General features: G+C 35.9%; 817 protein-coding genes, 22 tRNA genes, 6 rRNA genes, 2 other RNA genes, 19 pseudogenes and 1 CRISPR repeat array (1 of these 867 running past the window's edge). Of the genes and pseudogenes, 670 read left to right on the top strand and 196 right to left on the bottom strand.

From position 1 onward, the window contains the following. The 18 genes from J4O15_RS04775 to J4O15_RS04690 all read right to left on the bottom strand — a co-directional run. Positions 1-73, bottom strand: partial view of an IS110 family transposase gene (locus J4O15_RS04775; RefSeq protein ID WP_208099890.1) — the beginning only. 1,220 nt of this gene lie to the left of the window's left edge; 73 of the gene's 1,293 nt are visible here — the first part of the coding sequence; the start codon lies at positions 71-73; the stop codon falls past the left edge of the window. Positions 74-171: 98 nt separating this feature from the next. Continuing rightward, the gene (locus tag J4O15_RS04770) at positions 172-546 is read right to left on the bottom strand and encodes a class II fructose-bisphosphate aldolase (RefSeq protein WP_243761960.1); all 375 of its coding nucleotides are present in this window, start codon (positions 544-546) and stop codon (positions 172-174) included. 19 nt (positions 547-565) lie between these two features. After that, a complete protein-coding gene (locus J4O15_RS04765) occupies positions 566-1,765 on the bottom strand; it encodes an ADP-dependent glucokinase/phosphofructokinase (protein WP_208099889.1) in 1,200 nt (399 codons plus the stop codon). Between the two features lie 24 nt (positions 1,766-1,789). Next, entirely contained in the window at positions 1,790-2,650 is an 861-nt protein-coding gene (locus J4O15_RS04760) for a ketose-bisphosphate aldolase (RefSeq protein ID WP_208099888.1), read from the bottom strand. Positions 2,651-2,669: 19 nt separating this feature from the next. After that, the gene (locus tag J4O15_RS04755) at positions 2,670-3,506 is read right to left on the bottom strand and encodes a carbohydrate ABC transporter permease (RefSeq protein WP_009221050.1); all 837 of its coding nucleotides are present in this window, start codon (positions 3,504-3,506) and stop codon (positions 2,670-2,672) included. Positions 3,507-3,509: 3 nt separating this feature from the next. Further along, positions 3,510-4,394, bottom strand: coding sequence for a carbohydrate ABC transporter permease (locus J4O15_RS04750; protein ID WP_208099887.1), 885 nt, complete (start codon positions 4,392-4,394; stop codon positions 3,510-3,512). A 57-nt stretch (positions 4,395-4,451) separates the two neighbouring features. Then, on the bottom strand, positions 4,452-5,777 hold the full coding sequence (locus tag J4O15_RS04745) for an ABC transporter substrate-binding protein (protein ID WP_208099886.1): 1,326 nt from the start codon (positions 5,775-5,777) through the stop codon (positions 4,452-4,454). Between the two features lie 377 nt (positions 5,778-6,154). Beyond that, entirely contained in the window at positions 6,155-6,397 is a 243-nt protein-coding gene (locus tag J4O15_RS04740; RefSeq protein ID WP_208099885.1) for a hypothetical protein, read from the bottom strand. Between the two features lie 158 nt (positions 6,398-6,555). Next, positions 6,556-10,272 (bottom strand): glycosyltransferase, encoded by a 3,717-nt coding sequence (locus J4O15_RS04735; RefSeq protein WP_208099884.1) that lies wholly within the window; start codon positions 10,270-10,272, stop codon positions 6,556-6,558. Between the two features lie 34 nt (positions 10,273-10,306). After that, positions 10,307-11,629 carry an ABC transporter ATP-binding protein gene (locus J4O15_RS04730; protein WP_208099883.1) on the bottom strand — a complete coding sequence of 441 codons (1,323 nt, stop codon included), beginning with the start codon at positions 11,627-11,629 and terminating at the stop codon, positions 10,307-10,309. An 8-nt stretch (positions 11,630-11,637) separates the two neighbouring features. After that, complete coding sequence (locus J4O15_RS04725) at positions 11,638-12,459, bottom strand: ABC transporter permease (protein WP_083810569.1); 822 nt, start codon at positions 12,457-12,459, stop codon at positions 11,638-11,640. Positions 12,460-12,580: 121 nt separating this feature from the next. Beyond that, a complete protein-coding gene (gene rfbC, locus J4O15_RS04720) occupies positions 12,581-13,141 on the bottom strand; it encodes a dTDP-4-dehydrorhamnose 3,5-epimerase (protein WP_208099882.1) in 561 nt (186 codons plus the stop codon). Between the two features lie 242 nt (positions 13,142-13,383). After that, positions 13,384-14,490, bottom strand: coding sequence for a molecular chaperone DnaJ (gene dnaJ / locus J4O15_RS04715; protein WP_208099881.1), 1,107 nt, complete (start codon positions 14,488-14,490; stop codon positions 13,384-13,386). Positions 14,491-14,506: 16 nt separating this feature from the next. Beyond that, on the bottom strand, positions 14,507-16,375 hold the full coding sequence (gene dnaK / locus J4O15_RS04710) for a molecular chaperone DnaK (RefSeq protein ID WP_208099880.1): 1,869 nt from the start codon (positions 16,373-16,375) through the stop codon (positions 14,507-14,509). 91 nt (positions 16,376-16,466) lie between these two features. Continuing rightward, positions 16,467-17,084 (bottom strand): nucleotide exchange factor GrpE, encoded by a 618-nt coding sequence (gene grpE, locus J4O15_RS04705; protein ID WP_208099879.1) that lies wholly within the window; start codon positions 17,082-17,084, stop codon positions 16,467-16,469. An 11-nt stretch (positions 17,085-17,095) separates the two neighbouring features. Then, positions 17,096-18,127, bottom strand: a complete 1,032-nt coding sequence (hrcA, locus tag J4O15_RS04700) for a heat-inducible transcriptional repressor HrcA (RefSeq protein ID WP_009221038.1) — start codon at positions 18,125-18,127, stop codon at positions 17,096-17,098. Positions 18,128-18,335: 208 nt separating this feature from the next. Next, positions 18,336-19,682, bottom strand: coding sequence for a sodium-dependent transporter (locus J4O15_RS04695; protein ID WP_208099878.1), 1,347 nt, complete (start codon positions 19,680-19,682; stop codon positions 18,336-18,338). 81 nt (positions 19,683-19,763) lie between these two features. Further along, complete coding sequence (locus tag J4O15_RS04690) at positions 19,764-21,449, bottom strand: tryptophanase (RefSeq protein WP_208099877.1); 1,686 nt, start codon at positions 21,447-21,449, stop codon at positions 19,764-19,766. Positions 21,450-22,048: 599 nt separating this feature from the next. On the opposite strand from J4O15_RS04690, the gene J4O15_RS04685 reads away from it, so the two are divergent. Both J4O15_RS04685 and J4O15_RS04680 read left to right on the top strand, forming a co-directional pair. Then, positions 22,049-22,705: a helix-turn-helix transcriptional regulator gene (locus J4O15_RS04685; protein ID WP_208099876.1), complete on the top strand. Its 657-nt coding sequence runs from the start codon at positions 22,049-22,051 to the stop codon at positions 22,703-22,705. 146 nt (positions 22,706-22,851) lie between these two features. Then, a complete protein-coding gene (locus tag J4O15_RS04680) occupies positions 22,852-23,640 on the top strand; it encodes a cell wall-binding protein (RefSeq protein ID WP_009221033.1) in 789 nt (262 codons plus the stop codon). A gap of 420 nt (positions 23,641-24,060) precedes the next feature. Here the strand turns inward: J4O15_RS04680 and J4O15_RS04675 are convergent, their stop codons facing one another. Continuing rightward, positions 24,061-25,020 carry an Mbeg1-like protein gene (locus tag J4O15_RS04675; RefSeq protein ID WP_208099875.1) on the bottom strand — a complete coding sequence of 320 codons (960 nt, stop codon included), beginning with the start codon at positions 25,018-25,020 and terminating at the stop codon, positions 24,061-24,063. Between the two features lie 181 nt (positions 25,021-25,201). Further along, the gene (locus tag J4O15_RS04670; protein WP_208099874.1) at positions 25,202-25,783 is read right to left on the bottom strand and encodes an Ada metal-binding domain-containing protein; all 582 of its coding nucleotides are present in this window, start codon (positions 25,781-25,783) and stop codon (positions 25,202-25,204) included. 353 nt (positions 25,784-26,136) lie between these two features. On the opposite strand from J4O15_RS04670, the gene J4O15_RS04665 reads away from it, so the two are divergent. The 4 genes from J4O15_RS04665 (at position 26,137) to J4O15_RS04650 (ending at position 28,786) form a co-directional block, all read left to right on the top strand. Further along, positions 26,137-27,462 (top strand): IS1380 family transposase, encoded by a 1,326-nt coding sequence (locus J4O15_RS04665; RefSeq protein WP_208099873.1) that lies wholly within the window; start codon positions 26,137-26,139, stop codon positions 27,460-27,462. Between the two features lie 302 nt (positions 27,463-27,764). Next, a tRNA-Pro gene (locus J4O15_RS04660) sits at positions 27,765-27,838 on the top strand. A gap of 70 nt (positions 27,839-27,908) precedes the next feature. Continuing rightward, a complete protein-coding gene (locus tag J4O15_RS04655; RefSeq protein ID WP_208099872.1) occupies positions 27,909-28,307 on the top strand; it encodes a pyridoxamine 5'-phosphate oxidase family protein in 399 nt (132 codons plus the stop codon). Between the two features lie 107 nt (positions 28,308-28,414). Beyond that, entirely contained in the window at positions 28,415-28,786 is a 372-nt protein-coding gene (locus J4O15_RS04650; protein WP_009221029.1) for a hypothetical protein, read from the top strand. Positions 28,787-28,901: 115 nt separating this feature from the next. Here the strand turns inward: J4O15_RS04650 and J4O15_RS04645 are convergent, their stop codons facing one another. From J4O15_RS04645 to J4O15_RS04575, 16 genes are all read right to left on the bottom strand, one after another. Next, positions 28,902-29,051 carry a hypothetical protein gene (locus J4O15_RS04645; RefSeq protein WP_208099871.1) on the bottom strand — a complete coding sequence of 50 codons (150 nt, stop codon included), beginning with the start codon at positions 29,049-29,051 and terminating at the stop codon, positions 28,902-28,904. A gap of 66 nt (positions 29,052-29,117) precedes the next feature. Then, positions 29,118-29,348, bottom strand: a complete 231-nt coding sequence (locus tag J4O15_RS04640; RefSeq protein WP_208099870.1) for a transposase — start codon at positions 29,346-29,348, stop codon at positions 29,118-29,120. 279 nt (positions 29,349-29,627) lie between these two features. Continuing rightward, positions 29,628-29,822 (bottom strand): hypothetical protein, encoded by a 195-nt coding sequence (locus J4O15_RS04635; RefSeq protein WP_208099869.1) that lies wholly within the window; start codon positions 29,820-29,822, stop codon positions 29,628-29,630. 68 nt (positions 29,823-29,890) lie between these two features. Continuing rightward, positions 29,891-29,963: transfer RNA gene (locus J4O15_RS04630), tRNA-Lys, on the bottom strand. Between the two features lie 13 nt (positions 29,964-29,976). Further along, a tRNA-Phe gene (locus J4O15_RS04625) sits at positions 29,977-30,049 on the bottom strand. 3 nt (positions 30,050-30,052) lie between these two features. Further along, positions 30,053-30,126 (bottom strand) — tRNA-Met (locus tag J4O15_RS04620). 49 nt (positions 30,127-30,175) lie between these two features. Beyond that, a tRNA-Tyr gene (locus J4O15_RS04615) sits at positions 30,176-30,257 on the bottom strand. Positions 30,258-30,297: 40 nt separating this feature from the next. Continuing rightward, positions 30,298-30,370 (bottom strand) — tRNA-Thr (locus J4O15_RS04610). 58 nt (positions 30,371-30,428) lie between these two features. Next, positions 30,429-30,501: transfer RNA gene (locus J4O15_RS04605), tRNA-Val, on the bottom strand. A gap of 35 nt (positions 30,502-30,536) precedes the next feature. Further along, positions 30,537-30,610 (bottom strand) — tRNA-Asp (locus J4O15_RS04600). 235 nt (positions 30,611-30,845) lie between these two features. Next, positions 30,846-33,734, bottom strand: a 23S ribosomal RNA gene (locus tag J4O15_RS04595). Between the two features lie 209 nt (positions 33,735-33,943). Further along, a tRNA-Ala gene (locus J4O15_RS04590) sits at positions 33,944-34,016 on the bottom strand. Between the two features lie 3 nt (positions 34,017-34,019). Further along, positions 34,020-34,137, bottom strand: a 5S ribosomal RNA gene (gene rrf / locus J4O15_RS04585). Between the two features lie 72 nt (positions 34,138-34,209). Continuing rightward, a 16S ribosomal RNA gene (locus tag J4O15_RS04580) occupies positions 34,210-35,851 on the bottom strand. A 56-nt stretch (positions 35,852-35,907) separates the two neighbouring features. Beyond that, positions 35,908-36,039, bottom strand: a complete 132-nt coding sequence (locus tag J4O15_RS16130) for a hypothetical protein (protein ID WP_279545634.1) — start codon at positions 36,037-36,039, stop codon at positions 35,908-35,910. A 320-nt stretch (positions 36,040-36,359) separates the two neighbouring features. Then, positions 36,360-36,447, bottom strand: a tRNA-Ser gene (locus tag J4O15_RS04575). Positions 36,448-36,940: 493 nt separating this feature from the next. On the opposite strand from J4O15_RS04575, the gene tnpA (J4O15_RS04570) reads away from it, so the two are divergent. Beyond that, positions 36,941-37,369: an IS200/IS605 family transposase gene (gene tnpA / locus J4O15_RS04570; protein WP_156791601.1), complete on the top strand. Its 429-nt coding sequence runs from the start codon at positions 36,941-36,943 to the stop codon at positions 37,367-37,369. A gap of 53 nt (positions 37,370-37,422) precedes the next feature. Continuing rightward, positions 37,423-37,662: a hypothetical protein gene (locus J4O15_RS04565; protein WP_208099868.1), complete on the top strand. Its 240-nt coding sequence runs from the start codon at positions 37,423-37,425 to the stop codon at positions 37,660-37,662. A 14-nt stretch (positions 37,663-37,676) separates the two neighbouring features. Here the strand turns inward: J4O15_RS04565 and J4O15_RS04560 are convergent, their stop codons facing one another. The 16 genes from J4O15_RS04560 to J4O15_RS04485 form a co-directional block, all read right to left on the bottom strand. Continuing rightward, positions 37,677-39,398: a [FeFe] hydrogenase, group A gene (locus J4O15_RS04560; RefSeq protein ID WP_208099867.1), complete on the bottom strand. Its 1,722-nt coding sequence runs from the start codon at positions 39,396-39,398 to the stop codon at positions 37,677-37,679. Then, positions 39,392-41,224, bottom strand: coding sequence for an NAD(P)-binding protein (locus J4O15_RS04555; protein ID WP_208099866.1), 1,833 nt, complete (start codon positions 41,222-41,224; stop codon positions 39,392-39,394). The genes J4O15_RS04560 and J4O15_RS04555 overlap by 7 nt, the downstream gene beginning before the upstream one ends. Positions 41,225-41,496: 272 nt before the next feature. Next, positions 41,497-42,102 carry a regulatory protein RecX gene (locus J4O15_RS04550; protein WP_208099865.1) on the bottom strand — a complete coding sequence of 202 codons (606 nt, stop codon included), beginning with the start codon at positions 42,100-42,102 and terminating at the stop codon, positions 41,497-41,499. Beyond that, positions 42,099-43,268: a recombinase RecA gene (gene recA, locus J4O15_RS04545; protein ID WP_009220224.1), complete on the bottom strand. Its 1,170-nt coding sequence runs from the start codon at positions 43,266-43,268 to the stop codon at positions 42,099-42,101. Before recA ends, J4O15_RS04550 begins: the two co-directional genes overlap by 4 nt. A 184-nt stretch (positions 43,269-43,452) precedes the next feature. Continuing rightward, positions 43,453-44,823 carry an exopolysaccharide biosynthesis polyprenyl glycosylphosphotransferase gene (locus tag J4O15_RS04540; RefSeq protein ID WP_208099864.1) on the bottom strand — a complete coding sequence of 457 codons (1,371 nt, stop codon included), beginning with the start codon at positions 44,821-44,823 and terminating at the stop codon, positions 43,453-43,455. Between the two features lie 159 nt (positions 44,824-44,982). Then, positions 44,983-45,945, bottom strand: coding sequence for a tRNA dihydrouridine synthase DusB (gene dusB, locus J4O15_RS04535; protein ID WP_208099863.1), 963 nt, complete (start codon positions 45,943-45,945; stop codon positions 44,983-44,985). Further along, positions 45,942-46,364, bottom strand: a complete 423-nt coding sequence (locus J4O15_RS04530) for a GtrA family protein (RefSeq protein WP_208100269.1) — start codon at positions 46,362-46,364, stop codon at positions 45,942-45,944. The genes dusB and J4O15_RS04530 overlap by 4 nt, the downstream gene beginning before the upstream one ends. Positions 46,365-46,366: 2 nt before the next feature. Further along, on the bottom strand, positions 46,367-46,735 hold the full coding sequence (locus J4O15_RS04525) for a DUF6145 family protein (protein WP_208099862.1): 369 nt from the start codon (positions 46,733-46,735) through the stop codon (positions 46,367-46,369). Position 46,736: 1 nt separating this feature from the next. Next, the gene (pfkA, locus tag J4O15_RS04520) at positions 46,737-47,705 is read right to left on the bottom strand and encodes a 6-phosphofructokinase (protein ID WP_009220229.1); all 969 of its coding nucleotides are present in this window, start codon (positions 47,703-47,705) and stop codon (positions 46,737-46,739) included. Between the two features lie 211 nt (positions 47,706-47,916). Further along, an RNA gene (gene ffs / locus J4O15_RS04515) (signal recognition particle sRNA large type) lies at positions 47,917-48,179 on the bottom strand. A 47-nt stretch (positions 48,180-48,226) separates the two neighbouring features. Next, the gene (gene mfd / locus J4O15_RS04510; protein ID WP_208099861.1) at positions 48,227-51,565 is read right to left on the bottom strand and encodes a transcription-repair coupling factor; all 3,339 of its coding nucleotides are present in this window, start codon (positions 51,563-51,565) and stop codon (positions 48,227-48,229) included. Between the two features lie 8 nt (positions 51,566-51,573). Beyond that, positions 51,574-52,209, bottom strand: coding sequence for an aminoacyl-tRNA hydrolase (pth, locus tag J4O15_RS04505; protein ID WP_208100268.1), 636 nt, complete (start codon positions 52,207-52,209; stop codon positions 51,574-51,576). A gap of 74 nt (positions 52,210-52,283) precedes the next feature. After that, positions 52,284-52,613, bottom strand: coding sequence for an immunogenic protein (locus tag J4O15_RS04500; protein WP_208099860.1), 330 nt, complete (start codon positions 52,611-52,613; stop codon positions 52,284-52,286). 55 nt (positions 52,614-52,668) lie between these two features. After that, complete coding sequence (locus tag J4O15_RS04495) at positions 52,669-54,006, bottom strand: glycoside hydrolase family 32 protein (RefSeq protein ID WP_208099859.1); 1,338 nt, start codon at positions 54,004-54,006, stop codon at positions 52,669-52,671. Positions 54,007-54,018: 12 nt separating this feature from the next. After that, positions 54,019-55,212 carry a toxic anion resistance protein gene (locus J4O15_RS04490; protein ID WP_208099858.1) on the bottom strand — a complete coding sequence of 398 codons (1,194 nt, stop codon included), beginning with the start codon at positions 55,210-55,212 and terminating at the stop codon, positions 54,019-54,021. Between the two features lie 5 nt (positions 55,213-55,217). Continuing rightward, on the bottom strand, positions 55,218-56,366 hold the full coding sequence (locus tag J4O15_RS04485) for a 5-bromo-4-chloroindolyl phosphate hydrolysis family protein (protein ID WP_243761959.1): 1,149 nt from the start codon (positions 56,364-56,366) through the stop codon (positions 55,218-55,220). 228 nt (positions 56,367-56,594) lie between these two features. Between J4O15_RS04485 and J4O15_RS04480 the strand changes: the two genes are divergently transcribed. The 3 genes from J4O15_RS04480 to J4O15_RS04470 are packed head-to-tail and all read left to right on the top strand — an operon-like array spanning position 56,595 to position 58,487. Next, positions 56,595-56,969 carry a GntR family transcriptional regulator gene (locus J4O15_RS04480; protein WP_208099857.1) on the top strand — a complete coding sequence of 125 codons (375 nt, stop codon included), beginning with the start codon at positions 56,595-56,597 and terminating at the stop codon, positions 56,967-56,969. A gap of 1 nt (position 56,970) precedes the next feature. Then, positions 56,971-57,837: an ABC transporter ATP-binding protein gene (locus J4O15_RS04475; RefSeq protein ID WP_208099856.1), complete on the top strand. Its 867-nt coding sequence runs from the start codon at positions 56,971-56,973 to the stop codon at positions 57,835-57,837. Continuing rightward, positions 57,834-58,487 (top strand): ABC-2 transporter permease, encoded by a 654-nt coding sequence (locus J4O15_RS04470; RefSeq protein ID WP_009220239.1) that lies wholly within the window; start codon positions 57,834-57,836, stop codon positions 58,485-58,487. Before J4O15_RS04475 ends, J4O15_RS04470 begins: the two co-directional genes overlap by 4 nt. A 358-nt stretch (positions 58,488-58,845) precedes the next feature. Here the strand turns inward: J4O15_RS04470 and J4O15_RS04465 are convergent. From J4O15_RS04465 to J4O15_RS04450, 4 genes and pseudogenes are all read right to left on the bottom strand, one after another. After that, positions 58,846-60,039, bottom strand: a pseudogene (locus J4O15_RS04465) (IS1380 family transposase); the annotation flags it as partial. Positions 60,040-60,233: 194 nt separating this feature from the next. Further along, positions 60,234-60,863: a L(+)-tartrate dehydratase subunit beta gene (gene ttdB, locus J4O15_RS04460; RefSeq protein ID WP_009220244.1), complete on the bottom strand. Its 630-nt coding sequence runs from the start codon at positions 60,861-60,863 to the stop codon at positions 60,234-60,236. Positions 60,864-60,867: 4 nt separating this feature from the next. Beyond that, a complete protein-coding gene (gene ttdA / locus J4O15_RS04455; protein ID WP_208099855.1) occupies positions 60,868-61,791 on the bottom strand; it encodes a L(+)-tartrate dehydratase subunit alpha in 924 nt (307 codons plus the stop codon). 22 nt (positions 61,792-61,813) lie between these two features. Further along, a complete protein-coding gene (locus tag J4O15_RS04450) occupies positions 61,814-63,082 on the bottom strand; it encodes an SLC13 family permease (RefSeq protein WP_208099854.1) in 1,269 nt (422 codons plus the stop codon). Positions 63,083-63,282: 200 nt separating this feature from the next. Between J4O15_RS04450 and J4O15_RS04445 the strand changes: the two genes are divergently transcribed. The 15 genes from J4O15_RS04445 to J4O15_RS04375 all read left to right on the top strand — a co-directional run bounded on the left by J4O15_RS04445 (position 63,283) and on the right by J4O15_RS04375 (position 83,133). Next, a complete protein-coding gene (locus J4O15_RS04445) occupies positions 63,283-64,176 on the top strand; it encodes a LysR family transcriptional regulator (RefSeq protein WP_009220247.1) in 894 nt (297 codons plus the stop codon). 129 nt (positions 64,177-64,305) lie between these two features. Further along, positions 64,306-65,514, top strand: a complete 1,209-nt coding sequence (locus J4O15_RS04440; RefSeq protein WP_208099853.1) for a response regulator — start codon at positions 64,306-64,308, stop codon at positions 65,512-65,514. 150 nt (positions 65,515-65,664) lie between these two features. Further along, positions 65,665-66,288 (top strand): response regulator transcription factor, encoded by a 624-nt coding sequence (locus J4O15_RS04435; RefSeq protein WP_208099852.1) that lies wholly within the window; start codon positions 65,665-65,667, stop codon positions 66,286-66,288. Positions 66,289-66,409: 121 nt separating this feature from the next. Next, positions 66,410-66,709, top strand: coding sequence for a WXG100 family type VII secretion target (locus tag J4O15_RS04430; RefSeq protein WP_009220250.1), 300 nt, complete (start codon positions 66,410-66,412; stop codon positions 66,707-66,709). Between the two features lie 32 nt (positions 66,710-66,741). Next, the gene (locus tag J4O15_RS04425; RefSeq protein WP_009220251.1) at positions 66,742-67,053 is read left to right on the top strand and encodes a WXG100 family type VII secretion target; all 312 of its coding nucleotides are present in this window, start codon (positions 66,742-66,744) and stop codon (positions 67,051-67,053) included. Beyond that, a complete protein-coding gene (locus tag J4O15_RS04420) occupies positions 67,028-67,855 on the top strand; it encodes a PP2C family protein-serine/threonine phosphatase (RefSeq protein WP_243761958.1) in 828 nt (275 codons plus the stop codon). The genes J4O15_RS04425 and J4O15_RS04420 overlap by 26 nt, the downstream gene beginning before the upstream one ends. Positions 67,856-67,914: 59 nt before the next feature. Next, a complete protein-coding gene (locus J4O15_RS04415; protein ID WP_208099851.1) occupies positions 67,915-69,924 on the top strand; it encodes a serine/threonine-protein kinase in 2,010 nt (669 codons plus the stop codon). A gap of 30 nt (positions 69,925-69,954) precedes the next feature. Continuing rightward, positions 69,955-74,814: a DUF6531 domain-containing protein gene (locus tag J4O15_RS04410; RefSeq protein ID WP_208099850.1), complete on the top strand. Its 4,860-nt coding sequence runs from the start codon at positions 69,955-69,957 to the stop codon at positions 74,812-74,814. A gap of 17 nt (positions 74,815-74,831) precedes the next feature. After that, complete coding sequence (locus tag J4O15_RS04405) at positions 74,832-79,733, top strand: FtsK/SpoIIIE domain-containing protein (protein ID WP_208099849.1); 4,902 nt, start codon at positions 74,832-74,834, stop codon at positions 79,731-79,733. Further along, entirely contained in the window at positions 79,730-79,978 is a 249-nt protein-coding gene (locus J4O15_RS04400; RefSeq protein ID WP_008755022.1) for an EsaB/YukD family protein, read from the top strand. Before J4O15_RS04405 ends, J4O15_RS04400 begins: the two co-directional genes overlap by 4 nt. A gap of 8 nt (positions 79,979-79,986) precedes the next feature. Further along, entirely contained in the window at positions 79,987-80,289 is a 303-nt protein-coding gene (locus J4O15_RS04395; protein WP_208099848.1) for a hypothetical protein, read from the top strand. 9 nt (positions 80,290-80,298) lie between these two features. Next, positions 80,299-80,610 (top strand): WXG100 family type VII secretion target, encoded by a 312-nt coding sequence (locus J4O15_RS04390; RefSeq protein ID WP_208099847.1) that lies wholly within the window; start codon positions 80,299-80,301, stop codon positions 80,608-80,610. Between the two features lie 133 nt (positions 80,611-80,743). Further along, positions 80,744-81,037 carry a hypothetical protein gene (locus tag J4O15_RS04385; RefSeq protein WP_208099846.1) on the top strand — a complete coding sequence of 98 codons (294 nt, stop codon included), beginning with the start codon at positions 80,744-80,746 and terminating at the stop codon, positions 81,035-81,037. A 99-nt stretch (positions 81,038-81,136) separates the two neighbouring features. Continuing rightward, positions 81,137-81,814, top strand: a complete 678-nt coding sequence (locus J4O15_RS04380; RefSeq protein ID WP_208099845.1) for a response regulator transcription factor — start codon at positions 81,137-81,139, stop codon at positions 81,812-81,814. Continuing rightward, complete coding sequence (locus J4O15_RS04375) at positions 81,811-83,133, top strand: sensor histidine kinase (protein WP_208099844.1); 1,323 nt, start codon at positions 81,811-81,813, stop codon at positions 83,131-83,133. Before J4O15_RS04380 ends, J4O15_RS04375 begins: the two co-directional genes overlap by 4 nt. A gap of 40 nt (positions 83,134-83,173) precedes the next feature. Here J4O15_RS04375 and J4O15_RS04370 read toward each other — a convergent pair whose 3' ends face one another. From J4O15_RS04370 to J4O15_RS04355, 4 genes are read right to left on the bottom strand one after another with little or no spacing between them, the layout of a single operon-like run. Next, a complete protein-coding gene (locus tag J4O15_RS04370; RefSeq protein WP_208099843.1) occupies positions 83,174-83,557 on the bottom strand; it encodes a hypothetical protein in 384 nt (127 codons plus the stop codon). After that, positions 83,557-84,588 carry a phosphodiester glycosidase family protein gene (locus J4O15_RS04365; RefSeq protein WP_208099842.1) on the bottom strand — a complete coding sequence of 344 codons (1,032 nt, stop codon included), beginning with the start codon at positions 84,586-84,588 and terminating at the stop codon, positions 83,557-83,559. The genes J4O15_RS04370 and J4O15_RS04365 overlap by 1 nt, the downstream gene beginning before the upstream one ends. A gap of 27 nt (positions 84,589-84,615) precedes the next feature. Further along, on the bottom strand, positions 84,616-85,680 hold the full coding sequence (locus tag J4O15_RS04360; RefSeq protein ID WP_208099841.1) for a bifunctional glycosyltransferase family 2/GtrA family protein: 1,065 nt from the start codon (positions 85,678-85,680) through the stop codon (positions 84,616-84,618). Then, positions 85,677-87,662 (bottom strand): carbohydrate-binding domain-containing protein, encoded by a 1,986-nt coding sequence (locus J4O15_RS04355; RefSeq protein ID WP_208099840.1) that lies wholly within the window; start codon positions 87,660-87,662, stop codon positions 85,677-85,679. Before J4O15_RS04355 ends, J4O15_RS04360 begins: the two co-directional genes overlap by 4 nt. Positions 87,663-87,947: 285 nt before the next feature. On the opposite strand from J4O15_RS04355, the gene J4O15_RS04350 reads away from it, so the two are divergent. After that, entirely contained in the window at positions 87,948-88,313 is a 366-nt protein-coding gene (locus J4O15_RS04350; RefSeq protein WP_208099839.1) for a hypothetical protein, read from the top strand. On the opposite strand, the gene J4O15_RS04345 is transcribed toward J4O15_RS04350, so the two are convergent. The 5 genes from J4O15_RS04345 to J4O15_RS04325 all read right to left on the bottom strand — a co-directional run bounded on the left by J4O15_RS04345 (position 88,306) and on the right by J4O15_RS04325 (position 93,938). After that, positions 88,306-88,950 (bottom strand): cyclase family protein, encoded by a 645-nt coding sequence (locus J4O15_RS04345; protein ID WP_208099838.1) that lies wholly within the window; start codon positions 88,948-88,950, stop codon positions 88,306-88,308. The two genes, J4O15_RS04350 and J4O15_RS04345, sit on opposite strands and share 8 nt — an antisense overlap. Before the next feature lie 9 nt (positions 88,951-88,959). Next, positions 88,960-89,481 (bottom strand): cysteine hydrolase family protein, encoded by a 522-nt coding sequence (locus J4O15_RS04340; RefSeq protein ID WP_208099837.1) that lies wholly within the window; start codon positions 89,479-89,481, stop codon positions 88,960-88,962. Positions 89,482-89,606: 125 nt separating this feature from the next. Then, positions 89,607-91,331 carry a DUF3298 domain-containing protein gene (locus tag J4O15_RS04335; RefSeq protein WP_208099836.1) on the bottom strand — a complete coding sequence of 575 codons (1,725 nt, stop codon included), beginning with the start codon at positions 91,329-91,331 and terminating at the stop codon, positions 89,607-89,609. 23 nt (positions 91,332-91,354) lie between these two features. Beyond that, on the bottom strand, positions 91,355-93,073 hold the full coding sequence (locus tag J4O15_RS04330; RefSeq protein ID WP_208099835.1) for an RsiV family protein: 1,719 nt from the start codon (positions 93,071-93,073) through the stop codon (positions 91,355-91,357). Positions 93,074-93,296: 223 nt separating this feature from the next. After that, positions 93,297-93,938, bottom strand: coding sequence for a helix-turn-helix transcriptional regulator (locus tag J4O15_RS04325; RefSeq protein WP_208099834.1), 642 nt, complete (start codon positions 93,936-93,938; stop codon positions 93,297-93,299). 254 nt (positions 93,939-94,192) lie between these two features. On the opposite strand from J4O15_RS04325, the gene J4O15_RS04320 reads away from it, so the two are divergent. After that, the gene (locus J4O15_RS04320; protein WP_009220272.1) at positions 94,193-94,642 is read left to right on the top strand and encodes a hypothetical protein; all 450 of its coding nucleotides are present in this window, start codon (positions 94,193-94,195) and stop codon (positions 94,640-94,642) included. 53 nt (positions 94,643-94,695) lie between these two features. On the opposite strand, the gene J4O15_RS04315 is transcribed toward J4O15_RS04320, so the two are convergent. From J4O15_RS04315 to J4O15_RS04295, 5 genes are all read right to left on the bottom strand, one after another. Then, positions 94,696-97,758 (bottom strand): toll/interleukin-1 receptor domain-containing protein, encoded by a 3,063-nt coding sequence (locus J4O15_RS04315; protein ID WP_208099833.1) that lies wholly within the window; start codon positions 97,756-97,758, stop codon positions 94,696-94,698. Between the two features lie 2 nt (positions 97,759-97,760). After that, positions 97,761-99,620, bottom strand: a complete 1,860-nt coding sequence (locus tag J4O15_RS04310; protein ID WP_208099832.1) for a hypothetical protein — start codon at positions 99,618-99,620, stop codon at positions 97,761-97,763. Between the two features lie 237 nt (positions 99,621-99,857). After that, positions 99,858-101,345: a UDP-glucose--hexose-1-phosphate uridylyltransferase gene (locus J4O15_RS04305; protein WP_208099831.1), complete on the bottom strand. Its 1,488-nt coding sequence runs from the start codon at positions 101,343-101,345 to the stop codon at positions 99,858-99,860. Positions 101,346-101,475: 130 nt separating this feature from the next. Continuing rightward, positions 101,476-102,837, bottom strand: a complete 1,362-nt coding sequence (locus J4O15_RS04300; protein ID WP_208099830.1) for an MFS transporter — start codon at positions 102,835-102,837, stop codon at positions 101,476-101,478. 23 nt (positions 102,838-102,860) lie between these two features. Beyond that, entirely contained in the window at positions 102,861-105,884 is a 3,024-nt protein-coding gene (locus J4O15_RS04295; protein ID WP_208099829.1) for a glycoside hydrolase family 2 TIM barrel-domain containing protein, read from the bottom strand. Between the two features lie 169 nt (positions 105,885-106,053). On the opposite strand from J4O15_RS04295, the gene J4O15_RS04290 reads away from it, so the two are divergent. Then, a complete protein-coding gene (locus J4O15_RS04290; RefSeq protein WP_208099828.1) occupies positions 106,054-106,911 on the top strand; it encodes a helix-turn-helix domain-containing protein in 858 nt (285 codons plus the stop codon). A gap of 48 nt (positions 106,912-106,959) precedes the next feature. On the opposite strand, the gene J4O15_RS04285 is transcribed toward J4O15_RS04290, so the two are convergent. From J4O15_RS04285 to J4O15_RS04220, 14 genes are all read right to left on the bottom strand, one after another. Beyond that, positions 106,960-107,517 (bottom strand): chromate transporter, encoded by a 558-nt coding sequence (locus J4O15_RS04285; protein ID WP_208099827.1) that lies wholly within the window; start codon positions 107,515-107,517, stop codon positions 106,960-106,962. Further along, on the bottom strand, positions 107,514-108,074 hold the full coding sequence (locus J4O15_RS04280) for a chromate transporter (RefSeq protein WP_009220281.1): 561 nt from the start codon (positions 108,072-108,074) through the stop codon (positions 107,514-107,516). Before J4O15_RS04280 ends, J4O15_RS04285 begins: the two co-directional genes overlap by 4 nt. Then, positions 108,067-109,065 (bottom strand): aldo/keto reductase, encoded by a 999-nt coding sequence (locus J4O15_RS04275; RefSeq protein ID WP_009220282.1) that lies wholly within the window; start codon positions 109,063-109,065, stop codon positions 108,067-108,069. The genes J4O15_RS04280 and J4O15_RS04275 overlap by 8 nt, the downstream gene beginning before the upstream one ends. An 18-nt stretch (positions 109,066-109,083) precedes the next feature. Beyond that, entirely contained in the window at positions 109,084-109,755 is a 672-nt protein-coding gene (locus tag J4O15_RS04270; protein WP_243761956.1) for a YoaK family protein, read from the bottom strand. A gap of 146 nt (positions 109,756-109,901) precedes the next feature. After that, on the bottom strand, positions 109,902-110,636 hold the full coding sequence (locus J4O15_RS04265) for a hypothetical protein (RefSeq protein WP_208099826.1): 735 nt from the start codon (positions 110,634-110,636) through the stop codon (positions 109,902-109,904). Positions 110,637-110,759: 123 nt separating this feature from the next. Beyond that, a complete protein-coding gene (locus tag J4O15_RS04260) occupies positions 110,760-111,944 on the bottom strand; it encodes an SseB family protein (protein WP_208099825.1) in 1,185 nt (394 codons plus the stop codon). Position 111,945: 1 nt separating this feature from the next. Further along, positions 111,946-112,617 (bottom strand): hypothetical protein, encoded by a 672-nt coding sequence (locus J4O15_RS04255; protein ID WP_208099824.1) that lies wholly within the window; start codon positions 112,615-112,617, stop codon positions 111,946-111,948. A 156-nt stretch (positions 112,618-112,773) separates the two neighbouring features. Next, positions 112,774-113,481: a hypothetical protein gene (locus tag J4O15_RS04250; RefSeq protein ID WP_009220287.1), complete on the bottom strand. Its 708-nt coding sequence runs from the start codon at positions 113,479-113,481 to the stop codon at positions 112,774-112,776. Between the two features lie 140 nt (positions 113,482-113,621). Next, the gene (locus tag J4O15_RS04245; RefSeq protein ID WP_208099823.1) at positions 113,622-115,418 is read right to left on the bottom strand and encodes a hypothetical protein; all 1,797 of its coding nucleotides are present in this window, start codon (positions 115,416-115,418) and stop codon (positions 113,622-113,624) included. 18 nt (positions 115,419-115,436) lie between these two features. Continuing rightward, complete coding sequence (locus J4O15_RS04240) at positions 115,437-117,278, bottom strand: hypothetical protein (RefSeq protein WP_208099822.1); 1,842 nt, start codon at positions 117,276-117,278, stop codon at positions 115,437-115,439. 261 nt (positions 117,279-117,539) lie between these two features. Continuing rightward, positions 117,540-119,159, bottom strand: a complete 1,620-nt coding sequence (groL, locus tag J4O15_RS04235; RefSeq protein ID WP_009220290.1) for a chaperonin GroEL — start codon at positions 119,157-119,159, stop codon at positions 117,540-117,542. A gap of 33 nt (positions 119,160-119,192) precedes the next feature. Continuing rightward, positions 119,193-119,477, bottom strand: coding sequence for a co-chaperone GroES (locus J4O15_RS04230; RefSeq protein WP_009220291.1), 285 nt, complete (start codon positions 119,475-119,477; stop codon positions 119,193-119,195). Positions 119,478-119,624: 147 nt separating this feature from the next. Beyond that, the gene (locus tag J4O15_RS04225) at positions 119,625-120,995 is read right to left on the bottom strand and encodes a sodium-dependent transporter (RefSeq protein WP_208099821.1); all 1,371 of its coding nucleotides are present in this window, start codon (positions 120,993-120,995) and stop codon (positions 119,625-119,627) included. 136 nt (positions 120,996-121,131) lie between these two features. Continuing rightward, positions 121,132-121,473, bottom strand: a complete 342-nt coding sequence (locus J4O15_RS04220) for a hypothetical protein (RefSeq protein WP_208099820.1) — start codon at positions 121,471-121,473, stop codon at positions 121,132-121,134. A 173-nt stretch (positions 121,474-121,646) separates the two neighbouring features. Here J4O15_RS04220 and J4O15_RS04215 point away from each other — a divergent pair, with 173 nt between their 5' ends. From J4O15_RS04215 to J4O15_RS04200, 4 genes are all read left to right on the top strand, one after another. Beyond that, complete coding sequence (locus tag J4O15_RS04215) at positions 121,647-122,381, top strand: MerR family transcriptional regulator (protein ID WP_208099819.1); 735 nt, start codon at positions 121,647-121,649, stop codon at positions 122,379-122,381. Between the two features lie 341 nt (positions 122,382-122,722). Continuing rightward, positions 122,723-123,844 (top strand): VanZ family protein, encoded by a 1,122-nt coding sequence (locus J4O15_RS04210; protein ID WP_208099818.1) that lies wholly within the window; start codon positions 122,723-122,725, stop codon positions 123,842-123,844. 157 nt (positions 123,845-124,001) lie between these two features. After that, the gene (trhA, locus tag J4O15_RS04205; RefSeq protein ID WP_208099817.1) at positions 124,002-124,709 is read left to right on the top strand and encodes a PAQR family membrane homeostasis protein TrhA; all 708 of its coding nucleotides are present in this window, start codon (positions 124,002-124,004) and stop codon (positions 124,707-124,709) included. A 197-nt stretch (positions 124,710-124,906) separates the two neighbouring features. Beyond that, positions 124,907-125,746 carry a cell wall-binding protein gene (locus J4O15_RS04200; RefSeq protein WP_009220298.1) on the top strand — a complete coding sequence of 280 codons (840 nt, stop codon included), beginning with the start codon at positions 124,907-124,909 and terminating at the stop codon, positions 125,744-125,746. A 52-nt stretch (positions 125,747-125,798) separates the two neighbouring features. Here the strand turns inward: J4O15_RS04200 and J4O15_RS04195 are convergent, their stop codons facing one another. The 5 genes from J4O15_RS04195 to J4O15_RS04175 all read right to left on the bottom strand — a co-directional run bounded on the left by J4O15_RS04195 (position 125,799) and on the right by J4O15_RS04175 (position 131,260). After that, positions 125,799-127,031 carry an ABC transporter substrate-binding protein gene (locus J4O15_RS04195; RefSeq protein ID WP_009220299.1) on the bottom strand — a complete coding sequence of 411 codons (1,233 nt, stop codon included), beginning with the start codon at positions 127,029-127,031 and terminating at the stop codon, positions 125,799-125,801. An 8-nt stretch (positions 127,032-127,039) separates the two neighbouring features. Next, entirely contained in the window at positions 127,040-128,146 is a 1,107-nt protein-coding gene (locus tag J4O15_RS04190) for a glycoside hydrolase family 172 protein (protein WP_009220300.1), read from the bottom strand. Positions 128,147-128,167: 21 nt separating this feature from the next. Beyond that, positions 128,168-129,022, bottom strand: a complete 855-nt coding sequence (locus J4O15_RS04185; RefSeq protein WP_009220301.1) for a carbohydrate ABC transporter permease — start codon at positions 129,020-129,022, stop codon at positions 128,168-128,170. A gap of 12 nt (positions 129,023-129,034) precedes the next feature. After that, positions 129,035-129,907, bottom strand: a complete 873-nt coding sequence (locus tag J4O15_RS04180; RefSeq protein ID WP_009220302.1) for a carbohydrate ABC transporter permease — start codon at positions 129,905-129,907, stop codon at positions 129,035-129,037. Positions 129,908-129,994: 87 nt separating this feature from the next. Then, positions 129,995-131,260 (bottom strand): ABC transporter substrate-binding protein, encoded by a 1,266-nt coding sequence (locus J4O15_RS04175; RefSeq protein WP_009220303.1) that lies wholly within the window; start codon positions 131,258-131,260, stop codon positions 129,995-129,997. A gap of 192 nt (positions 131,261-131,452) precedes the next feature. On the opposite strand from J4O15_RS04175, the gene J4O15_RS04170 reads away from it, so the two are divergent. The 3 genes from J4O15_RS04170 (at position 131,453) to J4O15_RS04160 (ending at position 136,480) form a co-directional block, all read left to right on the top strand. After that, positions 131,453-133,069 carry a sensor histidine kinase gene (locus J4O15_RS04170; protein WP_243761955.1) on the top strand — a complete coding sequence of 539 codons (1,617 nt, stop codon included), beginning with the start codon at positions 131,453-131,455 and terminating at the stop codon, positions 133,067-133,069. A gap of 158 nt (positions 133,070-133,227) precedes the next feature. Continuing rightward, entirely contained in the window at positions 133,228-134,553 is a 1,326-nt protein-coding gene (locus J4O15_RS04165) for an IS1380 family transposase (RefSeq protein ID WP_208099554.1), read from the top strand. A 325-nt stretch (positions 134,554-134,878) separates the two neighbouring features. Next, positions 134,879-136,480: a helix-turn-helix domain-containing protein gene (locus J4O15_RS04160; protein WP_208099816.1), complete on the top strand. Its 1,602-nt coding sequence runs from the start codon at positions 134,879-134,881 to the stop codon at positions 136,478-136,480. Positions 136,481-136,539: 59 nt separating this feature from the next. Here the strand turns inward: J4O15_RS04160 and tpiA are convergent, their stop codons facing one another. The 13 genes from tpiA to dnaA form a co-directional block, all read right to left on the bottom strand. Further along, a complete protein-coding gene (tpiA, locus tag J4O15_RS04155) occupies positions 136,540-137,289 on the bottom strand; it encodes a triose-phosphate isomerase (RefSeq protein WP_009220306.1) in 750 nt (249 codons plus the stop codon). A gap of 55 nt (positions 137,290-137,344) precedes the next feature. After that, complete coding sequence (locus J4O15_RS04150) at positions 137,345-138,559, bottom strand: phosphoglycerate kinase (RefSeq protein WP_009220307.1); 1,215 nt, start codon at positions 138,557-138,559, stop codon at positions 137,345-137,347. 78 nt (positions 138,560-138,637) lie between these two features. After that, entirely contained in the window at positions 138,638-139,669 is a 1,032-nt protein-coding gene (gene gap / locus J4O15_RS04145; RefSeq protein ID WP_208099815.1) for a type I glyceraldehyde-3-phosphate dehydrogenase, read from the bottom strand. A 122-nt stretch (positions 139,670-139,791) separates the two neighbouring features. Beyond that, positions 139,792-141,450 carry a Na/Pi cotransporter family protein gene (locus tag J4O15_RS04140; RefSeq protein WP_009221213.1) on the bottom strand — a complete coding sequence of 553 codons (1,659 nt, stop codon included), beginning with the start codon at positions 141,448-141,450 and terminating at the stop codon, positions 139,792-139,794. Between the two features lie 297 nt (positions 141,451-141,747). After that, a complete protein-coding gene (locus J4O15_RS04135; RefSeq protein WP_208099814.1) occupies positions 141,748-143,073 on the bottom strand; it encodes an IS1380 family transposase in 1,326 nt (441 codons plus the stop codon). Positions 143,074-143,424: 351 nt separating this feature from the next. Then, positions 143,425-144,696 (bottom strand): diaminopimelate decarboxylase, encoded by a 1,272-nt coding sequence (locus tag J4O15_RS04130; protein WP_208099813.1) that lies wholly within the window; start codon positions 144,694-144,696, stop codon positions 143,425-143,427. Positions 144,697-144,708: 12 nt separating this feature from the next. Next, a complete protein-coding gene (gene gyrA, locus J4O15_RS04125; RefSeq protein ID WP_208099812.1) occupies positions 144,709-147,183 on the bottom strand; it encodes a DNA gyrase subunit A in 2,475 nt (824 codons plus the stop codon). Between the two features lie 16 nt (positions 147,184-147,199). Continuing rightward, positions 147,200-149,113, bottom strand: a complete 1,914-nt coding sequence (gene gyrB / locus J4O15_RS04120; RefSeq protein ID WP_208099811.1) for a DNA topoisomerase (ATP-hydrolyzing) subunit B — start codon at positions 149,111-149,113, stop codon at positions 147,200-147,202. Positions 149,114-149,269: 156 nt separating this feature from the next. After that, the gene (locus J4O15_RS04115; RefSeq protein ID WP_007594929.1) at positions 149,270-149,533 is read right to left on the bottom strand and encodes a SemiSWEET family transporter; all 264 of its coding nucleotides are present in this window, start codon (positions 149,531-149,533) and stop codon (positions 149,270-149,272) included. A 277-nt stretch (positions 149,534-149,810) separates the two neighbouring features. Continuing rightward, a complete protein-coding gene (gene recF / locus J4O15_RS04110) occupies positions 149,811-150,902 on the bottom strand; it encodes a DNA replication/repair protein RecF (RefSeq protein WP_009221217.1) in 1,092 nt (363 codons plus the stop codon). Next, entirely contained in the window at positions 150,877-151,089 is a 213-nt protein-coding gene (locus tag J4O15_RS04105; protein ID WP_009221218.1) for an RNA-binding S4 domain-containing protein, read from the bottom strand. Before J4O15_RS04105 ends, recF begins: the two co-directional genes overlap by 26 nt. A gap of 28 nt (positions 151,090-151,117) precedes the next feature. Continuing rightward, a complete protein-coding gene (gene dnaN / locus J4O15_RS04100; RefSeq protein ID WP_208099810.1) occupies positions 151,118-152,227 on the bottom strand; it encodes a DNA polymerase III subunit beta in 1,110 nt (369 codons plus the stop codon). Between the two features lie 191 nt (positions 152,228-152,418). Continuing rightward, entirely contained in the window at positions 152,419-153,807 is a 1,389-nt protein-coding gene (gene dnaA, locus J4O15_RS04095) for a chromosomal replication initiator protein DnaA (RefSeq protein WP_009221220.1), read from the bottom strand. Positions 153,808-153,911: 104 nt separating this feature from the next. Here dnaA and J4O15_RS04090 point away from each other — a divergent pair, with 104 nt between their 5' ends. The 14 genes from J4O15_RS04090 (at position 153,912) to J4O15_RS04025 (ending at position 169,696) form a co-directional block, all read left to right on the top strand. After that, the gene (locus tag J4O15_RS04090; RefSeq protein WP_156791599.1) at positions 153,912-154,055 is read left to right on the top strand and encodes a hypothetical protein; all 144 of its coding nucleotides are present in this window, start codon (positions 153,912-153,914) and stop codon (positions 154,053-154,055) included. Between the two features lie 383 nt (positions 154,056-154,438). Beyond that, on the top strand, positions 154,439-155,068 hold the full coding sequence (locus J4O15_RS04085; RefSeq protein WP_208099809.1) for an ECF transporter S component: 630 nt from the start codon (positions 154,439-154,441) through the stop codon (positions 155,066-155,068). A 117-nt stretch (positions 155,069-155,185) separates the two neighbouring features. Continuing rightward, positions 155,186-155,320, top strand: a complete 135-nt coding sequence (gene rpmH, locus J4O15_RS04080) for a 50S ribosomal protein L34 (protein ID WP_007594921.1) — start codon at positions 155,186-155,188, stop codon at positions 155,318-155,320. Between the two features lie 149 nt (positions 155,321-155,469). Then, entirely contained in the window at positions 155,470-155,847 is a 378-nt protein-coding gene (gene rnpA, locus J4O15_RS04075; RefSeq protein WP_208099808.1) for a ribonuclease P protein component, read from the top strand. Beyond that, positions 155,804-156,040, top strand: coding sequence for a membrane protein insertion efficiency factor YidD (gene yidD, locus J4O15_RS04070; protein WP_208099807.1), 237 nt, complete (start codon positions 155,804-155,806; stop codon positions 156,038-156,040). Before rnpA ends, yidD begins: the two co-directional genes overlap by 44 nt. A gap of 59 nt (positions 156,041-156,099) precedes the next feature. Beyond that, the gene (locus J4O15_RS04065; RefSeq protein WP_208099806.1) at positions 156,100-157,356 is read left to right on the top strand and encodes a YidC/Oxa1 family membrane protein insertase; all 1,257 of its coding nucleotides are present in this window, start codon (positions 156,100-156,102) and stop codon (positions 157,354-157,356) included. 10 nt (positions 157,357-157,366) lie between these two features. Next, complete coding sequence (gene jag, locus J4O15_RS04060; protein ID WP_208099805.1) at positions 157,367-158,320, top strand: RNA-binding cell elongation regulator Jag/EloR; 954 nt, start codon at positions 157,367-157,369, stop codon at positions 158,318-158,320. A gap of 145 nt (positions 158,321-158,465) precedes the next feature. Next, positions 158,466-159,836 (top strand): tRNA uridine-5-carboxymethylaminomethyl(34) synthesis GTPase MnmE, encoded by a 1,371-nt coding sequence (gene mnmE / locus J4O15_RS04055; protein WP_208099804.1) that lies wholly within the window; start codon positions 158,466-158,468, stop codon positions 159,834-159,836. Between the two features lie 40 nt (positions 159,837-159,876). Beyond that, positions 159,877-161,763, top strand: a complete 1,887-nt coding sequence (gene mnmG / locus J4O15_RS04050; protein ID WP_208099803.1) for a tRNA uridine-5-carboxymethylaminomethyl(34) synthesis enzyme MnmG — start codon at positions 159,877-159,879, stop codon at positions 161,761-161,763. After that, a complete protein-coding gene (gene rsmG, locus J4O15_RS04045; protein ID WP_208099802.1) occupies positions 161,756-162,481 on the top strand; it encodes a 16S rRNA (guanine(527)-N(7))-methyltransferase RsmG in 726 nt (241 codons plus the stop codon). Before mnmG ends, rsmG begins: the two co-directional genes overlap by 8 nt. A gap of 4,033 nt (positions 162,482-166,514) precedes the next feature. Beyond that, positions 166,515-167,459, top strand: coding sequence for an alpha/beta fold hydrolase (locus J4O15_RS04040; protein WP_330638612.1), 945 nt, complete (start codon positions 166,515-166,517; stop codon positions 167,457-167,459). Between the two features lie 34 nt (positions 167,460-167,493). Then, on the top strand, positions 167,494-168,264 hold the full coding sequence (locus J4O15_RS04035) for a ParA family protein (protein WP_009219610.1): 771 nt from the start codon (positions 167,494-167,496) through the stop codon (positions 168,262-168,264). A gap of 2 nt (positions 168,265-168,266) precedes the next feature. Next, positions 168,267-169,196 (top strand): ParB/RepB/Spo0J family partition protein, encoded by a 930-nt coding sequence (locus tag J4O15_RS04030; protein ID WP_009219611.1) that lies wholly within the window; start codon positions 168,267-168,269, stop codon positions 169,194-169,196. Next, entirely contained in the window at positions 169,193-169,696 is a 504-nt protein-coding gene (locus tag J4O15_RS04025; protein ID WP_208099801.1) for a DUF4446 family protein, read from the top strand. Before J4O15_RS04030 ends, J4O15_RS04025 begins: the two co-directional genes overlap by 4 nt. Positions 169,697-169,726: 30 nt before the next feature. On the opposite strand, the gene J4O15_RS04020 is transcribed toward J4O15_RS04025, so the two are convergent. Next, the gene (locus J4O15_RS04020; RefSeq protein ID WP_208099800.1) at positions 169,727-170,269 is read right to left on the bottom strand and encodes a biotin transporter BioY; all 543 of its coding nucleotides are present in this window, start codon (positions 170,267-170,269) and stop codon (positions 169,727-169,729) included. 518 nt (positions 170,270-170,787) lie between these two features. Between J4O15_RS04020 and rpsL the strand changes: the two genes are divergently transcribed. The 4 genes from rpsL to tuf all read left to right on the top strand — a co-directional run bounded on the left by rpsL (position 170,788) and on the right by tuf (position 175,256). Continuing rightward, positions 170,788-171,207, top strand: a complete 420-nt coding sequence (gene rpsL / locus J4O15_RS04015) for a 30S ribosomal protein S12 (protein WP_009219614.1) — start codon at positions 170,788-170,790, stop codon at positions 171,205-171,207. Positions 171,208-171,348: 141 nt separating this feature from the next. Then, positions 171,349-171,819: a 30S ribosomal protein S7 gene (gene rpsG / locus J4O15_RS04010; protein ID WP_007594900.1), complete on the top strand. Its 471-nt coding sequence runs from the start codon at positions 171,349-171,351 to the stop codon at positions 171,817-171,819. Between the two features lie 14 nt (positions 171,820-171,833). Beyond that, complete coding sequence (gene fusA, locus J4O15_RS04005) at positions 171,834-173,951, top strand: elongation factor G (protein WP_208099799.1); 2,118 nt, start codon at positions 171,834-171,836, stop codon at positions 173,949-173,951. Positions 173,952-174,056: 105 nt separating this feature from the next. Then, positions 174,057-175,256, top strand: a complete 1,200-nt coding sequence (tuf, locus tag J4O15_RS04000) for an elongation factor Tu (protein WP_007594898.1) — start codon at positions 174,057-174,059, stop codon at positions 175,254-175,256. Positions 175,257-175,378: 122 nt separating this feature from the next. Here the strand turns inward: tuf and J4O15_RS03995 are convergent, their stop codons facing one another. The 8 genes from J4O15_RS03995 to J4O15_RS03960 form a co-directional block, all read right to left on the bottom strand. Continuing rightward, positions 175,379-176,236: a DUF3881 family protein gene (locus J4O15_RS03995; RefSeq protein WP_208099798.1), complete on the bottom strand. Its 858-nt coding sequence runs from the start codon at positions 176,234-176,236 to the stop codon at positions 175,379-175,381. Next, positions 176,237-176,773, bottom strand: a complete 537-nt coding sequence (locus tag J4O15_RS03990; RefSeq protein ID WP_208099797.1) for an acyl-CoA thioesterase — start codon at positions 176,771-176,773, stop codon at positions 176,237-176,239. Positions 176,774-176,787: 14 nt separating this feature from the next. After that, positions 176,788-178,086: a DUF1576 domain-containing protein gene (locus tag J4O15_RS03985; protein ID WP_208099796.1), complete on the bottom strand. Its 1,299-nt coding sequence runs from the start codon at positions 178,084-178,086 to the stop codon at positions 176,788-176,790. Positions 178,087-178,408: 322 nt separating this feature from the next. Further along, positions 178,409-179,434, bottom strand: coding sequence for a site-specific integrase (locus J4O15_RS03980; protein ID WP_208099795.1), 1,026 nt, complete (start codon positions 179,432-179,434; stop codon positions 178,409-178,411). Positions 179,435-179,782: 348 nt separating this feature from the next. Continuing rightward, the gene (locus tag J4O15_RS03975) at positions 179,783-180,775 is read right to left on the bottom strand and encodes an Abi family protein (protein WP_208099794.1); all 993 of its coding nucleotides are present in this window, start codon (positions 180,773-180,775) and stop codon (positions 179,783-179,785) included. Between the two features lie 101 nt (positions 180,776-180,876). After that, on the bottom strand, positions 180,877-181,299 hold the full coding sequence (locus J4O15_RS03970) for a hypothetical protein (RefSeq protein WP_208099793.1): 423 nt from the start codon (positions 181,297-181,299) through the stop codon (positions 180,877-180,879). 59 nt (positions 181,300-181,358) lie between these two features. Continuing rightward, positions 181,359-181,712, bottom strand: coding sequence for a hypothetical protein (locus tag J4O15_RS03965; protein ID WP_208099792.1), 354 nt, complete (start codon positions 181,710-181,712; stop codon positions 181,359-181,361). A gap of 317 nt (positions 181,713-182,029) precedes the next feature. Beyond that, positions 182,030-182,395 (bottom strand): helix-turn-helix domain-containing protein, encoded by a 366-nt coding sequence (locus tag J4O15_RS03960; RefSeq protein WP_208099791.1) that lies wholly within the window; start codon positions 182,393-182,395, stop codon positions 182,030-182,032. 245 nt (positions 182,396-182,640) lie between these two features. Here J4O15_RS03960 and J4O15_RS16125 point away from each other — a divergent pair, with 245 nt between their 5' ends. From J4O15_RS16125 to J4O15_RS03705, 53 genes are all read left to right on the top strand, one after another. Next, on the top strand, positions 182,641-182,763 hold the full coding sequence (locus tag J4O15_RS16125; protein WP_008750124.1) for a hypothetical protein: 123 nt from the start codon (positions 182,641-182,643) through the stop codon (positions 182,761-182,763). Positions 182,764-182,933: 170 nt separating this feature from the next. Continuing rightward, on the top strand, positions 182,934-183,101 hold the full coding sequence (locus J4O15_RS03955; RefSeq protein ID WP_208099790.1) for a hypothetical protein: 168 nt from the start codon (positions 182,934-182,936) through the stop codon (positions 183,099-183,101). Positions 183,102-183,108: 7 nt separating this feature from the next. Continuing rightward, complete coding sequence (locus tag J4O15_RS03950) at positions 183,109-183,900, top strand: phage antirepressor KilAC domain-containing protein (RefSeq protein WP_334299460.1); 792 nt, start codon at positions 183,109-183,111, stop codon at positions 183,898-183,900. Between the two features lie 8 nt (positions 183,901-183,908). After that, complete coding sequence (locus J4O15_RS03945; protein WP_208099788.1) at positions 183,909-184,052, top strand: hypothetical protein; 144 nt, start codon at positions 183,909-183,911, stop codon at positions 184,050-184,052. Positions 184,053-184,357: 305 nt separating this feature from the next. Next, the gene (locus tag J4O15_RS16120; RefSeq protein WP_279545301.1) at positions 184,358-184,483 is read left to right on the top strand and encodes a hypothetical protein; all 126 of its coding nucleotides are present in this window, start codon (positions 184,358-184,360) and stop codon (positions 184,481-184,483) included. Then, positions 184,483-184,695: a hypothetical protein gene (locus J4O15_RS03940; protein ID WP_208099787.1), complete on the top strand. Its 213-nt coding sequence runs from the start codon at positions 184,483-184,485 to the stop codon at positions 184,693-184,695. Before J4O15_RS16120 ends, J4O15_RS03940 begins: the two co-directional genes overlap by 1 nt. Before the next feature lie 19 nt (positions 184,696-184,714). Then, the gene (locus tag J4O15_RS03935; RefSeq protein WP_008750131.1) at positions 184,715-184,957 is read left to right on the top strand and encodes a hypothetical protein; all 243 of its coding nucleotides are present in this window, start codon (positions 184,715-184,717) and stop codon (positions 184,955-184,957) included. Between the two features lie 130 nt (positions 184,958-185,087). Beyond that, a complete protein-coding gene (locus J4O15_RS03930; protein WP_208099786.1) occupies positions 185,088-185,462 on the top strand; it encodes a hypothetical protein in 375 nt (124 codons plus the stop codon). Beyond that, positions 185,459-185,812 (top strand): zinc ribbon domain-containing protein, encoded by a 354-nt coding sequence (locus J4O15_RS03925; protein WP_208099785.1) that lies wholly within the window; start codon positions 185,459-185,461, stop codon positions 185,810-185,812. The genes J4O15_RS03930 and J4O15_RS03925 overlap by 4 nt, the downstream gene beginning before the upstream one ends. Beyond that, entirely contained in the window at positions 185,802-187,349 is a 1,548-nt protein-coding gene (locus J4O15_RS03920; protein ID WP_208099784.1) for a DNA cytosine methyltransferase, read from the top strand. Before J4O15_RS03925 ends, J4O15_RS03920 begins: the two co-directional genes overlap by 11 nt. A gap of 20 nt (positions 187,350-187,369) precedes the next feature. Further along, positions 187,370-187,804, top strand: coding sequence for a YopX family protein (locus J4O15_RS03915; RefSeq protein WP_208099783.1), 435 nt, complete (start codon positions 187,370-187,372; stop codon positions 187,802-187,804). A gap of 137 nt (positions 187,805-187,941) precedes the next feature. Further along, positions 187,942-188,649 (top strand): 3'-5' exonuclease, encoded by a 708-nt coding sequence (locus J4O15_RS03910; RefSeq protein ID WP_208099782.1) that lies wholly within the window; start codon positions 187,942-187,944, stop codon positions 188,647-188,649. Then, positions 188,650-189,999: a DEAD/DEAH box helicase gene (locus tag J4O15_RS03905; RefSeq protein WP_208099781.1), complete on the top strand. Its 1,350-nt coding sequence runs from the start codon at positions 188,650-188,652 to the stop codon at positions 189,997-189,999. It begins immediately after the preceding gene. Continuing rightward, on the top strand, positions 189,999-190,565 hold the full coding sequence (locus J4O15_RS03900; RefSeq protein WP_208099780.1) for an MT-A70 family methyltransferase: 567 nt from the start codon (positions 189,999-190,001) through the stop codon (positions 190,563-190,565). Before J4O15_RS03905 ends, J4O15_RS03900 begins: the two co-directional genes overlap by 1 nt. Positions 190,566-190,586: 21 nt before the next feature. Continuing rightward, entirely contained in the window at positions 190,587-191,057 is a 471-nt protein-coding gene (locus tag J4O15_RS03895) for a gp33 family protein (RefSeq protein ID WP_208099779.1), read from the top strand. Further along, positions 191,057-191,728 carry a hypothetical protein gene (locus J4O15_RS03890; protein ID WP_208099778.1) on the top strand — a complete coding sequence of 224 codons (672 nt, stop codon included), beginning with the start codon at positions 191,057-191,059 and terminating at the stop codon, positions 191,726-191,728. Before J4O15_RS03895 ends, J4O15_RS03890 begins: the two co-directional genes overlap by 1 nt. Beyond that, the gene (locus tag J4O15_RS03885; protein WP_208099777.1) at positions 191,721-192,134 is read left to right on the top strand and encodes a hypothetical protein; all 414 of its coding nucleotides are present in this window, start codon (positions 191,721-191,723) and stop codon (positions 192,132-192,134) included. Before J4O15_RS03890 ends, J4O15_RS03885 begins: the two co-directional genes overlap by 8 nt. Before the next feature lies 1 nt (position 192,135). After that, entirely contained in the window at positions 192,136-193,071 is a 936-nt protein-coding gene (locus tag J4O15_RS03880) for an AAA family ATPase (RefSeq protein WP_208099776.1), read from the top strand. Continuing rightward, complete coding sequence (locus J4O15_RS03875; RefSeq protein ID WP_208099775.1) at positions 193,064-193,501, top strand: single-stranded DNA-binding protein; 438 nt, start codon at positions 193,064-193,066, stop codon at positions 193,499-193,501. Before J4O15_RS03880 ends, J4O15_RS03875 begins: the two co-directional genes overlap by 8 nt. Positions 193,502-193,512: 11 nt before the next feature. After that, a complete protein-coding gene (locus J4O15_RS03870) occupies positions 193,513-194,148 on the top strand; it encodes a DUF7768 domain-containing protein (protein ID WP_208099774.1) in 636 nt (211 codons plus the stop codon). Between the two features lies 1 nt (position 194,149). Continuing rightward, complete coding sequence (locus tag J4O15_RS03865) at positions 194,150-196,855, top strand: DUF927 domain-containing protein (protein ID WP_208099773.1); 2,706 nt, start codon at positions 194,150-194,152, stop codon at positions 196,853-196,855. Between the two features lie 451 nt (positions 196,856-197,306). Next, complete coding sequence (locus J4O15_RS03860) at positions 197,307-197,693, top strand: hypothetical protein (protein WP_208099772.1); 387 nt, start codon at positions 197,307-197,309, stop codon at positions 197,691-197,693. After that, on the top strand, positions 197,690-197,869 hold the full coding sequence (locus tag J4O15_RS03855) for a hypothetical protein (RefSeq protein WP_208099771.1): 180 nt from the start codon (positions 197,690-197,692) through the stop codon (positions 197,867-197,869). The genes J4O15_RS03860 and J4O15_RS03855 overlap by 4 nt, the downstream gene beginning before the upstream one ends. Beyond that, on the top strand, positions 197,859-198,341 hold the full coding sequence (locus tag J4O15_RS03850; protein ID WP_208099770.1) for a VRR-NUC domain-containing protein: 483 nt from the start codon (positions 197,859-197,861) through the stop codon (positions 198,339-198,341). Before J4O15_RS03855 ends, J4O15_RS03850 begins: the two co-directional genes overlap by 11 nt. Before the next feature lie 228 nt (positions 198,342-198,569). Continuing rightward, positions 198,570-199,055: a hypothetical protein gene (locus J4O15_RS03845; RefSeq protein WP_208099769.1), complete on the top strand. Its 486-nt coding sequence runs from the start codon at positions 198,570-198,572 to the stop codon at positions 199,053-199,055. A gap of 68 nt (positions 199,056-199,123) precedes the next feature. Continuing rightward, complete coding sequence (locus J4O15_RS03840; protein WP_208099768.1) at positions 199,124-199,648, top strand: hypothetical protein; 525 nt, start codon at positions 199,124-199,126, stop codon at positions 199,646-199,648. Positions 199,649-199,921: 273 nt separating this feature from the next. Further along, a complete protein-coding gene (locus tag J4O15_RS03835) occupies positions 199,922-200,476 on the top strand; it encodes a hypothetical protein (protein ID WP_208099767.1) in 555 nt (184 codons plus the stop codon). Next, positions 200,430-202,295, top strand: coding sequence for a phage terminase large subunit family protein (locus J4O15_RS03830; protein WP_208099766.1), 1,866 nt, complete (start codon positions 200,430-200,432; stop codon positions 202,293-202,295). Before J4O15_RS03835 ends, J4O15_RS03830 begins: the two co-directional genes overlap by 47 nt. Before the next feature lie 17 nt (positions 202,296-202,312). Beyond that, positions 202,313-202,537, top strand: coding sequence for a peptidylprolyl isomerase (locus J4O15_RS03825; RefSeq protein ID WP_208099765.1), 225 nt, complete (start codon positions 202,313-202,315; stop codon positions 202,535-202,537). Between the two features lie 5 nt (positions 202,538-202,542). Continuing rightward, positions 202,543-204,039 (top strand): phage portal protein, encoded by a 1,497-nt coding sequence (locus tag J4O15_RS03820; protein ID WP_208099764.1) that lies wholly within the window; start codon positions 202,543-202,545, stop codon positions 204,037-204,039. After that, the gene (locus J4O15_RS03815; RefSeq protein WP_330638611.1) at positions 204,002-204,649 is read left to right on the top strand and encodes an HK97 family phage prohead protease; all 648 of its coding nucleotides are present in this window, start codon (positions 204,002-204,004) and stop codon (positions 204,647-204,649) included. The genes J4O15_RS03820 and J4O15_RS03815 overlap by 38 nt, the downstream gene beginning before the upstream one ends. A 2-nt stretch (positions 204,650-204,651) precedes the next feature. Beyond that, complete coding sequence (locus tag J4O15_RS03810) at positions 204,652-206,178, top strand: phage major capsid protein (RefSeq protein ID WP_208099763.1); 1,527 nt, start codon at positions 204,652-204,654, stop codon at positions 206,176-206,178. 20 nt (positions 206,179-206,198) lie between these two features. Continuing rightward, entirely contained in the window at positions 206,199-206,525 is a 327-nt protein-coding gene (locus J4O15_RS03805) for a DUF2190 family protein (protein ID WP_208099762.1), read from the top strand. Positions 206,526-206,534: 9 nt separating this feature from the next. After that, positions 206,535-206,828 (top strand): hypothetical protein, encoded by a 294-nt coding sequence (locus J4O15_RS03800; RefSeq protein WP_208099761.1) that lies wholly within the window; start codon positions 206,535-206,537, stop codon positions 206,826-206,828. Positions 206,829-206,833: 5 nt separating this feature from the next. Then, positions 206,834-207,169 carry a hypothetical protein gene (locus J4O15_RS03795; protein WP_208099760.1) on the top strand — a complete coding sequence of 112 codons (336 nt, stop codon included), beginning with the start codon at positions 206,834-206,836 and terminating at the stop codon, positions 207,167-207,169. Continuing rightward, positions 207,166-207,780, top strand: a complete 615-nt coding sequence (locus tag J4O15_RS03790) for a hypothetical protein (RefSeq protein WP_208099759.1) — start codon at positions 207,166-207,168, stop codon at positions 207,778-207,780. The genes J4O15_RS03795 and J4O15_RS03790 overlap by 4 nt, the downstream gene beginning before the upstream one ends. Further along, a complete protein-coding gene (locus J4O15_RS03785) occupies positions 207,780-208,256 on the top strand; it encodes a hypothetical protein (protein ID WP_208099758.1) in 477 nt (158 codons plus the stop codon). The genes J4O15_RS03790 and J4O15_RS03785 overlap by 1 nt, the downstream gene beginning before the upstream one ends. Further along, positions 208,253-208,540, top strand: a complete 288-nt coding sequence (locus J4O15_RS03780; RefSeq protein ID WP_208099757.1) for a hypothetical protein — start codon at positions 208,253-208,255, stop codon at positions 208,538-208,540. The genes J4O15_RS03785 and J4O15_RS03780 overlap by 4 nt, the downstream gene beginning before the upstream one ends. Before the next feature lie 11 nt (positions 208,541-208,551). After that, positions 208,552-210,012, top strand: coding sequence for a phage tail sheath family protein (locus J4O15_RS03775; protein WP_208099756.1), 1,461 nt, complete (start codon positions 208,552-208,554; stop codon positions 210,010-210,012). 2 nt (positions 210,013-210,014) lie between these two features. Continuing rightward, positions 210,015-210,542 (top strand): phage major tail tube protein, encoded by a 528-nt coding sequence (locus tag J4O15_RS03770; RefSeq protein WP_208099755.1) that lies wholly within the window; start codon positions 210,015-210,017, stop codon positions 210,540-210,542. A gap of 11 nt (positions 210,543-210,553) precedes the next feature. After that, complete coding sequence (locus J4O15_RS03765; protein WP_208099754.1) at positions 210,554-210,907, top strand: phage tail assembly protein; 354 nt, start codon at positions 210,554-210,556, stop codon at positions 210,905-210,907. A gap of 129 nt (positions 210,908-211,036) precedes the next feature. Then, on the top strand, positions 211,037-214,093 hold the full coding sequence (locus J4O15_RS03760; protein ID WP_208099753.1) for a phage tail tape measure protein: 3,057 nt from the start codon (positions 211,037-211,039) through the stop codon (positions 214,091-214,093). Between the two features lie 9 nt (positions 214,094-214,102). Continuing rightward, positions 214,103-214,333: a tail protein X gene (locus tag J4O15_RS03755; protein WP_208099752.1), complete on the top strand. Its 231-nt coding sequence runs from the start codon at positions 214,103-214,105 to the stop codon at positions 214,331-214,333. After that, on the top strand, positions 214,320-215,354 hold the full coding sequence (locus J4O15_RS03750) for a phage late control D family protein (protein WP_208099751.1): 1,035 nt from the start codon (positions 214,320-214,322) through the stop codon (positions 215,352-215,354). The genes J4O15_RS03755 and J4O15_RS03750 overlap by 14 nt, the downstream gene beginning before the upstream one ends. A gap of 8 nt (positions 215,355-215,362) precedes the next feature. Then, a complete protein-coding gene (locus tag J4O15_RS03745) occupies positions 215,363-215,662 on the top strand; it encodes a hypothetical protein (protein ID WP_208099750.1) in 300 nt (99 codons plus the stop codon). Positions 215,663-215,670: 8 nt separating this feature from the next. Continuing rightward, positions 215,671-216,066 carry a phage tail protein gene (locus tag J4O15_RS03740; protein ID WP_208099749.1) on the top strand — a complete coding sequence of 132 codons (396 nt, stop codon included), beginning with the start codon at positions 215,671-215,673 and terminating at the stop codon, positions 216,064-216,066. A 9-nt stretch (positions 216,067-216,075) separates the two neighbouring features. Then, positions 216,076-216,387: a GPW/gp25 family protein gene (locus J4O15_RS03735; RefSeq protein WP_208099748.1), complete on the top strand. Its 312-nt coding sequence runs from the start codon at positions 216,076-216,078 to the stop codon at positions 216,385-216,387. Continuing rightward, positions 216,371-217,534 carry a baseplate assembly protein gene (locus tag J4O15_RS03730; RefSeq protein WP_208099747.1) on the top strand — a complete coding sequence of 388 codons (1,164 nt, stop codon included), beginning with the start codon at positions 216,371-216,373 and terminating at the stop codon, positions 217,532-217,534. Before J4O15_RS03735 ends, J4O15_RS03730 begins: the two co-directional genes overlap by 17 nt. Then, complete coding sequence (locus tag J4O15_RS03725) at positions 217,527-218,177, top strand: phage tail protein I (protein WP_208099746.1); 651 nt, start codon at positions 217,527-217,529, stop codon at positions 218,175-218,177. The genes J4O15_RS03730 and J4O15_RS03725 overlap by 8 nt, the downstream gene beginning before the upstream one ends. A 15-nt stretch (positions 218,178-218,192) precedes the next feature. Continuing rightward, entirely contained in the window at positions 218,193-218,759 is a 567-nt protein-coding gene (locus tag J4O15_RS03720; RefSeq protein ID WP_208099745.1) for a phage tail-collar fiber domain-containing protein, read from the top strand. Then, positions 218,759-220,078, top strand: coding sequence for a hypothetical protein (locus J4O15_RS03715; RefSeq protein WP_208099744.1), 1,320 nt, complete (start codon positions 218,759-218,761; stop codon positions 220,076-220,078). The genes J4O15_RS03720 and J4O15_RS03715 overlap by 1 nt, the downstream gene beginning before the upstream one ends. 78 nt (positions 220,079-220,156) lie before the next feature. Beyond that, on the top strand, positions 220,157-221,119 hold the full coding sequence (locus tag J4O15_RS03710; protein ID WP_208099743.1) for a cell wall-binding protein: 963 nt from the start codon (positions 220,157-220,159) through the stop codon (positions 221,117-221,119). A 10-nt stretch (positions 221,120-221,129) separates the two neighbouring features. Next, a complete protein-coding gene (locus J4O15_RS03705; protein ID WP_208099742.1) occupies positions 221,130-221,561 on the top strand; it encodes a phage holin family protein in 432 nt (143 codons plus the stop codon). Between the two features lie 85 nt (positions 221,562-221,646). Here the strand turns inward: J4O15_RS03705 and J4O15_RS03700 are convergent, their stop codons facing one another. Both J4O15_RS03700 and J4O15_RS03695 read right to left on the bottom strand, forming a co-directional pair. Continuing rightward, on the bottom strand, positions 221,647-222,468 hold the full coding sequence (locus J4O15_RS03700) for a recombinase family protein (RefSeq protein WP_208099741.1): 822 nt from the start codon (positions 222,466-222,468) through the stop codon (positions 221,647-221,649). A 95-nt stretch (positions 222,469-222,563) separates the two neighbouring features. Continuing rightward, entirely contained in the window at positions 222,564-222,824 is a 261-nt protein-coding gene (locus J4O15_RS03695) for a hypothetical protein (protein WP_208099740.1), read from the bottom strand. Positions 222,825-223,034: 210 nt separating this feature from the next. On the opposite strand from J4O15_RS03695, the gene J4O15_RS03690 reads away from it, so the two are divergent. After that, the gene (locus J4O15_RS03690; RefSeq protein WP_208099739.1) at positions 223,035-223,262 is read left to right on the top strand and encodes a helix-turn-helix domain-containing protein; all 228 of its coding nucleotides are present in this window, start codon (positions 223,035-223,037) and stop codon (positions 223,260-223,262) included. Positions 223,263-223,481: 219 nt separating this feature from the next. On the opposite strand, the gene J4O15_RS03685 is transcribed toward J4O15_RS03690, so the two are convergent. Further along, a tRNA-Leu gene (locus J4O15_RS03685) sits at positions 223,482-223,561 on the bottom strand. Between the two features lie 258 nt (positions 223,562-223,819). Between J4O15_RS03685 and J4O15_RS03680 the strand changes: the two genes are divergently transcribed. Next, positions 223,820-224,410 carry a uracil-DNA glycosylase family protein gene (locus J4O15_RS03680; protein WP_208099738.1) on the top strand — a complete coding sequence of 197 codons (591 nt, stop codon included), beginning with the start codon at positions 223,820-223,822 and terminating at the stop codon, positions 224,408-224,410. 224 nt (positions 224,411-224,634) lie between these two features. Here J4O15_RS03680 and J4O15_RS03675 read toward each other — a convergent pair whose 3' ends face one another. Continuing rightward, entirely contained in the window at positions 224,635-224,982 is a 348-nt protein-coding gene (locus J4O15_RS03675) for a choline-binding protein A (RefSeq protein WP_009219621.1), read from the bottom strand. 259 nt (positions 224,983-225,241) lie between these two features. Beyond that, a complete protein-coding gene (locus J4O15_RS03670; protein ID WP_208099737.1) occupies positions 225,242-226,999 on the bottom strand; it encodes an IS1634 family transposase in 1,758 nt (585 codons plus the stop codon). A 435-nt stretch (positions 227,000-227,434) separates the two neighbouring features. On the opposite strand from J4O15_RS03670, the gene J4O15_RS03665 reads away from it, so the two are divergent. From J4O15_RS03665 to J4O15_RS03620, 10 genes and pseudogenes are all read left to right on the top strand, one after another. Next, positions 227,435-230,257, top strand: a complete 2,823-nt coding sequence (locus tag J4O15_RS03665) for a glycosyl hydrolase family 28-related protein (RefSeq protein WP_208099736.1) — start codon at positions 227,435-227,437, stop codon at positions 230,255-230,257. A 281-nt stretch (positions 230,258-230,538) separates the two neighbouring features. After that, on the top strand, positions 230,539-232,473 hold the full coding sequence (locus tag J4O15_RS03660; RefSeq protein ID WP_208099735.1) for a thiamine pyrophosphate-binding protein: 1,935 nt from the start codon (positions 230,539-230,541) through the stop codon (positions 232,471-232,473). 3 nt (positions 232,474-232,476) lie between these two features. Further along, positions 232,477-233,424, top strand: a complete 948-nt coding sequence (locus J4O15_RS03655; protein WP_208099734.1) for an NAD-dependent epimerase/dehydratase family protein — start codon at positions 232,477-232,479, stop codon at positions 233,422-233,424. A gap of 21 nt (positions 233,425-233,445) precedes the next feature. Beyond that, positions 233,446-234,570 carry a class I SAM-dependent methyltransferase gene (locus J4O15_RS03650; RefSeq protein ID WP_208099733.1) on the top strand — a complete coding sequence of 375 codons (1,125 nt, stop codon included), beginning with the start codon at positions 233,446-233,448 and terminating at the stop codon, positions 234,568-234,570. 45 nt (positions 234,571-234,615) lie between these two features. Then, entirely contained in the window at positions 234,616-235,554 is a 939-nt protein-coding gene (locus tag J4O15_RS03645) for a transporter (RefSeq protein ID WP_208099732.1), read from the top strand. 45 nt (positions 235,555-235,599) lie between these two features. Beyond that, entirely contained in the window at positions 235,600-235,995 is a 396-nt protein-coding gene (locus J4O15_RS03640; RefSeq protein ID WP_208099731.1) for a DUF1304 domain-containing protein, read from the top strand. Between the two features lie 122 nt (positions 235,996-236,117). Next, the gene (locus J4O15_RS03635; protein ID WP_208099730.1) at positions 236,118-236,870 is read left to right on the top strand and encodes an HAD family hydrolase; all 753 of its coding nucleotides are present in this window, start codon (positions 236,118-236,120) and stop codon (positions 236,868-236,870) included. 3 nt (positions 236,871-236,873) lie between these two features. After that, positions 236,874-237,847: pseudogene (locus J4O15_RS03630) on the top strand (zinc dependent phospholipase C family protein). 66 nt (positions 237,848-237,913) lie between these two features. After that, positions 237,914-238,708 (top strand): TerD family protein, encoded by a 795-nt coding sequence (locus J4O15_RS03625; protein WP_208099729.1) that lies wholly within the window; start codon positions 237,914-237,916, stop codon positions 238,706-238,708. An 11-nt stretch (positions 238,709-238,719) separates the two neighbouring features. Then, positions 238,720-239,427 carry an AIM24 family protein gene (locus tag J4O15_RS03620; protein WP_208099728.1) on the top strand — a complete coding sequence of 236 codons (708 nt, stop codon included), beginning with the start codon at positions 238,720-238,722 and terminating at the stop codon, positions 239,425-239,427. A gap of 125 nt (positions 239,428-239,552) precedes the next feature. Here J4O15_RS03620 and J4O15_RS03615 read toward each other — a convergent pair whose 3' ends face one another. After that, positions 239,553-241,334 (bottom strand): sugar phosphate nucleotidyltransferase, encoded by a 1,782-nt coding sequence (locus J4O15_RS03615; protein WP_208099727.1) that lies wholly within the window; start codon positions 241,332-241,334, stop codon positions 239,553-239,555. 267 nt (positions 241,335-241,601) lie between these two features. Between J4O15_RS03615 and J4O15_RS03610 the strand changes: the two genes are divergently transcribed. The 18 genes from J4O15_RS03610 (at position 241,602) to J4O15_RS03525 (ending at position 260,091) form a co-directional block, all read left to right on the top strand. Next, on the top strand, positions 241,602-243,260 hold the full coding sequence (locus tag J4O15_RS03610; RefSeq protein WP_009219633.1) for a cell wall-binding protein: 1,659 nt from the start codon (positions 241,602-241,604) through the stop codon (positions 243,258-243,260). Positions 243,261-243,558: 298 nt separating this feature from the next. Further along, on the top strand, positions 243,559-243,957 hold the full coding sequence (gene mscL / locus J4O15_RS03605; RefSeq protein WP_208099726.1) for a large-conductance mechanosensitive channel protein MscL: 399 nt from the start codon (positions 243,559-243,561) through the stop codon (positions 243,955-243,957). Positions 243,958-243,966: 9 nt separating this feature from the next. Continuing rightward, the gene (locus tag J4O15_RS03600) at positions 243,967-244,341 is read left to right on the top strand and encodes a desulfoferrodoxin family protein (protein ID WP_009219635.1); all 375 of its coding nucleotides are present in this window, start codon (positions 243,967-243,969) and stop codon (positions 244,339-244,341) included. Positions 244,342-244,344: 3 nt separating this feature from the next. Continuing rightward, a complete protein-coding gene (locus tag J4O15_RS03595) occupies positions 244,345-244,503 on the top strand; it encodes a rubredoxin (RefSeq protein ID WP_009219636.1) in 159 nt (52 codons plus the stop codon). Positions 244,504-244,619: 116 nt separating this feature from the next. Beyond that, the gene (locus tag J4O15_RS03590; protein ID WP_208099725.1) at positions 244,620-244,886 is read left to right on the top strand and encodes a hypothetical protein; all 267 of its coding nucleotides are present in this window, start codon (positions 244,620-244,622) and stop codon (positions 244,884-244,886) included. Beyond that, on the top strand, positions 244,886-245,056 hold the full coding sequence (locus J4O15_RS03585) for a DUF6472 family protein (RefSeq protein ID WP_208099724.1): 171 nt from the start codon (positions 244,886-244,888) through the stop codon (positions 245,054-245,056). Before J4O15_RS03590 ends, J4O15_RS03585 begins: the two co-directional genes overlap by 1 nt. Continuing rightward, positions 245,056-246,204 (top strand): rhodanese-like domain-containing protein, encoded by a 1,149-nt coding sequence (locus tag J4O15_RS03580; protein ID WP_208099723.1) that lies wholly within the window; start codon positions 245,056-245,058, stop codon positions 246,202-246,204. Before J4O15_RS03585 ends, J4O15_RS03580 begins: the two co-directional genes overlap by 1 nt. 13 nt (positions 246,205-246,217) lie before the next feature. Further along, positions 246,218-247,369: a metallophosphoesterase family protein gene (locus J4O15_RS03575; RefSeq protein WP_208099722.1), complete on the top strand. Its 1,152-nt coding sequence runs from the start codon at positions 246,218-246,220 to the stop codon at positions 247,367-247,369. Positions 247,370-247,381: 12 nt separating this feature from the next. After that, positions 247,382-248,608 (top strand): peptidase T, encoded by a 1,227-nt coding sequence (pepT, locus tag J4O15_RS03570; RefSeq protein ID WP_208099721.1) that lies wholly within the window; start codon positions 247,382-247,384, stop codon positions 248,606-248,608. A 68-nt stretch (positions 248,609-248,676) separates the two neighbouring features. Next, positions 248,677-250,110 (top strand): sulfatase-like hydrolase/transferase, encoded by a 1,434-nt coding sequence (locus J4O15_RS03565; RefSeq protein WP_208099720.1) that lies wholly within the window; start codon positions 248,677-248,679, stop codon positions 250,108-250,110. Further along, a complete protein-coding gene (locus tag J4O15_RS03560) occupies positions 250,100-251,908 on the top strand; it encodes a sensor histidine kinase (RefSeq protein WP_208099719.1) in 1,809 nt (602 codons plus the stop codon). The genes J4O15_RS03565 and J4O15_RS03560 overlap by 11 nt, the downstream gene beginning before the upstream one ends. Further along, complete coding sequence (locus J4O15_RS03555; protein WP_208099718.1) at positions 251,886-253,388, top strand: response regulator transcription factor; 1,503 nt, start codon at positions 251,886-251,888, stop codon at positions 253,386-253,388. The genes J4O15_RS03560 and J4O15_RS03555 overlap by 23 nt, the downstream gene beginning before the upstream one ends. Positions 253,389-253,533: 145 nt before the next feature. Continuing rightward, complete coding sequence (locus J4O15_RS03550; RefSeq protein ID WP_208099717.1) at positions 253,534-254,619, top strand: ABC transporter substrate-binding protein; 1,086 nt, start codon at positions 253,534-253,536, stop codon at positions 254,617-254,619. Positions 254,620-254,634: 15 nt separating this feature from the next. Then, positions 254,635-255,420 carry an ABC transporter permease gene (locus J4O15_RS03545; RefSeq protein ID WP_009219646.1) on the top strand — a complete coding sequence of 262 codons (786 nt, stop codon included), beginning with the start codon at positions 254,635-254,637 and terminating at the stop codon, positions 255,418-255,420. A gap of 1 nt (position 255,421) precedes the next feature. Further along, the gene (locus J4O15_RS03540; protein WP_009219647.1) at positions 255,422-256,210 is read left to right on the top strand and encodes an ABC transporter permease; all 789 of its coding nucleotides are present in this window, start codon (positions 255,422-255,424) and stop codon (positions 256,208-256,210) included. Beyond that, entirely contained in the window at positions 256,189-256,965 is a 777-nt protein-coding gene (locus J4O15_RS03535; RefSeq protein WP_208099716.1) for an ABC transporter ATP-binding protein, read from the top strand. Before J4O15_RS03540 ends, J4O15_RS03535 begins: the two co-directional genes overlap by 22 nt. Before the next feature lie 11 nt (positions 256,966-256,976). Beyond that, positions 256,977-257,726, top strand: a complete 750-nt coding sequence (locus J4O15_RS03530; RefSeq protein ID WP_208099715.1) for an ABC transporter ATP-binding protein — start codon at positions 256,977-256,979, stop codon at positions 257,724-257,726. Between the two features lie 499 nt (positions 257,727-258,225). Next, positions 258,226-260,091 carry a retron Ec67 family RNA-directed DNA polymerase/endonuclease gene (locus J4O15_RS03525; RefSeq protein WP_208099714.1) on the top strand — a complete coding sequence of 622 codons (1,866 nt, stop codon included), beginning with the start codon at positions 258,226-258,228 and terminating at the stop codon, positions 260,089-260,091. 270 nt (positions 260,092-260,361) lie between these two features. On the opposite strand, the gene J4O15_RS03520 is transcribed toward J4O15_RS03525, so the two are convergent. The 7 genes from J4O15_RS03520 to J4O15_RS03490 all read right to left on the bottom strand — a co-directional run bounded on the left by J4O15_RS03520 (position 260,362) and on the right by J4O15_RS03490 (position 267,904). After that, positions 260,362-261,186 (bottom strand): response regulator transcription factor, encoded by an 825-nt coding sequence (locus J4O15_RS03520; protein ID WP_208099713.1) that lies wholly within the window; start codon positions 261,184-261,186, stop codon positions 260,362-260,364. Beyond that, positions 261,179-262,876, bottom strand: coding sequence for a sensor histidine kinase (locus J4O15_RS03515; RefSeq protein WP_208099712.1), 1,698 nt, complete (start codon positions 262,874-262,876; stop codon positions 261,179-261,181). The genes J4O15_RS03520 and J4O15_RS03515 overlap by 8 nt, the downstream gene beginning before the upstream one ends. A gap of 19 nt (positions 262,877-262,895) precedes the next feature. After that, the gene (locus tag J4O15_RS03510) at positions 262,896-264,560 is read right to left on the bottom strand and encodes an ABC transporter permease (RefSeq protein ID WP_208099711.1); all 1,665 of its coding nucleotides are present in this window, start codon (positions 264,558-264,560) and stop codon (positions 262,896-262,898) included. Position 264,561: 1 nt separating this feature from the next. Further along, complete coding sequence (locus J4O15_RS03505) at positions 264,562-265,653, bottom strand: ABC transporter ATP-binding protein (RefSeq protein WP_208099710.1); 1,092 nt, start codon at positions 265,651-265,653, stop codon at positions 264,562-264,564. A 120-nt stretch (positions 265,654-265,773) separates the two neighbouring features. Beyond that, positions 265,774-266,856 (bottom strand): extracellular solute-binding protein, encoded by a 1,083-nt coding sequence (locus tag J4O15_RS03500; RefSeq protein WP_208099709.1) that lies wholly within the window; start codon positions 266,854-266,856, stop codon positions 265,774-265,776. Between the two features lie 247 nt (positions 266,857-267,103). Next, positions 267,104-267,523 carry an RrF2 family transcriptional regulator gene (locus J4O15_RS03495; RefSeq protein ID WP_009219656.1) on the bottom strand — a complete coding sequence of 140 codons (420 nt, stop codon included), beginning with the start codon at positions 267,521-267,523 and terminating at the stop codon, positions 267,104-267,106. A 105-nt stretch (positions 267,524-267,628) separates the two neighbouring features. Further along, a complete protein-coding gene (locus J4O15_RS03490; RefSeq protein ID WP_009219657.1) occupies positions 267,629-267,904 on the bottom strand; it encodes a GNAT family N-acetyltransferase in 276 nt (91 codons plus the stop codon). 188 nt (positions 267,905-268,092) lie between these two features. Between J4O15_RS03490 and J4O15_RS03485 the strand changes: the two genes are divergently transcribed. Continuing rightward, positions 268,093-268,165 (top strand) — tRNA-Thr (locus J4O15_RS03485). Positions 268,166-268,272: 107 nt separating this feature from the next. Here the strand turns inward: J4O15_RS03485 and J4O15_RS03480 are convergent. Both J4O15_RS03480 and J4O15_RS03475 read right to left on the bottom strand, forming a co-directional pair. Further along, the gene (locus tag J4O15_RS03480; RefSeq protein WP_208099708.1) at positions 268,273-269,256 is read right to left on the bottom strand and encodes a biotin--[acetyl-CoA-carboxylase] ligase; all 984 of its coding nucleotides are present in this window, start codon (positions 269,254-269,256) and stop codon (positions 268,273-268,275) included. Positions 269,257-269,282: 26 nt separating this feature from the next. After that, a tRNA-Arg gene (locus tag J4O15_RS03475) sits at positions 269,283-269,355 on the bottom strand. 164 nt (positions 269,356-269,519) lie between these two features. Here J4O15_RS03475 and J4O15_RS03470 point away from each other — a divergent pair. The 6 genes from J4O15_RS03470 to J4O15_RS03445 all read left to right on the top strand — a co-directional run bounded on the left by J4O15_RS03470 (position 269,520) and on the right by J4O15_RS03445 (position 274,828). Beyond that, the gene (locus tag J4O15_RS03470) at positions 269,520-270,326 is read left to right on the top strand and encodes a hypothetical protein (protein ID WP_208099707.1); all 807 of its coding nucleotides are present in this window, start codon (positions 269,520-269,522) and stop codon (positions 270,324-270,326) included. 1 nt (position 270,327) lies between these two features. Continuing rightward, the gene (gene queA, locus J4O15_RS03465) at positions 270,328-271,353 is read left to right on the top strand and encodes a tRNA preQ1(34) S-adenosylmethionine ribosyltransferase-isomerase QueA (protein WP_208099706.1); all 1,026 of its coding nucleotides are present in this window, start codon (positions 270,328-270,330) and stop codon (positions 271,351-271,353) included. A 46-nt stretch (positions 271,354-271,399) separates the two neighbouring features. After that, positions 271,400-272,020 (top strand): L,D-transpeptidase family protein, encoded by a 621-nt coding sequence (locus J4O15_RS03460; RefSeq protein WP_208099705.1) that lies wholly within the window; start codon positions 271,400-271,402, stop codon positions 272,018-272,020. 88 nt (positions 272,021-272,108) lie between these two features. Beyond that, a complete protein-coding gene (locus J4O15_RS03455) occupies positions 272,109-273,686 on the top strand; it encodes an IS1182 family transposase (RefSeq protein WP_208099704.1) in 1,578 nt (525 codons plus the stop codon). 186 nt (positions 273,687-273,872) lie between these two features. Continuing rightward, positions 273,873-274,352, top strand: coding sequence for a GNAT family acetyltransferase (locus J4O15_RS03450; RefSeq protein ID WP_208099703.1), 480 nt, complete (start codon positions 273,873-273,875; stop codon positions 274,350-274,352). Next, a complete protein-coding gene (locus J4O15_RS03445) occupies positions 274,349-274,828 on the top strand; it encodes a GNAT family N-acetyltransferase (protein ID WP_208099702.1) in 480 nt (159 codons plus the stop codon). Before J4O15_RS03450 ends, J4O15_RS03445 begins: the two co-directional genes overlap by 4 nt. A 44-nt stretch (positions 274,829-274,872) precedes the next feature. Here J4O15_RS03445 and J4O15_RS03440 read toward each other — a convergent pair whose 3' ends face one another. Beyond that, on the bottom strand, positions 274,873-275,784 hold the full coding sequence (locus J4O15_RS03440) for a selenium metabolism-associated LysR family transcriptional regulator (RefSeq protein ID WP_208099701.1): 912 nt from the start codon (positions 275,782-275,784) through the stop codon (positions 274,873-274,875). A 433-nt stretch (positions 275,785-276,217) separates the two neighbouring features. Between J4O15_RS03440 and J4O15_RS03435 the strand changes: the two genes are divergently transcribed. The 46 genes from J4O15_RS03435 (at position 276,218) to J4O15_RS03220 (ending at position 318,629) form a co-directional block, all read left to right on the top strand. Continuing rightward, a tRNA-Lys gene (locus J4O15_RS03435) sits at positions 276,218-276,290 on the top strand. A 143-nt stretch (positions 276,291-276,433) separates the two neighbouring features. Continuing rightward, a complete protein-coding gene (locus J4O15_RS03430) occupies positions 276,434-277,516 on the top strand; it encodes a 6-phosphofructokinase (RefSeq protein ID WP_009219665.1) in 1,083 nt (360 codons plus the stop codon). Positions 277,517-277,527: 11 nt separating this feature from the next. After that, positions 277,528-279,078: a DNA polymerase III subunit gamma/tau gene (dnaX, locus tag J4O15_RS03425; RefSeq protein ID WP_208099700.1), complete on the top strand. Its 1,551-nt coding sequence runs from the start codon at positions 277,528-277,530 to the stop codon at positions 279,076-279,078. A gap of 13 nt (positions 279,079-279,091) precedes the next feature. Beyond that, on the top strand, positions 279,092-279,436 hold the full coding sequence (locus tag J4O15_RS03420) for a YbaB/EbfC family nucleoid-associated protein (protein WP_009219667.1): 345 nt from the start codon (positions 279,092-279,094) through the stop codon (positions 279,434-279,436). After that, positions 279,436-280,032 (top strand): recombination mediator RecR, encoded by a 597-nt coding sequence (gene recR, locus J4O15_RS03415; protein WP_009219668.1) that lies wholly within the window; start codon positions 279,436-279,438, stop codon positions 280,030-280,032. The genes J4O15_RS03420 and recR overlap by 1 nt, the downstream gene beginning before the upstream one ends. A 41-nt stretch (positions 280,033-280,073) precedes the next feature. After that, a complete protein-coding gene (locus J4O15_RS03410; protein WP_208099699.1) occupies positions 280,074-283,214 on the top strand; it encodes a tetratricopeptide repeat protein in 3,141 nt (1,046 codons plus the stop codon). After that, entirely contained in the window at positions 283,214-283,906 is a 693-nt protein-coding gene (locus J4O15_RS03405; protein WP_208099698.1) for a CvpA family protein, read from the top strand. Before J4O15_RS03410 ends, J4O15_RS03405 begins: the two co-directional genes overlap by 1 nt. 13 nt (positions 283,907-283,919) lie before the next feature. Next, positions 283,920-285,569, top strand: coding sequence for an O-antigen ligase family protein (locus tag J4O15_RS03400; RefSeq protein ID WP_208099697.1), 1,650 nt, complete (start codon positions 283,920-283,922; stop codon positions 285,567-285,569). Then, positions 285,562-286,650: a tryptophan--tRNA ligase gene (gene trpS / locus J4O15_RS03395; protein WP_208099696.1), complete on the top strand. Its 1,089-nt coding sequence runs from the start codon at positions 285,562-285,564 to the stop codon at positions 286,648-286,650. The genes J4O15_RS03400 and trpS overlap by 8 nt, the downstream gene beginning before the upstream one ends. Positions 286,651-286,879: 229 nt before the next feature. Next, positions 286,880-287,188 (top strand): ArsR/SmtB family transcription factor, encoded by a 309-nt coding sequence (locus tag J4O15_RS03390; RefSeq protein WP_009219673.1) that lies wholly within the window; start codon positions 286,880-286,882, stop codon positions 287,186-287,188. Next, positions 287,185-287,406 carry a cation transporter gene (locus tag J4O15_RS15865; RefSeq protein ID WP_243761953.1) on the top strand — a complete coding sequence of 74 codons (222 nt, stop codon included), beginning with the start codon at positions 287,185-287,187 and terminating at the stop codon, positions 287,404-287,406. The genes J4O15_RS03390 and J4O15_RS15865 overlap by 4 nt, the downstream gene beginning before the upstream one ends. 45 nt (positions 287,407-287,451) lie before the next feature. Further along, positions 287,452-289,338, top strand: a complete 1,887-nt coding sequence (locus tag J4O15_RS03385; RefSeq protein WP_243761952.1) for a heavy metal translocating P-type ATPase — start codon at positions 287,452-287,454, stop codon at positions 289,336-289,338. Between the two features lie 92 nt (positions 289,339-289,430). After that, the gene (locus tag J4O15_RS03380) at positions 289,431-289,910 is read left to right on the top strand and encodes an S-ribosylhomocysteine lyase (RefSeq protein WP_208099695.1); all 480 of its coding nucleotides are present in this window, start codon (positions 289,431-289,433) and stop codon (positions 289,908-289,910) included. 198 nt (positions 289,911-290,108) lie between these two features. Continuing rightward, a non-coding RNA gene (gene ssrS / locus J4O15_RS03375) (6S RNA) lies at positions 290,109-290,285 on the top strand. A 57-nt stretch (positions 290,286-290,342) separates the two neighbouring features. Further along, positions 290,343-290,837: a transcription elongation factor GreA gene (greA, locus tag J4O15_RS03370; protein ID WP_208099694.1), complete on the top strand. Its 495-nt coding sequence runs from the start codon at positions 290,343-290,345 to the stop codon at positions 290,835-290,837. Positions 290,838-290,845: 8 nt separating this feature from the next. Beyond that, complete coding sequence (gene dtd / locus J4O15_RS03365; protein ID WP_208099693.1) at positions 290,846-291,283, top strand: D-aminoacyl-tRNA deacylase; 438 nt, start codon at positions 290,846-290,848, stop codon at positions 291,281-291,283. A 1-nt stretch (position 291,284) separates the two neighbouring features. After that, positions 291,285-292,889 carry a response regulator gene (locus tag J4O15_RS03360; RefSeq protein ID WP_009219679.1) on the top strand — a complete coding sequence of 535 codons (1,605 nt, stop codon included), beginning with the start codon at positions 291,285-291,287 and terminating at the stop codon, positions 292,887-292,889. A gap of 3 nt (positions 292,890-292,892) precedes the next feature. Then, complete coding sequence (locus J4O15_RS03355) at positions 292,893-294,686, top strand: sensor histidine kinase (RefSeq protein ID WP_208099692.1); 1,794 nt, start codon at positions 292,893-292,895, stop codon at positions 294,684-294,686. Further along, entirely contained in the window at positions 294,673-295,614 is a 942-nt protein-coding gene (locus J4O15_RS03350) for a hypothetical protein (RefSeq protein WP_208099691.1), read from the top strand. The genes J4O15_RS03355 and J4O15_RS03350 overlap by 14 nt, the downstream gene beginning before the upstream one ends. A gap of 18 nt (positions 295,615-295,632) precedes the next feature. Then, positions 295,633-296,652 (top strand): galactose ABC transporter substrate-binding protein, encoded by a 1,020-nt coding sequence (locus J4O15_RS03345; protein WP_208099690.1) that lies wholly within the window; start codon positions 295,633-295,635, stop codon positions 296,650-296,652. Positions 296,653-296,853: 201 nt separating this feature from the next. Then, positions 296,854-297,861 carry an ATPase AAA gene (locus J4O15_RS03340; protein ID WP_009219683.1) on the top strand — a complete coding sequence of 336 codons (1,008 nt, stop codon included), beginning with the start codon at positions 296,854-296,856 and terminating at the stop codon, positions 297,859-297,861. Further along, positions 297,858-298,337: a prepilin peptidase gene (locus J4O15_RS03335; RefSeq protein WP_208099689.1), complete on the top strand. Its 480-nt coding sequence runs from the start codon at positions 297,858-297,860 to the stop codon at positions 298,335-298,337. The genes J4O15_RS03340 and J4O15_RS03335 overlap by 4 nt, the downstream gene beginning before the upstream one ends. After that, positions 298,331-299,596: a CpaF family protein gene (locus J4O15_RS03330; RefSeq protein ID WP_208099688.1), complete on the top strand. Its 1,266-nt coding sequence runs from the start codon at positions 298,331-298,333 to the stop codon at positions 299,594-299,596. Before J4O15_RS03335 ends, J4O15_RS03330 begins: the two co-directional genes overlap by 7 nt. Beyond that, positions 299,508-300,323, top strand: coding sequence for a type II secretion system F family protein (locus tag J4O15_RS03325; RefSeq protein ID WP_243761951.1), 816 nt, complete (start codon positions 299,508-299,510; stop codon positions 300,321-300,323). The genes J4O15_RS03330 and J4O15_RS03325 overlap by 89 nt, the downstream gene beginning before the upstream one ends. Positions 300,324-300,326: 3 nt before the next feature. Continuing rightward, a complete protein-coding gene (locus tag J4O15_RS03320; protein ID WP_208099687.1) occupies positions 300,327-301,556 on the top strand; it encodes a hypothetical protein in 1,230 nt (409 codons plus the stop codon). A gap of 60 nt (positions 301,557-301,616) precedes the next feature. Next, positions 301,617-301,793, top strand: a complete 177-nt coding sequence (locus tag J4O15_RS03315; RefSeq protein ID WP_009219688.1) for a Flp1 family type IVb pilin — start codon at positions 301,617-301,619, stop codon at positions 301,791-301,793. Further along, positions 301,790-303,688: a DUF5702 domain-containing protein gene (locus J4O15_RS03310; RefSeq protein ID WP_208099686.1), complete on the top strand. Its 1,899-nt coding sequence runs from the start codon at positions 301,790-301,792 to the stop codon at positions 303,686-303,688. Before J4O15_RS03315 ends, J4O15_RS03310 begins: the two co-directional genes overlap by 4 nt. A gap of 142 nt (positions 303,689-303,830) precedes the next feature. Further along, on the top strand, positions 303,831-304,577 hold the full coding sequence (locus tag J4O15_RS03305) for a hypothetical protein (RefSeq protein ID WP_243761950.1): 747 nt from the start codon (positions 303,831-303,833) through the stop codon (positions 304,575-304,577). Continuing rightward, positions 304,574-305,023: a prepilin peptidase gene (locus J4O15_RS03300; RefSeq protein ID WP_208099684.1), complete on the top strand. Its 450-nt coding sequence runs from the start codon at positions 304,574-304,576 to the stop codon at positions 305,021-305,023. Before J4O15_RS03305 ends, J4O15_RS03300 begins: the two co-directional genes overlap by 4 nt. Further along, positions 305,020-305,409 carry a hypothetical protein gene (locus tag J4O15_RS03295; protein WP_208099683.1) on the top strand — a complete coding sequence of 130 codons (390 nt, stop codon included), beginning with the start codon at positions 305,020-305,022 and terminating at the stop codon, positions 305,407-305,409. The genes J4O15_RS03300 and J4O15_RS03295 overlap by 4 nt, the downstream gene beginning before the upstream one ends. Next, complete coding sequence (locus tag J4O15_RS03290; RefSeq protein WP_208099682.1) at positions 305,366-306,502, top strand: DUF6382 domain-containing protein; 1,137 nt, start codon at positions 305,366-305,368, stop codon at positions 306,500-306,502. Before J4O15_RS03295 ends, J4O15_RS03290 begins: the two co-directional genes overlap by 44 nt. 436 nt (positions 306,503-306,938) lie before the next feature. Then, positions 306,939-307,700, top strand: coding sequence for a class B sortase (srtB, locus tag J4O15_RS03285; protein ID WP_208099681.1), 762 nt, complete (start codon positions 306,939-306,941; stop codon positions 307,698-307,700). Between the two features lie 154 nt (positions 307,701-307,854). Next, on the top strand, positions 307,855-309,108 hold the full coding sequence (locus J4O15_RS03280) for a M20 metallopeptidase family protein (protein ID WP_208099680.1): 1,254 nt from the start codon (positions 307,855-307,857) through the stop codon (positions 309,106-309,108). Between the two features lie 166 nt (positions 309,109-309,274). Next, positions 309,275-310,030 (top strand): cell wall hydrolase, encoded by a 756-nt coding sequence (locus J4O15_RS03275; protein ID WP_009219696.1) that lies wholly within the window; start codon positions 309,275-309,277, stop codon positions 310,028-310,030. Between the two features lie 257 nt (positions 310,031-310,287). After that, positions 310,288-310,362: transfer RNA gene (locus J4O15_RS03270), tRNA-Pro, on the top strand. A 26-nt stretch (positions 310,363-310,388) separates the two neighbouring features. Further along, positions 310,389-310,462 (top strand) — tRNA-Arg (locus J4O15_RS03265). Positions 310,463-310,469: 7 nt separating this feature from the next. Beyond that, a tRNA-Gly gene (locus J4O15_RS03260) sits at positions 310,470-310,540 on the top strand. A 24-nt stretch (positions 310,541-310,564) separates the two neighbouring features. Beyond that, a tRNA-His gene (locus J4O15_RS03255) sits at positions 310,565-310,638 on the top strand. Positions 310,639-310,645: 7 nt separating this feature from the next. Continuing rightward, positions 310,646-310,717, top strand: a tRNA-Gln gene (locus J4O15_RS03250). A 74-nt stretch (positions 310,718-310,791) separates the two neighbouring features. After that, positions 310,792-310,920, top strand: a complete 129-nt coding sequence (locus tag J4O15_RS16115; RefSeq protein ID WP_009219697.1) for a hypothetical protein — start codon at positions 310,792-310,794, stop codon at positions 310,918-310,920. 330 nt (positions 310,921-311,250) lie between these two features. Then, on the top strand, positions 311,251-312,336 hold the full coding sequence (leuB, locus tag J4O15_RS03245; protein WP_208099679.1) for a 3-isopropylmalate dehydrogenase: 1,086 nt from the start codon (positions 311,251-311,253) through the stop codon (positions 312,334-312,336). A gap of 34 nt (positions 312,337-312,370) precedes the next feature. Then, positions 312,371-314,047 (top strand): dihydroxy-acid dehydratase, encoded by a 1,677-nt coding sequence (gene ilvD / locus J4O15_RS03240; protein ID WP_330638607.1) that lies wholly within the window; start codon positions 312,371-312,373, stop codon positions 314,045-314,047. Between the two features lie 8 nt (positions 314,048-314,055). After that, positions 314,056-315,744 (top strand): biosynthetic-type acetolactate synthase large subunit, encoded by a 1,689-nt coding sequence (gene ilvB / locus J4O15_RS03235; RefSeq protein WP_009219700.1) that lies wholly within the window; start codon positions 314,056-314,058, stop codon positions 315,742-315,744. 70 nt (positions 315,745-315,814) lie between these two features. Continuing rightward, the gene (gene serC, locus J4O15_RS03230) at positions 315,815-316,897 is read left to right on the top strand and encodes a 3-phosphoserine/phosphohydroxythreonine transaminase (RefSeq protein WP_208099678.1); all 1,083 of its coding nucleotides are present in this window, start codon (positions 315,815-315,817) and stop codon (positions 316,895-316,897) included. A 9-nt stretch (positions 316,898-316,906) separates the two neighbouring features. Next, positions 316,907-318,070, top strand: a complete 1,164-nt coding sequence (locus J4O15_RS03225) for a phosphoglycerate dehydrogenase (RefSeq protein WP_208099677.1) — start codon at positions 316,907-316,909, stop codon at positions 318,068-318,070. Positions 318,071-318,101: 31 nt separating this feature from the next. After that, on the top strand, positions 318,102-318,629 hold the full coding sequence (locus tag J4O15_RS03220) for a flavin reductase (protein WP_208099676.1): 528 nt from the start codon (positions 318,102-318,104) through the stop codon (positions 318,627-318,629). A gap of 103 nt (positions 318,630-318,732) precedes the next feature. Here J4O15_RS03220 and J4O15_RS03215 read toward each other — a convergent pair whose 3' ends face one another. Continuing rightward, a complete protein-coding gene (locus J4O15_RS03215) occupies positions 318,733-319,101 on the bottom strand; it encodes an EXLDI protein (protein ID WP_208099675.1) in 369 nt (122 codons plus the stop codon). 406 nt (positions 319,102-319,507) lie between these two features. Between J4O15_RS03215 and J4O15_RS03210 the strand changes: the two genes are divergently transcribed. After that, a complete protein-coding gene (locus J4O15_RS03210) occupies positions 319,508-320,623 on the top strand; it encodes an MFS transporter (protein ID WP_208099674.1) in 1,116 nt (371 codons plus the stop codon). A 242-nt stretch (positions 320,624-320,865) separates the two neighbouring features. On the opposite strand, the gene J4O15_RS03205 is transcribed toward J4O15_RS03210, so the two are convergent. The 6 genes and pseudogenes from J4O15_RS03205 to J4O15_RS03180 all read right to left on the bottom strand — a co-directional run bounded on the left by J4O15_RS03205 (position 320,866) and on the right by J4O15_RS03180 (position 324,400). Then, the gene (locus J4O15_RS03205; protein ID WP_008750789.1) at positions 320,866-321,030 is read right to left on the bottom strand and encodes a transposon-encoded TnpW family protein; all 165 of its coding nucleotides are present in this window, start codon (positions 321,028-321,030) and stop codon (positions 320,866-320,868) included. 102 nt (positions 321,031-321,132) lie between these two features. Beyond that, complete coding sequence (locus tag J4O15_RS03200) at positions 321,133-321,336, bottom strand: helix-turn-helix transcriptional regulator (protein WP_008750788.1); 204 nt, start codon at positions 321,334-321,336, stop codon at positions 321,133-321,135. Positions 321,337-321,338: 2 nt separating this feature from the next. Then, positions 321,339-321,755, bottom strand: coding sequence for a hypothetical protein (locus J4O15_RS03195; protein WP_008750787.1), 417 nt, complete (start codon positions 321,753-321,755; stop codon positions 321,339-321,341). Between the two features lie 115 nt (positions 321,756-321,870). Continuing rightward, a pseudogene (gene mobQ / locus J4O15_RS03190) lies at positions 321,871-323,354 on the bottom strand (MobQ family relaxase). Positions 323,355-323,594: 240 nt separating this feature from the next. Next, positions 323,595-324,065 (bottom strand): DUF3847 domain-containing protein, encoded by a 471-nt coding sequence (locus J4O15_RS03185; protein ID WP_442911592.1) that lies wholly within the window; start codon positions 324,063-324,065, stop codon positions 323,595-323,597. After that, a complete protein-coding gene (locus tag J4O15_RS03180) occupies positions 324,059-324,400 on the bottom strand; it encodes a winged helix-turn-helix transcriptional regulator (protein ID WP_208099673.1) in 342 nt (113 codons plus the stop codon). The genes J4O15_RS03185 and J4O15_RS03180 overlap by 7 nt, the downstream gene beginning before the upstream one ends. A 142-nt stretch (positions 324,401-324,542) precedes the next feature. Here J4O15_RS03180 and J4O15_RS03175 point away from each other — a divergent pair, with 142 nt between their 5' ends. After that, on the top strand, positions 324,543-324,896 hold the full coding sequence (locus tag J4O15_RS03175) for a cupin domain-containing protein (protein WP_208099672.1): 354 nt from the start codon (positions 324,543-324,545) through the stop codon (positions 324,894-324,896). A gap of 497 nt (positions 324,897-325,393) precedes the next feature. Here J4O15_RS03175 and J4O15_RS03170 read toward each other — a convergent pair whose 3' ends face one another. Genes J4O15_RS03170 through J4O15_RS03160 form a run of 3 tightly spaced genes read right to left on the bottom strand, consistent with a single transcriptional unit; the run spans position 325,394 to position 327,413 of the window. Continuing rightward, entirely contained in the window at positions 325,394-326,302 is a 909-nt protein-coding gene (locus J4O15_RS03170) for a radical SAM mobile pair protein B (RefSeq protein WP_208099671.1), read from the bottom strand. Beyond that, the gene (locus J4O15_RS03165) at positions 326,290-326,979 is read right to left on the bottom strand and encodes a radical SAM mobile pair protein A (protein WP_208100260.1); all 690 of its coding nucleotides are present in this window, start codon (positions 326,977-326,979) and stop codon (positions 326,290-326,292) included. Before J4O15_RS03165 ends, J4O15_RS03170 begins: the two co-directional genes overlap by 13 nt. After that, positions 326,976-327,413, bottom strand: a complete 438-nt coding sequence (locus J4O15_RS03160) for a radical SAM mobile pair system MarR family transcriptional regulator (protein WP_009219716.1) — start codon at positions 327,411-327,413, stop codon at positions 326,976-326,978. Before J4O15_RS03160 ends, J4O15_RS03165 begins: the two co-directional genes overlap by 4 nt. A 424-nt stretch (positions 327,414-327,837) precedes the next feature. Here J4O15_RS03160 and J4O15_RS03155 point away from each other — a divergent pair, with 424 nt between their 5' ends. Together J4O15_RS03155 and J4O15_RS03150 are read left to right on the top strand one after the other, a co-directional pair. Continuing rightward, positions 327,838-328,020, top strand: a complete 183-nt coding sequence (locus J4O15_RS03155) for a hypothetical protein (RefSeq protein WP_208099433.1) — start codon at positions 327,838-327,840, stop codon at positions 328,018-328,020. Then, positions 328,020-329,696, top strand: a complete 1,677-nt coding sequence (locus J4O15_RS03150; RefSeq protein WP_208099434.1) for an IS66 family transposase — start codon at positions 328,020-328,022, stop codon at positions 329,694-329,696. The genes J4O15_RS03155 and J4O15_RS03150 overlap by 1 nt, the downstream gene beginning before the upstream one ends. A 120-nt stretch (positions 329,697-329,816) precedes the next feature. Here J4O15_RS03150 and J4O15_RS03145 read toward each other — a convergent pair. Further along, positions 329,817-331,488 (bottom strand): annotated as a pseudogene (locus tag J4O15_RS03145) (recombinase family protein). 69 nt (positions 331,489-331,557) lie between these two features. Here J4O15_RS03145 and J4O15_RS03140 point away from each other — a divergent pair. From J4O15_RS03140 to J4O15_RS03100, 9 genes and pseudogenes are all read left to right on the top strand, one after another. Further along, positions 331,558-331,935, top strand: a pseudogene (locus J4O15_RS03140) (3-hydroxyacyl-ACP dehydratase FabZ family protein); the annotation flags it as partial. 2 nt (positions 331,936-331,937) lie between these two features. Continuing rightward, a complete protein-coding gene (locus tag J4O15_RS03135; protein ID WP_243761949.1) occupies positions 331,938-332,459 on the top strand; it encodes a PadR family transcriptional regulator in 522 nt (173 codons plus the stop codon). Positions 332,460-332,793: 334 nt separating this feature from the next. After that, positions 332,794-334,029: a DUF1015 domain-containing protein gene (locus J4O15_RS03130; RefSeq protein ID WP_208099668.1), complete on the top strand. Its 1,236-nt coding sequence runs from the start codon at positions 332,794-332,796 to the stop codon at positions 334,027-334,029. Further along, entirely contained in the window at positions 334,019-334,393 is a 375-nt protein-coding gene (locus J4O15_RS03125; RefSeq protein WP_208099667.1) for a M48 metallopeptidase family protein, read from the top strand. The genes J4O15_RS03130 and J4O15_RS03125 overlap by 11 nt, the downstream gene beginning before the upstream one ends. Before the next feature lie 14 nt (positions 334,394-334,407). Then, positions 334,408-334,902: a DUF1700 domain-containing protein gene (locus J4O15_RS03120; protein ID WP_208099666.1), complete on the top strand. Its 495-nt coding sequence runs from the start codon at positions 334,408-334,410 to the stop codon at positions 334,900-334,902. Between the two features lie 457 nt (positions 334,903-335,359). Then, on the top strand, positions 335,360-336,136 hold the full coding sequence (locus J4O15_RS03115; protein WP_208099665.1) for a C40 family peptidase: 777 nt from the start codon (positions 335,360-335,362) through the stop codon (positions 336,134-336,136). A 169-nt stretch (positions 336,137-336,305) separates the two neighbouring features. Beyond that, positions 336,306-337,082: a GNAT family N-acetyltransferase gene (locus J4O15_RS03110; protein ID WP_009219723.1), complete on the top strand. Its 777-nt coding sequence runs from the start codon at positions 336,306-336,308 to the stop codon at positions 337,080-337,082. Positions 337,083-337,151: 69 nt separating this feature from the next. Further along, on the top strand, positions 337,152-338,255 hold the full coding sequence (locus J4O15_RS03105) for a phosphoribosyltransferase domain-containing protein (RefSeq protein ID WP_208099664.1): 1,104 nt from the start codon (positions 337,152-337,154) through the stop codon (positions 338,253-338,255). After that, positions 338,248-339,294 carry a cysteine protease StiP family protein gene (locus tag J4O15_RS03100; RefSeq protein ID WP_208099663.1) on the top strand — a complete coding sequence of 349 codons (1,047 nt, stop codon included), beginning with the start codon at positions 338,248-338,250 and terminating at the stop codon, positions 339,292-339,294. The genes J4O15_RS03105 and J4O15_RS03100 overlap by 8 nt, the downstream gene beginning before the upstream one ends. Before the next feature lie 32 nt (positions 339,295-339,326). Here the strand turns inward: J4O15_RS03100 and J4O15_RS03095 are convergent, their stop codons facing one another. Beyond that, positions 339,327-340,286, bottom strand: coding sequence for an HpcH/HpaI aldolase/citrate lyase family protein (locus tag J4O15_RS03095; protein ID WP_208099662.1), 960 nt, complete (start codon positions 340,284-340,286; stop codon positions 339,327-339,329). A 110-nt stretch (positions 340,287-340,396) separates the two neighbouring features. Here J4O15_RS03095 and J4O15_RS03090 point away from each other — a divergent pair, with 110 nt between their 5' ends. From J4O15_RS03090 to tnpA (J4O15_RS03030), 13 genes are all read left to right on the top strand, one after another. After that, a complete protein-coding gene (locus J4O15_RS03090) occupies positions 340,397-341,851 on the top strand; it encodes a S1C family serine protease (protein ID WP_208099661.1) in 1,455 nt (484 codons plus the stop codon). Between the two features lie 30 nt (positions 341,852-341,881). Continuing rightward, positions 341,882-344,134: a YceG family protein gene (locus tag J4O15_RS03085; protein WP_208099660.1), complete on the top strand. Its 2,253-nt coding sequence runs from the start codon at positions 341,882-341,884 to the stop codon at positions 344,132-344,134. Between the two features lie 60 nt (positions 344,135-344,194). Next, positions 344,195-345,331: a toxic anion resistance protein gene (locus J4O15_RS03080; protein ID WP_208099659.1), complete on the top strand. Its 1,137-nt coding sequence runs from the start codon at positions 344,195-344,197 to the stop codon at positions 345,329-345,331. Between the two features lie 14 nt (positions 345,332-345,345). Further along, positions 345,346-345,927, top strand: coding sequence for a TerD family protein (locus J4O15_RS03075; RefSeq protein ID WP_009219730.1), 582 nt, complete (start codon positions 345,346-345,348; stop codon positions 345,925-345,927). Between the two features lie 30 nt (positions 345,928-345,957). Then, complete coding sequence (locus J4O15_RS03070; protein ID WP_009219731.1) at positions 345,958-346,572, top strand: TerD family protein; 615 nt, start codon at positions 345,958-345,960, stop codon at positions 346,570-346,572. Positions 346,573-346,680: 108 nt separating this feature from the next. Further along, on the top strand, positions 346,681-349,350 hold the full coding sequence (locus J4O15_RS03065; protein ID WP_208099658.1) for a calcium-translocating P-type ATPase, PMCA-type: 2,670 nt from the start codon (positions 346,681-346,683) through the stop codon (positions 349,348-349,350). 236 nt (positions 349,351-349,586) lie between these two features. Beyond that, positions 349,587-350,123 (top strand): SRPBCC family protein, encoded by a 537-nt coding sequence (locus tag J4O15_RS03060; RefSeq protein WP_208099657.1) that lies wholly within the window; start codon positions 349,587-349,589, stop codon positions 350,121-350,123. A gap of 257 nt (positions 350,124-350,380) precedes the next feature. Then, entirely contained in the window at positions 350,381-351,280 is a 900-nt protein-coding gene (locus J4O15_RS03055) for an Rpn family recombination-promoting nuclease/putative transposase (RefSeq protein WP_208099656.1), read from the top strand. 186 nt (positions 351,281-351,466) lie between these two features. After that, a complete protein-coding gene (gene rny / locus J4O15_RS03050; RefSeq protein WP_208099655.1) occupies positions 351,467-353,023 on the top strand; it encodes a ribonuclease Y in 1,557 nt (518 codons plus the stop codon). 147 nt (positions 353,024-353,170) lie between these two features. Then, positions 353,171-354,136 (top strand): cell wall-binding protein, encoded by a 966-nt coding sequence (locus J4O15_RS03045; RefSeq protein ID WP_208099654.1) that lies wholly within the window; start codon positions 353,171-353,173, stop codon positions 354,134-354,136. Positions 354,137-354,755: 619 nt separating this feature from the next. Further along, positions 354,756-355,826, top strand: coding sequence for a DNA cytosine methyltransferase (locus J4O15_RS03040; protein ID WP_009219739.1), 1,071 nt, complete (start codon positions 354,756-354,758; stop codon positions 355,824-355,826). 1 nt (position 355,827) lies between these two features. Continuing rightward, positions 355,828-357,678, top strand: coding sequence for an AAA family ATPase (locus tag J4O15_RS03035; protein WP_009219740.1), 1,851 nt, complete (start codon positions 355,828-355,830; stop codon positions 357,676-357,678). Positions 357,679-357,902: 224 nt separating this feature from the next. Further along, entirely contained in the window at positions 357,903-358,364 is a 462-nt protein-coding gene (gene tnpA, locus J4O15_RS03030) for an IS200/IS605 family transposase (protein WP_243761948.1), read from the top strand. 136 nt (positions 358,365-358,500) lie between these two features. Here the strand turns inward: tnpA (J4O15_RS03030) and J4O15_RS03025 are convergent, their stop codons facing one another. From J4O15_RS03025 to J4O15_RS03000, 6 genes are all read right to left on the bottom strand, one after another. Then, the gene (locus J4O15_RS03025; RefSeq protein ID WP_208099653.1) at positions 358,501-359,523 is read right to left on the bottom strand and encodes an STAS-like domain-containing protein; all 1,023 of its coding nucleotides are present in this window, start codon (positions 359,521-359,523) and stop codon (positions 358,501-358,503) included. Positions 359,524-359,743: 220 nt separating this feature from the next. Next, the gene (locus J4O15_RS03020) at positions 359,744-362,899 is read right to left on the bottom strand and encodes a glycoside hydrolase family 2 TIM barrel-domain containing protein (protein WP_208099652.1); all 3,156 of its coding nucleotides are present in this window, start codon (positions 362,897-362,899) and stop codon (positions 359,744-359,746) included. A gap of 99 nt (positions 362,900-362,998) precedes the next feature. Beyond that, complete coding sequence (locus J4O15_RS03015) at positions 362,999-363,805, bottom strand: carbohydrate ABC transporter permease (RefSeq protein ID WP_208099651.1); 807 nt, start codon at positions 363,803-363,805, stop codon at positions 362,999-363,001. Beyond that, a complete protein-coding gene (locus tag J4O15_RS03010; protein ID WP_208099650.1) occupies positions 363,798-364,688 on the bottom strand; it encodes a carbohydrate ABC transporter permease in 891 nt (296 codons plus the stop codon). Before J4O15_RS03010 ends, J4O15_RS03015 begins: the two co-directional genes overlap by 8 nt. 75 nt (positions 364,689-364,763) lie before the next feature. Then, positions 364,764-366,092: an ABC transporter substrate-binding protein gene (locus J4O15_RS03005; protein ID WP_208099649.1), complete on the bottom strand. Its 1,329-nt coding sequence runs from the start codon at positions 366,090-366,092 to the stop codon at positions 364,764-364,766. Between the two features lie 348 nt (positions 366,093-366,440). Further along, positions 366,441-367,499 (bottom strand): undecaprenyldiphospho-muramoylpentapeptide beta-N-acetylglucosaminyltransferase, encoded by a 1,059-nt coding sequence (locus J4O15_RS03000; RefSeq protein WP_208099648.1) that lies wholly within the window; start codon positions 367,497-367,499, stop codon positions 366,441-366,443. 138 nt (positions 367,500-367,637) lie between these two features. Here J4O15_RS03000 and J4O15_RS02995 point away from each other — a divergent pair, with 138 nt between their 5' ends. The 16 genes from J4O15_RS02995 to J4O15_RS02920 all read left to right on the top strand — a co-directional run bounded on the left by J4O15_RS02995 (position 367,638) and on the right by J4O15_RS02920 (position 395,919). After that, positions 367,638-368,330 (top strand): 5'-methylthioadenosine/adenosylhomocysteine nucleosidase, encoded by a 693-nt coding sequence (locus J4O15_RS02995; protein ID WP_208099647.1) that lies wholly within the window; start codon positions 367,638-367,640, stop codon positions 368,328-368,330. A gap of 149 nt (positions 368,331-368,479) precedes the next feature. Next, a complete protein-coding gene (locus J4O15_RS02990) occupies positions 368,480-369,832 on the top strand; it encodes a glucose-6-phosphate isomerase (protein WP_009219749.1) in 1,353 nt (450 codons plus the stop codon). A 1-nt stretch (position 369,833) separates the two neighbouring features. After that, positions 369,834-370,100: a hypothetical protein gene (locus J4O15_RS02985; RefSeq protein WP_009219750.1), complete on the top strand. Its 267-nt coding sequence runs from the start codon at positions 369,834-369,836 to the stop codon at positions 370,098-370,100. A 25-nt stretch (positions 370,101-370,125) separates the two neighbouring features. Beyond that, the gene (locus J4O15_RS02980; RefSeq protein ID WP_208099646.1) at positions 370,126-371,226 is read left to right on the top strand and encodes a hypothetical protein; all 1,101 of its coding nucleotides are present in this window, start codon (positions 370,126-370,128) and stop codon (positions 371,224-371,226) included. Next, positions 371,223-372,464: a DUF5711 family protein gene (locus J4O15_RS02975; protein WP_208099645.1), complete on the top strand. Its 1,242-nt coding sequence runs from the start codon at positions 371,223-371,225 to the stop codon at positions 372,462-372,464. The genes J4O15_RS02980 and J4O15_RS02975 overlap by 4 nt, the downstream gene beginning before the upstream one ends. Positions 372,465-372,474: 10 nt before the next feature. Continuing rightward, positions 372,475-373,416, top strand: coding sequence for an ROK family glucokinase (locus J4O15_RS02970; protein ID WP_009219753.1), 942 nt, complete (start codon positions 372,475-372,477; stop codon positions 373,414-373,416). Between the two features lie 181 nt (positions 373,417-373,597). Further along, positions 373,598-374,284: a hypothetical protein gene (locus J4O15_RS02965; RefSeq protein ID WP_009219754.1), complete on the top strand. Its 687-nt coding sequence runs from the start codon at positions 373,598-373,600 to the stop codon at positions 374,282-374,284. A 719-nt stretch (positions 374,285-375,003) separates the two neighbouring features. Continuing rightward, positions 375,004-376,617 carry an N-acetylmuramoyl-L-alanine amidase family protein gene (locus J4O15_RS02960; RefSeq protein ID WP_208099644.1) on the top strand — a complete coding sequence of 538 codons (1,614 nt, stop codon included), beginning with the start codon at positions 375,004-375,006 and terminating at the stop codon, positions 376,615-376,617. Positions 376,618-376,630: 13 nt separating this feature from the next. Then, positions 376,631-383,494: an InlB B-repeat-containing protein gene (locus J4O15_RS02955; protein WP_208099643.1), complete on the top strand. Its 6,864-nt coding sequence runs from the start codon at positions 376,631-376,633 to the stop codon at positions 383,492-383,494. 17 nt (positions 383,495-383,511) lie between these two features. Beyond that, on the top strand, positions 383,512-388,380 hold the full coding sequence (locus J4O15_RS15860; RefSeq protein WP_243761947.1) for a hypothetical protein: 4,869 nt from the start codon (positions 383,512-383,514) through the stop codon (positions 388,378-388,380). Between the two features lie 247 nt (positions 388,381-388,627). After that, positions 388,628-389,962, top strand: coding sequence for an ABC transporter substrate-binding protein (locus J4O15_RS02945; RefSeq protein WP_208099642.1), 1,335 nt, complete (start codon positions 388,628-388,630; stop codon positions 389,960-389,962). Between the two features lie 6 nt (positions 389,963-389,968). Then, the gene (locus tag J4O15_RS02940; protein ID WP_008750303.1) at positions 389,969-390,862 is read left to right on the top strand and encodes a carbohydrate ABC transporter permease; all 894 of its coding nucleotides are present in this window, start codon (positions 389,969-389,971) and stop codon (positions 390,860-390,862) included. A 6-nt stretch (positions 390,863-390,868) separates the two neighbouring features. Beyond that, positions 390,869-391,708, top strand: coding sequence for a carbohydrate ABC transporter permease (locus tag J4O15_RS02935; RefSeq protein WP_009220483.1), 840 nt, complete (start codon positions 390,869-390,871; stop codon positions 391,706-391,708). A gap of 1 nt (position 391,709) precedes the next feature. After that, positions 391,710-394,019, top strand: a complete 2,310-nt coding sequence (locus tag J4O15_RS02930) for a discoidin domain-containing protein (protein WP_208099641.1) — start codon at positions 391,710-391,712, stop codon at positions 394,017-394,019. Position 394,020: 1 nt separating this feature from the next. Beyond that, a complete protein-coding gene (locus tag J4O15_RS02925; RefSeq protein WP_208099640.1) occupies positions 394,021-395,364 on the top strand; it encodes a glycosyltransferase family 4 protein in 1,344 nt (447 codons plus the stop codon). A 48-nt stretch (positions 395,365-395,412) separates the two neighbouring features. Next, the gene (locus tag J4O15_RS02920) at positions 395,413-395,919 is read left to right on the top strand and encodes a hypothetical protein (protein WP_208099639.1); all 507 of its coding nucleotides are present in this window, start codon (positions 395,413-395,415) and stop codon (positions 395,917-395,919) included. 29 nt (positions 395,920-395,948) lie between these two features. Here the strand turns inward: J4O15_RS02920 and J4O15_RS02915 are convergent, their stop codons facing one another. Continuing rightward, positions 395,949-396,953: a substrate-binding domain-containing protein gene (locus J4O15_RS02915; protein ID WP_208099638.1), complete on the bottom strand. Its 1,005-nt coding sequence runs from the start codon at positions 396,951-396,953 to the stop codon at positions 395,949-395,951. Positions 396,954-397,343: 390 nt separating this feature from the next. Here J4O15_RS02915 and J4O15_RS02910 point away from each other — a divergent pair, with 390 nt between their 5' ends. The 8 genes from J4O15_RS02910 to J4O15_RS02875 all read left to right on the top strand — a co-directional run bounded on the left by J4O15_RS02910 (position 397,344) and on the right by J4O15_RS02875 (position 406,194). Next, positions 397,344-398,552, top strand: a complete 1,209-nt coding sequence (locus J4O15_RS02910; protein WP_009220489.1) for a substrate-binding domain-containing protein — start codon at positions 397,344-397,346, stop codon at positions 398,550-398,552. A gap of 160 nt (positions 398,553-398,712) precedes the next feature. Further along, on the top strand, positions 398,713-400,248 hold the full coding sequence (locus J4O15_RS02905) for a sugar ABC transporter ATP-binding protein (RefSeq protein ID WP_208099637.1): 1,536 nt from the start codon (positions 398,713-398,715) through the stop codon (positions 400,246-400,248). Then, positions 400,248-401,219: an ABC transporter permease gene (locus tag J4O15_RS02900; protein WP_208099636.1), complete on the top strand. Its 972-nt coding sequence runs from the start codon at positions 400,248-400,250 to the stop codon at positions 401,217-401,219. Before J4O15_RS02905 ends, J4O15_RS02900 begins: the two co-directional genes overlap by 1 nt. A 17-nt stretch (positions 401,220-401,236) precedes the next feature. Then, the gene (mtnK, locus tag J4O15_RS02895; protein WP_208099635.1) at positions 401,237-402,457 is read left to right on the top strand and encodes an S-methyl-5-thioribose kinase; all 1,221 of its coding nucleotides are present in this window, start codon (positions 401,237-401,239) and stop codon (positions 402,455-402,457) included. Beyond that, positions 402,458-403,549, top strand: coding sequence for an S-methyl-5-thioribose-1-phosphate isomerase (mtnA, locus tag J4O15_RS02890; RefSeq protein WP_208099634.1), 1,092 nt, complete (start codon positions 402,458-402,460; stop codon positions 403,547-403,549). Positions 403,550-403,660: 111 nt separating this feature from the next. Then, positions 403,661-404,650 carry a dihydroxyacetone kinase subunit DhaK gene (locus J4O15_RS02885; protein ID WP_208099633.1) on the top strand — a complete coding sequence of 330 codons (990 nt, stop codon included), beginning with the start codon at positions 403,661-403,663 and terminating at the stop codon, positions 404,648-404,650. Between the two features lie 9 nt (positions 404,651-404,659). Next, positions 404,660-405,307 (top strand): dihydroxyacetone kinase subunit L, encoded by a 648-nt coding sequence (locus J4O15_RS02880; protein WP_208099632.1) that lies wholly within the window; start codon positions 404,660-404,662, stop codon positions 405,305-405,307. Further along, the gene (locus tag J4O15_RS02875) at positions 405,307-406,194 is read left to right on the top strand and encodes a ribokinase (protein WP_208099631.1); all 888 of its coding nucleotides are present in this window, start codon (positions 405,307-405,309) and stop codon (positions 406,192-406,194) included. Before J4O15_RS02880 ends, J4O15_RS02875 begins: the two co-directional genes overlap by 1 nt. 258 nt (positions 406,195-406,452) lie before the next feature. Here J4O15_RS02875 and J4O15_RS02870 read toward each other — a convergent pair. From J4O15_RS02870 to J4O15_RS02860, 3 genes and pseudogenes are all read right to left on the bottom strand, one after another. Next, positions 406,453-407,333 (bottom strand): annotated as a pseudogene (locus tag J4O15_RS02870) (Rpn family recombination-promoting nuclease/putative transposase). Between the two features lie 489 nt (positions 407,334-407,822). Next, complete coding sequence (locus J4O15_RS02865; RefSeq protein WP_208099630.1) at positions 407,823-408,728, bottom strand: Rpn family recombination-promoting nuclease/putative transposase; 906 nt, start codon at positions 408,726-408,728, stop codon at positions 407,823-407,825. Between the two features lie 492 nt (positions 408,729-409,220). Next, positions 409,221-410,126 (bottom strand): Rpn family recombination-promoting nuclease/putative transposase, encoded by a 906-nt coding sequence (locus J4O15_RS02860; protein ID WP_208099629.1) that lies wholly within the window; start codon positions 410,124-410,126, stop codon positions 409,221-409,223. 462 nt (positions 410,127-410,588) lie between these two features. Between J4O15_RS02860 and cas3 the strand changes: the two genes are divergently transcribed. Genes cas3 through cas2e form a run of 8 tightly spaced genes read left to right on the top strand, consistent with a single transcriptional unit; the run spans position 410,589 to position 419,890 of the window. Next, the gene (gene cas3, locus J4O15_RS02855; protein ID WP_208099628.1) at positions 410,589-413,366 is read left to right on the top strand and encodes a CRISPR-associated helicase Cas3'; all 2,778 of its coding nucleotides are present in this window, start codon (positions 410,589-410,591) and stop codon (positions 413,364-413,366) included. Further along, positions 413,353-415,011: a type I-E CRISPR-associated protein Cse1/CasA gene (locus tag J4O15_RS02850; protein WP_208099627.1), complete on the top strand. Its 1,659-nt coding sequence runs from the start codon at positions 413,353-413,355 to the stop codon at positions 415,009-415,011. The genes cas3 and J4O15_RS02850 overlap by 14 nt, the downstream gene beginning before the upstream one ends. 9 nt (positions 415,012-415,020) lie before the next feature. Next, positions 415,021-415,599, top strand: coding sequence for a type I-E CRISPR-associated protein Cse2/CasB (gene casB, locus J4O15_RS02845; RefSeq protein ID WP_208099626.1), 579 nt, complete (start codon positions 415,021-415,023; stop codon positions 415,597-415,599). Next, entirely contained in the window at positions 415,589-416,695 is a 1,107-nt protein-coding gene (gene cas7e, locus J4O15_RS02840; protein ID WP_208099625.1) for a type I-E CRISPR-associated protein Cas7/Cse4/CasC, read from the top strand. The genes casB and cas7e overlap by 11 nt, the downstream gene beginning before the upstream one ends. Positions 416,696-416,706: 11 nt before the next feature. After that, a complete protein-coding gene (gene cas5e / locus J4O15_RS02835) occupies positions 416,707-417,429 on the top strand; it encodes a type I-E CRISPR-associated protein Cas5/CasD (protein WP_208099624.1) in 723 nt (240 codons plus the stop codon). Position 417,430: 1 nt separating this feature from the next. Beyond that, positions 417,431-418,054 carry a type I-E CRISPR-associated protein Cas6/Cse3/CasE gene (cas6e, locus tag J4O15_RS02830; RefSeq protein ID WP_208099623.1) on the top strand — a complete coding sequence of 208 codons (624 nt, stop codon included), beginning with the start codon at positions 417,431-417,433 and terminating at the stop codon, positions 418,052-418,054. A gap of 14 nt (positions 418,055-418,068) precedes the next feature. Further along, on the top strand, positions 418,069-418,992 hold the full coding sequence (cas1e, locus tag J4O15_RS02825) for a type I-E CRISPR-associated endonuclease Cas1e (protein ID WP_208099622.1): 924 nt from the start codon (positions 418,069-418,071) through the stop codon (positions 418,990-418,992). Between the two features lies 1 nt (position 418,993). Then, positions 418,994-419,890: a type I-E CRISPR-associated endoribonuclease Cas2e gene (gene cas2e / locus J4O15_RS02820; protein WP_208099621.1), complete on the top strand. Its 897-nt coding sequence runs from the start codon at positions 418,994-418,996 to the stop codon at positions 419,888-419,890. Between the two features lie 23 nt (positions 419,891-419,913). Further along, positions 419,914-423,297: direct repeats of the CRISPR family, unit length 28 nt; unit sequence GTGTTCCCCGCGTAGGCGGGGGTGATCC. A gap of 113 nt (positions 423,298-423,410) precedes the next feature. On the opposite strand, the gene J4O15_RS02815 is transcribed toward cas2e, so the two are convergent. Further along, positions 423,411-424,085: a Crp/Fnr family transcriptional regulator gene (locus J4O15_RS02815; RefSeq protein WP_009220506.1), complete on the bottom strand. Its 675-nt coding sequence runs from the start codon at positions 424,083-424,085 to the stop codon at positions 423,411-423,413. A 113-nt stretch (positions 424,086-424,198) separates the two neighbouring features. Between J4O15_RS02815 and J4O15_RS02810 the strand changes: the two genes are divergently transcribed. The 20 genes from J4O15_RS02810 to trmB all read left to right on the top strand — a co-directional run bounded on the left by J4O15_RS02810 (position 424,199) and on the right by trmB (position 447,693). After that, positions 424,199-424,882 (top strand): DUF2249 domain-containing protein, encoded by a 684-nt coding sequence (locus J4O15_RS02810; RefSeq protein WP_009220507.1) that lies wholly within the window; start codon positions 424,199-424,201, stop codon positions 424,880-424,882. Between the two features lie 3 nt (positions 424,883-424,885). After that, positions 424,886-425,539, top strand: coding sequence for a cupin domain-containing protein (locus tag J4O15_RS02805; RefSeq protein WP_009220508.1), 654 nt, complete (start codon positions 424,886-424,888; stop codon positions 425,537-425,539). 18 nt (positions 425,540-425,557) lie between these two features. Continuing rightward, on the top strand, positions 425,558-426,742 hold the full coding sequence (locus J4O15_RS02800; RefSeq protein ID WP_208099620.1) for a flavodoxin domain-containing protein: 1,185 nt from the start codon (positions 425,558-425,560) through the stop codon (positions 426,740-426,742). Positions 426,743-427,003: 261 nt separating this feature from the next. After that, positions 427,004-427,564 carry a zeta toxin family protein gene (locus J4O15_RS02795; RefSeq protein ID WP_208099619.1) on the top strand — a complete coding sequence of 187 codons (561 nt, stop codon included), beginning with the start codon at positions 427,004-427,006 and terminating at the stop codon, positions 427,562-427,564. Between the two features lie 200 nt (positions 427,565-427,764). After that, on the top strand, positions 427,765-428,271 hold the full coding sequence (locus J4O15_RS02790) for a precorrin-2 dehydrogenase/sirohydrochlorin ferrochelatase family protein (protein WP_208099618.1): 507 nt from the start codon (positions 427,765-427,767) through the stop codon (positions 428,269-428,271). An 11-nt stretch (positions 428,272-428,282) separates the two neighbouring features. Continuing rightward, on the top strand, positions 428,283-429,257 hold the full coding sequence (hemB, locus tag J4O15_RS02785) for a porphobilinogen synthase (RefSeq protein ID WP_208099617.1): 975 nt from the start codon (positions 428,283-428,285) through the stop codon (positions 429,255-429,257). Beyond that, positions 429,254-430,021: a sirohydrochlorin cobaltochelatase gene (locus J4O15_RS02780; RefSeq protein WP_208099616.1), complete on the top strand. Its 768-nt coding sequence runs from the start codon at positions 429,254-429,256 to the stop codon at positions 430,019-430,021. Before hemB ends, J4O15_RS02780 begins: the two co-directional genes overlap by 4 nt. Continuing rightward, positions 430,014-430,949 carry a hydroxymethylbilane synthase gene (hemC, locus tag J4O15_RS02775; protein WP_208099615.1) on the top strand — a complete coding sequence of 312 codons (936 nt, stop codon included), beginning with the start codon at positions 430,014-430,016 and terminating at the stop codon, positions 430,947-430,949. The genes J4O15_RS02780 and hemC overlap by 8 nt, the downstream gene beginning before the upstream one ends. Next, positions 430,942-432,435, top strand: coding sequence for a uroporphyrinogen-III C-methyltransferase (cobA, locus tag J4O15_RS02770; RefSeq protein ID WP_208099614.1), 1,494 nt, complete (start codon positions 430,942-430,944; stop codon positions 432,433-432,435). The genes hemC and cobA overlap by 8 nt, the downstream gene beginning before the upstream one ends. After that, entirely contained in the window at positions 432,416-433,708 is a 1,293-nt protein-coding gene (gene hemL / locus J4O15_RS02765; protein WP_208099613.1) for a glutamate-1-semialdehyde 2,1-aminomutase, read from the top strand. The genes cobA and hemL overlap by 20 nt, the downstream gene beginning before the upstream one ends. Continuing rightward, positions 433,708-434,883 (top strand): glutamyl-tRNA reductase, encoded by a 1,176-nt coding sequence (hemA, locus tag J4O15_RS02760; protein ID WP_208099612.1) that lies wholly within the window; start codon positions 433,708-433,710, stop codon positions 434,881-434,883. The genes hemL and hemA overlap by 1 nt, the downstream gene beginning before the upstream one ends. A 353-nt stretch (positions 434,884-435,236) precedes the next feature. Beyond that, entirely contained in the window at positions 435,237-436,118 is an 882-nt protein-coding gene (locus tag J4O15_RS02755; RefSeq protein WP_208099611.1) for a DegV family protein, read from the top strand. A gap of 162 nt (positions 436,119-436,280) precedes the next feature. Continuing rightward, positions 436,281-437,342, top strand: coding sequence for a zinc-binding dehydrogenase (locus J4O15_RS02750; protein WP_208099610.1), 1,062 nt, complete (start codon positions 436,281-436,283; stop codon positions 437,340-437,342). 1 nt (position 437,343) lies between these two features. Continuing rightward, positions 437,344-438,282 (top strand): glycosyltransferase family 2 protein, encoded by a 939-nt coding sequence (locus J4O15_RS02745; protein ID WP_208099609.1) that lies wholly within the window; start codon positions 437,344-437,346, stop codon positions 438,280-438,282. A 50-nt stretch (positions 438,283-438,332) separates the two neighbouring features. Continuing rightward, positions 438,333-440,546, top strand: coding sequence for a glycosyltransferase family 2 protein (locus tag J4O15_RS02740; RefSeq protein WP_208099608.1), 2,214 nt, complete (start codon positions 438,333-438,335; stop codon positions 440,544-440,546). A 15-nt stretch (positions 440,547-440,561) separates the two neighbouring features. Next, complete coding sequence (locus J4O15_RS02735; RefSeq protein WP_208099607.1) at positions 440,562-441,554, top strand: glycosyltransferase family 2 protein; 993 nt, start codon at positions 440,562-440,564, stop codon at positions 441,552-441,554. Between the two features lie 124 nt (positions 441,555-441,678). Further along, positions 441,679-443,085, top strand: a complete 1,407-nt coding sequence (locus J4O15_RS02730) for an undecaprenyl-phosphate glucose phosphotransferase (protein WP_009220523.1) — start codon at positions 441,679-441,681, stop codon at positions 443,083-443,085. Between the two features lie 13 nt (positions 443,086-443,098). Then, a complete protein-coding gene (locus J4O15_RS02725; RefSeq protein WP_208099606.1) occupies positions 443,099-444,877 on the top strand; it encodes an LCP family glycopolymer transferase in 1,779 nt (592 codons plus the stop codon). A 186-nt stretch (positions 444,878-445,063) separates the two neighbouring features. Next, positions 445,064-446,896 (top strand): S1C family serine protease, encoded by a 1,833-nt coding sequence (locus tag J4O15_RS02720; RefSeq protein ID WP_208099605.1) that lies wholly within the window; start codon positions 445,064-445,066, stop codon positions 446,894-446,896. Positions 446,897-447,039: 143 nt separating this feature from the next. Next, a complete protein-coding gene (gene trmB, locus J4O15_RS02715; RefSeq protein ID WP_208099604.1) occupies positions 447,040-447,693 on the top strand; it encodes a tRNA (guanosine(46)-N7)-methyltransferase TrmB in 654 nt (217 codons plus the stop codon). A 65-nt stretch (positions 447,694-447,758) separates the two neighbouring features. Here trmB and rpsT read toward each other — a convergent pair whose 3' ends face one another. Then, complete coding sequence (gene rpsT / locus J4O15_RS02710) at positions 447,759-448,025, bottom strand: 30S ribosomal protein S20 (RefSeq protein ID WP_208099603.1); 267 nt, start codon at positions 448,023-448,025, stop codon at positions 447,759-447,761. A gap of 319 nt (positions 448,026-448,344) precedes the next feature. On the opposite strand from rpsT, the gene J4O15_RS02705 reads away from it, so the two are divergent. From J4O15_RS02705 to J4O15_RS02380, 73 genes and pseudogenes are all read left to right on the top strand, one after another. Beyond that, the gene (locus J4O15_RS02705) at positions 448,345-448,767 is read left to right on the top strand and encodes an Hsp20/alpha crystallin family protein (protein WP_009220529.1); all 423 of its coding nucleotides are present in this window, start codon (positions 448,345-448,347) and stop codon (positions 448,765-448,767) included. A 313-nt stretch (positions 448,768-449,080) separates the two neighbouring features. Next, positions 449,081-450,088, top strand: a complete 1,008-nt coding sequence (gene asnA, locus J4O15_RS02700) for an aspartate--ammonia ligase (RefSeq protein WP_208099602.1) — start codon at positions 449,081-449,083, stop codon at positions 450,086-450,088. Positions 450,089-450,164: 76 nt separating this feature from the next. Next, positions 450,165-450,473, top strand: coding sequence for a septum formation initiator family protein (locus J4O15_RS02695; protein WP_009220531.1), 309 nt, complete (start codon positions 450,165-450,167; stop codon positions 450,471-450,473). Between the two features lies 1 nt (position 450,474). Then, entirely contained in the window at positions 450,475-451,968 is a 1,494-nt protein-coding gene (gene tilS, locus J4O15_RS02690) for a tRNA lysidine(34) synthetase TilS (protein WP_208099601.1), read from the top strand. Then, positions 451,965-452,492, top strand: coding sequence for a hypoxanthine phosphoribosyltransferase (gene hpt / locus J4O15_RS02685; RefSeq protein WP_009220533.1), 528 nt, complete (start codon positions 451,965-451,967; stop codon positions 452,490-452,492). Before tilS ends, hpt begins: the two co-directional genes overlap by 4 nt. Before the next feature lie 11 nt (positions 452,493-452,503). Beyond that, a complete protein-coding gene (ftsH, locus tag J4O15_RS02680) occupies positions 452,504-454,330 on the top strand; it encodes an ATP-dependent zinc metalloprotease FtsH (protein WP_208099600.1) in 1,827 nt (608 codons plus the stop codon). After that, a complete protein-coding gene (locus J4O15_RS02675) occupies positions 454,331-456,352 on the top strand; it encodes a glycoside hydrolase family 13 protein (protein ID WP_208099599.1) in 2,022 nt (673 codons plus the stop codon). Between the two features lie 24 nt (positions 456,353-456,376). Further along, positions 456,377-457,750, top strand: a complete 1,374-nt coding sequence (locus tag J4O15_RS02670; RefSeq protein WP_208099598.1) for an MATE family efflux transporter — start codon at positions 456,377-456,379, stop codon at positions 457,748-457,750. Next, positions 457,747-458,727 (top strand): dipeptidase, encoded by a 981-nt coding sequence (locus J4O15_RS02665; RefSeq protein ID WP_208099597.1) that lies wholly within the window; start codon positions 457,747-457,749, stop codon positions 458,725-458,727. The genes J4O15_RS02670 and J4O15_RS02665 overlap by 4 nt, the downstream gene beginning before the upstream one ends. Beyond that, positions 458,724-458,891, top strand: coding sequence for an ErpG protein (locus tag J4O15_RS02660; protein WP_208099596.1), 168 nt, complete (start codon positions 458,724-458,726; stop codon positions 458,889-458,891). Before J4O15_RS02665 ends, J4O15_RS02660 begins: the two co-directional genes overlap by 4 nt. Then, a complete protein-coding gene (locus J4O15_RS02655) occupies positions 458,891-459,757 on the top strand; it encodes a DegV family protein (RefSeq protein ID WP_208099595.1) in 867 nt (288 codons plus the stop codon). The genes J4O15_RS02660 and J4O15_RS02655 overlap by 1 nt, the downstream gene beginning before the upstream one ends. A gap of 3 nt (positions 459,758-459,760) precedes the next feature. After that, positions 459,761-461,221, top strand: a complete 1,461-nt coding sequence (locus J4O15_RS02650) for a sensor histidine kinase (RefSeq protein ID WP_208099594.1) — start codon at positions 459,761-459,763, stop codon at positions 461,219-461,221. Beyond that, entirely contained in the window at positions 461,218-462,141 is a 924-nt protein-coding gene (locus J4O15_RS02645) for a GerMN domain-containing protein (RefSeq protein ID WP_208099593.1), read from the top strand. Before J4O15_RS02650 ends, J4O15_RS02645 begins: the two co-directional genes overlap by 4 nt. A gap of 1 nt (position 462,142) precedes the next feature. Then, positions 462,143-464,401: a DNA internalization-related competence protein ComEC/Rec2 gene (locus J4O15_RS02640; RefSeq protein ID WP_208099592.1), complete on the top strand. Its 2,259-nt coding sequence runs from the start codon at positions 462,143-462,145 to the stop codon at positions 464,399-464,401. A gap of 121 nt (positions 464,402-464,522) precedes the next feature. Beyond that, complete coding sequence (locus tag J4O15_RS02635; RefSeq protein ID WP_208099591.1) at positions 464,523-465,821, top strand: glycoside hydrolase family 10 protein; 1,299 nt, start codon at positions 464,523-464,525, stop codon at positions 465,819-465,821. Positions 465,822-466,196: 375 nt separating this feature from the next. After that, positions 466,197-466,364: a hypothetical protein gene (locus J4O15_RS02630; RefSeq protein WP_208099590.1), complete on the top strand. Its 168-nt coding sequence runs from the start codon at positions 466,197-466,199 to the stop codon at positions 466,362-466,364. A gap of 229 nt (positions 466,365-466,593) precedes the next feature. Then, positions 466,594-467,994 carry a hypothetical protein gene (locus J4O15_RS02625; RefSeq protein WP_208099589.1) on the top strand — a complete coding sequence of 467 codons (1,401 nt, stop codon included), beginning with the start codon at positions 466,594-466,596 and terminating at the stop codon, positions 467,992-467,994. 4 nt (positions 467,995-467,998) lie between these two features. Further along, positions 467,999-469,399: a hypothetical protein gene (locus tag J4O15_RS02620; RefSeq protein WP_208099588.1), complete on the top strand. Its 1,401-nt coding sequence runs from the start codon at positions 467,999-468,001 to the stop codon at positions 469,397-469,399. A gap of 334 nt (positions 469,400-469,733) precedes the next feature. After that, a complete protein-coding gene (locus J4O15_RS15855; RefSeq protein ID WP_243761945.1) occupies positions 469,734-470,072 on the top strand; it encodes a hypothetical protein in 339 nt (112 codons plus the stop codon). 78 nt (positions 470,073-470,150) lie between these two features. Then, the gene (locus J4O15_RS15850; protein ID WP_330638604.1) at positions 470,151-470,339 is read left to right on the top strand and encodes a hypothetical protein; all 189 of its coding nucleotides are present in this window, start codon (positions 470,151-470,153) and stop codon (positions 470,337-470,339) included. A 3-nt stretch (positions 470,340-470,342) separates the two neighbouring features. Further along, positions 470,343-470,390 (top strand): annotated as a pseudogene (locus J4O15_RS16415) (hypothetical protein); the annotation flags it as partial. A gap of 12 nt (positions 470,391-470,402) precedes the next feature. After that, complete coding sequence (locus tag J4O15_RS02610) at positions 470,403-470,543, top strand: hypothetical protein (protein ID WP_243761943.1); 141 nt, start codon at positions 470,403-470,405, stop codon at positions 470,541-470,543. A 105-nt stretch (positions 470,544-470,648) separates the two neighbouring features. Continuing rightward, positions 470,649-472,121: a hypothetical protein gene (locus J4O15_RS02605; protein WP_208099587.1), complete on the top strand. Its 1,473-nt coding sequence runs from the start codon at positions 470,649-470,651 to the stop codon at positions 472,119-472,121. 456 nt (positions 472,122-472,577) lie between these two features. Further along, positions 472,578-472,835 (top strand): hypothetical protein, encoded by a 258-nt coding sequence (locus J4O15_RS02600; RefSeq protein ID WP_243761942.1) that lies wholly within the window; start codon positions 472,578-472,580, stop codon positions 472,833-472,835. A gap of 383 nt (positions 472,836-473,218) precedes the next feature. Continuing rightward, positions 473,219-473,347: a hypothetical protein gene (locus tag J4O15_RS16105; RefSeq protein ID WP_279545186.1), complete on the top strand. Its 129-nt coding sequence runs from the start codon at positions 473,219-473,221 to the stop codon at positions 473,345-473,347. A gap of 22 nt (positions 473,348-473,369) precedes the next feature. Further along, positions 473,370-474,650, top strand: a complete 1,281-nt coding sequence (locus tag J4O15_RS02590) for a hypothetical protein (RefSeq protein ID WP_208099586.1) — start codon at positions 473,370-473,372, stop codon at positions 474,648-474,650. A 25-nt stretch (positions 474,651-474,675) separates the two neighbouring features. Then, positions 474,676-476,166 (top strand): DUF4280 domain-containing protein, encoded by a 1,491-nt coding sequence (locus tag J4O15_RS02585; RefSeq protein ID WP_208099585.1) that lies wholly within the window; start codon positions 474,676-474,678, stop codon positions 476,164-476,166. Between the two features lie 18 nt (positions 476,167-476,184). Then, the gene (locus J4O15_RS02580; protein WP_208099584.1) at positions 476,185-477,804 is read left to right on the top strand and encodes a leucine-rich repeat domain-containing protein; all 1,620 of its coding nucleotides are present in this window, start codon (positions 476,185-476,187) and stop codon (positions 477,802-477,804) included. 96 nt (positions 477,805-477,900) lie between these two features. Next, positions 477,901-478,023 (top strand): hypothetical protein, encoded by a 123-nt coding sequence (locus tag J4O15_RS16100; protein ID WP_279545183.1) that lies wholly within the window; start codon positions 477,901-477,903, stop codon positions 478,021-478,023. Between the two features lie 22 nt (positions 478,024-478,045). Further along, positions 478,046-478,738 carry a hypothetical protein gene (locus J4O15_RS02575; RefSeq protein ID WP_208099583.1) on the top strand — a complete coding sequence of 231 codons (693 nt, stop codon included), beginning with the start codon at positions 478,046-478,048 and terminating at the stop codon, positions 478,736-478,738. 39 nt (positions 478,739-478,777) lie between these two features. Then, positions 478,778-481,378, top strand: coding sequence for a molecular chaperone (locus J4O15_RS02570; protein WP_208099582.1), 2,601 nt, complete (start codon positions 478,778-478,780; stop codon positions 481,376-481,378). Between the two features lie 18 nt (positions 481,379-481,396). After that, positions 481,397-482,173, top strand: coding sequence for a hypothetical protein (locus J4O15_RS02565; protein ID WP_208099581.1), 777 nt, complete (start codon positions 481,397-481,399; stop codon positions 482,171-482,173). A gap of 19 nt (positions 482,174-482,192) precedes the next feature. Then, a complete protein-coding gene (locus tag J4O15_RS02560; RefSeq protein ID WP_208099580.1) occupies positions 482,193-483,200 on the top strand; it encodes a hypothetical protein in 1,008 nt (335 codons plus the stop codon). Between the two features lie 81 nt (positions 483,201-483,281). After that, positions 483,282-484,730 carry a CHAP domain-containing protein gene (locus tag J4O15_RS02555; protein ID WP_208099579.1) on the top strand — a complete coding sequence of 483 codons (1,449 nt, stop codon included), beginning with the start codon at positions 483,282-483,284 and terminating at the stop codon, positions 484,728-484,730. Beyond that, positions 484,730-485,725, top strand: a complete 996-nt coding sequence (locus tag J4O15_RS02550; RefSeq protein WP_208099578.1) for a YARHG domain-containing protein — start codon at positions 484,730-484,732, stop codon at positions 485,723-485,725. Before J4O15_RS02555 ends, J4O15_RS02550 begins: the two co-directional genes overlap by 1 nt. Positions 485,726-485,911: 186 nt before the next feature. Next, a complete protein-coding gene (locus J4O15_RS02545; RefSeq protein ID WP_208099577.1) occupies positions 485,912-487,270 on the top strand; it encodes a contractile injection system protein, VgrG/Pvc8 family in 1,359 nt (452 codons plus the stop codon). Positions 487,271-487,309: 39 nt separating this feature from the next. Then, entirely contained in the window at positions 487,310-489,379 is a 2,070-nt protein-coding gene (locus tag J4O15_RS02540) for a PAAR-like protein (RefSeq protein ID WP_208099576.1), read from the top strand. Between the two features lie 24 nt (positions 489,380-489,403). Beyond that, positions 489,404-490,060: a hypothetical protein gene (locus J4O15_RS02535; RefSeq protein WP_009220621.1), complete on the top strand. Its 657-nt coding sequence runs from the start codon at positions 489,404-489,406 to the stop codon at positions 490,058-490,060. A 49-nt stretch (positions 490,061-490,109) separates the two neighbouring features. After that, a complete protein-coding gene (locus tag J4O15_RS02530) occupies positions 490,110-490,811 on the top strand; it encodes a hypothetical protein (protein WP_208099575.1) in 702 nt (233 codons plus the stop codon). Positions 490,812-491,194: 383 nt separating this feature from the next. Further along, positions 491,195-491,512: pseudogene (locus J4O15_RS02525) on the top strand (hypothetical protein); the annotation flags it as partial. 12 nt (positions 491,513-491,524) lie between these two features. Beyond that, positions 491,525-491,866: a hypothetical protein gene (locus J4O15_RS16530; RefSeq protein ID WP_330638603.1), complete on the top strand. Its 342-nt coding sequence runs from the start codon at positions 491,525-491,527 to the stop codon at positions 491,864-491,866. A 144-nt stretch (positions 491,867-492,010) separates the two neighbouring features. After that, entirely contained in the window at positions 492,011-492,133 is a 123-nt protein-coding gene (locus J4O15_RS16525) for a hypothetical protein (protein WP_330638602.1), read from the top strand. Positions 492,134-492,230: 97 nt separating this feature from the next. After that, a complete protein-coding gene (locus J4O15_RS02515) occupies positions 492,231-492,890 on the top strand; it encodes a hypothetical protein (protein ID WP_208099573.1) in 660 nt (219 codons plus the stop codon). A 31-nt stretch (positions 492,891-492,921) separates the two neighbouring features. Further along, positions 492,922-493,464 carry a hypothetical protein gene (locus tag J4O15_RS02510; protein ID WP_208099572.1) on the top strand — a complete coding sequence of 181 codons (543 nt, stop codon included), beginning with the start codon at positions 492,922-492,924 and terminating at the stop codon, positions 493,462-493,464. Then, positions 493,461-493,994 (top strand): hypothetical protein, encoded by a 534-nt coding sequence (locus J4O15_RS02505; protein WP_208099571.1) that lies wholly within the window; start codon positions 493,461-493,463, stop codon positions 493,992-493,994. Before J4O15_RS02510 ends, J4O15_RS02505 begins: the two co-directional genes overlap by 4 nt. 32 nt (positions 493,995-494,026) lie before the next feature. Then, a complete protein-coding gene (locus tag J4O15_RS02500) occupies positions 494,027-495,322 on the top strand; it encodes a hypothetical protein (protein ID WP_208099570.1) in 1,296 nt (431 codons plus the stop codon). A gap of 15 nt (positions 495,323-495,337) precedes the next feature. Continuing rightward, on the top strand, positions 495,338-495,907 hold the full coding sequence (locus J4O15_RS02495) for a hypothetical protein (RefSeq protein ID WP_208099569.1): 570 nt from the start codon (positions 495,338-495,340) through the stop codon (positions 495,905-495,907). 232 nt (positions 495,908-496,139) lie between these two features. After that, entirely contained in the window at positions 496,140-496,616 is a 477-nt protein-coding gene (locus tag J4O15_RS02490) for a hypothetical protein (protein ID WP_208099568.1), read from the top strand. Further along, positions 496,613-497,965 carry a hypothetical protein gene (locus J4O15_RS02485; protein WP_208099567.1) on the top strand — a complete coding sequence of 451 codons (1,353 nt, stop codon included), beginning with the start codon at positions 496,613-496,615 and terminating at the stop codon, positions 497,963-497,965. Before J4O15_RS02490 ends, J4O15_RS02485 begins: the two co-directional genes overlap by 4 nt. Positions 497,966-498,004: 39 nt before the next feature. After that, entirely contained in the window at positions 498,005-499,246 is a 1,242-nt protein-coding gene (locus J4O15_RS02480) for a hypothetical protein (protein WP_208099566.1), read from the top strand. A gap of 86 nt (positions 499,247-499,332) precedes the next feature. Continuing rightward, a complete protein-coding gene (locus tag J4O15_RS02475) occupies positions 499,333-500,739 on the top strand; it encodes a DUF4280 domain-containing protein (RefSeq protein ID WP_243761941.1) in 1,407 nt (468 codons plus the stop codon). Positions 500,740-500,769: 30 nt separating this feature from the next. Further along, positions 500,770-502,806, top strand: a complete 2,037-nt coding sequence (locus J4O15_RS02470; RefSeq protein WP_208099564.1) for a leucine-rich repeat domain-containing protein — start codon at positions 500,770-500,772, stop codon at positions 502,804-502,806. A 258-nt stretch (positions 502,807-503,064) separates the two neighbouring features. Next, positions 503,065-504,633 carry a leucine-rich repeat domain-containing protein gene (locus tag J4O15_RS02465; RefSeq protein ID WP_208099563.1) on the top strand — a complete coding sequence of 523 codons (1,569 nt, stop codon included), beginning with the start codon at positions 503,065-503,067 and terminating at the stop codon, positions 504,631-504,633. Between the two features lie 72 nt (positions 504,634-504,705). Then, the gene (locus J4O15_RS02460) at positions 504,706-506,100 is read left to right on the top strand and encodes a leucine-rich repeat domain-containing protein (RefSeq protein ID WP_243761940.1); all 1,395 of its coding nucleotides are present in this window, start codon (positions 504,706-504,708) and stop codon (positions 506,098-506,100) included. A 115-nt stretch (positions 506,101-506,215) separates the two neighbouring features. Beyond that, positions 506,216-506,575, top strand: a complete 360-nt coding sequence (gene tnpA / locus J4O15_RS02455) for an IS66 family insertion sequence element accessory protein TnpA (protein ID WP_009219910.1) — start codon at positions 506,216-506,218, stop codon at positions 506,573-506,575. Continuing rightward, positions 506,524-506,925 carry an IS66 family insertion sequence element accessory protein TnpB gene (gene tnpB / locus J4O15_RS02450; protein ID WP_009219909.1) on the top strand — a complete coding sequence of 134 codons (402 nt, stop codon included), beginning with the start codon at positions 506,524-506,526 and terminating at the stop codon, positions 506,923-506,925. The genes tnpA (J4O15_RS02455) and tnpB overlap by 52 nt, the downstream gene beginning before the upstream one ends. A 90-nt stretch (positions 506,926-507,015) precedes the next feature. Beyond that, on the top strand, positions 507,016-508,557 hold the full coding sequence (gene tnpC / locus J4O15_RS02445; protein ID WP_208099562.1) for an IS66 family transposase: 1,542 nt from the start codon (positions 507,016-507,018) through the stop codon (positions 508,555-508,557). Between the two features lie 85 nt (positions 508,558-508,642). Beyond that, entirely contained in the window at positions 508,643-509,104 is a 462-nt protein-coding gene (locus J4O15_RS15840; RefSeq protein ID WP_330638601.1) for a leucine-rich repeat domain-containing protein, read from the top strand. Then, positions 509,105-509,695 carry a hypothetical protein gene (locus J4O15_RS02435; RefSeq protein ID WP_208099561.1) on the top strand — a complete coding sequence of 197 codons (591 nt, stop codon included), beginning with the start codon at positions 509,105-509,107 and terminating at the stop codon, positions 509,693-509,695. Next, positions 509,688-510,233, top strand: a complete 546-nt coding sequence (locus J4O15_RS02430) for a hypothetical protein (protein ID WP_208099560.1) — start codon at positions 509,688-509,690, stop codon at positions 510,231-510,233. The genes J4O15_RS02435 and J4O15_RS02430 overlap by 8 nt, the downstream gene beginning before the upstream one ends. Before the next feature lie 46 nt (positions 510,234-510,279). Beyond that, positions 510,280-515,316: a DUF6531 domain-containing protein gene (locus J4O15_RS02425; RefSeq protein ID WP_243761939.1), complete on the top strand. Its 5,037-nt coding sequence runs from the start codon at positions 510,280-510,282 to the stop codon at positions 515,314-515,316. A 125-nt stretch (positions 515,317-515,441) separates the two neighbouring features. Beyond that, positions 515,442-515,810, top strand: coding sequence for a hypothetical protein (locus J4O15_RS16520; protein WP_442911589.1), 369 nt, complete (start codon positions 515,442-515,444; stop codon positions 515,808-515,810). Between the two features lie 23 nt (positions 515,811-515,833). Next, positions 515,834-516,418 (top strand): RHS repeat domain-containing protein, encoded by a 585-nt coding sequence (locus J4O15_RS16265; protein WP_330638600.1) that lies wholly within the window; start codon positions 515,834-515,836, stop codon positions 516,416-516,418. A 17-nt stretch (positions 516,419-516,435) separates the two neighbouring features. Beyond that, positions 516,436-517,098: a hypothetical protein gene (locus J4O15_RS15830; RefSeq protein WP_243761938.1), complete on the top strand. Its 663-nt coding sequence runs from the start codon at positions 516,436-516,438 to the stop codon at positions 517,096-517,098. Between the two features lie 10 nt (positions 517,099-517,108). Beyond that, on the top strand, positions 517,109-517,606 hold the full coding sequence (locus J4O15_RS02415) for a hypothetical protein (RefSeq protein ID WP_208099559.1): 498 nt from the start codon (positions 517,109-517,111) through the stop codon (positions 517,604-517,606). Positions 517,607-517,970: 364 nt separating this feature from the next. After that, the gene (locus tag J4O15_RS15820) at positions 517,971-519,140 is read left to right on the top strand and encodes an RHS repeat domain-containing protein (RefSeq protein ID WP_243761937.1); all 1,170 of its coding nucleotides are present in this window, start codon (positions 517,971-517,973) and stop codon (positions 519,138-519,140) included. Between the two features lie 43 nt (positions 519,141-519,183). After that, the gene (locus J4O15_RS02405; RefSeq protein ID WP_208099558.1) at positions 519,184-519,966 is read left to right on the top strand and encodes a hypothetical protein; all 783 of its coding nucleotides are present in this window, start codon (positions 519,184-519,186) and stop codon (positions 519,964-519,966) included. Positions 519,967-520,039: 73 nt separating this feature from the next. Further along, complete coding sequence (locus J4O15_RS15815; protein ID WP_243761936.1) at positions 520,040-521,332, top strand: hypothetical protein; 1,293 nt, start codon at positions 520,040-520,042, stop codon at positions 521,330-521,332. After that, positions 521,317-521,769 (top strand): hypothetical protein, encoded by a 453-nt coding sequence (locus J4O15_RS02395; protein ID WP_208099557.1) that lies wholly within the window; start codon positions 521,317-521,319, stop codon positions 521,767-521,769. The genes J4O15_RS15815 and J4O15_RS02395 overlap by 16 nt, the downstream gene beginning before the upstream one ends. 108 nt (positions 521,770-521,877) lie before the next feature. Then, positions 521,878-522,243 (top strand): hypothetical protein, encoded by a 366-nt coding sequence (locus J4O15_RS15810; RefSeq protein WP_243761935.1) that lies wholly within the window; start codon positions 521,878-521,880, stop codon positions 522,241-522,243. A 12-nt stretch (positions 522,244-522,255) separates the two neighbouring features. Then, positions 522,256-522,741 carry a hypothetical protein gene (locus tag J4O15_RS15805; protein WP_243761934.1) on the top strand — a complete coding sequence of 162 codons (486 nt, stop codon included), beginning with the start codon at positions 522,256-522,258 and terminating at the stop codon, positions 522,739-522,741. A gap of 64 nt (positions 522,742-522,805) precedes the next feature. Then, entirely contained in the window at positions 522,806-522,997 is a 192-nt protein-coding gene (locus J4O15_RS02385; RefSeq protein WP_208099556.1) for a hypothetical protein, read from the top strand. 78 nt (positions 522,998-523,075) lie between these two features. Further along, complete coding sequence (locus tag J4O15_RS02380) at positions 523,076-523,381, top strand: hypothetical protein (RefSeq protein WP_208099555.1); 306 nt, start codon at positions 523,076-523,078, stop codon at positions 523,379-523,381. A 130-nt stretch (positions 523,382-523,511) separates the two neighbouring features. On the opposite strand, the gene J4O15_RS02375 is transcribed toward J4O15_RS02380, so the two are convergent. Beyond that, positions 523,512-524,837, bottom strand: a complete 1,326-nt coding sequence (locus J4O15_RS02375) for an IS1380 family transposase (RefSeq protein WP_208099554.1) — start codon at positions 524,835-524,837, stop codon at positions 523,512-523,514. A gap of 490 nt (positions 524,838-525,327) precedes the next feature. On the opposite strand from J4O15_RS02375, the gene J4O15_RS02370 reads away from it, so the two are divergent. Continuing rightward, positions 525,328-525,792: a hypothetical protein gene (locus J4O15_RS02370; protein WP_208099553.1), complete on the top strand. Its 465-nt coding sequence runs from the start codon at positions 525,328-525,330 to the stop codon at positions 525,790-525,792. A 214-nt stretch (positions 525,793-526,006) separates the two neighbouring features. Further along, positions 526,007-526,132 (top strand): hypothetical protein, encoded by a 126-nt coding sequence (locus tag J4O15_RS16090; protein WP_279545165.1) that lies wholly within the window; start codon positions 526,007-526,009, stop codon positions 526,130-526,132. Between the two features lie 266 nt (positions 526,133-526,398). On the opposite strand, the gene J4O15_RS02365 is transcribed toward J4O15_RS16090, so the two are convergent. After that, on the bottom strand, positions 526,399-526,716 hold the full coding sequence (locus J4O15_RS02365) for a hypothetical protein (RefSeq protein ID WP_208099552.1): 318 nt from the start codon (positions 526,714-526,716) through the stop codon (positions 526,399-526,401). Between the two features lie 459 nt (positions 526,717-527,175). Here J4O15_RS02365 and J4O15_RS02360 point away from each other — a divergent pair, with 459 nt between their 5' ends. From J4O15_RS02360 to J4O15_RS02290, 17 genes and pseudogenes are all read left to right on the top strand, one after another. Then, on the top strand, positions 527,176-527,337 hold the full coding sequence (locus tag J4O15_RS02360; RefSeq protein WP_243761933.1) for a hypothetical protein: 162 nt from the start codon (positions 527,176-527,178) through the stop codon (positions 527,335-527,337). A 237-nt stretch (positions 527,338-527,574) separates the two neighbouring features. Continuing rightward, positions 527,575-528,384 carry a hypothetical protein gene (locus J4O15_RS02355; protein ID WP_208099551.1) on the top strand — a complete coding sequence of 270 codons (810 nt, stop codon included), beginning with the start codon at positions 527,575-527,577 and terminating at the stop codon, positions 528,382-528,384. A 150-nt stretch (positions 528,385-528,534) separates the two neighbouring features. Next, positions 528,535-528,663 (top strand): hypothetical protein, encoded by a 129-nt coding sequence (locus J4O15_RS16085; protein ID WP_279545161.1) that lies wholly within the window; start codon positions 528,535-528,537, stop codon positions 528,661-528,663. A gap of 134 nt (positions 528,664-528,797) precedes the next feature. Further along, positions 528,798-529,454: a hypothetical protein gene (locus tag J4O15_RS02350; protein ID WP_208099550.1), complete on the top strand. Its 657-nt coding sequence runs from the start codon at positions 528,798-528,800 to the stop codon at positions 529,452-529,454. Continuing rightward, on the top strand, positions 529,441-529,572 hold the full coding sequence (locus J4O15_RS16080; protein WP_279545159.1) for a hypothetical protein: 132 nt from the start codon (positions 529,441-529,443) through the stop codon (positions 529,570-529,572). The genes J4O15_RS02350 and J4O15_RS16080 overlap by 14 nt, the downstream gene beginning before the upstream one ends. A gap of 167 nt (positions 529,573-529,739) precedes the next feature. Then, positions 529,740-530,402 (top strand): annotated as a pseudogene (locus J4O15_RS16400) (hypothetical protein). A 585-nt stretch (positions 530,403-530,987) separates the two neighbouring features. Beyond that, positions 530,988-531,983 carry a YARHG domain-containing protein gene (locus tag J4O15_RS02340; protein ID WP_208099549.1) on the top strand — a complete coding sequence of 332 codons (996 nt, stop codon included), beginning with the start codon at positions 530,988-530,990 and terminating at the stop codon, positions 531,981-531,983. 191 nt (positions 531,984-532,174) lie between these two features. Continuing rightward, the gene (locus tag J4O15_RS02335; RefSeq protein ID WP_208099548.1) at positions 532,175-532,633 is read left to right on the top strand and encodes a hypothetical protein; all 459 of its coding nucleotides are present in this window, start codon (positions 532,175-532,177) and stop codon (positions 532,631-532,633) included. A gap of 424 nt (positions 532,634-533,057) precedes the next feature. Next, positions 533,058-534,059 (top strand): YARHG domain-containing protein, encoded by a 1,002-nt coding sequence (locus tag J4O15_RS02330; protein ID WP_243761932.1) that lies wholly within the window; start codon positions 533,058-533,060, stop codon positions 534,057-534,059. Positions 534,060-534,070: 11 nt separating this feature from the next. Then, positions 534,071-535,060 (top strand): YARHG domain-containing protein, encoded by a 990-nt coding sequence (locus J4O15_RS02325; RefSeq protein WP_208099546.1) that lies wholly within the window; start codon positions 534,071-534,073, stop codon positions 535,058-535,060. A 204-nt stretch (positions 535,061-535,264) separates the two neighbouring features. After that, positions 535,265-537,088, top strand: coding sequence for a leucine-rich repeat domain-containing protein (locus J4O15_RS02320; RefSeq protein ID WP_243761931.1), 1,824 nt, complete (start codon positions 535,265-535,267; stop codon positions 537,086-537,088). Positions 537,089-537,322: 234 nt separating this feature from the next. Next, positions 537,323-538,480 (top strand): WG repeat-containing protein, encoded by a 1,158-nt coding sequence (locus J4O15_RS02315; RefSeq protein ID WP_208099545.1) that lies wholly within the window; start codon positions 537,323-537,325, stop codon positions 538,478-538,480. 35 nt (positions 538,481-538,515) lie between these two features. Next, positions 538,516-538,647 carry a leucine-rich repeat protein gene (locus tag J4O15_RS02310; protein ID WP_208099544.1) on the top strand — a complete coding sequence of 44 codons (132 nt, stop codon included), beginning with the start codon at positions 538,516-538,518 and terminating at the stop codon, positions 538,645-538,647. 21 nt (positions 538,648-538,668) lie between these two features. Continuing rightward, a complete protein-coding gene (locus tag J4O15_RS02305) occupies positions 538,669-539,145 on the top strand; it encodes a hypothetical protein (RefSeq protein ID WP_208099543.1) in 477 nt (158 codons plus the stop codon). Between the two features lie 69 nt (positions 539,146-539,214). Beyond that, positions 539,215-540,762: a hypothetical protein gene (locus J4O15_RS02300; protein WP_208099542.1), complete on the top strand. Its 1,548-nt coding sequence runs from the start codon at positions 539,215-539,217 to the stop codon at positions 540,760-540,762. Next, positions 540,759-540,971, top strand: a complete 213-nt coding sequence (locus J4O15_RS02295) for a hypothetical protein (protein ID WP_208099541.1) — start codon at positions 540,759-540,761, stop codon at positions 540,969-540,971. The genes J4O15_RS02300 and J4O15_RS02295 overlap by 4 nt, the downstream gene beginning before the upstream one ends. Positions 540,972-541,208: 237 nt before the next feature. Then, positions 541,209-542,516, top strand: a complete 1,308-nt coding sequence (locus J4O15_RS02290) for an ATP-binding protein (RefSeq protein WP_009221130.1) — start codon at positions 541,209-541,211, stop codon at positions 542,514-542,516. A gap of 571 nt (positions 542,517-543,087) precedes the next feature. On the opposite strand, the gene J4O15_RS02285 is transcribed toward J4O15_RS02290, so the two are convergent. Next, positions 543,088-543,822: a hypothetical protein gene (locus J4O15_RS02285; protein ID WP_208099540.1), complete on the bottom strand. Its 735-nt coding sequence runs from the start codon at positions 543,820-543,822 to the stop codon at positions 543,088-543,090. Positions 543,823-544,104: 282 nt separating this feature from the next. Between J4O15_RS02285 and J4O15_RS02280 the strand changes: the two genes are divergently transcribed. The 20 genes from J4O15_RS02280 to J4O15_RS02185 all read left to right on the top strand — a co-directional run bounded on the left by J4O15_RS02280 (position 544,105) and on the right by J4O15_RS02185 (position 564,095). After that, positions 544,105-545,868: an ABC transporter ATP-binding protein gene (locus J4O15_RS02280; RefSeq protein WP_208099539.1), complete on the top strand. Its 1,764-nt coding sequence runs from the start codon at positions 544,105-544,107 to the stop codon at positions 545,866-545,868. Between the two features lie 36 nt (positions 545,869-545,904). Further along, entirely contained in the window at positions 545,905-547,053 is a 1,149-nt protein-coding gene (locus J4O15_RS02275; RefSeq protein WP_208099538.1) for a M20 family metallopeptidase, read from the top strand. Positions 547,054-547,143: 90 nt separating this feature from the next. After that, positions 547,144-548,955 carry a translation elongation factor 4 gene (gene lepA, locus J4O15_RS02270; RefSeq protein WP_208099537.1) on the top strand — a complete coding sequence of 604 codons (1,812 nt, stop codon included), beginning with the start codon at positions 547,144-547,146 and terminating at the stop codon, positions 548,953-548,955. A 6-nt stretch (positions 548,956-548,961) separates the two neighbouring features. Beyond that, positions 548,962-550,119 carry a radical SAM family heme chaperone HemW gene (hemW, locus tag J4O15_RS02265; protein ID WP_208099536.1) on the top strand — a complete coding sequence of 386 codons (1,158 nt, stop codon included), beginning with the start codon at positions 548,962-548,964 and terminating at the stop codon, positions 550,117-550,119. Positions 550,120-550,137: 18 nt separating this feature from the next. Beyond that, positions 550,138-551,160 (top strand): threonine aldolase family protein, encoded by a 1,023-nt coding sequence (locus tag J4O15_RS02260; protein WP_208099535.1) that lies wholly within the window; start codon positions 550,138-550,140, stop codon positions 551,158-551,160. A gap of 28 nt (positions 551,161-551,188) precedes the next feature. Further along, positions 551,189-552,286 carry a DegT/DnrJ/EryC1/StrS family aminotransferase gene (locus J4O15_RS02255; RefSeq protein WP_208099534.1) on the top strand — a complete coding sequence of 366 codons (1,098 nt, stop codon included), beginning with the start codon at positions 551,189-551,191 and terminating at the stop codon, positions 552,284-552,286. After that, positions 552,283-554,421: a PEP/pyruvate-binding domain-containing protein gene (locus J4O15_RS02250; RefSeq protein WP_208099533.1), complete on the top strand. Its 2,139-nt coding sequence runs from the start codon at positions 552,283-552,285 to the stop codon at positions 554,419-554,421. The genes J4O15_RS02255 and J4O15_RS02250 overlap by 4 nt, the downstream gene beginning before the upstream one ends. Then, positions 554,408-555,481, top strand: a complete 1,074-nt coding sequence (locus J4O15_RS02245; RefSeq protein ID WP_243761930.1) for a hypothetical protein — start codon at positions 554,408-554,410, stop codon at positions 555,479-555,481. The genes J4O15_RS02250 and J4O15_RS02245 overlap by 14 nt, the downstream gene beginning before the upstream one ends. A gap of 15 nt (positions 555,482-555,496) precedes the next feature. After that, positions 555,497-555,862 carry a diacylglycerol kinase gene (locus tag J4O15_RS02240; protein WP_208099531.1) on the top strand — a complete coding sequence of 122 codons (366 nt, stop codon included), beginning with the start codon at positions 555,497-555,499 and terminating at the stop codon, positions 555,860-555,862. Beyond that, entirely contained in the window at positions 555,832-556,434 is a 603-nt protein-coding gene (locus tag J4O15_RS02235) for a CDP-archaeol synthase (RefSeq protein ID WP_243761929.1), read from the top strand. Before J4O15_RS02240 ends, J4O15_RS02235 begins: the two co-directional genes overlap by 31 nt. 3 nt (positions 556,435-556,437) lie before the next feature. Further along, positions 556,438-557,034 (top strand): CDP-alcohol phosphatidyltransferase family protein, encoded by a 597-nt coding sequence (locus tag J4O15_RS02230; protein WP_208099530.1) that lies wholly within the window; start codon positions 556,438-556,440, stop codon positions 557,032-557,034. Between the two features lie 9 nt (positions 557,035-557,043). Next, positions 557,044-557,919 (top strand): phosphatidylserine decarboxylase, encoded by an 876-nt coding sequence (locus tag J4O15_RS02225; RefSeq protein ID WP_208099529.1) that lies wholly within the window; start codon positions 557,044-557,046, stop codon positions 557,917-557,919. Then, entirely contained in the window at positions 557,897-558,862 is a 966-nt protein-coding gene (locus J4O15_RS02220; RefSeq protein WP_008750113.1) for a prenyltransferase, read from the top strand. Before J4O15_RS02225 ends, J4O15_RS02220 begins: the two co-directional genes overlap by 23 nt. Before the next feature lie 13 nt (positions 558,863-558,875). Continuing rightward, entirely contained in the window at positions 558,876-559,973 is a 1,098-nt protein-coding gene (gene glf / locus J4O15_RS02215; protein ID WP_208099528.1) for a UDP-galactopyranose mutase, read from the top strand. A gap of 3 nt (positions 559,974-559,976) precedes the next feature. Further along, complete coding sequence (locus J4O15_RS02210) at positions 559,977-560,660, top strand: hypothetical protein (RefSeq protein WP_208099527.1); 684 nt, start codon at positions 559,977-559,979, stop codon at positions 560,658-560,660. Between the two features lie 149 nt (positions 560,661-560,809). Continuing rightward, the gene (locus J4O15_RS02205) at positions 560,810-561,406 is read left to right on the top strand and encodes a helix-turn-helix transcriptional regulator (protein WP_208099526.1); all 597 of its coding nucleotides are present in this window, start codon (positions 560,810-560,812) and stop codon (positions 561,404-561,406) included. Next, positions 561,397-562,479 carry a tetratricopeptide repeat protein gene (locus J4O15_RS02200; RefSeq protein WP_208099525.1) on the top strand — a complete coding sequence of 361 codons (1,083 nt, stop codon included), beginning with the start codon at positions 561,397-561,399 and terminating at the stop codon, positions 562,477-562,479. Before J4O15_RS02205 ends, J4O15_RS02200 begins: the two co-directional genes overlap by 10 nt. Before the next feature lie 117 nt (positions 562,480-562,596). Continuing rightward, positions 562,597-563,526 (top strand): FtsX-like permease family protein, encoded by a 930-nt coding sequence (locus J4O15_RS02195; protein ID WP_208099524.1) that lies wholly within the window; start codon positions 562,597-562,599, stop codon positions 563,524-563,526. Position 563,527: 1 nt separating this feature from the next. Beyond that, entirely contained in the window at positions 563,528-563,914 is a 387-nt protein-coding gene (locus tag J4O15_RS02190) for an ATP-binding cassette domain-containing protein (RefSeq protein ID WP_208099523.1), read from the top strand. Then, positions 563,907-564,095, top strand: a complete 189-nt coding sequence (locus tag J4O15_RS02185; protein WP_208099522.1) for a DNA-3-methyladenine glycosylase I — start codon at positions 563,907-563,909, stop codon at positions 564,093-564,095. The genes J4O15_RS02190 and J4O15_RS02185 overlap by 8 nt, the downstream gene beginning before the upstream one ends. Positions 564,096-564,270: 175 nt before the next feature. On the opposite strand, the gene J4O15_RS02180 is transcribed toward J4O15_RS02185, so the two are convergent. Both J4O15_RS02180 and J4O15_RS02175 read right to left on the bottom strand, forming a co-directional pair. Further along, positions 564,271-566,211, bottom strand: a complete 1,941-nt coding sequence (locus J4O15_RS02180) for a GH25 family lysozyme (protein WP_208099521.1) — start codon at positions 566,209-566,211, stop codon at positions 564,271-564,273. Positions 566,212-566,220: 9 nt separating this feature from the next. Further along, positions 566,221-567,486, bottom strand: a complete 1,266-nt coding sequence (locus J4O15_RS02175; RefSeq protein WP_208099520.1) for an N-acetylmuramoyl-L-alanine amidase family protein — start codon at positions 567,484-567,486, stop codon at positions 566,221-566,223. A gap of 381 nt (positions 567,487-567,867) precedes the next feature. Here J4O15_RS02175 and J4O15_RS02170 point away from each other — a divergent pair, with 381 nt between their 5' ends. The 31 genes from J4O15_RS02170 (at position 567,868) to J4O15_RS02020 (ending at position 597,243) form a co-directional block, all read left to right on the top strand. Then, positions 567,868-568,161, top strand: coding sequence for an AtpZ/AtpI family protein (locus J4O15_RS02170; RefSeq protein ID WP_009221071.1), 294 nt, complete (start codon positions 567,868-567,870; stop codon positions 568,159-568,161). Continuing rightward, complete coding sequence (locus J4O15_RS02165) at positions 568,154-568,567, top strand: hypothetical protein (RefSeq protein WP_208099519.1); 414 nt, start codon at positions 568,154-568,156, stop codon at positions 568,565-568,567. Before J4O15_RS02170 ends, J4O15_RS02165 begins: the two co-directional genes overlap by 8 nt. Continuing rightward, complete coding sequence (atpB, locus tag J4O15_RS02160; protein ID WP_208099518.1) at positions 568,564-569,292, top strand: F0F1 ATP synthase subunit A; 729 nt, start codon at positions 568,564-568,566, stop codon at positions 569,290-569,292. The genes J4O15_RS02165 and atpB overlap by 4 nt, the downstream gene beginning before the upstream one ends. 79 nt (positions 569,293-569,371) lie before the next feature. Then, entirely contained in the window at positions 569,372-569,629 is a 258-nt protein-coding gene (gene atpE / locus J4O15_RS02155; protein WP_007594440.1) for an ATP synthase F0 subunit C, read from the top strand. A gap of 12 nt (positions 569,630-569,641) precedes the next feature. Beyond that, positions 569,642-570,157, top strand: a complete 516-nt coding sequence (gene atpF, locus J4O15_RS02150; protein ID WP_009221074.1) for a F0F1 ATP synthase subunit B — start codon at positions 569,642-569,644, stop codon at positions 570,155-570,157. Then, positions 570,145-570,678, top strand: a complete 534-nt coding sequence (gene atpH, locus J4O15_RS02145; RefSeq protein ID WP_208099517.1) for an ATP synthase F1 subunit delta — start codon at positions 570,145-570,147, stop codon at positions 570,676-570,678. Before atpF ends, atpH begins: the two co-directional genes overlap by 13 nt. A gap of 45 nt (positions 570,679-570,723) precedes the next feature. Beyond that, complete coding sequence (gene atpA, locus J4O15_RS02140; protein ID WP_208099516.1) at positions 570,724-572,223, top strand: F0F1 ATP synthase subunit alpha; 1,500 nt, start codon at positions 570,724-570,726, stop codon at positions 572,221-572,223. A gap of 12 nt (positions 572,224-572,235) precedes the next feature. Further along, complete coding sequence (atpG, locus tag J4O15_RS02135) at positions 572,236-573,102, top strand: ATP synthase F1 subunit gamma (RefSeq protein WP_009221077.1); 867 nt, start codon at positions 572,236-572,238, stop codon at positions 573,100-573,102. Positions 573,103-573,140: 38 nt separating this feature from the next. Beyond that, on the top strand, positions 573,141-574,532 hold the full coding sequence (gene atpD / locus J4O15_RS02130) for a F0F1 ATP synthase subunit beta (RefSeq protein ID WP_009221078.1): 1,392 nt from the start codon (positions 573,141-573,143) through the stop codon (positions 574,530-574,532). 8 nt (positions 574,533-574,540) lie between these two features. Beyond that, a complete protein-coding gene (atpC, locus tag J4O15_RS02125) occupies positions 574,541-574,942 on the top strand; it encodes an ATP synthase F1 subunit epsilon (protein WP_208099515.1) in 402 nt (133 codons plus the stop codon). A 135-nt stretch (positions 574,943-575,077) separates the two neighbouring features. Then, positions 575,078-575,977, top strand: a complete 900-nt coding sequence (locus J4O15_RS02120) for a glycosyltransferase family 2 protein (protein WP_208099514.1) — start codon at positions 575,078-575,080, stop codon at positions 575,975-575,977. A gap of 219 nt (positions 575,978-576,196) precedes the next feature. Beyond that, positions 576,197-577,090, top strand: a complete 894-nt coding sequence (gene rfbA / locus J4O15_RS02115) for a glucose-1-phosphate thymidylyltransferase RfbA (protein WP_009221081.1) — start codon at positions 576,197-576,199, stop codon at positions 577,088-577,090. A gap of 88 nt (positions 577,091-577,178) precedes the next feature. Next, entirely contained in the window at positions 577,179-578,201 is a 1,023-nt protein-coding gene (rfbB, locus tag J4O15_RS02110) for a dTDP-glucose 4,6-dehydratase (protein ID WP_009221082.1), read from the top strand. After that, the gene (rfbD, locus tag J4O15_RS02105; protein WP_208099513.1) at positions 578,201-579,061 is read left to right on the top strand and encodes a dTDP-4-dehydrorhamnose reductase; all 861 of its coding nucleotides are present in this window, start codon (positions 578,201-578,203) and stop codon (positions 579,059-579,061) included. The genes rfbB and rfbD overlap by 1 nt, the downstream gene beginning before the upstream one ends. Next, complete coding sequence (glmM, locus tag J4O15_RS02100) at positions 579,061-580,407, top strand: phosphoglucosamine mutase (RefSeq protein WP_009221084.1); 1,347 nt, start codon at positions 579,061-579,063, stop codon at positions 580,405-580,407. The genes rfbD and glmM overlap by 1 nt, the downstream gene beginning before the upstream one ends. 66 nt (positions 580,408-580,473) lie before the next feature. Continuing rightward, positions 580,474-582,138: a 2-isopropylmalate synthase gene (gene leuA / locus J4O15_RS02095; protein WP_208099512.1), complete on the top strand. Its 1,665-nt coding sequence runs from the start codon at positions 580,474-580,476 to the stop codon at positions 582,136-582,138. A gap of 237 nt (positions 582,139-582,375) precedes the next feature. Next, on the top strand, positions 582,376-583,356 hold the full coding sequence (locus tag J4O15_RS02090) for a glycosyltransferase family 8 protein (RefSeq protein WP_208099511.1): 981 nt from the start codon (positions 582,376-582,378) through the stop codon (positions 583,354-583,356). Between the two features lie 9 nt (positions 583,357-583,365). Beyond that, the gene (locus J4O15_RS02085) at positions 583,366-584,244 is read left to right on the top strand and encodes a glycosyltransferase (RefSeq protein ID WP_208099510.1); all 879 of its coding nucleotides are present in this window, start codon (positions 583,366-583,368) and stop codon (positions 584,242-584,244) included. A 9-nt stretch (positions 584,245-584,253) separates the two neighbouring features. Beyond that, positions 584,254-585,234 (top strand): glycosyltransferase family 2 protein, encoded by a 981-nt coding sequence (locus tag J4O15_RS02080; protein ID WP_208099509.1) that lies wholly within the window; start codon positions 584,254-584,256, stop codon positions 585,232-585,234. Beyond that, complete coding sequence (locus J4O15_RS02075) at positions 585,234-586,664, top strand: lipopolysaccharide biosynthesis protein (protein ID WP_208099508.1); 1,431 nt, start codon at positions 585,234-585,236, stop codon at positions 586,662-586,664. Before J4O15_RS02080 ends, J4O15_RS02075 begins: the two co-directional genes overlap by 1 nt. Then, positions 586,664-587,671 (top strand): ATP-grasp domain-containing protein, encoded by a 1,008-nt coding sequence (locus tag J4O15_RS02070; protein ID WP_208099507.1) that lies wholly within the window; start codon positions 586,664-586,666, stop codon positions 587,669-587,671. Before J4O15_RS02075 ends, J4O15_RS02070 begins: the two co-directional genes overlap by 1 nt. A 13-nt stretch (positions 587,672-587,684) precedes the next feature. Continuing rightward, a complete protein-coding gene (locus J4O15_RS02065; protein WP_208099506.1) occupies positions 587,685-588,917 on the top strand; it encodes a lipopolysaccharide biosynthesis protein in 1,233 nt (410 codons plus the stop codon). Next, on the top strand, positions 588,914-589,849 hold the full coding sequence (locus J4O15_RS02060; RefSeq protein WP_208099505.1) for a glycosyltransferase family 2 protein: 936 nt from the start codon (positions 588,914-588,916) through the stop codon (positions 589,847-589,849). Before J4O15_RS02065 ends, J4O15_RS02060 begins: the two co-directional genes overlap by 4 nt. Before the next feature lie 2 nt (positions 589,850-589,851). Continuing rightward, complete coding sequence (locus J4O15_RS02055; protein WP_208099504.1) at positions 589,852-590,541, top strand: glycosyltransferase family 2 protein; 690 nt, start codon at positions 589,852-589,854, stop codon at positions 590,539-590,541. Position 590,542: 1 nt separating this feature from the next. Then, positions 590,543-590,905 carry a DUF2304 domain-containing protein gene (locus J4O15_RS02050; protein ID WP_009221094.1) on the top strand — a complete coding sequence of 121 codons (363 nt, stop codon included), beginning with the start codon at positions 590,543-590,545 and terminating at the stop codon, positions 590,903-590,905. Position 590,906: 1 nt separating this feature from the next. Continuing rightward, complete coding sequence (locus J4O15_RS02045; protein ID WP_208099503.1) at positions 590,907-592,331, top strand: RNA-binding domain-containing protein; 1,425 nt, start codon at positions 590,907-590,909, stop codon at positions 592,329-592,331. Positions 592,332-592,689: 358 nt separating this feature from the next. Then, entirely contained in the window at positions 592,690-593,646 is a 957-nt protein-coding gene (locus J4O15_RS02040) for a helix-turn-helix transcriptional regulator (RefSeq protein ID WP_208099502.1), read from the top strand. Beyond that, positions 593,643-593,891 carry a hypothetical protein gene (locus tag J4O15_RS02035; RefSeq protein WP_208099501.1) on the top strand — a complete coding sequence of 83 codons (249 nt, stop codon included), beginning with the start codon at positions 593,643-593,645 and terminating at the stop codon, positions 593,889-593,891. Before J4O15_RS02040 ends, J4O15_RS02035 begins: the two co-directional genes overlap by 4 nt. 141 nt (positions 593,892-594,032) lie before the next feature. Further along, positions 594,033-596,081, top strand: coding sequence for a dynamin family protein (locus tag J4O15_RS02030; RefSeq protein ID WP_208099500.1), 2,049 nt, complete (start codon positions 594,033-594,035; stop codon positions 596,079-596,081). Next, positions 596,068-596,682 (top strand): hypothetical protein, encoded by a 615-nt coding sequence (locus J4O15_RS02025; RefSeq protein ID WP_208099499.1) that lies wholly within the window; start codon positions 596,068-596,070, stop codon positions 596,680-596,682. The genes J4O15_RS02030 and J4O15_RS02025 overlap by 14 nt, the downstream gene beginning before the upstream one ends. Continuing rightward, on the top strand, positions 596,683-597,243 hold the full coding sequence (locus J4O15_RS02020) for a hypothetical protein (RefSeq protein WP_208099498.1): 561 nt from the start codon (positions 596,683-596,685) through the stop codon (positions 597,241-597,243). It abuts the gene before it with no gap. 103 nt (positions 597,244-597,346) lie between these two features. Here J4O15_RS02020 and J4O15_RS02015 read toward each other — a convergent pair whose 3' ends face one another. Then, a complete protein-coding gene (locus J4O15_RS02015; protein ID WP_208099497.1) occupies positions 597,347-598,924 on the bottom strand; it encodes an IS1182 family transposase in 1,578 nt (525 codons plus the stop codon). A gap of 103 nt (positions 598,925-599,027) precedes the next feature. On the opposite strand from J4O15_RS02015, the gene J4O15_RS02010 reads away from it, so the two are divergent. The 17 genes from J4O15_RS02010 to J4O15_RS01930 all read left to right on the top strand — a co-directional run bounded on the left by J4O15_RS02010 (position 599,028) and on the right by J4O15_RS01930 (position 615,418). Continuing rightward, complete coding sequence (locus tag J4O15_RS02010; protein WP_208099496.1) at positions 599,028-601,688, top strand: ATP-binding protein; 2,661 nt, start codon at positions 599,028-599,030, stop codon at positions 601,686-601,688. Beyond that, a complete protein-coding gene (locus J4O15_RS02005) occupies positions 601,688-602,425 on the top strand; it encodes an HNH/ENDO VII family nuclease (RefSeq protein ID WP_208099495.1) in 738 nt (245 codons plus the stop codon). Before J4O15_RS02010 ends, J4O15_RS02005 begins: the two co-directional genes overlap by 1 nt. Continuing rightward, positions 602,425-602,829: an SMI1/KNR4 family protein gene (locus J4O15_RS02000; RefSeq protein ID WP_208099494.1), complete on the top strand. Its 405-nt coding sequence runs from the start codon at positions 602,425-602,427 to the stop codon at positions 602,827-602,829. Before J4O15_RS02005 ends, J4O15_RS02000 begins: the two co-directional genes overlap by 1 nt. A gap of 175 nt (positions 602,830-603,004) precedes the next feature. Continuing rightward, a complete protein-coding gene (locus J4O15_RS01995) occupies positions 603,005-603,205 on the top strand; it encodes a hypothetical protein (RefSeq protein WP_243761927.1) in 201 nt (66 codons plus the stop codon). A 238-nt stretch (positions 603,206-603,443) separates the two neighbouring features. Then, the gene (locus J4O15_RS16515) at positions 603,444-603,572 is read left to right on the top strand and encodes an IS3 family transposase (RefSeq protein WP_442911587.1); all 129 of its coding nucleotides are present in this window, start codon (positions 603,444-603,446) and stop codon (positions 603,570-603,572) included. 128 nt (positions 603,573-603,700) lie between these two features. After that, positions 603,701-603,904 (top strand): hypothetical protein, encoded by a 204-nt coding sequence (locus J4O15_RS01990; RefSeq protein ID WP_208099493.1) that lies wholly within the window; start codon positions 603,701-603,703, stop codon positions 603,902-603,904. A 292-nt stretch (positions 603,905-604,196) separates the two neighbouring features. Beyond that, positions 604,197-606,266: a KAP family P-loop NTPase fold protein gene (locus tag J4O15_RS01985; RefSeq protein ID WP_208099492.1), complete on the top strand. Its 2,070-nt coding sequence runs from the start codon at positions 604,197-604,199 to the stop codon at positions 606,264-606,266. Between the two features lie 1,613 nt (positions 606,267-607,879). Continuing rightward, on the top strand, positions 607,880-609,193 hold the full coding sequence (locus J4O15_RS01975) for a hypothetical protein (RefSeq protein WP_208099491.1): 1,314 nt from the start codon (positions 607,880-607,882) through the stop codon (positions 609,191-609,193). A gap of 15 nt (positions 609,194-609,208) precedes the next feature. Continuing rightward, entirely contained in the window at positions 609,209-609,715 is a 507-nt protein-coding gene (locus J4O15_RS01970) for a hypothetical protein (RefSeq protein WP_208099490.1), read from the top strand. 199 nt (positions 609,716-609,914) lie between these two features. Continuing rightward, positions 609,915-610,097: a hypothetical protein gene (locus J4O15_RS01965; RefSeq protein WP_208099433.1), complete on the top strand. Its 183-nt coding sequence runs from the start codon at positions 609,915-609,917 to the stop codon at positions 610,095-610,097. After that, positions 610,097-611,773 carry an IS66 family transposase gene (locus J4O15_RS01960; protein ID WP_208099434.1) on the top strand — a complete coding sequence of 559 codons (1,677 nt, stop codon included), beginning with the start codon at positions 610,097-610,099 and terminating at the stop codon, positions 611,771-611,773. Before J4O15_RS01965 ends, J4O15_RS01960 begins: the two co-directional genes overlap by 1 nt. A gap of 115 nt (positions 611,774-611,888) precedes the next feature. Beyond that, positions 611,889-612,320, top strand: a complete 432-nt coding sequence (locus J4O15_RS01955; protein WP_208099489.1) for a hypothetical protein — start codon at positions 611,889-611,891, stop codon at positions 612,318-612,320. Between the two features lie 42 nt (positions 612,321-612,362). After that, the gene (locus J4O15_RS01950) at positions 612,363-612,521 is read left to right on the top strand and encodes a hypothetical protein (protein WP_208099488.1); all 159 of its coding nucleotides are present in this window, start codon (positions 612,363-612,365) and stop codon (positions 612,519-612,521) included. A 27-nt stretch (positions 612,522-612,548) separates the two neighbouring features. Beyond that, on the top strand, positions 612,549-612,710 hold the full coding sequence (locus tag J4O15_RS01945; protein WP_208099487.1) for a hypothetical protein: 162 nt from the start codon (positions 612,549-612,551) through the stop codon (positions 612,708-612,710). Between the two features lie 120 nt (positions 612,711-612,830). Beyond that, on the top strand, positions 612,831-613,988 hold the full coding sequence (locus J4O15_RS01940; RefSeq protein WP_208099486.1) for a hypothetical protein: 1,158 nt from the start codon (positions 612,831-612,833) through the stop codon (positions 613,986-613,988). Positions 613,989-613,990: 2 nt separating this feature from the next. After that, positions 613,991-614,395, top strand: a complete 405-nt coding sequence (locus tag J4O15_RS01935) for a hypothetical protein (protein WP_208099485.1) — start codon at positions 613,991-613,993, stop codon at positions 614,393-614,395. 12 nt (positions 614,396-614,407) lie between these two features. After that, positions 614,408-615,418: a hypothetical protein gene (locus tag J4O15_RS01930; RefSeq protein ID WP_208099484.1), complete on the top strand. Its 1,011-nt coding sequence runs from the start codon at positions 614,408-614,410 to the stop codon at positions 615,416-615,418. Positions 615,419-615,988: 570 nt separating this feature from the next. Here J4O15_RS01930 and J4O15_RS01925 read toward each other — a convergent pair. Both J4O15_RS01925 and J4O15_RS01920 read right to left on the bottom strand, forming a co-directional pair. Beyond that, complete coding sequence (locus tag J4O15_RS01925; protein WP_208099483.1) at positions 615,989-616,156, bottom strand: hypothetical protein; 168 nt, start codon at positions 616,154-616,156, stop codon at positions 615,989-615,991. Between the two features lie 3 nt (positions 616,157-616,159). Continuing rightward, the gene (locus tag J4O15_RS01920; RefSeq protein WP_208099482.1) at positions 616,160-616,891 is read right to left on the bottom strand and encodes an Rpn family recombination-promoting nuclease/putative transposase; all 732 of its coding nucleotides are present in this window, start codon (positions 616,889-616,891) and stop codon (positions 616,160-616,162) included. 1,308 nt (positions 616,892-618,199) lie between these two features. Here J4O15_RS01920 and J4O15_RS01915 point away from each other — a divergent pair. The 36 genes from J4O15_RS01915 (at position 618,200) to J4O15_RS01735 (ending at position 663,553) form a co-directional block, all read left to right on the top strand. Then, positions 618,200-619,051 carry an Rpn family recombination-promoting nuclease/putative transposase gene (locus J4O15_RS01915; RefSeq protein ID WP_208099481.1) on the top strand — a complete coding sequence of 284 codons (852 nt, stop codon included), beginning with the start codon at positions 618,200-618,202 and terminating at the stop codon, positions 619,049-619,051. Continuing rightward, a complete protein-coding gene (locus J4O15_RS01910; RefSeq protein ID WP_243761926.1) occupies positions 619,038-619,325 on the top strand; it encodes a hypothetical protein in 288 nt (95 codons plus the stop codon). The genes J4O15_RS01915 and J4O15_RS01910 overlap by 14 nt, the downstream gene beginning before the upstream one ends. A 224-nt stretch (positions 619,326-619,549) precedes the next feature. Further along, positions 619,550-620,590 carry an N-acetyl-gamma-glutamyl-phosphate reductase gene (argC, locus tag J4O15_RS01905; RefSeq protein ID WP_208099480.1) on the top strand — a complete coding sequence of 347 codons (1,041 nt, stop codon included), beginning with the start codon at positions 619,550-619,552 and terminating at the stop codon, positions 620,588-620,590. Then, positions 620,557-621,033 (top strand): GNAT family N-acetyltransferase, encoded by a 477-nt coding sequence (locus J4O15_RS01900; protein ID WP_208099479.1) that lies wholly within the window; start codon positions 620,557-620,559, stop codon positions 621,031-621,033. Before argC ends, J4O15_RS01900 begins: the two co-directional genes overlap by 34 nt. 92 nt (positions 621,034-621,125) lie before the next feature. Then, on the top strand, positions 621,126-622,352 hold the full coding sequence (argJ, locus tag J4O15_RS01895) for a bifunctional ornithine acetyltransferase/N-acetylglutamate synthase (protein WP_208099478.1): 1,227 nt from the start codon (positions 621,126-621,128) through the stop codon (positions 622,350-622,352). A 125-nt stretch (positions 622,353-622,477) separates the two neighbouring features. Then, on the top strand, positions 622,478-623,338 hold the full coding sequence (gene argB, locus J4O15_RS01890; protein WP_208099477.1) for an acetylglutamate kinase: 861 nt from the start codon (positions 622,478-622,480) through the stop codon (positions 623,336-623,338). A 1-nt stretch (position 623,339) separates the two neighbouring features. Further along, positions 623,340-624,545, top strand: coding sequence for an aspartate aminotransferase family protein (locus J4O15_RS01885; protein WP_208099476.1), 1,206 nt, complete (start codon positions 623,340-623,342; stop codon positions 624,543-624,545). After that, on the top strand, positions 624,542-625,846 hold the full coding sequence (gene glnA / locus J4O15_RS01880; protein WP_208099475.1) for a type I glutamate--ammonia ligase: 1,305 nt from the start codon (positions 624,542-624,544) through the stop codon (positions 625,844-625,846). The genes J4O15_RS01885 and glnA overlap by 4 nt, the downstream gene beginning before the upstream one ends. A gap of 74 nt (positions 625,847-625,920) precedes the next feature. Further along, positions 625,921-626,472: an ANTAR domain-containing response regulator gene (locus tag J4O15_RS01875; protein WP_208099474.1), complete on the top strand. Its 552-nt coding sequence runs from the start codon at positions 625,921-625,923 to the stop codon at positions 626,470-626,472. A gap of 18 nt (positions 626,473-626,490) precedes the next feature. Continuing rightward, a complete protein-coding gene (gene dapF / locus J4O15_RS01870) occupies positions 626,491-627,303 on the top strand; it encodes a diaminopimelate epimerase (protein ID WP_208099473.1) in 813 nt (270 codons plus the stop codon). A 319-nt stretch (positions 627,304-627,622) separates the two neighbouring features. After that, the gene (locus J4O15_RS01865; protein WP_208099472.1) at positions 627,623-628,711 is read left to right on the top strand and encodes a PucR family transcriptional regulator; all 1,089 of its coding nucleotides are present in this window, start codon (positions 627,623-627,625) and stop codon (positions 628,709-628,711) included. Between the two features lie 113 nt (positions 628,712-628,824). Beyond that, complete coding sequence (locus J4O15_RS01860; RefSeq protein WP_208099471.1) at positions 628,825-630,141, top strand: S41 family peptidase; 1,317 nt, start codon at positions 628,825-628,827, stop codon at positions 630,139-630,141. 2 nt (positions 630,142-630,143) lie between these two features. Continuing rightward, complete coding sequence (locus J4O15_RS01855) at positions 630,144-633,557, top strand: DEAD/DEAH box helicase (protein WP_208099470.1); 3,414 nt, start codon at positions 630,144-630,146, stop codon at positions 633,555-633,557. A 31-nt stretch (positions 633,558-633,588) separates the two neighbouring features. Continuing rightward, positions 633,589-634,518, top strand: a complete 930-nt coding sequence (gene hprK, locus J4O15_RS01850) for an HPr(Ser) kinase/phosphatase (protein ID WP_208100254.1) — start codon at positions 633,589-633,591, stop codon at positions 634,516-634,518. Between the two features lie 31 nt (positions 634,519-634,549). Continuing rightward, positions 634,550-635,431 (top strand): UDP-N-acetylmuramate dehydrogenase, encoded by an 882-nt coding sequence (gene murB / locus J4O15_RS01845; RefSeq protein WP_208099469.1) that lies wholly within the window; start codon positions 634,550-634,552, stop codon positions 635,429-635,431. 1 nt (position 635,432) lies between these two features. Beyond that, a complete protein-coding gene (rapZ, locus tag J4O15_RS01840; protein WP_009219884.1) occupies positions 635,433-636,308 on the top strand; it encodes an RNase adapter RapZ in 876 nt (291 codons plus the stop codon). Positions 636,309-636,316: 8 nt separating this feature from the next. Further along, the gene (gene whiA, locus J4O15_RS01835) at positions 636,317-637,279 is read left to right on the top strand and encodes a DNA-binding protein WhiA (RefSeq protein ID WP_208099468.1); all 963 of its coding nucleotides are present in this window, start codon (positions 636,317-636,319) and stop codon (positions 637,277-637,279) included. Then, positions 637,272-637,532: an HPr family phosphocarrier protein gene (locus J4O15_RS01830; RefSeq protein ID WP_009219882.1), complete on the top strand. Its 261-nt coding sequence runs from the start codon at positions 637,272-637,274 to the stop codon at positions 637,530-637,532. Before whiA ends, J4O15_RS01830 begins: the two co-directional genes overlap by 8 nt. A gap of 211 nt (positions 637,533-637,743) precedes the next feature. Further along, positions 637,744-638,535, top strand: coding sequence for a basic amino acid ABC transporter substrate-binding protein (locus J4O15_RS01825; RefSeq protein ID WP_208099467.1), 792 nt, complete (start codon positions 637,744-637,746; stop codon positions 638,533-638,535). Position 638,536: 1 nt separating this feature from the next. Continuing rightward, positions 638,537-639,229: an amino acid ABC transporter permease gene (locus J4O15_RS01820; protein ID WP_208099466.1), complete on the top strand. Its 693-nt coding sequence runs from the start codon at positions 638,537-638,539 to the stop codon at positions 639,227-639,229. Continuing rightward, a complete protein-coding gene (locus J4O15_RS01815) occupies positions 639,219-639,956 on the top strand; it encodes an amino acid ABC transporter ATP-binding protein (RefSeq protein WP_208099465.1) in 738 nt (245 codons plus the stop codon). Before J4O15_RS01820 ends, J4O15_RS01815 begins: the two co-directional genes overlap by 11 nt. Before the next feature lie 92 nt (positions 639,957-640,048). Beyond that, positions 640,049-641,446: an ATP-dependent Clp protease ATP-binding subunit ClpX gene (gene clpX / locus J4O15_RS01810; RefSeq protein WP_009219878.1), complete on the top strand. Its 1,398-nt coding sequence runs from the start codon at positions 640,049-640,051 to the stop codon at positions 641,444-641,446. A gap of 8 nt (positions 641,447-641,454) precedes the next feature. After that, entirely contained in the window at positions 641,455-641,934 is a 480-nt protein-coding gene (gene lspA / locus J4O15_RS01805; protein WP_208099464.1) for a signal peptidase II, read from the top strand. A 19-nt stretch (positions 641,935-641,953) separates the two neighbouring features. Continuing rightward, positions 641,954-643,219 (top strand): HlyC/CorC family transporter, encoded by a 1,266-nt coding sequence (locus tag J4O15_RS01800; protein ID WP_208099463.1) that lies wholly within the window; start codon positions 641,954-641,956, stop codon positions 643,217-643,219. After that, positions 643,219-643,863 (top strand): HAD-IA family hydrolase, encoded by a 645-nt coding sequence (locus tag J4O15_RS01795; protein WP_208099462.1) that lies wholly within the window; start codon positions 643,219-643,221, stop codon positions 643,861-643,863. The genes J4O15_RS01800 and J4O15_RS01795 overlap by 1 nt, the downstream gene beginning before the upstream one ends. After that, positions 643,857-644,177, top strand: a complete 321-nt coding sequence (locus J4O15_RS01790) for a hypothetical protein (protein ID WP_208099461.1) — start codon at positions 643,857-643,859, stop codon at positions 644,175-644,177. The genes J4O15_RS01795 and J4O15_RS01790 overlap by 7 nt, the downstream gene beginning before the upstream one ends. Beyond that, complete coding sequence (locus tag J4O15_RS01785; protein WP_208099460.1) at positions 644,165-644,707, top strand: NUDIX domain-containing protein; 543 nt, start codon at positions 644,165-644,167, stop codon at positions 644,705-644,707. Before J4O15_RS01790 ends, J4O15_RS01785 begins: the two co-directional genes overlap by 13 nt. Before the next feature lie 236 nt (positions 644,708-644,943). Continuing rightward, a complete protein-coding gene (locus J4O15_RS01780; protein ID WP_208099459.1) occupies positions 644,944-646,083 on the top strand; it encodes a trans-sulfuration enzyme family protein in 1,140 nt (379 codons plus the stop codon). 11 nt (positions 646,084-646,094) lie between these two features. Then, on the top strand, positions 646,095-647,267 hold the full coding sequence (locus J4O15_RS01775) for a MalY/PatB family protein (protein WP_208099458.1): 1,173 nt from the start codon (positions 646,095-646,097) through the stop codon (positions 647,265-647,267). A gap of 165 nt (positions 647,268-647,432) precedes the next feature. Next, a complete protein-coding gene (lon, locus tag J4O15_RS01770) occupies positions 647,433-649,691 on the top strand; it encodes an endopeptidase La (RefSeq protein ID WP_208099457.1) in 2,259 nt (752 codons plus the stop codon). Between the two features lie 114 nt (positions 649,692-649,805). Then, positions 649,806-650,975, top strand: coding sequence for an iron-containing alcohol dehydrogenase (locus J4O15_RS01765; protein ID WP_208099456.1), 1,170 nt, complete (start codon positions 649,806-649,808; stop codon positions 650,973-650,975). Between the two features lie 106 nt (positions 650,976-651,081). Further along, a complete protein-coding gene (locus J4O15_RS01760; RefSeq protein WP_208099455.1) occupies positions 651,082-651,591 on the top strand; it encodes a QueT transporter family protein in 510 nt (169 codons plus the stop codon). A gap of 575 nt (positions 651,592-652,166) precedes the next feature. Continuing rightward, positions 652,167-653,882: an S-layer homology domain-containing protein gene (locus J4O15_RS15800; RefSeq protein ID WP_243761924.1), complete on the top strand. Its 1,716-nt coding sequence runs from the start codon at positions 652,167-652,169 to the stop codon at positions 653,880-653,882. A 7-nt stretch (positions 653,883-653,889) separates the two neighbouring features. Then, the gene (locus J4O15_RS01745; RefSeq protein ID WP_208099454.1) at positions 653,890-658,494 is read left to right on the top strand and encodes a S8 family serine peptidase; all 4,605 of its coding nucleotides are present in this window, start codon (positions 653,890-653,892) and stop codon (positions 658,492-658,494) included. 830 nt (positions 658,495-659,324) lie between these two features. Next, the gene (locus J4O15_RS16255; protein ID WP_208099453.1) at positions 659,325-660,977 is read left to right on the top strand and encodes a glycosyl hydrolase family 18 protein; all 1,653 of its coding nucleotides are present in this window, start codon (positions 659,325-659,327) and stop codon (positions 660,975-660,977) included. Positions 660,978-661,126: 149 nt separating this feature from the next. Then, complete coding sequence (locus J4O15_RS01735) at positions 661,127-663,553, top strand: IdeS/Mac family cysteine endopeptidase (protein WP_243761923.1); 2,427 nt, start codon at positions 661,127-661,129, stop codon at positions 663,551-663,553. A 66-nt stretch (positions 663,554-663,619) separates the two neighbouring features. Here the strand turns inward: J4O15_RS01735 and J4O15_RS01730 are convergent, their stop codons facing one another. Continuing rightward, a complete protein-coding gene (locus tag J4O15_RS01730) occupies positions 663,620-664,375 on the bottom strand; it encodes a DeoR/GlpR family DNA-binding transcription regulator (RefSeq protein WP_208099451.1) in 756 nt (251 codons plus the stop codon). Positions 664,376-664,778: 403 nt separating this feature from the next. Between J4O15_RS01730 and J4O15_RS01725 the strand changes: the two genes are divergently transcribed. The 13 genes from J4O15_RS01725 (at position 664,779) to J4O15_RS01665 (ending at position 680,714) form a co-directional block, all read left to right on the top strand. Then, complete coding sequence (locus J4O15_RS01725; protein ID WP_208099450.1) at positions 664,779-666,191, top strand: rhamnulokinase; 1,413 nt, start codon at positions 664,779-664,781, stop codon at positions 666,189-666,191. Positions 666,192-666,201: 10 nt separating this feature from the next. Next, positions 666,202-667,983, top strand: a complete 1,782-nt coding sequence (locus J4O15_RS01720; protein ID WP_208099449.1) for an L-fucose isomerase — start codon at positions 666,202-666,204, stop codon at positions 667,981-667,983. A gap of 54 nt (positions 667,984-668,037) precedes the next feature. Further along, positions 668,038-668,697 carry an L-fuculose-phosphate aldolase gene (locus J4O15_RS01715; protein WP_208099448.1) on the top strand — a complete coding sequence of 220 codons (660 nt, stop codon included), beginning with the start codon at positions 668,038-668,040 and terminating at the stop codon, positions 668,695-668,697. 12 nt (positions 668,698-668,709) lie between these two features. Further along, the gene (locus tag J4O15_RS01710; protein ID WP_009219856.1) at positions 668,710-670,209 is read left to right on the top strand and encodes a sugar ABC transporter ATP-binding protein; all 1,500 of its coding nucleotides are present in this window, start codon (positions 668,710-668,712) and stop codon (positions 670,207-670,209) included. Continuing rightward, a complete protein-coding gene (locus tag J4O15_RS01705; protein WP_009219855.1) occupies positions 670,206-671,180 on the top strand; it encodes an ABC transporter permease in 975 nt (324 codons plus the stop codon). The genes J4O15_RS01710 and J4O15_RS01705 overlap by 4 nt, the downstream gene beginning before the upstream one ends. Positions 671,181-671,190: 10 nt before the next feature. Continuing rightward, positions 671,191-672,312, top strand: coding sequence for an ABC transporter substrate-binding protein (locus J4O15_RS01700; protein WP_208099447.1), 1,122 nt, complete (start codon positions 671,191-671,193; stop codon positions 672,310-672,312). 9 nt (positions 672,313-672,321) lie between these two features. Next, on the top strand, positions 672,322-672,753 hold the full coding sequence (locus J4O15_RS01695) for an RbsD/FucU family protein (RefSeq protein ID WP_208099446.1): 432 nt from the start codon (positions 672,322-672,324) through the stop codon (positions 672,751-672,753). Positions 672,754-672,792: 39 nt separating this feature from the next. Continuing rightward, positions 672,793-673,941 carry a lactaldehyde reductase gene (gene fucO, locus J4O15_RS01690; protein WP_208099445.1) on the top strand — a complete coding sequence of 383 codons (1,149 nt, stop codon included), beginning with the start codon at positions 672,793-672,795 and terminating at the stop codon, positions 673,939-673,941. A 171-nt stretch (positions 673,942-674,112) separates the two neighbouring features. Next, positions 674,113-674,385, top strand: a complete 273-nt coding sequence (locus J4O15_RS01685; protein WP_009219851.1) for a PF20097 family protein — start codon at positions 674,113-674,115, stop codon at positions 674,383-674,385. 115 nt (positions 674,386-674,500) lie between these two features. Beyond that, positions 674,501-674,785 (top strand): PF20097 family protein, encoded by a 285-nt coding sequence (locus J4O15_RS01680; RefSeq protein ID WP_208099444.1) that lies wholly within the window; start codon positions 674,501-674,503, stop codon positions 674,783-674,785. 407 nt (positions 674,786-675,192) lie between these two features. Beyond that, entirely contained in the window at positions 675,193-676,308 is a 1,116-nt protein-coding gene (locus J4O15_RS01675; RefSeq protein ID WP_208099443.1) for an efflux RND transporter periplasmic adaptor subunit, read from the top strand. A gap of 8 nt (positions 676,309-676,316) precedes the next feature. Then, positions 676,317-679,358, top strand: a complete 3,042-nt coding sequence (locus J4O15_RS01670) for an efflux RND transporter permease subunit (protein ID WP_208099442.1) — start codon at positions 676,317-676,319, stop codon at positions 679,356-679,358. A gap of 198 nt (positions 679,359-679,556) precedes the next feature. Then, entirely contained in the window at positions 679,557-680,714 is a 1,158-nt protein-coding gene (locus J4O15_RS01665) for a TolC family protein (RefSeq protein WP_208099441.1), read from the top strand. Positions 680,715-680,845: 131 nt separating this feature from the next. Here the strand turns inward: J4O15_RS01665 and J4O15_RS01660 are convergent, their stop codons facing one another. Further along, positions 680,846-682,162 carry an IS110 family transposase gene (locus J4O15_RS01660; protein WP_208099440.1) on the bottom strand — a complete coding sequence of 439 codons (1,317 nt, stop codon included), beginning with the start codon at positions 682,160-682,162 and terminating at the stop codon, positions 680,846-680,848. Between the two features lie 370 nt (positions 682,163-682,532). Here J4O15_RS01660 and J4O15_RS01655 point away from each other — a divergent pair, with 370 nt between their 5' ends. The 6 genes from J4O15_RS01655 to J4O15_RS01630 all read left to right on the top strand — a co-directional run bounded on the left by J4O15_RS01655 (position 682,533) and on the right by J4O15_RS01630 (position 688,204). Then, positions 682,533-683,726: a TolC family protein gene (locus J4O15_RS01655; RefSeq protein WP_208099439.1), complete on the top strand. Its 1,194-nt coding sequence runs from the start codon at positions 682,533-682,535 to the stop codon at positions 683,724-683,726. Between the two features lie 181 nt (positions 683,727-683,907). After that, positions 683,908-684,504: a hypothetical protein gene (locus J4O15_RS01650; RefSeq protein ID WP_208099438.1), complete on the top strand. Its 597-nt coding sequence runs from the start codon at positions 683,908-683,910 to the stop codon at positions 684,502-684,504. Positions 684,505-684,625: 121 nt separating this feature from the next. Continuing rightward, positions 684,626-685,678, top strand: coding sequence for an ABC transporter substrate-binding protein (locus J4O15_RS01645; RefSeq protein WP_330638595.1), 1,053 nt, complete (start codon positions 684,626-684,628; stop codon positions 685,676-685,678). A gap of 3 nt (positions 685,679-685,681) precedes the next feature. After that, positions 685,682-686,434 (top strand): ABC transporter permease, encoded by a 753-nt coding sequence (locus J4O15_RS01640; protein WP_208099437.1) that lies wholly within the window; start codon positions 685,682-685,684, stop codon positions 686,432-686,434. Then, the gene (locus J4O15_RS01635) at positions 686,434-686,979 is read left to right on the top strand and encodes an ATP-binding cassette domain-containing protein (RefSeq protein WP_208099436.1); all 546 of its coding nucleotides are present in this window, start codon (positions 686,434-686,436) and stop codon (positions 686,977-686,979) included. The genes J4O15_RS01640 and J4O15_RS01635 overlap by 1 nt, the downstream gene beginning before the upstream one ends. Before the next feature lie 175 nt (positions 686,980-687,154). Next, positions 687,155-688,204: an AI-2E family transporter gene (locus J4O15_RS01630; RefSeq protein WP_330638594.1), complete on the top strand. Its 1,050-nt coding sequence runs from the start codon at positions 687,155-687,157 to the stop codon at positions 688,202-688,204. Positions 688,205-688,315: 111 nt separating this feature from the next. Here the strand turns inward: J4O15_RS01630 and J4O15_RS01625 are convergent, their stop codons facing one another. Beyond that, positions 688,316-689,992 (bottom strand): IS66 family transposase, encoded by a 1,677-nt coding sequence (locus J4O15_RS01625; protein WP_208099434.1) that lies wholly within the window; start codon positions 689,990-689,992, stop codon positions 688,316-688,318. Beyond that, positions 689,992-690,174, bottom strand: coding sequence for a hypothetical protein (locus tag J4O15_RS01620; RefSeq protein ID WP_208099433.1), 183 nt, complete (start codon positions 690,172-690,174; stop codon positions 689,992-689,994). The genes J4O15_RS01625 and J4O15_RS01620 overlap by 1 nt, the downstream gene beginning before the upstream one ends. A 451-nt stretch (positions 690,175-690,625) precedes the next feature. Between J4O15_RS01620 and J4O15_RS01615 the strand changes: the two genes are divergently transcribed. The 22 genes and pseudogenes from J4O15_RS01615 to J4O15_RS01510 all read left to right on the top strand — a co-directional run. Continuing rightward, positions 690,626-691,885, top strand: coding sequence for a S1C family serine protease (locus J4O15_RS01615; protein WP_208099432.1), 1,260 nt, complete (start codon positions 690,626-690,628; stop codon positions 691,883-691,885). An 11-nt stretch (positions 691,886-691,896) separates the two neighbouring features. Further along, a complete protein-coding gene (locus J4O15_RS01610) occupies positions 691,897-692,844 on the top strand; it encodes a 3'-5' exoribonuclease YhaM family protein (protein WP_009219839.1) in 948 nt (315 codons plus the stop codon). An 88-nt stretch (positions 692,845-692,932) separates the two neighbouring features. After that, positions 692,933-694,600, top strand: coding sequence for a 23S rRNA (uracil(1939)-C(5))-methyltransferase RlmD (gene rlmD, locus J4O15_RS01605; protein ID WP_208099431.1), 1,668 nt, complete (start codon positions 692,933-692,935; stop codon positions 694,598-694,600). Between the two features lie 18 nt (positions 694,601-694,618). Continuing rightward, positions 694,619-694,900, top strand: coding sequence for a CD1845 family protein (locus J4O15_RS01600; RefSeq protein ID WP_040883069.1), 282 nt, complete (start codon positions 694,619-694,621; stop codon positions 694,898-694,900). 87 nt (positions 694,901-694,987) lie between these two features. Next, positions 694,988-695,767, top strand: a complete 780-nt coding sequence (locus J4O15_RS01595) for a replication initiator protein A (RefSeq protein WP_007516467.1) — start codon at positions 694,988-694,990, stop codon at positions 695,765-695,767. Next, on the top strand, positions 695,764-696,615 hold the full coding sequence (locus tag J4O15_RS01590) for an ATP-binding protein (RefSeq protein WP_208099430.1): 852 nt from the start codon (positions 695,764-695,766) through the stop codon (positions 696,613-696,615). Before J4O15_RS01595 ends, J4O15_RS01590 begins: the two co-directional genes overlap by 4 nt. Next, positions 696,612-697,097: a PcfB family protein gene (locus tag J4O15_RS01585; RefSeq protein WP_117281196.1), complete on the top strand. Its 486-nt coding sequence runs from the start codon at positions 696,612-696,614 to the stop codon at positions 697,095-697,097. The genes J4O15_RS01590 and J4O15_RS01585 overlap by 4 nt, the downstream gene beginning before the upstream one ends. After that, positions 697,094-698,875, top strand: a complete 1,782-nt coding sequence (locus J4O15_RS01580) for a VirD4-like conjugal transfer protein, CD1115 family (protein WP_061748908.1) — start codon at positions 697,094-697,096, stop codon at positions 698,873-698,875. The genes J4O15_RS01585 and J4O15_RS01580 overlap by 4 nt, the downstream gene beginning before the upstream one ends. A gap of 151 nt (positions 698,876-699,026) precedes the next feature. Further along, entirely contained in the window at positions 699,027-699,374 is a 348-nt protein-coding gene (locus J4O15_RS01575) for a hypothetical protein (RefSeq protein WP_243761922.1), read from the top strand. Positions 699,375-699,562: 188 nt separating this feature from the next. Beyond that, a complete protein-coding gene (locus tag J4O15_RS01570; protein ID WP_061748909.1) occupies positions 699,563-699,874 on the top strand; it encodes a hypothetical protein in 312 nt (103 codons plus the stop codon). A 1-nt stretch (position 699,875) separates the two neighbouring features. Further along, positions 699,876-700,091, top strand: a complete 216-nt coding sequence (locus J4O15_RS01565) for a Maff2 family mobile element protein (RefSeq protein WP_000394207.1) — start codon at positions 699,876-699,878, stop codon at positions 700,089-700,091. 19 nt (positions 700,092-700,110) lie between these two features. Next, positions 700,111-700,974, top strand: coding sequence for a VirB6/TrbL-like conjugal transfer protein, CD1112 family (locus J4O15_RS01560; RefSeq protein WP_061748910.1), 864 nt, complete (start codon positions 700,111-700,113; stop codon positions 700,972-700,974). 19 nt (positions 700,975-700,993) lie between these two features. Next, positions 700,994-701,257: a hypothetical protein gene (locus tag J4O15_RS01555; protein WP_036741967.1), complete on the top strand. Its 264-nt coding sequence runs from the start codon at positions 700,994-700,996 to the stop codon at positions 701,255-701,257. Between the two features lie 3 nt (positions 701,258-701,260). After that, positions 701,261-701,650, top strand: coding sequence for a PrgI family protein (locus tag J4O15_RS01550; RefSeq protein ID WP_208099429.1), 390 nt, complete (start codon positions 701,261-701,263; stop codon positions 701,648-701,650). After that, positions 701,562-703,991 carry a VirB4-like conjugal transfer ATPase, CD1110 family gene (locus J4O15_RS01545; protein WP_208099428.1) on the top strand — a complete coding sequence of 810 codons (2,430 nt, stop codon included), beginning with the start codon at positions 701,562-701,564 and terminating at the stop codon, positions 703,989-703,991. The genes J4O15_RS01550 and J4O15_RS01545 overlap by 89 nt, the downstream gene beginning before the upstream one ends. Positions 703,992-704,075: 84 nt before the next feature. Then, positions 704,076-706,328, top strand: a complete 2,253-nt coding sequence (locus J4O15_RS01540; RefSeq protein WP_243761985.1) for a C40 family peptidase — start codon at positions 704,076-704,078, stop codon at positions 706,326-706,328. A 17-nt stretch (positions 706,329-706,345) separates the two neighbouring features. Next, positions 706,346-706,582 carry a hypothetical protein gene (locus tag J4O15_RS01535; protein WP_061748915.1) on the top strand — a complete coding sequence of 79 codons (237 nt, stop codon included), beginning with the start codon at positions 706,346-706,348 and terminating at the stop codon, positions 706,580-706,582. Further along, complete coding sequence (locus J4O15_RS01530) at positions 706,560-707,426, top strand: CD1107 family mobile element protein (RefSeq protein ID WP_061748916.1); 867 nt, start codon at positions 706,560-706,562, stop codon at positions 707,424-707,426. The genes J4O15_RS01535 and J4O15_RS01530 overlap by 23 nt, the downstream gene beginning before the upstream one ends. A gap of 96 nt (positions 707,427-707,522) precedes the next feature. Continuing rightward, positions 707,523-709,229 (top strand): DNA topoisomerase 3, encoded by a 1,707-nt coding sequence (locus J4O15_RS01525; protein ID WP_208099426.1) that lies wholly within the window; start codon positions 707,523-707,525, stop codon positions 709,227-709,229. Positions 709,230-709,313: 84 nt separating this feature from the next. Further along, a complete protein-coding gene (locus J4O15_RS01520) occupies positions 709,314-710,780 on the top strand; it encodes an RNA-binding domain-containing protein (protein ID WP_004832506.1) in 1,467 nt (488 codons plus the stop codon). Positions 710,781-710,971: 191 nt separating this feature from the next. After that, entirely contained in the window at positions 710,972-719,695 is an 8,724-nt protein-coding gene (locus J4O15_RS01515; RefSeq protein ID WP_208099425.1) for a helicase-related protein, read from the top strand. 44 nt (positions 719,696-719,739) lie between these two features. Continuing rightward, positions 719,740-720,294 (top strand): annotated as a pseudogene (locus J4O15_RS01510) (single-stranded DNA-binding protein); the annotation flags it as partial. Between the two features lie 331 nt (positions 720,295-720,625). Here J4O15_RS01510 and J4O15_RS01505 read toward each other — a convergent pair. From J4O15_RS01505 to J4O15_RS01495, 3 genes are all read right to left on the bottom strand, one after another. Then, positions 720,626-721,957 (bottom strand): relaxase/mobilization nuclease domain-containing protein, encoded by a 1,332-nt coding sequence (locus tag J4O15_RS01505; RefSeq protein ID WP_208099423.1) that lies wholly within the window; start codon positions 721,955-721,957, stop codon positions 720,626-720,628. A gap of 5 nt (positions 721,958-721,962) precedes the next feature. Next, entirely contained in the window at positions 721,963-722,313 is a 351-nt protein-coding gene (locus J4O15_RS01500) for a plasmid mobilization protein (RefSeq protein ID WP_208099422.1), read from the bottom strand. 473 nt (positions 722,314-722,786) lie between these two features. Continuing rightward, positions 722,787-724,100 (bottom strand): IS30 family transposase, encoded by a 1,314-nt coding sequence (locus J4O15_RS01495; protein ID WP_208099421.1) that lies wholly within the window; start codon positions 724,098-724,100, stop codon positions 722,787-722,789. A gap of 386 nt (positions 724,101-724,486) precedes the next feature. On the opposite strand from J4O15_RS01495, the gene J4O15_RS01490 reads away from it, so the two are divergent. From J4O15_RS01490 to J4O15_RS01480, 3 genes are read left to right on the top strand one after another with little or no spacing between them, the layout of a single operon-like run. Then, positions 724,487-724,738: a TetR/AcrR family transcriptional regulator gene (locus J4O15_RS01490; protein ID WP_208099420.1), complete on the top strand. Its 252-nt coding sequence runs from the start codon at positions 724,487-724,489 to the stop codon at positions 724,736-724,738. 8 nt (positions 724,739-724,746) lie between these two features. Beyond that, entirely contained in the window at positions 724,747-725,118 is a 372-nt protein-coding gene (locus J4O15_RS01485; RefSeq protein ID WP_208099419.1) for a hypothetical protein, read from the top strand. After that, complete coding sequence (locus J4O15_RS01480; RefSeq protein ID WP_007594012.1) at positions 725,118-725,630, top strand: HdeD family acid-resistance protein; 513 nt, start codon at positions 725,118-725,120, stop codon at positions 725,628-725,630. Before J4O15_RS01485 ends, J4O15_RS01480 begins: the two co-directional genes overlap by 1 nt. Positions 725,631-725,671: 41 nt before the next feature. Here the strand turns inward: J4O15_RS01480 and J4O15_RS01475 are convergent. Further along, positions 725,672-725,902: pseudogene (locus tag J4O15_RS01475) on the bottom strand (transposase); the annotation flags it as partial. Between the two features lie 72 nt (positions 725,903-725,974). Here J4O15_RS01475 and J4O15_RS01470 point away from each other — a divergent pair. From J4O15_RS01470 to J4O15_RS16075, 3 genes are all read left to right on the top strand, one after another. After that, positions 725,975-726,367 (top strand): TetR/AcrR family transcriptional regulator, encoded by a 393-nt coding sequence (locus J4O15_RS01470; protein WP_007594011.1) that lies wholly within the window; start codon positions 725,975-725,977, stop codon positions 726,365-726,367. Beyond that, positions 726,368-727,600 (top strand): cation:proton antiporter, encoded by a 1,233-nt coding sequence (locus tag J4O15_RS01465; RefSeq protein WP_208099418.1) that lies wholly within the window; start codon positions 726,368-726,370, stop codon positions 727,598-727,600. It abuts the gene before it with no gap. 183 nt (positions 727,601-727,783) lie between these two features. Continuing rightward, positions 727,784-728,326 carry a potassium channel family protein gene (locus tag J4O15_RS16075; RefSeq protein ID WP_007594008.1) on the top strand — a complete coding sequence of 181 codons (543 nt, stop codon included), beginning with the start codon at positions 727,784-727,786 and terminating at the stop codon, positions 728,324-728,326. A gap of 242 nt (positions 728,327-728,568) precedes the next feature. Here J4O15_RS16075 and J4O15_RS01455 read toward each other — a convergent pair whose 3' ends face one another. The 4 genes from J4O15_RS01455 to J4O15_RS01440 form a co-directional block, all read right to left on the bottom strand. Continuing rightward, entirely contained in the window at positions 728,569-728,763 is a 195-nt protein-coding gene (locus tag J4O15_RS01455) for a helix-turn-helix domain-containing protein (protein WP_007594005.1), read from the bottom strand. Positions 728,764-728,768: 5 nt separating this feature from the next. After that, on the bottom strand, positions 728,769-729,188 hold the full coding sequence (locus tag J4O15_RS01450; protein WP_007593998.1) for a sigma-70 family RNA polymerase sigma factor: 420 nt from the start codon (positions 729,186-729,188) through the stop codon (positions 728,769-728,771). A 187-nt stretch (positions 729,189-729,375) separates the two neighbouring features. Continuing rightward, positions 729,376-730,011, bottom strand: coding sequence for an NAD(P)-dependent alcohol dehydrogenase (locus J4O15_RS01445; protein ID WP_208099417.1), 636 nt, complete (start codon positions 730,009-730,011; stop codon positions 729,376-729,378). A 372-nt stretch (positions 730,012-730,383) separates the two neighbouring features. Beyond that, on the bottom strand, positions 730,384-731,697 hold the full coding sequence (locus J4O15_RS01440) for an IS30 family transposase (protein WP_208099416.1): 1,314 nt from the start codon (positions 731,695-731,697) through the stop codon (positions 730,384-730,386). Positions 731,698-731,923: 226 nt separating this feature from the next. On the opposite strand from J4O15_RS01440, the gene J4O15_RS01435 reads away from it, so the two are divergent. The 16 genes and pseudogenes from J4O15_RS01435 (at position 731,924) to J4O15_RS01360 (ending at position 746,793) form a co-directional block, all read left to right on the top strand. Next, positions 731,924-732,544: a TetR/AcrR family transcriptional regulator gene (locus J4O15_RS01435; protein WP_208099415.1), complete on the top strand. Its 621-nt coding sequence runs from the start codon at positions 731,924-731,926 to the stop codon at positions 732,542-732,544. 121 nt (positions 732,545-732,665) lie between these two features. Continuing rightward, the gene (locus J4O15_RS01430) at positions 732,666-733,277 is read left to right on the top strand and encodes an MptD family putative ECF transporter S component (RefSeq protein WP_208099414.1); all 612 of its coding nucleotides are present in this window, start codon (positions 732,666-732,668) and stop codon (positions 733,275-733,277) included. Then, positions 733,278-733,946, top strand: a complete 669-nt coding sequence (locus J4O15_RS01425; RefSeq protein ID WP_005542209.1) for an energy-coupling factor transporter transmembrane component T family protein — start codon at positions 733,278-733,280, stop codon at positions 733,944-733,946. Between the two features lie 2 nt (positions 733,947-733,948). Further along, the gene (locus J4O15_RS01420) at positions 733,949-735,376 is read left to right on the top strand and encodes an ABC transporter ATP-binding protein (RefSeq protein WP_208100252.1); all 1,428 of its coding nucleotides are present in this window, start codon (positions 733,949-733,951) and stop codon (positions 735,374-735,376) included. Continuing rightward, positions 735,363-737,081, top strand: a complete 1,719-nt coding sequence (locus J4O15_RS01415; protein WP_208099413.1) for an ABC transporter ATP-binding protein — start codon at positions 735,363-735,365, stop codon at positions 737,079-737,081. The genes J4O15_RS01420 and J4O15_RS01415 overlap by 14 nt, the downstream gene beginning before the upstream one ends. Further along, a complete protein-coding gene (locus J4O15_RS01410; protein WP_208099412.1) occupies positions 737,078-738,814 on the top strand; it encodes an ABC transporter ATP-binding protein in 1,737 nt (578 codons plus the stop codon). The genes J4O15_RS01415 and J4O15_RS01410 overlap by 4 nt, the downstream gene beginning before the upstream one ends. Positions 738,815-739,058: 244 nt before the next feature. Beyond that, a complete protein-coding gene (locus J4O15_RS01405) occupies positions 739,059-739,469 on the top strand; it encodes a sigma-70 family RNA polymerase sigma factor (RefSeq protein WP_208099411.1) in 411 nt (136 codons plus the stop codon). Positions 739,470-739,961: 492 nt separating this feature from the next. Continuing rightward, the gene (locus J4O15_RS01400; RefSeq protein WP_009643544.1) at positions 739,962-740,129 is read left to right on the top strand and encodes a hypothetical protein; all 168 of its coding nucleotides are present in this window, start codon (positions 739,962-739,964) and stop codon (positions 740,127-740,129) included. 83 nt (positions 740,130-740,212) lie between these two features. Next, complete coding sequence (locus J4O15_RS01395; protein ID WP_208099410.1) at positions 740,213-741,895, top strand: recombinase family protein; 1,683 nt, start codon at positions 740,213-740,215, stop codon at positions 741,893-741,895. A 626-nt stretch (positions 741,896-742,521) separates the two neighbouring features. Further along, positions 742,522-742,764, top strand: a complete 243-nt coding sequence (locus J4O15_RS01390; RefSeq protein ID WP_208099409.1) for a hypothetical protein — start codon at positions 742,522-742,524, stop codon at positions 742,762-742,764. A gap of 42 nt (positions 742,765-742,806) precedes the next feature. Next, the gene (locus tag J4O15_RS01385; RefSeq protein ID WP_208099408.1) at positions 742,807-743,016 is read left to right on the top strand and encodes a hypothetical protein; all 210 of its coding nucleotides are present in this window, start codon (positions 742,807-742,809) and stop codon (positions 743,014-743,016) included. Beyond that, positions 743,016-744,152 (top strand): YcjF family protein, encoded by a 1,137-nt coding sequence (locus J4O15_RS01380; RefSeq protein WP_208099407.1) that lies wholly within the window; start codon positions 743,016-743,018, stop codon positions 744,150-744,152. The genes J4O15_RS01385 and J4O15_RS01380 overlap by 1 nt, the downstream gene beginning before the upstream one ends. Positions 744,153-744,393: 241 nt before the next feature. After that, a pseudogene (locus J4O15_RS01375) lies at positions 744,394-745,491 on the top strand (Fic family protein). Between the two features lie 21 nt (positions 745,492-745,512). Beyond that, positions 745,513-745,653 (top strand): DUF6361 family protein, encoded by a 141-nt coding sequence (locus J4O15_RS01370; RefSeq protein WP_208100285.1) that lies wholly within the window; start codon positions 745,513-745,515, stop codon positions 745,651-745,653. A gap of 299 nt (positions 745,654-745,952) precedes the next feature. After that, complete coding sequence (locus J4O15_RS01365; protein WP_208099406.1) at positions 745,953-746,381, top strand: hypothetical protein; 429 nt, start codon at positions 745,953-745,955, stop codon at positions 746,379-746,381. 4 nt (positions 746,382-746,385) lie between these two features. Next, the gene (locus tag J4O15_RS01360; RefSeq protein WP_208099405.1) at positions 746,386-746,793 is read left to right on the top strand and encodes a hypothetical protein; all 408 of its coding nucleotides are present in this window, start codon (positions 746,386-746,388) and stop codon (positions 746,791-746,793) included. Positions 746,794-747,104: 311 nt separating this feature from the next. Here J4O15_RS01360 and J4O15_RS01355 read toward each other — a convergent pair. Beyond that, positions 747,105-748,472: pseudogene (locus J4O15_RS01355) on the bottom strand (transposase). A gap of 176 nt (positions 748,473-748,648) precedes the next feature. Here J4O15_RS01355 and J4O15_RS01350 point away from each other — a divergent pair. The 25 genes and pseudogenes from J4O15_RS01350 (at position 748,649) to J4O15_RS01230 (ending at position 776,334) form a co-directional block, all read left to right on the top strand. After that, entirely contained in the window at positions 748,649-748,849 is a 201-nt protein-coding gene (locus tag J4O15_RS01350; RefSeq protein ID WP_243761921.1) for a hypothetical protein, read from the top strand. A 78-nt stretch (positions 748,850-748,927) separates the two neighbouring features. Further along, a complete protein-coding gene (locus J4O15_RS01345) occupies positions 748,928-750,115 on the top strand; it encodes a DUF6361 family protein (RefSeq protein ID WP_208099404.1) in 1,188 nt (395 codons plus the stop codon). Positions 750,116-750,119: 4 nt separating this feature from the next. After that, a complete protein-coding gene (locus tag J4O15_RS01340) occupies positions 750,120-751,970 on the top strand; it encodes a phospholipase D family protein (protein ID WP_208099403.1) in 1,851 nt (616 codons plus the stop codon). A gap of 10 nt (positions 751,971-751,980) precedes the next feature. Further along, positions 751,981-755,229: a helicase C-terminal domain-containing protein gene (locus tag J4O15_RS01335; RefSeq protein ID WP_208099402.1), complete on the top strand. Its 3,249-nt coding sequence runs from the start codon at positions 751,981-751,983 to the stop codon at positions 755,227-755,229. Positions 755,230-755,535: 306 nt separating this feature from the next. After that, positions 755,536-755,946, top strand: a complete 411-nt coding sequence (locus J4O15_RS01330) for a hypothetical protein (RefSeq protein WP_208099401.1) — start codon at positions 755,536-755,538, stop codon at positions 755,944-755,946. 378 nt (positions 755,947-756,324) lie between these two features. After that, positions 756,325-756,957, top strand: a complete 633-nt coding sequence (locus J4O15_RS01325; RefSeq protein ID WP_208099400.1) for a PepSY domain-containing protein — start codon at positions 756,325-756,327, stop codon at positions 756,955-756,957. A 510-nt stretch (positions 756,958-757,467) separates the two neighbouring features. Beyond that, a complete protein-coding gene (locus tag J4O15_RS01320; RefSeq protein WP_208099399.1) occupies positions 757,468-758,910 on the top strand; it encodes an ATP-binding protein in 1,443 nt (480 codons plus the stop codon). A 456-nt stretch (positions 758,911-759,366) separates the two neighbouring features. Further along, positions 759,367-760,248, top strand: coding sequence for a PepSY domain-containing protein (locus J4O15_RS01315; protein ID WP_208099398.1), 882 nt, complete (start codon positions 759,367-759,369; stop codon positions 760,246-760,248). 593 nt (positions 760,249-760,841) lie between these two features. Then, positions 760,842-761,441 (top strand): TetR/AcrR family transcriptional regulator, encoded by a 600-nt coding sequence (locus tag J4O15_RS01310; RefSeq protein WP_009219823.1) that lies wholly within the window; start codon positions 760,842-760,844, stop codon positions 761,439-761,441. After that, positions 761,438-763,192, top strand: a complete 1,755-nt coding sequence (locus J4O15_RS01305; RefSeq protein WP_208099397.1) for an ABC transporter ATP-binding protein — start codon at positions 761,438-761,440, stop codon at positions 763,190-763,192. Before J4O15_RS01310 ends, J4O15_RS01305 begins: the two co-directional genes overlap by 4 nt. Further along, a complete protein-coding gene (locus J4O15_RS01300) occupies positions 763,176-764,897 on the top strand; it encodes an ABC transporter ATP-binding protein (RefSeq protein ID WP_208099396.1) in 1,722 nt (573 codons plus the stop codon). Before J4O15_RS01305 ends, J4O15_RS01300 begins: the two co-directional genes overlap by 17 nt. A gap of 9 nt (positions 764,898-764,906) precedes the next feature. After that, the gene (locus tag J4O15_RS01295; protein ID WP_009219820.1) at positions 764,907-765,488 is read left to right on the top strand and encodes an MptD family putative ECF transporter S component; all 582 of its coding nucleotides are present in this window, start codon (positions 764,907-764,909) and stop codon (positions 765,486-765,488) included. Then, a complete protein-coding gene (locus J4O15_RS01290) occupies positions 765,488-766,180 on the top strand; it encodes an energy-coupling factor transporter transmembrane component T (protein WP_009219819.1) in 693 nt (230 codons plus the stop codon). Before J4O15_RS01295 ends, J4O15_RS01290 begins: the two co-directional genes overlap by 1 nt. Further along, a pseudogene (locus J4O15_RS16510) lies at positions 766,168-767,556 on the top strand (ABC transporter ATP-binding protein). The gene J4O15_RS01290 and the pseudogene J4O15_RS16510 overlap by 13 nt, the downstream one beginning before the upstream one ends. A gap of 146 nt (positions 767,557-767,702) precedes the next feature. Then, on the top strand, positions 767,703-767,867 hold the full coding sequence (locus J4O15_RS01280; protein WP_009219817.1) for a DUF6440 family protein: 165 nt from the start codon (positions 767,703-767,705) through the stop codon (positions 767,865-767,867). A 311-nt stretch (positions 767,868-768,178) separates the two neighbouring features. Then, the gene (locus J4O15_RS01275) at positions 768,179-768,949 is read left to right on the top strand and encodes a class I SAM-dependent methyltransferase (RefSeq protein WP_208099395.1); all 771 of its coding nucleotides are present in this window, start codon (positions 768,179-768,181) and stop codon (positions 768,947-768,949) included. Between the two features lie 84 nt (positions 768,950-769,033). Then, positions 769,034-769,429 carry a DUF3592 domain-containing protein gene (locus tag J4O15_RS01270; protein WP_330638583.1) on the top strand — a complete coding sequence of 132 codons (396 nt, stop codon included), beginning with the start codon at positions 769,034-769,036 and terminating at the stop codon, positions 769,427-769,429. 244 nt (positions 769,430-769,673) lie between these two features. After that, on the top strand, positions 769,674-769,922 hold the full coding sequence (locus J4O15_RS01265; RefSeq protein WP_243761920.1) for a hypothetical protein: 249 nt from the start codon (positions 769,674-769,676) through the stop codon (positions 769,920-769,922). A gap of 123 nt (positions 769,923-770,045) precedes the next feature. Then, positions 770,046-770,516 carry a GNAT family N-acetyltransferase gene (locus J4O15_RS01260; RefSeq protein WP_208099394.1) on the top strand — a complete coding sequence of 157 codons (471 nt, stop codon included), beginning with the start codon at positions 770,046-770,048 and terminating at the stop codon, positions 770,514-770,516. A 486-nt stretch (positions 770,517-771,002) separates the two neighbouring features. Next, positions 771,003-772,010, top strand: a complete 1,008-nt coding sequence (locus J4O15_RS16235; RefSeq protein ID WP_208099393.1) for a Panacea domain-containing protein — start codon at positions 771,003-771,005, stop codon at positions 772,008-772,010. A gap of 378 nt (positions 772,011-772,388) precedes the next feature. Beyond that, entirely contained in the window at positions 772,389-773,138 is a 750-nt protein-coding gene (locus tag J4O15_RS01250; RefSeq protein ID WP_208099392.1) for a formylglycine-generating enzyme family protein, read from the top strand. A 105-nt stretch (positions 773,139-773,243) separates the two neighbouring features. Beyond that, positions 773,244-774,629: an aldehyde dehydrogenase gene (locus J4O15_RS01245; protein ID WP_208099391.1), complete on the top strand. Its 1,386-nt coding sequence runs from the start codon at positions 773,244-773,246 to the stop codon at positions 774,627-774,629. A gap of 10 nt (positions 774,630-774,639) precedes the next feature. Continuing rightward, positions 774,640-774,950 (top strand): annotated as a pseudogene (locus J4O15_RS01240) (hypothetical protein); the annotation flags it as partial. Between the two features lie 23 nt (positions 774,951-774,973). Next, positions 774,974-775,801: a DUF364 domain-containing protein gene (locus tag J4O15_RS01235; protein ID WP_208099390.1), complete on the top strand. Its 828-nt coding sequence runs from the start codon at positions 774,974-774,976 to the stop codon at positions 775,799-775,801. A 47-nt stretch (positions 775,802-775,848) separates the two neighbouring features. Beyond that, positions 775,849-776,334, top strand: coding sequence for a GNAT family N-acetyltransferase (locus J4O15_RS01230; RefSeq protein WP_208099389.1), 486 nt, complete (start codon positions 775,849-775,851; stop codon positions 776,332-776,334). A gap of 137 nt (positions 776,335-776,471) precedes the next feature. Here the strand turns inward: J4O15_RS01230 and J4O15_RS01225 are convergent, their stop codons facing one another. Further along, on the bottom strand, positions 776,472-778,112 hold the full coding sequence (locus tag J4O15_RS01225; protein WP_208099388.1) for a hypothetical protein: 1,641 nt from the start codon (positions 778,110-778,112) through the stop codon (positions 776,472-776,474). 133 nt (positions 778,113-778,245) lie between these two features. Between J4O15_RS01225 and J4O15_RS01220 the strand changes: the two genes are divergently transcribed. From J4O15_RS01220 to J4O15_RS01200, 5 genes and pseudogenes are all read left to right on the top strand, one after another. Further along, on the top strand, positions 778,246-778,401 hold the full coding sequence (locus J4O15_RS01220) for a hypothetical protein (RefSeq protein ID WP_208099387.1): 156 nt from the start codon (positions 778,246-778,248) through the stop codon (positions 778,399-778,401). A gap of 28 nt (positions 778,402-778,429) precedes the next feature. Further along, positions 778,430-779,053, top strand: coding sequence for a GyrI-like domain-containing protein (locus tag J4O15_RS01215; RefSeq protein ID WP_208099386.1), 624 nt, complete (start codon positions 778,430-778,432; stop codon positions 779,051-779,053). A gap of 159 nt (positions 779,054-779,212) precedes the next feature. Then, on the top strand, positions 779,213-779,662 hold the full coding sequence (locus J4O15_RS01210; RefSeq protein ID WP_208099385.1) for a hypothetical protein: 450 nt from the start codon (positions 779,213-779,215) through the stop codon (positions 779,660-779,662). A 174-nt stretch (positions 779,663-779,836) separates the two neighbouring features. Then, a complete protein-coding gene (locus tag J4O15_RS01205) occupies positions 779,837-780,586 on the top strand; it encodes a TraX family protein (RefSeq protein WP_009219782.1) in 750 nt (249 codons plus the stop codon). 174 nt (positions 780,587-780,760) lie between these two features. Continuing rightward, a pseudogene (locus J4O15_RS01200) lies at positions 780,761-782,146 on the top strand (SulP family inorganic anion transporter); the annotation flags it as partial. Positions 782,147-782,204: 58 nt separating this feature from the next. On the opposite strand, the gene J4O15_RS01195 reads toward J4O15_RS01200, so the two are convergent. From J4O15_RS01195 to tet(32), 12 genes and pseudogenes are all read right to left on the bottom strand, one after another. Continuing rightward, a complete protein-coding gene (locus J4O15_RS01195) occupies positions 782,205-783,815 on the bottom strand; it encodes a recombinase family protein (RefSeq protein WP_002605633.1) in 1,611 nt (536 codons plus the stop codon). Positions 783,816-783,915: 100 nt separating this feature from the next. Further along, complete coding sequence (locus tag J4O15_RS01190; RefSeq protein ID WP_002605634.1) at positions 783,916-784,098, bottom strand: transposon-encoded TnpW family protein; 183 nt, start codon at positions 784,096-784,098, stop codon at positions 783,916-783,918. Next, positions 784,095-784,952 carry an ATP-binding protein gene (locus tag J4O15_RS01185; RefSeq protein WP_002605635.1) on the bottom strand — a complete coding sequence of 286 codons (858 nt, stop codon included), beginning with the start codon at positions 784,950-784,952 and terminating at the stop codon, positions 784,095-784,097. The genes J4O15_RS01190 and J4O15_RS01185 overlap by 4 nt, the downstream gene beginning before the upstream one ends. After that, entirely contained in the window at positions 784,949-785,707 is a 759-nt protein-coding gene (locus J4O15_RS01180; RefSeq protein WP_002605636.1) for a phage replisome organizer N-terminal domain-containing protein, read from the bottom strand. Before J4O15_RS01180 ends, J4O15_RS01185 begins: the two co-directional genes overlap by 4 nt. Continuing rightward, complete coding sequence (locus J4O15_RS01175; protein ID WP_006058351.1) at positions 785,697-785,888, bottom strand: hypothetical protein; 192 nt, start codon at positions 785,886-785,888, stop codon at positions 785,697-785,699. Before J4O15_RS01175 ends, J4O15_RS01180 begins: the two co-directional genes overlap by 11 nt. 186 nt (positions 785,889-786,074) lie before the next feature. Further along, positions 786,075-787,697, bottom strand: coding sequence for a relaxase/mobilization nuclease domain-containing protein (locus J4O15_RS01170; RefSeq protein ID WP_002602093.1), 1,623 nt, complete (start codon positions 787,695-787,697; stop codon positions 786,075-786,077). Further along, the gene (locus J4O15_RS01165) at positions 787,669-788,067 is read right to left on the bottom strand and encodes a plasmid mobilization protein (RefSeq protein ID WP_002602094.1); all 399 of its coding nucleotides are present in this window, start codon (positions 788,065-788,067) and stop codon (positions 787,669-787,671) included. Before J4O15_RS01165 ends, J4O15_RS01170 begins: the two co-directional genes overlap by 29 nt. Positions 788,068-788,600: 533 nt before the next feature. After that, positions 788,601-788,804, bottom strand: coding sequence for a helix-turn-helix domain-containing protein (locus J4O15_RS01160; protein WP_002602095.1), 204 nt, complete (start codon positions 788,802-788,804; stop codon positions 788,601-788,603). Continuing rightward, positions 788,794-789,240 (bottom strand): RNA polymerase sigma factor, encoded by a 447-nt coding sequence (locus J4O15_RS01155; RefSeq protein ID WP_002602096.1) that lies wholly within the window; start codon positions 789,238-789,240, stop codon positions 788,794-788,796. Before J4O15_RS01155 ends, J4O15_RS01160 begins: the two co-directional genes overlap by 11 nt. 204 nt (positions 789,241-789,444) lie before the next feature. Next, positions 789,445-790,212 (bottom strand): class I SAM-dependent methyltransferase, encoded by a 768-nt coding sequence (locus J4O15_RS01150; protein WP_002602097.1) that lies wholly within the window; start codon positions 790,210-790,212, stop codon positions 789,445-789,447. Between the two features lie 213 nt (positions 790,213-790,425). After that, a pseudogene (locus J4O15_RS16395) lies at positions 790,426-790,880 on the bottom strand (helix-turn-helix domain-containing protein). An 81-nt stretch (positions 790,881-790,961) separates the two neighbouring features. Then, entirely contained in the window at positions 790,962-792,881 is a 1,920-nt protein-coding gene (tet(32), locus tag J4O15_RS01140; RefSeq protein WP_002602099.1) for a tetracycline resistance ribosomal protection protein Tet(32), read from the bottom strand. 630 nt (positions 792,882-793,511) lie between these two features. Here tet(32) and J4O15_RS15770 point away from each other — a divergent pair. The 54 genes from J4O15_RS15770 (at position 793,512) to J4O15_RS00880 (ending at position 849,216) form a co-directional block, all read left to right on the top strand. Further along, positions 793,512-794,033: an STAS domain-containing protein gene (locus tag J4O15_RS15770; protein WP_243761919.1), complete on the top strand. Its 522-nt coding sequence runs from the start codon at positions 793,512-793,514 to the stop codon at positions 794,031-794,033. Between the two features lie 165 nt (positions 794,034-794,198). Continuing rightward, positions 794,199-794,825, top strand: a complete 627-nt coding sequence (locus tag J4O15_RS01130) for a lactate utilization protein (RefSeq protein ID WP_208099384.1) — start codon at positions 794,199-794,201, stop codon at positions 794,823-794,825. 419 nt (positions 794,826-795,244) lie between these two features. After that, the gene (locus J4O15_RS01125; RefSeq protein WP_009219779.1) at positions 795,245-796,576 is read left to right on the top strand and encodes an ABC transporter substrate-binding protein; all 1,332 of its coding nucleotides are present in this window, start codon (positions 795,245-795,247) and stop codon (positions 796,574-796,576) included. Between the two features lie 70 nt (positions 796,577-796,646). Further along, entirely contained in the window at positions 796,647-797,552 is a 906-nt protein-coding gene (locus tag J4O15_RS01120; protein WP_009219778.1) for a carbohydrate ABC transporter permease, read from the top strand. Between the two features lie 8 nt (positions 797,553-797,560). After that, entirely contained in the window at positions 797,561-798,406 is an 846-nt protein-coding gene (locus J4O15_RS01115; RefSeq protein ID WP_208099383.1) for a carbohydrate ABC transporter permease, read from the top strand. Between the two features lie 32 nt (positions 798,407-798,438). Then, positions 798,439-799,431 (top strand): LacI family DNA-binding transcriptional regulator, encoded by a 993-nt coding sequence (locus J4O15_RS01110; protein WP_208099382.1) that lies wholly within the window; start codon positions 798,439-798,441, stop codon positions 799,429-799,431. Positions 799,432-799,435: 4 nt separating this feature from the next. Beyond that, positions 799,436-800,869 (top strand): glycoside hydrolase family 32 protein, encoded by a 1,434-nt coding sequence (locus J4O15_RS01105; RefSeq protein ID WP_208099381.1) that lies wholly within the window; start codon positions 799,436-799,438, stop codon positions 800,867-800,869. Positions 800,870-801,113: 244 nt separating this feature from the next. Further along, positions 801,114-802,268, top strand: a complete 1,155-nt coding sequence (locus tag J4O15_RS01100) for a CAP domain-containing protein (protein WP_208099380.1) — start codon at positions 801,114-801,116, stop codon at positions 802,266-802,268. A gap of 481 nt (positions 802,269-802,749) precedes the next feature. Beyond that, the gene (gene hpf, locus J4O15_RS01095; protein ID WP_009219773.1) at positions 802,750-803,286 is read left to right on the top strand and encodes a ribosome hibernation-promoting factor, HPF/YfiA family; all 537 of its coding nucleotides are present in this window, start codon (positions 802,750-802,752) and stop codon (positions 803,284-803,286) included. Between the two features lie 217 nt (positions 803,287-803,503). Beyond that, a complete protein-coding gene (locus J4O15_RS01090; RefSeq protein ID WP_208099379.1) occupies positions 803,504-805,936 on the top strand; it encodes a beta-glucosidase in 2,433 nt (810 codons plus the stop codon). Positions 805,937-805,938: 2 nt separating this feature from the next. Beyond that, positions 805,939-806,457, top strand: coding sequence for a GtrA family protein (locus J4O15_RS01085; RefSeq protein WP_208099378.1), 519 nt, complete (start codon positions 805,939-805,941; stop codon positions 806,455-806,457). Between the two features lie 10 nt (positions 806,458-806,467). Continuing rightward, positions 806,468-809,458, top strand: a complete 2,991-nt coding sequence (locus tag J4O15_RS01080) for a glycoside hydrolase family 3 N-terminal domain-containing protein (RefSeq protein ID WP_208099377.1) — start codon at positions 806,468-806,470, stop codon at positions 809,456-809,458. After that, positions 809,451-810,815 (top strand): aminotransferase class I/II-fold pyridoxal phosphate-dependent enzyme, encoded by a 1,365-nt coding sequence (locus tag J4O15_RS01075; protein ID WP_208099376.1) that lies wholly within the window; start codon positions 809,451-809,453, stop codon positions 810,813-810,815. Before J4O15_RS01080 ends, J4O15_RS01075 begins: the two co-directional genes overlap by 8 nt. Positions 810,816-810,821: 6 nt before the next feature. Next, a complete protein-coding gene (locus J4O15_RS01070; protein ID WP_009219768.1) occupies positions 810,822-811,406 on the top strand; it encodes a guanylate kinase in 585 nt (194 codons plus the stop codon). Position 811,407: 1 nt separating this feature from the next. Continuing rightward, on the top strand, positions 811,408-812,379 hold the full coding sequence (gene holB, locus J4O15_RS01065) for a DNA polymerase III subunit delta' (RefSeq protein ID WP_208099375.1): 972 nt from the start codon (positions 811,408-811,410) through the stop codon (positions 812,377-812,379). Positions 812,380-812,388: 9 nt separating this feature from the next. Then, entirely contained in the window at positions 812,389-813,198 is an 810-nt protein-coding gene (locus tag J4O15_RS01060) for a PSP1 domain-containing protein (RefSeq protein ID WP_208099374.1), read from the top strand. 4 nt (positions 813,199-813,202) lie between these two features. Continuing rightward, complete coding sequence (locus J4O15_RS01055) at positions 813,203-813,949, top strand: tRNA1(Val) (adenine(37)-N6)-methyltransferase (RefSeq protein ID WP_208099373.1); 747 nt, start codon at positions 813,203-813,205, stop codon at positions 813,947-813,949. Further along, positions 813,939-814,781, top strand: a complete 843-nt coding sequence (gene rsmI / locus J4O15_RS01050) for a 16S rRNA (cytidine(1402)-2'-O)-methyltransferase (RefSeq protein WP_009219764.1) — start codon at positions 813,939-813,941, stop codon at positions 814,779-814,781. The genes J4O15_RS01055 and rsmI overlap by 11 nt, the downstream gene beginning before the upstream one ends. A 14-nt stretch (positions 814,782-814,795) precedes the next feature. Continuing rightward, the gene (gene rpiB, locus J4O15_RS01045; protein ID WP_009219763.1) at positions 814,796-815,245 is read left to right on the top strand and encodes a ribose 5-phosphate isomerase B; all 450 of its coding nucleotides are present in this window, start codon (positions 814,796-814,798) and stop codon (positions 815,243-815,245) included. Between the two features lie 5 nt (positions 815,246-815,250). Continuing rightward, positions 815,251-815,613, top strand: coding sequence for a hypothetical protein (locus tag J4O15_RS01040; RefSeq protein WP_208099372.1), 363 nt, complete (start codon positions 815,251-815,253; stop codon positions 815,611-815,613). Between the two features lie 55 nt (positions 815,614-815,668). Continuing rightward, on the top strand, positions 815,669-815,947 hold the full coding sequence (locus J4O15_RS01035) for a hypothetical protein (protein WP_009219761.1): 279 nt from the start codon (positions 815,669-815,671) through the stop codon (positions 815,945-815,947). Positions 815,948-816,059: 112 nt separating this feature from the next. After that, positions 816,060-816,899: a pyridoxamine kinase gene (locus J4O15_RS01030; RefSeq protein WP_208099371.1), complete on the top strand. Its 840-nt coding sequence runs from the start codon at positions 816,060-816,062 to the stop codon at positions 816,897-816,899. Continuing rightward, positions 816,896-817,090 carry a DUF951 domain-containing protein gene (locus J4O15_RS01025; RefSeq protein ID WP_208099370.1) on the top strand — a complete coding sequence of 65 codons (195 nt, stop codon included), beginning with the start codon at positions 816,896-816,898 and terminating at the stop codon, positions 817,088-817,090. Before J4O15_RS01030 ends, J4O15_RS01025 begins: the two co-directional genes overlap by 4 nt. Beyond that, positions 817,087-818,640 (top strand): ABC-F family ATP-binding cassette domain-containing protein, encoded by a 1,554-nt coding sequence (locus J4O15_RS01020; protein ID WP_208099369.1) that lies wholly within the window; start codon positions 817,087-817,089, stop codon positions 818,638-818,640. The genes J4O15_RS01025 and J4O15_RS01020 overlap by 4 nt, the downstream gene beginning before the upstream one ends. 215 nt (positions 818,641-818,855) lie before the next feature. Beyond that, on the top strand, positions 818,856-819,398 hold the full coding sequence (locus tag J4O15_RS01015; protein ID WP_208099368.1) for a glutathione peroxidase: 543 nt from the start codon (positions 818,856-818,858) through the stop codon (positions 819,396-819,398). Positions 819,399-819,823: 425 nt separating this feature from the next. Continuing rightward, positions 819,824-819,973 (top strand): hypothetical protein, encoded by a 150-nt coding sequence (locus J4O15_RS01010; protein WP_208100284.1) that lies wholly within the window; start codon positions 819,824-819,826, stop codon positions 819,971-819,973. Positions 819,974-820,019: 46 nt separating this feature from the next. Beyond that, positions 820,020-821,708, top strand: a 16S ribosomal RNA gene (locus J4O15_RS01005). Between the two features lie 176 nt (positions 821,709-821,884). Further along, positions 821,885-822,002: ribosomal RNA gene (rrf, locus tag J4O15_RS01000) — 5S ribosomal RNA — on the top strand. 23 nt (positions 822,003-822,025) lie between these two features. Next, complete coding sequence (locus J4O15_RS16070; protein ID WP_279544977.1) at positions 822,026-822,160, top strand: hypothetical protein; 135 nt, start codon at positions 822,026-822,028, stop codon at positions 822,158-822,160. Between the two features lie 303 nt (positions 822,161-822,463). Next, positions 822,464-825,353: ribosomal RNA gene (locus tag J4O15_RS00995) — 23S ribosomal RNA — on the top strand. Positions 825,354-825,408: 55 nt separating this feature from the next. Beyond that, a tRNA-Gly gene (locus J4O15_RS00990) sits at positions 825,409-825,481 on the top strand. Positions 825,482-825,752: 271 nt separating this feature from the next. Beyond that, complete coding sequence (locus J4O15_RS00985; RefSeq protein ID WP_208099367.1) at positions 825,753-826,169, top strand: Fur family transcriptional regulator; 417 nt, start codon at positions 825,753-825,755, stop codon at positions 826,167-826,169. Positions 826,170-826,241: 72 nt separating this feature from the next. Further along, positions 826,242-826,778 carry a rubrerythrin gene (gene rbr, locus J4O15_RS00980; RefSeq protein WP_009219421.1) on the top strand — a complete coding sequence of 179 codons (537 nt, stop codon included), beginning with the start codon at positions 826,242-826,244 and terminating at the stop codon, positions 826,776-826,778. A 205-nt stretch (positions 826,779-826,983) separates the two neighbouring features. Next, entirely contained in the window at positions 826,984-827,682 is a 699-nt protein-coding gene (locus J4O15_RS00975; protein ID WP_009219422.1) for a S1 RNA-binding domain-containing protein, read from the top strand. 12 nt (positions 827,683-827,694) lie between these two features. Continuing rightward, positions 827,695-829,089: an aminopeptidase gene (locus J4O15_RS00970; RefSeq protein ID WP_208099366.1), complete on the top strand. Its 1,395-nt coding sequence runs from the start codon at positions 827,695-827,697 to the stop codon at positions 829,087-829,089. Positions 829,090-829,130: 41 nt separating this feature from the next. Beyond that, a complete protein-coding gene (gene tig, locus J4O15_RS00965) occupies positions 829,131-830,300 on the top strand; it encodes a trigger factor (RefSeq protein ID WP_208099365.1) in 1,170 nt (389 codons plus the stop codon). Further along, positions 830,300-831,097: an HAD family hydrolase gene (locus J4O15_RS00960; RefSeq protein WP_208099364.1), complete on the top strand. Its 798-nt coding sequence runs from the start codon at positions 830,300-830,302 to the stop codon at positions 831,095-831,097. Before tig ends, J4O15_RS00960 begins: the two co-directional genes overlap by 1 nt. A gap of 31 nt (positions 831,098-831,128) precedes the next feature. Continuing rightward, entirely contained in the window at positions 831,129-831,833 is a 705-nt protein-coding gene (gene cysE / locus J4O15_RS00955) for a serine O-acetyltransferase (RefSeq protein WP_208099363.1), read from the top strand. Further along, positions 831,833-832,168 (top strand): GIY-YIG nuclease family protein, encoded by a 336-nt coding sequence (locus J4O15_RS00950; protein WP_009219427.1) that lies wholly within the window; start codon positions 831,833-831,835, stop codon positions 832,166-832,168. The genes cysE and J4O15_RS00950 overlap by 1 nt, the downstream gene beginning before the upstream one ends. Continuing rightward, positions 832,146-832,796: an RluA family pseudouridine synthase gene (locus tag J4O15_RS00945; RefSeq protein ID WP_208099362.1), complete on the top strand. Its 651-nt coding sequence runs from the start codon at positions 832,146-832,148 to the stop codon at positions 832,794-832,796. The genes J4O15_RS00950 and J4O15_RS00945 overlap by 23 nt, the downstream gene beginning before the upstream one ends. A 95-nt stretch (positions 832,797-832,891) precedes the next feature. Next, positions 832,892-833,473 (top strand): DUF3793 family protein, encoded by a 582-nt coding sequence (locus J4O15_RS00940; protein WP_208099361.1) that lies wholly within the window; start codon positions 832,892-832,894, stop codon positions 833,471-833,473. A 48-nt stretch (positions 833,474-833,521) separates the two neighbouring features. Further along, positions 833,522-833,950, top strand: a complete 429-nt coding sequence (locus tag J4O15_RS00935; RefSeq protein WP_009219430.1) for a flavodoxin — start codon at positions 833,522-833,524, stop codon at positions 833,948-833,950. A gap of 480 nt (positions 833,951-834,430) precedes the next feature. Further along, positions 834,431-834,913 (top strand): transcription elongation factor GreA, encoded by a 483-nt coding sequence (gene greA, locus J4O15_RS00930; protein WP_009219431.1) that lies wholly within the window; start codon positions 834,431-834,433, stop codon positions 834,911-834,913. 9 nt (positions 834,914-834,922) lie between these two features. Further along, a complete protein-coding gene (gene lysS, locus J4O15_RS00925) occupies positions 834,923-836,866 on the top strand; it encodes a lysine--tRNA ligase (protein ID WP_208099360.1) in 1,944 nt (647 codons plus the stop codon). Between the two features lie 260 nt (positions 836,867-837,126). Beyond that, complete coding sequence (locus tag J4O15_RS00920; RefSeq protein WP_243761917.1) at positions 837,127-838,917, top strand: sensor histidine kinase; 1,791 nt, start codon at positions 837,127-837,129, stop codon at positions 838,915-838,917. Continuing rightward, positions 838,892-839,638: a response regulator transcription factor gene (locus tag J4O15_RS00915; protein WP_208099358.1), complete on the top strand. Its 747-nt coding sequence runs from the start codon at positions 838,892-838,894 to the stop codon at positions 839,636-839,638. The genes J4O15_RS00920 and J4O15_RS00915 overlap by 26 nt, the downstream gene beginning before the upstream one ends. Beyond that, complete coding sequence (locus J4O15_RS00910; RefSeq protein ID WP_243761916.1) at positions 839,628-840,719, top strand: ABC transporter substrate-binding protein; 1,092 nt, start codon at positions 839,628-839,630, stop codon at positions 840,717-840,719. Before J4O15_RS00915 ends, J4O15_RS00910 begins: the two co-directional genes overlap by 11 nt. 12 nt (positions 840,720-840,731) lie before the next feature. Continuing rightward, the gene (locus J4O15_RS15765; RefSeq protein ID WP_243761915.1) at positions 840,732-840,881 is read left to right on the top strand and encodes a hypothetical protein; all 150 of its coding nucleotides are present in this window, start codon (positions 840,732-840,734) and stop codon (positions 840,879-840,881) included. A gap of 206 nt (positions 840,882-841,087) precedes the next feature. After that, positions 841,088-842,398, top strand: a complete 1,311-nt coding sequence (locus tag J4O15_RS00905; protein WP_208099357.1) for an ABC transporter substrate-binding protein — start codon at positions 841,088-841,090, stop codon at positions 842,396-842,398. 112 nt (positions 842,399-842,510) lie between these two features. Next, positions 842,511-843,440: a carbohydrate ABC transporter permease gene (locus tag J4O15_RS00900; protein ID WP_208100250.1), complete on the top strand. Its 930-nt coding sequence runs from the start codon at positions 842,511-842,513 to the stop codon at positions 843,438-843,440. Between the two features lie 15 nt (positions 843,441-843,455). After that, a complete protein-coding gene (locus J4O15_RS00895; protein WP_208099356.1) occupies positions 843,456-844,310 on the top strand; it encodes a carbohydrate ABC transporter permease in 855 nt (284 codons plus the stop codon). A gap of 13 nt (positions 844,311-844,323) precedes the next feature. Then, the gene (locus J4O15_RS00890) at positions 844,324-845,631 is read left to right on the top strand and encodes an alpha-L-fucosidase (protein ID WP_208099355.1); all 1,308 of its coding nucleotides are present in this window, start codon (positions 844,324-844,326) and stop codon (positions 845,629-845,631) included. 94 nt (positions 845,632-845,725) lie between these two features. Then, positions 845,726-846,988, top strand: a complete 1,263-nt coding sequence (locus J4O15_RS00885) for a Gfo/Idh/MocA family protein (protein ID WP_208099354.1) — start codon at positions 845,726-845,728, stop codon at positions 846,986-846,988. Between the two features lie 47 nt (positions 846,989-847,035). Continuing rightward, entirely contained in the window at positions 847,036-849,216 is a 2,181-nt protein-coding gene (locus J4O15_RS00880) for an alpha-galactosidase (protein ID WP_208099353.1), read from the top strand. 60 nt (positions 849,217-849,276) lie between these two features. Here J4O15_RS00880 and J4O15_RS00875 read toward each other — a convergent pair whose 3' ends face one another. Then, a complete protein-coding gene (locus tag J4O15_RS00875) occupies positions 849,277-850,854 on the bottom strand; it encodes a hypothetical protein (RefSeq protein ID WP_208099352.1) in 1,578 nt (525 codons plus the stop codon). Positions 850,855-851,352: 498 nt separating this feature from the next. Between J4O15_RS00875 and J4O15_RS00870 the strand changes: the two genes are divergently transcribed. From J4O15_RS00870 to J4O15_RS00805, 16 genes are all read left to right on the top strand, one after another. Continuing rightward, positions 851,353-851,865, top strand: coding sequence for an adenylate kinase (locus tag J4O15_RS00870; protein WP_208099351.1), 513 nt, complete (start codon positions 851,353-851,355; stop codon positions 851,863-851,865). A gap of 50 nt (positions 851,866-851,915) precedes the next feature. Beyond that, a complete protein-coding gene (locus J4O15_RS15760) occupies positions 851,916-852,200 on the top strand; it encodes a hypothetical protein (protein ID WP_243761914.1) in 285 nt (94 codons plus the stop codon). Beyond that, complete coding sequence (locus J4O15_RS00865; RefSeq protein WP_442911585.1) at positions 852,160-854,484, top strand: TOTE conflict system archaeo-eukaryotic primase domain-containing protein; 2,325 nt, start codon at positions 852,160-852,162, stop codon at positions 854,482-854,484. Before J4O15_RS15760 ends, J4O15_RS00865 begins: the two co-directional genes overlap by 41 nt. A gap of 228 nt (positions 854,485-854,712) precedes the next feature. Continuing rightward, on the top strand, positions 854,713-855,549 hold the full coding sequence (locus J4O15_RS00860; protein WP_208099350.1) for a DNA adenine methylase: 837 nt from the start codon (positions 854,713-854,715) through the stop codon (positions 855,547-855,549). Then, positions 855,542-856,843 (top strand): type II restriction enzyme, encoded by a 1,302-nt coding sequence (locus J4O15_RS00855; RefSeq protein WP_208099349.1) that lies wholly within the window; start codon positions 855,542-855,544, stop codon positions 856,841-856,843. Before J4O15_RS00860 ends, J4O15_RS00855 begins: the two co-directional genes overlap by 8 nt. Before the next feature lie 10 nt (positions 856,844-856,853). Then, a complete protein-coding gene (locus J4O15_RS00850; protein WP_208099348.1) occupies positions 856,854-857,579 on the top strand; it encodes a TRM11 family SAM-dependent methyltransferase in 726 nt (241 codons plus the stop codon). 19 nt (positions 857,580-857,598) lie between these two features. After that, positions 857,599-859,338, top strand: a complete 1,740-nt coding sequence (locus tag J4O15_RS00845) for an AIPR family protein (RefSeq protein WP_208099347.1) — start codon at positions 857,599-857,601, stop codon at positions 859,336-859,338. A gap of 5 nt (positions 859,339-859,343) precedes the next feature. After that, positions 859,344-859,520 (top strand): hypothetical protein, encoded by a 177-nt coding sequence (locus J4O15_RS00840; RefSeq protein WP_208099346.1) that lies wholly within the window; start codon positions 859,344-859,346, stop codon positions 859,518-859,520. Positions 859,521-859,655: 135 nt separating this feature from the next. Continuing rightward, positions 859,656-860,999, top strand: coding sequence for an SWIM zinc finger family protein (locus tag J4O15_RS00835; protein ID WP_208099345.1), 1,344 nt, complete (start codon positions 859,656-859,658; stop codon positions 860,997-860,999). A gap of 54 nt (positions 861,000-861,053) precedes the next feature. Continuing rightward, complete coding sequence (locus tag J4O15_RS00830) at positions 861,054-864,434, top strand: PRTRC system protein E (protein ID WP_208099344.1); 3,381 nt, start codon at positions 861,054-861,056, stop codon at positions 864,432-864,434. 7 nt (positions 864,435-864,441) lie between these two features. After that, entirely contained in the window at positions 864,442-866,292 is a 1,851-nt protein-coding gene (gene recQ, locus J4O15_RS00825; RefSeq protein WP_208099343.1) for a DNA helicase RecQ, read from the top strand. A 162-nt stretch (positions 866,293-866,454) separates the two neighbouring features. After that, positions 866,455-866,526 (top strand): hypothetical protein, encoded by a 72-nt coding sequence (locus J4O15_RS16505; protein ID WP_442911594.1) that lies wholly within the window; start codon positions 866,455-866,457, stop codon positions 866,524-866,526. Positions 866,527-866,673: 147 nt separating this feature from the next. Further along, the gene (locus J4O15_RS00820) at positions 866,674-867,558 is read left to right on the top strand and encodes a hypothetical protein (protein ID WP_208099342.1); all 885 of its coding nucleotides are present in this window, start codon (positions 866,674-866,676) and stop codon (positions 867,556-867,558) included. Next, positions 867,542-867,754: a YdbC family protein gene (locus J4O15_RS00815; protein WP_208099341.1), complete on the top strand. Its 213-nt coding sequence runs from the start codon at positions 867,542-867,544 to the stop codon at positions 867,752-867,754. The genes J4O15_RS00820 and J4O15_RS00815 overlap by 17 nt, the downstream gene beginning before the upstream one ends. Positions 867,755-867,878: 124 nt before the next feature. Further along, a complete protein-coding gene (locus tag J4O15_RS00810; protein ID WP_208099340.1) occupies positions 867,879-869,300 on the top strand; it encodes an AAA family ATPase in 1,422 nt (473 codons plus the stop codon). Further along, the gene (locus J4O15_RS00805; RefSeq protein ID WP_208099339.1) at positions 869,263-869,940 is read left to right on the top strand and encodes a hypothetical protein; all 678 of its coding nucleotides are present in this window, start codon (positions 869,263-869,265) and stop codon (positions 869,938-869,940) included. The genes J4O15_RS00810 and J4O15_RS00805 overlap by 38 nt, the downstream gene beginning before the upstream one ends. Before the next feature lie 216 nt (positions 869,941-870,156). Here J4O15_RS00805 and J4O15_RS00800 read toward each other — a convergent pair whose 3' ends face one another. Together J4O15_RS00800 and J4O15_RS00795 are read right to left on the bottom strand one after the other, a co-directional pair. Then, positions 870,157-871,662 (bottom strand): ABC transporter permease, encoded by a 1,506-nt coding sequence (locus J4O15_RS00800; protein ID WP_208099338.1) that lies wholly within the window; start codon positions 871,660-871,662, stop codon positions 870,157-870,159. Further along, positions 871,659-872,387, bottom strand: coding sequence for an ABC transporter ATP-binding protein (locus J4O15_RS00795; RefSeq protein WP_009219442.1), 729 nt, complete (start codon positions 872,385-872,387; stop codon positions 871,659-871,661). Before J4O15_RS00795 ends, J4O15_RS00800 begins: the two co-directional genes overlap by 4 nt. A gap of 247 nt (positions 872,388-872,634) precedes the next feature. On the opposite strand from J4O15_RS00795, the gene J4O15_RS00790 reads away from it, so the two are divergent. Both J4O15_RS00790 and J4O15_RS00785 read left to right on the top strand, forming a co-directional pair. Then, positions 872,635-873,339 carry a response regulator transcription factor gene (locus tag J4O15_RS00790; protein WP_034213769.1) on the top strand — a complete coding sequence of 235 codons (705 nt, stop codon included), beginning with the start codon at positions 872,635-872,637 and terminating at the stop codon, positions 873,337-873,339. Then, on the top strand, positions 873,336-874,556 hold the full coding sequence (locus J4O15_RS00785) for a sensor histidine kinase (protein ID WP_208099337.1): 1,221 nt from the start codon (positions 873,336-873,338) through the stop codon (positions 874,554-874,556). Before J4O15_RS00790 ends, J4O15_RS00785 begins: the two co-directional genes overlap by 4 nt. A gap of 36 nt (positions 874,557-874,592) precedes the next feature. Here J4O15_RS00785 and J4O15_RS00780 read toward each other — a convergent pair whose 3' ends face one another. Beyond that, the gene (locus J4O15_RS00780) at positions 874,593-875,495 is read right to left on the bottom strand and encodes a helix-turn-helix domain-containing protein (RefSeq protein ID WP_208099336.1); all 903 of its coding nucleotides are present in this window, start codon (positions 875,493-875,495) and stop codon (positions 874,593-874,595) included. 129 nt (positions 875,496-875,624) lie between these two features. Between J4O15_RS00780 and J4O15_RS00775 the strand changes: the two genes are divergently transcribed. From J4O15_RS00775 to J4O15_RS00730, 10 genes are all read left to right on the top strand, one after another. Beyond that, the gene (locus J4O15_RS00775) at positions 875,625-876,794 is read left to right on the top strand and encodes an MFS transporter (protein WP_208099335.1); all 1,170 of its coding nucleotides are present in this window, start codon (positions 875,625-875,627) and stop codon (positions 876,792-876,794) included. 106 nt (positions 876,795-876,900) lie between these two features. After that, positions 876,901-877,197, top strand: coding sequence for an HIRAN domain-containing protein (locus J4O15_RS00770; protein ID WP_208099334.1), 297 nt, complete (start codon positions 876,901-876,903; stop codon positions 877,195-877,197). Between the two features lie 131 nt (positions 877,198-877,328). Next, positions 877,329-877,724 carry a hypothetical protein gene (locus J4O15_RS00765; RefSeq protein ID WP_208099333.1) on the top strand — a complete coding sequence of 132 codons (396 nt, stop codon included), beginning with the start codon at positions 877,329-877,331 and terminating at the stop codon, positions 877,722-877,724. A 114-nt stretch (positions 877,725-877,838) separates the two neighbouring features. Beyond that, positions 877,839-878,111, top strand: coding sequence for a TIGR04076 family protein (locus J4O15_RS00760; protein WP_007593883.1), 273 nt, complete (start codon positions 877,839-877,841; stop codon positions 878,109-878,111). 77 nt (positions 878,112-878,188) lie between these two features. Continuing rightward, a tRNA-Arg gene (locus J4O15_RS00755) sits at positions 878,189-878,260 on the top strand. A 60-nt stretch (positions 878,261-878,320) separates the two neighbouring features. Beyond that, positions 878,321-878,404, top strand: a tRNA-Tyr gene (locus tag J4O15_RS00750). Positions 878,405-878,597: 193 nt separating this feature from the next. Then, a complete protein-coding gene (locus J4O15_RS00745) occupies positions 878,598-879,452 on the top strand; it encodes a TIGR02452 family protein (protein WP_208099332.1) in 855 nt (284 codons plus the stop codon). A gap of 210 nt (positions 879,453-879,662) precedes the next feature. Continuing rightward, entirely contained in the window at positions 879,663-880,520 is an 858-nt protein-coding gene (locus J4O15_RS00740; RefSeq protein WP_208099331.1) for a YitT family protein, read from the top strand. 9 nt (positions 880,521-880,529) lie between these two features. Next, a complete protein-coding gene (locus J4O15_RS00735) occupies positions 880,530-881,375 on the top strand; it encodes a Cof-type HAD-IIB family hydrolase (protein ID WP_208099330.1) in 846 nt (281 codons plus the stop codon). A 280-nt stretch (positions 881,376-881,655) separates the two neighbouring features. Next, on the top strand, positions 881,656-881,937 hold the full coding sequence (locus J4O15_RS00730; RefSeq protein ID WP_208099329.1) for a DUF1637 domain-containing protein: 282 nt from the start codon (positions 881,656-881,658) through the stop codon (positions 881,935-881,937). A gap of 60 nt (positions 881,938-881,997) precedes the next feature. Here the strand turns inward: J4O15_RS00730 and J4O15_RS00725 are convergent, their stop codons facing one another. From J4O15_RS00725 to J4O15_RS00705, 5 genes and pseudogenes are all read right to left on the bottom strand, one after another. Next, on the bottom strand, positions 881,998-883,797 hold the full coding sequence (locus J4O15_RS00725) for a DUF4153 domain-containing protein (protein WP_208099328.1): 1,800 nt from the start codon (positions 883,795-883,797) through the stop codon (positions 881,998-882,000). Positions 883,798-883,811: 14 nt separating this feature from the next. Then, positions 883,812-884,021, bottom strand: a complete 210-nt coding sequence (locus J4O15_RS00720; protein WP_009219454.1) for a helix-turn-helix domain-containing protein — start codon at positions 884,019-884,021, stop codon at positions 883,812-883,814. Between the two features lie 11 nt (positions 884,022-884,032). Continuing rightward, complete coding sequence (locus tag J4O15_RS00715) at positions 884,033-884,506, bottom strand: DUF2975 domain-containing protein (protein WP_009219455.1); 474 nt, start codon at positions 884,504-884,506, stop codon at positions 884,033-884,035. A gap of 158 nt (positions 884,507-884,664) precedes the next feature. Beyond that, positions 884,665-884,847 (bottom strand): annotated as a pseudogene (locus J4O15_RS00710) (transposase); the annotation flags it as partial. Positions 884,848-885,202: 355 nt separating this feature from the next. Next, positions 885,203-886,528, bottom strand: a complete 1,326-nt coding sequence (locus J4O15_RS00705; RefSeq protein ID WP_208099327.1) for an IS1380 family transposase — start codon at positions 886,526-886,528, stop codon at positions 885,203-885,205. A gap of 223 nt (positions 886,529-886,751) precedes the next feature. Between J4O15_RS00705 and J4O15_RS00700 the strand changes: the two genes are divergently transcribed. The 3 genes from J4O15_RS00700 (at position 886,752) to J4O15_RS00690 (ending at position 889,395) form a co-directional block, all read left to right on the top strand. After that, a complete protein-coding gene (locus J4O15_RS00700; RefSeq protein WP_009219456.1) occupies positions 886,752-887,390 on the top strand; it encodes a metal-dependent hydrolase in 639 nt (212 codons plus the stop codon). A 232-nt stretch (positions 887,391-887,622) separates the two neighbouring features. Next, entirely contained in the window at positions 887,623-888,408 is a 786-nt protein-coding gene (locus J4O15_RS00695; protein WP_009219457.1) for an ATP-grasp domain-containing protein, read from the top strand. 48 nt (positions 888,409-888,456) lie between these two features. Continuing rightward, positions 888,457-889,395 (top strand): ADP-ribosylglycohydrolase family protein, encoded by a 939-nt coding sequence (locus tag J4O15_RS00690; RefSeq protein WP_009219458.1) that lies wholly within the window; start codon positions 888,457-888,459, stop codon positions 889,393-889,395. 237 nt (positions 889,396-889,632) lie between these two features. On the opposite strand, the gene J4O15_RS00685 is transcribed toward J4O15_RS00690, so the two are convergent. Together J4O15_RS00685 and J4O15_RS00680 are read right to left on the bottom strand one after the other, a co-directional pair. After that, positions 889,633-891,774, bottom strand: coding sequence for a heavy metal translocating P-type ATPase (locus J4O15_RS00685; protein WP_208099326.1), 2,142 nt, complete (start codon positions 891,772-891,774; stop codon positions 889,633-889,635). Between the two features lie 19 nt (positions 891,775-891,793). Continuing rightward, complete coding sequence (locus J4O15_RS00680; protein WP_009219461.1) at positions 891,794-892,243, bottom strand: CopY/TcrY family copper transport repressor; 450 nt, start codon at positions 892,241-892,243, stop codon at positions 891,794-891,796. A 329-nt stretch (positions 892,244-892,572) separates the two neighbouring features. Here J4O15_RS00680 and J4O15_RS16500 point away from each other — a divergent pair. The 28 genes and pseudogenes from J4O15_RS16500 to J4O15_RS00540 all read left to right on the top strand — a co-directional run. Continuing rightward, positions 892,573-893,645: pseudogene (locus tag J4O15_RS16500) on the top strand (transposase). 220 nt (positions 893,646-893,865) lie between these two features. Continuing rightward, positions 893,866-895,404: an ATP-grasp domain-containing protein gene (locus J4O15_RS00670; protein ID WP_208099325.1), complete on the top strand. Its 1,539-nt coding sequence runs from the start codon at positions 893,866-893,868 to the stop codon at positions 895,402-895,404. 392 nt (positions 895,405-895,796) lie between these two features. Then, positions 895,797-897,011, top strand: coding sequence for an RtcB family protein (locus J4O15_RS00665; protein ID WP_208099324.1), 1,215 nt, complete (start codon positions 895,797-895,799; stop codon positions 897,009-897,011). Between the two features lie 41 nt (positions 897,012-897,052). Continuing rightward, on the top strand, positions 897,053-897,295 hold the full coding sequence (locus J4O15_RS00660; protein WP_009219467.1) for a helix-turn-helix domain-containing protein: 243 nt from the start codon (positions 897,053-897,055) through the stop codon (positions 897,293-897,295). Positions 897,296-897,540: 245 nt separating this feature from the next. Next, a complete protein-coding gene (locus J4O15_RS00655; RefSeq protein ID WP_243761912.1) occupies positions 897,541-897,990 on the top strand; it encodes an 8-oxo-dGTP diphosphatase in 450 nt (149 codons plus the stop codon). 140 nt (positions 897,991-898,130) lie between these two features. Next, positions 898,131-899,633 carry a hemoblobin-interacting domain-containing protein gene (locus J4O15_RS00650; RefSeq protein ID WP_208099323.1) on the top strand — a complete coding sequence of 501 codons (1,503 nt, stop codon included), beginning with the start codon at positions 898,131-898,133 and terminating at the stop codon, positions 899,631-899,633. Beyond that, positions 899,633-900,685 carry an FMN-binding protein gene (locus J4O15_RS00645; protein ID WP_208099322.1) on the top strand — a complete coding sequence of 351 codons (1,053 nt, stop codon included), beginning with the start codon at positions 899,633-899,635 and terminating at the stop codon, positions 900,683-900,685. The genes J4O15_RS00650 and J4O15_RS00645 overlap by 1 nt, the downstream gene beginning before the upstream one ends. A gap of 222 nt (positions 900,686-900,907) precedes the next feature. Further along, on the top strand, positions 900,908-901,222 hold the full coding sequence (locus J4O15_RS00640; RefSeq protein ID WP_208099321.1) for a helix-turn-helix domain-containing protein: 315 nt from the start codon (positions 900,908-900,910) through the stop codon (positions 901,220-901,222). 145 nt (positions 901,223-901,367) lie between these two features. Beyond that, entirely contained in the window at positions 901,368-901,700 is a 333-nt protein-coding gene (locus tag J4O15_RS00635) for a DUF1016 N-terminal domain-containing protein (RefSeq protein WP_208099320.1), read from the top strand. 159 nt (positions 901,701-901,859) lie between these two features. Then, positions 901,860-903,089, top strand: a complete 1,230-nt coding sequence (locus J4O15_RS00630; protein WP_208099319.1) for an OmpA family protein — start codon at positions 901,860-901,862, stop codon at positions 903,087-903,089. 29 nt (positions 903,090-903,118) lie between these two features. After that, positions 903,119-903,277, top strand: coding sequence for a hypothetical protein (locus J4O15_RS00625; RefSeq protein WP_208099318.1), 159 nt, complete (start codon positions 903,119-903,121; stop codon positions 903,275-903,277). Further along, positions 903,225-903,887 carry a 3'-5' exonuclease gene (locus J4O15_RS00620; protein WP_208099317.1) on the top strand — a complete coding sequence of 221 codons (663 nt, stop codon included), beginning with the start codon at positions 903,225-903,227 and terminating at the stop codon, positions 903,885-903,887. The genes J4O15_RS00625 and J4O15_RS00620 overlap by 53 nt, the downstream gene beginning before the upstream one ends. A 90-nt stretch (positions 903,888-903,977) precedes the next feature. Further along, entirely contained in the window at positions 903,978-906,002 is a 2,025-nt protein-coding gene (locus J4O15_RS00615) for a TerB N-terminal domain-containing protein (protein ID WP_208099316.1), read from the top strand. Further along, positions 905,995-907,323 (top strand): ATP-binding protein, encoded by a 1,329-nt coding sequence (locus J4O15_RS00610; protein ID WP_208099315.1) that lies wholly within the window; start codon positions 905,995-905,997, stop codon positions 907,321-907,323. The genes J4O15_RS00615 and J4O15_RS00610 overlap by 8 nt, the downstream gene beginning before the upstream one ends. Beyond that, positions 907,320-909,602: a DEAD/DEAH box helicase gene (locus J4O15_RS00605; RefSeq protein ID WP_208099314.1), complete on the top strand. Its 2,283-nt coding sequence runs from the start codon at positions 907,320-907,322 to the stop codon at positions 909,600-909,602. The genes J4O15_RS00610 and J4O15_RS00605 overlap by 4 nt, the downstream gene beginning before the upstream one ends. 72 nt (positions 909,603-909,674) lie before the next feature. Further along, complete coding sequence (locus tag J4O15_RS00600) at positions 909,675-910,160, top strand: hypothetical protein (RefSeq protein ID WP_208099313.1); 486 nt, start codon at positions 909,675-909,677, stop codon at positions 910,158-910,160. A gap of 47 nt (positions 910,161-910,207) precedes the next feature. Beyond that, positions 910,208-910,876, top strand: a complete 669-nt coding sequence (locus J4O15_RS00595; protein ID WP_208099312.1) for an HAD family hydrolase — start codon at positions 910,208-910,210, stop codon at positions 910,874-910,876. Position 910,877: 1 nt separating this feature from the next. Then, positions 910,878-911,948 carry an MFS transporter gene (locus J4O15_RS00590; RefSeq protein WP_243761911.1) on the top strand — a complete coding sequence of 357 codons (1,071 nt, stop codon included), beginning with the start codon at positions 910,878-910,880 and terminating at the stop codon, positions 911,946-911,948. 220 nt (positions 911,949-912,168) lie between these two features. Beyond that, positions 912,169-912,993 carry a glycosyltransferase gene (locus J4O15_RS00585; protein WP_208099311.1) on the top strand — a complete coding sequence of 275 codons (825 nt, stop codon included), beginning with the start codon at positions 912,169-912,171 and terminating at the stop codon, positions 912,991-912,993. Positions 912,994-913,122: 129 nt separating this feature from the next. Then, positions 913,123-914,109 carry a GHMP family kinase ATP-binding protein gene (locus J4O15_RS00580; protein WP_009219483.1) on the top strand — a complete coding sequence of 329 codons (987 nt, stop codon included), beginning with the start codon at positions 913,123-913,125 and terminating at the stop codon, positions 914,107-914,109. Positions 914,110-914,119: 10 nt separating this feature from the next. Then, on the top strand, positions 914,120-915,064 hold the full coding sequence (locus J4O15_RS00575; RefSeq protein ID WP_009219484.1) for an NAD-dependent epimerase/dehydratase family protein: 945 nt from the start codon (positions 914,120-914,122) through the stop codon (positions 915,062-915,064). 9 nt (positions 915,065-915,073) lie between these two features. Next, entirely contained in the window at positions 915,074-915,673 is a 600-nt protein-coding gene (locus tag J4O15_RS00570; RefSeq protein WP_009219485.1) for a D-sedoheptulose-7-phosphate isomerase, read from the top strand. A gap of 9 nt (positions 915,674-915,682) precedes the next feature. Further along, complete coding sequence (locus J4O15_RS00565) at positions 915,683-917,356, top strand: acyltransferase (protein WP_208099310.1); 1,674 nt, start codon at positions 915,683-915,685, stop codon at positions 917,354-917,356. Positions 917,357-917,366: 10 nt separating this feature from the next. Further along, positions 917,367-918,146 (top strand): ABC transporter permease, encoded by a 780-nt coding sequence (locus J4O15_RS00560; protein ID WP_009219487.1) that lies wholly within the window; start codon positions 917,367-917,369, stop codon positions 918,144-918,146. Positions 918,147-918,158: 12 nt separating this feature from the next. Next, the gene (locus tag J4O15_RS00555; protein ID WP_009219488.1) at positions 918,159-918,902 is read left to right on the top strand and encodes an ABC transporter ATP-binding protein; all 744 of its coding nucleotides are present in this window, start codon (positions 918,159-918,161) and stop codon (positions 918,900-918,902) included. Continuing rightward, a complete protein-coding gene (locus J4O15_RS00550; RefSeq protein WP_208099309.1) occupies positions 918,895-919,968 on the top strand; it encodes a glycosyltransferase family 2 protein in 1,074 nt (357 codons plus the stop codon). The genes J4O15_RS00555 and J4O15_RS00550 overlap by 8 nt, the downstream gene beginning before the upstream one ends. Before the next feature lie 13 nt (positions 919,969-919,981). Next, on the top strand, positions 919,982-920,962 hold the full coding sequence (locus J4O15_RS00545; protein ID WP_009219490.1) for a glycosyltransferase: 981 nt from the start codon (positions 919,982-919,984) through the stop codon (positions 920,960-920,962). 9 nt (positions 920,963-920,971) lie between these two features. Continuing rightward, positions 920,972-922,746, top strand: a 1,775-nt coding sequence (locus J4O15_RS00540; protein WP_208099308.1) for a glycosyltransferase family 2 protein, incomplete at its 3' end; no start/stop codon positions are given.

Raw genomic sequence — 922,746 nt, 5'->3', positions numbered from 1 at the left:
CGACATCGATTCCGAGCACCAAAGTAGTTTCTGTAATTGCTTTAATTTTTGCATTTTGTGTGTTAGACTTCATTGTAGATACCTCTCTGTTTGATAAGATTTACCAACCTGCCAGTCAGTAGTCTTATTTTACTCTGAGGTATTTTCAATTTTCAACGTCCACCATTTAAACTATACAGGAAGCTCCTTTGTAATAGAAATATTTTTTTCTAAAGAGTGCATGGAGCCGTCAATCATTATTGAATCAAATCCTGCATTCATAGACCTTACCACGGCTCCATAACTATAGTCATGATCCGCATGTAATCCTATAGGTACATTAACTTCACCGGCAAGTTCTTTAACCATAGTTGCATAATTACAAATTCCTGTTGTATGCTGAACACTTACATGCTCCGGATATAGCATAACAATAGCCGGTGTATTTGTTTTTTCTGCTGCATATACTACTGAACGAGCCATTATATAATCCATGCAAATAAAAGCTATAACAGAAGTATTGCTCTCCTTTGCCATTCTTAATATATTCTGTGTTTTTTCATACATATGGATATACTCTCTTTGTTTAATCTCTCTCTAATAAACCAATTACTAAACCACCCGCAAAGGCATCTCCCAATCCGACAACTGTAGGATGCTCAACAAAACTTAAATCTTTACAAGGTCTGCAACAAATATTCTCCCCATATTCCTGTTCCAATTTTTGGCAAAACATTTTACTTTCAGATTTATCATTTAAATTTTTAGTATATAAATAATCATCCTTATTAAAATCATCTCCTTTTCTGAATCTTGTAGCAGACATGGCAATACCGCTTTCTAAAGCTTTATTTAATTTCCGTGCATTATTTCCATATACAATAACCCATGCAGCACTGTGGACAAGTATATTTTTAATTCCCGTCTTGTTATAAATGTATTTAACTCCATCCATAACCTCGTCCTTATCCATTATATTTATCCGGCGTCCGATATATTTTTGAAGTTCATCTTCATTCATACTTAAAATATCTGCTCTACTTGCAAGCTTACTATGTATGTAATGTCTGAACTCTTCTTTAATATAACAACCATCTTCCATTACTACAATAGCATTATCCGGTAAATACGACATCATATTATATGTTTTTTCTATTCTGTCTTTCAATATTTCAAAATCCAATATCTCAGTAAAAGATCCCAATAAAAATACTTCACATTTTTTTATTTCATTACCGAACTCTTTTTCCAGAACCGGCAGATTTAAACTGTCCTCATCATAAGATATTAAAATTCTATTTTCTCTGGGAGTGATAAAATCTATATCATTGGCCTTTATTCTTACACCTGCCGCACATTGTAGAACTATATGAGGATATATTACTTCTCTTCCCACAGTCCCCGGTATTGCCCTGATATTTGTCGGCAACAATTTCCTTACATATTCATTGTAGCAGCTGGTTTGTATTAAGCTGGGATAACCTAGATTTGAAATTGCAATTGCCGCTCTTGTAGCTGTACCGCCTAATGTTATCTTATATTTGAAATGTTCTGCAAAATCCTTACTTTGTCGCTCTGTTTCAGGTATTATTTCGCAGCCCACTCCTTCTTTAAGATGTGCAAGAGCGGTAATCAATATATCCCTTTCAGATAAAACTCCTATATTCATTTCTAAGTCTTTGTTATGGATATTATGTCTTTTAATTTGCTCTTCAATTACATTTTTATCCCAGATTAATTCGTAATCTACACAAGTGTGAAAGCCCATAGCAATTTTTTCATCCATCTCAGTTATCCCTCTTTAATACAATCAATAAAATATTGCCATATTATCTGCTTTGAAAAGTTTGATTTTTTCTGCCGCGATTTTTTTCATCTCTGCTACACATGGTGGCTGAATAACATTTGGCTCTCTAAGTGATTCATCTCTAAGTACTTCCCTCATTTTTTTATAATATGCAACTTTAATATCACTTGATATGTTTATCTTATTTACCCCATGTTCCACAGCTTTTTCAATTTCACTGTCTTTATTTGATGATCCGCCATGTAATACCAATGGAATAGAAACCTCTTTTCTGATTTCATCCAATATATCTATTCTTAATTTTGGTATCTTATCCTTAGGATATATTCCATGACTCGTTCCTATTGCAACCGCCAAACAATCTATTCCCGTCCTTTTTGCAAAATCTTTTGCTTGTTTCGGATTTGTGTACAGTATATCTTCAGGTGCAGTGGTTTCTTTAGAATCTGTATTTCCTATAGTTCCAAGTTCGCCCTCCACAGACACATCCACCACATGAGCTAAATCACATACTTTCTTGCAAATATCTACATTATCTTCATATTGTAATAGAGAACCGTCAATCATAACAGATGTAAACCCTATTTGTATTGCTTTTATAATTTGATCAATAGAAGCACCATGGTCTAAATGTATTACAGCCGGAATTTTTGAATTATTTGTTCTTGCTATGATTCCCTTAACCATTTCAGATGTAATATGTTTAAGTTCATCAGGATGAATTGCAATAATAACCGGCGCATTTTTCTCTTCGCATATCTCCATAATTCCATTAAACATATTATAATCACTAATATTGAATGCCGGAACTGCAAATCCTTTTTCTCTTGCTACTCCAAGCAAATTTTTCATATTTAATATCATTCTTCTCTCCTTTAATTAATCAGCCTTTAACACCTCCCGATGACATTCCTGCAATAAAGTATTTTTGAAAAAATACAAATAATATTAAAACAGGAATTGAGCCCAAAACGCTCATAGCCATCATCTGACTCCAGTCATATGCATGCTGTCCCATAAGTAAGTTAATACCTATGGGCACCGTTCTCATCTCCGTTGTCTGTGTTAAAGCCAATGCAAACAAATACTCATTCCACGCCTGCATGAAAGTATACATTCCTACAGACACCATACTTGGCACTGCTATTGGAACAAGTATATACCATAATGCTTTCCATCTTGATCCACCATCTATCATTACAGCTTCATCCAACTCCCTTGATAAGGTATTAAAATACCCGGTCATCATTAAAATACAGTATGGCAATGTCATTATCAAATAAGTCAATATCAATGCCAAATATGTATTAAATAATTTCATTGTTACTATCAATCCCATATACGGAATAAGAAGTACAATTGGAGGAATAGCCTGTACACTTATTATTATTGAATTTAAAACTCCTTTTCCCGGAAAATCAAATCTACTAAATGCATAAGCAGCTAATATCCCTATTAGTAATGTTGCAACTACAACACAAATGGACACAATGTAACTATTCACAAAAAATCTTACTTTTGTACTGTCTGTAATAACCGCAATATATGACTTAAAGCTGAATGTAGCGTCAATAAACTTTGGCGGCCATGAAAATATTTCAGAATTGTCTTTCAATGATGAACATATCATCCAAAGAATAGGAAATGATGCAAAAACGGCACCTATCACCAGCAATACTGTAGCTATTATCTTCTTTATACCGGTATGACTTCCCACCATAATCTAGCTCCTCACTTTTTTCTGCTGCCTTACATAAAAAATTGCAACGATAATACATACAATTAACAATATTGTGGCTGATGTAGACGCCATACTGTAATCGACCTTCTGGAATGCCAGTTTGTATATGTATATGCTTAAAGTCTGTGTGGCGTTTACAGGTCCACCCCCTGTCAACATCCAAATAACATTAAAGGATTGAAGTGTCCATATGAAGTCCAGCATAGCAATACTGATTAATATCGGCTTTAATTGTGGTATTGTAATACTAAAAAATCTTTTAATATCATTAGCACCATCTATTGCCGCACTTTCATATAAATCTTCCGAGATTCCCTGTAATCCTGCCAATATACTGATCATATAAAACGGATAACCACACCATATATTTATAAAGCATATAACAGGCAGTGCAATTGCTCTGTCACTAAGCCACTCTGTATCTCTATTTACATGAGGAAACAAGGATAGAATATAATTTATAATTCCGGATGGTTGTAACATCAATTTCCAAAGTATGGCAACTACAGATGCTGTGAATACCCATGGCAATATATAAATAACTCTTGCAATTGTCTTTGTTCTTACACTGAAATATTTTGAATTTAACAATATTGCAAATAGCATGCCTATAACCATATGTGCAATAACACTTACAGCTACAAATATAATTGTGTTATATACAGATTTCCAATAGTTACTGTCTTTAAATAGTTTATAATAGTTTTCCAATCCCACAAAAGAGGGATTTTTTGATATAACCGCCTTGTCTGCAAATGAATATGTAACTACCATGAAAATCGGTACTACCATAAATACAATCATCAATGTAATTGTAGGTAATAAATATCTATATGGTGCAGACTTTTTTCCAGCTAATATATTCATCTAACCCCTCCCATTAAGTAGTTTCACGAATGAATAGTAATCACTTCAGTAATATGATCATTTACCTGCATTATCTAAATAGTTTTGCCAATTTTCCAACATCTTGTTGACATCCATCTCACCCTCTAAATACATTACCAGGTCATTTGTCATAGATGTCATAACATCTGAAGCATTTGCCAATCCGATAAACTCATTTATAACATAATTCTTTTTGTATTCCTCATAGTACTCTTGGAACTGTGTTGGTGCTGAACTGTAGTCCGGTGTAGCCACTTTACTGTTTGGAAATGCTGACATCGTCGATGCCAATCCCGCAGATGCAGAACCGTCTTTTCCATCTTTTCCACCCAATAAGAAATTTATAAACTCTGCCGCAGCTTCTTTATTTTCACATGACTCTGAAATTCCAACAGCCCAACTCGCATAACAAATGCCGCTTTGTTCTTTATAATCATCTTTAACAGGTATTGTAGCAGCTTTAAAGTTCAACTTCTCGAATTGGCTCATTGTTGCTGCAGATGCAATGGTAAATGCACAATTTCCTGCCGCAAAATTACTTGTCATTTCAGCCTCTTCCAATGTACTCATTCCCGGGTATAATACTCCCAAATCATAAAGTTTTTTATACATCTCTGCTAAGGAAGCAAGTTCACTATTGTCTTTAGTCAAATATTTGCCATCCTTATCTTTTAATGCAATTCCTGATGCCCAACCTGTTCCCATAAATACATTTTGTATACCATTGGCATTTGTAGTTCCCAAATTTAAAGCCAACGCTGAATATCCGGCAGCTTTTATTTTTTCACAAGCCTGCTCCAACTCAGTCCATGTAGTCGGAATTTTTTCAACACCTGATTTTTCCAAAATATCCATATTTACATACATCGGATAGGCGAAATTTAATATCGGAACTACATACTCTTTATTATCTACCTTCCAAACATCACTTGCCAGATCTAATTTCACATCTACAGTTGAAAGATCTGTTAAAATGCCCATATCAACAAACTCTGATAACCACGCTCCATCAATACTAAGTACATCTGCAATTGTGCCATTTGTTGCCCCGGCTGTTATAGCTGTCTTAGTGTCTGCCCAGGGTGCTGTCAAAAGCTCTACCTTATTACCTGTGGCAGCTTCATATTCATCACATATTTTTTGCAGATAGCCTTCCGGCAACTCTCCACCCCACCACTGTTGGAATTTAATAGTTACTCCACCAGCCTTCTTAGTCTCCGCTTCGGAAGATACTTCTTTTGTATCCCCACCTGAACTTTCTGCTTTAGGTGTACTGTTATTACCGCATCCAACAAGACCTGTCAGCAAAGCACATGATAACATTGTTGTAATACCCAACTTTACAAATCTACTTATTTTCATATTACCCCTCACTTTCCGAGAAATTTTATTTCATTTCTGTAATTTTATTTTATAAAATTCCTCATTCACGTTTTACTTGTAATTTAATTTTACAACTTGGGTGTTTTTTGTCAATATACAAAGATTTTTTCTCTATTATATCTATTTTTTATTTGATTTATTATGCATTTTGTCCTTTGAGAATTTTTAAATGTAGAATAGGCGTGAAATATTATTTTTTGTATTCAAAAAAAGCTTAGAATTTGATTCTAAACTTTCAAGGCATATATATTATTCTGTAATACACATATCAATTTCATACAAAAAGCGAATTGAAAAATTCAACTCGCTTCTTTACCCTATACAGAAATCAACCTATAATATTTATTTAACAAGTTTTATCTTATAATAATAAAACTTAAGATCAAAACAAGTATTACACCACATACCATTGCAAAAATAAATTCAGAATTACCTATTTCACTACATACTGCTCTTACGATTGTATTAATCGCATTTATCATGGATATTCCCATAACTATCTTATATATTATTTCCGGTGTGGTTGCCACAATTATTGCAAGCAGAATCAAATTTATAGTCCATATAGCAATTAGCAATATATTACCCACTTTTTTCATGACAATACCTATTACCTCCCTTTATAAACTTTTACATACACTATTTCATCTTAAATATACATCTATTATCTTTTATATATTAATTAACACTTTTTAAAATTTATGTCAAGATAACAAAAAGCCCCATGAAGTAACTTCTCCACAGGACTTTCCTTATACTAAAAATCTTCTCTTATTATTTCCCAAACAGCCTCTATACTATGCTTGTTTTCTACATACTCTCCGGCTGCTCTGCTCATATCTTTTAGAGCTTCCTTGTCATTATATAGCCTTACACATCCCGTTATAAAATCATCCGGTTCATCTGCTACTAACATTTGATTATGAGAATTATCTATTCCCTCCGCGCCTACAGCAGTGGTTATTACCGGATCACGATAATATAGTGCCTCTATTACCTTGCCCTTTACTCCTGCTCCGTATCTTAGAGGTACTACTACAAGCCTTACCTTCTCGTATAGTTCTTTTAATTCCTCTTCACTGACAAAGCCTTTAAAGATGATACCCCTTTCCTCATTGTGAAGTGCCTTTATCTCATCTGTGGCATTAGAACCCACTATATAAAAAGGTGCTTTTATCTGTGCATAGATTTTTTCCCACATATTATCAAGGAAATACTTCAGTGCATCTGCATTCGGCGGATGTGAAAATCCTCCTACAAACAGTACGCCCTCTCTGATATCCGGATTGTAGTCAAATTTTATAAACTTATCAAAGACATAGGCTGTTATTGCCTTTGCTTTTATCTTCTTATCAAAGGTATGAATATAATCCACCTCTACATTTGAAGGGTAATAGCTTATACTTGCCTTTCTCATAAGGTCAAGCTCCATACTCTTCCAATATGCACTGGCATTTTTTCTCTCCACATCCCCGGTAAGCTCATACTCTCTTCTTTCACGCAGGAAATGTAAATCATGACCATAGTAGATTACCTTGATATCAGTTTTTTCTTTGATAAAATCAATGTATTTTGTTGCAATATGAGGTCTGTTAAGATAAACAATATCAATATTTGACTGATTATTTTCAATCCACTCAAATATATTTGTTCTCATCTCATTGCCATATAATACCTCTACGCCCATTTGCTCCAGAGTTTCGGTATATGGCTCGGACTTTGCAAAATTATCCGGCAAAAACTTCACCACATAACCTCTTTCTATAAACATTTTTATATACTGGAAAGTGGTTTTTGAGCCGGCATCCTTATCAAAGGTCGGCACATAATGGTCTACAAAGAGTATAACCTTTTTGCCTCTGCTTCTTTCTCTGGCTCTAAAGGCATTCGGCACACCGACATTGTCGTACTGGTTTTTAAACTCCTCACTCCATTTTTCCTGAAGCTTTTTATTGTTCTCCACCTGATATCTCTTAAGCCCTGTGCCGTTTACATCCGTACCGTTTGATACACCTTCAAAATGAATTACCACACTGAGCGGCTGATATACCACCCTCAGTCCACGCTTTCTCACTTCAAAGGCAAGGTCTGAGTCCTCACAATATGCAGGTGCATATCTTTCATCAAATCCTCCGATTTCCTCCCAGAGTTTTCTGCTAAGCATTATCGCCGCACCTGATATATAGTCAACATCTCTTACATAATTATACTCGGGCTTATTCGGATCATCACATCTGCCATAGTTCCAGCCGCTGCCGTCACTCCATATAATGCCTCCTGCCTCCTGCAATCTGCCGTCAGGATATATAAGTTTTGAGCCTACCATACCGATACTTCTGTCAGACTCAAGCAGCTTTATAAGCGGCGGCAGCCAATTTTCTTTCACGGTTGTATCATTATTTAAAAAGAATATATACTCGCCTCTCGCCTTTTTTGCGGCATTATTACAATTCTTTAAAAATCCCTGATTGGTTTCATTCCTTGCAATTACAAGACCTCTTACAAATTTATCTATTTCCTTTGTGGCATCTGTGGATACATCATCAGCAATGATTATCTCATAATCAAACCCTACAGTATTTTCAAGAATGGATACCAGACAGGCATAGGTATAATGTATTTGATTATACACAGGTATAATAATACTTACCTTAGGATTTTCCACATAGGGGAACTCTATTCTGCCCTTTTCTCTGTATAAATCACCTATTTTAAATTCGCCCTCTATAAGGTTTTTTCCCTGTTCGGAATGTGTTAATTTAAAATATTTTATAGGATGAAAAATGCTCATAAGCCTGTAGTTAAGCCTTTTTCTTTCCATACTTCCCTTAGGATATTTTTTATTGTAAATAGTGCTTAACTTTCTTCTGATTCTGAATGGAATGGAGAGATTACCGTTATAAACATTCAAGGTCTTTGCAAGCTCTTCATTTTCATGTCTTAGATTATCTATTATTATCCCCAGATTGTTTACATGATTATCTGTAAGCGTTCTAAGCCTTGTCATCTCTTTGATAGCCAGCTCTCTATCCTTATTTATCTCTGAAAGCTCGATTATCTTATTTTTTGCATGCGGTAATTCCTCAAGCGCTTTTAATCCCTCATTTAGGGTATCACGGCTTACTGTCTCCACAAAATAATTATCCAGATAAACTTCCTGATAATCGCCATGTATATATTCCTGGAATCTTCTCTCCATAAAGTCAAAGGCATCTATATCATCTATACCGAACTTTTCCAGGAATTCTTCCTCAACAAGACCGAAATTTTCCTGTATTTTGCTTGCATTATTTTGATAAAAGCTGTGCAATGCACGGTATTTTATAAAGAGTTCTCTATCCTTTATAAAATCCATCGACTCATCAAATATCCATTCGCAGTCTATAACGATAAACTTCTCTCCGTCAAATATAAAATTATCAAATATGGCATCAAGATTTATTGCGTCATTATCCACTATCTTTTCAAGATATCCCTTAATACCTTCTATAAAGCTGTCTATATCTTTTTTGATACCATCTGCACAAAGCCTGCTTAAAGACTTTCCGTTTACAAAGGGGAAGTTTATCTCTCCGGCATTTTTAAAAGTCCCTTCAAGCACTGTCACATTGTCATTTTTTATAAGCTTTGCCCTGTCATACATACCCAGTATATGTGGAATACCGTCTTTTTTCAGAGCGGACTTTAAGGCATACTTCTCACCTTCTCTTCTCCTGATTTCCGTCTTTATCTGATACTTTGGAAGTCTGGTTCTGTTGTATTTAATATAGATGTTCTCCTCACTGCCTCCGCAAACCAGTATATATGAGTTTGCAAAGGCATCAAAATCTCCTGTTTTTGCAGCCTGTGAAAATCTCTCACCGATATCTTTTAGTGCAAATCTTGGATAATCATAAGCTTTTATCTGTGCAAGCTCTCCCTCTCCGGGCATTTCCTTGTCTGAAAAAAGCTTATAAACATATCTATAGTTTGGATATGGATAATATGTGGAATACCCCTCTTTAAGCCATTGTCTTACAGTATTTACACTTAAGGGATTTTTATCTCCGAAATCCTCTTCAAAATAGTTCATACCGTATTTATTGTCAAATATTAAAACCAGCTTTGTTTCGGGCTTTTCATTTTCCATAAGTCTTGATACCATCTCGGCACCATAGGCGATAACAGTATCAAATCCGTTAAAATCTATACTTTTTAAATCTGAAATATATTCTATGCTATTGCCGAAAACAGCCTGCACACTTTCCGATTTTTCTTTTGACTCTTCATAGATATAGACTTTTGATTTCTTACACAGATCATCCAATATTGCAATCTGACTTCCGAGGAATAATGTCTTTCCCTGTATATCTATCCACTCTGTATTTCCAAGCGACAGAGATGAAAAAAAGGACAGATTCTCTAATCCGGGATTTTCTTTTAAAAGTCTATATTCATCTTTTCCATACTTTTTTGAAAGTTCTAAAAGACTCATTTTCTCTCCCATTTATTTTTATTCAAGCAAAATCCTATGATTGAATAAGTTTTACTTTTGATTCCATATCATAAACTCCCACAGTGTTTTTATTTGAAATAACTGTAATGAATGTAACATCATAGAGTCTGTGATATACCACATGTGTACCGTCTTCAAATCCGGTACAGCTCATACTTAAAAGATACTCCCCACCCTGTAAGGTCATTTTTTGTTTGAATTCCACCACTACTTCATCACCGGGTTTTACAGGTTTTACAGGTGCACCCTCAAACATTGTATTGGTACCGCTAAGTTCCGTTCCCTTTTTATCCTTAATGGTGAATGTAAATATAGGGGATTCTATATCGGCATTAAACCTTATCTTTTCTCTGATTGTAAACTCCTCGCCCTTAAGCAAAAGATTTGTAAGCTCTCCCTTAGAGTCTAAAAGCCCCAGATCATATATCTCGGCTCTGCCGTCACCATATTCTGTTTTATTGGGATTTATGGAGATTTTTTCCTTCATAAGACCGTGATATTCTTTGGCATGTGATTTATTTATATCATTGTTTAACTCCATCATATCGGAGAAATTGCTGTCCAGTCTTTTTGCAAGATCTGCCTCCAAATCATCCATTCTTCCCGCAAGGATTTTTTTATACAGATCCACCATCTCTCCGGCAGGACCTTCGGCAAGAAACTTTCCCTTATTTAGAAGTATTACCTTATCGCAATACTTTATAACGCTTCCCATATCATGAGTTACCATCAATATGGTTGTACCTGTCTTTCTTATCTCTTCCATTCTTCTGTAGCATTTTGCCTGGAAGAAAACATCACCTACCGAAAGCGCCTCATCCACTATCAGTATTTCCGGTTCCACATTTATAGCAAGTGCAAAGGCAAGTCTTACAAACATACCTGATGAGTATGTCTTTACAGGCTGATAGACAAAATCCCCTATATCCGCAAAATCAAGTATTTCAGGAAGCTTTGCATCCATCTGCTCTCTGCTAAAGCCCATCATGGTACCGTTCATATATATATTTTCAATGCCTGTATAGTCCATATTAAATCCGGCTCCAAGTTCCAGTAATGCGGATATATTGCCGTCCACCTCTACACTACCGGTACTTGGATTTAATACTCCTGTTATGATTTTTAATATAGTGGACTTTCCGGAACCGTTTGTTCCTATAATTCCCACTGTTGAGCCTTTCTCTACACAAAAGGATATTTTATCCAAGGCAAAAAATTCCTTATGATATTTTTTATGTGTAAGAGAAATACTCTCCTTTAACCTGTCTATAGGCTTATCATACAGTCTGTAAATCTTGGTCACATCACAGACATTTATTGCTAAATTGCTCTGCATACTTCTCCTTATAATACATCTGAAAAATGCGGTCTAAGCTTATTGAACATTCTAAGTCCGATAAATAATAATATTATGGTAACTACCCAAAAATAAACTGTAAGTCCCGGCCTTTGGAAAAAAAAGTTCCCTCTCAGTATGCTGTCTCTGTATCCTACCACAATATAATATACCGGATTGAGCTTCATTAATTTTTCTACCTTTGGAGGGAAGAACTCAAACATTGTAGGATCCCACATAATCGGTGTCATCCACATCCCAAACTGTAAGGCAATACCCACTATCTGTGCCATATCCTTAAAGAATACATTTATAGCACAGGTTATATATATTATTGCCAATGCAAATATTGACAGGCAAAAACTGTAATATACTACTCCAATCCAGCTAATCATCGGCAGTCTTCCAAATGCCAATGTCATTGTTATCATTATTACAACAAAGATTCCATGCACTATAAGGCATGAAATCACCTTGATTACAGGCAGTATTGATACATTAAACACTACCTTTTTTACAAGATAATTATATTCCGAAAGTACTGCCGTACCTAAGTTTAGAGTCTCAGCAAAGAAAAACCACGGTACTATACCGGGCACCAACCATACCACATAGGGAACTCCGGGTACCGGTGGCTCACTCTTAAAGCCCATCTGAAAAATCAAAAAGTATATAAGCACTGTAACTACCGGTTGAACAAACATCCAGGCAATGCCAAAATAGGACCCGACAAAGCGCTTCTTAAAATCAGCCTTTGCCAAATCCCATATGATTCCTCTGGATTTTAATATTTCTCGTATAAGCGATATTATATTCATCTCTTTTTCCATTCATTATTTTACAAATTATATCTACAATCCTGCCTTTTTAAAGCATTACTCTTTTATAAGTCTTTACTCTTGCAATCCTTATATAAATAATTCTTTTACAAAACAGGATTGTAAATCAATATCAGAATTTATCAAAACTAAATGTTTCTTTAATGCCCTTCCACTTTGTATCTTTTTCAGACATTATAAGTTCCATTCCCTCTATCGGCCAGTTAATACCTATATCGGGATCATTGTATATAATACCGCCCTCATCATTCGGATGATAAAAGTCTGTGCATTTATAAGCAAATACAGCCTCATCCGAAAGCACTAAAAAACCGTGCGCAAAACCTTTCGGTATATAAAATTGCTTTTTATTCTCGCTTGATAATAATACTCCGAAATGCTTTCCGAATGTCTTTGAGTTTTTTCTTAAATCAACCGCCACATCATAGACCTCACCGCTTAGTACTCTTACAAGCTTACCCTGTGGATGCTCCTTTTGAAAATGTAAGCCGCGAAGAACTCCTTTGGATGATTTTGACTCATTATCCTGTACAAAGACCATATCAAGTCCTGCCTCTTTAAAATCATTTTGATTATATGTTTCTATAAAATATCCTCTATCATCTTTAAACACTGTTGGAGTGATTACGCAAAGTCCTTCTATCTCGCATCTGTCCACTATGATTTTTCCCATTATAATACACCTCATTATTTTTTGCTTTATTTCTGTTCTAAATTATACTTCACAGTAGTATTTCCGTCAAATATGAACGCAAAAAAAGCCATGACACTATTATTATTCTATGTTTAAAATTAAAAAGACATCTTCAGCCAAATACCTAAAAAAAGCCACGAGTCAAAAACTCGTGACCTTTCAGTACAGCCATACTCATATATGACCGCTATTATATTATTTACTATGTGACTTATATATTACTATTTGTTCATTGCCGCATCAAAGGCTTCCAAAGCTTCCCTTTGTTCCCTTGTAAGCTTTGTAGGTACGGATACCACCAAAGTTATATAGTGATCTCCCCTCGTATTTTTGTTTCTTAGGAACGGTACACCCTTGCCCTTTAGTCTCACCCTTGTATCTGTCTGAGTACCCGGCTTTACCTCATATTCCACTTCACCGTCCACAGTTTTTACTCTTATAGCACCTCCCAGAGTCGCCTTTGTAAAGCTTATAGGTACTGTAGAATAAATATTTGTTTCCTGGCGTTTAAAAATAGGATGAGGGCTTACTATCGCTTCTACAAGCAAATCTCCTCTCGGGCCTCCGTTTATCCCCGGTTCTCCGCCTCCTGCCATTCTTATAGACATACCATTGTCTATACCGGCAGGTATATCCACAACAAAGCTCTTCTTTTTTTGAATATATGCCTTCCCATGACATTCAGGGCATTTTTCCTTGACAACCTTTCCCGTACCGTTACAGTCCGGACAGGTTTTAACATTCTGCATAGTTCCAAAGATTGTCTGCTGAGAATACCTTATCTGTCCCTTACCGTTACACTTTGTACAAGTGGTTGGTGAAGTACCCGGCTTAGCTCCTGTACCATGGCAAGTTGCACATTCTTCCTTGAAGTTTACCTTGATTTCTTTCTTACATCCAAAGACGCCTTCTTCAAATGTAAGTCTCACTGATGCTCTGACATTTGCCCCTTTCATAGGACCGTTTCCGGCAGCTCTGCTTCCACCGCCTCCAAACATTCCTCCAAAGAGATCTCCAAATATATCATCACCGCCAAAATCAAAACCTGAGAAGCCACCAAAGCCGCCAAATCCACCGCCTCCGGCACCGGCTCCACCATCAAAGGCAGCATGACCGAATTGGTCATACTGTCTTCTTTTATCAGGATCGCTTAGTACCGAATAGGCTTCACTAGCTTCCTTAAACTTCTTTTCAGCCTCAGGATTATTAGGATTTGAATCCGGATGATATTTTTTTGCCAGTGCTCTGTATGCCTTTTTTATTGCAGAGTCATCAGCGTTTTTATCCACGCCAAGTACTTCATAGTAATCTCTTTTGCTCTCTGCCATCAGTTGCTCTCCTTAATTATACCTCTTTAAAATCACCGTCTATAACATCATCATCTGAAGATGTTTTGGCATCCTGTGCTCCGGCTGTGTCGGCATCTGCCGCACCTGCATTCTGAGCCGCACCTGCCTGCTCATATACCTTTGCAAAGAGCTTTTGAGCACTCTCCATAAGCTTCTCCTTGCCTGCCTTAATATCATTTATCTGATCATCTGTCATAGCATCGATAGGTGCTCTGTTTATAGCCTCTTTCAATGTTGTAAGATCAGCCTCAACTGCCGCCTTATCATTTGCATCCAGATTGTCACCAACTTCTTTTAGTGCATTCTCTGTCTGGAATACTATTGAGTCGGCTTCATTTCTCGCATCAATACCTTCTTTTCTCTTCTTATCCTGTGCTTCAAACTCTGCGGCTTCCTTTACAGCCTTATCAATATCACTTTCAGACATATTTGAACCTGCGGTAATTGTAATATGCTGCTCCTTACCTGTTCCAAGATCCTTTGCAGATACGTTCACAATACCGTTTGCATCTATATCAAATGTAACCTCAATCTGTGGCACACCTCTTTTTGCAGGTAAAATACCGTCAAGTCTGAACTGACCTAAAGTCTTATTATCTCTTGCAAACTGTCTCTCACCCTGTACTACATGGATATCAACAGCTTCCTGATTGTCTGCAGCTGTAGAGAATATCTGACTCTTCTTTGTAGGTATTGTAGTATTTCTTTCAATAAGTCTTGTAGCTACACCTCCCATCGTCTCGATTGAAAGTGAAAGCGGAGTAACATCCAGAAGCAAAACATCTCCTGAACCTGCTTCACCTGAAAGCTTTCCTCCCTGAATACCTGCACCTATTGCAACACCCTCATCAGGGTTGATGCTCTTTGAAGGCTCCTTACCTGTAAGAGATTTTACCTTATCCTGTGCATTGATCATTCTTGTAGATCCGCCTACAAGCAATACTTTTCCAAGCTCACTTGATGTAATGCCAGCATCCTTAAGAGCATTCTGTACCGGAACGGCAGTCCTCTCAATAAGATCAAGTGTAAGTTCATCAAACTTAGCTCTTGTAAGAGTCATATCCAGATGCTTCGGTCCCTCTGCTGTAGCTGTTATGAAAGGAAGATTGATATTTGTGGTTGTTGCTGTTGAAAGCTCTTTTTTAGCCTTCTCAGCCGCTTCCTTTAATCTTTGAAGTGCCATCTTATCTGCAGAAAGGTCAACACCCTCGGCATTCTTAAATTCACTTACAAGCCAATTTGTAATCTTATTATCAAAGTCATCACCGCCCAGATGTGTATCACCGTTTGTAGCCAAAACCTCTATAACACCGTCACCGATCTCAATAATTGAAACATCAAATGTACCGCCACCAAGGTCATATACCATAATCTTTTGCTCGGCATCATTGTCAAGACCGTATGCAAGAGCTGCAGCTGTAGGCTCATTTATAATTCTCTTTACATCAAGACCTGCAATCTTACCTGCATCCTTTGTAGCCTGACGCTGTGCATCATTAAAATATGCAGGAACTGTGATAACCGCCTCTGTAACTTTCTCACCCAAATAACTCTCAGCATCAGCCTTAAGCTTTTGAAGAATCATTGCTGAAATCTCCTGTGGTGTATAAGATTTACCATCTATGGTCACCTTATAATCTGTACCCATATGTCTCTTTATTGAAGAGATTGTTCTGTCTGAGTTTGTAACCGCCTGACGCTTTGCAGGCTCACCTATAAGTCTCTCACCTGTTTTTGTAAATGCCACTACTGAAGGTGTTGTTCTTGAACCCTCAGAGTTTGGAATAACTACAGGCTTTCCACCTTCCATAACTGCTACACAGCTGTTTGTTGTACCTAAATCTATACCAATAATCTTACCCATTATTTTATCCTCCAAATTATATACTTTATTATTTTAATATCTATATTAAATATTTTGCTTTGCTCTCACAAAACAAAATATAGTCCCGAATTTAATTGGCAACCTTTACCATGCTGTGTCTAAGAACAGTGTCCTTATACATATAGCCCTTTAAAAGTTCCTCGGCTACTACATTCTCACCTAAATTTTCATCTTCTATATGCATTACAGCATTGTGGAAATTCGGATCAAATTCTTTGCCCACACAATCAATCGCCTTTACTCCCAAATCTTCAAGAGTCTTTGTCATTTGATTGTAAATCATTGTTATTCCCTCTGCAAAAGCCTTGCCTTCTCCATCCGCCGGTGCTGCAAGCATTGCTCTTTCAAAATTGTCAACCACCGGTAAAAGCTTTTCTGCCATACTTCTTGCTCCCATATCAAACATGGTAGCTTTTTCTTTTTCATTTCTTTTTCTGAAATTTTCAAACTCTGCCATACTTCTTTTAAGTCTGTCTGTCAAATCCGCAATGGCAAGGTCTTTTTTATCAGGCTTTTCTTCAGGATTTTCATCACTGAAATCCTCACCGGCTTCAGCTTCCATAGCCGCCGCCTTTGCCGCTTCCTCCTCCAAAGAAGTTTCAGTCTCTACTACCGGATCTTTATCCTTTTCGTTTTCTAAAACTTCCTTATTTTCTTTTTGTTTTCTTTTTAAATCCTTTTCCTTCACAGCCCTCTCCTCTATTCATCATTTTTAAATTGCTCATCCAGCGATGCCATAACCGTCTTTATGGTCTTTAATACCTTTTCATAGTCCATTCTCTTTGGTCCCACTATACCGATAGTACCTCTAAGTCCCTCGCCTATCTCATAATTGGCTGTGACTACCGAAAGATCCCTCATATCTGAAACCGGTACTTCATTTCCTATATATACTCTGATACCGTCCTTATCATCCTCATTGACTTCCGCCAGTATCGCCTTTAGCTTATCCTTCTCCTCAAAGGCATTTACAAGCTGACTTGCTTTTTCCCTGTCGGAAATCTCAGGATATTTAAAAATATTTGTTGTGCCGCTTGTATATATCTCCAGATTGTCAGTAGCACTTTCAAATACTGCTGCCACCTCTCTTAAAACCTTATCCACTATATCACCATAAACTCCTGCATCAGTTCTCAGCTTATTCATAATGCTTAAGTTTATTTCTTCCACAGTCAATCCGTTTAAAGAAGTATTTATAAGCAGGTTCAGATTAAGAAGCTCGGCTTCGGATATTTCGCTCTCAATATCTATTATCTTATTATTGATAATATTTCCCTCAGCCACGGTTACCAAAAGCAACTTGACTTTATCTATCTTTGAGAGCTGCAAAAACTTTACCTTATTTGAGTGAATGGTCGGACCTGATATCATTGCGGCATAATTGGTATCTCTTGCAATCACCTTTGCAAGCTGCTTTAATACAGTTTCCAATCTGTCCACTTTTTTGAACATCAGATCCTTAAACTCTTCAGTTTCTATCTCCTTTTCTCTAAGCATCTCATCTACATAGAATCTGTAGCCCTTATCTGAAGGAATACGCCCCGCTGAAGTATGCGGCTGTAAAATATAGCCCATCTCCTCCAAATCACTCATCTCATTTCTGATTGTTGCGGAACTTAAATTAAGTTCAGGGAGCTTTGAAATAGTTCTTGAACCTACCGGCTCCCCGGTTTCCATATAATTTTTTATGATAGCTTTTAAAATAATCGCTTTCCTGTCCTCTGAATCCATTTGCCCTCCCTTCTTATTTGTTAGCACTCATTTATATAGAGTGCTAACTCTATTAATTACTATATTCCATACAGGCATATTTGTCAATAACTTTTTTTATTTTTTTGATTACTTTTATAAATTGGTAAAATACCAAAAAACTCCCAACCGCTTTATACGGTGTGGGAGTTTTTTAAGCTCATACTTTTTCCCTCATATTATAGCCCTATCAACCGATTCCTCCATAGAATGCACCTGCTATAAGTGCAAGCAATGCAAGTCCCGTATATACATATTTACCGAGGAAGAACCAAATATCTCCTTTCGGTTTTTTAGCTCCTGTATTAACAGCATCCATTGTATAATCCTTGCCGAATACAAAGAACAACATCACAGATGCAAGTACGGCACCTATCGGGCAAATATAGATAGATACGGCATCCATCCAATTTCCTACTATTCCCTGTATCAATATGGCAACGATCACACCTACTACTCCGATAACTCCTACAGACTGTATTCTGTTTAGTTTAAATTGCTGCTGCAATGTGGCAACAGGTGCCTCATATAGATTTACAAGAGAACTGAGTCCTGCAAATGTAACGCATACAAAGAATATAATTCCTACAAGCATACCTCCGGGCATCTGATTCATAATATTTACAAGATAGATGAACATAAGTCCCGGACCGCCTTCGCTAAGTTCCGCCCCTGATGTAGCCATAGCCGGTATAATAACAAGAGCTGCCAAAAGCGCCGCACAGGTATCAAATATTGCGATATTCATTGCCGAGAAAGGTATATCCTCTTTCTTACTCAAATAAGAACCGTAGATTACAGTACCGTTTCCTGCAATAGAAAGTGAGAAAAATGCCTGTCCGAAAGCAAATATCCAAAGTCTTATATCCTTTAATCCCTGAGGATTTACAGTGAAAATATACTTATATCCGTTGACTGCTCCCGGCTGTATTCCGATATATATTGCCAAGCCGATCATCATCACAAATAGCAAAGGCATCATAAACTTATTGGCTTTTTCAATACCGTCGGCTACACCGAATGCCATGATTGCAAAGCTTACTATCAAAGCAATAACAATCCACATATTATTACCGAAAGCTGAAGCTGTAGCTCCAAAAGTCCCCCCGATAGCTTCCATATCGGTTCCCATGCCATATACTTTACCTGTAAATGCCATTATAAGATATTTAAATATCCAGCCGACAACGCATGAATATCCTATAGCAAGAGCCAATGATCCGAGAGTCGGTATAATTCCTATACCCTCACCAAGCTTTCTGCTTTTTCCGGCATGTGCCATAGCGGCTCCAAAAGCTCCTATAGGTCCTTTGCCTGTGCTTCTTCCCAGAGCAATCTCTTCGACCACTCCCGTACTTCCTATCAATACTACAAATATAAAATATGGAATAAGGAAAGTCATCCCGCCAAATGCAGATACCAAAACCGGGAATCTCCACAGATTTCCCATACCTACAGCAGAACCTACACATGCTATAATAAAACCTACTTGTGAGTTAAAACCATCCTGTTTTACAGATGTATTATCTGAACCCATAAAATTCCTCCGTCTTGCCAAAATGCAAGTACTTATTTTGGACGGCAGTCCGATCTGATAAGACCGGTCTGCCGGTATATTTTATTTATTTTCCCAATATCCGTAATTCGCTTCATCACACATTTCTTCTTTTGACGGAGCATAAGGCTCTGCCCATGCATGGAAATGTCTCATAGGCAATGTGTGACCGAAGGTAATCTTCAGATTAGGAACAGTATCTCTGTCTTTATAAAGTTGTGTCAATGCCGCAATGATATAGTCCATATGCTGCTTGCTGAACTGACTTCTGTTAATAGCCAGACGAACAACATTACATACTTCCTTTTGCTGCTCAGGAGTCTTTAAATCATATTCCATAGAGAAATCTCCAAGCTCTGAACAACGAATACCGTAACGATGGATCATCTCAAGCGAAAGTGCCTGACCTGCAAAACTCTCATGTCCTCTCTTATAGTTAAAGAACTTATCAACATCAACATAAACTCCATGACCGCCGGCAGGCTGTACTACAGGAACACCGTTTGCAGTAAGTCCGTCAGCCAGATACTGACACTGTTTTACTCTCTCATCCTGATAATCAAATCTTGCCTCTTCATACATACCCTGGCAAAGCGCCATAATATCATGTCCCGACATACCGCCATAGGAGTCATTACCATAAGCTGAAATCTGACGAACCTTTAAAAGATGTCCGATATCTGTCTTTACAGTTCCATCCTCATTAAACTCTGAGAACTTCTGCCAGAATAATCCCTTATCACGGAAAGCTAAAATACCGCCCATATTTGAATGTCCGTTTTTCTTAAGTGATGCGGAAACAACATCAAAATATGAGAACATTTCTTTTGCTATCTCGCAGATTGACTTGTCGGCATAACCCTCTTCATTCATCTTTATAAAGTAGCAGTTCTCCGCCCATCTTGCACCGTCCATAACAAATGGAATATTATGTTTATGTGCAATCTCGGAAACCTCTCTGATGTTTTTCATAGAAACTGCCTGTCCGCATACAGAGTTATTGGTTACTGTAGAATAAATAAGAGGAACATTCTCCACACCTACAGCTTCAATAAGCTGATTCAGCTTATCTATATCCATATCTCCCTTGAAAGGATTCTTCTCATACTTTCCGCTCTCAGGTACCTCGAATAAAATCTCCTTATGGAAAAGGTTCCTCGGAACATTACCCATCTGCTTGATATTGCCCTCTGTCGTGTCAAAATGTGCATTTGATGGGATGGTAAATACCTTACCCGGCCATCTTCTTGCAAATAAAGGCTTTAATACATCAAATAAAAGAGCCTCCGCACAACGTCCCTGAGGAACGATAAATGTGTTAGGTCTGGAAAGCTGATACTTACCTCCATTGATAAATCCACCCTCATGATCAACCAGATACACTTCATTCATCATCTTTTCCACATCATCCTTATCAACACCCTCTTTGATGTAGTTGATGAGTCTCTTTTGATCATCTCCTCTTTCCCATACATCCCTGAATGCATCCAAAAGAACATAGTATCCCTTATTTCTTCCATATGATTCGTCTGCAAGGAACATGGTTGACCACTGTGTATCTGTCATTGATGTAGTACCTGAATCAGAAAGACAGTCTATATACAAAAGACCTGCGGGGAAAGCGAACTCATTATAATGAGTCATCTCCAAGGCTCTCTTTCTCTGCTCCTGTGTAACTGTAGGAACTTCCCTTACCACATGTGTCCATGACTTCGGTGCCTCTACACCTAACATCTTCTCATACTCCATTTTAATACCTCCAAATATAAAAATATATTTTGATACCCCGGTCATCGTAGTAAACGACTGGCGGACGGTATTACAATCACATTCAGCGAGTAGTAGATATTTCAGCTATTAACTCTTTGCATAGTGTATACACATAATCTCTAATTTTTTACAAATATCAGCTTTATTATCTAACTATTCCCTATGGTTTTAATTTATCATTATTTTAAATTCTTGTCAATATTGTTTAATCAAAAGCCTATATTCGTGTATTTTTAGTATATTTCTGTGCAATGTGCATTAAAATTTGCTTTTTGAAATTGTCTCAATTTTTGATGCAATTTTTATATGATAAAATTTTTAAGATTTTATTTTTGAGTATACAAAGTACATATGTATATGTATGTTTAAAAATCCTTATCTTTTTTATAATTATCTTTATTCAAACTATTATATGAGAATTTTTATAATAAAATTTTGTCTCCGGTATATATTCGGCATTTATTACATCTGATTTGCTGTTTTCGTGATTTTGTTTAAAAATTATTTTCTGTCATAAAGTCATAAGTCTTGCTATAATAAAATTAATTTTAATTTTTACAAATATGTTTGGAGTATTTATGAATGAATTTGACTTAAAGCAATATATTGATATTTCAAATTTTCTGGGCACACTCCTGGGGCCTGACTATGAGATTATACTTTATGATATGAAGCATATAATACATATAGTAAACGGAGATATCAGCGGCAGGCATAGCGGAGAAGCTCTAAGCCCCACAATTAAAACTATTCTGCATCAAAAAAAGGCAGCCGATGAAAAATGGCTGTCCAATTATCGTGCATTGTCTGCTAACGGCAAGATTCTCAGATGTTCCACATTCTATATAAAGGATAAATCAAACAAGCTTGTAGGGGCACTGAATATAAACTTTGATGATAATAGATACAGGGAGCTTTCAAACCTTGTATTTTCCCTCTGTCACCCTGATAACTATGTTTCCAAAAATATCTCCATCGAAATAAAGGGTAATAATGATCAGGAGGTTTTCTCGGAAAATATTTCAAATGCAATAGATGAGATTTTAAAAAGAATAGATAAATCCCTACCTTTTATTAAGCTAAGCCAACTTGAAAAACTTGATATAATAAGAAAACTTTATAAAAAGGGTATCTTTTCTATGAAAGGATCCGTCAAAGCTGTTGGACATAAACTTTCCTGCTCTCCTGCAAGTATGTACCGGTATTTGGACATAATAAAAAAAGAAAATTCCTAACTTTGAAACATAAAGTTTAAAAAAGAATAAATTATATTTAATGAAATGTAATATAAACTCACTACTTTATATGTTACAATAGTATAAAAAGTATGTCCTTAATTTTTTAGAGGGTATAGAAGAACATAATCAAAGAAAGGAATTTTATGAAAAAACTGATTTTAACTTTAGCCATGCTTTTTTCACTTCTCATGAGTATAACTGTATTTGCAGCGGACTACACCATAGGTGGTGCTTCATGGGATACCGGAGATAAGGCGTATGCAACTTGGGATGAACCTGAGGATAAGACAAGGTACAAGGTTCAATTGTACAAAGGAAACAAAAAAATAGGCTCTAATAACAGTACCCCAAATGATAAATATGATTTTACAAAGCTTATAACCGAAAACGGTGCGGGCAACTATCATTTCGTGGTATATCCGCTAAAGGGCGGACCTGATATGTCTGTATCTTCTCCTGCAGAATATTTTGATATAGACACAATAAATGAATATAAGAGAAGCAGAAGTGGCAGTACTTCAAATAACAATTCTTCCAATAATTCATCTACCACTACAAACTCATCAGGAAATAACGGCTGGTATCAGACAAATGGTACATGGCATTACAGAAAACCTGACGGTACTCATGCTACAAACTGGTACCTAGTGAATAATCTTTGGTATTTCTTTGATGCCAACGGAAATATGATGACCGGATGGATTGAGAACAATGGATACAGATATTATTTAAATCCACAAAGCGGTGCAATGCCGGTAGGTTGGGAATTGATTAATAATAAATGGTACTATTTTGAGGAATCAGGTCTTTTCAAAAAAGGATGGATTGAATACAAGGGACTTTGGTACTACCTTGATGCAAATGGTGAAATGGTTACAAATACCACTATCGACGGATTTAACATAAATCAGGACGGTGTTTGGGTTCAGTAATAATATGCGTAGCAGTTTTTAAAGCTGCTACGCTCTTTTAAAATCAGCAATACTGTTTACAAAACTATATTTTATAACTATTATAAGAATGAGGATTTAATAGTAGAGGAGGTTTTATATGTTAAAGAAACACCAATTTTGGGCAGTTGTAGCAATGGTTGCAATGGTAATGTGTATGATTACAGGTCATTCCATCACATCAAAGCATAAGTCGAAAGTTGCAGCTGAGTAATGCAGCTAATATATCGTTTATGAAAAAATTAGGGGCACCACCGAACAAACAGAATATCTGTCCGGCAACGCCCCTTTTTATGTAAAAAGAGAAGGTAGCCATCAGGCAGATTAGCTTCTCTTTTTTTATTTATAGATCACAGAAATAACTCTGAACAAATTTATTTTAATACATCCTATAAAGACTTCTTATGAGTTGTTTTTCTTACCCCAGGGAAGCCTGGTAGTGCCTGCATCTATTATTTTATCAAAGAAATTATTTACATACTCCCGGCGCTTGTCCAAGTCGGTGTGTTCCAAAACCTTGTCCAGTAGATTATTAAATTTATTTGCCTCTTTAGTTACATCAGAGATAGGCTCAAAGCTTGTACCAAGACAATTCCAATTAAGTATATCATGCTGTAGAAATGCTATATTATCAGACTTTACAACCTTCAGATTTTTTGTACTGTTAAAGATCATTCCGACAATGCAAAACTCCGGTACTATTTTAATCAACTTACGCTCTATAGCATTCATAACATCATTATTAATGACTTCCTCACAAAGATCGGGACCGTCATTGTTATATATTGTGATAATTCTGTCTTGCAGGGATTTATCACACATAGCAGATGAATAAAGCGCCAAATTCCCACCCTTGCTATGTCCGCCGACTATAAACTTTGCATCCGGATGATTGGAAAATACCTTTTTTAAAAAGCTGAGAGCAAACTTCTGTGCCGGTATAACGGAAAAGCTCATCATAAAATCTTCCTTCCAAGCTATAATACTGTCATCCGTTCCTCTGAACGCAAGATATATATTATTCTCCTTATATAAATATCCTGTTGAGGAAAACTGATATTTTTTCTCATGATAAAGGTCCACATAGTCAACTATCATTACATTTCCAAATCGTTTTGAAGATAGAAGTTCATTCAAAAAATCCAAGGTTATCTCACTCATATATCCATATTGATATCCACCGGCAATTAAATACTTGCAGACATCTTTGATGGAAATACCGGTAGAGTTTATTTCTGTTTGTAAGTCTTTCAAATCAATATAGGATAACAACGAAAAAACCGCATTGTCAATCTCATTAAAAGGAGAAATCTCAAAGGATAAATCTCCACGCCATTTTACATAGTCTACAAGATTTGCCATAATAACCTCCATACTTTATATTATTATATTGCTAAATACCATTATACTATCCATAAAATATTTTGAATAATATATGCTGAATTATCTACATAATCCTACAATAATATAAAAATATAGCTTTGTAAACAAAAATAAACAAATGAATATATTAAGTGAGGTAAAATTATTAAATTTAGAAGAACTAAGGATTACATATCTGACAAGGTCTAAATCCTCTGGAAATAGCCTCATCCCTTGCACCACTGAATGGAATCTTATTACGTTCTTTCATTTTTTGCACAGATATACAACTTGAATAATGGAATACATGGCTGCTTTTATTCAATATATAGTCAGTTGCTCTGTTATTTATAGTTGTTGTAGGAGCAGAACTTACAGTAGATGCAGCTGCTGATGTAGTATTATTTGTTGTTGAAGTATTATTATTGCTGGTTTGAGTACTGCCGCCTGATTGCTGTGAAGAGGGTATATATGCACCATCCGCACCTACTTGATACCCATCAATAATGGTATTTGTGAGCATGGCACCTGTAGAACTAAGATAGTAATTTCCAAACCATTGACTATAAAGAATATATCCATGTTCATTAAAATAATACCACGAACCGTCTATTTGTTCCCAAGTTGAAACCGGAAAGCTTTTGTCATCCCTCTCATACCACCAACCTGCATTATCCTGTTTCCAAGATCCTGCAAACACAGGCATTGACATCATAGTACCGATCGCAATAGTTGATAATGCTAAATAAAATCTTTTTTTCATACTAACCCCTTAAAATAAATTATTTTAAATATATCTTTATATAGCAAATAAAAATTTATCATTTCTAAAGATAAATTTAAACATTGGTTAATATTATACAACATCTGTATATGATGTCAACTTTTATCGATATATGAAATGTTATTCTCGAAAGTAATTTTATTTTAAAATATATAGTGAAGTTTAAACCTAAATTATTCATAGCATAGCTATGTCTGCGGCTGAAAGCCACATAATTACTGCATTTACAAAACTTTCTTACTTTCACCTAAAAAGTGAATAGAAAAAGGACCTCTTTCTTGGTAAAATTAAGGTGTCAAATCAAAACAATGCCAAGGAAAGGAAGTCCTCTTATGTCAATTTTAAACACTATTTCACTTGAAAGCAACAAGAAAATTAAAATAAATTTTAACGGTGTAAATCTCTCTTCTGATGGAGGGCTGCTCCTCATCAAAGAATTCGCTGCAAAAGTAGGTCTTATAAAGCTTGTGAAAAAGCTCTTCAAAACCAATGACCATACAAACAGCCGTATTCATACAGATTCTGATAACCTTATGCAGATGCTCTACCAAATTATAGCAGCCTATTTTGAGGATGATTGTGCAGATGAACTGACTAATGATCCGGTATTAACATCTATTTTGGAAAAAGAAGCCTTGGCTTCTCAACCTACACTATCTCGTTTTTGGAATAGAATGGACAACGACACTCTTACACAGCTTGATTCTATAAATGCAAAAATGCGTGATATTGTCTATTCTATTAAGGCTCCGGAGCACATGTTGTTTGACCTTGATTCTACACTGCTTAACACCTACGGCAATCAGGAAGGCGAAGGTTTTAACTTTCATTATCAGGCTCACGGTTATCATCCACTACTTTGCTATGACGGAATTACAGGTGATCTTTTAAAGGCTGAACTTCGTAACGGCACACAGTATTGTAGTAATGATGCTGACAAATTCATGATTCCACTGTTACAGGAATACCGTGCAAAATATCCATCGCTCCCTCTTTATCTTCGTGGTGATAGCGGTTTTGCTTCTCCTGATTTATACAAGGCTTGCGAAGATAACGACTGTAAGTATGCAATCCGCTTGAAGCAAAACCGAACATTGATAAAATACGCTGCAGATGCTGATACAGCATTATTTAGAGCAGCCCGTGAAAATCAAACGGATTATATGGTGGAATACGGTGAGTTCTATTATCAGGCAGGAAGTTGGTCGCATCCAAGGAGAGTTGTTTTTAAAGTAGAAAAACCCTATAATCAGTTTATTCACCTATATACTTTTATTGTCACTACAATGAAATCAGAACCACACAAAGTAATTCAATTTTATTGTGGGCGTGGCAAGATGGAGAACTTCATAAAAGAAGGAAAATCAGGGTTTGATTTTTCTTCAGTAAGCAGTCGAACCAAGGTAGTCAACGCAAATCGTTTACAGGTACATGCTCTTGCATACAACCTGTTTAATTGGTTTAGGCGATTGGTGCTCTCTACAAATATGAGAAAGCAGCAAATCAATACCATTCGCTTAAAGTTGCTAAAAGTAGCTGCAAAAGTAGTAAATAAGGCAAGATATATAGTACTCAAATTGTGTAGCAGTTGTCCTTATAAGAAAGAATTCTATGAAACGATTTCAAACATTATGAAACTGCCACTACAGTTGGAATAGTAGTAACTTATGAGCCTTGATAATCCAATATCAAATGACTATTTTTGATACATAGGGATAGTGCACCCTTTTTTCAGGTGATTTTCCAACTTACAAACGAGATAGCTTTATAAAACAATTATCTTGTAGGCTTTTTAAGCCAAATCTACTGTGGTGAATAATTCAGGTTAAATAATGTATTTTTAAATCGGTATAAAATTTTGCTTTCAAATTTTAAATTTTAAATTTATCTACAAATAAAGAATTTTCCGGTTGGCAATCTACAAAAAATCTTATATAATAGGCGATGTAGAAAATAATCACGGGATGTGGTGCAGTTTGGTAGCACACTTGACTGGGGGTCAAGAGGTCGCAAGTTCAAGTCTTGTCATTCCGATTCGTAAAAGATGGCTTAGATAGGTGGTGAGATGCCTATTTAAGTCATTTATTGTATATAGGAGGTACATATGGAAAGAGTATTTGAATTTTTAAAAAGAGCAGGAATATGGTATCTGGCAACAGTTGATGAGTATAGCAACCCGCAGGTTCGCCCCTTTGGAGCCCAAAATATCTTTGAAGGTAAATTATATATAGAGACCGGGCTAAAAAAGCAGGTTGCAAAACAGATGCTGGCTCATCCAAGGATTTCAATAAGCGGTATGGTGGAAGACAAGTGGATAAGACTGGATGCGGATGCCGTGTATGATGAAAGATTGGAGGCTCAGGCGGCGATGCTTGAGGCAAACCCAAACCTAAAGACTATGTATGCGGTAGGAGATGGCAATACAGCTGTTTTTTATCTAAAAAATGCAAAAGCAAATATCTGCAGTTTGAATAAAGAACCCGAAATAATAGAGTTTGGATAATTTTTCTAAATCTTAAACTAAAATCAATTTACATAATATCTATAATATGATAGAATCAAGCCAAAATAATTGCTGAAAGCAAGCATAATAGAGAGGAGATAGAACGAATGAGTAGAAAGAATGATTTTTATTTATTTTTCTGGAGTGGACTTATCATGATGGTAGTAGGTTTGTTCTTCTTATCGCAAAAGGTGACTGTGACCAATTCCTTCTGGGGCGGAGGTATGCGTCTGATGGGTATGTATATTAACTCGGGGATTGTAATGGTACCATTTATCTTTTCTTTGATTTGGTTGTTTATAAAAACCAATATGGCTTCAAAGGTAGCCTTGGTACTGAGTGTTATCTTGATTTTAGCAAGCCTGATACAATCAACCAGATTCTATATTCAGTACCTGTCACTTTTTGACTGGGTAGTGATGCTGGTGCTTATTTTCGGAGGTATGGCATTTATAGCCAAGAGTATGCTTATCAAATAATAATACTTTATAAACACAAAAGGGATTTGAGTACTGCATTCAAATCCCTTTTACAATATCTAATTATCTTCATAATCTCATCTTTTAAATTCATATTATACCTTGAATATTTTATTTATACTTCATAAAGTGGTTTAATACGACCTTCTTTTATTAATTCTTCAACTTCTTCATTCGTTAATTTAATAGGGTATAACAGCATAGATAACCTGTCTAAATAATCCTGATAAGACTCTTTTGCCTCTCTTATCTTCTCTTTTTTCATTACACTTCCCCCATATTATATTACTACTAATTTTAAGTTTTTTCTCAAGTATTTTACCAACTAATATTATAACAGTTCCTTTTCCAAGTCAAAGTCTAAACCTATCTTATCTAAACTTATTTCTCTTGCATCAAGTTCTGTTCTTAAAATATCTAAAACCTCATAGTACGCCAACGCTCTTCCACCTTTAAAGCAATCTTCCCTATCTTCTTTTGAGTCTCTTGATGCTTCTCTTGCTCTTTCTGCTATTCTTTCTACAATATAAGCTATCCCCTCAATACTGATATTCTCTACCATATTCCCCTCTTTTACTCAAATATTTTTAACAGTTCTTCAATAGTATCTGTACTTTCCTCAGCTCTTCATCCGAAGAAATTCTCCTATAATTATAAAAATAAATCCTATTTTTATCACTTTCCATCATAAAGCATTTCATACTAATATACAAATCTCTTAAATCGCTCCGAAACCATTCTTGATTTAATGTCGTAATATTACTTAGGTAAAACAACTACTTGATTATCCCAAATAATAACATTGGTTATATATTCAGTCTCTTCCCTCTTTAGAGTAAGCTCATGTGATTGAACCATATGATTTTTTAATTTTATTATCTTCTTCAACAATTTCAAACACCTCAGGAGGATACAAATAATCTTCACCACTGTCATCTATAACCCTATACCAACCTCGCTCTATAGATATAACATCATAGATTTTATCATTAGTTAATATCAAAGCCTCTGCTTTACCAAGCCACCTAACCTTCATTCCTCATTCAACTCTCTTAAATACAAAAAAAGACTCAAATAGATATATCTACTTAAGCCATAAAATCGTGAGACACCCGGGACTCGAACCCGGGACAACTTGATTAAAAGTCAAGTGCTCTACCACCTGAGCTAGTATCCCATAAAAGAATAAATGCCTTGAACCGGAATCGAACCAGTGACACGAGGATTTTCAGTCCTCTGCTCTACCAACTGAGCTATCAAGGCATATTGCGGGGACAGGATTTGAACCTGCGACCTCCGGGTTATGAGCCCGACGAGCTTCCAGACTGCTCTACCCCGCGACAACTATATTCAGAATAAAACTCACTCTTGAAAAGAGTGACTGAACAATGGGGGAAGGTGGATTCGAACCACCGAAAGCAGTGCTAGCAGATTTACAGTCTGTCCCCTTTGGCCTCTCGGGAATTCCCCCATAACTTATTAAGTTCTTTACTTTTACTCCGAAGAGTAAAAGCCGATAATCGGACTCGAACCGATAACCTGCTGATTACAAATCAGCTGCTCTGCCAATTGAGCCATATCGGCATGTACACTATACTAACATAAGGTTAATACAATGTCAATACCATCTTTTCCAAGATGATGGGACCTACAGGGCTCGAACCTGTGACCCTCTGCTTGTAAGGCAGATGCTCTCCCAGCTGAGCTAAGATCCCATATATAAACTTAAAGGCTGGAATACTTTAAGTAACGACCCGAATCGGACTCGAACCGACGACCTCCGCCGTGACAGGGCGGCGCTCTAACCAACTGAGCCATCGGGCCATATCTTTTTGAATAAAGGCAATACCATGAACTTACTTCATAAATTCAAGTACGCTATTTTCTAAGCTCGTACTTCGCTTGTACTTACCAAGAAAAATGCACCTTCAAAACTGCCTACCAAACTGCATTTCTTACTTAGCTAAAACTTTGTTTAAAACTTAGTAAGAAAGCACATCTCAAATTCACTTGTAGATTTGATGATGTTTCCGATTATATACATAAATCTTCCTATCTTTTGGTTAAACCCTCGACCTATTAGTAACCATCAACTTAATACATTACTGTACTTACATCTTGGCCCTATCTACCTCGTAGTCTTCAAGGGGTCTTACTGTTTTCACATGAGATATCCCATCTTGAGGGGGGCTTCACGCTTAGATGCCTTCAGCGTTTATCCCGTCCCGACATAGCTACCCTGCCATGGAGTTACTCTCCAACAGGTACACCAGCGGTCAGTCCGTCCCGGTCCTCTCGTACTAAGGACGGCTCCTCTCAAATATCTTACGCCCACGCCGGATAGGGACCGAACTGTCTCACGACGTTCTGAACCCAGCTCGCGTACCGCTTTAATGGGCGAACAGCCCAACCCTTGGGACCTGCTACAGCCCCAGGATGCGATGAGCCGACATCGAGGTGCCAAACCACTCCGTCGATGTGAACTCTTGGGAGTGATAAGCCTGTTATCCCCAGGGTAGCTTTTATCCGTTGAGCGATGGCAATCCCACTTTATACCACCGGATCACTAAGTCCTACTTTCGTACCTGCTCCACCCGTCGGTGTCACAGTCAAGCTCCCTTCTGCCTTTGCACTCTTTGAATGGTTTCCGACCATTCTGAGGGAACCTTCGAGCGCCTCCGATACTCTTTCGGAGGCGACCGCCCCAGTCAAACTCCCCGTCTGGCATTGTCCCCCAACCGGTTCACGGCTGCAGGTTAGAAATCCAGCAATACAGGGGTGGTATCCCAACGGCGACTCTGCATAAACTGGCGTTCATGCTTCAACGTCTCCCACCTATCCTGTACGAGTATTACCGAATCCCAGTACCAAACTGGAGTAAAGCTCCATGGGGTCTTTCCGTCCTGGCGCAGGTAACCAGCATCTTCACTGGTACTTCAATTTCACCGGGTGCATTGTTGAGACAGCGCTCAAATCATTACGCCTTTCGTGCGGGTCGGAACTTACCCGACAAGGAATTTCGCTACCTTAGGACCGTTATAGTTACGGCCGCCGTTTACCGGGGCTTCAATTCAAAGCTTCGTTTCCTGACTTCTCCTCTTAACCTTCCGGCACCGGGCAGGCGTCAGCCCATATACTTCACCTTACGGTTTCGCATAGACCTGTGTTTTTGCTAAACAGTTGCTTGAGCCTTTTTTCTGCGACCACTCTTTTAAAGTGGCACCCCTTCTCCCGAAGTTACGGGGTCATTTTGCCGAGTTCCTTAACAATGCTTCTCCCGCCGGCCTTAGGATTCTCTCCTCATCTACCTGTGTCGGTTTGCGGTACGGGTACATATAATGCAATAGCGGCTTTTCTTGACGGCTCCCTATCCGACTTCCCTACTAACTTTCGGTACGCATCACGTTTTCCCTTTGCATGGTGGTTTTGCCTCCCATACAGGTACTTCGCTTACCCCGGTTTTTGTCCTCCCGGGTTCGGTTTTTAGTCTCCGTGTCCCCACAGTTCTGATTATATGTAGTACAGGAATCTGTACCTGTTATCCATCGACTACGTCTTTCGACCTTGCCTTAGGCCCCGACTTACCCTGAGTAGATCAGCTTTACTCAGGAAACCTTAGATATTCGGCCAAGAGGATTCTCACCTCTTTCTCGCTACTCATTCCGGCATTCTCTCTTCTTATTACTCCACCACTCCTTCCGGTATGGCTTCTACGCTTATAAGAATGCTCCTCTACCAATGTATTACTACATTCCCAGGCTTCGGTGTTGTGTTTAGCCCCGGACATTTTCGGCGCAGGACCTCTCGACTAGTGAGCTGTTACGCACTCTTTTAATGTATGGCTGCTTCTAAGCCAACATCCTAGCTGTCTTTGAAATCCCACATCCTTTTCCACTTAACACACACTTTGGGACCTTAGCCGTAGGTCTGGGCTCTTTCCCTTTTGACTACCCAACTTATCTCGTGTAGTCTGACTCCCGTTTATCATCTAGCCGGCATTCGGAGTTTGATATCTCTTGGTAGGCTTTGACGCCCCCGCAAGAATTCAGTGCTCTACCTCCGGTAGACTGTTAACGAGGCTAGTCCTAAAACTATTTCGAGGAGAACCAGCTATCTCCGGGTTCGATTGGAATTTCTCCCCTATCCACACCTCATCGCCACCCTTTTCAACGGATGTGCGTTCGGTCCTCCATTCACTTTTACGCAAACTTCAACCTGGACATGGATAGATCACCCGGTTTCGGGTCTACACATACTGACTTAACTCGCCCTATTAAGACTTGGTTTCCCTTCGGCTCCGTATCTTTAATACTTAACCTTGCCTGTACATGTAACTCGCCGGACCGTTCTACAAAAAGTACGCGGTTCACCTTGCGGTGTTCCACAGTTTGTAAACATAGGGTTTCAGGTTCTTTTTCACTCCCCTCCCGGGGTTCTTTTCACCTTTCCTTCACAGTACTATACGCTATCGGTCACTGACTAGTATTTAGCCTTGGGGGGTGGTCCCCCCTGCTTCCCACAAGGTTTCTCGTGTCTCGTGGTACTCCGGATACTGCAGGATTTTATACATTTTCCCTTACACGGCTCTCACGCTCTTTGGCCCGCTTTTCCAAAACGGTTCAGGTAATATATCTTTCTCCTTTTGCAGTCCTCTACCCCGCAGTGCACGCACCACGGTTTGGGCTCTTACGGTTTCGCTCGCCACTACTCCCGCAATCACTGTTGTTTTCTTTTCCTCCGGCTACTTAGATGTTTCAGTTCACCGGGTTCCCTTCTGTATGTTATGTATTGGCATACAGATGCTTGGAGTCCTTCCAAGCGGGTTTCCCCATTCAGACATCTGCGGATCACTGAATATGTGCTTCTCCCCGCAGCTTTTCGCAGCTTGTCACGTCTTTCTTCGGCTGTCAGTGCCTAGGCATCCACCCTACGCTCTTTATGTTTAACCTCTTAAATCATATAGATTTAGTGTTTGTATGACACTAGCGTGTATCATACACTATGTTTAAAATTTATTATTGTTATTAAAATATTAATTACTTTCGCAATTAATACCTCGGATGTCTAATTATAAAATATTTATATAATTTCTCGTTTGGTATGCAGTTTTCAAGGTACATTTGTGCCAAAGAAGTTTTTTGTTAAGTTCTCTGGCGATGGAGATGGAGAGATTCGAACTCTTGACCCCCTGCTTGCAAGGCAGGTGCTCTCCCAACTGAGCTACACCCCCATAAATTGGCATCCACCTACTCTCCCATATCGTCTCCAATATAGTACCATCGGCCGACTAGGTCTTAACCATCGTGTTCGGAATGGGAACGGGTGTGTCCCCTAGACGCATCGACACCAATAATGTTTTATTTAGTTTTAAACCTTAGTAATCTAAAACTAAACAGTACTCACAACCCCTACTAAATCCTTAGAAAGGAGGTGATCCAGCCGCACCTTCCGATACGGCTACCTTGTTACGACTTCACCCCAGTTATCCTCCCTGCCTTCGGCAGCTCCTTCCCACACTGCTAAACACAATTTACTGCTATTCTTTATATCATATAAGTATACTCGTTCATAAGCCTTGCGGCTTACTCTCTCGTATCCTTATCACAGCTTTATGTTTACCAGTGTGGGTTAGGTCACTGACTTCGGGCATTGATGACTCCCATGGTGTGACGGGCGGTGTGTACAAGACCCGGGAACGTATTCACCGCAGCATTCTGATCTGCGATTACTAGCGATTCCAGCTTCATATAGTCGAGTTGCAGACTACAATCCGAACTGAGACGTTATTTTTGTGATTTGCTTGGCTTCGCAGCTTTGCTTCACTTTGTTTACGCCATTGTAGCACGTGTGTAGCCCAAATCATAAGGGGCATGATGATTTGACGTCATCCCCACCTTCCTCCGGATTATCTCCGGCTGTCTCGTCAGAGTGCCCATCTTAATGCTGGCTACTGACGACAAGGGTTGCGCTCGTTGCGGGACTTAACCCAACATCTCACGACACGAGCTGACGACAACCATGCACCACCTGTATCCCTTGTCCCGAAGGACTAGTCTCATTACAAGGCTATTCAAGAGTATGTCAAGATTTGGTAAGGTTCTTCGCGTTGCTTCGAATTAAACCACATGCTCCACCGCTTGTGCGGGTCCCCGTCAATTCCTTTGAGTTTCATTCTTGCGAACGTACTCCCCAGGTGGAATACTTAATGCGTTAGCTTGCGGCACCGAAGAGTTTATCTCTCCGACACCAAGTATTCATCGTTTACTGCGTGGACTACCAGGGTATCTAATCCTGTTTGCTCCCCACGCCTTCGAGCCTCAACGTCAGTTGTCGTCCAGTAAGCCGCCTTCGCCTCCGGTGTTCCTCCTAATATCTACGCATTTCACCGCTACACTAGGAATTCCGCTTACCCCTCCGACACTCAAGCTATACAGTTTCCAAAGCAGTTCATGGGTTGAGCCCACGCCTTTCACTTCAGACTTGCATTGCCGTCTGCGCTCCCTTTACACCCAGTAAATCCGGATAACGCTTGCCCCCTACGTATTACCGCGGCTGCTGGCACGTAGTTAGCCGGGGCTTCTTAGTCAGGTACCGTCATTTTCTTCCCTGCTGATAGAGCTTTACATACCGAAATACTTCTTCACTCACGCGGCGTCGCTGGATCAGGGTTTCCCCCATTGTCCAATATTCCCCACTGCTGCCTCCCGTAGGAGTTTGGGCCGTGTCTCAGTCCCAATGTGGCCGTTCACCCTCTCAGGCCGGCTACCGATCGTCGCCTTGGTGAGCCTCTACCTCACCAACTAGCTAATCGGACGCGGATCCATCTTATACCTATAAATATTTTACCCCTGCACCATGTGGTGCTGTGGTCTTATGCGGTGTTAGCGGAAATTTCTCTCCGTTATCCCCCTGTATAAGGCAGGTTATCCACGCGTTACTCACCCGTCCGCCACTAAGTCTACCTAAATTCCATCCGAAAACTTTCTTTAAGCAGCTTCGTTCGACTTGCATGTGTTAAGCACGCCGCCAGCGTTCATCCTGAGCCAGGATCAAACTCTCATATAAAAGTTTAATCTAGCCTTCTCGCTAGCTTGCATCTGTTTTCACAGATCTACTGTTTTTTAAGGTTGTTCTATCGCACTCGTTTCACTAATACGAAGAACTAGTTTTTCACTAAGATATGAAACAAGCTTTCGCTCGTTTTCATCAAGTGAAAAATGCATCTGAAATCTCATCATATTTATATGTAACACCATCGTCTCGCTACGCTCGACGAGGTGCGCTATTTTTCTAAATTCAAGTTTCGCTTACGCTCACTTTCACTAAGAAAAATATGCGAAATATGCAAATTTTCAGGGTTGTGTGTACTGTTTAATCTTAAATTATCAAGGTTCATTGCTTTGCTGTTTGAAACAGCTTAGCTATTATATCAAGTTCATTTTATCTTGTCAACAACTTTTTTAAATTATTTTTAAGTTTTTCTGAACTTTTTATTGCTCTTCCTGAGCAACTTAGACAGTTTATCATGTCATTTTTATCTTGTCAAGAACTTTTTACTTTTCTAAACAAGAAGCGGAGAAGGAGGGATTTGAACCCTCGCGCCGGTTGCCCGACCTACACCCTTAGCAGGGGCGCCTCTTCGGCCTCTTGAGTACTTCTCCTCATTTGCTTTCTTTCGCAATGCCTAGACATTATACAAGAATATTCCTCTTCTTGTCAACTACTTTTTTAATATTTTCAAAACTTTCCCATTTTTTCGTTATAGTCGAGCTACTATATATCTTGTGTCTTTTAATTTTATAATCCTTGCAGCTCTTAACTCTTTCATAAAATCAAGTTTCAAATCAAGCAGCCTGTGACCTACAACTCTCTTTGCCTGATATTTTCGAAGATTGTAAAGATATTTTTGAATCTGACAAACATCTGTTTCTTACTCTACTCGAAAATCACATTGACCTTGATGAAATTATTCCGATTTCTTTTTACAATCATTACTTTACAAATATTAATAAAACCTGAAATATAAATGAAAAAAGCTATTAATCCCCCATCTGAGATGGGGGAACCGGCAAAGCCGAAGCGTTACTTAGAGTATTAAAAACTCCTATGCTATAATGATATTGGTTTCGCAGGCCATATCAAAGCATAGGAGGTATCCAAGTGGATAATCAAAGTATAACACATACACGTTGGAATTGCACTTACCATATTGTTTTTATACCAAAATACAGAAGAAAAATCATGTATGGAGAAACAAAAAAAGATTTGGTGGAAATAATAAAAAAGTTGTGTGAGATGAAACAGGTAAAGTTGATAGATGGAAGAGTATGTATAGATCATATTCATATGTATATAGCAATTCCACCAAAAATAAGTGTATCGGAATTCATGTCATATTTAAAAGGTAAAAGTGCATTAATGCTATTTGATAGACATCCTGAGTATAGAAATAAATGGGGCGATCGTCATTTTTGGGCAAGAGGATATTATGTATCAACAGTAGGAAATGTAAATGAAGAAACAATCTTGAAATATATTAAGGAACAAGAAGAAAATGATAAGGTAGCGGACGGAAGAAAGTAGAAGAGCCTTCTTTAGGAGGCTACCGATAAAAATGGTACTGCGAAATCCCGCCCTTGGCGGAACCGGAGAAATACCCCGGAGGGGTTAAAATTAAACCCCCATTTGAAATGGGGGTTGTTAACTTGAATTTACCATATAATCCCGTTCCAAAAAGGACAAAACAAGAGAATTCTTTATCAAATATAACAATACAAGGAGATGCCTCAGAAAGGCACCTCCTCAGAAAACACAATAAATATTATATACCGATTTTACAAAACACTTATTCAGCCAAATTAAATATTCACATATAAAACCTTATGTATGATTACTCATGTACATGCAACAATGCATGTGATTTATGTGAGAGCGGCTTTTCAAAATATTCATTATATAGAGCAATAATATCTCTATTCTCATGTGAATACCTTATTTCAGACTTCTCATCCAGGAAGTAGAGTTTCTTTCCTCTGTTAAATGCAAGTTCATAGCCATCCTTAACAGGCTGACCGCCACCGCCTACGCAACCGCCGGGGCATGCCATTACTTCCACGAAGTCATACTTCGCCTCGCCTCTTTCAATCTTGTTCAAAAGCTTTCTGGTATTTCCAAGTCCACTCACTACAGCAATATTAAGTTCTATATCGTCTATCTTAAACGTTGCCTCTATAGTTCCGTCATTTTCCTGGAACGCCTTACTTCTGACAGGTTTGAACGCATCTGCAGGAGGATTTTCCTTCTTAATAACGCTGTATGCGGTTCTAAGAGCAGCCTCCATAACACCTCCGGTAGTACCGAATATTACTCCTGCTCCCGAATAATCTCCCATAGGTCTGTCAGCTACCACATCTTCAAGACTCTTCGGATCTATATGCGCCGCTCTTATCAAACGTGTAAGCTCTCTTGTGGTCAATGCAATATCTACATCATGACCGGCATATTCTCCATGGAAGAATTCCATCTCTCTTTCGCCTTTTTTAGCCACACATGGCATAATGGAAACCGATACCATATTTTCAGGCTTTACTCCGATTTTTTCAGCAAAATAAGACTTCATTACAGCACCGAACATCTGCTGTGGAGATTTGGCTGTTGAAAGAGACTTTGTCATTCTCGGATATTGTGATTTTATAAATCTTACCCATCCCGGACAACAGGATGTGAACATAGGTCTGTCACCAATCAATCCGTTAGTATACCTATGAACAAATTCATTTGCCTCTTCCATAATTGTAAGATCTGCTGAGAAGGAAGTATCAAATACATAGTCTGCACCCATCTTCTTTAATGCATCCACTATCTTTCCAACTGTAGCATCCTTATCCTTCAGTCCAAAAACCTCACCCCAAGCTGTTCTAACAGCAGGTGCTATCTGCACAACCACTGTCTTTTCCGGATCGGCAATAGCCTCCCAGAATTTTGAAGTATCGTCTCTTTCACTTAATGCACCCACCGGGCAATGTGTTATGCACTGTCCGCAAAGAGAACAGTCTGCTTCTTCAATCTTTTTATATCCGGTTACATTGACCGTCGTTCTTGCTCCGGTTCCATGTAAATCCCAAACACTCAAGGTCTGCATCTTGTCACAAACCTGTATACATCTCATACATTTAATGCATTTGGAAGAATCTCTTATAAGCGGAAAATTTTTATTCCACGGCTGTTTTTCCAACTCAACGGCAAAAGGTATCTCAAGTATGTTTAAATCATTTGCAACTTTTTGAAGTGAACAGTTTCCGCTCTTTGCACATATTACACATCTGTTATCATGCTGTGAGAGTATCAATTCCACTGTTTTTATTCTATCTCTGATTACCTTCTTACTGTTTGTAAAGATCTCCATACCCTCTTCACAAACATTATTGCATGAGGTAATAAGCTTATCTTTACCCTTTAATTCAACAACACATACTCTACATGCCGCTATTTCATTCAAACCTTTTAAGAAACATAATTTTGGAATATCTATATTTATACTTGCAGCCGCTTCCATAATAGTAGTATTTTCTTTTACGGAAACAGGTACATTATCAATAGTTAAGTTTACCATATACTCTCCCTACCTCCTTTGAAAATACCGAAGCCGAAGTGATCGCATCTTAAGCATCTGCCTGCTTCTTGCTTTGCTTCTTTTTCCGTCATGCAATTTTCAACGCCTTCAAAATCAAGAACTCTTTCACAAGCCTCTCTCTCTGTCAGCTCCACTCTGCCACAAGGACTCTTATCTTCAAGACCTGCTTCCGGTATCACTACATCTACACTTATCTCGTGATGGTATCCCAAATATTCATCAATATTTGCCGCTACCACCTTAGCCGCACCGATTGCCTTTATAACTGTGGAAGGTCCGCTGGCACAGTCGCCTCCGGCAAAAACTCCCGGCATTTCCTTAAATGCACCTGTAGAATCTGTAATTATCTTTCCATTGGATACAGGGATTCCTGCTTCTTCAAAATGCTTTGTTTCTATATTCTGACCTATTGCTACCACAAGTATATCGCACGGAATATAAACATCTTCCTCACCTGTTGCCTTTACACTTGCTCTTCCGTCTTTAATAGCACTGATCATTTGAGGCTTTACATACAGCCCCTTTATATTATTATTCTCATCCACATCTATAGCAGAAGGTGCCATAAGAGTTCTAAGCTCTACTCCCTCTGCAACTGCCGCCTCAATCTCAGCCGGCAATGCGGTCATATCCGCAACTCTTCTTCTATATGCAATACTTACCTTCTTTGCACCCATTCTCTTTGCGGTTCTTACCGCATCCATGGATACATTTCCTCCACCTACGATACAAACATTTTTGCCTGTAAGATCTTTTATAATATTTTTACCTACATCACGCAAAAACTCTACAGCGGAAACAACACCTGTAGCATCTTCATGCTCAAGACCAAGCTTCTTATCCGTACTTGCACCGATGGTTATAAGTACCGCATCATAGGCATTTCTTAAATCATTAATAGAGATATCCTCTCCGATCTTAAGACCATGTTTAACCTTAACTCCGGTCTTTAAAATCGCTTTAATATCATCATCAAGTCTGTTCTTTGGCAATCTGTAATTTGGTATACCATATCTTAACATACCGCCAAGTTCCGGTAACATCTCATATACTGTTGTCTGATGTCCCATAAGTTGCAAAAAGTATGCCGCACTAAGTCCACCTGGTCCGCCACCGAGTATTGCAACCTTCTTACCTGTAGACGGTGCACATTTGGGAGGATCCACTTCTCCCGCAAAATCTGCAGCAACTCTTTTTAAACCACGAATATTGACCGAATCATCCACCATATTTCTTCTACATCTGGCTTCACATGGATGTTCACAGATAAAACCGCAAGTAGTAGGGAACGGATTGTCTTTTCTTATCAATCTGACAGAATCCGCATATCTTCCTTCTTTTATCAAGGCAATGTATCCGGGTATATCTACCTGAGCAGGGCACAGGTTTACACAAGGCACAGGCTGATTATATGAGCATGTACATCTTCCATGTGCTATATGTTCGATATAGTCATCTCTATATCCTATAATACCCTTATACACCATATTTGCCGCTTCATAGCCTATGGCGCAATCTGCTGATTCCATTATGCTAAGGGCAGTCTTTTCCATCAGCTTCAAAGACGCCATGCTACCCTTACCATCCAATACATTTTCAATCAGCTTTTCAAGTTGTCCAAGCCCAATCCTGCATGGTACACATTTACCACAAGTTTGAGCATGAGCCAGTTCCAAGAAGGCTCTTGACATATCAACCGGACAAAGTCCCGGAGGAGATGCCTCGATTCTTCTTTCCAAGTTTTTGTACAGCTCCTCCATAACAATTCTGGCTCTACTTGGGGAGACGATTTCTAATCTACTCATACCTCTTACTCCTAGAATTATTTAACCGTTTTATCGGCAGCTTTAATATATGCAAATATCTCACATATATAGATTTTAAATTGTATATTTCATGAAATAATAAGAGAACATATCTTTATATTTATTTGATACGAACTTTATGCTTACATTATATACTTTTTTTATTATTTTGATAATACTTTTCTGAAAAGTAGTTTATTTAACAATTATGTTTGTTATTTAACTACCGTATCACCCTAATAATCTTACAAAAAATGACACTTCCACAGGCATTATTCGCCTATAGAAGTGTCATTTATTACATCTTTTATCTTTTGATATTTAAATCCCTGTCTCATTATTGAGGCTATTATCTTTTGTTTTTTTTCCGTTTCATCAGTTTCAAAATAATGTTTTTTATTCAGGAGCTTTTTAATCATAGGTATTTCGTCTACAGAACAGGATTCCAAAGCATTGTCTATGATTTCTTTATTTATACCCTTTTCCATCAGTTTATACTTTAATTTCAGCTTACTGTATCTGTTCTTATAGGTATTAATATACCTCTCGGCATATCTTTCATCATCTATATAACCGAATTTCTTAGCCTTTTCTATAGCCTCTTTTATGGCTTCTTCAGGATAAAAAGAGAGTCTTAGCTTTTTTATTATATCATTTTCCGATTTAAATGACTTTTCCAATATATGCAAAAGTCTTGCAAAGGCTCTCTTTTTTAGTATAGGGTAGACTGTTATATAATATTCCTCTTCGGATATTTCTCTGCCGACAGTGATATCCATTCTCCTTATTTCACCATTATAAAGAGCAATACTCTCACCGTCGAGAAAAATAATTTTACTTTTTTTAGTATTTAAAGGAATGATATCACTTATAATCAATCTTCTTCCTCAAGTTCTATTCCATTTGTTTCTTCAATATCATTCTCTATCAATGAACCGTCAAACTCTTCATCTTCCACATCATCTACCGAATCATATTCTATCTGCTTATCGTCATTTTCGGACGTTGTCTTAAAGGTTTCTCTAACCTGCTCTTCTATTTTTTTACAAATCTCCGGATTGTCCATAAGGAATTTCTTTGCATTCTCCCTGCCTTGTCCTATCTTATTGCCTTCATAGGAATACCATGCACCACCCTTGTCTATAACATCACTTGCAACAGCCAAATCAAGTATTTCTCCTGACTTTGATATACCGAGTCCGTACATAATATCAAACTCCGCCTCTTTAAACGGCGGTGCCACTTTGTTTTTAACAACCTTTATTCTGGTCTTGGTGCCTATCAGTTCTCCACCCTGCTTTATCTGCTCAACCTTTCTTACATCAAGTCTTACAGAAGCATAAAACTTCAAGGCTCTACCTCCGGTAGTGGTCTCAGGGCTTCCAAACATTACTCCTATCTTATCTCTGAGCTGGTTTATAAATATGACGATACAATTGCTCTTGCTTACTATACCTGTAAGTTTTCTAAGCCCCTGACTCATAAGTCTTGCCTGCAAGCCCATATGAGAATCTCCCATATCGCCCTCTATCTCACCCTTTGGTACAAGTGCCGCTACAGAGTCTACTATTATAATATCAACAGCACCTGATCTTACCATGGTCTCTGTTATTTCCAAAGCCTGCTCTCCGTTATCCGGCTGTGATACATATAATTCATTTATATTTACACCTATTTTTTCCGCATATGCCGGATCAAGTGCATGCTCCGCATCAATAAATGCGGCGATTCCTCCAAGCTTTTGTGCTTCGGCTACCATATGAAGTGCCACTGTGGTTTTACCTGATGATTCAGGACCGTAAACCTCTATAATTCTTCCCTTTGGAATACCGCCTACGCCGAGTGCTATATCAAGTCCAAGTGAACCTGTAGGTATGGTTTCTACATGCATATGTGTATTTTCATCTCCAAGCTTCATTACCGAGCCCTTACCATATGCTTTCTCTATCTGTGTCAGCGCAGATTCAAGTGCTGCCTGCTTCTCGCTTTTTTCCATTACTTTTTTTATTTGTTGTGTTGTTTTGGAACCTTTTTCCTTCTTCATTACAACCTCCATCGAATGTATGTTCTTGTTTTATTGTATATGTTTAATTCGGGTTTGTCAACATATGAATAGAATAAACAGATTTTTATATTATTACGAATCTTTATAAAAATAGAATTTGTCATGTGCATTCATTGTATCATAAAAAAAACAGGATTGCATTAAATACATCCTGTTTTTCAAACTATTTAGTCTTACCGTTTGCATTGATTTCGCCTTCACCTACGCCCTCTGTGGACTCTTTCATAAACAAAACCTTCGGAGTCAAAACTATCAGAATAAGATCCATCCATATACTGTAGTTTCTTATATAGTGCAGGTCAAGTTTTAATTTATCATATGGAGTTGTATTATACTTTCCATGTACCTGTGCATATCCTGTAAGCCCCGCCTTCATCTTAAGTCTCATGGAAAACTCCGGAAGCTCCTTCATATATTCCTTTGCAATTTCAGGTCTTTCCGGCCTTGGTCCCACCAAGCTCATTTCACCCTTTATTATATTAAAAAGCTGTGGAAGTTCATCAAATCTTGTTGCTCTTAAAATTTTTCCAACTCCGGTGATTCTGTCATCCTCTTCTCCCGCCAGCCTTGCTATACCGTCCTTCTCAGCATCCACACGCATGGTCCTGAATTTATATATTTCAAACAGCTTGCCGTTCAAGGTCAATCTGACCTGTTTATAAAATACCGGTCCTCTGTCTGTAAGGTATATTGCCGTAGCAAATATCAAAAACAACGGTAAGGTAATTATTATCCCTATTATACTGACTACAATATCTATAATCCTCTTTACCACCATTTGGTCTATTTGCAGTCCTTCATTTCTGGAAAGCAATATAGGAGTATCAAACAAATTTAAATTGATCGAAGTTCTCACCAATATATCACTTATCTTAGGTATCATATATACCCTTATACTTGAGTCATAGCATTTTTTTAAAATCAGATTTCTCTCATGTGACGGTATATCACCTACAACTATTCCCTCATACTCCTCAGCCTTCTTCATTATATCATCAATACCGGCATTTATACTCATTACACCGCCGATAATGTATTTATCATCTCTTGCACCTATCTTTTCCATTATGGAAAACACAGGTCTGACACCATATACTACAAGAAGTCTTCTTGGCGGAAAGAAGTTGCTGTATATCCACTGAAACAAAAAAACCCAAATACATACCAATACAGCATCTACTGTGGTCAAAAGAATAAATGATACCGGTGAATGAAACTTTTTATCCACCAATGCCAGTATCAAATACCCTATTGTATTTGCTATAAAAAGCGACAGCATATGGGAATATATTATATTGCCTCTTTTCAGATAACCGATTTTTAATCCGCCATATGTTTGTAAAAAGAAAAACAACAGCGCTCCATACATTGCCGCCAACAGCCAGATTCCTCTCCTCCAGAATCTGACTTCTATTTCTATTATATTATTCAGATAAAACTGCCATAATGCCCAGTAAAGTCCAACTTCAATAAGCAATATAATAGCTGCCGAGCCGAATTTTACAACTCTCTTATACTCTTCTTTTCTATTCATATCTCCTCCACTTGAGATGTAAAATAGATATGTAAATTTAATTGCCGGTAAACTCTAATACCCCAAATTTATATAAAATATTACATTCACATACTCTGCCACTATTGTACCATATTTTTCTGTATTTAATTAATAATTTTGTATTAAAAATTAAATGCATTATACAGTTCTTAACAAATGTTCCAATTCATTATAACTCTCAATATGATTTACCCTGTCTCTAAGTGTGGATGAACCTTTCATACCATGAGTGTACCATGCAACATGCTTTCTCATCTTTCTGACAGCCATAATCTCGTCATCATACTCCATTTGAAGCCTGCAATGTTTTAAAATCATATCTATCACTTCATCTTTGGCAGGTTTTTCTACCGTTTTAGAACAAAAATAATCCCTTATCTCTCTAAAAATCCAGGGATTTCCTCTTGCCGCTCTGGCAATCATTATTCCGTCACAACCGGTATATTCATACATTTCCTCTGCACTCTTACCGTCTGTAACATCACCGTTGCCGATTACAGGAATATTTACAGCGGACTTTACAGCTTTTATAATGCTCCAATCCGCCTTTCCGGAGTAATACTGCTCTCTGGTTCTGGCATGCACCGCTATGGCACTTACACCTGATGCCTCAGCTATCTTTGCTATCTCTACAGCATTTATATTATCTTCATTAAATCCTTTTCTTATCTTTAGGGTAACAGGCTTTTTTACACTTTTTACAAGTTTTGAAAGTATCTCCTCCACAAGCTTAGGATTTTTCATAAGTGCGGAACCCTCACCGTTATTTACTATCTTCGGCACAGGGCAACCCATATTAAAATCAAATATATCAAAATCTCTGTTTTCTATTTGAGCCGCAATCAAAGCTATTATATCCGGGTCCGAACCGAAAAGCTGCAATGCAACAGGATGTTCATCTTTATCAATTTTCATAAGAGGTTCGGTGTTTTTATTTTTGAAATAAATCGCCTTTGCACTCACCATCTCGGTTACAAGCAGTGATGCTCCCATTTCCTTACATAAACGACGAAATGGCAAGTCGCTTACACCTGCCATTGGTCCTAGGCACAATCCGCCCTCTATATTTATATTTCCAATTTTAAAACCCTTTAATTTCATTCCTTATTCTTTCTAAAAATAAACAGCTTTGAAAAAATATAATTAAGAATAACTACAACCACACCGGAAATAATTTTTGAATATATGGAATTTACCTTTAATAAATCCACTCCGACATACATTATTGCCATATCCAAAAGACCTGTAGACAATCTTGCCGAGAAAAATGCAATCAGCTCCTTTATTACCTGCTCTATCTCAAGTGTTTTACTTTTAAACACCCATATTTTATTTGTTATGAAAGCAAATATAACCGCTGCCACCCATGCTATACCGTTGCTGAGTATATTTGATAAAAGAACATGGTTAAATAAAATATAGTATACCACTATATTTACAAATGTTGTAAGCACCCCGAAAATGAGATACAGCAAAACACTTTCATATTTTTTTATATAATATATTGTTTTATCAAGCATATTCACTCTACATGCTCTCCCAAAATAATCATTCTATAAAATAATTCTAATTGTGACAATAGTTCTTCCTTCTTTCTCTGATATGAACTTATCTTCAGACCGCTCTCTATCTCATCAAAGTAAAAATCTCCGTCATCAACTCTTACGCAGAATTTTAAATCTCCCGAATTGTCAAATTCCAAAGTGAGTATGCCTCCTGCCTCCTCGGCAAAAGACACACACATTATTTTTAATTCATTCTTTATTTCTTCCGGAAAAAGATTAAATTTTTCATTGAAATAATACTTCTGAACATAAGAGCTTGCCCCGCAAAGGACCATATTTTCACTGTTTGCCCAGTCATAGTCATATCCGTTTATTTTTTCAGACATATTATCTTACCAACAGCTTGCTTATTCTGAATTGATCTTCCGATATGTCCTTAGTCATTGCCAATGCTTCTTGAATATCAAAGTCTACATACTCACCGTTTTTATATGCAACAAGTCTGTTTGACTTTCCTGCTATAAGAAGCTCCACTGCCTTTGCACCCATAATTGATGCATAAACCCTGTCCTTACATGTAGGCGCACCGCCTCTTTGCATATAGCCCAGTATTGTGGCTCTTGTTTCAATTCCTGTAGCCGCCTCTATTCTCTTTGCCATAGAGGTTGAATGTCCTATACCCTCGGCATTGATTATGATATGATGCTTTTTTCCACGCTTTCTGTTCTCTATAATCTTATCTATAAGCGCCTGCTCATTGCCGTCATATCTCTCAGGCAAAAGAACATCTTCGGCACCGTTTGCAAAACCGCACCAAAGTGCAATATATCCTGCATTCCTTCCCATTACCTCAATTATTGAACATCTCTCATGTGAGGTGGATGTATCTCTTACCTTATCAATAGCATCCATTGCAGTATTTACCGCTGTATCAAATCCTATTGTATATTCTGTACAAGCTATATCAAGGTCAATGGTTCCGGGTATTCCTATTGTATTGATTCCAAGTGCCGAAAGCTTTCCAGCACCCTGGAATGAACCGTCACCACCGATAACAACCACACCGTCTATACCATGTTTTTTACAGATCTCGGCACCCTTTTTTTGTCCTTCCGCTGTTGTAAACTCCTGACATCTTGCAGTATAGAGTATTGTACCTCCTCTGTGGATAATCTCGGATACACTGGTACTTTCCATATCCACTATCTCTTCCTGCAAAAGTCCCGCATAACCTCTCATTATTCCCTTTACATTCAATCCATTGTGAATCGCTGTTCTGACTACCGCTCTTATAGCCGCATTCATTCCCGGTGCATCTCCACCGCTTGTCAGCACACCTATAGTTTTTATTGCCATATATTTCCTCCTATTAAAACGGATTTCCTCTTCTATGTATAAAATTTATATAAGATATCTTCATAATTAAATCTATATAAATGTCTACATTATTTTATATTAACAAAAAAAATTTTTCAATAGCACTGTCATTAAATTAACAAATACTATTTTATAAAATCAAAGAGCATTATCAAAAAATCTGAACAGATTTCTTAATAATGCCCTTTATACGCACGCCTTGCTTCGAATGCCATTCACAAACGCTACTAAAGCAGTTAGCTCTGTGGCGGCTATCTCACGGCACATGAAAGGTCCTCCTTAGTGCTGCTACATTCCTGTCCTGACACGGTTCGAAAGTTTCCATTGCGTGGGGACCCCCACTTCAACACCACTTGCTTTAGGCTGCTAAGCAAATGAACACCCTAGGCAAGACATCACCCCTACTAAAGCGGATTGTAGGTACAGGACACCGCTATCTCCCCGGCTGTGCATTAACAAGTATACTTGTTATCATCTGTATTTGTCAAATGATTTTTATACTAAAATATTTCCTCTTTCATCTTCTCAAGCAGATTCAGGGCAAATTCCATTCTGTCCTCTGTAGAGATTTTTTCTCTGTCTCTGTATTCCCAGTTAAGCACCTTGTCATACTTCACCGTCATATTTTTCCCGAAAGATTTTAAAAAGCCGTCAAGCTTATCCATTTTTATCTGTTTGTTTTCTCGCATTGTCCACTTTATCTGCAATTTATTCACAATAATATCACTGATAAACATACTGCTTGCCAAAGCCTTTATCCTTGCCACATATAAAAGATTGCTGACAGGTCTTGGCATCTCACCGAATCTGTCTATAAGTTCATCCTGCATATCAATAAAATCTTCCTCGGTTTTTACCAATGCTATCTTTTTATATATTTCAAGCTTTGTTTCCTCATTTGAAATATAGCTTCCCGGAATATATGCACTGCTGTCTATCTCAACACTCGCCTCTATTTCCTCTTCCACCGGCTCTCCGGTTTTTAATGCTCTGACCGCCGTATTTAAAAGCTTAACATATAAATCATATCCTACCTCTTCCATATGTCCATGCTGTGTCACTCCAAGTACATTTCCGGCACCCCTTATCTCCAAATCTCTCATTGCAATCTTTATTCCGGAACCCAGTTCCGTAAATTCTCTTATTGCCTTAAGTCTTTTTGACGCCTCCTCGGATAAAAGCTTGTTTCTTGTATACATAAGGAAGGCATAGGCACTTCTTTTACTTCTTCCTACCCTGCCTCTTAGCTGATAAAGCTGTGAAAGTCCCAGTCTGTCAGCATCATGAACTATTATGGTATTGGCATTGGGCACATCCAGTCCGGTTTCCACTATGGTGGTCGTGACTAATACATCCACATCTCCATTTATAAAATCCACCATCCTTGCTTCAAGATGTCTTTCATCCATTCTGCCATGTACATATTCCACATTTATATCAGGCAAAAGTGCTCTTACATGCGCCGCCACTTCCTCAATATTATTGACTCTGTTATAAAGATAATATACCTGACCTCCTCTTGCCACCTCTCTTCTTATAGCCTCTTTTACAGTCTCATCATGGTATTCCATCACATAGGTCTGTATGGGCTTTCTGTCCACAGGCGGCTCTTCCAAAACAGATAAATCTCGGATACCCGAAAGTGACATATGTAAAGTCCTTGGTATAGGTGTTGCGGTAAGTGTAAGAACATTTACATTTTCACAAAGCTGCTTTAACTTTTCCTTATGCCTTACACCGAATCTTTGCTCCTCATCCACTATTACAAGTCCAAGCTTCTTTGGCAATACATCCTTTGATAAGAGTCTGTGAGTACCTATAACTATATCCACAAGACCTTTTTCTAAATCCTCAATAGTTTTGGTCTGTTCTTTTTTGGTGTTAAATCTTGATAAAAGGGCTATTTTAACAGGAAAATCCTTCATTCTTTGAATAAATGTATTGTAATGCTGTCTTGCAAGTATGGTTGTAGGTACCAGATACAATACCTGATATCCTTCCTGTATGACCTTAAATGCAGTTCTTAGCGCAATCTCGGTCTTTCCATATCCCACATCACCGCATATAAGTCTGTCCATGATTTTACCGGTTTCCAAATCTCTTTTGGCATCCTCTATGGCTTTTAGCTGATCATAGGTTTCCTCATATTCAAACATCTCTTCAAACTCTCTTTGCCAAAGAGTGTCCTCACTGTAAATTACACCCTTACCCTTCAGTCTGCTTGCATACAAAGCCACAAGCTCCTTTGCCATTTCCTCAACTTCTGTCTTTACCCTTGTCTTTGTCTTATTCCACTCGACTCCTCCAAGTTTATTGAGCTTAGGCTTTTTTATTTCTCCGGTGCCGTATTTTTGTATTCGATTCAGCTTTGAAACCGGTACAAAGCAATTATCACCACCCTGGTATTCGATTTTTACATAGTCCTTTATGATACCGTCTCTTTCTATTTTTTCGATACCCCTGTATATTCCAAGACCATGATCCTCATGTACTATATAATCTCCTACATAGAGCTCACTTAAAGAGGTTACTCTATCCCCCTCATATTCCTTTTCTCTTCTCTTTTTTTTCTTTTGGATTTTGAAGATATCACTTTCTGAAATCAGAGCAAAATTTATAGCAGGATATTCAAAGCCCGAATGTATATTTCCTACAAATATAGCTATCTGTCCGGGAGCAATACTTACATCTCTTTCTTCTTCCGAAAAGAAGGCATCCAAAGAATAATCATTTCTAAAGCTGTCTGCAAGTCTTTTTGCTCTGGTCTTTGAAGCACATACCAGAGCCACTTTCGTTTTATTGCTCCTGTATTTTTTTAAATCGTCCACAAGATTTGTAAAATCTTCATGATATACACCGCTCATTCTTGAAAAAATGGAATAAACGGCTTTTACTTCGATTTCCTTTATTCTATTGTCAAGTCCTGTAAGCGCAATACAGGGTGATTTGCTTAAGCTGTGAAATACCTCTTCAGCTCCGAAAATATCCGGAATATCCTCCTTATTGTACTGACCTGACTCTATTCGCCCCGAGGCACTTTGATTGTATTCCTCCTCGGTCTTTCTTGCTTTTTCCAGAGTTCTTGCAGGCTCATCAATATATATCAAAGTTTTTTTATAATCAAAATATCTCAAAAAAGACTGCTCGCCGCCAAGCTCCCTCTCTCTTGCAGGATAAATATTTACATATTCAAGTTCATCTATGGATCTTTGACTTGCAGGATCAAAGCTCTTCATTGCATCTATCTCATCATCCCACAGCTCTATTCTTACAGGGTATTCCTCGGTAAGAGGGAATATATCTATTATACCTCCCCTTATTGAAAACTGCCCCGGATTGCCTGTTTCAAAACTTCTCTCATAACCTATATCCGTAAGTTTCTTTGCTAATTTTTCTATATCAACAGTGTCTTCTTTTTTTATCTCCATTGTGGTCTCGCAGAATTTTTGATAATCTTCCAGCTTATCCATAAGGGCATCGGCAGTTGTAACTATAACACCGCCGGCGTCCTCCCTCAGATGTTTCCACACTTCCACTCTTTTTACCGTTATCTGCAAAGACCTTATATCCGCGTTAAAAAAAAGTAAATCTCTTGCAGGATACAAATAAACATCGTCCAAAAAGCAGCCTATATCTTCATATAGCCTGCTTGCATTGTCCTCATCATAGGATATAACAAGTTTCCATGGTCTTTCTTCCTTCATCAGCTCCGATATAAGATGTGCCTTTCCGGGCTCTGCCATATCACTGACTTGTAGAGGAAACTTCTCTTTTTTTATATTTTCTTCTAAAGATTCAAAATCCGCTAATCTTTTTAAGGGATTTTCAAATAAACTCATATTCTTCCTTACTTTATCTTTTTGGTATTATATCTGTTCATTGCTGTATCATACTGATCTTCTACCATAAGCTTTATAGCTTCTATGGCATCTGATGCCGCTTCATCTAAAAGTTTCTTATCGGTATCATTAAATCTGCCAAGCACATGGTCTGCCAGATCCATCTTCGCCGGCTTTTCTCCTACTCCCACCTTAATTCTTGGAAAATCGGATGTACCCATATGTGCAATCAAAGACTTTATCCCATTATGTCCTCCTGCACTTCCCTTTAGCCTTATACGCAAATTCCCGGGTTCAAGATTTATATCATCATATATAACTATCACATCTGATGCATCAATCTTAAAATAATCCATAAAAGCACGCACAGATTCACCGCTGTTATTCATATATGTCAGCGGTTCTAAAATTATCGCTTTTTCATTCCCGATTCTTACCCTTGTAAAAACCCCCTTGTACTTTCTTTCCGATATATCTTCTCCAAGCTCATACGCCAGCTTTTCCACAACATAAAAACCGGCATTATGTCTGGTATTTACATACTCTCTTCCCGGATTCCCCAAACCAACTATTAACTTCATTTTACTTTCTTTTCTATCTTTATTAAAATCAAATATATTTTTTAATCTGTCAAATAATATCATTAACAAATCACTTTTCCTATAAATGCGGTGGAAATGCCTGTTAAAGCATTTCCACATTAAGTCCTTTTTTAATTTTACCTTCGCTCCACAAGTATTGCATCTTCCTCAGAAAAATAATCATCTAATGAACTGCTTAAACCTGAGGCTTTCCATGCCTGCTCAAATGATATCTCAGGAAGATTGCTAAGATATACAAAAGTACTGTTTTTTGCGGCATTAGGCATTCTTCCGCTTATTTCAAATCTGTATTTATAAATATGCTCATCACAACTATATGTTCCGTTACTTAATTCAGAATAGGTTTTCAATCTGCCTTCATCCGCCTTGTTTTCTTCTTTCTTTGCACAGCATGCCATATTTAATAATAAAATCAAACCAAGTAAACATATAATAAATCTTTTCATTATATTTCTCCTTCATTTTGAAATTCATCAATATACAATCTGTGTAATACAAGTATTATATATCCAAACTATAAAGTTTTCCCCTGATATTACCTGATACTTTTATATCACTATAATTTGACGGATACATTCTGGTAGACATTACATACTTTCCGTCATTTACAAAGATCTCCAAAGAAGATGCATCAATCATAATCCTTAGACTCTCCAAGCTTTTAATCTTTAAATATCTCTTATCTCTGCCATATCCGTTTGCAATAAAGGAAAGCTCCAAATCTCCTCTGTTTGCATCAAAATCAAGCTTAACAGTATCAAAGACTTCTATTTTTAGACTTTCTCCAAAGTTTGATATTTCCAGCTCAAAAGCCCTTTTATCATCCGCATTTTTATAAATTACTTTTTCTTCAGCATATTCAAATACAGGCTTTCTGATTGATTCAAGTTCTTTTACAGGCTTCATATATAATGTATTGTCTTTAAAGTCAAGCTCTCTGAATACACTCATACAATGCTGATATCCATATTCTACCGTCGGATTTGTATAATTTGCATCAGGCATACCCATCCATCCAAGCAACAGTCTTCTTTTATCATGCATAAAGGTCTGAGGTGCATAGAAATCAAAACCGAAATCTACTTCTTTGTACTCGCTTATATAGCCGTTGGTTCTAAAATCTCCCTCAATTATAAAGTATACACAGGAATGAATATTTTGGAACTCGTACTTGCCGCCCTGTACTCCCTGTGGACATGCCATAAGAATCCACTGACCGTTTATTTCAAAAAGATCGGGACATTCCCACATATAGCCAAATCTTGCCATAGTTTCAAAAGTTCTTATATACTTCCATTTCTTTAAATCCTCAGATTCAAAAATCAGAACCTCTCCCTTATCCTCCATGGTTCTTGCACCGAGTACCATATAGTATTTGCCCTCATATTCAAATACCTTCGGATCTCTTACATGACAGGAAAGCCCTTCCGGATAGTCACTATTATACATAAGTACTTCTTTTTTTTCCGCTTTCAAGCCGTCCTTACTTATTACATGTACGGTATTATGCTCCCTGCCGGCATATATATAGTCAAAATCTCCGTCCTTTTTTACATTTCCCATGTAAAAGATATGCATTATATCTTCTTTTATAAATGCACAGCCTGAGTACACCCCGTTTTTATCAAAATCTTTATCGGGTGATAAAAATATATCTGCATCCTCCCGGAAAAGCAAATCCTTTGACTTAAGATGCGCCCAATATTTATTGCCGCCCTCAGGCTCATAGGCATATTGATAAAACACATGGTAATATCCTTTAAAAAAACAAAGTCCGTTAGGATCGTTTAACCAGCCTTTTTTAGGCTCAATATGGTATTTTTGTCTCCAATTATTCATTTTCTTTCCCATCTATTGATTACTGTTAACCTGTCTGTTGCTGATTTCAAGAAGCTTTGCTCTCATTTCATTTTCGATATTCTTTAGCTCCGCCTCAGCCTCCTTTCTTTTCTTCCTTCCCTCATCCTGTATCTTTATTACTTCATCAAATGTGGATATAAGAGTTTTATTGGTGTTTTTAAGAGTCTCAATATCTATTATTCCACGCTCCGACTCTTTTGCGGTTTCTATAGTGGCTGTCTTTAAAATCTCGGCATTCTTCTTCAAAAGCTCATTTGTCATATCCGATACAGCCTTTTGTGCCTTTGCGGCATCACTTGAATGTTTTAAGCCTATAGCAATCACCATCTGATTTTTCCAAAGCGGAATAGTATTTACAATGGTAGACTGTATCTTGTCGGACATCATTGAATCATTGTTTTGTATAAGCCTTATCTGAGGAGCCATCTGTAATGAAACTGTTTTTGTAAGCTCCAAATCATATATTTTTTTCTCAAAACGATTTATCATCTGTGAAAAATCTTTTGCTTTTTGAGTATCCTCAGGAAGTCCGCTTTCATCCGCCTTTTTAATAAGAGCGGGCAGTTCTATATTATTTGCTCTTTCCAGCCTTTTCTTTCCGGCAAGAATATACATGGACAATTCCTTGTAATAGTTCATATTCAGCTCATACATTTTATCAAGCATCAGCACATCCTTCATTAAGGTTACCTGATGATCCTCCAAAACCTTAGCTATATTATTGACATTGGTTTCCACCTTGTCATATTTTGCCTTCATATTTGCCAGCTTATTGCCTGTTTTCTTAAACAGACCAAAAAGCCCCTTCTCCTCATCCTCACTTTCAAGGGAGCGTATCTCTCCCACCACTCCGGCAAGCATATCACCTATCTCACCCAAGTCCTTGGTTCTGACTCTTTCAAGTGCATTCTCGGAAAAGTCGGCAATCTTTTTTTGGCTGCCCACTCCATAAGAAAGTATCGCCTGTGAATTGCCTATATCTATTTTTGATGCAAACTCCTCCACCATTCTTTCCTCTTCAGGAGAGAGTTTTACCTGCGGTGAATTTTCTTCTTTCTTGGTTTCCACAACAACGGCTACAGGCTTTTCTTCCTGCATATCAAATGTCAGACTCGGACCTTCATTTAACATCTTATCCAGTGAATCCATATTTATCTCATTGCTTTTTACTTCATTGTCATTCATATTTTCTACCTCGCATTATTTTCATTTATTCCACCGCTTATTAAGCCCTCCTTTGCAAGCATTACCTTTAATAATGCCGCATCGGTATCCGCATCCATTACAGAATCCTTATAAAGTCTGTTCTGGAATTCCGTACAGGCCTCATTTATAGAGTCAATGGTCAATTCGATTTCTTTTTTTGTATTTAATATATCACCATCCGGAGAGATAACATTGTCAAAATCCACATAGGTCTTTATAAGCTTTAATGTAGTAGGCAAATAGTATTTCATTAACTTATAAAGCTTTCCTGTTTCCTTAGGTTCTTTTTCCACCCTGTCAAATATTGATGTGAGAACATTCTCCAACCTTGTAAGCTTGGATGACATAGGCTCATTTGTAATACCCAAATGCAATTCCTTAATTGACAATATATATAATCTGCCTTCAGATATGATATTATCTTCTTTTATATCCTCGCCTGTCTTACTTTTATCCTCCAGCATTTGCTGTGACCTTCTTTGATCCTCAAGCGCCATATATTCTCTGTAAATATCATTGCTTAACATAAAGCATCTGCTGTTAATATCCAGATGCCCTTCAGGGAAAATCCTTTTATCTATCATCTTCCTCAGATTATTTACCACCGTATATGGAGTCTCATTTGAAAGCATTGCCAAATCCTCTATATTCATATAGGTTTTGCCATTCATTATGCGATAATAATTCTCTGCCTTATCTGTAATTTTAAGCTTCAACATTGCCGGTATTGCAAGGAAAAATCCCACTCCGAAAAACGGTAAAAGTGCAATAATGGGAATAAGCCATCCTATTAAAGAAAAAGGTAAAATAGTCAGTGTAAGCACCAGTATCGGAATAGCAAATACTATCATTATAGGGAATCCTACAAATGCCCTTATCAGTGACTCCGATCTTTTTGAATTTATATAGATTTTTGTATCGGCATTTATCTCTCTTGAAAATTTTGCGCTCTTTATCTTTTTATCATAGGTTGTTTTAAGGGAATTTTTTGCTACCGTAAGTGTGTTTGCAATTTTATCGGAAAATTCCTTGGCTCTATTACTTATATCCTTTTCATCAAAAACATTTTTAATATCATTTCTAATAATGTTCCATTCTTTGTTATCCTGCATACTCGCCTTTACCTCGTTCATATTATATTGGTAAACTAATGAATATCTATAATATCAATATATTCTTTTATGTTTCACTCCCCTAACATCTTTATTATCCCACATCTTTATTGAGTTATCAATTAAGAAAATTAAGTTTAATAATTTAATAATAAAAGTTGATGGCAAGGGGAAAACCCTCTTGACAGTTATATATTTATAATGCTAATATTGTACTTATACAATAAGTACAATATGTAAGGAGTTTTTTTGAATATTATAATTAGCAATAATAGAGACAAACCTATATATGAACAGATTGTTTCTCAGGTTAAAAACATGATTATGAATGAAGAATTACTTGCCGGAGAATCGCTTCCTTCAATGAGAGCTTTAGCCAAATCAATTCATGTAAGTGTCATCACTGTTCAAAGAGCTTATGAAGAATTACAAAGAGATGGCTTTATAGAAACTGAAATAGGTAGAGGAACCTATATATTAGCAAGAAACAAAGATTTTTATAAAGAGCAAAAGCAAAAAGAGATTGAAGAACATCTACAGTCTGCCATTGCAATAGCAAAAGAAAATGCTATTCCATTAGAAAAAATAGTTGAAGTATTAAAAATTTTGTATTTGGAGGAGTAAAATGAAAAATATTTTGACATTAAAAGATGTAAATAAAAAATATGATAGATCAAATTTCTCTATCACTGACATATCCTTTTCACTACCTGAGGGCAGTATAATGGGCTTTATCGGTGAAAATGGCGCCGGAAAATCTACTAAAATGAACTGTATTTTAAATGTTTTAAAAAAAGATAGTGGGAAGATTGAAATATTCGGCAAAGAAATGTCTGATGAAGATACAATCATAAGAGAAAGTATTGGTGTGGTATATGATAGTAATAATTTTCCTGACTACCTTACAGCCAAACAAATATCAAATATCTTTGAAAAAATCTATAAACAATGGGATAATATCTGCTTTGAAGAGTATCTTAAACGCTTTGGCTTATCCAAATCGCAGAAAATTAAAACTTATTCAAGAGGAATGGGAATGAAACTTGCAATCGCAGTAGCACTTTCTCACAAATCTAAACTCCTAATTTTAGATGAAGCTACAAGTGGGCTTGATCCTGTTATGAGAGATGAAATTTTAGATGTCCTTCTTGAGTTTGTAAAACAGAAAAATCACTCAGTACTGTTATCTTCACATATTACCGGAGATTTAGAAAAAATAACTGATTATATTGTATTTATTAATAAGGGTGAAATTATTTTAAATAAAACCAAGGATGAACTTATATATGAATACGGAATTATCCGTTGCTCAGAAAATAATTTTTTAAGTATATCATCCGAGGATATATTATCGTATATGAAAAGAGATTATCAGATAGATGTTTTGGTGTCTGATAGAAAGTTGGCAGAAAGAAAATATAAAAATTTGATAATAGATAATGCTTCATTAGATGAAATTATGTTGCTTATGGTGAAAGGGGAAACAAAATGAAAGGCTTGATTAAACATCATTATTATAAGATAATATCAAACTTAAGCGTATTGTTAGTCTTTATATTATTGGCGGGTATCCTTATCCTTATTTTTGGTGACAAAAACGAAACTTTGTTAATGGCTTTTTTAGGTTTAACCGTTATCGGACTTCCATTTATCAGCTCTATAAGCTTAATAAAAAATAATGGTGGAAAATGGAAACAGTATATTTTATCACTGCCTGTAAAAAGATCAGAAATTATAAAAAGTATATTTATAGCTCAATTAATTACAGTCGTTATTGGAACTGTAATTTCCATGGCATTGTTTTTAGCGTCATTTACTTTTCATGGATTTGCATTCTATAGATATATTGATATCCTGCTGTTATTTTCTTCTTTTATAGGAACTATACTATTTATGAATTCATTCTTTTTTCCTTTATCTTACTTGGATTCAAATGACAGAACAGAAGCTATAAGTATTATAAGCTTAATAATATCAGTAGCAATTATGGCTGGACTTATAGCAATAAATAATATCTTATTTGGAAAGCCCTCAACTACGCAATTAGTTATTTTTAGCATAGTAAATATTATTTTATCTATTACAACATTTACACTATCCTATTTTTTAACTGTTAGAATTTATTCCAATCAAGGCAGCTAATATGATTACATAAAATAAAAGAAGACTTTTTTAATCGTGTGTTATAAAAGTCTTCTTTTTAGTTTATCCAAAGAATTTTGATATATTCTCCATATTCACAAGGCAGTATAATTTAACCTGAATTATTCACGGTACAATATTTTAGTTAATTACCGTGCTATAAATCTTTAAACTTGACCAATGACGCTATAACTGACTTAATACATCTAAAAATGGGCAGACTTCCCCCTAGGTAGAGTTTTTGAGTAGTTATTAAGCTCTCAAGGTTCGTTATTAGTTGCTATTCGAGTTGTACATATAGCTTGCTAATATTTGATATAGTCTCATAGAACTCATCCTTATATGGGCAACTGCTACACAGCTTAAATGTCATATATCTTGCTGAACGAATTACTTTTGCAGCAACCTTTAGCAGTTTTAGACGGACAGTATCAATGCGTTGTTTTCGCATGCATGTATTTGAAGCCTGTTGGCATTTACAATTCTTGTATGACTGCTGACAGAAGCGAAGTCAAAACCTGTTTTACTTTCCTTTATGAAGTTTTCCATCAAGCCTCTTTTGCAATAGAACTTGATAAGATATTCAGGAGATGACTCCATATTTGTAACAATGAATGTATACATGTAAGTCATTTGGTTTTCAGGTTTTTCAACTTTACAGACAACACGTCTTTCATAAGGCCAAGGACCTGCCTGATACATGAATTCACCATAAACTACAGCATAATCTACTTTGTTGTTTTTTGTGATTTCATCAAGTTCATCTACAAGATATGATACCTTATCACGAAGTATAGCATTTTCTTTCAAACGAATTACATAGCCGGTACCGTTTTCTTCACACTGTTTATACAAACCCGGTGTTGCAAAGCCACTATCTCCACGAAGGAGAAGTTTAATTTCCGGAAAATCTTTAAGATATTCATCAAGTATAGGCTGAAGAAATTCCACAACACCTGTGCTTGAATACTGAGTCCCATCACGAAGCTGAATTTTAATCAAATCTCCTGTGAGTCCATCATAGCAAACAAGTGGATGGTAACCGTTACTTTGATAGTGGAAGTTAAATGCTCTGCCTTCCTGTTTGCCATAGGCATTAAGAAGTGTTGAGTCCAGATCTAAAATGATAGCTTCAGGCATCTGAATACTATAAACTTTCTTTCGAAGGATCCGGTTCATAGAAAGGAACTGATTAAGTGAGTCCTCATCCATTCGATTATGAAATCGTGAAATAGTTGGCTGCGATTAAAGTGTCTTTATTCAGCACTGCTTTAAACACAGGATCATTTGTAAGTTCATCTGAAGAATCATCTTCAAAATAGCCTGCAATGATCATATATATCATCTGAAGAAGGTTTTCTTTATCAGTGTGATAACGGAATAATGCAGAATCATTGGTCTTAAATGATTTACAGAAAAGTTTGTCAATGCCAAGTTTACTTACGAATTCTTTTATAAAAAGTAAGCCTGCATCGGAGGATAAATCTCCTCCATCGAAATTAATTTTAATTTTTCTATTGCTTTCAAGTGATAAGGTGTTTACAATACTCATAAAGGGCTCCTTTGTGTGATTATATTGAGTTTTAGCACCTTAATTTTACCACAAATGGACGCTCTTTTTTTATTCACTTACTAGGTGAAAGCAATATTTTGTTAAAATATAGTAATTATATGGCTTTCAGCCACGTTCATGATGTTGCCATGAATAATCTAGGTTTAAGTTGCTTTATTTTTGAGCGGTACAGACTATTTAATAAATCCTACCTGCCTGCTTATTATTTCTATCTGCTCATCCTTTTTCTTATTATATTCCACCTTCTTTTCTTCAAAATAGTTCCTTCCATAAGAATCTATAGAAACTATAAGAGGACCGAATTCCTTAACTTTGCAATGCCACAATGTTTCAGGCATACCGAGATCCTTCCACTGAGCTTCCACAATTTCTTCCACTTCAACAGCTGCCACCACTGCATTGCCTGCCGGGAAAACACAATGAATTGCTCCAAAATCTTTGCAGGCTCTTTGAGTATTTTCCTTCATACCTCCTTTGCCGAGGATCACCCTAACACCGGTAGTCTCAACAAATTCATATTCAAATTTTTCCATACGCATAGATGTTGTAGGTCCTACAGAAACCATTTCATATTTATCATCCCCCAATGGACGGATAATAGGACCGGCATGAAGTATCGCCGCATCTTTTACATCCACCGGGATTTTTCTTCCTTCTTCAACAACACGCCTATGTGCCACATCTCGACAGGTTGTTAAATCACCTGTAAGATAAATGATATCTCCTATATGGATATCTTTTAAATCTTCTTCTGACACCGGAGTAACTAATATTTTTTTCTCATCTCTAATCTCAACAGCCATTTTATTACCTCCATGCTCCTTCTTTATAATCAAAGCCTGTATGTGTGTCTATTGTAAAATTCAGATCCTTATCAAAAACTATATGTCCTCGTCTATGACTCCAACATCCCACATTTACTGCAACTCCTATTGCTGACGGATGTCTTGCAGTATTTTCAATATTTACTCCCATTACAGAATAATTACCGCCCATGCCCTGTGGTCCAAGTCCTATATTATTAATCCCCTCCTCCAGAAGCTTTTCCATCTTTGCCGCATTTTCATTTGGATTATGTGTACCTATATTTCTCATAAGTGCTTTTTTTGAATTAAGAGCGGCAGTCTCTACAGATGTGGCAACCCCTACACCTACCAAAAGCGGAGGACAGGCGTTTAATCCATATGTTGTCATACGGTCAAGCACAAATTTGGTAACTCCCTCGTAGCCTTCACCCGGCATAAGTACTGTGGCATTTCCCGGAAGTGTGCATCCGCCTCCCGCCATATATGTATATATTTCACATTTATCTGAATGTGGAATGATATCCCACCATACAGTAGGAGTACCCTTACCGACATTTTTACCTGTATTATATTCATCAAATGTTTCTACAGAATTATGGCGAAGAGGTGCATGTACTGTAGCTTGTATTACTGCTTCTCTAAGCAATCCTTCCAGTTCGTCTATTAATGGAAATTTTGTTCCGCATTTTACCCAAAACTGTAAAACTCCTGTATCTTGACATGATGGACGATTCAACTCCACCGCCAGATTCTGATTTCTAAACATTGTATCATAAATAACCTTTGCCATAGGGCTGTCTTCTTTATCCCTAAGTTCTGCAAGTTTATTTATTACATCATCGGGAAGCTTTTTAGCTGTAAAACCTACAAATTGTGCCATTATTTCAGTTAACCTTTGTACCTGTCCATTATTTTTATTAATCATAGCAATCTCCTTTATACTGTTTTTATGCCGGAAAAAACGGGAATGCAATCGGCAAAATTATCATACTTACTATTGTTGCAATAAATATAAGAGGCAAACCTGCCTTTACATAATCTATAAATTTATAATTACCTGCTCCCACCACCATTGTATTGGCAGGCATTCCTATAGGAGTTGCATAGGCACATGAACCTCCGATAACACATGCCATAAGCACTGCTCTGGGATCCGCTCCCATTCCCGTTGCAATCGAAAGGCAAATAGGTGCCATAAGTGCTGTTGTTGCTGTGTTTGACATAAAATTTGTAAGAGCACAGCATATTATAAATACTATAAATGTAAGTATATATGGTGAAGGATTTGCACCTAATCCACCTATAACTTTATCTGCAATCATTTCCCCTGCACCGGTTTCTTGAAGTGCAGTTGCAAGTGAAAGAGTGCCGCCAAAGAGAAATATTGTTTTCATATCAATGGATTTGATAGCGTCCTTTTCAGAAATCACCTTGGTAATTACAAGGAGAATTGCTCCTATACAGCCTGTTACACATAATTTAATACCTATTTCTTTTTCAAATATCATTCCAAGCAGAGTTCCTACAAGAATAACTAAGGATAGAATTTTTTTCCATCTTGGAACCTTACTGAAATCGTTTTCACCGTCAAAAACCGATTCATTGCCGGGGTCATTGTCAGGCAGAAGTTTGTAACCTATAGTTGCATAAAATATTATACCTGCTATAAGTATCGGCAGCCCGACAATTGCATATTCAAAGAATCCGAATTTAAGCCCTATAGGTTCAAGTGTGGACTGAGCTATAAGATTACCCGGTGCTCCTATAAGTGAGAGATTACCTCCCATGGCTGCGGCAAATACCAAGGGCATAAGAAACTTTGATCTTTTAAATCCTGATTTTGCAGCAATCCCTATAACTACAGGAATGAGCACTGCTGCGGTACCGGTATTTGAAAGCACACCGCTCATAAGACCTACTATTACCATAATAGCAATAATAAGACCACGTTCGGTTTTGGCAAACTTTGTTACCCAGCCGCCGATCTCATTTGCCATACCGGTTTCAAAAAGAGCACCTCCAACTATAAACATAGCTACAAAAAGTATCACATTGGTATCAATAAAACCGCCAAAAGCCTGCTTTACATCTAATACTCTCGTCACTACGAGACCCACACAAACAATCATAGATGTAAGGGCTAAAGGAATTTTTTCTGATACAAACATTATAATTGCGAATAACAAAAATAATAATGTTATTATTGCCGGACTCATATTTTTTCCTCCTACATATAAATTTTTCTTACACGCATATTGTAATTTACTTATACTAAAAAGAATATTTAATTCTAACTTAGGTTTGTATAAAAATAAACTATACTAAAATACAGATAATGATATAATAATGAGTAGATAAACTTTATTATTCATGTTTATAACATGCTGATTTTTTAGAATAAATATAAGGTGATGATATGACTTTAAATCAATTGGAGTATTTTTGTGCGGTATGTCGCTATCACAGCATAACCAGGGCGGCAGCTGAATTGTTTGTTACACAACCGACTATCTCAGTTGCCATAAGAGACTTGGAAAAAGAGTTTAATATTAAACTTTTTAATCATGGAAAGAATAAAATTACATTAACCTCTGAAGGAGAGGAATTTTACAAAAAAGCAAGCGGGCTACTGGTACACAGCCATGAACTCTATGATGAGTTTGGGTCAATGGGAAGAAATATACCGGCAATAAGAATAGGCATACCTCCGCTTATGAGCACGGTATTTTTTCCAAGACTTATTAACTTATTTCAGAAAAACTATAATATCCCTATTAAACTATATGAGTATGGCTCGATTCGTGCTTCTAATTTAATAAATGAAGATATTTTGGATGTAGCACTTGTAAATATGGACTTTTACAATATTTCCAAATTTGAGTCTTATTTTTTAATGAATGATTCCTATGTTTTTTGTGTTTCCAAAAATCACAGATTTTCAAATGAAAAAGAGATTACATTAGATATGCTCAAGGATGAACCTATAATTTTATTTAATACGGATTCTGTACAAAATTCCACTATTTTTGCAAGATATCATGCAATGAATATTATACCCGAGGTACTTCTGCACTCGAGTCAGCTTGGTACAATTTTAAATTTTGTAAGGGGAGGAAATTGCGGAGCATTCCTGTATTCATCTCTTGCAGTAAATCCAAGAGATTTTGTTGAAATACCTGTTAAGCCTGAAATAACAAGTGATTTCGGATTACTGTGGAAAAAGGGAAAAATTCCTAACAGCAAGACGACTAAATTTATTGATTTTATAAGGAGCAATGAATATAAGGACATATTTACCTGTGATAAATGATATTGTAAAATAATATTAACAAATTTAATAAGATTAAAATGTCTCTTTAGCATTATAATTATACATAGTTAAGAAAAATTACAGTTTATCTTTGGTGTAGAATCATCCATTGTTTTGATGGGGGTGAAGATGACACAAAAATATTTTGAACGGAAACAAAAGTACCTTTTATTTAAACTTAATAAAGACTTAAACTTTCAGATTAAAGCCCTTAAATCAGCATTCAATGAATTTAAAGATGAAGGGAATGCATCAAGTCTTTGCTTTAGAAAGATGATATGGCTGACAGTGTTTTTAAAACGCTATGTAAATCTTTTTTTAATCTGTCAGTCCGATAAATCTGTCACTATGGATGAAATAAATCTTTGCCTTTGGGAGTTTTCGGAAAAACTTAAATGGTTTCCCGATATCAAAACTTTTAAATTATGCGAAGGATGTGGAGAGGTCCTGCCTGAAACGGCATTTTTTATATGTAAGCTTTGGATTTTTTTACTTGAATGGGCAGGGTATATGCCTGATTTTGTACAGATAAATATTAATGACGGTCAAAAGGCTGTTATTATTATTGAAAGCTCTATGATTTTAAATAAATCAAGCTTTCTCACATGGCTTTTCCAAAGAGAGAGTTTGAATAGTGAATATATGGAAATCAGTGAAGAAAAGGAAGGAAAAAAGCTGTCAGTAAGCCTAATCTGCCATAAAAAAAGCATCAAAGAGAATACAGAGCTTTATAACGAAAAAAATTATAACATGAAATTTTTGAAAAACTCTGAAGACAGCAAATACAGTAAAACATTAAAAGAACCTGATGTATACTCAAAGCCACAGTATCTTAATTTAAAAATGAGATTACACAGAGAATTTGGAGACTGTATGCAGGCAGGATATTTGTATATGATTGGGGATGAGACGGTAGATAAGGAAAATATAGTCTACATGTGGAGAAGTCTTATTAAAAATCTCACAGGTAATACTCTCACAAAGAAGAAAGTTGATGAGAAAAAAGAATTGTCACAACTGGCGGCATTATTTCACTGTACTTTGCATCTGCCAAAGAAAAATCTCTTTAAGGAAATGTATGAATCTGTTTTTTATTTTTGTATACGTGAGGCTATGATGAATGCTGTTCGTCATGGGGCTGCCACCGAAATTTTTATAACACAGGAAAGGTTTAAAGATAAAATAAAGATCTCTATTTTTGATAACGGCACAGGACTAAAGATAGATTTTAATGAAGGGGGAGGTATCTCAGGGATTCGTGCTTATCTAAATGAAAGAGGGATACCTCTATATATAAATGATGAACAGGGAACGTTAGTAATTTCGTTTTTACTTTAAAAATTCTTTTCCATATGAGCCGGTAAAATCAACAGATTTATACTTGACAAAATAGGAGGCGTTAAGTTTAGGAATGCCAAATGTGCCATAATTTTTATCCTATATGTTTTGGCCGGACGGTTACATGAAGGTTTATTTGGGAGGTGACAAATGTTTGGCATTATGATTGTGGAAGATTCACCTTTTACAATAGAGTATTTGGAGCTTAAATTATCCAAAATGAAAAATAAATATCAGGTGATATGTAAATTTCGGGAAGCTCAAAATGCAGTGCCGGCTTGTGAGTCCGGGCAGATAGATATTGTGCTTATAGATGTATGTCTGAATGATACCTCCGGACTGGATCTTGCAAAGAGAATAAAGGAGAGTTTCCCTAAAATCAAAGTAATCATTATGACTTCCATGCTGGATCAAAGCTTTATTAAAAGGGCAAAAAGTTCAGGATGTGAAGGTTTTTGGTTTAAAGAAAGCATACAAACCGGAATTTTATCAATACTTGATGATGTAGCTATCGGCGAAAAAGCATTCTCAGAGGACTTTCCGGAAATTACACTTGGCAATGCAAGGCTTGAGGAACTTACGGATGCGGAGCTGGCTGTGTTAAGAAGCTTTGCCAAGGGATTTACTTACGCCGAGGTGGCAAATGACTGCCATATTTCAGAAAATACAGTGCGTTACCATGTAAAAAACCTTACAAGTAAAACCGGAATGCATAATATGGCAAAGATTGCCCTGGAGGCTGTGGATAAAAGAGTCATTTTACCGGGCTTTTAAAAAGTACTAAAACTACACATATATGTGGGGACAGATAAATATTCTTTTGTTATACTACAAACAACAAAGCAACAATAATTTATATTCGCCGTACGGCAAAGTATAAGGATAGGAGTTGAATATGGCAGAAATTAAAGTAACACCTTCAGTTCTTCGCAGCAAAGCTGATGAACTGCAAAACGGAGTAAGGAATTTGTCACAAAAGATGGAAGAACTTCATGAAAAAGAGGCTCAACTTTCCACCATGTGGCAGGGAAGTGCCAAGGAGAGCTTCCACAATGCTTTTATGACAAGTTATGACGAATGTCAGGCATTTTTTCAGGAACTGCAAAGATTCATTGTAAAGCTGGAAGAGACGGCACAACAGTATGAAGAAACAGAGGCAAGAGCGGCAGAAGCTGCACAACAGAGATTTTCTTAAAAAAATTTTCTTAATGAGGAAAGGAAAATAATATGGATGGAAATATTTTAGTAACCCCTGAGGAGTTAACAAGGAATGCTTCAGAGTTTTCCGCATCAGGAAACAGCATGTACCAAATAGCAAATGAGATGCTTCAGACAGTACAAGGCTTAAGCGGTGTATGGGGCGGAGATGCCGCCAATACCTATATAAATAATTTTAAGCGTTTTCAGGGAAGTTTTGACAGGCTTAAAGGAAATATTGATGCTCACGCATCCGCTCTGACTGAACTTGCAAGCATGTATCAGCAGGCTGAGCAAAAAAATGTAGAAACCGCCAATGATTTCAGAGATGTTTTGGAATAGGCTGTTTAAGCCCTTTGATTATACCTTACATGCAGCACTTATAAGTGACATCGGAAAAAAAAGAGTCGAGAATCAGGATAATTTTTGTTTTGATGAATTTATTAATGTGAACAAGGCAAAGTCCGTCCGATTAAAATCACAAAATTTCGCCTTACCCGGAGCTTACGCTATTATGGACGGCATGGGTGGAGAAAAGCTGGGAGCACAGGCATCGCTTGAAGCTGCCGGCTTTTTTTCTAATATTAAAAAAAATATTTTAGAACTTCTTCAAAGGCTGAATGCTGATGAAAGAGAGAGGGTGTTTTTCAGCCTTATCCACAGTATGAATGAAAAGGTATGTCAAATGGCAATTAAAAATCATGTACAGCAATCCGGAACCACCTTCTGTGCTGTCTTTTTGATAGAAAATAGAGCATATATTGTAAGTGTGGGAGACAGTAAAATTTTTTTGATTAGAAACGGGAAGGCTGTTTGGCAAAATGAATCGGATGCTATAAATACTGCCATTGTAGAGAATGGAAGGAAAAAATGGATAAAAGGCGGTCTAAGTCAATTTTTGGGAATGGATACAAAAGAATATGAGCTTATCCCCCATATAAATGAGCTAAACCTAAAGACTGAGGATAAATTTTTATTATGCAGTGACGGACTGACCGATTATGTGAGTCCTGATGAGATAGGGATGACAGTAAAGGAGAATACCATTGAAAATTCTATGGATATTCTTTTAAAGCTGGCATTAAAACGTGGAGGACGTGATAATATTACTATTCTGCGACTGGATATAAAACGCAAGGAATAGGAGTAAATTCTGTATTAATGTAATTATTTTTGAATACATAGAGCGGAGAAAGAGAAAATATGACACACAGGGAAATCATAACCAGGGTGTGGCCCGGTTGGGAAATAGAGAAAAAAATAGGAGAAGGCTCCTATGGTAAGGTTTTTAAAGTATCAAAGGAAAGCGGGGGAATGGTACAGGAATCTGCCGTGAAGGTAATCCGCATTCCGGAAGATGAAGAAGAATTTAAACTGGTACAGGAAAAATTTTCTTTGACACGTCAGGAGACAGAGGAATACTTTCAACCTGAGGTGGAGAGATTTAAAAAAGAAATCCTGATTATGAAGGATCTGGGCGAAGAAAACAATATTGTCCGTATTCTGGATTTTGAAATAGTAAAAGATACCGGTGGGAACTATGGATGGTATATTCTTATCCGTATGGAACTTCTCGAAAGTCTGGACTCTCTGATTAAAAGGAGGGATTTTTCTATAGGGGATGTGCTTTCCTTAGCAGAGGATATTCTCAGTGCTCTAAGAGCCTGTGAAGAACATAATATTTTACACCGTGATGTAAAGCCGGATAATCTTTTTTGCAACAAATATGGACGGTACAAGCTTGGAGATTTCGGAATTGCCAGAAAACTTAAGGAAAGCAGTTTAAGCCTTTCACATAGAGGGACTGACAATTACATGGCTCCTGAGATATATCAGGGAAAATCCTACAGCCACAATGCAGATATCTATTCTCTTGGAATTGTGTTGTACAAGCTTTTGAATAATAATCGTCTGCCTTTTTTGGAACAGGGGAAACTCACTGCATCAAGTTTGGAAAATGCCTTTAAAAAAAGGCAGACAGGTGAGAAATTCCCTAATCCCACACATGGTTCTGTAAAACTTTTCGGTATCATAGAAAAAATGTGTATGTTTGATCCTAAGGATCGTTTCCAAAATGCCGAAGAGGTTTTGGAGCAACTTCGTGAATATCGTAAAAATAATATTGATGAACTTCACAGATCTTTAGATATCAAAAGAGACGAGCTACCTGATTATGTTATCAATAAAAAACAGGCAAGTTCTACAAGAGAGGAAACAGTTTTAGATTCTCAAAAGGAAAAAGACGTTCAAGAAGATATTCCTTTAAATGAAGAGACGAATTTTGATTATACAGAGGGTACAAGAAAGCTTCATCCCGAAAGGAAAAAAGCTGAAACGAACTCTTCATGGGATGATATCGAAGAAGCTATAAATAAAATGCAGGAGGACACACAGAACAATAAAAAATCAGATTTTAAGACATGGCTGCCGATTATTGCAATATTCGGTCTTATATTGGTTATAGGAGCTACATTTTTATTAAAGCCAAAAAAATCTAATGAACAGGCAAAGACAAACACAGAGGAAACTGCGGTAATAACATCTGAAAGTACAGCTTTAGAAAGCAGTGAAACAGTAGAAATACCGAGTACCAACCCGGTTTTAGAGGATGATGTTTTTTCTGTAGACAAGTCACAATTACCTGAAGGCAGCTATTTGGAATATACAATAAATCTTTGGATCCCAAGTGCTAAAGAAGTCAAGGAAAGAAGCGGTGTCTATATCGGAGAACAAACAGACGGTGTTCCAAACGGTATAGGAGGATTTTTCTATCAAACGGAGGGACAGGGTGAGGAAAACAGCCATTATCTGGTACAAAATGTTTATATCGGAGAATGGGAAAACGGAGTGCTAAAGCCGGGAACAATTGTAAAACAGAGAAAAAAGAATACTCTGACCTATGAAAACGGTGATATTTTTACCTTTATATTCCGCTTTGAAGATACCTGGGATGTGAATAATTTCCGTGACAATATGCGTGGAAGCATGGACTACATTGCCATAAAGGCAGAAAACGGACAGGAGGAAAAGCAGAACTTTGTAGGAGTATTTGACAAGGAAAGCGCACAAAAACTTAACGGAACTGAATATAATGATACGCAAAAGTATGTAGGCGATTACCGGGATAATCGTTATTTTAACGGAACCATTTACAATTTGGAAGGAGTTCAAATCGGAACTGTAACAGAAGGCAATGTAGAGTATACTCAATGATACCGAGGATGTAATAAAACGGAGCAATCAATGAATGATATTTTTATGAATTTTGCATCTATTTTAAGTCTTTCCGGAAAAACAGGGGGGATTCAAAGCAGTATTGCAGGATGCAGTCAGGAGTTAAGAAATATTGCCCTTGGTCTGGAATTGGGCAATGGTGGAGAAAGCATTAAAGAAGCTTTAGGCGTTTTATCAAATCAATGTGATGAAGAGTCTCAAAAGGTTTCACGCATGGGAAGCACCTTACATCAGGCGGCACAAATCATGCGAAGCGCCGAGGACAGAGTGATTCAAAATAATTTTATTACCGTTTCTCAAAATGCCATAAAAAGCAGGTATAAAAATGCCCTCAAAGAAACGGCTGTACTTGGGATCGCCGGTGTGGGTATAAAATCCGGAACAGGCTATGGAGGTGATCCCGTCAGTATGTTTTCCGGCAACTTTTTATGGCAGATCACCCCTTTTAAAACTTATGCCGGAGAAACTTTTGAACTGACGATCTACTATGATACGGCATATAAAGGTGATACCGGGCTTGGCAGAGGATTCAGACATAATTTTATGAGCTGTATTAAACCTATGGGTGATTGTATATTCGGTACTTTTGATGCAGACGGTGGCAGTAATATTTTTTTAGAAGGTGAGGATCATATATTCTACCCTCAAAATCCTACCGTAAAAAGATTGTATAGAGAGGATAACGGATTTAGATACTATGATCCCGAACTTTTACATTCTTTAAAATATGATAAAGACGGACGTTTAAGAGCTGAATATATTAAAGAAAAAGAGATCAAGCGACTTATTTATGACGGGGAACATTTGATTAAAGTAGAGTCATTAAACGGATATTTCTTTGATTTTACCTATGAAGATAATCATCTTGTGAAAATCACGGATAATATCGGTCGTTATATTAACTTTAAATACATGAACGATCTTTTGATCGAAATAGAAATTTATTTGGAACCGGATTCCTTATTCCGTCATTTATATGATAATAGAAAATATTGTTTTTATTATGATGACAGGCATTATCTGATAAAGATTACAGATCCCGATGGGAAGATGCTTTTTGAAAACATCTATGATGAAATAGGACGTGTAGTACATCAATATATGGGAGAAGGACGTTTTTTTACCTTTACCTATAATGGGAATAAGACTCTAAATTGTGATGAAACCGGTTTTACTACAGAGTATATCCATGATGAGAACGGTAATCTCCTTTTAATGAAGAATCCTTTATTAAAATATGAAGCGGAGTATGATAAATATAATCGAATTAAAAAAAAGACTGTAAATGAAACAGATACCATGCAGTATCATTATAACGCATTCGGGCAGCTTAGTGCCGTTATTAAGGGTGGATTTTTCCATGAATTTTTCTATGATGAGAACCATAAACCAAGTGAATATACATTTAACGGTAAAAGCTATTTAAAAATTCACTATGATTTGGCAGGCAATGTAATCAGTATGGATTATCCGAGTGAAAAACCGCATCAGTTTTTCTATGATGAAGAAAACCGCTTGACAGGATATGAGTCCCATGGAGAGAGCTGCCGCCTTTGCTATAATGAGAAGGGATTTATTGTAAGGCTGGATGCTCCCGAGGAGCTTTCAGAGGAATACAGCTATGACGGTCTTGGCAGAATCACCAATATAAAAATAGAAAACGAAAGAGAAATTAATATAAGATATGCCTTTGACGATCTTATAGGAGGGATGTGGGATAATCTAAATACAAATATTAATTGCAAATATTCTCTTACAGGTAAAATGCTCTCCTATAAAGCCGGAGAGAAAAAAACCACTTATGTGTATGACAATTTTGGAAATATAACAGAGCTTCATCTTCCCGGTGAAGATGTATATATTATGGAATATAATGCATGTGGGAATCTTTTAAACCGCTACAGAGGAGATTTCTTAGTGGAAAGCCTAAGCTATGATGAAAATCAAAGGGTGGTAAATATAACAGACGGCTTGGGATATGAGGAGTACTATGATTGGAATATATGGAATCAGCCCATAAGTATAAAAAACAGTAACGGCTTAAATATCCGAATAGACTATGATGAAAATCATTTAATTAAAGCAATTTCAATGAATGATTTTCATCTTGGCTATCAATATGACAGCAATTGCAGATTGGCATCTGTTTTTGATGATGAAGGAAGGTATATTATATATGATTATGATATGGCCGACAGGGTGGTTCAGGTAAATACATTCCAATCCCGTATGGAAATCAGTTATGATGATTTTTCAAATATTACCCTGATTTCTCCGGCGGATTTCGGATACGTTTTGCAAAATAAATATGATGAATACAATCGTCTTATAGAAAGTAAAACTCTCGGTAAACCACTTTATCAGCTTTCATACAATGCATCGGATGTAAGCGGACTTAAGATTGGAGGAAGAACTACCTCTCTTAAATATGACCTCACCGGACATATGATGACTCTTTCCAATCAATCAGAAAAAGAAACTGTGCAAAAATTTGATCAATATAATCGCTTACTGTCTGTAGGTACTAAAGATTTACCGGATATTATAAGCTATGGATATGATATTTCAGGACATATTAAATGGTTGCGTGATGAAAAAATAACTGTTTTATTTTCCTATGACAGCTTAAAAAACTTATCGGGAATATACTATCTTATATCCGGTGAATACAGTGATGAAGAATTAAATCTTAGTGACGGTGAATGGGCAGCGACAAAAAGTGACTCCTACTGTCTTATAGATATTGATTATGACAAGAGGCTTATCTCATTAAACGACAGTTCGGGAAATAGTGAGATTTTTGAAATAGGCTCATCCGGAAACTTAAAAAAGATTCATTACGCAGGTGGTGACAGTAAGGAAATTATATATGATTCCCTTTTACGGATTACCAAAATTTCTGAAAAAGGTAGCCATAATGAAGAAAGCAGCTTTGTATATAATCAGGAAAGAATAGTGGAGGCGACTAATTCCAATAGAAATGTAAGATTTGACTATGACCTTGGAGGAAGGGTCATAGGTATACATTATCCTGACGGAAGTATAGCCGGTTATGAGTGGAATCAGGCAAATCTTTGCACCGCTATTCTTTATCCTGACGGAAATCGTGTGGAATACAGCTATGACAGTTTTGGCAATCTGACAAAAGTAAATCTTTTAGATGATATATTGTATTATAGCTATGATGAAAAGTATAGGCTTGTTAAAAAGCAATCAAACAGCTTCATTCAAAACCTTATCTACCATGAAAACGGAAAGTTAAAAACTTTATCCGTTCAAGATAATGCAGGGGTTTTACTGGAAATTCAATATAACTACGATAAATGCTATAACAGGCTTATTGAAAAAACGATTTTTGAAAGAGACAGGGAAATACTCTCCTATGATTATGCCTATGACAAAAGGGGACTTTTAGCTAAAACTTGGAAAAACGGCGAGCTTTTTGGTGAATATACCTATGATTCTTTCGGAAATATAGTCTATTCCAAAGAATCTAAAGAAGAAGCCCGGTATACCTATAATGCACAAAATCAGCTTTTACAAAAAGATTTTATGGGACAGATATATTCCTATGAATACAATGCAAGAGGGGATTTGATTTGTGAGCGACTTGACGGCAAAATTTTATCTACTTATCAGTACAATGGGCTTGGTCAGCTATTATATGCTGTAAATGAAAAAGGCAGTGTAAAATACGGTTATGATGCTTTGGGAAATCGCATTGAGGTGGAATTTACCTACAAGAACCTAAAAAAAGAAAAAGAAATCTACTATCCCGGCTATCTGACAGAAAACGGTCTGCCGCTTTGTAAAAGAAGTATAGAAAAAAATATAAGTCAAAACTTTTATTTTGACCAAAGCCCTATGGCGGAGAACTTGGATGGTAAACTGATTTGGACTATATGTGATGATGACCAAAATCCGATTCTTCGTCTAAAAGATGAAAATAACTATGAGATATCGGACTATTCTCCTTTCGGAGTTTGCAAAAAATATCAAAGAGGAGAAAGTTTTCAATTATTTTCTACAGAATATGGCTTTAACTCCCATATTTATGATGATTTTTTGAATCGTCATATCACTTACAACAGAGTATATGATCCTAAAAACGGCAGATTTCATTCAAAAGATATCTGCATAGGTGACTTTAAAGATCCTCTAAGCTTTAATCGATATATTTATAAAAGCAAGAATTTTAAAAATATTTTTACAAACATTAATTTGGCAAACGATTTGGCAAAGGATTTTGCAGTTGCAAAAAGTTTTATAATTTCAAATATAGCTATAGAGGCGGTATCAAAAAATCCTTTAAATATTTTAAGTACATTAATTTATAATAAGCCATCAAAAGAAGCTGTTACAGCCTGTCTGAATCCTCTGTGTGGCGGATTGGAAGATATTTTACAAAAAAACATTAAATTCAGTGCAGGATTAGGTAATAGCAACTTTAATTGTAACGAAGATATAAGACCTTTCTTTTCTAAGGAAAGTGCTTTGTTTTTAGGCGGATGTATACCGGCATATGCTTTCGGTAAGTCGGGAGAAAATATTTATAAAGGCTTTTATAGTTTGACTAAATCAAGTTCATTGCCTGATATACAAAAGAAAATCAGAAAAAGCTTTTACTCTCCTGCCGGCAAGCTGCTTCCTGCCCTTATAGCAATGAGCAATAAACAAATGCTTTTATGTACACTGAATCAAAATGTAAGTAAAGAAATGTTTTTCGGTTTGGCAAATAAAAACAATGACAATGGTATACAAACAATTATTAAAGGGTTTAAAAAACCTGCTGTCCCTACAAACAACTTTACAATCGGTGCTGTAAGGCTTAGAGCAGGTATTGGAGCCTGTACAAATAATCCCGTTTAAGTTTGAGGAGGTATGACGTGATTAGAACATTAACTTTTTTTACAAATAACGGATTTCAGGAGGTGACACTTCCCGCCATCAATAATGAGGATTATCTTTTAGTGATGGAAAGCAAAAAGCGACCTGAATTAAGGGGAATAAAACTTCGTTTTGAGGTGATTCGTGATATATGGTATTTGCTTGAAGTAGCAGGTGCAGAAATGGAAAATCCCGCTTCTAAGACTCTTTTTTCTGGAGATATAATAAATATCATTAAAGATGGCGAAGAGATAGCAATACTGTTTCAAGAATCCGCAGAGGCATTCAGAGATATGTCAAAACTTGTACTTTCCGACAGAAAAATAGTCAGCATAGGCAGGGATAAAAGTTGTGATATTGTATTGGATTATAAAAATATGGTGTCATCCCGTCACGCTGTTTTACAGTTTTATGACGGCAGTTGGCATATTAAAGATGCCGGTACCAACGGAACATTTGTAAATGATAAAAAAATCACTGAGGAACAAAGGCTGCACCGAGGTGATGTAATAGCTATCATCGGAATCCGTATGATGTTTCTTGGCAAATACCTTGCTATTGATACAGGGAATAAAAACTACACTGTACAGCTAAACGGAATGAAGGTTCTTCATGAGAGACATTTTCAGAGTAAAGCCAAAGAGCTTTTCCCATATGAAAAAAAGCTGTTTCATCGCTCTCCAAGACAGCTGTTTCCTATGAAGAAAAAAATCTTTGATATTGAAAATCCGCCTGAAAAAGAGGCTGAAAACAGTGCTTCACTGCTTTTAAGAATAGGTCCGTCAATGACTATGATGTTACCTATGATGGCAGGTACCATGGTTGCCTCCAATCAAAATGCCGGAATCGGACATGCAGGTCTGGCAATGGCTGTCGCTTCTGCCGGATTAGGTGTAATATGGGGTGTTGCCAATTATAAAAAGGCAGGTAAAGACAGAGAGGAAAAAGAAAAGAAAAGAATTTCCTCTTATACCGACTACCTCACAAAACAGGGAAAAGAAATTGATGAGGATTATAAGCAACGTTGTGCCGCCTTGGAAAGAATCTATACTCCTGCCGATTTATATGCAAAAAATTTTGTTGAGGACAATCTTTGGACCAGAAATCCGGCACATGATGATTTTATGTATTATCGCATAGGTACAGGCTCTCTTCCTTCTCCGGCAGAGATAAATGTAACCAAACCGGGATTTCGTGTAGAAAAAGATCCCTGGCAGGACTGGGGAGAATCCATAAAAAAGTCCTTTGAAGAATTGAAAGAAGTCCCTATAGGAATTAATTTAAAAGACTACAATCTTATAGGTGTGGTAAGTGAAAAGAAATCTTTGTCTCATGACATTATAAGACTTTTATCTGCACAGATTGCATATAATAACTGTTATACCGACGTTAAAATTGCGGCGGTTTTTAATAAAGACAGTGAAGAGGAAGCTTCTTCTTTGGAGACTTTAAAATGGCTTCCGCACTGTCTGTCTTTTGACAAAAGAATAAGATATATGGCAGGTGACAGAGAAGAAGCCAGAGAGGTGTTCTTTGAACTTACTCAAGCCTTGCGTGACAGATTTAATGCAGAGGATAAAAATGAGCAAAATCATTCACCGCATTATATATTATTCTTGACAAAACAGGAATATCTGGAGGGAGAAGTAATAAAAAGCTATATTGAAAGTGAAAAAAATATAGGATTACATACTGTAATTATAGCGGAATCTGTAACCGATCTGCCTAATTGCGTAGATTTTGTAATTCAAAATGATGATGAATTTTGCGGCTTTTATTCACTTTTGGCAGATTATGAGGACAGAATTAAGATATCACCTGACTATATTTCCACCACACAGCTTGATAGCATCACCAGAAAAATTGCCCCTTATAAGGTAAAGGAAAACAATGTAAGTGCAGGGCTGCCTTCAGGTATTGATTTTGTAAAAATGTATGGGGTTCACTCATTAAACGATTTGGGAGTTAAAAATCGATGGATTAAAAACCGTCCGTATGAATCTATGGCGGCATTGATAGGTATAAAAGACGGAGGAAAACCCTGTTTTTTAGATATACATGAAAAATACCACGGACCGCACGGACTTGTAGCAGGCACTACAGGATCCGGAAAAAGTGAGACTCTTCAGACATATCTGCTGTCATTGGCTATTAATTTCAGCCCTGATGATGTAGTATATTTCATCATAGATTATAAGGGCGGCGGTATGGCAAATTTATTTGAAGGACTGCCTCATATGGTAGGTGCCATTTCCAATCTCTCCGGTAATCAGGTGCAGAGAGCTCTGATGTCTATAAAAAGTGAAAACAGAAGACGCCAGCGATTACTCAATGAGGCGGGAGTCAACAATATCAACAGCTATACAAAACTGTATAAAGAAGGCAGCATATCAGAGCCTATGCCACATCTTTTGATTATAGTGGACGAGTTTGCAGAGTTGAAAAGAGAAGAACCTGATTTTATGAAGCAGCTTATCAGTGTTGCACAGGTGGGGCGTTCTCTTGGGGTACATTTGATCTTATCCACACAAAAGCCTACAGGTACCGTGGATGAAAATATCTGGAGCAATTCCAAGTTCAGATTATGTTTACGTGTACAGGATGTACAGGATTCAAAGGATATGTTAAAAAAGCCTGATGCCGCCTATTTGACAAATCCCGGCAGATGCTATTTGCAGGTGGGACAGGATGAGGTCTATGAACTTTTTCAGTCCGGCTACAGCGGAGCAATCTATAAGGAAGAAGAACAGATTAGGCAAATTGCCGGAATGCTGAATTTAAACGGTCGTATATCACTGGTGGGAAATGCCAATCAAAGAAAAATTGCCGCGCAAAAAAAGCGTCTATGGTCTTTAAAAATTTTAGAGCTGATGAAAGAATATCAAAATACACATCAGGATTTTTACCTGCATTCCCAAAAAGAGATTTTAGATGAACTTATAAAAGTCTTTAAAATAGAGGGAATATCCTTTGAAAAAAATGAGAGAAATGAAAATAAAATTTATGATCTTTTTATGTTTTTGTCAGAGCATGCTAAAAATTCCAATGATGAAGTTCTTTCACTGTATATGGAAAAGCTTAAAACAGCAGGTGAGGAGTTCCCGCAAGAACAGCAAAAGTTACAGCTTGATGCAGTAATCTCACATCTTCATGAGATTTTTTTACAAAACAACTATAAATCTCCAAAACCGTTGTGGATGACTCCTTTAAAGGAAAGAATAGAATGGCATGGATTAAAGCCCGATCAAAAAGATGTTATTATAGAACATAGAGTATCGCCTGTATCGGTGGGACTTGTGGATCATCCAAGAAATCAGGAACAGTTTGTTTTTGAATATGATTTTGAATCCATGGGAAATACCTTAATTTTAGGCCTTCCCGGCAGCGGTAAAAGTACCTTTTTACAGACTTTATTATATGCTCTTTTCATAAAGCATACTCCGGCTCAGATTCAGGTATATGGAGTGGATTACAGTAGCCGCATTACAGCCTGCTTTGAAATCTTCCCACATTGTGGTGGAATTGTATTTGAAAATGAGGAAGAGAAGCTTGAAAGGCTCTTCCACCTGTTGGAGAAGATTTTAGATGACAGAAAAAAGCTGATACGTGGTCAAAGCTTTTTTGAATATAATAAAATGTCGGAAAACAAACTGCCTTTAGTTTTATTTTATATCGACCAATACAGTAATTTCAGAAATCAGGTAAAGGATGAGATGGAAGAATTTTTGGTGAAACTTAGCAGGGAAGGTATTGCATACGGTATATACCTGATTTTTACCACAGCCTCTTTACATTCCGCAGATATTTCCTTTAAACTTGCCAAAAACTTCTCAAAAGTTTATCCGCTTGAAATGAAGGAAAAATTTGATTATACGGAAGCGCTTAATCTGATGAGAATTGATAGCTTACCTGAGCAGGGAATAAAGGGACGAGGGCTGATGAGAATGGACGATTTTGCTTTGGAATTTCAAGTTGCCATAGTTGAAGAGAACCTTTCAGATTATGACAGAGCGGTAAAAATAAAAACGCTTGGCAGGGATATAAACGCCTTGTGGAAAGGAATCCGTCCAACCATCATTCCATCTATTCCCAAAAACGCTACCTTTGAAATTTTTATGGAAGACGGTAATGTGCAAAACTGCTTAAAAGATCCCTCTCTCCTGCCCTTTGCCTATAATCTGAAGGATGCCCTGCCGCATAGTATATCCCTGATACGAAGCCTCGGATATCTGATTTCCGGTAAGTCCATGACCGGAAAAACCAATGCATTACAAATGATATACCGTATGGCGGCAAATAAGGGGAATGTATACTATATTGATTTGACAGGAAATATGCTTCATTTGCCCGAATATGAAAATGCCTGTATCATAAGAGATTTAGACGGCATGTATCAGATGTGTGAAAGTCTGATTCCAATACTAAAGGATAGAAACAAAAAAAAGAAAGCTTTGGAGGAAGAAGATTATACCGCAGAAGAAATTTTTGCAAATATGGCAGATGAGACTCCTATTTTTATCCTTATTGACGGATTGACAGAGTTTTTGGAAAAACTTCAGTCCGCCACAGACCGATATGCAAATATACGACCTTTGCTTGAAAACTTTGCTGATAAGGGAAGACTGCATAAACTCTACTTTATTATGACCTTAAACAGCGATCAGAGTTCACAGGTTTTGGGGTATCGTTTTATAAATCTGTTGACTAAACAGATAGAGGGTATTCATTTGGGTGGAAACTGCATATCTCAGAGGATTTTAAATTTTGATAAACTAAGCTACAGACAGCAAAACAAGGCTCTAAAGCCCGGATATGCCTTTGTAAGCACTTTGGATGAAGACGGTGCAACAGAGATATATGTACCGATGTCAAAAGCCGGTAAAAAAGGAGGAAATCAGTGATTATCGTGGATATAAATGTTTTTATATTGGATAAACTCTATGACTTTGAATTAAATGAGGACGCTAAAGTGCGTGAGGTTATAGAGGAAATTGTACATATGGTGGAACAGAAGGAAAGAACCTCATTTACGGGAAATATTGCAGATATGGTACTTGTAGATAATTTTAGAAGAGATATTTTAGATCCTGATTACACATTGGCCGAGCAGGGAATAGACTCCGGCTGGAATCTCAGTCTGGTATAGGAGGTGCTATGGGGCAATATGTAAGAGTGGACGTACAAATTTTAAAAAGCGATTTAAATGAGTTTCAAGAATCAATTTATGAATTAAAAAAAGCATTTGAAGAAACAGGTTTAAATGTAGAAAGCCTAAAGAGTCAATGGACGGGTGAGGCGGCAGATCGGTTTATAGGCTGTTTTTTAAAAGAAACCATGGTTTATGAGGAATTGATAAAAGAATTGGAACTTATGCAGGAAAGATTTGTAATGTCTCATAAAGAGTACTGCAAAGCTAAAGATGATTTACTTAACTTAGTGGATAACTTTAGGGTATAGGAGGTCAAAATGAACGAATTACAGGTTAACACCGAAAGTCTGTATCAGGAGGCCGAAAAAACGGTTGAAAGTATCAGAAAATTAAAACAGATATTGGAGCGACAGAGAAATATTATCAATAAAATGGGCGGATACTGGAACGGTGAAGGTTATGAAGCCGCTACAAAAAACTATATGGAACTTTCAGATAAATTCTCACAGCTTTTAAATCAGCTGGAGGATACTCCGTCCACACTCTTTGATATTGCAAAGGCTTATGAAAATATGGAAAGAGCAAATCAGGATACTCTTTCAAAGCTTCCCGACTCTATTTTAGATTGATTTTCCTAATTATATTTACCCGGGACTGTAGCTTTAAGATATTTTTATACAGTCCCTTTATATCTTAACTGAACTATAAATTTTATACAGCTCAGGGCAAAAATACCGTCAGTAAACTTTTAAGGAGGATACCATGTTTGATAATCAGGAAGCATACCGCAAACAACAGATAAATATTCAGTACAGGGATGCAATGAGAAGGGCCGACAGGTTGGATGAACTGGCTAACAGACTTTCAAGAAGAGCGGCTGTTGAAATAGAAAACCTGTCAAATGATATCAGCAAACAATGGGAGGGAGATGAGGCGGTATTATTTTTAAAAAAAGCAGCCATTATAGAATCCGATATCTCAAAAACAGTAAAAAACATCAGAGAATGTGCTTCCACTATCAGAAGGATTGCAAAACAAAGCCTTCTAATTGAATAAAAGCTGATTATATGAGAAAATATGGTAATAATTTTATGTTTAATATAAATGCCTTAAACATAAAATTATCTCTATCTCAAAGATAATCATGGAGAGGTTATGAATATTTTAGTAGTTGAGGATGAGGTATTGCTCGCCTCCTCCCTTAAAGAAATTTTTGAAGAATGTGGATATAGTACAATATGTGCATATGACGGTATGGAAGGACTGGAACTTGCCAGGTCTTCTCATTTTGACATTCTGGTACTTGATTTAATGTTGCCAAAATTAAACGGCTTTCAGGTAGCAAGGACTCTAAGAAAAGAAAAAAACGGTCTTCCGATACTGATGCTTACCGCAAAGTCGGATATACTTGATAGGGTAGAGGGGCTGGATTCCGGTGCCGACTATTATCTTACAAAACCTTTTGACAGAAGAGAACTCTTAGCCTGTGTCAATGCATTGCTTCGCAGGCAGGGAAAGGAAGTCAATCAGATAAGCTATGGAAATACAACACTTGATATAGATTCCGGAGAACTCATATCAGGAGAAAACTCTATCAGGCTTTCTTCCAAGGAATTTCAGATGATGAGACTGCTTTTAAAAGAGGGTAAGAATAATATTTCCAAAAATCTTTTTTTAGAAAAAATATGGGGATATGACAGTGATGCCACAGAAAATAATGTAGAGGTTTATATCGGATTTTTAAGAAAAAAATTAAAAATACTGTCCTCGGATATCTCCATAATTGCCAGCAGAGGTTTGGGATATCATTTAGAAATAAGGGGTGAGAAATGATTGAAAAATTACAAAGAAAGCTTACATTGCTTTTATCCTCTGTCAGTATTTTTTTGCTTTTATTTTTGCTTATATTTCCATTCCTCTTCAACAGATACAACTTATACAGCAGTCTTAGAACATCACTTTCCGCTGCTATCAGTTCACCCATGCATGTTGATAATACATCCGGTTCCTATCCCGTTTTTATGATGCTTATAAACTCTGATGGTGAAATATTAGACATTAAAGGTCCTGATTTTTTCTTAGATGATGATTTGAAATCAGAACTTATATCTGATGCATTATCTAAAATAACTGACAATGACAAGCTTTATTCTTCAATAAATAAAGGTAAGCTTGCCTATCTTTGTAAAAAGGATACACCACCTGACAGCTTTGAGGATGAAGCGAAACATTCAAATGATACAGATAATCGTTTCAATAAAGCCGACATCAGTAATGACTTTGCTAATTCCGGTTTTAAGAATAAGCCTCTGTATCGTATTGCCGTTACCGACTTTAGCAATGAGATAAAGAGCTTACAAAGACTCTCTGTTTTACTTACAGCCCTTTTCTTTATACTTTCATCCGTCATTATACTTTTTTCAAGGTATTTTGTGAAAAAGAGTATTCGTCCGGTCAGTGATGCTATTATCTCACAACGCCGGTTTATATCAGATGCCTCACATGAGCTGAAGACTCCACTAACTGTTATTATCAGTAATATTGACAATCTTAAGAAGCTGATGTCAAAAGAGTCTTTCAATACTTCAAGTATTACTCTGTTTAAGAAAAATATAAACGGTATTGATGAAATGAGTATCAGAATGAAGCATTTAACCGAGGACTTACTTAATCTTAGCAGGTTGGAAAACTGGCAGGACAGAAAAGAACAAATGAATCAAATTGCTTTATCGGATATAGCTACCAAGGAATGTCTGTATTTTGAACCTTTATTTTTTGAAAACTCCAAAAGCCTTGAATATACCATAGAGGATGATATTTTCATCCTTGGAGATGCAGGTAAAATAAAAGACCTTATTTCCATTCTATTGGAAAATGCTTTAAAATATTCCATCTCTCACACTTTTCTTACCGTTAATAAGAAAAAAAACAATATCCTTTTAGCAGTGGAAAATGATGTGGAAAACGAGTTTTCAAAGGAAGATACCGTGAATATATTTGAAAGATTTTTCAGACTGGACTCATCACATTCAGGCACAGGCTATGGTCTGGGACTACCTATAGCAAAGGAGATTGTGCTTATGCATAAGGGGGAAATAAAGGTATCAAGTAAGGATAAAAAGGTATGTTTTTTAATTAGTTTTCATATATAAAAAGTGCCTACACCCATTCCCCGATGTCGGCACTTCTTTACTAAGAATTTAGTTCACAATCTTTATTTACTTTTCCCTTTCCTGTTGCCATGATAAAGGCTGCCAATATACAAAAGGCAATACCGGTTATCAAATAAAAAATCTCAAATGTTGTGCTTGTTCCATAGATTTCCAATATTCCCTTATATAAAGATCCTGCTGTAAGTGTTGCTGTTCCACACTTCCATGGTAATGAGGCATTGTCTGAAATTTCCTTTTTAAAAATTAGTTTGTTTAAAAGGTTTGGAATAAAAAGCCCTGCAAAAGGTATTAAAAATGCAAATATCATATAGTTTGAGTAAACACCATGTGAAAAGTACTCATATATCTGTCCGAAGATAAATACAAATACTGAAATACCAAGATAAATGCCCGTTTTTTTCATCAGTTTGTACCTCCTATATATACTATATCACTAACCGACCTTTCCTGATTTGAATGTCCATTTGTGGTAGGATTGTTTATAATCTCCCCCTTAAACACCATGGTGGAAGAACCTCCACCGTCCAGATTGTAGGCATCCGCTACACCAAGCTCTTTCATAAAACTTGCAAGCTCATAAAGGCTTAGTCCGGCACTCTCACTTGTTCTTCCGTCAGATACCACGAATACATAATGATTGTTTCCAAGATAACCGATAGCAGTTCTTGGGTTGCTTGCCATCGCCATTCCCACCTCATCATTTTCGCCTACCGAAATCTCTCCGTCTTCAAGTAAAACCGGTCCGAATGAAAGTACCTGATATGCTCCGTTTTGCAAAAGCTCTTCTGCACTTGTTTCACCTTCCGAAACAAACTCAAATTCTCCGTTTTGCTTTATAACCAAGGCATCTCTGTCTCCCGAAGTATTGCGATATAAATTTCCGTTTCTTATAACATATCCGCTCTGTCTGGCTCCATAGTAATCTCCATTAATAGCTAAAACCGCATTATTATCCTCAGCCATATTGGAGGTTGTATCTGTGATATTTCTGCCATAGGTATTATTTGCCAATGCTGTTTTCAAAGCCGAAGCATCACTGACTGTTACATCCGCTACATATATATTGCTGTCATAAGCTCTATACTGCTTTAATGTAATACTTGTATTGCTGTCGGAATACTCTCCTATAACTGTTCCTCCATCAACTGTTTGTACATCAGTCAATATATTTGAGGCATTTGTATTTGCAGTACTTCCTGATGTGGCATCAGTATTATTTGCAACCTTTTCTGTACTGCTATTTGTTGTATTCAACTTTTCCTCTATTGCCGCCTCCACACTTTCCTTTATACCGGTTCCGGCTACTACATTTGAAGCCATTACACTTTGCATAGGATGCGGTATAATAAATGTATCTAAAAGTGCATAGGTACTGAATGAAAATAGAAGTACACCATATAACACTCCCAAACCTTTCTTATTTAACTTTTTCATATATTTACTCCATTCTACTATTTATTTTTAAGAAGCTATATAACCATTTTCCGCTACAGTCTTTTTTGAAAAAACCAGATTTTTTTGTACTAAATATGACAGGGTAAATAAAATCACTTCTGTAAGTATCTTTGCAATATAGGCATTTATCTGTAATGTTTCCACGATTCCTCTAAGAATCAATGTGTTCATTATGAATATAAATAATGCAAGTCCAAGGTATGAAATATATTCCTTGGTAATACCTTTCTCATCATTCTTTTTATTCTTAAAGACAAATTTTTTATTTATATAAAAGTTAAAATGTAAAGATATAATCCGTGCTATAGCATTTGAAAGTACTATACTTCCTGAAAATAAAAAGCATATCGTGTAAACTAAAAAATCTATACAAAAGGATAGAATAGAACTTGTACAAAACTTGATTATCTGACTGTATATCCTTACTGAATCCTTTATAGTATCAAAATGACTTTCCTCATTGTCATTGATATATATTGTTTCAATAGTATATTCCCTCATCTTTATATCTTTCTTTGCAAATTCGAGCAGCATATTCATTTCATACTCATATCTCTCCCCCTTTATCTTAAGCAGTTTGGGTATTAGACTTTTATGAAATGCTCTCATTCCTGTTTGTGTATCTTCTATATTCACTCCTGTGGAAAAATAGAATACTTTTTTTGTAATATAATTGCCTATTCTTGATCTGATGGGAGAATCTTTTGATTGTTCCCTTGATCCAAGTATTAAGCTGTCTTCATTTTCCATAGATTTATCAAGTAAATACAGTGCATCCTTTAATGAATGCTGTCCGTCGGCATCCAATGTGATTACCACAAAATCGTCCTCTATTTCATTCAGATAGGAAAGCCCTTCCTTTAATGCCGCTCCCTTTCCCTGATTTATATAAAAATGAATGACCTTGGCTCTGCTGTTCTTTTCTAATTGGGAAAAGAGGGGAAGATATTCTTCCCCTGAACCATCATTCACCACTACTAACTCTATCCCTCTTTTTTCTATGGATTGCACAAAATATATCAAATTTTCATTTGGCTTATATGCCGGTATTAGGGCAAATCTTCTCTTCATTGTGACTCCTTTCCGGATTTATCTCCTGTCTTTTGATTACTTTTTTGCTTATTCTTTTTCTTCTTAGAATCGGATTGATTGTCACTGTTACTACTGTTTTCATCCTGTGGCTGTTGACCTATTTGCTGTTTATTTCCATCCTGTGGTGGAGTCGGTGGACGATTTTGATCTATATTTCCCCGACCATTCATCTGTGGAGGTTGCCCCATATCTCCACCTTGACCTCTTCCACCTCCATTTCCATTTATCTCCGGTGGCTGTCCCTGCGGTGGTTGCCCCATTCCTCCTTGACCTCTTCCGCCTCCATTTCTATTCATCTCCGGCGGTTGCCCCTGCGGTGGTTGCCCCATTCCTCCTTGACCTCTTCCACTGCCATTTCCATTCATCTCCGGCGGTTGCCCAAAGTTTCCACCCTGTGGAGGTTGACCGAAGCTATCTCCCTGCGAGTTGCCTCCTCTTCCTCCCTGTGGCGGCTGACCAAAGTTTCCTCCCTGTGAGTTGCCTCCTCTTCCTCCCTGTGGCGGCTGACCGTAGTTTCCTCCCTGCGAGTTGCCTCCTCTTCCTCCCTGTGGGGATTGTCCGAATCCTCCTCCCTGCGAGTTGCCTGCAGTAACGGAACTCTCACTATTTCCTACACTTACCTTATAAGTTTTTCCGCTCTCAAGATCCGCACTGCTGTATAAAACCGCATTATAGCTCTGAGTCTGATCGGATGAAGTGAAAACTTCCTTTCCCGATTCATCGCTTATCTTTATAGTTTCTCCACCATTAACATTATTATTCAGATAATAAATAATACTTGGCTGGCTTGAATTATTATTAAATCCTTGGAACATACCTGAATTTCCCGTTGCAAGTATACTTCCGCCTGTGATGGTGGCAGTTCCGTCATAGTCAATGGATGCATTTCCTCCGTTTGACGGACCGTCTACCAAAATATTTCCTCCTGAAACATTCAAATCTCCATTGGAGTCTATGCCGTCACCACCCGGAATAATCTTTATATTTCCTCCTGAAATATTTACAGAATAGTTTTGCTGTGAACCGTCCTGTGAATCTCCTGCCGCATTTACACCGTCATCAGTGGAATTTACCAAAATATCTCCACCTTCGATATTTACGGTTATGCCTTCAAGACCTTCATTGGAAGCTGTTATATTTATTTTTCCGTCTTTAACGGTCAATGTATTGTCTGCATGCAGAGCGTCATCACCTGCATTTATATTTATTTCTCCATTTTCAAATATTACATCACCCTTTGAATGAAGGGCATCCTCAACAGTTGTAATCTCAAATTTACCGCCCTTTACAACAAGAGTTTTCTTTCCGTTAAGTCCATGATGTGAGGCTGTAATACTGTAATTGCCACCTTCTACATTAAGATTTGATTTACTATGTATAGCATCCTCATATCCGCCCTCCACCACAAGCGTTCCGCTTCCTGAAATATTTATATCGGCTTCACTGTATAAAGCTGCATCATATGCTTTGGAATCATTGGAGCTGTTCTCTGTCTGAGTATTCGCAGCTCTGGTATCACTTATTTTATTATCACTGCCATCAGCCATATTAATATTCAAATTTCCGGTCTTTCCCACAATAGGAGCATCCTTAGAATTTGATATGGCAAAATTATCAAGATTTAAGTTTACCTCTCCATCTGCATTTACGACTATTTGCCCTTCATCCAACTTACCGCTGAGACGATAATTACCTGCCTTATTTATAGTAATAATATTGCCTTCACTGCTTGCACCTTCACCTGTTATAGTAATATTATTATTCTCAACATTTATAGCTGTCTGTGTGCTATGCACTTTTTGAGTTTTATTATTGTCCACATTTGCACTTACAGTTGCCGCACTTGCATTCTGTGATGCATTGCATGCACCGAGCCCAAGCATAAGCCCTATTCCCATTAAAGAGAATGCTATATTTTTATTTATTGTCTTTCTGTTTTTATCCTTTATCTTCCTTTTCATAAGTACCTCTTTTTTTACTTCATTTTTGAAAGGATGTTTTGTTTTCCCTTCCATGCACTAAGGATACCCGAGTAAGCTGAAATGAAGCTGAAAAAAACTCTCTTATTTGTGAAGATAATGTGAAAAAATTTCTACTGCATTTATTTATGGATTATCTAACCGGATTAATAATAAGAAAACAGACTGTCTTTATGATAATAGTTGATATATTTAAGAATAAATAATGGAATCACAGATAAATATTTATTATACTATAGATACAAAGTATAAAGTAAGGAGGTCTAAATGAGAAAAGTATTAAGATTTTTAATGATAGGTACAATATATTGTTTGATATTTATTTTAAGTTCCTGTAGAAAATCAGATACGAATGAGACAGGTTTTAAAAACGGTGAGATTGAACAGCCTCAAATAATGTACAATCAGCAGATTTACTGTTACTATGCAACCGGATTTGATGATACCCTGCCACAAAACTACTCAAAAGTTGGCGAAGTAAAAGCCGTAGACAACCGTCAAAAGCCTGATGAAGATTTTAAAGCTTGCAGACTTGAAATCGGTCAGGCTGTTTATGCGGATACAGGGCAGGATATCATAGATACCGTTTATGTGCAGTATAGTGAAGGATATGCAAAGTTTGACCTTAATTAAGCCATGCCACCGCTCTTATCGGTGAACCGTCACAGTTTTCTATTTTTAAAGGAAAACAGCCAAACCAAAACAACTCATCTCCACACTGCTCCAGATTGGTAAGATTTTCTATATTTATAATATCGCAGTTTTCAAAAAGCTTTTTATGGCGGGTGAGATTCTCATCCGCTATAGGATCAAGCCCTATAACATCAAAACCTATCCCCTTATAATTTCCCTTTAAAATATAATCCATCACTTCATCATCAATGCAGGGATAATCTCCAAAATACTCATCACTCTCCCATATCTTATCCCAGCCCAGGTTAAACAGTAAGAAGTCGGCAATATCGGTTTTTTCTCCATAGGCCTTCAAATTCTCCATAGTGATTGACTCACCTTCCTTTAACATTCTACAGTCTATTACAAGAGCCTTACCGATAAATTGATCTATAGGAAATTCATCCAAAGTCTTTTTTCCCTCATAAATATGTGCCGGCGGATCCACATGTGTACCCGTATGAGTATAAATTTGAAGAAATGTCTCTTTAAATCCGTCTTTTTCATAGGTATTTGCGGGCGTAAGCTTAGGTTTATCAGTGCCCGGATATACAGGCATTTTTTCATTTATTATATGAGTTAAATCTATTACTTTCATATTTTATCCCTATTTTATATTTATCTGACAGCTTCTTAAGGTTTCCAGCGCAGCTTCATGTTTTTTAGGTGTAACACCTGCACAACAGCTTGAATCAACAAAAATCCTTGTTTCAGGTAAAAATGCCTTTAATAAAAGTGCGTTTGAAACCACACATATATCCGTACAAAGTCCCACCATCTCTATCTCAATATCCTCAGCCTTTGACAATTCAAGCATCTTATTTGCCAGATTAAGGCTTCCAAATCCGGGCTTTTTAAAGATATTTCCGGAATATATAAGCTCGGCTATACAAGGATAAAGCTCCCACCCGGATGTATTTTCTATACAATGTTTTACAGGAAGATTCTTTCCTTCCTGACTTTCTAAATAGTTTTCCTTATGCGTATCCATAGTTGCAAACACATCTTCCTTAGGATATTCCAAAATCTTTTTCCTTACAGCCTCTACAATAGATACCGCTTCACCGGTTCCCAAACTTCCGTCAATAAAATCCTTTTGCATATCTATTACAATCAATATCTTTCTCATATAGCCTCCATACTGTACAGATTATCTGTAAATTTTAAGCTTGCAGCAGTTATACACCGCAATGAGGGGCAAAATCCCCTTTGCCCCTCATTATATATGAAAATAAAATAATTTTAAATAAAATTTTATCCTACAAAAAGTATACCTTCAAAAAGTTCTTCAATATCCACACCATCCACAGTGCCCATCCATTCATTATCCCCAAAATCAACACTGATCCTGTAACAGTCACCATCATAGTCTAAAAGAGTATAGTCCTTAAGTGAGAAGTATTTATTGTCCATCCCATCCCATTCTTTATCTTCCACATATTTCTTATCGATAATTCTTACATCCATATATTCTTTTGCATCACTTTTTATAAAAAGAATATATGATTCTGCCGGTATTATAGCATCTCCCTTTATATTTCCGTCGGTATCCACTTCCTTACAGGAAATATCCGACTTTGTGCGTAAAACAACTCTATCTGTAATCTTATATGCATCATCCTTTTCTCTCGGATATCCGTTCTTACCTATTGACCATTCTCTTTCACCGGTTACAGTACTTAACAAATCAAAAGTCGTTTCCATAATAAATGAATCCGGATCTGTAAGAGTTTCCTCCAATATCTTATAGCTTCCACCTTCCTCTTCATTTTCCTTATATAGTGAATTCCTTGATAAGCTTAACAACCGGTATTCTTTTTCATTTTTATTAAGTGTATCAAGATCTATTTTATAAAGTACGTTTATATCACCTTCTTCAGCCATAAAATGATACATATAATATTTTCCGTCTTTTTTTACAATATATGATTCTGAACCGAATCCTTCAAATTCCAGCGTATCAACCCCTCTTACCACTACAGAGCCCACTGTGTATTTTTCACCTGTTTCATCCGGCTCCTCATAAATATTATTTACATAGACCATATCTCTTTCACCGTCATTATCAACATCCAGACGCAATGTCATATCACTGTTTAAAATCGGGAATACATAATCTTTTTCCTTACTGATGTATTTGGGTTCAAATATATCTTTGGCATCATCAAAATATACCGTAATCATCTGTGTCCCCTCTTCATAGTTTCCAAGGGTATATGTATCAAAATATAATGTAACTCCCTCGGCATTGGCAGTCCATGTCAAACCTGTAAAATCACCCTGATTAAAATCGTTTAAATATGTGGAAGGCTTCGTGATTTCAAGCTCCTTATAATCTTTTTCCGACATTTCATCCAGCAGATTTAAAAATGCTTCTCTATCTTTTACTATATCTTTAAGCTCTATTTGTTCACCTGTTTTTGTGTCAAAATTATAGGATGTTCTTGTTTCAATCGGATGTCTGATTCCCTGCTCCTCTATTTCATAATTAAGTATACTGACAATATCCTCATCCGCCCTCATTACATAACTCTTTGTTTCAATATATCTTGTCGTAGCGGGGTACTCGCTGTCTTTATCATTTTGACTGTACTCTTCCAGTTCCTCCTTTATCTCCTTAAACCTGATATCCACCATATCATTATATTCATTAAGGGCATTTCTTAGAGCTTCAAATTCTTTATCCTCTTCCCTCAGATTAAAATGTACACTGCTCATTGTATATAAATATCTGTAGTTTTCCATATCAAAATTCCCGTCATGAACTTCTTCCAAAATTATATGGGGCTTTTTTGATACGGTATTTTCCTTTTTCTTAGAGCCGACTTCCTTTTTATTTTCTTTTTTATCCCCGGTACTTTCTGTCTGCTCTTTGCTTTCCTTTATTACTTCCTCCTCTTTCTTACAGGACACTGATACAAATATCATTAAAATCATCAATACTGTAAGCCAAAAATATTTTTTGTTTTTAAATACCATAAAATCTCCTTAAAATTAAATCCTTATCCTGCAAATAAAATACCTTCAAAAATTTCATTTATATCCACACCGTCTATTGTATATGAAATCTCATCTCCCTCGCTGTCCAATGTGATTCTGTAACAATTTCCATCATAGTCAGGCAAAGTCTCTTCCTTCAGTGTAAAATGTCGCTCAACATCAGACCACTCTGAAACTTCCACATCATCCTTGTCTACAACCCACACATCCACATAGCTTTCATTATCACTGTACACAAACAGCAAATATGAATCCTCAGGTATAGAGGCAGACTTTTTTTCTTTTCCGTCTTTATCAATTTCCTCACAGTCAACTTCCCTTAATGTAAGAATTAAATAGGGCATATTGACCTTTGCTCTTTCAGTTTTTGCCATCGGTATGCCCTCATCTCCTACATACCATTCTCTTTCAGTCATAATTGTACCTAATATATAGCCCACTTCATCAGCCATAAATGTATCGGTATCTGTAAATGTCTCTTCTATATATGTATAAATTTCCACATTATCTTCAGCCTCAAAACTGTGATCCCTGCTTAAAAGAGATAAATAACTGAATTTATCATCATCCTTTTTCAAATCGGAAAGATTAAGACTTGTGAGAATAGAAACTTCCGCTTCGCCCCCAAATACATATATATAGTAATTACCTGATTTTTTGACTATATAAGCACTTCCTTCAGAGCCTTCAAAGCTCTTACTCTCATCGCCGACAAATACCTCCAGACCGGTAGTATATATATCTAGACTTTCTTTATCCTGTTCATATTTATTTTCCACATATACGGATTCTCTCTCCCCGTCACCGTCTATATCAATATGCAAGGTCATATTGTCTGCAAGAATCGGAAAAACATAGTCTTTTTCTTTATTGATATATTTTGATTCAAACAAATCATCATCCTCATCAAAACATATAGTAATAACCTGAGGTCCGTCAGTAAAGCTTCCCAGTGTTCCTGTATCAAAATACACTGTAACTCCCTCCGGACTTACTGTCCAAACCAGGTCTTTATAATCATTTTCCTTAAGCCCCTTTACATACTCTGAGGGCTTTGTAATATTGGACTCCTGATAATCCTTTTTTGCCAAGGCATCCACCAATTCAAAAAAGCTCTCATCATCCTTTACCACATCCAAAAAAGATAAGATTTTTCCTGTACGGGTATCAAAATTGCAAGATTCACGAGAATACATAGTTTTTGCACCGGTATAATTGTACTCTTCATAGTTTAATATACTTACAATGCTCTCATCAGATCTCATTATATAGGTATTTACAATATCTTTGAGTATAGACGAATTAAATCCGTCCTTCCTGTTTTCAATTTCCTGCTTACCGAAAAAATCCATATCTTCTTTCATTCCGGCATACTTTTCTTCCATTTTTTCATTATACTCTTCTATTGCCTTTCTGAGAGAATCAAAGCCCTCCTCCTCTTTTAAGCTGATTTTTATGCTTCTTAAGTTGTATAAATATTCACCCTCATACGAATCATAGGCATGCTCATTCATCTCGTTTAGAAGAATATGCGGCTTTTTTGAGTTTTTTTCTTGTTTCTCTTTTTTTACCTTACTCTCCTTAACAGCTTTAGATTCTTTTGTTTCCTGAATTTCCTCTGTCTCTGCTTCCTTCTTTGTTTCCTCATTTTTTTTACAGCCCACAGCCATCAAAACAGCAATTATCAATATCAACCATATAAGATTTCTTTTATACTTCATATACCCTCCTTAAAATCTTTTTATAAAATAGATTTTATACTCTATACAAATAAAAAGCCCCCTATAAATCTTCTTATTTATAGGGGAATCTGCATCCAAAACATAAACTATTCAGTGGATAGTGAATAAATGTTTGTTATTCAATTGATACCATCGGGCAATTCTACATCAAAATACCGCTCTTAGCCTAAAATTTTTCCGAAATCTTTTTATACTGCCTACTTTATAAATTTTTTTCATTCTCCATTAAAGCACAGTATCTGAGCATCATCTTCATGGAACTTACAGATAATTTAGCATAAATATTTTGATTATGATATCTTAATGTACTCTCTTTTATCTTAGCAATATCAAGGATTTCCTGCACACTGTATCCTTCTCTATGCAAATCAAATATTTTTCTCTCTGTCTTTGTAAGTTCATCTATACCTTTAATAAATTGTTTAAAGCTTTCAGGATCTATTTCCTTTTTTCTGTCATATTCAAGCCTTTTAATCCGCCGATTTAAATCATTGATTTTATTATTGTAAATTTCTTTTTCTTTATTCCTCTCTTCTTCAAAAATCATATAAAGCCATTTATAATCTTTTTTGACTTTTTGACTGTTTTCTCTTCCCTCTGATATACAGCTGCTTAAATCCTTAATAAGAATCTTAATAAGAAAATTCCCTGTAATAACAGCAATCAAGATTATAAAAATAAATATAAAAAATAATGATATTATAAAAGCAGCCATGTTTTGCCTGATTATCCCATAAATATATCCAAATCCTGTTATGCAAGACAGAGATAAAAAAGCAAGCAGTATTGACAATAACTCCACTATAAAAATATATATAAAAAGCTTTTTTCGCAAAAAATCCATATCACATCCTCACTGTCTGCCGATTTTATTAAATTATAAACCTTAAATACGGTTTTTGCCATACAAGGATTTAAAGGGCTTACAAATGAATAAGCCTTTAAATGTATTTTTTTACTGTAAAATGTACATTTAATAATTCTTGTTCTTAACAAGATACCTTTCATATCTTGATAAATTGTTGATAAATTGTTAAGATTTTGATATAATTGACGACAGTGATACTTCACAATTTTTATTTTTTGGAGGAACTAAAAGTGAATATATTTTTGACAATTCTTATTGTCATACTGGTTATATTGATTGTCGCTTTGGTTGCCCTTTACTTCTTTGGAAGAAAGATGGAGAGCAGACAGGTGGAATCTCAAGCCGCTATGGAAGCTGCAAAGCAAACGGTTTCAATGCTTATTATAGATAAAAAGAAACTGAAAATAAAAGAGTCGGGTTTACCCAAGATTGTATATGAGCAAACTCCTTGGTATCTTAAATGGACCAAGGTTCCTATTGTAAAAGCAAAAGTCGGACCTAAAATTATGACATTAATGGCAGATGAAAAAGTATTTGCCTCTATACCGCTAAAGACAGAGGTAAAGGCTGTAGTAAGCGGCATATATATATCCGATATAAAAAGTGTCAAAGGTGGAAAGCTTGTAAAAACAGAACCTAAGAAAAAAGGGTTCTTTGCAAAGCTGTTTAAAAAAGAATAAAATATAAATAAAAATACTGCCCGCTAAAAGCTGTGGCAGTATTTTTTATTATATTACTTTGCAATTATACCTATTTGTACCTTCTCTTCCTGTGAGAGTTTTCTTCCTGCAATAATACCCTCTATCTCAGCATTTACCTCATCCTCATTTAAAAGCTTATATACTGCAGATGCCATATAGTATTGGGATTTTGTACTGTCTTTATCAAAATTTACATAATAATTTTGATCTATTGCTATCAGCCTACCTTCAGGTGAAATATGACCGTTTACATTATAATCTTTTACCGATGGACTAAGTGTCATATTCAGTCTTCCGGTTGAAAAGTCAACCACATAACATTTTCTATCCGTTTCATTATTTCTTATCATCATCAGTATATCTGCATCTTCATTATATAGGTTGACATCATTAAAACTTAATGCGGTTTCTGCACATGTCTCATCCATTTCCCATTTACTTAAACCGTCCTTGTCGCTCCAATAAAATGCAGTATTATTCTGTATTCCCCTTAATTTTATTTCACCATCAGCTTTTTGTATATTTACTACCTCTCCCGGAATATCCACTATATGTTCATTAGTATCAAGATTGTACACGGAGGCTATACCTGCAAATCTGTTTATCACAAGGATTTCGGAGTTTATAAGTAATTTTATGACTCCTGATTCATCCTTTATATTATTATAGCTTTTTATCAGTTCTAAACTTTCCGTATCATATATCCTCAGTCCTTCTACACTGTCAAGCAGTAATATTTGCTTTGAATCATTGCTGAAAACAAATGCTGTCGAAGTAGTATTTATAACCAACTGCTTATTTATATCATTTTGAACATCATACAATTTTAATATCGGCTTTGCAGTTGATAAAGCATCCTTTGTCATACCTATATAGGCATAATATCTACCGTCATTTGATATTCTGTTATATTTTGGATTTGACATAATTCCATAAGTTGTCGGTTCATCAGGATTGATTTTTTTACTCGTCTTTCCGTCATCATCGGAAATAACAAAACCGCTTCCGTCAAACAGCAGCATATGTGAAAAATTATCGGAGTTTGCTATTATTCTTGCATATATAGGCTCTGATAAAACTCTTGATTTTAAATCAATTATCTTTATTGTCTGACTTTCGTGTGAGTTTGCAAGTATCTTACTTCCGTCTTTTAAATATATAAATTCTATAGGAACTCCGCCTCCATAGCTTAAATTATTCTCAACTATTATTTTATCCTTCCATATAGAATAATTTCCGTTTTCTCCAAAACCTACCACAGTATTTGTATCATAATTATAAGCAAAATATCTCATATTCACTTTCGGAAAATATATTTCATCCACTACTTCACCGCTGTTTCCATCCAGAATATATACCTGTGTACCTGCTTTTACCGCAATTTTTTCTCCATTGTAACTTTCAGTTAATACCCTTGTATCATTTGGGCTGATATACATTTCCTGTTTAAATATTTCCGTTTTATCTTCAAGTGAGATCTTTATAATATCACCCTCTGTAAGCAGTATTATATTCTTGCCGTCGGCTGAATAACTTGCCGCTATATATGGTTTATCAAATTCATCCTGCTCTAAAGCTATACCTTTTATCCTTGGTATAATATCTATTATGCTGCCATCTTTTAAACTTCTTCTTGTAAGCTGCTCCTCTGTATTATCTTCCAAAGCTATCAAAATCTCACTGCCGTCACGCTTAATATCGGCATATTTTACCTGTCCGTTGATCACAAAACCTCCCTGCTTTTGCCAGGTATCGGTATTATATACATAAAAGCAGGTATCATTATTTACAAGCGTAACATAGTACAATTTTGTATTATCCTCTGAAAACTTGGCAAGCATAGGTATACCTTCTATCTCAAGCTTTGCCACCTCTTCACCGCTTTCTATATCATAAATAATACAAGTACTGTCAAAAGAGGATGATACCAGATATTTTTCGTCCTTTGAAAACGCAACAAATTTGACCTGTTGGGTATGCCCTGTAAATCTTTTTAATACCTCTCCGTTTTCTACACTTGCTATGGCAGTATCATTATTATCAAGACCGTAAGCCACATATTTTTCATCCTCACTTATAGCCATATATGTAAATTTATTTTTTGTGGATATATTAGTAAGTGTGGAAGCACCACTATGATATATGGTACTGTTAAATATTGAAAACTCTTCAGCTTTTAAAGTATCATAATACTTCATATCCTTTTTTATAGGAAGCATAGCCTCTTTTGCCACCAATACCGCCTTGATATAATCTCCCTCCCTCACAAAGTCTTTGGCGGTTTTCATCAATATTCCGGTATTTGACTGCACGGCATCCTGTCTTGCAAGCTCCGCCTTTTGATAAGCATTTGCCATAAACAGTCCGAATATCAAAAATACCGCTCCCGCCATAGAGGATACGGTCAGAATCAGCTTGTTTTTTCTCTCCTTATCCCTTTGCTTAAGGTCTCCGAAACTGCAACCGAGTATTGTTGCCATTATCCTGTATTTTTCAATTTTTAATAATTTTAAGGATTCCTTTGTAAGCTCCTTTAATTTTGAAATATTATTATTTTGCAGATTTTCGTATCCGCTAAAATCAGCCTTAAGTATTTCATCAGGTCTTATATCGGCTGCAAGTACATCCTGTAGACTCTCATTATCCCCACGCTTAAGCTCCTTAAGTGCCTGCGGGAAAGACTCATCCGGCTCACCCTCTATAAGTACCGGTATTATTCTCTCATCCCCATGTAAGCTTTTAAAGGTCTCTATCTCCTTTTGACACCAGTCTGATAAAGGTGTTCTTTTGGAACATATAACTATAAGATATCTGCTTGTTTCAAGTGCCTCTTCTATGGAGGCACTCAGATCCCTCGCCGCCAGCTCCTCTCTGTCACGAAATACTCTAAAGGTGGGTTTTTTACCGTCTTCATAGAACTCCTTCGGAGGCTTGAATGTCTCTATCATCTGATGCACCTGCTTGGCAATGCTTTGATCCGGCTCTACATGTCTGTAACTTATAAAAGCATCATATTTATACTTTTTTTCATTATATTCATAGGCAGCTCTTTGCATTTCATCAGACGGTTTTCTATGCCTTTGCTCTTTTTCCATTTCTATTCCTCCTTTTGAAAGAGAGTAAATACCGACAATAAATCATATTCGGGATGGCAGATTTCAAACTTCTCCCCTTTTATAATATCCCAATCGTCTATAAGGCATGGATGTGTCTTTAAGTTCTCATCCTTTTTCTCTCCATACTTAAAATTCATTGCATAATAGCTGTTGCACCACCTCTTATGTTCAAGCCTTGATAAAAAATCAAGTAATGGAGCTTCTTCTAAATATTTACAAAATTCCTGCTTGAATTTTTCAGGATTTTCTTTTCGGTTTTTCTGCAAATCACTGAACTCTTCAAACTTTTTATTTAGATAATCGACAATCTCTTCCTCCGTTTTAGAAAAAAATACTTTTCTTACTATTTCTTCCTTTATTCTGTCATGTGATGCGGATAATCTTGAAGAATTCTTCTTTACATAGGAGAGTTCATTCCATTTTTGACCTTCTCCCATACCTGCCGCCACGGAAGATTTATTATAGCTTTCATTAAACTGTTTTGCACGATTATCAAGTGACTCTCTTATCATTACATCACCTGTCATAATCTGTGAAACATCACCGAAGATTCGGATTTTATCATGATTTTTAGGAAGTATATAGCTTAAATCCACATTGGATACATTTCTTATTATCTTTGGTACAGACTCAAAATACCCGTTAATTATCTTAAGATTTTTAAGACTCCTAACCACATCTTCATTCATTAAAAATATAATTGATAAATCATCATCATTTTTTATATTTCTTAAATGTTCATTTATGGCATTTTTTCCAAAACCAAGATCCATTACCTCTATATCCAAAGATTTTTTTAAACCTTCATTATTGTATAAAAGTTCTCTCATACGGTTGGCGGCATCCGTATCTATAATGCTGACCTTGGTATTTTCATTTAATGACATAGTCATATCATTTGAAATATGCTTTAGTAATGTGATTGTAAGCTCATTTATACCTATTATCAGTATATGCATTTTCTTTATATTTTTTTCTATAAGCTCTACCGAACAATTCTCTCCTATATCACAAAGCCCCTCAATATTGGCTGAAATACTTTGCCTTACACATTTATCGGATGTGAGCATTCTGACAGTTAAATCTGTCTGATCAAAATGTATGGTATCTATTCTTTTCAGTTTCTCTTCATTTTTTCTTTCAAGGCTTATCATATCCTCAATATATGAAGATACAGTCTTAGACTCACATTTTATATAGCAGTTTATATGTCTTTTAGGCTTGATCCTTTTTATAACATTGGTGTAGACAGCATAATTTTCCAAATCATTCTCCGAACAAAAAAAGATATACTTTGCATTATTGATATTTAAAGCGGAAAAAACTTCTTTTATCTCATTTCTGTCACTGTTTTCAAAATCCAGCTGATATGTAGCTATGCCCTTTTTCTCATATTTACTCTTTAAATTATCATCAATAAACTTTTTTGAAATAAGAGAAATCTTATATGAGTTTTTCTCATTTAGCAAATTATTGATCAATGTCTCACCTATAAAGCTGTTCTCAAATACCAAAATATGATTGCCGCTTATTTTATTAAAAACTATATTCTTTAGATGTAGCAGAGTAGTTGAAATCTTCGTAAATACAAAGGTGGATGTAAGTATTGGTGCAAGCCACTTTGCAAGCTCATAAAAAATAGTTGTATTATCCCCGGGAGATATAGGCGGTGCAAATAAAAACAGCTTTATAATACCGTATAATACAGCTGAAATCAGTTGAATAGGATCATCTATCTTGACTTTATAGTATTCATAAAGACTTTGAAATCCCAGAATAATTGTTACAATCAATATGACAAGATATATTTTTTTCTTATAATAATTTTTATTTTCTCTCATATCATCACCTTCTACTATGCTAAATACTTTTTAATATTATCCAACCAAGTTTTTATATAAGTTTTAAGAATATTGCCTTCATTATATATTATTTGCGACTACAGTTTATAACAACAATTTTAATGATTTATAAAATTATTAAGAATTTAATTCCAACAAATATATAAGGCTGCCAATATTGACAGCCCTGTATTTACACAAAAGAAATATTCGGTATAAAACCTTTTCTTTTAAACATTATAAAGTTTTTATAAATCGGTCAAATGCTTCCTGACCGTCTTTATTTCTCTTATATACTCCTGCACATTCAAGAACCTTTACAAACACCTTACTGATTTCATCCTGAATAATACCATGTATATTCTCAGCATTTATATCATAGTTTTTGATCCATTCATCCACCCAGTCTGCATGCTTTTTAAGCTCCTCATTACTTCTTATATCTTTCTTTAAAAGGATATATTCCTCTAAAAGAGACATTTCTTTTTTCAGTCTGGCAGGAAGAACCGCAAGTCCCATTACTTCGATAAGACCGATATTCTCCTTTTTTATATGATGAAGATCTGCCGAAGGATGATATACACCCCATGGGCTCTCATCAGTTGTGATATTATTTCTAAGCACCAAATCTATCTCATACAGATCCCCATGCATTCTTGCAATAGGAGTAATAGTATTATGCGGTATACCCTCGGACTCGCTAAAGATAAATGTAGCCTCATCACTATAGCCTCTCCATACTGATAAAATATGTTCTGAAGCCTCCACTATTTTGTCAATATCCTTGCCTTGAAGTCTTATAACGGACATTGGCCATTTTACAATACCCGCAGTTATATCCTCATATCCCGGAAGTACAAAATTTCTGTCATAAGGAGCCGTTGCCATTGCAAATACATATCCTCCACCCTGAAAATGATCATGGCTTAATATAGAGCCTCCGACAATAGGCAAATCCGCATTGGAGCCGGCTGTATAATGTGGAAAGAGCTTAACAAATTCCAGAAGCTTTTTAAATACCGCCCTGTCAATTTTCATCGGCTTATGTTCTTTATTAAAAATAATACAATGCTCATTATAATAAACATAGGGTGAATACTGCAGGAAATAGTCTTCCCCATCCAAAGAAACAGGAATAAGTATAAGATTTTGTCTTGCAGGATGTGAAAAATGCCCCGCATATCCCTCATTCTCCATACAAAGAAGACAACTTGGATAACCTGACCTTTTTGCCTGTCCCGCTTTGGCTATATCCCTCGGATCTTTTTCAGGTTTTGAAAGATTTATAGTAATATCTATCGGTCCGTATTCCGTTTCAGTAACCCACTTTTCATCCTTTGCGATACGGTCTGTACGGATATAATTTATTCTCTTGCTGAATTTATAATAAAAGTCGGTAGCCAACTTGCTGCTTATATGATATATCTCTTTAAATATTCTTCTTACGGTTGACGGCATCGGTGTAAGCTGTCCCATAATTTTTGTATCAAAGAGATCGGTAGTCGTTACCGTATCATCTTCAATAATACCGTTTTCATAGGCAAACCTGCACATATCGGAGAGTATATCTACAAGTGCTCTTTCCTCTTTTATCTCTTCTTCTTCAAACTCTATTTGTCCGAACAATTCAAGCAGTCTGTTTGTTACATAAACTCTGTCATCTTCATCCACCAAATACTCACGCATACCGTAATCCATAAGTTCATTGATAAGCCTGTTAATCATATTTTTGCTCCCTAAACTGTCTTTATTTTCCCATATAAACACTCTGCACATTCATTATCAATCAATAAATCCCCAATTGCAATAGATAAAAATTGCATTAATAAAGAAATTTTATTCTGTTTTACAATTATCACAATATTTGCTTTTGAATATCCTTATTTGCCTTTTCCACATTCAGATTTATAAGTATAAAAGTTATCAACACATTAAAAAACATCGGGAGCCATAAATACATAATATAAAGCATATTTACGCAGGACTGTGGCTGATCCACGGCATTTTGCACATATCCGCTTGCTGCAAGCATCCAACCGGCGATAGCTGTCCCCAGCCCGCCGCCTACCTTAGTTCCGAATGATGTACAAGAATACATCGTGCCGTCCACCTTCTTGCCTGTTGTAAGTCTTGTATATTCAGAGGTCGTTGCAATAAGAGCATTCATATCTCCTTGAAGAGGACTCATACCAAATGCTGCAATCGCTGTAAAAAAAAGCATAAGAGGAATATTCCCCATATATCCCGCAATAACCACACACAGACGACCGGCAGTACCTATTATATATCCGGCTATATTGAGTTTATACATACCGTGAAGTCTTGACACAAGAACAGGTGTTACTAAAAGTCCCGCAATCATAGGAATATTAATAGCCCAGGAGAATGTTCCAAACAGTCCGTCATCTCCAAGTACATACTTCATAAAGTAAATACCCATTCCAAGTGTTGCGGAATAAAGCTGCATCAAAAGATAAGCACCGCAGATCATAAGGAAATACTTATTGTGAACAAGTATCTTAAATGCATCAATAAGATTATATTTTTCCTGTGGTTCATCTTCAATTTTTCCTTCAGAGAGTTCATCATCTGAAAGTTCTCTAACTGATAATACCGATACGGTATTTGAGATAACTCCGATAATGGAATATATAATGGCAACTGTTCTCCAAGCCGCTGCATTGCCGCCAAGCTTTGCCACAACTCCGACTGTTACCGCCTGAATAAGCATGCTTGTTCCAAAGGCAAACATAAATCTGATAGAGCCCATCTGAACTCTCTCGGAATTATTCTTTGTAATAAGTGCGGTAAGTGCTGAATATGCAATATTATTGGCTGTATAAAATCCTGCATTTAATAATGTATATGCTATAAAAAACCAGGCATACTGAGCTTTTCTTCCCATATCCACAGGAATGCAAAATATTGCTATCAAGCATATGGCACATCCGAAATATCCATATAACATCCAAGGTCTTGCCTTACCCATTTTGGTATTGGTCTTATCTATCATTGCACCGAAGAACACATCACTGATACCGTCAAAAATCTTTGAAACAGCAATCAATGTTCCTACTATACCTGCATTCAAGCCTATGATATCTGTTAAGTATATCATTACAAATGCAGCTAAAAGTGCATAGACTACATTCCCGGCTATATCTCCAGAACCGTAACCCACCTTGTTATACCACTTTAAATATTTCTTTTCTTCCATAGAAACTCTCCTCGTATATATTTTTACTTCACAAAAGGTATTATCCTTATTTCAAAATCAAATTCCGTATCATTAAATCTATACTTATCTATTACAACCGGTCCACAGCTGTTTGAACCTATACCGTTTAGAGCATAATCGAGGCAGAGAACTGTGCTGTCAGACTCTTCAAGTTCAAAATTATGTGCCGCTCTTTCAAGCTCTTCCTGTGTATAAACCGAAGCATTAAATGAGAAAGTTTTTTTGGCTGCAGCCACCATACCGAACTGCCCGTTTGCAAGCTCCACATAGTCACAGTCATAATGGCTACCGTTTTCCTGCGGATTTATATAATCTTCATGCATCTCACTCAACTTTGCTCTGTAAATACCATGGCTTGTAGAATGATGTTTATCTCTATAACTCTCATAAGGTCCCATACCAAAATAGGAAACATTTTCAAGTTTCTTATCAAGGAATAATCTTATTCCAAATCTTGGTAAATCGGGGAACTCTTCATCCTTTATAACATGGATGGATGATGTTATTGCTCCCATACAGTCAATCCTCCAAATGATATTTGCATCCAAAATCTTTTGAATACTTGCCGCCGACATGGAAGTTTTTACCGATATCTCTACATATTTTTCCGACTGTATTATATCTGTTTCATAAGCTCTTACATATGCTTCATTATACTTTGCCTTCTTCCATTCAAGCTTTGCATACATATCATTATCTGTAGGTGCTCTCCAAATATTAAGCTCCATAGGACTGTTAATATATTCTCTTCCTGCAAATACCAAAGATTCAAACATTCCGTTTTTCTTGCTGTAAGTATAGGTAAATGACTGTCCCCTAATAATTACCGATGTATCATCTTCTGCAACTTCCATATCTGATAAAGTAATTTCTCTATCCAGCCATCTAAGCGCATTTTGATTTCTTCCGTCTGTATTTTTAATCTTTACTTCATCAAATCCAAGTTCATATCCCTTTTGTATTAATGGCATTTCTTTTTTAAGTTTATAAATAAGCTTAAGGAATACCTTGCCCTTATTTGGAATCTTTATATTAAGCTCCAGCTCCTTCTCACTATGTGACTTGATGGATGGAAGTTCCAAAACACCTGACTCAACAACTATTCCGTCGCAATTTACTTCATAAAAAACATCTACAAAGTCCTTTAAATCATCAAAATCCATATAGTTGTGAAGTATCAGCTTTCCGCTTTCCTCATTATATGAAACCACTCTTGCAGGCCTGTAAACATTCTTATATTCTAAGAGTCCTGTATGAGGTCTTCTATCCGGATATACCAGTCCGTCCATACAGAAGTTTAAGTCATGTACAATTTCTCCATGGTCACCGCCATAGTAGTACATAGCTTTGCCGTTTTCGTCTTTCCCCTTATATATTGCATGATCACACCACTCCCATACAAAACCTCCGCACATAAGGTCATTTCCTTGAATAAGCTCAAAATAATCCTCAAAATCTCCCGGTCCGTTTCCCATACTGTGGCAATACTCCACCAACAAGAACGGCTTGCTTGCGTCATTTTTTAGATATTCTCTGATTTCATCAAGTTTCGGATACATTCTGCTGTATATATCCAGATGATCGTAATTATATACCACATCATAATTTCTGTATCTTGCACTCTCATACTGTGTAATTCTTGAATGATCAAACTCCTTTGTCCACTTAAGTGCCTTTTCAAAATTGCATCCGTAGGCACTCTCATTTCCCATTGACCACATTACGATGGAAGGTCTGTTCTTATCTCTTTGTACCATAAGCTTTACTCTGTCAAGAATAGATTCTTCCCATGCAGGATCATCTGCTATTTTCTCATTCCATCTTTTGAATCTGTTATAATCATTATCCTCTTTTCTATAGAGCATAACCGGTCCATGTGCCTCAATATCCGCCTCATCAATAACCATAAATCCAAACTTATCACATAGCTGATAAAAATACGGGGCATTTGGATAATGACTACTTCTGATAGCATTAAAATTATGCTGCTTCATCAAAGTAAGGTCTGTCATCAGTTGTTCCATACCTATAGTAAATCCTGTTACAGGATCCGAGTCATGTCTGTTAACTCCTCTAAACTTTATATTTTGATTATTAAAATAAAGTACCTTATCAAGGATCTCAACACTTCTAAATCCTACATACTCAATAATAACTTCATTTTCTGTTTCAAGTATCAAGGTATAAAGATATGGATTTTCAGTATTCCAAAGAACAGGATCCAAAACTTCAAACTCAATGCTTCCGCTTTTATCTATTTCGCCTCTTGCTGTTTCATTTCCTGCTTTATCCTCAAGAGCTATTTTCACCCTTACCCGATCTGTAAGTTCAATATCCAGTTTTAGCTTTCCTTCTTCTGTACTTACTTTATAATCTCTTATAGCAGCCTCCGGTCTTTTTAAGATATATACATCTCTGAAAATTCCGGTCATACGGAACTTATCCTGATCCTCAAGGTAAGAACCGTCACACCATTTCATTACCAAAACAGCAATAGTATTCTTTCCGTCTTTTATTACATCCGTAATATCAAATTCACTTGTAGCATGAGGTACCTGACTGTAGCCCACATATGAACCGTTTATCCACAAATAAAATGAACTGTCCACACCTTCAAAATTCAAAAATGCTTTTTTAGCTTTCTCATCCTCACTATAATTAAATTCATAGACATAAGCTCCACATGGAATATCCTGTGGCAAATATGGCGGATCAAAGGGAAAAGGATATTTGATATTTGTATACTGATGACAGTCATAACCCTCATTCTGCCATACTCCGGGCACTTTCATATCTACATATTCGGATACATCAAATCCCGGTTTATAAAACTCTTCCTTTACATCATAGATACTCTCAAAATACTTAAACTTCCATATACCGTTTAAAAACTGAATCCTGTCTGAGCTTTCTCGATGCTCCACAAGATTATCCATTCTCTTTGAAGCCGGAATATAATATGCTCTTGCAGGCATAGTGTTCTCATGTAAAACACTCAGATCCTCATAATAACGCGGTACAATCATTTTAACCTCCTTTTATATGAACAATATCATACTATAATATTTAATTTTACTTTCGCACAACTTCTGGTTATTTTTATTCTAATGTTTTTATACACTTTTTTCTATAAACTATAATGGATATAATATGCACAAAATGATACAATTATAAAAACACTGATTAGGAGGTCTTATGTATTTAAATTGCGGTTATATGCACAATTCCGCCATAGACTTTAAAGACAAATCAAAGCCGCTTATTGTCGGAAGCTGTGGTACTTATCGTCTGCTCACTACACCAAAACTTCCTACTTACCGACCTCGTGGACGCCTTGACTATCAACTCATTTATATAAGTGCAGGGCAGGTATATTTTCATTTTGATAATAAGGAAAATGAAACAGTTATTAAAGCCGGAAATATGGTTTTGTTTCGCCCGAAGGAATTTCAAAAATATGAATACTATAGTATTGATAAAACGGAAGTGTATTGGGTTCATTTCACAGGAAGTGATGTCAAAAATATATTGAGGAGATACGGCATTAAAGATGATTTACACTATTTCTTTGTAGGTACATCTTTGGAATATGAAAGAATTTATAAAAAAATGATCTCAGAGTTACAGCGTTATCAGAATAATTATGAAGAAATGCTCTCAATACTTATGCGTCAGCTACTTATCTGCATATATAGAGAACTTCAAAAAGAAAGAAAGATTTCGGATATTTATCTGGACAATGAAATGGATATGGCGACTCAGTATTTCACTGATAACTACAGTAGTGATATCAGTATTGAAGAGTATGCATCTTCAAGAGGTATGAGTATCAGTTGGTTTATAAGAAATTTCAAAAAATTTACCGGTATCACTCCTATGCATTTTATTGTTGCAACCCGAATTTCCAATGCACAGTTGCTTCTTGAAACCACTAAATACTCCATATCCGAAATATCAAGAATTGTAGGATATGATAATCCGCTCTACTTTAGCAGACTTTTTCACAAGGTAAAGGGATTTGCTCCATCAGAGTACAGGAAAAGTATAAAATAATAAAAAGCTGTAGAAAATATCAATGAATATTTTTCTACAGCTTTTGTTTTATAGAAATATTATATTGTATAACAGATTTAATAAACCTGCCAAAACCATTACAAGTATAGGATTCTTTTCATACTTTATCAAAAGTACCAAACATATTACAAATATAAACAACATATGCAATCTAAGGTTTTCTAATATAAATTCATTCAATCCAAAGGCTGATTGCAATATCTTTATTCCGGATATTGCAATCAAAACCACTACCGCCGGTCTTAAAACAGAAAGTATTGTTTGCAGTATAGTGAGCTTTTTATATTTCATATACATCCATGACAGAAAAATCAAAAGCAGACTGGCAGGAAGTATACAACCAAAAGTAGCAACCAATGCACCCGGTATTCCACCTATTCTGATACCTACAAAGGTAGCTGAATTTACTGCGATAGGTCCGGGTGTCATCTGTGATATGGTAATAAGATCCGTAAACTCTTCCAAAGTAAGCCAATGGTATGTATCCACCACTTCACTCTGGATGATGGGCATTGCCGCATAACCTCCGCCAAAACTGAAGGCTCCTATTTTTAAAAAACTTATAAACAATTTTAGATAAATCATTTACTTTTCTCCACATTTCTTGATAATAAGGCCTTTATAATTCCTACTAAAATACAGACTAATATAATATATACCACATTTACTTTCAAATAAAAATTGAGAACAAAGGCTGTCAACATTATAATGATATTAAAAAAGCCCTTCTTTACTATATCCGCTCCCATCTGACAGCTTACAGAAGCAATCACGGCACCTACTCCAGCCTGCATGCCTTCAAGCATATATGCAATAAATCTGTTATCCCTAAACATAACATAAAACATTGATATAACAGAAATTATCAAAAACGGAGGAATAACGGTGGCAAATATTGCCACTATAACTCCCGCTATCCCTGCAATCTTATAACCGACCACAATAGCTCCGTTTACAGCAATGGCTCCCGGTGCAGACTGTGCAATAGCCACCAAATCAAGCATCTCATCATTTTCAATCCAATTATATTCATCTACAAACTTTTTCTTCATCAGAGTAACTATTACATACCCCCCACCAAAGGTAAATGCACTCAAGTACAGAGTCGAAATAAAAAGTTTTATAAGAACTTTTCTATTCATATTCTTTTACTATCTCATCTATTTTCTTTAATTCTTCCTCACTGAAACAAACCTTATTTATAGCCGCTATATTATCAAGTACCTGTGATGACTTTGAGGCACCTATAAGTACTGAAGTCACTATACCGTCTCTAAGTACCCAGGCAAGTGCCATTTGTGCAAGGCTCTGATCTCTTTCTTTTGCAATATCATTTAATTTGCTTATTGCTTCCATTTTCTTTGTCGTCAGATTATCTTCCTTTAAAAATCTTCCGTCAGTTACTATTCTGCTGTCTGAAGGTATTCCATTAAGATATCTGTCGGTTAAAAGTCCCTGTGCAAGAGGGCTGAATGAGATAATTCCCTTTTTTAACTTTGCTGCCATATCTTTTAGACCGTTATTTTCAATGGTTCTGTCAAATATTGAATATCTGTTTTGATTTATTATAAAAGGAACCTTAAGCTCGTCTAATATTTTTGTAGCCTGCTTTAATGTTTCACCGTCATAGTTTGAAAGTCCCACATATAATGCCTTACCGCTGCTTACTATCTGTGCCAGTGCGCCACAGGTCTCTTCAAGCGGAGTGTTCTTATCCATTCTGTGATGATAAAAGATATCCACATATTCAAGTCCCATTCTCTTTAGGCTTTGGTCAATACTTGCTATCAGATATTTTCTGCTTCCCCAGTCGCCATAAGGACCTTCCCACATAGTATATCCGGCCTTACTACTGATAATCATTTCATCTCTGTACTTAGAAAGTTCTTCTTTCAGTATTATTCCGAAATTTTTCTCCGCACTTCCAGGTGCAGGTCCGTAGTTATTTGCCAAATCAAAATGAGTGATACCATTGTCAAAGGCTGTAAATAAAATATCCTTCATAGTTTCAAGATTGGAAAAATCCCCGAAATTATGCCAAAGCCCCAGTGATACCAATGGCAACTTTAAACCGCTGCTTCCACAATGAGCATATCTCATTTGCTCATATCTGTCCTCCATTGCAAAATACATAAAAACTCCTTTCAAATATCAATTTTCAAATTCCTTGAACATTATTAAAAAAATCACTGTCATCATTCCTGCCGCAAATAAAATAGCCTTTTCAGCAAAAAAATTAACAGCAAAATATCCCATCATAGTACCCATAATAAATACAAATATACAGATATAATAGTAAAGCCCTTTTTCAAGTGCAGACTTATCATTAGTTTTTATTCCACGATACAGATTCTGTGTTCCACTTTTTAGATTTCCGGTACACATAGTAGTTGCCATAGCTGTACCTCTAACCTTTGGAAATGTGGCAAACTGTATTCCTGATATCATAGATATTATTGAATTGGCTACTTGGTTCATATCTTGAGGCAAAAAAGCTACAAACACAAATGCAGCTATCTCAAATACCACTATTATCTGTCTCCAATGTATAATATTTATTTTTTCTTTTCTGTGCTTTATTATCTCACATACAGCCACACCTATGGCAAAGGACAATATCGGTATAAGATAATTTATTGAATCTAAAAACTTGCCTTCACATATCTTTAATGTCATCAATATTATATTACCCGTTTCGGCATTTGCAAAAACCTTTCCACGGTTTATATATGAATAAGCATCCATAAAACCCCCGGAAAGTGCCAAAAGTACCCCAACTATTATGGACTCTGATATCTGCCATCTTTTCATTTTAATCTCCATTCTACCGCATGAGAGCGACACAAATAGTGATGCAAAGCATTTTTCACACTATCCCCCTTCCTATAAAATAATACCTCTTTATTTTAAACCATAATATAACTAAATAAAAGCAATAAAAAATAGCGAGATAAACTCGCTATAATTTTTTATCTTAATGCTGTAAATGTATCCAGTGCCTTTTGTGCTCTTTCTTCAGAAATACTGCTGGCTGTAATAATCGCCATAAAGTTTCCGGACTTTATATAAATCTGTTTTCTATATACCGTATAATCTCCGGTAGTATCTGTTGCACTCATTGCAATGGTTTCCTTACCTGTAAACATAGCCTTGCCGCTCTCTACACTGACATTTACCATACCGGCTGCCTTATACTGCTCCTGCAGTCTTGCCACCACTTTTTCAAGCTCTGTCTCATTCTCAAAAGGAGTGCCCATTTTTTCAATAACCACATTTACATTGCTGACACCTGTTCCGTTCTCACTTGTAGCATATACATCCATATATATACTTTCATCAGCCACTTCCTCCGAGATACCCGACTGCTTTATAAAAATATCTCTCATTTGGGCAATATTTTCTCTGGTTTCCATCTTATAATTATTTGCAGGTGCATCAAATTTGATATTAAAAACCTCATTTGTATATACGGAATTTTCTTTTCTTCCTCTATAATACTGTATATCTTCTTCTGTATGAGTATCTTGTTTTAAAACCTCCGCCTGTGTAGTTGTCTCCTCTGTAGTAGGTTCTTCTGTAGTTGTTTCTTCTACAGTTGATTCAGCCTGTGTGCTTTCAGCTAAAGTCTCCGCCTTGGTTCCCCCGCTGCATGCTGTTACTGCCATTGTTAAAAATAACAAGGCTGCAAAAATATTTTTCTTCATATCACTTCTCCGTGTAATAATCAATTTTGAACATTGTAAAATTGAAATGTTTTTAATTACAATGAGATATTACAACAATGTGATTAAAATGTAAATATTTTTTTAAACAAGCTTATATAATAATTAAGATATTTGCCGTATTTTTTTATAAAGAGGAGGATTTCTCATCATATCCTTTGCAAAATATGCCTGCTCCAATGTAGCAAAATCCATATATACTATATGATGTAACAAATCCCTGCAATTTTCATAAATAGCTGTATAATATTTTCTGACATCTGTATCATCTATATCTATTATAATCAAATAAGATTCTATACCCTCTTCATCTACTCTAAGCATAATATCAATCATATTTATTTCGCTGTGAGAGTTTCCAAAAGCTTTCAGTCTTCTTTTTATTGCCAATACTTCTTCATTATCTGCGGGATATCCCAAAAGATTCTTTTCTCCACCCTTTGCGACCTTTCTTTCTATCTTAGCCTCACCGAATTCACTTTTATAGCCTGATGAATTAACTATACTTTCTATACTTTTTGAGTTCATATAGAATGAATGTGGTCCATAAGGATTGATAATAAAGCCTTCACTGCTATTTAAAAAGCCTAAAATATCAGGAAATCTTACAATTACAGTCTGCTGTTTCCAATCAGTCAAAGTATTATCCGCCCAATTTTTCACCGCAATCCAATCTGTAAATACAGGCAGTGCATTTATCCCTCCTTCAAGTCCGATACCGTATACATCTATTTTGGTATCTTCTTTTAGAGTAATTTCTCCTCTGCCCTCCATATTTCCGGATATACTTACAGGCAGCAAATAATGTGCCCTGACCATTTCACGGAAAAACAAATTTATAAAATCTTCATCTGTATATGTATCTTCATATTCATATAAAAGTCCCAGTATATAGGGATTTTCAGCAGCCCTATTTACATCCGCTTCTATCTGATATTCAATATTTGTAATCAAAGCATATTTAAAGTCTGAGGTATTCCCCTTCATACCTTCAAAGAAAAGTTTTGCGTATGAATCTTTTATAAACTCACGTTCATTATCTGTCTTATCTTTAATTTTTGCAATTTTAAGATGTGATATTCTGCCGTCCTTAAATAAGAGAGTAACTTCTTCCTTTCCTACCGTACCGCAGACAAAGCCCTCCAAAAAAATACCCTCTGTATTTTCTTTATTTACTGATTTTACCACCATGGTAAATCTGTTTTTCTCTGTTTTTTGTGTATTTATAATTGCTTTATTATCATTATTTTCCTTTTTTGAAAAAGCCTCTTTTATTTTATCCCAAAACATACTACTCTGCCTTTGTGAACATATCCATTCCCGTCTTAGCTAAATTTGCATCCGTTGTGACATAGACAATATTTACTATACGATCTCCCGACTTTATAAAAGCCTGTATATTATACTGTGTTACATCACCTGAAGTTACTTCATTGTAAATACATGGTACATCCTCACCAAGTAATTTTGTGGTTGTTATTTCTAACTTTGCATTCTCAACTTTATACTCTTCATTTATTTTCTTTTGTTCCTCGACTGTTTTTTCCATATATGCTTTAATATCTGTGATTTCAGGATTTAATATGCCAAGCATTGCTATTTTTGTATAAGCACTGTCATAGGCATACATATCCATATACCCTTCAGGACTTTCCTGCCCTATAGCTGAAAGTTCCTCTTCTCCTGCCAGATTCATATTATTGGCTGCGGCGTCAAACTTTATATTCAAAGCTTTGTTTGTATAAACATTACCATCCGCCACTCCTTTTAATTCACCTATATCTTTTGTGCTTTCATTCTTTTTATCGAACTCTGTAAGAGACTCTACCATTGTTTCGCTGCTCTTTGTTACGGCAACACTTTCACTTGCAGCTGTTGTTTGTGCTTTTTCCTTACCTGCACATGCTGTTAACACCAATATTGATGCTATAGCAAATACTGTTAACTTAAATTTCTTTCTCATATTTCCTCCAATTTAAAATGATTTTTTTATAATGATTATACAAGACAAAATATACTAAAGCTTTATACATTGCATTAAGTTTTTATTTAAAATAAGCGAATATAATATATAAAAAATCTTCCAAACCTAATCTATTTTGGAAGATTTTATGTAATATTATTCAGCTTTTGTAAACATATCTAAAAGACTCTGTGCATCAGCTTCATCTTTTCCTGTAACTGTGATTATTCCTACATAATCACCCCTTGTTATAATCACCTGCTTTTGGTATTGTGTGGTACCGTTTGCAGTGATTGAAATAATAATACTTGCAATATCCTCACCCAAAAACTTTTCTTCTTTGCTTTCTATATTGATTTCAGTAAATCCCATACTTTCAAACTCATTCTTAAGTAAGGGAACACTCTTATCCGCATATTCTTTTGCATTCTTTACGCCTTTTCCTGATATATTCTCAATTATTACATTGGCACTCCTAAAATGCTCTTCACCATTTGCATACATATCCATAAATACATTTCCGCTATCAAGAATTGACTTGACAGCATCCAAATCATTCCTATCCGTGGAATTTCCCATCTGCCCCAGCTCCGAGTCGGTAAGTAATGTCATTTGGTTTGCACCTGCGTCAAACTTAATATTAAACATCTTATTAGTGTACACTTCACCATCTATCTGTCCTAAAGTAAGTGAAGTTCCTCCGGTATTATCTTTCTTTGCCTCTGTAGTTTCATCAATACTGCTTTTTGTTTCAGCAGCCTCTGTAGTAACGGCATCTTCCTTCTTTTCAACCGACTTACACGCCGTAAAAGATAATGCAGATAGCACTATCATTCCCATAATAATTTTAAAATTTTTTCTCATTTTTCCTCCACGATTTATTATCGGAATGATTATACAAAATATACCATAAGAAAGATTTAGGCTTTGTATTAATTTTTATTTAATAATATGTTTTATAAATACAAGGGCATAACTTGTTTTAAATTATGCTGTATAAAAAACTATTCAATAGTTTTAAATAAATCAAGTGCTGCCTGTGCCGATGCCTCATCCTGCCCGCTTGATACTACTATCATCATATAATCATCTTTTGGAATAAAAAGATATTTTTGACTCTGTTTTGCCACTGTGGTATCCACATCAATATCTAAACATTGTATTTCTTCTCCAAGAAAGCCTGCTTGTCCTTTTTTTATTTCAAAGCTGTTTAATTGTTCTTTTGGAGCTTTACTAAATTGTTTTTCCATTATTTCTTTTTGTGCATCCAAATATTCATCCATAGGTATTTTTATATTGTTTTCTGCCAATGAAACACTTATTCTCTTTGTAGTATCTGTACTGTCTGTTAAGAACATATCTATAAATGCCCTACCATCTTTAATATACTTATTTACAGCAGCTATATCCGATCTTTCTATACCGCCATTTCCCATGTTTTTAAGTCCTTCATCGCTTACAAACTCCAGACCTGTCGCATTGGCATCAAATTTTATATTCATCATTTCATTGCTATAAACATTATCAATTATTTTTCCGGGTATTATTCCTTCACCTGATATATCTGTCTGCACCTCACCGGAAGTTAAACTGCTTTCAGATATTTTTGTAAACAAATCAAAAGCCGCTTTTGCACTGTCTTTATCAGGTCCGTTAGAACTTATTACTCCTATATAATCTCCTGCCTCTATATAGGCTGTATATTGATATTTACTGTCTTTATCCCTTCCTTCAGTAAATAAACAAGGTACATCCTTTCCGGAAATTGTAACAGTTAATCTTTCCGCCTTGGAATCTTTTTTTAACTGTTTCTCTAAGAATTTATCTAATTGTCCACTATTTTCTGATATTGAAACTACCAACTTTTGTGCATTATCAGTCTCTTTGGCAACCACCATATCAACAGCAGCGCCGCCTTTTTTGATATACGATATCATATCTTCTTCCGATATCGGATCCATAATACTTGTTGCCACTTCATCAAAAACATAGCCGTTTGCCTTTGCATCAAATTGTATATCAAGCATCTTGTTTGTATATACATCATTAATTATCTCACCCTTTGAAAACTCTATATCCGATTTAGTATCTGTTTTACCGGATTCTTCGGATTTAGAGCTCTTTTCATTATCATCAGAGCCTGTATACTTTTCAAACATTCCTAAATACTTATCAATATCCTCACTCTTTTCGCCTCTTACATAAATTTCTATAAAGTATTCACCTAACTGCTTATATAATGTAGCATCGGCAGATTCTATACCGTCCTCATCTATGATGATATCCACACTAAACAGCTTTTCTCCCAGAAAATCTCTTATTGTCTTTTTTACTTTAGGATTTTTAAATCTCTCTTTTTGCTCACCTTCTTGCTTTTTCACCTCATTATCAATATACTTTTCCAAACCGTTTTTCATTTCATGGTTTTTATCCTTATATATCATTACCTCTACATAATTACCGGGATTTTTATTATCAATGCCTTCCATATCTCTTATATAATAGCCCTTATCAAGTCTGTCATGTACGGCATCCATATCAGACCTTTTTACAACTTTGCCGTCCAGCCTGTTGGTAAATTCCTCTTCTGCAGTTACATCCATATCATTGGCATTTCCGTCAAACTTTAAATTAAGCATTTTGCTTGTATATACTCCGTCAACCACTTCTCCCAAAGAAATATCCTCAGCTTTGAACTCACTGACAGTTTCACTTAATTTTCTACCTTCTTTTGTACCGCATCCTGAAAAACAAAGTGACAGGGCAAAAGCTATCATTCCTAATTTAAAAATTCTCTTCATAGTCTCCTCCAAATATATTTATTCCTCAATTTTACTGATAGTATCTATCATTTGTTTTGCTGATAACTCATCACCGGCAAATGCATATATCTCAGCAATATAATTCCCAACTTTTAAATATACAACTCTTTTATATAAGCTCTGCCCATATTTTTTTATGTGTATAATTATGTATGGTCCGGTTTCTCCCAAAAATTCAGCTTCATCTTTTTTTACTTCTGCGTATGTACCATTCATATCATATCTATCTTTGAATACAACCACTTGCCTGTTTATATAGCTGTCAAGATCCTTTAGCATATCCTCCTTTTTTATCATAACAACTAATATACCTCCATTTTCAATATCTGCACGCATATCTACAAATCTATCACCACTTTCGAGAAGTTCCAATACCTCATCAATATCCCACTTTTTTTCATCGGTACTATAAAATCTATTATTTTCTTCTTCCCTACTTTTTATCTTCATGCCAAGTGATTTTTCATCAAATCTGATTCCGAACATCTTGTTTGTGTAAATACCGTTGTTTATCTCACCAATAGAAAACTTAAAATCATTATCACCAATTTTCATACTCTCATCATTCTCATTTATACTCTCTGAAGAATCTGTTATTTCATCACTATCAAACTCAACTTGATTATCCAATACTTCAAATAATTTAAAGCCATCTTTTGGTGCCGATGAATATTCTCCACCTGAAGAAATAACTGTTATATATTCTCCTCTTTTTATAAATGCCAACTCTATGGTTGATGTTTCGTAATAATAAATTTTTTCAAATTCTATACCCGGAACCTCTTCTCCAAATAACTCTATTGTTTTCTTTCTTCCATCAAAGTCTTTTTTCAGTTTATTAAGTTCTTTTTCAAGGAATGTATTCAAATCATAATCGGATCTATAGACAAATACCGCAATAGCTACTTTATTATCAGGTGTAGTCGCATGCATATCTACAAAATAATCACCTTTATTTAAAACCTCTTTTACAGACTCTATATCTGCTCTGTCAGAATCATTATATCCGAACTTATCTTTAATTTCCTCATCATTGCTAAACCTTAAATCATTAGCTTTACCGTCAACTTTTAAGTTAAGCATCTTATTTGTATATATGCCGTTTTCAATTTCACCGACGGAAAACTTTACATTTTCATCTAAATCAAAAATATATTTGGGTTCTACATACTCTTCATAATCCGGAGCTACAAACATACTCAAAACTTCTTGAATATCTTTGCTGTCTTTGCCCTCAACTTTTATCTCAATAAAATAATCATCAACTTTCGTATATAAAATACTTTCAGCATATTCTATTCCTCCTCCGTTTAAGCGAATATCTATGCTCTGTACTTCTTTATCTACTAATATCGCTGTCGATAATTTAACTTCGTTATTATCATATCCTTCATATTCTTTTTTCTGTTTTTGGAGCTCAGCTTCAATATGTTTTTCCATGCCTTTTTCTTCAGTTTCTCTATATATCTTTATGCTGACATATCTGTGTGCATCTGACTTATCCATGGCTTCCATATCATTTATATAATTTCTTTTGTCTTTACCGGTCTGTGTAGAATCCGTATCCGAGTATTCTTCCATACCTTCTATTTCTTCTCTGCCAATCACATACATATTATGTACTTTTCCGTTAAGTTTTATCTGAAACATTTTATTTACATATACATTTTTACTTACCTCTCCAATATATTTATCTGAGTATTCTGTATCAGAGTATTTTAAATCCTGATGTTCTAAATCCGAATTTTCTACATTTTTTAATTTATTTCTACAACCTGAAATAAGCAATAATATTACCGTAATAAACCCTATAATTACTAATTTTAGAATTCTTTTCATAAGCTCCTCCTCAATGTGCAAAACACAAACTCTAACAAAAGTTTTCTGTTGCTCAGATACACTTTAACAAAATTATAATCTTCATTAAACAAAAAATATATTATGCACAATAACGAAAATAATCTGTTATTTTTATGATATATTACAGTAATATCATTTTAAATACAGCTTATTGTATATTTTTTAGGATTTTGAATATAAAAAAGGCATACCTTGTTTCCAAAGTATGCCTATAGAAGCTTTTAATTATAAAGCCTTATATTACATCATTCCCATTCCGCCGCCTGCAGGCATTGCCGGAACATCCTCTTTAATATTTGCTACTGCCGACTCTGTTGTAAGCAGTGTAGATGCTACTGAATTAGCATTTTGAAGTGCAGATCTTGTAACCTTTGCAGGATCTAAGATGCCTGCCTTTACCATATCCACATACTCTTCTCTATAAGCGTCAAATCCGACACCCTCACTTGATTCTCTTACCTTATTTACAACAACGCTTCCTTCAAGTCCCGCATTCTCAACTATTCTGAAAAGCGGAGCCTCAAGTGCCTTAAGAATAATCTTTGCACCTGTTCTCTCATCACCTTCAAGAGTAGCTACAAGCTTTTCAACTTCCTTGCTTGCATGGATATAGGCAGAACCTCCACCTGAAATAACACCTTCCTCAACAGCCGCTCTGGTAGCATTGAGGGCATCTTCCATACGAAGTTTTGCTTCCTTCATCTCAGTTTCTGTAGCGGCACCTACTCTTATAACTGCAACACCGCCTGAAAGCTTTGCCAGTCTCTCCTGTAATTTCTCTTTATCAAACTCTGATGTAGTCTCTGAAAGCTGAGCTTTGATCTGAGCAACTCTCTTTTCAATATCAGCCTTTGAACCCTGTCCGTCTACAATAACGGTATTTTCTTTTTGAACCTTAACACTCTTTGCGCGTCCAAGACTTGCAAGTGTAGCATCCTTAAGATCAAGTCCAAGCTCATCACTTATAACTGTACCGCCTGTAAGAACAGCGATATCCTTTAACATATCTTTTCTTCTGTCACCATATCCCGGTGCCTTTACAGCTACAACATTGAATGTTCCTCTAAGCTTATTTACAATAAGTGTTGTAAGTGCTTCACCCTCAACATCCTCTGCTATAATAAAGAGCTTCTGTCCTGATTTAACAAGCTCCTCAAGTAATGGCAATATGTCCTGAATATTTGAGATTTTCTTATCTGTAATAAGGATATACGGATCATCCAGATTTGCTTCCATCTTCTCCATATCTGTACACATATATGCTGAGATATATCCTCTGTCAAACTGCATACCCTCTACAAGGTCAAGCTCCGTTTTCATTGTCTTTGACTCTTCGATAGTAATAACACCCTCATTGGTTACCTTCTCCATAGCATCGGCTACAAGGCTTCCAACCTCATCATCACTTGCAGAAATAGCTGCAACTCTTGCAATCTGCTCTTTTCCCTTTATAGGCTCGCTCATCTTTGCAATAGCTTCCACTGCAACATCTGTAGCCTTCTTCATTCCCTTACGAAGAACTATTGGATTGGCACCTGCCGCAAGGTTTTTCATTCCCTCATTTATCATTGCCTGTGCAAGAACTGTAGCTGTAGTTGTACCGTCACCTGCCACATCATTTGTCTTTGTAGCAACTTCCTTTACAAGCTGTGCACCCATATTTTCAAATGCATCCTCAAGCTCCACTTCCTTTGCGATGGTCACACCGTCATTTGTAATAAGCGGTGTACCGAATGATTTATCAAGTACAACATTTCTTCCCTTAGGTCCTAATGTAACTCTTACTGTATCAGCCAGCTTATTTACACCGGCTTCCAATGCTTTTCTGGCTTCAACGCCATATTTAATATCCTTAGCCATTTTTTTCTCCTTTAAAATTTATAAAAAATCGGATTATTCGATTACTGCCAAAATATCATTTTGCTTAACAACGATATACTCTACCTTATCAAGCTCAACCTCTGTACCGGCATACTTGGAATAAATAACCTTGTCCCCTACCTTAACCTGCATCTTTATTTCTTTTCCGTCTACAACGCCGCCCGGTCCTACTGCCACAACCTCAGCCTGTGAAGGCTTCTCCTTTGCCTGTCCCGGAAGCACAATACCTGATGCTGTTGTCTCTTCAGCAACCAATTGCTTTAAAACCACTCTGTCAAATAAAGGTACTAACTTCATTTTGTATTCCTCCTAAATATTTAAAAGTTTAACTATGTAATTTTATACCACCTTTTATTAGCAGTGTCAAGGTTTGAGTGCTAATATTCTTAATAAATTAAAAATCAGCCACAACTTTGACAGTTCCCGGCTGATTTTTTTTATTTCTTATTTAAAAAATTTATCGTATATTCCAAAAACAAATATAAATACAACTATAACCGGCAATATATAGGTAAGATAAAATCTCATCCGGTTTTTCATCTTAAGACCGTCACCCTTATTGCATTCTTTGAGATAGTTATCCCATCCCCAGCCATATCTGCTTACACAAAATAAGAGATATACCAAAGAACCGAGCGGCAATATTATATTACTTACAAGGAAATCCTCAAGATCAAGTATTGTTCCGCCAAAAGGCTTTAACCAATCAAATGCCCATACACTAAAACCAAATACACATGGTAATGAAAGTACTATTATTACTATCAAATTAAAAAGACTTACCTGTTTTCTTGACTTCTTTGTAAGATCCATACCGCATGAAACTATATTCTCAAATACCGCAAGCACTGTAGAGAATGCAGCAAATGACATAAATATAAAGAAAAAACTTCCCCAGAGCCTTCCAAGAGGCATCTTATTAAAGATATTCGGCAAAGTAATAAATATAAGTGCCGGACCTGAAGTCTGGTCTACACCATAGGTAAAGGTTGCAGGGAATATAATAAGTCCGGATACTATAGCTACAAAGGTATCCAGTATGACTATTGTTACAGACTCTCCAAGCATACTTCTGTCATTACTTATATAACTTCCGAATATAAGCATTGCACCTATTCCAAGGCTTAATGTAAAGAATGCCTGATTCATTGCACCTGTGATTACATTACCGATACCTGTTTCCTTTATTCTTCCTATATTGGGTATAAGATAGTATTTAAGTCCCTCTCCTGCTCCCTTTAAAAAGAATGAGTTTACAGCCAGTATAATCATTACTACAAGCAAGGTTACCATTACTATCTTTGTAATATTCTCTAATCCCGCCTCAAGCCCTCTTGATACTATAAACATACCTGTAACTACCACGACCACCATCCAAAAAATCATAATAGCAGGCTGTGAAAGCATTGTATTAAAGACATTCAATACTCCGTCCGAATCCAAACCTTCAAATTGTCCTGTTATTGTAAGGTAGAAGTAATGAAGCATCCATCCTGATACAGTGGTATAAAACATCATTAAAAGATAATTTCCTATAAGTGCCACTATTCCATGTATATGCCATTTACTTCCGGCGGGTTCCAGTCTTTGATATGCAAGTACCGGACTTTTTCTTGCAGCTCTACCTATTGAAAACTCCATTGTCATTATCGGCAATCCAAGCATAAATAAAAATACTAAATACAGCAGTACAAAAGCACCGCCGCCGCCTTTTCCTGTCATATACGGAAATTTCCATACATTACCTATACCTATTGCACATCCAGCTGAAATAAGAATAAACCCGAGCCTTGATTTTAACCTTTCTCTCTCCAAAATATCCTCCTACTATTTACATTCTTTATAAATCACTTGAAAACAGTCTTAAATTAAATGAAATCCGTAGGATTATATCATAATTTATAAAATAATTCTATCTTATACATTAACATACCTGTTGATTTAACGTATTTCATATTTTTAATATATTCCATATTGATGATAATAATATCAATATAAATAAATATATCGGAGTAAAGGATAATATAAACCAAAATATTCCATAACTTAATTTTCCTCTATTCATTGCTTTAAATCTTACTATATTGAATAAATAAAACGGCACTATAGCCATCATGTAACTAAAAATTATGTAAATCATATGACGACCATTATCTATAGGCGGTCTCTCAAATGGAAACCATGTCAATATTGCAATAAAAAACATATACGCAAAAATTATGTTGGCAATTATACTTACCGGAACAGACATAATTATTTTATATACAATAAAATCAAATATACTACTCTTCATCCAAACTGCCTCCTGTACAAAAAAATTTCTTCTTATATTTATTTTACCACAAAAAGGGTTCCGGGCTTAAAATTTTAATACAAATTTCATCTCTACTAAATAATCTTTAATTCAAAGTATTGACTCTGACATTGCGTCATAGTTTATACTTATCCTTGTTAGGAGGTTTTCAAATGTTTTTAATTAAAAAGGTTAGTGAAATAAGCGGTGTATCGGTGCGCACTTTACACCATTATGATGAAATAGGTTTGCTTTCACCTAAAAAAAATGAAAACGGGTACAGATATTATTCCGAGGATGATATGTCTTTTTTGCAAATGATATTGTTTTATAAATATCTGGGATTTCCTTTAAAACAGATAAAAGAATTATTAAAACAGGAAGATCCGGAAATACTCCATCATCTAAAGAAACAACTTGTTTTGATGCAGAAAGAAAAGCAAAAACTCTTAACACTTATTGATACATTGGAAAAGACGATCAAATCAAGAGAAAGGAAAATTACTATGTCAACAAAAGAAAAATTCAAAGGTTTTGCATATCAGGACAATGAAAAATATAAACAAAAAGCAATAGACCTTTATGGAAAGGAAGTTATTGAGAAAGCCGTTAAAAAGCAAAAAGGAAGAGAACAAGAAATTGCCGACGGTTTTAATAATATCTTTTTTGCAATATCGGATAATATGTCAAAGGGACTTAAGGCTACATCAAAAGAAAATACCGAACTGGCAAAAAAGCTTCATAAACATATTTGTGAATATTCTTTTGAATGTAGTGCGGATATATTTTCAAGCATAGGCTATGGATATGTTAAAAATCCGGAATTTAAAGATAATATGGACAAATTCGGAGAAGGTATGGCACAGTATCTGTGTGATGCAATTCAACAGTATGTAAAAGAGATTTAATTGATAAATCTTTTTAATATATTTTCACCTCTAAGTATCGTTTTATTGTACTTAGAGGTGAAAATCAAGTATTTTTATATGTTTAATTTATCTTTATATCCATTCTCATTTTAAGTTATTTCTATAATAGTCGAAAATATTCTGCAACAGCATATCCATATACAATAATACTTATCCTCAATCTTTAGAAATAATATCAACTATATTTATTGATTAAATATATTATTAAAGGGTATAATAAAGCATATAATTTTATGACAGATATTTTGATATGAAATTTATACATTGCTATATCGGCGGGTATTATATCATTTTAATCTGTTTTATTTTTGGGAGGAAATATGAATCAATATTTAGAGATTTCTTTTCAGGCAGTTGTATTATTTCCCTTTGTGGTAGCTATATTTACATTGCCCTATATCGCCTATAACTACCATAAATACGGCTCTGTACTGAGCTTAAAAGTCATACTTGTCTATTCTTTTATCTTTTATATCCTATGTATGTACTGCCTGGTAATACTTCCTCTTCCCTCACCGGAAAAGGCGGCTACACTTCACAGTCATAAAATGCAGCTGGAACCTTTTTTATTTGTAAAGGATATATTAAAAAGATCGCATATTATTAAAGACCAACCGAAGACATGGCTGACATTGGTTCTTAATAAAGCCTTTTTGGTAAATATTCTAAACCTGTTTTTGGCTGTACCTTTCGGTATGTATATGCGTTACTATTTTAAAAGACCTTTTTTTCAAACTGTGCTTTTTTCATTTCTGCTGTCCTTATTTTTTGAAATAACACAGCTTACAGGACTTTACTTTTTATACCCCGGAAGCTACAGATTATTTGATGTGGATGACCTTATCGTAAACACCTTTGGAGGTCTGCTCGGCTATATTCTTATGGGACCGCTTATGCTGCTGCTTCCATCAAGAGATGAACTGGATGAAATAAGCTATAGAAGAGGCAGGGAAGTTTCTTTGATGAGACGCTTTATAGCATTCCTTTTTGATATGTTTTTTGTAGGCATAATGACAATACTTTGTGAGTTTTTACTTAGGAATTTCTCTTTGCTTTCTTCATTTGAAATCGCTGTTTTGGCATATTTTTCAGTTTTCCCCATACTGTTTAAGGGTAAAACTTTTGGGAAATTTATTACCAGTACCGCTATTTTTTCTGTTGAGGGAGTACGACCTCCATTTTATGCCTATTTTTTAAGATATTTGCTTTTCTTCGGAGTTTATTTTTTTATTCCGATGCATCTTCGAAGAATGCTTGAAAACTTTATTTTAATGAATGAGGATCCCTCAAAAGATATGGCATATGCTACCATAGAACTTTTAACCTCACTTTTATACTTCCTGTTTTTGTTGATGGCTATTATAAAATCAGCAAGACATAGAAGTCTGTTCTATGAAAGATGGTCAAAAACCGTAATTCAAAGTACTGTAAAAGAAAAATAACCGGTGCCTTTGCACCGGCTTTATTATTTATTTTGTGGGTTTTCTTTCCTTATTTTATTATTTTTTAATTTTTAACTACTTGTAATCTCTTTAAAAATAATGTAGTATTTAAATACATTACACATAGTTTTAAAAACTACATTAAGGAGGTTTTAAAATGAATTCAAAATACAGAGAAAAGACGAGATTCGGTGTACTTCCGGGAACCATATCCATAGCTATAAGAGAACCGGGTTCCGCCATTACTCACTTTATCGGGCTTATTCTTTTATGGATAGGAGCAGGTCCGCTTATACAAAGATCTATAGAACATGGAGGTCGTATTACTGCTTTTTCTATGTTTGTTTTTGTTTTATCCACCACATTATTATATGCAGCCAGTACACTTTATCACTCTGTGGTATTGGATCTTAAAAAAACATTGATTTTTCGCAAAATAGACCATATCATGATTTCGGTACTTATTGCCGGTACATATACTCCGGTATGTCTTACAGCTCTTAAGGGTAAGACAGGATACTTTTTACTGGCTGCTATATGGTTATTGGCTGTGGGAGGGATCATTTTAAAAATTCTTTTTGTCAGCTGCCCGAAATGGCTCTCATCCGCTATTTATCTTATAATGGGCTGGCTTTGTATATTTGCCCTAAAGCCCCTTTTTAAAGCTCTGCCTCTTTCAGGGTTTTTATGGCTTTTATTCGGAGGTATTGCCTACACACTCGGGGCGATAATTTATGCCTTCAAGCTTAAAGCATTTAATGAAAAGCATATCTACTTCGGTTCACATGAGATTTTTCATATTTTTATTATGATTGGTACATTTTGCCATTATATGCTGCTTTTTAATATTTTATCTTTTTATTAGTAAACCAGATATTTATGATTATTTATATAGATCTTAGTACAATAAAAGACATTTATCTGTAAAGCACTATATTTATTTTTCAATAGAAATACATAAAATACAAATATACCATTGAATATAGATACTTTATTATATCTAATTAGTATAGAGTTGATTTTTTATTTTTAATAGTTATATATTTTATAGGAGGTCTTTATATGAAAAAGCAAGCTTTATGCACTATGATAATATTTGCTACATTATCTTTAACTTCTACAGTTTTTGCAAGCCAAGAATATAAAAAAATACCAAGGTGCGCATTAAATAATACCTGGTTGGTTAATAACGATTCCTGGTGCTATGTAGATTCCAATGGCTCTTTTACCAAGGGATGGAAGAATACTCAAGATCGTTGGTTCTACTTTGATAATGAAGGCAAACTGGTTACAAATAGCTGGGTCGGTAACTACTATGTTGATTCTAGCGGAATTATGTTAAAAAATACTACTACACCTGACGGTTATAGAGTAGGAAGTGATGGAAAAGTTATTTCTGCCAAAGTTTCACTTGATGAAGCAAGAGTCGCCTCTACACTTGAAAAACATGCTTATTATAAGTTTTGTTCACAGGAGCAGGCAAATCAGGCTGATGCTATTGCAAGAAGCATTGCTACAAGAGTTTTATCAGATTCATCTCTTGTAACCGATCTTGCAAAAATAAAGAAGGCTGCGTCCATCATTTATAGAGAGTACATAATGGAAATTTCATGTGAAAATGATGAAAATAAGTACTACAGAAGCCCTTATGGAGTTTTTGTAGCAGGAATTAGTACCGGTGCCGGCACTACCAGAGCACTTGGAAGAGTTCTTGATTTTATGGGTTATGATTGGGAACATGCCAATCATAATACATGGACCCACCAATGGTGTATTGTAAATATGGACGGTCAAACAGGATATGCCGATGCAATGGATTATGGTTGTGGATTTGGTACTCATCCATATATTTCAGGAGATATGAGTTCGGTAAATAAAGATATTGCTAATGGTTTATATTAAAGGATGGCAGGTACTTTCGTGCCGGCCATCTTTTAAATTCTATATTTCAAGTTTATTTTCTATCAACAATACTTTGAGCTAAATTACATAAATCATCCAATGTAATCTCATCCAATAAATACTTTTGAAATATTCTGCCCATTTCCGAAATATCATTCATTGGATTAGATGACAGCGGCCTGACTTTAAAGTTTGTATTCTCAACATATTTCCTTATAATATCTATATCAGGGACATCTATATCTTCCTCTAAGATAACATCAATTCTTGCAGGTATCTGCTTCATTGCATTACTATAATCAATACATCCTTCTCTACTTGAAATATAACTTAAAAATTTCTTCGCCGCATTCTTATTTTTTGAAGCTTTATTAAGTACATACTGCCATGTTGCTATATTTGTTGCATTTTTTTTGAACACAGGAAGTTCCGATACATGTATTCCATCTTCTCCATACTTTCCTGAATTCAAAAAAACATTTATAGCACCGCTATACATAAATACACATCCATACATACCGTCAATAAATTTTTGTTCCATCTGTTCATATCTGTCTATCATTTGATTTTGAGCTGTATAATTATGTTTTATCATATCATGTAAAAACTTAACTGCTTCCCTTGTATTATCATTATTCCAATCATAATAATCTCCATCAAACATATTTATAAATTGTGATAAATCATTATATATATATGTTTCATCCCAGGCACTTCCATATCCATACATGCCTTTACCATAATCATTACTTACAAATAATGAAAAATTATCTAAATTTTTAATCCCTTCAAGTTCTGAACTTTTTATATACTTTTCGTTTACCCAAAACATCATAATATCCATAAGGTATGGAACAGAATAAAAATGATTTTTATACATAGCCACTGATTCTACATAATCTTTAGGATATGATTCCAAAAGATCTTTGCTCATTATATCATCTAAATTTTCAATATATCCTTTTACTTTAAAATCACTTACCATCTCATCATTAACTGAAATCAAATCAATATCTGAATTTCCTGATAAAAGTAATGTTGAAATTTCTGCCTGTCTATTATTTGCATCAGCCGGACAAGAAATTATATTTATTTTCATATTTAATTTTCTTGATACATCATTAATATAATTTTTAAAATCAGGATTGTCGGCTTCTATATGTATGATATTTAATTCATCTTCATAATAGCTGCTTTTTTCTATTTCTTTGCTCTTCTCATAATTATTACAAGAAGATAGAATTAAACAAATACATAATAAAATGCTAAAAACTTTCTTATACAAATCATCTCCTATCTTGGACGCCTGCCTTCTCTATTTGCAAGAGGTAGGAATGATGAATGAGGTTCTGTTTGATACCAATATGCTACACTTGCAACATCATCCTGTCTTTCAAAAAGACCTCCATGTCCGACACCGATTTGCTGTATAGTAACCTTTAAATCTTCATCAAAGCATATAGGGTCCTGTATATGCCACCTGTAGAATCCCCTCATCGGCAGGCAATCATCATTGTGGTAATCATTGTGAACCAACTCATCATGTGATGAGTAGTAAGGATATCCCAAATATGAGGTACTGTAATTTTGTTCAACTGTTTTTCCATTTATCTGTTTTGCAAAACTCCATGAACCTCCAAAATAATCTTCGGTTCCTGTACCACAAATTGTAGGGTATTCTATATCTCCATCTATGTAAAATTTTACTTCTCCCTCTCCCCACCAATATCTTTCCAGTGTAGTTAATGAAATATATGTTCCAATATAATGTCCCTTTCCTTTTACATTGTCCAATATTACATAATCTTTACCTAAAGTTGTAACTCTTTCTCTTCTCCACTGAGCATGAAAATATGCAACATCATTAGGGAAATTATCTACAACACAATAATCAATCTGATAGAAAAATGCAGGTATCGGGTTTGGATGCTGGTTTTCCAAAGTTATTTTTGCTCTTTTCTTAAAAGGCATTTGAAAATAACTATTCATTCCTCTATTTGGAACTACTACAATCGGAATTGAATTCACTATGCACTCTCTTGCAAATCCACAGCAAAAGAAGTCTCCAAGCGGACTCTCTACGGAAGGAGTTTCCTCATCATCCCAATATATCCTTATAACAAGATCACTTAAAACAAAACAATCCGCTTCTGTTGTTTTATTTGTAACCGTAATCCATATATGATTTATTATACCCGGACCCTCTATATCTGCAAGTGTTACAGTTTCACCACTTGGTATATCCTTCAAACACGGACTTCCTTTTCTTGAAGGTCCCAAATTGCTTGATGCCATCCCGCCTTTACCTTTTTCTCCTGTAGGATTTTCTGCATTTATTGCTCTACTTTTTCTGTTCTTTAAAATTGCTAAATTTCCTAAACTTCCATATAAATCGTACATAAACTTAACTCCCTATCTAAATTAAGATTTAACACCGCCTGCCATAATTCCATCCATAATCTGCTTTTCAAAAACAGCAACAAATATTATTATCGGTAAAAGTATTATCCATCCCATAGCACTAACTAAATCCCACGGTACTCCATACATATTATCCCTTAAAGGAAGTTGAACTATAGCTACAGATAAAACCTGAATTCCGTTGGAATAATATAAAGGTGTAAAAAAATTATTTAAACAATTTATAAAATTAATAATACATACTGTGGCAATAGCAGGTTTCATCAAGGGCAATATTATATAGAATAAAATCTGTATAAAATTTGCTCCGTCTATAGCTGCCGCCTCTTCCAGAGAAACAGGTATTTTACCGACAAAATTATTTAATATCAAAACTGTAAAAGGAATAACAGAACTTACATATAACAGTATCAACCCTTGGTATGTATCGAATAATCCTACCTTCTTCATAAATTCATATAAAGGTCTTGCAGTAACCACCTCAGGTATAAGTAAAGTGGCAAGTATAAATGCAAACGCTACACTTATCCATTTTGAATTAAATCTTGAAAATCCATAGGCTGCCATTGTACATAATATAGTACTCACTATTAATGTGCTACCCACTATTATTACTGTATTTCCTATTTTACTTAACAACCCTACATTTTCAATAAGAAATTTATAACTGTCAAGTGTAGGATTATTTGGCAAATAATCTATAGGCTTCTTAAATAATTCTCCTGCAGGAGTAATTGATGATATAAAAATCCAATATACAGGAAATAAGATAAAAAATGCAACCACTATAAATAATAACCATCTGCTTATAGATAAACATTTTTTATATATTTTATTTTTAGTATTACTAGTCATATTCTTCTCCTATTATTCACTGTATTTATTCATAACCCTGATATTAAACCAACTGAATAAAGCCATTAAAATAAAAAGCATGATAGCTAAAGTAGAAGCATACCCTATATTCAGGTTTGTAAAAGATTCCATTGCTATACGATAAGCTATCAATGATGTATCTTCTCCGGGTCCTCCGGATGTCATTGCATATACCAAATCAAATGATGTTAATCTCCATAATGTAAATGGTATACATAATGTAATAATATTCCTTATAATTAACGGTAATGTGATTTTAAAGAATATTTGAAAAGCATTTGCCCCATCTACTTTAGCTGCCTCATAAATATCTCCTGAAATGAACTGAAGCCCTGATAATACTAATATTGCAAAAAATGGCAAATCTTTCCACAAATCCATTGCTATAACAGCAATACGGGCAGATCCGGTATTTATTAACCAATTGAATTGAAAACTCGGTATAAATCTTCTAATTAAATCATTTACCAATCCATAATCATTATTAAATCCCCATTTGGCCGCCATTCCTATAACTACTGCCGGCATAGCCCAAGGTATCAGTACTATTGTTCTTAAAAACCTCCTGCCTCTAAATTTTAAATTAAGTATTAATGCAAGTATAGTACCTAATATAACATGAAAGAACATTGAGACAATTACAAAAATAGAAGTAAATTCAATAGAAGAAATCACCTTATCATCTTTAAATACATCTATATAATTTTTAAATCCTACGAACTCGTTTATACCTGACAGAACTTTAATATTATACATACTATTTTTAAAAGTGATTATTATGGGATAAATTGTAGTAAATCCCCTTATAAAAATTACAGGTAAAATCAAAATTACAGGTATATAGCTCTTTTTGCCTATATTCAAAATATCTCCTCCTATAAATAAAATGAGTACTACAGTAATATTGTATTTTTATAAATTCCTATACTGTAGCACTCATTGGATTATATATTATTTATATTTATCTACCAAATCCTGTGCTTTTTTGCAAAAATCATCTACTGATATCTCACCCTTCATACAAGACTGATAAATTGTTCCCATATCTGTGATAAACTCCATAGTTTGCGGAAGCATTGGGCGTCCTTGTACATTACATTCTGAAGCGTATCTGCTGTACATCTCCTTTGCAGGATCACTGTCAGGAACCACCTTTTTGGCAACATCTTTTCTTGCAGGATAACGATCAAAAGCCTTATAAGAAGCTTCCATTCCGCCCTCAGATGCCATATACTTTAAAAATTTTATTGCTGCTTCCTTATTTTTTGATGCAGAATTCAATACATAACTCCATGAATCTGTAAATATAGCTCTATTACCATCATCTGTCATTGAGGGCACCATAGCCATATGAATCTTGTCATCACCGAGCATACCTGCTTTCTGATAATCGGATCCAAGTCCCCACATAAACCAACAACCATATTTTCCATCATTTGCCTTAGGATTCATCTGCTCATATTTATCAGCAATTTGATCAATAGGAGTTTCATTATTTTTTACCATATCATATAAAAATTGTATTGCTTCCTTATTTTCAGGTCTTGTCCAATCAAAATAATCACCACCAAACATATTTACAAATTGTGCTATTTCATTAAATACATATGTCTTTTCCCAAGATCCACCATATCCATATGTACCGTTTCCTGAAGCAGCTGACATATATTTTTTAAAATCTTCCTTTGTATCTATAGCAGTTATTCCTGCATTATCCATTATTTTTTGATTTACCCAAAAAGCTAAATATCCTGAATATCCCGGAACTCCTATAATATTTCCCTCTTTGTCAGTAATCATCTGTTCCAAATATCCCTTTGCAAATTCACCACGAATATCATCTGTCATAACTGTATCATTAAGTCCATCAAGCCAACCTGAATTTTTAAATGATGCACTCATTTCATCATTAATTTCCAATATATCTACGCTTGAATCACCTGTAGATAGTATAGTTGTGATTTTTTGCTGTCTCGTATCTGAGTCTGTAGGTGCCGCAATTACATTAATCTTTAATCCGGTAGCATCTTGAACATTGTTTAACCATTCATCAAAATCAGCATCTGTAGTATTGATACTATATAATGTCAAATCATATTTGGAATTTCCACCGTTTTCCGAGTTTCCGGTTGACTGTGTTGTTCCGGATCCACAGCCCACCAACAATCCTGTTAAAAGTACTGTACTTAACATTACACTTTTTAATCTTTTATTCATTTTTCCTCCTTATTGTCCCTAAAATACTTCACTTATACATATATGACATATGCTTTTGATAATTACATCATAGTAGAATTTATTATTTTCAAAAATACAATTTATTATGATTCATTTATATTATTTTTATTTATATTGTTTTGTCTTTTTTCACAGTCTATAATTTGTTTATACGTTTACAAGGAGGTTCTTATGACTGTTATAAGATATGTTAAAAATTTTATATTTTCAAAATATCATCATAGATTGATTTTTTCTTTTTTAATTTGTACTATGCTTCCTCTTATTTTAATGGGCTCTGTATTGTACAGTATTACACATAAAATTGCAGGTGACAGCATACTAAATTCCGTTATACTTGCAGACGATCAACTAAATATAAGAATCAATAACAGATTAAATCAAGCTCAAAAAGTATCTGGTACAATTCAATATGATATGTACTCATTAATACAAAAAATGTCTGACAGTCGAGAAGATTTTGCAATAATTTCAAATGTTAGGGACAATATTTCTCTATTGAAATCAACTTTTGATTTTTATCATATTGACATTTTTTTAGATGAAAAAAATATTGCAGCTTCAGAAGGACTTTTTTTTCATCCTTTATCTGATTTAAGAAAAAAAGACCTTGAAGATATTATAAATTCCAATCAAAAATGGATTTATAAAAAACAGTACCCTCTTCCTTATGTTATTGATAATACTAAAAATCCTCAAGATGTAATAGCTTGTTTAAATGTATTAAATAATCAAGTTTCCGGTAATACTGAATATGTTTATTTGGTACTCTTACGTACAGATGAACTTTCCCAAATGCTGCAAGACAGTGTTGATTTAACCGGCTATATAATAGATAAGAATGGCACTGTTATTTCACATACAAGCAAGGAACTTATAGGTAATAAGATAAATAATATTGATTTAAATATAAATTCTGATAATACTATAATTGAGAATAGCAGCTTGTATTATCATATAGTTATTCTTGATAATGGATGGTATCATATAACTGAAATTCCAAAAAATTATATTTTTAAGCATATATACACATTACTCAGAACATTTCTTATAATAATATTTTTATCTGTTCCAATAATACTATCGGTTATTTTTTTTACTTCAATAAATTTAACTGATAGAATTAGTAAACTGTCATCTGCTATGGATAATTTTAAACTTGGTAATAAAAGTATTGACTTGAATTATATGTCTTCATTAGATAATAGCGAATCTTTTGATGAGGTAGATAAACTTGGACTGACATTTTTAAATATGCAATCATCAATTAATAAAAATATGCAATCCATTTTGGAACTTACTTTATCGGAAGAAAAGCTTAAATACCAGCTTCTTCAATCCCAGATAAATCCTCATTTTTTATATAATATTTTGGGAACAATACAAACTTGTCAAACAATAGGAAAAATAGATATAGCCAATCATATGATTAGCAACCTTACTCGTTTTTATAGAATGTCACTTAGAAAATCTGATGAAAAGATAAAAATAAAAGACGAATTGGAAATTTCTAAATTATACCTGGAAATGGAACAACTTTGTCGTCAAGATACACTTAGCTGGACTATAAATGCTGAAGACGGTATAGAGAATTTTTTAATATGTAAGTTTACATTACAGCCGTTTTTAGAGAACTCAATTTTACACAGTTATTCATCTGAACATCCAAATATACATATCAATATAGATGTGTGTTATGGAGATGATGAAGTGATTATTACTATAGAAGATAATGGCTGCGGTATTCCGAACGATAAGTTAAAACAAATCAGATATAAATTAACCTAGATTATTCATGGCAACATCATGAACGTGGCTGAAAGCCATATAATTACTATATTTTAACAAAATATTGCTTTCACCTAGTAAGTGAATAAAAAAAGAGCGTCCATTTGTGGTAAAATTAAGGTGCTAAAACTCAATATAATCACACAAAGGAGCCCTTTATGAGTATTGTAAACACCTTATCACTTGAAAGCAATAGAAAAATTAAAATTAATTTCGATGGAGGAGATTTATCCTCCGATGCAGGCTTACTTCTTATAAAAGAATTCGTAAGTAAACTTGGCATTGACAAACTTTTCTGTAAATCATTTAAGACCAATGATTCTGCATTATTCCGTTATCACACTGATAAAGAAAACCTTCTTCAGATGATATATATGATCATTGCAGGCTATTTTGAAGATGATTCTTCAGATGAACTTACAAATGATCCTGTGTTTAAAGCAGTGCTAAATAAAGACACTTTAGCATCACAACCAACCATTTCAAGATTTCATAATCGAATGGATGAGGATTCGCTGAAACGGTTCCTTTCAATAAATCAAATTCTTCGAAAGAAAGTTTATAGCATTCAGATGCCGGAAGCTATCATTTTGGATTTGGACTCAACACTTCTTAATGCCTATGGCAAACAGGAAGGCAGAGCATTTAACTTCCACTATCAAAATAACGGTTACCATCCACTTGTTTGCTATGATGGAATCACAGGAGATTTGATTAAAATTCAGCTTCGTGACGGGACTCAGTATTCAAGCACAGGAGTTGTGGACTTTCTGCAGCCTATACTTGATGAATATCTTGAAGGTTTTCCGGAAATTAAACTTCTCCTTCGTGGAGATAGTGGCTTTGCAACACCCGGTTTATATAAACAGTGTGAAGAAAACGGTACCGGCTATGTAATTCGTTTGAAAGAAAATGCTATACTTCGTGATAAGGCATCATATCTTGTAGATGAACTTGATGAAATCACAAAAAACAACAAAGTAGATTATGCTGTGGTTTATGGTGACTTCATGTATCAGGCAGGTCCTTGGCCTTATGAAAGACGTGTTGTCTGTAAAGTTGAAAAGCCTGAAAACCAAATGACTTACATGTATACATTCATTGTTACAAACATGGAGTCATCCCCTGAATATCTTATCAAGTTCTATTGCAAAAGAGGCTTGATGGAAAACTTCATAAAGGAAAGTAAAACAGGTTTTGACTTTGCCTCTGTCAGCAGTCATACAAGGATTGTAAATGCCAACAGGCTTCAAATACATGCACTTGCTTATAATATATTTAATTGGTTTAGACGATTGGCATTATCTGCAAATATGCGAAAACAACGCATTGATACTGTCCGTCTAAAACTGCTAAAGATTGCTGCAAAAGTAATTCGTTCAGCAAGATATATGACATTCAAGCTGTGTAGCAGTTGCCCATATAAGGATGAGTTCTATGAGACTATATCCAATATCAGCAAGCTATGTATACAGCTTGAATAACAACTAATAATGAACCTTGAGAGCTTAATAACTACTCAAAAACACTACCTAGGGGAAGTCTGCCCATTTTTAGATGTATTAAGTCAGTTATAGCGTCATTGGTCAAGTTTAAAGATTTATAGCACGGTAATTAACTAAAATATTGTACCGTGAATAATTCAGGATTAAGTAATCATATAGTAGACTACAATCAACATTTCGGTATTTGTAATGTTAACAAAAGAATTTCAAATACTGATTTTGGAAATGGAATTGTCCTAATTGAAAGTGAAGAAAAAAAAGGTACAAAAATTATAATTAAATATGCACAAATGGAGGATTTAGCTTGAAAAAGGTAGTTTTAGCTGATGATAATTATCTTGCTTCAGAAGGTATAATATTAAATATTGACTGGAATGAATTGAATGCTGAAATAGTTTTAATTGCAAAAAACGGACAGGAAGTACTTAATTATATAATTGATAATCATGTGGATTTAATAATAACAGATATTGAAATGCCGAATTTAAATGGAATATCTCTAAGCCGTGAGGCTATAAAAATTAATCCCTATATTAAAATAATCTTGATTAGTGCATATGATAAATTTGAATATGCAAGACAGGCTGTCAGTATTGGAGTTTGTGATTATATTGAAAAACCTATAGATTATGATTTCTTATATAAAAAGATAAAAAGTTCCTTTGATATAATAGATAGGGAGCAGCGTAATATGTCTATTGTAAAGGAAAGCAGAAAACTTATGATAACAAAATTTTTCCAGGAATTATTATATTTTTCAACTGATAAAACCTTAGGATATTTTGATAAATATATAAGTTATCTGGAATTGGATATAAATTATTCTCATTTTAATATAATAAAAATGGAGATAGAGAGTTCTTCCATATTTGAAGAAAATAACGGAGTTTTAACATTTCAAACGGAAATACTAAATATATCAGATGTGTTCCTAAGTAAATGTAAAATTTTTGATAATGTATATTATATACAGGACTTAAATAATTTAATATTTATCTTAGCACAAAACAGTAAAACGCCTGCACATTTTCAGTATGTAATCCATAATACAATTTCATCTTTTATAGATAATTATAAATCTCCAATCTTAAATATAAATGTTGGAATTGGGACTATTGTTGATAGTATATTGAAGCTTCATATATCATATGAAAATGCGTGTCATGCTCTTAAATATAGGTTTTTTTATCCTAACCAAAGTATATTTGATGCAGTTGAAGCTACCGGTAAGGAATTCAGCTTATTGTCCACTTCAGATTCATATGATGATGAACTTATTGGACTTCTGTGCAAAAAAGATAATTCTTCAATTGAAGAATGGCTTAAAAATTTCTTTGATAATTTATCAACAAAATATAAAAATAAAAATATTATGTTTATACGTATATATTCTCTGCTTGGCAAAATATTGAGATTTCTATATGAAATAAATATTGATACTAAGGACTTAGAAGAAAGAATAATATCTGTATATAGCCGTTTTGATACATTTCATACATATGAGCAATTTTTCTTATGGATGAGAGAACTTTGTAATTTGGTATGTGATAAACTAAACTTTTCTCTTAAGTCTTACCATGAACATACATATGAATTGGTAGAGAATTATATTAAAAATAATTTTGAGGATAACACACTTAGCCTGAATGATATAGCAAAATATGCAAATATGAGTCCATCTTACTTAAGTGCATTATATAAAAAAAATAACAACAAAAGTATAAGCGATACTATTACCTCATACCGTATTGATGCTGCTAAGGAGTATTTAATTAAAACAAACTTATCTTTAAAAGAAATAAGTATTAAATGTGGTTATGCAAACCAATATTATTTCAGCACCAGTTTTAAAAAACAATTAGGTATATCTCCTTCTAACTATAGAGAAAAATATTCATCTTTATAATTTATCATAAATACCTATGTGACCACTGAAGTTTCACATAGGTATTTATTTTATAACACTTATTTATAATTTACAATCTTTCCAAAATCAGGCTTAAGGCTTGCTCCACCTACAAGACCTCCGTCAATATCAGCCTCTGCAAAGAGTTCTGCGGCATTGGCTGCATTTACGGAACCGCCATACTGGATTCTTATCTTCTCAGCTACCTCACTGCCATATACTTCACATATACACTCTCTGATAGCCTTACAAACTTCCTCAGCCTGAGCTGTGGTAGCAGTCTTTCCTGTACCGATCGCCCAGATTGGCTCATAAGCGATAACAGCGTTTGCAGCATTATCCGCACTTACATTTTGGAATGCAATCTTTATCTGTGTTCTGATAAAGTCGATTGCTATACCCTGCTCTCTCTGTGTAAGAGTCTCGCCGCAGCAAATAATCGGTGTGATACCATGCTCAAATGCCTTAAGTACCTTCTTGTTTACGGTTTCATCTGTCTCTGCAAAGTATTCTCTTCTCTCTGAATGTCCGATAATAACATACTTTACACCTACATCCGTAAGCATATTGGGTGCTATTTCTCCTGTATAAGCGCCATTCTCTTCGTAGTACATATTTTCTGCACCGATCTGAATATTGCTTCCCTTTGCAGCCTCTATTGCCGGTATAATATCAATTGCCGGTACACAGAAAACAACATCTACTTCATCATTTGCAACTAAAGGCTTTAATTCATTGATAAGTGCAGTTGTTTCTGAAGGAGTCTTATTCATCTTCCAGTTACCTGCAATAATTTTTCTTCTTGCCATAATATTCTCCGTTCTTTTTGGGAAAGCCTTGGCAATCCCCTATATTTTAAAGATTTTATCTATTGTCGGCTGCCGCTACACCCGGTAATTCCTTACCCTCTAAGAACTCAAGTGAAGCACCGCCACCTGTTGAAATATGAGTCATTTTATCTGCAAAACCGAGTCTCTTTACAGCATTTACAGAATCTCCACCACCGATAACAGTTGTAGCATCCTTAAGCTCGGCTACGGCTCTGCATACCTCAAGTGTTCCCTCTGCAAACTTCTCAAACTCGAATACTCCCATAGGTCCGTTCCATACTACAGTCTTTGCACCTTCAAGAGCCTTCTTATAATTCTCTATTGTCTTAGGTCCGATATCAAATCCTGACCATCCTGCATCTATAGTATCAACTACCTTTGATTCTGTATCATTTGAGAATTCCTTACCCTCTACATGGTCTACAGGAAGTAAAAGGTTTACTCCTCTTTCCTTAGCCTTATTTACCATCTCAAGAGCGTAGTCAAGCTTATCCTCTTCACAAAGTGAGTTTCCTATCTCCTCACCCTTTGCCTTTAAGAATGTATATGCCATACCTCCGCCGATGATAAGTGTATCCACCTTCTCAAGGAGATTGTTTATAACATTGATCTTATCTGAAACCTTAGCTCCACCAAGGATTGCCACGAATGGACGAACAGGATTCTCTACAGCCTCTCCGAGGAATTTGATCTCCTTCTCCATAAGATAGCCTACTACATTCTCTTTACAGAACTTAGTTACACCTACATTTGAGCAATGTGCTCTATGTGCCGTACCGAATGCGTCATTTACAAAGATATTGTCATCACAAAGTGCTGCAAGCTCTTTTGCGTACTCTGTCGCATCATCTTCCTTGCCATACTTTGTTTCTTCAACTCTGTAGCGTGTATTCTCCAACAAGAGAACTTCTCCTTCAGCAAGTCCTGCTGCCAAAGCTTTTGTTTCCTCACCTGTTACCTTAGGATCTGAAACAAACTTTACATTTACTCCAAGTCTTTCTGAAAGTGCAGGCGCTACAGGTGCAAGGCTAAGCTCAGGTAAAGGCTCACCCTTCGGTTTTCCAAGATGTGAACAAAGAATCACTTTTGCACCGCCGTCAAGAAGCTTCTTTATTGTAGGTATTGCACCGTCTATACGGTTAAAGTTCTGAATAACTCCGTCCTTTAACGGAACATTAAAGTCGCAACGAACCAATACTTTCTGTCCCTTTAAATTCTTTAAATCATCTACTGTTTTTTTATTAAGCATAGTCTCTCCTTAATTAAATAAAAAAGGCGGTCCGGTCCAATATGACCGGACCGCCTTGGTCTCTTATAGTATTTATATTTATGCTAATTCAGCAAAGTACTTGATTGTTCTAACCATCTGTGATGTGTAAGAATTTTCATTGTCATACCATGAAACAACCTGAACCTGATATAAATCATCAGCTATAGGTGTTATCATTGTCTGTGTTGCATCAAATAATGAACCGAACTTCATACCGATAACATCTGATGAAACGATCTCATCCTCTGTATATCCGAATGACTCGGATGCAGCAGCCTTCATTGCAGCATTGATATCTTCTTTTGTAAGTCCTGCCTTCTTTACAACAGCTGTAAGGATTGTTGTAGAACCTGTCGGAACAGGAACTCTCTGTGCAGATCCGATAAGCTTTCCGTTAAGCTCAGGGATAACAAGTCCGATAGCCTTTGCAGCACCTGTTGAGTTAGGTACGATATTTGCAGCACCTGCTCTTGCTCTTCTAAGGTCACCCTTTCTATGTGGTCCGTCAAGAATCATCTGATCACCTGTATAAGCATGGATTGTGCTCATGATACCGCTCTGGATAGGAGCAAGCTTGTTGAGTGTATCAGCCATTGGAGCAAGACAGTTTGTTGTACATGATGCAGCTGAAATAACTGTATCAGTTGACTTTAAAATCTTCTCATTTACGCTGAATACAACTGTAGGAAGATCATTTCCTGCCGGAGCTGAAATAACAACCTTCTTAGCACCTGCATTGATATGTGCCTGTGACTTCTCCTTTGATGTGTAGAATCCTGTACACTCAAGTACAACATCTACTCCGATCTGTCCCCATGGAAGCTTGGAAGCATCCGCCTCTTTGTAGATTGTGATCTTCTTTCCGTCAACAGTGATTGAATCCTCACCTGCCTCTACTGTGTGCTTTCCTTCTCCGATATGACCGGCAAAACCGCCCTGTGCTGTATCATACTTTAAAAGATGTGCCAACATCTTAGGATCTGTAAGATCATTGATTGCTACTACTTCATATCCGTCAGCCTCAAACATCTGTCTGAAAGCAAGACGACCAATACGACCAAAACCGTTAATTGCTACTTTTACTGACATTTTAGTTCCTCCTAAAATTAGTACTTAATATGATGTTTACCCCATTTGATAATTATTCATCAATTATTTCCAATTGTACAAAATTATAAACATAATTGCAAGTAAATCTTTAAAACTTATTATTATATTTCATTCTTTATATAGCCGACAATATTTGTAGCATGGTCTGAAATACGCTCCAGATTACTTATAATATCAAGGAAAGCAATACCTGCCTGCGGATTGCAATCTCCCTTTGACAATCTTTCAATATGCTTTTCTCTAAACTCATCCTCAAGCATATCCACTTCATCCTCAAGCTTATTTACCTTTCTTATAGCTTTCAGTGCATCACCGCTTCTTGCATTGAGTGCAATTTCAAATGCCTCTATGCTGTCTTTTGAAATCTCCGCCAGATCCTCCTTGCCCAGATCACTGAATTCAAGATCGTTGTCTATCATATACTTGGCATTTTCAGACAGATTATCCGCATGATCACCGACTCTTTCTATATCGGTAACCATATTAAAGAGATTGTTTACATGCTTTTTTTGACTTTCACTTAATGAGAGATTGTCCACTTTTATAAGAAATTCAGTCAGAGCTTCCTGCATATCATCAAGCTTTTTCTCACATTTTGCTACTGTTTCTATATCTTCAAGACTCTTATTATTTATAGCACTGATAGCCGCATTCAAACTCTTTAGTGCAATTTCTCCCATACGGGATACTTCATTATTTGCAGTCTGTACCGCAAAGGCAGGGCTTAAAAGCACTCTTTCATCAAGCTGTAGTACAGGTTCTTTTTCCTCTTCCACAACTTCTTCATCCTTGCCTCTTACAAGCATTCCCGAGAGTTTAACCAAAGTATTTGCAAAAGGGAATAATAATGTCGTCATTGTAAAATTAAACAATGTATGAAACAGTGATATTTCTACGGCATTGATTGTGTGATTTGCAAGACTTTTATTTATTGAAAATACTGCAAATCCGAGGATACCGAATACTACCGCTCCCAGAGTATTAAATAACAGATGGATTGCTGCCGCTCTCTTTGCCGTTCTTGAGCTGCCCACACTTGATATAATGGCAGTCACACAGGAACCTATATTCTGACCTAATGTGATATATATTGCGGCTGAAGTGGTTACAACTCCGTTAAAAGCCAATGTCTGCAAAATACCTACAGATGCCGATGAGCTTTGCATCAGGGCGGTTACCACTATACCCACTATAATTCCAAGTATAGGATTACCTCCAAGTACCCTGAATGCCTCCGAGAAGATAGGTAGTGTAGTAAACGGCTTTATATTTCCCGCCATCAAATCCAGCCCCATAAAGAGCATTCCAAGTCCTATAAGTATTTCACCGATTGTCTTTTTTCTATCCTTTTTTGAGAAGATAATAAGTCCTGCACCTATTCCTATGAGCACCGGTGCATAAAATCCCGGTTTTAACATTTCCATAGACTCTCCTATAGTACCTATGGAAACTATCCACGCTGTAATGGTTGTACCTATATTGGCACCCATGATTACTCCTACAGCCTGTACCAGTGTCAACACTCCCGCACTTACAAAACCTACAACCATTACGGTAGTAGCACCTGAGCTTTGTATTATTGCCGTTATCAATGCACCGAGCATAATAGCTGTAAATCTGTTATCAGTTATCTTGCTCAAAAAATGCTGCATTTTTCCGCCCGCAGTCTTTTGCATACCGTCTGCCATGATATGCATTCCGTACAGAAACATACCCAGACCGCCTACAAAGCCGAAGAGATATGATATTTTATCAATCATTTTCATTCCTCTTTCTTACTTAGTATAATTATATACCTAAGTATATAATGCCTTAGTCTTGTACATTCTATCAAGTTCTTACATTTTAAGCAATATAAGATTACAACTCTTTGAATTTATAAATACTAAACCTGAATTATTCACCACAGTAGATTTGGCTTAAAAAGCCTACAAGATAATTGTTTTATAAAGCTATCTCGTTCGTAAGTTGGAAAATCACCTGAAAAAAGGGTGCACTATCCCTATGTATCAAAAATAGTCATTTGATATTGGATTATCAAGGCTCATAAGTTACTACTATTCCAACTGTAGTGGCAGTTTCATAATGTTTGAAATCGTTTCATAGAATTCTTTCTTATAAGGGCAACTGCTACACAATTTGAGTACTATATATCTTGCCTTATTTACTACTTTTGCAGCTACTTTTAGCAACTTTAAGCGAATGGTATTGATTTGTTGCTTTCTCATATTTGTAGAGAGCACCAATCGCCTAAACCAATTAAACAGGTTGTATGCAAGAGCATGTACCTGTAAACGATTTGCGTTGACTACCTTGGTTCGACTGCTTACTGAAGAAAAACCAAACCCTGATTTACCTTCTTTTATGAAGTTCTCCATCTTGCCACGCCCACAATAAAATTGAATTACTTTGTGTGGTTCTGATTTCATTGTAGTGACAATAAAAGTATATAGGTGAATAAACTGATTATAGGGTTTTTCTACTTTAAAAACAACTCTCCTTGGATGCGACCAACTTCCTGCCTGATAATAGAACTCACCGTATTCCACCATATAATCCGTTTGATTTTCACGGGCTGCTCTAAATAATGCTGTATCAGCATCTGCAGCGTATTTTATCAATGTTCGGTTTTGCTTCAAGCGGATTGCATACTTACAGTCGTTATCTTCGCAAGCCTTGTATAAATCAGGAGAAGCAAAACCGCTATCACCACGAAGATAAAGAGGGAGCGATGGATATTTTGCACGGTATTCCTGTAACAGTGGAATCATGAATTTGTCAGCATCATTACTACAATACTGTGTGCCGTTACGAAGTTCAGCCTTTAAAAGATCACCTGTAATTCCGTCATAGCAAAGTAGTGGATGATAACCGTGAGCCTGATAATGAAAGTTAAAACCTTCGCCTTCCTGCTTGCCGTAGGTGTTAAGCAGTGTAGAATCAAGGTCAAACATCATGTGCTCCGGAGCCTTAATAGAATAGACAATATCACGCATTTTTGCATTTATAGAATCAAGCTGTGTAAGAGTGTCGTTGTCCATTCTATTCCAAAAACGAGATAGTGTAGGTTGAGAAGCCAAGGCTTCTTTTTCCAAAATAGATGTTAATACCGGATCATTAATCAGTTCATCTGCACAATCATCCTCAAAATAGGCTGCTATAATTTGGTAGAGCATCTGCATAAGGTTATCAGAATCTGTATGAATACGGCTGTTTGTATGGTCATTGGTTTTGAAGAGCTTTTTCACAAGCTTTATAAGACCTACCTTTGCAGCGAATTCTTTGATGAGGAGCAGCCCTCCATCAGAAGAGAGATTTCCACCGTTAAAATTTATTTTAATTTTCTTGTTGCTTTCAAGTGAAATAGTGTTTAAAATTGACATAAGAGGACTTCCTTTCCTTGGCATTGTTTTGATTTGACACCTTAATTTTACCAAGAAAGAGGTCCTTTTTCTATTCACTTTTTAGGTGAAAGTAAGAAAGTTTTGTAAATGCAGTAATTATGTGGCTTTCAGCCGCAGACATAGCTATGCTATGAATAATTTAGGCTAAAAAAGCACCTTTTTTAGAGGTGCCTTCTTAAGGATTTCTATATATAGGATTCATTGTAAGTGCTTCTTTATGATGATGTAATGTTATCATACTTCATCGTAAAATAATTGAAATACTCCTAAACTTATTCTGAATTATTTCTTAATCCTAAAATTTATAAAATCTATATCTTCACTTTTGATTTACTTTAAATACTTATCCATTATATCGCAAAAATCAAAGGTCGCAAAATAGTCTTTGGAAGTCTCGGCTCTTCTTATAAGCTTTACATTTCCGTCTTCCTGTAATAAAAGTTCTGCCGATTTTAACTTTCCGTTATAATTATATCCCATTGCAAATCCATGCGCTCCGGTATCATGTATATAGATATAATCTCCCTTATCTATCTTTGGCAGCTTTCTGTCTATTGCAAATTTATCATTGTTCTCACATAATGCACCGACCACATCATAGACATAATCATCTTTTTCATCTTCCTTACCCAAAACGCTAAGATGGTGATATGCCCCGTACATAGCCGGACGCATCAGATTGGTCGCACAGGCATCAACACCTATATATTCCTTATATGTATGCTTTTCATGTACGGCTTTTGTTACCAAAGCGCCATACGGTCCGAGCATATATCTTCCAAGCTCACTGAATATGGATACATCATTTATATCATTTGCTGTAAGTACCTCATCATAAGCTTTTTTTACACCCTTACCTATCTCAAAGATATCATTTGGCTCTTCATCCGGAGTATATGGTATACCTACTCCTCCCGAAAGGTTTATAAAGCTTACACAGATACCGCATTCATTCTTTATCCTTACCGCAAACTCAAATAACTCTCTTGCAAGCTTTGGATAGTATTCATTTGTAACCGTATTGCTGGCAAGAAAGGCATGAATACCGAAATTTTTTACACCTTTTGACTTCATTATATTAAAGGCTTCTATGATCTGATCAGGAGTCATACCGTATTTTGCATCTCCCGGATTGTCCATTATACCGTTTGACATAGTAAAGACTCCACCCGGATTATATCTTGCACTCATAGTTTCAGGTAAACCGCCGCATACCTTCTCTACATATTCTATATGTGTGATATCATCCAGATTTATTATTGCGCCCAGATCATTTGCAAACTTAAATTCCTCTATAGGGGTTTCATTGGATGAAAACATTATATCTTTTCCCGTAAAACCGCAGGCATCCGCAAGTTCAAGCTCAGTCATAGATGAACAATCCACACCGCAGCCACATTCCTTTAATATATTCATTATAAAGGGATTGGGGGTAGCTTTTACTGCAAAATATTCTTTAAAGCCTTTATTCCATGAAAAAGCCTCCCTTAATTTTTTTGCATTCTCCCTGATTCCCTTTTCATCATATATATGCCATGGAGTAGGGTATGTCTTTACAATTTCCTCTACCATATCCAAAGTCAAAAACGGTGTTTTTTTCATTTTATGTCCTTTCTATGTATTGCTTTCTTCCACGGATTCAGTGTTTTTCTCTTCTCTGACCTTTGCAATACTTGCAATCTTTGTATCACTTTCTCTGTCTATATTCATAAGCTTCACACCTGTAGCAGCTCTTCCCAGTACCGATATTCCGCTTACTTCTATTCTGATAATAATACCCTCTGTGGTTATCAGCAAAATCTCTCTGTCTTCATTAACAAGCTTTGCTCCTACAAGTTTTCCGGTCTTATCATTATCCTTATAGCATATGATACCCTTACCACCTCTGTTTTGAACTTTGAACTCGGATATTTTTGTTCTCTTCCCATATCCGTACTCTGAAACAAGAAGCAAATATTCACCCTGTGATGCAAGCTGCATTCCTATAACTTCATCTGCTTCATTAAGTCTCATACCTCTAACACCGGTAGCACCCCTGCCCATAGCTCTTATATCCTTATCATTTATTCTGATACACATACCGTATTTTGAAACTATAATAAGATCATCATCACCATGAGTCACTTTTACTTCTATGAGTTCATCATCCTCTGTCAGGTTAATAGCCGCCAAGCCGTTCTTTCTGATATTATCAAAAAGATTTATCCGACATTTCTTTATAGTTCCCTTTTTGGTTACCATAAACAGATAGCCCTCACCTGAGCTTGCCTCACTCGGAATAATAGCTGAAATCTTTTCATCAGGCTGCAATTGTAAAAGATTTACTATTGCAATACCTCTTGCAGTCCTTGAAGCCTCAGGTATCTTATATCCCTTGATGGTATATACTCTACCCTTATTTGTAAAGAAATATATATCCTTATGAGTGGTTGACATTACTATATCTTCTATAAAGTCATCATCAATGGTCTGCATACCCTTGATGCCCTTACCGCCTCTGTTTTGAACATTAAAATTGTCGGGGCTCATTCTCTTTATATATCCAAGCTTTGTCATTGCAATGATAATATCTTCTTTCTGGATAAGGTCCTCATCCTCCATCTCATCATCCTGAATAAAGCCTGTTCTTCTGTCATCCTTATATTTTCCTTCAACTATAAGTATTTCTTCTTTTATTACACCAAGAAGCTTTTTATTATCAGCCAAAATACCCTCAAAATATTCTATCTTAGATAAAAGCTCATTGTACTCTGCTTCAAGTCTTTCTCTTTCCAGACCTGTAAGAGCTCTAAGACGCATATCTACTATAGCCTGCGCCTGTACATCGCTAAGCCCGAATCTCTTTATAAGTTCTTCTTTTGCAATATTTACATTTGCACTTCCTCTGATAATCTTTATGATCTCATCAATATTATCAAGAGCAATAAGAAGACCTTCCAATATATGAGCTCTTTCCTTTGCTTTATTAAGGTCATACTTAGTTCTTCTTGTTACCACATCTTCCTGATGTGCAAGATAGTATTCAAGCATTTGCAAAATATTAAGAACCTTTGGCTGGTTATTTACAAGTGCAAGCATATTTACGCCGAAAGTTTCCTGAAGCTGAGTATGCTTATACAATCTGTTTAATATAACATTTGCATTCACATCTCTTCTAAGTTCTATAACAACCCTCATTCCCTCACGGTTTGACTCATCTCTAAGATCTGTGATGCCGTCTACTTTCTTATCCTTTACAAGTTCGGCTATTTTTTCTATAAGCTTTGCTTTATTTACAAGATATGGAAGTTCTGTAACAACGATTCTGTTTTTTCCGTTTTGCATGGACTCTATTTCAGATACCGCTCTTACCTTTATCTTTCCCCTACCGGTGGTATAGGCATCCCTGATACCCTTTATACCTAAAATATGTGCTCCTGTCGGGAAATCAGGTCCCTTTACAATATCAAGCATTTCATCGATAGAGGTTTCTTTTTCTTCTATCTTATTATCTATTATTCTTACTACCGCATTTATTACTTCACTAAGATTATGCGGAGGTATATTGGTAGCCATTCCTACCGCAATACCTGTAGTACCGTTTACCAATATATTCGGATATCTTGCCGGCATTACTGTAGGCTCTTTTTCCGTCTCATCAAAGTTCGGAGCAAAATCCACAGTATCCTTATTTATATCGGCGAGCATCTCCATGGCAATCTTTGACAATCTTGCCTCTGTATATCTCATGGCAGCCGCACCGTCTCCGTCCACTGAGCCGAAGTTTCCATGCCCGTCTACCAGAGGATATCTCATGGACCATTCCTGAGCCATATTTACCAATGAGCCGTATATTGAGCTGTCTCCATGTGGGTGATATTTACCCATTGTATCTCCGACGATACGGGCACATTTTCTATGCGGCTTATCCGGTCCGTTATTCAATTCTATCATAGAAAAAAGCACTCTTCTTTGTACAGGCTTTAATCCGTCCCTGATATCCGGAAGTGCTCTTGCTGCAATAACACTCATTGCATAGTCAATATATGACTTTTCCATGGTTTTCTTTAAGTCGATTTCATTAAACTTGTCGAAAACATTTGGTTCCATATTTTAACCTACCTTTTTAAATATCCAAATTCGATACATACTTTGCATTTGCTTCTATAAATTCTCTTCTTGGAGCTACCTGGTCTCCCATCAAAGTATTGAATGTAATATCCGTTTCTGAGAGCATCGAATCATCAAGTACCACCTTTTTTAATACTCTTCGCTCGGGATCCATTGTGGTTTCCCAAAGCTGCTCAGCATCCATCTCTCCAAGACCTTTATATCTTTGTATCTTATTATTTTGATCTCTTCCAACTTCTTTTAATATATTGTCAAGCTCTTCATCAGAGTATGCATACCATACCTTTTTATTCTTCTCAAGCTTATATAGAGGAGGTTGTGCCAGATATACATGACCTTCCTTTATAAGCTCGGGCATAAATCTGTATATAAATGTGAGCATCAAAGTATCGATATGTGCTCCATCCACATCAGCATCTGTCATTATAATGATCTTATTGTAGCGAAGCTTGCTGATATCGAAATCTTTTTGTATACCTGTACCGAATGCCGTAATCATTGCTTTTATCTCTGCATTTGAATATATCTTATCAAGCCTTGCCTTCTCTACATTCAGTATCTTTCCTCTAAGCGGCAATATAGCCTGAGTATCTCTTTTTCTTGCAGATTTTGCAGAACCGCCCGCAGAATCTCCCTCGACTATAAAGATCTCACATTCCTCAGGATTTTTACTTGAACAATCAGCAAGTTTGCCGGGCAAGCTCATACCGTCAAGTGCAGACTTTCTTCTTGTCAGATCTCTTGCCTTTCTTGCAGCGGCTCTTGCTCTTTGTGCGGTAATAGCCTTTTCACTTATAAGCTTTGCAACTCCCGGATTTTGCTCAAGGAAATAAGTAAGCTGCTCACTTACTACAGCATTTACCGCAGTCTGTGCTTCAGAGTTTCCAAGCTTTTGCTTGGTCTGACCTTCAAATTGCGGATCCTGTATCTTTACTGAAATTATAGCTACAAGCCCCTCTCTGATATCTTCTCCGGAAAGATTCTCCTCATTTTCTTTCAGCAATTTATTGTTTCTGGCATACTCATTAAAAGTTTTTGTAAGTGCATTTTTAAAGCCTGAAAGATGTGTTCCGCCCTCCGGAGTATTTATATTGTTTACAAAGGTATATATACTTTCGGTATAGGTATCATTATGTTGCATTGCAACTTCAACTACCACCTTTTCTTTTATACCCTCACAATATATTACATCTTCATATATCGGTGATTTACTTTTATTGAGATAAGTAACAAATTCCTTGATACCGCCCTCGTAGTGGAAGGACATTTCTCTTTTTTCTGCTCTTTTATCTATGAGAGTAATCTTTAATGCCTTTGTAAGGAATGCTGTTTCTCGAAGTCTTACTTTTAATATATCAAAGTCATATACGGTTTCTTCAAATATAGTTGCATCCGGTAAAAAGCTGACTTCAGTTCCGCTTTCCTCCGGTGAACATTCACCTATAACCTTTATATCCTCAACAACTTTTCCTTTTTCAAATCTCATATGATAGATTTTACAATCTTTATAAACCTTTACATCCAGCCATGTAGATAATGCGTTTACTACAGATGCACCTACTCCATGCAGTCCGCCTGAGGTCTTATATCCTCCGCCACCGAATTTTCCCCCGGCATGCAGTATTGTAAATACTACCTCAAGCGCCGGCTTTCCTGCCTTTTGCTGAATGTCTACCGGTATACCTCTACCATTATCTCTTACAGTGATTGAATTATCTTCATTTATTTTTACCTTTATCTCGGTACAAAATCCTGCAAGAGCCTCATCTACAGAGTTATCTACTATCTCATAAACAAGATGATGAAGACCCCTTGATGATATTGAACCAATATACATTCCGGGTCTTACTCTAACGGCCTCTAAACCTTCCAGTATTTGAATTTGGGATGCATCATACTCTGTACTCATACTATCTCCTTTAAATCATCTGAGAATACATTCTCAGGAAAATTTACTCTTAATGTCATATCGATATATTATAACATTTTTTTTGAAAATGTGGAATAAAATTACTACATATAAATAAGAAAAAAGGGGTGCCACGCACCCCTAAAATATACATTATTACAAAGCTGTTATAAAAGTCAAAAATCCGAAAACTACACCTGCCGCATTCGGTATAATAAGGATATAATCTATTTTATGTTCATTTGTTAAGCCATATATAACCCATAACAAACAAGATATTGCCGCTACAAGCGGCTGCAGCGGTTGAGATTTCTCACCACCTATATTTGCTATAATTTGCGGTATATAAGATAAGAATACTAAAACTCCGATAAATGCTCCTATAGATCCTATGAATGTATTAATTCTCTTTTTTGTCATTGAATATTACCTCCGAAATCAGTTTATAAATATACATGTGTGAATTTATGTGTGATAATATAACACACAATTTTGAAGGTTGCAAATTTTAACAGAGTTTTACGAAGATTTTAACATTATTTTTTTATATATTATCATTTTTGCATTCTGTATTTTTATTAGTTTTTAACAAGGTGTGAGTTTTTTATTTTTATTTACATCCACATAACACCACAAAAAAGGATTTTTTTATTACTCAAAATTTAAACAATTTTATAAAATCCTTGTATACAATTATTTAATTATATTCACTTTCTTTTATTGTACCATTTGTTACTTTAAATACCTTTCCAATATCCAAAGATTTATTCAAAAAATCTTCAACACCTGTACAGGTAATCAAAGTTTGAATATGTTTTATGGACTCCAAAAGATGAGACTGTCTTTTTCCGTCAAGCTCGGATAATACATCATCCAGTAAAAGTACCGGAAATTCTCCGTATCTTGATTTTATAAGCTCTATCTCGGATAATTTTAATGATAATGCAAGACTTCTTTGTTGACCTTGTGAGCCGAATTTTTTCAAATCCATTTCTCCGTTTAGAAAAAATGAAAAATCATCTCTATGTGGTCCTACATTTGTAGTCTTATACCTTATATCACTTGTTCTTGATTTTTTCAGTTCTTCTTCAAAATCATCTTTTTCAACATTCTTTTCATATACTACATTTATCTTCTCACCACCTGAGAGTAAAGAGTGTATACCGTAAATGACCTCATTTAATTCCTTTATAAAGGCTTCTCTATAAGCAATCAAATCCTTACCGTACTTCACAAGTTGCATATCCCAGATATCCAAAGTATCCTCAACACCGCTCTTAAAACCGATTTCTTTTAAAAGCTTGTTTCTCTGATCAAGCACCTTATTGTAGGTAACCAAAGTGGAAACATAGAGCTTATTTAACTGACAAAGTTCCATGTCCACAAAATTTCTTCTTTCCTTAGGACTTCTCTTGATAATATTCAAATCTTCAGGAGAAAAAAATACAACATTGCAGGTACCGAAAAGCTCACTGAGCTTTCTTATCGGAATACCGTTTATTGCAACTCCCTTAGACTTACTTTTTTTCAAATGCATATCAAGCCTTACAGACGAGCTGTTTTTTTCTATCATCAGCTTAATATGCGATTCATTGCTTCCGAATTTTATAATATCTTTATCTTTACTTCCTCTATGAGACTTCGAAGTGGTGGCAAGATATATTGACTCCAAAATATTTGTCTTTCCCTGCGCATTATCACCGTAAAATATATTTACACCGCTTGAAAGCTTTATATCCAAATTCTCATAGTTTCTATAATCCTTAAGCTCCAACGATTCGATAATCATTATTCTCGTATGTAAATATATCGCCGTCTCTAAGCTTTTTACCTCTCCTAAGCTCTACCTCGGAGTTTACCAAAACCTCACCTGCCTGTATAACCATCTTGGCTTCTGAGCCCATGGATACGGCACCTGCAAGTTTCATAGCCTGCTCAAGCTTTATATATTCATCTCTAATTCTAACTTCTTGCATATTTTATCCTTACTTGTTCTAAAACTTTTTATCCGACAAAATTCACCGGCAATATAAGGTATGTATAGGTATTTTTATCATCCCTTATAAAACATGGGGATTTTGCATTTGTAAAATAAATATTTACAAAATCATCATCAATAACCTTTAATGCATCCACCAAAAATTTCGGATTAAAAGCGATCTTTAAATCATTTCCGCTTTTTTCAATATTAACTTTAGCATCCATAAATCCAAGCGAAGAATTTACAGACAGTGTAAGCAAGCTGCTTTCAATCTCCATTATCAAAGGCTTATGCTCATTTTCCCTGATAAGGATCATTGCCTGCTCTATAGCACTTTGCAATCTGTTTCTGCTCACAGTTACCTTCGTATCATAATCATTTGATAACATTGTTTCGATTCTAAAATATTCACCGTCCAAAATTCTTGAAAGTACCAAAGTTTTATCAAATTCAAACAGTATATGATCCTTTGAAAAATAAATACTCACATACTTTTGAGTATCACTGTCAATTATCCTCATAACTTCCTGTAAGGATTTGATCGGAACAACGCATCTTTGATTTTTAAAATCGCCGTTTAACTCTATATTTCTGATAGACATTCTATGCCCGTCGAGAGTAACAAATTTTGCTATAGTATCCTTCACATCAATAAGTTCTCCACCCATCATACGGTTTATATCACTTATAGCTGTGGAAAACTCTGTCTGTCTGATAACTTCTTTTAGACTGAATTGTGAAAGCTTAATAAAATCATCCTTATCAATTTGCGGCATAGGTATAAATTCCACCGGATCTATGCCCATAATATTAAAAACAGCCTGCTCACATCTGATGGTGGTCTTAAATTCCTTATCTACATCCAGTTCAATCAGTGAATCCGTATTTTCAAACTTTCTTACAATATCGGAAAACAGTTTTGCATTAAGCACCACCCCTCCCGGATTTACTATAATGCCATCCACCTCTGTTTGAATTGACAGTTCGGTATCTGTAGCATCCAAAAATACTCTGTTATCCTTTGCAGTTATAAGTATTGATTCTAAAATAACACTTGAAGTCTTTGTAGATACAGCTTTCATTGCTATACCCAGGGCATTGACTAATTGTGCTTTTTGAAATTTTAAATTCATTTTGCCTCCGGTTGCGATTTTTGACTTAAAAGGCAAGTCATTCGCCATGATAAATAATTAAATAAATTTTAGTATTAGTATTATTATAGTATGTGGATAAGTGCAAAAGTCTTAAAAGCCTTGTAAACACTGTGTTTTTGGTCGATTTTTATGAACATCGCCATGTTTGGTAAATACCCGTATAATCTTGATTACTGTGGAGAAATCTTTTTTTTGATAGTTTCAATAGTCTGATTGAGTTCATTATCAGATACAATTCTTCTTGTGATAACATCCTCGGAATTGACTATTGTGGAGTGATCTCTGTCACCTAAGAACTGACCGATTTTAGTCTGGGTATCATTTGTCATTTTCCTGCACAGATAAACCGTAATATGCCTTGCGGTTGCAACAGGTTCCTTCCTGCCCTTTGCCTTTAATTCAGCCACGGTAATATTAAAATGGTCGGCAACTACGGTTGCAATATACTCAGAGGTTATTTTGGTAGGCGCATCAGGTGTAATCATATCTTTTAATACAGACTTTGCAAGATCTATATCAATTTCCTGATTTTTATTAAGCCTGCTCATTGCATATAATTTATTTAAAGCGCCTTCAAGCATTCTGATATTGCTCTTTATATTTGTAGCAATAAATTGAATAACCTCATTATCTATATTTTTTCCGTCTCTTTCTTCCTTACTTCTAAGAATTGCCATTCTTGTTTCAAAGTCCGGAGAAAAAATTTCCACAGCCACGCCCCAGGCAAATCTGGAACGAAGCCTCTCTTCAAGGTTTTTTAACTCCATAGGAGGTCGGTCTGAAGAAAGAATTATTTGTTTTTTCTGTTCATACAATGCATTAAATGTATGGAAGAGTTCTTCCTGTATAGCATCCTTACCTCCGATAAATTGGATATCATCAATAAGAAGTACATCTACATTGCGGTATTTGGAGCGATACTCCTGCAGATTGCTGTTTTTTAATGCATCAATATATTCATTCAGGAATTTTTCACTACTTACATATAGGATGATGGAATCGGGATTATGCTCCAATATATAATGAGCAATGGAATGCATCAAGTGGGTTTTTCCAAGTCCTACACCTCCATATATAAAGAAGGGGTTATAATGCTCCCCGGGATTTTGGCTGCCGGGAGATTCAGCTACAGCGATAGCGGTGGCATGTGCCAAGTCATTACTTTTTCCGACTACAAATGTATCGAAAGTATATAACGGATCCAGATTTGCACTTAATAACTTGATATTATTGACCGGATGCCTTTTATTATCTATCAATATATTCTGACTTTTTTTAGTTTCCTGCTCTGATTTTTCTATAAAAACAACATTACATTTTATTAAAGTTACTTCCTCAATCGATACCGAAAGGTATAAGGAATATTTTTTTGTAACATAAGTTTTAAAAGGCAGTGAAGGAACAGTGATAATTAAAGTATAAATTCCCTTTGCATCCTTTTCAATGGATGTGGGAATCATCGGTTTTATCCAAGTATTATATGATACAGGTGAAAGCTCATAATCATCCCTTAAAAAAGTGATTATCTCTTCCCAACTGGATTTAATCTTATCTATCATCCTTTTTACTCCTTCTAGGATAATTGTAAACTATGTAAAGTATATCAAAAAATAATATTCATAGCAATGTAAAGAAAATGTAGAAAATGAAATTATCCACATAGATGTTCACAAAAATATGGATAAAGTGGTGGATTAAAATATATTTAAAACTTATCAGCAGTTTTAAATACAGAAAAAGTGAAGATAAAACAGGTTGTACACAGAGTGTTGATAATGATGTTGACAAAGAAAAAGCTTTAAAATAAAGGCTTATAAGAGATATCAACATAAAAGAGAATAATATTATCCACAAGCTATCAACAAAATGTTGATAAGTATTTTGAGATTATTTAAACTTTTAAAAATCAATATAAAATAAAAAATGTGGATAATTATGTTGAAAAGATTTTTTATACTGCGAATTTTTTAAAAATTTATCTTCTATATAATGAATATTCTTGAGTAAAAAGCTTTCTATGTCGATATAATATATTTGTTTATAAGTAAGTTTACACATCTAAAATCTATAAATAAAAATATATGTTTTTAGCAGAATTTCTAAATAAAAATATTGATAAAAAAGGGCTTTATATAATATAATATTACTTGCATTATATCCGTTTAGGAATAGTAGCGAGAGGAGAAAAAGATGAAGAGAGATTCTTATCAAAAGACAAAAAGAATGGTAATCATGGCTATCTTTATAGCAATAATTATTATTCAGACATTGGTACCTATTTTGGGATTTATACCGCTTGGTATAATGAATGCTACAATCATTCATGTAACTGTAGCTATAGGAGCAATTTTACTCGGTGCTAAGGAAGGTGCCGGGCTGGGATTTGTATTCGGACTTGGAAGTATGTGGAAAAATACATTTATGCCAAATCCTACATCCTTTTGTTTTTCACCGTTTGCACCGGCTATAGCAGGGTATACAGGAGGAATAAGATCGGTAATAGTATGCTTTGTTCCAAGAATCCTTGTAGGTGTAGTGGCGGCAATTATTTTTAAGGCAATCAGAAAAACAGGAAAAGTAAAAATAGCATTATTGGTAGCAGGTGCTATGGCAGCGATAACCAATACTATTTTGGTAATGAGCGGAATTTATTTTCTGTTTGGAGAGCATTATGCAAGTGCAACAGGCAGAGAATTAACACAATTACCTCTTGTTATAGTAGGTATAATAGGAACACAGGGTGTAGCGGAAGCAATAGTATCTTCGATACTGACTTTGGCAGTAGCGGGAACCCTATTAAAAATAAGCGAAGAGAGATAAAGCTATTGACTTGTAATGCTTCTTTTTATATAATATTAGGGTGCGTTCTTTGGAAAGTAAAGAACATAGACTTAAAAAAGACCAGGCAAAAGAGAAGAAGTAAGGAGGTGCAGGATCATGAAGATGACATTCCAACCTAAGAAAAGACAAAGATCTAAGGTTCACGGTTTTAGAGCAAGAATGAGTTCAGCAGGCGGAAGAAAAGTATTAGCTGCCAGAAGAGCAAAGGGAAGAGCTAGATTATCAGCTTAAAAAAATATGGCAATAGCCGAAAAACAGATGATTGCTACATTATGTAGCAAAGGATTTATCTGTCGAAGATTACTTAGGGATAGTCTTATGACTATCCCTTTAATTTAAGCGATAGAATGCAAAATGAGGTTTGCATTTGAGGAGTTTGTGTGAAAAATTTTCCTTCTTTAAAAAGTAATTCTGATTTTCAAAGGGTGTATAAGAACGGAAAGTCATATGCCAATAAAACTCTTGTAATGTATGTATATAGAAATGAATTGTCTTATAATAGAATAGGGATATCGGTTTCAAAAAAAAATGGTAATAGCGTAGTAAGGCATACATTTATAAGAAAAATCAGAGAGATTTTCAGGCTGAATAAGATAGAGAAAAAAGGATTGGATATAATAGTAGTAGTACGAGTAGGTGCAGATGTAAGTGATTATCATAAATTGGAAAAAGCTTATTTACATTTGCTTAAATCAGATAGACTGGATAAGGAAGATGTTGAAGAAAATAAACAGCTTAGTAATAAAGGGTATGATTAAGCTTATTAGATTCTATCAAAAATACCTGTCACCGCTAAAGGTAAGGACACATTGTATTTATTCCCCCACCTGTTCACAGTATGCTATAGAGGCTTTAAAAAAGCATGGCATATTAAAAGGGACAATTTTAAGTATATGGAGAATACTTAGATGTAATCCTTTGGCAAAGGGCGGTTATGATCCCGTGCCATAAGATAAAGGAATTTAGTAAGTTAATATTAGAAATCTAATAAAAATTTTGGAGGTATCAGCTTGGACATTGTGCTATTAACAAAGTCAACTACACCTATTATAGGTTGGTTTGCCGAAATACTTGGATTTATAATGAATCTGATATTTGATATTGGAATAACAAATATTGGTGTTGCTATTATAGTTTTTACAATAGTAATAAATATAATAATGATACCATTGACTATAAATCAGCAAAAGTCTCAAAAACTTATGGCTGTAATACAGCCTGAGGTAAAGGCAATACAGGATAAGTATAAGGGAAAAACGGATAATGAATCTGCAGTGAAGATGAATGCCGAGACCAGAGCGGTATATAGTAAGTACGGTACAAGTATGACAGGCGGTTGTCTTCCGCTTCTTATACAGATGCCTATATTGTTCGGACTCTATCAGGTTATTTACAGAATACCGGCGTATGTAACAAGTGTTCGTGGTATATTTGAAACCGTAGCTACATCACTTATGAAGGAACCTGATTATATAAATAAAATAAGTGAGTTGGCAAAAGCTGTAAGGCTTCCTATAGAGAATAATGATTATACAATTACCAATAAGGTGATAGATTTATTATATAAATTTACTCCTGAAAAGTGGACAACCTTGTCAGAGACCTTCCCAAATATGAGCAGTGTTCTTGAAACAAGTATTCCTCTTATAAAGCAGATGAACTCATTCCTTGGAATAGATTTATCGGTAGCGCCATGGCAGGGGATGAATAATATAAATGTGGCATGGATAATTCCCGTACTTGCCGGTGTTACACAGTTTATTTCAACCAAGGTAATGACAGTAAACCAGCCAAAAAATGCCGATAATGAGAATGAAATGGCAAGACAGATGCAAAGTATGAACACTGTAATGCCTATAATGTCAGTAGTATTTTGTTTTACTTTTCCTGCAGGTATCGGTATATATTGGATTGCTTCAGCGCTTGCAAGAACAGTTGTACAGTTGCTTGTAAACTACAGGTTAAAGGATTTGGATATCGATAAACTGGTAGAGAATAATCTTGCAAAGCAGAATGCAAAAAGAGCAAAGCAAGGTCTTCCTGCTCTCAGTGCCAATAAAAAGGTGATTGAGAATGCAAAGCATATGGATGAGATTGAAAAAGAGGAAAAAGAAAACAAAGCAAAAAAATATGAAGTGAATGCCAAGAATATAAAGGATTCTACAGAATATTATAATAAGGATGCAAAACCGGGCTCTCTTGCTTCAAAGGCGAATATGGTAGCCAAATATAATGAGAAGCAGGCAAATGCCAAGAAAAATAAATAGGAGGATTGAGATGGACAGTGCTAGAGTTTCAGCAAGGAATTATGATGAAGCTTTAACCAAGGCTTTGATAGAGCTTGGAACCACAAGTGATAATGTGGATGTAGAGATTATTGAAAGAGGCACAAACGGATTTTTAGGGATTATCGGTGTAAAGCCATGGACGCTAAAGGTTACTGTAAAAAAGTCTGTTGAAACCCCGGTAAAGAAAAAATCAACAGTTGAAAAGACACAGGAAAAACCAAGAGAACAAAAATCTCCTATTGAAAAAAAGGAAGCAGAGAAAAAAGAGACTGCAGTAGAAAAGTCGGAATCTCATAAGACTGAACCTTCTACAGTAGAGGAAGTACATGTTAAAAAGGATGCCTCAGAGGAAGTAGAGTCGATAGATGAATACACAAGATTCTATGGAGAAGATGAAGAGAACAACACAACAAGCAGACGAGTACTTACCAATGATGAATTAGAGGAAATAAGAGACAGAGTTGATGAATTTCTAAAGGATTTCTTTGCAGCTATGGACTTACCTGCACATGCTGTATATAATTTTTCATTTAAAACAAATGAGCTTTCTATAGTGATAGAAAGTGAAGAAGACTTAGGTGTTCTAATCGGTAAAAGAGGACAGACACTTGATTCATTACAGTATATATTAAGTCTTGTTGTAAATAAGAGCAGTCAGAGCTATATAAGAATAAAGCTTGATACTGAAAACTATAGAAATAAAAGAAAAGATAAGCTGGAATTGCTTGCAAAAAATATTGCGGCAAAGGTTAAGAAAACAGGCAGATTTACAGAGCTTGAGCCTATGAATGCTTATGAAAGAAGAATCATACATGCTGCACTTCAGGGAGATAATATGGTATCTACAAAGAGTGTGGGCGAAGAACCTTTCAGACATATAACAGTTTATCCTAAGAGAAATTTTAAATCAAATAAAAGAAGCCCTAGAAGGGAAATACAATAAAAACTAGTCTTGTGAAAGAGGGCTGTTGATAACATAGTTATTGATGGTCCTCTTTTATTTTATACAGAAGTCTGTAGTAATATTATAGAATTATGATTATAATGTAAAAAAGTAGGGATTTTCCACTATTTATAAAGGGAGAAATATGAAGAGAACAGATACTATTGCTGCCATAGCAACAGCACTTGGAGAAAGTGGAATAGGAATAATAAGAATAAGTGGTGAAGATGCTGTAAGTATAGCTGATAAGATATACAGCGGTAAAAAAAGTTTAAGGGAAGCGGATTCACATACAATAAACTATGGACATATATTTTTTGAAGAAGAAATAATAGATGAAGTTTTGGTAATGCTTATGAAAGCACCAAGGACTTTCACAGGTGAAGATACCGTAGAGATAAATTGCCATGGCGGAATACTGATTTTAGAAAAGATATTGCATGCTGTGATTGCATCAGGAGCAAGAATGGCATTTCCGGGAGAATTTACAAAGAGAGCATTTCTTAACGGAAAAATGGATTTAAGTCAGGCAGAGGCGGTTATAGATATAATAGAGGCTAAGAATGATCTGGCATTAAAGGCAGGTATCAGACAATTAAGCGGAGCACTGACAGAGAATATAAAGGATATCAGGGCAAAGATACTTGAACAGATAGCCTTTATAGAGGCTGCACTGGATGATCCTGAACATTACTCACTCAACGGATACAGTAAAAAGCTGAGAAAAATTGTAAATAAGCTCATTACAAGAATTGAATATTTAAAGAAATCTTTTAAAGACGGAAGTATTATAAAAGAAGGTATAAATACCGTTATTATAGGAAAGCCGAATGCAGGAAAATCTTCTATTCTAAATCTTCTTTCAAGAACAGACAGAGCCATAGTTACGGATATTGCAGGAACAACAAGAGATACATTGACGGAAAATATAAAATTATCAGGTATCAGCCTGAATATTACAGATACCGCAGGCATCAGACAGACAGATGATGTGGTGGAAAGTATAGGTGTACAAAAGGCTATAGAGGCAAGTAATAATGCGGATTTAAATCTTGTTGTAATAGACGGACTTATGCCTCTTGATAAAGAAGATATCGAATTACTTGAAAGCGTAAAAAATAAGAATACCATCATACTTATAAACAAGTCTGATAAAGAACTTAAGATAGGCGTTGAAGATATAAAAAAATACTGTTCAAAGGATGTTATTATATTTTCCGCAAAGGAAAATATAGGAGTGGATGAACTTGAAAATATAATAAAATCCAAATTTATTTCAAATGAGATAAATTTTAATGACCAGGTTATAATAACAAATATAAGACATCAGGAAATAATAAATGAGACCTTGGAATCTCTTGAAATGTGTATATCAAGTATTGATGAGGGATATGAAGAGGATTTCTTTACAATAGATTTGCTTAATGGCTATGAAGCACTTGGAGAGATCATTGGAGAGACTGTAGATGATGATGTGGTAAATGAAATATTTTCAAAGTTCTGCATGGGTAAGTAATATAATTGCGTAAAATTATATTTAAAACAAGAGGTATTAAATGAATACAAAAAAAATATATGATATTGTAGTAGTCGGTGCAGGTCATGCCGGATGCGAGGCGGCACTTGTAGGTGCAAGACTTGGATTAAAAACGGTAATTTTTACTGTAAGTGTTGATTCTATAGCACTTATGCCCTGTAATCCGAATATAGGAGGGAGTTCTAAAGGACATCTTGTAAAAGAGCTTGATGCTCTTGGCGGTGAAATGGGAAAATGTATAGATAAGACATTTATTCAGTCCAAGATGTTGAATGCTTCAAAAGGTCCGGCGGTACATTCACTCAGAGCACAGGCTGATAAGCAGGAATATTCCAAGGAAATGAGGAAGACTCTTGAAAATACACCAAACTTAAGTATATGTCAGAAAGAAATTACAAAGTTGATTATTGAAGATAATATATGTAAGGGTGTTGAAACTATATCCGGAAGTAAGTATTATGCAAAGGCTGTTATATTGGCAACAGGAACATATTTGAATGCAAGATGTATATATGGTGAGGTGGCGGAATATACAGGACCGAATGGTCTAAAGTCGGCAAATCATCTCACATCCTCTCTTATAGAATACGGTATAGATTTAAACAGATTTAAAACAGGTACTCCTGCAAGAGTAGATGGCAGAACCATAAACTATGAAGTTATGGAGGAACAATATGGAGATAATCCTGTAGTTCCCTTCTCCTTTGAAACCGATCCTGAAAGTATACAAAAGGAACAGGTAAAATGCTATCTTGCATATACAAGTGAGAAAACACATGAAATAATCAGAAAAAATATAGACAGATCGCCTCTCTTTTCAGGTGCAATAAAGGGCACAGGTCCGAGATATTGCCCTTCTATAGAAGATAAGGTTGTTAAATTTCCGGATAAAGACAGGCATCAGATATTTGTAGAGCCTGAAGGACTTTATACAAATGAAATGTATTTATCAGGTCTTTCCAGTTCACTTCCGGAGGATGTTCAGGATGAAATGATCAGAAGCATAGAGGGATTTGAAAATGTAGAAATAGTGAGAAACGGATACGCTATTGAATATGATTGCATTGATGCAAGACAGTTAAAGGACAGTTTGGAGTTTAGAGCGATTGAAGGTCTGTTTGCAGCCGGACAGTTTAACGGAAGTTCAGGTTATGAAGAGGCAGCGGTACAGGGACTTATGGCAGGTATAAATGCTTCTATGAAGATTTTGGGAAGAGATCCTGTAGTGATAGGTAGAGATCAGGGATATATTGGAGTTCTGATAGATGATCTTGTAACTAAGGAAAGTCATGAGCCTTACAGAATGATGACATCCAGATCAGAATACAGACTTCTTCTAAGACAGGATAATGCGGATATCAGACTCACAAAACTGGGTTATGATATAGGACTTATATCAGAGGAAAGATATCAGAGATTACTTGAAAAAGAAAAACAGATAGAAGAAGAAATAAACAGATTGAAAAACATCCATGTCGGAGCAAATTTAAAAGTACAGGAATTCTTAGTAAAAAACGGCTCCACACCTCTTCAAACTTCAGCAAATCTTGCAGAAGTAATAAGAAGACCGGAGTTAAATTATGATCTCACTAAGGAGATTGATGATAACAGGAAAGAGCTGAGAAAAGAAGTCAGAGATCAGGTAAATATAAATATAAAATACGAGGGATATATAAAAAGACAGGAATCACAGGTAAAGCAATTTAAAAAGCTTGAAAATAAAAAAATTCCCGCAGATATAGACTATAGCAAGGTGAACAGCCTTAGAATAGAGGCGGTACAAAAGCTTAGTAAGGTAAAACCAAGTTCCATCGGACAGGCATCAAGAATATCCGGAGTATCTCCGGCGGATATAACAGTACTATTGGTATATTTAGAGACCTATAAGGAGAAAAAGAATGTATAATGATATGGTAAGATACTTGTTGGAAAGTGAAATTCCGGGTATTTATATATCAGATGATAAGAAAGAAAAGCTGTATAGATTCTATGAACGTCTGATTGAAAAAAACAAGGTAATGAATCTGACCTCTATTACAGAATTAAAGGAATGTACCTATAAACATTTTATAGACAGTATTTCATTAATAAAAATTGTAAAGGATTTGGACAGCAAGGATTATAATATCGCAGACCTCGGTACAGGAGCAGGTTTTCCCGGAATACCTTTAGCAATAGTATTTCCAAATCTAAATCTCACATTGATAGACAGTTTAAATAAGAGAATAAAGTTTATACAGGAAGTATGTGAAAATCTGGGATTGGAAAATGTAAATGCCATACATTCAAGAGCTGAAGATATAGCACGGAATAAGGATTATAGAGAAAGTTTTGATATATGTGTATCCAGAGCAGTTGCAAATCTGGCATCACTTTCCGAGTATTGTCTTCCACTGGTAAAACTAGGAGGAAGCTTTATATCATATAAATCAAAGGGCTATGATATAGAGGTAAATGAGGCTAAAAATGCAATAAAGTTATTGGGTGGAGAAATAAAAGATTCTATAAAATTTGAACTGGGTGAATATGGAGAAAGAATTTTACTTGATATAAAGAAAATAAAATTCACTTCAAATAAATACCCACGAAAAGCCGGATTGCCTACAAAGGAACCATTAAACTAAGTAAAATAAAATGTTTCACATGAAACTATAAATGTTTTATGTGAAACATTTAAGATGATATTATAACGGGGGAGATTTTGTGGGAAAAGTAATTGGTATTAGAATACCTAAGAATTATTTATAGTTAGTGAAAAGCAAAGAACTGTTAGCATATATAATAAAAGAGTTAACCCCGGAATATTGAACTTATTCCGGGGTGTTTTATAAAGTTTTATGTTAAATGTTTGGGGGATGATTTTTAACTCACTTTTATAATATAATTATCAGGATACTATTTATTTACAATAGGGATATTATTTATTTTTTTAATATAATTATAGAGATTTTATTTATATACAATCAGGATACTATTTATTTTTATAATATAATTATAGGAATTTTATTTATTTACAATCGGAAATTTATGATTTTTATAATGTCAATAGTAAGGAATTTTGCAGAAAATTATATTTGAATAATTTATATTACAGTTCAGGTAAGACATAAATCAATGCTTTTAATTTTACAATACTTGTAGCGTTTAACCCTTTAAAAAAATATAGGATTAAGCGACCTGTGACTTGTTTGAGCGCAGTTCTCCCGCCGGGCGAGCAAACAAGTATTTGCGGACTGTGTAAAATCCTGCGATGTTTAAAGAAAAGTTGAAATCAAGTGTGATTAAGATTATAAAATAAAAGTAATAAAAATGGTAGCCAAACTGTAACTAATATATTCAGCTAAATGGATGATATATGTTTTACAGTACTGCTGTACCATAAATATTTTAATAAATAATAAATTGAGAAAAATAAAATATCGAGCATATTGATAAAAGCAAATTTAATGTTTCACATGAAACATATAGATAAATATCTATATAATATAAAATAAATATTTTCAAGAAAATCTCAATGCTTAAATATATGTATATATTTTTTATTTATAAAGCTGCTGATTATAGAATCTGCTTTGAAAACAATATTGATATGGAAGCATACTTTATATTAAAGATATTAATGATAATATTTATACAGTACCTATATAAATACATCTAATTCAGTAGTAAATCTAAATAATTAATAAATATAATATATGATATCTTCATCAGTATATTTTAATTATTAAAATATAGGAATATAACATTATTTATAAGATCTGTTTACAAATATCAACTTCCGGAAGGGTAAATATTTCACATAAAATATGTAGGTAAAGAAATTTATATAAAACCATATAAATACTTAAATAAGAAAAATTTGATTCTTAGAGTAGACGATAATAAATACTGTTCCGAAAAATCACCTATAATAAAGTATATTATTTTAATGCTGTACAGGTATATATAAAGTTTCACATGAAACATGTAGGTAGAGAAATTCAAATAAAACTATATAAATACTTAAATAAGAAAAATTCGATTCTTATAGTAGATGATAATAAATATAGTTCCAAAAGCTGCTGTTAATAAAAGTATATTACTAATGCAGTGCCGGAACAGTTATTGTTTCACATGAAACATGTAGGTAAAGAAATGTATATAGAGCTATATAAAGCTTTTATCAGCAAATTTATATTCTTATAAATCAAGTGATAATATATAATTTATTAAATCAGATATTAGGGAAGTATAGTATTCTAATACTATGTTAATACACCTAATGTTTCACATGAAACATTGCATATAATAAATTTTATACAAAAAGCTATATAAATTATTTCCATTAGAAAATCTCTGTTTTAGAGTAGATTAATAATAAATAAAATTCCATAAATTGCCTATCAATAAAGCATATATTTTAAGACTGCTTAAGTACACTTTTATACTTCATATAAAATATGCAGGCAAAGAAATTTATAAAGAACTATATAAAATACTTTACATTAGTAAAATCCTATTCTTAGATTAAACAAATAATATATATTTCAGGAAATCATCTATTACTAAAGCCTATTATTTTAATGTTAAACCGGTATATATATAGTTTCAGATAAAATATGCAGGCAAAAAAAATATATAAAACTATATAAATACTTCAATCAGAAAAATTCTATTCTTAGCATTATAATATAAAATTCCATAAACCGGATATTAGTAAAGCATTTTATTTTAATTTTTTCTACACATATTTATGTTTCACATGAAACATAGCAATAATAATATTCATATAACCATGTAGAAATAAATATAGTAAATCTAAGTTATAAAGATACGCGTATAATATATATTTATAATATTGTATCAGATCTTTTTTATAGTTTTATTTAAAATTGGATTAATTATAGTTGTTGTTTTACATAAAATATATAGGAATAATAAAAGAATAAATACTCTCAAATATATAACTATGTGAAATTCTAATACTTATAATATATGGATAAGGCATATACATATATTCATATAAGAGATATTTTATAGAAAATATTATGTGAATGTTATTCGTACAGTTAGGTATTTCATATAAAATATTAACTGTACAAGGCTTTTAAATAATGATAGTTTTTAATATAATTATATTCCTTTATTAATATAAATATTAAAAACATACTGATAAAAACTCTTATAGTTTGACATAATATCTTGATTTTTAAAAATATGTTTTTAATAATTAATCATTAACTGTTAATCTTTCGCATAATAAGATATGCTGATAAATTATTAAGAATTAAATATATCCATTCATAAACACAATTTAATAAATATAAATACTTTATAGATAAGTGTATCTAATGGTTATATATAAATTCTATCTATAATAAAGTATATTATTTGAATGTCACTTATGCCTAGGTGTATGTTTCACATGAAACATATGTATAATCTATATAATATTATATAAATACATTTAATCAGTATATACCGGTTATTTAAATATATATCTGTAGAACTAAAAGAATACATTTAAATAAATAATACTTCTTAAATTAGCTTGAATTATATTCAATATTTAAGAGTGAATACTTTAAAATTGTTTCACTTGAATATTACTAATATTATAAACATAGATTTTATACAGAATATACTTTTTTATAAAATATATGTTTTATATTAACTTATAGTAGATGAAGTTATCGGGTTGGAAGTTGTGGAGATCCTAAATAAACTTAAGTGTCAAATAAACAGTCCTATTAAATCCTGATGTTTCACATGAAACCTATAGTAGATTAAGTTACTGGGTTGGCAGTTGGGAATACTAAAAAATAAGTTTAAGTCTAAAATAAAACAGCCAAATTAAAATTCTAATGTTTCACATGAAACCATAGGAAAGAAATCTACTTTAGTTATTAGGTAAGATATAAACAATCTCAAGTCCGAAATAAAATCATCATATTAAAGACTAATATTTCACATGAAACCATAGAAAAGAAAGCCGATTTAGTTGGTATGTAAGATCTAAATAATCTCAAGTCCAAAATAAAATCATCCTATCAAAGCTTGATGTTTCATATTAAACTTATAGTAGACGAAGTTACTGATGTATAATAAATAAGTTCAAGTATTAAATAAAACAGCTATATAAAATCCTAATGTTTCACAGAAACTATAGTAGATGAGATTACCGGGTTGGCAGGTGGAAATCTTGAAAACAAGCTTAAGTATTAAATAAAATAGCCAAATTAAAAGCCTAATATCTCACATGAAACTATAGCAGGGAAAGCTACTTTAGTTATTATGTAAGATATAAACAATCTCGAGTCCGAAATAAAATCATCATATCAAATCCTAATGTTTCACAGAAACTATAGTAGATGAGATTACCGGGTTGGAAGTTGGGGAGATCCTAAATAAGCTTAAGTATCAAATAAACAGTCCTATTAAATCCTAATGTTTCACATGAAACATATCACTAATAAAAGTTCAATGTTTCACATGAAACATTAAATTCATATTATAACTTTGGATTAAATTAATAAAAGAAAAATCTTATTTTACCACTATCGCATTGATTAGAAAATACTAGTATGATAGAATATATAAGTAAATAGATGTTGAATAATAGCAGAAAAAAAGGCGGATTTTGCCTTGTATTATTCTATAAAATAAGGGGTTTGAACAGTGAAAAAATACCTGAAAATTTTAACTGCAATGGTGATTTCGTCTTCTACTTTGATAGGTGTATCACTATTAAATAAAATCACAAATATACATGCTGTATCTAAAAATCTCCTTGAAAAAGAGAAAACAAAGGAATTTGAATGGAGATTTGGAAATATAAAATACAGAAAGAAGGGACATGGAGATCCTATTCTACTGATCCATTCATTAGAGGTGACATCATCATCAGAGGAATGGTTTAAGATAACAGATAGATTGGCAAAATCTCATACTGTGTACAGTATTGATTTACTTGGCTGCGGACTTTCTGAAAAGCCGTTCATGACATATACTAATCATATATTTTCCCAGTTGATAAATGAATTTATAAAATCGGTAATAGGTAAAAGGACTATGGTTATAGCAAGCGGAAACAGTTCATCATTTGTAATCTCCGCCTGTGATAATGACAGTACATTATTTGAAAAGATAATTTTGGTGTCTCCTGAAAAATTATCAGATGGATATCTTAGACCGGGAAAAAGAGCAAGAAGCTATAAGGCAATACTCAGTACATCGATTTTAGGGAATTTACTATATAATATAGCTGTACTCAGACTTAATATAAAATATAATATAAGGTCCGGATTTTACAAAAAAGAAAAGTTTACAAATGATATGCTGGATAAATATTATGAGGCAGCGCACAGAGGATTATCTCCGAAATCTTTATATTCCAGTCTGGTATGCTTTTATACGAAGAAAAATATTAAGTTTGAATTATCTCAAATTGATAACAGCATTATTATATTTGAAGGCAAATATAATAATGACGGCTCAAAAATAATGAGGGAATATACAAAGATAAACCCTGCTATTGAAACAGTAATTATAGATGATTCAAACCAATATCCTCATATTGAAAATGAAAAAGAATTTTTGGAAGTTTTGAGTATATATCTATAAAAAGAAAGGACAAGCTAAATGCTTGAGTGATATTATGACTAAAATTATTTCATTTGCAAATCAAAAAGGTGGTGTGGGTAAAACTACCACTGCTGTAAATCTTTCAGCTGCTTTGGCAGAGGCGGGGCAAAGTGTTTTGGCAATAGATTTTGATCCCCAGGGGAATTTATCAAGTGGTCTTGGAATAGATAAATTAAATACAACAAAGACTATATATGAGGTCATTATCGGTGAAGAAAATATAAATGATGTTATATTAAATTCAGAGGTAGAGAATCTGGATATTATTCCAAGTAATGTGGATTTATCAGGTGCGGAAATTGAGCTTTTGGAGCTTGAGGATAGAGAGAGAACTCTAAGAAGAAAAATCAGTGAAATCTATAAGAACTATGATTATATATTGATTGACTGCCCTCCAAGTCTCAGCCTTTTAACTATAAACGCTTTTATGGCATCCGACAGTGTGGTGATTCCTATACAGTGTGAATACTATGCTTTGGAAGGTCTGAATCAGATGCTTAGAACTGTAAACTTAATTAGAGAAAGACTCAATCCTACTTTGGAAATTGAGGGAATAGTGTTTACCATGTATGATGCCAGAAATAATCTGAGCGGTCAGGTTATAGAAGGTGTCAAGGGTGTTATTTCCAATGAGAATATATTTGAAACTATAATACCAAGAAATGTTAAATTGGCAGAGGCTCCAAGTTTTGGAATGCCGATAACAGAATATGATACTACTTCGACGGGAGCACAGGCATATAGGATGTTGGCATCAGAAGTACTTAGCAGGAGCGGGAGGTAAAAATGGCAAAGAGGATGGCACTTGGAAAGGGCGCGGATGCTCTCCTTAGAAATATTAATGGAACCAAATCAGCTATTGATGAGACAGTGGATAAAAGTATTGATAATAATATAAGTGATAAAACTGGCGAATTGATGGTAAAGATTTCATTAGTAGAGCCAAATAGAAATCAGCCAAGAAAAATGTTTGATAAAGACAGCCTGGAGGAACTCACAAATTCTGTAAAACAGTATGGGGTTTTACAGCCTATACTTGTTAAAAAAATCGGGGACAGATATGAAATAGTCGCCGGTGAAAGAAGGTGGAGGGCTGCACAGGCGGCAGGTCTGTCGGAAGTGCCTATTGTTGTAAGAGATTATGATGAGCAAAAGGCAAAGGAAATTGCAATCATAGAAAATATCCAAAGAACCGACCTCAATCCTATTGAGGAGGCTTTGGCTTATAAGAGTCTGATAGAGGAATATAGTTTGACTCAGGAGGAACTTTCAGATAAAGTTTCAAAAAATCGTTCAACTATTACCAATTCTCTCAGGCTTTTAAAGCTCAGCAAAAATATCCAGCAGTATATGATAGACGGTCAGATTTCATCAGGTCATGCCAGAGCATTGCTAAGTCTTGAAGATGAGGGCAAGAGGGAATTATTGGCGCTTGATATAATGAAAAGAAATCTAAGTGTAAGAGATACTGAAAAGGCTGCAAAGGAATTATCAAAAAAGAAGAAAATAGATATTTCCGATATAAATAAGACGGATAATGATACAGCAAGGGATTTATCATTGTTTTATAAGGAATATGAAGACAGTATTCAAGGTGTTCTCGGCACAAAGGTACATATAAATCAAAAAGATAAAAATAAAGGAAGAATTGAAATAGAATATTATTCTCAGGTAGAGCTTGACAGAATAATGGATATTTTTAGGACATTAGGATGATAAATTTTACAATAGATAATAGGATTTTGTTCGGCTTTATCCTGGTGGTGGCTATCTTTAATTTTATATTATTTATATCTATGATCAAACATAGAATAAAGTATAGAAGACTTTTTAAAAGTTATGATAATTTCATGGCGGGTAAAACTGCAAGAAATATGGAAGATATTATAATTCTTCAAAGAAAGGATATTCGCAGTCTGAAAACAGAGAGCAGACAGAATAGAGAGGCTATAAGGGAACTAAACAGATTAACAAGAAACTGTTTACAAAAAATCGGTGTATTAAAATATGATGCCTTTGAAGGAATGGGGGGAAAGCTCAGTTTTGCATTATGTATATTGGATTATAGAGATTCCGGATATATATTAAACAGTATTCATTCCAGAGAAACTACTTTCAGTTATATAAAAATAGTGGAGAACGGCCAAACAGATCAGATACTTACCGAAGAAGAAAGAATTGTTTTGGAACAGGCATTGGGTTACAGGGAAAGGTAAAAGGTCCGCAAATTTATACGGACCTCTTTTTTATAGATTTATTTTATCCAATCTCTTGCTTATCTCAGGACCTATAATAGATGCTACGGCAATTTTAATGGCATCTCCCAATAAGAAAGGAACCACGCATAATAATAATGATGCTAAAAATCCCTTGCCTTGCTGGTATGAAAACCATATAGTTCCGAGAATATAACAAATTGCAAGACCAAGTATCATTCCTAAGATATCAAAGATAATGCCCTTCTTTAAATGAATAAACAGTGAGCTTATATATACTGTAAATAAAAATCCTACAAGGTATCCTCCTGTCGGACCAAGTATCTTGGCAACTCCACCTGAATAACCTGAAAAAACAGGTAATCCAAATATACCAAGCAATAAAAATAAAACTACAGATATAAGTGATTCTACCGGTTTAAGCACATAGGCTGTAAGATATATCGCCAATACACCAAGAGAAACAGGTACGGGACTGATAAAAATCGGTATCGATACAGGTGATAATATGCATAGTATTGCAGTCATAAGTGATACTATAGCCATCTTTTTTATTGTAATTGTTCTTGCCATAAAAATCTCCTAAAAATAAAATACATAAAAATAATAGTATAAATTAGTTTAAATGTCAACTTAATTTAGATAAAGGTTGACATTTATGGCGATACCTGAAACTATGTACGGTACATTCACTACCGGAAATATACTTTGCAGAATATAAATTATAAAGGAACTCTATGACCTCACAAATTCGGTCAAGTGTAATTGTTTTCTAAGCCGGAATTACGCTTAAGCATATTCTCACTAAGAAAATAATGCATCGACTGCTTAATCTGAATATAGTTTTACGAAAGATTTAAACGCTACAAGGATTGTAAAATTAAAAATTCAAGATGTATAGCACCTGAGCTGTAATATTGTAAGAAAATAGTCAGATTTATCACAATGAAATTGAATTGACAAGAGTGAATTCTTTTAGTAAAATCAAATACTGTGTAAGTAGGCGATGATATTTACACATAGTGAATATGCGATGGTATTCACAAAGAAAAAGAAATGTAAAGCAACCAATAAAAAAGGAGGAAAAAGGAATGCCAACATTTAACCAATTAGTTAGAAAAGGCAGACAGACTTCAGAAAGAAAGTCAACAGCTCCTGCTCTTCAGAAGGGATTCAACTCACTTCATAAGAAGTCAACTGATATCTCTTCACCACAAAAAAGAGGAGTTTGTACAGCTGTTAAGACTGCTACTCCAAAGAAGCCTAACTCAGCTCTTCGTAAGATTGCCAGAGTTCGTCTTTCTAATGGAATCGAAGTAACAAGCTACATCCCGGGAGAGGGACATAACCTTCAGGAGCATAGCGTTGTGCTTATCCGTGGAGGTAGAGTAAAGGACTTGCCTGGTACAAGATACCACATTATCCGTGGTACATTAGATACTGCAGGTGTCGCTAACAGAAAACAAGCTCGTTCAAAATACGGAGCTAAGAGACCAAAAGATAAGAAATAAGAATAAAGTTGGTTTTTAAAAAAGAAAGCAAAGCTTTCAAATTAGATGGTGCCGATTTTTTGTTGGTTGCAAAAAATATAGGCACGAGGACGCAGGAAGCGAGTACCTAAGATCTAATTGAATATTAAGGAGGGAAGAAACGTGCCACGTAAAGGACATACACTAAAAAGAGATGTATTAGCAGATCCTTTATACAATAACAAGGTAGTTACAAAGCTTGTAAATACTATTATGTTAGACGGTAAGAAGGGTGTTGCACAAAAGATTGTGTACGGAGCATTTGATAAGGTTTCCGATAAAACAGGAAAGGATCCTGTAGAGGTTTTTGAGGAAGCTATGAACAATATCATGCCTGTACTTGAAGTAAAGGCGAGAAGAATCGGTGGAGCTACATATCAGGTTCCTATCGAAGTAAGACCTGAGAGAAGACAAGCTCTTGCTCTTAGATGGCTTACATTCTTTTCAAGAAAAAGAGGCGAGAAGACACAGATCGATCGTCTTGCAAATGAGATAATGGATGCGGCAAACAACACAGGTGCTGCAGTGAAGAGAAAAGAAGATATGCATAAGATGGCAGAGGCTAATAAGGCATTTGCTCATTATAGATTCTAATAGGAGGAAACCAATTGGCTGGAAGAGAATATCCTTTAGAGAGAACCAGAAATATTGGTATCATGGCTCATATAGATGCGGGTAAGACCACTCTTACAGAGCGTATCCTATATTATACTGGTGTAAATTATAAGATTGGTGATACTCATGAGGGTACTGCCACAATGGACTGGATGGAGCAGGAAGCAGAGAGAGGTATTACAATTACTTCAGCTGCTACAACTTGCCACTGGACATTACAGGAATTTAACAAAGTAAAGCCGGGTGAAAAGGAAAATCGTATAAACATTATCGATACTCCGGGACACGTTGACTTTACAGTAGAGGTAGAGAGATCACTTCGTGTACTTGACGGTGCGGTAGGTGTATTCTCTGCAAAAGAAGGTGTAGAGCCACAGTCTGAAAATGTATGGAGACAGGCTGATACATACCATGTACCGAGAATGGCATTTATTAATAAGATGGACGTTATGGGTGCTGATTATTATGCAGCTGTAGAGCAGATTCATACAAGACTTGGTAAAAATACAATAATGCTTCAGATTCCTATCGGAAAAGAAGATGACTTTAAGGGAATTGTAGACCTTTTTGAAATGAAGGCTTACATTTATAATGATGATAAGGGTGATGATATCTCAATCATTGATGTTCCTGATGAAGTAAAAGATGAGGCTGAATTATATCGTGGTGAGCTTATCGAAAAGATTTGTGAACTTGATGATGAACTTACGATGATGTATCTTGAGGGTGAGGAGCCTTCGGTGGAGCAGCTTAAGGCGGCTCTTAGAAAGGGTACTTGTGAGAATAGGGCAATCCCTGTATGTTGCGGTACAGCTTATCGTAACAAAGGTATTCAAAAGCTTATCGATGCTATAGTGGAGTTCATGCCGGCACCGACAGACATTCCTTCAATCAAGGGTGTTGATCTTGACGGTAATGAGGTAGAGAGACATTCATCAGATGAAGAGCCTTTCTCAGCTTTGGCATTTAAGATAATGACAGATCCTTTCGTAGGAAAGCTTGCATATTTCAGAGTTTATTCAGGAACACTTAACGGCGGTTCTTATGTGCTTAATGCTACAAAGGGTAAGAAGGAGAGAGTTGGTCGTATCCTTCAGATGCATGCTAATAAGAGAACGGAGATTGACAAGGTTTATTCAGGAGATATCGCAGCGGCTGTAGGCTTTAAGCTTACAACTACAGGTGATACAATCTGTGACGAGCAGCATCCTGTTATCTTAGAGTCAATGGAATTCCCTGAGCCGGTTATCGATATCGCTATCGAGCCGAAGACAAAGGCAGGTCAGGCAAAGATGATTGATGCTCTTGCTAAGTTGGCTGAGGAGGATCCTACATTCAGAGTTAAGACAAATGCTGAAACAGGACAGACCATCATATCAGGAATGGGTGAGCTTCATCTTGAGATTATCGTAGACAGACTTCTTAGAGAGTTTAATGTAGAAGCAAATGTAGGTGCACCACAGGTTGCTTATAAAGAAACATTTACTAAGGCTGTTGATGTTGATTCCAAGTATGCAAGACAGTCAGGTGGACGTGGTCAGTACGGTCACTGTAAGGTTAAGTTTGAGCCGATGGATCCGAACGGAGAAGAGACATTCAAGTTCGAGTCAACCGTTGTCGGTGGTGCTATTCCTAAGGAATATATACCAGCAGTCGGAGAAGGTATCGAGGAGGCTACAAAGTCAGGTATCCTTGGAGGATTCCCGGTACTCGGTGTACATGCAAATGTATATGACGGTTCATACCATGAAGTCGATTCATCAGAAATGGCATTCCATATAGCAGGTTCTATGGCATTCAAGGATGCTATGAGCAAGGCGGGTGCTGTACTTCTTGAGCCTATAATGAAGGTTGAAGTAACAATGCCTGAGGAGTATATGGGTGATGTTATCGGTGATATCAACTCAAGAAGAGGTCGTATAGAGGGTATGGAGGATATCCCAAGCGGTAAGCAGGTAAATGCATTCGTTCCGCTTTCAGAGATGTTCGGATACTCAACAGACCTTCGTTCAAGAACTCAGGGTCGTGGAAACTACTCTATGTTCTTTGATAAATATGAGCAGGTTCCAAAGTCTGTTCAAGAAAAAGTTCTTAATGATAAGAAATCTTAAAAAGCTAGGTTGAGAAAGTTTATTAACTTGCTAAATCTCAGCTAATACTATATAATATAACAAAATTTACTATTAATTTAGGTTTAATTCAAGGAGGAATTAACAATGGCAAAGTCAAAATTTGATAGAACAAAGCCTCATGCTAACATTGGTACAATCGGACACGTAGACCACGGTAAAACAACTCTTACAGCTGCTATCTCAAAGGTTCTTGCTACAAGATTACCTTCAGAGACAAATAAGATCGTTGATTTCGATAAGATTGATAAGGCTCCTGAGGAGAAAGAGAGAGGTATCACTATCTCAACATCTCATATCGAGTACGAGACAGAGAAGAGACATTATGCACACGTTGACTGTCCCGGACATGCTGACTATGTAAAGAACATGATCACAGGTGCTGCACAGATGGACGGTGCTATCCTTGTAGTTGCCGCTACAGACGGTGTTATGGCTCAGACAAGAGAGCATATCCTTCTTTCAAGACAGGTAGGTGTTCCATATATCGTTGTATTCATGAACAAGTGTGATATGGTTGACGATGAGGAGCTTCTTGAGCTCGTAGAGATGGAGATCAGAGATCTTCTTAACGAGTATGAGTTCCCTGGTGATGATACACCAATCGTTCAGGGTTCAGCTCTTAAGGCTCTTGAGGATCCAAACGGTGAGTGGGGTGATAAGATCATGACACTTATGGATTCTGTTGACAGCTATATTCCTGATCCTGAGAGAGAGACAGATAAACCATTCCTTATGCCTGTTGAGGACGTATTTACAATCACAGGTCGTGGTACAGTTGCTACAGGTAGAGTAGAGAGAGGTACACTTAACCTTAACGACACTGTAGAGATTCTTGGTATCCATGAGGATAAGAAGTCAACAGTTGTTACAGGTATCGAGATGTTCAGAAAGCTTCTTGATCAGGCTCAGGCCGGAGATAACATCGGTGCACTTCTTAGAGGTGTTCAGAGAACAGAAATCGAAAGAGGTCAGGTTCTTGCAAAGCCGGGTTCAGTAACTTGCCATAAGAAGTTTACAGCTCAGGTTTACGTTCTTACAAAGGACGAGGGTGGTCGTCATACACCATTCTTCAACAACTATCGTCCACAGTTCTACTTCAGAACAACAGATATTACAGGTGTTTGCAACCTTCCTGCAGGAACAGAGATGTGCATGCCCGGTGATAACGTAGAGATGACTATCGAGCTTATTCACCCGGTTGCTTGTGAGCAGGGTCTTAGATTCGCTATTCGTGAGGGTGGTAGAACAGTAGGTTCAGGTAGAGTTGCATCTATCATCGAGTAATAAATTATAAAAAAGGGTATTATATCGGTTATACAGTGATGTATCCGGACGGATACTAGGTAATCTATAATACCTTCGAATAAAAAAGGGACTCCCAATATGAAGGGGAGTCCTTTTTAGTATTAAAGTTTTATTCTACCATTGAGCCAGACATTACCTTTAAAGCGCCTTCCGATAAGAGGTTCACCCTGTAAATCATCTTTTCTTATTGCAATGGTAAAAATTATATCGCTGGATTCAATTTTTAGTATCACTATTGTTTCTCCTGTTTCGGAGTTTTCCTCTTGGCTGAAATCCAAAATCTTTCCTATAATACTGTACATATCGGTTGCCATACCAAAAGGCATAAATAATGTGTCTACAATGCTGTAGAGGTCTTCATTCTGTATTCTTGAATTTAATGTAGAATTTATAATCACATCTTCTTCAGTCAAGTTTATGGAGTCGGTACTGAATTTTGGAACTTCAAAAAACAAATCTCTGTTAAAAATTCTTTGTTTTGCAATTTCAAGTTCTGCCACACTTTGTTTAATAGGCAATAATACTTTGGCATCATTACAGAATCCGAAAAGGCTTGTAGACTTTATGGAAGTATTTGCATTGTCAATATAATCAAGACTGTTTGAAAGTCTGAATATAAGAGACATTCCAAGTCTGCCGTCATCAAGCATACCGAAATAATTTATACCATCCACATATCTTTCCGCACTACAGCTTGATGTGGAACTTGTTACCGTATTTTTTATATAGGGGTAGAATCCCTCTCTTATAAAGACTCCAAGATTTTCCATATATCCATGTATACATAAGCCCAGTGAAGGTGAGATATCTTTTCGTATTTCCCAAAGTCTTTCCTTCTCTTTTGTTACAACTATTCTGGCAGAAGCAATATTTTCTCTTTGTATTTTATCAAGTAATTCTCTTACCTCGGTCTTCTTCTTGTACATTGAGAAGCCGATACTTCTAATATAGTTTTGCAATTATATACCCTCTTTTCTACGGGATTTTCTTATTTGACTTCTCTTTTCTCCCGCAAACCAATCTCGTTTTTGTATATCAGTTTCAGGTATTAACCTGGGCACTCTGGCAGGCTTATCATTTTTTAAAGCCACATAGACCAGATATGCCGTATTTACAAGTGATCTTTTGCCTGTAGCAAGGTCTTCTACATAGCTGTTTACTTTAACTTCCATTGTACTGTTACCCACATGTGTTACAGTGGACATAAGTACTGCAATATCGCCAAGATGTAAAGGCTTTGCAAAATGTATATTGTCTATCGCAACGGTTGCAACCGGCATATTACAATGTCTTTTTGCGGCTATTCCTCCTGCCAGATCTATCCATGAAAGCAAATCTCCGCCAAAAAGTCTGCCTGAAGCATTTAAATATCTGGCACTAACCTGATAAGCCTGCCCACATTTGGAATCATTTACGGTTTTTATAATATCATCTTCTCTGATATCATTTTTCCAAGGCGTGAGATTTTTTATCATCTCATCTGTTATGTTCTCCATATATACCTCATATATTAGGATTTATTTTTCTTTTCTTTATCATTTTTTCTTTTCTCAATAATAGATTCTATCACAGGTACCATGAAAATAGCTACAATACCGCCGGCAAAACCGTTATTATACAGATTCAGCCCCTTATAAACTATACCTACATTTAAAGCAACGGATGAATGTATAAATCCTGATATAAGACCTGCTATGATACCGAACTCTCCGGCGATAGGGGCAAGAGTGGTGGAAAGTAAAAGTGTAAGCATGGGCGCAGGCTCATTGATACGCCATTGTTTTAAAAATGCGGATATGCATACGCCTACCATTACAGGGAGAATATTTCTCATATGTTTTCCGGCAGGTGAAAATCCTACTATTGTAAATATGGAGCCTATGGTCGGACCGTTTAAATCGCCGCCTACAAACAGTACAAATAATGTGGCAATAATACCGTTTGCAGCCATATTAAAAATATAAACCGCATCTGAATATTCATGATTATAGGTACCATGTACCCCGCTTTCCTTTAAAAGTGAAAAGTAGGAAGGAAGCAGTTTCTTTCCGTCAAGTAATACTGAAAGTATTACCATATATGAAAATAATACAAAAAGCGCTACAGCAAACAAAGCAGTATGCTCCGTATCCCAAATAAGTCTGGTCTGTATATCTATTCCGAATGAACGGAATATGGAGACAAGTACAGTTGCTATAATACCTGAAGAAAACCCTACATTATACAGAGAATATCCTTTATGTGAAGATTTTACATGTATTGATATCGGAAGCAACACATAGCCTATAACCAGTCCTGTAATACTCGCAAGAATAAACTGCCATACAACGCTTGTATGTACTGCCTGCATAACCAGAGTAATAGCAGGTGATAAGCTGGTACCATAAAGACCGTAATAGATATATTTTTTTAATGAATATCCATGAAGCCTTGCATATATAAAGAAGCCCAAAAGTATCAACCATATATTTACAACATTTTTTCCGAAGAGAGAGAAACCGAAAATTAGGTAGGAACTCACCACAATATGTCCGTCAAACTCTACTTTAAAATGATGTAATAAGAAGAGTAAAATAAGTGTGAGTGAGCCGGCATTAAAGAATGCTGCACCTATACCGCCAACCACTATATAGTCGGTAATCAAAAGGTCGGGTTGAATAATTATTTGCCACAGTCCGGGTATTATCTTATCTATAGGAGAAAAGATTAATGCAAAAATCATAAAATAAATAGGCACTGTAGAGATAAGCAAAAATCTCTGAGTGTAAGCTAATTTTCCGGTGGCTCTATAATTCTTAAAAAATGCCATAAGAAACTCCCTTTTAAGGATTGATAAACTAAGCAAAACAATCCTATAATGTTTTTTATTTAATTATAATGAATATGGGCAAGTTTCGTCAAATGATTTAGTAGGTATAAAGAAAAATATAAGAAATATAGAATACTTAAGTAAAGTAAATATACATATAAAATGAATAGAGGATGAATTTATAGAATAAACTATAAAATAGAGTCAAATATTTCAAATAAAAACAAAAAAGCTGTTAGATATGCAACAGCTTTTAATGCGGGTGACAGGACTTGAACCCATCATATACCCTTTTAAAGCCTTGATTTTAAAGGGGTTGCATTTATTCGTGTTGCATTTCGTGTTGCATACTCTCAAAATAATCATTTATTCTTTTATTAATTTCCTTATTTTTTCCTCTCATAGTATGTTGGTATACAGTCTTAAGTGTTGAGCTTGTAGACCATCCGCCACGCTCCATAATGTATTTATCTGGGATTCCCATAGCATGAAGAATCGAGGCGGAGTAATGCCTTAAATCGTGAAATCTAAAGTGTTTAAGACCGGCTTTTTTTAAAAGATTTGCAAAGCGATCCGTTATCATGTTCGGGTGCAGATTTGTAATCTTCCCCTCTTCAGGCAATAAATCTATAACAAAATCAGGGAATTCTATATATCTGTCACTGCTATAAGTCTTTGGGGCTTTTATAACCCATGATCTATCAGGAGCTTTTACCATAGCATTTTTAACATGAACAATATTGCCATTTATATCTGAGGCTTCCAAAGCGCATATTTCACCACGGCGCATGGGACCGAAAGCGGCAAGAAGTATAGGAATTTCCAATTCCGTACCCTTTGCGTATGTCAAAAGCTGCTTTACCTCATCATCTGAGGGTATATGAATATCGGGCTGTACTTTTTTAGGCAAATCTGTTTTTAGTGCAAAATTAGGCCTGTAAGTGCGAATAACAGCATTAAGCAGCCCGTGAATATTTCTGATTGTTTTAGGCGATACAGTGCCGGCAATGGAGTTTATAAATACCTGAATTTGCTCTTGGGTGATACTGTCTATTCTAAGTTTTGCAATTTTGCTGATTTGATTATTCGCTATACCTGTATAAGTTCTTACGGTGGTAGGCGATAGGATTGATAATCTATTATTGATATACTGTTCAGTGGCCTTTCCGACAGTAAGATTGCCTTTTGCGGTGGCGGTTTCCTCCAACTTAAAGGAAGTAGCCAAGTATTCCGCTTCTTTTTTAGTAGCGGCAGTAAAGGACTTATAGTGCCTTTTCCCATTATTATCCGTATAGTCATATATTTGGCATCTGTAACTTCCTGATGGGAGTTTTTTCGCTGTAGCCATATGTACCTCCTTTTTTGTATGGTCAAAAGGCTGTCACCGTGGTACAATATAGCTTGTTAAAGGTTATATTGTTGTAGGCGACAGCTTACAATGGTATGCAGGCCATCCGGTATTGGCGTATCGGGTGGCTTTTTTATTTTGAACTACCGAGAAAACCTCGGTAGTTCAACGTTTTCTAAAATGGAACAAGATGCAAAATCCCGTTGTTTCTAAAATGAAAACTGGTAGAATTCGACCAGTTTGAGCTTGTCTAAAATTCTACATCAAAATTACTTAAAACAAGTTTCAAACAAGAGTTAGTCAAGTACAAAGGTCAAATGCCTATATACAAATATTTTTTGATATCCATTAAATGATTAATGGGAGCATATTCACCATTCTGTCAATGATATCATCAGGAAGAGAGAAAAGAGTAAGTATATTCTTGCCATTAAAATCAACATCTTTGTAAAGCGAAAATACGCTATCTAAGTCACTGATAAAGTTTGATATTGCATATCTATTTCGCAACAGAATAAGTATTGCAAATATTATTGCAACATTCCCTTTTCTACCGGAACTGTGTACTATATTTATTCCATCCATGAAGTTATGCGATAGTATTTGCAATTGCCTTTTAGGAAGTTCAATTTTAAATGTTTCACTGAATACTTTATTGCCATGCGCGATAGTATTTCTATATTCTTTGCACAAGTCCATTGATTTTATAAAAAATTCTCTTTTGTCTAAAGGATTAAGGCACCTAAGAGAATTAAAATAATCTAACAATTCATCCTTTAAGTGAGGTTTAAGAATTTTGTACCAATGAATTGTCTCTCCAAGAGATATGGAAGTTGTGACAATCCAAGGCGGTATATGGTTTTTGCTTTTGTAATGATTAACACTTAAACCAGCTTGTTGACCACGTATATCTTTTTTAATGCGTTCCAATGTATTATTACGGAATTTATTGTTTATGTAGTTGTTCCTACATAAATAGTCTGACGGATCGATATTTTTAAGGTCAGTATAGTTAGTGTAAACACCATAATTTTTAGCAACGAGATACGCCAATTTGCACTTTACGGAGTTCTCTACATAAGAGATATATTTTAAAAGCACACTCGAAAAGTTGATATTTAGTATATGTAGAGTATACAGCATTTCAAAAGATGTACCAGGTATGAAAGTATCAGAGCTACGATCCGGTATTAGATAATTCTTGTATCCATTTACAACTGTATAATAAGAAATATCCTGAAGTACAATCTTTGCAAATTCCATATCATTTATGCTCAGCCCTCTATTCTTTAATATTTCCAGTTGTTCATCAAATGTTTTAAAAGGTTTATCGTATGGCAAGAAAAAAAGCCTCCTTATCAAGTTGATAAGAAAGCTTTCTTTCTAATCTCTCTCGCAGAGATCATTCACATTATCTATCCTATCAACAATAATTATAATTGTCAAGCAAATTTGACGGGATCTCCAACCTCAATGGCCCTGTTTTTGATTTTTAATGCGTCAACACTTGAGTCATCAATATTTAAAGGTGCAATAACTTCAATAGTATTATTTACTAGAGGTGAAATAGCAAATAATGGAGATTGCTTTTTTGTTTTCGTTTCACTGTTTTCACACACAGCATAATTATCAGTGACGTCAATAACTGTTATTTTCCCTTTTATATATTCATATATACCGAGAGAAGTACCGTCCAAGTCATTTAATTCAGCCTCAGGAAAGTACACATACAATCTATCTCCTGGATTTACCACACTTTTTCCGACGTTTATTATTAATCGAGTTTTACTGAGGATTCGTATTACATTGCCGATATAAGCATCCCCGTATAGTTTTTGTTGTTCTTTAAATTTTTCTATGTTCATAGTTGTACCCTTTACTTATTTAGCACATTTTTAAACCTTCCCTCTAAGCTCTACAACAATTAGAAGCAGCTTTTAACTATAGCTTTATATATCTTGTCATCAACCTCAATAAGACTACGCTTACCATCTTTAAAGTTAAGGGCAATCTGGTAAATGCCTTTACTCTTTGCAGATAATCCACCGGCTAACATACCTACGGGTCCAAGTAAAACACCTCCGACAATGCCACGAGCCACACCGCTTGCAGCACTTTTTCTGTGTTCATCAGTAATTACCTCATAAGACTCTACGGTTTGTTTGTCTAGATTAAAACTTTTCACAAATCCTGTTATGATGTAGGGTGTGAATGCTGCTGCTCCTACTACCATTCCAGTATAATCACCTGCAATAACTCTGTTCTTTGCTTTTGCCATAAAATTAGTTCCCCTTTAAAATTTATTTTTTATATCCAACAATTCCTTGGGATATACAATAGTATCTTGTTCGCAGTCAGGTATAAGCAATTCCACTGCGAAAAAATATAGTTCTCATCTTGACAATAGAACATACGTTCTATATACTTATTTCATCGCTACTTTAGATCGTGTGACTTAGGAGGATTATAGGTGGAAGATGAGTATAAAAATTTAATACTGGAACTTTTAGATAGACTTAATAAAAACCAATTAAGGTACATCTACAAGCTCATAAAGGCTTTCTTAGATTAGGAAAAATCCCGCTTCGGCGGGTCCTAGTCTTTTTTTATTAGTCCCTCAGCTATTTCGCTAAGCACCTTCCACTGTTCCGGTGTAAGTTTTGCCAGTACCGCTATAACTCTATTTTTAAAAGAATCTTCTTCTTCCAATAATAAATCCCTTGTTAATCTGGCGATTTCCATTTCTCTGTCAAGCTTTAGAAACATCTCACCTTCTCCAGATCGAAGCCACTCTTCACTGACATTGAATTCCCGGCAGATGGCTAGGATATTTTGTTCACTTAATCCAACTAAGCCTTTTTCTATTTTAGAAACAGCAGATTTTTTTACACCGATTTTTTCGCCAAATCTTTCTCCGGAAAGTCCTAAGGATCTTCTAAGTTCTCTTACTCTTTCGCCCATTCTACCTCCTTTCTACATAGCCTTGCTAAATAGCAGGAACAGACCGACTACTACAATGACTAATCTAAGTAAGGCAAATAAAAGTAATGATATTTTTTTTACCATATTAATTACCTCCATGATTGAAGTATAAAATGAAAGTGGAAAAAAGTCAAGAAAAAAGTTGAAAAAAGAAACTAAAAGTATTGACAAAGAGTCTTAAAGATACTATAATGTGTATATAAGATACAGAAAGGAGAAAAGTAATGAAGAAATGGTACAAAATCATTGATGAGCTCACCGTCTTAACCGGAAAGCTCATCAGGCTGGCATTAGAGATTGGAACTCTAATATCAGTAATACACATGATACTTCAAAGTATCAAATAAAAAAATAAAAGTTAGGAATGGGGCGAAAGCCTCAGACCTGACTGAATTATATCATTTCTTCATTGCAAGGGCAATAAGATGAAAATAGCAAAGTTGATTCTAAATGTGCTTAGATTAGCGGTTATTGTAACAGGATTGTATTTAATATTTTTCAGATAGGAGGTAAGAACATGGCACTTAGTAAAGAAGATAAGTCAGCACTCATTAACTTAATCGACATTATTGAAAAGTTGGATGACGGTGCAAAAAAGTATCTTATGGGTGTGGCTGACGGAATGAGTTTTTGCAATATGTCAGAGGACCTAAAGCGAAAGCAGGAAGAAAAAGAGGCAGTTTAAAAAGGAGGTGATTTTATTGAACGAATTAAAGATTTTTAAAAACAGTGAGTTTGGAGAAATACGAACTGTAGAAATTGGCGGTGAGCCTTGGTTTGTGGGGAAAGATGTGGCAGAGGTGTTAGGGTATGTAGATTTAGCACATGCTGTATTAGACCATGTTGATGAGGAAGACCGAATGAATTCAAAAACTCAGGGACAAATTGACCTTGAGTTAGGGCAGAGAGGTGGGTGGCTTATTAACGAAAGTGGCTTATACAGCTTAATCTTATCAAGTAAGCTTTCAACCGCAAAAGCCTTTAAGAGATGGGTTACATCCGAAGTTCTTCCATCTATCCGAAAACAAGGGCTATATGCTAAAGAAGAGCTACTGGATAACCATGACATAGCTATAGCCGCTTTCAAGGCACTAAAAGAAGAGAGGGAAGCAAGGAAAGCTTTAGAAGCTGAAAATAAGCAAATGCAGCCTTTAGTCCTCTTTGCTAGGTCGGTATCAGCAAGTGATACATCAATACTTATCGGAGACCTTGCAAAGCTTTTAAAGCAGAATGGATATGACACAGGGCAGAAGAAACTATTTGAGGAATTAAGGCTAAGAGGCTTCTTAATGAAATCCGGAAGCAGTAAGAACTTACCTACACAAAAGGCTATGGAATTAGGTCTATTTGAGGTAAAGGAAAGCACGATAAATAATCCTGACGGAAGTGTAAGAGTTACAAAGACCACAAAGGTAACAGGAAAAGGACAAGTGTACTTTGTAAATCTTTTCTTAGGGAAGCAGTTAGAAGAAAAGGTAGGTTAGGAGGAAGTATGACAGCGAAACCGATAAAGATAGAAATAGTAACAAGCTATATCTCAGACATAGAGAGAATAGTGGAAGCAGTTAAGAAGTTAAGAAAGTCCAACCCTGACGAAGTGTTAGAGGTTACGGTCAGGGTTGGACTAAGCAGTTAGTCTTCTTTATGTATTTCTACATATACAAGATTTCTATACCCAACGGTAAATGATGAATCTTTTGAATATAGATGGTATTCAGTGCTCAAGCGATACCTATAGTCAAGTATCTGCTGACCAGTGAGTTCTGGACCGTCTATAAAAGAGACTCGCTCGATATGTTCAAATAAATTAGTTATACCATTCTCATAATAGAAAACAAAAGTGTACATACTCATATCCCTCCTTTCTAATTACTCAGCTACGGCAATAGCTTGTAAGGATAGTTTAGGAAAGATTACAGGGAAAGTAAATAGGAGAACCTTATGAATATAAAAAGAGTAGAAAAATATGCAGAAATGTTAAAAGGCATCCAATACATTGAATGGTTAGAACTTCAGGAGGAACTTAGGCTTAATTTTGGGGAGAAAGAAGAAGGAGGTGAGAAGTGATGGCAGGAGTAGTTATACCATATTTGGGACCGTATGGAGAGCATAAAGGAAAAATTGAACTTATAGATATAAACAGGAAAAAGACAGAACCACTAAAAGGTGAAGTCGGTAGATTAAGAGAAAGAGTTACGCAGCTTAAAAGTATAGTATGGGGACTGGTTGCGCTAAACATAGCCACGATAGCAATAGTAATACATTTAGTGACTAAGTAGAAAAGATAAGGAGGATTGTATGCCAAGACTTACACCATCCGCCACTGAGATGATGGATAGAGAATACAGGGCGGCATATAAGGCGGGGTTAGAGCTTAAAGGTCTTACGCCTGCAAACATCGCAAAATTACTCGGAACATGTGAAAAAACAGTAAAAAGGCGAAAAGATAAGCCGGGGGATTTGAAGTTGTTTGAGTTAAGAGCAATAGCGGAGAAGCTTAACTTCACACCTGAGCAAGTAGTAAGGATGATTTTAAAGTAGAGAAGGAAATAAGAAGTGGAACAGACAAAGGAAAGATTAATTATACTTTATCCGTTCCGGATCCAACCACAAAGAAACAGATTAGATGTGTATGCATCATACCAAAAACTGGAGGTGATAAGACTTGAAGATGGCATTAAAAGATGGCCAGATATTAATAAAAGAGGCTGACAATGTCCAATTCCAAATTATAAAAAGCTGGGGAAAAATGAAATGGAGTAGGGTGAGTCAGACACTAAGTGGAGTTGTAGACATTGAGCTACTTAATAAACTGGCAGGTCTTGTGAATTTACCGGTAAGTATAGAGGCTGAGCGTAAGAGACTCAATAGAATAATGGCAGCAGTCGACAAGGAAAGAGTAAATGAGAATCCTGTACCGATAATAAAACCACCAATCAAAGTATCACCATTTAAGCATCAAATTAGAGGCTACAACATGGCACTAATGGTGCTGGGGTTTGTAGAGCCACCAATCCAATACAACTTAAAGGAGAATAATACATGAAAAAGAGTAAGAACTACCAAAAAATTATAAGTCAGTTAGATAACTTATATATTCATGTATCAGAGATGGCTAAGGCAGGTGGTGATGAGATTTGGAGTAAGGATAAAAAAGCACTACAGGAAGCAATAGGAATCATTGATGATTACGAAAAAGCCACGGAGCAGGCGGCACTGCTTGTACAGAGGTATGAAGTAGGAGCTAAGGTGATACATCGTGGTATGAGTATATGTGTTTGTCCGCAATGTGGTAGAAGAGCAAGGATTAATCATGCATACTGCCACTGGTGTGGAAAGAAACTTATATGGGATAGTGTTCCGGTTCCACAAAAGAGGAGAAAAAATGGAAAGTAAAATAACAATGGGATCTCTCTTCAGTGGAAGCGGTGGCTTTGAATTGGCTGGGCAAATGTCAGGTATCATTCCTGTATGGGCAAGCGAAATAGAACCGTTTCCAATACTTGTTACAACTACACACTTCCCAGATATGAAACACTTAGGAGATATCAAGAAAATAAACGGCAGGTCAATCCCTAAAGTGGACATTATAACAGGTGGATCACCTTGCCAAGATATGAGTATAGCCGGAAAGCGTGAAGGACTGGATGGATCACAAAGTAATTTGTTCAGAGAGCAGATAAGAATAGTAAAGGAGATGAGAGAAAGTGATAGGGCATCAGGAAGAAGAGGAATTGAAGTCAGACCAAGATATATGGTCTGGGAGAATGTCCCGGGGGCATTCTCAAGCAACAAAGGAGAAGACTTCAGATGCGTCCTTGAAGAAATCTGTAGAGTCGCAGATGCAGAAGTTTCTATTCCTAGACCTTCGAAAAAAAAGTGGAGTGGACAAGGAGCCATCATGGGAGATGGGTACTCGGTGGCTTGGAGAACACTTGATGCTCAATATTGGGGAGTCCCCCAACGAAGAAAAAGAATCTACCTTGTCGCAGATTTTGGAGGCGAATCCGCACCACAAATATTATTTGAGCAAAATAGCTTGCGAGGGAATATTGAAGAGAGCAGCAAGGAAAGGAAAGATACTGCCACAGGTGCTGAAGACAGCTCTTATAAATCAGATGGAGCAAATGATGAACGCTTAAACAATAGTATAAGAGCGTTTCATATTACTCAAGACCCAATTAGTATGAAGATTTCACCTTGTTTGACACAAGGAAATTCAAATACAGGGCAAGCAACCATAGGAGTTGTCATCCCTATAATGGATAAAGTTTCAAGGTATAAGAGCCAAAAAACAGCAAACGGCTTTGGAGTAGGAGACGAAGATGATCCTGCCTATACCTCAACCACAGCTGATAGACATTCAATTGCTTATTCAATCGACAGAGCGGCATTTAATCAGGGTATAAATGCGAAGTACAACATAGGCATTGCAGAAGATATTGCACAAACAATAGTTGCAAAGGGTCCAGGTGCAGTCGCACATGAGACATATGCTACAGATTTAGTTGTGGTATTTGAACCCGGAACAGTTTCCAGAGTGGGTGGACATTATTATGAAGATGGGAAGACAGGTACGATCAGAGCAAAGCCGGGAGAAAACCAGCAGACGATTATAAATGATTACATAGTACGCAGGCTGACACCGACAGAATGCGGAAGACTTCAAGGATTTCCGGATGGTTGGACTGACAATCTTGCCATAGCAGAGCCTACGGAGGACGATATCCTCTACTGGCGAATGGTATTCAAGGAACATGCAGAAGCACTTGGAGAAAATAAAAAGGAAAAGACTGACAATCAAATTAGAAAGTGGCTGCAAGATCCTGAAAGTGATTCAGCCAAATATAAGATGTGGGGAAACGGAATAGCGCTTCCGTGCGCAGAGTTTGTGATGCGCGGAATCGCTAAAGTGCTTTGGATGAATTTTTAAAAGAAAGAGGGTAAAGCGAAGTGAAAAAGAAATTTAGAGCATATATACCATACGGTTATACAACTGAGGATTTAAGAAATCCTGATTTGTTGGAAGAAGTGAAAGAAACAGGATTAGGTTTTATAGACACACCGGATTTAATCGACTTTGAAAATGAAAGAATTAAATATGATTGCGATTGGTATGAAAATGATAGGTTTAGACTAATGCAATTTACAGGATTAAAAGATAAAAATGGAAAAGCAATTTATGAAGGTGATATCGTGAAAGCAGTCGGGTTTAAAGATTGCATTGGTGTTGTAAAGTATTGCTTTGAAAAAGCGGCTTTTGTTCTTGACGAAATAGAACCACAAGAAGACAGCTCTTACTATCCTTTTTTATCACAATTTGAAGATGGTTTCGAAATTTTAGGAAATATTTACGAAAATGAGAATATGCTTAGAATTGGAGATTAAAGTATGTTAAAACCAACAAAACCAATGGGAATTCAGAAGAAAAAGAATGAATATGAGGATTTAAAAAATAAACTTGAATATTTCAAAACACATTTTCTTAAGGTATACAAAGAAATATAAGGCATAGGAGAATAGTAATGTTTGAGAAATTATTTGAAAAATACAATCAAATTATATTTTTTGACACAGAAACAACAGGATTTAATCCTGAAAGTTTGGATCAGGTAATAGAACTAGCAGCCATAAGTATTGATAAGCATGGAAGGCAACAAGAGATGGATGAATTCATCAAACTTTTCAAAAAGCCTGAGCTTCCTGCAAATATTACGGAATTGACGGGAATAACTAATGAAACTTTGTCAAAGGGCAGAGATGAGAAAGATGTAATTCATGAATTTGTAAACATGATTCAATATAACGGAAAAACTCTTTTAATAGCACATAATGCCCAGTTTGATCTTAAATTTATTGTTTATGCAATTCATAGAAACAAAAATAGAGACTGGATGCAGATATTTAATGATTGTGACTATCTTGATACTTTTACAGTTTATAAGGATCGCAGGCAATATCCGCACAGATTAGAGTCAGCAATAGTACAGTATCACCTGATTAATAAAGTTAAAAATAGCCATAGAGCGATAGATGATTGCAGGGCACTTATTGAAGTGACAAGGTGTATGTATGAAGAAAAAGAAGACTTGGATAGATATGTAAATCTGTTCGGATTTAATCCGAAGTACGGTCCTGATGAAAAGCGACTGAAAAAAGTAGTATATATGAGCCAAAGCATGGATGCTTACTTGGGCAAACCATTATATGAAACTATAAAAAAGGGAGTATAGATGGGCATACAAAATAAAGGATTCGGATTCCTGTTTGAAATGGGATGTGGAAAAACACTCACGGCTATAGCTACGCTGGGGACAGCTTATAAACTTGAAAAAATAGAAAAAGTATTGATTATAGCACCTACATCTGTCTGCAGTGTGTGGCCTAAGGAGTTTGACGAATACGCAGACTTTAAGTCAATAGTAAAAGTTCTTTTAGGAGATAAGGATAAAAGAATTAAGGCACTCTCTGACCTGAACAGCTTTCCTTTTAAAGCATTAAAGGTTGCCGTGATTAATTATGAAAGTACATGGAGAGAAGATATATTTGAGGCGTTATACAACTGGGATGCCGACATGATTATATGTGACGAGAGTCAAAGAATAAAGACTCATGATGCGGAGCAGTCAAAAGCAATCCATAAGTTGGGAGATCAGGCACGATATAAGCTTATTCTTTCAGGAACTCCGGTGCAAAATAATGCTATTGATTTGTACAGCCAGTACAGGTTCCTAGATCCGACAATATTTGGTACGAACTTCTATCAATTTAGAAATAGGTATGCAATTATGGGTGGCTTTAACAGACATCAAATAGTGGGATATAGAGACCTCGACCAACTTATACAGAAGGAGCACTCAATCGCATACAGAGTTACAAAAGAAGAAGCTCTGGATTTACCGGAGCAAACATTCCTTGAGAGAAGAATAACTTTGACTCCGAAAGAGAAAAACATCTATAGCAAGATAAAGCGTGAGAGTTTCGCAGAGCTGGATGGTGGTGGAAAGGTTACAGTTACAACTGTACTCACTAAGCTCCTAAGATTACAGCAGTTCACAGGTGGTTTTTTGGTAGCTGACGGATCGGAAAAGGCAGAACTTGTAAGCAAAGGAAAGCTTAATGCTTTAGAAGAAATCATAGATGACTATGTGGTTGATGCAGGCAAGAAGCTTGTAATCTTTGCAAGGTTTAGACCGGAGATTGATCTAATCGGTCAAATGCTGAAAAAGAAGAAAATCCGCTACGGAGAAATCTATGGAGATGTGAAGTTGGAAGACAGGGGCGACATCGTCAAGGATTTTCAGACAAATGAGGATACAAAAGTATTCCTTGCACAGATTGACACCGCAGGACTTGGCATTACGCTAACTGCAGCAGACACCTGTGTGTACTACTCTGTGAATTTCAACTATGCAGCATACTCCCAGAGCTTGGCAAGAATTCACCGTATCGGGCAGAAGAATGTTTGCACTTACATACACCTCATCACAGAGGGAACAGTTGATGAAACTATCTTAAAAGCGCTGGCGAAAAAAGAGGACTTGGCAAAGACCATAGTCGATGAGTGGAGGAATTACTTTTAATGGCAAAGATTGATATTTTTAATTCGGGAAATAAATACGATATCCTATACACAGATCCACCATGGCAACAAGGCAGGGGCGGAAAGAAGAGAGCAAGACCAAACAGTACTGGAATGGTAGTTCCATATAGAACAATGGACATACCAGGGATTATGGAAATTCATAACTATGTTGCAAATGAACTGATGAATGAAAAGCACAATGTATTCATGTGGACGATAGACAAATACCTCCCGCAGACAGAGGAAATCATGGATCTTCTTGGCTATAAACTTCATGCAAGACTTATATGGGATAAAGGGAACGGACCAGCGCCTGCCTACACAGTACGTTTCGCACATGAGTATCTACTCTGGTTTTATAAGAATGGGAATATTATACTTCCAGACAGGGACAAGCGTGGGGCATTTTCCACGGTACTCAGAGAGAACAGTAAGCGGAATCACAGCCAAAAGCCAGATTGTGCCTATCAGATATTGGAAACATTCTTTCCACAGGCAAAGAAGCTGGAGCTTTTCGCAAGGACTGAGCGTAACGGTTGGGATCAATGGGGAAATGAATTATAAATCAGAAAAAAGGAGCAAATAATGGAAACAGTAATGACACTTGATGACAAGGTAAGAGAGTACAAAGAGCTGCTTGATAAGAAAGACGAACTGGCGGAGCAGACGAAAGAAAACAATAAAACTTTAGATGCTCTGGAGCAGGAAATTGCACAGCAAATGGTAGATGAGGAAAAGCCTGATACCACAGTAGACGGATTCAAATATAGCTTGCAGGAAAAGACCATCTACTCAAAAATCGGAGAGGATAAGCTCATGGAAAAGGGACTGGACTTCTTCGAGGTGCTTCGTGAGGAGGGATTCGGGGATCTCATTGTGGAAAGGGTGGATTCAAGAACATTGAATTCCGCAATGAACAATCTTGTAGAAGAAATAGGAGTGCTTCCTGAAGGACTTGCGGAGTGTTTAAGTGTTTACTCTCAATTAAAAGTTTCAAAGCGAAAGGCAAATACAAAGGCACTAAGCAGAGCAAAGAAAGCACAGGAGGAAATATAATGAAAAGACTTAGCGAATATACAAATGATGAGCTTATAAACCTTACAAAGGAAGAATATAATAAGTTGATTGATTTTGAATGTATGAATGAAGGTGTACCACTTTCGATTGAGACACCGAAATATAAGGAACTTCCATCTATTCCTGAAGCTGAAATACTTTTGTACCAGGTAGCAGGATTTTTATTTGAAGATGAAACTGAAGCAAAGGAATTTTTAAAGGTTGTAAATAATTTAAAATCTTGTGTTAGAACAGATTATGAATGCTACGTAGGAAATCCAAATTACAAATATGTGACAGAAAGAAATGTAAGACAGAATAATAGAATTACAGAGGAAAAGGCATACACAGAGGAAGCATACTATAGTATTAGGTTAACTTTGAAAAATATTAATGATTTGAGAAAATACAACCGTAATGTAAAGGCTGAATATAAATCAAAATGGGATCAAAGAAATGCAATTATTAATGATATTAATGAAGCTATAGATAAAGCTAAAGATGAAGCTATAAGGTTAGAGAATGCTGTGCAAGTGTATAAGAAATATTTAGAACTCAGTGAAGGGAATGAAATAATAGCACAAAGTTTCTTTTCTACTACAGAGTATGCTAACTTTTTCCCAAAGGTTTTAGAAAAGATTACAGGTCAGGAGGGAACAATTAATGGATAACTACTTTGAGTGGAAAGATAATCTGAAAGAGAACATGCAGGAAGTGGCCAATAGAACTCTTGAGCAAATACAGGAAAATATAGTTCTTTCAGAGGTTAAAAACAGGCATGAGGGATACGGTATATCTGCAGAACACTATATCATAATGCAGAAAGCTTTTAAAAGCGTAAAAACTGATATGGATGACTTCCTTAAGCTTTTGCCGGTAGAAGATAAAAATGCTCTAAATACTGTTAGCTCACTGTATAATTCAGCCATTGACATGGGAGTGGCTGCAATGGAGTTTGCTGCACAGTGTAAGAGGATACTTGCTGATTTGTATGATAAAGAAAAATCGCCATTAGAGCAGTACATAGATGAAATGGAGTCGGACAAAGAAGATTTTGAAGATGTAGAGGAGAAATAAAATGGCAAAAATTAATTTTACAATTACAAAAGCAAAAAAAGAACAAATTTGTGTCAAGGTATTAGTCAGCGGACCTTCAGGAAGTGGTAAATCTTACTCAGCACTTAGGCTGGCAACAGGAATTGCAGGCAGGGTAGGTGAAGGAACAAAGATAGGGTACATAGGTACAGAGGGAATGAGAGATAAGCTCTATGCAAATGAGTTTGACTATGATCTTATCAGTCTTGAAGAGTACAGTCCTGATTATTACATTGCTGCTATAGATGCATTCTTAGATGCAGGATACAAGGTTATTATTATAGATTCTATGACGCACCTGTGGAACTGGGTGCAGGACCAGGTACAGGTTACCACTAAGGGTGATAATACATTCCAGGCATGGGGAAAATATAAAAAAGAAAATAAGAAGATTATTGAGAAAATCCTACTTGCACCGGCACATATCATAGTGACGGCAAGGGGCAAGGATGAATATGTGCTTGAAGCAAACAGCCGTGGAAAGATGGCACCAAGAAAGGTTGGCGTGGGAGCACAACAAGACAAGGATATTGAGTACGAATATATGGTCACATGGATGATTGATCAGGACACTCACCTTGCAGAGGCAGTAAAAGATAACACTCACATATTTGAAGGTAAGATCCAAGTGCTTGATGAGAAGTCCGGAGAGGCACTCTATGACTGGGCAAATGACGGCGATCCGGTTAAGTCTCCGGCACAGAGGGCAGAAGAAGTAAAGAAGATACATGATGAGATTACAGAAAAGGCAACGGAACTTGGCGGTTCAAAGAATAAAGAGATGATGAAGTGGTATAAGGATAAATTTGGTGGAAATCATAAGAACAATAAAGACCTTGAGTTCTTAAAACAGGCTTTAAGTGAGATGGATCAATTCAAAGCAGTAGCAGAGGAACAAAAGGAGGATAAGAGTGAATAAAGTAATACTTATCGGAAGATTTGTACGTGATCCTGAAATAAGGTACACAACAAATGATAAATGCTGTGCGAGCTTTAGTATAGCGGTAGATAGAAAGTATAAGCAGGAAGGACAGCAGGATGCAGACTTTCCCCGAGTAATCGCCTGGGGGAAAACTGCAGAATTTATTGAAAAATATTTCAGGCAGGGAATGAAGATAGTAATTGAAGGACGAATCCAGACAGGCAAATATACAAACAAAGAAGGTCAAACAGTTTATACAACTGATGTGGTCGCAGAGTCTGTTGAATTTGCCGAAAGTAAATCTGCCACAGCAGGCAATAATAGTAAGTCTAAACCTGCAAAAAGTGACAACTACCAAGGCATGGATGAAGAAGGATGGATGAGTATACCTGATGATGTGAATGATGAGGGACTGCCGTTTAATTAAAAGGAGGAACTATGAAGCCATTATATGGAAGTTTTGATTACTTAAAACAAAGAGAATGTATTCAAGTAGGAGAAATTATAGATCCTGAAACATTTTGCCATTTTTCGAATAATTCAACTTTTCAGAAAGATGATATATTTCAAATAGATTATGTCGCAGCAATAATCGGAGATGTTGGACTTTATGATACCATAGCAAAAATGAATAAATATGCACCTTGGAGATATGTAGGCCAGTGTGAAAAGGGACATATAGAGAATAAGAATCCTGCACTGATGCCGTTTGTTTATGTTTGCTCAAGATATAGAGCAAAGACATCAGAGGAGAGACTGCAAAATATTGAACTTGCTAAATACGCTTGTGAGAGAGTTATACAGATGGGGGCAATACCGATAGCACCACATTTATACTTTACCAGATTTTTAAATGATAATGATGAATTTGAGAGAGATTTTGGACTGGAAGCCGGCAAAAAGATGATGGAGATGTGTAGTTCTTTCTTTGTGCTTACAGTAGATGAAGAAATCAGTGAAGGCATGGATGAAGAAATTAAATATATGACAGGCATACTTGGATTTGAAGGTAGTCATAAGAACTATACAAAAGAAGAGGCAAGAAGGATTGTAGAGCAAAGATTGGAGATTTGATATGCGTGCAGATGAAGTGGATATTGATCACTTGGTCGATTATAAAACTGAATATTCTCGCATTATCCCAAAATACAAAATCTCCGGAGATAATCTGACAGGTCTGTGTCCATTTCATGATGACAAAAATAATTCTTTTTCAGTAGACCTAAAAACAGGTTGTTGGAAATGTCATGCTGAAGATAGAGGCGGAAATTTTACATCATTTTATGCAGAGCTGAACGGTATCGATACTAAAGAAGCTTATAAAGCCATATTAAAGCAATATGGAGCTTACAAGCCTGAAGAATATAAGAAGCCTGAGGGGAGCCTGTTATCATATAGCGTAGCACAGTATGTACTTGAAAAGAGGCTCCCTGAAGAGTTCCTGAAAGAACAGTGTTGTCTACAGACAAAGAGGGACAAGCAGGGAGTCCAATATTTATATATTCCATACTTCAATGAAAACTCTGATGAAGTGACCTATAGGAAAAGGTATGGAAACAAACAATTCAGATGGAAGTATGGAGCTGGTAAAGACATCTGTCTGTATGGCGAATGGAAGCTGGAGCAAATCCGCAATGCCGGATATGTTGTCTTAGTTGAAGGTGAATCAGACAGTCAGAGTATGTGGTACATGGGAATAAGTACACTTGGAGTCCCGGGAGCCTCTATGATGAGAAAAGAGTGGGCAACCACTCTGCAGGATTTAAAAGTGTATATACATGTTGAACCGGATAAAGGTGGTGAAACATTTCTTCATAAAGTTACTACCGCACTAAGAGATGGCAAGTTTATCGGACAAGTATACAAGTGGAGTTGTAAAAACTTCGGGTGCAAAGATCCTTCAGATGTGTATATCAAGTATGGCAAGGAAGAAGCTGCCGAAAAGATAAAATCAGCCATCAGCAATGCCCAAGCTATAGATATAGATGAAGAGTCAATTCCTGAAGCTTTACCGGGAGCACCTGTAAATTTAAGGCAACCTGAAGGGTGGATTTATTCAGATAAGGGTATAAGTAAGATTGATGAGAAGAAATTTACACCTGTTACAGTTTGTAGGACACCGATTATTTTAACTCAGAGGTTGCGAAGTATGGAGACCGGAGAGGAAAAAATGGAGGTAGCTTTTAAGAGGGATGGTACATGGCGCAAAGCAATATATTCAAGAAGTACTATCTTCACGGCAAGAGGTATTACAGTACTTGCAGATCTTGGGTGTACGGTCACTTCGGAGAATGCAAAGCAGGTGGTTAAGTTTTTGGCCGCACTTGAGGCGGAGAACATAGACATCATAAGAAAGGCTGACTCTACATCTACATTCGGATGGCAGGAAGGGAAGAGATTTATACCGGGACATGATAAAGATATAGTACTTGATATAGATCCATCACAAAGGGTACTTGCTGCTGCATATTGTCAAAACGGTACATTCAAAGACTGGCTTGAGATGATGAGACCACACAGGAAGAGAGATAAGTTCAGATTTATTTTAGCTGCAGGCTTTACTGCTCCGCTTCTTAGAATAATTAAACAGAGAATATTCTTTGTATATAACTGGGGAGGCTCTAAAGGTGGAAAGACTGCAGGTTTAAAGGCTGCATTATCAGCATGGGGAGACCCTGAAAGGTTGATGGTGAATTTTAATGCCACACAAGTGGGACTGGAGAGAACGGCAAGCTTTTATTGCGATTTGCCACTTGGCATTGATGAGCGACAGCTTGCAGGAAATAATCAAAACAGTCTTGAAAAGATAGTCTACATGATAGCATCCGGCACCGGGAAAATTAGAGGAGCAAAGTCGGGTGGAATTCAGGCAATGCATACATGGCGAACAGTGGCACTTGCTACAGGTGAGGAACCTCTCTCAACTGAGACTTCGCAAACAGGTGTTAGCACCCGTGTGCTTGAAATATACGGCGGACCGTTTGATGATGAAAGAGAAGCGTCTATGATGCACCAGCAATCAGCTATAAATTGTGGCTGGGCAGGTCCGGCGTTTATAGGGATGTTAATGCATACGGATGAGCGAAGTATAACATCAAAATATGATGAGATGATGCAATTCGTATATCAATTAAGCAAAGGCAAGAGCGGTTCACATATCGCAGGGATAGCTGCAGTAGCACTAACTGATGCAATTATAGATACATGGCTGTTTGAGGGTTCAGAATGGCTTCACAGATATGAAGTCGGAGAATTTGACACTAAAGAGGCTAAGTACAATCCTGAAGCATTACAGATAGCTCCTGAGTCATGGGAAAGGGCAAAGGAGATGGCAAGGAACATCCTAAAAGAGCAAATGGATGCAGATGTTGGTGATGTCAATGAAAATGCCACACAATATATTATTGATTGGATTCTCTCAAATAAAGACAGTTTCGGAGAAAGAGTATACGGAACATGCCTAGGGCTTATACAAGGACCGGAAGTGTACATATTTCCATCAATGCTCACTCAAGCACTTACAAAGGCAGGATACTCATCCAGAAAGACTATGAAATATCTGGCAGATAAAAACCTGATCGGAACAACGACCAGCAAAAGCGGAGGAACAAAAAATTCGGTATTCAAGTGGTTCAATAACAGGCAGTGTCGATTTGTAGAATTTCATCTTGGAAAACTTGTAAAGGAAAGTGAGCCGGCAGTAGATGAAAACGGAAATCCAATGGGAGACGGATGGAATCAAGTTCCTGAAAATGAGCAAATGGAACTTCCATTTGATTAGATTGTGCAAAATTAAAGTTTCACCAAATTTCAAAAAATGTCACCATTCTAAGAAATTGGAGCAAATTTGGTGACTGTATGAATACATAAAAATATTAAAATATTAGCATTAAAATATGTTGAATATAACGGAAGTTACTACACACCTATTTTAAAATCAAATTAGGTGTGTAGTCAGGTGAGTAGTCAGGTGTGTAGTAAGAATGGCTTAAAATAAGGCTTTATAACACTTATACACACCTATAACACCTATACACACATTTATATACCAATATATTTTTCAGTGGAAAGTGGTGAAACCTTGTCACCAAATTTGCAAAAAAAACAAGGTGTATGTCAAAAATTAGGTGTGTAGGTGTGTAGTAAGCCCACAAACGGCGTAGTTGAGCCATTTTTACTACACACCTAAGATTTTTCGCAGGTGTGTAGTAGGAAATAGGTGAGTAGTAAAAATGGATTTAAAAAATCAGATTGATGAACTCAAAAGGCTTGTAGAGAAACTCAAGAGGAATGATTTAAATGTCCCTAAAGAGGATCTAATGACTAAGTATAAAGAATCTTACATGGAGTTAAAAAATGAAATAAAGAAGATAACAGATAGTCTGATAGATGAGATACTGATAGAGGGTTTGCTTATCGTTAAAGACGAAAGGGGATATAAATGTCTTGAAGATATAAGCAGGTTTGTCGAAAAGAAAAAGGATGAAGGGATTATTAAGCAGTGTAGTGATTTAATCTTTAAGGAATATGATGTGGATAAAGTGGTTGAACTGACTAAAGATGTTAAAACAGGCATTAATAAAATTTACAGCAAGTATTTAGAGGAGGTAGAGCAATGAGTGTGATGGAAGCATTGGCAACGCTTAGAGAAGAAGTCAAGGAAGATGATAGCCGGTATTTGCCTTGGACATGTGTGCTATTAAAAAGAGAATGTATTGAAAAGTCTAAAAGTTGTTATGACTGCAAAATATTTCAAGACTATGATACTAATATGAGGAGAGAACATGGGAAATAAAGAAGGATACAAGGATCCAACTGCTGACATTGCAATACACAGAGCGTACCATACTCGTGGTAAATTAGATTACACAAAGTTTAACTCTTATGATGAGCTTAAGGACTATATAATGCAAAGGTACAAAATAAAGACCATATATGAAGCCGAAGTTTACATTAGGGAGCACATGCCAAAAGAATCATATTTCCAAAAGCAGATAATGGATTGGATTAATAAAAACCTCCCAAGTGCCGCTGTTTGGAAAGAAGCAGCCGGTCCATACTCAATAAGTGGTATTCCTGATATAACTTGTATAATAAGGGGGCAGTATTATGGATTTGAGGTAAAGCGGCCATTTATTGGGAGACTTAGCAAGATTCAGAGAGAAACAATTGACTGGATAAATAGATCAGGTGGTAGGGTGTATGTTGTGACTTCGGTAAAAGAAGTTGAAGAAATTCTAAAAGATGAACTTAGAAAGAGAGTGTGATGATGAATAAAACCTCAGAAAGCAAGAATAAAATATATGCAATGCCACTGCTTAAGAACATTGGATCGAAGGCAGTAGGTAGAAAAGGGTGGAATCTGGTTCGGTGTCCGGTATGCAACTGTAAGTGTTTTGAAATGCCACAGGCAAGGGTACTAAAGAGTTTAGGATATATGGGTATGTGCACAGAGTGCATGCTGAGGAAAAGATTTTGCAATAAAGGAGTGTCTAATGCAAACTGATAGCAAAGAGTTGATTGTTGCCATGAAGAAGTATCTAGGGCAATATTATAAGGCTAAGCTTAAAAGAAAACAGCTGGAAGTTAGATTGAAAAATTTCAGGGAAGAGATGGTGGAAGCAAAGGGGATAAATTATTCACCTGTGCCGGGAGGTAAATCAGGATGCACAACATCAAAGACTGAGGACTATGTAGTCCGAGCATTAGAGATTGAAGATAGGATTATGAAGCAACAGGTGGAAGTCCAGAGGGCAATGTTTGCTGTGATGGAAGTAATGGACTTCCTACCGATTGACTCTGTGGAGAGAAGTGTGCTTGAGTATAGACATATAGATTGCTTACCCTGGAAATTTATAATTGCGAGAATGAGCTATTCAAAGGCTTCTTGCCATAACTATTATAATGCAGGGATTGATATGCTGCTTGGGTGTAATGAGGTTCAGGCAACCCTCCAAAAGTATATGGAGTCTAACAAGTAAAGTGTATTGACTTTATAGAGCATAGGGTAGTATTGTTGAAGTTACAATAACAATACAAGGAGGATGGTATGAATCAAAAAAGGAGAAGCATGATAGCTGTAATTTTAATTGCTATTATTGTTATATGTATTATAGGGATAATGGCAAAGAAACCTGCAGGAGATGATAAGTCTGCAACTGATAAAAAGGAGACGGTGGAGTCGTTAACTCTTTCAAGCAACTCAGAAAAAGAAACTGAAACAACAGGGAAGTCAGCGACAATCGATGAGGTGGATGTAATATTTTCTGACAACGTGAAAAACGATGCAACAGGCAATGCGAGACTTGCGAAGGTTACTGGAGAGAAATCAGTGGAAGAGTATATACTTGATTATTATAAAATGTATTTTAAGAGTGATCAGGAAGTACATGCAATAGTAAACTACACGCTTAACACAACAGCTTGTGTGACAAGTGTGGGAGATAAAATCAATGTAATGATATATGAACACATAGATGGCGAGGAGCAGGATGCAAAGAAACTGTTCACCGGAGAGAAGTACGCAGAGTACAATGTAGACAAAGCGGCAGGAACGATAGGCAAGGTAGAGTGACTAAAGAGTAGACACAAATAGACTTTTATATGTGCTATTATAGTAGCATGGAGTATAACGAAAGGGGATATAGCATAAGGTCGATGTGGACTTGTGCTATGTCCTTTTTTAATACAAAATATTGAATGCATCAAAAAAATGGTAGGTACTACCTGAGGGAGTGGGGCATGCGGGGCGGAAAACAGTGCAGTACTTATCCCCCTAAAAATCAAAACAAATGTTTGGTTTCGTTACGGCTGATACCATATAAAAAATCATAGGAGGTGATGATTGATGCTTGAAGAACAAAGTACATATTGTCGTGTAGAAGTTATTTCATCGCTTTTCGGTGTGACAGTGAGAAGGGTTCAGCAACTCACGCAGGAAGGAATAATCTGTACTACAAAGACATTAGAGGGTAATCGGTACGAATTAGTTCCAACGATACAAAAATACATAAAGTATCTTTCAGATAGAGCATATGGTAAAAGTAAATCTGAAAAGGAAATGGAACTTAGAGCGCAAAAGCTACAAGCGGAAATTGCTTTAAAAGAATCACAGGGAGAAATGCATAGGTTAAAGACAGAGATAGCATCGGGTAAGTACATCGATATTGAAGAAGTAAAGATGGACTATAGCCGATTTTTTGTTGCATTTAAGAAGTTTGCATTGTCTCTTCCGAGCAGACTTGTAGGAAGGATAATTGGACATTGCGATCCTGTGGAACTTAGGTCAGTAGAAAAAGATTTGAGCTCAGAGGTCATGAGATTGATGGATAGCTTTGTGGTGGCGGGCTGTACACATGAGGAATTGGAAAAGAAAAAGCGTGGCAAGAAATCCGTTCCGTAGATTTGAGGTTACAGACTACCAAAAAGAATCACTTAAATTTCTAAAGCCACCTGAAGATATTACAGTTAGTGAATGGGCTGATAAGTATAGAGTATTAGATGTAAAATCTTCCGCTATGCCGGGACCATGGAGAACGGAACACACACCATATCTGAAAGGTATAATGGATGAATTTAATAACTATGAGACGGAAGAGATAATCTATGTAAAGCCTACTCAGGTAGGAGGTACGGAGTGTTTGCAGAATATGGTGGGGTATATCATCCAACAAGATCCGGCTCCTACTATGATTGTTTACCCTACAGATAAGCTTGCTGAATCTATATCAGAAAACAGACTCCAGCCTATGATAAAGGCGGCTCCGGGATTAAAAAAAAGGTATTTTGAGAATGACTCAACAAGGCTGGAACTGCAGTTTGATGGAATGTATCTGACACTTGCAGGCTCAAACTCACCGTCAAGCCTTGCAAGTAAAGCTATCAAGTATCTTTTTTTAGATGAGGTAGATAAGTATCCCGGAGCAAGTAAGAAGGAAGCAGATCCTATATCACTTGCAAGGGAGAGAACAAAAACCTTTCATAACAAAAAGATATTTATAACCAGTACTCCGACACTAAGAGAAGGACATATATGGAAAGCATTGGAAGATGCAGACATTGAAAAGCATTATTTTGTGCCTTGTCCTCACTGTGGAGAATACATAGAGTTGAAAATGAAACAGATTCAATTCCCTAAAGGAGAGGGCATGAGCTATGCGGATCGTGCAGAGTTTGCCACCTATGTATGCCAGGAATGCGGTTGCATAATTACAGATAAAGATAAGTCTGATGTGTTAAGGTTGGGAGAATGGAGAGTGGTCAAGGAGAATACTAAGTTTGCAAGAAAAGTGGCATTCTGGATGAATACCTTGTATTCACCCTTTGTAAGGTTCTCCGCAATCGCTAAAGAGTTTCTTGAAAGCCATGAGGATCCTGAAAGACTGCAAAATTTTGCAAACAGTTGGCTTGCTGAGCCTTGGGAAGATACAAAGCTTAAGACAAATGCTGAATTAGTTCTTGAAAGACAAACGGAATGTGAAGAGTTCATTGTTCCTGAATGGACGAAGGTGCTCACAGCAGGAGTTGACGTTCAGGAAAATTGTTTATATTGGAGCATAAGAGCATGGGGTGATTATTTCACAAGTCAAAACATAGCACACGGACAAGCATATTCTTTCCAAGAAGTGGAAAGAATAATGAACTTATCATATCAGATGGCGGACAGCACATCAATGGTTGTGGCATTGGCGTTGATAGACTCAGGAAACGATACGGATAGAGTGTATGATTTTTGTGCTAACAACTCAGAATGGGCGTTGCCAAGTAAAGGTTCATCAAACGATATGTTGACGCATTACAAGCTTTCAAAAGTAAATAAAGCTGATAGCAAGGCATACGGAATGAATCTTGTACTTGTTGACACAGGTAAATATAAAGATATGATTGCAGGCCGTATGCATAAAGATAATGGATCAGGATCATGGATGGTATATAAGAATTGTGACATGGAATATGCAGAGCAGGTAACGGCGGAGCATAAGGTAAATGTAAGAAATGGAAAGGGGGTTGCAAAATTGGTGTGGAAACAAAAAACAGCACATGCTGATAACCACTATCTTGATTGCGAGGTTTACGCATTTTGCGCTGCCGACATTCTTGGAGTAAGAACAATGCATCTTAATAATATAAACGATGACGTAGCTAATATTGTAAAATCGGAAGATAATCAACATTTTCCTGAGGAGCAATGGATAAAAAATCATGAAAACTGGAACATTTAAGAAGAAGGAGGCATGAGATGAATGGGAATAATACAGCAAGTGAAATGCTGGAAGAAGTTAATAATGCGATATATTCAGTTCTTGTCGGAGGGCAGTCGTATAAGATAGGTACGAGGCAGATGACAAGAGCAGATTTAAACTTATTGTACAAAATGAAGAATGATTTAATGGCACAGGTTCAAGCCAATAAGGGGAATCACCTATTGGATGATACATATGTGGCCATATTTAGTGGGAGGTAATAAATGTGAGCTGGTTAGACAGTCTAATTTCATTTATATCACCTGAGTGGGGTGCTAAAAGAGAGGCATGGCGAAAGAGTCTTTATGAAATGAGGAGCTATGATGCAGGTGACTACTCAAGAGGGAATGCTAATTGGAGAGTGATAAATCAATCTGCAGAATATACAGATAAATATAGCCGTGACAATGTCAGAGCGAGGGCAAGAGATCTGGAACGGAATTCAGATATGATGAATTCCGTCATTGGAGCTTATAAGAGAAATGTAATCGGTGGAGGTTATATTCTTCAGGCAAAAACCGGAAGTGATGAATTAAATGACTCAATAGAAACTGCATGGAAAAAGTGGTGCAAGAAACAGAATTGTGATGTTACAGGAACTCAGTCATTTACTCAGATGATGAGAATGTGTATGAAAAGAAAAAAGATAGATGGTGGAATCTTAATAGTAAAAAGATACACTGGTGATGGATTTCTGCCATTTAAGCTTCAAACATTTGAGGTGGATGAGCTTGATAGCTCTCAAACTGTGCCTAAAAATGCAGGAAATAAAGTGGTCGGTGGAATAGAGCTAAATGAATTCAACAAGCCGGTTGGTTACTGGATCAGGCAATATCCTGTTGATAACTTAGCGATTATGACTCCGGTTTATATTGAAGCAAAAGATGTAATATTCCTTTACACAAAACATAGGCCATCACAGGTGAGAGAAATGAGTGATATGAGTCCTACGATTACAAGAATTCGTGATGCAAACGAATTCATGGTAGCGGTATCTGTAAAGGAAAGGATTGCTGCATGTCTTTCAGTGTTTATAAAGAAAACCATTCCTACGACAGGAATTGGAAGAGGTATAGGTGTTGGACAAGGAGCTCTTCATGATTATCAGGGGAAGTCTATAACTCCCGGTATGATTAAAGAGCTTAATGCAGGAGACGAGATACAAGTTGTTAATCCAGCAGGACAAGCTACAGATGCAGCAAGCTATATAAAACTTCAACAAAGACTTGTTGGTGCAGGGCAGGGTATTAGTTATGAGGCAACAAGCCGTGATATGAGTGAAAGCAATTATTCCTCAACAAGGCAGGGAATTATAGAGGATGAGATGACTTATGCGGAAGAAAAGGAAATGCTCACTGAAGTAATGGATGAAATATTTGAGACATTTGTTATATCCTTGTGGTTATCAGGGAATATTCAGATAAAAGATTTTTGGAAAAATAAAGATAAATATCTGGACCATGCGTGGATTATAGCTCCTAAAAAGTGGATTGATCCACAAAAGGAAGCAAATGCAAACAGGATTGCACTTAATACTGGACAAAAGACATTCAAACAGATTGCGGCAGAGCAAGGAAAAGATTGGAAGGAGCAAATCGAGGAAATCGCAGATGTTCTTGATTATGCCAGAGAGTTTGGAATTGACATGGGAAGTGTAATTTTTGATAAAACAAAGGAGGAACTCTATGAAAACGAGGAAGATGATTCAACAGCAAAGAGATAAGCCTGTTGAGAATGGTAGGACTGCGGCAAGAAGAGAGATGGTTGAAAATAGCATAAGGGCATTAAGTGGAGAGGGAAATGAGCGAAAGTTTATCCTCTCTTTTTCGTCTGAAGAACCCTATCAAAGATACTGGGGTGCTGAAGTTTTAGATCACTCGGAAGGTGCTGTGGATTTAACAAGAATTAATGAGATTGGCTGCTTGCTTTTTAACCACAATCGTGATGCAGTAATCGGAAAGATTGCTAAAGCATGGATTGAAGGCGGAAGAGGAATGGCAGAAGTCGAGTTTGATTCTGATGAGGAATCTGAGCGCATATTCCAAAAGGTTGCCAATGGCACACTTAAAGGAGTGTCAGTAGGATATCAAATCGAATCTTGGGAAGAAGTGGCACAAGGTAAACAGTCAGCTGATGGCAAGGCCATAGGGCCTGCTGCAATTGCAAGAAAGTGGACACCTTATGAAATTTCAATAGTAAGTGTCCCGGCAGATCCAACAGTTGGAGTTGGAAGGGAGTTGTCCGAGCAACCGGTATTCAAAGAAAAACGCTCTATGGACTGGTTTGAAAGACAGATTCAGATAAATAAAACAAATGTTCAAGGAGGTAACTAATTATGAACAAGAAAGCACAAAGACACGCAAAGCTATCAAGGCAGCAGGAAATAGTTAATGCTGCAAAGAATGCAGGAAGAGACTTGACTGCAGAAGAGCAGGCTGAGTTTGATTCTCTTCAAAGGGAAATTGAAACTTTAAATGCAGAGATTTCAGCAGAGGAGCAGAATGAAGAGACTGGAAGTGTGGATTCAAATACTGATGTTCAGAGAGCACTTCAGGATGAGAGAAACAGAATAAGAACTATCACAGATATTTGTGTTGAGTTTGGAATGGATGCGAAGCCATACATTGATGAAGAGGCAACTGTTGATGCTGTGAGAGCGGCTGCTCTTGATCATGTAAGAAAGAATGGCTCTCCGATTGCGGCAAGAGGTGTTGATGTAGTCGCAACAGCGGAAGATAAATTCAGAGAGGCGGCGGCTGATGCATTGCTTCTTAGAAGTGGAATGAGCCTCAACAATCCTGCCGATGGATCAAGGCAGATGATGGGAATGTCTCTTCGTGACTTAGCTATTGAGTGTCTTTCAGGAGATGGAGATGGTAATTTAAATCGAAGAACATCTGATGAGCTCTTTGGGATGCTTCAAAGACAGTATTATAATCCGACTGCTGCATTCCCAGCAATTTTAGACAATGCTATTAATAAGGCATATGTAGAGGGACATAAGACTGTTGCTGTAACTTTTGACAGATGGACAAAAAAGGGAAGCTTAAAGGATTTTAAGACAAATGATAATAACTACTTGGCAGGACCTGCAGGAGAGTTCATTGAGGTGCCTGAGGGAGGTGAGCTTAAGCATGATACATTTAATGATGTAAAGCGTCCTACAAGAAAGCTCAAGACATATGGTCGACAGTTTACCCTTACAAGGCAGGCATTTATCAATGATGATATCGATCTTGTAACTAAAATTCCTGCAAAGTATGCGGCAAGTGCAAGAAAAACAATAAATAAGCAGGTTTACAACATTTTGCTTAAAAACCCGGCAATATATGATGGAACTCCGCTCTTCTCAAACAGTCACAAGAATGTTCTTGCAACAGGGACAGGAATAACAAGAGAGTCAATGCAAAAGATGATCTTGGCTCTTCAGGGTCAGTTAGATGAGTTCGGCGATGCAATAATTGTGAGACCGGCAACACTCGTTGTTCCGTCAGGAATGGGATTTGATGTGTTTACAATCTTTAACAGTCCAACAATCAACACATCAGGTAACACTCAGGCAGTCAATCCGCTCTTTAGATATGCAAGTTCAATTGAAATTGTGGAAGAGCCTACAATTAATGCACTTTGTGGTGGATATGGAAAGACAATGCCTTGGTTCTTAATAGGACATCAGGACGATACAGACTTTATTGAAGTTGATTACCTCAACGGGCAGGAAATCCCAACTATACGCAGAATGGAAACACCGGGGCAACTTGGATTCGTTTGGGATATATATCTTGACTGGGGTGTTGAAGTTATGGACTGGAGAGGTGCAGTTAAGAACAACGGTATCGTTGTTGCAGATCCATTAGTGTAAATAAAAGGAGGTAATTAAATATGGCAAGTGCTACATATTTCCAGAGAGGTGAGGCTCTCGACTATACAAATACAGGAAGTAATAAAATTGCAGTAGGCACTGTAGTAAAGATAGGAACAAGGATTGGTATCACAGGAGATGATATCAATCCTAAGGCAACAGGAGTTCTTCATGTTTCAGGAGTATACGACTTTAAAAAGACTGGAACAAATGAAATAAAGATGGGTACAACAGTGTACTTTGATGGAAACGGAATTACTGAGGCAGCAGGGAGTAATGCGGTAGCAGGATATGCTGCTGAAGATGCCACTGCAAGTGCTACAACTATCAAAGTGAAGATTGGATAGGAGGTAGATATGCTAAAGCTTATAGCTAAATATCCGATATTGTATTTATCAAAGCAGTATAATATTGGTGATGAGATAATTGCAAACAATTCTGATATGGTTGCTGCGTGGATTGATGCTGATACAGCAGAGTGGATTGATGATGAAGAATCTGTTGATCAGGCAGAGGTAACTGAGAATACAGTTCCCTCTGCAGTTCCTGTATCTGCAGAAGCAGGACTCACCGGAGAAGTGACTGGCGAGGAAGATGGGGATGACCTTGTTGGGAAAATTCCTAAAACACCTGCTAGGGCAAGAAAGTAGGGTAAATGATACGAAAGTCGTTCAAGGATATTATAAATCAGGATATAGATATTACATTTATGAATATTGCAGAGTTTTCTGATATTCACAATATTGACGGAAAGGATATGCCGGTTCAGATTGATGACAATGAAGTCATAGAGCGAGAGAAGAAGGCAAAATCCAATATGGATGGAGTGTATGTTAAGCAAAAGCTGATTTATGTGAAAGCGAAGGACTTCGGACCGTTGCCTGCAATCGGAAGGCAGATAATGCTTGACGGAAAGCGTTATTTAATTATTGACTCTACAGATGAATACGGACTTTATACGATAACTCTAGAAGGGAACAGGAGCAAATGATTGAGTTTAGTATTGACGAGGTCGATTTATCAAGAATTAGAGCAAAGCTTTTGCTCTTAGAAAACCAAGTGCCTAATGTTATAAAAAGAGCCTTAAATGCTACAGCCAGAGATGCAAAGACAGCTCTGGCTGATAAAGCGAGGGAGACATACGCTGTAAAATCTTCAAGATTTAAGAAAGCTATTAAACAAAAAAATGCAACAGCTTCAAACCTTGTTGCCACATTAAAAATAACAGGAAAAGCCACGGCACTATCAGACTTCAAATATAGAAGGCATAGTGGCGGAGCAAGTGCAAGGGGTAAGTTGTACAAAGATGGATCATTAAAGGACTTGTCGCTAAATGATAAATTAAAAGCATTTGTTGTAAAGTACCATTCCGGACATACAGCTGTAGTCAGAAGAGATCCACCAGGAAGATATACAAAAGGCATATCAGATAGAAGAAGAACAGGTGGCGATACTACAAAATTGAAAGAGTTTTACAGTCCTTCAATTCCTAGAATGATTGGGAACGAGGCGAAAGTTTATGGGATTGTAAAGCCTAAGATACAGGAAAGCCTAAAAAAACATATAAGCAGGGAAACGAATAGGATACTTGGAGGTAGGTAATGACTGCAGGAAATCTTCAAAAAGAATTAATGAAAGATATCAGTGGTATTTTTGAAAAAGATTTATTTAAGGATTCTATTGGTAAGTATGGGCCGTTAAATATACATGCCCAAAATCTTCCAATTCGAGAAGATGAGGATGCCCCGGATCCAGTCCCATATATTATTGTTAGAGTTTTAGAAGGAAAAGTTAAGGGATGGGTAGAAGCACAAGAAGTTCAGGTAATGTTAATTCTCGGATGTTTTGATGATGATTTGAATAATAATGGTCATACGACATTGCTAGAAATAATACAGAAAATTGAAGAGAGATTTTTAAAAAATCCTATCTTGTCAAAACAGTTTATGTTTTTAAATGACGACCAGCACCCTTTTGAATGGGCTCTTCAGGAAGAGGAGTCGTTTCCTTACTTTTTTGGAGCTATCAGTATGAGTTTTAGAACAGCCACCATAAGGAAAGAGGATAAATACACATGAGTGAATTAAAAAAGAATGTGGGAGTAGTTGAAAAAGAGACTGAGAAGGTTTTGCAAACAGAAAGTGTTTTAATATATATTGGTCCTACAATTGTTGGGATTGCAAGTCATGGAACAGTATTAAACAACGGATTGACAGAATCACTAAAGGCTGCAATTGATAAAGAGCCTGCATTCAATGGATTACTTGTTCCAATAGAAAGTGCTGCTGTTGCACTGAAAGAAATTGACACAAAAACAGGTGCAACATTTTCATTATACGAAAAAGTTGCAAATTACAAATAGGAGGATAAGCAATGACTTATTATCATGGAATTAGGGTTGAGGAGCAGGCCACAAGTATTATTGCTCCAATTACAAGTACTGCTGGATTGCAGGTAGTTGTCGGAACTGCACCGGTCAACTTGGCAAAGGATCCGTATAGTGTTACTAATACTCCACTCATTGCGTATAATTTCGCAGAGGCAGTGTCTCAGCTTGGATATAGTGATGACTTTAAAAAGTACACACTCTGTCAAAGCATGGATGCAAGTTTTAGAGTTTTTAATGTTGCACCAATTATATTTATAAATGTTTTGGATCCTAAGAAGCACAAGAAAGACAATGCTGAAGGACCAGTAAATGTTGTCGCAAAGCAGGCGAAAATAGAAACAACAGGAATTCTGCTTGATACACTTGTTGTGAAGAATGGCGGAACTGCACTCAAAAAGGATGTGGATTATATTGCAAGTTTTTCTGAGGATGGAACGGTTTTAATATCGCTAATTGAGGGGAGTGCTCATGCGAGTGCAAGTACATTGACAGTAAAGTCTACAAGTATAGATCCGACAGCTGTAAGAGAAAAAGACATAGTTGGCGGATATGATGCTGCTACAGATAAGGAGACAGGTATTGAATTAATCAGGCAGGTTTATCCTAAATTTGGATTAGTTCCCGGATTGCTTCTTGCCCCGGGATGGTCACACATACCGGAAGTTGGGGTTGTACTTGGAGCAAAATGCACAGAGATAAATGGAGTCTTTAGTTGCGAGGCTGTTATTGATATAGACTGTACAGCGACTGGGGCAAAGAAGTATACAGATGTAGGTGTATGGAAAAAGAACCATGGATATACAAACAAGCATACTGTAGCTCTTTGGCCGCAGGTAAAGGTTGGAAAAAAGCAGTATGCATATTCTGCGATATTTGCTGCACTGGTGGCATATACAGATGCAAATAATGATGATGTTCCAAATTTGTCACCTTCAAATAAGCTTATTGGAATATCCGGAATGGTACTTGATGACGGTACAGAGGTGGTACTTGATCAGGATCAGGCAGGAGCTCTTAATGGAGAGGGAATTGTTACTGCAATTAATGTTGGCGGATGGAGAAGTTGGGGAAATAATACTGCAGCATATCCAGGTATAACAGATCCTAAGGATAGATGGTTCTGTTGCAGAAGGTTTTTCTCATGGTGGAGCAATAGTTTTATTCTTACTTATTTCCACAAGGTTGACGATCCTGCGAATTACCGCTTGATTGAATCAATTGTTGATAGTGAGAATATTAGAGGTAATTCTTATGTGTCTCAGAGCAAATGTGCAGGTGCAAAAATTGTATTTGATGAAAAGGACAATCAAATCACAGATATTTTAAATGGGAAAATTAAATTCCACCAATATCTTGCACCTTATGTTCCTGCGGAAAATATTGTAAATGTCCTTGAATTTGATCCAACGATGTTGGCTACGGCACTAAATGGAGGAGGTAACTAATTATGGCAGGAGTACTTGGAATACCTGGTGTAATAAATAATTTTAACCTTTACTACAAAGGTACAGCCCTTGTAGGACTAACAGGAGAGATAACCTTACCTGACTTTGAAGGAACTACGGAGACATTAAGTGGTCCCGGTATTCTTGGGGAGCTTGAAGAGGTTGTAATCGGTTCATTTGGAAGTATGGAAATTGAAATTCCTTTCAGAATACTTGACGAGGATGCATTCAAGCTTATGTCTCCAACAGAAACTCTTGACTTGACTCTAAGAGCAAGTGAGCAATACACGGTAAAGGGAACCGGGGGTATAGATACAAAGGGAATGAGAGTAGTAATAAGAGGTAGACAGAAGAAGCTTACAGGTGGAACTGTTAAGCAGGGCGGAACAATGGATGCCTCTGTTACTGTAGAAGTAGTATATATAATGATAGAGCATGATGGAAAGAAGAGAATTGAGCTTGATAAGCTGAACAATGTATACAAGGTCAATGATAAGGATCTACTGGCTAAGATAAGAAGTCAGTGCTAAAGGAGATAAATATGGCTGATAAAAATAAAGTAGTTAATGTAGAAGGTTCTCATGGTGAGGTGTCAGGAAATGACACCTCTATGATTATTAAATTCTCACGTAAATATACCTTTGAAGATAGAGAGTATGAAGAGCTTGACTTGAGTGGCTTAGAAAACATGAGTGCAACAGATATGATTGCAGCAAATAAGATACTTGAAAAGAGTGGTAGTTTTTCCTTTCTGCCTGAGATGTCTCTTGAATATGCTTGTATCATATCGGCAAGGGCAACAAAGATACCGGTTGAATTCTTCAAGGCCTTGCATCCAAAGGATGCAATTAAGGTCAAAAACAGGGTGACCTCTTTTTTTTACGGAGAGGGATAAGGCCTGATGATGGCAAAAAATTAAGAAAGCTTGCTATACAGCTTGCTATGGCGTTGCAGACAGGGGTAGATTTTTTCCTATCCCTGTCTGTTTTTGAATTAATAGAAATGGCAGAGGAGGTGGGAGATATTGGCAGGGAACAACAAGCAAGAGTTGGCCATTCGCATAGCAGGAAAGGTTGAAAATTCGTTAAAACAGAGCCTTGGAATGACTGAAGATGGAATTAACCATCTCGTAGGTATTGCAAAGGGGGCAGCGCTTGCAATTGCTGGCGGATTTGCTGCTATAAAAGTCGGAGAATTTATCGGAGATGCAATAAGTGAATACTCTGAGTTTGAACAGTCTATGGCAAATACTTCAGGTATAGCCGGTGCGACTGCGAGTGAGTATGAACAATTATCTGCAGCAGCAAGAGAAGCAGGTAAAGCTACTACTTTCACTGCTTCGGAGGCAGCAGATGCCCTTGGGTATATGGCACTGGCAGGCTGGGATGTTGAGACCAGCACAAAAGCACTTACTCCAGTTTTAAAGCTTGCAGAAGCTACGCAGGCAGATTTGGCAACCACAAGCGATCAGGTCACTGACTCTATGAGTGCCATGGGAGTTGGAATAAATGAATTGCAGGAATATTTAGATGTTGTTGTTATGACAAACAATAAGGCAAATACAACTTCTGCTGCCTTGATGGAAGCGATGATTGGTTGTGGAGGTGCCGCCAGGGCATCTGGTATGGATTTCAAGGAGACTGCGACAGCACTTGGAATATTGGCGAACAATGGTGTAAAGGGTGCAGAAGCCGGAACAGCGTTGAATTCAATGCTTGTGCGTATTTCCACCAAAGATGCAGCAAAGGCGGCATTTGAGGATCTTGGCGTTGCAGTCTATGATAATGCAGGCAAAATGAGAGATATGCGTCAAATCCTTATAGATTTGAATGGTGCGATGTCAGGTTTGACAGAAGAAGAAAAAAATAACTACATGGCCGCAATTGCAGGAACAAATTATTATTCGAAATTCGGCTATCTGCTGGATGGTGTAAAAGAAGGTGTAGACGGTACGGCTTCAGCATGGGATGCACTATCAGATAACCTTAATAATTCCGAAGGTGCACTGGATGAAATGGATAAAAAGGTCACCAATACACTTAAAGGGTCGATTGCAAGGTTTAATAGTGCAATAAGTGATTTAAAGATATCGCTTATTGAAGGTTTCGGACCACATGCAATCAAGATAATAGATGGGTTTTCCACAAACATTCCTAAAATAACAGAGAATTTCGTTGGTATGGTTAACAAACTGCCAATTGATGAGTTTATGGATGGAGTTGGAAAGATGGCCTCAGGGACAATGGACTTTCTGGTTGCAGTCAGTAGTGGAGAAGGAACAATAGATACTTTTGTCACTATGTTAGATGAGAGCTTTGGGATAAAACTTCCTAACTCAATAAGAAGTGCAATTGATGCAGGGCAGGACTTTATAGGTAAAGGGCAGGAAGTGGCAGGCTTCCTTTTGGGTACGCTTAAAAATGCAGTTGGTAATATAAGAGATAAAATCGCAGAGAATGAACCTACATTCCAAAGTGTTATAAATCTTGCGAACGATTTAAAAGACAGAATGTTTGAGGCATTTGATCATGCCAAGCCTACTATAAAATTTATAGCGGAGACGGCCGTTCCCAATGTGGTAGATGCATTGCTGAAGGTGACTAAAGGTATAACTGATGTAGCAGATGCTTTTGTAGAATGGGATGGATTCCTCCCTACAATCACAGCAATTGGAACTGCAGTAGCAGCCATAAAGTTTTATAAGTTTGTTACTGGAGTTTATTCTGCAGCAAAAGCTCTTACAATATTAAATATTGCAAAGGCCAAGGATATGGCACTGACTCTTGCTATAAAAGCTATGTATATCCAGGATGCAATAGTTAAAGCGGCAAGCGTGGTCCAAACATATGCTCTTGCGGCAGCACACGCAGTGTGGAATGTCACGGCAACAATCGGAGCAGGGGTTACATGGGCTCTTGGTGCGGCATTTGCCTTCCTCACCAGTCCAATAGGCCTAGTGATTTTGGCAATAGGTGCAATCATTGCGATTGGAGTTTTGCTCTGGAAGAACTGGGATACTGTGAAGGAAAAAGCTGGGCAACTTGGAGTATGGCTTGGGGAAAAATTTAATTCAATTAAAGAGTCGATTGGAAATGCCATAGATGGATTTAAAAATAAATTCCCAGTTGCTTTCGCATTTATTGAAGGCGTTTTTAATGGTTGGAAGGCTACAGTAGATGGAGTCATTAATGGAGTTAAGCAAGTGTTCCAAGGTGTCATAGACTTTGTGCAAGGAGTGTTTACAGGTAATTGGTTGCAAGCTCTTGAAGGACTTAAGAGCATCTTTTCAGGAGCCTTTGGAGTGTTAAGCTCTCTTGCACTCGCTCCTCTTAATGCGATGAAGGGCGTTGTAGTTGGAGCTCTCAGTGCAGTAAATGTAGCCACAAATGGTAAGTTGTCTGAAATAAAAAGCTTTTTCACTACTCATCTAGAGGGGGCAAAGAGCACTGTTGTTGGAATACTTGATGGAATAAAAAATGCTTTTAATGAAAAATTAGAAGCAGCAAAAAGCATTGTATCCGGTGCTGTAAATGCAATAAAAGGATTTTTTAATTTCAAATGGGAACTTCCTAAGTTGAAAATGCCACACTTTTCTATAAAAGGAGACTTTAGTCTTATGCCTCCAAAAGTTCCTACAATGGGAGTTGAGTGGTACAAAGATGGTGGAATCATGACAAATCCTACGCTGTTTGGTATTAACGGAAATAATGCCATGGTTGGCGGAGAGGCAGGAGCAGAAGCAATTCTTCCTCTGTCAGAATTATGGAGCAAAATGGGAGGATTTATCGACAGTGCAATAAGTGCATCTGTAAAACTACTTGCAGAACGCATTGAGGATTCCCAAATGGGAACAGGCAGAGTCTCTTTGTCAACTCTTAGTGATAGAATAGCTTCTTCCGGATATGCAGTGGCAGGGGAGAGTGGAGATGGCGGAGCAGTGTCAATAAACTACTCTCCAGTGTACAAATTCGAGGGTTCAGTGTCAAAAGAAGATATTATTCAAGCCGAGGAGATGTCGCAAGATAAGTTCGATAAGCTGATGAAGCAGTGGATGAAGGATAAAGGGAGAACAAGGTTCTAGGAGGCTAATATGAAAACATATACTACAGTTCAAGGGCAGACATGGGATCAGATCGCATACGAGCTTTATGGCAACGAGTACATGTGCGATAAGATTATGGAATTAAACAGAGATAAGCTTGATTGCTTTGTATTCCCAGCAGGCATTGAATTGACTGTCCCTGACAAAGCAGATGCTGTAAGTGAAACTGTTACGAGTGATTACCCAGCATGGAGGGCAATGTTGAATGCAAAAATCTAGGAGGGTAACATATCAGATTTTATATGATGGAGCTGAAGTTGGTCTTTCAAGTCGTTGTGAGTCATTATCTTATACAGATAATGACTCTGGCAATGCTGATGAAATAACTATAAATCTTAGTGATAGAAATATGGAGTGGGCATTGGGAAAGGGCTTTGTCCCGGAAAAAGAACATGATTTGGATGTGACAATATTCTTTCATAACATGACAAACAACAGCATCTATCAATTGTATCATTGTGGAAACTTTACAATAGATGATATCACATATTCAGGTGGAAGTGGTGGACACAAATGCAGCATAAAAGGAGTGTCACTACCTGCAGGACTGGGATTCCAAACAGGGAAGGTTAGCAAGACTTGGGAAAAGGTAACTGTTAAACAGATCGCTGAAGAGATAAAAAGCAAGTATGGAATGGAGAACCTTTACTTTTGGGCAGGTGAACCGATAATCGAGAAAGTGGATCAGGAAGAACAATCTGATAGCGAATTTATAGCAAAGCTATGTAGCGATCAAGGTCTATTTATAAAGATATATAAAAAGGGGTTGGTCATATTTGACAAGAGTATGTATGAGGCAAGAGGGATAACGGCTACATTTTCAGAGACAGACTTTGAGGACTGGAGTTGGAATTCAACATTGATCGGCACATATACCGGTGCAAAAATATCATACATTCAGGTCGATAAAAAGGCTAAGAACAAAAAAGAAAAAACAAAGATAATATCTGTTAATGTGGGCGAAGAACCAAGAATCCTTGTTCTGAATGAAAAAGCAGGTAGCAAGGAAGAAGCTGAGAGAACTGCAAAGGCAAAAGTAAATTCTGAAAACGAAAAGGCAGTGGCATTGGAGTTCACGGCCTTGGGCAATGCAAACATAGTTGCTTCATGCAATATAGAGATTAAAGGAATGGGCCGCATTGACGGCAAGTATTATGTGACAAAGGTAAGTCATGACCTTTCAGGAGGCTCTGGGCATAAAATGAAAGTCAGTGCCTACAGAATATTTACAAGGTTATAGGAGGATCTATGATAAGAATAGGATTTGTGAGCAGTATAGGTGATGGAGGGGTTTCAGTAACTTATCCGGATACCGGGAAAACGACGACTGAGCTTCCTGTTCTTGCTTTTGCAGGAATAAAGCAAACATTCGAAAAAGATGATGCGGTAGTGGTTGCCCACATGAGCAATGACAATTCTATGGCAGTAATTCTTGGAAAGTTTTACGCCGGAGATGATCCAAAGGCAGAGATAAATGTAAGTAATGGAGCATTAAATTTCAAAGACAAGTCGGGAAATATCAGTTTAGCAGAGATTATTGCTAAGTAGGAGGACAAATGGCAAAGATTGGAAACTGGGGGCCTTATCTTAAATTTGAAACCAGTGACAAAAGAATCCTTACATTTAATGGATTTAAAAGGGATTTCGGAGTCAGAACTACACTACATCAGGTAATTGGTGGCAAGCCTTTGGTGGAGCTACTGGGAAGTAATCTTCAAGCTATAACATTTACGATAAAAGTTATTGCTACAAGGGGAATGTCACCTAAGAAGCTTGAAAAGAAACTCATAAACTATATGACATCAGGAGTGATAGCTCCACTTGTGATCGGAAGACGGAATATATGTTCTAAAGCTATGATTACAGCATTGTCGGAGAGTTTTGGTGTTGTGTTGCAAAAAGGAGAGCTCTTAAGCGCACAGTTTGATATTACAATGACGGAATATAGATAGGGAGACTATATGAATGAATTTCAGTTTGAATTTTTGGATGAGGTAGACAAATCTGAAATCAAAGATATTCTTAGAAATTTGAATAATATCTTCAGACTGTCTGAAGGTACTGTGCCACTGATTAGAAGCCTAGGACTGTCAATTGATAATGTTTCTAAAATCCCTGTGGATCTTGAGAATGATATTGCAACAGATATTGTGGCTAAGGTTGAAATGTTCGAGCCAAGGGTGTCTGTAAGCAGTGTGGATTTTAAACATACTAATGATGGAGAAACAAAGATAAAAGTATATCTTGAGAGGGGTGATGGAAGTGGAGAATAGTAACCTAAAGAGTATAAAAGACTATCCTGAAATATCTTTTATGAAGAACTATACAATGGAGCGGCTCGCAGATGATATGATTGCCTGGTTTAAAGAAAAATACAAGGAAATCACAGGTGAAGATATTGTGCTTGGTAAGGCAGATGATAGGCGAATAATATTGCTTACAGGCGCATACTTTATCTATCAGGGATATATGTATTTGGATGATGCTGGCAAGATGGGGCTTTTAAAGTACAGCAGAGGTGGCTATCTGGAAAACCTTGGTGCACTGAAACATATTTACAGGAAGCCTGCAACGGGTGCTACAACTACAATAAGATTTTCAATGACCACTCAAAGAGTATCTGCGATAGGAATTCCTAAAGGGACAAGGGTAACCGCCGGAGATAATATTTATTTTGCTACAGATGTGTATGCAGAAATAGGAATAGGGAAGAAGTATGTAGATGTTCAAGCGACTTGTACGACCACAGGAGCAGCAACTAATAATTATGATATTGGAGATCTTAATACGATAGTTGATATAGTGGCTTTTGTAGACAGTGCAAAGAATATAACTAAACCTGAGAACGGAGCCGACATAGAGTCTGACGAGTCACTAAGACAAAGGATATATATTGCTCCTGCGTCATACTCAACTGCAGGTTCTGTGGACTCATATGAATACTTTACAAGGCAATATAGTTCGGATATAAGCAATGTAAGAATTACAAGTCCCGAGCCTGGAGTCGTTCAGATACGATATCTTTTAAAGGACGGTGCAATACCTGAAGCTGAATCAATACATAAACTAAAGGAATATCTGTCAGGAGAAAATATAAGGCCGTTGACAGATAAAGTTGAAGTGCTTGCACCTACAAGAAAAAAATATAATATTAACCTAACTTATTATATCAATAAAAGTGATCAATCAATGGCAAATACAATACAGGCGAAAGTTGCTCAGGCAATAACAGACTATATTGCATGGCAAAGAGCTGAAATTGGAAGAGATATCAATCCTGATATTTTAAAGCAAAAAATCATTGATGCAGGAGCAAAGAGAGCAGACATAACATCTCCTGTTTTTACAGTGGTTGATGAAAATTCAGTGGCAGGTGTTGATACACAGACAGTAACTTATGGAGGTCTTGAAAATGATTAAGTATGAAGATGCTGAACCTATTTCCGTTTTACCTTCGGTGCTTTCGTCTGAGCCAAGTAATGTAGCTATCAGCTATGCATATAAGATGGCAATGGAGAAAATTATAAGGTTCTCGATTCAGACATCGCTTTACGCCGATATTGATCATATGGATGAGGATGTTTTGGACTTGATGGCTTTGGAATTTCGGACACAGTACTACGATGAGGTATTGCCGATTGACATCAAAAGGCAGCTGGTAAAAAATGCCCTTGGCTGGTATCAAAGAGCCGGCACGCCAAATGCAGTCAAGGAGCTCATCAATACAGTGTTTGGAGAGGGTGACATTGTCGAGTGGTTCGATTTTGCAGATCCGCCATATACACCCGGAACATTTGAAATACAGACTGAGTCAAGAGTGACGGAAGAATTGATTTTGTATTTTACAAATTTGATTCACAGAGTAAAAAATGCCAGGTCGCACATTCGAAGGATTACGATTTTAAGAAATATCGGAAGCAAGGAGTACGGCGGTGTAGGGGCTGTGAGCAAGCCGGAAAGAAATATATATAATTATAATAGTCGTGACGAGCCTGTCAAAGGTAAGCCTTATATAGGTGTAGCAGCGATAAGCTTTCCGGAAATAGTAATTTATAACAGGTAGGAGAGGTAAGAAAATATGGCTGGAGTATTTAAAGAGGCTGTTCTGACAAAAAAAGGCATTGCCTTGCTTGCCAAAGCACAGGTGAATAAAGCAAAGATAGAGTTAACTAAAGCGGTATCGGGAGATGGAAGCTATAGTATATCTGATGATTTAACCCAAAGAACTGCTCTAAAGGCACAAAGACAGGAGTTTAAGTTTGTAGCATTAAAGAGACAAAATGATACTAATGTATTTATAAAATTCCTTATTACAAACAAACAGGAAAGTGGAAATTTGCAAAATGGATACTATATCAAAGAAGTGGGTATATATGCAAAAGACCCGGATGAAGGTGAAATTCTGTATGCAATTGCTATTGCAAATGATAATCAGTGGGACTATTTACCGGCTTATAACGACCTTTTACCATCTACAATTGCAATAAATTTCTTAATTGAAGTTTCAAATGCTGATAAGGTTGTAATTAAGATGGATGCACCTTTGCAGGTCAGTACAGTTGTTCTGACAGATGATATAACAGGTGCAAAGTATAAACTTGGAATCAGTAATGGCGCTTTCTACTATGAGGAGGTGGAAGAATAATGGCAAAGGTATTTTTGGCGGATAAAGAAACACAGGATAAAATTTATAACATTGTCAGAGATGACCAGGTATATGGATTTGTGGAGCATATGAGGGAACCTAATCCTGCAAAAAAAATTGAGTATATTGGCGCAAACAAGGATTTTACTCCAATTACACAGGATTTGGATCAAAGCAAAGTAAATTATGGTTCATGGAAAAAATTTCCTGTAATTGCCGGCAATAAACCTTGGATGGTACTTGAAACCGGTATTGGTGATTACAGGTTGAATGAGGATGACTATACAAAGAAATTGGATGGCACCGCTTCAGATGTAAGTAATGCAAGGTATCCGGGTGGTGCATACTCATGGCTTCCAAGAGTGTATACAAGACAGGAAGTCTATGGAGATGATAGATATGTGTGGTTCAGCTTTGAAAAAAGAGAAGGTTTTGAGGCTATCGGATTTAGAGAGTGGAATGGCAGTAGATTTGAAGAGGTAGAAGGAGTTTGGCTGCCTATGTTCTATGGCTCAAAGCTATCTGATACGGTTGCAAGCATTTTTAAGTCGAAAACCGGTGCAGAGGATGCTAACAGTATATTTTTAACAAGTATCGCAGGAGCTGGTGTATTTGTTGGGAATAAGACACAAATGCAACATTTATTTGGAGCCGTGTCATTATGGAAAGGTGATGAGTTGCTTTGTGGATATAGACTTTTACAGGGTGCAATATTAAATGTAATTACTGATTTACTTATCTTATTTGCGAAGACTACAGATTTAAAAAGTGTATTTGGGAAAGGCAGACAAAATATTAGAGTTGGAAGTGAGCAATTAAAAAATGATATTGTGTCGGGTGGGCAGTTTATGGGAACTTCAGATGGAAATTCCTTGAATAAAATATTTCACTCAATTGTACTGGGATCATATCAGTTGGCACAGGTGGATGCAACAATGCATATTAATAATACGAATGATGAATTTTTTCTTTGCATTCAAAAAGAAGAGACAATAAACACTTCCAATTTTTCTAATCTTGCAAATTATGTTCGAGTAGCAAATTATAAAAGGAATTTGCTTGATGGAACTTGGAAAAATGTTAACACACGTGTGAAGGCAGACTATGGAGCTGTACCTGCTACACTGTATAGTGAGGCAGGCACAGGTGATGTTAAGCTTAGAGCAAGAAGCAACTATACATGTGTCAGACTCTCACCGGGAGAGAATGCAAGCTTTAGAGCATATGATTTTGCATCTGTGCAAATCGGAAGTACTGATATAGGCAATGGAGTTGGAGCATCTACTATGCTTATGCCACCCGTAGACTTAACTCCATAGGGTAAAACGAATAGGATATTAAGTAATTTTTAGAGAGCCATAATGTGCTCTCTTTTTTATACAGAAAGAAGGTAAATAATGTTGAATGCTTTTTTATCAGGTAAAAAGCTTATGGGTGGAGATTACTCGCAGTTCACTCTGGCAGGTAAAGCTTTACTAAGTAGACAAGGAAGAATTAGTAGAGAACCGCATATCGGGGATAAAGTATACTTTTATAGTCAGAGCCTTGGCAGAGTGGCACATGTAGGAATTGTTGTATCTGTGGAAAAGATTGGAGACAGATACAATATTGAAACAGTGGAAGGCAATACAAGTTCCGTAAGCTTTGATAGAAATGGTGGATGTGTAGCAAGAAAAAAATATTCTTTCACATTAGCAGAGGTGGGAGGAACTAATAGAATCAATTGTTTTTGTAGTCCACTGTTTGGGGACAACACCTGTACAGCTGAAGAACTTGTAAAAGTAGCTTGTGAAGAAATAGGCTATGAGGAAAAGGCAAGCAATGCAGGTCTTGACGGTAAGCACACCAATGTAGGTAGAAATAATTATACTAAGTACGGAGAATGGTATAGGGAAAATTGTGATGGCAACCATCCGGCATACTGGTGTGAGCAATATACCAGCTGGTGTGCCTATAAGGCTTGTGAGATGCATAAAAAGAATTCCTTTACAGGATGGGTGCAGTTTGATGGCAAGTGGATGTATGAGCTTAACGGTGTGGTATTAAAAGGTCAATGGATAAAATCCGGTGATAGATGGTATGTGACAGATGAAGCAGGTTATATGATCACAGGCTGGTTTAAACAGGAAAATGATGAATGGTATTATCTTAATCCACGAGACGGAGCCCTGCTTAGTGGACAATGGATAAATGTTGATGGTGCTGATTACTATCTCACGAGTAGTGGTGTAATGGCGAAAAGTGGATATATAAAAGATTCTGATAAGGAGCTTTACTACTGGGTAGATGATAAAGGTAAGTATCAGAAGGAATATGATACAGTGGCACCGGAATTTGATAAGTATGAGCTTATAGAATAGGAGGATTCATATGAGAGCAAATGTTTTATATTCAATTGTTGGAGTGATAGGGGGATTTATAGCAACTATGTTTGGTGGATGGAGCGAGGCGCTTATTACACTTATAATTTTTATGTCAGTAGACTATGTGACAGGGATTATAGTTGCAGGTATATTTAAGAAAAGCAAAAAGTCTGAATCAGGAGCTCTTGAATCTAGGGCAGGTTTTAAAGGACTTTGCCGTAAAGGTGCGGCATTAATGATTGTACTTGTAGCAGTAAGACTTGATATAGTGATGCAGACATCTTATATCAAGGATGCAGTTATCATTGCTTTTATAGCAAATGAATCTATAAGCATCATTGAAAATGCCGGACTTATGGGTATACCTATTCCGTCGGTAATTTCAAAAGCTATAGATACTTTGAAAAGTAGTGCTGACAGCACAAAGACTGAAGCATAAACTTTGAAAGTTAGCTTTGAAAAATAATAAAAAGAGAGGTTAGGACTTGTACTTTCCTCTCTTTCTTGTTTCTATTTTTATTGCCTTATTTGTTATTGTTTAATTTTTTTCTTTTTCTTGAATTGTGCTTTTGATTTAAAATTTTTTGTACTTTTTTGAAAGTATCGGTTGATATAATACTTTCATGTGATCCTGATTTTTCCTCTTCTTTGAATCTTATATATCCTGTATAGGTTTTATTTTTCAGTATTACTTTTACAGAGTTGGCTGAGAATGCTTTCCCTCTCTTGCCTCTGTAGCCAGCAGAATTTAGTTTCCTTGCTGTTTCAGATAGGTTATGTGTTTCTAAGTATGATTCAAAACATAGTTTAACACAATCTGCTTCTTTTTTTATGACTTGTAATTTATTGTTTTTCGCAACATAGCCTTTAAGATGTGAGGGTATGTATCTATCTTGTTTAAATTTTTCATCAAGTGCAAAGCTTACTCTTTCACTTGTAAGCTCGCGCTCTAACTGAGCAAAAACCCCTAAAATGCCGATAATTGCACGCCCAAAAGGCGTAGATGTGTCAAATGCCTCAGTGTATGAAACCAAGCCAATGTTTAGTTGATTCAATTTGTATACCGTCTGATACAAGTCAGACACACTTCTTGTAAATCTGCTTAAAGCCCAGAAAAGAATAACATCAAACTTCTTTTCTTCTGCGTTCTGCATAAGTTTCTGTACCGCAGGCCTGTGCGCCATATCCTTACCACTTATACCTTCATCTGCGTAAAGTTCATAAACAGAATAGCCTTTGTCAGAGCAGTATTTTCTCAGAGTTCTTTCTTGCGCTGCTAAAGAGTAGCCTTCCCTTGCTTGATCTAGAGAAGATACTCGGATATATATTGCAACCTTTTTACTCATGTGATAGACTAACCTTGCCTTTCTTTTGAGGTAGGCCCTGCAGGTTTGCTTTGGTCGGCTGCTGCAGGGCCGTTTTTATTTATTCTTACGCGCTTCTATTCAGCTGGATTGTAGAATATGCCGTCTTCGTTGATATACTCAACTACCTCATCTTCAGTCACTGACAATGTGCCCACAACTGATAGGCCGTTTTCAAGGTCAATTGTGATTTGATACTCGCCGATTTCTGAAGGTCTGTCATTGTCTATTCCATCAACTGTGCCATAGTATGCACCTGAAATCATTCTGTTAATTTCTCTTTGTTCATCTGTTGTAAAGCTTCCATAAGTTCTTCCAATCATTGTTTCCTTAGTCATGTTATTCACCTTTCTTTTTACTTACAGTTTTATATTTGCTGGTCGGCTCTGTAAGTTTTTGTAAGTTCCTTATTTATCTTACAATGTTATTTTACTCCATTATTAGAGTAATGTCAAGTACTTCTTACTCTATTTTTAGAACTTTTTTTATTGCTTTTAAGTAGGGTGCAGTATATACTTGAGATTAAGAAAGTGAGACAAGAGGTGGTTATGATTAGATATAAAATAGATATTATGAAAGAGTTGACCAGCAAAGGATATTCTTATACTCGTATAAAAAAAGAAAAATTGCTATCTGCTCAGACCTTAGAAAATATAAAGCAAGGGAAGTCTATCACATTGGACACGCTTAATAAACTATGCTTAATGACAAAATTATGTGTTGAAGACATCATAGAAGTAGTAGCAACAGATGAAGAGAAGGAAAAGTATTTCTAGCGACCATAGAAGCAAGATGTCTAATAAATATCTACTGCAAGAAGAATTCAGATGAAAAAATGGCAGGTTAGCGTGTTGCATTTTGTGTTGCATAGTGGAGAAAAACAAGGCATTTTAGAAGAAAAGTAAATCTTTTAAAAGACAAAAAAAGAACGCTGAAAATGGCTTGATTCCTAGCGTTCTTTGAAAAAATACGATTTTATCGGGTTTTGTAAGAACTGCGGGTGACAGGACTTGAACCTGCACGGTCGCCCACAAGAACCTAAATCTTGCGTGTCTGCCAATTCCACCACACCCGCATGCAGAAAAAATTATACTTTAAAAAATAATGGCTGTCAAGGGAAAACATGTCAGGAAGCGTTGCGATCAGGATTGTAAAACAAAAGTTCTAAAGGGGATGCCTGAACTGTAATTTAAATATTTGCTTTTTAAAAGCCTGTATTAAAGAAAGAGATTTTTATAAGTCATAGTATTGAAAAAAAATTTTTATAGGAATATCATATAATCGTAGCTTTTTAAACAGAACAAAATATATTGTAAATAATATAAGGAGTTATATGTTTTCAAATAATGTTAAAAAGATATTTGATGAGATAAAGGCAGATAAGGAAAATGAGGAGTTTACAAAGGCAGGTATAGATCCTTTATTTAGTGCACCGGAGAGTGCCAAAGTAATTATTGTAGGGCAGGCACCGGGGATAAAAGCTCAGGAGGCAAAAAAATACTGGTTTGACCGAAGCGGTGACAGACTTAGAGAATGGATGGGAGTGGATAAAAAGACATTTTATGATTCGGATATTTTTGCGATTATACCGATGGATTTTTATTACCCCGGTAAAGGCAAAAGCGGTGATTTGCCGCCAAGAAAAGATTTTGCTTCTAAATGGCATCCCTTACTTTTGAAGGAACTTCCAAATGTGGAACTTATTGTACTGATAGGGCAGTATGCACAGAAATACTATTTGGGAAACAGGGAAAAGTCAAATCTTACAGAGACTGTAAAAGCATATAAAGAATATTTGCCAAGATATTTACCTATTGTACATCCTTCCCCAAGAAATATGATGTGGATGAAGAAAAATCCGTGGTTTGAGGAGGAGGTAGTGCCTGTTTTAAAGGAAAGAATCAGAGGATATTTAAAAATTTAGATACAAAAACACAGATCAGACGCATTTTGAACATAAAAAGAACTTACTAAAAATATATATTTGCCATAATTTATCTTTAATATATAGCAAACGATATCAATATAGAGGGAGGCATTATGGCAAGATTAGTTTTTGAAAGAATTGAAGAAGCGGCAAACGGATTATAATTTAAAAATAAAACCACTAAGAGGCATTGATTAATCAATGCCTCCTTTATTTATATCCTACTGTATTTTGGTCATTTTACCACTGCTATCAACGTAGTAGTTGTCGATCCACTGATCCACAGCCAATGTTCCATTGTCATTTAGGTAATACCAAGAACCTGATGATTTAATCCAACCGGTTTTCATAATACCATTCTTGTCCAAATAGTAAGTCTGATCATTATAGCTCACAAAGCCTGTAGCAGGATTGCCTGAACCATCAACAACTTTCCATTCACTGCCTGTCTGACTCCATTTAAAAGAGTTTGCATCTGTAATCTTCATGGCAGCATAGCCGGGTACAGCAACAGTCATGGAAATAGTGGCAGTAAGCATTAACATAGATATAGTTTTCTTAACAAACATAACTGACCTCATTTTCCATCAAAATATTCAAACTAAAATGTAGCTTGTTCTAATATTATAACAGCATTTTTCCGATTGAAAAGGGAATAAATATAATGGTAAGAAACCGTAAGAAAAAAGAAAGAGATTCCGATATTATAAAATATATAGATATAGGGGAAATATGAAAATATATGGTAAATGTAAAAGTACTCCCGTCTTGACTCATTTATATAAAGGTAGTACCTGACTTCCGTCGTTTCTCTCAAAACCTAGTACTCTAGGTATCCAAGAGCATGCAGTTTTGAAAGAAATTGTCGACTTCAGCTTTGGTTAAATAGAGGGCATCAAGGTTACTAAAGCCAACCAATTTTTTAACCTTTTCGTTAACGGCCTGGTCTCTTGATATATTGATATATGTATTATCACCTTTATTTACCACCCTAAAATCACGCATAAAGTTAATCAAGTCATAAGAGTTTATTTTATTTTTGAAGCACTTGATTTCTAATACTCTTAAAAGAAACAAGCTAAGGTAGCATATCAAAAAATGCCCATAGATTGTTTCTTTTTTCTGTAAATAAACAGGCCTGGCATCCAGGTATGATTTTGTAAGTCTAAAAGATTCCTCGATTTTCCATAGGCTATGGTATGTTTTATATACCTGTAATGGCTCCATATCTATCTCGGATGTCACTAAAAGATTATATCCTGCATATTTAAGATCTTCATCAATCTTAGATTTATTTAAATCTATTATAGGCTTTATTTTCTTGCCTGCACTATCTTTCGTTATGATGTCTACATATTTAGCACAATCTCCAAGTTCATCTTTAGCGATATTTTTGTATGTAGAAAACTTTGAAGCTTTATCGACCATTTTCATTATTTCAAGCTTTTGTTTCTTTGCAAGGTTAGGATTATAAGAGACGATACGCTTTTCTTTTATAGAGAACCTTGTAACACTCTCTTTTCCTGTTTCCGGATCAATCTCTTTAAAACTGTAATCAAAGCTGTCAATACAGGATTTAAGACGAAAAGATATATTATCTCTTTCATCAGTGTAATTAGAAAAGACATTTGTATCATTCTCAAGTAGAACCCATTTCTTTTCCTTTTCACTTAGATTCTTACCATGTATTGATTTTGAAAATATATAGCCATCATTAGCTTCTTTAACTGCAGCATAAATATTTCGTGCACAATTAAGTCCTTTATCAGCCACCTGAATCGTCTTGCCTGATACGTTGTGTCGTTGCTTCATTTCTTCAATAACTTTTCTAATATATGGCTTTTCCGATTCATTTCCTGGATACATTTGCATGGAGACAGGTACGAGATTAGCATCTAAAAGTAAAGCTTGCCCTATTATCGGGGAGTGCCTATTCTCTTTTGAAGGTCCCTTTTGCTTGTCATCACTAGGGATATCAATTTCAAAGTAATAATTAGTGCAATCAAAAAATACATTGCTTAGATCCCTTTTAGAATAGCTTTCATAAGAGTGATTAAATAAATCAATGTACTTTTTATAAGACTCTCCTATGAAAGAACAACCGTCATATACTTGGTCTTCAGAGATTGTTGAGCTGCCATAAAGGAATGGAAAGACATGAGAGGCTGTCTTTGACTTAGAGCATGGTGATATAACCCTTGCATAAATAAGTTGAGTAATTAAGTCAAATACAGAGAACTGAAAACGCATTTGAGAAGCAATTATATCAATAGTTTCTTTAACATCAAGCTCATCAATTAATGAGTAGAGCAAGAAGTGTCCTATATTAAGTTCAACAGGGGTGGAAAATGCACGAGGACGGGATTCTTCAGAAAGAACTTTTGTTCTATTCTCGTTTTGCTCTTTTACATAGTCACTGTAAAATTTAACAGGATCCGGAATCTCACCTGAAATCAAATCCTCAACATAACCAAAAGATTTTACATTTTTTGTTCCTGGTTGCTTTTTATTCTTATCCCAAAATGATTCATACATCTGAAGATAAGTACCTTTTTTCTTCTTTTCTTTTCTCAAAAAATAAGCCATAAACACCTCTAAAAGCAAAGTACTATGAAGTACTATGATTATAACATACTCTAAAAATTTTTTCAAATTTTTTCAAATATTTTTTATGTCAGAAAAGCCTTTAAAATAAAGGCTTTAAAAGAATTGCACAAAATCAAATAGTTTATTAGAAATTTAAAACGTCGGAACTTTCATAGTACTTCGACGGAAGACGGGTAAGAAAAAAGAAAGAGATTCCGATATTATAAAAAAAATATATATAGGGGAAATATGAAAATATATGGTAAATGTAAAAGTACTCCCGTCTTGACTCATTTATATAAAGGTAGTATTCTTTTAGCATAAAGTCTTTACATTCTTTTTTTGTCTGCTTATTTTCAGACAAAGGAGGAGGGCTCCTGACATCGTGAAAAAAGAGCCTTCCTCAAATGTCTATTATCAATACCAAAAGGAGGTATGGAATTGAAGAAAAAATGGTTCGTACGCTTTATACCGATGCTGGTTTGCTTTATGGGTGTTTTTTCACAGAGAGCGGAGGCATCCACAGGTGTTTATGTTCCGGATCCCGTGACAGGATTTGTGGCAAATGTCCGGGATGCGGCCTATGGTGCAGTGGCTGATGGTGTGAGTGATGATACTGCGGCGATACAAAGAGCCATTGATGCGGTTTCTGCGGCAGGCGGAGGAATAGTGGATATTCCTGCCGGTAACTATATGATCAATACTCTGCATCAGACAGGGCATAGCTATGAGAGAGCAGGACTTGTATTAAAAAGCAATATTATAGTGCGAATGGCGAATGGTGCGGTACTTAGGGCGATTCCAAACGGGGAGAGATCCTATCAGATATTCAGTATCACTCATGTGGATAATGTACATATCATGGGTGGTAAACTTATAGGAGATCGTGATACTCATATCGGAAACCTGGGACAGACCGGATATGGCGTTCGTATTACAGATGCGACCAATGTAGTTATTGAGGATCTCTATGCAGGTGAATTTTGGGGAGATGGTGTATTTTTAGGAGAGGACAGTAGAAATATTACTCTTTACAGAGTTATCTGTGATCATAACCGCCGTCAGGGAATGTCTATTGTAGGCGGACATAATGTAAAAATACTGGAATCCGAGTTTAAAAGATCTGACGGAACTCCCCCAAAATCCGGAATTGATATAGAGCCTGAGGGAGATCATCCGATTGTAAGCGGTGTTGAAATACGAAATTGTTTATTTGAAGGAAGCAGTACCGGTTTTGTAGTAAGCAATCAATATTCCAACAGTGTTGCGGAAAATATTATCTTTGCAGACAATATAGTACGCGGTAATAAAACCGCTATAAATCTGGTAGGTATACAAAGCGGCGAAGTTACCGGAAATACTATCTATCATGATCAAAGTATCACAGAAAATGATACGCATTGGGGCATCAGGCTTCGTAATGACGGACGCCATCCGACAAGAAATGTAATAGTCAGAGGCAATACCATCTACGGAGGTAATGTAGTTGATACTACAGGAGAGAGCAGCAATGTGGTTCAAAATAATACCTTTAAGGCAGCTGTATATATTAGAGGTATTGCGCATGCAGGACAGACACTTAAAGCCAAGGTATATGACGGTGATTACGGAGATCTTCATGTCCACAATGTGGTATGGGTTCCGGCTACAGCAATTTCTTCTTATCAGTGGTATGCTGACGGAACGGCAATTGCCGGTGCTACACAGTCAAGCTATATACCGACAGCCGCCGATACGGGAAAAGAGATCACAGTGCGTGTTCAGTATACTGATAAAGCAGGAAATGCGGAAGATGCTATAAGTCCTCCAACACTGCCGGTAAACTATGCAAATCATGCGCCGACCGATATCACACTTAATCCTCTTTTTATCTACAGTGATGAATATCTGGCAGAAGTAGGTCTTTTAAATACAACAGATCCCGATGCCGGAGATGTACATACTTATACCGTGGATGATGAGCGATTTGAGATAGTATATGATAATCTGTTGCGCTTAAAAGGTGATAATTATATACCATTCGGCTCTGCAACTAATATAACTCTTAATGTAACGGCGACAGATGTACTGGGCGCTTCTTACACAAAAGCTTTTACAGTGGAAGTTACAAGACCGAAGAATCAGCCTCCTAAAAAAATCACAATTGATAATAATATTCTGATAGCAGGAAGACCGGGAGAAATTGTAGGTAAACTTACAACTCTTGATCTTAATGTAGGTGATACACATACCTATAATGTAAGTGATTCACGATTTGAGGTAAATTCTGAAGGAAAGTTGAAGCTCAAAGACGGAGTGAGTGTGGATGCCTCTTTGGAGTCAAGCATCAGCTTAAATGTGCAGGCAATTGACTCCGGAGCAAGGGCTTATACGGAGAAATTTACATTACAGGTACAGGCGGGAAGTTCCACAGGCGGAGCCGGAAGCGCCGGAGCGGGAAATACCGGAGGCGGAAATGCCGGAGGTGGAAATACCGGAGGAGGAAATATCGGAGCGAGAAATGCCGGAGGCGGAAATATCGGAGGTGGAAATGCCGGAGCGGGAAATATCGGAGCGGGAAATGCCGGAGGCGGAAATACCGGAGCAGGAAATGCCGGAGCAGGAAACGCCGGAAGCGGAAATACCGGGATTGCAACACCGTCAGGGGCAAGACAGAGTGATATTGTAACACCTTCCACATCAGATCAGGACAGCAGAAATTCAAGGAGATCAGGAAGAAGTTCCGGCAGATCGGGCGGCAGTGGTTCGGGAGAGTCGAGTAATCGCAATAAAAGTAAAAAACTTAGAAGCAGTAATGCATCTTCAGGCAGTTATTCCTATGTACAGACCAATGGAAAAAGATATGATAGAGGCAGCTGGAAGCAGGTAGGAAATATATGGCAGCTTGATGTAGACGGAACACAGGCAAAATCCGCATGGGCATTTCTATCAGATAAATGGTATCTCTTTAATGAAAAAGGAGATATGGTGACAGGATGGGCAAATGTTGACGATAAGTGGTATTTTATGGACTCATCAGGTGCTATGCGTGAAGGATGGCTGGAAGACGGAAGCGGAGAATGGTATTATATGAATCCTATATCTGACGGAACCAGAGGAGCTATGAGAACAGGATGGCATCAGATTGACAGAAAATGGTATTATTTTAATACAGCTTCAGACGGTGCTCAGGGAAAGATGCTAAAGAATCAGAGAACACCTGACGGATATCTTCTAAAAGCCGACGGAATCTGGGATGAGAGTGCCGCAAAGCAATAAACTTCTAAAAAAATCCGTATTCAGTTTAAAATAGAATTATTATAAGTGAAGAAGAATATACCTTCTTACTTAGAAAGATGGGACAGACTTAAAAATCTGTCTCATTTTTTATAATAGGGAATTTAATATTATAAAAGCTGTAAGTAAAACAGAAATGTAAAACAGTATAATACTTATAAATCTTATGGTATAATTAATATGTTGATGTTTTGTAAATATTTCGGTCGTGAATGCGGATTTTACTTAAAAAAACATATATTTACTTAAATAGGGAGAATACTATGAAAATCAAATTAAGCAAGTATATAGCAAAAAGACTTGTGGAGCTTGGTGTCAGCCATGGATTCAGTGTGACCGGAGGCGGCGCTATGCATCTTAATAATGGTCTTGGACATCAAGAAGGACTTACAATCACATATAATCACCATGAACAAGCCTGTGCAATGGCGGCTGAGGCTTATGCCAGAATAAATAATAAAATGGCGGTGCTCTGTGTGACCACAGGTCCCGGAGGAACAAATGCAATTACCGGTGTACTCGGTGCATGGCTTGATTCCATACCTATGTTTGTACTCTCAGGGCAGGTAAGATATGATTGGACCGCCAGATATTCAGGTGTGGGTATCAGGGCTATGGGAGATCAGGAGTTTGATATATGTAAGTCCATAGAATGTATGAGTAAATACAGCGAAATGGTTATAGAGCCTATGCGAATAAGATATTTGCTTGAAAAATGCGCATATCTTGCAAATAACGGCAGACCGGGACCTGTATGGCTTGATATACCTTTGGATGTACAGGGAAGCTTTATAGAAGAGGATGAGCTGATAGGTTTTGATATTAAAAACTATGAAGAAGGCGGTGACGGTTGGGAAAAATCATCACCATATAAAACAGAACTTGATGACAGGACAAGACTTGATTTAGGAAATAAGCCAAAGCTTGTTTCGGATGAAGTTTTAAAAGAGATAATAGAAAAAATAAGAAATGCCAAAAGACCTGTATTTAATGCCGGAAACGGTATAAGGATAGGAAATGCACATGAGGAGTTTTTGGAGCTTTTGGAGCTTTTAAATATACCGGTGGTGGTAGGATGGAACTCTGAGGACTGTCTGGAGGTTGAGCATCCTTTATATTCCGGAAGACCCGGAAATTTCGGTGACAGACCCGGAAACTTTACAGTGCAAAATTCCGATTTGGTATTTTCCATAGGTTCAAGACTCAGCCTAAGACAGGTAGGATTTAACTATCAGGGATGGGCAAGAGAAGCATTTACGATAATAAATGATATTGATATTGAAGAACTTAAAAAGCCGACTGTACATATAGATATACCTGTGCATGCAGATTGTAAAATTTTTATGAGGCAGCTTATAGATTTATTAAAGACTCAAAAAACACCGGTATTTGATGGAGGAGAAGGTCTGAACGGTATGAGCTGGTTACAGACCGTTAAGTATTGGCTGAAAAAATATCCTGTATGTAAGGAAGAATTCCTTGAAAATGATGACAGTAAAAAAGCCAATGTATATGCTTTTATAAAGGAAATAGGCGACAGGGCAAAGGAAAATCAGATAACAGTTGTGGGAAACGGCTCCGCCTGTGTGGTTGGAGGACATTCCTATATTATAAAGAAGGGACAAAGATTTATATCAAACTCAGCCGTGGCTTCCATGGGCTATGATTTGCCTGCCGCAATAGGTGCATATATGGCAAACCTTGACGGAAAAAGATTTGAGAATGAGCTGATACTTATTACAGGTGACGGAAGTATTCAGATGAATTTGCAGGAGTTGCAAACCATTGTCCATCATAAGATGAATATAAAAATTTTCCTTATAAATAATGAAGGATATCACAGTATCAGACAGACTCAGACAAAGTTTTTCAGTGATGAAGTACCGGTTGGAATAGGTCCTGACAGCGGTGATCTTTCTTTCCCGGATATGGGCAAACTTGCGGCAGCATATGGAATAAATTATATTTGTGCAAAGACCAATTCCGAGCTTAAAGAGGCGGTGGCAAGGGCTTTTGAGATGGATTCCCCGGTAATTTGTGAGGCTTTTGTAACCAAGGAGCAAAACTTTGAGCCTAAATCATCAGGTAAACAATTGCCTGACGGAAGGATGGTAAGTCCGCCGCTTGAAGATTTGACCCCTTTCCTGTCAGATGAGGAAATGGATGAAAATATGATAGTACCGAGGATGCCGGAATAAACTATGAAAATACTAATTACAGGAGCAGCTTCATTTTTGGGAAGGCATCTGGTAGAATATTTTCTTTCCAAAAATGAAGAAGTGCTGGCTTTGGTCAGAGAAAATGCCAGAGGAATGGAAGAACTTTTAAAGTATAAAAAAAACACAGGATTTAAGCTGACAGTTTTGGATATGAAAGATATAGAAAAGCTGGAGGATGAGTTTGATATATGTATACATTTGGCATGGGGAGGTATAGGAAAGACCGGCAGAATGGATAAGGATATTCAAACTAAAAATATAGTTGCTGCCAAAAATCTTATGAAGCTATGTAAGAAAAAAAATGCAAAGAGATTGCTTTTTGCAGGCTCTCAGGCTGAATACGGTCAGACTTTGGAAGATATGGAAAATATTTACGGAAAAGATTTTGATATAAATACTATAGAAAATCAGGATGAAAACTCTCCCACAAATCCAAAGTCGGAATATGGCAGGGCAAAGCTTGAATTAAAGAGTGAATTAAAAAAGCTTGGAGACGGCTTAAATATAGAATATGTGCATATGCGTATTTTTTCAGTATTTGGCAGATGGGATCATGAAACCTCTCTTGTATCGTCCTGTGTAAATAATTTTATGGAGAATAAAGATGTATATATAGGTGAATGTCTGCAATCATGGAACTATATATATGTAAAGGATTTATGTAAAGCCATATATTTATTGACAGTAAAAGAGCTGAAAAATAATTATGTATTTAATATAGCAGGTGAAAAAAATCAAATACTGATGGACTATGTAAGAGATATGCATAGGATATTAAAAAGTAAGAGCAATATCATAGTGGAAAAAAGAGAAGCTCCCACTGAGGGAACGCCGTTTTTAAAGCCGTCTATAGAGTTGCTTAAGGAGTTGGGCTTTAAAGAGGACTATGGTTTTGAGGGCGGCATTAAGGATATGTGCGCTATAAAATAAAGAATTATATAGGAGAATATTTTGAAAAAATGTATCAGCTGTAAAGGCTCATTACATGAGCTTATGAAAATAGAAAATATGCCTGCAAGTGCACAGGATATACCCACAAAGGAAGAACTTACAAAGGATAAGGGTATAGAGGTGGTGTTATGTGTCTGTGAGGACTGCAATCTGGTACAATTAAAAAATGATGCAGTCTATTATTACAGAGATGTGATAAGAGCGGGAGGTTATTCCACCACTATGGAAGACCTTAGAAAAAGCCAGTATAAGCATTTTATAGAATTTGCTTCACTAAAGGGTAAAAAGATAATAGAGGTAGGCTGTGGCAGAGGCGAGTTTTTAGGTATGCTTGACGGATTTTTTGTAGAAGGTTATGGCACAGAGCATAAAAAGGAGCTTGTAGAGATTGCAAGGAATGCCGGACTAAATGTGGAGGAGGACTTCCCCGAATCTGAGAATCATATATTTAAACATGGTCCTTTTGATGCATTTATGTCATTTAACTTTTTGGAGCATCAACCTCATCCAAGGACCTATCTTAAGGCTATTTACAATAATTTGTCACAGGAGGGCTATGGGCTTATCACTGTTCCAAGCTTTGAATATATTTTGGAGCAGAATAGTTTCTATGAGATAATTCCGGATCATATAGCATACTACAGCTTTGAAAGCCTGACTCATCTTTTAAATATATGCGGTTTTGATGTACTTGAGAGTAGAATAGTAAACAGGGATACTATAGAGGTTATAGTAAAAAAAAGAAAGCTTCCTGATATCAGCGGTATCATTGCAAAGAAAAATGATATTGCAAATGAAGTTTTGGAAACTGTAAAGGGCTATGCAAAAAAAGGTAAGATAGCCATCTGGGGAGCGTCACATCAGGGATTTACCCTATGTGCTACTACAGGTATTGCAGACTATGTGGATTGTATAATAGATTCTGCACCGTTTAAACAGGGGAAATATGCTCCTGCTTCTCATATACCTATTATTTCACCTGATGAGGCAAGGAAAAGAAAATTCGGGGCGATAATAATAGTTGCTCCGGGATATACTCAGGAGATATCAAATATTATAAAAACAACATTTGATAAAGATATAGATATCTATACGCTTATGACTGACAGATTAAGCAGATTGTAGTTTTAATAAGTTTTAAAATTCAATAGTGAGATAGAAGGAGTAGTAATGAAGGCTATTGAAGTATTATTTCCGGTATTTTTTATGATGTTTCTGGGGTTTTTATCAAGGAAATATTCATGGATAAAACCGGAGCAAAATGAAGGTGCCAAAAAGATAATATTTAATATACTGTTTCCGATACTGGTATATCATGTTTTGGCAATATCAAAGATTTCGGAGAGCTTTATACCGCAGATAATATATGTGGATGCAATGTGGATAATAATATATATAGCGGGAAGGCTGCTTTCAAAAAGGATTGGAGGAAAATATAAAAATATAGCCCCTTTTCTTTTGCTCACCTGTGAGGGAGGCAGTGTAGCACTGCCGCTGTATATGAGCATGGTGGCACAGTCAAATGCGGTAAATATAATAACTTTTGATGTGGCGGGAATTTTGATAAATTTCGGACTTCTTCCGATACTGGTGACAAGGGAACTTTCCGGCAAGACTGATATAAAAGTATTGTTAAAGAAAATAATAATGAGCCCGTTTATGCTGGCGGTGATATTTGGAATAATGGCAAATATAACAGGTATTCAGGGTTATATTACAAATAGCGGACTTGGCAATGTATATACATCCACAATGAATACAATTACAACGCCTATTACAGGTATAATACTTTTTACATTGGGCTATGAGTTAAAGATGGAAAAATCTTTATTGATTCCGCTTTTAAAATTGGGGATTGTCAGAATATGCGGTTGTGTAATAATTATACTGGGATTTTTCATTTTCTTCCCGGAATATATGAAGGATACCATATTTAAGGCGGGAGTATTATTATACTATATGTGTCCGACAGGATTTCCGGTACCGTTACAGATAAAGTCTCTTATAAAAAGTGAGGATGAGGAGAACTTTATGTCCGCCTTTATATCATTATTTATGATAATAGCATTGGCGGCATATGGTATCATTACATTTATATATATAAAATAAAAAGAATAAAAAAGTTAGAAGTAAGGATTTAATATAGGAGGAATTATGGCAAGGGTAAAAAAGATTTTTGCTATATTGGCAGCGATTGAATGTTTTGTAATAATGCTTTTGGAAATGTTTTTTTGGGAGCAGGCAGGTATGAAAATAAATCCTGCCATGACTGTAGAATTTCTGACTCAAACAGTTACTATGGCGGCAAATCAGGGACTGTATAACGGCTTTTTAGGTTTGGGCATTGTTTTAGGGCTTATAAGAAAGAACAAAGAGATGATACTCTTTTCACTGGCTTGTATGATAATGGCTTCGATATACGGTGCATACAGTGTGGATTATATGATAATTTTTAAACAGGGTATTATACCACTAATAGCTCTTATACTTATGCTGTTGGTTAAGGATAGAAAGACCACTTTGCATTTTAGAACATTTCATTTTAGATAAAATAAGATGTATTTAAGAAAAAATAATTTTTTAATCCCGACAATGACTAAAATTGTCGGGAGTTTTTTTAATTTAAAGTTTTTTTAAATGACTATTTTATAAAAAAGTGCTAGACTGGTGTTATGGATATTTTATTTACAGATTTGGACAATACCTTGATTTATTCAAGAAAAACCTTTATAGAGGATAAGATAAATGTAGAGATTTATAATGGAGAAGAAATAAGCTTTATGTCAAAATATTCTAATGAGCTTTTATGTAAACTTAGTGCACATCTCCTTATAGTTCCTATAACCACAAGGACTTATCCCCAGTATAAAAGAATAAATCTTGGGATTTTGCCCGAATATGTTTTATGTGCAAATGGAGGAATACTTTTAAAAAACGGTATTATATCTGAGGAATGGTATAAAAAAAGCCTGGATATAGTAAAAGATTCGGTATCCGAGAGAAAAAAAGCATTTGATATTTTAAAAAAAGATAAAAGAATAATATTTGAATGCAGAAATATAGACGATTTATTTATCTTTACAAAATGTGACAATATAGAGGATGTTGTAGAAGAGCTTTTTCAAAGGCTTGATATAAGCTTAGTAGATATTTTATATAATAAAGAAAAGCTTTATATATTGCCTAAGGCTTTAAATAAGGCGGATATGATAAGACGCTTTATAAAAGAGTATAAATTATCTAAAGATAAAGATTTGATATTTGCAGCCGGAGATACGGAATTTGATATAAAGATGATAGAATTTGCAAATATCGGCTTTGCACATAGAGATTTAAATATAAATAGTAAAAATGTTTTTAATGATTATGAGGGACTTTTTTCCGATTTTTATTTGGAAGAGGTTTTTAAATATATTAAGGAGTAGGAAATGCCGGGATTTACAACTCATTATATTTTAGGTGTAAAGGCATATGGCAAGCTGGAGAGTTCGGTACTGAAATATATAATTTCCAAGTATAGATGGTTATATCAGCTGGGACTTCAAGGTCCGGATATGTTTTTTATAATATACCCATACTTAGGCATAGGGATTACAGGAATGTGGGTTCATATATGCATGAAAGCCATGTAAATGATTTTTTTACAAATGCTCTGTATGAAATACAGTCTATGGAATCAAAGCAAAAACAACAGCAGGCGATAAGCTATATTGCCGGTTTTTTATGCCATTATGTGGGGGATTATATCTGTCATCCATATATATATGCAAGAATCGGTCATGAAAGAGGAAAAAACAGTGCCTATATATATGGTCTGCATGCGGCGCTTGAAAATGATATAGACACCTTATTGTTAAAAAAGTATAAGAAAAAGAAAACCTCGGAGTTTAATCAGGCTGCCACATTGGCACTTAACGGTTTTGAAATACAATTTGTTTCAGATTTTCTTGCAAGGGTAATCAATAAGACCTATTATCCTATCACATATAAGAATAATTTTAGAGTAACTGCGGCAATGGTACACAGATCCGTGCTTGCAATGAGATTTGGAGTAAGAACTCTGGCAGATCCCACAGGCAAAAAAAAGGACAGGATAAATGCAATAGAGTCTTTGTTTTTGAAAGCACCAATAGTATCACAAAAGATATTATCCGATCAGATACCGGACAGTAAAACAACCTTTAATTTAGAACATAATATATGGATAAATCCATGGGATAAGAGTAAGTATTCAAGAGAAAGCTTTCCTGAGCTTTTTGATAAATGTATTGAAAGATGTGAGGAGATATTTAAGCTTCTAAACACAGAGGTATCACCTGAGAGATTGGAAGATACGGATTTTCACAGACTCTTAAAGAATATAGGTAATTACTCATACCACTCAGGACTTGATGTAGGTTAGGTATGTAAAAGATTTTAAGTTAAAAATATAATTTAAATAAATTATTTAAAAGAAAGTGAGGTGAATATGAGTATTTATCCGATGAATATAACAAAGCCCCTTGGTGCAAATGATTTAGAAGTTTTGAACCAAAATAAGGGCATTGTTTTAAACAGTGATAATGTGGATATTTTGAATACTTCCTATTATAAGAAAAAGGGAAGTGTTGCACAAAATACCGCACAGGCTCATGTAACTGCAGCAAGTCCGAATACAGGACAGGCTCAAAGCAGTGCGCAAGGTGTAAATGTGAAGCATATCACATTGCCTGCTTTAACAAAGAGAGTTTCAAAGGGACAGAAAGTGCCGCTAAACTTCTCTTCAAAGGATATGAAGATAAACTTTGGCTGGAATGTGAACAATCCCGCCTGTGATGTGGATGTATCGGCTTTTTTGCTTTCAGGCAGTGGGAAAGTTGTAGGTGATGACTATTTTGTATTCTACGGACAGGAAAGCAGTCCGGAAAAAAGTGTGTTGTTTAAAAATGTAGAGAATGCAAATGTATTGGAAGTATTTGATATAGACACTTCAAAATTAAATCCGGCTGTTCAAAAAATAGTTTTTGTAATGACTATAAATGATGCACTGGAAAATGCATTAAACTTCAGTATGCTAAAGGATGCATATATTCAGATAGTGGACCCTGTGACAAATGCAGAGGTCGCATCCTTTTTGGTAGAGGAGTATTATAATAATATAAATTCCATGATGATGGGTGAGGTATATCTGCACAATGGTGCATGGAAATTTAATGCAATAGGAAACGGAGTAAATAAAGACTTGGCAGGTCTGTGCGAATTTTACGGTGTACAGGTCGAATAAAGGAGGAAAATATGCTGACATTTGAAGTTATTAATGAGTTGACACTTAAGGTTACCTGTGAGGGAAGTGATACCTTGATTGCAAAGGCGGGTGCATTTATAGCGGGAGAGAACTCAGGAGCAAAAAATTATACTTTTGAGAAAATGCTGCTTGGACCGGGAGGCAGTATCGGGCAGGCACTTTTCGGTCAATTGGTAAGACGAGTTACAGGTGAGAATATACCTCTTATGAAGGTTAATATGACAGGTAACTCCACCACATATTATGCCAACTATGGACAGCATGTAGTGGTATACAAGCTTGAACAGGGTGAAACCGTTTCTGTTGAGTCTGAGAATATACTGGCATTTACAAATGATTGTAATTATTCGGTAAGATTCCTGGGAATAGGTGTATTGTCACAGAAGGGACTTGCAACCACCACTTTGGTGGGCAGAGGAAATAATGCCTATGTAGCATTGCTTTCAGACGGAAACCCGCTGGTTGTTTCAAATGTGAAAACAAGAGATACTATTGCAGTGGATCCGGATGCTGTAATATGCTGGTTTAGCAGAAGCGGTGTAGGAGATCCTCAGATAAGAGCCGATATATCATGGAAGACTTTTATAGGACAGGCATCAGGAGAGTCATATACATTTGAATGGTCAGGCAATGAGCCTGTTACCGTACTTGTTCAGCCAAGTGAGAGAAGAGGCGGAATCAGCGTAAGCATGGATTGATAATAAATTTTATTGATTAAAATAAAAGCGATATAGAGCAAAATAAAAGAGACTGTAGTTTTAAAGATAATACATACAAAAAACGGCTGTATTATTCTTTAGGAAAACAGTCTCTTTTTTATAAATTAAAGTTTCATTGCCTCTTTAAAAAAGTCCTTGGCATATCTGTACATTTTTAATGAGTACTCACCGAATTCTTCTCCCACATTAGCCTTATAAACAGTCCAAAGAGCCCAGAGGTATCCGCTGAGTGCCATATATGCATACAACTTTTTATACTCATCGGAGGTAGGTTTTCTATTCAGATAGCTCTCCAAAAGTTTATCGGCTTTCTCCCTATTATAATAGGAATAAATTGCACACATTGAAATATCAATAACGGGTTCCGCCATACCCGCATATTCCCAGTCAATAAGTTTGATTTTATTATCGGAAGTTATAATAAAATTATCCGCCACACTGTCTATATGGCATAGACAGGTCTTCGATTTCATAGTATCAAGCATGTCCAGTAAAACCAGCATATTTTTATGTACATCCTCTACATCTTCAAATGATATGCCGCCGGTTTCATTACAAAGTTTTGTATAATAATCTATTCTTTCGGCTATATTAAACTCATGATTTACCTTAATATTATTTTGATGTAAAGATTTTAAAAGTTCCATACATTTTGACATTTCAGAAAAGTTTTCAGAATCTGCATTTCTTGAGCCTTCATAAAACTTTGAAATCTTATATCCGCTTTCCTTATCAAAATAAATTATTTTTTCGGTAATATGCAAATCTTTAACCGCCATATAGCAATCATATTCATTTGACCTGTTTATAAGTACATCTGTTCCCTTACCGGGGATTCTGCATATATAGCTTTGTTTATCTACTTCGAATAAGAAGGATTTATTGGTCATACCGGATTTTAATGTGCGAAGACCGACAATATGGCTTTCAGGTATATCAAAAACCTTTGATATAAGTTCCAATGCAACATTTCCGCTTTTTTCTTTATATTTGGAATCAAAGGCACGAAGTTCCTCAAGATTTTCAAACTCATATACTTGATTTGGGGGCTGTGGGTTTATATGCATAGAAGGCAGTAGAGCATTTTTTTTCTTTATTTCATTCATAAGCACATTTTCCCAATACCAGTCATCACTGCCCGGTGTAAAGAAAGCCTTTTCAAGTATGGGCATAAAGACAGATGAAAAATCTTTGCTAAAATACACAGGTCCATACATTACATAGGCATCTGTACCTCCTATTGCTATATCTGTTATTTCACGCTTTTTATTAAATTCAATTGCCCATTCATTTGTATTTCCTTCCATATATATGGAGGAATACCAGGAGTAGGGTTCATAGCTGTGATACATATTTTCTCTCATCCAGTTGTCGGAGGAGAGTATGTAAACATTTGAATTATTAATATAACGATAAACATAGTGCAAAGTGGATATATTATTTTTAGTGGAATAGTCGGGATTATAGACCAGCTTTACATTATACTTATCTATAAGATATTCAAAATGCTCTTTTAAATACCCTACCACAATAATAATATCGAAGATACCCACTTCATGAAGTTGCTTTATCTGCCTTTCAATCATTCTCTCGCCGAAAACTTCAAGCAGACCTTTCGGCGTTTCAAAGGTAAGGGGCACAAACCTGGAACCGAATCCTGCAGCCATGATTATTGCACGCTCCACCTTAAATGGAGAAAGATAATCAAGTCCGGTCTTTGTTAATATAATTTTATTTCCGTCTTTATATAGGTAATTTAAAGAGATGGCATCCTTTATAAGATTATTGATGCTGCCAAGGGATATTGACATCGTATCAGCCAGTTCTCTCTGTGTGACAGTACTGTCTTCATATATTTCCCTGAGTAAATAGGCATATTTATTCATAAAAGCTCCTTGTAGAATATTAAGTTCAAAAACAATAAAAAAACTTATATATTGAACATATTAGCATATTAAGCCTTTTAAGTACACATTTTTAATGCAAAAAAGTTGTGGATGTAATATTTTTGTAAGAAATCAGAAAAGGAAAATATATTGCAAGTAATAAAATAAAGTTATATACTACGAGTGTCTTGAAATTAAGGAACTAAGAATAACCTTTACGGGACGCATTAGATTTTAAAAGGATTTCAAAAAGGAGATGCATTCATTATGAGAAAGCAAACAAAGATTGCTGCATTAATTTCAGCAGCAGCTGTTCTTTCAGTTGGTGGAGCTATGACAGCATTTGCTGCTACAGGCTGGCAACAGGAGAACGGAACATGGGTATATTATAACAGAAACGAAGAGAAAGTAACAGAGACATGGCAGAAGTCAGGTGACTACTGGTACTATCTTGATGACAAGGGCGAGATGGCTGTTGACTCAATCATCGACGACAATGGTGATACATACTATGTTGATGTAAACGGTGTTATGGTTACAAACCGTTGGGTAGCAGTTGACAATGAGAATGCCGGTGATGAGAATGAGCCAAACGTTTGGTGGTATTATTTCGGAGCTAACGGTAAGGCTTACAAGAGATCAGAATCTTCTACAAGTGATGTTTCATTAAAGACAATCAATGGTAAGAAGTACACATTCAATGCTGACGGTAAGATGCAGTATGGTTGGGTAAAAGACGGCGAGACACAGCATTATGAGAATGCTTGGCAGGATGCTGACTACTACTTCGGTGATCAGAACGACGGTGCTATGGCTGAGGGCTGGAAAGAGATCGCTATCGTAGATGATCAGGCGGCAGAACTTCAGCCTGGTGACAACTACTGGGAGGAGGATCAGACAAGATGGTTCTACTTCAAGGCTTCAGGTAAGAAGGAGAAGGATCAGCAGGGTAAGACAATCAACGGTAAGAAGTATGGCTTTGATGAGTATGGCCGTATGAACGCAGGTTGGTATACAAAGGCTACAGCATCTAACACTCCTGTTAAGGATGGCGGTAAACAGGGTGTTGCTACATATTCTAACTCATTCTTATACTACTCATCACCTGAAGACGGTGCTAGAGTTACAAAGGGATGGTTCAAGGTTACTCCGGGATACTATCTCCAGAGGGATAAGTATGAGGATGGATCAGATTACTGGTACTACTCAGATGGTAACGGAAAGCTTACAGTAAATGAGATCAAGACAATCAATGGTAAGAAGTATGCATTCGATAACTATGGTCGTATGATTTCAGGCTTCGCTGTACTTCAGATGGAAGCTAACTCATTTGGAACAGGTTTCAGCTCAAAGAAGATCGTTCAGAAGGTTAGCTCTGACGGTAAGTATGACAACGAGAACAACTATAATGCATTTGTAAAGGCTAATGACCGCTTGTTCACATCAGGTGAGCTTAAGGCATACTTCTTCGGTTCAGGTGATGACGGTTCTATGAAGGTAGGTAAGCAGACTGTTGAGTTTGACGGCGAGAAGTTTACATTCGAGTTTGCTAAGAACGGTTCTGACAAGGGTGCCGGAGTAAACGGTCTGACAGATCACAAGTTCTACATTGGTGGAAAGCTTGCTACAGCTGATAACGACAGCAAGATCGAAGTTGTTGTACTTGACAGCAACAGCAAGTTAGTTGGTAAGTACACTGTTGAAGATGCGCTTGCAGCTTATGGTGATGGCGGTAAGGCACACAATAAGTCAAACGGTGACTTGGATTACACAGAGTACAAGTTAACACGTCTTCCATCAGGAGCTAAGGCTTATGTTGTTAACACAACAGGTGCTATGGTTAAGAGCGGAACAAAGAAGGACGGAGACAATTTCAAGGTTAAGACATCTAACTACACAATCGACTGGATCCGTGTTGAGGAATAGTCTTAATACTGACTAAATAATAGGTTTTATAGGCTTGAGGTGGAGCGAAGTGAAACCTCATGGCATCTGATAAATCTAATGCGAGAGGAATACTTCCCTGTGGGGGTATTCCTCTTTTTGTTACTTGTAAATTGTATTAAATAAAAAACAGGAATTATTCTCATTATTGTGCTTGACTTTTTAGAAGTTTTAGTTCATAATAAAAGCACATTGAGGTTGTGCAAAATTAAATCTAACAAGCGTTAGATTTGACGCTAGCAATAGCAGGCTCATGCATAACCGGATATTGGAGGACAAGATGTTAAAAGATTTTAAAGAATTTGCTTTTAAGGGTAATGTTTTGGATATGGCAATAGGTGTTATCATCGGTACTGCTTTCGGTAAGATTGTCACATCTTTGGTAAATGATTTAATTATGCCGATTATTTCATTACTTACAGGAGGTTTGAACTTCACTGATTTGAAGTATGTTATCACTCCTAAACATGGTGATATAGCGGAGAATGCTATTGCTTATGGCAGTTTCATCCAAAATGTAGTTAATTTCCTTATCATTGCATTCTGTATCTTCATGTTTGTAAGACTTATAGAAAAGTTTAAGAAGAAAGAGGAAGCAAAAATAGAGGAAGCACCTGCAAAGGCTGATGATGTTGTTCTTCTGGAGGAAATTAGAGATTTATTAAAAACAAAGAACTAAGGAGGAAATATGAGTTTTTATCGTTGTGCACACTGTGGAAAGATTGTCTCAGTAGTAGTTGATGGTGGTGGTACACTTGGATGTTGTGGAGAGCCTATGAAGGCTTTAAAGGCTAACACAACAGATGCAGCTCAAGAAAAGCATGTACCTGTAGTAACAGTTGAAGGAAATAAGGCTGTTGTAAATGTAGGTAGCGTAGATCATCCTATGACACCTGAGCATCTTATCGACTTTGTTATGATTGAGACAAGTCTTGGAAAACAATATAAGGGTCTTACACCTGAGGATAAGCCACATGCTGAGTTTGTTTTACAGGATGGAGAGAAGTTTGTTGCAGCTTATGAGTACTGCAATTTACACGGTTTATGGAAGGCAGAGGTGTAATTTATGAAATATGTATGTGATGTTTGCGGATGGGAATATGATGAGGCTCTTGGAGATCCTGATAATGGAATAGCTCCGGGAACAAAGTGGGAGGATCTCCCGGAAGATTTTGTTTGCCCTCTTTGCGGAGTAGGCAAGGATGAGTTTTCCCAGGAAGGCTAATAAATAAAAAATGAGTTAAGAGCCCTTAGGGGCTCTTTTTTGTAGTATAAACGGATAGACTTCATTTATACGGCTTTAAAGCGCTTATCCTGTTTTATTGTTTGACTTAATCTTATATGCTATACTATAGTGGAGCATTGTTTAAAGATGGTAAGATTATGGAAAATATAAAAAAAGATTACAGTGAGATATTGGATAAAGAGCCCCCGAGCTTAAAAGTGCCGCTATCAAGCAGAGAAAGAGCTTCGCAGTATTTGGCTTTTGAGGCTGTACTCAGCGGGAAAAAGCTTTTAAAGATGGGTGAAGGGATCTGGCTTAGAGAGTATGCACCTGAGGATTACAGACGGGAAGTATACAATTCCGGGAAGAAACAGGAAGAATAATGATTTGTGATTATTGTATAAATTATATATATGATGAAGATGTAGAAGGCTATATATGTGATGTAGATATGGATGAAGATGACTATGTAAGAATGAGAAGCAGTGATTATTCCACCTGCCCATATTATAGGAATAATGATGACTATTTGATAGTAAGGAAACAAATATAATGGAAATTGAGATAGATAAATTACCCGATTTACATGTGGAGAGAATAATCGACATAAGGCCTGAGCATGAGTTTAAGAGAGGTAATATTCCCGACTCCGTGAATATAGCAGAGGAGGAGATATTTGGAAGAGTAAAGGATTTTAATAAAAATGACATTATATGCTTAGTATGTGCAACGGGGAATAAAACAGAATATTTGGCTGAAGAACTTGAAGCTCTCGGATATAGGAATATATACAATCTTGTGGGCGGATATGAAGCCTATATGAAGCTTAAACTGAATGAGTTTTTAAAACAGGAAAGTGAAATAGAGGAATCAAATAAAAAAAGCAAAGATATCGAAAGAAGTATAATAAAAAAATTCAGAAAAAATATTTGGAGAAAGTTTACCGCCGCTATAAATGAGTATGAACTTATAAAAGACGGAGATAAGATAGCCGTATGTATATCGGGAGGTAAAGACTCCATGCTGATGGCAAAGCTGTTTCAGGAGCTTTTAAAGCATGGCAAAAGAAATTTTGAACTTGTATTTTTGGTGATGAATCCCGGATATGATGATATAAATTATCGTACAATAGTGGATAATGCAAAGCTTTTAGATGTGCCGATAGTAGTATTTGAGTCCTCTATATATGATATAGTTGCGGAAGATGAGAAATCACCCTGTTATCTTTGTGCAAGGATGAGGAGGGGACATCTGTATGCAAAGGCAAAGGAGCTTGGATGTAATAAGATAGCTCTGGGACATCATTTTGATGATGTTATAGAAACTATAGTCATGGGAATGTTGTATGGCGCACAGATACAGACTATGATGCCGAAACTTCATTCTACAAATTTTGAGGGAATGGAGCTTATAAGACCGCTTTATCTTGTCAGAGAAGAGGATATTATACATTGGGCAAAGTACAATCAATTAAACTTTATAAGATGTGCCTGCAGACTGACGGATAATTGCTCAATATCGGAGACCGGAGATAAGGGCTCTATGAGAGCGGAGGTAAAGAAACTTATCAGAGAGTTGGCTGCTAAAAATCCATATATTGAGAAAAATATTTTTAGAAGTGTGGAAAACGTCAGCCTGGATACGGTGATAGCCTACAAGAAAAATGGAGTAAAGCATTCTTTCTTGGAGAACTATGATTAAGAGGTTATTTTGTATGAGTGAAAAAACTTTGAATATTATGGTAGCTACCGATATTCACTACCTGTCAAAGAGCATTAATGACGGTGGTGAAGCCTTTGCAAATATGATAGCAAAGGGAGACGGAAAGGTAATGAAATATATTGAAGAAATAGTGGATACATTTTGTGCAGAGGTAAAAAAAAGAAAACCGGATGTGCTGCTTTTGCTGGGCGATTTAACTTTTAACGGGGAAAGGATAAGTCATTTGGAGCTTGCAAAAAAGCTGGAAAAAATAGTGGAAGCGGGAATACCTGTATATCTGATACCGGGCAATCATGATATAAATTATGAAAATTGCTTCGGATTTAAGGGGGATGAAAGATATAGAGTGGAGAGTGTGGATGCAAATGACTTCAGGGAGATATACTCTTTTTGCGGCTACAAAAATTATGATTATTATGATGAGATTTCCGGAAGTTATATATCAAAGATAGCTGATGATTTATATTTATTGATGTTGGATACAAACTCCTACAGCTCAAATTATTTTAAAGAGGAAAGCTTTATATGGCTTGAAAATGTACTTAAAGAGATATCAAAAAATAATGCAAATATACTTGCCGTGAGTCATCAAAATCTTTTGGAACAGAATTTTATGTTTACAGAAGGATTTAAGATAAAGAATGCGGAAAGAATAGAGGAAATATACGAAAAGTATAATGTAAAGCTAAACTTGAGCGGTCATATGCATATACAGCATATTAAAAACAATATAATACCGGAAATAGTAACATCTTCACTGGCTGTTTCTCCGAATCATTTTGCAAGTATTGTCTATGACGGGGAATCATTTGTATATAGTACAGAATGTCTGAATGTGGAAAGTATAGAGAACTTTGCAGCTATCAGCAGAGATGAATTTAAAATTATGGGAAGCAGGCAGCTTTCAAAATTATTTAAGACCGCCCCCTACGAAAATGAAGACGAGGCGGATATAGAAAAGATGAGCAAGGTGTTTTTAAAAATGAATGAATGCTATTTTTCCGGAGAGATTTTTGATCCTTACGGATTTGAAGAGGGAATGAAAATCTGGGAAGAACAGCATGAAAGCTTCACATCTTTATATATAAAGAGTATACTGGATTCGGTGTTTACAGACCAGAACAGATTTATATTAAAATTATAGAAGGGAAGGACAATGGAAGGATTTGTAAATAGATTTATACGATATATCAAGAAGAATACAAGGTCGGATGCAAGTAAGGCAGGTGTTGTAATTCCGTCCACAGCTTCACAGATGGAATTTTTGGAGGAGCTTTATAAGGAGTTAAAGGAGATAGGGCTTGAGGATGTAAAGATAAATAAAAACAATGCATTTCTTACAGCCACAGTTCCCGCAAATACAGATAATGCTCCGGTGATAGGCTTTATTTCACATGTGGATACTGCGGATTTTAATGCGGAGAATATCTCTCCTCAGATACATGAAAATTATGATGGAGGGGATATAGCATTAGGTAATAGCGGATTTGTATTATCACCGAAGGAGTTCCCTAATTTAAAAAATTATATAGGTCAGACTCTTATCACCACTGACGGTACGACATTACTCGGTGCGGATGACAAGGCGGGAGTATGTGAGATTGTTTCCGCTATGGAATATCTTATTAATAATCCGCAGATAAAACATGGTAAATTGCGCATTGCCTTTGGTTGTGATGAGGAAGTAGGTGTTGGCTCCGACAATTTCGATGTAGAGGATTTTGGCTGTGATTTTGCCTATACAATGGACGGAAGTTCTGTAGGTGAGCTTCAATTTGAATGTTTTAATGCGGCTGAGGCTAAGATTGATATACTTGGTAAGAGCGTACATCCCGGTGATGCAAAGAATAAGATGATAAATGCACTTACTATAGCAAGAGATATACAGATGGCTATGCCTCTTGTATGTGTACCTGAAAAGACCGAGTGTAGAGAGGGCTTTATACATTTGGTGGAAGCACATGGAAATGTAGAAAATGCCGAACTCACATATATTATAAGAGACCATAACAAAGAACTTTTTGAGGATAAAAAGAATATAGTAAAAAAGATTTGCGAAGAAATCAATGCAGGATATGATATAGAAAGAGTAAAACTCTCCATACATGATGAATATCGCAATATGGCAGATATTATAAATAATGATCCAAGAAGTGTGGATATTGCAACAAAGGCTATGGAAAACTTGGGAATAACAGTAAATAAGGATCCTATAAGGGGAGGAACAGACGGTTCAAAGATATCCTTTAAGGGACTTCCTACACCGAATATTTTTGCAGGCGGTGAAAACTTCCACGGAAGGTTTGAGTTTGTAAGTGTTCAGTCCATACAAAAGGCAATAGATGTTATTGTGGAGATAGCAAAGATAGCGGCTGAGGGATAAATTAGTCTTGCCGACCTCTGTTATTTAGTATTATAAAAACATAATTTTTACAAAAGGGGGAAAATAAAGTGGAAGTAAAAAAGCCTAATATAATACTGCTTTTGTCGGACGACCAAGGAGAATGGGCTATGGGGTGTTCGGGAAATCATGAAATAATAACACCTAACATAGACAGAATTGCAAGAGAGGGAATAAGATTTAAAAACTTTTTTTGTGCCTCTCCCGTATGTTCACCTGCAAGAGCTACATTGTTGACAGGAAGAGTACCATCACAGCATGGAGTACATGACTGGCTGAGGGACGACAATAAAAAGCAGGAAGAAATTGAGTATTTAAAAGGACAGACAGGATATACCGATATACTTTCAAGGAACGGTTATGTGTGTGGCTTATCGGGGAAATGGCATCTGGGGAAGAGTTCTACGGCACAAAAAGGTTTTGATTACTGGTTTGCACACAAGTCGGGCGGAGGTCCCTACTACAATGCGCCGTTTTATGAGGACGGGAAACTTGTAAATAAAGAGGGATATGCGACAGACATAATAACTGATAAGGCTATAGACTTTATAAAAAAACATGCTAAAAAACAGCCTTTTTATCTGCATGTCGGGTATACGGCGCCTCATTCGCCCTGGCTTAACAATCATCCTAAGGAATATACGGATTTATATAATGACTGTCCTTTTGAAACCTGTCAAATGGATGGAGAACATAAGGACAGCATATATTTAACCAAGGAAGTGCTTAAAAATTTAAAAGAAAACCAGAAAGGCTACTACGGAGCCACAACAGCCATGGATTACAATATAGGACGAATTTTGGATTTGTTGGATGAACTGAATATAAGAGAGGATACCTTGCTTATATTTATGAGTGATAACGGCTTCAGCTGCGGACATCACGGATTTTGGGGCAAGGGAAATGCGACATTCCCGATAAATATGTATGAGTCATCCGTAAAGGTTCCTTGCATAATAAGCCATAAAGGAAGGATACCAAAAGGACGGGTGAGTTCGGATCTTGTTTCCGCCTATGACTTTATGCCTACCCTGCTAGAATACTTGGGAATGGAGTTTGAGTCAGAGGTTGATTTGCCGGGAAGAAGCTTTGAACCCGTTTTGAGGGGAGAGGAGCTGCCAAAGGATAGGGCTGTGGTGGTTATGGATGAGTACGGTCCAAACAGAATGATAAGAGGCGAGAGATATAAATTTATAAAACGTTATCCTTACGGACCTCATGAAATGTATGATCTGCTCAAAGATCCCGGAGAGAAAAACAATCTTATGGAAAAGGCTACCGATGAGAGCACGGAGCTTGCAAATAAGCTTGATTATGAGCTTGAAAAATGGTTTTTAAAATATGTAAATCCTGAGATAGACGGAGCGAAGGAAGCTGTATACGGTTCAGGACAGATAAATTTGGCAGGCTTATGGAGTAGGGGAGAAGTGTCTCACAGCTGTGACGATTACATAAAAGAAAAACTTAAAGAGAATGGCAAGTAGGCTTATAAAAAAAATCAAAGAATATACAGGGGAACTTAAGTTTAAACTGTATTCCGCTTTCGGAATTATGCTTGTACTTATTGCCCTGTCTACGGCAACAGCGGTGCTTTTGGCGATTAAGCAGGTTATAATAGTACAAGTGGGGGAAAGCCGTATAGATGTTCTCAAACAGATATCGGAAAGATCCAATGTAATTAAAAATAATCTTATAACCGTAATAAATTTATATAAGTATAATACCGATTTGGATTTGTATTTATCACAGACGGAGGCTGGAAATGTTCAAAAAAATGTTTCCGAGCTTGATGAAAAGAGAAAGAATTTTGATGTTGTTTTTAAAGATATAGGCTTTGAGTACGATATAGTTATTCAGGGAGAAAACGGTTTTGTCTACTCATCCTACAAAGACGGAAACTATGATTTTGAGAGCTTAAAAACTCAGCTGTGGTATAAAAAAAGCTATGACGAACAGGGAGATATGAGCTTTGTAAGCTATAAGAACGGCTTTATGCGTGAAAAGGAGAAAGCAACCTATGTTTTTGGAGGTTTCTCCAAGATAAAGGATGCCTCGGGTAATGTCCTTGGAACTATATTGGTAAGCGTTGACGAAAATGTTCTTGAGAGCCTGTATGCAGGCTTTGAAACACAAGGCAATGTTTATATTTTTGATAAAAAAGGAAATATCGTATCATCGAGGGATAAAAGTATACTTGGGAAAAATATGATAGGAGCGGAAAATTTTCGAAAGCTTTATGGAAACGGAAGCTCGCATATAATAAAAAAGCTGGGGAAATACTACTTTCTGTCAAATTGCTACGACTCTCAGACGGGCTGGACGATAGTCGAGGAGATACCATGTGAAATAATGTTTTCGGTTCTCATAGATATGACCGGATATCTGGTTGTGTCAATGGTAGTTTTTTTATTTACAGCCGCCTTTATTTCGTATAGACAGGCAAAGAGTATAAGCGAACCTATAGCAAGCCTTTGTCAATCAATGAAAAGAGTAAGCAGCGGTGAGTTTATCTGTGTTCAGGAAGAGAATGCCTGTAATGAGGTGCTTGCTCTGGGAAAAAGTTTTAACTCTATGTCCGGGAAAATCAAAGAGTTGATGGAAGATATAAGAAATAACGAAAAAGAAAAACGAAAATCGGAGATGGACTTTTTAAGAGCCCAGATAAATCCTCATTTTTTGTATAATACCTTATTCTCGATTCAGTGTATGGTGGAGCTTAATAAAAGCGGGCAGGCGGTGAAGATGATAAAAGCCTTCATAGCTTTACTTAGAAAAACCTTATCTACAGACAGGGATTTGATTCCTTTAAGAGAAGAACTTGAAAATACAAAAAGTTATTTAGAGCTTGAAAGATTAAGGTATTCCAATATTATGGATTACGAAATTGAAGTAAGCAATGAGCTTGAAACCTGTCAGGTTCCAGCGCTGATTTTGCAGCCTATAGTTGAAAATGCGATTTTTCACGGCTTGGAAGCCAAGGATTCGGGAGGACTCATAGTATTGGAGGTTCTTAAGGACGGAGAAGATTTGCTTATAAATATAAGTGATGACGGCAAGGGCATGAACAGCCGGCGTCTAAAAGAGGTTAGAGCACGTATTAACCTTGATGAGGATGAAGCGAAGAAATCCATAGGCCTTGTAAATGTATCCGGTCGTATAAAAATAAATTTTGGAAAAGAATACGGATTGACGATAGACAGCGAAGAAAACATAGGAACCTGTGTCAGCGTGAGGTTACCTATAATCAAAGGGACAGAATATGAAGATACTTATAGCGGATGATGAAAGGATGATATGTGAGTGGCTGGAATATTGCATAGCCGACAGACAGGATTTTCGCTCTGTCGGAACCGCTTATAACGGCGAGCAGGCATTGGCACTTTTTTATGAAACAAAACCCGATATTGTATTTACGGACATAAAGATGCCGATAAAAAACGGGATAGAGCTTCTAAAAGAAATCAAAAAGGTTTCCCCTTCAAGTCTTGTAATTATCCTGACGGCTTTTGCGGAATTTGACCTTGCAAGAGAGGCGATGCGTTACGGTGCAGATGATTACTTACTAAAAACCGAGATGAGTAAGAAGAGCCTGGAGCAGATACTTGACAGAGCGAAGGAAAAGCTTGGAAATGGTACAAAAGAGGAAGTAGGAGACAGCGGCGGAAGAAGATACGCTCTTATCAGAGATATGCTTAAAAACAATGTGCTTAGTGAAAGCAATGTACAAAGAATGAAAGATGAGGGAATACGCTGGAGAGACGAGGGGCTTTTTGCTTTGGCTTTATGGAAGAAGGATGTAAAGGAAGGCTTTAGTCTGCCTGATGCGGATTTTGTACATCATTTGGTAGAATTTGAATATAACAATCTTATCTATATGCTTTTGGGAAATCTTTCAAGGGGAATGAGTGAAGGAAAAAAAGAAAAACTTATATATGAGTATGCGCGAAGGCTCAGTGAAGAAAACTTCTGTATGGTGGGCGTAAGCACTGCAATAGACAGGCTCGTCAATGTTACTGATACTGTTACAGAGGCGGTATATTCCTTGGGTCTTGGGTATTATAAAGAAAAAATAAAGGTATATACACCGGGAAAGTCCGCAAAAGAGATAAGAGAGCATATAGAAAAAAATAAGAGCGGATTCAGACAGAAAATAAGACAACTCTATACGCTTTCAAGAAGAGAATTTAAAGAAAGTCTGGAAGCGGAAATGGAAGAGGCGTCAAAAGGAAATATGTATACATTGTATGAATTTTCGTCCTTTTGTTGCCAAGCCCTTGAGATGGCATATATGAGGTTTGCGGGCAATGAACTTAAGCTTGTACATTGTATGCTTCAGGATGAGCAGAGTAAGATTAAGAATACAAACAGCTTTTCCGAGGTGAAAAAAATTGTAGATAATTTTGTAAACTATATTTATGATGAGCTTGATTATGACAAAAGGAAATTTTCCAAAGGTGTGGAGCAGGCTGTGGAATATATAAAAAAGTATTATTCAAATGCAATAAGCTTAGATGAGGTGGCAAAGAGCGCAAATTTGAATCCGGAATATCTGTCAAGAGTGTTCAGAGAGGAAACAGGCAGCAATTACAGTGCTTATTTAACTGATGTGCGCTTGAAGCAGGCGGCGTATCTGCTTTCAAACACTTCACTGAGAGTACAAAAAATTGCCGAAGAAGTAGGCTATCCAAATGTTAGCTATTTTTCTACAATTTTTAAAAAGAAGTACGGAGTTAATCCTTACGAGTTTAGAAGAAGAGAATAATATCAAAAAAAACAAAAGGAAAGTAAAAAAAACAATACTTTCCTTTTTTATTTGAGAAAATGAGAAAAAAAAGTAAAAAAACAAAAAGTATAACCGGGATACATAACATATAATAAAATAAAAAGGACTTGGGAGGATCTTGAAAATGAAGAAAAATAAGTTTTTAGCAATGATGTTGGCGGTGGGAATGGCAGCTTCTTTAATCGCTTGCGGCAACAGCGGAGGTTCCGAAAGTAAGGCGGAAGGTGAGACAAAAAAGGTAGAGCAAAGTGCGGCTGAAAATACGGGTGATTTACCGGTGCTAAGAGTTGCGACAATGCCTTTCATAACAAGTTTACCTACAGAATACATCATTAAGAACGGTTTGGATGTTAAGGCAGGCTTTAAGATAGAGCCTACGATGTTTGCGACCGGAGCACCTATGAATGAAGCTTTGGCAGCTAATCTGTGGGATGTTGGAGCAATGGGAGCGGCATCCATAACAGGAGTGGCAAACTACGATATGATGATTATAGGAGAGGTTTTGGAGTCAACAGACGGTCTTGGAGTATTTGTAAAGCCCGACTCACCTATTGCAAAGGAAAAGGGAGCTAATCCGTCCTTCCCTAATGTACTCGGAAGTGCGGAAACGGTAAAAGGAAAGACAATTTTACTTCCGATAGGTACAGCACAGCATTTTACAACTCTTAAGTGGCTTGAAAAGTTGGGACTGAGTATGACGGATGTAAATATAGTAAATATGGATACTGTTCAGGCTTATCAGGCACTATTGGCGAATCAGTGCGATATAGTTGCACTTAATGTACCTACATTTTTTGATGCACAAAAAGACGGCATGGTTCAGGTAGGAAACCTGGCGGATCTGGGAACAAGATATGTGGATATGGTTGTTGCAAACCGCAAAGCCGTTGAAGGAAAGAAAGAGATTGTTGCAAAGTATATGGATTGCATCATGGAGGCTTGTGAAGCTTTGAATGCCGATAAGGAAATGGCTGCTGATTTACTGGTTGAGTACTTAAAGGAAGCGGGAACGGAAACAAGCAGAGAAAGCTGTGTAAGCGACCTGGGACGTGTGAATTTTATTACAAGAGAGGATTGGAAGAACAGAGATCTTGGAAAATTTGCAAGAGAGCTGGGCGAATTCTATGTGGGATTGGGACAGCAGGAGCCAAGCTTAATGGAAAAATTTGACAAAAATATAGACGATGAATTTATAAAGCAGAATAAATAAAAAAGGAAGTTACCGATGAAAGGATTTTTTGAAAAAAATAAATACAGGCTTATTTCCCTTTGTTCTGTGGCAGGTGTTTTGCTTATATGGGAGCTTGTAACAGATGTGTTTCATCTTATTTCGCCTATGATGTTGCCGGCACCGGGGAAGGTGCTCGAAACCTTTATATACAAGCTTACAGGCGGAGTAAATCCTGACGGAGGGAGCCTTTTACAGCATATTGTATCAAGCATGAAAATTTCCTTGGGTGGTTATTTTGTGGGAGTTTTAATAGGGGTGCCTTTAGGTATATCCATGGCATGGAGTAGAAAGTTCGAGCTTTTTGCAAAGCCTCTGTTCGATGTTATAAGACCTATACCGGCGCTTGCATGGATACCGTTAATGATTTTATGGCTTGGTATAGGCTATGAATCCAAGGTGGGGATAATATTTTTTGCAGCTTTTATAAGTGCCACGATAAACTCATATGCAGGAATTAAGCAAACAAATAAGGTTCATCTATGGGTTGCCAAAACTTTCGGTGCAAGCAACAGACAGCTTTTGTTTAAGGTTGCTATACCGACCGCAATGCCAATGATTTTTACCGGACTTAGGTTGGCGCTGGGTTCCTCATGGGTTGCGCTTGTAGCAGCTGAGCTTCTTGCAGCTACAAAAGGACTTGGATATATGATACAGGTATCAAGAATGCTTGGTCGTCCGGATGTGATAATTGTAGGAATGGTGACTATAGGCATAATAGGTTACTTATTGTCGAGTATACTTGAGAAATTACAGAAAAAATTTGTGAGGAGGACGAAATAATATGAGCTTAAAAAAGTTTGTAGACAAGAATATTTCTATAATAATGACTGTTCTTGCCTTTGCTTCCTTACTGATTGTATGGGAACTGGTTTCAAGGTTTACAAAAGCGGGTTTGTTTTTGCCGCCCGCTTCCCTGATATTGGAAAAGTTTATACTGAGCTTTAAAGAACCTATAGGAAAGTATACCATGCTTACCCATATAGGGGTAAGTCTGTACAGAGTGGGTGTAGCTTTCGGGCTTTCAACCGTATTCGGTATAGCTTTAGGTGTATCAATGGGATATTCTAAGCTTGCCGAAGCTATACTTAAGCCTATATTTGAATTTATAAGACCAATACCTCCGCTTGCATGGATACCTATGTCCATATTGTGGTTCGGACTCGGAGATAAAAGTAAATTTTTCATTATATTTTTAGGATGTTTTTGTTTTATAACGGTAAATACCTATGAGGGAACAAAGAATGTGGATAAGACTCTTATAGGAGCAGCAAGAATGCTTGGAGCTTCGGAAAGACAGGTGTTTTTTGATATAGTTTTACCGTCATCCGTACCCTATATATTTGCAGGTCTGCAAATAGCGGTAACTGCAGGCTGGTCCGCTGTTGTAGGTGCGGAAATGGTACATTCAAATGAGGGAGTAGGCTGGCTCATAGTAATGGGAATGACTTACGGAAAAACGGTGCAGATAATGGTCGGAATGCTTGCGATAGGCTTGGTGGGCTTTGTTTTGGCAACCGGAATGGCAAAGCTTGAAAGGAGATTATGCGCATGGAACAATCAGGGAATGTAAAAACCATACTTGAATGCAGGAATGTATCAAAGGAGTTTGATGCCTATGACAAGAGCGGAAAGACCGAGGTTTTGCGGGATATAAGTTTTTCGGTTAAGGAAAATGAATTTTTGGTACTTTTCGGACCGGGACAATGCGGAAAGACTACTCTTATAAATGTACTTGCAGGGCTTGAAACTGCAACGAGCGGAGAGGTTATAGAAAATGGCAAAAAGGTAACAAAACCGGCACCCGAAAGAGGGGTGGTTTATCAAAAAACAGCCCTGTTTCCTTGGCTTAGCGTAATGGGAAATGTAGAGTTCGGTCCAAGAGTGAGAGGGCAGGACAAAAAAACGAGGCGTGAAACGGCAAAGCATTACATAGACCTTGTAGGCTTGAGCGGTTTTGAAAAAAGCTACCCTTCGCAGCTTTCCGGAGGTATGAGACAACGTGTCGGTATTGCAAGAGCTTATTGTAATCAGCCGGAGATTATGTTGATGGATGAGCCTTTCGGACATTTGGATGCTCAGACAAGGTATATGATGGAAGAAGAGCTGCAGAGGATATGGCAGAGTGAAAAGAGAACCGTTATCTTTGTAACCAATAATATAGAAGAGGCTCTATTTCTTGCAGACAGAATAATACTTTTAACAAACTGTCCGTCCTGTATTAAAAAAGAGTATATTATTGATATGCCTCATCCAAGAAGCTATGTAGATCCGAAGTTTTTGAGTTACAGGCAGGAAATAACAGAGAATATGGATAAATCATTGTAAAGGAGACAATTTTGGAAGACAACAGAAAAGACAAGGTAAAGGTGACTCATCTTACCAAGAAGTTTGATGATTTGTTGGTGCTTGACGATATTTCCTTTACTGTAAAAGAGGGAGAATTTTTATGCATAGTCGGTCCCACGGGTTGTGGAAAAACAACATTTTTAAACAGTTTGACAAAGCTTTATAAACCTACAAGTGGAGAAATACTGATTAATGACGAGCCGGTGGACTTGCTAAAGCATAATATCGCCTATATATTTCAGGAATATTCAACCATGCCTTGGCTTACGGTTGAGGAGAATGTAGGCTTCGGCCTTGATATTAAAAATATTCCTAAAAGTGAGGCAAAAGAAAAGGTAAATGAGTATTTACAGGTGGTAGGACTGGAAAAATACAGAAATTATTATCCGGATCAGCTTTCGGCAAGTATGCTCCAAAGAGTTGTTATAGCGAGAGCTTTTGCCACCGAACCGGAGGTTTTGCTGATGGATGAGCCTTACGGCCAGCTTGATATAGAGCTTAGATTCAGGCTTGAAGATGAGCTTTTGAAGCTGTGGGAAAGAAACAAGACAACGGTAATTTTCATAACACACAATATAGAAGAGGCGGTTTACCTCGGTGAGCGCATACTGGTTTTGACAAATAAGCCTACCTGTATAAAAAAAGAGATATACAATAATATCCAAAGACCGAGAAATATTGCAGCTAAGGATTTTGTGGATTTGAGAAATGAAGTTACGGACTTGATAAAGTGGTGGTAGAAGTGTAGATGTTAATAGTGATAATTACTAAGTGCTCTTGTAATTTTGATTGAAAACAAGGATGAGGATAATGTTAAATAGTTAACTTTAAATTGGGAGTGTGTGGCTCATTTTGAGTCATGCACTCCCTAGATTTTGGATTAGTATAAAAGTTTTACAGGTGGTATCCATTTTTGCTTATATAAATTCTTTTTATTATTGTAATACTTTACATGTTTCTTAACTGAATTTGAAAAAATGATATAACAACATACTTCTCATAGAGTTATAAGAAGGCTAAGAAAATAGTCAGATATATTGTATTTTAATAATTATTACATTATAATGAAAAGGCGTATGAAAAGATTTTGTGGCTTAGCGTTTCGTAAGCCTTTATAATAATGTTAGGAATAATTATCGTAGTCCATATTATGTTTTGTTTTTTTGGAATTCTAACTGATATACATGGTTGTAACATAATGAGTTTTCATACGCCTTTTTATTCTCAAAGGGGGATGGTATGTGTAAATATAGTTCTATAGATTCAAAAGAAGCTCTTGCTTCAACAATTGGTGTATCAGTAAGGCAGATTACGGGTCTTGTATATGGAATACGTATTGATAACTGTTACCATTCTTTTTATATAAGTAAAAAGAGTGGTAAAAAAAGACAAATAAGTGCCCCCAATAAAAGCTTAAAATATGTTCAAAGAAGACTATGTAGATTGCTTATAGAGAAACTAAATGACTTCTATTTAGAATATAATATAAAAAATCAAATCACTCATGGCTTTTTTAAAGGTAAAAGTATAAAAACAAATGCATTGCCACATAGGAATAAAAGATATGTGCTTAATATAGATTTAAAAGATTTTTTTGGTTCTATTCATTTTGGTAGAGTACAGGGCTTTTTTTTAAAAAATAATTATTTTAAATTACCAAAAGTAGCAACACTCATTGCTCAATTAACTTGCTACAATGGTAAATTGCCCCAAGGCGCTCCTACTTCACCTATAATCTCAAATTTGATTTGTCAAATACTAGATTATAAGATAATAATATTGTGTAAAAAATATAGACTAACCTATACCAGATATGCTGATGATTTAACTTTTTCAACAAATAACAAAGTGTTTTCTGAAAATTATACTTTGTTTTTGGAAGAACTAAAAGATATTGTTACGAGCTCCGGGTTTGATATAAATGCTGAGAAAACACATTTTCAAAAATTCAACAGTAGACAAACTGTAACTGGTTTATCTGTAAATAAGAAGCTAAATGTACAAAATGACTTCTATAAGAAAACACGTAGTATGGCCAATACTCTCTATAAAACAGGCGAATTTACAATTGATGGTAAAGAGGGTACGATTAAGAAACTAGAAGGTAGGTTTTCTTTTATAAATGAATTAGTTAAATATAATAACAGACTTGTAGAGGATAGGAGCTTAACATCTAATATAATAGAATATAAAAAAAATTTACTACGAACTCAAGAGAAACTATTTAGACTGAGTGATAGAAAGATAAAAACACTTGCCTGGGATGAGAATCTAAGAAGTTTATCAATGCGTGAAAAAGATTATCAAAAATTTCTTTTCTACAAGTATTTTATAGCTAATAAAAAAACTACTTTAATAACAGAAGGTAAGACGGACCCTAGGTATATTAAGGCTGCTTTAAAACATTATTATTCGGACTTTGCAGGGCTAGTTTCTTCTGATGGGAACAATTTTAAGTATAATGTTAGCTTTCTTTCTCGCTCTAATAGAATGAGGTATTTTTTTGGCTTTAAGGAAGGCGGAGGCGGGGAGCTTCAGAATTTATTGAGGTTTTTTACTGAAGGCAATACAGTGGAAAATCTGTTAGAGTATTTTAGAAAAATAATTCCTTTAAAGCCAAGTAAGCCTGTCATCTTCTTGGTTGATAATGAGTTTAGTAAGGACGATCCTCTGTATTGTGTAGCTAAATTCCTTAAAAATAAAATTCACACCACAGAATATATAGAAAAAAAACTTCATACAGATTATTTCTATCATGTTGGGTTAAATACTTTTATCATTACATTACCAATATCTAATATAGATATGGATAATAAAGACAAGTCTAAGCTTAAAGGTACGGATATAGAAATTGAAGATTTATATAATCTAAATGAAATAAATGAGAAGCTAATCAAGCCTAATCATGGTGGTAAAATATTTAATAAAAAAAAGGAAGACAATAGTAAATATATTGGGAAAGAGATATTTTCAAAGTTTATGATTAGTAATTATAGTAATAGTTGTATAGATTATTCTAAGTTTAGACCTTTGTTAGATCTAATTAATGATTTATCTGAAAATTACCATTTAAAAACAGATGGTGAAAGATATAATACTAAGTAGTAAGCTTTAGATACAAAGAAGCATATAGTATGTGAAAAGTGTAAATGTCGATGCAATTATAAATTGAAAAATATACATAACCAGAACTTAACCATTCTAATATTGACTATGGTAGCATGTCAAAACTTATGTAAGAGACGATTATATTTATAGGTTAGCTATTTTATCTAATAATCGTCTCTCCTTTATTTTGGTGATTGCCCAAATCTTATGTTCTTTCCCCATTATTTTTTGAAGATTAACTGCCAAGCCATATATTGGTCGCCCTTGTCATTCTTTATCGGATTCATTTTGTAAAGTTTCATAATTGCCTTCTTTAAAATGCTCACTTTCAATAAACTTTACAGGTGAAATACCTATGTATTTTTTAAAGACTTTAATAAAATATTTGTAATCGGCAAACCCGACTTCATCTGCTATCTCATAGACTTTTAATTCATTTTCGTTTAAAAGCTTGATAGCTTGTTGAATACGGTATCTGTTCAAATAGTCATTGAAAGTATACCCGGTATATTGTTTTAGCTTGGTATTTAAGTAAGTGCATGACATCCCGCATTCGATACTGATATCAGTCAATGATAATCTGTTTCTGTAGCCGGTACGAATACTATCAAGCATCAAAGTTACATATTTATTTGAGTGAGACGGCTCTTCACCGGAAATGAGGCTTAAACGTGCTTTTTCTATATCGATTTGTTTTTTATCTTGATGTAATTGCTGTAAATGATTTCTTTTTGAAGTAATCTTTTCTAAAATCGGGTACAGTTCATTAAAATTAATCGGCTTTAGCAAGTACTCAGACACTCCAAGGCTGATTGCTTTTTTGGCATAGGAGAATTCTGAATGGCCGGAAATTATAATTGCATCATAACCGTAAAGTTCGATACTTTCTTCTATCATGCTTAGTCCGTCTTTTTCCGGCATATTGATGTCTACAATCACGATATCAGGTCTTTTTTCTTTAATCTGCCTTAATCCTTCCTCACCATTTATTGCTTCTCCTACCACAACACAGTCATATTGATTCCACTTTGCCATAAACATTAAGCCTTTGCGGATAATGTCCTCATCTTCAACTATCAGTACTTTATTCATCTTCACTCTCCAATACAAATGGCAATCGGACAGTTATCAGTGTTCCGTGACAACTGTTTATTTCAAGACCGTAGCGGTTCCCATAAAGTAATTTGACAACCCTGTGAGAATTATATAGACCGATATGCTCTTTATAAATAGAATCCTTCTCTAAACTTTCCCTAAGCAGTTGTAAATTTTGCGAATCTATGCCCTTGCCATTGTCTTCTACAGAAATAATCAGCATATCCGCGCTACATTCAGCTCTGATGGTGATATGAATTACATCTACCAGACCGTGAGCCAAGGAGTTTTCAACAATCGGTTGTAGCAATAGCTTAGGTATTAAACATTCCTGCAATTCGTCAGGTATATCGATACTATATGTGAGCCTCCTATTGTAACGCAGCTTTTGTAACATCAGATAATCATTAATATATTCAATATCTGTGCCAAGCGGAACAACTGTGCTGCCATAATAAATACTATAACGCATCAGACCTGCAAATGCCAGCACCATCTCCACCGCTTTATCTTTATCAATCATAATCTGATATTTTAAAGTCTCAAGTATATTAAATAAAAAATGCGGGTTAAACTGTTCTTCAAGCTGTTTGATTTCCATAATACGCTTTCTTTCAGAAAGTTCAGAGTTATTTTTTATTAAAGCTTCTTTTTCTGCCAACACCATCTCAAAAGAGGATAAGAGCTTATTAAATTCTTCAAAAACAACAGGATGTTCCACCTTTTTTCCATGGCTCATTTGAGTAATAGATCCTATCATTTCTTCAATAGCAGACACATTTTTTTCGGAAATACGCCTTGTAATGTAGGGAATCATAAAAAGCATTATAAATGCCGATAATATAATGAACCATAGACCATAATAGAAAGAACGCCTTTGTATTTCTTTGGATACCATCGTATATAATGTGAATTGTCCGTCAATAAAGGTATTGATTTGTCCTTGATACTTTGTTCCGTTAATATCAATTTCTCCATTTTTTGAAAAGGTATTCATATATTTATCTCCGGGATATTTTAGAGTTAAATCAACGCTTTTTTTTCCGGTATAAAAAATAATATGATCATATCTGTCTGTTAACACGATACTGTCTATCGGAGAGCGCATAAACAAATTTTCAATGTCCTTACTTAGAACATCAAAAAACAGGTATCCGACCTTTTCTTTCCCATTCATAACGGCATGGGCAAATATCAGGCTCGATTCCTGTTCATAGTCATAATTCAACCGACTGGGAGTTATATAAGTATTATTTAGAGGAGCGGCGGATACTTTTTCCAATACACGGCTCTCCAAAAACAGCTCCTTATTGCTTTCAAATAAATTGGAAGAAATTATGTTAAAGTCCTTATCCAGTAAAACAAAATTAGCCTTTAAGTCTTGAGCATTTACAAAGTTATATAAAGTCCTGTTCACTTCACTTGGATGACTGTTACTACTGCCTGATACCAAATTAATAATCTCTGTATCTTTTGACAAATTTTCTAAGGCTAAATTATAACTTAAAAACTGTTTTTCCAGTACTTGTAAAAGTTTTAGAGTATTTTTCTTATTCTCATAATGCTCAAGCACCTTAAAATTAAAGGAGAGAAAGGCTATCATCATAATAAATAATATGACTATAATTGATAAAGCGTACCTTAAAAAGGAATATTCTATATATTTTTTATATGTAACACTTCTCATTCTTTCCCTCCGTTTGTAGTTAAATACTAATATCGTTTTTACCGCTGATTTTAAAGAAAACCAACAGTGATAAAATACTGGTTACAGTTAGTATAGTTGAATAAGCTGCCGCATTACCGAAACTGCTTCTGATGACTTCCGCATAAATGGCAACAGTTAAAGTCTGTGTCTTACTGGTATATAAAATAATTGAAGAACTCAGCTCGCTTATTAAAGTAACCCAGCTCATAATCGCTCCGGATAAGACACCTGTTAGCATCATAGGTACAGTTATCTTTAAAAAAGATTGTAATTCATTGCAACCAAGGCTGACTGCAGCCTCCTCCACGCTCGGGCTGATTTGACCGATAATGGCGGTACTTGAACGAATCGTATAGGGCATACGTCTTACGGAGAGTGAAATAATCATTAAGATAGCTGTTCCGCTAAGTAAGAGTGGTCTGGAATTAAACCCGTATAAAAAGGCGATACCAAGTACGGAACCCGGTATAATATAAGGAAGCATGGTCAAGGTATCCAGTGTAGATGTAAAAAATGAACGCTTTCTTGCACTTAAATATGAGATGATAATACCCAAAACAACAACAATAACAATTGCCGCAAAACCGAAAAGATATGTGTTTAAAATTGCTGAATTATTATTTTTGGATAAAAGTGTGTTGTAATAATTTTCAAGTGTAAAACCGCCCGTATAAAGTCCTCCGCTTCCTGTTTTTAAAAATGAGGTAGTGATAACAGTTAGCTGAGGAAGAATAGCTACGAATACTATACCATATACCAAAAGATGTACAAGTACATTCTTAAAACCACTGATTTTAACAGCTTCCATAGGTTTTAGAGCTGTCATCGCATAAGTAAACTTGGCACTTAAAAAGCGCTGTAAGAAAAATAAAAGTAAGGTGATTCCGATAATAATAACGCATAATGCCGCTGCAAAATGATCATCCGTATTCACTTCACCCATAAATTGTCCATATATCATAACCGGGAAAGTCTTATAACCCTCTCCGATAAGCATCGGTGTTCCAAAGTCTGAGAAAACTCTCATAAATACAAGCAAAGAACTCGCCAGTAAAGTAGGAGTTACCAAGGGCACTATAATCAATCTGACTCTGTCTAATAAATTACATCCCAGGCTTTCAGCCGCCTCAACCAAAGAGTTATCCAAGCTTTTAAGAGCACCTGAGGTATACATATAGACCAGAGGAAATGATTGTAATGAGAAAACCAATACAATACCTGCAAAGCCGTAAATACCCGCAAATTTTACAGGTAAAATATTATTTAACAATCGAGTGATAAATCCGTTTCTTCCAAGCAGCTGTATCCACGCATAGGCTCCGATAAAAGGCGGTGACAAATAAGACATAACAATCATTATGTTTAGGTATTTATTTCCTTTTATTACAATAGAACGAAGTAAATAAGCCATTATCAGTCCAAGAATTGTCGATATGGCAGTTGCCACGATAGTAACCTTAAAACTGTTAATCAATGTGCTCCAATAATATTTTTTTTGAAAAAACTTTGAAAAATAATCAAAGCTTAATTGTCCGGAACCTGAAATTACGCTTTTATACAAAATCAAGACCATAGGATAGATAATAAATAAAACCGCAAAAGCCAAAATGACAAAGGTGGATATATTCCATATATTCAGCTTTTTTTCATTTGTACCATTCATACTACACCCCCCTGATTAAATTTTTTGTACCATCATCAGTAAATACATTAATCTTATCAGTTTGTAAATTCAAATAAACAGTACTGCCGTCAGGTATCGCTTCCAAAGAATCAGAAGCCTGAATCACTTCCACTTCCTTACCGTTTTCAAGTTCTATAAAATAGTTGGTATTAATTCCCAAAAAGACACTGCTCTTAATAATTCCCTTAATTCCCTCTTTATTGTCTCTGCTTAAGATAAATTCTTCCGGACGGATAGAAACACTTACCTTTTGCATATCTGCACAATTCTCTGATAGATTTTCCATAGCAAAAAATGCATCAAAAATCTTGATTCCGCTACCTGCCTGAGTTTTAACGATACTACCATCCAAAATATTGGACTGGCCGATAAAGGTTGCCACAAAGGTATTTGCAGGTCTTTGATAAATGCGTTTAGGTGTATCTATCTGTTGAATAACTCCTCCGTTCATAACGGCTATTCTGTCAGATACCGCAAGTGCCTCTTCCTGATCATGTGTAACATATACTGTTGTAATGCCGATTTGTTGTTGAATGCGCTTAATGGCATTTCTCATTTCAACTCTTAGCTTGGCATCCAAATTACTTAAGGGTTCATCCATTAACAAAACTTCCGGATGTATGACTATCGCTCTGGCAAGTGCAACTCTTTGTTGCTGTCCACCGGAGAGCTTTGCCGGCATTCGATCTCTTAGGTGATCGATTTTAACGATTTTTAAGATTTCATCCACTTTTTCATCGATTTCCTGCTTACTCATCTTCTGGCGTTTTAAACCGAAGGCAACATTATCTTTTACAGACATATGAGGGAAAATGGCATAATTTTGGAAAACCATACCCATATTTCTTTTATTGGTCGGAATATGATTGATTAATTTTTCATCAAGTTTTATTTCTCCGCCCTCAATGGAGTTAAAACCGATAATCATTCGTAAAAGAGTTGTTTTTCCACAACCTGAAGGTCCTAAAAGTGTAAAAAATTCACCTTCTTTTATATTTAATGACAAACCGTCTATAATAGTATCTTTTCCGAATCTTTTAATTACATTCTCAATATTGATTGCTACACTCATATTTTTCTCCTAAATAAATACAAAAGGGCTTGCCGCATTTAGAGATAAACTTTTCCCTACTGCAGCAACCCCTTAACATTTTTTATTTTTGTTAATGTTGATATTTGATAAACTTTACCCTTAGTTCATAGAACTTTCGATATGCTCTGTGAACATTGAGGTGATTTCAGTTTTATGTTCGGCAACCCAGCCTTCATCATATTTATCAAACAACTTTATATCCGCCTGCGGCTTCATATAATCTGCTAATTTAACATCTGCTCTAAGAGGTCTTACAGTTAAATTCTGACCTACATAGGACTGTACTTGCTCAGATAACATAAAATCAACAAATTTTTTCGCATTTTCCGGGTGCTTGCAGTTTTTCAAAATCTGTACGGACTCTCCCGGGAAAATAGCTCCCTCTTTAGGGAATACAACTTCTACAGCAGCACCGTCTTTTACATAGCTTGCCGCAGGATCCTCCCAGGTTAAACCTACAATATACTCACCCTCTGCAACACCTTTATAAACCTGGCTGGAACTGTTACACATCTTACCGTCCAGATTTTTTAAAAATTGGTCAACATATGCCCATGCTTCATCAGAGAGCGGATCCTCATCTTTTCCCATGCCGTAAAGCATTGCCATCAATGATTGGAATGCTGAACTTGAATTAACCGGATCACCGAAAGCAATCTTTCCTTTCAACTCAGGATTTAATAAATCCGCAAAGCCCTCGATTTTGATATCTCCCGCCAAATCCTTATTTACAATCATAACTGTCGGATCTGCAAAGGCAGGTGTAAAATAGCCTGTAGTATTTTTAGCAGACTCTATCATATTGTCATTTTCTGCAGAAACATACTCTTCAAATAAATCCTTTGAGGATGAGAGCATTGTTTGATCCGCAGCCCAGAAAATATCTCCCAGCGGATTTTCTTTTTCTGATTGAGCTCTCTTTAATAATTCACCGGTTCCTGCAACAACCACTTCTACTTTTATGCCTGTTGAGTTTTCAAACTCCGGAATAACGGCATTGTTAAGTGCTTCACTTCTTGCGGTATAGACAACAAGGACTTTTTCTTCCTGTGCTGCATCAGATTTTTCTCCTGCCTGTGTCTCCACAGCGGAAGTGTCTTTTGTCTCAGTCTTACCGGAGCAAGCTGCCAGACCTAAAGACAGAACCGAACACAGTAAAGCTGCTTTTACTATCTTTTTCATCATTTTCCTCCTAAATTTTTGAATAAAATTCGTTTTATATTTACTTAGAGTTTAACAGTTTTGCAGGAGAAATATAACCTATTTTAGAGCAAAAAGGTGGAAAATAAAAAATACTCTCTTAAATAAGAGAGAAAACAGCAAAGAAACTGTCAAAACCTCTTAAGATTTTGACAGTTAACATTATAAAATCAATATATAAAAAGTATTAACCTGTACATGAATAAGGTTAAAAACAAGAATCTCCGGCTTAAATTACAAAGTCATTTCCGGGATCTTCCACTATCAAATCGGCTATGGAAATGCTGTCAAAATACTCAATGATCATTTTTGAGAGTTTACCCCACATATCAATGGTGCGGTATTCGCTCGTGCGATGCATACCCTCGGTATCCTCGTCATCCATCATTATATTTTCCTCTGCAATTCTAAGTACCTCTCCGACAGTGATATCGCTTGGGCTTTTGGTAAGCTTATATCCGCCACCTTTGCCACGCAAACCTACAAGGAGTTTGTTCTTTACAAGCAGTTTTATGATGCTTTCCAAGTATTTTTCAGATAATTCCTGTCTTTTGGCAATGTCATGTAATGGAATAAATTCATCCGATTGATTTTCTGTTAAATCAATCATTACAAGAAGAGAGTATCTTCCCTTTGTTGAAATTTTCATAAGATTCACCTATCCTTAATTTATAATCCTATTATAAAGGTAGGTAATAGGTAAATCAAGCAAATAATAAGACAGAAATAAAATAATGCATTAACAGTGTGTATTTTATCCTATATAAAGATCTTTGTATTCATCTTTGTTTTTCTCAAACCACTTTAATGCATAGGAGCAGGTAGCCTTTATCTTTTTATTATTTTCTTTGGCATATTTTATAACCTCAAGCATAAGCTTAGCGGCAATACCCTGTCCACGCAGACTGTCATCCACAAAGGTATGGTCAATAATAACAGTATTATCATCAAGATTCGGGAAAGTAACCTCGGCAATAATTTTGCCGTTTTCATCATTCATAAATATTCTATTATCAGCTATATTAAACATAGTACCTCCAAATTTTTTATTTAAGTAAAGATTAGCATTTAGCGGAGAAATGTCAAGGGATATTAAAAAGTGGAAATGTAATAAGTATAATATAGGCTATATAATGGTGAAAAAGCGGTAGGTAAACCACCTTAGTAGGCTCAATTTATATTGACAGTAAAGTATGTTTATGCTAGTATAACATAGATGCTGCTGTGGCACAGGTGGTAGCGCACCTCATTGGTAGTGAGGAGGTCACGGGTCCGAGTCCCGTCAGCAGCTTGAGTTTAAACCTTGATTTTTCAGGGTTTATTTTTTATATGCTGTATTTCGTGTTGTACTTAAAAAGTGTTCTTAACATAAAAATAAGCAGGTTTTACCTGCTTATTTTATACATAACCGTAGAGTCCCCTGACACTTACTTCTCCGCTTATAATTCTTTTTATCTTTCCGGCGGAATTTACAATTAATGCACCGTTTTCATCAATGCCAAGTGCGACGGCTTGGTATTCTCCCTTAGGATCAAGTATTTTTACTTCCTTACCGATATTTGCAAGATGCTTTTCATATTTTTCCTTTAAGCCGGTCATATCCTCCGTTTTTAGAAAAATATTAAAATTATTATAGAAATGAGAAATAACACTTGCTATCAGTTTTGCTCTGTGCATAATTATATCCGTTTCAAGGAAAAGAGAGGATGCCATATCTTTTATATCAGCAGGGAATTCTTTATTATTTACATTTATTCCCACACCCGAAATAATATATTTTATACCGTCCATATCGGAACTCATTTCCGTGAGTATGCCCGATATTTTTTTTGAATTTATAACTATATCATTTGGCCATTTGATGGTCGGATGAAGAGAGTAAAGCTCCTCTATGGCATCACAGAGAGAAAGAGCCATTACAAGAGTTATCATGGATGACTTTTCTATTGCAATATCAGGTTTTATACAAAGACTCATAAATATGCCTGTGGAAGAGGGAGAACTCCAGATTCGCCCAAGTCTTCCTTTTCCGAATGTTTGCATATCGGATACTACAAGAAAGTCCTTATTTAAATTATCGGCAATTGACTTTGCATAGGTATTGGTGGAATCCACCTCATCCATATATATAATTACGGGTGGTTCCAAAAGTTTATAAGAATGTATATTTTGCTCAATCTCCACCTGATTTAAAATATCGGTTTTTTCAAGGAGCAGATAGCCTCTGTTATTAACCGATTCTATATTGTAGCCGTCTTTTTTTAATGAGGAGATAGCCTTCCATACAGCGGTTCTTGATACGCCAAGATTATCGGAAATGGCTTGCCCCGATACATGCTCTTTATTTGAAAGCAGAATTTTTAAAACTTTATTCTTTAACATATTGCTCCTTACAGTTTTAAAGAAAATGTATCAAGTGGGATTCGAACCCACAATCTTCAGAGTCGGAGTCTGATGCGTTATCCACTACGCTATTGATACAAATAATATTACAAAATTATATCATTTTTCATAATAAATTGATAGGTGATTTTTGGAATAATATTTGATAAAATGATACAGGAGTCAAAATGAGATGAAAACAGTAGAACAGAGTCTGACTCGAAGAGAAGAAGATTGTTTGATATTAGTATAAAGAGGAAGTTATGAAGAATAAAAAGTTAATTATGGGAATAGGTGTGATGGCAATAATGATGGCGGTTTCTACCGGTTGCAGTAACACAAATACAAAAGCAAGTACTGAGGAGACTACTACAGTACCTGAGTCTACAATGTCTGAAGAGGAGAAGAGACTGTCTGATTATAAAACCTATGGTATGCAAAAGGATGCGATTCCGGGCATCATTGAGCTGGTTAAGGCTTATCAGTATGCAAAGGTAAATGCGGATGCCAGAAGAATGTACAATGTTTTTGGAAGAAGCGATGAGGACGGACTTGCGGATTTACAGACCAAGTTAAATGATGAAGCAAAGGTATATGAGTCCTTTGATGATGTTGTCACCTATGTAACAAAGGGATATGAAGATAATTCCTATGTGGTATTTATAAGTTCAAATGTAAAGTTTTATGATATTGATACCAAGGCACCTATGCTTACCTGGGCATATGTTAAGGAACAGCCAAAGGATGCCTTCTATATGGTAGAGAATGAGGAAATGACAGCCGATGAAAGGAAATTTGTAGAGGAAGTTTCAAAGTCTGAGGATATCATAGCACTTGATGCACAGATGAGAAAGGAGCTGGCAACAGCCGTAACAAGCGATATACAGCTTGGAACACTTTATTCCATATGGGTTCAGAATGCTGCCACAAACGAAAGCAGTGCCGCAGAGGAGACCACTGTGGAAGAGACTGTAGAGGCTATTACCGAGGACAGCACAGTGGAGAGTATAACCGAGAGCAGTAAAGAAGAAGCGGATGTGTCCATATCGGAGACAAAGAGCGGAAACTAGTATGGATGTAAAGGAATTTTGGTATGACCTACCGCAGGAGCTTATAGCACAGGATCCTTTAGAAGACAGGGCTTCATCAAGACTGCTGGTTCTGGATAAAAAAAACGGAGAAATCAGTCATAAGCATTTTTATGATATTGTAGATTATCTAAATGAGGGTGACTGTTTGGTGCTTAATGAGACCAAGGTAATACCTGCAAGACTTATGGGTGTGAAAAATGATACCGGAGCTGCCATAGAGATACTTTTGCTTAAGAGAAAGACAAAAACCTCCTGGGAATGTCTGGTAAAGCCCGGTAAGAAATGTAAGGTCGGAGCAAAGATTGACTTTGGAGAGGGTTTGCTCACCGGAACTATAATGGATATAGTGGAGGAAGGAAACAGAATTATTGAGTTTGAGTTTGAGGGTATTTTCGAGGAGATACTTGATAAGCTTGGAACAATGCCTCTTCCGCCATATATTACTCATGCACTCAAAGACAGGAACAGATATCAGACCGTATATGCAAAGAATGAGGGTTCGGCGGCGGCTCCTACAGCAGGATTGCATTTTACAAAGGAGCTTTTGGAAAAAATAGAAAAAAAGGGTATAAGACTTGCAAAGGTTACACTTCATGTAGGTCTTGGTACATTCAGACCGGTGAAGGTAAATGATATAAATGAGCATCATATGCATTCAGAGTTTTTTAATATATCCTCCGAGGCTGCGGATATTATAAACAGTACCAAAAAAAACGGTAAAAGGGTTGTATGTGTGGGAACCACCAGTACAAGAACCATAGAAAGTGCTGCGGATGAAAACGGTTATCTGGAAGAAAAATCAGGATGGACTGATATTTTCATATATCCGGGGTATAAGTTTAAGGTTTTGGATGCTCTTATTACCAATTTCCACCTGCCGGAATCCACATTGGTGATGCTTGTAAGTGCATTGGCGGGAAGAGAGAATATATTGCATGCATATGAGGAGGCTGTAAAAGAAAAATACAGATTCTTCAGTTTCGGGGATGCAATGCTTATAAAATAAAATCTCCACTTTATAAAGGTGAGAATATAAAAAAGAAAGGATTTTTATGAAAGCAAGAAAAAGCATTGTGGCATTTCTGGTTTTTTCCATGCTTATCGGGTTGATGAGCTTTAGTGTATATGCCGCAACAGTAACAAAGGTAAGTACAGGCAGTGTCAACTTCGGATCGGGATTCGGACCGGGACAGCCAAAGGTCGTTGAGCCGTCAACAAGAATCTATGTAAGCAAGATGGCTAAGGAACTCACACTTATAGCAGATAATAAGGTGGTGGGAAAATGGCCATGCAGTCTGGGTGAGTTTTCAGCAAACGGAACCAAGCAAAGACAGGGTGATAGAACCACTCCAAACGGTGACTATTACATATGTGTAAGAAATGACAAGAGTGCATATCATTTATCACTCGGACTTTCTTATCCGGACAAGGCTGCGGCAGACAGAGGCTTTGAGCAGGGAATCATTACACAGGAAGAAAAAGATTCCATCTATACTGCAATCGACAGCAAATTATGCCCACCTTGGAATACAGCTCTTGGCGGAGCGATAATGATTCATGGAAATTATCAAAAGGGTGTACCTACAGCAGGTTGCGTAGCGGTAAATAATGATGTAATGGATATACTTTGGCCATATGGACAGCTTGGTATAAAAGTTTCGGTAGGACCATAAAAATATAGGGGGCTGTGAAATAAGTCCCTAAAAGAAATAGGACCATTCGTTCATGCGAAAGGTCCTATTTTTGTGGTAAAATTAACTTATGACAAAAACTTTACACAACAATTATTGTAATACAAAACAAGGATATTTACCACTGTTTCTTTCAGATTGTTTGAATCTGCTGGATCCTGTTTTAACATTTGACAGATTGATGGGAGGAATCGATTTAAACAAGTATCTGACGGATATTCCGGAGTACACAACCGGACGATTCAGATATAATCCGGTCAACATGTTAAAAACAGTACTTTTCGGATTTATGACTAGCGGTTACTGCTCTCTGAGAGAACTGGAAGACAACTGTAAAGTTAATATCAGGTTCATGTATCTCATGGATCACCAGACTCCGTCATACAGAACCTTTGGATATTTCATCAATGAAATACTTCAAGATAAGATTGAAAACATTTTTAATGACATCAATCATGCTATCTTTAACGAAGAGCATGTGGATCTGCAACATATCTACATCGACGGCTCCAAGTTTGAAGCAAACGCAAACAAGTATACCTGGGTATGGAAGAAGGCTACCGAAAAGTTCCGTTACAAGCTTTACGAAAAAATCACCGCGGAGATTGAGGAAATTAATGCAGAAATCGCATGGAGCGGGGTGCAGATCACAACAAACACAGAGTATGTACCGGATTATCTGAATGAAATCGTTGAGCGGTTGGTACTTTTGTGGGAACTGGATACAAGTACATTTGTTTACGGAAGTGGAAAGCGTAAATCCAAAGAACAGCGTCATTATGAACACTTGACTACTTTCTGTCAGAAACTTCAAGAATACATACAAAGAATAGAAATCTGTGGTCCTAACCGAAACAGTTACTCTAAAACAGATAACTCAGCCACCTTTATGCGTATCAAAACGGATTACATGGGCAATGATCAACTTCTGCCGGCATATAATGTACAGATTGGTGTAGCAGATGAATATATTGCAGTTGTTGACGTGAATCAGTATCGTTCGGATATGGATTGTTTTGTTCCTTTGATGGAGCACTTCAAACAAACTTATGGATTCTATCCCAAGTATCCTGTTGCAGATGCCGGATATGGCTCATACAACAATTATATTTTCTGTGAACAGAACGGAATTGAAAAGTATATGAAATTTCCAATGTTTAAAAAGGAAACTAAGGATAAGAAATATCATGAAGATCCTTTTCGTGCAGTTAACTTCAGAATTGATGAGCAAGGATTCATGAGATGCCCTAATGATAAATCATTCCATTTTTTATACAGAAAAAATGTGAGAGGAAATCAGTACGGACGCAAAGAAGAATTGTATGAATGCGAAGACTGTAGTGGATGTCCATATGCAAAGAAATGTAAGAAGACAGATAAGAATCGAACCGTTCGGATCAATCAGGAACTAACTTCTATGCATCAGGAAGTAATCGAAAACCTAGAAAGTATCCATGGTGCGTTATTACGAATGAACCGTTCGATACAAGCAGAAGGCACTTTCGGAATTATGAAAAATGACCGTTGGTACAAGAGAATTGTCCGAAGAGGTATTCATTCAGTCAAACTGGAAGTTTTACTCGTGGCGATAGGCCATAATTTATATAAATATCAGAAAAAAAAGATGAGAAACAGAACTGCCGCATAGATTCAAAAAAAGAATTTCTATGGGGTAGGGGAAGTGCGTCTTTTTTGCGTATGATTTCAGTCATTTATAAACAATAAGTGCAAAAAGGGAGCTGTGAAAAAACTCAATCGAGTTTTTTCACAGCCCCTTTTTAAATGGAAGGCAGTATATGTTTATATCAAAATCTTTGGATAAAGGAAGTAAGAGATGAATATTAGAAAAGCGGTAGTTTCCGATTTTAACAGAATAATGGAGATATATGCTATTGCAAGGAAATATATGAAAAATAGCGGCAATCCGAATCAATGGAAGGACAGTTATCCCGAAAAAAATATCGTAAATAAGGATATAGAAGATAAAATAAGCTATGTATTGGAAGATAATGGTCATATTTTTGCCGTCTTTGTATTTATAAAGGGCTATGAAAAAAGCTATGAACTTAATTTTCCTTCCGATAAAGAATATGGGATAATACATAGAGTGGCAAGCGACGGAAGTGAAAGAAAAATTGTAAGCCGTATAATAAACTTTGTTAAAAAGGAAATATCACTTTTAAGAATAGATACACATGAGGATAATAAAACTATGCAAAAAGCTGTGGAAAAACTTGGGTTTAAAAGGCTTGGAATAATACAGCTTGATGATAGAAGTTTTAGGATTTTATATGAGTTAAAGGAGGAAATATGATTAGATATGCAAAATATGAAGATTTGGACAGACTCTCACAGATAGAGGCTGCATCCTATCCAAGGGCTGAGGCGGCAAGCAGGGAGAGCATCAAAAAAAGAATGGAAAGCTTTCCCGAATGTTTTTGGATTTTGGAAGAGGACGGTGTAATAAAGAGCTTTATAAACGGAATGACGACAGACAGAAAAGAACTTGAGGATATTATGTATGATGATGCCTCTATGCATGATAAAGACGGATGCTGGCAGATGATATTTTCTGTAGTAACGGATAAGGCATACAGAGGTCAGGGACTTGCAAAAAAAGTAATGGAAAAGGTGATAGAAGACTCAAGGGAAAGGGGAAAAAAGGGAATCGTACTTACCTGCAAGGACGGACTCAGACTTTTTTATAAGGAATTCGGATATGAGGATGAGGGTATATCACAATCAAATCACGGAGATACTATCTGGTATAAGATGAGATTGACATTCTAGTATATTATATAAAATAAACCACCGGCTTAGCCGGTGGCGCTGATTTAGGCGAGAATATCAAGTTTATTTTCATTTATTGCGCTCTGAACATAGTCTACGAAGAGCTTAATCTGAGGCTGAGTCTTTTTTACATTTATATAATGCAGTGAGAAATATCTCATATTTGAATTGTCAAGCTGATAGGCTATTATCTTATCGCTGTACAATAAATTTCTTATGGAAAATTTGGAGCATATACTTATTCCAAGACCATGCACTATCATTTGCTGTATGGATTCAAGATCATTTGTCTGTGCAATAATATCCAGATCACTTTTTTTAATGCCGAGTCCTTCCAGCAGCTTACTTGCTACAAACTGTGTTCCGGAGCCGTTTGATCTTAAAATCATAGGATATTTTAAAATATCCGATATTTTTGCATTGCTTTCTTTGAGTTTTTTATACTCATCGGTAGCAGGTGTGACAAGCATAAGATGATCCGGACAGACCTTTAGAGTTTCACAAAGAGGAGAATTTATATCCTTACCTGTAAATGCAATATCAAGGCTGTTGCTTAATAAAAGTTCTGCGATTTCGTCACTGCTTCCCTGCCATATACTAAAGTGCATATCGGGATGTTTGGTTTTAAATCCCGCAATAATCTCAGGCAGCAGATAACCTGAAGGTATGGAGGATGCTCCGATATGCAGCATACTTGTTGATGACTGCTGTAATGAAAGTACGGCTTGATCCTTTGTTTCCACGATTTTTCTGGCGTATGCAAGGAAAGTTTCGCCCTCAGGTGTGAGAGTGATGGATTTTGTTGTACGCAAGAGCAACTTTTTCCCTAAATCATCTTCCAGATTTTGAACATGTGAACTTATAGTCGACTGTGATAAATATAAATATTTTGCAGCCTGTGAAAAACTTTTTAACTCGGCTGTAGCAACAAATGCTTCCAATTGTCTAAATTCCATAAATTATCTCCTTTAATGCATGTAAACAGTACTCTATCTCTTCTAAATCATTATTATGACCGAATGAAAATCTTATAGTTCCACGGGGATAAGTTCCCAAAGTCTGATGTGCTATAGGCGCACAGTGGAGTCCAACCCTTGTATATTTTATATTTCAATTATAGAATTATTTATCGATAAAGTCAATAAATATAGAGCTGAAACAGTAGCAGGTGGCTGTTATTACAGAGGATGGATATAGGGAAATTTACATTGCAAAATAGTGTATAATAAGGGCTTTATTTTTATAATCCCATAGCCCTAAAACCGGATATATGGGATTGTAAAATAAAGCTTATAAATTTTTTAAAAAAAGCAAAAAAAAATGTTGACAATAACTTTTATATATTGTATTATATCCAAGTGTTCAGCAAAATAAAGAACAAAATAAAAAGCGCCTTTAGCTCAGTTGGTAGAGCAGTAGACTCTTAATCTATTTGTCCAGGGTTCGAGTCCCTGAAGGCGCATGAAGGTCCTACTTGATAGACAGTGAGCTATTGGGAAGGGCTTTTTTTGTTGTATAATGAATAAAATTAGGTTATAATTAAATACAATGCTTAAAACGCAGAAGTGGTAAATTTGTTTCGACTTTGTTCAAAAGGAGCTATATATGCTGAGAGTTGGTATGTTAACCAGTGGAGGAGATTGCCAGGCATTAAATGCAACAATGCGAGGAGTGGCAAAGAGTCTTTACAAATCTGATAAAGAGGTGGAAATAATAGGTTTTCTGGAGGGTTATAAGGGACTTATGTATGGAGAGTTCCGAGTGATGAAACCCTCGGATTTTTCGGGAATTCTGACAACCGGCGGAACTATGCTTGGAACCAGCAGGCAACCTTTTAAACTTATGAGAGAGCCGGATGAAAACGGACTTGATAAGGTAGAGGCTATGAAGGTCAACTATAATAAGTTAAAGCTGGATTGCCTTGTGGTACTTGGTGGAAACGGTTCGCAAAAGACGGCAAATCTTTTAAGTGAAGAGGGCTTAAATGTTATAGGTCTGCCAAAGACCATTGACAATGACTTATACGGTACGGATATGACTTTCGGATTTCAAAGTGCGGTTGAGGTGGCTACAAATGCTATCGACTGCATACATACTACGGCGGCTTCACACAGTAGAGTTTTTATTGTGGAAGTTATGGGACATAAGGTAGGATGGCTTACACTTTATGCAGGGCTTGCAGGAGGAGCGGATATCATATTGATACCTGAAATACCCTATGATATAAAGAAGGTTGCGGCAGCTGTAAATAAGAGAGAAAAAGAAGGCAAAAAGTTTACCATACTTGCTGTAGCGGAGGGAGCTATATCAATGGAAGATGCGGCTCTTTCAAAAAAGGATTTAAAAAAGAAAAAATTAAAAGATGCAGGCAGATATCCCTCTATAAGTTATGAGATAGGTGATATTCTAAGTAAGGAGACCGGTGTGGATGTAAGAGTTACGGTTCCCGGACATACACAAAGAGGAGGAGCGCCAAATCCGTTTGACAGAGCATTGTCCACAAGGCTCGGTGCTCATGGAGCGGAGCTGGTACTTGAAAAGAAATATGGAAGACTGGTAGTACTAAAGGGTATGGAGGTAACGGATATTTCTTTGAGTGAATCTGCCGGAAAACTGAAATATGTGGATCCCGAGTCTGCACTTGTAAAAGAGGCAAGGCTTGTGGGAATAAGCTTTGGTGACAGGTAGAAAGGGAGCAGATGGCTTATACGGCACTATATAGGAAGTTTCGACCTTCAAATTTTGATGAGGTAATAGGTCAGGAAGCTATAACAAGGACATTAAAAAACCAATTGAAAACAGGAAGGATATCACATGCATATCTTTTTTGCGGAACAAGAGGTACGGGAAAGACCAGTATAGCTAAGATAATGGCAAGAGCCCTAAACTGCGAGCATCCGACAGATGCGGGACCATGTAATGAATGTCCGACATGTAAGTCTATACTCAGTGAGACTTCCATAAATGTAGTGGAGATAGATGCGGCTTCCAATAATGGTGTTGACAATATCAGAGATATAAAGGAGCAGGTGCAGTATCCGCCCACATTCGGAAAGTATAAGGTATTTATAATAGATGAGGTACATATGCTTTCCACAGGGGCGTTTAATGCGCTGTTAAAAACCCTTGAAGAACCTCCTTCATATGTTATATTTATTCTGGCAACTACAGAGGTACATAAGATACCTGTTACAGTACTTTCCAGATGTCAAAGATATGATTTTAAAAGAATCGGTATAGATACAATTACACAGAGATTGAAAACTCTTTGTAACAGCGAGGGTGTGGATATAGAGGACAGGGCTCTTTATTATATAGCTAAAACGGCAGACGGTGCTATGAGAGATGCACTCAGTCTTTTGGATGAATGTATTTCATTTTTACAGAATGAAAAAATAAGCTATGATGCGGTACTTGATATACTTGGTGCCTCCGATATAAGTGTATTTAACGAGCTTTTGGACGGGGTTTTATCCGGCAATACCATAGAGGTATTAAACCTTTTAAATAATTCCATAATAGAGGGCAAAGAGATAGGGCAGTTTGTAACGGATTTTCTTTGGTATTTGAGAAATATTTTAATACTCAAGTCCATACAAAATGACAGTTCTCTTGTGGATATGTCGGAGCAGAACCTACAGAACTTAAAGGAAATATCAAATACCGTTTCCAAAGAGACTTTGATGCGTTATATTAAGAATCTGTCGGAATTATCAAATAAGCTAAAGAGTGCCACTCAAAAAAGAGTTGTGGCGGAACTTGAGTTTATAAGGCTTATGACACCTGAGATGGAAGAGAACCTTGACAGTGTGCTGGACAGACTTTCAAGACTTGAGGCAGGGATAAGTACCGGTGCAATAGTGCAAAAAGTCCCGGAAGAAAACCGGATTCCAAAAGAAGAAGTGATTGAACTGCCCAAAGCTACCTATGATGATTTTATGCTTATAAAAAAGGAATGGAACAGCATAGTGGAGCATATCGGTGGGAAAGCCGGAGGTGTATACAAGGAAGCCGAGATAGAACCTTTAACACAGGGTGGTATCAATATTATTTTCTTTAATAAGATGTTTTATGATATGGGAAATAAAGATACCACCATCTCTGATTTAAAATTATATTTAAATGAAAAGTATGGAAAAGATATTGCAATTGAGATTTCTTTAAGAGAAAATAGGGTTGTAAGAAACACAAGATATGTTTCCATTGATGAGATAAAATCTGTTATAAACACAGATATTATTATAGAATAGTAAGGAGTTTTTTATGGCAAAGCGTGGAGGTTTTGGAGGGGGCATGATGCCCGGAAATATAAATCAGCTTATGAAGCAGGCACAGAAGATGCAAAAGCAGATGGAAGAACAAAGTGCAGCTTTTGAAAGCAAGGAGTTTAGCGCAAGCGCAGGAGGCGGTGCGGTAAGCATTACTGTTTCAGGTAAAAAGGAAATTACAAAGGTTTCTATAGATAAAGAAGTTGTGGACCCTGAGGATGTGGAAATGTTAGAAGATTTGATAATGGCGGCTACTAATGAGGCTCTAAGAAAGATGGAAGAAGAACATTCTGCACTGATGGGCGGTATTGCAGGTGGAGCAGGAAAGTTGCCGTTCTAATGGATTATTATAGCAGTCATATCAGCAAGCTTATAGAGGAACTTTCAAAGCTGCCCGGAGTAGGAGCAAAGTCCGCACAAAGGCTTGCTTTTCACATAATAGGAATGTCAAGTGAACAGGTGGATTCATTATCAAAGGCTATAAAAGACGCAAAGGGCAATGTAAATTATTGCAGGGAATGTTTTACATTAACAGACGGAGAAGTTTGCCCGATATGTGCAAGTGAGAAAAGAGACCATAAGACTATAATGGTAGTGGAGAACACCAGAGATTTGGCAGCATATGAAAAAACAGGAAAGTATAATGGCGTATATCATGTTTTGCATGGAGCAATATCGCCAATGCTTGGAATAGGTCCGGCGGATATAAAACTGAAGGAACTGATAAAAAGACTTGAGAGTGATGTAAATGAAGTGATTATTGCCACAAACTCTACACTTGAGGGCGAAACTACGGCTATGTATATAGCTAAACTTATAAAACCCACAGGTATAGAAGTAAGCAGAATAGCAAGCGGAGTCCCTGTCGGTGGGGATTTAGAGTATATTGACGAGGTGACTCTTTTAAGAGCGCTTGAAGGAAGAAGATTACTGTAGAGTTTATTTTCTAAATAAAAAACTTGAGGTTTGGTGCAAGTATGGATAAATATGAATTTAATTTAAAGGTTGAACAACTGAATAAATTGGTGAAGAGCGGAGATTATAAAGCCGCTATGCGAATCACCGATACAATCGACTGGAGTAGAGTCCATAATGCAGGCTTATTAACCACTGTTTCCGAAGTCTATGAAAAAAATGATGAGTATAAAGAAGCGAGAGAAATATTGCTTTTGGCTTATGACAGGGCTCCGGTGGGGAAGAGAGCCTTGTACAGACTTGCCATGCTTGCAATAAAAGAGGGGGATATTGCAGAGGCTGAGGCTTATTATAGGGAATATATCGAGATTTCACCTCAAGACAGCAGAAAGTATCTGATGGAATATCATATTGCAGTGGCACAGGGTAATGATATCAATAAAAAGATAAAGATTCTGGAAAAATATAATGATATCGAGAAGATGGATGAGCAGTGGAAATATGAGCTGGCCCTCCTGTATGCACAGACAGGCAGAATAGATGATTGTATAAAAGTATGTGATGAAATAATGCTTTTATTCGGTGTGGGAGAATATGTGGAAAAAGCTGCCGCTCTGAAGGAATCTACAGGCTGCCCTCTAAGTTCAAAGCAGCAGGAGCAGGTGGACAATAAAGAATATTATGAGGACAGATTAAATACCCTTGCCAAAAGGTATGAAAGCGGAGAGAGGGAAAATTATCCGAATTTGAACCTGGATGATATGAGTGCTTATAAACCCAGAGAGGATAAAAAGACTATGATAAGTCTCGGTGATGAAGAAGAACCGGATGAAAATGCTCCTATAAGTACAGAACTTTTCCCAAAGAGTGTAGGAGTAAATGAGGTGAGGATATCGGAAACAACATTTAAGGGGGAAAGTGTGAACCCGGAATTTGAAGTGGAATTAAAAAGAGCCATTGCAATCACAAATGAAAATCTGAGTAAAATGAAGGGCGAAAGAGATCTTTCATCTATGAGGGAAATAGATGAAGAGGTCAGGGCTCATATGGAAAGGGTGGAGAGGATAAAGCATGGAAGATTTATCAGCCCTCCTGTAATGGCAGAAAGAAGAAAAACAAGAATAAGCAATTATTTTGACAGTATGGGATTGCCGAAAGCTCATTACAACGGAGATGAACTTGATAATGTTTATCAAAATATCCAAATAAGTGAGGAGCAGGAGGATGTAGTAAAAGAGGAAGAAAATTCATTTGAAAATATTCCTGACTATACCATAGATAAAGAATTTATACCGGAGGATTTTAGGATAGGGGAAGATACTTCACAGGATGAATTATCACCGGAGGGTGTAAACTCCCCACAGACCACAGGATTTATCTTAAAAAAGGATGAGCCGGAAGGAGGGAGTGAGGAGTTAGAGAATAATGAACCTGATAACATTGATATTCCCACAGAGGAAGTAGAAGAAACACCTAAAGAGAATATTACGGTTACTGAAACTGCTTCCACAAAAGTATTGGAAAACTATGTTCCGGAAAAAAAAATTCCGATTTTTGACAAAGATGATTTGATAAACAGCTACTTTGATGATGAAGCGGATATGGGTGTACCGACCGTTTCAGCTGTAATGGCAAAAAGAAAAGAGCAAAGAGATTTGGTTCAAAGCAGTGTCAAAAGCGAAACAAAGATGGAAGTGATAGATGATGAGGAGGTATATTACACAAGGGAGGAAAGAACCTTTGTAACAAAAGTAAAAAGGGGTGAAGAGCCGGAAGAAATATTTATAGAGCCGGAATTTAAAAATCATGAGGATGAAGAAATCAAAACCGCTTCAATTGTAGAAGAGGATATTGATGAGCAAATAAAAGAAAGTGATGTAGATAACAGTAAAACAGTAAACCCTGTTGTAGATACTCTAAATGAGAGTCAGGACAAAAAAGAATTTTCACAAGAGAGTTTGGAGTTATTTTCAGATGAAGATGTTGAGAATGACACTGTCGTGATTGAAGAGAGTACGGAAGAAGTTTTAGATGATAATAGGGAGGTAGATTTACCTGTGCACGGAAAAGTTATGAAAGCAAAGGCGCCAAAGTCAAGAGAGCCGAAGGAGTATTTAATGAGAAGACCGGGTTCTATAATGGTAGAGGGAATAACAGAGCAAAAGGCTCTTGAAAATGCTATAGAAGTATTGAGAGAAGTAAATGAACTCACAAAGATAAAGCATTCTGTATTAAAAATCAGGGCAAAAAGCCTTAACAGTAAGGGAGTGATGAACTCCATAGATAAGATAAAGGGGAAGGATCTTATTGTTGTGGAAGCAGGTGACCTTGATGATAACACCATTGCAGAACTTATTGAGTTTATAAGAGACGGCAAAGAAACAGTGGTCTTTGCGGATACTATAAGCGGAATTTCAAGTCTGATAGAGGCAAATGATCTTTTACATGGAATGAGCCTTGTGATGAGAGAGGAAGAAGTACCTGTAAAAAGAAAAAATATTGTTGCAAATATAGAGTTAAAAGACAGGGATAAGGACAGAGAAGAAGCACAGGATAAAAAGGACGAAGAGGAAATTAAGGAGCCTGACAAAGAAGAAAAAGATGAAGCCGCCAAAGCAAGTAATTTAATGGATCTTGAGGTTATAGCCAATATCTTAAAACAGGAGAACGACAATGAGAACTTGCAGTTTGAAATAAAGCCGATCGGAGGAGGGGATACCATAAAATTGTATTCACCTGAGGAATCTGAGGAAGAAGACGGTGAAGATAAGGGCAATAAAGAGGAAGAGGAAAAAGGCATTGAATTAAATCCTGTAATATCCGAACCTAAAAAACCCGAGCTGATAGTATCGGAGCCTGTAGAGATAGAAAAGAGAGAAGAGATAGAAGAGGAAGATAGAGGGGAAACGGGTGAGGACAGTATACCTTTGTCCGTAGATGATTTTATTGCGTATGCACTTAATTATGCAAAAGATATAGAATGTCTTTTATCAAATAAAGCAAGGTATGCGGTTGAGGAAAGAGCGGATTATATGAAGGAGGACGGAACACCTTTAACCAAAAGAAATGCCAGAAATCTTATCGACCATGCTGCCGATTTGGCTGAAAAGCCGGGAGTAATGAAGGCTTTACTTGGATTTATGACTTCTAAATATGATAAAGAAGGCAGACTTATTCTAAGAGAGGAGCATTTTAGAATATAATGGTTTTTAATTATTTGGAGATTTTAGTATTTCTCTTTTTGTTGGCAATGATAATCAGTGGATACAATAAGGGACTTTTAAAAATATCCATAACGATGCTTGCTCTTATTTCAAGTGTAATTGCCTTGAATGTAGTGAATCCATATCTGAGAAATGAGTTGCAAAAAAATACTAAAATAAATCAATTTGTTTTAACAACTATTTATGAAAAAATAGGGCTTGGGGAGATGCATGAAGATTCATCCAATGCAAAAGGCAGGAGTGAGGCAATAGATAAACTTAATGTGCCTGCCCAAATAAAGGATATTTTAAAAAAGGATGATGACAGAGTGGTCTATGAAAAACTCGGAGTATATACCTTTTCAGATTATATTGCAAGCTATGTCACACAGATGACTGTCAATGCGATAAGCTTTGCAGGTTCTTTTACGCTTGTCTGGCTGGTGCTTGGGATATTGTTTAAGGGAAATAAACTTTTAGCAAAGCTGCCCGTTTTGGGAGGTCTTAATAAGACCTTGGGCGCAATAGCAGGTTTGCTTTTCGGATTGACGATGTTTTGGATTATTTGTATTTTCCTTATTGTATTTTCAACCACAAAAACGGGAAGATATATATATAGTCTGATTGAAAGCAGTCCTTTTTTACTGTTTTTATCCAGACAAAATCCGGTAGCAATATTCCTTGGACTATAGATATGGAGGTTATATGAATTCTAAAAGAAGGCTGATGAATGCCTCAAATGTGATAGTTGGACTTTGGCTTTTGTCAATGTTTACAATCTTTCCATTGATTTATAATGATTATTACTATGATATACTGGAAACAAAGTATTATACGGTAAGAGCAATCACCGCAATAATGATTCTTGCATTGATAGTGATATGCGGTTTTGCAGGCGGATTTAAAAACTTCTTTGATAAAGTAAATGAAAAAGGTTTTTCTACCTGGGTTAAAGAAGAATTCAGTATTTGGGATATATGTATAATGATATTTATGCTGGCTACATTATTATCCACTTTGTATTCAGGTAAGGTTATGAGGTATGCTATCAGCGGAGAGAAGGGAAGATATTCCGGACTCCTGCTTATATCATTATATGTGGCAATATATTTTATAGTAAGCAGATTACTTTCCTTTAGTAAGATTTATTTTACCGTATTTTTGGCAGTAAGTATTCCGATATGTCTTTTCGGATATACAGACTATTTCAATATGAATGTAATGCATTTTAAGGATAAAATAAGCCCTGAACAGTGGTCGATATTTACCTCAACCATCGGTAATATAAATACATATACCGCTGTTCTGGCTTTTTATATTGCTGTTGCAGGAACCTTATTTATTACCACACCGCTTAAAAAGGATGACGGTAAGGGTGAGAGTATAGAAAAACTTATCTTTTACTATCTTATAATGCTGATGAACTTCATTGCAATGGCAATGGGTACTTCAGATAACGGATATCTCACACTTTTAGCATTCTTCGGACTTATGCCTTTTGTGGCATTTAAAAGTATGGAAGGTGTAAGAAGATATATACTGACTATATTTACATATTTTCTCGGCATCAGAATTATAAAGATAATCAATACGGTATATGCAGGTAAAGTACTTGGAATTTCAGGCTTATATGATTTTATAAGCGATTTTAAATATCTGGATTTGTTGATTATAGCTTTGGCTATTATAGTTATTTTAATGTATGTTCTTGCCTATAGAAATAAGTGGGAAGAAAAAAATGACCGTCAGAAGTTATTAAAAGTGCTTAGATATATTTGGTTGGGAATAATTATAATATCTGTTGCAGGTATTGTATTCCTGGGAATGAAAATAAATGCAAATGTTGAGCTTGCAAGGCAAAAGTATGGTTCTTTGGCAAATTATTTTATATTTGATGATTCATGGGGAACTTTCAGAGGCTATATCTGGAGAGCTGCACTTGAAGAATATTTAAGATTTCCACTTGTTCATAAAATTTTTGGAAGCGGTCCGGATACCTTTGGAATATATATAGATTTACTCAGAAGAGAAGAAATGATTGGTATAACAGGTCAGTTCTTTGATGCGGCTCATAATGAGTACTTGCAGTTTTTATTTACTTTAGGACCTATAGCTACTATAAGCTATATTTTGGGACTTGTATTGCCGAGTATAAAAGCATTTAGAACCGAAATACTTGAGCTTAGAGATGATGCAATGTTGCCTTTTTTATATGCATGTGCTATGGCGGTAATCTGCTATGCCACTCAGGCTGTGGTAAATTTGAACTTACCTGTAGTAACACCATTTTTATGGATATTCCTAAGTATGATGGTGGCAATGCTCAGAGATAAAGGAGAAGTTGTAAATGGATAAGATAATACTTACAGGAGATCGTCCTACCGGAAGATTGCATGTGGGACATTATATAGGATCTCTAAAAAGAAGAGTTGAATTGCAAAATTCAGGAGAATTTAAAAAGATTTTTATTATGGTGGCGGATGCACAGGCTCTTACCGATAATATGGAAAATCCGGAGAAGGTAAGACAGAATATCATAGAAGTAGTGCTTGATTATCTGGCATGCGGTATTGATCCTAAAAAGTCTACCATATTTATTCAGTCAATGATACCGGAACTTACAGAGCTTACTTTTTACTATATGAATCTTGTAACGGTTTCAAGACTTCAAAGAAATCCTACCGTAAAGGCTGAGATCGGACTTAGAAATTTTGAAAACAGTATTCCTGTAGGATTCTTTACATATCCTATATCACAGGCATCCGATATTACCGCATTTAAGGCAACTACAGTGCCTGTAGGTGAGGATCAGCTTCCGATGATTGAACAGACAAGGGAAATAGTAAGAAAATTCAATTCCGTATATGGTGATACTTTGGTAGAGCCGGAAGCGCTTATACCTAAGGAAGATGCGGCAAAAAGACTTCCCGGTACCGACGGAAAGGCGAAGATGAGCAAATCTCTCGGAAACTGTATATATTTATCAGATGATGCGGATACTGTGGCATCTGCTATAAAGACTATGTATACCGATCCTCTGCATATAAAGGTAAGCGATCCGGGGCATTTGGAAGGAAATACCGTGTTTACATATCTTGATGCATTCTCAAGAGAGGAGCATTTTAGCGAGTATTTGCCGGATTATAAATCTTTGGATGAACTCAAGGAGCATTATACAAGAGGCGGTCTGGGAGATATGAGGGTGAAAAAATTCCTGGCAAGCATTATGGAAGAAACTTTGGCACCGATAAGAAAAAGGAGAGCGGAGTTTGAAAAGGATATTCCTTCAATATATGAGATGTTAAAAGAAAGCTGTGAAGTTGCAAGAAATGAGGCCGCAAACACACTTGCAGATGTAAAGAGTGCAATGAGAATCAATTATTTTGATGATGTGGAGCTGATAAAATCACAGGCTGAGAAATTCGGAAACAAATAAAAATACGGTTTTAATAAAATACTGTGTATTAACAGGCTTTATTTTAAAATCTTTAGCAGACAGCTTTACAATTTTAAAATAAGGTCTTTTTTATTAAAAAAGCTTGACAGTTGAGCATCTATTCAACTATAATAAAAGTATAACAGTTGAACAAGTACTCAACTAAAGGAGGTGTATCGGAGTAGAAGCTTTAGATAGAAAAGATGCTGTGGTAAGGGTAAAAACAAATATGCTTGAAGGTGTAAAGATAGAAGCTCTCTCAAGATTGTTTAAAGTATTCGGAGAACCCACAAGGATAAAGATACTTTGGGCATTAAATGTACATGAACTATGTGTACTGGATATTTGTGAAGTACTGGATATGACAAAGTCGGCAGTATCACATCAGTTAAGTACATTAAAAGAAGCTAAACTGGTCAAGTCAAGAAGAGAAGGTAAGGAAGTATATTATTCACTGGATGATGAACATGTAAAGGAAATATTTGAAACAGGTATTGTACATGTGTCACATAGATGTAGAGAAGGAGAAAAGGAATGAAGAGAGTTTATAAATTAGAAGGTCTGGATTGTGTGGATTGTGCTGCAAAGCTTGAGAGAAAGCTTGCTGCAATCGATGGTATTACAAGTGCAAATATCAATTTTATGACATTAAAATGCACTTTGGAGGCTGAAGCTGAAAAGATGAATGAAATTATTGAAAAGGCAATGGAGATAATAAAGGTTGAGGAGCCTGATGTAGAGGTAAAGAGGGCGTAGGAGGAAGCTTTACAGATTTTATATTCAACAGGATAGAAGGATAAGATGAACGAAAAGAAAAAAAAGATATTAAGTAAAATAATGATAGCGGCAATTTTTTATATAATTGCAATTATAATTTCAAAACTGAATTTTCCAAAGTCAAATATAATAAGTTTTGTGCTATTTATAACAGCTTATATAATAGTCGGAAGAGATGTATTATTAAAAGCATTTTCAAATATCAAGAGAGGAAAGGTATTTGATGAGAACTTTTTGATGAGTATTGCCACCATAGGAGCAATCATAATAGGTGAGTATCCGGAAGCTGTCGGAGTAATGCTCTTTTATATGGTTGGAGAACTTTTGCAATCACTGGCGGTAAATAAATCCAGAAAATCCATATCCGATATGATGAATATAAGACCTGATTATGCAAATCTGGTAAAAGAAGACGGCAGTGTGGAAATGGTTGATCCCTATGATGTGGAAATAGGAAATACCATATTGATAAAGACCGGAGAGATAATCCCTCTTGACGGAGTGGTGGTATCGGGAAAGGCAATGCTTGATACATCGGCACTTACAGGTGAGTCGGTTCCAAGAGGCGTGCATATAGGAGACAAAGTGTATAGCGGAAGCGTAAATAAGGACGGACTTTTAAAGCTTGAGGTTACTAAGGAATTTAGCGAGTCCACTGCAAGTAAGATTCTTGACCTTGTGGAGAATGCAGCTGCAAAAAAATCAAAGACTGAAAACTTTATATCAAAGTTTGCCGGTGTATATACACCGATAGTTGTTTTTGCGGCAATTGCGCTGGCTTTGATTCCTCCGTTTTTGTTCCCGGATACGGGATTTAGTACATGGATTTACAGAGCATTGACATTTTTGGTAGTATCCTGCCCCTGTGCCTTTGTTATAGCCATACCGCTAAGCTTTTTCAGCGGTATAGGTGCATCGTCAAAAATAGGTGTACTTATAAAGGGAAGCAATTATTTAGAGCTCTTATCAAGAGTAAAAACCTTTTTATTTGATAAAACAGGTACTCTTACAAAGGGAGTTTTTGAGGTGGTAAGTATTCATCCTGCCGGTGTAAATGAAGAAAAACTGCTTGAAAATGCTGCAATGGCTGAGGAATACTCCTCACATCCGATAGCAATTTCAATTAAAAAAGCCTATGGAGAGTTAAAAAAAGAGGGCAATGAAAACATAAATTTTTCCGGAAGGCTTAGTGAACTCAAAGAGGTGGCAGGTCAGGGTATCAGTATAAGAGTGGACAATGAAGAAGTACTTGTGGGAAATGATAAACTGATGCTCTCAAATAATATAGAATTTGAGAAATGCATGGAAGCCGGAACCATAGTATATGTGGCAAGGGGCAAGACATTCCTTGGATCAATAGTTATAAATGACAGGATAAAAGAGGATGTAAGGGATGTTTTACAGGCTTTAAAAAATATCGGTGTGGAAAAAAATATAATGCTGACCGGAGATACAAAGGCTGTGGCGGATGCCGTGTCGGCAAAGGTGGGAGTGGACTATGCATACTCAGAGCTTTTGCCGCAGCAAAAGGTAGAGAAGGTAGAAGAGATACTAGATGATAAAAATATACTTGCCTTTGTAGGTGACGGCATAAATGACGCACCTGTACTTGCAAGAGCCGATATAGGTATTGCAATGGGAGGTATAGGCTCGGATGCCGCCATTGAAGCTGCGGATATTGTAATTATGGATGATAATCTGAACAATATAGTCAGAGGTATAAGACTTGCAAAAAGAACCATGAATATTGCCAAGCAAAATATTGCATTTGCGATAGGAGTAAAGTTGATTTTCCTATTGCTTGCCGCCATAGGTTTTGGTACTATGTGGGAAGCGGTATTTGCAGATGTAGGCGTTACCGTGCTTTGCGTAATAAATGCGATGAGAAATCTGCAAACAAAAAATATATAAATTATATGATTCAATCTTTAAATTTATCATCCTGTGAGCTGAATTTTTGGGATTATAAAATTAAGGTTTTGAATAAATATTATGGAGATTTTATGGAGAAGATAACAAGCTTTACAATAGACCATCTAAAACTTTTCCCGGGCGTATATGTGTCAAGGAAAGATAATGTGGGAGAGATGACAGTCACCACATTTGATATCAGAATGACAAGACCGAATTTTGAGCCGGTGATAAATACTGCGGAACTACATGCAATAGAGCATCTTGGAGCAACATTTTTAAGAAATCATAAGCAATTTGGAGAGAGCATTTTATACTTTGGACCTATGGGCTGCAGAACAGGCTGTTACCTGCTTTTAAAGGGAGATTATGAGTCAAAGGATATAATATCTCTTTTAAAAGAAATGTTTGAATTTATAAAAAAATTTGAGGGAGAGATTCCCGGAGCCTGTGCAAAAGACTGCGGAAACTATCTGGATATGAATCTTCCTATGGCAAAATATATTGCAGGAAAGTATCTGGATGAAGTGCTTGAGAATATTTTAGAGGAGAGGCTTATATATCCTGAATAAAATTGTTACGGTTCATGTACCATATATCTTGAGACTTTTAATTTTACAATCCTTGCGATTAGGATTGTAAAACAAAAGTTCTAAAGGGGCTACCTGAACTGTATATAAAATATAATATAATAATAATATAAAATTTAAAATATAAAGACAAATATATTGAAAAAATTATATTTTGTATTATAATTTGAGTATGAAGAAAAATTCCTGAGGTGAGCGATAACTTTGCCAATTTTGAACCTACATTTTGATTTATGGGATTCCAAATAACCTTGTTTGGATGTCAGGCTGCTATAGGTAGAAGACAGATATCAAGGTGAGGTAACCCACCTAGCTTCGCTAGGCGTCAATAAGCAAAGCCGTCACTTTGGGTCTTAAAAAGAGTAGTTTTTACTACTCTTTTGTTTTATATAAAAATATGATATGGATGGTTTTATGGCAGAGACGCTTACAAAGGAAGATATAAAAAAGATAGAGGCGGAGATTGAGGAAAGAAAATTGGTGCTGAGACCGCAGCTTATAGAGGCTGTAAAAGAAGCAAGAGCACATGGGGATTTATCGGAGAATTTTGAATATTATGCCGCCAAAAGAGAGAAGAATAAAAATGAGAGCAGAATCAATTATCTGGAAAGAATGCTCAGGTTTTGTAATGTATATGAAGATAAAACAGAGGATGATCAGGTAGGAATTGATAAGGTTGTGGAATTATACTTTGAAGAAGATGATGAGAGTGAAAAGTTTAAAATAGTTACCTCTATCAGAGGAGATTCACTTGAAGGCAGATTAAGTATTGAATCACCGATAGGAAAGGCTATAGTCGGAAAGAAAAAAGGTGACAGAGTCAGAGTGCCTGTGGGTGACGGAGGATATTTTGTAAAAATAATGTCCATAGAGATAAGCAATGATGAAGACGAGATAAGATCATTTTAGGAGGAAATATGAAGCTTGTAATACAGAGAGTAAATCATGCAAATGTAAAAATAGACGGGGAAGAAGTAGGCAAAATAAATAAGGGATTATTAGTATTGGTCGGCGTGGCTGCGGATGATGATGAAAAGGTGGTTGAAAAATACTTTAATAAGCTGATAAAGCTTAGGATATTTGAAGATGAAAACGGTAAGACCAATCTTTCATTAAATGATGTAGGCGGAGAACTGCTGCTTGTATCACAGTTTACATTATTGGCAAATTGTAAGGACGGCAACAGACCGAGCTTTATAGGAGCGGGCTCTCCGGATGAGGCAAAAAGACTGTATGAATATATGGTGGAGCTTGGTAAAAAATCAGGTATACATACGGAATGCGGAGTTTTCGGAGCGGATATGAAAGTATCCCTTGAAAATGACGGACCGTTTACTATAGTATTGGAACTCTAATATGAAAGAACTTTATAAAATATTACTTGTTGATGACGAGGAAGAGGTCAGAAAAAGCATTATAAAAAAAATCAACTGGGAAGAAGAGGGATTTTTGGTAGTCGGAGATGCCGAAAACGGAGTGGAGGCATTGGAGAAAATAGAGAATCTGAATCCTGACCTTGTATTTACGGATATCAGAATGCCATATATGGACGGACTGGAATTGATAAATGAAATCAATATAAGATATCCTCTTATAAAGTCCATGATTTTTTCAGGCTTTGATGATTTTGATTATGCCAAAGAAGCTATAAAAATGGGAGTTATCGAATATGTGCTAAAGCCCGTATCAGCGCCGGAGCTTACGGAGATACTAAGAAAAGTGCATAAGAACCTGGATGCCGAACTGGATAAAAAAAGAGATATTGAAAAATTAAAAAGGGGTTATCTGGCAAGTCTTCCAATCCTCAGAGAACAGTTTTTAAACGGATTGATACATGGAAGCTTAAGTAAGGCTGAGATAGAGCATGCACTTAAGGAATATGAAATAAACTTAAATAATGCAAGCAAATATATAGTTGCAGCAATACATATAGATGATATGGACAGCCATATAGTGGCAAAAGAACTTATACCAATCTCTGTAAAGGTAAACCTGCTTGAAAATCTCGGAGATAAATTCCATGCGGAGGTGTTCTCGGTTTATTCAAATACCAGTATGTATATTCTTATAGGTCTGCCGGATAAGATGTCCAAAAACTATATAATGTCGGTGCTTTCAGAGGCTATAAAGGATGTTAACAGAACCATAGGCGTAAACTTAACTATAGGGCTGGGTATCACTGTAAATAATCTTACAGAGCTTCACAAGTCATATACTCTGGCAAAGGAGGCGCTTGGCTACAGAGGTATTGTAGGCAATGGCGAGGTTATATATATAAAGGATATGGAGCCTGTTAAGTCCGATAAATTAAAATTTGAGGATATTGAGGCAAAGGAATATATCAATATATTAAAATTCGGAAGTGATGAAAGTATCATAGAATATGTTGAAAAGATATTTGCAAAGCTGAAGGAATCAAAGGTACATTCAAGCCAGTATCAATCCTATATGATAAATGTGATAAATATTATTATCAGTCTTGTACAGGATTACAGTCTGGAGCTTTCCGTACTGACTAAAACTGCTACAGATTATATAGACCTTTTGGATAAGATAAAGGATACCGGAGGTTTTAGAGAATGGCTGCTTGAGGCAAGTATAAATATTGCTCATAAAATAAGAGAAGACAGAGCCTTTACCTCCAAAAAGGTATTGGAAGAGGCGAAAAGTTATATAGAAGAGAATTTTGCGGATATTGATTTATCTTTGGAAAAACTTTGTAAACATCTGCATGTTTCGGTTGCCAGGTTCTCCACAAATTTTAAAAAGGATATGGGGATATCCTATGTAAATTTCCTTACAAATTTGAGATTACAAAAGGCGGTGGAACTTTTAAAGACTACCGATGAAAAGACCTATATCATTGCCGAAATGGTAGGCTATGCGGATCAGAACTATTTCAGCTATGTATTTAAGAAAAAATACGGGGTTTCACCTTCAAAATACCGTCAGCAGGTTTAGTATATGGATAGGGGAAAGTTCAGTATAAAAAAGCTCAGTATAAAAAATCTGAGCATACAAAGCTCCATCTTCATATACTTTACAGTTACCGCAATCATTGCCATAGCCCTTATAAGCCTTATAATGTTTCAGAGATTTACAAACAGTCTTAATGCCACCATTATTGAAGAAAATGCAGGCATTATCGGGCAGGTGGGTGAGTCTATAGATTCATATCTGAGAAATTCCATGAAGATTTCAGATTCCATATATTATAATGTAATCAAAAATACCGATATATCAGGCAATGAAATAAAAAAGGGTATGAATCTCATCTATGTAAACAATGATAATATGATAGAGGATATAGCTCTTATATCCGGAAGCGGAGAATTGATAGAGTCAATGCCTGCGCTTAGATTAAAGGATAATATCAATGTTTTAGAAAAAGATTTTTTTAAAAAAAGTATGGCGGAGAGCGAGTATATTTATTTTTCCATGCCCCATATCAGAAATCTGTTTGACCAAAATGAAAGCAGCTATTCATGGGTAATGTCTCTTGCAAGAGCTGTGGAGATAACCGATGAGGGTAAGGCTACTCAGGCTGTACTTCTTATAAATTTAAACTATGTTTTTTTTGAGGAGCTGTTTTCAAATGTAAATCTTGGAAATGGAGGATATATTTATCTGACCAATGACAGGGGAGATATAATATGGCATCCCAGACAAAATGAAATATACTCAGGTCGTTTTGATGAAAATAATAAATATGCGGCAGGATTAAAAGACGGTATCAGTGTTGAAAATTATGGCGGTAAGAAAGTTACTTTAAATGTAAGAACCATAGGATATACAGGGTGGAAGCTGGTGGGAGTCACACCCAACGCCACATTAAATATCTATGGAATTAAGTTCAGATTCTTTGTGGTTTTTGTAGCGGATTTATTTTTGTTTTTGCTGGCAATGATAAATGCCTTTATTTCGGATAAGATATCAAATCCTATAAAGAGGCTTGATACAAGTGTAAGAGAGATTGAGAGCGGAAATCTGGATGTGGATATAGTACCAAGCGGCTCGTATGAGGTGGAGCATCTTGGGAAGTCCATAAAAAATATGTTGGGGAGAATAAAGCTTTTGATGTCCGATTTGGTGGAAGAACATAATGCCAAGAGAAAATCGGAGTTTGACACTTTGCAATCCCAGATAAATCCGCATTTTTTATACAATACTTTGGATATTATAGTATGGATGATTGAAAATGAAGAGCCTGATAAGGCGGTAAGTATAGTGACCGCTCTGGCAAAGTTTTTTAGGATTTCTCTTAGCAAGGGTAAGAATATAATCACCGTAAAGGATGAAATAGAGCATGTAAGAAACTATCTTATGATACAGAATATGCGCTTTAAAAACAGATTTGAATATAGTATAGAGGCGGATGAAGAGGTGCTTTTATATTCCTCATTAAAACTTATGTTGCAGCCGTTAGTGGAAAATGCCATATATCACGGCATGGAATTTATGGATGGAGACGGAGAGATAGATGTAAAAGTATCTAAGGAGGGCGAAAGTCTTTATTTTACAATCCGTGATAACGGGCTGGGTATGAGCAAGGAAATGGTGGATAAATTATTAAGTAAGGATATTATGCCAAGTAAAAAGGGCTCGGGAATAGGAGTAAAGAATGTAAATGAGAGAATAAAGCTGTACTTTGGAAATGAGTACGGACTCCGTGTTGAATCCGAACCCGATGATGGTACAAAAATCATTATTCATTTGCCTGCTGCAATATATGGAGAGGGAAAATATGAAGACAGATAAAAAATATATATGGATATTATGGTTTATCTCTATTGTCTTACTTTTTATAATCTCTCAGACAGATTTGATTCTAAAAGAAGAAGTGCCGCATGTATATCAGGTATCACTGATACTTGACAGTGAAGATGAAAGCAAATATATAAACTTAAAAAAGGGAGTGGATGATGCCGCCAAGAAATATAATATCGATATAAATTTGCTCACCTTAAATAATATTACTCAGAATGCCGTTATATACTCGGCAGAAGAAAACGGCACCAACGGTATAATCGTACTTGCAAAAAATGATTTGGAAATAAATAATAAAAAAGTTCCTATAGTCGTTTTAAAATCAAAGTCCGGAGATATTATCGATAATCCTAAAAGCGGCTATTTGAGTATAAATACCGATTATACCGGAATGATTACAAAGCTATATAATTCTTTTGAAGAAAAATTTGATAAAAACTCCTATATATATGTGTTTTTAAATAATAGAGATATTTCCGGAATAGAGGAGGAAATAGATTTCTTGAAATCAAAGCAAAGTTCCAATATAATTTTTATAGAGGGTGATGAAAAGGAATTTAGAACAGCCATAGAGGATTTGGTACATAGTAAAAATAATGCCTATGTATTTTCACTGGATAAGACAAGTACCGATAATTTATGCAAAATAGTCGGTGCAAGTACTGTATACAGGGAGCGTATACAGGGTTTTTATTGTATCGGGGCTACCACATTCTTTTTAAATAAGCTAAATGACGGTACAATTGATGCGATAGCTACGGTTAATGAGTATGATGAAGGATATTTGGCAGTTGAGATGCTTATGGCGGATTTGAAAAAAACAAATTATATGTCAAATATCGATATGGAAAATATGTTGGTGAATAAGGAAAGTCTGGAAAACGAGGATATGGTAAAACAGCTTTTCCCTATTGACTAGTACATATACGGGAGGAAGATGAAAAAACACAGTTTTTTAATAAGTATGGCGATTTTTGTAATTATTATAATCGTCAGCTTTATATCTATGATGAGCAGGGTAGCACCGCCCAAAAAGAATGTTATAAAGATAGGTCTATGTCTATACAGATTTGATGATACCTTTATATCAAATGTCAGACAGGAGATTGAAGAATATGTAAAAGAATATGAAAAAGAGTATGGCATTAAGATAAATCTTGAGGTGGTGGATGCCAGAGACAATCAAAACACACAGAATCATCAGGTGGAGAGATTTGTATCTCTAAATTATGATGTGCTTTTGATAAATGTGGTGGACAGATTTGCCGCTTCAAATATGATAGAAACTGCCGTAGGGGCAAAAATACCGATAGTATTTTTTAATCGAAAGCCTGTAGATGATGATTTAAACAGGGCGGATAATATATATTATATAGGAGCCGGTCCAAAATCGGCAGGTATTGAGCAGGCAAGGATAATAATAGATGCCTATAATGAAAATCCGCATAGCATAGATATAAATAATGACGGTGTGATAAATTATCTGCTTTTAGAAGGAGAGCCGAGCCATCAGGATTCACTTCTAAGAACCGAATGGGTGATAAAAACTTTGCAGGAGAATAATATTCCCATAAATAAGTTAAACGGTGCCATAGGAAACTGGGAGAGAGCGCAGGGCTCCGCACTTACGGAGGAATGGCTGAATGAGTATAAAGATATAGATTTGGTTATTTCAAATAATGATGATATGGCGCTTGGAGCTATAGATGCGATAGAAAGAGCAAATAATATAACCGGTATAAAGATAGTCGGTATAGACGGTACAAAGGAGGCACTGGAAGCTATAAATGCAGGTAAGCTTTTAGGTACTATAGAAAGTGATAAAAAGGAATACGCCAAAGCTGTTGTGGAGATAGCAATGTTTGCCATAGGAAAATCGTCACTGCCCGAGGATATCAAATCCAAGCTGCTTGATAACAGAACCTATGATGTGGAACAAATTCCGAGGAAAAAATAAATTAACGAAGTATGTATACCGATAGGAAAAAATATTTTTGTACAAAGTTCCCAGTTATTTTATATAAAAATTGTGGATGAAATACTAAAAAGAGCATTGACTTTTATGCTCTTTTTTATTATGATGAAATCCTAAAGATTAGAACATCTTTCTGAGAGATGTTTTTGGGGACCTTTCTTTAAATAATTCTATAGGAGTTTTATGAGGCATATTATAGCGGTGATTGATGAGGATATACGCTTTGCCTTAAAATTATCTGATTTTTTATCAAAGGAGGATAGGATTCCTTTCAAAGCGGTCGCTTATACTTCATTCCAAATGTATAAAAATGAAACTTCTTCTATGGAGGTAGTGGCATTTATCACAGATTTTGATAATGTAGATGAATGCATAAGTACCGGGATTCCGGTTATTCTTTTATCAGATGATGCAATGGTAAAGTCTAAATACGCTGAATCTTCAAAGCTTTTCTGCTCAATATTCAAATTTTGCGGTGTACATATTATTGTGGATGAACTGCTGGGATTTTTTGCAAAAAACTCTTCACTCGGGTTTAGCGGCACCGGTAAAAACACGAGGGTTTACGGGGTGTACTCTCCTATAAACAGATGCGGAAGATCCAGCATGTCCGTTGCACTGCATTCTTATTTTTGTTCTTTATCCACAAGTTCTTTGCTGATTTCCTTTGATGAATATGATTCGGTTTTTGCAGTTTTAAGAAAAGAAAACAGCAGAGATTTATCTGATGTATTTTACGGATATAAAACAGGTGATTTGAATTTTGCAAAGCTTGGAGAATGTATAAGCAGAGTGGAAGATTTAAATATTGTACTGCCGGCAAGATATAATGAGGATTTATTTTATTTATCCGACAGTGAATTATTAAAATTTATAAATGATATTACTGTATCAAATTTATTTGAAATTATTGTGATAGATTTTGGCAGTATAGGCAGAAGAACGATGCAGGTTTTAGATATATGTGAAAAGATATTCTGTCCGGTAATAGGTGAGAGTAATGGGGTGGAATTATCAAAGCTTAACGAGTTTAAATCACTTCTTGGGAGAAACGGATACCCGGAAATACTTCAAAAGCTATATGAAATAAAACTGCCGAATGAGGATATCTCTATGGATATATTCAATTTTGCCAAATTAAAAAGACATGAATATTATTTGCAGATTTCAAAAATAGCAGAGGGCTTATGATTTATTATATAGTGGGAAGTATGTTGTTTGTCGCAGCAGTGACGGATATACTTTGGCGAAAGATACCTAATATTATTATTTTTATATATTTTACAATAGGTATGGCTGTATTAAGCTTAGATTTTTTTATAAGAGTTCTTGTTTCATTATTTCTTTTTTCAATTCTTTATAATCTCAGATTTTTCGGTGCCGGAGATATAAAAATATTTGCACTTGTAATAGGATTTTTGGGTACCTATGAGGGAGTGAATCTTACGGTAACAGCTCTGGTTTTGGCAGGCATCGGCTCATTGGTATATATGATTTTTACCAATCAACTGATTGAGAGAATAGATAAGCTTAAAGACTATTGCATAAGAGTAGTTTCTGCCGGCAGACTTTTAAGATACCATGAATACAATCTGAAGGATAAATATTTGATACCCATATCTCCATATTTTCTGGCAGGCTTTATATTGTGGAGGTGCTTTTGTTAAACAAAAAAATAAAAGATAATGATATTCTAAGGATACAGGTAGTAAAAAGTGAAGAAGAAAGCCCTCAAAAGGGTGAGAGCATATATTTACAATTAAAAAACGAAATAAGAGATAAGCTGTCGGATCTTAGAAATATAGATGATGAAGAATTATATAAGATAATAGACAGCGAGATAATACATAAGGAACATTCTTTTTATATTCCTCTTGAAGAAAAATTAAATATCAGAAGTTCATTATTTGATTCATTCAGAAGACTGGATATATTACAGGAATTATTGGATTCCAAGGATATAACGGAGATAATGGTAAACGGAAAAGATGATATCTTTGTAGAAAAATGCGGAAAAGTAATTAAATGGGATAAATCCTTTGTCAGCAATGAGGTTTTGGAAGATATGATACAGCAGATAGTAAGCAAGGTAAACAGGGTGGTAAATGTATCTTCACCTATTGCGGATGCGAGATTATCAGACGGTTCCAGAGTACATATAGTGTTGCCGCCGATATCACTGGACGGTCCGATTATTACCATCAGAAAGTTTCCGGAAGCTATAAGCATGGAGAGGATGATTCTATATAAAACCTTGTCGGAGGAATGTGCAAAGTTTTTGGAGATGCTTGTATGCTCAGGATATAATATTTTTATATCGGGCGGTACAAACTCCGGAAAGACTACATTTTTAAATGCATTATCAGGCTATATACCAAAGGAGGAGAGAGTAATTACCATCGAGGATTCTGCGGAATTACAGCTGATGCATATAAAAAATATAGTAAGACTTGAAACTAAAAATGCCACTCTGAGCGGTGACGGAAGTATCGGTATAGGTGATTTGATAAGAGCATCACTTAGAATGAATCCTGACAGGATAATAGTAGGTGAGGTAAGAGGCAGGGAGGCACTTGATATGTTACAGGCAATGAATACAGGGCATGACGGTTCTCTTAGTACAGGGCATGGAAACAGCGCCAAGGATATGCTCGCAAGACTTGAAACTATGGTTTTAAGCGGTGCGGATTTGCCTCTGCCGGCTATAAGAGCACAGATAGCAAGTGCTATAGATATAATGATACATCTGGGAAGGCTCAGAGAAGGGGAAAGAAAGATGCTTGAGATTTTGGAGGTTTTGCCCTATGAAAATGGGGAAATTGGACTTAATAAGCTCTATGAGTTTGATATGGAGGAAAAAATCCATAAAAAGGTCGGAGAACTCAAAAACAGACAGAAATTATTCGCAGCAGGCTATAGATTATAATGTATATAAGTTTAGTCTTATCGAGTGGCTAAGATACAGTTTTATGGCTGTTGTAACGGCAGCTTTGGGTTCATATATATTTTATAAAAGTGTGATTATATTCTTTGTTTTATTTCCATTCTGTTTTTTATATCCCAATTTTAAAAGAAAAGAACTTATAAATGTAAAGAAAAGGAAGCTGGTGCTTGAATTTAAGGAAGCCATAATGATTATTTCCTCTTTGCTGAGTGCAGGTTATTCTTTGGAGAACTCAATAAAGGAAGCCTTGGTTGAACTTAGACTTCTATATTCAAAAGATAATCTTATAATAAAGGAATTTGAATATATAAATCAGCTTATCTATATGAATATCAGTGTTGAGAGGGCATTTGACGATTTGGCATACAGAAGTCACAGCGAGGATATCAGAAGCTTTGCCAAGGTTTTAAGGATTGCAAAAAGGAGCGGAGGTGAACTTGTAAGTATTATTTCACATACGGTCAATGTTATAGCGGATAAGGTGAGAATAAAGGAAGAGATAATAACCATGACTGCCGCAAAAAGATTTGAGCAGAGCGTGATGAATGTTTTCCCGCTTTTTATAGTTCTATACATTGATATAAGTTCTCCGGGATTTTTTAATATTATGTACACTACGATTATAGGCAGGATATGTATGAGTTTCGGACTGATTATGTATTTATTTGCTATATATATTTCCAAAGGTCTTTTAAATATAGAGGTATAGCCGATGAAAAAACATTTAAAAAGAATCTTTTGGGATAATAAAAAATATTGGATGGTCGTATTTTTAAGCTTTATATTATTTGGGCTTTGTACTTTATTTTTAAAAAATAATACAGTGACCGATAATTATATCAGCAGACCGGGTGTGGATGAGTATGATGCCGAAATGGAAATTGAGGTGGAGGGATTACTTGATAAGCCGCAAAGAATGGAAATACCGGTATCTAAAAGGCTGTATTCGGAATCTGAGGCAAAAGAAGCCATAAAGGCTGCCCTGGAGAAAGCTTTAAAGATTCTCCCCGGAAAAAATAATTCACTTCAAAATATCACGGAAAATTTGAATCCGATAAATGAAATAAGCGAGCTTGGAATAAGTATAAGATGGGATTTTGGAGATACGGAACTTATAGATATATCGGGTAATGTTTATAATGAGAATCTAAGTGAAAATACTGATTTGGATATAGAAGCTACTTTGATTTATGAATCTTATGAGGAGAGTTATATTATTCCTGTAAGGATTTGCCCGAAAACATTATCGGAGGAAGAGAGAATTTTAAAGGGATTAAGGGAGGTAATAATACAGGCTGATAAAGAACAGATAGAAAAAGACGGATATATTTTACCTGAAACATATAGCGGCAAAAAGCTGATATATCGCTTCAGAGAAAATACGGATTTTAATCTTATATGGATAATTGGAGTAATTATAGCACTACTTTTATATCTAAGGGAAAAAGAGAGGGAAAAGTTTAATCTTGAAAAAATAAAAAGGGAACTTATGAAGGATTATCCCGATATTGTGTCAAAGTTGATTGTATTTATAGGTGCAGGTCTTTCTGTCAGGCAGTCATGGGAAAGCATAGTAAAAGATTATGAGAACGAATACAGAGAGAATAATGAAAAAAGATATGCTTATGAAGAAATGGCAAAAGCCTATGAAAGATTAAAAAACGGTACTCATGAAAATATTGTATATAAGGATTTTGGCAGAAGCTGTTCTTTAAGGCAGTATATGAAACTTGCGTCATTACTTGAGCAAAACAGAAGGAGCGGGATTTCAAATCTGCATACTTTACTCAGTATGGAATCTCAAAGTGCTTGGGATGAAAGATTGAATCTGGCAAGGAGAGAGGGCGAAGAACTTAATACAAAGCTTCTTTTACCATTATTCATAATGCTTTTAATAGTAATGATGATGATAATTGTACCTGCATTGTTGATATTTTATTAGAAAAATCAAAAGAATGTGAATTTCGCAAAATAGAGGCTTTTATGCCGGAAAGGAGAAGATATGTTGGATTTTTGGAAGGATTTTATGGAAAATGAAGATGGAGTAGGTGTTATAGAAATTGTTTTGGTTCTGGTAGTTCTTATAGGTCTGGTCTTAATATTTAAAGGTAATATCAGTAAGCTCTTAAACAATATCTTTAAGGAAATCAATAAGAAATCAAAAGAGGTATATAATTGAAAAAAAGCGGTTCTGTTACCATCTTTGTATGCCTGATATTTATTTGCATCAGTGCATTGATATGCGGACTTTTGGAGTCGGCAAGAACCTCAGGTGCGAGATTGTATTTACAGACTGCAGGAGACTCGGCAATAGATTCATTATTCAGCAGATATCATAGGGCATTATGGGATAATTATAAAATACTCTCATTAGAGAGCGAGAGTGATGAAAAGATAAGCGAACTTATGCTTTCTTATATGCAGCCATATATAGAAAACAGCGGAATGTACCGGATTCAAAATCCACAGATAAAGCTGAATAAAAAAATTAGTCTAAGTGACAATGGGGGAATGTATTTGGAGCAGGAAATCATTGACTATATGAGTCTTGGAGTTTTTGAATCTGTATTTGAAGGCTCTCCTGATGATTTGTGGAAAGATATAGAAGATGCTATGAGTATGGAGAAAATTACCACCGACTACGGACTCGGTTCAAAAGAAGCCATAGAGGTGGAAAAGACATTAAAAAGGCTTTCCGAAAATATAGAAAAGCAGGAAGAGATAAGGTCTAAGATGAAGTCGGCAGTCAGTGCACAAAATATTTCAGAGATAAAAAAGCTGTGCAAGGATCTTAAAAGCACTCTGAAAAAAGTTCCGGATCTCATAAAAAAATATGAGAAAAAGGCTGACAGGATGTCTGAAAAAATAAGGGAAATAGAAAATAAAAATGCCGACAATATTTCAAAGCTTTCAGAAAGTAACAGGGAATATATAGATGGTGAGATATCAAAGTTTAAAGAATATGTGGATAAGGACAGTGAAAGAAGAATAGAGATTTCGGCTCTTGCAGGCTTAAGTGAAAGTATGATATCGGAGGTGGAGGAACTTGAGTCCGATATAGAAAGCCTGCAGGAGATGATGGAAGCCGAAGATGATGAGGAGCAGGATTATGATATCGGTGAGGCATGGAATAATCTTGGTTCAGGTATAGATGCGCTTACGGTAATGAGACTTAATTTTAAATATGGGATAGCGGATGAAGAAAAGGAAGAAAAGCTGAAGCAGGTAAAGGAACTCATATCGGACGGGATTTTTTCTTTGGTCATACCTGAAAACAGAGAGGTATCAAATAAGAGTATTAACAGATTGAGTCTGCCGTCAAATGCGATTACAGGAGGTTATAGCGGCAGGAATCTTGCACAGAGACTTTTAGTAAATGAATATATGGGAACATATTTTGCCGACTTTACAGATGATATAGATACTCCGCTTTCCTATGAGCTCGAATATATATTAAACGGTGATACTTCCGACAGGATAAATCTTGAAAATGCAATCCTTAAAATACTGGCTATAAGAGAGGGGCTGAATTATATGCATATAATATCAGATGCCTCAAAGATGCAAAGTGCACAGGAACTGGCGACAGTGATAAGCGGTGTTTTATGTTTGCCGCAGATTACTCTTCTTATAAAGTTTTTGATAATAGCGGTATGGGCATTGGTGGAGTCGGCAATAGATTTAAGATGCCTTTTATCCGGTGGAAAGGTGCCTTTAATAAAGAGTAGGGATGATTGGAGTGCCGATTTGGATTCCATATTTGATATTTTAAATAATAATTCTCTAAGAGAAAAAGAGGCATCATCAAGGGGGATAAACTATGAGGGATATTTGAAAATGCTTTTGTATATAGAAGAACCTGTAAAAAGAAATTTCAGGATGATGGATATAATGCAGTTAGATATATCAAGAAGTCAAAATGATTTTTTGATAAATGATATGGTATACGGCATTGAGGCGGACATTGGATGTGGTGCAAAAAGGCTGTTCAGTGAGATTTCATTTTTCTCAGAGGAATTTGTCGGACTTGACTCAGGTTATGATATGGCAGTCAAAGTCGAAAAAATATATTGAAGGGAGGTTTTGTATGTCCTCTTATAATAAAAATTTTAGAAATAAAAAAATTAAAGCTCTCCAAGCATGCAGGTATAAGAGGACTCACAAAGCCTCTCTCAGTATAGAGGCGGCTATGTGCTTTTGCCTTTTTATTATAGCTATGGCAATACTTATAATGCCTTTTGATATGATGAATACCGATAGAAAGATAAGAGGTTTAACAGAGGCTATATGTAAGGATGCCTGCCAATATGCCTATACTTATTACAGATTGCAGGGGAAAAGAGAAGAAAGTGGTGAAAATTATGACCGTAGGGCTATGGAAAATATAAAGGGTGTATTTATAGGGGGAGCCGTCGGAAGTTTTGCGGTTTCCAGGATAAATGCCGATATAAAGGATAAAAATATAAAAAATATAAGCGGTATTTTATCATCCTGTATGTCTGACGGGGAAACTATATGCATAAGGATTGATTATAAATATTCACTGCCCATAGGAATACTCGGTAAAAACAGTATTGATCAGACTGTAATAGCTTCAAGAAGAGCGTGGATAGGTGCTGATGGTGGAAAGTCCGGTGAATCGGGGATAAATGATGATGAGTATGTATATATAGGCAAAAATGCGACAAGATATCATATAGATAGGAGATGCCATTATCTTTATAATGATTTGCAGTCGGCGTCTTTTTCATCTGTGGAGAGCCTTAGAAATGATAACGGTGCGAGGTATCATGCCTGTGAGAGATGTGGAAGTCAAGGCGGTACAACAGTTTATATAATGCCATCAGGTACAAGATATCACTTTGATCCCGATTGTAATGCCATTATTGCCTATGTACAAAGGGTAAAGCGTTCAGAAGTGGAGCATCTGGGAGTTTGCTCTTATTGTGGAGGTAGCCATTGAAAATTGAAATTTTGGAAAAAGCGGTTTTAATAGTATTCTTATTGATCTTCACTTATCAGGATATAAGAAAAAAAGAGATATATACATTCGGATTGATACTGTTTTATATAGCTGTTACAGGTATGCAGGTATATAAGTTTTTATCGGGAAATTATATAGATATTAAGGATATTTTCTTTGGTATTTTTAGCGGTGCTTTATTATTTGTGCCTTCAAGGCTGAATATTTTAGGAGAGGGTGATGCTTTTGTCTTTATGGGAACAGGAGCTGTTCTTGGATTTAAAAGGAATTTAATGCTGTTTTTTATATCCGTTTTTATAATATCCATATATGCACTTTTTATGAGTATCTATTGTATGGTGAAAAAAAGAAAAGTAAAGGGAATGAAAGTGGCAATGCTTCCGTTTATAACTATGGCAAATTGCATTATATGGTTTTATAGATGAAGAAAAGACTGAGAGCAAGTTTTACTGTAGAAATAACATATATTATATTTTTTATCTTTCTTGGTATTGCCTTTATAATCGGCTACAGTATAGATAAGCATACAGAGGTGGTAAATAATGTAGAGATACATTTATTACTTGAGAGACTGGCACATGATGAGAAAAATATGGGATATGATAAGGAAAGATTAAAGGCTTTGTCGGAGCTAAAGGGCAATGAGTCGGTAAGAATAGAGGAGAAGAGATTTTTAGTTGAGGCAGTGAAGGGTAATCAGAGTATTACAGTGGCTATATATAATCCGGAGAGTTATATAAGGGCGACTACCGCATTGGAGGGGATATATGAAAGACTTAAAGGTAAGTTATCAGAGGAATCTGAAGAGTAATTGGCTTATATTTGAGCCCGAAGAAAGCTTTTTGTCTGAGCTTTCAAATAAATATGCCTTTGAACTGGGGATGATAGAGCATAATAATATAAGGGGATTTCTAAGACCGGATATAAAAAGAGTGAACTCAAAAGTAAATATATGCTATGATATCAGCTCATTACAGCCGCTATCAAGAGTTTTTGAAGTAAGGGCATTAGGCATAGAAGAGATAAAGTCATTTATTATAGAGATAATAAGCGCTACAAAAGCATTGGAGGAATTTTTACTCGAAGCCTCATCCATAGTGCTTGATCCCGAATATATTTTTTCTGATTTGGATTTTAAAAGATTTTTATTTATATATATCCCAAGAAACGAAGATAATAGGGAAGAAATAAAATCATTATTGGAGAGTATTCTAAATAACATAAATAAAGAAGATAAAGACTGTCTGATAATGCTTTATGGAATGCTAAAGGAATGTCGGAGAAGGGATTTTACTATAAATGATTTGGAGTATATGCCTGATTACAGCTTACAAAAAGATATGGTAAACAGCGAGGAGGAGATTATTGAAAGTAATGCAGATGAGAGTGTATTAAATGATAAAAAGAAAAAGCAATTTAATATTTTTGGAGGGATTTTTAAAGGGAATAAGCAAAAAGAACAAAATGATGAGGAAGAGTTTTTAGAAAAGGTATTTAAAGGATATGAGCCCGGAGTGAAATCAGCCTGCTTAAATGAGGAAAGAAGAGTATTTGAAATAAAAGATGAGGAGATTTCCAATACGGTCTTATTGACAGATAAAAGGATAAAAAATTCAGGTAGAATACTAAGAAGTACCAACGGTATGGAAGATATAGAGATTGGCTATCTGCCTTTTATTATAGGTAAGCAGGATATGATATGTGACTATGTATTGGATGCAGAGGGAGTGAGCAGGCTACATTTGCAGTTTTTTGAAAAGGAGAATACACTATATGTCAGAGATTTGAATTCAAGAAACGGAACATATATAAACGGAAAAAAGCTTGAAAATGAAGAGAATATGGAAATGAATAACGGCGATAATATAAATATCTGCGGCATAAATTATAGATTGGAAATATAAAATAGCTTATAAAAGTATTTTTTGATAATAGAAGGTATTAAAAAATACTAAAGAAAAGGAAGCCTTATCACTTGATGAATTTGTAAATATAATTAAATAAAAAGAATAAGAAACGCACAATCTGTTATACTTACAGCTTAAACGGATTGTAAGTTTTTATATGTAAAATCTTTTGCGATCAAGCTGCACTCACTGTTTTTTTGATGCATAAATATGTTTTTGAAGGTTTGTAAACAGAGGTTAGAGCTTTTGTATATAAGAATAAAAAGATTCCGGTACAGATAGAGGTATGTATAAAAATATGGGCAGACAGTATTTATAAATATGCTTGATAGTTTTTGTATCTGTGATATACTTTATAAAAATTTGATATCTGCTTAAGAAGCGGCGGTTTTACTTATGCAAAGTACGCAGGTATTATATATAGGAGAATGCAGTGAGAGAAAAAATAAGAATAATACTATGCTGTATATTTTTAGCAATAGCAATATATGCGGCTTATAATATAATAAAGATACAAAGCGAATATAAAAAAAGTGTTGATGCCTATAAAAAATTAGATAATTACACCATAGAGCAGACAACATCCGAAACAAGCGGGGAAAGTGAAGAAGAGCCTGTCAAGGAAAAGCCCTATCCCGATGTGGATTTTGCCGGATTAAAATCCGTAAACAGTGATGTTATAGGTTGGATATATGTACCGGATACGGAGATAAATTATCCAATAGTTCATACCTCAGACAATGATTATTATCTTGATCATCTGGTTGACAGAACACAAAATCCTGCAGGTGCAATATTTTTAGATACAAGAAATCCAAGTGATTTCAGTGATTTGCACAGTATAATATACGGACATCATATGAAAAACGGAAGTATGTTCGCAGCACTTAAGGGATATAAAAAGCAGGATTTTTTTGACGGACATAAGACGGGATATTTAATAACACAGGATGCAGCCTATAGTATTGATTTTTTTGCAGGTCATGTGGCAAATGTGGAGGAAAATGCATGGCAGCTTGACTTTGATGATGCCGCAGATTTTGACAATTGGATAAAATCTCTGAAGGATATTTCTGCATTCAAATCAGATATAGAGCCGCAATACGGAGATAGAATATTTACACTTTCCACCTGTAGTTACGAGTTTGATGATGCGAGATTTGTACTTAGCGGTAAGCTTACAAAGATTGAATAAAGACGGTATATAAAAGCTTTATAAAAATATCAAAAACATTTAAAATAAAAATGGTCTTGAACATAACAGTTCTTGACCATTTTTTTTAAAAGTGTTACTATAAGTTAATTCATACTAAATAAGTAGGAATAAAGGAATAAGAGAAGAGGGATTTATGGATATATTAAACGAAGCAAAAAAGATACATAAAATTTTGGTGGAACTTAGAAGGGATTTTCATTTGCATCCGGAACTTAGTATGAAAGAGTACCGTACAGCTACAAGAATCGAGGAAGAGCTGGATAAACTTGGTATAGAGCATTATAGAAGTACTGAAACCGGAGTTATAGGTCTTATAAGAGGAACAGGAGAGTCACAGCCTGCAAAAAGCAGCGGTGTTGATGAAGCTGACAGTAATACAGGGCATCAAAACAGCACCAGAGAAGGTAAAGACAGAGTGGTGGCGCTTCGAGCAGATATAGATGCACTACCGATACTTGAGAAGGATGACAGGGCTTATTGCTCAAAAACTGAAGGAATAATGCATGCCTGCGGTCATGATGTACATAATGCATCACTTCTTGGAGCGGCTATAATACTTGCAAATAACAGGGATAAATTTGCAGGATGTGTAAAACTTATTTTTCAGCCGGGAGAAGAGATAGGAGCAGGTGCCCAGACAATGATAAAAAACGGTGAAGTAAAGGGTGTGGAAAGAATCTTCGGTCTGCATGTGGCACCGGATTTAAGATGTGGTGAGGTAGGAATTACAACAGGTATAAACAATGCCTCTGTAGATCATTTCAGAATAGAAATAGAGGGCAAGGCTACACATGTATCCACACCTCATCTTGGCACTGATGCTTTATATATAGCTGCTCAAATTGTAGTGGCATTGCAGGGTATTGTTACAAGAACCACATCGCCCATAGATCCTGTAGTTATAGGAGTGGGTATATTACATGCCGGAACATCTTATAATATTGTTTCGGGAAGCGGTGTTATAGAGGGAACCACAAGAACCACCTCAACAAAAACCAGACAGGAAGTAAAGGAGAAGGTGGAAAGAACCGCAAAAAACATTGCGGAAATTTATGGAGGAAATGCCGAAGTTATTTGGACAGATTATACATCACCTCTAATAAATGATGAGAAAGTATCAAGTGAAGTTAGAGAGATTATCGGAGATATTTTGGGAGAAAATGCCGCAAAAACAAGACCTATATCACTTGGAGGAGATAATTTTGCAGAATTTATCTTGGAAATTCCGGGTGCTTATGCATATCTTGGAACTTCAAATGAAGCTATACCAAATAGCCTAAGACAGATACATAATGAGGGCTTTGATATAGATGAAAATGCCTTGGATATAGGTGCGGCTCTATATGCCGAATATGCATTGAGATGGTTAAATGCAAGTTTTAAATAAAAAAATGTGCGATTTTCAAATATAAAGTTTCTATAATAATGAGCATATTATCAAATCATTAAAGAAAACTTACAAAAATATGACAAATGAAATATATTATTGACATTTTGTTTTCCAATTAATATAATGCAAAAAATTAACACTTTTGTTAAGAAGGAGAGACTTTATGCCAAGAATAACATCGCTTCTGAAATCCCTTTGTGGTAAGATCATGGCTATACCAATGAGACTTACAAAGAAGATGTACAGACAGATGGCATTACTTACAATAGGTGGTGCGGTCATAAGTGTGTTTGCATTTTCAAGTACAGGGTTTGCTGGAAGCGGAAAAAATGCTGTCAGTGCTGCGGTCATAAGTTCTTCTGAAGATAATATTTCAGAAGACGAGACGGAGGACGAGACGAGCGATATTTTGGATAATGCCGGATTAAATAATTCAACTGTAGAGGAAGAAACTATACATTTGCCCCGAGTGGAGCAAAAGGAGACCGGAAAAGAGAAGATGGAAAGACTTCTTGAAGAAAGAAGGGTTGCACTTGGTTTACCTTCACTTACAGTAGAGGATTATAATAATCTGCTAAGAATTGTAGAAGCCGAAGTAGGCGATAATGATGTTTATGGTAGAACAATAGTAGCCAATGTGGTTATAAACAGAGTTCGATCAAGTAAATTTGAAAACACTATAACTGAAGTTATATTCAGTAAAGGTCAGTTTTCGCCTATAAGGGATAAGAGGTTTTTTAAAGTTAAGGTAAGTGAAGCTACCATCAAAGGGGTGAATAATGCCCTGATGGGAGAAGACTATTCGCATGGTGCCCTATATTTTATGGATAGGGCTTATTCGACGAGGCGTGCGGTAGCATGGTTTGATTCATCACTGACATATCTGTTTTCTCATGGTGGTCATGAGTATTTTAAATAATTGGTCATAAGTATTTACATAATACATATGATTATTTTGCTAATACAGTTTTACACAATTTATAAAAGTTTGAACGACCTATAGTTTTATATACACTCAAAAAGGCTTTAAGATAAAGCTTTTTTGAGGCGTGATATAAAGCTTATTTAGGGAGTGAATTTTTTCGGTAAAACCAAAAAAAAGTGCTTGACATTATAATCTCACTCATATATAATGCTGTATGTGTCTGAGAGAGACATAGCAAAAGAAAAGATTAACGGGGTGTGGCTCAGTTTGGCTAGAGTACCTGGTTTGGGACCAGGGGGTCGCAGGTTCGAATCCTGTCACCCCGATTTATCTTCTTAAAAATAAAATATTTGAGTCTGTAGCTCAGCTGGATAGAGCATCGGCCTTCTAAGCCGAGGGTCAGGGGTTCGAATCCCTTCAGGCTCATTGATTTGCAGGTGTAGTTCAATGGTAGAACATCAGCCTTCCAAGCTGAATACGTGGGTTCGATTCCCATCACCTGCTTTTTATCATAATATATATGATATGGTGGGTATAGCGCAGTTGGTTAGCGCGCCAGATTGTGGCTCTGGAGGCCGTGGGTTCGAATCCCATTACCCACCCTTTTATTGGGTCATCGCCAAGCGGTAAGGCACAGGACTTTGACTCCTGCATTCGCTGGTTCAAATCCAGCTGGCCCAGTTTTGTCGGTTCAAGTGATAACACCTGAGGGGTGTTATTTTTAAAATAAGCATTTATTCTTTAGGAGGTGTGTTATGGACATTATGCCAATTTTTGCCGGTATTGTGGGACTGGTAATAGTAGTAGCAGTTGCAGTATCTGCCGGTACGATGGGTGCTGTATTCGGTGTTATAGCAGACGATGATGAGGATGATGAGTTCTAAGAGCAAAAGCAGGGATAAAAGCCCTGTTTTTTTTATGCTCTAAACTTATGTATTAAGAAAAATTTAATATAAAAGATATTATAAAGCAGGGAGGAATACCCTAATACCTGATTTACTTAACCAAATGTTATGGCAAGTATAGAAAAATTATATATGTATAAATATAAGAATCATTGCCGCTAAAGTTGAAAAAAGTTTTATTTTAAAGTATTATGATAAGAAAATCTTTTAAATAAGAAAATTACTTTCCTTATTAAAGGATTTATAAAAGCCGGTATGAAATAAAGCTCATTACTGTATAGGCAAAAAAGTGCACAACGGAGATGGAATATGAAAGCAAAGATAGCATTGATAAAAGGCGACGGTATCGGGCCTGAAATAGTAAAAGAGGCAAAAAAGGTTCTGGAAAAAATTGCAGACCTTTACAAACATGAATTTGTATTTACAGATATAGATATGGGAGGATGCTCCATTGACAAATACGGAGTTCCGTTGACAGATGAGGCAATAGACATTGCAAAAAACTCCGATGCTGTACTTTTGGGAGCTGTAGGCGGCAATGTAGGTAATTCAAGATGGTATGATGTAGCACCGAATTTAAGACCTGAGGCGGGGCTTTTAAAAATAAGAAAAGAACTTGGACTTTTTGCAAATCTCAGACCGGCTGTTTTATATGAAGAATTGTCGGAGGCATGTCCTTTAAAAAATGAAATAAAAAAAGACGGCTTTGATATGGTAATAGTCAGAGAACTTACAGGAGGACTTTATTTCGGAGACAGATATACAAAGGAAGCAGACGGTGTAAGAACAGCCGTGGATACTTTGGTATATAATGAGAATGAAATAAGAAGAGTTGCAAGGGTTGCCTTTGATATTGCATCAAAAAGAAGAAAAAAAGTTATAAGTGTGGATAAGGCAAATGTGCTTGACAGCTCCAGACTATGGAGAGATGTGGTGGAAGAGGTTGCAAAGGAATATAAGGATATTGCCATAGAGCATATGCTTGTAGACAATGCGGCAATGCAGCTTGTGATGAATCCGGGACAGTTTGATGTTGTGCTTACCGAGAATATGTTTGGAGATATATTATCGGATGAGGCAAGTATGATAACAGGTTCTATAGGAATGCTGCCAAGTGCCAGCTTAAATGAAAGCAAGCTGGGATTATATGAGCCAAGCCACGGTTCGGCACCTGATATTGCCGGAAAAAATATCGCAAATCCGATAGCAACCATACTTTCAGCTTCAATGCTTTTAAGATATTCCTTGGGGCTTGATAAGGAAGCTGATATTATTGATAAAGCGGTGGAAAAAGTATTAAAAGACGGTTTTAGAACAGTTGATATTTACACAGAGGGAATGAAAAAACTCAGCACCACACAGATGGGCGATAAGATAGTGGAATATATAAAATAGGTGTACAGTATAAGCTGTAAAGGAAAGAGGAAATATGGAAAATTTGCGCTCAAATAATATGAAATCAGGTATGCAACAGGCACCAAGCAGATCACTGCTTAATGCTGTAGGCATGACACCTGAGGAGATGAGAAAACCTATAATAGGTATAGTAAGCTCATTTAATGAGATAGTACCGGGACATATAAACTTAGATAAAATATCAGATGCCGTAAAACTCGGAGTGGCTGAGGCGGGAGGAATGCCTGTGGTATTCCCGGCTATTGCGGTATGTGACGGAATAGCTATGGGACATCTTGGAATGAAGTATTCGCTTTGCTCAAGAGATCTGATTGCGGATTCCACAGAGACTGTTGCGATGGCACATCAATTTGATGCACTTGTAATGATTCCAAACTGTGATAAGACAGTGCCGGGAATGCTTATGGCGGCGGCAAGATTAAATATCCCTACAGTATTTGTATCGGGAGGTCCGATGCTTTCAGGAAAGGTGAAGGGAAAAAACACTTCGCTTTCAAGTATGTTTGAAGCTGTAGGAGCATATGTTGCCGGAAAAATAAGTGAAGATGATGTTTTGGAATTTGAAAATAAGACCTGTCCTACCTGCGGTTCCTGCTCAGGTATGTATACGGCAAACTCAATGAACTGCCTTACAGAAGTTCTGGGAATGGGACTTAGAGGTAATGGGACAATACCGGCGGTGTATTCCGAAAGAATAAGACTTGCAAAAAGAGCGGGATATGCAGTAATGGAAATGCTAAAGAGAGATATCCGCCCAAGAGATATCATGACAAAGGAAGCATTTATTAATGCACTTACAATGGATATGGCGCTTGGATGTTCTACAAATTCAATGCTTCACCTGCCGGCTATAGCGTATGAGGCGGGAGTGGATTTGAATGTGGATATTGCAAATGAGATAAGTTCAAAAACTCCTAACCTTTGTCATCTTGCACCTGCGGGACATACTTATATAGAAGAATTGGATGAAGCAGGCGGTATCTATGCCGTTATGAAGGAGATATCAAAGCTTGGACTTTTAAATCTTGATTGTATGACTGTTACAGGAAAAACTGTGGGAGAAAATATAAAAAATGCGATAAATCTGGATACAGATGTTATAAGACCGGCGGAGAACCCATATTCAAATGTGGGAGGTATTGCGGTACTTAAAGGAAATATAGCACCGGATTCATGTGTTGTAAAAAGAAGTGCGGTACTCCCTGAGATGTTAAAGCATTCCGGACCTGCAAAAGTATTTGACTGTGAAGAAGATGCGGTTGCGGCTATAAAGGGCGGAAAGATTGTGCCGGGAGATGTAGTGGTAATCAGATATGAGGGACCAAAGGGAGGCCCGGGTATGAGAGAGATGTTAAATCCTACATCGGCAATTGCCGGTATGGGGCTGGATGACACCGTAGCTCTTATTACCGACGGAAGATTCTCCGGTGCATCCAGAGGTGCATCCATAGGTCATGCATCCCCTGAGGCTGCTGTGGGAGGTCCTATAGGACTTTTAGAGGACGGTGATATTATTGATATTGATATCAATGCAAACACCATAAATGCCAGAGTAAGTGAAGAAGAATTTGCAAAGAGAAGAGAAAACTGGAAACCGAGACTGAATGAGGTGACAGGATATTTGGCAAGATACAGAAAACTTGTTTCGGGAGCGCCAAGAGGTGCAGTTTTAACAGTGGATGATTTATAGGAGGATAGATGGCAAAATACAGTGGTTCAAAAATAATAGTTGAATGTCTTTTAGAGCAGGGTGTTGATACGGTTTTCGGTTATCCGGGCGGTGCAATACTGAACTTATATGATGAATTATATAAAAATCAGGATAGAATAAGACATATACTTACAAGTCATGAACAGGGCGCCGCACATGCTGCAGACGGCTATGCCAGAGCCAGCGGAAAGGTAGGAGTATGCCTTGCAACCAGCGGTCCGGGAGCAACAAATCTGGTGACGGGTATTGCCAGTGCTCATATGGACTCCATACCTGTGGTGGCTATAACCTGTAATGTAGGTAATAATCTTCTTGGAAAAGACTCTTTCCAGGAGGTGGATATAGCAGGTATTGTAATGCCTGTTACAAAATACAGTTTTATAGTAAGAGACGGAAATAAACTTGCAGATACAATAAGAAGAGCTTTTAAAATAGCGGTAACAGGAAGACCGGGACCTGTACTTATAGATATTACAAAGGATGTTACAGGTGACAGCTTTGAATATGAGTACAAAGCGCCTGAAAAGGTAAAGCCTGCTACAGAAGTGGAAGAAGAAGAACTTTTAAATGCAGTTTCTCTTATAAGAGCATCAAACAAACCATATGTATTGGTAGGTGGAGGTGCAATACTTTCAGGTGCAAGTGAGGAGTTAAAGACCTTTGTTTCAAAGGTGGACTGTCCGGTGGCTGATACTTTGATGGGTAAGGGTGCATTTGACGGCAGCAATGAAAAATATACCGGAATGGTAGGAATGCATGGAACCAAGTCAAGCAACCTTGGAATAACGGAATGTGATTTATTGATTGTAATAGGTGCAAGATTCTCGGACAGAGTAATAGGAAATGCAAAGAAGTTTGCAAGAAATGCAAAGATACTGCATATAGATGTGGATGCGGCTGAGATAAGCAAAAATATCAAGGCTGATTTTTGCCTGATAGGAGATGCAAGACTTATACTCAGAAAGCTGAATTCCAGACTTGATCCTATGCATCATGATGAATGGGTGGCTCATATCGAGAGATTAAAAGATATGTATCCTATTAAAATGAATAAAGCCGGTCTTACAGGTGAGTATATTATAGAAACTATTGATGCAAAGACAGCCGATGATACTATAATCAGTACCGAGGTCGGACAGCATCAGATGTGGACGGCACAGTTTTATAAATTCAAAAATCCGAGAACCTTACTTACATCAGGAGGACTTGGGACCATGGGTTACGGTCTGGGCGCATCCATAGGTGCAAAGGTGGCAAAGCCTGATAAAACTGTAGTAAATATAGCAGGTGACGGTTGTTTTAGAATGAATATGAATGAAATAGCTACGGCTACAAGATATGATATACCGATTATTCAGGTGATTATAAACAATCATGTGCTTGGAATGGTTAGACAGTGGCAGAATTTATACTATGGAAAAAGATACTCACAAACTGTACTCAGAGATAAAGTTGATTTTGTAAAATTGGCGGAAGCAATGGGTGCAAAGGCTAGAAGAGTAACTACAAAAGAGGAGTTTGATGATGCCTTTGATGAGGCATTAAAGTCAAATACTACTTTTGTTATCGAATGTGAGATAGATTCTGATGAAAAAGTATTCCCGATGGTATCTCCGGGTGCTGCAATATCAGATGCATTTGATGAAAAAGATTTAAAATTGAACCCTGTAAAATAATATACCGTTAAAATCCGGTATATTAAGGTTTATCTAAAACCGATTATATAAATATTATAAGGAGATTATCATGGGAAGAGTGTATAATTTTAGTGCGGGTCCCGCAGTACTTCCGGAGGAAGTTTTAAAAGAAGCGGCTGCAGAAATGCTTGATTATAATGGTAGCGGAATGTCTGTTATGGAGATGAGCCACCGTTCCAAGGTGTATGAAGAGATAATAGAGGAAGCCGAAAGGGATATCAGAGAACTTCTTGATATTCCTGACAATTATAAGGTGCTTTTTTTACAGGGCGGCGGACATACACAGTTTGCGATGGTTCCGATGAATCTTATGAAGAATAAAAAGGCGGACTATATTATCACAGGTCAATGGGCAAAAAAAGCCTTCCAGGAAGCAAAGATGTATGGTGATGTAGTGGCTGTAGCTTCAAGTGATGATAAGACGTTTTCATATATACCTGATTGTTCAGACCTTCCTATAAGAGAGGATGCGGATTATGTATATATCTGCGAGAACAATACAATCTACGGTACAAAATTTAAGAACCTGCCAAATACAAAGGGCAAGGATTTGGTGGCGGATGTTTCATCATGCTTCTTATCGGAGCCTATGGATGTAAGTAAATACGCTCTTATCTGGGGTGGAGTACAAAAAAATATAGGACCGGCAGGTGTTGTAATAGTAATTATAAGAGAGGATTTGCTTAGCGATGATGTACTTGAGGGTACACCTTCCATGTTAAGATATAAAATCCATGCAGATAATAAATCTCTTTATAACACCCCTCCTACTTATAATATATATATTTGCGGTAAGGTGTTCAAATGGATAAAATCTCTTGGCGGTCTCAGTGCAATGAAGGAAAGAAATGAGGAAAAGGCAAAGATTTTATATGATTTCCTTGATGAGTCAAAGTTATTCAAAGGTACGGTAAGAAAGGAAGACCGTTCTCTTATGAATGTGCCTTTTATTACCGGAGATAAAGACTTGGATGCAAAGTTTATAAAAGAGGCTGAGGCAAAAGGATTTGTAAACTTAAAAGGACATAGAAGTGTGGGCGGAATGAGAGCCAGCATTTATAATGCTATGCCGAAAGAAGGTGTAGAAAAACTTGTTGAGTTTATGAAAAAATTTGAAGAAGAGAATGCATAAGGAGACAGTATGAGAAAAATACATTGCCTAAACCCTATCGCAAGTGTGGGGACGGATATATTTGATGAAAATTATAAGATTACAGACAATATAGAAGAAGCGGACGCCATAATGGTAAGGTCCGCAGCAATGGGTGAAATGGAATTTTCAAAGAATCTTCTTGCAATTGCCAGAGCCGGTGCAGGTGTAAATAATATACCGCTGGAGAGATGTGCTGATAGCGGAATAGTGGTATTTAATACACCGGGAGCCAATGCAAACGGTGTAAAAGAGCTTGTAATCTGCGGAATGTTATTGGCTGCAAGAGATGTTGTGGGCGGAATTGAGTGGACAAGAAGTATCAAGGATTCAGACACTATTTCAAAGGATGTGGAAAAGGGCAAGAAAAACTTTGCCGGCGGAGAGATAAAGGGTAAAAAACTCGGAGTAATAGGACTTGGAGCAATAGGTGCGGAGGTGGCAAATGCCGCTGCATCGCTGGGGCTTGAAGTATTCGGATACGATCCCTATATATCTGTAAATGCGGCATGGAGACTTTCAAGAAAGATAAAGCCTATTACAGATATAAATGAAATATATAAAGAATGTGATTATATTTCACTTCATATACCATTGACAGAAGATAACAGAGGTATGATCGGCAAAAACTCCATTCCTCAGATGAAGGACGGTGTGGTAGTACTTAATTTTGCAAGAGATCTGCTTGTAGATGATGAAGAGATGGAAAAGGCACTTGAGAGCGGTAAGGTTGCAAGATATGTGACAGACTTCCCTAATACAAAATCCGCAAAAATGGAAAAGGCCATAGTAATACCTCATCTTGGTGCTTCCACACAGGAGAGTGAGGATAATTGCGCTGTAATGGCTGCAAATGAACTGGTGGACTATCTTGAAAACGGTAATATAAAAAATTCGGTAAACTTCCCAAGCTGTGATATGGGAATATGCCAGGTAGAGGGCAGAGTTTCTCTTTTGCATCAGAATATTCCAAATATGATAGGTCAGATCACTTCAGCATTTGCAAAGAACGGATATAATATCTCCGATCTTACAAATAAATCAAAGGGTACAAAGGCATATACCCTTATAGATATAGAAACCAAGGCAAGCGAAAGCCTTATAAATGAGTTAAATGCTATTGAAGGTATTTTAAAGGTGAGGATTATAAAGTAGTATTTTAACCACAAAGGAAAGGGCGTTAGATATGGAAATTAGAAAAAAGGAGTATGCTCCTTTTGATATTTTTGATAGCGAATGGGCGGTAATAACTGTAGGTAACAAGGAAAAGTTTAATTCCTGCTTGGTTTCATGGGGAAGTTTTGGAAATATTTGGGGTGCACCCGGAAAAAGCAAGGCAACGGTGACATTATATATACATCCGTCAAGATATACAGCTCAGTTTATAGATGACAGTGAATATTTTACTGTAAGTTTTTTTGCTCCTGAGTATAAAAAGGCAATTGCATACCTTGGAAGTCATTCGGGAAGAAATGAAAACAAAATAGAAAATGCCGGACTTACTGCTGTCGCTATAGGCAAGACTATGGGATTTGAAGAGGCAAAGCAGACTTTTTTATGTAAAAAACTTTGTAAGCAGCAGTTTGACAAGAACAGTTTGATACAGGAAATAAGAGACTACTATGAACTGTATCCTGATATCTATACTGACGGTCACGGCGGTTGGGAGCCACATTTTATTCTGCTGGGCGAGATAGAAAAAATTATAGAGTAATATATATGCCTTTAGGCATCAAGGGGGGATAAGCTCTTTATGTAAAGAGCTTATCCCTTTTTGTGTGCAATAAAAATATTAAAATCTGAAGCTGAGAATACATTTATATATCCAATTTTTCAACAATCTCTCCATTTTCCTCTTTTTGCATAATTTTTCTAATAATTTCTTCGCCAAGATACCGTGAAAATAAAGTCAAGTCTTTTGATACTTCAAATACAATATTATGTTTTATACTGTCTGTATCAAAACTTAAGTCATATTTATCTTTATTATTCCAATAATTCCAATTTACATCAGTTCTTTCATAGTAAACATAATTTTTATTTTTTGTAATATAAATTCTTTTATTGATGAGTGTTTTTTTATCATCAGATATAAATGTATCTGAATATATCTTTATTCCTTCAAAAAGCTTATATTCCCTAATCCTGTCATTTGAAATATTTAATTTAATCTCACTATATTCCATATTACCACCTTTCTTTTATAACACTGTTTTGCAGATAGTATACTACTTACAAGTTACCTTTTATATAATAAATCTAAGTAATAATAAAAGACTAAGTTCTACTGTACACGGGTAAGCTTGTTTTCTACTGTATTGTCTGTGGTTGGCTTTGCCAATTTTTTCGTAATTGCATATGTACTTAATGTGCTTGTTCAATATGTTGAGTAATACAGAAGCATGACTTGGAGCAAATATATTAATAAAATAAATATTATTTTTAAACATATTATTTACAACAATATAGAGTTGTGCTATAAATTGACTAAGGAGGTAGAGTTGTGTTAATAACAAGAAGAGTCACAAATAAGAAAGAATTGGAAGAAATAGATGTTTCTGATTTGTATAATATTACATTAGGAGGAAGCCTATGAATGAAAAAAAGTTGTTTAGCGTTTCTTTTTTCATGAATTTTGTGTTTTCTATGCTCACTACATTACTGCCATTAATTGTGTTTAATATAAATGAATCGACAAAAGACATAAATGTTATAATGATCACATTCACCGGTTCATTATTAGTTACACGATTATTTTCGATTTGGAATTTGTTGAGGGTAAAAACAGAAATTGTATTAGGATGTATACTTTTTACTGTTAGTTGCCTTATTTTAGTAATCGAAAGCAATAGTATGGAATGGATGTTTGTGGGATCACTTTTATTTGGACTATCTATTGGTTTAGTTCCTCCTGCAATTTTAGTTTTACTTAGTGAAAATAAAGATAAGAGAACTTTTAATTTAGGCATATACAATTCTATAGTGGCTATAGCTTCGATATTTTCTCCCATAATTGGTGAAAATATATATTACAAGAATCCATATTTGCTTTTTTTTTGGTGGGTTATATTTGCAAGCATAATGACCATAGTGGCATTATTGTTAAAGAAGGAAAAGAACAATTATGAGAGTACAACAAATTATAAAGCAGTTTATAATTTTAAAAAAGTCGTGTCAAATACAATGTTTCAAATTTCATTCATTATTCTTTTATTTTCATCTATATCATATGGATCAATAGTTGCTTATTTACCTGTTTATTTTGAGACATTGAGCTTGTCTATTGGAATATATTATTTGTTTTTTTGGGCGGGATACATTTTGATGCAGTTTGTTAGGAGAATTAGGTATAGTTTTTGTACAGTATTGTGTGCGTTGATTTTTATTTCGTTGGTACAACTTTCCCTTGTATTATTTAAAGAAGCTTTTATAGTATATTTTTTTGCATGGATATATGGGTTAGGCTATGGTAGTTTATTTAAAGTATTTTATGTAGAGGTTGGTAGTTTCAATACCGAGAAAGAACGCAGTATAGGTTTTTCTATTTTAAGTTTGATTTCATATATTGGGGTAGGAATAGCTCCGGTTTTCTTGATACCTTTTAATATTGACTGGAAAATGCTTTTTACCGGAAATCTTTTTTATAGTATAATAGCAATAATTATATTTTTGTTTTTGAGAAAAAAATCTATAAAAGACGATATCTAAAATGAGAGTTATCTCTCAACACTATGATGTGTAAGAAATGGATTTAAATAAAGTAATGGGATTATAGGTAACCCTTAAACAACCTAAAAAATTATAAGGAGATAATATAACACTTTTTTGAATGGTTATATTGAAAGAAAAAATATGGAACTTAACAATAAAAAAGTTAAAGAATTACTACCTCAAAAGGAACCATTTTGGGAAGATTTGTCAAGGACATAAACAAAATTTCTTTAATAAATTTATATCTTCTCTGTTTCTCTCTTGATTAGCTTTAGTATTTTATCCTTGTATGTTTCGCCTGTACCTTGCTTGAAATGTAGGTTTACAGTATATTTTGTCTTTCCAATATCCATTATTAACTGTTTATTGGGTGGTGCTTGTATTTTCCTTTTTTCTTCTTCCATAAGTTCTCCTTTCCATTTTTGACAAAGAAAAAACAGTAAATCTTTTTTGATTTACTGTCCTGAGAATTGCATATTATATTTTCTTAAATTAAATTGTGTATCTCAATCATCTGTAAATTCAAATAAATCTTCTACACTAACATTAAATACTTTTGCAATATCCATGGCTAATTTTAATGATGGATTATATTTCCCATTTTCAAGATGTACAATAGTTTCTCTTCTGGCATTTACCATTTCAGCAAGTTCAGATTGCTTATATTTTGCCTTTTCTCGATATTCTTTCACTTTCGTTATAAATGCCATAATTATACCCCTTTAGAATCCATAATTAAAAATATAATCGTACGAAGTATTGTAATTGCAATTACGCTTCCGATAATAAGCCATCCCATAATTGCTGTTGAAATTGCGTTTACATGACCTAAAATTCCTCCTAAATATGCTATAATCACCATCAAAAGACAAAAAACTTTCAAGCATATCGCATCACATCTGAGTAGATTTTTTTCTGCAAATTCATCAAAGTATTCTTTCTTATATTTTCTTACTCTAAAATAATGTACTATCAGTATCAAAAATAAAAGAAAACCCCAATAGCTTGAAAATTGTCGATATTCAGGCTGATAGTCGCTTCTACTCCACAACCAATAATACCCTGCAATTAAAATTGCAATGATAATTTTTGTTGCAACAACTTCTCGTATAGATACTTTGTTTTTCATTTCAAATTCTCCTTACATATAATTTCAAGTGATATATTTCTAACTCGCTGTTATAAATATATCACATAATAATTTTAATATCAATAGCAAAGTTATAAATATTTCACTTTTGTTTTTACAGACCTAACTCATTGCTCTTTACCTGTGATGGTCGCTTTTCTTGTTCCTGTAATCGCTCTATACAAGTCTTAACTTTTTCTGCCTGTTTAACTTCTTCTCGTATTTCTAATATTTGATTATATAGACTCTTTTTTTCTTTCTTCAAAGTATCAACTTCCGATTTCCATTTGGATATATTTAAGGTCTTGTTATCTCCTAAATGTTCTTTCAGATATTTCTTAGCACTTTCAAATAAAATAATCTCTGCCGTATGCTCATTATAAAAATCTTCTTGTTTGCTTTTCTTTATCTTGGTATAAGCTTTGTAGGTGTCTTTATGTTTCAAATATTTTTCTGCTTGGTCGATAAGCTCTACTTTGTCATTGGTTTTCTTTTCAGTATCTTTTATGGCTCTTGTAGTCTTGTAATTCTTATCTCTTAATGCTGATATACTTTCTTTCAATTCGGATATTGATGTAATATTTTTTCTTTAAGGAATTGATAGCTTTCAATATATTTTTCTAAGTCTGCATTGTGGTTATCTGAGTTTTCTTTTATGAAATGAGAGAGCATATCTGTTAAATCATTTTGTTTTGGTAGGGTAGTGGATTGTATAGCCATATCGTCCTGTTTATCTTTTGAAGTATCATTATTTTTATCTTTCGTTAAACTCCTTATCCATCTCATTAAGGCTTTTATTCGTCTTGCAATTTCTCTTAATATCTTGTTTTGATGTTTGATTTCTCGGTTGATATTTCCTCTGTTGGTAACAATACCTTTTTTCTCCATTTGACTTGCCGATACTCCTAAATGAATGGTCGGTATTTGTTCTATGCCTTGTCTTTCATAGGAGCGGTGGTCAACTTTTTCCTGTATACTGTTTTCTTCAAGATATTTGTTTGTAATATCTGCCCACGACTTTCGCCACTCTTTTGCTTTGTCTTGCTCGTTCCAATCGACTTTATCTATTTTTCTTGTTTTGTAATTGCCGTTTTTGAGTTTTACTTTTTCTCCGTTTTCATCAAGGATATATTCCTTTTTTGATTTCGCTCCCCATGTTTTATCTTCGTTTAGCGGTCGCATAGTTAAAAGTATATGGGCGTGTGGGTTTCCATCATTTTTATCGTGTAGGGCAATATCGGCACACATACCGACTTTCACAAAATTTTCTTTTACATATTCTCTTACAAGATTTATTTGTTTTTCTCTGCTTAATTCTTTAGGTAATGCAATTTCTATTTCTCTTGCAAGCTGTGAATTTTTACTTTTTTCTATTTTCTCCACGCTATTCCATAAGACAGAACGGTTTGAAAATTCTTCAGGTGCATTTTGCGGTAATAGAATTTCGGTATGGGCTATTCCACCTTTTCTTGTAAAGTCATGGACTACTCCGTCATATTCGTTTTTTATTTTTTCGCCACTACGATAAGCGGAAGCTGCTACTGCACTTTTATTTTTTCCTCTTGAGATAATCTTTATACTGAGATGATATATCGCCATAAGAAAAAACCTCCTCTCTTTTCTGATATGGATATGGTGGCGATGATAAAGACTTCCTAAAAAAATCGGATTGCTTTTTATCCGATTTCTTTTGGGAAGTACACAAGGGGTAGGAAATTTATTTCCGTAGGGGAGTGTAGCTCCCCTGTATCAGCGTTAGCTGATATGCCCTCTGCTAAGAGCCTTCGGAGAACGCACACCCCCTTTAGGGTGTATAAGTGCGCCCTTGTAAACAAGGGATTATTCCTCTGTTTCCATTTCTTCCTCTTGTGTTCCTGTATTTCGATTTTCGCTTTGTTCTCGCTTCTCTATGATTTTTAGGATTTTTTGATTGACTTCTTCTTTGATTTTTGGGAATGTGATTAGCTGATAGAATTCATCTTTGGTAAAATCCTTGCTTTCGGTAAAGATACTTTCAAAGACTGCTCCTTTTTCATAAAGACGTCTATCTCTTTTCTTTCGCTCTTCCTGTTTCTGCTGACTGATGAGTTTCTTTCTTTTGTTTTGTAACTGCTTGATTTCTTCTTCCGCCATTAAGATTTTTTTGTCTATATTTTTCATTTTCTCTTTTCCTCTCTTTCTAATTTTGAGCAATAAAAAAAACAGTAAACCGATTTGATTTACTGTTTCGTGAACTGCTATGTTATAGCTTGTATTTAATTGTTTTACTTCGACAAACTGGAATTGTTCGAGCTTTTCAAATACTAACACACTTGATTCTGTTCAATAATTGATTTATAGTAGTTACCAAAATCAGCAAGTGAATTAACAATTGGAAGCATTTTTGTTCCGAGTTCCGTTAAGCCGTATTCAACTCTCAGTGGCTGCTCATGGTAATCGTGGCGATATGCCAGTCCATCACTCATCATTTGTCTTAAACTATCTGTCAAAACCTTTTGTGAAATACCGTCTATACTTCGTTGTAGCTCATTGAATCTCCATGGACGCTCTTTCAAGTTACGCAAAATCAGCAATTTCCATTTTCCTCCGATGAGAGATACTGCTGTTGCAACTGGGCATTCCGGTAATTCTTCTTTTGCTCGCATAATTCTCACCTCCGAGTCTATTGTAACACATTCAATTTTGAGTGTACAGTTACAAAAAGGTGCGTACTTGTTTTTGTATGTGTCTCACACTATACTAATACCAAGCAACCAGAAACTACAAATTAACCATGGAGGTATTATTATGGCAAATCACACAAAAACAACTATTGGAAAGGAAAACCGAATTGAGTTGCATGAAAAGTTGTCTTTAACAGGTGCAGAAATCAGTTTGAACGAACTACCTGCAGGAGCAAATGTCCCATTTGTTCATTCTCATAAAGAAAATGAAGAAATCTATGGAATTCTTTCAGGTAACGGCAAAGCCATAATTGATGGAGAAGAAATCAGTCTTTCAACTGGAGACTGGCTGAAAATCGCACCTGCTGCAAAGCGTCAGTTTTTTGCATCCGATATTTCCGGAATTACTTATATCTGCATTCAGGTAAAAGAAAATTCTCTGGAACATTTTACAGCAGAGGATGCCGTAATCGGCTAATAAAAAGTATTTATTTACAGAAATGCACAGTTCCCGATATGCTAAGAACTGTGCATTTCTTTTTTCTTCAATTTTACGATTTCTCAATTTTTCGAACTTGAAGTTATCGTTCTATATATTCACCATTTCTCGGCACAATGATTTGACTTAGATTCTTACTAACCGCAAACTGACGAACATCATTATTCGCCTTCAAACTTGCTGGCGGCGAACAGCATTTCGTGCTGTTTGCGGACGGCAAGTACACAGGGAATAACCGCATAAGCGGTGCAAGGAGGTGTAGCCACTTTGACGGAACGAAGTGACGAAACATTCTCGGTCATGCAGCTTTTTTATGCTGACAGAGAATGAAGCTCCGCAGGACGCACGATACTCCCGACAGGAGAGTATAGAAGTGCGCCCTTTAGTTCCTAAAGGGATTTTATCAGTTCGACAAACTGGAATTGTGCGTTTGAAGCGAAGCAAAATACGAATGCACCGCAGCAATAAATTTCTGTTTAACGATTTCTTTTTCCGGTATTTTCTGTCCCTCGGATTTCCTCATGATAGAAATAATCCACAATCACCGGATGTCCCTGCGTGACCCTGCCATAAGGCATTTCATTATCCACAAAGGGACAATCATACTTCTTAGCCATTTCCGCAGCTTTTACTTCAAGCGCTCCAAAGTAGCTGCGGTTATGCTTGTTATAGATCTCATCGTAAAGCGGTACAAGATCAGGATATTTTCCGGCGATATAATCCATGATCGTCTTTTTGAAGCCGCCCCGAAGATTGAGGTTTTCGAGCCAGAACAGATCGCATTGATCCTTTACCCGCTCAAAGATGGCTTCAAAGTCCGTGATCCCGGGTAATACCGGGGATACGAAACAGACTGTACGGATTCCTGCGTCATATACCTGCTTCATAGCAGCGATACGCCGTTCAATGCTCGAAGCAGAGTCCATATCGTTCTTGAAATTTTCATCCAGTGTGTTGATCGACCATGAAACGGTCACTCGTCCAAGCTTCTTCAGCAGATCAATATCCCTTACCACAAGATCAGACTTTGTGCAGATCAGAATATCTGCGTCACTGCCAATCAACTGCTCCAGAAGTTTTCTGGTATTCCCGAATTGCTCCTCCTGTGGATTGTAGCCATCCGTCACAGAACCGATGACCACCCGCTGTCCGGCATATTTCTTCGGATTTTTAATTTCCGGCCAATGCTTCACATCAAGGAAAGTGCCCCATTCCTCCGTGTGTCCGGTAAAGCGCTTCATAAAAGAAGCATAGCAATACTTGCAGGCATGTGTACAGCCCACATAGGGATTGACCGAGTAACCGCCTACCGGCAGACTGGACTTGGTCATGATGTTCTTTGTTTCCACCTCACAAATGAGGATTCCATCGATTACTTCTGCCATGATCTCTGTACCTCTAACACTTTATTGAATTCCTCCGGCATTTCCTGAATCATATTTTCATCCCCTATGATAGGGACAAGGTCTTCCTTCATAAACACCGGAATGCCGAGCGCATGTGCCTGATCCGTCAGAGACCATGCCCACTCCGGCTCCGTATGAACCTTCCTGCTCTGAACCCCGGTCATAGTGCCGACAACGATCCAGTTGATTCCGGAAAGGTCAACTGTGTCGGGATCGTCGAATAACGGCTCAAAGGTAACATGGTAATGTTTTGCTCTGACGTTTTTCCGAAGGGCGTCAATACGCCACAGTTCTGCTTTCCTCGTCACCGTAACGCCAAACCATGCGTTTTCCAGATCGGTATCAAAATCCAGCAGATCGGGGCACTTGGTCAGGAACAGGAACTGATGCTGTGGATTTTCACGGATCTTTGCAAATACCTCGTCTCTCCATTCCGGCTTCCATCCGGAGAGATCGCTCATGCCGGTAAGAAGAAAGTTCTGCGGACGTTTCTTTTCCATCATCTTGAGCTTGCCCGGAAAGAACTCAGGATCAGCAAAGTCATCGATCATATGCCAGCGCTTTACATTGTTGCGGGCATAGCAATATGCACACCCCACTGTGCAGCCGATGATGAGATTCATGTTCTGAATCTGATCTTTGATACAAATACTCATGACTTCTGCCACTCCTCAAGATTCTTTCTGATGCGGTCGAGGCATTCCTCAAACCGGGTAATTTCTTCCTCTGAAAAACCCTTGTAGTAAATGCTGCCCATCTCATCAGATACAGAATCGTACTCGCCCTTTAAGGCATGTGCTTTCTCAGTCAGAAACAGGAGTGTTTTCCTTTTGTCCGTTTCAGACTGAACACGGCTTATCAGCCCTTGATGTTCCATTCTTTCCAGCATCGTCGTAAGAGATGTTATCGCTAATCCGCATTTGACCGAGAGTGACCTGATCGAGATTCCATCCTCTTGCCACAGCACATAAAGAATGCGCCCCTGGGCTCCATTGAACGCATCAATATTCTTTTCGCTGAGAATCTTCTCAAAAATCCGGTCACCAAGCTGTTTTATTTTGGTGACAAGAAATCCTCCATTTGTTTTCATGTAAAAGCTCCTATATAGTAGTTTATAAAAACATACTATATAGGAGCTTTATTGTCAATAGTTTGTATGTCTGAATAAAGGAAAATTCTAATTTTTCGTTACTGTACACGGGTAGTATATTCCCATTGTGAAAAATGCCGAAAATTATTTTCTTATTTTATTATGAGTGATTCGGTTAGTAGAGTTTTTGTTGGTAACTCTGCCAACCGAATTTTTTGTATTTAAGTTATCAACAGATTTTATCTATATCTATCCTATACAGAATGATTTCACTATCATTTGTGGATAGTTCTACACAATCTGTGTTTGAACATGGTTTTTTTTAAGAGTTATGAACATGGCAAAATAACGAAGGGACTTTGTCGTCAAATTCGCATAAATACAACATTTCTGATATAATCTTACCATGAAATGAGGTGAGTATATGAATCATATTTCCGGTAAGATAGAACAGCTTTTAGCCTTACAAAAAACATTATGTAAGGAATACGAAAAGGAAAACAAGGTACTTTTGGAAACAATCGAAGCTCAGAAAGAGCAAATATATCTTTTGGAGCGAATTGTTAATAATCAGAATAAAATAATCAAGGAACTGGAGAAATCATAATGAGAATTCCCTTTGAATATATTGGTGCTTTACAACAGGAAAACAAAATACTAAAAAAGGAAGTTGCCGATTTTAAATCAGGTGAGCGCTTTAAGCAGATTCAAAGGGAACATCAAAAGTTGATCGATGAGTATCGTAGGCAGATAAAGCAACTAAACCTTGTTATTGAAGGTCTTCATAGGGATGTAAAAAATGCATGGAAATGGTGTGAAGAAGCATACGAGGACGCACTTAAAGAACTACATGCATCAATGAAAGAGTTGAAACGTGGGTTAAAAGAGAAAGAAAAGAAGTGGTTGTTATCAGAACGTGACAGGGAACAGGCGTTGTCTAAGATTACTGACCTTTGCCGTGAAAACAGCGAATTAAAAACTCAGCTTGATGATGAGAAAGGACGAAATAAAAAACTTTTAGCACAGCTAAACCGTGACTATGAGAATTCCTCCATTCCGTCATCACAATCAAGAAACCGCAGTAAAATTCCAAATAATCGTGAGTGTACCGGAAGAAAACCCGGGGCACAGCCGGGCCATGCCCACCATGGAAGAAAGAAACAGATACCAACTCAGGTCATTTGCCTTCCGGCACCAAAAGAGGTGGCAAAAGATCCGGGTTTTAAGAAGACAAATAAGACTATTATCAAGCAGCTCGTTTCTGTTGAGTTGATTATGAATGTAACAGAATATCAAGCGGATGTATACTACAATTCCACGACCGGAGAGCGAATCCATGCGGCTTTTCCAAGTGGTGTTGTTGACGATGTGAACTATGATGGCAGCATCAAGGCACTTTTGTTTTTGTTAAACACAGACTGTGCTGTTTCTATTGACAAAAGCAGTCGTTTTCTGTCAGATCTTACCGGTGGAAAACTGAAAATATCAGGAGGCATGATAAATAAACTCTGCCATGAGTTCTCAAAAAAAACAAAAATAGAGCAAAAAAAGATCTTTGCAGACCTGCTGTCTTCTGCGGTTATGCATACAGACTGTACAAATGCTAGGGTAAACGGAGAAAGTGCATATGTATATGTATGTGCAACACCGGATGAACAGAATGTTCTTTACTTCGCCCGTGAGAAAAAGGGGCATGAAGGTGTAAAGGGAACTGTAACAGAGGATTTCCAAGGTATTTTGGTACACGACCACGAAATCACCTTTTATAAGTATGGCAATGCCCATCAGGAATGTCTCGCACATGTACAACGGTATCTGAAAGACAGCATGGAAAATGAGCCATCTTTGACCTGGCACCGCAAGATGAGAGAACTAATCCGGGAAATGGTACATTACAGAAATGAGCATGCAGATGATGCACATTTAGATCCCAAGATCGTATCTGACTTTGAAGGAAAGTACCAAGAAATCCTTGAAAAAGCTGGGGAAGAGTACATACTTCATGAGCCAAGTCCTTATTATCGTGATGGATACAATCTGTATCGCCGGATGCAGAAATATAAAGCGCAACATCTACTCTTCCTGCATGATATGAGGGTGCCAACTACAAACAATACAGCAGAACGCTGTTTAAGAGATTATAAGAGGAAGCAGACTTTTGCAATGACATTTCGAAGCTTTGAAAGCATCGAAGAATTATGTCAGAGCAAGGGTGTGCTGCTTGGAGTACGGAAAAATAATCCAAACCTTTACACTGCTGTCAAGGAAATCTTTAATAGATAATATGGAGCCTGAACGGCGTGTTAGACTCCATAAGTTTAATAGATTAAGATGTAGAAGACAAGCTTACCCGTGTACAGTAACTATTTTTCTCTCTAAATAATTAACAATATTATACCATTTTTAAGCCATTTTTTCTATATCGGCTTTTTGTGGTACTTGACAGTTGCATATAAAGTTAAAATACACATCAACTTGTTGTTTTCTATCTTTTCCTTTTCTTCCTCCTGTGGCTTCATGGACTACTACTTTTTCTATATACTCATTTATCATCGGAACTGTAAGTTCCTCAATGTCGGTATATTTTTCTATCATATTTAGGAATTTATCGGTGTCCACTTTTCTCTGATGATAACTTTCTATTTCATCTTCAAAATACTGTATTTGCTTTTCTAAGTCTTGTTGCTCTGTATCATAGGTGTTAAATAATCTATCAAAGTGTTTTACAGGAATTTTTCCAAGTGCATGGTCTTCATATAGCTTTGTAATAAGGGGTGTTAGTTCTTCATTTCTTGAAGATAATTTTTCTAATTTCGTTTTATCATCTTGATACTTTTCTTCCCTTTTTTCATCGGATAATTTGTTCATCACTTTTAGAAATTCTTGCTTTTCTTCTTTGGCAAAGTCTGTGATTTCTTTGATTGATTTTAATAGAATTTCATTTACTGTTTTTACTTTGATGTAGTGCATACTGCAAGTGCCTTTTCTGTGTCGGTAATGTTGACATACAAAAGAGTAATCACTATCATATTTCTTTTCTTTATGTTCTGCCGGCTCTCTGTAACTTAATTTTCCTCCACAATCTGCACAGATTAAAAGTCCTGTAAACGGGTGTGAGGTTGTACCATACTTTGGACTTCTTCTCACTGTTTTTCTTAATCGTTGAGCATTGTTCCATGTTTCTTCGTCAATGATGGCTTCATGAGTGTTCTTGAAGATAATGAGTTCATCTTCTTTCGCCTTTCTGCGTTTCTTAGTTTTGTAATCAACGCATATTGTTTTACCAAGAACAGTATGACCCATATATTCTCTTTTTTCTAAGATATAGCCTATTGTGGTCGGTGTCCAAAAATACGGGTCTTCTATTCCTCTTTTCTTTGAGCTATGGTTATTTTCTGGGTAATGTATTTGGGCATAGGCTGATGGAATAAGGACTTTATCTTTGGTTAGTATATCTGCTATCTGTGTTACTCCATATCCCTCTATAACAAGATGGTAAATGCGTTTTACGACCTTTGCACTCTCTTTATCGACAAGTAACTGCTGTTTGTTCTTTGGGTTTCTATAATAGCCGTATGGAACGCTTGGTGATACTCTTTTGCCCTCTTCCATTCTTGCTCTGAAGATAGATTGTATTTTTCTTGAGGTATCTCTTGCATACCATTCGTTCATGATATTTAGAAATGGGGTGAAGTCGCTTTCTGCTTGTTTCTCGCTATCTATTCCGTTATTGATGGCGATAAATCTTACTCCCTTTTCTTTGAAAAGTATTTCGGTGTAAAAGCCTACTTTGAGGTAATCTCTGCCAAACCTACTCATATCTTTTACTATCACAGTAGATACTTTGTTTTCTTCTACTGCTTTTATCATTTTTTGAAATCTCTCTCTATCAAAGGTTGTTCCGCTTACTCCATCGTCTGTATAGTGATAAATATTTACAAAGCCGTTTCTTTTGGCATAGCTTTCAAGTAGCTGCTTTTGATTGGTGATAGAATTGCTCTCTCCTTGCATTTTCATCATCACGACTTAAACGCTCATAAAGGGCTGTTTGTCCTGTTCTTTTCGTATTTGACATGAGAATTACATCCTTTCCAAGTTTTCGTTATTTTCGCTGTCCCTAACAGGTTAACCATTTAGGTTTGTTGATTATGTAAATGATGTGGATAAAAATAACAAGACTATTCAATGTAATTACACGTTTAAGAGTGATAATCCTATTTTTTTAGGACATTTTTCCCAAGAGCCTATTGTTCCTGGCGTTTTACTCATAGAAGCAATGGCTCAGTCAGCAATTCTATTGATGTTGTGCATAGGAAATGAGATTAGCTTGGATGGGGAAAAGTATTTACTAAGTAAAGTTGAAGAAATAAGATTTAATAAACCTTTATTTCCGAATCAAAAAGCAAATATTATTTCCAAAATAGAGAGAAGCATACCACCTTTTTACTTTTTCTCATCGAAAGTATATAATGGTTTCGACGATAAAATTTTAGAAGGGAAGTTTATAGTTTTTAAAAAATGAATATGACAGGTAAAGATATTATACTAGGTTTGCTTATTGAGAAGAGTCGAAGTGGATATGAGATAAATGAAGTATTTGAAACAGTATTTAGGTATTTTTATAAAACCAGTTATGGAATGATTTATCCAACTTTGAGGAGGTTGGAGAAAGAACTGTTAGTAGAGAAAAATATAGTGATTCAAGAAGGAAAACCCAATAAAAATATTTACAACATTACAAAAAAAGGTATTGAAGAATTTCACTGTTATTTAAAATCTCCTATTGATCCGGAAAAAAGAGAATCGGAGTTTCTTGTTAGAATGTATTTCGGCGGGGAGGAGGAAAAAACTATAATAGCCAATTGGCTTAGAAGCCGATTATCTTTATTAGAAAATGATATTAATCAGTTAATGTCAAACCATAAAGAATGGAGGGACAAAATGTCATATACACAAATTATTGCATATGAAATAGGTCTGGCGCAATTTTTGGCGGAAAAACAAGTAATAGAAAGTAAGTTGAAAGAATTAACCGAAAAGGCTTAATAGATATTAATTTTATTAAAGATATAAGGTTGTCAAAAGATAAGGATAGCATCCAATTTTATATGTGAATAGAAAAAACTAATAAAAATTACTTAAATATTTATATCAGAGAGAATTGGCTTTTGTGGTTCTTATGCTCATACATGCTATGAGAAACCCGATAATAAAGTCCAAGGTGAGGATTATAAAGTAAATACATCGGCTCTTCTTATAGAAGAAAACAGGCGAGGTCTTATGGCTTTGCCTGTTTTTATATCCTTAAGTATTTAATAAAAGCTATATGAAATATGGTATTTATGATAGAATTATAGAATCAAATAAAATGGAGGGTAAGATGGCGATAGTAAAATCTTTCAAATGTGTAAGACCGGACAGGGAATTGGTAGAGCAGGTGGCATCCCTGCCATATGATGTATATGACAGAAAAGAGGCAAAAGAAGCGGTGGCAGGTAAGCCCTATGCCTTTTTAAATATCGACAGACCTGAGACTGCGTTTGATGAAAACTTTGATATGTATTCAAGAGAAGCCTATATAAAGGCAAGGGATTTATATGCCGAATTTAAAGATAAGGGCATATATAAAAAAGATGATGTAGAAAGCTATTATCTGTATGAACTTACTATGAACGGAAGAAGCCAAATAGGTATAGTGGGGCTTGCAAGTGTGGATGATTATCTGAACGATATTATAAAAAAACATGAAAACACCAGAGAAGAAAAAGAAATAGACAGGATAAATCATGTAGATACCGTGAATGCACAGACCGGACCTATCTTTTTGGCATATAAGAAAAATGATGCTTTGCAAAAAATAATATCTGAAAGTATTTTGAAAGAGCCTATATATGATTTTATTTCAGAAGATAAAATCGGACATAGAGTGTGGAAGGTGGAAGAAGTTTATAACAACAGGATTGCGGAATGCTTTAAAGCCATTCCTGCGCTCTATATAGCGGACGGACATCATAGAGCGGCTTCAGCCGTAAAGGTGGCGCTAAAGAGAAGGCAACAAGGAAATAAAGGCAATGAGGAATATAATTATTTCCTTTCCGTAATATTTGATGAAAGACAATTGCATATACTTCCATATAATAGAATAATTCTTGATTTTAATAAAAAGAGTCCGGAAGAGATAATAAATCTTATATCAAAAAACTTTGATATAAAAGAAAGTCAGATACTTGAGGAGATTAAAGAAAAAAATCAATTCGGAATGCTTATAAATGATAAATTCTTTATATTAAAAGCCAAAGACTCTGTAATAAAGTCTGTAGAAAAGGATCCGATAAAGAGCCTTGATGTATCCATATTACAGGATTTGGTGTTTGAACCTATATTTGGAATAAAGGATCCGAGGACTGATGAAAGAATAAAGTTTGCCGGAGGAATCAGAGGAGTGTCCTATCTTAAAGGTGAGATAGAGAGTGGAAAAGGAAAGGTGGCATTTTTAATGCATCCGACATCTATGGAGGAGCTTTTTGCCGTGGCGGATGATAACAAACTCATGCCTCCAAAATCCACCTGGTTTGAGCCTAAGCTTAGAAGCGGAATCTTTATACATGAAATATGATGAAAAATATCATATTATCCTGCCTAAGGAAAAATATGAGAATATGGTGCAGCTTTGGATGCATTCGGAAGGAAGTAAAATATTCAAGAAAAAGTTGAATGATTTTGCAAGAGAGATGAATGTACACTTTAATATGGTAAGAATAAAAAATGTAAAAACTATATGGGGAAGCTGCTCATCAAAGAAAAATTTAAACTTCAACTTTAGATTGTTTTTCCTGCCTGAAAGCCTGATTGATTATGTATGCGTACATGAACTTGCTCATTTAAAGCAGATGAATCATTCCAAGGAATTTTGGAATGAGGTAGAAAAACAAATACCCGATTATAAAAAAAGAAGGGATGAACTAAAAAGATATATTTGATAACGGAGTAATATATGACGAAAGAAGAATTTTTGGAGGGGCTGAAAAAAGCTTTGCTTTCCACAGGATCCGCATCTCTTATTGAAGAAAATATAAGATTTTATTCTTCATATATAGATGATGAAGCAGCCAAAGGCAGAAGTATGGATGATATTATGGAGGAACTTGGTGAACCGAGGCTTATTGCAAACTCTATAAAGGTGGCACATGGATATGAAGATGTATTTGTGGGATTAAATGCTAAGGAAGAGGATGTAGATAAAAATACATACAGCTATGAAGAAGAATATAATGAAAATTTTGATAAAAAAGAAGAAAGTGGATTCAAGGTATATAGTTTATCGGGGAAAAGCCTGGTTCTACCACTGATTATTGCTTTGGTAGTCCTTATATTGGTGGCTGTGGTAGTAGTAAAGGTACTTAAATATCTGGCTCCTGTACTGCTCCCGATTCTTTTAATACTGTTTATATTTGTACTTATAAGGGGGATTTTTAATAATAGAAATTAAGAATCTATAAAATGTTACATAAATGTTACAGGATTTAAAATTTATGATAAGAAATAATCGTAAATTTAAAATTCAAAAAGGTATATGATTTTATGTTATAGTTAATAAGAACCAAAAACATAAATATTTCTTTCAGTGCAGTAATTACTTCTTAATGGTTCTGACAGAAAAAAGAAAGTTATACATTGGCTCTTATAGAGTAAAAATTGTAAAGAAAAACCGTAAAAGGCTTATAAATACTGGATTTAGTGAGTATTTAGGGCCTTTTTTCATTTAAAAAAGTTTATAAGAAAAATTCTTAAACTCTAAATAAAACGCTTGACATATCATACGAGTGAGATTATACTATGCTTCGTAACATTTACTTAACAAACACAAATGGTTTGTAATTTTTATTTGAGATATTAATACCAACTTAAGTTGGTTTACTATATAAAGGATTTAAGGAGCCCTAACAATGAAGAATACAAGAAAACTTATAATTGGAATTTTATCAGCAATGACTATCAGTACACTTTCACCTGCTACAGCTTTTGCTACAACAGTTGTCAGAAAAGTTACTTATAAATACGGCGAAACAGTATTTAGAGGTCCTGCACTTAAGAAAGGAACATATATAGTCACAGTTGAAGCGGATTCACTTGATATCTACAAGAGCATGACATCAAATGAAACCATAGGAAAGGCCAGCAAAGGAGATGTATTCCAGATATTGGAAGATATGGGCGGCGGATATGCAAGAGTTTCTTATAATGAGGTTGACGGATATATTTCTATAAAGACAGAAGACACCACTATAGAAGAAATGGATTCAGCTGAGGAGGCGGCAGCTTCTGCAACAGAGAGTATAAAACAGGCTACAGCTGCAAATAAAAGAGCTGAGATTGCAAATTTTGCAAAGTCCTTCGTAGGAGGAAGATATATATATGGTGGAACAAACCCATATATAGGAGCAGACTGCTCAGGTTTTGTTAAATTCATACTTGCAAATGCAGGTGGAGTTGCACTTCCAAGAACATCAGCAGAGCAGGCAACCAGAGGTGCTACAGTAGCAAGTGCCGACCAGCTTCAGCCGGGGGATCTTTTGTTCTACGGTTCAGGCAGATCTGTAAGCCATGTTGCTATGTATATAGGTGAGGGAAAGGTAGTACATGCTTCATCAACAAGAACAGGTGTAATAATTTCAAATTATAATTACAGACCTATAATTCGTATGGCTAATTTCTTAGGATAATATAAAAGATAATAATTGCTGCCCTTTAGGACTAAAGGAGCAGCTTTTTTTAGTGAAAAACTTAATAAAGAGATTCATACTTTTAAGCATATTATTGTAGTATTAACCAACTCTTTGTGTTAAACTATATTTATAGAAGATAAAAAGAAAGATTAGACGAGGAAGGGTTATGATTGAACTTGGCTTGAAGGAAAGGGAAGGTCTGTCGGGATTGGTAACAGATGATATATTGGTCAGGCTTGCACTTGCCGGCAAATGCGGAAGAGTCTGGATACCGGCTGTAGGTGCGGCTTCATACTGCGTTATACAGGTATATCATTATATGTATATAGTGGGAGTTACTCCGAAGAAGGACAGAGCGGTTTCTTTGTGGGGGACTATTGCAAGGCATGGAGAAGGATCATACATTATCCCTACTTCAGAGTCCTGGATAGATTGGCTTGTGGAAAATATAGATTGCAGATACAGAAATTTTTCAAGATATCTTTTGCAATTTAAAAAGGTTGAAAACAGGGCATTATTGGAAGAGCTGAATGCGGCATTGGAGGAAGGTTTAAATATTGATAAAGTAAAACCGGAAGAATATGAGACCTTGTCAAATGATATGTGGAGCGAAGACTTTGCCGCATGTTTTGATAATGCCGAAGCATTTGCTAAGGATGCTATAGGATATATGGTCTATAAAGACGGAATCGCTGTGAGCGGTTGTATGGGTAGAGCATATGGTGATGAATTTATGGAGCTGGTATTTGCTACGGATCCTGAGTACAGGAGAAGAAATCTGGCTTTGACAGCGGCATCTAATGTATCACTTTATCTGGACGATAAAAAGATAAATCCATATATAGATGTCAGAAATCAACACTCTGTAGAGTTAGCTTCAAGACTTGGATTTGAATTTATAAAAGAGTATCAGGTATATCAGATTTATAATTCAGAAGATTGATTCCAAGTAATACTTTATAATGGAGGGGTGGCGAGAGTCACCCTTTTATTTACGTTAAAAGGTGGTAATATGAATAAAATAAGCCTTGCAAAGCGTCTTAATAATAATAAGAGAGGCTATTTGATAATCAATGCAGGTCAGGGAAAGCATAAGATTGCATTGATTGGGGATGTAAAAAATGAGTATGATACTCTGGCAAAGTTATCAAAGGATATATTAAAGAATGCATTGGTAATAGGATTTGCAGAGACGGCTATAGCCATAGGAGCTGCTCTTGCAAGCAGTGCAGGAGCATTTTTTATGCAAACAACCAGAGAGAATGTCTGTGAAAATGATAATTATATATATTTCACGGAAGCGCATAGCCATGCTATGGAGCAAAGACTGGTATACTCCGATCTTGAAAAAATATATAATCAGGTAGAGAGAATAGTTTTTGTAGAGGATGAAATAACTACAGGAAACACAATATGGCATTGTATAGAAGAGATAGAAGGCATATTCAAGGGTGGAAAAAAATATGCTATTGCACCACTTACAAATACATTGTCAGAGGAAAGAAAAAGCTTCTTTAAGGAAAAGAATGTAGATATTATATATATAAGAGATATAGATAAAGAGGGTTTTGAAGAGGATGTGGCAGATATTTTAACCGATGGAGAAGTGTATAGAATAGACAGCAATTCTCTAAATAAAGATGTAAAAGAAATTATCTTTAAAACCGGAATCAGAACCAGAAGACTTATAAATATAAAAGATTTTGATGCGGAGATAAAAAGGCTTGGAGATTTTTTGGAAGAAAAATATGAGCTTAAAAGCCTGTTAAAAAACAAAAAGACTGTAACAGTGCTGGGTACGGAAGAATTTATATATGCACCTATAAAACTGGCGGAGTATATTGATTCCATATCGGATGCGGATGTCTATGTGCATTCATCCACAAGAAGTCCGATTGAAGTATCAAAGCTTGTAGATTATCCTCTTCACACCAGATATGAGCTAAGAAGTATTTATGATAAAAACAGACAGACATATGTGTATGATTTGAAGGAATCTGATATATTTTTTCTGTTTACGGACGGAAAAGACAAAGACGGGGAAGCCGATACCTTAGAGGCTGTCAGGCTCTCAGGCAATAAAAATATATATTTAATCAGGTGGGATAATGAATAGCAGTTACAAAAATGATGATGTAATCTTTCTTTTAAAGGATGTTACAGGGCTTGTAAAACCTCTTCCAAGTGTGGAAAGGGAAAAACTTATACAATCCGGTATGCACTACAGTGAGATGCTGCCTATAGAGTATATACCCACAGATGAATATATGGAAATATATTTTGATTCATTTAAGGTATTCGGACAGAAAATGGCAGATGCTCTTGCATCTTTGGCAGACAAAGTAATAGAAAAAAGAGGAAAAAATGTAGTTTTGGTCTCTTTGGCAAGGGCGGGTACTCCGATTGGAGTTCTGTTAAAAAGATATATAAAATGGAAGTATGAAACCGATGTACTACATTATTCAATTTCTATAATAAGGGACAGAGGTATTGATGATAATGCTATGAAATACATACTTGCCCGCCATGATGCAAAAGATATTCTCTTTGTGGACGGATGGATAGGTAAGGGCGCTATTTTAAAGGAATTAAAATCAGCTTGTGAAAATTACAATGGAGTATCTGAGGGACTTGCGGTAGTATCCGATCCTGCCGGTGAAACTGATTTGGCAGGTACCTATGATGATATCTTTATTCCAAGCTCGGCACTCAATGCGACAGTATGTGGGCTTATAAGCCGAACATTTCTTAGAAATGATATAATAGGGGAAGGTGATTTCCATGGTGCCGTATATTATAAGGAATATGAGAAAAATGATTTAAGCTATCATTTTATTGAGAATATAGAAAAACTTTTCAAAAAGGATGTAAAGCCTGTCAGCTTTAGAGGGCAAAAAGGTATTATTGAAGTTAAAAAGCAGGCAGACAGGTATGGAATCAAGGATATAAATTTGATAAAGCCGGGGATTGGTGAAACCACGAGAGTATTGCTAAGAAGAGTGCCGTGGAAGGTGCTGATAGATGAAAGATATAAAGACGACAGACAGCTTCGCCATATAATAAAGCTTGCGCAGGAAAAAAAAGTGGAGATAGAATATACAAGCTTAAATAATTATAAATGTATGGGAATAATAAAAAAGATGAAGGATATATAAAAAGGGTGTAAGCCGCAGCTTACACTCTTGTTTTAATATTTTTTCACACCGAAATATTGTGCAAGTAAAATAATCTCCATTGCCCAGCTGTAATGAATCTTAGGTTCATTGATTCTGGTACCGTTTACATTGGGAGATGATTGATATATCTTTTTATCATCCAGTACAAGAAGGGCATCATCATAGTCCATACTGGGGACTTTATAGGCATCATTTACCACCATTATTTGTTTTGGATGAATAACAGTCTTGCCTATAAAACCGTGTAACCTATCAAGTTCAATCTCATTTACAAGCCCCTCCTGCCAGCCGATGCCTGCATAGTATTCAAATGGCGGTGCGGATATTATATAATTACTTGCAAATGTAGCTACAATATCTGATAGAAGCTGTGCTACAGGCCCGCTCTGATAGATATTTTCATCAACCTTATGTCTGACACAGAGCATATTCAGCATGCTGCCGGTTGAGATAAGTATATTTAAAACATAGTCCTCATACGCTTCCAGTTTTTCCTTTATAGAATAAAGATAATTATACCTGCTTCGTAAATCAAGTAATGCCATGCAATCAAGTTCGGGTAAAATATATACAGGAGTCGAAAGTGCTGAATTGATTCTTTGCATTTCATAAATATATATGTCGGCATTGGATACGGAAAAATCAGGTAAAATAAAGCCGGTTATTAAATCAAGCAGGCTGCCGAATTTTTTATATATATGAGCTATATGAGAGGTGGATAACACCTTTATAAAAAGCTTCGGAATATAGAAATTACTTTCCTTCTTTGAGACATACAGTTTGTCCAATGATTTTATAAGAATATTTTCCGCCTTATCGGCTTCAACATCATTGGATGTAGTGTCAAATGAGAATGCCAAAGAGAAGGGAATATTAAATTTTTCATAAATTATATCATTTATAATACTTGTATTATTTGCGGCAGTGTAGAGCAATGCGCCCACACTATAATAAATACTGGAATCTTTCATGGCCAACCCCTGTCAAAAAATATTGAATATAAGATTATATTTTCTTTCAATACCGGTAATTATATCATATAATATATAATAAAATAAAGATAGATTTTGATGGAGTAAATATGCTAAAGCAGAGATTGAATCCGATAAATATAAATAGCATAACGGAGTTTGGCAAAGTAAGAGGCAGCAAAAACGGAGATATTAAAAATACTTATATGGTCAAATTTGTAGGGGCTGATGAAAATACAAACAGAGAAATAAATTCACTGAGAGAATATTTAACAAATGAGATGAAACAAGGAAGAATTTATTATAAATATATTGATTCCCTTGAGATAAAAGGTGATTTAAAAGATATTCAGGCTGATTATGAGGCTTTTATAAATACAGGTCATATAAATATCGGCGGAATAAATTTGGGAGATGAGGGAGCCGCCGCAATAAAGGAGATGACAAATATTTTATATAAATATAAGAAGAATATTTCCGAAACAATACAAAAAAATATAATGATAAAAATACTGTATTGGTTGAAGGCGAATTTTTTTGATATTAAAATAAATGAGGGCAGAAATATAAAAATCGTAGCCGAGAATATACAAAAAGAGTCTGAGATTTATTTTTTTGTTTTTCTGAATCTGCTGGGTATGGATATATGTTTATTGCAGTATGCAAAAGATATATCTGTAATGGAGGATTATTATTATACTAAAAGGCTTGGAGATTTTTTTGAGGGGAAAATGATATTTGAAACTCCAAAGCCTATAGAAACTCAGGCTTTGGCAGATGAAAGAAAGAATTTAGTTACTGTATCGGAAGTTACTGAGAATACACAAAAAAAAGTGACTATAAGTCTTGCTTCAACAAGAAGAAAAGACAGAGATGCTAAATGTATGCCTGTGGTAAGCGTGGCTGATAACAGTAAAATACAAGATAAACAAACAGCTGCAAGCTCAAAAAGCCATACGATACCGAATCCGTCAAAAATAAAGCGTGACAGAGAGCTTAGTTATGTGGAGCTGGCAAGACTGTCCACATCCATTGTTATGATAGCCATATATGATAACAGGAGAAAAAGACTTGGAACAGGCTCGGGAATAATGATTGGAAAAGACGGATTTATACTTACCAACAGCCATGTTATAAGGGGTGGATACTATTTTGAGGTAAGAATAGAGGATGATGAAAGAATATATGAGACGGATGAGATAATAAAGTATAATCAACATCTGGATCTTGCAATAATAAGAATAGCAAGAGTATTAAATCCATTGGGGCTTTATAATGGAAGTGAATCCTTGGTAAGAGGGCAGAAAGTAGTGGCAATAGGAAGTCCTTTGGGACTGTTTAATTCTGTTTCAGACGGAATAATATCCGGTTTTAGAAATATTGACAATGTGGATATGATACAGTTTAGTGCCCCTACATCACCGGGCTCTTCAGGAGGTGCCGTACTTAATATGTACGGAGAAGTGATAGGCATAAGTACCGCCGGTTTTAGTGAAGGACAGAATATAAATCTGGCGGTTCCATATGATGCCATATATGATTTTGTAAAGAGTTTTATACGATAAGAATTATTTTACTTGAAAGGGGATGGATGTATGTTATTGCATCAGAAAATAAAAGGATTGGATGATTTTTTTAAAAGGCTGAGTGAAAGAAAACCTAAAGGGGTATATTTTTACAGGATAAATTCCTATGATGAAGTTATACTTGAATTTATCAGAAAATATTATCAACTTGCTAAGAGAGAAGGTGCAATTATTGATACAAATATTGAAAACCCCACTGCACAGAATATAGCATATTTTAATGAGATAATAGGTGATAAATATGTTCATGGACCGGGCTTTATGGCAGAGGCGCTAAAGAAATGGCTGCCAAGAATAAGAGATTATCAGAGAGCCTCTATAGCTGACGGTATATACGATACTTTGGAAGTCTTAAGAAGACAGGGTAAAAATGTAGATATACTGAAGAATAATTTTATAAGGATAATGTGCTGGCTCTACTATAATTTTTATAATATTATGGAAAAACTCGGAAGTGATGAGATTCCGAAAATTATATTTTGGGGCAATGTAAATTTTCCGGAGCTTTCCACCTTAAAAATATTATCAAATGCCGGAGCGGATATTATACTGGTACAACCCGGAGGTGATGCAAAGTACAGAGCAATAGACCCGAAGTCCGAATATTCCATTGATTTGGGAATGGGTAGCGAGAGCTTTCCTGCAGGATTTGATTTGCAGTGGCTTTTAAAGCAATACGAGGAGGATAAAAGTAAAAAACTCCTGTACAGTAATAACAATAATATTATTGCAAATACCAATGCATGGCTTAGCGGAGATATCTTTGAAGATTTAAAAAATACAAGAAGAGGTGATGATACAAGCTTTTTTTATAATATGTTTGTCAGGATAAAGGGTTGTGATGACAGAAATACCTATGTGAATAATTTGTATCTGCTATATCAGGATTTAAAGAAAGCCGATAGAAGAATCAAGGTAATAAATACCGGAATATCAAATCCAAGCGTGGATGAAATAGCAAAAATAAAAAGAGGAAATTATGCTAATGAAAACCAGCTTATAATGGATTTAAAAAAGAATATTACATTAAAGAGCAACACCTTTATTGATGTTGCAAGAGATGCCTTTGTAGATACCATGATTGATATCGGTAAGCTTATGAATATGGATATGAATAAAATCATGAACAAAGGTATATATATATTATGCTGGTTTCACAGGTATATAGTTGAGTTGCTTGGAAATGCCGATATACATTCACCTGCTCCCATACTTATATATTTTGGAAGTGTGGAAAGTGATACGGAGAGCCTGTTTTTAAATATGGTGGCAAAATTGCCTATAGATGTGGTTATATTTAATCCTGAAAAGAAGGCGGACAAGCTTTCAGGTGAAAGGCTGTATGAGATAAATTTTGAGGAAAGCCTTAAAATAAATGAATTTCCTACAGATAGTGGCACTCTTACTATGGGTACAATGGCATATAATGCCGAAAGAGATTTGGATACCATGATGTATTCGGATACAGGAATGTACAGGGATATGCAATTTGCAAAGGCAAATATAATAAAACTCTCAACCACCTATGAGGAGATAGCGATTTATTGGAAGCAGGAAGCCAGATTCAGACCGAATTTTTCAACTATTGATGATGTGGTAAATATACCTGTAATATTTGCCAAAGCCTCAGGTGTGGCAAATTCCGATACAAATACATATTTTCAGAATATAAAGGATTTGATAACTGATACATCACTGATATATAAGAATGAGAGTATCTATGGAAGAAACGCTACTGTGGCACCGGGAGTACCTTCATTTTATAAAAACGGCAGATTGGATAAGGATGCCATAAAACACTCACAAATATATAAATATGATTTTTTAAGAGCTGAAACACAGGATTATATTTTAGGTAAATTATCAGAGCTTTTAAAAAGGAAAACAATAGTCGGAACAGGGCAAAACGGGGTAGAGTATAAAATTATAACAATTGTTTTAGACTTGCCTAAGGAAATTTTAAGATTTATACAAAGCTTTGATTTTACAAAATGCCCGCCAAAGCTTATAATAGTAAACACAACGGAAAATATGATTTCGTTGGAAGATAGCGTAATTGTGGCTTTTTTGAATTTGATAGGTTTTGATATATTGTTCTTTATACCTACAGGTTATGACAATGTCGGTAAATACTTCAGCAATCAAATTATGGAAGAGCACATAATCGGTAATTATCTTTATGATATAGCTATACCTGATTTCAATAGATTAAAAGCTGAAAAAGAAAAGAAAAAATCGTTTTTTTCAAGATTTTTTGGTTAAGAAAGACTAATAATAAGCTATTGTAACGGGAATAAAAAGCATAGAGCATAGGAGGAAAAGATGGGACTTGATTTTTCAAAAGCAAAAACCGGTGAAGCTGTAAAAAATGATGTTGCAGGGAATGAGGTAGTGGAGACTACTACTCAGACATTTGATATTGCGGTAGAGTCTGAAAAGCTGAAAAATGAATTGGTTAATTCTGCAGAGGTGGATGCACTTGTCAGCAAGATAGAACTAAATAATCTTGACAGCATCGTGACCTTTGGCGGTGAGGTGGCTACAGAGATATCAAAATCTTCAGATTTGGTACTTAACAGTATGAATATTTCCCAAATCGAAGAGACATCAAAGATGTTGGGCGTTCTTACCAATATTATGAGTAAGTTTGATATCGAGGAGATAAAGCAGGATCCCGGTCTTTTTGATAAGCTCTTTGGCGGTGTAAAAAAGCAGCTGGATAAGATAATGAGCAAGTATCAGACTATGGGTGGTGAAATAGACAAGGTATATGTGGAGTTAAAGGGCTATGAGGGTGAAATCAAAGAAACCAATAAAAAACTCAATACCATGTTTGATTCCAATGTGAATTATTACCATGATCTGTTAAAGTATATTTTGGCAGGTGAGCAGGGATGTAAAGAGCTTGAAGCGGCTATTGCGGAAAGAACTGCCGAGATGGAGCGTACAGGCGATAAGTCTATGCAGTTTGAGCTTACAACCTTAAACAATGCACTTATGATGCTTGAGCAAAGAACACAGGACTTAAGAGTGGCTGAAAATGTGGCTATGCAGACTATTCCTATGTTAAAAACAATGGAATTCAGCAATATAAATTTGATAAGAAAGATCAATTCGGCTTTCATTATCACTTTGCCTATCTTTAAGCAAAGTCTGGCACAGGCTATTATGCTCAAGCGCCAGAGATTACAGGCGGAAGCTCTTTCAGAGTTGGATAAAAAGACCAATGAGATGATTCTAAAGAATGCAACAAATACGGTCGAGCAGGCAAAACTTACTGCGCAGATGGCTTCCGGCAGCTCTATAAAGGTGGATACTCTGGAGAAATCATGGAGAACTATTGTAAACGGTATTGAAGAAACAAAGAGAATCCAGGATGATGCCAGAAGACAAAGAGTGGAAGACAAGGCAAAGCTTGAAAATATCAAAAACGAATTTTACAAAAAATTCGGTGTATAATAAAGGAGGATTTTATGCCAATCAATTTATCCAAGGGACAGAAGGTAGATCTAACAAAGACAAATCCGGGACTGAAAAATGTTATTGTAGGTCTTGGATGGGATGTAAATGCATTTGATTCAGGAGCGGATTTTGACTTAGATGCGGCGGCATTTATGGTGGATGCCGGCGGAAAATGTCCTACAGACAAGGATTTTATTTTCTATGGAAACCTAGTTCATCCTTCAGAGAGTGTTGCGCATATGGGTGACAACCTTACAGGAGAAGGTGACGGAGATGATGAGCAGATAAAGATTGATTTGTCAAAGGTACCTGCAAATATCGAAAAGATTGCATTTACAGTAACAATATATGATGCAGATGCAAGAAGACAAAACTTCGGTCAGGTTTCCAATGCATATATCAGAATATTGGACGGTGTGAGCGGCGCCGAGATTATCAGATATGATCTGGGTGAGGACTTCTCCATTGAAACAGCTGTAGTAGTAGGAGAACTTTACAAGCATGCAGGCGAGTGGAAGTTTAATGCTATAGGAAGCGGCTTTGGCGGCGGACTTGCAGCACTTTGCAATCATTATGGTATAGAGGTGGCTTAACGCCGGATATCAAAGACATTAGGAGGATATATGTCTATTAGTTTACAAAAGGGACAGAAGGTAAGTCTGTCAAAGGAAAATGCAGGATTAAGTAAAATCATAGTAGGTCTTGGATGGGATGAGGCGCCAAAGGGAGGTGCCGGAGGATTTTTCTCATCACTTTTTGGCGGAGGACAGAGCCAGGAGGGGAATATAGACTGTGATGCGTCGGCATTTCTTTTACAAGGAGGAAAGCTGGTTAATAAAGGTGATGTGGTTTATTATGGAAATCTTCGTCATTCTTCAGGCACTGTTATGCATATGGGTGACAACCTGACAGGAGCCGGTGAAGGAGATGATGAGCAGATTACTGTTGACCTTGCGAATGTACCTGCAGCCTATGACAGAATAGTTGTTGTTGTAAATATTTATCAGGCGGTACAAAGACATCAAGAGTTCGGAATGATAAGAAATGCATTTATAAGGCTTGTAGATGCTTCAAATAATAAAGAGATACTGAAATATAATCTTACAGAAAATTATACCGGTATGACTGCTATGATTTTCGGTGAGGTTTACAGGCATAACGGAGAGTGGAAGTTCTCAGCTATAGGACAGGGCACCACTGATGCCGGTATCGGAGAATTGGCAAACAGATATATATAATTTTAAAGAATTTATACAAAGAAGTTTGCTTTAAATAAATAGTTGTTGTAATAAATATTACGGGAGAGAGCATTTGCTTTCTCCTAAAGTTTTGAAAGAGGAAACAATATGAAATATACCGGTTTGACTGAGAAAGAAGTAGAGAAGTCAAGGCAGGTTCATGGCTCAAATGAAATACCGAATTCGGAACCGACTACATTTTGGGAGGCGTTTAAAGAAACATTTAGTGATCCGATAATAAGGTTACTCCTTGCCATTTCGGTAATTATGATAGTGATGTATTTCTTCGGACATGCAGAGATTTATGAGTCGCTTGGAATTATTATTGCAGTAATAATAGTTGCATTTGTATCTGCAAAAACAGGAGTTGCAAGCGATACCAAGTACCGTGAGCTGAAAGATAATACAAAGAAAGATACCTGCAAGGTCTATAGAAACGGTCTTGTAACCGTTATTGATGTAGATGATGTAGTAGTGGGCGATTTTGTTTTGCTACAATCGGGAGATAAGATACCTGCTGACGGTGTGCTTATAGATGGAGATTTAAGAGTAGACAACTCAGCATTAAACGGAGAGGCTGAGGAATGTAAAAAAACTGCGGCGAATGTAGGCTTTGAGATGGAAGAAGATATTACAGGTGATACCTTTGTAGATGCACATTCGCTTTTTAGAGGTGCGGTAGTATTTGATGGAGAAGGTGTACTGGAAGTTAAGAGAGTAGGTCTTAAGTCAATGATGGGTAAGATGGCTCTTGAAATGACCGAGGATGAACCGGATTCTCCATTGAAGGTAAAGCTTGGAAAACTTGCACATCAAATATCCGTATTCGGATATGTAGGTGCTACAGTGATAGCTATACTATATATTGCTTATTTTATAATAAGAGCCGGAGGATTTGGCAGCTATTTTGCACTTGGAGCACAGACAATAGTGCAGGATCTTATAAAGGCTGTTACTCTTGCCATAGTTATTGTGGTATGTGCGGTTCCGGAAGGGTTGCCGCTTATGATATCTTTGGTACTTATGCAAAATACCAGCAGGATGCTTGATCATAATGTGCTTGTAAGAAAGGCTGAAGGTATTGAAACAGCAGGTTCACTTAATATACTTTTCAGTGATAAAACAGGAACCATTACAAAGGGAAGTCTTGAAGTAGTGGATTTCTTCCTTGCAAACGGAAATTCCATTCCGATACAGGAACTTAGCAGTCACAGTAAGGTAAAGGGACTTATAGATATTGCAATAGGTAAGAATACCCAGGCATTATTTGATGACAGAGGTGTGGTAATAGGAGGTAATGCTACAGACCAGGCATTGATGAAATTTATCGGACATGCCACCTTTGATGCATTGCAAAATGAGAAGAGCCTGGTATTGGGAGCACATCAGGGCTTTAACTCAACAAATAAATTCAGCCAGGCAAGAATAGATTCTCTTGATAAGACATTCTATAAGGGTGCTCCTGAGAGACTTCTTGCAAAGGCAACTAAATTCCTTGACGAAAAGGGCGAAGTAAAGACAATTGACAAGGCTGTTCTTGACAGAAAGATTGACGAGCTTGCAGCAAGAGCTATGAGAGTGTTGGCATTCGGATATTCACAGAAGTCTCTTGTAGAGAATACAATAAATGATGATATAGTTATTATAGGTCTGGTAGGTATCAGAGATGATGTAAGAGCGGAGGCTAAGGATGCTATTGCAGAGGTTATGGGAGCAGGTATTCAGGTTGTAATGATTACCGGAGACAGACTTGAAACAGCGATAGCTATTGCAAAGGATGCAGGACTTATAAAGAGCGCTTCCGACAGAGCACTTTCATCAGCAGAACTTAATGAGATGAGTGATGATGAAGTAAAGAAGCTTATACCTCATATCAGAGTAATTGCAAGAGCTCTGCCTACAGATAAGTCCAGAATGGTAAGACTTTGCCAGGAGATGAACCTTGTTGTAGGTATGACCGGTGACGGTGTAAATGATTCACCTGCATTAAAGAGAGCGGATGTCGGTTTTGCTATGGGTAACGGTACAGAGGCTGCCAAGGAAGCGGGAGAGATTGTAATCCTTGATGATAATTTCAGATCTATAAAGGATGCCATACTTTATGGTAGGACAATCTATCATAATATACTTAAGTTCTGTAAGTTCCAGCTGGTTATCAATGTTACTGCGGTTATTGTAAGTGCCATTGCACCATTCTTCGGTGTGGAAGAGCCGCTTAAGGTAACTCACCTTCTGTTTGTAAACCTTGTAATGGACGGACTTGGTGCGATAATGCTTGGAAACGAGCCTGCCAAGGAAAGTTATATGATGGAAAAGCCAAGAAGAAGAGATGAGAGTATTGTAAGTAAAAATATGGCTATTCAGATTCTTACTATGGGACTTTGGCTTACAGTGCTTAGCTTTATATATCTTAAACTGCCATTCTTTGCAAATATGTTTGAGGGCAATGAGGCGGAACTTCTTACAGGATACTTTGTACTCTTTATAGCAAGTGCACTGTTTAACGGATTTAATGTAAGAGATGAAGGTTTTGGAATCTTTAAGGGATTAAATGAAAATCCGGGATTTTTAAAAGTATTCTTTGCAATTATTGCAGTACAGGCAGTGATAGTAAATGCCGGTGCTGTACCGCTTGCACCTTTCCAGTTTATCGGAAGGATGTTTAGCTGTGTGCCTTTTAGCATACAGGGCTGGATAGTGGTATTTATACTGGCATTTACAATGATTCCGGTAGATTTACTCAGAAAAGTTGTAATGGGAACATATAAGAATGCATAAAACGGCAGAGGATTAATTCTCTATCGCCTATATCATAAAAAGGACTCCGCTTTGGAGTCTTTTTTATTTTACTATAATTGATTTTAGATTTATAAATATTTATAATAAACATTGGCAGCATAGAAAATATTTTAATACGCTGCGTAATCAAGAGGAAAAATGTAATATCTGTATATTTAGCCGAAATAAAATGAAAGGAAGTACGTTATTTTGCTCCTGATAACATAGTGGAAGATATGAAATTATATAGAGAAGAGAAAACTGTAAATATACCTGTAGATATTGCTTGGGAGGCTTTAAAAGAAATGAATATATGGCTACCTAAACTTTCAACCAATAAAGTTGTGGACTATGATAATGATGGAGTATTTTTTAAGCCGGGTAGAAAGTATAAGGTAACTTCCAAAGAGGATTTGGTGATGGATTGTGAAATCTATAGTGTAGATGAAGAGAATAAGAAGATAGAGATACATGCGGAGCATAAACCTTTAAAATCCGTACTTACATGCAGTGTAACAGAACTTGGCAATGGAAGCTGCAAGCTTATGAGAACACAGGGGTATCCCGGATGGTTTGGCGTAATATTTACCACATTCTGGGGAAAAAGAGAGTCGGGGAGACGGCAGAGTATCTTGATGTGTGGGAGGCACATGCTAAAACATTGCTCAAATAAATTATTGAAATTGAAAATATATACAATGTATTTCAAATGGACTTTGGGAATATTATCCAAAGTCCATTTTTCCTTTATTATAATATGTGCTTCGGACTAAAATAGGTGATTTTATATTTTTGTTCATCTGAAAATTCTTGCTTTCAGTTTGCAGTTGATGCTATGTAAGGGAGAGCTGAACGGTAATGTATATAGTAGTACTTTCGTAAATGTAAGGATATCTGTTATTGTATTTTTGGCATATATAAGATAGAATTAAAGTATTAGATTTGGTCGTAATTCTAAAAATTCTAATCTTTCAAAAATAATCAATTAATAATCCAACAGCAAATTTTTTTGGTATAATAAGGAGGAGATATGCAAGGCAAGGATATAACAGAGAAGATGCTTGAAAAGTACAATGATGTATTTGCAGATATTTTAAATGTACTTTTATTTGAGGGCAGAAATGTGGTAGAAGAATCTACGCTGATTGATGCATTGCCGATGAGTATGTTAAAAATAGACGGTAGAGTCAGAACTCAGGAAAGAGATATAGCAAAGTATTGGCGTAAGAGTAAAATCAATGTAGCATTATTTGGGCTTGAAAATCAGACAATAGCGAATAAGTTGATGCCGCTCAGAGTCTTTGGATATGATGGTGCAGAGTATGTAAAGCAAAGCAGAAAAGAAAACATTGATAAGGCAAAGTATCCTGTTATTACATTGGTACTTTATCTTGGATATGATAAAAAATGGAATTGCCCCAAAACACTTTTTGAAGTTCTGGATATAGATGAAGACATCAAGCCATATGTAAATGATTTTAAAATAAACTTATTTGAGATAGCATATCTGGATAGAAAAAAGATAGATTTATTTAAAAGTGATTTTAGGATACTGGCGGATTACCTCTATCAGATGAGGGTAAACAAAGATTATATTGCTGATAAAACTGATATTGCCCATGTGGACGAACTTTTAACATTAATGTCTGAAATGACAGGAGATAATAGATTTGAAGAAACTATAAACGATTTAAAGGGGAAGGAGAACATTAATATGTGTGAAGTACTGGATAGAATAGAGGCTAGGGGAATAGAAAAAGGCATAGAAAAAGGTATGGAAAGAGGTATAGAAAAAGGAAGATTGGAAGGAAGACAGGAGGGCATCATAAGTACCCTTGTATCCTTGGTAAAAGATGGAATACTAAGTGTGGATGAGGCAGCAATCAGAGCAAATATGAGTACTGAAGTTTTTGAAAAGTATATAAAGTGAAATTTTGCCGGACTTTGGGTGTATTACCTAAAGTCCGATTGTGTAACCAAGGTGTTATAGTTTGGGTGGCCCCTTTAGAGCTTTTGTTTTACGCATATTCTCACGACTTGCTTTACTTTTTGTTCATTTTTTGTTAAAATTAGAATGTTGTTTTGAACAATGAAAATTGAATAAGGAGGTGCTTTTATGTCACAACTGGGAAGTATAATAGCTGCGGTATTACTCTCAATAGTTGTTGTGGCGCCTCTAAGTTGGAGTTTAGCGATTGCTCATCGTAAGAAATCATATGAAGATAAGATCGGTTCAGCAGAGATTAAATCCAGAGAAATAATAGAGGAAGCCTTAAAAACAGCCGAAACAAAGAAGCGTGAAGCTCTCTTGGAAGCTAAAGAAGAGTCTATAAAGACTAAAAATGAGCTTGATAGAGAGGTGAAAGAAAGAAGGGCAGAGTTAGCCCGCTATGAAAAAAGAGTACTTAGCAAAGAAGAGAACTTGGATAAGAAGCAGGATTTACTTGAGAAGAAAGAGGAAAGTGTTCTTCTGAGAGAGGAAAAAATCCTGACAAGAAGCAAGGAGGTAGAATCCCTGTATGATAAGGGGATTGCCGAGCTTGAGAAAATATCAGGGCTCACAAGTGAACAAGCTAAGGAATTCTTATTACAATCAGTTGAAGATGAAGTGAAACATGACAAGGCAAAGCTTATAAAAGAGCTTGAAAATGCCGCAAAGGATGAAGCCGAGAAGAAAGCCAGAGAATATGTGGTTACCGCCATTCAAAGATGTGCAGCAGACCATGTGGCGGAAACAACAGTTTCGGTAGTGGCATTGCCAAATGACGACATGAAGGGCAGGATCATTGGTCGTGAGGGTAGAAACATACGAACATTGGAACAGCTTACAGGAGTGGAACTTATTATAGATGATACACCTGAGGCGGTAGTTTTATCCTGTTTTGATCCTGTAAGAAGAGAAGTGGCTAGAGTAGCACTTGAAAAGTTGATTGTCGACGGTCGTATCCACCCTGCAAGAATTGAAGAGATGGTGGATAGGGCAAAAAAAGAAGTAGACGGTATTATGAGGGAAGAAGGAGAAAATGCGGCACTTGAAGTAGGGGTGCATGGAATACATCCGGAACTCATAAAATTACTCGGAAGAATGAAATTCAGGACCAGTTATGGTCAGAATGCTTTGAAACATTCTATTGAAGTGGCACAATTGTCAGGACTTTTAGCGGCAGAAGTTGGAGTGGATATCAGATTGGCTAAGAGAGCCGGTTTATTACATGATATTGGAAAAGCCATCGACCATGAGGTGGAAGGTTCACATGTGCAGATTGGTGTGGAACTTTGTAAAAAATACAAGGAACATCCGGTTGTAATCAATTCTGTAGAATCGCATCATGGAGATGTTGATCCGGATTCGCTTATTGCATGTTTAGTTCAGGCGGCAGATACCATATCTGCGGCAAGACCGGGTGCAAGAAGAGAAACACTGGAGACATATACTAACAGACTGAGTCAGCTTGAGGAAATAACAACATCCTTTGACGGTGTTGAAAAGTCATTTGCTATACAAGCAGGCCGTGAGGTAAGAATCATGGTATTGCCTGAAAAGGTAAATGATGATGATATGATTATTTTGGCTAGAAATATCTCAAAGAGAATAGAAGAAGAGATGCAATACCCGGGCCAAATCAAAGTAAATGTAATCAGAGAATCAAGAGTGGCAGATGTTGCAAGATAATAATAAGCGACGGCTTAAAGCCGTCGTTTTTTTAATGGATTTTTCAAGTGGTATTTTAAAGAAAATATCATATAATAGTAATTGACTGTAGTCATAAATTATTATTTAATAAATATATAAATTAAATAGATGTGTGAAAGGGTGGATATGAACGGATTAGGAAGAAAGATTAAAATAGTAACAGTAAGCGGAATCATAAGTCTGGTTTTTTCTATGAATGCTTTTGCGGCATCAAAAATAAAGCTTGTAAGGATAAATATAAAGTCCGACGGCATAGCTGTAGGTAAGAGCAGAAATATTGATGATATTACAGTGAGCACCTCCGGCAGCAATTATCGTATAGACAGTGTTGACTTTATGGATATGGGAATGGATTGGTCTATTACGGATGTTCCGAAGATAACAGTGCATTTGGAGTCTGATGATAATTATTATTTCAGTGTGTATAAGGCTGAAGATTTTAAAATCACAGGCGGAGAACTTATAGAAGCAAGAAGAGAGAACAGCTCCAACGACCTATATGTAGATATACAATTACCGGCACTTATAAATCAGGTTTCTCCGATAGAATCTGTAAATCTGAGTCAGTCAGGTCAGGCGACATGGAGCGTATCTCAGGGAGCTTCAGGATACCAGGTGAAGCTTTTAAGAGATAATTCCTCTACAGTAGGAGGTGTACAGACATTTACCACCAATAGTGCCGATTTGAGATCTCTTATGACAAAAGCGGGTACATATACATTAAAAGTTCGTGCCATAGGTGGTGATGATGCTTCAAAGAACGGCTCATGGGTGTCATCAAATACGATAAATATAAGTCAAAACGAGGCGGAAAATAATTACAGCAATGCGGTGGAGCTTCAAGGTACTTGGAAGCAGAATAATACAGGCTGGTGGTATTCCTTATCAGACGGGAGCTATGTAACATCGGCATGGAAGCAGATAAATGGAGAATGGTACTATTTTAATGCGGACGGCTATATGCTGGTAGGCTGGCAACAGCTTAACGGAAACTGGTACTATATGGACCGGAGCAGTGGAAAGATGCTTGCAAACACAACCACACCTGACGGATATTATGTAAATGCTTCAGGTGTATACAGCACAAGATAATATTATACGGATAAATCTAATATCAAAAAAACTCCAATCTGTTTGTAGCGGATTGGAGTTTTTATTATTAGGGCAAGGCTTGTTCTCGCAAGAGAAGAAATAAACTACCTGCTATGCGGGTGGTTGAAATAGCTTTAACGTTATGTGAAACACCCCCAAATTTGATATAATATTAAAGGTTCGCCAACCAATAAATATATCAAAGGGGGTATCCAAATGGATAGTAATAGTTTATCACATACATCATGGAATTGTGATCTGATAGGGATACTTAGAGTTCTTTTAAAATTATAAGGTTACATAATAATTTCTGACGATTAAATTTATAACAAAACAAAAGAAGACAATATACATAGACTGTGTTAGAATTGGTGTGAAGTTTGTGATAATTTTTCTTATAATTACTTCCACTGACTTACTATGAAAATTGTAAGATCTATAGTATTATTTATGATAAAGGAAAAATAAGTTTAGCGTTGCCTAAGAGGTAGATTTTTAAAAATAAAATGTGTGTTTGTGTAAATCTCTTTTAAATGTTGCTTAATGTGATAAAAAGGATTATGGAAGGAGGTATTGCGTAATAAAATAGGTTTGCTACATTATTGCGCAATTATCAGAAATGAAGAATATTATAGCAGTTGACTTATTTAGTGGGGCTGGCGGAACTACAAGTGGTTTGAAAAAAGCAGGGATAAAAGTTGCAGTAGCGGTTGAAATAGATAAATGGGCTGCACAGACATATAGGCACAATAATCCAGAAGTAGTGTTATTTGAAGCCGATATTAGAGATATAAGCGGTAAAGAAATTATTGACAATATAAGTTTGAAGTCATCTGATAAATTGTTATTGGTCGCTTGTCCTCCATGTCAGGGATTTTCAACAATAGGGAAAAAAGATGTTAATGATGAGAGGAATCAGTTAATATTTGAATATTTAAGATTGATACAGGAGTTAAAGCCAGATTTTTTGTTGATGGAAAATGTTTCAGGTATAACGAGTAAGAAGAATAAACAGATTTTCACAAGATTTCTTGATATGATTGAATCGAACTATTTAATCACATATGAAGTTTTGAATACGGCGGATTATGGAGTTCCTCAAGTAAGGAAAAGGCTTGTTTTACATGGGATTAAAAAGGAGAACATAGATAGAAATTTTAAAATACAATTACCACCAAAAACGCACTCGAAAGAAGGGAAAGGACATACAAAAATGTGGGTTACGGCTGAAGTCATAATGGATCTTCCTGAAATAAAGTGTGGTGAGGAATTTGTTGGAGAAGGTGTGTATAACCATGTTTCTAATAAACTATCAGAAGATAATGTAAAAAGAATTCGATATATACGAAAAAATGGAGGTAGTAGAAGTTCTTTACCCGAAGAGTTAATTTTGAATTGTCATAAGAATAATAGAGGACATACTGATGTATATGGAATTATCGACATATCGAAACCTTCAGTTACAATCACTGGAGGTTGTATGACATACTCAAAGGGAAGGTTTGGTCATCCTACTCAAGATAGAGCATTGAGTGCAAGGGAAGCGGCAAGACTACAGTCATTTGATGATAGTTATGTTTTTTTAGGAAATAGAGGAGAATTAGCAAAACAAATAGGAAATGCTGTGCCAGTAAAATTAGCAGAGGCAAGTGGTAAATATTTCCAATTGATTGCAAGGGAGATTAAGTAATATGGATGAATTTATTAGGTTATTGAATAACCTTAAAACAAAGTTTAAAAATAACAAAATAGCATACTATCCATTTATTGAGTATATAAGATTTCCTAAATATAAGTTGCTAAAAGAAAATTCTAGAATTAATTTTGATTTTCCGATTACGCTTTTGGTTGGGAAGAATGGAACGAATAAAACATCGTTACTTCAAGCACTATATGGTTCTCCAGAAGGGAAAAGCCTTGGTGATTACTGGTTTACAACATCAGTAGATAAGATAGATAAAGAGGAGAATGAAAATGAAGATAAACATTGCCTGATATATGGTTATTATTTTGAAAAGGCGAAAAGAGTTGTGGAAGTATTAAAAACTCGAGTTAATAAAAAAGAAAAATTGGATTATTGGGAGCCCTCAAGACCTATAAAAAAATATAACATGGAGATTCTTCCGAAATGTGAGTATTCTAATCTAGGGAGTTCGTCAGATACTCGTTGGGATGGTATGAATAAGAATGTTGTATATTGTGATTGCAAGGAATATGTATCTGCATATGATTTGTTTTTTTATCACTATGATTTTAAGAAAACCAAGACGCAAAAGAGTAAACAGGATTTTATAAGAAGTAGGTCAAAAGCTCTATCAAAAGTATTAGGAAGTGATAGCCAAACATATTATTTATATAATAAAGAGATGGTTGATTATAATATTGAGATGTCAGAAGCAGTTTGTAATGAAGTTAGTGAAATAATGGGTGAATCTTATTCAGCTATTAAAATAGTTACACATAATTTTTATACAAAAAGTAGTGGCAATAGACCAGCAAAAACTATATGGATGAAAAAGAATGGGAATATTTATTCGGAAGCTTTTGCAGGAACAGGAGAAGCGAGAATTATACTGTTGGTCAACGATATTTTAAATGCCACTGATAATTCACTATTATTAATTGATGAACCTGAGATTTCTTTACATCCCAGTGCGATTTATAAGTTGAAAAATTTTTTATTGAGAGAATGTTTGAAAAAAAATCACCAAATTGTAATTACAACACACTCTACTCAGATGGTGAAGGATTTTCCGAAAGAAGCAATAAAATTGGTTTCTAAGATAAATAATGAAATTAAAATTTTGGGGAATATAGATTATCAGGATGCTTTTTATGAATTGGGAGATGAATTTCACGACAAGAAAATGGTATTTGTAGAAGATAAGCTGGCAAAGTATATCATTGAATTTATTATAAGGAGAGAGAATAGTCAAAAGTTAAAAGAAAACATAGAAGTGCGATATATACCTGGAGGAGCAGATAATATCATTCAAAGTTATATTACAAGTTCGGCATTTCAAGGATTGGAAAATTGCTTATTCATATTAGATGGTGATAAAAAACAAGATTATAATCAATATGTCAATACTATTAAACCTGAATACTTAAATAAAGGGAGGATTTGTGTTTCAAAAATCCCAGAATCTGATTATTTGAAGCTAGGCGAGATAATTTTGAAAATGACAGGAAATAAAATTGATATAAAAGTTTCAGGGAATAAAGGAAATGTCAATAAAGAAGAATTGCTAGAGGCTCAGAAGATATTTATTGATTTTTGGGAGAAAAATGTCAAATTTTTGCCTTGTGATACTCCAGAAATTTTTTTAGCAGAATTAGACAATGATCCAAATTTTTTAGATTTATTAAAAAAAGATAAAAATGGGAAAGAATATTTTTTGGAAAAAACAAAACACTCTTTGCGATTGGATGAGGTAACATCCGAAGACATATTTGAGGAACAAAGAAGAGTAGTTTCTAAAATCGATGCCAATAGTGAATTATATAAAGGTATAGTGAATATGTTAAAAGAGTTATTTTAATTTGAAAAGAAAAACTTATAGTTAGATTCTGTAGTTAAATAGGTGGGACTTGAAAGCAATTCGAATACAAGATAGGAGATGAGTATTTCTAAGGAAATGAAAGGATTTATGGTAATGATATATGATAATGAAAGTTTGTAGAAAAGAGAACGGTATCACAAGATAAAAATCAAAAGAGATTTTAAGATATGAGCTAATTCTAACATAAACTATGTATCCAATGCTTGACACAAGGGTGGAATTGTAAGTATCATATAGTATTTGCATCAAAATATAGGAGAAAGATAATATATGGAGAGCTAAAGCAGGATATAGCAAATATATTGAGCATGTTATGTAAAAGAAAAGAAGTACATATAGTGGAAGCAGAAGTGTGTCCAGATCACATACATATGCCGGTAGAGATTCCGCCAAAAATGAGTGTATCAGATTTTGTAGGATATATAAAAGGAAAAAGTACACTAATGATATTTGAAAGACATGCAAATCTAAAATACAAGTATGGAAATATACACTTTTGCTGTAGTGGATATTATGTAGATATGGTAGGAAAAAATGCAAAAAAGATAGAAGAATACATAAGAAACCAGCTAAATGAAGATATGTTATATGACCAAATGAGTATGAAAGAATATATAGACACGTTTACGGGTGAGCCGATAATAAAAAGCAATAAGAAAAAATAAGCCCAAGGGGATAAGCAAGTAAATGATGTGTGGTTGGCGAATTTTCGATGAGTTTTTAGACTCAAGCGCAGGTAAAGAGTCCTTATAGAGCGAAACAACAAACCACCGGCTAAGCCGGTGGTACTGATTTTTAAGATTATTCCACATTAGTATTTTTGACATGATTATACATTTTAGTGACATCCTCATTCATATTAATCGGAGTTAATATAATGCCGGGGTGAGAGTTTGCAAAAACGACAAATAACTGGTGAGCAAACCCCTGACCAAGCCATCCGATTTCATCAAAATCAACTATAACTTCCTTAAATTTATCAAGTCTGTTACAAATAAGCTTGGCTTGAGATCTGGATACCGGTGAAGTATCAAATATATTCTTAAGCGGTATTTTTGTTTTTACAAATCCGCCATCAACATTTGAATATGCATCAAATATTTCTTTAGCGGTTTTATGGCTGAAGTTGGACAGCTCCATAAAAACACAGGTACCTTTCTGATTTTCTAAAACTAATCTGAGTATTTTACCTTCATCATATTTGTTAGTTGTAAATATCTTGGAACTTGAAATAATAAGGAAATCATCCATCAGTTTGGAACTGAAGAATATACCCTCACCGGAGTGATTTTTAGCATCGGTGGTCAGTTTTCCTTTAAACAATTCACATATAGCGTCTTCAATTGAAGATAATTTAAAATAATCCTTTATTTTTTGAAAAATACCTATGCCGTTATCTTCAATCATTACACATGTAGCCAGAAAATTTTGTGAAATAGTAATCTTTACACTGTCTGCAAGTGAATGATCCATAACATTATTAATCATTTCGCTAAAAGTATAGCTCCATATATCCTGAACATTATTTTCAAAACCTTCTATATGCTCTTTCAAACATATATCAAAGGCATATGTATCATCATCAAGATCGCCGTTTTCACGCTTTAACAAGTAAGAATACTCTTTGTTAACTAATTCGTATTGTCCACGCTTCACTTTTACAATCACATTATCTTTAACAAGTTCGTTTATATATGAGTGAATAGTAGATGGATTGATGGAAAATGTATCTGCAACAGTTTTTGAAATGGAAGGAGTATCCTGATCTATTTTTTCAAGGATATAATGTTTTATGCTTTGCTTTCTATCTTTAGTAAATTTCATATTGATTTCTCCCCTCTATAATAAAGAGAGTACCACTAAATTGTCTTAAAGTCAATGTTTGTTGTTTTATATATTATTAAAATTGGAATAAAATATATAGTTATCTTTATATAAAATTACCCTATCATATATTGGTAATCTTATAAAATAACTTTATGGATATGTGGAATTATTTAAAGGCTATACATCTACGAAAACCGTAAATATATAGCCTTTTTTATCAGATTCCCTTTATAATATAACTAAAGTTTAATTCTCCCTCTCCTTTAAGCAGGTACTCATCAAGAGTAGGAGCGCCCCAGGTATCATCACCGGCAATACCCATCTGTGCAAGGCTTACACGAAGCACAGTCTTTGTTACAGGAGGTAATTCAAAATCATGTCTTGCTTCCTCAAGTTCACTTGGAGAATAGGCAAGTGCGGAAACATTGATACAATTTCCGGCAACCATCAAGCCACGCCCTCTCTTGTCAGTGATCTTTGCAAATCTTACAAGTGATTTATTGCCGCTTTCCTGCGGTGAGAGATATTTGGCAAGCTGATCTGCCACCTTACCGCTATAGAGGTCGATTTTTGCACCCGGAAGTCTGTCGGAATAAGTTTCCATAGGACCTGCGCCATACCATGAAATATTTTCATACTCGGGTTTTAATTTAAACATTGTGCCAAACTCAGGTAAATCGTATTGACCGTTTTCGCTCTTATAATTCATATTCACCCTGATGCTGCCGTCACCGAAAACCTGATATTCCATACTAAGCTCATCAGCACAGGAAGGTAGAGCATATTTATAAGTTATGGAAACAAATTTGTCATATTCCTTTATAAGAGGTCTGAAAGCAGGGTAGTAAGTCGAGTTTTCCCTAGGCATTTTTGTAGTGGCATAAAGAGAAGATACCTTCCATTTTGAATATCTAAAAGGCATATTGTTGCCCAAATCATTATCTGTAGGAGCTCTCCAAAAGTTCGGTCTTGGTATGGACTTTAGTAATTCCTTTCCGCCATATCTATAAGAGACCAAACCGCCAAAGTTTTGAGAGAATAATGCCTCGAAGTTTTCACCCTTTACGCCGAAGTTTACAACTCCCATAATAAGTTTATAAGGCTTATTTTCACATAGTGGAATATCTGAAATGACGGTATCATCATTTATAGTTGAAAGAGCATCAAAGAATTTCATACCCTCTCTTACAATAACTTCGTCAAAAGAAACCTCGTCTAAATTATAGACGGTTTCAATATCAAAAGCAGCCTTGACTCCTACAACCAGCTCACTGCCATAGATATCCAAAAGCTCTTTTACTCTGTCCTTTATCTGCAAAGTATATGTGGGTTTAGATAAGCCATCAGCCTCTATCTTGAAACTGCTCTCATATAATTGTTTTCCAAATCTCTTTATATAAAGTATAAATTTATAATCACTTAAATTTCTGAACAGATTTCTGTTGTGAATATATAATTTATCATCATGTAGATTCAGCTTTAAATCTATCGGTCTGTAATTATATCGAACTGCCTGTATTTTTGGGGAGATATCTCTGTCACCACCATATACTATACCGTTTCCGCTGAAATTATAATCGGTGGGAGAGTCGTCAAAATCACCGCCATAGTACTGCGTATCCTTGCCGAAAGGATCTTTGCCCGTAATGCTTTGATCAATATAGTCCCAGATAAATCCTCCTTGGAAAAGCTCATCCTCCCATGCAAGTTCTGTATAAAGCTGCATACCTCCACAGGAATTACCCATTGCATGAGTGTACTCGCATTCGATAAAAGGCTTATCCCTGTGAGTTTTTAAATATTCTTTTACATCAGCTACCTTGGCATACATTCTACTCTCAATATCCGAGGTATCATTGTAGCGTCGATCATTAAAAACACCCTCATAATGAATAAGTCTGCCCGGATCGGATTTTCTAAAGAACTCACTCATCTCATATATATCACTGCCTCCATAGCTCTCATTTCCGCATGACCAGATAAGGATGGAAGAGTGATTGCGATCCCTCATATACATAGATTTTGCTCTGTCAAGTAAAAGAGGCATCCATTCCTTCTTATCGCCGGGCACTACCATATCATAATCGGAAATACCGCTTAGAAGTCCGTCCCAGCTTCCATGGGATTCAAGATTACATTCATCCATCAGATATATGCCGTAAATATCGCATAGATCATAAAGTGCGGAGCAGTTCGGATAATGACTTGTTCTTATGGCATTGATATTATGCTCCTTCATGGTCACAATATCCTTTTTTACCTCATCATAGCTGACGACACGGCCTGATTTAGAACTGAAATCATGTCTGTCCACACCGGCAAAGACAATTCTTTTACCGTTTATAGTCATTATATTATCGTCATTTTTTTCAAAATGCCTTATGCCTATTTTTACCGAGCTTACCTCTTGTAAAACATCGCCATCATATAATTCGATATAGAGCAGATACAGATTTGGAATTTCGGCACTCCAAAGCTTAGGATTGTCTAAAATAAATGAAATATTATTTTCACCACTGCTGCAATCCTTTAAAAGCTCAGATACAACGGTAGATTCATCAAAAGATTTAAACTCATTTACCTTTAATGTCATATCCAAAGCATCAAATAATGTAAGTTTGACTTTGGCATTATTATTTATATTCAGTGAAATATTAAGATTCACCCTGTCAAAATTCTTATTCTCAAATACCTGAATTATTCCGATATCATCCAAATGACATTTTGGTTTGGTATACAGATAAATATCTCTAAATATACCTGAAAATCTGAAAAAATCCTGATCCTCAAGCCAGCTTCCGGAACACCATTTTGCAACCTGTATGGCAAGCTTGTTTTCACCCTCCGATAAATACTTTGTCAAATCAAATTCCGAGGGTGTAAAGCTGTCCTCACAGTAACCCACATATTGCCCGTTTAGCCAAATTGCAGCCGCACTTTCAACACCTTCCATTCTAAGGACGATATCGCCCTTTGAGAAATCTGCAGGTAATGTAAAATATTTTACATAGCTTGCCACAGGGTTAAAATCGATGGGTGACTGACCGGATAAAAGCTCCTGCCTGCCGTCCCACGGATAGGCTACATTGGCATAATGAGGTCTGTCATAGCCCTCCATCTGAATATGTGCCGGAACTCTTATATCATCCCAACTTTTACAATCATAAGAGTAAGCCTCAAATCCGTCAGGTGTACAATTTGGATTTATGGAATAATTAAATTTCCAAATGCCGTTTAAGCTGTAGTAAAGAGAAGACTGCTCCCTTAAAAGCTCATTCTTATTTGCATATATTTTATGGTCAGAATGGGCGGCAAGTCTGTTCTCTTCAAAAACAGTAGGCTCTAAAATATTTTCAAGTATATGTTGATTCATTTTTACCTCTCTTTAAATTATATTTTATAAACAAAAGGTATGAAATCCTACCACAAGCTCTCCTGTGTCGGTTTTCATACCTTTAAGTAATACCATACATTACTTTACAGCACCTGTAATACCCTCAGCAAATTGCTTTTGAAGCAGGAAGAAGATGATAACCGTAGGGATACTGCAAAGAAGTACCGCAAGCATCAATACACCATAGTCGGTTACATAGCCTTCTTTAAGGTTTGCTACAAGCATGGGCATTGTAATGGATGTTTTATCGGTCATTATTACCTTTGGCCAAAGATATGAGTTCCATGCGCCCATAAATGTGATGATGGCTGCTGAAGCATAGGTAGACTTCATAGTAGGAATAAATATTCTAAGGAAGATATTAAACTCATTAAGTCCGTCAAGTCTTGCAGCTTCCAGTATATCATGAGGGAATGACCTGGCACTCTGTCTAAAGAGCATTATCAAAAATGGGGTGGATAATGTAGGAAGTAAAAATCCTAAAGTAGTATTTAAAATTCCCCATTTTGAAAACATTTGAAACAGAGGGATCATAATAGCCACAAATGGAACCATCATTGCAAGTAACAACACGGACATAATGGCATCCTTTGCCTTATCATGATAGATTTCAAAACCGTATCCTGCAAGTGAACAGATAAAAAGTGCCAATACCGTCATTACTATGGAGTATTTAAACGAATTAATCATGGCACCCCTTACATCACCGGCGATAAGCAGATTTGAAAAGTTTTTAAACAGATAATTTCCCGGCAAGAGAGCGCCTCTTATTACATCTATACTGGCATGAGTGGCACTGACCGCCATCCAATACAGCGGGAAAATCGATATGAGTGAAACAATGGTCAAAAATACATATTTTGCAATATTTCTTATCTTAGTCACGCTTATCACCTACTTTCATCTGTACTGCGGCAAGTACTGCTACCAAAATCAAAATAAGAAATGACATAGCAGCGGAGTAGCCGAAGTTGGGTACATATTTGAATGAAGAATTATAAATATAATGAGACATTGTAATGGTTGCATTTGCCGGACCGCCACTTGTTAGGTTGACAGACTCGTCAAACAACTGCAATGTACCATTGGTTGACATGATGGCTGTAAGTAAAATCATCGGCTTTAATAGCGGAATGGTTATTTTTCTGAGAATCTGAAAATATGTAGCACCGTCAATCTTTGCAGCTTCATATATTGAATACTCTATATTTTGAAGTCCTGCAAGATAAAACACCATATTGTATCCTGTCCATCTCCAAAGCAGAGCTATTATAATAACAATTCTTGCTGCAAAAGGATTTGACAAAAAATTATAACCGGTCTTTAAAATACCCAAGTTTACCAAAGCGGTATTTATATAGCCGTCCACCGCAAATAAAGATCTGAATATGATTGCATATGATACAAGAGAAGTGGCACATGGCAGGAAAATACAGGTTCTGAAAAGCCCCTTAAACCTTAAATGCTTATCATTAAGTAAAGATGCCAAAAGCAGAGCAAATATAAGCATTATCGGTACCTGAACTATAAGGTAGATAAAGGTGTTTTTCAAAGACTGCATAAAGATGGCATCTGAAAACATTCTCTTATAGTTTGTAAGGCCGGAAAATATTATTCTTGCTCCCACACCGCTTTGCATAGATAAAATAATGGCTCTTATCATAGGATAAAAGCTCATAATAGCTATGAGTAGAGTGGCAGGAGTCAAAAATATCCAACCCGATATATTTTGTTTTTGTGAGAGTGAAAGTTTTTTCTTGTTCCCCATAGATTTCTCCTTCGACTAAATAAGGGGCAGACTTGACTGAAGCCAAACCTACCCCCTGACATAATCTAAAAAATATTATTTACCCATTGCAAAATTAACAGTGTCTTCTGCAGTTTTAAGCTCGCTGTCTACATCAGCACCTGTTGCTATATTGGTAGCTGCTATTGAAACGGCATCTCTAGCTTCATAGTAATAAACACCTGTGTTGTTTGTAGGAGTCTTAGAAGCAAAGTCTGTAAGTAAGCTGTAAACTTCCTGTCCGCCAAAGAACTCTACCTTTTCGGAGTAAGCACTTGTTCCGCCTGCCGGTAACCATGTAGCCAATGCACCGCTTGGAAGAATATTATCATAAAGCTCTGTGCTTCCTGCAAATGTCTTTGCAAGGAAATCAGCAGCTAAATCTTTTTTCTTAGAATTTCCTGCTACTGCCCAGCTTGAACCGCCGTTATTTGAATAATTGCTTTGCTCGCCAACGCCTGCCATCTTTGGAAGATTTGTAATAGCCCATTTTCCTGACTGATCAGAAGCAGCCTGCATAGATGCCATAATCCAACAACCGTTAATTACTCCGGCAACAACATCTGTATTCATAGTAGATATGTAGTGATCCCAGTCATTAACGAAAATCATAACACCTGACTCATTGAGTTCTTTGTATGTTTGTAACACTTTCTTTAAGGATTCATTACCTACGATATTTGGATCGCCTTTGTCATCAAAAAGAGATGAACCTGTTGACTGAAGCATAATCATTGGAAGGTCTGCACTACCGGTCTGACATGCAAGTAAAGGTTTACCGGTTTTGGCAAGAACATCCTTTCCTATTTCAATAAATTTGCTCCAATCTATATCCGTGAGGTCATCTATAGTGTAGCCTGCCTGCTCAAGAATATCTGTTCTGTAAGCTGCGATAACTGTACCGTTATCAAACGGAACACCATAGTTTACATTATCTACTGTAGAGTAAGCTAATTTACTTGGTGCAAACTGTGTAAAGTCAAATGCCTTAGTAGCACTCAAATCTGCAAATGCATCAGGAAATGAAATTTGATTTTTCCAGAATGCATTATCTTGCATAAGGAAAATATCAGGTAGTGTAGAAAGGTCACCTGAAGCTCCTGCTGTGCTCAACTTGGTCTGCACATCATCCCAAGGGGTTTCTACTACATTCAACTTAAAATCAGGATGATCTTTTTGATAGATCTTCTCCGCTTCATGCATTGCATTAATATTAAATGTTGGATCCCAGCACCAGACTGTAAGAGTATTATCATCTGCAGCAGTAGCAGCATTATCGGCAGCTGGTGAATTAGCTGTGGGAGCTTCCTTAGTGCCTCCACATCCTGCAAGTAGGGTACTACATAATGCACCCGCCATAAGTACACTTAAAATTTTCTTTTTCACAAAAAGTCCTCCTTATTATCACTTTGCGGCAAACAGACTATGACTAAAAATAGTGGGTTTAACAGTCTGAATAAAACAACCGAAAGTGCTATTGGTACTCAAAATTATACAATATAGTAAAAATATTTGTCTATGGTAGTTTTACACTATTATAAAAGTACTTTTTGTTTATATTGTATAGGAGAAAATGTAAAAACAAAACAATAAGACAAAATAATGTGAGAAAATAAAGAGTATATATTTAAAATAGAGAAAAACTCTTTGAAAATTGAAAGGATTTTCAAAGAGTTCCATGCTTTGTTATTATAAGGTTTTAGGCAGAAGAATTGTAAGATTTGCATAAAACATCTAACTGTATTGCTTTATCAAATTCATAATATTTTCCACTCCGTTTGATGTATCCGACCGTGACATGGCGGATATATATTCCTCTCTTTTTTTATAAAGCTCGGATATTTCTTCCGACAAAGAGATATTTGGGAGTGATTCCTCCTCTATCACTTTTGAATAATGTGAATTTTCAAATGACTCGGCATTTAATATCTGATCCCCTCTGGAAGCCGCACCGGAAAGCGGTATCAAAAGATTCGGCTTTCTAAGAGCCAAAAGTTCACAGATAGTATTTGCTCCGGCTCTGGATACCACAATATCTGAGAGTGCAAAAAAGTCCTTTAATTCTTTGTCCACATATTCATATTGTAAATAGCCGGCTTTTCCCAAAAGGTTTTCATCCACATTTCCCTTTCCGCAAATATGTATTATATTAAATTCTTTTAATATATCATCCAAAGATTTTCTTATAGCTGTATTTACTATTACAGAGCCGAGACTTCCGCCTATTATAAGCAGAGTAGGTTTATTATCAAAGCCGGTTATTTTACGCGCGGCTTCTTTATCACCGTTTAAAAGCTCCTGTCTGATAGGTGAGCCTGTAAGTATGGCTTTATTTTTAGGAAGGTATTTTAGAGTTTCGGGAAAGTTTGTGCAAATTTTTGTGGCAAATTTGGATGCTATCTTATTTGCAAGTCCCGGGGTTATATCCGATTCATGTATGATAACGGGGATTTTTAAAAATGCGGCAGCCATTACCACGGGCACACTGACAAAACCTCCCTTTGAAAATACTATATCGGGAGCATAATTTTTAATGATTTTTTTAGCCTCAAAAAGCCCCTTTAAAACTCTGAAAGGATCACTGAAATTTTTTAAATCAAAGTATCTTCTGAGTTTTCCGGAGGAGATTCCCTCATAGGGTATTGCTTGCGCCTTTATAAGCTCGGCTTCCATACCCTTTTTGCTTCCTATATATTTTATATCAAATCCGGCTTCTTTTAATGCAGGCAAGAGTGCTATATTCGGGGTGATATGACCTGCCGTACCACCACCTGTCAATATTATTTTTTTCATACTATTTCCATTCTTTATGTTATAATTAGAGTTATATTTTGCCAATAACACAGGCTTTATTTTATGCCTGCGTTATTGTCCCGGTACTTTAGATAAGTATAATTTAATAAGTATAAATATTCAAGTGAGGAGAATATAATGATTGGAATAATCGGTGCAATGGAAGAAGAAATCTCAAAACTGAAAGAGATTATGGAAAATAAGGAAGTAAAACAGGTAGCAGGAATGGAGTTTGTGCAAGGTGAGATTTCAAAAAAGCAGGTCACAGTGGTACGCTCCGGCATAGGTAAGGTAAATGCGGCAGCCTGTACTCAAATACTGGTGGACAGATTCAGTGTGGATAAGGTGATAAACACAGGTATCGCAGGCTCTTTAAAGAAAGAGATAAATATCGGAGATATAGTATTATCTACAGATACCGTGATTCATGATATGAATGTAGAGGGCTTCGGATATAAAAGGGGACAGGTTCCGAGAATGGATGTATTTGCATTTCCTACAGATGAAAAACTTAGAAAGCTTGCAAAAAAGATTTGCGAAGAAGAATTGGGAGATATTTCGGTATTTGAGGGAAGAGTGCTTAGCGGGGATATCTTCGTATCTGATAAAGAGACCAAGGATGATTTAAAAAAGACCTTTGGCGGATACTGTACCGAGATGGAGGGTGCGGCTATAGCACAGGTTGCATATCTTAACAATATAGATGTACTTATAGTAAGGGCGATATCCGATAAGGCGGATGACAGCGCAAGTGTGGATTATGCGGAGTTTGAGAGAAAAGCCATAGAAAACTGTGTAAAGCTGACATTGAAATTGATAGAGAGTATATAGAGGCGGAGGTTTTATAAGACTTTCCTATTTTTCTTCCTACTATTGCCAATAGTATGCAGTTGTTATAAAATAAAAATGCTATATTGTTTTATAATAACGGGGAAAATATTTGACCTGAATATAATTATAAATACAGAAAGGTGTGAAATATGAACAAGACAGTGAGTTTTGATTATTCAAATGCAAAGGCATTTTTAGGTGCCGATGAATTACAAAATTTTAAAAACATTACTTTGAACGCAAGAGATACATTATTATCAAAGTCAGGTGCAGGCTCCGACTTTTTGGGATGGATAGATTTGCCTGTATACTACGATAAAGAAGAGTTTGAAAGAATAAAATCAACTGCAAAAAAGATACAAAATGATTCTGATGTATTATTGGTAGTCGGTATCGGAGGTTCATATCTTGGAGCCAGAGCGGCTATAGAGTTTTTAAGCCACAGCTTCTATAATTGCCTTGATAAATCACAGAGAAAAACACCGCAGATAATATTTTGCGGAAACTCAATCTCATCAAAATATATCGCGGATTTGAAAGATGTATTACAGGACAAGGATTTTTCAATAAATATTATATCAAAATCGGGAACCACTACAGAGCCTGCTATCAGCTTTAGAGTATTTAAAGAGATGCTTATAGAAAAGTATGGCAGAGCCGAAGCGAACAAGAGAATATATGCTACCACCGATAAAGCAAAGGGAGCTTTAAAATCACTTGCCAATGAGGAAGGTTATGAGAGTTTTGTAGTACCGGATGATATAGGCGGAAGATTCTCGGTACTTACAGCTGTAGGGCTGCTTCCGATAGCGGTTGCAGGCATAGATATTGATGAACTTATGGCAGGTGCGGCAGCTATGAGAGAGGAAGTGATAGGTAAATCCTTTGAAGAAAATCCTTCACTTTTATATGCGGCTATAAGAAATATCTTCTTAAGAAAAGGGAAGAATGTAGAGGTTACCGCAAACTATGAGCCAAGTCTTCATTATATATCCGAATGGGTAAAACAGCTGTTTGGAGAGAGCGAGGGCAAGGATGGCAGAGGTATTTTCCCGGCAGCGGTGGATTTGACTACAGACCTCCATTCCATGGGACAATATATTCAAGACGGTGCCAGAATGATGTTTGAAACAGTGCTTGATATAGAAAAATCTTCTGCAGAGATTTTATTGAAGGAAGAAGAAACCGATACGGACGGTATGAACTATCTGGCAGGAAAGAGTGTGGATTTTGTAAATAAATCCGCAATGAACGGAACAATACTTGCACATACAGACGGTGATGTGCCGAATCTGAAGATAAATATTCCGGATGAGAGTCCTTTCTCACTTGGAAGCCTGTTCTATTTCTATGAGTTTGCCTGCGGTGTAAGCGGATATATACTCGGGGTAAATCCTTTCAATCAGCCGGGAGTGGAAAGCTATAAGAGCAATATGTTTGCACTTCTTGGAAAACCGGGATATGAAAGTCAGAGAGAAGAACTTTTAAAGAGGCTTGGATAAAATGTTCAGGCTCTGGGGTAAGATATTCAAGGACAATCGAATGCTTAAAGACCATGTTTCTATGGATTCCGATTACAGTAAGGACAGAAAGACAATGGTTTTTGATGCAATCAGAGAAATATGCCATGAATTTGATGTGGCGGAACCTATATGGCTTTTGCCCAATATAGATGATTTTGCATATAGAGGCAAGGTCAGGTTCAATGCTGATAATTTTATAGAACAAATTGACTTTGATTATCTGGAAATACAGATAATAGAAGAATGATGAAATTAATAATGGAGAATATATTATGGCAGAACCTATATTAGATTATGAAGCTTTTTTTGAAGGCGCAAAAAGTGCATTATTGGAAGTTGATACCTTAAGTACCGAGGAGAAAAGACTTACTCTGGAAGGTGAGAGAATATCCAAGGCTATAGAAGCTGAGAAAAAGAACACAAATGACAGAATAGCCGAAACCACATCCAAAAGATTAAAGGAAATAACATCCACTTATGATAAGGAGATAAAAAAGGCTGAGGAGTTCCAAAAATCCTTGGAAGCAAAAAGGGAAAAGGCAAAGAACCAAAAGATAAATGAAAGAATTGCAGATGAAACAAAGGATTTGCATGAACATATCGATGCAACAAAAACCGAGATAAAAAATGAATTGAAAAAAAGCGGAATACCCGGTTTTTGTGACAGCAAAATGTATTATACATTTTATTTCCCGCATAAGTTTTTTGACTTTGTAAAGATTGTTTTGGCGGTAGTAGCGGTATTTCTTGCAATACCTATGCTTATATATAAGCTTATACCTGATCACAAGCCGATATATCTGCCGTTTATCTGCTTTGCAATAGTACTTTTGATGGGTGGTTTATATATAATGATAGGCAATTTTACAAAAGCAAAACACAGAGATACCCTTTTAAAGATAAGAGCATTGAGAGATGTCATAGATAATGATGTAAAAAGAATAAAGCTTATCACAAGGGATATAAACAATGATTCGGCTGATGAGAAATATGACCTTTCATCTTTTGACAGTGAGATAGAGGATGCTAAGGCTAAGTTACAGGCAATCAATGAGAAGAGAGCGGCGGCTGTAAGTGAGTTTGAAAACAGTACCAAAAAAATCATAACAGATGAGATAATGGCAAATTCAAAAGAAAAGCTTGACAGCCTTAATAATGAATTGGAGATGACAAAGCAAAGTTTGGGAAGTATAGAAAGCAGAAGATCGGAGATAAATCTGGCAATATCCGATAAATACGAGTCATATCTTGGAAGAGATTTTTTGCAGGCTGAAAAGATAGAGGCATTACAAAAGCTTATAAGTGATAAGGAAGCAGCCAATATAAGTGATGCCATAGATCTTTACCAAAAAAGACAAATGGATAAGAAATGATAGAAGATAAGGAAATAAAAAAGCAGGAACTGAAAGAAAGACTGATAGTTACTGCCGAACTGGAGGAAAATGCTGCTCCAAGGTCAAGAAGAAGACAGAATACGAGTTTTTTTGCAGCAAGGGGGAGGGTAATCATACTCCTCCTTGTTTTGCTGACAGCCTTTATAGCCGCATTTACACTACTGGGACGCTATAAGACCTATGAAAAATTCAAATTAAAATGGATTCATGAATTAAATGCAGGAAGTCTTGTGGGCTATGAAAAGCTCGGCAAGGGATTCTTAAAATACTCTAAGGACGGAGCGGTATATCTAAAGTCCGGTGGAAAGGATGTGTGGATAGAAGGTTATGAGATGTCCAATCCCAAAACGGATAATAACGGAAAATATTTAATCATTTTTGATGTGGGTGGAACCAATATAGAAAGCTATACAAAGGACGGGAGAGTAGCAAGCATAAAGACGGAGTTGCCGATATTAAAGGCGGTAGTTTCAAAGACAGGAATTGTGGTGACTCTGGTGGAGGACTCAAATTCCACATATATCTTTTTTTATGATAAAGAGGGAAGACAGCTTGAGATAAGTATAAAGTCAAAACTTTCAGGAGACGGCTTCCCCACAGATATAGCCGTATCACCGGACGGAACGGCGCTTCTTGTAAGCTTTCAATATTTAAAAGGAAGCTCCATGATGGGCAGGGCGGTCTTTTATGATTTTTCGGAGATAGGTCAGAATATGAGAAACAGAGTGGTGGGAGGCTTTGATGAAGCATTCGTATCTTCCATGGTGGCAAGAGTAAGATATCTGGATAAGATAAATTCGGTAGTAATAGCATCTGACGGACTGTACTTTTTTTCATCAAAGAATGTGGCATCTCCAAAACCTATGAAAACGGTAAAAGCCGAGGAAGATATAGAAGCTGTAGATTTTGAAGGTAATAAAATTTGTGTGGTATATAAAAACACCTCTGAGAAATTTAATCACACATTATATATATACTCAAAAGAAGGCAAGGTTATTTTAAAAAAAGAATTTCTTGGAGAGTTTTCCAAGCTTGATATGCAAAAAGACTATATTTATCTGACAAAGGATGATAAAGCTATTATAATGAATATGTCCGGTGTGATAAAATACAGTGGAAGTCTGGATGCAAATATCAATAAGATTGTAAAAAGGGGGATATTCTCTGGATTTACAATACTTGGAGATAATGATTTTAGGGGAATAATACTTAGATAAAGGAGAAGATATGGAACAGGTATGTGTAGGCGTTGATATCGGAGGAACAAGTGTAAAACTTGGAATATTTACATTAAACGGTACTCTGCTAAAAAAATGGGAATTGGAGACCAAGCCGAAAAATGATCCTAAGACATTGATTGAAAATATAGGAAGGTCAATAAAGGAAAAATTAAAAGAGGGCGGTCTGACTCTTACGGATTGTGTAGGAGTGGGAATGGGAGTTCCGGGACCGGTATTGCCAAACGGCTATATAGAAGTTGTTGTTAATATAGGATGGAAGGAAGTGTTCCCCGCAAGGATACTTTCTGATTTTCTTGCAGGAATGCCTGTAGCACTTGGAAATGATGCAAATGTTGCAGCACTTGGAGAAGCATGGATGGGAGGAGCAAAACATTATCAGGATGTTGTAATGGTTACTCTCGGTACAGGTGTAGGCGGCGGCATTATAATAGACGGAAAGATAGTTCCGGGCAAGCATGGACTTGGCGGTGAAATAGGACATATGCATGTCAGAGAGTCGGAGGTTGAAAAATGTAATTGTGGAGGAGTCGGCTGTTTGGAACAGATATCAAGTGCCACGGGAATAGTAAAAGAGGCAAAAAGACTGCTTGAAAAAAAGAAGTCGGCTTCAAGACTGGCATTACTTGAGGATATAACCGCCAAAGATGTACTTGATGCAGCCAAAGCCGGAGATGCGCTGGCATTGGAAGTGGTAGATACGGTCGTAAAATACTTAGGTATAGCATTATCACATTTGGCGATGACTGTTGATCCCGAGATATTCGTTATAGGCGGTGGAGTATCAAAGGCGGGAGATTTTCTGATAGAAAAGATAAATGAAAAATTTATATATTACACACCGATAACGGAAAATAAGGCAGGTATAGTTTTGGCAAAACTTGGAAATGATGCGGGTATATACGGTGCCGCAAGACTGGTACTCGGATAAAATCTAAATTGCAGTAGGACAACATGCAGAGATATATAGCTTTGGCATTAAAAAATATACCGGATTTCTTAAAAAATACTTTTATATAAAGAACTTGTTTTTATAAGGTCCCGGTGATATAGTGTCAAATATCAATATAGTACAACAAGCTTAATGATGGTCGTTTGACTTAGGAGGAAAAATGAAGAAAAGATTTTTAATAACAGTTTTGGGATTGAGTATGAGTGCGGTATTATTCAGTGCATGCGGCTCAAAAAAAGAGAATACGGAGACAACAACACAGACAGTTGCAGAAACCAAGGGAAAGGCTGATAAGACTACCACTGTAGAGTCGAGTAAAGCGGAAGTTGTAAAAGTAGATATAAACTATGATGTGGCAAATCATTTGGACGAGTCCTATGATGATATAGGAAAAGAATTCGGAGAACCTGCATCGGATGAATTAAAGTCTGATAAGGGTGAGAGAGTTGTAAAATATGCCGAGCCTGAAAGAGAGTTCCACTACTATGATGATAAGTCCGGCGGATATGTGCTTGAGGCTGTAAGCGCAAAAGCGGGAGATCTTTTCAGTTTCAGTGCAGACAATGTAAAGCTTAGCGATATGCTGGATCAGATGGAGGGAGAAAAGGCAACAGGAATTGAGTCAAATGATATGTATCTGACAGTGGGAGAAAAAGGTGACAGCAATGTGGTATTCCAATCAGAGGGATATTTTTTCATAGTATCTGTAGGAAAAGATGAAACAGTTTCCAAAAACAGTGCTGTGGCAATAGTGACAGAGGATAGAGTGGGGGTTGAGTCAACAGGAGAAACAACCAAATCACCTTCCGAAATAAAAACACCTGAAACTACAGCTGCAAAACAATAAAAAACATTTTAAAATAATATGTATATAATTATAAATCTGAATGAATATTAAGAAATATGTAAGAACATATTTGGTATTCATTCAGATTTTTTTGTAATGAAAAAGTAAGAATAAAAAAAAGTTAAAGATAAAGGGGATGTGTATGTAGGTTGTGATGAAAAAAATACATAAAAATCAATATACATTCATATAAAATGTAGGATATTAACAAGGATGATAAAGATAAAAGAATAAAAACATATATAAAAACGATAAAAATACTTAATATTTTCTTTGCTCACCTATTTGACAAAGAGTACTTTCAATAATATTATATTGGTATAATTATACTAACTATATCAAGATATTAATATATATGGAAGAAGAGTGAATATGCAAATAGATAAAATTTATACAAATCATCATGTCAGACATCCTTGCGGATAGGCATGAAAACTTTAGAAAACCTTAATGAACACGGAACTGACAACAGTTCAAATCAACAATATGATATAAATTTTTTTGATGTAGGCGGAGAACTTGCAAAGATATATCGGGCAAAATATTTTTGTAGGTTGTTTTGTTTGCATTAAAGAAATATATATAAATTTTTTGACCGGGTATAATAAAATACCGATTTATATATGAAGATATATGAATCGGTAAGATTAGAGCATTCATGTAAATACATGATATAGGGTGTTATATTCCGGTAAAGATACAATCAAGGAGGTATTTTGATGAAAAAAAGGAGCATAGTAAGTCAGGCAGGCTTACTGGCAGTTTCCGCTCTTTTCATCTGGGCAAGCCCTTCTACTGCGAATGCGGAAGGATGGGATAACTCAAGCGGGGAGTGGAGATACCTTGATAGTGCTAACAACGCAGTGTCGGAAGCTTGGCGTAAGTCAGGTGAAGCATGGTACTATCTTGGCGATGACGGTAATATGGTAAAAGATTCAATACTTACCATAGGAGATAATACATATTACCTGAATGCCGATGGTGCTATGGCAGCAAACAGCTGGATACTCACAAAGGACGAAGATGACAACGAAGGTTGGTTCTACTTCGGTTCTGACGGAAAGGCATACAAGGGTAAAGAAGGAAGAGTATACGCTCGTGAGATCGAAGGAAAGAAATATCTTTTCGATGAGAGCGGAGTAATGCGTAAGGGATTCTTTGATGCAGAAGGCAATGCGGTAGAAGATGAAAGTCCTTTTAAGTCTGCAGTATACTATTTCGGGGATGACGGTGCAATGTTTGCGGATCAGTGGATGTCCTACTCACAGGTAGGAGAAAACCCGGGATATTCAGAGCTTGCACAAAGAAACTACAATGAATATGAAGAGATGTGGCTATACTTTGGCGCAAACGGAAGAAAGTATGCGGCAAAGAGCACGGATAACTCAAAGCAAAGAGAGATAAACGGTAAAGCATATCTGTTTGATGAAAACGGTGTAATGATACCGCAGCTTTCTATAAAGAGTGCAAATGTAGCTGCAACTTCAAGCAATGCTAAGATCAAATACGGTTCACTTGATACAGACGGTGAGTTAAAGGATGGATATTGGACATTCACAGTACCGAATCAGGAGATGAGCCAAAAGGATTATGACACGGGAGAGCGCAGCTGGTTTAGAACAACAAAGGACGGCAATGTAATCAAAGATAAAATTGCTACAGTACTTGGAAGAAAGTATGCCTTTGATGAGATAGGCCGTATGCAGACAGGATTTGTTGTAATGCTTGAGGACGGTACATTCGGAATCAAATTTGATGTAGATGAGTGGACAAAGGAAGACTTCCTTACAAAGGGCACAGAATCACCTATAGCTGCAATAGACAGAGGAAACTTATATCTGTTCGGAACAGATGAGCTTAACGACGGTTCAATGATTACCGGAGAGGTAACAGTTTCTTTAAGAGACAGCAATGCGGTATTCGGATTTAAGGATACAGGAAGAGCTATCGGAGAGAAATGTACTCTTGCAAAGAGCGGAGGCAAGTTCTACTTTAACGGATTAAGACTTGATGCGGATGTAGACCTTCATTACGGACTTGTTCGTGACAACAGAGTAGGTCATGGCGAGTATGTAGTCGTAGATGCAAACGGAAAAGTAGTGACAGGCTCAAAGATTCTAAGAGACGGAGAGGGCAACTGGATAATAGTTGAGAACTCAAAGTTTGTGGCAAGAGTAAGTGACGGTGACAGACCGAGAAAGAAAAACGGAAAGTTCTATCACTATGATTCAAGTGCCAATAAGAATGACAGATGGGGAGCAGAGATCACATTTGCAACAGACGGAGCAAATAACTTGGATGCTGACTTTGTGGTCTTTGACAAAGAGAGATAGTTAGAGGAGAGATATGATAAAAAACAAATTAATAAGGAGACTAAAGCAGAGCGCTGCCGGCTTGCTTGCAGGTGCTATGGTCCTTACGGGTGTACCGCTTGGTAATATAACCTCGCAAGCTGCGGGATTATTACCGAATACGGACCTGCAACCGGGAACGAATCTCAGCAATAAGTATATATCTAATGTGAGCGGTTTTTCTTACGGTTCATCAGATTCAACTGCATTTGTTTTTGGACCTTCATCAGGACACCAGGGTACAAACAGTGGTGCCGGAGATACATTTACATTTAACTTTGCAGGTGTTACAGAAGCATCGACCAGAGGAAACAATACACGTGGATACTATGACAATGCACAGGCTGCAACTCTAGCGGGAACTGCAGCAAATGCGCCGACTATTCGTTCGGCTTATTCAAATAACTGGTGGCATGGATACTATGCCTTCGGTAAGCCATATCGTGTAGGCACTGATGTACAGAACACAACCGGTGGTTCACCTTATCAAACGACACATCCGCTTGATCCGGTGGTTAATATTTGGTCAGGTGATGAGCCGTCTTCAGCTTCTTCCACAACCAGTGCAATTAGACCACTGCATACAGGAAGTAGTCATGAAAACGGTGAGGTAATGACATTGACGGATGGTACACAGCAGGTTTACCTTCGTCAGGAGATTAAGCCTTCAGATGATGATCAGTATGTAGTTGTTCAGTATACGGTATATAACCCCGGTACATCAAAAGTAGATTTCATGGTAGGTAATGAGACCGATACCATGGTTACCAGCCAGGATGCTGTGCCTATATTTGTTACACCTCATGAGGCAGGCGGATTGTTTGAGGGAGTTCACTTCCAGAACTCTACCGGTGGTCAGTACGGTCTTACCGTATTTGATATCTATACCTCAGGTAAGGGTGCCGGAATCACAAAGAGAGCTACAAATGACCATTCAGAGAACCGTGTATGGGCAGGTAGATGGTCATCCACTGCAGGTGTTTATCATACAAGCTGGGTATTCTCACAGAGCCGTTCGGGCTTTATAAATCCGGGAGACTCGGCAGGTTCATTTTCGTCATACTTTGAGCTTGAACCGGGTGAGACAAAGATATCTACATTTATAGTATCTATCAAGCCTTCAGTTTACTATGTAAACAACGGTTCAACCGGAGCCGATACATCAGCGGGAGTTCCGGGATTTATGGGTAACCCTGTAGGAAGTATTGAAGATGCTGTGGCAAAGATTACAGCTAACCATGCAAAGAAGGCATATATTTACCTTCAATCAGATGTTACAGTTAACAGTACGGTTACAATACCGACAGGTACCGATATCACTATTCAGACAGCGGACTTTAGTGCATTGCCGTCAGGTCAAAGCTATAGTACAGGATATAATCACAATAATACACCGCCTATAAAGACGGACGGACCTGCTACTATAACAAGAGGTACAGGACTTACAGGGCCTATGTTTAAGGTAGAGGACGGCGGTTCGGCTCTTAGCTTCCGTGATGTTAAGGTTGACGGTAATTCCGCATACTTTGCAGGTGCCGCTACAAAGCCTACATCAGCGTTGATAGAGGCAAGCGCAGGTACTGTAGCATTAAAGGCAGGTACTACAATATCAAATACTATAGTAGATGATGCTAGTGACGGAAGCAATACACCTTCAGTTATGGATATTTCAGGAACAGCGGTAGTTGATTTGAATTCCCCGGGTGGAACAGCAACTGTTACAGGAAATAAATCATTAAAGAACGGTGCAGCTATAAAGATCACATCTACTTCAAATCCAAGACTTAACGGTAGCATAAATATTACGGGTAATAAGATGCAGGCAGGCGATCCGGCAACAGAAAAGGATGCCAATGTATCTTTTGGTAAAAAGCCTTTCATTGTAAAGACTAATAATGAGGTTGATGCGGGAACATTAATCGGTGTGACCTTAAGTGAGAAACTTCCTACAGCGGCAGGAATGGGAACACCTTTAATCGACTTTGAGGGAAGACCTGCATCAGGACCTGCAAGCTATCCTTATTCGGTATCTAACTTCAGTGCCGATGCGACAGGTCAGAATATAGTAATAGGTGATGAGGCAAGTTCGGTTACAGGAGAGCCTAATACAGTAGTACAGAATCAGAATGTTATCTATGTAACAACCGAGATAAAGGATATGATTCTTACTTATGTAGATGAGAACGGAACCAGTATACCTTATGCAAACCTTAATGTACCTAATGTACCGGGACCGGGTGGAACACCTGTGCCTGCTATAGATGCAAACCCGTTCCAAAAATCATATGCGGTAGGTAAGCAGATTGAAATACCGTTATCATCACCTACAGGATATGTATTTGATGCAGTTGATACTTCAAACGGAGCACTTCCTGCAGGAGTAACTGTAGATACAACAGGTAAGCTTACAGCAACAATCCCTAACCAGGATTTAAATATAACAATTAAGTTAAAGAGAAATGAAGTTCGTTACAAATTTGATACACAGGGCGGAAATACAGTTACGGATTTGGTAGAGCCTGTAACCACAGGAGCATCAGTTCTTACATTGCCGACACCTGTAAAGAGCGGATATGTATTTAACGGATGGAATTCATATGTAGATGTAGACGGAAGCGGAGGCTTTAATACAGGTGATACGGATAACGGTGCATTTACGGCATTCCCTAACCCTGCAACACCGGGAGTAACACTTCTTTATGCAAAGTGGACACCGGGAACAACACCTTATGCTGTAACGATTACACATAAGAATGCGAATCCGGCACTTCCTGTTACATTTGGAACAGATACACAAAACTATACACTTACACAACATGTAACAACAGATCCGCTTGTACCTACACCGGGTATACCGGGATATATCTATGACACGGCAAGCAGATTACCTGCAAGCCAGGGAACACTAAACCTTGCAAACGGTCATTTTGATCTTCCGAGCATGCCTGCACTGGGAGTCAGCGTAAACTATCGTTACAAAGTTGATGTAAACACAACATTTAACTATACAGTTCGTCATCAAGACACATCAGGAAATCCTATAGCAACAGGTGTTACAGCAGTACCAAAGAGAGCCGAGCAGACAATCTCAGCTGCAGCACAAAACATTGCGGGATTCCAGTTTGACCACTATGATATAACAACAGGTGAAACACCAAACCCTGCAGCATATGTATTGGGATTGTCAACACCGGGATTTATGTTAGTGGATAACAGAACAACAGACGGTGTATTCTCAGGATATATGCCAAACCAGGATGTAGTAATCACATATGTATATGTGCCTGATTCCGCATCAAATCTTATAAAGAGATACTATGACAGACTTACAGATGTAATGCTTGCAAGTGAGATAGATCAATTAGCTCCGGGTGGAAATATAACAACAGGAGTACCTGCTCTTGGAACAACAACAGGAGATAAGATCTATGGATATACATGGGTAAGCGGTTCATCAACAATAGATATGAACCCTGCAGGCCTTGTAACAGTAAATAATGCAAATGGTGATGTAGCGGGAACAATGCCTTCATTACCACCTTCAAGTCCTACAAGAGTAGACTGGAAGCTTGATCATGATGCAAGCAAGTGGAAAACGCTAGACTTTGTAGTATCAACAGTTTACAGCAACGGTACATTAACATCGCCAACACCACAGGAAATACTTGTAAGTGACGGCACAGCTGCAGGAGATGCGGTAGCATATACCTTTAATAAGATAAAGGCACTTGGATATGTACCTAATGTAACACCGAATCGTTATTATCAATTTGATGGCTGGTTTGAGGATGATGCATGTACAATCCCTGTAAATGCAACCAAGTTCTGGTCAACAAATGATCCAAACCCAATCAAACTATATGCAAAATTTGGAGAGAATCCAAATGAGTGGTTTGATATCAACTTTGCATCAGGAACAAACGGATCAATATCAGCACCGGCTACATTACATATACCTTATGATTATACATGGGGTCAGATAACAGGCCAGTTGCCGACACCTATACCTGTAGCAAACTACTTATTTAACAGCTGGAAGGATGCATCAGGAACACAGATGCAGACAAGCAGCACATTAACAAATCATGCAACCTATACTGCAACATTCAGTATGGACCCTAACACATGGGGAACAAACACAGGACATATCACACCGTCAGGTCGTATAGGAAATGACGGAAGCGGTGAGATAGTAATAGACGGAACAACCCCCGGAAATGTATATGTAATCAGTGACATGAATGGAAACATCGTGGCAGTGGTACCGGGAGAGAGTGTAGGAAACAGGACAATAGTTCCGAACCTTATACCGGGAGCACATTACAATGTACAGGAGGGAACACCTGATACACAAGCAACAGTAGGTCAGCCTGTATCAAGCGTAACAGGAACATCAGTATCAGCACCACAGGATGTATATGTACCGACAGTAGATAATAACTACAATGTAGGATATGATCCTGAGAATGACGGAATGGCACAGATAGTTATTAATCCGGCAGATCCTGATGCAGACTATGCACTTATCGATGAGAACGGAAATGTAGTACAGTATCCCGGAAGTGATAACGGATGGATGACACCTGTAGGAAGCAATCCGTCAACAGTAACATTTAATAACTTAAATCCAAATGAGACTTACACGGTAGTGGCAAGAAAGAAAGGCAATTCAGCACTTTCAGATCCACTCTTAAAGCTTGCAGACGGAAATCAGATAGTAGCAAATCCGGGAGATCTGGCAGATGCACCTAAGTATGTAGTAGAGACCAGAAACGGAAGTATAGTATCTGTAAGAGGAACAGCAGTAGGGAGTGATGCATTTGGAGAGGCAAAGGCAGGAGATGAAGTAGTTATCCATGCTGAAGCGGTTGACTCAAACGGAAAGAACTTTAAGTACTGGCAGGTACTTGCAGGAAGAGCTGTAGGAGTTAGCGGAAATATAGCACAGACAGACTATACATTTAAGCTGTCAAATTCAAACATTGTTCTTAAGGCTGTATATGAACCTGTTAAGATAGCAGGAGATGATGCGGATCTTACAGAAACAATAAGAGGTGGAAGTCTCGGAGAGTTCGGACTTGAGCCAAGTCAGATACCGGCACTTGCAAACGGTCTTACAACACCGCTTGACAGATCACTTATCGGTGTAAACGGTGCAAATGTAGAATATAAGGTAGTATTCAATAAAAGAGATGCAAAATCAAATGAAAAGACAGCTGTAAAGCCTGTATCGGTATCGGGTATAGATCACTCGGAAGCACATACGGTAGCATACAGTTTGGATATTCAGCTTGAAAGATATGTAAACGGAAGACTTGTAAATAACGGAATACTTGCAAGCGCATCAAATGCGACAGTAGACGTTATAGCACAGCTTCCTGCAGAGGATATCGATCAGCTTGATTATCAGATCTTTGATGTAACACCTGACAGTGCAGGAAATATAAATCCTTTAGAGATAGCAATTACAACAGATGTAGCAAACAATGCCGGACTTATTAAGTTCACAGGTAATTTACTCCATACATATGTAGTTGTATACTCAAAGACATTCAAAGTAACATTTGTAGATAATAAGCCTGTACTTGATCATTTACACTTAAATGATACAAGCAGAAACTTCTATAAGAAGTTTAAGGTAAGAAGAAAAGAGAATGTGGAAGACAGCTATTACGCAAGTGATTATGCTGTAGTAACCGCGTATGCACAAAATGATGTAGCACATGGACTTGTAAGTCCGTTTGAGGACATCTATGGTGTACAGTATGACTATGTAAACTGGTCAAAGAAGGAAGACAAGCTTTCAGTATACGAGACAACAAGTCCTGTAACAAAGAGAGTGATTGCATATGCATACTATTCTGATAACAGAAAAGAAGTAGCAAAGGCAAGAGTAGACCTTGGAAATACCATAGAAGAGGCAAAACTTCTTATAGGTGATCCATATCTTAAGCTTGGAGAGATTGATGAGATCAATGAAGCAATCGCACATGCACTTGAGACCTTAAGACAGGCAAGAGATCTTGTATCTCCTGACGGAACAACTTACTTAAGACAGGCAAACTATGCAGAACTTCAGCAGGCAATAGATGCCCTTAGAAGAGTTATCAACAAGTACTTAGGAAAGTCAAGTGACAGAGAAGATGCAAGAAACAGAAAAACCGGCGGAGCAAGCGGCGGTGGAAACACTTCATCAGGTAGAGGAAGTAAGCTTTTAACACCGGGAGAGAAGTCAACCCAGAACACCGCAAGAAATGAGGGAAGTAATACAAGAGCATTCGTGCTTGGAGTAGACGGTTCATGGGAGAGAAATCCTGTAACAGGAGGCTGGTCATTCGTACTTAACGGAGGAACACCTATCAATGATATGTGGGGAATGATATCCTTCACAGACAGTACAGGAAAGAAAGTATCCCGCTGGTATTACTTTGACGGACAGTCAACCATGGCAACAGGTTGGGTATATGACTCAAAGAATGGAAACTGGTATTATATGAATACCACAGAAGGTCCTGAACTTGGCCAGATGGTAACAGGTTGGGTAAGGGATCCAAAGACAAATAAGTGGTATTACATGAATGAAAACACAGGTATCTTAACAACAGGATGGCTCTTAAATAAGCAGGATAACAGATGGTATTATCTTGATAATAACGGAGAAATGCTTGTTGGATGGCATAATATAGGTGGAAAGTATTATTACTTTAACACAAATGCACCACAGGATACCTATGTATGGGATGCAAATGCATTCAAGTGGAACTACTTGAACAATAGCCAAAGACCATATGGATCTATGTATGCCGGAGAGCAAACACCTGACGGATATACAGTAGATGCAAGCGGTGCTTGGAACTAAGTGACATAGGAGAAGAAATGAAAAGAAAGACAATAAAAGCAAAGATAGCTGCTGCATTGTCTGCGAGTATGGTAGCCACCGTACTCGCACCGGCAATGCCGGCAATGGCGGCTACACCGGGACCGGATGCTAACGGATTTAAGATAGACTTTAGATCAAAGAATGAAGCTAAGGTACCTTTTGTCAAGGATTTGTTTATAGCCGGAGGTACAGCGGGAACGGAGATTACAGCTGACTATAAGGGTATGAAATATGAAGGTACAGATAAGGTATTATATCTTCCGTATTTTGATACAACAGGAGCCTTTGTGGAAGCTAACGCCCCTACCGCATCATTAGATGCTCCGGGAACTGAGGCAGCACAGAGTTGGGTAGGTCTTGGTCTTGACGGATATAAGATAACAGGCTATGTGGATGCTCCTGCAAACGGAAGAAATACAAAGGCGGTAAACCCTGCAAGATTCCCGATGACAGGTTTAACCTATTATGCAACATTGGGACCTGATCCGTCTAAGACATTTAATTATGAGGTAAAGCATAACTATGAAACAGGTACAACATATATACCGGGTATCAGTAACGGTGAGATAGAGGATAATGTTGCAAAGCCTGTATTGACACCTGTAACAAATGCAATACCGAAAAATGTCCCGGGATATAAGGTAAGTCGTGTAGTGGCAACAGTCGGAACTGAGACTCTTGGTACTTCACCGCTTCCATCACTTTCATCAAACCTTTATATTACATCTGATAAGCGTGTTTCAGGTGTAACTACAAATAAGCCTTTTAAGGCTGATTATTACTATGATAGAGATACATCCAAGAACTTTAATATCAGAGTATTTGATGCAAAGTATAGAAGTTCGGCAGATATAACGGCAGGAAATGCTCCTGAGACAAACCAGCAAAGATCAAGTGCAAATATATCAGCACCTGTTTTAACCGATGTGGCAAGCGGTACATATAATGTATCTGCAAACACAGGTATAATAGGTGATGGAAGCAGTGCCGATCAGACTATGTATATACTTGACAGTACAAACCCTGTAACTATCACATATGCAAAGGGAAAACCTGCTGCAACTGCAGGAACGGATATTTCAGGTGATACTATAGCAGTAGGTCAGTTTACAAGTGACGGAACAGGAACAGGAACAGGTAAGGTTATAAAGACAATCATACCTGCAGCCGATGTTGCAGGCGCTTACACCTCACTCACACCTGATGCTTCATCTACAACAGGTGGAGCACACCCAAGAAACACATTTAGACTTACAGGTAATATGCCGAACCAAAACGTAACCGTTACATATAATTATGTTCCAAACCCTGCATTTACAACCAATATAAGGGTAATGTATGTAGATCAGCTTGGAAATAATATAACAGATAAGGTGGTTACAGCATTAGGTATTGGAGCGGAGCCTTCAGGAGCGGGAGTTCCAAGAACATTCTATAAGGAAAATGTGGCAGCACCTACATATATCTATGCAAAGGCTAATACTCTTCAAACAGGAGAGACAAGCTACAACCTTGATATACCTGCACCTGTACTTGATACATACGGCGGAAGCCCTGCTGTAACAGGTGTATCAAATCCGAAGATCACAGCGGATGATCCTACAAGCTGGAGCGGTTCATATACAACAGCACTTGACAATACATTCCAGGCAAGCTGGTCACAGTCAAGCCCTAAGTTTACTGTAAATACAACAGGACCACTTAGAAGCCAGATAGTATATGTAACATACGAGCAGGATCCGGGAAGCATCGCTTACCTTGCATACAGTGCAGGAACAGGCGGTGATTTAAAGACGGTAGTAGCGGGAAATACAGTTGATTGGGATCCTACAGCACCGGGTCAGTCTATACCGAATGTAACAAAGCAGAACATACAGCCTGACGGAAGTTATGATGTGGTAATTGATCCAAACAGTGCAACATCTCCTACCAAGATGCCTGATGCAGTACCAAACCAGGGATACTCAAGTGCAACATGGTATTATGGAACAACAGCGATAACATCATTCCCGACAACATTACATATACCTGCAGGAAGCAGCACAGTAGTATTGATGGCTAAGTTTGAAAAGAACCCTGCAAACTGGGTAACATATAACTTGGCGGCAGGAAACAACCATGCACAGTTATTACTTGGAACAAGTGAAGATGTTTTAAATATTGATGCATCAGGAAATCCAAGAGCGATAACCTTAGGAGATCTCCAGAGCGCAGCACTTGGAAGCGGTGTAATGGTAGATTCAGGATATACAATCAAGTGGTTTGATCAAAGCTGGAATGAGATTGATTACACAACAGATATAACAGCCCTTGCGGGACAGACATTGACAGCGCTTGGTGTAAGTATAACACCTGCAAGTGTATATCAGCCGACAGTAACAGGAGAACTTGATCCTACAACAGCAGCACCGATGCTTTCAATCGATCCGAGTTCACCGGCATCAATCGATCCGACACTTCAGTATATAGTTACAGATCCTTCAGGAAATGTAGTAAAGGTAGTATCAGGAAGCCGGTTATTATCAACAGGCGGACAGATAACAGATCCGGCATTTGCACCGGGAAATACATATAATGTATCGGTAGCACCTGCAACAGCAACAGGAATTGCAGTTGGAAGTCCAATTCCTTCAAGTGCGGGAGCGGGAGCACCGGGAACAGCACAGATACCTGTAGCATTAACCCCACAGGTAACAGAGGATAGTGCAAATCCGGGAAGAGCAGTGATTACAATAACTCCTACAACAGCAAATACAGACTATGCCTTGGTAGATCCTTCAGGAAATGAAGTGTATCCGTTTACAACCCCAAGTGCACCGGGAGCACCTGTAGTATTTGGTAATCTTGATCCAAACACAGTATATCGTGTAGTACCAAGAACAACAGGTACAAATGCAACACCGGCAAGCAGAATAGCAGATGGAGCTGCACTGCCTGTAGATACAGCAAACGGTGGACTTACAGTAACAGCATTTGATGTTACAGTGTATATTCCGGGAGGAATAGCGGGAGATCCTTCACCAATCAAGGTTAACGGAGTAATAAAGAGCTCATTAAATGATTTGAAGAATCTAAGAAGAGGAACTTTAGTAGAGATAATGGCTCAACCACTTGATATAAACGGAAACCTGTTTAAAGAGTGGCAGGCAATTACAGGAATTGGAAACTCAGATTTATCATTCCCTACAGGAGCGGGAAGCGGAAGAGTGGTATTTACAATGCCAAATCGTCCGGTAACAATCCAGCCTCTATATGATAACAATCAGAACTGGTCAACTCAGTACAATGACAACATAGGTTCAGGTAAGCAGATATCAGCAGGTTTCCCTGTAACAATAGCAGATACCGGAGATTTCCGTATCCTTATCGAAAAGGATAATGTACCTGCAGCAACACTGGATGCAGTGGTAGATCATCTTTCTGACAGCACCTTCAAAGGAATATTCCAGATGAAGATAGTTGTACAAAAGAAGGATAGTGCAGGAAACTGGCAGGATTATACAGATCCAAGCGGAAATCCGATACCGTTAAGTACAGATATCGTAACAGGCGCATTGATGGCAGTATCAAGAGAATACAGATTCTTTGAGGTAGGCTCAATAGCAACCCCATCAAGTGCAGGAGCTGTAACAATAAGTGACATTAATGTACCTGAGATTAAGGCATCAAATGCATCAAACTATCAGGGACAGTTCACACAGACACTTGAGAGTGGAAAGATGTATGTATTTGGATACACATCACTTATTAATGCTTACAAGGTAACAGTAAAAGATGCAAGAGATAATTCTATAGTAACAAAACTTACTATAGGAAGCACAAATACAGTTAATGACTATGCATCAATGTATGCAAGTGCAATACAGGCAGACTATATAGATAATGACGGTATTACATGGCATTATGAGGGATTAAGTAAGGAAAGAGCAAGATATGATGCTTATGATCCGACTCTCAGAGTGACAGCAGATGAGACTATCTATATCTATTACTCAAATGATAAGGAAGCACGCAGAAAAGCGGAGAGCGACTTAAAGGCAGGAATCCAGAATGCTATAAATCAGTTATCAAAGATAACAGATCCTGCAAAGAGAGCGGCACTGCAGGCAGCAATCGATGCTGCACAGGCAGTTGTTGATAAGATGAACAGAAAGTCATCTACAGCAGAGCTTATAGCTGCACTTGATGCATTAAATCAGGCAGTAAAAGATGCGGGCGGAAAAACATATGAACCTGACAACAACAAGGGCGGCGGCGGAAGCCGTGGCGGTCGTGGAGGCTCAGGTGGCGGAAGCTCAAGCGGCTCAGGTAAGAGAGTCAATTACGATACCAAGATCCTTACAGTAGGTCAGGACGGTAATTGGGAGCTTATAAATCCTGATGAAGCTGCAGGAAACCTTAATAAGAGTAAATGGAAATTTAACTTAAAGACCGGCGGTAATGCTAAGGGATGGGCTTATTTAAGCTATACATTCGAAGGCAAGACAAAGTCTGAGTGGTATCACTTCGGCGAAGACGGTGTAATGAATTCAGGATGGTTTGTAGAGAATGGCAGATGGTATTATCTGTCAATGGATCACAACGGATTCTACGGAGAAATGATCAGAGGATGGCATTTCGAGTCACAGGACAGCAAGTGGTATTATCTTAACCCAAGCAACGGTTCAATGCATACAGACTGGTTAAAGGATGGAAATGAGTTCTACTATTTGAACCCGACAGTACAGCAGCAGACTTGGTTCTATGATAATGAAACAGACAGATGGAATTTCGGTAATGTTAATTCAAGACCATATGGTTCAATGTATCAGAACGAAACAACACCTGACGGTTATACTGTAAATGAAAACGGAGCTTGGAGATAATCTATAAATTTAGATAATCTTTAGTTTCAAAAACAATGGGGAGGTGCTTAGGCACCTCCTTATTTAGTGCAAAAAGCATAGTTAAATTTAATATATTTTTAGTTATCACGATATTGAAAAATTGATAATAAATACTTATAATAGAGCTAAATAGTTTTAAAACAATAAAACTTAGCTCTATTTTTATGCATAAACTAGGAGTTCTTTGTAATTTATATGACATTATAAATGTATTTAGGGGGTATTTATGAAGATAGGTTTTTTAAAGGCTATATCAATAGCTACAGTAGCAGGTTTATTGTTAACTGCTTGTTCGGGAGCTTCACCGGATAGTAAAAGTCCTAAGAATAGCAGTGAGACAACATCAGAGTCAAATAAAGAGGCTGATAGCGGTGAAAATGTCACATTAAAGCTTTATGCGAATTATTCTGATGATCAGGAAAAGGATACTCTTGACCGGGCAATTGAGGCAATGAAGAAGGAAATGCCGAATGTAACCGTAGAGATTGAACCTGCATCACAGGATGACGGACAGAAGTTAAAGACTTATGCCGCATCAGGCAATCTACCTGATATTTTCAAGTCTGACGGAGTGGATATTGAGATATTAAATAAATCGGGTACTTTATTACAACTGGATGAATATGCTAAGGAGGCAGGGATTATAGACGATATAGCGGATGCATATAAGGATGCTTTGTATATGTCCGACGGTCATATATATGCTGTACCATGGCAGTCACCTTGGGTAAACTCTTTTTATGCCAATAAAAAGGTATTTGAGGAGAATGGTGTAAAGATTCCGGAAAACTATGATGAGTTTTTGACTGCTGTTAAGACCTTCAATGAAAAGGGAGTTTTGCCTTATGCACTATTTGGCAAGGAGAAACAGTGGTGTTTACATCTGTATGATATCATGGTTACCAGAAAAGCACCTGACGGCATAAAAGGACTTGATGAAAATACAGCCAAGGCAGGTGATGCAGATTATCTTGAGGCTGCAAATAAGCTTATCGAGCTTGTAAATGCAGGTATGCTTTCAAAAGATGTGTTTAATACAACTTATGATCAGGCAAAAGCACTTTTTACATCTGATAAATGTGCTATGTTTATGACAGGTACATGGGCACTTAACGGACTTGAGCAGGAGATGGGGGACAATCTTGTACTGATGTATTATCCTTTGGCGGCTGCAGGAAGTGAAGAAGAGGCAAGATGGAATATGAGCGGAGGCTACAGTCAGGGAGGCTTTTCGGTTCCGGAGTACAGCAAAAACAAAGAAATAGCGGCGAAGTATGCAGTACTTCTTTCAAGAAAGGTAAATGATGCCTTTGTAGCCCTTGAGGGCGGAACTTCCATATATAAGGATTCACCTAAGTCTGAGAAGGAACTTGGACCTGTGATGAGTCAGTATATTGAGGATACAAAAAACTTTAAATCCATGTCAAAGTTTGACTGGAATCTTTCAAATCAGGAGCTTAAGACAGTTATGGAAGATAAGGCACAGGAACTTTTGACAGGAACTATAACAGCAGAAGATTTTGCAAAGGAAATTGATGCGGCAATAGAAGAGACCAATTAGAGTTAAATGAAAAATATATTTAAAAATAAAATTGCCATATTTGTTTTTATTTTCCCCACACTTCTAATATATACAGTGGTGGTATTCTATCCGATTGTACAGACCTTGGTTAAGAGTCTGTACAATTGGGATGGAATAAATCTTGGTAAATTTGTGGGATTAAAGCATTATATAAAGCTGTTTACAAGGGATTCTACATTTAGAGTTTCCATTATAAACGGCATTATCTATCCTACAATTACAGTACTTTATCAGATAGGGCTCGGCACAGTTATAGCATTGGTGCTTTCGTCAAAAAAGATAAAGGGTTCAAGGATATTCAGATCAATATATTTTATACCGAGTACCTTATCTACGGTAATAGTGTGTAAGTTGTGGCTGGCTATGCTTGCAAGTGATCAGAGCAATGTAGGTCTTATAAACAGGATTTTTGGCTTATTAGGTATAAATTACTCACAGAACTGGCTTTCAAGCGGATTATCCGCAATTATAGTTATGGCATTTCTTACAGCATGGCAGGGTATTGGAAATACTATATTACTTATATATACGGCGATAAAGAGTATACCGCAGGCATATTATGAGGCGGCTATGCTTGACGGAGCTACAAGCTTTAAAGCGCATATACATATTACGATACCGCTTCTATCAGAGACATATAAGCTTCTTTTGATACTGATTATATCCGGAGGGCTCAGAGCATTTGATCATATGTATATAATGACGGGCGGAGGTCCGGGAAATGCCACTTCCACATTGACATATATGATGTATAAGAGCGCCTATATGAACGGAAATTTCGGATATGCCTGTGCGATAGCGGTGACTCTGGTTTTGGAATGTTTACTGTGCACATTGATTATAAACAGATTTGTGGCAAGAGAGAGAATAAATTTTTAATCTTATATGAAAAAGATATTTAATATAATAAAAACTGCAATAATATATATATTATTGATTTTATATGCGATTTTTGCCGCCTATCCGCTTGCCTGGATGGCATTTAATTCACTAAAAAACAATGAGGAGATTTTTTCAACAAATCCTTTCGGCTTCCCGAAAGTATTAAGATTTGGAAATTATGTGAAAGCCTGGCTGGAGTATGATGTAGTAAGATACTTTACCAACAGTATTATTGTAGCGGCTTTTGTTATCTTCTTTACGATATTTTTTGCGATGATGTTTGCTTATGCGATATCGAGAATGGATTTTAGAGGCAGCAAATTTATAAAAAATTATGTAAGTCTGGGTATGTTTATACCGGTACAGATAGTGCTTATACCCTTAGTAATACTTGTAAGGGATTTGCATGCAGGTGATACCTTGATTTCACTTATATTGCCCTATGTGGCATTTGAACTGCCCTTTATTATCACTATTTTTTACGGATATTTAAGAAGTATTCCTTTTGAGATGGAGGAGTCGGCAGCTATTGACGGGGCAAGTGTTTATACTACATTTTTTAAAATAATAGTACCTCTTATGAAACCTGTAATAGTTACCTGCGGTTTGTTTGTGTTGCTGTTTTCATGGAATGAATTTATTATTGCACTTGTTGTTATAGGAAAACAGTCGCTCAATACATTGCCTATCGGACTTGTAAAGTTTCAAGGGCAATTTTCTACGGACTGGGGCGCAATGGCTGCATCTTTGATGATTTCAAGTCTGCCAACATTGATACTATATGTGATATTTAGTAAGGAGATAGAAAAGGCAGTCAGTTATGGTGCCGGAATAAAGGGATGATATGAAGGATGATTTAAGTAAGGCAGGAGTAATAGGCTGGGATGGCGACAATGAGAGTGTAATTTGTTATTTAGAGGGTGACTTCTTTATAAGAGACGGCAGAAATATTCTTGTGGAGTTTGAAATAGGCAAAAAGGCAAAACATATTGAGTGGTACAATGAAGAAGGCTTTTTACCATGCCTTGTTACCGAGTTTGAATATGATGAATGTGATATCAAAATAAAGCATTTTGCAGATAAGATCTCTGTAAATAACAGAGATTATGTGGCAGTATACAGCAGGGTGGAAATAAAAAATAATTCTGATATTTTAAAGCATGTAGATATAGGAGCACCAAAGGAGCTTATTGCTTTGAATAATGTACCCAAAGTTGTTTTGCCAAATGAAAGTGCAGCTCATGATTTTGTGATAATATCGGACAGATTTGGAAATCTTTATGGATTGCCAAGTGATGATGAACTTATCGGTCTTGGAGGATTTGATACTCACTTCAACCATATGAGAGAGTATTGGCTTCATGAGCTTTCAAATATTGCGGATATTGAATTGCCGGATACAGAACTTATAGAGAGTTATAGGGCAAATTTTATTTATACTCAGATTATAAAAAATAAATATGATCTATATGTAGGTGCAAATGGGTATGAAGAGGTTTTTGATCATGATGCTATAGGGATTTTGGTGAATCTGTTTACTCAAGGATATTTTAAAGATGCCGGTATTTTACTTTCAAATCTGAAATCTCAGATTCAATATGATGATGCAAAGTTTAAAATTTCATGGCCGTTTGCGCTGTATTATTTAAAAACAGGTGATAAAGATATTTTACTTGAAAATTTTGATAAATTAAAATATTTTGCCCATGAGATAGAAAAGGATATTGATGAAAAAGGTATTATAAAACAGACTTGGGATATTGACAGGAACGGGTACTGGACTGTGGACAATTGGTCCGCACTTTTAGGGCTTTGTGCATATATGTATATAGCAAAGGTACTGGGTGAAGAAAATGAGTATGAGTTTGCAAAGAGCCTGTATGACGGATTACTTTTAAATGCCGACAGGACAATAAGTGAAACAGTAAAAAAATATAAGCTTAATTATATCCCCGCATCAATGACTGAGAGCAATGATAATAATATTTGCAAAAAACCCCGAAATACAAATTGGGCATCTATGTTCCTGTTTGGAAGATGGGCATGGGACGGCTATCTTTTTGATGCAAAACAGTATGGATATATGATTGATATGATTGATGCCACCTATGGTTATGGATTAAAAAGAGGAAGGGAAGCGGGATTATTTCCACATTCCTTTGGAGGCGGAAGCTTTTCAGACAGTATAGGCTCTTATAATGCAGGTCTTGCGGCTACAGGTCTTAGAGGAAAAAAATACCGATGTGAGGGGATATATGCATATCAGGCGATGTTAAGCTATGGGCAAAGCGGACCGTATAGTTTTTGGGAAAGTGCGGGAGAACCTGTAAAAGAAAAATGGAGGGGATATCATCCTGTAAGCGGTGACGGAAGTTGCCCGCATATGTGGGGGCAAAATCTGGCATCAAAGGTGCTTTTAGAAAGTCTTATCGCACAAAAATATGATAAAACCTTGTTGATAGGCAGAGGTATACCTGAGGAATGGCTTTATCCGGGGAAGAAAATAAGAGTGGATAATTTTCCGATACAGGATAACAAAAGATTCGGCTTTGAAATGGAGGCATTAAATAATAATATACTATGCTTTAAGTTTAGAGGTGAGCATGAAGGAATTATTATAGATATACCATGTTTTTTGGAAAATATTGATTATGTAAGTGAAGGTATAAAAGATAATGGCAGCGGCAGAATCATCTTAGATAAAAATACAACAGAGTTAAAGATAAGGCTTATCAGTATAAACTTTTCCAAAAATATTTTGTATAGGAAGGGCGTAAGGTCAAATATGAGACCTTCAGATGACGGTAACTTTTTGAACTGTACAAATGGAAGTTTAGATGATTTTACAATGTCCGATTCACCGGGTAATCATTATATTTTGGTGGATATAGGTAAGCCTGTGAAGGTCAATAGAATATGTGTATTTACAGATGATTATAAATATGCCAAAAAATTTAATATTGATTTTTCAGTAGACGGGAAGGAATATATTACTTATATCGAGGAAAATAAAAATAACGGAAAGCCGAAATCCTATATATTTGAAACTGCAATAATCAGATATATAAGATACACTCCCATGGAGAGTATAGGAGAGGATGAAAAGGGCGGACATAGATTAAGATCTATAGAATGTTATTATGATGAGGTGTAGTATGAGAATTGCTTTTTTACATAATGCACTCGGGAAAACGGACGGTGTTTCCCTGGAAGTGGACAAATGGAGAGATGTATTAAGAAGGCGGGGGCATGAAGTCTTTTATATTGCCGGTAATGAGAGAGATGATATTTTATGTATTCCGGAATTATCCTTTTATCATCCTCAGACAAAGAAGGAAATAGAAAATGCTACTGTAGCCTTGAGAGATTATAAGGATGGCAAAGAGCTTTTAGAGGATATAAATAAAAGTGCGGATATTATAAAAACTCAATTATTTAATATAATAAATAAGAATAAAATTGAGCTTATTATTCCGAATAATCTGATGAGTGTGGGATATCATATAGCCGCATTAAAGGCGATATACGAGATTATAGAAAAAACAGGTATAAAAACAATATGTCATAATCATGATTTTTATTTTGAGGACAGTGGAGAGGTTATTCAAACCTGTAAGGAAGTTGAGGATATGCTGGAAAAGATGGCACCTCCGGATTTGGCGAATGTTGAAAATCTTGTAATAAATAAGATAGCAAAAGCAGCCTTATTTAAAAAGAAAAATATATCGGCAAAAGTAGTGCCTAATGTGTTTGACTTTGATATGAAAGCCTGGAGCAGTGATGAGTATAACAGTGATTTTTTAGAGGATTTTAATATCGGAAAAAATGATCTTATATTTTTACAGGCTACCCGAGTAATGGACAGAAAGGGTATAGAGCTGGCAATTGATATTATAGGAGAGTTAAACAGGCATAAAGACAGGCTTATAGGTAAGCGGCTGTATAATGGCAAAATGTTTAATGAATCCGGCAGTATAATTTTACTCTGTGCAGGGATAGTGGAAAACTTCGGGATTTCATCAAAATATGTGGACAACTTAAAGAAAAGAGCTGTGGAAAACAAGGTGGATATACGCTTTATAGGTGAGAGAGTATCACATTCCGGGGCTATAAAAGATAATAAAAAGATATATTCACTTTGGGATGCCTATGTATATGCGGATTTTGTCACATATCCAAGCATTTGGGAGGGATTTGGCAATCAATTTATAGAGGCTGTTTTTGCAAAACTGCCTGTTATTGCCTTTGAGTATCCTGTATATAAATCTGATTTAAAGGAGAAAGGATTTGATATAGTAAGTCTTGGTGATAAATATATAAAGGATAATAACTTGATAAATATTGAAAATAAGGTGATAGAGGATGCTGCAGACAGGGTAATTGATATACTTACAGATAGCGGTAAGGCAAAAGAAATAATTCAAAAAAATTATGATATAGCAAGGGAAAACTATTCCTTTAAAACATTGGAAAATATAGTAAAGGAATTTGGATTATAATTTAAGGAAAATTTTATTAAAAACTATAAATAACTGAGAGGATTTGTCATGAGTAAAGCGGACATTAAAAGTATTGAACAAAAGCTGGAGCAATTATCTGCCTTTGACGGCATTGTACTTGCGGTTTGGGGAATGAAGCCAAATTATAATAAAGAAAAATTTGTTGTAAATTTTGATATGAGTATTGATCTTATTTTCGATTTGCTGTCATTTACAGAATATGATTTCGAAAAGGGAATCTATGATCCGGATGTAAGCGATATTTTTATTATAAATACTTTCTATGATTGTCTAATGAATTTTTCGGAAATGACAGTGGAGTATTTAGGTGAAAATGAAATAGATATATATGTACCGGTGGAAGATGCCTTTGCAAAACTTGAAATAAGAGATATAGAATATTCGAATATAGTTGTGGACAGCTATAAAAAGGTGGCTTCAAGCAGGGGTGAAAAACCTGTTAAGATAGGTATCTATAATTTTGATACAATGAAATATGAGAAATTTCCACAGGAATTTGTAGCAGACGATCCGAAGTTTTATTTTATGGGATAAATTTTATTATTACAGCAAAAAAGGCTTTTTTAAGCCTTTTTTGCTACACTGTCACGAACAATTAAGTTTCCGGTAATCAAGGTTTTTGCCGATTTGATTTTCCTGTCTTTTTTCATTTTTAAAAGTTTTTCTACAGCAAGTTTGCCGATTTGATTTCTTTGTACATGTACCGTAGTCAGTGCAGGAGATGATACCGCCGAATACGGTATATCGTCAAAACCTATTATAGATACATCTTTTGGTATCTTTATTCCCTTTTCCTTTAATGCCTTTATAGCTCCTAGTGCAAGTGTATCATTATCGGCAAAAAAGCAGTCAGGTAGGGTGGATATATTATCAAGTTGTATAAGCATATCATTATATGCACCTACCATGGTAGGAGAGATCATATAAGTATGTTCCTTTATATAGTTTAAATTCAGCCTTTCCACGCTTTCCATGAATCCTTTTTTCCTAAGTTGAAAATTTTCAGAATAAACATTTCCGCCTATATATCCGATACTCTGATGTCCACATTCTTTTAGATAGTTTATTGCAATATAAACATTTTCTTCATTGTTCATACAGACACTGTTGCAGGAGGTGTACGGGCATACATTGTCTACAACTACATATGGAATGAAAATGGAGGCAAACAGCGGGTATAAATCCGGAGTGAATTCCGTGCCTATCAGTATAATACCCTCATAGGGACTTAGATCCGTTTCCGCCAAAAACTTTTCAAATCCCTCTTTATATACTCTTAAAACCATATTCAGGTTTTCTTTTTGCAATCTGTTTTCAACAGCATCCAGTATTCCTGCTATAAATCCCTGATTTTCCTCTACAAAAACACCACTTCTATAATATTTAAGAACCAGTACATTTTTATTTTCTATAGGCTTTTTTCTTTGTTGAGGGCAGTAATTATATTCCTGCATTGCCATCAACACCTTTTCTCTTGTTTCTTCACTTACGCCTTTTTTTTCATTTATGACTATGGAAATTGTGGCAGGAGAAACATTTATCAGTTTTGATAACTCTCTAATTGTCATAGTATTCTCCTAAAATATTGTTCACTAAACAATAATTATTTTCACTAATCATAATACTATTTCAAAAATATATTGTCAAATGGGAACAGATAAAAATTCCTGCTTTGAACTGTTTAGAGAGTAATCAAAGGATTTAGTTTTAGTAAATATATACTATAAAAAATTTTATTTTTAGTTATAAAAAAATATTAACTGTTCTGAATTTAAGTTTATTAAACGATAAAATATTTTAAAAATCAGGTAATATACTATATGCACAAAAATAATTCTAAAATATGTACAATAGGTAGAAATGACCGGACTGTATTGACTTTTGCAAACAATAATATTATTGTTTATATAAACGATAGTTCTTGATTTGTTAAAAATTTAGTAAACAAAGGAGGATGTATGAGAAAATTCAAGAAATTAGTTAGTGCGTTGTTAATTGGTGCAATGGTCAGTGCTCCACTAATCGGATGTGGTGGAGGAGCAACAAAGAGTGCTGATAATGCCGGTTCCACTGTAGCGGACAGTAAGACTGCAGACAGTAAGGCTGATGACAGTAAACCTACAGATGCAAGCAATCCTGTAGCAGGCAAGAAAGTGGCTTATATTATGATTATGCCTTCGGCTACTATTTTCCAGATGTGGAAGGATTCCTGCAAGAAGCTTTGTGATGAGCTGGGTGTACAGTTTGATTTCTTCTTCTGTGACGGAGATTTCAATAAGTGGCAGGATACTATCAGAACTTGTGCTTCTGCAGGTTATGACGGACTTATCGTAAGTCATGGAAATCAGGACGGTTCCTATGTATTTTTAAAGGGAATTTTAGATGAGTATAAGGATCTGAAGATTGTTACATTCGATACACAGTTCTATGCGGACGGCGAGTATAAAAAGCTTGAGGGTGTTACACAGATGTTCCAGCAGGATAAGTCTTTGGTTACAGTTCTCCTTGATGAAATGGTAGCAAAGTACGGCGAGGGCGTAAGACTTATTAAGGTATGGAGAGGTCCAAACTATAACAGTCCGTTTGACAGAAGAGAAGAGGGATGGAAGGAATACGAAAAGGCGGGAAAGATTGTAACTGTAGGTGAGGTACAGCCTTTACAGGATTCTGTAGACTCAGCCAATACAGTAACTGCAGCTTATCTTCAGAGTATTAAGAGAGAAGATGTGGACGGAGTTATCGCTTACTATGATATGTATGGTCAGGGTGTATATAATGCACTTATAGAAAATGATAATATGAACGGTAAGAACGGTGATGCACTTCCTATGGCATCTGTAGATATAGATCCTGTAGATATCACAAATATGCAGACAAGACCTGATGTATGGACAGCGGCAGGAACAACAGACTGGACATTAAACGGTGAAATAGCTATGAGACTTCTTTTACTTGAGATGGCAGGAGAGTATGATAAGATTTATGATCCTGCAACAGGTGAAATGGGAGTTGATGTGGTAGAAGTGCCGGGTACAGCTATTAAGGCTTCCGATTTAAAGGCTGATTCAAATGTGGAGAATCTTGGAAATGTAGCAGGAGAGACCTATGGTAATTTGAATTACTTATCCGAAGCGGATTGGATGCCGAAGGATTTATTACATAAATAATTAAGAAGTATAAGTGAAAATAAGCCCATAAAGTGAGATATTATAAAATATCTTTATCGGCTTAGAGATTAAGAATGAGGTGAGTTTATCAGATACATTTACTTTTATTTATAAAAGTCATTGAATTTTTGATGACTCACCTGTTTTAGATTGGATGATTATGGACAAAATAAAGTTAAGCACAAAAAATGTGTCAATAGAATTTCCGGGAGTAAAAGCATTGGAGGATATAAACTTTGAGGTGAGTACCGGAGAGATAAGAGCTGTTGTAGGAGCAAATGGTGCCGGAAAGTCCACGCTGATGAAGGTTTTATCGGGTGCAAATCCTACATATACCGGAAAAGTCTTTTTGGATGAAAAAGAGATGGAGCTTAGAACTCCGGTAGACGCTAAAAAATGCGGTGTTCAGATAGTATATCAGGAGGTGGATACGGCACTTTTTCCAAATCTTACGGTGGCGGAAAATATTATTCAAAGTGATCTGGTGATGGATAAGGGTAATGCCGTTTTAAACTGGAATGAGGTTTATAAAGAAGGCAGAAAGGCACTTGACAGACTTCATATCAGCAAAGAGAAAATAAATGAAAGAGATTTGGTTTCAAAGCTTTCTTTGGCTGATAAGCAGATGGTGCTTATAGCAAAGGCAATCAGAAGAAAATGTAATTTTCTTATACTGGATGAGCCTACAGCGCCACTTAGTAATCAGGAGACAAAAGAACTTTTTGAAGTTGTGGAGCATTTGCATAAAACAGAGAATATTGCAATACTTTTTATTTCACATAGATTAAATGAAATACTGGAAATATGTGAAAGTTATACGGTAATGAGAAACGGAAAAATGATAGGTACCTATCCTATAGAATCTTCCACCACCACAAAGGAAATTGTGGAACTTATGCTTGGAAGGACATTTGAAGAAGCATATAAGAGAGAAGAGATACCGATAGGTGATACTATATTTAAAACTGAGAATTTGACCGAAACCGAAGGAAAGATAAAAGATATAAATCTATATGTCAGAGAGGGTGAGATACTGGGTATAGCAGGTCTTGTAGGAGCAGGCAAATCCGAGCTTTGTAAAACTCTTTTCGGAGCATATAGGAGTACCGGAAAAATTATATTAAACGGTAAAGAATTAAATCTAAAAAATCCTGCGCTTGCAGTTAAAAATAAAATAGCATTGGTACCGGAGGAGAGAAGAAAAGAAGGTGTACTTGTGGAGGAAAGTGTAAGCTTTAACCTATCGGCGGCATCACTTGAGAAATTTTGCAAGTTTTCATTTATAGATAAAAGAAAGGTAAATGATAATGCCAAGGATTATATTAAGAGCTTAAATGTGTCAACTCCAAGTCCGAAGCAATTGGTAAAGAGGCTCTCGGGTGGAAATCAGCAAAAGGTGGCAGTCGGAAAGTGGCTGGCGGCTGATTGCCATTTGTATATATTTGATGAACCCACAAAGGGTGTGGATGTAGGTGCAAAGCAGGATATATTTGACCTTATTCATGAAATAGCCAAAAAAGGAAATGCGGTAATATATGCAACCTGTGAAAATCAGGAGCTTTTGGCACTCACCGACAGGATTTATGTAATGTACAATGGTGGTATAAGTGCAGAACTTGTAACAAAAAATACTAATGAAGATGAGATTATGTATTATAGCGTAGGTGGTAAGCAGACTCAGGAGGAGGTAGTTTGATGGAACGCAAAAAAATTATTAAATTTGGAATAGATTGGGCTGCTATCCTGGCACTGATTCTATGTTTTGTAGCATTTACAGCGATTAAGGGCAGTGCATTTATGTCACAGAGCAATATGGTAAATATCCTTAGAGCAATGGCGATAACTACGGTATTCGGTATTGCAGCTACCATTACCATGGCACCGGACGGCTTTGATATGTCGGCAGGTACACTTGGAAGCTGCTCCGCTTATGCATTTGTATCTTCATATCTGTGGTTCGGTCAGTCGCTTTTTATGTCTATTATAATAACCATTGTGACTACTTTGGTACTCTATCAGCTTACAATGTTTTTGATTCTGGTATGTAAGATACCGGATATGCTGGCAACCTGTGCATTGATGTTTGTACATCAGGGACTTGGACAGTGGTATATAGGAGGTGGTGCGGTATCTACAGGTATGAGAACACCATGGAATGCAGAGCCTGTAAGAATAGCACTTTCAGATTCTTTCTCGGCAATAGGAAGAGCGCCTTGGATAATTATTATAATGTTAGGCTGTGTATTGGCTGCATATATTTTCCTTGATTATACAAAATTCGGAAGATATTTATATGCTATGGGAGGCAATAAGGAGGCAGCAAAGCTTTCAGGTATTGATATTAAAAAATATAGATATGTTGCAGGTATGATAACTGCGGTATTTATAGCTATCGGCGGTATTTTGGTTTCATCAAGAGGAAGCTCAGCACAGGTTATGTGCTGTGATAATTATCTGATGCCGGCACTTGCGGCGGTGTTTGTGGGAAGAACTGTAGGAGGTGCGGAAAAGCCTAATGCGCTTGGAACTATGATAGGTTCAATGCTCGTATCCACACTTGAAAACGGACTTACAATCTGTGCGGTACCTTTCTTTGTACTGCCGGCTGTAAAGGGTGCGGTACTTGCTTTGGCACTGATAGCTGCATATGCATATAAGAGGGAATAGTATAAAAGGGAGTAAATATGAGTAGATTTGATACATATTTTCAAATGGAAGAAAAAGATATAGTTGAATATACGCTGTTAAAGGCTACAACTATAGACTGGGATAAGGATAGTATGAAGGTCATCATTCCTAAGGAACATGGAAATCTCAACTATGTTTACAGGGTAATGGATGATAAGGGACATTCAATATATATAAAGCAGGCAGGTACCGAGACCAGAATCTCAAAGGATATGAAGCCTTCCAGAGACAGAAACAGACTCGAATCAGAGATTTTGATGTTACAGGAAAGGTATGCAAAGGGAATGGTGCCATACATTTACTTTTATGACACTGTAATGTGTGCCTGCGGTATGGAGGATTGTTCAGACTTTTTGGTAATGCGACAGGCGATGCTGGAGCATAAGATATATCCTCATTTTACAGAACAGATAACAGATTTTTTGATAAATACACTTTTAAAAAGCAGTGATGTGGTGATAGATCACAAAGAAAAAAAGCTTATAGGGGGTAAGCTTGTATCTCCTGATCTTTGTGATATAACTGAAAAACTTGTTCTTATGGAGCCTTATAATGATTTAAATAACAGGAACAATGTATATCCACCAAATGCCGGTTTTGTAAAGAAGGAATTGTATGAGGATAGGGCTTTACATCTTGAGGTGGCTAAATTAAAGTTTAATTTTATGACCAATGCACAGGCGTTGATACATGGAGATTTGCATACAGGATCTATCTTTATAAAAGAGGATGCGCTCAAGGTATTTGATCCGGAGTTTGGCATACTGGGACCTTGCGGGTATGATATTGGAAATGTTATTGCAAATCTTATTTTTGCCTATGTGAACGGAATCGCCTATGAAAAGCATGAGTTTACCGACTGGATATTAAAATCGGTGGAAGAGGTTATAGATTTATTTATAAAAAAATATAATAAATACTATGATGAATGGGTAACTGAGCCCATGGCAAAGGTAGAGGGCTTTAAGGAGTATTATTTAGACGGTATTTTAAAGGATACGGCAGGCTTTACCGGAACCGAGCTTCACAGAAGGACTGTAGGTATGGCAAATGTAACTGATGTTACTACTATAGCAGATGAGAAAAAGAGGCTTATAGCGGAGAGAATCAATATTTTGGCGGGTAAGGAGTTTATACTTAAAGCAAAATCCTTTAAAAGCGGTATGGATTATGTAGACACTATTTTAAATTGCAGGGCTTTGGCAGAGGAGTTATAAATGGGTATTGAAGAATTTTTTGACAAGATTATCTCTGTAAAGATGACAAAAGATAAAGAACTTAATATTATTGATCAGACTCTTCTTCCGGGTGAGATAAAGAGAATAAATCTAAATACAAAGGAAGAAATTTGGGAAGCGATAAAAAAGCTTAGAGTTCGTGGAGCTCCTGCAATAGGAGTATGTGCGGCATATGGTATTGCAAAAACGGCTTCATTTATACAGGCATCAGATTATGAGAGTTTTAAAAGAGAGTTTTTGGAGCTGAAGGATTATTTTGCCTCATCAAGACCTACGGCAGTAAATCTTTTTTGGGCATTAAACCGAATGGAGGAAGCATTAAAAGCCAATAGTGAAAAGGGTATTGAGGAGATAAAGGAAGCTTTATTTAAAGAAGCGGAAAATATCAGAAATGAGGATATTGAAATAAGCAGGGGTATCGGAGAACTGGGGTTTAAGCTTTTAAAGAAACTGAAAAGAAATGATAAAGCAATAGGCATAATGACTCATTGCAATGCCGGAACACTTGCCACTGCAAAATACGGTACCGCAACCGCACCTATGTATATGGCTTTGGAAAACGGCTTTTCGGGTAAGGATATGCATGTATACTGTGATGAAACCAGACCGCTCTTACAGGGGGCAAGACTTACCGCATTTGAACTTAGCAATGCAGGTATAAAGACAACTTTGCAATGCGACAATATGGCATCTATTTTGATGAAATCCGGTAAGATAGATATTATTTTTGTGGGCTGTGACAGGGTGGCAAGGAATGGAGATGCCGCAAATAAGATAGGTACATCAGGGCTTGCTATTATAGCAAAGCATTATGGAATACCTTTCTATGTATGTGCGCCCACTTCCACTATTGATATGAAAGCCTCATGTGATAAGGATATTCCTATAGAAGTAAGAGACGGGGATGAGATTACAAGTATGTGGTATAAAGAGAGAATGGCACCGGAAAATATAGATGTGTATAATCCGGCATTTGATGTAACTGATCACTCTCTTATTACAGGTATTATTACAGAGAAAGGTATTTGTAAATATCCTTTTGATAAGGCTTTTGAAAAATTGGGATTGTAGTGTTAAAGTTTGGGTAATGGAAAGTTCGGAAGGTGTTGCTTGAATTGTAATGTTGTAGTTTATAAAAATATTCACTACAAATGTTTGCATAATAATTAGATTGGAGAATATATGAAGAAGATAATCAATGTTCCTGAAAATTATACAGATGATATGTTAAAAGGAATTTATCTTGCAAATAAGCAGGTAAAATATGTTGCAGACGACCTTAGATGCTATTGTATAGCCGAGAAGAAACCGGGAAAGGTTGCAATCGTAACAGGTGGAGGTACCGGACATTTACCTCTTTTCCTTGGATATGTAGGTGAGAATCTGCTTGACGGCTGTGGAGTGGGAAGTGTTTTCCAGTCTCCTTCAGCAGAGCAGATATATGAAATATCAAAGGAGGTGGAAGCCGGAAGCGGCATATTATACCTGTATGGAAATTATACCGGTGATATAATGAACTTTGATATGGCGGCAGAAATGCTTGAGATGGACGATATCAAGACCAGAAGTATTGTGGGCGCGGATGATGTACTCTCAAACAAGCTTCCTGAAACCAGAAGAGGTGTTGCAGGTATATTCTTTATGTACAAATATGCAGGTGCGGCGGCTGCCGAAATGGGAAGTCTTGATGAAGTATATGAGGCTGCAAATATAGCAAAGCAGAATACAAGAACTGTAGGCTTTGCACTGACACCATGTGTGATACCTGAACTTGGACATTCCAATTTTACTCTTGCAGAAAATGAGATGGCATTCGGCATGGGTATACATGGAGAGCCGGGAGTATGGAACGGTGATATAAAAACCGCAAAGGAGCTTGCAACTGAGGCTGTGGGAGAAATACTTGCCGATATGGATATTGCAAAAGATGATGAGGTTGCTGTACTTATAAACGGACTTGGTGCCAGCAGTATCGAGGAGCTTTATATACTCTCGGGAGAGGTCGGTGAAATATTATTATCAAAGGGTATCAAGATATATAGAACTTTTGTAGGCGAGTATGCCACAAGTATGGAGATGGCAGGTGCATCCATATCTGTTTGCAAGTTAAACAGTGAAAAGGAAAAGGCATGGCTTGATATGGAAGTAAAAACTCCATTTATAAGATTATAAGGAGCAGCTATGACAGAGATTAGAATAGAGGATCTACCGGGGCTTTTTGAATCCATAGCGAAGGTCTTTGTGGAGAAAAAGGATGAGCTATGTGCCATGGATGCCAATATGGGAGATGGTGATTTAGGACTTACCATGAGCAAGGGATATAGTGCAATGCCGGATCTTATAAGAGAAAATACTGTAGAAAACAATATAGGAAAAACTTTATTTAAAGCGGGCATGAAGATGTCTTCAGTGGTACCTTCCACTATGGGTACATTGATGGCAAGCGGTATAATGGAAGCAGGCAAGTCTTTAAATGAAAAGGATAAAATAGAAGCCGCAGATTTGGCAGTGTTTTTTGAAAGCTTTGCAGCAGGAGTCAAGAAAAGAGGAAAATGTGAGGCAGGTGACAGAACAATATATGATGCACTGTCGGTGGCAGGAGATAGGGCAAAGGAATCTGTGAATGAGAACAGCACTCTTTTTGATGTGGCAAATGCAGCGCTAAAGGGTGCACAGGAAGGTGTGGAAGCCACAAAAGATATGTTGCCTAAGTTTGGAAAGGCTGCGGTATTTTCGGCAAAAGCCAAGGGTATTGCAGACCAGGGGGCAGTGGCAGGATGCCTTATGGTAAAGGGAATATGTTTATTTTTAGAAAGTAAGAGTGGATAATGAAAGTATTGAATTTTGGTTCGCTAAATCTGGATTATGTATATGATGTAGATCATTTTGTAAGAGAGGGTGAGACCTTATCTTCTAAAGATATGAATGTATTTTGTGGAGGAAAGGGGCTCAATCAGTCGGTGGCGCTGGCAAAGGCAGGTATAAAGGTATATCATGCCGGTGCGGTTGGCAGTGCGGATGGAGCCATGCTTTTGGATGCACTGAAAAGTGTAGGTGCCGATATATCATATATAAAAAAATATGATATGGCATCAGGGCATGCAATTATACAAAAAAATAAAAACGGCAATAATTGTATACTTTTATACGGTGGAGCAAATCAAAATATAGGAGTTGAATTTATCAAAGAAGTGTTGGATGATTTTGATAGAGGAGATATACTTTTACTTCAAAATGAGATAAGCAATCTTGCATTTATTGTAGATGAGGGAGCGTCTAAAGGAATGAGAATTGTATTAAATCCCTCGCCTTTAAACGAAAAGATATTTGAATGTGATCTGGAAAAGGTGGAATATCTGATACTGAATGAAATAGAGGCGTCAGATATACTCGGAGCCTCAGATACAGGGGAAGATGAGCTGATAGAGAAACTGACAAAAAGATTTCCCAACACAAAAATAATGTTGACTTTGGGAGAAAAGGGCTCTGTATATGTGGATAAAACAAAGATGATAAGACAGGATATATATAAGACCGAAGTAGTTGACACCACAGCGGCAGGAGATACCTTCACCGGATATTTTATAGCAGGTATAGTATCGGGCACAGATGTAGAAGCGGCAATGAAACAGGCAGCTATGGCGGCAAGCATCACGGTAAGTAGAAAGGGTGCATCCCCAAGCATTCCGTTTGCCAACGAGGTTTGTGAAAAATGATATTATTGATGAGTAAGGTATTTACGATTTAGCCGAATAAGGCTTGAAATTTATCATAGTGGGTATAAAATAAACGGGTGAGAAAATCATTAAATCAAATGATTTCTGCACCCGTTTATTGCTGATATTCTATAAAATTTTTGATTGTACTATAAAACTTATTGTGTTTCTGTACCCATTATTAATTGCTAATATTTTATAAAATTATTGATTAGAGTATAGAACTTATTTTTTTACAGGAAATAATATATTAAAAGCCTACTGTAATATCTTATATTCCTTCAACAACTTATGTCTATAGTTCTTATCAGTATTGGCTCTGCGAAGTTTATCAATATTGCCTTCGTTTAATAGCAGCTCATTAAGCTTACTGACCATATCGGCACCTTCCTGCCTGCCTTGCTCCAAACCTTTCTCAATCCCTCTATTTTCAATAATATCAAGAACTTCACACATATACCTAGCCTCCTTTTCATTAGCTTCATTTATTGAATCTTCAAATCTTTTATCCCCTGTCATAACGGACATAAGGGTTAGCAGTTCATCTATATGCTTTATAATATAATCTTTTGGATTATATGAGTTATTTGTTCGTATCTGATGTAGATAGTCAACCAGAATCCTGAAATCACTTTTAAACAAAGATATTTTTTCTTCATCCAGATATGCTATCTCAAAAAGATTGATTTTATAATCATTTACAAAAGGTCTTAGCCTTTCATCAACTTTAACAATATCCAGTATACTAATCGGATAGTTCCATCTTTTTTTATATCCCAGATATAGTACCAAGGTAATTACGGGGTATTTAGTTTTATATCTGTATCGTTTCTTAGTTTGTCTGCCATACTCTATACCATCATAGCTGATTACTCTTAAAGGCATCAGCTTATCAGGCGCAGTTTGATTTTCAAAACCGAACAAAGCAATATTTATTCTGCTGTTCTGCCAATATTTGGCAACATCCCTATCTTGCGAATGTACTTTTCCATCTATCTTCATCATACTCTTGGTGGGAGTATCAATCAGAGAATTTTCATCCACGACATCCTTACCATCAAATAAGAGTACATTTACAATATCGGAAAAACATCATTAAATTGTTCCAACATCTTTTGGGTTATATCTTTTTCTTGCATATCTTGCTCCTTTATTATACCAAAAAAATATTTTTGAATCCATGCTCAGGTGAAACTTAAGAATATAAATCATAGAAAATTTAGAAAAACCATATAGAATCATAGTTAAATCCACTTATATATGTATTATATCAATTATAAAATTTATTACAATACCGGGAAGTAATACGGGTAGTATTTGAGACATTAAATAAATGTCAAGTGATAAATGTTTGTATGTGGAGTTTTTGCAAGACTCTTTGGGGAAGATATTAATGATATAGTTTGATAAGGCTTGAAATTTATATAGTAGGTATAAAATAAACGGGTGAGAAAATCATTAAATCAAATGATTTACGCACCCGTTTATTGCTAAGATTCTATAAATTTTTTATTGTACTATAAAACTTATTGTGTCTCATGCACCCATTATTAATTGCTAATATTTTATAAAATTATTGATTAGAGTATAGAACTTATTTTGTTTGCAGGAAATAATATATTAGAAGCCTACTGCAATATCTTATATTCCTTCAACAACTTATGTCTATAGTTCTTATCAGTATTAGCTCTGCGAAGTTTATCGATATTGCCTTCGTTTAATAGCAGCTCATTAAGCTTACTGACCATATCGGCACCTTCCTGTCTGCCTTGTTTCAAACCCTTTTCCAGACCTTGCTCCAAACCTTTTTCAATCCCTCTATTTTCAATAATATCAAGAACTTCACACATATATCTAGCCTCCTTTTCATTAGCTTCATTTATTGAATCTTCAAATCTTTTATCCCCTGTCATAACGGACATAAGGGTTAGCAGTTCATCTATATGCTTTATAATATAATCTTTTGGATTATATGAGTTATTTGTTCGTATCTGATGTAGATAGTCAACCAGAATCCTGAAATCACTTTTAAACAAAGATATTTTTTCTTCATCCAGATATGCTATCTCAAAAAGATTGATTTTATAATCATTTACAAAAGGTCTTAGCCTTTCATCAACTTCAACAATATCCAGTATATTAATCGGATAGTTCCATCTTTTTTTATATCCCAGATATAGTACCAAGGTAATTACAGGATATTTAGTTTTATACCTGTATCGTTTTTTGGTTTGTCTGCCATACTCTATACCGTCATAGCTGATTACTCTTAAAGGCATCAGTTTATCAGGCACAGTTTGATTTTCAAAACCGAACAAAGCGATATTTATCCGGCTGTTCTGCCAATATTTGGCGACATCCCTATCTTGCGAATGTACTTTGCTATCTATCTTCATCATACTCTTGGTGGGAGTATCAATCAGAGAATCCTCATCCACGACATCCTTACCATCAAATAAGAGTACATTTACGATATCTGAAAAAACATCATTAAATTGTTCCAACATCTTTTGGGTTATATCTTTTTCTTGCATATCTTGCTCCTTTATTATATCAAAGAAATATTTTTGAATCCATGTTCAGGTGAAACTTAAGAATATAAATCATAGAAAGTTTAGAAAAAAGCCATATAGAATCATAGTTAAATCTACTTACTATATGTATTATATCAATTATAAAATTTATTACAATACCGGGAAGTAATACGGGTAGTATTTGAGACATTAAATAAATGTCAAGTGATAAATGTTTGTATGTGGAGTTTTTGCAAGACTCTTTGGGGAAGATATTAATGATATAGTTTGATAAGGCTTGAAATTTATATAGTAGGTATAAAATAAACGGGTGAGAAAATCATTAAATCAAATGATTTACGCACCCGTTTATTGCTAAGATTCTATAAATTTTTTATTGTACTATAAAACTTATTGTGTCTCATGCACCCATTATTAATTGCTAATATTTTATAAAATTATTGATTAGAGTATAGAACTTATTTTGTTTGCAGGAAATAATATATTAGAAGCCTACTGCAATATCTTATATTCCTTCAACAACTTATGTCTATAGTTCTTATCAGTATTAGCTCTGCGAAGTTTATCGATATTGCCTTCGTTTAATAGCAGCTCATTAAGCTTACTGACCATATCGGCACCTTCCTGTCTGCCTTGTTTCAAACCCTTTTCCAGACCTTGCTCCAAACCTTTTTCAATCCCTCTATTTTCAATAATATCAAGAACTTCACACATATATCTAGCCTCCTTTTCATTAGCTTCATTTATTGAATCTTCAAATCTTTTATCCCCTGTCATAACGGACATAAGGGTTAGCAGTTCATCTATATGCTTTATAATATAATCTTTTGGATTATATGAGTTATTTGTTCGTATCTGATGTAGATAGTCAACCAGAATCCTGAAATCACTTTTAAACAAAGATATTTTTTCTTCATCCAGATATGCTATCTCAAAAAGATTGATTTTATAATCATTTACAAAAGGTCTTAGCCTTTCATCAACTTCAACAATATCCAGTATATTAATCGGATAGTTCCATCTTTTTTTATATCCCAGATATAGTACCAAGGTAATTACAGGATATTTAGTTTTATACCTGTATCGTTTCTTAGTTTGTCTGCCATACTCTATACCGTCATAGCTGATTACTCTTAAAGGCATCAGCTCATCAGGCACAGTTTGATTTTCAAAACCGAATAAAGCAATATTTATCCGGCTGTTCTGCCAATATTTGGCAACGTCCCTATCTTGCGAATGTACTTTTCCATCTATCTTCATCATACTCTTGGTGGGAGTATCAATCAGAGAATCCTCATCCACGACATCCTTACCATCAAATAAGAGTACATTTACGATATCGGAAAAAACATCATTAAATTGTTCCAACATCTTCTGTGTTATATCTTTTTCTTGCATATCTTGCTCCTTTATTATATCAAAGAAATATTTTTGAATCCATGTTCAGGTGAAACTTAAGAATATAAAATATAGAAAATTTAGAAAAAAGCCATATAGAATCATCGTTAAATCCACTTATATATGTATTATATCAATTATAAAATTTATTACAATACCGGGAAGTAATTCGGGTAGTATTTGAGACATTAAATAAATGTCAAGTTAGAAATGTTTGTAGAAGGTATTTTTAAAGGACAGCTTATGTAGTAAATTAAAACCGGTAAGGATCTTAGGAGGAATAATAAATGTCTAAACATAAATGTCAGGTATTAAAAGGCTTACCGGGACAATAACTGATTTCTCTTATCGTTTATTATAACATTTTTAACAAAAAATGCACTGAAACATTTCTAAAGGATGTTTAAAGGACAGATCATATAGTAAAATAAAATTATCAAAGACATGACAAGAGGAGGAGACATGCAGGAGGCTTTGTGGGCAAAGAAAGAAGAAAAAGATGGGTTAATGTATTGGTTACCACTACCTGTTCATTTAGAAGATACGGGAAAGATTATGGGGCTTTTGTGGGAACATTGGCTTAGTGAGGGACAAAAGAGAATCGTTGCTACAGATACAGATATTGGAAAGCAAATCGCAATATTCATAGGTGCAATTCATGATATCGGTAAGGCAAGTCCGGCTTTTCAGCTAAAGAAAGGCTTCTCAAATTCTAAGGACTTAGATAAGGAGTTGATAGAAAAGTTGGTGGGGGCAGGCTTCATAGGTATTGACTCACCGGATTTACTGGCATCACCTGAAAAGACACCGCATGGACTTGCAGGAGAGGTTATACTAAGTGTATTAAGCGATAGATTCAAAAAGGAAAATGACATAGGATCTATAGTAGGTGGACATCATGGTAGACCTATAGATAATAAAAGCATGATTTCTGAAGTACTTAGTTCATACAAGAAAAATCTCTTCCAAAGTGAAAATGTGGGTAGTGATATATACAAAAGATGGTTAACTGTACATACAGATATTTTAAACAATGCATTAAAAAACAGTGGGTTTAAAAGATGTGAGGATATACCGATACTCTCACAACCTGCACAGGCAATGCTTCTTGGACTTTTGACAATGGCAGATTGGATCGCCAGTAATACATACTTCTTTCCGCTAAAAGAAATATTTGATGATACCAATATTGATATGAATAAGAGATGCGAGCATGGTTTTACAAAATGGAAATATTCAAATCAAAGTGATATGTGGTTACCTGAAGTATATGCTGATTGTAAAGGCTTGTTTAAGGAGAGATTTGGATTTTCACCAAGGGATGTACAGCTAAAATTTGCACAGACAATCAGTGATGCCAAGAATCCCGGACTGATAATACTTGAAGCTCCTATGGGACTTGGAAAAACAGAGGCGTCACTTGTGGGAGCTGAAGAACTTGCTGTAAAGTCAGGAAGAAGCGGACTGTTTTTTGGATTACCGACACAGGCGACATCAAATGGTATATTCCCAAGAATAATCAGCTGGCTAAAAAAGCAGAGCGTGGAAGCAGGTGAAAAAAGAGGATTAAGGCTGGTGCATGGCAAGGCTTTTTTAAATGAAGAATATAATAATCTTACGAGTGCTTCAAATATAGATGTTGATGGAGATAATGAAGGCAGAGAAGGTTTTGTAGTAAATCAGTGGTTTTGTGGAAAGAAGACAGCCATAATGGATGATTTTGTAGTAGGTACTGTAGATCATCTTTTGATGATGGCACTTAGACAGAAGCATTTGGCACTAAGACATCTTGGACTTAGCAAAAAGGTTGTAGTAATTGATGAGGTACATGCCTATGATGCATATATGGATCAATACCTGAATATGGCACTTGAATGGCTTGGAGCCTACAATGTGCCGGTAATACTGCTATCGGCAACATTACCAAAGAAAAGTAGAGTGGATTTTATAAATCATTATTTGATGGGCAAGGGAGTTAAGTTAAGTAAAGAGGATATGAGCAGTCTGATGGTAGAAGATTATCCTTTGATTACATACACTGATAATGATAAGGCATTAAATGTAAAAGACTTTGCAACGATAGAAGGTAAAAGTATTGAGATAAAATATACTGATACTGAGAATTTGCCTAAGCTACTGAATTCATTGCTTGATGGTGGAGGTAATGTCGGTGTTATTGTAAATACAGTGAAGAAAGCACAGAATATTGCTGCTTTACTTTCATCTAAGTTTGGAGATAATAATGTTATGTTACTTCATTCTTCGTTTATAGCTACGGACAGAGTGAAAAATGAAGAAAAGCTGATGAGATACCTTGGGAAAGACGGAGATAGACCACAGAAGCTGATAGTAGTAGGAACACAGGTTATAGAGCAGTCTTTAGATATTGATTTTGATGTAATGATAAGTGATATTGCACCGGTAGACTTATTGATACAAAGAATGGGAAGACTCCATAGACATACAAGAGATAATAGGCCGAAAAAGCATGAAAGACCTGTGCTATATGTTTTAGGTAATGACAAGAACCTAGAATTTGAAACCGGTTCTAAGGCAGTATATGGAGGATATCTCTTAGCAAGAACCGGGTACTTTTTAGGTGACAATATAAGACTTCCAAGTGATATATCAAGGCTGGTACAAGAAGTCTATGATGAGAATATAGAGCCGGATCTATCTGATGAATTAAATGAGAAATATTATGAATACAAGGCTGAATATAAGGCTTTGGTTAACAGTAAAGAAAGTAGAGCAGGAACTTATAGATTAAATAGCCCTGTATTAAAAAAACGAATATCTAAGGAAGCGAATCTTATAGGATGGCTTAATAATCAATCAAGGAATTCCGGTGAGGAAGAGGGCAATTCACAAGTTAGAGATACGCAGGATACAATAGAAGTAATTGCATTAAAGAAGATTAAAGACGGTTATACTACATTTGACAGTAGTGAGGATGTGTCAAACAGTATTGGAGATACAAAAACAGCAAAAAAACTTGCAAGTTCTACAATAAAACTTCCAAATAAGCTCTCAAAGTCCTATAATATAGACAAGACTATACGAGAGTTAGAAGATTTTTACATAAACAATTTGCAAAAATGGGATAATTCAGCATGGTTAAAGGGAACTTTATGTGCAATGTTTGATGAGAATAATAAGTGCAGTATAAATGGAGTAAATATGGAATATGACGAAAAATACGGTTTGATATTAAAGGGGGAAAATGATGCCAAGGTATAATTTATTGGATGAAAAATGGATTCAGGTTGCAAGTAAAGATGCTGTAGAAAAAATTTCTATAAAAGAACTTTTTGCCGGTGCAGCTAAGTACAAAGAATTAGCCGGAGATATGAAGACTCAGGATTTTGCAGTAATGAGGGTTATGCTTGCAATCCTTCATACAGTATTTTCAAGGTTTGATTCAAATGGAGATTCACATGGATTTTTTGAGGTGGATAAAGAGAAATTTTTACAGACCGGAGAACTTAAAGAAAGCGATTTGGAAGATTATGAAGATGCATTGTATCAGACTTGGGTTGATATATGGAATGCTAAAGAGTTTCCAAAAGTAGTGGAGGAGTATTTGGAAAAATGGAGAGAAAGGTTTTTCCTATATGATGATAAATACCCTTTCTTTCAGGTGACAAAAGAGGTGATAGAAAAGGATGCAGCCGGTGGTGGAGAGTTTTATGGGAAAAATATAAATAGGCTTGTTTCGGAGAGCAATAATAAGCAAGCATATTTTTCACCTAAAGATGAGTCTTATAAGGAATATATTGTTGATGATGAATTGGCGAGATGGCTTATAACATTACAAGGCTATATAGGTACATCTGACAAGAAAAAGGTTGGATCTGCAAAGACATATTCCAAGGGTTGGCTGTATGATTTGGGAGGAGTATATCTTCAGGGCAATAATTTGTTTGAAACATTGATGCTAAATTTTGTAATTGCTCATAATGAAAACAACAATTTATTGAAAACTCAGAAACCATGTTGGGAAGCAGAAACGATAGAGAAAAATGTAGAATATTATTTTCATAACGGAATTGACAATATTGCTTCACTATATACTGCTTGGTGTAGAGAAATATTTATAGATCCGAATAGAACAAAGGAAGATAAATTTGTGTGCTTTATAGCAAAGTTGCCTGAGATAGAACATTCAAATGCTTTTTTAGAGCCTATGACAGTCTGGAAATATAATGATACCGGTGAATATAAGGATAAATACAGACCAAGAAAGCATGATGCAAATAAGTCAATGTGGCGAAACTTCGGACTATTAACAGGAGTGGGTGAGGGCACAAGAAAACCCGGAGTTATAGAATGGCTAAATAAACTGGGCGATATATCAGAGTCGGAAGAACTGGGATTTAACAAGGAAAATATTAAATTGTGTGCAGTATGTATGTTGGATGATGGTAATGCTACTTCATGGGCACCTATAGATGAGGTGGAAGATACTCTTAATCTTAAAGAAAGAGTATTGATAGACACCGGAGATAATGGTTGGATAGTTAGAATAAATAAAACGATTACAGATACAAAAGCGAGCATTGATAGGACATTAAAAATATTTATAAAAGATTTGTTAGATATAAGAAATATGGAAAAGTCGGATGCATCAAAATATATTGAACAGTTTTATTTTAGAATAGACCTATCATTCAGAAATTGGATTGAAAGCATTGATATTGATAATGACAAGGATACAAAAGAGGTTGAATGGCAGGGAATATTAAAAAAAGCTATAAAAGAGTATGTGGATGAGTTAGTGTCAAGTTCTGGATTAAGAGATTATAAAGGTATAGAGACAAGTACCGGTGTAAAGAATATTGCAACGATATATAATTCATTTTTATATAGATTAAATCAAAATTAAGGAGGTTAGATGGAGAGTGTAAAAAGTGTTATTGGAAGAATTCTTAAAGAGCTGTATGCTATGCAGGAATATTCCATAGGAAAGGCAATACTTTCAAGGCTAAGGAATTCTATCGGGAGAGATTATGCCGATATGGCAGATATATTGCCTGTTGTTTTTGAGAAATTGCCTGAAAGCTTTCTTGGAAACAGTAAGAAGATGACTGATGAGGAAATTTGTATATTGAGCTGTTTACAGCTGTACGCAATACATCAACAAGGGGAAGATTTTTGTGTCAATACTGCTGAAGACGGATACAGTAATATAGGAACAAGTCTAAAGTCACTTAGAGCAGGTGATGATACTACAGCACCGGACAGAAGATTTAATGCAATGATTACATCAACTGATTTTGATGAACTAATAGTACATTTAAGGCATTTGATCAGGCTATTAAAGTCAAAGCAAAAAGGTGCAAGGATTGACTATGGCAGGCTTGCAGAGGATTTATATTGGATAAGAAAGAACAAAAACAAAGAAAACATTATTTTAAATTGGGCAAGAGAATATTATAAGTTCAACAGTAAAGGAGAATCAAATGAACAGTAGATTATTTTTGGATATGCATATTATACAGACATTACCACCTTCAAATATCAATAGAGATGATACAGGTAGTCCAAAGACTGCTTTATATGGCGGGGTAAGAAGAGCAAGGGTTAGCTCACAGTCATGGAAGGCTGCAATGAGAAATTACTTCAAGGAAAATGGAGAAGTAGCTAATGTAGGTGTAAGAACAAAGGATATAGTAAGCTATGTTGCAAAGAAGATTGTAGAGATAGATAGTACCATTCTTGAGAAAGAGGCGATGGACAGAGCTGCGGAGGCTATAGAGAAAGCCGGAATAAAGCTGAAAGATAATAAAGATAAGACTGCTAAGGAAGCTAAAGCTTTATTCTTCCTTGGAGAAAATCAGGCAAGAGATATTGCAAGAATAGCAGCAGAAGCCGAAGTGGATGCAAAGGGTAAGCTTGTATTGGATAAAGATTTATTGCAAAAAGTTTTAAACGACAATGTTGCTATAGATATTGCATTGTTTGGAAGAATGGTGGCTGATGATCCAAGTTTGAATGAAGATGCGTCTTCACAGGTAGCTCATGCTATATCTACACATGGAGTACAGACCGAGTTTGATTATTTTACTGCGGCAGATGACCTTTCACCTGAGGATAATGCCGGTGCAGGTATGATTGGTAACGTTGAGTATAATTCATCAACATTATATAGATATGCAAATGTTGCACTCCATGAGTTTTTATATCAGCTTAAGGACAGAGGTAGTATGATAAATGCTACGAAGCTATTTGTAGAAGCATTTGCAAAGTCATTACCTACAGGTAAGATAAATACATTTGCCAATCAGACATTGCCAAGTATTTTGGTGGTTAATTTGAGAGAAGATAGACCGGTAAGTCTTGTAAGTGCATTTGAATCACCTGTAAAATCAGAAGAAGGATATGTTGAAGGTTCCATAAAAAGAATGTCAGATGAGATGGTAAGAGTGCAAAAGTTTGTACAGAAGCCGGTAAAGACACTTTATTTGGCAATAGACAAAGTGGATATTTCAGATGGAGAGGAAGTAGATTCACTTGATGAATTACTTGAAAAGCTTGGAGCGGAAATAGAAAATTATCAATTTAGCTAAGAGGTGAAAATGTGAAAACTATATTATTGAAGTTTGCAGGACCTATTCAGTCCTGGGGAACCGACTCACATTTTGAAACCAGACATACAGATCTTTATCCATCAAAAAGTGCTGTTATAGGTATGATAGGAGCGGCACTTGGAATAAGGAGAGACGATAAGTCCATTGGTGATTTTGATAGTCTTAAATTTGCAGTGAGAGTTGATCAGGAGGGGAGCCTTTTGAAAGATTATCACATTGCAAGGAAATATAAGTCAACCGGAGATTTTGACAGGACTTATGTTACAGAGAGATATTATCTTGAAGATACTGTATTTGTAGTAGCTATATCACATGAGGATAATAATCTTATAGAGAAAATATATGAAGCTTTAAAGAGACCATATTTTCAAATGTTTTTAGGAAGAAAGTCAATACCGGTTTTGGCAGATTTTATTCTTGGAAATTTTGAAGGTGATATAAGGACTGCATTAGAAAAATGTGAGTGGCAGGCAAAAGATTATTATAAGAAAAGATATAATAAAAGTCAGAAATCATTGGATGTATATTGTGACAAGGGGATTTTTGATAATGCTGACAGAGAGGCATTGAGGCAGGATAAGGTTATATCTTTTTCAAATAAACATAGACAATTCAGTTTTAGATATGAAGACCATGCAAAGATTTATGTAAAAAACAGTATGTTTGAAGATGAAGATACAAACCACAATATTTTTGATTTGGTAGGTGAATGATATGTATATTTCAAGAGTTGAGTTAGATATATACAATAGGCAGAAGATAAGAGATTTGACGCATCTTGGAGCTTATCATAATTGGGTAGAACAAAGCTTTAGAGAAGAGAGTGGGGTAAGAAGCAGGAAGCTTTGGAGACTTGATAAGATAAATGATAAGAAGTATTTATTGCTGGTAAGTGGAGAAAAGCCGGACTTAAAATTGCTGGAAAAATATGGTGTGACCGGCAGTGCAGTAACAAAGGAATATGATGCATATATAAGCAAGGTGAAAAACGGTATGAAGTTACGCTTTAGACTTGTAACAAATCCTGTACATGCAGTTATGGAAGGCGGTAAGAGAGGTAGTGAAAAGCCACACATTACAGCAGAGTTTCAAAAGAAGTTCTTTATGGACAGAACTATAAAAAACGGTTTTGAAGTAAATGAAGATGATGTGAATATTGTAGAGAGGGGATTTGAGCTACTAAGAAAATCCGGTTCAAAGCCGGTAAAAGTGGTAAAAGCTACATTTGAGGGGGTACTAACTGTAGTTGATGAAGATAAGTTCAAATCAATGTTGGAGAATGGATTCGGCAAGAAAAAAGCCTATGGCTTTGGACTTATGACCGTTATACTTATGTGATAGTGGGTGAAAGTATGGAAAAAGCGGAAATAAATGAACTGCCTAGAATAAGTGATAGAGTTACATTTATCTACATTGAGCATGCTAAAGTAAACAGACAAGATGGAGCTATAGTGGTATCTGACAGTAGAGGTACTGTCAGAATACCTGTAGCAATGATTGGAGCATTACTGCTTGGACCGGGAACAGATATTACTCATAGAGCAATGGAGCTGATAGGAGATATGGGCACAGGCATAATATGGGTAGGAGAAAAAGGTGTAAGACATTATGCACATGGTAGATCATTGACTCATTCTACCAGGTTTTTAGAAAGTCAGGCAAGATTAGTTACAAATGTGAGGAGCAGAGTAGATGTTGCAAGAAAAATGTATATGATGAGATTTCAAGGGGAGGATGTTTCATCATATACTATGCAGCAGTTAAGAGGCCATGAGGGTACCAGAGTCAGGAGATTATATACGGGATTGTCAAAAAAATATAATGTTGAATGGACCGGCAGAGATTATAAGGTTGATGATTTTGCAAGTGGAAATGTAGTGAATCAGGCATTGTCGGCAGGTAATGTAGCGTTATATGGGCTTGTATATAGTGTAGTATCAGCACTTGGAATATCTCCCGGACTTGGTTTTGTACATACAGGTCATGATTTATCATTTGTATATGATATTGCAGATTTGTATAAAGCAGATACAACGATTCCATTGGCATTTGAAATAGCAAGTGAATTTGGAAAAGAAGATGATGTTGGAAGTATCACCAGAAAAAAGGTAAGGGATATATTTGAGGAAAAAAAGCTTGTAAAGCAGATTGTATCCGACTTACAGTATTTATTGGATATAGGTGATGACGAAAAGCTTGAAGGGGAATTTTTGGGACTTTGGGATAATAAGGAGCAACTTGTAAGTTATGGTGTGAGCTATACTGAGGTAATGTGATATGCCATTTACAGTTATTACATTGAAAAAAGTACCACAGGCTCTTAGAGGTGATTTGACCAAATGGATGCAGGAGATAACTACAGGGGTTTATATAGGAAATTTCAACACAAAGGTAAGAGAAAAGCTTTGGAAGAGGGTGAAGGAGAATGTCAAGGATGGTGAGGCAACTTTAAGTTTTGCATATAGAAATGAGATTGGCTATCAGTTTGATACTCATAATACAAGTTTTTCAAATATTGATATGGATGGTATTCCCTTGGTGTTTATTCCAAATGAGAATGTAGATGAACAAAGAGAGATAAAGCATGGATTCAGCAATGCGGCAAAGTTTAGAAATGCTAAAAAATATATGACGCATAAGAGTAAGCTTGATTCTAAGAGTTTTGTTGTAATAGATATAGAAACTGACGGTTTGGATAAAGAGAAAGATGTTATTATCGAAATAGGTGCAGTAAAATCTGAAGGTGGAATAATAAGTGAATTTCAAAGTCTGATGAGCTATGAAGGTATATTACCAAAACATATAGTGGCAATTACAGGTATTACCACTAATATGTTACAAAACAGTGGGAAGAGTGCAAAGTCGGTATTAAAGGAGTTCATAGACTTTATAGGTGATAGAGATATTATAGGGTACAATGTGAACTTTGATATCGAGTTTATAGATATTGCTCTATCAAAACTTGAACTTGAAAAATTAAAAAATAAGCGATATGATTTAATGAAGTTTGTAAAAAATGAAAAACTTTTTCTGACAAACTATAAATTACAAACTGTGATAAAGGAATATGGGGTTGGTGATGAAGTACCACATAGAGCATTGGAAGACGCAAGGCTAATATACAAGCTTGCTGTAAAAGTAAATAAATTCAGGGATTTATATAGTCTGACATAGCGTGTTTAAGGGATCTTATTACTGTGTTCCCCGCGTAGGCGGGGGTGATCCTACAAAATCTCTATAATTGTAATCTAAAATTAGGTGTTCCCCGCGTAGGCGGGGGTGATCCCTAAAAAGTGGTACTTATTCAAATTTAGATGTAGTGTTCCCCGCGTAGGCGGGGGTGATCCTTGAGTATGTGTATTGTACCCTCTCCCAGCAAAGTGTTCCCCGCGTAGGCGGGGGTGATCCCCCCTTATCAATTTGATAGGGGTTTTTATACAAGTGTTCCCCGCGTAGGCGGGGGTGATCCCATTTTATCCAACTGTAAACTTACAGGATTTTAGTGTTCCCCGCGTAGGCGGGGGTGATCCTAAACTTGATAATCTTGTAAATGATGCGGATTTGTGTTCCCCGCGTAGGCGGGGGTGATCCCGAGGTATCTCAACCCGATTAGAGGGTTTTGGCGTGTTCCCCGCGTAGGCGGGGGTGATCCTGTCTCAACTGCATTATCAAGCTTTCAGATAAGGTGTTCCCCGCGTAGGCGGGGGTGATCCTAACACATTGGTCTGTCTATTACAATAGATTTTGTGTTCCCCGCGTAGGCGGGGGTGATCCCAGAAATGGCGGTTGTGTTGCAATGAAAAGACAGTGTTCCCCGCGTAGGCGGGGGTGATCCCATTATTGTACAAATCTGGGGTACATACAAGTAGTGTTCCCCGCGTAGGCGGGGGTGATCCCACAACCGCCGTTTCTGTTAAATTTATCGTCGTTGTGTTCCCCGCGTAGGCGGGGGTGATCCCACTATGTTAAAACTTAATACATCATCAAATACGTGTTCCCCGCGTAGGCGGGGGTGATCCTCAAAATTATCAGAAAATCCCAAATAATTCATTGTGTTCCCCGCGTAGGCGGGGGTGATCCTCAAAATTATCAGAAAATCCCAAATAATTCATTGTGTTCCCCGCGTAGGCGGGGGTGATCCCTCATTTAAGAACCATGATATACCTAATACGATGTGTTCCCCGCGTAGGCGGGGGTGATCCTTAAAATCATTAAATAATTTTTCAATCTTCTTAGTGTTCCCCGCGTAGGCGGGGGTGATCCCTCCATCTCTCAAAATCAACTTTTCTGACACCTGTGTTCCCCGCGTAGGCGGGGGTGATCCCGAGAAATTATCAGACAATTCTAAATATTCTGAGTGTTCCCCGCGTAGGCGGGGGTGATCCTAAATATATAGAATATTATGATTTTGAGATATTGTGTTCCCCGCGTAGGCGGGGGTGATCCCTACTAACCTGTCACTGAACCTTGAAAAACAAAGTGTTCCCCGCGTAGGCGGGGGTGATCCCTATTATTTCAAAGTCGGACGGTGGTAAAAAGTGTGTTCCCCGCGTAGGCGGGGGTGATCCCAACGGAATATCCAAAAATGTATCTAGCGGTTAGTGTTCCCCGCGTAGGCGGGGGTGATCCTATCCTTGATAATTATTTCATACTTGGAGGGGGGTGTTCCCCGCGTAGGCGGGGGTGATCCTAATCAAACTATGCCAATATTCGACAAAGTATAGTGTTCCCCGCGTAGGCGGGGGTGATCCTAGGGCAACGAATCGAGGGGGCATTACAGTTGAGTGTTCCCCGCGTAGGCGGGGGTGATCCTAATCAAACTATGCCAATATTCGACAAAGTATAGTGTTCCCCGCGTAGGCGGGGGTGATCCTAGGGCAACGAATCGAGGGGGCATTACAGTTGAGTGTTCCCCGCGTAGGCGGGGGTGATCCCCCTGCCGCACCAACCGCCGCAAGCGGTAAAGTGTGTTCCCCGCGTAGGCGGGGGTGATCCTGGACGGTATAGCCATGTATGTGAATTTCTCATGTGTTCCCCGCGTAGGCGGGGGTGATCCCATTCAAGGGCGTGTACTTGCTCTTTGTGTCTTGTGTTCCCCGCGTAGGCGGGGGTGATCCTAAATTCTTATGAAATTCTTAAGATGAATTATTGTGTTCCCCGCGTAGGCGGGGGTGATCCCTTGTTGTATGTTTTTCTGACTTATAACAGGTTGTGTTCCCCGCGTAGGCGGGTGTGATCCTAATCATTTCATCATATATAAAAGATAATATTTGTGTTCCCCGCGTAGGCGGGGGTGATCCCCCTGTCAACTTATACTCTTGTTGTACTGAATTGTGTTCCCCGCGTAGGCGGGGGTGATCCTGAATGATTTTAATTTTCAAATTGATATGATATGTGTTCCCCGCGTAGGCGGGGGTGATCCTAAGTCAATGAACCAGGCGTGGTTGATAGGGAAGTGTTCCCCGCGTAGGCGGGGGTGATCCCCATCTACAGATATAGTGTTTATTGTATCTTGGGTGTTCCCCGCGTAGGCGGGGGTGATCCCTTCAAAGTATTCTGAAATGATTAAAGATGCTAGTGTTCCCCGCGTAGGCGGGGGTGATCCTATGTACTATTGGGTAGATGCTGATGGAGTATAGTGTTCCCCGCGTAGGCGGGGGTGATCCCGCCACGAGTTCACGCTAACCCATCCGACAAGAGTGTTCCCCGCGTAGGCGGGGGTGATCCTGATACACTGATCCCATATCTGATATAAGATATGTGTTCCCCGCGTAGGCGGGGGTGATCCCCTCCTAAAGTAAAATATTCGTCTAAAATTTGTGTGTTCCCCGCGTAGGCGGGGGTGATCCCTACAACTAATTTAATTGAAACCGATTGGAAAAGTGTTCCCCGCGTAGGCGGGGGTGATCCTGTAATTTATTACACTTAAGAAAATAGCCGACGGTGTTCCCCGCGTAGGCGGGGGTGATCCTCAATATCAGACTTAGTAGGCTTTTTAGAAAAAGTGTTCCCCGCGTAGGCGGGGGTGATCCTGGCTACAGCTAAGAAGTTGCCATCGGGCAGTTGTGTTCCCCGCGTAGGCGGGGGTGATCCTACAGACATCTCTATTACCTCCTAATACTAATAGTGTTCCCCGCGTAGGCGGGGGTGATCCCGAGTTCGAGCCACTAAGCAAGTATAATGATAAGTGTTCCCCGCGTAGGCGGGGGTGATCCTGCAAGCATTTTTTATGACTTTATGCAAAAAATGTGTTCCCCGCGTAGGCGGGGGTGATCCTACAGATTTTTGGAAGTTATACCATTCTTATAAGTGTTCCCCGCGTAGGCGGGGGTGATCCTATATCCAGTGTAGACCTGTAAGACCTTGTATAGTGTTCCCCGCGTAGGCGGGGGTGATCCTAGTACCTGAAACTCAGGGCAGTCGTCAGTGTGGTGTTCCCCGCGTAGGCGGGGGTGATCCCCCGGATAGGAAAGAAGAAAAATTCCAACTTAAGTGTTCCCCGCATAGGCGGGGGTGATCCTCAGGGCAATTCCCTTATATCAAGACTTGGAAAGTATTCCCCGCGTAGGCAGGAGTTATTCCTTATATTAAAGTTTGTGTTCCCCCTCATATACAGAAGTACTCTGATATATTTAAACCTGTATTTATTAAAGAGATTGTAGCTAGGTAATACTATAAAGAGAATGCAATACCGTCACCTGCTTAATATATCCTCCAATGCATCAGTATCCAGTATTTTGATTACGGGGGGATTATAAAAAATAATTTTATCGGCTTCCATGCGGCTTAATTCTCTGTGAAGAGATGTTCTGGATACATTCATAAGCATTGCCCATTTTGAAATGCTGTCAGGAATTGTGACAGTATCTTTACCTGATTGACAGGACTGCATTAAAAGCCAGAATGCCGCTTTTTGTGCGATGCCTCCATAGGAGAGCAGCTCAAGTCTTTGTTGAAGCATATAAGTTGCAGTGGAAATTTCGGTGGTGAAATTTTGTAATATGCATAGATTTAATTGCATAAGCTTTAAAAGTTCATCTCTATGTAAGAGCATTATCTTTGCAGGCTCAATTGCAACTATATCACAGGGATATTTTCGGCTTTTGGAAAAAACGGCGGCAGGTCCTATAATATCTCCGGGATTTCGTACAGAAACATCCACCTGCCTGCCGTTTGGAAAATTCTTCCTTGCCTCTACGCGACCTTCTAAAATAATCCCTATACGATTGGCGGTATCCATAAAATTAAACACGGTATTTCCTTTGTCATAGTATTTAACAGTGGGGGAAATAATTCCAAGGATATCTGAAATTTCATCTTCTCCCAAACCCTTAAATAATGAACTGTTTTGAAGAATTGAATAATACATATTGTCTCCATAGTTTTTTTGTTGTTTTTATTATACATGAAATCTGTATCCGGGAATACAGATTTTTTGATATTATAGGAGTATAATAAAGACAAAATAAAGGAGGTCAAGATATGAGCGTTACAAATTGGAAAGATAAAGTTTCAAGTTTTAAGCAAATTGATGTAAGAGGAATTCAAGGCAATTTCTTTTTGGGATTAAAAAAGCAGGCTATGGATGTAGCGGCAGGCGAGGGAATAACAGTTATTCAGTCCTTTGATCCCATACCTCTTTATGAAGTAATGGAGGGGTTGGGTTTTGAATATTATACGGAGAAAAAAGCCGAAGGTGAGTACCATGCTTATTTTTACCGAGTGGAGGTAAAGCAGGAAGAAAAGGATATTCCTATGCGTCCGGCAGCACTTACAAATATGCCTTTGATTGATGAAAAATTAGGGGATATAGCTGTAAGTTTCTGGGATTTGACATGGAATGATGAGCATAGATATCTGCCGTATGAAACAAGACTCTTATTGTCATTGACCAATGCAGTGGGAGCAGGCAGAATGCGTCAGGCAACAAGAGAACTTGTAAAGGCATATATTCACGGGCTTGACAGTGCGGCATTTGATGATGTTTTTGAACTTCTTGTATGGAATCAGGGAATAGGTTATTTTAGTTCGGAGATAGGTCCTTCCACACTTTTTGCGGCATATAAGACTATAAAAAATATGGAAAAGCAAAACAAAGCAAGGGGCGAGATTTGTGAAACATTAAAGGAAAAATTCGGAGAGAAGAATCCGGATGTAAAGGTGTGATATATGAAAGAAAAAGTGGGTGAAGTATTTTCTATAGCGAGGGATAATGAACCTGTTGCCGGTTGTACTGTTTCAAAGGCTGTATATGAGGGAGCAAATGATATAATATATTTTTCTTTGGCAGAGAATACGGATATAAGTGCCGAAATATATCCCTACCATAAGCTGCTTATAGTGGCTGAGGGAAGGATGAGTGTTTATGGTGATAAGGGTTTTATAAGAGAGCTTGAAACAGGAGACTGTATTATAACAATGACAGATACACCTGTGGGAATGAAAACAAATAATGGAGCCGTGTATACGGAAATATCAATAAGGAGAGAAGATATTATGAATAACAGTGTTAAAGCGGGAGAAGTTTTTAAATTAGCGGATTTAGTACCATATGCGGATGGAAAGATTGTAAATATGGATGTGGTTCATAATGATAAGATGAAATTTATTGTTATGGCATTTGATGAGGGTGCGGCACTTTCAGAACATGCAGCACCGGGGGAGGCAATCGTTTTTGCCCTTGACGGCGAGGGAGTAATAGGTTATGAGGGAAAGGAGCATGTTATAAAAGCAGGTGAAAACTTCCATTTTGCAAAGGCGGGACTTCACTCGGTAAGAGCAACAAAGAAATTTAAAATGGCATTATTACTTACACTTGAATAAAAGAAAGTGGGTGACCACATGAGAAAAAAAGTAAAGGGAAATGTAAGCTGGGTAGGATATATTGATTGGGAACTGGAGAGTTTTCATGGCGATGATTATTCCATAAAAAACGGTTCCAGTCAAAATGCCTATCTTATAGAGGAAGAAAAAACAGTATTGATTGACACTATATGGACACCTCATAGATTTGACTTTGTAGAGAATCTAAAAAAGGAAATAGATTTAAATAAGATAGATTTTATAGTTGCCAATCATGGAGAATGTGATCATTCAGGTTCCCTTACCGCACTTATGGAGGAGATACCTGATACTCCGATTTATTGTACCGCAGCAGCTGTAAAAAGTATTGAAGGTCAGTACGGAAAGCGTGGCTGGAACTTTAATGTGGTAAAGACTGGAGACAGTTTGGATATAGGAAACGGTAAAAAGCTTGTATTTGTAGAAATGCGTATGCTCCACTGGCCGGACAGTATGGCGACATATATGACAGGAGACAATATTTTATTTTCAAATGATGCCTTCGGACAGCATTATGCAGTGGAGGAATTGTTTAATGACAAGGCGGATCAGTGTCTTTTGTGGAAGGAGGCAATGAAGTATTTTGCAAATATATTGACTCCTTTTGCTCCTATACTTACCAAAAAGCTGGAGGAAATCACAGGTTTTAATCTGCCGATAGATATGATTGCACCTTCGCATGGTGCAATATGGAGAGAAGATCCGCTGAAAATAGTTAAAAAATATGGGGAATGGGCGGCTAACTATCAGGAAGATCAGATAACCATAGCGTATGATACAATGTGGGAAGGAACTACAAAGATTGCGCATAAAATAGCTGAAGAAATTCATGCTAAGAGTCCCGATACTGTAGTAAAGGTATTTAATATCTCAAAATCGGATAAGAATGAGGTTATGACTGAAATCTTTAAGTCAAAGGCAATTGCGGTGGGTTCTCCTACAGTCGGAAACAGCATATTAAGCAGTGTGGCAGGCTGGATGGAATTTTTAAAACAGCTTAAGTTTAAAAATAAAAAAGCGGCTGCTTTCGGCTGCTATGGATGGTCGGGAGAGTCTGTAAAGATACTTAAAGAGCAGCTTGCAGGAGCCGGATTTAAAGTGGCTGAAGAAAGTATAAAAGTTTTATGGAATCCGAAAGAGGAAGATTTTAACAAGGTATCGGAACTGGTTGAAAGTTTATTATAGTATAAAGGAAATCTAAAGCGTCATTAACCGAATAGATTTAAAGGTTAAAATTTATTAAAGAATCGGGTAGGGGATATCTCTACTCGATTTTTGTTGTAAAATCATAAAAAAACTTAACATATTCCGAAGGTATTTTTAATGTACAGCTTATATAATATATTGGTTTCATATAAAAGAGTTGCTTAATATATATTCAAAAGTCTATGAGTAAAGGCAAAGATTCTATGTAATAAATACAATGATTTAAGAAAGGAAAACAAAATGAAGCCTATATATACATTATTTGCGGGGGTAAACGGAGCCGGAAAAACCACATTATTTAATATGCAGGATAAAGATTTGGGTGTAAGAGTTAATTCTGATGAGATAGTAGTTGCAAACGGGGGTGATTGGAGAAATCCGTCCGACCAGGCAAGAGCTATGAAGGAAGCGGTGAAACTTATCAAAAAATGTATAAATAATCAATGTGATTTTAATCAGGAGACCACATTGACAGGAAAAAGCATTATAAATAATATAATAAAAGCAGGGGAAAAGGGCTTTAAAATAAAGATGAATTATATAGGACTTGATAATGCAGGTATAGCGGTTGAAAGAGTAAATATAAGAGTGTCAAATGGCGGACATGGCATAGCCAAGGAAGATATATTGCGAAGATATGATAACTCACTTATAAATTTAAAGGAGATTATACCTCTGGTGGATGAATTGACTATATATGATAATACAAAAGACTTACATGTAGTTGCAAAAATTTCAGGAGATAAAAAAGAGATAGTAGATGCAAACTGTGTATGGCTAAAACAAATATTTCAAATTTAATATATGATCTCAGCCGACAAAAGACTTTGTTAAGAAATAACATTTGTCAGACAAATATAGAATATTAAAAAAGCGGGAAATAACCTGCTTTTTTTAATGAACATTTTATTGCCTGATTATATTTTAGATAATATTTACTTTATTATATGTTATAATATCTGAAGAATTTTATTGGTGGATTTAAAGTGCAAGGAGGGCTTATGGCAAAGTATTTTCCACTGTTTATAGATATAAGCAAAAAGACCTTTTTGGTGGTGGGAGCCGGAAACATATCAGCAAGGAGAGTTTTAAAACTAAAAGAGTTCGGATGCAAAATAATAGTTGTGGCAAAGACAATATCGGCTACTATCATGGATTTGGAAGATGAAAAGCTGATTTTAAAAGAGAGGGCTTATGACAGTACAGATATAGAAGAAGCCGACTATGTAATAGCTGCGACAAATGATAAGGAATTAAATGAGAAGATAGTCTGGGATTGTAATAAAGAAGGGATTCCGGTAAATGATGCCTCAAATTATAAAAACTGCGATTTCTACTTTCCGGGGATTGTGACGGAGGATGAGATGGTAATAGGTGTTACTTCCTCAGGAAGCAATCATAAATTGGCAAGAAGAGTGGCAGGTGCAATCAGATATAATATAAAGGAAATAGTATCGGAATGTAAAAAAGAGCAAGAGAGCGATACAAAGCAGGAAGAATTTGATTAAGAGGAGAATATATGTTTAGAACCAGAAGACTCAGAGCAAATGAGAATATCAGAAATATGGTGCGTGAGACCAGAATAAGCAAGGATGCCCTCATTTACCCTATGTTTTTTGAAGAAGGAGAAAATATCCTTGAAGAGATAGAATCCATGCCCGGTCAGTATCGAATGAGTATAGACAGATGTGACGGTGTTATAAAAGAACTTTTAGATGCGGGTGTTCACTCCGTGATACTTTTTGGCATACCAAAGCATAAGGATGATGTGGGAAGTGAGGCATATCATAATCATGGCATCGTGCAGGAAGCTATCAGATATATAAAGAAAAATTTTCCGGATATATATGTAATAGCTGATGTATGTATGTGTGAATACACCTCACATGGGCATTGCGGAATACTTAAAAATATGTATGTGGACAATGACAGTACAATAAAATATCTTGCAAAAATTGCACTTTCACAGGTGGAGGCAGGTGCGGATATGGTAGCACCGTCAGATATGATGGATGGCAGAGTAAGTGAGATTAGAAAAGTTCTGGATGAAAAAGGCTATAAAAATATTCCTATAATGGCATATTCAGCCAAGTATGCATCCGCATTTTACGGTCCGTTCAGGATGGCGGCGGATTCGGCACCGGCATTCGGTGACAGAAAGAGCTATCAGATGGATGTACATAATGTAAGAGAGGCATTAAAGGAAGTGGAAGATGATATCCTTGAGGGAGCTGATATAGTTATGGTAAAGCCTGCTATGAGCTTTTTGGATATAGTGACTAAGGTTAAAGAGATTACCAATGTTCCGGTGGCTGCATATTCTGTAAGCGGAGAGTATGCAATGGTAAAATCGGCGGCAAAAAACGGATTTATAGATGAGGAAAAGATAATATGTGAGATGGCGGTATCGGCTTTCAGAGCGGGAGCTGATATTTATATTACATATTATGCAAAAGAACTGGCAAAATGTATAGAAAAGGGGATTATCGGATGAAAAAAGGAGTTATAGTTGCAAGCTTTGGCACAAGCCATGAGGATACAAGAAAGAAGACAATAGATGTAATCGAAAATGATATAAGAGAAAAATTCACTAACAGTCTTTTTTTCAGGGCATGGACCAGCAATATAATAAGAGCCAAGTTAAAAAAAACTTCTAACCTCCATATCAATAATATAGAAGAGGCTATAGAGGAAGCTATAAAAGAGGGAGTGGAAGATTTACTGGTAATAAGCACACATATTATAAACGGTGTGGAGCATAATAAAGTAAAGGATACGGTACTAAGCTATAAGAACAGCTTCGAAAAAATAAGAATCGGAAATGCACTTTTGGAGAGCGAAGAAGATTTTAGCTATATGATAAAAGAAATGGATGCAATATACAAAAGGGAGGAAAATAATGCCTACCTTTTAATGGGACATGGTTCAGAGCATGAAGCCAATAAAATATATGAGATGCTTAGAGAGAGATTTGTATCCTATGGCAGAGATGATATACATATAGCCTGTGTGGAAGGCTATCCCTATATAGAGGATGTTTTGCCGGGATTAGCGGATTATAAGGCGGTGCATCTGTATCCGTTTATGATAGTGGCAGGGGATCATGCCAAAAATGATATGGCGGGAGATGATGAAAGCTTTAAAACAATGCTTGAGGATATGGGTAAGCAGGTCGACTTTGAGCTTAAGGGACTTGGGGAATATGATTATGTGAGAAAACTTATACTAAAACATGCTAAAGAGGCGGTATATGTTTAATAAAAACATAATAAGGATAGGTACAAGAAAAAGTGCTTTGGCACTGGCACAGAGTAAATTAGTGGGGGATGCTATATTAAATAGCTTCCCCCATATAAAAATAGAATATATACCTATGAGTACAGCAGGTGATAAAAGACTTGATATATCCTTGCAGGAAATAGGCGGAAAGGGCTTGTTTACAAAGGAGCTGGAAGAGGCATTGATAAATGGAAATATTGATTTGGCGGTGCATTCAGCCAAGGATTTACCATTGGAATTTGATCATAGATTAAAGCTTATGCCGGTTTTAAAAAGGGCGCCGGTCAATGATATTTTGGCAGTAAAAAAGGATTTTTTAAAAGAGACTGATATAAAAACTTTGCCTGAAGGATTTAGAATAGGTACAAGCTCAAAAAGAAGAGAAAAACAATTGCTTTTTTTAAATAAAGATATAAAAATAATACCTGTCAGAGGCAATGTAATTACAAGAATAGAAAAAATATTTTCAAATGATGTGGATGGAGTAATATTGGCGGCAGCCGGTATTGAAAGATTAAAAGCAAATGATAAATATGCCGCAGAGTTTAAAGATATTTTGGATAAAATAAGCATTATAAATATTAGGGAAAAAGATATATTGCCGGCACCGGCGCAGGGCATACTATGTGCCGAATATGCAAATGATGAAATGGCAACTATACTGGAAAAAATACAGGATGGAGAATGTAATACCTTATTTTTTGCAGAAAGAAAATATCTGGCTGTTTTACAGGCTGATTGCCATACAAGTGCAGGTATATATATATACAAAGCTTTGGATAAATACAGTATAAAAGCATATTTTGAGGGTAAATATCTTGAGAAAAACATGATAGACTCAAGTGAAAAGGCATTGCTTGAGGCAGTGGAAGAATTGGCAGGCAGATTAAAGAGGAAAGATGTTTGATAAGGAAATAAAAAAGGTATCATTGGTAGGGGTGGGGCCGGGGGATGAAAATCTTCTTACAATAAAAGCATGTAAATGTATAGAGGATGCGGATGTTATAATATATGACAATTTGATAAATCCCACCATTTTAAACAGAGCAAATATGGGGGCAAAGCTTATATATGCAGGTAAGATATCGGGAAATCATTATCTTACTCAGGATAAGATAAATGAAACCATAGTTTCATATGCCTTGGCAGGAGAATATGTTGTCAGACTTAAGGGAGGAGATCCCTATATTTTTGGCAGAGGGGGAGAAGAGGCGGAGTATCTTTTGCAAAGGGGAATTGATTTTGAGATAGTGCATGGAGTCAGTTCCTTTTATGCAGGGCTTGGATATGCCGGAATACCTGTTACATTCAGAGGTGAGGCGGCATCTTTTCATGTTTTTACAGGGCATAGAAAACAGGGAGAACCGCTTAATCTTGATTTTGCCGGTATAGCAAAGCTTGAGGGAAGTCTGGTATTTTTGATGGGTATATCAAATCTAGGTGCCATTGTAAACGGATTATTATCAAATGGAATGAACCCTGATACGGGAGCTGCAATTATTGAAAATGCCACAAGATATAATCAAAGAGTTTTTAGAGGTAAGCTCTCAAATATTGAAGAAATAGCAAAGAAAGAAAATATTGTTTCACCTGCGCTTATAGCAATAGGTAATGTATGTAAAAAGAATCTGGATTTCTTTAAAAAAGACGGACTGCCGCTTTCAAATAAAAATATATTATTGACCGCAACAAGACCTTTGACGGAAAAAATGGCTCCTGAATTTAAAGCGCTTGGAGCAAATGTATGTGAAATGAGTCTGATAGCCACAAAGGAGATGGAGATTGAAAGAGATAAATTTACTTTGGAATTGGAACTTGCAACACATATTTTACTTACCAGTGCAAATGGAGTGGATATATTTTTTGAAAAGATAAAAAAGTACGATTTGGATATAAGAAGCCTGCATAATAAAAAAATATGCGTTATAGGCAGCGGCAGCGCAAGTGCCTTAAAAAAGTACGGGGTAAGAGCGGATTTTATACCTTCAAAGTTTGATTCCAAAAGCTTTTTGGAAGAGATGGTTACAGAACTTAATGAAAAAAGCGGAGTCCTTATGCTCAGGGCAAAGCTTGGAAATGATATATTGCCAAATGGACTAAAGGCTGCAGGTATAAAATTTTGTGATATCCCGATTTATGATACAATAATCGACTATAGAAGGAAGTTTGAGCTCAATAAAGAAATAAAAAACTTCGATTATATAGTTTTGGCAAGTGCAAGTGCCGCAAAGGCTCTATGTGAGATGATAGAAGATATGAATGTTCTTAAGGGAAGGGTAGTATCGATAGGACCAATGACCACAAAAGCTCTTATGGAATTTGGTATAGAGGAAGTTATAACAGCAAATCAATATGATGTAAAGGGGATAGTTGATGCAATCAGGAAAATATAAAAAATCGGAAAAATATTTTGAGATATCACAAAAATATATTCCGGGAGGGGTGAATTCTCCGGTTCGTGCGGCAAGGGCGGTACATAGAGATCCGGTTTTTATAAAATCGGCTTCCGGTTCAAAGATATTTGATGTGGACGGGAATGAATATATAGATTATGTATGTTCATGGGGGCCTGCGATACTGGGGCATGCTCATCCCTATGTACTAAAAAAGGTTAAAAAGGCAATAAAAAAAGGGCTAAGTTTCGGTGCACCTACCAAAAAAGAATATATTTTGGCAGAGATGATAAATGAGGCGATGCCTGTGATGGAGCAGGTCAGACTGGTAAACTCGGGTACGGAAGCTACAATGAGTGCTATCAGACTTGCAAGGGGATATACCAATAGGGATCTGATTTTAAAATTCACAGGTTGCTATCACGGACATTCGGACGGGCTTCTTGTGAAGGCGGGTAGCGGTGTGCTTACAGAGGCTATATCTTCAAGTGGAGGAGTGCCGGATGACTATGCCAAAAACACCATTGTGGCGGAGTTTAATGATATAGACAGTGTAAATGCTTTATTTGAAAAATATCATGGAAAAATTGCAGCGGTTATAGTGGAACCGGTGGCTGCAAATATGGGTGTGATTTTGCCGGATAAAGGTTTTTTGGAGTTTCTTAGAGAAATAACAAGAAAAAATTCTGCACTTTTAATATTTGATGAAGTTATTACAGGATTCAGGCTGGCAAAGGGCGGAGCCTGTGAGTACTTTGGGATAGAGCCGGATTTGATTACGCTAGGAAAGATAGTGGGTGGAGGAATGCCTCTTGCAGCCTATGGAGGCAAAAAAGAAATAATGTCTTATATAAGTCCCTTGGGGGATGTGTATCAGGCAGGTACCCTCAGCGGAAATCCGGTAGCTACGGCGGCGGGAATTGCCACTTTGGAGGTGTTGTTTGAAAATCCTGATATTTATAAGCGCATAGATGAAAATACAAAGCTTTTGGCGGACGGCATTGAGAATATAATGAATACTAAAGAAAAGAGAGTTCATATAAATAGAATAGGCTCTTTGATGTCGGTATTTTTTACATCACAGGATGTAAAATCTTATAAGGATGTGCTTACCTGTGATCTTGATAAATATGCCGGCTATTACAGTTTTTTAAGAGAAAACGGAATATATATCGCACCGAGTCAGTTTGAAGCGGTGTTTGTATCGGATGCACACAGCATTGAAGATATAAAAAACACATTAAGTATCATAGCCGGATTTGGGGGAAAATAATGATTTTACTTCTAAGTCTCAGCTTTAGAAACACACCGCAAAAAATAAGGGAGTATTTCGCCTTTGAAAAAGGGGAGAAGGAAAGGCTGTTAAAATCCCTATGCAATGAAGAAATTATAGATGAAGCCGCGGTACTGATTACATGCAACAGAACGGAAATATATATAAGCACCGGAAAGGATAAAGGCACCGGAAGTATTATAAATCTGATTTTGGAAAAATGCGAAGCAATAATAGGGCATACAATAGAGAACTTGCGTGATTATCTGCTTTGTTATACAGGAAAGGGTGCTGTTTCACATATTTATAAGGTCAGCGCCGGACTTGATTCCATGGTGATAGGAGAGGACCAGATTCTTGGGCAGGTAAAGGATGCTATAGAATTTGCAAGAGAATGTAATACTGCCGGTCTGTATTTGAATACATTATTCAGGGATGCGGTTACAGAGGCAAAAAAGATAAAAACCGAAACCCTTATCTCAAAATCGGGAGTATCCACAGCGACATTGGCACTTCGTGCGGCAAAGGATGTACTTCTAAGTTTTGATGAAAAAAAACTTCTTATAATAGGTGCATCCGGCAAAATAGGAAATATAGTATTAAAAAATGCTCTAAGCTATGATTTTTCAAATATCTATGTCACAAAGAGAAGACATAATATAGAGATGTCGCCAAATGGAGCGGATAGGGTAAGCATCATTGAATATCATGACAGATATAATTATATAAATGAGGCGGATATTATTATTTCGGCTACGGGAGGACCACATTTCACACTTACAAAGGAACATATAGAAAATAATATTATAAAAGAGAATAAAAAGGTATTTATAGATTTGGCTCTGCCCTGTGATATAGATGAGAGAATAAAAGACGTAAATAATATATATTATTACAATATGGATGATATGAAAAAATTTGCCGATGAGAATAATGAAAAAAAGAAACTAAGTATCGAAAAGGCAAATTCAATGGTAGAAGAAGGTGTGGAAAAATTTTTAAAATGGGCATTATTTCAGGAGAATTTAAAAGTTTTTTCAGATACGGTAGAGAATCTTGAAAAAGAAATGTCAAGGATAGGTGAAAAAAAGACCTTGGAACATCTGTTTTACAGGATAAGAGATAATGGAAGTTTAGAGGCATTACAATCTATTATTGATATTTTTTCAGTATAAACAGAGGTTTGTCTAATTGTTTAACAACTGAAATATTATTTTCTATATTGAACAAATATATCTGATATATATGTTTATATAGCAAAATTACTTTTTTTGAATTCTTTTTGCAAATATAAAATAGCATAAAAAATATAAAACAAATAATAAAATATTGAAAAATAGCCTAAAAGTATGTTATTATAGAGTTGCATAAAGAATTGCAAATTGACAGTAGATTGACTTGATATGTATAGACAGAAAAAGGGGTGGACCGATCCTTATATCAGAGCATTTTAAAAAGGACCGTAAATGATGCTTTGCTATCAAAATCCGTTCGGACAGGTCACAAAAAATCGTTAGGAGGTATAGTCATGGAGGACTATATTTTATCATGCAGCTCCACCGCAGATATGACTAACGGGTATTACTCCAGTAGGGATATTCATCATATAGACAATAAATACAGTATTAGCGGGAAAACATATGATGAAAGTATGGGAGAGAGCGTGCCTTTGTCGGATTTCTACGAAAGAATGCGAAAGGGAGAGAATCCGACAACAAGTCAAATCGACATGGCAGAATACAAGGAATACTTTAAAAAATTTTTGAAGGATGGTAAGGATGTATTGCATATTTGCCTATCATCAAGTATATCCGGTTCGTATCTATCAGCGATGGCAGCAGTTAAGGAACTAAAAGGGGAATATCCTGAAAGACAATTATATGTAGTAGACTCTTTATCCGCCTCGGCAGGTATGGGCCTGCTGATTGATATTTTGGCAGATAAAAGAGACGAGGGAATGCCTATTGACAAACTGAAGAACTATGCGGAGAATTCTAAAAAGTATATTAATCATTGGTTCTTTTCAACAGATTTGACGACATATTTGAGAGAAGACAGCTTAAGTAATTTTACCTTTAAAATCGGAAAAACATTAAACTTCTGTCCGCTTATGTGCGTAGACGGAGAAGGTAAGCTGGTTGTTATTGAAAAAGTAAAGACAAAGAAAAAGACCATGGAGGCCATTGTTTCCAGAATGGAAGTACAGGCGGTCGATGGGAAAAATTATTCGGGAAAATGCTTTATAGCTCATGCGGATTCAGAAAAAGAAGCAATTAAATTAGCAAGTATGCTGGAAGCTCGTTTCCCTAATTTAAAGGGAAATGTGGAAGTCAAAGAAATAGGTCATATTATAGGCGCACATACCGGTCCGGGAACAGTTGGAGTTTTTTTTGTCGGAGACAAAAGATAATTATTTGGAAATTTTTTAAAATTAAAAAGATGCTTAGACTGATGCCATAAGAACTTTTCTTATGGTACCGGTCCGGGCATTTTTTGTTTATATTAACACTATTGTTCCATTTGCATTTAAGATATATAATTAGTATGAAAATATTTTTGAAAGGGATATACCATGGAAGCATTTGCACTCATAAAAAGAAATGAGGCGGATATTATAAAAGTAAAGGAGCCAAAGCTCTCAGGCATATATAATGCGATATTGACTCCGGTAGCTATATCCGTCTGTACATCTGATGTAAATACAGTATATGGCTCGGGTTCAAAGAAACCGGATAATCTGATTTTGGGACATGAGGCGGTTGCAAGGGTTTTGGAGGTAGGCGAAAAGGTAAAAGATTTTAAACCCGGAGATATTGTAGTGGTTCCGTCAATGACACCGGATTTTCATGATAAGGATATACAGGATGGAAATTTTTTACATGCAGGTGCCAATTTCAGTGCCAATACTTTAGGCAGAAGTACACCCGGAGTTTTTGCAAGGGAATTTGAGGTGGCAAATGTAGACTTGAATCTGGCGATTTTACCTGAGGGAGTAAGTCTTGGCAATGGGCTTATGTGCACCGATATGGTGACCACGGGATTTACCGGAGCCGAAAGAGTGAATTTTGGCGATACCGTGGTAGTGCTTGGGATAGGTGCGGTAGGTCTTATGGCGATATGCGGCGCCTCGCTTCGTGGAGCAGGCAGGATAATTGCAGTAGGCAGCAGAGAGGTGAGTATCCCTTTGGCTTATGAGTACGGTGCAAGCGAAGTTATATCATATAAGGAATGTGATATTACGGAATATGTTCTTAAAACAACCGGAGGTAAGGGTGCGGATATAGTAATAATCGCCGGAGGAAACGATAGGACTTTTTCTGATGCCATAGATATGGTAAGATATGGAGTTGGAAAGGTTGTCAATCTAAAGCTTTTTACAGGTGATGGAAGTATGGAGATACCCAAGTTTTCATCGGGAAGAGGTATGTCGGGTAAGAGCGTATATATGGAGCTTGGCAAGGGTGGCAGAGTTAGAATGGAGAGGCTTTTATCCATGATAAAGCATAAAAGATTTGCACCTGAAAAGATGATTACACATATATTTGAAGGCTTTGAAAATGTAGTGCCTGCACTTGAACTGATGAAGGACAAGGGAAATACTGTTATAAAGACAATGATACTTACGGGATGGTAGAATGAAAAAAATAAGTATAGTGGTTCCATGTTTTAACGAAGAGGAAAATGTGGTACCTATGGCAAATGCCATAAGAGAAGAGTTTAAAAAAAATCTCGCTTTATATGAGTATGAGATTATTTTTATTGATAATGATTCAAAAGACAATACAAGAGATTTGATAAGAGAACTTTGTAAGAATGACAGAGGTATAAAGGGAATATTTAATGCAAAAAACTTCGGGCAGTTTAATTCCCCTTATTACGGAATGCTTCAAAGTACAGGAGATGCCACCATACTTATGGCGGCTGATTTTCAGGATCCGGTAGAGATGATACCCAAGTATGTACATGCATGGGAAGAGGGCTATAAAATAGTTATAGGAATAAAAAAATCAAGTCAGGAAAATAAGATAATGTATCATCTTAGAAGCCTTTATTATAAAACAATAAAGAAGCTTTCAGAGGTGGAGCAGATAGAGCATTTTACAGGATTCGGACTGTATGACAAAGCCTTTATAAATGTAATGAGACAGCTGGATGATCCGGTACCTTTTCTTAGAGGAATAGTTGCGGAGCTGGGCTTTAGAAGAAAAGAAATTCCTTATGAGCAGCCTGAGAGAAGAGCGGGTAAAACCAGCAATAATTTGTACAGACTCTATGATGCCGCCATGCTTTCGGTTACGGCATATACGAAGGTCGGACTGCGTCTTGCAACCTTTGCGGGCATTGTACTGTCAGGAATGTCCATGATTATTGCAGTAGTATATCTGATTTTAAAACTGCTTTACTGGGACAGGTTCCCGGCAGGCATGGCACCGATACTTATAGGAATGCTTTTTTTAGGTTCAATACAGATATTTTTTATCGGACTTATCGGTGAGTATATACTTACAATAAACCAAAGAGTTATGAAAAGACCTTTGGTAGTGGAAGAAGAAAGAATTAATTTTGATGAATAGAGCCGCTTAAAAATGGCAGAATATTTTTTTGTAAAAAGGAATAATACTTTATGAAATATAAGGTTGACTATGTTCGCATAAGAGAAAACTATATTACTTTAAACGGTTGGGTTGTGGGTAAAAAGCCGACTTCACAGCCTTCTTTTCATGTTTATAACAGTAAAATGGAAAGCGTGGATTTTAAATATGTAAAAACGAGAAGAGATGATGTTTGTCAGGTATACTTTGGCAAGATATATGATGAGGACTATGGTTTTGATATCAAATTTGATTATAAAAGAGGAGAGGACTACTATCTTGAGATAGTGGTCGATAATCAAAAAAAGAAGATAAAGTATAATGAAGAACTTATTTATAAGCGTTCCAGCGTAGCATATAAGAGAATGGAAAAGCTTAAGGACCTTTGCAATATGGAAACTGTAAGGGTTGCTTTTAATTTTATGAAAAAGAACGGTTTGAGAGCTCTGATAAGAAAATCAAAAAGTAAAATACAGGGTATGGACAATGACTATGAATATACAGAGTGGTATGAAAAGACAAAGCCGACAAAGGAAGAACTTTCGGCACAAAGGGAGGAAAAGTTTGAGTATTCTCCGGTATTTTCAATAGTTATACCGCTATATGCCACACCCGATAATTTCCTCGGAGAACTTCTTGACTCCATTTTGGCTCAAACCTATACAAATTTTGAGGTTTGTCTGGCGGACGGAAGTGAAAACGGCAAGGATAAAGAGGAGTTTATAAAAAAATACATTGAAGAAAAGAATACGGGAAATAAAATAAAGTATAAAAAGCTTGGGAAAAACTTAGGAATCGCAGGCAATACAAATGAGGCACTTAAGATGGCAGGCGGAGATTATATAGTACTTGCCGACCATGATGATGTTATTACCGAGAATGCATTGTATGAATGTGCAAAGGCGATAAATAAAGAGGATTGCGATTGCTTATACTCTGATGAGGACAAGCTTGATATGGATGGAGGTTCACTATTTGATCCTCATTTTAAGCCGGATTTTAATATAGATTTATTGGAGAGTGTAAATTATATCTGCCATCTTTTTGTGGTAAAGAAAGAACTTGTAGATATAGCCGGAATGTTTGATGCGGCATATGACGGTGCACAGGATTATGATTTTATATTCAGGGTTACCGAAAATGCAAAAAAAATCGTGCATATACCGAAGGTATTATACCATTGGAGATGCCATATGAATTCTACCGCTTCCAATCCGCAGAGCAAATTATATGCATTTGAGGCAGGTGCAAGAGCCATAAAGGCACATATAGAGAGAGTTGGGAAGTCCCTGCATATAGAAAAAATAGATAAGGGAGTGGATTACGGTATTTATCATAAATACTTTATACTGGATAAAGAACCGCTATTATCCATCATTATTCCAAATAAAGACCATAGAGAAGATCTTGATTTGGCTATTCGCTCCATAATGACAAAGAGTACTTATAAAAATATAGAATTTATTGTAGTGGAAAACAATTCCACGGACAAAAAGACTTTTGAGTACTATGAGAAGATTCAAAATGAGTTTAAAAATGTAAGGGTAGTATACTGGGAGAGGGAGTTTAACTATTCTCTTATAAATAATTTCGGTGTGGGCTTTGCAAACGGGGAATATTTATTTTTCTTAAACAATGATATAGAGCTTATAAATCCAAGAGCCATAGAGGAGATGATGTGGTATGCTCTAAGAGATGATGTCGGCATAGTAGGAGCAAGACTCCTTTACAATGACGATACCATACAGCATGCAGGTGTTGTGGTAGGCTTTGGAGGTGTGGCAGGTCATACCTTTATAGGACTTTCCGAGGTGGAAAACAGCTATTTCCACAGAGCACTTACATTACAGGACTATTCTGCGGTGACTGCTGCGGCACTTATTACAAAGAAGTCTGTATTTGAAGAAGTAGGAGGCTTTAGTGAGGAGCTGGCTGTGGCATTTAATGATATAGATTTTTGTATGAAGGTAAGGGATAAAAATTATCTGGTGGTTTACAATCCTTATGCATTATTCTATCATTATGAGTCAAAATCGAGAGGTCTTGAGGACAGTCCGGAAAAAATCGAAAGATTTAACAAAGAAACAGCTATATTTATGAAGAGATGGCCGGATATACTGGCAAACGGAGATCCGTATTATAATCCGAATCTTACATTGAGAAAGTCAAATTTTGCATTAAGAGATTTATTGAATGAAAAAATCGGAGAACCTTTTATTGATGAAAAAATAAAGAAATACCTATAGGTATTCGGGAGAAATATGAGTAAAGTAACTATAATAATCCCCAATTATAACGGGATTGATTTTTTGAAGGATTGTATTGAATCACTCAGATATCAGAGCTATAAAAACTTTGAAGTTTTGATTGTGGACAATGGTTCAAAGGACAAATCGGTAGAGTATCTGAAGTGTCTTGAAAGTTATGAAAACAATCTGAATATAAAGGTAATATATCTGGATGAAAACCTCGGATTTGCCGGCGGTGTGAATGTAGGGCTTGCGGCATCAGACAGTGAGTTTATTATTTTATTAAATAATGATACGGAAGTTTTCCCTGATTATGTGGAAATGCTTGTAAATGCAATAGAAAAGTCCGATAAGATATTTGCGGTAAATCCATTGATGATAAATGCTCATAATAAAGAGCTTGTGGATGATGCCGGAGACGGATATTCCTTGCTTGGATGGGGATATCAGATAGGTGTGGGCGAAAGGGTAAAAGATTTTACTAAGAAAAGGATCGTATTTTCAGCCTGTGCCGGAGCAAGTATATACAGAAAAAGTATTTTAGATGAAATAGGATATTTTGATGAGATGCATTTTGCCTATCTGGAGGATATGGATTTAAGCTTCAGGGCAAGACTTAGAGGATATATAATAGGTTTTGAGCCGAAAGCAAAGGTATATCATCTAGGAAGTGCGACTTCGGGTTCAAAATACAATTCCTTTAAGGTAAGACTTGCGGCAAGGAATAATATTTATCTTATTTATAAGAATATGACAAATTTTCAAATAGCATTTAATTTCTTTCCGCTTTTTGTAGGTACAATGATAAAAATGGGATTTTTCCTGAAAAAAGGATTTATAAAGGATTATATCACCGGACTTATTGAAGGATTTAGAAATCTGAAAGAATGTGACAGAGTTGATTTTACCGAGATAAAAAAATCAAATATACTGGCTTTGGAAGGTGAGATAATATTTGGAACCTTTGAATATGTGTATAGATTTATAAAAAGACATTCAGGTTAAGAACTGTTACTAAAGATTAAGCAAAATGTAATGTTATGATTTTGCTTTTAGTTGTAAAATTAATATATGATTCTACATAGAAATGGGCAAGTATATCGCATAGGCTTGCGATATGGAGCAATATATGATTAAAGAAAACCAGAAGAGACTGAATAGGCTGCATGTACTCTTAGATGCCGTAGTCATATTTGTGAGCTATTTGATAGCTTATCTTATAATGTATTATAATGACGGCGCACAGCTTGCATTGTCTACACAGGAGTATTTCAGCGCACTGATAATTATTATACCCGGATTTTTGATACTGTATGAATTCTTTGAACTGTATACGCCAAAGAGAGTTTCCGGAAGAAGAAGTGAAATAGCAAATATATTTAAGGCCAATTCAATCGGATTTTTGATATTTACTTTGACACTGTATTTGGGCGGTAAAAATATGGATATGCACCATTTCTCAAGAAGACTGGTGATTATATTCTATATCCTTACAAATGTATTGATGGTATTTGAGAGAAGTTCCATAAGGATATTCTTGATGAATATACGCCAAAAAGGATATAATCAAAAGCATGTTTTACTGATAGGATATTCAAGGGCTGCGGAAGGCTACATCGACAGAGTAAAACAAAATCCCGAGTGGGGTTATAATATCAGGGGAATACTTGATGATAACAAGGAGAGAGGCTTTAGTTATAATGGCATAAAGGTAATCGGAACTATACAAAACCTACATATGATTCTTGAAATGAATGTACTTGATGAGATTGCAATTACACTCAGTATAAAAGAATATGAGCACTTGGAAGCAATAGTAAATGATTGTGAGAAATCGGGTGTACATACAAAGTTTATACCGGATTATAATAATTTTATTCCGACCATACCGCATATAGAGGATTTATGGGGGCTGCCTGTTATAAATATCAGGCATGTACCGCTCACGGAATTACATAATGCATATATAAAAAGAATTGTGGATATTTTCGGGGCATTATTCGGTATAATACTGTTTTCACCGGTAATGATAATCTCAGCCATACTTGTAAAGTTGACAGATGGCGGACCTATAATATATGCTCAGGAGAGAGTAGGTTTACATAATAAACCTTTTAGAATGTATAAATTCCGCTCTATGGCAGTGCAAAAGCCGTCGGAGGAAAAGTCAAAATGGACCACGCCGAATGATCCGAGAGTTACGGGTGTCGGCAGGTTTATAAGAAAAACGAGTATTGATGAAATGCCGCAGTTTTTTAATATCCTAAAGGGAGATATGTCTTTGGTGGGACCAAGACCTGAAAGACCTTTCTATGTGGAAAAGTTCAGGGAAGAGATACCGCATTATATGATTAAACATCAGGTAAGACCGGGGCTTACAGGTTGGGCACAGGTCAACGGTTTTAGAGGAGATACATCTATACAAAAGAGGATTGACCATGACTTATATTATATTGAAAACTGGACCTTGGGTTTTGATTTCAAGATAATGTTTTTGACGATATTTAAGGGATTTATCAATAAAAATGCTTATTAGCAGGAGGATTATAATGAGCGAAGAAAATAAGAAGTCCAGAAAAAAGAAAAAATCCAAAGTCATTTTTTTCATTACAATGCTTATAGCGGAGATTTTTGTACTGGGTGTTATATTTGCATATGCTTATGCACTCAAACAATATTCCAAAATACAAAGACCGGAATATGATATTGAAGAGGTTGTAAACACCGATTTGTCAGAGAAAAAGCTGGAAGAGATGAGAGGCTACAAAAATATTGCGGTATTCGGTGTGGACTCAAGAGACAGCAGTGTAGGAAAGGGCAACAGATCGGATGTTATAATTATATGCTCTATTGAGCAGGATACAGGAGAGATAAAGCTGGTATCCATCTATAGAGATACATATTTGGATGTCGGTAAAAACTCCTTCCAAAAAGCTACTCACGCATATAGCTATGGCGGACCTGCAAGTGCCGTTAAGATGTTAAATGACAGTTTGGATTTGAATATTACAGACTATATTACATTTAACTGGAAGGCTGTTGCAACAGCAATCAATATCCTTGGAGGTATAGATGTAGAGATTACAAAACCTGAATTTAAGTATATCAATTCATATATTACAGAAACTGTTAAAGGTACCGGAATAGGCTCGGTACAGTTAAAGGCACCGGGTATGCATCATTTGGACGGCGTTCAGGCTGTAGCTTATGCCAGACTTAGATATATGGATACCGACTATCAAAGAACCGAAAGGCAGAGAAAAGTTATAGAGCTTGCTTTTGAAAAAACAAAAAAAGCGGATTTAAAAACACTTAATGATTTGCTTGGAAATATGCTTTCAATGGTGGCTACAAATCTTACCTGGCAGGACGGACTTGATATGATAAATGATATCAAAAAATATAAGCTTGCAGATACAGCCGGTTTTCCTTTTGAGATGGATGATATGACACTTGGAACCAAGGGATTTATTGTGGTTCCGGTAAATCTTGAAAGCAATGTTTTGGAGCTTCATAAATATCTTTTTAAAGATGAGGATTATGAGGTTTCCGCAAAAGTAAAGGCATACAGTGACAGGATTTCATCCGATACGGGAATTTATAAAGATGGAAACAGTGTAAAGCGTGTGAAGGCAAGCGGAGGCTATAAGTCCAACAGTAAATCCGATGAAGATGACGAGACCAAGAGCAAGAAAAAGTCAACCACGGAGGCTGAGACTAAAAAGAGTGTGGATATCTATATAGATAATAACGGAAGATATTATCAATTGGATAAAAACGGTGAAACTGTGTGGATGGAAAAGGATGCCGACAGTGAGTACTACACCGACGGTGCAGGAAATAAATATCGTTTGCAGCCGTATGAGAGTGAAAATGAAGGTACATCCGAAAAAGAGAAATCCACAAGTACTTCCAAAACAAGTGTAAATGTGGGACCGGGAGAGACCACACAGGCTTCCAAGGGATCAAATGTTGAAATCATCACTTCACCGACAGAGCCTCATACAAAAAAGAGCACATCAGCGACGGAGACTGAGCCAAATACCAAAAAGAAGCCTGACGGGCCGGGAGAGACTACGACTGCCGCACCGGTGGAGACAAAGAAACCCAACGGACCGGGAGAGACCACAGTGGCTCCTACAACTCAGGCACAGACCAAGGAAAGTAAGGAAAACAAGGCTACAAAGGAGTCCACGGTAGAGCCGATGCCTACCCCTACGGAAAAAGAGTCAACTGCTGCCAAAAAAGAGGAGACTGTTGCCCCCGCACCGACCGTTATAGGACCGGGAGGCGGAAATGTACAGACCGTAGAAGCAAGACCTGAATAAAAATATCAGATTTCATAAAAGAACTCTGTGCGTAATTTTAAAAATCCGTAAACTAAAAAACATATTTTAAACGCAAAAAATACACAAATAAGACACAAAGCATTGGTAGACTACTAACCATAGAGGAAAGCTACCAATGCTTTTTAAATATATGAAAGGAGAGTACGGTATCGTACAGGAAATATTATGGGATTTGACAGAGATGATTTTGAAAATGAAATAAACAGCAGAAATGAGTACAATAAAGAAGAGAATACAATAAAGGAAAATAATGCTGACAGTCTTAATGCAGAGGATGAGCAAAGAGATATAGACAGCATCATAAAAAAACATACTGAAAGTCTTGCAAAGGCGGCAGAGAATATTGCAAGAAATGAAGGAAGACTTGAGGGCGAAGGCAGCTATGAATCACAGGATATAAGGTCAGAAGGGCATACAAATATATCGGATACGGTTTATGATAAAGCAGGTGATATAGAATCAAATGTAAATAATTTTTCATCAGATACAGCCGTAAGTCTTGATAAAACAGAGCATCAGGTATCAAATACAGGTATGGATATTGGGAAATCAGATAGTGCATCATCAAATATAAATGCGAGTTTTGATAGAACTGATGGGGTATCATCAAATGCAGCTTTTAATAAAACAGATAATATATCAACAAATACAGCCGGGGAGGTAAATACAGATGGATACAATAAAGGAAGTGATAGAGAGATTAATAGAGGAACTCAGTCAGAAGATGTACGAGCAAGGGCTCTTACCGCACAGCCTCAAAAAGTCCAAGGTAAGAGTAAGGAGCGAAAAAAATCAAAAGTAGGAAAAGCTGTAGGGCTTGTAGCAAGTGCGGCGGTATTCGGACTTGTGGCAGGCGGTGTGATGGTAGGTGTAAATACAGTTGCAAACAGCTATTTGGCAGGCAATGTAGAAACTAAGGATGATATCATTATAGGAAATCAAAGTGATATCAAGAGTGACAGTGAAACGACTGCTGCACCTGCAACCAATCTTTCAAGCATGGATGTGTCCACCATTGTAGATAAGGCAATGCCTTCTGTAGTTTCTATTTACGGAAAAGCGGAGGTGACACAGAACAGTTTCTTCGGTCCGCAAAGCTATGAGGCACAGTCAAGCGGTTCAGGAATCATAGTCGGAAAAACAGATACGGAGCTGCTGGTAGTTACCAATAACCATGTTATTGAAGATACGAACAGTCTGGAAGTGGAGTTTACAGACGGAACCAAGGCTGCTGCTTCTATAAAAGGTGGTGACAGTGACAATGATGTGGCTGTAGTAGCGATTAAGTTATCAGACCTTTCAGAAGATACATTATCAAAGATAAGTATTGCCAATATAGGTGATTCTGACAGTGTGAAAGTAGGTCAGGGAGTAGTGGCTATAGGTAATGCCCTTGGATATGGACAGTCGGTAACGGTCGGTTATGTCTCCGCATTAAACAGAGAAATAAAAACCGAGGGTGGTACTTCAAGAAATCTGTTACAAACAGATGCAGCCATCAACCCCGGAAATTCAGGCGGTGCACTACTTAATATGAAGGGTGAGGTTATAGGCATAAACTCAGCAAAGTATTCAGATACCGCTGTAGAAGGAATGGGCTATGCGATACCGATTACTGCGGTAAAGGAGCTTATAGGCGAACTTTCAACCAAGGAAACAAGAACTGTGGTAGCACAGGAAAATCAGGGTTATCTTGGAATACAGGGTAAGGATATAGATGAGGAAATGGCTAAGGCTTATGATATGCCACAGGGTATATATGTGTACAAGGTGGTAGAAGGCGGAGCAGCCGCATCTTCAGATTTAAAAGCAAAGGATATTATAATCAAGTTTGACGGTCAAAGTGTAAGAAGCATGGAGAGTCTTAAAAATATGCTTACATACTATGAGAGTGGAAGAACTATAGACCTTACAGTACAAAGACTTGATGAAAACGGTGATTATGTGGAAAAGACCATAAGCATCACACTCGGTAAAAGAGAAATACAGGAGCAGTAATGCATTTGTACGGTATAATTCCTGAAGAGATAAATCATGCAACTATAATTTAAGGTTTTAAAGCAACAGACTAATTACCTGTTGCTTTTTTTAATGCTTATATTGTATACTAAATTGCTATACAGGAAATGGGAGTAGGAAGAATGAGACTTAGACATATAAAGGGCTGTGAGGACTTTATCTCTGATGCAAAGGAATGTATAAGAGAGGATAAAGCCATAGAACTGAAGGGGAAAATACAGGATATATTTAAAGAAAAAAGACCTTTGCAAATAGAGATAGGCATGGGAAAAGGTCAGTTTATAAGAAATATGGCAATAAAAAATCCGGATATAAACTTTATAGGTATAGAAAAGTATGAAAGTGTACTTATGAAGGCAATACAGAGAAAAAGAAATATTGAGACTGAAAAAGAGATAGATAATCTAAGGTTTTTATGTGCGGATGCAAGGAAGCTGGCAGAAATATTTGATGTCTGTGAAGTGGATAAGATTTTTCTTAATTTCTCAGATCCATGGCCAAAGGACAGACATGCAAACAGAAGATTGACTTCACCCGACTTTTTAAATATCTATGACACTATATTAAAAAAAGATGGGGTGATAGAGTTTAAGACCGATAACAGGGGGCTTTTTGAGTATTCTTTGGAAGTAATAAAGGATTCAAAATGGAAACTGAACTATTGCAGTTTTGACTTTCATTCCGAAAAAGAGTCAGAGGGAAATATAATGACCGAGTATGAAGAGAAGTTCGCAGGTCAGGGGAATAAGATTTGTAAGATGATTATAAGCAGATAAAAAATACCTGCTCTTAACAAGCAGGTATAAAAAAGCTCCAATGATGACGGTCATTGGAGTTTATTTTATGCATTGATGCTATCAACAGCCTTTGAAAGTCTTGCAACCTTACGAGAAGCGTTATTCTTGTGATATACACCCTTAGATGCCGCCTTTGTAATCTCAACGATTGCAACCTTAAGGTTATCCTGTGCAAGCTTCTTATCATTTGCTGCAACAGCACTGTCAACCTTCTTAATAGCAGTTTTTACTTTTGATCTGATAGCCTTATTTCTTTCTGTTCTAACTAAAGCAACTTGAATTCTTTTCTTTGCGGATTTGATATTAGCCACATTTACCTCCAATAAATAAATAACTTTTTTAATAGTATGAAAGTTACACTTTCAAAAGTTTATATCGAAGCCTGGACACGGACAGTTCAATCTAAACGCGAGTATAATTTTAGGATATTCTAAGTGGAATGTCAAGGTTTAAGAAGAAGTTTTGTAAAAGATTTTATCAAAAAATTAGCACTCAACTATTGACAATGCTAACAAGTAGTGTTATAGTACATATATAACAAATAAGACATGGATAACAAAGGTCGTTACAGAGCTTTATATCTCAGAGTTTTATTTGTAAACTAAGTATTATAGATAAGGAGATATAGATATGTTATTACCTAGAAGAAATTATAATTTATTTGATGATTTTTTTAATAATGATTTTTGGAACAGAGATTTTGGAAAGTTTGAGGCTCCAAGCATGAAAACGGATGTGAAGGAAGTGGACGGCAATTATGAGCTCATTGTGGAACTTCCGGGATTTAATAAGGAAGATATCACAGCAAGCTTAAAGAACGGCTATCTGACCATCAGTGCAAAACATGAAGAAAATAATGACGAGAAAGATGAAAAGGATAGATACATCCGCAGAGAGAGAAGATTCGGTTCTTGTCAGAGAAGCTTCTTTGTAGGAGAGGCTCTTACAGAAGAAGATATAAAGGGCTCATATAATAACGGCATTTTAAAGCTCACTTTACCAAAGGAGAAAGAGAGCCTGCCACAGCAGCCAAAGACAATAGCAATTGAGTAAGCCTGAAAGGGGCTGCAGCTTTAAGGATATGCTAAGTAATTCCTTATTGCTGCAGCCCTTTTTTATTCAGCTTTTTATTTCAGGAACTTATTCCGGAAAAATTTTACCAAAGAGTTAGACGCTACAAGGATTGTAAAATTAAATATCTCAAGTATAGTACCTGAGTGAAACATTGAGGAAGAACCACGAAAGATTAAATATCACATCCATATATGAACGATTAAGCGAATGATTAAGTATCACTATCATCTTGTATATTATGATACTTAGTGCTATCATAAATTTTTAAAGAAATAATTTGTGGAGGTTATTTATGGCATTGATTTTACCAAAGGATTATGATCCCGTCTTAAGTGTAAGGCAAACTCAGGAAGCAATAAAGTATATCAGAGATACATTTCAAAAAGAATTCGGAAAAGAAATGAATCTTGAGAGAGTATCTGCGCCTTTATTTGTATCAAAGTCAAGCGGATTAAATGATAATCTGAGCGGAGTGGAGCGTCCTGTGACATTTGATATTCTGGGAGTACCGAATGAGGAGTATGAGGTGGTTCAATCACTTGCAAAGTGGAAAAGAATGGCACTTGGCGAGTATAATTTTGCTCCGGGAGAGGGATTATATACAAATATGAATGCCATCAGAAGAGATGAGGAACTGGATAACCTGCATTCATGTTATGTGGATCAATGGGACTGGGAGAAAGTAATAAGAAAAGAGGACAGAACCGTTGAAGTGCTTGAAGATACTGTAAGAACCATATTTAAGGTCATCAAGCATATGGAACATGAGGTATGGTATAAATATCCGGAGGCTGTAAATCATCTGCCTGAGGATATCTATTTTATTACCTCCGAGGAGCTTAGACTAAGATATCCTGATAAGACACCGAAGGAAAGAGAATGTCTGATATCCAAAGAATACGGATGTGTATTTATAGAAAAAATAGGTGGGGCACTTGGGGACGGAAAACCTCATGACGGAAGAGCGCCTGACTATGATGACTGGGAATTAAACGGAGATATTCTTTTCTGGTTTGAAAATTTAAACTGTGCAGTTGAGATTTCAAGTATGGGAATAAGAGTTGATGAGGCGGCTATGGAAGCACAACTAAAAATTGCAAATGCACTTGACAGAAAAAATCTACCGTTCCATAAGGCACTTTTAGCCGGAGAACTTCCATATACAATAGGCGGAGGTATCGGACAGAGCAGACTATGTATGCTTCTTCTCAATAAGGCACATGTAGGAGAGGTGCAGTCAAGCATATGGCCGGCATCTATGATAGAGACTTGCAAAAAGCATGGAATGATACTATTATAAAGGTAGTAACTGTTTTGAAAGATTTTCAAGTTTTTCAATGCAAGATAAGCTTACAAGGATTTAAAGGAGTGTTTTGATGGCAAGAAAAAGAAAAAGAGCCATAGGAATATTAAAAAACAAATTCGATATAGTTGCAGTTACTGCGGTAGTGGTAGTCCTGGCAATAATTCTCGGTTTAAAAGTACATAGTATAAAGCAGGAACTGGCAAAAAGAGAGTCCTATAATCAAAAAATAGTTGAAGAACTTGAGAGCGAAGATGAAAGGGCAAAAAAGCTGGAAGAGCAAAGAAAATATGTGCAAACCGACAGCTATATAATAGAGATGGCAAGAGAAAAACTTGGTCTGGTTTTTCCTGATGAGATTGCTATAAAGGCAGAAAAATAATATGTTAGATACAGATGCATTAAGTCATTTCATAGAAGAAAATCAATTGATAAAAAAGGGAGACCGGATAGTACTTGGTGTTAGCGGCGGCGCAGACTCGATATGTCTGCTTAATATATTAAGTTGCATACAAAAAGCCTTAGAAATAAGGCTTTTTGTCGTACATATAAATCATGGTATCAGAGGAGAAGAAGCCAAAAGAGATGAGGATTTTGTAAGGGATTTTTGCAAAAGATTGAATGTGGAATTTTTTGCTTTTCACTATGATATCAAAAAAATGGCAAGAGAACAAAAGATAAGTGAGGAAGAGGCAGGAAGAAAAGCAAGATATTCAACCTTTGATACAGTTGCAAAAAAAATAATCCAAAAAGAGGGTGCGGATGCCCAAAATGTAAAGATTGCCATTGCCCATAATAAGGATGACAATGCGGAAACAATATTGCATAATCTCTCAAGAGGAAGCGGCATCTCGGGACTTAAAGGGATACTTGCACAAAACGGAAATATTATAAGACCTTTGCTATGTTTTTCAAGACAGGAAATAGAAGAATATCTTAGTAAAAATAATATAGAGTATATGACCGACAGTACAAATCTTGAAAATGAATATACAAGGAATGTTTTAAGAAATGAAGTTTTTCCCATACTTAAAAATAATGTAAACAGCAATGTAATCAATAATTTTTATAAAACTTCCAATATAGTGGCTGAAGCGGATGAATATTTTGAAAATCTGGCAATAAAATTTTGTGAAAAGAATTTAAAAAATACCGGCGATGGGGTGTTTTTACTTAATAAAAAAGAATTATTGAAAAAAGAACATATTTTAGCCACCTATATTATCAGATACAGCCTAAGAGAAATATTAAAACAAAAAAATCATGGCATTAAGGATATAGCCATGGTGCATATAGAGGATATATGGAACTTGGCAAAACTGGAAAACGGAAAAAAGCTGGATTTAAAATATTCTTTAAAAGTATATAATGAATATGACAATCTGAAATTCAGCGAGGAAGCGGTAAAAACAGATAATATTATATTGCCTGAAATAAAATACAGAATTTTGGATGATTTTAATATGAAAGATATCCCCAAAGATGGCAATATAAGATGGATGGATTTTGACAAAGTCCTTGAAAATATAGTAAAATATAATAGAAAATCTTTATCTATAAATAATATTATTAATAAAGATGATATGATAAAAATCATAAAAGAAAATCTTGTTATCAGAGGATATGAGAGCGGTGATTTTATTTATATAAGAGCAGGCAAAAAAGCGATCAAAAAGCTTTTTACAGATGAGAAAATACCTGCAACCGTCAGAAAGGATCATATACTTCTTTCAATAGATTCACAGGTGCTTTGGATATTCAGTTTGGACAATATCTTTTATAATTCAGGCGGTCTTGACAGAACGGGTGAATTATACAGAGTTGATAAAAGTACAAAAAATATTTTGGAAATAAAGGTAAGTAGGAGATTAATATGAAAGAGAAAATCAATGTAATGATAACCGAAGAGGAAATCAGCAAAAGGATTTTGGAAGTTGCAGACAGAATCAATAAGGATTATGAAGGTAGAGAACTTATACTGATATGTGTCTTAAAGGGCGGTGTCATGTTTATGTGTGACCTGGCAAAAAGACTGAATCTTGATGTAAGACTGGATTTTATGAGTGTATCAAGCTATGGTGCCGAGACCAAAAGCTCGGGTGTTGTTAAAATAATAAAGGATTTGGATAACAGTATAGAGGGCAGGGATGTATTGATAGTTGAGGATATCATAGATTCAGGTAATACATTGGCATATCTTCTTGATATACTTGAAAAGAGAGGACCAAAGTCCATAAAGCTTTGTACTCTTTTGGACAAGCCTTCCAGAAGAGAAAAAGATGTAGTCGTTGACTATGTATGTTTTGAAATAGAAGATAAATTTGTCCTCGGATACGGACTTGACTATGACCAAAGATATAGGAATCTGCCTTATATCGGGGTTATGGAATTTTTGGAATAGATAGGAGCAAAATGAAAAAAGTAGATAATCCGGTAAGAATGTTTTTCTTACTTTTTGTTGTGGCACTTGTGGTATGGCTTATTTTAAACATGGGAAACCGGCTCAGTATAACAAAGCTGAATTCAGCACAGTTTAATAAATTGGTTGAAGAGAAAAATATTGAGGCTGTTGAAATAAGACAGAATTCACAAACCCCTACCGGTGAAGCTATAATTTACCTAAGAAACCAGGAAGAGTACGGAAAAAACGAGGTACATTATTTTATATCCGATGTTAATGAATTTATTAAAAAGATAGAGGCAAAGGATATAGTATATATTTTGGATGATGTTCCAAGAGACAGCATGTTTACAAACACAATATTGCCGATAGGTCTTACAGCCGTTATGATAATATTCCTTATTATGTATATGAACGGAAGAATGGCGTCAGGAGGCGGTTCCGGCAATAATAAGATGATGAATTTCGGCAAAAGCAGGGCAAGAATTGTAAAAACAGCGAATGTGAACTTCTCAAAGGTAGCCGGACTTGAAGAGGAAAAGGAAGAGCTGGCAGAGGTCGTGGACTTTTTAAAGGATCCGGGGAAATATACCAGACTCGGTGCAAGGATTCCGAAGGGAATTATACTTGTCGGTCCTCCGGGAACTGGAAAAACTCTTTTAGCCAAGGCTGTGGCAGGAGAGGCTGGAGTACCTTTCTTTACGATATCAGGTTCAGACTTTGTAGAGATGTTTGTAGGTGTAGGTGCGAGCAGAGTAAGGGATCTTTTTGAGGATGCAAAGAAAAATGCACCCTGTATTATATTTATAGATGAGATAGATGCGGTGGGCAGAAGAAGAGGCTCCGGACTTGGCGGCAGCCATGACGAGAGAGAGCAGACTCTAAATCAGCTCCTTGTAGAGATGGACGGCTTTGCAGGAAATCAGGGCATTATAGTTATGGCGGCTACAAACAGAGTGGATATTCTGGATCCGGCGCTTCTTCGTCCGGGAAGATTTGACAGAAAAGTGGCAGTAGGCAGACCTGATGTGGCGGCAAGGGAGGCTATCTTAAAGATACATGTTTCATCAAAGCCATTGGCTGATGATGTTGACTTACATTCAGTGGCAAGACAGACATCAGGATTTACAGGTGCCGACCTTGAGAATTTGATGAATGAATCCGCAATACTTTCAGCAAGGGAAGGCAAAGTGTACATTTCCGCTAATGATATAAACAGAGCATTTATAAAGGTGGGAATCGGTACGGAGAAAAAATCCAGATTGGTAAGTGAGCAGGAAAAGGCAATTACCGCATATCATGAGGCGGGACATGCCATACTTTTTAGAGAACTTGAGGGTGTAGGACCTGTACATACTATTTCCATTATACCTACAGGTGTAAGTGCGGCAGGATATACCATGCCGCTGCCAAGTGAAGATCAGATGTTTAACACCAAGTCAAAGATGATAAATGATATCATGGTAAGTCTTGGAGGAAGAATAGCGGAAGAAATTATTTTCGGAGATATTACAACAGGTGCAAGTTCCGACATAAAACAGGCTACCAAAGTTGCAAGAGCAATGGTAATGGAGTTTGGAATGAATGAGAGAGCAGGACTTGTAAACTACGGCAATGAAGGTGATGAAATTTTTATAGGAAGAGATTTCGGTCAGACAAAGTCATATAGTGAAGAAACAGCAAGTATGATAGACGAAGAAGTAAGAAGCATTATCAATGATTGCTATAAAAAGGCAAAGGAGATAATCTTAAAAAGAAAATATGTACTTGAATCCTGTGCCGCACTTCTTATAGAAAAAGAAAAGATTGGTTTTGAAGAATTTGAGGCATTGTTTTAGATGAATATTGAAAGTATTTTTAGTGATGAAACATCGGATTATATCTCATTGCAAAGCCTTAAGGATGGACATGAAATACGGATACAGATAAGAGTTTTTAAGGATGATAAGCCGGAGATCTTATTGGTAAATTATTTTGACGGTAGTGAATCAAAGATGGAAAAGCTTCATTCAAGCGATTACTTTGATTATTACTATGTTGATTTGAGTGATATAAGCTATTTAAAATATTATTTTAAAATAATTGAAGGCGGAAATACACTGTTTTATACAAGATTCGGTGTTACGGATTATTTAAAAGAAGATACATTGTTTGAATACAATAAAGACTTTTCTTTGCCCGAGTGGGCAAAGGGAGCCTTGATGTATCAGATCTTCATAGACAGATTTAATCGTGGAGATGAAACAAATGATGTAGTGGATGATGAATATATCTATATAGGTTTACCTGTAAAACATAAGGAAAATTGGAATGAATATCCTTCAAATTTTGATGTGGGGTATTTTTATGGCGGAGACTTGGAAGGCGTTTTACAAAAACTGGACTACTTAAAGGACTTTGGGGTTGAGGTAATATACTTTAACCCTCTCTTTGTATCACCGTCAAATCATAAATACGACACTCAGGACTATGATTATATTGATCCGCATATAGGCAGGATAGTGGATGATGCGGACGGTATTTTGGGTGAATTTGACAGTGACAATAAAAACGCCACAAAGTATGTAAAAAGAGTTACAAGCAAAAAAAATCTGGAAGCAAGTAATGAATTATTTATCAAGCTTGTAGAAGAAGCACATAAAAGAAATATAAAAATAATAATAGACGGAGTGTTTAATCATTGCGGTTCTTTTAATAAATGGATGGATAAAGAAGGCATTTATAAAAGAGCGGATGAAGGCTATCCTTTAGGAGCATTCTGGTCAAAAGAAAGCGAGTTCAGATCATATTTTAATTTCATTGGAGATGCATATGACGGCTGGTGGGGACATGATACTCTGCCTAAGCTTTATTATGAAAACAGCAAAAAGCTTGTGAATGAGATACTTCGTATCGGAAAAAAATGGATATCACCGCCTTTTAATGTGGACGGATGGAGACTGGATGTGGCAGCCGATTTGGGATATACCAGAGAGTTTAACCATGAGTTTTGGTCAATGTTTAGAAATGTTATAAAGGGAGTGAATAAAGATGCTCTGATTCTGGCGGAGCATTATGGTGATCCGAGCTTTTGGCTGGACGGCAAATGCTGGGACGGAGTAATGAATTATGACGGCTTTATGGAGCCGGTAAGCTGGTTTTTGACAGGACTTGAAAAACATTCCGACAGAGAGGATATGAGTCTTAAGGGAAATTCGGAGCTGTTTTTTATGATGTTAAAAAATGCTTTGGGAAAGATTCATTATGATGCGGCACTCGTATCTATGATTCAGCTTTCAAATCACGATCATTCAAGATTTCTTACAAGGACCAACGGTATTGTGGGAAGAATAGGTACTTACAAATCAGAGGATGCAAGCGAGGGTGTAAGACTTGAGGTGATGAGACAGGCAATAATGATGCTTGTGAGTCTGCCGGGTGCTCCTACGGTTTATTACGGAGATGAGGTCGGAGTATGCGGATTTACCGACCCCGATAATAGAAGAACATATCCCTGGGGGAATGAAAATCTTGAACTTTTAGAGTATCACAGATATATGAACAGATGGCATAGACTTAGAAAAGAGTTAAAATACGGATCTTTAATAAAACTTATATCAAAAGATTCCATAGTCGGATATGCCAGAGTTTTTAAAGACAGTATATCGGTGATTATAATACATAGCGGTAAGGATAGGAAAAGAATAGATATTCCTCTCTATCTTACCGGAATGAGGGATAATGCCGCAATAAGCCGTGTAATATATACAGGCACCTCAGGTTATAATGTGGGTATAGTCACTTATTTTAATGATAACGGACATTTAAGCATGGAAATAGAGCCGGATTCGGGATATTTACTGGTGAGTGAAAACCTGTAAACAGACAGTTCACTTGGAGAATATATGTTACAGAATGATAAAAAATATATAGGAAAATTATTCAGTAATAAGGATTTGAGACTGCTCATTATTCCCTTGATTATAGAGCAGTTTCTGGCTATTGCAGTCGGTATGTCGGATACAATTATGGTAAGCTTTGCGGGAGATGCCGCCGTATCGGGGGTATCTCTTGTGGATATGGTAAATAATGTTATTATATCATTGCTTGCAGCACTTGCAACAGGCGGTGCGGTAGTTATAAGCCAGTTTATCGGAGCAAAAAAGCGTGAAGATGCCTGTATGGCGGCGGCACAGCTTGAAATCATGGCATTTGCGGCTTCCGTAATTATATCAATACTTTCAGTAATATTTGCACATCCGATTATAGCATTGCTTTTTGGAAATATTGATAATGAAGTATTTGAGGCATGTAGGCAATATTTGATAATAACATCCATAAGCTTCCCGATGCTTGCAATATATAATTCAGGTGCGGCTATATATAGAAGCACCGGAGATTCAAAGACCTCTATGAAGGTCAGCATACTGATGAATATAATAAATGTAGTGGGCAATGCCATAGGCATCTTTGTACTGCATATGGGAGTGGCGGGAGTGGCTATACCCAGTGTTATATCCAGAGGAGTGGCGGCTGTGGTTATAACCGTACTGGCAGCACAAAATAAAAAAGCTATAGTTTATTTAAAGATAAAAGAAGTATTTAAACTGAGAATGGACTTTATGAGGAGGATTCTGTATATAGGAATACCCTCAGGTATAGAAAATTCACTTTTCCAAGTGGGAAGAGTTGCGGTAGTATCCATTATTTCAAACTTCGGCAGAACGGAGATAGTTGCAAATGCCATTGCAAACAATCTGGACGGACTGGGGGTAAATATGGGCAATGCCATAAGCATTGCAATGATTACCGTTATAGGTCGCTGTGTAGGTGCGGGAGATTATAAAGAGGCAAAATATTATGTGAAAAAGCTTGTATTTATCGGGTATATGGTGATTATAATACCTGTAATATTTATACTTGGCTTTCAAAACTTTTTTATTTCAATATATAAGGTATCGGATGCAACTAAGGAGCTGACATCCACTTTGGTATGGATACATATGGGTATGGCTATGTTCTTATGGCCGGTAAGCTTTATACTTCCCAATGCATTAAGAGCGGGAAATGATGTGAGATTTACGATGTGCATCAGTCTTTTCTCCATGGCGGTATTTAGATTTGCTACATCATTATATATAGCAAATGTATTTCATATCGGAGCCATAGGAGTATGGTGCGCAATGGTTATAGACTGGATTTTCAGATCATCAAATTTTGTATATAGATTTATATCCGGAAAGTGGTGGCATAAAGATTTACCAAAAGAGGGAATATGATAATTGATTTACATTGTGATACAATCAGCGAGATATACAAAAACAAGAGCATTAATTTAAAAGAAAACAATCTGATGATTGATATAAATAAATTAAAAAAATCAGATGTACTTTTACAATGCTTTGCGATGTTTACATATCTTCCTGATGTAGATTCACCATATAATTATGTGAATGAAATGATATCGGTTTATGAGAAGGAAATAGAAAAAAACTCAACTGATATCGCCTTTGCAAAAAGCTATGAAGATATTTTAAAAAATACAGAGAATAAAAAGATTTCAGCTTTCCTTACCATAGAAGAGGGGGAGGCTATAGAAGGCAGTATTGAAAAGTTGATTCATTTTTATAACAGGGGTGTCAGGATGATGACTCTTACCTGGAACTTTGAAAACTGTATAGGCTTCGGAAATAAAAAGCTGAATAAAAACGGAGAGTGTGTAGGATATATTCCCGATAAAGAAAACGGACTGAAGCCTTTCGGCTTTGAAGTGGTGGAAAAGATGGAAGAGTTGGGAATGATAGTGGATATTTCCCATCTTTCGGATGCCGGAATTTATGATATAATTGATATGACAAAAAAGCCTTTTGTTGCGAGTCATTCCAATGCCAGAGCCATTTGTGATCACCCAAGAAATTTGACGGATGATATGATAAAAAAGATGGCAAGTAGAGGCTGCATAGCCGGATTGAATTTCTATCCGGAGTTTTTATCAAGAGACTTTACCAATCGAGAAAGAAAAGCCTATATAGATGATATTATAGTTATGTTAAAATACATGGTAGATATCGGTGGAAGCGAGTTTGTAGCAATCGGTTCGGACTATGACGGCTTTAGCGATTCACTTGAATGGATTGATGCGGGCGGAACAAAAAGTCTGATAGAGGCAATGGAGAAATCAGGATTTACACAAAGCCTGATTGAAAATATAACATATAAAAACGCACTGAGAATCATAAAGGAAGTAGTAAAATGATCAGAATAGCAATACTTATTTTAATACTTGCTTTTGTCTGTGCTGTTTATGCAGTACATGCAAAGATGGAAGAAGATGAGAGGAAAAACGGTGATTTTGTCATAGATGATATGATAAAAAATGATGTAATTGATGAAATAGCAAAGGGTAAGGATAGAGGCTAATGAGTACAGCAGTGGTATTAGATAGTAATTGTGGTTTGACTAAGGAAGAGGCAAAGGCATACGGGATTTATATTTTGCCGATGCCGTTTATGATAGACGGAAAGGAATATCTGGACGGCAAGGATATAACTCAGGATGAGTTTTTAAGATTGCAAAATGAGGGTGCGGATATAGTGACCTCACAGCCATCACCTGAGGATGTAATGGATTTATGGACAGAACTTTTAAAAGAACATGCTTCCATAATACATATACCTATGACCTCGGGACTTTCAGGTTCATGCGATACCGCAATTATGTTATCAAATGAGGATGAATTTTTCGGCAAGGTATTTGTAGTGGATAATAAGAGAATATCCGTTACACAGATAAGTGCAGGTCTGGATGCTATAGAAATGCTAAAGGCAGGTCTTTCTCCCGAGAAAGTAAAGGAAAGATTGGAGGAAGATGCCGGTAAATCGGGTATTTATGTAATGGTCAGTGATTTAAAGTATTTAAAAAAGGGCGGAAGAATCACACCGATGGCTGCAGCACTTGCTTCCTTCTTAAAGATAAAGCCTGTGCTTCAGATACATGAATCAAAAATAGATGCGTATGCAAAGGCAAGAACCTTTAAGCAGGCAAGGCAGATAATGCTTGAGGCGATAAAAAAGGATCTTGCGGAGAGAATGGATGATCCTACGGGCAAGGATTCCAGAATAATGCTTGCACAGTATGATGCAATGGATTTTGCAAAAGAATTTGTAGAGGAATTGGAGCCTGTTTACGGAAAAGTAGATATAGTAAATCTGTCACTTTCAGTGGCAACCCATATTGGACCGGGAACAGTGGCAATAGCGGCTGCAAGAAAATCAGGCAATAAATAATATATGGAAGTGGAAAAGAAAAAAGCCGAATTTAAGCTGCCCCCTATAAGTCTTAGGATACTTTTATCCGTAGTATTTGTACTGTTCGGTATTTTACCCATATTTATATATGGAGGAGTGGTCAGCCGTACCAATTTTACTTCAAGGGTGGAATCCAGAAAGATAGAATTGCAGACCAAATGCCTTATGCTCAGCAATAAGCTGACAAGAGGAAATTTTTTGGACAATCCGGAAGAAAGAGATGTGATAAGGTCTGAGATAGATGCGGTAGCCGAGATATATAACGGTAGAATAGTGGTAATAGATAAATCCTATACCACTATTGAAGATACCTTTAATCTGGCTACAGGCAAGCTTAATATCGCACCTGAGATAATAGATACATTCAACGGTACAAATACAAATATATATAATAAATCCAAATCATATATATTACAGACCATGCCCATATATGAAAATATAGACAATCAAAATATTGACGGAGTGCTTATGTTTATCGCCTCTACCGAAAATCTTGTATCTGTAGCGGAAAATGTGGGAACTACCGAGAGGTTTTTATACCTTACTTTGAGCGCAATAGTGGTAGTACTTTCCGTAATAATAGGAGGCAGACTGCTAAAGCCCCTGATAAATCTAAGAGATGATATAGCAAGCATAGGTTATGGAAAGCTGGATCAAAAGATAGAGCATAATGAATATCAGCTGACCAAATCCATATCCGAAAACATCAATACCACTTTGGCAAAACTGCAGGCGGCGGATAAATCCAGAGATGAATTCGTGGCAAATGTCTCGCATGAGCTTAAAACCCCTATTACATCCATAAGAGTTTTGGCGGATTCCTTGATGAGTATGGAGAATGTGCCGAATGAGATGTATGCCGAATTTATGCAGGATATATCGGATGAGATAGACAGAGAGGCAAAGATAATAGATGATTTGCTCTCCTTGGTAAAGCTTGACAAGTCGGCTACCACATTGGTAACCGAGCAGGTGGATATAAATCAGCTTATAAAGCAGATACTAAAAAGACTCAGACCGATAGCACAAAAAAGAGATATAGAGATGACTTTTGAAACCATCAGAGAAGTAAATGCCGATGTGGATGAAACAAAGCTGTCTCTTGCTATAAACAATCTTATAGAAAATGCCATCAAATACAATAAGGACGGCGGATATGTAAAGGTAAGCATTGATGCGGATCATAAATTCTTTTATATAAATGTAAAGGATTCGGGAGACGGCATTGCACCCGAGTATAAGGACCTTATTTTTGAGAGATTTTATCGAATCGATAAAGCCAGATCCAGACAGACCGGAGGTACCGGACTTGGACTTGCCATCACCAGAAATGTGGTACATTTGCATGACGGTATTATAAAGGTTGCCAGCAAAGAGGGCGAGGGAACTACATTTACAGTCAGAATTCCTCTAAATCATGTAAAGAGGAGGGATAAAAAGTGAGAAATAAAATCTTATTGATAATAATGATAATATTTTCCTTTACACTTATATCTTGTAAGAAAAAAGAAGTAAAGCCCCTTGCTGAAAATGAATATTATATTTATTATATAAATACGAATATGAATACTCTTGTGGAAAGCAGATACAGTGCGGATGCCGAAAGATATGATACTCAAGCACTGGTAAATGAGCTGATGACACATTTTCTAAAAGTGCCGGATGATTTGGAGGCAATGGGAGCATTGTCCGATAAGGTGACCTATCAGGGCTTTAATATAGACGGAAATATTCTGTATCTGAACTTTGATACAAACTATCAGGGAATGGAAGTAAGCAGAGAGGTACTTGCAAGAGCGGCTCTCGCAAAGACATTAATACAGATAGACGGTATCGAGTATATAAGCATCCGCTCAGGAGAACAGCCTCTTTTAAATGCACGGGGTGAAAATGTGGGGCTTATAAGTTCTACGAATTTTATAAACAGTGTATCAAATATAAACAGCTTTGAAAAAGCCACCCTTTTACTGTATTTTTCGGATGAGAGCGGTACAAAGCTTGTGGCGGAAACCAGAGATGTGTTCTATGATTTGAATACATCAAAGGAGCGACTTATAGTGGATGAACTTATAAAAGGACCTTTTACCACAAGCCTAAAGGCGACTATTCCAAGTGATACCAAGGTTATAAGTGTCACAATGAATGAGGGCATCTGCTATGTAAATTTTGATGAAGGTTTTTTAAACTCATTGTCAGATGTACTTGACAGTATCACAATATATTCCATAGTGGACTCACTTTCGGAAATGCCCAATGTAAGCCGAGTACAGATACTTGTAAACGGAAAATCGGATAAAAATTATAATACAATTTCTTTAGGAACTTCTGTGGAGAGAAATCTCGATTATCTAAAAGAGGAATAAAATGAAAAGACCATGTATACTTATAGTAACAGCCTGTTTGCTTGGAGAGCTTTTAGGATATTACTTCAGTATCTTATGTCTTGTGGTGGCAATTATTATTGTCACCGCAAGTATGGTCTGTTTTATACTAAGATTTCAAAAAAATATCCTTTCAAAATTAAATAAAATATATTTTCTAACTTTCTTTATTATCTTTTGTATCTTTGTTTTCAGAATCAAATATGAAATCCACTTTGAAAAAACTTTTATTTCCCATAATGTGAATAATGAAAAGAATAATACTTTTATTTGTGGAAAAGTAAAAAATATCAGCTTTAAAAAAGATAATATCATCCTTGTATCAAGGGGAATGATTTATTATCTGAAGGAAGAAAAATATAATAATGATATAGCTATAGGAAATAAAGTGGCTTTTTACGGCAAAGTGGAGGAGATATCAGCCGCCGGCAATCCTGGTGAGTTTGATGCCAAAAATTATTATAAGACCAAGGGCATATATTGCAAAATGACAGTAGAGGATTATGACATTTTGGATAAAAGAAAAGATATTACAGGACAGTTTTTCTTCGAACTCAGGCAATATCTGGCAGGTAAAACAGAAGATACTTTCCCCGCGGAAAGTTCAGGTCTTATAAAGGCGATTTTACTCGGAATGAGGGGAGAGCTTGATAAGGGTATATACAGGATGTATCAAAAAAGCGGAATAGCGCATATATTGGCTATTTCAGGTCTGCATGTTTCACTGCTTGGTATTGGACTTTATAAGCTTTTTAGAAAAATTTTAAAAAGAAGCTTTTTAGTTTCGGCAGTTATTTCAGGCATATTTTTGGTCTTTTACGGACTGTTGGTAGGAGATAGTGTAAGTATAACAAGAGCCGGCACCATGCTTATACTGTATTTTATTGCGGAGGTACTTGGAAGGAGCTATTGTATAATATCGGCACTTTGTATCAGCGCCGTATTTATATGCCTGATATCACCCTTTGAACCTTTCGGTGTAGGTTTTCAACTCTCATTTGCGGCGGTACTAAGCCTTGGCGGACCGATAGATTTTACATTAAAAAAATTTAAATCCGGCATGGATAATAAAAAATATATAAATAAAATTTTTGATGCTCTTGTGGTCAGTATAGGGGTACAGCTTTTTACTCTGCCACTGATTTTATATTATTTTTATACATTTCCTATATACGCCTTTTTATTAAATCTCATCGTTATACCGCTTATGATTCCTGTTTTATATTCTGCAATATTTTCCATCTTATTAAACATTATAAAAATTTTTTTATATAAATATATAAGTATGCCGGCGGTACTTATTCTAAAATTCTATGATTTTTTATGCCGTCTGACAGGATATTTACCATATTCTAAAATAGTTTTTGGAAGACCCGGTATTATACAGATTTTTATTTACTATATTTTTTTATTTATTATGACAGCTTTTGCAATTAAAAAAAATAAAAGAGTTATTTTACTGCCTGTTTTATTGACTGTTTTTATACTGTACCCTTTTATCAGAAAGGATAGTGTAGTATATCTGGATGTTGGACAGGGAGACGGTATATATATGCATATTGATGATATGGATATATTGATAGACGGCGGCAGTACATCCAGAACGGATTTGGGAGAATACAGTATGGAACCGTTTTTATTATATAAGGGTGTGGATGATATAGAGATGAGTTTTATAACACATTCGGATATAGACCATATAAGCGGTATATTGTATTTGCTTGAAAGTGATATTAAGATAGAAAATATTTTCCTGCCATATCAGGCAATGAAGGATGCTTCATATGATGAAATAAAGCAAAAAGCAAGAGCTGCAGGCAGCAATATAAGATATCTGAGTATGGGTGATTATTTGGAAAAAGGTAATCTTAGGATAGATTGTCTATGGCCGGATAAAGCAGATAAGGAAAATGTAAATGAACAAAGTCAGACCTTTGTAGTGGAAGTAAGAGGGAAAAGACTTCTGTTTACAGGAGATATAGGAAAGACAAGTGAGGAGAGCATTTTGAAGTACTTTGATATAGGCAAGGTAGATATATTAAAGGTGGCTCATCATGGCTCAAAAAACTCCTCATTAAAGGAATTTATAGAAAATGTAAATCCAGATTATGCCATAATTTCATGTGGAAAAAACAATCACTACGGACATCCAAGTGAAGAAACCATAGATACATTAAGGGAAAACGGCTGTATTATACTTGAAACCTCAAAGAAGGGGGCAATAGAGATAAAGCTGGATTAGTTTAAACCAAGGGATTTGTAAGAGGACTTTAAGGAAATCAATATTGGTTTTTTATCCGAGCTATAGTATGATAGTGAGTAATTTGAGTATGGTGAAAAATAAAAGAAAGAGAGTGAGAAAAATGAAGAAAAAAACATGGTTTGCAAATTGGATCGGCAGAATTATTGCCGTATTATTAGTGATGAATATTTTTATATCTTTGCAAGCCTATGCCGCGGTAACTCGTGTGAGAAGAAGTGTGACAGTCCAAAATACTGCCGGAGAGGTTACTGCCGGGCAAGTATCCGTGGAGCAGCCAAAGGAACTTAGAGGTGTGTGGTTTTCCTATATCGACTGGAGTGAGATGCCCTCCGATAAGGAAGCCTTTAAACAGCGTGCCGATCAGGTGATGGCAGATATTAAAAATCGTGGTATGAATGCGGTATTTTGTCATGTACACAGTCATTCAGACAGCTATGGGCAAAAACTTAAGTCTTTCCCTTTATCACAGTTTATGGTTACAAAAACTTCAGCACCGGATTTTGATCCGTTTGAATATATGCTTGAAAGCGCACATAAGCAGGGACTTTCATTTCATGCATGGGTAAATCCTTACAGAGTGACCAATTCCATGATGAGAGATATTCCTGACGGCTCCATAGTAAAGCAGTGGATGGCGGATCCTTCAAAACAGCGCAATGTATTATTGCATGAGGGAAATTATTATTTAAATCCTTCAAGTGAGGAAGTTCGCAATTATTTGGTAAACTCCATCCGTGAGATATGCCAAAACTATGCAGTGGACGGCATACAGTTTGACGATTACTTTTATCCTTCATTAAACAATAATGATCCTGCAAAAAGCTTTGATAAGCCTGAGTATGATGCTTCGGGCAGTAATATAGGTATTACACAGTGGAGAAGAAATAATGTATCAATGCTTGTAAAGGATGTATATAAGGCAGTACATGAGATACGCCCTCAGGCAGTATTCGGCATCAGCCCGGTAGCACTTTTATCAAATCTTAGAAGTGACAGATCATATTTTGTGGATATTGATACATGGATGGCTTCAAACGAATATATAGACTATATAATGCCTCAGCTCTATCATGGCTTTGAGGCAAAAACCAAAACAGGAATTTTGGCTCCTCATGCTTATATAAACTGCCTAAACAGCTGGATAGATTTAAAAAGAAAGAGCAATAGTAATGTAAAGCTGCATATTGGACTCGGACTCTACAGAACCGGTAAGGACATAAAGGACGGCAATGCCGTTTCAGAATGGCTAAGATATAATGATATCCTGCTCAGACAGGTAAAGGCGGCAAGAGAAACCGGCGAAGTTTCAGGATTTGGAATCTTTGCCTATCAAAACTTCAGAGAAGCCCCGGCGATTCTCGAACTCAATAATTTACAGACAGCATTTACAAACCAGTAAGAATAAAAAAGGACATCGATGGGTGTCCTTTTTTGATGGGTGGAAATATATTGTCGGGAATGTTAATCGCAACTCTTTCTTAAAACTTCGCAGGATTTCACGCAGTCTGCTAAACTTATTTGTTCGCTTGGGGGCGGCATATATATTATAAAAATACAACAAAAAACAAATGAAAAATATTATATGATTTGATATAATTTAGATAATATTATGAGCGTGTAAAAATATTTATAAAATAAGAGGGGGAGTGTATAAATAAAAGTTTCTTAAAGCAACAAAATGACGGGATCTGATTAAGAAGTCAGTAAAATGGTGAATTAAACCTCGGCAATGCCGGTAAAACACTTTAAAGTATCTATTTGAAAGGGAGAGTGTATGAATAAAGAAATAAAAAGAAAATCAAAAAATATCATATACATGTATTTATTTTTTATACTTGTAGGTATTTCTGTAATAGGAGTGCAACGATTAAAGTTGCATATTGAAGGAGTAAGATATACTAGAGAAAAGGAGGCTTCAAATTTAAGCAAGAAGGATTTATAAAATATAATCTATCAATGTTTGTAGGCGCAAAATTGGAATTTACGAATCATAAGGGAGATGTATATTTAATTGAAATTGTATGAATTTAGAATTGACCAAAGAGTCCCATATTGGGTAGAGTTAGATAGAGGGGATGATAAAATTGCTATAACTGAAGACAATAAAGTGTATTTTATCCGGTTATTTAAAGGAATTGTATAAGACTATTGAATGGGGAGACACTATACGAATGAAGAAAAAAACAAGGTTACTGATAGCAGTATTTTTCACCTTAGTTTTCATGATTATTTTTATGATAGTATTGATATTTTTTGTATTGCCTAAATTCGACTTTATGTATATATCAGCAGATAAGCATTGGCAAAAAGAAAAGATAGTAGATAATGATGCCGGTGAAGGTGGAAAAGAACTTAATAAAGTTGTTCAAGGAAAAGACGGTACATATTTTGTTTATGAGAACAGACTGATGTATATGGAAGGAGATGGTGAAGCAGTAAGAGAGATTTGTAAAATGTCAAGAGACATTTTGGGGGTATTAGCAAAAGGTAATGACGTTTTTCTACGAGAGGATGGGAACCATAGCGTCTATAAGGTAAGCTCAAGCGGTACTACAGAAAGAATTATTCCTGAATCAGGAATAGTATATACAGAAGGAAATAATATTTATACATTGGTTAGAGGGGCTGATTTCGAAAAATTTGACCTTAATGGTAGAAGGATTTTTAAAAATGAATTGGAATATAATTGGCTTTCCGATAATACTATATTTGATGAATATGTTTTGTACATTGATTATTCTTATGCAAAAGTTTCTGTGCCCAAATATTATATTTTTGATAAAAACAAAATAAAATATAAAGCACATTACTTAAATTTTTCAAAATATTATATACCTCCGGAAATGTGGGATTCTTACTGGAAAGAAGAAGTTATACCGTATGATTCGTTTGCAAAAGAGATGGATAAAAAGGTAAGAAAAAGAGAAATAATTGATAGAAATTTGGATAACTATGAACTCCAAAGTATCGAATTATCAATTGGAGATTTTTCAGAGGTTTCAGATGGATACATCTATTTTCTTGGAGAGCAGAAACTTACTTATAGAGATAAAAATTATAAAGACAAGTTATCCGGAAGGATAAACGAATATAAAAATACATATGAAAATGAAGAGTATATAGGCGAAATAAAGTATGAGATAAAACTATATCCTATATTCAGAGTTAAAGTGGATGATATAAAAAACATATTGGACAGTGATGTTATCAGCTATGATGTTATAGATAGGCCGTTAAATGGACGTTATAGGAATGACTTTATTGTTAGTGATAAAAAGGTATATATATCGTATATTGAAGATTATGTTGAGAATAATCGGGAATATAGAGAATTCCAAATATATGAGATAGATACTGAAACAGGTATATCAAAAGAAATTTATACAATGAAGGGGTTGTCTGCAGATGAACGTATGATAGAAATCTTTGTAACAGATAATTATATATTTATTTACAGATATATTGATAATTCGGAGAAACTGTGTATTACCAGAGTCAATCGTGACGGCAGTAACCCTGTATCGGTAATAGATGAAAATGGAGAAGTAGTAATGCAGGCGTTGGAGAAATAGAATTATGAGAAAAATAGTATTCACATGGGCAGTAGTGGTTGCTATAGTATTGCCTATATTCGCTTTAATATTTTACACACTGCCTAAAATTAACTCCATGTATATCTCATCAGATACATACAGTCGGGAAAATAAAACAAATCAGGATGGAAAAAATGGTGTAAAAGTAATCAGTAAGGTGGAACAAGCAGAAAACGGTATATATTTTGTATATAAAGGCAGGCTTATGTATATGGAAAACTCTGATGGAAATATAAATGAAATCTGCAAGATACCAAGCGAAATTGTTGGTGTTTTAGCAAAAGATAATACTATTTTTTTGCGTGAATGTGATGATGTTGCGAGTATTTATAAGGTGAATCCAAATGGAGAAATAGCAAAAGTTACCAATGATTCAGGTAAGATGTATATGGAAGGTGAAAATATATATACATTAAATGGGAAACATGGATTAAGAAAATATGATTTTAGTGGGAAGATGATTTTTAGCAATAAAGAGGCACTAGATTTTACGACAAGTCATACTATATTTGATGATTATATTTTTTATAAATGGTATCAAGGTGAACGTATAGCTCTTAGTGTTCCACAATATTACAGACTTGATGGAAATAAGATAAAGTACCTTCTACATGAAGTAAAGTTTTCAAGATATTATTTAGAACCGGAGGAATGGGACTCATATCGTAGAGAAGATGTTATAAATTATGATGATTTAGCAAAAGAAGTGGATGAAGAAGTAAGAGCCGGAGGAATATATAATCAAGTAAATGAAAAAAAACTAGATGATTATGAGTTACAAAGTATAGAATTATCAGTTTGGAATTTTTCAGATGAAGTAGATGGATATATTTATATTTACGGAAATCAGAAAATTACTTATCTGGATAAGGAATACAAAAGAAAGTCGGAAGAAATGACTTTGGAAGAGCAATATAGTGATGAAGATAAAGAAAATTTCACCTGTGAAATCAATGTAAAAGCAGTATTTAGAATTAGTGTAGATGATATAAAAAACAGCTCTAATGAAACTTATGTGAATTATAAAAGGGTAAGTAAAAGCCCGGATATATCGGGAGATTGGAGTAGATTCATTGTTAATAACAAAAATGTATATGTAATAAATGAGGATGAATATACAGATAAAGAAGATAGAAATCTATATATTTATTCTATAGATATTGACACCGGCTTGAATAAGGAAGTTTATAAAAAGAAGAGGCTTTTCCTTGGTAATGAATCGCCCGAAATATTTGCTACAGATAAATACATATTTATTTACGAATACGGTGATTATGGAGAAAAACAATGCATTACAAGGATTAACCGAGATGGTAGTAATGCTGTATTGGTAATAGACGAAAACGGAGAAATTGTAATGCAACTGGTGGAGCCGGCTCAATAATTGTAGATGGGATTTTAACTTTATAGCTTATTTATTTAAAGGAGAGCGTATGGCATACTCACTGGATGATATATTTATAGACAGTATTTTTGAAGTAAAAGATATTTATGATGTAAGTTTGAAAATCGAACCCAATACACATCCGGTACTTATGTTTATTTGATTTTCAAAGTTATGGGATAGATGATGAAGCCTATAATATAATGCATCTTGCATGTACAGGAAATAATTTAATACAGGGGACTTTCAGCTGTCTGTATAAAGATAGAAAAGAATGGAAAAGAGCGGCATTGGAGGTTATTAAAACAGTTAGTCAATATCATGGGGGTAAATAATGAGTAAGACATCGTTAAAAATAAAAAGAAATATTGATATAAGCAGTAAAAGAACAATTTTTATAGGCAATAAAACAGGGGAATATGCCAAATCACAGACAAATAAGCTTCTAAAAGTAGATATGAGCAGAGCGTGGCAGGTGACATTGGGTGCTATACCTTCTATGGGGATGGTAAAAGGAACGAAAACAGAGGCAGTAAAAACATATATAGAACAAATAGCTTTGGGAAGTATACCTACTGTAGTAGGAAGCAGTGAGGCATTCAATCCGGCAAATTGGAAAAATGGAGATGTTAATACTTTATTTGCAAATAGTTTATATGGGGGAGGAATATAAGGAGTACATACAGGAGCAGCTCAAGCTGATGTAGAACCTAAAAATATAGTATTGGGGGCAGTATCATATGTAGGTTGGGTGAAAGATAAAAATACGGGAAAATGGAAATATCTGAATCAGGATGGAGAGGTACAAACAGGTTGGAAGCAGATAGATGACAAATGGTATTATTTTGATAAAAACGGAATTATGGAAACTGGTTGGATAAAAGAGGCAGGTAAATGGTATTACTTAAGAAGTAATGGTGAGATGGTATCATCGGAATGAAGACAGGATAAATCCGAGAATTGGTACTACCTGAGAAGTAATGGAGAGATGGCTGTATCACAGATGAGAAAAGGTAAAGATGGAGTGATTTATAAAAATACAATTTATAGATTGGAAAATGGAGAGGCCATTGAAAGTGATGCGAGAACTATGGGGCTGTTTTATAAAACAGAAGAATTAAGTGATTTAATGAATGAGAGTTGAAAAAGCCAAGGTTAGAAATATTAGAGAAAAATACCGGGGAACCGTAGTGAGTTGTTAAGAAAAAAGAAAATGTGAAATATTAAGAAATATATCTAAGGGAGCAATATGAAAAATAAAAAGAAACCATGGATTATAGGTTTATTCTTTATTGTTGTAGGATATTTTACACTTTCACTATGTGATTTTATGTATATACCTGCAAGTAAATATCCGACTGTTATTAGAAAAATATTTTTTACAGATAATAAAAATATTACTGTAAAAAGTATGGGGAATGTATGTCAAGTGGAAGACGGTATATATTTTTTATATAAGGGTAGATTAATGTATATGGATAATGAGGGCAAAGCAGTAGATGAGGTATATTCAGGCTCAAATTATATAGGCTCAATTATGGAGAATAATTCGGACATATTTTTCTTTTGTAAAGATACATTTGGAATGTGCAAGATGAGTAGATATATAGATAAAAAGCAATTGGTAAATATAAATGGTGGGATAAAACCTATAATTAAAGGAAAGGGAGACAGAAACTATATAGATGGTAAGTATATATACTTGTTCAATGGTGATATGCTCAGTAAGTATACTTTAGATGGCAGAAAGATTTATTCATCTAAGATTTATTATGATCAAATAATAGGGGGAGGAGCCGGCAGTGTTGTATTTAATGAATATAGTATGCGTATCATAAGAGAGGCAAGTTATGAGCCGGGTATGGGGGTAGATGTTCCGTATCATTATCTGCTTGGATGGAATAAAGTAAGGTACAAACAAAAACAACTGACTACATTTCGGTACTATAAGGAAGCTTCAAGCTGGGATCGAAACAATACAACGAATATAGTAGAGGCTTATGATACATGGGTAAAAAATCTGGATGATGAAATAAGAAATAATTCGGATAAGTGGGATATAATGAAAGACAGAAATATGGATGAATATGAGTTAGTAAGTATAGGCTTACTTAGAGAAAATCCCAGCTATTATAGAGTATTAAATGGATATATATACTTTTACCAACCTATGGAGTTTTTGTACAGAGATAAGAACTATATAGATAAAATTAAGTTTAACGATACAGGAAGCGTAAGTAGAGAAGAAAAAGATAAAGTGGAGTTTACGGTTCATATGTATGCAATGCTTAGAGTAAAAGCAGAAGATATAGAAAAGGCGGAAGATGGCTCAAATATTGATTATGAAATAATCAATACACCAAGGTATCCTATAGATCCTGATGACTATATACAAGACTATGAAGTGAATGACAACTTTTTATATACTATATCTAATGGACAGTTCAGCATGGAGGAAGAGAAAAAAATAAAGGTTTTTATTACAGATATGGATACCGGTATTAACATATTGATACACAGTAGAATTAAAGACTATGAAAGTAAGTATGTGCCACAGTTATATTGTAGTGACAACTATATATTCTTATACGAATATGGCAATGAAGAAGGAGAAGATTGGCCTTGGCGTGTAACCAGATTTGATAAGAACGGAGGAAATCCGGTGCTTGTTATGGATTATACTGGAGAAGTTGCAATGAAACCGTTGGAGCCGGTTCAATAATTATATGTGAGAAATTTATATAGTTTCATAACTTTATAACTTAACCTGAATTATTTACGACACAATATTTAAATTAAGTACCGTACCATAAATCTTTAAACTTAATCCATGACGCTATAACTGATTTAATCCATCTAAAATGGGCATACTTCCCACAGATAGAGTTTTTAAGTGGTTATTAAGCTGTCAAGGCTCACTATTAGTTGCTTATAAGATTTTATAAGTGGAAAGAGCAGATAAAATTAAGGAGAATGTAGCAAAATACAGTATATTTCCTTGAGGTATATAATATCTATGGATATAATAAAAGAGGACTTTGCCATTTAAAGGAGTAAAGCTTGAAGAATATGTATTTGACAGAACAAGAGAATATACTATAGCCTTTTACAAAATAAAACCATAAAAAGAGGCAGTCGGGCAACACAAAACCATATCTGGGGCATTAATGTTGCATATATGGAAGAAGGAGAAAAAGGCAATAGCAATGTAAAGCTGCATATAGGACTGGGACTTTACAGAACCGGTAAGGATATAAAGGACGGCAATGCCGTTTCAGAATGGTTAAGATATAATGATATCCTGCTCAGACAGGTAAAGGCGGCAAGAGAAACCGGCGAAGTTTCAGGGTTTGGAATCTTTGCCTACCAAAACTTCAGAGAAGCCCCGGCGATTCTCGAACTCAATAATTTACAGACAGCATTTACAAATCAGTAAGAATAAAAAAGGACATCGATGGGTGTCCTTTTTTGATGGGTGGAAAGATATTGTCGGGAATGTTAATCGCAACTCTTTCTTAAAACTTCGCAGGATTTTACACAGTCTGCTAAACTTATTTGTTCGCTTGGGGCGGCATATATATTATAAAAATACAACAAAAAACAAATGAAAAATATTATATGATTTGATATAATTAAGATAATATTATGAGCGTGTAGAAATATTTATGTGATAAGAGGATGTTGTGGTATAAATGTTATTAAATAGAGTAATATACTATTAAATATGTATAGAGAAGTGATTTTGAAACAGCAAGGGAAAACTATGAGTATGCAAGAAGACTTTATGTTAAGCTTAATGATGAGATAAACACCATCGAGATGGATAAAAAGCTTAATGATGTACAAAAAAGGATAGATGAGAAAAAACAGAAAGAAGCAGTACCCTCAACAGCAACTAATGAATCCACGGTACAGCAAACAAGCGAGTCGGAGTCTTCTTCCAACTGATATTATAGGAGTTGATACGGATATGGGATATTTAGACGAATTTGATGAAAAAAAATATGTGAAGGACAGACTTTCCGAGATAAAGGATGAAGATGAATATACTCTGGCTAAAAGTGTTTTGTATGAAGGTCTTTATAAGATGAGTGAAGTATTTGAAGAAAGATTCAAAACATTATATCAGAAAGTATATGATGAACTGGAAGATAGGAAAGAAAGTTATGAAATTGCGATAATGTTGCTTTCAAAAAAAGAAAAGGTATTTTTAAAACGATTTTATCCTATATCTGAGAAAGATGTATTAGAGGAGAAGGATGCAATAGAAGAAAAACAAAGAGAAAACAATGTGAAAGCTGTATATTTAAATGCAACGGACAGTGTTTGCAAAAATTTTTTAGAGGATAAATTGAGAGTTACTTTCACAAAAGAAAGAGAACAAGTGGAGATTTTTGTAAAGCCGAAGAAAGCTTTTCGATACAGGAGAGAAGTAGCCGATTTACATGAAACATTCTCACACAACGGGCTTATATGGGATACTGTAAATACAGTATATATTGATCGTTTTTTTGATATTGACTTGTCAGATGTACCGGATGATGCAAGAGGAGTGGAAGTGGACTATGGGAAATACTCTGATATGATCAAAGAAGATATATATCCGGTATGGAATATAGAAAAAACTTTATTTAAAAGCAGCACTTTTTTGAGTCCATGTAACGACGGATTGTACTATGAGAGGGAGATGGTATTATCAAAAGATAAAGAAGTAGCATTAAGACTGATAGCAAAAACAGAAGGAATGGTCGGCATAAGACATGAAGATGAAAGAATTTTTATAAAGTCCTATGAGGAAAGCTACAGTGACCTTACCGGCTATAATATCTTTGATATTCGTTATACAAAAGAAGAATTACCCATAGATTTAATAAGTAATAAAAGAAAAGAAAACATGATTGGAAGATGGGAGAAAAATAGAAATGTAAAAATACATACCAAGGCAGAAATAGAAAGGATAATTGAAGAACTTGATATTTCAGAGTATATATCTTTAAAATCCTGTGAAAGGTTTGAAGCTGTAGAGGAACAATTTTTAAAAGAAGAAGATAAAATCTTACCTGACATGAATAGTTTTTTTGAGGGAGAGATTGCGATAAAGAAAGATAGCCCCAAATTAATTTTAAAATTCCTAAGAAACAGTGACAGCAATCTTTGTGAGGGGATGGTAAGATACGCTGTTTCGCAGGTTGACCTTGGTTTTGATGAGTATAGTTGTGTAGGGGTTTTGGAAAATAGTTATAATTTATAATTGTAATCAAGTAAGGGTGAATAATATGGAGAAGAACGATAAGAGTAATTTGCAGAAAATGTATGATTATCAGGAAGTGGCAGGGAAAGGATATTATGATTACGTTGTAAGGGGGGCTAAAGTGGTTTGCAACTATGGAAGTAGCTCATGTGTGTTAAACTTGATAAATAGAAATGGAATTTATACAGCAGATGAAAAGCAACTAATTACATCAAATGATTATAAGTCTGAAAATGTAAAAGGTTTTGGTATGTGTAAGAAAAATAAAAACAATTGGTGTAAATGTAAGCCGGAATTGAGAGAGTGGTCAGATGTTGTAAATATTAATTTAATAATATCAAATGAAGATGCTAAAAAACCTGGTAGAGCAGTTACACAGAATGCAACAACAATATGTTCAAAAGGGGGAATAGTTTCATTTCAAACATCAGGTCAAAATACACCAAGCTATAAAAATGAGTATATAAAAGGTGCTGTAGAAATAGTTGAGGATGAAAAAGGGAGTTGGAGACGAGGGAGAGATAGAAAGGATTTTATCGGTCATGTAAGGGTTAGAAATTCGGGTTTATATAATTTTGGCATAGAGTTTTATAATAATACAATTATAGAGGTACCTGGGTTTATATTTGTTTATGAACATATACGTGGTGAAGCTTGTTGTATAGGTGAGTACGAGATAAAAAAACATGATATAATCAGAGAAGACAGGTTTCCGGAAGAAATATTATATATTGATATAGATTCTCATGAGAGTAAAACAGTTGCATACCACTGGAAATATTGGATAGATGTTAAACTTTATGCGAATAGAGATTATTATTTCGAGATAGATTGTAAGAGAGAAAATGCATTTGATTATAAACTGATTGGTAATCAGGATAAGATAATTTCTAATGATATAGGTTTAGTGCAATGGACACTACCATACTCTTGTGAAAATTGGTTTGCAGCAAATACCGGTTTAGCTACTGTAAAACGATATATTGTGTACTTGGATGAGGCGTATGCGTATATTTTTCAAAAAGCCCTAGAAGATGAGCAATTTATAAAAGAGAGGAAAGATGAATTAAAAGATACTATTCAGGGAGCAATAAAAACTGTAGCAATTACCGCTGCGGGTATAGCTGAAACAGTAACAGGTGTATATTTAACAGCAATAGATTTTATGTTAACAATTTTTGTGGAATCAGAAAGGGATATATTGATTAAACAATTATCTGAGTATAATTCTGCAATAGGTTGGGGAGGAAAGCTTCTAAGGATAATTATATATGAAGATAATAGATATATGAGTATAAGTGATATTTATAACGGAGGAAGAAAAACTGAGGTTTCATGGTATGGAAAGCTAAATAAACCGGGTGATACATATATAGTATATGGTGAAAAATACATGTGGGGAGAGATAAAAAGATTAAAAGAGAAATCTGACGATTTAATAAAAGCAGCTAAAAAATTCAAGAAAGAAGGGGAAAGTGTGAGAAATATAATTAAATCATACAACTTTTCTGAATGAGAATATATAGGTGATTATATGTTGAAGAAGTTAAAAGGTAATTATTTTGGGATAATTGTTTTCAGTATAGTTATTATCTGTATCATTTACACAGTGTTAAATTTTAGAGGGCATATAGTTATAAGAAATAATAAAGTTGTCGATTATAAATGGGGGATAGTAGAGCAAGTAAATAGAAATATGACTATAATAATACCTGAAGGTACAACAGAGATTATGGATGGAGCTTTTTTAGACAGTCTTTTTATGGTGGAATTATATATTCCGAAAAGTGTAAAAGTAATACATTCAAAAGCCTTCCGGTATTGTACTAATTTAAAAAAGATACATTTTGGCGAATCTCTGGAAGTAATAGAGGATGATGCATTCGGGGATTGTGCAAGGCTTGAGGCTATAGAGTTACCTCATTCTGTAATTAATATTGGCAAAAGAGCTTTTTCAAATTGTAGGAGTCTGGAAAAAGTGGTTTTGCCTGAAAAATTAAAAGTTATAGAGTTTGAAACATTTGACGGATGTGAAAACCTTAAATATGTCTATTTAGGAAATGTAGAGATACTAAAAAATGATGCTTTCAGTAGGTGCAATAATATTACAGAAATAAATATGCCGAATAGTATTACTCAAATCGGTGAAAATTCTTTTGAAGAAACTGAGTGGTTTAAAAGACTGCCGATAAATCCATATGGATTAAAGTGCTATAAGCATATTTTGTTCAAATCAACTGATAGAGAAGAAAATATTATAATATCGGATGATATAACTGTTATTGCAGGTGGTGCATTTCAAGATTCAACAAATTTAAAAACTATTGTTTTACCGGAAGGTCTAAAGTCTATAGGTAATGCAGCCTTTGCAGACTGTATAAATCTTGAAGATATTTTTATACCCGAAGGCATTGAATATATAGGTTCATTAGCATTTTCTGATTGTAAAAGTTTAACTGAAATATCAATACCTGAGTCCATTAATAATGTAGGCAATTATACATTTGAAAGTTGTGAAAAATTGAAGAGGGTGGATTTACCTAAAAAACTTGAAAATATTGGTGAAGGTGCATTTAGTGATTGTATTGAATTAAAAAGAATAGTAATTCCAAGTCAGGTAAAACAAATAGAATCGGCAGCTTTTTTTGATTGTATAAACTTAGAAGATATAAAATTTGAGGGAAGTCCGGAATATATAGGACGTGCATTTCAAAATACAAAATTCTACAATAATATTAGAGAGGATGAGTATGGCTGTAAATATGTAAGTAATCATCTTATAGAAGCTGTAGATAAAGAAAGACGGGAAATTATTATTAAAGAGGGAACAGTCAGTATAGCAAATTATGCATTTTATCAGTCTAAAATAGATGGTGTGGTATTTCCGAAAGGATTAGAAATAATTGGGTATCTAGCTTTTGGTGAATGTAATAATTTAAAAAATGTAGAGTTTCCGGAGGGGGTAACTTATATAGGCTACAGATGCTTTTTTGATTGTAAAAATTTAAAAAAAGTTTATATGCCGAAGTCTATGGAGAATGTTGGAAGCGAAATATTTTTAAATTGTAAAAAATTAAAAGAAGTTGCTGTAAGTAAGGCGATAGCCGACAGTATTGAATTTGATGAAAATGTTAAGCTGATATATATAGAGTAGGATGTAGAAGTCATTACTATTGGAAAAACTTGCTATATAGTTTTGATTTTTGTTATAGACAAATTGAATTAAAAGATATAAAGATAAGGTGGCTTATTGAGAAGTTGCAGTGACAGCAATCTTTGTGAGGGAATGGTAAGATACGCCGTTTCGCAGGTTGACCTTGGTTTTGATGAGTATAGTTGTGTAGGCATTTTGGAAAATAGTTATATAAAGTAGGTGTAGGGATTAGGAGCAAAGTATGAACTGTATATGGGAAATTGTATTAAAAGCAAAGAAAAACGGATACAAATTGGAAGAACTTAGATTTATAAACAGTAAAAGTCCCAGCCCGTATACGGAAAGTTCTTTTGATTTTTTAAATTATGATACAGTTGAAGATACGGAATTGGAAGTGAATCCTTTGTATCGTTTTTCAAATGAACTGGGTGATATATTTTTGCCGGATATAGTAGGATATGAACATATACGAGAACTATTTCTGGATGTGATGATGCATTATATAGCAGTATGGGATCTTAGGAGCGGAGCGGATAAAAAGGAGCTTAGGGCGATGTATATCTTAAAAGAGATAGAGTCAGGAGCATTTTTGAAGAGATTTAGAGAGACACTATTTTTTCTTGGCTTTGAAAAGGCGAAAAGAATTATATTTTGCCTGCTTGATTTATATAGCTGCGGAGATTATATCACCATTTTTAAAAAAGCATTGAGAGAGCTTTATCCAAACTCCAATCTATACATACATAGTGAGAATGTTAAAAAACTTATTCTTTTTACAGGGGTGGATAAGACAAAAAAAGATATTGAAACAGTAAAAATGCTTAAAGATATGTTCTTGTCATTGTCTTATGAAATGGATGTCTTTTGGAAACATCATTTTGGTGTGATAGGAGTAGGTGAGAGTATGAGAATCGGAGAGATAGCAATATATTAGGCTATTATAAAAATAAAGGTATAGGACGGTAGGGATGCTATGGGCTATAAGCTTAACAGAGAAATAAAAGTGGAACAGGCTGCACTGTATTCAAGAAGCGAGCTTGAGTTAATGAGTGAATACAGACTAAGGGAGGTTTGTCGTAGGGAGCATATAGTAAAGGGACTTGATAAGAACCTGACAAATGAAGAGCTTATAGAGATGATTCTTTCATATTGCCAAAGCTTTGAAGATGAGTTGATAAGAAAAGAGATACCCGGTGGAAGGGAACGTATAGAGCAAATCTTTGATAAATTCAGTATAAGAGAGCCGGAGAAAGAAGAACTTCGCATATCCGGAAAGATCAGTATTTATGAAGGTGCTGCATTAAATTTTTTAGATGATTATAAAATTGAGTACAAAGATAAATTCTTAAATACAAATGCCCTGATTGTAAGTGGAGATAAAAAGGTGTGTGCCGTCTTTAATGTTGTAGCAATGGGAGATAAAAAGGATTCTTTATATTTGGTAAAAGAGGCGGATCTGTCAGGTGTTGCTACAGAAATTAAGGATTACAGCCTTTATCTTATGGAAAGAGAGGCTTCCGGATTTATCTATCATACATATATGGGAAACGAAGAAGGAAATACGACACTTCTAAGATATAAAGCCTATAAACTTCCTATAATGGACTTTGAAGTACTTCCACTTATAGATTTACACATGCCGATAGCTCTGGATTTGGGCTCTACCAATACAACTGTTGCCATGTATGCGGACAGCAGCTATTACAGACAGATAAATACTGCAAAGCAAAGAGGTATAAAGGAAAATACTATCTGCCATACACTGTTTTTTGAATCTGTTGGTGGAGAAAATTTTACAGAGATGATGATTCCAACAGTTGTGGCGGTAACAGAGGTTAAAGAAGGTAGTATAGAGTATGCTTTTGGAAGAAAAGCTTTGTGGTATGCCAATCTAAGCTATACGGATAAAGGATTTTCGGTCTTTTATGATATCAAAAGATGGGTAGGAGATTTTGAGAGGAAGGAAGAACTCACAGACTCAAAGGGAAGGTACAGATACGTACAAAGAATAGAGATTATAGGGGCATACCTAAGGCATGTACTGGACATTACAAGGGACAGTTTTAAATGCCGTATAAAAGAGGTTTATATTACAGTACCGGTAAAGCAAAAGCATGTGTATGAGCAAATGCTTAGTATTCTGTCGGAAATGCTGTCGGTAGAAATAAAGGTTACTTTGGATGAAAGCACGGCAGTACTTTATAGTTTTATAAGTAAGATGAGGGAGAAAAATCGCTTAAAAGACGGTGAAAGCTATAAGGCACTGATAATGGACTGTGGAGGAGGAACCACGGATCTTAGTGCCTGTAAGTTTAAGGTACATGCAAAGGGTGATATACAGACCTATATCATGGAAAACAGCTACAAAAACGGTAATACGGATTTTGGAGGTAATAATATTACCTATAGAATAATGCAACTTCTAAAACTGAAAATTGTATCCAAACTTCTTGGACTTGAGAAAGATCTTGGAAGTGAAGTGATTGATGAACTCTCAGGAGATCCTTACAGATATATTGATGAGGAAAGTGTGGAAAGCTTCTATGAGGGCTTGCAAAAAGCTTATGAAAGTGTGGAAGAAATTTTACCTACTGCTTTTAAGAACTTTGAGACCTATGGAAAGGAAGGGTATTACAGGGTAAGAAATAATTACTTCTTTTTATTCACCCTGGCAGATGAAATAAAACAAGGACTTTTTTCGGGAAATGATATTGTTATAGAAGTACCGGAGGATAAGAATATAAAGTCGGGACTTCTAAGGCTTGAGGCGGATCGTTATAAGATTTCTGTATTTAAAGAAGATAAACTTGAGATACTGGAGGAAATGCCAAAGATAAATTTTAACCGTTATGAAGTGGAAAAGCTTATTGCCGGTGAAATATATGCGGTTATGAAAGCATTTATGGAAAGACTTTATATAAATGGGGAACTTTATAACTTTGATATGATAAGGCTTACAGGGCAGTCCTGCAAGATCGGTCTTTTTAGAGACGCACTGAAAGAATTTGTACCCGGTAATATGATGCAAAGTGGGGGCAGTGTAAAAAAAGAAGAACTTAAACTTGCATGTGTCGATGGACTTATGAGGTATCTGTATGATAAGCGTACAGGATATGCAGGTTTTGATATTCGAGAAGAAGAGGCACTGATACCATATAAGATTAAGGCATTGTCCTATTCAGGCAAAGAGGAAGTACTTATTGACGGTTTTGAAAGTAATAAAATGACCGGTAGTTTGTTAAGAAGTTTGGAGGATATATTACTTAGAATGTATCTGTATGATGCTTCGGAGAATATAAGATACGAATATCTGTTTCACTTTAAAAAAGATGAGGCAAGAGAGACTGACAGAATGGAACTTGCCGGAAGATATAGCGGATATATTAAGCAGGAAGACACTGATGATATACAGAATGGGGAATTGAAGATATTTGCCTTTGTAGACTATAAAAAATGGGGATTTCAGATAATACCGGTATATAGGTTGAAAGATATATTATATGCAGGAGAGGGGCAGGAGTATAAGTTTGAAACCGACGAGTGGATTTGTGATTTTTTTGATGGAGAACACTAAATATAGAAGGAGAAGCTAATGGAAAACAGATACCCTTTGTTTGAGAACGGAAGAATCTTAAAAAAAGAAGCGCTTGAAATAATAAGAGACTACCCAAGGGATCTGCTCTCAATTATTTATGAGGGATACACAAACGGAGTTATAAGAGGCCTAAGATTAAGCTCAGACCATGAAAATAAATGTATTATCATAGGAAAGGGAATTGTAAAACTAAAAGGAGAGGTATATCAGATACATAAAGAAATAAAAGTAGCCTACACCAATGCCGAGAAAAGGGAATATTTAAAGTTAAAGCGTAAAGAGGTAAGGGATAAAGACTTTATAATAAGCGAAATAGAGGCTTTTCTGTCTGAAGAGGAAGAAAATAGTGATGGAGAGATTTTACTTTGCGACTTTTTGCTTAAGTCGGGGTTTATATTAAGGGATACTTATCTTGACTTTGCCGACATGAGATCTGAGTATGATACTATACATCTGATGAATGCAGATTATGCAGGTTATGGTGAGAAGTCATTTAATATAGATGTATTAAAAGCATATGCTAAAGAATACCTTAATACAAAAAAATGTGAAGAAACTGACAGAATCTTTTGTTATATGGTCATAAACAGTATGGAAGGAATAGATAGAAGTATTATAGAAAACTATATAGCATTTAAAGAAGGAAAGTTAAAGGGAACTCACTTAAGCAATAAAGAAATTTATACCGGACTTTTGGATATATTAAGCAGTGCAAAAGATCCGGACGGACAAAAAAACACAGGCTTTATGCAAAGAAAGATCTTGGTGGATTAGCAGCAGTTAGGAGGAAAAGATGTCAAACATAATGGACTGCCCTTACGGACACAGGTTTTCAAAAACAAGATATGGAACAATATGTCCGCACTGCGGTTTTGATTTGGACACTCCTGAAAAAGTCTATGTAAATTTAAGAAAAGAATGTGGACTTTCCCTAAAGGAAGAGAGACCGGTATGTGCATGGCTTGTATGTATAGAGGGTGTAAGACGAGGAAAGAGTTATGTAATAAGCTTTGGAGAAAACTTTATAGGTACGGACAGAGACAATGAGATACAGATACTTGGGGATGAGAAGATGAAGAAAAAACATACTCTCATATACTTTGATGAGAAAGAAAATAAGGGAATGTTGTTACCGGCAAGAGCAGATGGGATTGTATATATTAAGGACAAACCCCAATATGATAAATATGTATTGGAAGATAAAAATATTTTAGAGATTGGCAACAATAAATTTTTATATAAAGAATTTTTGCCAAAACATGAAGAACTTTTGAGCAAATGGAAGTATAAAGAAATTGGAAATAAAGAAGATTTGTTATTAAAGAATAGGAAATATAGAACTTTAAAAAGAGAAAATCCTACTTTAGAGGAAAAGTACAAAGATAAGAGATTTTTGAAAAGACTTTCACTTGAAGAAGAGTTTCCTATTTGTGCATGGCTGGTTTGTATAGAGGGAGTCAGACAGGGATGTTCGTATAACCTAATCGAAGGGAAAAACTATATAGGTAGAAACGATACTATGACTATACAAATCCTTGGCGATGATGATATAAGGGATAATAGACATGCTGTAATAGCTTTTGATATGAGAGTACTTAAGGGTACACTGTTAGGAGAAGAGTGTATGGGATTTGTAAGATTAAACGAAAAGGCCATATATACTTCTATAGAGCTGAAAGATGGAGATATTTTAGAAATCGGAACGGGAAAATTCATGTATATTGATTATGCAGGAAATCATTATGGATGGGAAGGAAGAAAAGAAGAAGCTAAAATATCCGGTTATGATGAAGTGGAGTAAGAAATGGAAGATGTAGTATTAGAGTAATATAGGTAATATTTTTGTACATATATTTGTATTTGATATATTGGGAGGCGGCATATGGGTTCATCTATAAAAATAAATAACCGTGTAGATATGAGCGGTAAAAAGGTGTCATTTAATACTAAGGAAACGGAGAATAAAACACCAAATAAAAGAGTCGGTAACAGAAAATTCAATATGGAAAAAATGGCAAAAAACGCATTAGGTTCGATTCCATCCCGAGTTTTAGTAAATGGAAATTTGGAACAAAGAGTAGAAATGGATTTTTTGAAAATGGGACAAGGCTCTATTCCTACAGTAGCAGGAAACCTGACTAAAACAGAGTTAAATAAATCAGGAGAAAAGGCTATGGGAATAAAAGATATAAATTATGTGCTGTATCATGATACAACAGGAGTGCGTACAGTAGCAAAAGCAGCTGTTAGGAATGGAAATAGTTTATCAAGTGATATAAAGAAGGCAGAGAGTAACGGATGGGTTAAAACCGAGATGGGCTGGATGTACAAAGAAAATGGAAAACTTGTAACAGGCTGGAAGCAGATAGACGGTAAATGGTATTATTTTGAGTCTACCGGAGTGATGCAGACAGGCTGGAAACAGGTATCAGGAAAATGGTATTACTTGCATACAGATGGAGCCATGAGAACAGATTGGAAACAGATAGGTGGCAAGTGGTACTATTTCCATACGGACGGAGCTATGAGAACAGACTGGAAGCAGATAGATGGTAAGTGGTATTATTTCCATACAGACGGAGCTATGAGAACAGGTTGGAAACAGATAGGTGATAAATGGTACTATTTTCATGAAGATGGTCATATGGCAAAGTCTGAAAAAATACAAGGGGAAGATGGGAGAGTGTATGTTATTGATGAAAATGGAGTTTATACAGCAGGTAATATAGATAAATTAATTGATATTGCTATGTCCCAGAGATATGAAATTACAGGTTTTAAAGAAAATAAAAAAATTTATATAAATGAGAATGGTGAATATGTAGAATCAGATGAAGGGGATAATGATACCATATATGGTAAGTGGTATGGGATGAATAAAGAACCATGGTGTGGGATGTTTGTATCATGGTGTGCAGCTCAATCAGGTATGTTGAATAGCAATAAATCAGGGACATTGGATGAAGGTAAGATTCCTAAGTTTTCATATTGCTTGACAGGTAAAAATATTTACAAGAAAGCTGATAGGTATTATCCGGTTTCTTCAAATTATGAACCTAAAAGAGGAGACTTGTTTTTTCATTTGAAGAAGATAATTGAAGATGGTAAAGAAAAATGGGTAGGACATACAGGCATAATTATCGCTTATGATAAGAGAACAGACATTATATATTCTATAGAAGGAAATACTGATGATAGCGTTCTGATTAGGAAAACTAATAGATTGAATAATGACGGGAGTTCATATTTCGATGGTTTTGGAAGCAATGGGGGTTCGTCTTTTGGTGATATTCCTGAAGGGGCTCTTAGTAGAGGAGGTAGAACTAACTGATGAAATACTTTATTTTGATATTTTGTGTGGCAATTGTAGTGTGCTCTTGTGTACAAAGCAATAAAGTTGCAGATATGAGACATGATTATGGAGTTAGTGATGAATTTGGATTAGAAGAAGCACATGATATCATTAAGGAGATAGTCACTTTTATGGAAAAAGAGATAGAACTTGGGGATTCAGGAATTGCTTACAGGGATTCAGATGGTTTTGATAAATACTATTTTAGCAGGAAAGAGGATGAAAAGAGGCTCGAACAATTACATCTGAATTATATGACTGATGAAACATACGCATATTTTACACAAATGTATGAAATCGGCAGATATAGTCGTGGAATGGCACAGCAGGTGGAAAGAGATGAGAAGACAGGGTATGGATTAAGATATGCCATTGATACACAAGGAGATTTCAGATTGAAATCAGTTGGTAATAATGAACTTCATTTGGAAGTACCTTTTATATATCATGTTGTTATATCGGATGCTTTACCAAAGCAGGATTATGGAGAGGTAGTATTTACTAGGGATGATAACGGAAATTGGAGAATAAGTAAAATATCTCATTGGTATAATGATATTGTGTTTTATGGTCTTGGAAAAAGAATGTATCTTTTAGACAATTATTGTAAAACAAAGTCAGATTATGAGCAGTTTGTAGAGAGATTCGGAGTTTCATCAAGTGGTGAGAAAATACCAATGGATATCTTACAAATTTCATATAATGAGATTTTACCAAATAGCGACAAGCTAAAGTTTGGAGAATTTATAAACGGAGAATTTCCGGAATTATTTACCAAACTGACAGCTTATCTGGCAATGGAGGAAATATATGCAAGGCATGGAAAACCATATGAGAAGGGAACATTTGAATATGAATATTTCAACAAGGCAACAGCATGGTATAAAGAAGACCATGATTTTTCAGAAAATATGTTAAATGATATTGAGATATATAATATTAGTAAGTTGAGTGAGTATATTGATGGTTTATAATTACTATATATTAGATAGTGATATTTGCTACTGTGACAAGATAGATATTAGTGAAAAGTGTATAATATAAGATTTTATCGAAGAATTTATATATGTTTAAGAATAGTAAAAGTGAATTAAGCAGCAGACATTTAGAAATTGGACTGCTACTTAATACAAGATAAGATAAACACATGGAGGTATAGGATGAGAGCGGAACTTTTAGAAACAGTCGGTTTTGAGTTTATTGATATACAGGAATTTTATTCAGAACTTCTGCCCAATAAACATGGTAGGGCAACCATTGGAGGTACTATAAGTGGTTCCAACAAAGAAGAATATTTATCATCCGGCGGAAAGCTGACACAAATAATTGCTAAAACCTATGAAGGTAAGAGTATAGTTCTGTTTTGCGGAATTATCACTTCCTGTAATATAAAAAGTAACGGAGATGTTCACTATATGACTCTGGGCTTGATGACACAAAGTATATTTATGGATGGAAAAGAGCATATAAGAACCTTTCAAAATGAAGGAGTTAAGTACAGAGATATTATTGATATTATCATAGAAGGTTATAATAATAGTGCATTTATAATGACTTCAGGTGATGATAAGAAAACGCATGGGTTTATGTGTCAGTATAAGGAAACTGATTGGGAGTATATAAAAAGGTTGGCATTTTCTGCTAATACGGTGATATATCCCGACTATAGTGTAGAGGGGGTTAAGTTTTTTATAGGACTTCCAAGTAAGCAGGAAAACTGTTTGAGATCGGAATATTATGAACTTGGAGTTGACAGCGGGGAGGGATCTTTACTTGATTCCGGCAAAGTATATTATAAGATTGCTGTAAGAGAACATTATGATATAGGGGAAAGACTAACATTTCTTGATGAGAAATTGGCTGTTGTAGCAAGAGTTAGCAGACTGGAATATAGAGAAGTGATTAATGAGTATATATTAATGAAAGAAAGTGATGTAAAGACTAAGGCGTATCAGAATGAAAAACTTATAGGTGCGGCATTATTTGCAAAGGTAAGCCAAGTTGAAAATGAACTTGTAAGAGTGAGTATAGATGATGATGAAAACGATTCTGATGATAAGGCGTTCCTAAACTATGCTACAGTATATTCTTCACCTGAAGGAGGAAGCTGGTATTGTATGCCGGAAGTCGGAGATAGGGTAATAGTGAAATTTCCCGATGCAAATGAACAAAATGTATATGTACAAAATGCTTTTCATGTAGGCAGTTCAGGAGGTCGTGATAATCCTGAAATTAAATTTTTTAAGAATAAAGAAGGAAAGGAAATCAGATTAAGTCCTGAAAGTGTACTTATTACAGATAATAACGGTTCAAGCATAGAAATTAAAGATGATAAGGGGATAAGTATAAAAAGTAACGGAATGATATCAATAGCTGCTAAAACGGAAGTATTGATAGAAAGCAGTAATGCAGGTATAAGTTTGACATCACCTACATCAGTACAAATAACACAAAACGGAACACAGATAGAAATGAATGACGGAATAACTCATCAGGGAAGCAAAGTGTATCTAGGGTAAAATACTAAATAAGAGATATATTATATATGAGGTGTGTATATGACAAAAAAGAATCAGGATGAATGGATATATGAAGTATTAGGTAAGAAAAAGGATTTTTTTTCTGCATCTGTAAGCAATCTTACATATGCAGAAAAGGAAAAGATAAGAGAAAAGATGCTACAATACTGGAAAGAACATAATGATGAAAGCACAGAATTCTTAGTTAATGGAGCAGTACTTTGCTGCGGTCGTGGAAGTTATTATTCTACACTTAATAGTGCTGATCACGGTGTTTATACTGACATTAGCGAAACCCAAGCACTTGCAAATACAGGTGATAAAAAGTTTAATGGATTTGTCTCATGTGCTAAATGGGATGAAGAACCATTTTTAGTTAAACATAGTTGCCGTTGTGAGATTGGAGAATGGCAAAATGTAAGAAAGAATATTTCCATAAACGGTAAATATGCCTTAGATACAAACGCATACTTGGTTTGCAAGCATGGAGGACTAATATCACCTGTAACATCGGGCCAGGAGTATACACTAAGCACTTCTTATAATAAGTATCCTAAGTTCTTAAATAATGACGGAACAGTGGATGAATTAATTGTTAAAAAGCTATTACTAAGGCATGTATCACATATGAAAGAGAATGAAAAAGACGCATTGATAAAACTCGGAATGTATTTATGTGTATGTGAGGATGTTGAAATTTTAAAAATGGTTATTAATTGTGGATATATTGCTTCACATTATAATAGAAGTATAGCGGAAAGTGGAATACAGCTTACTATTTTAGATAATTTTATATATGTAGCTTCATGGGCTGAAGCATATTGTAGATTTTGTGCTTCAGCAGGGAAAGTGCCTTTAGTACAAAATTCAAACTGGTTTAGATATGTAGAAGTCTGTAAATATTTGAAAGAAAATAATAAAAGTATTGTTGGATTAAATATGGGTGTAGATCAAGTTTGGGAAAATATAGAAAATATGCTTTTGAATGTAAAGCTATTGGAAACAATGGTTACAGCAGGTAATCTTTATGGAAAAAATGGAGAGAATGCAATAGTGGATTTAACCACTAAAATAGCAACTATTGTAGAAAAAGAAGAAGTAGCAGAAGGGATATCAAAAAATATAAAAACATATACGTTGCAATATATTGATGGTAGAATGGAAAATAAGACAGTTCGAGATAAAGGACTTGGTTATACAACAGGTATTCTACCGGGCTTTGTAACATATATACATAAGGTACACTTGTTTTCGTTTTCTGGTGATGATTTTATGAGTGGAATGAGCGATTTCATAGAAAATATAGTAAAAAGTATAGGTGCAAATATCTCGGGTGTGGCTACAGCAATCAATTATGGAACTGCGGCAGTATCTATAGCTATGGCAAACCCGATTTTTGCGCCAATTTCTGCTCCCATAGGAGTAATTTGCACACTGTTATCAACAAGTTCAGGATTTGTAGATGCAATGAGATCCGATGGTGAAACTGAATATAGTAAGGTTTTAGCAATTAAAGAAATCAATAAATGTATTAATATGAGCTATTTGGGAGGATGCATTGGATTGTACACGGCATATGCGTGCCATGAAATTTATCAGCCGGAAGATAGAATGGATGTATGGGATACTTATAAAAAGAATTATAAAGGAAAAACGGATGTAAAAGCAAGAATGGAAGGGTATGCAACCCCAGATGCAATATTGAAAGATATAAATAAGGTGAAACAAAAATTGGGACAAGGCTATAGCTACAGTATAAGTATTATTGACTCCAAAGACACCATTCAGAGATTAAAAAACTTTAACGATAATATGATGCATATAAGAATAAGTGGGGAGAATGGAGCAGGAATTCCCATCCCACCAAAGACTATATCGGAGGGGGAGGGAATGGAGGAATTTCAGGAAATAAAGAATTTGGAAGACTTAATAGCCTATATGAATAAATTAACAAAAAAAGGAAAATACTATCTATATGCTCTTGCTGTAATTGGATTGGATGGTTCAGGCGCTAGTGGTAGAATAGCATATATATCAGATAATGGAGAAGAAAAAATCATAGATGAATATGGGGTATTGTATTTGGGGGATCTATTCAAAAAGTATTAAAGCAGTTTTGGCTAAGGAGAATATATGAATGTGGTTGAGAAAAATAAACTTAAGATAATCCTAATAATTACAAGTATATTGACTTTAGTGTTTATAGTGATAGTTGGCATAGAGTATTTGAATAAAAAAAGAAGAGATAGAGCACTTAAATACTATAATGAGGTATCTACTACAGTAATTCTGGCAGATACACTGGGAATGGACTTGGAATGCAGTGATAATAAAGGGAATACTTGGGTTATGAATGGGAGTGACACAAGTTTACTTGACATAGTTACTAGGGATATTACAGATTATATATCAGGGGATAAGCAGAGTCTTTACAACTACAAAATTATAAAAAATGAATATATGCAGAAATATATAGATAATTTTAATGACAATATGAAGCATATAAGAATAAGTGGAGAGAACGGAGCAGGAATTACTATTCCACCAAAGACTATATCTGAGGTAGAGAAAATGGATGAGTTTCAAGAAATAAAGAATTTAGATGAATTGATAACATATATGCACAAATTAACAAAAAATGGTGAATATTATCTGTATGCTCTTTCTGTGGTTGGATTAGACGGAACGGGATTTAGTGGCAGAATAACATATAAATCAGATAATGGAGAAGAAAAAATCATAGATGAATATGGGGTATTGTATTTAGGGGATTTATTCAAAAAATATTAAAATAATTTCGATTAAAATATTATGGAAATATTTTGACTAAGGGGAATATATGAATGTGATTGAGAAGAATAAACTTAAGGTAATCCTAGTAATTACAAGTATATTGGCTTTAGTGTTTATAGCAATAGTTGGTGTAGAGTATTTGGATAAAAAAAGAGAAGATAGAGCAATTAAATACTATGAAGAAATAGCTATTACAGTGACTTTGGCAGATATGCTGGAAATGGAATTGGAATGCAGTGATAATACAGGGAAAAGTTGGATAATTACGAATCAGAATGAAAGCTTTACCGATATAGTCAGCCAAGATATTGCAGACTATATATCAGGGAAGAAACGTAGCCTTTATAACTACAAAATCATAGAAAATGAAAATATGCAGAAATATATAGATAATTTTAATGACAATATGAAGAATATAAGGATAAGTGGAGAGAACGGAGCAGGAATTCCGATCCCACCAAAGACTATATCAGAGGGCGAAGGAATGGAGGAGTTTGAAGAAATAAAGAATTTGGAGGAACTCATAGCATACATGCACAAACCAACAAAAAATGGTGAATATTATTTGTATGCTCTTTCAGTAATAGGATTAGATGGTTCAAGCTTAAATGGTAGGATAACATTTGATATGGGTGATGGAACGGAAAATGTTATACATGAGAGTGGAACAATAGGTATTAGAGAATTATTTACTATGCCATATAGAACCTATGAATATCAGAGAGATGTAAAAGTTGGAGTTGAATGAAAATTTTGAAAAAGTTAATAGCAATTATTGCTGTAACATAAATATTAATTACTCTTCATAGTAATTGTTAACTTAGAGTATTTTAATAAAAAAAGAGAAAGAGCACTTAAATACTATAACGAAATATCTACCACATTTATTTTGGTAGATATGGGAATGGATTTGTAATTCAGTAACAATATTATCAACCGGAAGATAAAATGGATGCATGGGATAACTATAAAAAGAATTATAAAGGAAAAACGGATTCAAAAGCAAGAAAGGAAGAGTATGCAACCCCAGATACAACATTTAAAGATAGAAATATGGTTAAACAAAAATTGGGACAAGGCTATAGCTACAGTATAAGTGTTATTGACTCCAAAGATACTATTCAGAGATTGAAGAACTTTAACGACAATATGATGCATATAAGAATAAGTGGAGAGAGCGGAGCTGGAATTCCTATCCCACCAAAGATTATATCTGATGGAGAAGGAATGGAAAAGTTTCAAGAAATAAAGAATTTAGAGGCGCTAATAGCCTATATGAACAAATTAACTATAAATAAAGAATATTATCTGTATGCTCTTGCTTTGATTGGATTAGACGGCTCAGGCTCTAATGGTAGAATAACATATGTATCAGATAATGGAGAAGAGAAAATATTGAAGGATTCAGGTAGACTTAACTTATTTGATTTATTTGAGAAGTTGAATTAAAGTCAGGTGCTTATGGATAAATTTAAAAAAAAGAAATTTAAAGTAATTGCGATATTAGCTTCAGGATTAATTTTAGCTTTTATAGCAATATTTGGTAGAGTGTATTTAAATGAAAAAAGAAGAGATAATGCACTTAAATATTATAATGAAATATTCAATGTGGTAATTTTGGCAGATACACTGGGAATGGACTTGGAATACAGTGATAATAAAGAGAATACTTGGGTCATGAATGGAGATAACACAAGTTTGCATGACATAGTTACGCAGGATATTACAGATATATATCAAGGAAGAAAAAGATTCTTTACAACTACAAAATTATATAAAATAAAAATATGCAGAAATATATAGATAATTTTAATGACAATATAATGCATATAAGGATAAGTGGGGAGAGTGGAGCAGGAATTCCTATCGCACCAAAAACTTATATTGGAGGGAGAGGGAATGGAGGAGTTCAAAGATATAAGTAATTTGTAGGAACCGGTAACTTATATGAATAAAATAACGAAAAACGGTGAATATTATTTATATGCTCTTTCTGTGGTTGGATTAGATAGATGGGGATTTAATGGTAAGATAACATATATATCAGATAATGGAGAAGATAAAATATAGATGAATATGGGGTATTGTATTTGGGAGCTCTAACCAAAAAAGTATTAAAACAGTTTTGGTTAAAATATTATGTAGATATTTTGACTAAGGAGAATATATGAATGCGGTTGAGAAAAATAAACTTAAGATAATCCTAGTAATTACAAGTATATTGACATTAGTGTTTATAGCAATATATGGTAAGGAATATGTGGATGAAAGAAGAAGAGATAATGCACTTAAATATTATAATGAAATATCCACTGTGGTAATTTTGGCAGATACACTGGGAATGGATTTGGAATGTAGCAACAATAAAGGAAATACTTGGGTTATAAAGGGAAACAATACAAGTTTGATTGATATAGTTACTCAAGATATTGCAGATTATATATCAGGAGAGAAACAGAGCCTTTACAGCTATAAAATCATAGAAAATGAAAATACTCTTAAATATATTAAGAATTTCAACAATAATATGAAACATATAAGGATAAGTGGAGAGAACGGAGCAGGAATTCCTATCCCACCAAAGACTATATCTGAGGGAGAGGGAATGGAGGAGTTCAAAGATATAAGTAATTTGGAGGAACTGTTAACTTATATGCATAAAATAACAAAAAACGGTGAATATTATTTATATGCTCTTTCTGTGGTCGGATTAGATGGATCGGGACATAATGGTAAAATAACATATGTATCAGATAATGGAGAAGAGAAAATATTGAAGGATTCAGGAAGACTTAGCTTGTTTGATCTATTTGAGAAGTTGGAGTAAAATACAGTATTTTAAGAAGGGTAAGGTAATAATGGATATTGAAAGTATGCAAAATCAGTTATTTTTTGAAAGAAGTGAAGAGTTTTTAAAAGAGCTTCATATGAAAAAAGATGAGTATGAACAATGGATTTTTAAGGAATTGGAAGAGTTTTTGGAAGAAAAAAGTGCCGAATATATTGTAATTTCACCTCTCTACAGCAGCTTTGTTACAAAGTCATATGAATATAGACTTGGAGTATATGGAAAAGATTTATACTTGAGTAATCTAAATAGAAGTATATACAAGGAACTTCCTTTAATGAAAAGGTATATAACAGAGGATTTTGCTACGATAGATAAATATATACTTGGTGATATGCAGGTTCAAGAATTTACAGATTGGCAAAAAAAGGATATAAAGTATCGATATAGTCTTAAATACTTGATGACCGGAAGGAGAGTATGGAAAGAATTAATAGAGAGCTTTGTTGAACGTATTAATAAGAAAAATAAGTCTGTTTTAGATAATATAAGCATAGTATATGGCTTGTACATGGAGAGAGGAGAACACTTTTTTAGTGGGAATATTGTATGAGTGAAAGATATTTTCTGATAGGTACTGACGAAAGTTATGAGCCGGTACCTTTAATGATTGATGTGAGAAAGAGCATAAAAGAAGAATATCTTGAAGAAGGAGAAAGCTATAAGCAAGCAGGGATATCTTTGGTTAATATAAGGAACTCTTTTGATGAGCAGGTTAAATATCCGGATATAATGGATCGGGGAATATTTATGCTGTCGGATGAGGCATATGAGATATTTAAACTCTATGAGCCGGCAACAGTAATAAAAAGAGTTATCCTAATGGAGGAAAACAGTAATGAAGTATATGAGTATATTATTCCGATTCTTAAAAGAATAGATTGTTTATCAGATAGAACGACATTCATACGAGGGAGATATATAGATAAGGGAATACTTATAGGGAAAAACATACCGGATACAGCTTTATTTAAGATACCGAATGTTGACGGAATGTGTACCGTGGCAAGGCTTGATTTTGTAGAAAGCCTATTAAAACGAGGTATGAAAGGAATTTGTCTACAGACTTTGGAGATTGAGTAGTTTATAAAATACTTGTAAAGGAGCATTTTAAAATGATTGACTTAGGAAGTGTAAAAGTACATAGTTTATTGGAAGTAGAAAGTATAGTTGGTGTTTATTTTACTATAAAGCCATGTAGTCATGCACATGTAAAACTACAGGTTATTATCGGTCATAGTTTTATTAATCAAATTAAAAATATAATAAACAAGATAAAAGGCTCCGACATAAGAGTAGAATATACTGACATAGCTGATAATAAAACCAAGGTTTTGTTTAAAGGGATAGTAGAAAGTTTTAGTTTCAGTAATGATTTAGGTGTCTGCTTATGCTACATAGAAGCATTTAGCAAAAGTTTGTTGCTTGATAAAGAAAAAAATGACAGACTGTTTCAAAATAAGGAAGATAATATAAAGTCTATTGTCGAAAAGGTATCTTCTAAAATTGAGACAAAGGTGATTTATAATACGGAAATTAAAAAACTGGGAAAATTGTTTTTACAATATAAGGAAACAGACTGGGAGTTTATAAAGAGAATTGCAAGTAACTTTGGAGAAGTGCTTGTGGCTGATTATAAATTGGGATTAACAGCGTTTTATTATGGGATGCCATATAGTGAAGATATGGTACATTTCCATCCGGATCATTATGAATCAGGTTTTGAAATAGATATTTCCGAAAAAAATGATTTATCAAAAGCAGACCATAATATGCCTTGCGGGGATATATACTATACAGTATCGGACTATAATGATTACGAACTTGGAAGTAAGGCGGAGTTTATGGGCAAAATCTTTTATATAAAAGAGAAAAAAGTTGAGACAAGAGAAGGGTACTTGGTTTTTACATATAAAATTTGTGATAAACAATATATAAAATCAATACCAAAATTTAATGAAAATATTACGGGTCTTGTAGTTAGTGGAAAAGTTGTAGATGTAAAAGAAGAGCATATCTATGTTAAAAGTGATATTGACTGTTCAGACAGTGTTTTTCCATTTGTATGGATGCCAATTACAGGAAATGTTATGTATTGTATGCCCGAAATAGATAGTAGAGTGCAGTTATATTTTGGAGACAGTGAAGAAAGTAAGATTATTTTTGCCTCTGATATCATAGATTATCTTAAAAAGAGTAATAGAGGGCTTACAACAGAGGATAAAAAGGAAATGTCGGTTGATGAAAATTATATTAAATGTGGTGGGTTAAGCATGTTAAGTTTTTCATCAGCATTAACAAACTTTGGAAGTACTGAAAATTTTTATATAAATGCAAAAGGGAAAATAAAGATAGAGGCACAGATGATTTCGCTTGAATCAAATGATGAGATAACAGTAATAAAACGATAATAGGAGGATATAGACATGGAATACTTTGATGAAGATGTAATAAGTGCAATGCATGTAAAGAGGAGGGAAGAGTACGGTAATATAGAAGAAGGTTTATATATACAAAATTCTCTTACTTTATTTCATAAAGTGTTGATGTTTGAAGACAAATTATCTGTAATGATGCCAAATGAATTTGTAATTATGTTACCTGAACTTATAAGTACTAAGTATATATCTGAAAAAAAACCGGATGTTATATATACAAGTCTTGATGGGAGCGTGAATTTTTCGTTTAATTTATTAGTAACTTCATCAGGTGAAAAGGATATGAGTTATGCCATAAATATGTTAAAAACAATGATAAAAAACATGAATCCCGCATATATCTTTTTTGAAGACAAAACAATTGAAAGTACTGCAGGGAACAGTATAAGCTTAATGCAGTTTAAAAGCTATGGAATTGATGAAGCTGCTTATAACATAATATATTTAATTAGTATAGATAAATATATTATTCAGGGAGCATTTAACTGTAAGTATAATGATATGGATGAGTGGAAAAGAGCAGCTTTTGAAATAATAAAGTCAATAAAGGTTGAATAAAGACAAATTTTAGAGCATGATAAAAACACAAGTTTTTATTGTGCTTTTATTGTATAAAAACTAATAATAATATGTTGTTTATAGAAAATCTATATGACATATATTATTAAAATATAATAAAAAATAGTGCAGAATTTGTTATAATTAGAGTAGTATTATTTTCATAAAAAATATTTGTGTATGTGTTGAAAGATGACATGAATATAAACAAAAGGGTAATTATGGAGAAACTATGAAAGGAAACTTGCCATATTTTTATATAAAAGAAAATCTTGAAAATACAAGAGGGATACGAATATATACTTTAGAGAATATTCCAAGTAATATAGATGCTCTTAATGAAAGATTTTATGAAATGCCAAGAGAGTTTGTTCTTGAAATAGAAAAAACAAAGAATTTTATATTTCCTGATTTGATGATGAGTGTATATCCTCTTATTTCAGAAAGATTTAGAGAGGTATTGCTTCTTTTTGATATAGAAATCTTTGTAAAAAGAGTTATGCTGATAGATAAAGAGAGTAGAGAGATGCAAAGCTATTATTTGCTTTATACAAAAAATTTGCTAAACACTGATTTCAATAATTTATTTAAAGCTGTCAGGGAAGAGAATAAAAAGATAAGATTTATTGTAAATCTTGATTTTGCAGAAAGTTTAATAAGAAGAGATGTTAAGGGAATAGAGTTTGTGGAAGTGGAGGAGAGCGTATGAGAGAAAACCTTATAAAACTTGATATTTTTGATGTACTTGCGGTAACAAGTTATGAAGCAAAACATGAGGTGGGCAAGCATGGCAGAGCAATAATAAGAGCCATAATAGAAGAAAAAAGAGAAGAAGAGTATGTCAATATTGCTAAAAATACAAGATGGGTAAGGGTTAATGCCCTTGATGAAACAGATAAAGAGAGTACGATATTTTATGGACTGCTAGAAAAGATATGTTTTTTTAAAGAAAGTGGAAGTTTCCTTGTTGAATTGGAATTGATCACAGGAAGTTCTTTAATGGAAGAAAAAGTACATACAAGAGGATTTTCTAAGGGTACCGGAGAATATGCTGATATACTTAATGCATTAAAAGAAGGATATGAAGAGTCATACTATATAACAGGAGAAGACGGAAAGGGAGTATTGCCCGGATTTTTGGTACAGTATGAAGAAAATGACTGGAACTTTATAAAAAGGATTGCAGCTTTAAAGCAGACAGTGGTAATGCCGGATTATCAGAGTGAAGGAGTAAAGTATTTTTTCGGTATGCCAAAAAGAGAAAGCAAGGTTTTAACTTCTGGTGATGTGCGTATTGTTGTAAATAAAGAATATACAGTTTATGAAGTCAAATCAAGGGAAATCCATTGTTTAGGAGACAGAGTAAGCTTTAACAGAAGGGACTACCGAATAATAAAAATTGTATCTAAAACAGAGGGAAGTGAACTTTACCATACATATTATTTAACACAGGATATAGACTATATAGTAAAAAAAGAAAGCAAGTATGATTTAAAAATAATAGGAGCATCACTTTACGCTAAAGTTACAAATGTAGAAAAAGAAAAGGTTAAGATAGCAATAGAGGATATAGAAAATAAGGATGAAGAAATAGAAAGATGGTTTGATTTTTCCACTGTATATTCTTCAAGTGACGGAGCGGGGTGGTATTGTATGCCGGAAAAGGGAGACAGCGTAAGACTGTATTTTCCCACAGAAAATGAAGAAAAAGCCTATGTTTGCAGTGCGGTACATGAAAATGAGGGCGATGGAATACGAATCGATCCTGAAAATAAGATTTGGCGAAATAAATACGGAAAAGAAATAAGACTGACACCGGAAGGTATAACCATAAAAAGCGATACGGGAGATTATATTGAACTAAATGACAGTACAGGAGTCAAGATAGTAAGCAGTGGAAGTATTTTGATAAAAGCAAAAGACACTGTTGAGATAAGCAGTGAGGATTCAAATATATCCATGGTGGCAGGTAAAAGGATTATGCTTTTACAAGATGATACACAAATAATATTAAAAGACGGAATAACTGTGAGTGGTGAAGGTATTCATATAAGCTGAAAAAAATGTGCTTTTGATGTGAACAGAAAGGGATTTTTTATGCTGATTATAGAAAATTTAGAAATAGAAATAGCATTACCTATTTATCTGGTTGAAAATTTTGTTATAAAAACTGTTCCAAACATGCATACCTGCTGTAATATTAACGGGGTGTTGGAGGAAAAACCCGGAGAAACAATTCTTACAGACAAAAAGGATATGGATATCCATATAAAATACAAAGGAAACACTGTATTTAGAGGATTTGTGGAAGAAATAAGCATTCATTCATCCGCCGATGTACATTATTTTGAACTTAAAGCATATTCATACAGTAAAAAATTAGACAATAAAGAGCATACAGAATTATTTCAAAATATAGAAAAAACTTATAGTGACCTTGCATGTGATGTGGTTAGAAGATACTCAGGAAATATCAATAACTACAATATAAAGGATAAGGAAATTGAAAGGCCTGTACTTTGCTATAAGGAGAGTGCCTGGGCATTTGCAGTTAGGATGGCATCCCACATAAAAACTTTTCTGTATCCGGGTATGGAATATGATAAGCCATATATTCATATGGGCATACATACAGGACATATGATTGAGCCCGGAGGTATTATAATTGAGAGCAGAGATCTGATCAAGAAAAAGGAGAATACAAGTCGGATAGAGTATAGGCTAAGGACATACAACTCTTATGATATAGGTGATAACATAGCGTTAGATAATAAGATTTTAACTTTATATAAAAAAGAGGTGGAGTTTACAAAAGGTGAGCTTATATTTAATTTTCAAGGAGTTGAAAGGTCATATATAGACGATATGATATATCCGCTTGAAAATGAAAATATAACAGGTTTGAGCCTTATGGGGAAAATTAAGAAATATAAGGATGGAAAAGTATACTTAAGACTTGATATAGACAAAAAAGAGCCGGATTATGGATTTGAGTGGTATCCTGAGACCGGAAATGCATTATATGCGGTACCTGATGTAGGAGAGAGAGCACAACTTTATATATCAGGTATGGGAACAGGAGATATGTATGTAGTACGAACCTTCGGCAGTAAAGGTAGTGATGAAAATAAAAAGCAATTTGAAGTTGGAAAGAAAAGTCTTAATTTCTCAAAAGAAGGAATAAGCTTCATTGCAGATGATATACTTACCATGAATGACAGAAGATTCAAGCTTACAGGTAATGGAGATGTGAACATAAGTGCAGCAGATAAATTGACCATAAAGGCAAGAAATATAAGATTAAACAGTAAAGAAGAAATCGTGTATATAAGTGAGTAAAATTCTGTAGCAGTAATGGAGTACAAATCCGAAGAAAGGGGTGCAAAGTGGCGAACGATATACAGAAAATGTATGAGCATCAGGAAATGAAGGGATATGGTGGATATGAATATGTGGTAAGAGGTGCAGAGGTTTCATGTAGCTATGGAAGCAAAACATGCGTATTAAATTTGAAAGATGATCATGGAGCACACACTTCAGATGGAAGACCTTTAATCACAGAAAATGACAGTACTACTGATAATATAAAAAGCTTTGGAATGTGTAATAAAAATAGGAGTAAGCCTTGTAAATGTGACCCTAAACTTGGAAAGTGGTGGGCTACCGATAATTCAAACATGAAAATATTTGATACCGCAGTTGGTGAGGAAAGTTATGCCGTTATGGAGGACTCTTTAGCCACATGTAATAAGGGTGGTTTAGTTTCATTTAAGACATCAGGGCAAACTTCACCAAGCTATGATAATGTAAAAGTAAAATATGCTGTAGAAATAGTTGAAGATGAAAAGAAAAATTGGAGTCGCAAAAGTGACAAAAAAGACTTTGTAGGTCATGTAAAGGTTAAGAATTCAGGCTTATATAACTTCGGTATAGAATTTTATGATATTAAAAGTGATGATAGTCTCGGAACCATATTTGTTTATGAAAAAAGTTGGGGGAAAATGAAGTATATAGGTGCATATGAGATAAAAAGTCATGCAGGAAATAAAGAAATGAAATTTCCTGATGATGTACGTAAGATAAATGAAAATACTTATGGATATGTATCCGGTTCACATTATTGGTCCCATTGGATAGATATAATTCTTTATGGTGGAAAAGATTATTATTTTGAAGTAGATTGTCCGGGAAGAGATGGGTTTGCATGCAAGTTAATTGGGAATCAGGAGATTTTCATTGATAAAAATATAATGATGGCCGTATGGAGAGAGAGTGATATATGTACTAGTTGGTATAAAAAAAATACTGGTGGAGTTGTACTTAAGCGAGCCGTAGTTTATTTACGAAAACCTTATATAGAACCTTTTTATAATTATTTTGCGGGAATTTATTTAGGACATGAAATAAAAAATGATGATAGAGATACAGCTATATCAACCTCAAAAACCGTTGTAGAAACAGGGATAGGAATATTTGATACATTTGCGGGTGTTTGTATTACTGCATTAGATTTGACATTTGGATGGATAGGGATATCAGAGATAAAAGAGCTAACTACTCAGCTTAAGCCTTATATTAATAATAATAATGTTGTAGATATGATAAAAATTACAATGTATGGAAATCCTGATGGTTTGGTTAAGGAATACGATATGGATGCAGAAGTTAGCACTGAAGTTTCTGAATATGGTACCCCGAACAGGTTAGAGGGAGAAAAATATCATTGGGGAAATTTTGAGGGTATATATTATAGTCAAGATGAGAAATTTATTAATATGGGTGAGATGAACAAGTTTATAGAACATGAAATTATAGGTAAAATGAATAACTAGTGCAATAAAGTGTTTTTGGAGGGGGATTCAATGCCGAGAAAAAATGTAAAGAATAAAAAAGCTAAAATTGTCTTTATTGTATTTATAACACTGTTTATTATGTTATCAATATTAATGAATTTAAGAGGCCACTTGGTAATAAAAAAAGGTGTTGTACTTAGATATAGAGTGGGGATAATAGAGAGAGTAAAAAAGGAAATAGATATAACAATACCTGAAGATGTTACGGAAATCGGCAACCATGCTTTTGAAAATAATGATTTAATCGATAAAATAATTATACCTTCAGGAGTGAAAAAAATAGGTGAGTTTGCATTTATAAATTGTAGTAACTTGAAGGAAGTTAATATAATCGGCTCTTTAGAAATAATAAAGAACGGAGCTTTTTATAACTGCACAAGTTTATACAGTATAAATTTACCTGATAAGTTGGAACAGATAGGTGATTATGCTTTCTTTGAATGTAAAGACTTAGACATAATAGAATTTCCATCTTCACTTAAAAGTATAGGTAAATCCAGCTTTTCAAATACTGCTTTAAAATCAGTTAAATTACCACAATCGGTAGAAGATATTAAAGACAGTACATTTTCCGAATGTAAAAACCTTGAGTACATGAATTTATCTTCATCTATAAAGAGAATAGGAAATAAAGCGTTTGAAAATTGTGAAGAGTTAAAAGTTGTAGATTTAACAGATAATTTGGAGCAGGTGGGAGATTATGCATTTTATAATTGTAAAAGTTTAGAAGGTATAGTATTTCCGGACTCACTTAAAAATATAGGTGAATTTAGTTTTTCAAGAACAAAGCTCAAGGATGTAATTATGCCGGATTCTGTAACACAGGTTGGTGCTTGTGCTTTTGAATATTGTGGAGAGTTGGAGAACATAAAGTTGTCTAAAAATCTTACAAATATAGAGGCAGAAACTTTGTGCGGTTGCTATTCGTTAAAAGAAATAGATATACCTGAGGGAGTCACAGAAATAGGAAATGGTGCCACAAGCAAATGTCATAATTTGGAAATACTGAATATACCTGACAGTGTAGAAAAGTTTGGCTTTAAATGCTTTTCAGAAACCAAGTGGATTGAAAATATACCTGTAAATGAAGACGGATTAAAAATTTATAGAGATATTTTATTAGAGGCAACAGATATACAGGAAAATCTGGTAATTAACCAAAATATAAACTTTATAGTCGGAGGTGTATTTCAAGACTTTGAAAAGCTGGAAAGTATTATTTTACCAAATAATATAAAGTGTATAGAAGAATATGCTTTTCAAAATTGCATTAATCTTAAAAGTATAGAAATACCTTACGGTGTGAATTGGATAGGGAGATCGGCATTTGATAATTGTAAAAACTTGAAGAGTATTATGATACCGGAGCCTGTAAAAGAAATAGGTGAGAGTGCATTTTATAGGTGTGAAAATTTATCTGAAATAGAGTTGCCAAAGGAATTAGAATACATTAGAGAAAACACATTTGAAGGTTGCAGTTCTCTAAAAAAAATAATAATTCCCAAAAATGTAAAACGAATAGAAAAAGGAGCTTTTGGAGGATGTACAAATTTAGAGGATATAAAATTTGAAGGTAATCCTGAGTATATAGGGAGTTCGTTTTATGAGACAAAATATTATGACAATATTGAAGAAGATCAATATGGCTGTAAATATGTACAAAATCACATTGTAGGTTTTGTGGATAAAGGGAAAAAGGAGATTATTATAAAGGAAGGAACAGTTAGTATAGCTAATGGAGCCTTTTCGGAGGGAACTTTTGAAAAAGTGATATTTCCGGAGGAATTAAAATATATTGGAGATTTTGCCTTTTCGTTTTGTAAAAACTTAAGAAGAGTTGAATTACCTAAGAGTTTGATATACATAGGAGATTATGAATTTCAATTTTGCGACAAATTAGAATATATTTATATCCCTGAAAGTGTAAAGGAAATAGGAGCAATGTCCTTTGTAGGCTGTGACAGATTAAAGGAAGTTGTTATGACGAAGGAAGTTGCAGATAAATTTTGGTATATCAGCGATAAGAAAGTGAGATATATAGATTAAATGGCAGCAAATTATTACGATAAGCAAATCATCCCTCTAAAAGTAAACAACTCCGAAGCTGAAGCTATGTCTTTGGATACGGGGTACTATATAGAAGGCAGACTTGAAGTATGATGATACTGTTAGTGTAGAGTATTATGAATAGTAATATTGAGTGAAATAAAGTTAAAGTACTTTAGAAAAAATAAAACATACATTATTAAATGCCGGAGTAGAGCCCAAACTGTATATGGGAAACATATTATAGGAGTATATTATATGGCTAAAATTTTTAAAAAATATAAATATATATTTATAATATTTTTACTTTGCCTTATCCTTTATGCTATATTATCAAATTTGAAGTGTAAGGTAATAATTAAAAACAATGTCTTTATGGGTGTAAAAAGCGGAATTATAGAAAAAAAAGAAGATTTGAAAGTAATAGAGATACCTGATAATGTGACAGGAATTGGAATCTTTGCTTTAGCACACTGTACAAAATTAGAGAGTGTTATATTACCCGACAGCATTAAAGAGATTAGAATGGGAGCTTTTTATGATTGCCAAAATTTAAAAAATATCAATTTACCTGAAAGATTGGAGGTAATAAGAAAAGATGCTTTCTCAAATTGCAAATCATTGACTGATGTAAAACTTCCAAATGGAGTCGAAATAATAGAGAAAGGTACATTTGGAGAATGTATTTCTTTAGAAAATATACAATTATCAAATAATACAACGGAAATAGAAGAAATAGCATTTTATAATTGTATAAGTCTAAAAAGTATATATTTGCCGGACAGCTTAAAAAAGATTGGGAGTGCTGCCTTTTTTAATTGCAGCAGCTTATCTAAAGTGAATATGCCTGAAGGGATTGAATGTGTAGGGGGAAATGTATTTGATGGCACTGAAGTCTTTGAAAACAGTGTAGCTGACGAATACGGATCTGTATACCTTGGAAAAGTTCTTTTATATAATAAAGGTGTAAATGATACGATTATAGTTAAAGATTCAACAAAGATAATTGCAAATGCCGCATTTATAAATAATTACAGATTGAAAGAGATAGAACTGCCTGAAGGAATAATTGAAATTGGGGATAACTGCTTTGAGAATTGTGAGGCATTGAAAAAGATAGATATTAAAGAAGGATTGAAAAAAATAGGAGAAAATTCATTTGCTGGGGCTGGCGTAGAGGAGGTTAAATTGCCTGAAAGTATAACTGAAATAGGATATGGAGCATTTAATAATTGTAGGGACTTGTCAGGTATTAATTTACCATCAGGAATAGAGAGGATTGCCGGTTACAGTTTTGAAAATACAAAGTACTTAAACAATATAAAACCGGATGAATATGGATGTAAGTATGTAGATAATATACTTTTGTCTTCTGAAAATAACGGAAGTTCAATAATCCGTATTAAAGCAGGAACCCGAATGATTGGTGCACAAGCTTTTGAAAATAGAAAGGATATTGAAGAGGTATATATTCCTAAAAGTGTAGAAAACATTGACTTTAAAGCATTTTTTCTATGTTCAAATTTAAAAAAAGTAGATTTTGAAGAAAGTATCAAATTAAAAGAAATCAATTATTTTACATTTGTTGGATGTGAAAAAATAGAAAATATGGATTTACCTAACAGCTTAGAAGCAATAAATGCATATTCTTTTGGGGGTTGTTCTTTCACTAAAATAAAAATACCGGAAAATGTGGAATATCTGGATTCATACGCTATCAGAGAATGTTATTCATTAAAGGTAATAGAGTTGCCTGAGAGATTAAGGGGAGAATATCACTGGATTGAGACGGATGGGATTAAGACTCCTAAACTTGTGTTTTATTAAGGAGATTATATATAAGTCAAGAATATAAAGGGGTCAAGGTTATATCTACAAGCTGAATTGAGGGATGTATATATGAAACCAAAATATAAAATTTTGTGGATAATTATAGTTGGAATAATTGTTGTTTTTATATTATATATAGCTTTAAACTTTAGATGGCATTTAGTTTTAAGGGATAATAAAGTTATTGAATATAAAGCGGGGTTAGTAGATAAAAATATAAGAAACTTGACTGTATACATACCTGAAGGTACAACGGAAATCATGAATGATGCTTTTTCAGGTTGTAAGAGTATAGAGAAAGTATATATTCCGGAAAGTGTAAGAATAATACATCGAAGAGCGTTTATAGGTTGTAAAAACTTAAAAGAGATAAATTTGCCGGAAAGTTTGGAACAAATAGACAGAGATGCATTTAATGGTTGTACAAGTTTGGAAGTAATAAGAATTCCTGAAAATGTAAAATATATCGGGGAATCAGCATTTAGCGGATGTACTGATTTAAAAGAAATATCATTGCCACAATCACTTAAAAAGATAAAAGCGATGACATTTTCTGAATGTAAAAACTTAAATAATATAGAGTTCCCACAAAATATTACAGATATTGAAATGGGTGCATTTATGGGATGTGAAAATTTGGAGGTTGTAAAACTTCCCGACACTTTAAGTCATATAGAGGATTATGTATTTTCAGGTTGTAAAGCGTTGAGAGAAGTGGTTTTACCAAATAATTTAAAGTATATAGATGATGCAGCATTTAATGGATGCACAAGTCTATCATCTATATACTTAAGTGATTCTGTTGAATGGCTTGGGTATAATGCTTTTGGAGAGTGTACTAAACTTAGCGAAATAAATATACCTGACAGTATCAGCCGGGTAGGAGCATATTGCTTTGAAGGTACAGAATGGTATAAAAAACTTCCTGTAGATTCAGAGGGATTAAAATATTATAAACATATATTATTTCAGGCAACTTATAATAAGGAAGAGGCTTTGATTCCAACCGAGATTACTGTAATTGCAGGCGGTGCATTTATGGGAAATGATGAACTAAAAAGTGTTGTTTTATCAGATAGATTAAAGAGTATAGGAGAGTATGCTTTCTCAGGGTGCAGTAAGCTTTATAATATAGCAATACCGGAAACTGTGAGATATATCGGTTCATCAGCATTTTCCAATTGTAAAAGTTTGGAAAATATATCAATACCTGAACATATTACTCATATATATAATAATGCTTTTGAAAATTGTGAGAAATTTCAGCATATAGAACTGCCTCAAGGACTTGAATATATAGGTAAAGAAGCATTTAAAGGTTGTACTTTAATAAAAAAGACTGTTATTCCAAAGACTGTAAAGCAAATAGATGATGGTGCATTTAGTTTATGTATAAACTTAGAAAATGTAGAGTTTGAGGGGGAACCGCTCTATATAGGAAATTCTTTTGTAAGCGCCTTATAATATAATGCCTTATATTCAGTTATAAATAATGAGATAATAGTTACCAACAAGTGTATAGTACTATTTAGTTATAGTGAAGTATAGTACTGTATAGTAATGCAAGTCGGAGGTAATTATGGATCAAGTAACAAAAGTAAAAAGGCATTTAAAACAAGAGCAATGGAAAGCACTTATTAATGACTGTCAGTCCAGTAAAATGACTGTAGCAGCCTGGTGTAAAGTAAATGGTATATGTGAGCAAACATATTACAGAAACTTAAAGCGTCTTCGTGAGCAGTTATGTGAGACTATTTCTATCCCCTCAGAATCTTTGGAAAATCCTACAACTTTCAAAAAGATAGAAATCACTTCACCTTTACCGTCTACAAATGCCGGAGTTATTATTCATTTACAAAATGCTACTGTCGAAATTTATGAAGGAACATGTCTGCAAACCATACAAACAGTGTTGTCAGCACTCAAAAGCGTATGTTAGGCGATATCAGTGTTGCTAAAAATATCTATATAGCCTGTGGATATACAGATATGCGAAAATCTATTGACGGACTTGCCGCTATAATTTTACAGCAGTTTAAAATGGACCCTTTTCAATCAGCATTGTTCCTTTTTTGCGGAAAAAGATGCAATCGCATAAAAGCACTACTTTGGGAAAAAGATGGCTTTGTACTGCTATATAAGCGTTTGGAGAATGGCAGTTTTCGCTGGCCACGCAATGAAAGTGATTTAAAAGTAATTTCATGGCAACAATTTCGCTGGCTGATGGAGGGACTTGCAATTGAGCAAAAGTCATCAATCCTTCCTGCTAAAAAGGGAGCTTTCTGCTAAATGAAATCGTTATATAGCCTTATTTTCACTGGATGTGTGTCACTTTTTGTAGTATAATTATATCATCAAAATAGTAAGGAATATACAAAAATGCAAAATAAAGATGCCTATATAGAGCACCTTGAAAACACCATAAAAGACCTTCAAAATCAAATAAAAAACCTTACTGAAATGCTTTCATTGCTTCGAAAGGAGAAGTTTGCTTCTTCAAGTGAGAAGACTTCTAAAAAGCAGTTTGAAGGTCAACTTTCTTTATTCAATGAGGCAGAACTGGAGGCAGATGCAAGAGTATCTGAGCCAATTGAAACAGCTGTTAAAGGCTATAGACGTAAAAATTGCAAAACAAAAAGGGATGAGCTTCTAAAAGATCTGCCTGTTCGTGAAGTATTATGTAGTCTTGTTGAGGAAGATCAATACTGTGAACAGTGTAATACAAAGCTTAAAGTTCTTGGTAAAAAGGTAGTAAGAGAAGAATTAGAGTATATTCCTGCAAAACTTAGAATTGTTCGTTACATTCAGTTGGTTTACGAATGCCCAAAATGTAAACACACAACTCATCCTTATATAGTGAAGGCACATACTCCTTCATCACTTATGAATCATTCATTGGCTTCTCCAAGTTCAGTAGCCAATGTTATGTATAAAAAGTATGTAAATGGTATGCCACTTTATCGACAGGAAAAAGACTGGGAGCAATTGGGAATATCTTTAACACGTTCAACTATGGCAAACTGGATAATCCGTTGTAGTGAGGATTATCTAAAACCAATAGTGGAATATCTGCATAAAAGATTGTTGGAGCGTGATATCCTACACTGTGATGAAACCCCGGTACAGGTGCTTAAAGAAGAAGGCAAAGCACCGCAGGCAAAGTCTTATATGTGGCTATATAAAACAGGAAATGATGGCAAACCATCCATTATCATTTATGACTATCAGCCTTCAAGAAATGGTGATCATGCGGTGAAATTTCTCAAAGATTTTAGGGGATATGTTCATTGTGATGGTTATTCCGGTTACAATAAACTTTCTGATATAACCAGGTGCGGATGCTGGGCACATCTTAGGAGAAAGTTTATAGAAGCAATTCCTTCTCAAAAAGTAAAGGATGCACCTCTTACTCATGCAGAGATCGGAAGGGATTATTGTAATAGGTTGTTTTATATTGAAGACAGCCTAAAAAACTTAACATACAAAGAAAGATATTATAAGCGTCCGGAACTGGAAAAACCTGTTCTTGAGGCTTTTTGGAGTTGGATTGATTCTATAACAGCTTTGAAAGGTTCAGCCCTTGGAAAAGCAATCATCTATGCAAAGAATCAACGCCCATATCTTGAGAATTATTTACTTGATGGAAGATGTGCTATTTCAAATAATACTGCTGAAAATGCAATTCGTCCATTTACGGTAGGTCGTAAGAATTGGCTATTTTCAGACACCTCAAAAGGCGCGTCTGCAAGTGCTATTGTTTATAGTATTGTAGAAACAGCAAAGGCAAATGGATTGAATGCCTACACATATCTGGAATATCTCCTCATGTACATGCCTGATACTGAGTGGCAGTCTGATCCTGATCTTTTGGAAGATTTAATGCCCTGGTCAATGGATGTGCAGGAAGAGTGTAAACTATAACTTAAAGTGCTCTTTTAATTTTGAGCACTTTTATTTTATATTATTATCATATGGATTTTGATGGAATACAAGGCATCATGTTATTGTGCGCTTACATTCTTTTTATGACACAAAGTACTATAATAGCATAAAAGAGGATGAGTATAGTTGCAAATATATCGGGAATCATCTTATAGAACTTGTAGATAAAAAAAGAGGAAAGGTTATCATAAAAGACGGAACAATCAGTATAGCAAATAAAGCATTCTCTCAATCCAGGATAAGAGAAATATTTTTTTCAAAAGAACTGAAAATAATTGGAGAGTCCGCTCTAGGACATTGCAACGGATTAGAAGATGTAGAGTTTCCGGAAGGGCTGATATATATATCTAAGCTGTGCCTTATAGATTGCAGAAATTTAAAGAGAGTATATATACCTAAGTCTGTGGATGATGTAGGTGAAAGTATACTCTTAGGCTCAGGTAATGTAAAAGAAGTTACTGTGAGCAAAGAAATAGCGGAAAAGATCGATTTTTATGAGAATGTGAAAGTGAGATATATAGATTAAATGGTAGAAAATTATTATGATAAGCAAATCATCCCTCTAAAAGTAAGGAGCTCCGAAGCTGAAGCTATGTCTTTGGATACGGGGTATTATATAGAAGGTAGACTAGAAACTTTTAGTAAAGAACAGTACTTTGATGACTTGTTAAGTATATATATTCCGGAATCTTTTATAGATATGCCGGATGAAATAAAAGAAATAAAATATCCTACCAATTTTAGACCTGAGATAATAAAAACAAATCTTGCCGGAGATGTAAATCTAAGCATTAGCCTTTTTAATGTCAGTGAAGATACAGAAGTAAAAACTTTGGTAACTGATTTTAAAAATCTGCTTTCAAAAGCACATAATGGGATAAAGTTTTTAGAGTATAATGAATTGGAGAAAGAAGGCTGTGTAAAAATGTATTGCTTTGATTTTATTATACCCGGAATAGATGAGAGAATATATCATAAAACAGGTCTGGGGAAGATAGGTAGAGAAACAGTACAGGTTATGTTTAATTGTAGGGAGCCATTATCATGGACATGGAAAAAAGCTGTGAATGACATACTTCAAAATATAAAACCGGTAAGAAAGCAGACAAATGAATAGGGAAAAGCAAAAAAAGGAATATTTTAAAAGTTTCAGATACAAATGGCTCAGCGAAAAAATTCGGGAGTATAAAGATTATAATATACAGGATTTATCTGAAGAAATAAAAAACATACTGTCAAATGTGATAGAGGAAAAGCGGATATATAAGCTTAAGTATCTTGTATTATTTTTCCTTAATACGAGTCTTTATACAAAAAGCTATAAATTTATGCTATATGCCTCAGATGAGGGCTTGTATATAGATAAACCTTTAGGTATCAGGTATTGGATTCCGGATTTTATGAAAAAAGATTCCTGTAAAATTCATGAAGAAATGATGGCGGGTATAGGAAAACATTTATTAAGTGAGCCGGAGATAGAAGAAGGAATAAGGTTTGCTTTAAAGGGATATGAAGAGATCATTTCAATTCTTTGGAAAAAAGCCTTAGAGTCGGTAATCGATACGGATATCTTTAAAGATACATCTAAAGAGTTATTATTTCTCTTTGGTGAATATATGGGAGAACTAAAGCAGGTAAATCTAAATATGCACTAAGTAAAGCACTAAAAAAGTAATCATCCACAGGAGGAGGTAGTGTCTAATGAAAAAACTAAAGGGAAGTTCCATAAAGTTAAAAAGTGATGTAAATATATCAGCCGATAAAGTATTGCTTAAGGGAAAAAAATCAAAGACATATGAAGAATTAAAAGAGCCTTATAAGGATATGTCAAAGGACTTTGAAAGACTGCTTCCAATGATGCTTGGTGCAATGCCTGTCATGGCAGGAGTGCCAAGTGAGAAAGACAAGCTTATGTTAAAACTTATGGGAAGTTTGGCAGCATGTGCAGGAGTAAAGATAATCAAAAATCAGGATGGAAGTTACAGTGCGGTTTATACAGGTGCGTTAAATCGTGTAAGAAATAATGCAGTACCGGCGGTTTTAGAACTTAGTGATGTACAGCTAAAGGAAGAAATCTATAAAATCATTTCAAAGATGCTTGAAAAGAACGGTCCGGCCTTTGCCTCATGGAATGAACTTTTAAAAGATCTTATGAAAAACAACAGTATGGAAGATTTTTTAAAGGGTGCAAGGGGTGCATTATGTGCTATGACGGGAGATCCGGTAAATGCAAATACCGGAAACTTTACATATAGTAAAGAAGATATTGTGCTCCGCTCAAAACTTCCTATAGGTTTTATAAGATCTTATAACAGCAGTGAAAAAAGAACGGGAGTACTTGGAAAAGGTTGGAGACACAGCTATGAAATATCTATAAGTCAAGAAGAAAACGGATATATATTACATTTATCCGACGGACAGGATGAAGCATACTTTGTGGATGAAGAAGAAAGAATACACTCTGTTTTTGATGATTTCAATCGTTTAAAGAAAACGCAAACAGGATTTATTTACAATGCTGAAAGCGGACTTATATACCTTTTTGATAAAGCCGGGAAGCTTTTGCGTATAGAAAGAAAGGATGGCGAGGAGGTCTATCTTTCTTATGATATAAAAGGCAGACTGATAGAAGTATCTGAAAAAAGTGGAAGCAAAATAGCCCTTTACTACAATGATTTCGGAAAATTAAGTGAGATAAAAGATCATACCGGAAGAAAAGTAGAGTACATGTATGAAGGAAATCAGCTTGGAAAAGTATACCATGAGGGAAAACTTACATACAGCTATTACTATAAAGATGAACTTTTGGAAAAGATAAAAAATCCAAGGGGAATTTATGTCTTGGAAAACCTTTATGACGGTGAAAACAGGGTAAAGATACAAAAATTTGCCGACGGAGGAATAATAAGATATGATTACAACAATGAGGAAAGTAAGACCTTTGTCATAAATCAGAATGGAAATGCAGAAGTACATGTACATGATGAGAATTTCAGAAATATAGAAAGTGAGTACGCGGGTGAGTCGGAAAGCTTTACTTATGATACAAGAAATCTGTTGACCTCATATAAGGATAAAAAAGGAAATATAACATCCTATGAGTATGATAAGGAAGGAAAACTTACAAAGGTTACTTTCCCTGATAATCAAAGTGAAAGTATAGATTATGACAGAGAAGGGAATGTAGCAGTCCATTATATAAACGGTGAAGAGATTGAAAAGTATTACTATGATGATAAAGGAAGAATCATAGAAAGTAAAAATGCTTTAGGAGAAAGTACAAAGCTTGATTACAGCAAAGCGGGCAACACAGAAAGCCTTATAATAACTTTGCCTGACAATTCCACAAGAAAAGTTTACTATGATAACAGAGGGAATATATCCTGTATCGAAGAAGAAAACGGTAAAGTAACCACTTATGAGTATGATAACCTTAATCGTGTGATTGCAAGCATTGACGGAGAAGGTAATAAAACAGGGTTTTACTATGATGATAGAGACTTATTGACCGCTGTAAAGGATGTCTTAGGAAATACCTGTAGATATAACTATACAGAGAATGGGAAGCTGTCTTTATTTGAAGATTTTAGAGGTGGCATAACAAAAATAAATTATAATGAGTTAAATAATATAAATGACTTTACCCTGCCTGACGGTGAGACTTACAGAATGGAGTATGATCTTTGCCAAAATCTTATAAAGGAAGTATATCCTGACGGAGGAGAGGTAGAGTATACTTATAATGCAATAAATCTGGTAGAAAAAAAGACTTTGCAAAATAAGGGGGAGTATAAGTATCACTATGATGCAAACGGAAATCTGATAAAGATAATCGATCCTTTGGGAAATATGGAAGAGTATTCATATGATGAAAGAAACAGGCTTATATCCTATAGGAATAAATCCGGAGAGGAAACAGAGTATGAGTATGGAAAACATAGCCTGAATATAACAAATAATCTTGGAACACATAAAATAAAGTATGATATTTTGGGAAGGATAATACTTGAAACAGATGTGTACGGTTTCGCAAGAGAATATGAATACAATGAACTTGGAAAAATAAAAAAGATAAAGTCAGGGGAATTTGAAACTCTTTATGATTATTATAAAGGTGGTCTTCTACAAAGAAAAACATATCCTGATAAAAGATATGAAATATTCACATATGATAAAAATTTGAATGTAGTAAGAAGGGAGAATGAAAAGGGAGATTATGTTTTATTTACCTATGACAAGCTGAACAGACTTATAGAGGTAAAGAATAACTTTTCACAAAAACAAAGTTTTGAATATGATGCCATGGGAAATGTAGTAAAAGAAACGGATGCCATGGGACATGTGACAAAATACAGTTATTCTCTTGGAGGGAAGCTTACATCAGTAATAGATGCCTTGGGAAACAGAACGGAATACAGTTATGATAAGGTAGGAAGGCTTATTACCGTATATAGGCATAAAGGTGATAAAGAACTTATATCAGGTGTTGAATCGGCAAATACTTCTCTAAAAGAACAAATAGATGCAGTAAGTATCCCAAGGGTTACAAGATACAAAAGAGATCTTATGGGAAATATAGTGTCTATTATAAATGTACTTGGATATGAAGAGACATTTTCATATGATCTTTTAGGAAGAGTGACCGGAAAGAGAGACAGAGAAGGTTATAATACAGCTTATTCCTACACAGAAGCCGGAGATATCAAAAGTATTATATATAATGACGGGAAAAGTGTGGAGTACACCTACAACAGCTTAAGAGAGTTAAGTCAGGTAAAGGATGCACTCGGTACTATAAATATAGAGAGTGATAAGTTTGGCAGAACAACAAAGGTAGTGGATTATAACGGTGAAGAAGTAAGTTATAGATACGGAAAGTATGGTGAGAGATTAAAGACATTATATCCTGACGGAAGCAGTGTATCATATGAATACGATAAATATTTAAGACTGACAAGCCTTACATCAGGAAATAAAAGGGTGGATTATACTTATGATAAAGATGGAAGACTTATCAGAAAAGATATGTCTGAGGATGTAAGCAGTATCTATGAATATAATGAAAGAGGACTCTTAAGCAAACTTTGTCATTTAAAGAAGAATGTAAAGCTTGAAGAGTATGCCTATGATTATGATTTTTTAGGGAATAAAACAAAGATTGTAAGACATAGGGATGTAAACTCGAAGGGAATAAAGGAAAATGATAATAAAGAAAAGATTATACATAAACTATGGGATGATTCAGCCACATTTTATTATAGTTATGATGCCCTAAGCAGACTTATAGAAGTAAAAAGAGGAGACAGACTTGTAAGTAAGTATACCTATGATGCCTATGGAAACAGGGAATCACTAAAAAGGTCTAATGATTTAGAGATAAGATATACTTATGATGCTTTGGACAGACTTATAAAAGAGGGAGGATTACAGGGAAATAAGACATACGAATACGATAAAAGAGGAAATCTTATCGGTATAACAGATAGAGGAAAGAGAGTAAGAGCTTACGAATATGATATCACAGGTAGGCTTGGCTTAAGTTACTCAAAATCAGGAAAAGCAAGAAGCTACAGTTATGACGGGATTGGAAACAGGATAGGAATAAAAGAGTATGAACTTGAAAAAGGAGGTTATGGAGAGAGTAAATCTATAGATATATTCAAACTTGACTTATCACAAAAAGAACCGATATACAGTGAAGAATATGTACTTGACAGAACAAAGGCATATCACAATCTTTTGCAAAATAAAACCATAAAAAGAGGCAGTCAGGCAATACAAAGCTATGTATGGGACTTTAATGTCGCATATATGGAAGAAAGAGAAAAAGAGTATGCATATTTACAGGATGAGCTTGGAAGTACAATTCGCCTTCTTGAGCAGGGAGGAGAAAGTCAAACTATATACGGTTATGATGAGTTTGGAGAAGACATCTATTGCACACAGGGACAGATACAGCCATTCGGATATACCGGCTATAGATATGATAATGTAGCAGGTACTCACTTTGCCCAGGCAAGAGAGTATGTCGCAGGAGTTGGCAGATTTGCCGGAGAGGATTGGATAAAGGGAGAGATTTATTATCCCACTTCATTGAATCAGTATGGGTATTGTCTGGGGAATCCGGAGAAGTTTGTTGATTTGGATGGAAAAACACCGACTATACTTATTGGTGCAGGTATAGGAGCAGTATTTGGATTTGCCGGTGGACTCTTTTCAGAAGGAATAGAAATAGCAAAGGGTAACCAAAAGAATATTAATTGGAATAATGTAATTGTAGACACTACATCAGGACTTGCAGTGGGTGCGATAGCAGGTACAGGTGTAGGAATAGGATATTTAGTAGCCGGAGGAATGTCTGTTGGAGCAGGTAATTATGTTACAAAGGTCGTTGCTAATGGCGAATATGAAAGTAAAAGCTTGCAGGAACATTTTGTTGATGGAGCAATATCAAGTGTTGTTTGGGGTATTTCTGCGGCAGCCGGTGGAACAATGCAAAAAGAAGTACAAGAATTGAAAGAAATTAGTAAAATAATTGATAACGGAGTATATAATATTGCCTTGGCAAAGGCTGTACAAGGAGGTGCATATATGGGTGATGCACCGGGAGAGAATATGGTTGATGTAGGCAAGTGGCAGTATACAGAGTTTATTAGTAAGATGACGGTAGCATGTATAAAATCAAACTTTGCTTCAATAATTTTATCAGGAGCATCAGATATGGGATTAAAAAAATAAAAAAAATAATTTATAAAAATCAAGATAGCGATATGTTGGATAAAGAACTGAGAGATAAGTTTAAAAGATATATAAATGTAACAACTAAAAGGGGCGAATGTTTTACAGAATAGAGGTGAGTAGTTATGCCTGGTATATTAACTTTATTATTAATATCTTTTGCATCACATATATTACTCTATGCAGCTTGTTGGAGTATAGATAAAACAGATATAGAAAAACATAATAGAAAGATAAAGCTTAATAAGTATACAAATGTATTATTTTTTTTGTGGTCAAGGAATGAAAAAGTATATTGGTTAGTATATATACTTATAATTAGTGAAAGTATAGTATTTATATTATTGTGGATATTATATATAACTAATATAGAGCATATTTTTAAAATGTTATTCAAATTGTATATATACATTTATTTACTAGGAGGACTTATTCTTTTAATAAAGGTTTTAAAGAAAAGAGTGAAGGATTTTATAAGTGGTAAGATTAGATAAACCTAAAAAAGTAGTAAAACACAGTGACTTTTCATGAGGTATGTAATATCTATGGATATAATAAAAGCACACTTGGCAATTTAAAGGGTGGCACAAAAAAGAATATTAATTGGAATAATGTAATTGTAGATACTACATCAGGACGTACAGTAGGAGTAATAGCAGGTACGGGTCTAGGAATAGGATATATAGTAGCTGTAGATAAGACATACGAATATGATAAAAGAGGAAATCTTATCGGAATAACAGATAGAGGAAAGAGAGTAAGAGCCTACAAATACGATATCACAGGTAGGCTTGGCTTAAGTTACTCAAAATCAGGAAAAGCAAGAAGCTACAGCTATGACGGGCTTGGAAACAGGATAGGAATAAAAGAGTATGAATTTGAAATAGGAGGTTATGGAGAGAGTAAATCTATAGATATATTCAAACTTGACTTATCACAAAAAGAACCGATACACAGTGAAGAATATGTACTTGACAGAACAAGGGCATACCACAATCTTTTGCAAAATAAAACCATAAAAAGAGGCAGTCAGGCAATACAAAGCTATGTATGGGATTTTAATGTTGCATATTTGGAAAAGAAAAAGATCTATTCGGCTTAATGATAGGCGAACATTGGATGTTAGGTACAGGAAAAGATATTGTAGAATTTCCAACAATGTATACAGGTGAAAATGGACCTTGGGGACAATATATGATGAAAAATCCAATACTGACCGGCAAAGTGGGTGATTTAGTTATTCCTATAGGTAACAAAGTTAAGCCGGGTGGCAGCATAGATGTAACACTTGAAATACCACATATGGTTATTGAAAATGATGAAAATGCAGTGGGCTATCAGTTTTTACATGGAACTAATGAAGAAGTAGGCGGTTTTAAAATATCAGGTAATATTAGCAAAAGTAAGAAAGGTGATGTAACATATATGATGACATATACATGGAATGATATTATAGATCCGAATTTCATGTATGATACAGATATTGAAAAATCAAATGCTGCAAAAGAGAATGGTTTATTTACACCTAAAGATTACGAGATACATTTAACTTGGTATGACACTACGATAATTAGAGCAAGAGAAGGAGAGATGTTTTGGCAGAAAAATTTAGGATGGTTAAAAAATTGGAATAAAGATTGGGTTAGTAAATTACCAGGGGAATATCCTAAAAAATATAGAGCTTCAGAAAGTGAGCAGGAAATTATAGGAGTAAGATGGGAAAAGTTAAGAAACCAAATTTATTCATCATATCCTATGTATTATTTCAATACAATAGATTAGAAGGTGAAAAATGAAAGTAAAGACTAAACTTTTTTTAAGTATAACTGTAATATTGCTTATATCTGTTATTATTTTTTGCGTAATAAAGATAATAATTCGTCCTAAGGTAGCGTTTATAGAAGATGATAATAAGTTAGTTACCAAAATAGAATCTCCTATAGGACATATATATTATGATGATACATTAGATGATGTTAATGCTAGAATATATGTAACTATAATTAATAATGACAATAAGATTCATAAAGTTACATTTATTTTAGACTCAAATGAATATAGGCAATATAATTTTATAAATTCAGATTTTAAATTTTCAGGTATATATGAATGGTATCCGGAGGATATATCAAATGATGCAGGAATAGATGGAAGGTTTATTGGTGAAAGGGAAATAGTACTTCAAGTGAATGAAAAGAAATACTTAACAATAAGGGCTACAGCAAACTTTGGAGGAGTAAAGGATTACAGAAGAGCAGGTCCTCCTGTTGAGCTAAAGATATTGGAGTAGATTGAAAAGGTTAGAGTGAGGAGGATTTTATGTCGAATTTCTGTATTACAGCAATAGTGCCTTTTTTAGATATATACTACTTTATGGTGCCTGTTGTGGAATAGATAAAACTGATATGGAAAAACAAAAGAGGGTTATTAAGCGCACTTTGCCATTTAAAGGAAGGTGTAAAGCTTGAGGATTATGTGTATCGTCTTTTGGAAATAAGACATACGAATACGATAAAAGAGGAAATCTTATCGGCATAACAGATAGAGGGAAGAGAGTAAGAGCCTACGAATATGATATCACAGGTAGGCTTGGCTTAAGTTACTCAAAATTAGGAAAAACAAGAAGCTACAGTTATGACGGGCTTGGAATCAGGATGGGAATAAAAGAGTATGAAAGGAAGATAGGCTATGGAGAAGACGGGCTTAAGATTATCTTGGAAGAAAACTTGTCGGAGCTGACACCGTCATATGAAGAAAGCTATATACTTGACAGAACAAGGGCATATCACAACCTTTTGCAAAATAAAACCATAAAAAGAGGCAGTCAGGCAATACAAAGCTATGTCTGGGACTTTAATGTTGCATATATGGAAGAAGGAGAAAAAGAGTTTACCTATCTACAGGATGAGCTGGGAAGTACAATTCGCCTTCTTGAGCAGGGAGGAGAAAGTCAAGCTGTATATGGCTATGATGAGTTTGGAGAAGATACTTATAACACACAGGGACAGATGCAGCCATTCGGCTATACAGGCTATAGATATGATAATGTAGCTGATAGCTACTTTGCCCAGGCAAGAGAGTATGTGCCGAGAGTGGGTAGGTTTGCCGGGGAGGATTGGATAAAGGGAGATATAGAGCAGCCATTTAGCCTGAATCAGTATGGGTATTGTTTTGGGAATCCATTTGGATTGGTGGATTATGATGGAAAGAAGCCTAGAGTTCCATTAGCTAATCCGTCAAATGCTAATATTGATGATTCATATAAAAATATAGTAATAAATGGAGCCAATGCGGATATGGTACATTGGTATCAGGAAGTAACAGGAGATTATAAGCCTTTGGAGAAAGGGGAAATGTATTATGCAGATGTTTCCGCCTCGTTATCTGCCAGTATTTATAAAGCAGCTGGCGTGGGTAATGTGAAAGGAAAAACAGTATTGTTTGATAAAGATAAGTATTGTATTTATGATTATGGGGGATTTGCAGCTAATATTAGCTATGGAATTCCGGTAGTTGATACGACTATATCACTTGGGGTTGTACGTAATGTTTATGAACCTGTAGATTTTAAAGGAGAATTCGATGCACTATATACGTATAATATATTAAAAGGTGGAAAAATTACAGCAACTGGAGTTAGTGCAAGAACAGGAGAAAAGGTTACATCTGTTTCGAAGTTAGCTATTTCAAAGTTTCAGATGAGTTTGGGATATAGCAAAACTTATTATGTGTCAGATACTCAAGATTGGATTCATGGTAGTTATTTCCATGATACAGGAGATGTTCCGCAAAAAAGTAATCCTTATTGTACACAGGTATATTAGGTATATTAAGTAAGACTATAATATTTTTTGTAGGTGTTTTATAATGAAAGAAGATATAAATTTTTTAATAGAGAGAAATAGTATATTAAATACAAATTTTTTTTGTGATATTGTTGTAGTTATTGCATTGATAATAGTGGCATGTATTTGTGTGGTTAGAAGACAAAAATTGAAAGAAAGAGAATATATAAAGAAAATCAGGTTGACAATGTCCTTTTTATTTTCTATAGGTATTTCTGCTATTATATGTCTATCAATTATTATACCGATGATAAAGCACTTAAAACGGACAGTTGATTTAAAAAAAGATTTGAAAGAAATGTCAGTAATAAAATCTATAGGTATTGTAGATAAAATGTATTCATATGAAAAAGGTGTTAATGCGGTTGTAATAGGAAATACACATTACTACGTTGCACCAAATATTGGGAATATGAAAGAAAATATGGAGTTTGAATATGAATATTTAAAAAATTCACATTATATAATTTCTTTTGAGGTGCTAAGTGACGAACCTATTGGAAAAGATGCCTTTGTTAAAGACAGTACATTATGTAAGTTTGGATATAGTGGAATACAGCATGTTAGATATGATACAGTAGATGATCTGGCGTACAGATACGTTATGAGTTATTTAAAAAATACAAGTGATGAACAAGATTACTTAGATAAAGAAAGTTGGGAAATCTACTCATATTATATTAGTGAAAAGGGGTGGTATAGAAGTAACATATACTCATTACATAGTAATAAAAGGGCATATATCATAATAGATAAGAATGGAAAACCGCTGTATTTTTGGACATCAAGTATGAAGGTGAAGTAGAGCATTTAAGAATATTTGAATTGACGTGGGTTTTCATTATATTTTCGTACTTTCATATAAACTTTTTGGAAGAGTGACAGAAAAGAAAGACAGAGAAGGTTATAATACAGCTTATTCCTACACAGAAGCTGGAGATATCAAAAGTATTATATATAATGACGGGAAAAGTGTGGAGTACACCTACAACAGCTTAAGACAGTTAAGTCAGGTAAAGGATGCACTTGGTACTATAAATATAGATAGTGATAAGTTTGGCAGAACAACAAAGGTAGTGGATTATAACGGTGAAGAAGTAAGTTATAGATACGGAAAGTATGGTGAGAGATTAAAGACATTATATCCTGACGGAAGCAGTGTATCATATGAATACGATAAATATTTAAGACTGACAAGCCTTACATCAGGAAATAAAAGGGTGGATTATACTTATGACAAAGAGGGAAGACTTATCAGAAAAGATATGTCTGAGGATGTAAGCAGTATCTATGAATATAGTGAAAGAGGACTCTTAAGCAAACTTTCTCATTTAAAGAAGAATGTAAAGCTTGAAGAGTATGCCTATGATTATGATTTTTTAGGGAATAAAACAAAGATTGTAAGACATAGGGATGTAAACTCGAAGGGAATAAAGGAAAATGATAATAAAGAAAAGATAATACATAAACTATATGGAAATCCTATGGGGTTTGTGGATATAGATGGTAAAACAGCCAAAGTAGCAACATTAGTAAACCCATCTAATGCAACATTTAATGGAGATCAGTGGGATAGTAATGTGAGTTCAAGGTTTATTCAGACAACTGCATGTGTAGGTAATAGAGTTGGAGAAATTAATAGGGAAATAAATTTTAAAAGTGATCCTCAAGGTATGAGTATATTATTTCATTATCTATATGGAAATGGGGTTAGCATGATTCAAGAAAATGGTAGTTGGTCAGAATATTTAAAAGCAGATAATGAGTTAAAGGAAAGAGTGAAAAATATTGTATATCCATTGGGTGAACCTTTAAAAGCAGGACAAAGCATTGAACTTAATCAAGCTTACTATTACCCAGATATTTTTGTTGCAAATGGAGAGGCAATTATAGGATATAATTATTTTCATGGACCTGAAGTCGAAGCGGGTGGATTTGTCATAGAAGGAAAGATTTCAAAAATAGGTGAATCAAGGGTAGAGTATGACTTACATTATATATGGAACGATAGAATGGATCCGAACTTTATGTATAGTTCTGATAAATGGAAAGCTAATGTGGCAAATATTATAACAATGGGTAAGGCAAAACCATTTTTAGTGAAAATTTCATGGAATGATAAAACAGTTATTGATAAACGGGGAGGTAGCTGCGGATGGTTGTCAGATTAAAATATTATATTATGATAGTAATATTTATTTTATGTGTAATTTTATTGAGCTTACTTAGTAAAAAAAATAAAGAAGCTATTATTATAGATAAGGAGCATAGTTGTTTCCATGATTTTAAAATATATAATGGTAAAGTATATATGTATTGCACTATAACATTAGAAAATATAACAGATAATGATTTATTATTTAGTATATTTGCGGAATCATATGAAGATAAAGTAAATGGTTTGATAACGAATGAAAGAATGAAAGGCTATGAATGGGAGATAGATGAAAAAACTAGAGATATGAAAGTAACCGATAAAAAAATATTTTTTATTAATAGAAAACAGAAGATTAGTGAATTAAAAATAGTATTTATTGGTGAACATGGAAGTGGAAATATGAAAGATAACAGAAATTTGCCGGATATTTATATAGTTATAAATAAATAGGTATAATGGGCATAATGAATATACAGCTATGACGGGCTTGGAAACAGGATTGGAATAAAAGAGTATGAAAGGAAGATAGGCTATGGAGAAGACGGGCTTAAGATTATCTTGAAAGAAAACTTGTCGGAGCTGACACCGTCATATGAAGAAAGTTATATACTTGACAGAACAAGGGCATATCACAACCTTTTGCAAAATAAAACCATAAAAAGAGGCAGTCAGGCAATACAAAGCTATGTCCGAGACTTTAATGTTGCATATATGGAAGAAAGGGAAAAAGAGTTTACCTATCTACAGGATGAGCTGGGAAGTACAATTCGCCTTCTTGAGCAGGGGGGAGAAAGTCAAGCTGTATATGGCTATGATGAGTTTGGAGAAGATACTTATAATACACAGGGACAGATACAGCCATTCGGGTATACAGGCTATAGATATGATAATGTAGCTAATACCTACTTTGCACAGGCAAGATAGTATGTACCGAGAGTGGTTAGGTTTGCCGGGGAGGATTGGATAAAGGGAGATATAGAGCAGCCATTTAGCCTGAATCAGTATGGGTATTGTTTTGGGAATCCGGAGAAGTTTGTTGATTTGGATGGAAAAGTACCGACTATAGCCATTGGTGCAGGTATAGGAGCTGTGTTTGGATTTATTGGTGGAGTAAGTTCGGAGATAATAGGGATATTATCGGGTAATCAGAAGAATATTAATTGGAATAATGTAATTGTAGATACTACATCCGGACTTGCAGTAGGAGCAATAGCAGGTACGGGTATAGGAATAGGATATATAGTAGCAGGAGGAATGTCCGTTGGAGTAGGTAATTATGTTACAAAGGTCGCTGCTAATGGTGAATTTAAAAGTAAAAGCTTGCAGGAGCATTTCGTTGATGGAGCAATCTCAAGTGTTGTTTGGGGTATTTCTGCGGCAGCCGATGGTGCAAAAAGAAGTATAAGAATTGAAAGAAATTAGTAAAATAATTAATAACGGATTATATAATATCGCTTTGGCAAAGGCTGTACAAGGAGGAGCATATATGGGTGATGTAGCGAGAGAGAATATGGTTGATGCAGATAAGTGGCAGTATACAGAGTTTATTCGGGAAATGACTGTTGCAAGTATAAGAACGAATTTGTTAGCTACAATGCTATCATGGTTTTCAGATACAGCAATGAAAGAAACAAAAAATAAAATTTATAAAAAACAAAAACAGCAATATTTCGGATGAAGAACTGAAAGATAGGTTTAAAAAATATATAAATTCAGCCACTAAAAAGGTAAATGCTTTACAGAATTGGAGAAATTTATGCCGGATATATTGACTTTATTATTAGGGACTTTTTCATTGTATATATTACTTTATGGTGTCTGTTGGGGAACAGATAAAACTGATATAGAAAAAAATAAGAAAAAAATAAAGTTTAATAAGTATACAAGCATATTATTTTTTTTGTGGCCAAGGAATGAAAAAGTATATTGGCTAATATATATAATATTAATTACTGAAAGTGTAGCATTTATATTAGTGTGGATAGCATACCTCTTAAATATAGTGTTTTTATATAAAATATTAATTAATCCTGAATTATTCACGGTACAATATTTTAGTTAATTACCGTGCTATAAATCTTTAAACTTGACCAATGACGCTATAACTGACTTAATACATCTAAAAATGGGCAGACTTCCCCTAGGTAGTGTTTTTGAGTAGTTATTAAGCTCTCAAGGTTCATTATTAGTTGTTATTCAAGCTGTATACATAGCTTGCTGATATTGGATATAGTCTCATAGAACTCATCCTTATATGGGCAACTGCTACACAGCTTGAATGTCATATATCTTGCTGAACGAATTACTTTTGCAGCAATCTTTAGCAGTTTTAGACGGACAGTATCAATGCGTTGTTTTCGCATATTTGCAGATAATGCCAATCGTCTAAACCAATTAAATATATTATAAGCAAGTGCATGTATTTGAAGCCTGTTGGCATTTACAATCCTTGTATGACTGCTGACAGAGGCAAAGTCAAAACCTGTTTTACTTTCCTTTATGAAGTTTTCCATCAAGCCTCTTTTGCAATAGAACTTGATAAGATATTCAGGGGATGACTCCATGTTTGTAACAATGAATGTATACATGTAAGTCATTTGGTTTTCAGGCTTTTCAACTTTACAGACAACACGTCTTTCATAAGGCCAAGGACCTGCCTGATACATGAAGTCACCATAAACCACAGCATAATCTACTTTGTTGTTTTTTGTGATTTCATCAAGTTCATCTACAAGATATGATGCCTTATCACGAAGTATAGCATTTTCTTTCAAACGAATTACATAGCCGGTACCGTTTTCTTCACACTGTTTATATAAACCGGGTGTTGCAAAGCCACTATCTCCACGAAGGAGAAGTTTAATTTCCGGAAAACCTTCAAGATATTCATCAAGTATAGGCTGCAGAAAGTCCACAACTCCTGTGCTTGAATACTGAGTCCCGTCACGAAGCTGAATTTTAATCAAATCTCCTGTGATTCCATCATAGCAAACAAGTGGATGGTAACCGTTATTTTGATAGTGGAAGTTAAATGCTCTGCCTTCCTGTTTGCCATAGGCATTAAGAAGTGTTGAGTCCAAATCCAAAATGATAGCTTCCGGCATCTGAATGCTATAAACTTTCTTTCGAAGAATTTGATTTATTGAAAGGAACCGTTTCAGCGAATCCTCATCCATTCGATTATGAAATCTTGAAATGGTTGGTTGTGATGCTAAAGTGTCTTTATTTAGCACTGCTTTAAACACAGGATCATTTGTAAGTTCATCTGAAGAATCATCTTCAAAATAGCCTGCAATGATCATATATATCATCTGAAGAAGGTTTTCTTTATCAGTGTGATAACGGAATAATGCAGAATCATTGGTCTTAAATGATTTACAGAAAAGTTTGTCAATGCCAAGTTTACTTACGAATTCTTTTATAAGAAGTAAGCCTGCATCGGAGGATAAATCTCCTCCATCGAAATTAATTTTAATTTTTCTATTGCTTTCAAGTGATAAGGTGTTTACAATACTCATAAAGGGCTCCTTTGTGTGATTATATTGAGTTTTAGCACCTTAATTTTACCACAAATGGACGCTCTTTTTTTATTCACTTACTAGGTGAAAGCAATATTTTGTTAAAATATAGTAATTATATGGCTTTCAGCCACGTTCATGATGTTGCCATGAATAATCTAGGTTAATTTGTACATACGAATATATTTATCTGGAATGTTTATTCTTGGTATAATAATTTTAAAAAAAAGAATAAAAGATTTTATAAGTGGTAAGATCAGATAAACCTAAAAAAGTAGTAAAATGCAGTAAATATCAATGAGGTATGTAATATCCATGGATATAATAAAAGCGGACTTGACAATTTAAAGGAAGGTACAAAAAAGAATATTAATTGGAATAATGTAATTGTAGATACTACATCCGGAGGATTTATTCTTGTAATGAAAATTTTAAAAAGAAGGGTGCAAGACTTTATGAATGGGAAATAGTAGGTGAAAAGGGGGATTAAATGTTTATGATAAGATTTACAATAAATGGTTCGTGTATAACAAATAGAACGACAACAGAAGTATGGAAAATGTTTGACAAGTTATCGGTCATGAAATCATTAAAAGGTAAAAAATTTCAAATGATATTGAAAGGTGAAAAAAGTGGATTTAAGCATATTGGATTGTGCTATGTAAAAGGTAGCATAGAAGAACAAGATAATGGATGTAAGATAGAATATACAATATTTCCGGAATTTATATGTATAATTTTGTTTATACTTTATATTTTTATTTATATGTACAAGTTATATGTAGATATAATGAGAGGGTTTAGTGGTTATGTAAGTTGTGGAGTAGTAATTAGTGTTATACTTATGATCTTACCTGCAATTTTAATTGTACTTGAGAGTAGAAGTCAGCAAAATGTATGTAAAGAAAGGCTACAATATTTGTTAATGGAAGGAAAGACGATAATACTGCTATAATTTAAGTAGATTTAATGTAGATTAATCTTATTTAGTAATTCATATTTTATTAAGTATCTTTTGAAAATAAAACATAGTAAGTTTTAATGGAGGTAGTGTATGATGAAAAAGATAAAGGAAAGTTCCATAGAGTCAAGTGGAGAAGTAAACATAGTATTCGAATTTAAAAACAAATGGCTTAGCAAAAGTTAAATCTACATTAGCAGGTATAGTAATGAAATTTGCCAAAGATAAAATTTATAAAAAACGAAACAACAATATGTCTGATGAGGAACTGGGGGAGAGATTTGAAAGGTATATAAATAGATCGACCAAAGTTGGAAAATACTTTGCAGAATAGGAGGATAGTGTGAAAGAAAGTAGGGGTAAGCTATAAACAGGCGCACTTAAATAAGCTGTCTTAAGCAGGCAACTTATTTGAGGATATAGATTTAGTAGATTGATCAAGAAGCTAAAGATTCATCAGGAGCTTCACCTTTTTATGGTCAAAATACCGGAATCATAGCCTTGTATATATCGTATTGGATTTTTGCTATAATTATTTCAGTAAATTTTTTTTATAATCTGCCTGACGACTTTGATAAATTAATTGCAGGTGAACCGGAATTAATATCTGACTTTCTTTTTTATTATCAGATGATGAAAGAATGCAATGTTAATGAAATCATGTAGTTTAGAAACACTCATTTCCAGTTGTATCATATTCTCTTGCCGGTATTCATCAGAATGTTTTTCTTGATTCTGTTGAAGATCCCAGAATGTTCGTATTCCGTAGATTTGATCAATATATATGTCCGAGTGCCACTTTGTCACATCGAAGTCCTCATAATATCTTATAGCACCAAATTTAGAAGCCTTGCTGTCCTCTCCATTAAGAAGTGCATTTGCCTTTTCAAAATCATCAAGAAGGACAGCCATTTGCATAACTCTCCCATTACGGTTATGCTTTACTAATGAAATCTTTTATATCACCAAGCTGCTTCCAGACCATTTTCTTAAATAGACCTTCCCAAGCCGGTAAGTTATTAATATCCCTCATCTAACCGCTCCATTCTCTTCTTAAGTCACTATCATCCTGTAATTCTTTTAGATATCTCTTCACAGTTCGCCAACTTAACGCTGTAATCTTTGTCATCTCGGCAATTGTAACACGACTTTAAAAAATGATGGCAAGTATAATAGCCTTAGTCTTTATGTATTTTGCCGATGTATACCATTTCAAAAAGTTATTTGTCCTTTTTGGCAAACTCTCGGTGTCATTTTTGTTCGGAATCTTTTTGTCTTTCTCACATGCTATGAGAGTGGTTGAAATAGCTTAAACATTATATAAAAATTTCTAATTTAAGGTTCGCAAACCAACAATATAAGAAAGATGGTATCCAAATGGATAGTAGTAGTTTATCACATACATCAGGGTATTGTAAGTATCATATAGTGCTTGTACCAAGACATAGTAGAGATTCTACCAAAAATGAGTGTATCGGATTTTGTAGGATATTTAAAAAATATAAGATATCATATTGTTATGCACTTATATTTATTTGAATATATATTATAGAAACAGAACAAAAAATGAATGAAAAATATAATATGATTTGATATAATTAAGATAATATTATGAGCGTGTAAAAATATTTATAAAATAAGAAGGAGAGTGTATAAACAAAAGTTTCTTAAAGTATCAAAATAACGGGAGTTGATTAAGAAGTCGGGAAGATGGTGAATTAAACCTCGGCAGTGCCGATAAAACACTTTAAAGTATCTGTTCGGAAGGGAAAGTGTATGAATAAGATAAGATGGATAACTGTAAGCATATTGCTTTTATTTATAATAAACAGCTGTAGTATATATAAAAAAGATATTGCAAATGAAATTAATAAAGATGGATATGCTGTAAATTTTATAGAATATGATAAAAAATACGAAATTGATATTGATAATGATGGTGAGACGGATTCAGTAAAGGTATTTATTGATGCGGATGGATATACATCGCTAGAGGTAAATAATCATAAAAAAACAATAGGCTATGGTGAAGAGGGTGTGAAAAGTGTAATTATAAATGATAACAATGGTAATTATTGTATTGGCATAGCAATTCACTATGTTAATGATACACGAATAAGTGAGTTCTATAGATTGAATAAAGACAATATAGTATATATGTCAACTGTAGACGGATATATAAAATCTGCATATCAAAATTTGGGTTTATATGTGGAAGATAGAAAATATATTATAGGTTTTCAAAATACAACAGGCATATATTTAATAAGTTCTGAATTGAACCTTATTTTAGAAGGTAATTATATTATAAATGATTCTAAGCATACATTAGTGAAAGAGCTTAAAGCATATAAATATAATGATAAAACAGCTGCTTATGAAATAACTACATATCAGAAAGGGGAAGTTTTTCATTTATACGAAACGGATATGCAACACTTAATATATTTTAAAACGGAGAATGGGGATAAAGGATATATTAATGCAACAAAAGACGATTATGAAAGTACTACAGGTGAATTTTATATAGAGGAAGAGAGATTAGTTGATTATTTTGATGGAGAAGAAATATCATGGGCGGGTTAATAGCGAATAATATAGTTTCTTAACTATATTATTTAAACAGGAATTTTTATAATAGGATGCTACAGTTGCCAGGGAAATACTGAGCAACCGGCAAAAATAATATATGATTATTGAAATGGAGAAGAAAAGATTTTAGAAGAAAATAATGTAATGGGAATATTAGAATTATTTAAAAATAATTCTTTGAGAGATGGGCAATTGGATCATAAAAGGATGAGAAAAAGAAGCATTAGAATTTATAGAAGATGGCTGGAAGAAATACATAATGATGTTGTATGACGGAAGTTGGTATAGGGTAAAAGTAAAATTTACCGATGTAATTGAGCAAAATGTATATGTTCAAAATACTTTTCAGGTATGAAGTGTGGGTGGTCGTGATAATACTGAAATTAATTAATAGCTGGAGGATTAACTTGGATAAAAAAGGGAGAACGGTAAGATTAGTTGTTTTTTTGGGAATAGTTACTTTAGTATGTATTGTCAGCTATTCTGTTTATAGATATAGAATTTACTTACAAAGTGTAATAAATATGCGTAGTGAAGCTTCTATAGAATTTTTTTATGATGGAGTAAGAAAATATGAATTACAGCAAGCCACAGAAGCTAAATTGGAGTATGTCGCTACTGATGGAAGTGTATTTTATTTTGACAATGAAACTATGTTGGTCGATAAGTGTGAAGAAGTATCCGACAAATATATAAAGGGAGAGATAAAGGAACTGGGACAATTTAAACTGATAGAGGGAGAAAATACAGTTAGGAGGATAGAGATATTCAACGATAATATGTCTCATATAAAAGTATGGAATGAACCTGAGAAAAGATATAAGACAATTTCTGAGAGTGAAGGGTTGGAAGAATTTAAGGAAGTGAGAAATCTGGATGAATTATGTAGATATATGTATAAGAAAAGTGAGTTTAATGTACTGTACATTGATGAACTTAACATAATAGGGCATGATAGGACAGCACATTTTACAAAGTTTATCTATGACTACGGAAATGGAAAAGAAAAAGTGATAAAAGAATATGGGAGAATATCTTTTAGAAAATTATTTGAAGTGTTGTAGTGTGATGTATGAACTAAAGACAAAAACAGAGATATTTAAAGATGAAAGCAGGCAAAAGCTTGATATCCCCGGCATCAGTACAAATAACACAAAATGGAACTCAGATAGAAATGAATGACGGAATAACCCATCAGGGAAGTAAATTATATTTGGGATAAAATACGGATAGGTTATATAGGAGCATATAGCAAAAAAGAATCAGGATGAATGGATTAGCTTAGTTAATTTATTTAGTTTATTGAAGGATGAGTATAAGGAATAGCTTTATGAGGAGGTATCACTGTAATGGGAAACAAATTAAAGTCTAGGTGGATTTTATGCTTCATAATATTTTTCTTAGCATTATTAATATATGGAAATCACTTATTTAAGCAAAGAGCTAAAAAGTTGGAAGATATGAGAAAAAAAGAAGCATTAGAATTTATGGAAGATGGCTGGAAGAAGTACAGAATGATGCTGTATGCCGGTGCAAATATGGAGTATACAGATAGTAAAGGAAATATCAGAGTAATAGAAACGGAACCGGTGCTTTTAGATATATATGATGAAGTTGTAAAACCTTATATTTTAGGTAATTTATCTACCCTTGGCTCCTTTCAAATAACTGAGGGAGAAGAAACATCAGAACTGATACAAAATTTTAATGATAATATGAAACATGTAAAGATATGGGGTGCACATAAGAGCAGGTATATATCAATTGCTGAGAATGAGGGGTTGGAAGAGTTTGAGGATATAAATAGTTTTGAAGAACTGTGGGAGTATATGAATAGATGAAATGATGAAGGAGTTATATATATTAATGAACTTGATATAGTTGGACATGACAGAACAGGTAGATCCGGAAAGTTTATATATGATTATGGGAATGGAGAAAGTAAAGAACCGTCAGAGAGTGTGATTAGTTTATTTGATTTATTTAAAGACAAGTATAAAGATTGGTCATAAGGAGAAACTTATGGTTAGAATAAAGAGTGGGCTAAAGTCTAGGTGGGTATCAGAGGGAGAAGAAATGGAGAAATTTCAGGAAATAAAGAATTTGTAAGAATTAATAGCCTATATTGATAAATTAACCAAAAAGGAAAATACTATATATCTGCTCTTGCTGTAATTGGATCGGATGGTTCAGGCTCCGGTGGTAGAATAACATATATATCAGATAATGGAGAAGAGAAAATATTGAGAGATTCAGGAAGGCTTAGTTTGTTTGATTTATTTGAGAATTGGGAGTAAAGGTTGCTACCAAAAAATGATGAATTTTGTGGTTGTCGTTTTATAGAAAGAGGAAATACAAGCAGAAAAGAATAAATAAGTTTTGCCTGATTTGAAGATAAGATCAAGCAATATTTAAATAGGACTTATTAGTAAGGTAATCTAAGCATATTACCATATAGAACATATGAATATCAGCGAGGTATAAAAGTTGACAGTGAATGAAAATATAAAAAAAGTCAATAGCAATTATTGCTGTAACATCAATATTAACATTACTTTTCATAGCAGGGATATTTGTAGAGGAGGTAGAACTAACTGATGAAATACTTTATTTTGATATTTTGTGTGGCAATTGTAGTGTGCTCTTGTGTACAAAGCAATAAAGTTGCAGATATGAGACTTGATTATGGAGTGAGCGATGAAATTGGATTAGAAGAAGCACAGGATCTCATTAAGGAGATAGTCACTTTTATGGAAAAAGAGATAGAACTTGGGGATTCAGGAATTGCTTACAGGGATTCAGATGGTTTTGATAAATACTATTTTAGCAGGAAAGAGGATGAAAAGAGGCTCGAACAATTACATCTGAATTATATGACTGATGAAACATATGCATATTTTACACAAATGTATGAAATCGGCAGATATGGTCGTGGAATGGCACAGCAGGTGGAAAGAGATGAGAAGACAGGGTATGGATTAAGATATGCCATTGATATACAAGGGGATTTCAGATTGAAATCATTTGATAATAACGAACTTCATTTGGAGGTACCTTTTATATATCATGTTGTTATATCGGATACTTTACCAAAGCAGGATTATGGAGAGATAGTATTTACTAAGGATGATAACGGAAATTGGAGAATAAGTAAGATATCTCAATGGTATAATGATATTGTATTTTATGGGCTTGGAAAAAGGATGTATCTTTTAGACAATTATTGTAAAACAAAGTCGGATTATGAGCAGTTCGTAGAGAGATTCGGAGTTTCATCAAGCGGTGAGAAAATACCAATGGATATCCTACAAATTTCATATAATGAGATTTTACCAAATAGTGACAAGCTAAAGTTTGGAGAATTTATAAATGGAGAATTTCCGGAATTATTTACCAAATTGACAGCTTATCTGGCAATGGAGGAAATATATGCAAGACATGGAAAACCATATGAGAAGGGAACATTTGAATATGAATATTTCAACAAGGCAACAGCATGGTATAAAGAAGACCATAATTTTTCAGAAAATATGTTAAATGATATTGAGATATATAATATTGGTAAGTTGAGTGAGTATATTGATGGTTTATAATTACTATATATTAGATAGTGATATCTGCTACTGTGACAAGATAAATATTAGTAAAAAGTGTATAATATAAGATTTTATTGAAGAATTTATATATGTTTAAGAATAGCAAAAGTGAATTAAGCAGCAGACATTTAGAAATCGGACTGCTACTTAATGCAATAAAATAATGAAGAACCGACTCTCTCTGTTAAATGAGTAACAAAAATTGCAAATGGTATACAGACCGATATAGAACGAAGATAGGAGTTATATCAACAGGTACATACTACGATATTTTTGTTCATACCGGTCTAAAAGTAAGTAGCAATTATTCAATTATTTATAGTGATAAAAGCTATCTTAGTATAAAATATGATGGATTTGTAGTAGTAAGGAAAGCCAATAGACCGCATTATATGTGCCTTTGTTTAAACATAGATTTGAAAACCGGTGAGGTTATAAGGCGGGAAGATTTAGTGGATATAGAAAAGCTGAAAGATAAATTTATAAAAGATAATTTTACAGTTGTAAAAGGACTTGATGAAAATATTTCTCTGGATGAGAAAGGTTGGAAGGATTTATTTAATGAGTATCTGGAATATCCCCTTTTAGATGAAGATAATTTGCATAATTATGATTTTTATTTTACCGGATATAATGACTCATATTGAGCTAAAGATATTGGAGTAGATTGAAAAAGTTAGACATGGAGGATTTTATGTCGAATTTCTGCATTACAGCAATAGTGACTTTTTTAGGACATATACTACTTTATAGTTTCTGTTGGGGAACAGATAAAACAGATATAGAAAAATATAAGAAAAGATAAAGCTTAATAAGCATACAAATATATTTATCCGGAATTTTTATTCTCGGTATAATAATTTTGAAAAAAAAGAATAAAAGATTTTATAAGTGGTAAGAACAGATAAAATCGTATATAAGATTGAAGGAAATTCTAATGACAGAGTATCTGTGAAAAACATACATGGATTATTCTATCAAGTTACATAAATATTTGGACGGATTTTGTAGTAATGGCGGTACTGATTATGCTTATGTGCCGTATAACATTGTTGAGAGGAGATGGAAGTGATGGATAAGAAAATAAATATACTCATAATTATACTTTTAATAATGTGTTTTAGTTATGGATGTAGGGCAAATACATATTCAAAAACAGAAAAATTTATTGATCATAATGCCGGAGTGGAAAATCTTTCGGATGAAGAAGCTATAAATCTGGTAAAGGAAATTATAACATTTATGGATACCGGTATAGAAACCGGTGAAGATGTTGAAGGCTTGAATGGGGAGAATTTCGCCTATTTTAAGAACAAAGAAGATGAGAATAAATTGGAAATCTATCACAGAAATTATATCAAAGATGTTGTATATGAATATTTGACTTCAATGTATAGAATCAAAAGGTTTAATTCCGGTGTGGGAAAGGAAAAACAGGGATTTGAGAGTGGAACTGTCAGGTATAGAGTAGATGCTTTAGGGGATTTCAGTATTCTGTCAAGAGTGGACAATGAAATATGTATTGAAGCTGATTTTAATAAAGACAGTAGCCTTGGAGAAGGTATGCCGGATACAGATAAGGGACATATATTTCTTAGCTTATGCGATGACAATAAATGGAGAATATCTAGGATTTCTCAATGGTATGATGATTTAGTATTTTATGAATTGGAAGAATATATAGATGAATTTTTTGACAGTCAAAATAATACAAAAGAAGACTATGAAGCTTTTATTAAGGAATACGGTTATGATAAAAATGGAAATAAAATACCTATGCAGATGTTAAGATCTTTTCCAAAGTATGCGGTTTTGTCAAGTAGCAGTTTTGCCGTATTGGAGGAATTAGAAGATAGCTATACTTTGAAACGTCTCTCCAAGCTTGCGACCTATATTGCTTGTGAAGAAATATATGCAAGACATGGAAAAATATATCCTAAATATTCCATAGAATATAATTACTTTAACGGATTGGATTGGTATAAAGAAAATAAAGAATTCAGTGAAAATGATCTAAGTGATATTGAAAAACATAATTTAGAGATTATAAAGGCACATTTGGAAGGGTTTTAGGAGACAAAATTATGAAATATAAATTATTGAGCATATTTTGTATAAGTTTGATATTACTTTTTATATTTAATGCTAAAATTGCCGCTGTTGAAAATAAGGATAACAATTCTGAAATGACTGATGAAAGAGTTATAGAAATTATTAAAGAAATTGCTGATTTTATGGATTCGGGAGAAAAAATCAGTGATGAGGTGTCTTGCAGAGAGTCGGACGGATATCATGATTACTACTTTAAAAATCAAGAAGACGAAGAAAAACTGTATAAATACCACAGAGATTATATTAAGGATGCAGCTTATGATTATCTGTGTGAGATATATGATATAAGGTTTTATAGAGGTAGGTGTACGCAGTCAAGAACATCAAGAAGTGACTTAAGTAGCAGTTTATATTATAAAATTGATACAAATGGTAATTTTCACATAAAAAGCAGAGATAAAAAAAGTATATGTGTGCAAATACAATTTGTAAAAAAGGTAATATTAACTGAGAATATGCCCGAAATCAGCGACGGTGAGGTGTATTTAGAACTGTGTGAAGATAATAAATGGAGAATATCTAAAGTTTCTCAATGGTTTGATGATTTGGCATACTATGATTTGGGATATTGTATGAAGACATTCTTTGATCCGGAATATAGTTCGCTGTCGGACTATGAAAAATTTATAGAAAAATACGGTTATGATTCAAAGGGTAATCGAATCAGTATGTATATCAGCACAGATGACAATGATGAGATTTTTCAGGGGAGTGATACCGAACTTATTAGTGAAGCAGCGAATTTAGAAAAGTTGAAAAAACTTTCCAAGTTGGCGGCATCTATGGCTCGTGAAGAGATATATGCAAGACATGGAAAGATATACCCCAAGTTTAGTACGGAATTTAACTATTTTATAAGAAAAATATGGTATGAAGAAAATGAAAATTTCAATGAGAATAATTTAAGTGATATTGAAAAAGAAAATATAAAGATAATTTCCGAGTATATTGAAAGCTTTTAGAGGATATTTAGGAATTAACTTGTTATTTAATGCAGGAGTTACTACCTATTAATATAAAAAGCAGTTGGAAATGAACTTGTAAGAGTAATTATAGATGATGATAAGAACAAGTCTGATTATAAGTATTTACTAAACTATGCCATGGTATTCTTCACCGTAAATGGCAGGATTAAAAATAAAGGTGATATATTGAGGAATGTATATATGAAATTTAAATATAAAATTTTTTGTATAGTTATAGCTGGAGTAATAGCTGTTTTTATATCGTATATAGCTTTAAATTTTAGATGGCATTTAGTTTTAAGGGATAATAAAGTTATTGAATATAAAGCGGGGTTAGTAGATAAAAATATAAGAAACCTGACTGTATACATACCCGAAGGTACAACGGAAATTATTGAGGATGCTTTTTCAGATTGTAAGAGTATAGAGAAAGTATATATTCCGGAAAGTGTAAAAATAATACATAGAAGAGCATTCATAGGCTGCAAAAATTTAAAAGAAATAAATCTGCCGGAAAGTTTAGAAAAAATAGACAGAGATGCATTTAATGGGTGTACAAGTTTGGAAATAATAAGAATTCCTGAAAGTGTAGAATATATTGGGGAATCAACATTTAGCGGATGTACTGATTTAAAAGAAATATCATTGCCACAATCACTTAAAAAGATAAAGGAGATGACATTTTTCGGATGTGAAAACTTAAATAATATAGAATTTCCACAAAACATTACCGATATTGAAATGGGTGCATTTATGGGATGTGAAAATTTGGAGGTCGTAAAACTTCCCGACACTATAAGTCATATAGAGGATTCTGTATTTTCCGGTTGTAAAGCATTGAGAGAAGTGGTTTTACCAAATAATTTAAAGTATATAGATGATGCAGCATTTAACGGATGCACAAGTCTATCATCTATATACTTAAGTGATTCTGTTGAAGGGCTTGGGTATAATGTTTTTGGAGAGTGTACTGAACTTAGCGAAATAAATATACCTGACAGTATCAGCCGGGTAGGAGCATATTGTTTTGAAGGTACAGAATGGTATAAAAAACTTCCTGTAGATTCAGAGGGATTAAAATATTATAAACATATATTATTTCAATCAACTTACAGTATGGAAGAGGTTTTGATTCCAACTGAGATTACTGTAATTGCAGGCGGTGCATTTATAGGAAATGATGAACTAAAAAGTGTTGTTTTATCAGATAGATTAAAGAGTATAGGAGAGTATGCTTTCTCAGGGTGTAGTAAGCTTTATAATATAGCAATACCGGAAACTGTGAGATATATCAGTTCATCAGCATTTTACAATTGTAAAAGTTTGGAAAATATATCAATACCTGAACATATCACTCATATATATGGTAATACTTTTGAAAATTGTGAGAAATTTCAGCATATAGAACTGCCTCAAGGACTTGAATATATAGGTAAAGAAGCATTTAAAGGTTGTACTTTTATAAAAAAGACTGTTATTCCAAAGAATGTGAAGCAAATAGATGATGGTGCATTTAGTTTATGTATAAACTTAGAAAATGTAGAGTTTGAGGGGGAACCGCTCTATATCGGAAATTCTTTTTATGATACAAAGTACTATAATAGCATAAAAGAGGATGAGTATAGTTGCAAATATATAGGGAATCATCTTATAGAACTTGTGGATAAAAAAAGAGGAAAGGTTATCATAAAAGACGGAACAATCAGTATAGCAAATAAAGCATTCTCTCAATCCAATATAAGAGAAATAGTTTTTTCAAAAGAACTGAAAATGATTGGAGAGTCCGCTCTAGGTCATTGCTATAGATTAGAAGATGTAGAGTTTCCGGAAGGGCTGATATATATATCTAAGCTGTGCCTTGTAGATTGCAGAAATTTAAAAAGAGTATATATACCTAAGTCGGTGGATGATGTAGGAGAAAGTATACTCTTAGGCTCAGGTAATGTAAAAGAAGTAATTGTGAGTAAAGAAATAGCGGAAAAGATTGATTTTTATGAGAATGTGAAAGTGAGATATATAGATTAAACGGCAGAAAATTATTATGATAAGCAAATGGATCACTCCAAAAGTAAGGAATTCTGAAGCTATGTCTTTGGATATAGGATATTATATATGAAGAAAGCTATATCCTTGACAGAACAAGGGAAAACAATAACCTTTTGAAAAATAAAACCATAAAAGAGGCAGGAAAGATCTAACCGCTCGATTTACACTGATAGTGGATTTGAAAATTCGATATTTAGAAAAGAAAGGGTAAATATGATTATAAGGACAGAATACAAGCAAAAATATTTATGTAGTAGAAAAAAGACCGTTATTTTAATATTTATTTTACTTTTAATATTTTCCGGTATTGTGGTATCAAATTTGCTTGTTAAAACCAATGCACAATGGGAGTGGATAATCAAGCCGGGTTTATATAAGAATATAGCTTTTTTGGATGGAGATTTATTTAAATTTCATAAAAATGATAAAGAAGTTTGTATTATTGATGCAAGTACCAAAGATATTTTTGAATATCCACTTTTTGATGATATTGAATTTGATAGAGAAAATGTCTTTATTGCCAATAAAAATTCTTCTTTTTTCCATGTTGATAAAGCAGGTAATAAGTTATCGGATAAAACTTATGAAAGTATATATTCCCTTAAAGATGGCTTTTCAGCGGTCAAGCTTAACGGTTTATGGGGATTTATAGATGAAAATTTTAATCAGGTTATTGATTTTAAGTTTTATGATGTACATTCATTTTATGAAAATTATGCTGCAGTCATGGACAAAGATAATAAGTGGGGATTTATAGATACAGCAGGAAATGTAGCAATAGATTTTCAATATGATGAAGTTGAAAATTTTAGAGAGGATTTGGCAGCTGTTAGGCAGGGAGATAAATGGGGATATATTGATAAAAACGGTAAAGAGGTAATCAGTTGTAAATTTGATGAAGTACATAGCTTTAGTGAAGGACTTGCAGCTGTTGCAATTAATAATTATTTGGAAGACGGTTATATGGCATGGGCATACATAGATGCTAAGGGAGAGGTTGTGATTCCTTTTTATTCATATAGTGCTTTAGGTGGTATTCCTTTAGTTATAGGTGATTTTCATGACGAAAGAGCCTTTGTAACAAAAGATTTGGTATCTGTTATAGGAAAGAATGGAGAAAATATTTTTAGCGGTGATTCTTTATTCTTTATTTCAAAAGCAGAGTATTATAAAGAACATTCAGCAATAATTGGCTACATTTATTCCGACTCAAGTATGAAGATTAAAAAATATGGTCTTTTAAATTTGAAAGGGGAGGAAGTATTAAAACCGGTATTTGATTATATAGAAAGTATATATGGTGAATATATGATAGTTGCAGATATAAAGAATGAAACAGATATGAACTATGGTATAGTTAGAATAAAATAAAATATATTGACAAACTGTCAGATGTACTATCTTTTATGAAAGCATTAAAAGGTAAAATCAAGGGGTTAAAACGCATAGAGGATTCAACTTTTGCAAATTGTATACAGATTGAAAATATAAAAATACCGGAGAGTGTGGAATACATCGGTAAGTCTGTATTTATATGAGAGTAAAGACGAGGGATGTTTATGAAAAGGATAGTTAGAGCAGTAATATCATTGTTTCTTTTTTTATTTGTAATATTGGGAGTTTATATTATTATTGCGTGTATACCGGTAAAATATGCAATCAGAGAAGAAAATTTTATTAAATATGGTAAATTTGTTTTATTGCAAGGTAATTATAATACAGGGACAGGTTGGAGTAAGGTTGGCGATGAAACCGGATTTTACAGTGAGGATAAGATCCATGATATATGGATCGAAGGGGAAGTTGAACCGCCTGCAATATCCACATCTTTTGGAGGGGCACAAAAGGTTTATTTATGTAAGGTAGAAGAGCTGCCGGAATTGAAGGATATAAAGGGGATTATGTGTCAAGCCTATAAAATCATAGAGTGGTATCCGGTTTATCCTGTGGTAAGAGAGCCGACTATTTTACCGGACTTTATATATCCGGCAGGGTTTATAAATATTTATGATATGTCGGATGAACCGGTATGGTAGGAAAAAATGCAGAGATGAAACTATGACTTTGCAGGGGAGATTATATATAGGTATGTGGGAGGGTTGAAAATGAAAAAAATATTTACAGCAATATTGTTCATTTTTTCTATCAGTATCATGTTTGCCTGCGGCTTGACAGGGCGGGAAAAGACTGTAGAACAAGCCGAAATATATGAAAATAACTCGAATGAGAATAAAAGTGATGTTGACGAACTGTCAGAGTCGGATATAGAGAAAATTAAATGGTTGATTCAGACTCTACATGCATCTCATGGTGGTGCTTCCAATACTATAGGTAAGGGAGGTGTGCTGGATACTAAGGAAAAACAGGCAGCATTTCTGTATACTTTAAATGAAGTGGAATGTGAGAATATTTTAAAAGATAGTTTGGAAAAGTATGTTATTTTTGAAAATGATAAAAAACTTATAAGTTCTGAGAATGCGGAATTTGTACTGAAAATGGCGGGAGCCTTTGATACGACAGATGTATGGCAGTATCTTTCTAAAGAAGATAGCTTTCATATGGAATCTGAGGATATGTTTGCTCTTCCTGTTTATGCGAGGGAGGGAAGTGAGAATTTTATAGAGTTTAGAGACTGGACATTCATAGTAGGAGAAAACGGTAAACTGACGGTACAATATAAAACATATAGTCCGGCACTCCATGGGTATATAGACAGAGTGAAACTAAGACTACACAAAAATAAGAAAAGCATATTTGGAGGATATAGTGCAGATTATATGCTCAGTGTTCCTATAGAACCTGAAGGAACAACTTTTAATCAGGATGAATTTTGTAGAGAAGAAAATTGGGGTGAGTATAGGAAACCTCTTACTATGGGGGATTCTATAGATGATTACATTTTCAGTCTGGACGATTCTTTATATCAAATGCCTTTTCCTTTAGAGGAACTTATATCAAACGGATGGGAATATAATGGAAATCTTATAGAGGAGGAAAAGAGAGCGGAAATCACACTTACTAAGGATGGTGATGAGATTTTTTGCATTTGTTGGTATTGCAAAGAGAGCCGTGTTCCGAAATGGTATGTTGTAAGCATAAAGACAGGGCTTATAAGGGAAAATTCAAATATGGATTTTGAACTTTTTTCAGGGCGAAAAAGGGGAGACTATGCTTATGATTATAGAGAACATGGAATATACGGGTTTTGGGATCCACTATACGGTTATGGATATGGAATCAGTGTTTACGCTGCGGATGATAAAACCATTCAGGGCTTTAATATCAGATATGCTCCAAAGTATACAAACAGAATTAAAAGATTAAATGAAATTGCCACAGATATAAAAGATGAGGTAAGCATAACAGAAAATGGATATACGAAACTTGAGCGGGATATTTCTTATAAACTTACTATGTATGAAGAGCCGATATATGTACAGATAAAGAGCCTTGATAAGGTCGGATGGGCTGATGACATGGACCTAATATGGGTAAAGAGGGGTGAGCAGGAAGAAATCGTTGAATATATCGAATATGGTATGTATTATACTTTATTTATAGACGAGAACAAAGAGGCGGCAGTCGAGGTGATTCGTATAGAAGACGGTCCGGATATGGAACCGGAAGTAGTACCTATAGTGGGAAATAAATGAAAAATAAATTTTATACTTGTATAGGTAGAAATTGGATGCTGTTTTTAGAGCTGCTCAAATATTTTCCTAAGCTTTGTGAAAAACATTTGAGTAGCATCAAGGATAAAGATTTGAATGCCGTTTGGACGGAGTCTAATTATACGAGTATGGACGGCAAGCGTATATTTTCAGTTCCCAAACTGTGGTACTGTATACAGTTGAGAATGTAGCCTTCTTGTTATAGGCTTGATAAAAGGAGTTGAAAAAGGAAAGTGAAGGAAGCATGTTTATTGCTTTGGTTATTTAAAGTGTAGATTCATATATCGAAAAAGTGGAAATAAAATTGCCGAAAAAACTGAAATGAAATTGCCGAAAAAGCAGAAGTAAAACTGCCGAAAAAGCAGAAGTGAAATTGAAATGTACTATATTACATGCTATACTGGGAATTGTCGGGAGGCAGAGTTAATATGGAATATGTAAGACGTATTGTTGATCAAGTTCTTGATCGAAAACAAGAGGCATTTAATGCTATAAACATTATTGGCCCTAAAGGATGTGGAAAAACAAGAACAGCAAAGGAGCGATGTTCCACTGTGATTGAGTTCCAGGATGAAGAGAAAAGAGATGGATATTTAGCTGTAGCAGATACATCACCTAAACTACTTCTGAAGAACAAAAAACCAATATTGTTTGATGAGTGGCAGGATGCTGTAAAAATCTGGGGAGCGATTCGAAAAGATTGTGATGATAATCCTGAGTCTGTTGGTGAATACTACTTGACAGGTTCGACAAGCCGAAAAATAGACACACCACATACAGGTACAGGCCGAATTACAGAACTTTTAATGTTTCCGATGTCATTATACGAAACCGGAGAATCTAACGGTTCTGTCTCATTATCAAAAATAATGGATGATGAGTCATATGACATAGATGGGGTTATGTCAGATCTGACGCTTGAAATGCTTTTTATAGCAGCATGTAGGGGAGGGTGGCCGAGATGTTTGGCACTTTCTTCTGAAGAAGCAAAGCTTGAAATTGCAAAAGATTACTTTCGACAGATTTATCAAAAAGATATAATTGCTATTGATGGAGTGAGAAGAAACCCGGAGTTGGCAAGAACATTGATATGGTCATATGCGAGAAATATGGCTACAACGGCTAAGAAAAGTAGCATTTTTGCGGATGTTAAAGCTACACAGAATACAACAGATAAAACTTTGTTTTCTTATATAGAGATACTGGAGCAGCTATTTGTTATAAAAGATATTGACGCATGGACGCCTCAAATCCGGTCGAGAACCGCAATCAGATCTGCAAAGAAGCATATTTTTGTTGATCCGTCTATTGGAATTGCTGCCCTTGGCATAAGTCCGAGATACTTTAATAATGATTTAGATTTATTCGGGCATGTTTTTGAAAATCTTGTTTTGAGAGATTTACTTGTCTATGCAGATGCACATGAAGGAAGAATCATGCATTACACAGATGATACCGGTATCGAAGCTGATGCAGTATATCAAAACTCTGACGGAAAATATGCATTGATTGAAATCAAAGTAGGTGCAAATAAAATTCCCGAAGCTGAAAAATCATTATTACGCTTTAAAAGGGTAATACAAGAACATAATAAGGAAGCATTAAAAAATTCGGAGCATCCACATCCTATATACAGAGAACCATCTGCACTGATTGTCATTTGTGGCACAGCACCAATGGCATTTACAACAGAAAATGGCGTGAAGGTTATACCTATTGGCTGTCTGAAAGATTGATTCTGCTCTTAAAAAGCAAAAATATCTTATTTAGAGTTGTATTGATATTGTTATTATTCTAATCCATAGATTAAAAGAGAAAAAACAAGCTATCACTTTAAGATTTTCTTCTTAAAGTGATAGCCTTATTTTATTCAATACTTCAATGATTTTGATAAGGGTTTAAGTGACAGCAATAATAATCAGTCAGGTGATCGCCTTGCATTTGGCGGATCTGATAGCCAGTCAAGTAACAGACCTGCATTAGGCGGAGCCGACAACCAGTCAGGTGATCGCCCTACATTAGGCGGAGCCGATAATCAGTCAGGTGAGAAGCCGTCACTTGGAGGAAAGTCTAATAAAGAAGCTATGAAGGAGGGAAATCCAAGACCGGAGCTTCCTGAGGGTGTTACAGTTGATGATACAAGTGTAGTAGCTTAATAGCTGCCTATTATCTATAATACTTAATCTCTTCCCATATTCTACACATTGACGATTCAATTACTTTAAAGTAATATTTTAGTCACCATAAAATGAAGAGAAAAAAATGCAAAAATCGCCGGAATGTAAGAAGTCGGCGATTTTTACTGTGCTATAGACTTTTCCTGTATTTTTTATATAAAATAAATCCTACCGATAAAACAGCGATTATTCCCACGGCTGATAATATGATTGAATTTACTGTGCTGAATTTATCTGAATTGTATAAAGCTATAAATTTTTTGATTTCATCAAAGGTATACCATCCCTTTTTTATAGAAATCTCATCTCTCTCAATATCGACTAAAACCCCTATTTTTAATGAATCATCATCAAAAACTTTCACCAACAGTACTGAGCCGAAGGGGGTGGCTCTGTCTGCCCCGAGTAAGAGGATGTTTTTCATTCTTGTATTATATTGTTCACCTAAAAGCTCAGACATTAGAGCGGTTGTTGTGTAATTTCTGTCCTCATAAATTAAATTTGCGGATTCAAAAAGCTTACCGTTTTTATCATACGAAAGTATTCTCTCAAAATATTCATTTGATGGCTGATATTCTGTCACAACCCAGTTGGAATCCTTCATATCAATAGTATCTGTATTCGACTCAAAAACAAGTTCTATAAGTTTATCCTCTGATTTTATCTTGCTGACAGGCACCGCATTGTAAACAAAGAATATCTCTGTATTATCTACAATACTTTGAGTGGACTCCCCATTTTTTGAAAGAGTATTTATCAAAACATCATTTGAGGGGGGAGTGAGTGCAAATGAATTGATGCACATATTTAAAGAAAAAATACAAAAAAATATAAATGCCGATATCTTTGCAGCTTTATTATTCATCTTAACCTCCATTTCTTTGGTGAAAGGCAAAACAAACAGTTATGAAAAGTATTTTCACGCCAAGTACTTATCTATATGATAGTTTATCGGAGAATTATAATCAAGATTTAAACATTACTGTATTAGTAAAAAAGTATAATTATTCTCTAATGTTTCCATAATCAAAGTTTTAAAGAGAAATATACCAAAACAGATATATTTTTGCACATATAAAAATGATGTATTTTCTTATTCTAAAAGGTGTTATACTAAAGGGGTTGTAAAATAAAGAAGGAGATTTCTATGTCAAAAACTTATACTAATTCGTATTTGCTTAAGAGGTTTTTGCCTTATTACAGCAAATATTATCCTACACTTATACTTGATTTGATATGTGCCGGATTTTCTACAATGTGTGATTTGGTACTGCCGATAATACTGAGATATCTGACAAATACCGCAAGACAAAATATAGAGCTTTTGACTCTAAAACTTATAATAACGCTTGGAGCAATATTTATATTGCTTCGTATAATAGATACCATAGCCAATTACTATATGCAAAATATCGGGCATGTTATGGGTGCGCAGATAGAGACGGATATGAGATATGATATTTTTTCTCATATTCAACAGCTGCCGTATTCATATTATAACACCAATAAATCCGGTCAGATTTTATCCCGTATAACTACTGATTTGTTTGAAGTTACGGAGTTTTCACATCATTGCCCGGAAGAGTTTTTTATTGCATTTGTAAAATTTGTTATTTCATTTTTGATACTTATAAATATAAATATTCCGCTGACTTTAATTATATTTATGATGATACCGATTATGGTGTTTTTTATGTCAACCACAAATAAAAGGATGAGAGCGGCACAAAAAGAACAAAGAAATCATGTCGGTGATATAAATTCAGGTATTGAAAATAATATTCTCGGTGCAAAGGTGGTTAAGTCTTTTGCAAATGAGGATTTGGAAGTGGAAAAGTTCCATAAGGAAAACTTGAAATTTTTGGACATTAAAAAGGTATTCTACAAGTATATGGCAAATATGCAGGTGGTCTACAGGATTTTTGACGGTATCATGTATTTGACGGTTATTGTGCTTGGAAGTCATTATATGAAAATCGGAGTTATAAATGCGGGCGATATGTTTTTATACACTCTTTATATCAATATGCTTTTAAACACTGTAAAAAGAATTGTTGATTTTATGGAGCAGTTCCAAAGAGGAATGACAGGTATTGAAAGATATATCGAGATAATGGATGTAAAAAACGATATTATTGACAGGGAAGATGCCGTTGTACTGGATGAAGTAAATGGTGATATTGAGTTTAGGAATGTAAGCTTTTCATATCCTCAAAGTGATGTAAAGATACTTGATAATATAAGCTTTAATATAAATAAGGGAGAAAATATTGCTCTTGTAGGCTCATCCGGAGTCGGAAAAACCACAATATCCAATCTCATACCCAGATTTTATGAGGTCAGCAGCGGTGAGATACTGATAGATGGCAGAGATATTCGTGATATTAAACAAAAGTCGCTAAGAGATAATATCGGTATAGTGCAACAGGAGGTGTATTTATTCTCAGGCACCGTATATGAAAATATTGTATACGGAAAAAAGGATGCAAGTTTTGAAGAGGTCAAAAGGGCTGCAAAAATGGCGGGTGCCTATGATTTTATTATGGAGCTTGGAGATAAGTTTGATACATATATCGGTGAGCGAGGCACCAAGCTTTCAGGTGGTCAAAAGCAAAGAATCAGTATAGCAAGAGTATTTCTTAAAAATCCACCTATACTGATACTTGATGAAGCGACATCGGCACTTGATAATAATTCCGAGGCTATAGTGCAGCAGTCTCTTGAAACACTCAGTGAGGGAAGAACTACAATTACCATAGCGCACAGACTCTCAACTATAAGAAATGCCGATAAAATCTTGGTGCTTACTGAAAACGGTATAGAGGAGTCGGGTACACATGAGGAGTTACTGAGTAAAAAAGGAATATATTTTAATTTTTATAATAAAAATATAGATAAGTTAAAGGAATAAGCTTTTAAGCCATCATTATGGCGGAATGGAGATATTATGCAGGATATTTTTGATTTAATAGATGAAGATGAGTTGGTGGAGATGCTTTCAAAGGCGGTGGATATACCCAGTATAAATCCTAAGGGAAATGAAAAACCAATGTGCGAATATGTGGAAAATCTGTTAAAGGAAAACAATATAGAATATTTATCAGTGCCTGTGGAAGAAGGCAGATATGATATCATAGCAAGGATAAAGGGAAGTCAGGATAATGCTGCCTTGGTATTTACCGGACATATGGATGTTGTTCCGGTGTCTGAGGATGAGATGAAAAGATGGGATACTCCGCCATTTACCTCGACTATAAAGGACGGTAAATTATATGGAAGAGGAAGTGCCGATATGAAAAGCGGACTTATATCTGCGATTTATTCAATGATACTGCTAAAAAGGCATAATATCATACCTTCAAGAGATATAATACTTGCCGCCACCATTGATGAGGAAAATCTCATGAAGGGCTCCAAGGCATTGCAGGATAATGAGGCGTTTAAAAATGCAAAATATCTTATAGTATGTGAGCCTACAGATATGAAAATATGCAATGAGCAAAAGGGGAGGACATGGGCGGATATTTGTGTGCATGGAATGACTGCTCACGGTTCACAAAAAGGTGTGGGAGAAAATGCGATATATCTTGCAATAAAGCTGATTGAAAAGATAAAGCATACAGAGTTTAAGGAGTATCCGGACACATTTTGGCGTACACTTGCCATAAATGCCGGGGTGGAGCCGCAGGTAGTACCTGACAGATGTGTATTTACTGTAGATGCCAGACTTCAGGTGGGACATGAGCCGGCTAAGATATGGGAAAAACTTGAAGAGCTTATACAGGAAATAAAATCTGAGAATCCGCATTTTGACGCTACCTATGAGATAGAGGATATGAGAACTTCATGGCATACAAAAAAAGAGGATGAATTGATACAGGGTATTATGTCATCACTGAAAAAAATGGAGATAGATCCTGCTTTTGATACATTCACGGGCTCTACAGATGCCAGTATGCTTATAAAAAATAATCTGATACCTGTAATCATAGGTCCCGGGGATTTGTCTGTGGTGCATAGGGAAAATGAATATGTGGAGCTTAGGCAATTATTTGATTCCTGTAAATTATATCTGGATTTGATGATGAATATATGACCTGCCTCCTAATCCTCTATTATTGTAAGAATCCGGAAAAAATGTTATTATAAGCATTATTATTCAACATTTAAATGATAGGAAGAAAAGATGATTGTTGACCAAAGTAAGATTAGAAATTTTTGTATTATTGCACATATAGACCATGGTAAGTCCACTCTTGCAGACAGGATAATAGAAAAGACAGGACTTTTGACCAGCAGGGAGATGCAGTCCCAAGTTCTTGACAATATGGACTTGGAGCGTGAGAGAGGAATTACTATAAAAAGTCAGGCGGTGAGGACTGTTTATAAGGCAAATGACGGAAATGAATATATATTTAATCTGATAGATACTCCGGGACATGTAGACTTTAACTATGAAGTATCAAGATCACTGGCAGCCTGTGACGGTGCAATACTGGTAGTGGATGCGGCTCAGGGGATAGAGGCGCAGACTCTTGCGAATGTATATATGGCACTTGACCATGATCTGGAGGTGTTCCCTGTTATAAACAAGGTGGATCTGCCAAGTGCCGATCCGGATCTTGTGGCAAGTGAAGTTGAGGATGTAATAGGTATAGAGGCACATGATGCTCCGAGAATCTCCGCAAAAATGGGCTTAAATATAGAGGATGTACTGGAAGCTATAGTGGCAAAAGTACCTGCTCCTACAGGAGATATCAATGCGCCTTTGCAGGCACTTATATTTGACTCCATATATGACTCCTATAAGGGAGTAATAGTATTTGTAAGAATCAAAGAGGGTAGTGTAAAAAAGGGAGATGCTATAAGAATGATGGCTACAGGAGCCGTGGCGGAGGTGGTTGAGGTAGGTTATTTCGGAGCAGGACAGTTTATTCCATGTGATGAGCTCTCAGCCGGCATGGTCGGATATATTACCGCCGGTATCAAGAATGTAAAGGATACCAGAGTCGGTGATACGATTACATTAAATAATAATCCGTGTAAGGAGGCATTGCCCGGATATAAGAAGGTTACACCTATGGTATATTGCGGACTTTATCCGGCTGACGGAGCAAAGTATAATGACCTTAGAGAAGCATTGGAGAAATTACAATTAAATGATGCTTCACTTTTCTTTGAGCCTGAGACCTCTCTTGCTTTGGGATTTGGATTCAGATGCGGCTTTTTAGGGCTTTTGCATCTTGAGGTAATACAGGAAAGACTTGAAAGAGAATATAATCTTGATCTTGTTACTACCGCACCGGGGGTTGTATATAAGGTGTTTAAGACAAACGGAGAGGAGATAGAGCTTACCAATCCTTCCAATTTGCCGGATGCTTCAGAAATAGAGCATATGGAAGAGCCTATTGTTTCGGCTGAGATAATGCTTACAAAGGAGTTTGTAGGTGCTATTATGAATCTTTGCCAGGAGAGAAGAGGAATATATCTCGGAATGGAATATATAGAGGAAAATCGTGCTATTTTAAGATATGATTTGCCTTTAAATGAAATAATATATGATTTCTTTGATGCCCTAAAGTCAAGGTCAAGAGGCTATGCTTCACTTGACTATGATTTAAAGGGATATGTGCCTTCAAAGCTTGTAAAGCTTGATATTCTTATAAATAAGGAAGAGGTGGATGCATTATCATTTATAGTACATGCGGATTCGGCTTATGAAAGAGGCAGAAAGATGTGCGAAAAGTTAAAGGAAGAGATACCGAGACATTTATTTGAGATACCTATACAGGCGGCAGTCGGCTCCAAGGTTATTGCAAGAGAGACTGTAAAGGCAATGAGAAAAGATGTGTTGGCAAAATGCTATGGAGGAGATATATCAAGAAAGAGGAAACTCCTTGAAAAGCAAAAAGAGGGAAAGAAGAGAATGAGACAGATAGGTAATGTGGAAATCCCTCAGAAGGCATTTATGAGCGTACTTAAATTGGATGAGGATTAATAATTTATGTCTATGAAAAAGTTAGAATTATATGTGCATATACCATTTTGTGAAGAAAAATGTAAGTACTGCGACTTTTTATCATTTAAGGCAGATGACGGTGAGAAAAAGGCATATGTCACTCAGCTTATAGAGGAGATAAAAGCACAGGGACAAAACTATAGTGATTATCTGGTCAGTTCAATATTTATAGGTGGAGGTACGCCTACCACACTTAACGGAATATGGATACTGGATATAATGAATGCAATCCGCGAGAACTTTATGGTGGAAACGGATGCGGAAGTTTCTATAGAATGTAATCCGGGTACATTATCAACAAGCAAGATAATGCATATAAAAAAGGCGGGAGTAAACAGAATAAGCTTCGGATTGCAAAGCAGTATAGAGGAAGAGCTTAAAGAGCTTGGAAGAATACATACATATAAGGATTTTTTACAAAGCTATCAGCTTGCAAGAGAGTATGGCTTTACAAATATCAATGTGGATTTGATGAGCGGTCTGCCAAAACAGACTATTGACAGCTATAAGACCACATTAAAAAGAGTCTGTGCCTTAAAGCCTGAGCATATAAGCGCATATTCTCTTATTATAGAACCGGGCACTCCATTCTTTGAAAAGTATGGAAGTGAGGAGGGGGCTCAGCTATTGCCGGGTGAAAATACAGACAGGGAGTTGTATGCCCTTACAAAAAGTATTTTAAAAGAGCATGGCTATGAAAGATATGAGATAAGTAATTATGCCAAGCCCGGCAGAGAGTGCAGGCATAATATAGGTTATTGGACAGGTGTGTCATATCTGGGATTTGGAGTGGGTGCATCCGGATATGTGATGAACAGACGCTTCCATGTGGAAAGCGATTACAGAAAATATATGAGTGTCAAGATGCAGCAGGATATTACTCCTCTTTACTGTGATATAGAGGAGCTGGATATCAAAGCCAATATGGAGGAATTTATGTTCCTTGGTCTAAGGCTGACAAAGGGAGTATCCAGACATGAATTTAATGAAAAATTCGGTGTGGATATGTTTGAGGTCTTTGACAGACAGATAAAGAGAAATATGATGTTAAAGCTTATGGAATATAATTCACCATATCTTAGACTGACTGAAAAAGGACTTGACCTCAGCAATATGGTAATGTCCGACTTTTTACTTGATTAGTTTTATATAGAGGCGAATATGTTATATTTTATAAATGATTACAGTGAAGGTGCGGCGGCGGAGATTTTAGATAAGATGCTTGAGAGCAATTTATCAAAACAGTCAGGCTATGGCAGTGATGAGTTTTGTTTGTCTGCAAAGGAGAAGATAAAGAAGGCTCTTAATGCCGATGCCGAAATCTTCTTTGTAAGCGGAGGAACACAGGCTAATAAGATAGTTATTGCAAGTATTTTAAAAAACTATGAGGGTGTTATAGCGGCGGATACCGGACATATTTCAGTGCATGAAGCCGGAGCCATAGAAAATACAGGTCATAAGGTTATAGGGCTAAAGTCAAAGGACGGCAAGATTTATGCGGACGCTATAAGGAAATTTTGTTCGGAGTTTTATGCTGATGTCAATCATGAGCATATGGTATATCCGGGTATGGTCTATCTGTCACAGCCTACAGAGTATGGAAGTCTTTATTCAAAGAAAGAGCTGGAGTCAATCGGTGAAATTTGCAAAGAGTATAAGATGCCTCTTTTTATAGACGGAGCAAGGCTTGCTTATGCAATCGGAAGCAGTGCATGTGATGTAGGTTTGGAAGATATTGCAGGACTTTGTGATATTTTCTATATCGGAGGAACAAAATGCGGCGCACTTATAGGCGAGGCGATAGTCTTTACAAATAAAGGGCTTTGCAAACATTTCTTTACAAATATGAAGCTGTTTGGCGGTGTACTTGCAAAGGGAAGACTTCTTGGAATACAGTTTGATACATTATTTACGGATAATTTATATAAAAGACTTGGCAAAAACGGGGTAGATGCTGCAATGAAGATAAAAAAAGCATTGCAGCAAAAGGGATATGAGCTTTATATCAACTCTCCTACAAATCAGCAATTTATTGTAGTGGATGATGCACTAAGAGAGAGACTTTCAAAGGAAGTTTCCTTCGGTTTTATGGAAACTCTTGAAAACGGAAAGCATGTTATAAGGTTTTGTACAAGCTGGGCTACAAAAGATGAGGATGTGGATAGGTTGATAGCTGTACTATAATATTTACCGATATATAAAAGGGAGGCTTATGAAAGAGAATAAAATATTTGTCACAAGGGCTACATTGCCTCCTAAGGAGGAATTCCTTGAATATGTGGATGAGATATGGGAGAGTGCGTGGCTGACCAATATGGGTGATGTTCACAATGAACTTGAAAAAAACTTGAGTGAATTTATGGACGATATGGAAATAGTTCTTACAGTGAACGGACATTTGGCACTGGAGCTTGCATTGCAATCCTTAAAGATAGAGGGAGAGGTCATTACTACACCGTTTACCTTTGCCTCAACTACTCATGCCATAGTAAGAAACGGATTAAATCCGGTTTTTTGTGATATAAAAAAAGATGATTTTACAATAGATCCTGAAAAAGTAGAAAAACTTATAAATAAAAATACAAAGGCTATAATGCCTGTACATGTATATGGCAATATATGTGATGTGGAGGCTATAGAAAGTATAGCAAAAAAATACGGACTATATGTTATTTATGATGCCGCCCATACCTTTGGCGAAAGATATAAGGGAAAAAGTGTGGCTGATTTTGGTGATATGAGCGTGTTCAGCTTTCATGCCACCAAGGTTTTTAATACTATAGAGGGCGGGGCTATCGCTCTGAGAGATAAGAATATAAGAAAATCATTGGATTTTTTAAAAAATTTCGGTATTGCGGATAAGGAAAATGTACCCTATGTGGGCAGCAATGCAAAGATGAATGAATTTGCAGCGGCTATGGGGCTTTGTAATATGAGGCATCTGCCGGAATATATAGAAAAAAGAAGGCATATATCAGAGATTTACACAGAAAGGCTGTCAGATTTAAAGGGTATCAGACTTAATAAATATAATAATGATACTGTATATAATTATGCCTATTTTCCTATAGTTGTGGAAAATGGAGACAGGGATGAATTGTATGAAAGTCTAGCAAGGGAGAATATTTTTGCAAGAAAATATTTTTATCCGTGCACAAATGCTTATGAATGTTACAGCAAAAGCTTTGACGCAAATGATACGCCTATAGCTTCGGATATATCAAAAAAGGTTTTGACCTTGCCTATATATCCTGATTTGGAGGCGACTGATGTAGAGAGGATATGTGATATTATTCGGAGAGAACTATGAAAGCAGAGAACTTAGAAATTTTACAAAATAACGGCTTTTTGGTTCCCAAATTTAAAACAGTTTATCCGGGTGATGAGCCGGATTTTTCATATTTTGATTCGGAACTTTTTGCCATTCGTTCAAATGACGCACATGAGGATGGTGAAAAGTTTTCCTATGCGGGACAATTTTTGACTGTTTTAAATGTGCCGAAAGAGGGAGTAAAAAAGGCGATACTTTCGGTGGTTGAAAGTTATAAAAACAGGCACTATGAAAAAAAGTTGGGTATAAGGAGTGCAAATAAGGACTCGGGTGTCATCATTCAGGAGATGGTGGAATCAGAGTATTCTGGTGTTTTATTTACTGCCAATCCTAAGGGGATTCTAAATGATATGGTGGTTGTTGCCGGAAAAGGACTGGGCAATAAAATAGTGGAGGATAAGGCTGAAACTGTTACCTACCATCATTATAGGGAGGGAGTTACCTATAAGGAAGGAAGCGGTGATTTTTTTCCCGAGCATTTTGTAAAAGAGCTGATTATCTTGGGTGAAAGGATAGAAAAGCTCTTTGGAAAGCCTATGGATATAGAATTTGCCATAAAAGAAAATAAAATATATATTTTACAGGCAAGAGAGATTACAGGTCTTGATTTTACTTTGCCTGTTCGTATACTTGATAACAGCAATATTGCAGAAAGTTATCCCGGAGTGTGCAGTAAGCTTACAAGAAGCTTTGCATGGGAGGTATATACAAGGATTTTTACAAGACTCGGACAAAGAGTGCTTGGGAAATCGGCAAAACAGTATGAAGATCTGTTTACAAATATGGTCAGTGATTTTGGCGGAAGGATGTATTATGAAATCAGCAGTTGGTATGATATTTTAAGACTGATGCCGCTATCTTCAAAAGTTATACCTGTTTGGCAAAGAATGCTTGGAGTGGAGGATACGGAAATTCACTTTTCCAAAGACAAGCCGGGACTGAATAAAAAAGTAAGACTTCTCTTTTCAACGCTTTATCTATTTGTACTTTCACAGAGAAAGATGAGGAATCTTTCTGTATTTTTCAAAAAAGAATTCCATTATTTTGATAAAAAAATTGAAAAGGAAGAAGATACAAAGAAACTATACCGTATTTTTAAGGAGATGGAAGAAAACTTTTTTAAAGAATGGGATTGGACATTGATAAATGATATGGTGTCTTTTTTGTCTACACATTTTGCAGGAAGCAGAGTAAAAAAGACATTGGCACTCGAGAGTAAAAAGCCGGTAGAGGCATTAAATGATTTGATTTATATATATAAAAGATTTGGAGATAAATCAAAAGAGTACCAAAAAGCGAAAAGAAGATATATAAAATACTATGGTGACAGAACTGTAGGTGAGCTCAAGCTTGAAACAAGGACTTTTGCGACGAAACCAAAGCTTTTGGATAAACTTGTGGAGGAAAGGGCATCACTTTCTATTAAAAAAGTAAGGAAAAGCCCTATAAATATAAAAAAATCATTAGCAAGAAGCTCAACCAATTACCGTGAGATTTCAAGGCTTAACAGAAGCAGAATATTCGGGCTTATGAGAAAACTTATTGATAAAATAGCTTCAAAAACAATCGGTGAAGATATTTATAATTTATCACTTTCTCAAATAGAGGAGATGATTTTTTTAAACAGGGATTTTAGCGAGGAGATAAAGGAAGAAAAAAATCTGATGCTCGTATATAATAAGATTCCGACTATAAAAAAGGTAAAACTTTTGGGAAATCCCGGTATTGATTTTTCGGGAGTTGATATATCCTCCTGTAAAGAGGGCAATAAAAGTGATTTTCTTGCAGGCAGAGGAGTGTCAAACGGGAAAGTCGTTGGAGAAGTAATAAAAATCACAGATATGAGCAAGGTATCTCTAAAGGATGTTAAAGATAAAATAATAGCTGCTTATTCTACTGATCCCGGATGGTTTCTTTTGCTGTATGTGGCAAGAGGGATTTTGGCTGAGAGAGGTTCACTTCTTTCACATACCGCAATCGTGGCAAGAGAGTTAAAAAAGCCGGCAGTGGTCGGTATAAGAGATTTGATGAGTCGGATAGAGAGCGGAGATATTGTGGAGCTTGACGGAGATAAGGGCTGTTGCAGGATAAAAAGGGAGAATGAAATTGAGTGAAATAACAGTAAGTATAGTTAAAAAGAATAAGGATAGGGAACTGTTTTTAAGGTTTCCGTCAAAGGTCTATGATGATAAACATATTATGCAGGATAAGGTCTTTGAAAGGGAGGTTTTAGAAAACACCAATGTTTTATGCAAGGGGGTAGATATTATTCCTCTCATTGCAAAAAATAAAAAAGAAGAAGTGACAGGGCGTTGTTTATTATCTTTATATGAGGATGATGATACAGCATATATAGGTTTTTTTGAATCCGTAAATAAAGAAGAAGTTGCAAATGAGCTGCTTAATACGGCGCAAAATCTGGCTAAGGATGCCGGAAAGAAAAAACTTTTAGGACCTATCGACATTTCCTTTTGGGCCAGATATCGCTTTTGTATGGAGGAGGGTTTACCATATATAGGAGAGCCGGCGAACAGAGATTTTTATATAGGACTTTGGGAAAAGTTCGGATTTTCGGTGGCAGAAGAGTATTCTTCCAACTTTTTTGATATTCCGGATGAGGATTTTGAGAGTGAAAAAGCGAAGATGAGACTGGAGGAGGTAAAAAAAGAAGGATATGTTTTTTGCCATCCGAATGTAGATAATTTTGAGAAATATTTAAAAGATATATATCCTGTTTTGATGGAGGGGTATAAGGATTTTTGCGGCTTTAAAAAGATATCCGAGCAGGATTTTATAAAGCTTTATTCTCCTTTAAAGATGGTTATAGATACGGATGTGGTATTCTTGGCATATAAGGAAAACAGATTAAAGGGATTTTTAATCTGCCTGCCTGATTATGGAAATTTGCTTTGTAAGCCCAGAACCCCCGCACTTTTACTTAATGTAATGAGTGTAAAATCAAAGGCAAAAAGATATGTACTTTTATATATGGGTGTGGAAAAGGATTGTCTGGGGCTTGGCTCGGCACTGTCACAGATGGTTGTGGATAAATTAAGAGAAAAAAAGGCGAGCGGGATATCGGCACTGATACATACCGGAAAGGCAACCGGCGGATATTTTAAGGACAAAATAAAGACACAAAGAAAATATGTTTTGCTTGAAAAGATGATTTAAGATTTGAGGATTTGGATGAAAAATAAGACCTTTTTAAAGAGTGTATATTGTGCAATTGAGGGGCTTATCTTTGCTGTAAAAACGGAAAAAAATTATAAATATTATCTATGTATTGATATTATATTTTTCCTGTTGGATTTCTTTGTTTTTAAGGTGGATAAAGCGACCTGGTTTGCATTTATTATCACATCATCAGGGGTGTATGCCATGGAATGTATAAATACCGCCATAGAACATATAGCAGATCTTATTTCAAATGAAGTGCATCCTGAGATAAAGGTCATTAAGGATATGGCTGCTGCGGGAGTACTTTGTTTTGGGATAGCATTCTTTATGGTGCAAATAATAGAATGTATAAATTATATGAGAGTATCGATATAATTATTTCACTGTATATCAGTATGTTGCCGGTAATTTTGGGCGGTGTATTTAACATGCTTTTTGTAAAGATAAAAGCATTGTCATTTTTACGGATTCCCGTGGATTGTGGCAAAAGTATAAATGGTAAAAGAATATTCGGAGACAGTAAGAGCGTTCTTGGATTTATAGGTATGACATTTGGAACGGCTGTTATAGCAATCCTTTGGGGATTGTTTTTAAAAATGATGAATATGGAAGCTCTTAATCTGATTTATAAAAAACATCCGAATACATTTTTTTTGAATTTGTTTACAGGGGCGGCATTCGGATTTGCATATATGGTTTTTGAACTGCCGAACAGCTTTATAAAAAGAAGATTTGATATAGATGCAAGTAATAGAGGAAGGTTTCCGATAAATATTTTTATATTTATCTATGACCAGATAGATTCTATGATTGGGGTAATGCTTATACTTTCATTGCTTGCAGGTTTGAATTTAAAGGAATATATAGTGGCTGTTTTTCTGGGAGGATTTACCCATGTGGCAGTCAATGGTGTTTTGATTTTGTTTAAAGTAAGAAAGTACTGGTGATAAATGAAAAGAATATTTTTGGGAGTATATCATCCGAGTGTGATACTTACCTATATAGGAGTTTTAATATCAATATTCGGGATTTTCTTTGTCGGAGATTTATATATATCAACTATTTTTCTGATGCTTGCAGGGCTTTGTGATGCATTTGACGGAATATTTGCAAGAATGTATAAAAGAACAAGTCAGGAAGAAAACTTCGGGATACAGATAGACTCATTTGCGGATTTGATTTCATTTGGAATATTTCCTATAAAAATATATATGAGCTTTTTTGCCGGTAATATATATATTTCCTTTATTTTAAGCGGCTTGTACATTCTGGCTGTAATAATCAGGCTGGCTTATTTTAACAGTGAGGGCAGTGAGGATAAAATATATTTTACAGGGCTGGCTGTAACATATTCCGCATTTTTTTTATCACTATATACAGTTATAGGCAAGTATATGAAAAGCTTTAATAAATTGCCGATAGAATGTTTATATATTTTTTTGATTTTGGCATTTTTATGGAATAAGAAGATAAAAAAGCCGAATCTGTATATAAGAATAGCTTTCCTTGTTTTAGCACTTGTTTTTATAGTTTTATTGCTTTTATAGGTGAGTAATTTGAAAATAATAGATAGAAAAAACGGACAGATAATAAATGAAGTGGAAGACTCTGCAGGAATTATCAGGTTTTTATACCACAGTTTGCCGGGCAGGATATTTTTAAAGCTGTTTTTTGCAAGAGTATATTTTTCAAAACTGCTTTCAATATATTATAAAAGTCCTTTATCAAAAGCTAAGATAGAAAGTTTTGTAAAAAAATATAATATGGATGGCAGACTTTTAAAAAGAGGCTTTGTAAGTTTTGATGATTTTTTTACAAGAAAGGAAAGAATAAATCCGGATAGGGAAGGGTTTATTGCAACGGCAAGTGCCAAGCTAAGAGTATTTAAAATAGGTGAAAATGGGGAACTTTATCAGGGCAAAAAAAGACTTAATATAATGATAAAGGGTAATGTTTATAATACCAATAAATTGTTGAAATCTCCACTGCCGAGATGGGCAAGAGGTGGATATCTTTTATTATACAGGCTAAGTCTGTCAGATTATCACAGATATATTTATCCTATAGGAGGTAGGTGCAAAGCTAAGAGAAGCATCGACGGTCATCTTGAAAGTGTAAGAAGGGATGCAGCTTATTGGAGAGCATTTGCGGAAAATAAAAGGGTATTGGAATATTGGCAGAGTGAGTATGGGAAAATGCTCCATATGGAGATAGGTGCAATGCTTGTCGGGCATATTCACAATTATGGAAAAAAAGTTTTTTTGCGAGGTGAGGAAAAAGGATATTTCTCTTACGGAGGTTCAAGCATCGTGGAAATAGTCGGCAAAGGGATAGAGATAGATAAAGATATTTTAAAAAACAGTGAAAAAGGTTTTGAAACAAAGGTTAGAATCGGAGAAAGGATAGGATATGGAAAGACTGAAAAGGCTTAGAGTTTATTTTAATGAAATGTTTCCGCTGCTTCCAAGGCTATGTCTTGGCTATATTGTATTTTTAGAGATTTATTTTATCGTACTCTTAAATCATGGCGTGACAGGCGGGCAACTTCTCTTATTTGACAGAGTGGAGGGGCAATCCGACTTTATATCCTATTTTATACAGCATGATGTGACAGGCGTGATTATAGGCGGATTTACAATATTCAGCTTTTTATTATGGCTTCGTATTGCGGATGATTTTAAAGACTATGAGCTGGATTGCAGACTTTTTGCAAGCAGACCGCTTCCATCAGGCAGAGTTCATAAAGATGATCTTAGAATTTTTGCCACCATACTTATCGGAGTAACTATTTTGCTAAATCTTATCTTTATGAGGAATTTTATATTCTGTTTGATTCTTTATACCTATGGAAGCTTGATGGCGGTATGGTTTTTCCAAAAGCATAAAATAGCGAAATCACTTCCGCTGGCTTTGGTGACTCATAATCCTGTACAGATAATATTAAATATTTATGTTATTTCCTATGCTATAATGAAGTATAAACTTCCGATATTTGATATTACAAATCTGATGGCGGTGATGACTCTGTATTTTCCTGCACTTATATGGGAGATTTCCAGAAAGATTCGTGCACCGAAGGAGGAAACGGAATATGTTACCTATTCCAAGCTTTTCGGATATAAGAAATGTATTGATTTTGTTTTTGTTCTTACATGGCTTGATATATTTACAAATATAGTGCTTGTTTGGAATTTAAATAAAATCTCAGTGGCGGCATTGCTTGCAAATACTGTATGGTGTTCTATGAAATTTTTTGAATATAAGAAGGATCCTACAAAGTACAGAATAGTAAGCAAGGTGGAAAGGTATACATATATACAGGAAAGTATGATGATTGCAACTATTATAATTTATTTGATAGTTGGAAAAATATAGAGAGGAGTAATGTATGAAATACGATTTTTTAATAGTTGGAGCGGGGCTTTTCGGAGCGGTATTTGCATATGAGGCAAAGAAGAGAGGCAAGAAGGTTTTGGTTATTGATAAGAGAGAACATATAGCCGGAAATATCTATACCGAGAATGTAGACGGTATAAATGTACATAAATACGGTGCCCATATTTTCCACACCTCAAATAAAAAGGTTTGGGGTTATATTAATAATTTTGCCGAGTTTAATAATTATATCAATTCACCTGTAGCGGTATATAAGGATGAACTTTATAATCTGCCTTTTAATATGAATACCTTCAGCAAGCTTTGGAATATCAAGACTCCGGATGAGGCAAAGGCTATTATTGAAAAGCAAAGAAAAGAATCAGGCATTACAGAGCCTAAGAATCTGGAAGAGCAGGCAATATCTCTTGTCGGCAGGGATGTATATGAAAAGCTTATAAAGGGATATACGGAAAAGCAGTGGGGAAGAGATGCAAAGGAGCTTCCGGCATTTATTATAAAAAGATTGCCGCTTAGATTTACATTTGATAATAATTATTTTAATGACAGATATCAGGGAATTCCGATAGGCGGATATACGGGAATAGTGGAAAAACTCTTGGAGGGAATAGAGGTAAGGATAAGTACAGAATACAAAGACTTTATAAAAGAAAATCCGGATATAGCGAACAGAACTGTATATACCGGAATGATTGACGAATTCTTTGACTATCAGCTGGGGGTATTAGAGTACAGAAGAGTATACTTTGAGGATGAAAGACTTGATACCGACAACTATCAGGGGAATGCCGTGGTAAATTATACCGAAAGAGATGTAGAGTTTACAAGAATAATAGAGCATAAGCATTTTGAGTATGGCAATCAGGATTTTACAATTATTTCAAAAGAGTATCCAAGTGAGTGGCAAAAGGGTGAGGAGCCCTACTATCCAATCAATAATGAAAAGAATAATGCTCTTTATGAAAGTTATGTAGAACTTTCAAAAAAGAGACCTGAGATAATATTTGGCGGCAGACTGGGCGCCTATAAGTATTATGATATGGATAAGGTAGTGGAAGCCGCACTTGAGTGTGTGGAGAAGAATTTGTAAAATATGAAATATAATCAAAAACAAAACCCTTTATGGATGGGTATACTGTATGGAACAGCAATATATTGTTCAATAGTATTATCTATATTGTATATTGTAGGTGTTGTTGCAACGATATTAATTATTCCTATGTGTATCATACTTGTATTTGTTTTGATATTACAAATGCGAAATATTTCATCTGCTAAAAAGGAGGAAGATGTAGATTATTGTCTGAAAACATATTTTATATATAAATATATAATGATGCCTGTTGAATTAATCTGTGCAGGAATAGTAGGTGCTTTTATTTTTGGAATAATCAAAATGATAATTCATTGGCCGGAAGATAGGCTTATAGCGACTTTTTTAGTGTTTATCATTACTCTTATAGTTGCTTATGTTATTACTTTTATTATTGCGATAATACTATATATTTTCGTAGTATTTACCTTAATAGAGTTGCCGTGTTTTATATCAATTAATTGCGTCTTAGGTATTACACAAAAAAAATACGGTATGTCTTCTGTAGAAAGAGCAATACATTCTTTATTGCAGATGATACCGGTGTTGGATATTATAGACGGCTTGTATATAAGTATAAAGTATTGGAATAGAGGCAGGGTGTTGGCTATTGTGTCTGCCGTTTTTACCTTTAGCGTAATAGCATTAGTATTGTCGATTTATTTGACAAATAGATTTATATAAAAAGTCAGGGAGTATTAAATACTCTCTGATTTTTTTTTATTAAGAATGTTTTTTCTCATAAAAATCCAACCACATTGGATTTTTTGTTCTATTTTCGATGCGGAAGACTTGATATAGTATATATATCAAACAAAGGAGGTGATTCCGGTGTGAAGGATACAAATAATATAGGTGGGATGATAAAGCGTTTTATTAAAAACAGAAACAGAACAGAAAAACAGATTGCAGGCGAACTTGGAATTAAAAATACTACATTTTCGGCACAGCTAAATCACGATACTGTAAGTGCAGAAACACTTTTTAGATTATCGGTATTACTTGATATAGATCTGAACTGGATGAAATATGCGCTTGGGTATCATGGTCAGGTAGGTCTTCTTGAAAGAGAGCAGATACCGAGAATGCAGGAAGAGTTTAGAGAAAATGAGCGAAAGTTTGTTTTAAATAGGATGGATGATTTGATAAATGATAATCCTAACAGCACTGCGGATGTAAGGAGAGAGCTTCTTAAGGAATTTCATGATAATATGTTTTATCTGTTGGACGTACTTGTACCTGATGAATTTGAACTCTTTTTAGTAGTAGAGAGGGGTAAGACAAAGTACTATGTTGATACAAAGGAAGTACTACCAAAGAGGTTGTCTTCTTTTGCAAGTATGCGAAATAAGCCTATTGCATGCTTGAAGGATGGAAATAACGCATTGAATATTGTTATTGAAGATAGAAAGGATGAGATATGTATATAATATTTTGTAATATTGCGTATTTGAGATACTATGACGGACGTGTTGCAGGAGAGATAAAGCCGAAATCCGGTGGAAGATGGGTTCAGGAAAATGAAGATGCGCATGAAAAGTGGAATTTTTTAAATATGGACGGAAGATGCTTCGGTTTTGTTAAATCTATCGGGGAGGAGTTTCACATAGAGAAATTTGATAAAAAGTACCGACATTTTGATGAAACTAACAATGTTTTAGTAATTTGGTGTGCTACGCACCATGAAAGAGGTACGGTAATTGTTGGATGGTATGAAAATGCAACTGCCAATAGATTTTTGAGGGAAACACGCTGTACACCTGTTAGCGGTATTGACAGGTATTATTGGTTTGAATGTAAGGCAGAGGATGCATATCTTTTACCGGAAGATAAGAGAACATTTACAATTGGAAGAGCGAAAAAAGATGGCGCAGGAAAAGGCTTTGGGCAGTCCAATACATGGTTTGCAGAATCCATATATGCTAAGGAGAATATAATTCCAAAAGTATTGGAATTTATCGGTTCACATAAAGAATACAGAATCAACACATTGACAAAAGAGTTCTTGGATTACGGAGATAAGACATCTCTCACAAAACAGGAAGAGGAATATGCAAAAAAATTAACAGATGATCAGAATTTGGAGTATCTGCCTTTTGGATATAGGATGTATGCAAATGATCAGTCTGCTGATAATGCATATGCTATTGCTATATCCTTAAATAACTGTTATCAGTACTCTATGGCAATACCTTGGTTTGAAAAGACTCTTGAACTGGATCCGGAAGATAATTATGTAAGAGGAAAACTGGCGTATATATACCAGCAAGTTGAGATGTATGATAAATCTACAGAAACAGTCAAATATTTGTTAGACAAAGTACCGGATGAAGATATGGACTTAAAAGATGAACTGTATAGTATCTTGGCGGATAACTACTATTTTGAGAATAAGATAGAAGATGCAATCTACTGGCAGGAACGTATTCTGCAGGAGAGTAAGAATGAAGAATTAATTTCTTATACAATATCTACAATGAAAAAATGGAAGAAACTTTTATAATAATTCTAAACAAAAAGACCACCTTTTAAACCGGCTACGCCTTGTTATATTCCTGATAAGAGTTTTGTAAATTACCTTGGAATCGGTGTCTATGATATACGAATAGATATAACAGATATGGCAAAAAATGAAGAGGATATACAGGCAATGCTAAAGGATTTGGAGAATGATCCTAATGTAGATAAATTTGAAGTTTATACAGGTAAACTTGTGGATTATAAAGCAGAGGAGGGGGAAAGACAAAAGCTTTGGATTGATTCAGGCAAACAAAGCAGCTTTCCGATAAAGTATATTTCGGGAGAGGCTCCGGTTGGAGATAATGAAATATCTCTATCAAAACTTGCGTCTAAGGAACTTTCTAAAAAAGAGGGAGAAAGTATTACACTTTTACTTGGTGAGAATGAAAAAACATTAAAAATAACAGGTATTTACTCCGACCTTACCAATGGAGGAAAGACTGCAAAAACAGATTTTAGAATTGATGAGGGCGAGAGCAAATGGACTGTTATTCCTGTTAAGCTGCTTGAAAGCTCTTATTCGAGAGATTTTAGCGAAAAATATTCACAGAGATATTCCTTTGCAAGATTTGCAGATACTAAGACCTATCTTAAGCAGATATTCGGTAATACAATTACTATGGTGGAGAGTATCAGTAAAGTAGCTCTTGTCGCTTCCCTTTTTCTTGTGTTTTTAATAGTAAGTCTATTTGTAAGAATGATTTATTTAAAAGATAGGGGACAGAATGCTGTTTTAAAGGCAATAGGTTTTAATAATTGTAGTCTGTATCTGCAATATATGATAAAAACAATATTTAGCCTAATTGCATGTATTTTGTTTGGTAATATTTTGGTTTTAAGTATTGGTGACAGATTGGCAGCGGAGATTCTTTCTGTGACCTGTGTTCATGGCATACATTTTATAAGAAACCCTATTTTCACATATCTTTTTATTCCTTTTTCAATGCTCTTGGCTGCAATGTTTGCTACAGCTATAGGAGTAAAGGGGATGAGGAAAATGAATATTGCACTGTTTTTAAAGGAGGAATAAAATGATTTTACAAGGGAGAAATCTTGAAAAAAGTTATGGAAATACAATACTGAAAACAAAGGTCTTAAAGGGTGTTGATATAGAGATTGGCGACGGTGAATTTGTATCTATCATGGGAAAGTCAGGTTCGGGAAAGTCAACACTACTGAATATTTTATCATCTTTGGATGTAGCGGATAGCGGAGAGATATTTTTTGAGGGAAGAAAAATAAATAATCTTTGTGAAGAAGATGCGGCAAAGCTTCGCAGAGAAACTTTCGGATTTGTATTTCAGCTGCCCAAAATGATTAAAAACCTAAGTATACTGGACAATATTTTACTACCCTCAATTAATTATAAAAAGAATAAAAAAGAGCTTATTGCCGGGGTAAAGGAAGCTTATGAATAAAATAATTAAAAGATGTGATTGGGCAAATAATAATCCGCTTGAACAGAGATATCATGATACGAAATGGGGAATACCTGTATTTTATGATAAGGAACTTTTTAAGATGCTTTGTTTAGAGGGTATGCAGGCAGTCGGAATGGTAAACGATCATCTTATGGATTGTGAATTTAGAAGAGTATAAACTTATGTATCAAGAGGGAGGTTACAATTTATTGCCGGGGATGAGAAAAGAATGGTATAGGCTTTGGTGGTACCGTGCGGAACAAAATAAAAGTCCTATCTATTCCTATCTATTATACAAAAACAGAGAAGATACCCATAAGCCGGGAAATCTTCTCTTGTTTATTCATAATTATTTATCTGGCTACCGGTCCGACACTTGCTTTTGTATAAACTTGACCTGAGTTATCAGCCACAGTCTGTGCACTTGTGCTGCTTTCAGGAGTCTGAGTTGTATTTGCTACAACCGGAGTCATAACACCTGAGCCATCTATATTATACTCTGTGCCGTTTACATTTACGGTAGTATTGGCAAGCATCTTTCCGTTCTCATCAAGATAGTAGGAGGTATTGTTGATATTTATTACACCTTTTGACATAGCACCTGAATTGTTCAGATAGTACCAGGTATTGTTTTCATTTATCCAGCCTGTCTTCATAGCACCGCTTGGAGATAGGAAATATCTTTGATTGCCGAGGTCTATCCAACCTGTTACCATCTTACCGTTATTATCCATATAATACCAGGTATTATTTTCATTTAACCATCCGGTTCTTGTGGAGCCGGATTTATCTATATAATACCAGTCATTATTGTCTTTAATCCATCCGGTTCTCATTGCACCTGAATCTGTAAGGAAATATTTATTCTTTCCGTCATTTATCCAGCCTGTTTGCATTTTACCCGAATTGTCCATAAAGTACCAGGTGTTTTTATCATTTACCCAGCCTGTCATCATCTTACCGTTATTATCCATATAATACCAAGTGCCGCTATCATTCAGCCATCCTCTGGCTAGCGCACCTGATTGTGTCAGGAAGTATTTGGCATTGCCGATATCTGTCCAGCCCGTCATCATCTTACCGTTACTGTCCATATAATATCTCTGATTTCCCGAGTCCACCCAGCCGGTTAGCATCTTACCGTTATTATCCATATAATACCAGCTGTTGTTGTCATTTACCCAACCGGTAACCATAGCACCTGATTGTGCCAGGAAATAGGTATTCTTGCCGTCTACAAGCCAGCCTGTTTGCATTTTGCCTTCTTTGTCGGCATAATATCTTTTGTTTCCGTCCACAAACCAGTTTGTTTGCATCTTGCCGTCATTATTATCAAGATAGTACCATGAATTGTTTTCCTTGTACCAACCTTTCTTTGCAGCGCCGTTATTGGACGGGTCCAGATAATAAATTGCATTATTGGAAGAATACCAGCCGGTCTTTGCCGTACCGTTTGAATCCATGTAGTAGGAGTTTTTACTGTCATGAACCCAGGAATCCTTTACCATATTGTAGTCTTTATAATAATATCTTTTTCCGGCAATGGTTCTCCATGTATCTGCAGGAATCTTGTCGGCAAATGATTTATACTGGAAGTCAATATCTACATTTGCCTTTATTCCGTTTACATTACCGGTACTGGTAGCCTGCCACATCACAGGATTTGGATAGGAATGCTTTACATTGTATCTGGCAACCCAGATATCATATTTTTTAAGTGCATTCATATCAAGCTTATTTGCTATCCAATAGTCATTTGCATACAGTATCGGATAGTAGCCTGCAGCTTCCACCTTATTACAGAAAGTTTTTATAATTGCGGTGAGTTCGTCCTTTGGCAATTTGCCTTGAGTGTTAGCATCCTCCACATCGAATGCTACAGGATATGAAATAGGATAATCCTTTATTATATCCAAAACAAAATCAGCTTCCGCCTCAGCTTGTGCAACTGTCATCGCATAGGAATAAATATATACTCCCAGCTTAATACCTCTTTTATTTGCTTCAGTCAGATTTTTTCTTATAACGGGGTCTATTTGACCTTTATATCTGGTTCCGTGAATGATAAATTGAACATCATCCGCCGCAACCTTATCCCAGTCTACATTCCCCTGATAATGAGAAAGGTCAATACCTCTTGCAACTACTCCGGAAAGTGATGAACCGTCAAGCATCTGGTATACACCGGGACTTTGCATGGTCCACTCATTTGCCGCATAGGCTGTCACCGGAGAAAGTAAAGACAGTGCAAGTGACAACGATATAGCAGTTTTTGTAAATTTGTTTAAATGCATTTTGTACCTCTATTTTGGTCCGGATGTTTCACCGGGTTTTAGACCTACTTCGTCCTTGCTTGAAGAATTGCTTTGTGAATTCTTCTTGCTTTCATCTGAAGGACTTTTCGATTCTCCGGAAGGATCTTTTGATTTTGAATCCTCCGTAGAATTTTTTGATTTGGCCTCATCCAAAGGTGATGCCGGAACTGTAGACTCCTTGCTTCCCTTTGATTCCTCAATAGGTGCGGCAGGAGCTAAAGAACCTGAAGATGAGCTTGGAGCCGAACTTGATGATTCGCTCTTAGAGCCGGAGGTTTCCGGTTTTGCTCCGGGAGCTTCAAGCTTTGAACCCGAACCGGAACCTGAAGTCGGTGCAACAGTACTTTCCTTGGATTCAGTCTTTTGCTCGGATTTTTTTGTTTCAGATATAGCATTAGTGACACTGCCAGGAGTGCCACTAAGATTTGTACATACACCGTTTGTATCGAATGTATATTCTTTTCCTTCTATAGTTATAGATCTTCCGGCTACCATTTTACCGTCTGAATCAAAGTAATAGTATTTGCCGTTTGACTGCAACCAACCGGTGATCATATGACCTTTTTCATTAAAATAATAAGATGTACCGGCGATTTTTTTGAAACCGAAGCTCATTTTACCATGATTTTCGCCCGCAGTTTCTTCCATGTAATACTTATGAGTGCCGTCATTTATCCAGCCTGTTTTCATGGAGCCGTCACTATTGAAGTAATAGTAAATACCGTCGATTTCATTCCATGATGTATACATTTTAGCGGCAGATGAGAAGTAATAAGTCTTATCTCCAACCTTTGTCCATCCAAAAGCGGCTCTACCGTCAGGTTTAAAGTAATACCATGCGCCATCCATCTGTCTCCAGCCTGTAGCCATAGCACCGGTACCTCTTAGGTAGTAATAATTTGAATCACTCTTTAACCAGCTGCTTTGTACAAGGTTTCCACTACTAAGGGTATAAAACCAATCATTACCAACTTTGAACCAGCCAGTGGCCATGATTCCGTTAGATTTGAAATAGTACCATTTTGAATCAATTTTCTTCCAGCCTGTAGTCATAACACCATTGGATAAATCCATGTAATAGTAGCCGTTGGAAGACTGTAGCCAACCTTTATGAAGCTGTCCTTTTTCATCCACATAGGTCCATGTTCCGCCGGAAGATTTCCAACCGGCCGCATATACGGCAGAAATAGCAGAAAGTGAAAGAATACCGCTTAATACACCGGTAACCAGCATTTTTCTGATAGTATGTTTCATATTTTCCTCCTTTTTGATAATATTAGGGGGCAAAATGGATTGAGGCCCTTATATCCCCTGTATCACATTATTATAGCATATATATTATAACAAATATTTACGATTTACAGAATATCATTTTATAATATTTTTGAACCAAAAATTATCTATTTGTTGGAGTGTTTTAATAATATTTTTAAAAGCTTTAACTAAAATATCCTTATTTTGATTTTTTTTGTATAAAATTTTTGAAAGTAAGTTTTTAAATTAACAATGGTATTGATAAAAAAAACACTAATATAGACAAGTCGGAATTATATAGGTATAATAAGAAAACCGAAAAAAAATAAATGTGATATTGAAAGTTTTTGTGGTTTTGGGGTATAGTAGGAGGTGAGAGATATGGAAGCCTTAAGATATTTGTCATTAATTTCTCAGGTGGGTTTTACTATAGTTACCCCTATTCTGCTTTGTACATTTGCGGGCATTAAATTAGAGGAAAGATTTAACTTTCCTTTTACTATGATATTTATACTTCTCGGTGTTGCAAGCGGTTGCGTGTCGGGATTCAGGTTGATTATTAATGCCATAAAAAGGATGGATGAAAAGAAAGAGGAGATAAATCCGCAGGAACAGGAAAGCAGTTTTGTTTTACCCAAAAAAGAAAGTAGGATTTTTAAGAATAAGAATGAGTAAGGAAACAAGAAGAACATGCTTTTATATGGGTATGGGGGTTTTACTTTATGAGATTATTCTGAGTTTAGCGGCTATCCCCTTTGCCGGACTCATGAAATATTCGATATATTCGATAGAACTGGGAATACTGGTGGGCACTGTTTTGGTAACAGGCATGGTCATAGATATGGGAATATCTACGGAAGACAGTCTGTACGGAGGCAGTCCTTCCATTGCACAAAGAAAAGTTATGATACATTCTTTGCTTAGAAAAGCAGCCCTATTCGTTGTTGTTGCAATATTTTGGAACAGTAGATACATAAATGTACTCGCAATTGTCATGTCGGTTTTCGGTTTGAAATCGGGCGCATATATGTATCCACTGTTTAAAAAAATATTTGAAAAAGAAGGAAAGGAGGAAACATGAGCTTAAATATTTTAGCTGAAAGCGCATCCGGAAGTAAAAATCTGGATTTCATGATTCATGGTCTGTATAAGTATGAGCTTTTTGGACAGGAGCTTTATCTGAGTACTACTACGGTTTCTTTGGCGGTAGTTGTTTTATTGATTACCGTATTTGCTGTTTTTGCAAACAGAGCAATAAAGGCGGCGGATCCGTACAGTGTACCAAGCGGGTTTGTGAATTTTTTGGAATGTGGTATTGAAGCTTTGGAGGGAATGACTGAAACTATACTTGGTGCAAATAAAAATAGATTCATGAACTATATAGGAACAATCTTTATCTTTATTTTTGTTTCAAACTTCAGCGGTTTGCTGGGACTTAGAAACCCGACAGCGGATTACGGTGTAACCTTTATGCTTGGTGTATTTACATTTTTGATTGTAAATTTCCAGGGTATAAAGAACAGAAAATTAAAACATTTTACATCGCTGTTTGAGCCTATACCATTGCTCTTTCCGATAAATATTATCGGTGAGATAGCAAATCCGATATCTATATCATTGCGTCTTTTTGCAAATGTGCTTTCAGGTGTTTTGATCATGGGGCTTTGGTATGGTATGATGCCGATCTTTTTAAAGATTGGTGTACCGTCATTCTTACATCTATATACAGATGTGTTTTCAGGAGCATTACAGACCTATGTTTTCTGTATGCTGAGCATGGTCTATATCAATGACAAATTAGAATAGTTCATTGGATAGTAAAATATTTTCATGGATTTAAGTGAGGAAGAGCCTTGCTTGATATCATATATTTTGGAGGTTATTTATGAATATGACAGGACAGGATTTTATATTTGGTTGCTCTGCTATAGGTGCAGGACTCGCAATGATAGCAGGTATCGGACCCGGTGTCGGACAGGGTATTGCAGCAGGACATGGTGCGGCAGCTGTAGGTAGAAACCCGGGAGCAAGAGCTGATATTACATCAACAATGCTTCTTGGACAGGCGGTTGCCGAGACAACAGGTCTTTACGGACTTGTAGTTGCTATGATTCTTATGTTTGTTAAGCCTTTCGGCGCTTAATTTGGAGGGGTTATGGAAAGACTGATAGGATTTGACCCTCAGCTGTTGGCTGATTCGGCTATAACAGGCTTTGCGGTCCTTTTCTTGTTCTTTATTCTTTCCTATTTGCTTTTTAATCCTGCTAAGGACATGTTAAACAAAAGAAGAGAGCGTGTAGCGGGAGACCTGGAAAGTGCGAAAGATGCAAAGGCAAAAGCTGATGCTCTAAAGGCGGAGTACGAAGAAAGATTAGCCTCTTTCCAAAAGCAGGCTGATGCTATCTTGGAGGATGCCAGAAAAAGGGCAAAGGATAGAGAAAATGAAATCATAGAAGAAGCAAAGGCGGAAGCTATGAGAATTACTGACAGGGCTAACAATGAGATAGAGCTGGCAAAGAAAAAAGCCATGGAAGAAGTAAAATCAAATATAGTGGATGTGGCTTCGATTATTGCAGGCAAAGCAGTCAATTCTGCAATGAGTGTTGAGGTGCAGGATAGACTTGTGGAAGAGACTTTAAAAGAAATCGGAGATGGTACATGGCAAAATTAGTGTCCAAAGTATATGGAGATGCTTATGTGTCGGTAGTATCTGAGAAAAATAATCTGATTGATGCACTTGAAGAGATAAAATTATTAAAAAATATTTTGCTTGAAAATGGTGAAATTATAGAACTTCTGGATTCTCCCAAGTTGGATGATGAAGAGAAGACAGCATTTATAAAGGGAATATTTGAGAATCACATCAGTGTTGATTCATTGGGATTTTTATTGACTGTAATTGAAAAGAAGAGACAGGCGGAACTTTTACCTATAGTTGATTATGTTATAGATTGTATAAAGGAGCTTCTTCTTATCGGAAAGGCAACCATCACCACTGCATTGGAACTTGATGATGCAAAGAAGGAGAGAATAGTGGATGAGCTTTTAAAGACTTCTCATTATAAATCTCTTGAAGTAGAGTATGTGGTAGATAACAGTATCATAGGCGGTATAGTTATCAGAATCGGTGACAGAGTTGTGGATTCAAGTGTAAAAACAAGAATTGAAAAGATGCGAAAAATGCTATCATAAGCCGTATTACCGGCAAAAAGTTTAAAGAAAAGAGGTACGAGTCTAGTGAATCTAAGACCTGAAGAAATCAGCTCAGTTATAAAAGAGCAGATAAATAAGTATTCAACTAAACTCGAGGTATCAGATGTGGGTACTGTTATCCAGGTGGCGGACGGTATTGCAAGAATACATGGTCTTGCAAAGGCTATGCAGGGAGAACTTCTGGAATTTCCGGGAGATGTTTACGGCATGGTGCTTAACTTGGAGGAGGACAATGTTGGTGCTGTATTACTTGGTGATAAGAAAAATATCAGTGAGGGAGATACAGTAAAGACCACAGGTAGAGTTGTAGAGGTTCCTGTAGGAGATGAGCTTACAGGAAGAGTTGTAAATGCTCTCGGTCAGCCAATCGACGGAAAGGGACCTATAACTTCAGATACCTTTAGAAGAATAGAGAGAGTTGCACATGGTGTTATCGAAAGAAAATCTGTAGATACACCGCTTCAAACAGGAATAAAGGCTATTGATGCCATGATTCCTATAGGAAGAGGACAAAGAGAACTCATAATCGGTGATAGACAGACAGGAAAGACTTCTATCGCTGTAGATACCATAATCAATCAAAAGGGACAGAATGTTCATTGTATCTATGTTGCTATAGGACAGAAGGCTTCTACTGTAGCTTCAATTGTAAAGACTTTTGAGGATTACGGTGCTATGGACTATACTACAGTAGTAGTTTCCACAGCAAGTGACCTTGCACCGCTTCAATATATCGCACCTTATTCAGGTTGTGCTATAGGTGAGGAGTGGATGGAAAGAGGCGAGGATGTACTTGTAGTATATGATGACCTTACAAAGCATGCTGCCGCATATCGTACACTTTCATTGCTTCTTAAGAGACCTCCCGGTCGTGAGGCATATCCGGGAGATGTATTCTATCTGCATTCAAGACTTCTTGAGAGAGCTTCAAGACTTTCAGAGGATCTTGGCGGCGGTTCACTTACCGCATTACCTATAATAGAAACACAGGCAGGAGATGTTTCGGCATATATTCCTACAAATGTTATTTCTATTACGGACGGTCAGATATACCTTGAGACGGAAATGTTTAATGCGGGATTCAGACCTGCTATCAATGCCGGACTTTCAGTATCAAGAGTAGGAGGTTCTGCACAGATAAAGGCGATGAAGAAGATTGCAGGACCTATAAGAGTGGAGCTTGCACAGTATAGAGAGCTTGCATCCTTTGCACAGTTCGGTTCTGAGCTTGATGAAGCTACAAAGAATCAGTTGGCACAGGGTGAGAGAATCAGAGAAATACTCAAGCAACCTAATTACAAGCCTATGGCTGTAGAATATCAGATAATTATTATCTTTGCCGCTACAAAGAAGCTCTTACTTGATGTACCTACAGATAAGGTACTTGAATTTGAAGAGAAACTCTTTAAGTTTGTTGAGAGCAAGCATCCTGAGATAGCAGCGGAAATAAGAGATAAAAAAGAAATTTCCGATGAACTTGCAAAAAAACTTACAGATGTTATCAATGAATGCAAGAAAGCATAGTGCAGGTGTAGTATGGCTTCAATGAAGGAAATTAAGCGTAGGCGTGCAGCGATACAAAACACTGCTCAGATTACCAAAGCCATGAAACTTGTAGCAACAGTTAAGCTTCAAAAAGCAAGAGCCAAAGCGGAAGCTTCAAAACCATATTTTACTATAATGTATCAGACTATATCGTCCATGCTTGAAAAAAGTGAGAATATCAACCACAGATATTTAAGAAAAAATGAGGATGGAAAGGTAGGAATACTGGTCATTACAGGAAACAGAGGTCTTGCCGGAGGCTATAACAATGCTGTAAGCAGACAAGTAATAAGCGGATTTGAAAGTAAAGATACACTTATATATTCAGTGGGTAAAAAGGGTAGAGATGCACTTTTACATAAAGGCTTTGAAGTAGAGGGAGACTTTTCAGAGATTGTGGAAGAGCCGCTATATAAGGATGCCGCAGATATTACAAAGGTAATGCTTGATGATTATGAAAGTGGAAAGCTCTCAGAGATTTATGTGATATATACTAATTTTAAAAACACAGTGGTACATGATCCTGTGCTTTTAAAATTGCTTCCACTCAGTAAGGAAGATTTATTACAGCCTGAGACAAAAGAAAATGAGGGTCCGAGAGCTCTTATGAATTATTCTCCCAATGAAGATGAAGTATTGGATGCTATAATTCCAAAATACATTTCTTCTGTTATTTATGGTGGTTTGATGCAGTCCGTTGCTTCAGAAAACGGAGCAAGAATGACTGCTATGGATTCTGCAACATCAAATGCGGAAGAACTTATAGACAAGCTCGGTCTACAGTATAACAGAGCCCGTCAGGGTGCTATTACTCAGGAGCTTACTGAGATTGTAGCCGGAGCCAACGCCATAGAATAATACCCGGAAACGGGAGAAGAAGAGGAAGGAGAAAGTTGATGGCAGAACCAAATATTGGCAAAATAACCCAGATTATCGGTGCTGTTTTGGATATTAAGTTTTCCCGAGGACATTTGCCACAGATCAATGAGGCAATAAAGATAGACACAGCTGACGGAGTACTTACTGTTGAAGTTGCACAGCATCTGGGAGATGATATAGTAAGAACCATCGCCATGGGAAGTACAGACGGACTTGTTCGTGGAATGGAAGCAAAAGCTACAGGTGCACCTATTTCAGTGCCTGTTGGTGAAAATACTCTTGGTAGAATTTTTAATGTACTTGGAGAAGTAATTGATAAGAAGGAGCCGCCAAAGGTGGAGGAGTACCTTCCTATACACAGAAAAGCTCCAAGTTTTGAGGAGCAGTCTACTCAGACGGAGATCCTGGAGACAGGTATCAAGGTAGTTGATCTTCTCTGCCCATATCAAAAGGGTGGAAAAATCGGACTCTTTGGAGGTGCGGGTGTAGGAAAGACCGTACTTATCCAGGAGCTTATAAGAAATATCGCAACTGAGCATGGTGGATATTCGGTATTTACAGGTGTAGGTGAGAGAACCAGAGAGGGTAATGACTTATACCACGAGATGACTGATTCGGGTGTTATCAATAAGACCACCATGGTATTCGGTCAGATGAATGAGCCGCCGGGTGCGAGAATGAGAGTAGGACTTACAGGTCTTACTATGGCAGAGTATTTTAGAGATCAGGGTGGAAAGGATGTACTTCTTTTCATCGACAATATCTTTAGATTTACACAGGCAGGTTCAGAGGTTTCAGCGCTTCTTGGACGTATGCCTTCTGCGGTAGGTTATCAGCCTACACTTCAAACAGAGATGGGTGCTTTGCAAGAGAGAATTACTTCTACAAAGAATGGTTCTATCACATCTGTTCAGGCGGTGTATGTGCCTGCGGATGACCTTACCGATCCGGCTCCTGCAAATACATTTGCTCACCTTGATGCTACTACGGTTCTTGACCGTTCTATAGTGGAGATGGGTATTTATCCTGCGGTAGATCCTCTCGGTTCTACTTCAAGAATACTCTCGCCTCATATAGTGGGAGAAGAGCATTATCAGGTAGCACAGAGAGTGCAAGAGGTATTGCAAAAGTATAAAGAGTTACAGGATATTATTGCGATGCTCGGTATGGATGAGCTTTCTGAAGAGGATAAGCTTACGGTAGCAAGAGCAAGAAAGATTCAGCGATTCCTTTCACAGCCATTCTTTGTGGCAACACAGTTTACAGGAATTGACGGAAAATATGTACCTCTATCAGAGACCATCAGAGGATTCAGAGAAATTCTTGAAGGAAAGCATGATGATATACCTGAGCAATATTTCCTGAATGCGGGAACTATTGATGAGGTTGTAGAGCGTGCCTCTAAATAGGAGGTGGTATGGACAAGTTTGCATTAAAGATAATATGTCCGGATCATATATTCTATGAGGGTGATGCTACAATGGTGGAATTTACCACCACTGAGGGGAATGTAGGTATATTTGCAAAGCATATCCCCATGGTAAGTGTAGTGGCACCGGGAAAGCTGACCATACATTGTGAAGACGGCAGTGAAAAGACATGTGCTCTGCACTCGGGCTTTGCCGAAGTTTTACAGGATAGCGTAACAATTATGGCAGACTCATGTGAGTACAGTGACAGGATAGATATCACCAGAGCCAAAGAGGCGAAGGAGAGAGCCCAAAAGAGGCTTTCTGAAAGAGAGGGCATAGACATAGCCAGAGCCGAGATGGCACTTAGAAGGGCTCTTGTGCGTCTGGATGTAGCAGGACATAAATAAATAATGAGGATTGTATGTATATTTTAAAAGGATGATAACATACAATCCTTTTTTTTAAATGACTAAGTATTTCAGAATGAGAAATTCTTAGTATCTATTGTAGGGGAATCGTTTAAGTGGGAATTGAGGTGAATAATGAACAATTGTAGGATTTCAGTAATTATACCTGTATTTAATTTAGAAAGTTTTTTACGTAGATGTATAGATTCAGTATTAAATCAAAGTTTTAGCGGATTAGAGATAATAATAGTTGATGATGAAAGCACTGATAATTCGGGAAAAATTGCTGATGAGTTTGCCTGTAAAAATGATAATATAAGGGTATTTCATATAAAAAGAGGTGGGGTATCAAAGGCAAGAAACTATGGAGTGCAACACTCAAATGGAGATTATATTGCATTTCTTGATGGTGATGACTGTGTAGATAAAGATATATACAAGGAGATGTATATGGCAATAACATCACAAAAAGCGGATATTGCATTTTGCGATGTTATTAAAGTACATGAGAATGGAATAAAAGAAGAAATCGAAAGTTTGAATTTAGAGGGTGGTACAGTACCGGTGGGTAAATACTTGAAAGACGGCAAGTATATGCAACTTGCATGGAATAAGCTTTACAAAAGAGAGATATGGGATAGATTTTCATTTGAAAGTAATTACTTTGAGGATTTGTTATTAATTCCTGAGATTATAAGTAAATCTAACAGTATATTGTATGTTAAGAAGTATCTGAATTATTATTTTATTAGAGATAAATCTATTTCCAGAACTTTTTCCAAAGAAAACTACATGCACAAGATAAACGCATATAAAAATGTTATATGTAATGTAAATAAAATTTATAAGGATGAGCTGGTCTACTGGATTGTAAATAATATATTAGACTGTATTAAAAGAAAAGAATTATATTTTTTTAGAGAAGAGTTTATTATGTTCTTGCAAAGTATATCGGAAGAGATAATAGATAACATATATAAAATAGATTTAATTGATAGTGAAATTGAAAGTATTTTATATAACGATAAAAAATAGTAGTTATATAATTGCTGATGAAAAAGTGATGGGGAAAAGCCATTTTTAGTGGGACTTTAGATTTGAAATGAAGATGATAGAACTCGCACTAAGTATAAACCTGTTGCAAGTTTTTTATTTCTTCACAGTTTTATCAAATTATGGTATTATAAATGTTATTGAAAGTTATATACTAAAGGCTTTGAGGTTGAAAAAGCCCCGTGAAAGTGAGGACGAACAATGAAGGGTATTATATTAGCTGGCGGCAGCGGTACAAGATTGTATCCGCTGACAAAGGTTACATCAAAACAGCTGCTGCCTATTTATGATAAGCCGATGATTTATTATCCGATTTCCGTATTGATGGAGGCAGGAATCAGAGAGATACTTATAATTTCCACTACTGAAGATACTCCAAGATTTAAAGAACTCCTTGGAGACGGAACACAATTTGGTTTAAAACTGGAATACGCGGTTCAACCAAGCCCGGACGGATTGGCACAGGCATTTATAATCGGAGAAGAATTTATCGGTAATGACCCTGTGGCAATGATACTTGGAGATAATATTTTCCATGGGCATGGATTAAAAAATCATCTTAAATCCGCAGCTGCAAAGACCAAGGGTGCTACGGTATTCGGCTACTATGTGGATGATCCTGAAAGATTTGGAATCGTAGAATTTGATAAAAACGGTAAGGCTGTTTCAATAGAGGAAAAACCTGAAAAGCCAAAGAGTAATTACTGCGTTACAGGATTATATTTCTATGATAATGATGTAGTTGAATATGCCAAGAATCTAAAACCTTCCGCAAGAGGAGAACTTGAGATCACGGATCTTAACAGAATCTACCTTGAAAAGGGAGAACTGGAAGTAAAGTTACTCGGACAGGGATTTACATGGCTTGATACAGGTACACATGAGAGCCTTGTAGAGGCTACCAATTTTGTATATACCATGGAGACACACCAACACAGAAAAATAGCATGCTTAGAGGAAATAGCATATTTAAACGGTTGGATAAATGATGATGAGCTTTTGAAAGCTTATGAGATATTTAAGAAAAATCAATATGGTAAATATCTGAAAGATGTATATGACGGTAAGTATATAGATAATATACATTTATCATAAAATCAACTTGTTTTAAAGAAAATCCTGTGTGGTTTTTAGAAAATAAGAATTAAAATTAAAAGTAAAACTATAGACACATGAGGTTAATATGAAAATTATTGTTACAGGCGGTGCCGGCTTTATTGGAGGAAATTTTGTTCACTATATGGTAAATCAGTATCCTGAGGATATGATAATCAATCTTGATCTGCTTACCTATGCAGGAAATTTAGAGACTTTAAAGCCGGTGGAAAATGCACCGAATTATAAGTTTGTAAAAGGTGATATAGCGGATAGAGATTTTATCTTCAAGCTGTTTGAAGAGGAGAAGCCTGATGTAGTGATCAATTTTGCCGCAGAGAGCCATGTAGACAGATCCATCACAGATCCTGAGAGTTTTGTAAGAACAAATGTGATGGGAACTACAACTTTACTGGATGCTTGCAGAAAGTATGGAATCAAGAGATATCATCAGGTATCAACAGATGAGGTATATGGAGATTTACCGCTTGACAGACCTGATTTGTTCTTTACAGAAGAGACACCGCTGCATACCTCAAGCCCATATTCATCATCAAAGGCAAGTGCAGACCTTTTTGTACTTGCATACCACAGAACTTACGGACTTCCTGTTACCGTGTCAAGATGTTCCAATAACTACGGACCGTATCATTTCCCTGAGAAGCTTATTCCGCTTATCATAAGCAGAGCACTTAATGATGAGGAGCTTCCTGTATATGGAAAGGGTGATAATGTAAGAGATTGGCTCTATGTTACAGACCATTGTAAGGCTATCGACCTGGTAGTGAGAAAAGGTAGAGTCGGTGAAGTTTACAATATCGGCGGACATAATGAGAGAACAAATCTTGAGGTTGTAAAGACAATACTTAAGGCGCTTAATAAGCCTGAGAGTCTTATTAAGTTTGTTACAGACAGACCGGGACATGACAGAAGATATGCTATCGATCCTACAAAGATGGAAAAAGAGCTTGGATGGAAGCCTGAGTACACATTTGATACAGGTATTGTAAAGACTATTGAATGGTATCTTAACAATAAAGATTGGTGGGAACATATCATAAGCGGCGAATACACAAAGTATTTTGAGAATATGTATGGAGAAAGACTTTAATGAGAGTATTGGTAACAGGTGCAAAAGGTCAGCTGGGAAGTGACCTTCTTTGCGAGTTGTCAAATAGAAATATAGATGCGATAGGCATTGATATTGATGACTTGAATATTACAGATGCTAAGGCAACTAAGGAAGTAATAGAAAAAACCAATGCCGATAAAAAGCTTGATGCCATCATCCACTGTGCGGCTTATACTGCAGTGGATGCGGCACAGGACAATGAGGCTCTTGTAACAAAGATAAATGCGGACGGTACAAAAAACATTGCAGAGGTGGCAAAAGCACTTGATCTTTCAATGATGTATATTTCTACCGACTATGTATTTGACGGAGAAGGGGAGCGTCCGTGGGAGCCTGATGATAAGAGAGCACCGCTTAATATCTACGGCATGACAAAGTATAAGGGCGAGCTGTATGTGGAGGAATTGCTTGAGAAATACTTTATAGTTAGAATCTCTTGGGTGTTCGGTCTTCATGGCAATAATTTTATAAAAACAATGTTAAGACTCGGCAAGGAAAGAGGGGCTGTAAGTGTGGTAAACGATCAAATAGGCTCACCTACATATACACCCGATCTTTCAAGACTTTTAGCCGATATGATTTTGACAGATAAATACGGAAGATATCATGCCACAAATGAGGGGCTATGCTCCTGGTATGAATTTGCATGTGAGATATTTAAGCAGGCAAAGCTTGATGTAAAGGTCACACCGGTATCTTCCGATGCCTTCCCTGTGAAGGCAAAAAGACCTCATAATTCAAGGATGGATAAATCAAAGCTGACAGAGAACGGATTTGAGCTTTTGCCCGGATGGCAGGATGCTCTAAGCAGATATTTGTCAGAATTGGAGAAAAACTGATGGGAAGATATTTTGGTACAGACGGATTTAGGGGAGAGGCAAATATAGACCTGACTGTTGAACATGCATATAAGGTCGGCAGATTTTTAGGCAGCTTTTATTCTAAGGATGGAAAAAAATGCAGAGTGGTAATAGGCAAAGATACGAGAAGATCAAGTTATATGTTTGAGTATTCGCTTGTTGCCGGACTTACAGCATCTGGGGCGGATGTATATCTGCTGCATGTCACGACTACACCAAGTGTATCCTATGTGGTAAGAAGTGATGATTTTGACTGCGGTATAATGATTTCAGCCAGTCACAATCCATATTATGACAATGGTATAAAGGTGATCAATGGCAGAGGCGAAAAGCTTGAAGAAGAAGTAATAGAAAAGATAGAAGAATATATTGACGGACCTGCCGACGTGCTTCCTTTTGCTACAAAGGAAAATATAGGAAGAACTATAGACCATGCGGCGGGCAGAAACAGATATATAGGATATCTTATTTCGATTGCCACCAGATCTTTTAAAGGTAAAAAGGTGGCGCTTGATCTGGCAAACGGTTCGGCTTCAAGCATTGCAAAGAATGTTTTTGATGCTCTGGGTGCTGATACCTATGTTATTCACAATAATCCTGACGGAATAAATATAAATACCGACTGCGGTTCTACACATATAGAGGGCTTGCAAAAATGTGTGCTGGAAAACGGCTGCGATATCGGCTTTGCCTATGACGGTGATGCCGACAGATGTCTTTGTGTGGATGAAAAGGGTAATGTGGTTGACGGTGATCTTATCCTATATATTTGCGGAAAATATATGAAGGATAGAGGAGAACTTTTCAATAACACCGTAGTAACGACTGTAATGTCAAATCTGGGACTTTATAAGGCATTTGACAGAGAAAATATAAAATATGAAAAGACTGCCGTAGGTGATAAATATGTATATGAAAATATGCAAAACAATGGTCATTTCCTTGGAGGAGAGCAGTCGGGACATATTATTTTTGCAAAACATGCCACAACGGGTGACGGTATACTTACATCTCTTAAGGTGATGGAGGTGATGCTTGAAACAAAGGAGAGCCTGTCAAAGCTTGCAGGCGAAGTGCAGATCTTCCCGCAGGTTCTAAAGAATGTAAAAGTGGTAGATAAGCAAAAAGCCGGAGAAAATAAGGCGGTACTTGCAGCCGTAGAAGATGTAAGCAGGACTTTGGGTGATGACGGAAGGATACTTCTTCGTCCAAGCGGTACGGAACCTCTTATCAGAGTAATGGTAGAGGCAAAGACCATGGAAGAATGTGAGAAGTATACGGATGAAGTTATTAAGGTTATGCAAGATGAAGGACTTTTAATATAGGGGGATGTAAAAACAGGGATGAAGCAAAGCTTAACTATAGACTGAGAATAGAAATGGAGAGATTAAATGTATCATATTGAGAGATATAAAAGAAATCCTGTAGTGGATTTTAAAGAGAGAACATGGCCGGATAAGCAAATAGAAAAGGCACCTATATGGTGTTCATCAGATCTAAGAGACGGCAATCAGGCATTGGTTGAGCCGATGGTGGTGGAAGAAAAGATAGAGATGTTTAATCTGCTTGTAAAGTTGGGCTTTAAGGAGATAGAGATAGGTTTTCCGGCTGCATCTCAAATTGAATTTGACTTCCTTCGTCAACTTGTAGACAGAAAGCTTATACCTGATGATGTGGTAGTACAGGTGCTTTGTCAGTGCAGAGAGCATCTTATAAAAAGAAGCTTTGAAGCTATACAGGGAATTAAAAAATGTATAATGCATATCTATAATTCCACTGATACATTACAAAGAGATGTAGTATACGCTCTTGATAGAGAAGGAATAAAAAATATTGCACTTGAAGGTGTGGATCTTGTAAAGAAGTATATGAAAGATCATGATGGTGAAATTATATTGGAATATTCACCTGAGAGCTTTATGGGAACAGAACTTGATTTTGCACTTGATGTATGTGACGCCGTTGTAGATGCATGGGGCGCTACAAAAGATAAGAAGATAATAATCAATCTGCCGAACACTGTTGAGATGACAACACCTAATGTATTTGCAGACAGAATAGAGTGGATGAGTATACACCTAAAAAACAGAGAGGCGATTATACTTTCCACACATCCTCATAATGACAGAGGTACAGGTACAGCTGTTGCGGAGCTTGCACTTTTGGCAGGAGCCGACAGAATGGAGGGTACACTTTTTGGAAACGGTGAGAGAACAGGAAATGTGGATATACTTAATATTGCCTACAATATGTTTTCACAGGGAATAAACCCGAATCTTAATATCAGCAATATTAAAGAAATCATAGATGTATATGAGAGAACCACAAAGATGAGCATCGACCCGAGACATCCATATGCCGGAAAGCTTGTATTTACAGCCTTTTCAGGTTCACATCAGGATGCTATCAACAAGGGTGTACAGGCAATGAGACAGAGAAACAATCCGTATTGGGAGGTGCCATATCTGCCGATAGATCCGGCTGATATCGGTCGTGAATACGAGCCTGTAGTAAGAATAAATTCTCAATCAGGAAAGGGCGGAGTTGCCTTTGTTATGGATACCTTCTACGGATTCAAACTGCCTAAGGGTATGCATAAGGAATTTGCGGATATTATCCAGAAGATTTCAGAAACACAGGGTGAGGTATCTCCTGAAGAAATCTATAAGGAATTTGAGAAAAATTATATTGAGAAGAAGGAACCTCTGCATTTTGGGAAATGTGTTATTACCGATGCTGACGAGGATGGAGATTTCTCTACATTTGTCAAGGTTACATATACTCTTAACGGAGAGAAGAGAGTATTTGAAAGCACAGGAAACGGTCCTATTGATGCGGTAAAGAGAGGACTTGAAAATGTAATCGGTAAGGAAATCAAGGTGCTTGACTATAATGAGCATGCTCTTACATCAGGTTCAAATGCAAAGGCGGCTTCATATATCCATATGCTTGACGTGGAAAGCGGAAAAACCACTTATGGTGTAGGTATTTCAGGAAATATCACAAAATCATCTATCAGAGGTTTGTTCTCTGCAATAAACAGATTATTTTATTAAGAGTATTTGCTAAGCAGGTCTGTATTACAGGAATCTGAGAAATTTAGCTATGATAAAATCATGACGTTTGCAAGGGGCAAAACTTATTATACCGTAGGTGGCAATGAAATTTTAAAGTAAAGGGGCTGTTGCACTAAAGTCAAACAACTCATAATACCGGTAATATGTTTATCATAAATGAGTATTTTGAGTATTATATTCTTAAAGTGACGGCTCCTTTATATAAATGAGGTAGGTATGAATATAGTTTATATAGCAAATGAGAAATTTGCAGTTCACCTGGGAGTCAGCTTATATTCGCTATATGAGAGAAACAGATACGAAAAATATATCAGAGTCTTCATCATTTCCACAGGAATTGGTGAGGACTCTTTGGGTAAGTTGAAAAATATAGCAAATAAGTTTTGCAGGGAAGTGGAAATAATAGAACTTGGCAATACATCAGGATATTTTGATACAGGCATGCAGGATGCCACATTTGATATAAGCAAGATGGGCAGACTGCTTGTAGGAGAAATTTTACCAAAGGATGTAGATAGAGTACTTTATCTGGATTGTGATATGGTGATATTACATTCTATAAAAAACTTATATAATACGGATCTTGGAAAAAATATAGTTGCTGCGGTGGAAGAGCCCACAGTACTTGAAAGGGTAAGATATGAAATAGGGCTTGACTATGAGGCATCCTATGTGAATGCAGGACTTTTGCTTATAGATTTGAAAAAATGGAGAGAAAAAAATCTTGGAGAAAAGACTATAAGCTATAGTAGAAGTATCTGGGACAGAAGCCTTTTTGGGGAACAGGATGCTATAAACGGTGTGCTTAGATGGAAAATCAAAAAACTTCCTCCCAAATATAATTTCTTCTCAAATTATAAATATTTTTCATACAGTTCCTTTGTAAAAGTTTATGCTGCAAGACTTTCATATACTAAAAGAGATTTGGAACAGGCAAAGAAAAGACCTGTAATACTGCATTATGCGGGAGATGAAAGACCTTGGATTGCAGGCAGTTTTAATCCTTATAAAAGAGCATATGATTATTTTAAGAAAAAGACTCCTTTTAAAGATGTACCTATAGAAAAAGGAAAGCGTTTATATATGGCTCTTTATCATATTATGGACTTACTTACTTTAGTATGTCCGAAAGTCAGAAAAAAGATATCTGAGTATTATATAGATAAAGCCTATAGAAAGCATGCAAAAAGGAAATAAGGAGAAAAGATGAAATTAGCCTTGGTAGTTTTAAATTATAATGATGCCGACAATACATTAAAGATTCTTGGCAATGTCGCAGATTATGATATCTTTGATAAGGTTATTTTGGTCGACAATGCCTCGAATGACGATTCAAGAGTAAGACTTGGAAGCTTTTGTGAGGGAAAAAATAAAATTCATTTTATAGAAAATCATGAAAACAAAGGCTATGGTGCAGGCAATAATATAGGTATAGCCGTGGCAAAAAAGCTAGGAATAGATCTGGCTTTGATAGCCAATCCCGATACGGATTTTGATGAAAATGTGATTCGGGTTTTAAAATCAGCAATGGTTAAGAATGATAATATCGCTATATGTGCACCGCTTGTAGACACAAATGATGCCTATGGCAGCAGAGAGAATGTGCTTAAGGGGGCTTCATGCTGGCCTATGAGAGATTTTTTGCATTCACTTGCCGAGAACGGACCTATATGCAGAAGGATTTTTACAAGGGCTTTGCATTATGACAAAAATTTTTATAATGCGAAGATAAGAACGGTAGGTGCCGTACTTGGGGCACTACTGATGGTAAGGGTGGATGATTTTATAAAAGTAGGCGGATATGATGAAAATATGTTCCTGTACGGAGAAGAGGATTTACTTTCAAAAAAGATGGCTGATATAGGATTAAAGACTGCCGTAATTACAGGATATAAGTATAAGCATATACATTCAGCCAGTATTAAAAAGAGCTTAAAGAGCCTGTACTCACGCCAAAAGATCAGAGAAGAGTCAACTCTTTATTTTTATGAAAAATATTTAAAGATAAATCCATTGCAAAAGCTCCTTGCCAAAGTGTTTTTTGCAATAGTAAGACTTGAGGTGCTGGTCTTTGCACTGATATAAGGAAAAATTATGGTTGAGATATTACTGGCTACATATAATGGGGAAAGGTTTTTACCCGAACAGATAGAGAGTATTTTAAATCAGAGTTATACAGATTTTAAAATACTTGCAAGTGATGACGGCTCAAATGATTGTACACCGGAAATATTAAGAGTTTATAAAGATCTTTTGCAGGATAAGATGTCTCTTATAAATGCTGACAGTCACAGTGCCAGAGAGAATTTTTATAATCTTCTTGACAGGGCGGACACGGAATATATTGCACTTTGCGATCAGGATGATTTTTGGGAAAAGGACAAGCTAAAAAAGGGAATAGCTGCCATAAAAACACTGGAAGATAAACACGGTAAGGATATGCCGGTTTTGGTTCACTCTGATTTAATGATAGTGGATGAATGTCTGAATTCACAAAATAAAAAAATGTCAGCCATCACAGGTATAAATAAGGCATTAAAATATGCCGATAAATCAGATAGTTGCCAAAACTTATATATACTTAATAATAAAAAAAGTTTCTCAAGCTATCTGGTAGAGAATAATATTACCGGAAATACGGTTATTTTTAACAAGGCATTGCTTAAGCTTTATAAAAGACCTAAGCTTTCCTTTATGCATGATTGGTGGCTTGGAATACTGGCATTTAGTTTCGGCAAAGTGGGTTATATAGATGAGCCCTTGGTAAAATATCGCCAGCATGGGCAAAATGAGCTGGGTGCCAAAAGTCCGCTGGAGATAGATAATATAAAAAAAAGAGATAAAGAAAGAGTCAGAAAAAATTATGATGCCATGTTTGCACAGGTAGAGGAGTTTTTAAGATTATATAAAAACGAGGATTGCCAAAATAGCGATACAGCTTTTGCATATAATATTTTGAAAGTCTTTGCAAATATGAAAAATAAAAACAGAATATCAAGGATTTTTGATATTCTCAGATACTCTTTTTTTAAGAGTTCACTAATACTTACAATAGGAGAGATGTTGAATATCTAATGAATAAAAAAAATAAAAATGAGATTGCCACATCTCTTTTTTGGAAAATACTTGAAAATGGAGGCTCACAGGGAGTCCAATTCATAGTGTCCATACTTCTTGCAAGACTTTTAAGTCCTGCCGAATATGGAATAGTGGCTATTGTTTTGATATTTACAACAATAGCCAATGTTTTGGTGCAAAACGGTTTTTCCTCTGCGCTTATTCAAAAGCAGAATGCTGATGATTTGGATTTTTCCTCTGTGCTTATATTTAATATATTTTTATCGATTTTAATATATATTTTATTGTTTTTGATTTCGCCTGCAATAGCAGGTATATATAATAGAGCCGAGCTTATAAAAATACTCAGGGTGATGGGCATTATTATAATTCCCGGAAGTATTATATCTGTACAAAATTCCTATGTTGCCAGAAATATGAAATTTAAGATGCTGTTTATAGCAACATTTTTTGCATCCGTTATTTCGGGCGGAATAAGTGTATTTATGGCATTTAGCAGAATGAAAGTCTGGGCACTTGCATTTCAGCAGATAGTCTATTATTTTGCTCTGCTTATAATACTGGGAATCGGAATCAAGTATTTTCCAAAACTGAGATTCAGCATGGAAAGGCTTAGAACGATGTTTGCTTTCGGCTCGAAGCTGTTGGTCGCATCCTTACTGGATACTTTTTTTACCAATATACATGGACTTATAATCGGCAAGGCATATAGCGAGGAAATGCTTGGAGCTTTTAACAGAGGGGAGCAGTTTCCAAAGCTTGTGGTAACAAATCTTTCCTCGGCAATACAGTCGGTGCTGTTGCCTGTAATGTCCAAAAAGCAGGACAGCAAGGAGGATATAAAAAAGCTTTTGAAATCCTCAATAAAACTCTCTACATTTGTAGTGGCACCGATGATGTGCGGTCTTGCGGCGGTAAGTGACAATCTGATACTGCTTTTACTGGGAGAGAAATGGTCATTTGCCATTCCTTTTTTGCAGATGATGTGTTTTTCATATGTTTTTTGGCCAATACATATATCAAATCTTCAGGCATTAAATGCTATGGGAAGAAGTGATATTTTCTTGAAACTTGAGATTGTAAAAAAGCTTCTGGGAGTGGCGGTATTAGTTATAGGTATACGCTATAATGTATTTATTTTTGTAGGGATTAAGGCATTTTCCGATTTGATATGTGCCTTTATCAATGCTTATCCGAATGTAAAGCTCTTAGATTATAAGCTGAAAGAACAGAGTATGGATGCCTTGAATAATTTTATACCCGCAGTATGTATGGGAGTGATTATTTATATTGCAGGCAGATATATAGGTATCGGAGTTTTGAGTCTACTTATACAGATAGTACTTGGAGTGATTATCTATACATCATTGGCTGTGCTTATGAAAAATGAGAACTTTAAGATGATAGTGAGTAAGGTGAGAGAATAATGAATATACTTTTAACCAGTGTGGGCAGGAGAGCATATATAATAGACTATTTAAGGGATGTGTATAAGAAGCTTGGCTTAGTCGGAAATATCATAGCAACAAATTCGGATATGAATACAACTGCTATGAGTGTGGCAGATAAGGCTTTTGAGTCGCCGATTATATATGATGAAAAATATATTCCTTTTTTGCTGGAGATATGTAAGAGTGAAAAGATTGATATGTTGATTTCACTTTTTGATATTGATCTCATGATACTTGCAAAAAATAAGAGCAGGTTTGAGGAAATGGGAGTAAAGGTGATTGTTTCAAATGAGGATATTATAAATATTTGTAATGATAAATTTGAAATGTTAAAATACCTGAAGAAGATTAATATGCCTGTGCCAAAGACATATATAGATTTGGAAGAGGCATTAAAGGGAGCCGATTTTGATAAAAACAGCTATATTTTAAAACCGAGATGGGGTATGGGTTCTTTAAGTATTTTTGAAGCCGAGAATAAAAAGGAACTGGAAGTACTTTATGAAAAAGCCAAGAGGAGTATTCAAAAATCATATTTAAGATTTGAGTCAGGGGCTGATATTGACAGGGCGATACTTATACAGGAAAAGATAAAAGGAGATGAGTACGGACTTGATATATTTAATGATTTTAAAGGTGAAAATCTGACTGTTACGGTGAAAAGAAAGCTTGCTATGAGATCCGGTGAAACTGATATTGCCAAGGTCATTGAAAACAGAGAACTTGAAGATATCGGTAAGAAGATAGCAGAAAGCTTAAAACATATAGGAAATCTTGATATGGATATACTCTTTGACGGGCGGAAAGCCTATATAATAGATATGAATGCCAGATTTGGCGGAGGTTATCCCTTTACCCACAGCGCAGGGGTAAACGAATTGGAAGCTCTTATAAGACTTTGCAAAAATGAGAAAGTAAATGATCTCTCAGTAAAGAAATACGGGCTTTTTGCAAAGGAAATAGCTATGTTGGAATTAAAGTAGATTTGGATATATTATGGATAGTAAAGAAAGAAGTGCATATTTTTGGAATATGCTTGGAAGTCTGGTATATGCTATTACCAGTATGCTGCTTGGAGTGGCGGTAACAAAGCTTGCGGGAGCCTATGCCGGCGGAATATTTTTCTTCGGATTTTCTACTCTGGGGCAGCAACTTTATATAGTTTCATATTTCGGGATGAGACCTATACAGGTTACGGATATTTCAAATGAATATACATTCGGAGATTATCTGAGACTTAGAGCTATAACTTCATTTTTGGCAGCTTTGGCAGGCTTTGTATATATATTCTTAACAACCAAGGACTTATATGTATTTGAAGTATATATGATACTCTCACTTTATAAGATTCTTGACGGATTTTGCGATATATTCGAGTCCGAGATGCAAAGACAGGACAGGCTGGATATGACCGGAAAGGCGACACTTTTTAGAACATTGCTCTGTGTGGGAGTGTTCCTTGCCGCTTTGGTTACCACAAAAGATCTAAAACTCAGTTCTTTAGCATTACTTCCAAGCATAGCGGTATCGGCAATTATTTTTGATATTCTGCCGTTACTTAGGCTAAAGCCTGATAAAACTATAAAAAAAGCTTCATATATTTCATTGATAAATAAGAGTAAATGGCTCTTTTTGGGGGCATTTATAGATCTATATATTTTTGCGGCGGCTAAATATGCGGTAAACTATAGATTAGGTGAGGAGTTAAACGGTTATTTCAGTATAATCTTTATACCTACTTCAATAATAAATCTTATGGCAGGATTTATAATAAGACCGATACTTACCAAGCTTTCACTGCTTTATAAGACAGGCAATCAAAAAAAGTTCATTTCAACTATATCAAAGATTGCAGCATTTATATTTGCAGCTACAGTACTTGGAATGGGCATGGCATATCTGCTTGGAATCCCTGTATTAAAGCTGGTGCTTGGAGAGGTGGCAACTGCGATAGAGCCGTATAAGACGGCACTTGTTTTGGTAATATTTGGCGGCGGACTGTATGCTTTAGTAAATCTTGGATACTACTGTCTGGTTATTTTTGAAATGACAGGAATTATATTTTTAATATATGCTGTCGGAGCGGTATTTGCATACTTTATAAGTGATTTTATGGTAAGGAGTCTTGCAATGAACGGAGCAGCCTTGGCATATATGATAACAATGCTTTTATTAACTGTATTTTTCCTGACGGCAGTGATTTTTGGACTCAGAAAGGTTAAAAAATGAATTTAGTAGATGTGATAATACCTACCTATAAACCGGATAATAAGTTTTTGGTATCGATAAAAAGACTTTTGGCGCAAACTGTAAAACCGGGCAAGATTATTATTATAAATACGGATAAGAATGTTTGGGATAAAGCGGGAATCGGAGAAGAATTAAATTCTCTTTTTGAGGACAGTAATACAAGCCTTTATCTGGAGCATATAGAAAAATCGGATTTTGACCATGGAGCTACCAGAAATCTGGGAGTATCAAAATCCGATGCAAAGTATTTTATATGCATGACTCAGGATGCGGTATGTGCCGATAAGCAGACTGTAGAATATCTTCTTAGAGGAATGGATAAATCTATCAAGATGACTTATGCAAGACAAATACCGGATAAAAAGGCTGATAAGATAGAGAAATTTACAAGAGAGTTTAATTATCCGGCAGAGTCAATGATAAAATCCTTTAATGAAAGGGATTCTTTAGGTATAAAAACGTATTTTGCTTCAAATGTCTGTTCCGCCTATGAAAGAGAATGCTTTGATACTTTGGGAGGGTTTGATACCGGAGAGATTTTAAATGAGGATATGCTTTATGCCTATAAGCTGATAGAACATGGATATTTTATAAAATATGAGGCATGGGCAAAGGTTATACATTCTCATAATTACAGCGGGAAAAAGCAGTTTATGAGAAATTTTGATATAGGTGTTTCTCAAAGCAGCAATCCAAAGATATTTAAGAGTATCAAAAGTGAGAATGAAGGAAAAAAACTTGTATTAAAAACGCTAAAGCACCTGTTGTCTACACATTCATATATCAGTGCGGTAAGACTTATATATATAAGTGCCTGCAAATATGCGGGATTTTTGGCAGGAAAGAATTTTAAGAAACTTCCAAAAGGTCTTATAAGGGCATGCAGTATGAATAAAGAATTTTGGAGATAGATATGGCTGATACATTGGTGATAATACCGGCATTTAATGAAGAGAAGAATATAGTAAATGTAATAGAGAGGCTTACAAGTACATTAAATGATGTGGACTATGTGATTGTAAATGACGGTTCCATCGATAATACATCCAAAATCTGTAAGGAAAAAGCATTTAATATTATTGATTTGCCGGTCAATCTTGGGCTGGCGGGTGCTTTCCAAACCGGAATGAAATATGCTCATAAGCATGGCTATAAATACGCAGTACAATTTGACGGAGACGGACAGCACAGACCGGAGTATATACCTGATATGCGAAAAAAATGCGAAGAATGTGATATAGTCATAGTTTCAAGATTTGTCACTAAGAAAAAGCCCCTCACTCCAAGGATGCTGGGATCAAGACTTATAAGTCTTGCAATAAAACTAAGTACGGGTGCCACCATCCATGATCCCACATCAGGCATGAGAATGTACAATGAAAAGCTTATAACGGAATTTGCCTTAAGACTAAACTATGCCCCGGAGCCCGACACCATATCATATCTGATAAAACAAGGGGTGAAGGTATGTGAGATACAGGGTGAGATGGATGAAAGGGTGGCGGGAATAAGCTATCTTACTCCTATAAATGCCGCAAAATATATGTTCAGAATGTTATGCTCAATTATATTTATTCAAAGTTTTAGAGAGAAGAAAAGATAATATGACTGCTATACTAAGAATTGGTCTGATTTTAATATCAATAATGTCATTTTTTGTCATTATAAGAAAAATAAGAAAATCAAAAATAAGAATAGAGGACGGGCTCTTCTGGGTGGCATTTTCCATCATACTGATAGTCTTTGCCATATTCCCGAGAATTATATACTTCATATCGGATATGGTAGGAGCCAAATCCCCGGCAAATATAGTCTATCTTATAATAATAGGAATGCTGCTGGTAAAACTCTTCTTTATGAGCATACAGATTTCACTCCTGGAACATAAGGTGGTGAATCTGACTCAGGAGATGGCACTCAAGGAAAAAGAGGATGGGGAGAGAAGTAAATTGTCGGGAGTGAAATAAAATGAATAACACATTGATTTCAAAAATTAATGAGCTTAGACAATATGATACAGAACGTGAGTGGTTTGAGTTTAAAGAAAATTGGAATGATCCGAGAGAATTAGGAGAATATATATCTGCAATTTCAAATAGTGCCGCATATGAAGGTAAGGAATGTGGATATTTTATATGGGGGATTCATGATAAAACACATGAACCGATTGGAACTAAATTTGACCCAAATCAAGATGTAAAAGGAGAGCCGCTAAAGCACTTTTTAGCAAGACAAATATATCCTGATATTGATTTTCGTTTTGAGGAAGTCTATTTAGAAGATAAGAGAGTAATTGTATTGATTATTCCGGCAGCAAAGACAGTTCCTACTTCTTTTTTAGAAGTTAGATATATAAGAATCGGATCAAGCAAAGAAAAGCTTAGAAAGTATCCGGAAAAAGAATCTTTTTTATTTTCTATTCTGAGAAGCGGATTCCCAACAATAGAGAATACACCAAGTGAGTATCAAGAACTATCTTTTGAAAAGTTGATTATTTACTATGGAGCAAAGGGAATAAAGCTAAATATTGCACAATATAAAAAGAATTTAGGATTATACGCACCGGATGGCAAATATAATATTATGGCACAGTTGCTATCAGATAATTCTCATATTCCGGTTAGAGTAGCTATATTTTCCGGAAAAAGTAAAGCTGATAATATGTATTCAGTGCGAGAATTCGGATTTCAGTGCTTGTTATACACATTAGATGAAATATTAAGATATGGGGATGTATTAAATATTATACAGGCGGATGAGACAGATAGAATTGTTGAAAGAAAAGATGTCCCGCTGTTTGATAAGGATGCCTTTAGAGAAGCAATAATTAATGCATTTTTACATAACAAGTGGATAGAGATGAATGAACCTATGGTGACTATTTACTCTGATAGGATAGAAATTTTATCAAGGGGAACAATACCACAAGGGCAGACGGTAGAAGGCTTCTTTTTAGGTGAGTCCATTCCTGTTAATAAAAAATTATCTGAGATTTTTTTGCAACTGCATATCAGTGAGAAGACCGGTAGAGGCGTTCCTAAAATTACAGAGAAATATGGAAAAGAAGCATTTGAATTTAGAGAAAATTCTATTATAGTAAAAATTCCTTTTAATTGGATTAATACTATGTATGATAAAGAGGGTAATAAAGAGGGTAATAAAGAGGGTAATAAAGAGGGTAATAAAGGTGTCGAGTATTCATATTTAAATGAGACACAGAAAATTATACTACAAGAAATAAAAAACAATCCCAATATTACCAAGAAACAGATTCAAGAAAAAATTGGTAAAGGAAAGACGGCAGTAGATAGGGGAATTGCCAATTTGAAAGAAAAAGGATACATAGAACATATAGGCTCAAATAGAGCCGGGTATTGGAAAATACTTATATAAAATTGTTTCATTTTTCAATAAAACCCGGATAATTACTATATTAAAATGAGTAGAGGTTTTTGCCTATTAAGTGAATAAAAAAGAAGTTTATTATTACGTTTTCCTACAAAATTTCCGCAAAGGATGCTGCAAAAAGCTAATATAACTATAAGCAAGTTGGACACCATAAAAGGTGTCCTTTTTTCGTAAGAAAATAGCCGGAATCTTAATTTTATAGATGAAAAATATTAATAAATTTGTTATAATCAGGTGGTGTTACAAGTTTATTAATAATACACATGAAAATATATAATAAAATTTTTAAAATGACATATTTTGTCTATGTGAAATTGTATATTGGAGGCATAGGAGATGAGAAATGAAAAGTGAAGGGATGGATAAGTCAACACGATTGCTTAAGATATATTCAAAGCTCGTGAAGGGCTATATAGTAAATAAAAGTGAAGAAGCGGCAAACTTTAATGTGGATGAAAGAACCATACAAAGAGATATTGCTTCTATAAAAGAGTATATGGGTTCCGATATAACGAATAACGGTATTATAAATTCAATAATATATGATAAAGCTGCAGGGGGATATAGGGTGGAATCATCTTATACAGGAACTTTGTCAAACAGTGAGACATTGGCGGTGTGTAAAGTATTATTGGATAGCAGGGCATTTCCCAAGGATGAAATGAAAGGTATTCTTGATAAGCTTATAAGCTGCTGCGTACCTAAAGAGAACAGACAGCCGGTGAAAGAGCTGATAGGAAATGAAGAATATCATTATATAGAACTGAGACATAAAACCAACTTCCTTGAAACATTGTGGGATCTCGGTCAGGCAATAAGAAGCTGTAAATATGTGGAAATAGAATACAGGAGAACCAAAGATAAGGCGATTGTAAAAAGAAAAATAAAGCCTGTAGGAATAATGTTCTCAGAATACTACTTTTATATAACCGCATTTATAGATGACAAGGAAGTTCTGGAAAACTTTGATGTAATAAACGATGCCTTCCCCACAATATACCGGGTGGACAGAATTGTAAGTTACAAATTGCTTGAAGAGCGATTTAAAATGCCCTACAAAGACAGATTTGAAGAGGGCGAATTCAGAAAAAGAGTCCAGTTTATGTATGGCGGAAAGCTGAACAGAATCCGCTTTGAATATACCGGCACCGATGTGGATGCAATCCTAGACCGCCTACCCACAGCAAAGATAGAAAGCGAAAAGGATGGTAAGTATATTATTAAGGCAGAAGTGTTTGGAAAGGGGATTGATATGTGGCTAAGGAGCCAGGGGGAGAATGTGAGGGTGATAGGGGAATGAAAGATAATAATATTTTAATTAATATCGAGCGCGATATGGATAATTGCAAAAGGGATGTTGAGAGTAAGTTTAATGAAGAAAAAGACTACATAACTAGAATGCTAAAAAAATTTAGTGATGAGCAATGCGAAAAGATATGTGCATGTACGAATCCATCTTTGTGGGATTATAAGTCTGTTAGGATAAGCTCAACCATAGGTGCGATAAATTTAAGTGTTCTAGTTATTAGGCAGAATCAGTACTAAGTCATAATACTGACAGCCAAGATAGCTTACTAAGGTGGAGGAAAGTTTATTATTCAATCATAAGTATTTGGAGACTGAATTGATATGTGGCTTAGAGGCAAAATGGATAATTTTAAAATGATTTTATAAGGAGAAAGTGATATGATTTCTAAAGATTACAAACAAAACAAAGAACAAGTGCTAGCTTTATATGATGAGTATGTGAATACATGTAAAGCATCTGGTAAAAAAGTTGATGACAGTATTTCTGAACAAGCAAAAAAAATAAGAAATGAAATCTTCAACTTAATGATTCTAGGTGAAGCTAAGAGTGGAAAATCAACTTTTATTAATGCATATCTTGGTAAAGAAGTTGTACCTATGGATGTTAGGCAGTGTACAAGTGCCATAATAAAGATTCGTAAAGGAGATAAATTTGAATTGACAGCTAAAACTGCTGGTGGAGGGAAAACGACAGTAGTGGGGTATGATAAAATCAAGGCTTTTCTTAAAGACCATGCTGCAATTTCAGATAAATACCGTAATATTCCTATAACAACAATCAATAATGAATTATTGATAAAATATCATGGTAAAGAGATTTCTAATCAGATTATGACATCTTTTCTTGAGGAAGAAGCAAAGGATAATATCTTCAATATGAACAGTGATGAATACAATAACTTAATTCGTGATTATGTAAGAGAAAATACGGCTTCATGGGCAAAGATTATTACTGAAATGGAAATAACATATCAGTTACCGGATGAGATGCAAGGAATTACTATTATAGATAGCCCTGGTGTTGGAGCTGGAGGAAATGTAGGCAAGATAGCAGAAGATTATATTGCACATGCAAATGCTATTATTTTTGTTAAATCCTTAAATGGACAGGCTTTGGAGTCATCTTCGTTTATGAATTTCTTGAGAAATAATTGTACTAATAGAAAAAAAGAATCTTTGTTTTTAGTACTTACTGGTAAATCAAATTTACAGGGTTCTGAATTTACCAGTTTAAAAGAACAAGCTATTGAAATGTATAGACAAGATATTAAAGAAGAGAAGATTATTTGCGTTGATAGTAAAATGCAACTTTTCTTAAACAAGTGTCGTGAGTTAAATACCGAAGAAAAAATAGATAAGTTCTTTGATACATTAGATGAGGCTGGAGATGACTTCGCTCCTGCAAGTAAGTGTTGGCTAAAGTCAAAAGGTGATATTGCAAGGTTTGATGATAAAATGGAGGAAATGTCAAACTTCAGAAGTGTACATTACGCTTTAGAAAAGTTTGCACGAGTAGCTAATTATATTCAGCTAATTGAGTTTTTGGAGAATTTAGAGAGGGAATACACAAGATACAAGGGAATGTTTTCAGATGCACTTAAGGTTGCAAAGGAGAATATAGATGATCCAATTGCATTAGAGGATAGAATTACACAAAAGAAAAAGGAGATAGCGGATGTATATTTAAAGATAAGTCAGGGTATTGCGGATATTTACAAGCGCTATACAGACAATATTAATAGCGAAGGGATTATAATGTCAGAGGCAGCAGTAAAGCAAGATAATTATGAGGAGCAGTTGGAAAATTTTCGGAATCTCCCTGAAAGTAAAATAGACGAAAATACATTTGCAAGTATGAAAAAAGTAACATTAGATGCAATTGATGATACAAAGGATTTTCGAAGAAAGATGGCAGACAGGGTTATTGTGGAGTGTAATGAGAAATTGATTCAATATACAAATGATTATTCAAAAATTCCAACAGAAGCATATATACCGAATTTTACAGAAACAGATTTTGATAATATTGATTTGGCTGCCAAAGAAAAGACATCAGGATATGATTTGGTTGAAAAAGGAGTTACATTCCTTAAAACTGAGGAAAAGGTTCCATATCATCATCTTAAAAAGCATGTAGGATTAGTAGCTGATAGCATTCATGACAGACTAAATAATGATATTATTCCAACAATGATTGATAATGTGGTTACCTATGTTACAAATAGTTGTGATACATATAAGGAAAAATTAACAGAACATAAAAGGGAACTAGAGGCAGAGTATCAGAAGCTGTTGGAGGATAAAAACAGCAATGAAAAAAGACGTAAAAGTGTTGAGGACTTGGAGAAAAAAGTAGAATTGGTTTATAAAGGCTTAACTCAGATTACTGAATTGAAAGGAGAGTTGACAAATTATGTTGCAGATTGATGAAAATGCAAAGATTGAGCAATATATAAATAAAATCAGTGAAGGTATCTACCAAGAGGCTAAGAAGTTTATTCAAAGTGGAATGTCTGATCAGCAAATAATAGATAAGGTCATAAGCATAGCGGTAAAAAAGTTTACTCCTGAGAGTAAAATGGTTATGTCCAGTGTGTATAACATGATGATGGAACATACATTGGCTAATCCAATTTTTCAAAATGCACAAAATAAAGCCGTATTCTATGAGAGAGATATTTTGAAAGAGTTAAATTCAAAATTTCTGTTTGATGTACCTAAGTATATTGATTATGAGGAAAGTAAAGCAGAGATTAAAAAATGGATTGCAGCCGGAGTGATTGTAATTGTTGGAGGAATTATTAGTATTCCAACTAATAATTTAATTCCTATAGAAATAGCAATTATTGTTGCTGGAGTGATGTTGTTTATACTTAATGATTTGGGTAAAAAGACCAAGCATGACATTAGTAAATTAATAAAAGAGTATTTACATGATGTCAAAAAAATGATGATGGAGTGGTTAAATACAGTACAAGTGTATTATGATGAGTGTGTATATGAATTGGAAAAGGAGTTAACGAGATAAATGGCGGAACTTTTGGTAATTGAAAAAGAGAAATTAGAAATATTTCAAAAAGATACTGAAAAGTTGGGTCAGTCAACATCAGATTTTATTACCAGCTTTTATCCTTACTATGGTGTGAATAATGAATTAGCTGTCAAAACTCCACAAGAAAATTCGCTTGAGTTATTGAATAACTTTACATTTTATGAGATATGTGAATGTACAATATATGATGTTGAAAATAGAATGGATTATTTTACTGAAAAAATGCAGAAACTGTTTATCGCAGCATATTCTATAAAACAAGCAGTATGTTACGGAATAGTAAGTAACAACGGTAAAACCTCACTTGTGATTGGAGTAGATCCAAAATCAAATGATACGACTATCAAGACTATTTTAGAAGGTTTGTTACCGGGCGTTAAAATTGAACTATATACACAGAGATTTATCAATTCTCAAAGTGATGAAAAAGATGAGACTAAAGATAAAGATAGATATGTTGGGTGTGTTTGTGGAGTTCCGTCATTAAAAGTAGATGGTCAACTTCAGAATAAGGGGGCTGTGAAAAAACTCGATTGAGTTTTTTCACAGCTCCCTTTTTGCACTTATTGTTTATAAATGACTGAAATCATACGCAAAAAAGACGCACTTCCCCTACCCCATAGAAATTCTTTTTTTGAATCTATGCGGCAGTTCTGTTTCTCATCTTTTTTTTCTGATATTTATATAAATTATGGCCTATCGCCACGAGTAAAACTTCCAGTTTGACTGAATGAATACCTCTTCGGACAATTCTCTTGTACCAACGGTCATTTTTCATAATTCCGAAAGTGCCTTCTGCTTGTATCGAACGGTTCATTCGTAATAACGCACCATGGATACTTTCTAGGTTTTCGATTACTTCCTGATGCATAGAAGTTAGTTCCTGATTGATCCGAACGGTTCGATTCTTATCTGTCTTCTTACATTTCTTTGCATATGGACATCCACTACAGTCTTCGCATTCATACAATTCTTCTTTGCGTCCGTACTGATTTCCTCTCACATTTTTTCTGTATAAAAAATGGAATGATTTATCATTAGGGCATCTCATGAATCCTTGCTCATCAATTCTGAAGTTAACTGCACGAAAAGGATCTTCATGATATTTCTTATCCTTAGTTTCCTTTTTAAACATTGGAAATTTCATATACTTTTCAATTCCGTTCTGTTCACAGAAAATATAATTGTTGTATGAGCCATATCCGGCATCTGCAACAGGATACTTGGGATAGAATCCATAAGTTTGTTTGAAGTGCTCCATCAAAGGAACAAAACAATCCATATCCGAACGATACTGATTCACGTCAACAACTGCAATATATTCATCTGCTACACCAATCTGTACATTATATGCCGGCAGAAGTTGATCATTGCCCATGTAATCCGTTTTGATACGCATAAAGGTGGCTGAGTTATCTGTTTTAGAGTAACTGTTTCGGTTAGGACCACAGATTTCTATTCTTTGTATGTATTCTTGAAGTTTCTGACAGAAAGTAGTCAAGTGTTCATAATGACGCTGTTCTTTGGATTTACGCTTTCCACTTCCGTAAACAAATGTACTTGTATCCAGTTCCCACAAAAGTACCAACTGCTCAACGATTTCATTCAGATAATCCGGTACATACTCTGTGTTTGTTGTGATCTGCACCCCGCTCCATGCGATTTCTGCATTAATTTCCCCAATCTCCGCGGTGATTTTTTCGTAAAGCTTGTAACGGAACTTTTCGGTAGCCTTCTTCCATACCCAGGTATACTTGTTTGCGTTTGCTTCAAACTTGGAGCCGTCGATGTAGATATGTTGCAGATCCACATGCTCTTCGTTAAAGATAGCATGATTGATGTCATTAAAAATGTTTTCAATCTTATCTTGAAGTATTTCATTGATGAAATATCCAAAGGTTCTGTATGACGGAGTCTGGTGATCCATGAGATACATGAACCTGATATTAACTTTACAGTTGTCTTCCAGTTCTCTCAGAGAGCAGTAACCGCTAGTCATAAATCCGAAAAGTACTGTTTTTAACATGTTGACCGGATTATATCTGAATCGTCCGGTTGTGTACTCCGGAATATCCGTCAGATACTTGTTTAAATCGATTCCTCCCATCAATCTGTCAAATGTTAAAACAGGATCCAGCAGATTCAAACAATCTGAAAGAAACAGTGGTAAATATCCTTGTTTTGTATTACAATAATTGTTGTGTAAAGTTTTTGTCATAAGTTAATTTTACCACAAAAATAGGACCTTTCGCATGAACGAATGGTCCTATTTCTTTTAGGGACTTATTTCACAGCCCCTTAATGGACAGAACTATACAATAATGGTTTTGTGCAAGCCGGTTGATGAGTATAGTATTCAAGAAAAGATAAATCAAGCTATAAGGATTCAGGATGATTGCTTTGCAATATCAAAGAGAACACTCTCTTTACAAAGTGGTAATTCAGAAGGGAATACTCATACTGACACATTTAATGAGACTAAAGGAACAAACAAAAATAAAGGAAGTGGAGCTAATCTTTCCGGTGCTATTCCGGGAATGCTATTAGGTGCAAAAATTGGTTCAGTTGCAGGTATGCCCGTTCCAATAATAGGTAATGCACTTGGATTAGTTGGAGGAGGTTTAATTGGTCTTGTAGTAGGTCAACAGCTGAACTTTAGTAAGAATAGCTCAAAAGGAACTACATATAGTATTTCTAAGGGATATAGTGACGCAGTAACAAAAACAATTAGTGAAAGTGAATCTATTTCTGGAGATATTCAAAATGGATTTGCTCTTGAACTGATGAAGATGGCAGAGTCTATGACCGAACGTTTAAAAGTTGGTAGAAGCATAGGAATGTGGGAATCAATAGTTACATATTCATCTGACAGTAAAATTGCAAGTGATGTTATTCAAGGAAGTTTATACAGTGAAATTGCATCAGGTATTCCAGAAGTCCTTCCGCCGGTAGTTTTTTCATACAAGGATACTTGTATAGGAGACAATTTACCAACCACCAAAATTCATAATCAGCAATTAATGATTCCAAAAGGTTTTTTTGATGGTAATGGACAGAGTCCATTATGTAGTCTGGTAACGTCAGAAGAATTGTGTGGTATTTGCACAATTCCGGTTGATAATACGGTTGGATTTGAAATAAAGGAATCAAGAAATTATTCATTAAATTACTCATTAAAGGCTAATGATAAAGAACTGGGCTATGTATGTGAATATGATAGGCCGCTTAAGAATATGCCATTTGGATTAAGTGAATATGATCTTAATAAACATACATTTGTATGTGGAATTACAGGAAGTGGTAAAACTAATACGGTAAAGAAAATTTTGGAATCAGTAGAAAAACCATTTATGATTATTGAACCTGCAAAAAAGGAATACCGTAATATTAAAAAGAGTAATACTAATGTATATACTCTGGGACGTTTGGAAATTAATTGTTTAAAGATAAATCCGTTTTATATATTGCCTGGGATTAGCCCACAGCAACACATTGATATGCTTAAGGATTTGTTTAGTGCTTCTTTTGCTTTCTATGGTCCAATGCCATATATATTGGAAAAGTGTATTTACAATATATACAATAATCGAGGATGGAATTTAACCCTTGGATTTCACCCATGTCTTGTTGATTCAAAGAATAAACAGAACTTGTTTGAAGAAAGCAAGATGAAGGAATACTATAATATGTCAGCTCATAAATATGTATTTCCTACTATGCAAAACTTGAAGGATGAAATAGACAGATACATTGAAAAGGAGATGACATATGAAGGAGAAATAAAGGGAAATATTCGTGGTGCAATGAAAGCCAGAATAGACAGCCTTTGCGTTGGCTCAAAGGGATATATGTTCAATACACATGATATGGTGGATATGGGGAAACTTCTAGAAACTAATTCTGTACTGGAACTTGAAGGCTTAGCGGATGATGCAGATAAAGCATTTGCTTTGGGACTATTAATCATGTATGTGAATGAGTATAGACAAGTGCAAAAAGAAGTCAGTGGGGTAAAAGGATTAAAACATTTGTTAGTTATTGAAGAAGCACATAGATTATTAAAAAATACTTCAATAGAAAATAATGAAGATATTGGAAATCCAAAGGGTAAGGCAGTAGATCATTTTACAAATATGCTTGCTGAGATGCGTTCATATGGGCAGGGAGTAATTGTTGCAGAACAGATACCAAGCAAACTTGCACCTGATGTAATAAAGAATTCATCAAATAAAATTGTGCATCGAATTGTTGCGAAGGATGATCAAGAAAACATTGCAAATACAATTGGAATATATATGGAAGATGCAATTTCCTTGGGAAATAGTAAAGTGGGATACGCATTATGCCATAAAGAAGGAATGGCACAACCGGTCATTGTTAAGATTGATGAAGTTGGAAGTAATCAGATATCTGATGTTAATCTTTACAATAAAGACATTGATAGGAAGATGCTACAAATCAATCAAAGCATAGTGAACAACCAGCTGTCAAAAGAAATGGCTACATGGTCGGTAAAAGCACTTGTAAGTCTGCTGTTTGAAGCGAAACAAAAAGATATATATGATGGATTAGAGGTTGCTTATGAGCAGATAAGCCATTCTGCAATTCTTAAATCTATTACAATGATTCCGGGAGTGGACAAGAAAAAATGTATAATGAAATCTATTGCTCAAAAAATTATTTCATTAATGATTTATGGAGTATTTAGCAACAATAAATTGCCAAGCGATAATCTGGTTGCATTAATTGAGAGTACTATTCAGAATCCAACAGAAACTAAACTAAAAGAGTTGCAGATGGAACTCGAAAAATTCTATAGAAAGAAACCATCGAAGAAAGTTGTTGAAACAGTTGCTGGACTTTATGTGGGTGAGTTTGTTGATAAAATTAATATTACAAATGCTGTTAATGATTTTTGTCTTGTTAAGAATATGGTATTTGTAAATGAAGTCTTAAGTTACTTGAACGAGAGGGTGAAGTGATGCCAGTTTTAGAATCAATTGTTGTAGGTGCTGAAAAAGCAGGTGAGATGGCTGTCGAGGTGGCCAAAAAGAGTGTTGAGGTTGCGAAAGAAGTGGCTCAAAAAAGCATTGAAATAGCAAAGAACCAAGTAGAAAATGTAAAGAATGCAGGAGATGCTGTTAAGAGTAAATTGGATGATATAGAGAATTTAACTCCTGAACAATTAAGAGAGAAAGTCGACAGTAAGGGAGATGTAGTTGAAAACGATGATACTTCAGAAGTAAATAAATTAGATGAATATAGTGATGTTAAAGAAAGTCTTACAGATGAAGAAATAGCTAAAATAAAGGAAGAAACAGGGTGGTCAGATGAGATAATTGATTCCATTGGTTCTGTGAAGGAATATGAAATTTATAGATGTGCCGGTTTGCAAGAAGATGAAATTGGAGGAAAGAAATGCCTAATTCGAAGTGATATTGATTGGGAGCAGAAAGATGCTATGGGACGAACAAATAAGGAACGGGCAGAGCAAGGTTTATCACCAATTAATAAAGAAGGAAAGGTGATTGAACTTCACCATATTGGACAGCATGCAGATAGTCCGCTTGCAGAACTTAACCCAGATGAACATAGGGGGAAAGGGAATGACGCAATACTTCATGATAAAACAAAAGAATCTGAAATAGATAGGCAGGTTTTTGCCGGAGAAAGGAGTTCTCATTGGGAGGCAAGAGCAAATGACGGAGGTAATTTATAATGAAAAGTATCATTGAAAAGATTAAGAAGATTGATAAACTCTATCATGCGAAAGGATGCAATACAAGTCAATTAAAAGAGGCTCAAAATGAATTGGGCTTGGAATTTCCAGAAGAGTTTATTGATTATGTGAAGGAGTATGGGGCTATAAGCTTTTATGGAACTGAATGGACAGGACTCAATGTTGAAGGCTATTTGAATGTCGTTGAAGCAACAAAACAGGAAAGAGGACTAAATTCGGAATTTCCAACAGATTGCTTTGTTTTAGAGAATCAGGCAATCGATGGATTAATAACTGCTGTTAACAATAGTGGAAATGTTTTCACAATTCAGTATGACAAGAAAATTCATTTATGTGATTCTATTTCAGAGTATTTAGATATTTGCATTGCACGTAAAAAGTGATTTGCTTTTTGATAATATATTTTATTTAGCTGAGCGGTAAGCACTAAAATAAGTAAGCATAACTAAAAAAGCCACAGAATCGGAAATCAACATTTTAATTCTGGAGTGCTATCATTTAAGAGCAGTCGATAAACTCACTATAATATACTACAGTTAAGTAGTGGAGGTGAGAATTATGCAATACGATAAAACATTCAAAGAAAAGGCTGTTCGTCTTTCTGATGAAATAGGACTAAAAATGCTGCAGCACAACTTGGTGTTTCTTATTACACCCTATCCGGATGGCGTAACAAACGCAATAAATACGGACAGAATGCTTTTCCCAGAAGTAGTTATAAATCTGTTCCGGGAGATATTAAAGAGCAACGCATCCTAGACCTTAAAAAAGAAAATGCAGAACAAAAACGTTCAAATGAAATACTTCAGAAAGTACTGGTTTTTTCGCTACACGCCGAAAGAAGTAAGAGCTCGCAATAGGTTTCTATTTATACATGAACACGATGGTCGATGGTCATAAAAGCTATATGCAAAGTGCTCTGTGTCGGTGAAACAGATTATTACAAGTTTAGAAGAAATCTTGAAAACTCGGTAGGGATTCTGTTCTTTCGGCGATATTGCCTCCATATAATTATAATTATGGTGTACCTCGTATACAATTTGCTTTATCCCAAAGGGGATTTAAAGCCGGTATACACCTTATAACCCGCATAATGCGTGAAAATAGATGGGCTTCTGAAGCCTAATCGTAAACCAAAGGGAATGACTCATTCAAAGATGCTTACCGACATAAGCTGGATTCAGTGTATGTATGGAAGACTTTATATTTCACCAATCATGGACTGTTACAATGGAGAAATTTTTGTCTCTCGAAATGAGAGACAACATTAAAAAGGAACTCTGCATTGATACATTTATAAATGTAATAAAACGCTATGATATCCATTGTGGTATATTGCACTCGGATCGAGGCAGTCAGTATACCGGTGAAGAGTTTCTGATTTTAGTTTTTCTATTGCTTTCAAGTGATAAGGTGTTTACAATACTTATAAAGGGTTCATTTGTGTATTTTTATTAAGTTTTAACACCTTAAATTCACCCCAAATGACTATTTTTTAATTTACTTGATAAGTAAACGGAAATATTTAATTAAAATATAGTAATTATGTGGATTTTAGCCACTTTCACAGATGTGCTGTGAATAATCTAGGATTAATATTACGCAATATGACTATTATTTTTAGGGGGATAAAGAGAGAAATGATAGTCCTTTCTTTGTTTGTAGTTGCTTTAAGTTTCTAAAATACTATTGTTTGGAATTATTTAGTAAGAAATTTTAAATATAATTTTGTAAAAAATGGAGGAGTACAATGAACTATTATACAGATTGCCCAATTGATAAATGTGAAGAAGATTTGCTTAGCAGGCGAGAGTTTTCGCGAAATTTAAGCAGTTCTATATATAACTACGAGTATGATGAAGGATTAGTTATAGGATTGTTTGGTAAGTGGGGATCTGGGAAGACATCTGTAATTAATATGGTTACAGAAGAATTAAAGCAAATAGTAGTAGGAGAAGAAAATAGGAATAAAAAGAAGCCAATTATAGTTAACTTTAATCCATGGAATTATCCAAAACATGGTGATTTGATGATGCTCTTTTTGCATAATTTAAGATCAAGAATATGTAAAGAGGAAGGTATTACAAAAAAGAAAATGGGTGAAATTATGAGTGAATATACGGAAGCATTGGAATTATGCACATTAGTACCTATAATTGGATCAGCATTAACTCCTGTTTTAAAAGTATTATTTGGGAATTTGGGTAAGAAATTAAAAAATAATAAAGAGTTAAATGAAATAAGAAAGCAAATTGAAGATGAATTAAAAGCTCAGGGACAAACAATAGTTGTTGTAATAGATGATATAGATAGGTTAACTAATACTCAAATAATAGATATTCTACATTTGGTTAAAAGTGTTGCAGATTTTCCTAGGATAATTTATATATTGTCTATGGATAGAGATATTGTCGCTGATGCACTTACTTCAGAATTGCATGTAGATGGAAATAGATACTTGGAGAAGATTGTACAAGTTCAATTTAATATTCCTGAAGTTGGTCATGGTATATTAGAAAATATTATGAAAGAAAAGCTAATAGCTGATGTAAAGGTTATTTCGAGAGAGGTTGAAATTGATAATGCATATCTATCAAAGATATTAGATTGTGTGGTATATCCGTACATTCATACTATACGAGATGTAAACAGATTGTTAAATACATTTCGTTTTAAATATGGTGCGTTATATAAAGAAACCTCATTGGAAGATATGATAGGCATTACCACAATTGAATTATTTGAACCTAAGTTGTATCATTGGATTTATAATAATGGAGATATTCTTTGCAATGAGTATAAATATGATGAGGAGTATAAATCAGCTGAGGAATATGAGACATGGTTCCAAAAAATTGGAATAGATGGAAAAAGAGCAATAGAAATTCTTTATGCTATGTTTCCAGCTTTTGTAGAGAAGGTAAATAACAAAGATAATATTAGGGAATCAAAGAAAGAAAAAATTGTAAGGAATATGAGGATATCTTATTCAGAAAGATTTGAATTATATTTTTGCTTGAATATAGATAGAATTGATATTCCTTTGAGAAGTGATATTAATAAATTTTTGAATATATTAGAATATTCTGATATGAAAAAAATGATATATAATAATGTAAATCAACAAAATTTAAGACCTTTTATAGAAGAAATAAAATACCTGATTGCTTATGTTGAAAATACTCGTAGCAGTGTAGTTCTTAACTGTCTATTTATTTTAAAAACAAAATATACTGATATTGTATCAGAAAACACAATGGATCCTTGTATTGTTAAATTAATAAAAAAAATGATAAAGGCTACTGAATGGAAAGCATTGTTGAGTGATATTATTCATAATGCGGAATTAATGGAGTTGGGTGAAGTAGCATACTGGATTGAACAGATAGACAAAGATTATAAAGGTAATAAAAGTAAGTTTTTTGAAGGTTTAGAAAGCAATATTATGGAAGAGGATTTAAATGAGATTTACAAAAAGTATGTAAATAGATTTTGTGATGTTATTAAAGACGAGTCAGTGTTAAATGTTTTAGACATGTATAAGTTTTGCAATTCGTTTGATTTGTTGAAAAAGTTCAATATTGAAGAGGCAGATAAATATAAAGAAAAGATATGGAAGGATGATATACAGGTACTAAAATTTATATGTAAAATAGCAGCAATAGAAATAGGAAATGAATGGATATTTAGTGAACCAAACTATATAAAGTATATATCTAAAGATGAAATTGGATATAAAATTAGAGAAAATAAAACTAGATTTGATGAATTTACAGACTTAGAAAGGAAACAGTTAAATTCATTTGAATTAGGTGAATGATGTGTTAACATAAAAAGTTTTGAAAAAAATGATTGAATATTCTTGGGACCATCGGGAAGTAAGTAATTTTACTTCCCATAGCACAAAATAGAAATATCCTGACAAATTTTTAGTTGCTCTATTTTATTTATGGGGAGAACAAAGAAATTTAAGGAGAAGAAAATAGCAATAAGAGGTTGATCATAGTGTCTATAATATTGATGGCAGTGGGATTATTTGCGTATTTTAACATAGAAAAATTTTGTTGGGCTGTATTCATTATTGGTTGTATAGTATATAGTGGCGATGGTATTAATTATGTAAAGAAAAAGCTGGACTAAAACTATAAAGAAAGATATGAGTCGACTAAAGCTGCGGCAGTTTTGATATGTCTTATGATACATACATTTTTCTTTTACAGTAAACTTTGTAACTCTTTTTTCGGTTTCGGGGTCAATTTATTTAAAGCTGTAATTAAAGCTATCGATACACGATTTAAGACGAAAAGATATATCCTCATTCGTCAGTGTAATTAGAAAAGACATTTGTATCATTCTCAAGTAGAATCCATTTATTATCTTTATATCCATAATATTAAGATAATTTACGAGTTGAAAGAAAGCAAAAAATAATATAAAATAAAGAAAAATGTTATTTACTAATATATATCCTAATAGGATTTGTAAATTTCTGAATGGAGGGATTTTTCCCAAAGTTACAGTGACGGTTTTAAAAGATAACTTTTTGTTTGACTTATAGATATAAGGAGTATAGGAGCGGTAAAAGCAGAGAGGGTATAGTTTCTCTCTTTTTTTGAGAGAAATGATATTTTCTAATACAATGACAAAACATGTCCAGTTAAGAGTGTATAGTGAAGGCATAAGGAGATGATACATATGAAAGAGTGCAAGTTTGACAAGGTTTCAAGAGTGCTTGAGATATATTCCAAACTGACAAATGGTGAAATAGTCAGAAAAATGAAGAGGCTATGAACTATGGAGTGGATGGAAGGGCTATTTAAAGATATATTGAGGGTATAATAATTTTTTCACTCAGATGCAGCAACATATGGAACAACAAGTTCCATAGTATATGACAGAAAAGATGGCGGCTATAAGATAGGGACAAAGCAAAATGTTTACATTACCAATAGTGAGACCTTAGAGGTATGCAAGATTTTATTTGACAGTAGAGAATTACCAAAGGATGAGATGAAGGCAATATTGGAAAAGCTTATAGCCTGCTGTGTACCAAAAGAGAATAAGAGCCTCTATAGATGGTAAAGGGCTTAGAGAAAGCCATGATATCATGAACAATACTTATCTGACTATCTATAGAATAGATAGCATAAAAGGGTACAGTATTAGATAAGTGTTTCAGGATATCGTACAAATACAGATTTGAAGAGGGAGAGTTCAGAAAGTGAATCCGGGTTATGTATGGAGGCAAGCTTGAGCGAATCCGACTTGAATACAGCGGTTATGATGTAGATGCTATCCTTAACCGCCTCAATACAGTCAAGATAGAAAACTAAAAAGATGGCAAATACATAATAAAAACGGAGATATTAGACAACGGCATAGATATGTGGTTGAGAAGCAATGGAGAGAATGTGAGGGTGACAGGGGAGAGACATGGACAATGATAATAGATATTTTAATAAAGCAGACTTTGATAGAAATAAAGAACTGCTCTTATTAAAAGATAGATGTGATAAATACGACTATCTTATAGCTGCCGGATGTGGTGTTATAGGTGGACTGATAGATGTTTTTATGGTTGGCTCACCTAAAGACAGTGTATTAGTAAGTTGGACGGATAGTCAGGTTGATAATGCAGTAAAGAGTTTTGCAAAATTAGTTGGTTGGAAACCGGAGGAGGGAAAAGAAAACAATATAGCAAGTGCGATAGGCTTTTTAGAGAAAAAATTTCGAGTAAATTATGACCAAAGGCATACTATGGATGTGGATGGAATTTTCAATATGACTACTAAAAACCATCATATTATGAGTTTGGGGCATTCTCTTGATATCGTTGGTTTGTTCTTTTCAATTTTGAATCAGTTTACAGCCACATCAACATTTATTGCTGACGGGAAAGTCATTTCGATAAATACAAAAAGTTTTGAGATGCAAGGAAATAATTTTATCTCAAAGTTATTTTGCGGTTTGGTAAATTGGATAGGTCATATAATGTCAGATATTGCAGGTAGCTCCGGAAGCAGAGGACAAGGAGGTAGAGGTGCAGGTATCGTAATACCATTTTTTGAACTGTTTCAGTTGTGTAAAATCGGGAAACTTGACGTCGGTAAAGATAGACAGGATTTGGCTACAATAGCAATCCGCACATTTCAAGAAGGTTATGATTTTAGGTATGGACTTGCTATGTCAATTCCTGTAATATTCACTGATTTAGCAATAAAATTTTGCTGGGCAGTAAGACATCACTATGTAGATAAAAGGCCTGTTGTAGAATGTATACCAAATATTAGAAGTGAGAAGCTGAGAATAATGTTATTAGTAGGTTCGGGAACACTATGTTGTATGGATGGAGTATCTGCCGGAGTAAAATCGGGTGGAAATTGGGTGATATTCTTTACTCAGCTTAATATTATTGCCTGGTTTAGATTGATTCAACTTATAATTAGAGAGCTTGGAATTAGATTTGGGCTGACAGGTGCATTGGAGCGAGAACTGGATTCAATGAGGCAAATAAACATTGCCTTATCGCAATACTTAATTGAAGCAAAACAGTGTGATATGGACACCATGTTATGTAATATAAAAAGCTTTTCATCATTAGATGTAAAGATAAATAATGCTACAGATGAAAAGGAACTGAGAAATATCTTAGCTGCTTTTTGTAATAAAGAAGGCTATGAATTGCCTTGGAAAGGAGACTTTGATGAGTTTATGAGTGATAGAGGAAACAGGTTGGTGTTTAGATAGAGAGGAGGAGTATAAGTGGAGAAGACAAAGGCTGCTTTGAAATTACTTGAATTGGCCAGTTCACAAATTAGTCCAAGTTATAAGGATGAGCTATCAAAAAAGACTAAAGATATAATAGGACTAAATTTTGATGAATTAGTTGATGATGTTGGTTTATTATCAATTCCAAGTGAATATATGCTTGATACACAAGCAGGTATGGCAAAATTTCTTGTGGATTTCTATGTAGGGACAGTAGAAAGTATCAGTTCACAAATAGAATCAGTAAAAGAGATGATGATAAAACAGGAAAAGGGAGAAATAAGAGGAATTAAGGAGGCAATACAGCGAGCATATGATAATCCGAAAAACAAGATACGTGAATATGAAAATATTCAAGTAAAATTGGATAGTGGTTACTGTACACGGGTAGTATATTCCCATTGTGAAAAATGCCGAAAATTATTTTCTTATTTTATTATGAGTGATTCGGTTAGTAGAGTTTTTGTTGGTAACTCTGCCAACCGAATTTTTTGTATTTAAGTTATCAACAGATTTTATCTATATCTATCCTATACAGAATGATTTCACTATCATTTGTGGATAGTTCTACACAATCTGTGTTTGAACATGGTTTTTTTTAAGAGTTATGAACATGGCAAAATAACGAAGGGACTTTGTCGTCAAATTCGCATAAATACAACATTTCTGATATAATCTTACCATGAAATGAGGTGAGTATATGAATCATATTTCCGGTAAGATAGAACAGCTTTTAGCCTTACAAAAAACATTATGTAAGGAATACGAAAAGGAAAACAAGGTACTTTTGGAAACAATCGAAGCTCAGAAAGAGCAAATATATCTTTTGGAGCGAATTGTTAATAATCAGAATAAAATAATCAAGGAACTGGAGAAATCATAATGAGAATTCCCTTTGAATATATTGGTGCTTTACAACAGGAAAACAAAATACTAAAAAAGGAAGTTGCCGATTTTAAATCAGGTGAGCGCTTTAAGCAGATTCAAAGGGAACATCAAAAGTTGATCGATGAGTATCGTAGGCAGATAAAGCAACTAAACCTTGTTATTGAAGGTCTTCATAGGGATGTAAAAAATGCATGGAAATGGTGTGAAGAAGCATACGAGGACGCACTTAAAGAACTACATGCATCAATGAAAGAGTTGAAACGTGGGTTAAAAGAGAAAGAAAAGAAGTGGTTGTTATCAGAACGTGACAGGGAACAGGCGTTGTCTAAGATTACTGACCTTTGCCGTGAAAACAGCGAATTAAAAACTCAGCTTGATGATGAGAAAGGACGAAATAAAAAACTTTTAGCACAGCTAAACCGTGACTATGAGAATTCCTCCATTCCGTCATCACAATCAAGAAACCGCAGTAAAATTCCAAATAATCGTGAGTGTACCGGAAGAAAACCCGGGGCACAGCCGGGCCATGCCCACCATGGAAGAAAGAAACAGATACCAACTCAGGTCATTTGCCTTCCGGCACCAAAAGAGGTGGCAAAAGATCCGGGTTTTAAGAAGACAAATAAGACTATTATCAAGCAGCTCGTTTCTGTTGAGTTGATTATGAATGTAACAGAATATCAAGCGGATGTATACTACAATTCCACGACCGGAGAGCGAATCCATGCGGCTTTTCCAAGTGGTGTTGTTGACGATGTGAACTATGATGGCAGCATCAAGGCACTTTTGTTTTTGTTAAACACAGACTGTGCTGTTTCTATTGACAAAAGCAGTCGTTTTCTGTCAGATCTTACCGGTGGAAAACTGAAAATATCAGGAGGCATGATAAATAAACTCTGCCATGAGTTCTCAAAAAAAACAAAAATAGAGCAAAAAAAGATCTTTGCAGACCTGCTGTCTTCTGCGGTTATGCATACAGACTGTACAAATGCTAGGGTAAACGGAGAAAGTGCATATGTATATGTATGTGCAACACCGGATGAACAGAATGTTCTTTACTTCGCCCGTGAGAAAAAGGGGCATGAAGGTGTAAAGGGAACTGTAACAGAGGATTTCCAAGGTATTTTGGTACACGACCACGAAATCACCTTTTATAAGTATGGCAATGCCCATCAGGAATGTCTCGCACATGTACAACGGTATCTGAAAGACAGCATGGAAAATGAGCCATCTTTGACCTGGCACCGCAAGATGAGAGAACTAATCCGGGAAATGGTACATTACAGAAATGAGCATGCAGATGATGCACATTTAGATCCCAAGATCGTATCTGACTTTGAAGGAAAGTACCAAGAAATCCTTGAAAAAGCTGGGGAAGAGTACATACTTCATGAGCCAAGTCCTTATTATCGTGATGGATACAATCTGTATCGCCGGATGCAGAAATATAAAGCGCAACATCTACTCTTCCTGCATGATATGAGGGTGCCAACTACAAACAATACAGCAGAACGCTGTTTAAGAGATTATAAGAGGAAGCAGACTTTTGCAATGACATTTCGAAGCTTTGAAAGCATCGAAGAATTATGTCAGAGCAAGGGTGTGCTGCTTGGAGTACGGAAAAATAATCCAAACCTTTACACTGCTGTCAAGGAAATCTTTAATAGATAATATGGAGCCTGAACGGCGTGTTAGACTCCATAAGTTTAATAGATTAAGATGTAGAAGACAAGCTTACCCGTGTACAGTAACGGATAGTGTATCAGGTAAACTAAAAGAATATATTTTGAGTTTGATAAGTGAAGTACGAAGTATAGATAAGCAAAAACCAGCAGAGTTTTTTATAAAGTCACCTTGGAATAGAGGAAAGATTAACTCAAGCATAAAGCTAATCAAGTTGTGTATAGATGCATTGGAAAGTGTAGTAGATATACAGTTGATTGTAGGTATAGAATTGAAGGATAATACTGATTCTGTAATATGCAATTATAAAGACTTTTATAAAAATGAGTTGATGAGAGATGATAATTGCAGGTTGTTGCAAGGATATGAGTTTAATAATTTGCAGAGTCAAAGATACTTTTTAAAATTGGCTGATAGAGTAAGGAAAGTTGAAATGTTAAAGTTAACGTATAATAACTTTGTTGATGAATATACAGGCAATAATGCTAGTGAATATGTGGACAGTGTTGAAGGATATGACAAAGTTATACTTTAATACATTCAATTAATAAAGCTTAAAATAAAGGAGGATATGATAATGAATAATACCGATATAGAAAAAAGGGGAACTAGTACAAGAGAAGAGAAAGCAGTGAATAATAGAGATAAAATGAATGGAGATGCGTTGAAAGTAATTGGAATGTTATGTGGTATAGCAGGGGTTGTTATAAAGGTAATAACTGATAAAAGAATATAGTTTATCTTAGTTGTAAAGGAAGATAATATGCCAAATAACTTACGAGATGATATGGACAGTTGTACAGTAAAAGTAATAGGTCTGTTAGTTGGTATAGTTGCATTTGCTATAAAGGCAGGGATTAGTATAGCTATATACTGTGCGAAAAATAGTAATAATCAAAAGATAATTTCTAAAATAGCTGCTTAAGAGGCAAAAAAAGAAGCGTTTAAAAGGTGAATTTTTAGGATCTTTGAGGTATAAGTCTGAGATTGATGACATTGATGATTTCACATAACATATAAAAACGAAGTAATAGGAGAAATACTTATGAGTAATATTTATAGTGACAATAAATATGTAGGTAAAAGTATTGGAATATCAAGAGTATTCCAAGAAAGCTTCTCTGCTGCAAGTGGAGTTACCGGTTATGGAAAAGTTGCAAATTTTATTGGAACTAATATAGAGCAGATAGATAGAATGGCAGAATACCTTGGAGAATATGCCGCTAAGGCAAGCACTGATATGCAGTATACCAATCAGTATGGCAAGTCAGGAATCTTTGGTAGAATTAAGAGAACTTTTACATCTTCGGATAAAGCATGGGAGAATCAATCAAGTAGAAGAAATCAAGGTGCTATAGTTAATCTGGCTGTTCAAAGTGGGATTAAGCTTGGATCAAGGCTTATACAAAGATTTACCTCAGAGAAGGAAAAGAATGCTTTCTTTGAACAAGTTTATCGTATATTACTTGTTTACGCTATGGAAGATTCAGAAAGAATCAGTCCGATTAATTTGCAAAGGGAAACCAGGGAACTTAATAAGATAAGAAACTCATTTCCAATCTCTGCAAATGCAAGGTTAAAACTGGCGGATACTTCAGTAGGTAATTTTGATGTTTTTTCAAGTGAGTTTACAATATTTAACTTGAAAGATAGAGAAAGAATTAAGGAGAATATCTCATACTTATTATATGTGTTATATGCACAAAAGTATGGTGAATCTACTGATAAAGAATCAAGATTACTGGAGTATTACAGTCTGCTTGGTTATAATTACAAGACTTCTAAAGAGATGATTAGAGAGAATAAAGACACATATGATACAGTTACAGATGACCAGCTTAAATATTTGATGTTGTCTCGTCATATGTTAAAAAATATTGAGCCAAATATGCCTACTATAGATTTAAATCAAATAAAAGTAAGGGCTGATGAGATGGCAAATAATGATCCATATAGGGTAAGAAAGAGAATGGTAGTAAAGCCAACTGTAAGTAGTAATAAAACTATTGCAGATATACTTTTTTATGAGCCGGAGATAGCAATTCAGGCAGGTTCTGCTGCAATAGCACAGTTGGAATTGGATGACAATAGTAAAGAAGAAGTCCGAAACACAATGGTAAATAAATGGGGATTTGATGAATCTGCATTTAACAATGTTATATCGCAAGCAGATGGAATAAAAAAGGAAAGTAATGAGGTGTAGAGATGTTTTTGAATTTATTGGCTGAAGCAAATAAGAAAAGATTTATTAAACTTTGTGGTTGTGCTATTTATGCAGATGGGATTGTTGCAGATGAGGAAAAAGAATTGGCTTTGGCATATTGTAGAGAAATGAATGTAGAACAGAGAGTACCTGATAATTCCGCAGTATTGGATGATGTGCTTAAGGAGTTGGATGAAGGAGCTACGGAGCGTGAGAAGAATATCATTGCTTTTGAAATATTAGGTATGTTTCTTTCAGACAATGATTACGCAAAGGAAGAAGAGATAATGATGCAGAAAATTATTGAACAGTTACATATAGAAAGAGAAAAGTTTGAATGTATGTTGAGCTTGCTGAATATATATAAGTCAGTATATGAAGAAATATGTAATGTAGTGGTATTTTAAGGAGAATAAAAAATGGCAATTCCATTTATTTTGATTGCTGTATGCGTTGCTTCGGGTGCTACCGGAGCAACACTTGGAGTGCATAGTGCTGTGACAATAAAAGATTCAAAGGGTTATATTTCAGAGGCGGAAAAGATTCAAAACAATGCGCTGTATAGGCTGAAAGTACATAGTAAGAAAGCCATTGCCATGGCAGATGAACTTGGGAAAATGGAAATGAATATATTAGATTCTTTTAAAACATTCAGTGATTGTATTGAGAGGATACAGGGGAGACCTGAGTTTAAAAAGATAGAAACATTTTCATTCAACCTAGATAATAAAGGTATACAGGAATTGAAAAAAACATCCGGAGATGTTTCCCTACTTTTGGGAATTACAGGTAGTATGGCTACAGGTGTAGCAGGTGGTTTCGCTGCGGCAGGTGCTACAACATCAGCTATATCTGTACTATGTACAGCATCAACCGGAACTGCTATTATAGACTTATCAGGTATTGCAGCGACGAATGCTACATTGTCGGCACTGGGAGGAGGAAGTCTTGCATCAGGTGGCGGCGGAATGGCTTTAGGAAGTACGGTACTTAGTGCGTCCTCTGCTGGAATAGGACTTTTGGCAGGTGGATTGTTGATGGAGTTTAATGCCAAAAAATTAAGTGATTCAGCTGATATTGCGATGCAGGAGGCAAAAAAAACAGAAGCACAGACACGAGAGTTCATTAGTTTTTTTGATGAGCTTAGTGAGGTAATTGACAAGTACGGATATAATATGGCTAAAATAGCAAATAAGTATAATAAGCAGCTGGTAAGACTTATGGATTTGATTAAACGAAGAAGAGACTATAGCTGGTCAAGCTTTACAGAAGAAGAAAAGAGGACTGTAGAGATCACAGTGCTATATGTAACGATTCTTTATAACATGTGCAAAGTACAGCTAACTAAAAGGACATCAAGAGGATTAAATGTTGTAAATAAAAGTGAAATACAGAGTATGATAGAACATACAGATAAATATATAGCATAAAAATGTGTTACAGGAGTACGTTGATCAAAAGTTGTAGTATTCTAATTTGTACACTCCTGATGAGTTTAGTCAGATTGAAAGTTATACATTTAATGAATATGAAAAGGAAAATATAAAGTACCTTTGGTCCTATGTCAAGATTTAGTACAAGTTAAAAAGAGAGGTTCCGCCAGCTAGGATGCCGGCAGAACACGTGCCTTATTATATATCTTTTCAAACTCGTCAGGAGACAAATAATTACAGTGACTATGAGTACTGACAGTGTTGTAAAAGGCTTCAATGTGATTTTTACAAATTCATCCTAATCAGCCAATTTTGAAAAAATATCCGATTAGTAATGAACTTGTTAAGGCTAATATTTTTGTACAGATAAAATAATTTTTGCAGTTAAGCTTACGGTAATAGAATTAAGCAATCCTATAGCATTGATGGTATATACAATCTTCTTTACAACAGAAGAAAACTTGAAAATAGGATAAATAAACACGGGTTATTTTGAGGCATTTCATTGAGTTGTGGTATTTTAGAGCCGGTATACCAATAATAAATTCCTAATATTGAAGGATACTATTAGTCAAATTTATCCGACAAGCTATACTGTATTAACAATCTGGCACAGCTTGCATTTACAGTGCTTTTCCTCATTATAAGCCTCAAGTCACCTATATTTGTGGATATTATATTGAGTTTGTTAATTATATATGCCACCTTTTGCATACCGATTTTATATCTTTCCACTATTTACTTTTCCATATCTCTGGATTCGATAATATCTAATACCTCACGCATATTAGTAATTTTCTTTTCAAGAACTTCATCTATTACTTGTTCAAATCTTCTGTCTCCTGTAGTTATAGACATCAGTAAAAGTAGTTCTTCTATATGTTTTATTGTTCCGGTATCAGGAACATATGTCTTATCCGTTCTCATTTGATAGAGATAGTCTGCCAATATCCAAAAATCACTTTCAAATGAATCTATTATATCCCTGTTCAGATGTGCTATCTCAAAGACATTAATTGTATAATTATTTACATAGGGTAGCAGATTTTTATTTATATTTAAAACACCACGAAGGCTCTTTGGGTATTTCCATCTTTTATTATATCCAAGATGTAATATTAAAGTAATTACAGGATATTTTTTCGTATGTCTGTATTCTCTTACTGACTGTCTGCCATATTCAGCACAGTCATAGCAAATAACTTGAAGAGGCATTGATTTATAAGGATTTGCTTGATTTTCAAATCCCACCAGTGCAATATTAAGCTGGCTGTTTTTCCAATATTTGGAGATAACTCTATCTTGATAATCGAATTTTTCATCAATCTTTAGTAAATTGCTTGTAGGTACATCACAGAGTAAATCTTCACTTATTATATTTTTACCACCAAATAATAATACATTTACTATATCTGCAAATACATCATTATGTCTTTCAAACTTTTTTCGTGTTATGTCTTTTTCTTGCATATTCCGCTCCTTTATTATGTCAAAAAATATATTTGAGTCTATTTGTGGTTAATATTGGATTTAAATTAATGTCCTTCAATTCCAAAGTTTTAGGGGTTATAGCCCGGCAGAATAATAAGGCTACTATCTGCCGAGCTATATATGAGGGAAAGCTAAACCGGTGCACCGATTTATACATGATGTTTAGAACTTTTAAGAATTTTTAGAAAACCCAGAATAGAAAGTGCACTTTCCGTAAGAATATGAGATATCAAATCAAACATCATGAAAAAGATTTGATGGCTCTATTATACTAACAGAAAAAGTTTTGACAATAGTCGATACAACGCTCCGTTGTATTTGAAGAAATTTCGGCGTATGGTATAAAAATATAATGAAATATTGTGCATATAAACGAAAGTCATATAGATACAATGCCTAAAAATAAGCTTACATTTTTGGTTATATCGTTATTGGCGATATTTGCATCCTAAATTTACACGGATCGGGTATAAATATATTTAAACTATTATGGCTAAAAAGAAGAAATATTTTGATTAAAGTTTTGTTTGAAAATATTTAAGAGAACGAAGGGTGAGAAGCATATTGTGGGGAAATGGGGCAGGATGGAAGAAAAATAATTTGTTTGTTCGAGATGGAAGAAATTTTTGAATTTTTTACTTTTGCATATAGAGGGGAGTTATGAGAAATATATTAGAGAAAATGAAAAATTCCAAAGCATAAAGGAGTATAGCCCGGCAGAATAGTAAGGCTACTATCTGCCGAGCTATATATGAGGGAAAGCTCAATCGGTGCACCGATTTGTACATGATGTTTAGAACTTTTTAGAATTTTTAGAAAACCTGGAATAGAAAGTGCACTTTCCATAGAATATAAGATATCAAATCAAACATCATGAAAAAGATTTGATGGCTCTATTATACTAAGAGGAGAATATTTGGCAATAGTCAATACAACGCTCCGTTGTATTTGGAGCAATTTCGGCATTTGGCACAAAAATATGATGAAATATTGTGCATATAAACGAAAACTCTTTGAACATAATGCATAGAAACGAAGTGACGTTTTTAGATATATATTTATTGAGGCTTTTATATTAAAAATATTGCTTAATTGATAAAAAAGTATTTTGATAAAATAAACCTTTTGACTAATATAAAAATAGTAAGAATTTAAGTTCTGAGTCATATTGCTTTAATCAATAATATTTATTATAATAAATACAGTTAATTGTTTTCGGTAGTCTTATCTCTACATTTCTTATATTTTCTAAAGCAAATAATAAAATTCTATTTATTAAGGAGGTTTATGTCTGAAAGATCTATAGAAAAATTCAAAGAGTATATTAAAAAGCTAAATCCCATTGATGATATAATATTTAGAAAGATGGCTGAGAATAAAGAGTTTTGTGAAGAAATATTAAGGGTATTTTTGCAGGATTCTTATCTGAAAGTATTAAATAATAAGTCACAATATGCTATAACTAATATAGATAGACGTTCGGTTATACTGGATGCTTATTGTGAACTAAGGGACGGGAAGCGGGTTAATATTGAGGTTCAAAATGCTGATAATGTAAATCATCAAAAGCGGGTACGTTATTATAGCAGTGTACTTACCACAAGTTTAATGAAAAAGGGAGAAAACTTTGATAATGTACCTGAGGTTTGCATGATATATATCTGTAATTTTGATATTTTTAGGGAAAACAAGAGTTTATATTTGATAAAAAGGGTGATAGACGGAAGTAACACAGAAGTTGATAATGGACTTAAAGAAATCTATATCAGTGCGAATATAAATGATGGCAGTGAATTATCTGAACTTATGAGGGTTTTCACAAAGGATGATTGTTACAGTAATAATTTTCCTGTAACATCCAAGATGAAATATGATTTTAAATATGTTAAGGAGGGTAATAAGATGACAGACGCAATGAAAGAAATATATGAAATATTTGAAGAAGAATCTAAAGATGTGTGGATAAAAGAAGGAAGAAAAGAAGGAAGAAAAGAAGGAAGAAAAGAAGGAAGAAAAGAAGGTGCAATAAATATATTGCTTACTCTTGTTAAAGACGGAATAATATCTATAGAGGAAGCGGCAAAAAGAGCAAACATAAGTGTGTCCAAGTTTGAAAAGTACCTAAATGGACAAAAGTAGAAGAGCAGGTATGAAGCTTCCTATAACATCCAAGATGAAATATGATTTTAAATATGTTAAGGAGGGTAATAAGATGACAGACACAATGAAAGAAATATATGAAATATTTGAAGAAGAATCTAAAGATGTGTGGATAAAAGAAGGAAGAAAAGAAGGTGCAATAAATATATTGCTTACCCTTGTTAAGGACGGAATAATATCTATAGAGGAAGCGGCAAAAAGAGCAAACATAAGTGTGTCCAAGTTTGAAAAGTACCTAAATGAACAAAAGTAAAAGAGCAGGTAGGTGGCTTAAGTGCGTAGGTATAGGTAAAAGAACATTATAAAAACTCAGTGAATATATAACCCGGAATAGTCGAGTAGCGATTGTATAAAGCTACCCGGCTATTTTTGTGTGAAGAAAAATATTTATAAACCCTTGATTTTATTCATAAAAAGTGTATAATTATGAATTTATAAAAGAGAGATAAATAATAGAAAGAAAGGATGGGGTGTTTTATGATAAAGGCAGGTATTATAGGTGCAACCGGATATGCAGGTGCAGAGCTTGTAAGATTGTTGTTGCAAAGAGATGATTGTGAGATAGTTGGATACGGCTCTAAAAGTTTTGCAGGCAAAAAATATTGCGATATATTTAGAGGTGTGTATAAATATACAGATGATATTTGCGAAAATGATGATATACTTGAGCTGTCTAAAAAAGCCGACATTATATTTACAGCCACACCTCAGGGTTTTCTTTCGGAGAATATAAATGAGGAAGTGCTGTTAAATTCTAAGGTAATAGACTTATCCGCAGATTTTAGAATTAAAGATGTGAAGGTTTATGAAAAATGGTACAAGATAGAGCATAGGGCAAAAGATTTTATAGAAAAATCGGTATATGGCTTACCGGAGCTTTACCGTGAACAGATAAAAGAATCAAGACTTATTGCAAATCCGGGATGTTATCCGACATGCTCCATACTTTCTTTATACCCGCTTCTTAAGCATAAGCTGATAGATGAAAAAAGTATCATAATAGATGCAAAATCAGGTACTTCGGGTGCAGGAAGGAATGCAAAGCTTGATAATATTTTTTGTGAGGTAAATGAGAATATAAAGGCTTATGGTATAGGAAATCACAGACACACTCCGGAGATAGAAGAACAGCTTGGCAAGGTGGCAGATACTCCTGTGGTTATAAGTTTCACACCGCATCTTATTCCTATGATGAGGGGGATTTTGGTGACTGCATATGCTTCTTTTAAGAAGGATATCGATTGGGAAGATGTGAATAATGTCTATGAACAGGAATATGGTAAGGAGAAATTTATAAGGCTGCTTAGGAAAAATGAAAATGCGGAGCCGAGATTTGTGAGGGGCAGTAATCTGGTGGATATAGCTTATGTGATAGATAAGAGAACGAAGAGGATTATAATAACAGCCGCTATTGACAATCTTATAAAGGGGGCAGCCGGACAGGCAATACAGAATATGAATCTGATGTTTGGATTGGAGGAAGAATGTGGATTAAAAAACTTACCGATATCAATATAAAAATAAGGACAATGAATATAGATGATTATGACGGCGTTATGCTTTTGTGGAAAAACATAAAGGGGTTTAGAATCAGGTCTGTGGATGATGATTTTGAACATATAGAAAAATTCTTGAAAAGAAATGAAGGTCTTAGTGTAGTGGCAATAAAGGATAATCATATAGTCGGAAGTATACTTTCAGGTCATGACGGCAGACAGGCGACATTTTATCATGTATGTGTGGATGAAAAATACAGAGGATTAAATATAGCGCAAAAGATGGTTGATGAAGCTATAAAAAGGTTAAAGTTTGAGGGGATAAGTAAGGTGACTTTGGTGGCATTTAAGAAAAATTATTCGGGAAATCTTTTTTGGAAAAATCAGAATTGGAAGTTAAATACCGAAATAAACAGCTATGAACTGATACTTAATGCGAGAAATATATCCGATACGGTGGCATAAAAGATAATATGGAATAAAACGTAAGTAGGTGGTGTAAATCCGGTACTTAAACTTACGAGAGTTTACAGCAATACAAAGACAAGGAGAGGATTATGAAGATAATAAATGGTGGAATATGTGCTCCTAAAGGTTTTATGGTAAGTGCCGTAAAGGCAAATATAAAATATAAGAACAGAAATGATATGGCTATGATTTTCTCAAAAACTCCTGCTATAGCTGCAGGAGTTTATACTACAAATCTTATAAAGGCTGCACCTGTACTTTGGGATAAAAAAATTACAGACAGTGATAATTTTGTAAATGCCATAATTATAAACTCCGGTATTGCCAATGCCTGTACAAAGGATATGGGGATGGAATGTTGTAAGCAGAGTGCGATAAAGGCGGCAAATGAGCTTGGAGTGAATGAAAATTCCATTCTTCTTGCATCTACGGGAGTAATAGGGTGGCAGCTTCCAATAGATAAGATTGGTAAAGGTATAGAGGCACTTTCAAAGTCTTTAAAGCAGAGTGAAAGAAATGCAAGTGAAGCAGCCATGGCGATAATGACTACGGACACTGTTTCAAAAGAGATAGCAATTGAATTTGAAACAGGAGGTAAGATTGTCAGGATGGGTGCAATGTGCAAGGGTTCAGGTATGATACATCCCAATATGTGTACAATGCTCGGCTTTATAACTACCGATATAAATATTTCAAAGGAACTCTTATTAAAGGCTTTGAGGGAGGATGTGGAAGACAGTTTTAATATGGTAAGTGTGGACGGAGATACTTCAACCAATGATTCTCTTATTATACTTGCCAACGGTCTGGCGGATAATGAGAAGATAACGGATGAAAACAGTGATGAATATAATTTGTTTAAAAGTAATTTGAATTATATTACAACCTCTCTTTCAAAGATGATTGCAGGAGACGGAGAGGGCGCAACCGCATTATTTGAGGTTTTTGTAGAGGGAGCAAAGACAAAGGAAGCGGCAAGGACATTGGCAAAGGCAGTCATTACATCCTCACTTACAAAGGCTGCCATATTCGGGCATGATGCAAACTGGGGCAGAGTACTCTGTGCTCTTGGATACAGTGGGGAAAAATTTGATCCGGATAAGATGGAACTTTATTTTGAAAGTTCAAAAGGCAGGATTTTAATATATAAGGACGGTTTGTCGGTGGATTTTGATGAGGATAATGCCAAAAGGATTCTTTCGGACAATGAAGTAAGAGCCATAGTGAAGCTTTATATGGGTGAATTCAGTGCGACTGCATGGGGCTGTGATTTAACATTTGACTATGTAAAGATAAATGCTGATTACAGAAGCTAGGAATACGGATTATTCTTAAATTTTAAAAGTTTGGAAAGCAGGATGGAAAATAAAATACCTTATTTAAGGGAGAGTAGATATATTAAAGAAATATCAACTGCAAATATATAGTATAGTGAGGTTTTATGGATAAATTACTTGAGAAGGCACAGATTCTTATAGAGGCTTTGCCATATATACAGGCATTTAATAAAAAGATTGTTGTAGTAAAATATGGCGGTTCTGCAATGCTTGAAAATGATTTAAAGAAAAAAGTAATACAGGACATTGTACTTTTGAAGCTGGTAGGTTTGCAGCCTGTTATAGTGCATGGAGGAGGAAAAGAAATATCTAAATGGCTTCAAAAGGTAAATATAGAAGCTCATTTTGTAAACGGTTTCAGATTCACCGATAATGCAACTATGGAAGTGGTGGAAATGGTATTAAATAAGGTGAATAAGGAACTGGTGCAAATGATTGGGGAGCTGGGAATGAAGGCTGTAGGTATCAGTGGGAAAGACGGCTCTTTGCTCCATTGTCATAAAAAGGACGTTGACGGTGAAGATATCGGGTTTGTCGGAGAGGTAATTGAGGTAAAGCCTGATATTATCTTTGACCTTTTGGAAAAAGATTTTGTACCTGTAATATGCCCTGTAGGATTTGACAGGGATTATACAAGTTATAATGTAAATGCGGATGATGCGGCATGTGCTGTTGCAAAGGCTTTAAAGGCAGATAAACTGGCATTTTTGACAGATGTGGAGGGTGTATATAAGGACTTTAATGATAAAGAAAGTTTGATAGAAAAAATAAGCGTAAGTGAAATAACAGAGCTTATAGAAGCCGGGCAGATGGGCGGAGGCATGCTTCCAAAGCTTACAAGCTGTGTAGATGCTGTTAAAAACGGAGTAAGTAAGGTGACAATAGTGGACGGAAGAATCCCACATTGCCTCTTACTTGAATTGTTTACAAATAAGGGCATAGGAACAATGATAGTGGGAGATTAGTATGGGAATGAAGAAATCTATAGACCTTGCAGAAAATTTATTATTAAAAACCTATAATAGACATCCGGTGGTATTTGACCATGGTGACGGTATAAAGCTTTACGATACTGAAGGATGTGAGTATCTTGACTTTTTTGCGGGGATTGCAGTACAGGGGCTTGGCTATAATTACAAGGGTTTAAATGAAGTGCTGAAAAAACAGGCGGATAAGCTTTGGCATATATCAAACTATTTTTATAATGAGCCGGTGAGTGAGGCGGGGCAGAAACTGCTTGAAGTGAGCGGCATGGAAAAGGTGTTTTTTACCAATTCAGGCACTGAGGCGATAGAGGGTGCAATAAAGATTGCAAAAAAATATGGCAAAAGTACGGGAGGAAGAAATGAGATAATTGCCATGGAGGGAAGCTTTCACGGCAGAAGTATCGGAGCACTTTCGGTTACAGGAAATGAGCATTACAGAGAAGCTTTTAATCCGCTGCTTCCCGGAATAAAATTTGCAAAATATAATGATATTCAGTCGGTAAAAAATCTTGTTACGGATAAAACCTGTGCTATAATACTTGAGACGGTACAGGGTGAGGGCGGAGTTTACCCTGCCACAAAAGAATTTTTAAATGGTATTAAGGAGATTGCTGATAAAAATAATCTTATACTTATACTGGATGAAATTCAATGCGGAATGGGTAGAACAGGAAAGTTTTTTGCATGGCAGGAATATGATATAAAGCCTGATGTAATGACTGTGGCAAAGGCACTTGGTAATGGTGTGCCGATAGGGGCTTTTTTGACAGCGGGAAAGGCAAATGATGTATTAAAGCCCGGTGATCACGGTTCCACCTATGGAGGCAATCCTTTGGTATGTGCCGTTGCGTCTAAGGTACTTGATATATTCAAGGAAGATGACATAATAGAAAATGTTAAAACGGTGGGAGCTTATCTAAAAGACAGACTAAAAGAGTTGGCTGTGTCATGCCCATATATAAAGGAAGTCAGAGGAAGAGGATTGCTACTTGGTGTAGAGTTTTATATGCCTGTAGCGGATATTATAAAAGCTTCATTGACGGATGAAAAAATGGTGCTTATAAATGCAGGAAGTAATGTTTTAAGATTTGTTCCGCCGCTTATTATTTCAAAAAAGGATGTAGATGATGCGATTTGCAGACTTAAAAGGGTGTTGAAGAAAGTTGAAGAAAAAGGTGAGAAATGACAAAGGAAGAGATTTTTGCCATAGTTGAAGAGGAAGATGTAGAATTTATCAGATTACAATTTACCGATATTTTCGGAACATTAAAAAATATTGCGATAACTGCAAGGCAGCTTGAGGATGCTCTTGAAAACAAGATTCTTTTTGACGGTTCAAGTGTAAAGGGCTTTGCACCTATAGAGGATTCGGATCTGTATTTACATCCGGATCTTTCAACCTTTTGTATCTTTCCATGGAGACCGCAACAGGGTAAGGTGGCAAGATTTATTTGTAATATACATAGAGCTGACGGAAGTGTATTTGCAGCCGATCCGAGGGCGGTATTGCTTGATGCGGCAAAGAAGGCAAAGGATGCAGGTCTTAATATCTTTATTGAGGCTGAATGTGAATTCTTTTTGCTGAATGCCGATGATGCAGGTGAGGTCAGCCTGAATGTAAAGGAGAAGGCAAGCTATTTTGATATAGGACCTCTTGATATGTCTGAGAATATCAGAAGAGATATTGTGCTGAATCTTGAAGATATGGGAATAAAGATAAAGGCATCACATCATGAGATAGCCAAGGCACAGCATGAGATTGATTTTACAGATCAGGATGCCATAAAATGTGCCGATGCCATTCAAACCTTCAGAATGGCGGTGAAGACTCTTGCAAAAAGACATGGTCTGAGTGCTTCATTTATGCCTAAGCTTTTTGACAGTGAAAACGGAAGCGGAATGCATTTTAAAATTTCTATTTTAAATGATGATGAAGAAAATATAATAGGTAAAGAGGGAAAACTTATGCCGAGGGCAAAGTCTGCTATTGCAGGAATACTCTCCCATGCAAGAGAACTTTCATTAATAAATAATCCTCTTGTAAATTCATATAAGAGATTAAAACCGAATTTTGATGCGCCCGTCTATGTATCATGGAGTTCAAATTCCAACAGAAGTGCGCTTCTTAGAATACCTATGGAAAGAAACAATCAGATGAGAATGGAGCTTAGAAGTCCGGACTCCGCTACAAATCCATATCTTTGCATTGCAATGTTAATATATGCAATAATGGACGGAATAGAAAATACCCTAGAACTTGAAGATGCTATAAATGAAAATATGTATTCCGATAAATTATATAATATAAAAAAACTTCCCGATACCCTCAGCGAGGCAATAGAAGAGTTTGAAAACTCGGGCTTTGTTAAGGAAAAGCTTGGAGAGCATATATTTAATGAATATTTGAAAGCAAAGAAAACAGAGTGGAATGAATTTAATAATGCTATTACGGACTGGGAGATAAAAAAATATCTGGAAAGATATTAGTCTGATTTTTATGGTATAAAAATACATTTGCAAGGATTTTAGTAAGAGTTTTAGGTCAAGGAGAAAGGACAGTAATGTCAGATATAATCATTGCATTCCCAAATCCCGATGACAGCAAGATTTTAAGATCTATTTTGGTAAGAAACGGATATTCTATTGTAGGAGCGGTAGCATCAGGCGCTCAGGCAATAAATCTGTCGGATGATATTGATTATGGTATTGTGATATGTGCTTACCGGCTTAGTGATATGCAATATATGGAGTTAAGGGATAATATCAATGAAAGCTGTGAACTTTTACTGGTATGTTCGCCAAATAAACTGGGTGAAAATTTTGATGAAAATATAAATTTTTTGCCCATGCCTTTTAAAGTAGTAGAGCTGGTGAAAAAAGTGGGTGAAATATCCGATAGGCTTTATTATGAGAGAAAAAGAAAGAAAAAGCAGCAGGATAGAGGCGACAGAAATTTTTTGACAATACAAAAAGCAAAGGAACTTCTTATAAAGCATAAAAAGATGACGGAACCCGAGGCACATAAATATTTGCAAAAAAACAGTATGGAAAATGGAGATACAATTATCAATATGGCAAAAAAGATTTGTTTGCTATATGGCGGGAAAGAATAAATATTGACGGAGAATTATATGAAATTTATAAAAATGCAGGCGGCAGGAAATGATTATGTATATGTGGACTGCTTTAAGGAAAAGATAGAAAACCCCGGAGAAATTGCCATAAAGGTAAGTGACAGGCATTTCGGTGTGGGAAGCGACGGACTTATTTTGATATGTCCGTCAGATATAGCGGATGTAAAAATGGATATGTACAATGCTGACGGCAGCAGAGGTCTTATGTGCGGTAACGGCTCAAGATGTGTTGCAAAATATGCTTATGACCATGGCTATGTAAAGTCGAAAAATTTTACAATGGAGACCGGAGCAGGTATTAAATATATTGAAATAGAAGAAAAAGACGGTGTGGCAGACTATATAAATGTAAATATGGGAAAAGCCTTTATTACATCGGAGTTTCCTGAAAAGATATCTATAAATGGCGAAGAAAAAGAATTTATCGGAGTGGATGTGGGAAATCCTCATGCAGTATACTATGTGGATTCATTGGATGAACTTAAGATTATGAATCTTGAAGCTGTGGGAGAATACTATGAAAGACATAACAGATTTCCGGATAAGGTAAACTCGGAGTTTATTTATGTGGAAGATGAGAAAAACATACATATGAGAGTATGGGAGAGGGGCTCGGGAGAAACCCTTGCCTGTGGAACAGGTGCCTGTGCGGCGGCTTTTGCCACAATGAAGAAAGGTCTTTGCAAAAATCTGGTCAGAGTACATCTGCTTGGGGGAGATTTGGATATCAGTCTTGTAAATGATGAAATATATATGAGGGGAAGAGCTGAGTATGTATTTTTTGGTGAAATAAATTTTCAAAGTTTTTAGACAAAATCCATAGTGTAGAGGGAAAACTTACATATTTCTTTATGAATATAGTAAATTTTTAATAGATTACAGGCATGCCCTGCCATGTATAGGCAAAATTACATAAACAAAAATAAAAATTTATTGTTAAACTATTGATTTACTCGTGATAATGCATTATTATTTATGTGAAAGTTGTTAATATCTGCTATCAGATATTTAGAGTGGATTGGACGAGACAATTAATCATTGTCAAATTTGACAGCGGATTAATGACTGTCTCATTCGGATTTTTGTATGAGATGGTAGAGAAAAGTAATAGAGTAAAGGAGACAATTATATGATCTCAAACCAGATTCTTCAAAATACTATAGATGGTTTAAAGGTTATTACGAGAACAGAGCTTTGTGTTTGTGATGTTGAGGGTAAGGTTTTGGCAACTACTTTTGAGGAAGCCGATACTTATGGTATGCAGGTAAGTACATTTGCTAATTCGCTGGCGGATTCTCAGGCTATAAGCGGATTCCAATTCTTTAAGATTTTTGACGAACACCAGCTTGAGTATGTTCTACTGGTGCAGGGAGCTACAGATGATACATATATGGTGGGAAGGTTGGCATCATTCCAGATAGAGAACCTTCTTATAGCATATAAGGAAAGATTTGATAAGGATAATTTTATAAAGAATCTTTTGCTGGACAATCTTTTACTTGTGGATATCTACAATAGAGCAAAGAAATTGCATATTGAGACCAGTGTCAGAAGAGTAGTGTATATTATCGAAACAAAGAATGAGAGAGATGTATCCAGTCTTGAAGCGGTAAAGGCTCTTTTTGCGTCCAGAAATAAGGACTTTGTTACAGCTGTTGATGAGAGAGATATCATCCTTGTAAAAGAGATGAAGGAAGGCTCTGCATACGAAGATCTTGACAGAGTAGCCAGATCTGTTATAGATGAGCTTAATTCCATCGGTATTTTGAATGTAACTGTTGCTTACGGTACTATAGTTAATGAAATCAAAGAAGTGTCAAAGTCTTATAAAGAGGCTAAGATGGCTCTTGATGTAGGTAAGATATTCTATGCCGCAGAAAATATTGTAGCATATTCAAGACTTGGAATAGGAAGACTTATATACCAGTTGCCTATACCTCTTTGCAAAATGTTTATAAAGGAGATCTTTGACGGAAAGAATCCGGAGGATCTTGATGAGGAGACTCTTACAACTATTAATAAGTTCTTTGAGAACAGCCTGAATGTATCCGAAACATCCAGACAGCTCTTTATTCACAGAAATACTCTGGTTTATCGCTTGGATAAGCTTCAAAAGAGTACAGGACTTGACCTTAGAATGTTTGAGGATGCCATCACCTTTAATATTGCATTGATGGTTGTAAAATATATGTCCTATATGGATAAGCTCGGATATTGATTTGTGATAAAATAAAATATAAATTTTAGATGGCTTGAAATATGGGGAGGTATTATATCTCCCCTTTATTTTTAATGTGTGATATAGTAGTAGGTAGAGAATGGAGGATTTGTATGTTTGAACATCGTGAAAATGACGACTTTGAAAACTATATAAAAGAAAGACAGCAAAGAAGAGAGGATATGGGCGGTTCAAGCTTTAGAGAAGTAAGAACACAGAAACGAAAAGGGATAATTAACGGTTTTGTGTGCTTTATGCTTGGTATGATGGTTTCTGCCGTACTGGTATATGTAGGTTTTTCGGCGGTACTTAGCAGTGGAGGTATAATGCCAAGCTTTGCGGGCAAGAGAAGCGGCAAGCTTGATTATGATAGAATAGAGGAAAAGACTACACTTTTACAAAGTATTATAGAAGAATATTTTTTATTTGACGAAGATATGTCAAAGGTAGAAGACGGTATCTATGCCGGTATGATGAACGGACTCGGTGATCCTTATACTTTATATTATACCAAGGAAGAATATAAGGCATTAAATGAGGATACTGAGGGTAAGTATTCAGGTATAGGTGCCACAGTTTCTCAAAATCCGAATACAAAGATTGTTACCATTGTAAATGTGTTTGACAACAGTCCTGCAAAAGATGCGGGGCTTATGGCGGGAGATATTATTTACAAGGTAGACGGTGAGGAAATAACCGGAGCTGACCTTGATGTACTGGTAAAGACAAAGATAAGAGGTGAGGAAGGCTCAAGCTTTAAGATGACAATTCTCAGAGGTGATGAGAGAAAAGAAATAGAATTGGAACTTACAAGAAGGTCCATAGAGGTGCAGACGGTTACCGGCAAAATGCTGGAGGACAATATAGGATATATTGCCGTAAGTCAGTTTGATGCACTTACATCCGAGCAGTTTAAAACAAATATTGAGGAACTTAAATCACAGGGAATGACAAAGCTTGTAGTGGATCTTCGTGGAAATCCGGGCGGATTGCTTGATCAGGTTGTTGACATGCTTGATTATATTTTGCCGGAGGGACTGATTTTATATACTGAGGATAAAAACGGTGATGGAGAAAAGTATTATTCAGACGATAAGAATGTACTTAAGATTCCGATGGTAGTAATTGTAAATCAAAATTCGGCATCGGCATCTGAAGTTTTCACAGCAACATTTAAAGATTTTGAATGGGGCAAGGTGGTAGGAAAGACTACATTTGGCAAGGGTATTGTACAAAATGTGCTTCCACTTGGAGACGGTACGGCAGTAAAGATTACAACACAGCATTATTATCCGCCATCAGGCTATGATTTACACAAAGTTGGAATAAAGCCCGATGTGGAAGTGGATTTGAATGAGGGAGCACAAATCGGAAGCGAATCCGATAATCAGCTTAGTACCGCTGTTGATATATTAAAGAGCGAGGAATAAAAATGGATTTTCATTTTCTTGACGATCTGAAAAAGGCAAGTGATTTAAAAAAAGAAAAAGAAAATATGAAAAAAATAAAGGCGGATATAATATCCGCCTCAGATACCGAGGGAAAAAAGGCTATTTATAAATACTTCAACGGAGAGGCTATTATAGATAGCCTTTCTATGTCTGCAGATGTAGCCAAAAAAGCGAGAGAGCTGATAAAGGGTGGCAAAATAAAGCTTGAAAATGTAAGTGAGGAAAGAAAGAATCACATTTATAGGACAAGCTTTTATCATGATTATGAGTCGGATATATATGGAAAGGCTGTTGCAAAAGTAGAATCAAATGATGACTGTGAAGTCAGTATAGAATTTGATAAGGAAAGTCTCTGCAGTGCATATTGCAGTTGTAGAAAATGTATCGGTAAGAACAGAATTAACAGCTATTTTAATGATAAGAAAAATTGTGAACATGTGGTAGCTGCCGTTTTTTTATTGAATGCATATCTGGACAGCCATGAGCTTGGAGATGAAACAAATTATTTCGGGAACAGTTTGCTTTCATATTTTGATGAGGAGCATGTCTATGACAGTGAAGCCGTAAAGATAGTTCCAAAGCTGATATTGGATGATGACAGATTATATATTCAATTTAAAATAGGTAGAAAAAAGTTTGTACAGATAAAAAAATATGTGGATTTTGTAGGTGCACTCAGAGATAATGATGTATATCCTTTGGGGAAAAATGACAGTGTAAAACTTGGATATTCTGCATTTGAAGAGAACAGTATAAAGTATATTAAGTTTATAGAGGAGATTGTGGACAGAGAGGCTGCAATAAGTTACGGTTTGCTTGACAATCCTAAGACAAGACTTAATACATCAAGAATACCGGTGGATGCCTCCAATATAGATGAATTATTTGAACTCTTATCAGGTGAAAAGATTGAATTGACCAACGAAACATTTTATGAAAAGAAGGTTTCAGAAATCGAGCTTAGAGATCATAATGAGAGAATCGGAATAATGATAAATCCGATATATGACCGAGGGCAGTTTGCAGGAATAAATCTGAATATAGATTTTCCTATGTTTTTAGATTCAAATAAATATATATATTGTCTGAAAGATAATTATTTTAACAGATGTGATGAAAATATTTTAAAATTTTTTAGTGCATTAAAAGTTTCAGAATACGGATACCGTGATATAAACATAGGAAGAAGAAATATCGGAAGATTTTATTCAAATGTATTGCCGGCTATAAGAGAGTTTGCGGATATTGTGGACAATGCACCGGAGGCTATAGAGTTTGTACCTGAAAAAGCGGATATTACCTATTATCTTGATATGGAAAAAGATACGGTTATAGGCAGAGCAGAAGCTTTTTACAGCGGAGGAAAAGTGGATGTAATCTCAGGTAAGGTGCTTGATAGAAATGATAAGGAGCTGCTTAGGGATCAAAGGCAGGAAGAAAGAGCTGTAGAGATCTTAAAAAGATATTTGCCTCAGTATACTCAAGGGAATTATCTATCCACATCAAATGAAGATGAACTGTATGAACTTAAAATTTCAGGTATTGAAATTTTAAATAAATATGGCAAGGTGCTTGGAAGCGAGTCATTTAATAATGTCAGAGTATATAAAAAACCTTCGGCAGGAATCGGAGTGTCCGTAAAATCAAATCTTTTAAGGCTGGAAATATTATCTGAGGATATGAGTCCGGATGAACTTGCAAATATAGTGACAAGTTATAGAAAAAAGAAAAAATATTACAGACTTAAGAGCGGTGCCTTTATAGATATGGACTCGGATTATCTGAAAAACTTTAATGAGATGCTGAATGTTTTGGAGATATCTTCAAAGGATTTAAGAGCCGGTGCACTTTGTGTTCCGCTATACCGCTCACTCTATATTGATGAAATGATGGTGGCACATGAAGAACTGGTGGAAAAAAGAGATGAAAGTTTTGCAAAACTTATTGAAAAATTTGATAATATAAAAAATATGAACTTTACTCCACCTCCTGAGGTTAAAAACATCTTAAGAGAATATCAAAAAGAGGGATTTAAATGGCTAAGATCCGTGGAAGAACTTGGGTTTGGAGGTATTTTGGCTGATGATATGGGGCTTGGAAAGACCTTACAGATTATATCATTTTTGATGGATGCAAAAAAATGCGGCAGACTGAGAAAAGCAATTATAGTATGTCCGGCATCTTTAGTATATAATTGGAGTGAGGAAATATCAAAATTTGATACTGAAAATATACTTACCGTATCGGTACTTGCGGCGGGTAAGGAAGAAAGACAAAAAATCCTTGAGGAGCATGACGGTGTGGATATTTATATAAGCTCCTATGATACTTTAAGAAGAGATATAAGTTTGTATCATGATATAAAGTTTTCGCATCAGATAATAGATGAGGCACAGTTTATAAAAAATCAAAATACCGGAGTGGCAAAGGCGGTAAAGGCATTGAAAGCTGATGTAAAATTTGCTCTGACGGGAACACCGATTGAGAATAGATTGAGTGAGCTTTGGAGTATATTTGATTATATTATGCCGGGATTTTTATACAGTTATAATTCATTTAGAAGTAAATATGAAAACAGTATAGTAAAAGACGGTGATGAAAACAGTGCAAAGCTTCTCTCAAAGATGATCAGCCCTTTTGTGCTCAGAAGATTAAAATCCGAAGTGGCTATGGATCTTCCGGATAAGATTGAAGAGATTAGGACGTCAAGATTTGATAAAGAGCAGCAATTGGTATATGATATAGAGTTAAGCAGATTAAAAGAGGTGGTGGAAGGAGATAAAGAGTATAACAGTTCAAAGATGATAATACTGTCGGAAATAACCAAACTCAGGCAGATTTGCTGTGATCCGGGACTCATTTTTGAAAATTACAGCGGAGGGGCGGCAAAGCTTGAAACCTGTGTGGATCTGGTAAAGAGCGGTATTGAAGCAGGGCATAAGATACTCTTATTTTCACAATTCACATCAATGCTTGATATTATCGAAAAAAGATTTAAAGAGGAAAATATAAGCAGTTATATGATTACCGGTTCTACAAGTAAGGAAAAGAGAATACAGTTGGTCAATGATTTTAATAATGATGATACAAATGTATTTTTAATTTCTTTAAAGGCGGGAGGAACAGGATTAAATCTGGTTGGAGCCGATATTGTAATTCATTATGATCCATGGTGGAATTTTGCGGCGCAGAATCAGGCTACAGACAGAGCCCATAGAATCGGACAAAAAAACAATGTTACGGTATACAGGCTTATAACAAAAGGAACGATAGAGGAAAGAATAGTAAAGCTTCAAGAGTCAAAGAAAGACTTGGCTGACAGGGTATTAAACTTTGAAGAAGGAGTATCTTTGGCAAATATTTCAAAAGAAGAATTGTTGGAGCTTTTAGGATAGTTTAACAGGGGGAACTATGATAGGAGGTACAATGGGAGAAAATGTAACAATCAAGGAACTTATCAATGAATTGAATTTGACTAATTACACACCGGGAATAGATGTGGAGTCTATTATTGTAAAACATCCCGAGATAAACAGACCGGCATTGCAGCTGGCAGGTTTTTTTGATCATTTTGACTGCGAGAGAGTGCAGATAATAGGCAATGTGGAGAATGCATATATTAAAACTCTGGATAATGAGAAAAAGAAGGAGACCTATGACAAGCTTCTTTCATATCATGTGCCATGTATACTGTATGCCAGAGGTATACAGCCTGATGAAGATATGATCTCCTATTGTATACATTATGGAGTGCCATGCCTGGGTATTGACCAGTCCACTACATATGTTACAGCGGAACTTGTAAGATGGCTGAATGTAAAACTGGCTCCGGTAATCTCCATACATGGTGTTTTGGTGGATGTATTCGGTGAGGGTGTATTGATAACAGGAGACAGCGGAATAGGAAAAAGTGAGGCTGCCCTTGAACTTGTAAAAAGAGGGCACAGACTTGTATCTGATGATGTGGTGGAGATAAGGAAGGTGTCACAAAAGACTCTTGTCGGAACCGCACCTGATATAACAAAGCATTTTATTGAACTTAGAGGAATAGGTATCATAGATGTAAAGGCATTATACGGTGTTCTCAGTGTAAAGGATACACAGTCCATAGATTTGGTTATACAGCTTGAGGATTGGGTTCAAAATAAGGACTATGACAGACTTGGACTTGAGGATAATTATATAGAATACCTCGGCAATCAGGTAGTGTGTCATGTATTACCTGTAAGACCGGGAAGAAATCTGGCAATTATTGTTGAAACAGCGGCTGTAAACCATAGACAAAAGCAGATGGGATATAATGCGGCAAAGGAATTGTACAACAGAGTACAGGCAAATATAGCCGGAAAAGATTGAGATTAAACATATTAGCGGAGATAAGATGCAAATGGATTTTAAAAGCATCCTGGGTGAAAATTGTAAAACCGGGGAGTTGTTAAAGGATCACACCACCTTTCATGTAGGGGGTGAGTGCAAATTCTTTTTGACTCCCGTGACCGAGGAACAACTTTGCCTTTGTATGGATATAATAAGAAAAGAAAATTTGAAATATTATATCTTTGGAAAGGGCAGCAATATATTGGCGGATGACAGAGGTTTTGACGGAGTTATTATATCTACAGAATGTTTAAATGACATTATTGTACATGATGGGGTATATATTGAAGCCGGTGCGGGAGCAGGACTTGATAAAATAAGTGATTATGCTATGGAGAACTCTCTTACAGGATTTGAATTTGCCTGTGGAATACCGGGAAGTCTTGGCGGTGCAATCGTAATGAATGCCGGTGCCTATGACGGAGAAATGTCACATGTGCTGTATCAGATAAAAATTTTATCTGAGGATGGCGGTATAAAGTGGAAAGAGGCTTCAGAGCTTGAACTTGGCTATAGAAAAAGTAATATTTTAGCCAATAATGAAATCGTACTTGCGGCAAGATTAAAGCTTGAGCATGGGGAAAAAGAAAAAATAAAAGCTAAAATAGAAGACTTAAATGATAGAAGAAGGGAAAAACAGCCACTTGAATATCCAAGTGCCGGTTCCACTTTTAAAAGACCGGAGGGATATTTTGCGGGAAAGCTTATAGATGATGCAGGTCTTAGAGGATTTAAGCTTGGAGGAGCGGCAGTATCGCAAAAGCATTGCGGTTTTGTGATAAATTATGATAATGCTTCATCAGAGGATATCAAAAGCTTGATAAAGCATGTCAAAGATGTCGTATATGAAAAGTTCGGTGTAAAATTGGAATGCGAAGTAAGGATGATTTGATATGAAAATAGTTATTGTAACAGGGATGTCCGGTTCGGGTAAGACTGTTGCATTAAAGATGTTTGAGGATTTCGGGTATTACTGTGTAGATAATTTACCTGTAGAGCTGCTTTTAAACTTTGTGGAGCTTACTGTCGAATCAGAGAGAGGTATGAACGGCATAGCCCTTGGAATTGATATAAGGAGCGGACTGAGCGGCTTGCAGGAGGTCTTTGATGAGCTTTGCCACAGAAGAGTAAATATGGAAATACTGTTTCTGGAGGCGGATGATGAAACTTTGATAAAAAGATATAAGGAGACCAGAAGAAATCATCCTCTTGCATTGGAGGGCAGACTGATAGACGGAATAAGTCAGGAAAGAGAAAGACTGGCATTTTTAAGAGAGAGAGCCGACAGGATACTTGATACAGGGAGATTTTTAACAAAGGAACTTAAGCAGGAGTTAAAGAAAATCTATGTAGAGGGTAAAAGTTTTAACAACCTCTTTGTTACGGTGCTTTCATTCGGATATATGTATGGCATACCTGAGGATCCGGACCTTTTATTTGATGTCAGATTTTTGCCCAATCCCTTCTATGACCATGGTCTAAGATTAAAAACCGGTGAAGAAAAGGAAGTGGCGGACTATGTTTTCTCAAATAATGACGGAAATATTTTCCTTGATAAGCTGGATGATATGATAAATTTCTTGATACCCAGATATATAGACGAGGGTAAAAGTGCTTTGGTAATAGGTATAGGATGCACAGGCGGACAACATCGCTCGGTGGCTATAGCATCAGCACTTAAGGAAAGACTTGATAAGATAGAAGGTATAGGTGTCAGACTGGAACATAGAGATATGGGAAAAAATATTTCACGAATTGCACAGAGATAGGAGAATAAATGACATTTTCTTCAGAAGTAAAAAATGAACTTACAAGGATAAATCCGTCTGTAAGACATTGTGTACTTGCAGAAATTTTGGCAATTGTTTACTTTATCGGTACAGTTTCTTTATCGAAAAATGGTGAAATATCTTTAAAAATAAGTACTGAATATTCAGGACTTGCCAGAAAGTACTTTACATTAGTCAAAAAAACATTTAATATAAATACAGATGTAGTGATAAGCAATAGTACTTTGGTAAGGCGTAAGCGCCTATATTCCGTAAGTATCGTAGATAGTGCGGGAGCCGGAGAGGTGCTTAAAGCTATAAAGCTTCTTAAAAATCAAGAGTTGATTGATAGTTTGCCGCTGGATGGTAATACTGTTTTACTTAATTCCTGTTGCAAAAAGGCTTTTTTTAGAGGGGCATTCCTTTCCTCAGGTTCAATAACCGATCCTGAGAAGTGTTATCACCTTGAAATTGTATGTTCGTCTATGGAGGATGCGGCTTTTTTAAAGGAACTTATGGAGGATTTATCTCTCCTGCCAAAAATTACCGCAAGGAAAAAGGCCTATGTAGTGTATATAAAGGACAGTGATCAAATTTCATTGGCGCTTGGTCTGATGGAAGCACCTACATCGCTCATGAATTTCGAGAATATTCGAATATTAAAAGGAATGCGAAACGATGTAAATCGGAAAGTGAACTGTGAAACTGCAAATATAAATAAAACGGTTTCGGCAGCACTTTCTCAACTTGAGGATATACAACTTATTAAAGAGATGATGGGACTGGAAAAATTGACATCAAATCTGGAGGCGATAGCCAATGCCAGACTGGAAAATCCTGATGCTTCATTGGTGGAACTTGGAAAAATGATTATTCCACAGCTCGGGAAAAGTGGGGTTAATCATAGGTTGCGTAAACTCTCAGACATCGCGAGTCAGCTAAGGGAACAAGTAAGGAGAGAAAATGGTTAGGAAGTCAGTTAAGGTTGCAATAAATGCAAAAACTGAAGCCAGACCGGTAGCTATGCTAGTACAGGTGGCCAGCCAGTTTGAAAGCAGGATTTATGTTGAAAGTGGTACTAAGAAGGTAAATGCAAAAAGTATCATGGGCATGATGACATTAAAGTTTGGTGATGGCAAAGAGGTATATATATCAGCAGACGGTGATGATGAAATACATGCCGTGAATGAGATGGAAAGATATTTAACTTCAGCAGCGGTATAGCTGATGGAATATATTGCATTTACAAAGTATGAAAAAGCCGGTATTAAGGACTCTAATTTTGTATAAAATATGACGGTCAGCCAATTGACCTTATAAAAATACAAAATCAGAGTCTTTTTCCTGTGTTATTTTAAAAATACTCTTGCATTCTTATAAAAAAGAGTGTATTATTATGCAATAACAATTGATAAATATACAGATGGAGGATCTTATGAAGAAAAAAATATTAGCATTACTTATAACAGGATTGATGGTAGCAAGTTTGGCAGCCTGCGGAGGTTCAAAGAGCGCCGATACAAAACCGGGAAGTGAAAATGCAGACGGCAGTGTAAAGACCATACAGTCGGGAAAGCTTGTAGTGGCAACAAATGCAGAGTTCCCACCATATGAGTACCATGAGGGAGATAAGATTGTAGGTATTGATATGGAAATAGCCGATGCAATAGCAAAGAAAATGGGGCTTGAGCTTGAGATAGAGGATATAGCCTTTGATTCTGTTATCTTAGAGGTAACATCAGGTAAGGCTGATGCGGGAGTGGCAGGTATATCCGCTACGGAGGAGAGAAAACAAAGCGTAGACTTTTCCGACACCTATACCACATCCAAGCAGCTTATTATAGTAAAGGAAGATTCAAAAGTTGCTTCAGGTGCGGATCTTGAACGAAAAACTGTCGGAGTACAGACAGGTACTACAGGAGATCTTTTGGCAAGTGATATAAAGGATGCAACTGTTGAACGCTATGCAAAGGGTATGGATGCGGTTCAGGCACTTAGCCAAGGTAAGATAGATGCAGTTGTTATTGACAGCGAAGTTGCAAAGAAGTTTGTGGAAGAGACAAGCGGACTTAAAATTTTAGATGAAGCATATGCAGAGGAACAGTATGCCATTGCAATCAAAAAGGGAAATAAGGAACTTTTAGATGGGGTAAACAAGGCACTTTCAGAGCTAAAGGCTGACGGAACAATAGACAGCATTATAGCAAAATATATTAAGGCAGAATAATATGTTTGAGGAATTAAAATCACAGTTTATTTTAAACTTTATAACCGAAGACAGATGGTTATCATTATTTAAAGGACTCGAAGTTACCTTAGTGATTACCTTTTTTGCGGTAATACTTGGATTTGTACTCGGTTTTAGTGTGGCTGTTGTAAGAAATATATATGACAATACAAAGAGATTAAAGTTTTTAAATTTTATTTGCAATATTTACCTCACTGTAATCAGAGGTACACCTGTAGTAGTACAGCTGCTTATAATATATTTTGTTATATTCAGCTCTATGAGAGTTGATAAGAGTGTTGCGGCAATACTGGCTTTCGGAATAAACTCGGGTGCATATCAGGCGGAAATCTTTCGTTCAGGAATCAACTCCGTACCTAAGGGACAGATGGAGGCGGGAAGAAGTCTTGGCTTTAACTATGCACAAACAATGATATTTATCATTATGCCGCAGGCTATAAAGAATATATTGCCTACTCTTGCAAATGAGTTCATTGTTTTGATGAAAGAAACCTCGGTTGCGGGATATATTGCACTGGAAGATTTGACAAAGGCGGGAGATGTTATAAGGAGCAGGACTTATTCGGCAATGATGCCCTTTCTTGCTGTTGCTCTTCTTTATCTTATTATGGTAATGCTCTTTAGCTATCTGGTAAAATTACTTGAAAGGAGTCTGGCTAAAAGTGGAAGGTAAAAAACTTATAGAAGTAAAAAATTTAAGTAAAAAATTTCATGACAAGCAGGTTCTAAAAGATATCTCACTCAATATAAACAGAGGAGATGTGGTATGTCTTATAGGACCTTCGGGCTCGGGCAAATCAACCTTCCTAAGATGTTTAAACAGACTTGAAGAAGCAAGCAGCGGTGAGATTTTCTTTGAGGGAACGGATATATGTAAGCAGGATGTAAATATTGATTTGCATCGTAGGAAGATGGGAATGGTTTTTCAGCAGTTTAACCTTTTTCCGCATATGACTGTGTTACAAAACCTCACTATAGCACCGATGAAGCTTCAAGATGTGGATAGGGAAGAGGCAGAGGCCTATGCTTTGAGCCTGTTGGAAAAGGTGGGACTTGCCGACAGAGCGGATGAGTTTCCGGCAAAGCTTTCAGGAGGACAGCAGCAAAGAGTTGCAATAGTCAGAGCGCTTTGTATGAAGCCCGATGTGATGCTCTTTGATGAGCCGACTTCGGCACTTGATCCTGAGATGGTAGGAGAGGTGCTTTCGGTTATGAAGGATTTGGCAGAGCAGAAGATGACAATGGTAGTGGTAACACATGAGATGGGCTTTGCAAGAGAGGTGGCAAACAGAGTGGTTTTCCTTGATGAAGGAGAGTTTGTAGAGGAAAATGCGCCTTCAGAGTTTTTTACAAATCCAAGGAGTGACAGATTAAAGCTGTTTTTAAGTAAGGTTTTATAATAAGATATGTGCCGTATTGTGCTAATATGGCACATTTTTTCTTTTTGTGCTAGAATAGCATAAAACTGTTTAAAAACATTAGGAATGGAAAAATGGAAGATAAAATAGAATATAATACAAAAGATAAAGATGATAAAAGCAGTAACTATGAGAAAATATGTTATATGTGCAGGAGACCTGAGTCAAAAACAGGTAATATGATATCAATGCCGGGAGGAATAGATATCTGCCCTGACTGTATACAAAAGACCTTTAACTCCATGCAGAGTATGGATATGAGTAAATTATCCGGCATGTCCAATATAAATTTAGATGATATAAAAAATATAGATCTTGGCAGTCTGAATATTCCGAATATGAATCTGAATCCTATACCCGAAAGAGCCAGAGTTAAAAAAAGAGATGAAAAAAGGACAGAGCCTATTTTTACAATGAAGGATATACCGGCACCACATAAGATAAAGGAGATGCTGGATGAATATGTAATAGGACAGGATCAGGCAAAGAGAATAATATCCGTAGCAGTATATAATCATTATAAAAGAATATTCCTTGATAAGGATAAAGAGGGAATAAGGATTGAAAAGTCCAATATCCTTATGATAGGACCTACAGGAAGCGGAAAGACCTATCTTGTAAAAACACTTGCAAAACTTCTTAATGTACCGCTTGCGATAGCCGATGCCACATCACTTACGGAGGCGGGCTATATAGGAGATGATATAGAAAGCGTTATCTCAAAGCTTTTGCTTTCAGCAGGAAATGATGTGGAGAGAGCGGAATGCGGTATTGTATTTATTGATGAGATAGATAAGATTGCCAAAAAGAAAAATACCAATACAAGAGATGTAAGCGGTGAGAGTGTACAACAGGAACTTTTAAAGATGCTTGAGGGAAGCAAGGTGGAAGTACCTGTGGGTACAAATCAAAAAAATGTGCTTGCACCTATGGAGACCGTAAATACTGATAATATATTATTTATATGTGGAGGTGCCTTCCCGGCGCTGGATGATATTATAAAAGAAAGATTACAAAAAAATACGAGCATGGGATTTAACTCAGATTTAAAAGGTAAATACGACAATGACAGCGATTTATACTCCAAAGTAATAAATGAAGATATCAGGAAATTCGGTATGATCCCTGAGTTTATAGGAAGATTACCCGTGGTATGCACTCTCTCAAAACTTGATAAAGAGGCGTTTAAAAAGATACTTATAGAGCCTAAGAATGCCATCTTAAAGCAATATAAAAGACTTTTAGAGCTGGATGAGGTGGAGCTTTCCTTTGATGATGATGCAATGGAGTGGATAGCGGAACAGGCAATGAAAAAAGATACGGGTGCAAGAGCACTGCGCTCCATTATAGAGGAGTTTATGCTTGATATAATGTATGAAACTCCGAAGGATAAAAATATAGGCAAGGTTATAATAACAAGAGAGTATTTGGAACATAAGGGCAGCCCGAATATAGTATTTAGAAATATATAGGAGGAAATATGTTTGTTATTTTGATACCGGTACTTACAGGTCTTGACCTTATACTGAAATATGCAATCAGTTCTTTTGATAAAAGTGAACTGCCAAGAAACCTGGCAAATAAGATTGAAATAGATAAATTTCATAATACGGGTTTTCCATTCGGAAAACTGAAGGAAAAACAAAAAGTGGTAAAATATGTTCCGGTATTTATTACATCAATACTTTTGGGACTTTTAGCCGTTTCACTCCCTAAAAAAGGGAATAAAATTAAAAAGCTTTCACTCAGCCTTATAATTGCAGGTTCACTCAGCAATATTTTTGACAGATTTGCAAGAGGCTATGTGGTGGATTATATTCGTATCAAGGCAAAAGGGCTTGATAAGGTAATCTTTAATCTGGGAGATGTTTTTATATTGATTGGAAGTATATTGATGCCTTTTGGAGCAAAGAAAAAGAAAAAAGAGATTATACCGGATAATACATACGTAGAAGAATAGTTTGAGTATAGGAGAAAATTTGGAAACGAGTGACATATTACAATTAGTCATTTTGGTAGCATTATTATCTGGTTCAGCATTTTTTTCATCTGCAGAAACAGCCCTTATGACTTCAAATAAACTAAAAATAAGAAATCTGGCAGAAAGCGGTGATAAGAGAGCCGGAAAGGTTCTTGATATCACAGCCAATACCGATAAGATGTTATCAGCAATTTTAATAGGAAATAATATAGTGAATTTATCAGCATCTTCACTGTCAACTACACTTACCCTAAAGATTTTTGGAAGCAGTCTGGTTGCTATTGCAACAGGAATTTTGACATTTCTTATCTTGGTATTCGGTGAGATTACACCAAAAAATGTGGCATCAAAAAATGCTGAGGATATGGCATTAAAATACATCGGTATTATTTCTGCTTTGATGGTTATTTTGACTCCTGTAATTTATATAGTGAATAAGGTGGCAGGAATTGTTATTTCTATTTTTAATAAAAATAATGATGACAATGCAACTGTGACTGAGGATGAACTCAGGGCAATGGTAGAGGTCAGCCATGAAGACGGAGTCATTGAAAAAGAAGAAAAAAAAATGATTGTAAATGTGGTGGACTTTGGTGACACGGTTGCCGGAGATATTATGGTACCGAGAGTTGATATGGTGATGGTGGATGTAAATGCAAGCTATGATGAAATCTTTGAGGTTTTCAAAGAGGATAGATACACCAGAATACCTGTTTATGAAGACAGTCCCGATAATGTTATAGGAATATTGAATGTAAAAGACTTTTTGCTGATAGAAGACAAAAAGAATTTTGCTATAAAGGAATATTTAAGGGAGCCGCTTTATACATATGAGTATAAAAAGACATCCTCTCTTATGATGGATATGAGGAAAACCGGTGCCAATATAGTGATAGTATTGGATGAATACGGTATTACCGTAGGGCTTATTACACTGGAAGATATGCTTGAAGAAATCGTCGGTGAGATAAGGGATGAATTTGATGCGGATGAGGATGAGGGTATAACAAAGCTTTCGGAAAATGAATATTTGATAGACGGTTCCACCAATTTAGATGATATCAATGAGAGAATCGGACTTGAATTAAGTTCTGAGGAATATGAGTCTGTAGGCGGTATTATAATGGAAAAGCTTGGACGAATTCCGGTGGAGGGTGAAGTCGTTGCATTTGACAATATTGTCTTGACAGTGAAAAAAATGGATCATGCAAGAATAGAAAAAGTAGGTTTAAAATTAAAGCAGCCTTTAGCTAAGGAGCAGTAATGAAGCAAAAACATATTTTATTTGATTTGGACGGCACCATAGTAAGGTCTGATCCGGGTATTACAAGGGGAGTGCAAAAGTCTTTGGAGCATTTCGGAATATATGAAGAGCCCGAAAATTTAAAAAAATTTGTAGGACCTCCTTTGGTGGAGAGCTATACAAAACTTTACGGACTCAGTTTATTACAATATGAAAAGGCTCTGGAGATATTTCATGAGTACTACAGAAGTACAGGTATATTTGAATGTGAATTATATGAGGGTATTGAGGAAATGTTAAAAGTTTTATCAGTGGAGTACAGACTTTATATTGCGACTTCAAAGCCTGAAAAGGAGGCAAGAAGGGTTATAGAACATTTCGGATTGGATAAATATTTTACATTCGTAGGAGGCTCTGACGGAGATTTTAATACAAAGAGATCTACAAAGGCTGCAGTAATCGAGTATGTGTTAAAATCAAATAATATAGAGGATAAAACCGCCGCTATAATGGTGGGAGATAAAGTTCATGATATAGTGGGGGCAAATACTGTAGGCTTAAAAAGTATAGGTATACTCTATGGCTATGGAAGCATGGAGGAATTTGACAAAGCAAATTATATTGTAAGAAATGTGGATGATTTGAGAGAAATGTTTATATGTTAAAAAAAGGTGACTTGTTAAATATAGGATATTATGATTATGGCCAATATTTCACAGGGAGTCTGGAGGGTGTGAGATTTAGACTGGGAAGAGACCCTTTGGAAAAGGTGAATTTTACACCGAAGGATAAAAGGGGCGAGGCAAGGCTGAAAATTACAGTATGGCCGGAGCCCTTTAATTTTGACCATACAGAGGATGATAAGAAAAAAGATGATTATTTTGAATATTCAAATGAAGGTTTGGATCAAATAATAGAATTCTTAAATAATATGGCTGAAGGACTAAAGTCCGATAAGGAGGGAAAATGGGAGAAATAGTCAGAGAAAAAAGAGAGCTTGCATATGAGGGAGCAATAGTAAAGGTATATAAGGACCATCTTTTAATAGACGGGAAAAAGGCGGTTTGGGATTATATACAGCATAATGGTGCTGCTGCGGTAGTGCCTGTACTGGAAAATGGAAAGATACTCCTGGTGCGTCAGTATAGAAATGCGTTGGACAGATATACTCTGGAGCTGCCGGCAGGCAAGGTGGATTCAAAAGATGAGCCAAGAAGAATATGTGCCTTTAGAGAGCTGGAGGAGGAAACAGGCTATAAAGTAGGATCACCTGAGGAACTTGAGTTTTTGATAAGAATCGATACAATGGTAGCCTTCGGTGATGAGGAAATAGATATCTTTGTGGCAAGGAATTTAAGTAAGGGCGAGCAGCATTTGGATGAGGATGAAAGAATCGATATTGAAGAATGGGAGATGGATGATTTAGTGGAACTTATTTATAAGGGAGAGCTAAAGGATTCCAAAACCGTGGCTGCAATACTTGCATATAAGAATAAATACGGAGTGTAAGAAATACATTTATTTGTATAAGCAGCTTCAATGTATTTAATATCTATGTAGCGAAATAGAGATTACAGTTTTTAAAGAAATGATCGCATTTAAATGTCAATATACAGATATAGGATTTTTTTATAACCAGAGAAAGAAAACATCTTATTGACCTGAAAAAATAGAACTTGTAGAATATTTCTTATTGGAGAAATCTAAATTTAGTGATATTTTTGAAAGTAAAGTCAGGTGAATTTATGAATATTGAAACATTATGCGTACACAGTCCCAAAGAAGATAAAAATGCACATGCCTATGGAGCGGTCTCAGTCCCGATATTTCAAACAGCAACATTTTCACATCCGGGAGTGGGTGATACCACCGGATATGACTATTCCCGCCAGTCAAATCCTACAAGGACCGAGCTTGAAGATTGTATTACGGCACTTGAAAATGCCTATGATACAGTGGCAACTTCTACCGGAATGGCGGCCTGTTTGCTGGTATTGGAACTTTTTAATCCGGGGGATCATATTATATCTCAAGAGGATATATATGGAGGGAGTACAAGACTTTTCAGCACTTTGGGAGTGGAGAGAGGCAGAACTTTCAGTTATGTGGATACAACCGTGGCCAAAAATGTTATAAATGCAATCAATGAAAACACAAAGGCTATTTTTATTGAAACACCCAGCAATCCTACAATGCTTGTAACCGATATAAGGGAAATGTCAAGGATTGCAAAAGAGCATAATTTATTATTGATTGTTGACAATACTTTTTTAAGTCCATATTTTCAAAACCCGATAAGCCTTGGTGCCGATATAGTTATTCACAGTGCCACAAAGTATATTGCAGGCCATAATGATACTTTGGCAGGTTTTATATGTACAGCCAATGAAGAACTTGCAGAGAAAATAAGATTTATGTATAAGACTGTGGGAGTAAGTCTTGCACCTTTTGACAGTTTTTTGACACTTAGAGGTTTAAAAACTCTGGCGATAAGAATGGATAGAATACAGGAAAATGCGATAAAGATAGCAAATTATTTAAAAACAAATAAAAAAATTACAAATGTATATTATGTGGGTTTACCCGAGCATCCAGGATATGAGGTGAATTTATCACAGGCAAGAGGTTTTGGCGGAATGATATCTTTCACAACTGATACCGCTCAGACTGCAAAAGAGGCTTTTGAGAAAATAAAAATTATAAAGTATGCCGAGAGCCTTGGAGGAGTGGAATCACTTATTACATTTCCGATGTATCAGACACATGCGGATGTGCCTGTAGAAGTGAGGGAGCGACTTGGAATAACCGACAAATTTATAAGATTTTCGGTAGGAATCGAAAATGCTGATGATTTGATAAAAGATTTGGAGAGAGCATTATCATAAGGGGGTATGTTATGTACGATTTTGATAAAATTATAGACAGAAAGGGTACAGACAGTTTAAAGTTTGATTGCGCAAAGCTTAGAGGTAAAAAAGGTGATGAGCTTTCACTTTGGGTTGCCGATATGGACTTTCCTGTAGCAAAGCCGATTACCGAGGCTTTGCAAAAAAGAGTTGACCATGGAATATATGGTTATACCGAGGTGCAGTCTGATTATTTTGAAGTGGTGAAGGGATGGTTTGTAAAGAACTTTGACTGGGAGCCTAAAAGGGGGAGCCTGGTTAAAACTCCGGGAGTTGTATATGCTATCGCAATGGCTGTAAAAGCATTTTCAAAAGAAGGTGAAGGTGTTATTATACAGCAGCCGGTATATTATCCTTTCAGTGAAATGATAATAAGCAATAACAGAAAGCTTATCAATTCGCCTCTTGTGATTAAAGACGGCAGATATGAGCCGGATTTTGAGGATTTTGAAAAAAAGATAGTTGAGAATAAGGTTAAACTTTTTATACTATGTTCACCGCATAATCCTGTAGGTAGGGTTTGGACTAAAGATGAGTTAAAGAGGATCGGTGATATTTGTCTAAAGCATAATGTGGTGATTTTCAGTGATGAGATTCATGCGGATTTTGTATATGCGCCTAATAAGCATACTGTATTTGCTTCTCTTGGAGATGAATATGCCGCAAATTCAGTAATAGCTACAGCGCCTAGTAAGAGCTTTAATATAGCAGGTCTTCAGGTTTCAAATATTTTTATTGAGAATAAAAAGCTCCGTGACGCTTTTAGAAATGAGATAGTAAAATCAGGATATTCACAGATGAATACCATGGGGCTTATAGCGGCAAGGGTTGCATATGAGTCATGTCAGGAATGGCTGGATGAGGTAAGAGCTTATATAAAGGGAAATCTTGATTTCCTTAGAGATTATTTAAAGGAAAATATCCCGCAGATAAAGCTTATAGAGCCTGAGGGTACATATCTTGTATGGGTGGACCTCAGAGAACTTGGACTCAGTGAGGAGGAAAGAGAGGACCTTATAGTAAATAAAGCGAAGCTTTGGATAGACTCTGGAGCAATGTTTGGAATAGACGGAGAGGGCTTTGAGAGATTTAATATCGCCTGTCCGAGAGAATATCTTAAGACGGCACTTGAGAGTCTGGCAAAAGCGGTGAAGAATTTGTAGAATATTCAATTTTGCAAAACTTAATTATCACTTGACGGATATGAGTGCCAGTGTTATACTTTACTCATATGAATGGGGAGGTTGTAAACAAGCCATTGTTTCAGCCTCTTTTTTATAAATTTATTTTAGCACTCTTTTATAACAAGTGCTAACAAAGGAGGCTATATGATTTTAATACCGACATATAATACGGTTGTTTTACCGGGTTCAAAAATATATTTCAGAAAAGAATATCTACAGGAGGCAGGTGTAGAAAAGATATCCGTTGGGGAAAAGGTAACATTTCTTTATTTAAAGGAACCAAAGGATAAGGATATCACTATGGAGGATATTTATCCCATAGCTGTTGCAGGGCAGGTACTTTCTATAGATGATGAGGGAGGTGCAAACCTTGAAGCCTTTAACAGAATAAATATTGAGTACATGGATTTTGAAAATCAAAATGTGGTAGGGGTGCAAAGACCTGAGATAGATGATTTGGAGCCACAAAGTGCAAATACTATGCTTATAGGGCTTCGTGACGAACTTTTAAACTATGTTACAAAGTTTCAATGGGGACTTATGGCAAGAGGTTATGTGCTTGCATGGAAAAATATGAATGAGGTAATGGTGGGGCTTTCACCTTTTATGAATATTACTCCGGAGGAAAAGTATGCGGTACTGGCGGAGGATTCAACAAAGGCAAGAGCGGAGCTTATAGCACAGTATGCCAGAGAATTTATGGCGATAAATGAAGTAAGTGAGGAAGCAAAGCAGGCACAAAAAGAGCTTCATGAGAAGGCATACAGAGAAGATGCCATTAAAAAGCAGATAAACTTTCTACAGAAGGCATTGGATGAGATGCATCCTGAAAATATCTCCGAAGTGAGAAAGTTTGAAGAAAAAATAGAAAATTCGGGAATGAATGAAACAGCCAGAAAAGAGGCTGACAATGTTCTGAATCGAATGAAGCAGGAGGGTAAGGACAGCCATGAATACGGTCTGCTTTACAATTATCTTGACTTTGTAACCTCATTACAGTGGAAAAAGGAAGAACCTAAGGATATAGAGCTTGACAATGCCATGGAGGTGCTTGACAGAGAGCATTATGGACTAAAAAAGGTAAAAAAGAGAATAATAGAACAGCTTGCGGTAATGTCTTTGAATAAAAAGCAGAGCGGTTCAATACTTCTTTTTGTAGGTGCTCCGGGTACAGGTAAAACCAGTATAGGAAAAAGCATTGCAGAGGCACTCGGCAGAGAATATGTGCGTATATCCCTTGGAGGTGTCAGGGATGAGGCGGATATAAGAGGTCACAGAAGAACTTATATAGGTGCTATGCCCGGCAGAATAATGGACGGAATGAAAAAAGCCGCTACATCAAATCCTGTAATGGTTTTGGATGAGATAGATAAGCTTGCCATATCTTATAATGGTGATCCTGCAAGTGCATTGCTGGAGGTACTTGATCCCGAGCAGAATAATACATTTACAGATCATTATATGAATGTTCCCTATGATTTATCCGATGTATTATTTGTATGTACTGCAAACTCTCTTGATACTATACCGGGACCTCTGCTTGACAGAATGGAAGTTATAAGATTTACAGGTTATACAGCACTTGAGAAGTTTTCCATTGCAAAGGATCATTTGATACCGAAGGCAAAGAAAAAGGCAGGTATAAGTGAAGAAAATCTTATAATAGAAGATGATACCATAAAAGCACTTATTAACGGCTATACTATGGAGGCAGGAGTGCGTGGGCTAAAGAAACAGATAAGCTCACTTTGCAGACATGCCGCAGTTGAGCTTGTAAAAAATAATAAAGAGATATTGGATGTAAAGCCTGAGGATTTACAGGATTATCTTGATCAAAGACCGATAAGACATGAGGGAATCTTGGAGAAAAAGCATGCCGGAGTGGTAACAGGTCTTGCATGGACTGCAGTGGGTGGAGAAATACTCTTTATTGAGACCATGCTTACAAAGGGCAAGGGTAATATAAAAATAACAGGACAGCTTGGAGATGTTATGAAGGAGAGTGTGGATATAGCGCTCAGTCTGGTAAAAAACATGTATCCTGAAAAGGCGGAGGTATTTGAAAAGAATGATATTCATATCCATGTACCTGCGGGTGCAGTGCCAAAGGACGGTCCGAGTGCAGGTATTACAATGACCACAGCAATTGCATCCCTTGTAAATAATATTCCCGTTTCACCGGAATATGCCATGACAGGAGAAGTTTCACTCAGAGGTAGGGTGATGCCTATAGGCGGATTGCCTGAAAAGCTTATGGCAGCTGCAAGAGCAGGAATAAAGAAGGTTTTTATACCTGAAGAGAATAAGGATGATTTGAAAGAAGTTGCAGAGGAAGTTTTGAATGAGCTTGAAATAATACCTGTAAAAAAGGTTGAAGATGTACTGGGAATTGTATTAAAATAAAGCTATACGAATAAGAATTTTGAAAAATAGATAATGAAAGTCTGCTTAATTTAAAAAGATGGCAAAACGGAGTAAAAATCTTATTTATATTTAATACAAAAGTGGAGGTGCAATATGTTGAATTTCAAGCATGATATTCCTACCAAATTATATTTTGGAGAGGGGCAAATCAAAAGACTGGCAAAATCGCTTAAGCCTTTCGGTAAAAATGTTTTGCTGGTATATGGCGGCGGCTCAATCAAGAAAATAGGGCTTTATGATGAAGTCATAAAGATCTTGAATGAAAATGGTTTTAATATCACTGAATGTGGCGGAGTGGAGCCAAATCCCAGAATTACATCAGTAGAGCGTGGTGTAGAACTTTGTAAAAAGCATAATATAGATGTGATTTTGGCAGTAGGTGGCGGAAGTACCATCGACTGTGCAAAGGCTATTGCTGTAGGACGCTACTATGAAGGCGATGATCTTTGGGAAATGGTAAGAACAAGCTTCAGAAGAGCAAAAGCACTTCCCCTTGTGGACATACTTACACTCAGCGCAACAGGTTCGGAGTTTGATGCAGGTGGAGTAATCTCAAATCTTGAGACAAATGAGAAGCTGGGTGCAGTATATACATATCCTGCGGTAAGTATATGCGATCCTACATATACATATACTGTATCACCTTATCAAACAGCTGCGGGCAGTGCGGATATTATGAGCCATATTTTTGAAGGATATTTTTCAAGAACAATGGACAGTGACTTATCTGACGGAATAGCGGAAACCATATTAAAGTCCGTTATGAAAAACTGCAAAATTGCACTTAAGGATCCTACAAATTATTCGGCAAGAGCAAATCTTATGGCAGATTCATCGGTAGCCTGCTCAGGCATCCCCGGATATGGAAAACAGGATACAGGTTGGCCATGTCATGCAATGGAGCATGAACTCTCAGCATACTATGACATTACCCATGGTGTGGGACTTGCTATTTTAACTGTCAGATGGATGCGTCATATTCTTAATAAAGATGTGAGTGCAACGGAAAGATTTGTAAAGTTTGCAAGAAATGTTATGGGGCTTAGCGGTGAAAATGATAGAGAGTTGGCATTTGCGGGAATAGATGCACTTGAGAATTATTTTAAAGAAACCGGGATACCGATGACGCTTACAGAACTTGGCATTGATGATAAGCATTTTGAAGCTATGGCTGAACATGCCAATACTGACGGATATTTAAAGGATGCATTTGTGGCACTTACCAATGAAGATATAGTGGAGATTTATAAGGCTTGCTTATAGGATTTATAAAAAAAGCTTGATTTATCTTTTAAAATACTTTAAAGTATCTAGCGTACTTGGTGAGTTCGAGACCTTCCTCACCTAAAACAAAACTAAAGGAGATAATATGAAAAATATTACAACAAAAATGATGGCACAGGGGGCAGTCATAGCGGCAGTATATGTAGTACTTACACTTGCATTTGCCCCTATCAGCTTTGGTGCTGTTCAATTCAGGATTTCCGAGGCACTTTGTATTTTGCCGTTCTTTACAGTGGCGGCAGTACCGGGAGTAAGTATAGGATGCCTTTTGGCAAATATACTTGCCGGTGCGGCACTTCCGGATATTGTATTCGGAACATTGGCAACACTTATAGGTGCAATTGTAAGCTACAGACTCAGAAATATTTCAAAATGGCTGGTATGTGTACCGCCGATACTTGCAAATGCAATTATTATTCCATTTGTTCTTAAGTTTGCTTATGGTTTGGCAGATTTGATACCATATATGATGCTTACCGTGGGAATAGGAGAAGTGCTTGCAGTAGGAGTACTTGGAAACTTACTTATGTTGGCACTTGAGCCGAAAAGTTCATTTATTTTTAGGAATGAGAACAGAGCTTATCAAAAATCTTAGAAAAATAAATATTTTATAATAATATCCTGACAAAATCACAAAGCCAAAAGGCCTTGTATTTGTCAGGATATTTTTATTTTTTCGGAGAGATTAAAAATTTTTATTTACGGAAAATTACTGCAATAAAACAGCTTCGGTATGTAAATTTTGCCGAAGTTTTGAAAAGATTTTACTAACTATAGCTATAAACTGTTAGAAATGTTAGTATTAATGATTCATCAACAGATTGGATTTTATTAGCTAAAGTATTGTGGTTACGATTATTAAATATGCGAAGTTTGAGCAATACTAACAAAGCCAAAATAGAGGAAGCTATACAAATAATTTACATTTTCAATGCTTTCTGATATAATTTGCTACATTGTGTATATGCACATATTGTTAAGCCAATAAGTGAGATTTAAAAACAAGTTTCTTAGCATTTGCAAAAGTGGGCGGTCTTAAAAAGCAATATGTATAAATGAAGCTTTATAAAATAAAATCTTATCGGCTAAGCAAAAATTAAAGCTGTTTATCTTTTGTACGGACAAGTTCAGAATATAAAAACGGTTTATAAATAAAAAAGGAGAAATAAAATGAGTATAAAAAAAGCAATAAAATTTACTTTATTGTTAAGCATTGCCATATGCTTTCAATTATTTTTGATTGCTCCGAGTGTAAAAGCGGAGCAAAAAACATATACGGATAATGAAGTAAATATCAGCAAAAAAGATTTGATTATATTCCTTGAAAAGCTCTCGGGTAACTTGGAATCCGATTTGGCGGACATAGGGAATTCTGCAAATGTGGATGAGGAGTATATTAAAAACTCGGTAAAGAAATTAAAAGAGCTGAATATAATAGATGAGCATGTATCATTTGACAATCTTTATGAAAGTCCAAAGAAGGAAGAAGTTTATTATATACTTGCAAAGTATATAGGAGTTGAAGCTGCTGATGGGAAAACCGCTTTTAATGATGATGAAAAATTACAGTCATGGTCAAGAGGATATATAAAAGAACTTGAAAACCTTGGTGTTATTGATGGGAAAGATAAGAGCTTTGAGCCTGATAAGGTATTAAACAGGGGTGAATTAAGGGATGTGAATAAGGAACTTTTCCTTGCAGTTATCAATACCTCTCAAAGTTTCAGGGCAGATGAGAATAATAAGTCCAAGGCTTTTATAGTTGTCAATGCCAATGATGCTCTTATAGAAAATGTTAAAACACAAACTCCAATACTTATAAATGCCAAAGCAAGTAATGGAAGGTTAAGGATTATAAACTCCGATATAAGTAAGATCTATATTGCCGGTGGAAGTCAAAACTTTGAGGTACAACTTTCAAACTCCAAGCTGCAATCGGCAAAAAGCCTTGGAAAAAATATTTCCTATACCAATCTGGGACCGGACGGTAAGGTAGGTCCCTTGCCAAATCCGGAAGAGTATAAACCGGGAGATAAAAGAGTTGTTACAAAGATAATAAAAAGCAGTAAAAGTCATAGTTCATCAAGCAGTTCTTCGGGAAATAATAATCAAAAAGAGAATAAATCTCAAAGTGACAAAGAAGCTGAAGAAAAAGGAAGAACTCAAGATAAAGATAATCCAAAGAAGAATGCTGAAGGCAGCGGCTCCGCTAATAAAAAAACTCCGCAAGAAAACAGCCCTTCTGAAGATAAAAGTAAATCAGGTGGAGGAAGCAGCACCGCTAATAAAAAAGCTCCACAAGAAAGCAGCCCTTCTGAAGGTAAAAATAAATCAGGTGAAGGTAACGGCACCGCTAATAAAAAAGCTCCACAAGAAAACAGCCCTTCTGAAGATAAAAATAAAACAGGTGAAGGTAACGGCACCGCTAATAAAAAGACTCCACAAGAAGGTAAGACTTCCGGCAGCAAAAACAAAACGGGAGAAAGTAATATAGGAAATCCCGGTAATAAGGCAAAAGATAATAAAAAAGAACTCTTGCCTAAAGAAAATGAAACAGTTCCTAATGAAAGTAGTGAAGATAAGGCATTAGAAAATGCGAGCGAAGACTTTATAATACTGAATGAACATTTGTATGCGGATAAAACATTAAAATATAAGGCATTAGACGGAGTAAACCTTGAAGACAATGCACTTATAGGACTTAAATTAAGTGGAGAAAATAACGGAGTAAAGCTTAATATAAAGTGGGAAGGAAAAAGTCTTGAACAGGTAAAGAACGCTCAAAAAGGTGAATATCAGCTTGCTGTAAGCAGCTTAGAGGATCTTGTAATCAATAATAATAACTATGGCAAGGTTAAATTTATAGTAAAAATAATTATAGAATAGGTGAGTTATGTATAAGATAAGTAAAAAACTTGCCTTGTTTTGTGCCGTACTTCTTATAAACCCTTTAGTTTTTACAGCTAAACCGGGCTTTGCGGCACAAAATAATGGGGGTAGAGTTTCTGAATATGCAAAGGATACAGACGAGAAATTAAAAGCAGCTAAGTCCGAGTACGAAAACGATGTAGACGAAAAACTAAATACATCTAAGTCCGAGTATAAAGAAGAAACGGATAAAAAATTAAATACATCTAAGTCCGAGTATGAAGAAGAAACGGATAAAAAATTAAATGCAGCTAAGTCGGAATATACAAAAGATACTGATAAGAAACTAAATTCGGATAAGGCTGATGATGAAAAAGAGGCAAATAAGCCTAAGGAGTTGAGACTTATAATAGAGCTTGATAAGGACTCCTTGGTAGAAGAGGCTATAAATAAAGATATAGACTATGATAAATTGGATGAAGCCTTTGTAGATGAAAAAAAGCAGGAATTAAAAGAAGACCAGGATAAGCTTTTAACAGATATAAAAAATGAGGCAATAAAGGTGGATGCCAAAGAAGTAAGGCATTATGATACCATATTCAATGGAATATCATTAAGTGCCGATGCTACTGAGATAGAAAAAATAGAAGCACTCCCCGGAGTAAAAAGTGTGTATGTATCACAGGAGTTTCAAAGACCTTATCTTAAGTCATCTGGCAGTATAATAGGTTCGGGATATGCGTGGAATACACTTGGCTATAAGGGCGAGGGCAGTGTTATTGCAGTAATAGACTCAGGTATAGATTACAGACATAAGGCACTTAGACTTGATGAATCGGTACAGCCTATGTACAGCAAGGAAGATATAGAAAAGATAATAGCCGAAAAAGGATTAAAAGGCTCTTATTATTCGGACAAGGTACCTTATGGCTATAACTATTATGATTTTAATAAAAATTTGCTAAACAGTTTCGGTGTAATGCATGGTATGCATGTATCGGGAATAGCTGCCGCCAATGATAATGATAGTAAGATTTTCGGTGTGGCACCCAATGCACAAATACTTGCACTTAAGGTATTTTCAGATGACCTTGAGTATCCTACAACATTTACCGATATTTGGCTAAAAGCCTTGGATGATGCTATAACATTGAAGGCGGATGTAATAAACCTAAGTCTTGGAACGGCAGCCGGATTTTCAATGGAGAACAGGGCTTATCCGGAAAATGAGGTTATAGAAAAGGCAAGAAAAGCAGGAATAGTGGTTTCGGTTGCTGCCGGTAATGACGGCAATATTACCGCCGGAAATATAAATAACGTAGAACCTTTAAAGGAAAATTACGATACTGCTTTAATAGCCAATCCGGCAGTAAATGAAGGAACTATAGCAGTCGCATCCATGGAAAATACTAAAAGGCATATGTATGCTATAAGATGGAAGGATGGCTGGGGTGCCTATGTAAATGAGGAAATGGACCTGCATAAGGGAGAAAATCCGAAAAAAATTATAAGTGCGGCTATATTTGATATAAAAAACGCTAAACAAGAGCTTATTAAAAAAGAAAATATAGAAGATAAACTCGTACTTTTTGAAATCCCTACAGCAAGAGATGCCTTTGGGTTTGCGGATAAACTTGAGGCAATAGCTGCATTAAGACCTGCTGCCATTGTTTTTTACAACAACAGGAGCATGGCTGAGCAGATAGGCGGCAATCTTGAAGTTCCGGGTAATGCAGGAAAGCTTACCTGTATCCGTATAAAAAGAAGTACCTATGATAAGTTAATGGAAGAATACAGGGAAAATAGTACACTAAGACCTGAGATATTTACGGAAATGACGGATGTTGATAATGTAGCAGCGGGAAGTGTTTCAAAGTTTTCTTCATGGGGACCTACTCCCGACCTTAGAATCAAGCCGGAGATCAGCGCTCCTGGAGGGCATATATACTCAAGCATTGAAGATAATAAGTATAAGGATATGTCCGGTACTTCCATGGCTGCTCCTCAGGTAACGGGAGCCACAGCCATACTTAAACAATATATAAAAGCAAAGAATATACAAACCGATAACAGTTCGGAATTTATAAAACTTTTACTTATGAATACCGCAACTCCTCTAAAGGATGAGGGAATATTTGAAGATATACCCTACTTTGTAAGACAGCAAGGAAGCGGTGCTCTAAATATTGAGAATGCATTAAAAACCACCGTAGTAGTAAGGGCACAAGGAACTAATGATAATATAGCTGACGGTAAACTTGAACTTAGGGAACTTAAGGAGAAAAGGTTTGAGGTAAGACTTAGACTTGAAAACTTCGGTGACAGTACAAAAAGCTATAATATAAATTCAGTTGCACTTTATGAGCCTACAGACGGTACTTACAGACTTCAAAGATCGGAAATAATACACTCCAATGAGTCCAATATAAGCAGAGAGATAAGTGTAGAGGCACATTCATCCGCAAGTATAGACTTTACTATGGATTATTCGGATGCTCTAAACTTGGAAGAGGATAATTTTATAGAAGGTTTTATAAGTCTTAAGGATAAAGACGGAGTATCCGACCTTAGTATACCTTTCCTCGGATTTTACGGAGATTGGAGCAGGCAAAGAGCCATAGATGCCTTCCAACTTCCGGAAATCGGAAATACAAAAAGAAATGTGCAATTTTTTGTAAATAAAAATGCAGGAGTCAGTTCTTCAATGCTTGGAACAAGTATGATGCTTAAGCTTCCGCTGTATGATAATGCGATATATTTTTCACCGAACAGTAAGTACTATCCTGATTTGGCGGCAAGAATAGCACCGCTTAGAAATATGGAGCAGATAGAGTATTCGATACTTGATGCTAAGACGGAGGAAACTTTAAGAGTTTTAGGCGTCTCAAAGCAGGTAAGGAAACTTAGCAGACTTTCAGTCAATAAAAGTTTTAAGTTTATGCCGGATTCTGTATGGGACGGAAAACTTGGGGGGAATGTTGTAGAGGACGGTGCGGAATACATATATTGTATTAAGGCGAAACTTAATAATAATAATGTTGGAGGCAGTGGAGAGCAGGTCTACAAATTCCCTGTAAGAGTAGACAGCTTGGCTCCTAAGCTCAGTACTGCAAATGAAGTTCAGGTAAATGATATTGACGGCAATATGAAGGAAATAGTATTTAATGTTCATGATAAGGGCATAGGTATAGAGAATGTATATTTGCAGTCAATAAGATATGCACAGTCTGATAATGATGATACAAGTATTAGATATGGAAAATCATTTGTTATAAGATTTCAGGATGAACCTGTGAGAGAGGGAAAAGAGCTGATAAAGGTGGAAGACGGTAAGCTTAATATACCTTTAGAAGCAGTACCCAATAATCCTACTTCAAGGGGGGAGGTGCATGTTTATACCAACGGTTACAGAAACTCGGATATAGAAGTGCACTGTCCATATTTTGCCGACACTTCAGATATGATTATAGATGCTGTTGACTATATGGATAATAAAAGCAGAACAACTCTTGGAGCTGTCAGAGAAAGAAATTATAATCAGGTTAATTTCCTTAACTTTTTTGATTATATAAGCAATAATAATGCAAGTGTTTATGTAAATGATATAAAGCTTGATGATATGACCTACAGCCTTATAGAAAAGGAAGCGGTGATTAAGATACAGCTGGCAGATGATAGTTCTCATTTGCATAAGCTTACTCTAAAACATGATAATATTGAAGAAAATATAATTCTTGATAATAGAGTAAACTCTGAAACGGCTAAAAAATATAACTTCAAATATGATGAGGACAATCTTTATTATGAATTTACAATAAATCCTATGGATACAAGCTTTGATATAACAACGGTATTTAGAGAAGGAAAGCCTAAGCAAAATCTTGGTGATGAAGAAGAAAGTATTTCAGAGATTACCGATAATGATGCCAGTCCGTCAAATGCCGAAAAGAAGCCTTATCCGGTAGTATTTCTTAAAACACCTGAGTTTTTTGATGTACTTGGAAACAAAAGCATCAAAGAGGGAGAGATAGATATATCCGGTTTTGTAGGATATGTGGATGAGGATGACAGTGTTGAAAGCGTGCAAATAAAGCTTGTAGATAATGACGGCAATGAGCTTTTAAGTCCTATAACTATAGGTAAAGATGAGCTTGTAAAAAGCAATATTGTTTATAAAAAAGCCGGAAAGGTCATATATAAGGGCGAGGCTTATTCCTTTGAAAGCAAAATAAAACTTGAAACATTTAACGTAAATATAAAAGTTGAGGTAAGCACTGAAAATAAAAAGTCGGCAAGCATAGTAAGAAGATTATTCTATGATAAGATACATCCTGTAATAGATTATCAGGTATATGAAAGAGGGCTTGATGCCGATACGGTAAATATTAAGATTCGCTCCCTTGATAATTCATTTAAGTTAAGCCTTTATAATGGAGATTCACTTATAGGAACGGATGATAAGTCCTCAAGTTCTTATATTGCAAGCAAAGACGGTAATACTACACAGATAGTTAAACAAATAGAAGTTCCGTTAAACGAGGGGCAAAACAGTATAAAAATAAGTGCGATAGACCTTGCAGGCAATAAATCGGAAAAGACCATATATATTTATAGGGCAAAAAATAATTAGTACATGAAAAGAGAGAGCCGCTTTAAGGCTCTCTTTTTAAGTTTTAGATAAACCTACCCCAACATTTGACAAAGTATCTAAGTTTTGCACAATCAATCTTGCCATATATCGACCGAACAACAATTCCTTATTGCAGTGTGAGCGGAAGGAGCTTATAATTTATTTAAAGACGGAGAAAGGAGCAGTTTATAAATAGCTTTTATAAATGATAGTTTAGCCATCAAAGTCCCCAATATAAAAGTTAAATTTCAAAAATATCTAAAATTCAACAGCTATGATATTTATCTGCCGGTCTATGGAGCAGGAAATCATAGTATTCTAAATGATTATTCAATCAAGAAATCCAAAAACTGATTTTATACATATAAAAATATATGAAAATACTACTTTAATGCAAAGCCCACGCAGGTTGTAGCGAATATATCAGTTGCAAACAGATAGGTTTTCAATATATTTATAAAACCGTCTGATATATGTTATAAAATCAAAAACATGGCATTGCCATAGTCCAAAGTATCAATGAAAAAGTGTCACAGAAAAGGCTTACTAGGTAGCCGCTCATTGATACAAAACATATTGAAAATAGAAAGTCATGTAAGTTAAACTGTCAGGATATGGGAATATTTTGGCAGTTTTTTTGATACCTTAATGTGAGTATAAAATTTTCCGGATTTAGAAAATATAAAAATATTTTGAAAGCAATTCACCTAAATCCCGTTTGCATAATCTGAAAAATTTCGATTATAAAAATATAGTCTTAAATATTTATACATATTTGTAGTATATAATAGTGTAGATTTTATGATTAAATTATTTTATACGGAGGAAAAGTGAAGAGAAAAGGTATAGTTGGTATAGTGATAGTTCTTTGTATCATACTTGGAATTATATTTATATCGGGGAAGATGGATGATTTTGGGAGTTCAAAAGATAAGATAACAGAATCTGAAATATATCAAGTTGAGAATGATGAGGTAGCACTTGTATATAATTACTCTTTACAAAAAGCCAAAGCAATTTATAAAGACGGAGTGGTATATATACCTTTAAATTGGACGGGATCAATACTTAATGATAAGTTTTATTATAATGAAGGAGAAAAGCTTCTTTCATATACATTGCCGACAGAGATAGTATATGCAAATTTTGAGAATACAGATAATAACGGCAAGCCCCTTTTGCTTGAAGAGGGTGGGAAAGTCTATATTTCTATAGAAACGATAAAGGCATATACTGATATATGGGTGGATAGTTTTATTGAAGGTGATATCAAAAAAGTATATATAAATAACAGATATGGCAAATATGAAGAAGCCGAAGTGAAGTCAAAGTCGGTACTTAGAGCGGATGCAAGCAAAAGATCCGCAAGTATAGAAAATGTCGAGTTAAATAAGGATGATACCGTAATTATAGTGGAACAAAATGACAATTGGTATAGGGTTCTTACAAGGAACGGTTCATTAGGATATGTAAAAAAGAATCGCTTGAAAAACTTTAAAGAAATGGAGAGAGTCAGCGGTTTTACAAAGCCTCAGTATACATCCATATCTATGGATGAGAAGGTGGTGCTCGGGTGGCATCAGGTCACAACAGTTGCGGCAAATGCCAATTTAGCGGATGTGGTTAATAATACAAACGGAATGAATGTAATATCACCCACATGGTTTAAACTATCCGATAATAAGGGGAATTATACTTCCATAGCAGCAAAGGACTATGTGGATGCCGCACATAAAAAGGGCTTGCAGGTATGGCCGCTTATTGATAATTTCAGTAAGGATATAAGTACATTAAAGATTTTATCATCTTTTGAAAACAGGAAAAACCTTATTAAAAACTTGATGAATGATGCCAAGGCATATGGATTTGACGGTATAAATATAGACTTTGAGTCATTGACTCAGGATAATGCACCGCATTTTATTCAATTTATAAGAGAACTTTCGGTTTCCTGCAGAAATAATGGACTGGTATTGAGTGTGGATGTGCCTATTCCGGCATCCTACAATATGTACTATGAAAGAGCTAAACTGGCTGAGGTTGTGGATTATGTGATAAATATGGGCTATGACGAACATTACAGCGGATCTGACGAGGGCAGCAGTGCATCTATAGATTTTGTAAAGAATTCTATTACAGACAGTTTGGCTGAAGTGCCTAAGGAAAAGCTTATAAATGCAGTACCTACATATACAAGAGTTTGGACTAGGGAGAATTCAAAATTAAGTTCAAGCGCACTTGGAATCAATGGTGCAACTAAATGGGTTAAGGAGAACAATGTAAACTTAACCTGGGATGATGAAGTAGGTCAGTATGTGGGACATACTACTATAGGAAATGCCACCAAATATATATGGATGGAAGATGAGCGTTCCATGACTCTGAAAATGGAGGCTGTTAAGGAAGCTGATTTGGCGGGAGTGGCAGTCTGGAAACTTGGACTTGAGCCGAAAGAAATCTGGGATATAATATCATTTAAATAATAATGGATATTTATTAAAATATGTAGTATCATAATATGGATATGCAAAAATCAGTCATATATAATGGCTGTTTTTTTGCGTCATTTTTATAATGAAAGGGTAATACAATGAAAAAGTTTAATGGGAGTCCAGCTTTTTTAGGACTCACAATGTCAATATTGTTTTCATTTAATGCCTATGCAGGCGTAGAAGGATGGAAACTGGAGAATAATAACTGGAAATATTATAAGGAAAATAAGACCTTAAAAGCATGGCAACAGATAAATAATAACTGGTATTTTTTTAATGAGGACGGAAGCTTAAAAACAGGTTGGCTTCAGGATGCTTCCAATAACTGGTATTTCTTAGACAGCAGTAAAAACGGCAATGAGGGTGTGCTTTTATCAGGTTGGCAGTGGATTGACGGATATTGTTATTATTTTGAAGGAAGTAATAAGGATACCTTTGGCAAAATGCGTGCAAATACAGTGATAGACGGATATAAGATTGACTTTACCGGCAGATGGATAAATGAAAACGGGACACAGCATTATGAAAACGGAAAAGGAATAAGTACATCAGGCGGCATAACCAATGCAGCTAAAAAAGCAGGCGGTAAAGGCAGCAATTCAGGTAGCGTAGGCAAAAGCTCAAGCGGAGAATCAAGTAGAGGAGGAAGCTCGGGCAGAGGAAGCTCCGGTGGTGGCATAAGCAGAGGCGGGAGCTCGGGAAGAGGAGGAAGTTCCGGCAGTGGTTCAAGTAGGAGTGGAGGCTCGGGTAGTGGTTCAAGCAGAGGTGGAAGTTCCGGCAGCGGTTCAAGCAGGAGTGAAAGCTTGGGTGGCGATTCAAGCAGAGAGGAAAACTCAAATATAGGAAATATCCACGAGATAAATAAAGATAAAAAGATAGAAAGTCAGGTCGGAAATGCCGCACAGAATTCAGGTTCAAATATAACAGAAAGTTTGAATGGAAATATCCGTACCGAAAATTCAAGGACTACAGATAATAAAATTTCTGACAGCAATAAGCAACTGCCAAATAACAGCCAAAAAAGATTTGATAATACCGTCAATAAAAACCTGAATGGAGAAGATAATACCTCCAACAAATCCGCACCAAGGGAGATTGGTAATAATACTTCTGATGATAAAGCGGAAAACAATTCAAATAATGCTCACAATCAAAACGGCAATACTTCAGGGCAAAGTAATACCGGCACTACCCCAAATCAAAGCAGCACGGAATCAAATAATTCTGCAAATGAAAATAATACCGGAAATAATTCGGGGCAAAATAATACCGGCACTACCCCAAATCAAAGCAGTACGGAATCAGATAATTCAGCAAACGAAAATAACAACGGCAATACTTCAAATCAAAGTAATGCAGGCAACACGCCAAATCAAAGCGGCACGGAATCAGATAATTCCGCAAACGAAAATAATACCGGCAATAATTCAGGACAAAATAATGCAGGAGAGGAAAATCCGGGTGCAAATAATGAGGGCAACACCCCTCCTTCCACAGAGGAAAATAACAATACAGTTCAGCCACCTGTATCAGGTAATACAGAAAATCCTACACAACCTGATACACAGGAGCAGCCAAATAAGAATGAGGAGAGTGCCGAGGATAAGGCTCAGAGGATAAATGATTCTTTGATTACACCGGAGAATGACAATGTTGTACAGTATACCAATGAAGATGGAGAAATCAGAACCATAATATGGGCAAAGGGTATAAACGGACCGGTTATGGGAGAAGGCGGAGATTTTCATAAGGAGATAACACAGGGCGGTTCAGACACCTATGTAAGCTATAAAGCCCCGTTTTCAAGCGGAGACGGGTGGTATGATGTTAACAAAACAAGAAGCGGGGGAAATATTGATATAGATAAGAATCTTTGCTTCGCTGCGGTAGCATCAAATATGCTGCATTGGTGGTTTGATCAAAATATTGAAAATGTTGACAATTATATAGTAAAAAACGGAGATATCATACACGCCAACAGACAACTATCAGATTTAAAGGCTTCTTTTGAAAGTCAGGAAGAGAGTAAAATATTTGAACTTTATAAAGTTTTGTACGGCTATAATGAGAGAGGTTTTTACACCGATCTTTTAGTGGATTTATTTATAAACGGATATACACCTAAACTTAGCGGTGCTACCAATATAGAAAGGGATGATTTGGTTCCTGATAATAATGGCGGATTTTTCTATGATGTATTTAAGGAGAAAAAACTTACAGACCGTACTTATGGAGGGCGCTATGAATCTTTAAGTGAGGATCTTAAGCTTGAACTTGGAAGAGGCGGTTTGGTCGGTTTATCTCATAAGGTATTTTCAAGAAATAATCATATAGTAACCTTATGGGGTGCCGAGTATGATTTAAACGGAAAGTTAAAAGCCGTATATGTCAGTGACTCGGATGATCAGGATGAAAGCAATGTTGGAATGAAACGCTATGAGGTTCGCAATATGGGCGGAATAGCAAAGGTATCCACAAATATTACCGACAAGTCGGCGGGTGCCGCTGTAGGATATCTTCATATCCTCTACCTTGGAACAAATCAATGGAATGATTATTTCAGATAAAAATAAAGGTCTGAATCTTACACAAGAAATCTTGTGATATGGATTCAGACCTTTTATTATACAAAATTATATTATCCTCTTTATATTATTTGCCAGTATCTCATCCAGTTCGGGAGAAAAGTTTCCATTTGAAACCAAGGCGTCAATATCTCTAAAATCGGACAACTTAAAAAATCCTCCTGCCTCTTCCTTGGTATTATCACAAAGAAGCACAGTTTTATTTGCATTTTCTATCATGCTCTTTTTTACAAGCCCCTGAGAGTCGTCACCCTCAAATATTCCCTTGGTGTTGATAGCTTTGCATGAAATAATGGCAAGTTCCGCATTAAAATTTTTGATAAAACTTGAAGCAAATTCTCCAACAATGGAAAGACTCTTATGCTTTAACACTCCGGGGCAGAGGAAACATTTTAAATCCTGCGCATTTGAGAGTTCATTTGCTATATTTATACCATTGGTAATAATAGTGATATTATGCCTTAGCTTAAGAAGCGGTGCCAGCTGGCAAACAGTGGATGATGAGTCCAAAAATATCACCATGCCGTCCTTTAAAAGCTGGGCTGCCTTGCCGGCGATAAGCTGCTTTTTATCAAGGTTTTCAATCCTTCTCATACCGATAGGGCTTTCATTGGCAGACTTCACTATCACGGAGACATAGCCATGAGATCTTTTTACTATTCCCTCCTCTTCAAGTGCAATCAAATCCCGCCTTACAGTAGAGCGTGAAGCAAAAATTCTTTGGCATAGGCTGTCTATGGTTGATATCCCATTGCACTTATTTAAAACATCCAATATCTGCTGTTTTCTTCCATTCGAATCCATAAATAATCCTCTTACTTTTATTATACAGTTGCCCTCTTTAAGCAACAGTTTAGGGGCAAGCTGTCACAGGGTTGAACAAAAAAATTCACACATGAACATTATATCATAAAATAAAAAAAAGTATTCAAGAATATATTCATATATATATTTTTATTATTAAATATGTTATATTGTATTCACTGAAAAACATTTTCGGTAATATTTTAGATATATGAAAATTAAAAACAAAAACAAGTGAAATAATCAAAAATACTGATAATTTTTCATATAAAATGTAGCGATTGCTAAAAGGGTTTGTGAATAAATTTTCAGCATAAATAAATTGAAAAAGGTTTGTGTTTTGACAGGGGGTAAGAGATATGTCTGAAAGATTATCGATTTTATTATTGAAAGTTGGTGAAGTATGAACAAGGTATTGGCTTTCGATATGGGAGCAACTTCCATCAGAGGTATTGTCGGATATATTGAGGGAGGGAAGCTTATAACAGAGGAAGTTATGAGAATGTCCCACAGTATAAAAGAAAAAGACGGCAGACTGTACTGGGATTTTAAAGCTATTTTGGAAAAAATAGTAAGCACAATCATAGAAAACAAAGATGTTTCATGTATAGGTATTGATACATGGGGAGTTGATTTCGGAGTGATTGATGCAAAAGGAGAACTTATAGATACTCCGTTTTCCTATAGAGATGAAAAGTATTCTATAGGAAGAGAAGAAGCTAAGGAAAAGATAAGTGAGCTTGAGATATTTAAAAACAGCGGAAATCAGATAATGACTATAAATACAATATTTCAGCTTCTTACATTAAAGAAACTTAATCCTGATATATATGAAAAGGCGGATAAGATGCTTATGATGCCCGATCTGATTTTTTATATGCTTACAGGAAAGAAGATAGGTGAAGAAACTATCTGGTCTACAACAGGACTCTATGATATGGGGCAGAGAAAGGTTTCAGATACTATATTTGAAAAGCTTGAACTTAAAAAGAGTCTGGTTCCGGAGATTGTAAAGGCAACAGAAATATCAGGAAATACAAAGGATTCAAAAATAGAGGAACTTAGAGCTTTATCAATAGATGTGATACCTGTATGTACACATGATACTGCAAGTGCACTTTTAATGACCGACAGTTTCCTTGATGAGGACAGTATGTTTTTAAGCTGCGGTACATGGTCACTGATAGGAAGTGTAGTAGATAAATGTATCATAAATGAAGAAGCGTATGAGAACAGTCTTACCAATGAGTTGGGATTTGACTCAAAGCCTATGTTCTTTAAGAATATCACAGGACTTTATCTTTTGGAAAAATATAAAGCACAGCTTGAAAGTAAACTTGGCAGAAAGATACCATTTGATGAAATCAGTGATTATGTAAACAAATTGAATAAAAAGCTTTCACTCATAGATATGGATGCTGAAGTTTTTGCAAAAGAAAGTATTGATGTAAAGAGTGAAATTGATAACTTTATAAAAAATCAGGGCGGCGATACTCCCGAAGATGATTTTGACTACTTTGCCGTTATTTATGAGAGCATGGTAGCAAAATATATGGAAGTAAAAGCCGATATTGAAAAGATTTTAAATAAGAGTTTTAAGAAAATCCATATCATCGGGGGCGGTGCCAAGTCAAGCGTACTTACATCTATGATCGCAGATAAAATGGGGGTAGAGGTAAAGGCGGGACCTTATGAGAGTTCAGCCCTTGGAAATATACTTCTTTCATTACTACATTTGAAGGAAGTAAGTGATTTAAAAACAGGTATTGAATTGATCTTAGGATCATGTGAGATAAAAAGAATAGATTCAAAATAAGGAGGGAAATATGAATCATCCAAAGATAGGAATCAGACCTACAATCGACGGCAGATGGGGCGGCGTTAGAGAGTCCCTTGAAGAACAGACAATGAACATGGCAAAAAGAGCGGCTAAGCTTATAGAAGATAACCTCAGATATCCTGACGGAGAAAAGGTAGAGGTAGTAATATCTCCAACAACCATCGGAGGAGGTGCCGAGGCTGCTGTTTGTGAAGAGTTCTTTGCAAATCAGAATGTAATAGGAACTCTTACAGTTACACCATGCTGGTGCTACGGAACAGAGACAATGGATTTGAACCCTAATACAATCAAGGCTGTATGGGGATTTAACGGAACAGAAAGACCGGGTGCGGTTTATCTTGCGGCAGTTATGGCTGCATATGCACAGAGGGGACTTCCGGCATTCTCAATCTATGGAACGGAAGTTCAGGATAAGGACGATACAACTATAACAGCAGATGTGGCAAAGAAGATTTTAGACTTTGCAAGAGCGGCTGTGGCTGTAGGTGTAATGAAGAATAAATCATATGTAAATATCGGTGCGGTATCCATGGGTATTGCAGGCAGTGTTGTAAATGTAGATTTCTTACAGAAGTATCTCGGAATGAGAACCGAGTGGGTAGATATGACAGAGGTTCTTAGAAGAATTACACTTGGTATCTACGACCATGAAGAGTTTGAAAGAGCTCTTGCATGGGTAAAGGAATACTGCAAAGAAGGTATGGACATCAATGCAGGTAAGGACTTCCCTGAGATAATCAAGAAGTCAAGATATATTGAAGATGACAAGCAGTGGGAATTCTGCGTAAAGCATGCAATGGTAGTAAGAGATATCTTAGAAGGAAATCCGAAGCTTGCAAAGATGGGTTGGCATGAGGAATCACTTGGAAGAAACGGTATCTCAGGCGGATTCCAGGGACAGAGAATGTGGACAGACTGGCTTCCTAATGCAGACTTTACAGAGGCTATTATGGCTTCAGGATTTGACTGGAACGGTAAGAAGATGCCTACTCCATTTGCAACAGAGAATGATACATTAAACGGTGTTGCCATGATGTTCGGATGGCTTTCTACAGGAAAGGCTCCAATCTTCTCAGATGTTAGAACATACTGGTCACCGGATGCTGTAAAGAGAGTAAGCGGTAAGGAACTTAGCGGATATGCTAAGAACGGTATTATCCACCTTATCAACTCAGGTGCAAGCTGTCTTGATGCAAGTGCTGCCGCTAAGGATGAGAACGGTAAAGGAACCATGAAGGAATGGTGGAATCTTACTGATGAAGATATCAAGGCTTGCTGCGAAGCTACAGACTGGTGTAGAGCCGATTATGAGTATTTTAGAGGTGGCGGTTTCTCATCACATTTTAAGACATCAGCAGAGATGCCTGTAACAATGATTAGAGTAAATATTGTTGAGGGTGTAGGACCTACACTTCAGGTAATAGAAGGACATACCTGTGTACTTGATGAAGATGTACATAGAATACTTGACGAGAGAACAAGCAAGACTTGGCCAACAACATGGTTTGCCCCAAAAATCGGCGTAGGTGCGGTAGATTCGGTATACAATGTTATGGCAAAATGGGGTGCAAACCATGGTGCAACAGTAGAGGGACATGTAGGAGACAGACTTCTTACATTGGCTTCAATGCTTAGAATACCTGTAGCATTCCACAATGTAGAGGAAGAGAGAATATTCAGACCACATTCATTTAACGGATTTGGTACAGCTGATTTAGAGGGACAGGACTACAGAGCATGTGCTTACTATGGTCCGCTTTATAAATAAAAATCAAATACAGGAGGGCAGTAAATGCCCTCTTTATAGTAAAGGGGAAAGATTATGTTGATGGAGAAGGAAAGACTGCTTTTAATAGAGTACGGAAAGAAATTGGTACAAGCAGGTCTTACCAAGGGTACAGGCGGTAACTTAAGTATATTTGACAGAAAAAACGGACATGTTGCAATCACTCCTTCAGGAATAGATTTCTTTGAAATACAGCCTGAGGATATTGTTATCATAGATGTGGACGGTAATGTGATAGAAGGAAACAGAGTTCCTTCATCAGAGTGGGCAATGCATGTAATGCCATACAAGTATAGAGATGATATCGATGCTGTGATTCATGCTCATACAATGTATGCAACAGTTATGGCATGTTTAAGACAGGAACTTCCTGCAACTCATTATATGATTGCCGTAGCAGGTGAGAATGTAAGAGTGGCTGAGTATGCTACATACGGAAGCCCTGAACTTGCAAAAAATGCTTTTGAAGCTATGAAAGACAGAAAAGCGGTTATATTGGCAAATCATGGAATACTTGCAGGTGCCAATGATCTTCTTAACGCTTTTAATATTATAGAAGAAATAGAGTACTGCGCTGAGGTTTATACCAAGGCAAAGGCTATCGGTGAGCCGGTAATACTGCCTCATGAGGAAATGACTTTAATGGCGGAGAAGTTTAAGACATATGGTCAGAGGGTTAGTGTTAAAGATAAATAGGAGGGAGATTTTATGTCAGCATTACTTACAATGAAAAATATAAAGAAATCTTTCTCCGGAGTTGTTGCACTTAAAAATGCGGAACTTGAACTTAATAAGGGTGAGGTAGTGGCACTGATGGGTGAAAACGGTGCCGGAAAATCCACTCTTATGAAGATTTTAACCGGTATATATTCTAAGGATGAGGGTACTGTAACCTTTGAAGGAAAAGAGGTTGAGTATAAGTCGGTATCGGAATCCGAGGAGGCAGGCATTGCAATTGTTCATCAGGAGCTTAATATGATGAATGATTTGACAGTGGCACAGAATCTTTTCATCGGAAAAGAAAGAAAAAAAGGCTTCTTGATTGATGATGCTAAGATGGTAGAAGATGCCAAAGAATTATTTGAGAGATTAAATGTAGATATAAATCCTAATGTAAAGATAGGAAACCTTACTGTAGGAAAGCAGCAGATGGTCGAGATTGCAAAGGCTATTTCAACAAATGCGAAAGTCATAGTATTTGACGAGCCTACAGCAGCTCTTACAGACTCTGAGATTGAAGAACTTTTCAAAGTTATAAATGATTTAAGAGATAAGGGTACCGGAATAATTTATATCTCACACAGAATGGATGAAATCAATGTTATCTCCGACAAGGTTATTGTCATGAGAGACGGAGAGTATGTCGGCACTTTGGTTACAAAGGAATGTACCAAGGATGATATCATAAAGATGATGGTTGGAAGAACTGTATTTATGGAGCCGAAGACCAAATCCGATGTCGGTGCCGATGCGGAAGTTGTTCTTAAATGTGAAAATCTAAACAGGGGCAAGCATGTAAAGGATGTTTCCTTTGAACTTAGAAAAGGTGAAATACTTGGATTTTCAGGACTTATGGGTGCGGGCAGAACGGAGGTTGCAAGACTTATATTCGGTGCGGATCCTATGGATTCAGGTAAGATATTTATTCATGGCAAGGAAGTAAGTATAAAGTCTACAAAGGATGCTGTTAATGCAGGTATCGGATATTTGTCAGAGGACAGAAAAAGATTCGGACTTCTTGTAGATAAATCCGTAGAGGAAAATACTTGTATATCTTCACTTGAAAAGTTCACAAAGGGGCTCTTCATTGACGGTGCAAAGTCAAAAACTGTCAGTGAAAAGTATGTTAAAGAATTGAAGACCAAAACACCCGGTGTTTCACAGATTATAAAGAAACTTTCAGGTGGTAATCAGCAGAAGGTGGTTATTGCCAAGTGGCTGGTAAAAGATTCTGAAATACTGATATTTGATGAACCTACAAGAGGTATTGACGTAGGTGCAAAGAGCGAAATATATGATTTAATGGAAAGATTGGTCAAAGAGGGAAAATCAATAATAATGATTTCTTCAGAATTGCCGGAAGTACTAAGAATGAGTGACAGAGTCGTAGTAATGTGTGAGGGCAGAATAACAGGATGTCTTGACATATCTGAGGCTAGTCAGGAGGGAATTATGACATGTGCGACTAATAGACAGGGGGGAAAATGAACCTAAAAAAGCTTTTTTCAAATCAGCAGGCGGTAGTTATAGCTGCACTGGTAGTAATATGTATAGTGTTTTCACTGTTAACGGATAAGTTTTTACAGGCTACAACATTTACTAATATTTCAAAATCAGCATATTATGTAGCTTTTATGGCGATAGGAGTAACCTTTGTTATTTCCACAGGCGGTATCGACCTGTCAATAGGTACAGTTGCAATATGTGCCGCACTTATAGGCGGAACCTTTATGGAAAAAGGAACCCCGATGTTTATTGTTATATTGATAATGCTCTTGGTTGGTGCTGTATTTGGACTTATAAACGGTATTTTGGTATCACATTTTGAGTTGCCGGCGTTTATAGCCACACTTGGAACCATGATGGTTTCAAGAGGACTCGGTTCAATCGTATCAAAGACAAAGACTATCTCATTCCCACAGGGTGACAGTGCAGGTGCATGGTTTAGAGAAATATTCATGGTTACAAAGGATGGCGGTATCCTTCCAAAGAATTTCCCGACAGGGTTTATTCTTTTAGCAATATGTGCTATTGTAATGGCAGTAGTTCTTAATAAGACAAGACTTGGAAGATATATACTTTCAATAGGCTCAAACAAGGAAGCTACAAGACTTTCAGGTATTGATGTAAAAAAATATGAAACAATGGCTTATGTATTCTCAGGTGTTTTCGCAGCACTTGCAGGACTTGCATATGTAGCGGTATTCTCAACAGCACAGCCGAATACAGGTAACGGATTTGAGCTTGATGCTATTGCGGGAGTAGTTATCGGAGGTACATCACTTTCAGGTGGTGTAGGATCAATAGTTGGAACAATTATTGGTGTATTTATAATGACAGTACTTAAGATCGGTTTCCCATATATCGGAGTACAGTCACATTATCAGCTCTTTATCACAGGAATCATATTAGTATTCGCTGTGTATATGGATATCTTAAATAGAAAAAGAAAGGGATAAGGAGAAAATTATGAAAAAAAGAATGTTAGCAGTTGCAGTGGCAGGTTTGATGGCAATGTCACTTGTTGCATGCGGCGGAGGATCAAGCAGCGGTTCAAGTGAGGCTGAAAAGACAACAGCGGCACAGGCAGACAGCTCAAAGGCGGAGGAGACAAAGGCAGAGGCAAGCGCAGACGGAAAGAAGATTAACGTTATCGCTAAGGGATTCCAGCATCAGTTCTGGAAGGCTGTAGAGAAGGGTGCAATGCAGGCAGGTACAGATTTAGGTGTTGAGGTATCATTCCAGGGACCTGATAATGAGTCGGCAATCGCACAGCAGATCGAGTATTTGGATGCAGCTATTGCACAGAAGCCAACAGCTATTTGTTTTGCAGCACTTGACACACAGGCAAGTTTAGGTTCAATCCAGACAGCAATGGATGCAGGCATCCCGATAATCGGATTTGACTCAGGTGTTCCGGATGCACCGGCAGGAGCTATCAAGGCTAATGCATCTACAAACAACCTTGTAGCAGGACAGTTAGCAGCTAAAGAGACATATGAGCTTATCAAAGATAAGATTGAAGGTGCTTCAGGTACAGTTAGAATCGGTGTTGTTGCTCAGGAGTCAAACTCACAGTCAATCGTTGAGAGAACAAAGGGCTTCGTTGAGGAGATGACAAAGCTTGTTGGAGAAGACAAAGTTTCAGTTGAAGGACATGACAGCTTAAAGAAGGAGAAGGCAGGAGCACCTGTTGTTATCGATGTAGGTATACCTGCAGAAGTTAAGGATGCAGACGGTGCAGCTGTTGCATCAGCTATCTTAGAGAAGTCAGACCTTATCGCAATCTACGGTTCAAACGAGTTTGCAGCAAATGCTATCATCACAGCTAATGAAGGTCTTGATAAGATCGGTGAGGGTAAGGTTGTTGCAGTAGGATTTGACGCAGGTAAGAAGCAGCTTCAGGCAATCAAAGACGGTTTATTTGCAGGTAGCGTAACACAGGATCCTGTTCAAATCGGTTATAAGGCAGTTGAGCTTGCAGTAAAGGCAGCAAACGGCGAGAGCGTATCAGATGTTGATACAGGTGCATTATGGTATACAAAGGACAATATGGAAGATCCTAAGATCGCTCCATGTTTATACGAATAAGAGGCGGTTATGCTAAAAGGTATACCTGAAATAATTTCACCCGAACTTTTGAAATACCTTTGTGAAATGGGCCATTCAGACAGACTTGTCATTGCAGACGGCAATTTCCCCACACATAGTGTGGGGAAGAATGCCCATATCATAAGAATGGACGGTCATGGTGTATGTGAGATATTGGATGCCGTATTAAAGGTTTTTCCACTTGATACATATGATGAACATCCTGTTAAAATCATGGAAAAGGTACCGGGAGATACTGTAGAAACACCTATTTGGGATGAGTTTAAAGAAATAGTATCAAAATATGATGCCAGAAAAGATGTAATAGGCAGTATCGAAAGATTTAAATTTTACGAGGAAGCAAGAAGTACATACTTAATCATTGCTACATCAGAAAAAGCACTCTATGGTAATATAATGTTGCAAAAGGGTGTTGTATAGTATCAGTCAACATAGTAGCGGATAATAGGGGGATTCATTATGGCTAACAGAATTATATTAAATGAAATATCTTATCATGGAAAAGGTGCTATTTTAAGTGTTACAGAGGAAGCAAAGCTTAGAGGTTTCAAAAAGGCTTTTGTTTGTTCCGATCCTGATTTGGTTAAATTCAATGTAACAAAAAAGGTTACCGATTTACTTGATAAAGAGGGACTTGAGTATGAAATTTATTCTGATATAAAGGCAAATCCGACAATTGAAAATGTTCAAAGCGGAGTAGAGGCTTTTAAAAAATCAGGAGCAGACTATATAATTGCTATCGGTGGAGGTTCATCGATGGATACTTCTAAGGCTATCGGTATAATCATTGCAAACCCTGAGTTTGAAGATGTTAGAAGTCTTGAAGGACTTTCACCGACAAAGAATCCAAGCGTTCCGATATTTGCAGTACCTACTACAGCAGGTACAGCGGCAGAGGTTACAATCAATTATGTTATTACAGATGTAGAGAAGAAAAGAAAATTTGTATGTGTAGATCCACATGATATTCCTGTAGTAGCATTCGTAGATCCTGATATGATGTCAAGTATGCCAAAGGGACTTACAGCATCAACAGGTATGGATGCACTTACACATGCTATCGAAGGATATACTACAAAGGGTGCAAATGTAATTACAGATATGTTTAACTTAAAGGCTATTGAGCTTATAGCTAAGTCACTTCGCGGTGCAGTAGAGAACACAGCTGAGGGAAGAGAAGGTATGGCTGTCGGTCAGTATCTTACAGGAATGGGATTCTCCAACTGTGGACTTGGAATAGTTCACTCAATGGCACATGGACTCGGTGCATTATATGATACACCTCATGGTGTAGCAAATGCTATTATTCTTCCTACAGTTATGGAGTATAATGCGGATGCAGTTGGCGAAAAGCTCAGAGATGTAGCTAAAGCTATGGGAGTGGAAGGCACAGAGAAGATGAGCGAAGCGGAGTATAAAAAAGCTGCTGTGGATGCGGTGAAGAAGCTTTCTGAGGATGTAGGCATTCCAAAGGATTTGAAAGATATAGTAAAACCTGAGGATGTAGATTTCTTATCACAATCAGCTATGGATGATGCTTGCAGACCGGGTAATCCAAGAGATCCTAAATTTGAGGAGATTAAGGAATTATTCCTTAGTTTGATGTAAAATTTTTACCTTTTATAATATTTTAAAGCAAGGGGCGTATACTGACCTGAGGGAGAGTATATGTCCTTTTTTGGTTTTACTTATTATAATGTTATATTTACATTTATATGCCTATATAGTACAGTGTACTATAGAAAAGAGATATGTACTTAAATGAAAAATGGAGGCTATATGGAAAACTTTAATAAAAGATGCCCATACTGCGGAAAGATCATGGAAAGGGGAGAAATCCCCAGAGGTAAAGGACGTTCATCTCATGATATTAAGTGGATTCCTGAACGCAAAAAAGGTAAATGGTATGAGAATTTATTATATCCTTTTGCCGATGAATATGAAGATAAGGTAATAGAATTAACCAGTAAGTATTATCCCACAATATGGGATGAGAAGAAGTGCATAGCCTATCTTTGCAGAGAGTGCAAAACAATAATAATCGATATTTAAAAGTAAGAAGCTTTGCAGTATATATTCTATCATAAAAGATATATTAAAGATAAAGTTCATTATACAAGGACTTTTCCCTGTAGAGTAAAAAGGATATTTTAGTAAGGGAGGATTTATGGAAAAAGCAAAAGTAAAATGCCCATACTGCGGGAAGACTATGAGTGAGGGTATAATAGAAGGTGCAAGGTATTCACTTTGGTGGCGGGATACAGACAGTAAAAGAGGTTTTTTAAAATCGCTTTTAAACTTGGATAAAAAGAATGTAAGACTAAGCTATCCTTTTTATGGTAAATATTGCATCGCTTATTTATGCAGGGGTTGTGAAAAGGTAGTAATAGATATTGCGGAAAATAATAGAGATATTAGAAGAGATTATGGCAGTGACATACAAATTGATTGACATTTTGTATGTCACTTTTTCTTTTAAAACTTGGATATAGATTTGCTAAAGAAAGATTCAGTATAGAATCCGTACCGGCATTTTGAAAATACTAAAATAAAAATATCACATAGTACCTTGCATTATAAAGTACTATGTGGTATCATCTTTATAAATCATATGTAGTATTATCATGCAGTATGCTTTTATATATAAAATTATTAAAAAGTAAAGCATGAATCATTTGATGTTTTGTTTAGAATTGGAGTTTAGCTATATTTCCATAAATATAGTCATAAAAATATAATAAAGTAAAAATAATATAGTATTAAATATCAAATTGAAAGGTAGTATAATACATGTACAATTTATTATTTAACAGTTCTGTCAGATAAGCATCATAAATAATATATAGAATGGAGAAATATATGAAGATAGGGAGAATAGTGATAGCTGTAATAGTTGTTGCGGCAGTGGCTTTTACAGTATATAGATTTGTCGGTTCAAAGAAGGTGGAGGTAGTAACAGATACCAGACCGGGTGTTATGACGGTGGAGCCTGAAAGAAGGAATATAGTAATATATACGGAGCAGATAGGAACAATCGCCCCTACTCAAAGCGTATCGGTATTTCCTAAGGTAGGAGGTGAGGCGCTTTCGGTTAATTTTAATGTGGGTGATAATGTAAATGCCGGAGATGTTTTGGCAACAATAAATTCCGATGCACTTACAGCACTGAAAATTCAGATGGATGCGGCAAAGGTCACTATGAATGATACCGCTACAGCACTTTCAAGAACTCAGGCACTGGCAGATACCGGAGCTGTTGCCACACAGGTACTTGAACAGGCAAGATCTGCCGCAACATCCGCAGCATTAAACTACGAGGCTGCCAAGTCACAATATGATTTACAGTCTTCATATACAAGTATTAAAGCGCCTATTTCAGGAGTGGTGGAGACCAAAGGTGTGGAGGTACATGATATGATCGCTCAGAGTACAGCTATAGCGACTATATCAGGCAATAGCGGAATGGAGGTAAAGTTCGGAGCAACGGTGGATGTTCAAAATCATCTAAAAGCAGGTGATCAGATAAAAGTTTTACATAACGGTACCGAATACAATGGCAATATAACCGAAATATCAAATGCACTCTCAAGCTCAACAGGACTTTATGATGTAAAGGCAAGCCTTGAGGGAGAAGCATTACAGAGCGGAATGAAAGTAAAGCTTACACTTTTAAAGAACAAGGCTGATAATGTGTTGACTCTCCCCATCTCGGCAGTGATGTATTCGGGAAATGATGCATATATATATTTATACAGGGAAGGCAAGGCTGTAAAGAAAAATGTAAATGTGGGAATTTATGACAGTGATTATATAGAGATAAAGGATGGAATTAACACTTCCGATAAAGTAATATCCACATGGAGCAATGAACTCTATGACGGAGCGGAGGTACTGCTCTCTCAAAATGAGGGGGTAGAAAGCAGTGCAGATGAGACTGTAGGCAATGCAGAAACAGAAAGTGCAGGAAATAAGTAGGAGGATTTATGATTGGATTAACAAGGTTTTCATTAAAAAGACCGGTAACTCTTATTCTTGCAGTAATAACGGTTTTGTTTTTTGGATTGCGCTCTGTTATGAATGCACCGATGGAGCTTAATCCGGAGATGAGTTTGCCGATGATGGTTGTATCCACTATATATCCGGGAGCATCTCCGGCAGATATAGATGAACTTGTATCAAAGAAAATAGAGTCCGAGGTTTCAACACTGACGGGAATAAAAACCGTAAGTGTAAGTTCCATGGAAAATGCCTCTACCATGCTTTTACAATATGAGTTCGGAACAAATATGGATAAGGCGTACATTAACCTCAAAAAGGCATTGGATTCTGTAAAATCAAGCCTGCCAAAGGATGCCGAGGAGCCGAATATTATAGAGATAGATATGAATGCTCAAAGTGATATACAGCTAAGCATTGCCGGAGGTACAGACGGCAATTTGCAGGACTATGTGAACACAAATATTGTTCCTGAATTTAAGAAAATGTCTTCGGTTGGAAGTGTTTCCATATCAGGAGGGCAGTCAAGTTATATAAGAATTGAGTTGATACCCGAAAAGCTTGCGCAGTATAATTTAGCCATGTCGGATATCGGAAATATAATAAGCAGTGCGGATTTTTCCACACCTGTAGGCAAGGTTGACTATGGAAGGCAATCACTAAGTGTAAGTATAGGTGCCGACTATAAGGATATCAACAGATTAAAAAATATTGTAATACCGCTAAAAACAGGAGATGTAATACATTTATCGGATGTGGCAAATGTATATGATGCTTTGGAGGAGAAAAACTCGTTGAGCCGTTATAATGGTGAAGAGGTGGTTTCAGTGGCTATTACAAAGCAGCAGTCATCCACTTCGGTTGAAGTATCAAAGCAGGTTAGCAAGGTTATAGAGGAGCTGAAGGCAAATAACAAGGATTTGACCATTACTACGATATTTGACAGCTCAAAATATATCAAGGAGTCAATCAGTGATGTATTTAAGACACTTATAATGGCGGTAATACTCTCAATGATAGTTTTGTTTATATTTTTTGGAGATATCAAGGCTTCGCTGATAGTCGGAAGTTCAATACCGATATCCGTTATGGTAGCTCTTACACTTATGCGTGCGGCAGGCTTTTCACTAAATCTTATATCCATGGGCTCGTTGGTACTTGGAATTGGTATGATTGTGGATGCGTCCATAGTCGTACTTGAAAGCTGCTTCAGATCAAAAAGTGATAAAAACTTTTTTGATGCCGCCGTGGAAGGTACAGGTATTGTGATAAATTCAATAACAGGTTCTATAATAACCACCTGTGTAGTATTCCTTCCTCTTGCAATGCTTAAAGGTCTTTCAGGACAGCTCTTTTCACAGCTTGGCTACACCATAGTATTTTGTATGGTTTCATCATTATTCTCCGCAATAATGATAGTTCCACTTCTATATCTCTTTTTTCATCCTGTGGAAAAGACTGATATATTGGCAAACAGAGTGCTTTTAAAAGTACAGGATGGCTATAGAAATACGGTAAAAAAGATAATACCGAAAAAAATCACTGTAGTCGGAATATCGGTAATACTTCTTGTAATATCCTTTATACTTGCCGGAAATGTCGGAATTGTGCTGATGCCCGAATCGGATGACGGTCAGATAGCAATAAGTGTTTCCATAGCTCCGGGACTTAATATCGAGGATGTGGATAGAATTGCAAAGCAGATAGAAGATTTTGTGGCGGCGGATCCGGATGTGGAAAATTATCAGATGACCTTTGGAAATTCTGAAATGTTTTCAGAAAAAACTGGTATTTCAATAACTGCATATTTGAAAAAGAAACGCAGCAGAAAAACCAAAAATGTAATACAGGAGTGGCAGCCTGTGCTGACCAAAATCCCTGATACTTCAATATCCGTAAAGAATCAGTCTAACAGTTCAAGCGGAGTATCAAACCGTGCTGTGGAAATCAATCTTCAAAGTACCGATTATAATCTGGTAAGAAAGACCGCAAATGAAATAGCAGATAAAATGCATTCATTAAATTATTTATTAAATGTACATTCAAGTGCGGAAAATGCGGCACCGATTGTTAAGATAAATGTTGATCCTGTACAGGCTGAGGCGATAGGAATGACTCCGGGAAGTGTTGCAGGTATTGTATATCAAAATCTTACAGATACGGAGGTAATGAAATATTCCTCAGGAGATTCTACGATTACCGTAAAAATGAATTATCCCGATGAAAGCTATGACACCATTAATGAAATAGAAAATATTTTGATAACAGGTGTTACAGGAACTAAAACTCCGCTTTCAGATCTTGCCACAGTGTCATTTGAAGACAGTGCGGTTACGATTACAAGATCGGATAAAAAATATCAGGTTTCCATCACAGCGGATAAGGTGGCAGGATATAAGGGAGATGCCAATAGTGAGGCTGATGCCTTTGTGGACAGTGTGGGGCTTCCAAACGGAGTGGAAAGAGCTACCAATGCCTATAATGATATGATGAGTGATGAGATGACCTCATTACTTAATGCATTACTTACAGCAATATTTTTAATATTTATTGTAATGGCAATGCAGTTTGAATCACCTAGATTTTCACTGATGGTAATGTTTACAATACCGTTTTCATTGATAGGAGCATTCGGACTCCTTTGGATATTTGATGTACCGATAAGCATGATGTCAATGATAGGTTTTTTGATGATGGTGGGTACCGTTGTAAATAACGGTATTTTATATGTGGATACGGTAAATCAGTATAAGGTGGAGATGCCTCTTGATGATGCCCTTGTGGAGGCGGGAGCGACAAGAATAAGACCTATACTTTTGACCACCCTTACAACAATTATATCTATGCTTCCGATGGCTCTCGGATATGGAACGGATATGCTCCAGGGACTTGCACTTGTAAATGTAGGAGGTTTGATAGCTTCAACGCTTCTTGCACTGCTGCTTTTGCCCACTCTTTATAAAATGCTTGATAAGGCAGGTAAAAAGCTTACAGGAAATCATTTAGAAGCGGGACTCGATATTGATTGAAAGATAAATGCAATTAAATAATTAAAGTCAGTATGTTGACCGGGGAGGCTTACCTTAACCGTATGGAAAGCTTGAGCAAATAGAAATATAAATTGAATATAAAAGTAAGGTTTGAATAATAAAATTATTGTAAAATTAAATATAAAGATGTATTTAACAAAACTGTTATAGATTTATTATATTATGAAAGAGGTGAATATGAATAAAAAAGGCGGAAAAATAATAGCCCTTGCACTTTCAGGCAGTATGCTTATGACTACAACCGTATTTGCAAGGACTCCAAGATTTAACAGAAGTAATGAGGAATGGGCGACGCTGGAGGACAATAATTTAGACTTTGATGAGATAGAAAATCTGATAGCCGAATACAATGCTACAGTCAGATCAAATGAAGTGGCTTTGGCAAAGTTTAAAAGAGATTATGGAAGGACTAATACAGATGTTTCAAATCATTACAGAGAAAATGCCGAAGAGATTTTAAATAATCTGGATGATCCCGATCCGAGCGATCCTACATATGTTGCAAGATTATCAAGTGTTGCAACAGCCAGAGCTACGGCGCAAAGTCTTTTATCAACTGCAGATTCCACTTTGGAAGATGCCGATATAATAAGACTTGGGTATGAGCAGGCGGAAAAGACCTTAGCACAGACCGCTATGACAAATATGATTTCGTATAAATCAGGGCTTATAGCTATAGAGGTGGCAAAGGGAAATGCAGAACTTGCAAAGACTGAACTTGATGTTGCAAATGCAAAACTTGGAGCGGGAACAGGTACCAATATAGAAGCACTTACGGCTAAAGAAAAATTATTGAATGCGGAAAATGCGATAAATAAGACGGTATCTGACAATAGCACAGTATTAAAAAAATTACAGGTAATGACCGGATGGGGATATAATGACTCTCCAAATGTCGGAGAGATCAAAGCTCCCGATATAAACAGGGTATTTAACCCTTCAGAGGATTTGGCAAAGGCATTGGAGAATAATTATACTTTAAGAATCAATGAGAAAAAGCTTGCAAATGCAAGTACTGATTCGGACAGACAAAGCCTTAAGCTTACTATTGAAGACAATAAAAAAAATATAGGAAGTGCATTGGCGGTGGCAGCTCAGAATATCGCTTCCGCAAAGGAAGGCTATAATTATGCAGATACGTTTGCAAAACTTGAGGAATCAAACCTCAATATAGCAAATCAGAAATATTCAGTTGGAATGATTAGTAAAAGTGATTTGGATATGCAGAGAGTAAAAACCGAGAATGCAAAAAGAGCACTGGAGCAGAGCAGATATGCACTTAATCAGGCAATAGTAAACTATGACTGGATAGTAAAGGGATTGGCGGCATTATAAGTCCAGCTAATAAATGTCAATAGTTAAATGAGATAAAATTTATTTTGTTTTCTGACTAAAAAAGGGCGGACTTTCCCCTTGGTGAAAATATCGTTTTTTGAAAGATATTGATTCATTGGGGTCATAGTATTTTATGCAGCTATGTCGCATTTAGCAGCATTGTATTGTTTGATATGCTCCTGAGGAGCAATGATTTTAAATGGTTTGTTGTCTCTGAGTATTGCAAATATCATGTTGCATACTTTATGTGAAACAGCCCCCATTGCTACGAGCTTTGGTTTTGAGTCACATTTCTTGAGGTAGTATTCACGAAGAACTGGATTTTTAGCTTCTCCATTACGGAAGATACTGATGCTTTGTAAGGTTAACATGTGAATAACACGTCTAGCTATGGCAGAACCACGCTTAGACATTTGAACCTTGGTACCTTCAAATTTTCCGGATTGTTTTACTGCCGGATCAAGACCGAAATAAGCGAAAAGTTGTTTTGGTTTTGAAAATGCTGAAAAGTCACCAATTTCACCCATGATGGATACAGCAGACAAGAAACCAGCACCTTTGAATGTTTCAATCAAATGAATCTGCTTGACAAAGTCAGCATCTTCATTAGCATCAACAAGCTCGTGGAGTGATTCAAGAATGCTGTTGATTTCTTCATCATATTTACGTATGAAGCTGATATAAAGGCGAATACGCTTGATGTTGCTGTCTATAATGTATCCAAACTGATTTGCATCAGTTGCCGCCTGAATTATGGCATTATACTTATTTTGAGCATATGTAAGCCCAAATCGAGCTGTTGATTTGATGATATCAATAATCTCTTGCTTGTCTGCTTCAAGAAAAGCTGATGGAGATGTATAAGTTTCCAACAATGTAAGAGAAGTGTTGATAGTAACCTTGGAAAAGATGCCAAGATACTGAGGAAACGCCATGCGTAATTCACCTTGAAGTTTATTCACATAGGCACTGCGATTATCCATTAAATCGTAGTATTCACGGCACAGATTACGGCAGTTTAGAGCAAGGTCTGATGGCATAAGTGAAACCTTTAAATCAGATTTCAAGCCAACTAAAGCAGCTTTTTTAGAATCAAAACGATCATTATGTACTTTTCGTATGTTGATGTTTGTGCTATTCTTAGTGATGATAGGATTAATAACCGAGCAGTTAAAACCCTTATCACGAAGATAGCAGAAGAGTGGGTAATGATAAATTCCCGTGGATTCGAGGAAAATGCGACTTTCCAAAGAATACAACTCTTCTGCTTCTTTTATTTTAGAAACAGCGGTTGTAAGGGAATCAATACTGTTATGTAGGATTTTGTAAGGTTTTCCTACGAATTGTTGGTTTGGAAGTGCTATAGACATCCAAGAGAAGTCAGCACCGACATCAATACCAACAGAGATGAATAGTTCATCAAGATTAAAAATAACTTTGTTTGACATGAGCAATAGCCCCTTTCTGATAGGAATCCATTTCCAATCCGGCAGGTACACAACCTAGCGTGTTATTCGGGTATGGCCTTCAGGTTCCCAACCAGCTAAAACATAAAACCCTGTCGAATGGACTAATTGACTTTCTTGCAGGTATAAGTCACAGAAGTGACCTTCCAAGGAGGTAAACATTCTTTGTCCTATCCTAAGAGATAATACCTTATGTTTTATCTGGTGTCTATCAGGAACCGTCAGACATGATAATTATTATGGATAACATCTGATGAAGGAAGAATCCCTTCTTTTGTTATCTGATTTATAGAAACTTATTAACCAAGTAGTCTTGATTGACTACATCATTATTATACTAGGAGGTGATTTCTTGATAAAAAAAAGAATAACGGCACTGGCATTGATTTTGTCAATGATTCAGCCCGTAAATATATTTGCTTATTCAACAAACCCGGCAAATCCTTCAGAGCAGGGTAAAACAGTGGCGGAGCTTAACGGTTACAGTGAAGAAGCATGGTCAAAGCTTATGGACAATACCTTGGAGTATGCGGAGATAGATGACCTTGTAAAAAATTTCAATGTAAATATTTCATCATCTTGGGATAAATTTAATGAGAATGTAAACAGCTTAAATACTGCCATTGATACCCTTAAAGCTTCAAGAAGAGATATGGAAAGCAGTGAGACGGCGGCAATCAATGACGGAGAAATTGAAAATGCAATGTTATATAAGGCACAGGCTAAGGGACTTGGATTAAGTATTCAGGCAATGAGTATTTCAAGGGATAAGCTTTCAAGACAGGTAAGTTCAACAAATGCACCTATAAGAAATGCACAGTCACAGGTGACAGCGGGTGTAAGGGCACTTATGATAGGATATAAGAATATAGAGGCACAGGAGCAGATACTTGATTTGATGGTAAAGATGTATGAGGAAATACTCTCTGCCACAACTCAGAGTAAAAATCTCGGACTTTCAACATCTACAGATATAACCAAGGCTATGAGTGAGCTTACAAATGCAAGAGCAAATCTAATCAGCCTCAGGGCAAATAAGGATAAGATTTATCGAAGTCTTATAAGTATGTGCGGCTGGAATCCCGATACGACAGTAAATATAGGCAGTATACCGGAACTAAGTGATGTAGAAATAAATGCACTGAACCCTGCTGTGGATATAAATACCGCCATAGGAAATAATGCGGCACTAATTGAAAAAAGACATAATACTTCTTCAAAATCCACTACATTTGTAGACGCCAAATTGTATCAGTCAGGCAAGGATGAAGATATGCTTCGTGCAAATATAAATCAAATATATGAAAAGATACTTGCGGATAAAAAAGCTATGGATGCCGCCGTGGTAGGTAATCAGGCAGCGGGGGCAAATGAAAATGCACTCGATATACAAAAAAAGCATGGAATGATTACCAATGCACAGTACCTTGGAGGCAAACTTGGTATATTGCAAAAAAGAGCGGAACTTGAAAGTGCAAAGCTTGAACTTAGAACGGACTATAATACATATATTCAGGCATTGGAGGGCAATGTGAGTATAGAATAAAGTTTATATTACAGAATAATATTTTACTATAAATAAACTTGACTTATTATTTTATAAATCTATAATATCAATTAAGTTAAACTTAATTTTTGCTTTAACTTTATTTGATATAATCAGCTAAATTAATAATATAACAATTCAGTTTAGGATTTGTTATGGAAATCAAAAGGAGGATATAAGAATGGGATTTTTAGATCAATTGGGTGATGCTGCAAAAAATATCGGAGCGGCTGCAGGTGACCTTGTAAAGCAGGTAGGTGAAAAGACCAGTGATGCTATAGAAATAAGCAAACTCAATTCAAAGATTTCGGCAGAGAAGGTTGAGATAGAAAAAGAAAAGAAGAAAATCAGTGAAGCTCTTTTTGATAAATTTGCAAAGGGAGAAGAAGTTCCTGAGGAGATAAGAGAATTTTGTGAGAATATAAAATTACATTTCTTAAATATAGACAGCCTTAAGGAAGAAATCGAAAAAGTAAAAACCACTGTAAGCAACAAGGCTGAGGAGGTAAAGGAAGCCGCTGAAGTTAAGGTTGAAGAGGCAAAGGAAGCAGCCGAAGATGTAAAAGAAGCTGTAGCTGACAAGACTGAAGAGCTAAAGGATAAGGCTGAGGATGTTAAGGATCAGGTTGTCGATACCGCTAAAGATGTTAAGGACGATCTTAAGGACAAGGTGGAAGATACAAAGGACAAGGCTGAAGAAGTAAAGGATCAGGTAGTTGATACCGCTAATGAAGTAAAGGAAGATATCAAGGAAGGTATCGACAATATTCAGAATTAAAACATTGATATTTATATAGAAATTGATTAAAATAAGAGAGTAAAGCCTCTATGGCTTTGCTCTTTTTACATAAGAGGGAAAAATATGTTTTAGCTCAGAAAAATATATTTTGGAGGTAGTAGTGAAAAAAAGAATTTTAGCAATAATGGCATGTGCAATATTGGCATTGTCGGCTTGTACAAAGGCAAATGTGAATGAAAGCAGTGTGGCAGGCAGTGAGAGCAGTGCGGCAGAAAGTAAGACCGAGGCAAGCAAAGCAGATACAAATGGGGAGAAGTCTGTGACTATAAAGCTTGGCGGAATGAAAGGTCCTACAAGTATGGGCTTTGTCAAGATTATAGATGATGCATCAAAGGGAAGCCTTGACTATAATGTGGAATTTGATATGGAAACCTCACCTGATGTAATGGCACCCAAGCTTTTGAGCGGGGAAGTGGATATTGCCGGATTACCTGCAAATATGGGCTCCGTACTTTTTAATAATTCCGACGGTAAGGTGGTTATGCTTGATATAAGCACGCTTGGTGTACTATATGTACTTGAAAAGGGAGAGCAAAGTGTAAAGAGTGTTGAGGATTTGAAGGGGAAGACAATTGTTGCACATGGTCAGGGTGCTACACCTGAATATATTCTCAGCTATGTTTTGGCGGAACATAGTATAGATATAAATACAGATGTGACTATGGACTGGAAGGCATCACCGGATGAGAGTCTGGCTGCTATTGAAAATATGGACAATGCAATTGTATTGCTGCCACAGCCGTTCGTAACCGTAGCACAAACAAAAATTGAAGGATTAAATACGGTGCTTGATCTTACAAAGGAATGGGATGCTATAGGAAAGGGCGGAAAGCTCGTTACTGCAGGTCTCTTTGTAAGAAAGGATTTCCTTGAGTCAAACAAGGAGCTGGTGGATAAATTCTTATCGGATTATACCGAATCAGTTAAATGGATCAATGAAAATGTGGAAGAAGCATCAAAGCTTGTGGAGGCAAATGATATTATAAAGGCACCTATTGCGGCTAAGGCTATACCATATTGCAATCTTGTATCCATTACAGGTGATGAGATGAAAGCCGCTACGGAAGATTATTTAAAGGTATTATTTGATCTGAATCCTAAGTCTGTGGGTGAAGCCCTACCGGGAGAAGAGTTTTATTATCTTGGTAAATAGTCTATGAGTAAAAATAAGATACATAAAATGACAGCAGTGCTTTTTGCACTGCTGTTTTGGCAGATAGCGGCAATGATTTTAAACAGATCCTTTCTCTTGTCATCACCCTTAGATGTGATAAAAGCATCTGTGGAGCTTGGAATAAGTCCGGTGTTTTGGCAGGGAATGGGTAAAAGTATAGTTAAAATAATTTTGGGATTTTTATCCGGTGCCGGTACCGGGATTTTATTTGCAGGATTATCATACCGATTTAAAATATTTGAAATATATATAGCACCTTATATTATGGTTATCAGATCGGTGCCAGTGGCATCATTTGTAATTATTATACTTATATGGCTTGGAAGCGAGGGACTTTCAATATTGGTGTGCTTTTTTATGGTAATGCCTATATTTTATGCAAATATATTGGAGGGATTAAAATCGGTTGATATAAAAATGCTTGAAATGGCAAAAATATTTGAAATAGGCAAAAAGGCAAAGCTTATATATATCTATTTGCCGGCACTTGAATCATTTTTGATATCGGCAGCTTTGGCATCAATCGGTATTGCTTTTAAATCAGGTATTGCCGCAGAGGTAATAGGCAGACCGAAAAACACATTGGGATTTTTCCTATTTGATGCAAAGGTATATCTGGAAACTGCCAAGGTTTTTGCCATCACATTGATAGTAATATTATGCAGTGCAGTATTTGAAAGATTGACGGTATTTATATTCAAAAGATTTTTTGATTTAATAAAGAGGTTTTATTGATGGTATTAAAAAATATATATAAAAGCTTTGGAAGTATAGAGGTTTTAAAGGATTTTAATCTGACTATAGCTGAGGGTGAGCATATTGCACTTATGGGAAAGTCGGGAAAGGGAAAAACCACTATTTTAAATATTATTATGGGTTTTGAGAAACCTGACAGCGGTGAGACTGATATTACAAAAAGTATATCTGCCGTATTTCAGGAAGACAGGCTCAGTGAAGATTTCAGTGCAATTTCAAATGTATGTTTGCTTAAGAAAAAGCAAAAGACTGCTAGGGAAATCCTTGATAAACTTGGTATTGAAAGTGAAAAAAGAGTAAATACCATGAGCGGTGGACAAAAAAGGAGAGTGGCACTTGCCAGAGGATTGGCAAAGGATGCAAAACTTTATATATTTGATGAGGCTCTAAAAGGGCTGGATGAAAAAACGAAAGCTATAGCAATGTCCGTGATAAATGAGTATACTAAGGGAAGAAGTGTACTTTTTGTTACACATGATATAAATGAAGCTAAAGAGTTTGCAGACAGGATAGTGGAGATTTAATTGCTATGGGAATAAAATTGGAAAAGTTTTTGGAGTGGCAGGTGGAAGGCTTATATAAGTGATGAAGAAGGTAAATTCTTACTTTGTAAAATGACAGAAAGGTAATATTGTGAATAATATAAAGAAAAAATATATAGCTTATATTATAATAGCGACCGTAATAATATATAGTATAGTGCGATATTTTAAGGCTGTTGAAGGCTATATAGTTAATATTACAAAAGCATTGGTGCCATTTGTAGCAGGGGCGATAATGGCATATATTATAAATATACTCATGGATTTTTATGAGGATTTGTTTTTGAAAAAGTTTCATAATAAAAAAATCATAAGAACAGTAGCAATAGCTTTATCAATAATTACTTTTGTATTGGTGATAGTATTACTTTTAGGACTTATAATACCACAGCTTATAAAAATAATAACTTCAATAATGTATGTAAAACCCGACTATATCAACAGCCTGATATCGGATATAGGCAATAATAAGTTTATAAATGATATTTTGAGCAGTATGAATATTGATATCAAAAATATAAATATCGCAAGCTATCTGACAAGGCTTATACAAAATGTAATGTCGGGAGTGGGAAATGTGCTCACGGGAGTTATAAGCGGTATATCAGGATTCTTTAATACCGTTATTTCTCTTTTTATGGCAGTGGTTTTTGCAATGTATATACTTGTGGACAAGGAAAGAATAGCATTGCAGGGGGATAAGCTGCTTAGAGCATTTATGCCGTCTCAAAGAGAAACTGTAATTGATACATTGCAGGTATTTAATACAAGTTTTAAAAATTATTTTATCAGTCAGGTAAAAGAGGCGATAATACTTGGAGTTTTACTCTATATTGTGATGCTTATAGCAAGATTACCTTATGCATCTTCAATATCCATATTGGTGGGAGTGACGGCACTTATACCTGTTATTGGTGCCTATGCGGGGCTTTTTATAGGTGCCCTGATGATACTTACAAAGTCCTTGCAGAGCATGGTAATTTTTATAATATTACATACAATAGTTCAGCAATTTGAAAACAATGTAATATATCCCAGGGTGGTCGGAAGTTCTGTAGGACTTCCGGGTATGTGGGTTATAGTGGCTGTGGCACTTGGCGGCAGTATGGGCGGAATCTTTGGGGTATTTGTGGCAGTACCCGTGGCGGCGAGCCTTTATTTTATATTAAAGAGAGAAACAGAGAAAAGATTATCAGACAATGTTTAGAATGCTGTCTATTTAAAGATAGTATAGGTAGTTACTGTACACGGGTAAGCTTGTCTTCTACATCTTAATCTATTAAACTTATGGAGTCTAACACGCCGTTCAGGCTCCATATTATCTATTAAAGATTTCCTTGACAGCAGTGTAAAGGTTTGGATTATTTTTCCGTACTCCAAGCAGCACACCCTTGCTCTGACATAATTCTTCGATGCTTTCAAAGCTTCGAAATGTCATTGCAAAAGTCTGCTTCCTCTTATAATCTCTTAAACAGCGTTCTGCTGTATTGTTTGTAGTTGGCACCCTCATATCATGCAGGAAGAGTAGATGTTGCGCTTTATATTTCTGCATCCGGCGATACAGATTGTATCCATCACGATAATAAGGACTTGGCTCATGAAGTATGTACTCTTCCCCAGCTTTTTCAAGGATTTCTTGGTACTTTCCTTCAAAGTCAGATACGATCTTGGGATCTAAATGTGCATCATCTGCATGCTCATTTCTGTAATGTACCATTTCCCGGATTAGTTCTCTCATCTTGCGGTGCCAGGTCAAAGATGGCTCATTTTCCATGCTGTCTTTCAGATACCGTTGTACATGTGCGAGACATTCCTGATGGGCATTGCCATACTTATAAAAGGTGATTTCGTGGTCGTGTACCAAAATACCTTGGAAATCCTCTGTTACAGTTCCCTTTACACCTTCATGCCCCTTTTTCTCACGGGCGAAGTAAAGAACATTCTGTTCATCCGGTGTTGCACATACATATACATATGCACTTTCTCCGTTTACCCTAGCATTTGTACAGTCTGTATGCATAACCGCAGAAGACAGCAGGTCTGCAAAGATCTTTTTTTGCTCTATTTTTGTTTTTTTTGAGAACTCATGGCAGAGTTTATTTATCATGCCTCCTGATATTTTCAGTTTTCCACCGGTAAGATCTGACAGAAAACGACTGCTTTTGTCAATAGAAACAGCACAGTCTGTGTTTAACAAAAACAAAAGTGCCTTGATGCTGCCATCATAGTTCACATCGTCAACAACACCACTTGGAAAAGCCGCATGGATTCGCTCTCCGGTCGTGGAATTGTAGTATACATCCGCTTGATATTCTGTTACATTCATAATCAACTCAACAGAAACGAGCTGCTTGATAATAGTCTTATTTGTCTTCTTAAAACCCGGATCTTTTGCCACCTCTTTTGGTGCCGGAAGGCAAATGACCTGAGTTGGTATCTGTTTCTTTCTTCCATGGTGGGCATGGCCCGGCTGTGCCCCGGGTTTTCTTCCGGTACACTCACGATTATTTGGAATTTTACTGCGGTTTCTTGATTGTGATGACGGAATGGAGGAATTCTCATAGTCACGGTTTAGCTGTGCTAAAAGTTTTTTATTTCGTCCTTTCTCATCATCAAGCTGAGTTTTTAATTCGCTGTTTTCACGGCAAAGGTCAGTAATCTTAGACAACGCCTGTTCCCTGTCACGTTCTGATAACAACCACTTCTTTTCTTTCTCTTTTAACCCACGTTTCAACTCTTTCATTGATGCATGTAGTTCTTTAAGTGCGTCCTCGTATGCTTCTTCACACCATTTCCATGCATTTTTTACATCCCTATGAAGACCTTCAATAACAAGGTTTAGTTGCTTTATCTGCCTACGATACTCATCGATCAACTTTTGATGTTCCCTTTGAATCTGCTTAAAGCGCTCACCTGATTTAAAATCGGCAACTTCCTTTTTTAGTATTTTGTTTTCCTGTTGTAAAGCACCAATATATTCAAAGGGAATTCTCATTATGATTTCTCCAGTTCCTTGATTATTTTATTCTGATTATTAACAATTCGCTCCAAAAGATATATTTGCTCTTTCTGAGCTTCGATTGTTTCCAAAAGTACCTTGTTTTCCTTTTCGTATTCCTTACATAATGTTTTTTGTAAGGCTAAAAGCTGTTCTATCTTACCGGAAATATGATTCATATACTCACCTCATTTCATGGTAAGATTATATCAGAAATGTTGTATTTATGCGAATTTGACGACAAAGTCCCTTCGTTATTTTGCCATGTTCATAACTCTTAAAAAAAACCATGTTCAAACACAGATTGTGTAGAACTATCCACAAATGATAGTGAAATCATTCTGTATAGGATAGATATAGATAAAATCTGTTGATAACTTAAATACAAAAAATTCGGTTGGCAGAGTTACCAACAAAAACTCTACTAACCGAATCACTCATAATAAAATAAGAAAATAATTTTCGGCATTTTTCACAATGGGAATATACTACCCGTGTACAGTAACTATAGGTAAGAAGTATATGTTAAATCTATATTACATTTGCTTGATAAATCCACACTAAACCTTTATAATCGTGGTTAGGGAGAACAAGGTATTATGCAATATATCTTGAAAGCAGAGGGTTTTTATGCCGAATACAAAAAAAGAACATGAGCCTGATGAGAAAAATCCTTTTATAAAGCAGACCATTATAGAGGATAAAAAAGGCCGCAATAGAAGTTTAATCTCAGCAGCTTGTCTTGCTATTGTTTTTGGAATGGTTGCAGGTCCAAGTATGGCATTGACATCATATATTATAAACAAAAATATGGCAGGTAAAAAATCAAAGACAACTATAGAGATACCTACAGAGGAGAGCAGCATTGAAACGGCCGAGGAGACAGAATCTTCAGAACATGTAGAGGACATAGTGGCATCGGCTATAGAGAGTATTGATTTGAGTGAGAAAAACTTGGAGCATATGTATGAAGCTCTAAGCAGAGTTGCAGAAAATAAAGACAGTACAATAGTAAAAATAAATGCCATCACCACAGACACTGATTGGTTCAATAATACATTGCAAAATGAAAGCAGTTATTCGGGAATCATAATAGCAAAGTCGGGTGATAGCTTTGTTGTTTTGACTCCAAATATATCTATTGAAGGCGGTATAATAGTAGAATTTTTTGACGGAAGTGTCAAAGAAGCTACCGTACTTGGAACAGATCAGCTGACAAATCTTATGATACTCTCAGTGGATATTTCCTCAATGGATGAAAAGGTAAAAAGTATAGAGCCTATAGTACTGGGTAATTCATATCAGTTGAAAAAAGGTGCATTTATACTCGCTATAGGCAGTCCGGTGGGAGTATCAAGAAGTATGGATATCGGTAATATAACCGCTATTGAAAAGAATGCAAGCTTCTTTGACGGATATGGAAGAGTAATATATTGTGATAAGCATTTAGACAGTATAGGTACATTTCTTATAGATACATCAGGAGATTTGGTAGCCGTGGTTTCAAATCTGGATGATAATTCGTCCATATCCATGGCATACGGTATATCGGATTTGAAAATGCTTATTGAAAATATGACAAATGGTGTAGGTTCTTCTTATTTGGGAGTGAGGGCGCTTGATATAGACAAGGCAAAGGCACCGGAAAATATACCGAACGGAGTATATGTTTCGGAGGTGAGAGCTGACTCTCCGGCGTATAATATAGGGATACAATCAGGGGATATAATATCCAAGATTGGAGATGAGGAAGTAAACTCTATAATAGGGTTTAAAAATATAATGGAAAAGCTAAAACCGAACCAAGTTATAAATATCAAAGTGAATCGTTCCGGTAAAGATGGATTTACAGAATTGGATTTTGAGACAACTATTGGTGCCAGGAGCTAGAAGGGTAGAAAATGAAATTTATTGAAAGCTTAAAAGAAGGAATGCATATTTCAGAGGTTTATCTTTGCAAATCTAAAACAATTGCAATGTCAAAGACCGGTAAAGAATATGCGAGTCTTAGTTTGCAGGACAAGACAGGAAGCATTGATGCAAAGATATGGGATCTGTATTCTCCGGGAATATCCGATGTGGATGCTATGACCTTTGTGGTGGTAGATGCTGAAGTTACATCTTTTAACAATACATTGCAGCTTAAGGTGGCAAGGATAAGAGAGGCGGATGCAAAGGAATATACCGCATCCGACTATGTACCTGTATCAAAAAAAGACATTGAAAAAATGTTTGCTGAATTAAAAGAAAAGATAAAATCAGTAAAAAATCCTTTCTTAAATAAGCTTTTAACCGCTATTTTTATTGAGGACTTTGAATTTCAAACCACATTCAAAGCATCTTCGGCGGCAAAGACTGTACATCATGGTTTCCTTGGCGGACTTTTGGAGCATACTCTGGGAGTTGCAAAGCTTTGTGAGTATTTTTGTGAGAATTACAGCTCATTAAATCATGATTTACTTATTACATCCGCACTTTGCCATGATATAGGAAAGACCAGAGAACTGTCGGCATTTCCTGCAAATGATTATACTGATGAAGGTCAGTTGGTGGGGCATATAGTGATAGGAGTGGAGATATTAAAAACTCATATTGATAAGATCCCCGGATTCCCGAAAAAGCTTTCAAATGAGCTGATACATTGTATACTGGCACATCACGGAGAACTTGAATACGGTTCTCCAAAAAAGCCGGCAATTATAGAGGCATTGGCACTCAATCTGGCAGATAATGCGGATGCAAAGATGGAGACCTTTATAGAACTTTTGGCACAGGGACAGGAAGGTGCTACAGGCTGGCTCGGCTATAATAAGTTACTTGAGAGTAATTACAGAAAGACAAGTGTATAATATAGCTATATTCTACACTTTAATATATTTGTTCAATAGTCTGAATAGAGGTAGGGAATAACTTTAGAAAACATTATAACGGAGATATATGAAAACTGACAATGCATTAAATTACAAAAAAGGTGAAATGATAACAGTTGATATAACAGACTTTGGAGAAAATGGCGAAGGCATCGGAAAAACCGATGCCTTCACATGGTTTATAAAAGATACTGTTATAGGAGACAAGGTCATAGCCAAGGTGATGAAAACAAAGAAAAGCTATGGATATGCCAGACTTGACAGTATAGTTAAGGAAAGTCCCGACAGAGTAAAAGCCAAATGCCCTGTGGCAAGAAGCTGTGGAGGATGCAAATTGCAAAGCCTTGACTACAGAGCGGAGCTTAGACTTAAGCAAAACAAAGTGGAAAATCATCTAAAGCGAATAGGTGGATTTGACCTATCAAATGTAGAGATAGAAGAAATTATCGGAATGGAAGAGCCATACCGATACAGAAATAAATCCCAATTCCCTTTCGGAAGAAAGAACGGAAAAAATATCACAGGTTATTTTGCAGGCAGAACTCACAGTATTGTAGAGTTTGATGACTGTATTATCGGTATAGAGGAAAATAAGGCTGTACTTAATACCGTGCTTGATTTTATGGATAAGTATAGGGTGGATGCCTACAATGAGGAAGATGGAAGCGGCATAGTAAGGCATGTACTTATAAGAAAAGGCTTTGCTACAGGAGAGCTGATGGTATGTGTGGTAATCAATGCCGATAATTTGTCGCATAACAGGGAACTTGTGAAAAGTCTGAGTAGAGTTCTTGGTGATGATCTAAAATCAATTTCCATAAATATAAATAAGAAAAACACGAATGTGATCTTGGGTGATAGGACATTTACCATATATGGCAGAGAATATATAGAGGATTATATAGGAGATGTAAAATTTAGAATATCACCTCAGTCATTTTATCAGGTAAATCCTGTACAAACCAAGAAATTATATGGCAAGGCACTTGAATATGCCGCACTGACCGGTGAAGAAACAGTCTGGGATATGTACTGCGGTATAGGTACGATTTCACTTTTCCTCGCAAAATCTGCAAAGTTCGTCTACGGTGTCGAGATAGTAGATGCCGCCATACAAAATGCAAGGGAAAACGCCATGCTTAACAATATAGAAAATGTAAAGTTCTTTGTAGGTAAGGCGGAAGAAATCATAACAGGCGAATACGAAAACGGAAATATAAAAGATATAGATGTCATAGTGGTAGACCCGCCAAGAAAGGGGCTTGATAAACTTGCAATAGACACAATGCTGAAGCTCCTGCCAAAAAGAATCGTATATGTAAGCTGTGATTCCTCTACACTGGCAAGGGATTTAAAGATGCTGTGCGAGAAGGAATATGAACTTAAGAAACTTACGGTAGTGGACCAGTTTTCTAGGAGTTATCATACGGAGACGGTAGCATTATTGTCCAAACTTGATGTCGATAAACATATAGATGTTGAAATTAAGCTTGATGAGCTTGATTTGACAAGTGCTGAAAGTAAAGCGACTTATGCACAAATCAAGGAATATATATTGGAAAAGTTTGATTTAAAGGTTTCGACACTCTATATTGCACAGATTAAAAAGAAATGTGGAATTATACTGAGGGAGCATTATAATAAATCAAAAAAAGAGAAACAGGTTATTCCACAATGCACACCGGAAAAAGAGGAAGCTATCATGGATGCGTTAAAGCATTTTAAAATGATTTAGTAGAAATGGAGGGTATTTATGAGATGGATATTAAAAATAATCTTATTTCCAATTAGCTTGCTGTTAAGTATCCTCACTGCATTTCTGACATTCCTGCTCGGCATAGGAACAACTATTCTATATTTCTTGATGCTGATGTGTATCGTTGCTGCAATAGGATCATTTATGCAAAAAGATATATCACTTGGTATTGAGGCATTGGTATTAGGATTTTTGTTAAGTCCATATGGAATACCGATGGTCGGAGCAACAGTTATAGCCTTTCTTAAAGGTATAAATGAAGTAATAAAATCAATCTGAAAAATTTCATAAAAATGGTTACCAAAGGCGATAGAAGAAAACTATCGTCTTTTTCTTTGCAAAATTTTAAGGAAAGGAGGTGAAGCGATGGACTTTGACTATTTCTATAACAGAGAAGCGGAAAGATTTAATTTCTTAAAAGTTCCGGAGATATTGGTTGATGGAGAAGAATTTAAGGGATTATCTGCCGAAGCAATTATCCTTTATTCAATGCTTCTTAAACGGACAGGAATGTCTTTTAAGAATAACTGGATAGACAAAGATGGCAGGGTATTTATCTATTTTACTGTTGAAGAAATTATGAGAAGAAGAAATATCTCAAAGCCGACAGCTATAAAAACATTAGATGAACTCGATATGAAAAAAGGAATCGGACTGATTGAAAGAGTAAGGCTTGGGCTTGGTAAGCCGAATGTCATATATGTTAAAGACTTTATGAGCATATTAGCGGTAAAAGAAAATGGCTTTCAGAAGTCAAAAAACTTAACTTCAGAAGTAAAAGATTTTAACCTCAGAAGTAAAGAAAATGAACTTCAGGAAGTTCAAAATCTTGACTCTAACTATATAGAGAATAATAAGAGTAAGTATAGTAAGAGAGAATATAGTTTTGGTGAAAACGGGCTTGGAACATTTCAAAATGTATTTTTAACGGCAGAAGATATATCCGATTTACAAATCATAATGAACTCACAGCTTGATAATTACATTGAGAGATTATCTGCATATATCAAAAGCACCGGAAAGACCTATAAAGACCATAAAGCGACAATCCTTTCTTGGTTTTATAAAGATCAGGGGAGAGGAAAAGAAGTGAAAACATCAAATATCCCGACATGGGAAGAATATGATAAAGGAGAACACCTATGATGAAAGAATTAGAAAAAGTAATGATAGAAGATGTAGAGTATTCTTACGATCCTGAAAAAGAATATATCAAGGACGGACACGCATTTTGTAAAGTTTGCCATGAAAGAAAAGACGGAAAAGTGATGGAGTTCTTTGATAACAAGATGATATTTAAGATTTCTTGCAAATGCGATAGAGATAGAGAGGAAAGAGATAAAGAAAGACAAAAGCAGATGGAGATTGAACGATTAAAGAGTAGCTGCTTTAACTCGATTATTCAGTGGTCATACACATTTGAAAATTATCAGGGAGAAGAAAATCAAAGCCTTATCATTGCAAAGAACTTTGTAAAAGACTATGAGGAAATGAAAAAAGAAAATATCGGACTTCTTTTTTATGGCTCAGTAGGTAGCGGAAAGACCTATCTTGCCTGCTCCATTGCAAATAGCCTTATTGAACAGTATCAAATAGGCGTTAAAATAAGAAATTTTGCACAGATTATCAATGAACTGCAAAAGGGAGGATTTGATTTTGACAAGAACGCATATATTGAATCCCTTGTAAATACTTCCGTTCTTATCTTGGATGACTTAGGAATAGAAAGAGATACAAGCTATGCCAAAGAGCAAGTATATAACATCGTGAATAACAGGTACTTAAAACAGAAACCGACTATCTTCACTACTAACCTTTCCTACGACACAATCCAAAATTGTAAGGATAGCGTAGAGTATCAAAGAATCTACTCAAGAATCATAGAGATGTGTATTCCTGTTATGGTTGTAGGAGAAGATTTTAGAAAGGTTATTCAAAAGGACAAACTGAATCGGAATAAGGACAGACTGCTGAATGGAGGTGAGAGAAGTTGATCAATGAAGAAATAGCAAGAAAAACACTGAATATGGAAGTTAGAGCTGCTAAAGTAACAGGAAAGCTAATTCTGAACTTGTTAAAGAAATTGATGAAAGAAGCAGAAAAACTTGGAGGACTTGAAAAGCTGGTTAATACTAACGGAAATGAAGTAAAGCTAAAAGATATGGTTAAAAAGGGGCAGCTTGAAGAAATTCCAGTTGAAGAAGCAGAACTTAAGGAACTCAAAAAGGAACTTAATCGGTATGGGGTAAAGTTTTCAGTCATGAAAGATAAGGAAAGTGGGAAATACTCAGTATTCTTTCAAGCTAAAGATATGAAGGTTATGGACAAAGCATTTAAGCATGCCCTTTCAGAATCAGAAAAGAAAACGGAAAGGAAGGAGTTCATTCATAAGAATATTGAGAAGTTTAAGGAGATGGCTAAAAACTCTGTTTCTAAAGATAAAATCAAGAATAAACAAAAGGAGCAGAGCCTATGATAGATAAAATATTAAAGGACATAAAAGGCTTATTTAAGGTGCAAGATAAGGTAAAGTTTGCAAAGCAAAACATTCCCTATCTTGCATTTTTCTATATTGGGAATATTTTCTCCTATCATGTGAGAAGCTATACCGGCGGAGATGTAATAGACAGGATATTTCAAGGAATACTTGAGCTTAATACGATGAGTTTTATCCCAAGCATACATCTTATTGATATACTGGTAGGAGTTGGAGTAGCAGCCTTAATTAAATTTATTGTCTATACCAAAGGTAAAAACGCCAAGAAGTTTAGACAAGGAAAAGAGTACGGCTCGGCAAGATGGGGAAATAAAAAAGACATCGAGCCGTACATGGATGAAAAGTTTCAAAACAATATCTTGCTCACTCAAACAGAACGATTAACTATGAATGGCAGACCGTCTAATCCAAAGTATGCAAGGAATAAGAATGTACTTGTTATAGGAGGATCAGGAAGTGGTAAGACTCGATTTTTTGTAAAACCCAACCTTATGCAAATGCACAGCAGCTATTGTGTTACCGATCCAAAAGGTACGATCATTCTTGAGTGTGGCAAAATGCTTGAAGATAACGGATATGAGATAAAAATTTTAAATACCATTAACTTCAAAAAAAGCATGAAATACAATCCATTTGCTTATATTCGTTCTGAGAAAGATATATTAAAACTTGTTCAGACTATCATTGCAAATACCAAAGGTGAGGGAGAAAAGGCAGGTGAGGATTTTTGGGTAAAAGCCGAGAAACTCTACTATACAGCCCTTATCGGATATATCTTCTATGAGGCACCAAGAGAAGAAAAGAACTTTGCAACCCTTCTTGATATGATAGACGCTTCAGAAGTCAGAGAAGATGATGAAACCTATATGAATCCGATAGACAGACTCTTTGAAGCATTGGAAAAGAAAGAGCCTACACACTTTGCGGTGAAGCAATATAAAAAGTACAAATTGGCAGCCGGAAAAACAGCGAAGTCTATTCTTATCTCTTGCGGTGCAAGGCTTGCTCCCTTTGATATTCAGGAACTTAGGGACTTGATGCAAGAAGATGAATTGGAACTTGACACATTAGGTGATAGAAAGACTGCCCTCTTTGTTATTATCTCGGACACCGATGATACCTTTAACTTTGTAGTGTCTATTATGTACTCACAGTTATTTAACCTACTTTGTGATAAGGCAGATGATGTTTATGGAGGCAGATTACCTATCCATGTGCGTTGTCTTTTGGATGAGTTTGCAAATATCGGCTTAATTCCAAAGTTTGAAAAGCTCATTGCAACCATTCGTTCCAGAGAAATATCCGCAAGTATCATTTTACAAGCACAATCTCAGTTAAAGGCAATCTACAAGGATAACGCCGATACAATTGTAGGTAATTGTGATAGTACCCTATTTTTAGGCGGAAAAGAGAAAACAACTCTAAAAGAGCTATCAGAAACGCTTGGTAAAGAAACCATAGACCTATATAATACTTCTGAAACAAGGAGCAATCAAAAGAGTTTCGGATTAAATTATCAAAAGACGGGGAAAGAGCTGATGAGTCAGGACGAAATAACAGTAATGGACGGCAGTAAATGTATCTTTCAACTTCGTGGTGTTCGCCCTTTCCTATCGGATAAATTTGATATTACAAAGCACAAGAACTATAAGCTACTTGAGGATTATGATAAAAAGAACCTGTTTGATATAGAAAGCTATATGAAAAGAAGGGGCAAGGCTAAACTAAATAAGAATACGGTTATTATGAAGTTATAGCTGTTAGATATTATTTGCATTTGGTATAATAATCAAAGAGAAATACACAAGGAGGAAACATTATTGAACGATAAAGAACTGATAGGAAAGGTTCATTCCTCAATGTATCACCAATTAAAAAAAAGGCTATGCTACGGCGGTGGATGTCTTGATGGATTTGGAAATACTTTCAAAGACCGACTATGAACTTTGGAGAAATGGAAAAGTTTTGTATTTGGAAAAAGTATGCAAGGTCAATCTTAAAAAATTGTCTACAATACTGCATGAAATGAGGGTATATGCAAAGAAAGGAAATTTGAAGCTCTCCCCTTGTGTATATAAGAAATGGGCGTTTAAGAAAAAGAACGGGCAAGGGAAAAATCCGGTTATCAAACTACGATTTAGTAAGAGCGGTTCGGAAGATATTGAAAAATGGTATGCCACTCACTTTGTAGACACGAAGAAGATAGAAAAGATGAAAGAAGAAAAACAAGTAAATAACAGTGATGATAAGCAGTAAGTCTAAAAATAGATTTGCTGCTTTTTTCATGCTCAGAAAATCAGGAGGTAAAATGAACAGGATCAGAAGTCCTACTTAATAAAACAGAATGAAACAGGCAAAAACTGAACAGCAGTGTTATGGAGCGATTGGAAAATAAAACTTTCAGTCGCTTTTTTTAATTGAAAAGAAAAGGAGAAATTAAAAATATGAAGCAGGAAATGATGAACATCAATGCCAACTTGGTTGCAGAGCCTACTTTCTCAAGTTTTGAAAAAGACGGAGAAACGGTAGAAGTCGTTAATTTTGCACTTGTAAAGAAGTACGGGAAAGGCAAGGAATATATCAACTGTGCCGCTTACGGTGAGAAGGTAGAAACAGCAAAAGACTTTGAAAAAGGCGATCTCATTCATATCTTTGGATATTTCAAAGAGCGTGAAAAAGACGGTAAGACTTACAAAAACTTTGTAGTGAAGTCATACAACAAAATTGAGAAGAAAGAAAATAAGGAGGAAGAATAAAATGGAATTTTTTACACAGGCAGTAGATGTACTGAAAGTATTGGTAATGGCGGTAGGAGCAGGACTTGGAGCATGGGGTGTGATCAACCTGATGGAAGGTTACGGGAACGACAACCCCGGCGCAAAGAGCCAAGGCGTAAAGCAGCTTATGGCAGGAGGCGGTATCGTCCTTATCGGCTTAAAACTCATTCCGCTTCTTGCAAATGTACTAAAGTAAGAAGAAAAGGAGCGATGAAATGTTTGGGATATTCGACAAGATAGAAGAATTTTTCAAGGAGCTTCTACTGGGCGGTATCCAAGCAAACTTAGAGTCTATGTTTCTTGACATTAACAATCAGGTTGGGAAAGTGGCAGCAGATGTAGGACAGACACCGATGGGATGGAACGGAGAAGTATTTAACTTTATCAAAAGTATTAACGACTCCGTCATTATTCCAATAGCAGGACTAATCATAACGGCAGTCCTTTGTATTGAGCTCATCAATATGGTCATGCAAAAGAACAATATGCACGATACGGACACCTTTGACTTTTTCAAATACATCATCAAGATGTGGATTGCCGTATGGTTAGTATCCCATGCCTTTGAATTTTCGATGGCAGTCTTTGATGTGGCACAAAGTATGGTAAACAAAGCGGCGGGGGTGATTAACACCTCTGCTGTTGTTTCTGGAGATCAAATTGTTCAGATGGTAGAAGCTTTAAAAGATAAGGGACTTGGAGAACTCATTATGATTCTCTTTGAAACCTCACTGATCAAGGTTGCCATACAGGGAATCTCCATTGTCATCATGCTCGTTGTGTATGGAAGAATGTTTGAAATCTATGTTTACTCATCGGTTTCAGCCATACCTTTTGCGACAATGGGAAACAAAGAATGGGGACAGATCGGAACAAACTATATCAAAGGACTGTTTGCTCTTGGATTGCAAGGACTCTTTTTAATGGTTTGCCTTGGAATTTACGCAGTATTAGTTAAGACAATACAGATTACAGACATTCATACCAGTACCTTTACGATACTTGGGTATGCAATTTTGCTGGGACTGATGATGTTAAAAAGCGGAACACTGGCAAAAAGTGTATTAAACGCACACTAAAAAAGAAAGGAAAGATAGTATGAAGAAAAGAAAAACAATATGGAAAGCAGCCCTTCTTGTAACAGGCATTGCCTTTGTGATGGATAGCATAAAAAAACATAAGAAAATGAAAGAATTGAGCGAAAGAATCACAAGAATCGGACATTGTCATAATGATTTTTGTCTGATGCAGGGAAGAATCAATCAAAGCACAGAGGAACAGCTTGCCAGTATTCAGGAAGAAATCGGCTCCGTATATGAACACATGGAGGAGCTGTCAAAGGAAAAAGAAGATGGGAGGTAAGCTATGGCGTATGTACCGATCCCGAAAGACTTAAAGAAAGTAAAAACGAAGGTCGCTTTTAACTTAACCAAAAGACAGCTAATCGGCTTTACTTTCGCAGGACTGGTAGGAATACCGGTCTATTTATTTATGAGAAAGTTTGTAGCAAATGATATAGCAATTCTATTTCTCATCGTGTCCACACTTCCCATTTTTTTCATTACACTGTTTGAAAAAGACGGACTGACCTTTGAAAAGTATTTTAAGTATATCTATTTACACAAGTTTTACCAACCGCAAAAGCGTGTGAGAAAGGAGGTTTACCTTGAACAGCAAAAGAAAAATTCAGCAGCTAAAGCTCACGCAAAACAAAAAGGCGTTAAAAGCAAGAAAACAGGAATTAAAGCAAGATAAAACAAAGATAAAAAAAGAGAAAGGCGGATTTTTAAGCCTTATCTTTAAGAAAGAGACGAAACGCCATACCGTAGAAGATACCCTTCCCTATCTTAGAATGTTGAAAAGCGGGATATGCCAGAGTGATGAAAGGCATTTCAGTAAGAGCATTGTCTTTGATGATATTAACTATCAGCTTGCCTTAGAGGAAGATCGAGATTTGATTTTTAATCAGTTTGCCAACTTCTTAAATTCCTTTGATCCGAGTGTCGGGATTGAACTTTCCTATATCAATCAGCTTGGAAGAAACGAAGAAATGCAGTCGGCAATTCAGATACCGGATAAAAAAGACGGTTTTGACGAGATACGCCTTGAGTTTCGAGAAATGCTAAAAAATCAGATTGTAAAGGGAAATAACGGGCTTAGAAAATCAAAGTACATTACTTTTACCGTCGAAGCGGACAATATGGAGCAGGCAATCTCAAAATTGGAAAGACTGGAGATTGACATCTTATCTTCCCTAAAAAGTATGGGCGTGCGTGCAGAAAGCCTAAACGGAGAAGAAAGGCTCAAGATACTTCACGATGTATTAAATCCGGGCAAGACCTTTGAGTTTTCCTACAAAGACCTAAAGAAAAGAGAAAGCACAAAGACATATATTACACCTGATGAATTCAACTTTACACCGAGCAGATACTTTAAGTTCGGGAAGTTTATCGGAGCGACAAGCCATTTTCAAATCCTTGCCAGTGAACTTTCAGATCGAATGCTTGCCGAGTTTTTGGATATTGATGATAACATCAATATCTCGTTTCATATCAGGGCGATAGAACAGAGCGAAGCCATTAAGATGGTAAAAAGGAAAAATACCGATATTGATAAGATGCGAATTGAGGAAAATAAAAAGGCGGTAAGAGCGGGTTATGATATGGACATCTTACCGTCAGACTTAATCACCTATGGGGAAGATGTAAAAAGCCTTTTAAAAGACTTGCAGACAAGAGATGAGCGTATGTTTGTCGTAACCATTGTCTTTATGAACTTCGCAAGGACAGTACAGAAACTGGAAAATGCCATTGCACAAATCAGCTCCATTGCCAATAAGCATAATTGCAAGATAAAAAGACTTGACCATGCACAGGAGCAAGGACTTATAAGCGTACTTCCTCTTGGCGTGAATAAGCTGGAGATTAACAGAGGCTTAACTTCCTCATCAACAGCCGTCTTTATACCGTTTACCACAGAGGAGCTTTTCATCAATTCAAGTAATAGCTTATACTATGGACTAAATGCTTTAAGTCATAACCTGATTATGGCGGATCGAAAGAAATTAAAGAATCCCAATGGGTTAATCTTAGGAACACCCGGAAGTGGTAAGTCGTTCTCGGCAAAGCGTGAGATGGCAAATGCCATTTTGGTAACGGACGATGATGTCATCATCTGCGATCCGGAGGGCGAATATGGCAACCTTGTGCGTCAGTTTAACGGAGAGGTCATTAAGGTCAGCAGTAAATCAAAGGATTACCTCAATCCCCTTGACATCAATATGAACTACGGCGATGGAGATGCACCGTTAAAAGACAAGGCAAACTTCATTATGTCTATGCTTGAACTTGTCGTTGGAGGAAGCGGACTGACGGCAGAAGAAAAGTCGGTTATAGACAGGTGCTTACCGAAAATCTATGAAAATTATTTTAACGAACCTGAACCGAAAAACATGCCTATCTTACAAGACCTATACGATATGTTAAAAAATCAGGAAGAAAAGGTCGGGAAAAAACTGGCAACGGAGATGGAGATTTATGTAACAGGTTCTCTTAATGTCTTTAACCATCAGTCCAATGTGGACTTAAATAAACAGCTCCTTTGTTTCGATATTAAGGAATTGGGATCGCAACTTAAAAAAATAGGTATGCTTGTGATTCAGGATCAGGTTTGGAATAAGGTATCCCAAAACAGAGGAAACAAGGCAACAAGGTATTACATCGACGAATTTCACTTACTTCTAAAAGAAGAACAGACCGCCTCTTACTCCGTAGAAATATGGAAGCGTTTCAGAAAATGGGGAGGAATTCCGACCGGCATTACGCAGAATGTCAAAGACTTACTGATGAGTAAGGAGATAGAAAATATCTTTGATAACACCGATTTCGTACTTATGCTCAATCAAGCGTCAGGAGATCGGGAAATCTTGGCAAGAAAACTGAAAATCTCCAAACCGCAGCTTAAATATGTTACCAATTCCAATGCGGGAGAAGGACTGTTATTCTTTGGGAATACCATTGTTCCCTTTATTGATAAGTTTCCAAAAGATACCATTCTCTATCAGAAGATGACAACGAAACCCGAAGAAGTGAGGTGATAGCTTGTGGAAAAGAAATTAAAGCGAGATTTTAAGGAAAGGCAAAAAATCAAAGAGGAAGCAAAACTGTTAGGGAAAGAATATATGGATGCGGATGAAGTCGGCAAATTAAAGCATGGCGATGATTACAGAGGAAAGATTATCCACGAGAAAGACAGGTTTCAGGACAAGATCCACGAAAAGGAAAGCAAAAGAAATTTCGAGAATGAAATTCAGCAAGGAAGTCCTAAAAGAAAGGTAAAACAACCTAAAAATGTTGTAAAAGACAAGGAAACAGATACCTCAAAAGAAGATAATAAATCCCCTCTTGTATCCGGCGATGAAAACAGTGCTTCTACTTCCTTTACGAACGATGAAACAACAGCTACAAATGATGAAACAACAGTTGGTGAGAGAATTTCTGTACCAAAAAGCGTAAAAAAAGAGAATATCTTTCCTCAAAGGTCAAATGAAAATTTCTTTGAAGAACAAAAAGCCGAGCTTTTAAAGAAAAGAAAAATGGCTGAAAAGGTCAGAAAAGAGTTAAGAACGGAAGGAAAGTATAGTCAAAATGAAGAAGTCTACGATCCTTTAGGAAAAGACCTTGATAATGATGGGATCATCGACAGGTATGACAATGACTTTAAGGACAGCGACTATTTTGAATCGACTTATGATGTGGAAGATAATCTTCATACCAAAGAAACAGAAAACTCCTCTCGAAATCACAATGCTCAAAAGAAGCGGTATAAACGAAAAAACTACTCGGATAAGCTCTATACAAGGAAAAAGGAAGATAATACCGCAGACGATAAGACGGAAGGGAAAAAGTCTTCCAAAGAGATGATTCAGGACAGAGAAAAGAAAAAACCTGCGAAGGTATCCGTTCTGTCAGGCTTAGCAAAAGGAAGTGAAGCGGTAAGGGATTACTTATCCCATGGCAGTGATGAAAATCAGGGTGTGGAAACAGGAGAAAAGATTGCAGACGGCAATTCAAAATTACTTCATGGGATAAAAAACTATGCCGATAAGAAAAAGGCTAAAAAAAGCTATAACCTAAGCAAAAAAGATTACAAGATACGAAAGCGTAAATCCAAGTTGGAGTTTCGGGAAGCCAAAGAGGAATTAAAGAAAACAAAGGAATATAAGCAAGCAAATGCCTTTAAGAAGTTTCAAAAGAAAAAGCAGATGAAATCCGCTATTGGAAAACGAAATAAATCAAGGCTTAGAGATCGTATCAAAGAAAGTCTGATCGGAACACTGAAAAGCTCAAAAGAAATGCTGATACGAAAAGCAAAGGGACTTATGATGATTGTCATAGGTCTTATTATTTTGGGGACTTTTATCATTCAATTTGCAGGCACCTCCATGACCGGAATGATAAATTCTACAAGCGGCGTATTAACTACAACCTATCTTTCAGACCAAAATGTACTAAGTGAAATCAATCAACAGTTTTCGGGATTGGAAGAAGGTCTGCAAGATGAAATCAGTTCCGTAGAGTCCAATTATCCCGGCTATGATGAATATCTCATAGAAAAAGAGGGAGAAATCGGACATAACACCCATGAGCTTTTATCCTATATCACTTCAAGATGTGGAGAAATTAAGGATTCAAAGGAAGTTCAAAGTATCATCCATGACCTTTTTACAAAGATGTATGATTTATCTTATCGGGAAGAAATTGAAATCCGATACAGGACAGTTACGGAAACATATACCGATGAAGATGGCAATGAGCATACCGAAAGTCATGAAGAAGCTTATGAGTATAAGAAGCTCATAGTAACTCTGAAAAAAAGAGAAATGGACAGTGTTGTAAGAGAAATCTTTGCAGAGTATCCCGATAATGTTCTTCACTATGAAGCCTTGCTTGCCTCTAAAGGAAATATGGAAACTGTCTTTGGAAGCGGAAACGGAAATTTATCGGAGATTGTAGACAATCCCGACTTTTCAAATCCGGGAATTGCCTTTGACGATATAACGGTGAAGGCACTGTTTAACGAAGCGGAAAAGCATATCGGAAAGAGATATGTTTTTGGGGCGAACGGGCCGAATAACTTCGACTGTTCGTCCTTTGTGTGCTGGAGCTTTACCCACTCGGGAGTAAAAAATATGCCACGAACAACCGCTTGGGGAATTTACAAAACTTACTGCAATTCCGTATCACCATCGGAAGCAAAGGCGGGAGATATTATCTTCTTTAAGAATACCTACGACAGCGGCTCCCCTATTTCTCATGTCGGCATTTATGCAGGAAACGGAATGATGATTCATGCAGGAGATCCGATTCGCTTTGTCAGTATCAATACACCTTACTGGAGGGAGCATTTCTATGGCTTCGGCAGAGTTAAGTAAAGAAAGGACGGTAAAATGTGAAAAAAGAACTTACAGCAGTGAAAAACAAAATTCAAAAGTTAAAGGATAAAAAGGCTCTGATTGATGAAGAATTGGAGCCTTTATTGATTCGTGAAGAAGAACTTGAAAATGAGGAGATTATTGCCATATGCAGAAAAAACAATATCACAATTACAGATTTAATGGCAAAGGTTAAAGAGGAACAAACGGAAATAAAAAAGGAGAAAAATCATGAGAACAGTTATGAAAAATAAGGTATTTACAAGGTTAATGACAGCGTTACTTCTTGCTGTTACGGTCATTATGGCAGCTTACCCATCGGTAGCCTATGCACAGATTGATGAAAAAGAAGCAGCACAGGAAACACTAAAAGAAGAACCGAAAAAACCGGAAATTACAGTTATTAAAAAGGAAGAAGAAAAAGAAGTGCGTTATCCCAACAAATTGACTGCAAAAGAGCCGGAGAATTTAAAGCAAAAAATGGCTTCAAACGGAGAAACAACCAATACCAATAAAGGGCTTCCGACCGAGCCTACCAAATCAAGGGCAAGTGTTACGGAGAATGTAAATAATGCCAATCAGGAGTATCCCATTCATCATGGAGATAGTAGTGATAACAAAGAAACGGATAAATATTCTGCGGATGCCAGACAGTTTATTACCTTTCAGACCAAGAACGGAAAGACCTTTCACCTCATCATCAATCATGATGAACAGGGAGAAAATGTTATGCTTCTTACCGAAGTTTCGGAAGATGATTTGCTTAATATGGTAGAAATCAAGGAAAAACCGAAAGAAGTGGTCAAGGAAGAACTCATAAAGGACGAACCGAAAGAAGAAGCAAAGCCTGAAAAAAAGGAAGAAAAAAACAGCACTGGAACATATATCCTGCTTGCTCTTGTAACTTTGGGGGCATTGGGAGCAGGATATTATTTTAAGGTGGCAAAAAAGAAAGAAGATAAGGAACTGGAAGCCTTTGAGGAAGATGATGATTTTTTCTCGGAAGCGGAAGGTAGTGAAGAAACGGAAAATGAAGAAGTTGAAAATCAGGAGACGGAAGATGAAACAGATGACAGTGAAGATGAATTAGAAGAATAATTCTTCACGAAAAACATATAATATTCAGAACATAACACAGGGCGGAAGAATCACAACTTTCGCCCTATTTTACTGAAAACAAGGAGGAAAAACGATATGGAACTTGTGATAGCAGAAAAACCGAGTGTTGCCCTATCAATAGCCAAAGTGATTGGGGCAAAGAATAAAAAAGATGGATATTATGAGGGAAACGGATACAGGGTAAGCTGGTGCGTGGGACATTTAATACAAATGGCAAATCCCGATTCTTATGATGAAAAGTATGCAAAATGGAATATTGACGACTTGCCGATTATTCCAAGTGAATATCAGTATGATGTGGCAAAGGCGACAAAAAAGCAGTTTAACACCCTGAAAAAGCTGATGAATGATAAGGAGATTGATACAGTTATCAATGCCTGTGATGCAGGACGGGAGGGAGAAGCAATCTTCAGACTTGTATATCTTCAAGCAAACTGCAAAAAGAAGATGAAAAGGCTTTGGATTTCATCAATGGAAGATTCTGCAATTAAAGAAGGCTTTGATAATCTAAAAGACGGAAAAGACTATGACAATCTCTTTGAATCGGCTCAAGCAAGAGCAATCGCCGACTGGCTTGTCGGAATGAATATCAGCAGGCTTTATTCCTGCTTGTATAAGCAAAATTATAGTGTTGGCAGAGTTCAGACACCGACTCTTGCCATGATTGTAAAAAGAGATTACGAGATAACTAATTTTAAGAAAGATAAATACTACACAGTGGAGCTATCTATGAACGGCTTTATACTTTCGACTGAGCGAATTGATGATGAGGTTGCTGCTGAACAGCTAATCAATTTAGTTGGCGATAAGATTGAAATCACTGATGTTATCCAAAAAGAGAAAATTACAAAGCCTGATTTACCATTTGACCTTACGACACTTCAAAGAGAGTGCAATAAGTATTTTGGATATAGTGCCAAGCAGACACTTGATTATGCCCAAAGCCTTTATGAGAAAAAGCTCATCACCTATCCAAGAACAGACAGCAGATGTTTAACAGAGGATATGATTGTAAGTACGGTCAATAACATTTTGGGTAAAAATGACTTTGATACAGAGCGTATTAGGGTAGTATTTGATTCTAAAAAGGTTACAGATCATCACGCTATTATTCCGACAGTAAGCTCACTGAGTGAAGCTTTATCGGGCATTCCTGAGAGTGAAGCAAAGGTATATAGGCTTATTTCTAATAAGCTTCACGCAAGTGTAGGTTATCCATTAGTGGAAAGCACAACAAAGATTATAGCTGAATTTGACGGTTTTGAATTTACAAGTTCAGGTAAGGTAATTAAGGATGAAGGCTTTAGCAAATACCTTAAAGAATACAAGTCTAAGAAGAATGAGGACACAGAGCTTCCTAATGTAAGTGTTGATGATGTTTTAAGCATTGAAAATAAAGAGATTAAAGAAAAATTTACCCAACCTCCCAAGCACTTTACTGAAGATACGCTTCTAAAGTCTATGGAGATCGCAGGAAATGACGCACTTGAAAAAGGTGTAGAAGTGGAAAGAAAAGGTCTTGGCACACCTGCAACAAGGGCAGGAATTATTGAAAATCTAATCTTTAAGGGCTTTGTAGAAAGGGATAAGAAAAATCTTGTAGCCACGCATAAAGGGATTAGCCTTGTAACAATAGTATCCGATACCTTTAAATCAGCAGAAACAACAGCAAAATGGGAAATGGAATTATCGGATATTGCTCAGGGAAAATCTTCAAAGGAAGAATTTTTAGAAGCGATTGAAAATGAGCTAAAAGAGGCTGTTCTGATATACGCAAAGTAAGAGGCAACTAATTTCAGAGTGGAAAAAATCCTCTAAAAATGCTATAATATAAGCAATTTATTTGTAATTGTTAGGAGAATTAAGATGGCAATAAAAAATCAAGATTATATAAAAAATTTAATCAGAGAGTTGATTTCTTTGCCAAGTGAAACAGAATGGGTTGAATTTAAGCATAATAACGATGAACCTCAGATGATAGGTGAGTATATTTCTGCTTTGGGCAATTCTGCAACTTTATGGGGAAGACCTAAAGCATATTTACTCTGGGGTATTGATGATAATACACATAAAATTGTAGGAACTACATTTGATTATAGGGAGAGTAAAAAAGGTTCGGAAGAACTTGAAGCATGGTTATCTCGAATGACAAATCCAAGAATAGACTTCAGATTTTATAAAACAGAAATTGAGGATAAAAATGTAGTATTACTCGAAATTCCATGTGCAGAAAAGCAGCCAATTAAGTTTTCAGGTGAAGAGTATATTAGAATTGGAACAAATAAGAAGAAGTTGAAAGAATATCCTGATAAAGAGAGATCTCTATGGGCAGCTTTTGATACAACTCCGTTTGAATTAAGAAATGCAAAAGATAATATTTCGTTTCATGAGGTGTTAGATGTACTGAATGTAGCGGGATATTATGAAAAGATGGGGTTTGCATTACCACAAAATAACAATAAAATATTGGATGATTTTACTAATGAAAAGTTTATAAAAAGAAATGATTCCGGAAGCTATGATATTACTAATTTAGGAGCATTACTTATTTCAAAAGATTTAAAGAATTTTGAGAGTTTAGCTCATAAATCTATAAGAGTAATTTGGTATAAAGAGAACAATAGACTTGACACGATACGGGAAAAAGTATTTAGTGAAGGTTATGCTATTTCATATGAGGAAATTGTAGATTATGTTTTGACTGTCATTCCACAGGAAGAGATAATTGAAGACTCTATAAGAAAAACTAAGTTGGGTTATCCGGAGATAGCAATTCGTGAGTTAATTGCCAATATCATGATTCATCAAGCTATTGAACAAAAAGGGACAAGTCCTATGGTTGAGTTATTCAAAGATAGGATAGAATTTTCAAATGCAGGTTCGCCATTGGTTTCGATAGACCGCATTGTTGATACAGTTCCGATTTCAAGAAATGAAAATCTTGCAGGATTTATGCACAAATGTGGGATTTGTGAAGAAAGAGGAAGTGGTTTTGATAAGATAGTATATGCGACAAGTAAGAATTCTATGCTTGCTCCTAAAATCGAAAATCAAAGTGATAAATTCACAAAAGTAACTCTCTATTTGAAAGCTCCTTTTGACTTGATTAGTAAAGAAGATAGAATAAGAACTTGTTATATGCAGGCTTGCTTTGTCTATGTCAATGGAGAGAGCATAACGAATAATTCGCTCAGAGAATTATTTGATATAAGTGATAAAGATAAATATAAAGCATCGAGGATAATTAAAGATACATTAGAAGCCAAACTTATTAAGCCAGTTGATGAAAATACAGCTCCGAGATATATGAAGTATATTCCTTTTTGGGCTTGATTTAAGTTGCAGTAAGTTGCAAAATCGTGATTTATGCAGTATGAATGGGAGATAAAACCCAGTAAAATAAGGATTTTTAGTAAGTCAAAACAGAAAAATTAAGTTGCAGTAAGTTGCAGCACATAGAATTTAAAGGTGATTAGAGTAAAATCTAACCACCTTTTTTGTTTGTAAAAAAGAAGGAGGTAAAAATGCGAATAAATGATTTTCATAACTTTTTGGAGCTTGTAAAACAAGATGTGCTTCAAAGTGAAGCAGAATATCTGAAGCTACTAAAGGTTGTCGGAAACAATCAGAGATATGACTTTAGAAGTCAGCTTAGTATCTATGATAGAAATCCTGAAGCGACAGCCTGTGCCAAGTTCGATTACTGGAGGGAACACTTTAACCGAACCGTTATGCGAGGTCAAAAGGGTATCCCCATTTTAGAGGACTACGGCACATATAAGAAAGTGGACTATATCTTTGATATAGGTCAGACTGTTTCAAGAAATAGGGATGTCAATGAGGTCAATCTTTGGAGATTTGATAAGGAAGTTCATAGAGATGTCTTAAAGGAAATGATAGAAAACGAAGGTTATGAGGAAAGAGAAAGCACATTAGAAAATATCTTTTCTTTAAGCAGACTTTACGGTGATGAAAAGATAGATAGCCTTATGAATGAGCTTAGAATAGCAGATGAGGATAGAATATCTTTTACCAAGTTTGTGAGGGACTCAATAAGCTATGCAGTTGCCTCAAGATTTAAGGCAGATTATCCGATAGATAACGAACTTTTAAGAGAGAATTTTCAAAGACTTGACAGCATTTCCCTTATGAGCTTGGGTGAAACCGTATCGGATATTAGCGGAAAGATTATTGATGCAACCATTCAGAAAAGTAAAGAGCTTGATAAAGAGGTTTTAAGAGGTAAAGAAGCAGGATATAATATGATTAGAGAAGAAATTGAGGAGGTAGAAGAAAATGTACTTCGACGAGATGATCAGAAAAGAAATGAAAACGAGCGAGTTCTCCGAAATGGAGAGTACGGACGAGATAATAGAGAAAATCAGGGAGAATACGCTAAACAGCTTGGAGGAACAGACGGACTTCATGAAAGAATTCCCGAATCCGACTTACGCAGTGATGAGGCTCACTTACCTTTCACAGAGCGAGGAGCAGAGTCACTTCGAGATGTTGGTAGACCTTTACAAGGAGAAGAAGCTGACAGGACACCTGATGGATATTCAGAAACAAGCGATAGAATTTATGAGAACAGAGAAGCCGAAGCTGATGGCAGCTTGGAAGATAGAGGGCGAGAACAATCCGCAGTATGGGGCAATGATTTCAGCCTTAAAAGAGATGACCATCAAGGAAGTGGTAGAAATCTAAAAGAAAATACTGAAGCAGAGATAAGAGAAGCTGATAAGGCTTCTTTTTCTTTGCCTAAAAATTCTTATGGACAGATGAGGCTTACTATTCCTCTTAATCAGAAGGATATAGACACTATCCTTATTAACGGAGGAAATCACGATAGCGGTAGGCTTCCTGTTATCGCAGAGTTTTCTAAAGGAAAGAGCAATGAAGAATTGGGAGAATACCTCAAAGATACCTTTAGGGGTGGAAATGGATTTTACATTGACGAAAGAGAAGTATCTTCCTGGTATTCGGATAAAGGAATTCATTTAGCTTACGGGACTTCTGCAAGAGAGGATAATACACAAATTTTAAGCTGGCGTGATGCAGCAAGTAGGATAAATGAACTTCTTGACAGAGGTGAGTTTGCTACAAATGTAGAACTTTTAGAGGCACAGGACTATGAAAGGGATAGAATTTCAGAATCCTTATGGTATCTAACGCACGATTTAAGCGAAGAAGGAATAGAGCAAGGATATTTCAACTCTTTTGAAAGAGGTGGTGGCTTTCCAGAAGAAACGAAAAGATTGTCTGAAGCGTTAAAAAATCCTGAATATCTGAAAGAAACAATCAAAGAATATAGTAGGTTTTTAGAAGGATACAAAGAAAACAGAGATGTACTAAGGTTTCATTATCACAAGGTTGATAGCCTTTATCAAAGACTCAAGGAACTTGAACTGCCACGAAAGGAATATAGTACCAATCTGATAGAGCTTCCTAAAGTAAAGCCGTTTATTACAGAAGATGAAGTCCTTGAAAGTCTTTCAAGAGGAAGCGGAATAGATAAGGGAAAAGAGCGAATTACAAAATTTTTCAAGGAAAATCATACGCTTCAAGAAAAAGCAAATTTCTTAAAAGATGAGTATGGCATAGGTGGAAGCTCTCATGCTGTTTCAGGTGCAATGGGAAGTGATGAATGGCACGATGCTAAGGGACTTAAATTACAGAAGAAAGATTGCAGTGATGTTTTTCTTACTTGGTCAAGCGTGGCAAAGCATATTGATGAACTGCTTTCTAACAATCTTTATCTTGAGGAAAAGAAAATAGAAGGTAATTCAGAGATAGAAGAAGCAAAAGAACCACAATATTATTCTAAAGATGATCCTGAAAACTTAATGACCGATGAAATGCTTGAAAGAGTGCCTGAGCTTTATGCACAGGAAGATGTGTCTTTAGCTGACAAGGAAGTTCATGCTGCATATATCATTCCGTTTAGAAGTAATTGGACTTGGTATATGACAGAATACGATAGGGAAAGTGGAGATGCCTTTGGACTTGTACTTGGGATTGAACCTGAATGGGGATATTTTAACCTTGAGGAGCTGAAAGAATTAAATGCCCAAAGGCTTATTTTAGAAGATTTTCCAAAGACCTTTAGAGAACTTAAAGATACAGAGCTTGTAAAACAAATGGATGAACAGGAGCTTCGATTAGTCTTTAATGGAGAGCTTAGCTTTGAAGAAGAAACAGAGCTTGAAGTACCTAAAGAAGTAGGAGAAAGAATAGCTGCAACACCTGTTCAAGGTACGCTATTTGATTATTTCAAAGAAAGAGAAGAAGTAGAGCTTAATGAAGAAAAGGAAAGCCTTACCGATGAATTTACAGTTAAAGAAGGTGATACCGTCTATTTCAACCATGAAGAATACAGGGTTAGGGAGATTTCTAAAAATCAAATCACAGGAAGAAATGATTTATGGCTTGATCCCGCAAGACAAGGTAATCATCAAATCCCGATTGTAGCCTTTACAGATAATGAGGATTTATTAAGACAAATAAGTCTTGAAAGACCTGAATTTATCATCGGTGATGAAGTGAACTACAAGGGAAAAGACTATACCATCACAAGATTTGATGATATGGGAAATAACCTAAAGACAGTAACGGTTAAGGATAATACTGAATATCTTGGAGGTATGATTACAGGCTCCGATGTAATTCCTTATCGTCTTGAAAGCGATCTTGAGAGGATATTTGAAAATCTGACTTATATGAAACCTGAAAAGTCTTTTGAGGAAATAGAAATAAAGAAAAATGAAACTCATAATTTCAAGATTACAGAAGAAATACTCCCTGCAAAGTTATCTCCCAGTGAGAGGTTAAACAATAACCTTGAAGCAATCTCTATGCTTAACAGGGTGGAAAGCGGAGAGCGAGAACTTGATACTACAGCTCAGGAAATTTTAGCGAAATATGTAGGCTGGGGAGGACTTTCCGATGTCTTTGATGAAAGTAAGGATGGACAGTGGAAAGAAGCAAGATCTTTCTTAAAGGAAAATCTATCGTCATCAGAATATGAAGCTGCAAGAGAATCAACACTAACCAGCTTTTATACACCGAAAACTGTCATTGACGGAATATATAAGACGCTTTCAGGTATGGGATTTAAACAGGGAAATATCCTTGAACCGTCAATGGGTATCGGAAACTTTATAGGGAATCTACCTGATGAAATGAAAAAGTCCAAGTTTTATGGTGTAGAGCTTGACTCCGTAAGCGGTCGTATTGGAAAGCTCTTATACCCTGAAAGTGATGTGCAAATTAAAGGATTGGAAGAAACGAGCTTTTCCAATAACTTCTTTGATGTGGCTATCGGTAATGTTCCCTTTGGAGAATATAAGGTAAATGACAGGGAGTATAACAAAAATAACTTTTTAATTCATGACTACTTTTTTGCAAAATCCATTGATAAAGTCAGAAATGGAGGTGTTATCGCTTTTATAACATCTTCAGGGACGATGGATAAAAAGGACGAAAGTGTCAGACGCTACCTTGCAGCAAGAGCAGAGTTTTTAGGAGCCATCAGACTTCCGAATGATACTTTTAAGGGTGTTGCCGGAACAGAAGTAACATCAGACATTATTTTCCTAAAGAAAAGAGATAGTATCAGAGAAAGAGATGAGGACTGGATATACCTATCTGAAGATGAGAACGGTCTTTCATACAATAAATACTTTGTGGATCACCCTGAAATGGTACTTGGAAGTATGGAGGAAGTATCGGGAAGATTTGGAAATACGATAGCTTGCCTTCCAAAAGAAAATGCTGACTTAAAGGAATTACTTACAAAAGCAAGTGAAGAAATTTCTAAAGATGCTAATTATGAAGAAATAGAGCTATTTGATGATGAAATCAGCACAATACCCGCAACAGACGATGTCAAGAACTTCTCCTACACACTTATTGACGATGAGGTGTATTACAGAGAAAATTCTCTTTTTGTAAAGAAAGAGATAACCGACAAAAATAAGGAAAAGATTAAGGACTATCTTGAACTGAATACTGCCCTTAAAGATGTTATCTACAAGCAGAAAGAGGACTATTCCGATGACGAAGTGAAAAAAGCTCAGGAAAAGTTGAATGAAGTCTATGACCGCTTTTCTAAAAAGCATGGCTTTGTCAATAACCTAAGTAATACCAGAGCCTTGAAAGAGGACAGTAACTTCCCGCTTGTTTCGTCCATAGAAATCCTCGATGAAGAAGAAAACTTTAAGGCAAAGGGAGATATATTCTCCAAGAGGACAATCACAAAGGCAAAGACCATTGACCATGTAGATACTTCCCTTGAAGCTCTTGTGTTATCTATGTCAGAAAAAGGTTATGTTGACTTTGAATACATGGAAAACCTGACAGGAAAAGATAGACCTACTCTAATAGAAGAATTAAGGGGAGAGATTTATCTAAGTATCAGGGAAGAACAGAACTTTTACAGACCGCTATCCTTTAACCCCGAAGATGGAGATTTGCCTTTCGCCTGTGCAAATGGCAGCAATTCATATAAGTATGGCTATGTTACAAAGGACGAATACCTATCCGGAAATATCAGAGAAAAGATTACCATCGTAGACAGTTACCTTGCAAAGTTAAGACAGACCGAAAGAGAACTACCCCACCTTGGCTATGCGGAAGATGGCAAAGAAAAAGAGCTGATAAGCTATGAAATGAACCGATTGGAATACCAAAAAGCGGAACTTACCAAAGTATTACCGAAAGAACTTGAAGCAAGTGAGATCAGTGTTCGTCTTGGTGCAACTTGGATACCGATAAAAGATATAGAAAAGTTTATCTTTGAAACGCTGAAAACACCGGGCTGGGCAAGATGGGATATTAAAGTCAAATTCTCAAACCTTACAAGCGAATGGAATATTGAAGGAAAGAGCAGAGATAAGGGTAATGATCTTGCAGAAATGACCTACGGAACATCAAGGGTAAACGGATATAAGCTGATTGAAGATGCCTTAAACCTTAAAGAAACAAAGGTCTTTGACCAGATTGAAAATCCGGACGGCTCAAAAAGTTCTGTTCTAAATAAAAAGGAAACTCTCCTTGCAGGACAGAAACAGGAGCTTCTAAAAGAAGAATTTAAGAACTGGATATTTAGCGATCAGGAAAGAAGAAACAGACTTGTAAAGCTATATAATGAGCGTTTTAACTCTATCAGGAATCGTGAATATGACGGAAGTAACCTCTCTTTTGAGGGAATGAATACGGAAATAGAGCTTAGACCTCATCAAAGAAATGCCATTGCAAGAAGCCTTTACGGAGGAAATACCCTGCTTGCCCATGTGGTGGGAAGCGGAAAGACCTTTGAGATGGTCGCTTCCGCAATGGAATCTAAAAGGCTTGGAATGTGTTCTAAGTCTTTATTTGTTGTGCCGAATCACTTAACAGGACAGATAGGCAGAGAATTTATGCAGCTATATTCGTCAGCCAATATTATGGTGGCGGATAAGAAAGACTTTGAGCCAAGAAACAGAAAGAGGTTTATCAGTAAGATTGCTACCGGAGAATATGATGCGGTTGTGATCGGGCATACGCAATTTGAAAAAATCCCAATGAGCAAAGAGTATCAGGAGAAACATATTCAGGATCAGATTGATGAAATTTTGAACTATGTGGAGGAATACAAGCACGACAGAAACCAGAATTTTACGGTTAAGCAACTTGAAAAGACCAAGAAAAAACTGGAAGCAAGGCTTGAGAAACTAAACGATGATTTTAAGAAAGACGATGTCATTACTTTCGAGGAACTGGGTGTTGATAAGCTTTTTGTGGACGAAGCACATGGATTTAAGAATTTGTATCTTCATACAAAAATGCGTAATGTTGCAGGAATCAGTCAGTCGGAAGCCTTTAAGTCCTCCGATATGTTTATGAAATGCAGATATATGGATGAGATGACAAACGGGAAAGGAATAGTCTTTGCAACAGGAACACCAGTAAGTAATTCTATGACTGAGCTTTATACCATGCAGCGTTATCTTCAGTATGAAAGCCTTAAAAAGAATAATTTAGAGCATTTTGACTCTTGGGCTTCTACCTTTGGGGAAACGCAGTCTGCTTTTGAACTTTCTCCGGAGGGAACAGGGTACAGAGTAAAGACAAGATTTTCCAAGTTCTATAACTTGCCTGAACTAATGTCTATGTTTAAGGAAGTTGCGGACATTCAGACCGCAGATATGCTAAATCTTCCAACACCTGAAGCACACTATGAAGTAATTAAAACCTTGCCGAGCGAGGAACAAAAAGAAATCCTAAAGGGATTATCTGAAAGAGCGGATAAGGTTAGAAATAGAGTGGTAGAACCTGATGAGGATAATATGTTAAATATTACTAATGATGGTAAGAAACTTGCCCTTGACCAAAGACTGATCAATCCCCTACTTCCTGATAATCCTGACAGCAAGGTGAATGTTTGCGTGAAAAATGTCTTTAGTATTTGGGATAAGACCAAAGAAAATAAGTCTACACAGCTTCTATTTTCCGATATGTCCACGCCAAAAGGAGATGGAGAATTTAACATTTATGATGATATTAGGGATAAACTTGTAGCTATGGGCATACCGAAAGAAGAAATAGCATTTATCCATGAAGCGAACTCCGATAAACAAAAGGACGAACTCTTTGCAAAGGTGCGTAAGGGAGATGTAAGAATATTACTCGGCTCTACTCAGAAGATGGGAGCCGGTACAAATGTGCAGAACAAGCTGATTGCACTTCACGACCTTGATGTCCCTTGGCGTCCTGCTGATCTTGAACAGAGAGCAGGTAGAATTGTAAGACAGGGCAATGAAAATAAAGAGGTAAATATCTATCGCTATGTTACGGAGAATACCTTTGATGCATATTTGTGGCAGACCATAGAAAATAAGCAGAAGTTCATTTCTCAAATTATGACCAGTAAGACTCCCGTTCGTGTTGCGGAAGATGTGGACGAAAGCTCCCTTAACTATGCAGAAATTAAAGCTCTTGCCACAGGGGATCCGAAGATTAAAGAAAAGATGGACTTGGACAATGAGGTTACGAAACTTAAAATGCTTGAAGCAAACTATAAGTCCAATCGTTATAGATTAGAGGACAAGGTTGCTAAAAACTATCCGGAAGAAATTGCAAGAACAGAAAAACTTATTGAAGCTGTTAAGAAAGATATATCAGAAGTTGAACCGAAAGCAGAAGGCGAGGAAAAGTTTACTTCCATCACGATAAATGGTGAGAAAATTTCAGATAAAAAGATAGCCGGAGAAAAGCTGCTTGAAGCCATTTCCAAAGTAAAAATCAATGAAAGCAAGTTTATCGGTAAGTACAGAAACATGGATTTAGAGGTCAGCTATAACTTCTTTACCAATGAGCATAACTTCAGTTTAAACGGTGCTGCAAAGCATTCCGGAGAGCTTGGAGCAAGTGCGGACGGAAATATCATAAGACTGGATAACGCTCTTGAGAAAATGCCTGAGAAATTAAATAGACTTGAAGAAAAACTCATCAGCACCAAAGAACAGCTTGAAAATGCCAAAGAGGAACTTAAAAAACCGTTTGAAAAAGCTGATGAATTAAAAACTAAGGTATTAAGGCTTGCGGAACTGAATAAGCTTCTCGATATGGGAGAAGTGGAAGAAAAGAGAAATGACAATCCCCTTGTGGAAGATATAAAACGAGCGATTATTGACTTCTGTAACAGAGAGTATGAAGAAAACCACAGCTACGATGAATTTGACACGCTGTATCCTGATTTAAAGCATATCGGGATTGCCTATACCAATACACCGGATGAAAGGCATGGGATTCAGTACGAACTGAACTTAGAGGATAAGACATGGACACAGTACATTGATGATACTCCAATCAAAACTGAGAGTTTTGATTATGAAAACAAGGGAGAAAACGAAACTCTAAGAAATATGAAAAATGAGATTGAGTTATCCTCTTTTGAAGATTTGATCTATGTTGATTCCGAAGATTTAAGGGCAGCACTCGGACTTGACATTGATGATGAGGGAAATTTCTATGATCCGCTTGCAAAAGACCTTGACAATGACGGGATTCCCGACAGATATGACAATGATTTCCGGGACAGTGATTACTTTGAATCAACCTATGATGTGGAAGATAATCTTCATACAAAAGAGGAAACTTCTCAAAGAACGGAAGATAAACCGTCTATTTTAAGACAGATCAGAGCTTATCAAAGTGAAAGCAAAACGGAAGAGAAACAAACTACAAAAGAACAGGAATATGCAAGATAAGGGAGCGAACAGCTCCCTTTTACCATGAAAGGAGATATAAAAACATGGATTACAAAACAATAAGGGATAGAATTGAAGATATGGCAAAGGATAACCATAAGGACTTCGTAAAAGCGGTTATCAGTATGGAGAAAGGTATTAATGATGAAAGTGCCTTGGATAAGCTATATGATGCCTATATGGCTAATGACACCATCAATCTGCTTCATGAAGATTTCGATTATATGATTGAAGATTTAAGAGAACAGGGACAGATAAAAGACCTTCCCTATATTCAGGGGGAAAAAGATGACCTTATCAATATCGTCGGAAATGTTGTTGGAGAGGTCGATGTAGTTGAAAGGGAAAATAAGGACGGAGAAGCCTTTAAGGTGGCAAATTTCTCTGTTGTGTCCAAAGATGATGAGGGAAATAAGGTATATCATAATTGCTCCGCTTATGGAGAAAAGAGTGATATTCCAAAGGACTTTAAACAGGGAGATTTTGTGAAACTCTTTGGTCAAATCAGAACTTCTATTGATGATAACGGCAAGGAACACAGCAATGTAAGAATATTATCCTCAAAGCTCTTAAAGGCAAAAGAACAGATGAAAGGACAGGATAAGAGTCAAGAGATTACTAAATTGAAAAGCGAGATAGAAGAAAGAGAAAAAGACTTATTTTATGCAGATTCTTGGGAACAATCAGGACAGATTAGAGCAGATATTGAAAAAATGAAAGCTAAGTTAAATACCTTGCTCAATTCTGAAAAAGGGAAAGAAAACGATAAAAAATCCATACTTGGTGCTATCAAAGAATATCAGGCGGAAGATAAGGAAAAGCCTAAAGAAAGTAAAGAAAAAGCAAAGGAAACGGAGAGATAAATTTATGTCGGTGCGGTTTTCGGATTGCACCGGCTCTTTTTTGTTGCTCAAAAAAAGGAGATAAAGATTATCTCTCCATCTCCTTACCCATATAAATTCCATAGTTCTTTCGTATCTGATAAAGCTCGTCCATAGTCGATTTTGAGGAAGAATACTCCTGCATAAGAGTATTCTTTTTTTCTTGCAATTTATCAAGCTCAGATAAAATATCCCTTGAATTTGGGAGTTTGGAATAAGTCTTTTTAAGTTCAGAAAGAGCATTTTCATAGAGGGTAATCTGAGCTTTGTATTCCTCGAAAAATGCCCTATCAGACGGATTCGCCTTATATTCCTTGTAATAGGCACGATATTTTTTGACAATATGAACTTGCTCCATCGTAGTGGATAACTGTTCCATTTCCTTATCAAACGCTTTGATTTTATCCTGTAAATTTTGTCTTTCATCAGCACTTTTCTTGATAAATTCATCAAGTTGCTGAACGGATTTTATGCCATGTTCTCTGATAAAGATAACGGATTCTGCCATTGTATTCAGATTATGTTTCGTCGCCCAGTATTCATAGCCTTTGCTTTCCTTTACCTTCACATTGGTATTCATATCAATAACATTTCCAATGCGTTTTTTAACGGTAGGCGTCTTAATAAACTCTCTTTCAGCTATTCGTTCTTTTAATCGTTCCTCCGTATAATCTTCGCCAATCGTCTTAGCTCTTGTAAATCTGGGCTTATCTTTCGGCTTAAAAGCGATATGTTTGCCATACTTAATTTCATAGCCAAGTTCAGTCATTTTCTTTAAAAATTCGTCCCAATCCTTAGACTGTTTTATCATGCGATCAATGTCAAATTGAAGTCTATTTTTCCAAGAAGTACCTCTCTTTGCCTGTTCATTTTCATACCAAGACTTTCCGTTCGTCCTATATTTTTTCTTAAAGCTTTCGTAGTGTTCATCAATGACGGAAAGGTTGTTTTCTTTGCATAGCTTATCACTCTGGTAACGGATCTTATGATAGCTTTTCTTATTGGATTGATAGCACTTGCCGGTAACCATATTTACATTATTGAATATTATGTGATTATGGATATGTCCCTTATCTATGTGTGTAGATAAGACAAACTCATACTCATCTTTTAATATCTTTTTACATAACTCAAGCCCAATTCTGTGTGCCATTTCAGGTGTAGCTTCTCCCGGTAAAAAGGATTGAATTAGATGTCTTGCAAGGATAGTTCCTTTTGTTCCTGCACTTTCCCTTGTCCTTAAAAACTGGGTATGAGCAGTTGACTGATGGCATTTATTGGTACTGACTAAAAGCTGCTCATCTGTTTTTTCCCCATTAACGATGTAATCAATGGCAAGATGAAGGGTTGATTTTATAGGGTGTATTTTTGTAATAGCCATAAAAACTAATCACCTCCTGAAGTCTTGTTAAGAAGCAAGGAATGGATTTGCCACAACTCTTTTGAGAAATGTTCAATCTCTTTTTTCATATCATTGATGTCCTCTTTGTAGATAATACCGGTCGAATTTACTCGCTTTGCAATCTGATTGATATTATTTGTAGCGTTGGAAAGCAAGCCCTGTAAATCTCGAAACGGCTCTAAATCTATCTGATAAATTTCCTTTTCCAAAACACATTTGCGGATAAAGTGGCTCATATTTCTGCACCTTGCAAGTTTTCTTTTTTCCTCAAAAAGAGCTTTTTCTTCTTTGGTCAACTTAATTTCAAGTCGTTCATTTCGTATCCTATTTGCCATAGATAGTTCCTCCTGTATATGAATTTCGGGGTCTTAGGGTCTCCCTAACAAGCTAAAAATTGATAAAAAAAGAAGCAGATCCTAAAGGGCTGCTTCATCAAATTTTCCGTAAGTGTCCGTACACTTACTGTGCTTGCTACAAAAGAATGATTAGGGAAGCAAGCATTAAGCAAATTTTAAATTTATAACAAAATTATATCATAAAAGTTTATAGTTGCTAAATTGAAAAAGTAAATTCCAGTGCAGAAGTAAATTCTACTTAGTTTAAAAAAATCCCAAAAATCAGGCAGTTTGAAATTTCATTTCTGCCTGATTTTGCTATAATAATGCATAACAACCTCAAAAAAATCTCTTTCCGGGCATGGGAAATAAGCCACAGGACAAGTCGTGTGTAGGACTAAATTCCACTGGCTATATCAAAAAATGTAAAAGATTTGCCCTGTCTGACAGCAGATATGCTTTGGGTTGTTGGGTTACTTAAAGCGAATCAGCTTGGGCCTCAGACAAACCTCGTCAGGATGAATGAGCCCGAGCTGAAGTGCTTTTAAGACATCTTCTCCATATCGCTTTAGTGCCCTTTGATAAGGAGTATCTCCGTTTAGGCTTTCCCTTGGCGTGGAATTGATGTGGTTTACAATGCGATTCACATCCCATTGTGTAAGAAAAGCAAAAGAAGAGCCTTTTGGAAGAACCATGCGAAGCATGGTGTGGGCTTGCTCTAAGCCCCCTTTTTGCCCACTACGCATAGGATCGCAATAATAGATGCTACTACGTTGGATTCCATTAGGATTTGTTTCCAAAGCGACAGGATCGCCAAACTCCGATCCTCGGTCTGTGAGGATATATTCAAAGATAGATTGAAAGTCAAAGACATCTTCAAAACGTCTTTCTAAACGGTCAAAGACTGCTTTGACTGCTCCCTTTGTACATCGATTTAACAGATAAGCCAGGAAGAGCTTTTCCTCAGTAAAGAAAAAGGTCAGTAGAGTTTTTTGCGAATCTCTGCATGAATGGACGGTATCCATCTCTATAAAAGCATTTAATCCAAGCTTCAAGAAATCCTCATAGCTTCGACCATGAAATATTTCGCGGTTTGAAATCTGTGTTTTATGGCATTTCCTTGGTTTGAATGTCACCTTCCGTTTTAAATCGATATTTTTGGAAGTAAAAATTCCTTGGTCAATGTAAGAGTACATGGTGCGAACAGACATCTGTAATTCTGGATGATTCACTAAAATCTGGTAAGGGGATTGTCCCTTTGCAATCAGAGGAGTAATGATGCTGTCCTTTTCTCTTGCTTCCTTTTCGGAAAGATTTATGCCTCGACGAGAGTCTTTAAGGGTTTCCCTGTATTTTCTATCAGCAAATCTGGCATCATAGGTATATTTATGGGCGATGCTGCAGTGATGAAGCTTTTGTGAGCAGCCATTACAGACATAGGGAGCTTTCATTAGGCGATTACAGCATTCCTTTTCGAAGTCCTTACAGGTCTGATTGCAGCTAGGACAAGAAGTACACTTTATCCCACAAAGAATAATCTTCTTACAGACATTTGTTTTACGACACTGGTAACGATGAACGCAAAAGTTCTTTTTGTTCAGAAAGCTGCCCTTGTGATACCAGTTTGATGCTCGGTGTTTCTTCACTTCTTTAGAAATGGTAGAAGGGTCTTTGCAAAGATACTTGGCAATCTCCTTGAAGGAAAGCCCTTGATTTAGACTTTGCTCTATAAAAAGGCGGTCTTCTAAAGAAAGATGTTTTTGGTTACCGGGAATGATTTTACTCATAATAAACTCCTTCCATTGCTGTCAGAAGGAGTTCAAACATACCATGAGTGGTGTGAAAGAGAAAATATCAACTGTGCAGAAGTAAAATCTACCGAGAGGTCAATGAGTAGAATTTAGTTTTTCATTTTTGATTACTCTATTAATAATGAATGAGTGATAGTCTAAAGCGCATATCTTGTGTTATAGTAGCTACAGCGGAAGCCCTCCTTATGTTTGTTATTTTGTGGTGATCTAACTTTAACACAAGACAGGTGCTTCCGTTTTATTATTTAGTTGTGATGTAACAAATGTATTGTAATCCTACATTTATGGAGAAACTCTATCGAGAAAGTTGATTGACATTTTAGACTAAACGGTTTATAATTTAAAAATCTAGAGGTGCATACATGAGAAAAGAAGAAAAAACAAGACTGCGAAGAGAGAAAATCATTACCGCTGCTTTGTTCGAATTTGCTACAAAAGGCTATAAAGGTTTTGTCATCAATGAACTTTGTAAAGTGGATGGTATTTCCAAAGGAGTTTTGTATCATAATTTTTCAGGGAAATCAGACCTCTATCTAACTTGTGTTCAGGAGAGTTTTGAGAAAGCTTTGGCAGTGCAGTGCTTCTGGGGGTGGAAGGTCAAGTACCCTCCTTAGCTGATTATATGGAAAGACGTCACCAATTTTATCAGCAATACCCGGAACATAGCCACATTTTCTTTGAGGCAATGATTGCGATGCCAAAAGAATTGGAAGCAGACATCGCACCACAGAAAGCTATTTTTTTGGACTTGAATGAACAAGTTTGTCAAAAACTTATATCAGAATCCAAACTGAAAGAGCATATTGATGAGAAGCGAGCTATGGCCTATCTGCGATTGATTCAGGATATGTTTCGTTCCTATTATTTAACTGTTTCATCAGATAGCAGTTTGCCTGACTTGGTTTCAGGATATGAACGTCAATTATCACAGGTTTTGGATATGATGATTTATGGAATACTAGAGGAAGATTCCTCTAAAAAAGGAGAAAAATAATGTCGAAAATTGGGAAGTGGTTGTTACTAATTGCGGGTATTTTTGCAGTTTTTGTAGGTTTTAAAATGCTTGCACATCCTGTTGCTACTTTGGCTTCCATGACTTTCTTGTTTGCACTTGTATTTGCAGTTCAAGGGATTTCTGAGATTGTACAATACTTCAAATCAGAAGAAAAGCATGGCTGGAATTTATTTGGAGGAATTGTTACCCTCATCCTCGCTCTTTCCTTGTTCTCAGGTAGCTTTATTGAAATGGTAACTTTTGTGCCATTTATCATTTCTTTCTGGGCATTGACAAATGGTATTACAAAAACTATCGTTGGTTTCAAGGTTCGTAAGACGGATAAATCGGTAGGTACTCCTCTAGTTTGGATGGGGATTTTAGGAATCGTAGCAGGTTTAATCATGATGGGACACCCATTGATGACCGGTCTCTTCGTTAGTTACACCACTGCCTTTGTCTTTATTTATCAAGGTATTGTGTCGATTGTTCAATTCTTCAAGATTAAATAAGAAAAAAGGCTCTTTATCAACTGTAGTGGGTTGATAAAAACTCACAACCAGGAGAGGACCAAATTGATTTTCTCCTTTTTGATATGCAAAGCAATGAGAATTCTCGTTTTAAAATTTTCAAAGTTCCGGAAGCCAAAAGCATTTTGCTTAATGACTTTGATGAGGTTATTTGTGGCCTCAAGTTTTGCGTTTGAGTAGGGAAGTTCAAGTGCATTAATGATCTTATCCGGATCCCTCTAAAAGGTCCTAAAAATGGTCTGGAAGATAGGATTCACAAACAAATTATTAACTCTGTGGTCATCAATTTATATAATTGACTTGATGGTCAATTATTGAGGTATGAGATGAGACAGGAAGAAAGAAAAATACAAGCAAGAAGAAAAATTATGGACAATGCGTTGCTTGAATTTGCTACACGAGGATATAGTGCAAGCTCTGTGAACAACATTTATGATTCTGAACAGGGAATTTCAAAGGGACTGATCTATCATTATTTCAAATCAAAAGATGAGTTGTTCCTTGCTTGTGTGGAGGAATGCTTTGAACAGTTAAAAGAATACATCCAAAATCATATATTCATTGAAACAGAATCAAGCTCTTTGAAGGAATGTCTTTCACAGTACTATAAGACCAGAATGATATTCTTTCATGAAAATCCGCTGTATCAGAAAATTTTCTGTGAAGCTGTGATTATGGATATTTTTTTGTTTGGCGTTGTGAAGAAGGAGACTATTTAAATGTTTGAAATGTTAATTCGTTTATTGACGGTTGTGCTATTGGCAGTAATCGCCGGGAAGGTGGCAGCAAAATTTAAAATGCCCGCTGTTTTAGGTTTTTTAATTGCGGGAATGCTCTTAGGGCCCTATGCAGTAAATCTGCTGACACAAGATATTTTAGATAACTCGATGTATCATACACTGATTGAGCTCATGGAATGCGGTATGGGGCTGATGCTGGGCAGTGAAATGATCTGGCGAAAGATGCGTTCTTCCGGTAAACAGATTGTTGTGATTACTTTGGCGCAGTCACTCATGACTTTTGCTGTTGTCAGTCTTGCGTTTTCTGCTATTTTTTATTTTATGGATATCCCTGTTTTCCTTGGCTTGATTTTTGGCGGTATTGCCTTAGCTACCGCACCTGCACCGGCGTTATCCATTGTGTCAGAATATAAAACAGACGGACCTGTTACAAGGACACTGATACCTTTGGCGGTAATTGACGATGTGTTGGCAATCTGCGTATTTTTGCTTGTTATGAGTTTCATCCTTCCGATTACCTCGGGAGGCTCTGTACCAAAATATCTGATTATACTGATCGTTATTTTCCCGGTTTTGATTGGTCTTATAACCGGAGGCATCACAGCCTTTATTATGAAAAAAATCAGGTCAGAAAAAGTCTGTGCAATCACGGTGTTTGCCGGTGTGCTTGTTACAGCGGCTATGACCGCACTTGCCAACCATTACCTTATGCCTGTTCCAGTCCTTAATTTTATGCTGAGCGGTATGGTTTATTCCGCAACCTTTGCAAATATCCTGGATGAAAAAAAGCTGGAAGATATTATGAAATATTGCACTCCGAGCATCAGCGCTTGCTTTGCATTGATTGTTCTGAATCTGGGTGCTCCGCTGGATTATCATCTCATTTTAGGGGCAGGAATTTTTACAGCAGTATACATTATTGCCCGCGCAGCAGGAAAAATAGGCGGAGCGGCTCTCGGTGCACAGCTTTCGCACGCCCCTGCTACGGTAAAAAAATATCTCGGGCTGGTCATTTTGCCTCATTCCGGCGTATCTCTTGTCATGACAGGTATTGCTATTTCGGCATTAACGGGAGATTTCGAACAATATGGAAACATTGTTCGAGGTACAATTGCGGCTGCGGCAGTCATTAATGAAATTATAGCTGTTTTCTTAGCCCGTCAGGGATTTAAGGCGGCCGGAGAGATGGGAAAGGCTATCAAATGCAAATAAAAATGGTATAATGAAACGAAATAAGGTGTCTGTGCAATGAATAAGGAAGAACTTATGCGATGCCTATTGTTGCCTTGGCATTTAATTTATGCTGGGAGAGTTTGTATGCTTATGTGTACCTAAACAGAAATATTGCAGACATACAAGCTTGGATTACCATAGGGCTCCGAAAGGAGCCTATCTGTGTATTCAAAACAACAAAAAGAAATCGCACTTAAACTACATCATCAGACAGAATCTGTATCAGAGACAGTAAGGATATTGGGATATCCTACTAGACAGAATCTTTATAACTGGATTTATGAAGAAAAACATCCTACTAAGGTTCGGGAGGATTATCAGCTAACATCATTTGTAGAAAGGGTCTCCATGTTTTCGCTCATCTTTGGTTTTAAACATTTATTTCGAATCATCCGTCAGGTTTTTCAAAGCGAAGAGGGGCAGGCGATTTTAGCCAGTTTAGCCTCCCTCTTGGTTTTGGGTACGGTTTTCTATACGATGGTGGAAAAGTTAGCCGTGCTGGACTCCCTTTATTTATCCTTTACGACCTTGACCACCATTGGCTATGGGGATTTTACGCCCAAGACCGCCTTGGGAAAGATTTTTACCATGATCTACGGTCTTTTGGGACTAGGTATTGTCAGCCTCAGCCTTGGTATTATTGCTAAAGAAGCGCTGGCACTTCAGAAACAGCGCAAAAAACAACGCCGAACTAAGCAAAAATAGAGAGTCTGAAATTTTATATGTCCTTTTATATGAGTTTTTGAATTATCTGCATAAACACTACATCTATAAGCAATTTCATAATTGCAAAGACATTCATTTTACCATGCATTTACCACGATTGAATGAGCCTTGATATGACAATAAAACCGATAAGGGAGATAGCACATGAAAAGCTGTGTATCTCCCTTTGTTCATGCTAAATGACTACTTTACTCTGATTTCAAACTTCAAGCTTTCATCATTTACGCATGGATTTCTCCCTTTAGTTCTTCATCAACTTGCATATGCACAGTACCATTTGCATGATAGCATGGTCGTAAGCATACTTTGAAGATATAGGCGTTATAAAAATCTAATATTTCTTTGACTGCCTTTTCCTCTCCGCTAGTCGCTCTGCAAATGAGTTCATAAGAGGGATAAGCATAATCTTTTTTCATTCGTTCTACTTCCTTTCGCTCAATAATTTTTGTAATTTCTTTAGCCCTCTATCCCGTCTGCTATTGATAGTGGAACGTGATACATGATACAATTCTGAAATTTCTCTGTCGTTCATGCCTCGAAAGAAATGCAACAAGATAGCAGTACGCTGTTTTTCGGTCAATTCTTGTAAAGCTGTACCTAGTTCTTCATCAGATACACGGATTGTAAAATTCATAACTTGAAACGATACAAAATCGGAAAAATATTCATCATTTGTACCATTTTCCATACGTTTCATTTCAGACAATTCACAAAACAAGACTTCATGTTTAGAACGTCTTGCACTTTGTCTTCTATGACTTGACAATGTACCTTTAATCACAATCATCATTAAAGCATTAAACTGTAAACAGACAGATTTCTCAAAAGAAGATGCTTCCATGATTTCACCTCCTTTCTGCTGAAAGCTAACTTATATAAACAACATAAAAAATGATGTTTATATAAGTTGATAAAAAACAAAAGGCTCGTATCAAACAAAATGTTTGTACGAACCTCTTATGACGATATAATTGTTATTTTGATAATTATTACTGTTTCTCTTGTTCAGATTTTTAGGAGTTTTCCCGTTATTCAAAATCCATAGAAACAACGACTTTCCCTTGTGCGTGAGAAGTTATAATATAACGAATGGCTTCTTTTGTATCCTTGACAGAATAGATTTTGTCTATATAAGGTATCAATTTACCCGTTTCTGCCAGTTCTTTTGCATAAGATAAATAATCTTTTTGGGACATCATAGGACCAGCAAAATAAGAAAAATTCCTTGATGTAAACGAACGAAAAAGTGCTTTAGTTACTTGTTTTACATTTCCTACACCTATAAAAATTCCATTTGGTTTCAAAATCTGTTTATAGTCTTTCATGGAATTACAGCCATTCACACCTATGATTACATCAAACTTTGTCCGCACTTTCGTAAAATCTTCTTTTTTATAGTCAATTACGTAATCACACCCCATTTGTTTTGCTAGCTCAAGATTACGGGTACTACATACACCTGTAACAGTTGCTCCCATGATTTTAGCTAATTGTACTGCATATAAACCAACGCCACCCGAAGAACCGTAAATCATAACTTTCTGACCTGCTTTTACATTCCCTTTACGAAGTGCCCCTAATGCAGTTTCAAAAGAAATAGGAATAGCAGACGCTTGTTCAAAGCTTAGATTTTGAGGTTTTACAAAAACACGGTCTTTATCCATAAGAGCGTATTTCGCAAAACCTCCGCAACATATTTTCAAACTTTTTGAAGATAAGGAACTGTCAGTCAAAGCACTTTTGGGAGAATATGGGAATATCCGATTTTTAGAAAAAATGCTAAATTGAAAAAGTAAATTCCAGTGCAGAGGTAAATTCTACCTAGCTTTAAAAAATCCCTAAAATCAGGCAGTTTGAAATTTCATTTCTGCCTGATTTTGTTATAATAGTGCATAACAACCTCAAAAAAATCTCTTTCCGGACATGGGAAATAAGCCACAGGACAAGTCGTGTGTAGGACTAAATTCCACTGGCTATATCGAAAAATGTAAAAGTTTTTGCCCTGTCTGACAGCAGATCGGTTTTGGGTTGTTGGGTTACTTAAAGCGAATCAGCTTGGGCCTCAGACAAACCTCGTCAGGATGAATGGGCCCGAGCTGAAGTGCTTTTAAGACATCTTCTCCATATCTGTTTAGTGCCCTTTGATAAGGGGTATCTCCGTTTAAGCTTTCCCTTGGCGTGGAATTGATGTGGTTTACAATCCGATTCACATCCCATTGTGTAAGAAAAGCAAAAGAAGAGCCTTTTGGAAGAATCATGCGAAGCATGGTATGGGCTTGCTCTAATCCCCCTTTTTGCCCACTACGCATAGGATCGCAATAATAGATGCTACTACGTTGGATTCCATTAGGGTTTGTTTCCAAAGCGATAGGATCGCCAAACTCCGATCCTCGGTCTGTGAGGATATATTCAAAGATAGATTGAAAGTCAAAGACATCTTCAAAACGTCTTTCTAAACGGTCAAAGACTGCTTTGACTGCTCCCTTTGTACATCGATTTAACAGATAAGCCAGGAAGAGCTTTTCCTCAGTAAAGAAAAAGGTCAGTAGAGTTTTTTGCGAATCCCTACAGGAATGAACGGTATCCATCTCTACAAAAGCATTTAATCCAAGCTTCAAGAAATCCTCATAGCTTCGACCATGAAATATTTCGCGGTTTGATATCTGTGTTTTATGGCATTTCCTTGGTTTGAATGTCACCTTCCGTTTTAAATCGATATTTTTGGAAGTAAAAATTCCTTGGTCAATGTATGAGTACATGGTGCGAACAGACATCTGTAATTCCGGATGATTCACTAAAATCTGGTAAGGGGATTGTCCCTTTGCAATCAGAGGAGTAATGATGCTGTCCTTTTCTCTTGCTTCCTTTTCGGAAAGATTTATTCCTCGACGAGAGTCTTTAAGGGTTTCCCTGTATTTTCTATCAGCAAATCTGGCATCATAGGTATATTTATGGGCGATGCTGCAGTGATGAAGCTTTTGTGAGCAGCCATTACAGACATAGGGAGCTTTCATTAGGCGATTACAGCATTCCTTTTCAAAGTCCTTACAGGTCTGATTGCAGCTAGGACAAGAAGTACACTTTATCCCACAAAGAATAATCTTCTTACAGACATTTGTTTTACGACACTGGTAACGATGAACGCAAAAGTTCTTTTTGTTCAGAAAGCTGCCCTTGTGATACCAGCTCGATGCTCGGTGTTTCTTCACTTCTTTAGAAATGGTAGAAGGGTCTTTGCAAAGATACTTGGCAATCTCCTTGAAGGAAAGCCCTTGATTTAGACTTTGCTCTATAAAAAGGCGGTCTTCTAAAGAAAGATGTTTTTGGTTACCGGGAATAATTTTACTCATAATAAACTCCTTCCATTGCTGTCAGAAGGAGGTCTAAACATACCATGAATGGTGTGAAAGAGAAAATATCAACTGTGCAGAAGTAAAATCTACTGGGAGGCCGATGAGTAGAATTTACTTTTTCATTTTTGGAAAGTTTATAGTTTGCGATATCTAACTTGACAAAAAGCAAAAATAAAGGTAAACTGATAACAGCGTTATCAAAAGGGGAAGGAGGAGAATTCTGTTGGTTAGAAATAATTATGCTGATACTCATGAAAAAATACTAGAATGTGGAAAAAGGCATTTTATTGAGTACGGATTTGAAAAATCTAGTTTAAGAGATATATGTAAAGATGCATGTGTGACCACAGGAGCTTTTTATCGTCATTTTAATGATAAAAATGAATTATTTGAAGCGATTGTTTCACCAGTTGCAAATAAAATAATTTCAAATTTTTTCGATTATGAGAAAGCATCAATTGATAGTGTGAAGACAAAACAGAATGCGAAGGTGGCTCAGGTTCATGTTGAAGGAACAATTGAAACTGCCATGTTTTTGTTTGATAACAAAGAAATATACTCTCTGATCATTAATGGGTCATACGGAACATCTTATGAGAATTTTCTCGAAAAATTAACAGGAATGGAGGATGATGCAAGAATTAAAATGCAAGAAATTTCTTTAGAAGCAGATACTTCCTCAGAAAAGATTAGTGATAAAGGCTTTCATATTATCAATCATGCTCATTTTTTAGCATTGACTGAGGCTGTATTGCATTCCGAAAATAAGCAAGAACTGTTAGAAAATGCGAGACTTGTTTCTTGTTTTTTTTCAGGAGGCTGGGAAAATATTAGAGGGTATTAAGAGGAATTTTTTTTGACCAGAAGATAACAGTGTTAGCATACACTGTTACCATAACTGGTTTTGCACTATTAAGCAAACTGGGATTTAATATTCAATCTGTAAAATTTAGGAGGAGATAAAAATGAATAATGAAAAACAAAACAAATTGAAGATGAGGGACATTATTACATTATCTATTTTCAACATAGCGATGATTGTAATAATGCTTGTTACAAAAATGTGCACAATGATGTTGACAACGCCTGCATTTGATTACTTATTTTATGTAGGAATTATGGGATTACTATGCGCACCTATTTTTGTGGTAATGTCAAATAAGGTTGCAAAAAGAGGAACGTATTTGATTACTGGGATTTTTGGAGGATTATTTATAACTGTAATGGGTTCTCCATGGTTTCTTCCAGTAATGATTGTAGTAGGTATTGTATGCGAAATTATTATGATAGGACAAGACACTTATAGAAATCCAAAGAGAAATGGTATCGCATACTCGGTATATTGGGCATTGTATGCTCTTGGTAGTGCAATTCCTATGTTTTTCTTTAAAGAACAATATTTAAATAGCCTAAAAGAAAGTTATACGGAAGAGGGCATAAAAACATTGGTTAGATTTTATGGTTCTTGGGATATGCTTTTATTGATTGTAGTGATAACAATAGTGTTGTCTGCTATAGGATTTATTGTAGGAAAAAAACTTATGAAAAAACATATAGAAAAGGCAAAGTTGGTGTAGATGAGAAAATTAGATAATAGAACATATATTATCTTATTAGCAGTATCAACAATATTCTGGTTCTTGTTTAACAAGAACATTCAAATACATTTGAGTGTTGCACTAAATGCACTACTTTTAGTTTATATAAAAGAACATAATAAGGCTATTAAATTCGTTATAACTTACCTGACTATGGTTATATTGGCTGGGTTGTTTGCGAACAAGATAGCCTTAATGTACATCATTTTGAATATGTTAGCACGTTCAATTCCTTTAGTAATGGTAGTTACATGTATTATTGTAGGGAACTCAAGTGAACTTATGTTAAGTTTACAGAAAATAAAAGTTCCTAAGCCCATTATTGTAATGATTTGCATTCTTATAAGATTTTTTCCGGTATTAAGTAAAGAAAATATAGCAATTAGAAATGGAATGAAAGCTAGGGGGTTATTTAGCAACTGGAAAGATTTTATGAGAAATCCTTTTTTGGTATATGAGTGTTTTATGGTACCACTAATCATTAGATGCATAAAATTATCAGATGAGTTGGGGGCTACCGCAGAATTAAGAGGACTAAATGCGGATAAAAAAAGAACGTGCATATATGAAGTGTATTTTGGATTAAAGGATATATGTGCACTTGCCATATATGGAGCTGCAATAGGATTAATATATTTTGGAGTGTGAAGATGATAAAATTTCAGAATGTATTTTTTTCTTATAGTGATGGAGATTCTTCTATCAAAGATATTACTTTTTCTATAAAATCAGGAGAATGTGTTGTACTTTGTGGTAAATCAGGGTCAGGGAAAAGCACAATTTTACGAACTATCAGTGGTTTGATTCCTGTTTTTTATGAGGGAGAGCTGAAAGGAAAAGTTGAAATAGATAAACAAATTCCGGCTGAATTGGATTCAGAAGAACGTGCTAATTTATTTGGTGTTGTTTTTCAAGACCCAAGAAGCCAATTTTTTATGAATAGTGTTCAAGATGAGATTTGTTTTGCGGCAGAAAATATAGGACTTTCTGCACATGAAATAAGACAAAAACTTGATGAGATTGTAGGGGTTGTTGGGATTGAAGGTTTACTTTCGAAAAATATAGATGAATTATCCAGTGGTCAAAAACAAAAAGTTGCACTTGCATCTTCTTTAATTTTACAACCTAAAGTTTTGATCCTCGACGAGCCATCCTCAAATTTAGATGAAGATGGAGTCAAAGTTTTGATAAAAATAATTAAAAAAATTAAAGATAGAGGGATCTCTATTATTATAAGTGAGCATAGGCTTGAACCGTTCAATGAAGTAGTAAATAGATTTTTTTATATTGATAGAGGTCTGTTAAGGAAGATTTGGTCAAAGGAAGAGTTTGAAAGCCTTGATAATGAAAGTTTATCAAATCTTGGCTTGAGACCAAAGATAATCAATAAAAACACTAAGAATAAAAAATCAAACGACTTAATTTTAGATATTGAATCGTTATCCTTTCACTATAAGAAAACAAAATTAGGAATTGATGACATTAATCTAAAGTTATATAAAGGGGAGGTTGTTTCACTGCTAGGAAACAATGGAGCAGGAAAAACTACTTTGTGTAAAGTTATAAGTGGGCTGCTAAAAGAAAACGGAGGATCAATCAAATATAGAGGAAAAGTAGCAAACAGAAATTTAAGAAATAAATTTTGCTATTTTGTTATGCAAGATGCAGATTATCAACTGTATTCAGATTCCGTTGTAAGTGAAATTTCAATTGGTAAAAAAATAACTGAAAAATTAAAAAAAGATATAGTGGATAGTTTGGATGCTTTTAGTTTGAACGAACTAAAAGATAGACATCCTGCATCATTGTCAGGAGGAGAAAAACAAAGAGTAATATTAGCTGCAGCATATTGTTCAGATGCAGATGTTTATATATTAGACGAGCCAACAAGTGGAATGGATGGCGATGGATTACACTCAATTATAAAGTGGGTAAAACTTCTTTCTGAGAAGGGGAAAATAGTAGTTATTATTACACATGATTCACTTTTGGCCGAAGCTACAAGTGATAAGTTTCTATATCTGGAAGAGGGAAAACAAATAAAAGAAGGGAAGAAAGTGCTATATGAATATAATTAGGCAGTATATAAAAAAACGAAAGATTCAATTCTCTTGTTCTATCTTGTTTGCTATTTTTGGTGTAGTAGCTGGCTTAATTTCATATATGATTCTTGCAAGTCTTATAGCAGAGTTGATTAACGGGAATTCAAATTGGGAATTGTACTCAAATAAATTATTGATTATTACAGGACTGTTTTTAATCAAAGAAATATCAGCAGGAATATCTACAACCATCTCTCATACTGCGACATTTCAATCTTTAAGGGATATACGAAAGGAAATTTCAAATAAGTTATTTGAAATGCCATTGGGTGATATTACCGGTATTAGTTCTGGAACTTTGAAAGACATAATTGTCGATAAAGTTGACAGCATGGAAACAACTTTATCGCATATATTACCAGAGATGACAGCCAATGTAGTAGGACCAGTATTGCTTATAATATATATGCTTACTTTGGACTGGCGATTAGGTTTGGTGTCCCTTATTCCTTTCATTGTTGGTATTAGTTTTATGAAATCAGTAATGAATGAAGAATATTCGAAAAATTACAATGAATCTGTAGTCTTGGGTCAAAAAATGAATAACGCATTGGTTGAGTATATTGGTGGTATTGAAGTTATTAAAGCGTTTAATCAAAGTAATACTTCCTATCAAAAATATAGTGATTCTGTCAATGACAATGCACAATTTTATTATGATTGGATGGGGAGATGTATGAAAAGAGTTTCTATTGGTCGCATACTATCGCCAATGGGAATTTTAACAGTTATACCATTTGGAATGATTTTTTACAAAAATGGTAGTATTGAAATAGAAACATTGATAACAATAGTAATACTATCTTTTGCTACAGTATCAAATCTACTTAAAGTATTAAATTATACAGATGATTTGGCTAGAATTGGGACTATATCGAGTGGAGTGGAAAGCCTTTTGGCTTCAAAAAAACTAAAATGTGGGACAACTGTACAAACAGTTGAAAACTTTAATGTTGAATTTATAGATGTTAGTTTTTCATACAATGGGAAAAAACAAGTAATTAAGAATTTAAATTTAAAATTTGATGAAGGAACATTTAATGCATTAGTGGGTGAATCGGGAAGTGGTAAATCGACAATAGCGAAACTTTTAGCAGGCTTTTGGAATGTTGAAAGTGGTCATATTAAAATTGGTGGAATAGACGTAAATAATATTCCATTAAAACAACTTTCAAAATTAATATCTTATGTGTCACAAGATAATTACCTGTTTGACTTCTCGGTTAAAGAAAATATTAGACTTGGCAATCCGAATGCAACAGATGACGAAGTTGAGCAAATCGCAATTAAAGCGGGATGCGACAGGTTTATAAAAGAACTTTCTCATGGTTACGATACTATCGTGGGAGAAGGTGGCGGGCATCTATCAGGAGGAGAAAAGCAAAGAATATCCATTGCCAGGGCAATGCTTAAAAATTCGCCAATTATAATTTTAGATGAGGCTACATCATACATAGATCCAGAGAATGAAAATATTATTCAAGCAGCGATTTCCAAATTAATAAAGGGAAAAACTTTAATTGTTATAGCTCACAGGCTAAACACAATAAAAGGAGCCGACAAAATATTTGTAATTAATAATGGAATGCTTGAAAACAGTGGGAAACATGAAGAACTCTTAGAAAAGTCAAAATCATATTGTGCTATGTGTATGGCATCAAATAAGGAGGATGAAGCATGATAAGCGTATTTAAAAAAATCTGGTTATTCTCCGGCAAGGAAAGAAAAAATTTGACGAGGTCAATAGTAGCAGCATTTTTTCATGCTGCATTTAATGCATTTCAATTTGTGGCAATCTATTATATGTTGAAATGCCTGTTCAAGCAAAATGTTGTGCAAAAGGACATTATTATAGTATTAGTAGTACTAATAATTAGTTTAATAGGCAAGATTATCACACAAAATGTATCTCAAATGAATCAAACACATGCGGGATATTTTATGGCAGCAAATAAAAGAATAGAGTTGGGAGAAAAAATAAAAAGAGTTCCAATGGGATTCTTCAATAATTTTAGTTTAGGCAAGTTAACTACTTTGGCAACTACAAATCTCACACAAATTGAGTCTTGGATACCAGTATTACTTGTTAATGTATTGGGAGGATTTTTAAATACATTCATATTTGTTTTGTCAATATTCATCATAAATTTTGAAATAGGTTTTGTGGCACTAATTGGTATGATAGTATTTTTATTTGTTACTTTTCTAATGGAAAAACGTTCAAGAAAAAATGCAGCCGATATGTCTAATATTCAGACACGTTTGACTAAAAATGTACTATCAACAATTCAAGGAATGCAGGTTATTAAATCATATAATTTGAGTGGGGAAAATAACAAAAGTTTAAACGATGCGATTGATGATAGTTACAAAACTACACTGTCGCTTGAAAAGATGATTATTCCGTATACCATAACTCAAAGAATAGTAATAGGAATGACAATTGTAGTGATGCTATTATTTTGCATTAAATTAAATCTTTCTGGAAATTTGAGTATTGCAGATACGGTTGTACTGATGATAGCAAGCTTCACGATTTTTGATGGATTGATTGGAGCGGGCTCTAATATGGCGATTTTACGAATTGCAGAGAATGCTATTGATTCATATGAATATGTTAACCACATGCCTGATATTAATGAAGGCAATATAAGTTCTTTGATACAAAATCATAATATTGATATTAAAAATATAGGGTTTTCTTATGACAATAGAAGAGTTTTAGATAATGTTACATGCATTATTAAAGAGAATGAGATGACTGCCATTGTCGGCATATCAGGTTCGGGGAAAACTACATTATGTAATCTAATTGCAAGATTTTGGGATGTTAACGAAGGCGAAATAAAAATAGGTGGAAATAATATTAAAGATTATACAGTTGAAAATCTTATGGATAATATTTCTATGGTTTTTCAAGGTGTATATTTATTTGAAGATACTATTGAAAATAATATAAAGTTTGGCAATCAAAATGCAACGAGAGAGGAAGTGGTCAATGCAGCTAAAAAAGCTCAATGCCATGATTTTATAATTTCACTTCCACAAGGTTATAACACTTCAATAGGGGAAGGCGGGGCTTCGTTATCAGGTGGTGAAAAGCAGAGAATTTCAATTGCAAGAGCGATGCTAAAAGATGCTCCAATTATTATTTTCGATGAAGCAACGGCAAACATTGATCCTGAAAATGAAGATAAATTAAAATTGGCTATAGAGTCACTTACCAAGAATAAAACAGTTATTATGATCGCACACAGGTTAAAGACGATTAGAAATGCAAATCAAATATTGGTTTTGAATAAAGGCTGTATTGAACAGAGTGGTACACATGATGAATTGATGAGGCAAGATGGAATTTATAAAGACTTTATAAATGCCAAATCTATGTCAGAAAATTGGAGTTTAAATAATTAGAAGGAGAAAGCATGAATTAACTAAACAATGGGGAGGTAATTGCTATGTGGTATGTAAGGTCTGTTATTTACATAGAAAATAATAATAGACCTTTTTGATGCCGGTAATTATTATAAGCAATTAAATTTAAAATATAGAGAAAGAGCAAGTTTCTTTCATTTTCGAGGACTTCTTATGCCTATGTGCAGAAGTCCTCCTTTTTTGTCTAAAAACAAGCAGACAAAAAATAAATGGAGGAAATAAAATGCCAAAAGAATATTACCTTTATGTCAACGGACAAAGGGTTAAAGTCAGTGAGCAGATATATAAAGTCTACTGGCGAGAAAAAGAACACGAAAAGTATTTAGAGCAGGTGGACAAGAAAAACCACTTGCTCTTTTTTTCATCATTGGATCATGACGGACACTTTATAGATAATATTGTTGATGAAAGTGTTGATGTAGAAAAGATTGTGGAAACACAAATGATGATTGAAGCAGTCAGAAGTGCTATATCAAGGCTCAATGCAGAAGAAAGAGATATTATTGAACGCTTGTATTTCAATGATGAAACTATTCGTTCAGTAGCAAAGCTCAAAAGTATTACACATCCAGCTTTAATCAAAAGAAGAAACAAAATTCTTGAAAAGCTGAAAAAATTTATCGAAGAACTTTAAAACTTCGGTAACCAAAGGGGTCAAATTTTCCTTATGTAAAGTGAAGGGGAGTTTGACTTCCTTTACTTTTATAAGAGATATAGCCTATTTATGGCAAACAGGAAGATGTAAAGAAAATCCCTTTCAAATATTTGTTCTTTGACAACTGAATAGACCATGACGGGACTTTTAATTACTTAGTGAGCGTAAGGAATTTACGCCATGACTTTCCTGCTGAAGAAATTCGGTTTAAATGAATACTGTCAAAGACAAGGATAGAAGGAAACGAGCGATAAATAAATTTTCTTAAAGCAAAGAACAAGGATACTTTGTGAGCTATGACCTGAGTAATGATAATGATACTTCTTTAGTGAAAGCCGGCTCATCTTAATAGGGGCGGTGGTGAGATTCCAATGTTGCTGTTCCAAAGCACCCGTCAATGTCATGAAACTTAGTTAGATAAGAAAGCTATAGATTGATTATATAAGAGTTTGAAGAAAGGGGGGCGTGCCTGTGGATAGAGACTGGGATGGATTGGCTGATTTGATAGCAAATCTTATTACAAAGTATGCTGGTGTTTTAGATTTGGATGATCTGCCAGATCCAATACCAGTAAGTAATAACATTGAAAATGAAAATATTTTTGACATGGCAAAAACACAGATTGAGAAAAAGAAATAAAAGTGCTATAATATACTTGAGATATAAGTCCAAACTTTTTTAGAAACTATAAAGATATAGAGAAATATATTGAGGTTAATGCTATGTCAAAAGAAAAAACAAAAGTATACCTCTACACAAGAGTATCTACATCAATACAGATAGATGGCTATTCTTTAGAGGCACAAAAATCAAGAATGAAGGCTTTCGCTCTTTATAATGATTATGAAATTGTTGGAGAATATGAAGATGCAGGAAAGTCTGGAAAATCTATTGAGGGAAGAATACAGTTTACTCGCATGATGGAAGATATAAAATCCGGAAAGGATGGAGTATCTTTTGTTCTTGTGTTTAAGCTGTCAAGATTTGCAAGAAATGCTGCTGATGTTTTATCAACTCTACAAACAATGCAAGATTTTGGAGTCAATTTGATTTGTGTTGAGGATGGGATTGATTCATCTAAAGATGCAGGTAAATTGATGATTTCAGTTTTATCAGCTGTGGCTGAAATTGAAAGGGAAAATATTCGTGTTCAAACGATGGAAGGGCGTATTCAAAAGGCAAGAGAAGGCAAATGGAATGGAGGGTTTGCTCCTTACGGTTATCAACTGATTGATGGGAAATTGATAATCAATGAGGAAGAAGCAGTTGCGATACGAACTATTTTTGATCAGTATGTAAATACAACAATTGGAGCCAATGGACTTTCTAAATACTTAGAAAATCATGGTATAAGAAAAATTCCAAGACAAAATGGGAAAAATCCATTGTTCGACGCAGGTCTTATAAGAAAGATATTAAAAAACCCTGTATATAACGGGAAAATAGCCTTTGGAAGAAGAACTTTAGAAAAAGTTCATGGAACAAGAAATGAATATAAGCAAGTTGAACAAGATGAATATTTAATAGCTGAAGGTATTCATGAAGCTATAATTTCTGATGAGCTATGGCAATCAGCTCAAGTTAAGTTAAAATCTCAAGCAAAGAAATATGAGCATGTGAATAAAGGGAAAGATACACGCACACATCTGCTTTCAGGAATTGTAAAATGTCCAATATGTGGAGTGGGAATGTTTGGAAACAAGTGTATTAAGAAAAAGAAAGATGGTACAAAGTATAAAGATTTTTATTACTATGGCTGTAAACATAGGCATATGATAAGAGGTCATAAATGTACTTACAATAAACAAATCAGAGAAGAATTGTTAGATGATGCAGTTGCTGAGGTAATTATAAAGATAGTAAGCAATCCCAAATTTGCTTCTATGATGCAAGAAAAAATTAACATGAAGGTAGATACCTCTGAAATAGAAAAAGAGATAGATAATTACCAGAAAGAATTGAGGAAGAGCCATTCTACGAAATTTAAGCTAATTGAGGAAATAGATAATTTAGATGCTGATGATAAGCACTACAAACGAAGAAAACAGGACTTAGACGATAGACTTTATCGTATGTATGATAAGATTGAAGACTTAGAATCATTGTTAATTGATGCGAAAGCAAAGAAACAAACTATTGAAGCTGAGAAACTTACAGGAGATAACATATATAAGATTTTGATCTATTTTGATAAACTTTACAAGGTAATGAATGATGTAGAGCGTAGACAGTTAATTACAGCTTTGATTTCTGAAATTCAAATTTATGAAGAGAAGCAACCGAATGGGCAATGGCTAAAATCAATTACTTTTAAACTTCCTATCATCGATGAAGATTTAAATATAGGTTTGGACAATAATGAGCAAGTTGAGGGGGTAGTTCTATTGACTAAAACACACAAGTAAAAGTGTGAAAAAGGTTTGAAATAAGGGGCTTTTGATTTTTTTAGAATCGAAAATTAGACTGCAAATATGCCTGGAAAACAGTATAAAACCGTGGTATTTTTATAGTTGGATAGACAGAAATATTGAGAATAGGTGGGGCATACGAAAATAATGAAGGATAGGTGATTCTAATTGGCATATGGAAAAACAATAGAGTTGTTCCTTGTAAATGGAACGGCTCACAGTTTTATTATTGCAGAGTTATCAAATTGTAATGGAAAAGCAATTAAGATTCCTCGTATTGAGGTTTCTTCTTGTTATCGTTAGGATATTACACAGGCAGGATTATATTTCTTATTTTATAAGGAAGATGATGGTTCTGATTCTGTATACATTGGAGAAGCGGAAAATATTAAAGAAAGACTTGTACAGCATTTAAGAGATTATCAATCTGAAAAAGAAACATATTACTGGAGTACGGCAGTTGTCTTTATTGGCAGATATCTCAATAAGGCATTGATTAGATACTTGGAAAATCGTTTTGTGGAGATTGCGAGAGCAAGTAAACGATATCTTGTACTTACCAAGAATACCTACCGAAATACAGTTATGAAAGAATCGCAGGTAGTAGAGATGAAATAAACGGAATGATTACAGCATCCGCTCAGTTGGAGAACTGTGGAATAACACACCCAACAGAGAATCGACGTTATATGATAAATGAATCCAAGAATGCGACATTACTTGTCGATTGGCTGAAGGTTACTGAGAATAGTGAAAATACTAAGTACCTTCCAAGTGATGTTTCTTATGAACTTGCAAACTTTGAAGAGTTTATGGAGAAATGTCAGGAACTGATGAGCAAGGCATTAAAGTTCATTCTTTTATAGGAAATTCGCAAAATTTACAAGGACTCTTATGGGAGGTAAAGTATGAAGGATAAAAGGAATAGATGTAGCAAGGTGGTATGGATTGTTGTTGGTAGTGCATTAACAGTATCAGGATTTATTTTTATTCCACCACTCATCCAAAAGTATGGAAATAAGGCATATAAAAAATCGTTGAAGAATGATGAAATTGACTTCGATGATTTGGGGCCTAAAATAGTGCCATTTAATGGAGAAACAAAGGAGGAAGAATAATGGCGGGAATTGATGCTGAAAAAATTGCCCAAGAAGCAATTAATGCAATAGCAGATAAAATAAAGAATCTAAATACACTTAATATTATTGTGGCAGGAAAGACTGGAGTTGGAAAAAGTACACTTATCAATGCGGTTTTTAAAGAACACTTAGCTGATACTGGGATGGGAAAACCGGTAACAACTCATATGAGAAAGATTACAAAAAAGGGTGTTCCACTTGCAATTTACGATACAAGAGGTTTTGAGTTGGGAAAGGAAGTTCAAGCTGAGGTTAAAAAAGAAGTTATGGAAACCATCAGTAAGGAGCTTGCTACACAAGATATAAATAAAGCAATTCATTGTATTTGGTACTGTATAAATACAGCATCTAACAGAATTGAACCTGAAGAGATTGAATGGTTAAGAGAACTTTCAATGGAAAACCGGATTACTCAAGTTCCTATCGTTGTTGTACTTACTCAGTCATTCTCAAAAAAGAAAGCACAGGAAATGAGACAAATTCTACTCAATGAAAATTTGGATATCATCCAGGTTATTCCTGTACTTGCAGAGGACTACGAAATTGAAGACTTAGGTATTGCTAAGTCATATGGACTTGAAGTACTTATTAAAGTTATGGGAGAGGCTCTTCCTGAGGAGTTGGTGGATACACTTCAACACGTGCAGATTGCTTGTTTAGAAGAAAAAAAACGCCGAGCACAGGCAGCGGTAGCAACGGCAGCAGTTGCAGCGGCAGGTGAAGGAGCTGTACCTATACCGTTCTCTGACTGTGCATTACTAATTCCTACACAGTTAGGTATGATAGCTTCGATAACCGTTATATTTGGCTTTGATGTGAATAAGAGTATTATTACAGCGTTACTGTCATCTTCAATCGGAGCGGGTGGTGCTACTCTACTTGGAAAGACGGTTGTTACAAATATCATCAAGTTTATTCCTGGTGCCGGTACTTTTATTGGTGGTGCTATTTCAGCAGGGACAGCCGGAGTGATTACGGCCGCTCTTGGTGAGGCATATATCGGAATTATGGAATTGGTGTTCAAGGGAGAAATGAGCATTGATGATCTTGGTACTAAAAAAGGAAAAGATGCTATGTCAACAATGTTCAAAGAACAGCTAAAGATGAAAAAGTAAGAACAATTGAGACATTTCCTTGTTCGATGAATAAGGCAACTCAAGTCTTTAATCAGTTAGACATACCCATTTAAAGGTGAAAATAGGTGTTCCACTGTTCTCTTGTACAGTAGGTACTGAGTAGGTTACTCATTGGAGAACTGAGCTATACGGAGAGCGTGGTGGTGACTGAGAGGAAAGTTATATTTTATTAGTTAGGCATAAAAAAGAAATAATCAAATCAGATGAATTGCAGGAGGAGGTGAGTTGTTTGTCATACAATAGTTGGAATAGTGATCTAAACGAATACATACGCCAAGGTGAACCGGATAAGGTAGAAAAGAGTAATGCATGGAAAACTGCTATCGGGCTTCAGGATGTAGACGGACTTAAGCCCTCAAAATATTTGATTGAAACTGCAAAAGATCATATTGAAGGTAAAATCAGTATTTCTGAAGCAGATAGGCTTATCCGTAGTTATTATAAAGATAGAAAAGACAGGGATGGTGTTGAAGCAGATACTAAAGAAGCGGATATTGTATCTGTAAGAATTGCAAAATTACTTGGAGAGAAGACATTTCAATTTTCACCGGCAGAATTACAAAATATTCATCGTAAATTATTTGAAGGTGTACTTCATTATGCCGGAAGAATAAGAGATTACAATATTACAAAAAATGAGTGGGTGCTTAAGGGAGATACAGTACTGTATGCATCGTTTGACAGTATTAGGGCTACACTTGATTACGACTTTTCGCAGGAGAAGAACTTTTCCTATAGGGGACTGAATATACATGAGTCTATTAGACATTTTGCTAAATTTACATCAGGAATATGGCAAATCCATCCGTTTGGAGAAGGAAATACAAGATCAACTGCAGTATTTATTATTAAATATTTAAAGACATTCGGCTTTACCATAAGCAACGATACATTTGCTCAAAATTCGTGGTATTTCAGAAATGCTTTAGTACGAGCAAATTATAACAATCTGAGAGCAGGTATTCATGCTACAAGTGAATTTCTTGAATTATTCTTTGAAAATCTTTTAATGGATACCAAGCATGATTTAAAAAATAGATATATTCATATTGATTTTAATGGCCAAAGTGCCATTCAAAGTGCCAATAATTCGGTTTCAAAGTGACAAAATGGCACTTTGGAAATGTCTTTGGAAGAACTAGCTATTATAAATGCCTTAAAAAATAATCCTGCATTAACTCAAAAACAGATATCGGAGCTTGTAGGGAAGTCAGAGAGAACAATTAAGAGATGTACAGTGAAAATGCAGGAAAAAGGTTTGATTGCTCGTGAGAATGGAAAACGAAACGGCAAGTGGAAGATACTTATAGAAGCATAATATGTACTAAAAAGGAAGAGTATGCAATTAGGATGGATTGATTTTTCAAAAGAAGATAGACAAAAGGCACTGGATGTTATCAATCTTCTAAGTGAACAGGGGGCAGTTGATGAGCTGGGTATAGGAATTGTCAGAGATGCATTTGCAAACGCTGAAGTGTAAAGTTTAATTAAACATAAAAAGTGTGATTATATTAGTTGCATTTAGTACTACAGAAGCAAGGAATATAGAATTTGTAGTACTAAAATGATGCAATAAGTGTTACAATATAAGTGTTATGGAAGACAGTCTGGGTGTGTAGATGCCATTTTTGAGTATCACAAATGAGCGGACTTTAATCGAAATTTTTTAGGTGTATAAGGTGCACTACTAAATACAACTATTGTAATAGTGGAAATATGTGTAAGACTATATACAACTTTTATTTTTAAGATATAATGATTTAAAATAGGAGAATGGCTATGAGCAATAATAGTGATAAGATAAAACAGTTTTTTTTAGGAACTATTCTTAAAAAACGTAGTGGTTTAAGTGAAGTGTATATAGACAAAGTTAATTCTTTTCAGGATGAAGAATTGAAGGTAGAGTACAGTGAGTTAAAATCTATTTCGGAGAGGAAGGATACAATCGCTAATTCCTTAATTTTAGTATTGTTTCTTGCTTTTTTGGGTGGCTTGTATAAGGTATTTGTAGATTTTGTTGACAAAGTTACTGAGGCAGATGGACTGACTAATGAATCTTATGTTTTGGTAAATGGCTTGTTTATTTTAAGTGTGGTAATATTCGTCATTGTTATTTTTTTAATTGTATTTTATTTGTTCAGAGTTTCTGATAAGAAAAAGAAATTTTATTATGTCGAAGTTCTTATGAAAGAGAGAGGATTGTTGTAGTAATATGAAAGAATACTTTGGTGCCATTTATAAAGAGATATTATTAAATACGATTGCTCAGATTATTTATTGTGTAGTTACTAAGTACTATTTACATGAATTGGGTATGTTTAATGATTCAGTGAAGGATATAACGAATCCTGTTGTTATTATGTTTAAAGACGAAGGAAAAGCGTGGTGGTTATTGGCATTTGCTTTAATTCTATCTATTATTGCTTGTTTTTTGTTATGGTATCATGTCCATGTTTTTTCTAGGGTTAGTGGTTACTCAATGCTGACGCTGGCACTATTTATTCTTATGTTGATTGTTTTTATAATCTTTATTATCATAGACATAAATAATCCTATTTTAAGGATGGCGATAATTGTTATTTTTGGAAGTACTGCTATATTCACAGTGCTTACTAGTTGATATGATAAGAATAGTTGTATAATTAATGTTGGGGTTTAGCATTTGCCAATCTCAACATTTTTTATTATTATAAATAAAAAAACTCCAAGTTCCCAGTTCACAACAACTACACTTTGAGGAGGTGTTCATATAAATGACCTGGCTAAAATTTTAGGCATTTATGATACAAAAGTCAAGCTTAAATCTATAATAAGCATAGTACTTATATAAAGTCGATAAGTCCTAAGCAATTAAAGATTTTAAACTTCTGATATGTTGTCGTTGGTTGATTTTATCGGCAACAACTACAGTTAATAACTGTGATATACCGGCTAGCAGTAAATCGGAATGCAGTGTTTTTTCATTTGTTGTTTTCCGTTTAGCAATGCAGAAACTATCATTAAAGTGATTGATTGATTTTTCAACATTTACCCTGATCTTATATGTTTCATCCCACTCTTTAGAACCTCGTTCTACTCCGGGATAAGCTCTGAGATTCTTTTCAGGATAAACATAAATCATTCTACCGCAGGAAGAAGTTGTACAGGGATTGTCACAGTGACAGACACGTCTTTTGGACTTGTCTTGTCGGTTGTATTCCCATTTCATTTTTGGACAAACGAACTTTATTGTAGACAGCTTGCTCCTTAAATGGGATTTACTTCCTTCACGTTTCATTGGAAGTGAAGGATCATGAGGGCAACAAGGAATACCATTTTCATTGAATGTATATTTAACATTATCCATTGATAGATTAACTTTTAAAGGAATAAATGCTTTTTTGAAATTGAAATCTTCAAAAAGTGATTTGTAAATCTCAATGGTATCAAAGGCTGCATCACCAAGGAATATAGATGGTTTAATGTGAGGATGCCTTGTTTTAAAGTCCTTTAAGGTAGGCAGTAAAGCCTTGGAATCAGCAAGCGATTTGTCTTCATCCGGAGACTTTGCTTTCTTTTCAACTACAATGTCAGGATGAGAAGAAAGATAACTCTTGTTGTAGAAATCAATGGAACGAACAATTCCAAGTCCATTGGTAATAATACCGAACTTGTAAGCGTAGCAGAAATGTCCGTTAATGTACTGCTGTTTAACCTCATGATTTGACGAAGCCGATGTAGGCATAGAAGCATATACAGCCTTATAAGGGTCATAAGAACTATCAAAATGCATAGATTTTGCATAGGCTTTGAGCTGCCTGATAATGCGGTTGGCGTATTTAGGATTATTTTCGGTTACATAAGATTCAATACCTGAAGTGTCAAACAAGAGCATAGAAGCAAGGTTGTTATCAATATCCCTACATATCGGGTCAGTTAAATCAACAAGCTTATCAAAAACAGCTTGTAAGTCCGATAAAAAATCCTGTTTAAAACGAGTGATTTTAGAAGCATCAGGAACTTTGGTGAAGCCACAGAATTCTCTCAGATGTCCGGAATAATGAAGAAAGACAAGCAAAAGAGAATCTGTCGGAATAGAAAACAGACGTTGAATAATCAAAGCCCAAAGCATAGCAGTCAAAGGATATTTTCGATTTCTGCCGGTGGCTGCATAGTAATGATTGTAAAAGAAATCGGAATAATTTCATCAAGGTCAATATGATTTTCCAGCAGAGTAAGAAACTGAGGTTTGTCAGATTCAAAAATATCTTTACAATCTTCAAAAATATCTGCCAAAGAGAGTTGTTTTTGTGATATCATAGTAATGTCTCCTTTCGGGATGTGGTTTATGGTTTTGTGCAACTCCATTATATCACAGACCTAGAGGAGATTTTTATATTTAGTAACAAAAAAGTGTCGTATTTATATGGCTTTTGGCGTTTCGCAAACGTCTAAATGTACATCAAATAAAAAAGGAGTGGCACAAAATAGGCGTTGTGGAAAAAAACACAGACATGGGAAATCCTGTCTATGTCTATGATATGGAAAGGACTATTTGTGATATAGTTAGAGATAGGAAAAGGCAGGATCCGGAGATATTTTCTAAAGCTTGGAAATTTTATATTAAAAACAGCTTGAAAGATATATGGAAGCTTGAGAGATTACGCAAATATTTTTGGGATATCAGAACGTATTGAGAGTATTTTGGAAGTACTTGCCTATGAAATTTGAAGCGGTTAAATTTAGAATCATAATACGCACTAAAAAGGAAGACTATGCAATTAGGATGGATTGATTTTTCAAAAGAAGACAGACAAAAGGCACTGGATGTTATCAATCTTCTAAGTGAGCAGGGTGCAGTTGATGAGCTTGGGATAGGGACTGTCAGAGATGCCTTTGCAAACTGCTTTTTCCCAGGAACATCTACAGTACAGACAAGAGCAAAATATTTTTTTATAGTTCCATATATATTGAAAGATGCGGTTGACGGCAGATATGGCAAGGATATAGAAAGAATCCTAACAGAAATAGATGCTGATGAAAAAGACTGTGCGAAAAGATTGCTAAATTCAGACTCTAAAGTTGAAGGTGTTATCGGAAGCAGAGTCCTTCCCAAGGGATGGGTTTCAAGGAGGCCTTCCGACATATACTGGAACGGAATTAAAAGATATGGGATATTTTGTTATAAGGACTTGTCGATACGTGAGTATATATCACTCGCAATAGAGATTGAAAAGCGAAAATCTGATATAAAATCTGATAAACATACTTATGACGAGGAAGAAAATAACACTGATGATATGGATGCCGGAAATATAGACAGTATAAAGTTTTGGAGTCTGCCTTCTTATGATAATGATTGGAGAGAAAATCTTACAATTGATCTCACCAAAGAAGAGTCTGAGTATCTGAACAGACAGATTCAAAAGGATACAAGGGGGTCTCTTTTGGAGTATATACTTAAAAATAATATTATCCTTGATGAATACGACAGTTTTGAGTCTTTAAGATATGCACTTTCAGATAAAGTTGATAGTGAAACGGCAGATATGATGAAGCTTGCATGTGACTTCAACAATTTAATATATATGGCAAGAGTAAGATATAATCTTATGTTATCGGAAGGTGAGAATCAAGATGCACTCAGTGAATGGGATAGGTTAAGAAATGATATTAAGTACAAAGCTCAAGTAAATTTGGATGAGGTATTTTTTAAATTAAAGCTTATTAATATCAGAACAAAGAAATTTCTTTGTGATATACAAAGTGCATTTATGAATGAAGACATTGATTTGGCAGATGAAATAATACGTAAGAGAGAACTGCATTTAAAGGGAAGCGCACGGGCAAAGTTATTGAGAACAAAGGAATTTGATCACTCTAAATGGGTAGGCGGTAAAGAACTGGACTACAGGTTTTTTAATGCACGACGGATTATAAACGATATCTATAATTGGAGGTAAGTATATGTTTAGACCTGATTCAAACAGTGACAGGACTGATTACGGTAATATTTTAATGCCTCCAAAAGGCTACAAATTGGAAAGCGCTGTAGGGACAACCTATTCATTAGATTTGGAAGCTCTTACATCGGTGGCTGTTTGCCTCGGATTATCTGAGGAGGTGGACAGCAGACTGATGCAAAATCCTATATGTATGTTAAATGCATTACAAAAAGTATCAGACAGACTGATACTTTTTTGTGAGGCCGGGCAAATCAAAGTACCGTCAAAGCCTACAGCATTATCTGTTTTACTTGAAAAAATAGTGGTGGAAGTTGCATTACCTAGGGATAAAAGTATGGGTAGATACCCTGCGTTTCACCCTAAAACCTGGGTGCTGTCTTATATAAACAGTGAGGGAGATAGGAATTATCGCTTTGTAGTAATGAGTAGAAATCTGACATTTGACAGAAGCTGGGATATCAGTTTTGCAATGGACAGCAGTAAGAAGGTCAGACAAAAAAGAAAGAGTAAACCGATATGTAAATTCTTGGAGTATTTGGCTTGCAACGTGAATAAACAATGCATAGATTATACAAAGAAAAGAAATCTTATTCGCAAAATGATGAAAGAAATTAAAGATATTTCCTTCTCTCTTGACAGTAAGGTATTCGGGGAGAATTTTGAAATATTACCTTTGGGCATTGGAGAAAAGGCATACAAAATAGAAAATGATAAATTGTTTTGCACGCAAAAAGGTAATGCAGATTCTACTTTTAATGATCTTATCGTAATGTCACCGTTTTTATCGAGGGGTGTAATTGCAGACTTTAACATTGCAGACAGAGCATTGGCTGAGTGCAGTAGAACACTTATTACAAGGAGATCTGAACTTGGGAAATTAAGAGAGTGTGATGTCAATAATTTTACCATATACACATTAAAAGATGAGATTATAGACGGAGAAGATGAGATCTCGGATGAGTCATCGGATAAAAGAAAACAGGATATCCACGCAAAGATATATTTAAGAAGAAAATATGCCGATGTGGATCTGTATCTTGGCTCTATGAATGCATCATATTCTGCAATCAATAAAAATGTGGAAATGATGGTAAAGCTTAGTACAAAGAATAAACATCTTAACGGCGAAAGGTTTTTGGATGATATATTTTGTGGGAATGCGGATGATACAAAAAATCCTTTTGAACAGGTTACTATAGAAAGTGCAATAGATGACACGGCAGATATTAACAGAAATATATTGGAAGATAAAATAAAGTATCTATGCAGAACAAAGAAAATTGCTTATATTTCAAAAGACGAATCCAATACAGATAGATACAATATAAAAATAGAATTTAGCGGTATTGATACAGATGAAAATATAATGATTTCACCGATTAATTCAAAAAGGAAACATATCTTGTCCGAGTATGTGGAGTTTTTGGACATGGATATATTGCAATTATCAGAGTTTTATAAAGTGGAAATTAAGTCAGGTGATACTGTACTCAACAGGATTATCATGATTCCCACAATCGGTTTTCCTGATAACCGAGAAAATATAGTGGTAAACAGTGTTATAGGAGACAAAGTATCTTTTATAGAATATATTTCACTTGTACTTGGTGATGACTATATTTTATCTATGATTGAGGGAAAGCAAATAAGAGAATCAGGGATTTTCAGTAAGAAAAGCGGTATAATGCCTGCAATCTATGAGAAAATGCTGAGGGTAGCAGTGACAGAACCTGAAAAGATAAAAGATATCGGATATGTACTTAAGATGGTAAATGACAGTGAAATTATACCGGATGAATTTCGCAGACTATATGAAACATTTTGCAGTACTCTAAAATTGAGAATACAATAAAGGATTATGTATGACACAGTTTGATATAGATGAGATTGAAAAGCGCACTATGAATATGTTGAAGGATTTTCAGGCGGAAACTGTTAAGCGTGTAGATTATCTTTTTAGAAATAACCAGAATCATGTGCTTGTTGCCGATGAGGTCGGTATGGGTAAGACGCTTATCGGCAGGGGTGTGATTGTAAAGACGGCCAGGCAAAAAATTGAAGAAAAGCGTGATTTATGTAAGGTGGTTTATATCTGTTCAAATCAGAATATAGCAAATCAAAATATCAGAAAGCTTGATATTACAGGAATAAATATCGTTGAGTCTGTATCGGATACGAGATTATCCATGCAACATTTAAAGATTATGGAACAAGCAAGGGATGAGGCTATAAAAGATGGATTTATACAGCTTATTCCACTTACACCGGAAACCTCGTTTAAAATGACATCAGGAGGCGGAAGTGTACAGGAAAGATCTTTGATTTTTGCAATCTTAAAGCGAATTCCTGATTTTAAGGCTCATATAAAAATCCTTGAAGATTTTATGATACATGGTGCCATAAAGTCATGGGAGAGTGGTGAAAAATACTTGTATGAGAGTCGTGTGGCACAATGTGAAGAGGCTACAGGAGGTATCTATCCTAAAAATATAATTGATAAGATATGTAGCGAAGAATTTGAGGAAATAATAGATATTTTACTGAAGCATTTAAAGGAGATAAGGTATAAGAGAGAACTTTCATACTCGGATTATGCAGTAATGAATAAGCTTAGAGTTATGTTTGCAAAGATAAGTGTATCTATGTTGGAACCTGACCTTGTAATTATGGATGAGTTTCAAAGATTTAAGTTCCTTATATCAGATGAAGACAGTGAAATAGGTATACTTGCTAAAAGATTTTTCAGCGGTAGAAATACAAAGGTGCTTCTTATGTCTGCGACTCCGTATAAGCTGTATTACACACCGGAAGAGATAGATGAGTCACAGGGTCATGAACATTTTGAGGAATTCTTGCAGGTCATGAAATTTATCTTTAATAATGAAGTAAAATACGGTGAGTTTGATGAAATATGGACGAATTATTCCGTTGTACTCAGAGAGACGAAGTTGGTAGATACTACCGTTATCGAGTTGAAAAAATTAGCTGAAGACGCCATGTATCAAGGTGTCAGCAGGACAGAGCGTATATCTGTTATGGATTCAGGAGATTTTATAGATGACGGCAGTATTAAATATCATTTGCAGGTAAATGAAAATGATATAAATTCTTATATACAGATGTCTGCTTTATTGTTAAATGCCAAGGTAAGTGATAACTGTCCGATAGATTATGTAAAGAGTTGCCCCTATCTAATGTCATTTATGAGAAAATATAAGATTAAAGAACAAATTGAAAGGTACTATCGCAAAAATAAATATGAACTTGAGAGTGAAAGAGTTCAAAATCTTTTGTGGTTAAGCCGCAGCAAAATAGGCAAATATGAAGAACTCCCAAAGACAAATGCAAGACTGGAAGCTTTAAAAGAGAAAGCATTTACTAACGGCGCAGAAAAATATCTATGGATTCCACCTTCTATGCCATACTATGAGTTGCAGGGTGTATATAAAAACAGCAAAGGTTTTTCTAAAATACTTGTCTTTTCAGCATGGGAGATGGTGCCCAGAATGATAGGCGTTATGTTATCGTATGAGGCGGAAAGGCTTACAGTTGGAAAGCTTGTAAATCAAATAAAAGACAGAGATTTAAAAAATACAGGTTATTTTACTAAAGGCACGAGGAAATATCCCTCACCAAGGCTTAGATTTAATACATCAAACGGTGAAGTAAGAGGTATGACTTTATTTACACTGATTTATCCGTCAAAAGTGCTGGCAGATATGTATTCACCTATTGAATCGCTCAATAAACATGAATCTCTGAAAGATATAGAAAAGTCTATAAGACGCAGATTAACAGGTAAACTTAGGGTATTGGAAGAAAAGTATGGAGATTCTTCTAACAAGAAGGAAGATAAAAGGTGGTATTATCTTGCACCTATATTTATGGATGGAGTTGATTACGCGAAAGATTGGGCAGAGAATATTTTAGCGAATCAAAATACAGATAATGAGTATGAAAACTTTGATGTAGCGGATAATTCAAAAGATAAAGGAAACAAGGGGTTTAAAGCCCATATTGAAAAACTTCAAAATTACCTTGAATACCCGGAAGAAATACAGCTTGGCAGAACACCTGATGACTTGGTAGAAACACTGATAAATATGGTTTTAGGCTCTCCAGCTGTTTGCATATATCGTTCAAATTTGGGAAACAGAGAAATGGCTACATCACTGGCCAAAATTTTTATAAATAATTTTAATCTTCCCGAATCTACAGCCATTGTTGACCTTGCTTATGGAAGATGTAGGGATGAAAATTCACATTGGCAAAATGTCCTTAAATACTGTAAAGACGGATGCTTTCAGGCTATGATTGATGAATATGTTCATATGTTGAGAGAAAGTGTAGGCTCTCAAGATGATGTTGATAGAAACTCTCTCGTGCATAATATAATGGTTGAATCATTAAATATACGTACAGCTACATATGTCATTGATACTTATGCGGATTTTAAGAAGCGAATTACCGGTACAAATAAAATAGGGGATGAATGTAGGATTAGATCAAGCTATGCGGTAGGGTTTAGTAATGAACAGGGAGATAATTCCAAGACTGTTATAAGAAAGGAAAATATCAGAAATGCCTTTAACTCTCCGATGCGTCCCTTTGTATTGGCTACTACATCCATAGGTCAGGAGGGGCTTGACTTTCATAACTATTGCCGCATTATAATGCATTGGAATCTGCCAAGTAATCCTATAGATCTTGAACAAAGAGAAGGCAGAATAAACAGGTTTAAATGTTTGGCAATAAGACAGAATGTAGCCGATAAATATGGTATGAATACACAGTTTGAGAAAGATATATGGAAAGAACTCTTTGAAGCGGCAGTGAAAGAAAGGCAAGAGGGGCAATCCGAACTTATTCCGTTTTGGTGTTTCGGAAAGAATCAGAGTATAAAAATTGAAAGACTTGTGCCGATGTATCCTTTGAGTAAGGATGAATTAAACTATGAGAGATTGATTAAAATCCTTTCTTTATACAGATTGACTTTGGGGCAGCCAAGGCAGGAAGAACTTTTAGAGTATTTATTTAAAGAGTTTAGGGACACAAGCGAACTGAAGAAATTATTTATAGATTTGAGCCCGTTTTCGAAGGAGAAGAGATAGCGTATTTCAGAATAAATATTGTATAAGCATAAATTATAAAATGGAGATATATAAATGTCGGAAAGTATAAAAGAAGAAGCCAAAAGAGTAAATATTTCGGAGCTTTTTATGACTTGGTTTTTGTTTATGACATTTCGAGAATTACACATATTTTTCACTGCCTGAAGGAATTATCAGTGGCCATGAGATACTGCCTTATGTAGTGTTTTTATTTGTTTTTTAAGTGTATAGAATATTCAGACAGCATATATGAACCGCCATGGAAAACATAATTTATACCATATGTTTTCCATGTGTGTATTACAGATGCCGGCATTACTTTTTATGGCTGCAAATGTGTCGGTAGAGCTTGATAAGAAATGGGTTAGGTTTTCTTTAGCATTATTGTTGCTGTCGTTTATACAGCTTTTACAATATGTATATGCCTATGTTATGCACAAGGATAATGATGATAATAAAAAATTGATTACAGACTTTATTAAACTTTTAATAGGAAGAATTGTTGCAATATGGTTAAGTCTGCTCTTTACAGGAAATGTAAGTATAATTTTAACAGGAATAGGTATATCTCTCTTTGGCTTGTCATATTATTTAAGAGAAAGAGCAAAGCTGCTTACCATAATATGTACTCCGGTCATTGTATTTGAAGCGGCACTCTTTATCTGCAGCAATATAGTAAGTCTTTCTAAGGAGGCAGAAATCAAGAATAAAATATAACTACAAGTACTTAATAAAAGCCATGATATTAAAAAATATAAAAAAAATTTAAAACCATGCAATAAAATACCATCCTCGTGCATTAACATAATGAAAGGATAAAAAAGAGAACTTGAAAAGCGGTAGTCTTATAAGAAAATCCATATAAACGTCGACGGTGGATAATTAGCTTATAAAGACAGCGCAAAGTAAAATAAGGGGTTGGATTTTTAATAAATATAATTCCCTTACCTTTCGAAAATATGTATTTACAGTGCATATATATTTTGAAGAGGGCTTTTTTGAAAGAATATTTAAAACTTATCAAAAGAGCGTATATTTAACAGAGCGGTAAAAGTTTAGAAAAATTTTTATTGGACACGGAAAGGATGGTATACAATGAAAAAGTTTAATGGATTAAGAAAAGGTTTTATGGGTGTTGCAACAGTGGCTTGTTTATTATTTGCAGCAGGAGTAACAGGAGTTCCGTATTATGGAAGCGTAGGTGGTGAAACGGTTGCCGTAGCAAAGAAAGCCAATAAATCAAATAAGGCAAATAAAGCAAAGAAAATAAGCGCTGATAAGGCTAAAAAGATAGCGCTTGGAGATGCAAAACTTGCAGAAAAGGATGTGACTTTCGTTAAAGTAGAGCTTGAGTTTGAGAATAACAGACTTGTTTATGATGTAGAATTTTACAGCGGAAATGTAGAATATGATTATGAAATAGATGCTGCAAACGGAGCAATATTATCAGTTGATAAGGATATTGAGAATTATGTGATTCCTACACAGCCAAGTAAAGAGGCTCCTACCAAGGCCCAAGTATCAGAGATTTCAGTAGAAGAAGCAAAGCAGATAGCTCTTTCACATGCAGGAGTAGGATCGGCAAGATTTACAAAGGCAAAGCTTGACTATGAGAATGGTATTAAAGTTTATGAGATTGAGTTTAAAGTAGGAAATATGGAATATGAGTACGATATCAATGTTTCAAACGGAGCTATAATCTCAAGCAGTGCTGAGATAGATGACTAATATCAGTATAGTTTAAAATCTTATAAGTAAAGCATAATGAGCTGTATTAGGCATAATACTAAAGATAAAAGTGATGACATACCTGAACTTAGTGTCTGAGTAGTGTGAGATTTTTAAAGTAAAATTTATGTTACTCTAAGTTTAGAAACACATCATACAAACCTAATATCAAAAAGGCAATTAATTAAATATAAATCAATAAAGTCCTCCCGGTTTTAGATAAAGAATCTAAAGCCCGGGGGACTTTTATTTGAAGTTTTATCTAAAAAATTTGGCTCTATAATTAAATTCTAAGATCTGTTGTTATGTATATTGCGATTGAGTGATTAAAACCGGACTCGGTCAAATCTTGTGATAATTTTGGGATTATATAAATAGCACTATAATAGAGCCCTGCAATTAATTGAAAGTAATTTGAAGTTTGTTCAAGTTTACTTTGAAGTGACATTGAAGTTGACTTTGAAGTTATATTGAAGTAAGATTGAAGTAGTTCAAAAAGAGGTGATAAATATGTACTTGGAGGAGATAATCGGGGATATAAAGCTTGAAAGCGATAGATTGGAATGCAAAGCTTTTTTAAACAGGGATGATATACTTGGCTGGCTTAAAAGCATTGCAGGATTTGCAAATGCATCAGGAGGAGATTTCTATATTGGAGTTGAGGATAAGACGAATAAACTGATAGGTTTTGATAGAAAAGCTGCTGATAATGAAAGAAATTATTTTAATAATAAGGTGAATGAGCATTTGACACCTAGACCGGAAATGAAGATTTCTTTTATAAGGTATGAAGTGCATGAAAAAGAGCGTTTTATATTGAAGGTGAGCGTTGAAGAATCTAATATTAAACCGGTGATTTTAAAATATAAAAATATTCCGTCTATCTTTATGAGGCGTGACGGTTTTACAAATGGTGCTACTTATGAAGAAATTATTGAAATGAGCATAAAAAGTAAAAATACTCAGTATGATATTTTGACATCGGATATAAAGTACAATTCTACAAAGATATCAGATCTTAAGGCATTTTATAAAAAGAATAACAATGGAAAAGATTTGAAGGAAAAGGCTTTGCGTTCGATTGGCTTTTTTAATGAGGATGGCTATTTATCAAATGGTGCAGTTTTGTTTTTGGATGATTATGAAGGGAAGAAAACAGAAGTACAGTGCTCGGTATTTTCAGGGATTCATAAGGGAAGTGATAGAGTTGTTACTATAAATCGTTTTAATGGTAATATAGTATTAACCATAAATTATATTATTGATTTTGTGAGCCAAAGAATGAATCATGGGATGATAAAACTTGAAGACTCAAGAGTGAATGTAGATTCATATCCTATAAGAGCATTATTTGAAGGTGTGATAAATGCCGTGGCTCATAGAGATTATTATCTTGATGGAACTCAGATTCAAGTAGATATGTTTAAGGATAGATTGGAAATATCTTCACCGGGTGGTTTTTATAGAGGAGAAAAGCTTGGAAAAACATATAATCTTTCAGGTATTATCTCTAAAAGAAGAAATGAATTGATATCAGGTATACTTGTTGCATGTAATGTAATGGAGGCGGCAGGAACAGGATTTGATAAAATTATGGAGGAATACGCTGCTGTTGATGAGGCTCATAAACCATATATTTATTCAAAGTCGGATCACTTTACATTGGTACTTCCGGATCTGACATATGATAAAGGCATTGAAGATGATACAAGTCCGGTTATCAGCTTTGTACCTGTACCCAATGGAACGGAGCAGGATAAAAAAGTATTGGCATTTTGTTATTTTAAGGCACGCAAAGTTTCAGAAATAGCACAGCATTTAGGTATTAGTGATTCAACCTATTTTAGAACAAAGGTCTTAAATAATCTGGAAAAGCATGGATACTTGGAAAAGAGTAAGATTTCAAGAGCGGCATTTTATAAAACAAATCGTGATATGGTAAATATAGAATAAAAATAAAGTTCTTTCGTAATGTCCGAGTGGGTTGATTTTAGGCTCACTTTTTTATATAGGGTATACACTAAAGTGAGGGTATAGATAAGATTTTATATCAGTAAAAAATAAAAATAAAAAAAAATTTAAAACCATGCAATAAAATTATGTCCTCGTGCATTAATATAGTGAAAGGGTAAAAAAGAGAACTTAAAAAAGCGGCAGTCTTATAAGAAAATCTATATAAACGTCGACGGTGGATGATTAGCTTATAGAGAAAGCGCAAAGTAAAATAAGGGGTTGAATTTTTAATAAATATAATTCCCTGACCTTTCAAAAATATGTATTTACAATGCATATATATTTTGAAGAGGGCTTTTTTGAAAGAATATCCGGAATTTATCAAAAGAGCATATATTTAACAGAGCGGTAAAAGTTTGAAAATATTTTTATTGAACACGGAAAGGATGGTATACAATGAAAAAGTTTAATGGATTAAGTAAAGGTTTTATGGGTGTTGCAACAGTGGCTTGTTTATTATTTGCAGCAGGAGTAACAGGAGTTCCGTATTATGGAAGCGTAGGTGGTGAAGCAATTGCCGTAGCAAAGAAAGTCAATAAATCAAATAAGGCAAATAAAACAAAGAAAATAAGCGCCGATAAGGCTAAAAAGATAGCCCTTGGAGATGCAAGACTTGCAGAAAAGGATGTGACTTTCGTTAAAGTAGAGCTTGAGTTTGAGAATAACAGACTTGTTTATGATGTGGAGTTTTACAGCGGAAATGTTGAATACGATTATGATATAGATGCAGTGAGCGGAGCAATAATCTCAAGTGATCGTGATATAGAAAACTATAGTATACCGGTACAGCAGACTACAGTTGCACCGGCAGCAGATATAGGTGTGGAAAAAGCAAAAGAGATAGCACTTGCTCATGCAGGTCTTTCCGGTGATAAAGTATCATTTGTTAAGGCAAAGCTTGACTATGAAGACGGTGTAAAAGTTTATGATGTAGAATTTTACAGCGGAAATGTAGAGTATGATTATGAAATAGATGCTGCAAACGGAGCAATATTATCAGTTGATAAGGATATTGAGAATTATGTGATTCCTACACAGCCAAGTAAAGAGGCTCCTACCAAGGCTCAAGTATCAGAGATTTCAGTAGAAGAAGCAAAGCAGATAGCTCTTTCACATGCAGGAGTTGGATCGGCAAGATTTACAAAGGCAAAGATTGACTATGAGAATGGTATTAAAGTTTATGAGATTGAGTTTAAAGTAGGAAATATGGAATATGAGTACGATATCAATGTTTCAAACGGAGCTATAATCTCAAGCAGTGCTGAGATAGATGACTAATATCAGTATAGTTTAAAATCTTATAAGTAAAGCATAATGAGCTGTATTAGGCATAATACTAAAGATAAAAGTGATGACATACCTGAACTTAGTGTCTGAGTAGTGTGAGATTTTTAAAGTAAAATTTATGTTACTCTAAGTTTAGAAACACATCATACAAACCTAATATCAAAAAGGCAATTAATTAAATATAAATCAATAAAGTCCTCCGAGATTTTAGAATTTATCTAAAGTTCGGGGGATTTTTTTTGTATTAACAATATAAAGAAACTGTAATCAGGCGGAAAATATTATTACCGGTAAGCAGTTGGCAAATTATTTTTTTTTGTCAAACGAAAGTAAAACGATTGACTATCTATATTTTTTGCTAAATGAAAGTAAAACAATTGACCATAATCCGGTACAAGTTGTTGGAATTGTATCAAGTATCCTGTTTTAATAGTATGTTAGCCATAAACAAGCTGTAAATGTATAAATTCACTGACAAGACTAACCAAAGCAGAATAGAAAAAAAAAAAAAACACTTGTTAGTAAAGCCTAACTGATATATAATTATCTTATCGACGATACCGTCGGAAAAGGGAGGTGGCGATATGTGCGCTGCAAAGAGATTAACCGGAGCGGAAAGAAAAAAAGAAATAATGGATTCGGCTGCGAAAGTAATTGTGGCAAAAGGGTTTGGAAAGACAACTATGGAAGACATCATCGCCGGAACTACTTTGTCAAAAGGGGGTGTTTATCACTATTACAAAAGCGTAAATGAAATTTTTAAAGATATCATGATTTGCGGAATCGACTACAGAAATAAAATAATTAAAGAGCATTTAACAGAATGTGAAAAGGGGAATGAAGATAAGTTTATGGCAAAACAACTTGTGGACAAAATTATAGATGACAATCCTTTTATTCCCCTTTATATTGAGTTTCTGATTGAGAAAAAAAGGAATCCGGAACTTATGAGTATTATGGTTGAATTGCAGGAGCATACAAGGGAAAAGTTTAAAACAGTTATGAGTGAAGTTCAGGGGTGGCTTTGTGATTCAAATCTTTTTCAGCTTATCAGTGATTTTATCAGTGCATTGATTATCGCTTCGGATGTTTTGGAAGCCAGAGAAAGTTTTAAGAAAAACAGGCATATTTTAGAAAAAATGCTTATCTATATGTTTGAACAGGGAAAGGGGGTATCAGGATGAAAGTTTATAAGAAATTATTTCGATATGTACCTGATAATAAGCTTATAGGTTATCTGGCAATTATAATATCGGGAATTTCAGCTTTCTTTATGGTATATGGATATTATTATATATATAAATTTTTTGATGAAATTATCGTTAAAGGAAATTATGAAAATGCAGGTTTTCATTCCACAAAAATTGTTTTTTATTTGACTTTAAGCGGACTGTTATACCTTGCGTCAGGGATTACTTCACATAAGTTGGCATTTCGACTTGAAACAAATTTAAGAAAAAGAGGGATTGACGGGCTGACGGATTCAAGCTTTAGATTTTTTGATTTGAATTCATCAGGTTATATCAGAAAGACAATAGATGATAATGCGGCAAAAACTCATATGGCGGTGGCGCATATGCTTCCTGACAATTCACAGGCATTCCTTGTTCCGGTTTTTGCAATTATACTGTCATTTATTATAAGCTTTCGTGTAGGAACGGCAATCATTATTTTAACTGTTGTGAGTGGACTTATATTAAAGGGCATGATGGGAAATGGTGAATTTATGAAGCTGTATCAGGCTTCATTGGATACCTTAAGTGCTGAAACGGTTGAATATATCAGAGGTGTGCAGGTTGTTAAAATCTTTGGTACAAAGCTGAAATCTTTTAAAGCATTGCATGAGGCGATTACAAATTATTCAAAGTATGCCTATGATTATTCCCTTTCATGTAAAAAGCCCTATGTTTTATATCAATTAATATTTTTAGGGTTGATTGCTATTATAAGTATTCCTCTAAGCTTTTTCTTGACCGGAATAAGCTATCCGAAGACTGTAGCGGTGGAGCTTATCATGATTTTTTTCCTGGCAGGTGTTATGATGGTTTCCTTTATGAAAATCATGTGGGCGAGTATGAACATGTTTAAGGCAGGCTATGCCATAGAGCATTTGGAAAACTTATATAATAAAATGCAGGAAGATAAGCTTTCATACGGCAGGAGAGAGCATTTCGATAATTTTAATATCGAATTTGAAAATGTGAGTTTTTCTTATGGAGAAAATAAGGTTTTAAGGAATATATCATTCTCCTTGGATGAGAAGAAAACCTATGCTTTGGTTGGACATTCAGGCTCGGGTAAATCCACTATAGCAAAGCTTTTATCAGGATTTTATAAAATAGACAGCGGAGAGATAAAAATAGGAGGTTTCCCACTTGAAGAATATACAAAGGAAGCTATTATCAGAAATATTTCATTTGTATTTCAGGACAGCAAATTATTTAAAAAATCCATATATGAAAATGTGGCTTTAGCTGATGATAAAGCAGGGCGAGAAGAGGTTATGGAGGCTATGAGCCTTGCAGGATGTGATGAAATCATTGCTAAATTTAAGGAAAGAGAAAATACAATTATAGGTTCAAAGGGAGTTCATCTTTCAGGTGGTGAAAAACAAAGGATTGCAATTGCAAGGGCTATTCTAAAAAAGTCATCCATTATAATTATGGATGAGGCAAGTGCAGCTATTGATGCAGACAATGAGTATGAACTGCAAAAGGCTTTTAAAAATCTTATGAAGGATAAGACTGTCATTATGATTGCACACAGAATGACGAGTATACAAAATGTAGATGAGATAATTGTACTGGAAAACGGAAAACTGATGGAAAGGGGAGATAATGAAACCCTGATAAGAAAGAATGGAATATATAGCAGATTGCTGAACTTATACAATACTGCAAATGATTGGAGGGTGTCAAATGAAAAATTATTATAAAAATCGTTACGCGCTATCCGAACAGGGGGCAGAGAACCTTACAAAGGCTACATGGTTTTGTTTTCTGACATATTGTATCAATCTTGCACCGATGTTTATTTTAATGGGGCTTATAAATCAACTGGCATTAGGAAATATAAGCAGTACTTGGCAGTTTATTATAACTGCAGTAATGACTTTGGTATTTATGTACATATCTTTATCTAATGAATATGTAAGTCTTTATAATGCAACCTATAAAGAATCGGCAGATTTAAGAAAAGGAATTGCAAAGAACCTGGCAGACCTTCCAATTGCCTATTTTTCAAAACATGATTTGTCGGATCTTTCTCAGACAATTATGGCTGATGTGGAAACAATTGAACATGCTATGAGCCATTCCATACCGAAAGTGGTGGGTATGTGGATGTTTTTCCCGCTTATGGGGCTGCTCATGTTGATTGGGAACTGGAAACTGGGACTTGCCGCCATTATACCCACACTTCTCAGCTTCATAATTATACCATTGGCAAAGGAAACTGAAGTTTCGGCTTATGGTAAATATTATAATGTTTTAAGAGACAATTCAGAGATTTTTCAAGAAACAATTGAATTACAGCAGGAAATCAGCAGCTTTAATCAATCTGAAAAGGTAAAAAAGGCTTTGTATAAAAAGATGGAGGAAAGTGAAAGGATTCATCTGGGTGTAGAGTTTGTTTCTATGGTATTTATCGGGATTTCTTCACTTCTTGCCTATATCAGTGTTGCTGTAGTAATAGCGGTAGGAATACGGCTGCTTTTACATAATGAAATAACGGTTTTATATCTTATAGGATATATTATCGGGGCTATAAAGATAAAGGAACTGTTTGATATCTCAAAAGAGGGTATTACAGAAATGTTTTATATAGAGCCTGCTGTCAGAAGAATTAAAGAAATGAAAAGTGCAGTACTTCAAGAGGGTGAGGATACCAAACTTTCAAAATATGATATAGAGTTTAAAAATGTATCCTTTGCTTATGACAAGTACACACCGGTTTTAAAGGATGTAAGCTTTACGGCAAAACAGGGAGAGGTTACAGCACTTGTCGGTGTATCAGGCTCAGGGAAAACCTCGGTGCTTAGACTTATATCAAGACTTTATGATTATGACGGAGGAAGCATTTTAATTGATGGCAGGGATATAAAAAATATATCTACAGATTCATTATTCAAAGATATCTCAATTGTTTTTCAGGATGTAACCTTATTTAATACAAGTATTTTAGAAAATATCCGTTTGGGAAATGAAAAAGCAGGTGATGAAGAAGTAAAGAATGCGGCAAGGCTTGCCAATTGTATGGATTTTATAGAAAAATTACCTGAGGGATTTGACACAAAGATAGGTGAAAACGGAGCGGAATTATCAGGTGGAGAAAGGCAGAGATTATCAATTGCAAGGGCATTTTTAAAGGATGCACCGATTTTAATACTTGATGAAATATCTGCAAGCCTTGATGTGGATAATGAAAAGAAAATACAGGACAGTTTAAACAATCTTATTAAGAACAAAACAGTTATTATTATTTCACATAGATTAAAGTCCATTGAAAAGGTGGATAAAATTGTTGTGCTCGATGATGGCGTAGTTGAGGATATGGGAACTCATAAGGAGCTTATAGAGCACTCAAAGGTATATAAAAATCTGATTAAAAAGACAAAACTTGCGGAAGAGTTTAATTATTAGGGGATTAATATGAAAGAGAACAGGTTAAAAATCAAGGACTTGGTTACTATAGGTGTATTTGCAGTTATTTACTTTGTAGTGATGTTTAGTGTAGGAATGATTGGACTTATTCCGATTATGTTTTTAGTATATCCTACAATACTCGGTATTGTGAGCGGAACCATTGTTATGTTGTTTATGGCAAAGGTGCAAAAGCCCTGGGCATTGTTGATTTTTGGAATACTTACACCTTTTTTTATGATGGTAGAAGGTCATACATATATGCTTGTTCTTCATGCATTTGTAGTAATGCTTATAGCCGAGTTGATAAGAAGAATAGGCAATTACAATTCTTTTAAATACAATATGCTCTCATTTGCAATATTTAATACATGGATTTGCGGCTCGCTTATGCAAATGCTGTGGGCGAGAGAAAAGTATATCGAGATGACTATGATGATGGGGCAGGAGTATGTGGATGCTTTGGTAAAACTTGTTACATATCCGCATATGGCATTGGTTTATACAGGTGCAATTGTCGGGGGAGTTATAGGAGCATTTATAGGAAAGGCATTGCTTAAAAAGCATTTTATGAAGGCGGGTATAGTTTAATGTACTCGGTAAAAAGTAATAGTCTAAATCCCAATCCTATACCCAAGTTTTTTGTCACAGTCTTACTGGGTTTTACCATATTACATTCAATAAATCATTATTCTGAATGGGCGTTGATAATTGTTATTTCGATTATGTATTTTATCAATGGATTTAGAAAAGAGGGAATACAAAATATTATTGTATTCGGTATTTTGTTTTTTGTACCGGATTTTACAATTCTGGCAAAATTTCCTCTTGTAATAAAGATGTTGCTTTCATTGCTGTTTGTCGTTCGTATGTTTTATATCCCTTATGCATCGGGGAAATTTCTGATTAAGACATCAGATGTGGGAAGCATTATGTCGTCGATGGATTTTTTAAGAATACCAAAGGCGGTATCCATACCGATAGCGGTGATGTTCAGATTTTTCCCTTCATTTGAGGAAGAAAGAAATAATATAAAGATGGCAATGAAAATAAGAGGAATAGAAATCAAAAACCCACTTAAATATCTGGAGTATATTGCTGTACCATTGCTTATTATTTCATCAAATATTGCGGATGATATTGCTAAGGCGGCAGAAACAAAATGTATTGCCAATCCCATAAAGAAAACAAGATATATTACTGTAAGGGTACATATTATTGACTTTATTTATGCTTTTATAATGACTGTTATTGTAGTGGGGGGCCGACTATGCTTACATTAGAAAATTTATCACTATTCTATGAACAGGATAAAAAGATATTAGAAGATATTACATTACAAGTAACTGAAGGAGAATGCATTCTCCTAACAGGAGAGAGCGGAAGCGGAAAATCTTCAATTATAAATTCTATAAACGGTTTGGCTTTTGAATATGAAAATGCCCGTATTACAGGGAAAGTGCATGTTGACGGTAAAGATATAAAGGGGATGGAACTTTATCAAATTTCACTTATGGTAGCAAGTGTTTTTCAAAATCCCAAGACTCATTTTTTTAATGTAAATACAACCTTGGAGTTATTATTTTATCTTGAAAATATAGGGCTTGACAGAAAAGAGATGGAGATCCGTATGGAAAATATGCTGAAAGTTTTTCCTATAAAACATCTGCTCGGGCGCAGTATCTTTGAGTTGTCGGGAGGAGAAAAGCAGATTCTATGTGTGGCATCCTGCTATATTTCAGGATGCAAAATCATAGTACTTGATGAGCCGTCTTCCAATCTGGATGAAAAATATATTGATATATTAAAATAAATGCTGCAAATTCTGAAGGAGAAGGGTATAACTCTTATACTTGCAGAGCATAGGATTTATTATCTGATGGATGTGGCGGATAGAATTATCATTATTCAAAATGGAAGAATCAAGGAAAGTTTTACAAGAGATGTATTTATATCGCTGCCGGATGATATCCTGTATGAATGGGGGCTTCGCTCCAAAAATAAAATAAATTTAGAAAACAGGCAAAGACCTTTAGGAAAAGATTTGATTATTAAGAAACTCATCTGTGATTTTAAAGATAAGGGTGAACTGAGGGTGGAAAATGTTTCTTTTGACCTTGGGAAAATTTATGGAATAACAGGCAGGAACGGATGTGGAAAATCAAGCTTTTTGAGTGCGATAACGGGGCTTGTTGAGAAAGAAAAAAGTGATATAGTATTTGGGGGCAGAGCCATTGGTAAAAAAGAGAGGTTAAAAAATTCATCTTTAGTAATGCAGGATGTTAATCATCAGCTTTTTACAGAGTCTGTAGAAGAAGAGATAAAGCTTGGAATTAAAGATTTAGATCCGGCTAAAGCCGAAAAGGTTTTAAGCGGACTTGGACTTATGGAGTTAAAAGACAGACATCCAATGAGCCTGTCAGGCGGACAAAAGCAGAGGGTGGCTATTGCTTCGGTTTTATGTAAGGATTCAAGATTTATAGTTTTTGATGAGCCGACAAGCGGTATGGATTATAATAATATGATAAAGATTTCAAATCTGATAAAGGAAATGAAAACTGAAAATAATATTATATTTATTGTTTCTCATGATATTGAATTTTTAAATGCGACTACTGATCAAAATCTTTGCTTAGAAGAGTTTAGAGTCTATAAATAATATAAATTGTTTATAAATAAAGCATTTAATATCAGTATGTTTAGAAAACTTCATTTTTAATTAATATTATTTTACAATAAATAATCATAATTTACATCGCTGTATTGTGCTATAATCTAGGAAGATTGTAGCTAGGAGGTATACTTATGGAGCGTTTCAAGAAGGTATATCAACAGGGAGTACTTGAAGTAGTTGAAATATGGGTTGATACGGAAACAGGTATAAACTATGTTTTTCGTAAGTCCGGATATTCCGGAGGATTTACACCATTACTCGATAAAGACGGAAAGCCGATAGTAACACCTCAATAAAAATTAACATCAAATTACCTTGGGAAGGGAGTGTAACAAAACATATTTTTATGATTTTGTTACACTCCCTTTTAAAATTTTATTCCCATATTGTATGTTGAGTTCTTACAGAATAATATGAGGGGGTATCGTCTCCATGAAAGTTTGGCTCAATATAATCGCTCCTTGGTGCTTGGTCAGGGTATATCGGTTGAAAAGATTGTCGGGGTGTTGGAGTAAAATATAATATGTACAGATATAGTGTATGGGATTGAATTATGATAATGATTGAATAATAAAAAATAGTAAAAGTATAATGGAGAAGTTTACTTATGGATGAGAAGAAATATATGGAACTTTTAAACTTATGGCTTAATGAAGAGAAAGTAGCATATATTAAAGGCTGGGATTTTTCACATATAAGAAATAGATATAAAGAGGAAGAAGATTTCCCCTGGGATTTTTTTGATGTAATAAAAACCTATCTGAGAGAAAGTGATTATCTTTTGGATATGGAAACAGGCGGTGGAGAATTTCTTTTATCTATTGATCATGATCCAAAGCTTACCGCAGCGATTGAAGGCTATGAGCCGAATATAAAAATATGTGAGGAAAGATTGTTGCCCTTAGGAATAAACTTTAAAGCTTGTGATGGAGGGGACAGGCTTCCTTTTGAAAATGAATGCTTTGATATAATAACCAATCGACATGGTGATTATGATGTAAATGAAATTAAAAGAGTACTAAAAAAGGGTGGGCTTTTTCTGACACAACAAATCGGAGCCCGAAATGACAGAGAATTGGTTGAACTTTTACTTGGAGATATAGAAGTTCCGTTCAAGGAAGCTTATTTAGAAATTGCATTAAAAGAATTTGAAAATAAAGGTTTTGAAATTTTAGAAAAGTCAGAATCCTACGGCTCCATTGAATTTTATGATGTCGGGGCATTGGTATGGTTTGCAAGAATAATTGAGTGGGAATTTCCGGGATTTTGTGTAGAAAAGTATCAGGAAGAACTTTTTAAAGCACAGGAAATCCTTGAAAAAAATGGGGTTATACGGGGAAGAACACATAGGTATTATTTTGTAGCAAGGAAAATATAAATGTACAGCATGTATAGTATTGTCATTTAACCGGGAGCAAGGATTATGAAAAAATTTATTGCAAAGTGAATACGGGTAGGAATAGTGATTATATCTATTATTTTGATATTGTTAGGGTTTATTGTCAATATACGGGAGATAGCTCCTTATTATTCTTATCCTAAGGCAGAGGCGAGGGTTCTTGATGTACACAATTATCAGAAAACAAGCCGGGGACAGGATATTGAATATGGAAGCAGAATCCGGTTAGAGTATACGGTTCAGGGCAAAAAGGTTATAAGCTGGCGGGAAAATAATAGGGACTCCATACTTGAAGCAGGAGATATTATTACAATAGCTTACAATCCCGATAATCCTACCGATTGCAAGATTATGGAAAAGCCGGATACTATGACAATAATTGCTCTGGTTCCAACTATTATATTTATTGCATGGATGTGTAAAAAGACCTTGGCACCATCTAAGGAAAAAAGAGATTGACTGTAAATTTGAATAATAAGTATACAGTATTACCTTTGTAATAGATAATGCAAAGTTCTTTAAATGCATAAGTTAAGTATGGATTTACATGTGGCTAAATAAGGTATATAACATGGAGAGATTGAAGATATAGCTTGGTATGATAAAAGTCCAAACCAAATAGAATAAGTGAGAGAGAATTAAATACATACTTTAAAAAAAATATTCTGCTCAAAATTATGATAATGTAAAGTTCAAGGAAGTGGTGCAGCTAAATTCAAAGGAGGTTTTCCATGAAAATGCGGGAAATATAAATGATATTGTAGCCTATAAAATTAAAGACGATATTTTTGTCGGTATTGATTTAAAGACAGGATTTTTTCATATTGAAAGCGATGATGTAAGCAAATCTATTCCGATTTTTGATGATTTGTTTATCACAAGAGGGTTGAGTGAAGACGAACTTGAAAATTTTTTGATTGTAGGTCAATATTTAGAATTAAAAGGTCTATAAATTACGGTTTGTTATGCTAAAAAATCACATAATATGTAATAACAAAGCAATTGGAGGAACAGTAAATCGAAATAATTTACTGTTTTTCTTGTTAAAAAGGGAAATGAGGAAAAGGAGATTTTTATGGATTATAAAATAAGGCAATTAAAGAAAGACGAAGACAAGATATTGGAAGTATTTTTATATGAAGCTATTTTTATTCCGGAGGGAGTGGAACCGCAGCCAAAAGATATAATAAATCATCCGGATTTAAATATATATATTTCAGGTTTTGGTGAGAAGACGGATTTATGTTATGTTGCAGAGGTATCCGAAGAAGTAGTAGGAGCGGTGTGGACTCGGATAATTAATGATTATGGTCATATAGATGATGAGACACCCTCACTTTCAATCTCGCTGTTGAAAGAGTTCAGAAATCATGGTATTGGTACTGCAATGATGAAACGGATACTGAAAACATTAAAAGAGCAGGGCTATAAACAAGTATCCTTATCAGTGCAAAAGAAAAATTATGCATTTAATATGTATAAGAATGTCGGATTTGAAATTGTTCGGGGAAATGAAGAGGATTATATTATGCTTTGTAAGCTGTAGTGGACGGAAAATCAGGTTTTTAAATGTGGTTTATCGGGTGGTGAAATAATGAACAGATTATTTTTTGGGGTAGTAGATATGGAATCAGATGATATACAAAGAATGGCAAAAGAGTGATGTTTTTCTTCTAAATAAAATAAATTCTATAACTATACATAATGATAGGATATTGATAAAAAACAATCATTATATTATTCTGATTATAAGTAAAGAAAAATAATATACTCTACGGAGGATAATGTATTGAATATAGGCCGGTATCTTTTCGAGATCAAGGAGACGGTGGAAAAGGATAACTGTTTCGTGATTGTTATTTCATCTCATGAGCAGAAATATCCACTTATATATTATTTCAAATAAATTTGCGTGTGTCCATTTTAAGTACAAAACTAATGATAAAAGTCAAGACATATTTGGCATACACGAACTTAAAGAGTTTGGAAGAGGATTTTTAAATTAACCTGGAGATAAATTGGAGGGAATATTGTGGCAGAGAGGAGAAGAGATTTTTGCATTGAATGCAGAAAAGAGACTGAGTACATTTTACAAAAGAAGGATATTATAAAAAAAATAAAAGATAAGAATTATACTTTTACAATCACCATTGCTGTTTGTATGGAGTGTGGTGAGGGAATGAGCATTCCAGGGCTTATTGATAAGAATATCAGAGAAATTGACGAGCAGTATAGGGCAGCAGAGGGATTAGTGTCGATTGATGATATTGAAAAATTTATGAAAATCTATAAGCTAGGAAAAGCACCGCTGTCTTTGGCAATCGGATTTGGGGAGATAACTATTCCCAGATATCTGGAAGGGCAGGTACCGTCCAAGGAGTATTCGGACATTATTAAGACAGCACTTTCCTCACCGAAATACATGAAGAAGAAACTTATGGAGAATCGTGAGAAGCTTACTGATGCTGCATATAGAAAAGCTTTTGCTGCTGCGGAAAGTATAGAAAGATTGTTTTCCGTTTCCGATAAAATGCTTAGGGTGATTGCATATATTTTTGAAAAACTGGAAGAGATAACACCTCTTATGTTGCAGAAATTATTATATTTTATTCAGGGTGTGTATTCAGCTTTGTATGGAAGGCCAATATTTGAAGAGGATTGTAGGGCGTGGGTACATGGCCCTGTATATCTGGAAGTATATGAATTGTTTCGGGATTTTAAATACAATCCTATTGAGGATGCACGTTTTGCACTTCTGAATGGGACAAAGGATGCCTTGACGGATAATGAAAAGCGAGTGATAGAACTTGTGGTGAATACATTTGGGATGTATGGCGGAAAGGTATTGGAGAAGATTACACATAATGAGGAACCGTGGATAGAAGCACGAAAAGGATATGGTGACAGCATTCCTTCCAATGAGATTTTGTCAAAAGAGCGTATCATGCAGTATTATACCATTACAAATCAGAAATACGGAATAGGTACAGAGCAAGGTCTGCAAAGATATATCCATGATATGCTGGATAAGGCAGCTTAATTAATAACAAATGAAATTGGTTTAATTTCATAGATTTAGAGAAAAATTGTATTTTAGTGTTAAGAATTGATTATTTACTGAAAGATTAATATAATCAGCCTAAATAATAAAAGCAGTCACAAGTTTTTATTAACTTGTGGCTGTTTTGTTATTATAGGGGGGTAATTAAAAAAAATTTCCTATAAATCATGTAGCATAGACAAATAAGATGACATAATTATACCTAACTATTACAAATACTTATATTGATTACGATGGTTTGGAATTATTATTCAAATAAGCAAATATACAGACTTGAACTGACAAAAATTTTAAAAAGCTATATAATAAAGCCATAGAATATACTGTTAAATATTATAAACTGAGAGGAAAGATTAAATGAACTTAGCTGAATATATAAAAGAGAATATGGTTTTAATCCCAAAAGGGCAGGAGCTAATAAGAGACTTTATCGATCCTGTCAAATGGTTAAGTTCCGATTATAAAATGTCCGCTCCGGGTACAAGGAAGGGGAAAAATACAAGGGAAGAATTAGTAGATGTTTCATCCTTTTTATTGCTGAAAACAACCGTAACCAATGAACTGTACAGTTATGTGACAGGCGTTGATTGCGATGTTAAAATGAAGGATTATCCGGTGGTTAATGTAAGCTGGGTGGAAGCAATAGAATTTTGCAACAGACTTTCAGAAAAGCTTGGATTAGAAAAATGCTATATTTTAAATTCTGTTTCAGAAAAAACCATAGTGGATTATTCAAAAAACGGATTCAGATTGCCTACAGATGTGGAATGGCAATATGCATGCAGGGGGAATAAAAAGGGCTATAGATATGGAGATATTGAAGAGACAGCCTGGTATGAAAAAAATTCAGAGAAAAGATTACAGGAAGTTAAAATGAAGAGGGCAAATGACTTCGGACTTTTTGATATGATTGGGAATGTTTGGGAATGGTGCTTTGATCTTTATGATGAAAAAAGATATGGAAACTATCGTATATTCAGGGGAGGTAGTTTTGCAAGTGAGGAAAGAGCCTGTGGTGCCACCTCAAGGCGGAAGAGTTTTCCGGAATTTAAAATTGATGATTTGGGATTTAGAATAGCAAGGAGCAGTTTTAGCGGATTGAAATAAGACAGCAGCTTCAGAATATAAAATTTATGCCTTTTTAAAGATAACTATTATATAATATTATAGACGATGAATTACTGTATAATTTCTAAATTATGGAGGAGATGCATGGACAATAGTAAAGAGTTAAAAAGTATTATAAAAAATCAAAGAAATTTCTTTAACACAAATGCAACCAAATCAGTGGAATACAGGCTTAGAATGTTGCAAAGGCTGAAAAAAATCATAAGTGATAATGAAGATAAGATCTTATCTGTTTTGTATAAGGATCTTTCAAAGTCAAAATCAGAGGCATATATGACTGAGATTGCAATGGTATATGCCGAATTAGATGAGGCTTTAAAAAATGTGAGAAGCTGGAGCAGGCCGCAAAGAGCAAGGGGTACTATAGGTACATTTCCCGCTAAGAATTATATATTTTCAGAGCCTTATGGCATAGTACTTATTATCTCACCTTGGAATTACCCATTTAATCTGGCAATAGCCCCTCTTATAGCGGCGATAGCAGCCGGAAATTGTGCAGTGATAAAATGTTCTAAGGAAAGTAAGTATACCTCCAATCTGATTAAAGAAATCATCAATAAAACATTTGATAAGAACTATATATATTGTGTAGAGCCTGATATTGATTATAATGATATGCTTTCTCAAAGGTATGATTATATCTTTTTTACAGGAAGTTCAAGAGTTGGCAAGATTATAATGAATGCCGCAAGCAAGAATCTTACTCCGGTTTCTTTGGAACTTGGAGGTAAATGTCCCTGCATTGTAGATGAATCGGCAAATATCAAAATTGCAGCAAAGCGTATAGTATGGGGTAAACTCCTTAATGCAGGACAGACCTGTGTATCGGTTGATTATGTGGCAGTACATAGCAGTGTAAAAGAAAAGCTTATCAGATATATACTAAAAGAGATAAAGTCAAGATACAAGGATGCATTAAATAGTAATATATATCCGAAAATAATCAATGAACATCATTATAAAAGGCTTTTAAATCTGATAAAAGCGGAGGATAATATAATTGGGGGCAGGGCTGACGAGTTTAGTCGAAAGCTTGAGCCGACCGTTTTGCCGGAAGCGGATTTTGAAGATGAGATTATGAAAGAAGAGATATTCGGACCTCTGCTTCCTATAATAGAATATGATGATATAAAAAAGCTTATAAGAACAATAAAAGAGCGAGAGAAGCCTTTGGCATGCTATGTATTTACAAAGGATGAGAAAATAGCAAGGCATATTATTAAGAGTATTTCCTATAGTGGCGGATGTGTGAATGATGTTGTTCTTCATGTATCAAATCATTATATGCCTTTTGGAGGTGTGGGAAATAGCGGAATGGGCTCATATCATGGCAAGTACGGTTTTGATACATTCAGTCATAAAAAGAGTGTCGTATGGAATGAAACAATACTTGATTTACCAATACGATATGCACCTTTTAATTTGTTAAAGTTTAGAATGTTAAAATATATTCTGACAAAATTCAGGTAAAAGGATATGGAAGATTGAAAATTGGATTTTATCCAATTACAGCGAAATAAAGGATTTGATAAATGATGTTAAAACACTGGATTATTTGACAGTATATATCGGAGAGACTTTCAGGAAGCATATAGGCGGTAAGTGGTATATAGACTTAAAGAATAAAAAGAATGCCTACTACTCTATGCTGGTTTTGACAGGTTCAAAATACAGGGGAGAATTATACAAGGCTCCGATGACATATGCAACTGCATGCATCAATAGAAAAAAGGGGATTATATAAGTACGATACTTAGAAATTGTATAGAGTATCAGGAAAAGGCTAGGTAAAATCTATATAATAGGAGGCAAACATGAATATATTACTTGAAGAAACTACTAAAATTATTAGAGAATATTTTGGAGAAAGATTGGAAAATATGGTAGTTGAAAGGGCGGTGTTCGGTCTTTTCTTTTCGGGAGTAAAGATAAGTACGGGGCATGGAGGACTTTGCTTTACTCCGGTAAAAGAAATTCCTGAGGCGGTATGTTGCCCAAGTTCTGCGAAGGCAATGCCGCTTTCAGGTAAATTAAGAGGAAGAAGTGTAAAGGACTATTTGGATGACCTGTCACATGCAAATATCCTTAGAAAGACACTTGCCATTGCAACACTTAATGCACTTTCAGCCTGTTACTGGGAGGAAAATAAGGACTTAGATTATAAAATAGAGATGGATATAGATTCATTTGATGTGATGAAAATTCCACAGGGTAAAAAAAGCGTAGTTATAGGTGCTTTGGTACCTATGCTTAAAAAGCTACTTGCAGCAGATGCCGATTTTAAAGTTCTTGAGATGGACTCATGTACTCTAAAGGGCAAGGAACTTGAGCATTTTGCACCGTCAAAGGATGCAAAGATGTATTTGCCGGATTCTGACCTTGATGTTATTACAGGTGTGACTATTTTAAATGACACATTACCTGATTTGTTAGCTATGTGTAAGCCCAGTGCCGATATTTTGGTTACTGGTCCGACTGCCGGTATGCTTCCTGATGCTTTCTTTAAAAGAGGTGTGACTGTGATGGGCGGTATTTTAGTAACTAAGCCGGATGAATTGCTTGATATTATCAGTGAGGGAGGTTCAGGTTATCATTTCTTTGGAAAAAGTGCGGAAAGGATAGTGATTTACCATAACAAATAGATATCATTGATTAAGGTATTTTAAAATACTGTTTGTGAGGCAAGTTTATGCAGATAAGAAGAATAAATACAAATGAAGCAAAGCCGTTTTTTAATTGTTTAAAAAATATAGACCGGGAAACAAAGTTTATGATGCTGGAGCCGGATGAAAGGCATTTTGATGAAAAGAAAATGCAAGAAATCTTGGGAGATAAGGACGATTATTTTATAGCCGCTTTTAATGATGGAGAAATTATAGGCTTTCTTTCGGCTCAAAGAGGAAAATATAAAAGAACAAGACATTCGGCATATATTGTCATCGGAATAAGGCAGAGCTTTCAAAAGCAGGGAATCGGAACAAAATTCTTTGATAAACTTGAGGAATGGGCAAAGGAAAACTATTTAAAAAGATTGGAATTAACTGTCGAGATATCAAATACCATTGCAATAAACTTGTATAAAAGACAGGGATTTGTAATCGAAGGTACTAAAAAGAATACTATGTTTGTGGACGGTGTATTTGTAGATGAATATATGATGGCAAAGGTATACTGAAATAAAAATCATAATAAAAATTGCCCAACCTACATTGATTGAGCAATTTTTTATTTTAGCAGACTTTTTATAAGACTACAGTATTTGAAGATAAATACAAAAGTGAGGTGGAGAATAGCTTATATTAACTACATAAATTAGTCAAAAATGGTGCTAAAAGAACTTGTGTTATTACGCACAAAGCCCTTTACCTCACTATCGATATCTTTAAGTTCTCCATTGATATACTGTTTTAACAGCCCTGTTCCCTTACTATAGTCATAGTCGGTTAAAAAATAAGTTCTTTCGAATTTGTTCCGATATGGAAGAAATCCGTTATAGTCCTTTACATTTTTTGCAATTACAGTATCCTTGCCATTTTCCCAAATATGATAGGTTTCATTATCATCTTCATATGAAGTTTGTGAAAGTGTGTCATAATATATAATATATTCGCCATTATCATTATTTTCCAAATGTGCTGAAGGATAATATTTGCCTACATTTTTATTGATAATATTTCCATCCAGAAATAAAGTATTATAGTCATTTCCTTCGATTATTGCTCTATACAACAAATTATCATTTTCCACTTTATGGCTTTGAGCATAAGCCAAATCGGAAAAACCAGTTATATTTTCATTTACAAGCTCAATTTCACCTTTTGAACTACCTTCCAAAGCAACTCTCCAAAGCTTCTTATTTTCTTCAGAGAAAAAATACCAATATTTTGATTTAAAAGGAAGTGCTTCATCGATTACATCACGATCTCCTTTTATATCTTCATACTCTCCAAGTGTTTTACCATTATGTGCTACTTTTAGAATAATTTTGCCTTCGGAATTTTTTTCTGTATATGCAAGTAAATCTTCTCTTCTTTCAAAGTCAACAAATTTTTCAAGTGAATCACTGATTAATTCCTCATTGCCGTTAAAGTCGAATTTATAGAGGGATGTTGGTTCATCAGCCTTTGACGTATAGATGACCTTGTCAGAAGCAAAAGTAATGTAATTATATGGTTTTTCAATCCCCCTTACTATTTCTTTTGAGTTCCCATCTTTCAATTGATATATTGTATTATTCTTAAAATAACATATTCTATCAAGTTCATAAGAATAGTTAAAAGAATTTGTGTTGACATTCGAATATACTGTAGTATTTCCTGTATATATATCAATTAAATATACATTTGCCGAGTTTTCTTTGTCAGAACTGTCTCTACCCGGAATAATTAAAAGCTTATCCTGATTTTCAGAAAGAATATATTTCATCCCTTCCTTTTCTTTAAAGAGACTGACTGCTTTACCATTTTTATATAAAAACAGCTCTTTATTTGAAATATATAGTATATCACCGTTTTTCAAGGCTGAATGTATCGTAACACTGTCAGCTACCTTAGTTCGCTCTGTAGGTGATTTAGATGTTGATGTATACAGAGTATAGGTTTTGCCGTCATAATCTGAAAAGGAACAAAATAAATCCAGTTTTTTGTTATACCCTTTTATAGAAAACTTTTTCATAACACTTCCGTTATTTGTACAAGGTCCTAAATCTATAATTTCAGAGTTATCATAGCGTACCATATACAGATTATCACCCTTTAAATATAGAGAAAGTTTTGCGGCTTCAAAGGTATTTGAACCTTTACTGTCATTAGAATTTGTATCTTCATCTATATCTTCCTGTGAAACTTCTGAGGGCTTTTTACCTGATGAGCAGGATGATGCCAATATGGCAAAAAGTAATACAGCTAAAAAATATAAGATACCTACAAGTTTTGATGAATATTTTTTGGACATTATTTTCACCTCCCGGGATTTTGGTATAATTGTACTAGAGATTTGTATAAAAGTCGATTTGGAATTTCATCAAAATTCTTTAAGAACTTTTTAAGTCAGATACCGGATTGTCTCTGTTATAATAAGATTAAAAGTGAGTGTTAAGTTAAAGCTTGATAAAAGAGCGGAATTTAGAGATAGTGTGGAGGTATTGGACTTAAAGGAAATAAGATTGCAGCTTAAAGAGATTATAAATAAAATATCGAAAAAATATAACATGACAGATGATGTCAGGTTTTCTTATGTATAATAAAAATAAAAATACAAGGAGAATAAAAATGAAATACGAGTGGAGAAAGCAGGAGAAGGATTTATATGCTCCAAAGCAAAAGCCTGTAATTGTAGATGTTCCAAAGCAAAAATTTATTATTATAAATGGAGAAGGAAATCCTAATGAATCGGATTTCTCAGATAGAATATCGGCATTATATTCACTTGCTTATGCCATCAAAATGCTTTTTAAAAATATGTCAAAGACAAAAGCAGATAATGAAATCACTGATTTTACAGTATATCCATTGGAGGGAATTTGGAAAAAGGCTGATGGAGAGGGCTTTGATAAAGATAAGCTGAAATACAGATTGATGATTAAACAGCCGGATTTTATTACAAAGGATGTATTTACTGAGGCTTTTAATAATGTAAAAAAGAAAAAGCCGAATATTTTATATGATGAGATAAGCTTTGAGGAGATAGAAGACGGCAAATCTATTCAGATTTTACATATAGGAAGTTATGATAATGAGCCTGAGTCATTTGAAATGATGGACAAACTTGCAAATGAATCAAATCTGACAAGAACTGCCGACTATCATAGAGAGATATATTTAACAAGTAAAGCCGTTACAGAAAAACAAAAGACTATACTTAGGTATATGGTAGGAATAAATAACATCGGGTGAAGCAAGTATTTCAGAGGGATTTGACAGTATTGAAAGTTTAAAGAATATTCCAAAGAATTTTTCTGGACTGATTTGGACTAATAGAATTGATATTGTAAATCCGGATACTCTAAAAGAACCGGATTGACTTTTACATCAATATTTTTTATGAGGTGGATAATGGAGAAGAGATGTATAGAATGTTATTCGGTGGATAATAGAATCACACCTTTATTAAAGCCTTTAGAGTGCTTAGAAAATCATACACAGTATATCTGTGGAAATTGTGGGAGATGTATTTGTATTGAACATGATCCGGTAAGAGGACTTCAAAGATGGAAATTTCCTTTTAAGTTGGCGGAAATTGCAAAGCTGTATTTAAGAACTGCCGATTTTACAAATAAAAAGCCATGTGGAATATATGAGATAAAAAGTAAAACGGGTAGGATTTCATATAAAATATTTGAGGATATTAAAGCATTGGAGATTTATCTTAAGAAAAATAAAGATAAAGTTTGCGAAAAAATGCAACCGGTCTTTAGTGACGGAGAGTATGTTGAATATAAAGATACTCAAGTAAGAAAGCTTTCACCGGATGAAATAAAGAAGTATATGTCTGAAAGAAAATAAAGCTGTTTGACAGATAATATATGGGATAAATATTTCATAGTAAAGTTTTAAAGTGACAGAAATGTCACTTTTTGTTATATTTATAGATTTTTTAAAATCTAACTTTCCTGTATTATTGGCTTATGAAAAGAGAAAATTATTTTTTTAAGTCACTAAGAAAGGAAGATAAACAATATGAAATTTGGACTTAACAGAAAACAGTTAAAAGATATAGCATTGGTATTTATGGTACTTGATAATGCATACTTTAGATTTTCTGCTGTAATTGGCAGTGTAGCACATCTGATTACAAGATTTGTAGCACCTTTATTTGCATGGTTGATGGTGGACGGTTTTTTTCATACAGCTTCCAAAAAGAGATACTGTATGAGGCTTTGGATATTTGCGGTACTTATGCAGATTGGAAATAGTTTATCATTTGTTATATGGAAGGAAGGCGGGATTAATGATAATATATTTTTGACCTTGGCATTGGGTTTTACAAGTATATGGCTTTTTGATATGGCAAAAGATGATGCCGGAAAGAAAAAGATACTGTTTAATATTTTGGCGATTTTTATAACTTTTATTTCTCTTGCTATAAGTATTATACCACTTCCAATCGGAAGCGGAATAATTCTTGAAGGCGGACTTCAGCTTATCCCTCTTATTTTGATAGCTTATTTTTTTCATAACAGCAAGTTAAAACAGAGCGTTTTTATAGGATTATACAGCATATTAATGTTTTTCTTTTATGGGGGTTTTGAATTGTGTTCACAGGGAATTGATATGTTCTGTGTAAATTCCGATTGGATGACTTTTATGGTGATTCCTTTTATATTTCTTTATAATAATGAAGAAGGAAAAAAGGGGAGTAAATGGTTTTTTTATATATTTTATCCGGTACATCTTTGGATAATAGCAATACTTGGAAATATACTTTGATGGTTACAGTTCAGATACCATTTTTATGCATTACCTGAACTGTAACCTTTGATGTAAAAATCCTGCTGTATTATCGGCTTAAATATGGAGTTTTTAATTTCACTGTGCTATTATAATTTCTGTTATATTTTAGGCATTTGTACAATATTTTAGCAGAATATATGAGGAGGGAATGTGGATTTTAATTATATTAAGCCGAAAATTTTCACAGCATTAAAGAATTATAATAGTGAGCAGTTTGTGAAGGATTTGATTTCGGGAATCATAGTTGCAATTATTGCTATGCCTTTATCCATAGCACTTGCTATTGCATCCGGAGTAAATCCTGAGCAGGGGCTTTATACCGCAGTAGTTGCAGGATTTTTTATCTCATTTCTCGGTGGAAGCAGGGTTCAAATCGGAGGTCCGACGGCGGCATTTGTTGTAATAATCTATGGAATAGTGGCGCAGTTCGGAATGGCAGGACTTACAGTTGCAACAATTATGGCAGGTATTATGCTCATTATTATGGGAGTTTTGCGACTTGGTGATTTTATAAGATTTATACCCAAAACAATAACGATCGGTTTTACATTCGGTATTGCGGTAAGTATAGTAGCAGGACAAATAAAAGATTTTTTTGGATTAGAGATGGGAGCGGTTCCGGCTGAGTTTATAGAAAAAATGATTGCATTGGTTGAAAACTTTCATACATTATCTTTAGAAACATGTATGATTGGTATGCTTGCTCTGCTGATTCAGATATTTTGGCCGAGGATATCTAAAAAAATACCGGGCTCATTGGTGGCAATTATTGTTACTACAGCTATTGTGAAGTTTGGAAATCTTCAGGTCAATACTATAGGAGATCTGTATTCAATAAAAGCGGGACTTCCTGAATTTGCACTACCGCAAATATCTTTGGATTTACTTGGTCAGATGATATCACCCGCATTTACTATAGCTATATTGGCAGCTATAGAATCACTTTTATCCTGTGTGGTTTCAGACAGTATGATTGGCGGTCATCATAGCCCGAATGCAGAGCTTATCGGTCAGGGAATAGGAAATATAATGTCCGCATTATTTGGCGGTATTCCTGCAACAGGTGCTATTGCAAGAACCGCCGCCAATGTAAAAAACGGTGGACGCACACCGGTGGCAGGTATGATTCATGCCGTTACCTTGGTTTTGATATTGGTTTTTCTTATGCCATATGCATCACTTATTCCCATGAGCTGCTTGGCAGCTATTCTTATTGTGGTAGGCTACAATATGAGCGGTTGGAGAAGTGTTGTTAATATAATAAAGACCGCACCTAAAAGTGATATAGCAGTTCTTTTGATAACATTGTTTTTAACAGTATTATTTGACCTTGTAATGGCAATAAAATTCGGTATGATACTTGCGGCATTTTTATTTTTAAAGCGTATGTCGGATATCTCAAATATGCGTCAGTGGGTAGATAAATCAATTGATGATAAAAACAGTGAAACTCTAAAACCGGTTCCTGATAATGCTTTGGTATATGAGATATTCGGTGCTCTTTTGCTGATGTGTGATAAAGAAGTAGTAGAAGTGTAAAAAATTTTGCCGTTCCTATCCGGCGTTTGCGCATTGCGCCGGATAGGTCGGGCGGTCATTCGGGCAGGTCTACCTTGCCAACGAAAGAGTAATAAATATCAATGTCCTGTCTGCGTGTGCCGTTCTCGTCATAGCTGCACTCATGCACAACGATTTTCTCCACAAACTCACGCAAAAGGGTAGGGGTAAGTTCTTCAAAGCTGGTGTACTTGCGGACAACATTCATAAACTTTTCTGCGTTTACCGTGGCTTCCTGCGCTTTGGAAAGCTCTGCCCGGATAGCGGCGGCTCTCTCTTTCAGTTCTTTCTGCTCGGCTTCATAGTCTGCCGACAGCTCCGTGAAACGCTCGTCTGAAATGCGCCCGGTCACGCTGTCCTCATACAGCCGCTTGAAGATAGCGGATAACTCGCTGATACGCTTCTCGGCGGCTTCCAGCTCCTTTTTCCTTGCGGCGTTCCTGCGCTTGCCCCCGTCCTCGTTCTGCTCGATCAGCAGCTTCATAAACCGGGCTTCGTGCTTCGCTGCATAGCTGGTGACTTTCCGCAGATTGTCGGTCACTCCGGCGGTCAACAGGTCGGTGCGGATAAAGTGCGCCGTACAGTCACGGGTACGCTTCTTGTAGCTCCCGCAGATATAACAATCCTGCTTGCGGGTGGCGTTCTGGTAACGCTGCTGGTAAAGGACGCTGCCGCAGTCGGCACAAAAGAGTATGCCGGAGAATAAGCCCACTTCATCATAGCGGTTCGGGCGTTTGCGCTGCTTGCGTAACTCCTGCACACGCTCCCACATCTGGGTGTCAATGATAGGCTCATGGTGGTTCTCGAAAATCGCCTGTTTCTCAATGGGGTTCTCTACGCTGTGCTTGGTCTTGTAGGACGGCTTCTCCGTCTTGAAGTTTACCAGACAGCCCGTGTACTCCCTGTTTTCAAGGATATGTACCACGGTATTGGTCGCCCACTTGCACTCATAGCCGGGGTGGTAGCGGCGGGTGCTTCCCGTCCGACGGTATTCCAGCGTTCCCGGCGTGGGGATCTCCTGCTCTGTGAGCATACGGGCTATCTTGGTCGGCCCGTTCCCGGCAAGGCACAAGCTGTAAATCTGCCGCACAACAGGGGCGGCTTCCCCGTCAATGATAAAATTTTCGTCCTCGTCCATAAAGTAGCCGTATACGGGTTTGCTCGTGACGGGCTTCCCGCTCATACCCTTAGACCGTTTTACTGCTTTGATTTTCTTGCTCGTATCTCTCACCAGCCATTCGTTAAAAATGTTCCGCAGAGGGGCAAAATCATTGTCGCCCTGTGCGCTGTCCACTCCGTCATTGATAGCGATAAAGCGGACGCCTTTCTGTGGGAAAATCATTTCCGTATACATTCCCACTTGCAGATAGTTTCGCCCTAACCGTGACATATCCTTGACGATAACGGTGCCGACTTTTCCGGCTTCAATGTCCGCAAGCATGGCTTGAAAACCGGGTCTTTGGAAGTTCGCCCCAGAATAACCGTCATCTGTGTACCATTGCAGATTGGAAAAGCCGTTCTGCTTCGCATAGGTTTCAAGAATACGCTTCTGGTTTGAAATAGAATTGCTCTCACCTTGCAGCTCGTCCTCGTGGGATAATCTCGGATAAAGGGCGGTAATAAGGTTTCGGGTGGTCTGTCTTAACATAGTGTCCTCCATTTCCGACAGCCAGCCCCACTATTCCGTATGACTATCATACCACACGCCGGGGCTGGCTGTACAGTCCTTTCTGCTTCTTTACGTCCCGTCAAATTGCCGATTTTTGTGTAGCAGCTTCCGCTTCCAGCACTTTCAGCATTTTATCGGCGGCGGTGGCGGTGGTGTCCTGCTTGAAATAGCCGGAAACGACAAGGACAGAATTACCTATGCGGATTTCCGTCACGCAATCCGGGCGGCGGGTGCTGCGGTCATTCTTTGGGGTGTTGGTCATAGGCGGCTCTCCTTTCTGTTCATCAGCTTTTTCAGTTGTCCCATTTTCTCCTGCGCCGTGGCTTTTCGGAAGTTGCTCCCGGTAAAGCGGACAGGAGAACACATTTCAATCAGACGGTCATAAATGCGGGCGTGGGCGGTGTCCTCCGGGTGCTGCAAGTCCTCCAGCGTGAGATTAGTCGTGACGATCAGCGGCCTGCCGCTGCGGTAACGGCTGTCAATCACGTTGTAGACCTGCTCTAAGCCGTATTCCGTTCCCCGTTCCATTCCAAAATCGTCAAGGATAAGCAGCGGGAAGCTGCAAAGTCGGGAGATATATTCATTCCTGCCCTCAAAGCTGGCGGCAAGGTCACCCAATATCAATGCAAAGTTTGTCATGCACACGGGGATTTCACGCTCCATAAGGGCATTTGCGATACAGCCCGCAAAATAGCTCTTGCCTGTGCCAACGCCGCCCCATAGCAGATAGCCAATGTTGCGCTCTTTCATGGTTTCCCAGTTCTCCACATAGAAATGGGCGTGTTCCATTTGCGGGCACTTGCCGTTGTCGTTCTCAAACGTCCAGCCCTGCATAGCCGGGTCTGTAAAGCCCCGCCGCTTCAACCGCTCGACAGTTTCAAGGTGACTGCGCTGTTTCTCTGCGGCTTCCCGTTCCTCACGCTCTGCCCGCTGGCAGTCACATTCTGCCGGGTGGCGGTCACGCCCCAGCCATGCGGCGGTTTCTTTGGGGAAATAGCCCTCTTTGGGCTTGTGGCACTTCCCGCAGTATAAAAGCCCGTCCTCGCCGGTGTAGTCCTCCGGCTCCGGCGTGGTGTCGGTCATATTCAAAATCATTTCATCAAATCCATTCGTCATAAGCTCTCGCCCTCCTTACAGGTATAATCGGGTATGCCCTTTTTCGGGGCTTTCTTGGCTGCGTCCTCCTGCGCCCACTTGAAAATCGTGGCTGCATGGCTCTTGTATTTCCTCCCGCTGGAAGCGATATGGCAGGATAGGCGGTCAATGTAATACTCCCACTTGCCGGGAAGCTCTGTTTTCAGCCCGTCAAGCTCCGTATCGGAAAGAATGACATTGTGGTATCTGCCATAGGCGGCGGGGGCGGGGTGTCCCGTTTCTAACTCTCTCTCTTTTTCTATTTCTATATCTATCTCTTTCTCTATCTCTATCTCTGGTGGACAAATGTCCGCTCGATATGGTGGACATTTGTCCGCCCCTGTCTGCGGCAGGGCTTTTTGTTCCTGCAAAGCCAGCCGCGCCCTGCGCTTGCGCTCCCCCTCGGTAGAGGACTGGCCGATTAAAAGCTCAATGTTGCTCATGTAGAGTGCGCCGCTTGGCAAAGGCTCCACAAGCCCCAGCTTCATAAAGATTTTCAAAGCTCTCTCTACGGTACCTACCTGCTGGCGGGTAATGGTCGCAATCATCTGGGCGGTGTAGGGGATATTCTCGTCAAGCTGCAATTTCCCGCCGTTTTTCAGCGATTTCAAGTACAGCTTCAAGAGAATGTTGGAATAGATAACGCCGTCCTGCATACTTTCCAGCAGAACGATTGCATCATCGTCAAAATAGCTCTCTTTCAGCTTGAGGTAGTAATATTTGCGGTTATCTGCCATAGGCTGCGTCCTCCTTTTTCCAGCGTTTGGAATAATAGCGAGGGCATAGTATGATAACCGCCCGGAAGCTCTGTTTGCAGTCACGGGTGCAGCCCCGGCATAGGTCGTTGTAAGTGATACGGTTGCGGTGGTTGAGGAAGAAAGACCATTCCAGCCGCCGCTTCTTGCTCATTCTCGGCAATGGTAAGCTCCTTTCTGCCGTTCCTATCGGTGTAGCGGGATAGGGGGCATTTTCTGTATGTTCTCGGTATCATTTTCGGGCTTTTTCTGCCCTGTAAGCCCCGTTTGGAAGTCGGGGAGTATTGCGGTAAGGGTTCATATCATACCTGTATTTTTGTAGGGTTTCGGTATCATTTCGGGGCGGTCTTTAACGCTCCTGTTCACGCTTTTTCTGCTGGCTCGGTGCGCCCCTTAAAATCTGGTCGATATTGCGTCTGACTGTCTGAAGCTCCTGCGCCCGCTGGCGTTTCTCCCGGTAGTCGTTATATCCGGCGTTCTTCTGGACGGTAAGCTGCTCAATCTCCCTTTGCAGGGCTTTGCTGGCTGGCAGCTTGGTTATTCCATGCTCCCGGAAATAACGGGCGGCTGTGTCCGCTATGATAAAATCGCTTTCGTGCTGTTCCCGGTAGGCTCTCCGGGCTTTCTCCGATTTCTGCGCTTTCAGACCGTCACGGGCGGGCTTCGTGCCGATATAGCCCAAAAGGTTGCGCTGCAATTCCTTTTTCTCCCGGATAGCGGCTTCCAGCCCTTTCAGTCCGGCAAGGCTCTCCTGCGTGGCGGTGTTGGCTGCGGAAATGGCAGCGTCCAGCTCGTCCGGGGAAGAAAAGCCATACTGCTGGTAGAGCATGAGGGTAGCCGACATCTGTTTGAGGTTGTGCATGGTCGCCCACTTCTCATAGCCCCGTCCTTTCCCCTCGGCTCGCTTGGCGGCTATGTCTACCATGCGCTGTACAGCGTCATTGTTCGGGGCGTTTTTCGCTTCTTTTTTCGTCCGTAAGCGGTCTTTGATACTGCCGGGGTATTCCGCTATGGCTGCGGGTTTTTCGGCGGCTCTGGCGGCGTTCTGCTCCAAAACGGAGAGGACAGCAGCCCGGTCAAAATCGTCCCCCAGCTTCCGGGCGGTAATTGGCTTCGTCCTGTCCGGCGTGAGGTAACTTAGCCGCCCCCGGCTCTCCTTGACGGTCACACCATGCCGGAGAAGCAGGGCGGCAAACTCATCAAAGCCGGAAGCAGCGGCAAGGGCTTCCCGGATAGTCCGGCGCAGCTTCGCCTTATCCGTTTCAAACTTGGTCTGCCGGGGCGCGATACCGTCCGCAGCAATAGGGGCGTTGGCTCTGTCAAGGGCAGCCTGTCCTTTCTTCTGCGCCCAATACTCACGCTCGGTAATGCGTTCTTTGCTGCCGTTCAAAAGGTCTATCTGGTAAAGCCCCTCGCTGTGGCACATCTCCATGACTTCGGCTTTCAGATAGTTCATAGCTGCGTCCGTACAGCGGTGCTTGCAGCCTGCTTTCCTGTCCGCTGGCCTGTCCATGTGGGGCAGCATGGGAACCTCCGCAATCCGCAGACTGTTAATGACGATATGCACATGGATATTTTCGGTGTGGCTGTGTCCGTCCGGGTGGGTGCAGACAAGGGCCTGGTGTCCGGGGAAATGCTCGGCGCAGAACTTCTCGCCCAGCTCCTGCGCCCGATCAACGGTCAAGCCGTTGTCCGGGCCGTCCCGTGGGTCAAAGCTGATGATGTAGTGGTGGCTCTTTACGTCCTCCCGTTTCTGGTTCTTGCCGTAGCGGAGATTGGAGCGCATACAGGCAACGGCAAAATCCTCCCCGCCACAATTCAGAGAGGATATGCGGTAGTCTACCCTCGGTATGAGCCGCCCGTCTGCGTCAAGGGTGGGCTTCATGGTAAACTCGTCATGCTCGAATGTGAGGTATTTTTCAGCGTCCCCGTAGTTGGCATTTTTAGAGCTGATATGTTTGAGTATCGCCAACGGCTTCACCTACTTTCTGCAAGACTTCAAACTTCAAGGCGGCAAGGTCGGCGGCGGCTCCCCGCACTTCCTTTTCCAGCCCCCGGTAGGGGCTTCCGTATTCGTTCAGGCTCCGGGCAATCTGGTTTAAGTTGCCGCCGATTTTCCCGTACTCTGCCGTGAGCTTGGAGAGGGCGGCAAGCAGCCCGTCATTGACCGGGGAAACGGTGACAATGGGGCGTATGGTCGCTTTCCGTATGGCTTGCCGGATAAACTCGGACTGGCTGATTTCATAAGCCGCCAGCCGCCCGGTGAAGTCGGCGTATTCTTCATCGGTCATGCGGGTCTTTACCACATGACGGCGGTGGGGCGTATTGTATTTCTTTCGCATGGTCTGTGACCTCCTTTCTCGCCCGACAGGGCGCATAGCAGGGTTTGGGGAAGGCACTCCCCAACAAGATTCCCGCAGGGGCAAAAATAAGCGGAGAGCGAATTTTGGCACCTCGGTAGAATCTTGCTCTGAAAAACTCCGGCGTTCCCCGGCTCCCGTCCTTTCCGCTAACAAAACGTTTCAAAAGGGCTTTGCTACCCGCTATTCCGGCTTATCTTGAAAATTTTCCTTTCACTACCTACAACACCACGCAAAGCAAAATGGACGGAGATTTTTAGAATTTCCCCTCTATTCCCTACAACACCACGCAAGCCGGAATAGGCGGACAATGGCAGTATTTTTTTCTTTGATACCCTCTACGGATAAGTAAGGGATTTTGCCAACTGCGGCGGCTATTTTCCCTTTTGTTTTTTCATACTGGGGATTTTCAAAAATGCCAAACAGGAACGAAAAAAAGCAGCAAATCTGTTGAATAGATTTACTGCTTTCTGGTTGCCGGCGAAGCGGCGGTTATTCAGTTGTAGGCGGTAGGGCTATCTCCCAAAGCGGAACTTGAAAATAGCTGTGAGAAGCGTCTGGGTGATGTAGTCCTCTGTATCTTGGTCTACCCGTCCATTCACACGGGCGGCACATTGTATGCGGCGGCGGTAATACTGCAATACAGTTCCCACCGCTTCCGGCTCCCCGCTGGCGGCTTGGACGATTGTTTCATAGGGGAGAAGCCTATTATTTCTCATATGCCATTCCCTCCATTTCCGCTTGGAGCTGCCGTAGGGCTTTTCGGATATGGTAGCCCGCTGTGCTGCGGCTGCGCCCGTACTGTCTGCCAATTTCGTGCTGTGGAATACGCTTGAAAAAGGACAGGTAAATCATTTCCCGCTCCCGTTCGTCCAGCCGTGACAGGGCTTCCGCAAGTAAACCGCTGCTGAAAATGACCGTATCGCCGCAAAGGGTAAGTATGTATTCCTCGTCCGGCTCCGGGGCTTGGAAATATTCATCTGTCGTGCCTAAAGGGTAGTGCTTTTCGTCTGTGAGGTATTCAAGGGATATTTCTCTTTTGTGCTTCCTGCTCCGTGTCCTCGCTGCGTTGATCGTTGCATTTCGGATAACGACTTTGCAAAAGGCATGGAAAGTGTACTCGATATGTTCCCGATATTCTTCTGTACAGGTCATGGAAAATCCCCCTTTCCTCCCAAAAGGGCTGTGGCTGGTTAGTAGTTGCTTTTTATGATAGTAAGGGGCGGCAGCACTTTAGGCTGTCGCTCCTTGACTGCCTAACTGCAAAACCGGGCGGGGCTGTCAACGGCGGGCGAAGCCCGTTCATCTTGACCGTTGACTGGCTCGGCCGGGTTTGCTATTTATCCGGCAAACTTGAATTTATTTTAAGCTATCACGTTTTACCTTTTTAAGCCTTACTATCATTACCATAGGAATTTCTTTATTGTTTTTGAAACATTCTTCATAAAATCCATCAATGACAAATCCAGCTCTGAAACAAAGGTTAAAAATATCTTGTATGGAACGATGATAATAAATCTGCTCCTCCGGCTGCCCTTCGATCGCTATATCATAGTAACTGTGCGGTGTCATATATTTTTCAGTCAATGTGATAAAACAAGGGTGCTGCGTTGCAAAGACAAAAATCCCGTTTTCCTCCAATAGTTCATAAACAGCCATAAAAAGCGGTTCAATATCCGTAATATCCATAATTGCCATATTAGAAACTGCTTTCGTAAAGGCTCGATTTCTTTTTAATCCTAATAAGCTTTCTCTATTGGTCGCATCCGCTACGCAAAACTCAATTTGTTTTGCATATTGTGATCGCCGTCTTTTAGCCAATTCTATCATTTTTTTGCTGTAATCAAAAGCGACGACCGAAGCGCCTCTCTGTGCAAGATACGAAGAATAATTTCCATTGCCGCACGCAATATCCAAAATGTAATCCGAAGGATCAGGAGAGAGAAGTTCCGTTACTTTGGGACGTACTACCTCTCTGTGAAATTCATTGGATTCGTCACCCATTGCATCATCCCAAAATTGTGCGTTTTTCTCCCAGATCTTTTTGCTTTCCTCTGTTCCCATGTTCTCTCCCACTCCCAAAATTTGCCTTTTTGCTTCCATTAAATCTTCCTTACTATATTCCATTGTTACCCTCCATAACTTCTGATTGTTGCCGTCTTGACTATTATGTATCTTTTCTTTCCAAAATGGTATAGGCTTTTATTTTTATAATGCTGCAAAACTTTTCTTCTGTAAGGTATTCAAAGGATATTTCCCTTTGCCGCCGCTATTGGAAAGCCAAAAGCAGCGGCTTTTTTACGCGATATGACCGAAAAGACTAGAAAGCAGGATATGTCATCATTTGTCATTTCTTCTCAATGTAATAACTGCATGGCATATCAAGCCAAATACAAGAGAAAAACAGCCACCGCCAAATAGTGATGCTCCCCACCCTGCACCCGACATTGTCATAAAACCGCCAACAAAGAAAATACCAATGCCAAGAAATATCCCGACACCATAAAAAAGTCCAATTGCCATATCATACTTATTAAATTGTCGTTTCTCTTTTTTTCACATGTTTCCATTTTTGTTATTACCTCCTTCGCAAAATCGTCCATGTGGACTCCAAAAAGAAAACAAATTTTTTTCAACGTATTTAAATCGGGTTCATTAACATCTCTCTCCCAATTCGATAGCGCCTGCCGGGTAACATTCAATTTCCCAGCCAGTTCTTCCTGTGTCATTCCCGATTGTGTTCGCAGATGACGTATTTGCTTTCCTGTTGTAATATCCGTCTGTTTCTGGTTCAAAATGGTTCCTCCTCTCTGATGCTGATTTTATCAATGATATTTCGCAATAGCCAGCAATGAACGTTTGCATTGCGCAAGATGTTACATTATCTTCTGAAACATATGCCGGATCTTGTCTAAACGGCTGTTCGGGCGGCGTGGCTGAAACACAGGCTCGCCGGAAGTTTCCTGATACCCTTTTAATTCTGTAATGCAGACACTTCTTCCATTTGTATAAAAATTCAAATCATTTCTATATTCACCAATACAACGGGCAGGGATTTCCCCCTTAAAAATAACTTCATCTTTTTCAAGTCTGGTTGATTCAATGATTGCGCAATACTTTGGTGCGTCATTATAAGCCCGTGAAAGATATTCCTGCGGTGCAAAAAGGGTAAAGGAAAGGTATGGTTCCAACAGTTGTGTTCCTGCTTTTTTCAATGCCTGCTCCAACACGACAGGCGCAAGAAAACGAAAATCAGCGGGGGTGCTGACCGGGCTGTAATAAACTCCATAATCAAAACAAATTTGGCAGTCTGTCACTCCCCAGCCATATAAGCCCTGCTCCATTCCATAACGCACACCCTCCATGACGGCATTTTGAAAACTTTGGTTTAAATAGCCGAGAGATACCTCGCTTTTATATTGTGTTCCGCTTCCAACAGGAAGCGGTGTTACAGTCAAACCAATAGATGCCCAAAACGGATTCGGCGGCACTTCAATATGAATCGTGTAGCTCGCTTTTTTTTGCGGTCTTTCCAGATAAATAACCGAAGGCTCTTTCATAGCCACGCCCACATGATATTTTTCTTCTAATAGCGAACAAATAACTTCTAACTGTACTTTTCCCAAAAAAGATAATATAATCTCATGTGTAACAGTATCAATGTCAAAATGCAAAAGAGGGTCTGTATCAGCAATCTCTGTGAGGGCATTTAACAGGGCTTCCCTTTGCTCCGGCTTTTGCGGCTCTACCGTTGTCCGAAGTAATGGCATGGGATTATCAATCCGTGTTTTGTGAGGCAGGAGTTTTTCATTTCCCAGAATGTCGTTCAGTTTCAAAGTATCATCAGCTAAAATAACAATTTCTCCCGGACAGGCATGGTCAACCGGGACGATTTCACCATTTGACGGAATACACATTTCTGTAATCTTTATTTTTTCCTTTTTTGACAGCAGCAGGGTATCCCGTAAATGGAGCGTCCCATGATACAGGCGTAAATAAGAAAGCCGTTTTTTCCGCTCTGTATACTCAACCTTAAAAACATATCCACATAATTCAGACTGAATATCGTCTGTTTCTGTAATGAAAGTTTCTGTAATCGCTTCAATCAGTTTTTCTGTTCCTAAATTGTCTTTTGCACTCCCATGATAAACAGGAAACAAAGAGCAGCATCTGGTTCTTTTGCACTTTTCATATTGTAATTCCTGTATATCCAAAGAATCCTCTGCAACATATCGTTCTAATAGTTCATCGCTTCCGGAAATAATCATATCCCATTTGTCCAAATCAGAAATATCGGTCATGGTTATCTTTGGCGACAGGGAAACCTCCTGCATGACAATCATATCACTGGTAAGTTTATCTTTAATGCTTTGGTAAACACGCCGCAGGTCGATCCCATTTTGGTCTATCTTATTTATAAAGATAATTGTCGGAATGTCCATTTTCTGAAGCGCATGGAATAATATACGGGTTTGTGCCTGTACGCCGTCTTTTGCCGAAATGACTAAAACAGCTCCGTCAAGGACAGATAAAGAGCGGTATGCTTCGGTTAAAAAATCCATATGACCGGGAGTGTCCACGATATTGATTTTATAATCATTCCAGCAAAAAGAAGTAACCGCTGTCTGAATGGTAATTCCGCGCTGCCGTTCCAAAATCATAGTGTCTGTTCTTGTAGTTCCTTTATCCACGTTTCCTTGTTCCGCAATCGCTCCACTGGTGTACAGCAGGCTTTCCGTCAATGTTGTTTTTCCTGCGTCTACATGGGCGAGAATTCCAATATTGATTATTTTCATGTGATTGTCCTCCTTTTACAGCCCCAAAAGGGCATAAAAATCCCCAGCAGTAAAATACTTTTACCACTGGGGATTATAATTTGCGGACATACACATATACAGCATACACCTGTTTGTGATTGCTGTTTTTCGGATATGTCAAAATTGATAAGGCAAAAGTATTCTTAAATTGGGTACAAAAAACCAAGCCCCCACAAAAGGGACTATCATAATCCTTTGTTCCCACTATTTGATTATAGTTTTATTTAAGAATACCTTGCCGCATATTTTTTACTCCTTTTTTGGAATGATGCTATTATATCACATTAGTTTTAGGAAAGAAAGTACCTAAAAGAAATTTTTCTTCCCCTTATATGTAACAATCATACCGACTTTCTGGCGTTCAGAATGGTTTCTGCTGTCTGCTGTGGTGTTTGGTTGGAATTGTCCAGCCAAAAGCCGATCCGTGGTGTTGTCTGCATAAATGTATCGTATAAGGTTTCAACCGTAAAGCCGGAATAGCCTGTTTTCTCCCTGTATCGTTCCCTTCCTTTTATTGTTTCCACATCTGGACAAAGAACGACAACCTCAACAGGGTATTTATGCGGCACAAAAAATATGTACATGTAACTAATTCAACACATTTATAATTTGAATAGGGACATTATAGCATTTACTAAATACAAATTCAATGTATACGGAAATAAAGATATAAGGAGTGGGAAGGATTCCGCCGTAGTCGGCATTGTAGGAAAATCCAAAAGTTTAGATTTTCCCACAATGCTTATCTTTTGGTCTTTGGTTCGGAATAGTGTAGTGCTGGCGGTCTATCTCTTGTTTTCGGTTGCTTGCTTCCTTACCGTACATGAGCATTTCTTCGGGGCATCAACCGGTCTGTCAAAGATAGTTTTTGATGAAGGAAAGAATGTACTTGTACTGCGTATGAGAAATGTTCCGGCAATGGATATTTCGGGGTTAGAAGCTTTAGAAGAATTACTTAAGCTCTGTAAAAAAAGAGGTATAAACCTGATACTGTCTCATGTGAATGAACAGCCTATGAAGGTTATGGAAAAGGCAGGTTTTATTGAAAAAATCGGCAGGGAAAATTGCTGTGACAATATAGATAAATCACTTGAAAGAGCGGAAAGCTTAAAAATAAGCAGAAGTTGTTAAGGAGGTATTTTACTTAAAAATTATGTTTTAAACAGGTAGATATTTGCTCTGAATACAGGTATAAAGGTTTATGATTTATAAAAAAGGATGTATAATTTAAATGATATATTAGGTCAATGCTCAAATAATAATTGACCAAACAGTGCTAATGTAGAGGAGAACAATATGAATGAGAACCTGAAAAAAAGAAATGAATTGTTGGCGGCTACCGTAATTAAAGGTCTAAAGTCCAGAAATATGACCGGATACTATGCAAAGGATAAGGAAGATGCATTAAAGATTGCACTTTCACTTATCCCTGAAAACAGTAGTATCGCTATGGGAGGCTGTATGAGTGCAAATGAAATAGGATTGATTTCGGCACTTGAAGAGGGGAATTATAATTATATTGACAGGGCAAAGATGGAGCCCAGAGAGGCATTGCTTGCAGCTTATGATGCCGATATATTTCTTTCAAGTGCAAATGCTATGACTGATGACGGAGTACTTGTAAATATTGACGGAAATGCAAACCGTGTTTCATGTATTGCGCAGGGACCTAAAAAAGTGGTTTTTATAGTGGGTATAAATAAGATATGCTCCGATATAGACAGTGCAATGAAGCGTGCCAGAAATGTGGCATCAGTTGCAAACACCCAGAGATTTGATATAAACACTCCTTGTAAGATAACAGGGAAATGCTCGGATTGTAAATCTCCTGATACCATTTGTTGTCAGTTTTTAATTACCAGATATTCACGCCACAAGGACAGAATACATGTAATATTAGTGAATGACTTTCTGGGATTTTAAGATAGATATAAAATTAGGATAGCAGTTAAATTGTTGACTTATAAATGTTATTTTACAAAATATAAGGACGGGTTATTTTCGCCCGTCCTTTTTACTAAGTAGTGAGTAATGTAATAGCTGATATTGATATTATAAATTGTAATTTGAGTTTATGTATTTAAGGCTTTAAAAGTGTAAAAGAGTGCATTTTTGAGGCATTTAAAATATTATTCGATATAGATTTAAAAGAATATATTGACATTTTTTTTGTATATGATAAAATACAATCAATATATGGAACGCGTTCCACAAAAGATATTAAACCAAAACAGAAGATGATGGTTTTATTATTTTTTTAAATAAGTGTAGTTGTCTTTAGTGGGAAGGAAATTAAACTGCCAAAAAGCAGTTATATGTAAAATATTCAGGAGGTATTATTGATGAAAAAAGTTTTAAGAACTTTGGGTGTTTTAGCACTTGGAGGTATGTTGGTTGCATGTGGAAATAACTCAGGTGCAACAAAGCAGGCTGATACAAGCAGCGAAAGTAAGAGTGATGGAAGCACAGAGGCAAAGAGTGCAGAAGGTGTTACCGATATAACAATATGGGGACCTACAGATACTGCGGCTATCGAAGCTTGGTGGGTAGAAAAGATTGAACAGTGGAATAAGGAAAATCCTGATATTCAGGTAAAGAGAGAGGCTATAGACAGAGCCGACTCATATGCGTATGAGAATAAGATCACCACAGCTACTACATCTGGGGATCTTCCGGATATTCTTTATGTAGACGGACCAATGGTTTCATACTATGCGGCAAACGGTATTACAATTCCGCTTGACAGCTATTTTACAGCAGATGATCTTAAGGACTTTATGCCAAGTACCGTGCAGGCCGATACATATGACGGAAAGCTGTATGCAATAGCGGCTACAGAGTCATCGGTGGCACTTTTCTACAATAAGGACTATCTTGATAAAGCCGGTATAGCATATCCTTCAGATACCGATATAAAGCAGGCTTGGACATGGAGTCAGTTCCTTGAGAATTCAAAAAAGCTTACAACAGATGACTATGTCGGAACAAATATCATTATGGATAAAGGTGAGGGTATTATCTACGCTCTCGGTCAGTTCTTTACAGAGGGTGGAGCAGAGTTTGTAAGCGAGGACGGATCAAAAGCTGATGGATATATAAATTCAGATAAAAGCATTAAGACAGCTGAATATCTTAATGAGTTTATTAAAAACGGTTATGCAAACCTTGATCCGGTGAAGGATGAATTTCTTAACGGAAAGGCTGCTACATTACTTGGAGGTTCATGGAATATAGCGGATCTTGAAAAATCAGACTTAAACTGGGGAGTTTCATATTTCCCTGTAGCTGATGACGGCAAGGCGGCATCTCCTACAGGTGATTGGGCGGCAACAATAACAAAAGATTCAAAGAATCCTGATGCGGCAGGAAAGTTCTTACAATGGGCGATGAGTAGTGATAATATAGCAACTTATGCAAGTGCAGTTGCAAAGCCTGCATCAAGAATTTCATCTTATGAAAAGATGGAAGGCTGGGATAGCGGTGCCAGAGCTCTTATGAAGTGGCAGTTACAAAATACAGGTGTATCAAGACCTAGAACACCTTCATACTCAGTTCTTTCAACAGATTTTTCAGCAGCTATGTTAAATATCTTTGCAGGAGCGGATGCAAAGGAAGAGCTGGACAATGTAGCAAAGAATTTTGATGAAAATTACGAAATGTATTACAAGAAGTAAAACTTATATAGGTATGTTTCAGAAGGCTTGGCGAAATGCCGGGCCTTTTGTAGAAAGACGAGGATGTAATATGTCGGATTTACAAAGTACAAAAAATAAAAAAGGAAAAGAATATGGTGATAATCTTGCGGGATTTATAATGTCATCACCTGCTATTATTCTCTTGATTGCCTTTTTAATAATTCCAATCATATACACTATTTACTATTCATTTTTTACATATCAGGTAGTGCGTCCGGATAATATACAATTTAATGCATTGGGGAATTATATAAAATTATTTAAGGATGCAAACTTCTATGTAGCTTTAAAAAATACTGTATATTTTACTGTTATTGTAGTGCCGGTGCAATGCAGTCTGGCATTGATACTTGCATTGATGGTTTCAAGAAAGAAAAGGGGTGTTGCCGTATTCAGAACACTCTACTACAGCCCACAGATAACATCAATGGTAATTATAGCGGTACTTTGGACAATACTATATAATTCCAATGCAAATACAGGGCTTATAAATGCATTTTTAAAAAGTATAGGTCTGCAACCTATTGATTTTTTAAATAATCCTAAGACTGCAATGAATGCCATTATATTTATGTCTGCCTGGCAGGGTGCGGGCTATCAGATGATGATTTTCATTGCCGGACTTAATGCCATACCTACAGAGCAATATGAGGCTGCAAGTGTAGACGGTGCAGACTGGTTTGCAAAGCTTATTTATGTAACACTTCCGGGGCTTATAAATACTATAAAATACGTACTTATGATAACTCTTATACAGGCTATGAAGCTGTTTACACAGCCATATATTATGACAAAGGGAGGCCCGAGAAATGCCACAAAGACCTTGGTTTTTTATATTTATGAGCAAGGTTTTCAAAAGGGTAACTTCGGTTATGCATGTAGCATAGCAACCGTATTTTTTATAATAGTGGTTATATTGTCAATTGTAGTTAAGAAAATAAGTAAGACTAATTAGGAGGGATTATGAATAATAAAAAGATAAATAAAACAATCGGAAATATTATATTTTATCTTGGCAATATCATAGTAGGAACTATATTTGTATCTCCCCTTCTATGGATGCTTGCTTCATCATTTAAACCTGAACTTGAGATATTTTCAAATTTGAATTCATTGTCTACATTTATAACGAAAAATTTTACGTTGGCAAATTATGTGGAAGTATTTCAAAGGATAAAAGTATTTACAATATTAAAAAACACCTTGATATATATAGGTATAGTGCTTATAGGTGATTTACTTTTAGGCTCTATGTTCGGATATGCTCTTGCAAAGATGAAGTACAGATTCAGAGGCATAAGTCTTACTGTTGTAATAGCGTTGATGTCAATGCCTGTAGAGGCTATTATATTACCTTTATATATAGAGATGGCTCAGTTAAACTGGGTAAATACCATGCTTGGACTTACAATACCGTTTATGATGAATTGCTTTTCTATATATATGTTTTATTCATATTTTATAGCTATACCGGACGAGCTTATAGAGGCTGCCAAGGTAGACGGATGCGGACCTATAAGAACATACTTTAGTATAGTTATGCCGATATCGAAAACTGTTTTTGCAACAGTATTTATATTGGATTTTGTATCAAGATGGAATGATTTTATGTGGCCTTTCCTTATAACCACCGGCGAGGAGAAGAGAACTGTACAGCTGGCGGTACAGATATTTGTAGGAGTAAGCCCAATACATTATGGTGTAATTATGGCTGTTCTTACATTGGCATCAATTCCGATGGTACTTATGTATATATTCATGCAAAAATTCTATGTAGAAGGTATTGCATCTACAGGAATAAAAGGTTAGATTAGCTGTAGAATATATAGGTGGAGGAGTATATGTCAAGTATACAGGAGGTTGCTAAAAAAGCAGGTGTTGGAGTCGGGACCGTATCCAGAGTAATTAATGACAGCGGTTATGTTTCGGAAAAAACCAGAAGAAAAGTGGAAGAAGTGATAGAAGAACTTAATTATAAGCCGAATGAACTTGCAAGAAATTTGTTTAGAAACAGGACAAATATTGTTGCTGTTATTACACCTGCAATAGGTAATCCGTATTATGCCACACTTTGCAGTGAGGTGGAAAGCAGACTTAGAAAATATGGTTATAAAACAATGCTTTGTAATACTATCGGAGAAGCTACGAATGAAGAAGCTTACCTGGAAATGCTTGAGAGAAATATGGTGGACGGTATAATAACCGGTACACATACTCTTGACTACAGCAGTTATAAAAAAATAAAAGGTCCTATAATAGGCTTTGACACTCCTAAGTTAAATGATGATATTTTGATTGTTACTGTAGACCATGAAAAGGGAGGAAAACTTGCGGCAAAAGCTTTGATAGAGAGCGGATGTAAGGAAGTTTTACAGTTTACGGATGCTACCACAAAAAACTATCCCTTTATAAAGAGGCATACAGCATTTGCAAGGGAGATAAATAAAGCAGGAATTATATGTCATGAATATAAGCCGGATATTGATAACTTTGAAGAAAAATTTATAAAGGAGAATATAGAAGAGGCTTTCAAATTATATCCAAATGTGGACGGATTGTTTGCGACTGATACTCATGCTCTGCTTTATATGAAGAAGGCTTTGCATCTTGGTAAAAAAATTCCTGAAGATCTTAAAATAGTTGCCTACGACGGAACCTTTGTGCTGAATACGGCATATCCGAGTCTTACAGCTATTGTCCAGCCTATTGATGAATTGGCAAAGGTTGCAGTGGACAGTTTGCATGCCATTATAAACGGAGAGAATGTGGACAGAAAAACCAAGGTGCTGGATATAGAATTCAGACAGGGGATGACTACAAACAGAAAGCGGTAATGATATGAATAATAAAGAAAAAGCAGATGAATACTATAAACTAAATAAAGACAAAATAAAAAATATAGATAGACCGGTATATCATTTTACTCCGGATATAGGATGGATGAATGATCCAAACGGTTTTTCTTTTTTTGGCGGTGAGTATCATTTGTTTTATCAATACAATCCCTATGATATAAAATGGGGACCGATGCATTGGGGACATGCAAAGACAAAGGATTTTATAAATTGGGACAGATTGCCGGTAGCTTTGGCACCGGATGATGAGATAAGGGGGCAATGTTTTTCAGGAACGGCAATTTCTGAAGATGACAGACATTTACTTATATATACCGTGCATAATGCCGGGAAAGAAGAGCAGGCGGTGGAAATAGGAAATGCAGTAGAGTATAAAAGTATCTCAAACAGCCCTGTTATTAAAGTTAAACATCTGCCAAAAGGCTTTGACGGTATAGATTTTAGAGATCCTAAGATTTGGAAAGAGGATGAAAACTATTACTGTATAGTAAGTGCCAAAAATGACAGAGGACTTGGCAGCTTACTTATTTTTGAGTCAAGTAATTTAATTGATTGGAAATATGACGGTATATTTTTTGAAAATGACGGTGATTACGGAAAAATGTGGGAATGCCCGGATTTCTTTAAGCTTGGAGACAAGTATGTAGTGATTGTTTCAGTAATGGAAATGCAGGCAAGGGGAAGAGAATATTTTAACGGACATCAGGTTATATATTTTATTGGTGACTATGACAGGGAAAGCCATAAATTCATACCGGTAGAAAAAGGCAAAACAATGGATTTCGGATTTGATTATTATGCACCGCAAAGCCTATATGCCGCCGGAAAATCTTTATCAATTGCATGGTTACATGACTGGGGGAATGATTTAAGTCCTGAAGGCTCAAAGTGGTGTGGACAGATGACATATCCAAGAGTATTGGAGTTGAAAGAAAACCTGATTTATCAAATGCCAGACAATATTATAAAAAATCATTATGAAAATGAATATAGGTCAAGTTTTACTTTAGAAAAAAACAAGGTATATACAGATAAAAATCTAAATAGTAGAGTAGCAAGGCTTGATTTAGATATAATAAATACAGATGCTGGAAAATGCGCTATTTATCTGGCGGCAGATGACAGATATAATTCATTTATAAAAATCAATATGAAAAAGAAAAGCTTGAAATTTTCAAGGAGATTTTCAGGTCTTGTAAAGGATGCTATAGATGAGAGGAAGATAGATATTGATATTGAAAACGGGAAATTAAATTTAACGATTCTACTTGACAGATTCAGTATTGAAATATTTGTAAATAACGGAAAACAGGTATTAAGTTCAAGAATTTATACAACTGTAGATGCAAAAGAAATAAGATTTATTGCTGACGGAAAAATGAATATAAAGATTTGTAAAAATGATATAGTCGGATAAAAAAAGTATTTAAGAGATTATGCCAAAGAAAATAGTCGTTTATTTTTTATATAGAATGAAGCAACTAATAAAGATATATCCTCTTTCATATTAAATTTATAAAAAATAAATTATATATTTTGCTGAAAATAATAAAAAACTAAAATATAGAACAAAATATGTTATAAACCTTGGACATATAGACTTAAAGATGTTAAAATATTACTTAACAGTATTGAAACTATTTAATGTTTTGGAGGAGTTTATGAATTTAAAAAAGGGATTGGTAACGACTTTAGCTTTTGCTTCTTTGACAACATATTTGTTTGTAACAAGTACGGCGGCTCCGGGTGCAGAGTGGAAGAAAAATGATAAGGGCTGGTGGTATGAGGAAGCGGATGGCTCTTATCCTACAAATGCATGGAAACTTATTAAGGATAAATGGTACTATTTTGATAATGTGGGATATATGGTTGAGAACCGTTGGGTAGGAAATTATTATCTTGGAGCTGACGGTGCTATGCTTGTAAGTACATCGACACCTGACGGATATTATGTTGATGCCACGGGTAAGTGGATTGAAGGAGCTAAAAGAGCTGTAAATATTACAAAGACAAGCGGTTCAAGAAGTGAAAGAAGTTCATCAGGCGGAAGTAGCAGAAGTTCAGGCAAAAGCAGCTCGGGAGGAGGTTCTTTAGCAACTTCAGAAAATGTGGCAGGTACAAATAATACCTCCGGAGATCATGAAATAGTTACACCGACAAGAGAAGCCGATAACAGCGGTGTAGGAAATAACCTTATAGTGACACCGTCAGGTAATGCATCAAGTAATACAGCACCTGTAGGGAATGCGGCTACCAATCAGGAGAGCAGAGTAATAAGTGAGCTACAGTCAATGGGACTTAGTGAAAAAGAGGCAAAGTTATATTATCTTATCAATGCCTATAGAGAAAGTCTCGGATTGCCAAAATTGTCTTTCTCAAAGTCATTGACAATAGTGGCAAGAGCGCATGTATCGGATTCAAATGCTTACTCACCGGAGGATCAGGTGGATTCCAGAGGAATGCAGGGCAATTTACACAGCTGGTCAGCCAATGGAGGTTGGACACCTGTAGTCTACACACCGGATCATCAGTATGCAAATAATATGTGGAGCAAGCCAAGAGAATTAACTGCTTATACAGGAGACGGTTATGAAATTTCTTCAGCATCAAGCGGAAATATAAGTCCGGAGACTGCACTTAATTTATGGAAAGGTTCATCAGGACATAATGCAGTAATGACAGGTCAGAGCGGATGGTCAATGCTAAAAACCATGGGTGTGGCTATAGATGGAAGGTACGCACATGTATGGTTTGGTAGTGATGCAGATCCTGCAGGATACTATGATGTTGAAAATTATGATGTAATTCATCCATAGTTAAACTATATGAAAATTATGATAGGTCCTTCGATAATACGAGGGGCCTATTTTGTTATAAATATAACTGTCAAGTCTGAATTTAGAGAAATTAGAGAAATAGCAAAGTGCATAAAAATTGTGTATGAAAAGACTTGTCAACATTATTCACATTTTTATCCACAAAAAAGGTGGGTTTTTATGTTGTCAAAAAGCCAATAAATAGGCTGTTTTAGACTTATAAACGGAGTTATCAACATTATCCACATTTTATCCCCGGCAAGCACAGCTGTAGTTTGGTGATTAAATAGTATATTTTATGTGATAAAATATATAAAAGTACAAAAACAGCCGGAGAAGACAATTGTATAAAAGTTTAATTAAAATCATATTAGTAGTAAAATATATTTAAATTGACGATACAATTATAAAATTAAATTGAATTTATGCTGACAAAGTGCTATACTATAGACAAATAAAAAAAGAAAAGGAGCTTATACATATGCGTTATACAATTACTGGAAGAAATATTGAAATAACTGATGGTCTGAAGAAGGCGGTAGAGGAGAAGCTTCATAAATTAGAAAAATATTTTACAGCTGACACCGAGGCAAGAATCACATTGAGTGTGCAAAAGGAAGCTCATAAGATTGAGGTTACAATTCCGACAAAGCAGGGACTTATAAGAGCTGAAGAAGTTAGCCAAGATATGTATGTAAGCATAGATAAAGTTCAAGATATCATAGAGAAGCAGATCAAAAAGTTTAAGAATAAGCTTATTGATAAGAAGCAGGCGGCAATGTCATTCTCAGATTTCTTTATAAATGACGAAGTTAATGATGCAGATGATGAAGATGAGATAAAGATTGTAAAGACAAAGAGATTCAGTATCAAGCCTATGGATCCTGAGGAGGCATGCTTACAGATGGAACTTCTGGGACATGATTTCTATGTTTTCAGGAATGCAGTCAGTGATGAGGTATGTGTGGTTTATAAGAGAAAAGACGGCAAATACGGAATCATTGAGCCGGAAGTATAAACTAAGAAATTTTCCATTTTTTAACTTTCCTATAAATGAAGAGAGGAGTCATAAGACTCCTCTCTTCATTTGTCCGGGAATAGTAGATTTGATTTTTAAGGTATTTATTTTGTGAAAATATACCTAAATTTTTGAAAATATATTATAATGTAAATATCTGTATATATTACTTGAATTGTAAGGATGAAAAAATAGATTATATTTTATATGGAGGAGAATGAAGCACGGAGATATTATTAAAAAAATGACATTGGAAGAAAAATGTGCCTATCTGTCAGGTAAAAATGCCTGGGCAACAAGGTCATTTTCCGATATAGGAGTTGATGCTCTTTACCATGCAGACGGTCCTACCGGAGTAAGGAAGCAGGCGGGGAAAGGGGATCATCTGGGGCTTAATGAATCAGTACCTGCCACCTGTTTTCCTACAGCAGCAACTCTTGCCAACAGTTGGGATGTAGAGCTGCTTGAAAGAGTGGGAGAGGGGCTCGGGCTTGAAGCTGCCGCAGAGGATGTAAATGTGCTTCTCGGTCCCGGAATAAATATAAAAAGAAATCCTTTATGTGGAAGAAATTTTGAATATTATTCGGAGGATCCGTATCTGAGCGGAAAACTGGCAGCCGCTATGATAAAGGGTATACAAAGCAATGGAATTGCGGCCTGTGTAAAGCATTTTGCCGTAAACTCTCAGGAACTTCGCAGAATGTCAATGGATGCGGTGCTTGATGAGAGAACACTTAGAGAAATATATATAACAGCCTTTGAGATTGCTATAAAAGAGGGAAGACCAAAGTCCATAATGACAAGCTATAATATGGTAAATGGTGTATATGCCAATGAAAATGAGCATCTGTTGAAGGATATTCTAAAAAAAGATATCGGATTTGAAGGGATGGTGGTTACAGACTGGGGAGCCTCAAACGACCATGCCTTGGGTGTAAAAAACGGCTCGAGCCTTGAAATGCCGGCGCCGGGGCTTGACAGTGCAAGGGAGCTTTTAAAAGCTTTAAAGACCGGTAAGATAGATGAGAGTGATATTGATGCGAGGGTGGATGAGCTTATAGAAATCACTTTATCTACAAAAAACAAGAAAAAGATAAAAGATAAGGAAAAACTTTTAAAAGATAATAATAAACTTGCAAGAGAGGCGGCTGTAAAGAGTATTGTACTTTTAAAAAATGAAGAAAAAATTTTGCCGCTTGACAGGACTAAGAAAATAGCAATTATCGGTGACTTTGCTTTTACTCCGAGATATCAGGGGGCTGGCTCATCCATGGTAAATGCAACTATAGTGGATAATGTACAAAGACTGATAGGAAACGACTTAAACATTATAGGTATGGCTCATGGATATACAAGATTTGATAAAGAAGATGAAATGCTTGTAAAAGAGGCAATAGAGCTTGCAAAGCAGGCAGATATTGTATTATATTTCTTTGGGCTGAATGAGGCAAGTGAATCCGAAGGTCTTGACAGAACTCATCTTAGAATTCCATCAAATCAAATATCATTGATGGAAAAGCTTGCAGCTGTAAATGAAAATATTGTAGGTATAATAAGTGCCGGCTCATGTATAGAAATGCCATGGGAAAATAATCTAAAGGCAATACTTCATGGCTATCTATTTGGACAGGCAGGAGTGGGAGCGGTATTTGAACTTCTCACGGGAAGATATTCTCCAAGCGGTAAGCTCTCGGAAAGTATTGTAAAAAAATATGATGATGTACCGAATAAGAGATATTACCCGTCAAAGGAGAGAACATCGGAATATAGAGAAAGTATCTTTGTAGGTTACAGATATTTTACTACTGCCAATGTACCTGTACTGTATCCGTTCGGATATGGACTTTCATATACCGAGTTTAGATACAGTGATATAGAGGTGGATAAAGATAAGGTAAGCTTTTACATAGAAAATACCGGTAAAATGGCAGGTGAGGAAACAGCACAGCTTTATATAGGCATTAAAAATTCAAATATTTTCAGAGCAAAGCTTGAATTAAAGGGCTTTAAAAAGGTTTCCTTAAATCCCGGAGAAAAGAAAAGGCTTACGGTTTACTTTGATGATAAGTCATTCAGGTTTTATAATGTAGCCACTGATGCCTTTGAGGTGGAGAGTGGAGAATACGATATTTATATCGGAAGCAGTTGTATGGACATTCGATTGCAATCTACATTGTATGTGGAAGGTAATATGAAAATTTCACCATATAAAAAGGATGAATTGCCCTCATATTTTGAAGGAAAGGTTACCGATATTCAAGATTCTGAGTATAGGATTTTACTTGGCAGGGATATACCGGATGGAAGCTGGGGAGGCGAACTTAGAATAAATGATGCACTGTGTCAGATGTATTATGCAAAGAGCTTTATTGCAAGATTTGCCTATAAAATGCTTGATAAGAAGTTAAAAAAGTCGCTTGAAGGCGGGGTACCGGATTTGAATACACTTTTCCAGTTTAATATGCCTTTTAGAGCTATTGCCAAGATGAGTAACGGTCAGGTGAGTATGGAGATGGTACATTCAATTGTAAAATTGGTAAACGGACATTTCTTTAAAGGCATGGGAGGTATAATCAGCGGTTATTTTAAAAACAGGAGAGCCAATAAGATGTATAAGAAGAACTTTTTGCAAAGAGAAGATAGAGAATAGCTATGGATTTGATAAAAAAATGGATAGAAACTCATCCGAATCTATGGGAGTTTATTAAGTTTAATATACTCTCAAATGTGGCGACCATAGTAAACTTTATTGTGATGTGGATTGCTACGGCTGTATTTGCCGGATTTGGATGGCATCTTCTGTCCTTTAAATTTTTAATATTTAATTATTTGGATAATATTGAGCAAAATTTGGGATTGGCAGGTTTTCTCAGTTTCCTTATAGCAACGGCGCTTGCACAGACAGTGAATTTTTTTGTACAAAAACAATTTGTGTTTAAGTCAAATGCCGCCTTTAAGGATGCGATAACAAAATATATAATACTTGCCATTGCTCTGGTTATTATTTCGGCAGCACTACCTGCATATTCTCAAAAATTTTTTAGAGATATAGGGATTGGTGCAAGTATTGTACCTACTTTGGCAAATGCATTGAATATCATTGTACAGGTAGTAATCAGCTACCCTACAATGAAATACATTGTGATGCCGGAGAAAAAGAAGCAAAAATAGGAGGAGTATTATGTTAGCTGTTAATATGGCAGATGTGATAAGTGTAGTGAAGTCGGTAGCACCGCATTTGGTTGCTATAGCAACACTTTTTGTAGCTGCAATCGTTGTTATGTTTATCACAAGAAAAAAGAAAACTGCATTTAAAAAACTTGCAAGATCGGTTTCCTGGCTGATTTTCGGTCTTGGTACACTTTTTAGCATAAATTTGATGCTGAACGGTCCTTTAAAGACCATGATTACACTTGCAACAGGAAGAGGTGTGATTACAGAAGAGTCATTAAATGAGGCAAAGACTTTGGGTGAGGAGATTTCAAGCGAGGGTATTGTGCTTTTAAAAAATGATTCGGCATTGCCGCTTGAAAAAGGCTCAAAGATAAATCTTTTTGGCTGGTCATCCACAAATCCTTTATATGGAGGTACCGGATCTGGAGGTCTTAATGACTCATTCCCTACAGTTTCACTTATTGAGGGTGTAAAAAATGCCGGATTTGAGGTAAATGATGAATTGGTTAAATTTTATACCGATTTTAGGCAAACAAGACCTACTGTAGGTATGTGGGGACAGGATTGGACCATACCTGAGCCTGCAATTGAACAGTATAAAGAAGCCAATATTTTTGAGAATGCAAGGAAGTATTCCGATAAAGCGATAGTGGTTATTGCAAGATCCGGAGGTGAAGGTGCCGATCTGCCAAGAAGTCTTGATCCGAGTGTAGAAGATACATTTGTAGATGGAGGAACTTTCGGCTCAAAGGGTATAAGATACAGTGATCAACAAGATGACCTGGATGCCGATAAGAGCTATTTGGAATTATCAAATAGAGAAATAGCTATGCTTAATGAGGTAAACAGGAATTTTAGAAATATTATTGTTATAATAAATGCCTCCAATCCTATGGAGCTTGGGTTTGTAAATGAGTATGAGAATATATCAGGCGTGATTTGGTGTCCGGGAGCAGGTCAGACCGGATTTAATGCCCTCGGTAAAATACTTGATGGAGAAATAAATCCGTCAGGTAAGACCAGCGATATATTTGTTTATGATTTAAAGAGTACACCAAGCTATAATAATTTTGGAAACTTTAATTATACAAATATGGATGAGTTCTCTGTAGAAGACAGAGGGGAATCTTATAAGCCAAGCTTTGTAAACTATGCAGAGGGAATTTATGTAGGCTACAGATTTTACGAGACGGCAGCCAAGGAAGGTGCTATAAATTATGCCGGACATGTACTCTACCCGTTCGGATACGGACTGTCTTACACTGTCTTTACCAAGGAAATGGGTGAGATAGTGGCAAATGACGGAAAAATAAGTATTGATGTACTGGTTACAAATACAGGCTATGTTGCCGGCAAAGAAGTAGTACAGCTTTATTATAACCCTCCGTATAGAAACGGTGGAATTGAAAAGGCAAGTACAAATCTTGTGGGCTTTGGAAAAACAAAGCTGTTACAGCCGGGTGAGAGTGAGACCGTAAAGATTACTTTTGCTGTGGAGGATATGGCATCATTTGATGAAAAAATTAAAAAAGCATATGTACTTGAAGCCGGAGTATATGAAATAAGTCTACAGGAAGACTCACATAATATATTGGATACCAGAACTTTTCCGGTACAGGAAGATATAGTATATGGTGATACCAATAAAAGAATCAGTGATAAATCTGTTGCAACAAACAGACTTGATGATATGAGAGGTGATTTTACCGTGCTTTCAAGAAAGGATCAGTTTGCGAATCTTTCGGAAGCATTGAATGCACCGGAGAATTTTACTCTTGCTGAGGATAAAAAGGCGGCATTTTTAAATAACAGCAATTATGACGGCAAAAACTTTAATATAGAGTCGGATGAAATGCCTACAACAAATGCAAATAATAATATAAAGCTGGCAGATCTTCGTGGATTGGCTTATGATGATGAGGCGTGGGATAGTCTGCTTGATAAGATGAGTTTTGACGATATGTCAAAGCTTGTGGCACTCGGAGGTTATCAGACCACAGCACTTGGAAGAATAGGTAAGGTACAGACAGTAGATTGTGACGGACCTTCTTCTATAAACAATAATTTTACAAAAAAGGGTTCTATAGGATTTCCTGCAACCATAATGCTTGCAAATACTTTTAATACCGAACCGGCACATGCATTTGGAGACAGCATCGGAAAGATGGCTGATGAGATGGAGGTTTCAGGATGGTATGCACCTGCTATGAATACACATAGAAGTGCATTTGCAGGAAGAAACTTTGAATATTATTCAGAGGATCCTCTGCTTGCAGGAAAGATTGCTTCCGAAGCGGTAAAGGGAGCCAAAGAACATGGAGTATATGCCTATATCAAACATTTTGCACTAAATGATCAAGAGACCAATAGGAATTATCAATTGATGACCTGGGCAGATGAGCAAACTGTAAGAGAGATATATTTGAGACCGTTTGAAATCTGTGTAAAAGAGGGAAATGCCGAGGCGGTTATGAGTGCATTTAATCACTATGGAATCACTCCAGCAAGTGCATCAAATGAAGTTTTAAATCAGATTCTAAGAGATGAATGGGGATTTAGGGGAATGGTTCTTACAGACTATTTCGGTGCCGGCGGATACGGATATATGAATGCCGACAGAGGCATAAGAAATGGTAATGACTTCTGTTTAACAGCCATTGATGCAGGTTATAATTATGTAAAGGATAAGAGTGCCACATCAGTGAAAGCTCTTAGAAAAGCATCACATAATATACTATATACAACTGTTAATTCCAGAGCTTATGCACCTGAAAACCTGAATTTGGGTATGATGGGATGGCAGATTGCAACCATAATAATAGATATTATATGTATAGTGATTGCTGTACTTTTAGCTATGAAAGCATGGAAAAACTATGGTACAAGAAAGATTCTTGAAAGAAGAGAAGCTTCTCTTGCTACAGCGGCTCCTGTTGATGCAAGCCCTTTGGTAGAGGCGGATACAATGGAAGAGAATAAAGACACTTATAATGAATAAAGATTTTTTAGCATATAAATTAAAAGAATATGTAAGCTCCGGTATATTGCCTATGCATATGCCGGGGCATAAAAGAAAAGTGCCGAGAGAAATAGAAGAAGCGATAAATGACATCTACAGTATTGATTTGACAGAGGTAGAAGGCACTGATAATTTACATGATGCCACAGGTATTATAAAAGACTCTATGGAGTTTACAAAAAACATATATAAAACTAATAAAACATACTACTTAATTAATGGCTCAAGCTGTGGTATACTTGCAAGTATAAGAACCTGTGCCTGCATAGGAAATTATAAAAATAAAAAATCATATATAATAATAGCTGAAAATGCACATTTCAGTGTATATAATGCTATAGAATTATTTAATTTAATACCTATATATATAAATATAGTTTATAATGAACTGGGTATTGCTGATGGTTGTGATGTAGAGAGTGTAAAAGAGCTCTTAAAAATAAATAAGGAAAAAAATATAGTTGCAGCACTGATTACTTCACCTACTTATGAAGGTGTTGTATCCGATATAAAAGAAATAGCAGATATTTTGCATGAGTCGGATATTCCTCTTATAGTGGATGAGGCACATGGTGCACATCTTTCTTATATAAAAAAATATGAAGATTTAAATAATGCCATTGATGGGAGATTCCCGGTATCGGCATTGGATTTAGGTGCGGATATTGTGGTGCAAAGTCTGCATAAAACATTGCCTGCACTTACACAAACCGCAATTTGTCATTTAAAATCAAATCTGGTCAAACAAAATTTTTTGGATGAGTCATTTCATATATTTGAGACCAGCTCACCCTCATATATTTTTATGGCAAGCATTGATGCCTGTATAAGATATATGAGCGAAAACAGTGAAGGAATTTATAAATATCAAAAGAATCTTGGAGAATTCCGGGAGAAAATGAGGCATTGCGAGCATATTCATTTATGGCAATGTGAGTCAAAGTCGGATTATGATTTTACAAAGCTTGTGATATATTCGGATTTTATAGACGGTATCACATTAGCCGATATACTTAGGGACTCATATAATATAGAAACTGAGATGAGCAGCCTTAGGTTTGTGCTGGCATACAGCACTGTTTGTGATGAAAAAGAAGATTTTGACAAACTTTTTGACGCATTAAAAGATATTGATGAAAACTTTTTGTATAGAGAAAATGAAACTTTTTTAAATCTTGATAAAAAACATCTAAATCGGATAGCAGAAAAAAATATCTATATATATCCTCCGGGAGTACCTGTGGTAAAGAAAGGAGAGATAATAGATATGAACAGATTTAAATTGCTGGAAGAATATATTAAAAAAGGAAAAAGGGTCTATGGCTTAGATCCATAAAAATAAATGGGAAAAATCTATTATGTAATGGGAAAGAGTGCTTCAGGTAAAGATACTATCTTTAAAAGATTGTATAAGGAGTGCCCAAGAACAAAAAGACTTATAACATATACTACAAGACCTATAAGGGATGGAGAAGAAAATGGTGTAGACTACCATTATGTAGATGAATCCGTTATAGAGGATTATAGAAAACAGGGTAGGCTTATAGAGATGAGGAGCTATAATACGGTACAAGGTCTATGGATATATGCCACCATTGATGACTGCTCTGTAAATCTTGAAAACAGAAATTATATAATAATAGGAACGCTGGATTCCTATAAAAAGATCAAAGAATACTATGGTGCGGAAAATGTTGTACCTATCTTTATAGAGCTAAATGACGGTATCCGACTTCAGAGGGCGATAAACAGAGAGATGATGCAGGAAAAACCTCAGTATGCGGAACTTTGCAGGAGATTTTTGGCAGATGAGGAGGATTTTTCACCGATGAAGCTTGAAGCTGCCGGAATCACAAAAAAATATGTCAATGAAGATTTAAACAAATGTATAATGGAAATAAAAAAAGATATGGGAATAAAGATATAAGATGAGAGATTTTATTCTTGGAAATGAAAAGGTAAGAAATCATTTAAATGATTCTATAAAAAAGAATACCATTTCACATGCATATATTTTATCCGGAGACAGGGGAGTGGGAAAGTCAAAAATAGCAAAAGAATTTGCTATGAAGCTTATATGTGAAAAGCATACAGGCTGTGGAGAATGTTCGGCATGCAGACAGTTTTCGGCAAATTCATATCCCGACTTTTTTTATATGGATGCGCAAGGCAAGGAGAGCATCGGAATTGACAGAATCCGTGAAAATATAGTTGCGGATGTTGCAATAAGACCATATCATGGGAAGATAAAAATATATGTGATAGATGAGGCGGATAAAATGACTGTCGGTGCACAGAATGCTCTTTTAAAGACTATAGAAGAACCGCCGGACTATGTTGTAATATTATTGCTTGTAAAAAACAGCAGTCTACTTCTTGAAACCATCAGGAGCAGATGTATAAAGCTTTTGCTGACTGCGGTAAGTAATGAGAGAATTAAAAAATGGCTTATTGAAAACGGTACGAATGAGAATATTGCCACAGTAGTGGCATCCTATTCAAACGGTGCTCCGGGCATTGCAAAGTCAATGGCTGAGTCGGAGGATTTTGCCGGTGTATATGAGAAGAATGTGGAGTTTTTGAAAAAAATCTCGGAAGTAGGTATAAATGATATACTTGAATTTATTGAAGAATTGAAGAAAAGAACCGCCGGATTTAAGGAATTTATAAATTTTCTCAGACTATGGTATAGAGATATCTGTATCTTAAAGCTTACAAAAAAAATAGAGAACCTTGTATTTATAAGGGAAGAAAGTATCATTTTGAGACTTTCAAGAGAATATACACTTAAGAAGATAAATAGTATAATAGATCTGATAGATGAGACGGAGATTAGGCTAAACTCCAATGTCAGTGGAGATACGGTAATGGAATTGCTTTTTATTGGCCTTAGAAAATAGGAGAGAATGATGAGAGTAATAGGCGTTAGGTTTAGGGAAGTGGGAAATATCTGCTACTATGATCCTGATGATTTTGATATAGAAGTAAATGACAGAGTGATAGTGGAGACGGAGAGGGGTATTGAATGCGGCAGAGTAATATTGGGTGCAAGAGAGCTGAGTGAAAACTACGAAAAACCTCTAAAAAAGATAATAAAAAAAGCTGACAGCGAGGATATTCTAAGATGTGAGGAAAATATCAAAAAGGAAAAAGAGGCATTTGATATATGCAAGGCAAAGATAATAGAACTTGATTTGCCTATGAAGCTTATTTGTGCAGAATATACTTTTGATAATGCGAAGGTATTGTTTTACTTCACCGCAGAATGCAGAGTGGACTTTAGAGAACTGGTAAAGATACTCGCATCTATTTTCAGAGTAAGAATAGAGCTAAGGCAGGTCGGTGTAAGAGATGAAACCAAGATGGTCGGCGGTATGGGATCATGTGGAAGAGCGCTTTGTTGTCACAGCTATCTCTCGGATTTTGTACCCGTGTCCATAAAGATGGCAAAGGAACAGAGCCTGTCTTTGAATCCTGCCAAAATAAGCGGTGTATGCGGAAGACTTATGTGCTGCTTAAAAAATGAGTCCGACACCTATGAGTATTTAAACAAGAAGATGCCAAAGGAAGGTGTCTGTGTATGTACTCCTGCAGGAGAGACAGGAGTTATAGTTTCTACAAGTGTACTAAGACAGACTGTAAAGGTATTGGTGACAAAGTCTGAGGATGCAAAGGAAATAGAAGAGTATTCTTTAAGTGAAATAAGAATACAGGCTTGATATCATGAAAAATGAATTGTTAAAAGAAGAATTGGGAGAAAGACTTGATGATTTACAATGCAATAATCTTTTTCTTATACAAAATCCGTCAAAGTTTTGTTTTGGCATAGATGCAGTGCTTTTGGCAAATTTTGTCAAGGCGAAAAATGGCGGACATATTATAGATTTATGTACCGGAAGCGGAATAGTACCGGTACTTTTAAGTGCAAAAACTTCGGCAAAAAGGATAACGGGGATTGAGATACAAAAAGATATTGCGGATATGGCAAACAGAAGTGTACTCTATAATTCTTTGGAAGAAAAAATAGATATAATAAATGATGATATTGCTAATGCATTAAAATATATAAAGCCTTGCAGCGTAGATACAATCAGCGTAAATCCTCCATATATGAAGGATACTACAGCTATCAAAAATCCTGATTTACCTCTTGCCATTGCAAGACATGAATTGCTTACAGATCTTGAAACCGTAGTAGGCATTTCAGGAAAACTTTTAAAAGAAAACGGTAAGTTTTTTATGATACATAAGCCAAGCAGACTTTCTGAAATATTTGCAGTATTAAAGAAAAACAGAATAGAGCCGAAGAGAATAAGATTTGTTCATCCCTATATAAATAGTAAGGCAAATCTTGTTTTGATAGAGGGGATAAAGGGATCGGGAGTCTGGCTGGATGTGGAACCGCCTTTAGCAGTCTATAAGGATAAAAATGTATATACGGATGAGGTCTTGAAAATATATGGCAGGTAAAATATATTTGGTGGCTACACCTATAGGAAATCTTTCCGATATGAGTATGAGGGCAATTGATACTTTGAAAAATGTGGACATTATAGCCTGTGAAGATACCAGAAATACTATAAGACTTTTAAATCATTTTGAAATAAAAGGGCATTTGACCTCATATCATGAGTATAATAAAATAGATAAGGCGTATGAGCTTTGTGAAAAGGTAAAGGAGGGCAAGAATATTGCCTTTGTTTCAGATGCGGGAATGCCTGCAATATCGGATCCGGGCTATGAGCTTTGTGAGATTGCATATAAAGAGGGTATAGAGGTAACTATAATCCCCGGTGCTAGTGCCGTGGTATCAGCATTGGCAATAAGCGGTATCAGCTCAAGGAGATTTTGCTTTGAAGGTTTTTTACCTGCTGATAAGAATGAAAAAAAAGAAATACTGACAGAGCTTTCACAGGAGAGCAGAACCATTATTCTGTATGAAGCTCCGCACAGACTTTTAAAAACCTTAAAGGAGCTTTTTGAATATCTTGGAAATAGAAATATATCCATAGTCAGAGAACTTACAAAATTGCATGAAGAAGTTTTAAAGGGTAATCTGGAGGCTATAATAGCTGATTATGAAGCGGAAAAGATTGTTGTCAGGGGTGAATATGTGTTGGTGATAGAGGGAAAGAGTCTTTTGGAGAAAAGGGAAGAAAGACAAAAATCTTTTGAGGAAATCAGTATAAAAGAACATTATGAGAAATATATATCCGAGGGCATGGATAAAAAAGAGGCTATGAAAGCTGTGGCTAAGGATAGGGGCATACAAAAGAGGGAAGTATATAAGGAACTTTTGTAATATAAGGAGGAAATATGAGAATCGGAATAGGAAATGACCATACAGCTGTAGAGTTAAAGGATATTATTGCAGAGCATTTAAAGGATTCAGGCTTTGAGGTGGTGGATTTTGGAGCAAAGGCGGGAGAGAGATGTGATTATCCGGTGCCGGGAAAAGCTGTGGCTGAGGCTATAGCTGCAGGAGAGCTTGACAGAGGTGTGCTTATTTGCGGTACGGGAATAGGTATATCATTGGCGGCAAATAAGGTTCCTGGAATCAGGGCTGCGGTCTGCTCAGAGCCTTATTCGGCGAAGATGGCGGCGCTTCATAATAATGCCCAAATTATTGCATTCGGTGCAAGAGTAGTAGGCTCCGAGATGGCTAAGATGATTGTAGATACCTTTTTAGGTACTGAGTTTGAGGGTGGAAGACATCAAAACAGGCTGGATATTATCAGTGAAATAGAAGAAAAGTATTCAAGGTAAAATATATGGGAATAGCTAATTGGTTTAATTTTGAAACTGCAAAACAAAAAAAGAAAAGAATGGACAGATATTATAAAAAGCTTTATCCATTCGGTGAAGAACAAAAAAGCTGGGAACAAAACAGGTTAAATGAAGTCTTTCCAAAGAATAAAAAGACAAAGAGCTATCATTTTGAGCTTTTGATTCTGCGTGAAAGCATTGCAAATCTCTCAGACACGTATATTTATGATGAAGATGAAGAGCGCCCGAGTGTGGAAGAGGTAATTAAAAACTGGAAAGAAAAAGAGACGGTTTATAGATTAAAGCCTGAGGAAAAACAGCAGATATTGGATATTGCGCTTGAAGAGATGGAAAAGTTCAGCAAGTAAGAGGCTGTGAATATAAGAGAAACAAAAGAATAATATACTGATACGGAGGTAGAGTATGTGGCTATTGTTTGGTGGCGGAGCGGTTATTTTTGCATTCTTGAATATAGTATTGACGCTTGGAGACAGAAGCCCAAGGCTTTTCGGCTTTATAAGTTTATCATTGACAGCATTGACCGTATGTTCTTTTTACTCTGACGGGGCAAGACGACTTGCAGAGGATGATTTGTCAGGTCTGAGAGATATAATGCCCATAATGAGCTATGTACTATGGTTTTGCACAATAATGTCAATTTTATTGAATGCTATTCCGTTTTTGAAAAGCAAAAGAAAATAAATTTTAAATTGGTGTTACTTTGTATCTTGTATGCTGAAAGCTGTTATTGTTTAACCCTTGAAATAGAAGCATACATTATGATTACATATATTAACTTTATTTGGAGAGTCTTATGAATAAAAAGGTATTAACAGTACAGGATATTTCATGTTTCGGACAGTGCTCAACTACAGTAGCATTGCCAATCCTTTGTGCCTGCGGTGTGGAAACAGCTATTATGCCGTCAGCTATACTTTCCACGCATACCGGAGGCTTTAACGGCTTTACTTTCAGGGATCTGACTGAGGATTTACCAAAGATTATGGAGCACTGGGTAAAAGAGGGTATAAGCTTTGATGCCATATATACCGGATATTTGGGAAGTAAAAGACAGATAGAAATAGTTATAGATTTATTTAAGAATATTTTAAAATCTGACGGCATAAGGATAGTTGATCCTGCAATGGCTGATAATGGGAAACTTTATACCGGCTTTGATACATCCTTTGTAAATGAGATGAGGAATCTTATCGGATTTTCAGATATAATACTTCCGAATATGACAGAGGCGGGACTTCTTACAGACAGTGAAATAATACTTGAAAATCAGACAGATGAATATATTAAGGATATTATATATAAGTTGAAAGCTTTGGGGGCAAAAAATATTGTATTAAAGGGTGTTAAAAATGTAGAGGGTAAGCTTGGAATAGCAATATATGAGGCGAATACAGACAGCATTGATATATTCTATACCGACAGAATCAAAAAGGATGCCCATGGTACAGGAGACTGTTATGCGGCTGCATTTACCGGCTGCCTTATGCAGAGAAAGAGTTTGGGAGAGGCTGTAAAGGTTGCTGCGGAATTTGTTTCCGAGGCTATATTAAAGACGATGGATGATGAGAGTCATTGGTATGGTGTAAAGTTTGAAAAAGCTCTGCCGGTGTTAATAAGAGAGTTGAATAAATGATAAAAATAGATGTGGGAGATATACTTACATTAAAAAAGCCACATCCCTGTGGTTCGCATGAATGGGAAGTGCTTAGAATCGGTCAGGATTTGAGGCTGAAATGTACAGGCTGCGGACATCAGATGATGATTGCAAGAAAGAGTATAGAAAAAAATATTAAATCAAAAGAAAAAGGAAAAGATATACAATGAGTATTTTGAATGTGGAAAATTTGAGCCATGGTTTTGGTGATAGAGCTATTTTTGATAATGTTTCCTTCAGAATGCTAAAAGGTGAACATATAGGGCTTGTAGGTGCCAATGGAGAAGGAAAGTCTACATTTATGAGTGTAGTTACCGGAAAGCTTATGCCTGATGAGGGCAAGATAGAATGGGCTAAGAATGTACAGATAGGATATCTGGATCAGCATTCGGTATTGGAAGAGGGTATCAGTATAAGAGATGCTCTAAGAGCCGCATTTGATCAGCTTTTTGATATGGAAAAGAGAATGAATGAGATCTGTGATATGCTCACAACAGCTGATGAAAGTCAAATGGATGAGCTTATGGAGGAACTTGGCACTATACAGGAACTTTTGATGGCACATGATTTTTATACTATAGATGCAAAAGTTGAAGATGTGGCAAATGCATTGGGGCTTACTGATATAGGTTTGGACAGGGATGTAACCGAACTTAGCGGAGGTCAAAGAACAAAAATTCTTTTGGCAAAGTTATTATTGCAAAAACCTGATATTTTACTGCTGGATGAGCCGACAAACTATTTGGATGCGGAACATATAGAATGGCTGAAGAGGTATTTGCAAGATTATGAGAATGCCTTTGTACTTATATCTCATGATATACCGTTCCTTAATTCTGTGGTAAATATTATATATCATATGGAAAATCAAGAGTTGAACAGATATGTGGGAGATTATAATAAATTCCTTGAAGTATATGAGGTGAAGAAGAAACAGTTGGAAGCCGCATACAATCGTCAGCAAAAGGAAAGAGAAGAGCTTGCCGATTTTGTTGCCAGAAATAAAGCCAGAGTTGCTACAAGAAATATGGCAATGAGCAGGCAAAAAAAGCTTGATAAGATGGATATTATAGAACTTGCGGCAGAAAAACCGAAACCGGAGTTTAACTTTAAAGAGGCAAGAACACCGGGTAAGACCATATTTGAAACAACAGATCTTGTAATAGGCTATGATACACCGCTTTCAAAACCTATAAATGTAAGGATGGAAAGAGGCGAAAAGATTGCCATGTTCGGAGCGAACGGCATCGGAAAATCCACTCTTTTAAAGAGTATTCTTGGACTTACACCTGCACTGTCGGGTAAGAGTTCTTTGGGGGATTATCTGGAGATAGGATATTTTGAGCAGGAAAGCGATAATAAGTCAAAAAACACATGTATTGAGGAGCTGTGGAGTGAGTTCCCGGGATACAGCCAGTATGAAGTCAGATCGGCACTGGCAAAATGCGGTCTTACCACTAAGCATATAGAGAGCCTTTTTAGAGTGCTTTCAGGTGGAGAGCAGGCAAAGGTAAGACTTTGTAAGCTTATTAACAGACCTACAAATATTCTTTTCCTTGACGAGCCTACAAACCATTTGGATGTGGACGCAAAGGAAGAACTTAAAAGAGCATTGAAGGCATATAAGGGAAGTATACTTTTGATATGCCATGAGCCTGATTTTTATGAGAATTTTATAACAGGAACAATTGACTGCAAAGAATGGTCTTTGAGGATGTAAGAATTATATTGAATGAAATTTTTTATCTTGGCGATTAAGAATAAAAGCTTAGTCGCCTTTAATTTATAGTGTAAAAACTTTGATAATATTATTGAAAAATAAGGAGATATCATTTAGATGGTTCTTTTTATTACGGCTCTAATATAACAATATAATAAACTTAACAAGCGATATTAAATGGTGTGTAATTAGAATATATAAAAAAGGAATCAATTATGAATTTTTATGATTTAAGTGTGGAAGCGGCGGATGGAAACAGAGTTTTGATGAGTAATTTTAAGGGTAAAGTTGTTTTGGTGGTAAATACAGCTACAGGATGTGGTTTCACACCTCATTATAAAGCATTGCAGGAGATGTATGAAAAGTACCATGAGAAAGGGCTTGAGATAGTAGATGTACCATGTAATCAATTTCGTGGACAGGCGCCGGGTACAGATGAAGAGATACATCAGTTTTGCACATTAAAATACAATACAGGATTCCCTCAGATGAGAAAAGCTGATGTAAATGGAGAAAATGAAATAGAACTGTTCAGATATTTAAAGAAAGAGAAGGGCTTTGAGGGTTTTAAAGCCGGAATCAAGGCTTTAGGGATGGCAGCAATATTAAAACTGACAGACAGAGATTATAAGAAGAATCCTGATATTAAGTGGAATTTTACAAAGTTTGTTATAGATAGAGACGGGAAGGTGGTAGCAAGATTTGAGCCTACCGTAGATATGAAAAAGGTGGAAGAGTGTGTGGCAGCTTTAATATAAAATTTTGGTACAATTTTTAGAAGAAATCTGTTAAAACAAGGTTGACATGACTCTGTGTTGGGTGTAGAATAAGACCACTGTCCTTAAGGAGCTGTTAAAAGATAATCGAATTTTTCTAAAAGTGATTATAAATTGTTGTTGACATAATGTGAAAGATTTGATATCATATTAAAGCTGCTCAAAAAGAACAGTAAAAGTTCAGAAAAACTTAAAAATAATTTAAAAAAGTTGTTGACAAGATAAAATGAACTTGATATAATAGTTAAGCTGTTTCAAACAGCAAAGCAATGAACCTTGATAATTTAAGATTAAACAGTACACACAACCCTGAAAATTCTACATATTTCGCATATTTTTCTTGGTGAAAGTGAGCGTAAGCGAAACTTGAATTTAGAAAAATAGCGCACCTCGTCGAGCGTAGCGAGATGATGGTGTTACATATAAATATGATGAGATTTCAGATGCATTTTTCACTTGATGAAAACGAGCGAAAGCTTGTTTCATATCTTAGTGAAAAACTAGTTCTTCGTATGAGTGAAATGAGTACGATAGAACAACCTTTAAAAAAACAGTAGATCTGTGAAAACAGATGCAAGCTAGCGAGAAGGCTAGATTAAACTTTTATATGAGAGTTTGATCCTGGCTCAGGATGAACGCTGGCGGCGTGCTTAACACATGCAAGTCGAACGAAGCTGCTTAAAGGAAGTTTTCGGATGGAATTTAGGTAGACTTAGTGGCGGACGGGTGAGTAACGCGTGGATAACCTGCCTTATACAGGGGGATAACGGAGAGAAATTTCCGCTAACACCGCATAAGACCACAGCACCGCATGGTGCAGGGGTAAAATATTTATAGGTATAAGATGGATCCGCGTCCGATTAGCTGGTTGGTGAGGTAGAGGCTCACCAAGGCGACGATCGGTAGCCGGCCTGAGAGGGTGAACGGCCACATTGGGACTGAGACACGGCCCAAACTCCTACGGGAGGCAGCAGTGGGGAATATTGGACAATGGGGGAAACCCTGATCCAGCGACGCCGCGTGAGTGAAGAAGTATTTCGGTATGTAAAGCTCTATCAGCAGGGAAGAAAATGACGGTACCTGACTAAGAAGCCCCGGCTAACTACGTGCCAGCAGCCGCGGTAATACGTAGGGGGCAAGCGTTATCCGGATTTACTGGGTGTAAAGGGAGCGCAGACGGCAATGCAAGTCTGAAGTGAAAGGCGTGGGCTCAACCCATGAACTGCTTTGGAAACTGTATAGCTTGAGTGTCGGAGGGGTAAGCGGAATTCCTAGTGTAGCGGTGAAATGCGTAGATATTAGGAGGAACACCGGAGGCGAAGGCGGCTTACTGGACGACAACTGACGTTGAGGCTCGAAGGCGTGGGGAGCAAACAGGATTAGATACCCTGGTAGTCCACGCAGTAAACGATGAATACTTGGTGTCGGAGAGGTAAACTCTTCGGTGCCGCAAGCTAACGCATTAAGTATTCCACCTGGGGAGTACGTTCGCAAGAATGAAACTCAAAGGAATTGACGGGGACCCGCACAAGCGGTGGAGCATGTGGTTTAATTCGAAGCAACGCGAAGAACCTTACCAAATCTTGACATACTCTTGAATAGACTTGTAATGAGTCTAGTCTTTCGGGACAAGGGATACAGGTGGTGCATGGTTGTCGTCAGCTCGTGTCGTGAGATGTTGGGTTAAGTCCCGCAACGAGCGCAACCCTTGTCGTCAGTAGCCAGCATTAAGATGGGCACTCTGACGAGACAGCCGGAGATAATCCGGAGGAAGGTGGGGATGACGTCAAATCATCATGCCCCTTATGATTTGGGCTACACACGTGCTACAATGGCGTAAACAAAGTGAAGCAAAGCTGCGAAGCCAAGCAAATCACAAAAATAACGTCTCAGTTCGGATTGTAGTCTGCAACTCGACTATATGAAGCTGGAATCGCTAGTAATCGCAGATCAGAATGCTGCGGTGAATACGTTCCCGGGTCTTGTACACACCGCCCGTCACACCATGGGAGTCATCAATGCCCGAAGTCAGTGACCTAACCCACACTGGTAAACATAAAGCTGTGATTGCTTTTTTTACTTGGCGAAAGCGAGCCGAAGGCGAAGCTTAAGTCTTAGTAAAAAAGTAGTTCTTCATACGAACGAAGTGAGTATGATAGAACGTCCTTAGAAATTATAGCAGTAAATTGTGTTTAGCAGTGTGGGAAGGAGCTGCCGAAGGCAGGGAGGATAACTGGGGTGAAGTCGTAACAAGGTAGCCGTATCGGAAGGTGCGGCTGGATCACCTCCTTTCTATACATTTTTCACTTAATGAAAACGAGCCGAAGGCGAAGTTTGAGTGTTAGTGAAAAAGTAGTTCTTCATACGAACGAAGTGAGTATGATAGAACATCATTAAAGGCTTTAGTAGGGGTTGTGAGTACTGTTTAGTATTAAATTGCCTGGTGCAAAATACTAAAAATCAACATTAGCGGTGTCGATGCGTCTGGGGGACACACCCGTTCCCATTCCGAACACGATGGTTAAGACTCAGTCGGCCGATGGTACTATATTGGAGACGATATGGGAGAGTAGGTGGATGCCGCTTTATTTTTCACTTGATGAAAGCGAGTGAAGCGAAGCTTGAATCTTAGTGAAAAAGTACACCTCATCGAGCAAAGCGAGATGATGGTGTTACCATATAGAAGAGATTACATCAGATATTCCTTTGGAGAGGATGAAAGATGTTGGAGTTCGAATCTTTAAATCTCATTTGCGGAGAATTTGAGAAGTTTTCTGCATAAGATGTACCTTGAAAACTGCATACCAAACGAGAAATTATATAAATATTTTATAATTAGACATCCGAGGTACTAATTACAAATGTAGTTAGTATTTAATGCATTATTTACTTGATGAAAATGAGCGAGAGCTTGTTTGGATTCCGGTAAATAAGTAGTTCTTCATATAAACAAAGTAAGTGTGAAGAACATCAAAAATAATAAATTTTAAATATAGTGTATGATACACGCTAGTGTCATACAAACACTAAATCTATATGATTTAAGAGGTTAAACATAAAGAGCGTAGGGTGGATGCCTAGGCACTGACAGCCGAAGAAAGACGTGACAAGCTGCGAAAAGCTGCGGGGAGAAGCACATATTCAGTGATCCGCAGATGTCTGAATGGGGAAACCCGCTTGGAAGGACTCCAAGCATCTGTATGCCAATACATAACATACAGAAGGGAACCCGGTGAACTGAAACATCTAAGTAGCCGGAGGAAAAGAAAACAACAGTGATTGCGGGAGTAGTGGCGAGCGAAACCGTAAGAGCCCAAACCGTGGTGCGTGCACTGCGGGGTAGAGGACTGCAAAAGGAGAAAGATATATTACCTGAACCGTTTTGGAAAAGCGGGCCAAAGAGCGTGAGAGCCGTGTAAGGGAAAATGTATAAAATCCTGCAGTATCCGGAGTACCACGAGACACGAGAAACCTTGTGGGAAGCAGGGGGGACCACCCCCCAAGGCTAAATACTAGTCAGTGACCGATAGCGTATAGTACTGTGAAGGAAAGGTGAAAAGAACCCCGGGAGGGGAGTGAAAAAGAACCTGAAACCCTATGTTTACAAACTGTGGAACACCGCAAGGTGAACCGCGTACTTTTTGTAGAACGGTCCGGCGAGTTACATGTACAGGCAAGGTTAAGTATTAAAGATACGGAGCCGAAGGGAAACCAAGTCTTAATAGGGCGAGTTAAGTCAGTATGTGTAGACCCGAAACCGGGTGATCTATCCATGTCCAGGTTGAAGTTTGCGTAAAAGTGAATGGAGGACCGAACGCACATCCGTTGAAAAGGGTGGCGATGAGGTGTGGATAGGGGAGAAATTCCAATCGAACCCGGAGATAGCTGGTTCTCCTCGAAATAGTTTTAGGACTAGCCTCGTTAACAGTCTACCGGAGGTAGAGCACTGAATTTTTGCGGGGGCGTCAAAGCCTACCAAGAGATATCAAACTCCGAATGCCGGCTAGATGATAAACGGGAGTCAGACTACACGAGATAAGTTGGGTAGTCAAAAGGGAAAGAGCCCAGACCTACGGCTAAGGTCCCAAAGTGTGTGTTAAGTGGAAAAGGATGTGGGATTTCAAAGACAGCTAGGATGTTGGCTTAGAAGCAGCCATACATTAAAAGAGTGCGTAACAGCTCACTAGTCGAGAGGTCCTGCGCCGAAAATGTCCGGGGCTAAACACAACACCGAAGCCTGGGAATGTATTTTATACATTGGTAGAGGAGCATTCTTATAAGCGTAGAAGCCATACCGGAAGGAGTGGTGGAGTAATAAGAAGAGAGAATGCCGGAATGAGTAGCGAGAAAGAGGTGAGAATCCTCTTGGCCGAATATCTAAGGTTTCCTGAGTAAAGCTGATCTACTCAGGGTAAGTCGGGGCCTAAGGCAAGGTCGAAAGACGTAGTCGATGGATAACAGGTACAGATTCCTGTACTACATATAATCAGAACTGTGGGGACACGGAGACTGAAAACCGAACCCGGGAGGACAAAAACCGGGGCAAGCGAAGTACCTGTATGGGAGGCAAATCCACCATATAAAGGGAAAACGTGATGCGTACCGAAAATTAGTAGGGAAGTCGGATAGGGAGCCGTCAAGAAAAGCCGCTATTGCATTATATGTACCCGTACCGCAAACCGACACAGGTAGATGAGGAGAGAATCCTAAGGCCGGCGGGAGAAGCATTGTTAAGGAACTCGGCAAAATGACCCCGTAACTTCGGGAGAAGGGGTGCCACTTTAAAAGAGTGGTCGCAGAAAAAAGGCTCAAGCAACTGTTTAGCAAAAACACAGGTCTATGCGAAACCGTAAGGTGAAGTATATGGGCTGACGCCTGCCCGGTGCCGGAAGGTTAAGAGGAGAAGTCAGGAAACGAAGCTTTGAATTGAAGCCCCGGTAAACGGCGGCCGTAACTATAACGGTCCTAAGGTAGCGAAATTCCTTGTCGGGTAAGTTCCGACCCGCACGAAAGGCGTAATGATTTGAGCGCTGTCTCAACAATGCACCCGGTGAAATTGAAGTACCAGTGAAGATGCTGGTTACCCGCGCCAGGACGGAAAGACCCCATGGAGCTTTACTCCAGTTTGGTACTGGGATTCGGTAATACTCGTACAGGATAGGTGGGAGACATTGAGGCATGAACGCCAGTTTATGCAGAGTCGCCGTTGGGATACCACCCCTGTATTGCTGGATTTCTAACCTGCAGCCGTTAGCCGGTTGGGGGACAATGCCAGACGGGGAGTTTGACTGGGGCGGTCGCCTCCGAAAGAGTATCGGAGGCGCTCGAAGGTTCCCTCAGAATGGTCGGAAACCATTCAAAGAGTGCAAAGGCAGAAGGGAGCTTGACTGTGACACCGACGGGTGGAGCAGGTACGAAAGTAGGACTTAGTGATCCGGTGGTATAAAGTGGGATTGCCATCGCTCAACGGATAAAAGCTACCCTGGGGATAACAGGCTTATCACTCCCAAGAGTTCACATCGACGGAGTGGTTTGGCACCTCGATGTCGGCTCATCGCATCCTGGGGCTGTAGCAGGTCCCAAGGGTTGGGCTGTTCGCCCATTAAAGCGGTACGCGAGCTGGGTTCAGAACGTCGTGAGACAGTTCGGTCCCTATCCGGCGTGGGCGTAAGATATTTGAGAGGAGCCGTCCTTAGTACGAGAGGACCGGGACGGACTGACCGCTGGTGTACCTGTTGGAGAGTAACTCCATGGCAGGGTAGCTATGTCGGGACGGGATAAACGCTGAAGGCATCTAAGCGTGAAGCCCCCCTTAAGATGGGATATCTCATGTGAAAACAGTAAGACCCCTTGAAGACTACGAGGTAGATAGGGCCAAGATGTAAGTACAGTAATGTATTAAGTTGATGGTTACTAATAGGTCGAGGGTTTAACCAAAAGATAGGAAAAATTTATAAGAAATGTAGTTTGGTAGGCAGTTTTGAAGGCATATGCGCGAGTGGCTCAGTTGGTGGAGTACGACCTTGCCAAGGTCGGGGTCGCGGGTTCGAGTCCCGTCTCGCGCTCTTTTAGAAGTCTTTTTTAAGACTTCTTTTTTATTATATGTAAAACAATATACTTTTCTAACCGGTAAAATCATAAATCCCATCTACAGTGGAAAGGATATATTATACGCACATGTAAGCAGTAATGATAAAAGTCTTTAAGGATGTAAAACCTCATACTTTATGTATAAAAAAGCAAACATAAGATATAATATGATATTTTTTCTTGACATTGGTGTATTAGATGGTATACTTAAATAGTAATGATTCTTATTTTTAGAAAGGGATATACATGAAGGATCTAAAATACAGTAGACAAAGGGAGGCTATCTTAGACAACTTGAAGTCTAGAGTCGATCATCCTACAGCTGATATGCTCTTTCAGTCACTACGAAAAGATGATCCTAAGATTAGCTTAGGCACTGTTTATCGAAACCTCGGATTGCTCGCCGAGCTTGGTCGAATAAACAAGATTTCCGGTCAAAACGGAATCGAAAGGTATGATTATAATACCACCGAACATTATCATTTTTCATGTAAGGCATGTTCAAAGCTCATTGATTTGCCGGCTGATATCGTTAAAGATTTAAACGATAAGGCGATGCACAGTGATATAGGTGTGGTAGAAAATCATTCACTTATTTTTTATGGCTATTGTAAGGAATGCTATCAAAAAATGCTCTATATGGATTCCAAAAAGGCTGTATAGCCTTCGAGTCCATTCTGATGGTATTTCATACAAATATAGTAACAATTTGATATTTATTAGGAGGAAATTTTTATGTCAAAGTACGCAGGAACAAAAACAGAGAAGAACTTAATGGATGCATTTGCAGGTGAGTCACAGGCTAGAAATAAATACACATACTATGCTTCAGTTGCTAAGAAAGCAGGTTATGAGCAGATGGCAGCTCTTTATCTTGAAACAGCAGAGCAGGAGAAGGAGCATGCAAAGATGTGGTTTAAGGAGTTCCACGGAATCGGAACACCTGAGGAGAACCTTGTAGATGCGGCAGCAGGTGAGAACTTTGAGTGGACAGATATGTATGCTCGTATGGCAAGAGAAGCAAGAGAAGAAGGCTTTGAGGCTCTTGCAAAGAAGTTTGAGCTTGTAGCTAAGGTAGAGGCAAGCCATGAGAAGAGATATCTTCAGCTTCTTGAGCATTTAAAGAATGATGGTACATTCAAGGGAGATGCTCCTCTTGGATGGAAGTGCCGTAACTGTGGATATATCCATGAGGGTGCTGATGCTCCTACAGTATGTCCATGTTGTGCTCATCCACAGGCATACTTTGAGAGAATGACTGTAAACTACTAATATTATAGTAGATATAGGATCTTAAAATTAGGTATAAATTTAAAGGCTCCCCGACTGCCCGAATCGGGGAGCTTTTTAATATTTAATGCAACTATAGTCAAATACAGTAAAGATGTGATATAATAATATGTATTGTTTTATGATAGAGAGAAGGCAAGCTAAACTTGCTATTATTAAAACGAAATAAAATATTTTGGAGGTCAATATGGCAGAAGAGACAATGAAAGATTTTGAGAAGGAGCTTGAAGAGTCATATAAGAATATGGACACAAAAGAGGATCCGGAAGCAGGCAAGTGGGATGTCTTTGAAAAGATGTTAACCGAAAAAACAGTATCAAAGGTTAAAATCACAGAGGTTGTTAAGGGTGGATGTATTGCATTTCTTGAGGAAGTAAGAGCATTTATACCGGCAAGCCAGCTATCAACACAGTATGTAGAGAATCTTGACGAGTTCCTCGGAAAGAGTCTTGAAGTTATTGTAATTACAGCAGAGCCTGCAAAGAAGAAACTTGTTCTTAGTCACAGAGCAATAGAGAAGGAAGAGGCTAAGAAGGAGAGACAGGCAAAATTTGACAGTGTAAAAGTAGGTGATGTTCTTGAGGGTAAAGTAGACTCAATCAAGGACTATGGTGCATTTATAGATCTTGGAGACGGAATTTCAGGATTATTACATGTATCTCAGATTTCAAATCAGAGAGTAAAGAACCCTGCAGCTGTACTTAAAGAGGGTGAGACTGTAAAGGTAAAAGTTACAGGAATAAAAGACGGTAAGATTTCACTTTCAAAGAAGGCACTTGAGGAGAATGTAGAGCCTAAGGATCCTTCAAAGGGATTTAAGTATGTTGAAAAAGGTGTTGCATCAACATCTTTGGCAGGATTATTAAAGGACATAAAATTAGACTAGAGGAGGCTTTATATGTCAGAAAGTAAAGCAAAAGCTTTGCAAAAAGAACTTTCATTTGAATATCCTCATATAGCAAAAGTATCTCCTGAGCAAATAGCAAAAGCTCAGGAGTTTGCTAATGGTTATAAAGATTTTTTGAACAGGTCAAAGACTGAAAGAGAAGTGGTAAATGAGGTTGTAAAATTGCTTGAAGCCAATGGATATACAGTTTTTGACCCTAAAAAGACTTATAAAGCCGGGGATAAAATATATAAAGTAAACAGAAAAAAAGCAATACTTGCATCCACTATCGGTAGCGAGCCTATAAAGGAAGGAATAAGAATCAACGGAGCTCATATAGATTCTCCAAGAATTGATCTCAGACCGAATCCGCTGTATGAAAAGAGTGAAATATCATATTTTAAAACTCATTACTATGGCGGAATCAGAAAGTATCAATGGGCAACTATACCGCTTTCCATGCATGGAGTGATCTTTAAAAAGGATGGAAGTTTTGTAGAGATAAATCTTGGTGAAGGCGAGGATGATCCGGTATTTTATATAAGTGATCTGCTCCCTCATCTTTCAAGCAAGCAGGATCAAAGAAAGCTGTCTGAGGGTATCAAGGGAGAGGAATTAAACATATTCCTGGGTACATTACCATTTGATGATACCGATGATGTGAAGGATTCTGTAAAATTAAAGACTCTTGAGATCCTACACAATATGTATGGGATCACAGAGAGAGATTTTGCCAGAGCGGAGATAGAGTTTGTACCTGCAACAAAGGCAAGAGATATCGGACTCGACCGTTCACTTCTAGGCGGTTACGGACATGATGACAGAGTATGTGCATATCCTGCAATAATTGCAGAGATAGAGGCTAAGAATCCAAGATATACAACACTTACAATACTTGCGGATAAAGAAGAAATCGGTTCTGCGGGAAATACAGGTTTGCATTCGCATTTTGTATATGACTTTATAGAGTATTTATCAGAATGCTTCGGTGCGGATGTAAAGGAAGTATGTGAAAAGTCGGCATGTCTTTCATCAGATGTCAATGCGGCATTTGATCCTACATTCCCTGATGTGTTTGAGCCTAAGAACTCATCATATTTGAACAGGGGCTGTGTACTTACCAAGTATACAGGTTCCAGAGGAAAAGCAGGTTCATCAGATGCGAGTGCCGAATTTATGAATAAAGTTATATCAATAATGGAAGCAAATGATGTACATTGGCAGGTTGGAGAACTTGGCGCCCTTGATATAGGCGGCGGCGGAACTATTGCACAATATGTTGCAATGATGAATATAGATGTAGTAGATTTGGGAGTTCCCGTAATCTCTATGCATTCACCATATGAGGTGATATCTAAATTAGATTTATATAATACATATCTTGCATTTAAAGCATTTTATAAATGATTTAATTTAGTGATATAAGCAAGATGAAAGGTTTTTTATTTATGAAATTAAAAAAGTTAGCTTTGATAGGTATGGTAGTTTTGGCAACAATGAGTGCTTGTGGAAAAAAGAGTACAGAAGAGAGCACTGAGACACAAACAACTGTAGAGGGAGAAACACAGGCAGATGCAGAAAGACCGAGTGAATACGGTAGTGCCGAACTTGGAACATATAAGGGTGTTGAAATACCCAATATAGATATAAGCGTAAGTGACGCAGATGTTGAGTCACAGATAAACACAGAGTTATTACAGGATCCGGATGTAGCTGAGGTAACAGACAGGGCTGTACAGGAAGGTGATACAGTAAATATAGATTACGTCGGAACAAAGGATGGCGTGGCTTTTGACGGAGGCACAGCTTCAGGATATGATTTAGTTATCGGAAGCCATACCTTTATTGAAGGATTTGAGAGTGGACTTATAGGACACAATATCGGTGAAGATGTAAAGCTTGATCTTACATTCCCGAAAGACTACGGCAATGAAGAATTAGCAGGAGCGGCTGTAGTTTTTGATGTAAAGATAAATAAAATATCGGTATCAACACCGGCAGCACTTACAGATGAGTGGGTAAACAGACATACCAACGGTGCGCAGACTACAGTTGATGCTTACAAAGCATTGGTGAGAACCAATCTTGAGGAACAAAGAAAGAAGAGCGCAGAATCACAGGACCAATATAATGCATTAACTGCAGCAGTGCAAAATGCAAAATTTAAGATGAATGATGCAGCTATTGAATATGAATACAACAATAGCTTTAAGCCTATAGAAGCAATGCTTACACAGTACAATATGACTCTTGATGATTATGCACAGGCTTACGGCATGACAGGCGACGGACTAAAAACCGAACTTAGAAATCAGGCTGAAAACTTTGTAAAGCAGACTATTCTTATAAGAGAAGTATATAAGAAAGAGAAGATGTCCCTCACAGATGCCGATTATCAATTGATAGTTGATATGAATGGCGGAACCATGACCAAGGATGAACTTATAAAGAAAAACGGTCAGGACAATGTTGATGAGATTGCAAAGGCGTATAAGGTTGTTAATTTCCTTGTAGAGAATGCTAAAAGAAGTGATGTAACAGTAAGTATCACAGGAGAGACTTTAAGCGGTGGAGAAGGTGAAAGTACCACAGCTGAAAGTAGTAAGGCTGCACAATAATGAAAGCACTATTCTTTGATATAGATGGAACTTTGATTGATAATGAAACAAAGCAGGTTCCAAAATCCGCATTAAAGGCTATAAAAGAGGCTAAAGCGGCAGGGCATTTGACATTTATCAATACGGGAAGAGTGGAATGTATAATAGAAAATATTAAAAACAGATTTAATATGGACGGTTATATATGTGGATGCGGAACACAAATAGTCATTGGTGATAAGACCATCTTTGAAAAGAGGATAGAACATAACAGAGGTATTGAAATAAAAAGGCTGCTAAAGAAATATAATCTTGACAGCATACTGGAGGCAAGGCAGGGGATTTATTTTCCTGCCAAACCTTTTGTATATCCTGAAATAACAGAGAGAATATATGATGCAATGTGTTCTGTTATAGAGCCGTCCTTAGGAGAATTTGACAGGAATGACTATGAATTTGATAAATTCTGTATTATAGAGGATCCGAGATTTTCAAGAAGTGATATAAAATCTTTTATTGATGAATGTCAGGATTTTGATATAATAGACCGTGGTGCAGGTTTTTATGAATGTGTACCAAACCCTTGTTCAAAGGGGAAAGCGGTGCTTCAAGTGCTTGATTATTACAATATAGCATTGGAAGATGCTTATGTATTTGGGGATAGTATGAATGATTTGCCTATGTTTACCTGTGGTGTAAAAAACAGAATACTGCTTGGTGAACATGATACGGCATTGGAAGAATATGCTACATACTTTGCAAAAAAAGTATCGGAAGATGGAATATATTTGTCAATGAAGGAATTAAATCTTATATAAATTTTCATTGAACTTAGTATTTGGAGAAATTATGTTTTTTAAGGATGTTTGGAAGGATGTACAGGCGGTAAAGGAGAGAGATCCGGCAGCCAGAAGTGCATTTGAAGTTTTATTTTTATATCAAGGTATCCATGCTCTTATTATGCACAGGATTGCACATTGGTTTTATAAAAAGCATATGTTTTTTATAGCAAGATGGATATCACAGATTTCAAGATTTTTTACATTGATAGAAATTCATCCGGGAGCCGAAATAGGCACGGGGGTACTTATAGATCATGGTGTAGGTGTTGTAATAGGAGAGACAGCTGTTGTCGGTGATAATTGTACTCTGTATCAGGGTGTAACTTTGGGAGGTGTAGGAACTGCCAAGGGAAAGCGACATCCTACTCTCGGTAAAAATGTAATGGTGGGTGCAGGTGCAAAGATTCTTGGCTCATTTGAGGTAGGAGATAATGCCTCTATTGGAGCAAATTCAGTTTTGCTAAAACCTTTGGAAAGTCATTCTACAGCAGTAGGTATACCTGCTAAACCTGTAAAACTCAATGGACAGTCGGTGGAGAAAAAACATAAATTGGCGCAGGTAAATGCCGATATTTCTAAACTGGCGGAGACTATAGATATACTTAATGTGAAGCTAAGTCAAATGGAAGAACTTTTAAGGTCAAATGGTATTGATACAAGTATTTTTGAAAATGACAGAGATACCATGGAGTTTACCGATTGGATAATTTAATGAAAGCGAAATTAAATGCAGGCAGCAGACGGTTGGGAGTCGGGTATTCGATTTCCGATCTGTCTGCTTTTTTAGAAGAAAAGGCATTCATATATTTACTTAGATGTAATGACAACAGTTTATACTGTGGCTGGAGCAGTGATATAATAAAAAGATTAAAATCACATAATGCAGGAACCGGTGCAAAGTATACAAGAGCCAAATTACCGGTGAAATTAGTATATTTTGAGGTATATGAAGATAAAATACAGGCGATGAAAAGAGAGTATGAAATAAAACAATTGACCAAGCTTGAAAAGGAAATTTTAATAGATGGATATAAAAATATTATATGAGGATGAAGATATTATAGTTGCAGTAAAGCCCAGAGGAATATCAAGTCAGTCAAGCAGCGGATTTGAGGATGATATGGTAAGTTTATTAAAAAAACATCTGGGTAAGGATGCTTATATAGGTGTGATACACAGACTTGATAAAACGGTTTATGGAATAATACTATATGGCAAGACCAAAGTAGCCACAGAGATTTTAAGCAATGAACTCAGAAAAAAGAATATAGAGAAAACTTATGAGGCTTTAGTGGAAGGTCTACCTGAAAATAAAGAAGGAGAGCTTAGAGATTATCTGAAAAAATACGATAATAATATAAGTAAGGTTGTTGATAAAAACACTCCGGGAGCAAAAGAATCTGTTTTAAAGTACAGTGTGGAGGAATCATATCAAAGAGATGATACTTTTATTACAAGGCTTAGAATAAATTTATTGACGGGGAGGCATCATCAGATAAGACTACAATGTGCAGAACATGGATTCCCACTATTCGGTGACTTTAAATACAATAAAAGGCTTCAAAAACAAAGACTTGAGTATGATAAAGTACTTGCCTTGGCAGCTGTAGAACTTAGATTTAAGCACCCGAAAACAAAGGAAAAATTAATTTATAAAATTGATGCGGATTTTTAAAAAAAACTATTGACAAAGGCAGTATTAAGTGATAAAGTTAGGGAGTACTAACCAAGAGAAATAAAGTTTCTTTAATAAATAAAACGGAGGTAGGTATGCCCGTTGAAATAGTAAAGAGGCTTGCATCGAATGACGAGAATAATGTGGAGCTTAGGCTTATCATTCAAAATGCAGCAGTATTGAAGGGGAGAAGGATGTCCGGAATGCTCTTTTTGAATGACAAAGAGTTAGCCATCATAAGCAAAAAACTACATAATACAAACATCAGCTTGATGATTCTTTGCACTTGTAAGAAAAGACATTTGGTAATGATTTACAGGGCAAATGAGTTAAAAGAGTATCTTAAAAGATCGGAGGTTAGTGATTATCTGAGAGAGTTCGGATATAGGAGAGATGATTTTATATCAAATCTTATTAGATTGCATCAGAGAATGAACGGCTTTTATAATAAGATTAAGGAGTTTCCTCATGAAGTAGGTATTTTCCTTGGGTATCCGATATGTGATATAAAGGGCTTCCTTGAAAATAAAGGGGAGAGGTATTTACATAGCGGGTATTGGAAGATATATGGAAATCTGGAGGAAACCAGAGAAAAGTTTTTAAGCTATGATGAGGCTAGAGAGATTGCTATCGACGAGTTTTTGGCCGGAAGAGGGCTGGAAAGCATTGCTTGTTGATAATAGTTTATATGCCTATGAAAAATATTCTTTTGAAGGAGTAAAAATATGGAAAAAGCAATCATCGTTTATTGGAGTTCAACAGGAAACACAGAGGCTATGGCAAATATAATAGCTGATGGTGTAAAGGCTGCGGGCGGAACACCTGAAGTAGTATTTGTAGACAGTGTAAATGTAGACGAATTATTGGCACAGCCGGCATTTGCTATAGGATGTCCTGCAATGGGAGCTGAGGAGCTTGATGAGTCAGTTGAGAGCTTTATGTCAGATATTGAAGGCAAATTATCAGGTAAGAATGTTCTTTTATTCGGTTCATACGATTGGGGCGATGGAGAATGGATGAGATTATGGGCAGAGCGTGTTCAAAACGCAGGAGCAACTGTTATCGGTGGAGAAGGTATTATTGCAAACCTTGAGCCTGATGATGATGCAAAAGCTGCATTGGAAGCAGCAGGAAAGCAGTTAGCTGCATTTTAATTTTGGTCTTACATTAGGAAAACCTAATTTAAGATATGATGGCGAAAGCTGTCATAATATATAGTGGGACGGCGAAAGCCTCCTCACAAACAATATGGTGGTGCAAACTATCATATACTATCAAGTAAGACTTGAGCAACCTTATTTGATAATATACAGTGTTACACATATTGAAATTTCCTCTTACTTAAAAGACAGGCCTTGAGCAAGCCTGTCTTTTTCTTGTAAAATAATCAATATAAAAAATAGTAGTCGGAATATTTCAAGTAAAACAGTTTTTCGCTTGACATAAACAGGATGTCATAGTATAATCTCACGGAACTAGTTAGATTATGTATTAAAGTCGCCACATACGCCGGTATAGTGGTTTTTTTCTAATCTTAAATATACTAGAATTGAAGTTGAAGTTTTGACTTCAAAATAAATAAGAGAATGGACAATTTTACTTAAGAGTGAAATAGAAGTCAAAATGGAGGAAATATGGCAGAAAAAAAGCATATATTAACTTATGAGGGACTTAAAAACTTAGAAGAAGAGTTACAGGATTTAAAGGTTAATAAGAGAAAAGAAATAGCTGAAAAAATAAAAGAGGCTAGAGAGCAGGGAGATCTCTCAGAGAATGCAGAATATGATGCTGCCAAGGATGAGCAAAGAGATATAGAGGCAAGAATCGAGCAGCTTGAGAATCTGCTAAAGAATGCGGAAGTAGTTGTAGAGGATGAGGTTGACCTGGATACTATAGGTATCGGATGTATGGTGAAGATTCTTGACAAGGATTTTGATGATGAGCTTGATTTTAAGATCGTAGGTTCTACAGAGGCAGACTCACTTGCGGGAAAGATAAGCAATGAGTCACCGCTCGGTAAAGCATTACTTGGTAAAAGAATCGGGGAAACTGCAGTTGTAGAGACACAGGCAGGTGTTTCAGAATATATGGTATTGGAAATACAAAGAGTATCTTAAGGAGGAAGTATGGCAAATAGCAATGAACCAATGACAACAGAAGACCTGAATCATATTTTAAGGGCCAGAAGAGATAAGCTGTCCGAGTTACAAGCGGCAAACAATGACCCTTTCTTTATCACAAAATATGATGTGGATAAACATAGTACGGATATAAAGGACAACTTTGAGGAATTAGACGGAAAAAGTGTCAATATTGCAGGCAGACTTATGTCAAAGCGTGTCATGGGTAAGGCATCATTTTGTCATGTACAGGATTTAAAGGGAAGAATACAGGCGTATGTAGCAAGAGATGCTGTAGGTGAGGATGAATACAAGGCGTTTAAAAAGCTTGATATCGGTGATATTGTAGGTATTACAGGTGATGTTTTCAAAACTCAGACAGGTGAAATAAGCTTACATGCTACAAAGGTAGAACTACTTTCAAAGAGTTTAAAGCCGCTTCCTGAGAAATTCCATGGGCTTACAGATACAGATACCAGATATCGTCAAAGATATGTTGATCTTATAATGAATGAGGATGTAAAGGATACATTTATAAAGAGATCAAAAATCATAACAGAGATCAGAAAATTTTTAGATGGTCAGGGCTTTATGGAAGTAGAAACACCAATGCTTGTAAGCAATGCGGGCGGTGCTGCGGCAAGACCTTTTAATACACATTTTAATGCATTGGATGAAGATGTAAAGCTTCGTATTTCACTTGAGCTATATCTTAAGAGACTTATAGTAGGTGGAATGGAAAGAGTATATGAGATAGGCAGAGTGTTTAGAAACGAGGGTGTTGATACAAGACATAATCCTGAGTTTACATTGATGGAGCTTTATCAGGCATATACAGACTATCACGGCATGATGGATTTGACTGAAAATATGTTCAGGCATTTGGCAGAGGTGGTTTGTGGAAGTACTACAATACCTTATGCAGAGGCAATGATCGATCTTGGAAAGCCTTTTGAGAGAATTACAATGGTTGATGCCATAAAAAAATATTCAGGCATTGATTTTGAAGAAATAGAGACTACAGAGGCGGCAAAGGCACTGGCAAAGGAAAAGGGTATTGAGTTTGAAGAACGCCATACCAGAGGTGATATCATAAATCTTTTCTTTGAAGAATTTGTAGAGGATAAGCTTATACAGCCTACATTTGTAATGGATCATCCTATAGAAGTGTCACCGCTTACAAAGAAGAAGCCAAGCGATCCAAGATATGTAGAAAGATTTGAGCTCTTTATCTATGGTAGAGAGATGGCAAATGCGTACTCGGAGCTTAATGATCCTATAGACCAAAGAGAGAGATTCCTTGCACAGGAGGAGGCTTTTGCAGCAGGAGACGAGGAAGCAAATCATACAGATGAAGACTTCTTAAATGCACTTGAGATCGGTATGCCACCTACAGGAGGTATCGGATACGGTATTGACAGACTTGTAATGTTGCTTACAAATTCACCTGCTATCAGGGATGTATTGCTCTTCCCTACAATGAAGAGTCTTGATAAGTCAAATACAGCCGGAAATGATACAGACTCAGTCAACTCAAAGAGCGGTTTCTTTACACCGAATGAGAAGATAGATTTTTCAAATGTAAAGATAGAGCCACTTTTTGAAGAATGTGTAGATTTTGAGACATTCTCAAAATCAGATTTCAGAGCTGTAAAGGTAAAGGATTGTGTAGCAGTGCCAAAGAGTAAGAAACTTTTACAGTTCACTCTGGATGACGGAACAGGTAAGGATAGAACAATCCTTTCAGGTATTCATGATTTCTATGAGCCGGAGGAACTTGTCGGAAAGACACTTATTGCTATCACAAATCTCCCGCCAAGAGCAATGATGGGTATTGAGTCATGTGGTATGCTCTTAAGTGCGATAAATGGGTTTAAAGATGGTGATGGAGAAGAACTTCACCTTATAATGGTGGATAATCATATACCGGCAGGAGCGAAGTTGTACTAATTAAAGAAAACATGATTGGATAAAAATGTATAAATGAAGCGGATGGGAGGATACTTCCATCCTTTTTTAGTGTGATTTTATAATTATATGTTTAGTCAAGTCGTATATATTATCGGTAGAAACAGGATATGGCTTCTATTATTCTCAAATTAAGAGATAGCGTCATTTGATAAAAAATCTCGACTGAGCATTATGCATGTGTTAAACTAAAAATACTAAAAGTAGAAAAATAACTTTTTTGGGATAGTATGGTGAAGTTTATGTGGCAGAAAGTAAAAGGAAAAAAGAAGTATACTCTTAGAAAAGAAATGACAAGTCTCATGTTACGAACATCCGCATGTACTCTGTTATCAGCTGTACTTGCTATTCTTTATGTGTTTTTTTCATTCTTTTTTCAAAAAACACAAGAAGATATAGAGTATGTTTTAAAAAGTACAACTCAGCAGTATCAGTCTCACATGCAGTTTATAGCAGATGGAGCAATATCCATTCGACATAATATATTACTGGATGATTTCTTTGAAAATAATAGATTTGATAGAGAAGTGGTAGAAGAACAACTTTCGTACAGTATGGAATTATTTGCAGATAGAAATAGAGTAAACCAGCAACTACCCTTTGTTACAAGTTTATATTTGTTTAATAATAATGATCAATGTATTAATGAACATTATTATGCTACAACACTGGCTTATGAAATGGAAGAAGAAAATAAATACCGAAGCATGCAAAGATGGTTTAAATCAGATGGCAACAGATATGCTTCTGTGACGGATAAAGAGAATCTGAATGTACTTTTTAGAATTTATGATGACGAGATGGAAGAAAAAGGAATAGGAATAGCTCAAATAAGTTTGGAAGCAATAGATGCCGTATTTGAAAATGTGAGTAATTATAAAGACAGTTCATGGCTGCTTTTATCCGGTAATGATTTAATGCTTTTTCCGGAGGGGAAAGCAGAAATAATGGATAAACTAAGTAAAACAGAAGCGGTTTGGTCGGGAAGGCGAAATATTGAAGGGGAGAAAGTTATAGGATATGCAGATGTTTGCGGTTTTGGTATTCGATTAATTACAATGGTAGATCAAAGTAATGTTTTCTCAATTCTTCGACCTACATTGATTATTTTTTTGATCGGATTGGGAATAGTTCTTGCACTTACATTTATGGTGGCATATGGAGTCAGCTATCGATTTACAAAACCTGTTACAAAAATGATTTCAAGTATACAGGCATTTGGTAAGCAGGAACTTAATGCAAGAATAGAGGATTCATCTATTCAAGAGTTTCATGATATCGGAACTGTGTTTAATGAGATGGCAGACAGGATAGAATATTTGATTACAGAAGTGTATGAAAAGCAATTAATAGCAACACAATCCAAAGTGAAATATCTTCAATCACAGATAAATCCGCATTTTCAATTTAATATATTGGCAATGCTAAGTCTTAAGGCAAAGATGGCAGGAAATGAGGAGCTGTATCAAAGTTTAAATGCCTTTTCAAAACTTATGCAAGGGAAGATCTTTCGTGAAAAAGAAATAAAAATCAAAGTAAAGGAAGAATTGGATATTGTAAAATTTTATCTTCTTTTACAGAAAGAAAGGTATCAGGAAAAGCTGTCTTATGATATTTATGTGGAAGATGACAGAATACAAGAAGATATGATTCCAAGATTATTGATAGAACCGCTGGTTGAGAATGCAGTATCCCATGGATTAGAGCCACAAAAAGAAAAGGGGAGGATTGTTGTTAGACTATATGAAGAATTTATAGAAAAGGAAAATAGAAGTTCAGTGCTTCATATTTGTGTGGAAGATAATGGAGTGGGAATGGGAGAAAAGGAGATTGAAGTAAATATACAGGATGAGTTTTATAGAGTAGAGCATACACATACGGGATTTGAGAATACAAAAAGAATGCTTCAGATATTATATGGAGATAACCATGAATTCAAAATATGGAGCGAAAAAGGAAAGGGAACTAAGATTGAAATTATAATTCCGGTAGAAAGAGGCATAAATTATGTGGAAAGTATTAGCAGCAGATGATGAAGCATACATTAGAGAAGCACTGAAAAAATTAATAAATTGGGAAAAAATGAATTGTGTTCTAATAGATGTTGTTGATGACGGGCAAGAGTTAATAAATAAAATAGAAGAGGAAGAACCGGATATTGTAATTACCGATATTCAAATGCCGGAAGTAAATGGTATGGATGTATGCAAATATTTATATGAAACATATCCGGAAACTCAAGTTATTATTTTGACTGCATATTCAGATTTTTCATATGCAAAAACTGCAATTAAATATAGCATCTGCGATTATGTTTTAAAGGTTTCCATCATGGATGAACTTCCGGATGCAATTGAAAAAGCTATAGGAAATCTAAATCAGTTGAAAAGAGAGATAGAAAAAAATGAAAAAGACCTATTGGAGCAGCTATCATTAATACAACAGATAGATCATTATATAGAACAGAATTATAAAAAGAAATTATCACTGGATGATATTGCAGAGGCATTACATATTAACAGCAGTTATTTGAGCAGGGTATATAAGATAAAGAAGGGGAAAAATTTATTTGATACAATTCTTAATCTAAGAATAGAAGCGGCAAAAGACTATTTGATAAACACTGATATGAGAACCTATGAAATCTCAGAATTGGTGGGTGTGGAGGATGCCAGTTATTTTTCAAAGATGTTTAAAAAAATCACAGGACTGTCACCAAAAGAATACAGAAAGCAGGAAGGAAATGAAGAATAAGGTGAAAAAGCTTCTGTTATTGATGTGGATACTGCTAATCTGTTGCATGCTAAGCGGATGTGAAAAAGAAAAGAAAAAAGTCACAATTACAGTAATACATTCGTGGGGAGGAACAGAAGCGGATCATGTTGCAATGAGACAAATATATGAACAGTTTCAAAATGAGAATCCGGATATTAACCTTAGATTGATTTCTATGCCGACAAGAAATGAAACATTGCGTAAAGTTGAGGATATGATCATGGTAGGCGATACACCGGATATAATTGCCTTTAGCGGAATGGGTGAGAACAGTATATATAATTTTATGGTCAAAAATAATATGGCATTGGATATTCAACCATATTTAGAAGAAGATGCAGAATTTGCCGGCAATGTTTCTGAAACAAACAAAAAATATTGGACAACAAAGGCGGACAATCTTTATACGATTGTCGATGTACTCTCTTTGAGTGGAGGATATTGGTATAATGAAGAAATTTTAGAAAAAGCCGGAGTGAAGCAACTTCCGGGTACATGGAATGAATTTATTTCTATGTGTGATCAAATCAATGAATGGGCGAAAAAAGAGAGTGCTGAAATAAAGCCGTTAAGACCGTCTGCTGAAGGTTATCTTTACTTTATGGATCATATGTTGTTAAGCGAAAAGGATTTCGTAAGTGAAATAAGTGATGAGGATTTTGTAGATATATTAAAAAAGATGGAAAGTATTTATCATTTTTCAACATTCGAAAACACAGCATATAGCTATAGAGATGAAACAAGACTTTTTAATGAAGGCAGACTTGCTATTTATGTAAATGGTGTATGGGGAGCGCCTATGATTTCAGAAAAAATACATGCAAAATATGCATTATTACCCACTAATGACGGGATATCCATGTCCTGTGAATCGGCAAGTTTGGGATATGTACTTGGAAAGAGTGGCAGTAAAGAGCGAGAGGATGCTTCTGTCAGATTTTTAAATTATATTCTCAGTAAAAAAGTACAAACAGAGATATTGGAGCAAACAGAGCAATTTCCGGCGAATCCCAATATTTCTTTAGAAAAGTATAAGAATGAAAAAAATCGAATGTATTAGGCAGCAACATTGGTGTTAGATGCTGAAAGAAAAATTGAGATCCCTGATAATGTTTGGTCGGCATCACAAAAAGAATATTTTACAGATAATATTTTTAGAGTGTTGACTAATGAGATGGATAAGCAGGAACTGGTGGACAATATAGAAAAAAGAATAAAATAATTTAATAATAATGATACTCTTAAGAAGTAATTTAAAGAACATGTAAAATATTGCTGTTAAAGTAAATATTTTACATGTTCTATTTGTTTATATGTAAAGATAATACACGATTAAGTAAATTTGCTTCATTCAAAATATATAAAGAAAATAATAAAATAAAAGCATAAAGTATATAAAGATATTAAAGACTAAACTAGGAGGATGGTATGAAAAGAAAACTAATGAGTGTATTATTGATTGCTACAATGGGAGTATCTGTTCTTGCCGGATGCGCAAGCAGTGATTCCCAAAAAACAGAGGTAGATAAAAAGGTGGCATCAAGTGATGAAAATGTACTTGAGTTTTATCATGGATATTATCAGGATAAAAGCGAATGGGCTGCAGCACAGGTAATGCGTGATATTTACGATGAATTTGTCAAGTCGCATTCAGACGGAACAGTGACATTTAAGCCGATTCCTGTAGAAAACAGAGATGATATTGTAAGTGCAAAGGTTGCAGGGGGATCTTTTCCGGATATGGTTGATGTTGGTGGAGCCGGAGTTCCTCAGTCAGCAATCTCACAGAATCTCGTATATGATTTGAAGCCATATATTGATGAAAACAAGCTTCAGGATGCTGTAGGACTCAATTACACTCAGCATGATATGAATGGACATATATATGCCGTACATGATCAGATTGAGAGCCGTGGACTTTGGTATAATTCCTCTGTTTTTGAAAAGGCGGGGGTATCTGCAGATGCATTGAAAGATTGGAATTCTTTTGGAGAAGCGATGGCAAAAATTTCAGCTTTGAATGATGGAACCTATGGCTATATCGGTGGTCAGGGATCAAGCTATATCGTAAACAGCATAATGGCTTCAACAGAAAACGGAAAGAAGATGTTGGAATCTGAACTGACTGAAGAAATAATTAACTCGGATGAGTTTGCAAACGCGTTTAAGACAGCGGCAAAATTGGATCAGGCAAACGGATCCGATCATACAACAGATGATAATGGAAATTTAATGGCTGAATTCAACACAAATGGCAAGGTAGGTGTTTTGTTTAACGGTGTATGGAATGCAAGCGGAATAGACGCATCACTTGTTGATTCTATTGAACCTTCATTGTTCCCGGGTAATATAGCTATTGCATCAGCAGGTGGCGGACTTGCTGTTTCCAATAAGATGAGCGATGAAAAAACAAAATTGGCTCTTGAATTTATCAAGTATATGACAAGCAAAGAGGTACAGGAAAAGATATTTGCAGAAGTACAGGCTAACCCTTGTAATACAACTGTAGATCTTAATGCATTAGCCCGGAAGAGTGGTGATGCGGCAACAATTAAGCTTGCAAAAGCATGCTCAGGGGTTAATTCAGCAGATACAGTTGTGATTGATATGAATTATACATGGGGATCTGATGTTGATAAGGCAATTATAAATGCTTTAATGGAATGTGCAGTATCAGGAACTGATGTGGATGCGAGATTTGAATCTCTTAAGAAAGAATTGCTTGCATTGATAGGCTAAGTTATCTGAAAAAAGACTACATAAAAAGGGAGGGGGATAAGTCCCTTCCCGTTTTTAATTAATGAGAAAACCTTATTGTGGGGCTTTTATAATAGGAGGTAGAAAATTGGAGATGGTAAACAGACCTAAAAAGAAAAAAAGTAAATTAGGTATGAGGAGAACAGGGTTTATTATTGCGTTTTTGGCACCAACACTTTTTGTTTTTTGTGTGTTCTATTTATATCCGATTATTACTGTATTTGTAACATCATTCTGTAAATGGGATTATACCAACATTACAAGTCCTGAATTTTTTGGATGGAATGATTTGTGGAACAACTATAATTATATTTTTAACAAGTATCCATTTTTTTGGGAAGCTCTTAAAAACTCGACAAAATGGGCGATAGTGGGAGCAGTTGTACAAATTCCGATTGCGACATTAATTTCTCTGGCTTTGTCCAGAAAGCTAAAAGGAATAAAATTTGTAAGAATTGTTTATATTATTCCGAATATGATATCAACAGCTGCTATGGGTGTGATTTTTTTTCAATTATACAATCCGTCTTATGGAATTATCAATCCTATAATTCGTTTGTTTAATAAAGACTTTTCGGACAGCATACTTTTATTAAAAGGACCTGCATTTGTCGCTATGACATGTGCCTATATATTCTTTACAGGTACTACAACTTTAATGATTCTTGGCAATATTATGGCTGTACCGGAGGAGATAAGAGAAGCTGCCATGCTGGATGGAGCAAGTGGTTTAAAACAGGATCTGCATATTACAATTCCAATGATTAAAGGAACCCTAAAAACAGTATCAGTCCTTGCGGCAACATCAGGATTCCTTCTCTATAACGAAGTATATTTTTTAACGAAGGGAGCGGCGGGAACTTATAGTATCAGTTATGTGATACGTGAACTTGCTATTACGAGTCCGAGAACTCAGTTTGGAAGAGCAAATGCAGTTGCAATGATACAGATACTGGCAGGAATGGTCATCATTCTTGTAGTTAGTTTTGTATACAGTTTGTCATATAAAAAAGAAAAACATTAGAGAGGAGTTAGGACATTGAAAAAATTTAAAAAAGAAAAAACAGTTAAAGATATGCCGATCGGAACAAAGATTTTTACATATTTATGCCTCATATGGGCATTAACTGTATCATTAGTTCCATTGATTTGGCTTGTACTTTCCAGCCTAAAAAAAGATCCTATGGCAAGACCGGGATTTCAACTTCCTGATTCTATTTGTATAGATGGATATATTTCCACATTTAGAGATCTTCATGTTCTTAGATATTTTGGTAACAGTTTATTTGTAGCGGGAATGTCTGTATTAATCAGTGTAGTTATGATATCAATGTCCGCATATGTGGTAGCAAGAATGGAATTCAGAGGCAAAGCATTAGTAAATATTTTGCTGTATTCAACAATGTTTATTCCGGCAACAGCCTTGACATATCCTGTATACAATTTGATTAATAATCTTCACTTGTATGATACAAGGGCGGCATTGATTATGATTTATTCATGCAGTGGAATAGCGGTAAGTTTTTTTGTTATTAAAAATTATTACAATAATATTCCGAGAGAGTTGGAAGAAGCAGCCAGAATTGACGGATGCGGGTATTTTCAAACATGGCTGATGGTTATTTTTCCAATTGCAAGACCGGGAATTATGACAGCGGCAGTACTGGCATTTTTGAATAATTGGAACGAATACTACTGGGCGTCACTTGTATTGATTACAAGAGAAAAATTGACTGTTCCGGCATTGCTTTCTACTTTTACAACATCATTTAATACAAACTACAATGGTTTGTTTTCTGCGATGGTAGTAATTATTCTTCCACCGGTGGTATTGTATTGTATTTTCAGTAAGTTCTTTGTGGAAGCATTATCAGGTGGAGCAGTAAAAGGATAGGAGAACAAGATTAATGAATAAAGAGATTAGAGAAAGAACAAAATGGTTTATGGATGCCAGATTCGGAATGTTTATACATTGGGGATTATATTCTGTTCCGGCATGTGGAGAGTGGATAATGTCACAGAAGGAAATGACAGTTGAAGAGTATAGGACATATTTTGAACAGTTCGATCCGGTAGATTATGATCCGAAAAAATGGGTTAAACTTGCAAAAGAAGCCGGAATGAAGTATGTAGTGTTGACAGCCAAGCATCATGACGGTTTTTGTCTGTTTGATTCCAAACTTACAGACTATAAGGCAACAAATACGAAAGCAGGTAGAGATCTTGTAAGAGAGTTTGTAGATGCCTGCAGAGAAGAAGATTTGAGAGTCGGTTTATATTTTTCAATTATTGATTGGCATCATCCGGACTTCCCCAAATACAGAGATCGTCAGCATCCAATGAGAAACAATAAGGCTTATAAAAATGAAGAAATAGATTTTGAACGCTATTTGGAGTACATGCATGGTCAGGTGAAAGAACTCGTGACCGGATACGGAAAGCTGGACCTTCTTTGGTTTGATTTCTCTTATGATGATATGACAGGAGAAAAATGGAAAGCAACAGAATTGATAAAAATGGTACGTTCATATCAACCGGATGTAATTATTGACAATCGATTAGAGGGTTCAGGTGAGAGCCATGGAAGTATTGCAACAGAACATCCGCTGATTTACAGTGGTGATTTTGCAAGCCCGGAACAGATCATACCTCCAAAGGGAGTATGCGATGAAAAAGGTGAACTGATACCATGGGAACTTTGTGCAACAATGAATAATCATTGGGGGTATTGTAAATTCGATTACCAGTACAAAACTCCACAGATGCTTGTAAGAAAGCTTGTAGAATGCGTAAGTAAAGGTGGAAATATGATTTTGAATGTGGGACCTGATGCAAAGGGAAATATTCCGCAGGAAAGTATAAATATTCTGACAGATTTGGGAAAATGGATGAGTAAAAATAAAGAAAGTATATATGGATGCGGTATATCAGAGTTGGAAAAACCGGATTGGGGAAGATATACACAGAAGGGAAATACAATCTATGCGCATGTGTATGAAACTCCATTGGGAGCATTGCCTTTATATGGAATTGCACCGGACAAATTGGACAAAATCACTTATTTGGCAGATGGAAGTGAGGTAAGACGTGGAGAAGCGTGGAATACCGCTCTTTATCCTGATATTGCATTTGTTTCATTTGGAGAAGATCCTGTATTTACATATTCGTTACCTGATGACAAAGATACCGTACTTAAAATTGAATTAAAAGAATAATAGGCAGTTATAGTTAGCTAAAATTAAAAATATTTAATTGGGATAGTATCTTAACTTAAAGCAAGATACTATCCCATAACAAGGGAGAAATGATATGAAACAGGTAACGAGTATCTTAATAGGTGCCGGATTAAGAGGTGGATATGTGTATTCTCAATATGCATTGGATCATCCAAATGAATTTAAGGTAGTGGCTGTTGCAGAACCGGATCCGGAGAGGAGAGAAGCCTTTTCAAAAAAACATAATATTCCACAGGAAATGCAGTTTGAATCATATAAAGAAATATTAAAAAGAGATAAAATAGCAGACTGTGCAATGATATGTACTCAGGACCGGATGCATTATGAACCGGTGGTAACGGCGCTGGAAAAAGGATACCATGTACTATGTGAAAAACCAATGTCACCTGATAAAGAGGAAATAATAAAAATGGGGGAGATGGCGAAACAATACGACAGGATTTTGTCAGTATGTCATGTTTTACGTTATTCTCCATTTTTTTCTAAAATAAAATTATTATTAGACGAAAAAAAGATAGGTCAATTAATTACAATTCAGCATATCGAGGAAGTAGGATATTGGCATCATGCCCATAGTTTTGTGAGAGGAAATTGGAGAAACGAAAAAGAGTCAAGTCCAATGATTTTGCAAAAATGTTGTCATGATATGGATATTTTAGTATGGCTTGCAGATAGCTCTTGTAAGAAGATAAATTCTTTTGGCAGATTAACATATTTTTCAGAGGGAAATGCACCTGAGGGAGCACCAAGATATTGTATGGACGGATGCAGTCACCATGATGAATGTCCGTTCTATGCACCAAGATTTTATCTGGAGCATTCAAAAGCGGTAGAAGATGGGCTTGTATATGCTGTTACCGATTATGTAGATTCAGAACATATACTGGAGGCATTGAAGAAAGGTCCATATGGAAGATGTGTTTTTCATTCAGACAATACGGTTGTAGATCATCAGACAGTAGAAATTGAATTTGAAAATCAGGTAACAGCATCATTTTTGATGACGGCATTTACAAATCAATGTGCAAGAAGAATTCGCTTGATGGGAACCAAAGGTGAAATAAAAGGAGATATGGAAGCCGGAATAATCGAAGTAACAGAGTTTGTAAGTGGTACAAAAGAAATTATAAAATTGCATACTCCAACAAAGGGACATAGCGGAAGTGATATGAGTATGATGAAGGACTTTGTCAGAATGGTGGGAGAAGGTAAAAAGGGAAAAACAAATGCTGATATTTCGGTGGAAAGCCACTTAATGGCTCTTGCGGCAGAGGAGTCAAGAGTTAATGCAGTGGTTATTAATTTCAAGCAGTACACAAAGCAAAATACTGAATGAGTATGGTTTATTTATAATAATCAAAGTATAGGAAAGAGAGCAAAAGAATGGCTATATCATATAATAAAAAGAACCGAATATTTAAACTTGATACAAAGAGTACATCATATTTGATTGGGATAACACCGGAAGGGTATGTAGGACATGTATATTATGGCGAAAGACTAAAGGGTGATGATGCTTATTATTTGCTTCGAACACAGGAGTCACCATATACGCCATCAAAAAATGAGAGAGAAAAATTATCATTCCTTGACCGCTTTCCTATGGAATATTCATCAGGTGGAATAGGGGATTTTCGTGAAAGCTGTATTAATATTCGTAATGCGTCAGGATGTATGGGGAGTGAGTTCTTCTATGAATCTTATGAAATTAAAAGAGGAAAATCGAAATTGGAAGGGCTGCCGGCATCCTTTGGAGATAAAGATGATGTAACAACACTTACTGTTAAATGTGTAGATCCTGTTTTGGAGATTGAATTAGCTCTTTCGTATTCGGTGTTTGAAAAAGTAGACATCATCACCAGAAGTGTGAAAGTAATCAATAAAGGAAAAGAGAATGTAAGGTTGGAAAAAGTCTATAGTGCCTGTGTGGATATGGATAATGAAAACTTTGAACTGCTTACACTCTGTGGTGCATGGGCAAGAGAGCGACATATCCTGAGAAGACCGATTTGTTATGGAAAACAATTGGTAAGTTCTGCAAAAGGAGAATCCGGACATCAGGAGCATCCATTTATTGCACTTGTAACACCCGGGACAAATCAACAGCAGGGAAGAGTCTATGGAATGCATTTTGTCTATTCCGGCAATTTTATCGGACAGGCAGAATTAACACAGTTTGATTCGGTTCGTATGGTAATGGGAATCAATCAGGAAGAGTTTTGCTGGAATCTGTATGCAGGAGAATCTTTCCAAGCCCCTGAAGTTGTACTTACATTCTCAGGAGAAGGACTTGGAAAAATGACACGCTCATTGCATGATTTCTATCGTCAACATATGATAAGAAGCCCTTATAAAAACATGAAGCGTCCGATTTTGATCAATAATTGGGAAGCAACATATTTTGATTTTAATACAGAAAAGCTATTGGATATTGCCGGAGTTGCAAAGCAAGACGGTATTGAGATGCTGGTTATGGACGATGGATGGTTTGGTAAACGTGATAATGATAGTTGCTCACTCGGGGATTGGGTTGTAAATGAGAATAAAATTACAGGAGGGCTGAAATATCTTGTAGATGAAGTAAAAAAGCTGGGGTTAAAATTTGGGATTTGGTTTGAACCGGAAATGGTTTCACCGGATTCCGAACTTTACAGAGAGCATCCGGATTGGGTAATCCATATTAAAGGAAGAAAAGCGACACAAAGCCGTCAGCAATATGTACTCGATTTATCAAACCCGAAAGTGATAGATTATGCCTATGAATCAGTGGCAAAAATCCTAAGGAGTGCGGCAATTGATTATGTGAAATGGGATATGAACCGTCTGCTGAGTGACTTGGGAAGCAGTTATCTTGATAAAGATTCACAACAAGAATTATTTCATCGCTATGTACTGGGTGTATACCGGATGCAGGAGCGTTTGATTACAGAATTTCCCAATTTATTGCTTGAAAATTGTTCAAGCGGAGGTGCCAGATTTGATCCGGGAATGCTTTATTACAGTCCACAAATTTGGTGTTCGGATGATACGGATGCAATAGAACGGTTGGAAATCCAAGAAGGAACAGCATTGATTTACCCTTTGTCAACAATTGGATCACATGTTAGTGAGTGTCCAAATCATGCTGTTGGAAGAATAACACCATTAGAGACAAGAGGACATGTAGCACTTGCAGGCACATTTGGCTATGAATTGGATATTACAAAACTTTCAGAAAAGGAACATGAGTTGGTTATACAGCAGACAAAGATGTATCACAAATATAATGATTTAGTTAGAGAAGGGGATTACTATAGAATTGCATCTTTTTCTGAAAACGGTTATTATGACTGCTATATGGAAGTATCAAAAGATAAAAAAGAAGCACTTGTAACTTATGTTCAGGTACGTGGTATTCCAAACAGTCACAGCAGAAGATTAAAACTGCAAGGTTTAGATGAAGATAAGATATATTGTTTGGAAGGAACCAATGAACAATATACAGGAGAGATGTTGATGAAATGTGGATTCTTATTTAAAGATTTTTGGGGAGATTTCGAGAGCAGGCTCTACTATTTTAAATAAATATGAGCTCCTTTGGGAAAGGAGCCCATATTAAATCCGGCTGACCTATATTCTTTAATGTTATTCCTTAACAATATCCTTTAAATTTCCGGTATAGTCAAAAATCAATTGAAGTTTTTCACCTTCAGTATCAGGAAGATTAAAGTCACCATATTCATCCTTCTGTGGTGATGAAGTCTGAGCAGTGAAATTATGATTTACAGTTGCCGGAATAGATATGGAATAAGCAATATCTCTTGGGAAGTCATCCCCCTCAGGATTATCTGACAGCGGACGATAAAGTAAAGTATTTTCTCCGGTTTTCCAGACCTCAGCATCTTGCTTAAATTCATTGCCTGACCACTGCTCAAAAACCTCAGGCTTATTGCTACCCTTTCTAACAACTATATACTCTGTGTTTAATCTACTATAGCTCATTCTCCATCCTACATCCTGATAAGGGGTATATATTTGGGTGAAGACCATCAATAACAAATCCACATCAACCAATTCCGCTTTGCCAATTGACTGAACTGTCTGACTGTCCGGATCAACTTTAAAAAGCTCAGAAATCAGAGGCTGTCTGCCTTTTTGACTGATTTGATAGACCGATCCTTCATCAATATCAAGTTCACCATCAGATCCACCGTCTACAATATCAATTTTTCCGTTATTTGCAAAAATGAGTGGAATATTAGGAGCCGTTTCTTCCTGTGTATCCATACCTTGCTGTATGAGCTGAAGGCTGTTTTCTTCTAAACGAGCCTTATAAATTTCTACACTTTCCAAAAAATGCGCTGTTCCGCCATAATACCCGAAGGTAAGATAATACTCCTTACCATCCGCAGTAAGTCCCTTAAATTCCGGAGAGGAGTATGATTCTTCATTTACATTAAGATCGCCTATAATAATATCTTTATCAGGCTGTTCAAAACTTCTTCCAAAAATCTGTCTTGAAGTAACAGTATACCCGTCTTCGGAATAATTATCACCTTCTATGAGGAAACCGCCGTTTACAAAACCGAGAAATACCACAGAAGCTCCTTCTTCACTTGCCCAAATATATGGTGTCTCTTTAGAACTTAAATCTATGACATCGGCAGAACCCCAATCTCCCTTAGCCAGATACTGACCATTTTCACTTATTCCAAGTATCACACCTGCTCCAAGCTCTTCCCTGTCTTCTCCCTCCATATTTACACTATAACTTTTTGATGTTCCGTCATCAGTCATTTCCGACAGATAAAACCTTTGATTACTATAGTACAATTTACCATAGCCGCTATCTTTAAAGAGCTCCTCCACCTTACCGTCTTCTTTTAGACGGCATATCCATGAGATACCGGTGGAAGTGGGATATTCTAAAAACTCACCAAATAATGCATTTTTCTCCAATGCATATTCACCGTATTTTCTAAAATATATATCAGAACCGATTTTAACAAAATAAGCACCGTTATTTATAATATTCTCATTTTGCATCTTACTGTTATCCTGATTTTCACCTTGCTTTTTGCTGTCACTTTTTTCTGATTTAACTGTACTTTCTGAGCTTTGCTCTGTTTTAGTATCGGATTCTATTTTTTGTGAAAGCGTGCAGGAACAAAGAATCATTCCCATACAAAGCGTTACAAAAACGGATCTTATTCTTTTTATCATATATCCTCCTTATAAACAAATCGTAGTTGTAATATTGATTGTTTTTAAATGTGACAGTTGCTTTTTAGAATCATTAACTGCTCCAATATAAAAGCAATAATATCGTATATGTTTAACTTTATTGAGTTAAACCAAGTAATAATTCCAAATGAATGATATGGAATACAGCATATTTATATGTCTTATTATAGCATTTATGATAGTTTCGGTATACAGATAAAACCAAATTATTTATTGGAGGACTTGTTGATAAAGTATATATAATACAGATGTTGTAAGGTTTTCTTACGCGATTTTAAATCTATATACAGGTAAAAGTCGAATTGCTTGCATGTTTTTAGAGAAGATAATACACTATATTTAGAGAATTGTTGATTGGGGCAAAAAAGTTAAAGAGTATTGTTATAGAATTTATTATGCCTCGGGAGAGTAAAAGTTTAATTTTATAAAATTCTGTATGAAAGAAACAGATAAAATATGTTTAGAACGGAGAAAATAATGATTGTTTTAATAACAGGTGCATCACATACAGGTAAGACTGTGCTTGCTCAAAAATTACTTGAAAAGTATAAATATCCTTATTTATCGATAGACCATTTGAAAATGGGTTTAATTCGTAGCGGATATACTAAACTTACTGTTAAAGATGATGATATGCTCACAGAGTATCTTTGGCCTATTGTTCGTGAAATGATTAAAACAGCTATAGAAAACAGGCAAAATCTTATTGTTGAAGGTTGCTATATACCCTTTGATTGGGTTAATGATTTTGAAAAAGAATATCTTGATAATATAAAATACTACTGTCTTGTTATGAGCAAAAAATATATTGAGAACAATTTTGATAATATAAAAAAATATGCAAATGCCGTAGAAAGTCGCATAGATGATGAATGGTGTACTATGGAAAGTGTATTAGATGAAAACACTAGATTTTTGACAGGCGCAAAAAAGCATAATGCAAACATTGTATTTATTGATGACAGTTATGAGATAGATATTGATTTGTGAGGAGAGGGGTTTTAAATTTAGTGTTTATAAAAAATGTGAGGTGGTGAGAGATGAGTATTGAAGCGGAAAACCTTGACTTACTTCGTAAATTGGTAAGGGAGTTACAAGCAGAGAATACTTCGTTAAAGAAAAAATTAAAGAAAGCGAATATAGCATATTCGGAAAGTTGTATATTTGAGGAAAAGATAGAAGATACATCTGAGTTTGACCCGGATCAAGGCGAACGAATTATCAGAAAGCATATTACTGAAGAAATGGCAAATAGGTACTTTGCAATGTTCTGGGGAAGAACAGATGTATATGCCAAGAGAGGGAAAAAGGTGGATATTTTTTAAGAAGCCTATTCTTGCTTCCTTGGCACGCAACTTTGGTTACCTTTTGTTGGATAGAGGGCAATCTTTAATTAATATGAAGTCATTCCAATATTATGACAGAATGTATCCATGTCAGGATAGGGTAAACAGTATAGGAAATCTTATTGCTCTGCCATTGCAGGGAAGGGCATTAAAAAATGGAAATAGTGCTTTTGTTGATAGTAATTGGAATGCATATCCCGATCAGTGGGATATTTTATTAAACCATACAATGAAGTTGTCGATGGAAGAGATAGTGGCTTTTATGAAAAAATGGAAGGCTGAAATCACTGAAGCAACAGGTGTTGTAACTGATGATATGGAATGTAGACCTAAACCATGGAAAAAGAAACAAGTATTTAATAAATCTGATGTTGTAGGCAAAATGCATATTATTCTTGGCGATGGGGTATATGTAGATGCATTGAATCTTATGCCAAGGATACAGAATCAAATAAGAAGCTTGGCGGCATTTGATAACCCTATCTTTTATAAGAATAGGCGCTTAGGATATTCAAATTATTATAATTTTAGTTCTGTTTATATGGGAAAAGATATTGACGGATATATTCGTATTCCAAGAGGGCTTAGAGAGCAACTTATAAATAATTGTAAAGAAGCCTGTATTGAGTACGAGATTAGTGATCAAAGAGAAATGGGAAGACCTATAAGAGTATTTTTTAATGGAGATTTGCGTACAGAGCAGGATTTGGCGGCGAACAGAATGTTACAGCATGATCATGGAGTGCTTAGTGCAACTACTGCATTTGGAAAAACAGTGGTCTGTAGTTATTTGATATCACAAAGAAAAGTCAGTACATTAATTCTCCTTCATAGCAAAGATTTGATTGAACAGTGGGTAGAAGAATTAAATAAGTTTTTAATTATAAAAGAGAAACCACCAATTTATAAAACAAAGACAGGTAGAGAAAAACGAAGAGACAGTGTGATTGGAGTATTAACAGGTAATAAGAACACAATTACAGGAATTGTTGATGTTGCTATGATTGGGTCAATGTATAGTAAGGGAAAATTCAATGATTTTATTAATTCTTATGGACTGGTAATTATGGACGAATGTCACCATTGTGGATCTAATACATCGATAGAAGTAATGGAGAGAGTAAATTCAAGATACGTTTATGGAGTTTCAGCAACACCAAAGCGTGGGGATAATCTTGAAAAAATAGTATATATGTTATTAGGTCCGATAAGACATAGCTATACTGCGAAAGAGCGTGCGAAAGAACAGGGGATTGGATATTATGTATATCCAAGATTTACAAGAGTTATTGATACAAATGAAACTAGGAATGATATTAGTGCTGCTTATAATTTAATAAGTAACAATAAATTAAGAAATGAAATGATTGTAAATGATACAAGGCAGGTAATTGCCGATGGAAGAACTCCGCTTATTCTTACAAGATATAAGGAGCAGGCAAAGAATTTATTTGATATTCTGTCAGGTGCAGCAGATTATGTGTTCTTGCTTTATGGTGATAATAGTGATAGGGAGAATTCTGAAATCAGAAAAAAATTAAAGGAAGTTTTATGTGAAAAATCAATTATTTTAATAGCTACCGGGCAGAAGATTGGTGAGGGATTTGACTTTCCAAGATTAGATACATTGATGTTGGCGGCACCGGTTTCATTTGATGGAAGATTGGAGCAGTATGTTGGGAGATTACATAGAGATTATGAAGGTAAGAAGTATGTGGTTGTTTATGATTATATAGATGCTCATTTAAAAGTTTTTGAGAAAATGTATTCAAAACGTCTAAGAACTTATAAGCGTTTAGGATATTCTCTAATTTCGAATACAACATTAGATAAACAAGTTGCAAATGCAATTTATGATTCAGGGAACTATATTGATATATTTGAACAGGATATTGTCGAGGCAGAAAAGAGAATAATTATTTCAAGCCCAAATATTGTTCAGGAGAGAATTGATAGAATAATTTATATTACAAAACAGCAGGTGGAAGCAGGATGTAAGATAATCGTGATAACAATTGATCCTGAAAAAATGAGTTTTGGAAGCATTAATGATTATCATGAAATGATTAATCAGATGAAAGTATCAGGAATACAGGTTGTTATTAAAGATGAGGTAGATGAACATTTTGCAGTTATAGATGAAGAACTGGTATGGCATGGTGGTATGAATCTTTTAGGCAAGGAAGATGTGTGGGATAATTTGATAAGGATAAAATCTGCTGTTGTAGCGGAGGAGCTGTTGGAATTATCGTTTGGAAATTAGCAGTTTAAACATTATTTTTGTATAGAATAATTTTTATATAAATTGTACTAATGAATTTAGTTATTGAAAAAATTGAAGTATTTGCATTGATAAAAGTAATTTGAGCATAGTGGTAGAAGTTAACACTGGTAGTATAAAAACAACGACAATATGTTCGAGTTTTCATTTACCGAAGGGAGTATATTTGATATAATTCTAAATATTAATTAGCATACTAGGAGTGAGAAAATGTCTGGAAATTTATTGTTAAGTCCGGTGTTAAAATGGGTTGGTGGAAAGAGACAGTTGTTGTCTGATATAGTTCCAATGATTGATGATAAGTGCTCAATGTATGTGGAGCCGTTTATTGGTGGTGGTGCTATTTTATTTCATATGCAGCCAAGGAAAGCTATTATTAACGACTGTAATATAGAGCTTATTAATGTTTACAAAACAGTAAGAGATAATGTCGATGATTTAGTAGAGGTGCTGAAAATACATGAAGAAAAAAATTCATCAGATTATTATTATGAAGTGCGTGCGTTAGATAGAGAACCTATATTTAAGGGAATGTCTAACGTAGAAAAAGCAGCAAGAATTATTTACTTGAATAAAACTTGCTATAATGGTTTGTATCGTGTTAATTCTGCCGGACAATTTAATTCTCCTTATGGAAGATACAAAAACCCGAATATTGTTAACGAGGCGGTTTTAAGAGCAATTTCAAAATATTTTAATGAAAATGAAGTACTGATACTTAATGGAGATTATAAAGAGCCATTAAAACATCTTAAAAAAAATTCGTTTGTATATCTTGATCCTCCATATATGCCGATTTCAGAATCATCTTCTTTTACTGGATATACTGAAGGGGGATTCGGATATGACAGTCAAGTTGAATTGAAAGAGGAATGTGATAAACTATCTCGTCAGGGAATTCGGTTTGTACAGTCAAATTCAGATTGCGAAGAGATAAGGGAATTATATAGGTGCTATAAGATTAAAACAGTTAAAGCGAAGAGGAGCATTAATAGTGTGGCAAAAAAACGTGGTGAGATTAATGAGGTACTAATATATAATGGGTAATACAATTTTAGCAAATGAAGCATGGCAAAAGCTCATTGATAAGTATGACATTTTAAATAAAGTTAAAAAAGATGGAATATTTCATATAAAAGCAAGTGAGATAAAAGAATTTAAAGAACCAAGATTGATGGCAAAGTGGGACTGTAATGCAGCTTTGCCTTCAGTATTTAAAATTAATAATTTGAATATCCTGCCAGATAGTAGAAGCTCTTATATTCTGGGAGATTTTCTTTTGTATGAGGAAATCCCGGAATTGACGGAATCTGTAAATAAAATGGATTATATTGAGCTTCCGGAGTACGAAACTATAGATGTTAATAATGTTTCTTCTGAGGCTAATGCGATTAATGTACTTATTCTTTCCGGAATTCTTGATGACTTCCTTGAAGATGAGGGAACCGTTGAAACATTTAATGGTCGAATGGGAACAGGAGAATTCGAGTTTGTAGTTGATACAGTTAGAGGCAATAAACAGAAGATATCTGTGAAAAATGCACAATGCGAAATAGATGGGGGATTTGAAAATGATAATGATGTCATTATTATGGAAGCAAAAAATGTAATTAATGAGGATTTCCATGTAAGGCAGTTATATTATCCATTTAGATTATGGAAAAATAAGGTTACAAAGCCAATAAGATTGATTTTTTCTATATACTCAAATATGATATTTCGTTTGTTTGAGTACAAATTTGTTGATGAAAATGATTACTCTTCAATAAAATTAGTAAAAACAAAGAACTATTCTCTTCAAGATACTACAATTGAGGTAGAGGATTTAATTGAGGTGAGAAATAATACTACAATATTTTATAAGGATAATCAGTATGAAGATTTAAAGGTGCCATTTATTCAAGCTAATTCCTTTGAAAGGGTTATTTCATTGCTTGAAAACATGAAAGATAATCCAATGACTACGGAACAAATTGCAGAGTTGATGGAGTTTGATATGAGACAGTCAGACTATTATTACAATGCAGGAGCTTATATTGGTTTATTTGAGAAGAAGAGTGAAGATAAACAAAAGAAGGTGTTTTTGACAAAACTAGGTGAGAAAGTATTTTCATTAAACTATAAACAGCGCCAGTTGAAGTTTGTGGAATTAATCTTACAGCATCAGATTTTCGCAGATTGCTTTGATATGGTTATTGAAAATGGTGGAGAGATGATAGATAAGAAGGTTATTGAAAATATGATGCGAGAATATAATGTATGCAATGAAGGACAAATTGTTAGACGAGCAAGTTCTGTTCAGGGATGGTTGAAATGGATATTTAATCTAAGGAATTTATAGGGTGAGTTATATGAAGTGGGAGCCGGATGATTTCAAACTTGAGAAATCATCAGTGTGGTCTTTTCCGGAAAGAGGGAATTGGGCGACACATGATGCAAATTATAGAGGAAACTGTTCGCCATATGTAGTGCGTAATCTACTTTTGCGGTATTCAAAAGAAGAAGATTGGATTTTAGATCAATTTGTAGGTGGTGGGACCTCTTTAGTAGAGGCTAAGCTTTTAGGAAGAAATGCGATTGGTACTGATGTTAATCAAAAAGCTCTTGACAGGTGTAAAGAAAAGATTGCTTTTGCATATGGTGATGTAAAAGTTGAAGTGCGAAAAGCAGATGCAAGAAATCTGAATTTTGTAAAAAATGGAAGTATTGATTTTATATGTACGCATCCGCCTTATGCAGACATAATTAGGTATACCGATGGAATAGATGGCGACATTTCTTTACTTGATTATAATGATTTTTTAGGTGCCATGGCTCAGGTGGCAGAAGAAGCATTTAGAGTATTAAAAAGTGGAAAATATTGTGCCTTTGTAATGGGAGATATTCGTCAAAAAGGCTTTGTTAGGCCATTAGGTTTTGATACCATGAAGGTCTTTGAAAAGGCAGACTTTAAGCTTAAGGAAATAATTATAAAACAACAGTATAATTGTAGGATGACAGAAAAATGGGAGAAAATTAGTATTGAGAAAAACTTCTTCTTATTATCACATGAGTATGTTTTTATCCTAAGAAAATAGAATGAGGTATAAGAGATAAATGGAAAGTAAATTTAGTTTTCTAAAGGAATTTAGAGGAAGAAATGATTTAGAGAAGTCATATGGAGATAATGCATTATTACTATATGCACTACAACTGAGATTCGATATTGAAGATATAGACTCCGTAGCAGCAGAAGCACTTACAGATGGTGCAGATGATAAAAAATGTGACTTGATTTATGTGGATAGAGAATCAGGCGTAGCAGTTGTTGCGCAAGCATATAATAGACCAAATGCAAAATTGGAAGATTTAGCAAAAGAAAACAAGGCAAGTGATTTAAATACTGCTGCTGCTTGGGTGTTTACAGAAGAGCTTTCAGAGATTCCTAATACCATTAAAGATGCTGTATTAGATTTACAGGATGCTATTAAAAAGCAGGAAATTTCAACTGTATATTTTTGGTATGTTCACAATTTGGATGAAAAGAGAAATCCAAAGATAGAAACTGAAATGAGGGCAGTACAAGCGCAAGTTCAGGCGTCTGTAAATAGTAAGTACCCAGATGAAGAACTTAAGATAAGCACTTTAGAGGTTGGATTAAATACAATTCAAAAGTGGTTTGACAATTCTACCAGAAGAATATCTATTGAAGATAATTTTGTGGTTGATTGCAAAAATGGTTTTGAATTGGACTCAAACAGTTGGCGAGCATATGTTACAGCAGTTTCAGGAAAGTGGCTTAGGAGCATATATTTAGATAAGCGTGACGATTTATTTTCGGGAAATCCGAGAAGTTTTCTTGGTAAAGGAAAAAGGAAAAATAGTATAAACAGCGGTATTATCGAATCCGTGCAAAAGGAGCCAACAAACTTCTGGGCATACAATAATGGAGTTACGGCACTTGTTAATGATTTTCATTATGATGATAAAAAAGAAGAATTAACAATAAAAGGAATAACCATTATTAACGGTGCACAAACAACCGGTGCAATTAGTGCACCTGAAACAGTGAATGATGACTTTTATATTCCGTGTAGATTTATTGTATGTAATGATAAGACTATAATAGAATCAATTATAAATAATAACAATAAACAAAATGAAATTTTACCATCTGATTTAAGAAGTAATGATAAGCAGCAGGAACGTTTAAGAAACGATTTCAATAAATATCCGGCATTGTTTTATAATGGTGGTCGAAGAGATGATAAGACTGTTAAGAACAAAATTGTTTTTGACCCATATTTAGTAGCTCAGACTGTTCTTGCATTTCATGGAGATTGTGTAGTTGCATATAATGGAAAAAAGCGTATTTGGGATGAGGATAAGATTTATGCACAGGTGTTTACAGATCAATTAAGCGTTGAACATATTATTTTTATTTATTCGTTATCAAAGGCAATTGATGAATTTAAAAATAACTTGAGAAAGAAAAAAGAATCGCGCACAGATACTGAAGAAACACAAATGGAGTTCTTGTCTAAAAGGGGATCAAAAATGCTGATGATAGCAACTATATCTGACTGTTTGGAAGATTTATTAAGTGCAAAAATAAGTGACAAATGGAAATTGAAATTTAAAGATAATTCTGATTTTGAAAAACTTATACAGATGTGGTTGAAAGTCATAGGGGCAATTATTTCGTTTAGTAAAAAGCTTGAGCCGGCTTTACAAGATGGATTAAAAAATAAAGAACAAGCTAATGCTCAGATAGCAGAGGTCAAAAGTATGGTAGCTGCGGTTAATGAGATGTTGACATCACAACTAAAAAAAGTTATTGACGAGATAGAGAGGTGATTAATATGAATAATGAAAAACCTATAATTCAATCTAATGGTTATAATGGAAGTGAACCAACTAGGATTTGCCCTCATTGCGGTGAGGAAAAAGCATTAAGTGATTTTGGGTTTAGAAATATGGGAAATGTAAAGATTAGAAATCAATCATGGTGTAAAGACTGTCGTAGTAAGACACGATAGTATATATGAGTAATCTACAAAAATACTATGTTTTAAACCACATAGAACCAAGTAAAAAACTAGATTATATGCTAAAATAGAAGGGTAATCCTATATTGGATTGCCCTTTTAGTATACAAATTTCAGGGAGAAATAATGAGAGAATTTAAAACAGGATCAACCCTTCTTGACGGCAATCTGGCATTGTCTATAGCATCTGCATTAACACCTAATGGAGTAGAGGATAATCCTCTTTTTTTCAATGGAGAAATTATAAATCCGACAATAGTTTCAGGTGGACTTTTGGTACTTGCAGATATAGTCGGTACAAGATATTTTAATTACGTACCGGTAGCACAAAGAGATCCTATTCTTTGCGCACAGGGGGATAGACTGAGAGCGGAATGTTTTTCCGCTTGCAATGGCGTTTATGCAAGGCTTGATGTTTTTCAAAGTGCCTTGGACGGCGAGATACTTTATGGTACTACCAATGTAGATATCGGAGCTGATTTAAGAAAATCTCTTTTTAATATAAAGCAGGGAGACAGACTGAAGTTTCGCATAGGAGATGACGGCTTTAAGACTCTACACAGTAAGAATATTGATGGTGGTGTGTTGACAGATATACATATACAAAGACCTGTAAAAATGCCTGACAGATGGGTGAGAGCACTTGGTAACTGTGTCATACTACATCAAAATATGGAGTACAAATTCCATATTGAGGGGATGCAGGCAAAGACATTTATTGCAATGTTACCGGCGGCTACAGGAAAGGAGCGGTCAGGATGGCTGACACCTACAAAGACAGGTGTGATGTTAAAACCGAGAGAAGAAAAAATGAGTGTATATATTAGCGGACTTCATAGACTCAGTGCACTTAAGAGGATAATGAGTAATGTTAGTGCTGTATATTTTTATGCACCGAAGGATAGCGAGCCCGGGCAGATGATGATTGAGGTATGTATGACCGGAGTAAATATTACACTTAGTTTGACAGCAAAGAGCTATGAGGGGTATTCAGGCGAAGGGGCATTACTTGATTCACTTTCGGATTTAAAAATATTAGAGTATTCAGACAGAATTGATAATATATTGAATTTTGAATCAAGGCTTGATATTGATAAGATGTCAAAATCTATGGGTATGGTAAAAAGTGATACGAATGCGGCACTGGAGCTGCTTGCCGTCTCAGGAAAACTTGGGTTTGATGTAAGAGAGAGGGCATTTTTCCATAGAGAATTACCGGATGATCCGGATAGAGTTTTAAAGGATAATCCAAGACTTATAGGGGCAAAGAAGCTTATTGAAGATACTGAATATATTGAAGATAATATATGGCATGTAAAATCAGGAGATACAACATACAGAGTTATTTATCCTACAGATGAAAACCTTGAGAATGCAAAATGCACTTGTACATGGTATCTGAAACATAAAAACGGTAGAGGGCCGTGTAAACATATCCTGGCAGTGAAATTGAAAAAAGAAAAAGTGTGAAAATAATTTTTATTACTATTCGTTAAGGCACTAAGCGGTAAAATGGAGGTCAGTATGGCAAGCAAACTTGAAAAGTCAGTTGAAATCTATCGTTCTCTTGGATATGAGGAAACAGATTTTAAAGATATTTTAAACCTTGGGATAGGAAAAAAGGAAGAACAAAAAATTGCAAGAGAGGGACTAAAATCCGGAGAGTGGTCGGAGATCAAACAATTATCGGAGAACAGTTACGGTTTTGTTCCTGTGGTGGATGTAGACTTAGGCAAACTTGCAATTTTCGCCATTCGTGTGGGTGTGGATGCAAAGAGAGCGGCAAATGTTTTAAGGGCGGGCAGTGAAGCTGCTCTAAAGGCTATTGAGGCTCGTGGAGATACTTATGCTATGAGCTTTATACAAGCTGCCTGTACTTCAAACAGAAGAGTATGGGAGCATTCATTGTCGGTTCTTGGTATGTTGGCATTGAAACTTGTTCATGAAATGAATCTTGAAATTCCTGAATCTGTGGAGTATATGAAAGACTGGGCGGCAGCAGCGGCAATTCTTTTAATGTCAAAAAGAAAAGACTACAATTTTGATGAGGATTTTGTGATTGAAAAGGAAGAGATTTTAAGAAGGTTCAAGGAGCATATAGAAGCCGGAGTGGCCTTAAATGTGCCTGCAACCGGACCTTTTTCATCTTTACTCATATGGGGCGTACAAAATAATATTCTTGATAAAGATATGGCAATGGAGCAGGTGTTTTATGGACTTAATATTGCACAAAGACCGGGAGACAGAAAAGAACTTGTAAATGTTTTAGAGCAAATCGGACTTAGTGACAGAGATATTATAGAAAGAACGGAAACAATTATTCCACTGCTTGGTCTTGGAGAAACAGCAATACTTGAGCGATTTGCACCTGTACTTATAGAGAGTGCCGCTGAAGATTGGTTGTATACAATACTTATTTCCTGCAGTTCGGCAAAGGTGAAAAAAATAAAAAAAATGATTTTGAATTCTGCTTTAAGAAGGGAAAACCTCAAGTCTGTGAATGAGTATGAAGAATGGCTCTTACTTTATAAGCAGGATGAAGATAAAAGCATAGTAAAGCTTGCGGGGAGCATTGAAAACAAATGGGGATTAAAAATCGAACAAGAAGCTATAAAGGAAGAAGTACAAGGGCTTTGGAGAGAAACGCCTAAGCTTTGGGATGTTCCCAAGTTCGCTCTTGGTAAGATATCATCTGAGAGATTAACAGATTTTGCCTCAGTTATTTCTGAAAGAAAGGACTTTATTGAAGATATTGTTTTTGAGAGATTTATTGCAATCGCAAATAATATTGCTTACAGAAATCCGGATGAAGCTAAAATGAGCCTTGCAGGTATTCCAAATGGTGATGCAGGAGGATTAAGAACACTTGGAAGATGGGCTAAGAATCTTGAAATGAATATGATAAAAGACACAAGGGAAAATGTGTGGAATGGTGAAAAAGAAGTCTTAATAATCAGATACCATGACCTTATGTATATGCGAAGAGAGCTATTGTTTAATTCTATGGGCAAATGGCCTTGCTTACTGAGTACACCAAGCTACGTGGATCTAAGTATCAGTTTAAGTGATTTAGTGGAACGCTTATTAATGTATGAAGATAAGAATTTATCATATGTTTCAGAGCCTGATTTACAGCTTGCAATTACAAGGCTGGATATGGAATTGCTTACAGATGCAGATATAAAAAAATACACGGAAGAATTAAAGAAGATGAACCTGAAAATAGAGCTTCCTTCAGGAGAAGTGCTGAAGGATGAATCAGGTGAAGAGATTTTAGTCGGTGATTTGATTGCCGGATATTTAAAAGATCCATACATTGAGCCTGAGTTTACACCGGGGAAAACGCCATACTGGAGAATAGAACTTAATATGCCAAAAAGCCTTAAAGTATTACCGAATAGACTTTCATACAGTCATGACGCAATGTTTACTATTTTTCCGACTTGGGGGGATTATTCTCTTACAGCGATACATAGAGATTATGAAGTTTACCATGGCCAGGGAGTTATCTTAAGGCAGATAGCAAGAAGGAGAAAGCCGGTTACAAAAGGTGCAATGATGAATTGGATCGCAATACAAGGTAATTTAAGCGTTGAGAATGCAGATGATATTATAAAGGCCAGTCAAAAAGCATGGGGTAGAGGACTTTTAACACCCGGAATAGCCGATATTTCTGAGCTTGACTGGAGTGGCACTACACCATCAAACTTGGCTAGTCTGGCTGCTTCAATGGAGAATATGGCAAAAGAAGGTATGCTGAGTTTGGTATGGATGGCTGCATGTGATGTAGTGGAATTATCGCTTAAAGCACCAAGAATGCTTGCAGGAACAGCTGAGATTGTAAAATTTATAAGAGATTATCTTAATGAAGTTATTTTTGCAGTAGAAAATAAGCTTGCCACACAAAATGTATTGGAAATGAATGCAATTAAAACTCTTGCAGCTAAATCAGGGGCTTCAAAAGCAGTAAGTTATGCGAAGGAAATCACAAATAAATTAAAATCATTTGATACGGAGGCTGTAAAAGAAGCAGATGAAAGTGAAAAAACATCTGATGTTAAAGTCTCTCTAAGTGATTTTGATGAGGTGTGGGTGAAATTACCTGAATCCAAAGCACTTATTAATGATAATGTGTCTATGGGTGTAAAAGCTCTTGAAGTAAGAAAGAATGAGAAGGTTTTTCAATTTAACTTAAAACTGCCTGATGTTCCTGAGTATGAATATCAGGTAACAATAGCCGGATGGGTTTACGGGCTTGCAAATGAAGGACAGGTTTCGGCATTTGTGGCAAATAATGATGGAAAAATTATAAATGAAGATGAAAAGGCTGTATGGCTTCATTATGACAGTGTGAAAAAAAAGATTATATTAAGTAAGTTCAGAAATTGGAGAGATGAAGAAAACGGACCTTTAAAAGGAGAACCTACCCCATATTCAAAGGCATTTCTTACAATTGCAGTGGCACTTTTAGCTCAGGATGGAGAAAGTGTATATGGTGCAAAGAGTCTTTTTAAGCAACTGGTAAAATCGGGTGAACTGAATGTAGATACATTAAGGGATATTACAAAGGAACTGCTATGTCATAAAGAGATAAGTCCCGCAAAGCTTGTAAGAGTGGTTGAGAAGGAAAGAGAACTTCTTAGTGTATTCTGGATTATGCTTAGTGAGTGCATAGTTGAGGCAGGTAAGGAAACTGTAAAAAATAATAAACCTCCGGTATGGATAAACCGCATTTTGGATATTTGTAATTACTATGCCGATTATCTAAGAGAAGCGGCAAAGAGAGGGTATATTTCAGAAGAAGATGCCAAATGGCAGGGGCTTTTAGAAATTGCCAAAAGCAGTGCCAAGTCTGCTGCAATTAATAAAGCAAAGAGTCTGGTAAAAGTGTTGGGAATAGGGTGAATAAAGAATGAGAACATTTGATAGGGGAATATATAAAACTTCAAAGGAAGCATTGAAGGCAGTGTTTGGTTATGATTCATTTAGGCCGGGACAGGAATCTGTTATAAATGCTGTTTTGGAGGGCAGAGATATTCTTGCAGTAATGCCTACGGGTGCGGGAAAGTCACTGTGCTATCAGGTTCCGGCTATGCTCCTTTCAGGTATTACATTGGTTATTTCACCGCTTATATCTCTTATGCAGGATCAGGTAAATGCTTTAAATGAAGCCGGTGTGGATGCTGCATTTATAAACAGCTCATTATCTGAAAAGGAGTTGAATGATACCTTCAAAAATGCATACAAAGGTCATTATAAGATTATATATGTGGCACCTGAGAGGTTGATGAGTGAAGGCTTTATCAGCTTCGCCAAAAGTATTGAAATTTCAATGATAACTGTAGATGAGGCACATTGTATATCACAGTGGGGACAGGATTTCAGACCGAGTTATATGGATATAGCAGAGTTTATAAATATATTGGGTAAACGCCCCATTATAAGTGCTTTTACAGCAACTGCAACACAGAATGTCAGAGAGGACATTATTTGCTCATTGGGGCTTAGTGATCCATATTTTCTTGTAACAGGCTTCGACAGAGAAAATTTGTTCTTTCAGGTAGATAAACCACAGAATAAGGAACGATTTATACTTGATTATATAGAAAGACATAGGGGCGAAAGCGGTATTATATACTGTGCCACAAGAAAAAATGTTGACAGTCTGTATACACTTTTAAGAAAGCAACATATTTCGGTTGCCAGATATCATGCCGGAATGAGTAATGAAGAGAGAAAGCAAATGCAAGATGATTTTGTATTTGACTATACAAGTATTGTAATAGCGACAAATGCATTCGGAATGGGAATTGATAAATCAAATGTCAGATTCGTTATTCACTATAATATGCCTTCAAGTATGGAAAATTATTATCAGGAAGCCGGAAGGGCCGGCAGAGACGGTTTAAATTCTGAATGTATATTACTTTTTTCACCTCAGGATATTATAATAAACAGGTTTTTATTGGAGCATAAGGATTTTAGTGATATTGATCCCATAGATGCCACGACGATCAGAGAGAGGGATATTAAAAGACTTCAGATAATGGAGGGATATTGCTATACAACTGAATGCCTGCGCAATTATATTTTAAAATACTTTGGTGAAGATCCTAAAAAGCCATGTGATGATTGCGGTAATTGTCTGCGGCAATTTGAAACTCTGGATATGACGGATGAGGCTAAAAAGATAATAAATTGTATATATGAGTCTCGTGGCAGATATGGTAAGAATATAATAATGGATACGGTTCTTGGAGCAAAGACTGCAAGGCTTACTGAAATAGGAGCAAGTAAATATAAATCCTATGGAGTTTTGGAATCATCAAATAAAAATCTGCTAAGACGGCTTATTGAAGAGCTTTTACTTGAAGGCTATATTTTGACAGGTGAATATCAGGTTTTAAAACTTGGAGATATAAGTAGACTTAAAAACACTGATACTAAAGTGATGGTCAAGATTACGGATGAAGATAAGGTCACAAATAGGAAGTTAAAGCCTAAGAAGAATATAAATGGTATGGATTCACTAACTTCTGCAGGATTTAAACTCTTTGACAAGTTAAAAGAGCTTAGACTTGAAATTGCAAGGGCTGAAAAGATACCTCCATATATCGTTTTCAATGATAAGACCTTGATAGATATGTGTGCAAAGATGCCGACTACAAAGTCCGATATGCTGAATGTTTCGGGTGTCGGGGAAAATAAATACGGTAAATACGGCGAGAGATTTATTGCGGTAATAAAGGGATATCAGTTATGAATAGAGGTGGAGGATAATTATTGAAAAATATGACAAAGTAATCGGAAAGCAGTTTGGAATAATTAAAGGTGAAAGAAATTTTGTTTTTATTAAAACAGGTGGAGGAGGAAATATTGAAGGTTTTAAAAATAAATATTTAAATATGCTCCTTATGTAGAGGTATTGGAACCTGAAAGTCTTAGGGATCGGATTAAGGAAGATATCGCATATATGTCAAAGAGATACTCTGACTGATAATGTTAGAAAGCCATATTAAAGCGTTTAAAAAACAATAAAAGGCAGATAACAAAACGCCCAAAATCTGCTGTCATTTTTAATGGACAGGTGGTTTGATAGACTCCTAATATAACAAAGAAGTACTTTGTAGATTGGAGGAAGAAAATGATAGCACAGATGAGTAGTAAATCAAAGATTTATCACAGACCGGGATGCAGATTTATAAATCGAATAGAAGAAAAGTCATTGGTAAGTTTTGACTTGGATGATGGAAGGATTAAATATTTAAAGCCATGTAAGTGTTGCTGTAACATCAAGTTTGTATACAATGGATATAGAGAAAATTTAAAGGATGTATTTAGAGATTTACCTATTTGGACAGAGCTTAGGGAAGATTATATAGGAGTACATACTGATTGGTATAATTGGAGAATCAGTCTGAGCAAGTCAAGTCAGGATATAAGGCTGTACCTTGAAGAGTGGAATGAAGAACTTCAAAAAGATTTGTTAATCAGAGTGGATGAAATCGGAAAAAGTAAGAATCTGAAAACAGCTATGAGATATATTGCAAAGGAAGAGAGGGTAGCCTTTTATCCTTGTAAGTATAGAAAGTATGCACTTGGAATAGAGTACTTAGCTAATAAAAGGGGAGTACAAATAGAGTTTGATGATACTGATCTTTATATTCTTACTGATATGGCTGCTTGGAAAATATCATATGTACAATACTTTGACAGGTATAAGTTATTGCATTGTCCATTTGATAATAAGCCTCTTACTATGGAGGAGGCAAAGACTGCACATTACCATGTACAAAAGGATGTGGCAAAGAATCAATCACCGTATAATCATTTGGAATATATTGTAAAACATGATGAAGCAAAAAAGTTAATACAGATTAGTTATAAAAAATTACCGAAAGTGACAAAGCAACAAAAAAAGTATTATCGTCAAGCTGAAAATAGGGAAAAAAGAAATAGTATCAGAAGAGTTTGGAAGCTATTTGAAGAGCTTGAATCAGGAAAGGAGAAATATGGCAGCAGATTTTAAGTATGATATTGTAGAGGAGATAGGTGTTTTATCGGAGAATGCAAAGGGGTGGAGAAAGGAACTTAACCTGATTTCATGGAACGGCGCCACACCTAAGTATGATATCAGAGAATGGGCACCGAATCATGAGAAGATGGGAAAGGGTGTGACACTAACAAAAGAGGAGCTTGAGACTCTTAAAAAACTTATGGAGTAACTATTTTAATATCAAAGAAAATTGAAAGAAAACAGTCAAAAGAGCATAAAAAATACCTTAAATAGAATTATATTGAGGATTTTAGCCTAATATGTTATTATATAATTTATATGGAGGTGGTTTTATGTGGAAGAGTATTGTTAGATTGTCATCTTTAACAATAAAAAATATTAAGAATGTAAAAAACGGTACAATAATCATGCCACATGAATACAATAGAAGTTTTGATTGTGGCAGTGCGGAAATACTGGGAGTTTATGGGCAAAACGGTTCAGGAAAGACTGCAATTGTTGATACATTTTCATTTCTTCAACAAATCATGATTGGTGAGGAATTAGACCAAAGAATAGCTGATTATATTGATACAGATTCAGAAAGTGCGGAAGTAAATGCCGAATTTAAAATATTTAAGGAAAATGTTTTATATGAAGTTGGATATTATATAATTTTTTCTAAGGGTGATAATGGAATATGTATTGATAGAGAATACATAAATTGTGCAATAAATCAGGATGGAAGCAGAACAAATAAAAATGTTTTCATGGACTATAGGAGAAATGAGACTGAAACTATTTTTAAGCCACAGAAACGACTTGAGGAATTGATTGGAAAGAATAAGGACATTAAAACAGATCTTATTGTAGCAAAAAAAATGGCTGAAAAAAGTAATTGCTCATATATCTTCGGCGAAAACAGCAGGGATATTTTCTTTAATAATGTATCAGACAAATTTAAAATTTATGTGGATGTACTGAGTGCATTGTTTAGATTTGCACTTGGAGATTTATTTGTAATAGACAATTCACACTCAGGTATGATTTCAACAAATGTTCTATTACCTATGTCTTTTCGTGTTGATAAAGAGAAAATCGGAATGAAGGGAGATTTTGCAGTACCTTTGATGGAGCCTTTTGTATTGGACAGTGAACGCAAAGAACTGCTTAAAGAGATTGTGGATCAAATCAACACAGTGCTTTATACAATAATTCCCGGAATGCGGATAGATATTAAAGAATATGGTAAACAAGCTTTAGATTCAGGTGAAGAGGGATGGAAAGTTGAACTTATGTCTGTAAGAGGAAATAAGAAACCTATTCCTATCAGAATGGAATCGGATGGTATTATTAAGATCATTTCCATTTTAAATGCCCTTATACAGGCATTTAGCAATGCCTCAATATGTTTGATTATTGATGAGCTGGATGCCGGAATCTTTGAATACCTATTAGGTGAGTTATTAGATATTTTTTCAAAGAGTGCCAAGGGACAGTTGATTTTTACATCTCATAATCTTCGTGCTCTTGAGATGCTTGATAAAGAAAGTATTATGTTTTCAACGGTTAATCCTAATAACAGATATATTCATATGAAGAATGTTAAAGATTCAAATAATCTCAGAAGTATGTACATTCGGAGCATAACGCTTGGAGGACAGGAAGAGCCTATTTATGAAGAAACTGACAGTTTAAAGATAGCAAGAGCATTCAGAAAAGCGGGGAAACTTTTGCATGAAGAGAGAAAAAAAAGTTGTGATGGTAATAGTTGAAGGACCTAGCGATGAAAATGCAATTGGAGGTATTTTAAAAGAACATTTTTCGACTAAAGAAGTTCAATTTGCGGTGGTTCATGGAGATATTACATCCGATTTTGCCACTACAAAAGATAATGTGCTGATTAAAATAGGAGATAAAGTAGAAGAAATCAGAAACAAGTATGGATATCGTTCGAATGACTTTGTCAGTATAATTCATATAACAGATACTGACGGTGCTTTTACAAAAGATTGTATACAGCAGAGTGATATAAAAAATATACAGTATTATGAAGATCATATTGAGACTGATGATGTCTCTAAGGTAGAGAAGAGGAATAAACATAAGTCAGAAATCCTTTCTAAGTTATATACAATACCAAGAGTTAAAGGTATTAATTACAGGATTTACTTTAATTCTTGTAATATTGAACATGTATTATATGATGAACTGAAAGATTTTACAGATGAGGAGAAACAGACTCTTTCAGATGATTTTGCAGAAGAATATGAGGGAAAAGTTGAGGCATTTATTGAATTTATTTCCGATCCCGCTTTTGCAGTTATAGATACTTATAAAAACACTTGGAGATTTATAGAAAAGGATATGAACTCATTGCATAGACATTCCAATATGCACTTAATATTTAAATGATATTAAATCTCTTAATTTACTGTATAGGAAGAGCAAAATTTATATAGATATTATTTATATAAATCCCCTTAAACAGATATGAAAAAACAGTCTGTTGAAGGGGATTTTAAGTTGGAATATTGTTTTTTGGATAAGTTTTGTATGCCGTCACAATATATAATCCCGTTAAATTTCCATATTAAAGGTATTAGCGTTACTATGACAGCCCATTTACCTTCACGTCTTTATATCCACTTTATTAAGATACAACATACCTATACCAAAAGTAATACAGATATAAAATAAACATGATAATATAGTAAGAGGTATATTAAGCTCTCCTTTTATATTTGTGCTTCCCATAGAATAAATCAGCATTGAAAACGGTGTGGCATAAAAAAGTCCTTTTAAATTAAGCAAAAGTCCAAATATATTTCCAAGGAAAGCAAGTCCTACAGGTATTGCAAAGGAGCGTATTATTAATGACAACATACATTGGAAACCTGCAATAGCAATAATACAGATTAAACTTGTAAAAATCCTTAAAAAGAATATCGAAGGTATATTACCCGGGATACCGAGCAGCTTTCCGGAAATAATATATATTATAGCAACCCATAGTATACAAATCATGGAAAGAGCTGCAGTTGTAAGCCATTTATCCTTTAAGATTTTAAATCTTGAGTTTGCTGTAAGTACTATATTCCAGTTATTTCCCTGATGCTCCATACGAAACAGAAGGCTTGCCAGAATAGCAATCAAAGGAGACAGGAAAAACATTCCTAAAAACAACGATTCTTGAGTCCAAAGGTCATCCCAGTTAAAGGACAGTACATACTGGTTTCCAAGGAAATTTATAATACCGATGCTTGCTGAAATAACAGGAATCAAAATAAAGGGAATCCATACAGGATTGTATTTAAGTTTTATAAGTTCAGCAGGCAGTATAGTATGTATACTCTTTCTTTTAGCTGTTGAATGAATAAAGGTAAAGTTCATTGTTTCCGGAGTATTAAATACTTTAAAGCCTATTATCATAGTAACAAAAAAATATATTAAACCTACAAGAACAGCCGGAATATTTATCTTATTCCATGAAAGCAGTATTTGTCTTGTTGCAGAATCAAAATCCATAGATACGGTACTTAGAGAAAACAGTACAGACCATGGTGTAAGTGAAAACTTGCTTATAAAAGCAAGGAAAACGCCTGCCAGTGTTCCGCCAAATGCGATAGAAAGTGCTGCAAACTGACTCTGAAATCTTAGTGAAAGCAGACATTGCAATTGGAAAATAATCATACCGAATATAATTTCGGATAATATTGTAAATACAAGATAAAAAAGCGGGAAATCACTTTCAGGCAGAATCTTTACAGAAAAATAAAGCAGTAAGATCGTCTGTAATATACAAAATAAAATTATATGCACGAAACCGAACATCAGCTTTGATATATAAAGTTTTGTTCTGCTATAAAGTGTAGGTAGAGTATTCCACATATTGCCTTTATTTTCCATATCAATACATTTGCTGGCAAGTACAGACATCATAATGGAAATCAATAATGTATTGATAAAAGGAATTGAGGCAAAAATCATTTGCCATTCCTGCCCCTGCGGCAGTCTGCCTTGTAATACATAAAGACAGTTTAAAATAATTCCGATAAATAAAAGTAAAGCTGAAATTATAAACTTATTTTTCTTAAATTCTATTAAAAGATACTGATGTAAACCTATTTGCTTCATAGTGATTCCCTTTCTCCGGTAAGTTCAAGGAAAATCTGTTCCAGATTTTCGCCGGTTGATTCAAGTTCGGATAATTTTCCCTGATATAGCATCTGCCCTTTGTGAATGATACCTACATAGTCAGCCATTTGTTCTATCTCATTAAGAAGATGGCTTGATATAAGAACAGTTATATCTCTTTCCTTTGGTAAAGAGGTAATCAGATTTCTGATTTCCATTATGCCTGCAGGATCAAGCCCGTTACTTGGCTCATCCAAAATAAGGAACTTGGGATCCCCAAGTAAAGCCATAGCAATACCGAGTCTTTGCTTCATACCGAGTGAATATGCACCAAGCTTTTTATCCTTTTGTTCATATAAGCGAACTGTTTTTAATGCTTTTTCTATTTCCGATTCATTTACACCCTTTAATTTTGCAATGATTTGCATATTTTCAAGACCGCTTAGATGTGGGTAGCCTCCGGGGTTCTCTATAAGGCTGCCTGTTTTATGCAGTAAAGACAAAAGATTTTTAGCCGATACATCTTCACCGAACATCTTTATTTCACCGGCATCCTTTTTTATCAGCCCCAGAATCATTTTAAGGGTTGTTGTTTTACCGGCTCCATTAGGTCCAAGGAATCCATAGACACAGGATTTCGGTATACTCATGGATAAGTTTTTGACACGATAGCTGCTACCACTCTTTTTAGATAAATTTTTGATTTCAAGTATTGTATTGTTCATATATATTCCCTTCTAATTACTTTAAAAGTTTGCCTTTGTCGCAGTCTGATTTTGCCGTTGTAGTCAGACTTTTAGTATTAATATTCCTAAAATCGGCATATGCAGTTTTTTGCATGTATATAGAATAATGGTCAAAGCTTATATTAAGATTATCTCTACATTATGATTACATTAAGAAATTCATTTTTATATATTGTAGGAGCTTATATAAGTTATAATAAGTAAAGAAAATAATATAGGAGTAAATATGGAAAAGAAAGATTGTAAAATCCTTATAATAGATGATGAAAGAGAGCTTGCAGGAGTAGTAGCGGATATTTTAAAAAATGAAGGTTACAGCAATGTAGAATCGGCATTCAGTTTAAAAGAAGCAAATGAAAAAATAAAAAAATGTCAAGTACATTTGATTTTACTGGATGTGATGCTTGGTGACGGAAACGGATTTGATTTTTATGAGAGATTAAAAAATGAAGGAATCTTTCCAAAACTGCCTGTGATTTTTCTCTCGGCAAGGGATGAGGATGAGAGCAGGCTGCATGGTCTGGGACTTGGAGCGGATGATTATATTACAAAGCCCTTTCTTCCAAAAGAATTATTGCTTCGTATAGGGGCGGTAATCAGAAGATGTTATACAATAGATGAAAATATATCGGAAGTAATATTGGGAGAAAGCCTGGTATCTTTAGATGGAGGTACAGTTAGAAAAAACGGAGAAGATATAACACTTACAGCAAAAGAACTTACGCTGTTTTCTGTTTTATATCGAAATAGAGGAAGGATAGTAACCACAGATATACTTTGTGAGGAACTTTGGCCGGACGGAAGCTATGGACTGGAAAATTCCTTAATAGTTCATATGCGACATCTGCGTGAAAAAATAGAGAAAAATCCGTCAAAGCCTGTATTTTTAAAAACAGTCAGAGGGCTTGGCTATAAATTGGAGAGAGCATGAGAATAAGGGGAGAAAGAAGAGTACAATTTATAATTAATATATTACTCTGTGCGATAGTCATACTATTTATTGATTTGATAATTTACAGCATAATAGTACATGAAAGCCAGGATGTGTATAAAACATCTGCCGGAGAAATAATGAATAATATGACCGGTGATAAAGGAAAATTCTCATTAAGTGTGGAAGAAAGTGTAAAACTTCATAGTAATAATGAATTTGCTTTTATAATTGATAAAGAGGGAAAAACTGTATGGAGTGAGAATTTACCGGATGATCTAAAAAATCGACAGTATACTTTGCAGGATGTGGCAAAGTTTTCAAGATATTATCTGGAGGATTATCCGGTACATACCTATGTAGTAGATGATGGGGGGCTGTTAATAATAGGTAAGTTAAACAGCAAAATATGGAAATATACATTGGAATATGATGTAAATAATCTTTTATTATTTGTTAAAATAACACCTTTAGTACTTGTTGTTAATATTATTTTATTAATTTTTATATCTTTGAAGCTTTATAAGGCAAAGCAAAGAATGAGAGAAGAAGAAAGGGTGGAGTGGATTGCAGGAGTTTCACATGATATACGAACACCGCTTGCTATTATACTTGGCAATGCACAAATGATATTAAATGAAAGCCCGGATGACAGAATAAAAAACAAAGCTGAAATTATTGATAAACAGGGAGTACGTATAAGAGCATTGGTTGAAAATCTAAATCTTTCAAGTAAACTTGATTTTGGAACAGGAAGATTTATAAAAAAGCAGGTTCAAATGAGTGTTTTTATTCGTAAAATCTTAACCAATATTATAAATACACTGGATGAAGATACAGTATCAAAGTTTGAATTTGATCTGAATATAGAAGAGGGTTTACAGGGAAAAACTTTTTTAATAAATGAGGAGCTTGTGGAAAGAGCGATAATAAATCTTATAAATAACTCTATGAAATACAATGAAGAAGGATGCACCATCAGCATAAACCTGAATGAAAATAATAAAAATACTGTTTTAGAAATAAAAGATAACGGGCAGGGAGTAAACAGGGAGTTTTTGCAAAAAATAAATAAAAAGTCCTATGCCTTTGAAAAAAGTATGGGCAATCACGGACTTGGACTGAAGATAGTAAAAAAGGTGGCAGAATATCATAGATGGAAGATTGAATTTTTGAAAAATGAGGAAGGCGGATTTAGTTGCAGGATGCAGTGGTAATGCATCAAAGCAAAATAATGGAGTCGGGCGGCACTATTACAGAGTATTTATTTTGGATAAATACTCTGTGGGTGTGCATCCGTATATCTTTTTAAAACGGCGATTAAAATATGCAGCATCTGAAAAGCCGCATTCATAGGCTGTTTCGTATATAGGCTTTTTTATATTAAGTTTCATTTTTTCAACAGCTTTTTGAACTCTGTAATTAATGAGGTATTGTATAGGTGTTGTACATAAAATATCTTTAAACAGGCGTAGACAGGTGCTTACACTTATATCTGCACTTTTTGCTATATCTTTAATACCGATAAATGAATCGTAATTATTTTCAATAAAAACAATAGCTTTTTTGATGCGGGATTCGTCTTTTTTTGAATTATTGGTATAAATGTTTTCTTCCGATATAAAATCCATATGATCAATTATTAAAGCAAATACATGACCAAGATCGGCTTTAACATTCAAAGGATAATCTTTATGCTCATAAGCACCCTGCTGCCAGGCATCTTCACAAAGTTTCAGTATTTTATTCTGCCAGCCGATTTCAGGAGATAATTTTATAAATGGAAAAGTACAATTATTTATAACAGGATCTATATAAGTTTGTCTAATGATATCATCTTTTGAACATAAAAGATCCGGCGAAAATATAAGGCAGTGCTGATGTCCGGTCACAGACTTAAGGTTTGCAGAGTGCAATATGCCTCCATTGGCAAAATAACCCTCTCCGGCTTTTAATATAAGTTCGCTGTTTGATATTTTGACATTTACAATGCCCTCAGTGATAATTACAACTTCAAATTCATCATGCCAATGCCATGGAACGGAAACCTTCACCAAATCATCGTCAAAGAAAGCTATCGGAAAATCCTTTGTTCCATAGGTGAGCATTTCCCTACCGTCTTTATCAACCTTATCGACAGAGTATGAAAGTGACATTTTACCTCCTATATAATGACCATATAGTACTATTAAAATAACGATAATAAACGATATAGTACTACATGTTTTGATTTATTTTACGATATAATACTAACATATAAAATGAATATTTGAAATGAGGTAAATATGATTTCTTTACTACTGGCTGTTATATATCTGGTTTTTATCAGTCTTGGACTGCCGGATTCGCTTTTAGGCTCAGGCTGGCCGAAAATGCAGGTGGTATTTGGAGTACCGTCTTCATATGCAGGTTATATATCAATGACTATATGCTTTATGACTATTATATCAGCACTTCTAAGCCCCGGAATGATTAATAGATTTCATACAAAGTGGATTGTAATATCATCAATAGTACTTACTATTTTGGGTTTAGCCGGTTTTTCCATTTCACACAGATATGAAATGCTTTTTATTTTTGCAATTCCTTACGGACTTGGAGCAGGAGCGATTGACGCATCTGTCAATCATTATGTGGCAAGCAATTACTCAGGCTCTGTTATGAATTTTTTACATTGCTTTTACGGAGTAGGAGCAATGATTAGCCCGTATATTATGTCGCGTGCACTTAAATATGCAAAGTGGAATGAAGGATATTTATGGACGGCTTTTGTTCAAACTGCTATTTTGGCAATTGTAATAATTTCATTGCCGCTATGGAAGGGCAATGAATCGGAAGCAGAGGAAGATAGGCAGGAGAGTGCAGGAATCAGAGAGAGTATTAAGGTGCCGGGAGTCTTGTTGACATTGATTGCTTTTTTTGCCTACTGTTCAGGTGAGGCAACCTGTTTTTTGTGGACTCCCAGCTATTTTGCAGGCACCAAGTCAGGACTGTCGGATGAAAGAATTGCAGCATTCGGAGCGCTTATATTTGGCGGTTTGATGCTTGGAAGATTGATTTCAGGTTTTATATCAAATATATTTGGAGACAAAAAGCTTATTAGATTAGGTATTATTTTGGAATTTATCGGGATTTTTATGTTATTTATTCCTACACAAAACTATCTGGTTGCTGCTATAGGCTTTGTGATAATAGGAACCGGTATGGGACCTGTATATCCCGCAATTCAGCATATGGCACCGACAAATTTTGGAAAAAGATACAGTGCGGCTGTTATCGGGCTTCAAATGGCATTTGCCTATACAGGAAGTACATTTATGCCGATGGTATTCGGGGTGTTGCAGCAGCATATAGGTATCGGGATAATGCCTGTATATTTGATATTTTTTGCAATACTTAATATAGGAATGCTTGAACTGGCATATTTAAGATGCAAAAAAATCCAAACCATATAAAATATATTTCCTTCTTATAAGCCCATATAATATGATGTCATTTTTATCGGACACATTATATGCTAGGATAAAAATATCAAAAAGAAGATTAAAACTTGGAGGAAATATGAAAGAGATTTATTTTACTATTACAGGTACAAGTCATCATTATGGTCAGGATTTTTTAAAGCCTAAGATGAAGGTTAAACTTATCAAGGAGACGGATAATGAATATGATAAGGAGGCAATCAAGGTGGAACTGCCGGGGCTTGGCACTATCGGTTATGTGGCAAACAGCCCTTATACGGTATTAGGTGAGAGTTACAGTGCAGGCAGGCTTTATGATAAGATAGGTGACAGTGCAAAGGGAAGAATTTTATATGTAATGCCAAAAGGCATCCTGTGTGAACTTATAAATCAGTAAAAGCTATAAAATAACAGTGGACTTTAGATTTATTTACAAACAAATATCGGGGTTAAAGAAAAATGTACATCTTTTGACAGTGTACATTTTTTTACTTATAATGATGTTAGATCGCCTAATGGAGGTATACCATGAATGTAAAAAGAAACACTTTGCTATTGCTTGCATGGTTTGTGTGGAGTGCGGCAGGCTTTAATATCTTTAGAATAGGATTTATAGAGTATAAGCCGTATCATAATATAATAAATTATTTATTGTCTGTACTTGTGTTTGTTGTATTTCAGATTTTCGTTTTTGGTAAACCGGTAAAAAAGCATACGGAAAGAATCAGTAATTACACGGAAGAAAAACATCTTTTTATAAAGTTCTTTGATAAAAAATCCTTTGTTATAATGGCATTTATGATGATATTGGGCATTGTTTTGCGTTCAGGGGGACTTGCGCCGAAGCGATTTATTGCGTTTTTTATGCGGGTTTGGGGGCTTCGCTGCTTTTGGCAGGTCTTAAGTTCGGCTATAATTTTATAAGAGCGGAATTTAAAAGATAGACATTAGAAAGCTTTTAAATTGCAGTATTCAGTATGGAATATTGTATAAGATTTATGGCGATATTTGATATTATTTTAGTGAACGGAGAAAGTTATGAATAGAGGAAAGCGACCAAAAATTAAAATAACAATTACAGACAGAAGAGGGAAGATGGGCTGTCACAGGGGGCATCATGTGGGAGAGGTTTTTGACTATGATGAGGATAGGGGGAAGATATGCCCTATGGCAATGCATTGTGCCTTTCCATATATTGATATTTTAAGATATGGCGGAAGTCTCCCGGGGCAGCCGGAAGGTCAGGCTGAGTTTTGCTGTTCGGATGCGGATGTTATATTGGTATTTAAAGCGGAGATGGTAGAAGAATAGGTGGAAAATCATAAACAGGCATTTATACTACCGGTAGAATGACAGAAGAATCTCCCAATGTTATTCTTTTACATGACTCTCCTATAGTTCAATGGATAGAATAATCGGCTACGAACCGATTGATTCCGGTTCGAATCCGGATAGGGGGATTATTTTATGAACTATAGTTTTCAATATAAGCTTGCGTCATAAAATAAAAAATTATATAAGGGCAGGTGTCCCGAGTGGCGAAGGGGGCGGACTGTAAATCCGTTACAAAAGAAACAACGCCGGTTCGATTCCGGCTCTGCCCATTAGTTTGAAAATGTAATACAATAATATATAGGTAAATCCTCTATGGGAATAAAAAGCTAATTTTTTATTTGGTATATGTCAGGCATTTTTATTGTACACCTGAAATGATATTGTATGGTAAAGAGATAAGCCGATATTATAATGTTAAATTTAAAGAGTCGGTTATTAGAAAAGCATATTATTGGAGGGATTATGAGAACACGAGAAATGGAGATGTTAAATGACACTTTAAAGATCTTTGAAGAAGGGTTTTATATAAAGGGGGGAGAGAAAAAAGATATAAAGCTTTCAAAAAAAGAGTTACATGCATCCAATGTTTTACTTCCAAATCAGGTAAGTAATATTTGTGAGTGTTTGAATAAGAAAAAGTGTAATGAAGAAGAATCTAAGTATTTTTGTATAAATAAGGATTCTTTTTCAGCTGCATTAAGTATCAAAGAGAGAAAGCCTGATGAAAGAGTCTTGGTGCTTAATTTTGCAAATCCTGTGAATCCGGGTGGTGGAGTAAGAAGAGGAGCAAGGGCACAGGAAGAGGATCTTTGCCGTAAAAGCTCATTACTTTTGGCATTGGAGGATGCATCAGCCAAGGAATACTATAGATATAATTCCACATTGGGATCTCTAATGGGTTCAGATGCTATGATAATGAATCCTACAGTGGAAATTATAAAGGACTTAAATGGTGAATTATTGGAGGATTCAACCATTGTATCGGTTATGACATGTGCCGCACCTGTGATTTCTCGAGGACTTTTTGGCATAGGACAGGAAGATTTTGAAAAATTATTTTTCAACAGAATAGTTTCAACTATAAAAGTTGCGGCATATTATGGATATAAATATTTGGTACTTGGTGCATGGGGCTGCGGTGCTTTCGGTAATGATGCAAAAACAGTTTCAGATTTATACTATAAAGCTCTGGAAGACATAAAATATAAAGATATCGCGCTAAAAAAACTATTTAAAGAAATACATTTTGCTGTATTGGATCATTCAGCAAATAAATATAATTTTAATGCTTTTGCGGAGTATTTCGGCGATATTTAGGTATGGAATAGGTGAGAGTTTTTTATTATTCCGGAATACCTGATGTATGCATTTATTCATCTTATGACAATGAAATTTAGTACTGCCATTTTTTCATAATATAGTATATAATGTTAAAGATTAAAAAGTCTTAGCCTTAGTAAGAGTTCGCTTATATTAAGTCTAAGACTTTGAATATTGTAAAGATATTATATATGGTTAGGTAAAAAGATGAATAAGGAACTTATAAAAGAATTGTCAATTGATATTATCGTAGATATTATCGCAGGTATTTTTATGGGAATAGGCACATATTGCTTTGCGGCAGCCTTTAAATTCCCAATGGTAGGATTTACAGGTCTGGCACTTATTATATATCAGTTGTCGGGTTTACCTGTAGGTATAGGAACAATAGTTTTAAATATACCTTTTGCAATACTTTCCTACAGAGAACTTGGGAAAAAGTTTTTACTCAAATCTATTAAATCCATTGTTATAACCTCACTTGTGATTGATGTGGTTGCAAAAACAGTACCGGTTTATCAAGGGGATCATATGTTGGCGGCTATATGTACAGGAATAATCTCGGCAACAGGATATTCGCTTATTTTTATGAGGGATTCTTCTACAGGAGGAGCTGATTTTATAATGGTACTGGTACACCATTTCTTTCCACATTTTTCACTTGGAAAGATAGCGTTGGTAATAGACTCTATTATTATTGTACTGGGTGTTGCCCTGGTTTCTAAGAGTATTAACAGCTTGATTTACGGACTTATTATAGCATATCTGGTAGCAGTGGTGCTTGACAAGGCTATGGATGGACTTACAGCAGGTAAGCTCATTATGATTATATGCGATAAGCCTAAGGAAATGGCTAAGGAGATATCTGATATTATAGACCGTGGCTCAACATATCTTAAGGCGGTGGGAAGTTACACTGAGGAAGAAAAAAATGTGGTAATGTGTGCATGCAGAACCAAGGAAGTACATATGGTAAGACAGGCGGCAAAAAAATTGGATCCGACTTCATTTGTTATTATATTAGACTCAAATGAAGTTGCAGGAGAGGGCTTTAGGCGTTTATAAGGGGAAAGAATGAATATATTTGAAAAAAAGAAAATAAAAGTAAAGGATGCCGTATTGGCACTTGATTTGGATGGAACATTGACCAATTCCAAAAAGGAAATAACAGAAAATACAATAGATGCTATTGACAGATTTATAAAAGCCGGAGGCACAGTGGTACTGGCATCGGGAAGACCGACATTTGGAGTTACTCCGGTAGCAAATATACTTGGGCTGGAAGAGAAGGGAGGATATATACTCTCATATAATGGCGGATATTTTTTTGACTGCAAAAATAATAAAGAGCTTTTTATAAAGGAATTGACACATGAATATCTGCCTGTGCTTGAAGAGCAGGCAAAGCACTTCGGTGTAAATTTAATGACATACAATCATGATAAGGCCTATGCACTTGATATTGAGGAGCCATATTATACAATGGAGGTCACAATCAATAAATTCATCAGGGTTAAGGCGGATCCTTTGACTCCACAGATTACATTTCCGATCATTAAATGTCTTATGACTGCACCGGGAGAGCATCTTGCAGAGGTGGAAAAGGAAATGAAAAAGCTTTGGGACGGCAAATTAAACATAGTTCGTTCAGAACCGTATTTTCTTGAACTTACTGAGGTGGGTATAGATAAGGCAAATACCATCACAAATATGACAAAAAAGCTTGGTAAGGATGTCGGCAATCTGATCTGCTGTGGTGACGGTTTTAATGATTTGTCAATGATTAAGGCGGCAGGAATCGGAGTGGCAATGGCCAATGCACAGGAGAAAGTGCGTCAGGCTGCAGACTATATCACAAAGTCCAATGATGAGGACGGGATAGTGGATGTGATTGAGAAGCTGTTTTACTGGGACAGATAGGATATAATTTGATTTTTATATAATCAATTAAGGCTACTTCATCAGTACTGTTTTGTATTATAGTAGACATGGCATAAATCTTCTTTGTTAGAATTTTTTTGTTAACTGCACTATAGCAAAGATTTAGTTTTATGCCTTTTTGGGCTGAAAGATTGAATTTTCAATGTGCGTTACACCTTAAAGGTGTGGGAAGTTTGAGTCTATAAAATAATACTGAATTTATATTCTTGATATGATATACTTATAAAGTAATTCAACTGGTAGTTTAGAAAGGAGTTTTATGGTTGGAGAAGTAAAAAATGCTGCAGGTCTTGTATTTGCTAAAGATAAATTTAATGTTGTAAAGAAGGCAGGGGTTAAGGGAGATTTAATTACAAAGCACAACCATGCTGAGGCATATATAATACTTACTGTGGTAAAGGGTGCGGTAAGGGTATTTCTTAATGATGAAGAAGCCCATGATTTAATACCTGGAGATATATTGTATTTTGACGGTGATAATTATATAAATGCAGAGTTTTTGGAAGACGGAGAGTTCTTTGTAACCCTTATTGACAAATAAACTTAAACAAAAAGGCTATCAAACAGTGTAATTGCTGTTTGGCAGCCTTTTGCTTTATATTTAATGGAGCTTCATATTCTTTTCTATTTCCAAAGCTTTATTTCTGGCGTAATTATAGCTGATAGGTTCATCTATATCAAAAGAATAATACCTCATGATGCTTTCTGCAGAAGAATGGAGCTTTTCTTTAAACTCTTTATCTGAACTGTTTTTCCAAGCATTGTAAATAACAGGCATTGCAGCCATATCACTTTCCTTAAGATCATATATATCATAGTATGGCAGATTACCATTCATATAGGCATTAAGATTATACCGGGCAACCACTGCATCTATATTGGCAAGGCAAAGAAGTACAAAAAGTATATTTCCTGCATAGAAACTTAATTTGGTAACAGGAAAGTTCTTCTTAAATTCTCCCATTATGATAAAGGCAAATACAAAACATAAGAAAATCATAAATACACTTGGAATTATGCGCAGTGTTGTAAGTCCATAAGTGCTTATATACAGATACATCTTGGCAAAGGCAACAGATATAAGCACCAATGTTAATATTGAATTTAGGATTATATGAATACGCAAATACTTATTATTTTCATTTTTAACGGATAAAATTTTCGCTACCGCAATAAATACTATATTTATTAAGGCAACAGCCAGAAGTTCAAAAAATCCTCTTCTTGCATAGTCTGAATAGGTAAAATCAGCCGGCAAAGAACCGCCTAAAATATCTATAAAATATGTAGCCTGTATGCCTATAAAAAGAATATAAAAGCAGCAAATAACTGCATTAACGGTATATAAACTAAGTCTTGGTATGGAAGCGGCATTATCCATAGTTTTATTAAACTTATCTATATTAAAGGACTTTGAATTATCCTCTATGGAGCTTCCGTAGATAAGTGCGTACAGGTAGGTTGCAATAGGTAGTGACCATATAAGAGTTCCGATATTTTTAGGAATACTGATATCGAAGTTAAATAAATTGTCAAAAATATTTTTAAAAGTAGCATCTGCACTTGAAAGCAGGAAAATGACAATCATTATAAACGGAGTGCCAATCAAAAGTCCGAGAAAAATATGCAAAAAGTACTTAGTCTTTGTACTTGAAGAACTTTTTCCCCTCTTTGAAAACATGCAAAGCCAAAAAGAAGTAGCGTTATGTATAGGAATAAGTACAAGTGCATTGATATAGTCATATAATATAAGCTCTGAAGTTTCACTTTTTATAAGCTTGTTAAATACCGTTACAGGAAGGTAAATAAGCATAAAACTCATAGCAATTTGCATAAATATACCAAGGGAATAGTTATAAAAAACAGTAAAGCTTATGGCTAAAAGTATCATAAGTATCGATAAAATAATGCTTTCGCTATTGAGCTTAACAGACTTTAATTTAGCATATACAAGCACTGAGATAACATAAAGTACTATGTATGCGGTAGCTCCCAAACCTAAAGTTGCTACACTTGTATTTAAGTTATAATATTTTGTGCATAAAAATGCCAGTATAAATACAACGGGCAGCATTATTATATCTACCGTTTCAAACTTATATTTAGGCTCTTTTTTTATCGGAACCTTATTTGAAGTTGCGGACTCCGTATTAACACCGGCGGTGGAAGCGCTTTCATTTGCAGTATTGTTTGAACCGTCAGCTATATTATTGTCTGCACTTGTGTTTGCAGTGTTGTTTGAACTGTCAGCCATATTGTTGTCTGCACTTATGTGTACAGTGTTGTTTGAATCGTCAGCTACATTATTGTTTGCATTTACAGTTACATTATTGTCTGAATTTATAGTTTCGGCATTATTTAAATTTATAGCTGTAGAATTATCTGATAAATTTTCGCTCATGTTAAAAACCTCCTTTAGTTTTCGTCAGGTACATATTCCAGTATATCTGCCACTTGGCAGTTAAGTTCTCTGCATATAGCCTCCAAAGTGGAGAAACGTACCGCCTTGGCTTTATTATTTTTTAGAATGGACAAATTGGCAGCCGTAATGCCTATTCGCTCGGCAAGCTCACCGGCAGCCATCTTCCTTTTTGCCATTACCACATCTATATTTACCATAATCATAGTTTTTCTCCTTATATGGTATACTCATTTTCTTGCTTTATTTCTATAGCCTCTGTAAAGACATTCTTAACTACTCTCAGTATAAGAGCCATAAATGCAGTGCCTGTAACTAGTAATACAAAAGGTAGATAGAAAAATGTTAAAATAAAGCATACAAATGAGACAATAAAACAGCACCACGAAAGCAGTCTAAGATACTTGGTATTTTCTACTATAAATACTTTGGACTTATGTATGTTACATAAGAGCTTATACAGGAGAAACAGGGCGGTATAGGCAAGTATATCAAGTATGTAAACTGCAATCATACTGAAAATTATATACTTTCCGATAAGTTCTTCCTTGGAAATAGGAATATAAATGCGCCTTAGGATAATAAATCTTATATCATGGTGTATGTAAATATTAAGCAATATACCCAGTATGGCAAAAACAAATATACATACCTTAGATAAAGCTATACTTTTATTTTGTGTCCAATTCATCACAACCTCCTACTTTACATATAGATATTTACAAGCTGTAAAAAATATTACTGCTAGGAGCATGATAACATATAATTTTATGTTTAGCAATAAAAATATATTGTTATTCGATAAAAAAATATTGAAATTCATTTGAGAAGTTTTTAAGATGAGTTGTTCTGAAGAAGGTTTTCTTTATAATTGTGATAACGTAATAATGCAGAATCATTGGTCTTAAATGATTGACTGAAAAGTTTATCAATGCCAAGTTTACTTACAAATTCTTTTATAAGAAGTAAGCATACATCGGAGGATAAGGCGCCTCCATAAAAATTAAGTTTAATTTTTCTATTGCTTTCAAGTTATTAGGCGTTTACAATACTAATAAAGGGCTCCTTTGTGTAATTTTGTTAAGTTTAAAGCACCTTAATTTTACCACAAATGGACGCTCTTTTTCTTCACTTAATAAGTGAAAGCAATATTTTGTTAAAATATAGTAATTATGTGGCTTTAAGCCACTTTCATGGAGTTACCATGAATAATCTAGGATTAACCTGAATTATTCACGGTACAATATTTTAGTTAATTACCGTGCTATAAATCTTTAAACTTGACCAATGACGCTATAACTGAATTAATACATCTAAAAATGGGCAGACTTCCCCCTAGGTAGAGTTTTTGAGTAGTTATTAAGCTCTCAAGGTTCGTTATTAGTTGCTATTCGAGTTGTACATATAGCTTGCTAATATTTGATATAGTCTCATAGAACTCATCCTTATATGGGCAACTGCTACACAGCTTGAATGTTATATACCTTGCTGAACGAATTACTTTTGCAGCAATCTTTAGCAGTTTTAGACGAACAGTATCAATTCGTTGTTTTCTCATATTTGCAGATAATGCTAATCGTCTAAACCAATTAAATATGTTATAAGCAAGTGCATGTATTTGGAGTCTGTTGGCATTTACAATTCTTGTATGACTGCTGACAGAAGCAAAGTCAAAACCTGTTTTACTTTCCTTTATGAAGTTTTCCATCAAGCCTCTTTTGCAATAGAACTTGATAAGATATTCAGGGGATGACTCCATATTTGTAACAATGAATGTATACATGTAAGTCATTTGGTTTTCAGGTTTTTCAACTTTACAGACAACACGTCTTTCATAATGCCAAGGACCTGCCTGATACATGAATTCACCATAAACTACAGCATAATCTACTTTGTTGTTTTTTGTGATTTCATCAAGTTCATCTACAAGATATGATACCTTATCACGAAGTATAGCATTTTCTTTCAAACGAATTACATAGCCGGTACCGTTTTCTTCACACTGTTTATACAAACCCGGTGTTGCAAAGCCACTATCTCCACGAAGGAGAAGTTTAATTTCCGGAAAATCTTTAAGATATTCATCAAGTATAGGCTGAAGAAATTCCACAACACCTGTGCTTGAATACTGAGTCCCATCACGAAGCTGAATTTTAATCAAATCTCCTGTGAGTCCATCATAGCAAACAAGTGGATGGTAACCGTTACTTTGATAGTGGAAGTTAAATGCTCTGCCTTCCTGTTTGCCATAGGCATTAAGAAGTGTTGAGTCCAGATCTAAAATGATAGCTTCAGGCATCTGAATACTATAAACTTTCTTTCGAAGGATCCGGTTCATAGAAAGGAACTGATTCAGTGAGTCCTCATCCATTCGATTATGAAATCGTGAAATAGTTGGCTGCGATGCTAAAGTGTCTTTATTCAGCACTGCTTTAAACACAGGATCATTTGTAAGTTCATCTGAAGAATCATCTTCAAAATAGCCTGCAATGATCATATATATCATCTGAAGAAGGTTTTCTTTATCAGTGTGATAACGGAATAATGCAGAATCATTGGTCTTAAATGATTTACAGAAAAGTTTGTCAATGCCAAGTTTACTTACGAATTCTTTTATAAGAAGTAAGCCTGCATCGGAGGATAAATCTCCTCCATCGAAATTAATTTTAATTTTTCTATTGCTTTCAAGTGATAAGGTGTTTACAATACTCATAAAGGGCTCCTTTGTGTGATTATATTGAGTTTTAGCACCTTAATTTTACCACAAATGGACGCTCTTTTTTTATTCACTTACTAGGTGAAAGCAATATTTTGTTAAAATATAGTAATTATATGGCTTTCAGCCACGTTCATGATGTTGCCATGAATAATCTAGGATTAATTATAAAAATTTTGAAACAGATGAGATAAAAAATATTAAATGAGAAAGGTAAAAGATGCTTGGGAAAACACATTTTTCTGTTGGAATGGCAGCAGGACTTGCAATATGCAGACCACAGAGTATAGAAATGCTGGTGGCAGGTACAGCTTTGGCGGGATTTGGAGGTATTATCAGTGATATAGATGTCGGTACATCAGGTGCCTATAATAAAGTGGAGCGCATTATAGGTTTGGCTATGGGTACTATTTTAGGAATAGTAATTGCAGATGTGTTTTTTCATGTAGGGATATACAACAGGCTTATGGCTGACAGCAATATTGTCCGTATTATAACCGGCATATCGGTATTTCTTGGGATATGTATTTTCGGAATGAAACAGCCGCACAGATCCTTTATGCATTCTATAGTAGCATTATTTGGGCTTAGCTTTTTTGTATATATGATTTTTCCGGATGTAGCCACATATTTTGGTATAGGATTTGCTTCACATATAGTTATTGATGCACTCAATGGAAAGCGTGAGAAGCTTTTTTGGCCTGTGGGCAAGGGCTTTACACTACGGCTATGCTCTTCAGACGGAATAGTAAATAATTTACTTTTCCATATATCCAATCTGTTAATATTGATATTAATACTGACTTCAAGGCCTGTACTTTTTGTTTTACATAATATAATCGGTTTATTACAAAGATAAAATATATTTAACTTTTTCTAACCTCCTGTTTTAAAAGACAGGGCATTAAGCAAAGGTTGCCTGCAACTTTATAAAGAGGTTTCAAGTGACCTTCTTTTTTAATTGTTCAATTTTTTTATGTTTAAAATTCTTACACCGATTTTTCCCGGACGGTGATTTTTTATACTTCAAGTATATTGATGGTTATCTCAAGTATTTATATAATAGAAAATAGTATAAAAAAGGTGGGATTATGGGAAAAGTTTATTTAAAAACAAAGTTCGACAATGAAATAAAAATGGAAATTCCGCACAGTGTAAATATTGCAAATGCTATGTACGGATTTAGAGAACTTGGAGCAGAGATTATTCCATATCATATGATTGATGAGATTTATGATAAAGTTACGAGAGAAGATATTGTGCTGGATTATATTGCTCAATGCAACAGTATATTTGTTAAATTTGGAATTACACCGAGGATACCGGATTATCCTGACGTTTTGAAGCCATTTCTTGGTAGGAGGATTTGGAAAGATACTATAAACAGCATTTCAAGAAATGAAGAGAAGTGGTCTGCGGGTTATTTTGTAAAGCCTGTAATAAGTAAGGCTTTTACAGGAAAGATAATAGGCAGCATATCGGATCTTGTAGGATGCGGAAATTATTCGGAAGATTATGAGGTGCTTGTAAGTGAGCCTTTAGATATATGTGCAGAGTGGAGATGTTTTATACTATATGATGAGATAGTTGATGTCAGACCTTATGGCTTATTACTTGACAAAAGCAGAAAAAGCTATAAGTATCATTATGACTTTAAGGTATTGGATTCTATGATGGAGGTATTTGTCAAATGGGAGGAAAGACCGGTTGCATGCAGTATGGATATATGTGTTACAAAAGATGGTAAAACATTATTGGTTGAGCTAAATGATTCCTATGCGCTTGGTTGCTATGGTTTGGCAAGTATATTTTATGCCAAACTTATTTCGGCAAGGTGGAGTCAGTTAATGGGAGTGAGGGATGAGTTTCACTTTTAAAGTGTATAAATAGATTATTATGTGTTAATGAATTCTTAAGAGGGATAGATGGATAATATTTGGAAATCGGGAATATATGGACTGATTATCGGTGATGCAATGGGTGTACCTGTTGAGTTTACTTCAAGGGAAGACAGAAAAAAGACCCCGATAACAGATATGACAGGTTATGGAACATATAATCAGCCGGAAGGTACATGGTCTGATGACAGCAGTATGGTACTTGCAACTCTTGCAAGTATAAAGGATAGAGGAAGAATTGATTATAAGGATATTATGGATAGATTTCATAATTGGTGTATGTATGGAGCTTATACGCCATTTGATGAAGTCTTTGATATAGGAATAGCTACTTCAAGAGCCATTATGAAATATAGTAATGGTGCCAAACCATTGGAATCGGGTGGTAAAACTGAGTGGGATAATGGTAACGGATCACTTATGAGAATTTTACCTGTATGTCTGTATATATTTGAACAGCAAAGAGATATGAAACTGTCTGATGATGAATCGATAGATATTATACATAATTGTTCAGCTCTGACGCATGCACATTTAAGAAGTAAGATAGCATGTGGCATATATTATTTTTTAGTAAAAGCTATTTTAGATAAAGACGGAGAATTAATAGAACGACTGCAGCAGGGAGTAGATAATGCATTTAAGTATTATGGCGAAAGTACTGAGAGTGAGCTTGACAATTATAACAGACTTATTTCACTTTCAGAATTTAAAGATACTCCTGAAAATCAGATAAAAAGTACAGGTTATGTAGTGTACACACTTGAAGCTGCGATATGGTGTTTGGTAAATTCATCTTCTTATGAGGAAGTTATTTTAAAAGCTGTAAATCTGGGTGATGATACAGATACGGTGGCAGCCATAACAGGTGGACTTGCGGGACTTTATTATGGCTATGACAATATACCTGACAAATGGAAATCCAAGCTACAGAAAAGGGAGTGGATAGAGAGTTTGTTAAATTGATAAAAGTTAATAGTGTTATAAGAAAGGGGCTGTCTGGAAATGGCAGTCATAAAAGAGGGAGGAGTAACTCAAAACGAGTCACTCCTCCCAGTTCTATAATAAATTAAAAATCGTGTTGGTAGAAAAATCGTATACTTCTACCAACACGATTTTACAAAGAGCCAGTACTTACATCTCTTTTTCTTCTGTAAAACTATTGTATCTTGATACTTTAAGGAGTTTCAATCATTCAATCTGTTAACCGTTATTTTTTGGATCTAAACGTAATAACATAGCATTAATGGCGACGATGACTGTTGACACAGACATTAGGATTGCTCCTAATGCAGGGCTTAATGTGATACCAATAGGAGCCAAAATTCCTGCAGCTAGAGGGATAGCTATAAAGTTATAACCGGCTCCCCAAAATAGGTTTTGTTTCATTTTACGAGTTGTTTTGTGTGCTAAATCAATGAATGATCCAATATCTCCCGGATCGGATTGAGTCAATATGACATCAGCTGAATCCAACGCAACTTGAGTTCCAGCACCTATAGCTATACCAACATCTGCTAAGGCAAGAGAAGGAGCATCATTTACACCGTCACCTACCATGATAACTTTCTTTCCTTCATCTTTAAGTGTTTTAACTAACTCATATTTGTCTTGTGGAGATTGATTTGATCTATATTCAATCCCTAAATCTACTGCCGCGCCTTGAGCCGCTTTTTCATTATCACCTGTTGCCATAATTGGTCGAATATTGTTCTTTTTAAGAGCTTTAATTAACTCTTTACTCGTTGGTTTTAATTCGTCCCCTAAAGCTACAGCACCAATGGCATCATCATTTTCTACTAAGACACTAAGAGTTGCTCCTTTTGGAGTATCCATATCAAGATTACGTCCATAGGCTTTTTGACTGATTAATTGGTAACGGTGCCCACCTGCTTTACCCTCTACTCCAGAACCGGAAATCACATCAATCGAATCAAAAGATGCTGGACGTATATTTTGCTGCTCGGCGAAACTTATAATTGATTGAGCAATTGGGTGGCTAGATCCTCCTTCAATACCTGCCAATAAGGCAATGATTTCCTCTTTTGTATATTTGTCATTAAGAAGTTTTACATCTAATACTTTAAATTCACCAGTTGTTAAAGTACCCGTTTTATCTAAAATCATCACATCTGCATCTTGAGCTATTTCTAAGGCTTGGCGGTCTTTTACTAGTAAGCCACGGCTAGCTCCTAAGCTTGTGCTACGGGCGGTTACCAATGGAATAGCCAGACCCAATGCGTGCGGACAAGCAATAACTAATGTAGTAATAGTAAATATAACTGCCGTTGGGATATCTCCAATAATCATCCACACTACAAAAGCAATTAGCGCGACAATAACAGCAATATAGAAGAGCCACCCTGCAACTTTTTGCGCAATATTTTCTGCCCTGGAAGGCTGACTTTGAGCTTGGCTGATTAAATTCTGTACTTGAGAGATAAAGGATTGATCACCTGTCTCAAGCACTTTAATATAAAGAACCCCTTCTCCATTTGTTGAGCCCCCGATTACTTCATCGCCAGGGCCTTTTTTTACTGCTTTTGACTCCCCAGTTAGAAGAGCTTCATTTAAACGTGATTCGCCACGCTCGATAATCCCGTCTGCTGGCACATTTTCTCCGGCTTGAACACGAATTAAATCACCTACCTGTAAGTCAGCAACTGGTCGTGTTTCAATTGAATCGTCTTCTAATACAACGTGAGCATCTTTCGGCACTAACTTAGCCAATGCTGCTTGTGCGTCTCCTGCTTCTCCAATAGCTTTCATCTCAATCCAGTGACCTAATAGCATGATTAATAGTAATGAAGCAAATTCAAAGAAAAAGTCCATCACGTGTTCACCCGTTACGTAGGTAATGATCACAGCATAAATACTGTATAAATATGAAACACTTATACCTAAAGAAACGAGTGCCATCATTCCGGGTTTTTTTTGTTTAAATTCGTCAACTGCACCTTGATAGAATGGACGTCCACCATAAATAATTAATATAGTAGATAAAATAGCTACTACAATATCATAATATGGAAAAGTAAACTGGAATGGTAGTTTAAATCCATGTATAGGGGATAAGAGCATAATAATGATTCCTAGTGGCAATGACTTTAAGAAAAGTTCCTTAAAGTTTCCGTGATGATGGTGGTCATGCCCTCCGTGCCCACTGTGGTCATGCCCACTGTGCCCATGCCCACTGTGCTCGCTATGATCATGCCCAGCATGATGTTCTTGATGTTGATCCTTATGGTCTCCATGTTCATCTGTGATTCCATGCTCGTGTTTTAACTTACCCATGTCGTCATAATCATGGTGATTATGGGACGAATATCTGTTGCCATTATTCATTTTAAATTCCTCCTTATGCTTAATGATGATGTAAATGACATTCGCATTGTCCTTCTGGACAATTGCAATCCACTTCTTCTACTGCGAAAGATTTTTTCATCTCTAATATTTTTTCTAGTCGATCTATATCATCGAAGCTTAAAACATGATCTTCAATGATACTTCCTATTACATTTCCAACTTTCTTATTGCAAATACGGTTAAAAATATCTTCTACATAATCCCTTACGGCTTCTTTCTCTTCAATATTGGCAGTGTAAATAAACTTTCTACCTTCTGGCTCTGTATTTAGTACGCCTTTTTCAACTAATCGACCTAAGATCGTTTTGATAGTGGATGGTGTCCAATCCATTTTTTCTTTCAATACGGAAATGATTTTTTTACTAGTTACTCGATCATTTGCCCAAACTACACGCATGACTTCCCATTCTGCATCTGTGATATAAGTATTAAATTCTATTGTGCTCATTCTCCTTTCCTCCTAGTTGTCTACAGATGTAAACAAGTTTACTCGAAATAAGTCTATCATTGTAAACGAATTGTGTCAAGTCTTTTTAATAAATGTAAGCAACGCTTATAGCTTTTTATCTCTCCACTTCTTTTCCATAATAATTTTCATAGTTTTTCCTATATTGAACAAGGTCAGAAAATTGTTCTTTATTTAAAGGGGCTGTTGGGAAAAGGCAGCTATAAAAGAGGGAGGAGTAACTCAAAACGAGTCACTCCTCCCTAAGTTTTTACATAAAAAAAGATGGCTAACGATAACCATCTTTCTCCGTTACATGTTATAATGTAACTATGCTCACAATTAATTATTATAACAACTTTTTTGAAATAGGTCAACAGAAAATCAACTTTAGCTTCTATGAATTGAGTTTGCCCGATGACGATCCGGTCTATACCCTAAAAAAAGTTATGGAGGATTTAGATTTTTCCGGACTGTTAGCCAATTGTTCGGATAAGGTAAGAACAGGGTACAACCGGGTCATGATGTATGCAGTTATTACTTATGCAAATATGCGAGGAATACGTTCTATTGATCGTATTGTAGATTTATGCGAAAGAGATATTGCTTTTATCTAGCTTACTCAAGGGAGGAAGCCTAAAAGAGATGCCTTTTATGATTTTAAAGGTAAGAAACTTACTCCAGATATCCTTGATAATCTAAACTATCAGTTTATGAGACGATTAAAAAAAGAAGGGTTTGTAACACTAAAAGAATTATTTATCGATGGAACGAAAATAGAAGCTAATGCCAATCGTTATACTTTTGTATGGCGTGGAAGCATTAATTATCATCTTGCCGGTCTTCCGGATTCTATAGATAAGCTTTATTCAGACTATAACTCTTTTTTACAAGGTAACAGTTTTGGGGAGAAGTACGAGCTTGGAAATGCACAGATGTTTGTGATTGACGGAATTGATAAAGTCAGAGATGTTATTGAAAAGAACAGAAAAAGAAAGAACAGAACGGTTATACACAAACATATGAAGTATATGGATGTTCAGACTGTAGTGGATGTGAATATAAGTCTAAATGTTTATACAAGTATAATCCTGATAAAGATATTGATAAGAATAAAGTAATGAAGATCAATGAAGTATGGGAAGAGCTCCGAGAGAAGTCACATGCTAACATACAGAGTGAAAAAGGTATTCTGAAACGACAGATACGCTCTATTCAAACAGAGGGTCATTTTGGAGATATTAAAGAGAATGAAGATTTCCGACGCTTTAACTATCGTACTTCAGATAAGGTTTATAAAGAATTTATGCTTTTTGCAATAGGAAGAAACATAAATAAATATCATCGTTTTCTCTATGCCAAACTAAAGAAATTTGAAGGAAAACTACAGGAGAAAACAGCATAGTAAAAAATGCAAAAGCAAAATTTCAGCCAAGGGGGTTTTATGGCACAAAATGGACACTATTATAGAAAAGTAAAATATCCTGATAAAGTCGCAAAGCCAAAACACACTGTATTTGTCAGGATATTTCTATTTTGTTCTGTAGGGATTAAAATTCAGTATTTCCCGACAGCCCCTTTTTTATTATATTAAAGATAAAAATAGGATTTAATAGGAAGGATATATGAGGGAAGAGAATTTTGAAATTGCTAAAAGCATAAATTTTATTTTTTGCAGTCATCCGTTAAATAAAAAGAGTGTGGATGAGGATTATATGGAAGAATATCAAGCAGCAGGCTTGAATCATTCCTGTGCATTATTTAGTTATGAAGACTTGGAAGTTGGGAAACTGTCGCTTTATGGTGAAGATATTAAAGGTTTGAGTATATACAGAGGTTGGATGATGCCGGCACATATGTATGAGCTTTTTTATAATTTGCTTCTGGGAAAAGGAATACAGCTGATAAACTCACCTAAAGAGTATGCAAAGTACCATCTTTTACCGAGATGGTATAGTGATTTTGAAGGACTTACTCCATTTAGTGTATGGAATGAGTCAAGGGATATAGAAGATGCTTTAAAACTTACAAAAGGACTTGAAGGGGCATTTGTAGTTAAAGACTATGTAAAGAGCAGAAAGCATGAGTGGCATGATACCTGTTTTATAAAAGATATTAGTGATAAGGAAGATACTTTTAGGGTAATCAATAATTTTATTTATCGTCAAGGAGATAATCTTGAAGGCGGTGTTGTACTTAGAAAGTTTGAAAGTCTTAAATCAATAGGAATACACAAAGAGAGCGGCATGCCAATTTCAGAGGAATACAGAATATTTGTCTTTAAAGGAGAAATATTGGTTGCAGATAATTATTGGAATAAAAATAAAGAGGTAAATATATCGGAAGATGAATATTTGTGGATTGAATCAATGGCAAGTAAAATAGAAAGTAATTTTATGACTATAGATTTGGCAAGGAAAACTGATGGAAAGCTTATAATAATGGAAATGGGAGATGGACAGGTATCAGGATTGCAACAAATAGATGCGTATGAGTTTTACAGAGCTTTTCAAAATCAAGGGAAAGGAAATATTTATTCTATAGATTATGTCAAGGAAGTAATAAAAGAGCTGGTTAAAATGGATTTTGAGCCTGAACTTAGTTTGTGTTTTAGAGGAAATGAGTCAGAATATATGATTATAGGGTATGCTGATCATGTGTCATTTCAAAGATGCGGTTATTATGACGGAAGTGGTGAAATAGACTATAAAACATTGGATGAATTATTTGAATCAGAACTTATAGACGGTATATGTCTGAAAAGGGATTGGAATAAAATATTAGATATTTGGTGTTCACCATCTATGATAGACTTTGAGTTCAAAAAAGATAAATATAAGAAAATGATAGAACAAAGTAATCAAGAATGGGGAGATAGGGGACCTATTTTTAAAATTGTTAAAAAAGAAATTGATAAATGGAATCCATACGGCCTTTTACCGGAGTTTCCGAAGGATGAATTTGATGGTGAGAGCACAAGGATCGCGTCAGATATTGATTGGAATTCTACAACAGATAAAATAGCTAAACTTATTTCCAATGAATTTACATTTTCATTTGGAGATGAGTATATGTTTTCATTAAAATGTTGCATACAGACAGCAAAAAATATAAGAGATAGTATGGATAGATTTATGAAAAATCAGGGAAAAATATCGGAGTAGAACCGGAAGTATTTTCATACATAAAGGCTATAAAACAGTAATTAAATTGTAAGATATAGAGCATTTTTTATACTCCAAGTATAATGACAAAAGACTTTTACTATGTTATTCTATCAATAAAGAAATTTGGGCGGATTATGCCCGGAAAGGAAAAGACATGAGAACAATGAATCGTTTTGACTATTTTAATATTGAAAGTTATACTTTAGCACTCCTGGGTAAGCCGGCTTGGAAGGGCTTTGTTTTGTTGCATCCATTAGAGATAGGTCAAGTACGAGGAAATTGTTTGTATAATTATAGGCATAGGTAGATACTATGCTAATAATGTATAAATGTTTTTGATGCCGCTTACTCTAAATGGGTAGGCGGCTTTTTTATGTAAAGGAGAAGATATGGATAAAATTGAAATAAGCGGAAAAGTAAATACAGCTATATGCTATGCAAGGGTTGTAGAGGATGAGGCAATAGAGCAGATAAGAAGAATGTGTGATTATATTATAACCGAAGGCTCAAGGATTCGTATAATGCCTGATGTACATGCAGGAAAGGGATGTACTATCGGAACAACAATGACCATAAATGATAAAGCTGTTCCAAATATAGTAGGTGTTGATATCGGATGCGGAATGTATACGGTCAAACTTGGAAATATAGATATTGATTTTGAAAAGGTAGATGAGGCAGCACATTATATTCCCTCCGGAATGGATGTATGGGATGGCAGACAGGAACGCTTTGATTTAACTAAGTTGAAATGTTACAGATATTTAAGAGATTCAAGAAGACTTGAGCGTTCACTGGGTACTTTAGGTGGTGGAAACCACTTTATAGAGATAGACGAGACAAGTGACGGATGCAAATACTTAATAGTACATTCCGGCTCAAGAAATCTGGGAAAACAGGTTGCTCAGTACTACCAAAGATTGGCAACAAACCTTGATAGAGGATATGACACTTATCTTGAAAAAAGAGACGAGATCATAAGAACTTATAAGGAGCAGGGGAGAAAGAGTGAGATTCAGACAGCGCTGAAAGAACTTCACTGGCAAGTATATGAGTCCGAGACAAGTATGCCTGATGATTTATGCTATGTTTCAGGGAAATATCTTGAGGAGTATCTTTATGATGTGGAGATTTGTCAAAACTTTGCAAAAAGAAACCGTGAGTTGATGGCGGAGATTATTTTAGAAAGAATCGGAATGACAAGTCTTGAGGCATTTCATACTATTCACAACTATATTGATGTGGATGAGATGATTTTAAGAAAAGGTGCGATAGCCGCTCATAACGGTGAAAAAGTTTTAATACCTATAAACATGAGGGATGGAAGTGTTTTGGCTGTGGGAAAAGGTAATCCGGAATGGAATTATTCAGCACCACATGGAGCAGGAAGACTTATGTCAAGAACTGCCGCAAAAAATAATTTAAGCTTGGATGAGTATAAAGAAATGATGAAGGGAGTTTACTCCACTTCTATAAATGAAAGCACATTGGATGAGGCTCCAATGGCGTATAAAAGACTTGAGGATATCATAGATGTTATAAAAGAATCTGTAGATATCATTGAAGTAATGAAACCTATTTATAATTTTAAAGCTTCAAACTGAGGGAATCTCTTTTCCCGGGCTTGAGGCGGAAAGGAAAAGAGATGTTTGTTTTTCCTACCATTGATTTGGTAGCAACAGGAAAAAATATTGTAAGACTTAGAGAAAAGTCGGGACTTAGTGTAAGAGAGCTGCAGGATATATTCGGATTTGCAACACCACAAGCTATTTACAAATGGCAGCATGGAGCAGCTTTGCCAACCATAGATAATCTTATAGTACTCTCAACAATATTTAAGGTCTCTATGGAAGAGATTATCATAGTAGAGACAAAGATAAGTGCATGAGAAAATAACGGAATGTTAGTTGAAATTTATTATAAATAGATTATACTATAGGATGTTAGAATTAGATTCTCGGTAAATGCTTTGCGTACTTAAAGCAAAAAATTAATCGGATGTTACAAATATTTTGTAAACAGAGGATAAAATTACGATTTTATATCACTATATATAGCAAATAGCTGGCTATAAAAAGCAAAAGTATAGTAGCATTATCGGGAAAAAAGCAGAATTGAAATATTGGAGAAAAATTGAGTAGAAAGTCAGAAATAGAATTGACCAATTTGTGCCTGATTTGCAACGGAGATAAGGTGTTGGTACAGGAAAAAACGGGTACAAAGGGATTGGTATTTCCCGGAGGGCATGTGGAAGAGGGTGAGTCATTACTGGAATCTGTAATAAGAGAGATGAAAGAGGAAACCGGGCTTACTATAAAAAATCCGATAGCATGTGGTTTTAAAGATTGGATACAGGAAGACGGAAGCAGATATATGGTGCTTTTGTATAAAACGGATAAATTCAGCGGAGAATTAAAATCCTCAGAGGAAGGCAAAGTCTTTTGGCTTGAAAGGGCTGAACTGAATAATGCCAATCTTATTTGGAATATGAAGGAACTGATGGAGATATTTGATTCTGACAGGTATAGTGAATTCTTTTTTAAGATAAAAGATGGAAAATATAAGGGTAAATTATTGGGATAAGTTTTCTTATCCCAATTTTTAATTAAAAAATAATTGACAATATAATCGTTTTATGTAATACTCTGTAATTGAGTTAGGATATACTAACAAAATTTGAGTATGATAACCAACTATATTTATTGTATATTTATGGAGGACCTATGAAAAGAAGATATCTATCTATATTAGCACCTGCAGCACTGGCTTTAGTGATAACAGGTTGTGGTAAAGCAGCTGATAAATCCATGTCGGCAGAGAGCAGTTCAGTACAGAGTGAGAGCTCATCAGAGGAAAGCAAGGAAGCTAAATCTGATATAGGAAATGAAAACTATGTTTATGCAAAGATAAATGTTCCATATGCAGATTATTATTATGGTGAAATAAATAATATAGAGCCTGAAGCTGATCCTGAGAAACTGACAGCAAAGCTTGATGCAGCCGATCCTGCGGCAGCGATAAGAGATGATGGAAATTATGATGCTGTAAGCTCTGTAACAAATAAGAAGGTGGAGAAATTTACAACAGCAATATCGGAAGTTGTAGGTGACGGTTCAACTATTTCAGGTGTTAAGGAAGTAAATGTTGCAATTTCAAAGTCACTTTATGAGGATGCAAAAAAGGCAATAGAGGAAAAGAAGGAATCAACCAACCCGCTTCTTACATTTGTAGCAGAAATAACAGAAACTACCGATAAAGTTCCGGCAGAGTACAAGGTACTTAATTCTGACGGTACAATTTCAAAGACGGTGGGAAATACCGTTAAAAATGATTTGAAATCAACTATTACCACTACTTCAAACTACGGAAATTATCAAATAGATGTAAAGGATCTTGAACTTGAGGTTGGAAATGTTCAAGGTGTTGTTTTTGAAACAAAAGAAGGAAAGAAGTACGGTATGGAGCATTTGGAAAATATCTGGCTTTCACCTGCGGAACTTGCATTTGCAGCAGCACCGTTTACAGAGAATCATGGAAATGCAGTATCATATATCCGCTATCAGGATTTACCGGGTCAGACTATTTCTAAGATAACATATTTGCTTAAGGATGCTGATGATATAGAGATAGATACAGACTTGTTCTGTAAGCTTTTAGCACCTGAAAACTACAGTGTTAAGGGTGATGAGAGTGCTAATTACAGCAAGGACGGTTCACAGATAAAATTTGAAATCACATCAGATGACAGCAAGTACAATATCGGAAGAATTGTATCAAGAAAGAAGGATGTGGATATAGCAAATGTTAAGGAAGAAAACGGTACTTTGGTTTTGCCGAAGGAATTGGTGCCGGGTAAGTATCAGTTTATCTTTACAAATGATAAATATGCCGACTTGAATTTCTCAGCTGTTATAAATTCAAATTTGAATGCGGAACAGTTCCACTTTGAGAATAATACTCTTACATTGGATGAGAATGAAGCAGGACTTACAGTTAAGGATTACTTAAATGCTACTTCATCCGCAAAAGTAAATGATAAAGAGTATAAGGGCGGTAAGGGAAGAAAGTTCGGAAAAGTTGCGTTTAATGAGGACGGAAGTATAAATCTTGATGCAAAATACAGTTCAGACGGTAAAGATGAGCCTGTATTTGCAGAGGCTGGAACATATACAATTGTACTCAGTGCTGACGGATATCCTGATTTAACAATTGAGGTGACAAAATAATGAGACTTGTCGCATGTCTGATTGTGGTATTGGCTTTTTTTGCACTTTTGGAAAAGCCTATTAAAAAACATGCAACATTTTTTTACATAGGAACAATTATAATAAGTATTCTATCTATTATCGCACCTGATAAAGGACTGCCATTTATAATTGAATATCTTGTAAATAATATACTAGCTAGAGGCACCCTGGCGGGTGCCCTCTTTATCCTTGTAATGGTGGCATCTGTATGCCCGGCGGCAAAGCTTAGGGGCTTGCTGCTTCGTACAAGAGGAGAGATGGCTATAATTGCAGCCTTATTTACACTTATTCATAATATAGTATATGGACAGTACTTTTTTGTAAAATTATTTACAAATATATCTGAACTTAATACACAAAAAATACTTGCGGCGATATTTTCACTTGTAATGATATTACTTTTAATACCGTTGACAATCACATCATTTATGACTGTCAGAAGGAAGATGAATCCAAAAAAGTGGAAATCATTACAAAAGCTTTCCTATGTATTTTACGGTTTGTTGTTTGTGCATATAGCCATGATATTTAGCGTATCAATATTAAACGGATATTTGGAAACTCTGTTTGATTTAACCGTTTATGCTGTTATATATATAGTTTATCTTGTTTTCAGGGCGAAAAAATATGAAAAGCAAAGAGTTGTAAGTATAGTATGTATTTTAGCTGTTTGTGCAATTTATGCGGTTTTAGCTGTTTTCGGTATAAAAGCGTCAAGAAATCATATAGAAGAGGAAGTTGCTCCTGTTTTGGAGGATGCCTCTTATAAAGATGGTACATATGAGGGAAGTGCTACCGGATATAGCGGTAAGATGACTGTTTCGGTAACTATAGCCGGTGGAGAGATTACTGAGATAAATATAGTAGAAACAGGAGATGATGACGAGTATCTTATAGATGCAAAAGATGTAATTCCTGAAATTATTGAAAAACAATCCTTGGAAGTTGATTCTATAAGCGGTGCCACACATAGTTCAAAAGGAATAATTAAAGCAGTAGGAAATGCTCTGGAGAGTGCAAAAGGAGAATAAAAAAAGTTTGTAATTATATATTTCTTATAATTTTATTGTAAGAAAAAGGTTAAAAATATTACGAAATCACCTCCAAATCTTATGATATAATTAACTCATTAATATAATATTTAATATTTAATTTCTTTTTTATGTTGTGATAATATATACATTATAGTATACTTTACATAAGTTATTCAAAAAGTAGCCCACAAGACATATATAACGACGGGAGGAGTGACCATGGATAGTATACGTAAATTGAGGCAGTCTAAAGGTATGACACAAAGGGAATTAGGTGAAGTTATCGGTGTTAAACAGCAAACAATATGTAAATATGAGAGAGCCAATTCAAATGTGAGTTGGGATATTTTACAAAAGATAAGTGCTGTGTTTGAAGTGTCATTGGATGAGTTAATTGAAGAAGATTTGGAAAAATGCTTAAAATCCAGAAATAAGGTGCTTGAAAAGAGAATAATGGAAAAAATAAAAAAATTGAATAGTAAGAATTTGAAATTACTGTTAGATTTTTTGTCTAAGTTAACTGATATTGCATAGGTAAAAGGGGTTGTCATTAAATAAGGAATTGAAACCCTAAAGCAAAAAAATAGAGATATCCTGACAAATCAAAGCATTTTGGCTTTGTGAACTTGTCGGGATATTTTTTGCATATTACTGTTGGTGGCACAAGATGGAGTGATTTATGACAAATAAAATATTAAAATATGTAAAAACAGATAGTGTTTTTGAAGATGCCTGTAATATTATTGAAACCGCTCAGAAAGTAGCATACTCTGCGGTTGATTTAACGCTTGTTCACAGAAATTGGCTTCTCGGTAAGAGAATAGCTGATGAAGAACTGAAGGGTGAGTCAAGAGCTGAATATGGTGCAGAAGTAATTAAGAAATTATCTAAAGACTTAAACGCACAGTATGGAAGGGGATACACCAAAACAAATTTATACAATTTTTATTCTTTTTATAAGATGTATCCGGAGATTTTCCACTTGAAAAGTGGAAAATTTAAAATATGTTAAAGATTGTATATAAGAATTTTAAGTTCATTTTAGTTGTAAAAAATTGTAAAATTATAATATTGTGAGATTTTGTTTGCGCGATGATAATAATATTCACATATCTTTAAAGTTTAGAAGAAAAATAGAATTATGATGGAGGACTATCTATGAAAAAAATCTATGATTTATGTTGCAGTTTTAGCTATTGGTATCTTGGCAACCGGATGTGGTAAGGCGGATAAGAATATACCGGCGGAAAATAGTGAGAGCAGCATTGCTGTGGTGGAAACTTCTATGGAAGAGAGTAGTAAAGAAACTACAGGGAAAGATGATAAATTAAGTGAAAGCAAGTTTATGGTTACGGGATATAAACTTGGAGAGATACCTGAGATTCCTGTTGTAGTTTTGCCGGCTTTCGGTATAGATGAAAATGCCGATGCCAAGATTACTATGGACAGTACGAAAAGTCTTTCATCAATCCCCGGAGTTACAATAACACCGGTAAAAGTTGAAAGTGATCAGATTATAAGAGGCTCCGGCATAGCGAAGTTGGAGGAGAACGGAGCAGGACAATATAGTGACGGTAATCAGACTGTTCAAACTGAGGGAGACGGCTCCGGACAATATAATGACAGTGAAAAAGGTATTACAATACAAATAGATGCGGACGGTTCCGGGCAATATTTAGACTCCAATAAGGGAGTTATTCTGCAGGTGGATGCGGACGGTTCCGGACAATATAAGGATGACCGCTACGGTATTAATTTGCATGTAGATGCAAATGGTACCGGTATGTATAAAAACAGCCAAAATGATTTGAGTATAGCAGTAGATGAAGAAGAGGTAATATATAAAGCAGGAGATTTGGTCATTGAAATAAAAAGTGACGGTTCGGGAAGCTATGAGAACAGTGCTACAGGACTTGTAATAGAAAATGACGGTCAGGGAAAGGCAGTTATCAAAATAGATGATGATGAAAAAGAGGTAAAAGCGGATCCGTTGGATTTTACATATAAATTACCATTACTAAACTCCGTTCCGGCTGTACCTGCTATAGAGGCAAACAGTATTATGATTACTATGGATGCAGGAGTGTTATTTGATGTGGATAAATATGACCTTAGAAATGAATCAAAGGAAACATTGAATAATCTTGCAAAGGTTTTAAAGGAAGCAAATATAAGTGCATTTGAAATAGACGGGCATACAGACTCGGATGCTGATGATGCTTATAATCAGACTCTTTCAGAGAACCGTGCAAATTCAGTAAAGGAATATTTGGTATCGGTAGGTGTTACGGCAAATATTACTACAAACGGTTATGGTGAAAGCAGACCTGTAGCAAGTAATGATACTCCTGAGGGTAAGCAGCAAAACCGCCGTGTGGAAATAATTATTCCGGTATTATAAATATAGAAAGAGTATATGGCTACGGTCATATGCTTTTTTTATTGAATGGTGAATCAAGAACTTTGAAGGTATTTTTATCGGACAGTAGTTTTTGTAAAATACGCTTAGAAGATAAAAATACTTTTGGAGGTTGTTATGAAGCATATTGTTGTGGACTTGGAAATGAACGGTATAGAAAAGAAACATAGAATTTTTGGCTGTACTATGGAAACTATTGAAATAGGTGCTGTAATACTGGATGAAAATTATCAGGAGATATCATCATTTAAAACCTATGTAAAACCTGAATATAATAGTAAAATAGAGAAGAATATAAGCAGATTAACAGGTATCACAAACAATATGGTGGTAAATGCTCCGAAGTTTAATGAAGCTTTAAAGAAGTTTTCCGATTGGTGTCTTGCCGCAGATGATGATATAAGGATATATACATGGAGTAAAAACGATTATAAACAAATTGCAAAAGAGATAAGATTAAAAAGATATGATATCAGACCGGAAGAATCAATGGTTTATTTAAATGAGTGGAATGATTTTCAGGAGGAATTTGATACGGAATTAGGCTTTGAAAGACAGATTTCTTTAAAGTTGGCACTTGATATGGCAGGAATAGACTTTCTTGGAAGAGAACATAGTGCACTGGATGATGCAAGAAATACTGCCAAGCTGTTTCATATATTCAGGGATAGAGAAATGTTTGATATGACACTGAAAAAAATAGAAGAAGCCATGACTCCGACAGATTTCGGAACATCTCTGGGAAGTTTATTTGATTTATCGGCATTTGCTTTGACATAGGAATATTATATAATTAAAATCATAGAGAAAGGTTTAATGTAAAATTAGATTTACTTGTAACGCCGAGTTTTAAAATAAAGGATGGTAATAATGGAATTAAAGGAAATCTTGGACTATATAGAAGAAAAACATAATATAAAAGAAATGAACAGATGGGACAGTTCTTCTATAATGTCAAGACTTTGCCATCCTTTGACCGGTAAAATGATAGCACTTATTATAAGGCAGTGGGACTCAGACAGTGGGATGTGGATGGAACACTGTGACCTAAAATATGATGCAAGCCTTTATGACAGAATGAAATCATATATAGTCGAGCCTTTGCGTATGCATGGGAGTAACTGGATAGGTATATGCTTTAATAAAGATACGGAAAGTGACTATGTCTTTGATATTTTTGATAAGGCAATTTTACAGGAAAATCCGGCGGAAAATATTATTATACTTGATGATACTAAAAGTAAGCTCTCATTTGCCGAAACTCATGCCACGGATAAAAAAAGCAGTGGAATATCTGAAAATATCGAGTTTTTAGAGCCTGCTGAAAAAAAAGTATATACTGATTCAATACTGACATTTACTAAGGGAAGAGAATTTTTTAAAGATAGAGAAGAAGTTCCTAAAAAAATCCGTGAAATGATGGCATTATATAAATATGATGATTATTCATGGAATTATAAAGCAAGAAATTTCTATAAACAGGCAAAGTTTATGGAGGATTATGAGGATGATTATCAAGGGGAAGTTGGGGAGATTTCCGGTTATTATACTACATATCATGATTTGAATGAAAAACAGCTGAGAGCCTATTTTACATGGAGGAGCGAAATTAGAAAGGGTATATATAATAAAGCCTGTACATCATTTATATATATTTATATCTATGAATTGCTTTGTGGAATAGGTGCCTCTTCAACTTATGATACCATAAATAAATTAAAGGTTTTTGAAGAGAAACTTTCAGATAATGATATTTTGGATGTGACAATAAAAAGAAATCTGCATAAATGGTATTTTGAGTATTCACTCTTGCATGGTTTTCCAATAGACAAGATAAAAGAATATGTAGATAAGGATGTTTTTGCACAGGATAGCGCTCTGGATATTTTAAAAAATTATAAAAAAGTTTCTGATGAAGAAATATTTGAGTCGCTATGTTTTTTTGCCGGAAAGAAAAGTTTAAATTCTGTCAGTCTGAAAAAAGAAAGGGATAAAAGCATATTTATCTTTGCTTTTATATGGAGATATATATTAAAAAATGTAACTATTGAAGGGAAGGGTATATTTTCACATTGTTTTGGAAGAATACATAACAGAAGTTGGTATCCTCTTTTTAATGCGGTTTATTGGAGTGAAAAAAAGCCTGAGAACGGAGATTATATAGTAAATGGAGTAAGATCATACCATTATCATGATGGCAGTTGGAATGAAAGAGGATATATAAAATCTTATTTCAATAAGAAGAAAATAGATTCCATATTTCATGAGATTGACAGAAAAATAAGAGAAGAATTTAAACTTGGGTATTATCTTGGGCAAAGACCGGATGACAGTTGGATAAGAAAAGATATAGAGGATGCATTTGGTAAGGCAATAAAGGAATTAAAGAAAAATGAAAGAGCAAAAATAAATATTGATTTTTCAGCTTTGAAAAAAATTCGCATAGATGCAGAGAGTACAAAAGAGAGCCTTTTGATTGATGAAGAAAAAGAAGCTTTTATAAATACAGAGGTATCAAGAGCCGGCAGTGAAAGCGAGAATGAGTCGGAAACAAAAAACGGATTATTCAATAGAGGTATAGCATCGGAGGACAAAACCGGTGAGATATATGAAGTTTTAGATATTTCAGATAAAGACAGGGATATGGGTTTTATAAAACAAAATAAAAATACTGATATAAATAAGGAGATTTTAAAACATATCATTGAGGAAAAAGATTATAAACAGCTTATAAAATCAAACAATCTATTTGCTTCCATTGTTACAGATACTATAAATGAAATTTTCTTTGAAAAAATAGGGGATAATATTTTAGAATATGAAGGTGATGATATATACTTGATTGAGGACTACAGAGAGGATATTTTGGACATTATAGGAGATATTTATGAATGATGAAAAAAAAGTGCCGAAGCGAATTGCACAGACTTTAATAAATTCCCTAAAGGGTGGAGTGGTCCCAAGAACGGGATTGCCATATATTACAGTTGGAAGAAAAAGTGAGATAGAAGCATTGCTTCATGATGTAGACATTGTAGCTGAGGGCGGTGCTTCATTTAGATTTATTGTGGGTAAATACGGAAGCGGAAAAAGTTTCTTACTTCAAACCATAAGAAATTATGTGATGGACAGAGGATTTATAGTTGCTGATGCGGATTTGTCTCCGGAGAGAAGATTGCAGGGAACAAAGGGGCAGGGGCTTGCGACATATAGAGAACTTATTGGAAATCTGTCCACTAAAACAAAGCCTGAGGGTGGGGCTATTACCTTACTTCTTGATAAATGGATAAATAATATTCAAACAGATTGTATAAATAAAACAGGATTTTTACCGGGCAGCAAAGAACTTTTAATTGAAGTAAATAAGGAGATATATTCAGTACTTAGAGGACTTTCAGAGCTTGTTCACGGTTTTGAATTCGGTACACTTTTATCAAGATACTATCATGCCCATATTGAAGGGGATGATGAAACAAAGATGAAAATTATACGCTGGTTTAGAGGGGAATATATAAGAAAAACAGATGCCAAAGAAGCATTGGGTGTAAATATAATTATTACGGATGAGGATTGGTATGAGTATTTAAAACTTTTTGCAATGTTTTTCAGACTTGCGGGATATAGCGGTATGATGATTATGGTTGATGAACTGGTAAATATATATAAGATACCGAATGCCATAACCAGGCAATATAATTATGAAAAAATGCTTACAATGTACAATGATACCTTACAAGGCAAGGCAAAATATTTGGGCATTATAATGGGAGCCACACCACAGACTCTGGAGGATAAGAGAAGGGGAATATACAGCTATGAGGCGCTTCGCTCCAGACTTTCGGAAGGGAAGTTTTCAAAACCGGGCATGAGAGATTTATTATCACCTGTAATAAGGCTTGAGGCACTTACTCCTGAGGAAATGCTTGTACTTTGTGAAAAATTATCAGATATGCATGCGGATCTTTATTCTTACAGTAAAACTCTTAACGACAGAGAGTTGGGGGATTTTATAAGTTTGGAGTATTCAAGGATAGGCGCAATGGAAAATATCACCCCAAGAGAGGTGATAAGAGATTTTATAGAATTGCTGGATTTGATATATCAAAATCCAAACTTAAAAATACAAGAACTTTTGGAATCTCCTGACTTTGATTTTGCAAAGTCGGAAGCGGTATCGGATAATCCGGATGAAAATTTTGTGGAGTTTACATTATGAATGTATATGAAAGATACGCACCGTTTATTCGAGAGTATATTTATAATTCAGGCTGGAAGGTGCTTCGTGGAGTACAAAATGCGGCAGCGGATGTAATATTTAATACTGATGAAAATCTTTTATTAACAGCTTCTACAGCCTCGGGAAAAACTGAGGCTGCATTTTTCCCTATACTGACATTGCTGGATGAAAATCCTTCAAGCAGTGTAGGTGTATTATATATTGCGCCATTAAAGGCTCTGATAAATGATCAGTTTTTAAGACTGAACTATATATGTGAAGAGGCGGATATTAAAGTTACAAGATGGCATGGAGATGCTACACAGACAGGAAAAAGAAAACTTTTAAAAAAGCCTTCGGGTATTTTACAAATAACCCCTGAATCATTGGAATCATTGATGATAAATAAGCATATGGAGATAATGTCTTTATTTTATGATTTAAGATTTATAGTGGTGGATGAGATTCACTCTTTGCTTCGTGGCGATAGAGGATTACAGACTTTTTGTTTAATAGAAAGACTTTGTAAAATGGCAGGCTGTGATCCCAGAAGAATAGGGCTGTCTGCAACCATAGGTAATCCTAAGTTGGCGGGAGATTTTCTTGGATGTGGAAGTAAAAGAAAAACCTTGATACCGGAATTTGACAGAGGAAAGGAAACATGGAGACTTTCCATGGAGCATTTTTTTAATACGGATCCGCAGGCAGGTGAAGATATAAAAGATAATATTTCTTTTCAGGACAAAAACAAATTGCATTATCCGGATTTAGGAAAGGCTACAGAGAGTGGCGAGGAAAATATAAAAAAGTCAAATGATTATAGTGCTCCAAGAGGGGCAAATCCGGGACTTGCCTATATTTTTGAACATACAAAGGGGAAAAAATGCCTTGTATTTACAAATTCCCGTGAAGAATGTGAGGCTGTCTGCCAGCATATGAGGCAGTATTGCGAGGCAATGCATGAGCCCGACAGATTTCTTATTCACCATGGTAATCTGTCCGCATCATACCGTGAAAGTGCGGAAGAGGAGATGAAGGATGATGATTCTTTAATATCAATATGTGCCACCGCCACTTTGGAACTTGGAATAGATATAGGCAGACTTGAAAGGGCATTTCAAATAGATGCACCCTTTACGGTGTCAGGTTTTTTACAAAGACTTGGAAGAACGGGGAGGAGAGATGCACCTTCGGAAATGTGGTTTGTAATGAGAGAGGATCATCCGGAGCCAAGGGCTATGATGCCTGAAATGATACCATGGTATCTGATACAGGGTATAGCTTTGGTGCAAATTTATATTGAGGAAAGATTTGTAGAGCCGCCAAGGCTTGACAGATTGCCATACAGTCTACTCTATCATCAAACAATGAGTACGCTTGCATCTATCGGAGAAATGACAGCGGCGGAGCTGGCATCAAGAGTACTTTCATTATCTGCTTTTAAAAGAATAAGTCAGGATGATTTTCGTGCATTACTATTACATTTGATAGATATAGACCATATAAACAGAACAGAAAACGCCGGTCTGATAGTAGGTATCTCGGGAGAGAGGGTAGTAAATAATTATAAATTCTATGCGGTTTTTGTGGAGAATATAGAGTACTCGGTGCGTACAGAGTCACAGGAACTTGGAACCATTGTAAGACCTCCGGATAATGGAGGTAAGATTGCGATTGCAGGCAGAGTATGGGTGGTTGAGGAAGTTGACCATAAAAGAAGAGTGGTATATGTAAGTCCGGTAAAGGGAAATATTCCGGCATATTTTGGGGATGTAGCAGGTGATATACACACCCGTATTCTTGAGAGGATGAAGACAGTCTTAAGTGAAAATAAAGAGTACATATATTTGATGAGCAACGCAAAAAAAAGACTTTTAGAGGCAAGAGAATGTTTTAAAAAGGCAAATTTATATGATAAGCCTTTAATACATTTGGGTGGGAATATGTGGGCATTGTTTCCATGGCTTGGAAGCTTTGCTTTTTTGACATTGGAACGCTTCCTCAGGTTGCATTGTGAAAAGGAACTTGGGTTAAGGGGCGTAAATCCGTGCAGACCTTATTTTATACAGTTCACCATGAATGTAAGTGAAAAAGAGTTTTATAAAACAGTAAAAGAAAAGGCTTTGGAAGATATAGATCCTATGTCCTTGATGTATGAAAAAGAAGTACCTGTATTTGAAAAATATGATGAATTTATTCCCGAAGAACTGGTGAAAAAAGGTTTTGCCTATGGTGTTCTTGATATAGAAGGTATGAAAAATCGGGTAAAAGAGTGGTAAGTAAAGGTATAAATATGTATAATAAATATCGATTACAGCAAGATATCAATATAAGCATTATGGGGGAATACCATGAAAGATTACAGATTCAGAGTAAATACAAGAATAGATGAAATAATAATGGGGATTTCTTATCCTATGCTTTTTATGATTCCGATGCTTTTATTTGTACTTTTTTTGGAACTTTTTACACCTTTAAAAGGAATAACATATAATGCTACCAAAAATATTAAAACAGAGCTTTTAGTCATGATACCCTCCGTTATAATATGTGTAATCACCATTCCTTTAATTAAGAAAAGGCTTGGCAAGGTATTTGAAATAAAGGTTCACGGTAATATAATAGATGTGAATACAGATAAGAGAAGCTATTCTATAGGTGAATTAGAAAAGCTGAGTGTAATAGACAGAAAGGGATTTATACTTGTAAGAATCAAGGGCAGTATGGGTAGACTGGATTTTTTGGCAAGAGAAGTTAGAAATCTTTTCGGCTTAAGCAGTAAGGAAGATATAAATGAAATAAGAGAAATGATAAAGTATTTAAGAACATTGATTTAGAAAAGAAATTAGAAAACTTTAGAAAAATAAAAAAGGGGGATAATGTAATGATAAAAGCAGTACTGTTTGATATGGACGGTTTGATGTTTGATACTGAAAGGCTCTATGGTAGGGCATGGCAGAATGCGGCGGTTTTGCAGGGATGTAAAATAAGCGATGAAGCCATATTAAAAATAAAAGGTGCAAACAGAGCACTGGCATATAAGATACTCAGGGAAGATGCGGGTGAGCATTTTGATATCGATAAGGGCAGACAAAAGAGAGAGGAATATATAGTAGCACATATAAAAGAGCATGGATTAACAAAGAAAAAGGGACTTGATAATTTATTAAAATTTTTAAAAGACAACAATATAAAGATCTGTCTGGCAAGTTCCACAAAGAGAGAAGTGGCAATAAGATATCTGAAAATGGCGGATGTTTATAAATACTTTGATGATTTTACATGCGGTGATGATATAGAAAACGGGAAGCCGGCACCTGATATATTTTTAAAGGCGGCAAAAAAGGTAAATACAGATATAGGAGAGAGTCTTGTACTTGAGGATTCTATAAACGGTATAAATGGAGGATTAGCTGCAGGTGCGAGGGTGATAATGGTACCGGATACCATAGCTCCCACAGATGAAATAAAGGGAAAAGTAGATGATATAAAGACGAATCTGGATGAAGTGATAGATTGGATAATGAAAGAAAACACTAGAATGGGATCATAAAATGAAGCAGGGAAAAATAAATATTCAATATATAGTATTGCAGGGATTGTTCTGGATGCTTTTTTGTGTAAACGGAGGATTTCTTTCGTTTTATTTGCAGGGAAACGGTTTTGGAAACAGTTTGATAGGTGTTATAACGGCGGTATTTTGTACTATAGCGTTTATATTACAGCCCTTAGCCGGGAATATATGTGACAGAATAGAGGGATTGACATGGAAAAAACTTATAATCATATTGGGCATACCATATATCCTTATATGTATACTATTACTGATTATAAAGAGTAAAAGCCTTATTGTAATATTGTTTGGAATGATATATATAACTACATTTATATATCTGCCGCTTATAAACAGTGCTGTATTTGCCTATGAAAAAGAAGGAGTGAAGATAAATTTCGGTATTGCCAGAGGAACAGGTTCTGCAATGTATGCACTGATGGCTTTGTTAGTGGGAGATATGGCTCGAATCTTCGGTACAAAAATAATTCCCTTATCAGGTTTGATTGTAATAATTTTATTTTTGGCGGTTATAGCTACAATGCCGATCACCAAAAAAGTCAAGCAGGAAAAGGAAAAAGCTGAACATACAAATGTTTTAAACTTTATAACAAAGTATCCATATTTTTCGGTAATGCTTTTAGGGGTACTTTTTATGTTTTTCTCACATAATATTATAGGTACCTATCTACTACAAATAATACAGTCACTTGGAGGTGACAGTGCAAATCTTGGTAGAGCAATGTTTATTCAGGCTATAGTTGAAATACCTGTTTTATTTACCTTTTCATTTATAATGAAAAAGATAAAGGTTGGAAATCTTATGATTATTGCAGGAGTGGGGTATATTATAAAGGCTGTACTTTATTTTGCCTCAGGGAATATGGGGATGATCTATATTACTCAATTTTCACAGATAATCAGTTTTGCAATTATAGCAGCCGCATCGGTATATTTTACGGGTATGGTTGTAAATGAGGAGGATCAAACCACAGGACAGGCTTTTATGTCCGGTATGATGTCTGCAGGTACGGTAGTTCCTTATTTGGAGGTGCAATACTTGATTATGTAGGTGTGAGAGCACTTTTATCGGTGAATATTTTGCTTACTCTTATAGGAACAAGCATTGCGATATGCTCCGTAAGGCTTATAAGAATTAAGGGAAAACATAATAAAGTATAAAATAATATAGCCAAGTAGAAAGATAGAATCTGTTTGGCTATATTATTATGAATATATGGGAAAATATGTTATATTTGCTGTAGAATATTATAAGGGAGACAAAGGAAGCGTTGAAATTTTCAGTTTTAATATCGGTATATATAAAAGAAAAGCCTGAATTTTTAAAAAAGGCATTGGACAGCATCTATAATCAAACCTTAAGACCGGATGAAATAGTACTGGTAAAAGACGGGATATTAACAAGAGAACTGGAGGATGTAATATCCATAGAGTGTAAAAAAATTGAAAATCAAAATATAGATTTTGTATGTGTACAATTACAAAAAAACATGGGGCTTGGTATTGCCCTGCAAAAGGGGCTGGAAAAGTGCAAATATGAGTATATTGCAAGAATGGACAGTGATGATATAGCAGTAGAAGACAGATTTGAAAAGCAGGCGGATTATATGAGACAAAACAGTGACTTGTCTGTAGTCGGAGGATATATTGACGAGTTTGCCAAAGAGGGCAAAATTATAAGAACAAAGACTATGCCGCTAAAACATACAGAACTTTATAAATACGGAAAATACAGAAATCCCCTAAATCATATGACGGTATTTTTCAGGAAAAAAGATGTACTTGCAGTGGGTGGATATCAGCCTTTAAAGGGACTGGAGGACTATTATTTATGGAGCAGGATGCTGGCAAAGGGGTATAAAATCGGCAATATAGATAGGGTTTTAGTAAGGGCAAGGCTTGGGAATTTTGCAAACAGACGAGGGGGCTTAGAGTATTTTCTGACCTATATTAAATTAAGAAGAATACAAAACAAAATACATTATACGAATATATTGGAATTTATATTCGGAATAATAGCCACTGCATCTATAACTTTATCACCGAACAGGCTAAGGAGAGCTTTATACAAACTTTTAAGAAAAGACAGGGCATAAAAATATGTTTAAATGTTTAAATGTATAATAAGCTTTTTAGTAAAAATACTTTTACATAAAAAGAAACTATGTTATAATGTCAAGCGATTGTAAATATTCAATAAAAGAGATTGATATGAGGAGAGAGATATGATTATTACAAAGACCCCATTTCGTGTAAGTTTCTGTGGGGGTGGAAGCGATATGGCAAATTTCTATGAGAAATATGGAGGATGTGTATTAAGTACATCTATAAATAAGTATTGCTATATCTCTATTCATCCTTATTTTAATGAGAAACAAACACTGCTGAAGTATTCTGAGAATGAGCTTGTAGATGAGATTGATCAAATAAAGCACAGCATTTTCAGACAGGTTCTTAAAGATATGCATATCCATGGCGTTGAGATAACATCAACGGCAGATATCCCGGGAGGAACCGGGTTGGGCTCTTCGAGCACTTTTACAGTAGGACTCTTGAATACACTAAATTGCTACAATGGAAAGTTTGTTTCTAAGGACAAACTAGCAAGACTTGCTTGTGAAGTTGAGATTGAGAAACTGGGAAATCCTATAGGAAAGCAGGACCAGTATGGTGCAGCACTTGGAGGATTAAATTTTATCAAGTTTAATCAGGACGGTTCAGTTTCACATGAGCCGATTTTGATGGAAGGAAAGACTTATAAAAAATTGCAAAAAAACCTGCTTATGTTCTATACAGGAACAACCCGTTCAGCAAATACAATATTGGCAGAGCAGACAAAGAACATAACATCGGAAGATAAGGCTAAAAATTTGTTGAAGATGTGCGGACTTGCCAAAGATATGAAAGTTGCGTTGGAAAATAATGACATCTCTTCCTTTGGAAAGATATTAGATGAGGGATGGCAGCTAAAAAAAGAGTTGGCATCAGGTATTGCCAATCCTGCAATAGATGAAGCATATGATATTGCTATGAAAAACGGTGCTCTGGGTGGTAAACTTCTTGGAGCGGGAGGAGGTGGATTCCTCTTATTTTACTGTGAAGAAGAAAAACAGGAACAACTTAAAAAAGCTATTGTATTGAGAGAGCTGGAATTTACATTTGAGAGAGACGGTACCAGCGTAATCTACATTGGAGATAAATATTGGGAATAAAGGAGACAGTATGAAAGTATTAGTTGCAGGTGGTGCCGGATTTATCGGCAGTCACTTGATTGACAGCTTACTGGCAGAGGGAAATGAGGTAGTGTGTATTGATAATTTTTTTATCGGTACAAAGGAAAATATTGAGCATTTGATGGATAATCCTAAGTTCACTTTTTATGAGCAAAACCTTTGTGATAGAGAAAAACTGGAAGCTGTATTTGAAAAAGAGAAGTTTGAGTATGTTTTTCATTTGGCAGCCAATTCGGATATTCAGGCAAGTGCAAATGATCCGTCTATAGAATATGAAAACACATATTCCACAACATTTGAGTTGCTTCAAGCTATGAGAAAATATGATGTGAAGAAGTTTTTCTTTGCTTCCACTTCAGCAGTGTATGGAGAAAAAGAAGGTAAAAATGTATCAGAGGATGAGCCTAACCTTCGTCCTATATCTTATTATGGTGCTGCAAAACTGGGCTCTGAGGCAATTATATCTGCATATAGTTATATGAACGATATTAAGGCACTTATATTCAGGTTCCCAAATGTTATAGGGCCGAGGCTTACCCATGGCGTTATTTTTGACTTTGTAAAAAGGCTTAAGGTAGATCCGAGTCATTTGAGGATACTTGGAGACGGAACACAGTGCAAGCCGTATGTATATGTTCTGGACTTGGTGGAAGCAATTATGCAGTTTAAAGATGTGGAAGAAACAGGAATCACATTATATAATGTAGGTGTAAGTACACAAAGCAGTGTAAAGACAATTGCGGATATAGTGGTGGATAAGATGGGACTTACAGGAATACCCTATGAATATACAGGCGGAAAAGGCGGTTGGAAGGGGGATGTACCTAAGTTCCAATATGACCTTTCAAGGATTCATGCAGCCGGATGGAAGGCAAAACATGAATCTGATGATTCGGTAGCTCTTACTGTAGAAAATGTATTAAAAATGAAATAGAGGTAGAAAATGGATTATACACAAAGTATTAAAGATTATATTGAGTTAGAGATAGAGACATTAAAGAAGCTGAATGTGGAAGATATTAATAAGGCTATGAATTTAATGGATGATACAAGAAGAGCCGGAGGTACTATTTTTGTGTTCGGAAATGGTGGAAGCTCAGCTACCGCATCACATTATCAAAATGATTTTAATAAGGGAGTCAGCGAGTATTTATTTAAGAAGGGTGAGCCGAAGTTTAAACTTCTTTGTCTAAATGACAATGTGGCTACAATGATGGCAATCTCAAATGATATAGGATTTGAAGAGGTATTTCGTTTCCAGCTTGAAGGAGTAATCAAAGAGGGAGATATCGTGATGGCAATTTCAGGGAGTGGAAATTCAAAGAATGTTCTTAATGCAGTAGAATATGCCAAATCCTGTGGTAATAAAATAATAGGTATTACAGGATATGATGGAGGTAAGTTAAAAGAAATGTCAGATGTTTCTTTATGTGCAGATGTTATGAGCATGCAGGTTACTGAGGACATACATATGATTTATGATCATCTTATTATGAGTATTTTTTATAAAACTTTGGCAGGAAAAGACCATTTAAGAGTATAGGAAGAGAAGATGGAAAGTCTTTTTTTAACAGTATTATTGATTGTAGGAATTGTCATTTTGGCAATTCCACAATCTGTTTCTAGGACAATAAAAAAAGCTATGCCCGTGTTATTGCTTTTTATAGCAGTATTCGGTATCGGTTTTTTAGTAAAAAATCAGACAAGTAGTGAGATAAGAATAATAGCAAGCAATACTCAAAATGAAAAAGCTGAAGGCAGTGAGATTTTTTTAAAAGAAGTCATTGTCAATGGCGGGAGCAAAAATCCGGCTGATATTTTTTCGGAGGGGTGGATTGAAAAGGATGGTGGGCTTCTTTGGAGAAACTATGATCAGATAGATGGTATGAAGGACAGTATCAGTGCTGATTTTAAAAGTGGTGATGATGTAGTACTCGTTTTAAAACAGAATAAATGGCAGGGAAGGGCAGGAATTATATCGTCACAGGGTGAACAGGACTTTGATGGATATGTGGACAGTGAGTCTGATAGTTGGATAAATTTTGAAGTAAAAATGCCATCAATCACAGTGAAAAATTCAACTAAAAAGAATTTGGTAGCGCTTGCTATTATCACATGGATTTTTCTTGTAGGAATTTCTTTGGCTTGTAAAAGATTTTGTCCTGAAGAAAAGAAAATAAATACAGAACGACTTATTGGTCTGGATCTTTTAAAAATTATATCAGCACTTATGATCATTTTAATTCATGCATCAGCAAATATTTATAATAATCATGATATCGGCTCTTCCGTTTGGTTTGGAGGACTTATACTTAATGTTATTCCGAGATTTGCAGTTCCGACATTTTTGATGATATCAGGGGCGCTTTTACTTGGTAGAAGTACAGAACCTAGAAAAGCTGTTAGAAAGGCTCTTTACGCCGGACTTGCTCTTGTAGTATGGAGCGTTTCTTATATTATAGCAAAAAAAATAATTTGGAATGAGGGTAATGTGCTTTATGATATGATTATAATTCCATTTAAGGTTGGTCCGTCCGGACATCTGTGGTATGGATACTTACTTGTATGGATGTACTTATTCTTACCGGTTTTGCAGTATTTCTATGATGTCCTAAATAAAAAGATGAGGTTGTATTTCGTGCTGTTTGCATTAGTTATTCCGAGTGTGATAGATGGGATGATGATCTATTTTTCTATAGACGGCGTTATCTTAGAAAGACCTACATTTATTTATCTTAATTTGGGATATATAGCAACTATTTTTATTGGTAGGATGATTTATGAAAACAAAGAAAGCATAAGTGCTTTTGTTGCATTTGGACTAAGCATTATAGGCTTTTTGTGTACAGTTGTTTTATCAGTCGGAATAACAGAAAGACTTGGCTCATCAACAGATATTTTCTTCCTTGAAACACAAATTTCAAATGTAATTTATGCTGCCGGTATCGTAGCTTTATTTAGTAGGATAAAATGGAAAGGTGAGGATAATTTTATTAAAAAGTGTATTATTAAGCTGTCAGAATTATCACTAGGTATTTATTTCAGCCATTCACTTTTGATGTGGGCTATGGGAGAAAACATAAAGGTTTCCGGAGTTGATATCAATGTAGGGAACTCCGTTATAGAATGTTTGATATTTGTAGCTGTTACTTTTGTAGGTACGATTGTTATGATTGCACCACTTGGGAATATCCCGTTCCTTAAAAAGCTGGTCAAGATATCATAGGTGGTGAAGAATGGATGTATTTACAAACAAAATAAAACAGTATCAGTTCATGTTTACGGAGCTGGTAAAAAGAGATTTTAATAAGAGGTATAAGAGATCAGTCCTTGGTATACTATGGAGTATGATTGCTCCTCTATTTCAGCTTATTGTTATGAGCTTTGTATTTGACAGGGTTTTTGGTGACAGTATGGAGCATTATACTATATATATGTTTGCCGGACAGCTTATGTTCAACTACTTCAGAGAGGCAACTGATAATGGAATGCAGTCTATTACATCAAACGCAGGAATCATTACAAAGGTAAATGCACCTAAGTATTTATTTCTGATTTCTAAGATAATGGCGGCATCAATAAATTTTCTGCTGACATTGGTTATTTTCTTTATATTTGTTATAGCATATCATATTACGATCACTTGGAAATTTGTGTTTGTAATTTTTCCGATTGCATGTTTGTTTGTACTTATTGTGGGTACAGGATTGATACTGTCAGCACTGTTTGTTTTCTTTAAAGATATTCAATATCTTTATGATATATTTACACTCGCTTTAATGTACTTCACAGCAATTTTTTATGATGTGAAGATTTTTAAGGGAAGTATTGTGGCAAAACTTATTTATTTAAATCCTGTATTTGTTTACATAAACTATCTTCGTGAAATAGTGCTGCACAATACAATTCCATCATTTACCTATCATCTGTACTGTGTTTTTTATGCACTGCTTATTCTTCGTATAGGTATGTGGATGTATAAAAAATATAATTATATGTTCCTATATTATATTTAGAGAGGTATTCCTATGAATATGATAGAAGTTGACAATGTTTCTGTGACATATATCTTGGGAGATATAAAAGAATTATCATTGAAAGAGTTTTTTATCAGAAAAATGCACGGAGAGGTTATTACAAAGGAATTTAAGGCACTTGATGATATTACTTTTCATGTGAAAAAAGGTGAGTTGCTGGGTATTATCGGTTCAAACGGTTCCGGCAAATCAACTATTTTGAAAGTGTTGTCTAAAATTATGCCGGCTTCATCAGGAAGTGTAAATGTTAATGGAGTGGTAGCACCACTTTTGGAATTGACGGCAGGATTTGACGATGAAATGACTGTAAAAGAAAATGTATACCTTCGTGGAGCTCTTCTTGGCTATACAAAAAAATTTATTGAAGATAAATATGATGAAATAATTGACTTTGCAGAGATACGAGATTTTGAGAATGTAGCATTCAGAAAGCTAAGTTCAGGTATGAAATCAAAGATTGCCTTTTCACTTGCATCATTTGTAAAACCGGATATACTTATTTTAGATGAAGTATTGTCGGTGGGAGATATGTCTTTTAGGGCAAAATCCGAACAGAGGATGAAGGAACTTTTTGACAGTGGTGTTACTACCATTTTGGTCTCACATGCTATAGAGCAGATTAGAGAGATGTGTACTAAGGTACTTTGGCTTGAAAAAGGGCATATGAGAGGATATGGAGAAACTCAGGAAATGTGCGATGCTTATGAAGCATATATGAGGGGGGAGCATGCCTAAGATTACAGTTCTTCTACCTGTATACAATAGTGATAAGTATATAAGAGAGAGTATAGACAGTATTATTGCTCAAAGCTTTACAGATTGGGATATGCTTATTTTAAATGAATATGGTTCAAGTGAGGTATGTACAAGTATTGTAAAAGAATATGAAAGTAAAGATTCCAGAATAAAGGTTATTCAAAATACAAAAAGGCTTGGGCTTGCAGAGTCACTTAATCTTGGTATAAGAGAGGCGAGAGGAGAGTATATAGCCAGGATGGATGCTGATGATATATCAAAGAAAGATAGATTTCAGAAACAAGTAGATTTTTTAGATCGCCATCCCAATATAGCAGTAGTAGGATCCTATCAACATCACTTTGGTGAAGATATTGATTGGGTGCATGCACCGGCAACCGATCCACAACAGTGTAAAAGCAATGTTATTTTCTTTTGTGATTTATGCCATTCTACATTGATGCTAAGAAGAAGTGTTTTTGAGAAAAATGCTCTGTATTATGATAATACATACTTGGCAGAAGACTTTGAACTTTGGAGCAGAGTTATTGATTTTGGAGATATTGCTAATATTCCGGAAATACTGGGAGAATATCGTGTTGGAGAGGATAATATAACTCTTGAAAAAAAATCAAAACTACATTTAGAAAGTGGTAAGATCGTTGCAAAAACATTAAAGAGAACAATAGGATTGGAACTTTCAGAGGATGAGAGCGCTCTTTTTAACAATTGGAAAAATGATTATTTTGAGATCAAAGATTATAAAAAAAAGAAAGAGTCCTATATATTATTAAGCAATACACTTAGAAAGATATATGGAAAAAATCAGGAAATCGGCTTTTTTGATGATGATGCACTGCTTAGGTCAATTCGTGCTAAATGGTCATGGGCAAGAGGTGGTGAACCGTTTAACAGAATGGTTGATGTGGTAGGTGGCATTGAGTCTATTTTTAGAACCAGATATCCAAATCCATATATAAATCGCTTTTATTACTTTTGGAAGGAAAATAAAGGAATAAAGGCAAAATTAAAAAAAATATGTAAAAAAATAAAAGAACTATTTTAGGAAAGGAGAAATCATGCTTTTAAGTATTATTGTGCCGGTATATCAGGTAGAAGAGTATCTGGAAACTTGTATTAAATCAATGCTTGATTGCCATGGTTTTTCTTATGAAATTATTCTGGTGGTCAAATCATCCGAAGATAGAAGTGATCTTATTGCTAAGAAGATACAGGAAGAAAACAGTGATAAAGTTCAAATCATAGGGCAGGATAGTGACGGACTGTCTAATGCAAGAAATGTAGGACTTAGATATGCAAAGGGAGAATATGTGGTATTCTTTGACAGTGATGATTATATAGAAGCAAGTTCATTTTCAGATTTGATGATGAAACTGGGAAGTAAAAACTCTCCTGAGGTGATTATTTCAGATTGCCATATAGTAGGTAATTCGAATAATATCGCTAAGTTGGATACAATAGAAGGAGATGATTTGAACTGTGATAATTCATATCTTGAAACTTTTTTAAAGAAAAGGAGAAATTACTGGAATGTTTGGCAATATGTTATTAGAAGAGAATTTCTATTGGATAACAATCTTTTCTTTTTGGAAGGGGTTCATAGTGAAGATATAGAGTTTGCAACCAAAGTGATTTTGACTGCAAAAAGTTTCGGTTTTTTCGGTAAACCTTATTATTATTATAGGATTGGAAGAGAAGGTTCTTTGGCGAACAAGGTTACCTTGAAACATATCACAGACTTAATGGATATGTTGGCTGTCAGCGTAGAGAGGGTAAAAAAAGCTAAGTTCAGCCTAAAAGAATTATTGTTAGATAGACTGGCTTTGCAGTATATTCTATCATTTGTCATGATATATGATATTGACAAAAAAGAAATAAATGAAGCGAAGAGGTACATCAGAATAAGAAAATCGTTGTATAAGGAAATTACGCTCAACAATCCCGGAAAGAAAATATTTTTAAAATTTAGAATAGAATTTTTAGCATACATTTTAAAAAATATACGAGATGTGAGAAGGATATTATTAAAAATACATTAGGAGTGGATTATGTATAAAGAAGATGTTTTGGTGGAGAAAATAAGAAGTTGTGGATTAAATATGACAAAGAAAGAAATAAAAGCTCTTACTTATTTAGAATCTTATGTGGGTAGGTCTGATCAACTAATACTTCAAGCATTGGTTGATTTAGATCTTTTGCTAAAGAAATTTTTCTTCCAAATAATGAAAAAATCAAAAGAAGAAGGAAGATATTTTTTTAGATTATGCTATAGAAAGATGAAAAATACTTTTGAGTTTTGGAGTTTGGCATGTAATAATGATTATGAAAAAAACAAACTACAGAGAATATACAAAAATTCACTATTTAGTCATACTGAATTCTATACGCAAAAAAACTTTGCCAATGTTGAGCCATTGATAACGGTTTTGCTGCCTACATATAATAGTGAAAACTATATTGCTGAGACTTTATGGTCGGTATTTGATCAAAGTTGTCAGGACTTTGAGGTGTTGATTATTAATGAAGCCGGGAGTAGCAATGAAACGATTGAAGTGATTCAATTATTTGAGGATAATCGTATAAGATTAGTACAAAATAAAACAAGACTTGGACTTGCTGAATCCTTAAATGAGGGAATAAGAATTGCAAAGGGGAAGTACATTGCAAGAATTGATGCAGATGATTTGGCTACAGAGGATCGTTTTGAAATACAGAAGAATTTTTTGGATTCACATGAAGAATATGGATTATGTGGAAGTAGACAACATCATTTTGGTGTAGATGCTGATTTTGTTCACGAAGTAGTGGAAAAGCATGATGATATAAAGGCAGCACTTATTTATGGTTGCGAAATATGCCACTCTACTATTATGATTAGAAAAGATTATTTTTTAAAAAACAATCTTTTTTATGATAACACAAAAAAAGCGGAAGATTATGAACTTTGGACAAGAGCAATACACAAATTCAAATTCCATAATATAAATAAGATTTTGGGAGAATATAGAGTCGGAGCGGATAATATTACAAAGAACAAGTTTAATGCACTTTCAGCTGAGTCGGCATTGATTGCGGCAAATAATATTTCAAAATATTTGAATGTACCTATATCTGAAGCGCATCTTGAATATTTGACAGGATGGGAGAACAGATTCGATCAGGTTGAAGAAAAGGAAAGACAAAAAGCACTAAAAGAAGAAGAAACCCTTTTAAGGGAAATGGCAAAAAACAATGTAATATATAAAAATTATAAAGATTCCAGCTTACTGTTGGCTATAAATAGAAGATGGAGATGGGTTTTAGGTAAATATGCTTACGGACATGATTTAGAAGAAGTTCTAAGTATAGATGATTTATTTAAAAAATATCCAAGTACTGAATCAAGTAGAGAACATGAACCAATTAGTAACACTAAGGCATTTTCATTAAAGGAGTGTATAAAGTGTGTTTTGAAATTCTTCTATACTCCATTTAGACATGGAATAACTTATAAGTTGAGAAGGCAACTTTGGGACTTGGATGGTCATTTGAAGGATAGTAAAGCTGAAATTTTAGACCATATCAACTCTGTTAAATATGATATTTTAAATCATATTAGAGATTCTGAAATAAGATTGAAGCAATATAACTATATCTTGTCAGAAAAAAATAGCGATATTGACTATTCTCTAAGAAAACTGGAAGAGAGATTTGAATCTATAAAAGTGTTCATAGATTCGCAGAATACATCATTAAGAGAAATTCTGGACAACAGAATTTATAAAGCGGAAACAAACCTGAGCCAGACTTTTGATAGTAGAATCTATGACGCAGAGAAGAATTT

The organism is Lachnoanaerobaculum sp. Marseille-Q4761 (assembly GCF_017565785.1).
Taxonomy (GTDB): domain Bacteria; phylum Bacillota; class Clostridia; order Lachnospirales; family Lachnospiraceae; genus Lachnoanaerobaculum.
The sequence above is the reverse complement of the archived record's forward strand: the minus strand, read 5'-3'. Positions and strand labels throughout refer to the sequence as shown.

Excerpts from the sequence above, each read along its gene's own strand:
- J4O15_RS04770 (WP_243761960.1), bottom strand. The coding sequence starts at position 546 with ATGTATGAAAAAACACAGAATATATTAAGAATGGCAAAGGAGAGCAAT.
- J4O15_RS04765 (WP_208099889.1), bottom strand. The coding sequence starts at position 1,765 with ATGGATGAAAAAATTGCTATGGGCTTTCACACTTGTGTAGATTACGAA.
- J4O15_RS04760 (WP_208099888.1), bottom strand. The coding sequence starts at position 2,650 with ATGATATTAAATATGAAAAATTTGCTTGGAGTAGCAAGAGAAAAAGGA.
- J4O15_RS04755 (WP_009221050.1), bottom strand. The coding sequence starts at position 3,506 with ATGGTGGGAAGTCATACCGGTATAAAGAAGATAATAGCTACAGTATTG.
- J4O15_RS04750 (WP_208099887.1), bottom strand. The coding sequence starts at position 4,394 with ATGAATATATTAGCTGGAAAAAAGTCTGCACCATATAGATATTTATTA.
- J4O15_RS04745 (WP_208099886.1), bottom strand. The coding sequence starts at position 5,777 with ATGAAAATAAGTAGATTTGTAAAGTTGGGTATTACAACAATGTTATCA.
- J4O15_RS04740 (WP_208099885.1), bottom strand. The coding sequence starts at position 6,397 with ATGAAAAAAGTGGGTAATATATTGCTAATTGCTATATGGACTATAAAT.
- J4O15_RS04735 (WP_208099884.1), bottom strand. The coding sequence starts at position 10,272 with ATGAGTCTTTTAGAACTTTCAAAAAAGTATGGAAAAGATGAATATAGA.
- J4O15_RS04730 (WP_208099883.1), bottom strand. The coding sequence starts at position 11,629 with ATGCAGAGCAATTTAGCAATAAATGTCTGTGATGTGACCAAGATTTAC.
- J4O15_RS04725 (WP_083810569.1), bottom strand. The coding sequence starts at position 12,459 with ATGGAAAAAGAGATGAATATAATATCGCTTATACGAGAAATATTAAAA.
- rfbC (WP_208099882.1), bottom strand. The coding sequence starts at position 13,141 with ATGGGAAAAATCATAGTGGACAGATGCGAGATAGAAGGACTTTGCGTA.
- dnaJ (WP_208099881.1), bottom strand. The coding sequence starts at position 14,490 with ATGGCAGAGAGCAAAAGAGATTACTATGAAGTACTTGGCGTGGATAAA.
- dnaK (WP_208099880.1), bottom strand. The coding sequence starts at position 16,375 with ATGGGTAAGATTATTGGTATAGATTTAGGTACAACAAACAGCTGTGTA.
- hrcA (WP_009221038.1), bottom strand. The coding sequence starts at position 18,127 with ATGGATTCAGAGGACAGGAAAGCGATTATTTTAAAAGCTATCATAAAA.
- J4O15_RS04695 (WP_208099878.1), bottom strand. The coding sequence starts at position 19,682 with ATGGGTTCAGATAATACATCTGTAAAACAGGATGGTTTTAACTCACAA.
- J4O15_RS04690 (WP_208099877.1), bottom strand. The coding sequence starts at position 21,449 with ATGGAGTATGAGAAGATGTTAGGTGTAGAGGCACCGAAGTCATGGACA.
- J4O15_RS04685 (WP_208099876.1), top strand. The coding sequence starts at position 22,049 with ATGAATGAATTTGACTTAAAGCAATATATTGATATTTCAAATTTTCTG.
- J4O15_RS04680 (WP_009221033.1), top strand. The coding sequence starts at position 22,852 with ATGAAAAAACTGATTTTAACTTTAGCCATGCTTTTTTCACTTCTCATG.
- J4O15_RS04675 (WP_208099875.1), bottom strand. The coding sequence starts at position 25,020 with ATGGCAAATCTTGTAGACTATGTAAAATGGCGTGGAGATTTATCCTTT.
- J4O15_RS04670 (WP_208099874.1), bottom strand. The coding sequence starts at position 25,783 with ATGAAAAAAAGATTTTATTTAGCATTATCAACTATTGCGATCGGTACT.
- J4O15_RS04665 (WP_208099873.1), top strand. The coding sequence starts at position 26,137 with ATGTCAATTTTAAACACTATTTCACTTGAAAGCAACAAGAAAATTAAA.
- J4O15_RS04655 (WP_208099872.1), top strand. The coding sequence starts at position 27,909 with ATGGAAAGAGTATTTGAATTTTTAAAAAGAGCAGGAATATGGTATCTG.
- J4O15_RS04650 (WP_009221029.1), top strand. The coding sequence starts at position 28,415 with ATGAGTAGAAAGAATGATTTTTATTTATTTTTCTGGAGTGGACTTATC.
- J4O15_RS04645 (WP_208099871.1), bottom strand. The coding sequence starts at position 29,051 with ATGAAAAAAGAGAAGATAAGAGAGGCAAAAGAGTCTTATCAGGATTAT.
- J4O15_RS04640 (WP_208099870.1), bottom strand. The coding sequence starts at position 29,348 with ATGGTAGAGAATATCAGTATTGAGGGGATAGCTTATATTGTAGAAAGA.
- J4O15_RS04635 (WP_208099869.1), bottom strand. The coding sequence starts at position 29,822 with ATGAAGGTTAGGTGGCTTGGTAAAGCAGAGGCTTTGATATTAACTAAT.
- J4O15_RS04560 (WP_208099867.1), bottom strand. The coding sequence starts at position 39,398 with ATGGTAAACTTAACTATTGATAATGTACCTGTTTCCGTAAAAGAAAAT.
- J4O15_RS04555 (WP_208099866.1), bottom strand. The coding sequence starts at position 41,224 with ATGAGTAGATTAGAAATCGTCTCCCCAAGTAGAGCCAGAATTGTTATG.
- recA (WP_009220224.1), bottom strand. The coding sequence starts at position 43,268 with ATGAAGAAGGAAAAAGGTTCCAAAACAACACAACAAATAAAAAAAGTA.
- J4O15_RS04540 (WP_208099864.1), bottom strand. The coding sequence starts at position 44,823 with ATGAATAGAAAAGAAGAGTATAAGAGAGTTGTAAAATTCGGCTCGGCA.
- dusB (WP_208099863.1), bottom strand. The coding sequence starts at position 45,945 with ATGAAATTAAAGGGTTTTAAAATTGGAAATATAAATATAGAGGGCGGA.
- J4O15_RS04530 (WP_208100269.1), bottom strand. The coding sequence starts at position 46,364 with ATGCTTGATAAAACAATATATTATATAAAAAAATATGAAAGTGTTTTG.
- J4O15_RS04525 (WP_208099862.1), bottom strand. The coding sequence starts at position 46,735 with ATGTCTGAAAAAATAAACGGATATGACTATGACTGGGCAAACAGTGAA.
- pfkA (WP_009220229.1), bottom strand. The coding sequence starts at position 47,705 with ATGGCAATAAAAACTATAGGTGTGCTGACAAGCGGTGGAGATGCACCG.
- mfd (WP_208099861.1), bottom strand. The coding sequence starts at position 51,565 with ATGAGTTTATTTGAAAATCCCTTAAAAAGATTAGCGGATTTTGAATCT.
- pth (WP_208100268.1), bottom strand. The coding sequence starts at position 52,209 with ATGATATTATTTGACAGATTAAAAAATATATTTGATTTTAATAAAGAT.
- J4O15_RS04500 (WP_208099860.1), bottom strand. The coding sequence starts at position 52,613 with ATGAAAAGATTTATTATATGTTTACTTGGTTTGATTTTATTATTAAAT.
- J4O15_RS04495 (WP_208099859.1), bottom strand. The coding sequence starts at position 54,006 with ATGAATAATTGGAGACAAAAATACCATATTGAGCCTAAAAAAGGCTGG.
- J4O15_RS04490 (WP_208099858.1), bottom strand. The coding sequence starts at position 55,212 with ATGAATGACAATGAAGTAAAAAGCAATGAGATAAATATGGATTCACTG.
- J4O15_RS04485 (WP_243761959.1), bottom strand. The coding sequence starts at position 56,366 with ATGAACGAGGTAAAGGCGAGTATGCAGGATAACAAAGAATGGAACATT.
- J4O15_RS04475 (WP_208099856.1), top strand. The coding sequence starts at position 56,971 with ATGAAAAATATTTTGACATTAAAAGATGTAAATAAAAAATATGATAGA.
- J4O15_RS04470 (WP_009220239.1), top strand. The coding sequence starts at position 57,834 with ATGAAAGGCTTGATTAAACATCATTATTATAAGATAATATCAAACTTA.
- ttdB (WP_009220244.1), bottom strand. The coding sequence starts at position 60,863 with ATGGCTGTTGAGATTAGAGATGAGAAAAAAATATTAGTTACTCCGGTG.
- ttdA (WP_208099855.1), bottom strand. The coding sequence starts at position 61,791 with ATGATTAATAAAAATAATGGACAGGTACAAAGGTTAACTGAAATAATG.
- J4O15_RS04450 (WP_208099854.1), bottom strand. The coding sequence starts at position 63,082 with ATGAGTCCGGCAATAATAACATTATTATTTTTGTTATTCGCAATTATA.
- J4O15_RS04445 (WP_009220247.1), top strand. The coding sequence starts at position 63,283 with ATGACTTTAAATCAATTGGAGTATTTTTGTGCGGTATGTCGCTATCAC.
- J4O15_RS04440 (WP_208099853.1), top strand. The coding sequence starts at position 64,306 with ATGACACAAAAATATTTTGAACGGAAACAAAAGTACCTTTTATTTAAA.
- J4O15_RS04435 (WP_208099852.1), top strand. The coding sequence starts at position 65,665 with ATGTTTGGCATTATGATTGTGGAAGATTCACCTTTTACAATAGAGTAT.
- J4O15_RS04430 (WP_009220250.1), top strand. The coding sequence starts at position 66,410 with ATGGCAGAAATTAAAGTAACACCTTCAGTTCTTCGCAGCAAAGCTGAT.
- J4O15_RS04425 (WP_009220251.1), top strand. The coding sequence starts at position 66,742 with ATGGATGGAAATATTTTAGTAACCCCTGAGGAGTTAACAAGGAATGCT.
- J4O15_RS04420 (WP_243761958.1), top strand. The coding sequence starts at position 67,028 with ATGATTTCAGAGATGTTTTGGAATAGGCTGTTTAAGCCCTTTGATTAT.
- J4O15_RS04415 (WP_208099851.1), top strand. The coding sequence starts at position 67,915 with ATGACACACAGGGAAATCATAACCAGGGTGTGGCCCGGTTGGGAAATA.
- J4O15_RS04410 (WP_208099850.1), top strand. The coding sequence starts at position 69,955 with ATGAATGATATTTTTATGAATTTTGCATCTATTTTAAGTCTTTCCGGA.
- J4O15_RS04395 (WP_208099848.1), top strand. The coding sequence starts at position 79,987 with ATGGGGCAATATGTAAGAGTGGACGTACAAATTTTAAAAAGCGATTTA.
- J4O15_RS04390 (WP_208099847.1), top strand. The coding sequence starts at position 80,299 with ATGAACGAATTACAGGTTAACACCGAAAGTCTGTATCAGGAGGCCGAA.
- J4O15_RS04385 (WP_208099846.1), top strand. The coding sequence starts at position 80,744 with ATGTTTGATAATCAGGAAGCATACCGCAAACAACAGATAAATATTCAG.
- J4O15_RS04380 (WP_208099845.1), top strand. The coding sequence starts at position 81,137 with ATGAATATTTTAGTAGTTGAGGATGAGGTATTGCTCGCCTCCTCCCTT.
- J4O15_RS04375 (WP_208099844.1), top strand. The coding sequence starts at position 81,811 with ATGATTGAAAAATTACAAAGAAAGCTTACATTGCTTTTATCCTCTGTC.
- J4O15_RS04370 (WP_208099843.1), bottom strand. The coding sequence starts at position 83,557 with ATGAAAAAAACGGGCATTTATCTTGGTATTTCAGTATTTGTATTTATC.
- J4O15_RS04365 (WP_208099842.1), bottom strand. The coding sequence starts at position 84,588 with ATGAAAAAGTTAAATAAGAAAGGTTTGGGAGTGTTATATGGTGTACTT.
- J4O15_RS04360 (WP_208099841.1), bottom strand. The coding sequence starts at position 85,680 with ATGAAGAGAAGATTTGCCCTAATACCGGCATATAAGCCAAATGAAAAT.
- J4O15_RS04355 (WP_208099840.1), bottom strand. The coding sequence starts at position 87,662 with ATGAAAAGGAAGATAAAGGATAAAAACAGAAAGACAATAAATAAAAAT.
- J4O15_RS04350 (WP_208099839.1), top strand. The coding sequence starts at position 87,948 with ATGAGAAAAGTATTAAGATTTTTAATGATAGGTACAATATATTGTTTG.
- J4O15_RS04345 (WP_208099838.1), bottom strand. The coding sequence starts at position 88,950 with ATGAAAGTAATAGATTTAACTCATATAATAAATGAAAAAATGCCTGTA.
- J4O15_RS04340 (WP_208099837.1), bottom strand. The coding sequence starts at position 89,481 with ATGAGAAAGATATTGATTGTAATAGATATGCAAAAGGATTTTATTGAC.
- J4O15_RS04335 (WP_208099836.1), bottom strand. The coding sequence starts at position 91,331 with ATGGTATTTAAAAACAAAAAATATTTTTGGCTTACAGTATTGATGATT.
- J4O15_RS04330 (WP_208099835.1), bottom strand. The coding sequence starts at position 93,073 with ATGAAGTATAAAAGAAATCTTATATGGTTGATATTGATAATTGCTGTT.
- J4O15_RS04325 (WP_208099834.1), bottom strand. The coding sequence starts at position 93,938 with ATGGATTTTTTGCGAAAAAAGCTTTTTATATATATTTTTATAGTGGAG.
- J4O15_RS04315 (WP_208099833.1), bottom strand. The coding sequence starts at position 97,758 with ATGGAAAAAGAGCAAAGGCATAGAAAACCGTCTGATGAAATGCAAAGA.
- J4O15_RS04310 (WP_208099832.1), bottom strand. The coding sequence starts at position 99,620 with ATGAGAGAAAATAAAAATTATTATAAGAAAAAAATATATCTTGTCATA.
- J4O15_RS04305 (WP_208099831.1), bottom strand. The coding sequence starts at position 101,345 with ATGATTAACAGGCTTATCAATGAACTTATGGATTACGGTATGCGTGAG.
- J4O15_RS04300 (WP_208099830.1), bottom strand. The coding sequence starts at position 102,837 with ATGGAAGAAAAGAAATATTTAAAGTGGTATAACAAGGTGGGTTACGGT.
- J4O15_RS04295 (WP_208099829.1), bottom strand. The coding sequence starts at position 105,884 with ATGATTGTACCGCGTTATTATGAGGATCTGAGTGTTTTACATGAGAAC.
- J4O15_RS04290 (WP_208099828.1), top strand. The coding sequence starts at position 106,054 with ATGTATTTAAATTGCGGTTATATGCACAATTCCGCCATAGACTTTAAA.
- J4O15_RS04285 (WP_208099827.1), bottom strand. The coding sequence starts at position 107,517 with ATGATTTATCTAAAATTGTTTATAAGTTTTTTAAAAATAGGAGCCTTC.
- J4O15_RS04280 (WP_009220281.1), bottom strand. The coding sequence starts at position 108,074 with ATGAATAGAAAAGTTCTTATAAAACTTTTTATTTCGACTCTGTACTTG.
- J4O15_RS04275 (WP_009220282.1), bottom strand. The coding sequence starts at position 109,065 with ATGTATTTTGCAATGGAGGACAGATATGAGCAAATGAGATATGCTCAT.
- J4O15_RS04270 (WP_243761956.1), bottom strand. The coding sequence starts at position 109,755 with ATGGAGATTAAAATGAAAAGATGGCAGATATCAGAGTCCATAATAGTT.
- J4O15_RS04265 (WP_208099826.1), bottom strand. The coding sequence starts at position 110,636 with ATGAAGAAAAATATTTTTGCAGCCTTGTTATTTTTAACAATGGCAGTA.
- J4O15_RS04260 (WP_208099825.1), bottom strand. The coding sequence starts at position 111,944 with ATGTTTTGGGATAAAATAAAAGAGGCTTTTTCAAAAAAGGAAAATAAT.
- J4O15_RS04255 (WP_208099824.1), bottom strand. The coding sequence starts at position 112,617 with ATGAGAAAGAAATTTAAGTTAACAGTATTTGCTATAGCATCAATATTG.
- J4O15_RS04250 (WP_009220287.1), bottom strand. The coding sequence starts at position 113,481 with ATGAGAAAAAATTTTAAAATTATTATGGGAATGATAGTGCTATCTGCA.
- J4O15_RS04245 (WP_208099823.1), bottom strand. The coding sequence starts at position 115,418 with ATGAAGAGAATTTTTAAATTAGGAATGATAGCTTTTGCCCTGTCACTT.
- J4O15_RS04240 (WP_208099822.1), bottom strand. The coding sequence starts at position 117,278 with ATGAAAAGAATTCTAAAATTAGTAATTATAGGGTTTATTACGGTAATA.
- groL (WP_009220290.1), bottom strand. The coding sequence starts at position 119,159 with ATGGCTAAGGATATTAAATATGGCGTTGAAGCCAGAAAAGCATTGGAA.
- J4O15_RS04230 (WP_009220291.1), bottom strand. The coding sequence starts at position 119,477 with ATGAAGTTAGTACCTTTATTTGACAGAGTGGTTTTAAAGCAATTGGTT.
- J4O15_RS04220 (WP_208099820.1), bottom strand. The coding sequence starts at position 121,473 with ATGAAGAGTAGTATATTTGATTTTATTGTATATAAAATAATTATGTCT.
- J4O15_RS04215 (WP_208099819.1), top strand. The coding sequence starts at position 121,647 with ATGTTTTTAATTAAAAAGGTTAGTGAAATAAGCGGTGTATCGGTGCGC.
- J4O15_RS04210 (WP_208099818.1), top strand. The coding sequence starts at position 122,723 with ATGAATCAATATTTAGAGATTTCTTTTCAGGCAGTTGTATTATTTCCC.
- trhA (WP_208099817.1), top strand. The coding sequence starts at position 124,002 with ATGAATTCAAAATACAGAGAAAAGACGAGATTCGGTGTACTTCCGGGA.
- J4O15_RS04200 (WP_009220298.1), top strand. The coding sequence starts at position 124,907 with ATGAAAAAGCAAGCTTTATGCACTATGATAATATTTGCTACATTATCT.
- J4O15_RS04190 (WP_009220300.1), bottom strand. The coding sequence starts at position 128,146 with ATGTACGATTTATATGGAAGTTTAGGAAATTTAGCAATTTTAAAGAAC.
- J4O15_RS04185 (WP_009220301.1), bottom strand. The coding sequence starts at position 129,022 with ATGACTAGTAATACTAAAAATAAAATATATAAAAAATGTTTATCTATA.
- J4O15_RS04175 (WP_009220303.1), bottom strand. The coding sequence starts at position 131,260 with ATGAATAAAAGATTAAAAAGTGTAATGTTAAGTACAGTACTTTTAACA.
- J4O15_RS04170 (WP_243761955.1), top strand. The coding sequence starts at position 131,453 with ATGACTGTTATAAGATATGTTAAAAATTTTATATTTTCAAAATATCAT.
- J4O15_RS04165 (WP_208099554.1), top strand. The coding sequence starts at position 133,228 with ATGAGTATTGTAAACACCTTATCACTTGAAAGCAATAGAAAAATTAAA.
- tpiA (WP_009220306.1), bottom strand. The coding sequence starts at position 137,289 with ATGGCAAGAAGAAAAATTATTGCAGGTAACTGGAAGATGAATAAGACT.
- J4O15_RS04150 (WP_009220307.1), bottom strand. The coding sequence starts at position 138,559 with ATGCTTAATAAAAAAACAGTAGATGATTTAAAGAATTTAAAGGGACAG.
- gap (WP_208099815.1), bottom strand. The coding sequence starts at position 139,669 with ATGTCAGTAAAAGTAGCAATTAACGGTTTTGGTCGTATTGGTCGTCTT.
- J4O15_RS04140 (WP_009221213.1), bottom strand. The coding sequence starts at position 141,450 with ATGATTGATAAAATATCATATCTCTTCGGCTTTGTAGGCGGTCTGGGT.
- J4O15_RS04135 (WP_208099814.1), bottom strand. The coding sequence starts at position 143,073 with ATGTCAATTTTAAACACTATTTCACTTGAAAGCAACAAGAAAATTAAA.
- J4O15_RS04130 (WP_208099813.1), bottom strand. The coding sequence starts at position 144,696 with ATGAAAAAAACACCGTTTTTGACTTTGGATATGGTAGAGGAAATTGTA.
- gyrA (WP_208099812.1), bottom strand. The coding sequence starts at position 147,183 with ATGGAACCAAATGTTTTCGACAAGTTTAATGAAATCGACTTAAAGAAA.
- gyrB (WP_208099811.1), bottom strand. The coding sequence starts at position 149,113 with ATGAGTACAGAGTATGATGCATCCCAAATTCAAATACTGGAAGGTTTA.
- J4O15_RS04115 (WP_007594929.1), bottom strand. The coding sequence starts at position 149,533 with ATGACAAAAAAGAGAATTAATACATTCATAGGATCTATAGGAGCATTT.
- recF (WP_009221217.1), bottom strand. The coding sequence starts at position 150,902 with ATGATTATCGAATCGTTGGAGCTTAAGGATTATAGAAACTATGAGAAT.
- J4O15_RS04105 (WP_009221218.1), bottom strand. The coding sequence starts at position 151,089 with ATGCAAGAAGTTAGAATTAGAGATGAATATATAAAGCTTGAGCAGGCT.
- dnaN (WP_208099810.1), bottom strand. The coding sequence starts at position 152,227 with ATGAATTTAAAATTTCAAAAAGCACAATTAGTCAATGCCCTGGGTATA.
- dnaA (WP_009221220.1), bottom strand. The coding sequence starts at position 153,807 with ATGATAGATAAGATTAAATCCAGTTGGGAAGAGATAATCACTTTTTTA.
- J4O15_RS04090 (WP_156791599.1), top strand. The coding sequence starts at position 153,912 with ATGTTCACAAAAATATGGATAAAGTGGTGGATTAAAATATATTTAAAA.
- J4O15_RS04085 (WP_208099809.1), top strand. The coding sequence starts at position 154,439 with ATGAAGAGAGATTCTTATCAAAAGACAAAAAGAATGGTAATCATGGCT.
- rpmH (WP_007594921.1), top strand. The coding sequence starts at position 155,186 with ATGAAGATGACATTCCAACCTAAGAAAAGACAAAGATCTAAGGTTCAC.
- yidD (WP_208099807.1), top strand. The coding sequence starts at position 155,804 with ATGTTGAAGAAAATAAACAGCTTAGTAATAAAGGGTATGATTAAGCTT.
- jag (WP_208099805.1), top strand. The coding sequence starts at position 157,367 with ATGGACAGTGCTAGAGTTTCAGCAAGGAATTATGATGAAGCTTTAACC.
- mnmE (WP_208099804.1), top strand. The coding sequence starts at position 158,466 with ATGAAGAGAACAGATACTATTGCTGCCATAGCAACAGCACTTGGAGAA.
- mnmG (WP_208099803.1), top strand. The coding sequence starts at position 159,877 with ATGAATACAAAAAAAATATATGATATTGTAGTAGTCGGTGCAGGTCAT.
- rsmG (WP_208099802.1), top strand. The coding sequence starts at position 161,756 with ATGTATAATGATATGGTAAGATACTTGTTGGAAAGTGAAATTCCGGGT.
- J4O15_RS04035 (WP_009219610.1), top strand. The coding sequence starts at position 167,494 with ATGACTAAAATTATTTCATTTGCAAATCAAAAAGGTGGTGTGGGTAAA.
- J4O15_RS04030 (WP_009219611.1), top strand. The coding sequence starts at position 168,267 with ATGGCAAAGAGGATGGCACTTGGAAAGGGCGCGGATGCTCTCCTTAGA.
- J4O15_RS04025 (WP_208099801.1), top strand. The coding sequence starts at position 169,193 with ATGATAAATTTTACAATAGATAATAGGATTTTGTTCGGCTTTATCCTG.
- J4O15_RS04020 (WP_208099800.1), bottom strand. The coding sequence starts at position 170,269 with ATGGCAAGAACAATTACAATAAAAAAGATGGCTATAGTATCACTTATG.
- rpsL (WP_009219614.1), top strand. The coding sequence starts at position 170,788 with ATGCCAACATTTAACCAATTAGTTAGAAAAGGCAGACAGACTTCAGAA.
- tuf (WP_007594898.1), top strand. The coding sequence starts at position 174,057 with ATGGCAAAGTCAAAATTTGATAGAACAAAGCCTCATGCTAACATTGGT.
- J4O15_RS03990 (WP_208099797.1), bottom strand. The coding sequence starts at position 176,773 with ATGGAGAACATAACAGATGAGATGATAAAAAATCTCACGCCTTGGAAA.
- J4O15_RS03985 (WP_208099796.1), bottom strand. The coding sequence starts at position 178,086 with ATGGCATTTTTTAAGAATTATAGAGCCACCGGAAAATTAGCTTACACT.
- J4O15_RS03980 (WP_208099795.1), bottom strand. The coding sequence starts at position 179,434 with ATGGCTACAGCGAAAAAACTCCCATCAGGAAGTTACAGATGCCAAATA.
- J4O15_RS03970 (WP_208099793.1), bottom strand. The coding sequence starts at position 181,299 with ATGAACATAGAAAAATTTAAAGAACAACAAAAACTATACGGGGATGCT.
- J4O15_RS03965 (WP_208099792.1), bottom strand. The coding sequence starts at position 181,712 with ATGGCAAAAGCAAAGAACAGAGTTATTGCAGGTGATTATACTGGAATG.
- J4O15_RS03960 (WP_208099791.1), bottom strand. The coding sequence starts at position 182,395 with ATGGGCGAAAGAGTAAGAGAACTTAGAAGATCCTTAGGACTTTCCGGA.
- J4O15_RS16125 (WP_008750124.1), top strand. The coding sequence starts at position 182,641 with ATGAAGAAATGGTACAAAATCATTGATGAGCTCACCGTCTTAACCGGA.
- J4O15_RS03955 (WP_208099790.1), top strand. The coding sequence starts at position 182,934 with ATGGCACTTAGTAAAGAAGATAAGTCAGCACTCATTAACTTAATCGAC.
- J4O15_RS03945 (WP_208099788.1), top strand. The coding sequence starts at position 183,909 with ATGACAGCGAAACCGATAAAGATAGAAATAGTAACAAGCTATATCTCA.
- J4O15_RS16120 (WP_279545301.1), top strand. The coding sequence starts at position 184,358 with ATGAATATAAAAAGAGTAGAAAAATATGCAGAAATGTTAAAAGGCATC.
- J4O15_RS03940 (WP_208099787.1), top strand. The coding sequence starts at position 184,483 with ATGGCAGGAGTAGTTATACCATATTTGGGACCGTATGGAGAGCATAAA.
- J4O15_RS03935 (WP_008750131.1), top strand. The coding sequence starts at position 184,715 with ATGCCAAGACTTACACCATCCGCCACTGAGATGATGGATAGAGAATAC.
- J4O15_RS03930 (WP_208099786.1), top strand. The coding sequence starts at position 185,088 with ATGGCATTAAAAGATGGCCAGATATTAATAAAAGAGGCTGACAATGTC.
- J4O15_RS03925 (WP_208099785.1), top strand. The coding sequence starts at position 185,459 with ATGAAAAAGAGTAAGAACTACCAAAAAATTATAAGTCAGTTAGATAAC.
- J4O15_RS03920 (WP_208099784.1), top strand. The coding sequence starts at position 185,802 with ATGGAAAGTAAAATAACAATGGGATCTCTCTTCAGTGGAAGCGGTGGC.
- J4O15_RS03910 (WP_208099782.1), top strand. The coding sequence starts at position 187,942 with ATGTTTGAGAAATTATTTGAAAAATACAATCAAATTATATTTTTTGAC.
- J4O15_RS03905 (WP_208099781.1), top strand. The coding sequence starts at position 188,650 with ATGGGCATACAAAATAAAGGATTCGGATTCCTGTTTGAAATGGGATGT.
- J4O15_RS03900 (WP_208099780.1), top strand. The coding sequence starts at position 189,999 with ATGGCAAAGATTGATATTTTTAATTCGGGAAATAAATACGATATCCTA.
- J4O15_RS03895 (WP_208099779.1), top strand. The coding sequence starts at position 190,587 with ATGGAAACAGTAATGACACTTGATGACAAGGTAAGAGAGTACAAAGAG.
- J4O15_RS03890 (WP_208099778.1), top strand. The coding sequence starts at position 191,057 with ATGAAAAGACTTAGCGAATATACAAATGATGAGCTTATAAACCTTACA.
- J4O15_RS03885 (WP_208099777.1), top strand. The coding sequence starts at position 191,721 with ATGGATAACTACTTTGAGTGGAAAGATAATCTGAAAGAGAACATGCAG.
- J4O15_RS03880 (WP_208099776.1), top strand. The coding sequence starts at position 192,136 with ATGGCAAAAATTAATTTTACAATTACAAAAGCAAAAAAAGAACAAATT.
- J4O15_RS03870 (WP_208099774.1), top strand. The coding sequence starts at position 193,513 with ATGAAGCCATTATATGGAAGTTTTGATTACTTAAAACAAAGAGAATGT.
- J4O15_RS03865 (WP_208099773.1), top strand. The coding sequence starts at position 194,150 with ATGCGTGCAGATGAAGTGGATATTGATCACTTGGTCGATTATAAAACT.
- J4O15_RS03860 (WP_208099772.1), top strand. The coding sequence starts at position 197,307 with ATGGATTTAAAAAATCAGATTGATGAACTCAAAAGGCTTGTAGAGAAA.
- J4O15_RS03855 (WP_208099771.1), top strand. The coding sequence starts at position 197,690 with ATGAGTGTGATGGAAGCATTGGCAACGCTTAGAGAAGAAGTCAAGGAA.
- J4O15_RS03850 (WP_208099770.1), top strand. The coding sequence starts at position 197,859 with ATGGGAAATAAAGAAGGATACAAGGATCCAACTGCTGACATTGCAATA.
- J4O15_RS03845 (WP_208099769.1), top strand. The coding sequence starts at position 198,570 with ATGCAAACTGATAGCAAAGAGTTGATTGTTGCCATGAAGAAGTATCTA.
- J4O15_RS03840 (WP_208099768.1), top strand. The coding sequence starts at position 199,124 with ATGAATCAAAAAAGGAGAAGCATGATAGCTGTAATTTTAATTGCTATT.
- J4O15_RS03835 (WP_208099767.1), top strand. The coding sequence starts at position 199,922 with ATGCTTGAAGAACAAAGTACATATTGTCGTGTAGAAGTTATTTCATCG.
- J4O15_RS03830 (WP_208099766.1), top strand. The coding sequence starts at position 200,430 with ATGAGGAATTGGAAAAGAAAAAGCGTGGCAAGAAATCCGTTCCGTAGA.
- J4O15_RS03825 (WP_208099765.1), top strand. The coding sequence starts at position 202,313 with ATGAATGGGAATAATACAGCAAGTGAAATGCTGGAAGAAGTTAATAAT.
- J4O15_RS03815 (WP_330638611.1), top strand. The coding sequence starts at position 204,002 with ATGAAAACGAGGAAGATGATTCAACAGCAAAGAGATAAGCCTGTTGAG.
- J4O15_RS03810 (WP_208099763.1), top strand. The coding sequence starts at position 204,652 with ATGAACAAGAAAGCACAAAGACACGCAAAGCTATCAAGGCAGCAGGAA.
- J4O15_RS03805 (WP_208099762.1), top strand. The coding sequence starts at position 206,199 with ATGGCAAGTGCTACATATTTCCAGAGAGGTGAGGCTCTCGACTATACA.
- J4O15_RS03800 (WP_208099761.1), top strand. The coding sequence starts at position 206,535 with ATGCTAAAGCTTATAGCTAAATATCCGATATTGTATTTATCAAAGCAG.
- J4O15_RS03795 (WP_208099760.1), top strand. The coding sequence starts at position 206,834 with ATGATACGAAAGTCGTTCAAGGATATTATAAATCAGGATATAGATATT.
- J4O15_RS03790 (WP_208099759.1), top strand. The coding sequence starts at position 207,166 with ATGATTGAGTTTAGTATTGACGAGGTCGATTTATCAAGAATTAGAGCA.
- J4O15_RS03785 (WP_208099758.1), top strand. The coding sequence starts at position 207,780 with ATGACTGCAGGAAATCTTCAAAAAGAATTAATGAAAGATATCAGTGGT.
- J4O15_RS03780 (WP_208099757.1), top strand. The coding sequence starts at position 208,253 with ATGAGTGAATTAAAAAAGAATGTGGGAGTAGTTGAAAAAGAGACTGAG.
- J4O15_RS03775 (WP_208099756.1), top strand. The coding sequence starts at position 208,552 with ATGACTTATTATCATGGAATTAGGGTTGAGGAGCAGGCCACAAGTATT.
- J4O15_RS03770 (WP_208099755.1), top strand. The coding sequence starts at position 210,015 with ATGGCAGGAGTACTTGGAATACCTGGTGTAATAAATAATTTTAACCTT.
- J4O15_RS03765 (WP_208099754.1), top strand. The coding sequence starts at position 210,554 with ATGGCTGATAAAAATAAAGTAGTTAATGTAGAAGGTTCTCATGGTGAG.
- J4O15_RS03755 (WP_208099752.1), top strand. The coding sequence starts at position 214,103 with ATGAAAACATATACTACAGTTCAAGGGCAGACATGGGATCAGATCGCA.
- J4O15_RS03750 (WP_208099751.1), top strand. The coding sequence starts at position 214,320 with ATGCAAAAATCTAGGAGGGTAACATATCAGATTTTATATGATGGAGCT.
- J4O15_RS03745 (WP_208099750.1), top strand. The coding sequence starts at position 215,363 with ATGATAAGAATAGGATTTGTGAGCAGTATAGGTGATGGAGGGGTTTCA.
- J4O15_RS03740 (WP_208099749.1), top strand. The coding sequence starts at position 215,671 with ATGGCAAAGATTGGAAACTGGGGGCCTTATCTTAAATTTGAAACCAGT.
- J4O15_RS03735 (WP_208099748.1), top strand. The coding sequence starts at position 216,076 with ATGAATGAATTTCAGTTTGAATTTTTGGATGAGGTAGACAAATCTGAA.
- J4O15_RS03730 (WP_208099747.1), top strand. The coding sequence starts at position 216,371 with ATGGAAGTGGAGAATAGTAACCTAAAGAGTATAAAAGACTATCCTGAA.
- J4O15_RS03725 (WP_208099746.1), top strand. The coding sequence starts at position 217,527 with ATGATTAAGTATGAAGATGCTGAACCTATTTCCGTTTTACCTTCGGTG.
- J4O15_RS03720 (WP_208099745.1), top strand. The coding sequence starts at position 218,193 with ATGGCTGGAGTATTTAAAGAGGCTGTTCTGACAAAAAAAGGCATTGCC.
- J4O15_RS03715 (WP_208099744.1), top strand. The coding sequence starts at position 218,759 with ATGGCAAAGGTATTTTTGGCGGATAAAGAAACACAGGATAAAATTTAT.
- J4O15_RS03710 (WP_208099743.1), top strand. The coding sequence starts at position 220,157 with ATGTTGAATGCTTTTTTATCAGGTAAAAAGCTTATGGGTGGAGATTAC.
- J4O15_RS03705 (WP_208099742.1), top strand. The coding sequence starts at position 221,130 with ATGAGAGCAAATGTTTTATATTCAATTGTTGGAGTGATAGGGGGATTT.
- J4O15_RS03700 (WP_208099741.1), bottom strand. The coding sequence starts at position 222,468 with ATGAGTAAAAAGGTTGCAATATATATCCGAGTATCTTCTCTAGATCAA.
- J4O15_RS03695 (WP_208099740.1), bottom strand. The coding sequence starts at position 222,824 with ATGACTAAGGAAACAATGATTGGAAGAACTTATGGAAGCTTTACAACA.
- J4O15_RS03690 (WP_208099739.1), top strand. The coding sequence starts at position 223,035 with ATGATTAGATATAAAATAGATATTATGAAAGAGTTGACCAGCAAAGGA.
- J4O15_RS03680 (WP_208099738.1), top strand. The coding sequence starts at position 223,820 with ATGTTTTCAAATAATGTTAAAAAGATATTTGATGAGATAAAGGCAGAT.
- J4O15_RS03675 (WP_009219621.1), bottom strand. The coding sequence starts at position 224,982 with ATGTTTGTTAAGAAAACTATATCTATGTTAATGCTTACTGCCACTATT.
- J4O15_RS03670 (WP_208099737.1), bottom strand. The coding sequence starts at position 226,999 with ATGGCTTATTTTTTGAGAAAAGAAAAGAAGAAAAAAGGTACTTATCTT.
- J4O15_RS03665 (WP_208099736.1), top strand. The coding sequence starts at position 227,435 with ATGGAATTGAAGAAAAAATGGTTCGTACGCTTTATACCGATGCTGGTT.
- J4O15_RS03660 (WP_208099735.1), top strand. The coding sequence starts at position 230,539 with ATGAAAATCAAATTAAGCAAGTATATAGCAAAAAGACTTGTGGAGCTT.
- J4O15_RS03655 (WP_208099734.1), top strand. The coding sequence starts at position 232,477 with ATGAAAATACTAATTACAGGAGCAGCTTCATTTTTGGGAAGGCATCTG.
- J4O15_RS03645 (WP_208099732.1), top strand. The coding sequence starts at position 234,616 with ATGAAGGCTATTGAAGTATTATTTCCGGTATTTTTTATGATGTTTCTG.
- J4O15_RS03640 (WP_208099731.1), top strand. The coding sequence starts at position 235,600 with ATGGCAAGGGTAAAAAAGATTTTTGCTATATTGGCAGCGATTGAATGT.
- J4O15_RS03635 (WP_208099730.1), top strand. The coding sequence starts at position 236,118 with ATGGATATTTTATTTACAGATTTGGACAATACCTTGATTTATTCAAGA.
- J4O15_RS03625 (WP_208099729.1), top strand. The coding sequence starts at position 237,914 with ATGAGTATTTATCCGATGAATATAACAAAGCCCCTTGGTGCAAATGAT.
- J4O15_RS03620 (WP_208099728.1), top strand. The coding sequence starts at position 238,720 with ATGCTGACATTTGAAGTTATTAATGAGTTGACACTTAAGGTTACCTGT.
- J4O15_RS03615 (WP_208099727.1), bottom strand. The coding sequence starts at position 241,334 with ATGAATAAATATGCCTATTTACTCAGGGAAATATATGAAGACAGTACT.
- J4O15_RS03610 (WP_009219633.1), top strand. The coding sequence starts at position 241,602 with ATGAGAAAGCAAACAAAGATTGCTGCATTAATTTCAGCAGCAGCTGTT.
- mscL (WP_208099726.1), top strand. The coding sequence starts at position 243,559 with ATGTTAAAAGATTTTAAAGAATTTGCTTTTAAGGGTAATGTTTTGGAT.
- J4O15_RS03600 (WP_009219635.1), top strand. The coding sequence starts at position 243,967 with ATGAGTTTTTATCGTTGTGCACACTGTGGAAAGATTGTCTCAGTAGTA.
- J4O15_RS03595 (WP_009219636.1), top strand. The coding sequence starts at position 244,345 with ATGAAATATGTATGTGATGTTTGCGGATGGGAATATGATGAGGCTCTT.
- J4O15_RS03590 (WP_208099725.1), top strand. The coding sequence starts at position 244,620 with ATGCTATACTATAGTGGAGCATTGTTTAAAGATGGTAAGATTATGGAA.
- J4O15_RS03585 (WP_208099724.1), top strand. The coding sequence starts at position 244,886 with ATGATTTGTGATTATTGTATAAATTATATATATGATGAAGATGTAGAA.
- J4O15_RS03580 (WP_208099723.1), top strand. The coding sequence starts at position 245,056 with ATGGAAATTGAGATAGATAAATTACCCGATTTACATGTGGAGAGAATA.
- J4O15_RS03575 (WP_208099722.1), top strand. The coding sequence starts at position 246,218 with ATGAGTGAAAAAACTTTGAATATTATGGTAGCTACCGATATTCACTAC.
- pepT (WP_208099721.1), top strand. The coding sequence starts at position 247,382 with ATGGAAGGATTTGTAAATAGATTTATACGATATATCAAGAAGAATACA.
- J4O15_RS03560 (WP_208099719.1), top strand. The coding sequence starts at position 250,100 with ATGGCAAGTAGGCTTATAAAAAAAATCAAAGAATATACAGGGGAACTT.
- J4O15_RS03555 (WP_208099718.1), top strand. The coding sequence starts at position 251,886 with ATGAAGATACTTATAGCGGATGATGAAAGGATGATATGTGAGTGGCTG.
- J4O15_RS03550 (WP_208099717.1), top strand. The coding sequence starts at position 253,534 with ATGAAGAAAAATAAGTTTTTAGCAATGATGTTGGCGGTGGGAATGGCA.
- J4O15_RS03545 (WP_009219646.1), top strand. The coding sequence starts at position 254,635 with ATGAAAGGATTTTTTGAAAAAAATAAATACAGGCTTATTTCCCTTTGT.
- J4O15_RS03540 (WP_009219647.1), top strand. The coding sequence starts at position 255,422 with ATGAGCTTAAAAAAGTTTGTAGACAAGAATATTTCTATAATAATGACT.
- J4O15_RS03535 (WP_208099716.1), top strand. The coding sequence starts at position 256,189 with ATGGAACAATCAGGGAATGTAAAAACCATACTTGAATGCAGGAATGTA.
- J4O15_RS03525 (WP_208099714.1), top strand. The coding sequence starts at position 258,226 with ATGTGTAAATATAGTTCTATAGATTCAAAAGAAGCTCTTGCTTCAACA.
- J4O15_RS03520 (WP_208099713.1), bottom strand. The coding sequence starts at position 261,186 with ATGAATAAAGTACTGATAGTTGAAGATGAGGACATTATCCGCAAAGGC.
- J4O15_RS03515 (WP_208099712.1), bottom strand. The coding sequence starts at position 262,876 with ATGAGAAGTGTTACATATAAAAAATATATAGAATATTCCTTTTTAAGG.
- J4O15_RS03510 (WP_208099711.1), bottom strand. The coding sequence starts at position 264,560 with ATGAATGGTACAAATGAAAAAAAGCTGAATATATGGAATATATCCACC.
- J4O15_RS03505 (WP_208099710.1), bottom strand. The coding sequence starts at position 265,653 with ATGAGTGTAGCAATCAATATTGAGAATGTAATTAAAAGATTCGGAAAA.
- J4O15_RS03500 (WP_208099709.1), bottom strand. The coding sequence starts at position 266,856 with ATGAAAAAGATAGTAAAAGCAGCTTTACTGTGTTCGGTTCTGTCTTTA.
- J4O15_RS03495 (WP_009219656.1), bottom strand. The coding sequence starts at position 267,523 with ATGAAAATTTCAACAAAGGGAAGATACTCTCTTCTTGTAATGATTGAT.
- J4O15_RS03490 (WP_009219657.1), bottom strand. The coding sequence starts at position 267,904 with ATGTTTAATATAGCTGATAATAGAATATTTATGAATGATGAAAACGGC.
- J4O15_RS03480 (WP_208099708.1), bottom strand. The coding sequence starts at position 269,256 with ATGTTAAAGAATAAAGTTTTAAAAATTCTGCTTTCAAATAAAGAGCAT.
- J4O15_RS03470 (WP_208099707.1), top strand. The coding sequence starts at position 269,520 with ATGAAGAATAAAAAGTTAATTATGGGAATAGGTGTGATGGCAATAATG.
- queA (WP_208099706.1), top strand. The coding sequence starts at position 270,328 with ATGGATGTAAAGGAATTTTGGTATGACCTACCGCAGGAGCTTATAGCA.
- J4O15_RS03460 (WP_208099705.1), top strand. The coding sequence starts at position 271,400 with ATGAAAGCAAGAAAAAGCATTGTGGCATTTCTGGTTTTTTCCATGCTT.
- J4O15_RS03455 (WP_208099704.1), top strand. The coding sequence starts at position 272,109 with ATGACAAAAACTTTACACAACAATTATTGTAATACAAAACAAGGATAT.
- J4O15_RS03450 (WP_208099703.1), top strand. The coding sequence starts at position 273,873 with ATGAATATTAGAAAAGCGGTAGTTTCCGATTTTAACAGAATAATGGAG.
- J4O15_RS03445 (WP_208099702.1), top strand. The coding sequence starts at position 274,349 with ATGATTAGATATGCAAAATATGAAGATTTGGACAGACTCTCACAGATA.
- J4O15_RS03440 (WP_208099701.1), bottom strand. The coding sequence starts at position 275,784 with ATGGAATTTAGACAATTGGAAGCATTTGTTGCTACAGCCGAGTTAAAA.
- J4O15_RS03430 (WP_009219665.1), top strand. The coding sequence starts at position 276,434 with ATGCTGAGAGTTGGTATGTTAACCAGTGGAGGAGATTGCCAGGCATTA.
- dnaX (WP_208099700.1), top strand. The coding sequence starts at position 277,528 with ATGGCTTATACGGCACTATATAGGAAGTTTCGACCTTCAAATTTTGAT.
- J4O15_RS03420 (WP_009219667.1), top strand. The coding sequence starts at position 279,092 with ATGGCAAAGCGTGGAGGTTTTGGAGGGGGCATGATGCCCGGAAATATA.
- recR (WP_009219668.1), top strand. The coding sequence starts at position 279,436 with ATGGATTATTATAGCAGTCATATCAGCAAGCTTATAGAGGAACTTTCA.
- J4O15_RS03410 (WP_208099699.1), top strand. The coding sequence starts at position 280,074 with ATGGATAAATATGAATTTAATTTAAAGGTTGAACAACTGAATAAATTG.
- J4O15_RS03405 (WP_208099698.1), top strand. The coding sequence starts at position 283,214 with ATGGTTTTTAATTATTTGGAGATTTTAGTATTTCTCTTTTTGTTGGCA.
- J4O15_RS03400 (WP_208099697.1), top strand. The coding sequence starts at position 283,920 with ATGAATTCTAAAAGAAGGCTGATGAATGCCTCAAATGTGATAGTTGGA.
- trpS (WP_208099696.1), top strand. The coding sequence starts at position 285,562 with ATGGATAAGATAATACTTACAGGAGATCGTCCTACCGGAAGATTGCAT.
- J4O15_RS03390 (WP_009219673.1), top strand. The coding sequence starts at position 286,880 with ATGCTTGAAGGTGTAAAGATAGAAGCTCTCTCAAGATTGTTTAAAGTA.
- J4O15_RS15865 (WP_243761953.1), top strand. The coding sequence starts at position 287,185 with ATGAAGAGAGTTTATAAATTAGAAGGTCTGGATTGTGTGGATTGTGCT.
- J4O15_RS03385 (WP_243761952.1), top strand. The coding sequence starts at position 287,452 with ATGAACGAAAAGAAAAAAAAGATATTAAGTAAAATAATGATAGCGGCA.
- J4O15_RS03380 (WP_208099695.1), top strand. The coding sequence starts at position 289,431 with ATGGAGAAGATAACAAGCTTTACAATAGACCATCTAAAACTTTTCCCG.
- greA (WP_208099694.1), top strand. The coding sequence starts at position 290,343 with ATGGCAGAGACGCTTACAAAGGAAGATATAAAAAAGATAGAGGCGGAG.
- dtd (WP_208099693.1), top strand. The coding sequence starts at position 290,846 with ATGAAGCTTGTAATACAGAGAGTAAATCATGCAAATGTAAAAATAGAC.
- J4O15_RS03360 (WP_009219679.1), top strand. The coding sequence starts at position 291,285 with ATGAAAGAACTTTATAAAATATTACTTGTTGATGACGAGGAAGAGGTC.
- J4O15_RS03355 (WP_208099692.1), top strand. The coding sequence starts at position 292,893 with ATGGATAGGGGAAAGTTCAGTATAAAAAAGCTCAGTATAAAAAATCTG.
- J4O15_RS03350 (WP_208099691.1), top strand. The coding sequence starts at position 294,673 with ATGAAGACAGATAAAAAATATATATGGATATTATGGTTTATCTCTATT.
- J4O15_RS03345 (WP_208099690.1), top strand. The coding sequence starts at position 295,633 with ATGAAAAAACACAGTTTTTTAATAAGTATGGCGATTTTTGTAATTATT.
- J4O15_RS03340 (WP_009219683.1), top strand. The coding sequence starts at position 296,854 with ATGAGGCATATTATAGCGGTGATTGATGAGGATATACGCTTTGCCTTA.
- J4O15_RS03335 (WP_208099689.1), top strand. The coding sequence starts at position 297,858 with ATGATTTATTATATAGTGGGAAGTATGTTGTTTGTCGCAGCAGTGACG.
- J4O15_RS03325 (WP_243761951.1), top strand. The coding sequence starts at position 299,508 with ATGAGTTTGATATGGAGGAAAAAATCCATAAAAAGGTCGGAGAACTCA.
- J4O15_RS03320 (WP_208099687.1), top strand. The coding sequence starts at position 300,327 with ATGAAAAAACATTTAAAAAGAATCTTTTGGGATAATAAAAAATATTGG.
- J4O15_RS03315 (WP_009219688.1), top strand. The coding sequence starts at position 301,617 with ATGTTGGATTTTTGGAAGGATTTTATGGAAAATGAAGATGGAGTAGGT.
- J4O15_RS03305 (WP_243761950.1), top strand. The coding sequence starts at position 303,831 with ATGGCAATACTTATAATGCCTTTTGATATGATGAATACCGATAGAAAG.
- J4O15_RS03295 (WP_208099683.1), top strand. The coding sequence starts at position 305,020 with ATGAAGAAAAGACTGAGAGCAAGTTTTACTGTAGAAATAACATATATT.
- J4O15_RS03290 (WP_208099682.1), top strand. The coding sequence starts at position 305,366 with ATGAAAGACTTAAAGGTAAGTTATCAGAGGAATCTGAAGAGTAATTGG.
- J4O15_RS03280 (WP_208099680.1), top strand. The coding sequence starts at position 307,855 with ATGGATATATTAAACGAAGCAAAAAAGATACATAAAATTTTGGTGGAA.
- J4O15_RS03275 (WP_009219696.1), top strand. The coding sequence starts at position 309,275 with ATGCCAAGAATAACATCGCTTCTGAAATCCCTTTGTGGTAAGATCATG.
- J4O15_RS16115 (WP_009219697.1), top strand. The coding sequence starts at position 310,792 with ATGGACATTATGCCAATTTTTGCCGGTATTGTGGGACTGGTAATAGTA.
- leuB (WP_208099679.1), top strand. The coding sequence starts at position 311,251 with ATGAAAGCAAAGATAGCATTGATAAAAGGCGACGGTATCGGGCCTGAA.
- ilvD (WP_330638607.1), top strand. The coding sequence starts at position 312,371 with ATGGAAAATTTGCGCTCAAATAATATGAAATCAGGTATGCAACAGGCA.
- ilvB (WP_009219700.1), top strand. The coding sequence starts at position 314,056 with ATGGCAAAATACAGTGGTTCAAAAATAATAGTTGAATGTCTTTTAGAG.
- serC (WP_208099678.1), top strand. The coding sequence starts at position 315,815 with ATGGGAAGAGTGTATAATTTTAGTGCGGGTCCCGCAGTACTTCCGGAG.
- J4O15_RS03225 (WP_208099677.1), top strand. The coding sequence starts at position 316,907 with ATGAGAAAAATACATTGCCTAAACCCTATCGCAAGTGTGGGGACGGAT.
- J4O15_RS03220 (WP_208099676.1), top strand. The coding sequence starts at position 318,102 with ATGGAAATTAGAAAAAAGGAGTATGCTCCTTTTGATATTTTTGATAGC.
- J4O15_RS03215 (WP_208099675.1), bottom strand. The coding sequence starts at position 319,101 with ATGGAATATAGTGAGATTAAATTAAATATTTCAAATGACAGGATTAGG.
- J4O15_RS03210 (WP_208099674.1), top strand. The coding sequence starts at position 319,508 with ATGAATGAAAAAAAGTTGTTTAGCGTTTCTTTTTTCATGAATTTTGTG.
- J4O15_RS03205 (WP_008750789.1), bottom strand. The coding sequence starts at position 321,030 with ATGGAAGAAGAAAAAAGGAAAATACAAGCACCACCCAATAAACAGTTA.
- J4O15_RS03200 (WP_008750788.1), bottom strand. The coding sequence starts at position 321,336 with ATGGCATTTATAACGAAAGTGAAAGAATATCGAGAAAAGGCAAAATAT.
- J4O15_RS03195 (WP_008750787.1), bottom strand. The coding sequence starts at position 321,755 with ATGAAAAACAAAGTATCTATACGAGAAGTTGTTGCAACAAAAATTATC.
- J4O15_RS03180 (WP_208099673.1), bottom strand. The coding sequence starts at position 324,400 with ATGCGAGCAAAAGAAGAATTACCGGAATGCCCAGTTGCAACAGCAGTA.
- J4O15_RS03175 (WP_208099672.1), top strand. The coding sequence starts at position 324,543 with ATGGCAAATCACACAAAAACAACTATTGGAAAGGAAAACCGAATTGAG.
- J4O15_RS03170 (WP_208099671.1), bottom strand. The coding sequence starts at position 326,302 with ATGGCAGAAGTAATCGATGGAATCCTCATTTGTGAGGTGGAAACAAAG.
- J4O15_RS03165 (WP_208100260.1), bottom strand. The coding sequence starts at position 326,979 with ATGAGTATTTGTATCAAAGATCAGATTCAGAACATGAATCTCATCATC.
- J4O15_RS03160 (WP_009219716.1), bottom strand. The coding sequence starts at position 327,413 with ATGAAAACAAATGGAGGATTTCTTGTCACCAAAATAAAACAGCTTGGT.
- J4O15_RS03155 (WP_208099433.1), top strand. The coding sequence starts at position 327,838 with ATGAATCATATTTCCGGTAAGATAGAACAGCTTTTAGCCTTACAAAAA.
- J4O15_RS03150 (WP_208099434.1), top strand. The coding sequence starts at position 328,020 with ATGAGAATTCCCTTTGAATATATTGGTGCTTTACAACAGGAAAACAAA.
- J4O15_RS03135 (WP_243761949.1), top strand. The coding sequence starts at position 331,938 with ATGACAGGTAAAGATATTATACTAGGTTTGCTTATTGAGAAGAGTCGA.
- J4O15_RS03130 (WP_208099668.1), top strand. The coding sequence starts at position 332,794 with ATGGCGATAGTAAAATCTTTCAAATGTGTAAGACCGGACAGGGAATTG.
- J4O15_RS03125 (WP_208099667.1), top strand. The coding sequence starts at position 334,019 with ATGAAATATGATGAAAAATATCATATTATCCTGCCTAAGGAAAAATAT.
- J4O15_RS03120 (WP_208099666.1), top strand. The coding sequence starts at position 334,408 with ATGACGAAAGAAGAATTTTTGGAGGGGCTGAAAAAAGCTTTGCTTTCC.
- J4O15_RS03115 (WP_208099665.1), top strand. The coding sequence starts at position 335,360 with ATGAAGAATACAAGAAAACTTATAATTGGAATTTTATCAGCAATGACT.
- J4O15_RS03110 (WP_009219723.1), top strand. The coding sequence starts at position 336,306 with ATGATTGAACTTGGCTTGAAGGAAAGGGAAGGTCTGTCGGGATTGGTA.
- J4O15_RS03105 (WP_208099664.1), top strand. The coding sequence starts at position 337,152 with ATGAATAAAATAAGCCTTGCAAAGCGTCTTAATAATAATAAGAGAGGC.
- J4O15_RS03100 (WP_208099663.1), top strand. The coding sequence starts at position 338,248 with ATGAATAGCAGTTACAAAAATGATGATGTAATCTTTCTTTTAAAGGAT.
- J4O15_RS03095 (WP_208099662.1), bottom strand. The coding sequence starts at position 340,286 with ATGAAAGATTCCAGTATTTATTATAGTGTGGGCGCATTGCTCTACACT.
- J4O15_RS03090 (WP_208099661.1), top strand. The coding sequence starts at position 340,397 with ATGCTAAAGCAGAGATTGAATCCGATAAATATAAATAGCATAACGGAG.
- J4O15_RS03085 (WP_208099660.1), top strand. The coding sequence starts at position 341,882 with ATGTTATTGCATCAGAAAATAAAAGGATTGGATGATTTTTTTAAAAGG.
- J4O15_RS03080 (WP_208099659.1), top strand. The coding sequence starts at position 344,195 with ATGGGACTTGATTTTTCAAAAGCAAAAACCGGTGAAGCTGTAAAAAAT.
- J4O15_RS03075 (WP_009219730.1), top strand. The coding sequence starts at position 345,346 with ATGCCAATCAATTTATCCAAGGGACAGAAGGTAGATCTAACAAAGACA.
- J4O15_RS03070 (WP_009219731.1), top strand. The coding sequence starts at position 345,958 with ATGTCTATTAGTTTACAAAAGGGACAGAAGGTAAGTCTGTCAAAGGAA.
- J4O15_RS03065 (WP_208099658.1), top strand. The coding sequence starts at position 346,681 with ATGAAATATACCGGTTTGACTGAGAAAGAAGTAGAGAAGTCAAGGCAG.
- J4O15_RS03060 (WP_208099657.1), top strand. The coding sequence starts at position 349,587 with ATGAAATTATATAGAGAAGAGAAAACTGTAAATATACCTGTAGATATT.
- J4O15_RS03055 (WP_208099656.1), top strand. The coding sequence starts at position 350,381 with ATGCAAGGCAAGGATATAACAGAGAAGATGCTTGAAAAGTACAATGAT.
- rny (WP_208099655.1), top strand. The coding sequence starts at position 351,467 with ATGTCACAACTGGGAAGTATAATAGCTGCGGTATTACTCTCAATAGTT.
- J4O15_RS03045 (WP_208099654.1), top strand. The coding sequence starts at position 353,171 with ATGAACGGATTAGGAAGAAAGATTAAAATAGTAACAGTAAGCGGAATC.
- J4O15_RS03040 (WP_009219739.1), top strand. The coding sequence starts at position 354,756 with ATGAAGAATATTATAGCAGTTGACTTATTTAGTGGGGCTGGCGGAACT.
- J4O15_RS03035 (WP_009219740.1), top strand. The coding sequence starts at position 355,828 with ATGGATGAATTTATTAGGTTATTGAATAACCTTAAAACAAAGTTTAAA.
- J4O15_RS03025 (WP_208099653.1), bottom strand. The coding sequence starts at position 359,523 with ATGAAATTTACTAAAGATAGAAAGCAAAGCATAAAACATTATATCCTT.
- J4O15_RS03020 (WP_208099652.1), bottom strand. The coding sequence starts at position 362,899 with ATGAATCAACATATACTTGAAAATATTTTAGAGCCTACTGTTTTTGAA.
- J4O15_RS03010 (WP_208099650.1), bottom strand. The coding sequence starts at position 364,688 with ATGGGGAACAAGAAAAAACTTTCACTCTCACAAAAACAAAATATATCG.
- J4O15_RS03000 (WP_208099648.1), bottom strand. The coding sequence starts at position 367,499 with ATGAAAAAAATAATATTGACAGGTGGTGGTACGGCAGGTCATATCACC.
- J4O15_RS02995 (WP_208099647.1), top strand. The coding sequence starts at position 367,638 with ATGATTGGAATAATCGGTGCAATGGAAGAAGAAATCTCAAAACTGAAA.
- J4O15_RS02990 (WP_009219749.1), top strand. The coding sequence starts at position 368,480 with ATGAACAAGACAGTGAGTTTTGATTATTCAAATGCAAAGGCATTTTTA.
- J4O15_RS02985 (WP_009219750.1), top strand. The coding sequence starts at position 369,834 with ATGTTCAGGCTCTGGGGTAAGATATTCAAGGACAATCGAATGCTTAAA.
- J4O15_RS02980 (WP_208099646.1), top strand. The coding sequence starts at position 370,126 with ATGGCAGAACCTATATTAGATTATGAAGCTTTTTTTGAAGGCGCAAAA.
- J4O15_RS02975 (WP_208099645.1), top strand. The coding sequence starts at position 371,223 with ATGATAGAAGATAAGGAAATAAAAAAGCAGGAACTGAAAGAAAGACTG.
- J4O15_RS02970 (WP_009219753.1), top strand. The coding sequence starts at position 372,475 with ATGGAACAGGTATGTGTAGGCGTTGATATCGGAGGAACAAGTGTAAAA.
- J4O15_RS02965 (WP_009219754.1), top strand. The coding sequence starts at position 373,598 with ATGAAGAAAAGATTTTTAATAACAGTTTTGGGATTGAGTATGAGTGCG.
- J4O15_RS02960 (WP_208099644.1), top strand. The coding sequence starts at position 375,004 with ATGAAAAAAAGGAGCATAGTAAGTCAGGCAGGCTTACTGGCAGTTTCC.
- J4O15_RS02955 (WP_208099643.1), top strand. The coding sequence starts at position 376,631 with ATGATAAAAAACAAATTAATAAGGAGACTAAAGCAGAGCGCTGCCGGC.
- J4O15_RS15860 (WP_243761947.1), top strand. The coding sequence starts at position 383,512 with ATGAAAAGAAAGACAATAAAAGCAAAGATAGCTGCTGCATTGTCTGCG.
- J4O15_RS02945 (WP_208099642.1), top strand. The coding sequence starts at position 388,628 with ATGAAGATAGGTTTTTTAAAGGCTATATCAATAGCTACAGTAGCAGGT.
- J4O15_RS02940 (WP_008750303.1), top strand. The coding sequence starts at position 389,969 with ATGAAAAATATATTTAAAAATAAAATTGCCATATTTGTTTTTATTTTC.
- J4O15_RS02935 (WP_009220483.1), top strand. The coding sequence starts at position 390,869 with ATGAAAAAGATATTTAATATAATAAAAACTGCAATAATATATATATTA.
- J4O15_RS02930 (WP_208099641.1), top strand. The coding sequence starts at position 391,710 with ATGAAGGATGATTTAAGTAAGGCAGGAGTAATAGGCTGGGATGGCGAC.
- J4O15_RS02925 (WP_208099640.1), top strand. The coding sequence starts at position 394,021 with ATGAGAATTGCTTTTTTACATAATGCACTCGGGAAAACGGACGGTGTT.
- J4O15_RS02920 (WP_208099639.1), top strand. The coding sequence starts at position 395,413 with ATGAGTAAAGCGGACATTAAAAGTATTGAACAAAAGCTGGAGCAATTA.
- J4O15_RS02915 (WP_208099638.1), bottom strand. The coding sequence starts at position 396,953 with ATGACAATTAGAGAGTTATCAAAACTGATAAATGTTTCTCCTGCCACA.
- J4O15_RS02910 (WP_009220489.1), top strand. The coding sequence starts at position 397,344 with ATGAGAAAATTCAAGAAATTAGTTAGTGCGTTGTTAATTGGTGCAATG.
- J4O15_RS02905 (WP_208099637.1), top strand. The coding sequence starts at position 398,713 with ATGGACAAAATAAAGTTAAGCACAAAAAATGTGTCAATAGAATTTCCG.
- J4O15_RS02900 (WP_208099636.1), top strand. The coding sequence starts at position 400,248 with ATGGAACGCAAAAAAATTATTAAATTTGGAATAGATTGGGCTGCTATC.
- mtnK (WP_208099635.1), top strand. The coding sequence starts at position 401,237 with ATGAGTAGATTTGATACATATTTTCAAATGGAAGAAAAAGATATAGTT.
- mtnA (WP_208099634.1), top strand. The coding sequence starts at position 402,458 with ATGGGTATTGAAGAATTTTTTGACAAGATTATCTCTGTAAAGATGACA.
- J4O15_RS02885 (WP_208099633.1), top strand. The coding sequence starts at position 403,661 with ATGAAGAAGATAATCAATGTTCCTGAAAATTATACAGATGATATGTTA.
- J4O15_RS02880 (WP_208099632.1), top strand. The coding sequence starts at position 404,660 with ATGACAGAGATTAGAATAGAGGATCTACCGGGGCTTTTTGAATCCATA.
- J4O15_RS02875 (WP_208099631.1), top strand. The coding sequence starts at position 405,307 with ATGAAAGTATTGAATTTTGGTTCGCTAAATCTGGATTATGTATATGAT.
- J4O15_RS02865 (WP_208099630.1), bottom strand. The coding sequence starts at position 408,728 with ATGCAAGAAAAAGATATAACCCAAAAGATGTTGGAACAATTTAATGAT.
- J4O15_RS02860 (WP_208099629.1), bottom strand. The coding sequence starts at position 410,126 with ATGCAAGAAAAAGATATAACACAGAAGATGTTGGAACAATTTAATGAT.
- cas3 (WP_208099628.1), top strand. The coding sequence starts at position 410,589 with ATGCAGGAGGCTTTGTGGGCAAAGAAAGAAGAAAAAGATGGGTTAATG.
- J4O15_RS02850 (WP_208099627.1), top strand. The coding sequence starts at position 413,353 with ATGCCAAGGTATAATTTATTGGATGAAAAATGGATTCAGGTTGCAAGT.
- casB (WP_208099626.1), top strand. The coding sequence starts at position 415,021 with ATGGAGAGTGTAAAAAGTGTTATTGGAAGAATTCTTAAAGAGCTGTAT.
- cas7e (WP_208099625.1), top strand. The coding sequence starts at position 415,589 with ATGAACAGTAGATTATTTTTGGATATGCATATTATACAGACATTACCA.
- cas6e (WP_208099623.1), top strand. The coding sequence starts at position 417,431 with ATGTATATTTCAAGAGTTGAGTTAGATATATACAATAGGCAGAAGATA.
- cas1e (WP_208099622.1), top strand. The coding sequence starts at position 418,069 with ATGGAAAAAGCGGAAATAAATGAACTGCCTAGAATAAGTGATAGAGTT.
- cas2e (WP_208099621.1), top strand. The coding sequence starts at position 418,994 with ATGCCATTTACAGTTATTACATTGAAAAAAGTACCACAGGCTCTTAGA.
- J4O15_RS02815 (WP_009220506.1), bottom strand. The coding sequence starts at position 424,085 with ATGTATTATTCAATTCTTCAAAACAGTTCATTATTTAAGGGTTTGGGA.
- J4O15_RS02810 (WP_009220507.1), top strand. The coding sequence starts at position 424,199 with ATGAGCGTTACAAATTGGAAAGATAAAGTTTCAAGTTTTAAGCAAATT.
- J4O15_RS02805 (WP_009220508.1), top strand. The coding sequence starts at position 424,886 with ATGAAAGAAAAAGTGGGTGAAGTATTTTCTATAGCGAGGGATAATGAA.
- J4O15_RS02800 (WP_208099620.1), top strand. The coding sequence starts at position 425,558 with ATGAGAAAAAAAGTAAAGGGAAATGTAAGCTGGGTAGGATATATTGAT.
- J4O15_RS02795 (WP_208099619.1), top strand. The coding sequence starts at position 427,004 with ATGAAGCCTATATATACATTATTTGCGGGGGTAAACGGAGCCGGAAAA.
- J4O15_RS02790 (WP_208099618.1), top strand. The coding sequence starts at position 427,765 with ATGGCAAAGTATTTTCCACTGTTTATAGATATAAGCAAAAAGACCTTT.
- hemB (WP_208099617.1), top strand. The coding sequence starts at position 428,283 with ATGTTTAGAACCAGAAGACTCAGAGCAAATGAGAATATCAGAAATATG.
- J4O15_RS02780 (WP_208099616.1), top strand. The coding sequence starts at position 429,254 with ATGAAAAAAGGAGTTATAGTTGCAAGCTTTGGCACAAGCCATGAGGAT.
- hemC (WP_208099615.1), top strand. The coding sequence starts at position 430,014 with ATGTTTAATAAAAACATAATAAGGATAGGTACAAGAAAAAGTGCTTTG.
- cobA (WP_208099614.1), top strand. The coding sequence starts at position 430,942 with ATGTTTGATAAGGAAATAAAAAAGGTATCATTGGTAGGGGTGGGGCCG.
- hemL (WP_208099613.1), top strand. The coding sequence starts at position 432,416 with ATGCAATCAGGAAAATATAAAAAATCGGAAAAATATTTTGAGATATCA.
- hemA (WP_208099612.1), top strand. The coding sequence starts at position 433,708 with ATGATTTTACTTCTAAGTCTCAGCTTTAGAAACACACCGCAAAAAATA.
- J4O15_RS02755 (WP_208099611.1), top strand. The coding sequence starts at position 435,237 with ATGGAGGACTATATTTTATCATGCAGCTCCACCGCAGATATGACTAAC.
- J4O15_RS02750 (WP_208099610.1), top strand. The coding sequence starts at position 436,281 with ATGGAAGCATTTGCACTCATAAAAAGAAATGAGGCGGATATTATAAAA.
- J4O15_RS02745 (WP_208099609.1), top strand. The coding sequence starts at position 437,344 with ATGAAAAAAATAAGTATAGTGGTTCCATGTTTTAACGAAGAGGAAAAT.
- J4O15_RS02740 (WP_208099608.1), top strand. The coding sequence starts at position 438,333 with ATGAAATATAAGGTTGACTATGTTCGCATAAGAGAAAACTATATTACT.
- J4O15_RS02735 (WP_208099607.1), top strand. The coding sequence starts at position 440,562 with ATGAGTAAAGTAACTATAATAATCCCCAATTATAACGGGATTGATTTT.
- J4O15_RS02730 (WP_009220523.1), top strand. The coding sequence starts at position 441,679 with ATGATTAAAGAAAACCAGAAGAGACTGAATAGGCTGCATGTACTCTTA.
- J4O15_RS02725 (WP_208099606.1), top strand. The coding sequence starts at position 443,099 with ATGAGCGAAGAAAATAAGAAGTCCAGAAAAAAGAAAAAATCCAAAGTC.
- J4O15_RS02720 (WP_208099605.1), top strand. The coding sequence starts at position 445,064 with ATGGGATTTGACAGAGATGATTTTGAAAATGAAATAAACAGCAGAAAT.
- trmB (WP_208099604.1), top strand. The coding sequence starts at position 447,040 with ATGAGACTTAGACATATAAAGGGCTGTGAGGACTTTATCTCTGATGCA.
- J4O15_RS02705 (WP_009220529.1), top strand. The coding sequence starts at position 448,345 with ATGTTATTACCTAGAAGAAATTATAATTTATTTGATGATTTTTTTAAT.
- asnA (WP_208099602.1), top strand. The coding sequence starts at position 449,081 with ATGGCATTGATTTTACCAAAGGATTATGATCCCGTCTTAAGTGTAAGG.
- J4O15_RS02695 (WP_009220531.1), top strand. The coding sequence starts at position 450,165 with ATGGCAAGAAAAAGAAAAAGAGCCATAGGAATATTAAAAAACAAATTC.
- tilS (WP_208099601.1), top strand. The coding sequence starts at position 450,475 with ATGTTAGATACAGATGCATTAAGTCATTTCATAGAAGAAAATCAATTG.
- hpt (WP_009220533.1), top strand. The coding sequence starts at position 451,965 with ATGAAAGAGAAAATCAATGTAATGATAACCGAAGAGGAAATCAGCAAA.
- ftsH (WP_208099600.1), top strand. The coding sequence starts at position 452,504 with ATGAAAAAAGTAGATAATCCGGTAAGAATGTTTTTCTTACTTTTTGTT.
- J4O15_RS02675 (WP_208099599.1), top strand. The coding sequence starts at position 454,331 with ATGAATATTGAAAGTATTTTTAGTGATGAAACATCGGATTATATCTCA.
- J4O15_RS02670 (WP_208099598.1), top strand. The coding sequence starts at position 456,377 with ATGTTACAGAATGATAAAAAATATATAGGAAAATTATTCAGTAATAAG.
- J4O15_RS02665 (WP_208099597.1), top strand. The coding sequence starts at position 457,747 with ATGATAATTGATTTACATTGTGATACAATCAGCGAGATATACAAAAAC.
- J4O15_RS02660 (WP_208099596.1), top strand. The coding sequence starts at position 458,724 with ATGATCAGAATAGCAATACTTATTTTAATACTTGCTTTTGTCTGTGCT.
- J4O15_RS02655 (WP_208099595.1), top strand. The coding sequence starts at position 458,891 with ATGAGTACAGCAGTGGTATTAGATAGTAATTGTGGTTTGACTAAGGAA.
- J4O15_RS02650 (WP_208099594.1), top strand. The coding sequence starts at position 459,761 with ATGGAAGTGGAAAAGAAAAAAGCCGAATTTAAGCTGCCCCCTATAAGT.
- J4O15_RS02640 (WP_208099592.1), top strand. The coding sequence starts at position 462,143 with ATGAAAAGACCATGTATACTTATAGTAACAGCCTGTTTGCTTGGAGAG.
- J4O15_RS02635 (WP_208099591.1), top strand. The coding sequence starts at position 464,523 with ATGAAGAAAAAAACATGGTTTGCAAATTGGATCGGCAGAATTATTGCC.
- J4O15_RS02630 (WP_208099590.1), top strand. The coding sequence starts at position 466,197 with ATGAATAAAGAAATAAAAAGAAAATCAAAAAATATCATATACATGTAT.
- J4O15_RS02625 (WP_208099589.1), top strand. The coding sequence starts at position 466,594 with ATGAAGAAAAAAACAAGGTTACTGATAGCAGTATTTTTCACCTTAGTT.
- J4O15_RS02620 (WP_208099588.1), top strand. The coding sequence starts at position 467,999 with ATGAGAAAAATAGTATTCACATGGGCAGTAGTGGTTGCTATAGTATTG.
- J4O15_RS15855 (WP_243761945.1), top strand. The coding sequence starts at position 469,734 with ATGAGTAAGACATCGTTAAAAATAAAAAGAAATATTGATATAAGCAGT.
- J4O15_RS02610 (WP_243761943.1), top strand. The coding sequence starts at position 470,403 with ATGAGAAAAGGTAAAGATGGAGTGATTTATAAAAATACAATTTATAGA.
- J4O15_RS02605 (WP_208099587.1), top strand. The coding sequence starts at position 470,649 with ATGAAAAATAAAAAGAAACCATGGATTATAGGTTTATTCTTTATTGTT.
- J4O15_RS02600 (WP_243761942.1), top strand. The coding sequence starts at position 472,578 with ATGGAAGAAGGAGAAAAAGGCAATAGCAATGTAAAGCTGCATATAGGA.
- J4O15_RS16105 (WP_279545186.1), top strand. The coding sequence starts at position 473,219 with ATGGATAAAAAGCTTAATGATGTACAAAAAAGGATAGATGAGAAAAAA.
- J4O15_RS02590 (WP_208099586.1), top strand. The coding sequence starts at position 473,370 with ATGGGATATTTAGACGAATTTGATGAAAAAAAATATGTGAAGGACAGA.
- J4O15_RS02585 (WP_208099585.1), top strand. The coding sequence starts at position 474,676 with ATGGAGAAGAACGATAAGAGTAATTTGCAGAAAATGTATGATTATCAG.
- J4O15_RS02580 (WP_208099584.1), top strand. The coding sequence starts at position 476,185 with ATGTTGAAGAAGTTAAAAGGTAATTATTTTGGGATAATTGTTTTCAGT.
- J4O15_RS02575 (WP_208099583.1), top strand. The coding sequence starts at position 478,046 with ATGAACTGTATATGGGAAATTGTATTAAAAGCAAAGAAAAACGGATAC.
- J4O15_RS02570 (WP_208099582.1), top strand. The coding sequence starts at position 478,778 with ATGGGCTATAAGCTTAACAGAGAAATAAAAGTGGAACAGGCTGCACTG.
- J4O15_RS02565 (WP_208099581.1), top strand. The coding sequence starts at position 481,397 with ATGGAAAACAGATACCCTTTGTTTGAGAACGGAAGAATCTTAAAAAAA.
- J4O15_RS02560 (WP_208099580.1), top strand. The coding sequence starts at position 482,193 with ATGTCAAACATAATGGACTGCCCTTACGGACACAGGTTTTCAAAAACA.
- J4O15_RS02555 (WP_208099579.1), top strand. The coding sequence starts at position 483,282 with ATGGGTTCATCTATAAAAATAAATAACCGTGTAGATATGAGCGGTAAA.
- J4O15_RS02550 (WP_208099578.1), top strand. The coding sequence starts at position 484,730 with ATGAAATACTTTATTTTGATATTTTGTGTGGCAATTGTAGTGTGCTCT.
- J4O15_RS02545 (WP_208099577.1), top strand. The coding sequence starts at position 485,912 with ATGAGAGCGGAACTTTTAGAAACAGTCGGTTTTGAGTTTATTGATATA.
- J4O15_RS02540 (WP_208099576.1), top strand. The coding sequence starts at position 487,310 with ATGACAAAAAAGAATCAGGATGAATGGATATATGAAGTATTAGGTAAG.
- J4O15_RS02535 (WP_009220621.1), top strand. The coding sequence starts at position 489,404 with ATGAATGTGGTTGAGAAAAATAAACTTAAGATAATCCTAATAATTACA.
- J4O15_RS02530 (WP_208099575.1), top strand. The coding sequence starts at position 490,110 with ATGAATGTGATTGAGAAGAATAAACTTAAGGTAATCCTAGTAATTACA.
- J4O15_RS16530 (WP_330638603.1), top strand. The coding sequence starts at position 491,525 with ATGGATAAATTTAAAAAAAAGAAATTTAAAGTAATTGCGATATTAGCT.
- J4O15_RS16525 (WP_330638602.1), top strand. The coding sequence starts at position 492,011 with ATGAATAAAATAACGAAAAACGGTGAATATTATTTATATGCTCTTTCT.
- J4O15_RS02515 (WP_208099573.1), top strand. The coding sequence starts at position 492,231 with ATGAATGCGGTTGAGAAAAATAAACTTAAGATAATCCTAGTAATTACA.
- J4O15_RS02510 (WP_208099572.1), top strand. The coding sequence starts at position 492,922 with ATGGATATTGAAAGTATGCAAAATCAGTTATTTTTTGAAAGAAGTGAA.
- J4O15_RS02505 (WP_208099571.1), top strand. The coding sequence starts at position 493,461 with ATGAGTGAAAGATATTTTCTGATAGGTACTGACGAAAGTTATGAGCCG.
- J4O15_RS02500 (WP_208099570.1), top strand. The coding sequence starts at position 494,027 with ATGATTGACTTAGGAAGTGTAAAAGTACATAGTTTATTGGAAGTAGAA.
- J4O15_RS02495 (WP_208099569.1), top strand. The coding sequence starts at position 495,338 with ATGGAATACTTTGATGAAGATGTAATAAGTGCAATGCATGTAAAGAGG.
- J4O15_RS02490 (WP_208099568.1), top strand. The coding sequence starts at position 496,140 with ATGAAAGGAAACTTGCCATATTTTTATATAAAAGAAAATCTTGAAAAT.
- J4O15_RS02485 (WP_208099567.1), top strand. The coding sequence starts at position 496,613 with ATGAGAGAAAACCTTATAAAACTTGATATTTTTGATGTACTTGCGGTA.
- J4O15_RS02480 (WP_208099566.1), top strand. The coding sequence starts at position 498,005 with ATGCTGATTATAGAAAATTTAGAAATAGAAATAGCATTACCTATTTAT.
- J4O15_RS02475 (WP_243761941.1), top strand. The coding sequence starts at position 499,333 with ATGAAGGGATATGGTGGATATGAATATGTGGTAAGAGGTGCAGAGGTT.
- J4O15_RS02470 (WP_208099564.1), top strand. The coding sequence starts at position 500,770 with ATGCCGAGAAAAAATGTAAAGAATAAAAAAGCTAAAATTGTCTTTATT.
- J4O15_RS02465 (WP_208099563.1), top strand. The coding sequence starts at position 503,065 with ATGGCTAAAATTTTTAAAAAATATAAATATATATTTATAATATTTTTA.
- J4O15_RS02460 (WP_243761940.1), top strand. The coding sequence starts at position 504,706 with ATGAAACCAAAATATAAAATTTTGTGGATAATTATAGTTGGAATAATT.
- tnpA (WP_009219910.1), top strand. The coding sequence starts at position 506,216 with ATGGATCAAGTAACAAAAGTAAAAAGGCATTTAAAACAAGAGCAATGG.
- tnpB (WP_009219909.1), top strand. The coding sequence starts at position 506,524 with ATGTCTGCAAACCATACAAACAGTGTTGTCAGCACTCAAAAGCGTATG.
- tnpC (WP_208099562.1), top strand. The coding sequence starts at position 507,016 with ATGCAAAATAAAGATGCCTATATAGAGCACCTTGAAAACACCATAAAA.
- J4O15_RS02435 (WP_208099561.1), top strand. The coding sequence starts at position 509,105 with ATGGTAGAAAATTATTATGATAAGCAAATCATCCCTCTAAAAGTAAGG.
- J4O15_RS02430 (WP_208099560.1), top strand. The coding sequence starts at position 509,688 with ATGAATAGGGAAAAGCAAAAAAAGGAATATTTTAAAAGTTTCAGATAC.
- J4O15_RS02425 (WP_243761939.1), top strand. The coding sequence starts at position 510,280 with ATGAAAAAACTAAAGGGAAGTTCCATAAAGTTAAAAAGTGATGTAAAT.
- J4O15_RS16520 (WP_442911589.1), top strand. The coding sequence starts at position 515,442 with ATGCCTGGTATATTAACTTTATTATTAATATCTTTTGCATCACATATA.
- J4O15_RS15830 (WP_243761938.1), top strand. The coding sequence starts at position 516,436 with ATGTTAGGTACAGGAAAAGATATTGTAGAATTTCCAACAATGTATACA.
- J4O15_RS02415 (WP_208099559.1), top strand. The coding sequence starts at position 517,109 with ATGAAAGTAAAGACTAAACTTTTTTTAAGTATAACTGTAATATTGCTT.
- J4O15_RS15820 (WP_243761937.1), top strand. The coding sequence starts at position 517,971 with ATGGGAATAAAAGAGTATGAAAGGAAGATAGGCTATGGAGAAGACGGG.
- J4O15_RS02405 (WP_208099558.1), top strand. The coding sequence starts at position 519,184 with ATGAAAGAAGATATAAATTTTTTAATAGAGAGAAATAGTATATTAAAT.
- J4O15_RS02395 (WP_208099557.1), top strand. The coding sequence starts at position 521,317 with ATGGTTGTCAGATTAAAATATTATATTATGATAGTAATATTTATTTTA.
- J4O15_RS02385 (WP_208099556.1), top strand. The coding sequence starts at position 522,806 with ATGGGTGATGTAGCGAGAGAGAATATGGTTGATGCAGATAAGTGGCAG.
- J4O15_RS02380 (WP_208099555.1), top strand. The coding sequence starts at position 523,076 with ATGCCGGATATATTGACTTTATTATTAGGGACTTTTTCATTGTATATA.
- J4O15_RS02375 (WP_208099554.1), bottom strand. The coding sequence starts at position 524,837 with ATGAGTATTGTAAACACCTTATCACTTGAAAGCAATAGAAAAATTAAA.
- J4O15_RS02370 (WP_208099553.1), top strand. The coding sequence starts at position 525,328 with ATGTTTATGATAAGATTTACAATAAATGGTTCGTGTATAACAAATAGA.
- J4O15_RS16090 (WP_279545165.1), top strand. The coding sequence starts at position 526,007 with ATGAAATTTGCCAAAGATAAAATTTATAAAAAACGAAACAACAATATG.
- J4O15_RS02365 (WP_208099552.1), bottom strand. The coding sequence starts at position 526,716 with ATGCAAATGGCTGTCCTTCTTGATGATTTTGAAAAGGCAAATGCACTT.
- J4O15_RS02360 (WP_243761933.1), top strand. The coding sequence starts at position 527,176 with ATGGATAGTAGTAGTTTATCACATACATCAGGGTATTGTAAGTATCAT.
- J4O15_RS02355 (WP_208099551.1), top strand. The coding sequence starts at position 527,575 with ATGAATAAGATAAGATGGATAACTGTAAGCATATTGCTTTTATTTATA.
- J4O15_RS16085 (WP_279545161.1), top strand. The coding sequence starts at position 528,535 with ATGGGAATATTAGAATTATTTAAAAATAATTCTTTGAGAGATGGGCAA.
- J4O15_RS02340 (WP_208099549.1), top strand. The coding sequence starts at position 530,988 with ATGAAATACTTTATTTTGATATTTTGTGTGGCAATTGTAGTGTGCTCT.
- J4O15_RS02335 (WP_208099548.1), top strand. The coding sequence starts at position 532,175 with ATGAGTAACAAAAATTGCAAATGGTATACAGACCGATATAGAACGAAG.
- J4O15_RS02330 (WP_243761932.1), top strand. The coding sequence starts at position 533,058 with ATGGATAAGAAAATAAATATACTCATAATTATACTTTTAATAATGTGT.
- J4O15_RS02325 (WP_208099546.1), top strand. The coding sequence starts at position 534,071 with ATGAAATATAAATTATTGAGCATATTTTGTATAAGTTTGATATTACTT.
- J4O15_RS02320 (WP_243761931.1), top strand. The coding sequence starts at position 535,265 with ATGAAATTTAAATATAAAATTTTTTGTATAGTTATAGCTGGAGTAATA.
- J4O15_RS02315 (WP_208099545.1), top strand. The coding sequence starts at position 537,323 with ATGATTATAAGGACAGAATACAAGCAAAAATATTTATGTAGTAGAAAA.
- J4O15_RS02310 (WP_208099544.1), top strand. The coding sequence starts at position 538,516 with ATGAAAGCATTAAAAGGTAAAATCAAGGGGTTAAAACGCATAGAGGAT.
- J4O15_RS02305 (WP_208099543.1), top strand. The coding sequence starts at position 538,669 with ATGAAAAGGATAGTTAGAGCAGTAATATCATTGTTTCTTTTTTTATTT.
- J4O15_RS02300 (WP_208099542.1), top strand. The coding sequence starts at position 539,215 with ATGAAAAAAATATTTACAGCAATATTGTTCATTTTTTCTATCAGTATC.
- J4O15_RS02295 (WP_208099541.1), top strand. The coding sequence starts at position 540,759 with ATGAAAAATAAATTTTATACTTGTATAGGTAGAAATTGGATGCTGTTT.
- J4O15_RS02290 (WP_009221130.1), top strand. The coding sequence starts at position 541,209 with ATGGAATATGTAAGACGTATTGTTGATCAAGTTCTTGATCGAAAACAA.
- J4O15_RS02285 (WP_208099540.1), bottom strand. The coding sequence starts at position 543,822 with ATGAATAATAAAGCTGCAAAGATATCGGCATTTATATTTTTTTGTATT.
- J4O15_RS02280 (WP_208099539.1), top strand. The coding sequence starts at position 544,105 with ATGTCAAAAACTTATACTAATTCGTATTTGCTTAAGAGGTTTTTGCCT.
- J4O15_RS02275 (WP_208099538.1), top strand. The coding sequence starts at position 545,905 with ATGCAGGATATTTTTGATTTAATAGATGAAGATGAGTTGGTGGAGATG.
- lepA (WP_208099537.1), top strand. The coding sequence starts at position 547,144 with ATGATTGTTGACCAAAGTAAGATTAGAAATTTTTGTATTATTGCACAT.
- hemW (WP_208099536.1), top strand. The coding sequence starts at position 548,962 with ATGTCTATGAAAAAGTTAGAATTATATGTGCATATACCATTTTGTGAA.
- J4O15_RS02260 (WP_208099535.1), top strand. The coding sequence starts at position 550,138 with ATGTTATATTTTATAAATGATTACAGTGAAGGTGCGGCGGCGGAGATT.
- J4O15_RS02255 (WP_208099534.1), top strand. The coding sequence starts at position 551,189 with ATGAAAGAGAATAAAATATTTGTCACAAGGGCTACATTGCCTCCTAAG.
- J4O15_RS02250 (WP_208099533.1), top strand. The coding sequence starts at position 552,283 with ATGAAAGCAGAGAACTTAGAAATTTTACAAAATAACGGCTTTTTGGTT.
- J4O15_RS02245 (WP_243761930.1), top strand. The coding sequence starts at position 554,408 with ATGAAATTGAGTGAAATAACAGTAAGTATAGTTAAAAAGAATAAGGAT.
- J4O15_RS02240 (WP_208099531.1), top strand. The coding sequence starts at position 555,497 with ATGAAAAATAAGACCTTTTTAAAGAGTGTATATTGTGCAATTGAGGGG.
- J4O15_RS02235 (WP_243761929.1), top strand. The coding sequence starts at position 555,832 with ATGTATAAATTATATGAGAGTATCGATATAATTATTTCACTGTATATC.
- J4O15_RS02230 (WP_208099530.1), top strand. The coding sequence starts at position 556,438 with ATGAAAAGAATATTTTTGGGAGTATATCATCCGAGTGTGATACTTACC.
- J4O15_RS02220 (WP_008750113.1), top strand. The coding sequence starts at position 557,897 with ATGGAAAGACTGAAAAGGCTTAGAGTTTATTTTAATGAAATGTTTCCG.
- glf (WP_208099528.1), top strand. The coding sequence starts at position 558,876 with ATGAAATACGATTTTTTAATAGTTGGAGCGGGGCTTTTCGGAGCGGTA.
- J4O15_RS02210 (WP_208099527.1), top strand. The coding sequence starts at position 559,977 with ATGAAATATAATCAAAAACAAAACCCTTTATGGATGGGTATACTGTAT.
- J4O15_RS02200 (WP_208099525.1), top strand. The coding sequence starts at position 561,397 with ATGTATATAATATTTTGTAATATTGCGTATTTGAGATACTATGACGGA.
- J4O15_RS02195 (WP_208099524.1), top strand. The coding sequence starts at position 562,597 with ATGGCAAAAAATGAAGAGGATATACAGGCAATGCTAAAGGATTTGGAG.
- J4O15_RS02190 (WP_208099523.1), top strand. The coding sequence starts at position 563,528 with ATGATTTTACAAGGGAGAAATCTTGAAAAAAGTTATGGAAATACAATA.
- J4O15_RS02185 (WP_208099522.1), top strand. The coding sequence starts at position 563,907 with ATGAATAAAATAATTAAAAGATGTGATTGGGCAAATAATAATCCGCTT.
- J4O15_RS02180 (WP_208099521.1), bottom strand. The coding sequence starts at position 566,211 with ATGCATTTAAACAAATTTACAAAAACTGCTATATCGTTGTCACTTGCA.
- J4O15_RS02175 (WP_208099520.1), bottom strand. The coding sequence starts at position 567,486 with ATGAAACATACTATCAGAAAAATGCTGGTTACCGGTGTATTAAGCGGT.
- J4O15_RS02170 (WP_009221071.1), top strand. The coding sequence starts at position 567,868 with ATGGAAGCCTTAAGATATTTGTCATTAATTTCTCAGGTGGGTTTTACT.
- J4O15_RS02165 (WP_208099519.1), top strand. The coding sequence starts at position 568,154 with ATGAGTAAGGAAACAAGAAGAACATGCTTTTATATGGGTATGGGGGTT.
- atpB (WP_208099518.1), top strand. The coding sequence starts at position 568,564 with ATGAGCTTAAATATTTTAGCTGAAAGCGCATCCGGAAGTAAAAATCTG.
- atpE (WP_007594440.1), top strand. The coding sequence starts at position 569,372 with ATGAATATGACAGGACAGGATTTTATATTTGGTTGCTCTGCTATAGGT.
- atpF (WP_009221074.1), top strand. The coding sequence starts at position 569,642 with ATGGAAAGACTGATAGGATTTGACCCTCAGCTGTTGGCTGATTCGGCT.
- atpH (WP_208099517.1), top strand. The coding sequence starts at position 570,145 with ATGGCAAAATTAGTGTCCAAAGTATATGGAGATGCTTATGTGTCGGTA.
- atpG (WP_009221077.1), top strand. The coding sequence starts at position 572,236 with ATGGCTTCAATGAAGGAAATTAAGCGTAGGCGTGCAGCGATACAAAAC.
- atpD (WP_009221078.1), top strand. The coding sequence starts at position 573,141 with ATGGCAGAACCAAATATTGGCAAAATAACCCAGATTATCGGTGCTGTT.
- atpC (WP_208099515.1), top strand. The coding sequence starts at position 574,541 with ATGGACAAGTTTGCATTAAAGATAATATGTCCGGATCATATATTCTAT.
- J4O15_RS02120 (WP_208099514.1), top strand. The coding sequence starts at position 575,078 with ATGAACAATTGTAGGATTTCAGTAATTATACCTGTATTTAATTTAGAA.
- rfbA (WP_009221081.1), top strand. The coding sequence starts at position 576,197 with ATGAAGGGTATTATATTAGCTGGCGGCAGCGGTACAAGATTGTATCCG.
- rfbB (WP_009221082.1), top strand. The coding sequence starts at position 577,179 with ATGAAAATTATTGTTACAGGCGGTGCCGGCTTTATTGGAGGAAATTTT.
- rfbD (WP_208099513.1), top strand. The coding sequence starts at position 578,201 with ATGAGAGTATTGGTAACAGGTGCAAAAGGTCAGCTGGGAAGTGACCTT.
- glmM (WP_009221084.1), top strand. The coding sequence starts at position 579,061 with ATGGGAAGATATTTTGGTACAGACGGATTTAGGGGAGAGGCAAATATA.
- leuA (WP_208099512.1), top strand. The coding sequence starts at position 580,474 with ATGTATCATATTGAGAGATATAAAAGAAATCCTGTAGTGGATTTTAAA.
- J4O15_RS02090 (WP_208099511.1), top strand. The coding sequence starts at position 582,376 with ATGAATATAGTTTATATAGCAAATGAGAAATTTGCAGTTCACCTGGGA.
- J4O15_RS02085 (WP_208099510.1), top strand. The coding sequence starts at position 583,366 with ATGAAATTAGCCTTGGTAGTTTTAAATTATAATGATGCCGACAATACA.
- J4O15_RS02080 (WP_208099509.1), top strand. The coding sequence starts at position 584,254 with ATGGTTGAGATATTACTGGCTACATATAATGGGGAAAGGTTTTTACCC.
- J4O15_RS02075 (WP_208099508.1), top strand. The coding sequence starts at position 585,234 with ATGAATAAAAAAAATAAAAATGAGATTGCCACATCTCTTTTTTGGAAA.
- J4O15_RS02070 (WP_208099507.1), top strand. The coding sequence starts at position 586,664 with ATGAATATACTTTTAACCAGTGTGGGCAGGAGAGCATATATAATAGAC.
- J4O15_RS02065 (WP_208099506.1), top strand. The coding sequence starts at position 587,685 with ATGGATAGTAAAGAAAGAAGTGCATATTTTTGGAATATGCTTGGAAGT.
- J4O15_RS02060 (WP_208099505.1), top strand. The coding sequence starts at position 588,914 with ATGAATTTAGTAGATGTGATAATACCTACCTATAAACCGGATAATAAG.
- J4O15_RS02055 (WP_208099504.1), top strand. The coding sequence starts at position 589,852 with ATGGCTGATACATTGGTGATAATACCGGCATTTAATGAAGAGAAGAAT.
- J4O15_RS02050 (WP_009221094.1), top strand. The coding sequence starts at position 590,543 with ATGACTGCTATACTAAGAATTGGTCTGATTTTAATATCAATAATGTCA.
- J4O15_RS02045 (WP_208099503.1), top strand. The coding sequence starts at position 590,907 with ATGAATAACACATTGATTTCAAAAATTAATGAGCTTAGACAATATGAT.
- J4O15_RS02040 (WP_208099502.1), top strand. The coding sequence starts at position 592,690 with ATGAAAAGTGAAGGGATGGATAAGTCAACACGATTGCTTAAGATATAT.
- J4O15_RS02035 (WP_208099501.1), top strand. The coding sequence starts at position 593,643 with ATGAAAGATAATAATATTTTAATTAATATCGAGCGCGATATGGATAAT.
- J4O15_RS02030 (WP_208099500.1), top strand. The coding sequence starts at position 594,033 with ATGATTTCTAAAGATTACAAACAAAACAAAGAACAAGTGCTAGCTTTA.
- J4O15_RS02025 (WP_208099499.1), top strand. The coding sequence starts at position 596,068 with ATGTTGCAGATTGATGAAAATGCAAAGATTGAGCAATATATAAATAAA.
- J4O15_RS02020 (WP_208099498.1), top strand. The coding sequence starts at position 596,683 with ATGGCGGAACTTTTGGTAATTGAAAAAGAGAAATTAGAAATATTTCAA.
- J4O15_RS02015 (WP_208099497.1), bottom strand. The coding sequence starts at position 598,924 with ATGACAAAAACTTTACACAACAATTATTGTAATACAAAACAAGGATAT.
- J4O15_RS02010 (WP_208099496.1), top strand. The coding sequence starts at position 599,028 with ATGGTTTTGTGCAAGCCGGTTGATGAGTATAGTATTCAAGAAAAGATA.
- J4O15_RS02005 (WP_208099495.1), top strand. The coding sequence starts at position 601,688 with ATGCCAGTTTTAGAATCAATTGTTGTAGGTGCTGAAAAAGCAGGTGAG.
- J4O15_RS02000 (WP_208099494.1), top strand. The coding sequence starts at position 602,425 with ATGAAAAGTATCATTGAAAAGATTAAGAAGATTGATAAACTCTATCAT.
- J4O15_RS01995 (WP_243761927.1), top strand. The coding sequence starts at position 603,005 with ATGCAATACGATAAAACATTCAAAGAAAAGGCTGTTCGTCTTTCTGAT.
- J4O15_RS01990 (WP_208099493.1), top strand. The coding sequence starts at position 603,701 with ATGAGAGACAACATTAAAAAGGAACTCTGCATTGATACATTTATAAAT.
- J4O15_RS01985 (WP_208099492.1), top strand. The coding sequence starts at position 604,197 with ATGAACTATTATACAGATTGCCCAATTGATAAATGTGAAGAAGATTTG.
- J4O15_RS01975 (WP_208099491.1), top strand. The coding sequence starts at position 607,880 with ATGGACAATGATAATAGATATTTTAATAAAGCAGACTTTGATAGAAAT.
- J4O15_RS01965 (WP_208099433.1), top strand. The coding sequence starts at position 609,915 with ATGAATCATATTTCCGGTAAGATAGAACAGCTTTTAGCCTTACAAAAA.
- J4O15_RS01960 (WP_208099434.1), top strand. The coding sequence starts at position 610,097 with ATGAGAATTCCCTTTGAATATATTGGTGCTTTACAACAGGAAAACAAA.
- J4O15_RS01950 (WP_208099488.1), top strand. The coding sequence starts at position 612,363 with ATGAATAATACCGATATAGAAAAAAGGGGAACTAGTACAAGAGAAGAG.
- J4O15_RS01945 (WP_208099487.1), top strand. The coding sequence starts at position 612,549 with ATGCCAAATAACTTACGAGATGATATGGACAGTTGTACAGTAAAAGTA.
- J4O15_RS01940 (WP_208099486.1), top strand. The coding sequence starts at position 612,831 with ATGAGTAATATTTATAGTGACAATAAATATGTAGGTAAAAGTATTGGA.
- J4O15_RS01935 (WP_208099485.1), top strand. The coding sequence starts at position 613,991 with ATGTTTTTGAATTTATTGGCTGAAGCAAATAAGAAAAGATTTATTAAA.
- J4O15_RS01930 (WP_208099484.1), top strand. The coding sequence starts at position 614,408 with ATGGCAATTCCATTTATTTTGATTGCTGTATGCGTTGCTTCGGGTGCT.
- J4O15_RS01920 (WP_208099482.1), bottom strand. The coding sequence starts at position 616,891 with ATGCAAGAAAAAGACATAACACGAAAAAAGTTTGAAAGACATAATGAT.
- J4O15_RS01915 (WP_208099481.1), top strand. The coding sequence starts at position 618,200 with ATGTCTGAAAGATCTATAGAAAAATTCAAAGAGTATATTAAAAAGCTA.
- J4O15_RS01910 (WP_243761926.1), top strand. The coding sequence starts at position 619,038 with ATGGACAAAAGTAGAAGAGCAGGTATGAAGCTTCCTATAACATCCAAG.
- argC (WP_208099480.1), top strand. The coding sequence starts at position 619,550 with ATGATAAAGGCAGGTATTATAGGTGCAACCGGATATGCAGGTGCAGAG.
- J4O15_RS01900 (WP_208099479.1), top strand. The coding sequence starts at position 620,557 with ATGTGGATTAAAAAACTTACCGATATCAATATAAAAATAAGGACAATG.
- argJ (WP_208099478.1), top strand. The coding sequence starts at position 621,126 with ATGAAGATAATAAATGGTGGAATATGTGCTCCTAAAGGTTTTATGGTA.
- argB (WP_208099477.1), top strand. The coding sequence starts at position 622,478 with ATGGATAAATTACTTGAGAAGGCACAGATTCTTATAGAGGCTTTGCCA.
- J4O15_RS01885 (WP_208099476.1), top strand. The coding sequence starts at position 623,340 with ATGGGAATGAAGAAATCTATAGACCTTGCAGAAAATTTATTATTAAAA.
- glnA (WP_208099475.1), top strand. The coding sequence starts at position 624,542 with ATGACAAAGGAAGAGATTTTTGCCATAGTTGAAGAGGAAGATGTAGAA.
- J4O15_RS01875 (WP_208099474.1), top strand. The coding sequence starts at position 625,921 with ATGTCAGATATAATCATTGCATTCCCAAATCCCGATGACAGCAAGATT.
- dapF (WP_208099473.1), top strand. The coding sequence starts at position 626,491 with ATGAAATTTATAAAAATGCAGGCGGCAGGAAATGATTATGTATATGTG.
- J4O15_RS01865 (WP_208099472.1), top strand. The coding sequence starts at position 627,623 with ATGATCTCAAACCAGATTCTTCAAAATACTATAGATGGTTTAAAGGTT.
- J4O15_RS01860 (WP_208099471.1), top strand. The coding sequence starts at position 628,825 with ATGTTTGAACATCGTGAAAATGACGACTTTGAAAACTATATAAAAGAA.
- J4O15_RS01855 (WP_208099470.1), top strand. The coding sequence starts at position 630,144 with ATGGATTTTCATTTTCTTGACGATCTGAAAAAGGCAAGTGATTTAAAA.
- hprK (WP_208100254.1), top strand. The coding sequence starts at position 633,589 with ATGGGAGAAAATGTAACAATCAAGGAACTTATCAATGAATTGAATTTG.
- murB (WP_208099469.1), top strand. The coding sequence starts at position 634,550 with ATGGATTTTAAAAGCATCCTGGGTGAAAATTGTAAAACCGGGGAGTTG.
- rapZ (WP_009219884.1), top strand. The coding sequence starts at position 635,433 with ATGAAAATAGTTATTGTAACAGGGATGTCCGGTTCGGGTAAGACTGTT.
- whiA (WP_208099468.1), top strand. The coding sequence starts at position 636,317 with ATGACATTTTCTTCAGAAGTAAAAAATGAACTTACAAGGATAAATCCG.
- J4O15_RS01830 (WP_009219882.1), top strand. The coding sequence starts at position 637,272 with ATGGTTAGGAAGTCAGTTAAGGTTGCAATAAATGCAAAAACTGAAGCC.
- J4O15_RS01825 (WP_208099467.1), top strand. The coding sequence starts at position 637,744 with ATGAAGAAAAAAATATTAGCATTACTTATAACAGGATTGATGGTAGCA.
- J4O15_RS01820 (WP_208099466.1), top strand. The coding sequence starts at position 638,537 with ATGTTTGAGGAATTAAAATCACAGTTTATTTTAAACTTTATAACCGAA.
- clpX (WP_009219878.1), top strand. The coding sequence starts at position 640,049 with ATGGAAGATAAAATAGAATATAATACAAAAGATAAAGATGATAAAAGC.
- lspA (WP_208099464.1), top strand. The coding sequence starts at position 641,455 with ATGTTTGTTATTTTGATACCGGTACTTACAGGTCTTGACCTTATACTG.
- J4O15_RS01795 (WP_208099462.1), top strand. The coding sequence starts at position 643,219 with ATGAAGCAAAAACATATTTTATTTGATTTGGACGGCACCATAGTAAGG.
- J4O15_RS01790 (WP_208099461.1), top strand. The coding sequence starts at position 643,857 with ATGTTAAAAAAAGGTGACTTGTTAAATATAGGATATTATGATTATGGC.
- J4O15_RS01785 (WP_208099460.1), top strand. The coding sequence starts at position 644,165 with ATGGGAGAAATAGTCAGAGAAAAAAGAGAGCTTGCATATGAGGGAGCA.
- J4O15_RS01780 (WP_208099459.1), top strand. The coding sequence starts at position 644,944 with ATGAATATTGAAACATTATGCGTACACAGTCCCAAAGAAGATAAAAAT.
- J4O15_RS01775 (WP_208099458.1), top strand. The coding sequence starts at position 646,095 with ATGTACGATTTTGATAAAATTATAGACAGAAAGGGTACAGACAGTTTA.
- lon (WP_208099457.1), top strand. The coding sequence starts at position 647,433 with ATGATTTTAATACCGACATATAATACGGTTGTTTTACCGGGTTCAAAA.
- J4O15_RS01765 (WP_208099456.1), top strand. The coding sequence starts at position 649,806 with ATGTTGAATTTCAAGCATGATATTCCTACCAAATTATATTTTGGAGAG.
- J4O15_RS01760 (WP_208099455.1), top strand. The coding sequence starts at position 651,082 with ATGAAAAATATTACAACAAAAATGATGGCACAGGGGGCAGTCATAGCG.
- J4O15_RS15800 (WP_243761924.1), top strand. The coding sequence starts at position 652,167 with ATGAGTATAAAAAAAGCAATAAAATTTACTTTATTGTTAAGCATTGCC.
- J4O15_RS01745 (WP_208099454.1), top strand. The coding sequence starts at position 653,890 with ATGTATAAGATAAGTAAAAAACTTGCCTTGTTTTGTGCCGTACTTCTT.
- J4O15_RS01735 (WP_243761923.1), top strand. The coding sequence starts at position 661,127 with ATGTCAATATTGTTTTCATTTAATGCCTATGCAGGCGTAGAAGGATGG.
- J4O15_RS01730 (WP_208099451.1), bottom strand. The coding sequence starts at position 664,375 with ATGGATTCGAATGGAAGAAAACAGCAGATATTGGATGTTTTAAATAAG.
- J4O15_RS01725 (WP_208099450.1), top strand. The coding sequence starts at position 664,779 with ATGAACAAGGTATTGGCTTTCGATATGGGAGCAACTTCCATCAGAGGT.
- J4O15_RS01720 (WP_208099449.1), top strand. The coding sequence starts at position 666,202 with ATGAATCATCCAAAGATAGGAATCAGACCTACAATCGACGGCAGATGG.
- J4O15_RS01715 (WP_208099448.1), top strand. The coding sequence starts at position 668,038 with ATGTTGATGGAGAAGGAAAGACTGCTTTTAATAGAGTACGGAAAGAAA.
- J4O15_RS01710 (WP_009219856.1), top strand. The coding sequence starts at position 668,710 with ATGTCAGCATTACTTACAATGAAAAATATAAAGAAATCTTTCTCCGGA.
- J4O15_RS01705 (WP_009219855.1), top strand. The coding sequence starts at position 670,206 with ATGAACCTAAAAAAGCTTTTTTCAAATCAGCAGGCGGTAGTTATAGCT.
- J4O15_RS01700 (WP_208099447.1), top strand. The coding sequence starts at position 671,191 with ATGAAAAAAAGAATGTTAGCAGTTGCAGTGGCAGGTTTGATGGCAATG.
- J4O15_RS01695 (WP_208099446.1), top strand. The coding sequence starts at position 672,322 with ATGCTAAAAGGTATACCTGAAATAATTTCACCCGAACTTTTGAAATAC.
- fucO (WP_208099445.1), top strand. The coding sequence starts at position 672,793 with ATGGCTAACAGAATTATATTAAATGAAATATCTTATCATGGAAAAGGT.
- J4O15_RS01685 (WP_009219851.1), top strand. The coding sequence starts at position 674,113 with ATGGAAAACTTTAATAAAAGATGCCCATACTGCGGAAAGATCATGGAA.
- J4O15_RS01680 (WP_208099444.1), top strand. The coding sequence starts at position 674,501 with ATGGAAAAAGCAAAAGTAAAATGCCCATACTGCGGGAAGACTATGAGT.
- J4O15_RS01675 (WP_208099443.1), top strand. The coding sequence starts at position 675,193 with ATGAAGATAGGGAGAATAGTGATAGCTGTAATAGTTGTTGCGGCAGTG.
- J4O15_RS01670 (WP_208099442.1), top strand. The coding sequence starts at position 676,317 with ATGATTGGATTAACAAGGTTTTCATTAAAAAGACCGGTAACTCTTATT.
- J4O15_RS01665 (WP_208099441.1), top strand. The coding sequence starts at position 679,557 with ATGAATAAAAAAGGCGGAAAAATAATAGCCCTTGCACTTTCAGGCAGT.
- J4O15_RS01660 (WP_208099440.1), bottom strand. The coding sequence starts at position 682,162 with ATGTCAAACAAAGTTATTTTTAATCTTGATGAACTATTCATCTCTGTT.
- J4O15_RS01650 (WP_208099438.1), top strand. The coding sequence starts at position 683,908 with ATGGGATTTTTAGATCAATTGGGTGATGCTGCAAAAAATATCGGAGCG.
- J4O15_RS01640 (WP_208099437.1), top strand. The coding sequence starts at position 685,682 with ATGAGTAAAAATAAGATACATAAAATGACAGCAGTGCTTTTTGCACTG.
- J4O15_RS01635 (WP_208099436.1), top strand. The coding sequence starts at position 686,434 with ATGGTATTAAAAAATATATATAAAAGCTTTGGAAGTATAGAGGTTTTA.
- J4O15_RS01625 (WP_208099434.1), bottom strand. The coding sequence starts at position 689,992 with ATGAGAATTCCCTTTGAATATATTGGTGCTTTACAACAGGAAAACAAA.
- J4O15_RS01620 (WP_208099433.1), bottom strand. The coding sequence starts at position 690,174 with ATGAATCATATTTCCGGTAAGATAGAACAGCTTTTAGCCTTACAAAAA.
- J4O15_RS01615 (WP_208099432.1), top strand. The coding sequence starts at position 690,626 with ATGCCGAATACAAAAAAAGAACATGAGCCTGATGAGAAAAATCCTTTT.
- J4O15_RS01610 (WP_009219839.1), top strand. The coding sequence starts at position 691,897 with ATGAAATTTATTGAAAGCTTAAAAGAAGGAATGCATATTTCAGAGGTT.
- rlmD (WP_208099431.1), top strand. The coding sequence starts at position 692,933 with ATGAAAACTGACAATGCATTAAATTACAAAAAAGGTGAAATGATAACA.
- J4O15_RS01600 (WP_040883069.1), top strand. The coding sequence starts at position 694,619 with ATGAGATGGATATTAAAAATAATCTTATTTCCAATTAGCTTGCTGTTA.
- J4O15_RS01595 (WP_007516467.1), top strand. The coding sequence starts at position 694,988 with ATGGACTTTGACTATTTCTATAACAGAGAAGCGGAAAGATTTAATTTC.
- J4O15_RS01590 (WP_208099430.1), top strand. The coding sequence starts at position 695,764 with ATGATGAAAGAATTAGAAAAAGTAATGATAGAAGATGTAGAGTATTCT.
- J4O15_RS01580 (WP_061748908.1), top strand. The coding sequence starts at position 697,094 with ATGATAGATAAAATATTAAAGGACATAAAAGGCTTATTTAAGGTGCAA.
- J4O15_RS01575 (WP_243761922.1), top strand. The coding sequence starts at position 699,027 with ATGGATTTGGAAATACTTTCAAAGACCGACTATGAACTTTGGAGAAAT.
- J4O15_RS01570 (WP_061748909.1), top strand. The coding sequence starts at position 699,563 with ATGAAGCAGGAAATGATGAACATCAATGCCAACTTGGTTGCAGAGCCT.
- J4O15_RS01565 (WP_000394207.1), top strand. The coding sequence starts at position 699,876 with ATGGAATTTTTTACACAGGCAGTAGATGTACTGAAAGTATTGGTAATG.
- J4O15_RS01560 (WP_061748910.1), top strand. The coding sequence starts at position 700,111 with ATGTTTGGGATATTCGACAAGATAGAAGAATTTTTCAAGGAGCTTCTA.
- J4O15_RS01555 (WP_036741967.1), top strand. The coding sequence starts at position 700,994 with ATGAAGAAAAGAAAAACAATATGGAAAGCAGCCCTTCTTGTAACAGGC.
- J4O15_RS01550 (WP_208099429.1), top strand. The coding sequence starts at position 701,261 with ATGGCGTATGTACCGATCCCGAAAGACTTAAAGAAAGTAAAAACGAAG.
- J4O15_RS01540 (WP_243761985.1), top strand. The coding sequence starts at position 704,076 with ATGGATGCGGATGAAGTCGGCAAATTAAAGCATGGCGATGATTACAGA.
- J4O15_RS01530 (WP_061748916.1), top strand. The coding sequence starts at position 706,560 with ATGAGAACAGTTATGAAAAATAAGGTATTTACAAGGTTAATGACAGCG.
- J4O15_RS01525 (WP_208099426.1), top strand. The coding sequence starts at position 707,523 with ATGGAACTTGTGATAGCAGAAAAACCGAGTGTTGCCCTATCAATAGCC.
- J4O15_RS01520 (WP_004832506.1), top strand. The coding sequence starts at position 709,314 with ATGGCAATAAAAAATCAAGATTATATAAAAAATTTAATCAGAGAGTTG.
- J4O15_RS01515 (WP_208099425.1), top strand. The coding sequence starts at position 710,972 with ATGCGAATAAATGATTTTCATAACTTTTTGGAGCTTGTAAAACAAGAT.
- J4O15_RS01505 (WP_208099423.1), bottom strand. The coding sequence starts at position 721,957 with ATGGCTATTACAAAAATACACCCTATAAAATCAACCCTTCATCTTGCC.
- J4O15_RS01500 (WP_208099422.1), bottom strand. The coding sequence starts at position 722,313 with ATGGCAAATAGGATACGAAATGAACGACTTGAAATTAAGTTGACCAAA.
- J4O15_RS01495 (WP_208099421.1), bottom strand. The coding sequence starts at position 724,100 with ATGAGTAAAATCATTCCCGGTAACCAAAAACATCTTTCTTTAGAAGAC.
- J4O15_RS01490 (WP_208099420.1), top strand. The coding sequence starts at position 724,487 with ATGAGAAAAGAAGAAAAAACAAGACTGCGAAGAGAGAAAATCATTACC.
- J4O15_RS01485 (WP_208099419.1), top strand. The coding sequence starts at position 724,747 with ATGGAAAGACGTCACCAATTTTATCAGCAATACCCGGAACATAGCCAC.
- J4O15_RS01480 (WP_007594012.1), top strand. The coding sequence starts at position 725,118 with ATGTCGAAAATTGGGAAGTGGTTGTTACTAATTGCGGGTATTTTTGCA.
- J4O15_RS01470 (WP_007594011.1), top strand. The coding sequence starts at position 725,975 with ATGAGACAGGAAGAAAGAAAAATACAAGCAAGAAGAAAAATTATGGAC.
- J4O15_RS01465 (WP_208099418.1), top strand. The coding sequence starts at position 726,368 with ATGTTTGAAATGTTAATTCGTTTATTGACGGTTGTGCTATTGGCAGTA.
- J4O15_RS01455 (WP_007594005.1), bottom strand. The coding sequence starts at position 728,763 with ATGAAAAAAGATTATGCTTATCCCTCTTATGAACTCATTTGCAGAGCG.
- J4O15_RS01450 (WP_007593998.1), bottom strand. The coding sequence starts at position 729,188 with ATGGAAGCATCTTCTTTTGAGAAATCTGTCTGTTTACAGTTTAATGCT.
- J4O15_RS01445 (WP_208099417.1), bottom strand. The coding sequence starts at position 730,011 with ATGGATAAAGACCGTGTTTTTGTAAAACCTCAAAATCTAAGCTTTGAA.
- J4O15_RS01440 (WP_208099416.1), bottom strand. The coding sequence starts at position 731,697 with ATGAGTAAAATTATTCCCGGTAACCAAAAACATCTTTCTTTAGAAGAC.
- J4O15_RS01430 (WP_208099414.1), top strand. The coding sequence starts at position 732,666 with ATGAATAATGAAAAACAAAACAAATTGAAGATGAGGGACATTATTACA.
- J4O15_RS01425 (WP_005542209.1), top strand. The coding sequence starts at position 733,278 with ATGAGAAAATTAGATAATAGAACATATATTATCTTATTAGCAGTATCA.
- J4O15_RS01420 (WP_208100252.1), top strand. The coding sequence starts at position 733,949 with ATGATAAAATTTCAGAATGTATTTTTTTCTTATAGTGATGGAGATTCT.
- J4O15_RS01415 (WP_208099413.1), top strand. The coding sequence starts at position 735,363 with ATGAATATAATTAGGCAGTATATAAAAAAACGAAAGATTCAATTCTCT.
- J4O15_RS01410 (WP_208099412.1), top strand. The coding sequence starts at position 737,078 with ATGATAAGCGTATTTAAAAAAATCTGGTTATTCTCCGGCAAGGAAAGA.
- J4O15_RS01405 (WP_208099411.1), top strand. The coding sequence starts at position 739,059 with ATGCCAAAAGAATATTACCTTTATGTCAACGGACAAAGGGTTAAAGTC.
- J4O15_RS01395 (WP_208099410.1), top strand. The coding sequence starts at position 740,213 with ATGTCAAAAGAAAAAACAAAAGTATACCTCTACACAAGAGTATCTACA.
- J4O15_RS01390 (WP_208099409.1), top strand. The coding sequence starts at position 742,522 with ATGATTACAGCATCCGCTCAGTTGGAGAACTGTGGAATAACACACCCA.
- J4O15_RS01385 (WP_208099408.1), top strand. The coding sequence starts at position 742,807 with ATGAAGGATAAAAGGAATAGATGTAGCAAGGTGGTATGGATTGTTGTT.
- J4O15_RS01380 (WP_208099407.1), top strand. The coding sequence starts at position 743,016 with ATGGCGGGAATTGATGCTGAAAAAATTGCCCAAGAAGCAATTAATGCA.
- J4O15_RS01370 (WP_208100285.1), top strand. The coding sequence starts at position 745,513 with ATGCAATTAGGATGGATTGATTTTTCAAAAGAAGATAGACAAAAGGCA.
- J4O15_RS01365 (WP_208099406.1), top strand. The coding sequence starts at position 745,953 with ATGAGCAATAATAGTGATAAGATAAAACAGTTTTTTTTAGGAACTATT.
- J4O15_RS01360 (WP_208099405.1), top strand. The coding sequence starts at position 746,386 with ATGAAAGAATACTTTGGTGCCATTTATAAAGAGATATTATTAAATACG.
- J4O15_RS01345 (WP_208099404.1), top strand. The coding sequence starts at position 748,928 with ATGCAATTAGGATGGATTGATTTTTCAAAAGAAGACAGACAAAAGGCA.
- J4O15_RS01340 (WP_208099403.1), top strand. The coding sequence starts at position 750,120 with ATGTTTAGACCTGATTCAAACAGTGACAGGACTGATTACGGTAATATT.
- J4O15_RS01335 (WP_208099402.1), top strand. The coding sequence starts at position 751,981 with ATGACACAGTTTGATATAGATGAGATTGAAAAGCGCACTATGAATATG.
- J4O15_RS01330 (WP_208099401.1), top strand. The coding sequence starts at position 755,536 with ATGCCGGCATTACTTTTTATGGCTGCAAATGTGTCGGTAGAGCTTGAT.
- J4O15_RS01325 (WP_208099400.1), top strand. The coding sequence starts at position 756,325 with ATGAAAAAGTTTAATGGATTAAGAAAAGGTTTTATGGGTGTTGCAACA.
- J4O15_RS01320 (WP_208099399.1), top strand. The coding sequence starts at position 757,468 with ATGTACTTGGAGGAGATAATCGGGGATATAAAGCTTGAAAGCGATAGA.
- J4O15_RS01315 (WP_208099398.1), top strand. The coding sequence starts at position 759,367 with ATGAAAAAGTTTAATGGATTAAGTAAAGGTTTTATGGGTGTTGCAACA.
- J4O15_RS01310 (WP_009219823.1), top strand. The coding sequence starts at position 760,842 with ATGTGCGCTGCAAAGAGATTAACCGGAGCGGAAAGAAAAAAAGAAATA.
- J4O15_RS01305 (WP_208099397.1), top strand. The coding sequence starts at position 761,438 with ATGAAAGTTTATAAGAAATTATTTCGATATGTACCTGATAATAAGCTT.
- J4O15_RS01300 (WP_208099396.1), top strand. The coding sequence starts at position 763,176 with ATGAAAAATTATTATAAAAATCGTTACGCGCTATCCGAACAGGGGGCA.
- J4O15_RS01295 (WP_009219820.1), top strand. The coding sequence starts at position 764,907 with ATGAAAGAGAACAGGTTAAAAATCAAGGACTTGGTTACTATAGGTGTA.
- J4O15_RS01290 (WP_009219819.1), top strand. The coding sequence starts at position 765,488 with ATGTACTCGGTAAAAAGTAATAGTCTAAATCCCAATCCTATACCCAAG.
- J4O15_RS01280 (WP_009219817.1), top strand. The coding sequence starts at position 767,703 with ATGGAGCGTTTCAAGAAGGTATATCAACAGGGAGTACTTGAAGTAGTT.
- J4O15_RS01275 (WP_208099395.1), top strand. The coding sequence starts at position 768,179 with ATGGATGAGAAGAAATATATGGAACTTTTAAACTTATGGCTTAATGAA.
- J4O15_RS01260 (WP_208099394.1), top strand. The coding sequence starts at position 770,046 with ATGGATTATAAAATAAGGCAATTAAAGAAAGACGAAGACAAGATATTG.
- J4O15_RS01250 (WP_208099392.1), top strand. The coding sequence starts at position 772,389 with ATGAACTTAGCTGAATATATAAAAGAGAATATGGTTTTAATCCCAAAA.
- J4O15_RS01245 (WP_208099391.1), top strand. The coding sequence starts at position 773,244 with ATGGACAATAGTAAAGAGTTAAAAAGTATTATAAAAAATCAAAGAAAT.
- J4O15_RS01235 (WP_208099390.1), top strand. The coding sequence starts at position 774,974 with ATGAATATATTACTTGAAGAAACTACTAAAATTATTAGAGAATATTTT.
- J4O15_RS01230 (WP_208099389.1), top strand. The coding sequence starts at position 775,849 with ATGCAGATAAGAAGAATAAATACAAATGAAGCAAAGCCGTTTTTTAAT.
- J4O15_RS01225 (WP_208099388.1), bottom strand. The coding sequence starts at position 778,112 with ATGTCCAAAAAATATTCATCAAAACTTGTAGGTATCTTATATTTTTTA.
- J4O15_RS01215 (WP_208099386.1), top strand. The coding sequence starts at position 778,430 with ATGAAATACGAGTGGAGAAAGCAGGAGAAGGATTTATATGCTCCAAAG.
- J4O15_RS01210 (WP_208099385.1), top strand. The coding sequence starts at position 779,213 with ATGGAGAAGAGATGTATAGAATGTTATTCGGTGGATAATAGAATCACA.
- J4O15_RS01205 (WP_009219782.1), top strand. The coding sequence starts at position 779,837 with ATGAAATTTGGACTTAACAGAAAACAGTTAAAAGATATAGCATTGGTA.
- J4O15_RS01195 (WP_002605633.1), bottom strand. The coding sequence starts at position 783,815 with ATGTTAAGACAGACCACCCGAAACCTTATTACCGCCCTTTATCCGAGA.
- J4O15_RS01190 (WP_002605634.1), bottom strand. The coding sequence starts at position 784,098 with ATGACCAACACCCCAAAGAATGACCGCAGCACCCGCCGCCCGGATTGC.
- J4O15_RS01185 (WP_002605635.1), bottom strand. The coding sequence starts at position 784,952 with ATGACGAATGGATTTGATGAAATGATTTTGAATATGACCGACACCACG.
- J4O15_RS01180 (WP_002605636.1), bottom strand. The coding sequence starts at position 785,707 with ATGGCAGATAACCGCAAATATTACTACCTCAAGCTGAAAGAGAGCTAT.
- J4O15_RS01165 (WP_002602094.1), bottom strand. The coding sequence starts at position 788,067 with ATGCGAAAGAAATACAATACGCCCCACCGCCGTCATGTGGTAAAGACC.
- J4O15_RS01160 (WP_002602095.1), bottom strand. The coding sequence starts at position 788,804 with ATGAGAAATAATAGGCTTCTCCCCTATGAAACAATCGTCCAAGCCGCC.
- J4O15_RS01155 (WP_002602096.1), bottom strand. The coding sequence starts at position 789,240 with ATGACCTGTACAGAAGAATATCGGGAACATATCGAGTACACTTTCCAT.
- J4O15_RS01150 (WP_002602097.1), bottom strand. The coding sequence starts at position 790,212 with ATGGAATATAGTAAGGAAGATTTAATGGAAGCAAAAAGGCAAATTTTG.
- J4O15_RS01130 (WP_208099384.1), top strand. The coding sequence starts at position 794,199 with ATGAATGAGAACCTGAAAAAAAGAAATGAATTGTTGGCGGCTACCGTA.
- J4O15_RS01125 (WP_009219779.1), top strand. The coding sequence starts at position 795,245 with ATGAAAAAAGTTTTAAGAACTTTGGGTGTTTTAGCACTTGGAGGTATG.
- J4O15_RS01120 (WP_009219778.1), top strand. The coding sequence starts at position 796,647 with ATGTCGGATTTACAAAGTACAAAAAATAAAAAAGGAAAAGAATATGGT.
- J4O15_RS01115 (WP_208099383.1), top strand. The coding sequence starts at position 797,561 with ATGAATAATAAAAAGATAAATAAAACAATCGGAAATATTATATTTTAT.
- J4O15_RS01110 (WP_208099382.1), top strand. The coding sequence starts at position 798,439 with ATGTCAAGTATACAGGAGGTTGCTAAAAAAGCAGGTGTTGGAGTCGGG.
- J4O15_RS01105 (WP_208099381.1), top strand. The coding sequence starts at position 799,436 with ATGAATAATAAAGAAAAAGCAGATGAATACTATAAACTAAATAAAGAC.
- J4O15_RS01100 (WP_208099380.1), top strand. The coding sequence starts at position 801,114 with ATGAATTTAAAAAAGGGATTGGTAACGACTTTAGCTTTTGCTTCTTTG.
- hpf (WP_009219773.1), top strand. The coding sequence starts at position 802,750 with ATGCGTTATACAATTACTGGAAGAAATATTGAAATAACTGATGGTCTG.
- J4O15_RS01090 (WP_208099379.1), top strand. The coding sequence starts at position 803,504 with ATGAAGCACGGAGATATTATTAAAAAAATGACATTGGAAGAAAAATGT.
- J4O15_RS01085 (WP_208099378.1), top strand. The coding sequence starts at position 805,939 with ATGGATTTGATAAAAAAATGGATAGAAACTCATCCGAATCTATGGGAG.
- J4O15_RS01080 (WP_208099377.1), top strand. The coding sequence starts at position 806,468 with ATGTTAGCTGTTAATATGGCAGATGTGATAAGTGTAGTGAAGTCGGTA.
- J4O15_RS01075 (WP_208099376.1), top strand. The coding sequence starts at position 809,451 with ATGAATAAAGATTTTTTAGCATATAAATTAAAAGAATATGTAAGCTCC.
- J4O15_RS01070 (WP_009219768.1), top strand. The coding sequence starts at position 810,822 with ATGGGAAAAATCTATTATGTAATGGGAAAGAGTGCTTCAGGTAAAGAT.
- holB (WP_208099375.1), top strand. The coding sequence starts at position 811,408 with ATGAGAGATTTTATTCTTGGAAATGAAAAGGTAAGAAATCATTTAAAT.
- J4O15_RS01060 (WP_208099374.1), top strand. The coding sequence starts at position 812,389 with ATGAGAGTAATAGGCGTTAGGTTTAGGGAAGTGGGAAATATCTGCTAC.
- J4O15_RS01055 (WP_208099373.1), top strand. The coding sequence starts at position 813,203 with ATGAAAAATGAATTGTTAAAAGAAGAATTGGGAGAAAGACTTGATGAT.
- rsmI (WP_009219764.1), top strand. The coding sequence starts at position 813,939 with ATGGCAGGTAAAATATATTTGGTGGCTACACCTATAGGAAATCTTTCC.
- rpiB (WP_009219763.1), top strand. The coding sequence starts at position 814,796 with ATGAGAATCGGAATAGGAAATGACCATACAGCTGTAGAGTTAAAGGAT.
- J4O15_RS01040 (WP_208099372.1), top strand. The coding sequence starts at position 815,251 with ATGGGAATAGCTAATTGGTTTAATTTTGAAACTGCAAAACAAAAAAAG.
- J4O15_RS01035 (WP_009219761.1), top strand. The coding sequence starts at position 815,669 with ATGTGGCTATTGTTTGGTGGCGGAGCGGTTATTTTTGCATTCTTGAAT.
- J4O15_RS01030 (WP_208099371.1), top strand. The coding sequence starts at position 816,060 with ATGAATAAAAAGGTATTAACAGTACAGGATATTTCATGTTTCGGACAG.
- J4O15_RS01025 (WP_208099370.1), top strand. The coding sequence starts at position 816,896 with ATGATAAAAATAGATGTGGGAGATATACTTACATTAAAAAAGCCACAT.
- J4O15_RS01020 (WP_208099369.1), top strand. The coding sequence starts at position 817,087 with ATGAGTATTTTGAATGTGGAAAATTTGAGCCATGGTTTTGGTGATAGA.
- J4O15_RS01015 (WP_208099368.1), top strand. The coding sequence starts at position 818,856 with ATGAATTTTTATGATTTAAGTGTGGAAGCGGCGGATGGAAACAGAGTT.
- J4O15_RS01010 (WP_208100284.1), top strand. The coding sequence starts at position 819,824 with ATGATGGTGTTACATATAAATATGATGAGATTTCAGATGCATTTTTCA.
- J4O15_RS00985 (WP_208099367.1), top strand. The coding sequence starts at position 825,753 with ATGAAGGATCTAAAATACAGTAGACAAAGGGAGGCTATCTTAGACAAC.
- rbr (WP_009219421.1), top strand. The coding sequence starts at position 826,242 with ATGTCAAAGTACGCAGGAACAAAAACAGAGAAGAACTTAATGGATGCA.
- J4O15_RS00975 (WP_009219422.1), top strand. The coding sequence starts at position 826,984 with ATGGCAGAAGAGACAATGAAAGATTTTGAGAAGGAGCTTGAAGAGTCA.
- J4O15_RS00970 (WP_208099366.1), top strand. The coding sequence starts at position 827,695 with ATGTCAGAAAGTAAAGCAAAAGCTTTGCAAAAAGAACTTTCATTTGAA.
- tig (WP_208099365.1), top strand. The coding sequence starts at position 829,131 with ATGAAATTAAAAAAGTTAGCTTTGATAGGTATGGTAGTTTTGGCAACA.
- J4O15_RS00960 (WP_208099364.1), top strand. The coding sequence starts at position 830,300 with ATGAAAGCACTATTCTTTGATATAGATGGAACTTTGATTGATAATGAA.
- cysE (WP_208099363.1), top strand. The coding sequence starts at position 831,129 with ATGTTTTTTAAGGATGTTTGGAAGGATGTACAGGCGGTAAAGGAGAGA.
- J4O15_RS00950 (WP_009219427.1), top strand. The coding sequence starts at position 831,833 with ATGAAAGCGAAATTAAATGCAGGCAGCAGACGGTTGGGAGTCGGGTAT.
- J4O15_RS00945 (WP_208099362.1), top strand. The coding sequence starts at position 832,146 with ATGGATATAAAAATATTATATGAGGATGAAGATATTATAGTTGCAGTA.
- J4O15_RS00940 (WP_208099361.1), top strand. The coding sequence starts at position 832,892 with ATGCCCGTTGAAATAGTAAAGAGGCTTGCATCGAATGACGAGAATAAT.
- J4O15_RS00935 (WP_009219430.1), top strand. The coding sequence starts at position 833,522 with ATGGAAAAAGCAATCATCGTTTATTGGAGTTCAACAGGAAACACAGAG.
- greA (WP_009219431.1), top strand. The coding sequence starts at position 834,431 with ATGGCAGAAAAAAAGCATATATTAACTTATGAGGGACTTAAAAACTTA.
- lysS (WP_208099360.1), top strand. The coding sequence starts at position 834,923 with ATGGCAAATAGCAATGAACCAATGACAACAGAAGACCTGAATCATATT.
- J4O15_RS00920 (WP_243761917.1), top strand. The coding sequence starts at position 837,127 with ATGTGGCAGAAAGTAAAAGGAAAAAAGAAGTATACTCTTAGAAAAGAA.
- J4O15_RS00915 (WP_208099358.1), top strand. The coding sequence starts at position 838,892 with ATGTGGAAAGTATTAGCAGCAGATGATGAAGCATACATTAGAGAAGCA.
- J4O15_RS00910 (WP_243761916.1), top strand. The coding sequence starts at position 839,628 with ATGAAGAATAAGGTGAAAAAGCTTCTGTTATTGATGTGGATACTGCTA.
- J4O15_RS00905 (WP_208099357.1), top strand. The coding sequence starts at position 841,088 with ATGAAAAGAAAACTAATGAGTGTATTATTGATTGCTACAATGGGAGTA.
- J4O15_RS00900 (WP_208100250.1), top strand. The coding sequence starts at position 842,511 with ATGGTAAACAGACCTAAAAAGAAAAAAAGTAAATTAGGTATGAGGAGA.
- J4O15_RS00890 (WP_208099355.1), top strand. The coding sequence starts at position 844,324 with ATGAATAAAGAGATTAGAGAAAGAACAAAATGGTTTATGGATGCCAGA.
- J4O15_RS00885 (WP_208099354.1), top strand. The coding sequence starts at position 845,726 with ATGAAACAGGTAACGAGTATCTTAATAGGTGCCGGATTAAGAGGTGGA.
- J4O15_RS00880 (WP_208099353.1), top strand. The coding sequence starts at position 847,036 with ATGGCTATATCATATAATAAAAAGAACCGAATATTTAAACTTGATACA.
- J4O15_RS00875 (WP_208099352.1), bottom strand. The coding sequence starts at position 850,854 with ATGATAAAAAGAATAAGATCCGTTTTTGTAACGCTTTGTATGGGAATG.
- J4O15_RS00870 (WP_208099351.1), top strand. The coding sequence starts at position 851,353 with ATGATTGTTTTAATAACAGGTGCATCACATACAGGTAAGACTGTGCTT.
- J4O15_RS15760 (WP_243761914.1), top strand. The coding sequence starts at position 851,916 with ATGAGTATTGAAGCGGAAAACCTTGACTTACTTCGTAAATTGGTAAGG.
- J4O15_RS00865 (WP_442911585.1), top strand. The coding sequence starts at position 852,160 with ATGTATATGCCAAGAGAGGGAAAAAGGTGGATATTTTTTAAGAAGCCT.
- J4O15_RS00860 (WP_208099350.1), top strand. The coding sequence starts at position 854,713 with ATGTCTGGAAATTTATTGTTAAGTCCGGTGTTAAAATGGGTTGGTGGA.
- J4O15_RS00855 (WP_208099349.1), top strand. The coding sequence starts at position 855,542 with ATGGGTAATACAATTTTAGCAAATGAAGCATGGCAAAAGCTCATTGAT.
- J4O15_RS00850 (WP_208099348.1), top strand. The coding sequence starts at position 856,854 with ATGAAGTGGGAGCCGGATGATTTCAAACTTGAGAAATCATCAGTGTGG.
- J4O15_RS00845 (WP_208099347.1), top strand. The coding sequence starts at position 857,599 with ATGGAAAGTAAATTTAGTTTTCTAAAGGAATTTAGAGGAAGAAATGAT.
- J4O15_RS00840 (WP_208099346.1), top strand. The coding sequence starts at position 859,344 with ATGAATAATGAAAAACCTATAATTCAATCTAATGGTTATAATGGAAGT.
- J4O15_RS00835 (WP_208099345.1), top strand. The coding sequence starts at position 859,656 with ATGAGAGAATTTAAAACAGGATCAACCCTTCTTGACGGCAATCTGGCA.
- J4O15_RS00830 (WP_208099344.1), top strand. The coding sequence starts at position 861,054 with ATGGCAAGCAAACTTGAAAAGTCAGTTGAAATCTATCGTTCTCTTGGA.
- recQ (WP_208099343.1), top strand. The coding sequence starts at position 864,442 with ATGAGAACATTTGATAGGGGAATATATAAAACTTCAAAGGAAGCATTG.
- J4O15_RS00820 (WP_208099342.1), top strand. The coding sequence starts at position 866,674 with ATGATAGCACAGATGAGTAGTAAATCAAAGATTTATCACAGACCGGGA.
- J4O15_RS00815 (WP_208099341.1), top strand. The coding sequence starts at position 867,542 with ATGGCAGCAGATTTTAAGTATGATATTGTAGAGGAGATAGGTGTTTTA.
- J4O15_RS00810 (WP_208099340.1), top strand. The coding sequence starts at position 867,879 with ATGTGGAAGAGTATTGTTAGATTGTCATCTTTAACAATAAAAAATATT.
- J4O15_RS00805 (WP_208099339.1), top strand. The coding sequence starts at position 869,263 with ATGAAGAGAGAAAAAAAAGTTGTGATGGTAATAGTTGAAGGACCTAGC.
- J4O15_RS00800 (WP_208099338.1), bottom strand. The coding sequence starts at position 871,662 with ATGAAGCAAATAGGTTTACATCAGTATCTTTTAATAGAATTTAAGAAA.
- J4O15_RS00795 (WP_009219442.1), bottom strand. The coding sequence starts at position 872,387 with ATGAACAATACAATACTTGAAATCAAAAATTTATCTAAAAAGAGTGGT.
- J4O15_RS00790 (WP_034213769.1), top strand. The coding sequence starts at position 872,635 with ATGGAAAAGAAAGATTGTAAAATCCTTATAATAGATGATGAAAGAGAG.
- J4O15_RS00785 (WP_208099337.1), top strand. The coding sequence starts at position 873,336 with ATGAGAATAAGGGGAGAAAGAAGAGTACAATTTATAATTAATATATTA.
- J4O15_RS00780 (WP_208099336.1), bottom strand. The coding sequence starts at position 875,495 with ATGTCACTTTCATACTCTGTCGATAAGGTTGATAAAGACGGTAGGGAA.
- J4O15_RS00775 (WP_208099335.1), top strand. The coding sequence starts at position 875,625 with ATGATTTCTTTACTACTGGCTGTTATATATCTGGTTTTTATCAGTCTT.
- J4O15_RS00770 (WP_208099334.1), top strand. The coding sequence starts at position 876,901 with ATGAAAGAGATTTATTTTACTATTACAGGTACAAGTCATCATTATGGT.
- J4O15_RS00765 (WP_208099333.1), top strand. The coding sequence starts at position 877,329 with ATGAATGTAAAAAGAAACACTTTGCTATTGCTTGCATGGTTTGTGTGG.
- J4O15_RS00760 (WP_007593883.1), top strand. The coding sequence starts at position 877,839 with ATGAATAGAGGAAAGCGACCAAAAATTAAAATAACAATTACAGACAGA.
- J4O15_RS00745 (WP_208099332.1), top strand. The coding sequence starts at position 878,598 with ATGAGAACACGAGAAATGGAGATGTTAAATGACACTTTAAAGATCTTT.
- J4O15_RS00740 (WP_208099331.1), top strand. The coding sequence starts at position 879,663 with ATGAATAAGGAACTTATAAAAGAATTGTCAATTGATATTATCGTAGAT.
- J4O15_RS00735 (WP_208099330.1), top strand. The coding sequence starts at position 880,530 with ATGAATATATTTGAAAAAAAGAAAATAAAAGTAAAGGATGCCGTATTG.
- J4O15_RS00730 (WP_208099329.1), top strand. The coding sequence starts at position 881,656 with ATGGTTGGAGAAGTAAAAAATGCTGCAGGTCTTGTATTTGCTAAAGAT.
- J4O15_RS00725 (WP_208099328.1), bottom strand. The coding sequence starts at position 883,797 with ATGAGCGAAAATTTATCAGATAATTCTACAGCTATAAATTTAAATAAT.
- J4O15_RS00720 (WP_009219454.1), bottom strand. The coding sequence starts at position 884,021 with ATGATTATGGTAAATATAGATGTGGTAATGGCAAAAAGGAAGATGGCT.
- J4O15_RS00715 (WP_009219455.1), bottom strand. The coding sequence starts at position 884,506 with ATGAATTGGACACAAAATAAAAGTATAGCTTTATCTAAGGTATGTATA.
- J4O15_RS00705 (WP_208099327.1), bottom strand. The coding sequence starts at position 886,528 with ATGAGTATTGTAAACACCTTATCACTTGAAAGCAATAGAAAAATTAAA.
- J4O15_RS00700 (WP_009219456.1), top strand. The coding sequence starts at position 886,752 with ATGCTTGGGAAAACACATTTTTCTGTTGGAATGGCAGCAGGACTTGCA.
- J4O15_RS00695 (WP_009219457.1), top strand. The coding sequence starts at position 887,623 with ATGGGAAAAGTTTATTTAAAAACAAAGTTCGACAATGAAATAAAAATG.
- J4O15_RS00690 (WP_009219458.1), top strand. The coding sequence starts at position 888,457 with ATGGATAATATTTGGAAATCGGGAATATATGGACTGATTATCGGTGAT.
- J4O15_RS00685 (WP_208099326.1), bottom strand. The coding sequence starts at position 891,774 with ATGAATAATGGCAACAGATATTCGTCCCATAATCACCATGATTATGAC.
- J4O15_RS00680 (WP_009219461.1), bottom strand. The coding sequence starts at position 892,243 with ATGAGCACAATAGAATTTAATACTTATATCACAGATGCAGAATGGGAA.
- J4O15_RS00670 (WP_208099325.1), top strand. The coding sequence starts at position 893,866 with ATGAGGGAAGAGAATTTTGAAATTGCTAAAAGCATAAATTTTATTTTT.
- J4O15_RS00665 (WP_208099324.1), top strand. The coding sequence starts at position 895,797 with ATGGATAAAATTGAAATAAGCGGAAAAGTAAATACAGCTATATGCTAT.
- J4O15_RS00660 (WP_009219467.1), top strand. The coding sequence starts at position 897,053 with ATGTTTGTTTTTCCTACCATTGATTTGGTAGCAACAGGAAAAAATATT.
- J4O15_RS00650 (WP_208099323.1), top strand. The coding sequence starts at position 898,131 with ATGAAAAGAAGATATCTATCTATATTAGCACCTGCAGCACTGGCTTTA.
- J4O15_RS00645 (WP_208099322.1), top strand. The coding sequence starts at position 899,633 with ATGAGACTTGTCGCATGTCTGATTGTGGTATTGGCTTTTTTTGCACTT.
- J4O15_RS00640 (WP_208099321.1), top strand. The coding sequence starts at position 900,908 with ATGGATAGTATACGTAAATTGAGGCAGTCTAAAGGTATGACACAAAGG.
- J4O15_RS00635 (WP_208099320.1), top strand. The coding sequence starts at position 901,368 with ATGACAAATAAAATATTAAAATATGTAAAAACAGATAGTGTTTTTGAA.
- J4O15_RS00630 (WP_208099319.1), top strand. The coding sequence starts at position 901,860 with ATGATTTATGTTGCAGTTTTAGCTATTGGTATCTTGGCAACCGGATGT.
- J4O15_RS00625 (WP_208099318.1), top strand. The coding sequence starts at position 903,119 with ATGCTTTTTTTATTGAATGGTGAATCAAGAACTTTGAAGGTATTTTTA.
- J4O15_RS00620 (WP_208099317.1), top strand. The coding sequence starts at position 903,225 with ATGAAGCATATTGTTGTGGACTTGGAAATGAACGGTATAGAAAAGAAA.
- J4O15_RS00615 (WP_208099316.1), top strand. The coding sequence starts at position 903,978 with ATGGAATTAAAGGAAATCTTGGACTATATAGAAGAAAAACATAATATA.
- J4O15_RS00610 (WP_208099315.1), top strand. The coding sequence starts at position 905,995 with ATGAATGATGAAAAAAAAGTGCCGAAGCGAATTGCACAGACTTTAATA.
- J4O15_RS00605 (WP_208099314.1), top strand. The coding sequence starts at position 907,320 with ATGAATGTATATGAAAGATACGCACCGTTTATTCGAGAGTATATTTAT.
- J4O15_RS00600 (WP_208099313.1), top strand. The coding sequence starts at position 909,675 with ATGAAAGATTACAGATTCAGAGTAAATACAAGAATAGATGAAATAATA.
- J4O15_RS00595 (WP_208099312.1), top strand. The coding sequence starts at position 910,208 with ATGATAAAAGCAGTACTGTTTGATATGGACGGTTTGATGTTTGATACT.
- J4O15_RS00590 (WP_243761911.1), top strand. The coding sequence starts at position 910,878 with ATGAAGCAGGGAAAAATAAATATTCAATATATAGTATTGCAGGGATTG.
- J4O15_RS00580 (WP_009219483.1), top strand. The coding sequence starts at position 913,123 with ATGATTATTACAAAGACCCCATTTCGTGTAAGTTTCTGTGGGGGTGGA.
- J4O15_RS00575 (WP_009219484.1), top strand. The coding sequence starts at position 914,120 with ATGAAAGTATTAGTTGCAGGTGGTGCCGGATTTATCGGCAGTCACTTG.
- J4O15_RS00570 (WP_009219485.1), top strand. The coding sequence starts at position 915,074 with ATGGATTATACACAAAGTATTAAAGATTATATTGAGTTAGAGATAGAG.
- J4O15_RS00565 (WP_208099310.1), top strand. The coding sequence starts at position 915,683 with ATGGAAAGTCTTTTTTTAACAGTATTATTGATTGTAGGAATTGTCATT.
- J4O15_RS00560 (WP_009219487.1), top strand. The coding sequence starts at position 917,367 with ATGGATGTATTTACAAACAAAATAAAACAGTATCAGTTCATGTTTACG.
- J4O15_RS00555 (WP_009219488.1), top strand. The coding sequence starts at position 918,159 with ATGAATATGATAGAAGTTGACAATGTTTCTGTGACATATATCTTGGGA.
- J4O15_RS00550 (WP_208099309.1), top strand. The coding sequence starts at position 918,895 with ATGCCTAAGATTACAGTTCTTCTACCTGTATACAATAGTGATAAGTAT.
- J4O15_RS00545 (WP_009219490.1), top strand. The coding sequence starts at position 919,982 with ATGCTTTTAAGTATTATTGTGCCGGTATATCAGGTAGAAGAGTATCTG.